The organism is Streptomyces sp. NPDC053665 (genome assembly GCF_055585285.1).
Genome location: NZ_JBVJKK010000001.1, coordinates 228,069 through 1,126,289 on the forward strand (window position 1 = coordinate 228,069; position 898,221 = coordinate 1,126,289).

Here is an 898,221-nt window from a genome sequence, read left to right on the forward strand (position 1 = left end):
GGCGGCCCAGGAGGGAAAAGCGGTGCTGATCGTCAACCGCGACCGGACGCGGGGGGACGAGCACGCCGTCACCAGGGTCGCCCTGCCGCTCGGCGCCGCCCTGACGACGGTGGCGGACCGGCTGGGCATCGCGCTGGAGGACGAACCGGCCGCCTGAGGGGCACACGATCACCGGCTGCCCCGATTGCGAGGGGCCCGGGGAAGCGTCCCCTGCCGATGGGCCCGGCACGCTCCCCGTCTCCGCCGGCAGTCACAGGCGGTCGCGGTGCCTGTCGCCGCTTCGCGCCAGGCGGCGGCGCAGGGCCGTCGTCAGCCTGATCGGCGCGACCCGGAGCGTCAGGACGCCTCTCGGAGGGCGCGGGAGCGGCTTGGCGTAGAAGGGGCGGCCCAGGCGGGAGGCGCGGAACCAGCGTGTGCCGCCCAGCCGGTCCGTGTGCGGGACGGGGATCGGCGTGCCGCCCGCGTTCGGGCGCAGGGTCAGCGCCCATCGGCCCGGCCTCAGGCGCGCGAGCGGCATGCTGGCGGTGAAGCCGCGCCCGTCCGGCCCGTAGGACAGGGGCGCCTCCCTCACCCGGCCCGAGTCCTCCTCGGCGCGCAGGGCGACGGGGCGGTGGGCGGCTTCCCCGGTCAGGTGTCCGCGGACGACGAGGGTGCCGGGGGCGGAGGCGTCCCAGGCGACCCCGGTCACGCGGCACGCCGGCTCGGCCGCCGTCCCGGTCCGCCGGACCTCCAGCGCGAGATGCCCGTCCGGGGTGGACCGGAGTCGCGCGGTGGCGGGTTCCGGGCGGGAGCCGGTGGCCGGTGCGCGGACCGGCGGTGTGGGTGCCGGGTCGTCCGCGTCCGCCCGGGGCTGCCGGATTCTGACGGTCCGGCTGACTCCCTGGGCGCGCAGCTCGAGCCGGAGGTCCCACGTACCGGCGCCGAGCGGGGCGCCCGAGGCGGCGGTGCGCAGGTCCACGTCGACGGTGTAGCGGTTCGTCCCGCTCCCGGCACCGTCCGTGCGGTCCTGCTCCCGGGTGCCCGTGCCCGGCCGAGGCGGGGCGGCGTCGAGGGTCACCGGCACATGGACGTCCGGGTGCCGGAAACCGCTCGGGCGCAGGGTCAGCCGGCTGCCGGGCTGCAACGGTCCGAGCCCGTCGATGCGGGCGTGGCCCGACAGCCGCAGCACCTCGCCCTCTGCGGTCCAGGCGGCCTCGGTCAGCTCGTGGTGGACGGCGATCCGGTCCGTGGCGTCGAAGCAGGCATCCGGGACCGCCTTGGCCGGATCGCGGAAGAAGGGGTGGGCCCAGTAGACACGGCCCTTGTCGACGACGTGTCCGCGCGCCGCGTCCCGCCGGGCATGCCGCGCCACCGCCATGAGGTCGTCGTAGCGGTCCGCGCGCAGCAGATGGACGAGCAACCGGTCCTGCGGCGAGAGCAGTTGGAAGACGCCGTCGGTCGCGTGGTCGAGCGCCCACTGCCGGAACTGCGGGTAGTAGCGCTCCCGCGCCTGCTGTTCGCTCTCCCGCGGCAGCAAGGCCCGCAGCGGTCCGCACAGTTCCCACTCCACATGGCGGCGCATGATCCGGTCCCGCCGCGGTCCGGGTTCCAGGTAACGGGCGACCGTCTCGAAGCACAGCCCGGTGCCGTCCATGCGGTGGACCAGGTCGGCGGCCGTGAGGGTGAGGTTGTTGCCGTTCTGCCGGTTCCGCGAGTAGTAGCAGTCGTAGTCGGCGACGACGGAGATGCCGTCGGCGTTGAGGTAGGCCGCGGCGGTGAAGGGCTTGTCCTCGCAGTTGCGGTACGGCGGGAACCGCAGCCCCAGCCGCTCGATCAGCGACCGCCGGAACAGCTTCCAGCAGCCCAGGGTGCGGTACGCGTGGGAGGAGAAGACGTCGGTGCGGGGCTGGTTGTGGGAGAAGACGGCCGTCGGCACGGCGCGTCCGCCGACCGACACCATCTTCCCGAGGACCACGTCGGTGCCGTTGGCGTCGGCCATGGCGACCATGCGGCGCAGGGCGTCCGGGCCGAGGTGGTCGTCGGAGTCGAGGAAGAAGACGTAGTCGCCGGCGGCGAGTTCGAGGCCGGTGTTGCGCGGGCCGCCGGCTCCCTTGCTGTTGGGCTGGTGGACCACACGCAGCCGGGAGCAGGTACGGGCCAGGCGGTCCAGTTCCGCGCCGGTGCCGTCGGTCGACCCGTCGTCGACCGCGATGATCTCGACGTCGTCCGGGTCGAGGGTCTGCTCCATGGCGGACTCGACGCAGTGGGTGACCTCCGGCATCGCGTTGTACGCCGGGATGATCACGCTCACGCGCGGAGGGGTCGTGCGGGACATGCGGGCTCCCGGGCCGTGGGCTGCTGCGGAGGGCGGGGACGGCCGTCCCGTCCCCGACGGCGACGGGGTCGATGGCAGCCGGCTCCTCCCGCGAGCTTCCGGCGCGCCCCGCGCCCGCCGCGCCGCGTGCGGCATGCTCCTAGGCTGTCGGGGTGCGCGAATCACCCGTTCGGGCGCGTGTCGGAGCCGCACCGGTGCGCAGGAGGGGGCGCGGAGCGGGGCGGCGGTTCGGCGGGAGCGGGCCGCGGCGGTTCGGCGGGAGAGGGTCGCGGCGGGCCGGGCCGGTCACGGCCGGCAGGCGCCGGAGCTCGTAGCGACGTCCTGGGTCGTGGAGGCGCCGGCGGGCCCGCCTGGCCGATGGTGCAGGGGGATGCGCGCCGTGATGCGCTTGCCGACCGCTTCGCGTGCGACCGACAGGCTCTCGGTGACCGCCTTGACGATCTCGAGACCGTGCTGCCCGATCCTGCCCGGGTCGGCGGCGCGGGCCGCCGGGAGTGCGGAGTCGCTGTCCCATACGACGACGTCCACGGTGCGCTCGGTCAGGCGCAGTTCCATGAAGACGGGGCCGGGGGCGTACTTGCGGGCGTTGGTGACCAGTTCGCTCACCACGAGCTGCGTGAGGTCCCGCACCCGGTCGGAGACGGGCACGCGATGGTCGTCGACGGCCCGGTCGAGGAAGCCGACAGCGTGGTGACGGGCATCGGCGATGCAGCTGTCGTCCCCGCCCAGGGCGAAGCCGACCTGCGCCAGATGCTCGTCCGGCGCCGCACCACCGTCACCCTCGGCACGACATTCCACTGGCCTCGCCCTCACTCCCCGTTTACCTGCCCGCCAGTACCCCCACTGACGCCATACATACCTCACAGGTGATGTTCGATACAGCCGCGGGGTGCATCCGGGACGGCCCGTGGGGCAGAATCAACCTCGTTCTGACCCCAGGACGAGCCCTGAACGCATCGAGGAGATCGTGGCCCACTTCCAACCCGCGGACCGGCCGGACCGGCTGCGCGCCGAACAGCACCTGGTCGAGGGCGTCCGTGTCGTGACCCTGTGCGGCGAGATCGACCACGACGTCCAGGACGTGCTCAGCCAGGCGCTGCTGGGGGGACAGGCCGCCGTGCCGCCCCGGATAGTCGCCGACCTCAGCGGTGTGACCTTCATGGACTCCAGCGGCATCAACGTCTTCGTCGCCGCCCACCAGCAGGTGAGCGTGGCGGACGGGTGGGTTCGCATCGCGGGGGCCCAGGAGTCCGTGCTGCGCGTGCTGCAGCTGGTCGGCGTGGACACGGTCATTCCCTGCCACCCCACGACCGAGCAGGCCCTGACGGCCTGACCGCTTGCCGCCTGACCGCCTGACCGGCCGCCGTCCCGGCCGGGTTCCCGGCGCGGTGCGCGCACCCTTCGACACGTCCTCGTCGGCGCGGCGTACGTTCTCCGGCGGCCGCTCCCGACGACCGCTCCGGCCTGCGCGTCGGGGCGGGGCGGGGCGGGGCGGTGGCACGGTTGCCACGACACGTTCAACGACGCGGTGCTCACGACGCCGATGACGCTGCCGCATCCCGGACCCGCTCCGCATGGATGGTCCGCGCCCACGACGGAGTTTTGGACCTCGCCCCTCTCGCCCGGGCGGCGGTCTGCTCGTCACGGTCCGCCTGCCCCGGAAGTGGCAGGCCATAGGGCCGCAGGCCCGTCGCGCGTCCCGGTCCGCCGCGGTTCGTCGACCGGAGCGTACGCCGAAGTCCCTTAGAGGTCCTGAGGCGTCGGACGTGTCTGTAGGTGATGAGGCAGGCGGCCAAGCCTCCTGACCGGTGCCCCACACCCCACCTGAGTCGCCCCCGCCGCAGCGTCCGTGCTTCGCCACATGGGTCGTTGAAAGACTGCAACCGGCAACCCTCGAATGCTGGGGTGCATGCTGTCCAGACCTCCGGTCAGTCCAGTGTGTGCCTCGGCAGTCGCTGCTCTCACTCCGTAACGGGGAATGCGATGCACAGAGTTAGGGTCACGGGACGATCATTGGTTTGGCCGACTGGGAGGGCACATGGTTCGGGGGCGCTTGCCGCGTTTGAGGGCTGCTGGGTGGGTGTGTGTTCTCGCTTTTGGGGCCGGGTGCTCGGGAGGGGAGGCGTCGCCCCCTGGCCCGGCAATGTCTGACAAGGCCCGGTCCTACCTGTCCACCACGCTGGACCTCATGGAGGACAAGGCACTTCGACGCGGCGATGTCGACTGGGATGAGGTACGGCGAACAGCCTTCACCGAAGCCGGCAACGCGCAGCGTCCTAGCGATACCTATCGAGCCATTAAGGCCGCCCTGGCCAGTTTGGGAGACGGGCACAGTGGCTTCTACGACCCGAAGAGGGAGAAAGAGCTGTACGGGGACGAGCAGATCCGCAATCCTGTGGAGGGGCGGGCGTTAGCCGGCCGCATGGGGTATCTGTCGCTCCCCGGCGTCCTGGGATCTGAGAAGGTCTATCAGCAGTACGTGCGGGAGGGGCGGAATGCCGTGGCGAAGGCTGATCGTCCGAACGCCTGCGGCTGGGTGATCGACCTCCGCCGCAATCTCGGTGGCAACATGTGGCCGATGCTTGCCGTCGTGGGACCGATCCTTGGTGACGGCGATGTCGGATCATTCGTCGATGCGGACGGCAAGGAGACGGTGTGGTCCATTGAGAAGGGCAGTCCTCGTCTGGACGGTGATTCCATGGGCTGGGGAACAAGTCCTCCCGTAGGCGGCGGATCTGCCCCTGTTGCGGTGCTCACCAGCCGTTCTACTGCCAGTTCCGGGGAGGCGGTGACCGTTGCCTTCCGCGGGCGCCCGGATACGCGCTCTTTCGGCGAGGACACCGCAGGCGTCCCCACCGGCAACGTACAGCATCGGCTGTCCGATGGGGCGGTCCTCAACCTGACAGAGGTTAAGGACGCCGACCGCACGGGGCGCGCATACGACAGTCCCATACCGCCTGACCAGCCAGTCGTCGACAACCTCGGGCGCGGGGGAAGCAATGATCCCGTTCTGGACGCGGCAACGCGATGGTTGTCCGAGCGGCCCGGCTGCGCGTAGGCGCTCTCGTGATCAGCTGGCTCGATGACGACTTGAGGCCCTGACACAGGCGTCGGACTTGTCTATGGGTGATGAGGCAGGCGGCGAGGTCGAGGAAGGCTTCATGGATGTCGTCCCGTCGCTCCCATCGGATGCGCAGGCGACGAAAGCCGTACAGCCAGGCGATCGTCCTTTCAACGACGTAGCGGAAGATACCCAGGCCGGAGCCGTGTTGCCGTCCTCGTTCGGCGATGACCGGGCGGATGACGCGCTGCCGCAGTAGGCGCCGGTACTTGTCGTGGTCATAGCCGCGGTTGGCCAGGAGCGCGTCGGGCCTGCGTCGTGGCCGGCCGACGAGTCCGGCCACGGCCGGAACCTTGTCCAACAGAGGCAGCAACTGCGTGACGTCGTTGTGGTTTCCGCCGGTCAGCGACACCGCGTGCGGGATGCCCTGGCCGTCGGTGAGGACGTGGTGCTTACTGCCCGGCCGTGCACGATCGACCGGGCTGGGCCCGCTTTTGGGCCAAGCCGAGCTGCCCGCACGTGGGAGGAGTCGATCACCGCCCGCGACCAATTGGGCCCGCTCACCCGTTGCGGCGTCCCGCCGGTCGGGAGGCGCGCGTCACACACCGGTTGATCTGTGTGCGGTATCACGCATCCCGAGCTGGCCTAAGTTGTCTGCATCACAGCGGAAATGTCCTTTTGGCCTCCATGCTCGAAGCAGGTACCGACTCCCCCGAAGTGGGGCCTCTCGGCACCTTCTTGGGCGCCGGGTCGCGGAAGTGACCCCCGACACACCTGTCGTGAAGGTCGTCCCCCCGGCCGGTGCCCGACCCCACCACCCGCTCCCCGGAAGGCTCCCCGACATGGCCGCATACCTCTGCCCCCCAGCCGTCATACACGGCGAGCACACCGTGAAGACCAGCGAGATCGTCGCCGAGGTGCGCGACCGGCACCCCGACGCCGCCTGGGCACCCCGGATCGACTCCATCGCGGCCAGTACGGGCATCGAGTCCCGGGGCTGGATGCTGCCGCTGGAGACCGCCGTCGCGCCCGGCAAGGGCGGTGCGCTGGACGCCGTCGGCCTGGCGTCGGCTCAAAAGGCTCTGGCCGCCGAGGGGTTCGCCCAGCAGGACGTGGACCGCGCCGTCGCCGCGCTGGAGGCCCTGCCCGTCGCCCAGACGATCGAGGAGCGCACCGCGCCGGCCTGGGAGGCCGTGCAGTCCTACGGGGAGCGCGCCGCTCGCGGGGCCCTGCAGTCGGCCGGGCTGGACGTGTCCGACGTCGACTGCCTGATCACCAGTCACTCCACCACTCCGGCGCTGCCCGGTCTGGACATGTCCCTGGCCAACAGCCTGCCGCTGCGCCCGGACGCGATGCTGCTGCCCGCCACGCAGTGGGCCTGCATCGCCGGCACCCGCTCCCTGGCACTCGCGGCGGACCTCGTGGCGGCCGATCCCGACCGGGTCGTCCTGGTCGTCATCGCCGAGGCGCTCAGCACGACCTACCAGCCCGCGGACGACACTCTGGAGTCCCTGATCGTCCGGTTGCTCTTCGCCGACACCGCGGTCGCCGCGGTCGTCACGGGACGGCAGCGGTCCCAGTCGGTGCTGCGGTTGGACGCCTCGTGGCACCACACGCTGCCCGGCACCCAGGACCTGCACCGGCTGCGGACGCGGGCCGACGGCACCCACTTCGTGATGGACCGGCGCGGGCCGCGCGCGGTGCAGGAGACGGTCACCGCCATGTGGGACTGGCTGCGCAGCCGCTACCAGGACGACCCCGAGGCCTGGCACCCCGACGTCCTGCTCGCGCACCCCGGAGGGACCCGCGTGCTGGAGTACATGGAGCAGACGATGCCCGACTCGTGGCCGTCCGGGCTGCTCGACCACAGCCGGGAGAGCTACACCACGGGCAACCGCGGCGGCGCCGCCGTGTTCGACATCCTGCGCCGGGCGCACGACTCCGGGCAGCAGAAGCCCGGCAATCGCGCCGTGCTCTACGCGGCGGCGCCGGGGCTGACCGCCACCGCCCTGGAAGGCGAGTGGCTGTAGGCCGCCGCCGCACCGCCGGTACCGGCCGGTAGCGCTGACGCGTCCACCACCCCATACCTGGGTGTGCGGGTCGGTGGAGCCTGGGCGGGCGCGGCGAAGGCCTGGTTGTGCGCGCTCGCGGAGTCAGGGCGGGCGCGGCAAGGGCCTGTGCGGGCCGGCGGAGTCGGGGCGGGCGGGCGCGGCGAGGGTCTGGCTGTGCGGGGCCGCGGAACCCGAGGGCCTGAACGCACGTGGGCGCGGAGCCCGAGGGCCTGAACGCGCGGGCCCCTGGAGCCGAGGGGCTGAACGCACGGCAGCGCGGAGCCCGAGGGCCTGAACGCGCGGGCCCCTGGAGCCGAGGACCTGAACGCACGGCAGCGCGGAGCCCGAGGGCCTGAACGCGCGGGCCCCTGGAGCCGAGGACCTGAACGCACGGCGGCGCGGAGCCGAGGGCCTGTATGCACGGGCCCGTGGAGCCCCAGGGGGCGCCCGTACGCCGCCCGGGAGCCTGAGCATGGCGGGGGCCTGCCGAGCAAGGGCTTGGAGGTGCGGGATCTGCGGAGCCGGGCCCGGGACGTGCTGGGCCTGTGGCGCGCGAGCCTGGCGGTGCACATCCCGCGGACCCCGGGCCTGCTGGTGCAGGGCTCGCGGAGTCGAGGCCCTCGCTGGGCGGGGCCCGCGGAGGCCGAAAGCGCTGGCCTGCGAGGACCGCGAAGCCCGAGAAGCCGCCCCTGTAAGGCCCCCGGGACCCGAGGGACGGGCCCTGCAAGGCCCCCTGGGTCCGAGGGACGGGCCTTGCAAGGCCCCCGGGGTCCGAGGGACCGGCCCCGTGAGGGTCAGCCGCGCGGTCTCGCGACCTCCGCCCACACCACCTTGCCGTCGTCGGTCCACCGCACGCCCCACCGGGTCGTGAGCCGGTGCACGATGCCCAGGCCGCGGCCGCCGTCGTCGAGGACGTCGCTCCGCCGCAGGCGCGGCCGGCCGTTCCCGGTGTCGCCCACCTCGCACAGCAGGCCGCGGCCCGTCCTGATCAGCCGTACGGTGATGGGCCCCGTCGCGAACCGCACCGCGTTCGTGACCAGCTCGCTGACCAGCAGCAGCACGGCCCAGCGGGTGCGGTCGCCGGTGCGCCAGCGCCTCAGCAGCGCGTCGGCGTGTGCCCGGGCGCGCGCCGGCGCGTCGTCACGGGCGGGCAGCCGCCAGGTCGCCGTGTCCCCCTTGCGGTAGCCGATCATCCGCGCGAGCAGCAGGGTGACGTCGTCTCGCTGGTGTGCGGGGGCGAGCGAGGAGGCGACGTGCCGTGCGGCCTGCTCCAGGGTGTCCCAGGGGTGCACCGTGGCCACGGCGTCCGCCAGCCGGCCGATGCCGTCGTCGATCGACAGCGCCGGGTCCTCCACCAGGCCGTCGGTGTACAGGGCCAGCAGCGAACCGGAGGGCGCGGGGAACGTGTGGACGTCGAACGGCTCGCGCAGCGCGAATTCGGCGCCGAGGCCGGGGTGGGGCCGGATCGCGAGCAGCTCGGCCCGCCCGCCCGGGGAGACCAGGATCGGCGGCAGGTGACCCGCGCTGGACATGGTCACCTGGTGGCTGACCGGGTCGTACAGGGCGACGCAGCAGGTCGAGCCGAGGGCGCTGTAGCCGGCCGTCAGTCCGGACTCCGCGTCGTCCAGCAGGGACACGGTCTCGTCCAGGTGCTCCAGCACCTGGTCGGGTGCGAGGCCGGCGGACAGCAGCGCCCGGGCCTCCATGCTCAGCTGGCCCATGGTCGCCGCCGCCCCCAGGCCGTGCCCCACGACGTCCCCGACCACCAGCGCGGTACGGCCGTCCGGCAGCGGGAAGCTGTTCACCCAGTCGCCGCCGACGCCCGCGCTGTCGGGGGTGGCGGGCTGGTAGACGCTGGCGATCTCGATGGTGTCGCCGCCGGTCCGGGGCAGCAGCCGGCGTTGCAGCGCCAGGACCTGTGTGTGCTCGCGCTGATGCTGACGGGCCAGATCGACGTGGTGGGCCGTCCGGGCCACCAGTTCCTGCAGGTCGAACAGCTCGCTGTCGCGGAAGGGGTGGTCGGACCGCCGCCAGACCTCCGCCACGCCCAGGACGACGGGCGGTGTGCCGTCCAGGACCAGCGGGATGCACGCGACACCCGCCGAGCGGTCGCTGGGCACGAGGGCGCGGACGACGCGCGGGCTGCCGAAGACCCGCTCGACGGCCTCCCTGTCGGGTATGACGATCGTCTGCGGGTCGTCGTCCCGCATGATGGCCTGCGCCAGCAGCCGGCCGGCGTCGCCGGGCAGGTCGTTGCCGGGGGTGACGTAGCCCGCGGGCCATGCGCGGTCCGGCACGAGGGCCGCGCGACGCAGCCGGATGCGCCCCCGCGGTGTGCCGGCGACCCCCTCGCCCGTCCACACGGCGAAGTCGAGGTCGACGGCGGCCACGTCCCCCCAGGCCAGCAGGGACTGCGCGAGCGACTGCGCGGTCTCCCCGATGTCGAGCGAGGTGCCGATGGCGGTCTCGGCCGCGTAGAGGTGCAGCCTCCTGGCCATGGCGATCACCGAGACCGTCAGCCCCTCCTCCGGCGGGGCGGCGGGCAGGATGCTCATGGAGACCACCACCTCCGACCCGTCGGTGCGGCGCAGCCGCTGGATCCGGGCCACATGCGCCTCGCCGGTCTCCAGCACCTGCCGCAGGCGCCGGGTGACCGTCGGCACGTCACCGGGAGGCAGGAGGTCGACGAACGGCTTGCCCCGCGCGGCGTCCAGGCCCGCGAACACGGGGGCGTCCAGCTTGCAGCGGGTGATGACCAGATCCGCGTCCAGGTTGAGCGCGCCGAGGATCTGTTCCTGGCGGCCGTTCGCCGGGGCCTCGGCCGTCCGCTGCGCCGTGTCGGCACGGGAGTGCCGCTCCTCGGTCGAACCGGCGGCCGCTTCCTCTTCGCCGTGCGGGATGTAGCGCCCCAGCGCGCGGCTGACCAGGTCGAATGCCGAGGAGGACGGGGACGAGGACGAGGGTGTGGAGTCCATGCGGCTCTTTCGGTATGCGGACCCGTGCGAGCGGGGCCCCGAGCTCCCTGGTCGCACACCTCATTCAATAACACCGACGGCCGCTACGCCCACACCAGCGCAGCACCCGGCGAACACGGACAGTGAGGGCGGGATCTGCTCGCCGGGCGTGAGGACCCGCACCAGGAGAGCACGGGCAGGACGCCGACCCGGCGACCGCCGGTGAACCCGGGACAGCTGGGGCCGGGTGGGCGGTGGGGGCGGAACCTGCACGTGAGCTGCCCCCTCCCGGGCATGGAGGACGCCCCGGCGGGGCAAGCGGTCCCTCTGACATGGGGAGGATGCCGTGACCATGACGGAACCGCACGTGGAACCGGACGACAGGAACGACAGGAACGACGCCGACGGTGCGCGCGACGACGCACCGGAGAGGAGACGGGGCAGCAAGGGGCCCGAGACACCGCACGAGCGGGTCAACCGGCGCTGGAACGAGATCCTGCAGGAGACGCGCGTGTCCCAGACGGGCGTGCAGATCCTCTTCGGCTTCCTGCTCAGCGTGGCCTTCACCCCGCTCTTCAGGGAGTTGGAGACACTCGACCGCGCCATCTACGTGACGACCGTGGTGCTCGGCGCCGCCGCCACCGGGACGCTCATCGCCCCCGTCTCCATCCACCGCTTCCTGTCCGGCCAGCGCATGAAGGACGAGCTGGTGGAGACCGCCGGCCGCCTGATGATGTGCGGCATGGTCCTGCTCGCGCTGACCATCGGCTGCACCCTCCTGCTGATCCTGCGGTTCGTGGTGTCCGGTGTACTGGCCGAAATGCTGGTCGCGGGTGTCATGTTGTGGTTCGGCATCTGCTGGTACGCGCTGCCGCTGCACCTGCGGCGCCGTGCCGACCGGCGCGCCCGCGAGGCCGACCGCTCCTGAGGCACCTGCCCGGGCAGGCACGGCCTCCCGGGTGGTGACAAGTACACCTCCCTTTCGGCGCTCAGCCCCACTGATCTTCTCGTCCGGTCCTGGAACCGTCGTGGTGGACGAACCGGACGAGGAGGCAGGGCAGATGCAGAGGAAGAACGCCTGGAGGCTGCGCAAGGCACTGGTGGTCGTGGCGGCGGCCGGATGGGCGGGCACCGCGGTGGCCGACACGGCGGTGGCGGGCCCGCCGTCGGCCTCGCCGCTCCAGAGGAGCATCGACTCGCTGGTGAGCGAGGAGAAGTACCCGGCCGTGTCGGCCTGGGTGCACAAGGACGGTCGTACCACCTCGCTGGTGGCCGGGTCCGCCCGGCTGGGCCGGCAGGTGCCCGTCCCTCACGACGGCTACGTCCGGGCCGGGAGCAACACCAAGACGTTCACCGCGGTCGTGGTCCTCCAGCTCGTCGCCGAGGGCAGGGTCCGGCTGGACGAGCCCGTCGAGACGTATCTGCCCGGGGTGGTGCGCGGCGAGGGCATCGACGGCAGGAGGATCACCGTCCGCCAGCTCCTGCAGCACACCAGCGGCCTGCCCAGCTACACCGACCACATGGACCTGGAGGAGTTCGGCGCGGTCCAGCACAGGTTCTTCCACCCCCGCGACCTGCTGGCGACGGCGCTGGCCCACCCGGCGGAGTTCGCTCCCGGGACCAGCTGGAAGTACAGCAACACCAACTACCTGCTGGCCGGGCTGCTGATCGAGCGGGTCACCGAACGTCCCGTGCAGGAGCAGATAACCGAGCGCGTGATCAGGAAGGCCGGTCTGCGTCACACCTATTGGCCGCAGCCGGGCGACCAGACCCTCCGTGAACCGCACGCGCACGGATACGCCCTGGCCGATCCGCGGTCGCGCAAGGTGATCGACGTGACGGAGATGGACCCCTCCTGGGGCGGAGCCGCCGGACAGTTGATCTCGACCCCGAGCGACCTCGCCAGGTTCGCCCGCGTCCTCATTGACGGCAGGCTCCTCCCGGCCGCGCAACTGGCGGAGATGCGCAAGACGGTCGACGCCCCGCTGATGCCTGGCTGGCGTTACGGGCTGGGCCTGTTCAGCGTGCCGCTGAGCTGCGGGGGCGTCTACTGGGGACACGGCGGTGACATCGACGGGTACGAGACCCGCGGCGGCGCCACGGACGACGGCCGTTCCGTCGGGCTCGCGGTGACCGCGCTGCCGGGCACGTTCGGCGACGCGGAGGAGGGGGCCCGGGCCGTCATGGCGTCCGTGGACACGGCGTTCTGCGGGTGACCGGGGCGCCCGGCCCGCGTCACCGGGTCGTGGGGAGGCACGAAGGACGCCTGCCGGCCGCCGTGTCGACCGTTCCACGTGCCGTCGGAACGGGTCGGGCGGACCGGCAGGCGTCCTGTGGCCTGTCGTGCGTGCGGTCAGCGTCTGCGGGCCGTCCAGCCGCCGCCCACGCCGGCCACGTGCAGCGCCAGGCACATCAGGCCCAGCAGCATCACGTTCGTCGAAGAGAACACATCGTTGGTGCCGATCTCCGCCGCGTTGATCAGGAACGAGATGAAGAACAGCACTGCCGCGACTATGCCAAGCATGGAACGAGCTCCTCTCGAAGGGGTGAAGCCCGTATGCCCGGCCAACGTCCGGCCATACACGCCTGGTTCACCGAGCAACCGCGGGGGCGGGAGGACGGGGTCCGCCCGGCGCACCCGGACCGGCTCCACGCGGCTCACGCCGTCACGCGAGGACGGTGCGCACCCCTTGCCCGCCGAGGATCTCCAGCACGGCGGCGAACACGTCGCGGGGTTCGCCCCGGGGCGTCAGTCGGCGGGACAGGCGGCCACGGGCCACCTCGGCGTGCTCCCAATGCAGGGTGGCGGGTGAAGTGTGGCCGAAACCGCCGCGCAGACAGCCCGGTGGCGTCCTCCGGCACGAGCCACACCCGGGTGTCGACCCACCCCACCGCTCCGGCCCCTTCCGGGACCCAGCCGAACAGTTCGTACGTGCCACGGGGCGGTTCGGCGAACAGTCCTTCCGCCTCGGAACAGACGCCCCACACATGGCCGTTCGCCGTATCCGTCAACGCGTAACGCGCCTGCCCGCATTGCTGCATGATGTGCGCCCCCATGACGCACATCCTGCCCTGTTGCTCAGTGCGGGGTGGTCTCCGCGGCCCGTCCTGCGCCGGGGGCTTCCTCGAGCGCGCACGTGTTCGCGAGACTCGCCGCGCTCCGGTCGGCCGGCAGGGGGACCGTGTGGGACACGGGGGGCTGCTTCGCCGAGGTCAGCCAGTCCTCCAAGATCCTCGTCGCCGTGTGGTGGCAGGGGGCGAGCGGGCGGAGGCGGTCCGGGTACGTGTCGGCCAGCGCGTCGGCGTGGGTGCCGCCCTCGATGCGGTAGTAGCGGTGCAGGTCCCCGCGGCCCGACGCGCGCACCATGCGGGCGTAGACGTCGGAGTCCCTGCTGATCGGTAGCAGGACGTCCAGCGTGCCGTGCAGGGTGACGAGCGGCTTGCCGATGCGTCCCGTGAGCCCGATCCGGTGCACGGCCTTCCGCACCTCGGCGGGCCGCGCCGCGTAGTCGTAGTCGGCGTCACAGGCCGGCGTCCCGGTGGTGCAGAACGGCGTGCCCGCCTCGGTCGGGCCGTCGTAGCCGGGGTCCAGTTCCTCGCGGTAGAGGCGCTGCGTCAGGTCCCAGTAGACGGTGTGGTGGTACTGCCACAGGAACTCCGACCCGGCCGGGAACCCGGCGGTGTGCAGGGCTGCGCGGGCCGCGTCCGCTCCCTCGCCGCCGGTCGCGTACACCGGGTGGTTGCGCAGTGTCGCGGGCAGGAAGTCCAGCAGCGTGGGCCCGTCCGGGTGCCACAGCGTGCCCTCCCAGTCCACGCCCCCGTCGTACAGCTCGGGGTGGTTCTCCAACTGCCAGCGGACGAGGTATCCGCCGTTGGAGATGCCGGTGACCAGCGTCTGCGACGGCGGCCGGCCGTAGCGCCGGGCGACGGTCGTCCGGGCGGCCCGGGTGAGCTGGGTGAGCCGGTGGTTCCATTCGACGATGGCGTCCCCCGGCTTCCTGCCGTCCCGGTGGAATGCCAGGCCCGTGTTGCCCTTGTCGGTGGCGGCGTAGGCGTAGCCGCGGGAGAGGACGTGGTCCGCGATGGCGCGGTCGTTGGCGTACTGCTCACGGTTCCCGGGGGTGCCCGCCACCACCAGGCCGCCGTTCCAGCGGTCGGGCAGGCGCACGACGAACTGGGCGTCGTGGTTCCAGCCGTGGTTGGTGTTGGTGGTGGAGGTGTCGGGGAAGTAGCCGTCGATCTGGAGGCCGGGCACGCCCTCGGGCACGGCCAGGTCCTTGGGTGTCAGCCCCGCCCAGTCGGCGGGGTCGGTGTGTCCGGAGGCGACCGTGCCGGCGGTGGTCAACTCGTCCAGGCATGACGCCTGTTGACGCTCCGCGCCGGGCACGCGCACCTTCTGCGGGTGGGCGCAGTGGCGGCCGCCCGGGTCCTTCGGGCTCACGGCAGTCGCAGGGCCGGCGGGGAGGACGAGGGCCGCCACCGCGAGGGCCGCCGGGAGGCCTCGCCGCCAGGAGCCGGAACGGGGCCGGGCGGGAGGACGGGGGTGGGGTCGGGGGTGAGGACGGGGGCGGACGGAGAGCTGCATGGGTGACGCCTCCACGATCACGTGCAGCGCCTGCGGGGCGCGTACATCGCTTACCAGGACCCGCGGGAGGCTAGGGCGTCCATGTGCCCGCTACCTATGGGGTGGCGGACCATCTTCCGGCGTCTGGTCATGGTTGGGGCCCCCACCCCGTTCCGGGGATGGGAACGTGACAGCTCTCCCTCATCGTGCCGCCTACACGACGCGTCATTCGACAGGCCATATAGCGCCGTCACACATGTTCGCGCCGACCATGGCCCCCAAGCCCATGTCCGCACCGACCGGCGCACCTCCACCATGCAGCCAGAACGGTGGCCGATCCCCCTACGGCACCGGCCACGTGAGCGCTCCCCACCAGTTCCCTCCCGCCACGCTCCCGCACTCCCCCGCTCCCCCACCAGGAGGCCACCGTCATGGGACAGCCGCCCCCTCGCCCCGCGACCCCCCTCGGCCCGCGCCGCCGCAGCCTCGGCGCACGCGTCCGCCGCTGTGTCGCCGCCGTGGCCGGTGCCCTCGCACTGACCGCCGGCCTGGTCACCGTGAGCCCTGCCGCCTCCGCCGCGAGCCTCACGCAGGTCACCGGCTTCGGCACCAACCCCGGCAACCTCTCCATGTACGCCTACGCCCCGGACGCGCTGCCGGCCGGCGCACCCCTGGTGCTCGCCCTGCACGGCTGCACGCAGAGTGCCACCGACTACTACACGCACTCCGGCTGGCCCGAGTTCGCCGACGCGTACGGCTTCGCCCTGGTCCTGCCCCAGACCGGCAGCGCCAACAACGCCAACTCCTGCTTCAACTGGTTCGAGCCGGGCGACTCGGCGCGGGGCCAGGGCGAGGCGCTGTCGATCAGGCAGATGGTGGACAAGGCCGTCGCGCTGTACGGCAGCGATCCCCGGCGGGTGTACATCACCGGCCTGTCGGCGGGCGGCGGCATGACCGCGAACATGCTCGCCGCCTACCCGGACGTCTTCGCGGGCGGCGCCGTCGACTCCGGGCTGCCCGCACGCTGCGCGACCAGTGTGTCGGCCGCGTACACCTGCATGTACAGCCCTCCGGACAGGACCCCCGCCCAGTGGGGTGACCTGGTGCGCTCCGCCGCCCCCGCCGGCACGGCGTCCTGGCCGCGCGTGGCGATCTGGCAGGGCACCGCCGACACCACCGTCCGGCCGGCCAACGCTACCGAGCTGCGCGACCAGTGGACGAACGTCTGGGGCATCGGGCAGACACCCTCCCGCACGGAGAGCCTCGGCGCGGGCACCACGCTGAGTGTCTACGACGACCCCTCGGGCCGGCCTGCCGTCCAGGTCTACTCCGTCTCCGGCATGGCGCACGGTCTGGCGGTCGACCCGGGCAGCGGCCCGCAGCAGTGCGGCAGCACGGGCGCGTACTTCCTCGACACCATCTGCTCCAGCTACCACACCGCCCGCTTCTGGGGACTCGGCCAGGACCAGGACACCGGCTCCCTGCCCGCCCCGACGGGACTGTCCGTCACGGGAACCACCGACCACACCGTCTCCCTGAAGTGGAACGCGGTCGCCGGTGCGTCCTCGTACGCCGTCCACCGGGACGGCACCCGGGTCGGCACGGCCACGTCGACCGCGTACACCGACACGGGTCTGGCCACGGGCACGGGCTACGGCTACACCGTGGCGGCCGTGGACGCCTCGGGTGCCGTCGGCCGGCCCTCCCCGGGCGTCACGGCCACGACCTCGGGGTTCACGCCGACGTGCCACACCGCCGACAACTACGCGCACACGGCCGCCGGACGCGCCTACCAGAGCGGCGGCTACACCTACGCCAAGGGCTCGGGCCAGGCGATGGGGCTGTGGAACGCGTTCGTCACCCACACGCTCAAGCAGACGGCACCCGGCCACTACATCCTGGCCGACTCGGGCTGCTTCTCCTGACCCGCGAACCGCGCCCGTCCGCCCGGCCGACCGGGCAGGACGGGCGCGACTGTGTCCCCCACATGTCCGCTGTGTGAAATGGGCAGGTTCCGCTGGTACGGCGGCGTTCGTCGTGGTTCTCTGAGCTCATGACCATGCTCGTGACCCGCCGCCACGTGGACTTCGTGCGTGTCACCGCCATGTGTTGTCCGCCCATGGTCTGACGGCCGCGTCACCTCTCCCGAAGCGGCCCGGTCACCTCCTGACCCCGTCCGCGGCCGCGCCGCCGTGCCGTGCCGCCGTCGCGGGACCTCCGCACGTCCCCTCGCCTTCCTCTCCTGACCTGCCTTGTCTGCCCTGCCCTGCCCTCGTATCTGGGAGCACCACCATGAGCCAGCCCATCGACTCCGTCACCGCCGGACACACACCCGCCGACGACACCGCCGGGTCCGACACGTCCGCCTGGTCCTTCGAGACCCGGCAGATCCACGCCGGTGCCGTGCCCGACCCGGTCACCGGGGCCCGGGCCACGCCGATCTACCAGACGACGTCCTTCGTCTTCCGGGACACCCGGCACGCCGCGGACCTGTTCTCGCTCGCCGAGCCGGGCAACATCTACACCCGGATCCACAACCCCACCCAGGACGTGTTCGAGCAGCGCATCGCCGCCCTGGAAGGCGGAGTCGCGGCGGTGGCGCTGTCCTCGGGGCAGGCGGCGGAGACGCTGGCGATCCTGACCCTGGCCGGTGCCGGCGACCACATCGTCTCCAGTACGTCCCTGTACGGCGGCACCTACAACCTGTTCCGGCACACCCTGCCCAGGTTCGGCATCGAGGTGTCCTTCGTGGACGACCCCGACGACGCCGACGCCTGGCGCCGTGCCGTCCGGCCGAACACCAAGGCGCTGTTCGCCGAGACCCTCGGCAACCCGCGCGGCAACGTGCTGGACGTACGGGCGGTCGCCGACGTGGCGCACGAGGCGGGTGTGCCGCTGATCGTGGACAACACCGTGCCCACCCCCTACCTGCTGCGGCCCCTCGAGCACGGGGCGGACATCGTCGTGCACTCGGCGACCAAGTTCCTCGGCGGGCACGGCACCGCCATCGCGGGTGTGGTGGTCGACGGCGGCACCTTCGACTTCGGTGCGCACCCCGAGCGGTTCCCGGACTTCATCGAGCCCGACCCGAGTTACCACGGCCTGCGGTACTGGCCGGCGCTCGGCCCGGGCGCCTTCGCCGTCAAGCTGCGCGTGCAACTGCTGCGCGACCTCGGCCCCGCGCTCTCCCCCCACTCCGCCTTCCTGCTGCTGCAGGGCGTGGAGACGCTCAGCCTGCGTCTGGAGCGCCACTCGGCCAACGCGCAGGCCCTCGCGGAGTGGCTGGAGCAACGCGACGAGGTCGCCGCCGTGCACTACCCGGGGCTGCCGTCCAACCGCTGGTACGAGGCGGGGCGGCGCTACCTGCCGCGCGGAGCCGGGGCGGTGCTGTCCTTCGAGCTGCGTGACGGCGTGGAGGCGGGCAAGCGGTTCGTGGACGCCGTGGAGCTGTTCAGCCACCTCGCCAACATCGGTGACGTGCGCAGCCTGATCATCCATCCGGCGTCGACGACGCACAGCCAGCTCGACGAGGGGCAGTTGGCGGCCACGGGTGCCTCACCCGGCCTGGTGCGCCTGTCGGTCGGCATCGAGAACCTGGCCGATCTCAAGGCGGATCTGGAGGCGGGCTTCCGCGCGGCGAAGGGCGCGTCCTGAGCACCGTACTCACGCCGTCCGAGGTCCCCCTCCCGCCGGCCTCCGGGGCCTGGCGGGAGGGGGACCCGCCCGGGCGCCGGCAGTGGTACCGGCGCTCCGCACCGCTGTCGTTGGAGGCGGGCGGTGAACTCCCGGGCGTGCGGCTCGCGTTCGAGAGCTGGGGGCGGCTGGCACCGGACCGGTCCAACGCGGTGCTCGTCCTGCACGCCCTGACCGGTGACAGCCACGTGGCCGGCCCGGCCGGACCCGGGCACCCCACGGCCGGCTGGTGGGACGGGCTGGTGGGGCCGGGGCGGGCGCTGGACACCGACCGCTTCTTCGTCGTGGCGCCGAACGTGCTCGGGGGCTGTCAGGGCAGCACCGGACCGTCGTCCGTGTCGCCCGGCGGGCGCCGCTGGGGCGGTGCGTTCCCGTTCCTGACCCAGCGGGACCAGGTAGCGGCCGAGGCCGGTCTGGCGGACCTGCTGGGTGTCGACCGCTGGGCGCTCGTGGTCGGCGGTTCGATGGGCGGGATGCGCGCGCTGGAGTGGGCGGTGTCCCACCCGGAGCGGACCGGGGCGCTGCTGCTGCTCGCCACCACGGCCGCCGCGAGCGCGGAGCAGATCGCCTGGGCGAACATCCAGGTACACGCCGTGCGCAGCGACCCGTACTGGCGCGGCGGCGACTACCACGACGCCGCCGCCGGGCTCGGTCCGCACACCGGGCTGGGTCTCGCCCGGCGTCTCGCGCACGTCACCTACCGCAGCGAACCGGAGCTCCAGGCCCGCTTCGGCCGCGCGCCGCAGGGCGCCGAGGACCCCTGGCGCGGTGGCCGCTACCAGGTGGAGTCCTATCTCGACCACCACGCCGACAAGCTCGTGCGCCGCTTCGACGCGGGCAGTTACGTCACGCTGGCGCAGGCGATGAACAGCCACGACGTGGGACGCGGCCGGGGCGGTGTGCGGGCCGCCCTGAGCCGGGTGACCGCACCCGCCCTGGTCGTCGGGGTCGACTCCGACCGGCTCTACCCGCTGTCCCAGCAGGCGGAGCTGGCCGCCGGGCTGCCCGGGGCGGACCGTGTGCGGGTGGTCGAATCACCGTACGGGCACGACGGGTTCCTCATCGAGATGGAGCAGGTCGCCGCGCTCGCGGCCGAGTTGACGAGCTGATCCGCTCCGCGCCGGCGGACCCGCGGATCTGCGGGGTACCGGAAGGCGCGCCGCGCTCGGGTGCGGTCACCTCACCCCGCCCGCTCCGTCCGCCCTCGCGTGAAGGCGGCCCAGTCGACGATCTGCACCGCCGACCCCGCCGCCTCCCGGCCCCGGCAGTGGGCGTGGTGCCGGCGCGCGATGCCGTCCAGGTCGAGGTGCGGGCCGAAGGCCGGACGGGCCGCGAGGCGTCGCGCGTAGGCCCACAGCGTGGAACGGCCGGTGATCCGGTGCACCGCTGAGGCGTCCAGATGGTGCCGGTGCACGGTGTCGAGCTGCACCAGCGTCACCCACAGGTGGACGTCGGCCAGGGTGAGTTCGGCTCCGAGCAGGTGGTCCCGGGCGGCCAGCCGCGACTCCAGCAGGTCCAGGGTGTCCAGCAGCGTGGTCAGGGCCGCGTCCCGTTCCGCCGCTGCGGCCTCGGCGCGCCCGGCGCGTTGGGCGGCCGCCGTGATGCCCTGGTCGCAGAGCCGGGCCACGGCCTCGATCTCCTCCTCCGTGCCGCGCGGGACGAGATCGGGTCCGTCGCCGCCGAAGCGCCGGGCCATGTCACGCAGGATGCCGGGGGTGTGCGTGCTGACGATCGTCCCGGTCCAGCTGTCGCTGAGCACCGGAGCGACGGCCGGTCCGGGGTGCTGGTGCGAACTGGCCTCGTACAGGGGACGCAGGGCGGTGTGCCCGCCGTCGGGTGTGTCGGGTACCGCGGGGAGCAGCGTCACCGGCAGGGCGTCCTCGAGGCCGAGGAGGCTGTGGGTGACGGCGATGCGCAGGCAGTGCGGACAGGACGGCGACAGGTGGAGCCGGTACCGGTGCGGCGCGGCGTAGTACCCGCTGCGCGCGTCGCAGCCGATCCGGCCGCGGAAGGACGGCACGGCGGTCGGGGCTGATGCGGACATGCGTCTCCCTGGGGTGCTCGGTCACAGGCGTACGGGCACGAACGGCCCGGTGTACAGGCACGAGAGGCGGCGGCACGCGGCGGCATCGGCGCGGCCGGACGGGATCCTCGGGACGGAGGGATCAGACGGGGACGGAACCGCCGTCGCCCGGGGAACCGGCCGCGCTGCACACCCGCAGGAGATCGATGTGGCGGCGGGACGTCAGCAGGGGGGACCGCCGGAGGGCGAGGAGGGCGGCGTCGGAGCCGCGTGCCCGGCCGGCACGATCCATGATTGCCCTACCTTTTCACTAGGGTTCCCGTCATGGAGTCTCGGACCGTATGCGCCTCTCGTCAAGAGGGCCGTCCGGCCGGGGCCTGCCGTCTCGCCCGGCGGCACGGACGCCCGGCCCCGAGCGGGGGCGGGGCCCCTTCGCCGAACCAGCAGGCCTTTCCCGGGTGCGGGCATCCGGGCAGGACGCCGGTCACCCGGTGGCCGCCAGCACGGTCGTACGGCCGCCGAGCGCGGCGGAGAACTGGTCGGTGACCTGGGCCAGGGCCTCGGCCGAGCCGGGCGCGACGGTCAGGGTGCCGTCCTCCGCGGTGGTGAGGTCCTTGTCGAGGGTGAACCAGCCCGGGACGATGTGTGTCGCACCCATGGAGCTGAGGACGGGGCGCAGGGCGTAGTCGATGGCCAGGACATGGGCGGTGGAGCCACCGGTGGCCAGCGGGAGGATCGTCTTGCCGGCCAGGGCGAACTGCGGGAGCAGGTCGAGCAGCGCCTTCAGCAGCCCGGAGTAGGCGGCCTTGTAGACGGGGGTGCCGACGACGAGCCCGTCCGCCTGCTCGACCAGGGCCGTGGCCCGGACGATGGCGGGGTGCCGGAAGTCCGCGCCGAGCAGGGCCTCTGCCGGGACGGTGCGGACGTCGAAGGGGATCACCCGGTGTCCCTGCGCAATCAGCCGCTGGTCGAGGTGGCGCAGCAGACGGGCGGTGCGGGACGTGGCGGAGGGGCTGCCGGAGACGGAGAGGATGGTGGCCATGGTCGGGGGTCCTTTCGGAAGTACCGGGTGTGCTGGGGCAGTTCGCCGGTGAGGGCATGGCGGCCGCCTGTGCGGGTCGCCTACTTGCCGGTCCTGGGCAGGCCGGGCGGGTTGATCCGCGAGGTGGTGACGGCCTCGTCGGACAGGCCCCAGCGCTCGAGCACCTTGGCGTAGGTGCCGTTGTCGATGAGGTGGTCGATGGCGTCGGCGAGCGGCTCGACGAGGCCGCTGTCCTTCTTGGTGGTGGCGGCGATGAGGCCTGGGAGGCCGGCGCCGGCGCCGGAGTGGGTGCCGACGACCTCGGTCGTGCCGGTGGTGGCCGCGCGGTGGGCGACGGTCGGGTTGGGCCCCAGGTAGAGGTCGATGCGGCCGGACTGAAGGGCGAGTCGGGTGTCGCTGTCGTTCTGGTAATAGGCGATGTCCACCGGTTCGCGGCCGGCCTTCTCGTTCTCCTCGCTCCACTCGATCAGGAGCTTCTCCTGGTTGGTGCCGCTGCTGACGGCGACGGTCAGGCCCGCCACGTCCGCGGGGCCGGTCACCTTCAGGCCGCTGCCCTTCTTCGCCTCGAAGCCCAGGTTGTCCTCGCGGTAGGTGGCGAAGTCGTACTTCTCCTTGCGTTCCTCGGTGACGGTGATGTTGCTGAATGCGGCGTCGTACTTGGCGCTGTCGAGGCCGACGAAGATGTTCTCCCAGGACACGGTGGTGATGTGCGGCTTGAGGCCGAGGACGTCGGCGACGAGGTGGGCGAGGTCGGGTTCCACGCCGATGACGGTCCGGTTGTCGGTGGCGTAGAAGGTCAGCGGGGCCGCGGAGCCCGCGGCCGCCACGAGCTCCAGGGTTCCTCTCTTGCGGATGCGCTCCGGGACGCGGGCGGCGATGGCGTCGACCTCGGCGGTCGTGACGCGCTTCCGGTCGGGACTGGTGTCGATCTTCGTCGTGCCGCCGGAGGTGGCCGCGACCTCGGTCGTGCCGCCCTCGTCGGGATCGGCGCAGCCGGCGAGGACGAGGGCGGCGGCGAGGCCGAGTGCTGCGACGGCGGTCGTGCGGCGTGCGGTGGGGGCGGTGGTCACGGCGGTGCTCCTTGCGTGCGGGGACGAGGGTCGGGGACGGCATGCGGAGCGGCGCGGCTCACAGGACCTTGGAGAGGAAGGCGCGGGTGCGCGCGTGCTGCGGGGCGTCGAGGACGGCCGAGGGCGGGCCCTGCTCCACGACGACACCGCCGTCCATGAAGACGACGGTGTCGGCGACCTCGCGGGCGAAGCCGATCTCGTGGGTGACGACGATCATCGTGGTGCCGGTGCCGGCCAGGTCCTTGATGACGTCGAGGACCTCGCCGACCAGTTCGGGGTCGAGGGCCGAGGTGGGCTCGTCGAAGAGCAGCACCTTGGGTTCGAGGGCGAGGGCACGGGCGATGGCGACGCGCTGCTGCTGGCCACCGGACAGCTGCCTCGGGTAGGCGTCGGCCTTGTCGGCGAGCCCGACCCGGTCGAGCAGCCGCCGGGCCGTCTCCTCCGCCCGGCGGCGGGGGCGGCGCAGCGCGGAGACCGGGGCCTCGATCAGGTTCTCCAGCACGTTCAGGTGGGGGAAGAGATTGAAGTTCTGGAAGACGAACCCGATGTGGGTGCGCTGCTTCAGGACGTCCTTCTCCTTCAGTTCGTGCAGCCGGTTCCCCGAGCGGCGGTAGCCGATGAGTTCGCCGTCGATGGTGATCCAGCCGCGGCTGACCTTCTCCAGGTGGTTGATGGTGCGCAGCAGGGTGGACTTGCCGGAGCCGGACGGGCCGAGGACGACGGTGACCTCGCCGGCCCGGACCTGAAGGTCGACGCCGCGCAGCACCTCCAGCGGGCCGAAGCTCTTGTGGACGCCGTGCACGTCCACCATGACCTCGCTCATCGGCTTCCTCCCAGGGGTCCGAGGGTGTTCAGCGGTGCGACGGGCTGCTCGGGCCGGGCGGCTGCCACGCGCAGGGCCCGCACCAGGCGCCGGGCGCGCTGGAGGGGGGTGGGGGGCGGGGTGCGGTCGCTGCCGCGGGCGTAGTGGCGTTCGACGTAGTACTGGGCGACCGACAGCAGCGTGGTCAGCAGCACGTACCAGGCGGTGGCGACCAGCAGCAGCGGGATGACCCGGCCGTTGCGGCCGTAGACGACCTGGACCTGGTAGAAGAGTTCGCCGATGGACATCACGTAGACGACCGAGGTGCCTTTCAGCAGGCCGATGATCTCGTTGCCGGCGGTGGGCAGGATGGCGCGCATGGCCTGGGGCAGGACGATGCGCCGGATCTGCCGGAACCGGGGGACGCCGAGCGCGGCGGCGGCCTCCAGCTGACCGGGGTCGACGGAGATGACGCCGCCGCGGACGATCTCGGCGGCGTAGGCGGCCTGATGGAGTGTCAGGCCGATGACGGCGGCGCCGATGGTGCCGATGAGGCTGTTGCTGTCGACCGACCAGAACACCGGGCCGAAGGGGATACCGACGCCCAACTCCCGGTACAGGGCGCTCAGGTTGAACCAGAACACCAGCTGCACGATCATCGGGATCGACCGGAAGACCCAGATGTACGTCCAGGCGACGGTCTGCAGCACCGGGCTGCGGGACAGCCGCATGAAGGCCAGGACGGTGCCCAGGAGGAAGCCCAGGACGGTGGCGTAGGCGGTCAGTTGGAGGGTGACCCAGACCGCCTCGACGATCGTCTCGGACAGGACGTAGTCGCGGAAGACGCCCCACTCCCACACGGGGTTGGTGGCCAGTCCGTGCACGAACTGGACGACCAGCACGATCACGGCTGCGGCCGCCGCCCAGCGGCCGTAGTGGCGGGCCGGGACGACCTTGAGCGAGGCCGGGCCGTTTGGGACGGCGGGCGGGTCGGGGCGGGTGTCCGCTGCGGCCGTGCCGGAGGGCGCGGCGCCGGTGGTGGATGCCATCGTGGTGTTCCTGCTCGGCTGCTAGGGGTGCTCGGGCGGGTTGATGCGCGAGGTCTCGATCGCGGAGGCGGACGTGCCCCACTTGCGGAGGATCCGCGCGTAGGTGCCGTCCGCGATCAGCTCGTCGACGGCGGCCCGGAAGGCCTGGGTGAGGGGCGAGCCCTTCTTGAAGGCGAAGCCGACGTCGAGGCGGCGGTACTCGCCGAGGAACGTGGTCCGCGAGGCGGCCCGGGACGCCTGGTGGCGCAGGCCGTTGATGGTCGACATGACGACGTCGATGCGGCCCTGCTGGAGCGCGGTGAGCGTCGCCGCGTTCTCCGAGTAGACCTTCACGTCGTACGGCTTCCTGCCGGCCGCGGCGCACACGCCCTTGCGGGCGGTGAGCGTCGTCTCGAAGGTGGTGCCGGCGCCGGTGCCGATGGTCAGCCCGCACAGCTGGGTCAGGTCGGTCACCTTGCGGATCTCCGTGTTGCCCTTCCTCACCGCGAAGCCCTGGCCGTCGTTGATGTACGTGACGAAGTCGATGGTCTTCAGGCGCTCGGTGGTGACGCCGAAGTTGCCCGTGCCGACGTCGTACTTGCCGCTGCCGAGGGCGGGCAGGATCGTCTCGAAGGAGGCGTCCTGACGGTGCAGCCGCAGTCCGAGGACCTTGGCGACCGCGTCGGCGAGGTCGATGTCCTGCCCTGCCGGGGCCTTGTCCGGGCCGTTCGGGTAGTACGCGCCCGGCGGGAGGCCGACCGAGCTGCCGACCCGCAGGGTGCCCGACCGGCGGACGTCGGCCGGCAGCAGCGCGGCGACGGAGGCCACCTCGCGTACGGCGGCGACCGGGTCACCGGCGGGCGCGGGAGAGGCCTGCGCGCCGGCCGCGGCGGTGTCGCCGGAGCCGCAGGCGGTCAGCCCCAGCAGCGGCAGGAGCGCGAGGGCCGTGGCGCTGCGCAGGCGGCCTCGGGTGCCGGGGAGCTTCACAGGTCCGTGGCCTTTCCGATGGGCGGGACGGGCGGCAGGTGCTTCTCGAAGGGCAGCGGGCCGATGGTCTCCGGGTCGGCCGCGGTGTCGAACAGGGGTGTGTAGCCCGTGGCGAGGTACAGAGCGCGGGCCTCGGGCTGGCGGGGCCCGGTGGTCAGGAAGATCCGCCGGTAGCCCCGTGCGCCCGCCTCGTGTTCCAGTTCGCCGAGCACCCGGCGGGCGAGTCCGCGCCGGCGGTGCGCGGAGTGCGTCCAGATCCGTTTCAGCTCGGCCGTGGTGGCGTCGTGGCGGCGGAAGGCACCGCCTGCCACGGGGGCCCCGTGCTCCAGCAGCAGCAGGAGCAGGCCGCCGTGCGGCGGGGTGAACTCCTCGTCGGGGTAGCGGGCGATCTCGGCGTGCGCGTCCTTGCCGTACCGCGTCGCGTACTCGTGACCCAGTTCGCGCAGCAGGGGTCTCACCCGCGGGTCGGAGACGGGGACGTGCACGACGGCCGGCTGCGCCGCCCGGGGCGGCACGGGGGCTGCCGAGGTCATGCGCCCACCACCGCCCCGGCCCGGTCCTCGCGCGCGGCCCGCTCGGCGTCGCGCCTGGCGACCTCCTCACGGACGAGGGGGATCACGTACCGGCCGAAGTCGATGGCGTCGTCCAGCAGGTCGTAGCCGCGCGCGGAGAGGATGTCGACCCCGAGGTCGTAGTAGTCGAGCAGCGCCTGTGCCACGGTCTCGGGGGTGCCGACCAGGGCGTTGGAGTTGCCGGCGCCGCCGGTCGCCGCGGCGGTCGGGGTCCACAGGGCGCGGTCGTAGCGCTCGCCCTGCTCCGCGATGGCGATCAGCCGTTGCGAACCGGTGTTCTGCGGGGCGCCGACGCGCCGGCGCCGTGCGGGCCCGGCCGCGCCCTGCTCCCGGATGGCGCCGAGCGTGCGGTGGGCCTTCTCCCAGGCCAGTTCCTCGGTCGGGGCGATGATGGGCCGGAACGCCACCTGGATGCGCGGGACGTCGGTACGTCCCGCCGCCTTCGCTGCGGCCTTCACGTGCTCGATCTGCTCGGCGGTCCGCGCCAGGGGCTCGCCCCACAGGCAGTAGATGTCGGCCTCGGCGCCGCCGGCGGCGAGGGCGGCGGGCGAGGAGCCGCCGAAGGAGACGCCCGGGCGGGGCTGTTGGGCGGGGAAGACGTCACTGACGAAGTCGTGGAAGTGGTAGTGCTCGCCCTCGTGGTCGAAGGGCTCGTGCGTGGTCCAGATCTTCTTGACGATCCGGATGTACTCGCGGGTGCGGGCGTAGCGCTCGTCCTTGGTGAGGGTGTCGCCCTCCCGGCCCTGCTCGTGGTCGTTGCCGCCGGTGATGAAGTGCACGGTCAGCCGGCCCTCGCTGATCTGGTCGAGGGTGGCGAAGGTCTTCGCGGCGAACGTCGGGTACGACACGTTGGGCCGGTGCGCGAGCAGGATCTGCAACCGGTCCAGGCGGCTCGCGATGTACGCGGCGGCCGGTGCCGGATCGGGCGACCCGGACCCGTAGGCGAACAGCACGCGGTCCCAGCCGTGCTCCTCGTGGGCCCGGGCGAGGCGGAGGGTGTAGTCCTTGTCGAAGGCCGCGCCGGAGCGCGGGGTGGTTTCGGAGCCGTCGTTGGTGGCGGCGATGCCGAGGAACTCCACGGGCATGGGAAGGGGCCTTTCGGGAGTGACCGCACGCGGGCAGGGCGAACCGCCTTGCGTGCAGCGGGAGATGACCGGCCTGTCGAGGGCCGGTGCGTTCACGAGGTGACGACGCCGTGCGTCAGGAGGAACGGGTGTGGCAGCGCGCGCGAAGAGGAGGACCGGCTCGCGACGGGATCACCGAAGGGACGGGGTCACCGAAGGAGGGAAGGGCCGGCCGGAGGGTCCGCTGCCGAGTCAGGCGCAACACGCCGCGGACCACACCCGACCGAAGTCGATGTGGTCGCGCGAGACCAAGCGCTGCTGGGCGTCCATGCGCCTAATTGAGCAGGACATCAAGCGTCGCGTCAAGAAGCGACCGGATGCCGGACCCCCGCGTCCGTGCCTGCCGTCGGGCGTTGTTGACACATCCGTGCCGTGGACCCATACGATCGACGGCGGACGGCTCCGCCTCGCGTGAGCCCGCTTCCGCTGCCGCGTTGAGGGACGCGGCGACCGTGACGACGCAGCTTCCCGGCCCCCCTTCGTCTCCGCGCGGCGCTCGTGCGCTGCGCGCGGCGACGGGTGCTGCCGGGCGGTCGCCCTCGCCTGAATCCCTCTCCCGGAGAGCCTCCCCATGGTCACGTCTTCCGACGTCACGTCCGTCCCCGTCACGAAACGTCCGCTCCGCACGGAGGAGGCCGGTTCCGGCCCGCCGCGGATCGTGCCGCGCCGGCGCCTCGGCCGCTGGGCGGCGGCTGTCGCCGCGCTGGCCGTGTGCGCGATGGCGCTCCACTCCGTCGTCCGCAACCCTGCCTTCCAATGGGGCGTCGTGGGGCGGTACTTCACCACGGCCGCCGTGCTCGACGGACTGCTGCTGACCCTGTGGCTGACCGCGGTCGTGATGGTGCTGGGGTTCGTGCTCGGCACCGTCCTGGCGGTGATGCGGCTGTCCGGCAATCCGGTGCTGCGCACCCTGAGCTGGGGCTACGTGTGGGTCTTCCGGTCCACTCCCCTGCTGGTCCAGCTGCTGTTCTGGTTCAACATCGGCGCCCTGTACCCGACGCTCGGCCTCGGCGTCCCCTTCGGCCCGGAGTTCGTCACCGTCAAAACCGTCGACCTGCTCGGTCCGACCCTCACCGCGGTCGTCGGCCTGACCCTCCACGAGAGCGCCTACGCCGCCGAGGTGGTGCGCGGCGGCATCCTGTCCGTCGACCCCGGCCAGACGGAGGCCGCGCAGGCCCTCGGTCTCGGCAGGCGCCGCACACTGGGCCGCATCGTCGTCCCCCAGGCCATGCGCTCCATCGTCCCGACGGCCGGGAACATGCTGATCGGCACGCTGAAGGGCACCAGCATCGTCAGCGTGCTGGCGGTGCACGACCTGCTGTACTCCACGCAGTTGATCTACCACCAGACGTACGAGGTCATCCCGCTGCTGCTGGTCGCCACCCTCTGGTACGTCGCGGTCACCAGCGTGCTGGGGGCCGGCCAGTACTACGTCGAACGGCACTACGCACGCGGCGACTCCCGTGCCCTGCCGCCGACTCCGCTGCAACGGCTGCGGGCGCGCGCCGCGTCCGCCCGCGTGCGGCTGGGCACCGTGACGGCCTCCGACGCCCGCCCCTCGATCGGCGGTGACCGGTGACGGGCGCCGCACCGGCGGGCGGCGTCGGCGGCGCCTCGCCGGCCGTCCTGGTCGTCGTGGGCGCGGGCCCGCGTGCCACCGGGCTGCTCGAGCGCATCGCGGCGAACGCGCCCGAACTATGGCCTGACGGGGGCCAGTTGCACATCCACCTGGTGGACCCGTACCCGCCCGGGCCCGGACGGGTCTGGCGGCACGACCAGTCCCCGCTGCTGCGGATGAACTCCATGGCGGAGGACGTCACCATGTTCACCGACGAGTCCTCCACGATCGAGGGCCCGGTGCGCCCCGGCCCCTCATTGGCCGAGTGGGCCGCCGGCCTCTCGGGCCGGGGCCCCCGTCACACACCGGACTTCGTCCCCGCCGACCCCGGGGTCCTGGCCGAGCTGCGCTCGCTGAGCGGAACCGACTTCCCCACGCGCCGTGCTCAAAGCGCCTATCTGGACTGGGTGTTCCGGCGGGCGGTGGCCGAACTGCCCGCCTCGGTCACCCTCGAGGTGCACCGCACCACCGCGACCGCCGTCACCGGCCCCCCGGACGGCCGGCAGTGCGTGCACCTCGCCGGGCGGCCCACCCCGCTCGCGGCCGACCTGGTGGTCCTCACCCAGGGACACCTGGGCTCCGCCCCGCCGGCCGAGCACCGCCCGCTCGCCGCGTTCGCCCGCCGCCACGGGCGCTTCCACCTGCCGCCGGAGTTCTCGGCCGACGCGGACCTCTCGGGACTGCGCCCCGGCGAACACGTCGTCGTGCGGGGCCTCGGACTGGCCTTCATCGATCTGCTGGTGCTGCTCACCGAGGGGCGCGGCGGTACGTACCGCACCGGCGGCGACGGCACGCTCACCTACGTTCCATCGGGCCGTGAGCCCGTCCTGCACGTCGGGTCGCGGCGCGGCGTGCCGTACCACTCCAAGACCCGCTACCGGCTCCGCGGCCCGCGCCCCGCCCTGCCCCAGTACTTCGGCCCCGAGGCGGTGGACCGGCTGCTCGCCCGGCCCGGCCCGCTGGACCTGCGCCGTGACGTGTGGCCGCTGATGGCCAAGGAGATCGGGTTCGGCCACTACCACGAGCTGTTCCACGCCCACCCGGGCCGCACCGCCCTCCCCTGGCGCCAGTTCGCCGCCGCCTACGACGGCCTCGACTGGTACGCCGAGGGGATGACCGCCCTCGTCGCCGCGGCCGTGCCCGACCCGGCGGACCGGCTGGACTTCGAGGCTCTCGACCGCCCCTTGGACGGCCGTACGTTCGCCACGTCCGAGGCCTTCCAGGACTTCCTGCGCGACCACATCGCCGAGGACGTGGCGCGTCGGGAGGACGGGGAGTTCAGCGCCGATCTCGGGGCGTTCCTCGCCCTGCTGTCGGTGTACGGCGCGCTGCCGCGGCTGCTCGCCTCGGGGCGGCTCACGGCCCGTTCGGTCGCGGACCACCTCGACGGCTGGTGGCACGGGTTCTTCAGCTTCCTCGCCTCCGGTCCGCCCGGGGACCGGCTGCGGCAACTGCACGCGCTGTCCCGGGCGGGTGTCGTCCGGTTCGTGGGGGCCGGCATGCGCGTCGGCACCGACGAGGCCACGGGCACGTTCACCGCCACCAGCCCCACCGTCCCCGGCCGGACCGTCCGCGCGACGGCGCTGATCGAGGCGTATCTGCCCGCCCCTTCGCTGGCCCGCACCGAGGACCCCCTGCTGCGTGACCTGTACCGCCGGGGCTCCCTCAGCGAAGAGGTCGTCAGGGACGCCACCCGCACGCACCGTTCCGGCCTGCTGAGCGTCTCCCCCGGCGACGCCCATGTCCTGGACCCGGCCCTGGGCGGACCGCACCCGCGCCGGCTCGCGCTCGGCGCCCCCACGAACAGCCGGGCGGTCGCCGCCTTCGCCCGGCCCCGTACGGACGCTCCCGCCTTCCGCCAGAACGACGCGGTGGCCCGTCGGCTGCTGCGCACCCTGAGCGATCCGGCCGTGAGTCATTCCCCACGTTTCCTATCGAGTTACTAGGAAAGCCTTGACGGTGTCCGTGGAGGATGCACAGGATGGTGTACATGTCCCGTACACAGCAGCGACTCGTTCGCCGTCGGCATGTCGACTTCGGTCACGTCGTCAGCGCCGCCTGCTGTTGCGCCTGAGGCACCCGGCCGACCGCCGCAGGTGCCACTCCGGCTCACCTCACCTTCATCTTTCCCGCCGCCGGACGCGCCCGTACCCGGGCCCCGGCGGCCCGCAGACATCGAGGGACATCCCATGACCACGGCACTCCCGGCCCGGACCACCCCTCCGGCAGCCCCGCCCGTCGAGACCCGCCGCCTCCACCTGGTGGGTGACGCGGGGGTCGACGGCACGACCGGCCCCGGCGCCTCGCGCCTCGTGAGCTACCTCGTACTGGTCCCCGAGGGCACGGACATCGGGGACCTGTTCGCCAAGGACGGCCCGCGGCCCGAGATCCGGCCCGTGGAGGCGGTGGTCCCGGCCGCCGCCCCGCGCTTCGGCGACGGCGCTGTCCAGGTCGACCCGGCCCGCCGGGTCGCCGAGGTGGACGGCCGTCAACTCGACCTGACCTACCTGGAGTTCGCGCTGCTGGCCCATCTCGTCCGGCATCCGCACCAGGTGCACACGCGCGAGCGCCTGGTCGCCGCCGTCTGGGGCTACGACCACGTGGGCGACGGACGGACCGTGGACGTCCACGTCGCCCGGCTGCGCCGCAAGCTCGGCGCGGCACACCGGCACACGATCGCCACGGTGCGGCGCGTGGGCTACAAGTACGTGCCCGAGCGGCACAGCCCCGGCGCCGCACCCCGCCACCGACCTTGAGGAGAGCCCGCCATGGGCGTTGCCATCGCACCGGCCGACCCCGCCCCGACACCCGAGCGGACCGGGCCCGGCCGTGCGCACTGGCTGCGCGTGGCCCGGGAGGTGGCGGACGACCTGGCCACGGACGCCGTGGCCAGGGAGCAGGCGGGCAAGGACCCCTTGGCGGAGGTGGCCGCACTCCGTGAGGCCGGGTTGCTGACCCTTCTCGCGCCGGTGGAGTTCGGGGGCGGCGGCGCGGACTGGGCGACGGCCTGCGCCGTCATACGGGAGATCGCCGCCGCCGACGGAGCGATCGGCCAACTCCTCGGCTGTCACTACTTCCTGTCCTGGAGCACCCGCTTCTTCTCCCCTCCCGGTCTCGCCGCACGCGTCCACCTGCGGTCGGCGGCCGAACAGTGGTGCTGGGGCGGGGGCCTGGCCCGCCAGGGCGCCCCGGCGCTCCTCACCGGCAAGCCCGGCCGCCAGGTGCTCGACGGCCGGCAGAGCTACGCCACCGGCGTCCTGGTCGCCGACCGGCTCGCGGTCCGGGCCGTCCGCGCCGGCACGGACGAGCCCGTGGCCGTCCTGGTCGACCCCGCCGGCCCGGGCGTGCGGGTGGACGGCGACACCGGCGGCTTCGGCCAGCGGCTCGCGGCCGGCGGGAGCGTGGAGTTCGACGGCGTGCCGGTCACCGGCGACGACGTGCTCGGCCCGCTGCCCGCGGACGAGGAGTCCCTGTCCCCCGCGGCCGCCCTGGCCTCGCCGGCCGGGCGCCTCGTCTCGGTCGGGCTCCTGCTCGGCATGACGGAGGGCGTCCTGGCGGAGGTGCGCGAGTACAGCAGGACGGGCCACACGCCGTGGCCCCCCGCCTCCCAGGTCCCCACACCCGCCGATCCCCAAGTGCTCGGTGTGTACGGGGAGCTGACCGTCCTCACCCGCTCCGCGGCCGCACTCGCCGACCAGGCGCTGGACGCGGTACGGGAGGGGCTCTCGGCCGGGGACGACCTCGGTTTCGAGCAGTGCGCGGAGATCTCCGTCCTCGTCGCCGTGGCCGAGGCCGCCGCGTCCCGGGCGGCGCACGAGTCCACCGCCCGCGCCCTCGACGTGCTCGGCCCCCGGGCCGCCTCCGCGCGGCTGGGTCTTGACCGCTTCTGGCGCAACGCCCGCACGCACACCCTGCACGAGCCGGCCGCCCACCGCTTCCGCGAGGTCGGGGACTACTTCCTCAACGGCGCCCACCCGGCCTTCTCCCTGCCGGTGTGACCCTCAAGCAGGACGAAGACCGGCAGCAGACCGGGGCAATCCACGCACTTCACCGTCACATCTCACTCATCAAGACGGAGCTGCCCGCCATACGGACACCCTCTTGGGGCGGACGCCGACTTCTGCCACGATCCCTAGCAGCCAGGTAGGAAAACTAGGGAACTGCGAGGTGTGGCCGTGCGCTTGCTCCACTCCACCGCCTTCGCGCTGCTCCTCCTGACCTCGCGTCGCCACATCGATCTCGCGCGCACGTCCAGTGCCATGTGTCGGCCCGCCTGACGCCTCGCCATACCCGCCCCGTCCCGGTCGCAGGCCCCCGCACACCCCGCTGATCACTCGGGGCGGCCGGGTCACCCTGTGCCGGAGCATCGCGTTCGCCCGGAGTGTCGCGACCACCCGTCGCGACCACCCGCCCTCACCGCTGCGCTCAGCGGCTCACGCACGGCTGTCCCGTGCCGTGCGCCGGCGAGCGCTCCCCGACGTACGGCGACCCCCGGCCCCCCACACCATCGCCCGCTTTCCGCTCCCTCATCTCCGAGAGGACACCTCCGTGTCTGCCGCAAGACCCTTCACCAGCCTGCGCACCCTCGCCGCCCTGGCGGCGCTTCCCCTCCTGCTGACCGCTTGCGGCTACGGCTCCGAGTCCACGGACGACGGCAAGAAGAGCGAGGTCGCGGCCGGCGCCGAGAAGCTCTCCGTCGACCAGGTGAAGATCGGCTACTTCCCCAACCTCACGCACGCCACGGCGCTCGTGGGCGTCCAGGAGGGACTGATCCAGAAGGAGCTCGGCGGCACCACCATCAAGGCGTCCACCTTCAACGCCGGGCCGTCCGAGATCGAGGCGCTGAACGCCGGTGCCATCGACATCGGCTGGATCGGCCCCTCCCCGGCGATCAACGGTTACACCAAGTCCGGCGGCAAGAATCTGCGCATCATCGGCGGTTCGGCCTCCGGGGGCGTGAAGCTGGTCGTCAACCCGAAGAAGATCAAGTCCCTGAAGGACGTCAAGGGCAAGAAGATCGCCACACCGCAGCTGGGCAACACCCAGGACGTCGCGTTCCTCAACTGGATCGCCGAGCAGGGGTGGAAGGTCGACGCCGAGAGCGGAGCCGGTGACGTCTCCGTCGTGCGCACCGACAACAAGATCACGCCGGACGCCTACAAGTCCGGTTCCATTGACGGCGCGTGGGTGCCGGAGCCGACCGCGTCCAAGCTGGTCGCCGACGGCGGCAAGGTCCTCCTCGACGAGTCGACCCTGTGGCCGGACAAGAAGTTCGTGATCACGAACATCATCGTGTCGCAGAAGTTCCTCCGGGATCACCCGGACGTCGTCGAGGCGGTGCTGCGCGGCTCGGTGCGGACCAACGAGTGGATCAACGCCAACCCCGGCAAGGCGAAGGAGTCCGCCAACGAGGCGCTGAAGGAGCTGTCGGGCAAGGCGCTGCCCGCCGACGTCCTCGACCCGGCGTGGAAGTCGGTCACCTTCCTCGACGACCCGCTGGCCTCCACGCTCAACACGGAGGCGCAGCACGCGGTCACGGCCGGTCTGCTGGAGAAGCCCGACCTGAAGGGCATCTACGACCTGAGGCTCCTCAACAAGGTGCTGAAGGCGGACGGCAAGCCGGGGGCCGACGACGCCGGACTCGGCGCGAAGTAGCCCACGGCACGCGGGCGGGAATGCGGAGCCGGTGCCGGTGGTTGACACCCCTGTCTGACATGCCTGAGTCAACCGAAGGCTCGTGTGTCGGGCGGAAAGGAGTCCTCATGGCACGCAGCAGCGCGCGGCCCGTCGTGAAGCTGAAGTCGACGGCCGGCACCGGCGTCACCTACGTGACCCGCAAGAACCGCCTCAATGACCCCGACCGTCTGGTCCTGCGCAAGTACGACCCGGTCGCCGGGGCCCACGTCCCGTTCCGCGAGGAGCGCTGACCGCCTGCCTCCCGCCGCCCGGCGGCGGGAGGCCCCCGACGAAAGGACAGCCATGAGGACCGCGATCCACCCCGTCTCCCGTCCCGTCGTCTTCCGTGATCGGGCAGCCGGTTTCGCCCTGCTGACCCGCTCCACCCTCGACTCGCAGCGCACGGTCGAGTGGGAGGACGGCATCACCTATCCGGTGGTCGACGTCGAGATCTCCTCGGCGAGCCACCCCTTCTACACCGGCACCTCGCGCGTCGTGGACACCGCGGGACGCGTGGAGCGCTTCGAGCGGCGCTACGGCCGCGACGGCGCCCGCCGCTGACCGGACACCCGACCCGGAAGGGGACGACATGAAGGTACGCAAGTCGCTGCGCGCGCTCAAAGCCAGACCCGGCGCCCAGGTGGTGCGCCGCAAGGGCGTGACGTACGTGATCAACAAGAAGGATCCGCGCTTCAAGGCCCGCCAGGGCTGACGGACCCTCCACACCGTGGCCGGCCCGGCCCCCGCGTGCACCGCGGGGGCCGGGCCGTTCGCACAGCGGGCGCCGGTCCGGTTCAGGCGCCGCCGGCGGGAGCGTCCAGCGGACGCGCCCGGGCGATGAGCAGGGCCACGTCGTCGTGGTCGGCGGGCTGGCGCAGCCGCTGCAGGAGCCGGTCGGAGGTCTCCTCGGCGGAGCCGTGGGGCGGGGACAGCAGGTCCAGGAGGTCGCCCAGCCGCCGGTCGATGGGGTCGTCGCGCGTCTCCACCAGCCCGTCGGTGTACAGGACGAGCTGGTCGCCGGGCCCCATGGCGACGGTCGTGGTCTCGAACGGGACACCGCCCACCCCCAGCGGGGTGCCCGTGGGCAGGTCGAGCAGTTCGGGCGGCGCGCCGTCCCGGACCAGGACCGGCGGCAGATGACCGGCGCCGGCCACCTGGAGCCGGCGCAGATGCGGGTCGTACACCGCGTACACGCAGGTCGCGATGTAGGGGTCGAGGCCCTGGGTGATCCGGTCGAGGTGGCTGAGGATCCGGGAGGGGTCGAGGTCGAGCGCGGCGAGGGTGGAGGTGGCGGTCCGCAGCCGGCCCATGGTGGTGGCGGCCGGGATGCCGCTGCCCATGACGTCGCCCACCGCGAGGGCGGTCCGGTCCCCGCTGAGCGGGATGATGTCGTACCAGTCGCCGCCGACCTCGCTGAAGGCCTGCGCGGGGCGGTAGCGGGCGGCGATCTCCAGGCCGGGGCGGCGGGGCGAGGGCTGCGGCAGCAGGCTGCGCTGGAGGGTCTCGGCGGCGCGGCGGATGTGCTGGTGCAGCACGGCGTTGTCGATGCTCAGCGCGGCGGACGCCGCGAGTTCGCCGGCGAGGGTGAGGTCGTTCTCGTCGAAGGGCACCGGGTTGCGCGCGCGGGCCAGGCTCATGACCCCGATGACCTGACCGCGGGCGATGAGCGGGACCGCCATGTCGGTGTGGACCCCGGCCTGCGCGAGCAGGTCGGCCGCGGCGGCGTCGGCGGCGACCCGGCCGAGCTCGCCGCTGTCCAGGTGCTTGATCAGCAGCGGCTGGCGGGTGCGCAGGCAGTGGGCCGCCGGGTGGTCGGCGTGGTAGGTGGTGAGCTGGCCCGGCGCGATGATCGCCTCGGAGGCGTCGGTCGGATAGGCGGTCTTCACGGCGAGGGCGCGGAACAGCGGCGGCTTCTCACCGACGTCCGGGCGGCCGGTCCGCAGCACCGAGTCCAGCACGTCCACCGCGATCATGTCGGCCAGGTCGGGCACGAGCACGTCCGCCAGTTCCTGCGCGGTGCGCTCCACCTCCAGGGTGGTACCGATGCGCGACGAGGCGTCGGCCATCATCCGCAGGCGCTGCCGGGCCCGCTCGGCCTCCCTGGCCGTCTCGTACCGGTCGGTCACGTCGATGACGACGTTGGCGATGCCCAGGACGTTGCCGCCGTTGTCCTGGAGGCGGTAGATCGACACGGCCCAGGCGTGGTCGTGGTCGGGGTCGGCCCGGGTGCGGCCCACCACCTGCCGGTCCACCACGGGCCGGCCGGTCTCCAGCACGTCCAGCATCTGGTTCTCGGCGGCTTCGAAGGGCTCGCCGGGCAGGATCTCGCGGAAGCTGCGCCCGACGTGGCCCGCCTCGGAGACGCCGTGCATCGACGCCAGGGCCGGGTTGACGGCCAGGTACCGCAGCTCGGTGTCCAGGACGGACAGCCCGACCGGCGCCTGGGTGACCAGCAGGCTGGAGAGGGCCACCTTGCGCTCGACCTGCCGCAGCAGGGCCCGGTCGGTGGCCAGTCCCAGGGCGTAGTGGTCGCCGACGTTGTCCGTCAGCCGCATGTTGCGGAACTCCACCATGAGGCTGCTGCCGTCCTTGTGCCGGGCGGGGAAGGATCCCGCCCAGCCCCGGCCGGTCACCATCACCTCGGCGAACAGCCTGACGGCCGCCTCGCGGTGCTCGGGGCGCAGGAGCAGCTGGGCCGCGTACTGTCCGACCGCCTCCTCACGGGAGTAGCCGAACAGCTCCTCGGCCTGCGGGCTCCACATGTCGATCCGGCCGTCGGCCTCGGCGAGCACCGCGGCGACGCCCAGCAGGTCCAGCAGCCCGCTCGGGCCGGACGCGGCCCCGTCGGGATGCTCCGAAGGCTCCGCGTGCTGATCCCCTCGGCTCATCGCATTCGCCCCTTCCGCCTGTCGGCCTCGCCGCGTCCCGGTGGGCGGGCCCGCCGCTTCCCCGCTGTTCGGCGACCCGTTCACCTTGCGGCACACGGCTGAGGACGGCCAGAGGACGCGCCGGGGCGACGCCGCACGACGATCGTTCCGGCGGCCCGGTCGCCCGGCCGTGGAACGACATGGTGCTCACCTCGCCGGATCGTCCTTCTTCTCCACCCTTCCACACACCGGCCGTCCGCGGCGGGCGGCGGCGTCCGGGAGCGGGCACCGGGACCCGTGCCCCGCCCTCGGTCTCCTGAGGCCCTCTTTGTCGCATATGGTCGAGAGGTGACCGCTCTGGACGGCGAGCTCCCCGACGGCTCGTCCTTGGAGGAAACGCTCAGCGCCACGGTCCGGCGCACCGGCGCTTCCGCCGGAGGCGTGTACCTGCTGTCGCCCTCCGAACCGGTCCTGCGGCTGAGCCTGGTGTGCGGGGTCCCGGTGATGGCCGTGGCGCCCTGGTGGCGGGTGGCCCTGTCGGCCGCGGGGCCGTTGTCCGAGGCGGTACGGGACGACCGCCTGGTGTGGGTGGGACGGCAGGAGGACCTGGCCAGGCTGTACCCGAACGCCGCTGCGGGACTGCCGTACCGGTTCGCCCTGGCCTTCGCCCCGCTCGACGGCGTCCGCCACTGGGGAGCCCTCGCCCTGGTCTGGTCCACGAGCCACCCGCCGTCCCTGACCCGCCGCGAGCGCGGGCACATCCTGTCCAGCGCGCAGCGCGTCACCCAGGCGCTGGAGGAGTCACCCACTCCTTCGATCGTCCCCGACCAGCCCCGCGCGGTGCCGCTGCACCCGCCGGAGCCGGACAGGGCCCAGGCCGGTCTGGCGGCCGCCGACCTGGTGCAGCGGCTGCCCCTGGGCACCCTGGGCCTCGACCTCGAGGGGCGCATCACGTACGTCAACGATGCCGCCGCCCGCCTCCTCGGCCTGCGTCCCGAGCGCCTCCTGGGCACCCTGCCGTGGCAGGCCGTGCCCTGGCTGGACACCCCCGTGCACGAGGACAACTACCGCACGGCGGTCTTCAGCCGTGAGCCCGTCGCCTACACCGCCCTGCGCCCGCCCGACACCTGGCTCGACATCCAGCTGTACCCGAACAGCAGCGGCATCAGCGCACTGCTGCAACCGCACCGCGAGAACCGCCCCGTGGACAGCGCGCCGCCTCCCGTGGCGCGGGGGCCCGCACCGCCCGAGGGCGCCGGCACGGGCCGGGTGCACCAGCTGATCCATCTGGCGGCGGCCCTCAGCCAGACCGTCACCGTGGCCGACGTGATCCACGTCGTGGGCGACCAGATCGTGCCGGCCTTCAACGCGCAGAGCATGGTCGTCTCCGCGGCGGACGCCGGCCGGCTGAGGATCATCGGGCACCGGGGGTACGACCCCCGCACGATCGCCCGTCTCGACGGCCTGCCCCTGGACACCGACCTCACGCCCGCCGGCCACGTCCTGCAGAGCGGCGTCCCCGCCTTCTTCCCCGACCGCGACGAGATGGCCCGCGCCCATCCCCGGGCAACCGTGGTCAGCGGGAAGCAGGCCTGGGCCTTCCTGCCCCTGGTCGTCTCCGACCGCCGCGTCGGCTGCTGCGTGCTGTCCTACGACCGGCCGCGGACGTTCAGCGCCGGGGAACGCGCCGTGCTGGTCTCCCTGGGCGGGCTGATCGCCCAGGCGATGGACCGGGCCCGCCTGTACGACGCCAAACACGACCTCGCCCACGGGCTGCAGAAGACGCTGCTGCCGGTGACCCTGCCGCCCGTGCCGCAGCTCGGCGTGGCCGCCCGCTACCTCCCCGCCGCGCACGGCATGGACGTCGGCGGCGACTTCTACGACCTCATCCGTCTCGGCGACACGTCGGCGGCGGCCGTGATCGGTGACGTGCAGGGCCACAGCATCAACGCCGCCGCCCTGATGGGCCAGGTGCGCACCGCCGTGCACGCCACTGCCGGGGCGCGGCCCGACGAGGTCCTCATGCGCACGGACCGGGTTCTGCTCGACCTGGAGACCGACCTGTTCGTGTCCTGTCTGTACCTCCACGTCGACCTCGCCGAACGCCGGCTGCACCTGGCCAGCGCGGGGCATCCCCCGCCGCTGCTGCGGACGTCCGAGCCGGAGCCCCGCACCAGGGTGCTGGAGGTGGAGCCCGGGCCGCTGCTGGGGATCGGCACGGGCGTCGAGGCCACCTACCCGGTCACGACGACGGCCCTGCCGGCGGGCCCCTCTCTCCTGGCCCTATACACCGACGGCCTGGTGGAGGCACCGGGCGCGGACATCACCGAGTCCATCGCGACGGTCGCCGAGTACCTCACCACGGCCGGTGAACGGCCCCTGGAGGAGCTGGCCGACGACCTGATCCGCCACGCCCTTCCGGCACACGCCCACCTGGACGACATCGCCCTGCTCCTGCTGCGCCTGCGGTGACCCGCGGGCCTCACCGGCCCGTCGTCAGCCCCCGACCGGGGACTCGGCGGTGCAACCGCCCGAGGTCACCAGGCCCTCGGCGCTCTGCTCCTCGATCACCTCACCCTTGTAGATGATCTTGCAGGTCACCTCGGCGCCCTCGGGGTCCAGGGCGACGGGCATCACGGCGGCGGGCATGATGCCGCGCAGGGTGACGGTCTTCTTCCAGGGCAGTTCCGGCTTCGACACCGACTCGATCTTCGGGTCCATGGCCTTGCCGCCGCCCCCGTGGAACTCGATCGAGTCGACGTTCTTGCCGGTCACCTCGTAGGTGACCTGGTACGTCTCGTTCACGGCCTTGTCGACCTGGTCGACCGCCTCGGAGCAGGCGGTCAGGCCGAGCGCGAGGCCGGCCACGGCGACGGAACACACGGCGGCGCGGTAGGAGCGGTTCATGAGGATCCCCCCGGATCGTGGAACGGTGCTGCGCAGCCAATCGCAAAGGAAAAGTAAAGTCAAACGGGTTCGGGCCTGCTACAGGTCGAACTCCACGTGCTCGACGTCCGTGAAGCGGACCTCCTCCAGTTGGCCCGCGCGGCGGCCGCTGTCCTGGAAGTAGACCTCCTTGAGGCCCTCGGCGGTGATCTCGCGCAGGCGCCGGTCGGGGGCGCCCTGCTCCTGGGCCTCGAAGAGCCGGGCCGCGTACTGCGGCGGCAGTGCCACGGTCAGGTGCCGCATCCGGTCCTCGTCGGTGGTGCCGATGGGCGCGGTGTAGCCGATCCGGGCCCGGGTGTCGACGACGATGCCGTCGGTCGTCGCCGCTCTGCGCCGCGCCCTGGCGCGGACCTGCGGCTGCCACCGCCTGTTCACCTCGCGCTCCAGCCGCGCCGCGAGGTCCGGCCGCGGCTTCTTGATCTGGTTCCTCACATACCGCTCGACCGTGCGCTGGGAGACGCTCAGCAGCCGGGCCACCTGCCGGGTGCCCTTGAGCTGCCGGACGAGGTAACGCATCTGCGCGGGCGCGGTCTTGGGCGCCGGGCGGGTGAACGCCCGGCGCACCGCGGCGTCCAGCCCGTCCGCGAAGGTACTCATCGGCTGCTACTCCCCGCTGTCGGCGTCGGTGACCGTGCCGTCCTTGATGTACCGGGCGAGGTTGAGCTCCGGCGCGCCGAACCGTTCGCGGACCTCCTCGCCCCACAGCACGGTCTGGGTGCCCTCGTGCTTCACCAGCCCGGGATTCACGCCGAGTTTGAACCCCCCGGGCAGGGGCTTGCCGTCGCGGTAGGGCAGGAAGTCGAGCGGGCCGGTCCCCTCGGCGGCGTACACGACGCAGTCGGACAGGACGGCCACCGGGTACTGCCCGGTGAACGCCGCGTGCTTCACGATCTTGCGGTGGAGGTTGATCCGCGTACGGGAGATAACGGCCGCGCGGATGTCCGGTCGCCAGGTGGGGCGGGACAGCGCGCGCCATGGACTGCCGGGCCGCCAGCCCTCGCCCCGGGGCCGCTCGCGGAGTTTGCCGAGGCCGCCCTTGACCGTCGCCTTGACGGCGTCGGCCACGATCGCCGCCTGCGGGTCCCGGGCGCGGTGTCCGTCCATCGCCGCGAGGAAGTCGGCCGGCTCCATGTCGGTGTGCACCCCGAGGTCGGCCATGGTGGCCAGGTAGGCGTCCCGCAGCCGGTCGTACCAGGCGTCCAGGTAGCGGCCGTTGTCGAAGCGGACGTACGCCTCGAGCGGGCGCACCTCGTAGCCGAGTTCCACGGCGTAGGCGACGGTGGGTGTGGCGTACCAGGCCGGGCCCTCGGGGCGTTCGCCCTTCGGGGTGAACGGGCTGGGCAGCAGTGCGGCGTCGAGGTCGGCCCACCGGTCCTTGCCGATCCGCACCCGGGACAGGTCGACGTGCGACAGGTCGACCAGCCACGAGCCCGGCAGCTTCGCGTCGAACTGCGGTGCCTCCAGGTGTGTCGGCCCGCCGAGCCCCACGACGAGGCCGTTGGCCCCGGCGGCGAAGGCCATGTTCACGTCGATGCCGACCAGGTGCCGCAGGGCGCACTCGTCGTCGGTCATCGGCCGCGCCCAGTCGTACGCCTCCTCGAACAGCTTCTCGTGGGGCCCCCGGATGTGGAAGCGGGGCAGGTCGGTCAGGAGGGGGTGCCCGTCGGGGGCCTCGCACGGGGCGCAGTCGACCGGTTCCCTGCCCAGGCTGCCGGGGTTGTGCTCGGAGTGCCGCCTGCCGTCGGCGTCCGGCTCGGAGGCGCGGGTCGGCGGGTGCAGCGCGGTCATCAACTCCAGCCCGGTGACGGCCGTGGAGCCGCGCGGTGTCATCACCCGGGACGCGTACAGGCCGAGGACGCGGGCCAGTTCGGCCGGCGGGAGCTGGGCGGCGTCCCCCCAGTGGCGCGGGTCGAGCGCCCGCCACGACGGAATGCAGAGCTGCACGCAGGCACGCTCAGCACCGGTGGCGGGGCGGTAGATCCGCGCCCACGGCCCGAAGCCGCGCTTGGTCAGCTTCCAGTCGGCGCGCGTCAGTTGGCCGACGACCTTGTGGTCCTCCGGGAGCCGGCCGGTCCGCCGCTCCTCCTCGGTCAGGGCGACCGGCAGGCCGTAGCGCTCCAGCGCGGCCTCGGTCAGCACGAGCAGCGGGTCCCCGTCCTTGCCCGCGCCGACCAGCCTCGGCTGGCCCAGGCGCGCCTCTTCGAGGGTCCACGCGACCAGGGCGGGGACGCTCCTGGCGGGGACGTCGAGGATCTGGCCGCCGGGACAGTACGCCACGGTCCGCCCGTCGGCGTCCACGTCGACCACGGCGAGGGGGCCGTTCTCGAAGCGGGGGTCGCCGGCGCGCGCGGCGGCGGTGTGGGCCGGCTTCCGCGGGGCCCGGACGGAGGGGGCAGGTGCCTTCCCGGGCGCACGGCGCGCCGGCGCGGCCGCCCGGCCCGCGGCGGCGGGCTCGGCACCGGCAGCCGGGGCAGTGGGGGTGGCAGCCTGCACAGCCGGAGCAGCGGGGGTGGGAGCCTGCGGAGCCGGGGCGGGGGCCGCCGCCGCGGCAGGGGCGGGGGCCGCCGCCGCGGCAGGGGCGGGGGCCGCCGTGGGTGGGGCGGCGGGCGGGGGCGCGGCCGGCGCGGCCGGGTACAGGTCGGCCAGCTGCTTCAGCAGACGCGCGTACGCCTCGCGCTCCGGGCCGCGGGGCTCGGTCGGCTTCTTCACCGACTCCCAGCCGGAGACGGTCGCCCGGCGCACCTTGAGCGCGGCGGCCACCTGGTCCAGCGTCAGGCCGTGCGCCTGGCGCAGCCGCTTGCGCTCCTGCGCGGGCGGCAGCGGCGAGCGGGACGCGACCAGCGCGTCGACGGCGTCGAACAGCTCCGACATGCAGCACCTCCACCTGCGATGTTAGCCCCGTTTCCGTACCGACCGCGTACGCCCCGCGTACGGGCGCCGTACGAGTCGGGCGGGACGCCCGGGCCGTCACAGCCGGGCCACTCGTCGGAGTGGACCGCCCGGGCGCCCATGTCTGGCGGGGCGGGTGCCGGGTAGTCGGTTGGGGCGACAAGCCCGTGTGGTCGGAAGAGAGGTGGTCGGGGCCGTGGCGGTGAAGGCGATGGGGTGGGCGCACTCGTTTCCCATGTCGGAGGGAGTGCGCGCCGGGCGGGAATGGACACGCGGGCGCCTCGCGGCCCTGCCCTGGGCGGACGAGGAGCCGGACACGGTGGACGCGGTGGTGCTGGCCGTGTCGGAGCTGATCACCAACGCGCACGTCCATGCGCACAGCGACGCGCACCTGGTGCTCACCTGGGACGGCGACTGCCTGCATGTGAGCGTCCACGACGAGGACCCGACGCTGCCGCGCCCGCGTGACGCCCAGCCGGGTGAGGTCTCCGGGCGCGGTGTGGCGATCGTGCAGACGCTCGCCGACGAGTGGGGCATGAGGTGTCAGCGGCACGGCAAGACGGTGATGGCGTGCTTCCGTCCCGCGGACCCGGAGGGCGGCGAGGGTGCTGCCCGGGGACACGGCGGCGGCAGCGTCTGACGTCCGCTCACCCGGTGGGCCCGCCCCAGAAGGAGAAATGTCGTGTACCTGGCACGAGGATCGAGTGACGACCCGTACGTCTGGCTCTGGGTCCTGGGCGCGCTCGCGCTCTACGCCGTGATCAGCTACGGGCTGGCGTACCGGGCCCGGGCCCGGCGCGGTTCCTCGCACCCGGCCAAGGACGCCGTGCACGACCTGAAGGACCGGGAGGATCCCCAGCCGCCCGAGTACCGTCTCGCCAGCCGCGCGATCATGTTCTGCGGTGCCGGGCTGACCGCTCTGGCCGCCTACCTGACCAGCGGCGCGCTGCGGGTGGTGACCGTCGGCCTCACCGCCCTGGTCGCGGTGACCGTGTGGGCGTACTTCGACCACCGCACCCGGTCCCGGGCCGCCGTCCAGCGGGGCTGAGGACCGGACGCCGATCATGACGAGGCCGGGCCCCCTCCGCGGCGGAGGGGGCCCGGCCTCGTCATGGCGTGCGGGCGTGTGGACCTCAGGGCGTGGTCCGCGGATGGTTGCCCGGACCGTCCATCCCCGGGGACAGCGGGGTGGGTGACAGCTTCGTGTCCTCCTCCCCCGGCTCCAGCAGGGTGTCGGCTGCTCCGACGATGAGCGGATCGGGGGTGCCGACGGCATCCCGGTCCTTGTTGGCGTAGTCGACGCGCGAGAGCAGGCTGCGCATCGTCTCCAGCCGGGCGCGCCGCTTGTCGTTGCTCTTGACGACGGTCCAGGGGGCGTGGGCGGTGTCCGTGGCGCGGAACATGTCGACCTTGGCCTCGGTGTAGTCGTCCCACAGGTCCAGCGAGGCCAGGTCCGTGGGCGAGAGCTTCCACTGACGCACCGGATCGACCTGGCGGATCGCGAAGCGGGTGCGCTGCTCGGAGCGGGACACCGAGAACCAGAACTTCATCAGCAGGACGCCGTCCTCGACGAGCATCCGCTCGAAGGCCGGGCACTGGGCGAGGAAGAGTTCGTACTCGTCCTTGGAGCAGAAGCCCATCACGCGCTCGACGCCCGCCCGGTTGTACCAGGAACGGTCGAAGAAGACGATCTCGCCGGCCGTCGGCAACTGCGCGATGTAGCGCTGGAAGTACCACTGGCCCATCTCGCGTTCGGTGGGCTTGTCCAGCGCGACCACGCGGGCGCCGCGCGGGTTCAGCCGCTCGGTGAACCGCTGGATCGTGCCGCCCTTGCCCGCCGCGTCGCGTCCCTCGCACACCACCACCAGGCGTGCTCCGGTGTCCTTCACCCACCGCTGGAGCTTGAGGAGTTCGATCTGCAGGACGCGCTTGGTCCGCTCGTACTCCTTCCGGCCGATCTTGCGGTCGTAGGGGTAGTTCTCGCGCCACGTCCGGATGGGCCGTCCGTCGGAGTCCAGCACGATCGGCTGTTCCTGCCGGCTGTCGTCGACGGTCAGCCCTTCCAGCAACTTGTCCGCGTCTCGGGCGTGTTCGGCGTTCATCGTCCGGTTCCCCGTTCGGTCCGTTCCGTCATGCGGTCAGAACGGCATGCGGCCGCGGGAGCGGCGGCCCGCCGCACCGCTGCGGCTCACCGCTCGCGAGCTGGAGTGGAAGGGCTTGCTGAACAGCCGGCCCAGCACGCCCGGCGCCTTGCCGCCGGCCCGGGCACCCGCGCCCAGCGTCCGTTGCGTGCCCCGCTCCGGGTGCCGGGACAGCCGGGGGACGAGAAAGGCCAGGACGGCCAGCACCACACACACGCCGATGACTGCGGCGATCACCATGATCGAGCTCCCTCCACTGGGTGACGCACACACGGGTGCCCCCGCCCGCCTCACCCATGTGGAGCAACCGGAAAGCGCCGCACGAGCCTCGCCGCACGAGCTGCGCGGAGGGCCGCGGGGGCACGGCCGTGGCCGGTGGCCGCCGTCGGATACGGCGGCCACCGGCCACGGTCCTTCCGTCCGGGGTCAGGAGGTTCGGGAGGCGAGGTACTCCTTCACGCCCGGTGCGGTGTGCGCGTCCTCGACGTTCACCGCCGCCCCGACGGCCTTGGCGTCCGGCTTGTGGATGTAGGCCTCGGTGCTCGCGGGCCGCGCCTTGTCCGAGAAGTTCTGCGCGGTGCCCAGACCGACGTCGACGCTGGACTGCGAGCGGTGTGCCTCGACCACGGCCTCGCGGGTGAGGCTGCCGCCGTCGCAGGCCTTCTGCAGGTCGTTGCCCATCAGGCGGGCGGCGTTGTAGCCGGAGAGCACACCCGAGTCGAGGAGGGCGCCGGGGTACTTCTTCTTGTACGCCGCGACCATCTTGCGCACCCCGGGCAGCTCGGAGCTGACGGCCGGGGCGGCGCTCACCACGTTGAGCAGCGCGGCGAGGGCCGGGGCGGCCGGGGTCTTCATGAGCTGCGGGGCGTAACCGGGCGCACTGGTGACGACCGGCACCTTCAGGCCGCGGGAGGCGGCCACTCCGACCAGGGAGGCCGTCTGGGCGGGGCCGGCGCTGATCAGGACGGCCTTCACCCCCTCCTTGCGCAGGGCGGACACCTGGGCGGACAGATCGGTGTCCGTCGCCTTGATCTTCTGGCCGGCGACCTTCAGACCGGCCCTCTTCGCGGCCCACCGCGAGCCCTCCAGGGCGTTCGCGCCGTAGTCGCCCTCGAAGTAGACGTGGCCGATGGTGTCGCCCTTCGCCAGGCCCTTGCTGCGGGTGAGGAAGTCGACCGCCGCGATCATGTCGATGTCGTAGGTGGTGCCCAGGACCTGCACGGCGTCGCGGTCGAGCAGGGAGGCGGCCCAGGCCTGCGGGAAGGTCAGCACCTTGTCCCGCTCGACGTCGTCGAGCAGCGCCGCCATCACGGGCGACCCGATGACCTGCGGCAGCGCCACGACGTCCGAGGAGAGGTCGGCGTAGGCGGTGACCGCCTTCTGGACGTCGTAGCCGTGGTCCTTGACGACGATCTCGACGCGCCGGCCGCAGATGCCGCCGTCGGCGTTGACCTCGTCCGCCCACATCTGCTGGGCCTGGACGATGCTCTTGCCGAGGGTCGCGTACGGACCGGTGAGGTCGGTCAGGGCGCCGAGTCTGATGACCTTGTCGGTCACGCCCGGCCCGGCCTTGACGCCGTCGGCGCCGGCGCCCGGGTTCTTGGCGGAGTCGGCCTTGGAGCTGCATCCGGTGGCGGTGAGCAGCAGGACGGCCAGGGCGCCGGCCAGGAGCGCGGTCGGACGTGCGCGGTGCGTGTGGTGCGTGGACTTCACGGGGTGGGCTCCTTGGCTCGTGCGGACGACGCGGGTGAGGGTCGGGGCGTGGGGGCGGACGGGGCCGCCGGGGCGGCGCCCCGGCGGGGCAGGCGGGCGCGCAGGCGGCGGACCAGGCCGTGCAGGCCGTCGGGGGCGAAGAGCAGGATCAGGACGATCGCCGCTCCGTAGAGGTAGCGGGCGGCCTCGGTGGGGCCGACCGTGCCGTCGGTGCTGCCCGGGGCGGCCACCAGGGGCAGTTGGTCGGCGTAGCGGGTCATGAGCAGCGGCAGCGCGGTGACGAAGACGGCACCGGCGGTGGCGCCGGCGACCGACCCCAGCCCGCCGATGACGATCATGGCCAGGTAGTCGACCGACAGCACCAGTCCGAAGTAGTCGGGGACGACCCGGCGGAAGGCGAGGGCGAGCATCACCCCGGCCAGGCCCGCGTACATCGAGGAGACGACGAAGGCCGCCGAGCGGTAGCGGGAGACGTCCACGCCCATCACCGCGGCCGCCGTCTCGCTGTCCCGCAGGGCCACCAGGGCCCGTCCGGGGCGGCCGCGGAGCAGTCCACGGGCGGTGAACCAGGTGAGGGCGAACAGGGCCAGACCGAGGTACCACAGCCGCTCCTCCGCCCCGAACGGCACGCCCAGCACCGTGAGTTCGGAGTCCGCGGAGAAGGAGAAGCCGCCCACTTCGAGCGGCGGCACGGAACGGCCGTTGAACCCGCCGGTGACCGAGTCCGCGGTGAGCAGGACGTGGTGGCCGAGGAAGACCAGGGCCAGGGTGGCGACGCCGAGGTAGACACCCCGCACCCGGCCGGCGACGGGGCTGAAGAGCCCGCCCGCCGCCCCGGCGAGCAGGACCGCGAGGACGGCCGCGAGGGCGGTCGGCAGCCCGGGGCCGGGTTCGCCGGCCAGCCACACGTAGCCGTAGGCGCCGACGGCGAGGAAGAAGGCGTGGCCGAGGGAGAGCTGGCCCGCCGTGCCGGACAGCAGGCCGAGGCCCACCGCGCCAACGGCGGCCGCCATGGAGAACAGCCCGATGCGCAGCCAGAACGCGTCGAGGTAGAAGGGCAGGGCGGACAGGACGACGACGACCGCGAGGGTCCGGCCGAGGCGTGCGCCGCGGTTCCCGGGGAGCCGGTCAGACACGGACCGCCGCCTTTCCGCCGAACAGGCCGGTGGGCCGCACCAGCAGGACGAGGACCATCACGGCGTAGGGGGCGACGTCGCCGAAGCCCTCGCCCAGGACGTGCAGATCCGACTGGTAGCCGGCGACGAGCGCCTCGGTCATGCCGATCAGCAGGCTGCCCGCGAGGGCGCCGGGCGGCGAGGCCATCCCGCCGAGGATCGCCGCCGGGAACGCCTTGAGGGCGATCTGCCCGGTCGTGCGCTCCAGGCCGGGGGCCGGGAACGCGGCGAGGAAGACCGCCGCGAGGGCGGCCAGCGCCCCGGCCAGGCACCAGGCCAGCATGCGGATGCGCACCAGCCGCACGCCCATCAGGGCGGCCGCCTCCACGTCCTCCGCCGAGGCCCGCAGCGACAACCCCCAGGAGGTGAAGCGGAAGAGGGCGAAGACACCGGCGATGACGGCGGCCGAGACCACGATCGCGGCGATGCGGCTGTCGGCGACGGTCACCGGGCCCAGCCCGCTCACCGCGTCGCCCCAGGGGTCGCCGAGCGAGAGCAGGTCGCCCCCGATGCGCCGGGACAGGTCGGTGAGGATGAGGATGTCGACGCCGATGGTGACGATGGTCTGCACATGGGCGGCGTGCGGGTCGGCACCGCCGCCCGCCTGGAGCAGGAAGCGGTCCATGGCACCGGCGACGGCGGCCGTGACCAGGACGGACACGGCCAGTGCCCCGGCGAAGCCGAGGTCGTCGTGGAGCACGGCGGTGAGGTAGCCGCCGAGCAGGAGCAGGGAGCCGTGGGCGAAGTTCATGACGCCGGAGGCCTTGAAGATGATGACGAAGCCGAGGGCGACGAGGGCGTAGACGGAGCCCAGCGCGAGGCCGTTGAAGACGTTGTCCAGCAGGGTGGTCATGCGGCGTCCTCCTGTTCGGCGCCCGTGCCGAGGTAGGCGCGCAGCACCTCGGGGTCGCGGCGGACCTCGTCCGGGGTGCCGTGGGCGATGACGCGCCCGAAGTCGAGGACGGTGACCTCGTCGGCGAGCCGCATCACCAGTCCCATGTCGTGCTCCACCAGCACGACGGACAGGCCGAGTTCGGCCCGTACGGCGTGCACGACCTCGACCGTGCGGGCGCGTTCGGAGGCGTTCATGCCGGCGACCGGCTCGTCCAGCAGCAGGACGCGGGGCTCCAGGCACAGCGCGCGGGCGAACTCCACGCGCTTGCGGTCGCCGTAGGAGAGGAGGGCGACGGGGCTGTGGAAGTGGGCGGCCAGACCGGTGAGTTCGGCGATCTCACGGGCCCGGTCGAGATGGGCGCGCTGCTCGCGCCGGGCGTACGGCAGGCGCAGGCCGCTGGCCGCGAATCCGGCCCGGGACAGGGCGTGGCGGCCGAGCATCAGGTTGTCGGCGACGGTGCCCTGGGTGGTGACGATGTTCTGGAACGTGCGGGCGACTTCGAGGGCGGCGATGCGGTGCGGGGCGAGCCGGGTCAGGTCCGCGTCGCCCAGGCGCACGGTTCCGGACACCGGGCGGCACAGACCCGACAGCACGTTGAAGCAGGTGGACTTGCCGGCCCCGTTGGGTCCGATGAGGGCGTGGACGGTGCCAGGGGCGACGGTGAAGGACACCGAGTCCAGGGCGGTGAGTCCGGCGAACCGTACGGTCACGTCCGTGACGGCCAGTTCGGGCGGTGCGGTGGTGCGGACGGTCACGCGGCTCCCTGCCCCTCGGTGGTTCCGGCGGTCCGCGCGGTCCCGCCGTTCGCAGCGCCGTCGGCGCCGACGGCGATACCAGTGGTGCCGGGGGTGCCGGTGGTCTCGCCGAGGTAGAGCCGGCGCACCGCGTCCGTCCGGGCCAGTTCGTCCGCGAGCCCGGACAGCCGGACCTCGCCCACCTCCAGGACGTGCGCGGTGTCGGCCAGGGACAGGGCCATGCCCGCGTTCTGCTCGACGAGCAGCACGGCGGTGCCCTGGGCGTTGATCTCGCGGATGACGTCGGCGATGCGGTGGACCATCTGCGGGGCGAGGCCCAGGGACGGTTCGTCGAGCAGCAGCAGGCGTGGCGCGGCCATGAGGGCGCGGCCTATGGCGAGCATCTGCTGCTCGCCGCCGGACAGCAGCCCGGCGGCCTGGCGGGTGCGTTCGGCCAGACGCGGGAAGAGCGTGAAGACCCGTTCCCGGGCCTCGGCGACCTGGTCCGGGCGGCGCCGGCCGAGGCCGAGACCGCCGCTGCGCAGGTTCTCGTCGACGGTGAGTCCGGCGAAGACGCGCCGCCCCTCGGGCACTTGGACGACCCCGGCGCGCACGGCGGCGACCGGGTCGCGCCCGTCGAGTGCGGTGCTGCCGTAGCGGATGCGTCCGGCGGTGATCGCGCCGCGGTGCAGGCGCAGAGTGCCCGACACCGCCCGCAGGAGGGTCGTCTTGCCCGCGCCGTTGGCGCCGAGCAGGGTGACGACCGTGCCGTGCGGGACGGTCAGGGAGACGGAACGAAGGGCGGACACGGCACGGCCGTAGGTCACGTCGACGCCCTTGATGTGCAGGGCGGGTTCTTCGTCCGGTGGTGCTTCGGGCATCACGGCTCCTCGGGTCCGTGCCGTCGGGCACGGGTGCTTCGGGGGAAGGGCAGCCCACGACAGCACGGGCGCGGATGCGCGGTACAGGCGTCCGGGCCGTGATGCTGCGCGGTCCCAACCCCGCCGGACGGAGACTGTGCGGCTGCCCAGGGGCCCAGTGGGGCGCGCCGCCGGCCGCGCGCGGGAAGCGGGCCCCGTCAGCCGTGCCGCAGGCGGCGGGCGGTGAGGGCGAGGCCGATCTCCACCACGTCGTGCGGGCGGGCCAGGGAGCGGCCGATCAGTTGCTCGCAGCGGCGCAGCCGGTTCAGGACGGTGTTGCGGTGGCAGTAGAGGCGTTCACCGGCGCGCTGGGCCGAGCCCTCGCAGGCGAACCAGGCGACGAGGGTGTCCAGCAGGACGTCCCGGTCGGCCGGTTCCAGTCGCAGCAGCGGGCCGAGCACCTGTTCGGTGAGGGTGGCGCCGAGTTCCGGGCAGGAGCCGACCAGGGCCTCGGGGAGATGCTCGGCGAGGCGGACCGTGCCGCCCTCGGGCGGGCAGATGCTCAGGGCCAGATCGGCCATGCGCCGGGCGTCTCCGACGGCGGCGAGTCCCGTCACGGCGTCGCCGATGCCGACCCGGCGCCCGGGTGCCCCCTCGGCGGGCAGGCCGAGTGCGGCCAGCGGGTCGAGCGGGTCCCGCGGGTCCCGGCCGGGGGCGCCTTCCCCGAGCAGGACGATGCCGTAGTCGGCCTCGACCCCCGTGTGCCAGTACGTGCCGTCACCGTGTGCGGGGGCCGCCGCCCGGACGCCGGTGAGGTCCTGCGGCCGGCCGCACGCGACGGCGACGACGACGTAGCGGCCCTGCTCCGGCAGGCCCAGCCCCTCGGCCGTCTCCGGCAGGTCGGCGATCCGGCTGGTGCCCTCCAGCAGGGCCGCCGCCAGCAGGCGTGCCCGGTTCTCCCGCCGCCAGGCCAGCTGCCGTTCGGCCTGCCGGTAGGCGTCGGCGACGAGCGTGCAGTGCTCGTCGACGAAGTTCCACACGTCGGTGGCGACATGGACCAGGAGCCGGATGTCCTCCGGTTCCGCCCGGGCGGTCTCCTCGACCAGTCGCTGCCACACCAGTGACCCGCCCAGCCGGAAGGCGTGCAGCAGCGCGTCCAGAGGCAGCCCCTGCTCGGCCCGCGCGACCCCGATCCGCCAGGTGCAGCGGTGGGCCGCCTCCCGGCTGCCGCGCGGGTCGAGCAGCGAGGTGACACTGTGCCGCAGCGAGCGGTACGCCTCCTGCCAGGTGCCGGTGTGATCGTTCTCCAGGGCGGTCCGGTACGCCGGTTCCTGCTCGCGCAGGACCGCCAGCAGCCGGTCGGTCAGCTCCGGCAGGTCGTCGAGCAGGACACGGGCCGCGCGGTGCAGGACGCGCAGGGCGTCGGCGTCGATCAGCGACCGGACCCTCCGGGTCCGCGGCTGCGGCACGGGCATCGGCCCGGTCCGCAACGTCGTGCGTGTGCGTGTGCGTGCGGCAGGATGCATCGCGGTCCTCCCCCAACTCCGGCCTCCGGCGACTCCGTACGCCACCGGTCCGACGACTCCGGCGGGCACGTCACCGGGACGGCCGTCGTCACCCAGTACTCCTGCTCCGAAGAATGGCATACCGTCCGGTCGGTCCCCAGGGTTGTGCGGCCATCTTCTGCGAGTGGAGGTTCGGGTTCCGGATGCCGGAGGCGTGGGTTCGGCTCCGCGGGGCGGGAGGTCGGGGGGTCTGGGCCGCGGGGCGGGAGCTCGGGGTGTCTGGGTCGCGGGCGTGGGAGGCCGGCGGGTCCGGGCCGCGGGGGCGGCGGGCCAGTCGCACGGGCCGCAGGCCGGTCGTGCGGGCAGCAGAACGATCGTGAGGGCAGCAGGCCAGTGGCGGGTGCGGCGAGCCGGTCGCCGGGGCGGCGGGCCGACCACAGGGGCCGCAGGCCAGTCGCGGAGGCCGCGGGCCGATCGCTGGGGCGGCGGGCCGGTCGCTGGGGCGGTGAGCCGGTCGCGTGCGCGGCGAGCCGACCGCCGGGGCGGCGGGCCGGTCACGGAGGCCGCAGACCGACCGCCGAGGGCGGCAAGCCGATCGCCGGGGCGGCGGGCCGACCACAGGGGCCGCAGGCCAGTCGCGGAGGCCGCGGGCCGATCCTTGGGGCGGCAGGCCAGTCGCGGAGGCCGCGGGCCGATCCCTGGGGCGGCAGGCCAGTCGCGGGTGCGGCGAGCCGGTCGCGTGTGCGGCGAGCCGACCGCCGGGGCGGCAAGCCGATCGCGGATGCCGCAGGCCGACCGCTGGGGCGGTGAGCCGATCCGGAGGCCGCAGGCCAGTCGCGTTGCGGCGAGCCGACCGCCGGGGCGGCGAGCCGATCGCGGAGGCCGCGGGCCGACCGCCGGGCGGCGGGCCGACCGCCGGGCGGCGGGCCGACCACATGGGCCGCAGGCCAGTCGCGGGTGCGGCGGACCGACCAGGGGGGCGGCGGGCCAGTCGCCGGTGCCGCAGGTCGACCGCGGGGGCCGCAGGCCGGCCGCATGGGCGGCAAGCCAGTCGCCGGGGCGGCAGGCCAAGCACGGGGACCGCAGGCCAGTCGCCGAGGCCGCAGGCCGGCCGCATCGGCGGCAGGCCAGTCGCCGGGGCGGCGGGGTGGTCGTGGCGGGGTCAGCTGTCCTCGCGGCCGACCATGCGGGCGAGTTCCATGCGGGAGCGTACGCCGAGTGCGGCGAAGACGTTGCGCAGGTGGTAGTCGACCGTACGGGTGCTGACGGCCAGGCGCTGGGCCACCTCCCTGTTGGTGGCGCCCTCGGCGACGTGGCGGGCGATGCGCAGTTGCTGGGGTGTCAGCCGCGACAGCCCTCCGGCCGGCTCCTTCCCGGACGCGACCCCGTTGGCGCGCAGTTCCCCGCGCGTCTGCTCCGCCCACGCGCCGGCCCCGCAACGCTCGAAGCCGACCAGGGCGGCGCCCAGCCGGGCCCGGGCCTCCCGCAGACGGCGACGGCGCCGCAGCCACCGGCCGTACAGCAACTCCGTGCGGGCGCGTTCGAAGTCGCCGCCCGACTCGTCGTGCAGGGCCAGCGCCTCCAGGTAGAGCTGGTCGGCCGCCCCCTCCTCCGCGGCCAGCAGGGCGCGGCAGCGCGCGAGTTGGGCCGGCGCGTGCGGATCGGCGCCGAAGGCAGCCCACTGGGTGAGGTCGTCGATGACGCCGTGGGCGTCCTCCGGCTGACCGGCGAGCACGACGGCCTCGACGAAACAGGGCAGCGCCAGCATCCACACGGCGAAGTGCCCACGCCTGGGACCCGGGCCGACGAGCGGGCCGAGCCGGTCGGCGGCTTCCAGGGGCCGCCCGCGGGCCAGGTCGGCCCGGGCCAGGGCCCATTCGGCCAGGGTCGCCGCCTGGGCCAGGCCGTGACGGCGGGCGACGCCGAGGGCGGCCGAGGCGTAGCCGGCGACCGCGGCCGTGTCCCCCTCGATCGAGGCGGCCAGGGCGAGCATCGCGTGGTGGCTGGCCGCCGTGTTGTGGTGCCCGGCCGCCCGGGCCGCCCGCACGCCCTCCTCGGCGTGGGCGCGGGCCTGGGCGTGCCGGCCGGCGCGGAGTTCGGCGTAGCCCAGGTACTCCAGCGCCCGCGCCTCGTGAGCGGTGCACTCCGTGCCGCGGGCGGCCGCGAGGGCGCGGGCCCCGGCGGCACGGGCCGCATGGACGTCACCGAGCAGCAGGGCCGCGGCGGCGGCACGCAGCAGCCGGTCGGGGCGGTCATCGCCGCGCGCCCGGTCCAGCACGCGCCGCAGCGGCGCCGCGCCGTCCTCCGGGTGCCGGGCCAGCAGGGCCCGCATGCCCTCGCGGTAGTCGCGGAAGAAGGGGTCGGCCGTCGCCTCCGGTCCACTGGGCCCCGCACCGGTCCGATCCGGCGGGCCAGGTGCCGGAGCGGCCCCGTCCTCGCCGGGCACGGCCGGGACGACCCGGGCGGTGGACCACCCGTCGAGGGTCGCCAGGCAGATCTGCACGTCCCCGGTCGCCCAGGCCGCATCCGCCGCGCACAGGCGCGCGGCCTCGGCGCCGTCCGGGTCGACGGCCGCCAGCAGGGACGCGGCCAGCATCAGGGACTCGCGCGCGTCGCCCACCGGCCCGCCGGCCAACTGGCGCCTGCCGCGGGCGAACTCGGCGTGGCCGCGGTGCACGGCGGCCGGCCGGGCGGCCCCGGGTCCGGTCCCCGTGCGGGAAGCCGGCCACACGCTGCTTCCTTCTCCGGTCATCCCATGGAGGTTACTTGCGCGTAAAGAGGACCGGAAGGCTCGCGTCCGTGCCGCCCGGCGCGGCGACCGACGTGCTCACCTGCGACTCGGCCGGGTGCGGTCACACCCTGGATTGTGCGACTGCCCAACGGATCGCCCCCGTGGGCGTGCGCAGGCACGGCACCGGCGGCGGACGCCCTGGAGCGTCCGCCGCCGGTTGCTCCGCCGCCCCGGTCGCACGGGCCGGAGGCGGCGAGGCGGTCAGGAGGTGTGCGGGCAGTTGCCCCGGTACTCCTCGATGGTCAGGCTCGGCCTCGGCAGCGGGCACAGGAACTGCTCGTAGCGGGTGTCGTTGTCGACGAACCGCTTCAGCCAACTGATGCTGTACTTGGCGATTGTCGTGTCGTTGCTGTTCGGGGTGAAGTGGGTGGCTCCGTTCAGTTCGAGGTACGCCTTGTCCAGCGACGACGGCAGGTTCTGGTAGAACGGCTCGGCGTGGCTGGCGACCGGGGCGATCGTGTCGCCGTCGGCGCCGAAGATCAGGGTGGGGGTGCGGACCTCGGACCAGGTCTTGTCCAGGTTCCACGGGGTGAGCGGGATCGCGGCCTGGAGCGAGGGCCGGTCCTTGGCCGCTTCGAGGCTGCCGCCGCCGCCCATCGAGTGGCCCATCACGCCGAGCCGGGTGGCGTCGATCCGCCCGCGCACCGAGCTGCGCTGGGTGAGGTAGTCGAGCGCGGCGAGGAGTTGATCACCGCGCGAGTCCGGCTGGTCCACCGTGGTGTTGGTGTCGATGGTGAACACCACGAAGCCCTGCGAGGCCAGGCGCGGGCCGAGCCAGGCGATCGACGACTCGTAGGCGGTGAAGCCCGGCGAGATCGCCACGGCGCCGAAGGTGCCGTCCGCGGTGCTGGTCGGGTAGTAGATGGTGCCGCCGCCGAAGCCGGTCACGGCCAGCGAGGACACGGAGGTCTGCGAGACGGCGTACGGGCCGCGCAGGGCCTCGATGCTGGACTGGGTGGGCGCCGGACCCCGCTCGTAGGGGTTGTCGGCGGCGTGGGCCCCGGGGGCGGTCAGGGGGCCGATGCCGATGACGGCGGCGAGCGCCGCGGCGGCGCCGGCCAGTCGCCCGGCGCGGCGTCCGAGGGTGCCGCGGGCGCGGGTGGGTGAGTCGCTGTGGGGGTCGAGGTGCACGACGAGTCGTCCTCTCGGTCGTGGCGGACGGCCCACCGGGCGGGCATGCGGGACCTGGGGTGTCTTCCGCATGCCCGCGGTGGGCCACCGCCGTCGGGCTGGCCGTGCCACTGTCGGGGACCGGTCGGCCTGACGGGACCGGCAATGTCACCGGTCTCGTGCACCGGGCGGGGACGCCGCACCGCACACGGAGGACCGTCCCGTAGGACGCGCGGGACGGTAGGGCCGGGACGGCAGGGGCCGAGACGGCAGGAGCGAGCCAGGACCGCGGGGGCCGGAACAGCGGGAGCCAGGACCGCAGCACCGCACGGACCGCAGGAGGCAGGAGGCAGCATGGCCGGGCCCCGGACCGTACGGGCCGGGAGGCAGAAGCCAGGCCCGCAGGAGCCAGGTCAGCGGAAGCCAGAACCGCAGGCCCCTGGACGACAGGCGCGAACCGCGGAACCAGGGCGGGATCCCGCAGGGACCAGGTCGGGATCCGGTGGGGACCAGGTCGGGAGCAGGTCGGGATCCGGTGGGGACCAGGTCGGGACCAGGTCGGGATCCCGTCAGGACCCGTCCGGCTCAGGCGCGGTCGGGCGCGGGATCCCCGGCGGTGATGACCAGGGCCGCCTGGTCGTCCTCCACGGTATGGCCGCCCATGAACGCGCGGACGTCCTCCGCGACCGTGGCGACGATGTCGTCCGCCGTCGGCCGGAGCGGGGCCGAACCGAGGGCCTTGATCAGCCGGGCCTCGCCGTACTGCTCGGCACCGGAGGCCCGGCACTCGGTGATGCCGTCGGTGTAGAGCATCAGGCTCTCCGCCGGGCGCAGGGTGAAGCGGCTCGCCGTGAGCGTCGGCGGGATGCCGATGCCGATGAGCCCGCCCGACGCCTCGACCGTCTCGACCCGGTGGTCGCCGTCGAGCATGAGCGGCAGGGTGTGACCGGCACGGACCAGGTGGACGCCGACCCCGTCGGGGGACGGGGTGAGGTGGCCGTAGACGAGGGTCACGAAGCCGTTGTTCTGGTGGGCGTGCCGGTCGTTGAGGGCCTTGTCGACGGCCTTCACGACGTCGACGGGATCGTCGAGCAGCGAGGTGACGGCGCGCGCGGTGTGGCGGACCAGGGCGGTGGTGGTCGCGGCGGTGGCTCCGCGTCCGCAGACGTCCCCGAGGATGAAGGCCCAGCTGCCGTCCTCCCGGGGGAAGACGTCGTAGAAGTCGCCGCCGATCTCCAGTCCCTCACCGGCCGGGTGGTAGAAGGCGGCCAGCCGCGCGCCGGGGATGTCGGGCAGGTCGGGCAGCAGCAGGCCGGTCTGCAGGTCGCGGGCGAGCGTGGCGCGCTGGGTGTACTGGCGTGCGTTGCGCGCGGCCGAGGCGGCGCGGCGGGCCAGTTCCTCGGCGAGGGCCACCCGGTGGCCGTCGAAGGAGTGCCCGTCGGTGGACAGCAGCGTCAGCGCGCCGAACGGCCGCCCGCGGTCCACCAGGGGCACGCAGACGTAGCCGGTGACGCCCAGTTCCCGCCAGGGGCCGCTGCCCGTCGGGCTGCGGCGGGCCACTTCGGTCAGGCCGGAGGCCAGGACCCGGGCGACGGCCTCGTCCTCGGCCTCGCGGGAGGGGGTGTGGGAGGCCAGGAGCGCGCGCTGCTCCTCGCCGGGCGCGGCGGCGGCCACCCGCTGGAAGCGTCCGCCGTCCACGATGTCCACCGCGGCCAGCGGGGCGAGCGTGGGGCTGGACAGGGCGGCCAGGCGTTGGAGCGTCTGCCTCTCGTCCAGCCGTCCGGACAGGGCGCTGCTGGCGGTGAGCAGGAACGCCAGGTCCTCGCGGGCGGCCTTCTCTCGCGCGTCGGCGGCCTGACGGGCCTGTTCGGCCTGGTGCCGCTCGACGGCGAGGGCCGCGGTGTCGGCGAACACCCGGGCCAGTGCGAGGTCGCTGTCCTGGGGGTGGCGGGGGGTGCGGTGGTACATGGCGAAGGTGCCGAGGACCCGGCCGTCGCGCGCCAGGATCGGCGTGGACCAGCAGGCGGCGAGCCCCGCCTGCCCGGCGAGGGCGCGGAAGTCGGCCCACAGGGGGTCGGTGGCGATGTCGGCGACGACGACGGTGCGGCGACGGTGGGCGGCGGTGCCGCAGGAGCCGACGCCCTCTCCGGTGGCGATGCCGTCGATGGCCTGGTTGTAGAAGACGGGCAGGCTGGGCGCCGCGCCGTGGCGCAGGTGCCGGCCGTCCTCGTCGGCCAGCAGGACGGAGACGATCACCTCCGGCGACAGTTCCTCGATCGTCCGGCACATGCCTTCGAGCACCTCGGGCAGTGGGGCCTGGCGGGCGATCTGCTCCAGCAGCGCGTGCTGTTCGGCGGCCAGGCGCCGGGCCTGCTTGGCCTGCGTGGTCTCCACACCGATCATGCGGACGCCGATGACGTTGCCGCCGGAGTCCCGCCGGGCCTCGTAGGTGAAGTCGAAGTACGCCTCGCGGGTCTGCTCACCGGCGCCGAGCACGACCCGGGCGTCCCGGCCGATGTGCCGCTCCCCCGAGCGGTACACCTGGTCCAGGAGCTCGATGAACCTCTGGGGGACCAGCTCGGGCATGAGCTCGGCCAGTGGCAGCCCGGTGCGCTCCCGGCGGCCGCCGCCGATCGCCGCGAAGAAGGCCGGGTTGGCCGCCTCCAGGACGTGGGCGGGTCCCGCCATGGACGCGAACAGCGCGGTCGACGTCCCGAACAGCACGGAGAGGTCCTCGTCACGCACGGTCCCGGACATGCGGGTGCCGCTCATGGGTCTCCGTTCACGCTCGGCCGTCATCTCGTCCCCCCGGCCGGCCACCCGCCCCGGACACGAGGGGGAGCCGACGTCACGTTCGTCCGGCATGGGTCATGCCGCATCCATGGTCGTATGCACCGGAACGGCCCGGGCATGCCTGTCCGAGGAAGATCGAGAGGGCCGGAGGGGCTGGTGACCGCCGGTAACACGCAGTGCGCCATCGGGGCGCTCAGTCCACGGTCAGGTGCAGCCGCACGACGAGGCCCGAGGCGGGCGTGCGGATCTCCACCAGGTCGCACAGCTGGTGCATCATCCAGACACCGCGCCCGCCGGCCGGGGACAAGGGGTCGGGGCGGCGCCGGCCGACCAGCGGATCGGTGAGCCGGCCGCGGTCCTTCGTCTCGGCGACCAGGGTGTCGCCGGTCCGCCACAGCCGCAGGGTGCCGCGCCCGCCGCCGTGCCGCACCGAGTTGCCGGTGGCCTCGTTCACGGCGAGCAGCCAGTCCGTGCTGCGGCGCGCGGTCATGCCGGCGTTCTGCGCCCACTCGGCGGCGGCGTCGCGGACCTGACCGAGGTCCTGCTCCTCGAAGTGCAGGACGACCGGGTCCGCGGGCTCGGGCAGGGGTGCGTCGCAGTCCCGGTCCACCGCCAGCGGGTCCGTGTAGTGGGAGCTGGGGCGGCAGTCCTCGGCGGCCCCGAGGACGGGGTGCGTCCGGTGGGCCTCCGAGAGGATCCAGTCGGGCAGGCGGGTGTCGTAGGGACACAGGATCGTGGCCTGCCGGCCGGCGAAGGCCAGGTTGATCAGCGCCTCGTGACGGGTGGCCTCACGGGCCTCCTCCGGGGTGCGGCCGACCCAGATCGGCTCGCCCACGACGGAGGGGTGCCGCTCGGCGTGCCGGTCGGCGAACTCCTGGAGCATCGACAGGATGCGCCCCGGGTTGCGGCCGGCCTGGCACATGTCGACCCAGGTGACGTCGAGGTCCCCCAGTGCGTCGCGCAGCAGGTCGAGCCGGGGGCCCGGCACGGCGACGAGCACGGGCCTGCCCCGGGCGGCTTCCCGGCGGACGAACTCGCCGACGCTCTTCAGGTACTCCTGGTCGGTGCCGTAGAAGACGGCGGGGTGGTGGAACGCCGAGTCCTGGCTGCGGACGGCCGGCGGTCGCGAATACGTCGTCACGCCCCGACCTCCTCGAGACCGGCACCCAGCTCGGGGAAGAGTTCCAGCACGCGGTGGAAGGCGGGCGGGGCGTTCAGGATCCGCACCGGCGACGTCGCGGGCCGGCCGCGTGCGGCGCGGGCGATCTCGGCCACGGCGGCCACGTCCAGGTGGTCCAGGTCCGACAGGTCGAGCAGGAGGTCGGTGGCCGGCGAGGCGGCGAGGGAGGCGGCGGCCGCGGCGGCGACACGACGGCTCTCGTACCCGCCGGCGCCGGAGAGGCGGAAGCCGGGCCTGTCCGCCAGCGGGGTCGCCGACAGGGTCGGTACGCCGACGCCCCCGGCCGCGCCGTCCGCGCAGTTCAGATGCGCAGCGGCCAGTGCCGCCAGCGCGTCGCCGGGGAAGAGGCGCCGGTCGTAGAAGCACCACGCGGTCAGGGGCAACCGCTCGAAGACCTCGTGGTGGATACGCATCTCGTACTCGAGCAGGCGGTCGGCCCCGGGTATCCGCCGGGTGCCCCAGGACATCTCCCCGATGACGCGCAGGTTCCGGTAGCCCTCGGCGGCCGCGCCGTCCACCGCCTGCTGCCAGAGGCCGATCATGGCGTCCGGGTCGAAGCCGGATCCGGCCAGGTACGTCTCGCCCGCGGTGGTCACCAGCAGCTGTCCGCGGCGCAGGGCGCCCGCTGCGTCGACACCGTGCTCGGTGAGGACGTGCGTCACGCGGTCGGGGTCCGTGGCGTCGGCGAAGTACTGCACCTGTTCGCCCCGGTCGAGCCCGGCCCGTACGAAGGTCACGAGGTGACCGGCCCACTCGTCGTCGCTGGAGTAGCTCACGGCGACGTGACGGGCGGCCGCGGTCTCACCACCGGAAGAGGTCGGGCGTGTGTCCCGCATGGGTTCACCGGCTCCTTCCAGACGTGGAGATACCGTGCTTCTCGGGCCGACAGCACACGGCAGCGTACCTCAGACGGGCCCCTGGACGAGAGGCCCCGGCCTCCGTGGGCGTCACTCCGGAAAACGGACGCATCGCAGGTCACGGTGTCAGCCGGGGGTGGCCGCGTCCCGAGGGGCGTCGGCCGCGACGTCGGTCACAGCCCCGGCGCCGGGGTCGGCGGCCACGGCTTCGTCCACCGTCGCGTGGACGGGCAGCAGCTGGGAGATGCCGGTCATCGTCACCATGCGCATCAGGCGGTCGGGGACGGCGGCGAGGTGGAGCGAGCCGTTCCGCCGCTGCGTCGCGTGCAGGAGCGTGATGAAGGTGCTCAGACCGGTCGAGTCGACGAAGTCCACCCGGGCCAGGTCCAGCACCAGATGCCGCACCCCCTCGCCGACCAGGGTCAGGGCGTGGGCGCGCAGGGTGGGCGAGGTGTGCAGGTCCACGTCCCCGGCGACCGCGAGGACGGCGCTGCGGTCGCTGAGGTGCTGGACGGTCATGTCGAGCATGTCGGACACGTCTGTCATCACTCCTGGCCGGGGCTCTGGTGCTTCTGAGGGGCGTCGTGGCGGGGTGAGGCGGGGAGGGGCGGTGCCTGCTCCCCGGGGCCGGGCGGGGGCGGGCACGCCCGGGTCATGGCTGCGGTGGCCCGCCGTTCCGAGCGTGGACGGTGACCAGTTCCGCCAGGCCGGAGACCGTGAGGACGGGCGTCAGCAGCGGGGGGACGACGAGCTCCAGCCGGTCGGCGTGGGCGAAGAGCACGTTGAGCCCGGCGCTGTCGAGGTACTCCACCGCGGTCAGGTCCACCTCGACGGGGCCCGAGCCGGCGTCGAGGGCTTCGGCCAGGGAGACGGCGTTGCTCATGTCGATCTCGCCGCTGACCGTGAGCCGCGGGGTGCCGTCGGGGCGCCGGCCCGGGATGAGGGTGAGCGGGGTGGTCATCAGGCGATCCTCATCTGCATGTCGACGGTGGTGCCGGACGGGCCGGGTGTGATGGTGACGCGCTGCATCATGGCCCGCATCAGGGCGACACCCCGCCCGCGGTGGGTGTTGAGCTCCGGCTGGGGCACCTTCCACCGGCCGCTGTCGGCGATCGTGAGCCGCAGGCTGTCCACCAGGGCCTCGGCACGCAGCCGCACGGCCTCCCCCGGCGCGTTGCGGTGCCCGTGCTCGATCGCGTTGGCGCAGGCCTCCCCCGCGGCGACGAGGACGTTCTGCACGGCGTGCGGGGGCAGGTCGCACTGGTCGAGCCAGCCGCGCAGCGCCTGGCGGACGGGGGCGAGCTGGGCGGACTCGGCCGGGAACGACAGGTCCAGCGGGCCCGGGTGACGGTAGAGCAGCAGCGCCACGTCGTCGTCGTAGCCGCCGGCCGGTGACAGCCGGGACATCAGCGCGGTGGCGAGGTCGTCGACGGGCACCTCGCGGCCTTCCTGCACCGCCTCTCCGGCCGCCTCGATGCCGGCGTCGAGGGAACGGCGCCGGCGTTCGACCAGGCCGTCGGTGTAGAGCAGCAGCGTGGAGCGCGCGGGCAGGACGCAGTGCGCCTCAGGCCGCTCCCGGCCCGGGCGGACGGCCAGCGGCAGGGACCGTCCGTCGTCCAGCAGCCGCATCGCGCCGTCGGGGTGCGCGAGGATCCCCGGCGGATGCCCGGCGCTGGAGTAGGTCAGCTCACCGGTGGCGGGGCTGAGGACACCGCAGAACAGCGTCGTGCACTGCGCGCCCGGCACGGTCGCGGCGAACTGGTCGAGCGCCATCAGTGTGCTGGCGGGGCCGGACTCGCGCAGCAGCAGGGCGCGGCAGGCGCTGCGCAGTTGTCCCATGACGCTGGCCGCCTCCAGGCCGCGGCCCACGCAGTCCCCGACGACGATGCCGATCCGCCCGTCGGGCAGGGCGACGGTGTCGTACCAGTCGCCGCCCACCTCCAGCGGGCGGGTGGCGGGTTCGTAGCGCACGGCGAACCCGTCGGGGAGCCGCGCGGGGCCCAGGATGGCGCGCTGCAGGGCGATGGCGGTCTCGCGCTGCTGGTCGATCTGGTGCGCCCGGACCAGGCCCTGGGCGAGGTGTCCGGCGAGCAGGGAGAGCAGCAGCTGGTCCTCGCCGGTGAAGGGCCGGTGCTCGCCGAGGTCGATCCACAGGGCCAGGGGGCCGAGGGGGTGCTCCAGCAGGACGACGGCGCCGTTGTCCTCCGGGACGGGGGTGAGCGGTGACAGGTGCCGCAGGCCGGTGAGCAGGTCCTGGCGCTGGGCGGGCAGGTCGTCCCAGCCGAGGCCGGGGTCGGTCGCGGTGAGGGTCGGCACGTCGCCGTGGTCGAACACGGCGGCCACGACGTTCCGCGCCCGCCAGAGGTTCCGGAGTTCCGCGAGGGCGCCGGACAGCGCGTCGGGCAGGCTCGTGGCCTGCGACAGGGCCGTGCTCAGTGCGGCGAGCGCGGTCTGGCGCTGGACGGCGTAGTGCTCGGCGGTGACGTCGCGGAAGGTGCCGACCGTGACCTGCCGTCCGGTGTCGGGGTCCTGCGCCCTGTTCCAGGTGACCGCTATCCACAGGCGGTGGCCGTCACGGTGGGCGACCGGAACGGTCGAGGAGCCCTGCTCCCCCTTCAGCAGGCTCGCGAAGGCGGCGCCCACCCGGCGGTGCGCCTCGGGGTCGGTGCCCGGGTCGGGCCACCAGGGGTGGATCGGCGCGTACGGGAGGTCCTCGGCCCCGAAGCCCAGGATGTCGGTGAAGGCGGAGTTGATCTCCACGACCGCGCCGGACTCGTCGCAGACGAAGAACGCCTCCTGCAGCGAGTCGATGACGGCCGTCCGCCACCGCAGGTGGTGGCCGCGCAGCCGGGCCAGTTCGACGTTGGCGCGCACCCGGGCGAGGAGTTCGGCGGCGGCGAAGGGCTTGACGAGGTAGTCGTCCGCACCGGCGTGCAGGCCCTCGATGGACGCCTCCTGCCCGGCCCGCGCCGACAGCAGCAGGACGGGCACCGCGGCCGTGCGGGCCTCCTCGCGCAGCCGGGCCACCAGGCCGAGGCCGTCCAGCCGGGGCATCATCACGTCGCTGACGACGAGGTCGGGGAGGTCGCGGCGGACGGCGTGCAGGGCCTCGATCCCGTCGGTGACGGTGAGGACCTCGTACCCGGCTCCGGCGAGGATGCGGGAGAGGTACTCGCGCATGTCGGCGTTGTCGTCGGCGACCAGCACCCGGGCGCTTCCGGCCGGGCCGGGCGCCTGCGTCTCGGCCGTGTTCGCCGCGGTCGGCACGCCGATGCCCTCGGCGGTGCCGCCGGCCGGCAGCCAGCGCAGGGCCTCCTGCACGAAGGGGTCGGCGGTGGCGGCGGCCGCGGTGCTGCTCGCCTCGGACACCACGGAGTCGGGCGGCAGATGGGCGGTGCCGAAGGGCAGCCGGATGGTGAACGTGGTGCCTTCGCCCTCGCTGCTCCGTGCGGTGATGGAACCGCCGTGCAGGCCCACCAGCTCCCGGACCAGGGCCAGTCCGATGCCGCTGCCCTCGTTGGAGCGGGAGCGGGCGTTCTCGATGCGGTGGAAGCGCTCGAACAGCCGTGGCATCTCGCCGGCGGGCACGCCGATGCCCGTGTCGGACACGCTCACCACGGCTTCGGCGCCCGACCGGCGCACCCGGACGCCCACCGAACCCTCGAAGGTGAACTTCAGGGCGTTGCTCAGCAGGTTGAGCACCACCTTCTCCCACATGCTGCGGTCGATGTAGACCGGCTCGTCGAGGGGAGGGCAGTCCACGTCGAAGGTGAGCCCGGCCTTGTCCATCGCGGAGCGGAAGACGCTGGCCAGCTCCGCCGTCACCGCGGCGAGGTCGACGGGTTCGTGGCGGGCCTGCATCCGGCCGGCCTCGATGCGCGAGAAGTCCAGCAGCGTGTTGACGAGTTTGCCCAGCCGCAGTCCGTTGCGGTGGATGACGTCCAGTTCACGGCGGACGGGCTCGTCGGCGTCGGCGAGCCGGGTGCGCAGTTCCTCGGTCGGTCCCATGATCAGCGTCAGCGGGGTGCGGAGCTCGTGGCTGATGTTGGAGAAGAAGGTGGTCTTGGCGCGGTCCAGCTCGGCGAGTTCCTCGGCCCGCCGCTGCTGGGCCTGGTAGCCGCGGGCGCTGCCGATGCCGGAGGCGATGTGCCCCGCCGTCAGCTCGACGAAGCCGCGGTAGCCGTCGTCGAGCTCGCGGTAGCGGTTGAGCGCGGCGACGCAGAAGCCGTAGGGGGTGCTGCCCTGCTGGAGCAGCGGGACGACCAGCGCCTGCTCGGGCGGCTCGGGCCAGTCGCCGGCGGGCAGGTCGGCGAAGTGGTCACCGGTCAGCGGCACCAGGACCGTCTCGCCCCGGGCCAGTGCGCCCGCGGGCCACACCCCGTCGGGGTCGCCGGCGCGCAGGAGCGCCGGCGCCGCCGGGTGCCCCGGGCCGATGCCGGTCGAACCGCTCAGCCGGGCGTCGTCGCCGTCGAAGAGGTAGGTCAGCGTGAAGGGCAGGTCCCGGCGGTTGCGGGACAGCTGACGGTCGGCGAAGGCCAGCACCTCCCGCTCGGTGCGGATCACGCTCGGGTCGGACCCCAGGTCCCGCAGGGTGGCCATGCGCCGTTCGCCGATCACCCGCTCGGTGTCCTCGCTGACCACGCAGAGCATGCCGACGACGTCGCCGGCGTCGTCGCGCAGGGGGCTGTAGGAGAAGGTGTGGTACGTCTCCTCGCTGTAGCCGGAGCGCTCCAGGAACAGCAGCAGCCCTTCGTCCCAGGTGGCCTCGCCGGTGCGCAGCACGGTCTCGATGCGGGGACCGATGTCGCCCCAGATCTCCGCCCACACCTCGTTGGCGGGCCGGCCGAGGGCCCAGGGGTACTTGCGGCCGAGGGTGTCGCGCCGGTAGGCCGCGTTGCAGAAGAAGGTCAGCTGCTCGCCCCACGCCATCCACATGGGGAAGCGGGAGGACAGCAGGATGCTGACGGCGGTCTGAAGGCTCTGCGGCCACTGCTGCGGCGGGCCGAGGGGCGTGTTGGCCCAGTCCACCCGGGCGAGGTCGCCGCCCACCTCGCGGTCGGCGGCGAACACGTCACCCGCACCCGTCACCGGCGCCGGTCCGTGGCCGGCCCCGTCGGAGCGCTCCACACGACACCCCCCTCCATGCCCGCCCGCTTCCGGAACCACTTCCACGCCCATTCCATGCCGAACACTGCGGACGCCCCTGGTCCGCGACATATGCCTCTGTCTGCCCCGAAACCGCCGCCTGACGCCGCCGCATGCCACGTCGGTCTGCGTGCGGTGACGGCGTCCCCTCCGCCCCGGCCGGCCCCTCCCCCGGGGCGGTCACGGACGCGGTCGCGGTGCGGACGTGACGTCGGTGTCGAGCAGTTGCCGATCAGCCTACTGCCGGCGGGCGTGTCTTTCGTGCGGACTGCCGGGCACGGGTGCGCCCGGGCGGTCCGCACCCGCTCCGGTCCGGCCGCCGGTGACCTCGCGCGGCGGTCCCCATCATGAATGCGGCGGTCCCCCTCATGAATGCGGCCACAGTGGGTAAGCGGAAACCGTCCGACAGAAACGATCAGTGATCGAAGGCAGCCTCACCGCACAGGAACCCCCCATGGTCATTCCGCCGAGGAATCACGTGACGGATGCTCGCACCCCGGTGACGCCCCCGCGCTTCGGCGCCGTCTGGGGCTCCGAGGGAACATCCATAGCCGACGCACGCAACGCGGTACGCGGTCTGCTGGCGCGGGCCGGTCACCACCGCGACCCCCGGATCAGCCAGGACGCCGAGATCGTCGTCAGCGAGCTCGTCACCAACGCCCTGCGTCACGCGCCGGGACCCGGCGGTCTCCTCCTCGAGGTGCTCTCGCCCGGCCGGCTGCGGATCACCGTCCGCGACAGCTCGTCCGAGGCGCCCACACCGCGCCTCCCCGACCCCAGGCGCGTGGGCGGTCACGGACTCCACCTCATCACCCGCCTGTGCGAGCAGTTCCGTACCATCACCGTCGAGGGCGGCAAACAGGTGATGGCCGAGCTGGGCCTTCCCCCGGCGCCGGGGGGCCACGGGCCGCAGCCGGCGTTCTGACCGGAGTTTCTCGCATAGTCTCGACCGACGTACGACCGACGTACGACCGACACGGGCGACCCTGGGCCGGGGAGCCATGGACCGAGCACGAGGAGGAGGGACGATCGTGCTGACGCTGATCAGCCGCGAGGAGGATCTGGCCGTCGCGGCGCTGCCCGAGGACGTCGACTTCTTCACCAGTGCCGATGTCCGCGCCGCGGGCGAGGAACTGCTCGACGATGGCTGCCGCTACCTGGTCCTGGACACCACGCCCGTGGACTACATCGACTCCACCGGCATCACCGTCCTGCTGGCGTTCTGGCAGCGGCTGGAGGCGGCCGGGGGCGCGCTGCTCGTGGCCGTGCCGGACGAGCACCTGCGGTGGCGTCTTCAGACGCTCGGGCTGACCGGTGTCATGCCGGTCGCGCCGACCCTGCCGGAAGCCGTCTCCCGCGCCCGCCGCTTCCGGAGCATGACCCGAAGCCCCCGCCGGGAGGCAGCGGCGGACCTCGGCATCGAGACGGCCTGAACCGGCCGGCCGCCAGGGGGCGGCCGCGCGTCACGGACGCGGCTCCACGGTGACGTGCGGCGACAGCGCGCGCAGGAAGTCCGGCGCGTCGAACGCCTGGCCGGCGGACACCACGCCGACGGCGCGGGCCCGTCCGGTGAGCACCCTCTCGAGCGCCTCCACCACCAGCGGAGCGGTGACGGCGTAGATGTCCCGTCCGCGGGCCACGGCCCGCCGCTCGGCGCCGCCCGAGCGCACGACCACGTCCACGACGAACGTCTGGTCGGACCGGCCGCTCCCGTCGACGGCCGCCGGTGCCGGGGTGTCCGGGGCCGCGAGGTCCCGGGCCGCCTCCACCGTCATGTACGTGCACACGTCCGGGACCGCCAGGTGACTGGGGATCGTGACGACGTCGGCCATGGTGAACTCCCCGATCACCGGGCAGCGGCCCAAGGGGCCCGGGAAGTCCCACTCCAGAGTAGGCGGGGTGTCCTCGCGGTACTCCAGGCGTCCCTGCGCGAAGCGGACCCGCCGTCCGTCCCGCCGCTCCCGCGAGACCGCGCCCGAGGTGCGCGTCCCCGCGGTGGGGTGCCAGCTGCTGAGCCCGTACGCGATGTGCGCCTCGTCGGCCGCGGTCCAGTCCCCCATGGCCGCGGTGGCCAGCAGGTCGCCGAGTCCACCGAAGAAGGCCATCGCCGGGACGACCACCGCCTCGGCCTGCCGCGCACGCCCGGCGAACCGGGTGAAGGTGTCGGCGTTGGCCTCGATCTCGGCGGCGACGTCCAGGTACGGGATGCCGGCGCGCAGTGCCGCCTCCACCACGGGGCCGGCGGTCACGGCGAACGGGCCCGCGCAGTTGATCACCGCCGCCGTGCCGGCCAGGGCCCGGTCGAGCGACGCCCGGTCCGTCACCGACGCCGGGCGGGCCTCCCCTCCCGTCTCCCACGCCATCGCCGTGAGCTTGTCCGCGTCCCGGCCGGACAGGACGGGGACGAACCCGCGCCGCGCCAGCTCCGCGACCACGAACCGTCCGGTGTGCCCGTAGGCCCCGAACACCGCTGCCGTCCGACCCACTGCCATGGTTCCCCCTGCGCTTTTGTGCTCCGCGGTGATCCGTCCCGGACATCCTGGCGGCGGCCGGCGCTCGCCACGACTGTCCGGAACGCCACTCCCCCTACACTTTCGGACATGACCACCGTCGCGCTGGCCGTCACCGACGGCATGCTGCACTTCGAACTGGCGCTGGCCTGCGAGGTCTTCGGCGGGGCCGGTACCGACGCCGACGCCTCGTGGTACCGGCTGCGGATCTGCGGTCCGCAGGCCGTGCGGGCCGGTCGCTTCCGCCTGGAGCCCGACGACGGGTTCGACCGGCTGGCGCGCGCCGACACGGTGATCGTTCCGGGCTGGGCGGACATCGACCGGAAGCCGCCGGCCGATCTGGTCGACGCGGTGCGCGCGGCCCACGAGGCGGGGGCGCGGATCGCCTCCCTGTGCACGGGCGCCTTCGTCCTGGCCGCGGCGGGGCTGCTGGACGGCCGGCGTGCGACCACGCACTGGGCGCACACGCGGGAACTCGCCGCGCGGCACCCGCTGGTGAAGGTGGACCCGGACGTGCTGTACGTGGACGAGGGCAGGGTGCTGACCTCCGCGGGCAAGGCCGCCGCGATGGACCTGTGCCTGCACCTGGTGCGGCTGGACCACGGTGCGGCGGTGGCCAACACGCTCGCCCGCCGTCTGGTCGTCCCGCCGCACCGCGACGGCGGACAGGCGCAGTTCGTGACCACTCCGGTGCCCGAGCCGGGCAGCCACCCGCTGTCCGAGGTCCTTCCCTGGGCGCTCCAGCGGCTGGACCGGCCGATCACGGTGGAGGACATGGCCCGCCGGGCCGGCATGAGCGCGCGCAACCTGGGCCGCCACTTCCGGTCGGTGACGGGCACCACCCCGCTGCGCTGGCTGCTCACCCAGCGCATCCGCCGTGCGCAGGAGTTGCTGGAGACCACGGACCACACCGTCGACGCGGTGGCCACGGCCACCGGCATGGGTACGGCCACGACCCTGCGCCGGCACTTCCACCGCACGGTGGGGGTACCGCCCGACGCCTACCGCCGCACGTTCCGGGCCCGCGCCGGCTCGCTCGGCGAGACCGTCGGAGCCGGCGGTTCGGGCGGATCCGGCCCTTCCCGCTGACCTGCCCGGGGCGGTCGCCGGCACCGCGCGAACGGGTCGCGCGGTGCCGGTGGCGCCGGGGAGGGAGGTGGGTGCCGTACGGGGTGCGGCGGGAGTGGGGCGCACGCCGCACCCACGGGTCAGCTGAAGGGGTCGAGGGTGAGGTAGGCCTGACGCGGACTGCCGTCGTGGACCAGGGACTCGTGGTGTCCCACGTCGTCGAAGGCGAACGCGTACGCCTTGCCGTCGGCCGTCTGGGCGTGGATCTTGCGGGCGTAGTGGTTGGTGACGCCGTCCTTGTAGAAGTTCGCGGCGTCGGCGTCGGGCTGGTTGGGGTTGACCAGCAGGGTGGAGCGGTTGAAGCCGGCGCAGAGGGTGCGGGAGATCGGTCCGCGGACCTGGTCGTTGGGGGCGTCGAGTCGCCTGTGGCAGCCGAAGACCGAGGAGGCGTCGGGCTTCTGGAAGCTGGTGACCACCGTCCCCGCGCCGTTGGTGAAGTTCATGACGCCGCCGGAGACCCGGCCGTAGTACTTGGTGCCCGGCTGGTCGGCGAAGGGGGTGACCGTGAGGGTCGACGTGGAGTACTTCTGCCAGACGCGGTTGATGTAGTCGTCCATGACGGAGGCGGGCAGCGCCCCGGTCTCCAGGCCGTACAGCGGGGAGAGGGCGCGCAGGACGGTGCCGTCGGAGCGGGTCTGGATCAGGTTGGCCCAGCCTCCGGGCTGGCCCCGCAGGGCGTTGAAGAACCCGGTGTAGCCACCGGGCTTGAGCCGGCCCGTGGTGGCGGTGCTGCCGTCGGCCCGCTGCACGCCCACCGCGTACGGCGCCGAGAACATGTCGACCTGGGTGCTGTTGATCCACAGGCCGGCGTCGTTGAGCGTGTACTCCGACCAGTTGAACAGGATGTTGCGGTTGGGGTCGGTCGGGTTCTGGACGGCGGGCTGGACCAGTCCGCCGGTGGTGAGCTTGAAGACGAGCTTCTGGCCGTAGGAGAAGTAGACGCGGCCGGAGAACTTCGGCATGCGGATCGTCGTCGACTGGCCTGCCGCGGGGCCGGGGATCGAGGCGTCGGGGGCCGGGGTCGGGGGGTTCCCGCCCGCGGGCCAGGGATGGAAGGTGCCGTTCGCGTCGGCCCAGCCCTGCCGGCCGGTCGACAGTTCGGTGCCCAGGTTGTAGATGTACACCTGCTCACCGCGGGCCGAGTTGTTGGTGATCTTCAGGGGGATGGTGGCCGGGACGGCCGCATGGGCGGGGGTGCTCGCACCGGTCGCGAGCACCGAGCCGGCGAGCACCGTGCTGAGCGTCAGCGCGAGGGCGGCTGCCCGTCGTCGGAGTGTCCATGGCATGCTCTGCCTCCGTTCGGCGGATGGCTGATCCGGGAGGGTTGAGAGCGCTCTCAAAGCCGAGGGTCGCGCCTTGGTACGTACCTGTCAATCACTTGGACGCGGTGATTCCACCGACGCCGTGTCAGCGGGAACCCAGGTGACGCTCCGCATCTGCGCCGGCGCGTCGGTCGCGGGGCCGGACCGCCGGGCGGACGCAGGACAGGACGACCACGAAGGGCCAGACCGACTGCAGGGTGGTGACGGCGCGTTCGGCCACCCCCATGGCGCCCTGGAGATGGAGCTCGAGCAGGAACCAGCCCGCCCCCAGCGCCATCACCACCGTCGCACCGAGGGACGGGACCGGTCGCAGGGCCCAGGGGGCGCCCCGGCCGGAGCGGGCGGCCAGGACGGGCCACGCGGCCAGGAGGACGAACCCGGCCACGGCCACCGAACCGTGGCGCAGGGACCCCCCGCTGCTCGGCGCCGGGAAGAGGGCCACCGCGAGGGCCGCGACACCACCGCCCGCGAGGGCGATCCGCCCGGCGGCGGCAGCGGGCCGCAGCCCCCACGCGGTGAGCAGGTGGCAGACGCCCAGCGCGACGAACGCCGCCGTCATGACCCAGGAGCCCGTTGTCCCGGGCGCCGCCAGGACGCTGATGGTCTGGGCGACCGGGTCGTACGTGGAGCCCTGGAGGGACGCCGTCACCAGCCAGCCCAGGATCAGGACGACGGGCGCGCACGCCGAGGAGAGCAGGGCCCACAGAGGAACGGATCGCACCAGGCCACCGTAGGGCGGCCGACGCGGGACGCCGGGTTCCCGCTGCGCGGGCCGCCCCGCCTGGCGTAGTCGCGGCCCGCTCCCCCGCGCGGACGCGTCGGCGCCGCCTGGCTTCCCACGTCCCCGGCGGCCGGGGTTCCGGCCGCGGTGCTCCGCCTGATCCTGCACGCCCCCACGGGCCCGTGAGGCGGCTGCAACCGGCGGGCGCCGAGGACCGTCCTACTGGGCACCATGATCCCCGCAAGCACCACCGGCCTGCCGGCCGCACCGGTCCGCCAGTTGCTCGACTTCGCCTGGACGCAGACGCGTGCCTGCGCGTTCGCCATCGCCCTGCTGTCGGGCGTGGCGGCGTCCACGCTGCTGCCCGACCTGCCCGTGGCCCGCTACGACCTGCTCGTGGTCTACGGGGTGCTGCTCACGCTGGTGTTCTGGGCGCGCGGGTGGGAGTCCGGCCGGGACATCGCCGTCATCGCGGCCTGCCACGCCATCGGGCTGGCCTTCGAGCTGGTGAAGGTGTCCCTCGGGTCGTGGAGCTATCCCGAGCCGGCGGTGTTGAAGTTCGCCGGGGTGCCGCTGTACGGCGGGTTCCTGTACGCGGCCGTCGGCAGCTACCTGTGCCGAGCCTGGCACCTGTTCGACCTGGAGCTGGTGCGCTACCGCCCGCGGGCGACGGCCGTCGTGGCGCTGGGCATCTACGTCAACTTCTTCAGCCACCACTGGCTGCCGGACGTGCGCTGGGCGCTGGCCGCGCTGCTGCTCGCCGTCACCCTGGGCACCTCGGTGCGCTTCACGGTCCGGGGCGTGCGGTGGCGGATGCCGCTCGCACTGTCGTTCGTGCTGATCGGCTTCTTCCTGTGGGTGGCGGAGAACCTCGCCACCCTGGTGGGGGCCTGGCGCTACCCCTACCAGCAGCACGGCTGGGAGCCGGTGGGCGTGGAGAAGTTCGGCGCCTGGGCGCTGCTGATCAGCGTGACGTTCGTGCTGGCGGCGGTGGGGCGGCGGACCGGGCAGGGCGACGGGGACCCCGGTCGGCGTCGGGCGGAGGCGTGGAGTCGTCCGGCCACCCCGGACTGAGTATCATCCTATGGACGCCAATAGGGTGATTCGACCCCGGGGCCGTCCCCGACGGTGGCCCTCTTTGCCGGAGTGATCCATGTTCCGCACCGGCACGACCGACGACGGCGACGAGCTGCTGGTCCGGCTCGGCGCCCTGACGGCCCAGGCCCGCGCCCAGGCCGAGGTGCAGCGGTCGCAGGTGGAGCTGGCGATCGCGCTGCAACGCGGCATGCTCCCCCGGGACCTGCCCAGCGTCCGGCGGCTGCGCCTGGCGGTGCGCTACACGCCCGCCTGCCACGGACTGAACGTGGGCGGCGACTGGTACGACGCGTTCACCCTCGCCGACGGCCGCATCGGCCTGACCATCGGGGACGTGCAGGGCCACAACATCGAGGCGGCCGCGTTCATGGGCCAGGTGCGGGCGGGGTTGCGGGCCCTGGCCTCGGTCACCGGTGAGCCGGGGGAACTGCTCGCCCGGACCAACGACCTGCTCCTGTCGCTGGGCTCGGACCTCTTCGCGACCTGCACGTTCATGCGTCTCGACCCGTGTGCCGGCGTCGTGGAGAGCGCTCGCGCGGGGCACCTGCCGTGCGTCTGGGCGAGGGCCGGCGGCGCGTGCGGTGTCGCCGAGGACGCGGGCGGGCCTCCCCTCGGCGTGCAGGCGGGTGTGCCCTACCCGGTGACCCGGTACGAGCTGACGACCGGCGGGGTGTTCGTGCTGCTGACGGACGGGGTGGTGGAAGGCCCCTCGATGCCCCTGGAGGAGGGGCTCGACCGGGTGGCCCGGCTCGCCGGCGACGCGGCCGCGACGGGCATGGACGTGGACGCCCTGGCCGCGGCCGTGATCAAGGGCGCCGAGCGCGTGGGGCACGACGACGACGCCGCCGTCCTGGTGGTGGGCCTCGACGGGCCGGACGCTCAGCCATAGGGCCGCAGGACACCCGCTCCCGTCTCGCCCCGGAGGCGGCCCCGGTGTCTCATGGTCGCTGTGGTGGTCGGTGGCCAGGACTTGCGCAAGCCCGCCCGCGTCGTTCTGGAGACGCTGGCCGTCGCCGCCTGCTACTACGCGTCGGGCCGGCTGGGCCTGCTGCGGGAACTGGTCGTCGAGGGCGCGGTGGTCACCCCGATCTGGCCTCCCACCGGCGTGGCGGTCGCCTGCCTGCTGCTGCTCGGGCTGCGCTGCTGGCCGGGGATCGCCCTGGGGGCCTTCTTCGTCATCCTGTCCCTCACCTCCCTGACGCCGTCGGTGCTCGGCATCCTGGCGGGCAACACGGCCGCACCCGTCGTGGGGTACCTGCTGCTGCGCCGGGCCGGTTTCCGCACCGACCTCGCACGGCTGCGGGACGGGCTCGCCCTGGTGTTCCTGGGCGCGTTCACCGCCATGCTGATCAGTTCGACCACCGGCGCGGGCGTCCTGGTCGCCACGGGGCAGCTCGCGTGGGCGGGCTTCTGGCCGGTGTGGCTGGCCTGGTGGGTCGGGGACGCGATGGGCGTCCTGCTCGTCACACCGGTCCTGCTCCTGCTGGCCCGGGTGCGGCGGCCGCTGCCCCTGTCGCGCTGGAAGGAGGCCCTGGGCCTGACGGTCGTCGCCTGCTGCCTGCTGCCCGTGGCCGCGCGCAGCTCGGTCAGCCTGCTCTACCTCGTCTACCCCCTGCTGATCTGGACGGCGCTGCGCTTCCAGCTCGCGGGCAGCATGCTGTGCGCGCTGTTCGCCTCGGTCATGGCCACCGTGGCGGCGACCGACCACGTGGGGCCCTTCGAACGGCTGAACCGGGTGGAGGTGATGCTCAAGCTCCAGACCTTCAACGGCGCGATGGCGCTCACGGCGCTGATCCTCTCCGCGGTGATCACCGAGCAGATCCATACCCGCCGCTCGGTGGAGCGCGCCTGCCAGGAGCTGGTGGAGGTGCTCGGCCATCTCACCGCGGGCGATGCGGCGGACGTCCGCGGCCGGTCGGAGGAGGCCGCTTCGGGGCGGCAGCAGGAGGACTGACGTCCGGCCGGGCCGGTCCGCGCCGGTAGGCGGGACGTACGCTGGGCCGCATGAGCCGGGTCGAGGTGGTGCAGCTGCTGGTGTCGCCCGCGCACCGGCTGGCCGGGCGGCCGTCGGACGGCCCCTCCCCCGGCCCCGCCGACGAACGCGTCACCGGCGTCGAGGTGCGCCGCGGACTGGGACTGGTGGGCGACCGCTACTACGCCCGGCCCGCCCACCGCGACGCGGCGGTGACCCTCATGGCCGCCGAGCACCTCCCGGAGGGCGCCGACCTCCGGCACACACGGCGCAACGTCCTGCTGCGGGGCGTGGACATCGACGCGTACATCGGCGCGACGATCTCCCTCGACTGCGGCGCGGGGCCGGTGCTGTTCGCGGTGCGGCGGCCCGCACGGCCCTGCGCGTGGATGGACGTGACCGTCGGCCCCGGGGCGCAGCGGGCCCTGCGCGGCCGGGGCGGTGTGCGGTGCACCCCGCTGAGCGACGGGACGCTCGCGGTCGGCCCGGCCGCGTTCCGCGTCGTGACCGGGGGCGACGAGCCCGGCTGACGCCCGCGGAGCCGCCGGGACCGGCCCCGCTCCCGGCTCCCGCCTCAGCCGGCGGTCGGCGTCGTACGGATGGCCGCGATGTCGAACTGAAGGCGCACCTTCTCGCTCACCATCGCGCCGCCCTCGGCGAGCCTGCTGTTGTACGTCAGGCCCCAGTCGGACCGGTTGATGGTCGTGGTGCCGTCGAAGCCCGCCCGGTCGTAGCCGAACGGGTCGGTGACCTTGCCGATGTAGGTCATGTCGAGCACGACCGGCCGGGAAATGCCGCGGATGGTGAGTTCTCCCGCCATGCGGAAGAGATCGGCACCGGCCTGTTCCACCGACGTGCTGGTGAAGCGCATCCGCGGATACGCCGCGGCGTCGAGAAAGTCCCGGCCGACCAGGTGGGCGTCGCGCTGCTCGACCCCCGTGTCCACGCTGGCGGTGAACAGCGTGACGTCGGCACGTGAGCGGGTGGGGTCGTCCGCGTCGAAGTGGAGCCGGCTTTCGTACTCCAGGAAACAGCCGCGCACGGTCGTCACCATGGCGTGCCGGACCGAGAAGCCGATCCTGCTGTGGGCGGGGTCGACGACCCACTCACCGGTGAGATCCGCCAGGTGGGGGTTCGGATGCACGGCGGTGGGGGACGCCGCGCCGCCGGGGCGCTGTGGGGGGACGGTCGGCGCCTGACGGCGGGCCGGCACGACGCGGTTGAACAGGTTCATGATTCATCTAGGTACGTGAGTTTGGTTATGACCGCAAGTCCCCTGATGATTCAGCGGTGTTGCCCACGCGCCCGCACCTGCATTTCTCCGAAGCCTTTGCACAGAACCCACACATGACCGTTGCCGCGCGGGAACGAAAAACCCATGGAAAACGCCAGGGAATTTTATTTCGGGCATGTCATGATTCCCGCGACACCGAGATCGAGAAGTCGTTGTCGACCGTGTAGTAGGGGCGCAGGGTGGAGCCCTCGGAGCGGATCTCCGGGTAGACGTGCACGTGCTTGCGGTCGGCGATGTCGTCGAGCAGCCGGGCGACCCTGACCGCGGCGGCGCCGGCCGTGGGCCGTACGAAGGCGTCCCAGACCTGGTCCGCTCCCCCGCTCACGTCGGCCGTCGCGTCCCGGCCGGCGGTGAACGACAAGTCCTTGCCGTCCTCGTCGACCCGGGGGCGGAGGGTGTGCACCGTGCCGGTGCCGCGCAGGCGCAGTTCCACGAGGGCGTCCTCGGCGAGCCGCGCGCCGTGCAGCCGGACCGCGACCGTGACGTCCCGATCGGTGACATCCACCGTCCCGGCCTCCGCGTGGACGGTGCGCAGCCACGTCCTGAGGGCCAGGAAGCCGTCCTTGGTCGCGTAGGGGATGCGGACGGCGACGGGCGAGGTGCGGTCGCGGAGGTGGCCGTCCACCAGGGCGCGCAGATCGCGCAGGCCGGGGCGCAGCCGCACCGGTTCGGTGTCGGGCCCGGGGATCAGGTAGGTGTCCCAGCGTCCCTCGGCGAGGGCCGGGTGGGGCGGGAGCACCGCGCTCAAGGGGCCGTCGGGCCGCTCGGCCTCCAGGTCGAGGAGGCGGCTGTCGGTCCCGGGCCGCCCCTTCTTGGGGCGCGGCCGGAGCAGGAGCCGGGGGTGGGGGGCCGGGACCGGCGGGAGACGGAAGGTGATCCTTCCGTCCGGGTCCACGGTGCAGTCGGCCCGCGTCTCGTACTCCTGCTGCCCGCTCTCCCCCGCCGTCGCGACCGCCTCGTCCACTGCCCCGGTCCTGCCCGCCATGCCCGCCATGCCCGCCCCGCTCGTCGTCCCTGCCGTGTCCACCGCGTCCGCCCCGTCGACGGCGCCGCTCGCGCCTGCCAGGGGCGTCTCGCCCGCCTCGCCCTTCGTTTCCGCGGTGCGGGTTGCGCCCGCCGGGGCTGTCGCCCCCGCCGCACATGCGCGCGCTCCCCGTCCGGTACGTCCTCCGGGTGCCGTCGTGCTCATCGGCGGCCCTTCCGGAGCGCGCGCAGGACGCCCGACGCGGCGGTGCGGGCCGCGTCGCGGGCCGCGTGCGCGCGTCCGGTCAGGGCGCTGCCCGCCGGCCGGCGCGGTCGTGCGGACCGCCCCGCCGCCCTTCTCGCCGCGGCGGCGTTCTCCAGCAGGCGCTCGGCCTGGGCGACGACGGGGCCGGGGGCGAAGCGGCGGGAGTTCTCCAGTGCGGTGCGGCTCATGCGGCGGCGCCGCTCGTCGTCGCCGACGAGCTCCAGCAGCGCGGCGGCCAGGGCGTCGCGGTCGCCGACCGGGACCAGGCGGCCGTCGGCTCCGTCCGCGATGATCTCGCCGGGCCCGTACGGGCAGTCGGTGCTGACGACTGGCAGTCCGCAGCGCATGGCCTCGACGATGGTCATGCCGAACGGCTCGAAGTTCGAGGCGGCGGCCCCGATGGACGCCTTGGCCCACTCGGCCTCCATGGGCGTGGCGGCCCCCATCAGGAACACGTTGTTCCACAGCCCGAGCCGCTCGATGAGTGCGCGCAGCCGGGGCTGCTCCTCGCCCTTGCCGTAGATGCGCAGCTGCCAGTCCGGGTGCACCGCCGCCACCTGGGCGAATGCCTCGATGAGCAGGTCGTAGCGCTTGACCGGGACCAGCCGGCCGGCGGCGACCACGATGCGGGCCGTGCCGTCGGCCGGCGGCAGGACGGGGTCGGGGACGCTGTTCGGCAGTGCCTCCACGTGGACGCCGGGCAGCCACATCTTGCGCCGGTAGGCGGCGGCGTCCGCCTCTGTGACGGTGGTGATCACGTCGAGCCCGCGATAGGCGCGCCGCAGGGCGGTGCGCAGCCGCGGCGAGTGGTTGTCCAGGGTGAGGTGCTCCTGGCCGACGCGCAGGACGTGCCGGGGTGCCTGCCGGGCGATGTGCACGTTGAGCCCCGGGCGGGTGCCGATGACGACGTCGGCGTCGAGCGTCCGGAGGTGCTCGCCGATGCGCTGGTCGGTGAGTTCGCTGTACTGGCCGTGGCGGTACTCGGCGGCCGGGTACACCCGTGCCGGCTTGCGGTGCTGCGGATGATCCGCCTCGGTGCGCAGGTCGACCAGGGCCCGCAGCCGGACGGCCGGGTGGGGGGTCAGCAGGGGGCGTTCCCGGTGGCGCAGCGCGGAGACCACCTCCACCTCGTGCCGCTCGGCCAGCGCCGCGGCCAGGTTGAACGTGGTGGTGATCGTCCCTCCGATCCCATAGGCGTTGTGGATCAGGAATGAGATCTTCATGCCGAGCTAGACGGCAGCAACTACCGGACAGTTGTTTGCCGTTACCAGTCTGTGGCCGGACAGCCCGCCTCCCGGCCAGGGGCCGTTTCGGAATGATCTCGGACATAAGTGGTCTACGCCATACCGTTCCACCGGAGGTGTGTGGGTAGGTTTGACTCGTTTGCCCGCAGCAGCGTCGCGTCACCGGGTGCGCCCTCGTACCGATCGTCTGGAGACCCATGCGCCCTCGAATAGCCTCCGTCCCGTCCGTCGCCCTGGCCGGGGGCACGCTGGCCCTGGGCATCGGCGGTCTGTATCTGGCCGGGCTGGCGGTCACGGGCGGGGAGATCGACTCGGGCACGACGGTGCGCGGTGTGGAGATCGGCGGTCTGAGCCGCGCGGAGGCGGTGCGCAAGCTCGAACGGGACCTGGGCGCGCCCGCTGCCCGGGACCTGCCCGTGAAGGTCGGCGAGCGGACGGGGACGGTCGATCCGGAGCGCGCGGGACTCTCCTGGGACATCCAGGGGACCGTCGACCGGGCCTCCCGCAGCGGCACCGATCCGGTCAGCGTCTTCCGGGGGCTCTTCCGCTCGGGCGGCACCGTCGAACCGGTGGTGCGCGTGGACGAGGGCAAGGCCCGGGCGGCGCTCGGCGGGATTGCGAAGCGCCTGGACCAGAAGGTCCACGACGGGGCCGTCGGGTTCGACGGCGGTCGGGTCGAGCAGACCACGCCACGCACCGGATACGCCCTCGACGTCGACGCGGCGGTCGGTGCCCTGCGCGCGGCCTTCGTGCGGCAGGACCTCCGCTCCCCCACTGCTCTGCCCGTCCGGGAGACCCGGCCCGCGGTCACGGCCGGCGAGGTGCGCCGGGCGGTACGCGCCTTCGCGGAGCCCGCCGTGTCGGCGCCCGTCACGCTCACCGCGGCCGGCGAGCGCTTCACGGTGCCCCGGGAGGTCCTGGGCGCCCACCTGACCATGCGGCCGGACGACAGGGGCCGGCTGCACCCCCGGCTCGACGAGAAGGGCCTGCGGGAGGATCCCGCCGTGGACCGGCCGCTGGACCGGATCACCACGACCGCCGCCGACGCCGAGCTGCGCGCCGACGGCGACAAGGCCGTGATCGCCAAGGACGCCACGCTCGGTCACGAGGTCACCGGCGAGGCCCTGGGCAAGGCGGTGCTGCCGCTGCTCACCGCGAAGGGCGACGGCCGCGCGGGCACCGTGGAGGTCCGCACGACCCGGCCCGAGGTGACCCGCGAGAACGCCGCGCAGCTGGGACTGACGCAGACGATGTCCTCCTTCACGGTCGACTTCGAACCGGCCGAGTACCGCACCAGGAACATCGGCCGGGCCGTGGAACTGATCAACGGCTCGCTCGTCAGGCCCGGCGAGACCTGGAGCTTCAACCGGACGGTCGGGGAACGCACCGAGGCCAACGGATTCGTCGACGGGATCATCATCCTGAACGACAAGTACACCAAGGCGTCCGGCGGCGGTGTGTCGTCCGTGGCGACGACGCTCTACAACGCGCTGTTCTTCGCCGGGGTCAAGCCGGTGGAGCACGGCGCGCACTCGTTCTACATCGAGCGCTACCCGGAGGGCCGCGAGGCGACCGTCGCCTGGGGCAGCCTGGACCTGCGGTTCACCAACGACTCCGGCAAGGCCCTCTACATCCAGGCCGAGTCGACGGACACGTCCGTGACCGTCAATTTCCTCGGCACCCGCAAGTACGACGAGATCACGTCGGTCACGGGCCCGCGCACCGCGGTGAAGAAGCCGGGCAAGCACGTCAGCCACGACAAGGAGTGCGTACCGCAGACCCCGCTCGAGGGGTTCGACGTCACGGTGGAGCGCGTCTTCCACGACGGCGGCCGGGAAGTGCGCCGGGAGCCGTACCGCACCCACTACACACCGCGCGACGAGATCGTGTGCGAGTGACCCCCTCGGCCCGCCCGGGGGCCACCACCCGCCGGTGAACCGGCCGTTCGGCACCGGGCGTTGACCCGTCTCCCTGCCGCCAGCACAATGGCGGCCACTGTCTGAGAGCGCTCTCAAAGGGAGATCCATGACTGGCAGACCAGGCCCGGCCCTCGGCCGGCGTTCGCTCATCGGGGCCGGACTCGGCATCGGCGCCGCGGCCCTCACCGCCGCCGGCTCGGGGCAGGCCGTCGCGGCCGGTCCGGCCGGCCGGCACCACGCCTCGGCCCCGGCCCGGGGGCACGCCTTCCTCGCCGCCGCCATGGACGCCCACCCCGGCAACGGCACCGTCCGCCTCACCCAGAGCTACACCGACCAGGCCGGTCTGTTCAGCACCGCGTTCACCTACGACAACGCCCTGGCGATCCTGGCCCACCTCGCCACCGGCACCCGGGGAGGCCTGGCCCGCGCCCGCACCCTGGGCGACGCCCTGCTGTACGCCCAGCTCCACGACCCGGCGTACGACGACGGCCGGCTGCGGCAGGCGTACAACACCGGGCCGTACACCTTCTACGACGGGACGCCCCAGCCCGACGGGTTCGTCCGGGCCGACGGAACGGCCAACGTCGGCACGCAGTTCGGCTTCACCGGCACGGCCGTGGGGGACATGGCCTGGGCGGGCATCGCCCTGAGCGCCCTGGCCCGGCGTACCGGGGCGCGCCGCTACCTCACGGGCGCCGTGCGCATCGGCGAGTGGATCGAGCGCAACGGCCGCACCGGCGAGCCGCTGGGCGGCTACAAGTTCGGGGTGGACGGGGCGAACCGGAAACTGCCCTTCACCTCCACCGAGCACAACACCGACCTGGTCTGCCTGTTCGGCCGGCTCGCCCGGCTCACCGGCGACCGGGTGTGGCGGGAGCGCCGCGGCCGTGCCGAGGCGTTCGTCCTGCGGATGTGGGAGCCGTCCGGGGGTTTCTTCTACACGGGCACGAACGACGGGGAGACGGTGAACCGGTCCCCGGTCCCGGAGGACACCCAGACCTGGACCCACCTGGCGCTGGGCTCCTCCCGCCACTCCCGCTCCCTGGACTGGGCGGCGGCCGAGCTGGCCGTCTCGGACCACTCCGGGCGCACCAACAGCACCGTGCCCGCAGGGCAGTCGTACGAGGGCGTGACCTTCAGTTCGGCGAGCCTGCTGGCGAACGAGGACGCGCCGATCGCGTCCGGGCAGCCCAGACCCGACCGCAACGGCGTGTGGTTCGAGGGGACCGCCCACCTGGCCCTCGCCCTGCGCGACCGCGGGGCACGCGGCGACGAGACCCGCGCCCGGCGGCTGATCGCCTCGACCGAGAAGGCCCAGGATTTGCTGGGCGGCGGCCAGACCGTCGGCGGCAGGGCGCTGCCCGAGCGGTGCGGGGTGGTGTCCGCGAGCAGTCCGCTCGACACCGGTTTCGGCTTCGGCTACTACCCGTACCGGCACACGGGCGCCACCGCCTGGTACCTGATGGCGGCCACGCGGTACAACCCGCTCCGGGCCGGGATCTGACGCTCCGTCGGACCGAGGGGCGGGGACGCGGAACGCCCCGGGCCGTGCGGCCCGGGGCGTTCCGTCAGGCGGGTGGGATCAGACCAGGTCGAACCGGTCCAGGTTCATGACCTTGACCCAGGCCGCGACGAAGTCCTCGACGAACTTCTCCTTGGCGTCGTCGCTCGCGTAGACCTCGGCGAGCGCCCGCAGTTCGGAGTTGGAGCCGAAGACCAGGTCGGCGCGGGAGCCGGCCCACTTGACCTCGCCCGTGGCGGCGTCGCGCCCCTCGAACGTGGTCTGGTCCTCGCTCGTGGCCTTCCAGGTGATGCCCAGGTCCAGCAGGTTGACGAAGAAGTCGTTCGTCAGCGAGCCGGGCGTCCTGGTGAGGGCCCCGAGCTGGGACTGCTGGTAGTTGGCGCCCAGCACGCGCAGACCGCCGACCAGCACGGTCATCTCGGGCGCGCTCAGCGTGAGCAGGTTGGCGCGGTCCAGCAGCAGGTACTCGGCCGGCAGGCGGTTGCCCTTGCCGAGGTAGTTGCGGAACCCGTCGGCGGTCGGCTCCAGCGCCTCGAACGACTCGGCGTCGGTGTGCTCCTCGGTCGCGTCCACACGGCCCGCGGCGAAGGGCACCTCCACCTGGTATCCGGCTTCCTTGGCGGCCTTCTCGACGGCGGCGGAGCCACCGAGGACGATCAGGTCGGCCAGGGAGACCTTCTTCGCGCCGGTGTTGAACTCCTGCTGGATGCCCTCGAGGACCCGCAGGACCTGGGCCAGCTCGTCCGGCTCGTTGACCTCCCAGCCGCGCTGCGGCTCCAGGCGGATGCGGGCGCCGTTGGCGCCGCCGCGCTTGTCGCTGCCGCGGAAGGTCGACGCCGACGCCCAGGCGGTGGACACCAGCTGCGCGACGGACAGACCCGACTCCAGCAGCTTGGTCTTGAGGACGGCGATGTCCTCGGCGTCGATGGTCTCGCCCTCGGCCTCGGGCAGCGGGTCCTGCCACAGCAGCGTCTCCTGCGGCACCTCCGGGCCGAGGTAGAGGGACTTGGGGCCCATGTCGCGGTGGGTCAGCTTGAACCAGGCGCGGGCGAAGGCGTCCGCGAACTCCTGCGGGTTCTCGTGGAACCGGCGCGAGATGGGCTCGTAGATCGGGTCGAAGCGCAGCGCGAGGTCGGTGGTGAGCATCTTCGGGCGGTGCTTCTTCGCCGGGTCGTGCGCGTCCGGCACGATCTCCGGCGCGTCCTTGGCGACCCACTGGTGGGCGCCGGCCGGACTCTGCTCCAGCTCGTACTCGAACTCGAAGAGGTTCTTGAAGAACCCGTCGCTCCACCGGGTCGGCGTGCTGGTCCAGGTGACCTCGAGACCGGAGGTGATGGCGTCGCCGCCCTTGCCCGTGCCGTAGGTGCTGCGCCAGCCCAGGCCCTGCTCCTCCATCGAGGCGGCCTCGGGGTCGGCACCGACGTGGTCGGCGGGGCCGGCTCCGTGGGTCTTGCCGAAGGTGTGGCCGCCGGCGATCAGGGCGACGGTCTCCTCGTCGTTCATCGCCATGCGGCGGAACGTCTCACGGATGTCGCGGGCCGCGGCGAGCGGGTCCGGGTTGCCGTTCGGGCCCTCGGGGTTGACGTAGATGAGGCCCATCTGGACCGCGCCGAGCGGGTTCTCCAGATCGCGCTCGCCCGAGTAGCGCTTGTCGTCGAGCCAGGTCGTCTCGGGGCCCCAGTAGACGTCCTCCTCCGGCTCCCAGACGTCCTCGCGGCCGCCGGCGAAGCCGAAGGTCTCGAAGCCCATCTGCTCCAGGGCGACGTTGCCGGTGAGGATCATGAGGTCGGCCCAGGAGATGCTCTGCCCGTACTTCTTCTTGACGGGCCACAGCAGACGGCGGGCCTTGTCGAGGTTGCCGTTGTCCGGCCAGCTGTTGAGCGGGGCGAAGCGCTGCTGTCCGGCGCCGGCGCCGCCGCGGCCGTCGCTGATGCGGTAGGTGCCGGCGCTGTGCCAGGCCATGCGGACCATCAGCGGGCCGTAGTCGCCGAAGTCGGCCGGCCACCAGTCCTGCGAGGTCGTGAGCACCTCGGCGATGTCGCGCTTGACGGCCGCGAGGTCGAGCGCCTGGAAGGCCTCGGCGTAGTCGAAGTCCCCACCGAGCGGGTTGGCCACCTCGGGGTTCTTGGCGAGGATCTTCAGGTTGAGCCGCTCGGGCCACCACTGGCGGTTGCCGCCGCCCTGGGTCGGGTGCAGGGCGCGGTCGTGCGCCACGGGGCAACCGCCCCCCGCCTCCGCCGACTTCGGGTCGGTGACGATCGCGTCGTGGTTCTCGGTCATGGAAATCCTTCCGGACGGGGTGGATCGCGGTGCTCGGGGTGGATCACGGTGTTCGGTGGATCACGTGCTCAGGAACTGCGAGCGGTGGAGCAGGCGGGGCACAGGCCCCAGTAGATGACCTCGGCCTCGTCGACGGCGAAGCCCCGGTCGTCGGACGCGGTCAGGCAGGGTGCGTGGCCGACCGCGCAGTCGACGTCGGCCACGGCTCCACACGACCGGCACACGAGGTGGTGGTGGTTGTCGCCGACCCGTCCCTCGTAGAGGGCCGGGCTGTTGGGCGGATCCAGGCGGCGCACGAGCCCGGCCGCGGTGAGGGCGTGGAGTCCCTCGTAGACGGCCTGGACCGAGATGTGGCCGACGCGGCCGCGCACCTCGGTGGCGATGGCTTCGGCGCCGAGGTGGTCGCCCTCCCGCACGGCCTCGAGCAGCGCGACGCGGGCGGCCGTCACCCGCAGGCCGGCGCCACGCAGCTCCTCGGCGGTGGTCGGGGTCCCGGATGCGGTCATGCGGCACAACCTAGCCACACAAACACGAACGACTCAAGGAAACGAACGGTTCAATTTTGATGGCGGGCGGGTGGGGCGGTGCGGGGACTGGGCCGCCGCGACATGTGAGCCGAGTCACAGCGGCATGATCCCGCCCGGGGCCCGCGCGGGACGCGCGCAGCGCCGCGGGCGTCCCGGTGGTTCACGCGTCCGGCGAGGTCAGGCGCTCCAGCCGGGCCGCCGCCGTCGCCGCCCTGCGGTCCGCTTCACGGAGGCGGCGACCGGCCGTGCGGGCCTGCTCGCGGGCCGTCCGCTCGGCGAAGCGCGCCTGCTGGTGCTCGTTCCTGGCGCGCTCCAGTTCCTCGGTGAGCTCGCCGACGCGGCGCTGGAGCCGGTTCAGCCGCTCCTCCGCCTCCTGGGCGGCCCGGTCGGCGGCGTCGGCCTCCTCACGCAGCGCGCGCCGTTCCCGCTCGGCGGCCTCGGCGGCCTCCCGGGCCTGTGCCAGCTGCCGCCGCTGCCGCTCCGCGGCCTTCCCGTCCGGGCGGGAGGGCGCGGGTGCGGGCGCGGGGCGGGCCGGCGGGCGCTGCGGCCGGGCGCCCTCGGCGGCCGCCGGGAAGCCGACCGAGGCGCTCAGCGACTTGTCCAGCCGTCCGGCGGCCCACGTCCGGGCGGCCTCCGGATCGGCCAGGACGGCGTGCAGGGTGTTCTCGACCTCGCGCAGCACGCTCTCGCCGACGGGGTGCCCGGCCTCCCGGGCGAGCTGCCTGGCCTGGGCGGACAGGGCGCGCACCAGGGCGTGCTGCCTGCGGCTCAGCTCGCGCAGCTGCTCGCCGTCCAGGTCCTGGTGGGCGCGGCGCAGGCCCTCGCCGAGCCTGAGCAGGGGTTCGACCTCGCCGGGATTGCTGCGGACCAGGAGGTTGCTGACCCAGGCGGCGAGGCTGGGCTTGCGCAGGGCGCCGATCCGCCGGGCGAGATCCCGGTCGCCGGAGGTGCGCGCGGAGGCCACGGCGGAGGCGCGGGCGGCGACGAAGTCCTCCGGGCGGCGGGCGTACAGCTCCTCGGCCACGGTGTCGAAGTCCATGCGCGTCTCCTTCGCGTGCAGGCCCGGGTCCGATGGTCTCAGGACGGGTCGCCGGGGGCTCGCGGAACCTTCCGGAGGGGGCCCGGCCCGCTCCCGGGGACCCCCTGCGTGATCGCGGGATCGACGGTTTAACATATGAGCGCCGCCTAGCTCGAAAGATGGACTCGTGACTGTCAACGACGACTCGTTCACCAACTGGAAGAACCGCGAGGAGATCGCGGAGTCGATGATCCCGATCATCGGGAAGCTGCACCGGGAGCGGGACGTGACGGTCCTGCTGCACAGCCGCTCCCTGGTGAACAAGTCGGTGGTCAGCATCCTCAAGACCCACCGGTTCGCCCGGCAGATCGCGGGCGCGGAGCTCTCGGTCACCGAGACGCTGCCCTTCCTGAAGGCCCTCGCCGAGCTCGACCTCGGGCCGTCCCAGATCGACATCGGCATGCTCGCCGCGACCTACCGCGAGGACGACCGCGGACTGTCGGTCGCCGAGTTCACCGCCGAGGCCGTCGCCGGGGCCACGGGCGACAACAAGATCGAGCGCCGCGAGGGACGCGACGTCGTCCTCTACGGGTTCGGCCGCATCGGCCGGCTCGTGGCCCGGCTGCTCATCGAGAAGGCCGGCTCCGGCAACGGCCTGCGCCTGCGCGCCATCGTGGTGCGCGGCGGCGGGGAGCAGGACATCGTCAAGCGCGCCTCGCTGCTGCGCCGCGACTCCATCCACGGCCAGTTCCAGGGCACGATCACCGTCGACGAGGCGACCAGCACCATCGTCGCCAACGGCAACGCCATCAAGGTGATCTACGCCAACGACCCCTCCGAGGTCGACTACACGGCGTACGGCATCAAGAACGCCATCCTGATCGACAACACCGGCAAGTGGCGCGACCGCGCGGGCCTGTCGCAGCACCTGCGCCCGGGGATCGACAAGGTGGTGCTGACCGCGCCCGGCAAGGGCGACGTCCCGAACATCGTCCACGGCGTCAACCACGACACCATCAAGCCGGACGAGCAGATCCTGTCGTGCGCCTCCTGCACGACGAACGCCATCGTGCCGCCGCTGAAGGCGATGGACGACGAGTTCGGCGTCACGCGCGGCCACGTGGAGACCGTCCACTCGTTCACCAACGACCAGAACCTGCTGGACAATTACCACAAGGCCGACCGGCGGGGCCGCTCCGCGCCGCTCAACATGGTCATCACCGAGACCGGCGCCGCCTCCGCCGTCGCCAAGGCGCTGCCCGATCTCAAGGCGCCGATCACCGGCAGCTCGATCCGGGTCCCGGTCCCGGACGTCTCCATCGCGATCCTCAGTCTGCGGCTCGGCCGGGAGACCACCCGCGAGGAGGTCCTCGACCACCTGCGCGACGTCTCGCTGACCTCGCCGCTCAAGCGCCAGATCGACTTCACCACGGCCCCCGACGCGGTCTCCAGCGACTTCATCGGCTCGCGCCACGCCTCGATCGTCGACGCCGGCGCCACCAAGGTCGACGGGGACAACGCGATCCTCTACCTGTGGTACGACAACGAGTTCGGCTACTCGTGCCAGGTCATCCGGGTCGTGCAGCACGTCTCCGGCGTGGAGTACCCGACCTACCCGGCTCCGGCGGCCTGACGGTCGTCGTCCGGATCGGGCCCCGCACACGACCGGGTGCCGTGCCCCCCAGAGGGGCACGGCACCCGGTCGTGCGAACTCAGCGCTTGAAGACGATCAGCGCTTGAAGACGATCAGTGCTTGAAGACGATCAGTGCTTGAAGACGATCAGTGCTTGAAGACGTCCTTCGTCTTCTCCTTGGCCTGCCGCGCGTCGCCCTTGGACTGCTCGGCACGGCCCTCGGCCGTCAGCCGCTCGTTGCCCACCGCGCGGCCGACCGTCTCCTTGGCCTTGCCCTTGGCCTGCTCGGTCTTCGCCTTGGCCTTCTGCTCTTCAGCCACGGTTCGTTCACTCCAAGTCGTGTCCGACAGCGGGGTCGGTAGTACGGGTGACCGCGAACGGGCAGCTCAAACGTGCCGCCCTTCGGGGGCCGCCGTCGGGGCGCGTCAGTGGCAGCACCCGTCGGCGGCTCCCGCCGGCTCCTGACGGCAGAAGCAGGACGCCCGGATCGGCACGTCGGCCAGCGCCGTCGCCAACCTGAGCTGAGGGGCCACCAGGGCCGCCTCACCGGTCTTCCCGGTACGCAGCAGGCACTCGTGGAAACCGTGCAACGCCCAGACGTTGCCCGGGTGTTGCAGGGGGCGCGGCAGGGTGTCGTCCAGGCCCAGATCGGCGCGGTAGACGGCCTCGGCCTCCTCCACCCGCCCCTGTTCCAGCAGCAGCGCCCCGTAGGCGTGGCGGGTGGGCTGCATCCAGCCCCACGGCTCGTCGTATGGCAGGTTGTCGTCCAGTGCGATGGAGCGTTCGAGGGCGGCGAAGGCGGAGTCGTGGTCGCCCCTGCGGTACTCCAGCTCCCCGTCCAGCATCGCGGAGGCGATCGCGAGGATGTCGTGGCAGGTGTTGTTGAACAGCATGCGGGTCTCGGGCACCCGGCCCACCGCCGCCCGGAACAGCTCCCGTTCCGCCTCGGCGCGGTCCACCTCCCCGGTGGCGGACAGGGCGACGCCGCGCGCGTAGTGACGCATGGCAGTGGTGACCGCGTAGAGCTCCGGGTCGGCGGGGGCCGGCAGGTCCAGGATCTCCTTCCAGCGGCCGAAGCGGATCAGCACGTGCACGCGCATGGCCAGGAAGCCCTCCAGCCAGTCGGCCATGGGCGGGCTCTGCACGCGCAGCAGCTCCTCCGGTACGGCGGCCTCCAGCTCGGCGGCCGAGTCGAGGGCCACGCGGGACTGGCCGAGGAACATGGCCCCGTAGATCCGGAAGTGGTGGTTGTGCACCCGGTAGAGGGTGTAGAAGTTCATCGCCCCGGCGCGCCGCCGGTACTTCTCGTCGGCGGCGATCGCGTCGCTGTTCGCGGCGACGACGCGGCGGTAGTCGCCGCACAGGACGTCGAGGTGCGAGGGCATGTGCCGCAGGTGGCCGGCGTCGGGCACGAGGTCGCGCAACCGGTCGGCGACGGTGAGGGCCTGCTCCGGCGTCGGGGACATCTCCATCAGGTGGATGTACAGGTGCAGGATCCCGGGGTGCACGGCGCCGGCGTCGGTGGCGAGGGCGGCGTCCAGCACCGCCTTGGCCTCCGTGGTCCGGGCGCCCTCGGCCGGGCGGCCGGTGGTGATGTCCCACAGTTGCCAGGGGGTGAGGTTCATCAGGGCGTCCGCGTGGAGGGTGGCGATGTCGGGGTCGCCGGGCGCCATCCGGTACACCTCGCGCATGGCGTTCGCGTAAGGCTCGTTCCACACCGAGCAGTCCGCTGCGGCCTCCGCCTGCGGGTAGCGGGCCCGCAGCGCCTCGATGAGGGCCCGTTCGACCGGGGTGGCGCGGGCCGCCGCCTCGTGGGCCCGTTCCACGGCCGCGTGCGTGCGGTCCACGGTGCGCACGAGTTCGTCGCCGTCGAAGGCTTCCCAGGGCTTGTTGTAGTTGGGGCCGAGCGCGTAGGCGATGCCCCAGTACGCCATGGCGCACCCGGGATCGGCCTCGGCCGCCTTCTCGAAGCAGGCGACGGCCTCCTCGTGGTGGAAGCCGTACGTCCAGAGCAGGCCGCGGTCGAACCAGAGCTGGGCCTCGGGGGACGTGGTGGTGACGGGACGGCTGTGGGTACCGAGGTCGTAGTAGTCACCCATGGTCATCTCCTGGGCCGGCGGCCGGGCCGTGGGAGCGGCGGTGATCGCACACCCGCGGCTCCCGGTCGATCTCGCCCCTCCAGGTTAGCCGCCCGGGTACCGGCAGGCCGTGGTGTCGCACGGACCGGGGTCGCTCCGGCCCGCGCGGCGCGGTCGCGAGGGTGGCGGGGGTGCCCGTCAGCTGCTCGTGAGGATCTGCGGGGCCTGGATCTTGATCATGGTGTTGGTCCAGCGGATCTGCCGGAGCGTCTGCGGGTGGCAGTCGCTCGTCAGGGCCAGGAGCCGCTCGTCCCGGGTGGCCTGTGCCGCCTGGGCGAGCATCTCCCAGTGCAGGGAGTTCCGGGTGGCCGCCAGGTGCAGGTCGCGCAGGTCGTGCAGGAGGAGCAGGCCGGTGTCGGTGCGCCGGCCCAGGGCCTCGGAGGCCTTCTCCCGGAGGACGGCGAGCGTGCCGGGCGAGGGCGTGGCGCGCGGACCGGGCAGGTCGAGGCCGTGGTCGCGGCCGGCCTCGGCGAGGCGGCGGGTGTGCTCGTGCGACCAGCGGGCGATGTCGAGGGCGACGTGGTGGAACTCGTGGTCGCCGCGGTGGCGGGCGGCCGCGGTCAGCAGATCCTGCTCCAGGTCGCGTTCGCCGTCGTGCAGGAGGCGCAGGGTGGTGCCGATGCCGCTCATGAACCGCTCCCCGGCGTCGTCCCGCGGGTGCCGGGCGTCGCGGGTGCCGGGTCCGTACCCGGCCCGCGGCGGGCGACGAGGGTGACGCGTGCGGCGCCGGTCTTGAACAGGGGCTGCTTGGAGACCGGGTCCCAGTCGGTGACGGTGGTCTCGTTGGCGGCGCGGCCGGGGCCGCCGTCGGGCGGCCGGTGGCCCTCCGGGGTGTCCCAGTAGCCGTAGTGGAAGGGCAGGAACACCATGCCGTCGCGGAGGGCGGTGGTGCGCAACCGGGCCCGTACGGCGCCGCGCGGGGTGGTGACCTGCACCAGGTCGCCGTCGGCGAGCCCCTGGGTGGAGGCCTCCGCTGGTGAGATCTCCGCCCAGACGTCCGGTGCGGCGGCGTTCAGCTCGGGGGCGCGGGCGGTCTTGGTCCGGGTGTGGAAGTGGTAGACCGTCCGGCCGGTGATGAGTTGCAGGGGGTAGTCGGCCGACGTGTCCTCGTGCGGTGGCAGGTACTCCGCCGCCTTGAGCACCGCCTTGCCGTCCGGGTTGAGGGCCCGGTACTCCTCCGCCTCCACGGCCGCCCCGGTCACCAGGTCCCTGCCGTAGCTCTCGCACACGTCGGGCCGGGCGTGGTCGAAGCCGTCGGTGTAGAGGCGGGCGGTGCCCTCGGGCGCCTCGTCGGTGCAGGGCCACTGGATGCCGCTGCCGCCGCGCAGCCGGTCGTAGCTCAGGCCGGTGTAGTCGCAGGGGCGTCCGGCGCTGCATCGCTGCCAGGCAGCGAAGGCGGACTCCGGGTCGTGCCAGTCGATCAGGGGTCCGCCGTCCTTGTCGCGGAAGTCCATGCGGGCGGCGAAGTCCAGCAGGATGTCCAGGTCGGGGCGGGCCTCGCCCGGTGGTTCGACGGCCTTGTCGGACAGGTGCACGGTGCGGTCGGCGTTGGTGAAGGTGCCGGTCTTCTCGCCCCAGCCGGCCGCGGGCAGGACCACGTCGGCGAGCTGCGCGGTCTCGGTGAGGAACATGTCCTGCACCACCACGAACAGGCGTTCCTGGGCGAGGATCGAGCGGATGCGCGACAACTCGGGCAGGGACACGGCCGGGTTGGTGCCACTGATCCACAGCATGCGGATCGAGCCCTGCTCGGCGTACCGGAAGATCTGCATGGCGTGGGTGGGAGGACCGTAGTGCGGGATGGTCTGCGGGGTCACGTTCCACACCTCGGCCAGTTCCGCGACGTGCGCGTCGTTCTGCCAGTTGCGGAAGCCCGGCAGGTCGCCGTCGGCTCCGCACTCGCGGGTGTTCTCCGCGCTGGGCTGCCCGTTCATCTGCAGCAGCCCGCAGCCGGGCCGGCCCAGCATGCCGCGCAGGAGATGCAGGTTGTTGACCTGGACGGCGGCGGCGGTGGCCTGGTGGGACTGGTAGACGCCCTGGAGGACGGTGGACAGCAGCCGCTCGGCGGTGCCGAGGATCTCCGCGGCCCGCTCGATCTGCGCGGCCGGCACGTCGCAGATGCCCGCCGCCCACGTGGGTGTGCAGCGGTGGACCATGGCGGCCAGCTCGTCGAAGCCGACGGTGTGCGCCTCCAGGTAGTCCCGGTCGATCCGGTCCGTGCGGATGATCTCGTGCAGCAGCGCGTCGAGGAGTGCGACGTTGGTGCCGGCGCGGGGGGCCAGGTGGACGTCGGCGCGCCGGGCGACGGGGGTGTGGCGCGGGTCGACGCACACCAGCCGCGGCGGGTCGCCGCCCTCCAGGCGGTCCAGGAGCCGCATCCACAGCACCGTCTGGGTCTCGGCCATGTTGTGCCCGAACAGGGCGACGGTGTCGGCGTGGTCGATGTCCTCGTAGCTGCCGGGCTGCCCGTCGCAGCCGAAGGTCTCCTTGAGGGCCTCCGCGGCCGTCGCCGTGCACAGGCGGGTGTTCCCGTCGAGGTGGTTGGTGCCCAGGCCCGCCCGGGCGAGGACTGCGAGGGTGTAGTACTCCTCCAGGAACAGCTGCCCGCTGGTGTAGAAGCCGATCGAGCCGGGTCCCTTGTCGTCCAGCAGCTGCCGGGTGTGTCCGGTGACCCGGTTCATGGCGGTGTCCCAGTCGCACTCCACCAGCCGGCCGTCCTCGCGGATCAGGGGCCGGGTGAGCCGGTCCGGGGAGGCGTTGGCCTGCCAGCCGTAGAGGTCCTTGGGGCCCAGGCGTCCGCGGTTCACCCGGTCGACGGCCCGTCCCCGCACCCCCACCATGCGCCCGTCGCGCACCGCGATGTCCATGGCGTCACCGTTGGAGTGGAGCACGGAGGCGGTCTGCACCCAGCGCTGGACCTCCTGCTCGGCGACGCCGTCGCTCAGGTGCATGTCGACGCGTGCCGGCCAGGGGGCGCCGGCGTCGTAGGGGGTGCGCTCACCCCAGGGGTCCGCGATGCGATCGACCGGGTGGTCCACGATCCCACCTTCCGCAGAGGAACACTGCCGGCGACGGGTGCCCGCCGGAGCACAGGCAACACAGCGTACGCGAAGTGTGACAAATCAGACGAACGGCCATGCCCGTCCTCATCATCTCGTCGTTCGATCGTGGGAGCTTCGCCGACGGGCTGGCACGCCTCAACTCCCCCTCCATAGGATGTACTTCCTGTCCAGCCAGTCCGTTGGCACGGCACCCTGCAGGGGGAAAGACGATGCATTCCGAGAAGCAGCTGTCCACCGAGATCGACGCGAACGTGCCGACGGCAGCGCGCATGTACGACTACTACCTGGGCGGCAAGGACAACTACGCGGCCGACCGCACCGCCTGCGAAGAGCTCGACAAGGTCGTGCCCAGCACCCGCCGCCTCGCGCTGAACAACCGCCGCTTCCTCCAGCGGGTCGTCAAGACCCTCTCCGAGGAGTACGGCATCCGGCAGTACCTGGACCACGGATCCGGCCTGCCGACCCAGGAGAACGTGCACCAGGTCGCCCAGCGCATCGACCCCACCACCCACGTGGTCTACGTCGACAACGACCCGATGGTGCTGGTGCACGGCCGGGCCCTGCTGGAGCAGGACGAGCGCACGACCGTGATCCACGCGGACATGCGCGAGACCGACCTGATCTTCGGCCACGCCGACACCAAGCGGCTGATCGACTTCGACGAGCCGGTGTGCGTGCTGTTCAACTCCGTCTTCCACTGCATCCCGGACAGCGACACCGACGGCCCGCTGGCGGTCGCCCGCCGCGTGCGGGAGCGCCTCGCGCCGGGCAGCTTCATGGTGATGTGCCAGCTGGTCAGCGAGGATGCCGAGGTCCGGAAGTTCGTCACGGACTTCATGGACCAGGCCACCCACGGGAACTGGGGCCGGGTGCGCGAACCGAAGGACGTCGAGGCCTACTTCGAGGGCCTGGAGATCCTGGAGCCGGGCCTGGTGGAGGTGTCGAACTGGCGCCCCGACAGCGAGGTGGCGCCCCGTCAGCTCACCCACGAGTGGATCGAGTTCGGCGGAGTGGGCCGTCTGCCCCTGGAGGGCTGAACCGGCCGCGCCGGCTCTCCCGGCGAACCGCCCCTCGGCGGGGACCACGCGGTCCCGCCGAGGGGCGGTTTCACGTCAGGTGTAGCGCTGCTCCATCGTCTGGTGCAGCAGCTCCAGCGTGTCCCGGGGCTTGAGCGCCTCGTCCGCGAGACGGTCCAGCGCGATCCGGTACTCCTCCGTCTCGTCGCGGTCCTCGAGGAAGTTCGCGCTCTTGATGTGCTCCAGGTAGACCACGTCGGGCAGGTCGAGACCACCGAAGCGCAGGTACGTGACGGGGATGGCGGGTGCCGAGGCGTTGGTGACGCTCAGCGGCACGACCTGGAGCGTCACATTGGAGCGCTCGGCCATCTCGATGAGGTGGGCGAGCTGATCGCGCATCACCTCGGTGGAGCCGAGGACGCGCAGCAGCACCGACTCGTCGATGATCGCCCAGAGTTGGGGCGCTTCTGGCCGCAGCAGCAACTGCGCCCGGTGCTTGCGCAGCTCGACGCGCCGCTCCACCTCGCTCGCCGGGGCGTTCGGCAGACCGCGCTCGACCACCGCCTTGGTGTACTCGGGCGTCTGCAGCAGGCCGGGCACGTACTGGATCTCGAAGGTACGGATGGTGGCGGCGGCCTCCTGCAGCCCGACCAGACGATCGAACCACTCGGGCATCAGCCGCTTGTCGTAGCGCTGCCACCAGCCGGGCTCGCCTGCGCGCTGCAGCAGTTTGAGCAGCACGGAGGCCTCGTAGTCCTCGGTGCCGTACAACCGCAGCAGCGCACGGACGTCGTTCTCCGTCGGAGGGCGGCGGCCCTTGCCCGACTCGATGCGGGACAGCTTCGCGGCACTGAAACCGACTTCGCGCGCCGCCTGGTCCTGGGCGAGCCCGGCATCCTCACGGAATCCGGCGAGCTGCACACCGACCAGCATCTTGAGCAGAGTCGGCGCCGGCTCGGACCTGTCCAGGTAGGGTTCCAGACGGGAGATGCGATGCGACGCGGCGGACATCCTGACTCCCAGCGAGACCGGCACAAGGGCGATTTACACTATCGCACTTCACCCGGCCTTCACGCATCCGCCCGCAACAGCCGTTCAAAAACGATGTGTTGAGCTCCGCTTCACCGCAGGGGCGCGTACCGGGAAGAGGACCTCACACGAGGTGGTCGAACTCGCCGTCCTTCGCCCCGGCCAGGAAGGCCGCCACCTCCGCCGCCGTGTAGACCAGCGCGGGCCCGTCGGGGTCGCGGGAGTTGCGGACCGCGATGCCCCCGTCCACGAGGGGGGCCACTTCGACGCAGTTGCCCTCGGCGTTGCTGTGCCGGCTCTTGATCCAGCAGGCCTCCAACGAGCTGGCCCGCACTCCGTTCTTGACTGGTGGCACCGCAGTCTCCTTGCTGTTCTCGTTCCCCGCCGTACACGGTGTGCCCGGCCGTCGCACCGAGCCGGGCCTCGTCCCGTCGGCCGGGCCCGCCTCGACTCCACGCCTCGGCTCGCGTACCCATCACGGCTTGTTTTTCACGCAATTTCTCGTGCAATTGCACGCGAGCGCCTTCAGCGTGGATAATAGCTGCGGCGTCAACCCCCGTGCTGGCGCCCCGTCCTGACGTCGCATCGGGGAGATGCCGTGTCATCACCTGCGCAGCACGTGCTCCGGCAGCCCGGCGAGGCTGCGGCGCGTACCGGGACACCCGGACCGCGCCACTGCTCGCCGCCGGGCCCGGCGACGACGACGCCGTACGGGGCACCGCCGTCGGTGCCGGGGACTCCCCCGCAGTACGCGGGCCCCCTGGCCGCCTCGGCCTCGCTCCCCGTGGAGTGCAGCCGCGAGGGTTTCGCCCGGGCCCGGTCCTTCACCCGGGACACGTTGCACACCTGGTCGCTGGACCACTGCTGCGACGACACCACGCTGATCGTCACCGAACTCGCCGCCAACGCCGCGACGCACGCCGCACCGGCGCCCTCGCGGGAAGGGGCCGCAGCGGAGATCCGGCTCGGCTTCGTCCTGGAACCGGCACACCTCCTGGTCACCGTCTCCGACGGCGACGACCGCCCGCCGCTGTGTGCGCCGGCCGGCGTCGCGCTGGAGGAGAGCGGCCGGGGACTGTGCATCGTCGAGGCCCTGTCGGAGGCGTGGGGCTGGGTCCCCACTCCCCCCGCGGGCAAGACGGTCTGGGCCAAGCTGCCGACGCGTTCCGGCGTGGCCCTGCCTCCCCCCTCCTGTCCGCCCACGATCCGACCGCCCATCTGACCCGACTGCCGCGGAAAGGCCCCTCGCCATGCGCAGCGCTTCGACGGAACACCCGAGCAGCGAGCGCCCCCAGCGCCCCGACGCCCCGACCGGGGTGGCCCGCACCACGCCTCTCACGGCACTGGACCGTGTGCCGTGGGGCGACATCCAGGACTCCACCGGCTCGGCAGCGGCCATTCCCGTGCTGCTCAAGGGCATCGCCTGGGGTGATGCCGAGACGGCCCGGTCCGCCTTCGAGGACCTGAGGAAACGGATCTGCCAGTTCGGCTTCGTCGTGGAGCAGGCGACGGCGGCCACGGTCCCCTTCCTGTGGGAGCTGGCGAAGTCCCCCCAGGTGACCGTCCGCGCCCAGATCATCCAGCTCCTCAAGGCCATCGCCGACGCCCGGCAGTGGGAGAGCACCGCCGCCGTGTACCCGAAGCTGCTGAACCACCGTGAGAATCCCGTGGTGTGGGAGCGCGCGGCACGCCAGGCGGTGCGGGCCCGGCGCGAGGAGCTCGGGCGGCTGCTGTCCGACGAGGACCGCGAGATCGCCCGGGCGACGACGGAACTGGCCCGGTCGCTGGGCGCCTGAGACCGCCGTACGGTGTGCGGGGGACGGCCCCGCGCACGAGAAGTGATGAAACGGTGAGGCCCCGGCCGTCACGGGTGGTGCCCCTCGCCTCGCGGAGCCGCGCAGTGTAGACATGGCACATGGTCCGACTCTTGGGTCGCTCCGGGACCCGGTCGCCCCTGCGGCCCGGCGCTGCGCCGTCCGCAGGGCAGCGGCCTCAGGCGGGCCCGGCGCGACGGCAGCCGGTGACGGGGCTGCGTTCGGTGCTGGGCGGGCGCAGTGTGGCCGGCCAGGTCTTCCTCCTCGTCGTGGTGATCGTGCTGCTGCTGGTCGTGGCGGCCGTCGTGGCGCTCGTGCTGCAGGTGCGGCACGACACGACGGCGGAGGCCCGCAACCGGTCGCTCGCCGTCGCCGAGACGTTCGCCAACGCGCCGGGCACGGCCGAGGCGCTGAAGGGCCCCGATCCCACCGCCGTGCTCCAGCCGCGCGCCGAGGCGGCCCGGGAGCGGTCGAAGGTCGACTTCGTCGTCGTGATGAGCACCGAGGGCATCCGCTACACCCACCCCAAACCGGACCGCATCGGCAAGAAGTTCGTCGGGACCCTGGCCCCGGCGCTGGCGGGCAAGGTGGTGACCGAGGAGATCGACGGCACCCTCGGACCGCTGGTGCAGGCGGTCGTGCCGGTCACGGACCCCTCCGACGGCACGATCGTCGGCCTGGTCTCGGCGGGCATCACGACCAAGAACGTCGGGGGCACGGCCGACCGCCAGCTGCCGCTGGTGCTGTCCGCCGCCGCGATCGCGCTCGCGCTGGCGACGGCCGGGGCCGCGCTGGTGAGCCGCCGGCTGCTGCGCCAGACCCACGGGCTCGGGCCGCACGAGATGACCCGGATGTACGAACACCACGACGCCGTGCTGCACGCCGTCCGCGAGGGCGTGCTCATCGTCGACGACGAGGGCACCCTGGTCCTGGCCAACGACGAGGCGCACCGCCTGCTCGGGCTGCCCCCCGACGCCGAGGGCCGGCCCGTGCTCGGCCTGGGACTCGATCCCGGCACCGCCGACCTGCTGGCCTCGGGGCGCGTCGCCACCGACGAGGTGCATCTCGTCGGGGACCGGCTGCTGGCCGTCAACCAGCGGACCACCGACCGCGCGGGCGTCCCGCCCGGCAGCGTCGCCACCCTGCGCGACTCCACGGAGCTGCGGGCCCTGTCCGGGCGGGCCGAGACCGCCCGGGAACGTCTGAACATGCTGTACGACGCCGGGGTCGCCATCGGGACCAGCCTGGACGTGACCCGCACGGCGGAGGAGCTGGCGGAGCTGGCCGTGCCGAGGTTCGCCGACTTCGTCACCGTCGACCTGTTCGACGCCGTCCTGGGCGGCGGGCAGCCGAACGCGGTGGCCTCCCTCAGCCGCACGGCGCTCAGCGGCGTCCGCAAGGACGCACCTCTCTACCCCGTCGGCGAGCGGATCCGGTTCGTCGGCACCTCCCCGCAGGGCCGCAGCCTCACCACCGGCCGACCCGTCCTGGAGCCCCGGCTGGGTGAGGCTCCCGGGTGGCAGGCGCAGGACCTGGAGCGTTCGGCGCAGATCGTGCGGTTCGGCATCCACTCCCTGATCACGGTGCCGCTGCGGGCGGGCGCCCTGGTGCTGGGCGTGGTGAGCTTCTGGCGGTACGAGAAGCCGGAGCCCTTCGACGAGGACGAGCTGGCCCTGGCCGAGGAACTGGTCGCGCGGGCCGCCGTGTCCATCGACAACGCCCGCCGCTACACGCGCGAGCACAGCATGGCGGTGACGCTGCAACGCAGTCTGCTGCCCAGGAACCTGCCCGAGCAGGGCGCCCTGGAGGTCGCCTACCGCTACCTCCCGGCCCAGGCCGGGGTGGGCGGCGACTGGTTCGACGTCCTGCCGCTGTCGGGGGCGCGGGTCGCGCTCGTGGTGGGGGACGTCGTGGGCCACGGGCTGCACGCGGCGGCCACCATGGGCCGGCTGCGCACCGCCGTGCACAACTTCTCCGCCCTCGATCTGCCGCCCGAGGAACTCGTCGCCCTGCTGGACGAGTTGGTGGGACGGATCGACCAGGACGAGACGGAGGAGGAGGGCAGCGCCCCGGTCACGGGCGCGACCTGCCTGTACGCGGTGTACGACCCCGTCTCGCGACGCTGCACCGTGGCCCGGGCCGGGCACCCGCCGCCCGCCCTCATCCACCCGGACGGCCGGGTCGAGTTCCCCGAGGTGCCCGCCGGACCCCCGCTCGGGCTGGGCGGACTGCCGTTCGAGACGGCGGAGCTGGAGCTCGCCGAGGGCAGCCGGCTCGTCCTGTACACCGACGGGCTGGTCGAGGACCGGGAGCGGGACATCGACGTCGGTCTGGAGATGCTGCGCGAGGCGCTGGGCCGGGCCGGGCAGTCCCCCGAGGACACCTGCCGGACCGTACTGGACGCGCAGCTCACGGCCCGCTCCAGCGACGACATCGCCCTGATCGTGGCCCGCACCCGGGCGCTGGCGGCCGACCGGGTCGCCGAGTGGCCGGTGCCCGCCGACCCGGCGGCCGTGGGCGAGGTGCGGGCGGCGGTCACCCGGCAGTTGAGCGCCTGGGATCTGGACGAGCTGGCGTTCAGCACCGAGCTGATCCTCAGCGAACTGGTCACCAACGCGATCCGCTACGGAGGCGGGCCCATCCGCGTCCGGATGCTGCGCGACCGCAATCTGATCTGCGAGGTGTTCGACAACAGCAGCACCTCGCCGCATCTGCGGTACGCGACGATGACCGACGAGGGCGGCCGGGGCCTGTTCCTGGTGGCCCAGCTCGCCGAGCGCTGGGGGACGCGGTACCTGCCCGCCGGGAAGGTCATCTGGGCCGAGCAGCCACTGCCATAAGCGAGAGCAGGGGGATGGCATAAGATCGGCTTATGAGCTCATAGACCGGACCCGCATACCGACTTAGGCTTGCCTCAGTTTAGGCTTCCCGGTGAGATCGCTTGTCGCCGCTCGAAGGGAACCTGACCATGCCCCGCCCCCTGCGGGTCGCCATCGTCGGATCCGGCCCCGCCGGGATCTACGCCGCCGACGCCCTGCTCAAGTCCGAGGTGGCCACCGAACCCGGCGTGTCCATCGACATCTTCGAGCGCATGCCCGCGCCGTTCGGACTGATCCGGTACGGCGTCGCCCCCGACCACCCGCGGATCAAGGGCATCATCACCGCCCTCCACCAGGTGCTCGACAAGCCCCAGATCCGGCTGTTCGGCAACGTCGACTACGGCACCGACATCGGCCTGGACGACCTGCGGGCGTTCTACGACGGCGTGATCTTCGCCACCGGCGCCATGGCCGACCGGGCGATGTCCGTCCCCGGCATCGACCTCGACGGCTCCTACGGGGCGGCCGACTTCGTGTCCTGGTACGACGGCCACCCGGACGTGCCGCGCACCTGGCCGCTGGAGGCGGAGAAGGTCGCCGTGCTCGGCGTCGGCAACGTCGCGCTCGACGTCGCCCGCGTCCTCGCGAAGACGGCGGACGAGCTGCTGCCGACGGAGATCCCGCAGAACGTGTACGAGGGTCTGAAGGCCAACCGGGCCAAGGAGATCCACGTGTTCGGCCGCCGCGGCCCGGCGCAGGCCAAGTTCAGCCCGATGGAACTGCGCGAGCTGGACCACTCGCCGAACATCGAGGTCATCGTCGACCCCGAGGACATCGACTACGACGAGGGCTCGATCGCCACCCGGCGCGGCAACAAGCAGGCCGACATGGTCGCCAAGACGCTGGAGAACTGGGCGATCCGCGATGCCGGCGACCGCCCCCACAAGCTCTTCCTGCACTTCTTCGAGTCGCCGGTGGAGATCCTCGGCGAGGACGGCAAGGTCGTCGGTCTGCGCACCGAGCGCACCGAGCTGGACGGCACCGGCAACGTCAGGGGCACGGGCACGTTCAAGACCTGGGACGTCGGCGCGGTCTACCGCGCGGTCGGCTACCTCTCGGACAAGCTCCCCAAGCTGCCCTGGGACCTCGACTCGGGCACCGTCCCGGACCGGGGCGGCCGGGTCGTGCAGGAGTCCGGCGAGCACCTCCAGTCGACCTACGTGACCGGCTGGATCCGGCGCGGCCCGGTGGGCCTGATCGGGCACACCAAGGGCGACGCGAACGAGACGGTCGCGAACCTGCTCGACGACTTCGCCAACGACCGGCTGCACACCCCCGCCTCCCCCGGCCCGGAGGCCGTGGACGCCTTCCTCGCCGAGCGGAACATCCGCTTCACCACCTGGGAGGGCTGGTACCGGCTCGACGCCGCGGAGAAGGCGCTGGGCGAGCCCGAGGGGCGCGAGCGCGTGAAGATCGTCGAGCGTGAGGACATGCTCCGCGCCAGCGGCGCCTGATCTTCCTCACACCCGCGGGGCGGGTCCGGAGGCAATGTCACCGGACCCGCCCTTTCGCGTACTTGAACCGTGTACGATCCGGTTGCTTCACCGAATCGACACATCGCCTTCACGTGAAGGCCATGCAGGGGGGACGAACGTCCATGCGCATACGCCTTGTCGCCACCACGGCCGTCGCGGCCGGAACCCTCGCCGCCCTGACGGCGGCCCCGGCCCAGGCCGCCGAGTACTCCTCGGCGCTGAAGATCCGCGGGATCCAGTACGACGCCCCCGGGAGCGACTCCAACCGGTGCTCCGGGGGGAACACCAAGGACGAGTACCTGACCATCAAGAACTACTCCCGGTCCGCGACGGTCAACCTCAAGGGCTACGTCGTGAAGGACGCCACGGGGAACAGGTTCACCTTCACCGCGAGCCACAGTCTCCAGCCGGGCGACTACGTGAAGCTGCGCGGCGGCCACGGCACCGACTCGGACAGCAAGAACGTCGTGTACCGCGACAACTGCAACTTCATGTGGAACAACGACAAGGACACGATCTACGTGTACAAGCCGTCCGGCAGCCGTGCCGACGTGCACTCGTACACCAAGCGCGGCTCGGACGCCGACGGCAACGGGTACATCAGCTACCACGGCTGATCACCCGTCATGCCGGGGCCCTCCGCTACGCGTGCGTGGCGGAGGGCTCCCGTACGGTGGTGCCGGCTCAGACCTCCAGGTCGGCCTCGATGCGGCGCAGTTGGTGACGGGCCATCGCGAGGTTGGCGCGGCTGCCGTCCAGCACGAGGTACAGGAACAGCCCGCTGCCGCCGCGCCCCTTGAGCAGGCGGATCAGGTGGTACTGGGTGTTCAGCGTGATGAGGATGTCCTCGATCTCCTCCTTGAGGCCCAGGTGCTCCATGGTCCGCAGCTTGGCCCGTACGACGTCGGTGTTGCCCGCGGCCGCGATCTCCAGGTCGAAGTCCTTGGTGCCGCCGAGGGTGCCCAGGGCCATGCCGCTGGTGTAGTCGACGAGGGCCGCCGCCTTCGCACCGTCGATGGAGCTCAGGCATTCCTTCAGCGCGGTCTCCGTGTTGGCCATGCGCTCGTTCCTTTCCTTGGGTCTGGTGTTGCGGATCGGTCGGGAGGTTCGGAGGGCTCAGATGCCGGTGTGGGGGCGCGGCTGGTGGGGCGGCCGCTGCGGGGTGCGCACCGGAAGGGTGCCGATGGGCCGGGCCACCGGCGGGAGCGGGGACGCCTGGTGTTCCCCGAGCACCGGGCCGGACGCGGCGCCGGGTGTCTGCGCGGGGCGCTCGGCGGGACGCTCGGCGTGCCGGCCGGTGCCGGGGCCGACGCCGGTGGTCACCAGGTCGGCGATCCGGGCCCCGCTGCGGCGGCCCTCCAGATGGAGGCGGCCGACGTTGACACGGTCCTCGGCGAGCAGGGTGAGGACGGCCGTGGTACCGGCCGCGTAGGTGGCGACGTAACCGCGGGAGCCGCGCACCAGCAGCTCCCGGAAGTCGCCTCGGGCGGCCGCGTCGGTCATGCGGTGGGCCACGCCGAGGGCGGCGGCGGTCAGCGCGGCGAGGCCCTCCGGCTCGGTGTCCGGCACGTCGTGGGCGAGGACCAGTCCGTCGACGGTTGCGGCCAGGGAGCCGGTCAGGCGGGGGATGCGGGTGCGGAGCCGACGCAGTTCGTCCAGGACGTCGGTCTCGACGGCCATGAGCAGTCTCCTTTCGGCACGCTGTCGTCGCGCGCGGATCACAGTGCCTCCAGGGCGTGCAGGAGCCGTCGCAGCAACGCGGTGTCGGGCTCGTCCGGCACCACGGTGAGGGGGGCGCTGACCGGCGCGGCGGACGCGGGGGCGGGAGCGGGGGCTGTGGGGGGCGGCACGAGGGGGACGGGGTCCGCCGGCGCCGGGAACGCGGGGGCCGCGGCGGGGTCCGCGGGCGCCGGAGCCGCGGAGGGCGCGGCGGCGGGCGCGGCGGCCGGGACGACCAGGCCGGCGGCAGCCAGCCGGCGCAGTTCGACGAGGGTGTGGAAGGTGCGGCACGCGAGGGCGGTGGCGATCTGCGCGGCGGTGCGCACCCCGTCGACCTGCGCGAGTATCCGGCCGCGCCGGGCCGGCAGGTCCGCCGCGCCCCCCGGTACCCGGGCGAGCGGGTCGCGGTCGATGGCGGGCTCCGGCCAAATGCGCTGCAGCAGTTCGCGGCGGCGTGCGGACTCGCGCAGCACGGTGTCGACCGGGACGGGCCGCACGGACCCGAGCCAGTGGGCGACGCCGGGCCGGAAGCGCAGGGCCGGGCCGTCGTGGGTGAGGACGAAGTACGCGGCGTCGAAGAGGGCGCCGAGATGGCACAACTCCAGTGCTCCGGCGGCGAGTCGGCCGCTGTCGACGAGTTGACGGCCGACCCGGCAGCCGCGGCCGGCCCGGTCGATCGCCTCCCACCAGCCGTCCGCGTCGAGGGCGCCGCTGTGGGTGAGCAGGTCGCCGAGGTCGGGTGTGACGGCGGACTCCACGTGGACGACGTGCCCGTCCGCCAGGTAGAAGATCCCGGACTCGGTGGACAGGGCCCCGCTCGCGCCCTGCTCGGCGAGGCCCGCGAGCCGCGCCGAGGCCGGTTCGTCGGTGCGCGAGGTCAGCAGCGGCGTGATCATCCGAGCACCAGTCTGTCCGCCAGCTCGGCCAGCCGGATCCGGGCCAGGGCCAGGTTGCCGTCGGCCCGGTCGAGCCACAGGTGCACGAAGACGGTGCTCTCGAAGGGCGTGGTGACGAACCTGATGAGGTGGTACGCGTGCGGGTTCGTCACGATGAGGTCCTGTACGGGTGGCTCCTTGTCCGTGCCGGCGTCCGGATCGCCGCCCGCCAGGGCGCCGCTCTCGGTGGCGAGCCGGGCGAGTTCGGCGGTCTCCGCCGCCGTCGCCTCCGCGTCGCCGCCCGGTGCGTCACCCACGGCGCCCAGCGCAAGACCACTGATCCAGTCGACCACCGACGCCCCCCGGGCACCGGGCAGCCGCATGGCTTCCAGCAGACTCTCGTCAATTCCGGGCACGCCGGATCCCCTCCCCCTGCACGGCCGTTCCCGCGAACGTGAGCACGACACTACGCACGGTGCTCGGGGGCGCGGGAACGCTTTGGCATTTTCCAAGGGAATGTGCAGCGAACCGGACCGGCGTGGACCGGTTCGATCGTGTGCGAGCAGAAACGAAGGTTTTTGATCAGTGATCGGGGGCGGCATGCGACCCGGCCCGGGCCCTCGGAGGCATAGGTTCGGGAGGAGAGGTCAGAAAGGAACGCCCGATGAACCACCACGAGGTGCGCGACCTGATGAGCGACGCGGTCGTCCGGGTGCGGGGCGGCACGCCGTTCAAGGAGATCGCCCATCTGCTGCAGGAGTACGACATCACGGCGGTCCCCGTGGTGGACGAGCAGAACCGTCCGGTGGGCGTCGTGTCGGAGGCGGACCTGCTGTACAAGATGTGGGGCGGGCAGGAGGACGACGACGCGGACGGGGAGGGCGGCTTCCCCCGGACGGCCAAGGCGCGCGCCACCGACGCGGCGGGGCTGATGACGGCACCGGCGCTGTCCGCCCGGGAGGACTGCAGCGTCGTGGACGCGGCCCGCCTGATGGCCCGGCACCGCGTCAAGCGGCTCCTCGTCGTCGACGACGACGGACGGCTGATCGGCGTGGTGAGCCGGAGCGACCTGCTGCGGGTGTTCCTGCGGGCCGACCAGGCCATCCGCACGGAGATCGTGGAGGAGGTCCTGGTCAAGGCGCTGGGCGAAGCACCGTCCGCCGTGCAGGTCGACGTGACGCACGGCCATGTCGTGCTCAGCGGCCGCCTCTCCTCCCCGGACGCGGTCCCCCGTCTGGAGGAACTCTGCCGGGAGGTCGACGGCGTCGTGGCCGTGGAGTTCCGGCCGGGCCGGGAAGCGGACCGTGAGGGACCGCCGGGATGACGCCGGGGGGCGAGAAACGCAGCAGCGCACGGTGGGGTTCCGTGCGCTGCTCCCCCGGGTGGGTCTCCCGGGTCAGACCTCGGTGCCGACGCGCGGGCGGCTGTCGCTCCCGGCGGGCGGCGTCTGCGGGGATGCGGACTCCTCGGAGAGCCGTTCCATGCCGCTGGTGGTCTTCAGCGGCTTCTCCTTGATGAACAGCACGGCCACCAGGGCGAGCGCGGCGAAGGGAGTGGCCACGAGGAACAGTTCGGCGGTGGCGACCCCGTAGGCGTGCTCCACGACCTCCCGGATCGGCTCGGGCAGGGTGGTCATGTCGGGGACGCCGCCGTGGCCGGCCGGTCCCCCGTCCCCGGTTCCGCCTGCGGCGGCGCCGGCCCGCGCCAGCCCCTCGGTCATCTCGGAGGTGACCCGGGCGGCGAGGATCGCGCCGAGCACGCTGGTGCCGATCGTGCCGCCCATGCTGCGGAAGAAGGACAGCACGGAGGTCGCGGCGCCGAGTTCGGCCGCGGGGACGTCGTTCTGGGCGGCCAGGACGAGGTTCTGCATCAGCATGCCGACGCCGATGCCCATGATCGCCATGTAGAGGCTGAGCAGGCCGAAGTGGGTGTCGGCGCCGATCGTGGACAGCAGCGCGAGTCCGGCGGTCATGGTGACGCCGCCCGCGACGAGGTACGCCTTCCACCGGCCGGTCGCGCTGATGATCTGCCCGGCGACGGTGGACGAGAGCAGCAGGCCCAGGATCATCGGCAGGCTCATCAGCCCGGCGATCGTCGGGGACTTGCCGAGGGAGACCTGGAAGTACTGCGACAGGAAGACCGTCCCGCCGAACATCGCCAGACCGACGAACAGGCTGGCCACGGTGGTCAGCGCCACCGTGCGGTTGCGGAAGATGCCCAGCGGGATGATCGGCTCGGCGACCCTGGCCTCGACGAACACGGCGGCGGCGAGCAGCGCCACTCCCCCGCCGGTGAGCGCGGCGGTCTGCCACGACGCCCAGTCGAACCGGTTGCCCGCGAGCGTGACCCAGATCAGCAGCGTGCACACGCCGGCGACGATCAGGAAGGCGCCCAGGTAGTCGATCTTCGCCTCCCTGCGGACCGTGGGCAGCTTCAGCGTGCGCTGCAGCAGGGCGATGGCCAGCAGGGCGAAGGGCACGCCGATGAAGAAGCACCAGCGCCAGCCGAGCCAGGAGGTGTCCACCAGGACGCCGCCGATGAGCGGTCCGGCGACGGTGCCCACGGCGAAGACGGCACCGAAGATGCCCGCGTACTTGCCCAGGCGCCGCGGCGGGATGATCGCCGCCATGACGACCTGCGCCAGCGCGGTCAGGCCGCCGGCGCCGATGCCCTGGGCCACGCGGCTGAAGATGAGCAGTCCCACGTCGTGGGAGAAGCCGGCCAGCAGCGAGCCGACGACGAACAGGCCGAGGGAGAGCTGGAGCAGCAGCTTCTGGTTGTACAGGTCGGACAGCTTGCCCCACAGGGGCACGGTCGCCGTCATGGCCAGCAGTTCGGCGGTGACGACCCAGGTGTAGGAGGACTGGCCGGCGCCGAGGTCGGCGATGATCCTGGGCAGGGCGTTGGAGACCACCGTGCCCGCCAGGATGGCGACGAACATGCCTGCCATGAGTCCCGACATGGCCTGGAGTATCTGCCGGTTGGACATGGCGGACGGAGGCGCCTCGGCGGGCGCCGCTGGAGAAGTCACATCATCTCTTTCGGGGTGCGGTGGCGGGCGCTTCCGTCGCGTCCGCCGGCGGCGGGCCGGGCAGGCCCGCCGCGAGGTGCTCGAAGGTCTCGCGGAAGACGTCCGCGAAGGCGAGTTCGTCCTGCCGCACGCACCAGTGCTCGACGGCGACCCGGACGGCCGTGACGCCGACGGCGGCGAGCAGGCGCGGTTGGAGGCCGAGGGCACGCCGGCGGCGCTCGTCGTCCGGCGAGGCCGGGTCGGTGCGCTCCTCGGAGAAGAGCGGTGAGCCGGCGCCGGTGCGTTCGGCGAGGGTCTCGGCCAGGGCGAGTTCGTCCGCCATGTGGGCGCCGATGCTGCGGGCCAGCAGATGCGGGGAGCGGCGCAGCACCTCCGAGTGGAGGCGCCACAGCTCCTGGTGCTGCTCGATCTCCGCCAGCTCGGCGGCGATGGCGTCGCGCAGGGCGTCCAGCGGGGCGGTGCCGGGGGGTGCCGCGAGGACGGCTCGCCTGACCCGTGCGCTGGATTCGGCGCCGATCATCACGAAGACGTCGTCGCGCGAGTCGAAGTAGTTGAAGAACGTGCGGGTGGAGACGCCGGCGGCCTCGCTGATGGCGTCCACGGTGACGTTCTCGGCGCCCTGCTCCGCCGCGAGCCGTACCGCCGCCGTCACCAGGGCGGCCCGCGTGGCCTGCTTCTTGCGCTCGCGCAGCCCGGCGGGCGCCGGCTTCCCGTCGGTCATGTTTTGCATGCTACGCAAAAATGCAGAGTCTGCAAAAATGGCGTCGACGGCCCGCACACTGCCGCGAACCACGGCGTGGATCCGGCGCCGGGGAAATACCTCCGGGCGCGGGGAGGGGGCTGTTAGGCTCGGGGGGACGTTGATCGTGTGTATCGAGGAGTCACAGACGTGGTGGGTGAAGACGACATCTCCGGGTGAGATCCGGATCTGACGGCCACCGGACGCGCTGCTGAGCGCCGCCGGCGTGGCCTGTTCGTCATACCCCCTTCCCCGCATCTGCCCAGGGCAGAGCTCTGTCTGCCCGCAGCCTTCTCGAGGTCATCGCCATGTCCGACGCCGCCGTCGTCTGCTCCCACGTGTCCTTCTCCTGGCCCGACGACACGCCTGTTTTCCACGATCTGTCCTTCACCGTCACCACGGGCCGAACCGGCCTCGTCGCCCCCAACGGCACCGGCAAGAGCACGCTGCTCAAACTGATCACCGGCGAACTCGCCCCCCGTACCGGCTCGTTGACCGTCAGCGGCACCGTCGGCCACCTCCCGCAGAACCTTCCCTTCACCGGTGAGCTCACCGTCGCCGAGGTGCTCGGCGTCGCCGCGGTGATCCGCGCCCTGGACGCCGTGGAGTCCGGGGACGTCGCCGAGGAGCACTTCGCCACCATCGGCGACGACTGGGACATCGAGGAGCGCACCCGCGCCCAGCTCGACCGTCTCGGCCTGGCCGGACTCGCACTCGACCGCCGCCTGCACACCCTCAGCGGCGGGCAGATCGTCTCCCTCGGTCTCGCCGCGCAGTTGCTCAGGCGCCCCGACGTCCTGCTGCTCGACGAGCCGACGAACAACCTCGACCTGGACGCCCGGCACCGGCTCTACGACGCGCTGTCCGACTTCGGCGGCTGCCTCCTCCTGGTCAGCCACGACCGGGCGCTGCTCGACCGCATGGAACGCATCGCCGAACTCGGCAGCGACCAACTGCGCTTCCACGGCGGCAACTTCACCGCCTACGAGGAGGCGGTGCGGGCCGAGCAGGAGGTCGCCGAGAAGAACGTCCGCAACGCCGAGCAGGAACTGAAGCGGGAGAAGCGCGAGATGCAGCAGGCCCGCGAGCGCGCCGAGCGACGGGCGAGCAACGCCGCCCGGAACCTGAAGAACGCGGGGCTGCCCCGGATCTTCGCCGGGAACATGAAGCGGGGCGCGCAGGAGTCCGCGGGCCGGGCCGGGCAGACACATGCGGCCCGCGTCGGCGAGGCCCGGGCCCGGCTGGACGAGGCGGGGCGCGCGCTGCGCGACGACCAGCAGATCACCCTGGACCTGCCCGACACCCGCGTGCCCGCAGGTCGCACCCTCTTCGCCGGCACGGGCCTCCAGGTCACACTCGGCGGCCGCCCGGTCTTCGCGGACGGCGGCATCGACCTGAGTGTCCGCGGCCCCGAGCGCATCGCGCTGACCGGGCCCAACGGCGCCGGGAAGACCACCCTGATGCGCCTGATCACGGGCGAACTGGTCCCGGACAGCGGGGAGATCAGGCGCAACGAGGGCCGGATCGCCTCCCTCTCCCAGCGTCTCGACCTGCTGGATCCGCGAAGCACCGTGGCGGAGAACTTCGCCGCGTTCGCTCCCGAGCGGCCCGAGGCGGAGCGGATGAACCTGCTCGCCCGCTTCCTCTTCCGGGGAGCCGGGGCACACCTGCCGGTGGGTGTGCTCTCCGGCGGCGAGTTGCTGCGCGCCACCCTGGCCTGCGTCCTGTGCGCCGAACCGGCACCGCAGTTGCTGCTCCTCGACGAGCCGACCAACAACCTCGACCTGGTCAGTGTGAGCAGGCTGGAAAGCGCGCTCGACTCCTACCGGGGCGCCTTCCTGGTGGTCAGCCACGACGAGCGGTTCCTCGCCGGGATCGGGGTGGACCGGCGGCTGCGGCTGGCCGACGGCACCCTCACGGAGAGGGGGGACTCCGCGGTGTGAGCCGCCGGTGTGTGCGGTGGCCCCGCAGCGGCACCTGCGGGGCCCGACGGCGCCCGGACGAACGGGAGTCCGGGACACATGTCAACTTCGTGTGCGGCCGAAGCACGCGTGTGTCAGCCCGCCGGGCGGGGGTGTGGGTACCATGCGCAGCACCATTTTCGTCGAGGAGGGCAGCGATGTGACCAGCCAACCAGCCTCCACGCTCCGGGCACGCTACGGGGAACAGGCCGCCTCGGACCTTGAGGAGAACCGGCGGCTCCAGAGGGAGTTGACCGAGCGGATCGCCGTCCTCAAGCAGGAGGAGGAACTCCTGGCGGACATCCTGAGGCTCGCCGGGGGTTCCGGGGACACCCCGGTGCTTCCCCGGCAGGCCGAGGACGAGCCCGATGCCCCGAAGACCGGGGACGAGCCGCGCGGGGCGAAGACCAAGGGCGGGCCCCGTGCGGCCAAGGCCAAGGCCAAGGCCAAGGGCGAGGGGGCACGCCGTGTGCCGAAGGCCCGGGACCGGCGCCGCGCCGCCGGGACGAAGGAGGGGGCCGGCGCGCGCAAGGCCAAGTCGGCGCGTCCCGCGCCTGGTTCGCAGCCACTGCTCGGTGATCTGCTGACGGATCTCCTCGGCGGCCACACCGAGCCGCGCCTGGCGAAGGAACTGCGCGAGGAGCTCATGGAGAAGCACTCCGACCGCACACCCACGCCGCAGGTCGTGCGGAACACGCTGGAGAACCTGGTCGCCAAGGGTCAGGTGCAGCGCCACAAGCAGGGCCGCTCGGTCATGTACACCCTCACCACGGCGGAGAAGGCGCCGGAGGAGCAGCCGGAGCCGCAGGCTCAGAACGGCTGACGGCCGAGCCGCGCGGACGACCGAGGGGAGGACGGACGTCCTCCTCCCCGGTCCCGCCGCGTCCTCAGGCGCCGGCGCGCCGGGGCAGCCGCCAGTCGGGGCGCGGGAAGTGACAGGTGTAGCCGTCCGGATAGCGCTGCAGGTAGTCCTGGTGCTCCGGCTCCGCCTCCCAGAACTCGCCGGCCGGGACGACCTCGGTCACCACCGGCCCCGGCCACAGCCCGGACGCCTCGACGTCGGCGATGGTGTCCTGCGCGACCCGGCGCTGCTCCTCGTCGAGGTAGAAGATGGCCGAGCGGTAGCTGACCCCGATGTCGTTGCCCTGGCGGTCCTTCGTGGTGGGGTCGTGGATCTGGAAGAAGTACTCCAGGATCGCGCGGTAGTCGGTGGCCGTGGGATCGAAGACGATCTCGATCGACTCGGCGTGCCGGCCGTGGTCGCGGTAGGTGGGGTGCGGCTTGTCGTTGTCGCCGCTGTAGCCGACCCGGGTGCGCACCACACCGGGGAGCGACCGGATCAGCTCCTGCATACCCCAGAAGCAGCCACCGGCGAGCAGCGCCCTCTCCTCGACGTCACTCATGGCGCATCACCTTTCTGTCGTCCGTCGTCACCATTCTGACAGGTGACGCCACATCGAGGCAATCGCGTCCCCGGCCTGGTCGGGCCAGGCGGAGGTCGACCCGGGGCATCGTGTCCCCGGGCAGCCGGTACCGCTCCGTCGCGACGAACCGTCGACAGCGGATACGGAGGGGGTGATCGTAGGGTGAGGGAGCGTCATGACCCGTGCAGGGAAGGGTCGGTGAAGATCCCGATCTTGGGAAGACGGTGGAGGTGATCTTCCATCGGTCCCATGAGAGGGGGCAGTCCGTGACCGCACCCGTGCGTCCCGCACCGCCTGCGCACCGCCGGCACCGGTTCGACCTCCGGTCGACCGCCCTGTTCTTCGTCTTCCTCGCCGTGGTCCTGGTCGTCGTGGGACTGGCCGTGCGCACGCTGGCCGACGCGGCCGAGCGGCGTCCGGTGTGGATGTTCGTCCTGATAGCCCTGGGTCTGGCGGCCCTGCTGAGCCTGCGGCGCCGGCTGCGCCTGGCGAAGGTCGCACGCCGGGCGGCCGCAGCCCTCGACGAGGCGGCGCGCGAGGCGGCCGACGCGCTCGACGCGCCGCCCCCGCTGCCCCGGCAGCGCCCGGCCGTCGACCTCGTCCCCGAATCCGACGAGGTCGTGGCCGTGGCCGGGCGACCCGAGACGGTCCTCGACTACGACGCCCTGACCCCCGACGGGTTCGAGGAGGCGATCGCCGCCCTCTGCGAACGCGACGGCTGCTCGGCCGTGGAGGTCGTCGGCGGCGCCGGGGACCTGGGCGCCGACGTGCTCGCCGTCACGCCGGACGGGCGCCGGGCCGTGGTGCAGTGCAAGCAGTACGGCGAGACCAACCGGGTCGGCTCCCAGGACCTGCAGCGCTTCGGCGGCACCTGCTTCACGGTGCACGAGGCCGATGTGGCCGTGCTCGTCACGACCAGCGACTTCACCGCACCCGCCCTGGAGTACGCCGAGCAGTGCGGGATCGTGTGCGTCGACCGGGAGGCGCTCCTGGCCTGGACGGACGGCACCGGCCCGCGCCCCTGGGAGATCGGCCCGGGTCTGCCGGCGGTGGACGCGGACCTGTCGGCGACGATCGCGCTGGACGGGCCGCAGCGCACCGCGCGCCACCTCACCGCCGACGGCAGCGGCTGCTGAGCTGCGGGTCCGCCGTCCCGGTGTGGTGGCACCAGCCATCCACCCCGGGACGTGGGTAGGGTGGCCGCACAGATGGTCGAGCATGGGCGGTGGCACATGGAGTGGCGGGAGTTCGCCGAGGAGATGGCCCTGCTCGCCCGGACCCTGCTGAAGCAGGACTCCGTGCAGGGGACCCTCGACGAGATCGCGGCAGCGGCGGTACGGCTGGTCGACGGCTGCGACGCGGCCGGGATCCTCGCCGTACGCAAGGGACGGGCCATCACGCTGTCCTCGTGCGGGGACATGGTCGAGGAGTCGGACCGGCTCCAGGGGGAGCTGGGCGAGGGGCCCTGTTTCGACCTCGCCCGGCGCACCGACGAGGACCGGGTCTTCCGGGTACCGGACATGACCGAACCCCAGGAGGACTGGCCCCGCTACGCCGCGGAGGCCCGTGACCTGGGGATCGGCAGCATGACCGGCGTCCTGCTCTACACCCACGACGAGGACTTCGGCGCCCTCAATCTCTACGCCCGCACACCCGGGACCTTCACCAAGGACGTGGAGACCGCGGGCTGGCTCCTGGCCTCGCACGCCGCCGTCGCCCTGGCCGACGCCCGGACCATCGACCAGCTCCAGCACGCTCTGGACACCCGGCACGCGATCGGCGAGGCCATGGGCATCCTCATGGAACGCCACGGCATGGCCGAGAACGACGCCTTCGACGTGCTGCGCCGCATCTCCCAGCACCACAACGTCAAACTGCGCGACGTCGCCCGGCGCATCACGGACGGACGGACCGACGAGCGGAACTGACTGCTCCGCCCCCGGGGGCCCGGGGTGCCTCGCCCCGCGCGCGACGGCCCCGGGCGCCGTGCCTCGGGGAAAGTCCCCCTCAAGGGTCACCGCTGTGTGACAGTGGGCACGAGCAGGCGCTGTATGCGCTGTCGGCGCCCGGGTAGGCGTACGGCGCAAGCGTCACCCCGAGCACCGAACCACAACGAAAGAACCCACATGGTCATCCCGCTTATGAAGCAGGCGGATGAGCAGGGACGCAACGACCGCGCCGCGCTGCACTTCGGTGCGGCGTGGGCCGAGGGCACGGCCTGCGCGGTCGATGCCCGACGGGCCCTGCGCGCCTTCCTCGCTCACGCCCCGCACACCGGCCGCTCCCCGGCGCCGGACCTGCTCGCCCTGGACGCCGAGCTGGTCGTCAGCGAACTCGTCACCAACGCCATCCGGCATGCGCCCGGTCCGTGCGGACTGATCCTGTGGTGTTCCGACGACGAGCTGGTGGTCACCGTGTGGGACAGCTCCCGGGAGGAGCCGGTGGTGCGCGAACGGGACGGTCGCCGGTTCGGGGGGCACGGCATGCACGTGGTCCACACCGTCAGCAGCGCGGTCGTCGTCACCGTCGGGGAGACGGGCAAACGGATCGTCGCCCGCATCCCGTTCCCGTCCGGCGGCGACGCCCCCGGCCAGGAGGGTGGCGGGGACGCCCCCGGCCCGGGCGGTGGCGGGGACACCCCCGGCCCGGGCGGGAGGACCGTCCTGCCCACGTCCCTCTCCGGTCGCCCCCCGCGGCAGCCATGACGGTCCGGGCGGCCGCCCGGACCGTTCACCCGACGTCGTAGGTCAGGTGGGTCGACGTCGGGGTCGCCGTCACCGTCCGCCGTGTGAAGGCGCGGCGGGTCCCCCCGGTGAACAGGGGCGTCCCCGCGCCCAGCACGACGGGGGCGAGGTGCAGGGTCAGTTCGTCCACCAGCCCGGCGTCCACGGCGGATCCCACGGTCGCTCCCCCGCCCATCACGACCACGTCGAGATCCCGTCCGGCGGCCGTCGACGCCGCCTCGGCCCGCTCGCGCGCGGCGGCTACGGCGTCGGCCAGGCCGGTGGTGACGAAGGTCCAGTCGAGGGCGCGCAGCCGTACCGACGCGGGCGGCGCGCCGGTCACCACGACGAAGGCGGGCCGGCCCACCTCCCCGGCGCCGTAGCCGACGGTGTCGTCCCAGCCCTGCGGCCCGTCCACCACGTCGAACAGACGGCGCCCGAGCACGACGGCCCCCGACCGGGCGGTCGCCTCCCGCAGGACGCGGCGATCGTCCGGGTCGTCGGAGAACGCCCATGTGTGCAGGGCCTCGCCCCCGGTGCCCAGGCCGTTGTCCGGTCCGGGATCGGGCCCGGTGACGAAACCGTCGAGGGAGACCGAGATGTCGGCGATGATGCGTGTCATACCGGGGCAGACCCGATCCGACGCCGGAACTCATCGCCGCGGCCGCCGGGCCGCGCACCGCCCGTTCGTCGCGTTTGCGCCACGGCCGAAACGGTCAACGATCTCGCGAGCGCACGGCGACCGACCCCATCGGGAGGCGGACCGAGAATGACCGTCACCACACCGCCGACGGCAGACGTCCTGCCGGTCACCCCCGTCCTGCGGGTGTGAGCCGGCACGCCCTGGACCGGGCCGGGCGCACGCTGCGGGACGGGTGGCACCGGCTCGGTGCGCACACCCTCGTCCGGCAGGCCCACGACCTGGAGCTGCTCCACCGGGCCATGGGCTTCGCCACACTGGCCCTGGTCACCCTGGCGCCCCTGCTGATCGTGGTCGCCGCCGCCGACCCGCTGGCCCGCGGCGGGTTCGCCTCCTGGCTCGCCGACGGCATGGGACTGTCGGGGCAGTCCGCGCGCGTCCTGACCGACATCATCAGCCCGCCCCGCAAGGTCATCGGCACCACCAGCGTGCTCGGCGGCGTCACACTCGCCCTCTTCGGCATCGCGCTCGGCGGCAGTGTCCAGAACGGCTACGAGCGGATCTGGGAGCTGGCACCCGGCCGCTGGCACCGGGTGTGGCGCCAGGCGGTGTGGATGATCGCCATGACCGCCTACCTGTACCAGGAGGCGCAGAGCCGCAGCATCACCTCCGGGGCCGGGCGGATCGCGCTGAGCGCGGCGACCGGGGTGCTGTTCTTCTGGTGGGGCCAGCGGTTCCTGCTGGGCGGGGTGGTCCGCTGGAGCGATCTGCTGCCCGGGGCGATCGCCACCATGGCCGGCCTGGTCGGCCTGCGGATGTTCTCCTACTTCGTCTTCACGCCGCTCATCGTCACCAACGCGATCAGCTACGGCGCGGTCGGGGTGGTCCTGGTCGTCGAGTCCTGGCTCATCGGCGTCGGCTACGTCGTGTACGGCGGGGCCCTGCTGGGGCACTGGCTGGTCCAGCACCACGGACTGCGGCGCGACGGCGGGGAGTGACGCGCCGGGCGGGGTACCCGGCCCGGCCCGTGGAGTGGAGGACGGATGACAGTCGATCTGGTGGGGTTCCTCGGCGTGGTGCTGGTGGCGTACGTGGTGCCGGGGCCGGACTTCCTGGTGGTGGTCCGGTCGGCGGCCGAGGATCCGTCGAAGGGGAGGGCCGCGGCGCTGGGCGCGCAGACGGGGCTGTGCGTGCACATGGTCGCGGCCGCCGCCGGCCTCTCGGTGGTCGCCACGCGCTCGCCCCTGGTCTACGACGGGATCAAACTGCTGGGCGCGGCCTACCTCGTGTACCTGGGGGTGCGGGCGGTCCTCGCTGCCCGCCGGGCGGTCCGGGAGCGGCGGCAGGGGCGGTCCGGGTACGGCGAGGCCTTCGGCGTCGGTCAGGCGGGTGCCGACGCCCGCGGGCGGTGGCGGACCGCGTTCACGCAGGGGTTCCTCACCAACGTGCTGAACCCCAAGGCGGCGCTGTTCTTCCTCAGCATCCTCCCGCAGTTCGTCGACGGGGGCGGCTCCGTGGCGCGGCAGATCTTCTTCCTGGGCTTCCTGGACGTCCTCGTCGGCGTCGGGTACTGGTTCGCCCTGGTGCTCGTCGCCTCCCGGCTGCGGGCCCTGCTCGCCCGGCCGACGGTACGCCACCGCTGGGAGCTGACCACCGGCTGGCTGTTCATCGCCATCGGCGTCTCGGTCGCGGCCACGGCCTGACCGGCGTCCGCCCGCCGGACATGGCCCGGGTGTCTCAGGTCTTCGGCACGCGCAGGGCGAGGAGTGCCACGTCGTCGTCGTTGCCGGCCGGGCGGACCCGCCGCAGCAGATGGTCGGTGAACGAGGCGAGGGGGCGGTGGGCGAGGGCGGCCGCGTGCTGGCGCAGCCGGTTCAGGCCCTCGTCCAGGTTGCGGCGCGGCTCCTCGATGAGGCCGTCGGTGTAGAGCACCAGGGTGGAACCCGGCGACAGCAGGGTGGTGGCGTCCGGGCGCGAGACGTTGCCCTGGGTGCCCAGGAGGATGCCGTGGCCGTCGGTGAGGTAGCTCGTCAGGCCGTCCTTGCTGACCAGCAGCGGCGGGGGGTGGCCCGCGTTCGTCCAGGACAGCCGCCAGTGGCCGTCGCCGGCCGCTTCGATCCTGGCGAAGATCATGGTGGCCATGGCGACGTCGGTGATGTGCTGGATCGCCCCGTCGAGGCGTTCCACGATCCGGCTCGGGGGTTCCGTCTGGGACCAGGCGTAGGCCCGCAGCATGTTCCGGACCTGCGCCATGCCGGCCGCCGCCTCCAGGTCGTGGCCGACGACGTCGCCGATGGCCAGGGCCGTGGAGGCGTCGGAGAGCGGGAAGGCGTCGTACCAGTCGCCGCCCACCTGCGACGACTCGGGCGCCGGGAGGTAGCGCACCGTCATCTCCAGGCCGGGGACGCCGGGCATCTGGGGCAGGAGGTGGTTCTGCATGGTCTCGGCGACCTTGCGCTGCCGCTGGTACAGGCGGGCGTTGTCCAGGGCGAGCCCGGCGCGGCGTGCGATGTCCTCGATGAGCGGGAGGTCCTGCGGCGTGAAGTCCGCGGGATTGTCGCCGCGCCCCACCGTCAGCGCGCCCAGGACGGCGCGGGTGCTGCGGATGGGCGCGATGGCCGCCGAGTGCATGCCGGTGGCCTCGAACAGGCGTCGCTGCTCGACGGCGATCCCCGAGTCGGGAGCTCCCTGGTAGGTCTGCGGGCCGGCCAGCGTGGAGGACACGCCCCGCAGGGCTCTGGACAGGGGCATCGGGGACTCCTCGGGGACCGGCGGCATGGGTCCCTGGAGCTCCTCGCGCTGCACGAGCTTGTCGTCCTCGGCGTGGACCACGAGCGTGCGCCACACCTCGTCGCGCTCGGTGATCAGGTCGACGACCGCCCAGTCGGCCAGGCGCGGCACGACCAGCGCGACCAGCCGGTGCAGGGCCTCGTCGACGTCGAGGGTCGAGGTCAGACGCGTGGTGGTCTCGGCGAGCAGGGCCAGCCGCTGCAGCTCCGTCAGGTGCTGGGAGGCCGGCTGCGGCGGCGGAGCGAGGTCGTCGGGGTGATCGGCGGCGTAGAAGACGACGAGGGTGCAGCCGGGATCGCCACCGACGGCGAAGGGGGTGATCAGCCAGGAGATGCGCAGGACCGAGCCGTCGGAGTGGGAGAACCAGTCCTCCGCGATCTGGGCGGCGCGGCTGGCGTGGAAGGCCTGGCGCATGGCGCACTGCGTCCTGGGCAGGGGCTGGCCCTGGGGGCCGCGGTGCAGCAGGTCGTGGGCGTCGTGACCGACGAGTTCCGCCTCGCTGCGGCCGAGGAGATGCTCGGCCCGGGTGTTGACGGCGACGATGAGGCCCTCGTCGTCCACGACGTAGGCACCGGCGCCGATGGCCTCCAGCGTCCCGGCCAGGGCCGCCGCGGCGGCGGGCGTGAGTGGTCCGCCGGCGGTCGCCGTGTCCTCGGGCCCCACCATCGCGGCCTCCTCGCTCAGCGCGCCGGCCTCCCGTGCGGGCCGGTGCTCCTCCGGTTCGCTTGCCTACCCCGTATTCCCCTGCCCACGGCGATTCCACGCCATCCGGGACCGGACTTCCATGATCTCAGGCAGGCGCCGCGCTGTCTGCGGGAGTACCGTCCCCTCGTCACCGGAGGCGTCCGCCGGGACCGGGCGGACGGTGCGGGCGGCACCCCTCAGCCGACCCGGATGCCCACGATGCAGGTGTCGTCGTCGGTGTCCGACCTGCTGTAGGTCAGCAGGCGGTCCAGTTGCTGGTCCAGGGTGGTGGGAGCCGACCGGACCGTGGTCAGCAGGTGGGTCAGGGACTCCTCCACCGGCCGGTCCCGGCGCTCGACGAGGCCGTCGGTGTACATCAGCAGGGTGTCCTCGGGCGCCAGCTGGATCTCCGTCTCCTCGTACACCGCCTCCGGGACGGCACCGAGCAGCAGGCCCTTGACCAGGGGCAGGGGCTGCGCGTCGGTGTCACGCACGAGGACGGGCGGCAGATGCCCGGCCCTGGCCCAGCGCAGCGTCCGGTGGACCGGGTCGTACAGCCCGCACACCGCCGTCGCCGTGACGGCGCCGGTCAGGTGGTGAGCGACGATGTTGAGCCAGGACAGCAGCTGGGCCGGTCCGGCGCCGGTGACCGCCAGGCCGCGCAGCGCGTTGCGCAGGACGACCATGCTGGTGGCCGCCTCGATGCCGTGCCCGGCCACGTCCCCGACGCACAGCAGCACCTGCCGGGACGGCAGGACGACGGTGTCGTACCAGTCGCCGCCCACCAGCTGCTCGGTCTCCGCGGGCCGGTAGCGGACGGCGACCTGGAGCCCGGACACCTGGAGCGGGGCCTGGGTCGGGGGCATGATGGCGTGCTGGAGCTGAAGGGCCAGCCGGTTGCGCTCACTGGCCTGCTGCTCGGTGTGGGCGAGCTGGTCCCGGGTGGCGGCGAGCGCGACCTCGGTCCAGTGCTGCGAGGAGATGTCCTGGCAGGCGCCGCGGACCAGCAGCAGCCGGTCGTCGGTGTCGAGCACGGGTTCGGCGACGATGCGGATGTGCCGGGTCACCCCGTCCGGCCGTTGCAGCCGGAAGGCCGCGGCCGCGGGCCGCCGGTGGTGCAGCAGGGTGCGCAGGAAACGCCGGATGGAGACGCCGTCGTCCGGGTGGGCGTGGGCCGGCAGTTCCTCCAGCGGCACCGGCGTCGAGGTCTGGGGACGCCCGTAGAGGTCGAACAGCTGCCCGTTCCAGGTGATCTCACCGGTCAGCACGTTCTCCTCGAAGCCGCCGATGCGGCCCAGGCGCTGGGCGTTCTGCAGCAGGCTCGCCAGCCGCGCGGTCTCGTCCTCGATGCGCCAGATCAGCAGCACGGACGAGCCGTGCCGGCTGATGCTGATGTCGGCGACGGCCGACAGGGGCACCTGGTCGACGAGGGCCGTGAGGTTCATCCGCCGGGCCCGGAAGGGCTCACCGGTGGCGTACACGCGCTCGACGCGCTGGAACAGCTCGCTCTCGCCGACGGCCATGGGGTACGCCTCGAGCAGCAGGGCGCCGCTGACGACGGCCCGGGGCCGGCCGGCCGGGTCGAGGAAGCGGTTGTTCACGTGCTGGATGCGGAAGTCCACGAGGTGACCGTCGGCGTCCAGGTGGGGCACCAGGACGAGGGCGGGGTCGTGCAGGCCGTCGGCCAGGTCCATCAGCTCGGCGGCGTCGGGCAGGACGCGCGGTTCCGTCGCTCCGGCGGGCAGTGGCGTGTACATCTCCAGCGTGTGGGCGCACAGTTCGGCCAGCGCCTCGACCTGGCGGACGATCTGCGGGGGCTGCGGCTGGAGCGGGTCGGGCCAGGCGATCTCCAGCACGCCGTGGATGCGTCCCCCGGTGCCGGCGGGCAGGGCGGCCCGGCCGCCGTCCGGGTGGTGGTGCAGACCGATGCTGGGCAGGCCGGTCCGGCCGAGGCTGGTGATCCACTGCCCCTCGCGCTCCATCAGCGCGCGCCGTGCCACGGTGACCACGTCCGGCGGTACGTAGCGCCAGCGGGTGGCCTCGGCCGGTGAGAAGCCGGCACTGCCCGCCAGGGTCAGCGAGCCGTCGGCGCCCGCGGCCCATATGGCCACGGCCGCCGCGCCGAGGGGGCGCAGCGCCTGCTCCAGCAGGGCGTCGGCGACGGCCTGGGCGTCGTCCGCGGCCAGCACGCCGCTCTCGGCCGCGCGCAGCCGCACGGCGGCCGACTCGGCCTCGGCCTCGTCGGCGGCCTTGGTGGCGGCGAGGAACGCGTCGGTCACCTCCGACATGCGGTCCCGGGCGGCCTGGTTGATGACGTCGACGGCCAGCTCCAGAGGGCTGAGCTGGGCCTGCTCGGCCAGCTCGGCGAGCTGCCGGGCGGCCTGGGCCGGGCCGCACCGGAGCCGTTCGATCAGGACGCCCTTGGCGAGTTCGATCAGGGCGCGGCCCTCGGCCTCGGCCTGCGCGGCCCGGACCTCGCGGCTGAGCCGTTCCACGGTGGCGGCCAGCCTACCCACCGGCGAGGCAGGAGGAACGCCCGGGGCGTCGGCGGGCGGCCCGCCGGGCAGCAGGAGCTCCTCCTCCGCGAGGAAGCCGGAACCGCCGGAGCCCGCCGGGTCCCCGGCCGGGGCGACCGGCTGGCCCCCGGGTGTCCCCGGCTCGCCGTCGGCGGTCGCGTGGGACGCGACGGCGGGTGCCGTCGGCCCGTCGGGCGTCGCGGGCGGGAGCGAGGGCGTCGGGTTCCCTGCGGCGTCGCGCTGCGCCCCGGCTTCCCCGGCGGGTTCACGCGGCTGCTCGGACATGCTCACGGTCTGGATGCTCCTCGGCTTCAGCGCCCGGCGGCGCGGAACGGCTGGTCCGGAGGGCGCCCGCCCCGCCGCTGTGCGGGGTCGGGCGCCGGCCGGTTCACACGGGCAGCCAGCGGCGGACGCAGGCGATGAGGTCGCGTGTGTCGACGGGCTTGGTGACGTAGTCGCTGGCGCCCGAGGCGATGCTCTTGTCCCGGTCGCCGGGCATCGCCTTCGCCGTCACGGCGATGATCGGCAGGTCGGCGTACTGCGGCATCCTGCGGATCTCCGCGGTCGCCGTGTATCCGTCCATCTCCGGCATCATCACGTCCATCAGGACGATGGCGACGTCCGGGTTGTTCACCAGCGTCTCGATGCCCCGGCGCCCGTTCTCGGCGTGCAGCACCCGGAAGCCGTGCAGCTCCAGGATGCCGCTGAGGGCGAAGAGGTTGCGCGCGTCGTCGTCGACCACCAGGACCGTGCGGCCCGCCGAGGCGTCGTCGACCACCGGCGGCGTCAGCGGCTGCGCCTCCTCCGGCCGGACCAGGGACAGCACGTCCCCGGGTTCCTCGGCCGACAGGTGCAGGGCGATCCGCTCGCGCAGCTCGTCGAGGCTGGACAGCAGCTCCAGCGCCCCGCCGGCCGAGCGGGCACGCAGCGTCTCGTCCAGCGCGACGTCCGCGGGGTGGTTGCTGTGCACGAGCACCGGCACGCTCGTCAGGGCCGAGTCGCCCTGGAGGGCCTGGAGGAAGCGGGAGGCCTCGCCGTTGCCCATGCCGAGCTCCAGGACCACGCAGTGGCACGGGTCGGCGGCGAGCGCCCCGGCCGCCTCCTGCGCTCCGACGGCGGTGATGACGTCGACCGCGGGCCGCTGCCCGCCGTCGGCGCGGCCGTGCGTCAGGTCGGCCACCACGCTCTCGGCGACGAGGGTGAGCAGACCGCGCGGCCGCTCCTCCACGACGAGCAGCCGCCGGGGCCGCGGTCCGGGCCCGATCTGGGGCACGGGCGCGGGCTGGGCGGAGCCCTGCGGCAGCGGCTCGGCGGAGGACCGCTCCAGGGTCCGGCCGTGCTGGAGCAGTTCCTCGAAGTCGGGCCGGGCCACCGGCAGGTACAGGGTGAAGGTGCTGCCCTGGCCCGGTGTGCTGTCCACGGTCACGGCGCCCCCGAGGAGCTGGGCGATCTCCCTGGTGATGGACAGGCCGAGGCCGGTGCCGCCGTACTTGCGGCTCGTCGTGCCGTCCGCCTGCTGGAACGCGCCGAAGATCGTCTCCAGGTTCTGCTCCGGGATGCCGATGCCGGTGTCCGTCACCCGGAAGGCCACCACGGCGCCGCCGCGGACCACGCCCTCGGGCACCTCGCCGTCCGCCGCCGGCTCGATGCGCAGCTCCACGGAGCCCTGCTCGGTGAACTTGACGGCGTTGGACAGCAGGTTGCGCAGGACCTGCCGCAGCCGGGAGTCGTCGGTGAGCAGGTCCGCGGGCGCCCCCGCGGCCGTCGACACCGTGAACTCCAGGCTCTTCTGCGTCGTCATCGGCCGGAACGTGACCTCGACGTACTCGATGAGCTGGCGCAAGGCCACCCGCTCGGGGGTGACGTCCATCTTGCCGGCCTCGACCTTCGACAGGTCGAGGATGTCGTTGATCAGCTGGAGCAGGTCGGAACCGGCGGAGTGGATGATCTGCGCGTACTCCACCTGCTTGGGCGTGAGGTTGCGCGAGGGGTTCTGCGCGAGCAACTGGGCCAGGATCAGCAGGCTGTTGAGCGGGGTGCGCAGTTCGTGGCTCATGTTGGCCAGGAACTCCGACTTGTACTTGGAGGCCAGCGACAGCTGCTGCGCGCGGGTCTCCAGTTCCTGCCGGGCCTGCTCGATCTGGAGGTTCTTCGCCTCGATGTCCCGGTTCTGCGCCACGAGCAGCGAGGCCTTCTCCTCCAGTTCGGCGTTGGAGCGCTGGAGTTCCTCCTGCTGCACCTGCAACTCGGTGGAACGGGCCTGGAGTTCGACGGTGAGGCGCTGCGACTCGACGAGCAGTTCGTCGGTGCGGGCGTTGGCCACGATCGTGTTGAGGTTGACACCGAGGGTCTCCATCAGCTGGGTGAGGAAGTCCCGGTGGATCTGGGTGAAGGGGGTCACGGACGCCAGCTCGATGACGCCGAGGACCTGGCCCTCGACCACGATCGGCAGCAGCACCAGCGCGGTCGGCACGACCTCGCCGAGTCCGGAGGAGATGGTGACGTAGTCCGGCGGCAGGTCGTCCACGGCGATGGTGCGCCGGCTGCGCGCGGCCTGGCCGACCAGGGTGCGGCCGAAGGCGATCCGGGTGGGCCGGGTGCTGTCCTCCGGGTAGCCGTAGGAGCCGACGAGCCGCAGCTCGGGCCCGTCGTCGCCGTCCTCGGCGAGGTAGAACGCCCCGTACTGGGCGGACACCAGCGGCACCAGCTCGTCCATGATCAGTTCCGCGACGACGGGCAGGTCGCGGTGGCCCTGCATCAGTCCGGAGATCCGGGCGAGGTTGGTCTTGAGCCAGTCCTGCTCCTGGTTGGCCCGGGTGGTCTCACGCAGGGACTCCACCATCGAGTTGATGTTGTCCTTGAGCTCGGCGACCTCGCCGGATGCCTCCACGTTGATCGACCGGGTCAGGTCGCCCTCGGCGACGGCGCTGGTCACCTCGGCGATGGCGCGCACCTGGCGGGTCAGGTTGCCCGCCAGTTCGTTGACGTTCTCCGTGAGGCGCTTCCAGGTGCCCGAGACGCCCTCGACCTCGGCTTGGCCGCCGAGGCGGCCCTCGGTGCCGACCTCGCGGGCCACACGCGTGACCTCGTCCGCGAACGCGGAGAGCTGGTCGACCATCGTGTTGATCGTCGTCTTGAGCTCGAGGATCTCGCCGCGGGCGTCGACGTCGATCTTCTTGGAGAGGTCGCCCTTGGCCACGGCGGTCGTCACCAGCGCGATGTTGCGGACCTGGCCGGTGAGGTTGTTGGCCATCGAGTTGACGTTGTCGGTGAGGTCCTTCCACGTGCCGGCGACGTTGGGCACGTGCGCCTGGCCGCCGAGGCGGCCCTCGGTGCCCACCTCGCGGGCCACGCGGGTCACCTCGTCCGCGAACGCCGAGAGCGTGTCGACCATCGTGTTGATGACCTCGGCGAGCGCGGCCACCTCGCCCTTGGCCTCGACGGTGATCCGCTGCGACAGGTCGCCGCGCGCCACCGCGGTGGCGACCTGGGCGATGGAGCGGACCTGACCGGTCAGGTTGGAGGCCATCACGTTGACGTTGTCGGTGAGGTCCTTCCAGGTGCCGGACACGCCGCGCACCTGGGCCTGGCCGCCGAGGCGTCCCTCGGTGCCGACCTCACGGGCCACGCGCGTGACCTCGTCGGCGAACGCCGAGAGCTGGTCGACCATCGTGTTGATCGTGCTCTTCAGCTCCAGGATCTCCCCGCGCGCGTCCACGGTGATCTTCTGGGACAGGTCGCCCTTGGCGACCGCGGTGGCGACGAGCGCGATGTTGCGGACCTGGCCGGTGAGGTTCCCGGCCATGAAGTTCACGGAGTCGGTGAGGTCGCGCCAGGTTCCCTTGACGCCCTTGACGTCCGCCTGGCCGCCCAGGCGGCCCTCGGTGCCGACCTCGCGGGCCACGCGCGTGACCTCGTCCGCGAACGCCGAGAGCTGGTCGACCATCGTGTTGATCGTGCTCTTCAGCTCCAGGATCTCCCCGCGCGCGTCCACGGTGATCTTCTGGGACAGGTCGCCCTCGGCCACCGCCGTGGTGACCTGGGCGATGGAGCGGACCTGGCTGGTGAGGTTGCCCGCCATGTGGTTCACGGAGTCGGTGAGGTCCCGCCAGACGCCCGCCACGCCCGGCACCTGCGCCTGGCCGCCGAGGCGTCCCTCGCTGCCGACCTCGCGGGCCACGCGCGTGACCTCGTCCGCGAACGCCGACAGCTGGTCGACCATCGTGTTGACGGTCTCCTTCAGCTGCAGGATCTCGCCGCGCGCGGGCACGTCGATCTTCTGGGACAGGTCGCCCTTGGCGACCGCGGTGGCCACCTGGGCGATGTCCCGGACCTGGGTGGTGAGGTTGCCCGCCATGGCGTTGACCGAGTCGGTCAGGTCGGCCCAGGTGCCCGAGACGCCCGGCACCTCGGCCTGGCCGCCGAGTGTCCCCTCGGTGCCGACCTCACGGGCGACACGGGTCACCTCGGACGTGAAGACGGACAGCTGGTCCACCATGCCGTTGAAGACCTTGGCGATGTCGCCCATGAGGCCGTCCGCGTCGTCCGGCAGGCGGGTGCCGAAGTCACCGTCCCGTACGGCCGTCAGGCCGGCCAGCAGGCGCCGCAGCTCCTGGTCGCCCGGCACAGCGTCGACGACCCCCGTGCTGTCGCTGGTCATGCGCACCCTCGTTCCGCTCCCCGGGAGCCCTCACAGCCGAGGACTCGGAACCACCCTGTGCCGGACCGACGGCTCGGCTGTCGTGCTCCGCCCCACGGTCACGCACGTGTGTGTGATGTGGAAATACGCCGCAGGTTAACCCACGTTTCACGACCTGAACAAAGCGCGGGTGGGCACCGGGAGCGGGCCGGCCGCGCCGCTGCGGCAGCGAGCGGCGACGGGGCGGCCGGCAGGGCGACGTGCCGCCCGGCGGCCGCGGGGAGGCGCTCTTGTCCGCGGCTCCGCTCCGGTGGAACGATGCCCGGCACCGTATCGCCCCACCCGGAGGGACCGTCGTGACCGATCAGCAGGAGCGCCCCCGGCCCGGCGCCGTGTTCGACGCGCTGGGCAGCGCCTACGAGGAGGCGTTCGCCGGGTCGCCGGCGCACCGGCGCTCCCTGGAATGGCTCCTGGAGCGGCTCGCGCCGGGCAGCCGCGTGCTGGACGTGGGCAGCGGGACGGGGGTGCCGACCGCGCGAACGCTGGCGTCGGCCGGACACGAGGTGCTCGGCGTCGACGTCTCCCCCGTCATGGTCGAGCTGGCGGCCCGCCAGGTGCCCGCCGCGTCCTTCCGGTGCGCCGACATCCGTGACGTACCACTCACCGACGGTGCGTTCGACGCGGTCTGCGTGTACTTCTCGCTGCTCCAGATGTCCCGCGCGGAGCAGGCCGACGTGGTGGGGCGGCTGGTGCGGGCGCTGACCCCGTCGGGTCATCTGGTCCTGGCGACCGTGCCGATCGACCTGGAGGACGTCGAGGGCGTCTTCATGGGGCACCCCGTGCGAGTGAGCAGCTTCGGCGCGCAGGACTTCACCGCGCTGGCGCAGGAGGCCGGCCTGGAGGTGCTGGACAGCGAGGAGATCCTGTTCACTCCGGAGCACCCGGACGCGCAGCCGGAGCCGCATCTGTTCCTGCACTGCCGTCGGCAGCCGGCCGCGGCACGGGCGGAGTGACGGGGTGGCGGGGCGGCCCGGGGGCCGGCCCGCGGCGCCTCACGGGGTACGGAACCCGCGGAACGTCACCGGTCTGCGGGTGGTGAACCCGAGCCGTTCGTAGAGGGCGATCGCAGCGGTGTTGGCCTCGGCCACGTGCAGGAAGGGACGTTCGCCGCGGGCCAGGATCCGGGTGACGAGCGCCCGGATCAGACGGGCCGCGCAGCCGCGTCCCCGCGCCTCGGGTGCCGTGCACACGGCGCTGATCTCCGTCCAGCCGGGGGGCCGCAGCCGCTCCCCCGCCATCGCCACCAGGGTCCCGTCGTCGTGGAGGCCCAGATAGGTGCCGAGTTCGCGGGTGCGGGCCCGGAAGGGCCCCGGCCGGGTCCGCTCGACGAGGGCGACCATGTCGGGCACGTGCTCCGCGCCCAGTTCGACGACGCCGGGGTCGGGCGCGCCGAGGGGTCCCGGGTCGTCGGCCCCCGTCCAGATCATCTGGCGTCCTTCGAGGACGAAGACCGGGGACCAGTCGGCCGGCGGCAGGACGGGACAGCCGAACATGTCGGCGAACGCGCCCCCGCCCAGCAGTGCGGCGAGGTCGTCCCACGCGGCGGCACCCGTCCCGGCCGACACCGCGGAGAACGTCGCGACGTCCGGCACATAGGTGACGGCACCGCCCAGCCGCCGAGCGAGATGCGCGTGGTGACCGTGGAGCGACGCGGTGACGGGATCGTCGAGTACGGCCGTGTCCCCGGGACCCGTCATCGTGCTGCGCCCCTCCTGCCCTGGAGCGGGCCGGCCCGGCAGACCGGCCCCGTGTCGGCGGATGCCGGGGATCCATCGTAGTCAGCCGATGAGTTCCCTCCGTCCGCGCGGTCCTTCCCTCGACACGAAGGGAGAACGCATCATGCGCAAAGTCGTCATCTGCACGTTCCTGTCGCTGGACGGCGTCATGCAGGCACCCGGCGGTCCGGACGAGGACACCGGGAGCGGCTTCGAGCACGGCGGCTGGCAGAAGCCGGTGTCCGACGAGGAGGTCGGCGCGGCCGTCGCCGGCTGGTACGAGCGGTCGGACGCGCTGCTGCTCGGCCGCAGGACGTACGACATCTTCGCGGCGTACTGGCCGGCCGCCGACCCCGCCGACCCGTTCACCGGGCGGATGAACGGGATGCGCAAGTACGTGGCGTCGCGGACCCTGACCTCCGTGGAATGGGAGAACTCCACGCTGCTCCAGGGCGAGGTCACCGACGCCGTGCGCGAGCTGAAGACCTCGGAGGGAGGTGACATCAACGTCGTCGGCAGCGGCGACCTCGCCCAGACGCTCATGCGGCACGGCCTGGTCGACGAGTACCGGCTGACCATCCATCCGGTGATCATCGGGAGCGGGAAGCGCCTGTTCGCCGGCGGAGCGGTCCCCACCGCCCTGGAACCGGTCCGCGTCTCGACGACGAAGAGCGGCACCGTCGTCGGTGTCTACCGGCCGAGCGGCGAACCCGGTCACGACAGTTACTAGGCGTGCCTCACAGGGTGACGATCGGCCCCCGGACCCGGTCGCCCTCGACGGTGCGCCACACGGCGGTGACACGGCCCACCGCCTGCCGCTCCGCGAGCGGGGAGCCGTCCTCCGGCCGCAGGACGCGGTGCAGGCGCAGCACCGTGCCCCGGGGCGAGGCGAGGAGGGTGCCGTCCCGGTCGTCGGTGGCGGTGAGGTCGGTGGGCAGGGGGCCCTCGCCCGTGAAGGAGACACCGACCTCGTGGTCGGGGGTGTCGCTGGCGTCCTGGTCCTGGGCCTGCGCCCGGCCCTCGATCAGGGCCGGCAACCGGTCGAGCAGCACCGGGTCGTGGCAGCCGTCGTAGGCCCAGCGCGGTCCGAGCACGCCGTGCTCCATCGTGCCGACGAGCGCGTGCCCGGCGCCGTCGAGGGGAGCGCCGCGGTAGGTGAGGGGCACGAGGTAGGTGACCGGTCCGGCGCCGGAGGTGTCGGTGACCACCAGGAACTCGATGCCGACCTCGCCCCGGGGGTCGTCCAGCCGGAACCCGCCGGCCCGGGACAGGTGCGGGGTGCCCGGTCCGCCCCGGTACCAGGGGCGGGAGGGCAGCCACCCGGTCAGCAGCTCCAGTTTGGTCGGCTTGAGCTCGGTCTGGTGGATGACGGCCATGGTGGTGGGGTCCTTCCGGTGACGCCGCTGCGTTTCCTGACACCTTCGCATTCCGCGGGCGCCGGAGGGGCGCTGTCCCGGCCCGCACCGGCTGCGGGGGGGACGGACCGGGCGCGGGCTTCCCCGGCGTCGGCGCAACCCCGGCCGCGCGCCGCACGTCCTCCCTGAAGAGCGGGACGGACCGACCGCCTGCCGCAGACACGACGGGGACGAGGATGAGCGAGAAGGGCCGCGCCCTGTTCGAGGCGCTGGATCTCGACCAGGACGGGATGCTCACCCGCGAGGAGGTGATCGTCGCGCTGCGCAGGAAGGGACCCTCCCTCGCGGCCTCGGGCGTGCTGCCGCTGTGGGGCGTGCAGGACGCCGAGGCCTCGTCCGCGCTGTTCGACACGGCGGACCAGAACGGCGACGCGGTCCTGACCGTCGAGGAGTTCACGGCGGTCGTGGACCGCCGCTTCGGCTGGTGCTGACGGGGGTCCCGCCGTCCGGCCCGGCGGGCAGGGCACGCCCCGGTGCGGATGGTGGGCGGGCCCTGCCCGTGCGGACCATTCTGGGGACCGGCGGGGCGCACGGCCACGGGTGAGACCGTTCGGTGTGTGCGCGCCGCGCACACCCCGCGTGCGGGACACCCCTGCGGTGCGCCCGGGCTCCGGCCCGGGTGCACGGCCCGCCTCGCATCGCGCCGCGCGGACCCACATGGCACGACTCGGCATGGGTACGCGGTCCGGCATGACCGAGGAAAACAAGAAAAACAGTCCAGAACGCAACGACCAGATCCGTGAGGTGGAGCAGGCGGAGGAGGAGCGCGCCGCCGCACGCCCCTTCAGCTACCCCCACCCGGAGCGGCGCGCGGGTGTGCGCGCCACCCGTCACATCAGCCGCGAGGAGGCCGACGCGGACAGCGTCCCCGGCGTGCCCGGCGGCTACGGCACCACCGGCGGCGGCCAGGCGGGCGGTCGCGCCGCGCCGCGACCGGGCGGCGAGGACACCGCCGAGGAGTCCGGCGTGACCGGCGTCGTCCCGGGAGGCACGCCGCATCCCGACCGGGAGGGTGAGGACTCGTAGACACGTACGTCAACAGGGCACCCGGCCCGGTGCGACCCCGGGTGGCACCCGCCGGTCCGCGGCGACGATACTGGCAGCCGCACGTGCCCCCGTTCCCAGATGGACTCATGCCGACCTCCTCCCCCGCCCGTTTCCCGACCCCCGCCACGGTGTGGCCGGCACGCGGCCGGTACCCGCAGGGCGACGCGCCGGACGTGCTCCGCCGATCGTTGCAGCAGCGCAAGGACAGCGGGGCGATCGACGACTTCCTCGAACTGCCCGACGACCCGGCGGCACCGGGCGAGAAGGTGTTCCAGGCCCGCTGGCGGGCCGGAGCCGACGTGACCGTGCGCGCCCGGATGAGCGTGCGCACCGGCCCGGACGACGGGCCGGGGCAGGAGTGGATGCTGATCGCCGAGGCGGAGCAGCCGTGGGACCACGCGTGGCCCTCCCCGACCGGCCTGTTCTGGCCGCAGGAGCCGGAGACCGCCTGGGACCGGGACGCCGCCGTCCGCCTGTCGACGGGCGGGATCAACCCGCTGCCGGAGGACGACAAGGAGACCCGCCGGCTGCTGCGGAACGCGGTGCGCGGCGGCTGGCACATCCACGTGGTCGTGCACGAGGCGATGACCACCGGCGAGCACGGCCGGGTCCCGCTGGCCAGGTGGCTGCCGCCGGGGCTGCGCCACCGCGTGGTGGAGCACCGCGCCGCCCCGCAGCAGCACCGGGGCCTGAACTGGGCCCTGCGCGACCTCGGGGTGCAGGTGCCGCGCGGCGGCGCCGTGGTGCTGCCTTCCGGCCCCGCCCCGGAGGGCTACGCGGCGGAGGACTTCTCCGTGCGGGCCGTGTACCTCGACGGCTCGGAGCCGGCCGACCTGGTCCACGCGGTGAGGCGGTTCGCCGCCCTGCCGGCGCCCCTCCCGGACGACGCCTTGCCGGCCCTCACCGCCCTGCGGGAGGACTGGCACCTGCTGACGGTCCACGAGGAGCTGGAGCGCCAGCGCGGCCTGGTGGCCATGTACGCCGAGGCCCTGGAGGCCATGACCACCTCGCGCGACCTGTACCGCGAGGCGGCCGAGCGCGCCCACGAGGCGCTGGCGGCCTACCAGGAGGCCGGCGAGGTCCCCGCCCCGCGCCAGGAGCCGTCGCAGACACCGGTCGCCTCCCCGTTGCAGCAGCTCACCCGGACCCTGGAGCGCTTCAAGCCCCGTCGTCCGGCCACCGCGCCCCAGGACGACGAGGGTGCGCGACCGGAGCGGGCGACGTCCCGGTCCTGAGGTCTCTTCCCGGGTACGGGTGTCAGCCGGGCCCTCCTGGATACGTGGTGCGTACGGCAGTACGCCCCGCCCCGGGAAGGTCCTCCACGACATGGGCAATCAGCGACACCACTCCCCGACCACGCTCCGCGTCAACGGCAAACCCCACACGCTCACCGTCGACCACCGGCGGGTCCTGCTGGACCTCCTGCGCGAGGACCTCGGCCTCACCGGGGCGAAGAAGGGCTGCGACCACGGCCAGTGCGGCGCCTGCACCGTCCTGGTCGACGGGCGGCGCGTCAACAGCTGCCTGCTGTTCGCGGTGGCCCTCGACGGATGCGAGGTCACCACCGTCGAAGGGCTCGGCGCCGACGGTGAGGAACCGCACCCCTTGCAGCGGGCCTTCGTGGAACGCGACGCCTTCCAGTGCGGCTACTGCACCCCGGGGCAGCTCTGCTCCGCGGCCGGGATGCTCACCGAGGCGGCCGCCGGCCATCCCTCGCACGTCACCGACCCGGCGGTGCCCTCGGGCGAGCCGGTGGCGCTGGACCGGGAGGAGATCCGGGAGCGGCTGAGCGGCAACCTGTGCCGGTGCGGCGCCTACCCGCGGATCGCCGAGGCCGTCGAGGACGTGATCCCGTGAAGGAGTTCGCCTACGTCCGCGCCGGGAGCGTCGAGGAGGCGACCGCCGCGTACGCCTCGCACAGCGGCGCACGCTACCTGGGCGGCGGGACCAACCTCGTCGACCTGATGAAGCTCGGCGTCGAGACGCCCGCCGCGCTCGTCGACGTCACCCGGCTGCCCCTGGACACGGTGGAGGAACTGCCGGACGGTGCGCTGCGGATCGGGGCCACCGTCCGCAACAGCGACCTCGCGGCCCACCCGCTGGTGCGCGACCGGTACCCGGCACTGTCCCAGGCGGTGCTCGCGGGCGCCTCCGGCCAGCTGCGCAATGCGGCGACCACCGGTGGCAACCTCCTCCAGCGCACCCGCTGCCCGTACTTCCAGGACCTGTCCAAGCCGTGCAACAAGCGCGAGCCCGGCACCGGCTGCGGCGCGCGGGACGGCGTCCACCGGGACCACGCCGTGCTCGGGCACTCGCAGCACTGCATCGCCACCCACCCGTCGGACCTGGCGGTGGCCCTCGCCGCCCTCGACGGGCGGGTCGAGCTGCACGGGCCCGAGGGCGCCCGCAGCCTCCCGGCCGCGGACTTCCACCGGCTGCCCGGGGACCGGCCCGAGCAGGACACCGAGATCCTCCCCGGTGAGCTGATCACCGGCGTCGTGCTGCCCGCCGCCACCGCCGGGCTCGCCTCGGCCTACCGCAAGGCCCGTGACCGGGCCTCCTACGCCTTCGCCCTCGCGTCCGTCGCGGCGGTGCTGCGGGTGGAGGACGGAGTGGTCGCGCAGGCCGGCCTCGCCTTCGGGGCGCTGGCGCACCGGCCCTGGCGGGCCCGGCGGGCGGAGGAGGCACTCGTGGGGGCCGCCCCGACCGCCGCCGCGTTCGAGCACGCCGCCGACCTGGAACTGTCCGCCGCGCAGCCGCTGCGCGACAACGCCTACAAGGTGCCGCTGGCCCGGAACCTCGCTGTGGACGTGCTGTCCCGGGTGGCGGAGGCGGCGCTCGCGAGGAGGACCTCATGACCGGCAGCCTGGGCGCCCCCGCCGCACGCCTGGAGGGGTACGCGAAGGTCGGCGGCACCGCCCGCTACGCCGCCGAGTTCCCGCTTCCCGGCCGGGCCCACGCCTGGCCGGTGCCGGCGGCCGTCGCGCGCGGCCGGGTGACGGGCGTCGGCACGGACGCCGCCCTGGCCGTGCCGGGAGTGCTCGCCGTCCTCAGCCACGAGAACGCGCCGCGGATCGCGGAGCCCGACGACGCCACCCTCGCCGTGCTGCAGAGCCCGCACGTCCCCCACCGCGGATGGTTCGTGGCCCTGGTGGTGGCCGAGACCCTGGAGGCGGCCCGGGCCGGAGCCGCCGCCGTCCGCGTCGACTACGCCGCCGAGGCGCACGACGTGGTCCTCAGCGAGACGCACCCCGGCGCGTACGTGCCGGAGAACGCCAACGCCGGCAATCCCGCCGTGCGGGAGCAGGGCGACCCCGGCGCGTTCGCCTCGGCACCCGTCACGGTGGACGTCGCCTACCGGGTGCCGCCCCTGCACAACCACCCGATGGAGCCGCACGCCAGCACCGCCCACTGGGAGGACGGCCGGCTCCTCGTGCACACCTCCAGCCAGGGCACCAACGCCGTGCGCGCCGCGCTCGCCACGCTGTTCGACCTGCCGGAGGAGCGGATCACCGTCACCGCCGAGCACGTCGGCGGCGGTTTCGGCTCGAAGGGCACGCCGCGGCCGGACGTGGTGCTGGCCGCGATGGCCGCCCGGCACACGGGGCGGCCCGTGACGCTGGCCCTGCCGCGCCGGTACCTGCCGGCCGTCGTCGGCCACCGCGCCCCCACGCTGCACCGGCTGCGGCTCGGCGCCGGCACGGACGGCCGCCTGGCGTCCCTCAGCCACGAGGTGACGACCCACACCTCCCGCGTCAAGGAGTTCGTCGAGCAGGCGGCGGTCCCCGCGCGGGTGATGTACGCCTCCGCCCACCTGCGCACCGCGCACCGGGTCGTGGCCCTGGACGTGCCGTCCCCGTCCTGGATGCGGGCACCGGGCGAGGCACCGGGCATGTACGCGCTGGAGTCCGCCGTGGACGAACTCGCCGATGCCCTCGGCATGGACCCGATCGAGCTGCGCGTGCGCAACGAGCCCGACGTCGAGCCCGACAGCGGCATGCCGTTCAGCAGCCGGCACCTGGTGGAGTGCCTGCGCGAGGGCGCCCGGCGCTTCGGCTGGGCCGGGCGCGATCCCCGCCCGGGCGTCCGGCGGGAGGGCCCGCTGCTGCTGGGGACGGGCGTGGCCGCGGCGACCTACCCGGTCATGACGGCACCCTCCACCGCGGCGGCCCGCGCCCTGCCCGGCGGGACCTTCGAGGTGCGGATCAACGCCACCGACATCGGCACGGGCGCCCGTACCGTGCTCGCCCAGGTGGCCGCCGACGCGCTCGGGGTGCCGCTGGAGCGGGTGCGCGTCGACGTCGGCTCCACGGACCTGCCGTCGGCCCCGCTGGCCGGCGGGTCGTCCGGCACCGCCTCCTGGGGCTGGGCCGTCCACGAGGCCTGCACCGCCCTGGCCGGGCGGCTGGCGGAGCACACCGGGCCGCTGCCCGAGGAGGGCCTCGACGTCCGGGCGGACACCCGGGGCACGGCGGACGCCGAGCCCGACCGGGCGCGGCACGCCTTCGGGGCGCACTTCGCGGAGGTCGCCGTCGACACCGTCACCGGAGAGGTCCGGACCCGCCGGCTGCTCGGGGTGTACGCCGCCGGGCGCATCCTCAACGCCCGGACCGCTCGCTCCCAGTTCGTCGGCGGCATGACGATGGGGCTGGGCATGGCGCTGACCGAGGGCAGCACGATGGACGCGGAGTTCGGCGACTTCACCGAATCGGACCTGGCGTCGTACCACGTGCCCGCGCACGCCGACGTGGCCTCGGTCGAGGCGCACTGGCTCGACGAGGAGGACTCCTTCCTCAACCCCATGGGCAGCAAGGGGATCGGCGAGATCGGGATCGTGGGCACGGCGGCGGCGATCGGCAACGCGGTGCACCACGCCACCGGCGTCCGCCTCCGCGAACTCCCCCTCACACCGGACCGGGTGCTGGCCGGCCTGCTCGGCCACCGTACGCCGGACGCGGGCGGGACCGGGTCCGCGGTGAGCGGATCCGGTCCCGTGCGGACGGCGTAGGGCCTACTCCGCGGGGGCGCCCGCCTCGGCCGGCGCGGCCGTCCACTGCCGGGCCGCGATGGGCGCCAGCACGCGGAAGACCAGGGCGACGAGGGACAGCAGCGCCGCGCAGACGGCGACCGCGGCGGCGAGCCACGGCGGGGCGAGGGCCAGGTCCACGGCCCGGGACAGCGACGCGGAGGGGAAGGAACTCCCGTACGCCTGGGCCCCGGCCAGCACCGTGGGCACCAGCACCGCCCCGGCCAGCACCAGCGCCACCGGGCGCAGGGCCAGCAGCAGCGCGAGCACCGTGCACAGCACCGACAGGCCGAGTGCGAACGCGTGCATCCGCAGCGACGCGTCCCCGCGGTCGAGCGGGAAGTGGACCACGGCGCAGGCGGCCAGGGCCAGGGCGGCGAGCCAGCCCGACCAGGACACGTACCGGCCGAGCCGGTCCGCCGCACGCTCCTCGCGCGGAGCCTCGGGCATCCGTGGCGCCGCGGCGGCCGCCTGGGCGCGTGCCGCGCGGCGGCTCGCCCTCGCGGGCTTGGCGGGAGCCGGTTCGCCGCCCGTACGGGACGGCTCGGCGGGCCTGCGGCCCTCGCGGTCCAGGCGTTCGAGGCCCAACCGGTCGATGAGTTCGACCAGTTCGCCGACGGACCGGCCGGTGGCGGCCGCGCGCAGGGCCTCCTCGCGGACGTGGGACTCCTGCGGCTCCTTGTGCAGCAGGGTGACCAGCCGGGTGACCTCCTCCACCGGGCGGTGGGCGGCGGCGGCCCGGATGGCCTCGTCCGCACAGTCCGCGTCGCGCGGCGGCTTCGTCAGCAGCGCGATGAGCCGGGAGACGTCCTCCACGGGCCGGGTCACCCCGGCCGTGCGCAGCGCGTCGACCTTGGCCTGCGTGTGGTCGGGCGACTCCTCCAGCGAGGTGATGAGGTCGACGACCTCCTCCAGCGGCCGGTCGGCGACGGCGGCGTGCACGAGGTCGCTGACCGCGTCCCCGTAGGGGGCACCGCCCACCGGGCCGGTGCCGGGCCGGAGTTCGACCGGGTTGTCGTCGAGGGAGCGGATGACGAACGGCCTGGGGCGCGGTTCGCCGGTCTCCTCGGCGCCGGGTGCCGGCTGCTGCGCCGCCTCGTGCGCGGCGGCGTCGGGCTCGGCGGACGGCCGGTCCGGCACGGCCGCGGGCCGGTGCTCCGGGTCGGCCCGGACCGTCCCGTCGGCTGGGGCAGGAGGTGCCTCCGCCGGGTCGAACCAGTCCTGGCCGGGGGGTGCGGGGGGCGCGGGGGGCGCCGGTGGCGGGTCGGGCAGGTCGGTCCGGTCCACGCCCGGCGGGGCAGCAACACCCGGCTGGGCGTGCGCGTCGGCCGCCGGCTGCGCGGGCGCGGCCGGGTGGAAACCCGGGGGCACGGGCGGCGGGGCCGGGTAGCCGGCCGGCGGCGGTCCGTACGCCCCGTACGGGCCGGGCGCGGGCTGCTGCACGCTCGTCTGCGGAACCCGGTACGCGCCGGTGGCGGCAGTGGTCTCGGCGGACGGCTGGGCGGGCCCGTTCGGCTCGCTGGGTATGGCAGGTTCGTTCGGCCGGGGTGATGAAGAGCAGGTGGTCATACTCGCCTCCGTGGGAAGAGTGCGGCCGCTCCTGCGCCCCCCGTCGTGTGACGAGCGACGTTACGTGGACCATTACTAGGCGCCCGTGTCACGCGGTGCCACTCGGGTGGGCCACCGGGATGACCCCGCGCACGGAGAGGCCCGCCGAGGGGCCGACATGTCGGGCTCGGGCGCAATACAGGCGCCGGAAACGGGAATCCAGGAAGGGACACCCCGTGTCGCGGCATGCCTTGAGGAGGGCGACCCGTGGAGACGACCACACTGGTGATCATTCTGGCCGCTGTGCTCGCGGCCGTCGTGCTGGCCGTCGCCGTCGGCGTCCTCGTGCGACTGGTGCGGACCCGGCGCGATCTGCGGCGCGCCGGGCTGCCCGCGGGTCCGCGCTGGGTCTTCTGGGGTGCGCTGCTCTATTTCGTGCTGCCCGTCGACCTGGTGCCCGATCCGGTGTACCTGGACGACATCGGTGTTCTGCTCCTTGCTCTGCGCACTGTCCGCGGCTCCCTCGGCGAACGGGAGCGCAGTACGGATCACCGGCCGGACCGGCTTCCGGCCCGATGACTACGGAAAGTAAGGAAACCAACCACCCGTTCGATTCGTATAAGTCTCTGGAAGCCGATTCCCGTCGGCGGAGCGGGCGTTCACGCCCCCGCTGCGCCGACCGGTCGGCGCAGCACCGACGAGGGAGAGACGATGCAACCGTTCGCGCTCAACTACGCGCGCCCGGCAGTGGAGTTGGACGCTGCCATTCCGTACGTGTACGACGCCGGACAGCAGTTGAACGTGCTCCGTGACGGCCGGGTCGCCGCCTGCGACTTCGCCCTGCTGCGGGAGTTCGGCACCACGACGTCCACCGCCGGTTCCAAGACGCACTTCGACGACTGATCACGGGCCGCGAAGATGACCGTACTGATCCTCACCTGTGAGGAGGACGTCACCGCGGACATGGTGGTCGTCCACCTGAACGCGACGGGGGTCCCGGTGGTCCGGATCGACCCCGCCGACCTGACCCGCGGCGTGGCCCTGTCGGGTGAGTACGTCCACGGCCGGTTCCGCGGCCATCTGTCCGCCGGGGGGCGGCTGGTGAGTCTGGCCGGGCTGCGGTCGGTCTGGGTGCGCCGCCCCGGCACTCCGGCCGGGAACGCCGACCATCCGTCCGCCTGGCTGACCGAGGAGGCCTCCCAGGCTCTCTACGGCATGCTGCGGGGCACGAACGCGCGCTGGATGAACGATCCGGACGCGGCCCGCCGGGCCCGGCACAAGCCCTGGCAGCTGCGGCTGGCCCAGCAGTGCGGCCTGCCGGTTCCGGCGACGCTGATCACGACCTTCCCGCGCGCCGCCCGGGAGTTCGCCGAGCGCTATCCGGACCTGGTGGTGAAGCCGGTGTCGGGCGCGCATCCGCAGGACCCGCCCCGGGCGGTGCCGACCAGCCGGGTCGCACCGGACACGGACTTCGCCGCCGTCGCGTTCGGGCCGACGCTGCTGCAGCGGCGGATCGGCAAGCGGGCCGACATCCGGCTGACCGTGGTCGGCGAGCGGATGCTGGCCGCCCGCATGGAGACGGCGCGGGACGCCGATCCGGACGAGGTCGACGTGCGCTTCGCGGCGCCGGGCTCGCCGTGGCGTCCCGTGGAGGTGCCGGCGTTCATCGGGCCGGGCGTCGAGGCGTACATGCGCGAGGCCCGACTGGCGTACGGGGCCTTCGACTTCGCCGAGGACGCGGACGGCGACTGGTGGTTCCTGGAGTGCAACCAGTCGGGTCAGTTCGGGTTCGTCGAGGTGGAGACGAACCAGCCGATCGCCCGCAGCATCGCCGAGTGGCTGGCGCGCCCGCTCCCCGTCGTGCCGTCGCAGTTCAACGGCTCGTCCACGACGGTCCGTTGACGCCGGGCCGGGATCACTGGGGGCGCGGGCCCGGCAGCATGCCCGCGCGCTGCCAGCCCATGCCCGGGGAGTGGGGCCGGTCGTAGCCGAGGGACTGCGAGGGCCGCATGACCAGCTCCAGTTCCCTGCTCACACGTTCGGCCTCACGGCGCACCTGTCCGGGGACGTCGCCGCGCTCCGCGATGAGTCGGTCGTAGATGGGGGAATCCTGGAACACCCGTCAACGTGCCTTTCTGCTCGTCGGCTCCGTACGGGGCCGAGACTGCGAGTGTAGGCGGCGGGGAGTCCCGGAGTGTGAATTCCGGGGGATGACTTGACGCAGACCGGACATCCGTGACGGGCGAACGCCCGGGCCCGCGACGGAACATCAGGCTCCGGTGGTGGATCCCGGCCGGACGATCATCAGAACGGTGACCGTCGCCCAGAGCAGGTTGAAGATCCCGGTGAACATGGCGAGTTGCACGGTGTCGCCGTGCTCGACGGCCTGCTCGCCCCGGAGTCTGCCGAGGAGTTCCTCCTGGCGCGGCAGGACGAAGGCGAGCAGAACGCCCGCGGCCGCGGCCGTCAGCGCGATGGAGGTGACGAGCCATCCGCTGCCCAGGACGCCCATGGCGGCACCGGTGGCGAGGCCGAGCACCGGGACGGTCAGGCCGACGGCGGCGTACACGCGGCAGATGCGGTGCAGCAGCGCGACGGTGCCGACCGCGGCCGTGGCGGGGCCGTCGGCGACCGGCACGGCGCGGCGGGCGGCCGGCGGGAACATGCTGGCCGCGACGGTCACGGGACCGATGGCGACGATGGCGGCCAGGACGTGGAGGGACAGCAAAATCTTGGTCACCAGGACTCTTTCCGTGGATGCGATCAACGGTGCCGGGCCCACGCTAGGCAGCGCGGCCGTGATCGCCCAGGGGCCGGAATGACAGCTTCCCACGGATTCCCGCCAACACCGCCGACCTGGAACTTCGCCAGGTGACCGGCTGCGGACGCCGCCCGGCCTGGTCGTGCACGGGTGGCGGGAATCCGCCTAGGGTGGCCGTCATGCACTCCGTGGCGATCCTGGTTCTCGACCGAGTGGTGCCGTTCGACATGGCGGCTCCGCAGCAGACGTTCGCCTGGACCCACATGCCGGACGGGCGGCCCGCCTACCGGGTGCGGCTGTGCGCGGAGACACCGGAGGTGCGCGCCGACGGCGGTTACACCCTGCGCGTCGAGCAGGGTCTCGAGGCGCTGGCGGAGGCCGACACCATCATCGTGCCGGGCTGCTCACCCCAGGCCGACCCGCCGTCCGCCCGGGTGCTGGCGGCGCTGCGGGAGGCGGCGGCGGCCGGTACGCGCATCGCCTCGGTGTGCGTCGGGGCCTTCGTGCTGGCGGAGGCCGGCCTGCTCGACGGGCTGCGCGCCACGACGCACTGGGTGGCCGCGGCCGAACTGGCCCGCCGGTTCCCCGCGGTCGAGGTGGAGCCGGACGTGCTGTACGTCGACAACGGGCAGATCCTCACCTCGGCCGGGGCGGCCGCCGCGCTGGACCTGTGCCTGCACATGGTCCGCCGGGACTGGGGGTCGGCGGTCGCGGCGAACATCGCCCGGATGTCGGTCATGCCGCTGGAACGGGAGGGCGGGCAGGCCCAGTTCATCGTGCACGCGCATCCGCCGGTGCCCCGCGGGTCGGCGCTGGAGCCGGTGCTGGAGTGGATCGAGGACAACCTGGCGCACGAGGTGACACTGGCCACACTGGCGGCGCGGGCGGGGATGAGCGAGCGCACCTTCAGTCGCCGCTTCCGCGAGCAGACGGGCACCACTCCCCTGCAATGGCTGTTGCGGGCGCGGGTGCGGCGTGCGCAGTACCTGCTGGAGAACACCGACCACTCCGTGGAGCGGATCGCGCGCCAGGCCGGGTTCGGCTCGCCCACGGCGTTCCGGGAGCGGTTCCGCAAGGTGGCGGGGACCACACCGTACGCGTACCGCACGGCGTTCCACGGGAAGACCACCGCCCCGGCGGTCCCTTCCTAGGGCCGCCGGGGCGGGACATCCGGTGCCGCCGTCCCTCGCCGCTGTCAGCCCACCAGCTTCAGGCCGTTGTCCCCGTCCGCGTCCGCCGCGTCGGGCCTGCCCTCGGTGAGCAGCAGGACATCCGCCTTCGCGATGGCATCGCTGATGTCGGACGTCCCCATCATCACGCACAGCGTGTAGCTGACGTCGTCCAGTTCGCGTGCCGCCGTCGGCACGTGCCTCTCCGCCTGAGCGATCCTCAGCGACGCGTACCGCGTCAGCAGCTCCCTGACGATCTTCCGGTCCGGTACCAGCACGTAAGCGCCCCTCTCTCTTTCCGACGCGTATGCCCGAACCGCACACATCCATTCACACGTTTTTCGCACCTGGGGCGGATATGACGAGAACTGATCGGATGCGGAGGGGGCCGGCTGAGCCGACCGTCGTCCGGGACCACCGTCGACAGGCGGCGGACCACGACGAACACCGGGCGCCCGCGCGGCGGTCGCAGCGCCGCGGGGCCTCGCCCTCCGGTCCGTGGCCCAGGATGACCGAAGGAGGGCGGGTCATTTCGGTCAAGGCCGTGGCCCGCCCTCCGATTGCCGTGTGCGAGGGCGAAGGGTCCCGGCAGACATCGGGCCGCGTCCGGCTCCGCCCGTTCCCGCGGCGCCGGGGTGAGGCCGGCGGGGCCGCCGGCGGACTCCTACCGCTTCCGGGTGCCATCGAGCTGCGAACCGGCCCTCTCGGGGGCATGGTGGGGCTATGGACGGTCAACCCCCTGTGGTCGTACAGCCGCCCGCGACGGACGGCGGACGGCTGGTGACCATCCGCGGCGAGAGCAAGGGCGTCGCCTACAGCCTGTTCGACGTGCTCGACCTGGTGCACCGCGAGGGCCTGCCCACCACCGACACGGCCGTGGACGACACCGAGCTGATCGAGTGGCGGGGCGGCGGCCCGTACGACTGGAACAGCGGGGCGGCCGAGGAGAGCTGAGCCGCCGTACGGCGGTCGGTGCCGTACGCTGCCCGAAAAAGGGTCCTTCATCCCCTTTCGGGAGGTTTCTCATGGTGACGCGTCTCAACCCGTACCTCACCTTCAACGGCGAGGCCCGGCAGGCGATGGAGTTCTACCAGGAGGTCTTCGGCGGCACGCTGGACCTCAACAGCTACGGCGCCTTCGGCCAGCCGGACGCCCCGAACGCCGACAAGATCATGCACGGCATGCTGCAGACCCCGAGCGGCTTCACCCTGATGGGCGCCGACAACCCGCCCGGCATGGAGTCCGCACAGGGCAGCCCCTTCTCGGTGAGCCTGAGCGGCGACGACGAGGCCGAGCTGCGCGGCTACTGGGAGAAGCTGTCCGAGGGCGGCTCGGTGGCGGTCCCCTTGGGGAAGCAGATGTGGGGCGACGTGTTCGGCATGTGCACGGACCGCTTCGGCGTCCCGTGGATGGTCAACATCAGCGGATCCGAGGGCTGAGCCGCGCTGCCGGGGGCCCGGTCACCGGACCCCCGGCAGCGCTGACGGATCAGGAGCCGGTGAGGACGACGAGCTGCTGCGTCGCCCTGGTCATGGCGACATAGCGGTCGACCGCTCCCCCGGTGCCCGCGCCCTGCCGCTCCGGGTCGACCAGCACCACGAGGTCGAACTCCAGCCCCTTGGACAGCTGCGGGGTCAGCGACCGCACCCGGGGGGACGCCGGCCGGAACGCCGGGTCGCCGATGACGCAGGCGATCCCCTCGGGGTGGGTCTCCAGCCAGGTGCCGAGGACCGGTTGCAGCTCCGCGGTGGACCCGTGCCGGACGGGGACCCCGCCGCGGCGGACGGACACCGGCACGTTGGCGTCCGGCAGCACCGCGCGGATGACCGGCTCCGCCTCCGCCATGATCTCCTCGGGCGTGCGGTAGTTGATGCTCAGCGTCGCCGTCTCGATCCGGTCCAGGCCGACCCGCCGCAGCCTCTCCCGCCACGACTCGGTGAAGCCCTGCCGCGCCTGGGCGCGGTCCCCGACGACGGTGAAGCTGCGGGAGGGGCAGCGGTGCAGCAGCATCTGCCATTCGGCGTCGGTCAGTTCCTGCGCCTCGTCGACGACGATGTGCGCGAACGGCCCGGCGAGCCGGTCCGGGTCGGCGGTGGGCAGGGCGCTGTCGTCGACGAGGGAGTCGCGCATGTCCTGCCCGTGCAGCATCACCAGCACCCCCTCGCCGTCGTCGTAGGTGTGCGCGTGCAGCAGGTCGTCCACGACGTCGGCCATGCGCTCCCGCTGGGCTGCCAGGGCCGCCTCCCTGCGCCGCTCGCGCCGGGACGCGTGCGGGTCGCCGAGCCGCCGGCGTGCCGCGTCGAGGAGCGGCAGGTCGGACACGGTCCAGGCCCGTGGGTCCTGCCGTTGCAGCGTGCGCACCTCGTCCCGGCCGAGCCAGGGTGCGCACAGCCGCAGGTAGGCGGGGACCGACCACAGGTCGCCGACCACGTCCGTCGCCTCCAGGACGGGCCAGGCCCGGGCGAAGGCCCCGGCCAGCTCGCGGTCCCTCGCCAGGTGCGTGCGCAGCACCTCGGCCGCGACGTCGCCGCCATGGCGGCCGGCCAGGATCGTGAGCAGTTCCTGCCAGACCTGCTCCCGTGCCTCGTTGTGCGGCGTGCCGGGTTCCGCCGCGTCGAACGCGGCGGCCCAGTCGTCGGCGCCCACGTGGACGTCGGTCCACGGTGTGGTCACCGTCAGGGCGCCCGTGGGCGGCTCCTCGTAGAAGCGGACGGCCGTCTCGACGGCCCGCACCATCTCCGCTGAGGCCTTCAGCCGGGCCGCCTCCGGGTCGCTCTCCTCCCCCGCCGTGGCCCCCTCGTCGACCAGGTCGCGCAGGATGCAGGTCTGCACGCCCTCCTCGCCGAGGCTGGGCAGGACGTCGGAGACGTACGCCAGGTAGGGCCGGTGCGGGCCGACGAACAGGACGCCGCCCCGGCGGTGCCGGGCCAGTCGCGGGTCGGAGTGGAGCAGGTAGGCGGCGCGGTGCAGGGCCACGACGGTCTTGCCCGTGCCGGGGCCGCCGTCGACGACGAGGGCGCCGCGCGAACCGGCGCGGATGACGGCGTCCTGGTCGGCCTGGATCGTGCCGAGCACGTCCCGCATCCGGGGTGAGCGGTCGGCGCCCAGGCCGGCGATGAAGGCGGACTGGTCGTCGAGCGCGGCGTGACCGCCGAGGGCGTCCGGGGAGAACACCTCGTCCCAGTAGTCGCCGATGCGGCCCCGGGTCCAGCGATAGCGGCGGCGGGCGGCCAGGCCCATGGGGTGGGCGTGGGTGGCGCCGAAGAACGGTTCGGCGGCGGGGGAACGCCAGTCGACCAGCAACCGGTGCCCCTCGCTGTCCGTGAGGCCGAGCCGCCCGACGTACACGGTTCCCGAGCCGTCGTCGGCGACCATGCGCCCGAGGCACAGGTCGAGGCCGAAGCGCCGCAGGGCGCGCAGCCGGGCGGTCAGCCGGTGGATCTCGGCGTCCCGGTCCATGGCCTGGCGGCCCTTGCCGCCGGGCGCCCTGCGCTCGGCCTCCAGACGCTCGGTCAGCTCGGCGATCGACTGCTCCAGGCACTGGGCGAGGGCGGTGAAGTGGCGCTCGTCGTCGGCGATCAGTTCCGGTCGGGCCTTGTGTGCGAGGCGGTCGGGGAGATCGAAGGCGCTCGTGGTCGCAGGGGTCACGTCATGCTCCCGTTTCCGCAGGTCATCGGCTCAGGCCGGACATTGTGCGGGAAGCCGGGGGCCTTGCCGCAAGGCCCCCCGTGCGCTATACCTTGAGAGTGGCGAGGAGAGGACTCCTCGCCTTTTCCGTTGCCCGCCCCCTCCCCTCGGCCGGCCGTCCGCGTGTGTCAGGCTCTCCTTCCAGGCACTGGGAAAGGCGGCGGCATGCGCATAGGACTGCTCGGCACCGGACCATGGGCGCAGATGGCCCACGCACCCGCTCTGAGCGGGCACGACGGACTGGACTTCGCCGGCGTGTGGGGCCGTCGCCCGGAGGCGGCGAAGGAACTGGCGCAGCGGCACGGTGTGCGGGCCTACGACGACGCGGACGAACTGTTCGCCGACGTGGACGCGGTCGCCGTGGCACTGCCTCCCGAGGTGCAGGCCGCCCTGGCGGTGCGGGCGGCGCGGGCCGGGTGCCATCTGCTGCTCGACAAGCCCCTCGCGCCGACGGTGGAGCAGGGGCGGGCCGTGGTCGAGGCGGCGCGGGCGGCCGGCGTGGCCTCGGTCGTGTTCTTCACGACCCGCTTCCAGCCTGAGCCGCGGGCGTGGATCGAGGAGCAGGCGGCGGTGCCGGGCTGGTTCACGGGCCGTGCGCAGTGGCTCGGGGCGGTCTTCACCGGTGAGAGCCCCTTCGCGACGCCGTGGCGGCGGGAGAAGGGCGCGCTGTGGGACGTGGGCCCCCACGCCCTGTCGGTGCTGCTTCCGGTACTGGGAGACGTGCGGCGCGTGACGGCGGCGGCGTACGGGCCCGGGGACACGGCGCACGTCGTCCTCGACCACACCGGTGGCGCCTCCAGCACCCTCACGCTCAGTCTGACGGCGCCGCCCGCCGCGGCCGGTGCCGCCGTGGAACTGCGCGGCGAGGCGGGCGTGGCGCTGCTGCCGGAGAGCTCCGACGGCGCGGTGCCCGCCCTGCGGCGCGCCGCGGACGCCCTGCGCGCCGCGGCGCGGACCGGCCGTCCCGACCCGTGCGACGCGGCGTTCGGCCTGCGCGTGACCGAAATCCTCTCGGAGGCGCAGGAGTTGCTCGACGGCGACTCGCTCCCGGCTGCCGCCGGCTGAGGATCCCGCCGTGAGCGGGGAGTGCGCCCGGGTGAACACCACCCGGGCGCACTCCCGTTCCTTGCCCGGCCGTCCGTCAGGCAGTGCGCGGCGGGTCGAAGTTGAGCCGCTCCTTCACGATCGGATAGCCGGCCTTGGCGAAGTGGGCTGCCATCGGGGCGTTGCCCCGGTCGGTGGCGGCGGCGACGAACTGCGCACCGCGCTCGACGAGGAAGTGCGTGCACTCGGCGAGGAGGTCGTAGGCGTAGCCGTACCCCCGCTGTTCGGGCAGGACGCCGATGAAGCCGACGCACGGGCCGGACGGGTTGTGCGCCGGGATGTGGATGCCGGCCGGCTCGCCCTCGGCGGTGTGGGCCACCTGCCACCATTCGCGCGGTGACGGGCACCAGTGGAAGAAGTCGAGCTCCTCCTGCGCCGCCCGGTCGAGTCCGCCCTGCTCGATCGCCTTCAGCGCGTGGGCGTCGAGAGTGGCGGAGTGGATGCGGCGCAGCGCGTCGAAGAAGACGGCGTCGTCCGGTTCGGCCCGGAAGGTGAGGCGCCCGGGCCGCTCGGGCAGGCCGTCGGCGGGCGTCCAGCGGTACAGCAGGCGTTCGACCAGCAGCTCGTAGCCGGCCCGGCGGGCGGCGGTGGCACGGGTCCGGGCCGCGGCGCGCAGGGCGGGATCCTCGCGCCAGCCGGCGGGCAGGTTCACCTCCAGTTCGACCTGCCAGGGCGCCGAGCGCAGCAGGGCCGCGCCCGCGTCCTCCTCGCCCTCGGCCACGTCGAACCAGTTGACGTTGAGGGGGTGCGTGTCGTCGGGGCCGCCCCACCAGGCGCCGCGGGCGACGACCCGGCCGTCGCGCAGGGCCACCCGCTTCCAGTCGGGGCGGTGCCGGGTGCGCCGGTGGCCCTCCCGGGCGCCCAGCGGGTCGGGCAGGGAGTCGAAGAGTGCGGCGTCGCTCGCGTCGAGCGCGCGGATGACCAGGTCGGTCATGGATGTCCTCCGGGACGATGCTGCGGGGAGCGCTCCCGGGGATCAGTCACTGCACGCCGGGACCACGGGGAGGGAGCGCGGGGTCGATGTGAACAGCACGGCTCTGCCCTCCTTCCGCTGGTCTCGGGGCGTGGTGCGGGCCACGTTACGCACTCGCATCCGGGGCGTCCACCGCATTACGGCGAAGCTCAAGTGGCCCTTAAGAGCGGCTCAAGGGAGCCTCATCAGCCCCAAGTGCCTCCTGCTTTCACGGGATTTCCCCCAGGGGACGGGTTGGCCGCCCGGCGGCGCGTCCGTAGCATCCGGTGCCGAGAACGGGCATGAGAGCGCTCTCATGCCGCCCCGTACCACAGGAGGCCCCCCACATGACTCCTCGTCACCAGCGTCCCCTCAGCCGCCGCAAGCTCCTCGCCGGACTGGGCGGTGCCGCCGTCGCCGTCCCCGCCGCCGCCGCGCTGGCCCCCCACGCCCTCGCGGACAACGCCCCGCGCACCCCCCGGGCCGCGGGCGCCCTCCCCCTCACCCTGGTCAACGACAGCGGCTCGTTCGGCGACGCCGACGTCCACGTCTACGTCGTGGGCAACGCCGACGGCCGTCAGGTGCGGCTCACACCCGACGGCACCCTGGCCCCCGTCGCCCTGGCCGACAACGGCCCCGACGGCTTCACCGACTACGCGATCGACCTGGCCGGCAGCGGCGAGACCCGGCTGTCCCTGCCCTACATGTCGGGCCGCATCTACGTGTCGCTGGGCGCCAGGCTCAAGTTCAAGGTCGTCACGGACGGAGCGGGCGACCCGGCCCTGCAGTACCCGGCCGGCTGGGTGTCCTCGGACCCCAACTACCCCGTGCTGCACGACTGCGCGGAGTTCACCTACAACGCGTCGGGCATGTTCTGCAACACGACCATGGTCGACATGTTCAGCGTGCCGCTGAGCATCCGGCTGACCGGTGCCCGGGACCAGACGACGGGCACGCTGCGCGACGGCGGCCGGGCCGCGGCGTTCGACGCCGTGCGCCGGGTCCCGGAGTTCGAGCGGCTCGTGGTGGACGACACGCGCATCATCGCGCCCGGCCACGGGCTGGACGCCGGGTTGTTCCCCAAGGACTACCTCGCTCCGTACATCGACGAGGTGTGGAGCACGTACACCGGCCGCGACCTGAAGGTGACCACCGACGCGGGCACGTTCACCGGCCGCGTGCGCGGCGGGCGCCTCTCCTTCACCGGCCCCGCGGAGGTCTCCTTCGGCAAGCCGTCCACCCGTGACGTCCTGTTCTGCGACGGCGCCCTGGCCGCGCCCAACGACGGGACGACCGGTCCGGTGGCGGCGATCCTGGGCGCCGGGTTCAACCGGTCCACCCTGCTCGCCTCCGCCGCGCAGCCGACGACCGACCCGGCGGCCTTCTACGGGACCGGCCTGACCAACCACTACGCCAAGGCCATGCACGCGGCCGCCCGGGACGGCCGCGCCTACGGTTTCGCCTTCGACGACGTGGCGGACTTCGCCTCGTACATCCAGGACACCGCGCCCACCGGCCTCCGGCTGACGCTCACGCCCTTCTAGGGCCCGTCGCCCGGACCGTCCGGGCGTCGCCGGGCCCGGCACGTCCGCCGCCGGGTGCGGGGCCCGGCGTGCGGCGGGCGGTCCGGCGTTGCAGCGTGGTGGTGTGAGCGGAGCACGTGTCCGGCTGCCGCCGCGCCGGGAGCGGGACGGGGACCGGCGCGGCTGGCTGCGCGGCGCCCCGCCGCCCCTGTGGGCGCGGGTGCTGCCGTCGGCGCTGCTGGTCGGGGTGTGCGTGGCCGAACTGGTCAGTCCCGAGCCGCTCGACATCGGCTTCCTGCTGGGCGCCATCCCCCCGCTGGCCGTCCTGGCGCACGGACCGCTGCTGACGGCGGTGCTGGGGACGCTGGCGGTGCTGGTGCTGGCCACACCGATCTTCGAGCTCGACGATCCCGGCAACACCGATCTGCTGACGGTGTGCTTCGTCTCGCTGCTGAGCGTGCTGCTGTCGTTCGTCCGCAGCAGACGCGACGCCCAGCTGGTCACCGAGCGGACCGTCGCCGAGGCCGCGCAGCGGGCCGTGGCGCCGCCGCTGCCGGAGCGGGTCGGGTCGGTGCGCTGCGCCGGGCTGTACCGGGCCGCGCAGCGCGGCACGCTCGTCGGGGGCGACTTCTTCGACGTGCGGGCGGGCCCGTACGGCGTGAGGGCGGTCATGGGGGACGTGCAGGGGCACGGCCTGTCGGCCGTCGCCACGGTCGCCTCACTGCTGGGCGCCTTCCGCGAGGCCGTGCTGGACCAGCCGGACCCGGGGGCCGTCGCCGCGCGGCTGGACCGGAGGCTGACGGTGGACTCCGCGCACGACCCGAACGCCGAACTGTTCGCCACGGCGCTCCTGCTGGACTTCTCCGCCGACGCGCGGACGGTGCACGTCGTGGCGTGCGGGCAGGCCGGGCCGCTGCTGCTGCGCGACGGCGGGGCCCGGGAGCTGGACGTCGAGCCGGGCACCCCTCTCGGTCTGGGACTGGCGGGGGCCGCCCCGCCCGAGGTGGTCACCGTGCGGCTGCACCCCGGGGACCGGCTGTTCCTGGCCTCGGACGGGGTGACGGAGGCCCGGGACGCCTCCGGGACCTTCTATCCGCTGGCCGAGCGGCTGCCGGTCCTGACCCGGGAGGACCCGTCGGCCCTGGCCGAGCACGTGTGGGCCGACCTGCTGCGGCACTGCCCGGACGTGCAGGACGACGTCACGATGCTGGTGCTGGCGCCCGAGCCGGAGGCGCCGGAACGGTGAGACCGGCCCGGCCGCGCCACCCGCCCGCGCCGTGACACGAAGCGGCCGGCGGCGGCCCGCGGGATCACGCGGGCCGCCGCCGGCAAGCCGTACGGCCGGGACGTCAGTCCTTGATCTCGCAGACGTTGCCGAACGCCGGGTTGAGCAGGCCGATCACGTTGATCGAGTTGCCGCAGACGTTGGCGTTGATGTCGATCGGGATCTGGACGACGTTGCCGGAGAGAACGCCGGGGCTGTCGGTGGCGATCCCGACGGGGCCCGAGTCGGCGCTCGCCGTACCGGCGAAGGCCAGCAGGGCGGCGCAGGCCAGGCCGGCCGCGGCGGTCACACGTGTGCGCATGGAAAAGCTCCTGTCAGTCGCAGGGACACGTGACTCCACCGTCACCCGGCGTAGCGCTGCGCGACATTCCTGGGGGTCCGAACGGGGTGCGCGGGCCCGTCACGCCCTCTCCGGATGCACGCGGCGCTCCGGCGGGCAATGGTGAGAGCGGACCCTTTTCAGCACCGGGGCCATCAGCGAGCCGGACCCTAGGAGCAGAAGCCATGTCGACCTCACAGCCCGCCGCGAGCCAGTCCCCCGAGGACCGTTGCACCCCGGACCGTCTGCTGCACGCCCGCACCGGCACGGATGTGTCGGCGGAGGACCTCGTCCTCGCCTCGGGCAAGGACCTCACCCCGCACACCATCGAATGGGCCGAGCGCAAGCTGGCGGAGGAAGGGCCGGCAGCCATGGAGAAGCTGCTTCCCTAGGGTCTGTCGTTTGGATCAGCCCGGCTATGAGGCTCGGCTCTGTCAGCCGACCCGAGCGGGGCCTGGTGCGTCCAGCTGCAAGGCGGAGGAGGGCGTCAACGCGGAGCGTTGGCAACCGACGACAACGCCGCAGATGGGCGTGCCAGGCCCCGCGACGCCGGAATGATCCAAACGACAGGCCCTAGCCGCGCGCCCGCACCGAGGAGGCCACCGGCCGGAATGCTCCGGGTCGGTGGCCTCCTCGGTGCGGGGAGGGCGGCGGCGTCGGCGGTCTCGCCCCGAGCGGGTGCGGGCCGCGCGTCACCGGCGCGCGCGTCACACCCTGCCGTCGTCCTCGGGCAGGGCGGTGTCGTCCTCCACGACGTGCATGGCGGCCTCCTCGGCCCCGGCCGCTCCGCCGTCGATGCCGAGGTCGGAGGCGACGGCGTCCTTCTCGGTGTCCTCGTGGGCCCCCTCGTCCGGGGCGACCAGACGGCCGGCGCGGTCGGTGCCCGCCTCGGGGTCCACCGGTTCGCCGTCGCTGTCGGGGCTGTCGCCCACTCCGTCGCCCACCGGCTCGGCGGACACGTCCGGGACCTCCTGGGACAGCCGCTCGTCGAGCGTCTCGCCCTCGTGCTGCTCGGCCGCGGTGACGCCGGGCTTGGTGACGCCCAGGGGCTTCTCCGGCGGGGAGTAGCCCTCCTCGAGCATGTCGTCGTAGGTGCGCTCGTCGAGGGCGTCCTGCATGTCCAGCGGCGAGGCGTCCTCCTGCTCCTCGTTGGTCCCGGTGGGCTGGTACGCGTCGTCCGCCATCTGTTCGGAGTCCATCCGTTCCGTGCCCATCACTTGCCTCCCTGTCGCGCCCTGCGCGACGTGTCCGATCGGGTCTGCTCGTTCCGCGTTTCCCGTTCCGCGGGCTCTAACCTCGGCGGATGCCCGGCCCCGGCCGCCGAGCACCCGCCGGTGCTCAGCGGCCGCCGTCGCGCCCCGGGCCGGGCGCGAGGCGGACGTCCAGGTCCGCGACGCGGTGCACCGGCCAGTCGCGGGCGTAGCGGGGCGCGGTGCCGCCCGCCGGTGCGAGGTGGGCGACCGGGACGCGGTCCGCCGTGCGCAGGACGCCCGCGGCGGTCATGTTCTCGTTGTTGCCGGACGTCGCACCCGAGGAGCACCCGGTGTAGTAGCCGATCGGGATGGACTCGTGGCCGGTGAGCAGGCACGGCGGCCGGACGCCGAGGCGGTGCAGGGCGTCGGCGGTGCGGTCCCAGTCGACGCGGTTGGCGGTGTTGCGGGCTACGGCTCCGTGCAGCACGGCGAGCTGCACCGCGAGGTGCCCGGCCAGGCCGAGTGCGACCACGGTGGCGGCGACCGGCCGCCAGGTCCTGCGCGGCGTCCTGACCAGGTACCACAGACCGTCGGCGACGGGGATCGCGAGCAGGGCGTAGGCGGGCTGGAGGAAGCGGGGCGCCGCGTAGCCGATCATGAACAGGTACGGCAGGGCCGCCGTGGCGGCGCAGGCCAGCGGGACCAGGGTCCGTTCCAGGCGCCGGGCGCGGCCCGCGACGACCAGGCCGAGACCGGCCAGGACCGGCAGCGCGAACCACCAGGCGACGACCACCGGCTCGGGCATCGGCCCGGTGCAGGGGCGGCACAGGGCCCGGCCGCCCAGGCTGCGCAGCTGGTCGTCGACGGCGATCTGCCAGCCCAGCCCGCCCTGGATGCGCGATGCCTGGGCGAGCCGCTCCCCCAGGCCGCCGAAGCCGGCGTACGCCTCGATCACCCAGGGGACCGCACCCGCCGCCAGTCCCGCGGCCAGCGGCAGGAACAGGCGCCGATGACGGACCAGGGCGAGGACCAGCAGGGGCACGCTCACCCAGACCGCGTCGGTGGGCCGCATCCACGCCATGAGCGCGGCACCGGCGGCGACGCCCCACAGCGCCCGCGGGGAACGGCCCGCCCGGGCCCGCAGGAAGCAGCCCACAGCGGCCAGGGCCCCGAGGGCGACCCAGTAGTTGGGCATGGCCTGCGGTCCGTAGAAGACGGTCACCCACAGGGACGCGAAGAGGGCGCCCGCGGTCACCAGGACCCGCGTCGGGAACAGCCCCCGCCAGCAGCGCAGGGCGAGGTAGAGGCCCAGGCCCGACAGCAGGGCCAGGTAGACGCGCAGCAGCGGGACGGACGGGGACCAGGACGCCACCGGCGCGACCAACAGCGGGACGCCGCGGGAGCGCGGGGCGCTGAAGAAGGCCGCGGGGTGGTGCGAGGTGACCTGGCTGACGTAGACGATCTCGTCCCAGCCGAGGCCCAGCACGGGGCGGACGAGGGCGAGCTGGGCGAGGGTGAAGACCACGGCGAGCAGGGCGAGCGGCCGGTCCACGCGGCGCAGGCCGCGCGCACCGGAGGGTCCTGCCTGTTCACGTCGTCGCCCGCGGACGAGGAGGGCGTTCGCGCCGTCGGTCATCGTCCACCCCTTCCCCCGCACGCCGACGGGCCGCCCGCGGCCTCCGACCCGCTCGGGGCCGAGAGCCGAATGATCATCAGTACGGCCAACGTAACCCGAACGACGGGGGGACGAGGGGTGGAATACGGCCGAATGTCCGACCCGGCCGGAGCCGTCAGCGGGCGTTCGGGGCGCGGTGCGGGGGCTGCGCGGGCGCCGGGCGGTGGGTGGGGGCGGGAACGGCCCGCTCGGCGGGGGCGTCCTCGCTCACCGTCAGCTCGGTGCCGTGGTGGTGGATCGTCAGCGGCGGCCCGGAGTGCAGGGTGTACGTGGCCCGGTCGCCGGTCAGCTCCACCCGCAGGCACCGGCCGAGGAACTGGACGGTGAAGGCGAGCCTGCTGTACCGCTCGGGCAGGCGCGGCGAGAACCGCAGGGTGCCGTCGGTGCAGCGCATGCCCCCGAAACCCGCCACGAGTGCGAGCCAGGTGCCGGCCAGCGAGGCGATGTGCAGTCCGTCGCGGGTGTTGTGCTCCAGGTCGCCGAGGTCCATCAGCGCGGCCTCGGTGGTGTACGCGCGGGCCAGGTCCAGGTGCCCGATCCGGGCGGCCATGACGGCCTGCACGCAGGCGGAGAGCGAGGAGTCCCGTACGGTCAGCGGCTCGTAGTAGGCGAAGTTGCGGGCCATCTGCTCCTCGTCGGCGAACTCCTCGAAGAAGCTGTCGCAGGTGTACATGGCCAGGACGAGGTCGGCCTGTTTGACGACCTGCTTGCGGTACAGGTCGAAGTAGGGGAAGTGCAGCATCAGCGGGTACTGGTCCGGCCGGGTCCCGGCGAAGTCCCAGCGCTGGTACCGGGTGAAGCCGGCGTGCTGCTCGTGCACGCCGAGCTCCTCGTTGTACGGGACGTGCACGGCCTCGGCGGCGTCCCGCCAGGCCGCCCGCTCCTCCTCGTCGGCGCCGAGCTGCTCCGCCCGGTCGGGGTGGCGTTTGCAGGCGTCGGCCGCGGCCAGCAGGTTCGCCCGGGCCATGAGGTTGGTGTACGTGTTGTCGTCGGCGATGGCGCTGTACTCGTCGGGCCCGGTCACGCCGTCGATGTGGAACACGCCCCGGTCGTCGTGGTGGCCGAGGGAGCGCCACAGGCGGGCGGTCTCCACGAGCAGTTCGACGCCCACCTCGCGCTCGAAGGTCTCGTCACCGGTGGCGGCGACGTAACGGACGACGGCGTCCGCGATGTCGGCGCCGACGTGGAAGGCGGCCGTGCCGGCGGGCCAGTACGCCGAGCCCTCCGAGCCCTCGATGGTGCGCCAGGGGAACGCGGCGCCGCGCAGCCCGAGTTGGGCCGCGCGCTCCCGGGCGGCCGGCAGCGTCTCCAGGCGCCAGCGCAGGGCCTCGGCCGCGGACCGGGGCGCGGTGTAGGTCAGCAGCGGCAGCACGAACGCCTCGGTGTCCCAGAAGGCGTGGCCGTCGTAGCCGGAGCCGGTGAGGCCCTTGGCGGGAATGGCCCGCTGCTCGGCGCGGGCACCGGCCTGCAGGACGTGGAAGAGCGCGAAGCGGACGGCCTGCTGGATCTCCTCGTCGCCGTCGACCTCGACGTCGGCCCGGGCCCAGAAGTCGTCGAGGTAGGCCCGCTGGTCCTCCAGCAGGCCCTGCCAGCCGCTGTGCGCGGCCGCCGCCAGGGCCGCCTCCACCTGGTCGCTCATCGCGGGCCGGGACCGGGCGCCCGACCAGCCGTGCGCCACCAGCTTCTCCACGCGCAGCCGCTCGCCCGGCTCCAGCACGGAGGTGACGGTCAGCCGTGCGACGTCCACGTTGCTCTCGCCGGCGGTGGTGGTGCGTTCCGGGCCGGTGACCGTGTGGTCCGCGGCCACGGCGACGCGCAGGCCGCTGCGGCGGGTGCGGTGCACCAGCCGCAGCCTGTTCCCGGAGGCGAGGTCCTCCTCGGCCTCCAGGGGCGACTTCAGGGCCTTGGCCGCGCGCGGGTCGCCGTCCGGGCCGGGCAGGCTCTCGTTGGCGACCAGCTCCGACTGGACGACGACCCGGGTGCGGCGGTCGACGGGTTCCACCTCGTAGGCCACGGCGGCGATCGCCCGCTGCGTGAGCGAGACCAGCCGGGTGGAGCGCACGCGGACGGTGGAGCCCGCCGGGGAGGTCCACTCGCAGACCCGTTCCAGTACGCCCCGGCGCAGGTCGAGGGTCCGCTCGTGGGTGACGAGCCGCCCGTAGCGCAGGTCGAACGGCTCGTCGTCGACCAGGAGGCGCAGCACCTTGCCGTTGGTGACGTTGATGACGGTCTGGCCCGACTCCGGGTAGCCGTAGCCCGCCTCGGCGTAGGGCAGGGGGTGCAGCTCGTGGACGCCGTTGAGGTAGGAGCCCGGCAGACCGTGCGGTTCGCCCTCGTCGAGGTTGCCGCGCCAGCCGATGTGCCCGTTGGACAGGGCGAACACGGACTCGCTCTGCGCCAGCAGGTCGAGGTCGAGTTCCGTCTCGCGCACGGCCCAGGGTTCGACGCCGTACGCCCGCTGGGTGATCACTGCCGGCCTCCCAGTTCGCCGAGGTCCCGCACCACGACATCGGCGCCGTGCGCGTACAGGGCGTCGGCCTGCCCGACGCGGTCGACCCCGACGACGTAGCCGAAGCGCCCCGCGCGGCCGGCGTCCATGCCGGCCAGGGCGTCCTCGAAGACCGCCGCCGCGGACGGCTCGACGCCGAGGTCCCGGGCGGCGGCCAGGAACGTGTCGGGGCGCGGTTTGCCGGGCAGGTCGCGCTCGGCGGCGACCACGCCGTCGATGCGCACGTCGAAGTAGTGCTCGGCACCGATCGAGCGCAGCACGTCGCGGCAGTTGGCGCTGGAGGACACGATCGCGGTGCGCAGCCCCTGGGCGCGGACCCCGTCCAGGTAGCGCAGGGTGCCGTCGTACGCCTGCACGCCGTCCGTGCGGATCTTCTCCAGGACGAGGTCGTTCTTGCGGTTGCCGAGGCCGTGCACCGTCCGCGCGCCGGGCGGGTCGTCCGGGTCGCCGTCGGGCAGTTCGATGCCGCGCGAGGCGAGGAAGGTGCGCACGCCGTCGGCGCGGGGCCGGCCGTCGACGTACTCGTCGTAGTCGCTCGCCGCGTCGAACGGCCGGAAGTCCTCGCCGTCGCGTTCGCGCAGGAAGGCGTCGAACATCTCCTTCCAGGCGGCCGCGTGCACGACGGCCGTCCTGGTGACGACCCCGTCGAGGTCGAACAGGCAGGCGTGGATGTGTCCGGGGAGACCGAGCTGCGTCATAGGGGACCCGTTCCCCGTCGCGGGCCGGTCCAGTGAGTGGCGCACGCCACACCCTTCCCGGGCCGGCGGGCGGCACGGCGGGGGGCCGCGTCCGGGTGACACACTCTCCCTCGTGCCGCTCACCTTCGACGACCTGGTCCACCGTGCCCGAGCCCTCCCCCGAGGCGGCCGGCGCGCGATCCTCGGTGTCGCCGGCAGCCCCGGCGCGGGCAAGTCGACGCTCGCCGCGTCACTGGTGCGGGAGCTGAACGGGGCGGGCGAGCCCTGGGTGGCGCACGTCCCCATGGACGGCTTCCACCTCGCGGACGCCGAACTGGAGCGCCTGGGGCTGCGGGACCGCAAGGGCGCTCCGGAGACGTTCGACGCCGCCGGATACGCGGCGCTGCTGCGGCGGTTGCGCGACGACGACCCGGCGGAGACCGTGTACGCGCCCGGCTTCGAACGCGTGCTGGAGCAGCCGCTGGCGGGGGTGATCCCGGTTCCTCCCGCGGTCCGGCTGGTCGTCACCGAGGGCAACTACCTTCTGCTGGACCGCGGTTCCTGGTCCCGCGTCCGCCTCCTGCTCGACGAGGTGTGGTTCTGCGAGGTGCCGGAGCGGGAGCGTCTGCGCCGGCTGATCGCCCGGCACGAGGAGTTCGGCAAGAGCCACGAGGAGGCGGTGTCGTGGGTCCACCGCTCGGATCAGCGCAACGCCGAACTGGTCGCCGGGAGCCGGGACTTGGCGGACCTGGTGGTGCCGGAGCCGGCCCTGCCGCGACCGGCGGGCTGACGCTCGACCGGGCCGGAACCCGGGGCCGGGGTGCGCGCGCTGGGCCCGTCGGGGCAGGATCGACCGCATGATCAGGTCCGCAACCGTCGACGACGTCCCCGAGATCCGGACGATGATCCGCGAACTCGCCGCCTACGAGAAGGCCGTGGAGCAGGCCCGGTGCACCGAGGAGCAGGTGCACGCGGCGCTCTTCGGCGAGCATCCCGCCGCCTTCGCGCTGATCGCCGAGGACGACACGGGCGCCACCGTGGGCTACGCCCTGTGGTTCCCGCGCTTCTCCACCTGGACGGGCAGGCGCGGCATGCACCTGGAGGACCTGTACGTGCGGCCCGGGGCCCGGGGCGGCGGCCACGGCAAGGCTCTGCTCGCGCATCTCGCCGCCCTCTGCCGGCGCCACGGCTACGACCGGTTCGAGTGGTGGGTCCTGGACTGGAACGAGCCGGCGATCGGCTTCTACCGGTCGATCGGCGCGCAGGTGATGGACGAGTGGAAGGTGTGCCGCCTCAGCGGGGACGCCCTGGCCCGGCTCGCGGCCCAGGCACCCGCCGGCGACCTCTGACGGCGGCCGCCGCGTCGGGACGGCCGCCGGACAGGTCGCCGGCGGCCGCCCCGTGGTTCGCGACGGTCCCTCGGTCTCGGCCGGTCGTCGTCGAGGGACCCGCCGGGCTCCGTCAGTGCGCCGCCCGGGAGAAGCCGTCGGCGCTCACGTGGGGCATCACCCTGCCGGCCACCCGGAAGCGGCCGTTGGGGACGTCGGGGCACCTCGCCACATGGACGGTCAGCGGTCCGGCCCATGCGTAACCGCGGCGTTCGGCGTGCCGGGACAGGCTGTCGGTGAGGGCCTGCCCCACCTCGGTGCCGCTGCGCCCGAGGTGCTCGTGCACCTCGTCGGGCAGTTCCACGTCGTAGGCGTTGGGGACCATCACCCGGCCCCTGCCGCACACCACGGCGTTGTCGTCGCACTCGCGCCGAAGGGCGTCGACGACCTCGACGGGCTCCTTGTCGAGGAGGCGTGCCCACAGCGCCTCCCATCGGTTCTCGAGAGTCTGCTCCAGCGCGCTCAGGGCGCCCATGCGTTGCTCACCTGCCGGGAAGTCGTCGGTGCGGCCGCGGGGGCCGGGCTCACTTCTCGTCGAAGTCGTCGGGGCGTACGTGGGCCTCCTCCAGCGCCTCGCGCATGGTGCGGCCGGTCGCGCCCTGCTCCTTCGCGGCATCCTCGTCGTGCTGCTGCAGGACCTCGTCCGTGGTGTGGGTCTTCGGCCGGCTTTCCTCGGGGGTGCTCATGGGGGTGTCTCCTCTCAGGATCTGCTGCGGCGGCGGGTTCCCGCCCCGGCCCCGGGTATCCCGGCTCGCGGCAGATCATGTGCACCCGCGAAGAAGCCCTGGTCACCACGGTGGGTGAGCTATGTTGAACGTCCGTGGGGAACGAAGGAGGCGTACCGGTGCCATCGCCGCAGCAGGCACGCGCACAGGCATCCGCCATCACCTCGGGGAAGGCCGCCCCGGAGACGGAGGTCTCCCCGTCCTCCCGGCTGCGCACGCTCTTCGACCGGCCCCGGCTGTCCCCGGGGCAGCGGCGGATCGCCCAGTACCTGATCGAGCACATCACCGAGGCGGCGTTCCTGTCGATCACGGACCTCGCCGACCGGGTCGGGGTGAGCCAGCCGTCGGTGACGCGGTTCGCCTCGGCGGTCGGCTTCAGCGGCTATCCGGCGCTGCGCGAGAGGCTCCAGTCGATCGCGCTCGGCACGCTCGCGGGCGGACCGGCGGAGGAGAACCGGGGCAACGAGCTGCAGGCGGCGGTCGACGCCGAGATCGAGAACCTGGAGAACCTGCGGCGGGACTTCGCGGACCCGGCCCGGGTCATCGACGTCGGCCGCAAGCTGTCGTCGTCCACTCCGCTCACGGTCCTGGGCCTGCGCATCTCCGGTTCGCTCGCCGAGTACTTCGCCTACGCCGCGCGCCGCATCCACCCGGACGTCCGGCTGGTGACCCGGGGCGGCAGCGTCGCCTACGACGCCCTGCTCCAGTCGCGTGAGGCGGGCGGCACCTGGGTGCTGGCCTTCTCCATGCCGCGTCACGCCCAGGAGACCCTGACGGCGATCCGGGTGGCGCGCGGCGCCGGGCTCAAGGTCGCCCTGATCACCGACCTGGCGCTCGGGCCGCTCGCGGACGAGGCGGACGCTGCCTTCGCCCTGGGGACGGGCTCGCGCCTGGTCTTCGACTCCTACGCCGCCCCGGGCGTGATGTGCTCGGCGTTGCTCCAGGCCATGACGGACGCCGACCCCGAGCGCACGCAGGCCCGGCTGGAGGAGTACGAGCAGGTCGCCGACCAGCACCAGTTCTTCCTCAAGGACTGACCGCACGCCCGGACACCGGCGTGCACACCGGGACCTTCCGCAACAAAGCGCGCATGAATGTTTTCATGCTTCTTGCAAACCGGAAGGCATATATAAATACTGCTCACGGATCGCGACCCGGCCCTGTCCGGATCGGTTCCGCACCCGAGGAGCCGGGTCCTACCCACTCCGGCCTCGCGGGTGTCCGTGGGCGGCCCCGGTCATCCCCTAGGCCGGGGCCGCCCCGACCCGTCGTCCACCCTCACGACGCCGCACACCCGGAAGCGATGATCATGTCCATGACGTCCACGCGCATCAGCCCGGACTGGCCCTGCCAGGTCAAGACCCCCGGGAGTTTCGACTGGGAGCGCTCGGCGGCCAAGTGGCTGCGCGAACTGGTACCCACCCGCTACGCGGGCTACCCCGTGTTCATCCGTCACCCCGTCCTCCTCGCCCGGCACGCCCAGATCCAGGTCCAGCACGAGATCCGCGTCGCCCGCACCGCGCTGCAGACCGCCCGCGCCGACCTGCCCGGCCTCGGCCTGCACGAGGGCGTCATCGAGCACACGATCAAGCTGTACGCGGCCGAGGTCATGCAGTTGCAGCACATCGCCCGCAGCGTCCGCGCGGTCACCCGGGCGCTCAGCGAGTCCGGCCGCCACTGACCCGGGGCGCATGACCCGCTCCCCGCGTGGCACCCGGTGAGGGATGAGCACCACCGAAGCACGCCGGGCCGAACCGGTGACCACGGTGCTGACCTGGCAGGTGCGTCCCGGCCGGGAGCGGCAGTTCGAGGAGTGGACGCACGGCATCACCCGCTGCGCCCGGCGCTTCCCCGGCAACGAGGGCGTCTCCTGGCTCACGCCGGAGGACGGCCACCGCTACCACGCGGTGCTGCGCTGGTCGGACCGGCACCGGCTCGCCGCCTGGCTGGAGTCGGAGGAGCGGGCGCACTGGCACCGGCAGATCCACGACATCGCCGTCGAGATCAGCAGCGAGCGCCAGTCGACCACCGGCCTGGAGACCTGGTTCAGCCTGCCGGGCACGACCGTGCAGGCCCCGCCCCGGTGGAAGATGGTCCTCACCACCTTCCTCGGCGCCTATCCCTTCGTCCTGCTCGTCCAGTGGCTGGTGACCCCCTCGACCGCCGGCTGGCCGCTGCCGCTGCGGGCCGTCGTCTTCCCGCTGGTGCTGCTGCCGGTACTGACCTATCTGGTGATGCCCGGCCTCAGCCGGGTGCTGCGCCAGTGGCTCTATCCCCGCGACGGGCGCTGAACCGCCCGGCACGTGTCGGGGCGGCCGGGGGAACGCATGTGAAGAGGGTGCGTCACCTGCCCACAAGGCGCTCTTCCGATCCGCCCGGGTGTGCAATGCTCGACGCGTGACGAGCGAGCCCGTGACACCGGCACAGCCGGGTGCCGCACCGGACCTGGTCGAGCTGGCCAGGATCGTCGCCCGGCAGCGCGCCGAACTGGACCGGCTGCGCGACCAGGCGGCCGTTTCCGCTGTCGTCGAACGGGCCAAGGGCGCGGTCATGGCGCTGACCGGCTGTACCGCCGACGCGGCGAGCGAACAGCTGCGCCGCAGGGCCAAGGACGCGCGCCGCACCCTGCTGGAGGAGTGCTGGATCACGCTCGGTGCGCTCGGCCCGGCAGCACCCCCACCGGCCGCGGCGGACGCCCGCGGCAGCCGTGACGCGGCCGGCCCGGACATCCCCGGCCCCGGGCAGGACGCCGTCCCGGACGACCTCACCGACTCCCTGGCCCGCCTCGGCCAGGCCCTCGTTCGGGTGATGACGCCGCAGGACCTCGCCCGGTGCCTGCTGGTGCACCTCGCACCCGACATGGCGGCGGACGCGGTACTGGTCTACCGCCGCCGGGCGGACGGCGGTCTGCGGCTGATCGGGCACGCGGGAGTCGACGACCGGCTGGCCGACCAGTGGCGCCAGGTGCCGCCGCTGAGCGGAGTGGCGGCGCTGGACGCCCTGCGGGCGGGCGAGCCGCGCTGGCTGGAGGACTTCGACACCGACGCCAAGCGGTACCTGCTGATAGGGGACCCTCCCGAGCGGTGGCGCTCGCGGGCCTGGCTCCCCCTGTCCGGGACGGGTCCGGCCGAGGTCTGCATCGGGGTGCTGCGCACCCGTGCCGGTGAGTTCACCGCCCGGGACCGCGCGCACCTGAGGGGCGTCACGGGGTTGTGCACGGGCCGGCTGCGTGCCTTCGACGCCCCGCCCGAGCGTTCCGCCGACCCGGGCACGGACGCCGTGCAGGCCCTCTTCGAGGCGCTGCCGCTCTCGGCGATGCTGCTCACTCCGCTGCGGACCACCTCGGGCGACGTCGAGGACTTCCTGATCGAGGCCGCGACCACGCAGGCCGGCGACCTGCTGGGCCGCACCGGCGAAGTGGTGGCCGGGCGGCGGCTGCTCGAACTGCGCCCGGCGATGCCGGCGGAGCCGCTGTGGCAGGGCTGCCTGCGGGTACTGGCCACCGGGCAGGAGTACGAGAGCGACCCCTTCGCCCACGAGGAGGTCGTGGCGGGCATCGCGGCCCTGTTCATCTACACGGTCCGGGTCGCCCCGCTCGGCGACACCCTGGTCGTCTCCTGGATCCGCCACGGCTCCTCCGACCGGCAGGAGCAGCGCCTGGCCGACCTGCAGCGCCTGGGCAACCTCGGCTGGGCGAACTGGAGCCTGCACGCTCCGGAGGTCTCCTGGTCCACCCAGGTCTTCGCGCTGCTCGACCGGGACCCGGCGCACGGGCCGGTGCCGCTGATCGACGTGCCGGAGCTGGCCCTGCCGGAGGACGCACCCGCGCTGACCCGCGCCGTCGCCGACCTCGTCCACCAGGGGCAGTCCGTCGACGTGCCGTTCCGGATCCGGACCACCCACGGCATCCGCCATCTCCGGCTCACCGCCGAGGCCGTGTGCGACCGGCACGGCACGCCCGTCGAGGTGCACGGGTTCGTGCAGGACATGACGGCCCGGCGGCGGGCCGAGCTGGCCCTGGTCGAGAGCGAGCGGGCCATCCTCACCCAGCACGACGTGCTGCGGGCCGAGCGGACCCTGGCCTCCCGGCTCCAGCACGCCCTGCTGCCGATGGCCAACCGGCCGGTGCACCTGGCCGGGTTGCGGGTCGAGGTCGCCTACCTGCCCGCCCAGTCGGGTGTGCACGTCGGCGGTGACTGGTTCAGCGCCATCGAACTGCCCGACGGGGACGCCCTGCTGGTCGTCGGCGACGTCGCGGGGCACGGGGTCGACGCCGTCGCCACGATGGCCCAGCTGCGGTTCACCGCCAAGGGCATGGTCATCACGGGCTCGTCCCTGACCGGTGCGCTGGCCCGGCTGAACACGCTGCTGCTGCACTCGCGCGACACGTACGCCACCGCCACGATGGTCCTCGCCCGCTACAACCCCCGCGACCGCCGGCTGATCTGGGCCCAGGCCGGCCACCCGCCGCCCCTGCTGCTGCGGGACGGTGAGCCGCGGTACCTGGACCGCCCGCGCGGCATGCTCATCGGGGCGTCCACCACCCCGGTCTTCGAGGAGGCGGAGTGCCGTCTCGAACCGGGCGACCGGCTCATCCTGTTCACCGACGGGCTGGTCGAGCACCCGCCGGAGAGCATCGACCGAGGGCTGGAGCGCCTCGGGGAGGCCGTGGCCGCGCCGCACACCGACCGGCCCGGGTCGCTGGGGCCGCTGCTCGCGCGGATGCTGCCGGACGAGCGCAGGGACGACGTCTGCGTCGTGGACGTCCGGGTGCCGGAGGCGTGAGGGGAGCAGGCGTGCAGGCGCGGCCGGCGCCATATGGGCACGGCCGCGCGGGCAGGGCGCTGCGGCGCGGGTGACCCGACGGCGGCTCAGGAGTCGCCGCGGTGCCGCCAGTACCACCACAGGCCGACGAGCAGGGCCAGCAGGAACAGTGTGGGCAGCACCAGCCCGGGGATGCGGGAGCCGTTCATGGGCGGGGCCTTCGGGTCGCGGCGGACTCCGGCGGGGGGCGCCGGCGGGGCGGGGCGGCGCCGAGCCGTCCGCGACGGGCCGGTGTGGCAGGTGCTGGTGCTCGTGGAGTCGCCCCGGGCCAGGGTGACGCATCGCGGCGCTGCCGTACCGCCTCTTTTGCCTTCCGTTGCCGGGGGTTCGAGCCGCGGGACGCGTCGTCAGTCGACCGGGTGACCCGGTGCTATGTCGAGGGCGTCGGACAGGCGCAGCAGGGGGCCGTCCGGAGATGCCCGGCCGCCCCACTCGACCGGGTCGAGGACGAAGCCGACGTGGTCGCCGCCGCCGACCCGCGTCACGATCCGGCCGACGAACCAGCCCGGCGCGTCCTCGAGGACGAGCGCCCCGCCGTGCGCCTCGCGCAGCGCGACCCCACGGAACTTGTCGGTGTCGTCACCGGTCTGCCCGCCGAACCGCTCGGCGAGGGCGTGCTGTTCCCGGGTGAGGAGGTGCACGGCGAGCACGTCGGCGTTGCGGGCGACCCGGAGGGTGTGGTTCAGCTCGGAGAGCCACACGGCGAAACGCACCGGCCGCATCGAGCACTGCGAGGCGAACCCGACCAGGCAGCCCGCCCGTTCACCGGCTGCGGCGGCCGTGACCACGTACATGTCGGGGTTCAAACGGTCGATGAACGCGTCCATGCCCGTCATGTTCGCATCGGCCTCGTCCTCGGGCGGACGCGGGGCGGGCCTGCGGCGTCAGCTCGTGACGGGAGCCGTCCGGGACTCCAGAGCGGCCCGGGTGTCGTTGCCGTAGACGCCCGTCTCGTCGCCCCGGATCCCGTACCAGAGCTGGAAGCGGGCCACGGCGGCGGTCAGGACCGGGTCGTAGCGGCCGCTGGTGGAGCCGTCACGGTAGACGTCCGGGATGCCGAGCAGGCGCTGCTGGAGCTCGGCCACCTCGGGACCGCTGGCTCCCTCCCGCAGCGTTCCCGGACCGTCGGGATCGGAGCGGGGGACGGACGGCGTGGGCGCGGGGGTGGGAGCCGCGGCGGGGGCGGACGCGGGCGGCCGGGGCGCGGGGACCGCGGTGGCGCCGCCGTGGTCCCCGTGGACCAGCAGCGCCCCCGCGAAGCCGGCCCCCGCCGCGGCGAGGACGACCACGGTGACGGTGGTGCGGCGCCGTGCGGTCGCCGCACGGCCGCGGGCGTCCGAGCCGGTGGCGGGCGTGGTGCCGCGCCCGCGGTCCCGCCCGACGAGGCCGCCGACGGGCGGGAGTTCCCGCGTCTGGTCCTCGGAGCCGGGCTGCGGGACGGGCAGGACGCGGGGCTCCGGGACGGGCAGGGCGCGGGGCTCCGGGGCGGGTTCCCGGCCCGTCTCCCGGTGGAACTCGCGCATCAGTTCCGCCAGGGCGTCGGTGCGCCGGGGCCGCAGGACGCGGATGGGTTCCAGGACCGGGCCGTCGTGCGGCGGCCGGGGCTCGGACGGTGCCGGCACTCCGCTCTCCTTCCGTCCGGGCCGGGGCGGCTGGCACCCGGGCCGTGGATCGTCCTGCCCCTGGATACGCGACCGCCGCGCCGCCCGTTCATCCCGCAGGCCCGGCCGGGGCGCGCCGGAACCTCACCCGAGGCGCGGCTGCGGGGGCCCGGCTCGCGGCACCGAGTGCCATATGAGGTCGTACGGGTGCTACGTTGCAGATCATGAGCTCCGGGAAAGCCGAGACGGGGGCCGGCCGGCCGCCCATGCGGGACGCGCTGGTGGCGGCGGCCTTCCAGCTGTTCCTCGAGCGGGGGTACGAGCAGACCACGGTCGACGACATCGTTGCCCTCGCCGGCGTCGGTCGCCGCTCGTTCTTCCGCTACTTCCCGTCCAAGGAGGACGTGGTCTTCCCGGACCACGAGCGCTGCCTGGCCGACATGACGGCGTTCCTCGAGAACGGCTCCGGCGACGAGGAGCCGGTGGGGCGGGTCTGCGACGCGGCCCGGCTGGTGCTGCGGATGTACGCCGAGAACCCCACGTTCTCCGTCCAGCGCTACCGCCTCACCAAGCAGGTGCCGGGGCTGCGTGCCTACGAGTTGTCGGTGGTGTGGCGCTACGAGCAGGCGCTCGCCGCCTACCTGCGGCGCCGCTTCGCGGCCCGCCGGGAGGGCACCCTCCGGGCCGACGTGATCGCCGCGGCCGTGGTCGCCGCGCACAACAACGCCCTGCGGTCCTGGCTGCGTTCGGACGGGCGGGGCGAGGCGGACGCCGCGGTGGACCACGCGCTCACCTACGTCCGGTCGACGTTCGGCGGCACCCCGGCGCAGGCGGCTCCCGCCCCGGCCACCTCACCGCCCTCGCTCACGTCCCCCACGGCCGGCGAGCGGCCCGACGACGTGGTCGTCGTGGTGTCCCGTCGTGGAACGCCCCTGTGGCGGGTGGTGCAGGAACTCGAATCGGCCCTCGGCCGGACCTGAGAATCCCCCGCAGGACTCCCCACGAGCCGCATTCCGGATCGAGGGTACGGAGTGCCTTTACGAGTGGCACTGAGTGCCATACTCTGTGCTGCGTGCACGGTGGCACGGCGAACCGGGCACACGTGTGCGCGGGCGACCCCGCACACGCATTCCGGGCGAGTGCAGGGAGTTGACAGCGTGTACCACCACTCAGGAAGCGTCGCTCAGCAGACGGCCGGCTCCGCGACGGGCCTGCTCGACCCCCAGGGCAGGGACAGGGACGCCCTCCATTTCCAGCGCTGCACCTGGTGCGGCACGGCCATGTACCACCGGCTGCTGTGCCCGGTCTGCCGGGGCAGCGACCTGCGCACCGAGCGCGCCGAGGGCACCGGCACGGTCCGCCACTCCACGGTGGTGCACCGCAACACGCCCGCGGCCCGCAATGTGTCCATGGTCGAGATGGCCGAGGGCTTCGTCGTGCGGGGACGGGTCATGGGACCGCCCATCGGCATCCACAGCGGGGACCGGGTGCGCCTGTCCACCGCCAAGGACCCGGTCCGGGGTGAGCCGGTCTTCCAGCTGCTGGACGAGCCCTACCGGGCCTCGACCTGACGGCCCGTCAACTCCCGTCCCGAGCAGCAGCGTCGACGCTCACAGGGTGACGCGGATGCCCACCGTGCCGTCGGTGCCCCGCCGCAGGCGGCTGCCCAGCAGGGTCAGCCGGCCCATGAGGCCGTACTTGCGGGCGATCAGCTTCCGGTAGCGGGCGGTGGTGGCCGCGTCGGCGATCTCGGCGGTGGCGGGCACCTGATCACCCGTGGGGTTGCCGCGCAGATCGCACGGGCCGACCAGGATGCCGGCGCGGTTGCGGATGCGCTTGACCTTCCAGGAGTCGGCGGCCGTCCAGACGCCCAGCGCGTCCCCGTCGCGCACCACCCAGACCGGGGTGGCGACCGGTGTGCCGTTCTTGCGGTAGCTGGTGATCAGCACGTACTTGCCCGAGCCCAGCCGGTCCAGCGCCCTGTCGTCCATGACGGGCAGTCTACGAGCGTGTCCTCCGTGCCGCAGGTACCCGTCAGCGGGCCGCCGTCGCCATCCTGCGGACGGCCTCCGTGATCACCTGCGCCGAGGCCGCCAGGTTGAAGCGGGCGTGCCCGGCCCCGCCGGTGCCGAAGGGCACCCCCGAGGTGAGGGCGACGCGGCCGCGGCGCAGGAAGACCTCCGCCGGGTCGTCGCCCAGGCCGAGGGCCCGGCAGTCGAGCCAGGCGAGGTAGGTGGCCTCCGGCGGGCGGTGACGCACCTGGGGCAGGTGCTCGGCCAGCAGTCCGGCGAGCAGGCGCCGGTTGTGGTCGAGCCCGGTCAGCAGTGCGTCGAGCCAGGCGGTGCCGTCGCGCAGGGCGGCGGTGTGGGCGAGGATGCCGACGTGGCTGGGGCCGTGCCCGACCTCCTCCGGCATCCGGGCCAGGTCGCCGGCGGCCCCGGGCCCCGCGATCGCGAGGGCGGCCTTGAGCCCGGCGAGGTGCCACGCCTTCGAGGCCGACATGAGCGACAGTCCGCGCTCGGCGCCCGGCACGCTCAGATACGGCACGAACGGTGTATCCCCGAGGACCAGAGGGGCGTGGATCTCGTCGGCGACGACGCGCACGCCGTACCGCTCGGCGAGCTGCGCCACGGCGGACAGTTCGTCCTTCGTGTGCACGGTGCCGGTCGGATTGTGGGGGCTGCACAGGAGGTAGGCGGCCCGCCGCCCCGCCCCGGCGGCCCGCCGGAAGGTCTCCCGGAGGGCGTCCGGGTCGAGCCGGCCGTCCGGCCCGAGCGGGGTTTCGACGACCCGCCGGTCCAGGTGGGAGACGAAGTGGAAGAAGGGCGGGTACACCGGCGGGTTCACGACCACGGCGTCCCCGGGGCCGGTGACCAGTTTGAGCATCTCGACGACGCCCAGCATCACGTCGGGCACGATCGCGGTGCGTTCCACGGCGAGCCCGTCCCAGTCCCAGCGCTTGGCGGCGAAGGCGGCCAGCGCCTCGGCGTAGCCGGTACCGGCGGGGTAGCCGGTGTCCCCCAGTTCCATCGCGCGGGTCACCGCCCGTACCACCGCCTCGGCCGGCGGGACGTCCATCTCGGCCACCCACACCGGCAGCACGTCCTCCGGGTAGGCGCGCCACTTGATGCTGGTGCGGAGCCTGAGCCGGTCGAGCGTGAGGATCTCCAGGGGGTTGGGTTCACCGGACGACTCGCGCGGGGTCCTGGTCATGTCCCCACCCTAGGGGCCGTACGACCGCCGGGCAGCGCGGGAACGGGCCGTGCCGGGGAGGGCGGGAACGGGCCGTGCCGGGGAGGGCGGGAACGGGCCGTGCCGGGGAGGGCGGGCCCCTTCCGGTCTCGAAGAGATCACCTGCGCGGTGAACGCGGCGCGGGCGCGCGCCGTATGGGTGGAGGGCGTTCAACTCCGGGAACGGCCTGCGGTGTTCGCACCGTGATGTTCGGGTTCGGGAGCCATGCATGAGGCACGCACGACGACGGGTCGTCCGGCGAGTGACACGACTGGCGGCCGTCGGCGGACTCCTTCTGGGAGGAGCGATGGTCACGAGCGCCGTGGCGAGCGAGCCGCCGGACCCGGTCATCGGCGTCCCGTACGCGGCTCCCCCGGCCACCGGGGACGGCACCGGCCTCGCGGCCCGGCTCGGGGCCTCGCGCACGGGGGGCAGCTGGGTCGACGCGGCCGGGCGGCCGGTCGTCGCCGTCACCGACGAGAAGGCGGCCGCCGAAGTCGAACGGGCCGGGGCGCGGGCGAAGGTGGTCCGCCACAGCCTGGACGACCTCACGTCGGCGACGGCCACGCTGCGTTCGGCGCCCCGGGTGCCCGGCACGTCCTGGGCGCTGGACTACAAGCGCAACGAGGTCGTCGTCCGGGGCGACAGCACTGTCACGGCCGCCGCCTGGGCCCGGCTGACGAAGGTCGCGGACGGCATCGGCGGCTTCGTGCGCATGGAGCGCACCGAGGGCACCTTCACCACGCGGCTCAACGGGGCGCAGCCCATCCTGTCGACGGCGGGGCGCTGTTCGGCCGGGTTCAATGTGACCGACGGCACCAGTGACTACATCCTGACGGCCGGGCACTGCGGGCCCGACGGTTCGCTCTGGTTCGCCGACGACCGCGGCCGCCGGCAGGTCGGCACCTCGCTCAGGGGCAGCTTCCCGGGCGACGACTACTCCCTGGTGAAGTACGACGGCGGCCGCGCGGGCAAGGGCGCGGACGTGGTGGCGGTGGGCGACGGCAAGGGCGTGCGCATCACGGGCGTCGCCGATCCGGAGGTCGGGCAGAGGGTGTTCCGCAGCGGCAGCACCAGCGGGCTGCGGCAGGGGGAGGTGACCGCGCTGAACGCCACGGTCAACTACCCCGAGGGCACGGTCACCGGACTCATCGAGACGGACGTGTGCGCCGAACCGGGCGACAGCGGTGGTCCGATGTTCGCGGACGGCATCGCGCTCGGGGTGACCTCGGGCGGCAGCGGGGACTGCACCGCGGGAGGCACGACGTTCTTCCAGCCGGTGACGAAGGCGCTGACCGAGCTCGGCGTCAAGCTGATCGTCGCCGAGCAGGCCGGCGGTGCCGGTGCCGCTCCGGCACCCTCGGCGTCCTCGGCCTCCCCGGGCGCCGCCTCCCCCGGCACCTCGGCGCCGATCACCGGTGAGACGGTGTCGACACTGCTGGGCCGGCTCACGGACCCGCGCAACGTCGGCCCCGGCCTGCTGGTGATCGCGGGCAGCCTCGTCGCCCTGGTGGCGACGCGGTTCATCCGGGCGGAACAGGACCGCAAGGCCTACCGGCGGCACTACTCGGCGACTTGGGGCTGAGGGACCGCGGACATGCGAAAGGGCACCCATCGGATCAAGGGTGCCCTCGGCCGAGGAGCCGGTGCGGCCGGTGATGACCGGCGCGTCAACGGGGACCGGGTGGCGGTCAGGCCGCCGGCGCCGACTGCGGGGCCGCTGCGGCCCACTCCAGGACGAGCCGCTGGTACTGCTCGCGCTGCTCGACGCTCAGTGTCCCGCCCGACCGGCGCCACAGGGCCCGGATCTCCTCGTTGACCTCGTCAGCCGATCGCTCGGATGATGATTCAACAGTGGTGGACATGCTGTGAAGCATACGTCGCCCCACGTGAAGACGATGTGAGTAATCCCCAGCTAAAGGGACATTCCAGACAGTGGCACTGATCACGTCCATCTCCCGGTAAACGTGAGGCTGTTCACATCATCCGCCTGCGACTGCCCCTTCGCCGACCGGGAGTTCACCGCGAATCGCCGGTGATCAGGTGCCCGGCTTGCGGCCGTAGACGTAGACGTCGTCGCCCTTCTTCAGCAACGACCAGTACTTCTTGGCATCCGTCTTGGTCATGTTGACGCAGCCGTGCGAGCCCGGCGGGTTCCACATGCTGACGCCGACCGAGTGGAAGGCCTGGCCGCCGTCGAAGAACTGCGAGTAGGGCATCGGCACGTGGTAGATCGACGAGACGTGGTCGATGTTGCGCCAGTAGATCTTCTTCAGGCCGGTGCGGGTCTCGTAGCCGTCACGACCGGTGCGCACCGGGACGGGGCCGTAGACCAGCTTCTTGCCGTCCTGGATCCAGCTCAGCTGGAGCGTGAGGTTCACGCAGGCGATGCGGCCCTTGTTCACCGGGCACTTGCCGTCCTTGTTGGGGTTCGTCCCGACAGCCTTCTGCTTCTGCATCAGGTCCATCACACCCCAGGTGACGGGACCGGCGTAGCCGGCGTTCGGGGAGATGCCGTGCTTGGTCTGGAAGGCCTGGATGGCCTTGCAGTCGGTGGTGGACTGCTTCCCGTCGACCGGCCGGCCGAGGAACTTCTCCACCTGCTTCTGGTACGGGCCGGCCTGCGTCGTGCAGCTCGCGGCCTGCGCCGGCGCGGCGCCGAGCGCGAGCGTGAGCGGCGCCACCAGTCCGGTGATCCCGAGTGCGACGGCACCCCGTCTGCGTACGTCCCCCATGAGCGAGTCCTGCCCTTTCGCGGAAGTGGTCACATGGTTGCGATCCCTGCCACCTAGACGGGCGGACGGGCGGTTCGGTTGTACGGCGGGGGGTGCTGGAACCGATCGGTGACATTTCACACGGACCCGAGACGGTGTACACGCGAAGTGGACGAGTGCAGCGGCGCGACCGCTCCGGCCCTGGCCGAGCGAGGTGGGTCCGAGCAGCTGGCCAGGGGGCTGGACGCGCTGCTCGACCGCTTCACCGAGAAGGAGGGATGACGCCGGTGTCGGGGGCCGGCGGGCCGGCGGGCCGGTCACCGGTAGCCGGTGGTGTCCGCCGGCTTGCCCGGGTCCTGGACCTCGACCAGGTAGCGCCAGGCGTCCGGGCGGCTGCCGTCGAGGTCGGTGAATCCGTACTCGCGGGCGAGGCCGCCGCTGGAGAGGGACCGGCCGTTCAGGCGTGCCACGTCCGGGTCGGCGGCCAGGGCGGCCACGGCCCGGCCGACGTAGCGGGGGGTCTCCGAGATGGCGAAGTGGGGGACGCGTTCCAGGGCGTCGCGCCAGTTGTCCTCGCTCACCCCGAAGGTCTCCAGCATCAGCTCCGAGCGCATCCAGCCGGGGGTGAGGGCGACGGCGGTGGCGCCGCGCGGGCCGAGTTCGTGGCCGAGGGCGAACGCCATGCGCAGGACGGCGCTCTTGGCGAGGTCGTAGAAGAAGTTCACGCGGTAGTGGTCGCGGTTGTAGTCGGCGGTGCCGTCGGTGACCTCGACGACCAGACCGCCGGGGTGGCGCAGCAGCAGGGGCAGCGCGTGGTGGCTGGTGACGGCGTGCGTCTCGACGGCCAGGCGCAGCAGCCGCAGTCCGTTGTCGAGGTCGTGCTCCCACAGCGGGCTCTCCCACTCGAAGAGCTTCTCCCCGCCCCAGATGTCGTTGACGAGGACGTCGAGGCGGCCCTGCTCCCGCGCGATGCGGTCGACCAGGGCCCGGACCTGGGCCGGGTCGAGGTGGTCGGCGGGGACCGCGATGCCCTTCCCGCCGGCGGCGGTGACCAGGTCGGCGGTGTCCTCGATGGTCTCCGGGCGGTCGTACTCCGAGCGACGGTCCCGGGTGGTGCGGCCGGTGACGTAGACCGTGGCTCCGGCCGCGCCGAGTTCGACGGCGATCCCCCGTCCCGCTCCCCGGGTCGCCCCCGCGACCAGTGCGACCTTGCCCTCGAGCTGTACCGGCATGTCCGGCCTCCCGTGTCCTCGACTGTGTGCCGTGTCCAGGGTGACGGGTAAGCCGGACATCTTCTGTCGCCTTTTACGGGGACACGCGCTCAGTGGCCCCGGGTGATCCATTCCTGGAGGTGGGGGGCCTCGGCGCCGATGGTCGTCGAGTCGCCGTGCCCGGTGCGCACCGTCGTCTCGGGCGGCAGGGTGAGCAGCCGGTCGCGGATGGAGTCGATGATGGTCGGGAAGTGCGAGAAGGACCGGCCGGTGGCGCCGGGCCCGCCCTGGAAGAGGGTGTCGCCGGTGAAGACGGTGCCCAGCCCGGGGTCGTGCAGGCAGACGGCGCCGGGCGCGTGCCCGGGCGTGTGGATCACGCGCAGGTCGGCGCCGCCGGCCTCGATCACCTGGCCGTCGACGAGCCAGGCGTCCGGCTCGCGGTCGGGGTGGGTCTGCTTCCACAGCGGCAGGTCGTCGCGGTGCAGCCAGATGGTCGCGCCGGTGCGCTCCGCGAGCGCCGGGGCCGCGTCGATGTGGTCGTTGTGGGCGTGCGTGCACACGATGGCCGTCAGCCGGCGGTCGCCGAGGGCCGCGAGGATGGCGTCGGCGTCGTGGGCGGCGTCGATGACGACCGCCTCGTGGTCGTCGCCGACGATCCACACGTTGTTGTCGACGTCCCAGGTGCCGCCGTCGAGGCTGAACTGCCCGGAGGTGACGAGGTGTTCGACGCGCGTGGTCATCACAGCACCACCACCGAGCGCAGCACGTCGCCGTGGTGCATCCGCTCGAAGGCCTTCTCCACCTCGTCGAGCTGGATGGTCTCGGTGACGAACGCGCCGAGGTCCAGGCGTCCTTGCAGGTGCAGGTCGATCAGCATGGGGAAGTCGCGGGAGGGCAGGCAGTCGCCGTACCAGGAGGACTTCAGGGATCCGCCGCGGCCGAAGACGTCCAGCAGCGGCAGTTCGAGCTTCATCTCGGGGGTGGGGACGCCGACGAGGACGACCGTGCCGGCCAGGTCGCGGGCGTAGAAGGCCTGCCGGTACGTCTCGGGACGGCCGACGGCCTCGATGACGACGTCGGCGCCGAAGCCGCCCGTCAGTTCGCGGATCGCCTCGACGGGGTCGGTCCCACGGGAGTTGACGGTGTGCGTGGCGCCCATGGAGCGGGCGGTCTCCAGCTTGCGGTCGTCGATGTCGACGGCGATGATCGTCGCCGCTCCGGCCAGCCGCGATCCGGCGATCGCGGCGTCGCCGACCCCGCCGCAGCCGATGACGGCGACCGAGTCGCCGCGGCCGACGTTGCCGGTGTTGATCGCGGCGCCGATGCCGGCCATCACACCGCAGCCCAGCAGCCCGGCCACCTGCGGGGCCACCCGCGGGTCGACCTTCGTGCACTGCCCGGCCGCGACCAGCGTCTTCTCCGCGAAGGCGCCGATGCCGAGCGCCGGGGACAGCTCCTGGCCCGTCGAGGCGAGGGTCATCCTCTGCCGCGCGTTGTGGGTGTCGAAGCAGTACCAGGGCCGCCCGCGCAGACAGGCCCGGCACTTCCCGCACACCGCACGCCAGTTGAGGATGACGAAGTCGCCGGGCGCGACATCGGTGACGCCGTCGCCGACCGCCTCGACCACACCCGCGGCCTCGTGGCCGAGCAGGAAGGGGAAGTCGTCGTTGATGCCGCCCTGCTTGTAGTGCAGATCCGTGTGGCACACCCCGCAGGCCTGGACGCGGACGACCGCCTCTCCCGGGCCGGGGTCGGGCACCACGATCGTCTCGATCCGCACCGGTTCGTCCTTGCCGGGCGCGATCACACCGCGTACTTCCTGGGCCATGGTGCTGACTCCTTCGTCGGCCGGGTTCGTTCCCTTCCGACCCTACGCGCGACTGATCGCCGAGGGGCGCGGATCGGCCTGCCCCGGGCCGGGAAACACCAGGCCGGCCGGGTCGGCGCCGACGTAGCCTGAACCGTCCGTCCGAGGCGCCGAAGGAGCGACGTGAGCATCGCAGAGACCGAGACCGCCGTACCGCCCTGGCGGTTGCTGCTCGGATACGTCCGGCCGCACCGCTGGTCCCTGCTGGCCGGTGCGGTGCTGTCCCTGGTCACCGGGGCGACCGGGCTGCTGCTGCCGCTGGTCGCGCGCGGGCTCATCGACGACCTGTCGCACGAGCGGGCCATCACCGGGGCGCTGCTGGCGATGTCCGCCCTGGTGATCACCAACGCGGCGCTGGGCGCGCTGGGTTCGTACGTGCTGCAGCGCACCGCCGAGTCGGTGGTGCTCGGCGCGCGCCGGGCGCTGTCGTCGTACCTGCTGCGGCTGCGGGTCGCCGCGGTGGACCGCAGCGAGCCCGGGGACCTCATGGCCCGCATCACCTCCGACACCACCCTGCTGCGTTCGGTCACCACGAACTCGCTGGTGGGTCTGGGCACCGGTGGACTCACGCTGGTGGCGACGGTGGTGATGATGGGCCTGGTGGACGCCGTGCTGCTGGGGGTGACCCTGGCCGTGATCCTCGCCGCGGGCGTGGTGCTGGGGGTGATCGTCCCGCGCATCAACAAGGCGAGCCGCCGGGCGCAGGACGCCATCGGCGTCATGGGCGCCTCGCTGGAACGCACCCTGGGCGCGCTGCGCACCGTCAAGGCCTCCGGCGCCGAGCACCGCGAGGAGGTCACGCTGCACGAGGCCGCGCGGGAGTCGTGGCGGCAGAGCGTGCGGGCCGCCAAGTGGTCGGCGGCCGCGGGCAACACGGCGGGACTGGCCATGCAGATCGCCTTCATCACGGTGCTCGCGGTGGGCGGCGCGCGCGTGGCGACCGGAGCCGTCGACGTGGGCACGCTGGTGGCGTTCCTGCTGTACGTCTTCTATCTGATGTCGCCGATTCAGCAGGTCGTCGGCGCCGTCACGCAGTACCAGACGGGCGCCGCGGCCCTCACCCGCATCCAGGAGGCGCTGCGGCTGCCCGCCGAGCCCGCCGCCGCGCCCGCTCCGCTGCCCGGCCCGGACACCCGGCCCGCCGCCGTCGCCTTCGAGGACGTCCGCTTCCGCTACGCCGACGACCTGCCGCTCGTCCACCACGGGGTGACGTTCACCGTGCCCGCGCAGGGCATGACGGCCTTCGTCGGCCCGTCCGGCGCCGGCAAGACCACGGTCTTCTCCCTGATCGAGCGCTTCTACGACCCGGAGTCCGGCGTGATCACCCTCGACGGGCGCGACCTGGACGACTGGGAGCTGCCCCGGCTGCGGGCCTCGATCGGCTACGTGGAGCAGGACGCGCCGGTGCTGTCGGGGTCGCTGCGGGGCAACCTGCTGCTGGGCCGTCCCGACGCCGACGAGGACGCCCTCGCCCGGGTGCTGAAGACGACCCGGCTCGACGAACTGGTGGCCCGGCTGCCGGACGGGCTCGACACGCTCGTCGGGCACCGGGGGACGAAGCTGTCCGGCGGGGAGCGGCAGCGCGTGGCGATCGCCCGCGCGCTGCTGCGCCGCCCGCGGCTGCTGCTGCTCGACGAGGCGACGTCACAGCTGGACGCGGTGAACGAGGCGGCGCTGCGCGACACCGTCGCGGACGTGGCCAGGACGACGACCGTCCTGGTCGTGGCCCACCGGCTGTCGACCGTGACGATGGCCGACCGGATCGTGGTGATGGACGCCGGCCGGGTCCGTGCGGTGGGCACCCACCGCGAACTGGTGACCGCCGACCCGCTGTACGCGGAGCTGGCGGCGACGCAGTTCCTGGCGGCGGCGGACTGAGCCCGGACGCACCTGAGGGCCGCCCCCGGGAGGGGCGGCCCTCGTCCGGGCGCGGCCGTCAGCGGACGTTCGGGAGGAACCCGAAGACCGGGGAGACCAGGCCGACGACCTGGTTCAGCTGGTCGAGGTCGTTGAGACGGTTGAGCCCGGCCAGCTGCGAGGAGGGCCGCAGGATCTCGTCCTTGTGCTCGGCGGGGATGTCGCTCACGGCCAGCGAGTCCAGGGTGGCCATGGGGCTGAGCGGGCTCTTGGCTCCCGTGTCGGCCGCCTGCGCCATCGGCGCGGCGAGACCGGTCATCCCCGCGGCGAGACCAACGGCGGCGACGATACGTCGTGTTGAGATCATGCCTGTCGCAACGCGGACGGGTCCCCGGCGGACACGGGTGCACCGCTCCCCTCACCCGTCAGGCCCAGCGCCCCCGGGCTTGCCGCGCGCGCCGCGCGGGTGGAGGCTCGTGGTGGGAAGGCCCCACGCGGCCCGCCTCCGACCGGGCCGCGGCCCTGCCGAGGAGGTCATCATGGGCACGTCGACAGACTCCGCCTTCGACCGGGAGACACTGCGCCGGGGCCTTGAAGGCGGCACCCCGGACATGCTGATGTCCCTCTACGCCGACGACGCCGAACTGCGCATCGTCGACCGGACGGCCCAGCCCAGTCACCCGAAGGTCCTGCACGGCCGGGAGGAGATCGGCCGGATGCTGGAGGACGTCTACAGCCGCGACATGACGCACCGGCTGGAGCACTGCGTCATCCAGGGCGACGAGGCGGCGTTCAGCGAGAGCTGCGAGTACGCGGACGGTGTGCGCGTGCTGTCCGAGTCCATGCTGTCGCTGCGGGACGGCAAGATCGCCGAGCAGACGCTGGTGCAGGCCTGGGACGAGTAGCCGGCGGCGGAACCCGGGCCGTCAGCGCATCCAGGCGCTGTAGGACAGGACGGCCCCCTCCCGTACGCCGTACCGCGGGTCGGGGGCCGTCAGGGTGCTCTCCAGGCCGAGCACGGCTCCGGTCGCCGGATCCATGATCAGCATGCGGCGGACGCCGCGTGCGTCGTGCACGTACGCCTGGCCCCGCCGGCCGAGCCGGTCGGTCACCTGCCCGGCCGGGCGCAGCCCGGCGGCGTCCTGGAGGAGCCGGGCCAGGGCGGCGTTCTCCCGCTGGCCGAGGGTCCAGTGGTCCAGCAGGGTCGCCGCCGCATCCAGCAGGTCGGGCGTGGTGAGCGGCGTGTCGGCGTGCCGGACCTCCATGAGGTAGGCCCGCAGGCGGCCGGGGTCGTGGGGCGGGGGTGACTGGGGCGGTGCGTCGCTCCAGCTGGGCGGGTAGGTCCGGTCGAGCAGGACGGGTCCGTCCCCGTCGTGTCGCGGCACACCGCCCTCGTCCGAGAGGACGGGGCGGCCGGGGTGCTCCGGGCCGGTCTCGACGACGAGTTCGGTGTGGCTGCCGTCGGGCCGCCAGCGCACGAGCCGCTCCTCGGGCAGGGTCACCGGAGGTGCGTCCTCCGACATGCCGAGGCTCCAGGACCGTACGTGGGTGCCCTTGCGCAGCCGGGGTGCGCCCGTGGCCCCGATCGCGGCGGAGGCCCGCTCGGCCAGCCGGTCCAGGGGCAGGGCCGCGGAGCCGGTCCGGACGACGAGCGGTCGGGGCGCGGCGAGAGCGGGCGGGGTGCCCGGGCCGCTCAGCACGAGGGCGAGGGTCACGACGGTCACGACGGCGGTGGCGAGGAGCCCCCAGGCCAGCGAGGCGCGGCCGGGGGCGGGCAGCCACCGGTGCCGCCGTGTCGCGCCGGCTCGCGCCGGGGGCGCTGCCGTCCACCGGCTCCGCGCCGGCCGGGCCCGGCCGGGTCCGGGCAGCCGCAGCCGCGGGTTCCGCCGGAGCTCGGGCGGCCTCTCCTTCAGCAGGTCCTCCAGGCGGCGCTCGGCCCGGTGGTCCAGGGGGCCGTCGCCGAAGCGGGAACCGTCGGCCGGCACCGGGTCGGCGCCACGCAGGAGATCGAGTTCATCGGCCACGGCGGTGCTCCTCGGGAACGGTCACGCACGGGTGCTCGGGGGTCGGCACGGGAGTCGCGGGACGCGGGCGGTCACGTCCGGGGGCCGCGGCGCTGCTCTCCCGCACGCTCGCGCCCGCGTGCTCGGCGATCGGGGACGGGAGACGCAGCCCGCCGTGTCCGTCACCCACGACCGGGCTCCCCCGGGAGGGTCGCGTACGGGCGCCCGGGGGCCGGGACCGGCGCCGGGGGGCGCAGGCGGTCGATCTCGGCTCTGAGGCGGCGCCGGGCGCGGTGCAACCGCATCGCCGCGGCCCTGCTGCCGCAGCCCAGGGCGACGGCCACCTCGTCGATGCCGAGTTCCTCCCAGGCTGTTAGGCGCAGCACCTCCTGGTCGGCGGCGGAGAGCCGGGCGAGGGCCTCGTGCACCCAGGCACCCGGGGTGTCCGCCTCCGGGCCCGCGGTGATATGCCGCCGGTGGGCGGTGTCGTCGTTGCCGAGCCGGTCGAGCAGCCGACGGCGGCGCCCGAGCCCGCGGACGGTGTTCGCCAGGCAGTTGCGTGCCACGCCGTACAGCCAGGGCAGCGCGGCGGCCGGCAGGTCGGCCCGGCGGCGCCAGGCGACCGTGAACACCTCCGCCACCACTTCCTCCACCTCACCGGCCCGCCCGTCCAGCCGCCGCGCCACATAGCGGCTGACCGCCCAGTAGTGCTCGCGGTAGGCAGCGGCGAAGACCTCGTCGTCGCTCATGTCCCGTCCGTGTCCGGCACTTCCCCGATCGTCACACCCGGTTGCGGTGACGTTCGTCGCGTCCGTGCAGTGTGACCTCCGGCCGGGGCGCGGACACAGGCGGGGCATGAGGCATCTCAAGTGGCTGACGACCACGGATCACAAGACGATCGGCACGCTGTACCTGGCCACGTCGTTCGCGTTCTTCGTCATCGGTGGCGTGATGGCCCTGTTCATGCGCGCCGAGCTCGCCCGGCCTGGTCTGCAGATCATGTCGAACGAGCAGTTCAACCAGGCGTTCACGATGCACGGCACGATCATGCTGCTGATGTTCGCGACGCCGCTGTTCGCGGGCTTCGCGAACTGGATCATGCCGCTGCAGATCGGTGCGCCGGACGTGGCGTTCCCGCGGCTGAACATGTTCGCCTACTGGCTGTACCTGTTCGGCTCGCTCATCGCGGTCGGCGGTTTCCTCACGCCGCAGGGCGCGGCCGACTTCGGCTGGTTCGCCTACAGCCCCCTGTCGGACGCGGTGCGTTCGCCCGGTATCGGCGCCGACATGTGGATCATGGGTCTGGCCTTCTCCGGCTTCGGCACGATCCTCGGCTCGGTCAACTTCATCACCACGATCATCTGCATGCGCGCCCCGGGCATGACGATGTTCCGCATGCCGATCTTCACCTGGAACGTGCTGCTGACCGGTGTGCTGGTCCTGCTGGCTTTCCCGGTGCTGGCCGCGGCCCTGTTCGCGCTGGAGGCGGACCGCAAGTTCGGCGCCCACATCTTCGACTCGGCCAACGGCGGAGCGTTGCTGTGGCAACACTTGTTCTGGTTCTTCGGGCATCCAGAGGTGTACATCATCGCGTTGCCGTTCTTCGGCATCATCAGTGAGGTCATCCCGGTCTTCTCCCGCAAGCCGATGTTCGGTTACACGGGTCTGATCGGCGCGACCATCGCGATCGCGGGTCTGTCCGTGACGGTGTGGGCCCACCACATGTACGTCACCGGTGGTGTGCTGCTGCCGTTCTTCTCCTTCATGACGTTCCTCATCGCCGTCCCGACCGGCGTGAAGTTCTTCAACTGGATCGGCACCATGTGGAAGGGCTCGCTGTCCTTCGAGACGCCGATGCTCTGGGCGACCGGCTTCCTGATCACCTTCACCTTCGGCGGACTCACCGGCGTGCTGCTCGCCTCGCCGCCCCTCGACTTCCACGTCTCCGACTCGTACTTCGTCGTCGCGCACTTCCACTACGTCGTCTTCGGCACCGTGGTGTTCGCGATGTTCTCCGGCTTCCACTTCTGGTGGCCCAAGTTCACGGGCAGGATGCTGGACGAGCGCCTGGGCAGGATCACCTTCTGGACGCTGTTCACCGGCTTCCACGGCACGTTCCTGGTGCAGCACTGGCTGGGCGCCGAGGGCATGCAGCGCCGGATCCCCGACTACCTGGCCGTCGAGGGCCTGACGACCCTCAACATGGTGTCGAGCGCGTTCTCCTTCCTGCTCGGCCTGTCACTACTGCCGTTCTTCTACAACGTCTGGAAGACCGCCAAGTACGGCAAGCCCGTCGGCGTCGACGACCCGTGGGGCTACGGCCGCTCCCTGGAGTGGGCCACCTCCTGCCCGCCGCCGCGGCACAACTTCCTCGCCCTGCCCAAGATCCGCAGCGAGTCCCCGGCGTTCGACCTGCACCGGCCCGCGATCGCGGCCGAGGCCGCACGGGAGCTGACGCTCCGGTGACCGCGCCGGACGGCCCCCCGCCGGACCTGCGGGCGTTCCACAACGACGTCCAGGGTCATCTGCTCGTCGCCGCGGCGCACCGGGAGGCGCGCACGGCCGCCGCCCGGTGCGCCGCGGCCCTCGACTGGCTGACCACGGCGCAACGGGCCGAGGTGGAACGGCGGTTCGCGCAGGAGCACCTGGCGCTCACCCGCGTCTCGTGGGAGCGCACGGCCCGCCGCGGCGAGGAACTGCGGGCCGAGTACGAGGCCGTCTACCGCACACTCCGCGCGCGGCTCCTGGCCGGGCTGCTGCTGACCGGCGCGCTGGTGGCGGCGGTCGGCTGCGTGGTGCTGTGGGCGGGTGGGCCGCACTGACGGGCAGCACGGCGGCTGCGGCACGCTGCGCCGGTCCTGCGGGCACCCCGTCCGCGCCCGCAGCGCCTACGGGTAGACCCGGTAGCCTGCGCCGGCCGGTCGAGGCGGGCCGGGGCTCGGAAGGGCCGGGCCTCGGGAGGTCGAGGCTCGGAAGGGCCGGGGCCGGCCCGTGAGTTCAGCGGGAGCCCGTGAGGCTGGGGCGGGCAGGTCAGGGTGGGGTCAGGAGGCCACGTCCGGCCTGTGAAAACCAGGGTGGGGGCCCGGAGGTCCAGGCCGGACCGAGGTCCCGGGGCGACGGGGGCCCGGGGCGATCCCGGGCGGGCCCGTTAGGCCGGTACTCGCGCCCCGCGCGTTCAGCCCTGTCCCTGCCACCCCGGTGGCCTGAGGATGGCCAGGAGCTGGCGGACCAGTTCGTCGACGACCTCGTCCAGGGTCGCGTCGACCCAGCCGGCGCTCCAGTCGTGGAGCAGGCCGTTGACGCTGCCGATGAAGGCCGTCGCCGCGAGCCGGTAGTCCCGGGGCGCCGCCTCGCCGCGGGCGGCCGCCGCGTCGGCCTCGGCGCAGATGAGGTCGACCCAGCCCGCCCGGCGGGCGAGCCGCTGCTCCTCCAGGCGCCGGCTGACGCCGATGATCTCCACGAACGTGATGCGGATCCGGCGCGGGTCGGCGGTGACGCTGCGCGCGTAGGCCCGGAAGACCGCCGTGACGCGCTCGGTGAGCGGCAGGTCCGCCGCACCCGTCGCCGCCTCCAGCACCGCCGCCTCCGCCCAGCCGTTGACCTGCAGGTGGAGCGCGGCGAGCACGTCCTCCAGGGTGCGGAACTCCTCGTAGAACTGACGGGTCGACAGTCCGGCCGCCTCGCTCAGCGCGGCGACCGTGGTGGCCCGGTAGCCGGGGGTGCCGCCGAAGAGCTGGAGCGCGGCGTCGAGGAACCGCCGGCGCCGCTCCGCCTGCCGTTCCTCGGCCGTCCTGCCGCCGTAGCGGCCCGTCGGCGCTCTGAGTCTGCCCGGCACCCGCTCTCCCCTCGTGGCCCGCTCACAATTTTGTCGTGTACGCGGTCTTGTGGAGAAGGGCACCCCCTCCTTACTTTTCAGTAAGTTCACTGTGAAAGCACGTGTGTTCAGATTCCTCACCCCACCGCAGAGGAGGGATCAGCCATGTCCGTCTCCCGACGACGGCACCTGTGCTCCCTGACCGCCGCCCTGGCCCTGACCGCCGCCGTCCCCGCCACCGCCGCCGCGGCGCCCACGGGTTCGCCCGCCGCCCTGCGCGAGGTGATGTTCGTGGGCAACAACTGGGACGGCACCGCCGATGTCATCGCGTCCAGCGGTGACTTCGGGAAGATCGGCCGGATCGACGTCGTCCCCGACAAGGAACAGCGGATGGCGGAGATCAACGCCAACCCCATCAAATGGATCTACTTCATGGCGATCCGCAACAGCGTCGGCGAGGGGCACGACCAGTTCGTCGACGACATGTACTCCACCCCGGACGGCACGGCGATGGTGGTCTCCCGGCCGAGTTTCGCCGACGTCGTCTCCATCGACCTCGCCTCGGGCCGCATCAACTGGCGCTTCCCCGTGTCGGGTTACCGCTCCGACCACATGGCGGTCTCCCCCGACGGCAGGCGCGTCGCGGTGTCGGCGTCGACGTCCAACACGGTGCACGTCCTGGACATCGTCTCCGGCAAGGAGCTGGGCAGGTTCGCCACCGGCGACAAGCCGCACGAGAACATCTTCACCCAGGACGGCAAGTACATCTACAACATGGCGATCGGCGACGTGAACACCCAGACCGACGCCCCGTGGCTGGACTGGACGAAGGGCGACCGCCGCATCACCGTCGTCGACGCGACCACGTACAAGCAGGTCAAGGTCATCGACATGCGCCCGCAGCTGGACGCGCTCGGGCTGAAGGACTTCTCCGACGCGGTCCGGCCCGCCGTCTTCTCGCCGGACGAGTCGAAGCTGTACTTCCAGGTGTCGTTCTTCAACGGCTTCTTCGAGTACGACGTCGCCTCCGGGAGGATCACCCGGACGAAGACCCTGCCGGAGAACCCCGCGACGAGCGACGACCGCACCACGTTCGTCAACGACTCGCGCCACCACGGCATCTCGATGAGTCCCGACGGCAGCAAGTTGTGCGTGGCGGGCACCATGGACGACTACGCCACGGTCGTCGACCGGACGACGCTCAAGGAGGGCCCGCTGATCACCGCCGCCAAGCCCTACTGGGCCACGATCAGCGGCGACGGCAAGTCCTGCGTGGTGTCGGAGAGCGGCACCGACCAGGTCACCGCCATCGACTTCGCCACCGGCAGGAAGGTCGTGTCCGTGCCGGTCGGCGACCATCCCCAGCGGGTACGGCTCGCCCGTGTCCCGGCCGATTGGACGGGCCCCGGGGCCGGTTGACCCCTTCCGCCGTCCGTCGGTCACCTGCGCGGTGCGGAACCCGGACACCCCGCACGGTGACCGGCGGGCGGCGGCCGGCACCGCCGGCCGCCGGTGCCACCTGCCGCCGGTGCCGTGGGCGTACCCGCCGTGCTCAGCCGCTCACCCGGCGCGTCACGTTCAGCAGGTACTCCTTCCTGTTCAGCGGGTTGTGGTCGGTGCGCGCACGCTCGGGGACCGTGCCGTGCGTGACGGGCGCGTAGTGGGAGAACGCGCTCTCCAGCTCCCCCTCGCCCCGGGTCAGTGCGGGCAGCCGCTGCCCCAGGTCGTGCACCCGGGCGGCGGGCACGGTGCCGTCCAGGACGCACACGTCGTCCCGGGTGTGCGTCGTCTCCGGTACGGCCCCGAGCCGGGTGAGGACCGGCAGCAGGGCCCCCAGGGTGTCGGCGGGCGCTTCGAGGCGGAAGCGGTGCACCGGCTCGTGCACACGCGTCCCGGCCCGGCGCAGCGCCTCGGTCAGCACCAGCGGGGTCAGGCCCCGGAAGTCGGCACCCGTGCTCGACATGCTCTTGTCGAACCCCTGGTGGGCGTGACTCTGCCGGGGCCAGTAGCCGCAGTGGGTCAGGGTCACGCCGCAGTCGGGAACCCGCCAGCCGTGCAGACCCTGCTCCAGGGTCTCGCGCACGGTGTCCTCCACGGCCTTGAAGAAGGCGTACGGCATGGACCCGAGCTCCACCTCCAGCCGGAAGCCGACACCCGAGCCGGCCGGTGCGGGCTCGACGCGCAGACCCACCGTGGCGAGGAACGGGTTCGGGTCCTTGTCGATGAACTCCACGGCCTGCCCCGTGCCGGTGAGCCGCTCGACGCACAGCGGGGTGGTTTCGCGGAAGCCGACGTCGAGGCCGTACTCCTCGGCGAGCGTGGCCTGGACGACCTCCTTCTGCACCTCGCCGTACAGGGAGAGCGAGCTCTCCCGCCGGCGCTCGTCGTACCGCAGGCCGATCAGTGGGTCCTGCTCGGCGAGCTGGGTGAGCGCCAGGTGCAGCGCCCCGCGGTGCGCACCGGGTCCGGGGACCACGACCGTCTCCAGCGTCGGCGGGGCGAAGACGTGCGCGTACTCCGTGCCCGCCTCGCCGACCGGGTCGCCGATCTTGATGCCGGTCAGGCCGGTGACACGGGCGATCTGCCCGGCGCCGACGCGGTCCGCGTGGGTGTCGGTGCCCCGGGCGAAGACGCTGATGCCGGTGACCCGGCCCTCGGCGCCGTCCGTCCCGAAGGGGATCCGGTCGCGGGTGCGCAGGGTGCCGGAGAACATCCGCACGTAGGCGATCCTCTCCCCCGCCGGACCCCGCTCGACCTTGAACACGGTGCCGGACAGCGGCCCGTCGCCGTCGCCGTCCGCCGGGGGGAGCAGCCGCCCGATCCCGGACAGCAGCGCGTCCACGCCGGCGCCCGTGGCCGCCGAGCCGAACCAGAGGGGGTGGACGAGCGCCTGCCGGGTCTGCGCGGTGAGGGAGCGGTGCAGGAGCGCGGGCGTGACCGCGTCCTCGACGTAGGCGGCCAGCAGGGCGTCGTCGTGCTCGGCCAGCACGTCCAGGGCGGCGGCCGGGCCGGGCCCGGGCGTGGCACGGGCCGCGCGGGTGCCGAGGTCGGCGACGGAGCCGAGGGGGACGACGGCCGGGGTCAGCCGGACGGCGATCTCCCGCAGGACCTCCTCGTGGCGCGCCCCGCCGCGGTCGATCTTGTTGACGAACAGCAGCGTCGGGATGCGCAGCCGCTCGAGGGTGCGCATCAGCACGCGCGTCTGCGCCTGCACCCCTTCGACGGCGGAGATCACCAGCACGGCGCCGTCGAGCACCCCCAGCACGCGCTCCACCTCGGCGATGAAGTCGGGGTGCCCCGGGGTGTCGATGAGGTTGACGCTCACGCCGTCCAGCGGGAACGACACGACGGCGGACTTGATGGTGATGCCGCGCCGGCGCTCCAGCGCGAGGGTGTCGGTGCGGGTGCTGCCGTCGTCGACGCTGCCGATCCGGTCGATGACCCCGGCCGAATGGAGCAGCCGCTCGGTCAGGCTGGTCTTACCGGCGTCGACATGGGCGAGGATTCCGAGGTTGAGCGTGGGCACGAAGCGTCATGTCCTTCGAGAAGAGAACCGTGTGGGACCGGAGGGACATGAACGCTGGACGCATCTGTGCGGCTCCTCGGACTCGATGACGCGCTGTCCTGAGCAGTGCAGCAGACCGTCCCGGGGGGCGGCAACGGATTTGTCCGCCGCGGGGGGTACCCGGGGGCGGTCGAGGAGAGGAGCGGTGCGTGCGGGATCTGCTGCCGGTGCTCGGCCGCTGGTACGCGGCCGGGATCCCGTTCGGCCTGGCGACGGTCGTCGAGGTCAGCCGCAGCGCGCCGCGCGAGGCGGGCGCCGCGATGGCGGTCGGGCCGGACGACGAGGTCGTGGGCAGCGTGTCCGGCGGCTGCGTCGAGGGCGCGGTGTTCGAGCTGGTGCGGGAGGCGGTGGCGGACGGCGAGGCGCGGCGGGAGACGTTCGGCTACAGCGACGAGGACGCCTTCGCCGTCGGACTGACCTGCGGCGGCGAGATCACCGTGCTGGTGCGTCCCGTCACGCCCGCGCTGGACCCGGCCCTCGGCACGGTCGCGGACTGCGTCGCGGCCGGCGCGCCGGTGACGCTGGCGACGGTCACCGGGGGGCCTGCGCGCCTCGGTGCGGCCCTCGCCGTCCGTCCCGACTCGGTATCGGGCACGCTGGGCGCGAGCGGGCTGGACGCGGCCGTGACCGCCGACGCCCGCGGGGAACTGGCCCTGGGCGCGGGCGGTCTGCGGCACTACGGCCCCCAGGGGCAGCGCCGTGAGGACTCCGTCGGGGTCTTCCTTCAGTCCTTCGCACCGTCGCCGCGGATGCTGGTCTTCGGTGCGATCGACTACGCCGCGGCCGTGGCGCGGATCGGCCTGTTCCTCGGCTACCGCGTCACCGTCTGCGACGCCCGCCCGGTCTTCGCCACGCCCCGGCGCTTCCCCGAGGGGGTCGAGGTGGTCGCCGAGTGGCCGCACCGGTACCTGCGCGGCACGGACACCGACGAGCGCACGGTGGTCTGCGTCCTCACCCACGACCCCAAGTTCGACGTGCCGCTGCTGACCGAGGCGCTGCGCCGGCCAGCCGCGTACATCGGGGCGATGGGCAGCCGCCGCACCCATGCCGAGCGGGCGGAGCGGCTGGCCGCGGCGGGCCTGACGCCGCGGGAGCTGGCACGGCTGCGCTCACCGGTCGGGCTGGACCTCGGGGCGCGTACCCCGGAGGAGGTCGCGGTGTCCGTCGCCGCGGAGATCGTGGCGATGCGCTGGGGCGGCAGCGGGGCACCGCTCAGTACGAAGCGGGGCGCCGTGCACCCACCCGTCGACGGCTGACCCCACGGTGCGGCGCCGACGGCCTTGCGGCCGTACGCCGATCCTCGGCGAGCCACAGCAGGCGTGGTGCTCACCGATCTCCTCGTCTGTGCCGAGGCCCGCGGCGACGAGCCGGGCCCATCCCCGTCGGACAGTGGCGGCCTGCCGGTCGTTCGGGGCCGGTGCTCGTCCCGGCCCCTGGGCGGATCACGCCACGTCGCCGCGCCTGCGCGGTCGGTCCGGTGCGCGGGGCGGGAGGCGGTGGAGTTCCACCTCGCCCAGCCGGCCGTCGGTGACGGTGGCGGTCATGTACGTGCAGTGCGGCTGCCGGCGGCGGTCCGTCGGCGAGCCCGGGTTGAGCAGGCGCAGACCGGAGGGGGCCGTGGTGTCCCACGGGATGTGGCTGTGGCCGAACACCAGCACGTCGAGGCCGGGGAACCGGGCGGCGCAGCGTGCCTCCCGCCCCTGCTTGGCCCCGGTCTCGTGGATCACCCCGAAGCGCACCCCGCCGAGCTCGGCGTACGCCACCTCGGGCAGCCGCGCGCGCAACTCCGGGCCGTCGTTGTTGCCGTACACCGCGACGAGCCGGCGGCAGCGGTCCTCCAGCAGGTCGAGGGTGTCCGCGTCGACCCAGTCCCCGGCGTGGAACACGACGTCGGCCCGCGGCAGTTCGTCCAGGAGCGGGGCGGGCAGCACCTTGGCCCGCTTGGGCAGATGGGTGTCGGACATGAGCAGCAGACGCACGTGCTCAGCGTACGGCCGCCGCCGGAGGTCCGCCGGGGCGCGGCGTTCCGGACGCGCCGCAGGCCCGGACGCGTACGGCGTCCGGGCCTGCGGCGTGTCCGGTGCGGTCAGCGGCTGACGCCGACCTGCTCCAGCGAGCGGCGCAGCGGCTCCCAGCCGATCCTGCGGGGCAGGCCGCGGTTGCGGGCCTGGGTGAGCGGACCCCAGAAGCCCGCCTCCAGCAGGGCCTCGGGGCGCACGGCACCGGCCCGCTCCAGGATCGCCTCGGGCACCTTCTGCGGGTCGGGCACCTTGTACTCGGCCATGATCTCGTCGTACTTGTCGTGCAGCACCCGGTTGGCCGGGTCGGCGCCGAAGACGAGGAGCTGCCCGGTGGGGGCGGTGTCCACCAGGACCGTGACCAGGTCGGGGCGGTAGCGCGCCAGCACCTCGGTGATCTTGTAGACGTCACCGGTCCAGGCGTCGGTGTGCCGGTCCCGGGCCGCCTCGTCGACGCTGCGCGGCAGCATGTCGTCCAGGACGATCACGCTCGACCAGTCCGAGTACTTCTCGACGTTCATGAAGTCGCGCAGCGCGAACTCGAACAGGTGCATGCCGTCGATGAAGGACAGGTCGAGCGTGGTGCGGCGCCAGTAGCCGATCGGGCTGCGGCCGCGGCGCAGGTTGCGCAGCGGGTGGCGGCCACCCTTGAGGTGCTGCAAGGGGTTGTCCCGCGCGAAGAAGTCGTCGCTGGTGGCCTTCACCAGGTGGACGTCGCAGCGCAGTTCGGAGACCACCTTGAAGGCGGGGTCGATCGCGATGCTGGGCACGCGGGACAGCGTCAGGCTGCGCCCGTCGTTGACGCCGATCTCCAGGTAGTTCCGGTTGGCGCTGACCTTGTGCAGTTCCCGGAGGAACTCATGGCGTTTCACGAGGGAGACCTTCCTTGCGGATACGGGGCAGTGCTTCGTGCAGGGCGGTGCGCCAGTCACGCGGCCGGGGCAGGCCGATCTCCGGCCACCGGCGGTGTGCGAGGGCGCTGTACGCCGGGCGGGGCGCGGGCCGCGGGAAGGCCGCGCTGCTCGTGGGGCGCACCCGGTCGGGGTCGGCGCCGATGAAGGAGAACACCTCGCGGGCCAGCTCGTACCAGCTGGCCTCGCCGCGGTTGGTGGCGTGGAAGACGCCGTGTCCGCCGGTGGCGAGCCGGGGGCCGAGGTCGGCGATCCGCTCGGCCACGTCGGCGCTCCAGGTGGGCTGCCCGCGCTGGTCGTCGACGACGTCGAGGGTATCGCGGCGGGACTCCAGCTCCATCATGGTGCGGACGAAGTTGCGGCCGTGGGCGCCGTAGAGCCACGCGGTGCGTACCACGGCGCTCGCGCCGGGCAGTTCCTCCAGCACGGCCTGCTCCCCGGCCAGTTTGGTGCGGCCGTAGGCGGTGCGCGGGCCGGTGGGGTGGTCCTCCGGGTAGGGGGTGGTGCGGGCCACGCCGGAGAAGACGTAGTCCGTGGAGACGTGGATCAGGCGCGCGCCGTGCACGGCGCAGGCCCGGGCCAGCAGTCGCGGGCCGTCGCCGTTGACCTCCCGTGCCCGCGCCTCGGCGGTCTCGGCGTCGTCGACGGCCGTGTACGCGGCGCAGTTCACGACCACGCCGGGGCCGTGCTCGCGCACCGCCGCGTCGACGGCGCGGGGGTTCGTGATGTCGAGGGCGGCGCGGTCGAGCCCGGTCACGGTCCCGCCGCGGCGGGTCAGCTCCTCGACGACGTCGCGGCCGAGCATGCCGCCCGCGCCGGTGACCAGCCACCTCATGCGCGCCCTCGGGCGTCGTGCCGCTTCGGCGGCTGCCCGCAGGCCCGTCCGCCCCGGCACCGGGTGACGGTCCCGGTGCGGCGGGCGGTGAAGTCGCGGCGCGCGGACGCCCGTCGGGGGGTGCGGTGGGTGCCGGTGGCCACCGGCAGGAGCTGTGCGGCCGACGTGTGGGTGATCGGCCTCAGCCGTGCACCTGCACCACCGGACAGCACGAGAGCCTTCATTGGGCTCACCTTAGTCGCGATCCGGCGGTTGTGAACATCACTTCGGCGGGTTGCCGACGTGCGGAGTTGCCCGGATCGTCACCGCGCGTTCGTCCGGCGGGCGGTCAGTCCTCACCCCGGACTATGTTCCACTCCGGCCCGGCGTGGGCCGCTCCTGCCGTGGCCCGGTCCTCGACGGCCGGCAGGCAGGTGCGCACCGGGCTCTTGCCGTGCAGGCGGCGTGCCGTCGACCAGCCGGTCTCGGGGCGGCGGGCGGCGGGCTTCTCGGGGAGGTCCATGGACGTCACGGCTCATCATCTTCCTTCTGTTTCCGCTCCTCTTCGGGTGTCCGGTGACGAACCGGGCAAACACGCGCGGCCCGCTCGGGACGGTCATCGATCCGACTCCCGTGCGGTGTACGCCCGTTGACCCGGGGTCGCCTGTCGTGCACCGGCGCAGGGCCACCGCTTCCGGGCCCGCCTCCTCACCAGTCGCGGGCCGCTGCCAGCAACCGGTCACGGACGAGGACCACGTGCGGGTTGCCGGGGGTCCCGGGCCGCTGGACGAGGAAACCGGTGTTGATCGGCGCGTCCTCGGGGTCGTCGAGCAGGACGAGCGCGCCGGAGTCCAGTGCGGCGGCGCACAGGTAGCGCGGCAGCACACTGAAGCCGGCTCCCGCGGCGACCAGCGCGAGGACGGCCCGCAGGTCGGGCGCGGAGACGGCGGCGCGGCCGTTCAGGCGGCGGCCGAAGACGTGCCGCCAGTAGCGCCGCACGATCGGCAGGTCCTCGGCGTACGCGATCAGCGGGACGTCGTGGAGGGCGGCGGGCCCCTCGGCGGCCAGGCGCTCCCGGACGCGGCCGGCCCACTCGGGCGCGGCGACCAGGACGAACTCCTCGTCCGTCAGCGGCACCGCGGACAGGGTGCGGCCGCGGGGCCGGGTGGTGGAGACGACCAGGTCGTGGCGTCCGGCGCGCAGCTCCTCCAGGAGCGGTTCCGTCAGGCCCGTGGTGACGCGCAGCCGCACGCCGTCGGTGACGAGCGGGGCCAGGGCGGGCAGGGCCCGGGTGGCCAGCAGCTCGGCGGGGCCGGCCAGGTGGACCGGCTCGGCGGTCGCCTCGCGTCGCCGCCCGTGGCCGGTCGCCTCGGCGAGCGCGTCGAGGGGGGCGGCGACGCGGGCCGCGAGGTCGTGGGCGACCGCGGTGGGGGCGACGCCGCGGTGCAGGCGTTCGAACAGCTCCCGGCGGGTCTGCCGCTCCAGCGAGCGGATCTGGGTGGTGACGGTCGGCTGGGACAGGCCGAGCAGCTGTCCGGCGGCCGTGAAGGACCCGGACCGGTAGACGGCCAGGAAGGTCCGCAGGAGGTTGAGGTCCGGCCGGCCGGGCGCGGCGGCGGGGCCGACCGGGTCGACGGGGTCGAGGGGGTCGAGGGAGTCGCGGGGCTTCACGAGAGCCGACGGTACCGCCCGGTGCCATTGATTTCTCTATGGCAGGTATCGAAGGGTCCATTGGAAGACCGGGGGGCGACGGTCGTACGGTCGTCCTCGTCCCAGCCATCGCCGCGGTGTGCGACCGCGGCTCAACTCCCTGGAGTTCCCCATGTCGAAGATCCTCTTCGTCGTCACCGGCGCCGACACCTGGACGCTGGCCGACGGCACCGCCCACCCGACCGGCTTCTGGGCCGAGGAGGTCGTCGCCCCCTTCGAGGCCTTCCGGGACGCCGGCCACGAGGTCGTCGTGGCCACGCCCGGTGGTGTCGTGCCCACCGTCGACCGCGCGTCGCTCGCCCCGGAGGTGAACGGCGGCCGGGAGAACGCCGACCGGATCGCGGCGGCGCTCGCGTCCTTCTCCGGGCTGCGCCGGCCGGTGCGGCTGGAGGACGTCCGGGTGGAGGAGTTCGCGGCCGTCTTCTACCCCGGCGGTCACGGCCCGATGGAGGACCTGGCCGTGAACGGCGACTCGGGGCGGCTGCTCGTCCGCGCCCTGGAGTCGGGGATGCCGCTCGGTGTGGTCTGCCACGGACCGGCCGCGCTGCTGGCCGCCGTCGGGCCCGACGGGGCGAACGCGTTCGCCGGCCACGAGGTCGCGGCGTTCACCAACGCCGAGGAGATCCAGGGCGGTCTCGCCGACCGTGCCCCCTGGCTGCTCCAGGACCGCCTCACCGAGGCCGGCCTGCTCGTCCGCGCCGGTGAGCCCTGGGCGCCGCACGTGGTCACCGACCGCAACCTCGTCACCGGCCAGAACCCGGCGTCCTCCGCGCCGCTGGCGCAGGAGCTGCTGAAGCGGCTGAGCTGACCCGCCGGCCCGGGGCGCTCAGCGTCCCAGCGGCAGCTCCGCCCACACCTGTTTGCCGCCGCTGACCGGCAGCGTCCCCCAGGTGGCCGACAGCGCCTCGACGAGCAGGATCCCGCGGCCGCCGGTGGCCTCCCAGCCGATGCTCCTCGGTCGTACCGGGGTGCGCGGGGAGGCGTCGGCGACGGCGATGCGCAGGCGGTCGTTGATGAGGGTGAGGTCCATGCGGACCTGCCCGTCCGTGTGCACCAAGGCGTTGGTGACGAGTTCGGAGACGACGAGCAGGGCGGCGTCCTGATCCGCGGTGACGCCCCAGGAACGCAGCGTGCGCCGGGCGAAGCGGCGGGCGTGCCCGACCGCCTGGGGCACCCGCCAGACCGTCCAGCTCTCCCGCAGCGGGCGCAGCTCCATGCCGTCGTAGCGCAGCAGGAGCAGGGCCACGTCGTCGCTGCGCGGGGCGTTGCCGAGAAGGGCGTCGGCGACCAGCCCCAGATCGGTGGGGGCGGTGCGGGCGAACTGCGCGGCCAGGCGGGCCATGCCCTGGTCGATGTCCGACTCGGGCGTCTCGACCAGCCCGTCCGTGGCCAGGGCGATGAGCGTGCCGGGCTGGAGGCGGAGCGGGCTCATCGGGTACTCGGCCTGGGTGATCACGCCCAGCGGCGGGCCGCCCTCGGCCTCCGCGATCTCGGTGCGGCCGTCCGGCTGGCGGAGCACGGGCGGCAGGTGCCCGGCGCGCACGCACCAGGCGGCGCCCTCCTCCAGGTCGACGTCGACGTAGCAGCAGGTGGCGAACAGCTCGCTCTCCATGTCCATCAGCAGCCGGTTGGCGTGCGCGACCACCACGTCCGGCGGATGCCCCTCGACGGCGTAGGCGCGCAGTGCCGTGCGCATCTGGCCCATGAGCGTCGCCGCGCCGGCGCTGTGCCCCTGGACGTCGCCGATGACGAGGGCGACGTGGTGGTCGGGGAGCGGGATGACGTCGTACCAGTCGCCGCCCAGTTCCAGCCCCGCCGTGCTGGGCAGGTAGCGGGCGACGGCCACCGCACCCGGCAGCCGGGGCAGGCGGCGGGGCAGCAGCTGGCGCTGGAGCATGCCGACCAGCTCGTGCTCGGCGTCGAAGGCCCGGGCCCGCATCAGGGCCTGCCCGGCGAGCCCGGCGCAGGCGGTGAGCAGGGCGCGCTCGTCGGAGCCGAAGTCGTGCGGGGTGTCCCAGCCGATCAGGCAGGCGCCGGCCATGCGGTTCCCGGCGGGCAGGGGCAGGACGGCCAGGCCGCCGGGACCGACCTCGGCGAGGGAGGGCTCCAGGGGGCTGCCCGCGGGCCAGCTGCGGGCCCGGCCCTCGCGCAGCGCGGCGGCCAGGGTCGGCATGGAGCGCACGGGCGCGTCGGGCCACTCGCCGCGCCACTCGGAGCGCCACACCTCGGGCCAGGCCTCGGGTTCGGGCGGGTCGAGGACGGTGACGACCAGCCGGTCGCCCTCCAGCTCGGCGAGCGCGATCCGGTCGGCCCGCAGCGGGCGGCGCAGGGCGGCGACCACGGCCTTGCCGACGTCGCGGACGGTGACGGCGGTGGCCAGGGCGGCGGCGAGACGCTGGACGCGGGCCACGTCGGTGACGTCGGAGCGCAGCGTGGACACGTCCGCGACGGTGCCGACGAGCCGGGCGGGGCGGCCGTCCCCGCCGGGCACCAGGCGCCCGCGCAGCCGCAGCCACTTCGGCGGTCCGCCGGGCTGGAGCACCCGGAACTCCAGTTCCCGGTCGCCGATGGACATGTGGTCGGCCTCCACGACCGACATCAGCGACGGCAGGTCCTCGGGCACGGCCAGCCCGAGCAGGGTCTCCACCCGGCCGTCGAACGCGGCCGGGTCCAGTCCGAACAGGGCGAGCAGATCGTCCCCGACGCGGACGCGTCCGCTGTCCATGGCGAGGCTGAATGCCCCCGGCGGCAGCTCCGCGCCCTCGGCGGGGGCCGTGGGGGCGGTGAGGGCGACCGCGTCGGCGACGCGTTCCAGGCAGGCCCGGTCCTCGGCGCCGAACCCGCCGGCGCGTTCGGTCACGGCGAGCAGGCAGCCGCCCTCGTCGGCGCCCGAGGCCGGCAGCGGCAGGGCGAGGAGGTGGAAGTCCCCGGCGGCCACGCGCCGTGCCTGGGCGTGGCCGGCCAGGTCCACCGGGTCCAGCACGACCGGCCGTCCCGTGCGCCGGGCCTCGGCGACCGGGGAGCGTCCGGCGCGCGGATAGCTGTCGCGCAGTCCGTACAGGGTCCGCGGTGCTCCGGCCGACTCCACCAGGCACAGCATGTCGCCCTCGTTGCCGGGGGCGTACACGGCGGCGAGGACCGCACCCGCGTAGACCAGGGCCTGTTCGAGGACGCGGCGCACCCGTTCGGGTGATTCCTGATCGGCCGCGATCGCCTGGAGGGCACCTTCGACACGCGAGGTCCGCGTTCCGCGTTCTGGGGCGCCCTGACTGACCACGTTGGCCATTACAGCGCTTATGGGACCCCTGCGCAGCCCCTGTGGGCGGTCCGTGAACGGGCCTCGCGGACGCCGCCGCCGAGGGGCACCGGACGCGTCGCCGCTCCCGGTACGGGGCCGGGGGGTCCCGGGCGGCCGCGTGCGGCGGCCGGTGCGGCGCGGTTCGTCGTGCGGGACGGCCCGCCAGGGGGCAGATTTGTTCTGGGCCCGGCGGGTGCGAGGAGGTGGTCGGCGTGTCCGACGGTCAGGCGTCCCCGCAGGCGCCGGCGACCTCCAGGATGCCGGTCGGACGCCCCCTGCTGTCGCTCGCGCTGGCCTCGATGATGGACGAGGTGCACGCCCACTCCGGTGCGGTCTACCTGCTCGCACGGGACCAGCCGGTGCTGGAGATGGCGGTGATGGCCGGTCTGCCCCGGGCGTTCGCCGCACCCTGGGAGCGGGTGGGGCTGAGCGCGCCCATCCCGGTGGCCGACGCGGCCCGCGAGCGGCGTCTGGTCTGGGTGGGCGGCGAGGAGGAGATGGCCCGCCGCTACCCCCGCATCGCCATGGTCCTGCCCTACCCGTTCGCGCTGGCGGCCGTGCCGGTCGCCACCGACTCGACCGTCTACGGCGCGGTGTTCGTGACCTGGCCGGGGGCGCACCCGCCGCAGCTGTCCGACCACGAGCGCGACCATCTGACGGCGGCGTGCGGGCGGCTGGCCGTACGGCTGCAGCGGGCCGCCGAGCACAGCGTCCCGCCGCACCCCGAGACGGACCTGGTGGCCGCTCCCCTGGTGGGCGGCATGGCGGGCTCGCTGGGCACGGTCGAGGCGGCCCGGATGGTCGGCCGGCTCCCCTACGGCCTGGTCTCCCTGGACCTGCACGGCCGGATCGGCTTCGTCAACGCGGCGGCGGCCGAGCTGCTGAACGTCCCCGTCAGCCGGTTGCTGGGCACCCAGTTGTGGGCGTCGGTGCCCTGGCTCAACGACCCGGTGTACGAGGACCGTTACCGGGCCGCCCTGATGAGCCAGCACAGCACCTCGTTCGTGGCGCTGCGCCCGCCCGGCGAATGGCTGTCCTTCCGGCTCCACCCGAGCACCACCGGCCTGAGCGTGCGCATCACCCGTTCCCGGGCCGTGTCGGAGATGAACCGCGCGGTGCCACCGCCCGAGGGGACGCCCTCCCGGCTGGTCACCATCTCGCAGGTGCTGAACCTGGCCGGCGCGCTCACCGAGGCGGTCGGCGTTCAGGATGTGGTGCAGCTGGTCGCCGACGAGATCGCCCCGGCCGTCGGCAGCCAGGCCCTGGTGCTGCTGGGGTCGCGGGCGAACCGGATGCGGGTGCTCGGGCACCGCGGATACCCGGACGCGCACGTGGTGGAGCAGTTCGACGGCCTGCCCCTGACCGAGCCGACACCCGGCACCCAGGTGCTGCGGACCGGCGTGCCCGCCTTCTTCGAGTCGCAGGAGCAGCTGGAGCGCCTGTATCCGGCGCGCCACGCCACTCCAGACGGCTTCGCCGCGTGGGCCTACCTGCCGCTGATCGCGCAGGGCCGGCCCGTGGGGACCTGTGTGCTCTCCTACGCCGAGCCGCACCCCTTCCCGACCGAGGAACGGGCGATCATGACCAGCCTGGCCGGGCTGATCGCCCAGGCGCTGGAGCGCGCGCTGCTCTACGACGCCAAGCACCGGCTCGCGCACGGTTTGCAGGAGGCGCTGCTGCCGCACTCGCTGCCCGCGCTGCCCGGCATCGAGGCCACCGGCCGCTATCTGCCGGCCACCCGGGGCATGGAGATCGGCGGTGACTTCTACGACCTGGTGGGCAGCCAGGGCCTGGCCGCGGCGGTGATCGGGGACGTGCAGGGCCACAACGTCACCGCGGCCGGGCTGATGGGGCAGGTGCGTACCGCGGTACGCGCGTACACCACCGTGGGCCAGGCGCCGGAGGAGGTCATGCGCAGCACCAACCAGCTGCTGCTGGACCTGGGTTCCGACCTGTTCGCCAGCTGCCTGTACCTGCGGCTGGACCCGGCGCACGGCCGCGCGGTGATGTCCCGGGCCGGGCACCCGCCGCCGCTGCTGAGGCGCCCGGACGGCCGGGTGCGCGTCCTGGACCTGGCCGGCGGCCCGCTCCTCGGCATCGACGCCTCCGCGGTGTACCCCACGACGGAGGTCGCCCTGCCGCCCGGCTCGCTGCTCGTCCTCTACACCGACGGGCTGGTGGAGTCGCCCGGCACGGACTTCGAGGACGCCCTGGCAGACCTGGGCCGGCGGCTGGCCGAGGCGGGTGACCTGCCGCTGGACGAACTGGCCGACCGTCTCGTGCGCGAGGTCCGGCGCGAGGTGGACGGCGACGAACGCCTCGACGACATCGCCGTGCTGCTGATCAGGGCGGTCGGCTAGGGCCGGGCCCCGGGGCGGTCTGTGCCACGTCGGGCCGGAACGCCGACGGGCCGGTCCGGCCACCGCCGTGGGAAGGGGGCGGGTCCGGACCGGCCGCGCGGAAGCGGCTGCCGCCGGTTACCGGGACTCGGTCGCCCCGGAGTGGTCTCCGGCCTCCCGGCCCGCTTCCTGACCGGCACCCGCACCGGCCTCGCCGCCGCCGGCCTGCTCACCGGCGCCCGCACCGGCCTGCTCACCGGCACCCGCGTCCTGACCCGCGCCGGCCTCCTGACCCGCTCCCGCTTCCTGACCGGCACCGGCGCCGTTCCCGGCACCGGCCTCCTCGCCCGCTCCGGCTTCCTGACCGGCACCGGCCTCGTCACCGGCGCCCGCTTCGCCGCCCGCGCCGGCACCGCCGCCCGCGCCGAGGGTCGCGCCGACCGCCTCCAGAGCGGTGGTCACCGGCTGGAAGAACGTCTCGCCGCCCGACGTGCAGTCGCCGCTGCCGCCGGAGGTCAGGCCGATGGCGAGGCCGTCCTGGGTGAACAGCGAGCCGCCGCTGTCGCCGGGCTCGGCGCACACGTCGGTCTGGATGAGCCCGGTGACGGTGCCCTCGGGGTAGTTCACCGTGGCGTCGAGACCGAGCACCTGGCCGTCGTTGAGCCCGGTGGTGCTGCCCATCCGGAACACCTGCTGGCCCACGGTCGCCTCGGCGGCCCCGCTGATCTGGACGGTCTGGTTCCCCGCGTCGACCTCGCTGGGCGCCTGGGTCGCGGGGTCGTTGTACTTCACGAGTGCGAAGTCGCCGTTGCCCGGGAAGGTCGACTGGTCGACCGTGGCGATCGGTGCGCCGCCCTGCGTGTCGGACCACTCGTTGCCGCCGAGGGTGCAGTGACCGGCCGTCAGGAAGGCCGGGGAGCCGTCGCCCGCGGTGACGTTGAAGCCCAGGGAGCAGCGCGAGCCACCGGCGAAGATGGCGTCGCCGCCGGAGACGAACGGCTTGAAGGTGCCGGAGGACTTCTTCAGGGTCGCCATGCCGGAGCCGAGGCCGCGCACGGTGGACTCCAGCCGGTTCCACTTGGCACCGGTCACCGTGCTGTCGGCGGTCACCAGGAGCTTGTTGGTGCGCGGGTCGATCGACCAGGAGGTGCCCGCGATGGTCGCCTCGGACTTGAGCGTCGACGCCCCGTCCTGGAGCTCGGACCAGCTGTTGTCCACCTCGCGGACCTGCGCGCCGGCCGCCTTGGCCTGCACGATCACCTTGTTGTTGTCGCCCGGTACGACGTTGACGACGAGCTGCTTGCTGTCGCCGTCGTAGTAGGAGCCGCCGAACGCCTCTCCGAGGAGACCGGACAGCTGCGCGGCGAGTTCCGAGGCGTCGCCCGCCTTCAAGGTCCTGGGCGCGGCCGCCGCGTCGCCGGACGAACCGTCCTGCGAGGCATTGGCGTTGGGGAGCAGGATCGCTGCCGCGCCGAGCGCCACCACGCTGCCCGCCGCTATCGCGGCCTTGCGCTTGGGGATTCGCTTGTGACTCAAACTTCTCTCCTCCTGAGGGACGGAGCGGTGCCGCCGTCCGGCAGCGTCTTGGGGGCGCCTGGATGGCTGTTGGTACGCAGCGACCGCGCGGGGCGTTCAATCCCGATTGCAAGTGCTCCCCCCGGCTCACGGAATCGGCCGGCTCCCGTCGTGACGGCCTTTCAGCGCACCGCACCGCCGTTCCGCCGTGATGCACGACGGTCCGTGTCCACCGGGCAACGCTGGGTCGTGAACACGAAGTTGAATCCCGGCTTCCGCGAATCTGCACATCGGCTGCTCAACCCGGTCACCGTGCGCCGGGTTGTCCACAGGCGTGATGGGGCGCTCACGCCTTTGGGGCGGGAGTGCCGGATTCGCCGCCGGACGGCACAAGGGCCGGGATGCGCCGATGCCGTGGGGCATGTGAAGAAGTCGCCGCCGACCCGTGCGCGGATCTGCACGGTCGGGAGCCTCCGGTACACAAGTTGCCTGGTGAGACGGTTGATTGATTGGAAGCCCGCGCCTGCGGCGTGCTTTGATCCATCGCACCGCGGGGGCCGCGGAGGGCGTCCGGAAACGTGCGCCCGGCACTCGTGGTCGCGGCCGTCGTCTGTCCCCAGAGGGGGCCGCTCCCCCCTTGATGAGTTATCCATACGAAGGGAAGTTCCATCATGAACTCCACCCCCCAGGTCGAGACCGTCGAGATCGCCGACACCGAGCTCGACGCCGTTTCCGGCGGTCTGTCCGTGAACGCCGTGAACACCGTCACCGACACGGTGAACGGCATCGCCCCGGTCGCCGGCCTCCTCGACACGGCCGTCGGCACCGTCGAGGGCGTCACCGGCCTGAACACGGCCCCGGTCACCAACCTGGTCGCCGGTCTCTGATCGAGCCCCAGTGCCGACTCCCGGAGCCGCAGCCGGCGGTTCCGGGATCTTCGGCTGCCGTGACCGTCCCCGTCACGGCCGTCAGTACCTCTTCTACGGGTGAGGGAAGTTCCCTTGCAGTTCCGCCAACAGGCCCTCGCCAAGCTCCAGTCGCCGGAGGAACTCGACCTGCCGGTGCGCTTCGCCCGCCCGCAGGGCTGGCTCGTGCTGTCCGTGACGCTGGTGGTGATGGCCGCCGCCTCGGTGTGGGCGCTGACCGGTTCGGTCGCCTCCACCGTCTCCGCGCCCGCCGTGCTCACGCACGGGCAGGGCAGCTACGTCCTGCAGAGCCCCGTCACGGGACAGGTCACCCAGGTGCTCACCGAGCAGGGCCGGCGGCTGCCCGCCCGCTCCCCCGTGCTCAAGGTCCGTACCGCACAAGGGGAGGCCGTGGTGCGCACCCTCGACGCCGGGCGTGTCTCGGCGCTCGCCGCGACCGCCGGGCAGATCATCCGGACCGGCGCGGACGTCGCCGCCGTGGAGAAGGTCGCGCACGCCTCGGACGCGCTGCGCGCGACCGTGTACGTCCCCGCCCAGGACGCCGCGTCCATCCCCGACGGCGCCGCCGTCGACCTCACCGTGCAGTCGGTGCCGACCCAGGAGTACGGCGTGCTGCGCGGCCACGTGACGTCGGTGGACCGCTCCGCGCAGTCCCCGCAGCAGATCGCCGCGTTCCTCGGTGACAGCCGGCTCGGCGAGCAGCTCAGCGAGAAGGGCAGGCCGGTGGCCGTGACGGTGACGCTGGACAGGTCGTCCGCCACGAGGAGCGGCTACCGGTGGTCCTCCGCGGACGGACCCCCCTTCCGGCTGGAGTCCATGACGCAGGCCTCCGCCTCGATCCGGCTGACCGACCGGCGTCCCGTCGACTGGCTGCTGCCGTGAGCGCGACCGCGCAGCGCAGGAAGGGCGGCGGGCGCCGCGCCGCGCCGCCCGCGCGCAAGGTGCCGAAGGCCGCGGCGAGGACCGTCCGCACCCCGACCGTGCTCCAGATGGAGGCCGTCGAGTGCGGCGCCGCCTCGCTGGCGATGGTGCTCGGCCACTACGGCAAGTACGTGCCGCTGGAGGAACTGCGCATCGCCTGCGGTGTCTCCCGCGACGGCTCGCGCGCCAGCAACCTGCTGAAAGCGGCCCGTTCCTACGGCCTGACCGCCAAGGGCATGCAGATGGACCTGGCCGCCCTCGCCGAGGTGACCGCGCCGGCCGTGCTGTTCTGGGAGTTCAACCACTACGTCGTCTACGACGGCATGGGCCGGCGCTTCGGCCGCCGCGGCGTGTACATCAACGACCCCGGCAAGGGCCGCCGTTTCGTTCCCATGGAGGACTTCGACGGGAGCTTCACCGGTGTCGTGCTGGTGATGGAGCCCGGCGAGGACTTCACCCGGGGCGGGCGCAGGCCCGGGGTCCTGGGCGCGATGCCGGCCCGGCTGCGCGGGACCGCGGGCACCCTGCCGGCCGCCGTGCTGGCGAGTCTGCTGCTGGTGGCGGTCGGCGCCGCCGTGCCCGCGCTCAGCCGCACCTACATCGACGAGTTCCTGATCGGCGGCAGGACCTCGCTGCTGGGGGTGCTGTTCACGTCGATGGCGGCCTGCGTGCTGCTGACCGTGGTGCTGACCTGGTTGCAGCAGGCCAATCTGCTGCACGGCCGGATCATCTCCTCCACGCTCTCCAGCGCCCGTTTCCTGCGCCATCTGCTGCGGCTGCCGGTGACGTTCTTCTCCCAGCGCAGCCCGGCCGACCTGGTGCAGCGGCTGCAGTCCAACGACGCCGTGGCCGAGACCCTGTCCCGCGATCTGGCGGCGGCGGGCGTCGACGCCATCGTCGTCGTGCTGTACGCGGTCCTGCTCTACACCTACGACCCGCAGTTGACGTTCGTCGGCATCGGCGTGGCCCTGCTGAACATCGTCGCCATGCGGGTCGTCGTACGGCTGCGCGCCACCCGCACCGCGAAGCTGCGCGCCGACACGGCCCGGCTCACCAACACCGCCTACACCGGGCTCCAGCTCATCGAGACGATGAAGGCCACCGGCGGCGAGGACGGCTACTTCCGCAAGTGGGCCGGGCAGCACGCCACCACGCTGGAGGAGCAGCAGCGGCTCGGCGTGCCGAGCGCCTGGCTGGGCGTGGTCGCGCCGACGCTCGCCACCGTCAACAGCGCGCTGATCCTGTGGATCGGCGGCATGCGCGCCGTCGAGGGCCACATCTCCGTCGGTCTGCTGGTCGCCTTCCAGGCGCTGGTCACGCGGTTCACCGCGCCGCTGACCCGGCTGAACGGCGTGGCGGGCCGCATCCAGGACTTCGCCGCCGACGTGGCCCGGCTGAAGGACGTGGAGAACTTCCGGGCGGACCCGCTCTACGGGCGGCCCGGCGCGGGCGAGTCGACGCGGCGGTTGCAGGGCCATGTGGAGCTGGAGAACATCACCTTCGGCTACAGCCCGCTCGACAAGCCCCTGCTGAGCGGTTTCGACCTGAGCGTCGGGCCGGGGCGGCAGGTGGCGCTGGTCGGCGGGTCCGGCAGCGGCAAGTCCACGGTGTCCCGGCTGATCTCCGGTCTGTACGCGCCGTGGGAGGGCGTGATCCGCATCGACGGGCAGCGCATCGAGGACATCCCGCGCGGGGCGCTGGCCGCGTCCGTGTCCTTCGTCGACCAGGACGTGTTCCTGTTCGAGGGCACGGTCCGCGACAACGTGGCGCTGTGGGACCCGTCCGTGCCCGACGAGGCGGTGGAGGACGCGCTGCGTGACGCCGCCCTGTACGACGTGGTCGCGCGCCGCCCGGGCGGCATCCACAGCAGGGTCGAGCAGGACGGGCGGAACTTCTCCGGCGGGCAGCGTCAGCGCCTGGAGATCGCGCGGGCGCTGGTACGCCGCCCGAGCATCCTGGTGCTCGACGAGGTGACGAGCGCGCTGGACGCGGAGACCGAGCTGGTCGTGATGGACAACCTGCGCCGGCGCGGCTGCGCCTGCGTGGTGATCGCGCACCGGCTGAGCACCGTGCGCGACAGCGACGAGATCGTCGTCCTGGAGCACGGCACGGTCGTGGAGCGGGGACGGCACGAGGACCTGGTGGCGCGCGGCGGCGCCTACGCGGCACTGGTCAGGGAGCGGTGAGATGACGGCGGTGCACGAAGGGCACCACGGTGACCTGGTGCTGGGCGCGTTCGGGCAGCTGGGCTCGCGCGTCGACTGCGCCGGGTCCACCCGCCTGGACCTCGAGGGCCCGCAGGTGCTGTGGCTGGTCGCGTCCGGCGCGCTGGACCTGTTCGCGGTCGACGCCGGGCAGCAGGGCCACTGGCACCACCTCGGACGGCTGGAGGCCGGGTCGCTGGTGCTCGGGCCGGTGGCGGGCCCGCAGCACACGCTGGTGGCCCGGCCGCTGCGGGACTGCGTGGTGCACCGCATCGGCCTGCGCGAGCTGTACCAGCCGGCGAACACCGCGACCTGGTCGTACGACGAGTACGGCACCCCGCAGTACGTGCCGCCGACGACGAGTCCGCTGGAGTACGCGCTGGCCCTCGGGGTGGGCCGCAGCCTGTCGATCCTCTTCCAGGCGCCGATGGCCACGGAGCGGGCCGCCGCGCCCACCGACGACGACGTGTTCTGGATGCAGGTCCCGCCGGGCAGCGTGCAGTACGGCTCCCTGTACGGCGCCGAGGCGGCGGCGGACCTGCTGATGGACCCCGCGTTGTGGCAGTCCATGGTGGACCAGCAGTACCGGCTGCTGACCACGCTCGACCGCTGGATCGAGCAACTGGAGCGCACCCACGAGAACCGCACGGCCGAGGGCATCAAGGCCGGTGAGGCGGTGCGCGCCGAGGCCGACCGGACCCTGCTCGCCTCCATCGGCGGGCGCTCCGCCCGGACGGCCACCGCCGCGGACGCCGACGCGACGTACGCGGCGTGCAGGCTGGTCGGCCGGGCGGCGGGCATCCCCCTCGCCGAGCCGGCCCAGAAGGGCACGGGCGGGGACCGCCTCGACCCGGTGGAGCAGGTCGCCCTGGCCTCCCGCGTCCGCACCCGGGCGGTACGGCTGGACGGCCGCTGGTGGCGGGACGACGTGGGTCCGCTGGTCGGCCGCCGGGCCCTGTCGGGTGCGCCGGTGGCACTGCTGTGGCGGCGCGGCGGCTATGTCGCGGTGCATCCGTCGACGGGCCGTGAGACGCCGGTCGAGAAGGCCAACGCCGACGAGTTCGAGCCGCGGGCGGTGATGTTCTACCGTCCGCTGCCCGAGCGCGGACCGGGGCCGCTGGGGCTGTTGCGGTTCTGCGTGCGGGGCATGCGCGGCGATCTGACGGCCCTGCTGCTCAGCGGCCTGGTCACGGTGGCGATCGGGGCGCTGGTGCCCATCGCCACGGGCAAGGTGCTCGGCGAGTTCGTGCCGAGGGCGCAGACCGGGCTGATCGTGCAGGTGTGTCTGGCGGTGATGGTGAGCAGTGTGGTCGCCGCCGCCTTCATGCTGCTGCAGAACCTGACCATCCTGCGGCTGGAGGGCCGGATCGAGGCCACGCTCCAGCCGGCCGTCTGGGACCGGTTGCTGAGGCTGCCGACGACGTTCTTCACCGAACGCTCCACGGGCGAACTGGCCAGTGCGGCCATGGGCATCAGCGCCATCCGCAGGCTGCTGGCGGGCGTCGGGCCGACCGTCGCCCAGTCGGTGACGGTCGGGGCGATGAACCTGGGGCTGCTGCTCTGGTTCAGCGTGCCCATGGCGATGGCCGCGATCGGCGTGCTCGTCGTCATCGCCGCCGTGTTCCTGGGGCTGGGGCTGTGGCAGGTGCGCTGGCAGCGGCGGCTGGTGGTGCTGTCCAACAAGCTGAACAACCAGGCGTTCCAGACCCTGCGGGGCCTGCCCAAGCTGCGGGTGGCGGCGGCGGAGAACTACGCCTACGCCGCGTGGGCGTCCCAGTTCGCGCGCAGCCGGGAGCTCCAGCAGAAGGTGGGCCGGATCAAGAACGTCACCGCGGTGCTGGGCGCGGTGTACCTGCCGCTGTGCACCCTGCTGATGTTCATGCTGCTGGCCGGTCCGGCCCGCGGCTCGATGTCGGCGGCGGCGTTCCTGACGTTCAGCACCTCGGTGACGATGCTGCTGACCTCGGTGACCCAGCTGACGGGCGCGTTCGTCTCGGCGGTGGCCGCGCTGCCGCTATTCGAGGAGATCAGGCCGGTGCTGGACGCCACGCCCGAGGTGCGCGCGGCGAGCACCCGGCCGGGCCCGCTGACCGGCGCGATCGAGGCCCGGCGGGTGTCCTTCCGGTACACGGACGACGGTCCGCTGGTGCTGGACGAGGTGTCGTTCGAGGCGCGGCCGGGCGAGTTCGTCGCGATCGTCGGCCCGAGTGGCTGCGGCAAGTCGACCCTGCTTCGCCTGCTGATCGGTTTCGACCGCCCGCTGTCCGGCAGTGTGCTGTACGACGGTCAGGACCTGGCGGCTCTGGATCAGTCGGCGGTGCGCCGCCAGTGCGGTGTGGTGCTCCAGCACGCGCAGCCGTTCACCGGCTCGATCCTGGACGTCATCTGCGGCACCGAGCCGTACACGCCGGAGGAGGCGATGGCGGCGGCCGAGATGGCGGGCCTGGCCGAGGACATCAGGCGGATGCCGATGGGCCTGCACACGATCGTCTCCGGCAGCGGGGCGGTCTCCGGCGGCCAGCGCCAGCGGCTGATGATCGCCCAGGCGCTGATCCGCCGGCCGCGCATCCTGTTCTTCGACGAGGCGACCAGCGCCCTCGACAACGAGACGCAGCGCACCGTCATCGAGAGCACCAAAGCCCTCAACGCCACGCGCGTCGTCATCGCGCACCGGCTGTCCACCGTGCTGGACGCCGACCGGGTGGTGGTGATGGAGGACGGCAAGGTCGTCCAGCAGGGCCCGCCCGCCCAGTTGCTCGCGGAGACCGGTGGCCGGTTGCACGAGCTGGTGCGGCGCCAGATGGCGTGACGTTCACTCCTGCCCGGGGACCGGGGCCCCGGACGGGAGCCCGGCGGCGAGGTACGCCTCGTAGAGCCCCTTCCACGGTGCCTCGGCCCCGGCGTGCGGCCCGGGGTGGTCCGCGCCGCGGGCCCGGGCGTCCAGTGCGGCCAGGCAGAGCTCCCAGCCCGCGCCGTTGCGGGCGGCGGTGTCCTCGGCCGCGAGGACGTTGGTGAGGGTGAAGCGGGTGCGCCCGTCGTCGGTCGCCTCCAGGTCGAAGTGCACCTCGTCCCCGCTCCACTCGAACGACAGGTGCCGGGGCGGGTCGACGGCGATCACCCGGCCCGTGGAGTCCGCCAGGTGCGGATCGCCGCTGAAGGTCACGGCGCCGCCGGGACGCAGCTCGATCTCGGCTCGGGAGGGGAACCAGCGCTCCAGCTCGTCCGGGTCGGTGACGAACGCCCAGACGCGCTCGACGGGGTGGTCGTAGGTGCGGGTGAAGCGGACGGCGGGGCGCCCGTCGTCCAGGGTCAGGTAGGTACCGGTCACGTCGGCGGTCATGGTGGATCAGTCCTTCGGTGGGGGCGGCCCGGGCGGCCGGTCCGCCTGGTCGAGGCGGCGGCCCAGCGCGTCGAGGCTCTCGTTCCAGAGCGTGCGGTAAGGGGCGAGCCAGGCGTCGAGCGCGGCGATGGGGGCCGGGTCCAGCGCGTGGACCCGGCGCTGCGCGTCCTGCCGCACCCGGACCAGGCCGGCGTCGCGCAGCACCTTCAGATGCTTGGAGGCGCTGGGCTGGCTCAGTCCGCACCGCTCGGCGATCTCCCCGACGGGCCGGGGCCCCTCCAGGAGCAGCGCGACGATGGCCCGCCGGTGCGGATCGGCGAGCGCGGTCCAGAGGGCGGCGTCGGACATGGCACCGACTATGCCTCGCGGGTTATATGCCAGTTAAGGAATGTAAGGACTGTCGGGAGGGTGACCCTGTTGGTACGCCCGGTTAGTGGGTACCCACCGGCCATGCGGATCAGCGTGGTGGACGTGGGATCGAACACGGTCAGACTCGTGGTCGCGGATGCGGTGGGCGGAGTCCCGCTGCCCGTGCACACCGCCAAGTGGCGGCTGAGGCTGTCCGAGCAGGTCCCGCCCGGGGGTGCCATCCCGGAACAGGCCGTGGAGTCGCTGGTCGACGCGGTCGCCGAGGCCGGCCGGACCGCCGCCCGGTGGGGCGCGGGCGGGCCGCCGGCGTTCGCGACCGCCGTGGTGCGCAACGCGCCGAACCGGCAGGAGGTGCTGCACGCCGTGCGGTCCCGGACCGGCGTCGACCTGTGCACGCTGCCCGGCGAGGTCGAGGCCGAGCTGACGTTCCTCGGGGCGCGGCGGTGGATGGGCTGGCGGTCCGGGCCGCTCGCCCTGCTCGACATCGGTGGCGGCACCCTGGAGGTCGCCTTCGGGCGCGGACGGCTGCCCGACTTCGTGGCGTCCCTGCCCCTGGGCGCGCGGCGGCTCACCCACGACTTCTTCGAGGACGAGGACCCGCCGTCGCCCGAGCAGGTGCGCCGGTTGCGCCGCAAGGTCCGCCACGAGCTGCGGGACGTGGCGGCCCGGATCCGCTGGGAGGGCCCGCGCACCGCGGTCGCCACCTCCCGCACCTTCCAGCAGCTCGGACGGTTGTGCGGCGCGGCCCCCGGCCGCCGGGGTCCGTTCGTGGAGCGGGAACTGAGCCGCGCGCGGCTGCGCGAGGCCATCGGCCGGCTGGCCGCCCTGCCCGCCGCCGAGCGGGCCTCCCTGCCCGGCATCTCCGCGCCGCGGGCCGCCCAGAGTCTGGCCGGCGCGGTCGTCGGGCACACGGCGATGAAGCTGAGCGGCATCAGGTCCGTGACGGTGTGCCCCTGGGCGATCCGCGAGGGCGTGCTGCTGCGGCACATCGAGGACGGGCCGTCCTGGTGGGCCGAGGTGGCCCGGCAGGAGGAGGTACCGGCTCCCGCAGAGGCGGTGCCGCTGCGCATCGCCACCGCCTCGCAGTGAACGACGGAGAAGCACGCAGAAAGGAGAACCCGTGTCCCACGACAAGCACGGCGACAGCTCGGACGAGAAGCCCGAGACGGCATTCGACGAGGTCATGAGCGAGATCGAGGACGCCGGGACGCGCACGCACGACGACGCCCGGCAGCGGCGCCACCGGGGCGAGGCCGGGGAGGCCATCACCCCGAACGCCCGCGCCCAGGAGGAGTCCGAGGGCGACTGAGCGGGACCACGGACCCGGGCCCGGGCCGGCCGGAGACACCCTCCGGACCGACCCGGGCCCGGGCGCGTCCGCGGACAGGACGAGCGAGCGGCGCACATCCTGGCCGGGAGTGACGGCTGCTCCTGCCGCGGGTGACCTTGGGCGCTGGGCGGGTACCCGGGGGCCATGGAGCACGAAGGACCACGACTGCCCACCCCGCGCGGCCCGCTGAGCAGGGGTGTCGAGGCATATCTGCGGGGCGCCGGCCGGCTGCCCCGGTTGGAGGAGGTCGCCCGCGCCGAGGTGTACGGCGACGACCTCCAGCTCGCCCTCTACCTGTGCTACGAGCTGCACTACCGCGGGTTCGGGGCCGTGCCGCCCGAGCGCGAGTGGGACCCGGACCTGCTGCGCGTCCGCGCGGCGATGGAGCACCGGTTCCTGTCCGCGCTGCGCTCCGACGCCCAGGTGCACGACACCGTGGACGACGCGCTGGCCCCCCTCCTGGTCGAGCCCGTCGACGGCAAGGGCGTCAGCCACTTCCTGCGCGACGAGGGCGAACTGTGGCACCTGCGCGAGTACGCGGCCCAGCGCTCCCTGTACCACCTGAAGGAGGCCGACCCGCACGCCTGGGTGCTGCCGCGGCTGTGGGGCCGGGCGAAGGCGGCGATGGCCGCGGTCGAGTTCGACGAGTGGGGCGGCGGCCGGGCGGAGCGCGTCCACGCCCGCCTGTTCGCGGACCTGATGACGGACCTCGGCCTGGACACCACGTACGGCCGCTACCTCGGTGCCGCCTCCGCCGAGGCCCTGGTCACGGTGAACATGATGTCCCTGTTCGGCCTGCACCGCAGCCTGCGGGGCGCCCTCGTGGGCCACTTCGCCGCGGTGGAGATCACCTCCTCCCCCGGCTCCCGGCGGCTCGCCGAGGCCATGCGCCGGGCGGGCGCCGGACCGGCCGCCGAGCACTTCTACGACGAGCACGTGGAGGCCGACGCCGTCCACGAGCAGATCGTGCGGCACGACGTGATCGGCGGGCTGCTGGAGCAGGAGCCGTACCTGGCCGCGGACATCGCCTTCGGCATCGACGCCACCGAGTTCGTCGAGGAACGCTTCGGCGCCCGCCTGCTGGCGGACTGGCGCGACTCCCGGTCGTCACTGCGGGAACCGCTGGCCCGGGAAGTGACTCATATCTCCTGAGCACCGGGGTACTCGGCGCCCGTGATTGCACTGGTACCCCCGGGCGTCTACGCCCCGCAGGAGGACACCGAGCTGCTGGCCGGTGCCCTGTCCGACGAGCCGCTCCCCCAGGGAGCGGAAGTCCTCGACGTGGGCACCGGGTCCGGTGCCCTGGCCCTGGAGGCCGCACGCCGGGGCGGCCGTGTGACCGCCGTCGACGTGTCCTGGAGCGCCGTCTGGGCGGCCCGGCTGAACGCCAGGCTGGCCGGCCTCACCGTCCGCATCCGCCACGGGAACCTCTTCGACCCCGTGCGCGGACAGACCTTCGACCTCGTCCTGGCCAATCCGCCCTACGTGCCGGCGCCGAGCGGCCATCACGCCCCGCGGGGCGCGGCCCGGGCCTGGGACGCGGGCGGCGACGGGCGGCTGGTCGTGGACCGGATCTGCCGGGAGGTGCCCGCACTGCTGCGGCCGGGCGGGGTGCTGCTGCTGGTGCAGTCGGCGCTCGCCGACCCGGACCTCACGGTCGTGCAACTGCGTGCGGCCGGACTGAAGGCCGCGGTGACCCGCCGGCAGCGGATCGCTTTCGGTCCCGTGCTGCGCGGCCGGGAGCGCTGGCTGCGCGAGCGCGGTCTGCTGTCCGACGCGGAGAACGACGAAGAGCTGGTGGTGGTCCGTGCCGAACTCCCCGTCTGACCGCTCCGAGGCCCCGCGCCGGGTCTCGATCCAGCGCAAGGGGCCGCTGCTCGTGGAAGGCCCGGTGGAGGTGGAACTGGAGGACGGCACCGTCGTGTCCTCGGACCGCTTCCGGGTCGCCCTGTGCACCTGCCGCCGCAGCCGCCGCTACCCGTGGTGCGACACGAGCCACCGCGACCGGGCCTGACGCACCGGCCCCGGAAGAGTCCGGAGGCCGGCGGGCGGCCCCACTCCGCCCGCCGGCCTCCTTGTACGAGATCGCGGCTCCCGTGACAGCGGCCCGGCTCCCCAGCCACGGTCCGCTGCGCTTCACGGGGAACACACGATCCCGGTCCATGGGGTCCCCTAGAAGGAGAAGACGCCCGTTCCCAGGGCGTTCTTCATGCAGTCGTTGGAGAACGTGCGCTCGTACGAGACGCGCTTGCCCTGCCAGACACCGTCGACGGTGACGACGACGGGGTCGTACTGCTTGGTGCACATGACGCCCTCCTTCGCGGTCAGGGCGTCGAAGTCGCCGCTCACGCCCTGCAGTTCCGCACAGGCGGGGCCGGCGGCCGGGTGGGTGCCCGAGGGCCTCGGGGCACAGGTCAGGGTGACCGCGCGTTCCGGGGTGGTGGCGATCGCGCTCTGTCCGTGGCCGGCCGTGAGGACCAGGGCCGAGGGGGCGTAGAGCGCGGTGGGGGCCTGACCCGGGTCGGCGAGCGCGGCCCCGGAGAGGGGTCCGCAGACGGCGGTGGCCGTCAGTCCGACAGTCATGGCCCAGCGCGCGGGGGTCCGCATTGTGTGCATCCTTCCGCTCGATGACGATGTGTGCCGACCCGTGCTCGGATGGTGCCCGGAGCGGCGAGCGCGAGTCTGCCGAGTCCGCCGCCGAAACACACATCGACCCCACGGGTTTCAGTAACATTGCGTATTGAAGCAGTGGCGTGAAGTTACGGAATCTGCACGTGCGAAGCCCGTAACTGCGCGGTCTCCGGCGGCCCGAAGCGGCCAGATGGCTGATTTGCCTGCGCTCCTCAATAGGCCGGAAACATTCCGATTCCGCTCTCTCGTGGCCACTTTGCAACCGCTTGCGTTCATGCTCCCGACGCGTAACCGCCATCGGACGGCATCGATGATCACCGCCGATCGTCCGGCCGCATACCGCTCGGTATCCTCGGCCCGGCGGTCTCGACGAGGAGACGACGAGAAGGCGGGGCGTGACGTGGGCAAGCACTGGGCGGACTTCCAGTACGAGATCTACCTGAACGGCATGACGGGCGCCGTGCCACGGCTGCCCACGGACCTGACGCGCCTGGAGGAGCTGACCGAGCAGCGGCTCGGGCCCGGTCCGGTCGGCTACGTGGCGGGCTCGGCGGGCGACGGCAGCACGGCCCGGGCGAACCGGGCCGCCCTGGAGCGCCGCCGGATCGTGCCGCGCATGCTGCGGGACGTGCACGAGCGGGACCTGTCGGTGCAGGTGCTCGGCCGGGCCCTGCCCGCCCCGCTGGCGCTGGCCCCGGTCGGCGTCCTGTCGATCATGCACCCGGAGGCGGAGACCGCTGCGGCCCTGGCCGCCGCCGCGCAGGGTGTGCCGTACATCCTGTCCTCGGCGTCCAGCACCCCCATGGAGCAGGTCGCCGAGGCGATGGGCGACGCCGAGCGGTGGTTCCAGCTGTACTGGCCGAAGGATCCGGAGGTGGCCCGCAGCTTCCTCGGTCGTGCGAGGGCCTGCGGGTTCAGCGTGCTGGTCGTCACCCTGGACACCCCGCTGCTGTCCTGGCGGCCCCGCGACCTGGACCAGGCGTATCTGCCGTTCCTGCACGGCGTCGGCACGGCCAACTACTTCTCCGATCCGGCCTTCCGCGCGGGGCTGGCCAAGCCGGTGCACGAGGACCCGAACGCGGCGGTGATGCACTTCGTCGGCATGTTCTCCGACCCGGCCAAGACCTGGCCCGATCTGGCGTTCCTGCGGGAGAACTGGGACGGCCCGATCGTGCTGAAGGGCGTGCTGCACCCGGACGACGCCCGGCGGGCCGCCGACGCCGGCATGGACGGCGTGGTCGTCTCCAACCACGGCGGACGGCAGGTGGCGGGCTCGGTCGCCGCGGCCGACGCCCTGGAGCGGGTCGCCGAAGCCGTCGGCGACCGGCTCACCGTGCTGTTCGACAGCGGCGTCCGCACCGGCGACGACGTCTTCAAGGCCCTCGCCCTGGGCGCCCGGGCCGTGCTCCTGGGCCGCCCGTACGTGTACGGCCTGGGACTGGACGGCCGGGCGGGCGTGGAGCACGTGATCCGCTGCCTGCTCGCCGAACTCGACCTCACGCTCGCCCTGTCGGGCCACGCCACGCCGCACACGGTGGGCCGGGCCGACCTCGCGGAGGACCCGGCCTGAGGGGAGGGAGGAGAGGGCCGCGGGCGGCGCCTCAGGACGTCCGGCCGCCCGGCACGGCCACCTGCCGGGACGACGCCCCGTCCTGCTCCTCGATGGACAGGGACCCGGCCGTCGTCGGCAGCGGCTCGGCCTGCCAGCGCTGGGCGTCGGTGCGGTCGCGGACCTTGACCACCAGATCCGCGCCGGGCTTGTCGCCGGCCGGGGCCAGGGCGAGCTGCTCGTCCCAGCGGGGCAGCAACTCCCCCTGCACGGTGAGGTCGTAGCGCACGTCGTCGCCCCGCTCCGCACCCTCGTCGGCGCAGGTGCCGAGGACGACCACACCGGCGTCCTTGTGCGAGTCCAGGCACAGCCCCGGGTCGGCGACGCTGCGCAGCAGCCCGTCGTCCTCGACCGTCCACTGCTGGGTCCACACCGACGAGCACGCCGCCAGTTCGGTGCCCGAGCCCTCCTTGGGCAGGCCGCGGACGTCGAGGCACAGATCGGCCCCGGTGTTGCGCAGGCGTGCCACGTCCAGCGCCGCGGGCAGGCCGGCCGTGCCGGGGGGCGCGGCGGACGTGGCACCGTTGTCGCCGGTGCTGCCGGAGCCCGCCGGGTCGGCCCCGCCGCCGTCGTAGGGGTTGAGGCCGGCGATGAGCACGGTGGCCAGCACCCCGGCCGACACGGCGCCCAGCCCGGAGAGCAGCGTCCGCGACGACGGCAGCGCCACCGCCACCCGGCGGACGGGCACCGGGAACCGGGACAGCAGCCCGAGCCCGTGCCGTCCGCCGCCCCGCCGCCCACCGCGCCGGCCCGCGCGGGTGCCCCGGGCCCCGTGCGACGCCCGCCCGGGGCGGGAGTCGAGGTAGCGGCGGGCACCCCAGCCCAGCACCGCTTCGGCGATCAAGGGCCCCAGGGGCCCGTCGAAGTGGCTGAGTTGCTCCGCGGCGTTGCGGCAGTGGCGGCACTCGCCGAGATGGTCCTGGACGTCGGGCAGCAGGGCCCCGCCCCGGCGGATCGGGACGTCGAGGAGACGGTTGTGGAAGCGGCAGTCCTGCGTCGGGGCGAGTTCGCGATGGGCGCGCACGCAGCCTGCGCGGAACGTGTCACGCGCCTGATCGAGGGCGGCCGACGCGACCTCGGTGTCCATGCCCAGCAGTCCGGCCGGGACGTGCAGAGGATCGGCCTCGACCTCCGCGTGCCACAGCAGACAGCGCGCGGCGGCCGGAAGGGCCTGGAATGCCCGCTCCGCGAGGACGCGGTTCTCCGGTGTCATGGACGTCGCGGCGCGAAGTCCGCGTCCGCCCGCGGGTTTCCGAAGGGCGGGCAGTACGGCGGATATGCGATCGTCGCCCGACCACTCGCGGATCGTGTCGCGCACGGTGACCAGAAGGGCCGGGCGCAGCGCGACGGCGGACTCCCCGAACGCGAGACGGTTGAGGGTCCGGTGGAAGGCCGTCCCCGTGACCATGGAGGCGACCTTCGCCGAGGAGGCGAGGCAGATGACGGCGTACTCGTGCGCCGGCTGCCAGTGCCGCGCCATCAGCAGGGCGACGGAATGGGCGGCGACCCCGCCCTCCGGGCTGCCTCGCAGCGGCGCGGCGAGACTCTCGTCGGAGTCCCCCGGGCCCCCGCCGGGCGGGGGGTACGCAGGACGAGGGGGGTGGGGGGTGGGCACTGAGATGGTTCCTTCCCACGCGTGCGACACACAGAAGTCCTGTCGCCGAAAAGGAGGCCCGATGGGTGCGTCCCTTTTTGGCGCGGCGCGGGAGGTGCGAATTCGCCGGCGGCGATTCGGACCCGGTCGACTATGCGCGTGCGACTCCTGGCCATTCCCCCCGCACGCGTGGTGCACTCTTGCACAACCCCTGCAGGAGCAACAAGGCGCGCGGGCCACATATGCGCCATTGACAGAAAGTCAGAAAGAAGGGAACAGCCGCACGCACCTCGCACCTGCTTTCGACATTTCCCGGTGCTCGGCGGGAAAGGCACCCGAGGGGGCCGAGGGCGCCGCGTCTCAGATCTGCCAGGAGCGCAGCCGGTCCGCGGCGCCGTAGACGTCGGCGGTGCCGGACATCAGGTCGCGGGCGAGGTCGACCAGGGCACCGTAGGGCGGGTCGATGCCGACCCCGCTGACGAACATGTACGCCACGGCCGTCGCGCAGGCGAAGCGGGCGTTGGCCGAGGGCAGCGGACGCAGCACGGCGAGGGTGTGCAGCAGGGCGGCGGCCCGCCACGCCGGGTCGGAGTCGACGCCGAGGCGCGGCGGGTCGACGCGGTGCCGGGCGACGGCGGCGACCAGCGCGGAGAAGTCGTTGACGGTGGGCTGGTCCGGCAGGACCTCCTCGTGGCGTTGCAGCAGCCAGGGCACGTCGATGTGGAGGACGGATGCCATCGGTCAGGCGGCCCGCCCCTCGCCCCTGCCGGGCGGTTCGTCCTCGGGGAACGCGGCGGCGAACTCGTCGGCATGGGTGGCGAAGAACCGCCGGAAGGCCTCCGCGCCCTCCTGCAGAGCCCGGTGCCGGGCGATGTCGGCGGCTGCCGCCTCGCGCACCAGGGCCTTCATGGACGTACCGCGCTCCTTGGCGATCTGCCGCAGGTCCTCAAGTTCACGGTCGCTGAACTCGACGTTGAGAGCTGGCATGCGTTCACGGTACCGCTCGGGTACTGGCGCGTAAATAGCCCCAGGTCAGGATGGTCGGGCAGGGGTACCTCCTGCCGGGACGCCGGGGGCGGCAAGGCGACGCGGTTCACATCCGGCCGGGTGACGCAGCGCCCGTCACGAACGGGTGCGGCAGAACTCGCGGACCGTCCGGTTGAACGCCTCGGGCGCCTCGAGGTTGCTGAGGTGCCCCGCGCCGGGGAGCACCACGAGCGTGGCGTGCGGCACGGCGTCGAGGAAACCGCGGGCGACGGGCTCCACGGGCGAGCGCGCGTCCAGCTCGCCCCACAGCAGCAGGGTCGGGACGCCGATCCGCGGGAGCAGACCGCTCAGGTCGGCGTCGGCCATGGCGGCGAGTTCCGCGCGCATGCTGCGGCGGCGCGTCTGCGCCGACATCACCGACAGCAGACGCACCACGCCCGCGGGCGGCGCCTCGGCGAACAGCCCCGGCAGGCTGGGGGCGAACGCCTCGTCCGGTACGGCGAGCGTCCGCTCCGCGCCGCGGATCCGCGAGCGCACCTCCGCCGCGCTCAGCGAGCCCTTCCAGCCGGCGTAGGTGTCGGCGAGCACGAGCGTGCGGACCAGGGAGGGGTGGAGCCGGTAGAGCTCCAGGACCACCGTCCCGCCCCAGCCGAGGCCCAGCACGTGGGCCGGGCCGAGACCCACGTCCTCGATGACGGCCGCCAGGCAGCGGGCGTAGCCGGCGAGCGGGAAGACGGCCGGCACGTCGGAGGAACGGCCGGCGCCCGGCTCGTCCCAGGCGACGACGGTGAACTCGTCGGCGAGGTCCTCCATCTGCGGCCGGAACAACCGCGCGTCGCTCGTGGCGCCGTGCGCGAGCACGAGGGGCGGGCCGTGGCCCACCCTGTCGTACGCGACCCCGATGCCGTCGACCCGCACCGCTGGCATGTTCCCAGGCTACGCGCGGGTGCCGGGGGCGGCCTGTCGTCGGCCCCGCCCCCCGGCACGCGCGCCGTCACCCGAGGTGGCGGCCCTGGTCGGCCGCGAAGGAGGCCATGCGGGCCAGGGCGGCGTTCCAGTTGATGGTGTGTTCGTTGGTCGACCAGGACTGGATGTCGTCGATGTAGCAGAACTGCCCGACGCAGCCCTGCAGCTTGCTCTGCGCGTAGGGGTCCTGGATGTTCGAGTTCGGTCCGCCGGCGAGGGTGCCCGGGGGCGGGTTCGGCAGGTCCGGATCGAGCTGCCGGGCGTACCAGCGGCTGTGCTGGTTCCGCGCGCTGACCTCGCCGTAGCCGGTGACGTAGGAGATGTTCAGGGCGTTGCGGCCCAGGACGTAGTCCAGGCTCTGCAACGCCCCGGCGCGGTACCCGGAGGCGCCGGTGAGGTCGTAGGCGGTGGCGAGGACGACGGCGTTGTTCAGGATCTGGTGGCTGGAGCCCCAGTCGTAGACGTTGCCGTCCGGCGCGTACGGGATGCCGTAGGGGTGGTCCTTCAGGGTCGCGAGGTAGCGGTCGGCGCCCTTGATCACGGACCGGCGGACCTTGTCCCGGCCGGGCAGCGCGTTCGGCACGGTGGCGAGGTCGAGCCGGCCGGCCGCGCCGGTGCGGGCCCAGTCGAATCCGAGGGGCTGGAACAGGTCGGCGGTGTGGACCGGGGAGGTCAGCACGTACTCCTCGAACTGCCGCTCCCCCGTGGTGAGGTAGAGCTCGGCCGCCGCCCAGTAGAAGTCGTCGGCCACCTCGCGGTCGGGGTAGGCGCCGCCGCCGACGCCGTCGCTCTCGGAGGCGAGGAGGTCGGGGTGGGCGAGCGCGGCGGTCCAGGCCGTGCGGGCCGCGGCCAGGGCCCGGCCGGCGAACGCCTTGTCCCAGGGGCGGTAGAGCCGGGCGGCCTGGGCGGCCGTGGCGGCCAGGTTCAGGGTCGCGGCCGTGGACGGCGGGTGCAGCTCACGCTTCTGGGGGTCGTCGTGGGGCATCAGCGGCAGTCCGGTCCACTGCTCGTCGTGCACCTTGTGGTGGGCCATGCCGGCCAGCGGCTCACCCGGGGGCACCTGCATCCTCAGCAGGAACTCCAGTTCCCAGCGGGCCTCGTCGAGGAGGTCGGGCACCTTGTTGCCGCTCTCGGGGAGGGCGAGGGAGCCGTCACCGAGCGGGCCGGTCCGGCCGGTGCGGGCGTGCAGGGCGCGCTCGTAGGTGCTCAGCAGCTCCCAGGTGGAGATGCCGCCGTTGACGACGTACTTGCCGTGGTCGCCGGCGTCGTACCAGCCGCCGCTCACGTCCAGCGTGTAGTCGCAGACGCCCGGCCGGCAGGGCACCTCGGTGTCGCCCTTGTTGGGGGCCGCGCCCACGTGGCCCGCCGGGCGGCCGTAGCCGGGGCGCAGGTCGTCTCGGATCGGGGTGCCGCTGCGCTGGGTGTAGTAGTACTTCGCCGCGTCCAGCCGGAGCCGGTCGTAGACCCGCGCGTCGAGGTCGAAGGGGCGGCTGGTCTCGCCGTCGGCGGTCAGGGTGAAGCCCGTGCCCTTCGCGCGGTACGCGCCGAAGTCGATCGAGTGGACGTTCTGCCCGGAGGAGGCGTCCACGCCGCGCGGGACGGTCGTGCCCCGGGCGACCACCGTGCCGCGCGCGTTCCTCAGCTCCCAGGGCAGTTTCGCCGTGGCGTCGGTGACGAGGGTGGCGTTCTTGGGTCCGGCGGGCAGGTAGCCGACCTGGTTGACGCGGACCCGGGGACCGGTGTCGGGCTCGTAGGGCTCCGGCGCGACACCGCCCAGCAGGGAGACGTCGTCCATGCAGAAGCGCCAGGGGTCCGCGCTGCCGCCGAGCTGGAAGCCGACCTGGCCCCGGGCGGTGTCGACGGGCGAGGTGAAGGTGTAGGAGTAGGTGTCGCCGGAGACGCTGAGCTGCGGTGTGACCTCGTGGTAGGTGTCGTACGGCTCGACGGACAGGCCCACGATCGCGCGGACGACGTGTCCGGCGGGGGTCCCGGTGGCGCTGAAGGAGAAGCGGTAGGACTCCCCCTTCACCAGGGTGATGTCGTTCTGCCCGACGGCGGCGTCCCAGCGGTTGGTGGTGCCGCCGGGCACGTCGGCGCACAGCCGGCCGTCGGACGGCGCCGCCGTGACGTTCGCGGTCGTCCACCACGCTTCCGTGGAGGTGTCGAAGGTGCCGTTCCTGACCTGCTCGGTCTCCTCGGCCCCGGCCGGCGCGGCGGGCAGCGCGGTCAGCGCCGTCGCGAGCAGGGCTGTCAGGGACAGCAGGGCGGTTCTGCGTCGGTGCACGTCTGGACTCCTCGGCGCAGGGGCGGGCGACGCTCCTATGGGAGCGCTCCCAGGGTGCGGACGCCCGCCATGGTCGTGCCGAAGTGACGCCCCGTCAACGGTCGGGGCGGAACCGGCTGTCACCGCGTGGCTCCCGTGCCGTGCGGCCGGGCGGGCCGGGCGGCCCCGGGGTTACCGGTTCACACCGGGCGCCCACGCACTAGTCTGGGACTCTGGTGGCGCTTCCGTTCACTGAGAGTGTCCGTATGGAGTGGCGACGATGAGCCCGGACGATCCGTTCGACGACGGGGTGACCGCCCGCGCCGTCATCGCCGTCGACGGCACGCTCACCGAGTGGAGCGAGGGCGCCCGGCGCCTGCTGGGCCACACCGCCGAGGAAGTGGTGGGACGCCCCGCGACCGAGCTCCTGGCCGACGGCGCCGAACCGCCGCGGGTCGAGGACGGCCACCGCTGGAGCGGCACCCTCGCCCTGCGCCATCGCGACGGGCGCGCGGTGCCGGTGTGGGTGCTCGCCCACCGCAGGCCGCCCGACGGCCCGGAGACGACCGACTGGCTGGCCGTGGCCCCGCCGCGGGGCCCGCGGCACGGGCTGCCGGACGACGACCCGCTGGTGCGCGGGGCGCTGCGCCAGTCCCCCTGCGCGACGATGATCTACGACGAGGAGCTGCGGCTGCGCGGGGTCAACGACGCCATGGCGGACCTCGTCGGCCTGCCCGCGGAGCGGCTGCTCGGCCTGCGGCCCACCGACATCGGCAGCCGCCCGCAGAACCGGGAGCTGGAGGAGCGGCTGCGCCAGGTGCTGAGCACCGGCCGGCGGCAGGACATGCAGACGTACATGAAGGCCGGGGGCGAGACCCGCGGGCCGCACGCGTGGCTGGCCCGGATGGCGCCGCTGACCGACGCCGCCGGCCGGGTGCGGGGCGTGTGCGTGACCGCCCACGACTTCTCCGACCAGTACCGCTCCCGCGAGCGGCTCCAGCTCGTCAACGAGGCGAGCGTGCGCATCGGCAGCACCCTCGACGTGACCCGCACCGCCCAGGAGCTGGCGGACGTGTGCGTCCCGGCCCTCGCCGACTTCGTCAGCGTCGACCTGCTGGACCCGCAGGAGCACGGCGAGGAGTCCGCCGGCCCGCCGGTGCCGCCCGTGACCCTGCGCCGGGCGGCCCACCGGTCGGTGAACCCGGGCAGTCCCGAGGCCGTCGCCGAGCCGGGGCGGACGGACCACTACCCGGAGACCTCCCCTCAGGCCGCGTCCCTGTCGGCGGGCCGCACCGTCGTCGCCTCGGGCTCGGAGGACGACCTGGAGCTGTGGCTCGCCTGGGACCCGGCCCGGTTCCGGCGGATCCGCGAGTCCGGCATCCACTCCACGATGTCCGTCCCGCTCCAGGCCCGCGGCACGACCCTCGGCGTCGCGGTGTTCACCCGCTTCCGGCGCCCCGAGCCCTTCACGGACGACGACGTGCTGCTGGCCGAGGAGGTCACCGCCCGGGCCGCCGTCTGCATCGACAACGCGCGGCGCTACTCGCGGGAGCGCGAGACGACCCTCACCCTTCAGCGGAGCCTGCTGCCGCGGACGCTGCCGCGCACGGCCGCCGTCGAAGCCGCCTCCCGGTATCTGCCGGCCACCCGCTCCGGCGTGGGCGGCGACTGGTTCGACGTCATCCCGCTGTCCGGGATGCGGGTCGCCATGGTCGTCGGGGACGTCGTCGGCCACGGCATCCAGGCCTCGGCCACCATGGGCAGGCTGCGCACCGCCGTACGCACCCTCGCCGACATCGACCTGGCCCCGGACGAACTGCTCACCCACCTCGACGACCTGGTGGTGCGGCTGTCGCAGGAGTCGGGCGGCGACGCGGGCACCGGCGAGGTCGGCGCGACCTGCCTGTACGCGGTGTACGACCCGGTGTCCCGGCGCTGCTCGCTGGCCCGCGCCGGGCATCCGCTGCCGCTGCTGGCCCCGCCCGACGGGCCGCCCCTCCGGCTCGACCTGCCCTCGGGACCGCCGCTCGGCGTCGGAGGGCTGCCGTTCGAGAGCGTCGACGTGGAGCTGCGCGAGGGCAGTGTCCTGGTCTTCCACACGGACGGGCTGCTGGCCAGCCGCGAGCGGGACGTCGACACGAGCGCGCAGATGGTGCTGGAGGCCCTCTCGGTCCCCTCCGGCTCCCTCGACGAGACGTGCGACCGGGTCCTGCGCTCCCTGCTCCCGCCGGGCGGCTCGGCCGACGACGTGGCCCTGCTGCTGGCGCGCACCCGCGGTCTGCCGTCCTCCCAGGTGGCGACGTGGGACATCCCGGCCGACCCGTCGCTGGTCGCGCCCATCCGCAAGCAGGTCGTGGACCAGCTCGAACGCTGGGGGCTGGTCGAGGCCACGTTCACCGCGGAGCTGGTGGTGAGCGAACTGGTCACCAACGCCATCCGCTACGGCGCCCCGCCCATACGGCTCCGGCTGATCCACGACGCCGCGACGCTGATCTGCGAGGTGTCCGACACCAACCACACGGCGCCGCACCTGCGCCGGGCCAAGACCTGGGACGAGGGCGGCCGCGGTCTGCTGCTGGTCGCCCAGCTCACCCAGCGCTGGGGCAGCAGGCACACCGCCGAGGGCAAGACGATCTGGGCGGAGCTGGCGCTGGTCGAGGAACTCTGACCGGCCGCCCGCCGCCGGGCGAGCCGGGCGGCGGGGCGGTGGGTGGACCGGCGGACGACCGGACGGTCGCGGCCGGACCAGCGGAGCGCGGGCGGTCGGGGCGCAGGCGGTCGGGGCGCGGGCGGTCGGGGCGCCCGGGGCAGCCACGGCGGCACCTGGCCGGAAGCCGTACAGGGTCCTGGGCAGGGGCTCTCGCGGAGTTCTTACCGTCGCCTGGTTTCATGGGCGGGCACGTCGCGATCTCGTCCCGGAGGACCCCGCCCTGAACACCCCGCTCGCCGCAGTCCTGTCCGTGACGCTGCTGGTCGCCGTGCTCGTCTGGGCCGTCGCCCGGCCCCGCGGGCTGCCCGAGGCCGTGCTGGCGGTGCCGGCCGCCGCGCTCGCCGTCGCGGTGGGCCTCATCTCCCCGGACCACGCCTGGGAGGAGATCCAGCGGCTCGGACCCGTGGTGGGCTTCCTCGCGGCCGTGCTGGTGCTCGCCCACTTCTGCGACGTCGAGGGATTGTTCACGGCGTGCGGCGCGTGGATGGCCCGCCGGGCGCAAGGCCGGCCCGTCCGGCTGCTGGCCGCCGTCTTCGTCCTGGCCTCCCTGATCACGGCCGTGCTCAGCCTGGACGCCACGGTGGTCCTGCTCACCCCGGTGGTGCTCGCCACGGCGACCCGCATGGGCGTCGAGGCCCGCCCGCACCTGTACGCCTGCGCCCACCTGTCGAACACCGCCTCCCTGCTGCTGCCGGTCTCCAACCTGACCAATCTGCTGGCCTTCGCGGCGAGCGGCCTGACCTTCACCCGCTTCGCGGCCCTCATGGCACTGCCGTGGCTGGTGGCGATCGCCGCCGAGTACCTGGTGTTCCGCCGCTTCTTCGACCGGGAGCTGGCGGCGCCCCCGCCCTCCGCCGGCCCGGCCGGGCCCGAGGAGCCGCTGCCGCTGTTCGCGCTCGTCACGGTGGGCTGCACCCTGGCCGGGTTCGTCGTCGCCTCGGCCGCCGGGATCTCCCCGGCGTGGGCCGCCCTGGCCGGTGCCCTGGTGCTGGCCGGGCGCTCGCTCGTACGGCGGAAGGCCACGCCGCTGACCGTGGTGCGCTCGGCGGCCCCGGCGTTCCTGGCGTTCGTGCTGGCACTCGGCGTGGTGGTCCGGGCGGTCGTCGACCACGGGCTCGCCGACGCGCTGCAACGGGTCCTGCCCGGCGGGACGGGCCTGCCGGCGCTGCTGGCCGTGGCCGTGCTGGCCGCGGTGCTGGCCAACCTCATCAACAACCTGCCGGCCGTGCTGGTCCTGCTGCCGCTGACCGCCGGGGCGGGCCCCGGGATGGTGCTGGCCGTGCTGATCGGGGTCAACATCGGCCCCAACCTGACCTACGCCGGGTCCCTCGCGACGCTGCTGTGGCGGCGGATCGCCCAGCAGCAGGGGCACCGGATCGGCCTCGGGGAGTTCACCCGGCTGGGGCTGCTCGCGGTGCCGGCCGCGTTGGTGCCGGCCGTCGCGGCGCTGTGGCTGTCGCTGAACGTCGTCGGACCGTGACGGCGTCCGGCACGTCCGGTGCCTCTGGCACGCTCTGCACGTCCTGCACCGTCCTGCCCATCCGGTACGTCCTGCCCGTCCGGCGCACCCGTCAGCGGCGGCCGTCTCGGTAGTGCCCGTGGCCGCCGTACCCGTGGTCGGGGTAGCCGTAGTCCGGGTAGCCGTGGTCCGGATACCCGGGGCCGGGCTGTCCGTAGCGGCCGTCCTCGTCGCAGTAGCCGTAGCGGTGGCACGGGGCCTCGGTGGGCTCCTGCGGGGCCGGGGAGGTCCGGGACGTGACGTCGGACGGCGTCGGCGCCGGTGCGGGCCCCGCCGGTGGGGTGGACACGGCGACGGGTGCGGGCGGACGGGCCGAGGCGGGCTCGTTCCAGGTGACCGCCTTCATGCGCAGATCGGCCTTGGCGGTGTCGATCACCCAGCGCTGCACCGCGTCGTCGGCCCGGGCCTTGAGGACCAGCGCGCCCGAGCCGTCGGTCGCGGACGGCGTCAGGGCGAGATCCTGGTCGGACCGGGGCACGAGGGCGCCCTGGAGGGTGAAGTCGTAGCGGACGTCCTCGGTGTCCGCCCCGGAGGGCCCCGCGCAGGGGGTGAGCCGCACCGAGTAGCCGAGGCCGGAGTCGAGGCAGAGCCCCGGGTCGGCACCGCTGCGCAGCAGCCCGTCGGTCTCGTAGGTCCACTGCCGGCCGGGGGCCGAGTCGCAGTCGGTGAGCACGGCCTCCGCGCCCTCGACCGCCTTGCCGCCGTCGAGGCCGACGCACAGGCCGGAGTCGGCGTTGCGCAGCCGGCCGCGCAGCGTGTCCTTCCCGGCCTCGCCCGCACCGACCCAGGACGGCGCGGTGGTCGGTTCCTCCACGTCGGGGGCCTCTCCGGCCGGCCGTTTCCCGCCCTGTGGGGCGCTGTCACCGGAGCCGCCGACGGTCCACAGGACGAGCGGCAGCACGACGAGACCGCCGGCGGTCAGGACGCCCGCGGTGAGGTTGCGGCGGCGTGCGGCGCGGCGGGCCGCCTTCCGGCCCGCGCGGCGGGCGGCGGTGCGGGGGCCCACGGCGCGCGGGCCGGGCGCGGGCGCGTCCGGCGGCGGCGGAGTCGCGGGTGAGGCGGGGGGAGCGTCCGGGCCGTCCGGGCCGGGACCGGCCGTGGCCGCGGCCCGGGCCGAGGGCCCCGGCCGGGGCGGCACGGGGGCCGGTGCCGGGCCGCCGGGGTCGGTGAACGACTCCCCCGTCGCACCGGCGAGCGCCACGGGGTCGACGGGAACGACGGGATCCGGAAAGGCCGCCTGCGCCAAGGCGACCGGATCGAGGGCGGACCGCGGAACGGGCGGCGGGGTGCGGAAGCCGATGCCGTCGCGGCCTTCGGGAGCGTGGGCCGCCGCACCGCGACCGGTCTCGCCGTGGCCGCCGAGGCGGGGAGCCGCCGCACCGGGGCCGGCCTCGCCGGGACTCCCGGGAGCGGGTGACGCCGCAGCCCGGCCGGCCGCGGTACGGGTCCCGAAGCCGGAGGCCGCCGTGCCGTGGGCGGCGTGGGCGGCGTGGGCGCTCTCCTCGAAGCCGAGGGGAGCCGTCCCGCCGCCGAACGCGTCGCGGCCCTCGGCGGCGAGGCCCGGGTGGTGCTCCGCGGGGCCGTCCGCGCCGACGGCGGGCAGGGACGGGAATCCGTCGGGAGCCGGGTGCGGGGCCAATGCCGCGGACGCGGCGGCGGACGGGGCGGTTGACGGGCCGGGTTCCGCGGCGGAGCCCGTCCTGCTCGACGCGTACTCCGCCCCGCCCCAGCCGAGAACGGCCTCGGACAGGGCCGTGCCGAGTCCGTGGTTGAAGCGGTCGAGCTGGTCGGCGGCGGCGCTGCAGTGCCGGCAGCCCTCGATGTGCGCGCGTAGATCCGGGTCGACGGTCCGGCCGCCCCTGCGGTACGTCACGTCGAGCAGGCGCAGATAGCGGCGGCACTCCTCGTCCGGGGCGAGTTCGCGGTGCAGCTGGAGGCACTCCTCGCGCAGCCGGTCGCGGGCCCTGCCGAGTTCAACGCGCGCCCCTTCCTCGTCGAGGCCGAGCAGCCCGGCGGGGGAAGCGAGCGGCTCCCGCTCGACCTCGATGTGCCAGAGCAGGCAACGCGCGGACTGGGGCAGCCGCTGGAACGCCCCGGCGAGCAGGCGGCGGTGTGCCACCGGCAGCAGCCGCGCGGCCGGCCGCAGGCCGTCGGCGTCCCCCGTCAGCAGAGCGGGGTGGAGCATCTCGCGGCGGTGGTCGTCACACCACTCCGCCGCGATCCGCCGTACGGTGACGAGGAGATGGGGCCGCCATGCCGAGGTCGGGCCGTTCTGGCGCAGGGTCTCGCCGAACTGGCGGGTGAAGGCGGCGGTGGTGAGCATGCCCGCGGGCCGGGGGCCGTCGGTGCACAGCCGGGCGTAGGCGAAGGCCGCCTCCCAGTGGCGGTCCAGCAGTTCGCCCACGGGGTGCAGTGCGGGTGTGGCACCGGTCCACTTGCGGAGCTCGGCGCTGAGCTGCTCGTCCGTCGGACCGTACCTGCGGGCCGGGCCCGGGGAATTCGACGGGCCTGCGTCTTTCACACTGCATTCCTCTCAGGGACATGCCGAATTAGTCCATACCAAGGGGTATGCCGACCGTGGGGCCGCGCGCGCACGAAAGATCGGCGTGTTGTGGACACGCCGACAGGGCACACCTTTGCACAGGTCAGCGAAGCGGAACAAGCGATCCCGCGTTTTCCGCCACGGGCCGACCGGCCGGGCCTTTTTGACAGAATGTCAATCGACGCGACCGTGGAGATCGCGGTATTGGCCATCTTGTTCCGGCCGCCGGGTATTCACCTCGGACCCCGGTGGCGGGAAAAACCATTGGCCGCCGTGGCCCCGCCGGCTCACGCCCCCACCTGTGCGCGGAAAAGGCCTTCCCACCCGCCCTGTTCGACCTTTGGGCAACCGGCCCGCCCAGGAATGCGGCCGGCGGGGCCCCGCCGGATGCCCGGCCGGGGCCCCGCCGACGCGGTGTCAGTGCCCGGCGACCGGATGCGGTGTCAGTGCCCGGCGACCGGATGCGGCGTGTAGGGGCCCTCCAGTTCCTCGCGCTCCTTCTCGCCGAGTTCGAGGTCCACGGCGGCCACCGCGTCGCGCAGGTGCTCCGGCTTGGAGGCTCCGACGATCGGGGCGGTCACGGTGTCCTGGGCGAGGAGCCAGGCGAGGGCGACCTGGGCGCGGGGGACGCCCCGCTCACCGGCGATGCGGGTGACCGCCTCGACGATGGCGCGGTCGCCCTCCGGGTAGAGGGTGCTGCCGAAGGTGTCGGTGGCGCTGCGCCCGGTGGTGGTGCCCCAGTCGCGGGTGAGCCGGCCTCGGGCCAGCGGGCTCCAGGGCAGCACCCCCACGCCCTGGTCCGCGCACAGGGGCAGCATCTCGCGCTCCTCCTCGCGGTAGAGCAGGTTGTAGTGGTTCTGCATGGAGACGAACCGCGTCCAGCCGTTCAGCCGCGCGGTGTACTGCATCTTGGAGAACTGCCAGGCGTACATCGAACTGGCCCCGATGTAGCGGACCTTGCCTGCCTTGACGACATCGTGCAGGGCCTCCATGGTCTCCTCGACCGGGGTGTGCGGGTCGAAGCGGTGGATCTGGTAGAGGTCGACGTAGTCGGTGCCGAGCCGGGCGAGGCTGTGGTCGAGCTCGGTGAGGATCGCCTTGCGGGACAGTCCGCCGCCGTTCGGCCCGGGCCGCATCCGGCCGTGCACCTTGGTGGCGAGGACGATCTCGTCGCGCCGGGCGAAGTCGCGCAGGGCCCGGCCGACGATCTCCTCGCTGGTGCCGTCGGAGTAGACGTTCGCCGTGTCGAAGAAGGTGATGCCCTGCTCGACCGCCTGCCGGATCAGCGGGCGGGAGGCGTCCTCGTCCAGGGTCCACTCGTGCGTGCCGCGGTCGGGCAGGCCGTAGGTCATGCATCCCAGACAGATCCGTGAGACGTCCAGGCCCGTCGAACCGAGCTTCACGTACTGCATCGCTGCTGCTCCTGCCTTCCGGGAAGGGGTCACCGCGAGCGTACGGGTTCGTGCGGACTCGAAGCCGGGCCCGGCGGGCCGCGGCCGGCGCCGCGCGGGGCCCGGTCGTGCGCCGCACGTGCCGTGTCCGCCCGCGGCCGGACTCAGTCGCCCGCCAGCAGGTCCAGTGCCCGCTCCCAGCCGAACTCCGCCCGGCCGCCGTCCTCGCGCGGCTCCCCGGTGTACGGCTCACCGAACCGCACCCCCATGCCGCGCAGCCGCCGGAGGCTCTCCGCGTAGGCCGGGTGGGCGGCCAGCGCACCGGCCACACACGGCAGGACCGCGATGGGCACGCCGAGCCCGGCCGCCTCGCACAACGTGCCCAGGGCGAGGGTGTCGGCCAGACCGGCCGCCCACTTGTTGACGGTGTTGAAGGTGGCGGGTGCCACCACGACGGCGTCGGGGGCCGGGAACGGGCGCGGCTCGCCCGGGGTGCGCCAGGCCGACCGGATGGGCCGGCCGGTCAGGGACGCGACGGCACCGGTGTCGAAGAAGCCGTTCATCGCCACGGGTGTGGCGATGACACCGACCTCCCAGCCCCGCTCCTGCGCCGCGGTGATCAGCTTGCCGACCCCGGAGGCGACACCGGCGGCGCAGACGACGACGTAGAGGAAGGGTGCGCGGGCGGGAACCTGTTCGGTCATCCCGCACACCCTAGGGGGTGGCCGGCCCGCTCAGGCGACCGGCTGGGAGACGGTGATGGCACCGACCGGGCAGGCCCGGGCGGCCTCCCGCACCAGGGGACTGCCGCCGCCGTCCTCCCGGCCGGGCCGCAGCGTGCTGTAGCCCTCGTCGTCCTGGGTGAAGACGTCCGGCGCCGTCAGGGCGCACTGGCCCGCGCCGATGCAGCGGTCCCGGTCGATGTCGATGTCCACGGGCACGCACCCCCTACCAGGTCACGGGGAGTTCCAGCATCCCCTGGATCGTGTCGCCGGGCTTGAAGGGGATCTCCTCGGGCGGCGCGGCCAGCCGCAGCCCGGGCAGCCGCTCGAAGAGGCTGCGCAGGGCGATCTCCAGCTCCGCGCGGGCGAGGTTCTGGCCGAGGCACTGGTGGATGCCGAAGCCGAACGCGACGTGGTGCCGGGCGGAGCGGTTCCAGTCGAGGGCGTCCGGGTCCGGATACACGGTCTCGTCGCGGTTGATGACCGAGGTCGCGAACACCACGCCCTCGCCGCGCCGGATCGTCGTCCCGGCCACGTCGATGTCCTCGACGGCCACGCGCAGCATGCCGTCCGCGATCGACAGCATCCGCATGAGCTCCTCGACCGCGTCCGGCAGCAGCTCCGGGTCGGCGCGCAGTTCGGCCAGCCGCTCGGGGTGCCGGAGCAGCGTGAAGGTGCCCAGCGAGATCATGTTGGCGGTCGTCTCGTGACCCGCGACCAGCAGGATGAGGGCCATGGCGGTCAGCCCCTCCCGGTCCAGGGCGCCGTCGTGCAGCTGCCGTCGCACCAGGTCGTCCAGCAGGCCGGTGCCGGGCTCGCGTCGCTTGCGCTCGATCAGCCGGCCGAAGTAGGCCTCCAGCCGGTCGCGGGCGTCCATCACGTCGGCGGTCTCCGGGCCGCGCAGCAACCGGCGGGACTGGGTCTCGAAGAAGTCGTGGTCGGCGTACGGGACGCCGAGCAGGGCGCAGATCACCATGGACGGCACGGGCAGGGCGAAGGCGCCGACCAGGTCGGCCGGCGGTCCCTGGGCGATCATCGCGTCGAGCCGCTCGTCGACGATCTGCTGGATGCGCGGCCGCAGTTCGACGGCCTTCTTGAACGTGAAGTCGCCGACGACCATGCGCCGCTGGGCGCGGTGCTCGGGGTCGTCGACGCCCAGCAGTGCCGGGCGGCGGTTGCGGATCCCGGCGAAGCGCCGGGTGGTGGCGGGGAAGCCGGGGCGGTCGCGGTCGGACGACAGCCTCGGGTCGGCCAGCAGGGCGCGGGCGGTGGCGTGCCCGGTGACGAGCCAGGCCTCGCGGCCGTCGTAGAGGGTGATCCGGGTCAGGGGCCGTTCGGCGCGCAGCGCGTCGTAGGCGGCGGGCGGGTGGTAGGGGCAGGTCCGGCTCTGGGGGAAGGCGACGGGTGCGGTCGTGTCCGTCATGAAGACCTCGCAGACGTGTAGTGCGTGGTGCCGCTCCTCATTAGATGCCTCAGGCACCTATGGGGCGACGGGAAGTTCGGCCAGATCGCCCACGGCGGCAACATGGCCGGGGATGGCCGTCCGTCCGTTCGACGGCCGGGTGCGTGCGCGGGCCGGCGGGGCGCGCCCGGGCCCGGCAGGGGCGGAGGACCGCCGAGCCGGGGCGAAAACCGGTTGTCGGCGAGGTGGGGCAGGCCCCAGGATCCAGCCATGTCTACGAACGCTCCTGTGCTGCCGCTGTCCGTCGCCGCCCGCGCCGCGCGCCGACAGCAGCAGGCCGGCCACCGTGAAGGGCCGACCCCGCCGCGCTCGTGACCGCCGCGCTCGTCGCGGGGTTGCTCGCCGGCTTCGGCATCGCCGTCCCCGTCGGCGCCGTCGGGACCTACCTCGTCTCCCTCACCGCCCGGACGACCCTGCGCACCGGGGTCTGCGCCGCACTCGGCGTCGCCACCGCCGACGGGCTCTACGCCCTCGCCGCGACGCTCGGGGGCACCGCCCTGGCGACCGCGCTGCGGCCGGTGCTCGGCCCGCTGCGGTGGGTCTGCGTCGTGGTGCTGCTGGCGCTGGCCGTACGGGGCGCGGCCGGCGCGCTGCGGGAGTACCGCGGCCACCGGCTCGCCACCCGGTCCGCTCCTCCTCCCCCGGGCCCGGCCCGGGCCTACCTCGGCCTGCTCGGCATCACCCTGCTCAACCCGACCACTGTGATCTACTTCGCCGCCCTGGTGCTCGGCACGCGGGCGACCGGACCGGCCGGTCCGGCGGAGCAGGCCGTGTTCGTCCTGGCCGCGTTCGCCGCCTCGGCGAGCTGGCAGGTGGTGCTGGCCGGCGGCGGCGCGCTGCTGGGCCGGGCGCTGACGGGTCGTCGGGGGCGCCTGGCGACGGCATGGGTGGCGAGCGGGGTGATGACGGCCCTGGCCCTGCGGATGGCGGTCGCGCCGGGGTGAGTGCGCGCGTCCGGACACACCCCCCGTGGTTGCGGATGATGTGCGTCCGGGGTGGTGTTGTCTTCGGTGCAACAGCCCGGCACACGACGATGGGACGACACGCCATGCCTCTCGAGGGAGAGTACGAACCCAGTCCGACGGAGTGGGTGCGCAAGCAGGTGGAGCTGTACGAGAGCTCCGGCGGCACCGAGGGGACGACCCTGCAGGGGACGGGACTGCCGGTCGTGGTCCTGACCTCCCGGGGCGCCCGGAGCGGCAAGCTGCGCAAGACCCCGGTGATGCGCGTGGAGCACGAGGGGCGTTACGCGGCGGTCGCCTCCCTCGGCGGCTCGCCCAAGCATCCGGTCTGGTACTTCAACCTGAGGTCCCACCCGCAGGTGGAGGTGCAGGACGGTCCGGTGAAGCGGGACATGACGGCCCGTGAGGTCACGGGTGCCGAGAAGGCCGAGTGGTGGGAGCGCGCCGTCGCGGCGTACCCCGCCTACGCCGACTACCAGAGGAAGACGGACCGGGAGATCCCGGTGTTCGTCCTGGAACCGGCCGAGGCGGGCTGAGCCCCGGCCCCCGCGGGAGGGCGGGCCCAGGGCCCGCACGAAGGGCCGGCCGCGCCGTGAGCGCGGCCGGCCCGGGGACGTTCCGCCTTCAGGGGCGTGAATCCGCGGCGGCGGGGCATGCGTCCGTCAGGCCCCGCCGCGCTCCCCCGTCGCGGCGGGGCTTTCCGCCGCCTCGCGAGCCGGCCGGTCGGTGACGTCCAGGAAGATCTGGTGGGCCTCGGGCACCGTGTTCGCGATCGAGCGCTTGATGCGCACGGAGACCTCCTCGACCCGCTCGCTGTCCAGGCCCGGCACCAGGTCGATACGGGCGGCCACCAGAGCCGTGTCCAGGCCGGTCTTCATCGTGAACAGCGCCTCGACGCTGTCGATCTCCGGCTGGGCCTGCAGCAGTGCCTGGATCCGTCCGCTGGCCTCCGGGTCGGCCGCCTCGCCGATCAGCTGGTCGCGCGCGTCACGGCCCAGCCGGTAGGCGACGTACACCAGCAGCCCGCCGATCGCCAGGGACGCGGACGCCTCGTAGATCACCTCGCCGGTGGCCATGTGCAGGGCCATGCCGATGATGGCCAGTGTCACGCCCAGCACCGCGGTGCCGTCCTCGGCGACGACCGTGCGCAGCGCCGGGTCGCGCATCCCGGCGGCCGCTCCGCCCTGCCGGCGCACCTGGTACAGCGCCCGCAGGAGTGAACCGCCCTCCGCCAGCAGGGCGATGCCCAGCACGATCAGACCCGCCACGTAGCCGCCGAGGTCCTCCTCGCCTTCGTTCAGCAGGGCCTCGACGCCCTGGAAGAACGAGAAGCAGCCTCCCATCACGAAGATCCCCACGGCCGCCAGCAGCGACCAGAAGAACCGTTCCTTGCCGTAGCCGAAGGGATGGCGGCGGTCGGCGGGCCGGCGGCTGCGGCGCAGGGCCGCGAGCAGGAACACCTCGTTGAGGCTGTCGGCGACGGAGTGCGCCGCCTCCGACAGCAGTGCGGGTGAACCCGCGGCGAGGCCGCCGACGGCCTTCGCGGCCGCGATCACCAGGTTGGCTGCGAGCGCCACCAGCACGGTGACGCGAGTCCTGTGGTCAGCTCCTTCTTCAGTCACCTCCGCCGATTGCCCCGGTCGGCGGTGCTCATACCGTGCCGTCCGCGCAAAACGGGGAACGCGTTCACCAGGATCCACGCACGGCAGAGGAGGTCACCCCCATGAGCCGCGACGACGGCGACGGCGACGGCGGCAACAGCGCCTACGGGAGGAAGGCGTTCAAGCGGTCCAAGGCGCATTTCGCCGACCGGATCACGGCCGACGGCCGGGACGGCTGGCCGGTGGAGGCCGGACGCTACCGTCTGGTCGTCAGCCGGGCCTGCCCCTGGGCGAGCCGGTCGCTGGTCTCGCGTCGGCTGCTCGGCCTGGAGGACGCGCTGTCCCTGGCCGTGACCGACCCGATCCAGGACGACCGCAGCTGGCGTTTCACCCTGGACGCGGAGGGCCGTGACCCGGTCCTCGGCATCCGCTACCTGAGCGAGGCCTACGACGCCCGCGAGACCGGCTATCCGGGCGGTGTCAGCGTGCCGGCGATCGTGGACGTGCCCAGCGGCGAGCTGGTCACCAACGACTACCAGCAGCTCACGCTCGACCTCGCGACCGAGTGGACGGCCCTGCACCGCGAGGGCGCTCCGGACCTGTACCCGGACGGGCTGCGCGACGAGATCGACGAGGTGATGGCGGACGTCTACGAGGACGTCAACAACGGCGTCTACCGCGCCGGTTTCGCCCACACCCAGGAGGACTACGAGGCCGCCTGCACGGCTGTGTTCCGGCGTCTGGAACGGCTCGCCGAGCGGCTGGAACGGCAGCGCTACCTCGTCGGCGACACCATCACCGAGGCGGACATCCGGCTGTTCACCACCCTGGTCCGGTTCGACGCGGTGTACCACGGCCACTTCAAGTGCAACCTCTGGAAGCTGGCGGAGAACCGGGTGCTGTGGGGGTACGCGCGCGACCTGTACCAGACGCCGGGGTTCGGCGACACCGTCGACTTCGACCACATCAAGCGGCACTACTACCAGGTGCACACGGGCATCAACCCGACCCGGGTGGTGCCGCTCGGACCGGACCTGTCCGGATGGCTGACCCCGCACCACCGTGCGGAGCTCGGCGGCCGTCCCTTCGGCGACGGCACCCCGCCCGGTCCCGTCCGCGCCGAGGAGCGCGTCCCGGCGGCGCACACCCCCTGACGGACCGTCACCTCCCCTTCCCTTTCCCAACGACCGACGCGACCGACACGACCGAAGCAACCGAAGCAACCAAGGAGACTGCCCGATGGCCAAGAAGAAGAAGATGTCCCTCGCCTACCAGCCCCTGGGGTTCGTGCTCGGCTGGTCGGGCGGCTGGCTGGCCGGCCTCGCCTTCCGCAAGACGTGGATGGCGATCCGCCACGAGGAGGACGCCCCCGACGCGCTGGACAAGGACCGCGGCTGGGGCGAGGTCCTGATGGCCGCCGCGATCCAGGGCGCCATCTTCGCGGTGGTGCGCAGCGCGGTGGACCGTGCGGGTGCGAAGGCGATCGAGCGCTCGACCGGCACCTGGCCGGTCGGCGAGAAGGGCGGACGGGACTGAGGACACCCGGCCCCGCCGGACCCACGGCGGCTCGGCCCCGCCCGGTTCTCCACCGGGCGGGACCGAGTCGTGTGCGGGGCGGCGGGAGCCTCATGGCACCCGTGCGCGCGGGGAGGGCGATCGGCCGGGCTCAGCCCTGCTTGGGTGCCGTCGGCGGGGTGCGGCGCAGGGTGAAGGAGTGGCCTGCCGGATCGGAGTAGCCGCGCTCCTCCAGCGGGCCCGAGGCGTCCTTGGCCTCCAGGGGGCGCCCCCCGAGACTGACGACGCGGCGCTCCACCGCGTCGAGGTCGTCCACCACGAACTCCAGATGCGCCTGGAGGGAGTTCTCGGGGCGCGGCCAGCTCGGCGGAGTGGCGTTGACGTCCCGGCGCAGCGCGATCCGGAAACCGTCGGCCGTCTTGATCTCCACCCGGTTCGCCGTCGCGTCCGACTCCTCCCCTTCGAGCAGTTCCTTGTAGAACACGGCGAGTTTCTCGGGCTCGGCGCAGTCGAGCACGAGGACCCCCGCTTTCACCAGTGCCATGTCTCCTCCGCAGGATCCTGGCCGCGGAACGGTCGTGTCCCCGGCCCCTGTTGTGCGGATATCCCGGCCCGGCCGAATCAGTCGGTCCTCAACCCCGGGCGGCGGTCTGGAACGTGCGCCGGTACGCCTGCGGCGACACCCCGATGGCCGCGTGCAGGTGCTGACGCAGCGACGCCCCCGTCGCGAAGCCGACCCGGCCGGCGATCTGGTCCACCGTGAGGTCGCTGGACTCCAGCAGGTGGCGGGCCCGGGACACGCGCTGCTGGATCAGCCAGCGGCCGGGGCTGAGGCCCACCTCGTCGTGGAACCGGCGGGCGAAGGTGCGCAGGCTCATCCGGGCGTGACCCGCGAGGTCGGCCAGGGTGAGCGGGTCGTCCAGCCGCTCGAGGGCCCAGGCGCGGGTGGCCGCGGTGCTCGCGGCGCCCTGCTCGGGGACGGGCTGCTCGATGTACTGGGCCTGGCCGCCGTCCCGGAAGGGCGGGACGACGCAGCGCCGGGCGACGCTGTTGGCCAGTTCGCTGCCGTGGTCCTTGCGGACGAGGTGCAGGCAGACGTCCACGCCCGAGGCGGCTCCGGCGGAGGTGAGGAACGGGTGGTCGTCGACGAACAGCACGTCCGGGTCGAGGTCGACGTAGGGGAACATCCGCCGGAAGTGGTCGGCGACCTGCCAGTGGGTGGTCGCCCGGCGCCCGTCGAGGAGACCGGCGGCGGCGAGGACGAAGGCGCCCGTGCAGATCGAGACGATGCGCGTGCCGGGGCGGATGAGGGCGAGCGCGGCCAGGACCTTCGCGGGGACCTCGTCGCTCAGCCGGTCGGGCGCGACGGGCGCGATCACCACCGTGTCGGCGGTGGCCAGGGCCTCCGGGCCGTGCTCCACGGTCACCCCGAAGTCCGCGTTGGTGCGTACGGGGCCGCCGTCGACCGAGCAGGTCAGCACGTCGTAGCGGCCGTCGGCCGCGCCCAGGATCCGGCTGGGGATGCCCAGCTCGAAGGGATAGACCCCGTCCAGGGCCAGGACCACCACTCGCTCACGTCGCATGGCACGATTCTATCGAAGGTTGGCAATCGTGCCATTGGCGGACCGTGCGCGGACCGGCACGCTTGATGACCATGAGCACACAGAACACGATGCGAGCCATCAGCCAGGACGTCCTCGGCGGCCCCGAGGTCCTGAAGGACGTGGAGATCGAGCGCCCGGAGCCCAAGCCGAACGAGGTACTGGTCCGGGTGCGGGCCGCCGGGGTCAACCCGACCGACTGGAAGCACCGCGCCACCGGCGGATTCCTGGGCCGGCCGCCCTTCGTCCTCGGCTGGGACGTCTCGGGCGTGGTGGAGGCCGTCGGCATCGGCGTGGCGGCGTTCGCGCCCGGGGACGAGGTCTTCGGCATGCTGCCCTACCCCTTCGGTCACGGTTCGCACGCCGAGTACGTCATCGCCCCGGTGCGCGCCCTCACCCGCAAGCCGGACGGCGTCGACCACGTGCAGGCGGGCGCGCTGCCGCTGGTCTCCCTGACCGCCTGGCAGGCGCTGACCGAGCACGCCGGCCTCCAGCCGGGGCAGCGGGTGCTGATCCACGCCGCGGCGGGCGGTGTGGGGCACGTGGCGGTGCAGATCGCCAAGGCGCGCGGCGCCTACGTCATCGGCACGGCGAGCGCCGGCAAGCACGACTTCCTGCGTGAGATCGGCGTGGACGAGGCGGTGGACTACCGCGAGACGGACTTCACCGAGGTCGTCAAGGACGTCGACGTCGTGCTGGACACGATCGGCGGGGACAACGCCCTGCGCTCCCTGCGCGTGCTGCGGCCCGGCGGCGTCCTGGTGTCGATCCTCCCGGGCGGCTCGGACGAGCTGTACGAGGAGGCCGGGCGGCTCGGCGTGCGCGCCCTGCGCATGCTGGTGGACGCCGACCGCGGCGGCATGGAGGCGGTCGCGGACCTGCTGCGGACGGGCAAGCTGCGCGCCACTGTCGCCGGCACGTTCCCGCTGTCCGCGGCGGCTCGGGCGCACGAGCTGGGTGACACCGGCCGGACCACCGGGAAGCTCGTCCTGGTGAACGACTGAGCACGGTGACGGAGGGGCGGCACACCGGCCGGGCTGCGCAGCCCGGCCGGTGTGCCGTGTGTCCCGCGCGCATCCCGCCCGCATCCCGGGCTCACCCCGCCCGCATCCCGGGCGAATCCCCGGCTCGTCCCGGGCGCATCCGCGCGCGCTTCCTGCCTCGCGCCCGCGCTCGCGCCCGCGTGCGTCCCGGCGTGAACTTCTGCCAACACGGCCTGAATTCAATGACATATGTCAATCGAACATGCTCAGATTCACTCGTTCGGGGGTAACTTGCAGGGCGGGGACGGACGTGGTGCCGTACCCCCTTCCCACGCACGGAGCAGGCTGGAGGCGATCTCGTCGTGCGGCAGGAACCTGCACCGCTCACCCGTCACTTGCGCGTCCGCCGGGAACGGGGGCACACGGTGCTGGAACTCCGGGGCGAGATCGACCTCGCCGCGGCCGCGGAAATCACCCCGCATCTGGACCGGGAGACCGACCGCCCCGGAGCCCGGGTCGTCCTCGACCTCAGCCGGATCGAGTTCTTCGACTGCTCGGGACTGCGCCTGCTGTACCGGGCCCGCAGCCGGGTCCTCGACCGGCAGGGCCGGCTTCTCCTGGTCTGCGCCCACCCGCTGACCCTGCGCGTCCTGCGGATCACCGGCCTGTCCCGGCTGCTGCCGCCGCACCCCACGCTGGACGCGGCACTGCACCGGTCCGAGGCCACCTCCGGCCCGGTGTGATACCCCGCCGTCCACCGGCCCGGCCCGTCCCCAACTCGGCTGTCTGACAGGGGGCGTGGCGGGCATCCGGACGGTAGGAAGGAGGGCCGTCGCATGACGACTCCCGTCAAGCGCCGCGACAGGCGCATGCCCGGCTGGGCGAAAGTGGTGACCGCGTTCGTGCTGGTGCTCGTGGTGTTCTTCGCCGGGCTCCGGCTCAGTGTGCTGCCGGGACTGAAGGACCTGTTCGGCAGCGAGACCCACGACCGGTCCGGCCCCGCGCTGCTGAAGTCGATCCAGGACATCAGCCGCTACGACGCCGCCTCCGGCAACTTCCAGGTCGTCGTGGACCTGGAGAAGGACACGAAGTTGCTGCCCGACGCGATCCGCGGCACCCGCACCCTGTACGTCGGGGCCGGCACCGTCGACGCCTACGTCGACCTGGGCCAGGTCGGCGAGAACGACGTCCGGGTCGACGAGGACCGCACGTCCGCCACGCTCCGGCTGCCCCACGCCCGGCTGGGCAAGCCGGCGCTCGACCCCGACCGGTCCTACGCCGTGTCCAAGCAGCGCGGCCTCTTCGACCGGCTCGGTGATCTCTTCTCGGACAATCCCAACGGCGAGCAGGCCGTGCAGAAGCTCGCCGTGCGGCACATCGGCGACGCGGCGAAGGAAAGCGAACTGACCGCCCGCGCCGAGGCGAACACCACCGGCATGCTCGAAGGCCTGCTGCGGTCCCTGGGCTTCAAGGACGTGCGCGTCACGTACGGCGACTGACCGCCGCCGCCACCTCTGCGGGGCCCGCACGGCGCGACCGCGTGCCGGGCGGGCCCCCGTCATGCCCGCGCGGGCGCCGCCGCGGGGGCCCGCAGCGGCTCGGCGGACCCTCCCTGGAGTGCTCCGCGGAACCCGGGGCAACCGAGGGTGAGGACGGCCGCCGGCGGGCAACCCCTGGGTTCCCCGGGGTAACCGCCGCGTCACATACGGAAGTTGAAGACTGGAGGACGACGTCATGGCCGGTACCGCCTCACACCCCCCGACCGCCGGGTCCGGGACCGAGCGACGCCCGCTCCCCCTGCCCGTCCGGCTGCTGGCCGTGCTGTGCGCCTTCGTGTTCATGGTGGCCTTCGCCGTGGTGCTGGCCCGGCTGACCCTGCAGCCCTCGCCCGCCTCGGAGGCGCTGACCCACACCAACCTCCAGCCGGGCGACTCCTTGAAGGCCTACCTCAACCAGCCCGAACTGCGGGACGCCGTCCGGCAGGTCGGCGGCAACATCCTGCTCGGCGTCCCCTTCGGCATCCTCGTCCCCGTCGTCGCCCCCCGCACCCGCGGCATCCTGCGCGTGCTGCTGCTGACCGCGGTCGTGATGCTCCTGGTGGAGTTCGCCCAGGGCGCCCTGGTCACCGGCCGCGCCTTCGACATCGACGACGTCATCCTCAACACCACGGGCGCGCTGATCGGTTACCTGCTCCTGGGGCGGCGGCTCAGCCGGGCGGTGCACGCGCGCAAGCCGCGCGCGGCCGCGGCGCGGAAGCGGGAAGCGGCCGAGAAGGTCTAGGGCCGGCCCGTCGCGGCCGGGGCCTGTCGTCCGGACCGGACCGGCCGCACGGCCCGGCTGCGGTCGCCCGGCTCCGGTCGACCGGCCCGCCCCGCGACGCCGGGACGATCCGGACGGCAGGTCCTAGCGCACGGTCCAGGTGAACTTGTCGCCGCCGACCCAGCGGACCACGTCCGGGTCGTCCAGGTCGTGGACCGTGATGCCGAACGCGGCGGCGGCCATCAGGACGTCGGTGACGGCCTTGGCCTCACCGACGACCTGGCCGTCGATCTCCACGATCCGGAACGGCGGCGTGCCCGGCTGTACCCCGAGCACCATGATCCGGGGGGTCGCCATGTGCGGGCTCGAGATTTCGGTCATGCATCGAGCGTAGAGCGGAACCGGCCGCGGCGCGGGTCCGGGTCAGCGGTCGAGGAGCTCCAGGACGGCCGCCTCCACGGCTCCCTGGGTGGCGGGGCGCCCGAAGTCGCCGTGCTCCCCCAGCCGGGTGAGCGCGGGCGCGATGGTCTCCCCCTGCTCGAACAGCTCGAAGACGCGCGGGTCGATGTAGGAGGCCCGGCAGACGGCCGGGGTGTTGCCCAGGTAGTGGCTGACCTCGCGGACCACCCGCGCCGTCTGCCGGCGCCGCGCCGCGGCCGTCTGCCGGACGGCCTCGGTGGTGACGGCCAGCGCGACGGCGGCGAGCACGGTGGCGTGCCAGGTCCGGAAGTCCTTGGCGGTGATGTCGACCCCGGACAGCCGGCGCAGCGCCTCGTTCAGATCGCTGCTGTGCAGCTCGTGCCAGGCACGTGCCTCCCAGTACGCCAGCAGCCGCTCCCCGTCCTGCCGGCGGCGCAGCAGCGACCGGACGACGGCGTGGGCGTCGTCGTCGACGAGGGCCCGGACGAGGTCGACGCCGCCCTTGGCCGGGTAGCTGAACGCGATCTCGCCGCGACCGCACCGGACGTGCTCGCGCAGCATCGTGGTCAGGCCGAAGGTCCCGTTTCGGCGGGTGTGCCGGTCGCTGCCGATGCGGAAGAAGCCGAGGTCCAGCAGGCGCACGGCGCAGGCCGTGACCCGGGCCCGGCTCAGCCCGCGCCCGGCGAGGTCCTCGGCGACCCGGGCGCGCAGGTCGGGCAGGGTCCGCGCGACCTGGCGGACGTGCTCGTGCTTGGCCTGCTCCTGCTGGGCGCGGAACTCCTCGTGGTACAGGTACTGGCGGCGCCCGGCGTCGTCGGTGCCGACGGCCTGGAGGTGGCCGTTGGCCCGCCGGCAGATCCACACGTCGCGCCAGGCGGGCGGGATGACCAGGGCCTTGACGCGGGCGAGCTGCTCGGGGTCGGTGAGCGGCTCGCCCTCGGTGTCCAGGTAGCGGAAGCCCCGCCCGTGGCGCAGGCGGCGGAACCCGGGCTCGTCGCTGGAAGTGGTGCGCAGTCTCACGGCGGCCCCGCTCAGGGGCGTCGCCAGTCGTGGCCCGGCAGGTGCGACCCGGCCTGCGGCCCCATGCGGAGCATGCCGCCGTCCACGCTCCAGGAGGCGCCGGTGACGTACGAGGCGTCGGGTCCGGCCAGGAAGGCGATGACGGCGGCGACCTCGCGGGCGTCACCGGGCCGGCCCAGCGGGATGCCCGGGCGGCTCTCGGTGTGCGGGTCGGTGTCCTCCTGCCCGGTCATGGGCGTGGAGATCTCGCCGGGGGCGACGGCGTTGACGGTGATGTGGTGCTCGGCGAGTTCGAGCGCCATGACCTGGGTGAGCAGCCCGAGTCCGCCCTTGGCGGCGCAGTAGGGCGCGGCCCCCACGCGGGGCTGGTGCTCGTGCACGGACGTGACGTTCACGATCCGGCCGCCGTCGCCCTGCCGGATCATGTGCCGGGCGGCCTTCTGCCCGCACAGGAACGGTCCCACGAGGTCGACGTCCAGCACCTCGCGCACGACGGGCAGTTCCAGGTCGAGGAACGGGGTCATGGTGCCGGTGCCCGCGTTGTTGACCAGGACGTCGATGCGGCCGAGCCGCTCGCACAGGTTGTCGACGGAGTCGGCCGCCTCGGGCAGCCGGGTGAGGTCCATCCGGGCGACCTCGGCGCGCCGTCCGTGCGACCGGACCTCCTCGGCCGTCTCCCGCGCGCCCTCCTCGTCGCTGTGGAAGGTGATGCCGATGTCCAGGCCCGCCTGTGCCAGCCGTACGGCGGTCGCCCGGCCGATGCCGGAGTCGGCGCCGGTGATCACGGCGACCTTGGTGGGTGGCGCGGTGGAGGCGGGCATGACGGCTCTCCTGTCGGCTCGTTCGGGCGAGGGCGTTGCAGTACCCGGCAGTGATCGGCGCAAACCGCGCGGTCCGTCGTGCGCGCCGCCGGGCGCTGGGCAACCCTTGAGGAGGAGGTGGCGATGGACCCCGTCGAGGCACTGGAGCGGATCGCCTTCCTGCTGGAGCGGTCCCTGGCGCCGACCTACCGGGTGCGCGCCTTTCGGACGGCGGCCCGCGTGCTGAAGGACCTCGGTGAGGACGAGGTGGCCCGGCGCGCGGCGGACGGTTCCCTGGAGCGGCTGAAGGGCGTGGGCCCGAAGACCGCGCAGGTGGCCCGGGAGGCGCTGGCCGGGCAGGTGCCGGGCTATCTGGAGAAGCTGGAGGGCGAGGCGCACGAGACGCCCGCCGTACGGGGCGGACAGCGGCTGCGGGCGCTGCTGCGCGGGGACTGCCATCTGCACTCGGACTGGTCCGACGGCGGCAGCACCATCGAGGAGATGGGCCGCGCGGCGGCGGCGCTGGGCCACGAGTGGGCGGTGCTGACCGACCATTCGCCGCGGCTGACCGTGGCGCGCGGGCTGTCGCCGGAGCGGCTGCGCGAGCAGCTCGACGTGGTGGCGGAACTGAACGAGCGGTGGGCGCCGTTCCGGCTGCTGACGGGCATCGAGTGCGACATCCTCGAGGACGGCTCCCTCGACCAGGAGCCGGAGCTGCTGGAGCGGCTCGACGTCGTGGTGGTGTCGGTCCACTCCAAGCTGCGCATGGACGCCCCTGCGATGACCCGCCGGATGGTGGCCGCCGTGCGGAACCCGCACGCGGACGTCCTCGGGCACTGCACGGGCCGGCTGGTGACCGGTCGGGGGCGGCCGGAGTCGGAGTTCGACGCGGACGAGGTGTTCGCGGCCCTCGCGGAGACGGGCACGGCCCTGGAGATCAACAGCAGGCCGGAGCGGCTGGACCCGCCGCGGCGGCTGCTGCGCCGGGCCGTGGACGCGGGGGTGCTGTTCTCCGTCGACACCGACGCGCACGCGCCCGGGCAGCTGGACTGGCAGATCAACGGATGCGCCCGCGCCGAGGAGTGCGGGGTGCCGCCCGAGCGGGTGGTGACGGCGTGGTCCCTGGAGGACCTGCTGGCCTGGACGCGGGAGCGGCGCGTGCCCACGGGCTGACGTGGTACCCGCACCGCTGAGAGGAAGGAACCGCATTCATGGAACGCGCTGCCGTGTTCGACGTCGACGGCACCCTGGTCGACACCAATCATCTGCACGTCGTCGCCTGGTGGGAGGCTTTCCGGCAGGCCGGGCACGACGTGCCGATGCACGCCGTCCACCGGGCCGTGGGCCTGCCGTCCACCGACCTCGTCGCCCATCTGCTGGGCGACGAGCGGGACAAGGACCAGGACGCGGACATCAGCGCCGGGCACAAGGCGCTCTACGGGCAGTACTTCGCCCGGCTGCCGGCGCTCCCCCGGGCCGGGGACCTGCTGCGGCGCCTGCACCGCGACGGCTGGACGGTGGTGCTGGCCACGTCGGCGGGCGGTGCCGAGCTCAGCGCGCTGCGCCGGGCGATCGACGCCGACGAGGCCATCGCGGCCACGGCCAGTGCCGACGACGTCCAGGAGGGCAAGCCCGCCCCCGAACCCGTCGAGCACGCGCTGGAGCTGGCCGGGGTGCCGGCCGAGCGGGCCGTGTTCGTCGGGGACACCGTCTGGGACATGCACGCGGGCAGCCGGGCCGGTGTCCGTTGCGTGGGCGTCCTGTGCGGCGGCATTCCCCGCGCGGACCTGGAGAAGGCCGGCGCGGACGCGGTCTACGCCGACCCCGCGCATCTGCTGTCCGCCCTGGACGACGGACCCTTCGCATGAGCCGGGGTGAAACGGCCGGTCAGGCGGATACCCACGAGCCATGACGCGTGTGAGGAGTGTGCTCAGGCGGACGGCGGGGGCCGTCCGCCCGGGCAGGGACAGTGGTACGGCGGACGGCACGGCAGGGACGGCGGGCACCGGCACCGGCGCGGCGCCGCAGGGCGGGACGATGCGCGACCCGCAGCGCGGGGTGGGCGCGGTGCGGCCGGTGGAGGCGGTACGGCGGGAGACCCGCAGCGCCTGGGACGCGATGCGTGCCGCCTGGCGGGGTCCCGGACGGGAGCGGGACCTGGTCGTCCAGTCGCTCAAGGCCGCGCTGGCGGCGGTGATCGCCTGGCTGGTCGGCGGTGTCTGGATGGACGATCCGCTGGCTCTGATGGCGCCGTGGGTGGCGCTGGTGCTGGTGCAGGCCACCGTCTACAGCTCACTGGTGCAGGGCGCCCGGCAGTTCGGCGCGATCGTCGTGGGCACCCTGCTGGCCTCGGCGGCGCAGGCGGTCACCGGCGACACCACGGTCGCGATCGCCGTGTCCGTGCCGGTGCTGATGCTGCTGGCGAACTGGCAGCGCTTCGGGGACCAGGGCATCTACGCGGCGACCACGGCCCTGTTCACGATCGCGGCGGGCACGGTGAGTCTGAGCGGGGCAGGCCACCGGGTCGGCCAGGCGGCGATCGGCGCCGTCATCGGCGTGGCCGTGAACGCGCTGATCCTGCCGCCGATCCATCTGCGCGACGTGCGCGAGAACCTGGCGGCGCTCGCCCGTGAGGTGGGGGACGTCCTGTGCACGGTCGCCGGCGACCTGCGCGAGGGCGAGTGGGACGGGCAGACCGCCGCCGGCTGGGTCAGCGCCTCGGCGGGGCTGGACCACCGGTTGCAGGCCCTCCAGTCGGCACGCCGCTGGAGCCAGGAGAGCCTGCGCCTGACCTCGGGGCCGCTGCGCGCCCTGCACCGCGTCCCGCACGTCGCCGCGCTGCCGCCGGTGGAGGAGGACGAGCGGCTCGGCAGGATCACCGGGCACGTCAGCGCGCTCACGCGGGCGCTGGCGGTGTCCGTGGACGACAACCGGACCCCCGCCCCGCCCCAGGGCGAGGCGCTGCGCTCGTACGCGCGGCTGCTGGAGCTGATCGGGGAGGCCTGCCACGCGCAGGCGGAGAGCCTGTGCGAGGGCAGTCTGGAGGGCCGCCCGGACGACGCGACCGAGAAGGCGATGCGCGAACTGCACGAGGAACTGCAGGAGCGGCTGCGCCGGCACGCCGAGGAGGGCGCGGAGCAGACGGCGGTCCTGGGCACCCTGCTGCTCCAGGCGGAGAACCTCTGGGCGGAGACCGTTCCGGCCGCCGAGGAGCAGTGACGCAGCTCACGGCGGAGAGGGCCCGTGGGCGGAACACCCCGGGGTGGTTCGCCGTTGAACAACACGTGGGTGCGGATGGGACAGTGTCCCCGGGCCTCACCATCCGCCCACAGGGACGATCGTTCGGCTGAAGCCCTGTGGAGCCTTTCGCCGAGAGGCGACCGCCATCCGTGCCCACCTCGATACCGCCCCGGTCGTGATTCCCCCGTCGCGGCCGGGGCTTCCCTCTGCCCACGTGCAATCCCCTTCACCCGGGTACTCGGTCCGCTCCCGCGCAACCGCCGGGCCGAGAGGAGCCAGAGGTGAGCAGTACAACGGGCATGAGGGTGGTCGTCACGGGCGCCACGGGCAACGTGGGCACGAGCGTGGTGCGTCTTCTCTCCGAGGATCCGGAGGTCGGCTCCGTCCTGGGGCTGGCCCGGCGGCTGCCCGACTGGTCGCCGCCGAAGACCGACTGGGACGCGGTCGACCTGGCCGCCGAGACGTCCGACCTCGTCGAGCGGTTCCGGGGCGCGGACGCCGTGATCCATCTGGCCTGGGCGTTCCAGCCCACGCACGATCCGGCCACGACCTGGCGCACCAACGTGCTCGGCAGCATGCGCGTGTTCGAGGCGGTCGCGGCGGCCGGGGTGCCGGCACTGGTGCACGCCTCGTCGGTCGGCGCCTACTCCCCCGGGCCGAAGGACCGGACGGTGGACGAGTCCTGGCCCACGCACGGCTGGCCGGACGCCGCGTACTGCCGGGAGAAGGCGTATCTGGAGCGGGCGCTGGACATCTTCGAGCGCGACCACCCCGGTACGCGCGTGGTGCGGATGCGGCCCGCGTTCCTGTTCAAGTGGGAGTCGGCGAGCGAGCAGCGCCGGATCTTCGGCGGCAAGTTCCTGCCCGGGCCGCTGGCCCGCCCGGACCTACTGCCCTTCCTGCCCGACGTCCCCGGGCTCCGGATGCAGGCCCTGCACACCGACGACGCGGCGCACGCCTACCGGCTGGCCGTGCGCCAGGAGGTCCGGGGCGCCTTCAACCTGGCGGCCGAGCCGGCGGTCGACGCGCATCTGCTGGGCGAGATGCTGGGTGCGCGCCCGGTGCGGCTGCCGCGCACGGCGGCCCGTTCGGCGATCGCCGCCGCGTGGGGCCTGCATCTGCTGCCCGCCTCCCCGCACCTGTTCGACGCGGTGCTGCGGCTGCCCCTGATGGACTCGTCCCGGGCCCGTACGGAACTGGGCTGGGAGCCGCGGCGCACGGCGACGGAGGTGCTGGAGGAATTCCTGCGCGGGATGCAGCAGGGCGGGGGCGCGCGGACGGAACCGCTGCGGGGACGCAAGGTGGGGTGAGTGCGGAGGGGGGGCTCCCGGCACCGGGTCCGGGAGCACCCCCGCGCGGCCGGGCATGGTGGAGGGCCGCAGCCGACCCCCACAGTCGGCTGCGGCCCTCGGCGGGTGCCCTGCCCGGCCTCAGCCGGAGGGCTCGTCGGGTACCGGGTTCTCGGTCTGCTCCGTGCCCGAGCTGGGTGTCCCCTGCCGGCCCGTCCCCGCCTCGTCGGTGTCGGGGATGTCGCCGGCCGGGTCGTCGTCGTCCGCTTCCGCCCCTGCGTCGGCTTCGGCGTCACCGTCGGCGTCGGCCGAGAAGCGCGGTGCGACCTCCCACGGGTCCTCACCGGCGTCGGCCTGCTGGTCCGGCATGTCCCGCGGAACGGGCTCACCGTTCTCGCCGGGTGCGTCGAGGCGGTGGTCGGTCACGAGGTGCTCCCTTCGGTCGTCCGGCGTCACGCGAGTACCCCGCGCCGCGCCGCGCAACCTCGGCGCGGGCGCCCGCGTCCCCGGTGCCGGACGTTCAGCGCGGCGCCCGTTCCTGCAGCGCCGTACGCCAGGCCGGGAGCGGGTTCTCCGGTTCGGGGTCGGGACGCCTCCCGCCGCGGGCGAAGAAGTCGGCGAGCGGCAGGATGGCGGCGCCGACCGTGACCGCGTCGGGCCCGAGCCGGCCGAGCTCGACGGTCACCTTCCCGGCCGGGTGGCGCAGGGCGTAGGACACGGCGTGGCGGCGTACCGCGGGCAGGAAGCGGGAGCCGAGCGCCAGGCCCGCCCAGCCGCCGATGAGGATGCGCTCGGGCTGGAAGAGGTTGATCAGGTCGGACAGGCCGGCGCCCAGGTACTCGGCGGTCTCCTCCAGCACGGCGAGGGCGACCGGGTCGGCCTCCTCCCCCGCGGGCGGGTAGGCGGCGGCGAGCATCGCCGTGAGGGCGGTCTCCTCGTCGGTGCCGTCCGGGGCCGGGCCGCCCTCCTCACGCCAGCGGGCGAGCAGCGACTCGGCGCCCGCGTACGCCTCCAGGCAGCCGAGCGACCCGCACCGGCAGCGGCGGCCGCGCACGCGCACCGTCAGGTGCCCCCACTCCACGGCCCGGCCCTGCTCCACGTCCGGGGTGACGAGGCTCGCGCCGACGCCCGAGCCGAACAGGACCACGACGGCGTTGCGGGCGCCGCGCCCCGCACCGAACCACATCTCGGCCTGGCCGAGCGTCTTGGCGCCGTTGTCGGTGAAGTACGGGACGGTGTCCGGCAGCGGGGAGCCGGTGCGCAGCAGCGCCTCCAGCTCGACGGCGTCCCAGCCGATGGTCTGCCCGTGCACGACGGCGCCACGCTCGGAGGTGCGCTCGACGATGCCGGGGACGCCGATGCCGACGCCGAGGAGCCGCTCGGGCGCCAGCCCCGCCGCGTCGAGCACCTCGGCGATGCCGTGGCGGATGTGGTCGACGATGACCTCGACCTCGTAGCGCTGGGGGGTCAGGGGGCGTTCGGCGCGGGCGAGTTCGGTGAGCGTGAGGTCGAACAGCTCGACGCGGACGCGGGTCTCGCCGACGTCGACGCCGATCATGTGGCCGCTGCCGGGGGCGACGCGCAGCAGGGTGCGGGGGCGGCCGCCGTCGGAGTCGACGCTGCCGGCCTCCTCGACCAGTCCGTCGGCGACCAGGTCGGCGACGACGTTGCTGACGGAGCCGGAACTCAGGCCGGTGGCCGGGCCGAGTTCGAAGCGGCTGAGCGGTCCGTCGAAGTAGAGCCGCTGCAGCACGGCCGTGCGGTTGGCCCGCCTGAGATCGCGCACCGTGCGCCCGTTCCGCCCCGCCATGCGGTTCCCTCCACATCCCCGGTCCGACCTGCAACATACCGTCGGCGCGAGCCCGGCGCGACATTCCTCCAACCCTTATTTCATGATGTGAGCGAACCGACGGGGCGCCCCGGGCCGTCCGATGCGGCCCGGTACCGCCCCGGCCGGCCGGTCAGCCGGCCGCGTACACGTCCTCCACGTACCGCCCGTCCGCGATCAGCCCGTCGAGCCACTGCCCGGCGGCCGCCGCGTCGGCATCCGGGGTGCGCTCGGCGAACAGCGTACGGAACGCCTCCCGCACCCCGGGCGCCATGCGCGAGCCGTCCCCGCAGACGTACACCCGCGCCCCGGCGTCCAGCAAGGCCCAGACCTCCTCGGCCTCGGCGGCGATCCGGTGCTGCACGAACCGCACCTCGCCCTCGGGTTCCTCGCTGAAGGCGGGCCGCAGCGAGACGGCCCCGGCGGCCTCAGCGGCGCGCAGTTCCCCGGCGTGCAGGAAGTCGGCACCGGGGGCGTCGCAGCCGAAGTAGCACAGCGCGGGCGCGAGTCGGGCGCCCGACGCCGCAGCCGCCGCCCGGTCGGCGACCACACCGCGGAACGGGGCGAGGCCCGTACCCGCGGCGACCATGACGACCGGTCCGTCCGCGGTGGCGTCGATGCGGAAGTCCTCCCGGCACGGCTGCACGCGCGCGTACACCGTGTCACCGGGGGCCACGGCGGCGAGGTGGCCCGAGCCGGTGCCCCGGTACACCCCCCGGCCGGAGCGGGCGGGCGCCTCGAGCAGCGAGACCATCAGGTCGACGTGGCGGGGGTCGGCCGCGGGCGAGGAGGAGATGGAGTAGTGGCGCGGGCGCAGCGGGGTGAGCAGGTCCAGCAGTCGCGGCCAGTCCAGGGCGCCGCGCAGGGCCGGGTGGTCCTCCAGGATCTCCACCAGCGTGCGGGGGTCGCCGGTGAGGGCGGCCAGGGCCGCGCGCTCGGGCGGGCACGGGTTGGCGGCGGCGAGCGCGGCCAGCTGGGAGGAGCTCGGGCGTTCCTGGAGCTCGACGTGGTGGGTGAGGAGCTGGCGTACCGTCACCGGCCGGTCCACGGCGATGCCGTCGCGCCGCGGGCGGGCCGGGCGGATGTCCAGGACGGTGCCGAGGTCGGCGCCGAGGGCGGCGGCCGCGCGGGTGACGAGGTCCGGGTCGTTGGCGGGCAGGACGCCGAGGTGGTCGGCCGTGCGGTAGGTGACGCCCTCGGGCAGGGCGAGGCGGACGAACCGCTTGCGGCGCGGATGGCCGGGCGCGGTGAGGTCGTACGCCTCGGTGACGCGCAGGGGCTGGAGCCCGTGCCGTTCGGCGAGGGCGTCCAGGGGGCCGCCGGTGAGGGTGCGGACCTCGTAGGCGGTGCCGGGCTCGCCCGCGCCGGGCGTGGTGGCGTCCGGGTCGCCGTGGCGTTCCAGCAGGGCCGTGCGCAGGGACGCGGTGAAGGCGCGCACGCTTCCGGCGAGGTCGCCCGAGGCGTCGGCGGCGGCGCGCTCCAGCAGCCGCGTGGCGCCGGACCGCGCCAGCCGCTCGTCGATCCGGGTGGGGACGTGCTGGTAGGTGGCGGCCCAGGTGCGGTCGCCGACGCCGAGGACGGCGTACGTCACGCCGGCCAGGTCGCGCTCGTCCTCCAGGCGGGCCGCGAAGGCCGCGGCGTCGTCGGTGGGCCTGCCGTTGTAGGAGGCGGCCGTGATGACGACGGGGCGGTCGGTGGGCAGGCCGTCGGCGTAGGCGTCCAGCGGGGCGACCTCGGTGGCGCAGCCGAGTTCGGCGGCCTCGTCGGCCAGTCGGGCGGCGAGGTCCCGGCAGGTGCCGTAGTTGCTGCCGTGCAGGAACAGGGCGGAGGTGCCGGGGCGGACCCGCGCGGGCAGGTGCCGCGACCGGCCGCTCTCGGTCGGGAGGGCGGGGGCGGCTCCGGGCAGCGGCGGGTGGACGCGGTCGGCGGATGTGCGCGGGGTGAGGGTCAGGGTGAAGCCCTCGGGCTTGAGGGTGAGGGTCTCCTTGACGGTGAGCCGGTATCCGGCGTGGTCGTGCAGCCGGTAGCGGTGGACGAGCATGGCCAGCAGCATGGTCGCCTCGTGCAGGGCGAACTGCCGCCCGATGCAGGCGCGTTCCCCGGTGCCGAACGGCTTGAAGGCGTGCACCGGCCGCCGTTCCTCCGCCTCGGGCGTGAAGCGGGAGGGGTCGAACAGCTCGGGGTTGTCGCCCCACACGGGCATGCGGTGCAGCATCGGCGTGAGCACCAGGGCGGCCTGCCCGGCGCGCAGCGGGATGCGGCCGCCGAGCAGCGTGTCCGCGCGGGCCTCGCGGCCGAAGACGGCGGCCGTCGGCCACAGCCGCAGTGCCTCGTTGAGGACCTGCCGGGTGTAGGTCAGCCTGCCGACCTCGTCGAACGTCGGCTCGGGGTCCGCCCGGTCGCCCCACAGCGCGTCGGCCTCGCGCTGCACGAGCTGGAGCGCGGCGGGGTGCTTGGCGAGGTGGTACAGCGCGAAGGACATGGCGCCGGAGGTGGTCTCGTGCCCGGCGATCAGGAACGTGATGACCTGGTTGCGGATGTTGGCGGTGTCCAGCGTGGTGCCGTCGGCCGGGTGCTCGGCGGTGAGCATCAGGCCGAGGAGGTCGTCGCCACCGCCCGCGCCGCCGCCGGTGCGGGCGGCGATGACGTCGTCGACGACCCGGGCGAGGTGGGCGGCGTCCTCGCGGAAGGCCGTGTCCTCGGCCGCGTGGTCCCCGCCGGGCGTCCGGGCCAGGCGCGTCATGCTCCACTCCAGGCAGCGCACCATCGACGCGACGAAGGGGTGCGGCTCGTCCCGCTCGAAGGAGCCGAAGTCGTAGCCGAAACCGGCGAGGCCGATGGTGTCGAGCGTCATGCGGGTCATGTCGTCGGGCACGTTCACCGGCCGGCCGGCGCGCGCGTCGCGGTCCCAGGACGCGATGAGCCGGCGGGCCACCGTCAGCATCACGGGGTGGTAGGCGCGCATCGAGCCGAGGGCGAAGGCGGGCATGAGGATGTCGTGGGCCTTGGCCCAGTTGGGCTCGTCGTTGTAGGCGGTGAACAGGCCGTCGGCGGCGAACGCGCGCACGTTCTCCAGCCCGGGGCCGACGTGCTTGGCGAACCGCTCCTCGTCGGCGAGCTCGGCCACGAGGTCCGCGTCCCCCACGAACAGCGTGTCCCGCCCGTGCAGCCGCCGCACGAACACGGGCCCGTGCCTGCGCATGAGGTCCATGGCCTGCTGGACGGGCGCGCCGCCGGGGCCGGTGGCGGAGATGTCGGCTACGGGGACGCCGGGGAAGGGGGCGGTGGTGGGGGAGGTCGGTGCGGTGGGGCGCATGACGCGGCAACTGCCTTTCGCGGTACGGACGTACTGCCGTCCAGCGTGATCCACGGGACCCGGCGGGCGGGTGCGCGGCACTGCATGATTCTGTAGTGGCCGGCGGATGCGCCGCTCTTGCGCGGAGCGGCCCGGCGTGGCAGGAGAGGCGTGTGGACCCGGCCCGGTTCGAGGCGGTGACGTGGCGCAACCGCGCGCTGCTCCTGTTCGACCGGGTCGCGATGCCGGTCGCGGTGTGCGACGTGTACGGGGCGGTCCTGCTGGCGAACCCGGCGATGGCGGCCGAGTGCGGGACGACGCCGGGGCGGCTGCGCGGCCGCGACGTGCTGGAGCTGTTCCGCCCGCGGGAGGCCACGCAGGTGGAGCGGATCGCCGAGGCGCTGCGGTTGCGGCACCGCTCCCGCTACCAGGTGTCGGTGTGCTGGCAGGCCCCGGACGGGGCGGAGCGGTACGGCGAGCTGACGGCGGACCCGGTGAGCGACACGGTGGAGGACACCCCGGCCCTGCTGGTGATGCTGCGGGCCGACACCCGGCGCGAGCCCCTGGCCGGCCATGACGGCCGACGCGAGCCCCCTGCCGGGACCGACGGCCGGCGTAAGCCCCTTCCCAGGACCGACGGCCGGAGCGAGCCCCTTCCCAGGAGCGACGGCCGGCGCGAGCCCCTGGCCGGGACCGACGGCCGGCGCCCGCCCTCCGCCTCCTCCCCGGCCGCGGAGGGGGCCCGGGTCTCCCCCACCGAGGGGCGGGTGCTGGCCCTCCTGGCCGGCGGCGCCACCACCGCCCGGGCGGCCCGGGAGACCGGTCTGACCGTGGACGGGGTGACGTACCACCTGCGCCGGCTGTCGTCCCGCTGGCACGCGGCCACCCGCACGGAGCTGGTGGCCCGGGCCTACGCCCTGGGGGTGCTCCGGCCGGGGGTGTGGCCACCGGAGGCGGCGGGGACGCGGTAGGGCGAAATCCGCTGGCCCCCGCGCGCGGCCGGTGCCTACCCTGGCCGCCGAACCAAAACCTAGGACCCCTAGGTTGACGCAGCGCGATTCTCAGGAGCCCTCCGTGCGACCACTCACCGAGCAGGACATCCGCAGCTCGTTCATCAACTGCTCGAAGGGCGAGGCGAAGCGGCTCGCCGTGCCCCGGGACCTCGCCGAGCGCCCCTGGGAGGACCTCGACTTCCTGGGCTGGCGGGACCCGGGCGCGCCCGACCGCAGTTATCTGGTCACCGAACGCGGGGGGCGAACGGTGGGGGTGGCGATGCGGTTCCAGCCCGCGCAGCGCGGGTTCCTGCACCGCAGCATGTGCTCGCTGTGCCTGACGACCCATCCGCGCGGCGGTGTGTCGCTGATGACGGCGCGCAAGGCGGGTGCGGCGGGCCGCGAGGGGAACTCGGTGGGGGCCTACATGTGCACCGACCTGGCGTGTTCCCTCTACTTGCGGGGCAGGAAGGTGCCGGAGACCGGGGCGCGGTTCGAGGAGAGCCTGACCCTGGAGGAGCAGATCGAGCGGACCATGGGTCATCTCGCCGCCTTCCTCGACAAGGTCCACGGCTGACCCTCCTCGGTCGCCCGCGGTTTCCCCCGGCACTAACGTCCTTCATGGACGACTTCAGGACACCAGGGGAAGGGGAGCAGCCCGAGCATGCGAGAGGCAGTACGGGACTGGACGGCACGCGCCACGCGGATCGTGAGGAAGCGCCGGGACCCCGTGGTGGTCCAGACGCTCCGGTCCGCGACCGCGGCGACGATCGCGTACGTCATCGCGCTCAGACTGAGCCCCGAGGCGGCGCCGCTCACCGCTCCCCTGACGGCCCTGCTGGTCGTGCAGGTGACCCTGTACGCCACCCTCACCAACGGCTTCCGGCGGGTGAACGCCGTGGTGACCGGGGTGCTCGTCGCCATCGCGTTCAGCCTCCTGGTGGGCCTGACGTGGTGGAGCCTCGCCCTGCTCCTCGTGGCCTCGCTGGCCGTGGGGCGGCTGGTCCGGGTGGAGGAGTACGTCCCCGAGGTGGCGATCAGCGCCATGCTCGTCCTCGGCGTCACCACCGTGGGTGACACCGCCTGGGCGCGGGTGGTGGAGACCCTGATCGGCGCGAGTGTCGGGCTCGCCTGCAACCTGCTGCTGGCCCCGCCCGTGTGGGTGGAGGAGGCCGGTGAGTCGATCGACGACCTGGCGCGCCGGCTGCGGCAGCTGATGCTCCGCATGGGCGAGGAGGCCGCGGGCGGCACGCCCGTGGACCGGGCGGAGGAGCGGCTGTACGAGGCACGGCAGCTGGACCACGACATCTCCGAGGTCGACGCGGCGCTGCGGCAGGCGGAGGACAGCCTGCGGCTCAACCCGAGGGTGCGGGAGGGGACGCTGCACCGGGTGGTGCTGCGCACCGGCCTGGACACGCTGGAGATCTGCACGGTCGTCCTGCGGGTGCTCGCCCGTTCCCTCACCGACCTGACGAAGGTGCGGCAACCGGAGCCGCTGCTCGAACCCGAGACGGGAGCGGTGCTGCAGCAGTTGCTGTCCGAGATCGCCGACGCCGTGGTCAGCTTCTCGGTGCTGGTGACCACCCACCTCAGCGCGAGCGCCGAGTCGGCGGAGGAACGTCTCGCCTCCGAGCTGCGCACCGCGGCGGCCACCCGCGACAAGCTGGCCAAGCTGCTGCGCGAGGACGCCGACCGCGACGCCGGTCACTGGCAGCTGCTCGGGGCCGTGCTCACGGAGATCAACCGGATCCTCGACGAGCTGGACACCGAGCACCGCACCCGGCGTCTGTTCGAGGAACTGGACCGGGTGTCGACGGAGCAGCGCGCGCGGATGCCTCGTCTGACGCGGTTGCGGGAACGCCTGGGCGTCACGGAGCAGATGTGGCGGAACCGCGCCGGGTTCCACGAGCGTTCTCGCTGACGAGATGCCGGCCCGACGCCGGCACCACGGAGGAGGGGGCGGGCCGATGGCCGACTCGAGCGTGCGGATCGACGGGAACACGCTGCATCTGCCGGGAGGTGCGCTGGTGCGGTTCATCCGCACCCTGCGCCTTCCGGAGACCGGCACGCATCCGCTGCCGCCGGGGCTGGGCGAGTTCCCGGTCCGGCGGGTCGCGGACTACGGCGACCGGGTGCCCGAGGCGATGCGGGCGCGCGGCGGTGTGATGCTGCCGGTGTATCTGCGCGAGGCGATGTGGCTGAGTTTCGCCGGCACCCCGGAGCCGGCCGCGCTCCAGGTGGGCGTCGGCAAGGTGTGCGCGGTCTCGGGGCGGCCCTGGAGCGACGAGCTGGCCCGCGACCCGCAGAACTACGTGGTGCTGCCCCGCCAGCCCTGGCTGGACGGCATCAACTCCGGCACGGGCACGGTGCGTCAGTTCGTGGCCGTCCCGCTCGGCCTGGGCGCCACGGTCGAGGGGCAGGTCACGGGCGAGGAGGTGTGGGGCGGGGTGCAGCTTCAGTCCTTCCCGCTGGACGACGCGGAGCTGGCGCGCTGGCGTGAGGCCGAGCGTCGCCGGCGGGAGCGGACGCCGTGGCCGCCTCCGGGCGCGTACGGCGCCGCGATGCCGCCGGCGGCGCCGCCCGGGAGCAGCGGCTTCGGTGCGGCGATGCCGGTGTCGGCCCCGCCCGCGGGCGGGGTCCACGGTGTGCCGATGCCGATGGCGGCACCGCCCGCGCCGGGGGCGGCTCCCGCGGCCGGAGCCCCCGCGGGCCCGCCGCGTGCGGCCGCCATGGGGCTGGGCGTCGGGGGTTCCATGCGGCAGGAGGTGTACCAGGACGAGCGGCCGCTGTCGCACTGGGCGCCGCGGCCCGCGGGCCGGGTGTTCGTGCACCTGGTGACGCCGCCGGAGTGGCGCCGCATCACAGGTGAGCCCGCACCCCCGTCCCCGGTCGACCGGGCCGCGTACACCCGGGCGGGCCTGCCCTGGTTCGACTACTACGACGAGGACGCGCAGGACCTGGCCCCCACGGACACGCTCCACGCCGTCAAGCCGGTCGGCGACTGGCTGGGCAACGACCACGAGCCCTGGCAGCAGCCCACACCGGGCCAGACCCACCCCCTCAAGGACGCCCCCGGCAGACCGGTCTCCGACGGCGAGTGGTGAAGGGGGGTGCGGGTGCCGGCGGGGCGGGGCTCACGGCGGCGGGCTAGGGAGGTGGGCCGTGCCCGGTCGCCTCGGCGGTGTGCCGCGGCGGGAAACATCCGGAGTGCACAGGGGAGGCGGCAGCGGAGGCGGGCACTCGGCACGGCATGGACGACAACGACAGGCAGCAGATCGACGACCAGCAGAGCGGGACAGTCGAGCGGCTGGTGCGGGCATGGCTGGCCGAGACCGAACACCACGACCAAGACGCCGCCGGCAGGGCCCGTGCCGGCTGGGAACAGGGCTCCCTCCCCGAACCGGCCGCACAGGACCTGGCGACGTGGGTGACCGCACGGGTCACGGACACGGCGTTCAACGAGGACGAGGGCCCGGACGTCGAAGGCGACGTCCGGATCACCCCGGCCGACAAGGACACGGTCCACCGCTGGCTGCGGTCGCAGGGGCACGCGGTCTGACCGGGCCGGGAACCCGGTCGTCACGGCCCGCCAACCCGGGAGTGGCCGGCGTGTGGCCGTGCGGCGATCCGGGCCTGCCGGGGCCCGGCCCTGCCCGAGCCGCGCCGCCCGGCGTTGTTGCACCCGGCGTGCGTTCCGCGCGAGGGTGGCTCTCGCGACGGCGGTGGCGGACGAGTCGAGGGGCGACATGGGCAGTGGTGGCTGGAGCAGGCGCCGGTTCGCCGGAGCGCTGGCGGGGGCGGCCGCCGCGGCGGTCCTGCCGTCCTGTGACGGCGGGGCGCGGTCCCCGGCCGCGGACGCCGGCGACCGGGACGCGAGCGCGAGCCCGTCCCGGGAGGCCCGGCGCCCCTCCGGCCCCCGGCCGCTCCTGATCGGCACGTACACCTCCGCCGAGGGCGGCGGCAAGGGGATCGCCCTGGCGGCGTACGACCCGTCGACCGGGCGGATCACCGGCAACGGCACCGTCGAGAACGTGGGCGACCCGTCCTACTTGGCGCTCCATCCGGACCGGCGCACGCTGTACGCGGTGAACGAGCGGGAGGACGGCGCCGTGACCGCCGTCCGGCTGGCCGACCACAAGGTCCTGGGCAGCCGGAGCACCGGCGGCGCGGCCCCCTGCCATCTGTCGGTGCACCCCTCGGGCCGCTGGCTGCTGAGCGCGAACTACGGCTCGGGCAGCGTGGCCGTCCACCCGATCGACCCGTCGGGGTCCCTCGGTGAGCGCACCGATCTGGTGACCCATGCGAGCCCGCCGCCCGGCCCCGGCCAGGACGGCCCGCACGCCCACCAGATCGTCACGAGCCCGGACGGCGGCCATGTCCTCGCCGTCGACCTCGGCACCGACACCGTGTACACCTACCGACTCGACGAGCGGGCGGGCACGCTCGCCGAGGTCTCCCGGGCCCGGACCCGGCCGGGCGCCGGCCCGCGGCATCTGACCTTCCACCCCGGCGGCCGGTACGCCTACCTCGCCGACGAGGTGGACAACACCGTGGCCGTGTGCGCGTACGACCCGGCCACCGGGCGGCTGCGCGTGGGCGAGGCGCAGTCCACCGGCACCGGCCCGGGCACCAGCTACCCGGCGCAGCTGCTGGTCACGGCGAACGGCCGGTTCGCCTATCTCGCCAACCGGGGTGACGACAGCCTCACGCGCTATGCGGTCGAGGGGGACGGCGCCCGGCTGAGGCTGCTGGACACGGTGCCGGTGGGCGGGGAGTTCCCGCGGCAGATCGCCCTCTCCCCCGAGGGCACGCTGCTGTTCGCGGCGAACCAGAAGTCCTCCACCGTGACCGTCTTCCACGTGGCCGAGGAGGACGGCGGGCTGCGCCGGGCCGGGGAACCGTTCCCCTCAGCCGTCGCCGTCTGCGCGCTGCCGCTGTAGGGCACGCGGGCAGGACGCGGCGGCGGCCTGCCCGAGCAGCACGTGCATCCGCTCGGTGAGCTGCGCGACGTCGTCGGCGGGCGCGTGGAAGGCGAGCCGGACGTCGCCGTGGGTGCGGGCCCTTTCGATGCGCAGGGTCAGTCCGTGCCGGTCGACGGCTAGCGGCTGGACGCGCACCGCCCCGTGCAGGCTGTCGGGCTCGACGAGGCGGGTGAGGCGTTCGACCGCGTCGGCGTGGCAGTCGGCGAGATGGGTCAGCAGCCGGGCCTCGGCCGTGGTGAGCGGGTCGGGTGCGGCGGCGGCGAAGTCGCCGAGGTCCACGACCACCGCCCCGGACGTCCGGCGCAGCACCACCCGCGTCGGTGTGAAGGCCAGGCGGCCCTCCTCCACGGCGAACCAGCCGGCGAGCCACAACCGGGCGCGGACGCGGGTGCGTACGGGGACGGGGGCGACGTCGGCGAACTCCAGCACCGCGGACGGCTCGCCGCGGGGCGCGCAGATCGCGGCGGTGAGCAGGGCGCTGTCCTCCGGCACCTCCACGAGCACCCGGCCGTCGTCCGTGACCGTGTGCGCCCCGACCAGCTCCTCGCGCGTGCTCTCGGCGGTCACCGAGCAGGACCACGCGGCGGCGAGCACCGAGCGGGCCTGCTCCGCCGCCGAGGGAGCGGCCGTCCAGCTGTGCCTGTCGTCACCCATTCCAGACCTCCTTAGGTAAGCCTCACCTAACCTATCGGAGATCAGGGCGTGAGCCAACAAGGTCCGCCCGTCCCGGCGGGATCGTCAGGGGGTGAGAACACCCAGCAGGGCGCGGGCGCACACCTCGCGGACCTGGTCCCGGCTCACCTCCGTGCCGCGCAGCCACTCCAGGCAGACCGCCGTGGTGAAGGCCAGCCAGCCGCGCACGGCCAGGCGGACCTCGGGCCGCACGCCGACCTCGGGCCCGAACTCCGGGTCGGCGGCGAGCGCGGCGAGGATCTGCCGCTCCTGCGCGGCCAGCGCCCGCCGGTAGACGCGCCGCACCGCCTGGTCACCCGCCGCGTCGGCGCGGTGGAAGGCGCGGTACCCGTGGGCGTGCTCCCGCACGTACTCCAGGAACGTGTCGAGCCCCTCGGCGAGTTGCTCGCGCACCGGCCGGCCCGGCACCGCCGCGGTCATCCGCAGCATGCGCTCGCTCTCCCGCTCGACGACCGCCGCGAAGAAGTCCCGCTTGGTCGGGAAGTAGTGGTACAGCAGCCCGCGCGAGACCCCGGCGATCTCGGCCACCTGCTCGATCCACACGTCGTCGTACGGGCTGTCCGAGAACAGCCGCGCCCCCACCGCCAGAAGCTGCTCCCGGCGCTCCTGCGTGCTGAGCCGGCGGCGCGTGCGCCCGCCCTGGTTCGCGGCCATGCCCGCACTTTACTTGACGCCGGTTCAACAACGGCACCAGACTGAGGCGCGCTGTTGAACTCGCGTACAACACGGGCGAACAGGCCGCAGGAGCAAGGGAGATCGCGTCATGCCTCAGGCGCCGGAAGGGGCACGGCGGCCCAAGGGTTTCCGCAGTGCCGAGCTGGACTGGCCGGAACTGGACCGCATACCGCACCCGCCGCACCGCGTCCCGCTGCTCGGCGACGTGCTGGGCGTGAACCGGAGCACCCCGATCCAGGACTCGATGCGCTACGCCCACCGGCTCGGGCCGGTCTTCCGGCGCCGGGCGTTCGGCAAGGAGTTCGTCTTCGTCTGGGGCGGCCGGCACGCGGCCGACCTCGCGGACGAGTCGCGGTTCGCCAAGCACGTGGGGCTCGGGGTCGCCAATCTGCGGCCGGTCGCCGGGGACGGGCTGTTCACGGCGTACAACCACGAGCCGAACTGGCAGCTGGCGCACGACGTGCTCGCCCCGGGGTTCTCCCGCGAGGCGATGGCGGGCTACCACCCGATGATGCTGGCCGTCGCCGGGCGGCTGACGGAGCACTGGGACCGGGCGGCCGCGGCCGGCCGCACCGTGGACGTGCCGGGCGACATGACCAAGCTGACGCTGGAGACGATCGCGCGCACCGGCTTCGGCCACGACTTCGGGTCGTTCGAGCGCTCCCGGCCGCATCCCTTCGTCACCGCGATGGTCGGCACCCTGACCTACGCGCAGCGGCTCAACACCGTGCCCTTCCCGCTGGCCCCCCTGCTGCTGCGCGGCGCGAGCCGCCGCAACGCGGCCGACATCGCCCACCTCGACCACACGGTGGACGAGCTGATCCGGGCCCGGCGGGCGGGCGGACCGGGGGACGGCGACCTCCTCGACCGCATGCTGGACACGGCGCATCCGCAGACCGGTGAACGGCTCGCCCCGCAGAACGTCCGCCGCCAGGTCATCACCTTCCTGGTCGCCGGGCACGAGACGACCTCCGGCGCGCTCTCCTTCGCCCTGCACTATCTCTCCCGGAATCCGGGGGCCGCCGCCCGGGCCCGCGCCGAGGTGGACCGGGTCTGGGGCGACGCGGCGCAGCCCGCGTACGACCAGGTGGCGCGCCTGCGCTACCTGCGCCGGGTGCTGGACGAGTCACTGCGGCTGTGGCCCACCGCGCCCGCCTTCGCGCGGGAGGCGCGCGAGGACACGGTCCTGGCCGGGGAGCACCCGATGCGGCAAGGGGCGTGGGCGCTGGTGCTGACGCCCATGCTGCACCGGGATCCCGACGTGTGGGGCGCGGACGCGGACCGCTTCGACCCGGACCGCTTCGAGGCGACGGCGGTACGGACCCGCTCGCCGCACACCTTCAAGCCGTTCGGGACGGGTGCCCGGGCGTGCATCGGCCGCCAGTTCGCCCTGCACGAGGCCACGTTGGTGCTGGGCCTGCTGCTGCGCCGCTACGAGCTGCTGCCCGAGCCGGACTACCGGCTGCGGGTGACGGAACGGCTGACGCTGATGCCGGAGGGCCTGCGACTGCGTCCACAGCGCCGCACCGCGGCGGCGCCGGAGCGGGTCTCAGCGCCGCGCCTCCCAGTGCCCGGGGCGGGTGACTGAGCCGGGCAGCCGGGTCCCGGCGCTCCCCCGGGCCGCGTTCAGCTGGGGCTGGGTGAGGAAGAACGCCCCGGTCAGATCGGCGTCGGTGAGGTCGGCGTCCCGCAGGTCCGCCCCGATGAGGTCGGCGTCCCTGAGGTCGGCCCCGGTGAGGTCGGCGGCGATGAGGTACGCGCCGCGCAGACTGGCCCCGCGCAGATCGGCGCCCTTGAGGCGGGCGCCCATCAGGTCCGCGCCCCGGCGGTCCTTCCTGCGGCCCTTGACCCCGGCGCGGGCCAGCTCGCTCGTCCTCAGCAGCAGGACGTTGACCTCCTGGCGGTGGGCCGCCACGTCGAGCGCGGCGAGCTGCTCGGGACTCCCGCCGGCCAGTTCCCGGGTCCTGCGCAGCGCCTTGCGCACCTCGGGGTGCACCGGCCGGGCCGCGGGCAGGGTGAGCGCCTCGGTGAGGTACCAGAGCAGTTCGTGCAGCTGCCGGACGACCGGGAACACGTCGAACATGCGGCGGGCGTGCTCGGGCGGCCCGGCCCGCCACCCCCGCCCGCCGAAGGTGATCTGCGAGACCTGCTGCCCGGCGCCGAAGCAGTCGTAGACCGTGCAGCCGGTGAACCCCGTCTGCCGCAACCGGGCGTGGATGCCGCAGCGGTGGTCCTCGCCGAGGTTGCGGCAGGGCGTGCCCGCGGCCTTGTCGACGGCGAAGTCGGCCGAGGCGGCGAAGGGCAGGGCGACGCAGCACAGCCCGAAGCACCGCTCGCAGTCGCCGCGCAGTTCCGCTCGCGCGGCATGGGGATCTCGCATGCCGTTCAGCATACGAAACGACCGGTCACCGCTCGTCTGCCGGCTCCGGGTCCTCCGGCAGCCGTACGCGCTCCAGCCGCTCGGGGTCGGCCAGGACGTACAGGCCGGTGATGCGTCCGCCGTCGATCGTCACGCCCATGACCGAGCGCAGCCGGCCCCCGGGCGCGTCGACCACCCCGACCGTGCCGTTGACGAGCATCAGTTTCGCGGACCGCGCGATGCGGGCGAACAGCAGTGCCTGCTCCGCGACCGTCCTCGCGCCCCGCACCAGCTTGGAGGCGGCCGCACCGCGCACCAGCGCGCCGGAGTCGGCGCGCAGCACCACGTCGGGGTGCAGCAGCGCCAGCAGCGCCTCGAAGTCCCCGGCGCGTGAGGCCGCCAGGAAGGCGTCGAGCACCTCCTTCTGCCGCCCGAGGTCCGGTTCCGACGCCGGCGTGGCCCCGCGCACCCGGCGGCGGGCCCGGCTCGCCAGCTGCCGGGTCGCGGCCGGAGCGCGCTCCACGATCGGGGCGAGGTCGTCGAAGGGCACGGCGAACAGGTCGTGCAGCACGAACGCGAGCCGCTCGTCCGGAGCCAGGTTCTCCAGCACCACGAGCAGGGCCAGGCCCACCGCGTCGTCCCGCAGGACCGCCTCCGCCGGGTCGGGGCCCGGCAGCGGTCCCAGCACCGGGTCGGGGACGAACACGGCCGGCAGGTCCGCCGAGTCGCCCATCGGGTCCTCACGGCGTGCCGCGCGCGAGCGCAGCAGGTCCAGGCAGATGCGGCCGGTGACCGTGGTGAGCCAGCCGCCCAGATTGCCGATGCCGCCGTCACCGGCCCGGCTGAGCCTCAGCCACGCCTCCTGGACGGCGTCCTCTGCCTCGGCCGGTGAGCCGAGCATGCGGTGGGCCACCGCCCTGAGCCGTCCCCGGTGCTCCTCGAAGCGGGCGGCGAGCTCCTCGCCGCCCGTCCTGGTCTCCCCCACCGTGGTCGCCCCCGCCGTGGTCTCCCCCGTCGTGCTCTTTCCCGCCATGGTCTCCCCCGTCATGATGCGGATCCTTCTCGTCAGGTCATCTGGCGAACACTTCGAACGCCACGGCCGGGCGGCCCCCGAACCGCTCCCCCATGGTCTGCGCGTGCTGCGTCAGGAAGCCGCGCACGTACGTCTCCGGGTCCTCGTCGGTCAGCACCTCGATGTAGCTGCGGTGCTCCAGCAGGGAGGCCACGGCCCGCTCCATGCCCGGCGACGCGTCCACGGCGTGGGTGGGGGTGGCGGAGCCCGCGACCGCGACCCAGCGCACCCCGTCCCAGGGGGCGAGGCCCTGCTCGGCCAGTTCCGGGAAGATCCACCGGTTGCCGGCGTCCCCGGCCGCGTCGAGCGTGGCCCGGCCGACGGCCACGTGGTCGGGGGTGTTCCAGGCGACACCGCCCCAGGTGTCCCGGTGGTTGAGGGTGATGACCAGTTCGGGGCGGTACCGGCGGATCGCGGCGGCGATGTCGCGGCGCAGGGCGGTGCCGTACTCGATCACCCCGTCGCGGTGGTCGAGGAACTCCACCTCCGAGACACCGACCACCGCCGCACTGGCCCGCTGCTCCCGCTCGCGCAGCGCACCGCACCGCTCGGGCTCGATCGTGTCGATCCCGGCCTCGCCCCGGGTCGCCAGGACGTAGGCGACCTCGCGGCCCTCGTCGGTCCATGCGGCGATGGCCGCGGAGCAGCCGTACTCGAGGTCGTCCGGATGGGCCACGACCGCGAGCGCGCGCCGCCAGTCGTCCGGCATGGGCTTCAGTTGATCGGTCGTCATGTCCGCAGACTAGTGCGCGGACCGCCGGCGCTCGCCGTCCGGCGCGGCCTCAGACCTCGTCCCGGGCCAGGGCCAGCAGCCGGTCCAGGACGCGCGGGCCGCCGGCGCGGACGCCGTCGTGCTCGAACTCGTCGGTGACCCAGGTGCGCAGGCCCCGGACCGTCCGGGCGGTGCGCAGCGCGTGTGCCGTGTCGACGTACATGTCGTCGTGGTAGACGGCCGCGGCGACGGGGACGTCGTTGGCGGCGAGGCGGGCCGGGTCGTACAGGGGCGTCCAGTCGGTGCGGGCGGCGAGCAGCTCCGCCGTCTCGCGCAGCGGGCGCAGGGCCGGGTCGCACGCGAACATCCAGGGGTGAATCGATTCTCCGGTGAACAGCAGCGGTTCGTCGCCCGCGAGCGCCTTGGCGGCGTCGAACTGCGGGAACTCGGCGCGGACCCGCTCGGCCGACCAGTCGGTGGGCCGGCTGTCCTGGCCGTAGATCGACTCGTGGACCAGGGCGTAGAGCGGGTGGCGGGCGAAGGACAGCTGGGTCTGGACCTGTTCCAGGAAGGCGTCGGAGAGGGTGGGGCCCTGCGGGGTGCGGACGAAGGCGTCCTCCAGCAGGTGGTGCAGGCGGTGGGTGCCGTCGCCGGTGCCGAGGAGGATGCCGAGCGTCTGGAAGGCCTCCACGGTGAACCGGTAGCCGTTCGGCAGGAGGACGTCGTGCGTCAGGAGGTGGTCGGCGATCCGGCGGGCCCGTTCGACGTCCTGCGGGTAACGGGCGTAGTGGGCCATGACCTTGCGTTCGACGCGCGGGTAGGCGGCCCGGTAGACGTCGTCGGCGTGGGCGTCGAGGGAGGGCAGCCCGCCGGTGACGAGCGCGGTGGCCAGTCCCTCGGGGGCCAGGGAGAGGTAGCTGGTCACGCAGAACCCGCCGAAGCTCTGCCCGAGCACGGTCCAGGGCCTGCCGCCCGTGACCCCGGCGCGGATGGCCTCGCAGTCGCGGACGATGGAGTCGGCCCGGAAGTGCGTGAGGTAGTCGGCCTGCTCGGTGGGGCCGCCGCGCAGCGGGAGCGTCTGGCGGGTGGCGGGCGTGGAGTGACCGGTGCCGCGCTGGTCGAGGAGCAGGACGCGGTACTCCTTCAGGGCCCGGCCGAGCCAGCCGGGCCGGCCGACGGAGCGGTCCGCGCCGAAGCCGGGTCCGCCCTGGAGGTAGAGCAGCCACGGCAGGTCGTGCCCGGCCCTGTCGCTCGCGACGGCCTCGCGGGCGTACAGCTCGATCGTCTCGCCCTCGGGGCGGTCGTGGTCGAGGGGGACGGTGAAGCGGCGGTCGGTGAGGACCACTCCGGGCTGGCGGTAGCTGAGGGTCAACGAGGCTCCCGGGACGGACGGATTTTCGGACCGCGTCCCAGTTCATCACAGGCGACGTCCGGCCGGAGGCCCTTCGATCATGAAATCCTGCTGAACGGCCGTTCAGGCCGGGCGTGCGGACGGGCTGCGTGGCCGCCGCCGGCCCGGACGGCGGCAGCGGGCCGTCGCCGCGGATCCGCGCGCCCCCGCCGGGCCGTCGCCGTGACCGTGGGCGCCACGCCCAAGGGACGGACGGCCGAGGCGTTCCGTCAGGCCGTGCCGGTCTTCGGCGGCGTGGACCTCGCGGTCGGCGACGCGGGTCCGTCGATCTCCGAGTCGCTGCCGGGGGCTTCCGCGGCGGACCGCGACCCCGCCCGTGCGCACCCGGGCGCCGACGCGGCGCGGACCGCGGGGCGCGACCGCGCGGTGGTGTGCCGCACGGCCCGCCCCGCCGCTCCCGACGGGCTCTCCCCCGGGCCCGCCGACCGCAACTACGCTGCACACGTCCGATGATCGGCCCCGAGGAGGACGATGCGCGTCGCCCTGTTCCTGACCTGCGTGAACGACACGCTCTATCCGGACACCGGACGTGCCGTGGTGAAGCTGCTGACCCGGCTGGGCGTCGACGTCGACTTCCCCGCGGGGCAGACCTGCTGCGGGCAGGCGCACTACAACACCGGCTACCGGCACGAGGCCGAGCCCCTCGCCCGGAACTTCGCCGAGGTCTTCGGCGGCTACGAGGCGATCGTGACACCGTCCGGGTCGTGCGGGGCGATGGTGCGGGAGTTGTACCCGCGGATGGGCGAGCGGGCCCGGGCCGAGGGGCGGGGCGGCGCCCTCGCGGCCACGCTCGCGCCGGTGGTGCCGAAGACGTACGAACTCACCGAGTTCCTAGTGGACGTGCTGGGCGTGACCGACGTCGGTGCTTACTACCCGCACAAGGTCACCTACCACCCGACCTGCCACGGGCTGCGCGCGCTCGGGCTCGGCGAGCGCCCGAAGCGGCTGCTGCGGGCAGTGCGGGGACTGGAACTGGCCGAACTGCCGGGCGCCGAGGAGTGCTGCGGCTTCGGCGGCACCTTCGCCCTGAAGAACCCCGACGTCTCGGCGGCGATGGGCGTCGACAAGGTGCGCCACGCCGAGTCGACGGGCGCCGAGGTGCTGTGCGCGGCCGACAACTCCTGCCTGATGCACCTCGGCGGGACGATGACCCGGCTGCGGACCGGCATGCGGCCGGTGCACCTCGCGGAGATCCTGGCGAGCACGGAGGAGGAACCGGCACGGTGAGCGGGACATACCTAGGGATGCCGGCGTTCCCGGAGGCGGCGCGGGAGGCGGTGGCCGACGACCGGCTGCGCGGCAATCTGCGGCACGCCACGCACACGATCCGCGCCAAGCGGGCCAGGGCCGTGGCGGAGCTCTCCGACTGGGCCGGACTGCGCGAGGCGGGCAAGCAGATCAAGGACCACACCCTGCGCCATCTGGACCGCTACCTGGTGCAGTTGGAGGAGGCGGTCACCGCGGCGGGCGGTGTCGTGCACTGGGCCGCCGACGCCGACGAGGCCAACGAGATCGTCACACGGCTGGTGCGGGCGACCGGCGAGTCGGAGGTCGTGAAGGTCAAGTCGATGGCCACGCAGGAGATCGGGCTGAACGAGGCGCTCGAGGCCGCGGGCATCCGCGCCTACGAGACGGATCTCGCCGAGCTGATCGTGCAGTTGGGCGAGGACCGCCCCTCGCACATCCTCGTCCCGGCCATCCACCGCAACCGGGGCGAGATCCGCGACGTCTTCCGGGACCGGATGGCCTCCTGGGGCCGCCCGGCCCCCGACGGCCTGACCGACGCGCCCGCCGAACTGGCCGAGGCGGCCCGGCTGCACCTGAGGGAGAAGTTCCTGCGCGCCAAGGTCGGCATCTCGGGAGCCAACTTCATGGTCGCCGAGACGGGCACCCTGGTGGTCGTGGAGTCCGAAGGCAACGGGCGGATGTGCCTGACCCTGCCCGAGACGCTGATCTCGGTCGTCGGCATCGAGAAGACCGTGCCGACGTGGCAGGACCTGGAGGTGTTCCTGCAGACCCTCCCCCGCTCCTCGACGGCCGAGCGCATGAACCCGTACACCTCGACCTGGACCGGCACGGCCGACGGGGACGGCCCCCGGGCGTTCCACCTGGTGCTGCTCGACAACGGCCGCACCGACACCCTCGCCGACGAGGTCGGCCGGCAGGCCCTGCGCTGCATCCGCTGCTCGGCGTGCCTCAACGTCTGCCCGGTGTACGAGCGGGCCGGAGGGCACGCCTACGGTTCGGTCTACCCGGGGCCGATCGGGGCCATCCTCAGCCCGCAACTGCGCGGCACGGGAAGCGAGATCGACGCCTCCCTGCCGTACGCGTCCTCCCTGTGCGGGGCGTGCTACGAGGTGTGCCCGGTCGCCATCGACATCCCGGAGGTGCTGGTGCACTTGAGGGAGCGGGTCGTGCAGGGCGGCGGGGCGGTCCGCGGGGGCGACAAGGTGGTCCTGCGGCCGGCCATGGGGCACGCGGCGGAGCGGGCGGCGATGCGTGCGGCCCGCTGGGCGCTGACGCACCCGGGTGTGCTGCGCACCGGCCAGCGGGCCGCCTCCCGCACCCGGCGCTTCCACCCCCGCACCCTGCCGGGACCGGGCCGGGCCTGGAGCGGGACGAGGGACCTGCCGCGGGTGCCCGCCGAGCCGTTCCGGGACTGGTGGCGGCGGACGGACGGCGGGAAGGGCGGCGCGACGTGAGCAGCAGGGAGCGGATCCTGGGCCGGGTGCGGCGCGCCCTGGCGGACCTGCCGCACGACGAGCCGCCGTTCACGCGCGCCTACCTGCGGGAGCACGGCCGGCGCGGGGTCGCGGAGACGGTGGAGCTGCTGGCCGAGAACCTGGCGGACTACCGGGCGGTGGTGCACCGCACGGACGGCGACGGACTGGCCGGGCTGATCGCCGCGCTGCTGCGGGAGCGCGGATCGGCGTCGGTGCTGGTGCCGCCCGGGGTTCCGCCGGGGTGGCTGGTGGCGACGGGCGTGCCGCGGGTGGCGGACCGGGCGGAGAGCACCCCGCGGGAACTCGACCGGGTGGACAGCGTGGTCACCGGCTGCGCCGTCGCCGTCGCCGAGACCGGCACCATCGTGCTGGACGGCTCGCCCGACCAGGGCCGCCGGCGGATCACCCTCGTCCCGGACCACCACATCTGTGTGGTGCGCGTCCCCGGCCAGGTCGTCTCCTCCGTGCCGCAGGCGCTCGGACGCCTCGACCCGGCGCGTCCATTGACGTGGATCTCCGGGCCGTCGGCGACCAGTGACATCGAGCTGGACCGGGTCGAGGGGGTGCACGGCCCGCGCACGCTGGAGGTGGTGCTGGTGAGCGAGGGCTGAGCGGGACCGGCCGGGCGTCAGGGCAGGATCGAGTCGACGTAGCCGCCGTCGACCCGCAGGGCACCGCCGGTGGTCGCGGAGGCCTGGTCCGAGGCGAGGTAGACGACCATGTGGGCGATCTCCTCCGGTTCGATCAGCCGTTGCAGCAGGGACTGGGGCCGGTGCTGCTTCATGAAGGCGCGCTGGGCCTCGTCCCACGGCAGGTCGCGGTCGACGAGCTGGTAGACGAAGTCCTCGACGCCGCCGGTGTGGGTGGGGCCGGCGATGACGGAGTTCACCGTCACGCCGGTGCCGGCGGCCTGCTTGGCGAAGCCGCGGCCGACCGCGAGCAGGGCCGTCTTGGACATGCCGTAGTGGATCATCTCGGCGGGGATGACGACCGCCGAGTCGCTGGCGACGTTCAAGATCCGTCCCCAGCCGCGCTCGGTCATGCTGGGCAGGACGAGCCGGGTCAGGCGCACGGCGGACAGCACGTTCACGTCGAAGTAGCGGCGCCACTCGTCGTCGCTGATCTCCAGTGGATCGGCGGACCCGAAGATGCCGAGGTTGTTGACGAGGATGTCCACCTGCCCGAGCGCGTCCACGGCCTGCCGGGCGCCCTCGTCGCCGGTCACGTCGGCGGCCACCGGGACCAGTTCGGCGCCGGGCGCCTCGCCGCGCATCCGTTCCACCGCCTGCTGCACCCGCTCGGGCGAGCGGCCGTTGACGCCCACCCGGGCGCCCGCCCGGGCCAGGCCCGTGGCGATGGCGGCGCCGATGCCCTGCGTGGAGCCGGTCACCAGAGCGGTGCGGCCCTTCAGATCGATCTGCATGCCGTTCCAACCCTTTCCGTACGGGAGTGATCAGGTACCCCGGGGGTGTCGCTGAGTACACCCCCCGATACGGGTTCTGCGGCCAGTGTGGCCACGCCCCGTTCTCCGTAGCGTCGAGGCGGGACACAGGGCGTGTCGGACGAAGGGGGACGAGGAGATGTTCCGCACCGGGGCACGGCAGGAGCAGGACCGGGAGCCCGCCGCCGAGGCACTGCGGCTGGTCGAGGTCACCAAGACGTACGGCAGCGGCGAGGGTGCCGTGACCGCGCTGGACGGGGTGACGCTCGGGCTGGGGCGCGGCACGTTCACGGCGGTGATGGGGCCCTCGGGTTCGGGCAAGTCGACCCTGTTGCAGTGCGCGGCGGGTCTGGACCGGCCCGACAGCGGGATCGTGCGGGTCGACGGCACCGAACTGACGGGCGGCGGCGAGGCGGAGCTGACGAAGTTCCGCCGCGGCCGGATCGGGTTCGTGTTCCAGCAGTACAACCTGCTGGAGACGCTGACGGTCGCGCAGAACACGGTGCTGCCGCTGAAACTGGCCGGGCGGCGCGTCGACCGGCGCCGCGTGCGGGAGGTACTGGCGGCCGTCGGTCTCGGCGACCGGCTCGGGCACCGGCCGGACCAGCTCTCCGGAGGGCAGCGCCAGCGGGTGGCGATCGCCCGGGCACTGGTCACCGAACCACGGGTGATCTTCGCGGACGAGCCGACGGGCGCGCTGGACTCGCGCAGCGCCCGGGACGTGCTGCGGCTGCTGCAGCAGGCGGTGCGGGTGCACGGCCGGACGGTGGTGATGGTGACGCACGACCCGGTCGCCGCCTCCTGGGCCGACACCGTGCTGTTCCTCGCGGACGGCCGGCTGGCGGGCCGGCTCCGGGCGCCGACGGCGGACGCGGTCGCCGAGCGGCTGGCGCACCTGGGCGACGACGCGACGGCGGGGGTGTGAGCGATGTTCGTACTGGCGATGCGGTCGGTGCGGCAGCGGCCCGGGCGGTTCCTCGCGACGCTGCTGTCCGCGTTCCTGGGCGCCGCGATCATCATGGCGTTCAACGCGCTGCACGACACCGCCGCACAGCCTGGGGTGGACCCGGTCAGTGCGCAGACCCTGTCCACGGCGGCGGGCGTGGTGGGCGGCTACGGCACCCTGCTGGTGTTCTTCGCGATCGCCTCGACGCTGACGGTGACCGTGCGTCAGCGCGCATCCGAACTCGATCTGCTGCGTTGCTCGGGGGCGACGCCGGGGCAGATCAAGCGGATGGTCGTGGGTGAGGCGGTGGCCGTGGCCCTGGTGGGCGCCGCGCTGGCCGTGGGCCCGGCGGTGCTCGGCGGCCGGGCGCTGCTCGAGGTGTTCCGGGACAGCGGGCAGGTCGCGCGGTCGGTGGAGTTCTCCTTCGGGCCGGTGGCCTCCTCGACCGGGTTCGGCATCACCCTGCTCGCCGCGGCGGGTGCCGCCTTCCTCGCCGTGCGGCGAGCGGCCGGCCGCGGCCGGGAGCGGGGGCGGGCGAGGGCGGTTCTCGCTTACGCGGCCCTGGCCGTGGGTGCCGCGTCGGTGGGTTCGACGTTCGCGTTCTCGGCGACGGACGCCGCGCTGATGGCGCCGCCGGCCTACGGGGCGATCCTGCTGTCGGTCGGCGCCGCGCTGAAGGCGCCGAGGCTGCTGGCGGTGGTCCTGGACCGGCTGCCGCTCACCGGGGCGAGCGGGTGGCTGGCGGTGCGCAATCTGCGGGAGCGGGCCGGGCAGCTCGCCGGGATTTTGATGTCGCTGATCCTGTTCACGGCCGTCGCGACGGCGACGCTGACGATGCAGGCGGTGGAGAGCGACGCCGTCGCTGCTTCGGGGGCCGTGAAGTCGGTCGACGCGAAGAACCTGGAGACGCTCAACGTCACGGTCGTCGGCATCATCGTGGTCTTCGTCTGCGTCATGCTGGTCAACTCCCTGTACGCGGCGACCTCCTACCGTGAGCGGGAGTTCGGGCAGCAGCGGCTGGCCGGGGCGACCGTCCGGCAGGTGCTGGGCGTGGTGGGCGCCGAGGGGCTGGTGCTGACGGTGACCGGCGTGTGCTGCGGCACGCTGGCCGCCCTGGCGGGGATCGTGCCCTTCACCGTGGTCCGCACGTACGGGGTGCTGCCCGGCCAGGTGTTCGGCGTGTGGCTCGGGGTGGTGGCCGTCGCCGCGGCGGTGACTCTCGGGACCGGCCTGGCGACGGCCCGGCGGGTGCTACGCACCGACGCGGTGCGGGCGGTGGCGGCCGCGGCGTGAGCGGGCAGATGCGGAGGGCGGTCGGGGCGCGGCCGTTCTCAGCGCGTCCCGGAGGCGTCCAGCAGCGCGGTCACGGTCGCGGTGGTGAGCCCGTCCAGGGTCTCGATCCCCGCTCCCGCCCGGGCGCTGGCCCCGTCGAAGACGAGCATCAGCTGACGGGCCAGCAGCTCGGGGTCACGGGCTCCGCCTTCGGCGGCCCGGGTGCGGAAGAAGCCGCGCAGCCGCTCCTTGGCCCCTCGGGCGACCGTGCTCGCCGGGTGGGCGGGGTTCTTCAGCTCGACGAGCGCCGCGAGGTAGGGGCAGCCCAGGTAGGCGGGGTCGGCGGCGGCCTTCTCCAGCCGTTCGAAGACGCCCAGGATGCTCTCGCGCGGGGTGCCGGGCGGAGCCTCCTCCGGGGCGGGGGCGAGGCGCGCCTCGTACTGCGGGAGCAGCCGGTCGAGGCTGGCGGCGAGGACCTCGTCCTTGCTCGCGAAGAGCTGGTACATGGAGCGCTTGGAGACCCCGGCGCTGCGGCACAGCGTCTCGACACCGATGGAGACGCCCTCGCGGTAGAAGAGGTCGGCCGCCGCGTCGAGCAGCCGGTCGCGGGTGGACGCCTTGTCAGTCGTGGCCATGAAGGCGAGGGTACCGCGCACACCACCCCGGGGGAAACCGATCGGTTTTGACCTGCCGCGGGCCGGCGGACCCGTGACAGCAACGGTGAACAAGCGCTTAGATAGTGCCGTTCGCCGCTCCCACCCAGCCCGGAGGTCTTCGTTGTTCACATCCGTCGACGAGGTCTCCGCCCGCCTGGCCGAGGCCGGCTATCTCGCCTCCCCCGCCGTCGCCACCACCGTCTTCCTCGCCGACCGCCTCGGCAAGCCGCTGCTGGTGGAGGGGCCGGCCGGGGTCGGCAAGACGGAACTGGCCAAGGCGGTCGCCCGGATCGCGGGCGCCCGGCTGGTCCGCCTGCAGTGCTACGAGGGCGTCGACGAGTCCCGCGCGCTGTACGAGTGGAACCACGCCAAGCAGCTCCTGCGCATCAGCGCGGGCCGCGACGAGACGTGGGACGAGACCCGCACGGACATCTTCAGCGAGGAGTTCCTCCTCACGCGGCCGCTGCTGACGGCCATCCGGGGTGACGACCCGACGGTGCTGCTGATCGACGAGACCGACAAGGCGGACGTCGAGGTGGAGGGCCTGCTCCTGGAGGTGCTCAGCGACTTCCAGGTGACCGTCCCGGAGCTGGGCACCATCACCGCGACGCGCCGCCCCTTCGTCGTCCTCACCTCCAACGCCACCCGGGAGCTGTCCGAGGCGCTGCGCCGCCGCTGCCTGTTCCTGCACATCGGCTTCCCGGACGAGGAGCTGGAGCGCCGGATCGTACGGCTGCGGGTGCCCGGGCTGGACGAGGCACTGGCCCGGTCCGTCGTCCGCGTCGTCGGGGCGCTGCGGGCGATGGACCTGCGCAAGGCCCCGTCGGTCGCCGAGACCGTCGACTGGGCGCGCACCCTGCTGGAACTCGGCGCCGGCACCCTGGACGGGTCCGTCGTGCGGGCCACGCTCGGCGTGCTCCTCAAGCACCAGGACGACGTGCTGAAGGCCGCGGCCAAGCTCGACCCGGAGGCCCTGTGAGCGCAGCGGCCGGTGTCGGGGAGCGGCTGACCTCCCTGGTGGGGGCGCTGCGCGCGCACGGCGTCCGGATCGGCACCGGTCAGACGGTGGACGCCGCGCGGGCGGTGGCGGAACTCGGCCTCGCCGACCGGGAGCTGCTGCGCGAGGGCCTCGCGGCGACCCTGCTGCACGGGCCGGGGCAGCGGGGGGTGTTCGAAGCCCTCTTCGACCTGTACTTCCCGCGCGGGGTCGGTGCTCCCGCCGGGGAGCCCGCCGGGCGGGAGGATCTGCGCGACCGGCTGGCGGGCGCGCTGGCCGCGGACGACCGCGCCCTGCTGGGCCGACTGGCGATCGAGGCCGTCGACGGTTTCGGCGGCTACGGCTCCTCGCCCGAGTCGGACGGCTGGTCGTCGTACCAGGCGCTGGAGCGGCTGCGGCCGCAGACCCTGATGGCCCGCGTGCGGGACCAGGTGCGCGGTGCGGGCGGCAGCCAGGGCTTCGCGGACCGGCTGCTCGAGGACGAGATCCGACGGCGGATCGAGGCGTTCCGCGCGATGGTGACCGCGGAGGCCCGGCGCCGCGTCGCCGAGCGGCGGGGACGCGACGAGATCGCCCGGCGGGCGGTCGCCCCGACCGCCGACCGGGTCGACTTCCTCTTCGCGGGCAAGGACCGGCTGGCCGAGTTGCGCCGCACGGTCCAGCCGCTCGCCCGCAAGCTCGCGACCCGGCTCGCGGCCCGGCGCCGCCGCGCCTCCCGCGGCGCGATCGATCTGCGGCGGACGCTGCGCGGCTCGCTCTCCACGGGCGGGGTGCCGATGCGTCCGGTGCTGCGCCGGCGCCGCCCCGCCCGCCCCGAGCTGGTGCTGCTGTGCGATGTGTCGGGATCGGTGTCCGGCTTCTCCGACTTCACCATGCTGCTGGTGCAGGCACTGCACGACCAGTTCGGCAAGGTGCGGGTGTTCGCCTTCGTCAACCGGATCGACGAGGTGACGGGCCTGCTCCGGCACGGCGCCGCCGACCCGGAGGGACTCGGCGTGCGCATCCAGGCGGAGGCGGCGGTCACCGGTTACCACGGCAGCAGCGACTACGGCATGGCGCTGGGCGAGTTCGCCGAGCACTGGGCCGACGCGGTCGGTTCGCGCACGACCGTGTTCGTCCTGGGGGACGCGCGCACGAACCGCAGCGATCCGAACCTGCCGGCGCTCGCCCGGATCGGTGAACGGGCCCGCCGCGTGTACTGGCTCAATCCCGAGCAGCGCGACCGCTGGGGCACCGGCGACTCGGTCGCGCCGGCGTACGCCGAGCTGGTGGAGATGCACGAGTGCCGCAACGTCCGGCAGTTGAGCGCGCTGGTGGCGCGGCTGCTGCCGGTGTGATCAGGCGGCGAGCTGCGGGTAGAGCACGGCCGGATCGGCCGACAGTCCGGCCTTGACCCGCCGTGTGAGGTCGTCGGCCAGGACCTCGTGGGCGCCGGACGCGATGCCGTCGAGGGCCTGGGCGGCGACGCTCTCGGCCGTGGACTTGGGCGCGTCGACCCCGGCGGCCAGGTCGGTGTCGACGTAGCCGACGTGCAGGCCCGTCACGTCGATGCCGCGCGGCTTGAGGTCGAGGCGCAGCGAGTTGGTCTGCGACCACAGTGCCGCCTTGGAGGCGCTGTAGGAGCCGGCGACCCCGATCCAGGACAGCACGGAGTGCACGTTGAGGAGGTGGCCGCCGCCGTTGCGCTCGATGACCGGGACGAAGGCCCGGGTGACCAGGAGCGGACCGTAGAAGTTCGTCTCGAACTCGCGCCGGACGTCCTCGACGGGCGAGTCGAGGAAGCTCGCGCTCACCGCCGCGCCCGCGTTGTTGATCAGCAGGGTGACGTCCTGGGCCCGCTCGGCAGCGGCGGCGACGGACGCCGGGTCGGTGACCTCCAGGGCGAGCGGCACGGCGTCGGGGTGGGTGACGGTGCGCGGGTCGCGGGCGGTCGCGTAGACCTTCCGCGCACCGCGCTCGTACAGGGCGGCGACCAGGGCGCGGCCGATGCCGCGGCTGCCGCCGGTGACCAGAGCGACGGAACCTTCGATGGCGGTCATGGGTGTCTCCCTCAACATGGCACACAGCGGGAAACCGATCGGTTTCCCGTCTCCGAAAGAGTAAACCGATCGGTTTCCGAAGGGCAAGTGCCGGCCCGCCGGCGGGCGGGAGGCCTGCGCTCCGCCCCCGGCGGGCCCGGGGTGAGGGGATGGTGGGTGCTAGTCCGTCTTGGCGTACGCCTTGGCCATGCCGCCGGCGAAGTCGTACACCACGCACTGCTCGTCGCCGACGACCCAGGCGTCGTGGCCGGGCGAGCAGACGAAGACGTCGCCGGGGCCTACCTCGCCCTCGGCGCCGTCGTCCATGCGGATGTGCATACGGCCGGACACCACATAGCCGTTGTGGTGGATCCGGCAGCTGTCGGTCCCGGCGAGCGGGGCCACGGACTCCGACCAGCGCCAGCCCGGTTCGAACGTGGCCACGGCGAAGTCCAGTCCACTCATGTGGACGGCTTCCAGGTGGCCTCGGGGGTAGTCGCGCCGCTCGTCCGGCTTGTCGAGCGTCTTCATCTCCAGCATGACGCTCCTCCTCGATGAGGCTGTGCCTCCATCGTCCGTCCGCCCGACGGGTGGCGCCAGCTCAGGAGCCCCCCGGCGCGCACAGGTCGGCGAAGCGGCGCGCGTCCACGTTGCCGCCGGAGACGATCACCCCGACGCGGCGCGGGAGGGGGCCCGCCCGCCCGGTCAGCAGGGCGGCCAGCGGGGTGGCGCCGCTCGGTTCGACGACGATCTTCAGGTGCTCGAAGGCGAACCGCATCGCCTCCCGGATCTCGTCGTCACCGACCAGCTCGATCGCGTCCACGAGCCGCCGGTTGACGGAGAAGGTGAGTTCCCCGGGCGTGTGCAGCGCCTGGCCGTCGGCGATCGTGCGCGGCACCGGGACGCTGACGCGCCGCCCGGCCGCCAGGGAGCGCCTCGTGTCGTCCCCCGCCTCCGGTTCGATGCCGATCATCCGGATGCGCGGGTACATCGCCTTGGCCACCGTGGCACTGCCGGCCATCAGCCCGCCCCCTCCGACGGGCAGCAGGAGCGCCCCCAGCTCCCCTGTCTCCTCCAGCAGTTCCAGCGCCGCCGTGCCCTGCCCGGCCATGACGTGCGGATGTTCGTAGGGCGGGATGAGCGTCAGCCCTCGCTCGGCGGCGAGGGCCTCGGCGACGACGACACGGTCGCCGGTGTACCGGTCGTAGGTGACGACCTCGGCGCCGTAGCCCTCGGTGGCGGCGCGCTTGGAGGGCGGGGCGTCCTCGGGCATGACGATGACGGCCGTGGTGCCGAGCTCGCGGGCGGCCAGGGCGACGGCCTGGGCGTGGTTGCCGGAGGAGTAGGCGGCGATGCCGCGGGACAGCCGCTCGGGGGTGAGCCGGGAGGCGGCGTTGAAGGCGCCGCGGAACTTGAAGGCTCCCACCCGCTGGAAGTTCTCGCACTTGAGGTGCACCTCCGCGCCGGCGAGCGCGTCGAGGGTGCGGGAGCGCAGGACGGGCGTGCGGTGGGCGACGCCCTTGAGCCGGGCCGCGGCGTCCCGGACGTCGTCGGGGGTGACCGGCGGGGTGGTCGTGGTCGTCACGCGGATCCTCCGGAGGTGTCGTGGGCGGCCCTGGCCTGGGAGAGGTAGCTGTAGGCGGAGGCCCGGGAGATGCCGAGCCGGCCGGCGACCTGCTCGACGGCGCCGCGCACGGCGAAGACCCCGCGGGCGTCCAGGCCGCCGAACAGCTCCAGGCGCTCCGCGCGGTCGAGTTCGGCCCAGCTGCCCCGCTGTTGTGACCGGTGGGCGTCGACGAGGGCGTCGACGACGGAATCGATGTCGTTGCCGAAGGTGGTGGTGGGCACCTCCGCGGGGACGGTGTCCGCCCCGGCGAGCGCCCCGAGCAGCCGGTGCGCCGCACCGACGGCGCCGATGTCGAGGTTGACGCAGAGCGCGCCGAAGACGGCACCGGTCGAGTCCCGCAGCACCATCGTGGAGGACTTGAGCAGGCCGCCGTCGCGGGTGCGGGTGACGTAGTTCAGTTCGTCACCCGCCCCGTCGCCGCCGGCCAGGACGCGCATCCCGATCTCGCTCATCGCCCCGCCCACCTTCCGCCCGGTCACCGAACCGGCCACGGCGACCACCGACCTCTCCGGGTCGCGGTAGTCGTGCAGCACCACTTCGCAGACCGGGCCGAAGGTGGCGGCGACGCCGTCCACCACGGGCGTCATCGCCGCCAGGATCGCATCCCGTTCGGCGTCCAGCGCGCGGTCCATCCCGTCTCCTCCCACCGCTTCCACACCACCCACCTTAGACGAGCAGTCCAGGTCTTGGATAGAGCGTCCAGGCATGACGATGCCCGCCGGGCAGGCCGGCGGGCATCGATGGCGCGGTCGCCGTCAGGCGGCCAGGGCGGGCTCGGACGGCGCCGCCGTCTCCGTCTCCGTCTCTGTCTCGGCCAGCAGGGCCACGAGCGTGGCCCGCGCCCGGGCCACGCGGGAGCGGACCGTGCCGATCGGGCAGCGGCTCAGCGAGGCGGCCTCCGCGTACGGCAGTCCCAGCACCTGCGTGAGGACGAATGCCTCACGCCGTTCCTCGGGCAGCCCGTCGAGCAGTTCCCGCAGCGCCACGCCGTCGTCGAAGCCGGGCAGGCCGCGCGGCTGGGCGCGTTCGGCCGCCAGCTCCCAGTCCGGCAGCTCGGCCCGGCGGGGACGCACGGCCCCCGACCGGATGCTGTCGGCGACCGCGCGCCGGGCGATGGCCAGCAGCCAGACGCGCGCCGAGGAGCGGCCCTCGAACCGGTGCAGGCTGCCGAGCGCCCGCAGGAACGTGTCCTGCGCGAGATCGTCCACCGCCTGCGGATCGGCGCACAGGTGCGCGACGTACCGGATGACGTCGCGGTGCAGGGCCCGGACGAAGTGCTCGACGGCCACGGAGTCGCCGCCGCGCGCGGCCAGCGCCCAGGCGGTTATCGACGCGTCGGCGCAGGCCGATCCGTCACGGGGCAGGGCAGGAGTGATCACCAGGTGTCCTTCTCGGGGGTCCGGGACCACGGAAGCGCGCGGGCACACCGCGCCGGCGGGCAACGCATGGGCGCGTGGTCCGGTGAGTGGGGAGGGGCGCGCCCGTACGGCACCCCGGCGGCCGTGAGACGGGCCGGAGCGCACGAAGTACGGGCACGGGACGCGGGCCGGAGCGGCGCGAAGGCAGCCCCGGGACCGGCACCGGCTGCCGTCAGGCGGCAGCGGCCCCCACGGGTGGCCCTCGGGAGGTGATCGCGTGGACGAGGAGCAGCAGCCGCGGCCTGCGGTCGCCGGACCGGCGGCGCACACGCGCCGGCGGGGGCGGCGGCGCGGGCCGGGCGAACAGGAGCCGCAGCGGAGCGGCGAGCCGGGCGCCGAGGGCGCGCAGCAGACGGAAGACGGCCCGCTCCCCGTGGGCCAGCCACAGGCCGCAGAGCAGGGCGGCGAGCAGGTGCCCGGCGAGCATCCCCAGGGACGAGTCGTCACCGGGGCCGTGCGCGGCGAGCATCCCGAGGGACGAGTCGTCACCGGGGCCGTGCGCGGCGTGCCCCGCGGCTCCCGCGCCGTGGCGCATCCCGCTCGCGCCCGCACCCGTGTCCGGCCCGGCACCCATGTTCATGTGCATGCCCATGGGCATGGGGTGGGCGCCCGCGGGCTGCGCTCCCCCGGCCGCCTCCCGGGCCCCCTGCGGGGCGAGGGAGAACGCCGAGTGCAGGGCGGTCTGCACGGCGACCGCGACGGCGACGACCACCCCGGGTCCGCGTTCACGGCCCGCCAGGCTCCAGCCCGCCGCGCCGGTGGCGGCCCAGCCGGCCGCCAGCACCCACGGCGGCACATGGTCGCCGGACATCATGACGTGGCCCAGGGCGGCGAGCACGACACAGACGGCCGCGAACACCGCGGCCCGTACCGTGCGGACGCACCACCCAGCTGTCATGGCGCCTCATCCTCGCATCCGGCCCCCGTTCTGCACCCATGCGTACGCGCGGCACCCGGTCCGGGCACTCAATCCCCGCCATGTGATCCAGGCCACTACGAGGGACGGGCACCCCTCGGGTCCGGCCGCCCGTCCGCCCCATGGCGTCCGCCCGTCCGCCCGTCCGCCCGTCCGCATGGTGGGCGCATTGCCCCACCCCAGCGCCGTGCCGATCATGCAGTGCCGCGTCGTCGCCTTCCCCGCCGTACCCCGAGAGGCGGCCCTGCCCCCACCTAGAGTGGGGCGGCATGACGAACCAGCCGACGCACAGCACCCCGACCCCGCCCGCCTACCTCGCCGAGCTGTTCTCCCTGGAGGGCCGCGTCGCGCTGGTCACCGGCGGCAGTTCCGGCATCGGGCGCGCCATCGCCGTGGCCCTGGCCCGCGCCGGGGCGAGCGTCGTGATCGTGGCCCGGAAGGAGGGCGAACTCGCGGCAACGGTCGCCGAGTTGACGAACCTAGGCTGCCGGGCCGCCTGGGTCGCGGCGGATCTGAGCACCCGGGAGGGCGTGCGGGCCGCCGCCGACGGCGCGGCGGAGGTGTTCGGCGAACCCGACATCCTCGTCAACAGCGCGGGGATCAACCTGCGTCCGCCCATGGACGAGCTCACCGAGGACGTCTGGGACGCCACGATGGCCGTCAACCTCGAGGCCCCCTTCCTGCTGGGTCAGCGTTTCGGCCCCGGCATGGCGGAGCGCGGCTACGGGCGGATCATCCACATCAGCTCCCAGCAGGCACATCGCGCGTTCATCCAGAGCGGGGCCTACGGCGCCTCCAAGGGCGGGCTGGAGGCGCTGGCCCGCTCCCAGGCCGAGGCGTGGTCGCCGCGCGGCGTGACCTGCAACCTGCTCGTGCCGGGCTTCGTGATGACGCCGCTCAACGCCCGTCTACAGTCCGACACCGAGGCGGTGGCGGCCCTGGCCGCCCGGACCATGATCGGGCGCAACGGCCTGCCCGGGGACTTCGCGGGCGCGGCCGTGTTCCTGGCGAGCCCGGCCTCCGCGTACGTCACCGGCCAGTCGGTGTTCGTGGACGGCGGCCTGTCCGTCCACTGACCCACCCCGAGATCCTGCGCAGTGCTCGCGGCGGCACCCCACCCGGCCCCGGCGTCCCCCGAGTGGAGAGCGGCGGCGCGCGCCGCCGGGTGCCCGGTGTCACGCTGGGCCCAGGACTCGCTGAAGGGAAGCACCGCCATGATCACCACGGAGTACGCCCCCGGCTCACCCTGCTGGCTCGACCTCGGAGCTCCGGACGTCCGGGCCGCCGCGTCGTTCTACAGCGCCGTGCTCGGGTGGGAGTACGAGTCCATGGGCGAGAGCGAGGACTTCGAGGGCGGGATGTTCAAGAAGGACGGCAAGGTCGTCGGCGGCCTCGGCAAGCTGACCGAGGAGGGCGCGCGCCCGGCGTGGATGCTGTACTACAGCGTCCCCGACGCGGACGCCACGACCGAGGCCGTGCGGCAGGCGGGCGGCACCGTCCGGGTCGAGCCGATGGACCTCGACGAGTGGGGCCGGATGGCCCAGTACAGCGACCCCCTGGGCGGCCAGTTCGCCGTCTGGCAGCCGGGGACGAACGCCGGCCTGGACCTCGTCGACGAGCCGGGCTCGCTGTCCTGGGTCGAACTGTTCACGACCGACGCGGCGGCGGCCAGGGAGTTCTACGGCGGCCTGTTCGACTGGCAGTTCAGCGACATGCCGCTGCCCGGCGGCGCGGGCACGTACACCCTCATCACGCCGGCGGGCCTGCCCGAGGACCGGATGCACGGCGGGCTGATGGAGATGGACGCGCAGGACCTGACGCTGACGGACGGACGGCCGTACTGGCACCCGGTCTTCGCGGTCGAGGACTGTGACGCCGCGGCCGCCCGCGTCACGGAGAAGGGCGGCGAGGTGCAGATGGGGCCGCAGGACATGGAGGGCGTCGGCAGGCTGGCCGTCTGCCTGGACCCCGCGGGGGCGGAGTTCGTGCTGCTCGCCCCGTCGGAGAGCTGAACCCCCACGGCGGCGGGCCTCTTGACCGGCCCGCCGGGCCGCCGCTGACCACAGGGGCTTACGCCGTGACTCCCGCGGCCCCGGTCGGGCCAGGACGGGCCACCCGCGTGCCCCCGACCGCCGGGCCAACCCGCCCACCCCGGCCGCCGGCAGGCCCCCGCCACCACACCGCGAGAGCACGTCCTGCGGGGCCGCGGGCCGCGTCCGGCCCCCGGTGGTCAGCCCGCCCTCCCGGGCGTGGAAGGGCCGCCTCCGCCGGGGGATCGCGGGGGCGCGCGGCGCCAGTATCCTGGGGCGGCTGCGGCAGCCCTCGGCAATCTCCGTGCGTGCGCGGGGAGTTCGGTCTGCGGCGGCGGACCTTCCCCTGAGCGTGAGACGAGGACGAGTGCTGCTAGCGGGCCGCTACCGGCTGGATGTGGAGATCGGGCGCGGTGGAATGGGAGAGGTCTGGCGTGCGTACGACGAGACGCTCGCCAGAGCAGTGGCCGTCAAGCTGCTGCTGCCCCAGGACACCGACGCCACCGCGACCTCGCGGTTCCGGCTGGAGGCCCAGACCGCCGGGCGCCTGAACCACCCCCACGTGGTCGGCGTGCTGGACTTCGGCGAGTTCGACAACCGGCTCTACCTGGTGATGGAGCTCGTCGACGGCGACAGTCTCTCCCAGCTGCTCGCCACGTCGGGCGCGCTGCCCGCCGAGCGCGTGGCGGTCCTGGCGGCACAGGCCTCCGCCGGCCTCGCCGCCGCGCACGCCCAGGGCATCGTGCACCGGGACGTGAAACCCGCCAACCTGCTGCTCGACGCCCGCGGCACCCTGAAGATCGGCGACTTCGGCATCGCGCGCTTCATGGACGACCCCGGCGCCGCGCTCACCGCCACCGGCCAGATCGTCGGCACGGGGATGTACCTCGCCCCCGAACGCGCCCTGGGCAAACCCGCGGGTCCCGCCTCCGACATGTACTCGCTGGGCTGCGTGCTCTACCAGCTCCTCAGCGGCCGCCCCCCGTTCGAGGCGGACAGCGCCGTCGCCCTGCTCCACCAGCACCTCGACGCCGCTCCGGTGCCGCCCCGCGAGCTGGGCGTCTCCGGTCTGCCGCCGGCGTTCGAGAACTACCTGCTCGGCCTGCTCGCCAAGCAGCCCGAGGACCGGCCCACCGCGCAGCAGGCGGCCGAGTGGTTCGCGGGCGGCGCCTGGCGGGGGCTGCCCGAGCCGCTGCCGGAGATGTCGCCGCCCGGGCGGTCCCGGCCCCGGCCCGCACCGGCCACTCACGGCACCCCTCCGGGCGCGGGGGCGAGCAGCCCGACCACGTACGCGCTGCCGGCGGCACCCGGGTCGCGCAGCGCGGCCCGCGCGGCGCAGGCGGGGCGTCCCGGGCGCGGCGGACGACGCGGCGGGGGGAGCGGAAACCGTTCGAAGGCCGTCGCCGCGGTCGCGGCCGCGGCGCTGTTCGTCGCCGCGATGCTCATCGGCATGCAGTGGTTCTCGCCGGACGACACCGCCACGGAGGGCACCGACCCGGGCCCCTCGCCCACCGCGAGCACCCCCACCGCCGGGGCGAGTTCCGGCCCCGCGTCGGGATCGCGGCCGGACTCCGGCCCGGCCGCCACGCCGGCCACCGGGACGGTGGCCGATGTCATCCCGCCCGGCACGACGCCGGTCGAGCAGGCCCCGCCCTCTCCGGCCGCCGAGGGCACCGCACCCCCGCCGGACGCGGGCGCCGAGCCACCGGCGGAGGCGGAGCAGCCGGAGCAGGAGCAACCGCCCGCGCAGCAGGGGGACGGCGAGGCCGAGGACGGCGGGGACGAGGGCGACGACTGACCCACGAGGCGTTCCCCCGGCGGAGCCCCAGGTGCGCCGGTGTGCGAGGGGGCGCCCCTCGCGCGCCCCCGGGTGCGGGTTGTGCTCGTCCTGATCCGGGCCTTATTGTCACCTGGCCTTGGTGAACGGGAAATCCGGTGTGATGCCGGTGCGGCCCTCGCCACTGTGAATCGGGAAGTCCGGCTCCGGCCCTCGCGGGCAGCCACTGGGTCCTTGTGACCCGGGAAGGCGGAGTCCGGGCGGTGGTACCCGTCAGCCAGGAGACCGGCCAAGGCGCGTCAACCATCCACGAGGTGCTGGAGAGGGTCTGCTGAGCCATGCACATAGCCGAGGGTTTCCTTCCTCCGGCGCACGCGGTCGCCTGGGGCGTCGCGTCGGCGCCGTTCGTCGTCCACGGGGTCCGGTCACTCACCCGTGAGGTGCGCGAGCACCCCGAGAGCACCCTGCTCCTCGGCGCCTCCGGCGCCTTCACGTTCGTCCTGTCCGCGCTGAAACTGCCCTCCGTCACGGGCAGTTGCTCCCACCCGACCGGAACGGGCCTGGGGGCCATCCTGTTCCGGCCGCCCGTCATGACCGTGCTCGGCACCATCACCCTGCTCTTCCAGGCGCTGCTGCTCGCCCACGGCGGGCTGACCACGCTCGGCGCCAACGTCTTCTCCATGGCGATCGTCGGGCCCTGGGCCGGGTACGCCGTGTACAAGCTGCTGCGGCGGTTCGACGTGCCGCTGATGGTGACGGTGTTCTGCGGCGCGTTCGTCGCCGACCTGTCCACCTACTGCGTCACCAGCGTGCAGCTGGCGCTCGCCTTCCCCGACCCGGGCAGCGGTTTCCTGGGCGCGCTCGGCAAGTTCGGCTCCATCTTCGCCCTCACGCAGATCCCGCTGGCGGTGAGCGAGGGACTGCTGACGGTCCTCGTGATGCGGCTGCTGGTGCAGTCCAGCAAGGGCGAGCTGACGCGGCTCGGCGTGCTGCTCACCGCCAAGGAGACGCGCGACGAGACCCAGGTGGTGGCCCGATGAGCCGGAACACGAAGATCAACCTGCTGCTGCTGTTCGTCGTGGCCGCGCTCGCCGTGCTGCCGCTCGTGCTCGGCCTCGGCGACCACAAGGAGGAGCCCTTCACCGGCGCCGACGGCGAGGCCGAGACGGCGATCACCGAGATCGAGCCCGACTACGAGCCGTGGTTCTCCCCGCTGTACGAACCGCCGTCCGGGGAGATCGAGTCGGCCCTGTTCTCCTTCCAGGCCGCGCTGGGCGCCGGTGTCCTCGCCTACTACTTCGGGCTGCGCCGGGGACGACGGCAGGGCGAGCAGCGGGCCCTGGAGCGGGAGGCGGCGGCCGCTCCCCCGGCCGCCGGAGAGTCCGTCTCCGCGAAGGACTGAGCCCGGGTGCTGCCGATCGACGCGGCGGCGCACAGCAGTCGCTGGCGCCGCCGTCATCCCGTGGACAAGGCCGTGCTCGGACTGGGCCTGACCGTGCTGGCCGTCTGCCTGCCGCCCTGGCCGGGCGCGGCCCTGGTGCTGGTCACCGCGGTCGTGCTCCTGCTCGGTCCGGCCGGTGTGCCCGGGCGGCGCCTGTGGCGGGCCTACCGGGTGCCGCTGGGCTTCTGTGCGACCGGCGCGCTGACCCTGCTGGTGCAGGTCGGCGGGCCGGGCGGGTTCGTCTCCCTCGCCGCCGACGGTCCGCTGCGGGCCGGGGAGTTGATGCTGCGTACCTCCGCGGCCTCGCTGGGCGTGCTGCTGTTCGCCTTCACCACGCCCATGTCCGACCTGCTGCCGCGCCTGGTGCGCGCGGGGGTCCCGGCGCCCGTGGTGGACGTGGCGCTGGTGACGTACCGGATGAGTTTCCTGCTGCTGGACTCCGTGCGCCGCATCCGGCAGGCCCAGGCGGCCCGGCTCGGTCACACCGGCCGCCGCGCCGAGTGGCGCTCCCTGGCCGGTCTCGGTGCCACGGCGTTCGTGCGGGCCTTCGACCGGGCCTCTCGCCTCCAGGCCGGCCTGGCCGGGCGCGGCTACGACGGCACGCTGCGCGTCCTGGTCCCCGAGGCGCGTGTCTCCGTCCGTTTCACGGCCGTCAGCTGCCTGCTGCTCGCGGTGCTGGCCGCCCTCACCTTCCTCCTGGAAAGGCCGCCGCTGTGAGCGAGCCCGCCCTCGTCGCCCTGCGGGGCGCCTCCTTCGCCTACGAGGACGGCCCCGCCGTGCTCAGCGGCCTGGACTTCACCGTCACCGAGGGCCGCGCACTCGCGCTGCTCGGCCGCAACGGCAGCGGCAAGACGACCCTGATGCGGCTGCTGAGCGGTGGACTGCGCCCGACCCGGGGCGAGTTGAGCCTCGAAGGGCGGACGGTGACGTACGACCGCAAGGGGCTGACCCGGCTGCGGACGACGGTGCAGCTCGTGGTGCAGGACCCGGACGACCAGCTGTTCGCGGCCTCCGTGGAGCAGGACGTGTCGTTCGGGCCGCTGAACCTCGGTCTGCCGGACGGGCAGGTGCGCGAGCGGGTGGCGGAGGCGCTGGCGGCCCTGGACATCACCGCGCTGGCCGACCGGCCCACGCACCTGCTGTCCTACGGCCAGCGCAAGCGGACCGCCATCGCGGGCGCCGTCGCGATGCGTCCGCGGGTGCTGATCCTGGACGAGCCGACGGCCGGGCTCGACCCGGAGGGCCAGGAACGGCTGCTCGCCACCTTGGACGGACTGCGCGCGAGCGGCACCACCGTGGTGATGGCCACCCACGACGTCGACCTCGCCCTGCGCTGGGCCGACGACGCGGCGCTGCTCACCCCGTCCGGCGTGCGCACCGGGCCGGCTCCGGTGGCCCTGGCGCGCACCGATCTGCTGCACGCGGCGGGACTGCGGCTGCCGTGGGGAGCCGCGGCCGCTCACCTGCTGCGCGCCCACGGCCTGGTGAGCGGTTCACAGCCCTGCCCCCGCACACCGGAGGAGCTCGCGGCCCTGGTCGCCGGACGAGCGGATGCCGTGCCGGAGGGGTCGCCGGTTCGGTCGACGTAGGACTGCACGGGTCCGCGGCGGCGGACGAGACCCGGGAGTTCCCTGACCGCCGTGGCCCACCGGTCCGTCCGGGTGGGTGTCGCAGTGCCGGAACCTGCCTCGTGCGCGAGGGGATCACCGGCGACGCGGCCCCGCGACCGCCCCGTCGCCGGTTCGACTGCCCCGAAAGGCGCTTGTCCCTCCCCGCCGGACCGCACTACGTTCCCGGGGTGGATCTCTTCTCCCCGTCCTGGACGGCGCTGCGCGGGGCGGTCGCCGCCCTGGACGACGTGGACTTCGGGCGCCCGTCCGGCTGCACCGGCTGGCTGGTGCGCGACCTGGTGTGCCATCTGGTCATCGACGCGCAGGACGTCCTCATCACCCTGGCGACCCCGTCGGACCGGGAGCCGACCCGGGACGCGCTGACGTACTGGGAGGTGTCCGCCGCGCCGCCCACCGGCGACGACCCCCTGGACGCGCTGACCGTCCGGCTGGCGTCCGCGTACGAGGACCCGCGCCTGCTCGCGTTCCACCTGGACGACGTCGGCTCCGCCGCGGGCCGCGCCGCCCTGCTCGCGGACCCGGCCCGGCGGGTGGGCACCCGTGGCGAGGTCCTCACGGTGGCGGACTACCTGTCGGCGTACGTGCTGGAGTGGACCCTGCACCACCTCGACCTGATCGCGCACGTGCCCCGCGCGCCGCTGCCGCCGGCGGCCGCGCTCCGCCGGTCGCGGGAGATGCTGGAGGGGATCGCCGGCTCGCCGTTCCCGGCGTCCTTCAGCGACGCGGACGCGCTGCTGATCGGCACCGGCAGGCGGGCCCCGACCGGGGCGGAGCAGGCCGCGCTGGCGGAGCGGACGCCCCGCTTCCCGCTCCACCTGGGCTGACTCCCCTTCCCGTGTCGCCCGCCGTCGTGGCGGATCCGGCGGGATGGGACCATAGCCGGTATGGACATCCGCCGCAGGAACAACGTGAACGTCATCGGGCGGGCCGATGCCCCCGTGCTCCTCCTCGCGCACGGGTTCGGCTGCGACCAGAACATGTGGCGCCTGGTGCTCCCGGCCCTGGCCGAGCGGTACCGGGTCGTGCTGTTCGACTACGTGGGCTCCGGTGGATCGGACCTGTCGGCGTGGAGCGAGGAGCGCTACTCGTCGCTGGACGGCTACGCGCAGGACGTCGTGGACGTCTGCGAGGAGCTGGACCTGCGGCAGGCGGTGTTCGTGGGCCACTCGGTCAGCTCCATGGTGGGGGTGCTGGCCGCCCGGTCCGCGCCGGAGCGCATCGGGGCCCTGGTGATGGTGACGCCCTCCCCGTGCTACATCGACGATGACGGGTACCGCGGCGGTTTCAGCGCCGAGGACATCGAGGAACTCCTCGGCTCCCTGGAGGCCAACTACCTCGGCTGGTCGTCCGCCATGGCTCCGGTGATCATGGGCAACCCGGACCGGCCCGAGCTGGGCCAGGAGCTGACCAACAGCTTCTGCGCCACCGACCCGGACATCGCCCGGGTCTTCGCCCGGACGACCTTCCTGACCGACAGCCGCGAGGACCTCAAGGGCGTATCCGTGCCGACCCTCGTGCTGGAGTGCGACCAGGACGCGATCGCGCCCCGCGAGGTCGGGGCGTACGTGCACGCGGCGATCCCCTCGTCGCGTCTGGTCACCCTCGACGCCACGGGCCACTGCCCGCAGCTCAGCGCGCCGGAGGCGACCACCGGGGCGATCCTCGACTTCATGGAGTCGCTGCGGTGATGTGCCGTACGAGCGGCGTGCCGGAACCCGCGGGGACCGGGGACGAGCCGAGCACCGACGCGGTGTTCACCGCCTTGCTGGAGGACAGCGCGGAAGACCTCTACGAGTCCGCCCCGTGCGGCTACCTGTCCACGATGATGGACGGCACCATCGCCAAGATCAACAGCACGCTGCTGGACTGGCTCGGCCTGGACCGCGCGGAGGTCGTAGGGCGCAAGCGTTTCCCCGACCTGCTGACCGTGGGCGGCAAGCTGTACCACGAGACGCACTTCGCGCCGCTGCTGCGCATGCAGGGAGAGCTGCGCGGCATCGCCCTGGAGATGCGCCGCGCGGACGGCGGACGGCTGCCGGTGCTGGTGTCGGCCGTGCTCAAGCGCGGCAGCGGGGGCGATCCCCTGCTCACCCGCATCACCGTCTTCGACGCGTCCGACCGCCGCGCCTACGAAGAGGAACTGCTGCGCCGCCGCAAGGAGGCCGAGCGCGCCCGCGCCGAGGCGGACGAGGCACGGCGCCAGGCCGAGGCCGACCGCGCCCGCCTCGCCGACGCCCTGACCGTCCTGCAGAAGTCCCTCGTGCCCGACTCGCTGCCCGTCGTCCCCGGACTGGAGACGGCCGTCCACTACCACACGGCCTCCCCGGACCAGCTGGGCGGCGACTTCTACGACCTGTTCCCGGTCGACGGCAACCGGTGGGCGTTCTTCCTGGGCGACGTGTGCGGCAAGGGCCCCGAGGCGGCCTCGCTCACCTCGCTGACCCGCTACACGCTCCGGGCCGCCGCGCACCACGACCCCGAGCCCGCATCGGCCCTGGCCACGCTGAACGCCGTGCTGCACGAGCGGTACACGGCCGGCGGCGACCCCCGGTACTGCACGTGCATCTTCGGGATCGCCGAGCCCGGCGGCCCCGACGGTTCGGTGACCGTCCGCATCGCCTCCGGCGGCCACCCCTCGGCGCTCGTCCTGCGGGCCGGCGGCGGTGCCGAGTTCCTGCCGACCCCCGGCGGCCTGCTCGTCGGCGTCCTGCCCCGCGCGCCGATCGGCAGCGCCGAGACCGTCCTGGCCCCCGGCGACACCATGGTGCTCTACACCGACGGTCTCACCGAGGCCCGTATCGGCCCCGGCCGCGACGACCTGTACGGCGAGGACGCCCTGCGCGCCTTCGCCGCCGAGCGGGCGCCCGCCTCGCCCCGCGAGGTGATCTCCGCGCTGACCGGACTGCTGCGGGGCTTCGGCGACGGGCTGGACGACGACACCGCCCTGCTGGCCCTCGGCGCCCCGGCCACCGACGGCCCCGCCCGGACCAGCCCCACCAGTGGGTCCGCCTCATGAACGCGCTCACCATCAGTCACCACGACACCGCGACCGGCCCCGCCGTCCGCGTGGCGGGCGACCTGGACTACGACCGGGCCCCCGAGCTGCGCCGCCGGGTCGAGGAAGTCCCCCTCGCCGCCGGGCAGTGCCTCACCCTGGAGCTGTCCGGTCTCGACTTCTGCGACTCCTCCGGCATCACCGCCCTGCTGGCCGCCCGCCAGCACGCCCTGGCCGCCGGGGCCGACGTCGTCCTGACCGGCGTGCCCGCCCACCTGATGCGCGTGCTCACCATGGTCGGCCTGGACCGCGTCTTCACCCTGCGCCCGGAGGCCGAAGCCGCGTCCTGACGGCGGCGGGGACCCGGCGCGGTGCGGGCACGGCGGCGGGGACCCGGCGCGGGCGGCGGCTGCCGCGCCACCGGTCCCCGCCGACGCGCGCCCCGGTGCTCCCCGGGCACTCCCGCCCGGCCGGAAAAGGCTTGGACCGGACGACCGCCCGCGCGGGACACTTCCGGACTCGACTCTCGATCCACACATCCGTTGCGGCGACGGCCCCTGCCCGCACACGCACGGCGGTCGGCCGCGGAACGACACAGGGGTGGGATGGAAACGCCGGAAACACACAGGGTTTTACCGGGCAGGCGTTCGGTGCTCCTCGCACTGCGCCACTACGGACGGGAGCTGGCCCGGCTGCGCCGGTGGACGGCTCCCGCGATGCTGCTCATGGCGCTGGGCAACATCGGGATCCAGTACGTCGCGCCACTGATCGTCGCCAAACTCGTCGGCGAGCTCGCGAGTGACGGGGACGTCTCCCTCGACTCCGCCCTCCCGTACGTCCTCGGCTTCGCCGGTGTCCTGCTGGTCGCGGAGGCGCTGTGGCGGGTGGCGCTGCACTGCCTCAACCGGCTCGACGCGCTCGGCATCGAGCGGCTGTACGTCGTCGGGATGGACGAGCTGTTCGCCAAGGACGCCACGTTCTTCCACGACAACTTCGCCGGGTCGCTGACCAAGCGCGTCCTCAGCTTCGCGGCCCGCTTCGAGCAGTTCGTCGACACGCTGACGTTCCAGATCGTGGGCAGCTTCGTGCCGCTGCTGTTCGGCGCGGTGGTGCTGTGGCGCTACGAACCGCTGCTCGTCGTCGGCCTGCTGGCGATGATCACGCTCACGGGCGTGCTCGTCGCGCCGCTCGTGAGGCGCCGGCAGGCCCTGGTGGACCAGCGGGAGGAGGCGATCGCCCGGGTGTCGGGCCATGTCGCCGACAGCCTGATGAACATGGACACGGTGCGGGCCTTCGCCGCGGAACGGCGCGAGGCCGCCGAGCACCGGTCCCGGGTCGCGCGCTCGCGCCGGCTCACCCTGCGCTCGTGGGACTACGGCAATCTGCGCATCGACACCCTGGTCGCGCCGATGTCGGTGCTCACGAACGCGACGGGGCTGCTGCTCGCGGTCGCGCTCGGCGGGGGCACGCACGGGGTCGAGGCGATCGTGGTCGCCTTCGCCTACTACAGCAACGCCACGCGGATCATGTTCGAGTTCAACCAGATCTACCGGCGGCTGGAGAGCTCGATGACGGAGGCCGCGCAGTTCACCGAGCTGCTCCTCACCCCGCCGACCGTGCTGGACCCGCCGGCCCCCGAACCGCTGCGGCCCCGAGGCACCGACGTCCGCTTCGAGAAGGTCACGTTCGCGCACCGCGGCGGCCGGCCGCTGTTCGAGGGACTCGACCTGACGGTGCCCGGCGGCAGCAGGATCGGCCTGGTCGGGCGGTCCGGCGGCGGCAAGACGTCCCTGACGCGGCTGCTGCTGCGGATGACGGACATCGACGGCGGGCGCATCCTGATCGGCGGCCAGGACATCAGCCGGCTGCGCCAGGCCGACCTGCGCGGGCAGATCGCCTACGTGCCGCAGGACCCGGCGATGTTCCACCGCACGCTGCGGGACAACATCGCCTTCGCGCGGCCGGACGCGAGCGACGCGGAGGTCCGCCGGGCCGCCGAGGCGGCCCACGTGACGGAGTTCGCCGACACGCTGCCGGACGGCTTCGACACCATGGTGGGCGAGCGGGGCGTGAAGCTGTCCGGCGGCCAGCGCCAGCGGGTGGCGCTCGCCCGGGCCATCCTGCGCGACGCGCCGATCCTGCTGCTCGACGAGGCCACCAGCGCCCTGGACTCCGAGAGCGAGCTGCTCGTCCAGGAGGCGCTGTGGCGGCTGATGGACGGGCGGACGGCGCTGGTCGTGGCGCACCGGCTCAGCACGGTCGCGGGCATGGACCAGCTGGTCGTCCTCGACCGGGGACGGATCGTGGAGCAGGGCACGCACGAGGAGCTGCTGGCGGCGGGCGGGGCGTACGCCAAGCTGTGGCAGCACCAGTCGGGCGGCTTCCTGGACGACACGGCCGGCCGGGCGGAGGCGGTGTAGCGGCGCGGCCGCCGGCCGCCGCGGCCCCTTGGCGGTGGCCGGCGGCGGGCGCGTCCCTATGATCGGGTGAGCCGGTGCGGGGGCGCCGGGGAGGGGTCGGGAGACGGTGGATTCTCCGCGAGGCCGGGTGGCCGGGTCCGTTCTGTGGGCGCTGCTGGCGCTGATGATCCTGGGCGTGGGCGTGGCGTCGGCGTTGCAGGTCCGCGGCGCGCTGGACCGCGAGCGGGAGTACCGGGCCGCGCGAGCCTGCGCCGCCACGCCCGTGCGGGCGTCCGGGTGCGTGTGGGAGCAGTCGTTCACCGTGCGCGAGACGGACCTGCACCGCGGTGAGCGCGCCGCGTCGCCCGAGGCCCGGCTGGTGCTGCCGTCGGGCAAGGTGTGGCGGGTGACGTTCCCGCGCGCCGAGCCGGTGCTGTCGGGGCTGGAGCCGGGTGACCGGGTCACCGGCGTCGTCTGGCACGGCCGGGTCGTCGAGGTGCGGGGCCCCGGGGGCGCGCGGCAGCAGACGTCCGACGGACCCGTGGGGTGGCCCGCGGACCGGCTCGGCGGCGCGCTGGCCTGCGTCTCGTTCGGCCTGGCCGGTCTCGTTGGCGGGCTGTGGTCCCTGGTCGCGCGCGGCGACCGGCACGCGAAGGCCGGGCGGGTGGTGCGGTGGCACGGCGTCGGCCTGGGGGCCGCCGCGGTCCTCGGCCTCTGGGCACAGACCGCCAACGACTGGCCGATCTGGGCGATCGTGGCGATCTGGGGTCCGCTCACGCTGCTGGTCCTGGCGTCCATGACGGCGTTCACGATCGCCGCCCTGCGCGGTGAACTGGGGGACGAGGCTCCCGTGGCCGCCTAAGGGTCAGGACTGCCGGGAGTGCACCGGGCTGTGGGCGACGTCGTCGGGGCAGGTGCGGTGCGGCTCCCGCGTACGGCGGTCGCGCCGCCAGTCGAAGGCGGCGAGGGCGAGCGAGGCGGCCATCCCGAGGATGCCGGCGCCCAGCGCGACGAAGAGGGCGCCCCGGTAGTCGTCACCGCGGTGGGCGAGCACCAGGTAGAACAGGCCGGGCAGGGCGGCGGTCCCGACGGCGGCTCCCAGGCGCTGCCCGGTCTGGAGCGCACCGCCCGCCGCTCCCGCCATGCGCACCGGCACGTCCCGCAGCGTCATGGTGATGTTGGGCGAGATCACACAGCCGCCGCCGAGGCCGCCGACGAACAGGGCCGGGGCGGTCAGCCAGGGGGCGATGTCCAGGGGCGCGAAGCGCAGCAGCAGCGCGGTGCCGCCCAGGCCGGCGATGACACCCGCCAGTCCCCCCACGGTGAGCAGCCGGCCGAGCCGGTCCACCAGCCGCCCGGACACCGCTGCCGCGCAGGCCGAGCCGACGGCGAAGGGTGTCACCGCAAGGGCCGACCGCAACGGGGACCAGCCGAGGCCGTGCTGGTAGAAGAGGGCGAAGACCAGCCAGATGCCGCTGAACCCGATGAAGTACAGGGCGCCGACGCCCGCGCCGACGGCGTAGCCGCGGACGGTGGTGAACAGGCGGGGATCGAGCAGCGGCTGGGTCCCGCGGGCCAGCAGCCGGTGCTGGCGGCGGGTGAAGCCGAACAGGAGCACGCCTCCGACCGGGAAGAGCCACCACAGCCCGGTCAGACCGCCGGCCTCCGCCTGCACCAGCGGGTACATCAGCGCGAGGACGCCGAGGCCGAGGAGGACGACCCCGGGCAGGTCCACGTGCCCGCGTCCGGAGGTGGCGGTGCGGGGCAGCAGGCGGCGGCCGAGGAGCACGGCGAGGACGCCGATGGGGACGTTGACGTAGAAGATCCACCGCCAGCCGTCGGGGCCGTCGGCCAGGGCGAGGATCAGGCCGCCCGCGAGGGGGCCGACCGCGGAGGAGATGCCGACGGTGGCGCCGAAGAAGCCGAAGGCGCGGCCGCGCTCGGCGCCCCGGAACATCTGCTGGATGAGTGCCGAGTTCTGCGGTGCCATGAAGCCGGCCGCCAGGCCCTGGGCCAGGCGGGCCACGACCAGCAGCGTGATGCTGGGTGCCGCTCCGCAGGCGGCGCTGAAGAGCACGAACCCGCTGAGGGCGAGCAGGAATATGCGCCGCCGGTCCAGGGCGTCGCCGAGCCGGCCGGCGCTCACCAGGGCGAGCGCGAAGGCGAGGGCGTAGCCGGACACCACCCACTGCACCTGGGCGGCCGAGGCGTGCAGTTCCTTCTGGACGGTGGGCAGGGCGACCGCCACGATCGACACGTCCAGCAGGCTCATGAAGCCGGCCACCAGGGTGACCCACAGGGCCCGCCAGCGGTTCGGGTCGGGCTCGTACCCGGTCTCCCGGCTCCCGCCGTCCCGCGCTGACGCTGACACTCGCGCTCCTCTCACCGGGCCGGACGGGCCGGTCAAGTTCCCCGGTCGGGGCGGGGGCACACACCCGGCCCGTGGTCGACACGCTGCGTGATCGACCGTACGCCGCGCGAACGGGTTCGTTTGAGCGCGCGCGTTCGGTGCAGGCGCTGTGGTTGGAACGACGTACGGCGAAAGGAACCGATGATGGCGGCGACCGGCAAGGACGAGTCGGTGGACCCGGCGGCGGTGAGAAGGCACCGGGTGCTGTTCCGGGCGATCGACCAGCGCCGCCACCCGAAACTGCGCCGCAGCGACATCACGGTGACCGACGAGGCGGCGGTCAAGCGCGCCACGAAGGCCGCCGCCCTGGGCAACGCGATGGAGTGGTACGACTTCGGCATCTACAGCTACCTGGCGTCGACCATCGGCAGGGTCTTCTTCCCCTCCGGCAACGACACCGCCCAGCTGCTCAGCTCCTTTGCGACGTTCGCGGTGGCCTTCCTGGTGCGTCCGCTCGGCGGCATGGTCTTCGGGCCGCTCGGGGACAGACTCGGCCGCAAGCGCATCCTGTCCCTGACCATGATCATGATGGCGGTGGGCACGTTCGCCATCGGCCTGATCCCCTCGCACGCCGCCATCGGCCTGTGGGCCCCGGCGCTGCTGATCCTCTTCCGCATGGTGCAGGGCTTCTCCACCGGCGGGGAGTACGGGGGCGCCTCGACCTTCATCGCGGAGTACGCGCCCGACAAGCGGCGCGGCTTCTTCGGCAGCTTCCTGGAGCTGGGCACGCTCGCCGGCTACGTCGGGGCGTCCGGCCTCGTCGTGCTGCTGCAGACCCTGCTCAGCGACGAGCAGATGCTGTCCTGGGGCTGGCGCGTCCCCTTCCTCGTCGCGGCCCCGCTCGGCCTCATCGGCCTCTACCTGCGGCTGAAGCTGGACGAGACGCCCGCGTTCCAGAAGCTGGAGGGCGGCCAGGGGAAGGCCGCCGACGCGGCCGAGGGGGTGGAGACCTCGGCCACCGCCGACCTGGGGCGGATCTTCACCCGCTACTGGCGGCCCCTGCTGCTGTGCCTCGCGCTGGTCGCGGCGTACAACATCACCGACTACATGCTGCTGTCGTACATGCCCACCTACCTGTCCGACGAGCTGGGCTACGCGACCAACCACGGGCTGCTGATCCTGCTCGTGGTGATGGTGCTGCAGATGTGCGTCATCAACCAGGTGGGCCGGCTGTCGGACCGTTTCGGGCGCAAGCCGCTGCTCATGACGGGCATGCTCGGCTTCCTGCTGCTGTCCGTGCCGTCGTTCCTGCTCATCCGGCAGGGCAGTGTCGTCCTGATCACCCTGGGACTGCTGCTGATGGGCCTGTCCCTGGTGATGATGCTGGGCACGATGTCGGCGGCGCTCCCGGCGATCTTCCCCACCCACGTGCGCTACGGCTCCCTGTCCGTCGCCTACAACGTGGCCACCTCGGTCTTCGGCGGTACGACACCGCTGGTGATCACCGCGCTGATCAGCGCCTTCGACTCCACCCTGATGCCGGCGTACTACGCCACGGGCGCCGCGGTCGTCGGTGTCGTCGCCGTGCTGTGCATGCGGGAGACCGCGAACAAGCCGCTGGCGGGGTCCCCGCCCTCGGTCGAGACGGAGGCGGAGGCCGCGGAGCTGGTGCAGGCGCAGTCGCCCCGGCCCCGGTTCTGACCGCCGACGGGCCCCGTCCACCCGGGCGGGGCCCGCGCGGTTGGACCGCGGCGGGCAGGGGAACGCGGGAGTGCCGTACACCGAACGACACGAGGCCGGTGAAGCGATGTCCGAGTACGAACGCTCCCGCACGATGCCCGCGCGGCCCGAGGACGTCTTCGACCGGGCGGCGGACGTCGACCGGCTCGATGCCTGGCTCCCCGGGGCCCTGCACGTCCGGGCCGGGGACCTGCCCGCCGTCACGGTGCACGAGGACGGCACCGACGAGGACACCCCCGCGCTGCTGCGCGCACGCCCCGAGCAGATGCGCCTGGAGTGGGGCACCCGTGAACAGGGCTCCTACGCGGGCTGGCTCCAGGTCGCCGGGATCGACAGCGGCGCCAGCGAGGTGACGGTGCACCTGTCGTTCTTCGACGACGGGCACGACCCCGGTGAGCGGGCCGCGGGCGAGGCCCTGGACTCCGGTCTGCGGCGGCTGGAGGAGCAGGTGCGGCTGCGCGCCGGGCACGGGACGGGCCGATGAGCGTGGCGCGCACCAGGCAGTACTCCGTGGCCGCGTCGGGACAGTGGACCGACGAGGAGGAAGGCCGGCGGCGGCTGCCCTCCGGGGAGGTCCACGCCTGGGAGCCGGGGCGCAACGAGACCGTGTGCGGCCTCTCCCTCAGCCGCTCCCGGCTGACGCGCCTACCGCACGTGAACTGGGTCGACACCTTCCCCGAGTCCGGCGGCGCGGCGGACCGGGTGCGGCGCCAGTGCCCGCGCTGCGCCTCGGTCGCGGGCCGCCGAGGGCTCGACGCCCGCCCGCGCTGGCGGCGCACCGACCCCCGCCCCTGACGCGCGGGACGCTCAGCAGGCGGAACCGGTCGCGGAGCCCGCCCCGTCCGGGCCGCCGCACGGCTCGGACGCGCCGCATCCGACGGCCCGGGGACGGATCGGCACACCATTGGCGCGCAGCACCTCGCGCACGTCCAGGATCAGCGAGAACACCTCCCGGTTGCGGTCCTCGCCCTGCTCGTCCCAGGCCCGCTGCTCGGCCTCGACGGCCATGCGGTCCTCGGCGAACACGCGCTCGGTGAAGCGCCGGATGAACGGCCAGGCCAGGCGCAGCGCGCCCGGGACCCTCGGCTTCTCGATCATCAGCAGGCCGTAGGTGTGGCACCGGCGCTGCTCGGCGTCCTCCGGCACGTAGGCGGCCCACAGGCGGAAGGCGGGCCGCTGCGCGTTCTCCGGGACCAGGTCGAGGGTCTGGTACGGGTACTCGGTGCGGATCGTCATGACGTCGCTGGAGTCGCTGCCGCCCAGGCCCTCGGCGGCGAGCAGGCTGGCGCCGCGGTCGCGTCTGCCGCCGGTGTGCGTGAACAGGTACCTGGCCTCCACCGACCGTGCGTCGGCGCGCTGGCCGAGCAGCTCGGGGCGGAGCCGGCCGACGACTCCGCGGTGCAGGAACTGGTGGTTCATGTCGAGCAGGTTCTCGTGCATGAACGAGTAGTGGCAGTGCACGGTCCGGGAGTAGGTCATCGTCGCGTACCGCGGGGAGCCGTACGCCGGCAGGTGCGGCAGCGGGGTGCCGTCCGCCTTGTCCGGGTCGCCGGGGAAGACGAACACCAGGCCGTAGGCCTCGCGGACCGGGTAGCCCCGCACCCCGCGCGGCGGCCGCCCGTCGCCCTTGGACAGGTAGGGGATCTGCGAGATGCGGCCGTCACCGCGGTAGGCCCAGGCGTGGTAGCAGCAGCGGAGCGTCTCGCCCTCGACGACCCCCATGCTCAGCGGCACCTGCCGGTGGGCGCACCGGTCCTCCAGCGCGTACACGGTGCCACCGGTCCCGCGGTACAGCGCGATCCGCTCCCCGGCGAACGCGGTCGCGTACGTCCGGCCCCTGCGCACCTTCCGGGACACGGCGACCGGGTACCAGTGGTCCGGGTGCGCCCCGATCCGCCGCAGGTCGGCGACGCCGGGACCGGTGTCGCGGTGCGGCGAGGGCCGGTCGCTCCCGGCCGCGGCGCGGGCGGCTCCGGCCTCGTGGGTCTCGGTCATACCTCTCCCTCGCAGGTCCCGGTCGTCGGGCGTGGGCGGCGTGGCCGCTGCCCCCGCCGGCCGGTCCCCGAGGCGACGGGCACCCGGGCGGCCACGCCCCATCCTGACGCCCGCGGCCCACCGGCGCCCTGCCCGGCGCGTGCGGACGGGTGAGGGCCCCGGCCGCCGGGCGGGCCCGGTTCGCTGCCGCGACCGCGCAGCGCGTTCCCGCCGGGGCGACGGGTAGCGGCCGGTCCGCGCGGTGCCGGGACGGGTTCCGCGCCGGCACCGCGAGCGGGGCCGGGGTCAGTCCTCGTCGCGGAGCCGGGCCGCGAGGCTGATCAGGGCCTGCGCCTCCGCCGGGTACCCGAGGGCGGTCAGCCGGGTGACGGCCGCGTCGAGACGGGCCAGGGCGGGGGCGGGACGCTCCAGGTAGAGGCCCTCCACCGCCCCCGCGAGACGGACGCACTCGGCCCATTCCCCGGCGTGCTCGTCCTGCGGTCCGGGCTCGCCGAGCAGCGCCAGGGCCTTGTCGAGGGCGGCCAGGGCGTCCTCGTAGGCGCCCGCGTAGGCGTTGACCCGCCCGTGCTCGTACGCCAAGGCCGTCTCCAGGGAACGGCCGTGCGGCTCGTGGCCGGCCGCGCGGGCCTCGTCGGCGACCCGGGCGGCGTCGTCCAGGAAGGCGCGGGCCGCCTCCAGCCCGTCGGGGCCCTGCTGCTGCGCCTGGAGCCGGGCCAGTTCGCGCAGGCAGTTGCTGAGCTGCTCGTGGCGCGGGTCCCGGGCGTGGGCGGCGAGGGCCCGGTCCGCCGCCTCGCGGGCCCGGCCGAATTCCCCGGACTCGGCGAGCAGCACGGCCGTCTCCGCGGCGATCATGGCGTGGCTGCCCGGGTCGTCGTCCCAGCCGGCCGATTCGGCCGCGAGGGCGACGAACTCCGTGGTGGCGGCCTTCAGGTCGTCCCCCGCGTGCAGGGCCCGGGCGCGGGTGAGGCGCAGCTGGGCGGCGAGCCGGTCGTCCAGCTCGCCGGCGGCGACGTCCGGGTCGGCGAGCAGCGAGTCGAGCAGGGCGATGCAGTCCTCGACCCGGCCGAGGTCGAGGCTGAGCTGTGCGGCGTTGGAGTAGGTGCAGTACGCGTCGGTGCGGCTGCCGCGCCGCAGGTCCGCCTCCGCCGAGCGCGTGAGGTGCCGCAGGGCCTCCTCGGGGCGGCCCAGGTGCATGCAGGCCTCGGCCAGGTCGGCGTGGAGGCGGCCGGTGTCCATCGCGTCGGCCGGCCACTCGGCGGCCCGGCGCAGTCCTTCGGTGAGGTCGGCGTACGCGGCCTCGGCGTCCCGCAGGCCGAGTTGGATCCGGCCGCGCAGACCGAGCGTGCGGGGCAGGTGCCAGGCGGGGCCCTGCTCCTTCAGCCGGGCCAGCAGCTCGTCGAGAGTGGTGACGGCGGCGGGCAGGTCGCCGGACAGGGCGTGGGTGCTGGCCCGCAGCAGCAGGGCGGCGGAGATCTGCCCGGCCACATCGTGCCGGACGGCGAACGCGTGCAGGGCGTCGATCTCGGCGAAGACCGGTGCGACGTGCTCCTCGTCGCGCGTGGTCTGCAGGCGCAGCGCCAGCGCGGTGACGCGCAGGCGCAGCATCCGGGCCTCCAGGTGGGGTGCGAGGCCCGGGGTCTCCTCCTGCAGCCGGACCACCGCCGCGTGCGCGGAGGTCAGCGCGGCGGCCCCGGCTTGCCCGCCGTCCGCGCCCTGCGCGGGGCGCCCCGCCCCGGCGAGCAGCGAGCAGGCGCGGGCCAGCGCCGCGGGGCCGGGCAGGCCGGCGTCGTCGTAGAGGCCCGCGGCCTCCTCGTGCAGGGCGACGGCCTCGTCGAAGTCCTCCCGCTCGCCGGCGCGGCTCGCCTCGTCGGTGAGCAGGTCGGCGCGCAGCCGCACGAGCGGGCCGGCGGCCGGGTTGGCGGGGTGGGCGTAGTCGCGGGCGGCGACGAGGGTGCGCAGCCGGTCCCAGCAGGCGCGGGCGTCCGGGTGGCCCTCCTCCTCCGCGGCGCGTGCACGCGCGATGAGGTCGGGCAGTTCCTCGGGGACGGCGGGTGTACGGCCGGCGGGCGCGGTGACCGGGGCGGCCGGGGCCACGTCGTCGAGGGTGCGCGGGCGCAGGGTCAGTTCGAGGGTGTCCAGCAGCGGGGCGCGCTCCAGCCGCTCCCGGCGGCGGTCGGAGTGGGTGGTGGTTCCGTTGCGGGCGTCGAACCGGGCGGCGAGGTCGTCGGCCCGGCCGCGTACCTCGGCGCGCAGCTCCGCGACGGTCCAGGTGCGTCCCGCGTACCCGGCGGCGGGCACGTCGCCGTGGCCGAGGCCCTCCACGCGCCGCAGGAGGACCTCCACGCCGGTGAGGAAGTCGAGCTGGTCCAGGGGCGAGTCGACCTCGTCGAAGAGGTTGCGGTTCTCGGCGAGCAGTTCCAGGCCGCGGGCCTCGTTGCCGGTGAGCGCGCAGAACTCCAGGTGCCGGCCGGTCTCCGCGGACATCGCGGGGTTGCGGCGGCAGGCGCGGTAGCCGGCCAGGTGCAGCTCCCGGGCCCGGTCCGCGTCGCCGGTGCGCAGCAGGGGCAGCAGGGCGTACGACAGGGAGCGGGCGGGCTCCTCCTGGCAGGACTCCTTGCCGGTCAGGACGGGTTCCCAGGTGCGCAGCGCGCGGGCGTCGTCGCCCGCCCCGAGGTGGTACAGGGCGCGGTCGCAGATCTCGCACGCCTCGCAGTCGCTGAGCCGGGTGCGGGTGCGGCCCGCCCACAGTTCGAAGGCGAGGGCGGTGTCCTCGCCCACGTGGGCGGCGAGTTGGTAGGCCTGGCCGTAGTAGGGCTGGAGGCCGTGGCCGGCCTTCTCGTAGCGGTCGCGCATCTCGGTCAGCCACTGGCGCAGGCTGGCCAGCGGTATCTCGGGCAGGGCGCGCAGGGCGTTGGACACCCACTTGAACCGCCAGAACAGGGTGTGGCGCAGCCGGTCGTCGAAGACGTCGGGCTGTTCGTCGAAGAGGTTCAGCAGGCGGGCGAAGACGACGGGCGACTTGCGGGGCTCGGAGCCGTAGGTGTACGCCTCCTGCAGTTCCAGGAGCGCGTGGATCAGCGGGAGGGGCTCGTCGAACTGCTCGGCGGCGTCGGCGAGTTCCTCCGCGGTGACCGTGCGGGTGCGGCCGTAGGGACGGCGGCCGTTCTCCCGGAGCGCCTGGTACAGCTCGTCGGTGCTCTGGGGGTGGGGTGCGGTGGGCATCGTCAGCTGTCCTTGCGCAGGGCGTGGGCGAGAAGGTCGAGGAAGGAGCGGTTGATCAGGCTGGACTCGGCGGGCCGGAGCGGGCGCCGGGACAGCATCACGGCCTGCCCGTAGAGGGCTTCGGCGCTGGTGCGGGCCAGTTCGGGCTCGTCGATGGTCACGGCGGTGCGGACCAGCGGGTTGAGCTGGTTGAGGATCAGCTGGGCGCGGGGGGCCTCCTGGCGCAGGGCGCCGAGGATGTCGCCCCACAGGCCGCCCTCCTGCTCGCGGGCGAGCCGGGAGCGGGTGCGTTCGTGCCGGGCCTCGCGGCTGTCGACGAGGAGGGCGGGGGCGGAGGCGGGCTGGAAGGTGCGCAGCGCGACGTCGCAGTCGAAGACGGCGAGGGCGTCGCGGGCCCGGGCGAGGTAGGCCGCGGCGGCGAGTTCGGTCTCCCGGTCGACGGGGTCGAGGTGGGCGGTGAGGGTCTCGGGGTCGAGGTCGGCGACGCTCATCCCGGGCCGGATCTCGGGCAGCCGGTGGACCAGTTCGCGGTCGTAGGTGTAGCCGCCGTTGACGACGCCGAGCCCGGCGGCGGACGCGATCGCGGCGACCTGCCGGAACTCCTCCACGGTCGACGTCACGAGCACGGTGGCGTGGGTGCGCGCGAACTCGTCGAGGGTGGTGTGCCCGTCGGTGGTCTCGAACGGCAGCCACGGCAGGAGCATCCGCATGATCTCGTCGTCGTGCACGGCGAGCGACTTCACGGCGAGGTGGTGCGCCTGGAGGAAGCGGTGGAGCAGGTCCGGGTCGCTGGCGGCGGCCCGGGCGATCCAGTCGCGCAGCCGCCCGGCGAGGGCGTCGCGCACGGCGGCCAGGGTGTCGTCCTCGTAGAGGGACTCGCGGGAGGCGGTCGGGCGCAGGCTCTCGGCGTCGACGACGCAGCGGACGAAGAAGGCCCACTCGGGCAGGATCTCCTCGGCCTGCTCGGACAGCAGCATGCCCTTCACGTGCACGCGGTGACCGTGGCGCCGCCCGGCCGGCACCGCCTCGGGCAGCACGCAGGCGATGCCCTTGAGGCCGACGGCCGGCAGGTCCAGTTCGATCGTGTCCAGCGGCCGGAAGCCGAAGACCTCCTCGCCGTACTCCGCCAGGGCCCGGGCCCGGGCCCCCGGGGTCGGGTGGGTGCGGGACCAGGGGGCGGGCTCGGGGTTGACGGGCGTGCCGGGGCCGCCCGTGCCGTCGTCGAAGGTCACCGGGTGGCGCAGCAGGGAGCCGAAGTGGCGGGCCAGCGCGTGGACCTGGCCGGGGCTCGTCCACTCCCCCGCGTCGGTGCGCGGGGTCAGGGTGACGGTGGTGCCGGGCGCGGGGCGGGCGGAGGCGGGCAGGGTGCGGACGGTGTAGCTGCCGTCACCGCGGCCCCGCCACTCGACGGCCGGGGCGCCGGGGGTGCGGGCGGAGCGGCTCAGGACGTGGATCTCGTCGGCGACCAGGAAGCAGGAGAGCAACCCGATGCCGAACTGGCCGATGAAGTCGCCGCGTTGCTCGGCGATCCGGTCCGCCCGCTTGCTGCTGCGGCCGATCGTGGCGAGGAACGCGTGCACGTCGGCCTCGGTGAGACCGACGCCGTCGTCCTCGACGCGGACCACGGATCCGTCGGCGTACAGACGGACCCCGAAGTCGTCGGCGGGGGCGTCCGGTTCGAGGGTGTGCCGCGCGGTGAGCGCGTCCACGGCGTTCTGCATCAGCTCGCGCAGGTAGACGCGGGGGCTGGAGTAGAGGTGGTGGGAGAGGAGGTCGACGAGGCCGCGCAGATCCACCTGGAAGGTGCGGTCGGCGCCGGCCTCGTGCGCGGCGGTCTCGGGCAGTGTCATCGGCAGTCCGGAGTCGGGAAGGGCCAGTGGGAGGAAGGAGGGTGCGGGGCGGGCGGTGGACGCGGGGGTGGTGCCGGTCGGGCACGGGGTGCCCGGTCCGGCGGCACGAGCGGCCGGGCGACGGGCGCGGCCGCCCGGTGCCCGCCGGTCCGGGCGGCGCTGCGGTGCGGGCGGTGCACCGGCCGGGAGCGACCGGGAGGCGCGGGCGGTGCACCGGCCGGGGGCGACCGGGAGGCGCGGGCCGTGGGCCGGCCGGGGGCGCCGGCGGGGCGGTCACCTGGACCCCGCGCCGGCTGCCCGGCACGGGGTGCGTGGCGTGGACGCCCCGGCGGTGGCCGGGCGGGTCAGGCGCGGCGGTGGTGGCGCGCGAACTGCTTCTCCGGGTCCGCGAAGTACGTCCAGGGCCAGTCGGTGTAGGCGCCGTCCAGGGTGTGGAAGACGCGCCGCACCGTGTGGCGTTCGCCGGCCAGGGACAGGGCCATGGCGAAGATGTGGAAGTCGTGCTGCCAGCCGAGCGGCCACGCGTAGGCGGGGTGCAGGATGCTGTGGTCCGCCGCCTCGCGCAACCGCGCCCGGATCTCGTCCGTCTGCAAGTGGTCTCCGCGCCCGGCCTCGACCCACTCCTCGATGTACGCCATGGGGAGCACGCAGCCGAGGCGGTGCCCCGCCGGGGCCACGGCGAACGCGTCCTCGGCGAAGGCGAGGGCCTGCCCCGGCTCGCCGCCCCAGCGGGGCTGGAGCTGGGACAGCCAGGCGAGGTGGACCTGGAGGTTCAGCGGGTCGCGGCGCAGGGCGGCGTCGCGGCGGGTCTCGTTGACGGTGGAGCCCAGGGACATGCCGCGGCCGGAGGTGAGCAACTGGCGCCACGGCGCGAGCCATTCCGGTCGCAGCTCGGCGGCTTCGAGGAGCTGCTCCTCGGCGATCTCCAGCCGCTCGTGGAACACGCGCCACTGCTCGCGCGTGACCTCGGAGGCCCGTGCGGCGGTGCGCGCCTCCCAGCCCCAATGGATGTGACGCGTACCGGAGATGAGCAGAGCCGTCGCCCGCTGCTCCTTGTCCTCCTCCACGGCCCGGACGATCCAGTCCTGCACGCCGTCCAGTTCGACGATCTCGCCGAGCACCTCGAGGTCGCGTCCGAGGTCGAAGGGGGCCAGCGCCGCCTTGACGGCTTCCCAGTCACCGGCGTCGGCGGCCTCCACCAGTGCCAGCACGCGCGCGTCGCCGAGAGCGCGCAGCCGGTACGTCCCGCCGCGCTGCCTGCGCGGGACCGGGAGGGCGTGCGGATCCGCCACCGGTCTCTCCGCGTCCCTGCCGAACAGCTTGCCGAACATGCCGCGCCCTCCCCTGGTACCGCGTGATCATCGGGGTGCAGCATAAGCGGACCCACCGACAGGTCCTCCACCGGGTTTTCACGGTGGTTTCACGCCTCCCACCTCGGCGATCACCCCCTCCGGGATCGAACGAGTGCGCTAGATTTTGCTCCGCCTTGACCGCGATCACTCGGATCCCTCAACCATCGGAGCAGCCTCCCCATGAGCGACATCGTCAACGGACTCGGCCGGGCCACCGCTTACGGCGGACTGGGTCTGGTCCTGCTGGTCCTCGGCATCGTCCTGGTCGACGTGCTGACGCCCGGGAAGCTCGGACGGCAGATCTGGGAGCAGCGCAACCGCAACGCCGCCCTGGTGCTGAGCTCCGCGCTGCTGGGCATCGGGGGCATCGTCTTCACGTCCATCTGGACCACCTACGACGACTTCGGCAAGGGCCTGCTGTCCACCGCGGCGTTCGGTCTGCTCGGCCTGGTGATGATGGCGGTGGCGTTCCTGGTGGTGGACCTGCTCACCCCGGGCCGCCTGGGCGAGGCCCTGGTCGAGGAGGAGCCGCACCCCGCGGTCTGGGTCACGGCCTCCTGCAACCTGGCCGTCTCGGCGATCCTGTCCGCGTCCATCGCCTGACGATCCGTCACCTGACGGGCCGTCGCCTGACGGTCCATCGCCTGACGGTCCGTCGCCGCCCGGGCGGGCCCCGGCCCCGGCCCGGGCGCCCGGCCGCGTCACGGCCGGGTCAGCGCACCCTCCCCCACGCCTTCAGGGGCGTCGCCGGCAACTCCGGGGCGGGCAGCGGATCACCGTCGTAGCCCTTCGCCTCACCGAACCGCCGGCACGCCGTCGACGTGCGCCTCGCCGGACCCCGGGTGACCGGCTCCGGGCCGCGCACCCGAGCCGGAAAACAGTAGCCATGTACATAGTAGCCATGTACTGTTTTGCTCATGAGCAGAGGTACGGACGGCGGAACGCCGGGCTTCCTGGTGTGGCGGCTGTCCATGAAGTGGCGGGTGGCGGTCGACCGGGCCGTCGCGCCCCTCGGGTTGACCCACGCGCAGTACTCGCTGCTGGCCTCCCTGCACGGCATGCAGCGCGGCGGGGAGCGCCCCAGCCAGCGCCGCCTCGCCGACCACACGGGTCTGGAGCCGCTGTACGTGTCGAAGCTGGCCCGCGCGCTGGAGACCGCCGGGTTGCTGGAGCGCACCCGGGACCCGCGCGATCCGCGCGCGGTGCAGCTGGCGCTGACCGAGCAGGGACAGGACGTCACCCGGCGGGCGATCACCGTCGTCCACGGGCTGCTCCAGCAGCTCCTGGACCCGCTCGGCGGCCTGGACGGCACGCGCACCCGCGCCTTCGTCCGGGATCTCACCGCCCTGCTCGACGCACCGCTCGACCCCTTCGCCGACCACGAGACGGAGCAGTCATGACCATCGACGCACCCCCGCTGGACCCGCGTGTCATCGCCCTGGCCCACTACGCGGGCCGGGCGGTCCTGGAGAGCGTGCTGACCCGGCTCGGGCTCACCTTCCAGCAGTCCGTCACCCTGCGGCTCGCCGCCCTCGCCGACGGGCCCGTCGGGCGGGAGGAACTCGCCGGCGGCGTCACCGGCGCGCTGAAGACCGGCGCCGCCGAGGCGCACGGCGTGATCGGGGAACTGGTCACGGCCGGGCTCCTCGCGCCGGAGGGCACGGCCGGGGTGCGGATCACGGACGCCGGGCGGGAGGCGTACACGAGGGCCTCCGGCCAGACGGCGCCCTACTCCGCGCGGATCTACGCGGGCATCCCCGAGGAGGACCTGGCCGTCGCCGGGCGGGTGCTGACCCTGATCACCCGGCGGGCCGAGGCCGAGCTGGCGGCGCTGCCCGGGTGACTCCCGACGGGCCCGGCCGAGCCGTGGAATATCGGACGCGGGGGGCGGGTTAACGGCCTCGAAGGAGGCACGAGTGAACACGACCTACGACGCCGCGTACTACGCGCACGGCACCCCGGCGGAGCGCTGGGAGCGTGCGCAGCTGTTCTTCGACGCCAAGGAGTACACCGCCGCCGCACGGGTGCTGTCCGGCCTGGTCGAGGAGGTGCCCGAGCAGACCGGGCCCCGGCTGCTGCTGGCGCGCTCGTACTACCACTCGGCCCAACTGCGCAGCGCCGAGGCCGAGTTGCGCGCGATCGTGGAGCGGGACCCGGTGGAGCACTACGCCCGGCTGATGCTCGGCCGCACGCTCGAGCGGCAGAACCGGCACGAGGAGGCCGAGTCCCACCTGCGGATCGCCTCCGCACTCGCGGGCGACTTCGCGCAGGACTGATCCCCCGCGCGCAGTGGATGCCCGGCTCCTCGGGGAGCCGGGCATCCGCACACCGGAGGCCCGCACCGGACGCGGTGCCCTCCGGCCCGCTACTTCGCGGGCGCGCCGGGGCCGTACGACCGCCGCCCGCGCCGGTGGGCGATCTCGCCCAGCAGGATGTCGACGGCGAGGAACACCGCGAGCGGAATGCCGAACAGGGGCAGGAAGTAGCCGAGTACGGCGACCCCGGCCAGCAGCGGCACCAGGATCTGGGGAGGCACCTGCTGCCAGGCGCCCCGCGGGATCGGCCGGCCGAAGGCGCTGCCCCGGCCGCGCTGCCACCACATGCGGTAGCCCCAGACGATCAGCAGGATCAGGGACAGGGTCAGCGCCATCAGCAGGAGCTGGTTGGCGAGGCCGAACAGGACGCCGGTGTGCAGGTCGATGCCCCAGCGGGTGAGCTTCGCGAGCACGGGGTGGTCGGCGAACCGCAGGACGTCCGTGACCTGCCCGCTCGCCGGGTCGACGGCGACGGCGTCCTGCTTCGTCGGCCAGCCCCGGCCCACCTGCTTGACGACGTAGGCCGAGTTCGCGTCGGCGGGCGGGACGATCTCCACCGGGTCGGTGAGCCGTTCGGCCCGCGCGGCCGCCAGCACCTTGTCCAGGCCGACGCCGTGGGAGGCGTCTCCCGCCTGCCCGGCGGCCGCGCCGTGACCGGAGTGCTCACCGCCCGCGGCCGCCGACACCGAGGGGGTCGCGTGCCCCAGGGAGGTCCGCAACTCGTCGATGTGGGCACCGGCGTAGGCCGACCAGGTCAGGCCGGTCGCCGACAGGAAGACGAAGCCGGTCGCCGCCCACACGCCCACGCTGCCGTGCAGTCCGAGGGTGCGGCGCCGCCCCTTGGTCCCGCGGACCCTGCGCAGGGCCCGGCGGCGGGAGAACCACAGCACCAGTCCACCGGCCGAGATCACCCACAGCCAGCTGGCCGCCAGTTCGCTGTACAGCCGTCCGCTCTCCCCCAGGTGCAGATCCCGGTGGAACTCGTCGATCCAGGTGCGCAGCGGCAGCGCGCCGGTCGAGCCGTACTGTTCGAGGGCCCCGCGCACCTGCGCGGTGTAGGGGTCGACGAAGACGGCCAGCGTGTGGCCCTCGTCGACGCCCGGGACGCCGGAGAGCATGACCCTGGTCGTGGCGTCGGCCTCGGGCGAGGGGCGCACCGCCGAGATCGTGCCCTCCGGGTGGGCCGTGCGGGCGGCGGCCACCTGCTCCCCGATGGGCAGTTTCCGCTCGCCCACCGGGACGGTCAGTTCGTGCTCGTACACGATCTTCTCGGCCTGGAACGAGGCCGCGTACAGCAGGCCGGTGACGGCGGCGACGAGGAGGAAGGGAGCCACCAGCACACCGGCGTAGAAGTGCAGCCGGAGGATCAGCGGGCGCAGGGGGGCCCAGCTGCTCCGGGCCGGTGCGGGGGCGGAGGGTTGCGGGGCCTCGTCCGTGGTGGTCGAGGGAGCGGTGGTCATCGGCGGGCTTCTCCGGGGGACGTCTCGGGCCGTTGTGGTGCAGGAGTCGGGGCGCGGGGCCGTCCAGTTCCCGGAAGTGATGTGTGATGTGCGCCACACGAGGGCGGGGGGTGCCGTGTCATCCTGGCGCGATGGGAACTCCGAGCGATCACGCACCCCTGGCCGAGCGGCTGGAGGAACTCCTCGCCGCTGGTGGCCCGTTGGCCATCGTCGCCGCGGGGGACCCGGTACTGCGGCGCCCCGCCGAGCCCTACGACGGCCAGCTGGACCCGGCGCTGTTCGCCCGGTTCGTCGAGGCGCTGCGGGTGACCATGCGGGCGGCGCCGGGCGTCGGGCTGGCCGCGCCGCAGGTGGGCGTGGGGCTCAGGATCGCGGTGATCGAGGATCCGGCGCCCGTGCCCGAGGAGGTGCGACTCGCGCGGGGACGGGTGCCGCAGCCGTTCCGGGTGCTGGTCAACCCCTCCTGCGAACCGGCCGGTGACGCGCGGGCGGCGTTCTTCGAGGGCTGCCTGAGCGTACCGGGCTACCAGGCGGTGGTGGCGCGGGCCGCCCAGGTGCGGCTGACCGCCCGGGACGAGCACGGGCGGGCTCTGGACGAGGTGTTCACCGGCTGGCCCGCCCGGATCGTGCAGCACGAGACGGACCACCTCGACGGTGTCCTCTACCTGGACCGCGCCGAGCCGCGGTCCCTGTCGTCGAACCAGGCGGCGGCCGAGCGCTGGGCGCAGCCGACGCCGGAGGCGGCCGCCCGGGCACTCGGCTTCCCCCTGCCGTAGGAAGCGCGACGGGCCCCGGCCCGGCCCGGCGGCCGGGACTGAGGCCGGGGCGGCGGCCGGGGCTGAGGCCGGGGCGGCCCCGCTGCGCCCGGCCGGAGCCGCCGGGGCCGCCCGGTCAGGCGTCCCGGTAGGCCTCCAGCAGGCGCAGCCACACCTCGCTGATCGTCGGGTAGGACGGAACGGCGTGCCACAGGCGGCCGACCGGGACCTGCCCGGCGACGGCGATCGTCGCGGAGTGGATCAGCTCGCCCACGCCGGGGCCGACGAGGGTGACCCCGCGCAGGATCTCGTCCTCCAGGTCCACGACCATGCGGGCGCGGCCCTTGTAGCCGTCGGCGTACAGGCCCGCCCCGGCGACGGAGGACATGTCCACGTCGACGGCTTTGACCCGGTGCCCGGCCTGCTCGGCCTCGGCGAGCGACAGCCCGACGGCCGCCGCCTCGGGGTCGGTGAACACCACCTGGGGGACGGCGCCGTGGTCGGCGGTCGCCGCGTGCGCCCCCCAGGGCTCGGCCGCCGGCTCCTCGCCGGTGGCCCGGGCGGCGATGGCGGCGCCGGCGATGCGGGCCTGGTACTTGCCCTGATGGGTCAGCAGAGCGCGCCGGTTGACGTCGCCGACCGCGTACAGCCAGTCGTGGCCGGTCACGCGGAGGCTGTCGTCGACCGGCAGCCAGCTGCCGGGGTCGAGACCGATGGTGTCCAGCCCGATGTCGGCGGTGCGCGGGGCGCGGCCGGTGGCGAAGAGGATCTCGTCGGCCTCGATGCGCTCCCCCCGGTCGGTGACGGCCACGACGGTGCCGTTCTCACGGGTCACCGACTCCACCGAGACGCCCGTGCGGATGTCGGCGCCGGCCTCGCTGAGCGCCTCGGCGACGAGTTCCCCGGCGAAGGGCTCCATCCGGGGCAGCAGGCCCTTGCCGCGGACGAGCATCGTCACCCGGGAGCCGAGGGACTGCCAGACGGTGGCCATCTCGGCGGCGACCACACCGCCGCCGACGACGATCAGGCTGCCGGGCACGCTCTGGGAGCCGGTCGCCTCCCGGCTGGTCCAGGGCTTGACGGAGTCGATGCCGGGCAGGTCGGGCAGCGCGGCACGGGTGCCGGTGCAGACGGCCACGGCGTGCCGGGCGCTCAGGACGGCCTCGGTGCCGTCGGGGCGGGTGACCGTGACCGTGCGGGGGCCGGAGAGCCGGCCGTGTCCGCGGTGGAGCTCGGCGCCGGTGGACTCCAGCCACCGGACCTGGCCGTCGTCGTGCCAGTCGGAGGTGTAGTAGTTCCGGTGGGCGAGGACCGCGGCGGCGTCGAGGGGGCCCTGCACCGCCTGGCGGAGCCCGGGCACGCGCCGGGCGTCCGCACGGGCGATGACCGGCCGCAGCAGGGCCTTGCTGGGCATGCACGCCCAGTAGGAGCACTCGCCTCCGACCAGCTCGCTCTCCACGACCGCGGTGGTCAGCCCGGCGGCGCGGGTGCGGTCGGCGACGTTCTCCCCCACGGGCCCGGCCCCGAGGACCACGACGTCGTACGTGTTGGTTTCCGTTTCCGTCATGGGGTCAGTCTGGTGGGTGGTGTGCACCCTGGCCACATGGGTAGGGGCGCGGAATACGTGTCCGGCCGGCCGTGTTGTGCCGACGGCTTGACCCCACACCAGGAAGAGGGATGAACGCCATGAGCACCGTGGAGCTCACCAAGGAGAACTTCGACCAGACGGTCACCGACAACGAGTTCGTCCTGATCGACTTCTGGGCGTCCTGGTGCGGGCCGTGCCGGCAGTTCGCGCCGGTCTACGAGAAGGCTGCGGAGGAGAACCCGGACCTGGTGTTCGGCAAGGTGGACACCGAGGCGCAGCCGGAGCTGGCCGAGGCCTTCGGCATCCAGTCGATCCCGACGCTGATGATCGTGCGCGACCAGGTGGCCGTGTTCGCCCAGCCGGGAGCCCTGCCCGAGGCCGCGCTGACGGACGTCATCGGACAGGCCAGGAACCTCGACATGGACGAGGTCCGCAAGGCGATCGCCCAGCAGCAGGCCCAGCAGCCGGGCGAGTGACCCCGCGGGGGGCTCCGGCTCCCCCGCCGGGGCCCGGCCTCCTGCCCCGAGCCCCCCGGGGCCGGCGCGCGGGTCAGCTCGATTCGCGGTGCAGGACCGTCGCACCCAGGACCTTGTGGGTCTCCGGTTCGGTGCCGGGCCGGCGGACCGCGCGGTCGACCAGCTCGGCCAGTTCCCGGCCCGACGGCAGCTTGAGCCGGACCGTGCTCAGCCGTGGCCGCAGCAGCCGTCCCAGCACGAGGTCGTCGGCGCCGATCACGGCCGTCTCCTCGGGGACGCGGACGCCCTCGTCCTGCAGGGCCCGCATCAGCAGCATCGCGTACTCGTCGTTGTAGGTGAACACCGCGTCCAGGCCGAGTTGCCGCCAGCGGGCGGCGAGCCGTGCCGCCTCCTGTTCGTCGTAGGCCAGGGGCAGTTCGGTGACCGTGGCGTCCGTGCCGCGCACGGACTGGCGCACCCCGTCGAGCCGGGGTGCGGAGAACGCGTCCAGGCCCCTTTCCTGCGGGACGACCACGCCGATCCGGCGCCGGCCGCGGTCGTACAGGTGGGCGCCCGCGCTGTGCCCGACCACGTCGTGGTCCATGAGCAGGGCGTGCGCGCCCTCGATGGTCTCGGGGCCGAGGGTGACCACGGCCCGGGCGCCGGAGCGCTTGAGCACGGCGACACCGCGCGGGCCGAGTCCGGAACCGGGTACGAGCACGGCCACGGGCCGCAACTCGGCCCAGGCGCGGGCCGCCTCGTCCCCGTGCGGGCCGCCGGTGCCGTACTGCACGACCGTGTAGTCCAGGGCGCCGAGCGCTCCCTGGAGGTCGGTGAGGAACCGGCTGTAGAGGGGGCCGACGGGGAACGTCGGCGCGGGGATCAGCACCATGCGGCTGTGCCCGGCGCGCAGGCTGCGGGCCGCCGCGTGCGGCACGTACCCGAGTTCTCTGGCGGCGTCGTGCACGCGGCGCCGGGTGGGCTCGCTGATCCGTACGGCGCCGGTGTTGTTGAGGACGTAGGAGACGGTCGCGCGCGAGACGCCGGCCAGGCGGGCCACGTCCGCACTCGTGGGCACCGAGCGCGACGGGGTCGGGGGCGCGGGCGTTTTCGGTATCTGCACCATGACGTACGGCATCTTGGCAGAAGCCCCAATGCGCGCTCGCGGCGGGGGAGTTGTGAGGATGCCGTGAGCGCCTCACGGTCCGGCGCGGGGTCCGCTCAGCTCGTCGGGCCGGTCCCTGTCACCCGGTCGACCAGGTCGGTCCAGGCCGCCTCCAGCCGGGACAGGGGCAGGCCGCACTGCCTGGTCAGGTGGTGGACGAGAGCCGGGTCGAGCTGGCCCATGAGGGTGTGGGCGAGCAGCTCGCAGTCCGCCTCGGGGACCGCCTGGCGCAGCAGCATCGCCACATGGTGCTGGAGGACGCGGCGGGGCGGGGCCACGAAGCGGCGTCCGGGGTCCGGCTCGGCCGCCAGCTGCAGTTCCAGTTCGTCGGCCGACCTGCGCAGCGACGCCCGGCCGAACGCCCGCAGCCGCTCCACCGGCGGCGCTCCCGGTCCGAGCGGGGGCGGGCCGGTGAGGAACGCGGCCTGGAACTTCCGCTCGGAGTGGTCGAGCAGCGCCGTGAGCAGGCCCGTGCGGTCGCCGAAGCGGCGGAAGACCGTGCCCTTGCCGACGCAGGCCGCCGCGGCCACCGCCTCCATCGTGACGGCGTCCGCGCCGCGCTCCGCCACCAGCCGGGCGGCGGCCTCCAGCAGCCGGGCGCGGTTGCGGGCGGCGTCGGCGCGCAGGCAGGGTTCGTCCGCCTCCAGGGCGGAGCCGAGCTGGAGCAGCTCAGGACGGTCGACGGGCTCCTGGGGCGTCGGAAGGGACGGTGGAACGGCGGACATGAAGCCAGCGTAAAGCATCGGGAACAAAACTGGACCGCGGTCCGGTTAGGATGCTACAAACGAAAAGCGGACCCCGGTCCGGATCGCGACCTCAGCTTGAGAGCACCCTTTCCTTACGTAGGAGTCAGCATGTCTGTTCGTATCCTCGCCCTCGTCGGCAGCCTGCGCGCCGGTTCGCACAACCGCCAGCTCGCCGAGGCGTCGGTCAAGCTCGCGCCCGAGGGGGCCGAGGTGGAACTGTTCGAGGGCCTCGCCGAGATCCCCTTCTACAACGAGGACATCGACGTCGAGGGCAGCGTCCCGGCCGCCGCCGCGAAGCTGCGCGAGGCCGCCGGCGCCGCCGACGCCCTGATCCTGTTCACCCCCGAGTACAACGGCACCATCCCGGCCGTGCTGAAGAACGCCATCGACTGGCTGTCCCGCCCGTACGGTGCCGGTGCCCTCAGCGCCAAGCCGGTCGCCGTCATCGGCACCGCCTTCGGCCAGTACGGCGGTGTCTGGGCGCACGACGAGACCCGCAAGGCCGTGGGCATCGCCGGCGGCAAGGTGCTGGAGGACGTCAAGCTCTCCATCCCCGGCTCGGTCACCCGCTTCGCCGAGACGCACCCGGCCGACGACGCCGAGGTCGCCGGGCAGCTGACCGAGGTCATCAGCCACCTCCAGGGCTTCGTCACGGAGCCGGCCGCGGCCTGACCCCGCCCGCACCCCCGCGCGCCCGGAGGGGCCGGGACCGTCGACGGTCCCGGCCCCTCCGGCGTGTCCGCGTCCCGCCGCGGGCGGACCGCTCAGGCCGCCTGCGGCTGCCTGTCCGCCCGGTGGATCGGGGCGGCCGTGCCGGTGAGCGGGGCGCCCGTCCCGCCGTGCCGCTGCGCGATGATCTCCGCCGCGATGGACACGGCGGTCTCCTCCGGCGTACGGGCGCCCAGGTCGAGACCGATCGGGGACCTCAGCCGGGCCAGCTCGCGGCTGCCCACCCCCGCCTCCCGCAACCGCCGTTCCCGGTCCTCGTGGGTGCGGCGCGAGCCCATGGCACCGATGTAGGCGGCCGGCCGGCGCAGCGCCTCCCGCAGCAGGGGCACGTCGAACTTGGCATCGTGGGTCAGCACGCACAGGACCGTGCGCGCGTCGGTGCCCGTGCGCCGCAGGTACCGGTCGGGCCAGTCGACGACGATCTCGTCGGCGTCCGGGAACCGGGCCCGGGTGGCGAAGACCGGCCGGGCGTCGCACACCGTGACGTGGTAGCCGAGGAACCGCCCCGCCCGCACGAGGGCCGCCGCGAAGTCGATCGCACCGAAGACGATCATGCGGGGCGGGGGCACGGCCGACTCCACGAGCAGGGTGACACCCCCCGGGCACAGCGTGCCGTCCTCGGAGAGCTCGACCGTGCCGGTCCGGCCCGCGTCCAGCAGCGCACCGGCCTCGGCGCGCGCGGTGCGGTCCAGCTCCGCGCCGCCGCCGAGTCCGCCGTCGTACGAGCCGTCGGGACGGACCAGCAGGGCCCGGCCGAGCAGCCCGGCCGGGCCCCGGGCCACCCGGGCCAGGGCCACCGGCTCACCGTCCGCGGCGGCGGACAGCGCGGCCTCGTGCACCGGCCGCCCGGCGGAGTACGGGACGACCAGCACGTCGATCGTCCCGCCGCAGGTCAGCCCCACGGCGAAGGCGTCCTCGTCGCTGTAGCCGAACCGCTCGGTCAGCGGCTCGCCGTCGCGCAGGGCCTGGCGGCACAGGTCGTACACGGCGCCCTCGACGCAGCCCCCGGAGACCGAGCCGATCGCCTCGCCGGCCGAGTCGACGGCCAGGGCCGCCCCCGGCGGGCGCGGGGCGCTCCCGCCGACGGCGACGACGGTGGCGACGGCGAAGTCCCGGCCCTCCTCGGCCCAGGCGTGCAGGGCCCCGGCCAGATCAAGCATCGCCGCCCGCCGACAGGACGCGGTCGGGCCGGATCGGCAGGTCGCGGTGGCGCACGCCGGTCGCGTGCCACACCGCGTTGGCGATCGCGGCGGCCGCCCCCACGATGCCGACCTCGCCGATGCCCTTGATGCCGACCGGGTCGTCGGGGTCGGGGTCGTCGACCCAGTCGGCCTCGACGTGCGGGACGTCGGCGTGCGCGGCGACGTGGTAGCCGGCCAGGTCGGCGCCGTAGACACCGCCGCTCGCCGGGTCCCGGACGGCCTCCTCGTGCAGGGCCATGGACAGGCCCCAGATCATGCCGCCGACGAGCTGGTTGCGGGCGGTGAGGGGGTTGACGATCCGGCCGGCCGCGAAGACGCCCAGCATGCGGCGCACCCGGACCTCCCCGGTCGCCGGGTCGACCGCGACCTCGGCGAACTGCGCCCCGAAGGAGTGCCGTTCCTTCTGCGCGAGCGCCCCGACGGCCTCCGTCGTGTCCGACCGTACGGTGATGCCCTGCGGCGGGATGTCCGCGCCGGGCACGAGGTCGCGGCGCAGTTCCTCCGCCGCGGCCGTGACGGCCCAGGCCCAGGAGCGGGTGCCCGCGGAACCGCCGGCGATCATCGCGGGGCCGAGGTCGCTGTCGCCGATCCGCACCAGCACGCGCTCGGTGGGCACGTCCAGGGCGTCGGCGGCGACCAGGGTGAGCGCGGTCCGGGCGCCGGTGCCGATGTCGGCGGCGTTGATCCGGACCGTGAAGGTGCCGTCGGCCTCGGCCGTCACGGACGCCGTGGAGGGCATGGCCATCGCCGGGAAGGAGGCGGCCGCGGTGCCCGTGCCGAGCAGCCAGCGCCCCTCGCGGCGCACGCCCGGGCGCGGGTCGCGCTCCGCCCAGCCGAACCTGCGGGCCCCCTCGCGGAAGCAGGCGACGAGGTTCCGCCCGGCGAACGGCAGTCCCGACACCGGGCCCACGGCGGGTTCGTTGCGCAGGCGCAGGTCGATCGGGTCCACACCGCACTTCTCGGCGAGTTCGTCCAGCGCCGACTCCAGCGCGAACGAGCCCGGAGCCTCGCCCGGGGCGCGCATCCAGGTCGGGGTGGGCACGTCGAGCCGTACCAGCCGGCTGACCGTGTGGTGGGCGTCGGCGGCGTACATCGACCGGCCGGCCGCGGCGCTCGGCTCGACGAACTCGTGCACGGTCGAGGTCTGGTTCAGCGAGCGGTGCTCCAGGGCGCGCAGCCGCCCGTCCGGATCGGCCCCGAGGCGGACCCTCTGCGCGGTGGGACTGCGGTAGCCGGCGAGCGAGAACATCTGACGGCGGGTCATGACGACCCGCACGGGCCGGTGCAGCACGGTCGCGGCCATCACGGCGGCCACCTGGTGGGCGCGTACGCCCTTGCTGCCGAAACCGCCGCCGACGTGCTCGGAGCGCACCCGCACGGCCCCCGGGTCGAGGGAGAACAGGTTCGCGAGCTCCCCCGCGACCCACTGGGTGCCCTGGTTGGAGTCGACGACCTCCAGCCGGCCGCCTTCCCAGCGGGCGGTCGCCGCGTGCGGCTCCATCGGGTTGTGGTGCTCCTCCGGGGTGGTGTACTCGGCGTCCACCACGACGGCGGACGCGGCGAGTTCCCGGTCGAGGTCGCCCTTCTCCACGACGGCCGGCATGTGCCCGTCGAGCGGGTACGCCTCGGCCTCACGCCCGGCCGAGAACGCCACGTCGTGCGGCTCCTCGTCGTAGTGCACGACGAGCGTCTCGGCGGCCTCCCTGGCCTGTTCGGACGTCTCGGCGACGACAAGGGCCACCGGCCAGCCCAGATGGGGCACCCAGTCGTGCTGGAAGAGGGCGACGCCGGGGTCCGGCGGGACGCCCATCATGCCGACGAAGTCGGTGTCGACGCGCGGGGCATTGTGGTGGGTGAGCACGGTGAGCACGCCGGGCATCGCCAGGACCGTGTCGGTCTCCAGGGCACGGACGCGGCCGCGGGCGACGGTGGACAGCACGAGCCAGCCGTGGGCGAGTTCGGCGAACGGGATCTCCCCGGCGTACCGCGCCGCGCCGGTGACCTTGTCGCGGCCCTCCACCCGTGTGTGGGCGGTGCCGGTCACCCGCCCGGCGGCGGACCGGCCGGTGGTGGCGGTGGTCATCGGGCGGCCTCCTCGGCGAGTTCGCTGAGGACGGCCACGACGAGGTTGCGCATAAGGGTCACCTTGTATCCGTTGCGGGGCAGGGGCCGGGCGGCGGCCAGTTCGGCGTCCGCGGCGGCCGCGAAGGTGTCGGCGCCGGCCGGGGCGCCGGTCAGGACGCGCTCGGCCGCGAACGCCCGCCAGGGGCGGGAGGCGACGGCGCCGAAGGCGAGGCGCACGTCGTGCACGACGCCGTCCCTCACGTCGAGGGCGGCGGCGACCGAGCCGATGGCGAAGGCGTACGAGGCGCGCTCGCGCACCTTGCGGTAGCGGGAGTTGGCCGCCGTGGGGGCGGGCGGCAGGGTGACGGCGGTGATGAGGGCGCCCCGCGGCAGAGCGGTCTCCCGGTGCGGCGTCTCCCCCACCGGCAGATAGAGGTCGGTGATCGGCAGCTCGCCGGGGCCGTCCGCCGTCTCGTAGGAGACGCGGGCATCGAGGGCGGTCAGGGCCACGCCCATGTCGGAGGGGTGGGTGGCGACGCAGTGATCGGAGGCGCCGAGGATGGCGTGATTGTGGTGCTCGCCGGTGAGGGCGGGACAGCCGCTGCCCGGATCGCGCTTGTTGCAGGGCGAGTCGACGTCGGTGAAGTAGCCGCAGCGGGTGCGCTGGAGCAGGTTGCCGCCGACCGTGGCCATGTTGCGCAGCTGCCCGGAGGCCCCGGCCAGGACCGCCTGGGCCAGGACCGGGTAGCGGCGCCGGACCTCGTGGTGGGCGGCCAAGTCGCTGTTGGTGGCGGTGGCGCCGATGCGCAGACCGCCCTCGGGGGTCGACTCGATGCGGTCCAGGGGCAGTTCGCGTACGTCGACGAGCCGCGCCGGGCGTTCGACGCCGGTCTTCATCAGGTCGACCAGGTTGGTGCCGCCGCCCAGGAAGCGGGCGTCCGTGTCGCCGTCGAGCAGTGCGACCGCGCCGGCCACGTCGTGGGCGCGGTGGTAGCCGAACTCCCTCATGCCATCGCTCCGTTCGCCTCGGCGGCGCGGGCCACGGCCTGGACTATGGACACGTATGCGCCACAGCGGCACAGGTTGCCGCTCATCCGCTCGCGGATCTCCTCGGGGGTCAGGGGCGGTGGCCCGGCCTCGGGCCGCAGGTCCGCGGTGGCGGCGCTCGGCCAGCCCGCGGCGTGCTCCTCGATGACGGCGACGGCGGAGCAGATCTGGCCGGGGGTGCAGTAGCCGCACTGGAAGCCGTCGAGGTCGAGGAACGCCTGCTGCACCGGGTGCAGCCGGTCGCCGTCGGCCACGCCCTCGACGGTGGTGATCTCGCGCCCCTCGGCCGCGACCGCCAGCTGGAGGCAGGCCACGCTGCGGCGGCCGTCGACCAGGACGGTGCAGGCGCCGCACTGGCCCTGGTCGCAGCCCTTCTTGGTGCCGGTCAGGTCGAGCCGTTCCCGCAGGGCGTCGAGCAGCGTGGTGCGGTGGTCGACGGTCAGCGTGTACTTCTCGCCGTTGACGGACAGGGTGAGGTCGCTGGACGTCGATGAGGCCATGGAAGCCTTCTCTCTCACGTGGTGAGGCGGGTCGGGGTCGGGCGTGGGCGCCGCGGCTGGCGGCGCCGGTGCGCGAGCGGGCAGGATGCGGGGCAGGTGGGCCGCGTCCGGCCGCCCCGGGCTGTCCCGCACGGGCGGCACGCCGATACGATGGGAACAAGCGGACAGTTGTCCGTTACCCGGAAACATAACGGACAACTGTCCGCTTAACAAGGACCGGGTTTCGGCCATCACCGCGAGGAGGGCCCGTGGGCCAGAACAGGGAAGCGCCCCTGCGCTCGGACGCGCAGCGCAACCGCGCGCGCATCCTGGAGGTGGCCCTGGCCGAACTGACCCGCTCGGCCGACACCCCGCTGAGCACGATCGCCAGGAAGGCCGGCGTGGGGCAGGGGACCTTCTACCGCCATTTCCCCACCCGTGAGGCCCTTGTCCTGGAGATCTACCGCCACGAGATGCAGCAGGTCGCCGACACCGCTGCCCCGCTGCTGTGCGGCCGGGAACCCGACCGGGCGCTGCGTGAGTGGATGGACGGGCTGGCCCGGTTCGCCATGACCAAGGCCGGCCTGGCCGACGCGATCCGGCAGGCCACCGGTGCGCCCGGGGCGCAGAAGCCGGGACACGCCCCGGTGACGGAGGCGGCCGAGTGCCTGCTGCGGGCCGCCGAGCAGGCCGGGACGATCCGCCCGGGGATCACGGTGGACGACCTGTTCCTCGCCATCGGGGGCCTGTGGACGCTCGACCCGCGCAGCGACTGGCAGCCCCGGGCGGCCCGCCTGCTGGACCTGGTCATGGACGCGCTGCGGGTCGGGGCGCCGGGCCGCTGACGGGGCGGGACGCCGGGCCGCCGACGGGTCCGGGGCGGCGACGCACCGCGCGGGGGCGGGTGCCGGGGGGCGGGTGCCGGGGCCGCTCGTCAGCTCGCCACCGTCGACGCCAGGTCGCGGAGTTCGGCCAGGGCGGCCGCCACGGCCGGACGGGCGTCGGCGCCGGCCCTGACGCAGGAGACGAACTTGCGGTGGGGGTTGCCGGTGCAGGGGACCCGGCTGAGGGGCAGGTCCGGGTGGAGGCGGGCCAGGCGGGGGACGAGCGCGACGCCGAGGCCCGCGGCGACCAGGTGGGCGGTGACGTTCCAGTCGAGGGCGTGGTGGACGATGTCCGGGGTGAATCCGGCGGCGCCGCAGGCGGACATGACGTGCGGGCGGCAGGGGCTCTCCGGCAGCGGCGCGATCCACGGTTCCCGGGCCGCCTCGGCCAGATCGGCCGGGCCCCGCCCGGCCAGCCGGTGCCCCTCCGGCACGACGAGGTCGTACGGGTCGTCCAGCAGGGGCCGTTGGTCGAAGCGGGCGTCGCTCATCGGCGGGTTGCGCGGCGTCACCTCCACGATCGCCAGATCGGTGTCGCCCTCGAAGAGCCGGTCGAAGCTCTCCGGCACACCCGCCTCGGTGATCCGCACCGCGAGCCGTGGGTGCAGCTCCCCCAGCCGGACCGCCAGCGGCACCAGCAGCACCGTCACGGCCACCGGGAAGCCGGTCACCCGCAGCACCCCGGAGGGCGCCCCGTGCTCGGCCCGCAGGTCGAGCTCCGCCCGGTCCCAGCGGGCCTGGATGGCGTCCGCGTGTGCCAGGAGGCTCTCGGCGGCCGGGGTGAGCCGGACGCCCCTCCCCTGCGGTTCCAGCAGGTCCACGCCCAGTTCACGGGCGAGCTGACGGATCTGCTGGGAGGCGGCGGACGGGGTGACGTGCAGGGCCCCGGCGGCGGCGGTGACCGTGCCGTAGTGGGCGACCGCCCTCAGGACGTGCAACCGGCGCAGGTCGATCATGCAGGCCAGGCTTCACAGTGCGGTCCGGAAAGTCAACCTGGACGTGTACGGATTCCCCGGCGCACGCTGGTCGTGTCGCGACGGCCCAACAGCCCCTGGAAGACGAGGAGTCGGTCATGACCAGCACAGGTGCCGGTGCCTGCCCGCACTGCGGGTGGCCGGACGGCGGAGAGCCGTTCCGGGTGCTGTCGCGGCACGCCACTGCGGCGGGCCGTACGGAGTGGACCCGCTGCGGGTGCGGCTCGCTTCAGGTCCGCGTGGTGGACGGCCGGGGCACCCGCGTCGTCTCCCGCAGCGGCCCGACGGCCTCACCGGGCCCGGGCGGTCCCGGGCGCCCCGGAGCCGGACACCGCCGAGGGTGACCCCGCGCGGGGGGTGGGGCCGTCAGCGGCAGGAGTACGTGAAGCCTGCGGTGGCCGTGCGGGGGGCCGGGGACAGGATGCGCAGCTCGGCGCGTGCCTCTCGCTCGCCCGGGCCCTGGAAGGTCCACCGCAGGTGCAGGCGTGCCTGTGTCCGGCCCCGGACCAGCTCCTGCTTCAGCACGCCGGACGAGGTGCCGTCGCTGCGGACCCAGCGGTAGGACAGCGTGCCCGGACGGCCGTTGGTGGTGACGAGGCCGGTGATGTCCGCCGTGCCGTCGCAGCCCAGCGCGGTGGGCCGGGCGGTGACCGTCACGGAGCCGACCGCGAGCGGTGGGCCGAGGCGCTGCCAGGCGAGGAACGCGAGGACGCAGAGCAGGACCAGTGCGGGCAGGGCGTGCCGACGCAGGCGCCGCTCCGCCGGTGCGGGGCGCTGGGGCAGCGCGGGGAGCGTGCGGTGGGTGCGCCCGGCGGCGGTGACACCCGGGCCGAAGCGCAGCACGGTCCCGTCGACGCGGTCGGGCTCCGCGCCCGCGGTCTCCGGCACGCCGGGCTGCACCACCAGGGTGCGGTCCGGGTCGGGCTGCTGCACCCAGTGGCTGGCCAGCACGGTGGCGCTGTACTCGTCCTCGGCCGAGCCGGTGAGGGGGGCGGCCTCGGGGCGCGTGTCCCCGGCCGGGCCGGGAGGCGGGGCGGACTCGGGGCGCGTGGCCCCGGGTGGCGGGGCGACGTCGGGGATCGTGGCCCCGGTTGGCGGGGCGACATCGGGGATCGTGGCTCCGACCGAGGCGACGAGCGGCAGCGTCTCCGAGCCCGTGGCTTCGGCCGAGCCGACGAGCGGGGCGGTCCCGGACCGTGCGGTCCCGGCCGAACCGGCGAGCGGCAGCGTCTCGGAGCTCGCGGAGTCCATGAGCGGCACGGTCTCCGAATTCGTGGCGCCAGCCAAACCGGCGAGCGGGGCGGTCCCGGACTGTGCGGTCCCAGCCGAGGCGGCGAGCGGGGCGGTCCCGGACCGTGCGGCCCCGGCCGAACCGGCGAGCGGCACGGTCTCCGAGCCCGTGGCGTCGGCCGAGCCGACAAGGGGGGCGGTCCCGGACCGTGCGGCCCCGGCCGAACCGGCGAGCGGCAGCGTCTCCAAGCACCCAGCCCCGGCCGGACCGGGGAGCCGCAGCGTCTCCGAACACGTGGCCCCGGCCGAGTCCGTGAGCGGCACGGTGTCCGTGTACTCGGCGCCGGGCGTGGCGGGGCGGTCGTCGTCGTCGTGTGCGGTCATCGCAGGTCGCACCCCCTGGTGAGGAGTTGCTGCGAGGCACCGCCGTCCTCGGCGGCCGGGGACGTCGTCGCCCGGACGGTCCAGTAGCAGCCGCTGCCGCCGAACGTGTGGTCGGCGGTGAGCGTGTACCGGGTGGCGCCGCTGCGCTCGAACGTCTGGGGCGCGCCGTCCCCCGTTCCCGGCTCCCCCGCCGTGTCGCCCGTCGACCAGGCGAGGGTGATCGCGACGGGCCCGGTGCCGCCGGTGGTGATCTCGACGGTCGCCGTGGCGGTGGTGGGGCCCGTCTGCCGCCAGGCCGACACGGTGACGTCCTTGACGGCGGGCACGGCGGGCGAGGTCGAACCGGTGGGCGTGGCGGGGTCGGTGGTCGCAGGGGTGCCCGGGTCGGACGTCGCGGCGGGCGGGGCGGCCGTGACGGGGTCCGTCGCACCGGTGGCGGCGGGCGTCGCGCCGGTGCCCGCCGGGCCCGTGGTGGAGACACCGGGTTCCGGCGAGGCGCCGCCGGACGCGGCGGGTGAGGACGACGGGGACAGGGGCGAGTCCGCCGGAGCGGGAGAAGCCCCGGCGCCCGTCCCGGGCCCGGTTCCGGTGGTCGCCAGGGCTTGTGCCGCCCCCTGCGCGGCGGCCCCCGGGTCGTACGACAGCCCCTGGGTCAGCAGGGCGCCGAGGAGCACGGCGGCCGCGGAGACGAGCAGTCCGGCGCGGCCGGGCAGCCAGGCCCGGGCGCCCCCGCTTCCCGGCTCGCGGCGCAGGACCGTGCGCGCGGTGTCGGTGGTGGTGCGGGGCGTGCCGCGGTTCGACGGCACCAGCAGCGGCAGCAGGGCGACCAGCGCGGCGAGCCGTGCGCGGCCGCGCCGCTCCCAGTCCTCGCCGTAGGCGGCGCCCGCGGCGGCCTCCAGCTCCGCGACGAACGCCTCGGCTCCGGCGGGCCGCAGGTCCGGGTCCTTGGCGAGGCCGCGGCGCACCAGGTCGCGCACCGCCCTGGGGGCCTCCTCGGCGGGGACGGGGGCGTCGACGTGCTGGAGTGCGAGTTCCGCGAGGTTGTCGCCCGGGTACGGCCGGTGCCCCGTCAGGCACTCGAAGAAGGTGGCCGTCGCCGCGTACACGTCGGCGGCGGGAGAGGCGGGGGCGCCGGTCCACTGCTCGGGGGCCATGTAGGCGGGGGTGCCCGCCACGCCTCCGCCGGTGCCGGCGTCCACCGCGATGCCGAAGTCGACGAGCGTGGAGGTCCCGTCCGGCACGACCAGGACGTTCTCCGGCTTGTAGTCGCGGTGGACCACGCCCACGCGGTGGGCGTCGGCCAGACCGAGCAGCGACCCCTTCAGAACGGCGAGCGCGGCCTCGGGTTCCAGCGGCCCCCGCCGCTTCAGCATGGCGCGCAGGCAGACGCCCTCCACCAGCTCCATGACGATGGCGGCGCCGTCCGGGCTCTCCACGTACTCGTACAGCCCGGCGACGTGCGGGCTGTCGAGGCCGGCCAGCAGGCGCGCCTCCGCCCGGAAGCCGCGCACGAAGCCCGGCCGGGTGCGCAGGGACTCGCTGAGGTACTTCACGGCCACGGGCACGCCCGTCTCCTCGTGCACGGCGAGCACGACCCGCCCGCTCGCCCCGGACCCGAGTTCCAGCGACTCGGTGTATCCGGGCACCGCCCATCCGTCCATCCCAGCCCCCCGAGGCCACCTCACGCCCGCCCCCCGGCGGAGCGGTCCGGCCGCGTTGTGAGACACGTTTCCGGCCACCGCGGTTGCGGGGCAAGCCCTCGGATGGCGGACGCAGGGCACACCGGTGGCCGGGAACCGATGCCTGCGGCCGCGTGAAGCGGCGCTGCCGGGGCACGAGCGCCGACAGGAGCGGTGCCGGTGGTGACGGGTGGAGAGGTGGCACGGAGATGAGCAGGCTGCGCGCGACCCGGGGGCGTCCGCCCGGACGTGCTCCGGGCGGGCCCCCCGCCCGCCCGGACGGCACCCACGGCCCGGAGGGTGCCCGTGGTCCGGCCGCACGCCCGGGCACCGGTCCCGTCCCCCGGACGTCCCATGGCCGCTGAGACCCGGGCGCCGGGAGTGCCCCGCCCCCGCCTGCGGGCCGCCTGGTGGCCGGCACTGCGCCGCACACCGGTGTCGCTGTGGAACGACGACGTCTCCGACTACGCGGCGGCGCTGACGTACTACGCCATCCTGGCGGTACTGCCCAGCCTGCCCGCCACGGTCCTGGCGTTCGGCATGGTCAGCCCCGGTACGGCCGCCGAGTTCGTCGCGCACGTCAGCGCGTACGCACCCGCCCAGTCCGGGCCGGAACTGCACGCCGTGCTGAGCAGGGCGCTGGGCACCGGCGGCGCCGCCTGGTCGCTGATGGCGGTGGCCGCGGCCAGCGCCCTGTGGTCGGCGACCAGCTATCTGGCGGTGTTCCGCCGCGCCCTGCACGCCATGCACCGGGTGACGGACCAACGTTCGCCCTGGCGCAGGGCCCACCGGATCCTGCTCACCGCGCTGGTGCTGCTCGGGCTGCTCCTGGTCGGCTCGCTCACGCTGCTGCTCACGGGACCGCTGGCCGGGGCCGTGGGCCGGGCGCTGGGGCTGGACTCCACGGCGGCCTGGGCCTGGAGCCTGCTGCGCTGGCCGGTCCTGCTGTGCCTGGTCGCCCTGCTGGTCGTGGTCGTCTTCCACACCGGCCCGGTCGAGGCGCGGCGGCGCAGGCGCAGCCTGCCGGGCGGGGTGCTGGCCGCCCTGCTGTGGCTGACCGTCTCCGCGGGCTTCTCCGCGTACGCCTCCACGCTGGGCACGTACAGCAAGCTGTACGGCTCCCTGGCCGGTGCCGTCGTCTTCCTGGTGTGGCTGTGGCTGTCCAACCTCGCCCTGCTGGCGGGTGCGCAGTTCGCCGCGGAACTGGCCCGGGACGCGGAACCCGCCCCGGAGGCGGACGCCGTGGCGGGGTCGGTTCCGTAGCGGCCCCTCCCCGCCGGGCCGCACCGCCCGGCCGGCCCGCCCGGCCCGCGCCGGCGCTCTCGCCCTGGGGCAGACTGTGCGGGCGCCGTCCCTACGAGGTTCAGGAGCCAGAGGCATGAGCGTGCAGCGCCACCCCCTCGCCGGGGTCACGGTGGTCAGCCTCGAGCAGGCCGTGGCCGCGCCCTACGCCACCCGGCAGCTCGCCGACCTCGGCGCGCGTGTGATCAAGGTGGAGCGGCCGGGGGGCGGCGACTTCGCCCGCCGGTACGACACCACGGTGCACGGCCACTCCAGCTATTTCGTGTGGCTCAACCGGTCCAAGGAGTCCCTCACCCTCGACCTGAAGGACCCGCGCGGGCGGGAGGTCCTGCACGACCTCCTCGACGGCGCCGACGTGTTCGTGCAGAACCTCGCCCCGGGGGCCGCCGCCCGGCTCGGGCTGGACGCCGCGGCGGTCACCGAGCGCCGCCCGGGGCTGATCCCGTGCACGATATCCGGCTGGGGCACCACCGGCCCGTGGGCCGACCGCAAGGCGTACGACCTGCTCGTGCAGTGCCAGACCGGGCTGGTGTCGCTGACGGGCACGCCCGAGGGGACCGCCCGCACGGGCATCTCGGTCGCCGACATCGCCGCCGGCATGTACGCCTACAGCGGCGTCCTCACGGCCCTGTACACGCGGGCCACCACCGGTGAGGCGCACCCGGTGGAGGTGTCCCTGTTCGAGGCGCTCGCGGAGTGGATGGGGCAGCCCGCGTACTACACGCGCCACGGCGGCGGCCAGCCCCCGCGCCTGGGCACACAGCACGCCACGATCGCGCCGTACGGGACGTACACCGCCGCCGACGGCAGGGACGTGCTGTTCTCCATCCAGAACGAGCGGGAGTGGGCCGCGCTGTGCGCGGAGTTCCTCGGCCGGCCGGAGCTGACCGGGGATGCGCGGTTCGCCACCGCCTCCGACCGCGTCGCGCACCGCGGGGAGCTCGACGCCGTCGTCGCCGAGCGCTTCGCCCGCTCGGCGTCGGACGAGATCCTGAAGGACCTGGAGCGCATCGGCATCGCGTGCGCCGGAGTCAACGACGTCGCGGCGTTCCTCGACCATCCGGTGCTGGCCGCCCGCGGCCGCTGGACCGAGGTCGGGGTGCCGGGCGCCACGGTCGAGGCCCTGCTCCCGCCGGCCGACCTCGCGGGGCTGCCGGCGCGCATGGACCCGGTGCCGGCGGTGGGCGAGCACACGGCGGCGATCCTCGGCGAACTCGGCCGCACCGACGAGGAGGTCGAGGCGCTGCGCGCCGACGGCGTGGTGTGACGGCGGGGGCCACCCCTGCCGGTCCCTACCGGGGGCCCGCGTCGTCCCGGGCCGCCTCCTCGGCCTGCTGCCGCTTCGAGGCGCGCAGGCTCGTGAACGTCGTCACGGCCAGGACCAGCACGATGAAGCCCAGCGAGAACGGGATGCCGATCTCCGGCACGGGCACCCCCGACTCGTGCAGGGCGTGCAGGAACAGCTTCACGCCGATGAAGCCCAGGATGATCGCCAGGCCGTAGGAGAGGTGCACCAGCTTCTTGAGCAGGCCGCCGATGAGGAAGTACAGCTGGCGCAGGCCCATCAGGGCGAACGCGTTCGCGGTGAACACGATGTAGGGGTCCTGGGTGAGGCCGTAGATCGCCGGGATGGAGTCCAGGGCGAACAGCACGTCCGTGGAGCCGATCGCGAGCATCACGACCAGCATCGGGGTCATCACCCGCTTGCCGTTCTCGGTGACGAACAGCTTGGTGCCGTGGTAGCGGTCGGCCACGCCGAAGCGCCGTTCGGCCAGCTTCAGCAGCTTGTTCTCCTGGTACTCCTCCTCGTGCTCCTCCTTGCGGGCGTCCTGGATCAGCTTCCAGGCGGTCCAGATCAGGAAGGCGCCGAAGAGGTAGAAGACCCAGGAGAAGGCGGAGATGATCGCCGCTCCGGCCGCGATGAACACACCGCGCAGCACCAGGGCCATCAGCACCCCGACCATGAGCACGCGCTGCTGGTACTGCGAGGGCACGGCGAACTTGGACATGATCAGCACGAAGACGAAGAGGTTGTCGACGCTCAGCGACTTCTCGGTGAGGTAGCCGGCGAAGAACTCCCCGGCGGGCCCGCTCCCGCCGACGATCCACAGCCCGACCCCGAACAGCACGGCCAGGACCACCCACACCACGGTCCAGGTCCCGGCCTCCTTGAGGGACACGTCATGGGGTTTGCGGCCGATGAGGAAGTCGACGCCGACGAGCAGGCACAGGGCCGCCACGGTCAGCAGCCACACGGACGGCGAGACGTTCACGGGCACTCCTGGTGCAGGCGGACAGGAACTCATCGTCGGTGGTCCCGGCCGCTTCCCGCACCACCACCACGCGCACGAACGGTCGAACCGCCCCGTCAGGCCATGCCACCCACCGATCCCCGCAGGCGTTTCCCCACGGTGACGCGATCCGTGTCGTCGAGGCCCCGATCCGCGTCCGACCGGGTGGTCGCTGCATGGGTGGGAGAGGGTCGGGCAGGCGGTGTGCATGGGCGGTGACACGAGTGACGGCGGGCAGGGGCGGCGGCCGGGTGAGTGTGGGCACCGTGCGGTGCCGCATCCCGGCGACGTCCGGATCGAGGCGTGGGCGGCGTGCCGGGAGCACTGCCTGGCGGAGGCGGTCCTCGCGATGGTGGAGACCTTCGCGGACGTCTCCGGCGTGCGGCCCACCGCCACCGGCCGCGTGCGTCTGGCCGACGCCAGCGACGACGACCTCCTGGCCGGCCTGCTGGACGAGATCATCCGCCGGCTGGAGGAGTACGGCGAGATCCCCGTCGACGTGGAGGCCGACGAGGCCGACGGCGGTCTGGACGTGCGCCTGGCCGTCGCCGGTGTCGCGGACGTGCCGATCACGGGCCGGGTCCCGACCGCGGTGGCCTGGGAGGAGCTGCGGATCGGCCCGGACCCGTACGGCTGGTCGTGCGCGGTGCGGGTGAGCGCCTGAGGAGACGGCGGGGCGGAACGCGCCGGGCGCGTGTCCTCGCCGCGTCTGGCGGGTACCCCGGACCGCATGACCGGCATGGAACTGCGCAGCGACGCGTTCGAGGACCACTCGTACCTCGCGCGCCGGTACTCCTACGAGGGACCGAACGTCTCTCCGCCGCTGGCCTGGAGCGGCGTACCGGACGACGCGGCGGAACTGGTCCTGCTCTGCGAGGATCCCGACGCACCCTCGGGAACCTTCGCGCACTGGGTCGTGGTCGGCATCGATCCGCACAGCGACGGCGTCGAGGCCGGGCACTGCCCGCCCGGTGGCACGGAACTCGTCAACGGGTTCGGCCAGCCGGGGTGGGGCGGGCCGCACCCGCCGCCCGGGGACGACGCCCACCACTACTGCTTCCGGCTCTACGCCCTGTCCGGCCCGTGTGTGCTGCCCGACGCGCCGCGCGCGGAGCAGGTGCACGAGGAGGTGGACAAGAACCGCCTCGCGGACGGAACGCTGGTGGGCCTGTACCGGCGCTGAGCGGCGGCGCGACCGGGCCCGTCCTCCCGGCACAACGAGCGGTTGTCGGCGTGCGGGGAGCGGTTGTTTGATCGCCCCGCGCCCTCCCCGCTTGGATGGCCCGCGGTCGACACCGGGTCGTCCGTGGGAGCGGGGAGTGTGTGCCGGGTATGGCGGGCGGGCCGTCGCTGGGGCGGCAGTTTCGGTGGCTGTGGGGTGCGTACGCGGTCAGCACGGCCGGGACCTGGCTGGCGTTCGACGCCTTCGCGCTGATCGCGGTCCTGGCGCTGGACGCCGGGCCGGCGCAGGTGTCGCTGCTGGCCGCGGTGGGACCGGCGGTCGGCGCGCTGGTGTCCCTGCCGCTGGGGCCCTGGGTGGAGGTCCGCCGCAAACGGCCTGTGATGGTCGCCGCCGACCTCGTGCGGTGCGCGGTGCTGCTGAGCGTGCCGGTGGCGTTCGTCCTGGGCCGGCTGGGCTCGGGTCAGCTGCTGCTGGTGTCGGTGGTCGTCGCGGCGGCCGACATCACGTTCGGCGCGGCGGCCGGAGCGCTGCTGAAGTCACTGGTGCCGCGCGAGCACCTCCTGGTCGCCAACGGACGCTTCGAGGCGACGAACTGGACCGCCAGCATGGTGGGACCGCCCCTGGGCGGTGTGGCCATCGGCCTGTTCGGCCCGGTGGCCACGGTGGTGGCCGACGCGGTGAGCTATCTGCTGTCGGCGCTCGGCATCCGGGCGATCGGTGCGGTGGAGGCCCCCCGCGCGCAGCCGCCGTCCCGCCTCCGGGCCGGTGAACTCCTCGACGGCTGGCGCCACATCCTGGCCGACCCGGTCCTGCGCCCCTTGTTCCGCAACACCGTCCTGGCCAACTCCCTGATCATGGCGGCCTCGCCCCCGCTGCTCGTCCTGATGGTCGACGACCTGCACTTCGCTCCCTGGCAGTACGCCCTCGCCTTCGCCGTGCCCTGCACCGGGGGGCTGATCGGTTCGCGCGCGGCCCCGCGTCTCGTCGCGCGGTACGGCCGCGCGCGGGTGCTGCGCGGCGCGGGGACGCTGCGGGCGTGCTGGTCGCCGGCGCTGGCCTGCACCGGCCCGGGCACGGCCGGACTGGTGCTGGTCATGGTGACGGAGTTCGCCCTGATCGCCTGCTGCGGCGTGTTCAACCCGGTTCTCGCCACCTGCCGGCTGGAGCGCACGCCGGCGGACCGGGTCACCCGTACGCTCGCCGCCTGGTCGGCGACCGGCAAGGCCACCACCGCCGCGACGACCGTGCTGTGGGGCGTCCTGGCCGGCCTGACCGGCCCGCGTGCGGCGATCGCCCTGGCGGGCGGTCTGCTCCTCGCCACTCCGCTTCTGCTGCCCCGGAAGGCGGCCCTCGCCGAGAGCGCGGCGCAGCCGGCGGGCTAGGGGCCCGGCCTGACCGGACCGGACCGGCCAGGGGGTCCGCGCGCGTCGGGGACGGGCGCGCGGGGCGTGCCCGTCCCCGGTCGCCGTCCGGGCTCAGACCGCCCCGGGCACGTCCTCCGTGACGCCGTTCAGCGGAGAGGACGGGGCGCTGCCGTACGGGCGCGTGATGATCTCCAGGCCGTGGCCGGCGGGGTCGAGGAAGTAGACCCCCCGGCCGCCGTCGTTGCGGTTGATGCGGCGGGGGTGGTTGCCGTGCGGGTCCGCCTGGATCGGGACCCGCGCCTCGACGAGACGGTCGAGGGCCGCGTCGAACTCGTCCTCGGAGACGAGGAACGCGTAGTGCTGCATGGGGATGTCGGCGTCGATGGTGAGGAAGTCCAGCGTGACGCCGTTGGCGGTGCTCACCGGCAGGAACACCCCGGTCGGGGCGCCTACTTCGAGCCCCAGGATCCCGGCCAGGAAACGGGCGGACGTCTCCCGGTCGTGGGAGAGGACGATGGTGTGGTTGAACTCGACTGACACGGTCAATGCCTCCACGGGCATCTTCGCGGCGCCTCCATGCCTCACCCGGCCGGTGACCGGCACGCGATGCCGCGCGGAGGATCGTAGGCAGCGGCGGCCGGGGGCGTCGAGCGGTTTTCGGCCGAATCGCGGGCGGGGGGCGTCGCGCGTTTGCGGCCCCCTTACGGACCGGCGGCCGGCCGGGGTCGTGCGGGACGAGCGAGCGGCCGGCCGCGCCCCCGCCCGCCGGTGCGTCACCGGGGTGCGCGGGGATGCGGGATGCGCCGCGGATGCGGGATGCGTAGGGGCGCGTGGGGATGCGGGGTGCGCCGCGGGTGTCCTGACATCCGTCAGGACCGCGCCCACCGTCCGTCTTCCTACAGTGGCCGGCACGGGGGCCACCGGGCCCCGCCGGACGACCGGGTACCCAGGAAAGGCAACCATGCGTATGTTCCTGCGCGGCGCCGCCGCACTCGCGACCGCCGTCACGGTCGCCTCGCTGACGACCGGCGCCCATGCACAGCCCCGCGCGGAGAAGCCCGCGCAGGCGGCCGAGGCCGCCGCGGACGCGCAGATCCCGGCCGGTGTCACCGCCGGTGTGGCCGTCTTCGACCGCCGTACCGGGGCCTTCACGGAACAGGTCGACGACCGCGCGAAGTTCCGTTCCGCCTCGGTGGTGAAGCTGCTGCTGGCGCTGGACTTCCTGTGGGACCGCGGGCCCGCCCACACCGTCCCGCCGGCCGACCGGGCCCTCCTGGAGCCCATGCTGCGCAGCAGTGACGACGACGCGGCGAGCCACTACTGGCAGGCACGGGGCGGCTCGGCGATCATCGCCCGGATGTCCGACCGGCTCGGACTGCGCGACACCGACCCGCCGCCCGCGGGCTACGAGGGGTACTGGGGCTACACCTCGGTGTCGGCCCACGACACGGTGACGATCTACCGGTACCTGCTGGACGAGGCCCCCGCACCGGTGCGCACCTTCGTCATGGACAACCTGCGTGCCTCGACGCGCTGCGCCTCCGACGGCTTCGACCAGCACTTCGGCATCGCCGGGGCGTTCGACCGTCCCTGGGCCGTGAAGCAGGGCTGGTCCGGGAAGTACGCGAAGGGCACGTGCGGCCCGGAGGACGGTGCGCCGGGCCCGGAGGCGGATCCGGCCCCCGCCCCGGGGCCCGCCGCCGTCGACCTGACACGGCCGGCGCTGCACACCACCGGCACGGTCGGCGCGGACGACCGGACGATCGTGGCCGTCCTGACCCTGCACCCGGTGGGCACGCCGTACGGGAAGGCGTACACCGACATCGGCCGGCTGACCCGCTCGCTGGACGTGCCGGGCGGTGTGCGGCCGTCCGGGACGTGGTTCGGCACCTGGGGCGAGCTCGTCAACGTCCGCAGGACGCCGGCGACGGGCTCGGGACGGGTGACCCGGCTCCCGGCGGGCGTGGAGGTCCTGGTGGGCTGCCAGACCCGGGGCGAGACGGTCAGTGTGCCGCCGTACACCAACGACTGGTGGGCCTATCTGCCGCAGTACGGCGGCTACATGTCCAACATCTACATCAGCTCGCCGGACAACCGGCTGCCGAACGTCCCGGAGTGCGGTCAGCCGTAGCCGTGGCGGGAACGGGGGACGAGCGGTGGGCGGGGCCCCGAAGGGTCCGGCCCACCGCTCGCGTTCGCACCCCTGCGGGGCGCCGGCCTGCCGCGGGCGCCCCGGTCAGCGCAGGTACGCCGCGTGGTAGCGCAGCACCTTCTCGACGTGCGGCCGGACCCGTTCCGGGACGCCGCGTTCCTCGATGACCGTGCGGTCGCTGGTGCGGTAGCCGGCGGCCACCAGGGCGGGGAGGTCCTTCTTCGGCAGGCCCGCCTCCTTGAAGCGCTGGTCGAGCCAGCACACGTATCCGGCCATGGTGGAGATCGCGTCCGGCGGTGACATGTGGTCCTTGTCCCCGTCCCCGTCGCCGTCCACGGCCCAGGCCCGGAACACCGACGGCGTCCACATGGCGATGCCGTACTCGTCGGCTTCCGGGCGGGAGGCCTTCGGGTCGAAGCCGCTCTCCGCCTTGACGAGCGCGGCGAGCAGGGCGGGGGTGATCTCCTCGTCCGTGCAGCGGTGCGCGGCGCGGGTGATGACGTCGCGCAGCGACGCGGGGACGTCGGAGCCCGCGGGGATCTCGCCGGGCGCGTCGCCGCGCGGGCCGGTGGCGGCGGCCTGGGTGCGCCGGCCGCCGTCGTCGTCCCGGTCGTCGCCGCTCCCGCCGAGCCACAGCGTCCCGGCGACCGCCGCGGCGGCCAGGACGGCGAGCCCGGCCGCGACGGCCGGCACCAGGCGTCCGCGGCGGCGGCCGGGGACGCCGGTGATCTCCTCGACCCGTGCGGCGACCGTGCGCGCCGTGTGCGGCAGCCGCCCGGCGTGGTCGGGGGCCAGGCAGTCTGCGATGAGCCGGCGCATGTCCTCGTCGAGCCCGGCGTCGAGCCGCAGCGCGGCGGTGCCGCGTGCGTAGGCCTGGGCGGCGAGCGAACGGGCCCGGGCGGTGGCGCCCGGGAAGGGGTGCAGTCCGCCGGTGAGGACCTGGTGGGCGAGGACGCCGAACGCCCAGACGTCGGCGGTGGGCCGGACGACGGAACCGTCGGCGCCGGTGCGCTGGGACCACCACTCGGGCGGCAGGTGGTCGAGCGTGCCGAGCGGCGGCAAGTGGGCGTGGGTGCCGTCGAGTTCGGTGGCGAGACCGAAGTCGGCGAGCCACACCCGGCCGCCTGGGCCGAGCAGGACGTTGGCGGGTTTGAGGTCGCCGTGCACCCACCCGGCGTCGTGCATGTGGGCGAGTCCGGCGGCGACGCCGCGCAGGACGCGCGGGGCGTCGTCGATCGGCGCGCCCGTCACGGCGGAGTCCAGCACGTCCTTCAGGCTGGCCTCGGCCCGGTCCATCACCAGGGCGATCGCCCCGTCGAGTTCGGGTGTTCCCGGTGCCTCGACGGTGCACACGGCGTGGGTGCGCACGAGGTGCGGATGGTCGGCCTCGGCGCTGAACCGGACCTCACGGGCGACGAGTTCACCGAGCGCGGCGCGCTGTCCGGGTCCCAGGGTGCCGGTGGGGAGCACCTTCACGGCGACGGGCGTGCCGTCGGCGACCGCACGTCCCTCGTACACGGTGCCCCAGCCCCCGGAGCCGATGACGGGACCCGTCTCCCAGGCGCCGATCCGGAAGCCTTCCGGCAACCGCGGGCGGGGTGCCTCCAGTTCGTCGTCCGGGGCGCCGGGCGTGCTCATGCGCCGGCCTCCTGCGGGGCGGCGCGGCGGGCGCTGCGCGGCGGCAGCAGGCCGAGGTGTTCCTCGCGCACCAGGCCGAAGCGCAGGGCGACGGAGGCGAGCCGGGCGCGCTTGGCGCCGGTGCGGCCGCCGTCGGGTCCGGCCGCGGCCTCTTCCACGGGTTCCAGGCGGAGTTTGGCGAAGGCCAGGTAGTCGATGTGGTAGTTGACCGCGGAGCGCGTGAGGTCCCGGCAGGACTCCAGCGGCCGCAGCCGGTCCACGATCTGCCCGACTCCCGGCAGTGCCGAGTCGGACGGGTCGCGCAGCCGGGATTCGCACAGGGCGACCAGGACGAGGAAGTACTTCGACGTCGGGTCCAGGGCGAAGGGGTGCACGGTCTGTTCGCCGCCGCCCGGGGCGGACTGCTCGCCGAGGTAGGCGTGCTGGGGTGCGAACACCTTGAAGGTGGCGGTGCCGGACAGGGCGGGCAGCACGACGCGGGAGAACTCGAAGGGCACCGGCGCCCCGAGCCGCCCGGGAGCGACGGTCAGGTACTCCCCGGCCCCCTCCAGGTTCTCGACGACGTACGACACGCTGCGGCTGAAGTTGGACAGCCGCCAGTAGTCGCCCGCCGCCTCCAGCTGGCCCGCGCGGCGGGAGATGCCGGGGTCCTCCAGGACGATGCGCACGCCGGCCGTGCCGCGGCCGAAGTCGGCGATGTCCCCCGGCCCCAGGTGGATCAGTTCCGGACTGCCCGTGTCGTCCGCACCCCACCGGGCGGGACCGGGCAACTGCACGATGATGGTTTCCACGCGGACTCCCCCGCTGATGACGCCCCCGATTTGGTCGCCAGGATTGTAGGGCGGATCGGACCCGCCGCGGAGGCGGCCGGGCCGTGTGCGCGGCGGGACGCGGGGCGTCGGTCGGGTCGCTGCGGGGAAGGGGGGCGCCGTCGGTGGCCGGGACGCGAACTTCCGTGTGCAGTACAGGAGTTGAGCACTCGTCGGCCATGGTCCGACGATACGGAGCGGCGCCGCCGGACGGCCACCGGTTTTCGGTTCAGCCGAGGCAGATGACGAGCAGGCAGAGTTCGTCGCGGGTGGAGCCGGAGTCCGGGTCCGCGGGGGGCGGGGCGGGCGCCGTGGGGTCCGTCGCGGGCGGAGGCGTGGCGGGGGACTCGGGCGGCCGGGTGTCCGTCCCGGCGGCGGGAGGCGCGGCCGGCGTGGTGGCGGCCGGAGCGGTGGTCCCGGCGCCCGGACGGGAGGAGCCCGCGGTGTCCGGGGCGGCCGCCCCGGTGCGCCCGGGGGACGTGAGCGGCAGCTCGCGGGGCGCGGTGGCGGCGTCCGCGTGCGTGCCGGCGGGGGTGGTGCGGGGGTCGACGGACCGGTCCTGCTGGTGGCGCGAGGCGCGCGGGGACCGCGGTGCCGTGGTGGGCGAGGACCGCGGGGTGCCGTACCGGTCCGGGGCGGGTCCGGTGGAGTCCGGCGCCTGCGCCCCGGCGCCGCCCATCGGGGTGTCGCCCGGTGTGGTGGCCGCCTGCACTCCGGGGGTGGCGTTGCCGTTCACGGCGGCGACGGTCAGTCCCCCGCCGACGAGGGCGACGGCGGTCGCCACCACGGCCCGCCGCTGGTTCTTCTTCCAGCGGGCCATCTGCCGGCGTCGCGCGGCCCGGCCCTGCGGGCGGCCCTCGGGGCCGTCGGGCGTCCCGGGCTCCGGGCCCTCGTGGGCGCCGGACGGCACGGGCGCCCGGTCCGGCTCGGGGGCGAGGGCGACGGGCCGCTGCGCGCCGGGGAGGGTCCGGTCCAGGAGGGACGTGTCGTACGGCAGGCCCGGGGCGGTCTCCCCCGCGGACGGGACGGTCTCCCCCGCGGACGGAGCGATCTTCCCCATGGACGGGACGGTGCTGCTCGCCGCGGTCCGGCCGGTGCGGCCGTCGATGCCGCAGGGGTCGATGTCCGGGGCGTAGGCGCCGCAGCCCGGGCAGACCAGGGCGCCGTTGAGGTGCCTGCGGCACGACGAGCAGTAGTCCATGTGTGGGTCTTCCCGATCTTGCTGTTGCGGCGGCCCGCCGGCCGCGACCTGGTCACGTTCGCACGCTGGAGCGAGCCGTAACGCTAACGAGGCTTTGGAAGGGCGGTGTGCAGCCTGTGTGACACCCCTGCGCAGATCCTCGGGAGCTCGCGTGTGCCGACGGGCACACGGAAGCGGCGCTTCACCCGCCTCCTCTCAACTGCCGCAATTCACAAGGGAGATGGCGCACAACCCTTTGGGTGCTCCGCGGGTCACACCATGCAGGAGCAACCACCTCGAAGAGTTGCAAGGGGGAAATATGAGATTCACCCGTTCCGTTCTGTCCGCCTCCGCCGTGGCGGCCCTGTCGCTGGGCACCCTGACCGCCCTGGCGGCACCGGCCTCCGCCGCGCCGAACACCACACCGCAGAAGGTGTGCGGAAGCGGCTACAAGACGGTCAACTCGGCGGCTCTCGGCTCGCTGGGGACGGTCTACCTGACCTACAACGCGTCCAACGGGCAGAACTGCGTCGCGACCATCCGCAACAACCCGGGCAAGGCCGTCGCCATGTCCGCCTGGGCCTCCGTACCGGACACGGAGGAGAGCCACTACGACGAGGGCCTGTTCACCTCGTACGCCGGCCCGACCTACGTCTACGGCAAGGGCCACTGCGTGGACTGGGGCGGCAGCATCGCCAACACCTACGTGCAGGTGTACGGCTCCAACTGCGGCGCCCTGAGGGAGCACCGGGTCACCGGCACCCGCTGACCCGGCCGGGCCGTCCCCCCTCCGCGACCACGGCGGGGAGGCGGCCCGTTCCGTTCCGCGCGGGCCGCGTATCCGGTGGCCTCCGGGGCACCCGGGTGCGATGACGGACGGGGAGAACGGCATCCGGCTGGTGCAGACGGTGCTCGACAGCACGGACGCCCGCGCACTGGCGGAGTTCTACCGGGCCCTGCTGGGCCTGGTGTACCGCGACGGGGACGAGCCCCCGCCCGCGGGGCGGCCCGACGAGCGCGGCCGGGACTGGCTGGTGCTGCGCGACCCGCGCGGCGGACCGCAGATCGCCGTGCAGCAGGTGACGGAGCTGCGCACACCGACCTGGCCGGACGGCACCGTCCCGCAGCAGCTGCACCTGGACCTGGCCGTGCCCTCGCTGGAGGAGTTGCGGAACCAGCACGCACGTGTGCTCGCCCTGGGCGGCACCCTGCTGGCCGACCGGGAGCAGCCCGATGCCGAGGACGACGAGCCGTTCCGCGTGTACCGCGACCCCGACGGGCATCCCTTCTGCGTCTTCGTGGAGTGACCCACCGGAGCGGGACCCCCGCTCACCGGCGGAAACGAGCCTTTCCCGTTTGAACGTGACGAATGTGCGTACTGGGGAGGGTGTGGCCCGTGGGTGAACGTCCACTCCCGTCGTGGCGTTCCGCCCTCGGCCACCGGACGTTACCGTTCGGTAGACAAGCCGCTTCCGGAGGTGTCCGCATGACGTTCGACCGTGCCGAGGGTCTGGCGGAGACCGCCCGCGCGCTGGCCGCCGGCGAGGTGTCCTCCCGCGCGCTGGTCGAGCGCACGCTGGCCCGTATCGAGGCGGCGCAGAGCAGCGTGAACGCCTTCCGGATCGTACGCACCGACGCGGCGCTCGCGGAGGCGGACGCCGCCGACCTGGAGCTGGCCGCGGGTGTGCGCAAGCCGTTGCTCGGGGTGCCGGTGGCGGTGAAGGACGACATGGACGTGGCCGGCGAGCCGACCGCCTTCGGCTGCTGCGGCGAGTTCCCGCCGGTCCCCGGGGACGGCGAGGCCGTACGGCGGTTGCGCGCGGCCGGGGCCGTGATCGTGGGCAAGACCAACACCTGCGAGTTCGGGCAGTGGCCGTTCACCGAGGGTCCCGCGTTCGGCTCGACGCGCAACCCGTGGAGCACGGACCACACGCCGGGCGGTTCCTCGGGCGGCTCGGCCGCCGCGGTCGCCGCCGGGCTGGTGCCCGCCGCGCTGGGCTCGGACGGGGCCGGTTCGGTGCGGATCCCGGCCGCCTGGACCCATCTGGTCGGCATCAAGCCGCAGCGCGGCCGCATCTCCACCTGGCCGCGCGGCGAGTCCTTCCAGGGCATCACCGTCAACGGGACCCTGGCCCGCACCGTGGCCGACGCGGCCCTGCTGCTGGACGCGGCGAGCGGCAACCACGACCTGGACCCGCACCGTCCCCCGGCGATCGACCTGTCGGCGGCCGTCGGACGCGACCCCGGGCGGCTGCGCGTCGCGCTCTCCCTCAAGCCGCCCTTCACCGCCGTCCCCGCCCGGCTGCTGCCCGAGGTCCGCACCCGGGTCACCGAGCTCGCCGAGCGGCTCGCCCGCCTCGGGCACACGGTGGAGGAGGCCGACCCGCCGTACGGGCAGATCGGGCTGACGTTCGTGCCGCGCGCCACCGCCGGGATCGCCGAGCGGGTGGGCGAGGCGCCCTTCCCGGCGCTGCTGGACCGGCGCACCCGGGACGCGGCCCGGCTGGGCCGGCTGCTCGGCGGGGCGCCGCTGCGGGCGGCACGCCGCGCGGAGGCCGTGCTGCACCGCCGCATCGGCTCCTTCTTCGACTCCTACGACGTCGTCCTGGCGCCCACGACGGCCGCTCCCCCGCCCCGTATCGGCGCCCTGCTGGAACTCAGCGGCTTCGCCACCGACCGGGCCATGATCGCGGCCTGCCCCTACGCCTGGCCGTGGAACGTGCTGGGCTGGCCGGGGATCAACGTGCCCGCCGGGTTCACGCCGGACGGACTGCCCGTCGGGGCGCAGTTGCTGGGCCCGGCGCACAGCGAGCCGCTCCTGGCGCAGGTGGCCGCGCAGTTGGAGGCGGAACTGCGCTGGCAGGACCGGTGGCCTGCGCCGCCGGTCACGGCGGACGCCGCGGCGGCGTAGCGACGCGTCCCGGCGGCGACGCCGGGCGCACCGGTCCCGGCCACCTGTGCCGCCCGGCGCGAAGGGCCGCGGCGCTGCGCACCGAGTAGGGCGGCTCCGGCTCGCGGACCACCTCGGTGGCACGGGCGAGGAGGAAGCGCGTGCCTCGCCTCCGGCCCTGCGGCGGATACCGGCCTCCGACCCGGGTCGTACAGCCTCGGTGGCGGTCGGGACCGTGGACCGACGCGGGGTCCGGGACCGGGACCGTAGCGTCCCGCTCATGAACAAACTGACTCGGGCGGCCGCCGCCGCCCTCCTCGCCGGCGCGGTCGCGTTACCGGCCGCCACCACCGCCCTGGCTGTGCCGCACCCTTCGCGCACCGCCGCCACCGCCACGGCTGCGCCGCCCCTTCCGCTGACCAGCGCGACCGTCCCGGACCGGCAGGCCGACCGCATGCGGCTGCCGGCTCCCACCGGCCCCCGCGCGGTGGGGAGTTCCGTCCTCCACCTCGTGGACCGCTCGCGGCCCGATCCCTGGGTGCCCGAGGCCGACGGCCGGGAGCTCATGGTCACCCTGCACTACCCCGCCTCCGCCCGGCACGCACGCGGACGCCCCGCCCCGTACGCCACCCGGGAGGAGGCCCGGCTGCTGCTGAAGGGCGTGTCCGTGGAGGGGCCGGTGGTGCGGCAGGTGGCGCGGGCCCGTACACACAGCCAGGTGGACGTGCGCCCTGCTCCGGGACGGCACCCGCTGGTGGTGCTCTCGCCCGGCTTCGGCCTGCCGCGGTTCACTCTCACCGGCCTCGCCGTGGACCTCGCCTCCCGCGGCTACGTCGTCGCCTCGCTCGACCACGCCTACGAGTCGTCCGGTACGTCGGTGCCGGGCGGACGGACCCTGACCTGCGTCGCCTGCACGGTCATGGACGGGAACGACTGGGCCGACGGGCGCCTGGTCACCGCGGCCCGGGCCGCCGACACCCGCTTCGTCCTGGACCGGCTGACCGGCTCCCGGCCCGCCTGGCGGTACGCGTCCGCCATCGACCGGACACGCATCGGCATGGCCGGCCACTCCATCGGCGGTGCGAGCGCCCTCAGCGCCATGGCCACCGACCGGCGCATCGACGCCGGGGTGAACATGGACGGCACCTTCTGGGACACGGTGCCCGCCGACGGACTCGGCGGACGCCCGTTCCTGGTGCTGGGCACCGACGAGTTCCACCGGCCGGGCGGTGGGGACACCTCCTGGGACACCACCTGGACGGCTCTGAACGGCGAGAAGCACTGGCTCACCGTCGACGGCGCCGACCACCTCGGCTTCTCCGACGCGCCCGTACTCCTCGACCACCTGGGCCTGCCCGGTGGCGACCTCCCGGCCGACCGCGCGGTGGCGGTCACCCGCACGTACGTCGCCGCCTTCTTCGACGAGCACCTGCGGGGCAGCAACCAGCCGCTCCTCGACGGCCCGGACCCGGCCCACCCGGAGGTGCGGTTCCACCGTCCCTGAGTTCGCGGTCACCAGCTTCCGGTGGAGAGACGGGCGAGTGCCGGGGCGAGTTCGCCGCGGTGGGAGGTCGCCATGCACATGGGCAGCCTCTAGGGTGCCCCCGTGAGCACGTTCCCCGACGACGACGTCCCCGGCCGCCACGGCCCTTCCGCCACCGTCCAGGCCGACCCGCGCAGGAGCGGCCCGGTGCGCACGGAGTACTCCCCCGACCGCGACGGTGACCCGGACCCCGGCGAGATCGTCTGGACGTGGGTGCCGTACGAGGAGAACGACGGCCGCGGCAAGGACCGCCCGGTCCTGGTCGTCGCGCGGGAGGCGGCCGGGACGTTCCTCGCGGTGCAGCTCTCCAGCAAGCGGCACGACGACGACCGGGAGTGGGTGCCGATCGGCAGCGGCCCCTGGGACCGGTCCGGCCGGGACTCGTGGGTGGACGTCGACCGGGTGCTGCGCCTGCACGAGGAGGGCATGCGCCGGGAGGCCTGCGCCCTGGACCGGATGCGCTTCAACCTCGTCCGACGCCGTCTGCAGGAGCGCTACGGCTGGAGCTGACCCTCCCCGCCCACCTGACACCCGGTCATGTCCGGCGCCCGGTTGCCAGTGACAGAGACCTCTGCGTTCACGCTTCCCTCACATCTGGACTAAGGTAGTCCAACGTTCAACCGTGGGGGGATCCATGTCGCACCACCAGCAGCCGCCTGCCCCGCCGACGTTCGTCGGCCCGCCCGGGCAGCCCGTACAGCCCGGCGGCAAGCCGGGCTGGGCCCGCAAGCGCGTCGCCCTTCCGGCCGCGTGCCTCGTCTTCCTCGTCGGAGTCGGCGTCGGCGCCGCCGACGGTGACGGCCGGCAGAAGACGGGCAGCGGCGCCGCGCCGCAGCCGACCGTCACGGTCACCGAGACCGCCGAGGCGAAGCCCGCCGGCGGTGACGCCGAGCCCGTCGAGCCCGTCCAGGACGAGAAGCCGAAGGCCGGCAAGGACGACGAGAAGGCGAAGGTGCCCGACTTCGTCGGCATGGGCCTGCAATCGGCGCAGGACAGGGCGCAGGAGCTCGGCTTCCACGGCCTCACCTCGCACGACGCGCTCGGCCGGGACCGCATGCAGGCCTTCGACCGCAACTGGAAGGTGTGCAGCCAGAACGTCAGGGCGGGCAGCTCCACGTCGACCGGTACCGACCTGGACTTCGGCACGGTGAAGCTGGACGAGACGTGCCCGGCGAAGGACGCGAAGCCGCCGACTGCCGAGAACGGGAAGATGCCGGACTTCACCGGGAAGTCGGTGAAGGCCGCCCGGGCGGCGCTGGACTCCGGCACGTCGATCACCGTCGACGACGCGAGCGCGGAGGACCGTTTCGTGTTCCTGGAGTCGAACTGGCAGGTGTGCACGCAGAAGCCGGCCGCGGGCACGGCCCTGAAGGGGCAGCCGGTGAGGTTCACGGCGGTCAAGTTCGGCGAGAGCTGCCCCTGACCCCCTGAAGCGCGGGGCTCCCGGGCGCGTCAGGTGCGGGATGCGGGAGCGCGGAGGCCGAACTCCCGCTCGAAGGCGGCCCGGACGGTCGCGCCCGGGGTGCGGTCGAGGATGCCGAGGACGACGTGGTCGAAGGTGGCCGCGAAGCGGCCGCCGGGGCGCAGCAGGCCGTGGAACGCCGCCGCCACCTGCGCCGGGTCGTTGCGGAACACGCCGCAGCCCCACGCGCCCAGGACGAGCCGCGGGTAGCCGTGTGCGGCGGCCGTCTCCAGGACGCGTTCCGCCCGCACCGCCAGGGCGCGCGGCAGTTCGGCCGCCCGTTCCGGTGCCGTGCGCAGCACCACGCCCGCGTTGGGCGCGGGGGAGGTCAGGAAGCCGGCGGTGTACGGCTCCTCCAGCAGCCGGCCCCGGTCGTCGCGGAAGACCGGCACACCGGGTGAGTGGATGACCCGGTCCGTGTAGAAGGGGTCGCGGTGGGCCCGGTGGTGGTCGTAGAAGTCGCGGGCGCGCAGCAGGCAGGTGTACAGGGCCGAGGCCCGGCACAGCGCCTCCTCCTGCGCCTGCGCGCCGTTCAGGTAGCCGCCGCCGGGATTGCGGGCCGAGGCGAAGTTCAGCACCGCCACGGAGCCGCCCAGCCGGCGGGCGGCCTCCAGGCTGCTCTCACCGGTGACCTCGACGCGGGTGCGCGTCACCCGGACGGCGGGCACGGGGACGGGTTCCGGCCCGTGCAGGCGGGTGCCCTCCCGGGCCGCCTGAACCTGCTCGGCGATCCGCACCTCGCGTCCGCCGGGCGTCCGGTAGCCGCCCGCCGCGACGATCCGCTCGGTCTCCTGGGCCACACCGCGCAGGCGCGCGCTCACGCCGCGACCCCCGTACGCGGCGTGACCGCGCACCGCGCGGCCGTTCTTGTCGTGCTCACGCAGGCATGGTGGTCGATGCCCGAACCGCCGCGCAACGGAGTTTTCCGTTGCCGGAGGAATGGGGCGGAAGCGCGGGCGAACGCCGGACACCCCAGGTGTGACCGATCACTGACGTCCCGGTTTGCCCCCTTGTGGTGAGCGGGACGACCGTCTTGGGTGGGACGGGTCGTCCGGTCCGGGCGCCGAAGTGCCCGGACCGGTGGCATGGTGGAATCTCAGGAGGATCCCGACATGTCCGATTCGGTAAGTGGCTGTACCCGGCCACGCACCTCGTTGTCCGAAGCCGAGGTCGAGGCACTGGTCCGCGGCATCTGCTTCAAGACCGGCCCGCCCCGCCGCCTCGGCGTCGAGGTGGAATGGCTCGTCCACGAGCTGCGCGCCCCGCAGCTCCCCGTCACCCACGAACGACTCCGGGCGGCTCACGCGGCCGTACGGACCCTGCCCCTGCGGTCGGCTCTCACGGTCGAGCCCGGCGGCCAGCTGGAGCTCAGCTCGCCGCCCGCCACCTCGCTGACCGAGTGCGTCGACACCGTCTCCGCCGATCTGGAGGCGGTCCGCGCGGTCCTCGGGCAGGACGGCCTCGCCCTCGCCGGCCTCGGCCAGGACCCCTGGCACCCGCCCCGCCGGTTCCTGCGCGAACCGCGCTACGACGCCATGGAGACCAGCCTGGACCGCACCGGCCCGGCCGGCCGGGACATGATGTGCAGCTCCGCCTCCGTACAGGTGTGCCTGGACGCCGGCCACGAGGAGCCGGGGCCCCTCGGCCACGTGCGGCGCTGGTGGCTGGCCCACCATCTGGGCGCGGTCCTGGTGGCGGCGTTCGCCAACTCCCCGCTCACCGGTCACCGTCCCACCGGCTGGCGGTCCACGCGCCAGCTCACCTGGACGCGGATCGGCGCCGGCCGGGCGGGAGGGCCGCCCCTGGACGCCGACCCGCGCGGCGCCTGGACCCGCCACGTCCTGGACTCCCCCGTGATGTGCGTCCGCGGCGACCGGACACCCTGGGAGGTCCCCGAGGGGCTCACCTTCCGTGAGTGGCTGCGCACCGGCGCCCCCAGGCCGCCCACCCGGGAGGACCTCGACTACCACCTGACGACACTGTTCCCGCCGGTCAGGCCGCGCGGCCACCTGGAACTGCGCATGATCGACGCGCAGCCGGGCGACGACGGCTGGATCGTGCCGCTGGCCGTCACGGCGGCGCTGTTCGACGACCCGGAGGCCGCCGAGACCGCCTACCGGGCGGTGAAGCCGCTGGCCGAGCGGACCCTGGGGCTGACCGCGCCGGACAATCCGCTGTGGCGCGACGCGGCCCGCTCCGCGATGGCCGATCCGGAGCTGCGCGAGACGGCCGTGGTCTGCTTCACGGCCGCGCTGGAGGCCCTGCCCCGGCTCGGCGCCTCCCCGGAGGTCGTCGAGGCCGTCACGGCCTTCCTGGACCGTTACGTCGTCCTGGGCCGCTGCCCCGCCGACGACCTGCTCGACCGACAGCGCGCCGCGGACGGCCGCACCCACGGGAAGGACCCGCGCTCATGACCGACACCCGTCCCGAGGCCGCTGCGGACGCCCCGGCCGCGGACCCGGAGGCGCTGCGCGAGCGCGCCGTCGCCGCGCTGGTCCTGGCCCGCGACCGCACGACCCTGCTGACCAGCTGCGTCGAGGAGCCCGACCTGACCGCGCAGCACTCCCCGCTGATGTCGCCGCTGGTCTGGGACCTCGCGCACATAGGCAACCAGGAGGAGCAGTGGCTGCTGCGGGCCGTCGCCGGGCAGGAGGCGATACGCCCGGAGATCGACAGCCTCTACGACGCCTTCGAGCACCCGCGGGCCGAACGGCCCAAGCTGCCCCTGCTGGCGCCCGCCGAGGCCCGCTCCTACGCGGCGGACGTACGCGGCCGGGCACTGGACGTCCTGGAGCGGGCCGCGTTCGACGGGACCCGGCTCACGGAGGCCGGTTTCGCCTTCGGGATGATCGCCCAGCACGAACAGCAGCACGACGAGACCATGCTGATCACCCATCAGCTCAGGAAGGGCCCGCAGGCGCTGACGGCGCCCGACCCGGAACCGGTGCCGCTGTTCACCGGGCCGTCCGAGGTCCTCGTGCCCGGCGGCCCGTTCACCATGGGCACCTCCGGCGAGCCGTGGGCCCTGGACAACGAACGCCCCGCGCACCGGCGCGAGGTGGCCGCCTTCCACATCGACACCACCCCCGTGACCAACGCCGCGTACCGGGCGTTCATCGAGGACGGCGGATACGACGACCCGCGCTGGTGGACGCCCGAGGGCTGGGCGCACATCCGCGGGCAGGGCATCCGCGCCCCGCTGTTCTGGCGGCGCGACGGCGCGCAGTGGCTGCGGCGCCGCTTCGGCGTCACCGAGGTGGTCCCGCCCGACGAGCCCGTGCTGCACGTGTGCTGGTACGAGGCCGATGCCTACGCGCGCTGGGCGGGACGCCGGCTGCCCACGGAGGCCGAGTGGGAGAAGGCCGCCCGGCACGACCCGGCCGGCGACCGCTCGATGCGCTACCCGTGGGGCGACGCCGACCCCGGCCCCGAGCACGCCAACCTCGGCCAGCGGCACCTGCGCCCGGCACCCGCCGGGAGCTACCCGGCCGGTGAGTCGCCGCTCGGCGTACGGCAGTTGATCGGCGACGTGTGGGAGTGGACGGCGAGCGACTTCCTGCCCTATCCGGGGTTCCGGGCGTTCCCGTACAAGGAGTACTCCGAGGTCTTCTTCGGCCCCGGCCACAAGGTGCTGCGCGGCGGTTCCTTCGCCGTGGACCCGGTGGCGTGCCGCGGCACGTTCCGCAACTGGGACTACCCGATCCGGCGGCAGATCTTCTCCGGCTTCCGCACCGCCCGCTCCGCGGAGGAGAACTGATGTGCCGTCACCTGGCCTACGTCGGGCCGGGCGAGCCGCTGGGCCGGCTGCTGGTGCAGCCCCCGCACGGGCTGTACCGGCAGTCGTGGGCGCCCCGGCACCAGCGCCACGGGACGGTCAACGCCGACGGCTTCGGCGTCGGCTGGTACGCCCAGGGCGACCCGGTGCCGGCCCGCTACCGCCGGGCCGGGCCGATCTGGGCGGATCTGTCGTTCGCGGACCTGGCCCGGGTCGTGACGACCGAAGGGCTGCTCGCGGCGGTGCGCGACGCGACACTGTCCGGCGCGGACGCCGAGGCCGCCGCGGCGCCGTTCGCGGCGGGGACCTGGCTGTTCAGCCACAACGGGGCGGTCAAGGGCTGGCCCGGCACGCTGGCGGCCCTGTCCCGGACACTGCCGGACGAGGACCTGCTGTCCCTGGAGGCCCGCAACGACTCGGCGCTCGTCTGGGCGCTGGTGCTGGCCCGGCTGCGCGGCGGCGACGAGGAGGGCCAGGCCCTGGCCGACACCGTCCTGGAGGTGGCGGCCGCGGCCCCCGGCTCCCGGCTCAACCTGCTGATGACCAACGGCGACACCATCACGGCGACCGCCTGGGGCGACACGCTGTGGTATCTCACCCTGCCCGGCGGCGGAACGGTCGTGGCCTCCGAGCCCTACGACGACGATCCGCACTGGCAGGAGGTCCCCGACCGCACCCTGCTCGCGGCGAGCCGCACGGATGTGCTGCTCACGCCGCTGAAAGAGCCGGCCGACACCTTCGCGCCCACTCCCGAGGAGTCCCGCACGTGAGCCCGTTCCAGCTGACCCGCACCCTGCCCGAGGACGCCACGGACGCCGCGTTGCGCGCCGACGTCCGGCGGGGCCTGACCGGCTCCCCCAAGACGCTGCCGCCGAAGTGGTTCTACGACGCCCACGGCAGCGACCTGTTCGAGGAGATCACCGCACTGCCCGAGTACTACCCGACCCGTGCCGAACGGGAGATCCTCCTCGCACGCTCCGGCGACATCGCCGCGGCGAGCGGGGCCCGCACCCTGATCGAACTGGGCTCCGGTTCCTCCGAGAAGACCCGGCACCTGCTCGACTCCCTGACGGAGCTGCGCAGTTACGTGCCCGTCGACGTCAGCGGCAGCGCGCTCACCCAGGCCGGGCGGGCGCTCGCCGCCGAGCGGCCGGACCTGGACGTGCACGCGCTGATCGCCGACTTCACCGGTGAGCTGAGCCTGCCGGACACGCCCGGGCCGCGGCTGGTGGCGTTCCTCGGCGGCACGATCGGCAACCTCCTGCCCGCCGAGCGCGCCGCGTTCCTCGCGTCCGTGCGGGCCATGCTCGCGCCGGGCGACGCCCTGCTGCTCGGCACGGACCTGGTCAAGGACGAGGAGGTGCTGGTCCGGGCGTACGACGACGCGGCCGGGGTGACGGCGGCGTTCAACAAGAACGTCCTGACGGTGATCAACCGTGAGCTCGGCGCCGACTTCGACCTCGCGGGGTTCGACCACGTGGCCCGGTGGGACCCCGGGCGGGAGTGGATCGAGATGCGGCTGCGGTCCCGTTCGGAGCAGACCGTGAAGGTGCCCGCGCTCGGCCTCGCGGTGGACTTCGCGGCGGGCGAGGAGCTGCGCACCGAGGTGTCCGCGAAGTTCCGGCAGGAGGGAGTGCGCGGCGAACTGTCCGCGGCCGGGCTGGAGCTGACCCACTGGTGGACCGACGGCGAGGGACGGTTCGCACTGTCCCTGAGCACGGCCCGCTGACACCGCCGGTGCTCCGCGGCGGCGGCGAAGCGCGGGACGACGTCTCGCGCTTCGCCGCCCCGTGGGGCACGGTGGAGTGACGCGTGGCACACCCGTCACTGGAAGAGGAGCAGCGGCATGTCGCACCACACCTACCGGGTCACCGAGATCGTCGGCACCTCGCACGAGGGCGTCGACCAGGCCATCCGCAACGGCGTCGAGCGGGCGTCGCAGACCCTGCGCAACCTGGACTGGTTCGAGGTGACCCAGGTACGCGGCCAGCTCGAGGAGGGGCAGATCGCGCACTGGCAGGTGGGCCTCAAGGTGGGCTTCCGCCTCGAGGACTCGGAGTAGCCCGCCTCCCGGGGGGGGGCAGGGGCGCTCCCGCGGCTGCCGTCAGGTGCGTCCCTCCCGCTCCTGGGCCGCCTTCATCTCGGCGGAGCGGGCCGCCCAGTCGGCCCGCAGGACGGTGAAGCCGGCGCGCCGGGCGTCCTCGCAGACCAGTTCGTCGTCGTCGACGAGGACCCGGATCTCGCGGGTGCGGGCCAGCCGCCGCAGGGTCTGCAGCTTGGTGAACCGGGCGGGCCTGCGGTCGGCGTCCCCGCGCATGTGGAGCCGTCCCTCGGGCAGTCCCTGGGCGGCCAGCCAGTCCAGCGTGTCCTGCCGGCAGCGCTCGGGCCGCCCCGTGAGGTAGACGATCTCGCACTGGCGCACGTACTCCGCGACCAGCGCGACGCCCTCCATGAGCGGCCCGTCCTGCGGCGCCGCCGAGAAGAAGCCGTCCCAGTCCTTGGGGCGGCTCTCCAGGAAGTGCTGCCGGTGCGCGGTGTCGGCGAGGGTGTTGTCGAGATCGAACACGGCCAGGGGGTTCTTGCGGGGGTCGTCGCTCACACGCCCACCTTAGGACTCCGGCCGGGGGACGCACATCGACCCCTTTTTGCGTATGGGATTCATTTTCAGGTAGCGTCTCGGCGGGCCGCCCGCCCGGGCGGTGTCCCGAGGAGGAGTCCCATGGCTGTCCCGAAGCGGAAGACGTCCCGCAGCAACACCCGCCACCGCCGCGCCAGGTGGAAGGCCACCGCCCCCACGCTGGTGCCGGTCACCGTCGACGGGGTCCGCCACCTCGTCCCGCAACACCTTCTCCGGGCATACGAGCGCGGGCTGCTGCGCCCCGAGGGCTGACCCGCCCCGGGAGCGGCCGTCGGGGCGGAGCCGGGAATGCCGCGGGCCGGGAGGCGTTGACACCGGTGTGAGCTCCCTGATCGCCTCGGCCCGCTTCTCCGTCCTGGACCGCTCCCGCACCCGGGAGGGGCACACCCATCCCGAAGCGCTGCGGGACACGGTGCGGTTCGCGCGCGAGATGGAGCGGCTCGGCTACCACCGGTTCTGGGTGTCGGAGCACCACGGGGTGCCCGGGGTCGCCGGATCGGCGCCGACCGTCCTGGCCGCGGCCGTCGCGGGCGCCACCCGGACCATCCGGGTCGGCACCGGCGGGGTGATGCTGCCCAACCACCGGCCCCTGGTCGTCGCCGAGCAGTTCGGGGTGCTGGAGTCGCTGCACCCCGGGCGCATCGACATGGGCCTCGGCCGCTCCGTCGGGTTCACGGACGGGGTGCGCAGGGCCCTGGGCCGCGGCAAGGACGACGCCGAGGACTTCGAGGGGCAGGTGCGGGAGCTGCTCGGCTGGTTCCGGGGCACCTCCCCCACAGGCGTGCACGCCCGCCCGGCCGAAGGGCTGGCCGTGCCGCCGTTCGTCCTGGCCATGGGTGAGGGCGCCGCCGTCGCCGCCCGGCTCGGGCTGCCCATGGTGATCGGCGACCTGCGCAACCGGGACAGGATGCGGCGCGGCATCGACCACTACCGCGCCCACTTCCGCCCCTCCCCCTGGGCGGCCGAGCCCTACGTGGTCGTCTCCGGGACGGTGGCCGTGGCCGCGACCCCCAAGGAGGCCCGGCGGCTGCTGGTCCCCGAGGCCTGGTCGATGGCGTACTCCCGCACGCACGGCACCTTCCCGCCGCTGCCGCCCGCCGAGCGCGTCGAGGCGCGCAGCATGACCGCCAAGGAGCGCGACCTGTACGAGTCCGGCCTGACCGGTCACCTCGCCGGCACGCAGGAGCAGGTCGCGCACGAACTGGAGTCGGTGCTGAAGGAGACCGGCGCCCAGGAGGTCCTGGTCACCACCAGCACCCACGACCGCGACGCCCTGCTGGACTCCTACCGGCGGCTGGCCGCGATCACCTCGGGCTAGAGTCGCGGACATGCACGACCCCGACCGCCCCCACGTCCCCCACGCCCCCGACGTCCTCGACGTCCCCCACGATCCGTACGTCCGTGTGCGGGGAGCACGCGAGCACAACCTGCGGGGCGTGGACGTGGACATCCCGCGGGACGTGCTGGCCGTGTTCACCGGCGTGTCCGGCTCGGGGAAGTCGTCGCTGGCGTTCGGCACGATCTACGCGGAGGCGCAGCGCCGGTACTTCGAGTCGGTCGCCCCGTACGCGCGCCGGCTGATCCACCAGGTGGGCGCGCCGAAGGTCGCGGAGATCACCGGTCTGCCGCCCGCCGTGTCGCTCCAGCAGCGCCGCGCCGCCCCCACCTCGCGCTCCTCGGTCGGCACCGTCACCAACCTCTCCAACTCCCTGCGCATGCTGTTCTCCCGCGCCGGCAGCTACCCGCCGGGGGCCGAGCGGCTCGACTCCGACGCGTTCTCGCCCAACACGGCCGCCGGCGCCTGCCCGGAGTGCCATGGTCTGGGGCGGGTGCACCGGACGAGCGAGGACCTGCTCGTCCCCGACCCGTCGCTGTCGATCCGCGAGGGCGCGATCGCCGCCTGGCCGGGCGCCTGGCAGGGCAAGAACCTGCGGGACATCCTCGACGCGCTCGGCCACGACGTGGACCGGCCGTGGCGGGAGCTGCCCGCGCAGGCCCGGCAGTGGATCCTGTTCACGGACGAGCAGCCGGTGGTGACCGTGCACCCGGTCCGGGACGCCGACCGCATCCAACGGCCGTACCAGGGCACCTACATGAGCGCCCACCGGTACGTGATGAAGACCTTCTCGGACTCCCGGAGCCCGGCCCTGCGGGCGAAGGCCGAGCGGTTCCTGACCAGTGCGCCCTGCCCGGCCTGCGGCGGGAGCCGGCTGCGGCCCGAGGCGCTGGCGGTGACGGTCGGCGGACGGACCATCGCCGAGCTGGCGGCCCTGCCCCTGGTGGAACTGGCCGCCGCACTCGACGCGCGTTCCGAGGCGGGCAAGGTCCTCACCGACGACCTGCGCTCCCGGATCGCACCCGTCGTCGAACTCGGCCTCGGCTACCTCAGCCTGGACCGGGCCACCCCGACGCTGTCCGCCGGCGAGCTGCAACGCCTGCGCCTGGCCACCCAGTTGCGCTCCGGCCTGTTCGGTGTCGTGTACGTCCTCGACGAGCCGTCGGCCGGGCTGCACCCGGCCGACACCGAGGCGCTGATCACCGTGCTGGAACGGCTGAGGGCCGCCGGGAACTCGGTGTTCGTGGTGGAGCACCACCTCGACGTCGTGCGGGGCGCCGACTGGCTGGTGGACGTCGGGCCGCGGGCGGGCGAGCACGGCGGGCGGGTCCTGCACAGCGGTCCCGTCGCCGGGCTGGCCGCCGTGGCCGAGTCGGCGACGGCCCGCTACCTCTTCGACCGCTCCCCCGTTCCCGCCCGGCCGGTCCGCACCCCGAGCGGCCTGCTGACGATCGGGCCGGTCACCCGGCACAACCTGCGGGGCGGGACCGCCGAGTTCCCCCTCGGCGTGTTCACCGCGGTCACCGGTGTGTCCGGCTCGGGCAAGTCCACCCTCATCGGCGAGATCGGCGAGGACACCGAGGGAGTGGGCCGGCTGGTGTCGGTCGACCAGAAGCCGATCGGCCGCACCCCGCGCTCCAACCTCGCCACCTACACCGGCCTGTTCGACGTCGTGCGCAAGGTGTTCGCGGCCACCGACGAGGCACGGGCCCGGGGGTACGGTGTCGGCCGGTTCTCCTTCAACGTCGCCGGCGGGCGCTGCGAGACCTGCCAGGGCGAGGGGTTCGTCAGCGTGGAGCTGCTCTTCCTGCCCAGCACGTACGCACCGTGCCCGGACTGCGCGGGGGCGCGGTACAACCCCCCGACCCTGGAGGTGACGTACCGGGGACGCAGCATCGCGCAGGTGCTGGATCTGACGGTGGAGGGCGCCGCGGAGTTCTTCGCGGACACCCCGGCCGTGGCCAGGAGTCTTCGCACCCTGCTCGACGTGGGGCTGGGCTATCTGCGCCTCGGGCAGCCCGCGACGGAGCTGTCCGGCGGTGAGGCGCAGCGCATCAAGCTGGCGAGCGAACTCCAGCGCGGCAGGCGCGGCCACACGCTCTACCTGCTCGACGAGCCCACCACGGGCCTGCACCCGGCCGATGTGGACGTCCTGATGCGCCAGTTGCACGGCCTGGTCGACGCCGGGAACACCGTGATCGTCGTGGAGCACGACATGTCCGTCGTGGCGGGCGCGGACTGGGTGGTCGACCTGGGCCCGGGCGGCGGTGACGCGGGCGGGCGGATCGTGGCGGCCGGGCCTCCGTCGCGGGTGGCGGCCGCGCCGGGCAGCCGGACCGCCCCGTACCTGTCCCGCACGCTGTCGGGCACCCCGTAGCCGGGCCGGTCCTTCCCTACGCGACGAGCACCGCATGCGTCCCGGCGGGTGCCGGCCCGGGGTGCTGCTGCGCCGCGCGGGCGAGTGCGCGGCGGTCGGGAACACCGCCCGGGGGGATCGCGGGCCGCACCTCGACCTCCGCGACGAGGCCGCGGGAGGTCAGCACCCGCCACACGGAGGCGATCAGCGTGTCGTCGCCGACGAACGCGGGGGCGGTGCAGGCCGTCGCGGGACCGAGCCGGTAGGCGATCCGTACCGGCTGGACGGGCACACCGGCGTCCAGGGCCGCCTGGAAGACGGCCCGGCGGAAGGGGCCCTGGGCCCGGCCGCACCAGGTGCTGCCCTCGGGGAAGGCCGCGACCGCGGCGCCCTCGCGCAGCGCGCCGGCGATGCGGGCGACGGTGTCCGGCAGGGCGCGCAGCCGGTCCCGGTCGATGAACAGGGTGCCGCCGCGCGCGGCCAGCGCACCGGCGAGGGGCCAGTGCCGCACCTCCGTCTTGGCCAGCATCCGGGCGGGGCGGACCGCGGCCAGCAGCGGGACGTCCAGCCAGGAGATGTGGTTGGCGACCAGCAGCAGCCCCCCGGCGGGGGCGGGGCCGCCGGTGATGCGGACCCGTACCCCCGCGGCCCGCACGATCCACCGGCACCACCGCCGCACGGCGGCCTCCGGCAGCCGCGCGGCGAGCGGGGACAGGGCCGCACCGGCCAGGAGCAGCAGGGCCACGCCGGTCAGCCGCAGCACGGCGCGCGGGACGGCCCGGGCGGCCGCCGGCGTCGTCTCCACGCAGGCCCGGGGCGAGCAGGGCGCGGTGGGCAGCCAGGCGCTCGTCACGCGGGGGCGAGGGAGAGGAAGTGCTTCAGGTAGCGGGGGTCGACCCGGCTCATCGGCAGCAGCACGAACAGATCGGCCACGCCGAAGTCCGGGTCGTGGGCGGGCGCGCCGCACACCCAGGCGCCGAGGCGCAGGTATCCGCGCAGCAGGGCGGGGAGTTCGACCCGGGCGGCCGGTGCCGGACCGGGCGTCCAGGGCAGCAGCGGACGGACCCGCAGCTCGGGCGGCGACAGGTGCCTGGTGCTCACCCGGTCCCAGGCGGCGGAGGCGAGCGTGCCGCCGTCGGCCAGCGGGACGGAGCAGCACCCGGCGAGCCACTCGTGGCCCCGGTCGGCCATGTAGCGGGCGATGCCGGCCCAGATGAGGCCGATGACGGCGCCGCCGCGGTGGTCCGGGTGGACGCAGGAGCGGCCGACCTCGACCAGCTGCGACCGTATGCCGTCCAGTGCGGCGAGGTCGAACTCGCCCTCGCCGTACAGCCGTCCGGCGACGGCCGCGCGTTCCGGCGGCAGCAGCCGGTAGGTGCCGACGACCTGCCCGGTGGTCTCCTCGCGCACGAGGAGGTGGTCGCAGTAGGCGTCGAACGCGTCGGTGTCCAGGCCGGGTTGCGGGCCGGGGAGCAGCGCGCCCAGCTCCCCGGCGAAGACGTCGTGCCGCAGCCGCTGGGCGGCGCGCACGTCGTCCTCGGTCCGGGCGAGACGGACGGTGTAGCGGGCGGGGGCCGTGGGCTGGGCGGGGCGTTCGACGGTCAGTGCGCCGGTCATGGCTTCTCCTGGTCACGGGCCGGGGGCGGCGGGCGGTGCCGCCGTTCCCTGTTGTCCCGATCCCGGCTGACCGCCGCGTGTCGCGGGCGGGGAGCGGGGATGTGGGGTTGCTGAACGGCTCACCTCCGCGGGCGGGGCCCGGATGGCCCAGCAGCACACGCGCGCGTGCGCCGCCCGGGCGAGAGTGGGGCACATGACAGAACCCAAGGGCCGGAAGCGGGAGGGCGGTTCGCCATCCGCCGGGCGCCGGCCGGCCGTGCGCGGGGCCGGGGACGCCGCCCGGCGTGCCGCCCGGGCGCTGACCGAGCTGATCGGCCGGCGCCTGGAAGGAGTCTCCGCGGTGCGCCCCGGCGAGGACGGCGGCTGGATCGTCGACGTCGACGTGCTGGAACTGGCACGCGTCCCCGACACCACCAGTCTGCTCGCCACGTACCGGGTGGAGCTGGACCGGGAGGGTGAGATGGTGCAGTACCGCCGGGTTGCGCGCTACTGGCGCGGCGCCCGGGACCGGTGACGACCGCCCCCGGTCACGAGACGGGACCGGGAGGAGCACCTCTCCCGGTCCCGCCCGTCCGCACTCACCGGCGAACGCTTCGATGCCGTCCCGCTACCGCTTCACCTTCCGCGCCGCCCGCAGCCACTCCTTGTTCATGCTGGTGATGGACATGAGCGGAATCCCCTTGGGGCAGGCGGTGGCGCACTCCCCGGCGAGGGTGCAGCCGCCGAACCCCTCGTCGTCCATCTGCTCCACCATGTCCAGCACCCGCGTCTCGCGCTCGGGCGCCCCCTGCGGCAGCACGTTGAGATGGTTGATCTTGGCGGAGGTGAAGAGCATGGCCGCGCCGTTGGGGCAGGCCGCCACGCACGCCCCGCAGCCGATGCACTCGGCGTGCTCGAAGGCGAGGTCGGCGTCGGGCTTGGGCACGGGCGTGGCGTGGGCCTCGGGTGCCGAGCCGGTCGGGGCGGTGATGTATCCCCCGGCCTGGATGATCCGGTCGAGGGCCGACCGGTCCACGACGAGGTCCTTGATCACCGGGAAGGCGGACGCCCGCCACGGCTCGACGTCGATGGTGTCGCCGTCCCGGAAGGACCGCATGTGCAGCTGGCAGGTGGTGGTGCGCTCGGGTCCGTGCGCGTCGCCGTTGATGACGAGCGAGCACGCGCCGCAGATGCCCTCGCGGCAGTCGTGGTCGAAGGCGACGGGGTCCTCGCCCTGGACGATGAGTTCCTCGTTGAGCGTGTCGAGCATCTCCAGGAAGGACATGTCGGGCGAGATCCCGTCCACCTCGTACGTGGACATCGTGCCGTCGGCGTCGGCGTTCTTCTGCCGCCAGACGCGCAGGGTGAGCTTCATGCGTAGCTCCGCTGGGTGGGGTGGACGTACTCGAAGACCAGGTCTTCCTTGTGCAGGACCGGTGCCTCGCCGGTGCCGGTGAACTCCCAGGCGGCCGCGTACGCGAACTCCTCGTCCCGGCGGGCGGCCTCGCCGTCGGGTGTCTGGGACTCCTCGCGGAAGTGGCCGCCGCAGGACTCCTCGCGGTGCAGGGCGTCGAGGCACATCAGCTCGGCCAGTTCCAGGTAGTCGACGATGCGGTTGGCCTTCTCCAGCGACTGGTTGAACTCCTCGCCGGTGCCGGGAACCCTGATGCGCCGCCAGAACTCCTCGCGGATCTGCGGGATGCGCTCCAGGGCCTTGCGCAGACCCGCGTCGCTGCGCGCCATGCCGCAGAACTCCCACATCAGTTCGCCCAGTTCGCGGTGGAAGGAGTCGGGGGTGCGGTCGCCCTCGACGGACAGCAGCAGGTTCAGCCGGTCCTGGGTCTCGGCCAGCGCCTCCTGGACGACGGGGTGTTCGTCGTCCACCGTGTCGTGGTGGGGGTTGCGGGCCAGGTAGTCGTTGATGGTCGCCGGCAGCACGAAGTAGCCGTCGGCCAGGCCCTGCATCAGGGCCGAGGCGCCGAGCCGGTTGGCCCCGTGGTCGGAGAAGTTGGCCTCGCCGATGGCGAACAGCCCGGGGACCGTGGTCTGCAGGTCGTAGTCGACCCACAGTCCGCCCATCGTGTAGTGCACGGCCGGGTAGATCCGCATGGGCACCCGGTACGGATCCTCGTCGGTGATCCGCTGGTACATGTCGAAGAGGTTGCCGTACTTGGCCTCGACGGCCTGGCGGCCCATGCGGGCGATGGCGTCGGCGAAGTCGAGGTAGACGCCCTGCCCGCCGGGGCCGACGCCGCGTCCCTCGTCGCAGACGTTCTTCGCGGCGCGGGAGGCGATGTCGCGCGGCACGAGGTTGCCGAAGGACGGGTAGATGCGCTCCAGGTAGTAGTCGCGCTCGTCCTCGGGGATCTCGGCCGGCGGCCGATTGTCGCCCTTGGCCTTCGGCACCCAGATGCGGCCGTCGTTGCGCAGCGACTCGCTCATCAGCGTCAGCTTGGACTGGTGGTCGCCGGTGCGCGGGATGCAGGTGGGGTGGATCTGTGTGAAGCAGGGGTTGGCGAAGTGGGCGCCGCGCCGGTGGGCCCGCCAGATCGCGGTGGCGTTGGAGTTCATGGCGTTCGTCGACAGGTAGAAGACGTTGCCGTAGCCGCCGGAGGCCAGCACCACCGCGTCCGCGAAGTAGGTGTCGATCTTCCCGGTGATCAGGTCCCTGGCCACGATGCCGCGCGCCCGCCCGTCGACGACGATCAGGTCGAGCATCTCGGTGCGGGGGTGCATCTCCACGTTGCCCGCGGCGATCTGCCGGCTGAGGGCCTGGTAGGCGCCGAGGAGGAGCTGCTGGCCCGTCTGGCCGCGGGCGTAGAAGGTGCGGGACACCTGCACGCCGCCGAACGAGCGGGTGTCGAGCAGTCCGCCGTACTCGCGGGCGAAGGGCACGCCCTGGGCGACGCACTGGTCGATGATCTCGACCGAGATCTGGGCGAGGCGGTGCACGTTGGACTCGCGGGCGCGGAAGTCGCCGCCCTTGACGGTGTCGTAGAACAGCCGGTGGACGGAGTCGCCGTCGTTGCGGTAGTTCTTCGCGGCGTTGATGCCGCCCTGTGCGGCGATGGAGTGGGCGCGGCGGGGCGAGTCCTGGTAGCAGAACTGGACGACGTGGTAGCCCTGTTCGGCGAGGGTGGCCCCGGCGGAGCCGCCGGCGAGACCGGTGCCCACGACGATCACGGTGTGCTTGCGCCGGTTGGCGGGGTTGACCAGCTTCGCCTCGAAGCGGCGCCTGTCCCAGCGTTCTTGGACGGGGCCGGCCGGGGCCTTGGTGTCGGTGACCGGCTCCCCGGTCGTGTAGTCGGCGTAGGAAGTCATGTCAGCTCACCACTCCGGTCATGACGCCCACGGGGACGGCGATGAAGCCGGCCGTGAGCAGCAGCGCGAGGACGTCGGCAGCGGCCTTCAGGGCACGGTCGCGGGTGCGGCTGCCGGCGCCGAGGGTCTGTGCGGCGCTCCAGAAGCCGTGCCGCACGTGCAGGCCGAGCGCGAGCATCGCGACGATGTAGACGACGTTGCCGTACCAGGTGGAGAAGGTGTCCACGACGTTCTGGTACGGATGGCCGGGCCGGAAGCCGGGGTGCACCGTGCCGGTCGTCAGGTCGAGCAGGTGCCAGACGATGAACAGCCCGAGGATGACCCCGCCCCACCGCATGGTGCGGGTGGCGTAGGAGGCCCGCGGTTTCCGGTGCGCGTACTTGCTCGGCCGGGCCCGGATGTCGCGGCGGCTGAGCTGGTACGCGCACACCGCATGGGCCACGACGGCGATCACGAGGACGACGCGGATCAGCCAGAGCGTCCACTCGTAGTGCATGAACGGCTCGCCGACGGTGCGCAGCCAGTGGGCGTAGTGGTCGAACTCGCCGGCCCCGAAGAAGATCTTCAGGTTTCCGATCATGTGGGCGACCAGGTACAGCAGCATGATCAGGCCGCTGACCGCCATCACGGTCTTCTTGCCGACGGTGGAGTCCCACACGGTGCGTGCCAAGGACGGCCGCCGGTCCGTCCGCGTTGCCAGTGCCATGGCAGGCACGTTAGGCGGACCCATGGGGATCGGTCCAAGACATGGTCCGGCTGGTTTCGATAGCCGTCACCTATCGCGCGTCTATGCTGGGCGTATGCAGTTCCAGCAGCTCCAGTACTTCGTCGCCGTCGCGGAGACCCGGCACTTCACGCGCGCGGCCGATCTGGTCCACGTGGCGCAGCCGTCGCTGTCGCAGCAGATCAAGGCACTGGAGCGGGAACTGGGCGCCGATCTGTTCCTGCGGGCGCGGGGCAACATCACGCTGACGGACGCCGGTGAGGCGCTGCTGCCGCTGGCCCGGCGCATCCTCGCGGACGCGGACACGGCCCGGCACGAGGTGCAGGAGTTGGTGCAGCTGCGTCGGGGCCGGGTCCGGCTCGGGGCCACGCCGAGCCTGTGCACGGGTCTGCTCCCGGACGTGCTGCGGGCCTTCCACGACCGCTACCCCGGCATCCGGCTGCTGATCGAGGAGGGCGGCTCGCACGACCTGGTGCGGGAGCTGGCGCGGGGCGCGCTGGACCTGGCGCTGGTCGTCCTGCCCCTGCCCACGCCCTCCCCCGCCCTGACCACGGTGGAGCTGCTGCGCGAGGACCTGGTGGTGGTCTCCTCACCGGACACGCCCGGGCCCGCGCGAGGCCGGCGCACCGTGCGGATCGCCGACCTGGAGGGCGAGCGTCTGGTGATGTTCCGGCACGGCTACGACCTGCGCGAACTGACCGTGGCCGCATGCCGCGCCGAGGGCTTCGAGCCGGACTTCGCGGTGGAGGGCGGCGAGATGGACGCGGTCCTGGGCTTCGTCCGGGCCGGGCTCGGCGCCGCCGTGGTGCCCCGGATGGTGGCGGCCCGCTCCGGCGGCGGCCTCAGGGTGACCCCGCTGGCCCGGCCGGGCCTGCACCGCACGATCGCGCTCGCCCACCGCAGCGACGTGGCCCCGCCCCGGGCGGCGCGGGAGCTTCAGCGGATGCTGCTGGAGCGGTGAGGCGGTCGCGCCCGGGAGCGCCGCGGTGGTGAACGCCATGAGGGGGTGCGGGACCGTCGTGGTGGTTCGCGCAGTTCCCCGCGCCCCCGAAGGCGCGGTTCCCGCCCCCCCCCCCCCCCCCCCCGGGGCGCTCACCCCGTCGCGTCCACCAGCGCCAGGTCGTGCAGCCGCTCGGGCGGGCCCGGGCGGGCGTAGTACCAGCCCTGGGCCGTGTCGCAGCCGAGGACGCGGAGCTGCTCGGCCTGGGCTCCCGTCTCCACCCCCTCCACCGTCACCGCGAGGTCCAGGCTGTGCGCCAGCGAGACGATCCCCTCGACGATCTTGAGGTCGACGGGGTCCGCGGGGAACTGCTGCATGCTCTGCGTGAAGGAACGGTCGAGCTTCAGGATGCTGACCGGCAGGCGGCGGAGGTTGGCGAGGTTGGAGTAGCCCGTACCGAAGTCGTCCAGGGCGATGTCGACGCCCATCTCGGCCAGCCGCCGCAGCGGCTTCAGCAGGTCGTCGTCCGCCCCGATGAGCGCCGACTCGGTGACCTCCAGGCAGAGCGCGTCCGGGGCGACACCGGTGCGCTCCAGGATGTCGACGGTGTCCTGCACCAGCGCCGGGTGGGTCAGCTGGCACGGCGAGAGGTTGACGTTGATCCGCAGCGGCCCGGCGTCCTCGCCGCCGTGCAGTTCCCGCCACTCCCGGGCCTGCCGCACCGACTGCTCCAGCACCCAGCGCCCCAGCGGCACGATCAGCCCGGTGTGCTCGGCGAGCGGGATGAACCGGTCCGGCCCGAGCACCCCGTGCTGCGGGTGCAGCCAGCGCACCAGCGCCTCCGCGCCCCGCACGCTGCCGTCGCCGAGGTGCACCAGCGGCTGGTACTCGATGAAGAACTCGCCGCGCTCCAGCGCCGTCGGCAGTGCCGTGGTCAGCCCGTGCCGGGTGATGGCGCGGGCGTCGGCCTCCGGGTCGGCCAGCTCCCAGCGGTTGCCGCCCGCCGACTTGGCCCGGTACATGGTGATGTCCGCGCTGCGCAGCACCTCTGCCGGGCTGCGCTCGCCGGCCGGGCCCTCGACGATGCCGATGCTGCCCCGCACGGTCAGCTCACGGCCGTCGACACTGATCGGCGCGAGAAGCGCGTTCATGATGCGCCCGGCGAGCTCGTCGACCTCGCGCTGGGTGTCGGGGCCGGTGGTCAGGGCGACGAACTCGTCGCCGCCGAGCCGCGCGACCATCTCGCCGGGGGCCGTGACACAGGACTGCAGCCGGTCGGCGACCTCCACCAGCAGCCGGTCGCCGGCGGCGTGCCCGAGGCTGTCGTTGACGGTCTTGAACCCGTCCAGGTCGAGGTAGCACAGCCCGAACCGCTGGCCCGCCCCGGCGCCCAGTGCCTTCTCCAGGCGCTCGAAGAAGAACGTGCGGTTCGGCAGCCCGGTCAGCGCGTCGTGGGTCGCCTCGTAGCGCAGCCGCAGGTTCAGCAGCCGGCGCTCGGTGGTGTCCTCCATGAGGGCGAGCTGGTACTGCGGGCTGCCGTCGGCGTCGCGCAGCAGGGAGACCGTCAGGTTGGTCCACAGGACCGTGCCGTCGGGGCGGTAGAACGCCTTCTCCAGGTGGTAGTGCTCCCGTTCGCCGCGGACGAGTTCGTCGTACAGGCGCCAGGTCTGGGGGGCGTCGTCGGGGTGGGTCCACTCCTTGACGCTGCGGGTGCGCAGGACGTGCTCGGAGACGCCGAACATGCGCAGCAGCGCACCGTTGACCTGGAGGATGTTCCCGTCGAGGTCGGCGATGCCGATGCCTATGGCGGCGCCCTCGAACACGGCACGGAACCGCGCCTCGCTCGCGTGCAGGGCCTGCGCCACCACGCCCTGCGCCTCCAGGGCCGCCTGGGCGATGGACTCCTGCTCCGCCAGGGTCCGTTCGCGCAGGGCCCGCGCGAAGCCGGCCGCCATCGCGTGCTGCAAGCGGGAGCACCTGGCCCGCAGGTCCTCCTGGTCGCCGTCGCCGCCGCAGTACAGGACGAGGTAGGCGTCCACGCAGTCCAGGGTGCGGCTGAGCGCCTCGGGGTCGGTGCAGTGCGCGTGCACGAGCTCGGCGCCGACGCTGCGGCCCGCCTCCGCGTCGAAGGCCCGGGCCCGCAGGGCCTCGCTCAACGTCCGCGCCAGCGGCAGCAGGTGCGCCTCGAACTCGGTCCGGGTCGACGACGTCGAGGTGACGGGGAAGACCGCTCGGCTCCAGATCGTCGCGAACCGGCGGAGTCTGTCCTCCGGCCCGTCCGGTTCCGCGGTCACGCCGTACGCCCCACGCCCGCGAACCCGGAGAACGCGTACGGATCCTCGTCCTCCGGTGCGGTGTCGGGCCGCCAGCGCGGCATCGCCACCAGTCCGGGTTCCACCATGTCGTACCCTTCGAAGAACCGCGCGATCTCCTCGCGCGAGCGCATGATCAGCGGGTTGCGGATGTCCTCGTACACGTCCACCGCGCCCCCGGCCCGCTCCGGCGGCAACGGGACCCCCTCGTAGGAGGCGTGGGTGAGCACGAGCATGCTGCCGGGCGCGAGCGCCTCGGTCAGTTCGCGCACCGCCCCGTACGGGTCGTCCTCGTCCTCCACGAAATGCAGTATGGCAACGAGGAGCAGCGCCACTGGCCGATTCAGGTCGATCAGCCGCTCCACCTCGGTACTGCGCAGGATCTCCTGCGGCTTGAGGAGGTCCGCGGCGACGACGCCCGCGTCCTCGTTGCCCTCCAGGACCGCCTGGCTGTGCGCCACGGCCACCGGGTCGTGGTCGACGTACACCACGCGGGCGCCGGGACGGGCGGCCTGCGCCACCTCGTGCACGTTGCCGAAGGTGGGGATGCCGGAGCCGATGTCCAGGAACTGGCCGATGCCCTCGGCGGCCGCGTGGCGCACGGCGCGGCGCATGAACGCCCGGTTCGCCTGCATGATCTTGGGGAGCCCCGGCATGAACTCCATGGCCCTGCGGGCCGCTTCCCGGTCGACCTCGAAGTTGTGTGATCCGCCCAGGTAGTAGTCGTACATCCGGGAGACGCTGGGCACCGAGATGTCGATGCTCCGTGGGGCCCAGGCGGGACGCTCCATCTATCTCTCCAAGGCGTAGGCGATCCGGTGTTCGAGCAGAGGCTACTGATCGCCCGCCAATGGAGCGACCCGAAACGGAAATTGACCATCCGTTCCCGGTCACTGCCTGCGGCACGTGCCGAATTGATACCCGTCCGCATGCCCCATGAACATATGACGCCGCGCGCCCGGAAGATCCCCGGCACGGCAGAAAGGTCCGCCTCTCCGTGGGGTACGGAGAGGCGGACCGGGTCGGCACCCCAGGTGGACGACGAGCAACCCTGGGGAGGTTTCGCTACTTCGCCGGGGCGCCGACCGGCTTCCCGTCGGGCCGGACGGCGTACCAGGTGCCGCCCACGCCCTGGCCGTTGGTGTCACCGGGTGCCTTGTCCCCGGCGAAGGTGTAGATCGGCGAGCAGTTGATCGTCTGCTGCTTGCCCTTGCCGTCGGCCCGGTCGAAGATCATGTAGCCCTTCTTCTGGATGCCCTTGGTGTCGGCGAAGTCGACGGGCTCCACCAGCGGCCACTTCTCCAGGCACGCGCCCTCGCAGTTCGACACGGGCTTGGGCCAGGCCTCGTCCTTCATGAAGCGGTAGACGGTCATGCCGTTCTTGTCGACGACGATCTCGCCGAGCTCGGTGTCCTTGCGGGTGGACAGGCCGGCCAGGTCGCTGGCCCCGCTCCCGCCGTCGCCGGCCCCGCTCCCGCCGCCCTGCGCCTTCTTGCCGTCGGGGGCGAGGGCGTACCACTTGCCGCCCACACCCTGGCCCTTGACGTCACCGGCGTTGACGTCCTTGGCGTAGCGGTAGGCGGGCCAGCCGCCGACCGTGAGCTGCTTGGTGCCGTCGGCACGGGTGACCGAGCCGAGCAGCGACTTGGCGATCCCCTCGCCGGCCTCGGCGTCGTCCGCCGGCACGGGCGGCCACGTCTTGGCGCAGTCGCCGTCGCAGTTCGACTTGGGCGGCTTGTCGGCGTCCTGGTCGAAGCGGTACAGGGTGAGGCCGAGGCTGTCGGTGACGACCTTGCCGATCTCGTCGGCGGTGGAGACCGACAGCTTGCCCGCGGGGTTCGACAGGCCGGACGGGCTGGGCGCGGCCGGCTGGGGGCTCGCGCTGCCGCCCGCGCCGGCGCCGATGCTGCCGTAGTCTCCGGGCGCGGCCGTGGCGCCCACGTTCTGGCTGGCCGCCGGTGGGCTGTCCTGACCGCACGCCGTCGTCAGCGCCAGGACCGCCGCGGCGCTCGCCACGAGTGAGGCGCTCCGCCAGGAGGTCTTCATCGTCAACTCCCCAAGATCACAAGGGTGTTGCAGCGCCCTGCTGCGCCGCCGCACGGCCATGAGTACGCACGGGGGCAGCGGGTGTGTTCAACGGCGGGCCGAATTTCTTTCCGCGGCCCCCGGAAAACCCGACACGCGGCCCTCGGAAAACCCGGCACACACCCCCGGACACCCCGGCACACTCCCGCGGACATCCGCACACGCCTGCGAGCCCCACCGCACACCCGTGCGTCCCGGACGCCGTACGAGGGACGGCCGATCAAACCGATGCGCCACGGATGTCCTCCTTTCGGGGCAATCCCCTTGCGCCCCGGCGCGTCCCGGCGGCACAGGGCTCATGATCTTCGACGTGCATGGATCCCTCTCGAACCAACCCGCCCTTGCCGCACGGGCCTTGGCGGTGGTGACGCTGACCTGGACGCTCGTGGGCGCACCGGCCGGCGTGGCGGAGGCAGACGCCTGCGCGTACGCCTCGACGGGACCGGACGGCGTCGAGGCGGTGGCGATCGCCGGCAGTTGGACCTGGCCGTGTCCCACACCCACCCCGCCCCCACCGCCTCCTCCCCCTCCCCCCTGCGAACCGACGCCCACGCCCACGCCGACGCCCCCTCCGCCGAAGCCGACTCCCACACCGACGCCGAGCCCCACCCCGCCGCCGTCGCCGAAGCCGCCCCCGGTGCCGCCTCCCCCGAAGCCCACGGCGAAGCCCGTACCGCCGCCCGCGCCCGCGCCGCCTCCCGAGGCGCCACCGCCCCGGCCGGCCCCGCGACCGGTGCCGCCGCCACCCGCTCCCCCGGCGCCGGCCCCGTCGGCCACCCCGGCTCCGGCTCCGTCCGCGGCGCCGGTGCACTACCCGCGCTACCGCGCCGCCCCGCCGCGGCCCCGGCCCGCGAACGGCGCCATGTCGCCGCTCACCTTCGTCCTGCTCGTCACGGTGCCCGCGGTGGTCGCCGTCGCCGCGCTCCGCGCGCGCTGATCCCGAACCTGGAGGCACCCCTTGCCGGAATGGCTTGTTCTCACCCTCGCGATGCTGGCCGCCGGTGCCGTGGTGGTCGTCATCACCCTCGTCCGGCACCGCAGGGCGGCCGAGGACGAGGACCCCAGTGAGACCCCGGACGTCATCGAGTACATGACGATGTGGATCGGCGTGGTCTACGCCATCGTCCTGGGACTGGCGATCGCCGGTGTCTGGGAGGGCCGCAGTGCCGCCCAGGACCACGTCCAGGCCGAGGCGACCGCACTGCACGAGATCTCCGAGCGCGTCCGGGTCTACCCGCCCGACGAGCGCGACCGCATCCGGGAGGACGTCCAGGCCTATGTCAGCCACGTCGTCACCACGGAGTGGGACGCCATGGCCGACCGGGGCGAGGTCACCGAGCGCGGCGACGAGCTCTTCGCGCGGATCCGCCAGGACGTCACGGACTACGAACCGGCGACGGACTTCGAGGCGCAGGCCTACCAGCCGCTCGTCGACCAGGTGACCGCGGCCAGCCAGGCGCGGATCTCCCGGGCGGAGTCGACCGGGGAGACCATGCCGGGCGTGGTGTGGTTCGGGCTGGTCGCCGGAGCCGTCGTCACCATCGGGATGATCTTCGTCCTGCAGATCCGCAGAACGGCGCGCGAGCTGATCCTCGCCGGGCTGTTCTCCGCGCTGATCGCCTTCCTGCTGTTCCTGATCTGGGACTTCGACAGCCCGTACAGCAGGGGGGTCGCGGCCTCGGCGGAGCCCTTCCTCAACCTCTTCCCGGGGGCGGGGGACTGACGGCTCCTCCCCCACCACGGGCACCGGCCGGGGGGCGCGCGACACGCCGTCGCCGTCCCCCGGCCGTACGCGCGGCGTTCCCCCGTGCGGCCCACACCGTTCCCCCGTTCGCACTACGGGGATCGCGCACCCGTCCGTGCCTTCCTAGCGTTTCGGGCATCGAGGTGCAGGTGTGACATGAGCGGAACCGGTCCGCGGCTGCGCTTCGAGGACCCGGAGGGAACACCATGCGCGCGATACACGTCGCTTCGGCCGTACTGCTGGGCGCCGGTGCCCTGACCTCCTGCATGCCTCCCGCGGACGCGGCCATGCGGCCCGATTTCCGCTTCGGCGTGGAGCCGTCGGTGGTCGAACCGGGCGGCCGGGTCACCGTGTACGTCGAGCGCAACCACGCCTGCCGGGGGGAGGCGGCGGTCAACTCGCCGGTCTTCGACCTGGTGACGATCCCGCGGCACGAGTCACGGGCCAGGGCCGTGGTCGACCGGGACGCCAGGCCCGGCGCGATCTACGACGTGGAGTTCGCGTGTGACGAGTCGAGCGGCACGGCGCGCCTGACCATCGCCGGGGGCCGTCCGACGCACCACCCCACCGAGCACCCCACTCACCACTCGCGCCACCCGAAGGGCGTGCACGCGGGTGAGGGCGGCACCATCGCCGGGTTCGACGTCCGGAACATCGGCCTGGGCGCGGCGCTGATCGCCGGATCGCTGGGGGCCGCCTACCACTTCTCCCGCCGGCGCACGGACGAGGACGCGGGCTGAGCGAGGTGCGCGTGCCGCGCGGAACGCCGCCCCGGGACCTCCCGGCGAGGGGGGCCCGGGGCGGCGACCGTTCACGTGCGCGCCTCGTGGCGGGGACGGACGCCGAGGCGTCAGGCGTGCCGCTCGGCCCGGCGGCGCATCCAGAAGACACCGCCGCCGACGACCGCCGCGGCCACCAGGCCGCCGCCGATGGCCATGTCGGTCGGGGTGGCGCCGGTGGTGCTGCTGCCGCCGATGCCGCCGCGGACGCCGCCGATGACGGTGAAGGCCTGCGGCTTGGTCAGCGTCCGGCCGTTGCAGGTGACGGTGATGTCGTACGAGCCCGGGCGGGCGTTGCTGTTGATGATGGCGGTGCCCCGCGCGGTGTCGTTGCCGCCGCCGGTGCCCCGCCCGTCGCCGTTGCCGCCGGTGCCCCGCCCGTCCCCGTTGCCGCCGGTGCCCCGTCCGTCCCCGTTGCCGCCGAAGCCCTGACCGTCGCCGTTGCCGCCGGTGCCCCGACCGTCCCCGTTGCCACCGCCGCTCCGGTCGCTCTCGTTCCCCTTGCCGCCGTGGTGGACGGGCGACAGCCGGGTCGGCGCGAAGGCGTTGGAGGTCGCCGTACCGCCGTTGCGGCAGCCGTCGACGGTGATGGTCAGCTGCCCGCCCCGGGCGATGACGCCGGGCAGGGCGACGATGTTGCTGGGGGTGTCCCACGCCATGGCCGCGGGAGCCGACAGACCGAGGGCGGCCACTGCCGCGCCGGCCACCGCCAGAGCACGAGTGTTACGCATGTGATCCTCCGCGGAAGACGCCCCGGGACCCGTTCCCCGGTAGATCGGCGAGAAAGCGCCTCCCAGAAAGACAGTCAGTTGCCGCGCCCCGAGCCGCATTTCGGGAATGGTCCGTCCTGGTGAGCGAAGGCGTCGCCGGACGACCACGCGGAGGGACATCACCGCAGGTCACAGCGCGTTGGAAATTCTCTCGCCGCGGCAACTCGGATGGCGCACCTCAGCGTGCCGGGACGCCTCCCGCACGGCGCGGCCACCCGTTCGCCGTCGCCCCGTCGCCGGTTTCCGGCGCGGCACTTAGCGTGCTGGATATGCGCGATTGACCCGGCGACGGCCGCGTCGAGAGGGGATGGCCCATGTCTGCGTCCGAGCTGGCCGCGGCGGAAGAGGAGGCCCGGCGGAAGAAGCGCGCCCCGTGGGGCGTGATAGCGCTTGTTCTGCTCACCGGCCTCGCGCTCATTCGGAATGGTTCGGGAGAGTTCGACGAGGGGCCGCCCCAGCCGGCCACGGCGGCCGCCGCCGACACCCGGGTGCCCGGGGACACCTTCGCGGGGACAGTGAAGCCCCTGCCCTACGCCGTCCCGGCCCGGGTCGGCATCCCGGCCATCCAGGTCGACGCGCCGATCATCCCGGTGGGTCTGGACGCCGACGGCTGGGTGGGCGCGCCCCCGCCCGAGGACCCCAACCTGGCCGGCTGGTTCACCGGTGCCGTCACCCCCGGCGAGAAGGGCACGGCGGTCGTCGTGGGCCACGTCGACAACCAGCAGGGTCCCGCCGTGTTCTACGGGCTGGGGGCGCTGAAGAAGGGCAACCGCGTCGAGATCGCCCGGCAGGACGGCAGGACGGCCGTGTTCGAGATCTACGGCGTCGAGGTGTTCGCGAAGGACGACTTCCCCGGCGACCGGGTCTACGGCTCCAAGGGCGCCGCGGAACTGCGGGTCATCACCTGCGGGGGCGGCTTCACCGAGCAGGACGGCTACGCGGGCAACGTCGTGGCCTTCGCCCGCATGGTCGAGGTGCGCTGAGCGCACTCCGCCGGGCGGGCGAAGGCCCGTGCGGCGCTAGGCGTAGTGCCGCCGCGGCACGGTGACGTGGTAGCCGGAGTCGAGCAGTTGGGGCAGGTAGCGCCGCAGGGCGCGGACACTCTGGGAGCGGTCGCCCCCGGCGTCGTGGGAGAGCACCACGACGCCGGGGGCGGCGCCCTTCTCGACGCGCTGCACGATGGAGGGGGTGCCGGGGGTGGTCCAGTCGAGCGTGTCGACGGTCCAGGCGAGCGGTTCCATGCCGAGGTCCGCGCCGAGTTGGAAGGCGGCGCGGTTCCAGGCGCCGTAGGGGGCGCGGAACCACTCGGGGCGGTCCCCGCAGGCGTTCGCGATGACGTCGCTGGTGCGTTCCATCTCGGAGCGGATCTGCCGGCGGGTGAGCCCGGTCAGCAGGGGGTGGGACCAGGTGTGGTTGCCGACGACGTGCCCCTCGTCGCTCATCCGCGCGAGCAGCTTCTTGTTGTCCACGGCCATCTCGCCGCACACGAAGAACATCGCGCGCACGTCGTACTCGGCGAGGGTGTCCAGGATGTGGGGGGTGTAGCGGGGGTCGGGGCCGTCGTCGAAGGTCAGCACCATGGTGCGGCCGCGTCCGGACACGCGGAGCATCGGTTCGCGGCGTACCAGGGTCCGGCGGGGCGCGGCGCGCGGGGGGCCGTAGCCGGTGAGCGGCTGGAGGCGGTACGCGGAGGAGTTGGGGGGCCGGCGGGCCGGGGGCCCCGCGGCCGGGGCGGATCCGGTGGGCGGGTCCCCGGTGACCGCCGTGAACACCCCGGCGGTGGCGGCCGCTCCCACGGCTCCGGCGCCCGCGATCAACGCCCGGCGCCGGGTGAGCAGCCGGGAGAGCAACTGATCCTTCTTCATGACGTATCAGTCGCCCGGCCGAAGGCCGACGCACCCGCGCAACACCGGTGTGGCGGCACGCTTTCACCCGTCCGGCCCACGCAGTCGGGTCAGCGCCGGCGCACCAGCGGGAAGGGCAGGGTCTCGCGGATCGTGAGGCCGGTGAGGAACATGACGAGCCGGTCGACGCCGATGCCGAGTCCGCCGGTGGGCGGCATCGCGTACTCCAGGGCGTCGAGGAAGTCCTCGTCGAGCTCCATGGCCTCGGGGTCGCCCCCGGCGGCGAGCAGCGACTGGGCGGTGAGGCGGCGGCGCTGCTCGACCGGGTCGGTGAGTTCCGAGTAGGCGGTGCCCAGTTCCGTGCCGAAGGCGACCAGGTCCCAGCGTTCGGCCAGGCGCGGGTCGGTGCGGTGCTGCCGGGTCAGCGGGGAGACCTCGATCGGGAAGTCCTTGTAGAAGGTGGGCAGCCCGGTCCGCTCCTCCACCAGCCGCTCGTACATCTCCAGGACGATGTCGCCGTGGCCGTCGTCGGCGACGTACGGCACCCCGGCGCCATCGCACAGGCGCTTGAGGGTCTCGACGCCGGTGCCGGGGTGGATCTCCTCGCCGAGGGCCTCGCTGACGGCGCCGTAGACGGTCTTGACGGGCCACGGGCCGGAGATGTCGTACTCCCGGCCGTCCTTGCGGGCGACGGGCCTGCCGAAGGCGGCGGTGGCGGCCTCCTGGATCAGCTCGCGCACGAGGTCGAGCATCACGTCGTAGTCGGCGTACGCCTGGTAGGCCTCCAGGATGGTGAACTCGGGGTTGTGCTTGTAGTCCGTGCCCTCGTTGCGGAAGGTGCGGCCCATCTCGAAGACCTTCTCCATGCCGCCCACGCACAGCCGCTTGAGGTACAGCTCGGGGGCGATGCGCAGGTAGAGGTCGAGGTCGTAGGCGTTGATGTGGGTGGTGAAGGGGCGGGCGTTGGCGCCGCCGTGGATCTGCTGGAGCACCGGGGTCTCGACCTCGAGGTACCCGCGTGCCAGCAGGCCCTGGCGCACCGCCTGGACGGCGGTGGAGCGGGCGCGGACCACGTCGCGGGCGGCGGGGCTGGCGGCGAGGTCCAGGTAGCGCATGCGGACCTTGGCCTCGGGGTCGGCCAGGCCGCGGCGCTTGTCGGGCAGCGGGCGCAGGCACTTGCCGGTGAGCTGCCAGGAGGTGACGAAGACGGTGGGTTCGCCGTGGTCGCTGACGCCGGCGTGGCCGGTGGCGGTGATGTGGTCGCCGATGTCGGTGTCGGCGGTGAAGCGGTCCAGGGCGGGGCCGGAGCGGTCGCGGGTGAGGGCGAGCTGGTGGTCGCCGGACCAGTCGCGCAGGACGGCGAAGACGATGCCGCCGAAGTCGCGGGCCAGCATAATGCGCCCGGCGACGGTGACGTCCCGGCCCGGCTGCACCTCGGCGAGGGTGTGGGTGCGGGCGGGGATGTCCACCGGGTAGGGGTCGATGCCGTCGGCGCGCAGCCGGTCGAGCTTGCGGTGCCGGACGCGGACCTGGTCGGGCAGGGCCTCCCGGGGGTCGGCGGGCCCGGTCCCGTCCCCTCCGTCGAGACCGAGCGCCGCCAGCGACGGCAGCCCTTCGGTCGTGGCGGGCCGCTGCCCGTTCCTCGGGTGCCCCTTTCCCCACAGCTTGCGCATCGACGGTACGGAGACGAACCCCTCGGCGATGCCGGAGGCGAGGCCCACCTTCGCGAGGGAGGCGGCCTCCGCGTAGCACAGGAAGCGGGGGTACCACTCGGGGCGGTACTTGGCGTTGGAGCGGTACAGGGCCTCCAGCTGCCACCACTTGGAGAAGAACAGCAGCAGTCTGCGCCACAGGCGGAGCACCGGCCCCGCCCCGATGCGGGCGCCCTCCTCGAACACCGAGCGGAACACGGCGAAGTTCAGGGAGACCTTGCGCACGCCCAGCTTGGGGGCGGCGGCGCACAGTTCGGCGACCATGAACTCCATGACGCCGTTGGGGGCCTCCCGGTCACGGCGCATCAGGTCCAGGGAGACGCCGTCCCTGCCCCAGGGGACGAAGGACTGGATGGCGAGGAGGTGCCCCTGCCCGTCCACCGCCTCGGCCAGGAGGCAGTCGCCGTCGGCGGGGTCGCCGAGGCGGTCCAGGGCCATGGAGAAGCCGCGCTCCGTCTCGGTGTCGCGCCAGGCGTCGGCCCGTTCGACGAGCTGCCGCGTCTCCTCCTCGGTGAGGGTGGAGTGGCGGCGGACGCGGCAGGTCACGCCGAGGCGGCGGACGCGGTTGACGGCCTGGCGGGTGACGCGCATGTCGCGGCCGTCGAGATCGAAGTCGAGGACGTGCAGGATCGCCTCGTCACCGAGTTGCAGGGCGCCGAGCCCGGCGCGGACGAAGGCCCGGGCGCCTTCCTCGGAGGCGCCCATGACGGCCGGGACCCAGGCGTGGCGGCGGGCCACGTCCTGCCAGGCGGCGATCGCGTGCGGCCAGGCCTCCCGATCGCCCACCGGGTCGCCGCTGGCCAGGCACACGCCGGCCTCGACGCGGTAGGTGACGGCGGCCTTGCCGCTGGGTGAGAAGACGACGGCCTTGTCGCGGCGGGTGGCGAAGTAGCCGAGGGAGTCCTGGTCGCCGTAGCGGGCGAGGAGGGCGCGGATGCGGGCCTCCTCGTCGTCGTGCAGGGCGGCTTCCAGGCGCTGGGAGCGGAACAGGGCGGCCGCCGCGTTCAGCAGGGCCAGCGCGCCGAACAGGCCGAGGAGGAAGGACAGGGCGTGCGGCGGGCGGCCGTCGAAGCTCCCGGCGGGGACGAGTCCGCCGCAGACGCGGTTCGCGGCCCACGCCAGCCGCTGCCCGCTGGGCAGGGTGCCGGGAAAGGCCTCCACCAGGCCCCAGCCGACGAGGGTCGCCACGACGAGGCCGGCGACCAGGACGGCGAGGGCCCGGCGGACGGCGGCGCGGCGGGAGGCGGCGTAGAACTCGCGGCGGGCGACGATCAGCAGGACGAGGGCCAGGCCGCACACCACGAAGGAGGGGACGGACTCGGCGAACTCGCCGACGGCCATGCCGAGGATGTCGGTGAGGACCAGCAGGCCGAGGTAGACCACCACCAGCCACCAGGCGACCTTCTTGCGCGCCCCGGTGGCGGCGGCGAGCAGGAAGAGGAAGACCGCGTAGGCGAGGTTGGCGCTGACCGGGACGAGCAGCAGGTCCAGGAAGTGCACCAGGGGGCGCAGCGCGGCGCGCAGCGGCGGGATGACGGCGAGCAGGGCGCACAGCAGGCCGAGTGCGCCGAAGCAGACCGCGAAGCCCTGGGGTACCCGGCTGAGGAAGCCGTGGGCCCGATGGGGCGGGCGTATCGGACCGGTGGTGTCCTCGGCCCTCCCGGTGTCCGCGATGACGCTCATGCTTTCGACTGTAGGAACACCCGGGCGACCTCGCCCCTCGAGAGCGGTGCGTGCCCCTCGGCGGCTCCCGCCTGCCGGTGCCGGGTACGCCCTTCGATAGCCTCGCCACGTGACGGAACAGCAGCACTCCTCTCGGTTCGAGCGGGGCACGGACGGGCCGAAGGTCATCGTGGTCGGGGTGGACGGCTCCGACTCCTCCCTGCGGGCCGCCGCCTACGCCGGTGGCCTGGCGCGGCGGCAGAACGCTCTGCTCGCGGTGGTGTACGTGCAGCCGGTGCTGGCGGCGGGGGCCGCGCTCGGCGCGCCGGTGGCGGAGACGACCGACGAGATCGCCGAGGAGCTGGTGGCGCACATCCGGGAGTCCGCCGAACGGCTCAAGGGGATATTCGAGGTCCGCTGGGAGTTCCACACCTTCCGCGGCGATCCCTACAACGGTCTGGTGAAGGCGGCCGACGAGCTGAAGGCGGACGCCGTGGTGGTGGGCGCCTCGGAGCAGGCGGGCCACCGCATCGTGGGCTCGGTGGCGGTCCGTCTGGTGAAGGCGGGACGCTGGCCGGTGACGGTGGTGCCGTAAGGACCCGCCCGCGGGATCCGCCCGCGCGTGGTGTCTTCCGTCGGGCGTCCTGCTGGGCCATCATGATCCGCCGTCAGCCGATTGCCGCGCGCGAAGAGGTGAGGCACATGGCCGGGATCCGGATGGGTGAGGGGATTCTCCGCCGCAAACCGATCGAGCGGATCGAGGAGACGGAGTCCGCCGGGGGGCCGCAGCTGGAGCGGTCGCTGGGGCTGTGGCAGCTGACGGCCATCGGGGTCGGCGGGATCATCGGCGCGGGCATCTTCACGCTGGCCGGCACGGTGGCCAACGGCACGGCGGGCCCGGCCGTCCTGGTGTCGTTCCTCATCGCGGGCGTCGCCAGCGCCGCGGCCGCCCTGTCCTACGCGGAGTTCGCCGGGCTGATCCCGAAGGCCGGTTCGGCGTACACGTACGGGTACGCGGTGCTCGGCGAGCTGGCGGGCTGGTTCATCGGGTGGGACCTGCTGCTGGAGTACACGGCGATCGTCGCGGTGGTCGCCATCGGCATCTCCGGCTACTTCAGCTTCCTGGTGGGCGAGATGGGCGCGGACCTGCCCGCGTGGATGCTGGGGGCGCCCGGGACCGGTGACGGGCACCGGGTCGACCTGTTCGCGGCGCTGCTGTGCCTGCTGATCGCCTACCTGCTCACCCTCGGCATCCGGAACGCGGCCCGGTTCGAGACGGTCGTGGTCGTGCTGAAGGTCCTGGTGGTCCTGCTGGTGATCGCGGTCGGCGTCTTCCACATCGACACGGCGAACTACGACCCGTTCTTCCCCTACGGCGTGGGCGGCGCGTTCACCGGCGCGGCGACGGTGTTCTTCGCGGTGTTCGGCTACGACGCGATGTCGACGGCGGCGGAGGAGTCCAAGGACGCGCAGCGGCACATGCCGAAGGCGATCATCTACTCGCTGGTGATCTCGATGGTGCTGTACGTGGCGGCGTGCCTGGTCCTGACCGGCATGCAGAACTACAAGGACATCGACCCGGAGAGCGGTTTCTCGACGGCCTTCAAGTCGGTGGGGCTGAGCGGGCTGGCGGACGTGATCGCGGTGGGCGCGATCATCGGCATCCTCACGGTGATGTTCACGTTCATGCTGGGCGTCACCCGGGTGTGGTTCTCGATGTCGCGGGACGGGCTGCTGCCGAAGTGGTTCGCGAAGACGGACCCGAAGCGCCACGTGCCCACGCGCGTCACCTGGATCGTGGGGGTGGCCTCGGCCGCCATCGCCGGGTTCCTGCCGATCGGCGAGGCGGCCGAGCTGACCAACATCGGGATCCTGCTGGCGTTCGTGGTGGTGTGCGCGGCGGTGATCGTGCTGCGGTACCGGCAGCCCGAGCTGCCGCGCAGCTTCCGCACGCCGTGGATGCCGGTGGTGCCGGCGGTGGGCATCGTGTTCTCGATCTGGCTGATCACGTTCCTGCAGTGGCAGACCTGGGTGCGCTTCGCCGTCTGGTTCGCCGTCGGTCTGGTGATCTACTTCGGCTACTCCTACCGGCGCTCCGAGCTGGCGCGGACGGCGGTGGACCGGACGGAGGGCTCCCAGGAGCCCTAGCTGCCCATCACCAGCCCGTCCCCGGCGGCGCCGCGGCTGAGGGCGACGTCCCGGATGCGGTCGCGGACGGCGCGGACGTCGGCGCCCTGGGCCAGTGCCCGGTTGAGGTTCACGACCCGCCCGGCGTCGACGTCGAAGAGCTGCGGCACGAACTCCGCCTTGGTCACCTCCCAGCGGCCGCCCGGGGTCGCGGGCGGGGCGAAGGTGAAGCGGCCGAGGGTCGACTGGTTGCCGCGGGGGTCGGGGGTGCCGTCGGGCCCGGTCATCTCGCCGGCGACCTGGTCGCCCATGCCGTAGACGACCCAGGTGCCGTTGACCTTCTCGTAGGCCTGCGGGACGTGGGCGTGGGTGCCGAGGATCAGGTCGACGGCGGGGTGGTCCCCGCTGCGGGCAGCGGTGAGGCTCCGGGCGAGGGCCAGCTGCCGCTCGTCGGGGGCGTCCTGCCATTCGGTGCCCCAGTGCATCGACACGACGACCACGTCGGCGCCCGCGGCCCGCGCGGCCCGGGCGTCCTCGATGATCTTCGCCTCGTCGATGAGGTTCACGGCCCAGGGCTGCCCGGGCGGCAGGGGCCGGCCGTTGGTGTCGTAGCTGTAGGCGAGGTGGGCGACCTCGGCCGGGCCGGCCCGCAGGACGGTGACCGTGCCGGCCTCCTGCTCGGAGCGGGCGGACCCGGCGTGCCGCACGCCCGCGCGGTCGAGGGCGTCGAGGGTGCGCCGGATGCCGTCGGCACCGTCGTCGAGGCTGTGGTTGGAGGCGGTGGAGCAGCCGTCGTAGCCCGTGGCGGCGAGGGCCGGGGCCACCTCGGGCGGCGACTTGAAGGCCGGGTAGCCGGTGTAGGCGCCGTTCTCGCCGTAGACCGTCTCCATGTGGCACAGGGCGAGGTCGGCGCGGGAGACGACGGGGCGGATGCCGGACAGCATCGGCCGGAAGTCGTAGCCGGTGCCGCCCGCGTCGAAGCGGGCCCGGTCGATGATCGAGTCGTGCGGCAGGACGTCGCCGGAGGCGACGAGGGTGAAGCCGCGGGGGCCGGCGGCCGGGGCCGGGCGCCCGGGGCGGGGCGGTTCGTGGTCGCGGGCCTGGCAGGCGGCGCCTGCGGCGAGGACGACGGTCAGGAAGAGGGCCACCTGTCTACTGCGTGCGAGCATCCATTCACCCCACTGTGGGCGTTGTGGTCGTATTTACACACCATCAGGAAAGAAGGCACAGGGCGTCCCACCCGGCTGCGACACGCTCACGCGCCCCTCCGGCACCCGCATGGCCGGGCGGGCCGACCGTTCGTCGAACCGTTCGTCGACGCGATCGACCGTCCGTCGCACAGCGCGGTACGTGCCCTGTGCCCCTGCCGCGCCCTGCGGTGGCATACGGCCATGACGGCCGGAACCACGCTCACGAACGGGACGACGACCGCCGAGCACGAGCTCGCCGCACTCCAGCGCGAGCACGGCAGGCCCCTCTTCGCACTCCTGCTCCGGCTCTGCGACGGGGACCGCCAGCGCGCGGAGGACCTGGTCCAGGAGACGCTGGTGCGCGCCTGGCAGCACCCCGAGGCCCTGCGCGCCGACGACTTCGACTCCGTGCGGCCCTGGCTGATGACCGTCGGGCGGCGGCTCGCGATCGACGCCCGGCGCGCCCGGCAGGCCCGCCCGCCGGAGGTCGGCGACGCGGTGCTGGAGAACGCGCGGGTCGGCTCCGACCACGCCGAGCGGGCCGCCGCGACGCTCGACGTCCGGCGCGCTGTGAAGACACTCACGCGCGAGCACCGTGAAGTCCTGGTGCTCGTGTACTTCCAGGGGGCGAGTGTGGCGCAAGCGGCGGCGGCCCTCGGGATCCCGCCCGGTACCGTGAAGTCCCGCGCGTACTACGCGCTGCGCGCCCTTCGCCGGGTGCTTCCGGGATACGCCGCCGACCTGCGGTGAAACCGGCCGCTGAGTCAAGCCTCCGTAAAGCGCCTTGCTGAGGACCCCGGTTGAGCAGTCGGGTGTTCTCATCCGTGTTCCGGATGGGGCCGACCGCGCCCCGGGATCCGGTGTCGGGCGACGCGCAGGTACCGGAGGAAGGCAGGAAGGGATGCTGGACAGAGGTCACGAGAGCACGGACGGCGGCGAGGGCGAACTGACCGTCCCCATGGCGTGGTTGTACGCCGAGTACATCGCCGACGAGCTGCTGCGGACGGGCGACCTGATGCCGCCGACGTCCTTCGAGTTCCGCGCCGGGCGCGATGCCCTGGCGCTGACCGTCTTCCTCTCCGACACCGACGGGGAGCTGTCCGGCATCCGGGTCGTCACCCAGCTGGAGACGTGGCTGTCCCTGACCGCCTACGACATGCCCTGGCAGGAGTGGGTGCGCGAGCGCCTGGCCGAGCTGGCCGCCGGCGCCGCCCGCACGGGGCGGCCCGCGCCGGACCTGGAACTGGCGCAGGAGGCCTGGCGCTGGCTCCAGGAAACGGAGCTGCTCGCTCCCGATCTGAACGCCGTGCCGGGCGGTGTCCCGGTGACCGGGGAGGACGACGGACCGAAGGTCTGGACGCCCGCCTGGCAGCTCGGGCTGCCCCTGGGGCACCTGGCGATCCACCTGTTCTGAGAATTCCGCGGCCCGGACCAATCCGCGGGCCGCAGGGCTCCGAATCCTTTGGTTGCGATTGTGTCACCGGCTTGAGTGATTCCGCTGCCTGGTCCGTACCGGTGGGAGCAAGGAGTAACCCCACCCGCACCCAACGGCACGAGGATTCGGCATGAGGTCCCTGGAAAGGCATCGCGACGTCGGCGCCTACGCGCTCGGCGTGCTGGACGAGGCGGAGGCCTTCCGCTTCGAGGACCACCTCATGGAGTGCCCTCGGTGCGCTGCAGAGGTGACGGAGTTCGGCCCGGTCACACGGCAGATGATGCTGTACCGGCGGGCGACGCCGCGGTTCGTGCACCCGATGGCCCAGCCCGGCCCGCAGCTGCTGGACCGGCTGCTGGCCGAGGTGGCGACCCGCCGCCGGACCGGCCGCAGGCGCGTGCTGTTCGCGCTGGCCGCGTCGGTGGCGTTCGCGGTGTCGGTGCCGGGTGTCGCGATGATGGCCCAGGGCAGCGACGAGGGACCGCGGACGGTGGCGGCGACCGACACGCGCACCGGGGTGTGGGCGCAGGTCACGACGGAGGACGGGGCCTCCGGCAGCCAGGTCGAGCTGAAGGTGCGGGACGGCGCGGGCTCGCGCGCCTGTCACCTGGTCATCGTGGGCCATGACGGCACCGAGGAGACCGCGGCCAGCTGGCACGCCCCCGGGCACGACGACCGGCCCAGCACCATGATGGCGAGTTCGTCGATGCACGCCTCCCAGATCGCCCGCTACGAGATCCGCTCGGCGGCCGGGGACGTCCTGGTCCGGCTCCGGCCGGGCTGACCGGCCCGGGGGTCCGTCGTCCGTCCGCCCCCGTCGCCGGGCGGGGCGCGCGTGCCGGTGTGAGACTGCTGGACGACACACCCGGCAGTGCGGTGAGGGGAGACGACGTGGCGACGGCGGACACCGGCGACGGCCGCCTGGAGGAGTTCCTCGCCGACCCGGAGACGGCGACACTGGACCTGTTCACCGCCGCGGCCCGGTGCACCACGGCCCTCGGGATCCCGCACTCCGTGGTCTACCTGACCGACATCCAGCAGCGCCGGCTCGTGCCGCTCACGGACACCACCCCGGCCCTGCCCATCGACGACTCCCTCGCCGGCTGGACCTACCGCACCCAGTCGCTGCGCGTCGCGGAGTCCGACACCGGCGGCATGACGGCCTGGCTGCCCCTGGTGGACGGGGCGGAACGCCTCGGTGTGCTGGCCGTGCACGCGCCCGCGCTGACACCGGCCGTGCTGCGCAGCGCCCGGGCCCTGGCCACCCTCGTGGCCATGATGATCACGACGAGCCGGGCGTACGAGGACTCCTACGTCCGGCGTACCCGCACCGACCGGATGCGCCTGCCCGCCGAGATGCTGCGCGCGTTCCTGCCGCCCCGCACGATCGGCACCGCGCGCGTGGTGTCCACGGCCGTGCTGGAACCCGCCTACGAGATCGGCGGGGACGCCTTCGACCACTCCCTGACCGAGACGGCCCTGCACGTCACCGTGCTCGACGCCATGGGCCACGACCTGGCCTCCGGGCTCACCACGGCCGTGTCGCTGGCCGCGTGCCGCAACTCCCGGCGCACCGGGGCCGATCTGCCGGACCTCGTGCAGTGCGTGGACGACGCGCTCGCACAGTGGCTGCCCGACCAGTTCTGCACCGGGGTCCTGGCCCAGCTGGACCTGGCCTCGGGGGTCCTGCGGTGGACCAACTGCGGCCACCCCACCCCGCTGCTGATCCGCGACCGGCGGCTGCTCGTCGACGCCATGCTCCGCGAGCCCGATCCGCCGATGGGGCTGCCGTCCCTGCTCGCCGGGCGGAAGCGGGCGGTGCACGAGACGGCGCTGAAGCCCGGGGACCGCGTGCTGATGTACACCGACGGGGTCACCGAGGCGCGGTCCGCGGACGGCGGCGAGTTCGGCCTGGAGCAGTTCGCCGACTACATCATCCGGGCCACGGCCGCGGGCGAGCTGGCGTCCGAGACGCTGCGCCGGCTCATCCACTCCATCCTCGACTCCTCCGCGAGCCGGCTGCGGGACGACGCGACCATCCTGATGTTCGAGTGGTGGCCGCCGTCCGGGTGAGCCGCCGGGTCACTTCAGCAGCCGCGACATCCTGCGGTCCGCCAGCGGCTTGCCGCCCGTCTGGCAGGTCGGGCAGTACTGGAGCGAGGAGTCGCTGAAGGACACCTCGCGGATGGTGTCGCCGCACACCGGGCACGCCTCACCGGTGCGCCCGTGGACGCGCAGCCCGCTCTTCTTCTCCGCCTTCAGCCGCCCCGCCGCCACACCCCGGGAGCGCTCGACGGCCTCGGTGAGCGTCTCGCGCAGGGCCGCGTGGAGCCGGTCGGTCTCCTCCTCGGTGAGGGAGGCAGCGAGCTTGAACGGGGACATCTTCGCCGCGTGCAGGATCTCGTCGCTGTAGGCGTTGCCCACCCCGGCGATCAGGCTCTGGTCGCGCAGCGCGCCCTTGAGCTGCCGCCGTTCCCCGGCCAGCAGCCGCGCCAGCCGGTCCCGGTCGAAGTCGTCGGCCAGGGGGTCGGGGCCCAGCCGGGCCACGCCGGGCACCTCCTGCGGGTCGGCCACCACGTACACGGCGAGCCGCTTCTGCGTACCGGCTTCGGTCAGGTCGAACCCGGCTCCGGTCTCCAGCGCCACCCGCAGCGCGAGCGGGCCCTTGCCCGGGCGGGGCGGGCCGTCGGGGAGGCGGTCCTTCCAGTGCAGCCAGCCCGCCCGGGCCAGGTGCGTCACCAGGTGGGGTCCGTCCCCGGTCGCCACGTCGAGGAACTTGCCGTACCGGTGCACGGCGGTGACCTCGTGGCCCTCCAGCGCGGACAGGGGCGGCTCGTACGTCTTCAGGACGCTGATCGCGACGGGCAGCACGCGTACGATCTCGCGGCCGACGAGGTGCTCGGTCAGGAAGTCCCTGAGCGCCTCGACCTCGGGAAGTTCCGGCATGGCTCCAGGGTGCCACGCGCGGTCAGTCGCGGCCGGGCACCACGAACTCGCACCACACGGCCTTGCCGCCGCCGCGGGCCTCCACGCCCCACACGTCGGTGAGCAGCTCGACCAGCAGCAGGCCGCGCCCGGAGACACCCGACTCGCCCGCTTCCCGGCGGCGCGGCAGGGCGCTGGAGGTGTCCTCGACCTCCACGCGCAGGCGGCGCTCGGCGCCGGTGAGGACCCGCAGGGTGACGGTCGCGGCGCCCTCGGTGTGCATCAGGGCGTTGGTGATGAGCTCGTCGGCGGCCAGCTCGATCTCGTCGGCCCGGTCGCCGGCCCCCCACGCGGCGACCGCGGTGCGGATCATGCGGCGGGCCTCGGTCAGGGCCGCCGGGTCGCCCGGGGTCACGTGCCGCTGGATGCGGCGGCCGGACCGGTACCCCTCGGGGCCGCGCCGGCGCAGCAGGAGCAGCGCCACGTCGTCGTCCCCGCCCCGCTCGTCGGCCACCTCGATGAGCCGGTCGGCCAGCTCCCGTACGTCGTCGGGGCCGGTCTCGACGAGGGCGGTGAGGGTGCCCATGCCGTCGTCGAGGTCGGCGCCGGGCTGCTCGACGAGACCGTCGGTGCACAGCAGCAGGGTGTCGCCGGCGTCGAGTTCGACGGTGCCCACCGGGTAGTCGAGGCGGCCGAACTCGGCGGACAGGCCGAGCGGCAGCCCGCCGGCCACGGTGATCCGGCGGCAGGCTCCGCCGGTGTGGCGGATCAGCGGGTCGATGTGGCCGGCGCGCACGATCTGCAGCACGCCCGTGGTCAGGTCCGCCTCGGCGTACAGGCAGGTGGCGGAGCGGTCGGTGTCCAGTTCGTGCAGGAAGACGGAGGCGCGCGCCATGACCGTGGCCGGCGGGTGCCCCTCCGCCGCGTAGGCCCGCAGCACGATGCGCAGCTGGCCCATGACGGCGGCCGCGTGCGTGTCGTGGCCCTGGACGTCGCCGATCACGGCGCCGACCCGGCCGCCCGGCAGCGGGATCAGGTCGTACCAGTCGCCGCCGATGTCCCGGCCGACGGCGCCGCCGAGGGTGGCGGCCCGGTAACGCACGGCCACGTCGGCGCCGGGCACGCTCGGGATGGTGCGGGGCAGCATCGCCTGCTGAAGGCCCTGGGCCAGGTCCATCTCCTGCTCGTAGAACATGGCCCGTTGCAGGCTCTGGGCGATGCTGCTGCCGAGGGCGACGAGGACGTTGCGCTCCTCGGCGGTGAAGCCGCGCCGGTCGCTGTAGAGCAGGCCCATGGCGCCGATGGGCCGGGCCTGGACGATGAGCGGCAGGTAGGCGGCCGAGGTGATGTTCAGGCCCGTGATGTGCGGCCACAGGATCGGGTAGCGCTGGGCGAACTCCTCGGGCGACTCGATGAACCGCGGCCCGAGGGTCCGTACGGCCTCGCTCATCGGGTACGGGTCGTCGATGCGGGTGATGCGGGTGCCGGGCACGGAGCTCTCCGTGGGGCCCTCGGCGATCAGCCGGATCCGGCCGGCCTCGACCAGGCCCATGACGAGGCTGGTGGCGCCCAGGTGGACGAGGCCGTGGGTGTCCGTGAGGACGTCGATGACGTCCTGGACCGTGCGGGCGTGGGCGAGGGCGGCCGTGGTGAGTTCCACGACACTGGTCTGCTGGCGGCGCGCCTCGTCCCGGGCGGCCTGCTCGCGGCGGACGCCGATCTCGCCGAGCTCCTGGGTGGCGTCGCGGACGATGCCGATGATGCGGCGGGGCCGTCCCGTCCCGTCGCGGCGGATGTAGCCCTGGGTGTGGGTCCAGCGCAGGGTGCCGTCGCGGCGGCGCAGGCGGAAGTAGGCGCCGTAGTTCTCGCTGCCGTCCTTCAGGGCCTGGGACACGACCGTGTCCAGGCGCAGCGCCTCGGCGGGCGGGACGCGTGCGGACAGGGTGGCGGGGTCGCCGGCGTACTCGTCGGGGCGCACGTCGAAGACGTCGTGGGCCTGGGCGTCCATCTGCATCAGGCCGGTGTCCAGATCCCAGTCGAAGCTGCCCATCCGGTTGAGCGCGAGAATCGGATCCGGGTGGGCGGGCCAGTCGTCCGGGAGAGACAGGGCGGCGCTCGCTCCCCGATCAGCCATGCGCCCACCTTGCCAGCATTTGTCCGATTCTTCGACCGGATGGGTCGAACGCGTTCGACCGGACGGGTCGGCGGGGCCGGACCGGGCCGGTGTTCGCCGGGCGGGCGGCGGGGTAGCCGCATAGTGTTCTTCACCGAGCGTGACGGTGGGACCGGGCGCGGCACGGGAGGAGCGCACGGCTGTGGACTGGTTCACCGCATCCGACTACGGGCTGACCCGCCTGGTCTTCCAGCGGGCCCTGGCCGCCGTGTACCTGGTGGCGTTCCTGACGGCGGCGCTGCAGTTCCGCGCGCTGATCGGACGGCGGGGCATGCTGCCGGTGCCGCGGTTCGTGTCGCGGGTGCCGTTCGGGCGGGCGCCGAGCCTGTTCCAGCTGCACTACTCCGACCGCTTCTTCGCCCTGTGCGCGTGGGCGGGCTGCGCGGTGTCGGCGGGCCTGCTGGCCGGGCTGGACTCCCTGCTGCCGCTGTGGGGCGGCATGCTGCTGTGGCTGGTGCCGTGGGCGCTGTACCTGTCGATCGTCAACGTGGGGCAGACCTGGTACTCGTTCGGCTGGGAGTCGCTGCTGCTGGAGGTGGGCTTCCTCGCCGTGTTCCTCGGCAACGACGAGGTGGCGCCGCCGCTCGTGGTGCTGTTCCTGCTGCGGTGGATCCTGTTCCGGGTGGAGTTCGGCGCCGGGCTGATCAAGATGCGCGGCGACGAGTGCTGGCGCCGGCTCACCTGTCTGGAGCACCACCACGAGACCCAGCCGATGCCGGGCCCGCTCAGCTGGTTCTTCCACCGGCTGCCCCGGCCGCTGCACAAGGCCGAGGCCGCCGCGAACCACGTCACCCAACTCGTGGTCCCCTTCCTGCTGTTCACTCCGCAGCCGGTCGCCACGGCCGCCGCGGCGCTGATGATCGTCACCCAGCTGTGGCTGGTGCTGTCGGGCAACTTCTCGTGGCTGAACTGGATCACCATCGTGCTGGCGCTGTCGGCGGTGCGGTTCCCGGCCGACCCGCCCGCCGTGCCGGACGCCCCGCTGTGGTTCGCCGTCGTCGTGCTGACCGTGTGCGCCGTGCTGCTGGCCCTGAGCGCGCGGCCGGTGCGCAACATGCTGTCCCGCCGCCAGGTGATGAACCGCTCCTTCGACCCGCTGCACCTGGTGAACACCTACGGGGCCTTCGGCAGTGTGAGCCGGGTGCGCTACGAGGTGGTGGTGGAGGGCACGGCGGACACCGCGCCGCGGCCGGACTCCGGCTGGCGGGAGTACGAGTTCCGCGGCAAGCCCGGGGACCCGCGGCGCTGGCCGCGGCAGTTCGCGCCCTACCATCTGCGCCTGGACTGGCTGATGTGGTTCGCGGCCCTCTCCCCCGCCTACGCCGAGCCATGGTTCGGGACGTTCGTGGAGCGGCTGCTGGAGGGCGACCGGGACACCTTGAGGCTGCTGCGCCGCTCCCCGTTCCCGCCGGAGGCGCCCCCGCGGTACGTGCGCGCCCGGCTGTTCCGCTACCGCTTCACGACCTGGCGTGAGCTGCGGGAGACGGGCGCGTGCTGGGAGCGCACGTACGTGCGGGAGTTCCTGCCCCCGACGCGGCTGGCGAAGCCGGTGCACCGGCCGTGACCCCGTCCGCCGGGGGCCTCACCGGTCAGGACGGCCGCCGCGGCGGGTGCGCGTCCGGTACGGGGGCCCGGCCCGGCGCCGGGGCCTCGTCCGGCACGGGGGCCTCGGCGGGCAGGAGGCCCTCGGTGCGCAGCTCCTGCCAGAACGCCTGCGGCACCCGGGTGGCGAACTGGTCGACGCAGTCGTGCACTTCGCGGGCCGAGCGGGCTCCGACGAGGACGCTGGCGACCGCCGGGTGCGCGGCGCAGAAGGCCAGGGCGGCGGCGCGCAGCGTGGTGCCGTGGCGGTCGGCGAGCGCCTTCAGCCGCAGCGCCCGCCGCACCAGCTCCGGGGGCGCGTCGGTGTAGTCGTACCGCGCGCCCGGCCTCGGGTCGGCCAGCAGACCGGAGTTGAAGGCGCCGCCGATGACGACGGACCTGCCGCGCGCGTGTGCCGTGGGCAGCAGGTCGCGCAGCGCGCTCTGGTCGAGCAGGGTGTAGCGGCCGGCGCACAGCACCACGTCGACGTCGGTCTCGCGGACGAAGCGGGTGAGCATCTCCGCCTGGTTCATGCCGGCGCCGATCGCGCGGACCACGCCCTGCGAGCGGAGCTCCTCCAGCGCCGGGTACCCCTCGCGGAACGCCTGGCCGGCGTGCTCGTCCGGGTCGTGGAGGTAGACGACGTCGACGCGGTCGAGGCCCAGCCGTTCGAGGCCGGCCTCCAGCGTGCGGCGGATCCCGTCGGCGCTGAAGTCCCACACCCGGCGGTGGGTGGCGGGCACGGCGAAGCCGCTCGCGAGGTCGTCACCGCGGCCGTCGGCGCTCTCCAGGCGGCGGCCCACCTTGGTGGAGACCGTGTACTGGTCGCGGGGCCTGCCGCGCAGGGCCGCGCCCAGGCGGCGCTCGGACAGGCCGAGGCCGTAGTGCGGGGCCGTGTCGAAGGAGCGGATGCCCCGTTGCCAGGCGGCCTCCACGGCCTCCTGCGCCTCCTCCTCGCCGACCTCGGTGTACAGGTTGCCGATGGCGGCGGCGCCGAAGGACAGGGCCCCGACCCGGACGCCGCTGCCGCCGAGCCGGTTCACCGGGCCACCCCACGCGTCCCCGGGTCCCGCCTGCTCCACCGCGGGCCCGCACGGCCCCTCGTCGTCGCTCATCCTCACGGCTCCTTCCTCGTCCGGCTCCGGCACCGCGGTGGCCCGGAGGTCCCGCCGTCGATCCGGCTCGTCCACGGACGTGACCTGCTTCTCCCCGCGACCGTCAGGCGCGCCGCAGCCGCAGCGTCACCAGCTCGAACGGGCGCAGCCGCACCGCGATCCGGCCGCCGTCCGCCTCCGGTGCCGGTGCGCCGGCCAGGGGGCGTTCCAGCAGGTCCGTCACCGCGACGCCCACCACCTCGAATCCGGCGGTGAGCGTGGCGCGCGCCCGGCCGCCGAACGCCTCGTGGAAGCGGACGACGACGTCACCGCTGCCGTCGTCGGCCAGCTTGACCGCCGTGACGACCACGGCGTCCTGGTCGGACGCCACCAGCGGCGTGACCTCGCCGGCGCCGGACAGCCGCCGTTCGGGCTGGTTGATCCGCCAGCCCTCGCGGACCGCGTCACCGATGCCGGCGCCGGGCACCAGCGCGTGCCGGAAGCGGTGCACGCCCTGGTCGGTCTCCGGGTCGGGGAAGCGCGGAGCGCGCAGCAGGGACACGCGGACGGTGGTGGTCGTGCCGCCGTCGCCGTCGGTGCGGACGGTGCGCGTCACGTCGTGGCCGTACGTGGAGTCGTTGACGACCGCGACGCCCCAGCCCGGTTCCTCCAGGTGGACGAACCGGTGGGCGCACGCCTCGAACTTGGCCGCCTCCCAGGAGGTGTTGGTGTGGGTGGGCCGGTGGAAGTGCCCGAACTGGGTCTCCGACGCGTACCGTTCGGCGTGCACGTCGAGCGGGAAGGCGAGCTTGAGGAACTTCTCCGTCTCGTGCCAGTCGACCTCCGTGTCCACGACCAGCCGCCGCTCCCCCGGAGCCAGGGACAGCAGCTGGGTGACGCGGGAGGCACCGAAGGACCGGACGACCCGCACGCCCTCGCCGTCGGGGACGACCTCCTCGGCGTCGGTCAGATCGGTGACCGTGTTGCGGTAGAACTCGTCGACGTCCCAGGCGTCCCACATGTTCGGGAAGTCGGGGTGCAGCTGGAGCAGGTTCGCGGCCCGGCCGGGGGCGACGGTCTCCCGGTCGGCCTCGACGTCGTACGCGGACACCACGAGACCCCGGGCGTCGATCTCGACCCGGAGCAGGCCGTTGTCCAGGACGTGCCCGCCCCCGGGCCGGTCGGTGCGGGCCGTGCGCGCCGGCTCGGCCGGGGTGCGCGCACCCCCGGCCGGGACGCCGGCCCGGGTGTGCGGGGCGGCGTTGAAGACCAGCGGGGTCCGCCCCTCGCCCGCGAGGGCGCGCTGGGCGGCGTCGATGATCCGCTCCAGTTCCCCGGCCACCCGCTCGTAGGTCCGGCGGGCCTCGCGGTGCACCCAGGCGATGGACGAGCCGGGCAGGATGTCGTGGAACTGGTGCAGCAGCACCGTCTTCCAGATGCGGTCCAGGCCCTCGTACGGGTAGGGGAACCCGGTGCGCACGGCCGCCGTGGCGGCCCACAGTTCGGCCTCGCGAAGCAGGTGCTCGCTGCGGCGGTTGCCCTGCTTGGTCTTCGCCTGGCTGGTGAGGGTGGCGCGGTGCAGCTCCAGGTAGAGCTCACCGACCCAGACGGGCGGTTCGGGGTACTCGGCGGCGGCCTTCTCGAAGAAGGCCCGCGGGGTCTCCCAGGTGACCGTGGCCGAACCCTCCAGATCGCGCAGCCGGGCCGCCTTGGCGACCATCTCGCGGGTGGTGCCGCCGCCTCCGTCACCCCAGCCGGTCGGGGCGAGGGAGTGGCGGGCGACGCCCTTGTCCTTGAAGTTGCGGGCAGCATGGGCGATCTCGCTGCCCCTCATGGAGCAGTTGTAGGTGTCGACGGGCGGGAAGTGGGTGAAGATCCGTGTGCCGTCGATGCCCTCCCACTGGAAGGTGTGGTGGGGGAACTTGTTCGTCTGCGACCAGGAGATCTTCTGCGTCAGCAGGTACTTCGCGCCGGCGGCCTTGATGATCTGGGGCAGGCCCGCGGCGAAGCCGAAGGTGTCCGGCAGCCACGCCTCGTCGTTGTCGATGCCGAACTCGTCGAGGAAGAACCGCTTGCCGTGCACGAACTGCCGGGCCATCGCCTCGGAGCCGGGCATGTTGGTGTCGGACTCCACCCACATGCCGCCGGCCGGCACGAACCGCCCGTCCGCCACGGCCTTCTTCACCCGGGCCCACACCTCGGGCCGGTGGTCGCGCACCCACGCCCACTGCTGGGCCTGCGACATGGCGAAGACGAACTCCGGCTCGTCGTCGAGGAGCGCGGTCATGTTGGAGGTGGTGCGGGCCACCTTGCGCACGGTCTCGCGCAGCGGCCACAGCCACGCCGAGTCGATGTGGGCGTGCCCGACGGCGCTGATGCGGTGGGCGGAGGGGGCCGCGGGCGTGGCGAGGACGTCGGCGAGGCGCGAACGGGCGGCTGCGGCGGTGCCGTTGACGTCCTGGAGGTCCAGGGCGTCGAGTGCCTTGTCGACCGCCCGGAGGATCTCCCAGCGGCGGGCGGACTCCACGGGCAGTTCGGCCATCAGCTCGCCGAGCACCTCCAGGTCGATCACCAGCTGCCACACCGTCTCGTCGAAGACGGCGAGGTCCATGCGGGCGAGGGTGTACTGCGGTTCGCTGCCCGCGGTCTCCTTGTCGCCGAGCTGCGTGGGCAGGAAGGGGTGGTAGTCGAGGATGACGGGGTTGGACGCGGCCTCGACGTGCAGGCACACCTGCTCACCGCCCTCGGCGGGGGCGGCGACGCGTACCCACTGGTTGCGCGGGTTGAGGCCCTTCACGGGCGTGCCGTCGGGCCGGTACACCAGGCCCTCGCACTGGAAGCCGGGCATGTTCTCGTCGAAGCCGAGGTCAAGGATCGCCTCGACGGTCCGGCCGGCCCAGTTCTCGGGCACCGTGCCGGTGACGCGGAACCAGCTGGTGCCCCAGGGAGCACCCCAGCGGGCGCCCGTCTCGATCGGCTCGGTCTCCGCCGCGAGACCCTCGGCGACGGGGACGGGCTCGCCCGGCGCGTGCCACACGGCGACCTGGAGCGGCACGGACTCGGGGTACACGGCGGGGCGGACGCGCTCGTCGAGGACGCGCTTGAGGCGGGCTTCGACCAGGCTGCGGTCGTCATGCATACGGGATGCTCCCTAGAGGGGGTGGTTACCAGGCGTGGGTCAGGGTCACGGGTGCCGACGAGGTGTAGAGCTCCCCCACGGCCCGCAGTTCGAACCGTTCGGCCCGCTCGCCCTGCTCGGGTTCCAGCCCGGCGACGAAGAACGCCCGCTGGCAGGTGCCGCCGAGGAAGCGGCGGGTGCCGTCGGGGAGCCGGCGGTGCAGGGTGTAGTGGCGGACGGCGCCGCGGGCCGGGTTCCACAGCAGGCGCAGGTCCCCGCCGGACGCGGCGGCGACGCGCAGGCCGGTGGGCGCGGCCGGGGTGGCCCGGGAGGCGGTCCGCACGGCGAGTGCGCCGAGCCGCCACCGTACGGGGCCGCCGGGGTCCAGGGGGGTGAGCCGGACACCGAGCACCCGGACGGTCCCGGGCGGACCGGTGAGCCGCACGGTCGAGGTGTGCCAGGCGTCCGAGGCCCGTACGGGGACGTACCGGTACGGCGGTGCGGCGCCCGGGGTGTCCGGTTCGCCGGTGGCGACGGCCAGTTCGACGCGGACCCGGCCGGAGTCGGTGCGGTGGGTCAGCTCGACGACCGTGCCCGCGGTGCGGGGCAGCCGGGTGGCGTACAGGTCGAGGACGGCCGGTTCGGTGAGCTCGCCGTCGACGAGGACACTGCTGCCGCCGCGCCAGGCGTCCTCGAAGTCGAAGGACACCGCGGGGCGGCTGCCCTCGGTGTGCACCACCCAGCGCCGGGAGGGCAGCCGGTCCTGAAGGCCGAGATGGTTCCAGGGGGTGTCGGAGGTGATCGCGCCGTCCTCGAACCAGCGCAGTCCGTGCCCGGTGTTGAAGGAGCTGGCGAACGGGACCGAGGTGACGGTCGAGCGGTCGGCGACGGTCACGGCGGGTGCCCGCCAGGGGTCCGTGCCGTCCGGACGCGAGGGATCGAGGGAGCGGCCGGTCCAGAAGCGGTCGTCCGCGGTGTGGAAGGAGGCCGGGTCCCGCAGGTCGTCGGGCAGGTGGTTGCGGGTCCACTCGGGCCGGTAGAGGCCGATCGAGGCGAGGTGGGCCCCGTCCCGCGGCACGATCGCGTCCCACCGCACCGGGGTGTTCCAGCCGCCGGCCTCGACGTCCACGCCCGCCCACAGGTCGTAGCGGCTGCGGCCCAGTTGCTCGGCCCTGCTCGCCGAGGAGACCAGGCTGTTCGCGCTCCAGCGGAAGTCGACGAACATGTCGTCGGAGGTCCGGAAGAACGGTTCGTTCTGCCCGTCGAGGGCGCCCTGCCAGCTGACCGTGCCGTTCACCGTCATGGCGTCGTACCAGGTGACGCGCTGCCCCTTGGCCGTCGCGCGGGTCTTCAGCTCCCGCAGGAAGCTCAGCATGTCGGCGCCGAGGGCGACATCCCCTCCCCCGGTCTCGGCGTTGACGAACCAGCCGTCGAACCCGTGGGCCTCGGCGACCGCGACCAGCCGTTCGGCGAGCGGGTGGCGTCCGGCGGCGTCCTTCTGCACCAGGTCGCGGGTCCAACGCAGTTGCCCGCCGTAGGCGACGGGTGGCAGGAAGACGTTGCCGAGGACGGGCACGCCGTGCCGGTGGGCGGCGTCCACGATCGGCGCGTTCGGGGCGAGGATCAGCCCTTCGCCCGACGACCCGCCCCAGAAGACCAGTTCGTCGATGTATGCCCAGTGGGACAGGGCGTAGAAGTCGGCGGTGGGGGCTCCCTGGGAGGGGTTGCCCGCCGTGGGACCGAAGGAGACCAGCGACTGGATGCGGGCCTGGCCCGCGCGGGCGGTGGCGTTGGCGGGTGCCGGGGTGAATCGGGCGGCCAGCGGCACGGACGACGCGTTGAAGGCGAGATCCGGGTCGTCCTCGGCGCGCCAGGACTTCAGGCTGCGCCAGGTGATGCCGGGGCCGGGGGTGCCTTCGGGGAGGGAGTCCGGGTACCAGTAGGACGCGAACGGCGGGGTGGCGGCCCGCGGGGCCGCCGTCGCGGGCAGGGCGGGGACGAGCGCGGCCGCGGCGCCGGCGAGCAGCACGGTGCGTCGGGTGGGGGTCACGGGCGGATGCCTCCTTCGAGGACCTGGTCGGCGGTGACGGTCTCGGTGATGCCGCGTGCGGACAGGTGCTCCCGGTCGGTGGTCCGGGTGTCGAGGACGGTGGTGGGGCGCGCCCCGTCGGCGACCAGCCGGAAGAAGGCCTCGAAGACGGGCCCGCCGGGCGCGCACCGTGACCGGGCGGACGGGTCGGCGGGGACCACGAGCGCGGTGGTGCGGGCCGCCGGTGCGGACGGCGCCGAGCGCGCGGCCCGCTCCAGCACCAGGGCGGTGTCCTTCGGCTTGCGGTCGTTGGTCATGAGGCCCAGTCCGTACTCCAGGTCGGGGAAGTCGGCGAGGCCGCGGGAGACGTCGTGGGAGCACCACCAGGTGACACCCCACAGGTCCGGGCAGTCCAGGGCGTGCGCGACGGTGGCCTCGGTGAAGGCGGCGGCGTGCTCGGGCGGGACCAGGGGCGCGGGGGCGCCGACCTCCTGGAGCCAGACCGGCCGGCGCGGGTCGTCGGCCCAGGCCTTGCTCAGCTCGACCAGGTAGGCCGCGTGGTGCTCGCTCGGCACCGAGGTGCGGCCGTGGCGCTGGGCGGTGCCGTTGAACACCCAGGAGTGCACGGCCGTGACGGCGCCGTGCCGGGCGGCCTGGCCCGGGGTGAAGGGCTGGTCGTCCTGGTACCAGGTGGCGTCGTACTCGGCGTGCAGGTGCAGCCGGCCCGGGGCGCCCTCCTCGCAGGCGGCGAGCATCCGGGTGAGCCAGGTGTCGATCTCGCCGGGTGTGGCCCGGTCCGGGTCGGGGTGGGGTCCGGCGGAGAACTGGTTGACCTCGTTGCCGAGGGTCATGCCGATGAAGTTGGGCCGGTCGGCGAGGGCGGCGGCGAGGGTGCGCAGCAGGGCGGCCTGGCCGTCGAGCACGTCGGGGTCGGTGAACAGGTTGCGCCGGTGCCAGGTACGGGTCCAGGCGGGCAGGAAGTCGAAGCTGCTCAAGTGGCCTTGCAGGCCGTCCACGTTGACGTCCAGGCCGCGTTCGGCGGCGGCGTCGGCGAGCGCGACGAGCTGCTCCACGGCCCGCGGGCGGATCAGGCTGCGGTTGGGCTGGAAGTACGGCCACAGCGGGAAGACGCGGACGTGGTCGAGGCCGAGCGCGGCGATCGAGTCGAGGTCGGCGCGCACGGAGTCGAGGTCGAAGTCGAGCCAGTGGTGGAACCACCCTTCGCTGGGCGTGTAGTTGACGCCGAAGCGCACGGCTTGAGGCATGCGGGTCCCTTGCGACGGAGGACGGAGGTACGGGGTCAGCCCTTGACGGCGCCCTCGCCGACGCCGCGGAAGAAGTACCGCTGGAGGCAGGCGAAGAGGGCGATCAGCGGTGCGACGGCGATGATCGTGCCCGCGGCGACGAGGCGTTCGTCGTTGGCGAAGGTGCCGTGCAGGTAGTTGAGGCCGATGGTGAGGGTGAACTTGGAGGGGTCGCTCAGCACGATGAGCGGCCACAGGAAGTCGTCCCAGGCGCCCATGAAGGCGAAGATCGCGACGACGGCGAGGGTGCCCTTGACCGAGGGCAGGGCGATGCGCAGGAAGCGCTGCCACACGTCGGCGCCGTCGACGAAGGCCGCCTCCTCGATCTCGTAGGGCAGGTTGAGGAAGGCGTTGCGCATCAGCAGGACGTTCATGGCGCCGATGCAGCCCGGCAGGACCACGCCGACCAGGGTGTTGTTGAGGCCGAGCTCCCGCATGGTGGTGAACTGGGCGATGATGATGCCCTCGACGGGGACGAGCATCGCCAGGACGAAGGCCAGGGTGGCGGCGCGGCGGCCGCGGTAGCGCAAGCGGGCCAGGGCGTATCCGGCGAGGGCCGAGCCGGCGCAGTTGGTGACGACGTTGGCGGTGGCGACCTTCAGGGAGTTGAGGGCGTAGTCCCACACGGGGATGGTGTCGGCGACCCGCTCGTAGTTGTGCAGGGTGGGGTCGCCCGGCAGGAACGCCGGCGGGGAGCTGTAGATGTCCTCGGTGGGGCCCTTGAGGGAGGTGGACAACTGCCACAGGAACGGGCCGATGGTCAGGGCGAGGACGGCGAGCAGCAGGACGTAGCGCAGGGCGAGTTCCCACACCCGGACGCGGCGGCCGTGCTCGTCGGTGATCCGCGGTTCGCGGGCCGCGGCGGGCGCCTTCCGCCCGGGAGGTGCCTTCTGGAGGACGCTCACGAGTCCTCCTTCCGGTCGGCGCGCAGCACGAGCAGCATCAGGGCGACGGTGACGGCGAAGACGACGACGGAGAGGGCGGAGGCGTAGCCGACCCGGCCGCTCAGCCCGGTGCCGGTGCGCTGGACGAGCATGACGAGGGTGGTGTCCTCGCCGGCCGGGCCGCCGCTCGGGCCGGCCAGCAGGTACACCTCGGAGAACACCTTGAACGCGGCGACCGAGGAGAGCGCCGCGACGAGCACCATGGTGGAGCGGACGGCGGGCACGGTCACGGTCAGGAACCGGCGCACGGCGCCCGCCCCGTCGACGGCGGCCGCCTCGTGCAGTTCGCGCGGCACGTTCCCGAGCGCCGCCAGGTAGATGATCATGTAGTAGCCGAGGCCCTTCCACACCGTGACGGCCATGGCGCTCAGCAGCAGCAGCCACTGGTCGCTGAGGAAGGCGACCTTGTCCGCACCGGCCGCCTCCAGCATCGCGTTGACCAGTCCGCGGTCGTCGAGGAGCCACACCCAGATCAGGCCGACGACGACGATCGAGGCGACGACGGGGGTGTAGAACGCGGACCGGAAGAAGGTGATGCCGGGGATGTTCCTCTGCACCAGCAGCGCCAGCAGCAGCGGCAGGACGACCAGCAGGGGCACGACTCCGACGACGTAGAGGGTGCTGTTGCGCAGGCCGATCCAGAACATGTCGTCGTGCAGCAGCTCGCGGAAGTTGGCGAGCCCCACGAACGTCCCGGGGATCAGGGTGCGGCGGTCGGTGAAGGAGTTCACCAGCGTGGAGAGGAACGGGTAGAGCACGAACGCGCCGGTGACGAGCAGCCCGGGGGCGGCGAACAGCCAGGGGCTGGTCGGCAGTTGACGCCGCACCCGGGGGATGCCGGAGGAGGCCATGACGGGTCAGCCCTGCTGCTTCAGGAGCCGGTCGCACTCCTTGACAGCGTTGTCGAGAGCTTCCTTCGGGCTCTGCTTGCCCTGGAACGCCTTGGCGACCTGGTTGCGCAGCGCGATCTTCATCTGCTCGCTGAACAGCACCGGCGTGTAGTTCACGGCCGTCTTCAGCGACTTGGCGGCGGCGACGCGGACGCGGGTCTCGTCGGTGCCGTCCTGCTTCGTGAAGTACGGGTCGTCCAGCGAACCGGCGGTGCTGGGGAAGATGGCGACCTTCTTGGCGAAGGACATCTGGTGCGCCGCGTCGGTCACGAAGTGCGCGAAGGCGACCGCCGCGGGCTTGCGCTTCGACTGGGAGTTCACCATCACGCCCATCACGTACATGTTGACGTGCCCGGTGCTGGTGATCTGGTCGGTGATGCCGATGTTCCTGTACAAGCTCGGCGCCTGCTTCTTGAAGTTCCCGAGGTCGAGGGCGCTGCCGGGGTTCATGGCGACGGCCCCGGTGAGGAACTTCTTGCCGGAGGACTCGGGCGTGGCGGTCAGGGCCTGCCGGTCGAGGGCCTTGGCGTCGTACAACTCCTTGTACTTGGTGAGGAGTTCCACGCCCTTGGCGTCGTCGAAGGTGAAGGCGGTGCCTTCCTTGTTCATCAGCGGGACGCCGTAGCGGCCGAAGTCCTCGATGGTGGGCACGTTGGCGAGGGTGGCGACCTTCCCGTCGCTCCTGTCCGCCATCCGCAGGGCGTCGGCGAAGAGGTCGTCGTAGGTCCTCGGCGGCTTCTGCGGGTCGAGCCCCGCCTGCTCGAACAGGGTCTTGTTGTAGAACAGCGGGCCGGTGTTGAGGTACCAGGGGAAGGCGTACGTGCCGGTCATGCCCGGTATCCGGTGGCCGGCCCAGGCGCCGGGCAGGTACTCCTTCTCGTACTGCGGCGCGGCCTTGTCCAGGTCGAGGGCCAGTCCGGCCTTGGCGAGGGGCGCCACGAGGTCGGGCGAGACGTTGACGACGTCGGGCAGGGTGCCGCCGGCGGCGTCGGCGCTGATCTTGTCGGCGTAGCCCTCGGCAGGCTGGTCGACCCACTTCACGTCGGTGCCCGGGTGCTTCTTCTCGAACTCGGCGATCAGGCCCTCGAAGTAGGGCTTGAAGTTGGCGCGCAGGTTCCAGGTCTGGAAGGTGATGTCGCCCTCGACCTTGCCCGAGGCGTCACCCGACCCGCCCCCGCCGTCCCCGGAACCACAGGCGCTGAGGGGCAGCAGGACGGCGACGGCAGCGGCGGCGATGGCTCTGCGGGGGATGCGCACAGGGACCGGCTCCTTCGGGGGGAACGGGGCGGGGGCGGCGGAGATGACGCCGGGGCAGACATTGCATCGTCGCCTTCGGCGAAGTCAATGGATTCCGCTCGACTAAAGTCATTAGTTGGGCATTCATGCAGGTCAGACCGGCTTCACGGCGGCTCTTGCACTCGATCACTAATGCGCTTTAGGGTGCTGGCACTCAAGCGCATTAGTGCACATGCCGTGTCGCACCGAACGGAGAGCAAGGGTGACGGAAAAGCGCTCACCGGCCCGCCGGCCGACGATGAAGGACATCGCCCGGCGGGCCGGGGTCTCCGAGAGCGCGGTCTCCTTCGCGCTGAACGGCAGGCCCGGTGTCTCCGAGGTCACCCGGGACCGGGTGCGCCGGGTCGCCGAGCAGCTGGGCTGGCGGCCCAGCACGGCGGCGCGCGCCCTGTCCGGCGAGGGGGCCGCGACCGTCGGCTTCGTCCTGGCCCGTGCGGCGGGGACGCTGGGCGTGGACTCGTTCTTCCTCCAGCTCGTCTCCGGCATCCAGGAGGTGCTGGCCGAGCGGCATCTCGGCCTGCTGTTCCAGATCGCCGAGGACATCGACGACGAGTGCGCGGTGTACCGGCGGTGGTGGGCCGAGCACCGGGTCGACGGAGTCCTCGTGGTCGACCCCCGCACCGACGACCCCCGGCCCGCCCTGCTCGACGAACTGGGGCTGCCCGGCGTGGTGATCGGCGGTGACCCCGAGGAGCGGCACCCGGGACTGTCGACGGTGTGGGCGGACGACGCGGGCGCCATGGCGGCGGTGGTGGACGGGTTGTACGCGCTCGGCCACCGGCGGATCGCGCACATCGCGGGACTGCCCGGGCTGGCCCACACCGAGCGCCGGATCCGCACACTGCGGGCCGAGGCGCAGCGGCGGGGCCTGTCCGCCGTGCAGTCGGTGCCGACCGACTACTCGGACGAGGCGGGCGCGGCCGTCACCCGCCGGGTGCTGAGCGGTCCGAACGCCCCCACGGCCCTGATCTACGACAACGACGTGATGGCCGTCGCGGGCGTCGCCGCCGCGGCCGACCTGGGCTTCGCCGTGCCGGCCGACGTGTCCGTGGTGGCCTGGGAGGACTCCGCGCTGTGCCGTCTGGTCAAGCCGTGGCTGTCGGCGCTGTCCCGGGACAGCGTGGAGTTCGGCCGCACGGCGGCCCGCGAACTGACCGCCCTCCTGGACGGCGGCCCGGCCCGCACCGTGCGGGTACCGGTGCCGGAGCTGATCGAGCGCAACAGCACGGGACCGTCCCGGGTCACGCCGTAGGGCCCGCCCCGCCGGGGGGCGGCACGGCCGACGCGGGTCGTGCCCGGCCGGGACCGTGCACCGCACTCCCGTGTCGGGCCACAATGGGCGGTATGCGCCCCCGCGGCACCGCCTGTGCCGCCGCCGGGCTGCTGCTGGCCGTCGCGGGCGGCTGCACCGGCGGTGACGGTTCCGCCGCGCCCGCGACCGGCACCGTGACCACGCGCGCGGCGGGGGAACAGAGCCCGAGCAGCGCCTCCCCCTCCCCCGACCGGGTCGACCCCGTCTCCCTCCCGGCGCTGATGCGGCGCGAGCACACCGGCTCGGACCTCCGGCTCGGCGACGTGCTCGACCGCACCTCCGCCTACACCCGCTACGCGGTCACCTACGAGGCGAACGGCCTGACCATCTCGGGGATCATGAACGTCCCCGAGGGCGAGGGGCCGTTCCCGGCGCTGGTCCTGGCTCACGGCTACATCGACCCGGACGTCTACGTCAGCGGCCAGGGCATGCCCCGCGAGCAGGACCGCCTGGCCCGCGAGGGCTACGTCGTCCTGCACACCGACTACCGCAACCACGCCCGCTCCGACGACGACCCCGACAACGACGTGAACCTGCGCCTCGGCTACACCGAGGACGTCATCGGGGCCGCCCTGGCCCTGCGCGACTCCGGGCGCCCGGAGATCGACGGCGACCGCATCGGGCTGTTCGGCCGGTCCATGGGCGGCGGGGTCGTGTACAACACACTGGTCGTGGCGCCCGGCCTGTTCGACGCCGCCGTGGCGTACGCCCCGGTGAGCGCGCGCCCGGAGGAGAACATCGACCACTTCCAGCGGCCCGACGGCGACCCGGTCGTCGCCGAGATCGAGGACGCGCACGGCACTCCCGCGCAGAACCCGGCGTTCTGGCGCGGCGTCTCACCCCTCACCTACGCCGACCGCGTGACCGAGCCGCTGCTGATCCAGCACGGCACCGCGGACGAGACCTGCCCACCGGCCTGGTCCCGGGAGGCCGCCGCCGTGTTCGACGCGGCCGGCAAGGACGTGGAGCTGCGCACGGTCTCCGGCGAGGGCCACACCTTCGGTCCCCGCTGGGCCGCCGAGATGGACGCCACCGAGGCCTTCCTCGCACGCCATCTGCGCTGAGGGCGGCCTCCGGTCCGCCCGGTGGCCTCGACGCGCACGGACCACCGGGTGCACAGTTCTCCTTGCGTACTCGTCAGTAAGTCCGTGTCGATCCCTTCGAGGAGCCGCTGTGACCACCTGGGCCGGCCGCACCGCCGCCGAGATATCCGCCGCCGTCCGCGACAAGCGGGTCACGCCCCGCGAGGTGGTGGCCGAGCACCTCGCCCGGATCGAGCGGCTCGACGGCCGGGTCGGCGCGTTCCGTGCGGTGCGCGCCCGTGCGGCGCTGGCCGAGGCGGACGAGGTGGCGGCCCGCGGCGACTTCGCGGAACTGCCCCTGGCCGGGGTGCCCGTCGCGGTCAAGGACAACCTGCCGGTGCGCGGTGAGTCCACCCGCATCGGCTCGGCCGCGACGCCGGACACACCGGCCGAGCGCGACCATGTGACGGTCGCCCGGCTGCGGGCGGCCGGAGCGGTGGTCGTGGGACTGACGCACGTGCCGGAGCTGTGCGTCTTCGGCACGACGGACGGCGTGCTGGGCGTGACCCGCAACCCCTGGGACCTCTCGCGCTCTGCGGGCGGTTCGTCGGGCGGCAGCGCCGCCGCCGTCGCCGCCGGGATGGTTCCCGTCGCCCTCGGCAACGACGGCATGGGCTCCCTGCGCATACCGGCCGCCAACTGCGGCCTCGTCACCGTCAAGCCGGGCCGCGGCGTGGTGCCGACGGGCGACGGCGGCACCTGGTTCGGCATGGCCGAGCACGGCCCGCTCGCCACCACCGTCGAGGACGCCCGGCTGGTGCTGTCGGTCCTCGCCGGGACGGAGTTCGGGCCCGGCCCCGGCACGCTGCGGGTGGCGGTGTCGCTGCGCAGCCCGCTGGCCGGGACCGTCGTCAGCCGCCCCTACGCGGCGGCCGCCCGGGACGCGGCCGGCGTGCTGATGCGGGCGGGCCACCAGGTCCGCCGCGCCGACCCGCCCTACCCCCTGTCCCTGGCGGCGACCTCGCTGACCCACTGGACGGCGGGCACGGCCGCCGACGCCCGGGCCCTCGACCCGGGCCGGCTGACCCGGCGCACCCGGGTCCACGCGCGCATCGGCCGCCCCTTCGTCCCGTCGGCGGCCTCCGGAGCGGGACGCGAGAAGCTGCGGCAGCGACTGGAGCCGTTCTTCGCGGAGCACGACGTGCTGCTCACTCCCGCGCTCGCCCGCCGCTCCCCCCAGGCCGGGCCGTGGCACGAACGCGGCTGGCTGCGCAACCTGCTGGCCAACACCGCGTACTCGCCTCTGACCCCGCCGTGGAACCTGACCGGCTGGCCCGCGATGGCGGTTCCCTTCGGCACGCTCCCCTCCGGCGCCCCCTGCTCGGTGCAGCTGGTGGGACTGCCGGGCTCGGAGTCCCGACTCCTCGCGCTCGCGGAGCAGTTGGAGGCCCGAAAGCCGTGGCGGCGTACCGCGCCGGTCGACTAGAGTCGGCCGGGTGACTGCCGGGTCGGCCGTAGGCCATGCACGAGTGAGGCGCCCGGCCTCGGAGTGAGCCCGGCGGGGACGGCCCCGCCCCGGCCCCTCCGAGCGCCGGAGAGGGCACGCGCCCCGCCTCATGTCTCCGCGTCCTCGTTCCCGCGCCGTTCAGCGGCGCCTCGTCACGGACCCCGACACCCGGAGAGCATCCACCCTTGTCCCCCATGCCCCGCACCGAGTTGCCGACCACGGTAGCCCGCCTCGACCACACCGCCGTCTACGCCTCCGACCGCCACCTGTCGGCGGAGTTCCTCGCGGCCGTCCTGGGTCTGGAGGTCGGCGCCCCGTTCGGCCCGTTCCTCCCGGTCGACCTGGGCAACGGCGTGACCCTCGACTACTACGAGAAGCGCGACGAGCCCGTCCAGCCCCAGCACTACGCGTTCCTGGTGCCCGAGGAGCAGTTCGACACGATGATCGCCCGGCTGGAGGCGCTCGGCGTCCCCTACTACGCCGACCCGGGCCACACCGAACCGGGCCGGGTGAACGGCCTGTTCGGCGGCCGGGGCGCCTACTTCGACGACCCGGACGGCCACAACATGGAGATCATGACCCGGCCGTACGCCCGGCCCTGACGGCCGCGGCCGGCCGCTCGCGGCCGGTCCGGCCCCGGACGCCTACAGCGCCCGGTACATGACGTGCAGTCCGACGAGACCGTGCCGGGGATGCTCGAAGGCGTCCGGGACCGTGCCGAGGACGGTGAAACCGAGCGAGGTCCACAGGCGCACGGCCGGGTTGGTCTCGACGACGGCGTTGAACACCATCCCCCGGTACCCGGCGGCCCGGGCCTCGGCCAGCAGGTGCTCCGCCAGGGCCCTGCCGTGGCCCCGGCCGCCGCGGTCGGGGTCGACCATGAAGCCGGCGTTGGCGATCCGGGCGGCGGGACCGCCGTAGTTGGGGGTGAGGTAGGCGGAGGCGACGACGGTGCCGCCGTCGTCCTCGACGACCCAGACGCGCTTCGCCGGGTTCATCCACAGGACCCGGGCCTCCTCCTCGGAGGTTCCCGGGTCCCATGCGTAGGTCTCGCCCGCGGCGACGATGCGGTGCCAGAACGGCCAGATGCGAGGCCAGTCGTCAGCCGTTGCTTCCCTGATCAGCATGGGTGCGAGTGTGGCACGCCCATGCGTACGGAGAGCGCGGTGGGGCCCGCCCGCGTCAGTCGACGCTGGGCAGGATGTGGGGCTCGGCGAGGTCGTCCTCGTAGCCCGCGAGGCGGATCGGGGCCGAACGGGCCCACACGTCGAGGCTGCCGAGCTCGTCGGCCCGTCGGCCGGCGCGCTCGCCGAGTTCCTTGGGGCGCTGATCGCGCTTCGTCTTCTCCGGTGTCACCGCGCACTCCTTATGTGTCGGTCACCCTGGGGACGTACGCGCCGGTCCAGCTGCGCCTGACGCCCCCTCGGGGTTGCGTGTCATGTGCAGTTCGGACGCGGTGGCGCCGGTCGACTCACGGGAGAGCAGCCGTGGTGAACCGGCTTGTCCCAGACGGACCGTGGGTGTGGGTAGGACCCGAGCTGCTGTCCGTCCGCCTCAGGTTAACCACATGAGCGGGCACCCGCTCGATGGGGCTGAAAACAAGCGGTAACGATCGCGCGTCATCTGCCGTTCACCGGGGGTTTTCGCCCCGTTTTGACGCCCAATAGGCGTTTCACAAATCACTCGTTCGGCGTAGGTGCGCGACGACCCTTTCGAGACACGCCGCAGTGATCACGCCCTTCCGGCTCCCCCGGCGCGGCCGGGCGGGAACCGGCGCTCCGTCACCGGCCCGCCGCCCGGGGCGCCCTACCACTTCCCGGGCGCGTAGTCCTTCAGGAAGACGCCGTACAGGTCCTCGCCGGCCTCGCCCCGCACGATCGGGTCGTACACCCGGGCCGCGCCGTCGACCAGGTCGAGCGGTGCGTGGAAACCGGCCTCGGCGAGCCGCAGCTTGTCGTAGTGCGGCCGCTCGTCGGTGATCCAGCCCGTGTCGACCGAGGTCATCAGGATGCCGTCGGACTGGAACATCTCCTGGGCGCTGGTGCGCGTGACCATGTTCATCGCGGCCTTGGCGGCGTTGGTGTTGGGGTGCCCCGCGCCCTTGTAGCCGCGGCCGAACACCCCCTCCATCGCCGACACGTTGACGACGTACGCGCGCCCGCTCTCCGCCTTTTTCGCCGCCTCGGCCATCGCGGGGCGCAGTTTGCTGATGAGGATGAACGGCGCCGTGTAGTTGCACAGCTGGGTCTCCAGCAGCTCCACCGGGGAGATCTGCTCGATGGTCTGCACCCAGGTGTTGGTGTCGACGACGTCGGGGACGAGGCCGCCCGCGTCGATCGCCGTGCCGTCCAGGTGCCGTTCCACGCTGGCGTTGCCCGCGACCAGGGCGAGGTCGGCGACCTTCTGCGCGTCCAGGCCGCTGGTGCCGAGCGGCAGCGCGGCGAGGCCGTCGACCGCGCCGGAGTTGAACGCGCCGATGACGTGGTGGGCGGGCAGTTCACCGGCGGGCAGCGGCGCGCTCTCGCCCTCGACGAGGGCGGCGTAGGCCGACGGCAGCCGGCGGACCGTCTGGGTCGCGTTGTTGACGAGGATGTCGAGCGGGCCCGCCTCGGCGACCTGCTCGGCCAGGGCCACCGCCTGAGCCGGGTCGCGCAGGTCGATCCCCACGACCTCGAGCCGGTGCATCCACTCCGCGGAGTCGTCCATGGCCTTGAAGCGGCGAATGGCGTCCTTGGGGAAGCGCGTGGTGATCGTGGTGTGGGCACCGTCGCGCAGCAGCCTGAGCGCGATGTACATGCCGATCTTGGCCCGGCCGCCGGTGAGCAGGGCGCGCTTGCCGGACAGGTCGGCCCGGACGTCGCGCTTCTCGCGGTTGACGCGGGCGCAGTCCGGACAGAGCTGGTGGTAGAAGTAGTCGACCTCCACGTAGCGCGACTTGCAGGTGTAGCAGGAGCGCGGGCGCTGGAGTATCCCCGCGATCCGGCCCTCCTCGGTGCGCGAGGAGGGCAGCAGGCCCTCGGTCTCGTCGTCGATGCGCTGGGCCGAGCCGGTCGCCGTGGCCTCCGTGACCGCCTTGTCGTGGGCGGTCTTGGCGGCCCGGCGCTCCTGGCGGCGGCGCTGCTTGACCGTGCGGTAGACACCCGCGGTGGCCCGGCGCACGGCGATCGCGTCCGGGTGGTCGACCTCGAGCTTGTCGAGTTCCTCGAGCACGCCGAGGCAGACGGCCAGGCGCTCGGGGTCGATACCGGGTCCGTACGGGAGCCCGCTCGCCTCGTTGATGGCCTGCGGGCCGTCCTCTGTCACCGTCATCGCCGCTGCGTTCCCTGCTCTGCCGTCGTGGCGCGCCGGTCGCGCCCGCATTCGAACGGCGAATTTTACTTCAGCGCCGGGCCGCTCCGCCAAACCCGTGTCCGCTCAGGGCCGGCACACCTCGGTCAGCTCCGCCACCTCCCGGGAGACGGCGTCGGCAAACAGGCCGAGGTCGGGTACCGCCTCGCCGTCCGCGACCAGCCCGTAGTGGACGCTGCCCCGGTAGGTGGAGACGGCGACCGCCAGGGAGTGGCCGGGGGCCAGCGGGGCCAGCGGGAAGACGGCGGTGAGCGGGTGGCCGCCGAGTTTCAGGCCGAGGCTGGGCAGCGGCACGCTGGTCACGAGCAGGTCGAACCAGAGCCGTGCCGCCTGCCCGACGACGGGTCCGCCCAGCCGGTGGACCAGGGCGGGGACGTGGTCGGCGAGCAGGGCGACGGCGCCCGCGCCCCGGTGGGGGCCGGCGTCCTTGTTGCGGTCCATGGCCTCCCGGACCGAGGCCAGGCGGGCCAGCGGGTCCGGGTCGTCCACGGGAAGCCGTATCAGGTACCCGGAGAGCCGGTTGCCCTGCGGGTGCGCGGTGCGCGGGCGGCGCCGGGAGACGGGGATCAGGGCCCGGGGTGCGACGCCCTCGCTGCCGTCGCCGCGTTCGTCGAGCCAGCGGCGCAGGGCGCCGGCGACGACGGCGATGAGCACGTCGTTGACCGTGCCGCCGACGCTCTTGCGGATCCGGTGCACGTCGTCGAGGTCCAGCACCACCCCGGCGGTACGACGGGTGCCGCTCGGCTCGCAGCCGAGCGCCGGGGCGGAGCGCACGTCGAGGGAGGAGCGGGCGACGGCGGAGCCGATGTCCAGGGCGCGGCCCACGTCGGACAGGGCGCCGCGCACCATCCCGGGCAGGTCGCGCACGTCCGGGAGGAGGGGGCGCGGAGGCGCGGCGGGGCGGGGGCGGGACGCGGGCAGGTCCATCGGGTCCATGACGCCCGCGGCGAGGGTCAGCGCCCGCAGCCCGTCGGCCAGGGCGTGGTGGAACTTGAACAGCACCGCGAAGCAGTCGCCGTCCGCGCCCGGCAGCACATGGGCCTCCCAGGGTGGCCGGCCCCGCTCCAGCGGGCGTCCCATGAGGCGCCCCGCCGCCGCGTGGAAGTCGGCGGCGGGGGCGTGCAGCCGGACGTGGTGCACGGGGTCGAAGTCCGGGTCCGGTTCGCGGGCGGCGCCGCCGAAGGAGAAGGGGCTGCGCAGGGCGGCGGGCAGCGGCTGCCACACGTCGCGGATCCGCATGCGCAGCCCGGGGACGCCGGCCGCGCGGGCCGCGAGGAGGTCCGCCGCGTGGGCGCCCGCGGTGGGCGAGTGCGCGGTGAAGATCCCGAGGGCGCCGAGGTGCATCGGGTGGTCCGCGGACTCGAGGTTCCAGAACGCCAGGTCCAGAGGGGCGAGCAGATCAGCAGTCAAGGGCTTGCCTCGGTCGACGACGGATGAGCCGGCAGTCAATCGCTCCCAGCCGATTACGGTCAAGCATGATCAAGCTACGTACAGTACACAGCGGGTCGAGTCCCGCCCCGGTGACAGGGGCGGGACTCATGGTGCAGGTGCCGCTAGTCCAGCACAGGTTGCGGCGCCGGGCACCCCGTGGGAGTCACCCGGGAGGCGTCACGGATCAGCGCCTCGTGCGCGGCCTTCAGCCGGGCCGTGTCGGGTTTGAGCACCGCACGGTCGTAGGTGAGCAGACCGTTCAGCTCGCCCTCGACATCCGCGATCTGGGTGTACACGGCGCCGTTGCCGCCCTTGCAGGCCAGTGCCCGGACCTCGTCCAGCTTCTCGAGGTAGTCCTCGGTGTAGCGGGCCGGGTCGACGTCGACGTACGACTGCTGCACCGACCAGGCGTGGCCGGGCACCGCCAGGCCCAGTCCGCCGTACTCACCGCTGACCAGGGCGCGCTCCCCGTCGGGGCGGGGCGGCAGGGCGGGGCTCGGGTAGCCGTGCTCGTCCATGATGTCGCCGGCGTTGCCGTCGGCACCGAGGTTCAGGCCGGACTGGTTGTTGACGAGGCGGGTGGGGTCCCAGGCCTTGGCCTGCTCGGCGACCCGGCCCACGTCGTACTGGCCCCAGCCCTCGTTGAAGGTCACCCACATGACGACCGACGGGCTGCTGACGTGCTCGTCGATCATCTCCTTCAGCTCCCGCTCGTAGCGGGCGCGGGCGGAGGCGCTCGGGTTCACCCCGGCGGTCATCGCCGGCATGTCCTGCCAGACCAGCAAACCGAGCCGGTCGGCCCAGTAGAACCAGCGGTCGGGCTCCACCTTGATGTGCTTGCGCACCGCGTTGTAGCCGAGCTGCTTGTGCACCTTCAGGTCGTAGGCCAGGGCCTCGTCGGTGGGCGCGGTGTGCAGGCCGTCCGGCCAGAAGCCCTGGTCGAGGGTGGCCATCATGAAGACGGGCTCGCCGTTGAGGAGCGTGCGCGGCACGCCGTTCACCTTCTCGACGGCGACGGAGCGCATCCCGAAGTAGCTGCCGACCCGGTCCGCGCCGGCCTTCACCTCGAGCCGGTAGAGGAAGGGGTCGTCCGGCGACCACAGGTGCGGGTCGTCGACGGTCAGGGTCAGCGGCCCGCCGGTGCGGCCGCGGGCCGTGGCCACCTTGCGCCGGCCCTCGTACGCCGTCGCCGTGAGCGGTACGCCGTCGCGGACGCCCCGGGCCTCGACGGTGACCTTCTCCCCGGCGACGTCGGGTGTGATCTTGAGGGAGTCGACGTGGTCACGGGCGACCGGCTCCAGCCACACCGTCTGCCAGATGCCGGAGGACGGGGTGTACCAGATGCCGCTGGGGTCCAGGCGCTGCTTGCCGAGCGGCGGGTTCTCGCCGGAGGCGGCGTCGGTCGGGTCGTAGACGCCGACGATCAGCTCCTGGGTGCGGCCGGGCTTCAGCGCGTCGGTGATGTCGGCGGCGAACTTGTCGTAGCCGCCCTCGTGCGTGGCGACCTTCGTGCCGTTGACGTAGACCTCGGAGCGCCAGTCGACGGCCCCGAAGTTGAGCTTGAGCCGCCGGGCGGAGCCGATGTGCCAGTCGCGCGGGACGGTGAAGGTGCGGCGGTACCACATGCGGTCCTCGTGCCGTTCGATCCCGGAGAGCTGGGACTCCACAGGGTAGGGCACGAGGATGCGCTCCTTCAGCGTCCTGCCGACGGGCGGCTGCTCGCCCGGCTCGGCGGCGGCGAACTGCCAGCGGCCGTTGAGGTTGCGCCAGTCGGCCCGGGTCAGCTGGGGCCGCGGGTACTCGGGCAGGGCGTCGTCCGGTCCGACCTCGTCGGCCCAGCGGGTGCGCAGCTGATGCGTCGAGTGGTTGGGGCCGCTCGTCCAGAAGGCGCTGACAACGTTGCCGTCGGCGTCGGAGAGGCCGCCTTCGCCGTCGTAGCGGACGTCGGCGGAGCCCTTGGCCGTGCCGGTCCTGTTGCCGACGACGGGCTCGTCGAGGGCGACCAGGAGGGCGGCGGGGTCGGAGGGGTCGACCCGGACGGCGCCCAGCGGCCAGACGGCACCGCCGATCACCGCCGTGAGGTGCTCGGTGAACCCGGCCGGGGGCGCGGCGATCGGCCGGGCGAAGTCGAGCTTCAGGGTGCGGCCGCTGCTCTGCACGGTGGCGGCCAGGGCCCCGTCGTAGTCGAAGCCGTCGGGGAGGCGGAAGGCCGATTGCGGGACGGGCTGCTTGGCGGCCCCGGGCTGCGTCCAGCGCAGGTGGAGGTTGGAGCCGCCGTAGTGCTCGAAGTACTCGACCTTGATGTCGTACGGCGTTCCGGCGGTCAGCTCGATCGGCGCCGAGGTCTGCTCACGGTCCCAGTCGTCGACCCAGTGGTCGATGGCGAGGGAGCCGTCGATCCAGAGGCGGAAGCCGTTGTCGGCGGAGACGGAGAAGGTGTGCGCACCGGTGCGCTCCGGGACGATCCTGCCGGTCCAGCGGACGCTGACGTCGTCGGAGCGGCCGGTGGTGAAGTTCAGGCGCGGTTCGAGGTTGTCGAAGTCGAGGTTCTTCTCGAAGGTCGTCGCCTTGAGGGTGTGGAAGTCGAAGGCACCGGGGGCGGAGTGGGTGTAGTACTCGCCCTTGAGGCCGTGGATCTCGGCGGGTTCGTCCGCGAGGGCGGGTGCGGACGCCAGGCCGGTCAGGGCGAGGAGCGCGGCGAGCAGTAACGTGAGGCGGTTTCTGAGGCGTCGGGGACGCACGGAACCTCCATGCCAACGTTGTCATGTACAAGACGTTGGCATGACAACACGGATCCGGGGCTTCGTCCAGAGGCAGGACAAAGTCCCGTCCGCCGTCTCGTCAGGTGACCAGCTGCCCCTTGCCCAGGGCGATGACGCCGCCCTTGGAGACCGTGTACAGCTCCGCGTCCCGCTCGGGGTTGACGCCGATGGTCGCGCCCGGCGGGACCTCCACGTTCTTGTCGAGGACGGCGCCGCGCACCACCGCGCCCCGCCCCACGTGCACGTTGTCGTGCAGCACCGAGCCCTGCACCACCGCACCCGGGTCGACCACCACGCCCGGCGACAGCACCGACCGCGTCACCTGCCCGCGGACCAGGCATCCCGCGCTGATGATGGACTCGCTGGCGATGCCGCCGGCGTTGAACCGGGCCGGCGAGAGCTGGTACGAGTGCGTGTAGATGGGCCAGCTGCGGTTGTACAGGTTGAAGGCGGGCCGCTCCGCGATCAGGTCCATGTGCGCCTCGTAGTAGGCGTCCAGCGTGCCGACGTCCCGCCAGTAGCCCTGGTCCCGGCTCGTCTCGCCGGGGACGTGGTTGGCACTGAAGTCGTAGAGGGCGGCCTCGCCCCGGTCGGTGAGCTGGGGCAGGATCGAGCCGCCCATGTCGTGCACGGAGGACTCGTCCTCCGCGTCCCGCTTGAGCGCCTCGATGAGGGCCTTGGTCGTGAAGATGTAGTTGCCCATGGAGGCGAACACGCAGTTCGGGTCGTCCGCCAGGCCGGGCGGGGCCGTGGGCTTCTCCAGGAAGCGCTCCACCGTCTGCCCGTCCGAGCCGGGCGTGATCACGCCGAACGAGGAGGACTCGGTGCGCGGCACCCGGATGCCGGCCACCGTCACGCCCGCCCCGCTGTCGATGTGCTGGGTCAACATCTGGCGCGGATCCATGCGGTAGACGTGGTCGGCGCCGAAGACGGCCACGTACTCGGGGCGCTCGTCGTAGATCAGGTTCAGCGACTGCAGGATCGCGTCGGCGCTGCCCAGGTACCAGCGGGGGCCCAGGCGCTGCTGGGCGGGGACCGGCGTGACGTAGTTGCCCAGCAGGTTGGACATCCGCCAGGTGGTGGTGATGTGCCGGTCCAGCGAGTGCGACTTGTACTGCGTCAGGACGCAGATGCGCAGGATGCCGGCGTTGACGAGGTTGGACAGGACGAAGTCGACCAGGCGGTACGTGCCGCCGAAGGTCACCGCCGGTTTGGCGCGGTCCGTGGTCAGGGGCATCAGCCGCTTGCCCTCACCGCCCGCCAGCACGATCCCCAGGACCGAAGGACCACCACCACCACGCATGGCCGCTCCCCTCACGCCGATTTCCCCGATGCCTGCCCCTGACCAGTACCCACTAAGCCTGTTTGACGATCTCCTCGTACAGCCGCACCGTGCGGCGGGCCACCGCGTCCCAGCCGAACTCGCCGACCGCCCGCTCCCGCCCGGCCTCGCCCATGCCCCGCGCCGCCTGCGGATCGGCCAGGACGGTGTCCATGGCCCGGGCGAGCCCGGCCTCGAACCCCTCGCCGGCCGGGACGAGCAGACCCGTCACGCCGTCGTCGACGACCTCCGGGATACCGCCGACCGCCGACGCGACCACCGGCGTGCCGCAGGCCATCGCCTCCAGGTTCACGATGCCGAGCGGCTCGTACACCGAGGGGCAGACGAACAGCGCCGCGTGCGTCAGGAGCTGGATCACCTCCGGGCGGGGCAGCATCTTCGGGATCCAGAACACGCCGTCGCGGACCGCGCTCAGCTCCGCGAACAGCTCACGGAACTCCTGGTCGATCTCCGGGGTGTCCGGGGCACCCGCACACAGCACGACCTGCGCGGCCGGGTCGATGTCGCGCACCGCGCGCAGCAGGTGCGGCACGCCCTTCTGCCGGGTGATGCGCCCGACGAACAGCACGTACGGGCGCGAGCGGTCCAGACCGATCCGGTCGAGGGCGTCCGTGCCGGGGTCGGGCCGGTACAGGGTGGTGTCGATGCCGTTGTGCACCACGTGCACGCGCCCCGGGTCCAGCGCCGGGTAGCAGCCCAGGATGTCCTCGCGCATGGCCCCCGAGACGGCGACGACCGCGTCGGCGGCCTCGATCGCCGTGCGCTCGGCCCAGCTGGACAGCTCGTAGCCGCCGCCGAGCTGCTCGGCCTTCCAGGGGCGCAGGGGCTCCAGGGAGTGGGCGGTCATCACGTGCGGGATGCCGTACAGCAGCTTGGCGAGATGACCGCCGAGGTTGGCGTACCAGGTGTGCGAGTGGACCAGTTCGCGGCCTTCCAGGGCGGCGGCCATCGCCAGGTCCACGGAGAAGGTGCGCAGCGCGTCGTTGGCCCCGTCCAGCGCGGACCAGGAGCGGTGCCGCCGTACGCCGTCGGCGCGGCCCTCGCCCCAGCAGTGCACGTCGAGATCGACCAGCGGTCTCAGTTCCCGGGCGAGGAACTCCACATGGACGCCCGCACCGCCGTACACATCCGGCGGGTACTCCCGGGTCAGCAGTCCCACTCGCACCCGCAACTCCCTGCTCTCAGCGGCCGTTCCCTTTCATGGTCACCCACAAGCGCCGCGTGCGGAAGAGCGGGGCGGCCTCGGGAAGCAGCAGTCGCCGCAGACGCCCCCGCCGGGGACCCGGTAGTACAGGCAGCAGCTGCGCCGCCGGAAGGCCGTGCCGGTGAGCGTTCCGGCTCCCGCGAGCGCGGGACGGCCGAGGAGTTCGGCGGCCAGCGAGCCGGCCCGGGCGGACACGTCGGCACGGCCGTGCCGCCGGGCCCAGCGGTCGAGCTCGCGGGCCGCTCCGGCCAGCGCGGAGGCGGCGTTGCCGCGCAGCAGGCCCGGGGCGAGGCGCCCGTGGGCGGCCAGGGCCGTCGCCAGGGGGTCCAGATGCCCGCGCAGGACGACGTCCTCGACCGTCGCCGCGTCCGCGGGCAACGCCCGTACGCCGGCCAGCCGCAGGTCGTCGGGGGCGCCGGCGTCCGGGTCCCAGCGCAGGGCCCCGGCGTCCAGTACCGGCACGGCGCCGTAGAGCACGGCGCTGCCGAGGGCGACGGACCAGAGCCGGGCGGCCAGTCCCTGATGGGTCACGGACGCGGCGACGCGCATCTCGCGGGTGCCCAGGGCGGCGGCGACCTTCCGCAACCGAGAAACCAGGGGATTTCCGGGCAGATCGGGTGCCGTGACGGCGTATGCCTGTGCCAGAGTGGGAAGGGAGTCCGCTCGTGCTCCGTCCGTGCGCAGCACGAAGAAGCCGCCGAGCGGGCGGAGCGCGGCGAGGTCGGGGTCGAGGTCCACGAAGAGCAGTAGTACCAAGGCCCCTCAGGGACGCTGCCCGGGGACCCCCTACCCGGGGCGCCCACCCAGGGGATGACGGGGCCAGGCCCCTACTCCATCGGCAGTAGGACCCAATGAGTGCTCAGGGACGACGACGGGAAGACCCGGACACGGCAGGGTGTTGGACATGAAAGCCGACCATTCGCCGCGCCGGGCCGAGCGCCCCCGCCTCACGCAGAGGAGCAGCCGATGAGCGCCCTCGCGTTGTCCGTCCTGCTGTCGCTGGTGTCCGCGTTCGCCTACGCGGGCGGGGCGATCGTGCAGGAGCGGGTGGCGGAGTCCTCGCCGGGCGAGCAGTACGCTCCGCTGCGCCGGCCGGGATGGTGGGCGGCGGTCGCGCTGAACGGCCTGGGCGGTCTGCTGCACGTGGTGGCGCTGGCCTACGGCCCGCTGAGCCTGGTGCAGCCGCTGGGCGCGCTGACCATCGTGGTGGCGCTGCCGATGGCGGCGCTGTTCGTCGGCCGCAGGGCGGGGGCCACGGCGTGGCGGGGCGCGATCATGGCGACGGTCGGGCTCGCCGGTCTGCTGTCCCTGGTCGCCGCGTCCGACGCGCAGTCGCTGAGCGGGGCGGAGCGGGTGGCCGTCGCCCTCGTGACCGCGGGCGTGGTCGTGGCGCTGATGGTCGCGGCCCGGACCGCGCACCGGCACCCGGCGGTGCGGAGCATGCTGCTGGCGACCGCGTCCGGTATCGCCTTCGGCATGTCCTCGGTGTTCACGAAGACCGTCGCGGTCGACTGGACGGGCGGCGTCTCGGCGGCGGACGTGCCGTCCCTCGCGGTGATCGGCGTCCTGGCGACGGCCGGCATGCTGCTCTCCCAGGCCTCCTACCGGGGCGCCGGGCTCGCGGCCCCGCTGGCCACCCTGACGGTCGTCAACCCGGTGGTGGCGGCCGCGGTCGGCATCACGATGTTCGGCGAGAGCTTCCGCTACGGCACGACCGGCACGGCGCTCGCGCTGAGCTGCGGTGTGGTGGCGGCGGGTGGCCTGATCCTGCTGACGACGGAGCGGCTGGCGCAGGAGCAGCCGGAGCCGGTCGCCGTGGGCGGCGTGGGCGGCGTGGGCGGCGTGCCCGAGCGTGTCGGCGGTGGCGGGGTGCCCGACAGTCCCGCCGACCTGCCGGAGCCGGTCGCCGTGGGCGGCGTGCCCGACAGCCCCGCTGACCTGACCGAGCCGGTCGGGGTGGGCGGGGTGCCCGAGCGTGTCGGCGGTGGCGGGGTGAGGAAGAGCGGGAGCGGGGCGGTCGGCGCGGCCGGGGTGGAAGGCAGGCGTGCGGCGGGGCCGTTGCTCGTCGAGGACGTGCTGGTGCCGGGCCCCGCGGCCCCGCGGGCCTCCCCCGACGCGGCGCCCGGGAGCGGGCAGCCGCCGGCGGTGCCCGACGACGAACGCCCGCTGCCCTACGCCCCGTTCTACGGCATCCCCTACGTCCCGCTGCCGGTGCTCGACCGGCACCGCACGCGCGTCAGATCGTGACGCCGCCGGCCCTGAGGTACGCCACGGGGTCGACGTCCGAACCGAAACCGGGCCCCGTCCGCACCTCGAAGTGCAGATGCGGGCCCGAGCTGTTGCCCGTGGAACCGGAGCGGCCGATGCGCTGGCCGGCACTCACCGACTGCCCGTCGCGCACGGAGATCGCCGACAGGTGCGCGTACTGGCTGTAGCGGCCGTCGGAGTGCCGGATGACGACCTGGTAGCCGTACGAGCCGCCCCACCCGGCGCTGACCACGCTGCCCGCCGCGACGGACTTGACGGTCGTACCCGTGGGGACGGGGAAGTCGACACCGGTGTGGTAGCCCTTCGACCAGGCGGAACCCGCCTTGCGGTAGGGCGTGCCCGGGGAGGCGCCGACCGGGGCGACGAGGCCGTGGCGGGTGCCGGTGGACCGTGCGGCGCGTTCCTTGCCCGCCTCCTTGTGCCGGTCCTGGGCCCTGTCCTGCTTCGCCCCGTCCCGTGCCCGCTCCTTCGCCGGCTTCGCCGGCTTCTGGGGCGCGGGGTGCGCCTTCTCGGCCGGCCGCGGCACGGGCCGCGTCCGCGTCGCGCCCTCGCCGCGCAGCGCGAGCCGCTGGCCCGGCACGATCAGGTCGGGGTCGTCGCCCACGGTCGCGCGGTTGGCGGTGTACAGCCCGCGCCAGCCGCCCCGCACCTCGTGCTCGCCGGCGATGCCGGAGAGGGTGTCGCCGCGGACCACCGTGTACATCTCGGCGTTGCCCGCGCGGGACTGCGGCGTCGACTGCGGCCGGACGTCCTCGATGGACGTCTTCTGCCGCGTCTCCTTCCGCTGGGCGTCCTTGTGCTGCGCGCGCCCGGCGGCCGGGCGGATGTCGGGCTCGCCTCCGCCCCGGGTCAGTCCGGCGCGGACCGAGCAGGCCGGCCAGGCACCCGGCCCCTGCCCGTCCAGCACCTTCTCCGCGACGGCGATCTGCTGGTCCTTGGAGGCCAGGTCCGCGCGGGCCGCGTAGGTCCGGCCGCCGTAGGCCTCCCAGGTGGACTGCGTGAACTGCAGCCCGCCGTAGAAACCGTTGCCGGTGTTGATGCTCCAGTTGCCGCTGGACTCGCAGGCGGCGACCTTGTTCCAGGTGCTCACGTCCGCCGCCTGGGCTGCCGACGCGCCCATGAACGGCAGCGCCATGCCGGCGCCGCCTGCCGTGACGGTGAGCGAGGCGCGGTTGATCCTGTTCGGCTGATACCGGCGGTGCCGGCCGCGTACGGCCATCGGGAGCCCCCCTAGACATGCGTCAGGAGGGGCAAAAGTAAGCGCTGCGAACCGGCCGGAACAAGACGCCAATCGGCCGCGCGGAGGCCCGAATGGCCGATATGCGGCCCCAGTTGCGCGACGCGCGCCCCGGCCGTGCACCCCCTGCGGCACGCGGTGCGCGGGTGCGGCGCGCGCGGGTGCGCGTACGACCGCTGAGTACCGCGGGGCCCCTCGTGCGTATCTGCCTGCGCGGCTCGTGCGACCCGCGCGTGCGGACGGCACAGCGGCACGTCAGGATGGTCGGACGGACCAGGCCGGCGGGCACCACCGGCGGCACCGACACCTAGGTCTTCAGGAGCGAACCGAATGAGCAGTACAGCGCAGATCGGCGTCACGGGCCTCGCGGTCATGGGCCGCAACCTCGCCCGCAACTTCGCCCGCAACGGCTACACGGTCGCGGTGCACAACCGGACGCCCTCGCGCACCCACGCCCTGGTCGAGGAGTTCGGCGGCGAGGGCGAGTTCGTCGCGTGCGAGAGCGCGAAGGACTTCGTGGCGGCGCTGGAGCGGCCCCGGCGGCTGGTCGTCATGGTCAAGGCCGGCGACCCCACGGACGCGGTGATCCAGGAGTTCGCGCCGCTGCTGGAGCCCGGCGACATGATCATCGACGGTGGCAACGCGCACTTCGCGGACACCCGGCGCCGCGAGCGGGAGCTGCGCGAGCAGGGCATCCACTTCGTCGGCATGGGCGTCTCCGGCGGCGAGGAGGGCGCGCTGAACGGCCCGAGCATCATGCCGGGCGGCCCGAAGGAGTCCTACGACTCGCTCGGGCCGATGCTGGAGAAGATCTCGGCCAAGGCGGCCGACGGCACGCCGTGCGTCTCCCACGTCGGGCCGGACGGTGCCGGGCACTTCGTGAAGATGGTGCACAACGGCATCGAGTACGCGGACATGCAGCTGATCGGCGAGGCCTACCAGCTGCTGCGCGACGTCGCCGGGTACTCGCCGGCCGAGATCGCGGACATCTTCCGCACCTGGAACACCGGCCGCCTGGACTCCTACCTGATCGAGATCACCGCCGAGGTCCTGTCGCACGTCGACGCGGAGACGGGCAAGCCGTTCGTGGACGTCGTGGTGGACCAGGCCGAGCAGAAGGGCACCGGCCGCTGGACCGTCCAGATCGCCCTGGACCTGGGCGTGCCGGTGTCGGGCATCGCCGAGGCGGTGTTCGCCCGGTCGCTGTCGGGCCACGCGGCGCTGCGCGAGGCCTCGCGCGGGCTGGCCGGCCCGCAGGCGCAGCCGATGGGTGAGGCGGAGGCGCGGGCGTTCGCGGACCGGGTCGAGCAGGCGCTGTACGCCTCGAAGATCGTCTCGTACACGCAGGGCTTCCACGAGATCGCCGCCGGCAGCCAGGAGTACGACTGGGACATCGACCTCGGCGCGGTGTCCGCGCTGTGGCGGGGCGGCTGCATCATCCGCGCGGCGTTCCTGGACCGGATCCGCGCGGCGTACGACGCGCGGCCGGACCTGCCGAGCCTGCTGTCGGACGAGACGTTCGCCCGGGAGATCGCGGACGCCCAGGACGACTGGCGCGAGGTGCTGGTCGCCGCGACCCGTCAGGGCGTGCCCACGCCCGGCTTCGCGGCGGCGCTCGCCTACTACGACGCGCTGCGGGCGGAGCGGCTGCCGGCGGCGCTGACGCAGGGACAGCGGGACTTCTTCGGCGCGCACACCTACCGCCGGGTGGACCGGGACGGGTCGTTCCACACGCTGTGGGGCGGGGACCGGTCGGAGGTCACCGCGTAGCGGCCGGAGCCGCCGCACGGGCACCGGCGAGGGGCCGGTGGACCGCCCTGCCGACGGGCGTCCACCGGCCCCTCCGCGTGCCGTGCGTATGCCGTGCGTGTGCCGTGCGTGTGCCTGCCCCGGCATCCGACGTGCCGATGTGCCGCGGCCTGTGCCTCAGGACAGGGGCGGGCCGGGCTCGGGGCTGGGTACGGGCTCCGGTCCCGGGGGGATCGGGGACGGGTCGGGCCCGGGCACCGGGTCGGGCCCCGGGGGCCCCGGCGGCGTCGGCCCCGGCGGCGGGGTGGGCGACGGCGGGGGCGGCGTCGGCTCGGGGCCGGGCGGCGGCTGCGGGTTGGGCACGGGGTCGGGGCCCGGCGGATCCGGTTGCTGCGGATCCGGGCCCGGGGTCGGTGCGGGGGGCACCGGATCGGGATACGGGTTCGTCATCTGGTCCTCCAGCCACTGGCTCGACTCCGGCTCTGGACTACTCCCCCGCCTACCCGGCACCGCTGTGCGCAGTCACTCCCCAGCGGGACGGGGAGGCGACCAGGTGGGGTAGCGGCGGGGGCGCCGAGCGCGGCCGCGGGAGGCGGCGCGGACGCCGAGCGCGGCCGCGGGAGGCGGCGCGGACGCCGAGCGCGGCCGCCGGAAGCGGCGCGGACGGCAGGCCGGCGGGAGCGGCCGGGCGACGGGCGCGACCGCCGCGACGGACACGGTCACCGCGACGGGCCCGACAGCGGTGTGGGACACGACAGCCGGACACGACAGCGGTGCCGGACGCGACCGCGGCGGGACGCGACCGCGGCGCCGGGTGCTCGACCTGGCGATGCCTCCGGTGGCTGGCGAGGGTGCTCGACCCGGCGAGCGCTCCGGTGGCCGGTGCAGGTGCTCGACCCGACGACTGCCCCGGTGGTCGACGAGGGTGCTCGACCTGGCGACCGTCCGGTGGCCGGTGTCCGGTGACTGGTGAGGCCCTGCCGGGACTCCCCGGCGCACCGGCGGGGCGGCCACCGCGCGTGTCAGAAGCGGTCCGGGTGGGCGCGCAGCCAGTCCTTCGCGGCGTCGAGCAGCTCCGGGCGGGCCGCGGGGGCTTCGTCGGGGTGGCGTTCGGCCCACTTGGCGACGTACGAGCACAGCGGGGCGACCGCGCTGTGCTCGCGTCCGGCGAGGGTGTAGAGCTCGCGGGCCAGTGCCCCCGCGATGCCCTGCCCCTCGTGCGCCGGCTCCACGACGGTGTGCACGGGCACGAGGGCGCGCTCGGGGCGGTCCAGCGCGAAGTACTCGATGCGGCCCACGACTTCACCGTCGGCGAGGGCCTCCAGCCGGCCCGCCGGGCGGTCGTCGCGGATCTCCGGCTCGCTCATGGACACGCCTCTCCTTCGGTTGCCCTCAGGCGCCGACCGCGTGCGGGCTGCGCCGCTGGTCCGAGTCCGGCACGGGCGCGGAGGGGTCGGCGCCGAGGGCCACGATCCTGTTCCGGCCGTCCACGTGGACGACCTTGGGGACGAGTGCCCGCGCCTCGGCGTCCGTCACCTGGGCGTAGCTGATCAGGATGACCAGGTCGCCGGGGTGGACGAGGTGGGCGGCGGCCCCGTTGATCCCGATGACTCCGGATCCGCGCTCGCCCTCGATGACGTACGTCTCCAGCCGGGCGCCGTTGGTGATGTCGACGATGTGCACGAGCTCGCCGGGCAGCAGGTCGGCGGCGTCGAGCAGATCGGCGTCGATGGTCACGGAACCGACGTAGTGCAGGTCGGCCTGGGTGACGGTGGCGCGGTGGATTTTGGACTTGAACATGGTGCGCAGCATGGTGATACTCCCGGTTTGTCTGCTCCCTGCTTGCTGTCTGCAAGTCAAGGGCGGTCGTCGAACAGTACTCACGACTCGCTTGTTCGACCAGGCCTCTGAGCCGGCCCCCGGCGCCCGTCATGGGCGTCCTTCTCTCAGTGGAAGGCCAGCCATCCGATGCCCAGAGCGCAGGTGAGGCCGGCGGCGGCCATGGCGGCGGGCCGGTTGCGGTGCAGCGCGAACCAGAACAGCGCGGCGGTCACCAGCACCGCGCCCGTTCCGATCGAGGCGCGCAACGGCCCGTCGCTGTAGCCGTATTCGTCGGCATGCTGTGTCAGCCAGGCGAACCAGGTGATCCTCACGACGCCTCCCGTGGCCCTTTCGTGGTGGTGGTGTCGGTGTTCAGGCGCCGTGCGGCGCGGGAGCTGCGAGGAGGATCTCCCCGGCGAGGCGGTCGGTGCGGTCCGCGCCGCCCAGGCGGTGCAGGACGATCCAGCGGCCGTCGTCGTGCGCGGCGGCCACGACGGACGAGCCGCGCGTGGCGCCGTTGTGCCAGGTGATCGGGGCGCTCCGCTGCCAGCTGGGGGCGGGCGGGCCCAGCCGTTGTTCGACGAGCAGTCCGACCACGACGTCGGACAGGGTCCGGCAGGTGGACCACAGCCCGCCGGCCGGCAGGATCGGCCCGGTCAGCGTCCAGAGGGGGCGGGGCCGGCCGAACAGCCCCCGTGGCACGAGCCGCTCTTCCTGCGGGGGCAGCGCGGTCACGGCACCCGCGTCGAGACCCAGCGGCAGCAGGACGTGATCGTCCACGAGTCGCTGGTACGAGCGTCCCGTGACCGTCGTGAGGGCGTGCCCGAGGACGGCGTACCCCAGGTTGGAGTACTCCTGAGTGCCCAGCGGGCCCGTGGCCACCCTGTCCAGCTCGCGCAGCGAGGCGCGCAGAGCCTGCTCGGTGAAGGTGGCGTACGGGTCGTCGGGCGGGCCAGCGGGACCGGGCGGCAGACGCGGCAGGCCCGAGGTGTGCTCGGCGAGGTGCCGGAGGGTGATGCCCGTCCCGGCGGGCACCTCCTCCAGGCACTCCTCCAGCGGAGTGTCGAGGCCGACGACCCCTTCCTTCGCCAGTTGGGCCAGGACGGTTCCCGTGAACACCTTGCTGAGGGAACCGATTTCCACGAACCGGTCCCGGTCGTGGCCGTGGGCGGCCCGGTCCTCGACACCGGCACCGCCCAGCAGGCAGAGAGGGGTGGGCATGCTGTCTGTCGCTCCTGTCGGTCAGACGAGTTCGGCTTGGGGCGCGGTCGGCTGCGTCGTGTTCTCTCCGCTCGGCCGCTCCGCCGTCGCGGGGTCCGCCGGCGCCGTGTCCGCCTGAGACGTCCGGCCCGACCGGGACGCCGGGGACCCGGGGATCCTGACCCGGACCCACAGCAGGGCACGGTCGAGTGCGCCGGACAGGAAGACCAGATCGCACGCGATCATCGTCAGGCGAAGCCGGTCAGCCCCATGAAGAACGCGATCGACAGGAAGCTGGTGGAGCGGGCCCACCTGTTGTACGGATGGCGACACAACAGGTCGAAGCGGGCACGTCGGCAGCGGTGGTCAATCGCGGCGTCGACGCGTCACCCGCATCATTTCATTACTCGCGAGTTTAGTGTGGTGAGCTGGCCGGACGGCCCTTCCAGTGACTCGAATCACAAGCAACTTCGTTGTGGCGTAAACCATTTGGCGTCACCCGAAGGTTCTCAGGCAACGTCCAGTGACACCGACGTACCCCGTGCTTTTCCTTTCCGTACGCCTGCACCGCGTACGGGGCGCGGCACTTGCGCCCACCCGCACCGGGCCGCCGATCCGGCCGCCATGAACCAGGCGACACCTCGCGTCGGCGTGCCGGAGGCCGCCGTTACGCGAAGGGGCAGTTCCGGCCACCTCCGGGCGGAAAGCCGCATAGGCTCACCTCGCACACGTCGAGGGCCGGGGAGGGACCACGATGCGACGGGGCAGTGCCGTGTACGAGCAGCCGTTGGACGCCATGACCGGGATGCCGCAGGGGTGGAAGGCGCGCGCTACGGGCGGTTGAGCACGGCCGTACCGAGCCCGTGCCCCCCAGGGCCCGCACCGAACAGGGCGCATGGCGCCCAACCCATGGCGTCCAACCGGCGTGCGCGCAGGCCCGTTTGCCCGGACCGGACCGTCGTCGCCTCTCCCCCGGTCCGGATCGTCTCTTCGTCGCAAGGAAGTGTTCGTGAGCGCAATCGGCTCCGGCGGAAGGGTGCAGCCGGCTCGTCCGGGTGACCCGGTCCGCATCGGCCCCTACCGCATCGTCGGCCGTCTCGGTGCGGGCGGCATGGGTACCGTCCACGCCGGCGTCGCCCCGGACGGGCTGCGCGTCGCGGTCAAGGTGATCCACCCGGAGCAGGCCCAGGATCCGGAGTTCCGGGCCCGGTTCCGGCGCGAGGTCGAGCTGTCCTCGCGTGTCACCGGACCGCACGTGGTTCCCCTGCTCGCCGCCGATCCGGACGCGCCGACGCCGTGGCTCGCGACCGCCTACGTCCCGGGGCCGACGCTGACGGAGCACGTGCACGCGCACGGGCCGCTGACGGACGGAGGCCCGTACGCCTTCGCGGCCGCCACCGCGCAGGCCCTCGCCGCCATCCACGCCGCGGGGGTGGTGCACCGCGACGTGAAGCCGCAGAACGTCCTGCTCACGCCCGCCGGGCCCCGGCTGCTGGACTTCGGCATCGCGCACGCCGCGGACGGGACCAGTCTCACCCGGACGGGGGTGATGACCGGCACCCCCGGCTGGATCAGCCCCGAGCAGTACCGGCAGGGCAGCGCCGGTCCGGCGGGTGACATGTTCGCGTGGGCGGCGCTGGTCGCCTACGCGGCCACCGGACGGCTGCCGTTCGGGGCCGGTGCACCCGATGTGGTCGCCTTCCGTGTGATGTCCGGCGAGGCCGACCTCGACGGGGTCCCCGTGCTCCTGCGCCGGGTCGTGGAGAAGGCGCTCGTCCAGGAGCCCGGTGAGCGTCCGGCAGCGGTCGAGGCCGCCGAGGAGTGTGCGGCGCTGCTGGCCTCCCAGGTCACCCAGGCCGCCGGTGCGGGTGCGGCCCAGGCGCCCGGCGACATGATCACGGCCGCGTGGGAGATACCCCCCGCCGACGACCCCACCTGGCAGGTTCCGTCGGACCCGCGCCGGTCCCGCAAGCGGGTGCTGGCCACCGTCGCCCTCGCGGCGGGTGTCGTCGGCGGGCTGGCCGGCGGGGTCGCGGCGCTGCTGCCCGGCGACAGCGACGGCGACCGTCGCTCGTCCGCGGCCTCGGCCTCGCCGCCGACGACCGCCGGGGCCGGACGGGCCACGGCGAACACCGCGCAGGGGAACGGCAAGGCGAAGCGGCAGGACGAGGGCACCGGTTCGGCGAACGCGGCGAGCTGGGACCGGGCGCGGGCGGCTCAGGGTGCGGCGGAACACGACGTGGCACGCGCGGTGCTCCACGACCAGGGGGTCGAGGCGGAACAGCTCGGTGACGGCGTCGACTTCGCTCCGGGGGCCGTGCGCTTCGACGCGTCGCGCCGCGAGGTCTACCTCTCCTACCGGCTCTCCTCCGACGAGCAGGGGACGCTGCTCGCGGAGACGGAGATCGCCGGGTCGCTGTGCCTGACCCTGCGCGACGTCGTCCTGGGGCAGCACCCGGACCTCCCGTACCGCACGTACGTCATGGTCGAGGAGGAGCAGGGCCGCGAGCCGCGGGTGACCTGGCAGGACGGCTTCGGCAACGGCACGGCGTGTCCGGCGGCCGGCGGCGACGAGACGGGCGGGGCCGGTGACGGCGGGCAGGACTGGCAGCCCGGTCAGGAAGGGCTCGGGCAGGCGATGATCCCCAGCAGCGACGACGCGGAGATCCGGGTCGCGGACGCCACCGCCAAGGAGATCATCGCGGGGACCAACAGGAGGCGCGGGACGCTGGGCACGGACCGGGTGCTGGGCCACGACCACATCAAGGTGGGCTTCGATCCCGGCAGTTCGGCGATGTACGTCTGGTCCGAGTACCTGCAGTGGAACCAGAGTCAGGTCGAGGCCTGGGCGGCGCCGGCCGCCGGCGTGGCCTGCCGGGCCCTGGTCGGCGAACGGGAGAGGGCCGGGAGCGCTTGGCCGTACTCCCGTTACGCCGTGGCCGAGATCGGCGCGTCCGGATATCTGATGGTCCGCTGGGGCACGGCCACCACACGGGGCGACTGCCCGTCCTGAGCGGATCTCCTCGGTCAGAGGAGCCGGACGAGAGCCCGCGCGAAGGGCTCCCCCGTGCGCGCGGCGTGGGTCATCCGCTCCCGCACCTCCCTCGGCGTGCGGGGCCGGTGACCGGGCCCGCCGCAGCAGCTCTTGTGGAAGCGGACGCCGGCGTGCAGCAGCACGGAGAGCGTGCGCCAGGCCGCGGTGTCGCGGCGGCGGGGTGCGGCGAAGGCCGAGCCCACGTGGACCAGGAGCCGCGCGCAGCGCGGGCACGCCCGTGCCCTGTCCGGGTCGTACGGCTGCTTGTACGACGCCCGGCAGGGGAGGCAGACGTAGGAGGTCTTCGCGTGGCCCATGGCGGCAGCGTAGCCAGGGGAAACGGCGGGGCCGAGTCCTTTTCGATCAGCCTGCCCCGCCCCCCGGGGGGCGAGGCGGACCCGGGGATTCTCCTACGGGTCCGCCGGGCGGCCGTCGATCCAGGTCTGCACGACCTCGATCCCGCCGATGCGCGAGGGGTCGACGCGGGTCGGGTCGTCGCCGAGGACGGCGAGGTCGGCGCGTTTGCCCGGGGTGAGGCTGCCCAGGGTGTGCTCCCAGTGGCAGGCACGGGCCCCGGCGACGGTGTAGGCGTGCAGGGCCTCGTCCACGGTGATGCCCTCGTCCGGGCCGATGAGCCGGCCGGACGTGGAGGCCCGTTCGACCATGAACTGGACGGCGCGCAGGGGTGATCCGTCGGCGACGGGCCGGTCCGAGCTGCCCACGAGGGGGATGCCGTGGTCCAGGAACGCCCTGCCCCGGTAGAGCCAGGGGGCCCGGTCCTCGCCCATGATCGTGGCGTAGTCGTCGCCGAAGTACCGCAGGAAGGCCGGCTGGACGACGGCCGTGACGCCGAGGCGTGCGAAGCGCGGCAGCTGGTCGGGGCGGATCAGCCCGGCGTGCTCGATACGGTGCCGGGCGCCGGGCCGGGGGCGGAGCCGCTGGGCGTGTTCGATGGCGTCCAGGGCGAGGTCGGCGGCGCGGTCGCCGATCGCGTGCACGGCGAGTTGCCAGCCGGCGAGGTGCCCGTCGACGACGAGCCCCGCGAGGGCGTCCGGGTCGTCCTGCAGCTGGCCGGCGTGGCCGAGCCCTTCGTAGGGGGTCGTCAGCGCGGCCGTCCGGGCCATCATGCCGCCGTCGGTGTAGATCTTCAGGGCGCCGACGGAGAGCCGGTCGTCGCCGAAGCCGGTGCGCAGACCGAGGTCGAGGGCGGCGGGGATGCCGTCGTCCTCGTGCGCGGCGACGGGGCGCAGCCGGTCCGCGGACACCATGAGCTGGACGCGAAGCGGCAACAGCCCTTCGTCCCGCGCCAGTTGGTAGGCGCCGAGCTCGACGGGGCTGTGGCCGAACAGGGTGCCGCCGATGCCGGCCTCGGCGCATGCGGTGATGCCCTCGGCCAGGCAGGTGCGGGCGGCGCGGCCGATCGCGTCGGCCAGGTCCCGCTGGGACCAGGGCAGGCGCAGGGCGCGGGCGGCGCCCATGGCCTGTTCGGCGAGGAAGCCGTCGTCGTGCGGGACGTCGGCGGGCAGCAGGTCCAGGACGGCGCTGTTGACGACGCAGCCGTGCCCGGAGTCGTGCAGCACGTAGAGCTTGCGCCCGTCGCTGACCCGGTCGAGCTCGGCGGCGGTCAGGTGGCGGCCCAGGGCCCGCTGGTCGTAGCCGGCGATGCTGACCCAGTCGCCGGGGCCCCGGCTGCCGGCCACGGCTTCGGCCACGTCGGCGAGCACGTCGTCGACGCGGGTGCGGCCGGCGATGCTCGGGGTGGTCTGCTTCAGGCCCGTCCAGGCCAGGTGCACATGGGCGTCGACGAAGCCGGGCAGAACCGTGGCGCCCTGCAGGTCGATCACCTCGCGGGCGGGCAGCGAGGTCACGGCCTCGTCGAGTCCCACGATCCGGCCCCGCCAGACGCCCAGGTCGTGGGCGACCGGGTTGTCCGGATCCATGGTGAGGAAACGGGCGTTGGTCAGCCGGGTGCAGAGCACGGGCGGGTCAGGCGTCCTGCGACGCGGCGAGGGAACGGGGGCGCAGATCCGTCCAGTGCGTCTCGACGTACGCGAGGCACGCATCGCGGGTGTTCTCGGCGAAGGCGACCGTCCATCCGCCGGGCACCTCGGCGAAGGCGGGCCAGAGGGAGTGCTGGCCCTCGTCGTTCACCAGGACCAGGAACCGGCCTTCGGTGTCGTCGAAGGGGTTGGTGCTCATCGCGGTGCCTCCTCGAAGGGGTCAACATTAGGTTAGGCTCGCCTAATTGACGGAGCCTAACCTGTGCCCCTCCGGCTCACAAGGAGACGTTCCATGCGCGTGGCCGCGGTCGACGGGAAGGACGCCTTCGCCGCGTTCGGGTTGCCGGGCACACCCGGCAGTACGGCCTTCTGGGCGGCGGCGGGCGCCCCCGCGGCGGTGCCGGACGGGGCCGGCGGCTGGGTGACCCTGTTCCTGTGGCGCGGGCCCGGTCCGGTGACGGCGGAGTTCGAGAGCTGGTCGGATCCCGTCCCGCTGGAGCGGTGGGAGGACTCGGACTGCTGGTACGCCGCGGTGCGGATGCCGGCGCGCCTGCGGGTGACCTACCGGTTCGTGACGCCGGACGCGTCGTACGCCGACCCCCTGAACCCGGCCGGTGCGGGCGGTGAGCGGTCCGTCGCGGCGACGCCCGACGCCCCGCAGCAGCCGCACTGGCCCGTCGTCGCGGCCGACGCGGTCCTGCCCCTGCCGCGCACGCGGATCCGGTGGGCGAGCGAACGGCTCGGGGGGCGACGGACCGTCCGGGTCCATCCGGCGGGCGGGGGCGGGCCGTTGGTGCTGCTGCTCGACGGGGACGACTGGCTGTATCTGCATCCGGCCATGACCGCCTTCGACTCGGCCGTGGCGGCGGGTGGACTGCCGCCGGTCACCCTGGTCTTCCTGCCGGTCAGGGACAGAGCGGCCGAGTTCGGGTGCCGGCCCGAGCTGTGGCAGGCGGTGCGCGACGAACTGCTGCCGCTGGTTGCCGAGTCGGGCGTGCCCGCCGAGCCGGCGCGACTGGTGGTCGCGGGGCAGAGTCTGGGCGGGCTGAGCGCGCTGTACGCGGCTGCGGAGTTCCCGGAGTTGGTGTCGCGGGTCGCGTGTCAGTCCGGGTCGTTCTGGTGGACGGCCGATGCCTCGCGGCGGGCCGATCCGCTGGCCGGCCCGGCCGGCGGTGCGATCGCCGAGCGACTGCGCCGGGGTGCGGACCTGTCGGGGCTGCGGGTGGCGTTCGACGTCGGGGAGCACGAGAGGCGGATGCTGCCTCACTGCGCGGTGGTGGAGGAACTGGCCGAACGGGCCGGGGCGACCGTGCGGGTGTCCCGGTCGCCGTCCGGCCACGACCGGGCCGGGTGGCGGCACGCGCTGCTCAGGGACGTCGGCTGGGCCCTCGGTGGGTGAGCCGCCCCGGATTCCGCGGGGCCCTGGCCGGCCGTCCCACCGCACGAGCGCTCAGCGGGCCACCGCCGTGCGGTAACCCCGTTCGTTCGCCAGCAGGTTGCGGTGGGTGTCCTCCGCCGTGACGACCCCTCCGTCCAGGACCAGCACCCGGTCCGCCGCGTCGAGGAACGCCGGGCTGCTGGTGATGACGATCGTCGTGCGGCCCCTGCGCAGCTCGGACACGTTGCGGGCGATGAGCTGCTCCGTGACCGCGTCCACCGCCGTCGTCGGGTCGTGCAGCACCAGGATCTCCGTGTCGGCGGCCAGCGCGCGGGCCAGGGACAGCCGTTGGCGCTGGCCGCCGGAGAGGTTGGCGCCCCGGTCGCGGACGGGGTGGTCGAGGCCCTCGGGGTGCAGGGCGACGACGTCGGTGAGCAGCGACGCCTCGACGGCCTCGGCCACCGTGCCGCTCGTCCCCGTGGGGTCGATGTTGGTGCGCAGGGTGCCGGCGAAGATCTCGCCGTCGTACGGGTTCACCAGCAGGTGCGCGCGGACGGCCTCGACGGACAGCTCCGCCAGGTCCTGCCCGCCGATGCGGACCGTCCCCTCGTAGGCGGCGGGCGGGACGGCGACCGCCAGTACGGCGGCGAGATCGGCCGCGGCGCGCGGCTGGTAGGGGGCGACGGCCACGAACTCGCCCGCCTTCACCTTGACGGTGAGGCCGTCGAGCGTGCCGTGGCGGACGCCGTCGATCTCCAGGCCACCGCCCGGGGCGGGACGGCAGGTGCCGGGGGTCATGACCGGCGGCGCCGCCAGGACCAGGGCCATGCGCTCCGCCGACGCCCGGGCGATCATCACGTACTTGGGCATCTCCGAGAACAGTTTCAGCGGCTCCATGATGAACTGCGCGAGACCGACGGCCATGACGAGTTCCCCGATGGTGATGCGCCCCTCGAAGGCGAGCAGACCCGCCAGCAGGGTGACGGCTCCGGCGAGGACCGCGTTGAGGGCGAGCGCGGTGCCCGCGTAGACGCCGTTCACCCGGGCGACGGTGATCGACTGCCGGCGCGCCTCGGTGCTGACCTCGCGGTAGGACCGGAACGCGGCGTGGTTGCCGCCGAAGCCGTGCAGCGGGCGCAGGCCCGTGATCAGGTCGGCGACCTTGGCCCCGGCCCGTGCCACGCGTGCCTGCTGCTCCTGGGTGCTGGAGCCGATCCGCCGGGACATCACGCTGAGCACCGACAGGATCGCCACGGTGCCCGCGATCACGAGCAGCCCGAGCCGCGGGTCGGCCAGCCCCAGCGCGACCGCGGCGACGAGCACCGCGACGAGCGAACTGACCAGCAGCGGCACCACCTCGATGATGTCGGCGGTCTGGTCGGCGTCCTCGGTGGCGATGGTCAGCACCTCGCCCGACTTGAGGTCGACGTCCCGTGCCACCGGTTGCAGTCCGCAGCCGGCGACCTGCACACGCCAGCGGTGCGCCTCGGTCGTGTTGGCCTTCTGCAGGATCCGCATGCCGAACCGCCACGACAACGACACCGTCGTGATGATCACGGCCAGGGCGCCGATCGACAGGGCGAGCGCGCCGAGGCCGCGGTCGCCGCGCAGGGCGTGCTCGACGATCAGGCCCAGTGCGATGGGGAAGGCCGTCTCACCGGCCTGGTAGAGGCCCATGAGCAGGGTGCCCCAGGCCATCGCGCCGAGGTTGCGGCGCAGGGCGGTGCGGAGGATGGCGGCCCCCTGGCGGGGCCGCTGTGCGTCAGTGGTCATCGAGGTGGCGGGCAATCGCTTCCGGGGTACGCAGGGTGAACAGGTCACGGATGGTGATCACGGGACCGTACTCGCGGCGGAGCAGCCCGGCCAGCCGCACCGCCAGCATGGAGTGTCCGCCGAGGGACACGAAGTCGCTCACCGCGCTCACCTCGTCGTCGTCCAGGTCCAGTGCCTCGGCGAACATCTCGCACACCGTGGTCTCGGTCTCCGTCAGCGGGCCCCGCTCCCCCGCCGTGGTCAGGGCGCCCAGCGGCCGGGCCTCGGGCAGCGCCTTGGTGTCGGCCTTCCCGTTCACCGTCAGCGGGAGGGCGTCGACCCGCGCGTAGTGCGTGGGGCGCAGGAAGTCCGGCAGGGCGGCACCGACCTCGGTGGCGACGTCCGCCAGCTCCGCCCCGTCCAGCACCAGGTAGGCGGCCAGCCGGTGGGCGCCGTCGACCTGCGGGTCGGGCTGGGCGACGGCCGCCACGAACCGCACCGCCGGGTGCGCCGCGAACGCGGCCTCGACCTCCCCCGGTTCGACCCGGTGGCCGCGGATCTTGACCTGCTGGTCGGTGCGGCCGAGGTAGGCCAGGTGGCCGTCGGGCCGGCGCACGACCAAGTCGCCGGTGCGGTACATGCGCTCCCCGGGTGCCGCGAAGGGGCAGGCGACGAAGCGGTGCGCGGTCTGGCCGGGCTGCCCGAGGTAGCCGCGCGCGATGCCCACGCCCGACACGTACAGCTCGCCGGGCACCCCGTCGGGCAGGGGCCGCAGCCACGGGTCGAGGACGTACACGTCGGTGTTGTCGATGGGGACGCCCACCACGGGGTCCGCGCACTCGAAGGTGCCGACCCCGAGGGTGTTGATGGTGTACTCGGTAGGTCCGTACAGGTTGTAGCCGACCGTGCCCTCGGTCCGGGCCAGGCGCTGCCACAGCGCCGGGGTGACGGCCTCACCGCCGAGCAGCACCAGCGCAGGCCGCCTCGCGGGGTCGTCCAGCAGTCCCTCGGCGAGGAGTTGCTGCGCGTAGGTCGGGGTGACGTTGACGACGTCGATGCCGTGCTCCAGGCAGTAGGCGACCAGCCGTGGGGCGTCGCGGCGCAACTCCTCGTCGCAGATGTGCACTTCGTGTCCGTCGGCCAGCCACAGCAGCTCTTCCCAGGACATGTCGAAGGCGAACGACACGGTGTGCGCGATGCGCAGGACCCGGTGGCCGTGGCGGGCCAGCACCGGCTCGAAGATGCGGCGCTGATGGTTGATCAGCATGTTGGTCAGGCCGGCGTACTCGGTGACGACGCCCTTGGGCCTGCCGGTCGAGCCGGAGGTGTAGATGGTGTAGGCAGGATGGCGCAGCCGGCCGGGGTCGTGCGGGTCGAACGTCGTGTACGGCGCGGCCTCGTCGAGCGGCCGGTCGAGTGCGATGAGGTCGCCGGTGAGCCGGTGCGCGACCGCGCTCACGGTGAGGGTCACCTCGGGCCGGGCGTCGTCCATGACGGCGGCGATCCGCTCGTCCGGGTGGTCCAGTTCCAGTGGGACGTAGGCGGCGCCGGTGCGCAGGACCGCGAACAGCGCCACGATGGAGTCGAGGGAGCGCGGGATCGCGAGCCCGACGGTGGTCTCGGGGCCGATGCCGCGCGCGACGAGCACTCCGGCGATCCGGCGGCTGCGGTCCCGGAGTTCGGCGAAGGTCAGTGTCGCGCCGTGGGCGACGAGGGCCACCCGTCCGGGGGTCCGGTCGGCGGCCCGGTCGAACCGGTCGACGACGGTGTCGGTGCCGATGGCGGTGCGCTCCCCCGCCCGCGGAACCGGTGCGAGGCCCGGCAGGGCGCCGACCGGGCCGGTCGCGCGGGACAGGTGCTCCAGGACGCCCAGGTAGTCGTCGAGGAGGCGGCGGGCGCCGGCCGTGTCGCCGTCGCGGTACTCCAGCTTGACGGTGAGCCGGTCGCCGGGGGTGACCACCCAGGTGAACGGGTAGTGGGTGGAGTCGTCGGCCCGCACCGAGGTGATGCCGTGCCGGGCGTTCATCTCGGCGAACGCGTCCATGTCCAGGAAGTTCTGCAGCACGAACAGGTTGTCGAACAGGGTGTCGTGCCCGCCGGCCCGCTGGATCTCGCCGAGCCCGAGGTGCTCGTGCTCCATCGCCTCGACCCGGGCCGCCTGCACGGCCGTCAGGTACGCGCGGACCGAGTCGTTCGGGCGGGCCCGGGTCCACGTCGGCACGGTGTTGAGGAGCACCCCGACGACGCCGGACAGTCCCTCGCCCTCGCGGCCGGAGACCGTGACACCGAACACCGCGTCGCCGCGGCCGGTGCGTGCCCCGAGCAGCAGGCCGAACGCGCCGGTCAGCACCGCGTTGAGGGTGACGCCGTGGGTCCTGGCCGCCTCCCGGACCAGGTCGGAATGCTCGGCCGACAGCGTGTGCACGAGAGCCTTCGGCAGGTCGTCGGGGAGGGAGGGCGCGGGTCCGGCCAGCAGGGTCGGGCCGGGCAGGCCGGCGAGGTGGTCCGTCCAGAAGCGCTCGGCCGGGCCGGGGTCGCGGGCGGCGAGCGCCCGGGCGTACTCCTCGAAGCCCGGGACGGCCGGTGCCGGGTCGAGGGGCTCGCCGGCGAGGACGGCGCGGTAGGCGTCGAAGAGGTCGCGCAGAACGATCTCGCGGGACCAGCCGTCCCACAGGATCAGGTGGTAGCTCAGGAGCAGCCCGTCGCGGTCGCCGGGCAGCCGCACCACGGTCATGCGGATCAGCGGCGGCTCGCCCGGGTCGAACCCGGTGACGCGGTCCCGGGCGCGCAGCTCGTCGGCCTCCGCCTGGGAGGCGAGCTCGACCGTGCGGACGCCGACGCGCCGGCCGGCCCGCAGGACCTGGACCGGGTTGCCGTCGTCGTCGGTGGTGAACCCGGCGCCCACCACCGGGTGCCGTGCCATCACGTACGCCATCGCCTCGGCCAGCGCGCCGGCGTCCAGGCGCCGGTCGAAGGTGAACCAGTTCTGGGCGACGTAGTGGCCGGCCGGGCCGCCCAGCTGGGCCTGGAAGTACAGGCCGCGCTGGAGCGGGGTGACCGGCGCCGTGCGCTCGGCGGTCACGGCGGCTTCCGTGATGTGGTGCAGGGCGTCGCGCCAGTGCTCGGTGATCTCGTCCGGCACTCCGTCGGCCAGGACGAACTCGGCCAGCAGGCTGCCGGTGGCGTCGTCGGTCCAGGCGTTCACCTCGACGGCGTACGGGCTGGGCTGCTGCCCCGCGCTCAGGTGCAGGGCACGGGACTCGCCGCCCCGGCCGAGGTAGTTGAACAGGACCTGCGGGCGGCCGGTGAGCAGGGGCGCGGTCTGCGGGTCGAGGTACCTCAGCTGCCCGTAGGCGAGGTGCCCGGACTCGTCCGGCTGGCGCGCGGCGAGTTCGCGGGCCGCGGCGACGGGATCGGTGTGCGGGGTGAGCCGGACCGGCGCGATGGCGGTGAACCAGCCGACGGTCCGGGTGTAGTCGTGGTGCGGGAGCACCGGGACCCGGCCGTGCCGCTCCAGGTCGACGGCGAGGTCGGTGGGCTCGGGCTGGACGCGGGTGAGGGCGGTGCGCAGGGCCCCGCAGAGCAGTTCGGTGAGGCCGACGCCGAGCGCGGCGGGGGCGGTGCGGGTGAGCCGGTCGCTCACGTCGGGGGCGACGACGACGGTCGTCTCGCGCAACGGCCCGCCGCAGGGCAGCGGTCGCGGTGCCCGCAGGGTGTTCACCCAGTGGTCCAGGCTGTCGGCGCCGGTGGCCGACCGGAGGGTGAGGGCCTCGGCGTACTCGGCGTAGGACGTCGTCGGCGGGGCGAGGGACGCGCCGCCGAGGGCCGCCGTGAGGTCGTCGAGCAGGATCAGCCAGGAGACCGCGTCGACGGCGAGGTGGTGCACGGTCACGACCAGGGTCCTGCTCGCCTCCAGCCAGGCGAAGGCGATCAGGTCGCCGGTCGTGGGGTCGAGCCGTCCGGCCGCCTCGTCGGCGACGGCTGTCGCGTCGGTGGTGTCCGGCCGTGCGACGGTGATCTCGCGCGCGGGCTCGGTGCGCAGGGTCCACACGCCGTGTGCGGTGCCGAGGCGCAGCCGGAGGGCCGGGTGCGCGGCGACGACGGCCCGTGCGGCCCGTACGGCGTCGGCGTGGGTGGCGCCTGCGGGCGCCGGGAGGGCGCGGGCCTGGGCGAAGCGGGCCAGGGGGCCGCCGAGTTCGCGCCGGCGGAGGATGATCGGGGTGGGGGGCAGCGGTCCGTCCTCGCGGTGGGCCCTCTCGGGCGCGGGGGCGGTGGCCGTGCCGCTGCGCAGGTGTCCGGCCAGGGCGCGGGGTGTCTTGAGCAGGAAGACGTCGCGAGGGGTGAGGGGCAGGCCCTGCGCCCGGGCCCGGTTCACGACCGTGATGGCGACGATGCTGTCGCCTCCGGCGCGGAAGAAGTCGGTGTCCGCGGTCACGTCCGCTCCGGGCAGCGCCCGGGCGAAGACGTCCACCAGCGCGGTGACGGCCGCGTGGTGGTCCGCGGCCGTTCCCGGATCCGCCGCCTGATTCCCGTCGGTCCCGAGGGGGCGTTCGGCCAGGGCGCGCCGGTCGAGCTTGCCGTTGACCGTCAGCGGCAGGGCCTCGATCGGGAGCACCCGGCGCGGGACCATGTGGGCGGGCAGCCTCTCCGCCAGCCGGTCCTCCAGGTCGGCGGGTGCGTCGCCCACCACATGCGCCACCAGGTGGTCACCGGTGTCCGACACCGTCACGGCCGCGTCCCGCACGCCGTCCAGGTCCCTGAGCGCGGCCTCGACCTCGCCCGGCTCGATGCGGAACCCGTTCAGTTGCACCTGGTCGTCGGCGCGGCCGACGAACCGCAGTTCGCCGTCGAGGGTGCGGACGGCGAGGTCGCCCGTGTGGTACATGCGCGAGCCGTCGGCCGCGAACGGGTCGGCGACGAACCGTCCGGCGGTGAGTCCGGGCCTGCCCAGGTAGCCGAGGGACAGCTGGTCGCCGGCGACGTAGATCGCGCCCACCCGGCCGGGCGGGACGGGCCGGAGCCGTTCGTCGAGGAGGTGGGTGACCAGGCCGGGGATCGGGCCGCCGATCGGGCTCGTGCCCGCCTCGCCGGTGAGGTCCTCCTCGCGCAGCACCCGGTGGGTGACGTGGACGGTGGTCTCGGTGATGCCGTACATGTTGACCAGCTCCGGCGCGGCCGTGCCGTGCCGTTCGACCCAGTCGCGCAGCCGGCCCGGGTCCAGGGCCTCGCCGCCGAAGATCACCCGGCGCAGCGCGGGCAGCGGTTCGCCGGCGGCCCGGTCGGCCTCGATGAACCGGTGGAAGGCGGACGGCGTCTGGTTCAGCACGGTGACGCCTCGTTCGCGCACCAGCCGGTGGAACTCGACGGGTGAGCGGGTCAGCGCGTGGTCGGGGACCAGCAGTTCACCGCCGTGGGCCAGTGCGCCCCACAGCTCCCAGACGGCGAAGTCGAACGAGAAGGAGTGGAACTGCACCCAGACGTCGTCCGGGCCGAAGCCCATGTCCGGTTGGGTGCGGGCCAGCAGCGTCACCACGCTGGAGTGCGGGACGACGACGCCCTTGGGCCGGCCGGTCGACCCGGACGTGTAGATCACGTACGCGGGGTCGCGCCAGTCGGGCCCGGGCCCCGGCCGGGTGGGGGCGGCCGGTGGTGTCTCACCCGGCACGAGGACGTGGGCCGGCACGTCGGCCCGGCTCACCAGGGCCGTGAGACGGTCGCGGTGCTCTCGGTCGACGAGGACGACCTGCGGGGCCGCGTCGGCGAGGACGTACTCCAGCCGCTCGTCGGGGTAGGCCACGTCCAGGGGGACGTAGGCGCCGCCGGCGCGGACGATCGCGACGAGGGCGACGACCTGCTCGACCGACCGCGGGACGGCGACGGCCACCCGGGTGCCCGGCCCCACCCCGGCGGCGCGCAGGACGGACGCCAATTCGTCCTTGAGCCGGGCGAGTTCGCCGTAGGTGACGGATCGCGTGGTGCCGTCGAGGCCGCACTGGGTGACGGCGGTCGCGGCCGGGTCGCGGCGGGCGGCCGCGTCGAAGAGGGCGTCCAGGGTGGCGGGGGCGACCGGGGCGGGCCGTCGGTCGCCGTCCCGTGCCAGGTCGGCGGCCGGGGTGCCGGGGCGGGTGAGCAGACCGGTGAGGGTCCGGGTGAAGGTGTGCAGCAGCGTCCGGGCCGTGGCCGGGTGCAGGAACGCGCCGTCGTGGACCAGGTTGAAGCGGGGGCGGCCGTCGGGGGCGCGTTCGACCACGAGGGTCAACGGATAGTGCGGGGCGCCCTCGTTGACGATGCCGGTGACCTTCAGTGTGTCGCCGGGGCGCCCCAGGGCGGTCGGGTCGGTGGCGACGTCGAACACCACCAGGGTGTCGAAGAGGGGCCCGGTGCCGGCCCGGCGGCCGATGCGGGCCAGGGAGACGTGCTGGTGCGGCCGGACGCGGGTCTGGTGGTCGCGGACCGCGGTGAGCAGGCCGGCCGCGGTGGTGTCCGCTGTCCAGCGGACCCGCACGGGGACGGTGTTGATGAACAGGCCCACCATGTCCTGGATGCCGGGCACGTCGGCGTCGCGGCCGGAGACCGTGGAGCCGAACACCACGTCGTCGCGCTGGAGGACGCCGCCCAGGGTGAGGGCCCAGGCGGCGTGCACGGCCACGCTCAGCGGGACGCCGGCCTCGCGCGCGGCGGTGTCGAGGTCGTCCTGGGGGTGCACCACGGCGTCGGCGAACCGGTCGGAGGGGGTGCGGCCCTCGGCGACCAGGCAGGGACCGGGCAGTCCGGCCAGTTCCCCGTGCCAGACCCGGTCGCTCTCCTCGGTGTCCCGGCCGGCGAGCCAGTGCAGGTAGTCGGTGAAGCCGCCGGCCGGGTGGACCGTGCCCGGTGCGTGGTACTCGGCGAGCAGCGCGCGGAGCATCGGCGGGACGGACCAGCCGTCGGCGATGATGTGGTGGACGGTCTGCACCAGCACGTCGCGGCCCGCTCCGGCCCGGATCAGGGTGGAGCGCATCAACGGGCCGGTGGCGAGGTCGAAGCCGGCCCGGCGGTCGCGCTCGGCGAGGTCGCGTATCTCCTCGTCGGTGATGCCGGGGCGGTCGAGCGTGGTGAAGGGTGCCGGCACGCCGTCCTCCAGCACGGACACCACGCGGCCGTCGGCCAGGGACGTGAAGCGGGCGGCCAGGTTGGGGAAGAGGGTGAGCAGCCGGGTCGCCGCCGCGGCGAGCCGGTCCGTGTCCATCTCGCCGTCCAGGGTGAGCAGTTGCTGCTCCACGTAGGCCCCGGCGGAGTCGTCGTCGAAGACGGAGTGGAAGTACAGGCCCTCCTGGAGCGGGGTGAGCGGCAGGACGTCCCGCAGGGCCGGCCCGTCCAGGGCGTCCACGTCGGCCTGGGTGAGCGGCACCAGGGGGAAGTCGCCGGGGGTGTGCCCGCCCCGGTCGAGGGCGGCCAGTGCCTCCAGTGCCGTGCGGAAGTAGCCGGCGAGGGCGGTGATGTCCGCGTCGGTGAACATGCCGTCGGGCCAGGAGACGGTCGTGACCAGTTCGTACGCGCCGCGGGCGGCGGGTTCGGCGATGGCGTTGAACTCCAGGGCGCGCGGCAGGCGCATGCCCGGGTCGCGCTTCTCGCCCAGTTGTCCGGTGGTGCCCGCGAGTTGCCAGTCACCGGGGGCGCCGGCGGCGAAACGGCCGAGGTAGTTGAAGAGGACCTGCGGCGCGGGTGCGTCGAACTCCACGTCGGCGAGGTAGCGCAGGGCGCCGTAGGAGACGCCGTGGTCGGGCACCCGGGCGAGGTCCTCCTTGACCGCCTTGAGGGCGGCGGCCAGGTAGCCGGGATCGGTGGGGTCGGCCGCCGGCCCGGGGTCGACGGTGACCGGGCAGAGGGTGGTGAACCAGCCGACGGTCCGCGACAGGTCCGGCTCGAACCCGGCCGGGCCGGCGACGCACTGCGGTTCGCGGCCGTGGCCCTCCAGCTCGATGTACGCGAACGTCTGGTCCTGGCCCAGGTCGCGGCGCCACCGGGCGAGGGCGACGGCGAGGGCGGTGAGCAGCACGGCGTCGACCCCGGTGTGGAACTTCGCGGGGATCTCGCCCAGCAGCGCGGCGGTGGCCTCGGGGCCGACCGAGACGGTGTGCAGGCGTTCGCGCGCGACGGTGTCCGTCGCGGCCAGGTGGCGCCGGCCCAGCGGCAGGTCCTCCCCCGGCAGCGGGCGGCGGTGGTACGAGCTGTCGGCGTCGAACGCGGCGCGTTCCAGCAGCTGGGTCCAGCGCCGGAACGAGGTGCCCTCCGGGGCCGGTTCGACGGGGGCTCCCGCACCGTACCGGCGCCACGCGGTGGCCAGGTCCTCCATCAGCACGCGCCAGGACACCCCGTCGATCACCACGTGGTGGGCGACGAGCACGAGTTGGCGTGCCGCGCGGCGCAGGACGGCGCTCAGCATGACACCGCCCTCGGGGTCCACTCCCTCGGTGGCGAGGGCGACGCAGGCGTCGAGCGGGAGGTCGCTCTCGCGCCACCGGGCCCGGCCCCGCCCGGCCTCGGGGATGTCGAAGCCCCAGCGCTCCCCGCGCACCAGGCGGGCGCGCAGCATGGGGTGCGTGTCGAGGAGGGCGGTGAGCAGCGTGCCGAGGGCGTCCGCGGTGAGCTCGGCGGGGGTGTTCAGCACGACCGACTGGACGAATCCGTCGACGGCGTCGGTGGTCTCGCCGAGCCACTGCACGATGGGCGAGCCGACGACGGTGCCGGTGGCGACGTCGGCGTGGTCCACGGTCCGCACGGCCTCCCGGCTCGCGACCGCCGCGAGCGCGCCCGCCGTGGGGTGCGCGAAGATCTGCCGTGCCGTGATGTGCAGCCCTCGCTCGCGCAGCGCGCTCAGCAGAGAGATGGCGAGGATGCTGTCGCCGCCGAGCTGGAAGAAGTCCTGGTCGACGCCGGCCTCGTCGAGCCGCAGCACCTCGGCGACGGCGTCGCACACGGCGCGTTCGTCGTCCGTGACGGGCCGCACGAGAGAGGACGCGCCGACGGCGGGCTCGGGCAGGGCGTTGCGGTCGAGCTTGCCGTTGGCGGTGAGCGGGAACTCCGCCAGGACGACGACGTGGGCGGGCACCATGTACGCGACCATGTGCGCGGCGGCCCACGCCTTGACGTCCTCCGCCCGCAAGTTTTCGCTCCCCGCGGCCGGGATGACGTAGCCGACGAGGTACGTGCCGCCCGCCGCGTTCTGCTTCGCGACGACGCAGGTGTGCCGTACGGCGGGGTGTTCCGCGAGGCCGATCTCGACGTCCTCGATCTCCAGCCGCATGCCGCGGATCTTGATCTGGTTGTCGGCGCGGCCGAGGAAGTCCAGGGAGCCGTCCGGGGCGAAGCGGGCGAGGTCGCCGGTGCGGTAGAGGCGGGAGCCGTCGGCGGCGAAGGGGTTGGCGACGAACCGGGAGGCCGTCAGGCCGGGGGCGCCGACGTAGCCGCGGCCGAGGAGGAACCCGCCGACGTACAGTTCGCCGCCGACGCCGACCGGGACGGGGCGCAGCTCCTCGTCCAGGACGTACAGCTGGGTGTTGGGGTTGGCGCGGCCGATGGAGGTCGACAGGCGTTCGGCGGCGCCGCGGTAGACGACGTGGGAGACGCCGATGGTCGTCTCGGCCGGGCCGTACCCGTGGTACATGGGGATGTCGAGCTTGGTGCGGAACCGCTCGTACAGCTCGGGGGTGAGCACCTCGCCGCCGCACCACACGTGCCGCAGGCTGTCCAGGCTCCCGGAGTCGCCGGCCATCTCCAGCAGCACGTCCAGCATGGACGACACCAGGTACGTGAAGGTGACGCGCTGCTCGGCGATGACGCCCAGCAGATGCTGCGGGTCGCGTTCGCCGCCGGGCCGCAGGACGACGAGCCGGCCGCCCGAGACCAGGGGCAGGAAGATCTCGTTGACGGAGATGTCGAACGACAGCGGCGCCTTGAACAGCGAGGCGTCGTCGTGGCCGAAGCCCAGGATCTCGTTCACCTGCCACAGCAGGCGTTCGCTGATGGCCTCGTGCCGGATCATGGCGCCCTTGGGCCGCCCGGTCGAACCGGACGTGAAGATGACGTAGGCCAGGGCGTCACCGGGGACGGTGACGCCGGTGCCGTCCTCGGGGTACGCCTCGTAGCGCCAGTCGCCGAGGTCGACGGCGACGGCGTCCGGTTCGGCCGGGTCGTGCTCGCCGGAGGCGTTGAGCTGGAGGACGACCCGGGCGTCCTCGACGACGACGGCCCGGCGCGCCGCGGGCCACTGCGGATCGAGCGGGACGAAGGCGCACCCGGCCTGGAGGACGGCGAGCAGGCCGATCACCATGTCGGCGGAGCGGTCGAGGGAGATGCCGACGACCTGTTCGGGCCGCAGTCCGCGCTCCACGAGGTGGTGGGCCAACTGCGCCGACAGCGCCGCGGCCTGACGGTAGGTCAGTGAGCGGTGTTCGTCGACGACGGCGACCGCGTCCGGTCGGGCCAGCGCCTGGGCCCGGAACATCTCGACGACGCAGGGGCGGTCCCGGTCGGCCCGGTTGTCGTTCCACTCGGCCAGGGTGGCGAGCCGGGCGGCCACGCTGGACGGGCCGACGGATCCCAGGGGCCGGTCGGGGAAGTCGGCCAGGTCGTCCAGGGTGAGCTGGGCATCGGCGGCGTCGACGCCGTCGGGCAGGGTGATGCCGAGTCCGTCGGCCGTGACGTGCCAACCGCCGGTCGTGGCACCGCCGTTGGCGGCCCAGCCGAGGACGTCGGCGAAGAGGGTGCCGGGCGTGAGGTCGAGGCCCTCCGGACTGCGGCCGGTCGCCCAGTAGGCCAGGGAGATCGCGCAGGCCTCGGCGATGGTCCGGTCCGGGTGGTCGCCGATCCGGCGGCGGACACCGGCCAGTGCCGGATTGGAAAGACGTACGAGACGAGCGCCCGACTGCTTCATGCGTGACTACCCTCTCTCCAGGCCCGCCACAGCCGTGCGTACCGGCCGCCCTGAGCCACCAGTTCCTCGTGCGTGCCCTGCTCCACGACGCGTCCCGCCTCCAGCACGGCGATCCGGTCGGCGGCCATGGCCTGGGAGAGCCGGTGCGCCACGAACAGCGTGGTCCGGCCCTCGCACGCGGCCCGTACGGCCCGTTCCAGTTCCGCGGCTCCCTCGCTGCCGGCCTCCGCGGTCGACTCGTCGAGCACCACCACCGGGGCCCGGCCCAGCACCAGCCGGGCCAGGGCGATCTGGGCGACCTTGGTGACGTCCAGCCGCTCGCCGCCCTCGCCGACCGGCGTGTACAGCCCCTCGGGCAGGGCGTCGGCCCACTCGCCGGCCCCCACGGTGCGCAGGGCGGCGCGCAGTTCGGCGTCGCTCGCGCCGGGCGCGGACAGCCGCAGGTCGTCGGCGAGCGGGCCGGAGAAGACGTGGGTCTCCTGGGTGAGGATGCTGACCAGGGCCCGTGCCCCCGCCTCGTCGAGATCGGCGAGGTCCCTGGTGCCGATGCGCACCGTGCCGGTCTCCGGGGTGCCGATGCCGGCGATCAGCGCGGCCAGGGTCGTCTTGCCCGCGCCGGTCGCGCCCACCAGCGCGAGGGAACTCCCGGCGGGGATGGACAGGTCGACATTCCGCAGCACCGGTTCGGCGGCGCCCGGGTAGCGGAACGTCAGCTCCCGCACCGTCACCGCGTACGCCCCGGGCTCCGCGGCGGTGACGGACGCGTCGCCGACCAGCCGCTCCCCGGACGACTCCCCGAGCACCCCGACCAGGCGGGTCAGGCTCGCGCCCGACTTCTGCGCCTCGTCGAAGGTGAACATGATGGCGCCCAGCGGGGTGAACAGCCGGTGGAACAGCAGCGGAGCCGCCGCCACCTCGCCGAGGGTGGCGGCGTCCGCCTCCAGCAGGGCGTAGCCGACCAGGAGGATCAGGACCAGCCCGATGAACTCGGCGCGGTTCTCGCGGCCGACGAACCGGCCGAAGAAGCGGAACACCTCGACGCCGAGGTCGCGCACCCGCCACGACTCGTCGGTGACCTTCTGGCGGAAGGCCCCTTCCAGGCGGTACGCCCGGACGGTGTCGATGCCGTTCAGGCCGCTGATGAACGCCTGTGCGCGGTCGGCCTGGGCCGTCCGCTGCCGGCGGTACAGGGGCGCGGACCGGGGCAGGTACCAGCGCAGGGCGAGCGCGTAGGCGGGCAGCGCGCCCGCGCCGGCGAGGCCGAGGCGCCAGTCCAGCCCGAACATGCCGAGGGTGGCGACGACCACCAGCACCCCCGCCGAGAACACCGTGGGGACGGCGGTGCGGATCCCCCTGGAGATGACGGCCACGTCGTCGCCGACCCGGGAGAGCACATCGCCCCGGCCGACCTGTTCGACGCGGGCGCTCGGCATGCCGAGGACCGCGCGGACGGCGCCTTCGCGCAGGCGCGCGAGGAGGTCGGCGCCCAGCCGGCCGATGAGGTAGGTCGACACCGCGGTGGCCGCGGCGCCGAGCAGCGCGGCGACGCCGATCAGGACGCCCACGGTGACCAGGACCGACCGGTCCTCGCCCCCGACGACCCCGTCGACCACGCGGCCGAGCAGCAGCACCGGCAGGACCTGGAGGGCCGCCCCCGCGATCGTGGTGAGCACGGTCGCGGCGGTCAGCCAGGGCGTCTCACGGCAGTGTGCGGCGACCCAGCGGCCGGCTTCCCGGCCGGTCGTGGTGCGCAGGGCCGCCGGGGCGGCGCGCGTGTCGGTGGCGCTCACTCCTGCCCGACCGGGTCGACGGGTCCGGCGACCGCGTACGGCATCGCCGACGACCCTCGCCGGAGCCGTCCGGCCTTCGTTCGGTGCAGGAGCATCGACGTCCCTTTGCTCTCGTGTCCGGTACGCCGCGCCCTCGGTTCGAGGGCGGGCGGCACCCTGGCGTGAAGTGAGGCAGCCTAAGTCGCTCGGGCGGGGTGGCCCGCCTGCGCCACCCGTCAGCGGGCCGTGCTGCCCGTGCCGTCGGTGAGGGTCCGCATCGGGCCGGCTCCGGATCCGGGCCCGCGGCCCAGGAGGGAGTCGAGGATCTCGCCCACCCTGACGGCCGTGTTGGACAGCAGGGAGGAGGTGATGCCGTGCGTGTGCTCCGTGCCGCCCTGGAGGTAGATGCCGCACCGCAGGGCGGGATCGGTGGCGATGCGGTAGTCCCGCTCGACGCGGACCCGTCCCTCGTCGTCGCGCAGGCAGCGGTCGGCGACCTCGCCGAGGAGGCCGGTGGGGTCGGCCGGGGCGTACCCGGTGGCCAGGACCACGACGTCCGCGTCGAGGTCGGTCTCCTCCCCGGTGACCAGGGACTGCACCGTGCACCGGACGCCGGAGGGCGACTCCTTGACGCCGGTGAGCCGGGAGACGTTGAGGAAGCGCAGCCGTTCGGCTCCGAGCACCTTCTCCTGGTACGCCTGCCGGTAGAGGTCGTCGATGAGGTCGATGTCCACCACGGAGTAGTTGGTGTTGCCGTGGTAGTCCATCAGGCGGCGTTTGACGTCCTCCGGGGCCGCGAAGTACTCGTCGACCGCCTGCGGGTCGAAGATGCGGTTGGCGAAGGCGCTGTCGTCGGCGGGGCTGTAGCCGTAGCGGGAGAACACCGCGCAGACCTCGGCGCCGGGGAAGCGGCGGTGCAGGTAGGCGACGTTCTCGGCGGCGCTCTGCCCGGCACCGACGACGACGAAGCGTGTGGGCGAGGTGCCCGTCAACTCGTCCACTCTGGCGAGCAGTTCGGAGTTGTGCCAGACGCGGTCGCCGCGCTCGACGCCGTCCGGCAGCAGGGGGCGCAGCCCGGTGCCGATGACGAGGTTGCGGGCCCGGTGGACCTCCAGGCCGCCGCCGGAGCGGACGGTCACCTCCAGGTGCTCCACGACGCCGTCCCGGCCGACGGGCGCGACGCCGACGACCTCGTGGCCGTAGGAGACCATGTCGTCGACCCGGGACGCCGCCCACTCGAAGTAGTCGTGGAACTCCACGCGCAGCGGGAACAGGTTCTTGTGGTTGATGAAGTCGATCAGCCGGCCCCGGCTCTGCAGGTAGCACAGGAAGCTGTACTCGCTGGCCGGGTTGCGCAGCGTCACCAGGTCCTTGAGGAAGGAGACCTGCATGGTGGCGTCGTCGATGAGCATGCCGCGGTGCCAGCCGAAGCGGGGCTGCTGCTCGAAGAAGCGAGCGGTGACCGCCTCCTGCCCGCCGACGTGTGCGTTGTGCTCGCGGAGTGCGATGGCCATGGCCACGTTGGACGGGCCGAAGCCGATTCCGATGAGGTCGTGGACCGGTGGTGCGTCATCAGGAGGAACCTGCGACATGTCACTCCCATCGTGCGGGGCAGCCGCGTGTCGGGTGGGGAGGGAACGGGAGACGGGCATGCCAGTTGGAGACCGGCATCCCCGTGAAACTTAGGTGAGCCTAAGCTAAACCGTCAGGACGTGTCGACAGGACAAAACAGACAGCCCGCCACCTGACGCTTCGCCAACTCCTGGCATTGAAGGCCCCGTTGTGAACTAAGGCAAGCCTTGCTTTACTTGCCTCGGTCATCGCCCTGCCCCTGAGGAGGAACCCCATGCGGGTCGTCATGTTCGGTTACCAGACCTGGGGCCACCGCACCCTGCAAGCCCTCCTGGAGTCCGAGCACGACGTCGTGCTGGTCGTCACCCACCCCAAGAGCGAGCACGCCTACGAGAAGATCTGGAGCGACTCCGTCGCCGACCTCGCCGAGGAGCACGGCGTCCCGGTGCTCATCCGCAACCGCCCCGACGACGAGGAGCTGTTCGCCCGCCTGAAGGCGGCCGATCCGGACGTCATCGTGGCCAACAACTGGCGTACGTGGATCCCGCCGCGCATCTTCGCCCTGCCGCGCCACGGCACGCTGAACGTGCACGACTCGCTGCTGCCGAAGTACGCCGGCTTCTCGCCCCTGATCTGGGCCCTGATCAACGGCGAGTCCGAGGTGGGCGTCACCGCGCACATGATGAACGACGAACTGGACGCCGGCGACATCGTCCGGCAGGAAGCCGTGCCGGTCGGGCCGGCGGACACGGCGACCGACCTGTTCCACAAGACGGTCGACCTCATCGCCCCGGTCACCATCGGCGCCCTCGCCCTGATCGCCTCCGGGCGGACGGAGTTCACCCCGCAGGACCGCTCGCAGGCGTCCTTCTTCCACAAGCGCTCCGACGAGGACGGCCGCATCGACTGGTCCTGGCCCGCGGAGGACCTGGAGCGTCTGGTGCGCGCCCAGTCCGAGCCGTACCCGAGCGCCTACACCTTCCACCGGGGCCGGCGCCTGGACGTCCTGGCCTCGTTCGTGTCCGAGGGCCGCTACGGCGGCACCCCCGGCCGCATCTTCTACCGCGAGGGCGACGGCGTGGTGATCGTCGCCGGGGCCGACGCCCGCACCGGGCGCAACCGCGGCCTGGCCCTCACCCGGGTGCGCACCGCGGACGGCCGGGAACTGCCCGCGACCGAGTACTTCACCTCCATGGGCGGCTACCTCACCGACCGCCCCTGACCCGCCCGGCCGGACGGCCCCGCCGCTCAGGCCCGCCAGGCGTACCGGCGTTCGGGCCGTCCGGTGGCTCCGTAGCGCAGCGTCACGTCCGCGCTCGCGATGCTGTGGAAGTACTCCAGGTAGCGGCGGGCGCTCACCCGGGAGAGGCCGGTGAGGGCCGCGCACTCGGTGGCGGACAGGGTGCCGTCCGCGTCGCGCAGGGCGCGCTCCACCAGCCCGGCGGTCTCCACGCTCATGCCCTTGGGCAGGGTGGGGGCCGGTGCCGGTGCGAACGCGCCGGCCAGGACGCGGTCCACGTCCGCCTGGCCCCGGACGACCGTGCTCAGCAGCCTGCCCCGCTGGGCGGCGTAGCGCTCCAGGCGGGAGCTCAGGTCCGCGAACCCGAAGGGCTTCAGCAGGTAGTCCACCACTCCCCGGCGCACCGCGCCGCGCACCGTCTCCGCCTCCTGCGCCGCGCTGACGACCATCACGTCGCAGTCGTGCCCGGCGGTGCGCAGCCGGGGGATGACGTCGAGACCGAACAGGTCGGGCAGGTACAGATCGAGCAGGACGAGGTCGGGGCGCAGCGCCCCGACGGCCTCGATGGCCTGGCCGCCGCTGTGGGCCTCGCCGACGACGCGGAACGGCTCGACGCGTTCGACGTACCGGCGGTGGACCCGGGCCACCATGAAGTCGTCGTCGACCACGAGCACGTCGATGGTCCCCGGCTTGTCGCCGTCCGCGCCCATGGCGCCGCTCCTTTTCGCCTCCGTGCCGGTGAGGTGGCCGACGGCCGTGCGTCCGGTGCAGGCGGCGCCGTTGCCGAGTCGTCCCATCATGACGCCCACCAGCGGAAATCGGAAGTGAGGCGTCAGGAGGCCCGGCAGGGCCGGGGGCCTACACGATGGCGGGCTGTTCCGGGTCCTGCGCGGGTGCGGGGCGCGCGCCCCCGAACTGGGTGCGGTACAGCTCGGCGTACCGCCCCTGCGCGGCGAGCAGTTCCTCGTGGGTGCCCTGCTCCACGATCCGCCCGGCCTCGACCACGAGGATCCGGTCGGCGGAGCGGACCGTGGACAGGCGGTGGGCGATCACGACCGCCGTTCGGCCGGCGAGGGCCTCGGCGAGGGCCTCCTGCACGGCGGCCTCGGAGGTGTTGTCGAGGTGGGCGGTGGCCTCGTCCAGGATGACGACGCGCTGGCGGGCCAGCAGCAGCCGGGCGATGGTCATGCGCTGCCGCTCCCCGCCGGACAGGCGGTATCCGCGCTCTCCCACGACGGTGTCCAGTCCGTCGGGCAGGGACCGCACGAGCTCCTCCAGCCGGGCCCGGCGCAGGGCGTCCCACAGCTCGTCCTCGCCGGCCCCGGGCCGGGCCAGCAGGAGGTTGGCGCGGACGGTGTCGTGGAAGAGGTGCCCGTCCTGGGTGACCATGCCCACGGTCTCGCGCAGGGACCGCGCCGACAGGTCGCGGACGTCGACGCCGCCGATGCGCACCGCTCCCCCGTCGGCGTCGTACAGGCGCGGCAGCAGCTGGGCGATGGTGGACTTGCCGGCGCCGGAGGACCCCACGAGCGCCACGGTCCGGCCTGCCTCCGCGCGGAACGAGACACCGTGCAGCACCTGTTCGCCGCCCCGCTCGTCCAGGGCGGCGACCTCCTCGAGGGATGCCAGGGAGACCTTGCCGGCGGCCGGGTAGCCGAAGCGCACGTCGTCGAACTCGACCGCCACGGGCCCCTCGGGCACCGGACGGGCGCCGGGTCTGTCCTCGATGAGCGGCTTCAGGTCGAGCACCTCGAAGACCCGCTCGAAGCTGACCAGGGCGCTCATCACCTCGACCCGTGCCCCGGCGAGCGCGGTCAGCGGTGCGTACAGCCGCGTCAGGAGCAGCGCCAGCGCGACGACCGCACCGGGCTCCAGGGTGCCGCGCAGGGCCAGGTAGCCGCCGAGGCCGTAGACCAGGGCCAGGGCGAGGGCGGAGACGAGGGTGAGGGCGGTGATGAACGCCGCCTGGGCCGTGGCCGTGCGCACCCCGACGTCCGCCACCAGGCGGGCGCGTTCGGCGAACTCCCGGGACTCCTCCTCGGGCCGTCCGAAGAGCTTGACGAGGGTGGCGCCGGGTGCGGAGAACCGTTCGGTCATGCGGGTCCCCATCGCCGCGTTCAGCGTGGCCGCCTCCCGCTGCATCCGGGCCATACGGCTGCCCATGCGGCGTGCCGGGAGCACGAACACCGGCAGCAGCACCAGCGCGAGCAGGGTGATCTGCCAGGAGAGGGTCAGCATCACGGCCAGCGTGAGCAGGAGGGTGACGAGGTTGCTGACCACTCCGGACAGGGTGTTGCTGAACGCGCGCTGGGCGCCGATGACGTCGTTGTTGAGACGGGAGACCAGGGCGCCCGTACGAGTGCGTGTGAAGAACGCCACCGGCATGCGCTGCACGTGGTCGAAGACGGCCGTGCGCAGATCCAGGATGAGGTGCTCCCCGAGCGTCGCCGAGAGCCTGCGCCCGAGGACGCCCAGCACCGCCTCGGCGACCGCGATCACCGCGATGAGCAGGGCCAGGCGTACGACGGCCGCCTCGTCGCCGTCCGACACGATGGTGTCCACGACACTGCCGGCCAGCACCGGCGTGGCCACCGCGAGCAGCGCGGTGCCCACGCCCAGCAGGACGAACAGTACGATCCGGCGCCGGTGCGGACGGGCGAAGGCGCCGACGCGGCGCAGTGTCGCCAGGGCGAAGGGGCGGCGCTCCTGCTGGGCGTTCATGACGCTGTACAGCTGCGTCCACGCCGTGGTCTCCATGCTCATGGGTGGGAACGTAGGACCTCAAGCGGCGTTGAGGTCAAGGAGCTCGCGCAACAGCCCCGACATCCCGCACAATCGGCCCGATCCCCCTCTTCCCCGACCCACCGCGCAAAGGTCCCGATGACGCTTCCCACGCAGCCGCTTCCCGCGCGCCATCCGCAGGCTCCGCTTCCGCAACCCGCCGTTGGCGCGGGGTGGGAAGCCTCGTCCGATGTGACAGCGGTTCAGCTTCCCGACGTCCGGCCGGCCCGGCTCCCCCGTCGCGTCCCGGCCCGCCGCGTGCGGCAACTCCTGTGCCTGCTGCCGCTGCTGGCGGTCACCGTGGTCGCGGTGCGGCACCGCTCGGTGCTCGCCGAGGGCTTCGCGCACCTGCGCACCGCCGAGTGGCCGTGGCTGCTGGCCGCGACCGGGGCGACCTGTCTGACCTGGGTCGCCGCCTCCTGCACCCGGCAGGGCGCGGTCGTCGAGTGCCTCCCCCGACGGCGGCTGCTGGCCACGCAGTTCGCGGCCGGCGCCGCCAACCACATGCTGCCGACCGGGCTGGGCGCGAGCGCGGTCAACCTGCGCTTCCTGTCGGTGTGCGGGCTGCCGCTGGCCCGCTCCTCGGCCGCCCTCGCGCTGTACCTGCTGGCGGAGAGCGTCGGCCGGGTGGCCCTGCTGGGCGCTCTGCTCCTGGCGTTCCCCGGTGCGTTGCGGCTGGGCGCGCTCGTCCCGGAGGCGGCGTTCGGGCCGCTGCTGGCGGGGGCGGGCGCGGTGCTGGTGATCGCCGTGCTGGTCCTCGTCCTGGTGCGGCGGCTGCGCGCGGCGCTGGTGTCGTTCCTGCGCACGGCGCTCGGTGAGGCGCGCCGGGTGCACACCCGCCCGGCGCGGGCGCTGGCGCTGTGGGGCGGCGCGCTCGCGTTCCCGGCGTTGCAGGCGTCCGTACTGGTGCTGGTGGGACGGGCGTTGGGGCTGGACGTGCCGGCCGGCCACATGGCGGTGGCCTATCTGGCGGCGACGGTCGCGGTGGCGCTGGTGCCGACCCCAGGCGGGATCGGGTCGGTGGAGGCGGCGCTGGTCATGGCGCTCGTGGCGGCGGGCGGCCCGGCCGCGGTGGCCACGGCCGTGGTGCTGGCCTTCCGGGTCGTCACCGTGTGGCTGCCGCTGGTGCCCGGGGCGCTGACGCTGGCGGCGCTGGTGCGGACGAAGGTGATCTGACCCGGCGCCTCCGGCGTGCGTGACGGTGCGTCATGTGCCCCGGGTCACCCTCCGCTCACCCCGGCCCGCGGTACGGAACCCCGTGCGGGATGCGGCAGGATGAACGACCGTGCCGACCGCCGGGCCGGGTGGCCGGACACCATCGGACATCACGCAGAACGAGCAGGTGACGACGTGACGACACTTCACATCCGACCGCCGCGGACGGCGTTCGCGGCGCTTCGCCTCCCCGGAGGTGAGCGGTGAACCGGGCCCTCACCCTGGACGATCTGCTGTTCGCGGGCATCGCGCTGGCCTCGGGCCTGCTGGCGGCGTTCGCGCTGCGGGTGCTGCTGCGCTGGCTGGGCGGGCACGCGGACCGGACCCGCTGGAGCGGGGACGACGTCATCGTGCACGCGCTGCGGGCCGTGGTGCCGTGGGCCGCGGTGGTCGGCGGCGTGGCGGGCGCGGCGGCGGTGCTCCCGCTGACCCGGGCGGTGCAGCACACCACCAACCAGGTGCTCACCGTGCTGCTGATCTTCGTCGCGACGGTGTCGGCGGCCCGGGTGGTGACCGGGCTGGTGCGCTCGGTCACCCAGTCCCGGTCGGGGGTCGCCGGTTCGGCCACGATCTTCGTGAACATCACCCGGATCCTGGTCCTGGCGATCGGCTTCCTGGTGGTGCTCCAGACCCTGGGCATCTCCATAGCGCCCCTGCTCACCGCCCTCGGCGTCGGTGGCCTCGCGGTGGCGCTGGCCCTTCAGGACACCCTGGCCAACCTGTTCGCGGGCATCCACATCCTCGCCTCCAGGACGGTCCAGCCCGGCGACTACATCCGGCTCAGCAGCGGCGAGGAGGGCTACGTCGAGGACATCAACTGGCGGCAGACCACCGTCCGGAACCTGTCCAACAACCTCGTCGTGATCCCCAACGGCCAGCTCGCCAAGGCGAACATGACGAACTTCATGCGCCCCGAGGAGCAGCTGACCATCCTGGTCCAGGTCGGGGTCGCCTACGACAGCGACCTGGAGCACGTGGAGCGGGTGACCAACGAGGTCGTCGCCGAGACCATGGCCGAGGTCGAGGGGGCCGTGCCGGACCACGAGCCGATCATCCGGTTCCACACCTTCGGCGACTCCCGCATCGGCTTCACGGTGATCCTGGGCGTGGGCGAGTTCAGCGACCAGTACCGGATCAAGCACGAGTTCATCAAGCGGCTGCACCGGCGCTACCGGGCGGAGGGCATCCGCATCCCCGCCCCGGCCCGGACCGTGGCACTCCAGCAGGGCGCGGTGGTCATCCCGCAGCAGCGCACCGGCGCGATCGAGCCGGGCGCGCTGCCGGTCGCCGGCTTCGACTGAGCCCGGCCGCGGCCGCCCGGCGGCCGGGTCCCGGCCGGGCGCGGACGCGCTCCGCGTCCGGCCGGTCGCCCGCCGTCACTCCCGCCGGCTCCGGGGCCGTGGGCGTGGGGCCGGGCGGCGGCGCACGGCCCCGGATGGCCGTCCGCGGGCCGGGGCGCCCGGGTCCCGCGCCGACCTGGGTCTTCGCGGGCGGCGGGCCGGATGGCGGGAAACTGGGCCCGGACCCCTGTCGAGACCGGGTCGATCACGAGATATCTTGATGTCGAGCAATGTTGCAGACGTGGAGCGGAGCACCCGGTGACTGACTCGACCATCATCTATACGCACACTGACGAGGCCCCCGCCCTGGCGACGTATTCCTTCCTGCCGGTGGTCCGGGCGTACGCCTCGCAGGCGGGTGTCCCGGTGGAGACCCGCGACATCTCGCTGGCCGGGCGCATCATCGCCGTCTTCCCGGAGTACCTGGCCGAGGACCAGCGCATCCCGGACGCCCTGGCGGAGCTGGGCGAGCTGGCCAAGACGCCCGCCGCCAACATCATCAAGCTGCCGAACATCTCGGCGTCCATCCCGCAGCTCAAGGCCGCGATCGCCGAGCTGCAGGGCCAGGGCTACGCGCTGCCGGACTACCCGGACGACCCCAAGAGCGACGAGGAGCGCGAGATCCGCGCCCGCTACGACAAGGTCAAGGGTTCCGCCGTGAACCCGGTCCTGCGTGAGGGCAACTCGGACCGCCGCGCCCCCGCCTCGGTCAAGAACTACGCCAAGTCCCACCCGCACCGCATGGGCGCCTGGACCTCCGAGTCCAGGACGAACGTGGCGACCATGGGCGAGAACGACTTCCGCTCCACCGAGAAGTCCGTGGTGATCGCCGAGGACGGCACGCTGCGCATCGAGCTCGTCGGCGACGACGGCTCCACCACGGTGCTGCGCGAGTCCGTACCCGTCCTCGCCGGTGAGGTCGTCGACGCCTCCGTGATGCGCGTCGCCGCCCTGCGCGAGTTCCTGACCGCGCAGGTCGCCCGCGCCAAGGCCGAGGGCATCCTGTACTCGGTGCACCTGAAGGCCACGATGATGAAGGTCTCCGACCCCATCGTCTTCGGCCACGTGGTGCGCGCCTTCTTCCCGAAGACCTTCGCGCAGTACGGCGAGAAGCTGGCCGCGGCCGGCCTGAGCCCCAACGACGGCCTGGGCGGCATCTACAAGGGCCTGGAGGCCCTGCCGGAGGGCGCCGAGATCAAGGCCTCCTTCGACGCCGAGCTCGCCGAGGGCCCGGAGCTGGCGATGGTCGACTCCGACAAGGGCATCACCAACCTGCACGTGCCCTCGGACGTCATCATCGACGCGTCCATGCCGGCCATGATCCGCACCTCCGGCCACATGTGGGGCCCGGACGGGCAGGAGCACGACGCCCTCGCGGTCATCCCCGACTCCTCGTACGCGGGCGTCTACCAGGCCGTGATCGACGACTGCCGCGCCAACGGCGCCTTCGACCCGTCCACCATGGGCACGGTCCCGAACGTCGGCCTCATGGCGCAGAAGGCCGAGGAGTACGGCAGCCACGACAAGACCTTCGAGATCCCGGTCACCGGCACGGTCCGCCTGGTCGACGCCGACGGCACCGCGCTCATCGAGCAGGCCGTCTCGGCCGGCGACATCTTCCGCGCCTGCCAGACCAAGGACGCGCCGATCAAGGACTGGGTGAAGCTGGCCGTCACCCGCGCCCGCGCCACCGGCGACCCGGCGGTGTTCTGGCTGGACGAGACCCGCGCGCACGACGCCAACCTGATCGCCAAGGTCAACACCTACCTGGCGGAGCACGACACCGAGGGCCTGGACATCCGGATCCTCGACCCGGTCGAGGCGACGAAGCTGTCCGTGGAGCGCATCCGCCGCGGTGAGAACACCATCTCCGTCACCGGCAACGTGCTGCGCGACTACCTGACCGACCTGTTCCCGATCCTGGAGCTGGGCACCAGCGCCAAGATGCTGTCGGTCGTCCCGCTGATGGCGGGCGGCGGCCTGTTCGAGACGGGCGCGGGCGGCTCCGCCCCGAAGCACGTGCAGCAGCTGGTCAAGGAGAACTACCTGCGCTGGGACTCCCTCGGCGAGTTCTTCGCCCTGGTGCCCTCCTTCGAGCAGTACGCCAAGGTGACGGGCAACGCCCGCGCCCAGGTGCTGGCCGACACCCTGGACCGCGCCACGGCGACCTTCCTCAACGAGGACAAGTCCCCGACCCGCCGCGTCGGCGGCATCGACAACCGCGGCAGCCACTTCTACCTGTCCCTGTACTGGGCGCAGGAGCTGGCGCGGCAGACCGAGGACGCCGACCTGGCAAAGGCGTTCGCGCCGCTGGCCGAGACGCTCGCCGAGAACGAGCAGAAGATCGTCGACGAGCTGGTCTCCGCCCAGGGCAAGCCCGTCGACATCGGCGGCTACTACCAGCCCGACGCGGCGAAGGCCGCCGAGGCCATGCGCCCGTCCACCACGTGGAACGAGGCCCTGGCGTCGCTGAGCTGACGCCCCGGACCGACCGGTCCACCCGCTCCGCCCCGGCCGCGCTCCGCCCCGGCCGGGGCGGAGCCCTGTGCGCGGCCGTGCCCGGTTCGACGGGCACGCCGCACGACGGACGACACCCCGCCCCCGGAGCCGCCCCGTGACCGACGCCGCGCCGCCCTTCGCCCTGCTGCCGGGGGCCGCCGCCTCCCCGGTGATCCTCCATGTGCCGCACGCCGCCCGCGCCGTCCCGCCCGCCGTACGGGCCGGTATCGCGCTCGGCGACGAGGAACTGGCGCGCGAGCTGGACCACATCACGGACGCGCACACCGACCGGATCGCCGAGAGGGCGGCCGGGCTGGCCGGCGTCACGCCGTGGCGGTTCGTGAACCGCCTGTCGCGACTGGTCGTCGACCCGGAGCGGTTCCCCGACGAGCGGGAGGAGATGCTGGCCGTCGGCATGGGCGCGGTGTACACGCGCACCACGCACGGTGAAGCGCTGCGGCCCCCGGGCGCCGACACCGGGCCGCTCATCGAGCGGTACTTCCTGCCGTACGCGCAGGCCATGGCCCGAGCCGTGGCGGACCGGCTGGCGGCCTGCGGCCGGGCCGTGATCATCGACGTGCACTCGTACCCGAGCCGGCCGCTCCCCTACGAGCTGCACGGGCAGGGGCCCCGCCCGCCCGTCTGCCTGGGCACCGATCCCTTCCACACCCCGGCGGCACTCCTGGACGCCGCCCGGCGAGTGTTCGGGGAGACCGGGCTCGACACCCCGTTCAGCGGGACCTACGTGCCCCTGGAGTTCCACGGGACCCGGCCCGAGGTGAGCGCGCTGATGGTGGAGATCCGCCGCGACACCTACATGCGCGAGCCGGGCGGCCCCGCCGGACCCGGACTGGAACGGCTCGCGGGCGCGCTGGCCCGGCTCACCGACGCCGTGTCCGGCCCGGCCGCCACCGGCTGAGGCGGTTCGGACGCCGGCCGGCGGGCGCGCCCGTCAGGCCCGCAGCCACTCCGTCACCACCACGTCCCCGCCCGTCCGCAACCGCAGGGCGAAGGGGCCGGACGGCGGCGGGCCGCCCGAGAAGCGCCCGAGGTCGTCGGCGGTCAGCGGGGTGCCCGGCCGGGGCCCGCCCAGGACCTCCACGCGCGCCGGCTGCGGCGGCAGCACCTGCCCGATCAGGCCGTGCGCGCCGACCTCGACGTCGACGCTCACCTCGCCCGCCTGGAAGGTCAGCATGCGGGGCGCGTCGGTGACCCCCCGCACCGGGAGGGCGTCGACCAGCGAGTCGAAGGTCAGCTCGGCCACCCGCGCACCGGGGTCGTGCAACGCGTAGGCGTCCAGGGCGATCTGGTGCAGTTCCGACGGCACGGGGTCGAGCACGGCGGCGGCCTGCCGCAGCTCCTCCTCCAGCAGCTCGTCGTCGAACTCCCGGTCGTCGAAGTCCTCCTCGCCGAAGAGGTCGTCGTCCCGCATGCCGCTCATGCCGCCCCCCGTGCCTCGAGCCGGGCCCGCAGGCGCCGCAGACAGCGCTGGCGCAGCGGTCCGATGCTGCCCACCGCGATCCCGAGCGCGGCGGACACGTCCTGGTAGCTCGGCGGCGGTGTCGCCATCAGCACACGCAGCAACTGCCTGCACCGCTCGCCCAGTTGCTCGAACTCCCGCCACAGGCTGCGCACCCGCTCGCTCTGCTCGGCGGCCTCCTCGGCGTCGAGCAGCGACTGCTCCGGCGTCCCGTCCTCGCTGGGCCGGTCCAGCAGGCCCGGATCGTCGGTCAGGGTCAGCCGCTGCGCGCTCCTGATCACCTTGAGGCACTCGTGGCGCGCGGTACTGGCCAGCCAGGCGCCCGCCTTGCCGGGTTCACGGATCCGCCCGAGGTGCTGGGCGAAGCGGAACCAGGTGGTCTGGTAGACCTCGTGGGCGTCGGCGTCGGAGAGCCGGTGGGCCCGGACGACGGACCAGACCAGGGGGCCGAGCCCCTCCACGAGCGCCTTCCAGGCAGCCGCGTCGCCCTCGGCCGCGGCCTGGACGAGCGCGCCGGCATCAGTACGGTCCACGGCAGCCCCACCCCTCGAGTACGGCACGTCATCGTACGCCGTGGAGGGGGCTGTTCCGGTCCGTGCGGTGGTCCTCACCGTCCCGGGGCCGGCTGCAGGACCGGGACCGGGCGCCAGGTCGGCGGACGCAGGGCCGCCACGGCCGCCCCGCGCACCTGCGCCGACCCGGCGTCGGAGGCGAGCAGGTCCCGCCGGGCGGCCCGCGGGTCGCGCTCCTCGTGCGCGGTCATGCGGGCGGCGACGAGGCCCGCGGTGACGGGGGTGGCGAAGGAGGTGCCGCTCCACTGCGCGTAGCCCTCGAACATCACCTGGTCCGGCTTGGCCGCCGCGCCCTCGTCGCTCAGCACCCCGCTGTGACCGGGGGTCTGGCAGGTGCAGCCGTAGCCGGAGCCGTAGCGGCACGCGTCGTACGTGGAGTGCTGGTACACGTACGGTACGGGCGAGTCGAAGCCGGTGAGGGGGGCGGTGAGGCGCTCGCCGGGGGCGTAGACCTTCACCCAGGGGCCGTGGTTGGTGAAGCAGGCGCCGCCCTCGCCGTCGCTGCGCAGGGCGCCGACCGACAGCACGCAGTCCTCCCAGCCGGGCAGGCCGGCGTAGGCGGCGGGCCAGAAGGGGTTGCCGCTGCCGTTGTTGCCGGCGGCGGCGACCAGCAGGGTGCGCTGGTCGCGCAGTTCCCGCATGAAGTTCTCGACGCCGAGCAGGCCGTCGGTGCGGCCGTTGGAGGTGCCCGCGGACAGACTGAGGATGTCGGGCCAGCCGCTCGCGTCGACGGCTTCGAACAGCTTGTCCCCGAACTCCGACTCCAGCACGGCACCGGCGTCGTTGAGGCTGCCGCGCACGGTGATGTCGGTGTTGGGCGCGACGGCGGCGACGAGCCCGGCGATGAACGTGCCGTGCCCCACGTACTGCTGGAGGATCCCCCGCTCGTCGCGCTCGCGGACCTGGGCGTCGCCGACGGTGTGGGCGAGCAGGCCGCAGGAGCGGTGGTCGTGCATCAGGCCGGTGTCGACGACGAGGACGCCGACGGCGGTGGCCGGGTCGTGGGGGGTGCCCGCGGCGGCCGGGTTGGGCGGCTCGCTGAGCGGGGCGGGGACGGGTTCGTCGCCGGGGCAGGCGTTGACCGCGATGTGCACCACGTGGTTGCGGGCGGCCATCCGGCGTCCCGCCCGGGACTCGTGTTCCCGTACCGAGCGCAGAGCGTGGACGACCGCGCGGTCGGCGTCCCGGCCGCCCTCGCCCGGGTCGCCGACGCGGATCCGGGTGATGCCGCTGCGGTTGGTGAGCGGCCCGGCCCGGCGCACCTGCTCCTGGTCGAGATCGGGTGCCGCCGTGAAGTGGGCCCGCACGGCGTCCTCGACGACCCGGGCCTCCTCGCCGTCGCGGACGAGGACGACGCCCTTCTCGTACATGAACTCCGCCGCATCGTCGGGTCCCATCGCCAGGGGGACGTCCGGCATCGAGCGCTGGATCTGGTCGAACTGCTCGTGGAAGCGCTGAGGTGCCATGCGGGTCCTCTCGGGGGCGACGGCGTCGGTCGGTGCCGCGGAGCGGGCGTCGATTCTCTTCGACTGGAGCCGCCGTGCGCCTTCTTGATACACCGCCGCCCTGTGGGGCGCGGGCCTGCGGCCACTACCATCCGAGGAGTGACGGCGGGAAGCGAGTCGGTTGCGGAGCTGCTGCCCCTGGTGTTCGCCGACCCGGGCGAGGCCCTGGCGAAGGCGCGGGCGCTGCTGGACACCGGTCCGGGCCCGCTGGAGGCGTCCGTCGCCCACCAGGTGATCGGCATCTGGCAGCGGGACTTCGGCGATCTGCGGCTCGCGATCGGCCACCTGCGGCGGGCCCGGGCGTGCGCCGCGCGCGCCGGCTCGGCCGACCGGGAGGCGGATGTGCTGGCCACCCTGGGCGTGGCCCTGGTGCACGCGGGGCGCACCCGGGACGGGCTGGCCGCGTTCGAGCGGGGGGTGGCGCGGGGCACCGGGCACACCCGGGCGCGGGTGCTGTTCCGGCGGGCGTACGTGTGGTGGGTGCTCGGGCACCACCGTGAGGCGCTGGAGGACGTGCGCCGGGCCGTGCCCGTGCTGCGGCAGGCGCGGGACGTGATCTGGACGGCACGGGCGCTGACCCTGCGGGCGACGGTGCACCTGGCGCTCGGCGCGGTGGAGCGGGCCGAGGCGGACTTCACCGCGGCCGAGGCACTGTGGGAGACCACCGGGCAGGAGCACGACAAGGCGGACGCGGTGGAGAGCCGCGGGCTGGCCGCGTTCCGTTCCGGGGACGTGCCGGCGGCACTGCGGCTGCTGGACGAGGCCCAGGAGCGCTACGCCCGGCTCGGCACACCGACGTTCATGCTGGTCATCCGGCGCTGCGAGGTGCTGATGGCGGCCGGGCTGGCACCCGAGGCGCTGGCCGAGGCGGACACGGCGATCGGCCGGCTCGACGGCATCGGCGGGCAGTCCACCCGCAAGGCGGAGCTGCTCCTGGTCGCCGCAAGGGCCGCCCGGCTGGCCGGGGACCCGCAGACGGCGATCGCCCGCGCCGCCGTCGCGGTCCGGCTGTTCGCAAGGCAGCGGCGCACCTGGTGGGAGACGCACGCCCGGCTGGTGCTGACCGAGGCGCGGCACGCGGCCGGGCGCGGTTCGGGCCGGCTCGTCGCGGACGCGGCGGCGCTGGCGCAGCGGCTGGCGGCCTTCGGTGCTCCCGCGGCGCCGGAGGCCTCGCTGCTCGCGGGCCGGATCGCCCTGGACCTGGGGTGGACGGCCGACGCCGAGCGGCACCTGGCGCTGGCCGCGCGCAGCCGGCGCAGCGGCCCGCCGCTGGCGCGGCTGACGGGCTGGTCCGCGCAGGCGCTGCGGGCGCGGGCGGCCGGGTCGGCGCGCGGGGTGCTGGAGGCGTGCCGGCGCGGTCTGGACCTCCTCGACGACCACCGGACGACGCTGGGCGCCTCGGAGCTGCGGGCCCGGGCCACCGCACAGGGTGCCGAGCTGGCCGCGCTGGCGCAGCGGGCCAGTCTGGTCTCCGGCGGGCCGCGGCGGCTGCTCGTGTGGAGCGAGCGCTGGCGGGCCACCGTGCTGGCGGCCCCGCCGACCCGGCCGCCCGCCGACCCCCTGCTGCTGAGCGGCATGACGGCGTTCCGGGAGATCGCGGCGCGCGCGGAGGCCGCCCGGATGGAGGGCCGGCCGGTGGTGGCGCTGGAGCGCGAACAGCGGCGCCTGGAACGGGAGATCCGCTCCCGCACCCTGCACATCCGGGGTGCGGCACCGGGCGAGGGGAACCGGTTCGACGTGGAGCGGCTGCTGGAGCGGCTGGGCGACGAGGTGCTGCTGGTCGAGCTGGCCGTGCTCGACGGACGCGTGCAGGTGCTGCTGTGCGGGCGGGGCCGGGTGCGGAGGTTCGAGGCGGGGTCGCCCGCCGAGGCGGAGAGGGAGGCCGAGCACGTGCAGGCGGGGCTGCGGCGGCTGGCCCACCCGGGGGCGGACGCCCGGCTGCCGGTGGTGGAGGCGGCGGGGCGGCGGCTGGAGGACCTGCTGCTGGGCCCGGCGGCGGCACAGCTGGGCCGCGGGCCGGTGGTGATCGTGCCGCCGGGGCGGCTGCACCGGGTGCCGTGGGCGCTGCTGCCGTCGCTGCGGGAGCGGGTGCTCAGCGTCTCGCCGTCGGCGGCGAGTTGGCTGCGGGCCCGGGACACCGCGCCGCCGGCGGACGGCCGGGCCGTACTGGTCCGTGGCCCGGGTCTGGCCGGCGCGGGCGCGGAGGTGACGGAGCTGGCCGGGCGGTACGGCGGGGCGACGGTCCTGGAGGGCGGCGGGGCGCGGGTGTCGCGGGTGCTTCGCGAGCTGGACGGGGCGGGACTGGCGCACATCGCCGCGCACGGCACGTTCCGTGCGGACAGTCCGCTCTTCTCCTCGTTGCGGATGGCCGACGGCCCGATCGTCGTGCACGACTTCGAGCGGCTGGACCGCAGCCCGTACCGGATCATCCTGTCCTGCTGCGACACCGCGCGCCTCGCGTCGGTCGGGGCGGACGAACTGCTGGGCCTGGTCACGGCGTTGCTGCCGCTCGGCACGGCGGGGGTGGTGGCGTGCAGCGCCCCCGTGAACGACGCCGCGGTCGTGCCGCTGATGCTCGCGCTGCACAAGGGCCTGGACTCCGGGCTGTCCCTGGCGGAGGCACTCCGCGACGCCCGAGCCGCCCTGCCCGGCGACGCCCTGCACCAGGCCACGGGCTGGGCCTTCTCGGCCTTCGGCGCGGCCTGACCCGCCCCTTGCGGGTCGGGCCACCTGGTCGGTGAGCGGCCATGGTTACGGGCGCCCCCACACACCGGGCCCCGGGACGGAACTCCCGGCCCGCGCGGTGACCTGACCCATGCCCTACGCGGGTCGGGCCGCGCCCGGGACCTCAGGCGCGGGCCGACCGGCCCCGGAGGACCAACGGGACGGCGACGCCCGAAACAACGCCGTACCAGGCCCCGGGCCGAACTCCTGGCCGCTGGTCGGCAGACGACCGGACCGCAGCCGCGGGCCAACCGGCCCCGGGACCGACAGGACCCGAGCCTGCGCGGCCGAGCCGGGGCGGACTTCGGCCCCGGCTCAACTCCCGCAGCACGGGCGGCCCGACCCGTCCCCTGCGCGGGTCAGGCCGCCGGTCGGTGGGTGGGTGGGCGGGACGCCGGGTGGGGGTGTTCAGGCCAGTTGTGCCTCCAAGGGTTCCGCCAGGCGTGGCAGGGCCGTGCGGTCGACGGCGCCGAGGCGGGTGTAGGCGCCGTACAGGTGGTTGCCGACGGTGCGGATCGACAGGGTCAGGCGTTCGGCGATCTGGCGGTTGCTCAGCCCCGCCGCGGCGAGGGTCACGATCTGCCGCTGCCGGGCGGTGAGTTCACCGAGGGCCAGTCCGGACAGCGCGGGTGTCCGGGCGTCCTGGCAGCGCCGGGCCAGGGCGACGGCCCGGGTCCGGGCGTGCCGGGCGGCGCGGGGATCGCGGTGCACCGCCACCGCTTGGGCGTACGCCTCGGCGGCGAACAGCGTGAAGCCCCGCTCGGCCAGTTCCTCCGCCGCCGCGTCCAGGGCGGGACCGTCGGCACGGGCGAGTGCGTCGGCGTGCCGGGCGAACACACCTCTCAGCCGGCGGCCGGCCGCCTCCCCGGGAGTGCCGAGCCGGACCGCGTCGTAGGGCTCACGGAGCATGGGGCGGGGGGACCCGAGCCCGGTGGCGCGGTCGAGTTCGTCCCGGCAGGCCACGTCCCCCGGGTCGGCCCGCAGCCCCTCCCCGGCCCAGGCGGCCGCGGTCCTCGGCTCCCCCCGCAGCCGGGCGAACCGGGCCCGTACGGCGGCGTACGCCCCCGGCACGGGCCCGGCCTCGGCGACCAGGAAGTCGCCCACGGGGGTGGGCATCGCCCTGACGTCGTCCCCGTCGATCCGGCGGGCCAGTGCGGACGCCTCGGCGTCGAGGGCGGCGGCGTACGCCTCAGGGCCGGGCGACAGCCTGCGCGCCCGCAGCCTGCCCGCCGCCGCCCGCAGGACGGGGCCGTGGAGGGGGTGGGTGAAGCGGACGCCGCCCCGCGGCCCGACCTCGATCACCCCGTCGGACTCGAGCGCTTCGAGGGCGGCGAGGTCGAGGCCGTCCACGGTGGGTTCCAGGGGCTCGGCGAAGGCGAGGCGGTCGAGGGTCTCGCGTTCGCGCGGGCAGTCGCGGCCGAGGACGGGGGCGGCGTACGCCCGGACGGCCGCGGTCAGCGGGACCGGCCCCCGCCACCCGCGCTCGCCGCTGTCCGGACCGGCGGCGAGCAAGGGCCCCACGGCGTGCAGCAGTTCGCGCAACAACCGCAGGTCGCCCCGGCCGAGCCGCAGCAGCCGCCCGGCGGTCAGCGGGTCGAGAGGGCCGGCGCCCGCCGTGAGGAGCCGGGCGGTCTCCTCCTCCGGCAGTGGCTCCAGCGCCAGCCGCGGCAGGAGTTCCCCGGTCCACAGCCGGGTGATCGCCCCCGGCGTCGCGGAGCCGTCCGGGGCGGCCACCAGCAGGCGGGCGCGGCCGTGCACGGCGAGCTGGTGGACGAGGGCGGCCGAGGCGTCGTCGAGCAGATGCGCGTCGTCGACGACCACGGTGCCCGCCCCGGACAGCAGGTGGACCGCGCGGGGCAGGGTGACCGCCTCGGGCAGCACATGGGCGAACGCGGCGAAGGGCATCGCCCGGCTCTCGGGCGTACCGGCCGCCCGTACGCAGCCGCCGCCACCACGGACCGCCTCGGCGAGCAGGCGGGTCTTCCCGCAGCCCGCCGGGCCCGTCACCACGATCCCGCGCCGGTCGCCGGTCAGCGACCGCCGCACCAGCTCCAGTTCGTCCTCCCGCGCGCTGAACGGCCAGGGCGGCACCGGCGTCGTCGTGTCCTTCTCATAGGTCGTCACATCCTCATGAGCGCGACTGCTCACGTTTGATACAGGGCGAGTTGAGCAGATCCCGACTCATGTGCCCGGCCGGAGCGGCGGGCAGGATGGGGCACCGTCGGCGTCGCCGGCGGGCTCCTCGGGGAGCGGGGCGACGGGGGACCCCACTGCCTCGGCGTCGCCCCGCCGGCGTCCGTCCGCACTCCGTCCGGGTTCCCGGCGGACGGCGGTGGCGTGTGTTCAGGGCACGACACCGCCGCGCGGGCACCCGAGCCATGGTCCGGCGCCGGGGGAACGGCCGGGTACGTCACCCATGGGGGTGAGTGGCGTACCCGGCCGCGCCGTGTCCGGGGCCCGGGGCGTCCGACTCGCAGGCTGCCCCGGGGCGGTGGACGATGGAGGCGGAGCTGCAGGGGGGCTCTCGGCGGGAGACCTCCGTGGTGGACACAGACGTGCTGATCGTGGGCGCCGGACCGGTCGGGCTGACCGCCGCCGGGGAACTGAGGCGGCAGGGCGTCACCTGCCGCCTCGTCGACCGGCTGCCGGCCCGGCTGCCGTACGCGAAGGCGGTGGGCGTGCAGCCGCGCACCCTGGAGATGTGGGACCGGATGGGCCTGGTGCGTGCCGTGCTGGAGGCCGCCGTGCCGATGCGGGGGCAGGTGACGTACTCCGACGGCGTGGAGCAGGACCGCCTCGAGCTGCGGCTTCCGCCCGAGGTTCCCTACGCCTTCGCGGCGCTGCCGCAGTACGAGACGGAACGGATCCTGGAGGAGCACCTGGCCCGCTTCGGCACGGGGATCGAGCGGGAAACGGAGCTGGTGGACTTCGCCCAGGACGCGGACGGGGTGGTCAGCCGCCTGGTCGGGGCGTCGGGCGAGGAGCAGGAGGTGCGGTCGCGGTTCCTGATCGGCTGCGACGGGGCGCACAGCACGGTCCGCAAGAAGCTGGGTCTCGCCTTCGAGGGGGACAGGTTCCCCGAGGAGTACATGCTCGCCGACGTGGAGGTCGACTGGAGCCTGCCGCAGGGCTACAGCGTGCGGGCCTCCCACCACGACCCCGAGGGCCGCATCGACGACCTGCTGGTCTGCATCCCGCTGCCCGGGGACCGCCGCTACCGCATGTCGATGCTGGTGCCGCCGGAGCTGTCCGCCGCCCCCGAGGGCGGGCCGGACGCGGTGGCGCACGGGCTGGAGAGCGGACGCGCGCCGGGACTCGGGCACGTCCAGGCGGTGCTCGACCGGATGTCGCCCGAGCCCACGACGGTGTCGGCGCTGCGCTGGTCGTCGGTCTTCCGCATCAGCCACCGCCTGGTCGACCGGTACGCCGTCGGCCGGGTCCTCGTCGCCGGGGACGCCGCACACATCCACCCCCCGACCGGGGCCCAGGGCATGAACACCGGCATCCAGGACGCCTGCAACCTGGCGTGGAAACTGGCCCTCGCGCTGGACGGCGGCGCCCCTTCGCCGCTGCTGGCCGGCTATCACGCCGAGCGCCACCCCGTCGGGGAGGAGGTGGTGGGGCGCACCGTGCGCAACGCGGCGCGGGACGGGGTCCGGGCCGCACCCGGCGACCTGACGACGGTCCTGCTGCGGGAGGCCCAGTTGCTCGTCGGCTACCCGGACAGTCCCCTGGTCGTGCCGGACGGGGCCGCCGCGGACGGTGCCGGGGTGCCCGGGCCGCTGCCCGGCGAGCGGGTTCCCGACTGCCGCGGCCTGACCGCGCGCCTGGCCGTGACACCGCTGCGCCTGTACGACCTGCTGCGCGAGCGTGGGCACGTCCTCGTCCTCTACGCCGACCGTGCCGAGGCGCTCCGCGGGTGCGGCGAGGCGGCCGCCGGGGTCCACCGGCTGACCGGCGGCAGGGTGCCGGCGTTCGTCGTCGCCGGGCGCGGCGTGGACGGCCCGGAGGTGGCCCGGGGGCAGCTGAACGGACACGGGACCGGGGACGGGGAGGGCGGGGATGGGCGGGCGCTGCCGGTCTTCCGGGACGACGACGGCGACTTCGCCCGGCAGTACGGCGGGGACGCCGCGGCCTTCCTGGTGCGCCCGGACGGCTACCTCGCCGCCCGGCAGTCCCCGCCCGCCGCACCGGGCGCTGGATCGGCTCTGGCGGACGCGGTGGAGCGGGTCTTCGGCAAACGGGCCGGCTGAGGGCCGGGGCGAGGCCCGGGTGAGGCGCCGAACGGCGCCGGGTCGGGCCGCGAACGCGCCGGAGGCCGGCCCGGATCGCTCCGGCCGACCTCCGACCTGCTGCCTTGTTCGTCGGGACGACAGGATTTGAACCTGCGACCCCTTGACCCCCAGTCAAGTGCGCTACCAAGCTGCGCCACGTCCCGATGCGCACCACCCGGACGAACGGGTGATCGCGCTGGTCAACCCTACCGCATACGGAGCGGGGCCCCGGTGTCGCGGCGGAGGGGGGCGGGCGGAGGGAGCGGGTCGGGGGCGGGCATGTGGGCGCCGGAACCGAAGAGTTCGTCCCGGGGGGCGGGCCCGCGGCCGATACGGGCCCCGGTCCAGCCCGCCAGGCCGGCCGTGGAGACCACGACGGCGAGGACGGCCCACCAGGGCAGGCCCGTCTTGGTCGCGTGCCCGGCACAGGCCGCGACGGCCAGGAGTGCCGTGACGGCGCCCCCCGCCGGCCCGGCGCGCCGGGCGGACCGGTGCCGTGTCTCGTCCACGTCCTGCTCCCCCGTTCTCCCGTGCGTGTGCGCCCTCTTCGACGGGCGCGGTCACACCCGGACCGCATCCGCACCGCAGGGGCATATGCCGCAAACAATACGCCAAACGGCGGGAACTCCCGACCAGCGCATAGGGGTTGAGACGGACATCGCGCCCGGCCCTTCGGGGCCGGACGGGACGGAGTGTCCGCCCCGCGCCGCGGACACCCCACACTCTGTCCAGGCCGCCGCCCGCCCGGCCGCGGCTAGGGTCGCCGCATGACGCACAGCTTCGCACTGCACATCCCCGGCGCCGAGCTCGTCCCCGAGCCCCTCGCGCCCGAGCAGATCCTGTCCGGGGACCCCGAGGTGACCGGGAAGGTGGTCTGGGAGTCGGAGGACGGCCGGCAGGTGCGGGGCATCTGGCAGATCACGCCCGGCGTGGTCACCGACACCGAGGCCGACGAACTGTTCGTCGTGGTCAGCGGGTCGGCGACGATCGAGGTGGAGGGCGGGCCCACGCTCACGGTCGGCCCCGGCGACATGGCCGTGCTGCGCGAGGGCGACCGTACGACGTGGACGGTGCACGAGACCCTGCGCAAGGCGTACGCGATCAACCTGTGAGCGGGCGGGACGCCGTCAGCGCGCGGGCGGTGCGGCCGTCGTCCCCCTGATCTCCAGGGCGGGCGCGACGAGTTGCTCGCGGCCGGGGGCCGCGGGGTCGTCGAAGCGGTCCAGCAGGCAGCGGGCCGCGCGGCGGCCGACCTCGTGGCCGGCGTGGTCGACCGTGGTCAGCCACACGTGCCGCAGCCGGGCGATGCTGGTGTTGTCGTAGCCCACCACGGACAGGTCGCGCGGGACGCGGAGCCCCAGCTCCTCGGCCGCCGAGAGCACACCGACGGCGGTGATGTCGTTGACGGCAAGGACGGCCGTCGGCCGGTCGGGGCGGCTGAGCAGCCGGACGGTGGCGCGGTAGCCGCCCTCCTCGGTCATGTCGCCCGGTTCCGCCACCGCCAGGTCCGCGAGGCCGTGCCGGCGCATGGTCGCCGCGAAGCTCCGGCTGCGCAGCCCGCCCACCGCGCCGTACCCGGCGATGTGCGCGATACGGCGGTGGCCGAGGCCGATCAGGTGCTCGGTGGCCAGCCGGGCGCCCTGCTCGTCGTCGCCCGCCACGACGTCGGCGCCCGGCGGCGCGGGCTCGCGGGAGCCGGCCAGGACGACCGGGATGCGCCCGGCCACCTCCTCGAGCGCCGCCGGGTCGGGCAGGGTCCCGACCACGACCAGTCCGTCGACCCGCAGGTCCAGCAGCGGGTCGGCCGGGTCCTGGCCGGCACGGCGGTTGAGACGGGCGTCGGCGAGCAGCATGCGCAGGCCGTTCGCGTGCAGCAGGGGGTTCAGGCCGTCCAGGAGGTCGACGAACCAGGGGTTGCGCAGGTCGTTCAGCAGGACGCCGATCGTGCGGGTGCGCTGTTCGCTCAGGCTGCGGGCGGCCGCGTTGGGCCGGTAGCCCAGCTCGCGGGCGGCCCGCAGGACAGCTTCCCGCTTCTCGGGGCGGACCTGGTCGGAGCCGCGCAGCGCGAGGGAGACCAGCGACTTGGAGACACCGGCCCGCTCGGCGACGTCCCGGATGGTCGGCGGTCTCGTCATGCTGTGGACCGTTCCATGCGGGCCGTGCGCTTGTCAAAGGGTTGACAGGCTGCTCAGGGCCCGCTCAGGGTGGCGTGGACAGGTTCTGGAACGGTCCAAAGAGGGGCTCTCATGGTGGACACGCTCGGCGTCGCCGTCATCGGATTCGGCTGGATGGGGCGGGTGCACACCCAGGCGTACGCGCGGGTGCGCCACCACTATCCGCAGCTGCCCCTCGCCCCCGAGCTGGTGACCGTCGCCGAGGAGGTGCCCGGCCGGGCGGAGGAGGCGGCGGCGCAGTTCGGCTTCGCCTCGACGACCCGTGACTGGCGTGAGGTGGCCGCCGACCCGCGGGTGCGGGCGGTGAGCATCACCGCGCCGAACTTCCTGCACCGCGAGATCGGCGTCGCCATGGCCGAGGCGGGCAAGCACATCTGGATCGAGAAGCCGGTGGGCCTGACCGCCGCGGACGCCCGCGCGGTGGCGGACGCGGTCGCCGCGGCGGGTGTGCAGGGCGCGGTGGGCTTCAACTACCGCAACGCGCCCGCCGTCGAGGCGGCGCGCGAGCTGATCGCCTCCGGGGAACTGGGCACGGTCACGCATGTCCGCGTGCGGCTGTTCAGCGACTACGCCGCCCACCCCGAGGGGGCGCTGACCTGGCGCTACGAGCGGCAGCGCGGGGGCAGCGGCGTGCTGGGCGACCTGGCCTCGCACGGCGTCGACCTGGCGCGCTTCCTGCTCGGCGACATCGCGTCCCTCACCGCCGACACGGCGATCTTCCTGCCCGAGCGGGCCCGCCCCACCGGCGCGACGGCGGGCCACGGCCGGGCCGCGGGCGGGGAGCCGGGCCCGGTGGAGAACGAGGACTACGTCAGCTGCCTGCTGCGTTTCGCCTCCGGGGCGCGCGGCGTGCTGGAGGCCTGCCGGGTCTCGGTCGGCGAGCAGAACAACTACGGCTTCGAGGTGCACGGCACGAAGGGGGCGGTCTTCTGGGACTTCCGGCGCATGAACGAGCTGGGTGTCAGCCGCGGCACGACGTACCAGGACCAGTCCGTCACCACGGTGTACGCGGGCCCCGCGCACGGGGAGTTCGCCGCGTTCCAGCCCGGGGCGGCGAACGCCATGGGCTACGACGACCTGAAGGTCGTCGAGGCGTACCGCTTCCTGCGGTCGGTCGCCGAGGGCACTCCGTACGGGGCGACCCTGCGGGACGCCGTGCACAGTGCGGCCGCCCTGGACGCGATGGCCCGGTCGGCGGCCGGCGGTGAGTGGGTGGACGTGTCCGGGCCGCGGTGAGCGCCGCCGGAGGGTGCACTTCACCGCACCCGCGACCTCAGGTCGGGGTGTGGAGTCTGCGGCCCAGGTAGACCTTCACCGGCACCAGGAGCAGCCACACCCACATGATCCGGGGGCCGGCCACGAGGGCGAGCGGGGCCGTGGCGGTGAAGACCACCACCGACGTGGCGCTGTCGAGGAGGTAGAGCGGGGTGGCCGCCTCGGAGACGCGGCCGTGGCGCAGCCGGGGGCGCCTGGCCAGGACGGCGGCGACGGCCAGGTGGGCGGCGGCGAGCGCGGCGACCGCGCCGGAGTAGATCGCCACCGACACGGGCTGGGCCCCGTACTCGGCGAGCAGTCTGGTCGGGAACGGGACCAGGGCCGCGACCCCGAGGCCGGCCATGGAGATGCCGATGACCTGCCCGTCGATCTCCCGGACGTCCTGGAAGATGCGGCGGTGGTCGCGCCAGAAGCTGCCCAGCACCGCGACGCTGAGCGCGTAGGCACCGATGTCGGGCAGCAGGTCGCGCAGGGCGGCGCGGTAGGCGGCCGGATCGAGGTCCCGGGGCACGGAGAGGTCCAGGACGAGCAGCGTGATGGCGATGGCGAACACGCCGTCGACCAGGGTCACCAGCCGCTCGGGGCCGCCCTCCGGGCGCGAGGTCCACATGGTGCCCGACGGTAGGGCGCGCACCCGGTGTTGAGCCGGACCCACGCCCGGGCCCGGCGGGCGGATCACACGGCCGCCTGCGCGGGCATGTTGTACGGCGTCACCACCTGGATCGCCGACGGCAGCGTGGGGCCCGCGGGCGGCAGGGCGCCGTGCGCGCGCATGACGGTGTGGCAGGCCTCGCGCACGTCCTGGCGCAGGTCGTGGTGGAGCACGGCGGACAGGCGGTGCTCGCGCAGCAGGCGGGTGTTGTCGTGGTCGAGGTCGTGCGCGACGAACACGGCGCACTCGCGGCCCAGGTCGTCGAAGGCCCGCAGCGTGGCGATGTTGCCGCCGCCGATGGAGTACACCGCGCGGATGTCCGGGTCGCGTTCCAGTGCGGCGCGCACCAGGTCGTACTGGGTGGCGTCCAGGCCCTGCCCCCCGGCGATCTCGACCAGCGCGCGTTCCGGGTGGCGGGCGCGCATGACGCTGCGGAAGCCCATCTCGCGCTCCTCCTCGTTGCGGAAGAACCCGCTGCTGAGACTGGTGAGGACGTTGCCGGGGCGCTCCCCCAGCCACTGGCCCGTCAGATAGGCGGCCGTGGCGCCCGCCGCCCGGTCGTCGATGCCGACGAAGGCGCGGCGGGCGCTGGCGGGCAGGTCGGTCACCAGCGTCACCACGGGGATTCCGGCGGCTTCGAGACGCCCGACCGCGGCGGTGACCTCGGGAACGTCCGGGGCCTTGAGGACGACGCCCTGCGAGCCGCGCCGGGCGATGCGGTCGAGAATCCGCACCAGGTCCGCCGCGCCGGTCTCGCGGAAGTGGAAGCGCGAGCGCAGCACCGCCGGGTGCAGGGACGGCAGTTCGGCCTCCAGTGCGGCACGCACCGCCGTCGTGAAGCGTTCCGGGGCCTGCATGACGATGTCGACCATGAACGTCCGGCCGACCAGCCGGACCTGGGTGCGCTGGCGGTCGAGGTCGGCGATGGCCTGGTGGACCTCCCGCGCGGTGCTCTCGCGCACGCCTCCCCTGCCGTTCAGGACCCGGTCGACGGTGGCCTCGCTCAGTCCCGCCTGACGTGCGATCTCCCGGATCGGGAAGGGGTGGCCCATGCGCCGGCTCCTTGAGGGGTTTTTGATGGCTCGCTGCTGGTTGTTCGAGGGGTTTGTACTGACAAGAATGGCAGGGCTGCGTCGCTCCGTGACCCCGAAGGGACGACGATGTCCTTCACTTCCGTCCACCACCGCGCCTGGCTGTCCGAACAGGACTGCGACCTCGACGCGTTCCGCGCCCTGGTCGAGCAGGCGACGGATCCCACCGACTACCCGCACGCCTCCACCGTGGAGCGCGACGTGCCCGTGTACGACTGCGCGCTGCTCGAGGGCGACCGCGTGGTGCAGGCCGAGCTGGTGCGGGCCCTCGCCGACGGCCCCGGCATCGTCGTCTTCCGCGGGGCGTTCCCCGATCCGGCGGTCGTGGACCGGGCCACCGCCGTCTTCGAGGCGCTGATCGCCGAGCAGCGCGCCTCGGGCGCCGCCGCCGGCGACCACTTCGCCGCGCCCGGCGCCAACGACCGCGTGTGGAACGCGCTGGAGAAGGCGGCCCTGCACGACGCGGAGGCGTTCGCCGACTACTACGCCAACGACGTCCTCGCCCTGGTGGCCACCGCCTGGCTGGGCCCCGGCTACCAGGTCACCTCCCAGCTGAACGTGGTCAACCCGGGCGGCGCCGCGCAGAGCGCCCACCGCGACTACCACCTGGGCTTCCTGACGGACGAGGCGGCCGCCGCCTACCCGGCGCACGTGCACCGCCTCTCCCCCGTGCTGACCCTCCAGGGCGCGGTCGCGCACTGCGACATGCCGGTGGAGTCCGGGCCGACGATGTACCTGCCGCACTCGCAGAAGTACGAGCCGGGCTACCTCGCCTGGCGGCGCCCGGAGTTCCGGGCCTACTTCGAGGCGCACCAGGTGCAGTTGCCGCTGGCCAAGGGCGACGCGGTGTTCTTCAACCCGGCCCTCTTCCACGCGGCCGGCACCAACCGCTCCACCGGGATCCGGCGCATGGCCAATCTGCTGCAGGTGTCGTCGGCGTTCGGGCGGGCCATGGAGACGGTGGACCGGGAGGCCGTCGTCGGCGCCGTGTACCCGGTGCTGCTCAGGCGCCAGGCCGAGGGCGCGGACCGGGCCTGGCTGGAGCACGTGATCGCGGCGAGCGCCGAGGGCTACCCCTTCCCCACCAACCTCGACCGCGACCCGCCGCTGGACGGACTGGCCCCGCCCTCGCAGGCGGACCTGGTACGGCGGGCGCTCGCCCAGCGGTGGGAACCGGACGTGCTCCGGGCGGAGCTGCGGGCCGCCGCGCGGCGGCGGGAGAGCTGAGGAACTCCATGGGACTTCTCGAGGACAAGGTCGTCCTGGTCAACGGCGGCAGCCAGGGGGTCGGCGCGGCCGTCGCGCGGGCCGCGGTGCGCGAGGGGGCAGCCGTCGTCGTCACGGGCCGGCGCACCGGGCCGGGCGAGGCGCTGGCCGCGGAACTGACCGCCGCGGGCGGCAGGGCCCGCTTCGTACGGGCCGACCTCGCCGACGCCGAGCAGGCCAGGGGCGCCGTCGCGCGGACCGTCGGCGCCCACGGGCGGATCGACTGCCTGGTCAACTCGGCCGGGCTGACGTCCCGGGGCACCCTGCTGGACACCACGCCGGACCTGTTCGACCAGCACATCGCGATCAATCTGAAGGCGCCGTTCTTCGCGATGCAGGCGGCGGTCGCCGACATGGTGGCGCGCGGGGCGCCCGGCACGGTCGTCAACATCATCACGTCGTCGGCCCACGGCGGCCAGCCGTTCCTCGCCCCGTACGTCGCCGCGAAGGCCGGCCTGATCGGCCTGACCCGCAACGCCGCGCACGCGCACCGCTGGGACCGCATCCGGATCAACGGGCTGAACATCGGCTGGACGGCGACCGAGGGCGAGGACGCCACGCAGCGGGCTTTCCACGGGGCCGGGGACGACTGGCGCGAGCAAGCCGCCGCGAGGCTGCCCATGGGCCGGCTGGGCCGGCCGGACGAGATCGCCGACTTCGTCGTCCTGCTGCTGTCCGACCGGTCCGGGGTGGTCACCGGGTCGGTGATCGACTGGGACCAGAACGTCCTCGGCGGACTCGACTGAGCACCACCCGCACGCCCCCCTCACCCTCTCCAGGAGCACCACCTCATGCGTATCGGAATCCTCGGCCTCGGCCGCATCGGCGCCTTCCACGCCGAGACCCTCTCCGGACTCGACGCCGTCGACTCCCTCGTGCTGACCGACCCGTTCGCGGACGCGGCCAAGGCCGCCGCGGAGCGGTTCGGGGCCGAGGTCGTGGACTCCCCGGAGGCCCTGCTGGCCGCCGGGGTGGACGGCGTCGTCGTCGCGGCCGCCACGGACGCCCACCCCGCGCTGATCCTGGCCGGGGTGGAGGCCGGCGTGCCGGTGTTCTGCGAGAAGCCCGTGGCCCGCACCATGAGCGAGGGCGTCGAGGTGCTCCGGGCCCTGCGGGGTGCGGACGTGCCGGTCCAGATCGGCTACAACCGCCGCTTCGACGCCGGGTTCGTCAACGCCCGCGCCGCCGTGCTGGGCGGTGAACTCGGCACGCTGCACACGGTCCGCTCGACCACGCTCGACCCGGCGCCCCCGCCGGCCGCCTACATCGCCGCGTCGGGCGGCATCTTCCGCGACTGCTCCGTGCACGACTTCGACATCATCCGCTGGGTGACCGGCCGCGAGGTGAGCGAGGTCTACGCGGTGGGCGGCAACCGCGGTGCGGACTACATCAAGGACGCCGGCGACGCCGACACCACGGGCGCGATCCTCACCCTGGACGACGGCACCCTCGCGGTCGTCTCCAACTCCCGTCACAACGCGCGGGGTTACGACGTCCGCATGGAAATCCACGGCTTCGCGGACTCCATCGCGGTCGGCCTGGAGGACAAGCTGCCGCTGCGCTCGGTCGAGCCGGGCGTGACGTTCCCGGCGGGCACCCCGCACGACTTCTTCATGGACCGCTTCACCGACGCCTACCGCGCCGAACTGACCGCATTCACCGAGGTCGTGGCCGGTGTGCGGCCCTCGCCCTGCACGATCGAGGACGCCCTGGAGGCGGGCTGGATCGCCGAGGCGTGCACGCTGTCGCTGCACGAGCACCGGCCGGTGACCATCGAGGAGGTGCGGCAGGCCTGAGCGGCCGCCGCGCGTGCGGCCCGCGCGTGAGCGCGCGCCAGGCCCGCAGGGGGGAGGGCCCGGTACCGGTACCGGGCCCTCCCCCCTGCGGGCGGCTCCTCAGGCGTACAGCGCGGGCCGGTCCACCAGTTCGACCGCCACCCGTCCGCCGTCGCGCAGCGCCCGTACGCCCGCCTCGCACACCGCCGCCGCGGCGTAGCCGTCCCAGACGCTCGGGCCCGTCACCTCGCCGCGCCGGGTGGCGTCGACCCAGGTCTGGATCTCGCGGTCGTAGGCGGTCTCGAAGCGTTCGGTCCAGTCCTGGGCGATGGTGCCGCCCCAGCGGCCGGCCATGTGGGTGACCAGGGCGTGCCCGTCGCCGATGCGGGCGGTGCCGCGTTCGCAGACCAGCTCGGCCTGGACCTGGTAGCCGAAGCCGCAGTTGACGAAGATCTCGACGTCGCTGAGGGCGCCGCCGTCGGTCTCGAAGACGACGAACTGGGGATCCTGCAGGCCGTCCGGGGCGCCGGCCGAGGGGGTGGGGCGCAGCACGGTGACGGCGGTGATCTCGTGGCCCAGCAGCCAGCGGGTCGCGTCGGCCTCGTGGGCGACGGAGTCGGTGACCAGCATGGAGCTGGTGAAGGAGGGCGCGCTGGCGACGTTGCGGTGCCGGTTGTGCAGCATCAGCGCGCGGCCCAGCTGTCCCGTCGCGAGCAGGGTCTTCAGCCTGGCGTACTCGGGGTCGTAGCGGCGCATGAAGCCGACCTGGACCCGGCGGTGGCCGAGGCGCTGTTCGGCTTCCAGGACGCGCAGGGCGGAGGCCGCGTCGGGGGTGAGGGGCTTCTCGCACAGCACGGGCAGGTCGCGTGCGAACGCCGCGAGCAGCGCGGCCTCGTGGGACGGGCCCGGGGAGGCGATCAGGACGGCGTCGACGCCGTCCGCCTCCATCGCGGCCACCGGGTCGGTGTGGACGGTGCAGCCGCCGACGCGGGCGGCGACGGCCTTCGCCCGCTCCGCGTCGACGTCCGCGACGGCGGCCACCCGTGCTCCGCTGGTGACCTCGTGGATGCGGCGGGCGTGGTCGGCGCCCATCCGTCCGGTTCCGATGACCGCGACTCCGAGAGGGGCACGCTCGGTCATGGCCGTCCTTTCGGGTCGTCAGGCGCCGCAGGACCTGAGGAACGCGCGGGTCCGCACGGCGATCGGCAGCGGCTTGTCCGGCTCGCAGGGGTACATGTCCTGCTCGACGATGGCGAACAGGTCCACGCCGAGATTCTGCGCCGCGGTGAGGACCGGACCCAGCTCCGGCACACCGGCGGGCGGTTCGCACATCACACCGCGGGCGACGGCCGGCCCGAAGGGGACCTCGTTCTTCACGACGTCGGCGAGGATCTCCGGGTCGACCTGCTTCAGGTGCAGGTAGCCGATGCGCTCGCCGTAGGTCTCGATCAGCTTGACGCTGTCGCCGCCGCAGTAGGCGTAGTGCCCGGTGTCCAGGCAGAGGTTGACGTGCCGGGAGTCGGTGGAGTCGAGGAAGCGCTCGACGTGCTCCTCGGTGTCGATGTGGGTGTCGGCGTGCGGGTGCACCACGATGTCCAGGCCGTAGGTGTCCTTGACCTCCCGGCCGAGGCGCTCCATGCCGGTGGTGAGGTGGCGCCACTGCTCGGTCGTCAGCTCCGGCGGCTCCAGGATCTCGGCGGTCCTGTCGTCGCGCCAGAAGGACGGGATGACCACCAGGTGCCCGGCGTCCATGGCCTGGGTGAGCGCGGCGACCCGGCTGACCTGCTCCCAGGTGGAGTCCCACTCGGAGGGGCCGCGGTGCAGTCCGCAGAAGATCGTGCCGGCCGAGACGTTCAGGCCGCGGCGGGTCACCTCGTCGGTGAGCCGGGCCGGGTCGGTGGGCAGGTAGCCGTAGGGGCCCAGTTCGATCCAGGAGTAGCCGGCCTCGGCGACCTCGTCGAGGAAGCGTTCCCAGGGCACCTGCCGGGGGTCGTCGGGGAACCAGACGCCCCAGGAGTCGGGGGCGGAGCCGACCCGGATGCGGTCGAGCGCGTGGGTCATGTCAGGACTGTCCTTCCGACGACGCGGCTGCGGGAGAACCGATCTCCCCCTCCTCTGGGAGCCCTTGGACGTCGACGCCGCGGACCTGAGCCAACTCGTGCTTCAGGGAGGCCAGTTCGGCGCCGCCGGCCATGTGGTTGGTGAGCTCTTCGAGGCTGACCTCGCTGCGGTCCGCGGACATCTCCAGGGTGCCGAGGCGCAGCACGCTGAAGTGGTCGCCGACCATGTAGGCGTGGTGCGGGTTGTGGGTGATGAAGATGACGCCGAGGCCCTTCTCGCGGGCGGCGGCGATGTACTTCAGCACCACTCCGGACTGCTTGACGCCGAGGGCCGCGGTCGGCTCGTCCAGGATGAGGACGCGGGCGCCGAAGTAGACGGCGCGGGCGATGGCGACGCACTGGCGCTGGCCGCCGGAGAGCGTGCCGATGGGCTGCTCCAGGTCGTCCAGGACGATGCCCATGTTGCGCAGCTCCTCGTCCGCGGTCTTCTTCATCTTCTCGATGTCGAGGCGCCGCACGGGCCAGGGGCCCTTGGTCATCTCGGAGCCGAGGAAGAAGTTGCGCCACACCGGCATCAGCGGGACGACCGCGAGGTCCTGGTAGACGGTGGCGATGCCCCGGTCGAGGGCCTCGCGCGGGGTGGAGAAGCGCACGGGCTCGCCGTCGACGAGGAACTCGCCCTCGGTGTGCTGGTGCAGCCCCGAGATGATCTTGATGAGGGTGGACTTGCCGGCGCCGTTGTCGCCGAGGACGCAGGTCACCTTGCCGGGGTGGACGGCGAGGTCGACGCCGTGCAGGGCGCGGACGTTGCCGTAGGACTTGCCCGCGTCGCGCAGTTCGACGAGGGGGCGGTCTCCGGCCGTCGGCTCGTCCTTCAGGACGGCGCCGTGGGTGCCGGGTGTGTTGCTGGTCATCGCGGTCACCTCCGGGTCGCCGTGCGCTGGACCCACAGATTGATGAGGACGGCGCCGAGGAGCATGACGCCGAGGAAGGCCTTGAACCAGTCCGGGTTCCAGCCGGCGTAGACGATGCCCTGCTGCACCATGCCGAACATGAACGCGCCGAAGACCGGGCCGATCGCGGAGCCGTAGCCGCCGGTGAGCAGGCAGCCGCCGATGACGGCCGCGGCGATGTAGATGAGCTCCTGACCCACGCCCTCGCCGGACTGGACGGTGTTGAAGGAGAACAGCTGGTGCATGCCGACGAACCAGGCGCCGAAGCCGACCAGCATGAACAGGGAGATCTTGGTGAAGGTCACGGGCACGCCGACGGCCCGCGCGGAGTCCTTGTTGCCGCCGACGGCGAAGATCCAGTTGCCGTACCGGGTGCGCAGCAGCACCCAGGTGGCCAGGGCGGCGAAGACCAGCCACCACACCACCGTGATCTTGACGTTGACCCCGCCGACCTCGAAGCTCGAGGCGAAGATCTTCTGCGCCTGCGCGAAGCCGTCCATGTCGCTGATGTCGTCGGTGGCGACGTTGCCGGTGACCAGCTTGGTCACCGCGAGGTTGACGCCCTGGAGGATCAGGAAGGTGCCGAGGGTGACGAGGAAGCTGGGCAGGCCGGTCTTCACCAGCATCCAGCCGTTGAAGGCGCCGATCCCGAGGGACACCAGGAGGGCGACGACCACGCCGACCCAGACGTTCAGGGTGAGCTGGTAGCTGAGCATCGACGCGGTCAGCGCGGAGGTGACCACGGCGACGCCGGCGGACAGGTCGAACTCGCCGCCGATCATCAGCAGGGCCACGGGCAGCGCCATGATCCCGATGGTCGACGACTGGTACAGGATGTTCGCCATGGAGCTGCCGTCACGCACGGGCGGCGCGGCGAACAGGAAGAACACGAGGACGGCGACGGCGCCGAGGAAGACCCCGACCTCGGGGCGGGCGAGCAGCCGCAGGGCGAGCGGCCGCTGCCGCGTGCGCCCGTCGGACTGCCGGGGGCCGGGGGCCGGCGGTGTGTCCACCGCCGGCGTGGCCTGCTGGGTCATGCTCATCACCGGGTGCCCTTCGCGGCGAACTCCCCGATCCGGTCGACGTTGGACTTGTCGACGAAGGCCGGGCCGGTCAGCACGGGCTGCTCGCCGCCGCCGCTGTAGTTGCCGTTGTTCTTGTAGAGCCACAGGCCGTCGACGGCCAGATAGCCCTGGAGGTAGGGCTGCTGGTCGACGGCGAACTTGATGTCGTCGGCCTTGATGGCCTTGATCAGGTCCTTGTTCAGGTCGAACGTGGCGATCTCGGCCTTGCTGCCGGCGTCGCCGACGGACTGGACCGCGGTCAGGGCGAAGGGGGCGCCGAGGGTGACGACGTAGTCGATCGACGGGTCCTGCTTCAGCTTGGCGGTGATCGTCGACTTCACGGACGGCATGTCGGTGCCGTTGACGTTCTGGGTGTCGAGCTTGCCGTCGAAGGTCTTCTCCACGCCGTCGCAGCGCTGGGTCAGACCGACGTTGCCCTGCTCCTGCACCACGCACAGCGCGTGCTTGGCGCCGACCTCGTTGAGCTTCTTGCCGAAGGCCTCACCGGCGACGGACTCGTCCTGGCCGAAGAACTCCAGCAGGTCGAGGTCCTTCCAGTCGCTGAGGCCGCTGTTGAGGCCCACCACGGGTATGCCGGCCTTCCCGGCCTTGCCTATGACGCCCTTGAGCGCGTCCGGCTTGGCGAGGGTGACGGCGATCCCGTCGACCTTCTGGTCGATCGCGTTCTGGACCAGGTTGGCCTGGTTGCCCGCGTTCGGGTCGGCGGAGTAGACGAGCTTGATGTTGTCCTTGGCGGCCGCGGCCTCGGCGCCCTTGCGGACGGTGTCCCAGAAGGTGTCACCGGGTGCCTGGTGGGTGACCAGGGCGACGGTCATGCGGGGCGTGTTCGCCTTGCCGGCGGAGGCGTTCGCGCCGCCTTCCTCGGACTTCTTGCCCCCGGAACTGCTGGAGCAGCCGGCGAGGGTCAGGGCCGCCGCCGCGGCGACGGCGACGACGGGCGCGAGCCTGCGGGAGCGGGGGTGGGAAGAGCGGTCCATCTTTCCTGGCACCTCACTGTGCTGCTGCGGGGGAAAGGGAGGGATCACGAAGGGATCCGTGGTCCCGGAGCCTTACGGAGTCCGGATCATGATGCCGCACACCGACTGTTGCGATGGCACGGGATACAAGTCCCTGCCGCGCCCGCTGTCAATACTTTGTTAAGACATCATTTCACGAGCAGGTCCGAATGTAAGAACAAAGTATTGACAGCGCCGCCTTCCGCGACCTACACCTGGGAGGCGGCAGGTCCCGCGGAGCCCCGCCCCCACCGTGTCAGGGGCCCCTCGGGGCCGCATCCCCAGCTTCCGAGGAGGTCGCCCATGACCGGGCCAGCCCAGTATTTCGATGTCATCACGATGGGCCGCATCGGGGTCGACCTCTATCCCCTCCAGACGGGCGTGCCCCTGGCCGACGTGGAGACCTTCGGGAAGTTCCTGGGAGGTTCGGCGGCGAACGTGGCCGTGGCCGCCGCCCGCCTGGGCCGCCGCACCGCGCTGATCAGCCGTACCGGCGACGACCCCTTCGGCGCGTACCTGCACCAGGAGCTGACGGGCTTCGGCGTGGACGACCGCTGGGTCACCCCGGTCGCCGCGTACCCGACGCCCGTCACGTTCTGCGAGATCTTCCCGCCGGACGACTTCCCCCTGTACTTCTACCGCCGCCCCAAGGCGCCCGACCTGGAGATCCACACCGGCGAACTGGACTTCTTCGCGATCCGCGGGGCCCGGATCTTCTGGATCACCGGCACCGGCCTGAGCGAGGAGCCGAGCCGCTCGGCCACGCTCGCCGCGCTCAAGGCACGCGACCGGGCCGGCGTCACCGTCTTCGACCTCGACTGGCGTCCGATGTTCTGGCGCGACCCCGAGGAGGCACGCCCGCACTACCGCGAGGCCCTGCGCAACGCCACGGTCGCCGTCGGCAACCTCGACGAGTGCGAGATCGCCACCGGGGTGCGCGAACCGCACGCCTGCGCCGACGCCCTGCTGGAGGCGGGGGTGGAGCTGGCCGTGGTCAAGCAGGGGCCGAAGGGCGTGCTGGCCGTGCACCGCGACGGCAGCCGGGCCGAGGTGCCGCCGGTGCCGGTCGAGGTGGTCAACGGCCTGGGGGCGGGCGACGCCTTCGGCGGGGCCCTCTGCCACGGTCTGCTCGCCGGCTGGGACCTGGAGCGGACCATGCGCCACGCCAACGCCGCCGGCGCCCTCGTCGCCTCCCGCCTCGCCTGCTCCTCCGCGATGCCCACCGCGTCCGAGGTCGAGGACCTCCTCGCCGGCGTGCCGTCGCCGGGCACGAGCCACTGAAACGGAGCCTTCCTTGAACATCGGCATTCCCGAGCTGACCACGGTCCGGGCCCGCAACCCCGAGGCGGTCGCCGAGGCCGCGGCCCGCCGGACGCGGCGCCCGCTGCTCGGCGAGAGCGGCCGGCTGATGATCGTGGCCGCCGACCACCCGGCGCGCGGCGCGCTGGCGGTCGGCGACCGCCGCCTGGCCATGGCGCACCGCGCGGACCTGCTGGAGCGGCTGTGCACCGCGCTGTCGCGGCCCGGTGTCGACGGGGTGCTCGCCACCGCCGACATCCTGGACGACCTGCTCCTGCTCGGCGTGCTGGAGAACAAGGTCGTCATGGGCTCGATGAACCGCGGCGGCCTGGCCGGGGCCTCCTTCGAGATGGACGACCGCTTCACCGGCCACCGGGCCGAGGACATCGACCGCCTCCGCTTCGACGCGGGCAAGCTCCTGCTGCGCATCGACTACGACGACCCGGGCTCGCTGGCCACGCTGGAGTCCTCCGCCCGGGCGGTCGACGCCATGGCCGCCCGGCGGCTGCCGCTGTTCGTCGAGCCGTTCATCTCCCGCCGGGTCGACGGCAGGGTCCGCAACGACCTGTCCGCCGAGGCCGTCACCAGGTCGATCGCCATCGCCTCCGGCCTGGGCGGCACCTCCGCCTACACCTGGCTGAAGCTGCCCGTCACCGACGACCCGGACGACATGGGGGCGGTGCTGGAGGCCTCCACCCTGCCGGTGGTGCTGCTGGGGGGCGAGGTCGGCGGCGACCAGGAGGGCGCCTACGAACGCTGGCGCAAGGCCCTGCGGCTGCCGACCGTCCAGGGGATGGTCGTCGGACGGTCGCTGCTCTACCCGGCCGGGGGCAGTGTGGAGGAGGCGGTGGACACCGCCGTCGGCCTGCTGTGAGCCAGTCCGTGAACCGGTCCGTGAGTCGCATCCGCCGTGATCCGAAAGGCACACGATGACGTATCACCTCCCCGCGGGCAAGGCCCGGGGCGGCCCCTACACCGTCGACGTCACGCCCGGGTCGGCCGGCTTGGCCTTCGCCGGCCTGCGGGTCCTGGAGCTGCCGCCGGGCGGCACGCACACCTTCGACACCGGCGACAGCGAGTGGATCGTCGTCCCGCTCTCCGGCGGCTGCACGGTCGCCGCGGCGGACGACTTCGGCCAGGACACCTTCGACCTCGCCGGCCGCCCCGACGTCTTCAGCGGCGTCAGCGACTTCGCCTACCTGCCGCGCGACGCCCGGGCCACCGTGACCTCCGCCGCCGGCGGCCGGTTCGCGCTGACCGGAGCGCGCTGCACGCGCCGGCTGCCCGCCCGCTACGGCCCCGCCTCCGAGGTCCCCGTGGAGCTGCGCGGCACCGGCACCTGCTCCCGGCAGGTCAACAACTTCGGCGCGGCCGGCGTATTCGAGTGCGACAAGCTCATCGCGGTCGAGGTGATCACCCCCGGCGGCAACTGGTCGTCGTTCCCGCCGCACAAGCACGACGAGCACCGGCCGGGCGAGGAGTCGGTGCTGGAGGAGATCTACTACTTCGAGTTCGCCGGCCACGACGGCGTCCCCGGCCTCGGCTACCAGCGGGTCTCCCCCTCCGGACCCGGCCGGGACACCGACGTGCTGGCCGAGGTCCGCGACGGCGACGTGGTGCTCATCCCGGACGGCTGGCACGGCCCGTCGATGGCCACACCCGGCCACCACATGTACTACCTCAACGTCATGGCGGGCCCGGAGGCCGAGCGCGCCTGGCTGATCTGCGACCACCCCGACCACGCGTGGATCCGCGACACCTGGCCGGACCAGCCGGTCGACCCCCGCCTGCCCCTCTACACCGCCCCGGAGAGGACCCGATGAGCGCCCGCACCCGCCGACTGACCACCGCCCAGGCCCTGGTGCGGTTCCTGTCCGCCCAGTACACCGAGCGCGACGGCGTGCGCCGCCGGCTGATCGCCGGGACCTGGGGCATCTTCGGCCACGGCAACGTCGCCGGGATCGGCCAGGCGCTGCTCGAGCACGCCGAGGCGATGCCGTACCACCAGGGCCGCAACGAGCAGTCCATGGTGCACGCGGCGGTCGGCCACGCCCGCCAGCTCCACCGCCTGTCCGCCCAGGCGGTGACGACCTCCATCGGCCCGGGCGCCACCAACCTGGTCACCGGGGCGGCGCTCGCGACGATCAACCGGCTGCCGGTGCTGCTCCTGCCCGGGGACTACTTCGCCTCGCACGCGGCCGACCCGCTGCTGCAGCAACTGGAGCACCCGGTCGAGGCCGACGTGTCGGTCAACGACACCCTGCGCCCGGTGTCGCGGTACTTCGACCGCGTCACCCGCCCCGAGGCGCTGATCCCCTCCGCGCTCCAGGCGATGCGCGTGCTGGCCGACCCGGCCGAGACCGGCGCCGTCACCCTCGCCCTGCCGCAGGACGTGCAGGCGGAGGCGTACGACTGGCCGGAGGAGTTCTTCGCCGAGCGCGTCTGGTACGTCCGGCGTCCCGCCCCGGACCCCGTGGAGCTGGCGGCGGCCGTCGAGGCGATCCGGTCGGCCGAGCGGCCGCTGATCGTGGCGGGCGGCGGCGTCCACCACAGCGAGGCCGAGGACGCCCTGAAGGCGTTCGTGGAGGCCACCGGCATCCCGGTGGCCTCCACGCAGGCGGGCAAGGGCTCCCTGCGTCACGACCACCCCGCCGACCTCGGCGGCATCGGCCACACCGGCACGGCCGTCAGCGACGACCTCGCCCGCGCGGCCGACCTCGTCATCGGCGTCGGCACCCGCTACACCGACTTCACCACCGCCTCCGGCACGCTCTTCCAGAACCCGGACGTGCGGTTCCTCAACGTGAACATCACCGGCTTCGACGCCCACAAGCTGGCGGCGCGCACCCTGGTCTGCGACGCCCGCGCCGGGCTGGAGGAGCTGACCGGGGCACTGGCCGGACACCGCGTGCCCGAGGCGTACGAGGCCGAGTACCGCGCCGGCAAGGAGCGCTGGGAGGAGGTCGTCGAGGCCGCCTACCGGGCGGCCGACGACAGCGCGGTGCCGACCCAGACACAGGTGCTGGGCGCGCTGGACGCCGTCGTGGGCGACGAGGACGTGGTGATCAACGCAGCCGGGTCGCTCCCCGGCGACCTGCACAAGCTGTGGCGCGCGCGCAGCCCGCGCCAGTACCACCTGGAGTACGGCTACTCCTGCATGGGCTACGAGATCCCGGCCGCCATCGGCGTCCAGCAGGCCGCCCCGGGTACGCCCGTGTGGGCGCTGGTCGGCGACGGCACCTACCTGATGATGCCGACGGAGATCGTCACGGCCGTCCAGGAGGGCCTGCCGCTCACCGTCGTCCTGCTGCAGAACCACGGCTACGCCTCCATCGGCGGCCTGTCGGAGGAGACCGGCGGGGAGCGCTTCGGCACCGCCTACCGGTTCCGGGCCGCCGACGGCACCTTCACCGGCGCCCCGCTGCCCGTCGACCTGGCGGCCAACGCCGCGAGCCTCGGCATGGACGTGCTGCGCGCCAAGACCGTGCGGGAGCTGCGGGAGGCCCTGGCCGCGGCCCGCGCCGCGGACCGGCCGACGTGCGTGTACGTGGAGACCGCCCCCGCCCCGACCGCCCCGCCGGCCGAGGCCTGGTGGGACGTGCCCGTCGCCGAGACCGCCTCCCGGCCGGCCGCGGTCGAGGCCCGTGCCCGCTACGACCGCGGGGCCGCCGGGCGCCGCCGCCACCTCTGACGCCACCGCCACCGCTCCGGCCGCGCTGCTCGACCCGACCCTCGGAAGGGGCATCCCCATGGCGAAGACCGGTGACCGGGCCCGCACCGCGGCCGCCCCCGCCCTCGCCTCGCTGCACTTCGCCCCGGACCGGATCAGCCCCGTGCCGCTGTACCACCAGCTCGCACAGCAGCTGGAGCGGGCGATCGGGCAGGGGCTCCTCGCCCCCGGGGACCTGCTGGGCAACGAGGTGGACCTGTCGGTCCGCCTCGGCCTGTCCCGCCCCACCGTCCGCCAGGCCATCCAGTGCCTGGTCGACAAGGGCCTGCTGGTCCGCCGGCGCGGAGTGGGCACACAGGTGGTGCACAGCAAGGTCAGGCGCCCACTGGAACTGAGCAGCCTGTACGACGACCTGGAGGCGGCCGGGCAGGGGCCGGCCACCCGGGTCGTGCGCCACGAGACGGTCCCGGCGGCCTGCGACGTGGCGGCCGCCCTCGGGGTGCCCGAGGGCAGCGAGGTCGTCCTGCTGGAGCGGCTGCGCAGCACCCACGGCACGCCGGTGGCCCTGCTGCGCAACCACCTCCCGTCCGGGCTGCTCGACCTGGACGGCGCGCGCCTGGAGTCGACGGGCCTGTACCGGATGCTGCGCGCGGCGGGCATCACCCTGCACAGTGCCCGCCAGCGGGTGGGCGCCCGTGCGGCCACGGCGCGGGAGGCGGCGCGCCTGGACGAGGCGGAGGGGGCGGCGCTGCTCACCATGCGGCGCACCGCCTTCGACGACACCGGCCGCGCGGTCGAGTACGGCACGCACGTCTACCGCGCCTCGCGGTACTCGTTCGACTTCCAGTTGCTGGTGAGGCCTTGACCCACCCCCCACACCGGGTGCAAAGTCGTACATATACACCGTAAACATACGGTGGCGACGCACCCGACGCGGGAGTCCTGGCATGGTCCGCAGCAACCAGTTGCCGACCAACCGGCAAGCCGGCTCGTCCTGGGCGCCCTCGACCGTTCTGGTCACGGGCGGGGCGGGGTTCATCGGCAGCCACACCTGCGTGGAGCTGCTCGACCACGGCTACGAGGTGATCGTGGTCGACGACTACTCCAACAGCTCACCGCAGGTCCTCGCGCGGGTCGAACGGATCGCCGGCCGGTTCGTCGGCGCCGTCTACGAACTGGACATCCGTGATCGTCACGCCCTCTCGGCCGTCTTCGACCGACACTCCGTGGACGTCGTCGTGCACTTCGCCGCGCACAAGGCGGGGGGCCTGTCGACACGGATGCCCGCCGCGTACTACGACACCAACGTCGGCGGCACGACCGCCCTGCTGCACACCATGCAGGAGCACGGCGTGCACCGGCTGGTGTTCCCCTCCTCCTGCTGGATCTACGGCGACGCCGGGGGTGGTCCGCTCGACGAGGCGACCCCGGTCCGGCCCGGCACCCCCTACGCGACCTCGAAGTGGATGTGCGAGCAGATCCTCGGCGACGTCTGCCGGAGCCATCCCGACTTCACCGTGCTCTGCCTGCGCTACCCGGTGCCGGCCGGGGCCCATCCGAGCGGGCTCCTCGGGGAGGACCCGCGCGGCGCCCCCGAGAACCTGCTGCCCCGCCTCGCCCAGGTGGCCGTCGGCCGGCGCGAGCTGCTCAGCGTGTTCGGCGACGACTACCCGACCCCCGACGGCACCGGCGTACGGGACTACCTGCACGTCATGGACGCCGTCGAGGCGCACCGTGTCGCGCTGGACCACCTGGTCGACGTGCCGGGCATGCGGGTGTACAACCTCGGCGCGGGAACGGGCCGTTCGGTCCTCGAGGTGGTCGGGGCGTTCTCCCGCGCCTGCGGCCGGCCCCTGCCCTACGCCGTCGCCCCGCGCCGCCCCGGGGACGTCGCCGAGCTGGTCGTGGACGCGTCGGCCGTGACCCGCGCCTGGGGCTGGCGCCCCACCCGGGACCTGGCCGACGTGTGCCGGGACGCCTGGCGTTTCCAGCGGCTCAATCCGCACGGCTACACCGGCACCGCCCGGACGGCGGAGAGCGGTCAGTAGGACCGCCGGTGCGGTCAGCAGGACCCGCCGGTGCGGTCAGCAGGGCCCGCCGGTGCCGTCGGCTGCTCGCGGGAGAGGAGCCGTCCGCGTCACCGCCCGGGCGCGCCGGAGCCGCGCCCGCTCCACGCCGTGGCCGGTGAGAGGGCGAAGGCCGTCTCCACCAGGGCGATGTGGCTGAACGCCTTGGGGGCGTTGCCCAGTTGGCGGCCGCTGCCGGGGTCCCACTGCTCGGCCAGCAGACCGACGTCGTTGCGGACGGCCAGGACCCTTTCGAAGACCTCGCGGGCCCGCCCGCGCTCGCCCGTGGCCGCGAGGGCCTCGGCGTACCAGAGCGTGCAGGAGACGAACGCGCCCTCGGCGTCCGCCCGGTGCCCCGGTGAGCCGCCGTGCGCCCCTGTCCCGTACCTGCGGAGGAACCCCTCGTGGCCCAGCCCGCTCGCGGCGCGCACGGTGGCGCGGACCCGCTCGTCGTCGCCGGGCAGGAACCCGACCCGGGGCAGGAGCAGCGCCGAGGCGTCCAGGCCGGGGGCGCCGTAGGACTGCACGAAGGACCGCCGGACGGGGTCCCACCCCCGGCGGCAGACCTGGCGGTGGATCTCGTCGCGCATGACGCGCCACTGCCCGTAGGGGCCGTTGCGGCCGAGGAGCCGGGCCATGCGCACGGCACGGTCGGCCGCGACCCACGCCATGACCTTGGAGTGGACGAACTGCCGTCGCGGGCCGTCCACCTGCCACATCCCCTGGTCCGGTTCCCTCCAGTGCCGCATCAGGAAGCCCATGAGCGACTCGACCAGGTCCCACACGTGCGCCGGCAGGGCGATGCCCGCCCGCAGGGACAGCCACAGGGTATCCATGACCTCGCCGTACACGTCCAGCTGGAAGCAGTCGACGGCCGAGGTGCCGAAGCGCACCGGCCGGGATCCCTCGTAGCCGGGCAGCCAGGGCGCCTCGGTCTGCGGCAGCAGCCGCTGTCCCTTGACGCCGTAGACCGACTGGAGGTCGGCGGGATCTCCGGCGACGGCCCGCATCAGCCAGCCGAGCCAGGCCGTGGCCTCGTCGTGGTAGCCGCTGCGCAGCAGGCAGGACAGGGTGCGGGTGGAGTCGCGCAGCCAGCAGAACCGGTAGTCCCAGTTGTGCGCGCCGCCGATGGAGCCGGGCAGGGAGGTGGTGGGCGCGGCGACGATGGCGCCGGTGGGGGCGTAGGTGAGGGCCTTGAGGGTGATGAGGGAGCGCACGACGGCCTCCCGCCAGGGCCCCCGGTAGCGGCACCGGCCGGCCCAGCTCCGCCAGAAGCCGGTGGCCTCCTTCACGGCGGTCTCCGCCGGGACGGACAGCGGTGAGGGCGGGCCGGGCCGGTGCGAGGGCGTCCAGCCCAGGGTGAGGGCCAGCCGGCGTCCGGCCGTGACGGTGAACTCCCAGACGGTGGCGTCCTGGTCGCCCCGGTCGTGGACCGATCCCTCGGCCCCGAGCCAGACGGCGTCCGGGCCGGCGACCGCGACGGTGCAGTGGCCCGCGTCCCGCACCCACGGCACGACGCGCCCCTGATGAAAGCGGAGCCGCAGCTCGCTGCGCAGGTCCACGGTGCCGGTGAGGCCCTCGACCACCCGGACCAGGCACGGGACGTCGGCGCGGGGCGGCATGAGGTCGGTGACGCGGACGGTCCCGGTGGGGGTCTCCCAGACGGAGTCCAGGACGAGGGTGTCGGGTCGGTAGGAGCGGCGCGCGCAGGTGCCGCCGGAGACCGGGGCGAGGCGCCAGCGTCCGTTGTCCGGGGTGCCGAGCAGGGCGGCGAGGCAGGCCGGGGAGTCGAAGCGGGGCAGGCAGAGCCAGTCGACCGACCCGTCGCGGCCGATCATGGCGGCCGTCTCCAGATCGCTGATGAGGGCGTAATCCTCGATGCGTGCGTTCATGATCGGGACCACGCCGCCGTGCACTTCGCCACTTTCGAGCCTACTCCGCGCCCGGCGCTCCGGCACGGGCGTGCGCGCGTGGGTGCCGATCGGCGCCGGCACCCTCTTGACCTGCGAGACAATTCGGGCAAGATGTACGTATACGTCGTAAATATATGGCGTCTCCGCAGGGACGCTTCACCGGGGAGACACCGGCATCATGAACCACTCGCATCACCTGACCGAGCACCCCACCTGGACGTCCCAGGTCACCGGCAACGGCACGGCACGACCGGACCGTGCGGCCCATCCCCTGCGCCGGTCCGGGGACCGCCCCCCGCCGCGTGCCACCGTGAGCCTGGTCGTCCCCGCCCGCAACGAGGCGCGCAACATCCCCTGGGTCTTCGAGCAGATACCGGACTGCGTCGACGAGGTCATCCTGGTCGACGGCGACTCCGCCGACGCCACGGTGCACATGGCGACCCGGTGCCTGCCGACCGTCCGCCACGTCGAGCAGAGCGGTCCGGGCAAGGGCAACGCCCTGCGCACCGGCTTCCTCGCCGCGACCGGCGACCACATCGTCATGATGGACGCGGACGGCAGCATGCTGCCCGGGGAGATCCCGCACTACCTGCACTTCCTCGACAACGGCTTCGACTTCGTCAAGGGCTCGCGGTTCATCGCGGGCGGCGGCTCCCTGGACATCACGCGCATCCGGCGCCTGGGCAACCAGGTCCTGCTCGCCGCCGTGAACCGCCTCTACGACGCGAAACTGACGGACCTGTGCTACGGCTTCTGCGCCTTCCGCCGGGACTTCCTCGACGACCTCGACCTGCACTCCTCGGGCTTCGAGATCGAGACGGAGATGATCGCCCACGCCCTGCGCTCGGGCCTGCGCATCGCCGAGGTCCCGAGCCTCGAACTCCCCCGCCGCAGCGGACGCTCCAACCTGCACGCCGTCTCGGACGGCCGGCGGGTCCTGCGCACCCTGCTGTCGGAGCGGCCCGGGGCCCGCACCGCCGCGCGCGGGAACCCGGCGTGAGCGTCACCGGTCCCGCGGCGCCGGACGTCCGCCTCCCGGCGAGCGCTCCGGCCCAGGTCGTCGACGTCGACCTGGCGCGGCCGCACGAGTTCCGCCCGCCCGGACGGCCCGGGCTGATCCGCCCGGCTCCCCCGGTGCTCGCCCTGGTGCGGCTGCGCGGCCGTCCGCTCGGCATGGTCCACGCCACCGGGGAGCGGGAGGACACCCCGGAGGAGCTGTGGCGCTCGCTGGCCGACACCGCCCGCCGGCGCTTCGTGCCGCCCGGGTCCGGTCCCCCCGCCCCGAGCACGTCCGTCCGGCCGTACGTCAGTGTCGTCGTCGCGACGCACGACCGGCCCGGCATGCTCCGGGACTGCCTCGACTCCCTGCTCCGGCAGGACTATCCGCGCTTCGAGGTGATCGTCGTGGACAACGCCCCGGCGGACGACGCGGCCGAGCGGCTGGTGCGCGGACACTACGCGGGCCGGGTCCGCTACCTGCGGGAACCGGTGCCGGGGCTGGCCCACGCGCACAACCGGGGCCTGGCCGGGGCCCATGGCGAGATCGTCGCCTTCACCGACGACGACACCCTGGCCGACCCGGGCTGGCTGGCCGCGCTCACCGGTGCCTTCACCGCCGACGAACGGATCGCCTGCGTCACCGGGCTCATCGTCCCGGCCGAACTGGACACCGCGGCCCAGGTGGCCCTGGAGCGCCACGGCGGCTTCGCCAAGGGCTGGGCACCCCGCAGCTGGTCGCTGCGCCACCCACCGGACGATCCCCTGTTCCCCTTTACCGCGGGGCGCTTCGGCTCCGGCACCGACATGGCCTTCCGCGTCACCGCGCTGCGCGCGCTGGGCGGCTTCGACCCGGCGACCGGCACCGGCACCCCGGCACGCGGCGGCGACGACCTGCTCGCCTTCTTCCGGATCCTCACCGCGGGCCACACCCTGGCCTACCGGCCGGACGCCATCGTCTGGCACCGCCACCGGCGCACCCCCGACGCCCTGGACGCCCAGGCGTTCGGCTACGGCGCCGGGCTCGGCGCCTACCTCACCGGCGCCCTGGCCGGCGAGCCCCGTATGCTCCCGGCCCTGCTGCGCAGGCTCCCCCGGGGCGTGCGGTACGCCCTGGTCCAGGCCCGCCGCAAGGCCCGGGCGGACACCGCGCGTCCGCGCCGGCTCGCGCTGCTGGAGCTGCGGGGGCTGCTCTACGGGCCGGTCGGCTACCTGCGCAGCCGCCACCGCAACCGCGCCCACCGACCGCGCTGAGGAGGGAGCCGTGTACGCGTCCCAGCAGACGGCCGGCCCGCCCGGGTCCGCCGGCGCAACGGGCCGGGCGCGGTCGCTGACCGCCGTGGTGCGCACCGGCGTCGCCCGCGTCCTGCCCAGCGAACCGCTCGTGCGCAACGGCCACCTGCTCGCCGTGGGTTCGCTGGTGAACGCCGGAGTCGGCGCCGTCTTCTGGCTGTTCGCGACGCACTGGTACGACGACGAGGTCGTGGGCGTGAGCTACTCCGCCCTGTCCGCCTCCCTGCTCCTGGCCAACATCGGCCAGCTCAACCTCAACGACTTCCTGATCCGGTTCCTGCCCTGCTCCGGCCGGCAGACCCGCAGACTGCTGCTCACCTGCTACGCGGTGACCGCCTCCTGGAGCGCCGTGGTCTGCCTCGTCTTCGTCCTGCTGGTGCCCGCCCTCGCGCCCGACCTGGCCTTCCTGCGCGACCCCCTGGTCGCCCTGTGGTTCGTGGCCGCGACCGCCGCGTACACCGTCTTCGTGCTGCAGGACGGCGCGCTGACGGCGATGCGCCGCCCCGGCTGGGTGGTCGCGGAGAACATGGTCTTCGCCGTCGTCAAGATCGCCCTGCTGGCCGGCGGGGCCGTCCTCGCCCTCACCAGCGGCATCCTGCTGTCCTGGGCGGGAGGACTGCTGGTCTCGCTGATCGTGGCCAACTACCTCCTGCTGCGGCGGGCGGTGCCGCGCCACGAGCGGGACAACCCCGAGGCCGTGCGCCCGCCGCGGCTGCTCAGCTACGCGGCCGCCGACTACACGGGCTCCCTGTTCCGCATGGCGGCCTACACCCTGGTGCCGCTGATGGTGCTCAACGCGCTCGGCGCCGAGCAGAGCGCCTACTTCTCGCTCGCGTGGATCATCGGCTACGTCCTGTTCCTGGTGGTGCGCAACATGGGCAGCTCGCTGGTCGTGGAGGCGGTGCGCCGCCCGGAGCGGCTCGCGGAGCACGGACTGCGCGTGCTGCGCCACTCCGGGACGCTGCTGGCCGCCGGGGTGGCCGTCATCGTCGCCGGAGCCCCGTGGATCCTGCGGCTGTTCGGCCCCGGCTACGCCGAGCACGGCACCACCCTGCTGCGCCTGCTGGCCCTGTCCGCGCTGCCCAACCTGGTCTTCAGCGTGGCCGTGGACGTCCTGCGCGCCCGGCGCCGGATGCGGCTGGTGGTGGGACTGCAGGTCGCCCTGTGCGTGCTGGTGCTGGGGCTGGTGCGGCTGCTGCTGCCGGTGTTCGGCGTGACGGGGGCCGGCCTCGCCTGGCTGGCGGCCGAGTGCCTGATCGCGGCACCGCTGCTGGTCCTGCGGTCCCGCTGGCTGGTCACCGCCTCCGCGAGCACGCCCTGACCCCCGGGAGGACCTCATGGACACCGCACCGACCCTCTCGGTCGTCGTGTGCGCGTACACACTCGACCGCTGGGAGGACCTCCAGGCCGCGATCGCCTCGGTCCATGCCCAGCGCCGCCCCCCGGAGGACGTCGTCCTGGTCGTGGACCACTGCCCGGCGCTCCAGCGGCTGGCCGGGCGCATGCTGCACGGCGTCCGCGTCCTGCCCAACGAGCAGCGCAAGGGCCTGTCCGGTGCCCGCAACACCGGCGTCGCGGCGGCCGTCGGGGACGTGGTGGCGTTCCTCGACGACGACGCGACGGCCCACCCCGCCTGGGCGGAGCGCCTCCTGGCCGCCTACCGCGATCCGCTGGTCGCCGGCGTGGGCGGGCTCGTCGTCCCCTGGTGGGAGACGGACCGTCCGCCCTGGTTCCCGCCGGAGTTCGACTGGGTGGTGGGCTGCTCCTACCGCGGGCTGCCCGAGGAACGGGCACCGGTCCGCAACTTCATCGGGGCCAACATGTCCTTCCGCAGGGACGAACTCCTCGCGGCCGGCGGCTTCCGCACGGACCTGGGGCGGGTGGGCACCCGGCCCCTGGGCTGCGAGGAGACGGAGCTGTGCCTGCGCGTGACCGCCCGCCGTCCACAGGCCGTGCTGCTGCACGACCCCTCGGCTGCCGTGCGCCACCGCGTCCCCGCGGCTCGGGCCACGTGGTCGTACTTCCGGTCGCGCTGCTACGCCGAAGGCCTGTCCAAGGCGCTGGTGGCCCGGTACGGCGCCGGTTCCGCCGCCCTGTCCAGCGAGCGTGCGTACCTGGCCCGGACCCTTCCGCGCGCGGTGCGCGACGCGCTGCGGCCGGGCCGGCCCCCGGCGGCGCGCACGCTCCTCGCCCTGGTGCTGGGCACGGGTGCCACCGCTCTCGGGTACGCCGTGGGGTCCGTGCGCGCCCGGTTCCCGGCCGGCCGCACCCCGGCCGCTCCCCTGCCCGTGCCCGTGGGCGGGAGGCCCGCATGAGGTGCCGGCCCGTTCCCGTGCTGCTGTACCACTCGGTGTGCACCGACCCGCCGGCCTGGATCGCCCCGTTCACCGTGAGCCCCCGCGTCTTCGCCGAACACCTCGACCTGCTGGCGGACCACGGCCTGGAGGTCATCCCGCTGCGGCGACTGCTCGACGCGGTGCGGGGCGGCCCGCCCCTGCCGCCGCGCCCGGCCGTGCTGACCTTCGACGACGGGTTCGCCGACTTCCGCACCACGGTGGCCCCCCTGCTCTCCGCCCGCGGCCTGCCGGCGACGCTCTACGTCACCACCGGCGCCCTCGGCGGCCCCACGCGGCCGGCGGGGCACGGCAGTCTGCTCCCGCCGGCGCCGATGCTGACCTGGCCGCACCTGCGCGAGCTGGACCGGCACTTCGAGATAGGCGGCCACACCGTCACCCACCCGCAACTGGACACCCTGCCCCGGAGCGCGGCGCGGCGGGAGATCGCCGGGTGCCGGGCCCGGCTGGAGGACGCGCTCGGCCACCGCGTGGACGCCTTCGCCTACCCCCACGGCTACTCCAGCCGCCCGGTCCGCCGGCTGGTGCGCGAGGCGGGCTGGACCTCGGCGGCGGCGGTCCGCGACGGCTTCAGCTCCTCCGCGGACGAACCGCTGCGCCTGGCGCGGCTCATGGTGCGCGCCGACACCCCCCGGGCCCGGTACCTGGACTGGGTGCGCGGTGAGGGCGCCCCGGTCGCGCCGTTCCCCGAGGGGCCCCGCACCCGGGTGTGGCGCGGCTACCGCAGGCTGCGGGCGAGCATCGACCGCCCCTACCCGTCCCTGCCGCCGGCGACGGCCTGACGGCCCGTCACCGCTGCCAGACGCGCACCCAGTCCACCGTCATACGGGCGGAGTCCACCGACCGCGGAGGTGACGCGGGCACGCCGACGGCGAGGTTGATCAGGACCTCCATGGGCACGTGCGGGACGCGCTCGGGTTCCGTCACCCGGAACCTGCGCACCCCGTCCACGTACCAGCTCACCTCGTCCGGGGTCCACAGCATGGCGAAGACGTGGTGCCCGTCCGGGAACGCGACGGGTCCGTACCCCGCCCGGGCCCGCTGGTCGCCGTCCGGGCTGCGCCAGTGCACGTACATCATGACCCGGTCGGTGCGCTCGAGGAACTCCATGATGTCCAGCTCCGGCGGGGTGAACCTGGACGCCGGCATCATCCAGAACGCGGGGAACATGCCGGCCTCCGCGGGGATGCGGATGGACGCCTCGAAGTACCCGTAGGTGAAGACGTGCCGGGGTTCGGCGTACCAGTCGTCGCGGCCGGTCGAGATCATCCCCGAGCGCCAGGGGTAGGTCCGGTCGTCGCTGCCGCGGGTGGAGCGCCGCTCGGCGTTCAGGCTGAGCTGCCCGTCGCCGACGGAGACCTGTCCGGGCAGGTACCACTGCTCCTCGTCGTTGCCGCTGTTGGTGCACCCGTCCCGGTTCCAGTCGTAGCAGGTCGCCCAGCGGCCGGTGTCGAGTTCCGAGCCGTCGAACTCGTCACGGAACGTCAGTTTCCAGTCGCCCGGCACCGGTGCGGGCCTGGGGGGCTGCTCCCGGTCGGCGGCTGCGCATCCGGCGGTGAGCACGAGTGCCGCCGCCAGGGCGGCCAGGGCGGTGCGCAGCCGTCGTGCCGGCATGGGGGTTACCGCCGTTTCCCGGCCGGTGCGGCGTCACCGGTGCGGCCGTCCGGCGGCTCGGCGCCGGGTTCGGCCCGGCGGCGCCGGTCCGGGACGGGCAGCAGGGCCAGGAGGGTGGTGACGGCCGCCAGGGTGCTCAGGACCGGCGTCGTGCCGTAGGCCCCGCCGAGGTAGAACGGCACCACCACGAGGACGTCCAGGCACAGGCTGAGCACGACCGGCAGGAACGCGCTCTCGACGGCGAACGGCCGTCCCCCCACGGGCCAGGGCGAGGGGCCCGACCAGCGCGTGGCCGCTGCCCCCGGGCACAGGAGCAGGAAGGCGCACACGACGACCAGGCGCGGGACGCTCGCGTCCGGCAGGAGGTGCGCCGCGGCCAGGGCGATCCAGCCGGACAGGGCCAGCCCGATGCGCAACGGCCGTGTCCGGCGCGGGGAGTGGCCGGTGAGGAGCGTGGTCATGACGACTCCGCGCGGTCGGGGTTCTGGTAGCGGTAGACCACCGCGTCCTTGTTGCGGAACACCGGCACGAAGCCCCAGGTGCCGGCCATGGCCGTGTCCATCCGCCGCATGGTGTCGGCGGGCAGGGTGCCGTTGAGGTAGCACTCCGCGGCCTGGGCGCGGCTGAGCACGATGTAGGCCGGTTCGCGCTCGGTGGCACCGTCGATGAACGGCTCCAGCCCTTCGATCGGATCCCTCACCAGCCGGCGGCGGACCGCGAGGTCCTGTTCGTTGAGCTGGACGCGCGGGTGCTGGTCGTAGTTCATCTCCAGGCCGGGCACGTCGGAGGTGAGCGAGACGATGAGGGAGCCCGGGGGCGTGGTGGCCGTGACGAAGCGGGTGGCCGCCACCTCGTCCTTCGTGAAGTAGTTGGCCGACTCCTTGCCGTAGTACCCGAAGAGCAGCCCGCCGAGCATCGCCAGGAGCACCGGGGCGACGGCGAACACGCGCAGCCGCGGGCGTCGCCGCGATTCGAACAGCAGCGCCGAGATGAGCAGCACGGCGGCCGGCAGCGCGAACAGATAGGCCCGGAAGATCATTTCGCCGCCGTAGGCGTTCGCCACCAGGACCGGCAGGGGAGCCAGGACGAGCAGCGGCAGCCCGGTGCGGCGGGTCCAGCGGCGCCGGAAGAAGGCGATCGCCGCCAGCAGGAACACCGCGGCGGACAGGCCCCGGTCGATCCAGGAGACCTGCACCTGCCCGGGCGCGGCGGTGCCGAGCGCGGCGAGCCCGGAGACCACGTTGGAGTCCGGTTCCAGCAGCGCGCCCACGAACTCGCTGAGATTGGCCGAGACGAAAGGCCGGGCCACGGTGGCGTCCCAGAGGAGGGTGAGCAGCACCCCGGCGCCCAGGACGGGCAGCAGCACGCGTCTGTTGCGCCGGGGCAGCGACAGGGCGACCAGCGCGCTGATCATCATGAGTGGGGTCAGCGGGTGGGAGCAGACGATCACCGCCATGATCAGCACGACGGCCAGGAACCTGCCGGGGGGCCAGGCCCGGTCCGTGGCGCCCGGGGGGCGTTCCGCCGAGGCCCGCAACTGGCTCATCAGCAGGGCGACGAGCGTGACGAAGAGCAGGAAGGCGAAGGCCTGGGGGGCGAAGTAGTCCTGCCCCACCCAGGAGCAGGAGTAGTAGATCCAGACGGCCCCCCAGATCAGCCTCCGGTCGGTGGTGACGGACCGGTAGATCAGGAGCAGCGGCGCGATCAGCAGGGCGTTGACCACGGGCGGCGCCCAGACCGCGTAGCCGAGTGCCGACTCCAGGCCGGTGGCCTGCACGACCAGGGCGTTGAGGTGGAAGAAGCCGGGCCACTGGTCGTAGACGTCCAGTTTCTCCGCGCCGGGCACGCTGCCGCCGTTGCGGATCATGGCGTCGACGACCGCGACGTGCTTCCACGCCCAGCCGTAGCGCAGGGTCGGGTAGAGCAGGGCCGGTGTGGCGTGCAGGATCGCGATCAGGGCGAGGACGTGGGCGAGGAACCAGCCGCCGTGGGTCCGCCGGTCCGACAGGGCCGCGCAGAAGCCGAGGACGAGCAGTCCGAGGGCGACCCAGAAGAGCACGGGCAGCACCTGCAGCAGGCCCAGGTCGGTCATGGCGCCGAGGTTCACGTGGCGCAGGGACAGCAGCCACAGCACGAGGGCGACGGGCAGGGCGGCCCGCGCCGCCCACTGCCGTGCCGCCGGCCGTCGCGCGGGCGGTCCGGCCGCCGCTTCGGGGGTCCGCCGCGTCTCCGGGACGGCACGCGGCGCCCACTGACCAGCCGTCAGCGGCGAACGCTTGCCCATGGAGATGCCTCCCGCACAGCGGGTGCGACGACCGGGCCGGGGAAGCACCCGCGCGGCGCTTCCTCATCGGCACACACCAGCGATCGATACCGAGCGATATGCGGCATAAATGCTAAAAATTACGTTACTGCCCTTCAGTGCGAGTGGCAGCGCGAACGGGCGAGCGTCGAAGGAGCACCGTGACACCACGACTGGGGCCCCCGTCCCGGCCCCTGCACCGCCTGCGCGGGCACCTCGCCGCCTTTGCGGCCGCGGCCCTCCTCGTGCCGGTGGCGGCCTGCGGGTCCTCGGGCGGGGACGACGGTGTCCCGCGGCCGGACCACGTCGTGGTGGTGGTCGAGGAGAACCGCGGCTACGAGGACGTCATCGGCTCCCCCGAGGCCCCGTTCATCAACGAGCTGGCCCGCAAGGGCGCCAACCTCACCGAGTTCTTCGCCGTCACCCACCCCAGCCAGCCCAACTACCTGGCCCTGTTCTCCGGCTCCACCCAGGGCGTGGACGACGACTGCCCGAACGACTTCTCGTCCCGCAACCTCGCCTCCGAGCTGCTCCAGGCGGACCTCACCTTCGCCGGCTACGCCGAGAGCCTGCCCAGGGCCGGCTTCCGGGGGTGCACCAGCGGCCCCTACGTCCGCCGGCACGCGCCGTGGGTCAACTTCACGAACCTGCCCGACTCGGTCAACCGCCCCTGGACCGATTTCCCCGAGGACTTCTCGAAGCTGCCCGACGTCTCGTTCGTGGTGCCGAACCTGGACAACGACATGCACGACGGCGGGGTCGAACGCGCCGACGCCTGGCTGCGCGAGAACCTCGGGGACTACGCGGAGTGGGCCATGACCCACAACAGCGTGCTGGTGGTCACCTGGGACGAGGACGAGGGCGGCGAGGACGAGGACAACCACATCCCGACCGTCGTCGTCGGCGAACGGGTCGAGCCCGGCGACCACGACCAGCCCAACAACCTGTACGGGCTGCTGCGCACCCTCCTGGACGCCTTCGGCCTCGACGCGCTCGGTCACAGCGCGGAGGCCGAACCACTGGACATCTGGAAGGGCGACGGCTGACCAGGGCTGTCAGGCGTCCTGGAACCGGATCGCCCGCTTGACGGCGGTGCGCAGCCCCCGCTCGGCGGCGGAGACCGGCAGCCGCTCCCGCCAGTAGCGGGGCGAGGGCCGGCTCACCGCGCCGAACCCGGCCTTGAAGTGCTCCAGCGAGGAGCCCGGGGCCGACTCCCCCAGGTCGAAGACCCGGCACCCTTGCGCGCACGCGTCCTCGACGGCCAGGCGGTACAGCAGCGGGGTGGCCCGGACCGGGTGTGCCACGTCCCGGTCCATGGCCGCCCGCCAGAACTTCGCGTGCGGGCCGTGCCGCAGCACCACGAGGGCGGCGGCGGGCTCACCGCGGTCCCAGGCGGCCCACAGGGAGCAGGCGGCGCCGAAGCGGGCGGCCACGGCGGCCAGCCGCTCCTCGGGGAACTCCCGCCGTCTGCGCAGGCGGGCCAGCGCGCGGGGCTCGTGCTGCTGCTCGGCCCAGCGCTCGATGGACCGGTCGTACAGCTCCTGGAAGACCGGCACGAGCCGGCCGGACCGGTCCACCTCCACGTCGAGGTGTGCCTTCTCGGCGCGCTTGACGTCCCGCCGGACCCGCTGGTGGAAGCGGTCCCGCCAGACCGTGCCGAACCCTCCGTCGAGGTCGATCGCCTGGGTGGTGTGGGGTTCGAGCCGCAAGAGGCCGCGGGCGGCGCGGCCCCACAGCTCGGCTCCCTGCGGGCGCAGCCGCAGGCCGACCCGCAGGGCGGGGCGGCGGGCCAGGTCCTCGCACACCACCCGCGCCTCGTCGGGGCCCACGCCCGCCGAGGCCACGGGCCCGCCGATCCCCCAGCCGGCCGGCCAGGACTCCTCCGCGTCCAGCCGGCGGGGACGCCTGCCCCGGCTGACGAGCGGCAGCACGATCCGGCCGCCGCCGGGGAACGTGTAGAGGCGGCTGGCGTCCCGGTGGGGTCCGGTCGCGCACAGGCAGTCGAGCCAGGTCGGCGTCTGGGTGACGGCGAGGTCCGGGTCCCGCCCGGCCAGGTCCCACCACACCTCCCGGGGCGCCGGGGTCGTCACCTGCACGGGGCCGGCCGGGGTGGCGACGGCCGGCTCGGACGGGTTCACGGCGTCCTCCCGGGAGGTCGTGGGCGCGGCGCCGCGGACCGGACCGGCGCTGCGCCGTCGGACGGGGGCACTTCGGCGAGGACGGCCACGACGTTGTCGGCGACCCAGCGGTGGCTGCGCCCGTACCGCTGCGACTTGTCCAGGTTCCCGGCCACGTGCCACAGCCAGGTCAGCAGCGCGGCGGCCGTCTCCGTCCGGGGTTCCGGCGGCAGGGCCCGCACCCCGGCGAGCAGCCGCCGGTCGGCGGGCCGGAGGCAGGCGCGCCGCAGGACGTCGGCGACGACCGCGCCGAACTCCCGCCCGGCGAGCTGGTGCCGCAGGGTCAGCACGAACGTGTGGCAGTCCAGCAGCGCCGGGCCGTCCGGGACGGCACCCGCCCAGTCGATCACCCCGGACGGCGTCCCGCGGTCCGGCCGGAGCAGCAGGTTGCCGGGGTGGAAGTCACCGTGGGTCCACCCCACCAGCAGGCGGCGGCCGCGCAGTTCCCGCTCCAGCAGGTCGCGCACGGCCTCCAGGGCCCGCGCGCCCTGGCCGCTGCGGCACCAGCGCACCTCCCGGGCCAGGACGTCGAGCCGCGGTTCGACCCACTCGGCGGCCCGCCGTGTGACGTCCTCGGTGCGTCCGGTGGCCCGGTGCAGCGCGCTGATCGCCGCGAGGGCGGACTCGGCGACCCGGCGGGCCTGCCGCGGTGCGTGCCTCAGGTACGCGTCGGCCCCGGTCCCGGGCAGGCAGGACTCCACCACCAGCGGCAGCGGACCGTCCGGGCGGTGCTCCTCCACGACCGGGAGCAGCCGCCGCCACGGCCCCAGGCGCTCGTCCTCGGCCAGGCGCCGCACGACCTCGCACTCGTGGGCCAGTGAGGCGGACGCGCGTGCGCTGCGGGGGTGTTTGACCACGGCCGTGCGATCCGGGCCGTCGAGGCGGAAGACGAGGAGGTCGGAGAAGGTCCGCCGGGGAAGGCGCGGGTCACCGGCGCCCAGCGAGTCCGCCAGCCTGCGGGCCGTCAGGGCGTCGGCGGGGCGCGTCACCACGGGGGCGGGGCGCAAGGGCAGCAGCCCCCGCAGTTCCTCGGTCAGCGTCACCCGGCACTCCCTTCCACCAAGTGGCCGCGCATGCCTCGTGCCGCTCCTTCTCATCCTCGGCGCAGCTCGGTCGAGGTGCGACTCGGCCGCGATCGTGTATGTGTACGTCGTAGGAGTCGTCCCCCGTCCCGCCCGGGACGTCGCGTCCGCACACCGAGGAGGCAGCATGGCGAACGGCCGTGGGTCACGGGAGGCCCGGCGCGCCAGCGACCGCGGCCGCTACGGCCGGCTCAACCGGGAGCGCGTGCTGGCCAGCGCCCTGGAACTGGTCGACCGCGAGGGCCTGTCCGCGCTCAGCATGCGCCGCCTCGGCACCGAGCTCGGCGTGGAGGCCATGGCCCTGTACCGGTACGCCCCCAGCAAGGACTCCCTGCTCGACGGCCTGGTCGAGGCGCTCTACCTGGAGCTGGAGGAACAGCTCGCCGCGGACGGGGGCGCGGACGAGGACTGGCGGGCCGGTCTGCACCGCATCGCCCGCGCGACCTACGACGTGTGCCTCACCCACCCGCAGGCGGTGCCGCTGCTGTCCACGCGTCTGCTGGCCGTGCCGCTGGTGCGGCGGCCCCCCGCGGTGCTGCGGGACCACGAGCGGGTGCTGGCGCTGCTGCGCGGCGCCGGATTCGGGCCTCAGGCCGCGGCGGGCCTGTTCCGCGCCTTCACCGCCTGGCTGCTGGGCTACGTCTCGGTGGAGCTGCGCCCGGTGGTGGACAACCCCGACGAGACCGAACCGGCGTTCCGGCTCGGTCTGCACCGGCTGTCGCCCAGGGAACTGCCCACCCTGCGGGACACCGCGGCCGCGCTCGCCGAGCCCGGCGGCCCCGAAGGGCTCGCGGCCGGCCTCGACGCCTTGCTCGACGGCTTCGAGGACGGCCTCAAGGACGGCCTCACGGACGGTCCTGAGGACGGCTCCCCTCCCGCAGCATCCGGCTGAACGGCGTCGTGGGCCGCTCCAGCGGCTCGCCGTCCAGCACGATATCCACGACCTCGTTGAAGAAGGCCAGACGTCCGCGGACCGCCGCCACTGCGGTCAGCGGCTCGGCGTAGCTCCAGAGCACGTTCGGCGGTACGTCGCCCGCGCCGCGCCAGGACCAGTAGGAGGCGGTGCCCTTGTAGGGGCAGCCGGTGCTGTGGTCCGTGGGCGCGAAGAGGTCGAGCCGGACGTCCTCGGGCGGCAGGTAGTAGCGGGTGGGCAGGGACGTCTCGAAGAGCAGGACCGGCGCGCGGCTGTCGGCGACGGTCTGCCCGCCGATCTCGATGCGCACATGCCGGCTGCTCGGCAGGGCGTCGACGCGTTTGTGCGGGTCACGCGGGTGGACGAAGATCTCCTCGTCCTCCTCGTACCAGTGGTCGAGGCCGGTGTCGGTGCGCCGGAACCACTCGAAGGCGATGTGCCCGGACAGGTCGTCGGCGGGGAAGGTCCAGGCCGCGCCAGGCCGTACCGGCCCGTCGGCGTGCAGGTCGTAGAAGACCTGGGAGCCGGTGTGGCTGCCGGTGGGCGGGTGCAGGGCCGGGCGCAGGAGGTCGGTGCGGACGTCCTCGCGCGGGAAGGCGTACTGCGGCACGGGCAGGTGGGGCTCCCAGACGAGCACCGGGCGCCGGCTGTCGACGACGGTGGTGTCGCCCACGCGTCCGCGCACCCAGCGGTCGCTGGGCTCCCACAGCAGGCCCTCGGGGGTGGTCCTCATCGAGCGGGCGGCGGGGTGGGCCGGGTGGAGGGTCATGACCGGTGTGCTCCTTCCGGAGGTCCGGGCCCGGATTCCCGCGGCCTTCCGGAGCACGGGCCCGTCTGTCTCCACGGTCCCACGGCGCGGGGAAACGGTCCCATGGCGGGGGGACCGGTCCCACGGCGCACGGAAAGACCCCATGGCGCACGGGAAAGGCCCCACGGCGCACGGAAAAGGCCCTCGCGGACATCCGCCCGCGAGGGCCTTCCACACCGTCGGGACGACAGGATTTGAACCTGCGACCCCTTGACCCCCAGTCAAGTGCGCTACCAAGCTGCGCCACGTCCCGGTGCGCGCCACCCGCCGAGACCGGCGTGATCGCGCGGACAGCACTTTACCCCACACCCCTGGCCGCACCGAAAACGGGCCGCGCGGGACAATCGCCGTATGGGCAGCACAGGAGAGACGCACTCGGGCCTGACCGGCGGCGCACGGGACCGCGACGGCGAGGGGCGGGCCCGCAACGCCCGTCCCCGGGACGGTCTCGGGCGGCCCCTGCCGTACGGCAGCCAGGGGGTGCCCCGGCAGCCCGAGGGTGTGGTCCGCACGCCCGAGGAGACCGTCCGCGAGGCGCAGCGGCTGCTCGACGAGGGCAAGCCGTTCCACGCGCACGAGGTCTTCGAGGACGCCTGGAAGGCGGGGCCCGAGGAGGAGCGCGAGCTGTGGCGCGGGCTGGCCCAGCTGGCCGTGGGGCTCACGCACGCCGCACGCGGCAACCTCACGGGAGGGGCGCGGCTGCTGCGCCGTGGGGCGGGCGCGGCCGGGGCGTGGGTGTCCGGCGCGGGACAGCCGCGACCGCACGGGATCGACGTCGGCGGAGTCGCCGCCTGGGCGCGGGAGCTGGCCGCCGAGGTGGAGCGCGAGGGCCGTTCCGTGGACGCGGCGGCCCGCGCGCCGCGGCTGCGGGGAGCGGACGGGGGCCGCTGATCCGTGGGGCGGTCCCGCGGTGCGGCGACGGCGGCCTGGCCGCTCGCGGGGTCAGCGCAGCAGCAGTTGCAGGCCGCCCACCACCGTCGCCGCGATGACCAGTTGCTCGAACAGCCGCTGGTCGATCCGGTGCACCGCCCACGTGCCCAGCAGCGCGCCCGGCACGACGAACAGCACGAGCGCCAGGTCCAGGAGCAGGGACCGGCCGTCGATCAGGCCGAGGCCGGCGCTGAAGGGCAGCTTGGAGACGTTGACGATGAGGAAGAAGAACGCGGAGGTGCCGAGGAAGCCGAGCTTGCGGAAGCCGGCGGACAGCAGGTACAGCGACATCACCGGGCCGCCCGCGTTGGCGACCATGGTGGTGAAGCCGCCCAGGACGCCGTAGGAGCGGGCCTTGAGGCGCCCGGCCCGGGTGGTGACCGGCTCCGGCTCCGCCCCGGTGTCGGCGGTGCGCCTGCGCCAGAGGGTCACGGCCGCCATCAGCAGCAGGATGGCGCCGATCGAGGTCCGTACGGCCGCGTCGTCCGCCCACAGCAGGAAGACGGTGCCGACGACGACACCGGCCGCGACCGCCGGGAACAACCGCCACAGCGTGGGCCAGTGCGCGTGCCGCCGGTAGGTGGCGACGGCGAGGAGGTCCCCCGCGATCAGCACCGGCAGCAGCACCCCGGTGGAGGCGCGTGCGGGCAGCACGGCCGCGAAGATCGCGAGGCTGACCGTGTTGGCCCCGCTGACGGCGGTCTTGGAGAAACCGACGAGCAGGGCCGCGAAGGCGAGGGCGGCGAACTCCCAGCCGGTGAGGTGCCAGAGCGTCATGGTGTTCATGCGAACACCGATGCTATGTGCACCGAGTCGACGGGGTCAGGGCCGTCTCGCCCGGTGGCCGCGCACCCGGGATGCGCGGGGCGCGGTCAGTGGCGCTCGACGAGAACCGCGCTGCCCTGCCCCACGCCGACGCACATCGTCGCCAGGCCCCGCTCCGCGCCCGTGCGCCGCATCCGGTGCAGCAGGGTGGTCAGGATGCGGGCGCCCGAGCAGCCCAGGGGGTGGCCGAGGGCGATCGCGCCGCCGCTGGGGTTGACCAGCTCCGGGTCGATGCCGAGCTGGTCGACGCAGGCCAGGGCCTGGGCGGCGAACGCCTCGTTGAACTCGGCCTCCTGCAGGTCGCCGATGCTCCAGCCGGCGCGGGCGAGCACCTTGCGGGTGGCGGGGACCGGGCCGATGCCCATCACGTCGGGGTGGACCCCGGCGGAGGCGCCGGCGACGTAGCGGCCGAGGGACTCCAGGCCCAGTTCGTTCAGGGCCTCCTCGCTGACCAGGAGGAGTCCGGCGGCGCCGTCGTTCATCGGTGAGGCGTTGCCCGCGGTGACCGTGCCGCCCTCGCGGAAGACCGGCTTCAGCCGGGCCAGCTTCTCGGGCGAGGTGTCCTCGCGCACGCTCTCGTCGGCGTCGACGACGACCCCGTCGGGCCGCTCCACGGGCAGCAGTTCGTCGTCGAAGTGGCCGTTCTTGCGGGCCAGGGCGGCCAGCCGGTGGCTGCGCAGGGCGAAGTCGTCCTGGCGTTCGCGGGTGATCCCGTACCGGGTGGCGACCTCCTCGGCGGTCTCGCCCATGGCGAGCAGACCGTGCAGGTCGCGCATCGCGGGGTTGACCAGGCGCCAGCCGAGGCGGGTGTCGGCGGTCTCCATGCGGTGCGGCAGGGCCTCGTCGGGGCGGGGCAGCACGAAGGGGGCGCGGCTCATCGACTCCGAGCCGCCCGCCACGACGATGTCGGCCTCGCCGGCGGCGATGGTGCGGGCGGCCGTGGTCACGGCCTCCAGGCCGGAGGCGCACAGGCGGTTGACGGTGGCGCCGGGCACCGACTCGGGCAGACCGGCGAGCAGGACGGCCATGCGGGCGACGTTGCGGTTGTCCTCGCCGGCCTGGTTGGCCGCGCCCCAGTAGACGTCGTCGATCCGGGTCGGGTCCAGCGCGGGGACGTCGGCGACCAGGGCGCGCACGACGCCGGCGGCGAGGTCGTCGGGCCGGACCGCGGACAGGGAGCCGCGCAGCTTGCCGATGGGGGTGCGGCGGGCGGCCGCGAAGTGGACGGGACGCACGGGAGGACTCCTCACACCGCCGGTTAATTAGCACCGCTAGTTTCGGACTATAGCCCCTTGCCAGCCCCCTGTGAAGGATTCAGGGGTGAAGGGGGCGTCGGCACGGTGGTATCGCAGGCCACTCCACCGGCACCGCGCCTTCCGTATCCGCGTTTGCACCGGTGTGCCCGGGGCACCCGCGCGTCCATGGAGTGGTTGCGGAGCGCCGCCTGCGTGGACGAGGACCCCGAGCTGTTCTTTCCCGTGGGCACCGCCGGACCCGCCCTCCGGGACGTGTCAGCCGCCAAGCGCGTCTGCGCGCGCTGCCGAGTCGCCGACGCCTGCCTGACCTATGCGCTGAGCAACGGCCGGGCCTCGGGCGTGTGGGGCGGCACCTGCGAGGAGGAGCGGGACGCACTGCTCCGGACGACCCGGACGACGGGTACGACGCGAACGACAAGTTCGACGAGAACGACCTGAGAAGGAGAAGCACCCCATGACCCCTGTCAGGAGCACCCTGCCCGACGAGGCCCGACGGGTCTCCTGCGAAGCCCTCCAGGACACCCTGGTGGATCTGCTCGGTCTGTCACTGATCGGGAAGCAGGCGCACTGGAACATCGTCGGACCGCGGTTCCGGTCCGTCCACCTCCAGCTCGACGAACTGGTCGCGGCCGCACGGAACTTCGCGGACACGGTGGCCGAACGCTCCGCCGCCCTCGGCGTGCCGCCGGACGGCCGCCCGGAGACGGTCGCGAAGGCGTTCACGCTGCCGGCCCCGCAGGAGGGCTGGGTGCGCGACGCGGACGCCGTGCAGGTCATGGTCGACGCGCTGCAGGACGCCGCCACCCGGCTGCGCGAGCGCATCGACACGACCGAGAAGGCCGACCCGGTCACCCAGGACCTGCTCATCGCCGTCACCGCGGAACTGGAGAAGCAGCGCTGGATGTTCGTCGCGGAGAACGTCCCGGGCGAGAGCTGAGCCGGCCCGGACGCGCACGAAGCACCGAGCAGGCACCGACACAGGCACGGAAGGGGCAGACGATGACCGACGCCCTCGAACTCGACGCGCTGTGGGAGGACTTCCACCGCGCCGTCAACATGACCTCGCAGGAACTCGCCGCCTGGCTGCGGGTCCGGGACGCCGGCGAGGACACCGAGCCGCTGCCCGAGCAGGCGGGCACCGACACCGGGCAGCACGTCCTGGCGATCCTGCAGAAACGGCGCACGGACCTGACCGAGGACGACCTGCGGGTGATGCGGAAGGTCGTCGACACGGTCGACGAGCAGACCGATCCGGAGAACGAGCCCGAGCCCGAGGCGACGGAGGGCGACACCCGCCGCCGCCACCGGCTGATGACGCTCGGCCACGACCCGTTGAGGGCGTGAGCTGTGGAGCGGCAGGAGCGCGTCCTGCGCCGGCTGCTCGACGCCCACGGCCGGGCCTACGCCGACGAGGCGGGGATCCGGCTGCGGGACACGCCCCAGCCGCTGTACCGGCTGCTGGTGCTGTCCCACCTGCTCAGCGCCCGCATCCGCGCGTCGGTCGCGACGGCCACCGCCCGTGCCCTGCACGAGGCGGGGCTGCGCGACCCGCGCCGGATGGCGGCGGCCTCCTGGCAGCAGCGCGTGGACGCGCTCGGCCGGGGCGGCTACCGGCGCTACGACGAGCGCACCGCCACCCAGCTCGGCGACGCCGCCGAGCTGCTGAACGACCGGTGGGGCGGGGACCTGCGGAAGCTGCGCCGGGAGGCCGACGGCGAGGTCGCCGAACTGCGGCGCCTGCTGCAGGAGTTCCCGGGCATGGGACCGGCCGGGGCGGACATCTTCCTGCGGGAGGCACAGGGCGTCTGGCCGGAACTCGCCCCCTTCCTGGACGCCAAGGCCCTCCAGGGCGCCGAACGGCTGGGTCTGCCGCAGGACGCCGAGCGCCTCGTCGCCCTGGCCGGGAACACCGGCGCGGACGTCCTCGCCGCCGCGCTGGTCCGCGCGGCGGTCGGCAAGGACGTGGCGGCGGACGCCCTCGCCGACTGAACCCTCCGCCCCCGCCGCGAAGCCCCCCTCCCGGACGGGCGGTTCCCGGCCCGCTCCCGTCGCGAAGCCTCCCCTCCCGGACGGCGGTTCCCGGCCCGCTCCCGTCGCGGCGGCCGCTGCGGCGGGAGCCCGGCCGTCCCGCTCACCCGAACGGTCCGACGCCGCTGGTGGGCCGCAGGTGCCGGTGGTGCGCTGGGGACACGCGCCACGTCCCCAGGAGGCACCCGCCATGACCCGTCGATCGCCCCGGCTCGCCCGCACCCTGACCACCGCCCTGGCGGCAGGCACCCTGCTGGCCACCGCCGCCTGCTCGGACGGCGGGGACGCGGACGGCGGCACACGGGTCACCGGGGCCCGGGCCTCGCAGGTCGCCGGGGAGCGGCAGACCCCCTCCCCCACCGCCACCCTCAGCACCGACGGAGCCCGCACCGCGCTGATCACCGAGGCGGACATCGAGGACGACTGGACCCAGGTCAAGGACACCGAGGCGGAGAACTGGCACGACAACCTGCTCATCGGCAAGGTCGACGTCAACGACTTCGTCAGCGGCAAGAACCAGGCAGCCGACTGCCAGCGCCTGATGGACTCCCTCTTCGACGACGACCTGCTCGGCAGGCCCTCGGGCGCCTCCGCCCTGCGCGGCTTCACGCAGGGCGACTCCCGCCTGCTGTACCAGGTCGCCTCCTACGACCGCACCGACCCGCAGGACTCCCTGACGTGGATGTCGACCCTGCCGGACACGTGCGACCAGTTCACCCTCACCGACGGCGGCGACAAGCGCACCGTCCAGGTCGTGGAGACCTCGCTGCCCGGCGTCGGCGACGCCCGGGAGGGCCTGCGCGTGACCGTGCAGGGTGACAGCGGGGGCGAGCCCGCCACCCTCACCCTGGACGTCGCCGCCGTACGCGTGGGCGACGACGCGATCACCGTCACCGCGGGCGGTCTCGACGGGGACGAGAACGACTCCACCAAGCAGGCCGTCGAGCAGGGCACCCAGCGCCTGGAGGACGTCCTGGCCGGCAAGTCGCCCGCCGCGAGCCCCACGGACTAGCCTCCCGCGGGCCACCCCTCCCTCGGCACCGCCCGCTGCGCCGATTCGCGGGACACCGTGATCATCGGCGCGGCACAATGGCGGCCATGACCGATCGGTCGTTCGTGCGAGGAGAGGACGAGTCGTGAGTGATGGCCACACCCCTTCGGGAGGATCGGCGCGGCTGAACACCGGTGTGGCGCACAACGCGCGCGTGTGGAACTACTGGATCGGCGGCAAGGACAACTACGAGGTCGACCAGCGGGTCGGCGAGCACGTCGCCGGCATGTTCCCGATCATCCGGGACATCGCCCGGGCGGACCGGGACTTCCTGGGCCGCGCCGTGTCGTTCCTGGCCGGCGAGGCCGGGGTACGGCAGTACCTCGACATCGGCACGGGCCTGCCGACCGCGGACAACACCCACGAGATCGCCCAGCGGATCGCCCCGGACTCCCGCATCGTCTACGTCGACAACGACCCGATCGTGCTGGTGCACGCCCGGACGCTGCTCACCGGCACGCGGGAGGGCGTCACCGCGTACATCGACGCCGACGTGCACGACCCGCAGGCCATCGTCGAACGGGCTGCGGACACCCTCGACTTCACGCGGCCGGTCGCCGTGATGATGCTGGGGATCCTCAACTTCGTCCTGGACGTCGACAAGGCCCGCGAGATCGTGCGCCGGGTGATGGCCGCCGTGCCCTCCGGCAGTCACCTGGTGCTGACCCACCCGACGTTCGACGAGGAGCTCGGCGGCGCCGGCCAGATCCCGGCGATGGAGTTCTGGAACGAGAACGCCACTCCCCCGATCACCGCGCGCAGCGGCGCGGACATCGCCGCGTTCTTCGAGGGTCTGGACCTGCTGGAGCCGGGGCTGGTGTCGTGCGGGCAGTGGCGGGCCGACCCCGGCGCGGCCGTGCTGGTACCGCAGTACGGCGCGGTGGCCGTCAAACCCTGACGCCCGTGGCGGGCCGCCGCGCGGCCGGCGGCTCCGCCGACAGCCGAAGGACGATTGAACGGGGGTGTGGACGGTCACAGTTCTCTGGGAGCTGCTACCCAGGAAGTCCGAACGGCTGAAAGTATGATCAAGCGATGTCTGACATGACCGAAACCACGCCCGGCTGGCTGTCCTCCGACGAGCTGGAGATGGCGCGCGCCCGCATGCCGATCCTGTACGTCGAGGCCGTGCCCGTGCGTGTCGACGACAGCGGCGAAGTGACCAGTGTCGGCCTGCTGCTGCGCATAGGGCCCGACGGAACGGTCAGCCGGACGCTGGTCTCCGGCCGCGTGCTGCACCACGAGCGGGTCCGCGACGCGCTGCTGCGGCACCTGGAGAAGGACCTCGGTCCGGTCGCCCTGCCCCGCGTCCCGGCCTCGCTCCAGCCGTTCACGGTCGCGGAGTACTTCCCGACGCACGGCATCACGCCGTACCACGACCCGCGCCAGCACGCGGTGTCCCTCGCGTACATCGTGCCGGTGACGGGCGACTGCCGGCCCCGGCAGGACGCGCTGGACCTGGTGTGGTTCAGCCCACAGGAGGCGCTGTCGCCGGCGGTGCAGAGCGAGATGCCGGGCGGCCACGGGGTGCTGCTGAAGCAGGCGCTGTCCCACGCGGGCTGCGTGATCTGACCTCGCGCGTGGCCGCCGCGGCCTTGCGGCGGCCACCCGCACGACGACCAGCGGGTCAGCCGATGCCGGCTGACCCGCTGGTCGATGCTGTCGGGACGACAGGATTTGAACCTGCGACCCCTTGACCCCCAGTCAAGTGCGCTACCAAGCTGCGCCACGTCCCGTTGCCCGTCTGACCTGGGGTTTCCCCCGGCCGAACGCGCAGGGAAACCATACCGCACTCGCGCCGGTGATCGCGCACCCGTTTTCGTCGTCCCGCCGCTTGACCTCGACCTTGCTCGAGGTTGCACGCTCGGGGACATGACACACGCGACACGGATCTCTGCGTACGGCTACGCCGACCTGCCGGGGCTGATGGCCCTGATGACCGGCGACGAGAAGCACGGACCGGCCGCCACCTCGACCCTGGACGTGCTGTGGGTGCTCTACGACCGGGTGCTGCGGGTCGACCCGCAGCGGATCTCGGATCGGGAGCGGGACCGGTTCCTGCTGTCGAAGGGCCATGGGCCGATGGCGTACTACGCCGTGCTGGCCGCCCGGGGCTTCCTGCCGGTGGAATGGCTGGCGGACTTCGGCTCCTACCACTCCCCGCTCGGCCACCACCCCGACCGCACGCTGGTGCCGGGAGCCGAGATCGGCAGCGGCTCACTGGGACACGGGCTGCCGATCGCCGTCGGCACCGCGCTGGGGCTGCGCGCGCAGGGGCTGGACGCGCCGCGGGTGTGGACGCTCGTCGGCGACGCCGAGCTGGACGAGGGCAGCAACCACGAGGCGATCGCCTTCGCCGGTCCCGCCGGCCTGGAGCGACTGCACACCGTCGTCGTCGACAACGCCTCGGCGACCTACGCGCGGCCGGGCGGGATCGCCGCCCGCTTCGAGGCGGCCGGCTGGTCCGCGCTGACCGTCGACGGGCGCGACCACGAGGCCCTGCACGCCGCGTTCACCGCGCCGCACCCGGGCCGTCCGCACGCGGTCGTGGCCCGGGTCGAGCCGAAGACCGGCTGATCCGGCCGTCCGTCCACCGGGCGGCCGACGCCGCCCCGACCTCTCCGAAAGGGAACCCCGACCCCATGGACACCATGCGTGACCGCTTCGCCCCTGTCGTCTCCCGGCTGCTCGACGAGGACCCCCGGGTCGCCGTGGTCCTCGCCGAGATCGGTGTGAGCGGCTTCGACGAGGCCGCCCGGCGCCACCCCGGCCGGGTGATCAACGTCGGCATCCGCGAGCAGTTGCTGATCGGCGCGGCCGCGGGCCTCGCGCTGACCGGGCTGCGCCCCGTGGTGCACACCTTCGCCAGCTTCCTCGTGGAGCGGCCCTTCGAGCAGGTCAAACTGGATCTCGGGCATCAGGACGCGGGCGCGGTCCTGGTGAGCGCGGCCGCCTCGTACGACTGGCCCGCCGGCGGCTACACGCACATGGCGCCCGGCGACGTGGCGCTGCTCGACACCCTCGACGGCTGGACCGTCCATGTGCCGGGCCACCCCGACGAGGCCGAGACGCTGCTGCGGCACGCCGTCGCCGCGGGCGACGACAAGGTCTACGTGCGGCTGTCGGTGCAGTCCGGCGAGCGGGCCCTGCCCGTCGACGGGGCGCGCCTCCTGACCGTCCGCGAGGGCCGCCGCGGTGTCGTGGTCGCCGTCGGGCCGATGCTCGACGCGGTGCTCGCCGCCACCGAGGGCCTCGACGTGACCGTGCTGTACGCGACCACCGTCCGCCCCTTCGACGCGGCCGCCCTCCGCCGGGCCACGGAGGCGGCCGGGACGGACGTCGTCCTGGTGGAGCCCTACCTGGCGGGCACGTCGACGGCCGCCGTGAACGACGCGCTGTCGGCGGTGCCGCACCGGGTGCTGGGACTGGGGGTGGGACGCCGTGAACTGCGGCGGTACGGGCGGCTGGAGGAGCACGTCGCCGCGCACGGCCTGGACGCGGCCTCGCTCAGGGAGCGCATCGCGGCCTTCACCGGGGCGGCCGCCGCCGCGTGAGCCCCGAGGCGGTCATCCTCCCGCCGGGAGACCGAGCCGGGGGTGGGCCTCCAGGAGCCGGGTGGGGGCGGCCTGGCGCCAGGAATCGGCCAGGATGTCCCGCAGTTCCTCCTCGCCCTCCAGCGCGTCGAGCCGGGCCCGCACCCAGGCGAACGACGACTCGTGGTCGGCGATCCAGAACTTGTCCGGCTCGGCGAGCACCAGTTCGTCCCGCTCCTCCTTGGGGCAGCGCACGGCGATCGAGGTCTCCTCCTCGGGCAGGGTGGCGAACATCTTGCCCGCGACCCGGAACGTGGGCATGTTCCAGGCGACCTTCTCCGTCGTGTCCGGCAGGGACAGGGCGATCCGTCGTACGTCTTCGGCATCCGGCATGGCAGGCACCGTAGCGGCCGGCACTGACAGTCAGCCGGTGGGCGTGGGGGCCGTGAGCCGCTTGTAGTAGATCGTCGTCGGCCGCAGCACGCCTTCGGGGCTCGCCGCGTAGTCGGGGACCGTGCCGGCCGGGGTCCAGCCCGCGGAGCGGTACAGCCGCTCGGCGGGACTGCCGGTCTCGGTGTCCAGGTGCAGGAGCGTGACGCCGGAGGCGACGGCGGCGGTCTCGGCGGTGGCCAGGAGCCGGCGCCCCAGCCCCCGTCCGCGCGCCTCGCGGTGCACCATCAGCTTGACGAGTTCGGCCCGGTGGCGGCTGTTGGGCTTGGCGGCGAAGGCGAGGCTCACGGTGCCGAGCACCCGGCCGCCGTCGTGCACCGTCCAGACGGCGAGCCGGCCCGCCGCCACGTCGGCGGCCCGCTCGCCCCACCAGGCGAGGGCCTCGGCGCGGCCGAGCGGGGCGAGGAACCCGATCGACGCCCCGCCGCGCACGGTGTCGGCCAGCAGGTCCGCCAGCCCTCCCGCGTGCCGGCGCACCCCGGTCGCGTCCAGACGCCTCACGGCCGCACCACCGCCAGGAGGTAGCGCACCCCGCCGGGTGCGGTGCACCGGAACCTGGTCGGTCCCCACACCCGCATCCGCAGGCAGTCACCGGTGGCCAGGTGGTGCTCGGCGCCCTCCACGGTGACGTCCAGGGTGCCGTCCAGGACCCAGACGTGCTGCTCCAGTCCCGCCACCGGGGGGCGGTCGTAGGCGAGGTCGGCGCCGGCGGCGAGGCGGCCCTCGACGAGTTCGCCGCGCAGTGCCGGGTGCGGGGGCGAGACGGCCCGCCGGACGAAGCCGGAGGCCCGGTCCTGCCAGACGGGCTGGGCCCCGGCCCGGACCACGGGTGCGGGTTCTGCCTCGACCTCGCTGAGCAGCTGCGACATGGTCTGCCCGTAGACGGCGCACAGGCGGTTGAGCAGGGCGGCCGTGGGGCTGGTCTCGGCGCGCTCGGCCCGGGACAGGGTGGACCGGCTGACGCCGCTGCGTTCGGCCAGTTCGCCCAGGGACCAGCCCTGCGCGGCCCGCAGCTCGGCCAGGCGCGCGCCCAGCCGCACGTCCACGGGGTCCGCGTCGTCGTCGCTTCTCATATCCGGGACGCTATCCCTGATGTGAGACAGCCGGGTTACGGAGTCCTCACACCGGCAGCGGCTGCGCCTGGGCCGCCGCGCTCAGCGCCTCCAGGACCGGGCGGATCAGCGGGTGCTCCTCGGCCCCACGGCGTACGGCGGCGAAGACCCGCCGGGTCGGGGCGGTGCCGTCGACGGGACGGACGACCACCCCGGTGAGGTCCATGCCGCGCAGCGCCGAGCGCGGCACGAGCGCCACCCCCACGTCGGCCGAAGCGAGTGCGACGACCGCGCGGAAGTCGTCGGAGGAGTGCTCCATACGGGGCTGGAATCCGGCGTTCTCGCAGGCCAGGACCACCACGTCGTGGCAGGGGTTGCCCGGGTAGGGGCCGATCCAAGGGTCCTTGCCGAGTTCGGCGAGCGGCACCTCCGCCGCCCCGGCCAGCCGGTGGCTGACGGGCACGACCGCGTCGAAGGGCTCCGCGTACAGCGGCACGTGCGCCAGGCGCGGATCGTCGGCGGGCGGGGCGCCCCGGTACTCGACGGCCACGGCCACGTCCACCTGCCGGTCCAGCACCATGGGCAGGCTGGCGTCGCCCTCCGCGTCCTGGACGCGGATGCGGATGCCCGGCGCCGACTCGGCGAGCCGGGCGACCGCGGGCGCCACCACCAGGGCGATGCCGGTGGCGAAGGCGGCGACGGTGACCGTCCCCGCCTCCCCCGAGCCGTAGGCGGCCAGCTCGGCCTCGGCCCGCTCCAGCTGGGCGAGGACCACATTGGTGTGGCTGAGCAGGATCTCGCCGGCCGGGGTGAGCCGCACGCCCTTGGCTCCGCGCTCGACCAGCCGGTGGCCGGTCTCCTGCTCCAGCGCGGCCAGCTGCTGGGACACGGCCGAAGGGGTGAGGTACAGCGCGGCGGCAGCCGCCGTCACGGTGCGGTGGTCGGCCACCGCACGGAGGATGTGGAGCCGCCGCGCCTCGATCATGCGACCGATTCTCTCAGGTCACCGGCTGTTTTCGGCCTCCAGCTCCGCCCGGGCCGCCACGAAGGCGTCCACGGCGCGGTTCACGTCGTCCGTGGAGTGCGCCGCCGACAGCTGGACCCGGATCCGGGCCTGGCCCTGCGGCACGACCGGGTACGAGAAGCCGATCACGTACACCCCGCGCTCCAGCAGCAGTTCGGCCATGCGTCCGGCGACCGCCGCGTCGCCGATCATGACCGGCGCGATGGCGTGGTCGCCGGGCAGGACGTCGAAGCCCTCCTCGGTCATCCGGCCGCGGAAGAGGGCCGTGTTCTCCGCCAGCCGCACGCGCAGGTCGTCCGCGGACTCCAGCAGGTCGAGCACCTTCAGGGAGGCGGCCGCGATCACCGGGGCGAGGGTGTTGGAGAACAGGTACGGCCGCGAGCGCTGGCGCAGCAGGGCGACGATCTCGGCGCGGGCGGCGACATAGCCGCCGGAGGCGCCGCCGAGGGCCTTGCCGAGGGTGCCGGTGATGATGTCGACGCGGTCCATGACGCCGTGCAGCTCGGGCGTGCCGCGGCCGCCGGGGCCGACGAAGCCGACCGCGTGGGAGTCGTCGACCATGACCATCGCGTCGTAGCGGTCGGCCAGGTCGCAGATCTCGCGCAGCGGGGCGACGTAGCCGTCCATGGAGAAGACACCGTCGGTGACGATCAGGCGGCGGCGCGCGTCGGAGGCCTCCTTCAGGCGGGCCTCCAGTTCGGCCAGGTCGCGGTTGGCGTAGCGCAGGCGGCGGGCCTTGGACAGCCGGATGCCGTCGATGATCGAGGCGTGGTTCAGCGCGTCGGAGATGACCGCGTCCTCCGGGCCGAGCAGCGTCTCGAAGACACCGCCGTTGGCGTCGAAGCAGGAGGAGTACAGGATCGTGTCCTCCTGGCCGAGGAACGCCGACAGCCTCGCCTCCAGCTCCTTGTGCACCTCCTGCGTGCCGCAGATGAAGCGGACGGAGGCCATGCCGTAGCCCCAGCGGTCCAGGGCCTCGTGGGCGGCGGCGACGACCTCGGGGTGGTCGGCCAGGCCGAGGTAGTTGTTGGCGCAGAAGTTGAGGACCTCGCCGGGGCGGCCGCCCGCGGTGACGTTCACGGTGGCGGACTGCGGGGTGCCGATGACGCGCTCGGGCTTGTGCAGTCCGGCGGCCCGGATCTCGTCGAGGGTGGCGCGCAGGTCGTCGCGCACGGAGTCGAACATCGGGGAAGCTCCTAAGGTGCTCGCGGAGGGAGGGGGTTACGCGGTCCAGTCGAGGATGACCTTGCCGCCGCGGCCGCTCGCCGCGTCCTCGAACGCCGCTTCGTAGTCGCGGTGGCCGTAGCGGCCGGTGATGACGGGCGCGAGGTCCAGGCCCGCTTCGAGCAGGACGGACATGGCGTACCAGGTCTCGAACATCTCGCGGCCGTAGATGCCCTTGATGGTGATCATCGAGGTGACGACGCGGGCCCAGTCGACGGGGAACTCCTCGGCGGGCAGGCCGAGCATCGCGATCCGGCCGCCGTGCGTCATGTTGGCGATCATGTCGCGCATCGCCTCGGGGCGGCCGGACATCTCCAGGCCGATGTCGAAGCCCTCGCGCAGTCCGAGCGTGCGCTGCCCGTCGGCGATGGTGGCCCCGGAGACGTTCAGCGCGAGACTGACGCCGATCTTGCGGGCGAGTTCCAGCCGCTCCTCGCTGACGTCGGTGATCACGACGTTGCGCGCTCCCGCGTGCCGGGCCACGGCTGCGGCCATCAGGCCGATCGGGCCCGCGCCGGTGACCAGGACGTCCTCGCCGACGAGCGGGAAGGACAGCGCGGTGTGCACGGCGTTGCCGAAGGGGTCGAAGATGGCGGCCACGTCGAGGTCGACGGGCACCCGGTGCACCCAGACGTTCCCGGCGGGCAGGGCCACGTACTCGGCGAACGCGCCGTCCCGGCCGACCCCCAGTCCCACGGTGGCCCGGCACAGGTGGCGGCGGCCCGCGAGGCAGTTGCGGCACTTGCCGCACACCAGGTGGCCCTCGCCGCTGACCCGGTCGCCGACGGAGACCTCGGTGACGTCGCGGCCGGTCTCGACGACCTCGCCGACGAACTCGTGCCCGACCACGAGCGGGGTGCTGATGGCCTGCTGGGCCCAGCCGTCCCAGGCGCGGATGTGCAGGTCGGTGCCGCAGATGCCGGTGCGCAGCACCTTGATCAGGACGTCCCCGGGGCCGATGACCGGCTCGGGTACGTCCGCCAGCCACAGGCCGGGCTCCGCCTTCTGTTTGACCAGCGCCTTCACCGCTACGGCTCCAGGGGGTGAGTCCCGGCTCCGGGCATGCCGAAGGAACCCCTGGGCCGGGAGAGGAGTGGGATCGCACAGCAATCTGCCGTACGACGGCGCACCCGGTCCATCGAGGATTTCTTAAGCGCCGCCTCAGCTTTGCTTCACGCCCCGGTGGCGGCCGGTGCCGGTGGGCTCAGTGCGGCGGCAGACCCTCGCGGCGCTCCAGCTCGGCGGAGAGCAGCGCGGCGTGTTCCTTGATCGCCGTCAGGCCGGGTCTGCCCCACGGCCGCGGCTGGACGTCGGCGACGCTGACGGTGCCCAGCACCACCCCGGAGCCGTCCAGCAGCGGCGCCCCGAGGTAGGAGCGGATGCCGAACTCGTCGACCACCGGGTTGCCCGCGAAGCGCGGGTAGTCGCGGACGTCCTCCAGGGCCAGGGCCTTGCGGCGCGCCACCACATGGGGGCAGAAGCCGTGGTCGCGGGGCAGCACACGGCCCAGGCGCGGACCGGTGCCGTCGCTCCGCACGGCCGGCGGGACGGCCGGGACGGCCAGGCCCGCGTAGAACTGCCCCTGCTCGCCGGGGAAGTTGACCATCGCGTACGGCGCCCCCGTGACGTCGGCGAGGCGCTGGGCGAACGCGTCGAGGGCGGGTTCGGGGTGGTCCCCGAGGCCCATCCCGCGCAGTCGGCGAGCGCGGGCGGGGGCCTCCGTGTCCTCGGGGGTGAGCAGGAGACGACCGGCCGGGCGCGGCGGGTCGTAGGTCATGGGCGTGGTCCGGGGCTGTGGGCAGGCGTCATGGAGGCACTCCGTGGCGGTGTCGGTCGGTCACATGTGGGCGCTGTACCCCGTGGTGGGGGCGGGTGTGTGGGCGATGAGGTGGCGCACCAGGGTGAGCAGGGTCTGCACCCCGGAGCTGGAGATCCGGGCGTCGCAACGGACGACCGGGATGTCCGCGGGCAGGTCGAGGGCGCCCCGGACCTCCTCGGGGTCGTAGCGGTGGGCGCCGTCGAACTCGTTGACGGCGACGATGAAGCCGAGCCCGCGCTGTTCGAAGAAGTCGACGGCGGCGAAGCACTCCTGGAGGCGGCGGGTGTCGGCGAGGATCACCGCGCCCAGCGCGCCCTCGCACAGCTCGTCCCACATGAACCAGAAGCGCTCCTGGCCCGGGGTGCCGAACAGGTACAGCACGTGCTCCGCGTCGAGTGTGATGCGGCCGAAGTCCATCGCCACGGTCGTCTCGAGCTTGTTCTCGATGCCGTCGAGGTTGTCGGTGGTGGCGCCGACGGTGGTGAGCAGCTCCTCGGTGCTGAGCGGCGCGATCTCGCTGACCGCGCCGACGAAGGTGGTCTTGCCCACGCCGAACCCGCCCGCCACCAGGATCTTCAGCGCGGTGGGGAAGGGATCGGCACCGTGGCCGGGTCCGCCGGCGTAGTCAGAGCTGTCGTCGTAGTCCATCGAGCACTGCCTCCAGAAGAGCCCGGTCCGTCGGGTTGTGGTGGAACGCGGGGGGCTTGGTCGTCAACGCCCCGCAGTCGACGAGGTCGGCCAGCAGCACCTTGGTGACGGCCACCGGCAGTTTCAGGTGGGCGGCCACCTCGGCGACCGCGACGGGCACCCGGCACCGTTCCAGCGCCTGGGTGTGTTCGGGGCCGAGGTAGCCGAGGGGGGTCGCCCCGGTGGCCATCACCTGGGACACGAGGTCGAGCGCGACGGTGGGACGGGTCCGGCCGTTGCTGACCGTGAACGGGCGCACGAGGCGCCCGGCCGCGTCGTCGAGCCAGGGCCCGTCACCGGCCGCCGTCACGCTCAAGGCCTCATCGCCGGGGATTCGACGGACTGCTGCCGGGGCGCGGTCACCAGGTAGGGGCGGACGCTCTTGACCAGCATGGCCATCTCGTAGCCGAGCACGGCCGCGTCGGCCTCGCGGCCGGCGAGCACGGCGAGGCAGGTGCCGGACCCGGCGGTGGTCACGAACAGCAGGGTCGAGGCCAGTTCGACGACGACCTGGCGGACGTCGCCGCCGTCGCCGAAGCGGACCCCGGCGCTGCGGCCCAGCGAGTACAGGCCGGAGGCCAGGGCGGCCATGTGGTCGGCGCTGTCCGGGTCCAGGCCGTGCACGGACTTCACGAGCCCGTCGCAGGACAGCAGCACCGCGGCGCTCGTGTGCGGTACGCGCTGCACGAGCCCGCTCATCAGCCAGTCGAGGTCGGATACGTGGGCGGTCGGCGCGTCGCTCGCCATGGTGGATCGACTCCTTGGGGTGCGAAGGTCTGCGGGAGCGCTGGGGGTGGGGGCAGGGGTGGGGGTGGGACGGGGGGTGGTCATCCGGCGGGGGCGCTCCCGTCCCGCCGGTCGGTGGTCGTGTGGTCGGGCCGCGGCCCGGGGGCCGGGGCGGCCGGGGACACCTCGGTGGTCAGCGGCTGGGACCGCACCGGCCGCAGAGGGCTGAGTCCTCTCAGCGCGGAGTCCCCGGGTGCCGAGTCCCTGTGCGTCGCCGTCATGTGCGCAGGGTCCATGGGGGCCCGGGCTGTGTGCGGCGGGTCCATGGGGGCCGGGGCTGTGTGCGCAGGGTCCATGGGGGCCGGGGCTGTGTGCGGCGCGTCCATGGGGGCCGGGGCTGTGTGCGGTGGGGCCATGGGGGGCCGGGCGCTGTGGGGCGGGGCCGGGTGCGCGGACTCCAGGTGGGCCGGCACCGTGTCCCCCCACGCCATGTCCCCTGTCTCCAGGCTCTGTTGCGCCTCGGCGAGGCTGATGCCGCGCTGGAACGCGGCCATCAGGCCCGGGTCGTGGCCCACGAGGAACTCGGGGTCCTGCCGCGGCGCGGGGCCGTCGCGCAACTGCGGTGCGATGTGCTCCTGGGCGCGGCGGCGGGGCAGTTGGGGCTTGCCCATGGTGCCGCGCACGGCGCCGTTGCGGGGGACGGGGGGTGCGGAGCCGTGCGCGGCCAGCACGGACCGAACTTCCGGATTGATACCGGGCGCTGCCTCGGCCGGGGTGGGCCGCTCACGGCGGGCGCCGCGTACCGGCAGGGGTGCGGGGGCGCCCGCGGGCGGACGGGCCGGCTGACCGCCCTTGTCGGGTACGGCGTCGGCACCGCCACCGGCACCCGTCGGGGTCGGAGCGGATGCCGCGGACCGGCCGTTCGCCGCGTGCCTTCCCCCCTGCCCGCTCTCCCCGCCCGGCCCGCTCCCGCCGACCTGTCGGTGCTGCCCGGCCTGCCCGGACTGCCCGGCCTGATCGGACTGCCCTGCCTGCCCGGTCCGCGGCAGCTGTGGGAGCGGGGAGGGCTGCCCGCCCGTCGCCACCGCACCCGTCACGACCCCACCCTGCGGCTCCGCACCCGCCGCCGGCGCCCCGGCCTCCGCCCCGAGCAGCGCCTGCGGCACCACGAGCACGGCCTGGACGCCGCCGTAGATGTTGGACTGGAGGCGGACGGTGATGCCGTGCCGCCGGGCGAGCTGCGAGACGACGAACAGGCCGATGCGGCCGTCCGCGAGGAGCCGTGCGACGTTCACCTGGTCCGGGTCGGCGAGCAGCGCGTTCATCCGCGTCTGCTCCTCGACGGGCATGCCGAGGCCGCGGTCCTCGACCTCGACGGCGAGCCCGGACGTGACGAGATTGGCGCGCAGCAGGACCTGGGTGTGCGGGGCGGAGAACACCGTGGCGTTCTCGACGAGTTCGGCCAGCAGGTGGATGACGTCGGCGACGGCGTGCCCGCGCAGCTGCCCGTCGATCGGCGGGACGAGTTTGACCCGGGAGTACTGCTCGACCTCGGCGATGGCCGACCGCAGCACCTCGGTCATGTCGACGGGGTTGCTCCACTGCCGCCGGGAGACGGCCCCGCCGAGCACCGCGAGGTTCTCGGCGTGACGGCGGATGCGGGTGGCGAGGTGGTCGACGTGGAAGAGCCCCTTGAGCAGGTCGGGGTCCTCCATCTCGTTCTCCAGCTCGTCGAGGATGGAGATCTCGCGGTGGACCAGCGACTGCAGCCGCCGGGCGAGGTTCACGAACACCTCGAGCTTCTGCTCGCTCCCCGCCTGGCTGGAGAGCTGGGAGGCCTGCACGACGGCGGTGACCGCGCTGTCGTGTGCCCGGGTCAGATCGGCGCTGAGCAGATCGAGGTCGTCGGTGTCCGCGCCGGGGCCGCCGCTGTGGTCCCGCGTCCCGGCCTGCGGCGGTCCGTCGCCGCGCCGCAGCGCCTCCACCAGGGCCCGCAGGTCGGCCTCGCGCCGTGCGGTGGCGCGGCGCAGGACGCCGACGCGGTCGTGCACGGACCGGGCGGCGCGGCCGGCGGCCACCGCGGCCACGACGAGGGCGACGAGGGTCACCGACAGCGCGCCGGCGAGCACGGCCCACAGGGTGAGCCCGGGGCGTGCGCCGGTGGAACGGACGGTGAAAAGGACGGCCGCGCAGCCGCTGAGGGCGACGGCGACCGGCGGCAGCACGGCGATGCGCAGCAACTGGGACCGTATGTGGGTCTCGGGCAGCGCGGGTGCGGGGCGAGAGGCCGGCCGCCCGTGCCGCCCGCCCTCACGGCGGTCTGCGCGTGCGGCCGGTGGCCGGAGGTGTGACATCGGTGTCCTCGTGCTGGTCCGTCGGGCGTCGGGGCCAGGGGCGCTCGCGGTGGTGCGCCGGGGTTCGCGTGGCCGCTGGCGCGCCGGGGCGCCTTGGGTGGTGCGCCCGGCTTCGCGTGGCCGCTGCCGTGCGCCGCGGGTGTCGGCGGCCTCGCTCCGCGGCCGTCCGGCGGCGTTCCGGTCCGGGTTGGCGTGGCGTCCCGGGCCGGGGCCCGCGGCGGCGCCGGCGTCGGTGGTGCGCGGGCAGCGGGGGTCCCCGCCGCGTCGACTCCCTCGTCCGCCTTGCGCCTGCACGTGCCGGCCCCCGCTCCTTGGTCCGTCCGTTTCCCGACGGCCACTGACAGTAGTCGTCAGCGCATCATGTGCGGTGGGCAGTTGACAAACTCATACGGAGAGCGTCCCGCTCTGGTATGAGGGCTCGTACGACAGACCGATAACCCCCTCAGGATTTCGGTCAGGAACGGCAGCAGTGCGATCCGACCTGGTCAGAGACGGTCACACGAAGACGGCGAGGGCCGGGGAGCCATCCGCTCCCCGGCCCTCGCCGTCCATCGTTCGTGCGCCCCGGCTCAGCCCGCCGGAAGCGACTCGGCGCCCTCGGTGCCCGTACCGGCCTTCCGGTCACCGTCACTCACCGTATCGGCCTGGGCCACGGCTGCCCGGTCGGACACCGTCTTGATCGTGCTGTCGGTGACGGCCTCGACGGCCGCCGGACGGCGGCCCGACGAAGCGAGCGCCACCCCGCGCCACCACGGCTCCGAGGGGACGGACTCGGCCGTCGGCTCGAACGGCTCGCCCGGGTGGGGCAGGGCGATCCGGGCCCCCACGGCGCGGGCGGCCCGCAGCGTCCCCTCGCCCGGCTCCGCCCACGGATGCGTGGCCAGGTTGAAGGTCGCCCAGTGGATCGGCAGCATCAGGCCGTGGTCCGGCCCGCCCTGGAGGTCCAGGTGGGCGCGCATGCCCTCCTCCGGGGTCATGTGGATGTCCGGCCAGAAGTCGGAGTAGGCGCCGATCTGGATCATGGTGGCGTCGAACGGGCCGTGCGCGGCACCGATCTCCTTGAAGCCGTCGAAGTAGCCGGTGTCCCCGCTGTGGTAGATCCGGTGCTCCTCGCCCTGGACGACCCAGGAGGCCCACAGGGTGTGCTGGGTGTTGCGCAGGCCGCGGCCGCAGAAGTGCCGGGCGGGGGTGGCGGTGAGGGTGAGACCGCCGACCTCGGTCGACTCGTGCCAGTCCAGCTCGCGCAGCCGGCCGGGCGCCACGCCCCAGCGCTCCAGGTGGGCGCCGACCCCGAGCGGGACCGCGAAGAGCGTGTCCGTGCCGGCCAGCGCCTTGATGGTGGGCATGTCAAGGTGGTCGTAGTGGTCGTGCGAGATGACCACCACGTCGACCGGTCCGAGCGCGGCGAGCGGCAGCGGGACGGGGTGCAGCCGCTTGGGGCCGGCGAAGGGGAACGGCGAGCAGCGCTCGCCCCACACCGGGTCGAACAGGACCCGCCGGCCGTCGATCTCCGCGAGGACGCTGGAGTGCCCCGTCCAGGTCAGCCGCAGGCCGGTGGCCGGGGGCCGGGCGATGTCCGCGAGCGTGGTGGAGTGCACCGGCACGGCGCCCTGCGGGGTGCGCCGCGGGCGGGTCTCCTTGTCGAAGAAGACCTTCGCGAAGTCCAGGGTGGAGCCCGAGGGCCGGGTCCGCGCGGGGCCGCCGGGGTTCTGGAAGACCCCGTCCGCGAAATGGGGCGATCGGCGGATGCGCGCCATGCGCTCGCCGCTCGGGTCCGCGCCGAACGCCCCGGGGCGCAGCGCGCGGAGCCCGGAGCTCAGGGTACGGAAACCGGCCACGGTACCTCCAAGTGGAGTCGGTCAGGCTTTCCATTATGGTCGGCCCCTCCGGCCCCACCCGTGCACCGGCGCCCCGCGAGGGGGGATACTGACCGGCGATTCAGTAGCCCGGTGGCGAAGGAGCCCGTATGGCCAGTCCCTGGATGTCCCTCACCTGGACCGATCACCTCACCGGCCGGCAGGGCTTCCTGGTCGTCGACCGGCTGGTGCGCGGTGTCGCCAGCGGCGGTCTGCGGATGCGGCCCGGCTGCACCCTGGACGAGGTGACGGGTCTGGCCCGCGGCATGACGCTGAAGGAGGCCCTGCACTACGACCCCGCGGGCCGCTACGTCCCGCTCGGCGGCGCCAAGGGCGGCATCGACTGCGACCCGCGGGACCCGGAGGCGTACCCGCTCCTGGTGCGGTACCTGCGGGCGATGCGCCCGTACATCGAGAGCTTCTGGACGACGGGCGAGGACCTCGGACTCGGTCAGGACGTGGTGGACCGGGCCGCCGCCGAGGCGGGTCTCGTCTCCTCGATCCAGGCGGTGTACCCGCTGCTGCAGGACGAGGCGGCGGCCCGGCGCCGGCTGGCGGACGCCTTCGCCCTCGAGGTGGACGGCATCGGCCTCGACGAGCTGGTCGGCGGCTGCGGGGTGGCCAAGGCGGCGCTGACCGCGCTGGACCGGGCCGCGGTGCCGTACGCGGGGACCCGGGTGGCGTTGCAGGGGCTGGGCACCATGGGCGGGGCCACGGCCCGGTTCCTCTCCCGCGCGGGTCTGCCGGTCGTGGCCGTCGCCGACCTGAAGGGCACGATCGCCAACCCGGCGGGGCTGGACGTCGAGGCCCTGCTCGCCGCCCGTGACGCCCACGGCACGGTCGACCGTTCGGTGTTGCGCCCCGGCGACCTCGAACTGCCCGGCGACGCCTGGCTGTCGGCCGACGCGGAGGTGCTCGTGCCGGCGGCCGTGTCGTACGCGATCGACGCGGAGAACCAGGCCCGGATCACCGCCCGCTGGGTCGTGGAGGCGGCCAACATGCCCGTCACGGCGGAGGCGGAGCCCCTGCTGGCCGCGCGGGGCGTGACGGTGCTGCCGGACGTCGTGGTCAACTCAGGGACGAACGCCTGGTGGTGGTGGACCCTCTTCGGGGACGTCGGCCCCGACGCCGAGGAGGCGTTCGCGCACATCCGCCGTGCGATGCGCGACCTGGTGGAGCGGACGCTGACCCGCGCGCAGGCCGACGGGACCACGCCCCGGTCCGCCGCGCACGCGCTCGCGGCGGACCGGCTGCCGGAGCTGGCGCGCCGGTTCGGCTGGCACCGCTGACGTGCGGGACCGGCCGGATCCGTACGCCGGGGGCCGTGCCCGCGTGGATAGGGTGACGGTGTGACGAGAGTCCGGTTGAGTGTCGCGGAGCGGCGCGGGGAGCTGTTGCGGGCCGCCATCGAGCAGATCGAGGCGCGGGGCGTGGCGGCGGTCAGGATCGCCGACGTGGCCTCGGCGCTCGGGGTGAGCAACGCGCTGGTGCTCTACCACTTCTCCTCGAAGGAGCAGTTGGTCGCCGCCGCGTTCCGGCACGCCGCCGAGGCCGACCTCGCGCACCTGCGCAGGCTGCTCGGCCGCCGGTCCCCGGCGCTGCGCCGGCTGCGGTCGGCCGTGCGGTGGTACGCGCCGACCGGCCAGGCCAAGGGCTGGCGCCTGTGGATCGAGGGCTGGGCGGCCGCGTTGCGCGAGCCGGCGCTGCGGGAGGTCACCGAGGATCTCGACCGGCAGTGGAAGGCCGCCCTGGCCGAGGTCATCGCGGAGGGCGTGGCGGCCGGCGAGTTCCCCTGCCCCGATCCCCCGGGGGCCGCCTTCCGCCTCACCGCCCTCCTCGACGGCCTCGCCGTCCAGCTGACGTCCTACCCCGGGTCGGTCCCCCGGGCCCGCGCCCGGCAGTGGGCGGACGAGGCCCTGGCCCGGGAACTGGGCCTGGAACCGGCCGCGTCGCCCGCCCGGTAGCGGTCCGGCCCGCCCGGTAGCGGTCCGGCCCGCCCGGCGCGGGTCTCACGCCACGGGCGCGATCCGCATCCGGATGTCGTCCGGGGACAGGGCCCCCTTGGCCGTCACGTGGTCGCCGGAGGACTGGCCGCGCAGCCGGCGCCCGATCCACGGCACCAGGAACTCGCGCGCCCACTGGACGTTGTCGCGCCGCATGTCGAACGCCCCGCGCGGCGGCAGCGGCGGCCAGACCTGCTCGGGGTCGGCGGGCACGTCGAGGCCCATCACCTGGCCCGCGCGGAGCGCCACCCGTGTGTGCCCCTCGGGAGACAGGTGCAGCCGGTCGGCGTCCCAGGCCCGGCGGTCCTGGACACTGCGCAGGGACCACAGGTCGAGCACCGGGCAGCCGTACCGGTCGGCGATGGCCCGGACATGTCCGTTGTAGGTGGCGATCTTGCCGCGCAGGTGCTTGAGCACGGGCACGCCCCGGGTGTCGAACCCGGTCGTCACCATCACCGTGCCGGCCGCGGCGGTGAGCCGCAGCAGCGCCCGCTCGAAGCGCTCGGCCACCTCGTCGGGGTCGGTGCCGGGCCGAATGATGTCGTTGCCCCCGGCGCAGAACGAGACGAGGTCCGGGGCCAGTTCGACGGCCCGCGGCACCTGGTCCGCCACGATCTGGTCGAGGAGCTTGCCGCGCACGGCGAGGTTCGCGTACCGGAAGTCGCCCTCGGGCCTCAGGTCGGCGAGCAGGACGGCGAACCGGTCGGCCCAGCCGACGAACGCCCCGTCGGGGCCGGGGTCGCCGACGCCCTCGGTGAAGCTGTCCCCCAGCGCCACGTACGACCCGATCACTGCTTTGCTGTCACTCTTCGAATCGTCTGCCACAGCCGTTCATGATTCACCCTCGAATGTGACCTACGCGACCGTAGGCAGGGCTTGACGGGCGGTGAGAAAGGCCACTCCCCAAGGGTTGGTCAACTTCGGAATACGCATGTCCACGGGGGCGTTGGGGGTGCTCGCCACACGCCGAAGGCCGGACCCGGTCGTTCGGGTCCGGCCTTCGGCGGCGTGTCAGGCAGGTGGGGGTGCGGTCGGTCAGCCGACGGAGACGCCGTGCGAGCGCAGGTAGGCGACCGGGTCCACGTCCGAGCCGTAGTCGGGCGTGGTGCGGATCTCGAAGTGCAGGTGCGGTCCGGTGACGTTGCCGGTCGCGCCCGACAGGCCGATCTGCTGCCCGGCGGTCACGGTCTGGCCGACCGAGACGGACAGCTGCGACAGGTGGGCGTACTGGGCGTAGTTGCCGTCGCTGAGCTTGATGACGACCTGGTTGCCGTACGCGCCGCCCCAGCCGGCGGAGACGACCGTGCCCGCGCCGACGGCCTTGAGGGAGGTGCCGGTCGGGACGACGAAGTCGACACCGGTGTGGTAGCCGCTGGACCACATGCTGCCGGACATGCGGTAGGGGGTGCCGACGGACGCGCCGTCCACCGGCAGCGAGAAGCCACTGGCGTTGCTCTGGGCGGCGGGCGCGGCGGCGGCCGGCTTCGCGGCGGTGCCGGCCTTGGCGGAGGTGTCCGCGGAGGACTCGGCGGCGGACTTCTTCGCGGGCTTCTCCGCCGAGGCCTTGGGGGCGGGCTTCGCCGGGGCCTGGCTCGCGGCGGCCTTCTTGCCGAGGGAGAGCTTCAGGCCCGGGTGGATCAGCGACGGGTCGTCGCCGACGGCGTCGCGGTTGTCCGCGTACAGCTTCTTCCAGCCACCGCTGACGTGCTGGTCGGCGGCGATCCTCGCGAGGTAGTCGCCGGCCTTCACGGTGTACGTGCGGGCGCCGGCGGTCTTCTCGGCGGCCTTCTTCTCCGGGGCCGGAGCGGACTGGACCGCCTTGTCCGGAGCCGTCTGCGGGGTGGCGGCGTGGGCGCCGGCGGCTCCCATCAGCGGCAGCGCGAGAGCGGCGCCGCCGGTGCCGGCGACGGCGATGGAGCGGGTGAAACGCTGGGTCTTGGGACGGCGGTGCTTACCCTTCGCGGGCATGGCGAATTCCTCTCCGTCGCCTGCGAGGTGAGCTGTCGGGTGCGGGCTGGAGATGCCCGGCCGCGCCGTGGCGCGACTGAACCCCAAGCCGTTCCGGGAACCGGAACAGGCGTCGTACCTGTGGGTCCCCCGCTCCTGCCGTACGTCGGGTCAGTGTGTGCGGGCACCGGGCGGCGGCAGGATTAGGCGTCCGTCCGGATCGGTGTGGAACGTAAGCGACCGGGACGCGAAGGGACAAGCCTGTGGTTGCGCGTGACGGTGTTTTCCCTGAGGCGCCGGTGTTCTCCGCCGTCACCGAGCGTGGATCCACGATCTTCGGCTTTTCCCAATGTCCCGGATAATCGCCTGAATTACGTGCACATGGCGACAACACATCGTCACGGATATGACGATGGTCACGCCTCCTCGCCCCATCTCGGCGCCGACCAGGGCACGTTGTGGCGAAGCGGCCGAAGCGCCTCATTCGGACCAAACGGCCACTTCCGCTCAACATGGACGACGATCCCGGCACCGGGGAGGCCGCCGCCCCGTCGCCCGCCCCTCGAGGGCCGGGACGGCCGGCGACGCCTGTGGACACCTGATTGCCCCAGGCAGGCATGTCGTATCGTCGGGTGGTGCCCGCCGGCGAGCCGCGGCGGCGGGCACCGATGGGGAGGAGCCCTCGTGACACAGCAGGTCCCGTCGACGGAGCCCGAGCTGACCGGAGTGCGCAATTTCCGCGACGTCGGCGGACTGCCGACGGTGGACGGACGGCGGGTGCGCCCGGGCGTGCTGTTCCGCAGCGGCCACCTCGCGCACGCGACCGGGGAGGACGCCGCCTTCCTGGCCGGACTGGGCCTGCACACGATCTTCGACTTCCGCAACGCGGCCGACCAGAAGCTGGAGGGGCCGGACGTCACGCTGCCGGGTGTGCGCAACGTGAACCTGCCCCTGAGCGACCCGGCCGACGGCGCCGAGTTCTGGACGATGGTCCGCGACGGCGACCTGGACCAGTTGCGCGCGATCCTGGCCGACGGCAAGGGCGCGGCCCGGATGATCGCCTCGTACCGCTCGATCGTCAAGGACCGCACCGGCGAGCACTCCCGGGTCCTGCACGCGCTGGCGCAGGACAGCGTCCCGGCACTGATGCACTGCGCGGCCGGCAAGGACCGCGCGGGGCTGTCGGTGGCGGTGACGCTGCTGGCGGTGGGCGTCGAGCGGGAGGCGATCGTCGACGACTACCTGAAGTCGAACGCCAAGCACCGCCGCTACAAGGTCCACCGCAGCAGCTCGCACGCCTCGGCGTACTCCCCCGAGGTCATGGAACTTCTCAGCCCCCTGTTCGACGCGCGCGCCGAGTACCTGACGGCCGCCTTCGACACGATCGAGGAGACCTGGGGCGGGGTGGACGCCTATCTGGAGCAGGGGCTGGGGCTCGCTCCCGAGACCCGGGAGCGGCTGCGCGAGCGGCTGCTGGACTGAGGCCCTCCCGGACCCCGGCCCCGGCCGCGATCTACTTCGTCCCGACCTCGAACAGCAGGTAGATGAAGGCGGCGAAGACGTGTCCCAGGATCAGGTAGACCAGCAGGCGCACCCACAGGGCCCGGGGGAACTTCTCCTCCAAGTCGCTCATGTCGTCTCTCCAGGGTTGGGGCCCAGGCACAGGGCGGCCGTGGGGCTCTGCAGCAGGGTGTGCACGAAGAGCAGGTCGACGCCGTCGTGGTCCTCGGCGGCGATGCGGTGCGGGGTCAGCGAGTCGAAGTGGGCGCTGTCGCCGGGCGCCAGCCGGTGCAGGGTGTCGGCCAGGCGCAGCCGGAGCCGGCCCCGCAGCACGTGCAGCCACTCCTCCCCGGGGTGGACGCGCACGATGTCGCCCTGGGAGCCGAAGGGGACGTGCACGCGCAGAGCCTGCATCCCGCGGCCGGGGGCGCCGGCCTGCCAGTAGGTCCAGCCGCCCGCCGCGGTGGGTTCCATGGCGGCGGCGCGGATGACGGAGTCCCGTTCGGCGACCGTCTCGCCGAGCAGTTCGGAGACCGTCGTACCGTAGATGCGGGCGAGTGCCAGCAGCATCGGCAGGGAGGGCTGGCGCCGGCCGGTCTCCAGCCGGGACAGGTGCGCGGGCGACAGCCCGGCGGCGCGGGCCGCGGCCTCCAGCGTCAGGGAAGCCTGCCGCCGCAGCGCCCGCAGCTGCGGGGCGACCGCGGCCGGCAGGGCGCCGGGGGCCGGTTCGGCCGGCGAGCCGGCCGCTGGGGGCCGCTCGCTTGCGGAGGAGCTCATGCCTCCATTCAGCCGCAGGTTTGCCTGTGCGGCAAATTTCTTGCCTCTCAGGCAAACCGGGCCGGATTCAGCGGTTGGCGACCGCCTGCTTGACGAGGGTCTTGCCGAAGTCCCACATCAGTCCGCCGTCGTGGGCGTCGTCCATCACGGCCGTGAACGCCTCGACGAACCGGTCCACCTCCCGCTCCCCGATGATCAGCGGCGGAATCAGCTTGATCACCTCCATGTGGTCGCCGGAGACCTGGGTGAGGATCCGGTGCTTCCGCAGCAGCGGCACCACGACCATCTGCGCGAACAGCCCCTTGCGGGCCGCCTGGAGCATGGCCCAGCGGCTGCGCAGCTTCAGCGACTTCGGACGGCCGAACTCGATGCCGATCATCAGCCCCCGGCCGCGCACCTCGGCGAGCATCTCGTAGCGGTCGGTCAGCGCCGCGAGCCGGGACCTGAGCAGCTCGCCGGTGGCCCGGACGCCGGCGACGATCTGCTCGTTCTCCATCACCGACAGCACCGCCAGGCCGGCCGCCATGGCCTGGGCGTTGGACCCGAAGCTCGCCGAGTGGACCAGAACCCGGTCCATGGACGAGTAGACCTTCTTGAAGATCCACTCCTTGCCGAGGGTGGCGCCGACGGGGACGTAGCCGCCCGACAGCGCCTTCGCCACGCACACCAGGTCCGGCTCCACGCCGTCCTCGTGCTGGTAGCCGTAGAAGTCGCCGGTACGGCCGAGGCCCGTCTGCACCTCGTCGGCGATGAGCAGGGCCCCGCGCCGGTGGAGCAGCTCCTGCGCGGCCCGCAGCCAGCCGGGCGGGCCCTCCAGCACGCCCTTGCCCTGGATCGGCTCGACGATCAGGGCCGCGACGTCGCCCTTGTCCAGCTCCCGCTCCAACGCGTCGAGGTCGCCGAGCGGCACGGCCGTGTCGGGCAGCAGCGGGGCGAAGCCGTCGCGGAAGGCGGACTCGCCGTTGACGGACAGCGCGCCGGTGGTCAGGCCGTGGAAGGCGTGCGCGCAGTACAGGACCCTGGGCCTGCCGGTGACGAACCGGGCGAACTTCAGTGCCCCCTCGACCGCCTCGGTGCCGCTGTTGCCGAAGAACACCCGGTCCAGGTGCGGGCTGTGCGCCAGCAGCTTCTCGGCCAGCAGGCCGGGCAGCGGCTGGCAGTCGAAGCGGGTCAGGTCGGCGAGCCGGGCGTCGAGGACGTCGTGCAGCGCCTTGCGGACGACGGGGTGGTGGCGGCCGAGCCCCATCACCCCGAACCCGGCGAGCATGTCCAGGTAGTCGTTGCCGTCCGCGTCGTAGAAGTAGGCGCCCTCGGCGCGCTCGTAGACCTTGTCGAAGCCGATGGTGTGCAGCATGCGCGGGAGCTGGTGGTTGAGGTACCGGGTGTGCAGCTCGTAGCGCTCGGCCCCGCGCTCGGCCAGCAGCGCGCCGAGGTCGAACTCCCCGGCCTGCGACGACTCCGACGCGGATTCGGCGGTGGTCATTCCTGTGACTCCTTGGACTGCTCTTCCTCGACGGTCAGACTCGCGCTGATCCGTCCGGCGATCTCTACGGGGGTCAGGCCGATGTCGGCCAGCACCTCGCCGCGCTTGGCGTGTGCGAGGAACTGCTCCGGGATGCCGAAGCGCCGCACGGGCACGTCGACCTCCGCGTCCCCGAGGGCCAGCGCCACGGCCGAGCCCACGCCGGCGGCCCGGCTGTTGTCCTCGACGACGGCGACCAGGTCGTGCTCGGCGGCCAGGGCCGGCAGCGCGGGGTCGACGGGCTTCACCCAGCGGGGGTCGACGACGGTGCAGCCGATGCCGCGGGCCTCGAGCAGCTCCGCGGCCCGCAGGCAGACGGACGCCATCACGCCGACCGCCACCAGCAGCACGCGCGGGTCCGGCGCCCGGTGCAGGACGTCGGTTCCCCCCACCCGGTCGATCGCCGGGATGCGCGGCCCCACCGACTCCTTCGGGAAGCGGACCAGGGTCGGCGCGTCGTCCACGGCGACCGCCTCGCGCAGCTGGGCCCGCAGCTGGTCGGCGTCCCGGGGCGCGGCGATGCGCAGTCCGGGCACGACCTGCAGGACGGACAGGTCCCACATGCCGTTGTGCGAGGCCCCGTCGACGCCGGTGACCCCGGCCCGGTCCAGGACGAAGGTCACCCCGCAGCGGTGCAGGGCCACGTCCATCAGCAGCTGGTCGAAGGCGCGGTTGAGGAACGTGGCGTAGACGGCGACGACCGGGTGCAGTCCGCCCGTCGCCAGGCCCGCAGCCGAGACGGCCGCGTGCTGCTCGGCGATGCCGACGTCCCACACCCGCTCCGGGAACCGCGCGGCGAACGCGCCGAGGCCGACCGGGTGCAGCATGGCGGCGGTGATCGCCACCACGTCCTGCCGCTCCTCGCCGATCCGCACGATCTCCTCGCCGAACACGGACGTCCAGGAGGGGCCGCCCGCCGGCGCCAGCGGGGCGCAGGTGAGCGGGTCCATGACGCCGACGGTGTGGAAGTGGTCCTCCTCGTGGGCGAGGGCGGGCTCGTACCCCCGGCCCTTCTCCGTGAGGCAGTGCACGAGCACCGGCCCGTGGAAGCGCTTCGCGCGCCGGAGGGCCGACTCCACGGCCCCGATGTCGTGGCCGTCGATCGGGCCGACGTACTTCAGGCCCAGGTCCTCGAACAGGCCCTGCGGGGCGAAGGCGTCCTTGAAGCCCTTCTTCGCACCGTGCAGGGCCTCGTAGAGGGTGCCGCCGACCAGGGGCGTGCCCTGGAGCACGTCCTTGCCCCAGGCCAGGACCCGCTCGTAGCCGTCGGTGGTGCGCAGGGTGGCGAGGTGGTCGGCGAGCCCGCCGATGGTCGGGGCGTAGGAGCGCTCGTTGTCGTTGACCACGATGATCAGCGGCCGGTTCCGGGCGGCCGCGATGTTGTTGAGGGCCTCCCAGGCCATGCCGCCGGTGAGCGCCCCGTCGCCGACGACCGCGACGACGTGGCCGTCCCCGCCCCGCACCTCGCGTGCCTTGGCCAGCCCGTCGGCCCAGCCGAGGGCGGTGGAGGCGTGGCTGTTCTCGATGACGTCGTGTTCGGACTCCTCCCGCGAGGGGTAGCCGGACAGGCCGCCCTTGCCGCGCAGCTTGGAGAAGTCCTGCCGGCCGGTGACCAGCTTGTGCACGTACGCCTGGTGGCCGGTGTCCCACAGGATGCGGTCGGCCGGCGACGCGAAGACCCGGTGCAGGGCCAGGGTCAGCTCCACCACACCCAGGTTGGGGCCCAGGTGGCCCCCGGTCCTGGCGACCGCGTGCACCAGGAACTCCCGGATCTCCGCGGACAGTGCGCTCAACTCCGCCTCGGACAGCGCCTTCAGGTCGCGTGGTCCGCGGATGCTCTCCAGGATCGTCACTTACGGGCCCCCTTCGGTTTCCGTGCTGCTCAGCTCACGGTGACGGCAGGCTCCCCCGGCCCCACGCCGTCCTGCTCCAGCTGCTCGGCGAGTCTCATCGCCTCGTCGATCAGCGTCTCGACGATCCTCGACTCGGGCACGGTCCGGACGACCTGCCCCTTGACGAAGATCTGCCCCTTCCCGTTGCCGGAGGCCACGCCCAGATCGGCCTCCCGGGCCTCGCCGGGCCCGTTGACCACGCACCCCATGACGGCGACGCGCAGCGGCACCTCCATGCCCTCCAGCCCGGCGGTGACCTCCTCGGCCAGCTTGTACACGTCGACCTGGGCGCGTCCGCAGGAGGGGCAGGAGACGATCTCCAGCCGGCGTTCCCGCAGCCCGAGGGACTGCAGGATCTGGATGCCGACCTTGACCTCCTCGGCGGGCGGCGCGGAGAGCGACACCCGGATGGTGTCGCCGATCCCCTGGGACAGCAGCGCCCCGAAGGCCACGGCCGACTTGATCGTGCCCTGGAACGCCGGTCCCGCCTCGGTCACTCCCAGGTGCAGCGGATGGTCACAGCTCTCGGCGAGCCGGCGGTACGCCTCGATCATCACGACCGGGTCGTTGTGCTTGACGGAGATCTTCAGGTCGTGGAAGCCGTGCTCCTCGAACAGGGACGCCTCCCACAGGGCGCTCTCCACGAGCGCCTCGGGGGTCGCCCTGCCGTGCTTCCGCAGCAGCCGCCGGTCCAGCGACCCGGCGTTGACGCCGATGCGGATCGGGGTGCCGTGGTCGCGGGCGGCCTGGGCGATCTCCTTGACCTTGTCGTCGAACTGCTTGATGTTGCCGGGGTTGACGCGTACGGCCGCGCAGCCGGCCTCGATGGCCGCGAAGAGGTACTTGGGCTGGAAGTGGATGTCCGCGATCACCGGGATCTGCGACTTGCGGGCGATGACCGCCAGGGCGTCCGCGTCGTCCTGCGTGGGGCAGGCGACCCGGACGATCTGGCAGCCGGCGGCGGTGAGCTCGGCGATCTGCTGGAGTGTGGCGCCGACGTCGGAGGTGCGGGTCGTCGTCATCGACTGCACCGACACCGGGGCGCCGCCGCCCACGGCCACCTGGCCGACGTGGACGGTGCGCGAGGCGCGCCGGGGCGCGACCGGGCGCACCGGCACCCCGGGCATGCCCAGCGGGACGGTGGTCACGTCCTCAGTCCCGGTTCCCGGAGACCGTCTCGCGCATGGCGCGCAACGACTCCTTGAGCGAGCCCATGGTGGCCAGGACGGCCGTGGGCTCGTAGCCGCAGTGCGCCATGCAGTTGGCGCAGCGCGGGTCCTTGCCGCGGCCGTACTTGTCCCAGTCGGTGTCCTCGACGAGCTCGCGGTACGTCGGCACGTACCCGTCGCTCATCAGGTAGCAGGGGCGCTGCCAGCCGAAGAGCGAGTAGTTCGGGATCGCCCACGCCGTGCAGGGGAAGTCGACCTTGCCCTCCAGGAAGTCCAGGAAGAGCGGGGAGTGGTTGAGCCGCCAGCGCCGCCGGTTGCCGCCCGAGAAGGCCTTCTTGAACAGCTCGCGGGTCTGCTCGACGCCGAGGAAGTGCTCCTGGTCGGGGGCCTTCTCGTAGGCGTAGGCGGGCGAGATCATCATCTCGTCGACCTCGAGGTCGTCGTTGAGGAAGTTCAGCACCTCGATGATCGTCTGCGGGGTGTCGGTGTTGAAGAAGGTGGAGTTGGTGGTGACCCGGAAGCCGCGCCGCTTGGCCTCCTTGATCGCCTCCACGGCCTCGTCGAACACGCCTTCCTTGGCCACGGACTCGTCGTGCCGCTCGCGCAGCCCGTCGATGTGCACCGCGAAGGCGAAGTAGGGCGATGGCGTGAACTTGTCCATCTTCTTGCGCAGCAGCATGGCGTTGGTGCACAGGAACACGTACTTCCGTTTGGCCACCAGCTGACGCACGATCTCGTCGATCTGCGGGTGCATCAGCGGCTCGCCGCCGGCGATGGACACCATGGGGGCACCGGACTCCATGACGGCGCCCACGGCCTGGGCGACCGGCATCCGCTGCTTCAGCACCCCGGCGGGGTGCTGGATCTTGCCGCATCCCTCGCACTTGAGGTTGCAGGCGTACAGCGGTTCCAGCTCCACGATCAGCGGGAACTTGTCCCTGCGGCGCAGCTTCTGTTCAGCCAAGTACGTAGCGACCTTGATGGACTGTCGGAGCGGCATGGCCATCTGGCTCACCTCCTGGGGAGCAGCAAGGAACGGTGCCATTCGAAGAAAGCGGGAAGGACCGAACGAAGAACACGGAAAGCTGATATTCCACCGCGCACCGTGCCGATCCGGACGAGTTCATGTTCTGGAGCGTCCACGACCACCCGGACGGCCGCAACCGGGCGCTCGCCCCCGCGCACGGCGCTCAGGAGCGTGGCGGCGGACTCCATGTCGGCGGCGATGGCTCCGGTGGCGCGCAGGGCCGAGCGCTCGGGGCCGCGCACGACGTGGTCGGACCCGGTGAGCGGGCCGGTGTGCACGGTCCGTCCGGGTACCGCGCGGACCAGGGCCTTCACCAGCAGGTCGGTCCCGACGCAGGCCGTCGTGGCGCGCGGGTCGCGGGTCTCCTCGGCGACGACGAGGTCGCCCGGGTGCATCCCGGGCGCGAGCCCGGCGCAGAAGCCGGTGGCGAGGACGGCGGCGCCGCCCAGGGCCGGATCGGCGAGCATCCGTGTGACGGCCCGCTCGGCCGCCGCCGGCCCCATCCCGGTCCGCAGCACGGTGACCGGTCCGCCGGCGCCGCCGCGGCCGCCCGCGCGCAGGGCGAACTGCTCGATGCCGAGCGCGCAGGCGATCAGCAGCGGGGCCGGGCCGGTCCGCGTGCTCATCAGTCGGCCTCGGCCCCGGCGAGCCGGTAGTCGCCGGCCTCCCCCGCCGAGCCGCTCACCCGCAGCCGGTCCGCGAAGGGCTCTCCGTGGAGGTAGCGGCCGAGTGCGGTGAGCGGGAACACCTGCCGGTAGAGGTGGTAGTTGATCGAGAAGTCCCACGGGAAGCCCGTCCCCGTGAAGTGCGGCTCGTCCCAGGAGCCGTCCTCCCGCTGGGTGGCGGCCAGCCACTCGATGCCGCGTTCCACGGCGCGGGAGTCGCGCTCCCCCGCCGCCAGCAGCGCCATCAGCGCCCACGCGGTCTGGGAGGCGGTCGAGGCGCCCCGGCCGCTCCACCGCGCGGGGTCCCGGTAGGAGCGCAGGTCCTCGCCCCAGCCGCCGTCGTCGTTCTGCACCGACTCCAGCCATCCCACGGCGCGCCGGATCGCCGGGTGCGCGGCGGGCAGGCCGGCGGCGACCAGGGCGGGGACGACCGACCCGGTGCCGTAGACGTAGTTGACGCCCCAGCGCCCGAACCACGAGCCGTCGGGCTCCTGTTCGGCCAGCAGCCACTCCACGCCGCGCCGGGTGCGCGGGTCGTGGGCCAGCCCCTCGACGGCGAGCATCTCCACGACGTGCGCGGTGACGTCGGCGGAGGGCGGGTCGACGACCTCGCCGAAGTCGCAGAACGGCAGCCGGTTGGGGAACGGGCTGGTGTTGTCCGCGTCGAAGGCTCCCCAGGCGCCGTTCCTCGACTGCATGCCGAGTGTCCAGCGCACCCCGCGCCCGACGGCCCGGTCCAGCCGCCGGGGGTCGTGGTGGGCGATCCGGCGCAGGGCGAGGATCACCTCGGCGGTGTCGTCGATGTCGGGGTAGTTGTCGTTGTGGAACTCGAACGCCCAGCCGCCGGGCGGAAGATGGGGCCGGCGCACGGACCAGTCACCGGGCCGGACGATCTCCTCGCCCAGCATCCAGTCGGCCGCCTTCACCAACTGCGGGTGGTCCGGGGGGAGTCCGGCGTCCACGAGCGCGATGGCGGCCAGGCAGGTGTCCCACACCGGCGACTGGCACGCCTCGATCATGCGGGCCCCGTCCTCGCGCCACACGGCGAACCGGTCCAGCGAGGCGAGTCCTTCCCGCATCACCGGGTGCTGAAGGTCGTAGCCGAGCAGATGCAGGGCGATGATCGAGTACACGGCCGGGGGCTGGATGCCGCCCCAGCAGCCGTCGTTCTCCTGCCGTTCGACGATCCAGCGGGCGGCGCTGTTCAGGGCCGCCCGGCGCAGTCCTCCGGGCACGACCTTGCGCAGGGCGTGCAGGCCCTTGTCCATGCGCTGGAAGGCCCCGTCCCAACTCAGCGGCGGGGCGAGGGGCTTGCGCGGGTTCGGGCGCTCCGGGTCGGTGTGCAGCTCGTCGAGCGGGAAGGGCGCGGGGCGCACCGGCCGCTTCGCGGAGACCACGGTCAGCGGGACGATGGTCTGCCGGGCCCAGCAGCCGAAGTCGTAGATGTTGAGCGGCACCCAGGTGGGGAGGAAGATGAGCTCCGGCGGGAGTTCGGGCAGCTCCTCCCACTTCCACCAGCCGAACAGGGCCAGCCAGATCCGGGTGAAGACCCGGGCCGCCGCGATGCCGCCCTGGGCGCGGACCCAGGCGGCGGCCTTCGCCATGTGGGGGGCGTCGGGCGCGTCACCGGCGAGGCGGAGCGCGACGTAGGCCTCGACGGTGGCGGAGAGTTCGCCCGGCCCGCCGTGGAAGGTGGACCAGGTGCCGTCCTCGCGCTGCTCGCCGCGGATGAACAGGGCGGCGGCCCGGGTGGTCCTGTCGTCGCGGATGCCGAGGAACTGACGCAGCAGCAGATCCTCGGCGTCCATCGTGACGTTGGTCTCGAGGTCGCCCTTCCACCAGCCCTGGGGGTCCTGGCGGGAGAGCAGGTGGTCGGTGGCGCGCCGGGCGGCGCGTGCGGCGGCCTGCGGTACCCCGGCCGCCCCGGGGGTGTGCGTGTCGGTGTCGCTGGCCGCGGCGGCGCGGGGTGGCAGGGCCCCGAAGCTTCCGTCGGTCGTCGCTGTCATGGCTTCCCCTTCGTGCAGTCCTGCAAGGTGTGCATCTGCTGTGGGTCCGCCGTCGGCCGGTGTCCGGGTGCTGCTCGCGGCACCGGCCGGCGACTACGCGAGGGTTATTCGGCCGATGGTGATCATCTCTTCCGTACGACGACGAAGTCCGCGAGCGCCGTGAACTGCTCCCGCACCCGGTCGGGCATGTCGACGGCGTCGAGGGCCTCGATGGCGATGGTGTGCTGGCGGCGTGCCTCGCCGGCGGTCCACTCGCGGCCGCCGGCCTCTTCGATCAGGGCGGCGCGGGCCGCGAACTCCTCCTCGGAGAAGTTCTCGAAGTCGCTGGCCTTGGCGTCGGCGGCGAGCAGTTCGCCGAGCCGCTCGGAGGCGGGGCCGCCCGCCGCGAGCGCGGCCACCACGGGCAGCGACTTCTTGCGCTGGCGCAGGTCGCTCCAGGTCTGCTTCCCCGTGGCGTCCGGGTCGCCCCAGATGCCGAGGAGGTCGTCGACGGCCTGGAAGGCCAGGCCGAGGTGGTAGCCGTACTTCTCCAGCGTGTCGGCGGTGCGGTCGTCGGCCCCGCCGAGGACCGCGCCGATGGAGCTGGCGCAGGCGAGCAGGGCACCGGTCTTGTTGCCCTCCATCTCCAGGCACTCCTCGACGCTGACCCGGTCGCGGTGCTCGTAGGAGATGTCCTGGGCCTGGCCGTCGATCAGGGCGCGGGTGGCGGTGGTCAGGCGGCGGGTGGCGCGGCCGGCCTCGACGGTGCCGAGTCCGAGGAGCACCTCGTTGGCCAGGGCGAACAGGGCGTCGCCGACCAGGATGGCCTGCGCGGGACCGTGCACCTTCCAGACCGTGTCGCGGTGGCGGCGCTGCTCGTCGCCGTCCATGAGGTCGTCGTGCAGGAGGGAGAAGTTGTGGACGAGCTCCACGGCGACGGCGCCGGGGACGCCCGTCTCGGGGGCCGCGGACATGACCTCGGCGGACAGCACGGCGAGGGCGGGGCGCACCGCCTTGCCGCCGTCGCCCGCGGCGGGCCTGCCCTGGGCGTCGATCCAGCCGAAGTGGTAGGCGGCAACCGTGTCCATGGGAGGGGCCAGCCGGTCGACGGCCGCCCGCAGTACCGGAGTGGCCAGGGTCCGGCCGCGCTCCAGCAGCGCGGTCACGTCCACCGCCTCGGCGGTCCTCGAGGCCGGGGGCACAGTGGGCACAGTCTCTCCTCTTGTTGCGGTGCCGGAGGTACGGGGGCCGCCTGCCGCGTCGTGCCGAGCGAGCATCACGCCGCCTCCTCGAACGCGAAGAGGTGCTGCGGGCGGGGCCGGCCCAGGGCGCCCAGCACGGCGTCCGCCGCGCTCACGCCGCTGCGGACCGCACTCTCCATGGTCGCGGGCCACCCGGTGGCGGTCCACGCTCCGGCCAGGTACAGGCCGGGTGCCTTGGTGCGGGCACCGGGCCTGAGGCGCCCGACGCCGGGGGTGGGAGCGAACGTGGCGGTCCGCTCCCGGGTGACGAAGAAGTCCCTCACGTGCGCGCCCCGGGCCCGGGGCAGCAGCCGCTCCAGCTCGGGCAGGTACCGCTCGCTCAGCACCGCCACGGGGGCGTCGATCTCGTCCTGGGCGGCCGACTGGGACACGGCGAGGTACTGGCCCTCGCGCAGCCCGGACGCCTCGGTGCGGTCGAACACCCACTGCACGGGGCTGCCCAGGGCGGTGAAGAAGGGCCGGGTGAGGACCGTGCGGTCGTACACGACGTGGACGTTGAGGATCGGCGCGGTGCCGATCCGCAGCAGCCGCTCGGGGGCGTCGAGGGCTCCGTCGGGGAGCAGGCCGTGCGCCTCGCGCTGCGGCACGGCGAGCACCACCGCGTCGGCGTGGAGCGTCTCGCCGGGGACCTCGACGTGCCAGCGGCCGTCCGGCTGCGCCCGGACGGAGGTGACGCGGGTGCGCAGCTCGGTGCGCACGCCCGCGGAGTCGAGGGCCTTGCGGGCCAGCCCGTCGTGGAGGTCGCCGAGCGGCACGCTCGCCCAGCCGATGTCGGCCGCGCCCGGGTCGGACAGCAGGCCGGTCCGGAACACCATGGCGGCCAGCGCCAGGGAGGAGTCCGCGGCGACGGCGTTGAGGGTGGCGACCCCGACCAGGTCCCACAGGGCCTCGACGGCGCGGGCGGACTGGCCGTGCGCGGCCAGCCAGCTGCCGAAGTCCTGCGCGTCCAGCGCCGGGTCGGCCGGGTCGAGCTTCTTCAGGGCGAGCGCGGCGCGGCCGACCCTGGCGCGTTCGGCGAGCGACAGGTGCGGATAGCCGGCGAGGCTGCGGCCCAGGTGCAGCGGCACGGGCAGCGCGTCGCGCCGCAGTCTGCCCAGGCGCCGGCCCGCGGGGCGTTCGGCGTCCAGGACCGGTACGTCGAGCCGGTGCTGGAGCGGGGCCAGGGCCGCGCCCTCGATGCGGTCGAGGAACCACCGGTAGGCGGTGCAGCAGCGCAGGTAGACGTGCTGTCCGTTGTCGACGGTCAGGTCGCCGCGCCGGAAGGAGAACGCCAGGCCGCCCAGCCGGGGACGGCCCTCCAGGAGGGTGACGCGCACCCCGGCGTCGGCGAGGGCGAGCGCGGTGGTGACACCGGCGAGCCCGCCGCCCACCACGACGGTGTGCCGTCCGTCCGCGGCCGGTCCCCGGGACCGCGTGCCGTGGGTCATCGCACCCCCTCCCCCGCGTGGCGGCCGTGCCGCGCGAAGCCCGCGCGGGAGGCCGTCTGTGTCAGGGACGCGCCCCCGGGCCGGAGGGTTGCCCGCCGTTCTCCTTCGGTGGCGGCTCCTTCGTCGCTCACACCCGCCTCCTGACGGCGCGTCGCGTGACGTGCCGGGCGTCGAGACCCGACAGACCGCGCACGGCCACGTACGCCTTCTCCCGGCCGGGCAGCGACACCCGGCCGCGCAGCACCGCCTCCGGGTCCCGCTCGATGCGGTCCAGCAGACGGCGGTAGATGCCGGCCATGGCGGCGACGCAGGCGCCGCTGCGCCGGTCGAGCATGGGCAGCAGCCGGTAGCCCTCGGCGAACAGGGCGCGGGCCCGGCGCACCTCGAAGTGCACGAGCCCCGCGAAGTCCGAGCCCTCGGGCGGACGGGGGCCGCTGAAGCCCGCGGAGCAACCGAACTTGGCGAGGTCGTCGGCGGGCAGGTAGGTGCGCCCGCCCTCGGCGTCCTCCCGGACGTCACGGAGGATGTTGGTGAGCTGGAGCGCGAGGCCGAGCGTGTCGGCGTACTCCGGCGCGCGGTCGACGCCGCGCGCCCCCGGTTCGGTGCCGAACACCCCGAGCGAGAGCCGCCCGATGGCCCCCGCCACACAACGGCAGTAGACCTTCAGGTCGTCCCAGGTCTCGTACGTCTCGCCCTGGACGTCCATCTGGACACCGTCGATGAGCTCGTCCAGACCGCCCAGCGGGATCGGGAAGTAGGAGGCGGCGTGCGTGAGGGCCACGGCGACCGGGTCGGTGTCGTCCTCGCCGACCCCGCCCTCGCGGATCCGGGTGAGCAGCGCCCGCGTCTCCTCCAGCCGGGCCACCTTGACCTCGCCCGTGAGCGGGCCGTCGCCGATGTCGTCGACGCGTCGCGAGAACGCGTAGAGCGCCGACATGGCACGGCGCTGGGGCGTCGGCAGCAGGCGGATGCCGTAGGCGAAGTTGCGGGCCTGCCGCCCGGTGACGGCCTCGCAGTAGCTGTAGGCGGCGAGTACCGGCGCGGACGTGTGCGGTTCGGATTCCACGGTCCGGATCACCCCTCTCCTCGCAGGATCGAGCCCACCTCACGCAGCACCTGGAGCTTGCCGGGCTTGGGCGGGCCGGGAAGTACGTCGAAATCGGCGGCGGCGACCGCCCTCAGCGCCGCCCTTCCCCCCGCCACGAAGCCCGCGAGCAGCAGCCGCAGCCTGCCGTGGACGCTGCCCACCAGGGGCGCGCCCTCGTCCAGCAGGTCGCGGGCGCGCTGCGCCTCGTACGCCACCAGCGCCCGGACCGACGCCCCCGCGCTCGCCGCGGCGAGGTCCTCCTCCTGGACGTGGAAGCGCTTGAGGTCGGCGGCGGGCAGGTACACGCGGTCCCGGGCGAGGTCCTCGGCCACGTCCTGGAGATGCTCGACGATCTGCAGGGCGGTGCAGATCATGTCGGAGCGGCGGATCCGCTCGGGCGTCGAGGTGCCGGTGACGGCGAGGACGAGACGGCCGACCGGGTTGGCGGACAGCTCGCAGTAGGCGAGCAGGTCGTCGTAGGTCTCGTAGCGGCCGACCAGCTGGTCCTGGCGGTTGGCGGCGATCAGGCCGAGGAACGGCTCCGGGGTCAGGGCGCGCCGCCGCACGGTGGGCTGCAGCCGGCGCAGCAGGGGGTGGCGGGGGGTGGAGTCGAAGACCCTGCGCAGGTCGGTCTCGAAGGCGTCGAGCAGGACCAGCCGGTCGTCGGCGTCCTGCGGGGACACGCCGAGCAGCCGGGCGTCGGCGCCGCCGGGGGCGAGGTCGCCGTCGCCGATGTCGTCGACGAGACGGGCGAAGCCGTAGACGGCCATGAGGTCGGTGCGCCAGGCCCGGGGCAGGAAGAAGGGGGCCACGGGGAAGTTCTCACCCGCGGCCTTGTCGAGGGTGGCGCGCTCCGGGTCGAGGGTGCGCGCCGTGCCGGTTCCCGTCACCGCCGGCTGCCCGGTGCGGGGACGGCACGTGCTGCGTGGAGCTGGGGAGTTTCCGTAGCCATCGCCGTCACATCTCCCGTTCTACACTGCCGACCCAATACACACTATTTCGGACACGCCGCCCGGCCGTCCGCACGGTCGTCCGACGGGCGGTGTCGCGCATTATTGCCCTGATTGCCGTGTTTCGGGACCGGTACAGCTTACGTTGTCCCACACGACACGGTTCGTCAGGGTGGCCCGCACCCCGGGAGAACGCACCGATCGGCCCCAAGATTCCTGCCCGGGCCCGGAGTTGACGCTTCTTTTGCAGACGCGGGGCCCCGCCGGAGCAGTTCCGGAGGGGCCCTGGCCGGATCGCGCTACTTGCCCGTGAACTTCTCGTACTCCTTGAGCACCTCGTCGGTCGGGCCGTCCATGCGCAGCTCGCCGCGTTCCAGCCACAGGACGCGGTCGCAGGTGTCGCGGATGGACTTGTTGTTGTGGCTGACCAGGAACACCGTGCCGGCTTCCTTGCGCAGCTCGCGGATGCGGTTCTCGGAGCGCTTCTGGAACTTGCGGTCACCGGTGGCGAGCGCCTCGTCGATCATCAGGACGTCGTGGTCCTTGGCCGCGGCGATGGAGAAGCGGAGACGGGCGGCCATGCCGGAGGAGTAGGTGCGCATCGGCAGGGTGATGAAGTCGCCCTTCTCGTTGATGCCGGAGAAGTCGACGATGTCCTGGTAGCGCTCCTTGATCTCCTCGCGGGACATCCCCATGGCGAGCCCGCCCAATATGACGTTGCGTTCTCCGGTGAGGTCGTTCATCAGGGCCGCGTTGACGCCGAGCAGCGAGGGCTGGCCGTCGGTGTACACCTTGCCCCGCTCGGCGGGGAGCAGGCCGGCGATCGCGCGCAGCAGCGTCGACTTGCCGGAGCCGTTGGAACCGATCAGGCCGATGGCCTCGCCGCGGTAGGCGACGAAGGAGACGCCGCGCACGGCGTGCACCTTGCGCACACCCCGCTCCGTGTCGGCGGAGCCCTTCTTGAGGATGCGGCTGAGGGCGGCGGTGGCACTGCCCTTGCCGGACTTGGCGCCGTTCACGCGGTAGACGATGTGCAGATCGTCCGCGATGACGGTGGGGATCCGCTCGTCTCGCTGCTCAGCCACGGCCGTACCTCTCCTCCGCCTTCCAGAAGTACACGAAGCCGCCGACGGCGAACAGCACCGCCCAGCCGCCCGCGACCGCCCACACGTGGTCCGGCAGGTACTTCCCGCCGTAGTCGTCGATCAGGGCGAAGCGCACCAGGTCCATGTAGACCGCGGCCGGGTTCCACTGCAGGAGGTTCGCGATCCAGGACGGCTTGTCCGCCAGGAAGATCGGGATGGAGAACATCACGCCGGACGCGTACATCCAGGTCCGCATCACGAACGGCATGAGCTGCGCCAGGTCCGGGGTCTTGGCGCCCGCCCTGGCCATGATCAGCGCCAGGCCGGTGTTGAAGCAGAACTGCAGGACCAGTGCCGGCACGATCAGCAGCCAGGACAGGTCCGGGTAGTGGCCGAAGCCGATCACGATGGCGAACAGCACGATCATCGAGAACAGCAGCTGCTGGAGCTGCTGCAGCGCGAAGGAGATCGGCAGGGACGCCCGCGGGAAGTGCAGGGCGCGGACCAGCCCGAGGTTGCCGGAGATGGCGCGCACGCCCGCCATGACCGAGCTCTGCGTGAAGGTGAAGACGAACACGCCCGTGACGAGGAACGGGACGTAGACCTCGCGGGGCAGACCGCGGTCGGCCTCCAGCAGCAGACCGAAGATGAAGAAGTACACGGCCGCGTTCAGCAGCGGCGTGGCCACCTGCCACAGCTGGCCGAGCTTGGCCTGGCTGTACTGGGCGGTCAGCTTCGCCCGGGAGAAGGCGAGGATGAAGTGCCGCCGGTCCCAGAGCTGAGCCACGTACTCCGGCAGCGAGGGCCGGGCGCCGCTCACGCTCAGCCCGTACTTGGCGGCGAGCTCCTTCGCCGTGAGGCCCTCGTCGGGCGCCACGGGCGCGCTGACCGCGACCGTGGCGTCGTGCGTTGTCTCACTCACTAGTGGAAACTTTCGTCTTCGATAGAGGCGGCCTGTGCGGGCCTGCTCGGGCCGGGGCCAGGGTACGGTCCCGCCGGGCGCCGGCGGGTGGTCCCGGACCCGAGCCTGTCAGATGACCGGGGGCCGGCCCAGCCGGGTCAGCCGCCACACCGTACGCCACTTCATGGGACGGCGGGGGCCGCACGGGGTGGTCCAGCCCTCGCGGAAACCGCCGAACCAGGCCCGCAGGGCCGGGCCCGAGGGGCGGCGCAGCAGGGTGAGCAGCAGCCACACGCCCAGGTACACCGGGACGAGGAGGGCGGGCAGGTTGCGGCGGGCCAGCCAGACGCGGTTGCGGGCGACCATGCGGTGGTACACCGCGTGGCGCGAGGGCGCGGTCGTCGGGTGGTACAGCACCATGTCGGACCGGTAGTCGATCATCCAGCCGGCGTCCAGGGCGCGCCAGGCCAGGTCGGTCTCCTCGTGGGCGTAGAAGAACTCGTCCGGGAGGCCGCCGACCTCGGCGAGGACGCGGGTGCGGACGGCGTTGGCACCGCCGAGGAAGGTGGTGACCCGGGAGGAGCGCATCGGGTCGGAGGCCCGCAGCCGGGGCACGTGCCGGCGCTGGGTGACGCCGGTGTCGGGGTCGGCGATGCGGAAGCTGACGATGCCGAGCTTCGGGTCCGCCTCGAAGGCCTTGCGGCACAGCTCGGCGGTGTCGTGGTGGGCGAGCAGCCCGTCGTCGTCGAGGAAGAGCAGGATGTCGACGTCGCGCCCGGCCGGGCCGAAGGCCTCGATGCCGACGTTGCGGCCGCCGGGGATGCCGAGGTTCTCGGGCAGCTCGATGGTGCGCACGCCCTCGGGGACGTCCGGCACGGGCGAGCCGTTGCCGACGACGACGACCTCGACCGGGTCGCCGTCCTGCTTGGCGACGGAGTCGAGCAGGGCGCGCAGCTCGTCGGGGCGGTTGCCCATGGTGATGATGACGGCCCCGACCTTCATGGCACTCACTTCAGCCTGCTCGAGGCGAGGATGGACACCAGGTGCAGCAGCGTCTGCACCAGGGCGATGCCGGCCAGCACCGCGACGCCGAGCCGGGTGAGGAACAGATCACCGCGGATCTGGTCGACGATCGCCAGCACCAGGATCAGCAGCGACGCCTCTATGCCGAGGATCAGCCGGTGGAACTTCAGGGCGGCGGCGGCCCGGCGGGCCAGCGCCATGCCGGAGGAGCGCATCTCGGCGGCGGCCTCCTGCACCGGCGGCTTGCCCACCTGGTGCCGGGCGACACCGACGAGGTCGGTCTCGGCCTTGATCAGGATGGCGCCCAGGGCGGCGAGGGTGCCGAGGAAGGCCCACAGCCAGTCGATGCGGCCGCTGCCCCACAGGTCGGCGGCGCGCAGGCCGAAGCCGGTGAGCACCGCCGCGTCGGTGAGGTAGGCGCCGACGCGGTCCAGGTAGACGCCGCTGAGGGAGTACTGCTTCCGCCAGCGTGCGATCTCGCCGTCGACGCAGTCCAGCAGCAGGTACAGCTGGACGCACACCACGCCGAGGACGGCGCCCGGGATCCCCGGCACGAGCAGTGCCGGGGCCGCGAGCACACCGAAGACGGTCATCAGGTAGGTGAGCTGGTTGGGCGTGACCCTGGTGTTCACCAGGTAGCGGTCGACCCGCAGGGACACCTCGCGCATGTAGAGGCGCCCCATCCAGTGCTCACCGCTGCGCCGGTCCTTCACCCCCGCGGGGTGAACGACGGGGCGGAGTTCAGCTACCGATGGCCTTGACATAGTCGGCGTAGACGTCCTTGATCTGTTCGGTGTTCAGGTCGAGGTGTTCGAGGATGGTGTAGCGGCCCGGCCGGGTCTCGGGGGCGAACTCGACGGCCTTGACGAACTCGTCCGTCGTGAAGCCGATCTCGTCCGGCAGCACGGGCAGCCCGTGCCGGCGCAGCACCTCGGCCATGTACGCCGACTCCTCGTGCGCTCCCCGCAGCCACATCGCGAAGGCCGCACCGAGACCGCACTGCTCGCCGTGGGCGGCGGCCCGCTGGGGGAAGAGCAGGTCGAAGGCGTGGTTGATCTCGTGGCACGACCCCGAGGCCGGCCGCGAGTCGCCGGAGATCGACATGGCGACACCGGTGAGGACGAGCGCTTCGGCGAGCACCTGGAGGAAGCCGTTGTCGCCGACCCCGGCCGGGTGCCGCAGCACCGCCTCGCCCGCCTGGCGGGCCATGGCGGCGGCGAGCCCGTCGATCTTCTCGCCCTTGACGCGGTTGGCCAGCTCCCAGTCGGCGATCGCGTTGACGTTGGAGATGGCGTCACCGATGCCGGCGCGCACGAAGCGGACCGGGGCCTCGCGGATGACGTCCAGGTCGATGACGACCGCGATCGGGTTCGGCACACCGTAGGAGCCGCGGCCCGCGTCGTTGTCGAGGGTGGCGACCGGCGAGCACAGACCGTCGTGCGCGAGGTTCGTGGGCACGGCGACCAGGGGCAGGCCGACGCGCGCCGCGGCGAACTTGGCGCAGTCGATGATCTTGCCGCCGCCGAGGCCGACCACGGCGTCGTAGCGGCCGCTCTTCATGTCGCCGGCCAGCCGGACGGCGTCGTCGAGGGTGCCGCCGCCGACCTCGTACCAGGTGGCACCGGGCATGCTCGGCGCGATGCGCTCGCGCAGCCGGGCGCCGGAGCCGCCGCTGACGGCGACGGCGAGGCGGCCGGAGTGCGAGATGCGCTCGTCGGCGAGCACCCCCGCCAGATCGTCGAGGGCACCCGGGCGGATGTCGACGACGAGCGGGGAGGGGATCAGCCGGGTCAGTACTGGCACGCGATCTCCCGTCCGCGGGCGAGGTCGTCGTGGTTGTCGATCTCCACCCACTTGACGTCGCCGATCGGCGCCACGTCGATGCGGAAGCCGCGGTTCACGAGCTCCTGGTAGCCGTGCTCGTAGAACTGCTGCGGGTCGGCCTCCCAGACGGTCTTCAGCGCGTCGGCGAGCTCGGCGGCCGCGTCGCCCTCGATGAGGGTGACGCCGATGTACTCGCCGGTGGCCTCGGCGGGGTCCATCAGCTTGGTGATCTTCGTCATGCCCTTCTCGGGGTCGACGACGACCTTCATCTCCTCGTCGGCCAGGTCCTTGACCGTGTCCAGGGCGAGGATGATCTTCTTGCCCTCGCCGCGGGCGGCGAGCAGCGTCTTCTCGACGGAGACCGGGTGGACGGTGTCGCCGTTGGCGAGGATCACGCCGTCCTTGAGGGCGTCACGGCCGCACCACAGGGAGTAGGCGTTGTTCCACTCCTCGGCCTTGTCGTTGTCGATCAGGGTGAGCTTGAGGCCGTACTTCGCCTCCAGCGCCTCCTTGCGCGCGTACACGGCCTCCTTGCGGTAGCCGACGATGACGGCGACCTCGGTCAGGCCGATCTCGGCGAAGTTGCCGAGGGTGAGGTCGAGAACCGTGGGCCCGTCCTCTTCGCCCGCCTGCCCCACCGGTACCAGCGCCTTGGGAAGTCTGTCGGTGTAGGGGCGCAGACGCCGTCCGGCGCCGGCGGCCAGCACGAGGCCGATCATGCGGGTTCTCCTTCATCGTGTACGGCGGGTGCGCCGACCTGGTGGGCGGCGACCCAGAAGCGGATGCTCTCGACGAGCACCACAAGGGCCACGGCCACGGCGAGGGCCGTGAGCGCGACGGTGAACTGTGGGGCGGTGAGCAGCGCGGCGAGGACGGTGACGACCAGCGTCCGCCCCTCGTGCCCACCCAGGGAGCGCACCAGCCAGGCGGGGGGCGCTCCGGCGTTGCCGCGGATGCGGTACACCGTGTCGTAGTGATGGTAGGCGACCGCCGCCACCAGCCCGAAAGCCGCAGGAAGGGCCCCGTTCACGTCCGCCTTGGCGGCGAGGGTGAGGACGGTTCCGTACTCCGCGGCCCGCAGCAGCGGCGGGACGAGCCAGTCGAGGGCGCCCTTGAGGGGCAGGGCGACGGCCGCGGCGGAGGTGAGGGCGTACAGGACCGCGGCGGCCACGGGCAGCGCGCTGCCGTACGGCTCCAGGGCCGCCGCGAGCACCAGCAGGGCGGCGCCGGGCAGGGCGACCAGGAACCGGGCGCCGAGCGGCGGCCTGGCCGGCAGCCTGCGCAGCACCCGCGCGAGGGATTCGGCGAGGGGCCCGCTGTCGGCGAGGTCGGCCAGGGCCCGGGCCGCGCGGTCGGTGCGCTGCGCCCGGCGGGTCAGGGAGCGCAGCACCCGGCCCGCGGTGGTGTAGGCCGCGGCGAAGGCGCAGCCGACGAGCAGCACGTAGAAGGTGATGCGGGGGGTCGCCACGGCCGTGAGCACCGCGATCATCGCCCAGCGCTCACCGATGGGCAGGACGATCATGCGGCGGACCCAGACCGTCCAGCCGACGCTGTCGAGCTTGTCGGACAGGGCGGCGGTGGGGCTGGTGTTGGCGGTGGCATCGTGGTTCGCCTCGTTGAAGGAGAAGTCCACGACGTGCCGGCAGGTCTGCAGGACCATGGCGCCCAGGGCCAGGGCCCAGACGTCGTCGCCGCCGCGGGCGGCGCCCAGGGCGAGGCCGGCGTAGTAGGCGTACTCCTTGGCCCGGTCGAAGGTGGCGTCGAGCCAGGCGCCGAGGGTGGAGTACTGCAGGGAGTAGCGGGCGAGCTGGCCGTCGGTGCAGTCCAGCACGAACGAGGCGATGAGCAGCACGCCGGCGGCGACGAAGCCGCCGCGGGTGCCGGTGGCCGCGCAGGCCGCCGCTATGAGCGCGGTGAGCAGGGAGGCGGTGGTGACCTGGTTCGGGGTCAGGCCGCGCCGGGCGCACCAGCGGGCGAGGTAGCGGGAGTACGGGCTGATGCAGAAGGTGGTGAAGAAGCCGTCGCGGGCCTTCACGGCCGACTTCAGGCGTACGGCCTCGTCGTCGACGTCCGCGACGGCCTGCCTGGCCTCGTTGCGGGCCTGCGGGTCGGCCGGGACGGCGGCGACGAGGGTGCCCAGCTCGGGGCGGTGGACCTCGGCGCCGTCGGCGTCCAGCGCGCTCAGAACGCGGTCGGCGAGGCTGTCGACCAGGGTGGTGCCGCCGCCGGCGGAGTTCTCCCGGGCCATCGCCCGGGTCAGGGCCTGGCGCCCGGCGGGCCGGGCGGTGACGGCACCCGGGATGGCGGCCAGCGGGAAGCGGGGGTCGGTCAGGCCGAGCCGCAGGGCGTGCACGTGACCCACGAACCGGGCGTCGACCAGGGCGACCCGCTCGTCGCCCGGGACCTCGGCGAGGAGTGTCTCGGCCTCGACGGCGTCGCCGGCGACCCGGACGTCGAAGCCGAGGGACCGCAGGTCGCCCTCGATCGACGATCCGGGGACCGGCTGCCCGGTGAGGATGGCGGTCGACAACCGAATTCACTCCCTGGGACCGGCGCTCCGCACCGGTGCTGTACATGATGGGGGCGGCCGCGCCGGTGAGTCCCGGGGCGGCATGTCGGCAGAGGCTATCGGATGGCCGGAAGGCCGTGTTCACCGCCCGTTGGGCGGCCCGATCGACGCAGTTCGCCCGAGCTCCTGCCGCGATCATCTTGGTGGATCCGGGGCCCGCCCCACAAACCGCGCCCCGCAGACCGGACATCGGGGACATTGCGCGGGGGCCGGGCGGGGCGGCATAGGGTGGACGACCATGACTTGGCTGATCACCGGCGGGGCCGGCTACATCGGGGCCCATGTGGCCAGGGCCATGACGGAGGCCGGGGAGCGCGTCGTCGCCCTGGACGACCTGTCCGCCGGGGTGCCCGCGCGCCTGCCGTCCGGCGTCCCGCTCGTGCGGGGGTCCTCGTTCGACAGGGAGCTGCTGGAGCGGGTCCTCGCCGAGCACGCCGTGACGGGTGTGGTGCACCTCGCGGCGCGCAAGCAGGTCGCCGAGTCGGTGGCGCAGCCCACGCGGTACTACCGGGAGAACGTGGGGGGCCTCGCGACCCTGCTGGACGCGGTGGCCGGGGCGGGGATCGGGCGGTTCGTGTTCTCGTCCTCGGCGGCGGTCTACGGCGACCCGGGCGTGGACCTCATCACGGAGGACACCCCCTGCGCGCCGGTGAACCCCTACGGCGAGACCAAGCTCGCCGGGGAGTGGCTGGTGCGGGCGGCGGGCCGGGCGCACGGGATCTCCACGGTGTGCCTGCGGTACTTCAACGTGGCGGGCGCCGCCGCACCCGAGCTGGCCGACACGGGGGTGTTCAACATCGTCCCGATGGTCTTCGACCGGCTGACGCGCGACGAGGCCCCGAGGATCTTCGGCGACGACTACCCGACCCCGGACGGCACCTGCGTGCGGGACTACATCCATGTCGCCGACCTGGCCGAGGCCCATCTCGCGGCGGCCCGGCGGCTCGCCGAGGGCGGCGACGCGGACGACCTGACGGTCAACATCGGCCGCGGGGAGGGCGTCTCGGTCCGCGAGCTGATCACGGTCATCGGCGAGGTCACCGGCGACCGGCGGCCCCCGGTGGTCGAGGGGCGGCGCCCCGGGGACGCCCCGCGGGCGGTCGCCTCGGCGGCCCGGGCGGCCGGGGAACTGGGCTGGACGGCGCGCCGCGGGGTGCGCGAGATGGCCGCGTCGGCGTGGGAGGGCTGGCGGCTGCACCACGGCTCCTGACCGCCGCTGCGTTCGGCGCTCGCGGCGCCCGGCTGGCGCATCCGCTCTGACCTGCGGATCGTTTCCGCAGGTCAGAGCAGATGACAACGGTGTTCAGTGCCGCGTTGCCCATACCCCCTCCCCGTAGTTGACTGGGGTGCCCGGGCAGGATCAGGCGGACGCGGGAGGGTGACTCTTCATGGGGGCTGGGCACGATCACGGGCACGCGCACGGCGCGGCCGGCGGTACGGCGACCTCGGCGTACCGCGGCAGGCTGCGGATGGCGCTGGCGATCACGCTCGGTATCGTCGTCGTCCAGATCGTCGGTGGTGTCCTGGCCGACTCGCTGGCCCTGGTGGCCGACTCGGCGCACATGGCGACGGACGCGCTGGGCCTGGTCATGGCCCTGCTCGCCATCCACTTCGCGAGCCGCCCGCCGAGCGACCGGGCCACGTTCGGCTACGCGCGCGCCGAGATCCTGGCGGCCCTGGCCAACTGCCTGCTGCTGCTCGGGGTCGGCGGTTACGTCGTGTACGAGTCGGTGCAGCGGTTCATCACCCCGGCCGGCACCGAGGGCCGCATCGCTCTGGTGTTCGGCGCGATCGGCCTGGTCGCCAACCTGGTCTCGCTGTCGCTGCTGATGCGCGGGCAGAAGGAGAGCCTGAACGTGCGGGGCGCGTTCCTGGAGGTGGCGGCGGACGCCCTGGGGTCGGTCACGGTCATCGTGTCGTCCCTGGTCATCATGGCCACCGGCTGGCAGGCCGCCGACCCGATCGCCTCGCTGGTCATCGCACTGATGATCGTGCCCCGGACGTGGAAGCTGCTGCGCGAGACGCTCGACGTGCTGCTGGAGGCGGCGCCCAAGGGGGTCGACATGGCCGAGGTACGGGCCCACATCCTGGCGACGGACGGGGTCGAGGACGTGCACGACCTGCACGCGTGGACGATCACCTCCGGCATGCCGGTGCTGTCGGCACACGTGGTGGTCAGCACCGAGACGCTGAACGCGATAGGGCACGAGAAGATGCTCCACGAGTTGCAGGGCTGCCTCGGCGACCACTTCGACGTGGAGCACTGCACCTTCCAGCTGGAGCCGAGCGGGCACGCCGAGCACGAGGCGCGCCTGTGCCACTGACGCCCCGGACCTCCGGGGCGGCCGTGGCCGGTGGGGCGCATCGCGCTCCGCGCGCGCCGGGCGACGCAGCCCTGCGGCGCGCGCAGGCGCCCTGACTCCCGGAGCACCCGCGGGGGACGATTTTCGGCCCGCCGGGCCGGGCACGATCCCCTTCCGGGTCCCTCGTCCGGTGCCCCGGGCGGCGCCGTCCGCGCTCCGTGTCGCCCGCCCGGGACATGCGGGCGGGCAGCGAAGTGCCGGGAGTGCCGGATTCGTACGGCAGACTTGGGGCGCGAAGACCGATGTGAAGGATGGGTATGCCGATCACACCTGCCACCGCGACGCACAGCCCGTCGAACGGCACCGCAGACGCGATTTTGCTGGAACTCGTCGACGAGGACGGCGTGACGATCGGCACCGCGGAGAAGCTCGCGGCCCACCAGCCGCCCGGGCAGCTGCACCGCGCGTTCTCCGTGTTCCTCTTCGACGAGTACGGCCGGCTGCTGCTCCAGCAGCGGGCGCTGGGCAAGTACCACTCCCCCGGTGTGTGGTCCAACACGTGCTGCGGCCACCCCTACCCCGGCGAGGCGCCCTTCGCGGCGGCGGCGCGGCGCACGTTCGAGGAGCTCGGCGCGTCCCCCTCGCTGCTGGCCGAGGCGGGCACGGTCCGCTACAACCACCCGGACCCGGAGTCGGGGCTGGTGGAGCAGGAGTACAACCACCTCTTCGTCGGCATGGTGCAGGCCGTGCTGCGGCCCGATCCGCAGGAGGTGGCGTCGACGGTCTTCGTGACCCCGCCGGAACTGGCCGAGCGGCACGCCAAGGACCCGTTCTCCGCCTGGTTCATGACCGTGCTGGACGCGGCCCGGCCCGCGGTCAGGGAGCTGACGGGCGCCTCGGCCGGCTGGTGACCCGTTCGTCCGGTGCGCTGCCCTAGGGCAGCCGGGCGGGTGCGAGCGGCAGGGCGGCCCAGATCACCTTGCCGCCGCTCGCGGTGTACTCGACCTCGCAGACACCGCCGGCCTCGCGGGTGATCTCCCGCACCAGGAGGAGCCCGCGCCCGCCTGTACGGCCGTGGTCGGTCTCCAGGGCCGTGGGCCGGTAGGGGTGGTTGTCCTCCACGGACAGGCGCAGCCACTGCGCCCCGACGGCCACCTCGACGGCGATCGTCGGCGACAGCACCGCCGCGTGCTTCACGGCGTTCGTCACCAGCTCGGAGACGATCAGCAGCAGCCCTTGGGCCAGGTCGTCCGGGACCGGTACGCCCTGGCGCAGCAGCAGGTCCCGCACGGCGTGCCGGGCCTGCGGGACGGAGGCCTCCACCGCGGGCGCGGTGAACCTCCAGACCCCTTCGTACGGCAGCGGATCCGCGGACCCCGGACCGAGGGGCGCCGCGCCCTCGGGGCGCCGGCCGGATCCGCGCCCGTCGTCGTCCATCGTCCGGTCGCCACCCTCGCGCTCGATTGTCGCCACACGTCGAGTGTTGGGAACGATGCGCCCACCACCTCGGGACTGAACACAAGTCAGCAACTATCGAGCGTTTCTGATCGTTGGCGTATGACACGGTCAGTTGTGGGACTGGTCCTGCCCTGGTTGTGCCGTCTCGGCGAACTATTCGGGTTGTACGGGTTTGGCGTGCGGATAGCATCCGGCGCATGGAGCCCCAGCTGGACCACGCCGTGACCGACGCGGTCGCGACGGTCGTCATCCGCCACCCCGAGAAGCGCAACGCCATGACCGCCGCGATGTGGCGGGCCCTGCCACCGCTGCTGGACGGCCTCGCGGGCGACCCGGCCGTACGGGCGCTGGTGCTGACCGGCGAGGGCCGGACGTTCTGCGCCGGTGCCGACATATCGACACTGCGGGGTTCGCCGGAGGAGGCGCAGGGGCTGGCCGTGCGGGCCGAGGAGGCGCTGGCCGCCTTCCCCAAACCGACCCTGGCGGTGATCCGGGGGTACTGCGTGGGCGGCGGCGCACAGCTCGCGGCGGCCTGCGACCTGCGCTTCGCCGAGGAGGGCGCGCTGTTCGGGGTGACGCCCGCCAAGCTCGGCATCGTCTACCCGGCCTCCTCGACCCGGCGGCTGGCGTCCCTGGTGGGACCGGCCACCGCCAAGTACCTGCTGTTCTCCGGGGAGCTGATCGACGCGGGGCGGGCGCTGCGCACCGGGCTGGTCGACGAGGTGCTGCCCGAGGACGAACTCGGCAAGCGCGCGACGGAGTTCACCCGCGTCCTGGTGTCCCGTTCCCAGCTGACCCAGGCGGCCGCCAAGGAGTTCGCCGACGGACGCACGGACCGGGACGCCCACTGGGCGGGGCAGGCCCGCGGCAGCGGCGACGCCGCGGAGGGCGTCGCCGCGTTCCTGGAGCGCAGACAGCCGCGCTTCGGCTGGGACGTGCCTACGTCAGGATGACGCCGGAGTGGGCGCGGACCAGGTCGACCAGGTGGGCCGGGGCCTTCTCGGGTGATCCGGCGTCGTAGGGCGGCTGCGGGTCGTACTCGGTGGCCAGCTGGACGATCCGGGCGTGGTCGTCGCCGGCGATCCGGCCCAGGAGCGTCAGGCCCATGTCGATGCCGGCGGAGACGCCGGCGGCGGTGACGTACTTGCCGTCGGTGACGACCCGCTCCCCCGTGGGCTCGGCGCCGTGCCGGCGCAGCTCGTCCAGGGCCAGCCAGTGGGAGGTCGCGCGGCGGCCCCGCAGCAGCCCGGCGGCGGCCAGCAGCAGGGAGCCGGTGCACACGGACGTCGTCCAGGTGCTGGTGGCGTCCGCGGTGCGCAGCCAGCCGGCCAGGGGCCCGTCCGCCGCGAGCGGGAGCGGGCCGGGGCCGCCGGGGACGACGACGATGTCGGGGTGCGGCACGTCGGCCAGGGTCCGGTCGGCGACGAGGGCGAGACTGCCGCAGTCGTTGCGCACGGGGCCGGCCTCCTCGGCCACGAACACCGTCCGTGCGTCGGGCAGGCGGCCGAGGGTCTCGTACGGGCCCACGGCGTCGAGGGCGGTGAAGCCCTCGTAGAGGGCGATGGCGATCAGCATGGGGGTCCCTTCGGTCGGCGGCAGGGCGCGGGTGGGGGCGGGCCGGCCCGTGGTCAGGGCGCGGTCGCCGGGCGGAAGCGGCGGCGGTACTCGGCCGGGGAGGTCCCCAGGGCCTTGACGAAGGCGCGGCGCATCGCCTCCGGGGTGCCGTAGCCGCTGGCGCGGGAGATCTCCTCGACTCCGTCGGCGGTGTCCTCCAGCAGGCGGCGGGCGTGCTCGAGCCGGACGCGGTCCACGTAGCGGCCCGGAGTCGTGCCGGTCTCGGCGCGGAACGCGCGGGCGAAGTGGCGCGGCGACAGCCGGGCGCGGGCGGCGAGGGTCTCGACCGAGAGATCCGCCCCCGGGCGTTCGGCGATGTGGCGCTGGACCTCGCGCAGAGGCTCGCGGTGTGCCGTCTGCGCGGCCAGCTGCGCGCTGAACTGGGCCTGGTTGCCCGGCCTGCGCAGGAAGACCACCAGGTGGCGGGCGACGGTCAGGGCGGTCTCCCGCCCCAGGTCCTCCTCGACCAGGGCGAGGGCGAGGTCGATCCCGGCGGTGACGCCCGCCGAGGTGGCGACGTTCCCGTCGCGGACGTAGACGGGGTCGGGGTCGATCCGGACGGCGGGATGCCGGCGGGCGATCCGGTCGCAGTACGCCCAGTGCGTGGTGATCCGGCGGCCGTCCAGCAGCCCCGCCTCGGCCAGCACGGCGGCTCCGGTGCACACGGACACCAGCCGTGCGGCGCGCGGCCCGTGCGCGCGCACCCAGTCGACCAGCCGCGGCTCGGGCCGCAGGCTGCCCTTGCCGCCCGGGACGAGCAGGACGTCCGGATCGGCCGCGCCGGCCGCGCCGGCCAGGGACTGGTCGGGCACGAGGGTCAGACCGCTGGTGCTGCGCACCGGCGCCCCGTCCAGGGACGCCGTGCGGATCCGGTAGGTGCCCGGGCGGAGCAGTTCCGCGCCCGCGAAGACCTCCACGGGGCCGGTGACGTCGAGACTCTGCAGGCCGTCGAAGAGGACGACGAGAACCGTGCGCTGGGTCATGCCCCCAATTCTTCGCGGGGGCGGGACACGGCCGCAATGCCGGGCTCCCCACCTTTCCTGCCATGCGGCGCACGGCCATGGAGGCCATACCAAGCGGTTGGTAACCTGCCGGGCATGACGACTGCCGCCCTGGAGCCGCGCGCCGGCCGACGCTGCCACACCATGCTCAACTCCCTGCACGCGACGCACTACTTCTCGCCCGACCTGGGCCGGGAACTGGGCGCCGTCGGCCTCACCGATCCGCGCGCGGTGAACTTCGCCGTGCGTGCCGCCGCCCTCGGCCCGGTCGGCGCCGGACCGGTGGCGGCCGCCTTCTACAACTACAAGTACGCCCTGGTGGCCCGGCACGTCCCGGCCGTCTGGGAGACGGCCGCACCGTCCCGGGTGCTCGCGGCACGCACGCGTGCGGTCGACGCGACGCTGCGCCGGCTGCTCGGCGAGGAGGTCCTGGCGTCGGCGGAGATGGCCGAGGCGGCACGCCTGGCGCTGCGCGCCGCCGAGGCCTGCTCGCGCGAGGCACGCCCGCTGTACGCCGCCCACGCCGACCTGCCCGTCCCCGAGGAGCCGCACCTGGCCTACTGGCACGCGGCGACCCTGCTGCGCGAGCACCGGGGCGACGGCCACCTGGCCGTCCTGATGTCCGCCGGGCTGGACGGCCTGGAGGCGGTCGTGACGCACACAGCGACGGGCAAGGGCATGGCCCCGAAGTGGGTGTTCGGCACCCGGGGATGGACCCCGCAGGACTGGGACGCGGCGACGGACCGGCTGCGCGAGCGCGGCCTGCTGGAGTCGTCCGGCGAGCTGAGCGAGCGGGGTGCCGCCCTGCGCACGGAGATCGAGCAGGAGACGGACCGCCTGGACCGCGCCCCCTACGAGCACCTGGGCGCCGAGGGTGTGGCCCGGCTGACGGAACTGGGCGGGGCGTTCGCACAGGCGGCGCTGACGGCGGGGGCCTTCCCGGCGGATCTGATCGGCAGGGCCTGACCCGTCACCCGGGCGGGCCGTCGCGGCGGCCCTCCCGGCCTTCTCCCGAGCGCGTGCCCGGTCGTGACGCATGGTGAGCCGCCGACGAGGTACCTGTTCTGCACCGGCCGGTGCGGCCGGAACGGGAGACGAGGAGATCCGAGGGAAGCCGAGGAACTCCGAGGACCTCCCAGGCGGACGAGGAAAGGGGAATTTCGTGTTCCGTGCCATCGCAGACGTGCTGCGCCAGATCGGCGGCGCCATCGCCACCGTCGTGACGCTTCCCTTCCGGGCCCTGGCCCGGCTGTTCGGCGGGGCTTCGTCCTCCACCCGCAGGGCCTGACCCCGGCCCCCGGCCCGCCGGGGGCCGCCCTGATCCCCGACTGTCGGTGTCACCTGCCACAATTGCCGCGCAACCTCAGCGGAGAAGGCGGTACGGGATCGTGACGACACCCGGGTCCAACGGGTCCATCGAAGGCAGGATCGCCGAGGAGCTCGGCGTACGGGAGCGGCAGGTCAGGGCTGCCGTGGAACTGCTCGACAGCGGTTCGACGGTGCCCTTCATCGCCCGCTACCGCAAGGAAGCGACCGAGATGCTCGACGACGCGCAGCTGCGCACGCTCGAGGAGCGGCTGCGCTACCTGCGGGAGCTGGAGGAGCGGCGGACGGCGATCCTGGAATCGGTGCGCGAGCAGGGCAAGCTCACCGAGGAACTGGAGACGCGGATCCGGGGCGCCGAGACCAAGGCCCGCCTGGAGGACATCTACCTGCCGTTCAAGCCCAAGCGGCGCACGAAGGCCCAGATCGCCCGTGAGGCCGGTCTGGAGCCGCTGGCGCAGGGGCTGCTCGGCGATCCCGGCGTCGACCCCCTCGTCGCGGCGGCCGCCTTCGTCGACGCGGACAAGGGGGTCGCCGACCCGCAGGCCGCCCTCGACGGCGCCCGGGCGATCCTGACCGAGCGGTTCTCCGAGGACGCCGACCTGATCGGCGAGCTGCGCGAGCGCATGTGGACCCGCGGGCGGCTCGCCGCCAAGGTGCGCGACGGCAAGGAGGAGGCGGGCGCGAAGTTCGCCGACTACTTCGACTTCTCCGAGCCGTTCACCGAGCTGCCCTCCCACCGCGTCCTCGCCATGCTGCGCGGCGAGAAGGAGGAGGTCCTCGACCTCGTCCTCGAACCCGAGGAGCCGGCCGACGGCCCGTCCTCGTACGAGGGCATCATCGCGAACCGGTTCGGGATCGCCGACCGGGGCCGTCCCGCCGACAAGTGGCTGAAGGACACCGTCCGCTGGGCGTGGCGCACCCGCGTCCTGGTCCACCTCGGCATCGATCTCAGGCTGCGGCTGCGCACGGCCGCCGAGGACGAGGCGGTGCGGGTCTTCGCCGCGAACCTGCGCGACCTGCTGCTCGCCGCCCCGGCGGGCACGCGCGCGACCCTCGGCCTGGACCCCGGTTTCCGCACGGGCGTCAAGGTGGCCGTGGTCGACGCGACGGGCAAGGTCGTCGCCACGGACGTCATCCACCCGCACGTCCCCGCCAACCGCTGGGACGAGGCCCTCGCCAAGCTGGCCCGGCTGGCGAAGCAGCACGCGGTGGAACTCGTCGCGATCGGCAACGGCACGGCCTCCCGCGAGACCGACAAGCTCGCGGGCGAGCTGATCGCCAGGCACCCGGAGCTGAACCTCACCAAGGTCATGGTGTCCGAGGCCGGCGCGTCGGTGTACTCGGCGTCCGCGTTCGCCTCGCAGGAGCTGCCCGACATGGACGTGTCGCTGCGCGGCGCCGTGTCGATCGCCCGCCGGCTCCAGGACCCGCTGGCCGAACTGGTGAAGATCGACCCGAAGTCCATCGGGGTCGGGCAGTACCAGCACGACCTGTCCGAGGTGAAGCTCTCGCGCTCGCTGGACGCGGTCGTGGAGGACTGTGTGAACGGCGTGGGGGTGGACGTCAACACCGCGTCCGCCCCGCTGCTGGCCCGGGTCTCCGGCATCACCTCCGGGCTCGCCGAGAACATCGTGGCGCACCGGGACGCCAACGGGCCGTTCACGTCCCGCCGCGAGCTGAAGAAGGTGGCCCGGCTCGGCCCCAAGGCGTACGAGCAGTGCGCGGGCTTCCTGCGCATCCGCGGCGGCGAGGACCCGCTGGACGCCTCCAGCGTGCACCCCGAGGCCTATCCGGTCGTGCGGCGGATGGTGAAGACGGCCGGGCAGGAGGTCGCGGCGCTCATCGGCAACACGTCCGTACTGCGCTCGCTGCGGCCCCAGGACTTCGTGGACGAGTCCTTCGGCCTGCCGACCGTCACCGACATCCTCAAGGAGCTCGAGAAGCCGGGCCGCGACCCGCGTCCGGCGTTCCGGACGGCCGCCTTCAAGGAGGGCGTGGAGAAGATCTCCGACCTGACGCCCGGGATGATCCTGGAGGGTGTGGTGACGAACGTCGCCGCCTTCGGCGCGTTCGTCGACGTCGGCGTCCACCAGGACGGTCTGGTGCACGTCTCCGCGATGTCGAGGACGTTCGTGAAGGACCCGCGCGACGTGGTGAAGCCCGGGGACATCGTGAAGGTGAAGGTCCAGGACGTCGACATCCCGCGCAAGCGCATCTCGCTGACGCTGCGCCTGGACGACGAGACGGCATCGCAGGGCGGCCAGGGCGGCGCCGGCGAGCGTGAGCGCCGCCAGCGGGGCGGGCGACCGCCTCAGCAGCGGCAGGGCGGCGGTGGCCGCGGCGGCCAGGGCGGTGGTCGCGGGGGCCAGAGCGGTGGTCGCGGGGGTCAGGGCGGCGGGTCGCGTCAGGCTCCCGCGCCGGCGAACGGTGCCATGGCCGACGCCCTGCGCCGGGCCGGTCTGGTCGATCCGAAGAACGGTCGCCGCTGACGGCCCGGCCGGAGTGCTCGTGCCGTGGGGAGCTGCGGGTCCGTCGTGACCGGCCGCGCAGTTCCCCACGCCCCGGCCGGGCGGCGGTCCTACACTGGCGTCATGTCCGCCGCACGCGTCCTCACCTGGGAAGTGTTCGCGAGCCGTGGGGTCGAGACCGCCTGGATCCAGGTGCGGGACGGCCTGCTGCGGGCGCGCGGGCGGGCCGTCGGCGTCGCACCGGAGCCCTACTGGGTGACCTACGACCTGGAGACCGCCGACGGGTTCGTCACCCGCCGGCTGCGGGTGACGGTCGACTCCGCGGACGGCAGCCGCACGCTCGACCTGCGGCACGACGGCGCGGGCGCCTGGACCGCGGACGGCGAACGGCTCCCGGTCGTCGACGGCGCCCTCGACTGCGATCTGGCCCGGTGCCCCCTGACCAACACCATGCCGGTGCTGCGCCACGGCCTGCACCGGGGGCCGGGCGAGGTGGAGTTCCTGATGGCCTGGGTGTCCGTGCCGGACCTGACGGTGCACCCGTCACGCCAGACGTACACCCATCGGCGGCCCGGCCGGGTCGGCTTCGCCTCGGGTGACGTCCGCAGCGACCTGCGGGTCGACGGCGAGGGGTTCGTCGTGGAGTACCCCTCCCTGGCCCGGCGCCTGGCGGCCGCCTAGGGTCGTTCGGGTCGGCCCGGCCATGCGGCTCGGCTCTGTCGGCCGACTCGAGCCCCGCGACGCCGGAATGATCCGAACGGCGGGCCCTAGCGCTCGGTCACCTTCCCGTGGGCCACCTCCAGGCGGCGCGTGACCCGGACCGCGTCCAGCATGCGGCGGTCGTGCGTGACCAGCAGCAGGGTGCCCTCGTACGCGTCGAGCGCGGACTCCAGCTGCTCGATGGCCGGCAGGTCGAGGTGGTTGGTCGGCTCGTCGAGGACCAGGAGGTTCACGCCCCGGCCCTGGAGCAGCGCCAGCGCGGCCCGGGTGCGTTCGCCCGGGGACAGCGTCGCCGCCGGGCGCAGGACGTGGTCGGTCTTGAGGCCGAACTTGGCCAGGAGGGTGCGGACCTCGACCGGTTCGGTGTCCGGGACGGCTGCCCGGAACGTGTCGAGCAGGGTCGTGGGGCCGTGGAACAGCTTGCGGGCCTGGTCGACCTCGCCGAGCAGCACGCCCGAGCCGAGCGCGGCGTGGCCGGCGTCCAGGGGGACGCGGCCGAGCAGGGCGGCGAGCAGGGTGGACTTGCCGGAGCCGTTGGCGCCCGTGACCGCCACCCGGTCCGCCCAGTCGATCTGGAGGGAGACGGGCCCGAGGACGAAGCCGCCGCGGCGCACCTCGGCGTCGCGCAGCGTCGCGACGACGGCGCCCGAGCGCGGGGCCGAGGCGATCTCCATGCGCAGCTCCCACTCCTTGCGCGGCTCGTCGACGACGTCGAGGCGCTCGATCATGCGCTGGGTCTGCCGGGCCTTCGCGGCCTGCTTCTCGCTGGCCTCGCTGCGGAACTTGCGGCCGATCTTGTCGTTGTCGCCGCCCGCCTTGCGCCGGGCGTTCCTGACTCCCTTGTCCATCCAGGAGCGCTGCATCTGTGCGCGGTCCTGGAGGGCGGCCTTCTTGTCGGCGTACTCCTCGTAGTCGTCACGGGCGTGCCGGCGGGCCACCTCCCGCTCCTCCAGGTAGGCCTCGTAGCCACCGCCGTAGAGGTTGATCTGCCCCTGGGCCAGGTCGAGTTCGAGGACCTTGGTCACGGTGCGGGTGAGGAACTCGCGGTCGTGGCTGACGACGACCGTGCCGGCGCGCAGGCCGGCGACGAAGCGTTCGAGGCGCTCGAGGCCGTCCAGGTCGAGGTCGTTGGTCGGCTCGTCGAGCAGGAAGACGTCGTAGCGGGACAGCAGCAGGGAGGCGAGTGAGGCACGGGCCGCCTGGCCGCCGGACAGAGACGTCATCGGCTGGTCCAGGTCCACGGCGAGGCCCAGTGAACCGGCGACCTCCTCGGCGCGTTCGTCGAGGTCGGCGCCGCCCAGGCCGAGCCAGCGCTCCAGGCTGGTGGCGTAGGCGTCGTCGGCGCCCGGCGCGCCGTCGACCAGCGCCTGGGTCGCCTCGTCCATGGCGCGCTGCGCCTCGGTGACGCCCGTGCGCCGGGCCAGGAACGCGCGGACGGTCTCGCCGGGGCGGCGGTCCGGCTCCTGCGGGAGGTGACCGACGGTGGCGGCCGGCGGGGACAGGCGCAGTTCGCCCTGCTCGGGGGTGGTGAGGCCGGCGAGCATCCGCAGCAGGGTGGACTTGCCCGCGCCGTTGGCGCCGACCAGGCCGATCACGTCGCCGGGCGCGACGACGAGGTCGAGCCCGGTGAACAGGGCGCGGTCGGCGTGCCCGGCGGCGAGGTTCTTGGCGACGAGGGTGGCAGTCATCAGAGCGCCGATCCTAGTGGGCAGGGTGAGACGAGCATGGCCAGGCCGCATTCCGCTACCGTCCCCGTATGCGGAGCGGGACGCGTGAGGCGATCGTGGTGGTCGGGGGCGGCGTCGTCGGGCTGACGACGGCGGTGGTGCTCGCCGAGCGGGGGCACCGGGTGCGGGTGTGGACGCGGGACGCCGTGCAGGCGACCACCTCCGCCGTCGCGGGTGCGCTGTGGTGGCCGTACCGCATCGAGCCGATGGCGCTCGCGCGGACGTGGGCCCTGCGGTCGCTGGAGGTGTACGAGGAACTGGCGGCGGGGTCCGGGGCGTCCGGCGTCCGCATGGTCGAAGGCGTCCTGGGTGACACCCGGTTCGACGAGGTCGACGGGTGGCTGGCGGGCCGGGTGCCCGGGCTGCGGGCGGCCACGGCCGAGGAGTACGCCGGGACGGGTGTGCGGGCGCGGCTGCCGCTGATCGACATGCCGGCCCATCTGCCCTGGCTGCGCGACCGGTTCACCGCGGCGGGCGGAGTGGTGGAGGCGCGTGCGGTGGCGTCCCTCGGGGAGGTGGACGCGCCCGTGGTGGTCAACTGCACGGGGCTGGGCGCGCGCGAGCTGGTGCCGGACCCGGCCGTACGGGCCGTGCGCGGGCAGCTGGTCGTGGTGGAGAACCCCGGGATCGACACGTGGCTGGTCGCGACCGACGCGGCCGGGGAGCACGCGTACATGTTCCCGCAGCCCGGCGGACTCGTCCTCGGCGGTACCAGCGAGGAGGACGCCTGGTCGACGGAGCCGGACCCGGCCGCGGCCGCGGCGATCGTGCGGCGTTGCGCCGCGCTGCGGCCGGAGATCGCCGGGGCGCGGGTGCTGGAGCACCGGGTGGGACTGCGCCCGGTGCGTGACGCGGTCCGCCTGGACCGTGAGCGGCTGCCGGACGGCCGCGTCCTGGTGCACAACTACGGGCACGGCGGCGCGGGCGTCACGGTGGCCTGGGGCTGCGCACGGGAGGCGGCCCGGCTGGCCTCGGCCTGAGGCGGAACGGGCCGCGGCGTACGGGGAGGGCGGCGCGGGCGATCGTGGCCGCGACGCACGACGAGGGCGGCCCCGGCGATCGTGGCCGCAACGCACGCCGAGGGCGACCCGGACGCCCCTGGCCGCAACGCACGCCGAGGGCGACCCGGACAATCCTGGCTGCGACGCACGGCCGAGGGCGACCCGGACGATCGTGGCCGCAACGCACGCCGAGGGCGGCCCCGGCGATCCTGGCCGCAACGCACGCCGAGGGCGACCCCGGCCATCGTGGCCGCAACGCACGGCCAAGGGCGACCCCGGCCATCGTGGCCGCAACGCACGGCCAAGGGCGACCCGGACGATCGTGGCCGCGGCACACAGCGGGGGCGGCCCGGACGGTCGTGGCCGTGGCACACGGCCAAGGCGACCCGGGCCGTCGTGGCCGCGGCACACAGCGAGGCCGGCAAGGACGATCGTGGCCGCAACGCACGCCGAGGGCGACCTGGGCCGTCGTGGCCGTGGCACACGGCGAGGGCGACCCGGACGATCGTGGCCGTGGCACACAGCGAGGGCGGCCCGGGCCGTCGTGGCCGGGCCGCCCTCGTGCGGTGGGTGGGTCAGTGCTTGCCGACCGGGTCTCCCTCCACGTCCGGGCCGCGGCCCGGGCCGACGCGGAGTTCGAACTCGCCGTCGTACTTGGTGTGGCCCTCGATCACGGCCTGTTCGACGGCCTCGGAGCCCATCCGCTCGCGGACGATCACCGGGTCGCGGCGCAGGTCGCGCATGAGGGCGACGCACATGAAGATCATCACGACGACGAACGGCGCCGCCGCGAGGATCGTGAGGTTCTGCAGGCCCGTCAGGGCGTCCCCCTGCCCGCTGCCGACCAGCAGCATGATGGCGGCCACCGCGCCGGTGACCACACCCCAGAACACGACCACGAAGCGGCCGGGTTCGAGGGCGCCCTTCTGCGACAGGGTGCCCATGACGATCGACGCCGCGTCGGCGCCCGAGACGAAGAAGATGCCGACGAGGACCATCACCAGCAGGCTCGTGACCGTCGCGATCGGGAACTGCTGGAGCACGTCGAAGAGCTGGCCCTCCGGGGTCGTCTCCTTGCCGAGCTGCCCCTCCTCCTGCATCTTCATCGCCGAGCCGCCGAAGATCGCGAACCAGATGAGGCTGACCGTGCTGGGCACGAGGATGACACCGCCGACGAACTGCCGGATCGTGCGGCCGCGGCTGATCCGGGCGATGAACATGCCGACGAAGGGCGTCCAGGAGATCCACCACGCCCAGTAGAAGACCGTCCAGCTGCCGAGCCAGTCGGCGACGCCCTCGCCGCCGCTGGCCTCCGTGCGCCCGGCCAGCTGGGGCAGGTCGCCGAGGTAGGCGAAGACGGAGGTGGGCAGCAGGTCGAGCACGATGATGGTCGGGCCCGCGACGAAGACGAACAGGGCGAGCACCAGCGCCAGCACCATGTTGGTGTTGGACAGCCACTGGATGCCCTTCTCCACACCGGAGATGGCGGACGCCACGAAGGCCAGGGTCAGCACGGCGATGATCGTGACGAGCAGCCCGGTGCTCACCTCGTCCATCCAGTCCAGCTCCTGGACGCCGGAGCCGATCTGGAGCGCGCCCAGGCCCAGGGACGCGGCGGAGCCGAAGACCGTCGCGATGATCGCGAGGACGTCGATGGCCCGGCCGATGCCGCCGTTGGCGTTCTTCCGGCCGATGAGCGGGGTGAACACGGCGCTGATGGTCTGCCGGCGCCGCCTGCGGAAGGTGCTGTAGGCGATGGCGAGACCGACCACGGCGTAGATGGCCCACGGGTGCAGGGTCCAGTGGAACAGCGTGGTGGCCATGGCCGTTTCCATGCGGTCACCGGAGTCGGCCGGGTCGGTGCCCGGCGGGGCGGTGTTGTAGTGCGACAGCGGTTCGCTCACGCCGTAGAACATCAGGCCGATGCCCATGCCGGCGCTGAACATCATCGCGACCCAGGAGACCGTGCGGAACTCCGGCTCCTCGCCCTCCGCGCCCAGGTGGATCCGGCCGTAGCGGCTGATCGCGAGCCAGAGGGCGAAGACGACGAAGCCGGAGGCGGCGAGCATGAACGCCCAGCCCCCGTTGTGCATCAGCCCGCCGAGCAAGGTGGTGGAGACGTCTTCGAGCGAGTCGGTCGCGGTGGCGCCCCACACCACGAAGGCCAGGGTGAGCACCGCCGTGACGCCGAAGACGATGCGGTCGGTCTGCGGCCGGTCCTGACCGGGCAGCCCCGCTTCCGACCCCGGTAGCGCGGTCCCCTCCGGGGAACCCTTGTCGCTTGGTCGTTCTTGCGTCACAGGCGGCACCTTTCATCGGGACAGCAGCGGAGGTGTTGCTCCTCCGTAAACGCTGCTACCACGACTGGCGCATTTTCACCCCTGTCAACATGCGGTTTCGGTTGATCCTCCGATCAGGTGGTACTCGGCCCGGTCGTCGAGCAACAGCGGGACGAGGGCCCGCAGCGGCTGGCGCAGCGGGACGAGGACGCCCTCGCGGTCCTTGCGCACGCGCACGCCGTGCAGGGCGAGTTCGTCCCCGACCTCGGCGTACTGGGCGGCGGTCAGGCGGTAACCGCAGGGCGGGTCCTGGATGACGTCGGCCGGTTCGGGTGCCTCGTTGTCGGCGCCGCCCACGTAGACCGGACCGGTGTCCGCCAGGCCGGCGAGCCGGGCCTTGGCCGTGGTGAGGGCGATCCGGGCCCGGCGCTGGTCGGTGTGGGCGAACAACCCGTCCAGGGCGTCCAGTTGCGAGGTCACCCGGCGGCGGTTGTTGAGGGCCTCGTCGGCCTTCTCGGCCTCGGTGAGCGGGTCGACCCGGCTCTCGATCAGCAGGCCCACCGCGTGTTTCACGCCGGACATGTTGCGAAGGATCCGCTCCTGTCCGTCCCCGGCGACCTGCCGCACGGGGTCACCGGTGGCGGGGTCGGTCCAGATGCCGTAGGTGCCGATGGAGTGGCCGGCCCGCCGGGCGGCGGGGCGCACGTACGCCTCGGACAGGGTCCGCGCCTCGTCGTGGACGTCCTGGTCGGTGTTGAGGTTGCGGGGCCACAGGTCGAACAGGTCCTTGTCGTAGTACGGGGGTGTGGCGCCGTACTCGTGCAGGTCGTAGACGATGTCGGGGCGCCGGTCGCGGATGACGGCGGCCAGCGCGCGGCCCTCGGCGGTGCGCAGGGCGAGGTGGTCGCGGTTGATGTCGACGCCGTCGGCGTTGCCCCGGGTGTCGGCGGCGCGGCCGTCGGGGTTGGCGGTGGGCACGACCAGGACCGTGGTGCGGTCCAGGAACCGCCGGGTGCGGCTGTCGCGGGCGAGGGCGAGATCGCGGACGGTGGTCAGGCAGGCCTCGCGGCCGGCCGGTTCGTCGCCGTGCTGGCTGCACACGAGGAGCACCGAGGTGGGGCTCGCCGCCCTGCCGATACGGACCAGCTGGAGCGGGCGGCCCTGCGCGGTGGTGCCGAAGCGGGTCACCGAGACGCGGCCGCTGGACCGGTCGACGGCGCGCAGGAAGTCCTGCTCCTCGGGCTGGGTGGTCCAGCGGGCGCCGTTCGTCCGCTCGAAACCGGTGCGCGGCACGGAGTCCGCGGACGCCTGGGCCGGTGCGGCGACCAGGGACGCCGCGAGCGCCGCGGTGGTGGCGATCAGTGCTCCGACGGGGGTGGTGCGGCGGCTCATCGGCCTCCCTCCGGGACGCGGTGGGTGGTGCGCGGTTCCCGCACGCCGTCCAGGCGGCCCGCGTCGGGGCTCGCGGACGCGGTGCCCGAGGTGGCACGGGCGAACGCGGCGGCTCCGCCGGTGAACGGGACGTGCGCCGAGGTGCGGGACAGGTCGAGGGTGAGCGTCGGCCGGTCGGCGGGCGGGTCGATCAGCCCCTGGTCGGTGCCGGCGACGATCAGCGCCAGGCGGTGGCCCTTGCGCACGACGTGGTCGGTCGCCGCCAGGTCGAGGGTGATCGTGTACCGCTCGCCCGGGGTGAGCGGCGAGCCCTTCGCGGCGGAGGCGTGGTTGCCGAGGTCGGCCCAGCCGCGGCTGACGACGGTGTAGTCGACGTCGGCGGTCTTCGGCTTCGTCTCCTTGAAGCAGGAGCTGTCGCCCGCGGTGCTCGCTCCCCAGCAACTGCGTTCCGGGAGCGTGGTGATGCCCTCGCCGGCGTCGGCGTAGTCGCGGACGGTGGCGGGGCCGACGTCCACGAGCACGGCGGACAGGTGTGCCGTCGGCGTGGAGGGCGTCGCGGTGACGGTGACCTTCGAGGAGCCGGCCAGGCGCAGGTCCCGGGTGAGCGGCCCGGTGGTGAACCCGGCCTTCTCCGGCGTCGGGTCGTCGAGGTGGGCGGCCCAGTCGGTCTCGTTCAGCCGCGGGTCGTCGGTGAAGGTCTCCGTGCCGTGGCCGCGGCGCAGTCCGAGGGTGCCGACACCTTCCCGGGCGCCCTCGCCGGGGCGCAGGGTGACGGTGCGGGTGCCGCTCGGCGGCCAGGTCCGGGAGGTCTGCCAGCTGCCCGGGGCGCGTTCGACGTCGGCCATGGGCTCGCGGTCGATGCCGTTGTCGTAGCCCATGAGCGCGTGGTCGAACCAGCGGTGGAGGGTCTCGACCCAGGCGCCGCGCCGGAAGTCGAAGGGGTCGACGTGGCCGGTCTGGGAGAGCCAGATCTTGCGCTCGACGCCGTTCTTCGCCAGGGCGTCCCACCACTGGCCGACGTGCTTCATGCGGACGTTGAGGTCCTGCATGCCGTGGACGAGGAAGACGCTGGCCTTCACCTTGCGGGCGGCCTTGACGTAGTCGCGCTCGCTCCACAGCGGGGTCCAGTCGCCGGTGCGCGGGGCGCCCTCGGTCAGCTTCTGCTGGACGGGACCGCACTTGGCGCGCGCTGCGGGGCTGTTGACGTAGTCCGACAGCCACTCGGGGCCGGAGTCGTAGAGCGGGGCGCCCTGCTGGAAGTAGTAGTCGTACCAGGAGGAGATGGCGCTGATGGGGACGATGGTCTCCAGGCCCTCGACGCCGGTGGCGGCGACGCCGTTGGCGATGGTGCCGTCCCAGCTCTTGCCGATCATCCCGGTGCGGCCGTTGGTCCAGTCCGCCGTGGCGCGGGTGGTGCCGGTGCGGGTGGTGTAGGCCCTGGCGCGGCCGTTGAGCCAGTCGACCACGGCCTTCGCGGACCGCACGTCGGAGCGGCCGCCGACGTCGACGCAGCCGTCCGAGCGGTTGGTTCCGGCCAGGTCCACGCCGACGACGGCGTAGCCGCGGGGCACGAAGTAGTTGTCGTAGTAGAGCGGCATCTGCACGACGTCGCCGTTCGCGTCGTACGTCTTCTTCTGGCTCTCGTTGCCGCGCCCGCAGCAGGAGTAGTACGGGCTGGCGTCCATGATGACGGGGACCTTGCGGCCCTGGCGGGCGGCTTCGCGGGGGCGGACGATGTCGACGGCGACCCGGTCGGCCTTCCCGTCGCGGTCGCCGTCGAGTCCGGTGTCCACCCAGACGGCCTCGCGGACGGCGTCGGCGTAGGAGTGGACGGGCCGGCTCTCGCGGGGGGCGGCGGACGCGGCGGCCGGGGTGAGCAGGGTGGCCATCAGGGCGGCCGTGGCCGCCGTCGCGAGCGGTCTCCAGGTCGTGAAGCGCGTGCGTTTCGGCATGCGGCGGACGCTACATCGGTGAACTCCAGTTCAGAAGAGGGCAGCTGACGGACCGGCGTGTCCGGGCGGGCCCGCGGGGGTGGTGTCGCGTGTCGGCCGAATGGCGATCGTGTGACAGCGAGGGCCATGGACATGACGAGCGGCGCAGGGGGTGAATAGGTTCGTCACAGACTTCGGGACCCCACGACTTGGAGCTTTGCGTGCACCGCAGAATCATCGCGCCGGGAGCCCTGGCAGCGGCCGTCACCCTGCTGGCGATCCCGGCATCGGCCGCCTCCCTCTCCCCCGGCGCTCCGGGTGCCGGCGACCTCTACTACCCGGCCTACGGCAACGGCGGCTACGACGTCTCGCACTACGACCTGAGGCTGAAGTACCAGCCGGCCACCGACGAACTGGAGGGCACGGCGACCGTCGTCGCCCGCACCACGCAGGACCTGTCGCGCTTCAACCTGGACTTCCTGCTGGACGTCACCGAGGTGCGCGTCAACGGCGTCACGGCCGCGCACCGCACCTCGGGCGAGCAGGAGCTGGAGATCACGCCGAGGAAGCCGCTGGCGAAGGGCGCGCCCGTCACGGTCGTCGTGCGCTACCGCGGGGTGCCCTCCTCGAAGAAGGCGTTCGGGTTCACCAGCTGGCACCGCACCCCGGACGGGGGTGTCGCCGCCAACGAGCCCGAGTCGGCGGCGTGGTGGTTCCCCGCCAACGACCACCCGCTCGACAAGGCCACCTACGACGTGTCCGTGCTCGTCCCGGACGGCACCCAGGCGATCTCCAACGGCAGGCTCCAGTCGACGACTTCACGGCTGGGCTGGACCCGCTGGAACTGGCGCTCGAACAAGCCGCAGGCCACCTACCTCGCCACGCTGGCGGTCGGGAAGTTCGACATCACCACCGGCACGAGCGAGAGCGGCATCCCCGTCCTCAACGCCTACAGCGAGGACCTCGGGGACAACGCCGGCGCGGCCCGGGCGAGCGTCGAGCGGACCGGGGAGGTCGCGGACTGGCTGGCCGGGTACTTCGGGCCGTACCCCTACGACGCGCTCGGCGGGTACGTGCCGAACACGAACACCGGGTACGCGCTGGAGACGCAGACGCGGCCGTTCTACAGCCCGCGGCAGTTCGCCAACGGCGCGAACGTGTCCGTCGTGGTGCACGAGCTGGCCCACCAGTGGTACGGCGACTCCGTGTCGCTCAAGGCCTGGAAGGACATCTGGATCAACGAGGGCTTCGCCCGGTACGCGCAGTGGCTGTGGTCGGAGCACGAGGGCGAGGGCACGGCACAGGAACTCGCCGACCACGTCTACGCCTCGCACCCCGCCGAGGACCCGTTCTGGACGGTACGGCCCGGCGATCCCGGCCCGGACGACCAGTTCGACATCGCCGTCTACGACCGCGGCGCGCTGGCCGTCCAGGCTCTGCGCAACAAGGTCGGCGACGAGGCGTTCTTCGCGATCCTGAAGGGCTGGCCGCGCGAGCACGCGCACGGCAACGCGTCGGTCGCCGACTTCCGGCGGTACGCCGAGGAGGTGTCCGGCCAGCCGCTGGCCGCGCTGTTCGACACGTGGCTGTTCCAGCCGTCGAAGCCGGGGGCGCCCGCGGCCCGGGCCGCGGCGGTGGCGAAGGGGCCGGCGGCCGTGGAGCAGCCGAGGTCCTGGAAGAAGATCGCCGCGACGAACGGCGTCCACGGGCGGCCGGAGCACCGGCACTGACGCGCCCCGCCGGGCGTCCCGGTCTACGGTGGGCCCATGCGCACCCGGCGGGGGCGGCCGGGGCGGATGGGCGCACCGGTGTCACCGGCCCGGCGGCGCGTGGGCCCGCCGATGACGTGGTGGCCGGCCGGTGACGAGGAGGCGGCGTGCGGGACGTGGCGATCGTCGAGGCGCCGTCCGTGCTCGGGCTGCGGCCGACCGGTGTGGAGGAGCTGCCGGGGGCGCTGCTCGACGCCGGGCTGGCCGAGGGGCTGGGCGCGGTGCGGGCGGGGCGGGTGGAGCCGCCGCCGTACGACCCGGAGCGGGATGCGGCGACCGGTCTGCTGAACGGGGACGCGGTCGCCGCCTACTCCGGAGCGCTGGCCGACGCCGTGGGGGCCGTCCTGGACGAGGGCCGCTTCCCCGTGGTGCTCGGCGGCGACTGCAGCGTGCTGCTGGGCACCCTGCTGGCGCTGCGCCGCCGGGACCGGCACGGCCTGCTGTTCCTGGACGGGCACAGCGACTTCTACCAGCCCGAGGCGGAGCCGGCCGGCGAGGTGGCGTCCATGGAACTCGCCCTCGCCACCGGCCGGGGGCCGCGCGTGCTGGCCGACCTGGAGGGCAGGGGGCCGCTGGTCCGGGACGAGGACGTGGTCGCCCTGGGTTTCCGGGACGCGGAGGAGTCCGCGGCGTACGGGATGCAGCCGCTGCCGGACGCGCTGCACGCGATGGACCTGGACATCGTGCGCGCCCTGGGCGCGGGTGAGGCGGCCCGGCGCGCGGTGGGCCTGCTGACCGGCGGCGGCGCGGACGCGGGCTACTGGGTCCATCTCGACGTCGACGTCCTGGACGACGCGGTGATGCCCGCCGTGGACCACCGCCAGCCGGACGGCCTGTCCTGGCAGGACCTGGAGACCGTGCTCCGCACGGCGCTCTCGGGCGGCGGCGCGGTGGGCCTCACCGTCACGATCCTCAACCCCCGCCTGGACCCCACCGGCACGATCACCGACCACCTGACCGCCTGCCTGCTGCGCTCCTTCGAGAGGCAGGGCTGACGGCGGGGGTGGCACGGCGACTCGGGCAGGGCGGCGCCCAGGGGGGCCGTCGAGGGGCCTACTCCGCCAGGCGCGACAGCTCCTGGTCCGCCGTGCGGGACACGCGGCGGCGGATGCCGAACCAGCCCGCGACCAGCATGACCGCGATGACCGGGACGAGCAGGAGGGTCTTGCGGCCGACCTCCGGGTCGTTCCACATCATGCCGAGGCAGGCCAGCAGGAAGGCGATCGTGGTGATCTCCGTGACGGGGCTGCCGAACAGGCGGAAGGCGGGGCGGCTGATCAGGCCCGCCTTGGCGCGGCGGACGAAGACCAGGTGGCAGATCATGATGATCACCCAGGTGCTGATGATGCCGAGGGAGGCGACGTTCAGCACGATCTCGAAGGCCTGGGCCGGGACGAGGAAGTTCAGGCCGACGCCCAGCACGCACACCCCGCAGGTGAGCAGGATGCCGCCGTACGGGACCTGGCTGCGGTTCATGCGGGCGGTGAACTTCGGCGCGGAGCCGGCCATCGCCATGGAGCGCAGGATGCGGCCCGTGGAGTACAGGCCCGAGTTCAGGGAGGACATGGCGGCCGTCAGGACCACCAGGTTCATCACGTCACCCGCGGCCGGGACGCCGATCTTCGACAGCACCGTGACGAAGGGGCTCTGGTCGGCCGAGTAGACCGAGCCGGGCAGCAGCAGGGCCAGCAGGACGACGGAGCCGACGTAGAAGAGAGCGACCCGCCACATGATCGAGTTCACCGCGCGCGGGACGACCTTCTCCGGCTCCGCGGTCTCGCCCGCCGCGACGCCGACCAGCTCCAGCGCGGCGTACGCGAAGATCACACCCTGCATCACGAGGACGACGGGCATCATGCCGTGCGGGAACACGCCGCCGTTGTCGGTGATCACGCTCAGGCCCGGGGTCTGGCCGCCGACCTCCCGCTGGGTGGCGAGCAGGAAGATGCCGATGAGCATGAAGCCGACGAGCGTCGCGACCTTGATGATCGCGAACCAGAACTCCATCTCGCCGAAGATCTTCACCGAGATCAGGTTCACGGCCAGCACCACGGCGAGGGCGATCAGCGCGAGCACCCACTGCGGGATGTCGGTGAACAGGCTCCAGTAGTGCGTGTACAGCGCGATGGCGGTGATGTCGGCGATACCGGTGGTCGACCAGTTGAGGAAGTACATCCAGCCGGCGACGTACGCGCCCTTCTCGCCGAGGAACTCGCGCGCGTACGACACGAAGGAGCCCGAGGAGGGGCGGTACAGGACGAGCTCGCCGAGCGCCCGGACCACGAAGAAGGCGAAGATGCCGCAGACCAGGTAGGCGATCGCCAGCGCGGGGCCGGCGTTGTGCAGACGGCCGCCGGCGCCGAGGAAGAGGCCGGTGCCGATGGCACCGCCGATGGCGATCATGTTGACGTGGCGGGCCTTGAGGTCCTTGCTGTAGCCGGCGTCGCCCGCGTCCGCGGGCACCTGGGCCGCATCGGTACGCGGCGTGGCCGCAGCCGTGTTCACGGCGTCCTTGCTCACGGGTGGTTCCACTCTCTGGATCGCCCCGGACGTCGTGGGCCCGGGGTCCGTACAGTGCGTCGGCCCGTACCACCCTTGTGACGCGGCACAGACCAAGGCAGCACCTTCCCACACGCCTCGCCGCGCACACGGTGACCGGGGTCACCAAGCGTGACTTCTCACAAGGTCCGCACACGGTGCCGGTGAGGTTTCACAGCATTGGTGGGACAGCGATACTGCTGCACATGACGACCGACACCGAGGAGCCGACCCTCACGATCGACGAGCTGGCCGCCCGGGCCGGTGTCACCGTGCGCACGGTCCGCTTCTACGGGACGAAGGGGCTGCTGCCGCCGCCGGTGCTCGGCCCGCGGCGCGTCGGGCACTACGGGCGCGCGCACCTGGCCCGGCTGGCGCTGATCGAGGAGTTGCAGCAGCAGGGCATGACCCTGTCCGGCATCGAGCGGTATCTGCGCCGGCTGCCGCCCGGCCTGAGCGCGCACGACCTCGCCGTCCACCGGGCGGTGGTGGCCTCCTGGTCGCCGGAGACCGTCGAGACGGTCACCCGGGAGGAGCTGGCGCGGCGGGCGGGGCGGCCGCTGGACGGGGAGGACGTCGAGCGGCTCGCCGCCATGGGCGTGATCCGGCCGGCGGACGGCGGCTACGAGGCCGATCTGGGGCTGCTGCGGCTGGGCGTGAGCCTGCTGGACGTGCCCCTGTCGCAGCAGGCCATCTCCGCGGCGCGCACGGTGCTGCTGGAGCACGCGCGCGCCGCGGCCCGGGAGCTGTCCGGGCTCTTCCGCGGTGAGGTGGCGGAGCGGGACGCACAGGACGTGCGGTCCCTGTCCGCGCACATGCACCCGCTGGTGGTGCAGGCGCTGCTCACCGCGTTCCAGCGGTCGCTGAAGGAAGAGCTGGGCGCGTGGCTGACCGGGGCGTCCGACGGGTCAGCGGCGGGCTGAGTCGGCGAACCGCTCCCCCTTCTCGGCCTTCTCCACCAGCAGCGCGGGCGGCGTGAACCGGTCGCCGTAGCGTTCGGCGAGTTCCCGCGCGCGGGCCACGAAGCCGGGCAGGCCACCCGGGTAGCCGTTGATGTACTGGAGCACGCCGCCGGTCCAGCCCGGGAAGCCGATGCCGAGGAGGGAGCCGATGTTGGCGTCGGCGACGGACGTCAGCACGCCCTCCTCCAGCAGCCGGACGGTGTCCAGCGCCTCGGAGAACAGCATCCGCTCCTGCATGTCCTCGAACGGGATGGTGTGCCCGGGCCGGGTGAAGTGCTCGCGCAGCCCCGACCAGAGCCCGGCGCGCTTGCCGTCCTCGTCGTAGTCGTAGAAGCCGGCGCCGCCGCTGCGGCCGGTGCGGCCGAACTCGTCGACCATGCGGTCGACGACGGTCTCGGCGGGGTGGGGCGTCCAGGTGCCGCCCGCCTCCTCGACCGCCCGCCTGGACTCGGCCCTGATCTTGCGCGGCAGGGTGAGCGTCAGTTCGTCCATCAGGGACAGCACCTTGGCCGGGTAGCCTGCCTGGGCCGCGGCCTGCTCGACGGAGGCGGGCTCGATGCCCTCGCCGACCATGGCGACGCCCTCGTTGATGAACTGGCCGATGACGCGGGAGGTGAAGAAGCCGCGCGAGTCGTTGACGACGATCGGCGTCTTGTTGATCTGCCGGACCAGGTCGAAGGCGCGGGCCAGCGCCTCCTCGCCCGTGCGCTCGCCCTTGATGATCTCGACGAGCGGCATCTTGTCGACCGGCGAGAAGAAGTGCAGCCCGATGAAGTCGGCCTGGCGCTCGACGCCCTCGGCCAGGGCGGTGATGGGCAGGGTGGAGGTGTTGGAGCACAGCAGCGCGTCGGGGGCGACGACGTGCTGCACCTCCTGGAAGACCTTGTGCTTGAGGGAGGTGTCCTCGAAGACGGCCTCGATCACGGCGTCGCAGCCGGCCAGGTCCTGCGCCTCGGCGGTGGGCGTGATGCGGGCCAGCAGGGCGTCGGCCTTCTCCCGGGTCGTGCGGCCCTTGGCCACGGCCTTGGCGCACAGCTTCTCGGAGTAGCCCTTGCCCTTGAGGGCCGCCTCCAGGGACACGTCCTTGAGGACGACCTCGATGCCGGCGCGGGCGCAGGAGTAGGCGATGCCGGCTCCCATCATCCCGGCGCCGAGGACGGCGACCTTGCGGACCGTGCGGGGTTCGACGCCCTGGGGGCGGTTGGCGCCGGAGTTGACGGCCTGGAGGTCGAAGAAGAACGCCTGGATCATGTTCTTCGCGGTCTGGCCGGCGGCCAGTTCGACGAAGTAGCGGGCCTCGACGACCTGCGCGGTCTCGAAGTCGACCTGGGCGCCCTCGACGGCCGCGGCGAGGATGTTGCGCGGGGCCGGGTAGGGGGCGCCGCCCGTCTGCTTGCGCAGGGTGGCCGGAAAGGCGGGCAGGTTCGCGGCGAACTTGGGGTGGGCCGGGGTGCCGCCCGGGATCCGGTACCCGGGCCTGTCCCAGGGCTGCTGGGACTCGGGGTGGGCGTCGATGAAGGCGCGGGCCCTGGCGAGCATGTCCTCGTGGCTGTCGGCGACCTCGTCGACGAGGCCGTTGTCGAGGGCGCGGCGCGGGCTGTACCGGGTGCCCTGGAGGAGGACCTTGAGCAGGGCGTCGGCGATGCCGAGCAGGCGAACGGTGCGGACCACGCCGCCACCGCCGGGCAGCAGGCCGAGGGTGACCTCGGGGCAGCCGATCTTCGAGCCGGGCGCGTCCAGGGCGACGCGGTGGTGGCAGGCCAGGGCGATCTCGTAACCGCCGCCCAGGGCCGCGCCGTTGAGGGCGGCGACGACGGGCTTGCCGAGGGTCTCGATGCGGCGCAGGTTCCGCTTGACGGCCATGCCGCCGTCGAAGAGCTGCTGCGCGGTCTCCGGTGTGACGCGGATCAGGTCGCGCAGGTCGCCGCCGGCGAAGAAGGTCTTCTTGGCGGAGGTGACGATGACGCCCCGGATGGAGTCCTTCTCGGCCTCCAGCCGGTCGGCGACGGCGGCGAGGGAGTCGCGGAACGCCTGGTTCATGGTGTTCGCGGACTGGTTCGGGTCGTCGAGGACCAGGGTGACGAGGCCGGTGCGGTCCTGTTCCCAGCGGATGGTGGTGGGCTCAGTGCTCATGTGGAGGTGCTCCGTGTGATCCGTCGGGAGGGGGTCAGATGCGCTCGACGATGGTGGCGACGCCCATGCCGCCGCCCACGCACAGCGTGGCGAGGCCGTAGCGCTTGTCCTGGCGCTCGAGTTCGTCGACGAGGGTGCCGAGGATCATCGCGCCGGTGGCGCCGAGCGGGTGGCCGAGGGCGATCGCGCCGCCGTTGACGTTGACCTTGTCCAGGGACAGGCCCATGTCCTTGACGAAGCGCAGCACGACCGCCGCGAACGCCTCGTTGATCTCGACGAGGTCGATGTCGTCGATGGAGAGCCCGGCCTTGGCGAGGGCCTTGCGGGTGGCCGGGGCGGGACCGGTGAGCATGATGGTGGGCTCGGAGCCGGAGACGGCGGCCGAGACGATCCGGGCGCGGGGCGTGAGGCCGTAGCGCTCGCCGACCTCCCTGGAGCCGATCGCGACGAGCGAGGCGCCGTCCACGATGCCCGAGGAGTTGCCCGCGTGGTGGACGTGGTCGATCTTCTCCACCCAGTGGTACTGCTGGAGGGCCACGGCGTCGAAGCCGCCGAGCTCGCCGATGTCCGCGAAGGACGGCTTGAGCTTGGCGAGGGAGTCGGCGGTGGTGCCGGGGCGCGGGAACTCGTCGTGGTCGAGGACGACGAGCCCGTTGCGGTCCTTCACCGGGACGACGGACCTGTCGAAACGGCCGTCCTTCATGGCAGTGGCGGCCCGCTCCTGGGAGAGCGCCGCGTACTCGTCGACGTCCCTGCGGGAGAAGCCCTCGATGGTGGCGATGAGGTCGGCGCCGATGCCCTGCGGCACGAAGTTGACCTGGAGGTTGGTCATCGGGTCGTTGAACCACGCGCCGCCGTCGGAGGCCATCGGCACGCGGGACATCGACTCGACGCCGCCGGCGAGGACGAGGTCCTCCCAGCCGGAACGGACCTTCGCGGCGGCCAGGTTGACGGCCTCCAAGCCCGAGGCACAGAAGCGGTTCTCCTGGACGCCCGCGACGGTGTCGGGCAGCCCGGCGGCGATGGCCGCGATGCGCGCGATGTCGGAGCCCTGGTCGCCGACCGGGCCGACGACGCCGAGGACGATGTCGTCGACGGCGGCCGGGTCGAGGTCCGGGAAGCGGTCGCGGATCTCGTGGATGAGCCCGACGACCAGGTCGATGGGCTTGGTGCCGTGCAGGGCGCCATTGGCCTTGCCGCGCCCACGCGGGGTGCGGATCGCGTCGTAGACGTACGCTTCGGTGCTCACGAGGAGGCCTTTCACTGAGGGTTTCGGGACGCTGGGAGCAGCCCGGGCACGTCCCACTCCCGGGCGACGTCCGCGGTGTCGGCGCCCGGCCGGGCCGGGGCGCTGCGGACGGTGGTCGGGGTCGCGGAGAAGCGGGGGGCCGGGGCGGGCTGGGTGATGCCGCCGTGGTCGGTGAAGGTGCCGCGGGCGGCCAGGTGCGGGTGGAGGGGTGCCTCGCGCAGCGACAGCACGGGCGCCACGCACGCGTCGGTGCCGTCGAAGAGGGCCGTCCACTCGTCCCGGGTGCGGGCCTTGAAGCGGGCGGCGATCTCCTCGCGCAGCGCGTCCCAGCGGGTGACGTCCGCGTGGGCGCCGTCCTGGTCCTCGATGCCGAGCAGGGCCAGGAACTCCGCGTAGAACTGCGGCTCCAGGGCGCCGACCGCCATGTACCGGCCGTCGGCCGTCTCGTAGGTGCCGTAGTAGGGGCAGCCGCCGTCCAGCAGGTTGGCGCCGCGGCGGTCCTGCCAGACCCCGGCGGCGAGCATGCCGTGGATCATCGTGGCGAGGTGGGCCGTGCCGTCGACGATGGCCGCGTCGACGACCTGCCCGGTCCCGGTCGCCCGCGCGTGGTGGAGGGCGGCGAGGACGCCGACCACGAGGTAGAGGGAACCGCCCGCGTAGTCGCCGAGCAGGTTGGCGGGGGCCGCGGGCGGCGCGCCGGGGTCGCCGGTCATGCCGAGGGCGCCGGTGGGGGCGAGGTAGGCGATGTCGTGCCCGGCGCGCCGGGCGAGCGGTCCGTCCTGGCCCCAGCCGGTCATCCGGCCGTAGACCAGGCGGGGGTTGCGGGCGTGGCAGGGTTCGGGGCCGACACCCAGGCGCTCGGCGACGCCGGGGCGGTACCCCTCGATCAGGACGTCGGCGCGGGCGGCGAGGTCGAGCACCCGTCCGGCGCCGTCCGGTGACTTCAGGTCGACGACCACCGAGCGCTTGTTGCGGTTGGTGACGTCGTACGCCGGGTCGATGCCGAGGCCGGGGCCGCCGGGCCGGTCCACGCGCACCACGTCGGCGCCGAGGTCGGCCAGGAGCATGGCGGCGAACGGGCCGGGCCCGATGCCGGCCAGCTCGACGACCCGCACACCGGTGAGCGGACCGTGCCCGGGCGTCCTTGCCGTGGTCATCCAGCCCCCAGTGCCGTGACACAAGTGATGTAACACCAGCGATGCTAAGAACACGTTCCACTCCGCACAAGAGCTGAACGAGCAAGCGCTTAGCAATGTGCCGTACGGGTCAGCCTCCGTCCAGCTCCGCTATGAGCCGCTTCGGCGCGATCACCCGGTAGCTCTCCTCCACCCAGTCGCACAGGAGCTCCGCGGCCGGGGCGCCCGGCGCTTCCAGGGGGACGCTCACCCAGCCCGCCCTGCCCAGGCCGTACCCGGCGGGCTCGGCGCCGGGGCAGGCGAGCGCGTGCGCGTGCGCCGTCTCGTCCGTGAGCTTCACCGTCACCCCCAGGGGGTGGCTGCCGTCCTGCACGCCCAGGAAGACGAAGACCTTCCGGTTGACCTTCGCGACGGACTCGCCCCACGGGAACTCCTCGACGGCGCCCGGCAGCCCGAGCGCGAACGCGCGTACCTTCTCCCGCTTCTTCAGGGCATGTCCAGGCACGGCCATCGCGTTCCTCCGGGCTCGTCGTCGGGCTCCGCACCCCTCACGCTAGCCTCGGCCACCGACAGCGGCACGGGCTGCACGACCGAGGGGTGTCATGAGCAGGCAAAGCCAGACGGACCGTCCGTACGACATCGTGCTCTTCGGAGCCACGAGTTTCGCCGGCGCGCTCACCGCCGAACACCTCGCCGCGCACGCGCCCGAGGGCCTGCGCTGGGCGATCGCGGGCCGCAGCGCCGAGAAGCTGGAGCGGCTGGGCGAACGGCTGCCCGCCGGGGTCGGGGTGGTCCGGGCGGACGCCTCGGACCCGGCGTCGCTGCGCGCACTGGCCCGCGAGGCGCGCGTGGTGGCGACGACGGTCGGCCCGTACCTCGCCTACGGGGAGGAGCTCGTGGCCGCCTGCGCGGACGCGGGGACGGACTATCTGGACCTGTGCGGCGAGCCGGAGTTCGTGGACCTGATGTACGTCCGGCACGACGCACGCGCGCGGGAGACCGGGGCCCGGCTGGTGCACGCCGCCGGGTTCGACTCGGTCCCGCACGACCTCGGCGTGTACTTCACCGTGCAGCAGCTCCCCGAGGACGTGCCGCTGAGCATCGAGGGGTTCGTGACGGCGGACGCGGCGTTCTCGGGCGGGACCTTCGCCTCGGCCCTCCACCAGATCGCCCGCCGGCGGCAGATGGCGGCGGCCGCGCGGGACCGGCGGCGGCACGAGCCGCGGCTGGTGGGACGGCGGGCGTCGGCGCCGCTCGGCACGGCGCGCTTCGCCGGGGAGGTCGGTGCCTGGGCGCTGCCGATGCCGACCATCGACCCGCAGATCGTGCGGCGCTCGGCTGCGGCCCTGGACCGCTACGGGCCCGACTTCCGCTACCGCCAGTACGCCGCCGTCCGGCACCTGCCCGTTGCGGCGGGCGGGGTGGCGGCGCTGGGCGCGCTCGTCGCGGCGGCCCAGGTGCCGCCCGCGCGGCGCTGGTTGTCGGACCGGCTCAAGCCCGGCGACGGGCCCGACGCGCAGAAGCGGGCCAGGAGCTGGTTCTCGGTCCGGTTCGTGGGCGAGGGCGGCGGCCGGCGCGTCTTCACGGAGGTCTCGGGCGGCGATCCCGGCTATGACGAGACGGCGAAGATGCTCGGCGAGTCGGCCCTGTGCCTGGCCTTGGACGACCTTCCCCGGACGGCGGGTCAGGTCACCACGGCGGTGGCGATGGGCGACGCCCTGATCGGCCGGCTGCGCGCGGCGGGCATCCGCTTCCGCGTGGCGGCCACCCGGTGACGGACACGCGGTTCACAGCGGCCACGCGGTGAGCGTGTAGATCATCCCGCCGATCCAGGCGAGCCCCGCCGCCACGGCGAGGACGAGTCCGGCGACGACGGCCCGCTCGACGGGACGGTCCGGGGCGGCCACTGGCTTCGGTGCACGGTGTGTCGGCATGCGCCCAGCCTGTCGGCGACGGGCTGGGCGCACATCCGTACGGGTACTCAGCGTCCGTACTCAGCCCGTGCGCTGCCGGCCCCGCCCCTGCACCGGGGTTTGAGACTTCCGGCGCCCCGGCCCCGGTACGGCACACAGAAGTCCCCACGCGCCTTCAATGGAACGATGGAAGGCATGCGATTCCTTCTGGAAGTCACCATGGACGACGCGGCGTTGGCGAAGGACCCGGCGGGCGAGCTCGGCCGGATCCTGAGGTACTGGGGCGGCAATCTGCGCCACTACGCCCTCGCACCCGGGGACGGGGCGGCCGTGTACGACTCGGAGTACCGCGAGGTCGGTCACTGGCGGGTGACCGGTCAGGCGGAGTAGGTCTCCTTCAGGACCTTGCGGCACAGGGCGTCCGCCCGGCGCGTGGTCTCCGGGAGCCGGTAGCGCGGGGTCAGCGCGAGGGTGTGGGCGCAGGCGTTGTCCGGCGAGACGCGGTGGCCCACCGAGACGAAGACGGGCTTCACGCCGTCCCGGGTCCGCAGGGCGCGGCCGACCTCCTCGGCGCCGTCGAGCAGCGCGGAGGAGCTGCCGCGCGCGGCGCCCGGGTCGTCGTGGGTGAAGACGAAGGGGTTCTTGGCCACGCCGATCGTGGGCAGGCCGGTGAGGACGCCGAGATGGGTGGCCAGGCCGAAGCGGCGCGGGTGCGCGAGGCCGTACCCGTCGCAGACGACCAGGCCGGGCGGGCACGGCAGCGCGTCGAGGGCGGCGAGGACCGCGGGGATCTCCCGGAAGGCGAGCAGCCCGGGCACGTAGGGGAAGGAGACCCGGCCCACCGCCGTGGCCTCGGCGACGACCTCCAGCCCGGACGCGTCGAGGACGACCGCCGCCGCCACGACCACGTCCCGCTCGTCGTCATAGGCGACGTCCACGCCCGTCACATGCCCGGTCCCGGGGGGTGGTCCCACCTCGTCCAGGATCACCCGCCCGCGCAGCTCGTCCTGCACGGCGCGGGCCTGCTCCTCGGTGGCGGGCCAGTCCTCGGGGATGCGTACGGTCGTCATGGTGGGGGAAGCCTACGGGCCGCGCGAAGGCCGGCAGGACGCGGGAGTCCTGCCGGCCTCGCGAGGGGCGGGCGTCACTTGCCGAGCGCGCGCTGGAGCTGGCTCTTGTTCATGCTGGAACGGCCTTCCACGCCCTTGCGCTTGGCCTCCTGGTAGAGCTGGTCGTAGGTGGGTCCCTGCGAACCCTGCCCCGACCGCTGGCCGCCGCGCTTGCCGGAGGACATGTCCTTGGTGGAGGTGCGGCTGGCCGTCTTCGACTCGCCGGACCGGGCGCGCTCCTTGTTGACGGTCCGCGCGGCGATCTCCTCGGCGCGGCCGGTGCTCTCGCCCCGGTCCTTCGCGCTTTCCTTGATGTGCTCGTACTGGCGTTCCCTCTTGGGGCTCGAACCGCGTGGCATTCCCGCTCACTTCCTTCCTCGCTCAGTGAACGGGTACCCACACTGCCAAGGTTCAGCGCACCCCGCCCGCTCAGTGCTCCAGGCGGGCAACGCGCCCCTTCTCGCCCGCCGCCCAGCACCCCGCGCCGGGTGCGCAGTCGACGGTGTCGAAGGAGCCGGTGTCCACGGTGCGCCAGGTGCGGCCCGCGTCGGTGGTGAGGTCGGTGCCGGTGGGGCCGACGGCGAGGGCGGTGGTCCGGCTGTGCGGCAGCCACGCGACGCCGGAACGGTAGGCGGCCGGCGGTGTGCCGGCGGCCCGCCAGGTGCGGCCGCCGTCCGCCGTGCGCGCGGCGGACCGCGGCGAGGACTGGTCGGGGCGGTAGTCACCGCCGACGGCGAGACCGTGGGTCCGGTCCCGGAAGGCGAGGGCGAAGACGCCCCGCGCGGGATCGCCCGCCGGGACGGGCGAGGCGGCGGCCGTCCAGGTGCGGCCCCGGTCGGCGGAGTGCAGCACGCGCGCGTGCGCGGCCCCGCCGGTGGCGAGCCACACGTCCCGCGGCCCGGAGGTCACCAGGCACTGGCCGCTCGCGGCGAACCCGGCCTCGCCCTCCTGCGCGGCCGGCATGCCCCGGTCCGGCAGCACCCGCCAGGTCCGGCCGCCGTCGCCGGTCGACAGGATGCGGAACCTGCCGTCCACGGGGTCGCTCATGGCGAGGCCGTGACGGTGGTCGAAGAAGGCCATGCAGTCGTAGAAGGCCCTCGGGTCGGTGTTGCGGAAGGTCTCCGTCCAGGTCGCTCCGCCGTCGTCGGTGCGGTAGACGCGGGACGCCTCGCCCTCCCCGATGGCCAGGACGACCGCGCGGCGCGCGTCGAACGCCTCCACGTCCCGGAACTGCAACTCCCCCGCGCCGGGCGGCGACACGTCCCGCCAGCTTCTCCCGCCGTCGGTGGTGCGCAGGACGGTCCCGGCGGTCCCGGCGGCCCAGGCGGTGTCCCGGCCGGCCACGGCCAGGCCCCGGAACCGCACGTCCGGGGTGCCGGTGTCCTTCAGTTCCCAGTGCGGTGCCCCGCGCCCGGCCGGGTGCGCCTGCGCCGGTACGGCGGTCAGCGCGGTCAGTGCCGCCGCGCAGGCGGCGATCGCCGCGGCCGTGCGCCGTGCCGGTCCCCACCGTCGCGGGTGTCGCGTGTTCCCCATGCGCCTCATGGCGGGCGAAGCTAGCCCACCGCCCGGACGCCGTCCAGACGGCCTCGCGCACGCGTTCCCCGGGCTGCGCGGGTGCAACAAGTGCCCTGCGGGGCACACGAGGAGAACGACGTCGGCGCGTGCATGCATGCGGTGACGGAGGTCACTCGCATCCCGGGTGCACGGATCGGCTCATTCCCACGTCTCTTCCAGTGCCCGGCCTCATACGCCCGGAAGTCCGTCCAGCCGTCCAGAGGGAGCAAGGCGTTGTCCATCGTCATCGAGCAGCCCGTGGAGGCCCGCCTCGTCGCCGCCGCGCCGCGTATGCCGAGCATCCCCGCGACGCTGCACTACGACCGGCGCGACCCGTTCGCCGTCCGCATGACCTTCCCGGCCCCCGCCACGCTGGAGGGCGTCGACGTCTGCTGGACGTTCTCGCGTGAACTGCTCGCCGCGGGCCTGCACGACTGCGAGGGCCACGGTGACGTGCGGGTGCGGCCCTACGGGTACGACCGCACCGTGCTGGAGTTCCACGCGCCCGAGGGCACCGCCGTGGTGCACGTCCGCTCCAGCGAGATCCGCCGGTTCCTGGAGGCGACCAGCGCGTTGGTGCCGGTCGGCCTGGAGCACCTCGACCTCGACCTCGACCACGGCCTGGCGGAGCTGATGCGGGACGCCTGCTGAGGCGCCGGCACTCCTGATCCGGCGGGCCGCCTGCCTGCGTGCCCCTGCGGCGCGGAATCTCCTTCAGTGAGCGCGGGATCTCCGCAGTGAGCGGGGCGGCCGGCGGGAATCGGCCAGACCGTGACGGCGACCCCGGGCCCCCGCGTCGACGCCCGGCGCCGCGCGTCAGAGCGACGCCGGCGCCCTCACCGCCTCGGCCACCGCCGCGCGCACCTCGCGCACGATCCGGTGCAGCCCGGGTGCGGCCTCCCCGGCCCGTTCGGTCAGCTCCTCGACCCGCCGCCCCGCCGCGGCTCCCTCCTCCCCCAACAGGCCCGCGGCGGCTGCCAGGGCGGCCACGGCGGCGTCCCGCTCGGAGAGCGGGGCGACCGGCAGCGGCCCGCGCAGCACCTGGCGGACCTCCTCGCGCAGCGCCTCCACGGCCGCGGCGCGCCCCAGGGCGTACTCCACCGACGGGAACACGCCGAGGATCCGCTTCTTCTCCGCGCGCAGGTACCCCCCGGCGACCAGCTGCTCCCGTACGGCGTCCAGGGTCACCCGGGACCGCAGCGTCACCCAGGTCCGCCAGGGGTGCGGGCGCGACTCGTGGACGAGTTCGAGCAGCCCGTCGAGGACCGCGTCGCCCGCGGCCGCGTCCGGGTCGGCCGGCACGGCGATGCCGTCCTCGTCCCGCAGCAGGCCGTGCCGGGCCAGCTCGACCAGCGCGCCGGCCCGCACCAGCCCGGGCAGCCGGACGGTGGCCCCGGACGGCGGCCGTGCGGCGTCCCAGCCCAGCAGGCAGAGCCGGGCCGGCAGCGAGAGCGGGCCGTCGGACGCGGGCACGGTGCCTCCTGGGGGTCGGGGAACGGTCACCCGGCGCGGCGCGGGGGTCGGTCCGTTAATGCGTTGACAGCCTCCGCGGCCACTCCTACGGTGTGAAGCGGTCCTGTTGCCGTCGATTGGAGAAGGACGTTGCTCGTCTGAGGTCCTGAGACACCGCGTCACACCCCAGGGGTGTGCGCTGCGTGCGACCTCGGCGTCCGAGCCGTCCTCCGGTGCAGGGCTTTTCCCATGCCCGTGGAGCCCCCTTCCGGGTCGCAGGTGTCTCGACACGCGTTTGCCCCTGTCTGCTTCGAGCAACCGCGAGTGAGGCCGCCATGTCTTCATCCGTCACCGTCACGTCCCTGTCCTTCGCCTGGCCCGACGGCACCTCCGTCTTCGAGGGCCTCGACGCCGCTTTCGGCCCCGGCCGCACCGGCCTGGTCGGCGTCAACGGGTCGGGGAAATCGACCCTGCTGAAACTGATCGCGGGCGACCTCCCGCCGGCCGACGGCACCGTCCGGGTCGCCGGGGAGGTCGGCCACCTCCCGCAGAACGTCACGCTCGACACCCACCTGCGGGTCGACGAGGTGCTCGGCATCGCCGGCCGGCGTGCCGCGCTGCACGCCATCGAGGCCGGTGACGTGTCGGCGGAGCACTTCGAGGCGGTCGGCGACGACTGGGACGTCGAGGAGCGCGCCCTCGCCACGCTCGGCGAACTCGGTCTCGGTCACGTCGGGCTCGACCGCACCGTCGGCGAGGTGTCCGGCGGCGAGTCGGTGCTGCTGCGGCTGGCCGCGCTGCTGCTGCGCCGGCCCGACGTCCTGCTGCTGGACGAGCCGACGAACAACCTCGACCTGTACGCGCGCCGACGGCTGTACGCGGCCGTCCGGGCCTGGCCGGGCGTCCTGGTCGTGGTCAGCCACGACCGTGAACTGCTCGATCTCGTCGATCAGATCGCCGATCTGCGCTCGGGTGGGATCACCTGGTACGGCGGCAACTACTCCGCCTACGAGGCGGCACTGGAGGTCGAGCAGGAGGCGGCCGAGCGCATGGTGCGCGTCGCCGAGGCCGATCTGCGCAAGCAGCAGCGCGAACTGGCCGACGCCCAGGTCAAACTGGCCCGCCGCAAGCGGTACGGGCAGAAGATGTGGGACCAGAAGCGAGAGCCGAAGATCGTCATGGGGGCGCGCAAGCGGGCGGCGCAGGAGTCCGCGGGCAAGCACCGGATCATGCACGAGGAGAAGCTCGCCGAGGCCAGGGACCGGCTCGACGAGGCCGTGGAGGCCGTACGGGACGACGACGAGATCCGCGTCGAACTGTCGTACACCGCCGTCCCGCCGGGGCGCACGGTCCTCACGCTGCGGGATCTGCGGCTGCGCCACGGCGCCCGGGTCGAGGGGCTCGACCTGCGCGGTCCGGAGCGGGTCGCGCTGATCGGGCGCAACGGCGCGGGGAAGACGACCCTGCTGCGCACCATCGGCGGGGAACTCGCGCCGGAGGCGGGCGAGGTCACCGCGCACGTCCCGCTGCGGTTCCTGCCGCAGCGGCTCGACGTCCTGGACGAGGAGCTGACGGTCGCCGAGAACGTGGCCCGGTTCGCACCGGACGCCACGAACAACCGGGTGCGGGCCCGGCTGGCCCGCTTCCTGTTCCGCGGCGCCCGCGCCGACCAGAGGGCGGCGACGCTGTCCGGCGGGGAACGTTTCCGGGCGGCCCTGGCCGCGCTGATGCTGGCGGAGCCGGCCCCTCAGCTGCTCATGCTGGACGAGCCGACCAACAACCTCGACATGGCGAGCGTGCGGCAGCTGACCTCGGCCCTGGAGTCCTACGAGGGGGCGCTGCTCGTGGCCGGCCACGACCTGCCGTTCCTGGAGTCCGTCGGGATCACGCGCTGGCTGCTGATGGAGGAGGGAGAACTGCGGGAAATCACGCCAGAAGCTGTCGGGTATACCGCCTAGCGTCGGCTGCATGCCCGATGTCATCACCCTCACCGCAGCCCGGGAGAACAACCTCAAGGACGTCACCCTCCGCATCCCGAAAGGCCGGCTGACCGTGTTCACCGGCGTTTCGGGATCGGGGAAGTCGTCCCTCGTCTTCGACACGATCGCGGTGGAGTCGCAGCGCCAGCTCAACGAGACCTTCCCGTGGTTCGTCCGCAACCGGCTGCCGAAGTTCGAACGGCCGCACGCGGACGGCCTGGCGGACCTCACCCCCGCGATCGTCGTCGACCAGCGGCCCGTCGGCGGCCACTCGCGGTCGACGGTCGGCACCATGACGGACGTCTACTCGGTGATCCGGGTGCTGTTCTCCCGGCACGGCACCCCGAGCGCCGGACCCGCCACCGCGTACTCGTTCAACGACCCGTCGGGCATGTGCCCCGAGTGCGACGGCCTCGGCCGGACCGTGCGGCCCGACTGGGACCGCATCCTGGACCCCGGCCGCTCCCTGGCCGGCGGGGCCGTCCGCTTCCCGCCGTTCGCCGCCGGGACCTGGCAGGGCCAGGCGTACACCAGCAGCACCGAGCTGGACCCGGACAAGCCGGTCGGGCGCTTCACCGCCGCCGAGCGTGAGTTCCTGATGCGGGGGCGGCCCGGCAGCAAGGTCACCGTCAGCGGCAGCGGCGGGACCTGGACCACCGACTACGAGGGGCTGGCGGACCGCTTCGAGCGGCTGTACCTGAAGCGGGACCTGTCCGCCATGAGCCAGAAGACGCGCGACCTGGTCCGGGAGTTCCTGGTGGAGGGCGTCTGCCCGCAGTGCCGGGGAGCCCGGCTGAACGCGGCGGCGCTCGCCACCCGCATCGGCGGCCGGTCCATCGCCGACTGCGCCAGGATGCAGGTCACGGACCTGACCACCGTGCTGAAGGAGATCGACGACCCGGTGGCCCGGCCGATCGCCTCGGCGGCCGTGGCCGCGCTGGAGCGGATCGAGGCGATCGGCCTCGGCTACCTCAGCCTGGACCGGGAGACGGCGACGCTCAGCGGCGGGGAGGGGCAGCGGCTGAAGACGGTGCGCCACCTCGGCTCCAGCCTGACCGGGATGACGTACATCTTCGACGAGCCCAGCGTCGGACTGCACCCGCGGGACGTCGGACGCCTGGGCGAACTGCTGCTGCGCCTGCGCGACAAGGGCAACACCGTGCTCGTGGTGGAGCACGACCCGGACGTCATCGCGCTCGCCGACCACGTGGTCGACATGGGGCCGGGGGCCGGCACGGACGGCGGCACGGTGGTGTTCGAGGGCACCCCGGAGCGTCTCGCCGCGTCCGGCACGCTCACCGGGCGCTGCCTGCGCACCCGTACGGCGGTCAAGGACGCGGTACGCCGCCCCACCGGCGACCTGTGGGTGAAGGGCGCGGGCCGGCACAACCTGCGGGACGTGACCGTGCGGTTCCCGGCCGGGGTGCTCACCGCCGTGACCGGGGTCGCCGGGTCGGGCAAGAGCACCCTGGCCGGCGAGTTCACCGCCGCGCACGAGGCCGTGGTCGTCGACCAGTCCGCCATCGGCATCTCGGGCCGGTCCACCCCGGCGACGTACCTGGGGATCATGGACGGGATCCGCAGGATCTTCGCCCGGGGAACGGGAGCGGAGGCGGGCCTGTTCAGCTTCAACTCGGCCGGGGCGTGCGGCACCTGCGAGGGCAGGGGCGTCATCCACACCGATCTCGCGTTCATGGACCCGGTGACGACGACCTGCCAGGACTGCGAGGGACGGCGCTTCAAGGAGGAGGTGCTCGCGCTGACCGTGCGGGGCCGCTCGGTCGCCGACGTGCTGGAGATGACCGCGGGCGAGGCCCTCGGCTTCTTCGACGACGCGGGCGTGCGGCGCCGGCTGCGGGCCCTGCGGGACGTCGGGCTCACGTACCTGACGCTGGGCCAGCCCCTGTCGACGCTGTCCGGCGGGGAGCGGCAGCGCATCAAGCTGGCCACACGGCTGCACCGGACGGGCGCGGTGTACGTGCTCGACGAGCCGACGACAGGCCTGCACATGGCGGACGTCGCCGGCCTGGTCGCCCTGCTGGAGCGGCTGGTCGACGCGGGCAACACGGTCGTCGTGGTCGAGCACAACCTGGACGTGGTCGCCCGGGCCGACTGGGTGGTCGACCTCGGCCCGGACGGCGGCCGCGACGGCGGCGAGGTCGTCTTCGAGGGGACGCCGCGCGACCTGCTCGGCGCGCGGGGGTCGTTCACGGCGGAGCACCTGCGCCGGGCGGTCGGGGCGGACGCGGTGGCGCCGGACTGAGAGCCGGCCGTCAATGAGCGGCCCGGGCCGTGCCCCGATGGGGTGGTTCGGGCGGTCGCCGGCCGATCAGGCCCGCGGCTGCCCGAACACTGGTCGTGAGGTGGCGCGGGCCACCGGCGACAGGGGGACGGCATGGACGCTGGCACGGTACTGGTCGCGGTGGCGGAGCACCCGCAGGACGGGGGCGCCGCCGCCGGGCAGCTGGCGCGCATCGCCGAGGCGATCCGGGACCGCGGCGCGCAGGTGCGCTGGGTGACGAGCGCCGCCGACGCCGAGGCGGTGCTCCGGACGGAGGCCCGGCTGGCCGCCGCGCTGGTCGCGTGGGACCTCGCGCCCGGCACCTCCGCGCGGGAGCCGGGCGGGGCGAGGGTGCTGCGCGGCATCGGGCGCCGCTTCCGGGACCTGCCGGTGTTCCTGGTCATGGCGGACGAGGAGCTGCGCGAGCTGCCGCTGTGGGTCTCGCAGTCGGTCGTGGGCTACGTGTGGCCCCTGGAGGACACCCCGTCGTTCATCGCCGGGCGGATCACCACCGCCGCGCGGGCCTACCAGGACGCCCTGCTCCCCCCGTTCTTCAAGGCGCTGCGCCGCTTCGACGACGCGCACGAGTACTCCTGGCACACCCCCGCCCACTCGGGCGGCGTCGCCTTCCTCAAGTCGCCCGTCGGCCGGGCGTTCCACGACTACTTCGGGGAACGGCTGCTGCGCAGCGACCTGTCGATCTCCGTGGAGGAACTGGGCTCGCTGTTCGAGCACACCGGGCCGATCGGCGAGGCGGAGCGCAACGCCGCGCGGGTCTTCGGCTCGGAGCGGACCTACTTCGTGCTGCACGGCGACTCCACCTGCAACCGGATGGTCGGGCACTTCAGCGTCACCCGCGACGAGATCGCCCTGGTGGACCGCAACTGCCACAAGTCGGTCCTGCACGGCCTGGTCGTCTCCGGCGCCCGGCCGGTGTACCTCGTCCCGACCCGGAACGGCTACGGCCTGGCGGGCCCGCTGCCCCCGGCCGAGATCGAGGCGGCGGGCGAGCGGATCACGGCGAATCCGCTCACGGCGGACGCGGTGTCCGCGCGCGCCCAGTACGCGGTGTTCACCAACTCCACCTACGACGGGCTGTGCTACGACGCCGGCGCCGCGGCCCGGGCCTTCGCCACGGGCACACCCCGGCTGCACTTCGACGAGGCGTGGTTCGCCTACGCCCGCTTCCACCCGCTCTACGCGGGCCGCTACGGCATGTCCGTCGACGAGGAGAGCTTCCCCGGGCCCGACCGGCCCACGGTCTTCGCCACCCAGTCGACGCACAAGCTGCTGGCGGCGCTGTCCCAGGCCGCGATGGTGCACGTCAGGCCCGGGCCGCGGGCGCCGGTGGAGCACGACCGGTTCAACGAGGCGCTGATGATGCACGGCACCACCTCGCCGCTGTACCCGATGATCGCCTCCCTGGACGTCGCCACGGCGATGATGGACGGGCCGCAGGGGCAGTGGCTGGTCGACGAGGCGGTGACGGAGGCGGTCCGCTTCCGCCAGGAGATGGTGCGCATCGGGCGCCGCATCGCGGCCGCGGGCGACCGGCCGGCGTGGTTCTTCGGGGTCTGGCAGCCCGGCGAGGTGACCGACCCGGCCACCGGGGCGCGCCTGCCCTTCGACGAGGCACCGGCCGAGCTGCTGCGGACCGAGCCGTCCTGCTGGCACCTGGAACCGGGCGCGGACTGGCACGGTTTCCCGGGGCTGACCGACGGGTACTGCATGCTCGACCCGATCAAGGTGACCCTGACCTGCCCGGGCATCGGCGCCACCGGCGAGCTGTCGGGGCAGGGCATCCCCGCCCGGGTGCTCACCGCGTACCTGAGCACCCGGGGCATCGTGGTGGAGAAGACCGACAGCTACACCGCCCTGGTGCTGTTCTCGATGGGCATCACCAAGGGCAAGTGGGGCACGCTGCTCGACGCCCTGATGGACTTCAAGGACCTCTACGACGGTGACGCCCCGCTCGACCGGGTGCTCCCCGCCCTCGTCGCCCAGCATCCGCGCCGCTACGCCGGACTGACGCTGCGGGGCCTGTGCCAGGAGATGCACGACCAGCTGCGCGCCTCCCGCCTGGTCGAGCTCCTCGACACGGCCTTCCGGGAGCTGCCGGAGCCGGTCGCCCCACCCCAGCAGTGCTACCAGCGGCTGATCCGCGGCGGTACGGAGCGGCTGCGCCTGGCCGACACGCCGGGCCGGGTCGCCGCGGCGATGGTGACCGTCACCCCGCCCGGCATCCCGGTCCTGATGCCCGGCGAGAGCGTCGGCACGGCCGACGGACCGCTCCTGCGGTACCTGAGCGCCCTGGAGTCCTTCGACCGGCGCTTCCCCGGCTTCGGCAGCGAGACCCACGGCGTGACACGGGACCCCGACACCGGCGACTACCTCATCGAGTGCCTGCGCGCCCCCGAGCCGCCCGCGACCGGCGCCGCCTCGGCTCCGGCCCAGCGGCGGGACGCCCCGGACGCGGAGCCGGTGGGCTGACGACGGGCGGGGCGGCCGGGGCGGGGGCTGTCCTGTCCGCCCTCCGCCCTGCATGATGGTCGGCCGACGCACGTCGGGTTCCGGCCGATCCGGGGAACTCCCTCGGTGCGGTCCACACGTCCCACCCGATACGGAGTCGTCCTCGTGCCCAGCAAGAAGGCCCTCGTCCGCCGTCCCGGCCCGCGTCTCGCCGAAGGGCTGGTGACGCACATCGAGCGGGAACCCGTCGACGCCGACCTCGCGGTGCAGCAGTGGGAGGCGTACGTGGCGGCCCTGCGCACGCACGGCTGGGAGACCGTCGAGGTGGAGCCGGCCGACGACTGCCCGGACGCGGTGTTCGTCGAGGACACCGTGGTCATGTACCGCAACGTCGCCCTGATCACCCGCCCGGGTGCCGAGTCGCGGCGCGACGAGACCGCCGCCGTCGAGGAGGCCGTGGCGGGCCTGGGCTGCTCGGTGAACTGGATCTGGGACCCGGGCACCCTGGAGGGCGGCGACGTCCTGAAGATCGGCGACACGGTGTACGTCGGCCGGGGCGGGCGCACCAACGCCGCCGGGGTGCAGCAGGTGCGCGCCGCGTTCGAGCCGCTCGGCGCGCGGGTCGTGTCGGTGCCCGTGAGCAAGGTGCTGCACCTGAAGACCGCGGTCACGGCGCTGCCCGACGGCACGGTGATCGGGCACATCCCCACGATGGACGCGCCCTCCCTCTTCGGCCGCTTCCTGCCCGTGCCGGAGGAGGCCGGGGCCCATGTGGTGCTGCTCGGCGGGGACAAGCTGCTGATGGCGGCCAGCGCGCCGAAGACCGCGGAGCTGTTCGCCGACCTCGGGTACGAACCGGTCGTCGTGGACATCAGCGAGTTCGAGAAGCTCGAAGGCTGTGTGACATGCCTCTCGGTGCGGCTGCGGGAGCTGTACGTCTGACCGGTGGCCTCCGCCACCCGCCGGGCCGCCGACCTGCACATCCGGAGGCCGGGCCCGCACATGGGCGACATCGCTGATCAGCGGCCTTTATGGAGCTCTCGACCTACGGCTTCGTAACCTACGGCAACGTAGCCTACGATGCCGTAGGTTTCCGCTCACCGCTCGTACGCATGTCCCCCTGGAGAGTCCATGACGATCACCACTCCCCATCTCGGCAGCCCCGCCGGCGCCTGGTCCGACGCTCAGCTGCTGTACGCCCTGGAGGAAGTGGTCGAGACCGAACTCAACCGGCATCTGAAGGTCGCCAAGGACTGGATGCCGCACGAGTACGTCCCGTGGAGCGACGGACGCAACTTCCCCGGCCTCTTCGAGGACGGCCAGGCCTGGGACAAGGAGCAGTCGAAGGTCACCGAGATCGGCCGGATCGCGCTGGTCGTCAACCTGCTGACCGAGGACAACCTGCCCAGCTACCACCACGAGATCGCCAGCCTGTTCGGCCGGGACGGCGCCTGGGGCACCTGGGTGCACCGCTGGACCGCCGAGGAGGGCCGGCACGGCATCGTGATGCGCGACTACCTGCTCACCTCGCGCGCCGTGGACCCGGACAAGTTGGAGCAGTTCCGCATGTCCCACATGAGCGAGGGCTTCGAGTCGGACAACCGCCACTCGATGCTGCACTCGATCGCCTACGTCGCCTTCCAGGAGCTGGCCACCCGCATCTCGCACCGCAACACCGGACACCAGTCCGGCGACCCGGTCTGCGACCGCATGCTGGCCCGGATCGCGACCGACGAGAACCTGCACATGGTCTTCTACCGCAACCTGCTCAAGGCGGCCTTCGAGCTGGCGCCCGACCTGACGATGCAGGCCGTTCGGGACGTGGTGGTCGACTTCCGCATGCCCGGGCACGGCATCCCCGGCTTCGAGCGGGCCGCCGCGCAGATGGCGATCGGCGAGGTCTACAACCTGCGCATCCACCACGACGACGTGCTGCAGCCCGTGCTGCGCTTCCTGAAGATCATGGAGATCGACGGGCTGGGTCCGGAGGGCCGCAAGGCGCAGGAGGAGCTCGGCATGTACATGAACGGCCTCGACTCCGAGGCGGCCAAGTTCGACGAGAAGCTGGCCGCGCGCAAGGCCCGGATGGCCGCCCGCGCCGGCGCCTGACGACGCACCGCGCACCGTCCCGGCAGGGCCCGGCCGCCACGAGCGGCCGGGCCCTGCCCGCGTGCGGGGCTCGCACGGCACGCCGGACACGCGCCGCACACCGGACGCGGCGCGGTCACCGCGCCACGCGCCGCAGCTCCAGGCGCTCCTTCTCCGACAGGCCGCCCCAGACGCCGAAGCGCTCGTCGTGGGCCATCGCGTACTCCAGGCAGGCCGTGCGGATCGGGCACATGCCGCAGATCCGCTTCGCCTCGCGCACCGAGCTGCCCGGTTCGGGGAAGAAGAAGTCCGCCCCCGTCTGCGCGCACAGCGCCTCCTGCTGCCAGGCGAGTTCGGGCGAGGTCATCGTGTCGATGTGCATGGCCCGAGCCTCGCGTCAGGTGAAAAACGTTCGATCAACGCGGGATCAACACCGCGTTCACGGGCCCCGGGCCGCCTCGATGCTGCCCGCGCGGACGGCCGCGCGCACGGCGGCGCGCGGAGCGGCGCGTCACCCGGGCGGACGCGCCCGGGGCCCGGCGCACGGATCGGCGGCGTTCCGGCGGCGCCGGGCCCCGGGCGGTGCCAGACTCGGCAGTACAGGCGGACGGGCCCCTGTGCGAGGAGGGCGAGGATGCTCACCACCCGTTATGTCACCGGCTCTCCCAACTGGATCGATCTCGGCGTGCCGGACATCGAGGGCGCGGCGGCCTTCTACGGCGATCTGTTCGGCTGGCGGTTCGAGCCGGGCGGTCCGGAGGTCGGCGGGTACGGGCTCTTCCGGCTCGACGGGCGGACCACCGCCGGCGGCATGCAGACCACGGCGGAGCAGGGACCGCCCTCCTGGACGGTCTACTTCCAGGCGCCGGACGCGGACGCCACGGCCCGGGCGGCCGAGCAGAAGCACGGCAGGGTCCTGGTGCAGCCCATGGACGTCCAGGACCTGGGCCGCATGGCGATCCTGACCGATCAGGCCGGGGTGTCCTTCGGGCTGTGGCAGCCGGGCCGCAACGAGGGCCTGGAGGCCGTGCAGGAGCCGGGCTCGCTGTGCTGGGTCGAGCTGTACACCGCCGACGTCCCCGCCGCGGCCGCCTTCTACCACGCGGTCCTCGGCCTGGAGACCAGCGGTCTCGACTTCCCGAGCGGCACCTACACCACGTTCAACCCGGCCGGCGAGGGCGAGGAGGCCATGTTCGGCGGTGTCGTCCCGCTGTCCGAGGACCCGGCCGAGGAGCAGGCGCACTGGCTGCCGTACTTCGAGGTGACGGACCCGGACGCGGTCGTCGCGCGGGCCGGGGAGCGGGGCGGCAGGGTCCGGGTCCCGGCCACCGACGTGCCCGGTGTCGGCCGTCTGGCCAAGCTGGCCGACCCGTACGGCGCCCGTTTCGCGGTGGTCCGCAGCGAGCGTCCGGAGGGCTGACGGACAGGCCCTCCGTCCGGAGGGCTGACGGACAGGCCCTACGCCGACCCGCGCCGCACCAGCGTCGTGGGGAGCACCACGCTGGACGGGGGGCCGGCGTCGTCCTCGCGGGGGGCGCCCCGGTCCAGGTCGCGCAGCAGCAGGCGGGCCATCAGCCGGCCCATCTCCTCGATGTCCTGGCGGACCGTGGTGAGGGGCGGATCGGTCTGCTCCGCGATGGGCTGCATGTCGTCGAAGCCGATGACGGCCACGTCGTCGGGGACGCGGCGGCCGGCCTCGCGCAGGACGCGCAGCGCGCCGGAGGCGGTGAGGTCGTTCGCGGCGAACACCGCGTCCACGTCGGGGCAGCGGGCGAGGAGTTCGCGCATGGCGCGCTCACCGCCGGCGTAGGTGAAGTCGGCCTCGGCGATCAGCCGCGGGTCGGCGTCCGTCATGACGTCGCGGTAGCCGTCGAGGCGGTCGGCAGCCGAGGTCTGGTCGAGGGCGCCGGTGATGTGGGCGATGCGGGTGCGGCCGAGCCCCGCCAGGTGGCGGACGGCGTCGCGGGCGCCGCCCCGGTTGTCGCTGTCGACGTAGACCACGTCCCGCCGGTCGCCGCCCCAGCCGGGCCGTCCGCCGAAGACGGTGGGCACGCCGGCCCGCTGGATCAGCTCCGGCAGCGGGTCGTCGAGGTGGAGCGAGAAGACGAGGGCGCCGTCGACGTGTCCGCCCGCGAGGTACCGCCCGACGCGGGCGTGGTCGTCCCGGCCCTCGGTGAGCAGCAGCACGAGCTGGTTGTCGTGGGCGGTGAGTTCCTTGCTGATGCCGCGCAGCTGGAGCGCGAAGAACGGGTCGGCGAAGACGCGCGTCTCCGGTTCGGCGACGACCACCGCCACCGCGTCGTGCCGCCGGGTCACCAGGGAGCGGGCGGCCTGGTTGGGCACGTAGCCGAGTTCCTCCACGGCCTTGCGGACCCGCTCGACGAGGACGTCCCGCACCCCGTCCCCGCCGTTGACCACGCGTGAGACGGTGGCCCGCGAGACCCCGGCCCGCGCGGCCACGGCCTCCAGCGTGGGGCGCGGCGCTGTGTCGGTCACTTCGGGGCTCCCTCTCTGCGGCTGCGGATCAGGATAGCCCCGGCCGCCCAGGGAGGTGAGAGCGCTCTCCCCGGCCCGGCCGGCCCCGCTCCGCCCGCACGCCCCGAGCGCCCGCGGCCGAGGCCCCCGGCCGCGACGCCCGCCCGCGACCCGGCCGGTCACGCCCGCGCCCCACCGCACCGCCGCCCGCGGAAGGCCCACGACCCGGCGGGCCCCCGCCGCGCCCTCAGTGCTCGTGCCCACCCCCGGCGGCGGCGCCGTGCTCGTGTCCGTCCCCGTCGCCGGGCTCCTGCCCGTGGTCGTGCGGGTCGTAGCCGGGGATCGTGCCGTCCGGCTTCTTCACCAGGAACAGGCCCACCATTCCCATGTCGGAGTGGCTCTGCACGTGGCAGTGATACATCCAGGCACCGGCGCCGACCCCCTCCCCCGCGATGACCTGGAAGCCGAACGAGTCGGCCGGTCCGGTGATCTTGTTGTCGATGACCTGGCTGGGGTCATCCGGGCCGGTCAGCATGCCGGTGCGGTTGTCCGCCCAGCGATGACCGTGCATGTGGAACGTGTGGTAGAACTCGCCGTGCGTGATCACCACGAACTCGACGCGATCCCCCACCGTGGCCTCGAAGTCGGGCCCGGAGTGCGGCGCCTTGTTGTTGATGCGCATGTCGTTGAAGACGACGGTGTGCGTCCGGTCGGGCAGGACGTCGCCCTTGCGGCGGACGATGACCGGGCCGTACAGGCCCTTCTGCAGCCCTTGCGTACCGTGCTCCGTGCCGACGACGTGGTCGTGGTAGTGCCAGTAGCCCGCGCTGCCCGAGCGCCAGGTGCCGTCCTTGCGGCGGCCGGGGGCGTGGGTGCGCCAGGTGTAGGTGCGCGTGCCGCCCGGCTCGACGTGACTGCGGTTCAGCCTGGTGCCGTCGCTGGTGATCTCGTAGTCGAGACCGTGGACGTGCAGGCTCACCGCGACGTCCATGGTGTTCTCGAACTCGATGTGGAGCGTGTCGCCCTCGTTGAGCTCGATCAGCGGGCCCGGGATGCTCGCCTTGCCCTTCTCCAGGCCGTAGCCCATCTGACCGTCCGCCAGCTTCTCGGCGTACAGCTTGATGCGCTTCACCGCGCCCCCGGCGGGGGCCGTCCTCGCCGGGGTGTCGGCGCTGAGGGCCTCCGGCGCCACGGACAACGATGTCGCGACGGCCGCGCCGCCCAGCAGGACCCGCCGGTTGAAGCTGCGTCTGTCCACGCCGAACTCCCCACACTGGTAAGGCATTTACGGAGGCGTACCTGAGACGAACCGCTGAGACGGTACCGGCCGCACCCTCGTTTATCCACACTCAAGACAAAGTTGACTCCATCCCGGTCATAGGTATTGGCGGGGCGTGCAAAGGGGTCTAGCTTCCTTGGCGGTGTTGCTGTGACCCAGGAGGTGCCCATGCACGTACGCGGGGCGAGCAAGAGAAGACGCGTCTGGGCGGCCTCGGTGGCCGCCGCCGTCGTGACCGCCGGACTCCTGTCCGGACCCGCGGCGAACGCGCGCCCGTTCCCCGAACCACCGCTGACAACGATGTCGATCAAGTCGCCTCCGGGCGGCGCGAACGTACGCGTGCTGATCTTCCACGGTTCCGCCGCGGCCGGGGAGGAGTCCCCGGTGGTGAACGCCGGGATCGAGGCCATCGAGGACATCGGGCTGTCGGGTCCCGCGGACCGCCGCTTCGCGGTGCAGGCCACCGACGACGCCTCGGTGTTCACCAACGGCACGAAGCTGGGCCGCTTCAACGCGGTCGTCTTCCTGACCGGCGGGGGCGACGTCCTCGACGCGGAGCAGGAGGCGGGCCTGGAGGCGTACATGGAGGCCGGCGGCGGGTTCGTCGGCATCCACGACGCGGCCCGCGCGGAACCGTACTCGGACTGGTTCACCGGTCTGGTCGGGGCACGGCCCGCCGCCTCGAGCCCGGCGTCGGTGCAGCGGGCGACCGTGGAGGTCGGCGACCGCCGCCACCCGGCCACCCAGGACCTCCCGGTGCAGTGGAAGCGTCCCGACAAGTGGCTCAACTGGACGAAGAACCCCTCGGGCGAGGTCCACACGGTGGCCCGGGTGCGGGAGTCGACGTACCAGCCGGGCACCGGCGCCAACGGCTGGGACCATCCGGTCAGCTGGTGCCGGGACTACGACGGCGGGCGCTCCTTCTACACCGGCATGGGCGGCACGGTGTCGTCCTACGACGAGGCGGACTTCCGCGCCCATCTGCGCGGTGCGCTGATGTGGACCACCCGGCTGGAGCAGGCCGACTGCAAGGCGACCATCACCGCCAACTACACGGCCGAGCGCCTCACCAAGCCCAACCAGCCCGGGCAGAACGACCAGATCGGTGAGCCGCACGGGCTGGTCACCGCCCCCGACGGCCGGGTCTTCTACATCGGCCGGGGCGGAGCGGACTCCTCGCAGCCGGTGGTCACCGACTGGAACAACCCCGAGATCGGCAAGGGCAAGGGCGAGATCCACGTCTGGGACCCGAAGACGAAGCAGGTCACCCTGGCCGGGGCGCTCGACGTCTTCGGCAACAAGGGCGGCGGCGACGAACTGGTCAAGGTCGAGGAGGGGTTGCTCGGCATCGAGCTGGATCCGCGGTTCGAGCAGAACGGCTGGGTGTACCTGCACTACACGCCGCACGCGCGGATCGACCGCGACACCCGGACGGCCGAGCGGCGCGTCTCCCGGTTCACGCTCGACCAGTCCACGAACAAGCTGGACCTGTCCAGCGAGAAGGTGCTGCTGAAGTGGCCGGTGCAGATCCACAGCTGCTGCCACGCGGGCGGCGGGATGGCCTGGGACTCCAAGGGGAACCTGTACATCGCCACCGGTGACAACAACTCCAGTGGCTTCAGCGGCGGTTACTCGGGCAACAACCCCGAGCCCGCCTACAAGGGCGTGTCCTTCGCGGACGCGCGCCGCACCGCCGGCAACACCAACAACCTCAACGGCAAGATTTTGCGCATCCACCCGGAGCCGGACGGCACCTACACGCTGCCCGCGGGCAACCTCTTCACGGGCAAGGAGACCGCCGAGGGCGGCGGCAAGACGCGCGGCGAGATCTACGTGATGGGTGTCCGCAACCCGGCGCGCATCTCCGTCGACAAGTCGACCGACGTGCTCTACGCGGGCTGGGTCGGCCCGGACGCGAGCGCGCCCTCGACGACCTGGGGCCCGGCCAAGTACGACACGTTCGCCGTCATCACCGAGGCCGGCAACCGCGGCTGGCCGTACTGCATGGGCAACAAGCAGCCCTACCGGGACCGCAATCTGCCGGACCCGTCCAAGCCGCTGGGCTGGTACGACTGCGACCACCCGAGGAACGAGTCGCCGAACAACGACGGCCTGGTCAACCTGCCGCCGGTGACCGGCAACAACATCTGGTACTCGCCGTCGGGCGGCGCCCCGGACTTCCCGCGGGACGCGAACGGCGTCCCCTCGTACAAGGCGGCGGAGGCCACCTACAAGCTGCCCTGGCTCAAGGGCGGCGGGCAGGCGGCGATGAACGGGCCGGTCTACCGGTACGACCGGGTCGCGGCGGACAGTGCCGTGAAGTGGCCGGCGTACTGGGACGGCAAGTGGTTCGTCGGCGACTTCTACGACGCCGACCAGCCGCGCAACGCCGTGGTCATGGACCCGAGGACGCAGGGTGACGGCGGTCTGCCGGTGCACTCGGAGTCGCTGAAGAAGATCGTGCCGATCGGCAACGACGGCATCAAGAACCTGATGGACTGGAAGTTCGGTCCGGACGGTGCGCTCTACGTCCTCGACTACGGGCGCGGCTTCTTCACCTCGGACTCCAAGTCGGCCCTGTGGCGGGTCACCTACAAGGGCGGCGGACCGACCCCGGCCGCCGGTCGACTGGCGAGGGGGACCGAGTGATGCGCGCACGAGGAGTCTGGGCCGCTCTGCTGGCATCCCTGCTGGTGATGCTCGGCGTGCAGGCGCTGCCCGCCGCCGGGCAGCCCGTGAAGGAGGCCGCCGAGCAGGTCCTGACCTGGACGGCCGGCGACGCCATCGACAAGTACGCCTCGGCGCCCACGACCGCGGTCGCCGGGACCGCGACGATCGTCTTCGAGAACAGCGCGGCCACCGGGAACACCACGGGCATGCCGCACACGCTGACGTTCGTGACCAGCGACCCCGAGTTCAACAGCGACGTGCAGCTCAACATCCTGGCCAATCCCAACGACGCCGCGGGCGGCAGGCACACCGCCCAGGTCACGCTCACGCCCGGCCGGTACTTCTACCACTGCACGATCCCCGGCCACGGCCAGATGCAGGGCATCCTGACGGTGACCGAGGGCACCGGCGAGGACACCACCGCGCCCGAGGCGTCGGCGCACGTGAGCGGCACGCAGAACGCGCAGGGCGAGTACGTCGGTTCGGCGAGCGTGGCCCTGCACGCCACCGACGAGGGCGGCTCCGGCCTGGACCGGGTCGAGTACGCGATCGGCGACACGGGCGCCTGGCAGCCGTACACCGCGCCGGTCGTCGTCGACCAGGTCGGCAGCCACACCGTCCGCTACCGCGCGTTCGACAAGGCGGGGAACGTCTCCGCCGAGAAGAGCATCCGGTTCACGGTGGTGGCGCCGCAGTCGGACGACACCACCGCGCCGGAGACCTCGGCGACCGTCGGCGGTGAGCGCGACGCGAACGGCGCCTACATCGACATGGCGACGGTCACCGTCTCGGCGTCCGACACCGGTTCCGGGGTCAACACCATCGAGTACGCGGTGGGTTCCGGTGCCTGGCAGGCGTACACCGCGCCCGTCATGGTGCACCAGACGGGCACGCACACCGTCCGCTACCGCGCCACCGACAAGGCGGGCAACGTGGCGGCGGAGAAGAGCGTGCGGTTCACCGTCGTCGCGGCACCGCCGCAGGACACCACCGCCCCGGTGACGGGCGTGAGCGTGGAGGGCACGAAGAACTCCGCGGGCGCGTACGTCAACAGTGCCCGGGTGACCGTCACGGCGACCGACGCGCACGGCTCGGGCGTCGAGAAGATCGAGTACTCGCTCGACGGCGGCCCCTACCTCGCCTACTCCGCCCCGGTGGTGGTCGACCGGGCAGGCGCACACACCGTGGCGTACCGCGCCACGGACAAGGCCGGCAACACCGCGGCGGCCCGCACGGTCTCCTTCACCGTCGTCTCCGGCCAGGTCCCGGCGCCCGACTGCCCCGAGTACGACGAGCGGCTGACGGTGATCGTCGGCACGGTCGACTCGGGCGTGCGCAACCGGGTCACCGACAACCGGTGCCGGATCGGCGAACTGATCGAGGACGAGAAGGAGTGGACGTCCCAGGCGCTGTTCCTGAAGCATGTGAACGCCGTCCTCGACGACCTGCTGACGGAAGGGGTCGTCGACCAGCGGGAGGTCAAGGCGATCCGCAAGGCCGCCCGGCAGTCGGGCATCGGCGAGCCGGGGCAGACCGAGGGCTACCGCGCGCTGTTCGACGGCACGGCGGAGTCCCTCGCGAAGTGGCAGCAGGTGGGCGGTGGTTCGTTCGGGCTGAACCCGGACGGGACCCTCACCTCCGGCACCACCACGGCGGGCATGGGCATGCTGTGGTTCCCGCAGCGCAAGTACGGCGACTTCTCGCTGAAGCTCCAGTGGCGGGACGACGCCCCCGGCACCGGGAACGCCAACTCCGGTGTGTTCGTGCGCTTCCCGTGGGTCCTCGACCACCCGGAGGAGTCCCGGCCCGAGTGGGTGGCCATCAAGTACGGGCACGAGGTGCAGGTGTTCGACCGGCCCGACGGCGACATGTACAAGACGGGCTCGATCTACGGGTTCGACCGCGTGGGCCTGGCCGGCGCGGGCGTGACGCAGAAGGGCACCTGGAACGACTACGAGATCCGGGTGGAGGGCCAGCATTATTCGGTCTTCCGCAACGGCGTGCTGATCAACGAGTTCGACAACACCGGCGGCCAGGAGTTCGCTCCCCCGCGCTCGGACGACCCGGGCACGGACGGGCGGCGCTTCGCCTCCGGCTACATCGGGCTCCAGGTGCACGGCACGACGGACGTGGTCTCGTACCGCGACATCCGGATCAAGGAGCTGTAGGCCCTCCGGAGGTCTTCCTGGCCCTGCTCGGCTGTACCCGTCTGGGCTCCCCCGGCATCTTCGGATACTCGGGCGGGTACGGCAGGTCGCCCAGTCCGTGGTCGTGCTCGTCACGGCGGGCGAGGTCGAGCAGGGCCTCCAGCGAGTAGCGCCTGTCGTCCATGTCCGCGTGCACGTCGCCGAGTTCGGCGAAGCGCGCGGGCATGGTCGCGAGGTCGAAGTCCTGCGGGTGCGCCACCCCTACCTCCTCCCAGCGCAGCGGCGCGGAGACGGGGGCGTGCGGGCGGGGCCGGACGGAGTAGGCGGAGGCGATCGTGCGGTCGCGGGCCGTCTGGTTGTAGTCGATGAAGATGCGCTTCCCCCGCTCCTCCTTCCACCACTTGATGGTGACCTGCTCCGGCATGCGGCGCTCCATCTCCCGGCCGACGGCGATGGCCGCGCGGCGGACCTGGGTGAAGGTCCAGCGCGGTTCGATGGGCACGAAGACGTGCAGGCCCCGGCCGCCGGAGGTCTTCGGGAAGCCGCGCAGCCCGCCGAACTCCTCCAGCACCGCCCGTAGTTCGTGGGCGGCCCGGGCGGCGTCGTCGTAGTCGGTGCCCGGCTGCGGGTCGAGGTCGATGCGGAGCTCGTCCGGGTGGTCGACGTCGTCGCGGCGGACCGGCCAGGGGTGGAAGGTGAGGGTGCCGAACTGGGCGGCCCACACCACCGCTCCCGGCTCGGTGGGGCACATCTCGTCGGCGCTGCGGCCGCTGGGGAAGGTGATGTGCGCGGTCGGGATCCAGTCGGGCATGTTCTTGGGCGCCCGCTTCTGGAAGAAGTTCTCCCCGCTCACCCCCTCGGGGTAGCGCTCCAGGGTGGTCGGCCGGTCGCGCAGGGCGCGCAGGATGCCGGGGCCGACGGCGATGTAGTAGCGGGCGAGGTCGAGCTTGGTGAAACCGCGCTCGGGGAAGAAGATCTTGTCCGGGCTGGACAGCCGTACGGTCCGGCCGCCGACCTCCAGTTCCACCGCGTCACCCATGCGAGCCACGGTAGGCGTACCCCGCATACCTCGCACATCGGGCGCAGCCCGGCATGCGGGCGCAGAATCGACGCATGGATCTGCCGGTGATGCCCCCCGTCCTGCCGATGCTCGCCAAGTCGGTCGCGTCGATCCCCGCGGGCATGCAGTACGAGGCGAAGTGGGACGGCTTCCGGGCGATCGTGTTCCGCGACGGGGACGACGTCGAGCTCGGCAGCCGTACCGGCAAGACGCTGACCCGGTACTTCCCCGAGCTCGTGACGGCGGTGCGGGAGCGGCTGCCGCGGCGGTGCGTGGTGGACGGGGAGATCGTCATCGCGCGGGAGGGGCATCTGGACTTCGACGCGCTGACCGAGCGGATCCATCCGGCGGACTCGCGGGTGCGCATGCTCGCGGAGCGGACGCCGGCGTCCCTCGTCGTGTTCGACGTCCTGGCCCTCGGGGACGAGTCGCTGCTCCAGGCTCCGCTGACGGAGCGGCGGGAGCGCCTGGAAGGGGAGCTGTCGGGGGTGGCGCCCCCGGTGCACCTGGCTCCGGCGACCACCGACATCGAGGTGGCGCGGCAGTGGTTCGAGCAGTACGAGGGGGCGGGCCTCGACGGCGTGATCGCCAAGCCCCTGACCGTGCGCTACCGGCCGGACGAGCGTGCCATGTTCAAGATCAAGCACGAGCGGACGGCGGACGTGGTGGTCGCCGGGTACCGCCTGCACAAGAGCGGCCCGGTGGTGGGTTCGCTGCTGCTCGGCCTGTACGACGACCGGGGGACGCTCCAGCACGTGGGCGTGTCCGCGGCGTTCACGATGAAGCGCCGGGCGGAGCTGGTCGAGGAGCTGGAGCCGCTGCGCCTGGACGACGTCTCGGGGCATCCGTGGGCGGCCTGGTCCGAGGAGTCCGCGCACGAGACGGCCCGGCTGCCGGGGGCGCCGAGCCGCTGGTCGGGCCGCAAGGACCTGTCGTGGGTGCCGCTGGCGCCCGAGCGGGTGGCCGAGGTGGCGTACGACCACATGGAGAACGGGCAGCGCTTCCGGCACACCGCCCGCTTCCGCCGCTGGCGCCCGGACCGGACCCCCGAGAGCTGCACGTACGCGCAGCTGGAGGAGCCGGTCCGCTACGACCTCGCCGAGATCCTCGGCACCTGAGGTTGCCCGGGCGTCCCGGGAAACCTCAGGGCGTCCGGGGGATGCTCAGGGCTGCATCAGCACCTTGACCGCGCCGTCCTGCTTGCGCTGGAACATCTCGTAGGCCTGCGGCGCGTCCGACAGCGGCACGCGGTGCGTGGCGAAGTCGTCGACGCCGAGCGGGTCCTCGTCGGTGAGGTACGGGATGATGTCGTCGGCCCAGCGGCGGACGTTGGCCTGGCCCATCCGCAGCTGGATCTGCTTGTCGAACATGGTCAGCAGCGGCAGGGGGTCCGCCATGCCGCCGTAGACGCCGGAGAGCGAGATGGTGCCGCCGCGGCGCACCAGCTCGATGGCGGTGTGGAGGGCGGCGAGCCGGTCGACGCTGAAGCGCTCGGCCATCGGGCCGCTCAGCTTGCGCGGCATCACGGCGGCCGCGTTCTGCACCAGCTTGGCGACCGCGCTGCCGTGGGCCTCCGTGCCGACCGCGTCGATGACCGCGTCGGGGCCGCGGCCGTCGGTCTGGTCGCGGATCGCGGCGCCCAGTTCCTCCTCGCTGTCGAAGGACCTGAGGTCGAACGTCTCCACGCCCCGGGCACGGGCCCGGCTCAGCCGCTCGGGCACCAGGTCGACGCCGAAGACCCGGTCGGCGCCCTGTACCCGGGCGACCCGGCAGGCCATGTCGCCGATCGGCCCGAGGCCGAGCACGGCGACGCTGCCCCCCTTCGGGACGGCCGCGTAGGCGACCGCCTGCCAGGCGGTGGGCAGCACGTCCGACAGGTAGACGAACCGGTCGTCGGCCGGGCCCTCGGGCACCTTGATGGGGCCGAACTGCGCCTGCGGAACGCGCAGGTACTCGGCCTGGGCGCCCGGCACGGCGCCGTACAGGCGGGTGTAGCCGAACAGGGGGGCGCCCATGCCCTCGCCCGTGACCTGGGTGGTCTCGCACTGGGTGGGCAGGCCGGTCAGGCACATCCAGCAGGTGCCGCAGGCGATCTGGAACGGGACCACCACGCGGTCCCCCACCTGGAGGTCCGGGACACCCGCGCCCACCTCCTCGACGATGCCCATCGGCTCGTGGCCGAGGATGTCCCCCGGGGTCATGAACGGCGTCAGCACCTCGTAGAGGTGCAGATCGGATCCGCACAGCCCTGTGGAGGTGATCCGGATGATCGCGTCCGTGGGTTCCTCGATCTTGGGGTCGGGTACCTCGTCCACCCGCACGTCCCGCTTGCCCTGCCAGGTCACTGCCTTCATCGCCTCGGGTCCCTCCGTCGGCCTGCGCGTCGGTCGGTCGGCGCGGCCCGGGTACCCCTGCCGCCCGGGCCGAATCTTGGGCCGATCGGCGGACAGCGCAGCGACACCGACTTGCCATATCCGCTTAACAGTGGGCGTCGATGTTCAGATAAGCGCACAATCTAGACACATCGATGACATGAGGCGTGATGACGACGGTGGGCAGAGGACGGGGCGTGCGCGGTCGGCGCACCGCGACGACGGCGGCGCTCCTGGCCGCCCTGGCGACGGCCGCCCTGGCGGGCTGCACGGGCGGGAACGGCCCGGGCGACGACGGCCGGGGAACGGACCGGGGGAACTCCCGGACGGCCTCCCCCGGAGCCGGCGGACCGTCCGTGCTGGCCGTGAAGATCGACAACGCCCCCGCGGCCCGCCCCCAGACGGGTGTCGACGCGGCGGACGTCGTGTACGCCGAGCAGGTCGAGGGCGGACTCAGCAGGCTGATGGCGGTCTACGCCACCCGGCTGCCGGAGGTGGTCGGGCCCGTGCGCAGCGCACGCGAGTCGGACCTGGAGCTGCTGCGGCAGTTCGACCGCCCGACGCTCGCCTTCTCCGGCGCGCAGACGAAGCTCCTGCCGCTGATCGACGGCGCTCCGCTGCGGGCCGAGACCCCGTCCGACGCCGCCGCGGCCTACTTCCGCGCCGACGACCGGCCCGCGCCGCACAACCTCTACCTGCGGCCCGGGCGGCTGGTGCCCGAGGCCCCGGGCCGGGCGGCCCTGACCACCGGCTTCCGCTACGGCCCCGCGCCCTCCGGTGGCACGGCGACGGACTCGCGGACGGTGCGCTACCCGGCGGCCCGCTTCACCTTCACCTGGTCGGACGCGCGCGAGCGCTGGCTGGTGGGCATGGACGGCGGCCCGGCGGCCACCGCCGGCGGCACGCCGCCGGCCCCGGCGACGGTCGTCGTGCAGTACGTGAAGGTGCGCGAGTCCGCCTTCCGCGACTTCCTCGGCAACAACACGCCGTACACCGAGACGGTGGGCACGGGCAAGGCGGAGGTGCTGCGCGACGGCCGGAGCTGGAAGGCGCGCTGGCAGCGCCCGGACGCGGCCGACGGCACGGCGTTCACCACCCCGGACGGCACCCCGGTGAACTTCGCCGAGGGCCAGGTGTGGGTGGTGTACGCCAAGGCGTCCTGACGCGCCCGCGCGCACCCGGTCGACGGCGAACTACTCGATTCCGCCGTCGAGTTCGGCCCGGGCCCGGGCCGCCAGCCCGTCGGCCCCGCAGGAGACCGCCAGGTCCAGGCCCCGGCGCAGGTCGCTCGCGGAGCGGGCGGCGATGCCGTACTCGATGCGGGCCGCCGCGTGCTCGTACTGGCAGGGCGAGGCCTCCAGGTAGGCGACCGCCTGCGCGTGGAGCCGGACCGCCCGCTGGCCGGTCTCCAGCGCGGCGGCGCAGCGCAGGGCCTCCCCTATGGCGGTGTCCGTGCCGAAGCGCTCCGCCTGCCGGCGGACCTCGACGGCGAGCCGGGCGGCACGGTCGGGGTCCTCGGTGCTGAGGGCGCGGGCCAGGTCCGCGGCCCAGGGAACGAGCACGGGATTGTGGTGGCCGCGTGCCGCCGCCGCCTTCTCCGCGGCCTCCAGTTCGTTGATGCCGTCCTTGGTACGCCCGACGGCCAGCAGCAGCCGCCCGCGCACCGAACGCGGGTCGGGCAGCACGATGGTGGAGGGGTACGGCGGGGCGAAGCCGTACCGCTCGGCCACGTCCCAGGCCTGGTCGACGTGGTCGCGGGCGAGGAGCGTGTCGACCAGGTTGCAGGTCGCGGACCAGTACAGGGGCAGTCCGCGGCCGACGCGCTCGGCCAGGCGCAGCGACTCGCGCAGGGACGCCTCCGCCTCGCGCAGACGGCCCCGCCTGCGGTGGCCCAGCCCGACGTAGGCGTGGGCGAGCGCCAGGTGGCCGCCGCTCCACCCGGCCGTCTCGTAGGCGCGCAGGGCCTCGTTGTAGAGGGCCTCGGCCCGGTCGAGACGGTCGGTGAAGGCGTACGCGTTGGCCAGCATCAGCAGCAGTTCGATGCCCCACTCGGTGTCGGTCCAGCCGAGGCCGGGCGCCAGCCGGCCGTTGACGAGGGCGCGGTCGCACAGTTCGGCGACCTCCTCCGCGTTCTCGCCGTGCATCAGGGCGTCGAAGCCGCGCAGGATGAGCAGGGCGCGTTCGGAGTTGTCCCGGCCGGTGCAGGTGCCCGCGAGGTCGGCGAGCCGCTGCGAGCGGCCGGGCGAGGTGGCCTCGCCCGCGTGCAGGCCCTCCCACATGAAGTGCACGGCCTGGAGCCGCATCCGGGCGGGCCCGGGCTGCAGCCGGGCGGCCTCCGCCTCCACCGTGCGGACGGCCTCCTCCAGCTGGTCGTTGTGCAGGAGCGCCTGGGACAGCCGGAAGACGGCGTCCACGCGCCGGTCGCCGTCGAGGCCGGGCATGCCGAGCGCGCTGCGCAGATGGCCGATGGTGCGGGCGGGCGCGGTGAGGAAGGTGGCCTGGGCCAGTTCGTAGAGCACGTGCGGGTGCGACTCGGGCCGGGGCGGCTCCTGCAGGGCCCGCTCCAGGCAGCGGCGGGCCGCGTCGGGCGCGCCGACCGCCAGGTGCTCGCGGGCCGCCTCGCGCAGTTGCCCGACGAGTTCCTCGTCGTCGTCCGGGTGTACCTCCATCAGATGGCGGGCGGCGGCCGCGGCGCCGTGGCCCTCGTCGGTGACGATGCGGGCCGCTATGCCGTGCATCGCGGTGCGCAGGGCGTCGGGGATGGAGTGGTAGACGGCCGTCGCGATGAGCGGGTGGACGAACTCCAGGTCCCCGTCGGCGGCGTGGCCCGTGCTCGGGTCCGGCTCGGTGAGGATGCGGGCGGTGCGCAGCAGTTCGGCGCAGCGGCGGGCGTCCTGCGGCCGCAGGGTGGCGAGCTTGGCGACCAGGTCGATGGAGATGCCGGTGCCGAGAATGGCCGCGGCCCAGGCGAACCGCGTGGCGTCGATGCCCAGTTCCTCCAGGCGCGCGACGAGGCCGCCGCCGCGGGCCGAGCGGTTCAGTTCGCGCAGTTCCCCGGCGCGGGCCTCGACCGGTTCCACTTCGCTGTCCTGGACGCGGGCGAGCAGTTCCACGGTCTCGTAGGGGTTGCCCGCGGTGACGGCCCACACCTCGCGGCAGAACGCGGCGTCGGCGTGCCGGCCGAGGGTGGCGCGGGTGAGCCCGGCCGTCGCGTCCGGGGTGAGGGCGCTCAGGGTCGCCACGGGGCCGTCGGCGGCCGCGGCGACGGTCTCCAGGTGCCGGGCACTCACGTCGGGGACGTCGTCCGGCCGGCGGGTGACGACGACCAGGACGGACGTCTCGTCGAGGCGCTCCGCGAGCGCGGCCAGCCAGTGCAGGGTCTCCTGGTCGGCCCAGTGGGCGTCGTCGATCAGCAGCACGAGCGGCCAGTCGCGGCGGGCGAGCCGGCGCACCGCGGCGACCAGACCGTCGCACACGCCCTGCGGGTCGGCCTGCCGGGCACCGGGGTCCGCGATGCCGAGGGCGGGTCCGGCGATGTCGTACCAGTCGCCGAGGTACTCGCGGGCCTCCTCCGGCAGCATCGACACCAGGGCCGGCTGGAGCAACTGCCGCACCACGTTGAAGGGGACCGACCTGAGGGTCTCGCCGCCGCGGGCCGACCAGACCGTGCAGCCCCGCGCCTCGGCCACGCGGCGGGTTTCGGCCAGCAGGGCCGTCTTGCCGAGTCCGGCCTCGCCGCGGAAGACCAGCAGCCCGCCGGACGAGGAACGGTCGGTGCAGAGTTTGTCGACCGCCTGTGCGATGGCGGCGACTTCCTCGTCCCGCTCCCACAGGGAAGCCGAGGCGGCGGCCGTTGGCCGTACCTCCGTCATCCCGCTACCTCCCCAAGTCGCCCGAACGACGTACAGACGTCGAGCCTAGCCGTCCGCTTGCCTCGGTGGAGGGTGGTCGCGGCACCTGTTGCCGTGACGGGTGACACCGGGTGCAGCCGGGCGACGCACCCGGCCCGCCACCAGCCACCTTCGGGTCAACAGGGCGTAAAAACAAGGGAGCTGACGTTCATTCACCGCGAACGGCCCGCGCGGGGACGGACGGCGGGCGCTGCTCGCCGGGTCTGCGGGCTTCTCGTCGAGGGGTACGGTTCCGGCGTCCACGGCCACTTCGCGACGATCATCGCGGCGCGGTTCTTCACACCGGAGGGCGGCAGCGCGGCCGAGGCCCTCGTGAGCGCGTGCGCCCTCATCCGCACCCGCGTTCTTCTCGCCCGGGTCGAGGCGGCGGTTTTCGGCCGTCGTTCCCGCGTTGGGGCCCAGGTTGCCCGGGGGCGGGTCCGGCTTCCGCCGGAACAATTGCTTCCGGCTCCTCTCATGCCTCTTTCACCGACGCCTCATACGGTGGGGGCATGACGCGCGAGACTCCTTCCGGGTGGTACCCCGATCCCGGACAGACAAGTGACGGGCCCGCCACGGAACGCTGGTGGGACGGCAGGGCCTGGACGGACCGCATCCGCCCGCAGCAGCCCGCGTCCTGGGCTCCCCCGGCCGCGCCGGATCCGTCCCCGGCGGCGCCGGACATTACGACCGGGGCCGACGCGCCCCGCGCGGAGGGCAGCGCTCACGTCGGGAACCAGCCCGCTTCGGGGGACGAGCCCGCCTCGGGGAGCGGAACCGCGTCCGGGGGCGAGGGCCCCTCGCTGGACAAGAGCCCCTCCCCGAGCGGTGCCACCTCCGGCGGCGCTGCCGCCTCCGGGCAGGAGGCCGCCTCCGAGGACCGGGGCGCCGACGGCATCTCGACGGACGGCGGCGCCGCCGGGTCCGCCGCCTCACCGGCGGACCCGGCCGGCACCGGGCAGACCGGCCCGGGCGCGGCCGGCGAAACACCCGGCCCGTCCCCCGCCCCCGGCGAGCCGGCCGGCCCCGGGGGGCAGCTTCCCCACGCCGGTCAGGCGGCCGGAGCGCCGTATCCGCCCGCCCCCGGCGGCCCCGCCGCAGCCCCGTACCCACCGGGAGCCGGACACCCGACCGCAGCTCCGTTCCCCCCGGGAGCCGGACACCCGTCCGCAGCCCCGTACCCGCCGGGAGCCGCCCATCCGCCGGGCGCCGCGTACCCGCCGGGAGCCCCGTACCCGCCCGGCGGCGCGTACCCGCCCGGGGCCGGGTATCCGGCGGCGCCGGGGTATCCCGTCCATCCCGGCGGTGCTCCGCCGCGCAAGGGCCGCGGGCTGCGGATCGGGGCGGCCGTCGCCGCGGCCGTCGTGGTGCTCGCCGGCATCGGCGTGGGCACGTACGCACTGACCGCCGACGACGGCTCGGGCGGCCCGTCGGCCACCTCACGGGGACCGGGTGGCAACCCGGGCGGGGAGGACGGCCCCGGCGGCAAGAGCCCGCAGCCCCGCCGGTCCGAGCCGCCGAAGATCAGGAGCGGCTCCGTGACCGACCGGGTCAGCGGCATCAGCCTGCCGATACCCGAGGGCTGGTACGGGCAGCAGGGGAACGCGGGCGCACAGGTGACGTCCGAGGACTCCTACAAGTGTCCCGGCGACACCTCGTCGACCTGCACGAAGGGCGGTGCCTACTCGGCCCCGGCCGTGGCCCTCGGCACGAAGGGCGCGACCCCGGAGGAGATAGCGAAGGCGGACATCGGGGCGAACGCCGAGGAGTCCTACGGCGGCAAGTCCTACGGCGGGATCACCCAGCACGACGTGCTGGCCTCCCGGGCCGTGACCGTGGCGGGGCAGAAGGGCTACCTGGTCCGCTGGAAGGCCGTCACGAGCAAGGGTGCCGACGGCATCGTCGAGTCGCTGGCGTTCCCCTCCCCCGCGAACGCCAAGCTGATGGTCGTCGTGCGGTTCGGCGTCGACGCCGACCAGAAGGAGAAGGTCCTCGACGACATCACCGAGGGCATCAAGGTCGCGACCGGCAGCGGCAACGGCCAGGACGTCTGACGTCACGCCCCGCCGGCGCGGAGCGACGGCCGGGTGGGGCGCCCCTGCCGCTCACAGGGGCACCCCGCCCGGCCGCGGGGTGCGCGCCGCCCCCGTCCCCACGGGTCGGCGCGATCGGGTCGCCGTCCGGTCATCCTGCGGACGGCGGCCCGGGTCTCAGGTGAGGCCGAGCGCGGGCAGCACCGCGGCCTCCACGAAGCGCACCAGGTAGTCCGGGTCGGCGGGCCGGCCCTCCAGCACGGGCCGCAGGCGCAGCACGCCGAGCATCTGCGCCGGGATGTACTCCAGCGCCGGGTGGTCGGCGGGCACCTCGCCCCGTTCCACCCCGCGCCGGACGATCTCCTTCAGCGCGGCGATCTCCGGTTCCACGACCGCTTCCCGCAGGGCCCGTTGCAGCTCCGGGTCCTGGGTGGCGGCGTGCGTGAGGGCGTGCAGCAGCTTGGTGTCCCGCCCCGACAGGTCGCCCGTGATGCGGGCCGCCTCGCGCAGGTCGTCGGCGAGGGAGCCGGTGTCGACGCAGCGCGTCCGCCGGTACGAGCGCAGCGCCGCCGCCACGAACTGCGGCTTGGTCTTCCACTGACGGTAGAGCGTGGACTTGCTGCACCGGGTGCTGGCGGCGATCCCCTCCATGGTGAGGGAGTCGTATCCGCACTCCCTGAGCTGTTCCAGCACGGCGTCGAAGAACTCCTGCTCACGCTCCGGCGTGATCTTGGAGCGGCGCGAGGTACCGGCCGGCTCGGGCCCGTCCGCAGCCTGCGACGTCATGGTCGGTGCTCCTCGCTTCCGTCGGGTGGCCGGCATTCCCGGCCGGTGGTGTGTCCTTCGTCTATCGATACGCCAGTGTACCGGTACGCCGACGTATCGGTACACTGGCGTATCGGTACGCTGCCGTACCGATAACAGCACCACCGTCACCGAAGGGGCCGGGGGATGAATGCCCGCACCGAGCCTGCGCCGGCGGGGTCCGACGCGATAGCGCGGCCACCGCTGCTCAGGGAGTTCCTGCTCGTCGCAGGTCTCTTCGTCGTCTACAAGCTGGGCCGGCAACTGGCCACGGGCCACACCGGTGAGGCCTTCCGCAACGCGCGCGGCGTGTGGGACGCCGAGCGGGCGCTCCACCTGCCCGGCGAGGGGGCGGTGCAGTCCCTGCTGCTGCACGGCGACGGCGTCGTGCACCTGGCGAACACCTACTACGCAGCCGTCCACTTCCCCGCAACCGCCGCGTTCCTGCTCTGGCTGTACCTGCGCCGCCCCGCCCACTACCTGCGGGCCCGGCGGGTGCTGGCCGCGCTCACGGCCGCCGCCCTGGTGCTGCACCTGCTCTTCCCGCTGGCCCCGCCGCGCATGCTCGCCGCCACCGGCCTGGTGGACACCGCGCGCGCGTTCGGCCCCTCGGTCTACGGCGACCCCGGGGCGGACTCCCTGTCGAACCAGTTCGCGGCGATGCCCTCGCTGCACTTCGGCTGGGCCCTGATGGTGGCGGTCGGCCTGATCGCCGCGACCCGGTCCCGATGGCGGTGGCTGTGGCTGCTGCATCCGTCGCTGACCCTGCTGGTCATCGTCGGCACCGCCAACCACTACTGGCTGGACGCCCTGGTCGCCGCAGCCCTGCTGGGACTGGCCCTCGCGGTGGTGCCCGCCGTGACCGCGACCGCGTCCCTGCGGACCCTCCTGCCGTTCCGCTCCCCGCACCGCACCGCGGGCCGGGCAGGCACGGCGGGTCCGGCGCCGGACCGCACCGGCGCGGGCCGGCCCGCCGCGGCCCCGCAGGAGGAGCAGACGCTGGTGGGGGCGGGCCGGTGAACGCGATCCTCGTCGCCGTCGCCCTGTCCCTGGTCTCCGCCGTCGCCTACGCGGCCGCGGCCGTCGCCCAGGAACGGCTCGCCTCCCGCTCCTCCGGCTCGGGCCCGCTGCGGCTGCTCGGCCGGGGCGCCTGGTGGTGCGCGGTCGGACTGAACGCCGCCGCCGCGCTGCTGCACGTCGTGGCGCTCAAGTACGGGCCGCTGACGGTGGTGCAGCCGCTCGGCGCCCTCACCCTGGTCGCGGCGGTGCCCCTCGGGGCGCGGCTGGCCGGCCGGCGGGTGAGCGGAGCCGAGTGGCGGGGCACCGCCCTGACGCTGCTGGGCCTCGCCGCGATCCTGGTCACGGCGTCCGGCCCGGCCCCGGACGATGTGCTGAGCGTGCCCGAGGCGCTGGCCGTGGCGGGCGCCACCGCCGCCCTCATCGGGATGCTGTCCCGGCCGGGGGCCCGGCCCGGCCTGCGGCACGCGACCGCGTCCGGCCTGGCCTCGGGGGTCGCCTCCGCGCTGACGCAGACGGTGACGGTGGCCGCGACGGACCGGTCCGGACCGGTGCTGAGCGTCCAGGTCGTCGGCGTGGCGCTGCTGGTGGCGGCGTTCGCGGCCGGGGGGCTGCTGCTGTCGCAGACGGCCTATCAGGGCGGCCTGGGCGGGCCGTTGGCCGTGGTGACCCTGGCCAATCCGCTGGCCGCCGCGGTGATCGGTCTGTCGCTGCTGGGCGAGCGCCTCCAGGGCGGTCCGGCCGGCGTGCTGCTGGCGCTGGGCGGAGCGGGACTGGCCGCCTGGGGCGTGGTGCTGCTCAGCCGGGCGGCGCCCGCGCCGCAGCCGCACGGCGACGGCCATCCGGTGGCCGCCGTGCTGGCCCTGGAGCCCGGTTCGGCCGCCGCCGAACCGGGCTGGATGCCCCGGCCGCACGATCCGGGGCACCTCACGGGCGTCAGCCGGTGACGATGGCCGGGTCGCTGACGCCCGGCCTGCCGTTCTCGACGTGACCGGCGAAGCGCCGCAGGAACGCCGCGTCCCCCGCGTCGGTGACGGTCAGGTCGTACCAGCGGTGGGCGGCGCTCTCCACGCGGCGGCGCACCGTGGCGCCCGGGCGGACGGTGACGGCCGTGGGCCGGCCGCCGTAACCGCTCGCCACCTTCAGCCGGGCCGTGCCGGAGCCCTTGTTGGTGAAGGTCAGTTCGACGTCGTCCCCGGTGTGGCGTGCGGTGACCTCGCAGCCGGCCGTCCGCCCGGAGCCCTTGAAGACCCGCACGAAGCCGTTGGGCCCGTGCACCGTCAGGTCGTAGGAGCCCGCCGAGTAGGCCGAATTCCAGGTGTCCGAGAGGGTCTTGCCCGCCTCGGTGGTGTATGTCCATGGGCCGTCGCCGCGGTTGCCGGAGGTGACGTGGAAGGCGCCGCCCGCCCTCGCCCCGGTGGCGAAGGTCAGGGTGAGCCTGCCCGAGCCGGGGTCGACTGAGGCGTCGACGTGCGGCGCGTACCGCAGGGGCCGGGTGCGGCGCGGGCCGCGCTCCTGGCGGGGCATGCGCGGGTCGGCGGGCGGGGTGGGCCGGTAGTCGGGGTGCCGCTCGCGGTCCTGCGGCTCGTAGGCGTCGGTGCCGGGCAGCGCTGCGGGCCGGGCGTCCCTGCGCGAGAAGTCGAACGCGGCGGTGAGATCCCCGCAGACGGCCCGCCGCCACGGCGAGATGTTGGTCTCGCGCACCCCGAAGCGGCGTTCCATGAACCGCAGGATCGACGTGTGGTCGAAAGTCTCGGAGCAGACGTAGCCGCCCTTGCTCCACGGTGAGACGACGAGCATCGGCACCCGCGGGCCGAGGCCGTAGGGACCGGCCGTCCTGCGGCTGTCGCCGGGGAAGAGGTCGAGCGAGACGTCGACGGTGGACAGGCCGCGTGCGGCGTCCTTCGGCGGCAGCGGCGGCACCACGTGGTCGAAGAAGCCGTCGTTCTCGTCGTAGGTGATGAACAGGGCGGTCCTCGACCAGACCTCCGGGTTGGAGGTGAGGGCGTCCAGGACCTGGGCGATGTACCAGGCGCCGTAGTTGGACGGCCAGTTGGAGTGCTCGGAGAAGGCCTCGGGGGCGGCGATCCAGGAGATGGCGGGCAGCTTGCCGGCCTTGACGTCGGCGCGCAGCCGGTCGAAGTAGCCCTCGCCGGCCTTGGCGTCCGTGCCGGTGCGGGCCTTGTCGAACCAGGGGTCCCCGGGCTCGGCGTCGCGGTACGTGTCGAAGTAGAGCAGCGAGTTGTCACCGTAGTTGCCGCGGTAGGCGTCCTGGATCCAGCCCCAGGAGCCCTGGGCGTCCAGGCCGTCGCCGACGTCCTGGTAGACCTTCCACGACACGCCCGCCCGCTCCAGCCGCTCGGGGTAGGTCGTCCAGCCGTAGCCCAGTTCGGCGTTGTCCAGGACCGGGCCGCCGCCGGTCCCGTCGTTGCCGGTGTACCCGGACCACATGTAGTAGCGGTTGGGGTCGGTGGAGCCGATGAACGAGCAGTGGTAGGCGTCGCACACGGTGAACGCGTCGGCGAGCGCGTAGTGGAACGGGATGTCCTCGCGCGTCAGGTAGGCCATCGTGGTGGTGCCCTTGGCGGGGACCCAGCGGTCGTACTTGCCGCCGTTGTAGGCCTGCTGGCCGTCGGGCCAGGAGTGCGGCAGGCCTTCGAGGAACTGCATGCCGAGGTCGTCGGCGTCCGGGTGGAACGGCAGGATCTCCGCGCCGTCCTTCTCCTGGTGCCAGACCGGTCTGCCGCTGTCCAGGGTGACCGGACGCGGGTCGCCGAAGCCGCGGACGCCGCGCAGGGTGCCGAAGTAGTGGTCGAAGGACCGGTTCTCCTGCATGAGGACGACGATGTGCTCGACGTCCTCGATCGATCCGGTGCGGTGGTTCGCCGGGAGGGCGGCGGCGCGCTGGATGCTGGCGGACAGCGCGCTGAAGGCCGTGGTGGCCCCCGCGAGTTGGAGGAATCGGCGCCGGTTGACGTCGGGCATGAAGGACAGACCTCTCATCCTGGGGTGCGGGAGGGCCGGCGGGTGACGGAAGCCGCGCGGAAGGAGTGTTTCAGGGACACCGAACGCCGAGGAAGGGGCCGGTGACGCTCGTGTGAAAGTCGCCGGTACGCCGGGTGCGGCGGCGCTTACCGGGGGGAGGGTGAGGGGCGTGACGCAGACGCAGACGGCTCCCCCGCCGACGAAACGGCCCGTTCGCCAGCTTCTCGCCGCCTCCGTGGGCAACGCGGTGGAGTGGTACGACTGGTACGCCTACACGTTCCTCGCCACCTACATCGCCGGCCAGGTCTTCCCGAAGGGCGCGGACAGCTCGCTGGTGCCGCTGCTGTCGACGTTCGCGGTGTTCGCGGTGGGCTTCTTCATGCGGCCCGTGGGCGGGCTGCTGATGGGCGCGGTCGCGGACCGGCACGGGCGGCGGGCCGCGCTGACCGTCACCATCCTGCTCATGGGCGGCAGCAGCCTGCTGGTGGGGCTCACTCCGACGTACGCGTCGGTGGGTGTGCTCGCGCCGGTGGTCCTCGTCCTCGCCCGGCTGTTGCAGGGCCTGTCGGTGGGCGGGGAGTTCGCGGCCTCGACGACGTTCCTGGTGGAGTCGGCGGCCCCGGGCCGGCGCGGGCTGTTCTCCAGCTTCCAGTACGTCTCGACGACGGTGGGCCAGCTCGTCGCCCCCGGCGTCGCGACGCTGCTGGTGGGCACGCTGAGCGAGGAGCGGATGAACGGCTGGGGCTGGCGGGTCCCCTTCGTCCTGGGCGCCGTCCTGAGCCTGGTCGGCTTCTGGGTCCGGCGCGGCGCGCAGGAGACCCGCAGCGCCGAGCAGGAGAAGGCGCCCCGCCCGGGCCTGTTCGAGTCGCTGCGCCGGCATCCGCGCGCGTCCCTCCTGGTCGCCGGCATCACGGCGGGCGGCACCCTCGCCTACTACACCTGGACGTCGTACCTGCCGACGTACGCCGAACTCGACGCGGGCGTGGAGAAGGCGGACGCGCTGCTCGCGGGCACCCTCTCGCTGGCGTTCTTCGCCCTGCTGCAGCCGCTCGGCGGGCTGCTGTCGGACCGCCTCGGCCGCCGTCCGCTGCTGCTCTTCTTCGGTCTGGGCTTCGCCCTGCTCGTGGTGCCGCTGCTGCACGCGCTGCGCGACTCCTTCACCGTGCTGCTGCTCGTGCAGTGCTCGGGCATGGTGCTGCTGACCGGGTTCACCTCGATCAGCGCGGCCGTCAACGCGGAGATCTTCCCGCCCCGCGTCCGCGCGGCGGGCATCGGCTTCCCCTACTCCCTGACGGTGGCCGTCTTCGGCGGCACGGCTCCCTACCTGGGCACGCTGTTCGAGGAACTGGGCCACGCGGGCCTGTTCCCCTGGTACGTCGCCGCGATCTGCCTGGGATCGTCGCTGGTGTACCTGCGGCTGCCGGAGACGGCTCACGCTCCGCTGCGGCGTTGAGGGCCGTTGCCGTGAGCGCGCGGGCCCCGCGTCCCGCCGCCTCGTGTGTCCGGGGCGGCGGGGCGCGGGGCGTGCGGGCAGGTCAGGAGAGGTACGCCTCCACCTCGCTGAACTGGGCCGCCGGCCAGCCGGTGTTGGCCGTCACCTGGAGGCGCAGGTGGCGCAGGCCGGTACCGGCGGGCAGGGTGACCGTGGCGGTGTTGCCGGTGGCCGGGTCGAAGCGGTAGTCCTTCGCGGCCACCACCGTCGACCACGCCGATCCGTCCGTGCTGCCGAGCACCGACAGCGTCTGCGTACGGGCCTGCCAGGCGGCCTGCGGGGGCAGCTTGAGCACCAGGCGCCGGACCGCCTGGGCGGAGCCGAGGTCGACGGTCAGGGACTGCGGGAAGGCGCGGTTGGCCGACTCCCAGTAGGTGTTCGCGTCACCGTCGACCGCCTTGCCGGGCGTGTAGACGTCCTGGGAGCCGGTGGCCGTGGCCGGGCGGCCCTTGGCGAGGTTGCGGTCCGGGTCCGGGTCGGGGTTGCCCTGGCCGGGCTGCGGCCAGCTGTCGCAGTCCGACCAGGTGCTGCTCCAGCCGGAGTTGCCGCCGCCGTCGGTGAGGGTGAAGGTGCCCGAGCCGCTCGGGTAGGGGCAGTTGTAGACACCCGCGGCGCCGACACCGGAGGCGGTGACGTTGCGGAAGGTGGCGGCGCCCTGGGTCTCGGCCTGGACGACGACCGTGCCCGTGTTGCGCACGGTCGCCCCGTCGACGGTGATGTTCCTCGCCGCGAAGCCGCGCCCGCTGCCGGAGACGAACTCGAAGGCGCTGTAGGGGCTGTCGGTGACGGTCGTGTCGGTGATGCGCACCTGCGCCCCGATGGCGCTGTCGTAGGAGTCGACCCGCAGGGCGCCCATGGGGTGGTTCCAGTTGGGGTTCATCGCGCCGGTGCGCACGAGGGTGTTGCCGTCGACCGTGATGGTCCCGGCGAGCGGGTGGAAGGGGTCGAGGAACTTCTGGTTGGAGATGGCGATGCCGCTGCCGAGCGCGTTGGTGTCGGAGACGAGGTTGCCGCGCACGGTGATGTCGGTGCCGCCGTAGATCGCGATGCCGTTGGCGAGGTTCGGCTGGGTGATGGTGTTGTTCTCGAAGCTGCTGTCGACGTCCGGCGCGTTCAGCGACCACATGGCGAGCGCGTCGTCGCCCTGGTTGCGCAGGAAGTTCTGGCGGACGCGCACGCCGCGGGCGCCGCCGTTGAGGTTGAGTCCGTCGGCGGTCATGTCGAGGAAGCGGTTGTTCTCGACGACCAGGTTGTCGTTGTTGCCCATCAGCCACAGCCCGACCTTCAGGTGCTGCAGCCACATGCCGGAGACGGAGCTGTTCGGACCGAGCGAGCCGTTGACGAAGTTGTCCGGGGTGGAGTCGACGCGCTCGGTGACCTCGCCGATCACCGCGAAGTCCTCGATGTGGACGTTCCCGGCGGAACCGGACTGGTCGATGAAGCGGGAGGTGCGCACCACGGAGTGCCAGTGCCCGGCGCCCCGGAGGGTGACGTCCTGCACGCCGTTGAGGGACTGGGTCAGCCGGTACTCCCCCGGCGGGATCCACACCACCCCGCCCCGGGCCGCCGCGATGGCGTCCCGGAAGGCCTGGGTGGAGTCGCCCCGGCCGCTGGGGTCGGCTCCCTTGGAGGTGACGGACACCGACCCCGCCGGCTGGGACGCGGGCCCGGCCGCCTGCTCGAAGTCGGCCACGTCCACGGTCACCTGGACGTTCGTGGCCTGGAAGGCGACCTTGTCGCCGGCCCGGACGGTCTCCCCGAGCAGCATCCGGGCGTTGTCGTAGAAGTGGTGCGTCTTCGCACCGGGGATCCAGGGCGTGTCGACGTACGAGTACTTCGAGGTCACCGGCAGGGTCCGGGCGAGCTTGCGGCCGTTGACGTACACGTCGAGCGAGCCGGACTGGCCGTCGGGGACGCTGTGGGCGACGTTCACCGCGTCGGCCGTGCGGGGCACCGTGAACTCGACGCGCTGCCCGGGTGCGAGGCGCACGGCCTGGCGTCCCGAGGCCTCGGAGGCGAGGGTGCCCTGGGTGTGATCGGGGCCGATCCGGGAGCCGGTGCCGGCCGCCGACTCGGCCTCGACCGACGTGAACGGCAGGGTGGCGCCCGCCGCGGCCTGCGCCGGGGTGGGGGCGAGGGCGACGAGGGTCCCGGCGGCGAGCACCACGGCCGTCGCCAGGGCTGGCATGCTCCTGACAGTCTGCTGGGTGTGCATGTGCTGATCCCTTCGTGGTGGGGGTACGGGGATAGCGCGTTGCCGCGGTCTCAGGCGCGCAGCCAGACCGCGGCGTCCTCGGGCAGCCGCCCCTCGGCGTCCAGCGGGCCGCTGGCGAGGAGCAGTCGTGCACGGGCGGGCAGGGTGACGGGGGTGCCGGACAGGTTCACCAGGCACAGGGCGTCCGCCCGGCCGAAGGCGAGCACGCCGTCGGGGGCCGGAAGCCAGGTGAGAGGGCCGTCGCCGAAGACGGGGCGGAGCCGGATCGCCTCCCGGTACAGACGGAGCATCGACTCCGGGTCGCGGGCCTGCCGGTCGGCGGCGTACGCGGCCCAGTCCTCGGGCTGCGGCAGCCACGGTTCGCCGCCGAACCCGGCGTGCGGTGCCCCGGCCGTCCAGGGCAGCGGCACACGGCAGCCGTCCCGGCCCGGGTCGGTGCCGCCGGAGCGGAAGTGCATCGGGTCCTGGATGCGGTCCGGGGGGATCTCGGCCTCGGGCAGGCCCAGTTCCTCGCCCTGGTAGACGTAGACGGCGCCGGGCAGGGCCAGGGACAGCAGGGCGGCAGCGCGTGCCCGACGGGTGCCCAGTTCCGGGTCGGAGGGGATGCCGAAGGCCTTGGTGGCGAAGTCGAACCCGGTGTCCCGGCGGCCGTAGCGGGTGACGGTGCGGGTCACGTCGTGGTTGCACAGCACCCAGGTGGCGGGCGCGCCCACCGGGGCGTGCTCGGCCAGGGTCTCGTCGATGGAGCGGCGCAGCCGTCCCGCGTCCCAGGGGCAGGTCATGAAGGAGAAGTTGAAGGCGGTGTGCAGTTCGTCGGGGCGCAGGTAGCGGGCGAAGCGCTCGGTGTCCGGCAGCCAGACCTCGCCGACGAACACGGCGCCGTACTCGTCGGCGACGGCCCGCCAGGAGCGGTAGACGTCGTGCAGTTCGTCGCGGTCGACGTAGGGGTGCGGGTCGCGGCCCTGGACGAAGTCGGGCAGCCGGGGGTCCTTGGCCAGCAGCGCGGCGGAGTCGATGCGCACTCCGGCGACGCCGCGCTCCATCCAGAACCGCAGGACGTCCTCGTGCTCCTGGCGGACCGCCGGGTGGGCCCAGTTCAGGTCGGGCTGCTCGGGGGCGAACAGGTGGAGGTACCAGGAGCCGTCGGCGACGCGGGTCCAGGCGGGGCCGCCGAACTCCGAGCGCCAGTCGTTGGGCGGCAGCTCGCCGCCGGCGCCCCGGCCCGGGCGGAAGTGGAACAGCTCCCGCTCGGGGCCGCCCGCGAGGGCGGCGCGGAACCAGGGGTGCTGGTCGGAGACGTGGTTCGGGACGATGTCGACGATGGTGCGGATGCCCAGGTGCAGCGCTTCGGCGATGAGCTTCTCGGCCTCGGCGAGGGTGCCGAACGCCGGGTCGATCATCCGGTAGTCGGCGACGTCGTAGCCGCCGTCCTTCATGGGGGACAGGTACCAGGGCGTGAACCACAGCGCGTCGACGCCGAGTTCGGCGAGATGGGGCAGCCGGGCACGCACGCCCGCGAGGTCGCCGGTGCCGTCACCGTCGCCGTCGGCGAAGCTGCGGACGTACACCTGGTAGATGACGGCGGAGCGCCACCAGTCGGCGGCCGAGGAGGACGGGGAGGCGGGGGTGGGCTGTCCCACGGTCGGTGCCTTTCGTCGTAAGGGGGGGGTCGGCGGCGTCAGCCCTTGGTGCTGCCCGCACTGATCCCGGCGATGATGTGCCGCTGGAAGACGAGGAACAGCGCGACCATGGGGATGCTGGCGATCACCATGGCGGCGATGAGCACGGTCAGCTGGATGTTCTGCGACAGCTGGACGAGGGCCACGCTGATCGGCTGCCTGCCGGTGTCGGAGAAGACCATCAGGGGCCAGAGGAAGTCCTGCCACACGGCGACCAGCGCGAAGATCGACACCACGCCCAGCACGGGCCGGGACATGGGCAGCACGATCGACCACAGCACCCGCAGCCGCCCGGCACCGTCCATCTCGGCCGCTTCCAGGACGTCCCGGGGGATCTGGTCGAAGAACCGCTTGAGCAGGTAGAGGTTGAAGGCGTTGGCGACGGCCGGCAGCCAGATGGCGAGCGGGTCGTTGAGCAGGCCGAGGTCGGCGACGGTCAGGTACTTGGGCACGACCAGGGCCTGCGCCGGGACCATCAGGGTGGCCAGGATGCCGGCCAGGACGACCTTGCCGAAGGCGGGCTTCAGCTTGGACAGGGCGTAGGCGGCGGCGGTGCAGAACACCAGCTGGAACAGCCACGCCCCGGCCGCCTGCACGACCGTGTTCCACAGGTGCGTGGGCAACTGCATCAGGTCCCAGGCGTCCGTGTAGCCGGACGTCCGCCAGGTGTCCGGGACGAGGGTGGGCGGGGTGCGCGCCACCTCGTCGGCCGACTTCATCGCGCCCGTGACCATCCAGTAGACGGGGAAGAGGAAGGCCAGCGCGAACAGCAGGACGACGCCGGTGAACACGGTCCAGTACACGGCCCTGCCGCGCGGCCGGGCGAGGACGGCCGGGGAGACCAGGGTGCGGGTGCTGCTCATGCCGCCTCCCCGTCGGTCCGGGTCAGCCGCAGGTACCCGGCGGAGAACAGGCCGAGCAGCAGCAGGAGCATCACGCTGAGCGCGCAGGCCCCGCCGAAGTCGTTGTACAGGAAGGCGTACTTGTAGATCAGGTACAGCACGGTGACCGTGGCGTTCTCCGGGCCGCCGCCCGTGATGACGAACGGTTCGGTGAACACCTGCATGGTGGCGATGATCTGAAGCAGCATCAGCATGAGGATCACGAACCTGGTCTGCGGGACGGTGACGTGCCGGACGCGTTGCAGCAGGCTCGCCCCGTCCAGTTCGGCCGCCTCGTACAGCTCGCCGGGGATGGACTGCAGGGCGGCCAGGTAGATCAGCACGGTGCCGCCCATGTTGGCCCAGGTGGCCACGATGACGAGGGAGACGAGGGCGGTGTCGGCGCCGTTGGACCAGTTGGAGGTGGGCAGGTGCAGGAACCGCAGCGCCTCGTTGGCGAGACCGGCGCCGGGGTCGTAGAACCACTTCCACAGCAGGGCGCTGACCACCGGCGGGATCATCACCGGCAGGTAGACCACGACACGGAAGAACGCCCTGGCGTGACGGAGTTCGTTGAGGACGAGGGCCAGCACGAAGGGGACCGCGAAGCCGATCAGCAGGGCGAGCACGGTGAAGGTGAGGGTGTTGCGCCAGGCGGCGGCGAACTCCGGGTCCTGCACGACGCGGGTGAAGTTGGCCGTGCCGACCCATTCGGGGTCGGAGCCGGGCGTGTACTTCTGGAAGGCGATCACGACCGCGCGGATCGCCGGGTACCAGGAGAACAGGGCGAAGCAGATCAGTCCGCCCAGGAGGAAGGCGTAGGCGCGGCCCTGGTCGGCGAGGCGGCGGCGCCGCCCCCGGTCCCCTGCCGGGGACGGTGCCTGGACCGGGCGGACCGCGATCGCCCGGGCGAGCGGCCGGTCGGCGGTCCTCGTCGGGATGGGCCCCGGGTGCTTCACCGGGCTCAGCCCCGTGCCAGGATGCCGTCGATCTTGCCGGAGGCGTCCTTCAGCAGCCGGTCGATGTCCGCGTCCCGCTTGGTGAGGACGGCGGAGACGACCCCGTCGAGCACGGAGTAGATCTGCTGGGCGTGGGGCGGCTCGATCTTCATGCCGAGGTTCTGGTTGCCGTCCAGGAAGGGCTGGTAGTTCTCCACCGGGACATTGGCGTTGGCCTTCTTGACCTGCTGGTCCTTGGCATCGGCGGCGCCGGTGAACAGGCGCGGCTCGGGCAGTCCGACCGGGGCGTCGTTCTTCTTGGCGCGGGCGTAGTCCCCGAGGAAGCCGTCGCCGGGGGTGAGGAACATGTGGTCCAGCCACTTGAGCCCGGCGCGGATCTGGGCGGGGCTCGCCTTCTTGCTGAACATGTAGCCGTCACCGCCGACGAGGGTCGCCCTGCCGCCGGGCATCGGGGCGATGGCGATGTCCTCGTAGTCGGCGCCCTTCTCCTTGACCAGGATCGGGATGTTGTCGGGGGCGGCGAGGTACATGCCGAGCTTGCCCGAACCCATCATCTGCTGCGCGTCGTTGATGACCAGGAGCTGCTTGCTGCCCATCGACTCGTCCGTCCAGCGCATGTCGTGCAGGGTCCGCAGCACGGCGCGGCCCTCGGGGCTGTCGACGGTCGCCCGCTCGCCGGCGGCGTCGACGACCTCGCCGCCCTGGGAGTACAGCTCGGCGGTGAAGTGCCAGCCGCCCTGGTTCTGGGCGCTGTAGTCGGCGTAGCCGACGGTGCCGCCGCCCAGGCCGGCGATCTTCTTGGCGGCGCTGCGGACCTCGGGCCAGGTCGCCGGGGGCCGCTCGGGGTCGAGGCCGGCCTTCTCGAAGAGGGCCTTGTTGTAGATCAGGCCCATCGAGTAGCCGGTGCGCGGGACGCCGTACACCTTGCCGTCGACGGTGTAGATGTCGCGCAGCTGCTTCTGGACGGTGCCGTAGCTCTTGAGCTCCTTGACGTACGGCGTGAGATCGGCGGCCTGGTCGATGTCGACGACGTGCCGGGCGTCGGTGAAGTACGTGTAGAAGACGTCCTCCATCTGCCCGCCGGCGAGTTTCGCGTCGAACGTCTTGGGGTCCTGGCAGGGGAACGCGTCGTGCGGGACGACGTCGATGTCCGGGTTCTGCTTCTCGAAGGCGGCGACGTCCTCCTCGAAGAACGCGCGGTCGACCTTGGCGCTCTTGGGGGGCATGCAGTTGACCGTGATGCGGGTCTTGCCACTGGCGGAGTCGCCGTCGGCTCCGCCGCAGGCGGTGAGCGCGAGCGCGCTGACGCCGATCACGGCGACGGTACGGCGGATCCCGGTGCTTGTCATCGGTGGACCCCTTAGGGCAGGAGCGGGTGGACGCCTCAGGACGGGAGCGGGGGCGCCGCACACTCAAGCACCGGCGACATCTGTCCGCAAGATGTCGCGCAGAATCTGTAATTGTTCGACAGAAGGGTGGATCTCAGATGCGCGGTGCCTGGGCCGTCGAGCCGCGCACCACCAGTTCCGGCTCGAACAGCAGCTCGTCGGCCGCCACCGAACCACCGCTGATCTGGGCGTTCAGCAGCTCCACGACGGCCTTGCCCATGGCCTCGATGGGCTGGCGGACCGTGGTGAGCGGGGGCTCGGTGCAGTTCATCAGCGCGGAGTCGTCGTAGCCCACGACGGAGATCCGCGCGGGCACGTCGAGTCCCTTGCGGCGGGCGGCGCGCACGACGCCGAGGGCCAGCGGGTCGCTGGCGCAGATGAAGCCGGTGACGCCCCGGTCGATGAGCCGGGCCGCCGCCGCGTGTCCACCCTCGATGGAGAACATGGCGCGGGCGACGAACTCGTCGGGCACGTGCCCCACGGCCCGTACGGCGGCCAGTTTGCGTGCCGACGGGACGTGGTCGGCCGGGCCCAGCACCAGCCCGATGCGCTCGTGCCCGAGGGAGGACAGGTGCCGCCAGGCCTGTTCGACCGCGACCGCGTCGTCGCAGGACACGCCGGGAAAGCCCAGGTGCTCGATGGCGGCGTTGACCAGCACGACGGGGATGTGCCGCTCGGCGAGCTGCCGGTAGTGGTCGTGCGGGGCGTCGGCCTGGGCGTACAGGCCGCCGGCGAACACCACGCCGGAGACCTGCTGCTGGAGCAGCAGCGTCACGTAGTCCGCCTCGGAGACACCGCCGCGGGTCTGTGTGCACAGCACCGGGGTCAGTCCGAGCTGGGCCAGGGCCCCGCCGATGACCTCCGCGAACGCCGGGAAGATCGGGTTCTGCAGCTCGGGCAGGACCAGACCGACCAGACGGGCGCGCTCGCCGCGCAGCTGCGTGGGGCGCTCGTAGCCCAGGACGTCGAGGGCGGAGAGCACCGCCTGCCGGGTCGGCTCGGAGACCCCGGGCTTGCCGTTGAGCACCCGGCTGACGGTGGCCTCGCTGACCCCGACCTTCTTCGCCACCTCGGCAAGTCGTCGCGTCATGCCCGCAAGACTAGCGCAAGAAACGCAAGCTGCTTGCGTAACTGCGCAAGGAGGGGGTCAGGGCGCGGCCCACATCCCCCTGACGTGGCCGAGGTGGCGGGTCATCACCGCGCGCACGGCCTCCTCGTCGCGGGCCAGCAGGGCGTCGAGGATCTCCAAGTGTTCCTCGGCGGACGCACGCAGCCGTCCCTGTTCCACCAGCGCCGTCAGCCCGTAGAGCCGCGAGCGGCGCCGGAGATCCCGCACGACGTCGACGAGGTGGCCGTTGCCGGCGAGGGCCAGCAGGCCGAGGTGGAAGCGCAGGTCGGCCTCGACGTAGGCGATGAGGTCGCCGTCGGCCGCGGAGGTGACGATCTCCTCGGCCACCGGGCGCAGCGCCCGCAGGGCCGCCGGGTCGGCCGTCGCCGCGAGCCCCGCCGTCGTGGGGATCTCGATCAGCCGCCGGACGTGCGTGTACTCGTCGAGCTGCCGCTCGGAGACGGCGGTGACCCGGAAGCCCTTGTTGGGCACGGTGTCGACCAGTCCCTCCTTGGCGAGGTCGAGCATGGCCTCGCGCACCGGGGTCGCCGAGACGCCGAAGCGGGCGGCGAGGCCGGGGGCCGAGTACACCTCGCCCGGCCGCAGTTCACCGGCGATGAGGGCGGCCCGCAGCGCGTCCGCGACCCGTTCCCGGTGGCTGGGCTTCCTGCTGCCGAGCACGGGCAGGGCGGGGGTGTGCTGCGGGGCCATGTCGGTCGTGGTTCCTCTCGTGTGCGCGGGCGTGCCCGGCCTACAGGACGAATCCCGCGGGGAACGGGTCGTCGGGGTCGAGCAGGTACTGGGCGGTGCCGGTGATCCAGGCCCGTCCGGTGAAGCTGGGCAGGACGGCCGGCCGGCCGGCGACCTCGGTCGTGCCGAGCAGTCTGCCGGTGAAGCGGGTGCCGATGAAGGACTCGTTCACGAACTCGGTGTGCAGCGGGAGTTCGCCGCGTGCGTGCAACTGCGCCATCCGGGCGCTGGTGCCGGTGCCGCAGGGCGAGCGGTCGAACCAGCCGGGGTGGATGGCCATGGCGTGCCGGGAGTGGGCGGCGGTCGAGCCGGGGGCCGCCAGGTACACGTGGTGCAGTCCGCGGATCGAGGGATCCTCGGGGTGGACGGGCGGGTCCTCGGCGTTGACGGCGGCCATCAACGACAGACCCGCGGCGAGGATCTCGTCCTTGCGGGAGCGGTCGAAGGGCAGCCCGAACCGCTCCAGGGGCAGGATGGCGTAGAAGTTGCCGCCGAACGCCAGGTCGTACGTCACCGAGCGGCCGTCGGGCAGGACCGCCTCGCGGTCGAGGCCGACGGCGAAGGAGGGCACGTTGCGCAGGGTGACCTGCCTGGCGGCCCCGTCCTCGACGGCCACCTCGGCCAGCACCGGGCCCGCCGGGGTGTCCAGGCGGATGGTCGTGACGGGTTCGACGGCCTCGACCATGCCGGTCTCGACGAGCACGGTGGCCACCCCGATGGTGCCGTGCCCGCACATCGGCAGATAACCGGAGACCTCGATGTAGAGGACGCCCCAGTCGCAGTCGGGGCGGGTGGGCGGCTGGAGGATCGCGCCGCTCATGGCGGAGTGGCCGCGCGGCTCGTTCATCAGCAACTGCTTGACGTCGTCGCGGTGTTCGCGGAACCACAGCCGCCGTTCGTTCATCGTCGCGCCCGGGACGGTGCCGATGCCGCCGGTGATCACCCGGGTCGGCATGCCCTCGGTGTGCGAGTCGACGGCGTGCAGGACGAGTCTGCTGCGCATGGCCCCTACGCCCATCCGGCCGCGACGGCCTTCTCGGTGGCGGCCCGTACGGCGGCCTCCTGTTCGGGCAGCAGCGCCGCACGCGGCGGCCGGCAGGGGCCGCCGTGGCGGCCGACGACGTCCATGGACAACTTGATGGCCTGCACGAACTCCACCCGGGAGTCCCACCGCAGCAGCGGGTGCAGCTGCCGGTACAGCGGCAGAGCGGTTACCAGGTCGCCGGCCACCGCCGCCCGGTACAGCTCGGCCGAGGCCCGGGGCAGGGCGTTCGGGTAGCCCGCGACCCAGCCCTTGGCGCCCGCGACGGCCAGCTCCAGCAGGACGTCGTCGGCCCCGGCCAGCAGGTCCAGGTCCGGGGCCAGTTCGGCGATCCGGTAGGCCCGGCGGACATCGCCGGAGAACTCCTTGACGGCCCGGATGTGTCCCTCGCCGTGCAGCCGGGCGAGCAGTTCCGGCAGGAGGTCGACCTTGGTGTCTATGGGGTTGTTGTACGCCACGACCGGCAGGCCCGCCTTCGCGACCTCCGCGTAGTGGGCGAGGACGGACCGCTCGTCGGCGCGGTAGGCGTTCGGCGGCAGCAGCATCACCGAACGGCAGCCCGCCTCGGCCGCGTGCTCGGCCCAGCGCCGGGACTCGGCGGAGCCGTAGGCGGCGACGCCCGGCATCACCCGCTCCCCGCCGACCGCCGCGACGGCCGTCTCGACGACCCGGGCGCGTTCCTCGGGCGTGAGCACCTGGTACTCGCCGAGGGAGCCGTTGGGCACCACGCCGTCGCAGCCGTTCTCCACCAGCCAGGCGCAGTGCTCGGCGTAGCGGTCGAGGTTCACGGAGAGGTCGGGGTCGAGCGGCAGCGCGGTGGCGACGAGGACGCCGCGCCAGGGGCGGTGTTCGGTCATGACGGTCCCTTCTCGGTGTGTTGCCGTGCGAGGACGCCGAGCGGCACGGGCCGGGCGAACGGACGTGCGGGCGGGGTGGGCCGGCGGCCGGCGAGGGCGGCGACCGCCGCATGGCACATGCGGCCCTGGCACCAGCCCATTCCCGCCCGGGTCAGCAGCTTCACGGTCCGCTCGTCGCCCGCCCCGAGGTCCAGGGCGCCGCGGACGTCGCCGGCGGTGACCTCCTCGCAGCGGCAGACGACGGTGTCGCCGGTGAGCTGCTCGGCCCAGTGCGCGGGCGGGGCCCAGGCGGTGTCGAGGGCGGTGGCCGAATTCCGCTGCCGTGCCCGGGACCTGAGGGCGGCGGGCGCGGGGGCGGGGTCGGTGCCGCGCAGGCGGGCCGCGGCGGAGCTGCCGGCGATGTGCCCCTCGGCCAGGGCCAGGGCGGCGCCGCCGACGCCGGTGGTCTCCCCGGCCGCCCATACGCCGGGCACGTCGGTGCGCTGCTCGGCGTCGACGGCCACGCCGAGTCCGTCCAGGCGGCAGCCCAGGGCCCCGGCGAGATCGGTCTGCGGGACCATGCCGTGGCCGACGGCCAGGGTGTCGCAGTCCAGCCGCCGTTCGGTGCCGGGCCGGACGCGGTCGTCGGGTCCGAGGGCGGCGATCGTGACGCCGGTCAGCCGGTCCTCGCCGTGGGCGCGGACGACGGTGTGGCGGGTGAGGACCGGCACACGGTGGCGCAGCAGCCGGGCCGCGTACCCGGCGCCTTCGGGGACCTTGGCGGCCAGGGCCCGGGCGTGGCGGGCGAGCCGCCGGGGGCCGGTGGACTCGACGAGTGCGGCGACCCCCACCCCGGCCGCGGCGAGGCCGGCGGCCACGGGCAGCAGCAGCGGTCCGGTCCCGGCGACGACGGCCCGGCCGCCCGGCACCACCAGCCCGCCCTTGAGCATGGCCTGCGCTCCTCCGGCGGTGACGACGCCGGGCAGGGTCCAGCCGGGGAAGGGCAGGACCGTCTCGTGACCGCCGGTGGCCAGCAGGAGGGCACGCGCGTGCACCTCGGCGGGCTCCTCCTGCCCGGGGCCGAGCAGGGCGTGCACGGTGAAACCGCCGGAGACCGGTTCCACGCACCAGACGTGATGCTCCGTCAGAACGTTCACGGCGGCGGCGGCGAGGTCGTCCCGCAGCCGCTGCCACGTCCGCCACCGGTGGTGCAGCGCCTCGGGCCGGGTGGCGCCGAGACCGGCCGCGGGCTGCCGGTAGAACTGCCCGCCCGGCCCGGGCGCGGCGTCGACGAGCGCCACACGCACCCCGCGTGCGGACGCGGCCAGGGCGGCGGCGAGACCGGCGGGCCCGGCCCCGATCACGGCGAGGTCAGTGCGCACGGCGCGCCTCCCGGTGGGCGGTCCGGTCCCGGTCGGCGGCGGGGCCGGTGCGCGGGGCGCCGAACGGCACGGGTTCAGTCCGCACGGCGCACCTCGCCGTGACCCGACCCGGCCTGGGTGACGATCGTGTCGCCCGGGTGCACCGGCACCAGGCAGGCGCGTTGGCCGGGGCGGTCGTTGACGGTCACCAGGCAGTCGAAGCAGACGCCGATCCCGCAGAACACCCCGCGCGGGCGGCCCTCGCCCCGGGTGGTCCGCCAGGAGGTGACGCCGGCCGTCCACAGCACGGCGGCGACCGTCTGCCCGGGCAGGGCCTGCACGGGGCGGCCGTCGAAGGTGACGGTGAAGGCGGGGCCGGGCCGGGCGCCCGCCAGCTCCAGGGGATTCACGGGGCCTCCTGCGGGAAGCGGTCGGGCCGGAACGGCCCGAGGTCCAGGTCGGGCGGCTCACCGGTGAGCGCCCGGGCGATCAGCCGGCCGGTGCCGGTGGCGAGCCCGATGCCCGCGCCCTCGTGCCCGCAGGCGTGGAAGAGGCCGGGCAGGCGGGGGTCGGGGCCGATCGCGGGCAGGTGGTCGGGCAGATACGGCCGGAAACCGGCGTAGGTGCGCAGGGCGCGCACGCCGGCGAGGAACGGGAACAGCGCGGTGGCCCCGGCGGCGAGGGCCCGGACGGCCGGGAGCGACAACGACCGGTCGAAACCGACCCGTTCGCGGCTGGCGCCGATGAGGACCGGCCCCGCGGGCGTGCCCTCCACCACCGGGGAGGTCTGCAGCGACGCCGCGTCGCTGGCCACGTCGGCGACGTAGTCCGCGGCGTACACCTTGTGCCGGATCCGGGGCGGCAGCGGCTCGGTGACCAGGACGAAACCGCGCCGGGGCAGGACGGGCAGGCGGACTCCGGCCCGGGCCGCCACCTCGGCGCCCCAGGTGCCCGCCGCGTTGACCACCGCCGGGGCGTGCAGCTCGCCCCGGTCGGTCCGCACGCCGCGTACCGCACCACCGGCTCCGCGCAGCACCTCGGTCACCTCCCGGCCGGTGAGCAGCCGGGCCCCGGAGGCGCGCAGGAGGTGCGCGGCCGCGAGGGCGGGCATCACCTGGGCGTCCTGCGGGTAGTGCATGCCGCCCGCGAGGCCGGGGGCCAGGTGCGGTTCCAGGTCGCGGAGCCCGGTCGCCGGCACCGGCAGTGCCGCCACCCCCGCCGCCCGCTGCCCGGCGGCGAGCTTCTCCAGCCCGGCCAGGGCCGTGTCGCCGCCGGCGACGACGAGACCGCCCTTGGGTTCGTACTCGACGGCCCCGCCCAGCCCCTCCTCGGCCAGCTCGGCCCACAGGCGGGCGGACAGCAGGGCCAGTTCGAGTTCGGGGCCGGGCTCCTTGTCGGAGACGAGGAGGTTGCCCTCCCCCGCGCCGGTGGTGCCGCCGGCGACCGGGCCGCGGTCCACGACGACCGGACGCAGGCCGGCCCGGGCGGCGTACAAGGCGCAAGCGGCGCCGACCACTCCGGCGCCGATCACCACGACATCGCAGGTCAGCGGCTTGCTCACGCCAGTACTATGTCACACACCACACGCTCTGGGAATGGGTCCCGCACAGAGAGGACCCGCGAGGGGCGCGGCGCTGGGGGTCCCGGGCCGCGAGGAGTCAGCCGGCGGCGGGGACGACCCGGAGGTGGGAGGCGGCGCGGCGGGTGCGGCGGTCCCGGGACGGCGTGCGACGCGCGTCACGCAACACGAACGTGAGCCGGGTGCAGCCCAGTTCCTCCAGCGTGCGGGAGGTCTCGGCGACGATCCGGCACTCGACGGCGCCCCGCCGCGGGTCCGGGTGCAGCAGCGGCCGTACGGCGCCGTCCTGCTCGACGGCGTCCTCGCCGACCGAGCGGATCCAGTGCGGCAGGCCGTGCCGGTAGGCGGCCTCCATGATCGGGTCCTGGGCGATGTCCCGGCGGACCGACTGGAGCCCGTGATCGGGGCCGTGCGTCTCCACGGTCCGGGCGAAGTGCGCGAGCATCGGCAGGCACCAGCTGGACTCGTGGTCGCCGAGGACGGCGGGTGCGTCGGGGTGGAAGAGCACGAACCGCAGGAAGTTGTCGCCGGGCATCGCCGTCGGGTGCGGCCCGACGGCGGCGAAGAGCGACCGGAAGGCGCTGTTGGCCAGGACCACGTCCCAGCAGTGGTCCACGACGAGCGAGGGGGAGCCGGCTGTCTCCAGCAGCCCGGCGTAGTCCTCCAGGTAGGCCTGGATCTCGGGAGTCTCGGCGACGGGCCGCGGTGCCGGCCGCTGCCCTCCTGCCTGATATGCCATCGGGAGGTCACCCCTCTTGCCTGTGCGGCCCTGACGCGGCGCCCCGATCCTGCTGCCCGGAGCGGAGGCGTGTCAACTATCGTGGCATTCCGCGGCTGTTGACGGCTGAAATTGGCCACAGTTGTGGCGAGACCTGGATGTGAGTTCGAGGCACCGGCTACGCTCCGGTCAGTTCACGCCGGGGTAGGTCACGGCATCTATATGTGAGAAGCCTGTGAGAGACGTAGGAGATCTGTCGGTGACGGGTGGCTTCGTCGAAGGTCCGGGCGCCACGCAGGCTGTTGTGCTGCCGGCCGTCGTCTCCCGTGTCACCGCGCTCGCCGACCGGCTCGGCGTGCCGCACGCCGAGGTCTTCGACACCGCCCGGCTGTCCGCGGCCTCCGGGGTGCCGGAGTCCGTGGTCAAGGCGCTGCTCAGCGGCCGGCCTGCCGGTGAGCCGGATGTGCAGGCCCGGTTCCTGCAGCGTCTGGACCTGCTGCGGCGCACCCGGCTCAAGCCCAACGGCCGCAGATACACCCAGCAGGAGATCGCCGACGGCGCGGGCATGTCCCGGCAGCAGGCCGGCGCCCTCATCAACGGCGACCGGCGGCCGACCATGGAGCACTGCGACGCGCTGCAGCGGTTCTTCCGGGTGCACGCCGGCTTCCTGACCGCCGAGGATCCCGAGGCCCTGGTGAGCGCGTTGCAGCACACCGAGCAGGAGCTGCTGCAGAAGCTCGCCGACCGGGAGCGCCAGGCTGCCGCGGCGGTCGACGACCCGCTGGAGCGGCTGCTGCAGGACCACGGCGTGCGCGGCATCGCCTGGCGTGCCGCGCAGCTGCCCACCGACCAGCACCGCGACAAGGTCGCGGAGTGGCTGGACATGCTCCTGGAGAGCGTCAAGCGGCCCGAGTCGTGACCGTGGGGAGAACTGTGGGCATCGGTAGGGAAATGCGCCGCCTGTGCGGCGAGCTGGTCGCGGAGCTGACCCTCCCCGCGCCGGCGCGTCCGGACGAGCTGTACGCCGCGCTGTGCGACGGCATGAGCAGACGCCGCGGCCGCCCCGTGCGCTTCCGCACGGCCGCCTTCCCGCCCGGCACCGCGAGCGGGCTCTGGCTCGACATGGCCGAGCAGGACCTGGTGGTGATCGAGGAACGCACGGCCCCCGAGCACCAGTTGGTGATCCTGGGACACGAGCTGTGGCACATGAAGGCGGGCCACTGCTCGCACCACGTCGAGGGTGCGGCGGTCGCGGCCCGGCTGCTCGACGACCGCGCCGACCTCCAGGCGACCGTGCTGAAGGTCGCCGCGCGCACCCGCTTCGACCTCGACGACGAGCGCGAGGCGGAGAGCTTCGGACTGCTGCTCGCCAGCAAGTGCCGCGCCTGGCTGGCCGGTTCCGCGTCCCGCGCCCCGGCGCAGCGCGACCACCTGGCCGGGCGCATCGAGGCGTCCCTGGGGTACCGCGGCCCGCAGGGCTGACGGCCGCCCGCGCGGGTGGCGCGGGTCGGTCGCGTCTGCGCCGAGCGGGCGAACCGGAGGGCGGCGGGACCGGATTGTCAGTGGTGGGCGGCAAGCTGGGGGTGCGCACCGCTGTGCGGGGCGTCGTGCCCTGGCGGGCGCGGGACCGATGACGCCGACACGGGGAGAGCCGACCGATGCCGACCGCCGTACTGACCGACCGTGAACGCACCGCCGTCCAGGCGTACCTGCGTCTGCTGCACACCGTCCGGGCGGCCTTCGACCGGGACGGCGGCCCGCCCGTCGTCCCGCCCGCGGTGCTCGCCGAGGCGGAGCAGGCCCTTCGGGAGGCGGGCCTGACCGGCAACGAGGAGGCGTTCTTCCGCCTCCTGGAGAGCTGGTGCCCGGAACCGGGGCCCTGAGCCGGCGAGTCCCGGGGAGCCGCACCGGCCGGGGCCCGGGTGCGTGACGCGGTCCCGCTCAGGCGTGCGGGACCGCCACGGCCGTGGCGATCAGGCCGCGGCCCGTCGTCCAGCGGCCTTCGAAGTGGTCGAGGCGGCGGCCGCCGACCCGGGGGCCGGGGACGAGGAGCGCCGCGCGGAAGCTGCCGTCCTCGGCGAGTTCGACGTCCGCCTCCGTGAAGTCGAGCCACTCCCGGGTGAGGGGGAACCACGCCTTGTAGACGGACTCCTTCGCGCTGAACAGCAACCGGTCCCAGTGCACGTCGGGACGCCGGCCGGCGAGCCGCCGCAGCCGGTCCACCTCGGCCGGCAGGGCCACGGTCGACAGCACCTCCTCGAACAGCGGCTCGTGGACCTCGGCGTCGATGCCCAGGGAGGCCAGGTCGCAGGCGCGGACCAGCGCCGCGGCGCAGTAGTCGTCGCAGTGGGTCATGCTGCCGACCAGCCCGGCCGGCCAGCCCGGGGCGCCCCGCTCCCCCGGCAGGACCGGCTGCGGCGGCACACCGAGCTTCTCCATGGCACGCCGGGCGCAGGAGCGCACGACGGCGAACTCCCGCTGCCGTTTGGCGACCGCCCGGGTCAGGACGGCCGCCTCCTCGGGGAAGAGCTCGGCGGCCGCGGCGTCCCGGCCGTACGCTTCCACCGTCACCACGGCGGGGGGCAGCAGTTCCTCGATCACCGTTCCTCGCTCACTCGGGGCGCCGCGGCACATCCGTCCGGAGCCGGTGCGGCGGACAGCGGCTGACGGCGCTCACGGGCGGCGGGAGGCCGGCCCGCCGACCGGCCGCCGGCGGACGGCGGCTGCCCCGCACCCTCGGCCGTCGACATCATCTTCGCCCCCTCCGAGTGCCCCTGCGCACGCCTGCCCAAGAGATCACATCACGGGCCGCGGCGACAAGGCGGGCCGGGTGCCCGGCGGGCGGCGCGATCGCTCCCACGGGCGTGGCACGACCCGGCTCGCGAAAGCCGTATGATCGCCCCGACACCGCCGCCGTGAACTCCCCCTCGAGCAGGGCGGTTTGGTGACCCTCCCTCCTCCTGCCCGGGCACGGGCCGCCGAGCCCTGCCCGCGAACCGTGAAAGGCGGCCCGGATGGTCTCTCGCGTACGCGTCTGGCTCAACCGCACGTACGCGGAGAACGTGTTCTTCATGGATCAGCTGCGGAGGAATCCCGACGACCGGGCCGTCGAGATCCACGCCACGCACGGCGACCCGGACTCGCCCGTCCTGGCCGCCGCCGACACCGCGGAGCCGGAACCCGGGAACCTGTCCCCGGCCGGGTACGTCGAGTACGCGCTGGACCAGTGCGCGCGGCGCGGCATCGACGTGTTCGTGCCCCGGCTCCACCAGGCGGCGATCGTGGCGCACCGCGCCGAGTTCGCGGCGGCCGGCACCGCGCTGCTGGCACCGACGCCCGAGGCGGTGGCCCTCTTCGCGGACAAGGTGGTCGCCTACGAGGCGGTCCAGTCGATCGGCGTGCCCGTACCGCCCTGGTGGAGGGTCCGCACCGCGGAGGAACTCCTCGCCGCGGTCGAGGAGTTGGAGGCCGCCGGGCACCGCGCCTGCTTCAAGCCGGCCTCCGGGGCGGGCGGGGTGGGCTTCCGCGTGATCACCCGCAGCCCCTTCTCGCTGGCCCAGCTCGACGGGTTCCCCGGCCCGTACGTGCCGCTCGACCTGGTGCTGGAGGCACTGCACGGGGCCGGGGAGCCCGTCGACTGGCTGGTGATGCCCCGCCTGGAGCAGCCCGAGGTGTCGGTGGACTGCCTGACCGGCACGGACAACCGGGTCCGGCTGGCCGTCGGCCGCACCAAGAACGGCCGGCGCCGCGGCTTCACCCTGCACGAGCAGTGGCTGGAGCCGGCCCGGCGGATCGCCGAGGGCTTCGGTCTGCACCACCTGTCCAACATCCAGTTCCGCATGTTCGGCGAGCGGCCCGTGCTCATGGACGTCAACACCCGCCCGGCGGGCGGTTTGCACCAGCTGTCCCTGTGCGGTGTCAACGCCCCGTGGGCCGCGGTGCGACTGGCCCTCGGCGAGGACCCGGGCGAGATCGTCCCGCCGTTCCTGGGGCAGGACTACACGGTGGTGTCCGGGCCGCGCCCGCTGCGGCCGGTGTCCGTCCCGAAGCAGCGGCAGGCGGCCTGCGAGCCGCTCCCGGCGGTGCCCGCCCCGGCGGGCCCGGTCGACGCGGGCGCAGCGGCCGCGGTGCCCCTTCAGGACCTGGCCGCGAGCGCCTCGCGCCAGACGGGGCTGTCCACGTAGTGGTTGTCGAAGCGCTCCGAGGAGGCAGCGATCTCCTCGGGGGCGGCTTCGCCCCGCATCACCCGGCCCAGCAGCCGCAGGTAGTCGAACCGGCCCGCGCCCGGGGTGAAGACGAACAGCACGTCGGCCGTCTCATCGGGCGCGGCGGCGAAGGCGTGCGGGGTGTGCGGGGGCACCAGCAGGAAGTCGCCGGCCCGCAGCACGGTGATCTCCTCGCCGACCAGGACCTGGAGCGCACCGTCGAGCACGAAGAACAGCTCGGCCGCCTCGGTGTGCAGATGGGCGGGTGCGCCGACCGCGCCCTCGGCGAAGGTCGACCGGTAGCTGGTGAGCCGGCCGCCGGTGTCCGCGGAGTCGGCGAGGAGGGTCATCACACTGCTGGGGTCACGGGTCTGCTCCGCCTCGGCGGCGCGGGTGAGGACCGGCGGGAAGTCACGGGCGGGGGGCGTCTGCTGCTGCGTCGTCGTCATGATGACGAGCCTAGGCAGCCGGGTGACCCGGGGCAGGGGGCATTCCGCTGCCGCTTTCGTGGGTCAATCCGGTGCGGCCGGGAGCGGAGGGGGGACGGCGCTCACGCGACGGCGTTCATCTCAGGTACGCCAGCCCCGGGTGGGCCTCGGTGTAGCCCTCGACCAGCTTGCGGGCCACGTTCACGGAGTCGACGAGGGGGTGCAGCGCGAAGGCCTTCACGGCCGTCGCGCGGGATCCCGTCCGGGCGGCGGCCAGGACCTCGCGCTCGACGGCCTTGACCGCGCAGACCAGCCCGGTGGCGTGGCCGGGCAGCGGGTCGACGGCGAGGGGGTGGGCGCCGTTGGCGTCGACCAGGCAGGGCACCTCGATGACGGCCTCGCCGTCGAGCACCGACAGGGTGTGCCGGTTGCGGACGTTGAGGATCAGGGTGGTGCGCTCGTCGCGGGCGATGGCCCGCATCAGGGCGAGGGCGACCTTCTCGTAGCCGCCGGACAGGTCGTCCTCGTCGCGCTCGCCCGCGCCCGCGCTCTCGCGGTTCTCGGCCATGTAGGTGGCCTCGCGCTCGGCACGGGTGTCGTCCCAGGCCTTCAGGGCGGAGGTCCCCGGGTCCGCGACCTCGGCGTAGAAGCGGGCCTGCTGGTCGCGCAGGAAGGCGCCGCGGGTCTTCTCCGCCTGCCGGTAGGCGCTCACGGCCTCGCGGTTGAAGTAGTAGTAGTGCAGGTACTCGTTGGGGACGGCGCCCAGGGAGCGCAGCCAGTCGGCGCCGAAGAGCTTGCCCTCCTCGAAGGAGCCGAGCAGTGCCGGGTCCGCGAGCAGGCGCGGCAGTTCGTCCCGGCCGGCCACGTGCAGGCCGCGCACCCAGCCGAGGTGGTTGAGGCCGACGTAGTCGATGAACGCCTCGCCCGGGTTCCGCACGCCCACCACGCGGGCGATGCGGCGGCCGAGGCCGACCGGTGAGTCGCAGATCCCGATCACGCGGTCGCCCAGGTGGCGGGACATGGCCTCGGTGACCAGTCCGGCCGGGTTGGTGAAGTTGATGACCCAGGCGCCGGGGGCGAGCCGGGCCACACGCGCCGCGATGTCCTCGGCGACCGGCACCGTGCGCAGGCCGTAGGCGATGCCGCCGGCGCCGACCGTCTCCTGGCCGAGGACGCCCTCGGCCAGCGCGACGCGCTCGTCGTCCGCCCGGCCCTCCAGGCCGCCGACGCGGATCGCCGAGAACACGAAGTCGGCCCCGCGCAGCGCCTCGTCGAGGTCGGTGGTGGCGCTCACCTCGGGGGCGTCCGGGACACCCACGGCCTGTTCGGCGAGGACGCGCGTCACCGCCGAGAGTCGTCCCGCGTCCGGATCGTGCAGGACGACGCTGGTCACGCGGCCCTCGGCGTGGTCGGTCAGCAGGGCCCCGTACACCAGCGGCACGCGGAAGCCTCCGCCGCCCAGAATCGTCAGTCTCACCGGGTTCCTCCGCCTCCGTAGGCTGCGCGCGGCGCGCCGGGGACTCCCGACACGCGCCGCCTCGTTCGACGTGTCCGGCCGCGGGTACGCTCCGGCCCGCAGGCCCGGGCCACCGCGGTGCCCCGGCGTCCGTCGTCGTTCGGCCGACACGCCGTGAACCTTACTCATCTGTCCGGCCGGGGCCGGACCCCGCGCGCACCCGGTGAGGCGGGCTCACGTCTCCTGGGGTGGCGGGGTCATGGCCCAGCGGATGGTCCGGGTCAGGGCGAGGCCGGCGGGTCGTACGGCGAGGTCCTCGACGACCGGGACCCGGGGCAGCCACAGCAGGGAGCGGGCCCAGGGGGGCAGCGCGGTGACGGCGTTGGCGACGAGCCCGCCGTAGAAGGGCCGTACGGCCAGCGGCAGGGGCGGCCGGAGCAGCAGGAAGCGGGCGGCGGCCCGCGCCTCGGGCGTGGCCCGCAGCTCGGGCCGGTAGGCGGCCAGCCGCACGGCCAGCTCGCGGCGGTCGCGCGGCGGGTCGACCGCGCCCAGGGCCTCGGCGACCCGCGCGGTGTCGGCGACGTAGGCGTCCTGGCCGGCCGCGTCCAGGGGGCGGGCGCCGTAGCGGGTGTGGGCGCGCAGGAAGCTGTACGCCTCGGCTGCGTGGACCCAGCCGAGCAGGTGCGGGTCGGCCGCGTGGTACGGCTCGCCGTCGGCCGTGGTGCCGCGGATCCGCTCGTGGATGGCGCGTACCTGGTCGACGGCCCGCTGCGCGTCGTCGGCGGTGCCGTAGGTCGTCACCGCCAGGAAGGTGCTGGTGCGTTGCAGCCGCCCCCACGGGTCGCCGCGGTAGCCGGAGTGCCCGGCGACGGCCGCCATCGCCAGCGGGTGCAGGGACTGCAGGAGCAGCGCGGTCAGCCCGCCGATGAACATGGAGGCGTCGCCGTGGACCGTGCGGATCGGCCGGTCGGGGCCGAACCAGCGCGGTCCCGGTGTGTCGTGGATGCGGGCGCGGGTCTGCGGTCCGCCCGGGCCGGCGACGCGCCGGAACAGGGCCCGGCCCAGTTGCTCACGGACCTCGGTCAGCACGGTCGGCCTCCCTTCTCCCGTTCTCCAGTGTCCGGCATGGGCCCGCCCGTCCGGGAGGGGCGGGACGCCGGTGTCAGGAGCGGTGGTCCGCCGCCCGGCGGTCGGCCTCGCCTCCGGCGCCGAGCGGCCCGGTGGAGCGGAGCGGGGCCCGGGCCTCCAGCCGGGGCAGCGTGCGGCGCGTCACCCGCAGCACCACCGGCGGCAGGGCCGGGCGCACCGGCTGCGTCAGCCGCAGCCAGGCCGGCGCGTAGACGGCCGTGCGGCGGCGCTCCACGGCCCGCACCAGCCGGGCGGCCACGACCTCCGCCGGGTACACGCGGCGGGCCGGCGCGGGCATGTGACCGCGCAGTTCCCGCAGCACGTCGTACCGGTCGAAGTCGCGGATCATCTCGGTGTCGGTCCAGTTGATGTAGGCGACGCCCACGGCGACGCCCCGGTGCGCCACCTCCGCCCGCAGGGAGTGCGCGAAGGCCTCGACGCCCGCTTTCGAGGCGCAGTAGGCGCTCATCAGCGGGGCGGCGCCGATCGACGCCAGGGAGGCCACCTGGAGGTGGTAGCCGGCCGTCTCCAGCAGGTCCGGCAGGAACACGCGGGCCGTGTGCGAGCTGCCCGTGAGGTTGACCTCGATCACGCGGCGCCAGGAGGCCGGGTCCGAGGCGAGGAACGCGCCGCCCTCGGCGATCCCCGCGTTGGCCACCACGGCCGACGGGCGGCCGAGGGCGGACCGTACGGTGTCCGCGGCGGCGTGCAGGGCGTCCAGGTCGGTGACGTCCGCCGCGACGGCCAGGGACGGCCCTGGCAGGGACGCGGCGACGGCCTCGAGGGAGCCCTTCTCGTGCCCGAGGAGCGCCACCCGGGCGCCGCGCCGGGAGGTCTCGCGCGCCAGCGCGGCGCCCACACCGCGGGCGGCTCCGGTGATGACGACCGTGCGTCCGGCCAGTGGGCTGCTGTGCATGGGGGCCTTCCTTCCCGGCCGCGTCGCCGCGGCCGGTTCAGCGCCGGCTTCCGGTGCGGTCGCGGTGGGCCAGGAGCCGCTGCACGCCCGCCATCCCCGGCGCGCGGTGGCGGCGCAGAGCGGCCCGGGCGGCGTTGGCGCCGGGCGCGCCGTGCACCCCGCCGCCCGGGTGGGCCCCGGAGGAGGCGAGGTACAGGCCCGGCACGGGGGTCTCCGGGCGGCCGGTGCCCGGTAGGGGGCGGAAGAAGAGCTGCTGGTGCATGGCGGTCGTGCCGCCGTTGATGGCACCGCCGGCCAGGTTGGCGTCGAGCGCCTGGAGGGTGGGGGGCGCCAGGATGCGGCGGCCGCGGACGAGCGCGCGGAAGCCGGGTGCGAAGCGCTCCACCTGGCGCTCCATGCGGTCCGCCATGAGCTCCTGCTCCTTGGCGTCCCAGCTGCCGGTGATGCCCTCGTCGGCGGCGTCGGCGCGGATGTCGTGCGGGAGGTGGGTGTAGGCCCAGGCGGATTCGGTGCCGCGCGGGGAACGGGAGGCGTCGGAGGTGGTCATCTGCCCGAAGATCAGGAACGGGCGGTCCGGGACCTGCCGCATGGCGATCTGCGCGGCGAAACGGGTCAGCTCGTCCATGCCGTCGGCGAGGTGCACGGTCCCGGCCCGGGACGCCTGCCCGGCCTGCCAGGGCACGGGGCCGTCCAGGGCCCAGTCGACCTTGAAGGTGGCGAAGTCCCACTGGAAGTTCCGCAGGTCCCGCAGCAGTTGCGCGGGCAGGTGCTCGGCTTCGACGAGTTCGCCGAACAGGGCGGGCACCGACACGTCCGCCAGCACGGCGCGCCGGGCCCGCACGGCGTCACCGCCCGCCGTGCGCACGCCCAGCGCCCGGCCGCCGCCGACGACGATCCGCTCGACGCGCTGTCCGCACCGCACCCGCCCGCCCCGGCTCTCCAGACGCCGCACCAGGGCCGCGGTGAGCGCGCCGGAGCCGCCGGCGGGGACGGGAAAGCCGTAGGTCTGGCCCAGCATGGCCATCAGCCAGCCGAAGCCGCCGCTGCCCGCCGACTCCGGGGCGAGGTCGGCGTGCAGCGCGTTGCCGGCGAGGAGCAGCCGGCCTCCCTCGCCGCGGAACTCCTCCTCGCCGAGCCGGCGCACCGGCAGCACCAGGGAGCGGGCCAGGCGCAGCCCGCCCGCCGCGCGCAGCCGCAGGCCGAGCCGCGCCGCGGCGCGCACCGGCGGGAACGGCGTGAACAGGGCGTCCACGATGTCGCCGCGCAGGCCCTCCCAGACGTCGTGCAGCCGCTGCCAGGCCTCGCCGTCGCCCGGCGCGAAGGCTTCGAGGGACGCGGCGGTGGTCCCGGGGTCGCGGTCCAGCAGCGCGCAGCGGCCGTCGGAGAGCGGATGGGCGACCACGCTGGGCGCATGGCTCCACCGCAGGCCGTGCTCCTCCAGGCGCAGCCCCGCCACGATGGGCGAGGCCGCGGCGAGCGGGTAGAAGGAGCTGAACATGTCATTGACGTAGTCGGCGTGCACGCCCCGGTCGTGGCGCACCGCGCCGCCGGGTTCGGGCTGCTCCTCCAGGACCTCGACGCTCCACCCGGCGTCCGCCAGGACGTTCGCCGCGACCAGGCCGTTGGGGCCCGCGCCGATCACCACGGCATCAGGCACGGCCGGCTCCGCCCGCCCCGTCGGCCGCGGTGACCTGGCCGAGCGGGCGCCGGGTCTCGTACGCGTCGTCCTCCTCCTCGTCCGTGCCCTCGCACAGCCGGGCCAGCCGGGCCAGCATGGCGCGGTGGCGCAGCTGGATCAGGGCCTCGAAGCCCACGTTGTGCAGCCGGCCGCCCGCGCCGCGCAGGGGGTGTTCGTCGACGATGACCAGGCAGTTCTCGCCCCACGGCCGCAGTTCGATGGCGATGCGCGCGGTGCCGAGGACACCGGCCTTGGCCTCCAGCTCCAGCCGGCTGCCCTCCTCGCAGACGCGGACCACCGTCTCGTTGTCCAGCTGCACCGGTCCGAGCCGGACCTGGTACGCGATGGCCGCGTCCTCGTGCGGCCACTGCCCGCGCACGGGGTGGGACTCGGAGGTGCCCACCACCCATTCCGCGTAACGGTTGCCGTCGGCGAGGACCTCCCACACCGCGCTCGGCGGGACTCGGATCAGGTGATGGCGAACGGCCACGGAAACCTCCTGCTGCCTGGACCGGTCGGTCAGTCGTCCACCCCGGGTTCCCCGGCGAGCCCGCTTCAACAGCGTCGGCTTCCTCCCTCAGCCGGATGGAGGGGGTGGCTTCCCCGGCCCCGGGCCGACGGACCGCCGCCGCGGGGTGGGCCCCGGCGTCCCGGAGCCCAGGCCGGTGGGGCAACCCTCCCTGCTCGCCGGCTGTCGAACGAGGCGGGGCCGCCCGACGGCACTCGTGACGGGGGGAGGAACCGGTGAAGGCAGGAGCGGACCGGGCCCGGAGGCGGGCGCGACGGCCGGCCGCACACCCCGGGCAGCGGCGCGGGCTGCGACTGCTGCTCATGGCTGCGCTCGCGGGAACTATGGGCCTCGGCGCCGCCTGGGCAGGGCTGCCGCAGTGGACGCTGGTGATCGGCGTCCTCGTGTGCCTGATCGTCGACGACTCGGCGGGCCGGTACGTGCGGAAGTGGTCTCCCGGTCCGAGGCGGTCGAGCGCGGGGAGCCCGGACGGGCCGCCGACCAGTCCCCCGGCCGAATGATCCGCTCCGGCGCGCCGGGCGACGGCGTCCCGCCGGGCACCAGTAGGTCCAGACGCCCAACTCCCCCCTCAGTCGCACCCTTTGATTCCGTCCAGCCCGCGCGCCCGTTCCACGTTTTCCGTGGCTTCACCTCTTGACGACCGGCGCACCAGGGAGCACATTGGCGGCACTTTGAGAGCGCTCTCAGCCCTCCTCCCCAAGCGTTCTCCCCTTCCCCGTACCGAGAGGCCCCCCATGAGCGAAACCTCCGGCACCTCCCCCAGACCCCGGCGCCTGCGGCGCGCGCTCGTCGCCGTGGCGGGCGCCCTCGGACTCGCGGCGGCCGCCGCGGGTGTCGGCGCGCCCTCCGCGAGCGCCTCCGCCCCGCCTCCCCCGTCCGGCTGGACCCAGGTGTTCGCGGACGACTTCAACGGCCCCGCCGGCAGCGGCGTCAACACCGGCGACTGGCAGTACGCCACCGGCAAGGGCTATCCGGGCGGACCCGCCAACTGGGGCACCGGCGAGATCGAGACGATGACGAGCAGCACCGACAACGTCTCCCTCGACGGCAACGGCAACCTGCGCATCACGCCCCGCCGGGACGCCTCCGGCAACTGGACCTCCGGCCGCATCGAGACCAGGCGCACCGACTTCCGGCCCCCCGCCGGCGGCACACTGCGCGTGGAGTCGCGCATCCAGGTGCCCAACGTCACCGGAGCCGCCGCGAAGGGCTACTGGCCGGCGTTCTGGATGCTGGGCGCTCCCTACCGCGGCAACTACTGGAACTGGCCGGCCGTCGGCGAGCTGGACATCATGGAGAACACCCAGGGCATGAACACGGTGTTCGCCACGATGCACTGCGGCACCTCGCCCGGCGGCCCCTGCAACGAGACGAGCGGGATCGGCGGTTCGACCACGTGCCAGGGCACGACCTGTCAGGCCGGTTTCCACACCTACCGGATGGAGTGGGACCGCTCGACGAGCGTGGAGGAGATCCGCTTCTTCCTGGACGGCGCCAGGTTCCACACGGTGCGCGCCGACCAGGTCGACGCGACGACCTGGCGCAACGCCACGGACCACGGCTACTTCATCATCCTCAACGTGGCGATGGGCGGCGGTTTCCCGGACGCGTTCGGCGGCGGCCCCGACGGCGGCACGCAGCCCGGGCACGCCATGGTCGTCGACTACGTCCAGGTGCTGTCGTCCGGCGGGGGCACCACGCCCCCGCCGACCGGCAACCGCGACGCCTACGGCACCATCCAGGCCGAGTCCTTCGACGGCCAGTCCGGCGTCATCACCGAGACCACCACGGACACCGGCGGCGGCCGGAACATCGGCGCGATCGCGAGCGGGGACTGGGTGCAGTTCAAGGGCGTCGCCTTCGGTTCCACGGCGGCCCGGCAGTTCAGCGCCCGGGTCGCGAGCGGCGCGGCGAGCGGCGTCAGCGGGCTGGTCGAGGTGCGGCTGGACAGCCGCAGCAACGCGCCCGTCGGGAGTTTCGCGGTGGGCAGCACGGGCGGCTGGCAGTCGTGGCGGACGATCCCCGCCAACATCGGCGGCGTGACGGGCACGCACGACGTGTATCTGACCTTCACCAGCGGTCAGCCCACGGACTTCGTGAACGTCAACTGGTTCACCTTCGCCCGCTGACCGGATCCGGCCAGGGGCTCCACGCGCGCGTGGGGCCCCTTTTCACCTGCGCGGACCCCTCCTTCACGTGGGCGGGGGCGCGGTGCGCCGTCCTCAGCGCAGTTCCGCACGGAACGCCGCCGGGGTGCGGTCGGTGTGCTGGTGGAAGAACTTGGAGAAGTTCGCCGCGTCGGGGAAGCCGACCGCCGCGCCGATCCGGCCGATGGGCAGGTCGGTGTGGGCGAGGAGCCGCTTGGCCTCCAGGACGACGCGTTTGTCGATGAACGACTTGGGGGTCTCGCCGGTGGCGGCCCGGACCGCGCGTACCAGGGTGCGGCGGGAGTAACCGAGCGCGTCGGCGTAGGCGCTGACGCTGTGGTTGGAGGCGAAGTCCCGCTCGACGGCGTCCCGGAACAGGGTGAACGTGGAGTCGGAGCGCTGCCGCAGCGCCTCGGCCGAACTGGCCGCGAGGTGCGCGAGCCGCAGCAGGAACGCCGTCAGGCTGTGGCGCAGGACGGCGGTGTGCAGGCTGAGCGGCAGCGTGGCGGTGTCCTCGTACTCGCGTCGCAGCTGGTCCAGGGCGGCCCGCAGACCGGCGAGTTGCGCCGGGTCGGGGTGCAGCAGCGGCGGCAGGTCGTAGCGGTACAGGCCCGTGGCCTCGACGGTGGAGCGCGGCAGGAAGCCGGGTTGCATGGTCAGTGCCGTTCCGCGGTACTCGCTGCCGGGCGAGAAGCGGTGGACCTGCCCGGGGCGGATCCACAGCAGGTCCCCGGCGCCGGCCTCGTACTCGGTGAAGTCGACCATGTGCCGGACCGGGCCCGCGCCGAACAGCAGGACGACGTGGAAGTCGATGCGGTGCACGCGGTCCAGCGGAACACCGGTGGCCCACGCGTCGCCCATCGGCGCGACCTGCACGCCGACGCCGCCGACGCTCAGCTCGACCGGGAAGGGGAACGTCGCGATCCCGTCGCCGCCTTGGGGGGTTCTGTCTGCCATGTCCGCCTCGTGCCGCCCGTCCGCACGACGCGCCGCCGCCCGGTGTCCCACTTTCACCACAGGCTGACACACCGCGACCTTCCCTCGAAAAAGTCAGACTTTTAGTTTTGAACACGTCAGAGCAGAACCTCCGCTTCCCTCGAGGACTTCTTGAAGATGAGCACGCAGACAGCGGACAGCTTCGAATGGACCGAACTCGACCGGCGTGCCGTCGACACCGCCCGCCTGCTGGCGGCGGATGCCGTGCAGCGGGTCGGCAACGGCCACCCGGGCACCGCGATGAGCCTGGCCCCGGCCGCCTACACGATCTTTCAGAAGGTGATGCGGCACGACCCGGCCGACCCCGAGTGGGCGGGCCGTGACCGCTTCGTCCTCTCCCCCGGCCACACCTCGCTGACCCTGTACACGCAGCTGTACCTCGCGGGCTACGAGCTGGAGCTGGACGACCTCAAGGCCTTCCGCACCCAGGGCTCCAGGACCCCCGGCCACCCCGAGTACGGGCACACCGCGGGCGTGGAGACCACCACCGGCCCGCTCGGCCAGGGCGTCGCGAACGCCGTCGGCATGGCGATGGCCGCCCGTTACGAGCGCGGCCTGTTCGACCCGGACGCGCCCGAGGGGGAGTCGCCCTTCGACCACACCGTCTGGGCGATCGTCTCCGACGGCGACCTCCAGGAGGGCGTGTCCGCGGAGGCCTCCTCCCTCGCCGGCCACCAGAGGCTGGGCAACCTGGTCTTCCTCTACGACGACAACCACATCTCCATCGAGGGCGACACCGCGACCGCCTTCTCCGAGGACGTGCTGAAGCGCTACGAGGCCTACAGCTGGCACGTGCAGCGCGTCGTGCCGCGGGAGGACGGCGACATCGACGTACCCGCGCTGTACGCCGCCCTGAAGGCGGCGCAGGCGGAGACCGGACGCCCCTCGATCATCGCGATGCGCACCGTCATCGCCTGGCCCGCCCCGAACGCCCGCAACACCGAGGCCTCCCACGGTTCGGCGCTGGGCGAGGACGAGGTCGCCGCCACCAAGCGACTCCTCGGGTTCGACCCGGAGCGTTCCTTCGAGGTCGCCGACGAGGTGCTGGCCCACACCCGCGGGGCGCTGGACCGGGGCGCGCAGGCCCATGCGGACTGGGACAAGCGGCTCGCCGCCTGGCGCGCCGACCACCCGGAGCGGGCCGTCACGTTCGACCGGGTGAGCAAGGGCGAGCTGCCCGAGGGCTGGGAGGACGCCCTGCCGGTGTTCGAGCCCGGCAAGGCGGTCGCCACGCGTGCCGCGTCCGGCACGGTGCTCCAGGCGCTCGGCGAGGTCGTCCCCGAGCTGTGGGGCGGCTCGGCCGACCTGGCCGGCTCCAACAACACCACCATCGACAGGACCAGCTCCTTCCTCCCGGCGGGCAACCCGCTGCCGGAGGCGGACCCGTACGGCCGCACGATCCACTTCGGCATCCGCGAGTTCTCCATGGCCGCGGAGATGAACGGCATCGCGCTGCACGGCAACACGCGCATCTACGGCGGCACCTTCCTGGTGTTCTCCGACTACATGCGCAACGCCGTACGCATGTCGGCGCTGATGCAGCTGCCGGTGACGTACGTGTGGACGCACGACTCCATCGGCCTGGGCGAGGACGGCCCGACGCACCAGCCGGTCGAGCACCTCGCGTCGCTGCGCGCGATCCCGGGCCTGAACGTCGTCCGCCCGGCCGACGCCAACGAGACCGCCCTCGCCTGGGCCGAGATCCTGCGCCGCCACGGCACCGCACCGGCGCCGCACGGCCTGGCCCTGACCCGGCAGGGCGTGCCGACCTACGAGCCGGACCCGGACGTGGCGCGCGGCGGCTACGTGAGGTTCGAGGCGGAGGGCGGCACGCCCCAGGTGATCCTCATCGCCACCGGCTCGGAGGTGCAGCTCGCCGTCGAGGCGCGCGAACAGCTCCAGGCGGCCGGTGTGCCCACGCGGGTGGTGTCGATGCCGTCCGTGGAGTGGTTCGAGGAGCAGCCGCGCGCCTACCGGGAGAGCGTGCTGCCGCCGTCGGTGACGGCCCGGGTCGCCGTGGAGGCCGGGATCGGCCTGACCTGGCACCGGTTCGTGGGCGACGCCGGCCGCATCGTCTCGCTGGAGCACTTCGGCGCCTCCGCCGACGCCAGGACCCTGTTCGCCGAGTACGGCTTCACGCCCGGGAACGTCGTCGCCGCCGCGCGCGACTCTCTCGCCGCCGCCCGCGGCTGATCCGTTCGCACGAAAGAAGATGATCACTGTGACCGAAGCGACCGCACCCGCGGGAGCCCTGCAGCGCCTGTCCGACGCGGGCGTGTCGATCTGGCTCGACGACCTGTCGCGCCGGCGGATCGAGTCCGGCGACCTCGCCGGTCTGGTGGCGCGGCGGAACGTCGTCGGCGTCACCACCAACCCCTCGATCTTCCGGGCCGCCATCGGCTCCGGCGCGGGCTACGAGGAGCAGCTCGCCGACCTGGCGGTGCGGGGCGTGGGCGTGGACGAGGCCGTCCGGATGCTGACGACCGCCGACGTCCGGGCCGCCGCCGACGTCCTGCGGCCGGTGTACGACGCCACCGGCGGGCGGGACGGCCGGGTCTCCATCGAGGTGGACCCGCGGCTGGCCCACGACACGGCGGCCACCGTGGCCGAGGCCCGGCAGCTGGCCTGGCTGGTGGACCGCCCCAACGTGATGATCAAGATTCCGGCGACACGGGCCGGCCTGCCCGCGATCACAGAAGTGGTCGGAGCGGGTATCAGTGTCAACGTGACGCTGATCTTCTCCCTGGAGCGGCACCGCGAGGTCATGGACGCCTACCTCGCGGGGCTGGAGCGGGCCCGGGCGGCCGGGATCGACCTGTCGGCCGTCCACTCGGTCGCGTCCTTCTTCGTCTCGCGCGTCGACGCCGAGATCGACAAGCGGCTGACGCTGCTGGGCACGGACGAGGCCCTCGCCCTGCGGGGCCGGGCGGCTCTGGCCAACGCCCGGCTCGCCTACGCGGCGTACGAACAGACCTTCGACGGGGAGCGCTGGCAGGAGCTGGAGCGCGCCGGAGCCAACCGGCAGCGCCCCCTTTGGGCCTCCACCGGTGTGAAGGACCCCGCCTACAAGGACACCCTGTACGTGGACGGGCTGGTCGCCCCCGGCACGGTCAACACCATGCCGGAGGCCACGCTGAACGCCGTCGCCGACCACGGCGACGTCCGGGGCGACACCGTCACCGGCGGTTACGACCGGGCCCGCGAGGACCTGGCGGCCGTCGAACGGCTCGGCATCGCATACGACGAGGTGGTGCGGCAACTGGAGGACGAGGGAGTGGCCAAGTTCGAGGTGGCCTGGCAGGAGCTGCTGGACGCGGTCACCAAGTCCTTGAACGACGAGGGAGTTGACGCCGGATGAGCGAGGACATCCACCGGACGGCCGAGCAGGAGACCAAGGGGACCAAGGAGGAGAAGGAGGCCCTGGCCGCCCAGGAGGCGGCGGGGGTCGAGCCCACGGGAGTGGGCGGCGAGGAACGGGCCGCCCCGCCGGCCCGGCGCGCCGACGCCCCCTTCGACAACCCCCTGCGCGACCCGCAGGACCGCCGCCTGCCCCGGATCGCGGGCCCCTCGGGGCTGGTCATCTTCGGTGTCACGGGCGACCTGTCCCGCAAGAAGCTGATGCCGGCCGTGTACGACCTGGCCAACCGCGGCCTGCTGCCGCCGGGCTTCTCGCTGGTGGGTTTCGCCCGCCGGGACTGGGAGGACCAGGACTTCGCGCAGGTCGTGCACGACGCGGTCAAGGAGCACGCGCGCACCCCGTTCCGCGAGGAGGTCTGGCAGCAGCTCGCCGAGGGCATGCGGTTCATCCCGGGCGACTTCGACGACGACTCGGCGTTCGAGCAGCTGCGCTCCGCCGTGGAGGAGCTGGACTCCTCCCGGGGCACCAGCGGCAACTACGCGTTCTACCTCTCGGTGCCGCCGAAGTTCTTCCCCAAGGTCGTCGAGCAGCTGAAGAAGCACAAGCTGGCCGACGCGCCGGAGGGGTCCTGGCGCCGCGCGGTCATCGAGAAGCCGTTCGGCCACGACCTGGAGTCGGCGCAGGAGCTCAACCGCGTCGTGCACGAGGTGTTCGACCCGGAGCAGGTCTTCCGGATCGACCACTACCTGGGCAAGGAGACCGTCCAGAACCTGCTGGCGCTGCGTTTCGCCAACACGATGTTCGAGCCGATCTGGAACCGGTCCTTCGTGGACCACGTGCAGATCACCATGGCCGAGGACATCGGCATCGGCGGCCGGGCGGGTTACTACGACGGCATCGGCGCCGCCCGCGACGTCATCCAGAACCACCTGCTCCAGCTGATGGCGCTCACCGCGATGGAGGAGCCGGCCGCGTTCGACGCCCCGTCGCTGCTCACCGAGAAGCTGAAGGTCCTCAAGGCCGTGCGGCTGCCGCAGGACCTGGGGGCGAACACCGTGCGCGGGCAGTACGCGGCGGCCTGGCAGGGCGGTGCGAAGGTGCGCGGCTACCTGGAGGAGGACGGCATCGACCCCGCCTCCACGACCGACACCTACGCGGCGATCAAGCTCCAGGTGGACAACCGCCGCTGGGCCGGGGTGCCGTTCTACCTGCGCACCGGCAAGCGGCTGGGCCGCCGGGTGACGGAGATCGCGGTCGTCTTCCAGCGGGCCCCGCACTCCCCCTTCGACTCCACGGCCACCGAGGAGCTCGGTTCCAACGCGATCGTCATCCGCGTCCAGCCGGACGAGGGCATGACGGTCCGCTTCGGTTCCAAGGTGCCGGGCACGTCCATGGAGATCCGCGACGTGACCATGGACTTCGCCTACGGCGAGTCGTTCACCGAATCGAGCCCCGAGGCGTACGAACGGCTGATCCTGGACGTCCTCCTGGGCGACGCCAACCTGTTCCCCCGTCACCAGGAAGTGGAAGAGTCCTGGAAGATCCTCGACCCGATCGAGCAGTACTGGGCCACGCACGGCCGGCCCGCGCAGTACGCCTCGGGCAGCTGGGGACCCGAGGAAGCCGACGAGATGCTCGCACGAGACGGACGGAGCTGGCGCAGGCCATGAAGATCGACCTGACCGACACCACGGCAAGCAAGATCAACAAGGCGCTGGTGCAGGGCCGCCGCGCCATCGGCACGCCCGCCGTGGGCATGGTCCTGACGATGGTGATCGTCACGGACGAGGAGAACGCCTACGACGCGATCAAGGCGGCCGAGGAGGCCTCGCACGAGCACCCCTCGCGCACGCTGGTCGTCATCAAGCGGCACGCCCGCACCCCGCGCGACCGCCAGTCCTCCCGGCTGGACGCCGAGGTCCGGGTGGGCGCCGACGCCGGTACCGGCGAGACGGTGATCCTGCGGACCTACGGCGAGGTGTCCGAGCACGCCGACTCGGTCGTCCTGCCGCTGCTGCTGCCGGACGCGCCCGTGGTCGTGTGGTGGCCCATGGACGCCCCCGAGGTGCCCTCCAAGGACCCGCTCGGAGCGCTCGCCCAGCGGCGCATCACCGACCTGTACGCCGTCGGCAACCCCCTGGAGGTCCTGGAGAGCCGGGTGCGCGCCTACGCGCCCGGCGACACCGACCTCGCCTGGACCCGGCTGACGCCCTGGCGGTCGATGCTCGCCGCGGCGCTCGACCAGGCCCGGGAGAAGGTGACCTCGGCGGCCGTGGAGGCCGAGGCCGAGAACCCGGCCGCCGAACTGCTGGCGCGCTGGCTGGAGGCCCGGCTGCACGTCCGGGTCGACCGCGTGGTCACCGCCGGACCGGTCGTCACGGCCGTCCGCCTGGGTACCGGGAACGGCGAGATCGTGATCGACCGCCCCGAAGGACCGCTGGCCACACTGACGCTGCCCGGCCAGCCGTCCCGGACCCTCGCCCTGAAGGTCCGTGCCACCTCCGAACTCATCGCCGAGGAGCTGCGGCGCCTCGACGCGGACGAGATGTACGCCATCGCCCTGAACGGCGAGGCAACCGAGGAGACCCCTGCCCATGTCTGACTCCCCCGCCGGCACCCCCCGGCTCACCGCGCGGCCCGAGTGGACCGCCCTGGCGGAGCACCGCGCCGACGCCCTGCCGCAGCCGAGCCTGCGCGAGCTGTTCGCTGCGGACCCGGGGCGCGCCGAGCGCTATGTCGTGCGCGTCGGTGACCTGCGCATCGACTACTCCAAGCACCTCATCACGGACGAGACGCTCGCCCTGCTGCGGGAACTGGCCGTGGCGACGGACGTGTTCGGGTTGCGGGACGCCATGTTCCGCGGTGAGCGGATCAACACCACGGAGAACCGGGCCGTGCTGCACACGGCGCTGCGCGCCGCGCGGGACGCGGTGGTCGAGGTCGACGGCGAGAACGTGGTGCCGGGTGTGCACGCCGTGCTCGACAAGATGGCCGACTTCGCCGGGCGCGTGCGCTCGGGGGAATGGACCGGGCACACCGGCAAACCGATCCGCAATGTCGTCAACATCGGCATCGGCGGCTCCGATCTGGGCCCCGCGATGGCCTACGAGGCGCTGCGGGCGTTCACCGACCGCGAGCTGACGGTGCGTTTCGTGTCGAACGTGGACGGCTCCGACCTGCACGAGGCCATCCGGGACCTGGATCCGGCCGAGACGCTGTTCATCGTCGCCTCGAAGACCTTCACCACCATCGAGACCATCACCAACGCCACCTCGGCCCGTTCCTGGCTGCTGGCCGGGCTGGGCGACGACAAGGCCGTGGCCCGGCACTTCGTGGCCCTGTCGACCAACAGCGAGAAGGTCGCCGGCTTCGGCATCGACCCGGACAACATGTTCGAGTTCTGGGACTGGGTGGGCGGCCGCTACTCCTTCGACTCCGCGATCGGCCTGTCGCTGATGATCGCCATCGGCCCGGACCGCTTCCGGGAGATGCTGGACGGTTTCCGCATCGTCGACGAGCACTTCCGCAACGCCCCGGCCGAGGCCAACGCCCCGCTGATCATGGGTCTGCTGGGCATCTGGTACGGCAACTTCCTCGACGCCCAGTCGCACGCCGTCCTGCCCTACAGCCACTACCTGTCGAAGTTCACCGCCTACCTCCAGCAGCTCGACATGGAGTCCAACGGCAAGTCCGTGGACCGTGCGGGCGAGCCGGTCGCCTGGCAGACGGGACCGGTGGTGTGGGGCACGCCGGGCACCAACGGGCAGCACGCCTACTACCAGTTGATCCATCAGGGCACCAAGCTGATCCCGGCGGACTTCATCGGCTTCGCCCGGCCGGTCGCCGAGCTGAGCGAGGAGCTGAAGGCCCAGCACGACCTGCTGATGGCCAACTTCTTCGCCCAGACCCAGGCACTCGCCTTCGGCAAGACACCCGAGGAGGTGCGCGCCGAGGGCGTGCCGGAGGAGCTGGTGGCGCACAAGACGTTCCGGGGCGACCACCCCACCACCACGATCCTGGCCACCGAACTGACCCCGTCCGTGCTGGGCCAGCTCGTCGCCCTCTACGAGCACAAGGTGTTCGTCCAGGGCGCGGTGTGGAACATCGACTCCTTCGACCAGTGGGGCGTCGAACTCGGCAAGGTCCTCGCCAAGCGCGTCGAACCCGCCCTCACCGAGGGCGCGCACGTCCCCGGTCTCGACCCGTCCACGGCCGCGCTGGTGGCCGCCTACCGCAATCTTCGGGAAGTGAACTGACATGCAGATCGGTCTTGTGGGTCTCGGCAAGATGGGCGGCAACATGCGCGAGCGCCTGCGCAACGCCGGCCACACGGTCGTCGGCTACGACACCGACCCCGAGAAGTCCGACGTCGCCGGCCTGGCCGAACTGGTCAACGCGCTGGAGGCGCCCCGGACCGTCTGGGTCATGGTCCCGGCCGGCGGTGCCACCCAGCACGTCATCGACCAGCTGGCGGGCCTGCTCAAGCCGTACGACACGGTGGTCGACGGCGGCAACTCCCGCTGGACGGACGACGAGAGGCACGCCGAGGAGCTGGGCAAACGCGGCATCGGCTTCGTCGACGCGGGTGTCTCGGGCGGCGTGTGGGGCCTGAAGAACGGCTACGCGCTGATGGTCGGCGGCGAGAAGGAGACCGTCGACCGGCTGCAGCCGATCTTCGACGCGCTCAAGCCGGAGGGCCCCTACGGCTACGTCCACGCCGGCCGGGTGGGCGCCGGGCACTTCGCCAAGATGGTCCACAACGGCATCGAGTACGCCATGATGCAGGCCTACGCCGAGGGCTGGGAGCTGCTGGAGGCCGTGGACTCGGTGGACAACGTCCGCGAGGTGTTCCGGTCCTGGCAGGAGGGCACCGTCATCCGCTCCTGGCTGCTGGACCTCGCGGTCAACGCCCTCGACGAGGACGAGCACCTGGAGAACCTGCGCGGCTACGCCCAGGACTCCGGCGAGGGCCGCTGGACCGTGGAGGCGGCGATCGACAACTCCGTCCCGCTGCCCGCCATCACCGCCTCGCTGTTCTCCCGGTTCGCCTCGCGGCAGGACGACTCGCCGCAGATGAAGATGATCGCGGCGCTGCGCAACCAGTTCGGCGGGCATGCCGTCGAGTCCGCGAAGAAGGCGTAGGCGTGGGCGATCTGCTGCTGGTCCGCCACGGCGAGACGGAGTGGAGCCGGAGCGGACAGCACACCAGCTTCACCGACCTGCCTCTCACCCCGCGCGGTGAGAAGCAGGCGGCGTCGCTGGCGCCGCTGCTGGCGGACCGCTCCTTCGCCCTGGTCCTCACCAGCCCGCTCGGCCGTGCCGTGCGCACCGCCGAGCTGGCGGGGGTGACCGGGGCGGAGCGGGACGCGGACCTGCACGAGTGGTACTACGGCGCCTACGAGGGCGTCACCACCGAGGACATCCACCGCACCCGCCCCGGCTGGGATCTGTGGACCGACGGCGGCCCGCCCGGGCCCGACGGCGAGCCGGGCGAGTCCCCGCAGGAGGTCGGCGCCCGCGCCGACCGGGTGCTGTCCCGGGTGACGGACGCGCTGCCGGGCGGCGACGTGCTGCTGGTGGCGCACGGCCACTTCCTGCGCGTGCTGACCGCCCGCCGGCTGGGCCTGCCCCCGGCGGAGGGCCGGCTGTTCCGGCTGGAGACGGGCACGGTGTGCCGGCTGTCGACGGAGCACGGCCGTCCGGTCGTCGCGGAGTGGAACACCCGGCCGTGACCCCCTCTCGCCGGAGGCGCACCACCGCCTCCGGCGAGACGCCCTTCGTCGGGACCGGGCAGGCCCCTTCGCCCCCACCGATCGGCCGGCGCCCAGGACGGTGCCCGGTCCCGGGGCCGTGAGGGAGAAAAGCCCGCCCGAGCTGGGTAGGCCGGTTCCGACCTCGACGGACGCGACGGAGGAGGAGCGATGGCACAGCTGCGGCAAGAGGTCGGACCGGAGGCGGCGGGGCTGGATCCGCGGGCCCTGGACCGGCTGGACAAGCACCTCGCCCGCTTCGTGGACGCGGGACGTCTGCCGGGCTTCCTGCTGTCCGTGGCCCGCGGCGGGCGCGTCGCCCACCTGACCACCCACGGCCTGCGCGACATCGCGGCCGGGCTCCCCGTCGAGCCGGACACGCTGTGGCGCGTCTACTCGATGACCAAGCCGGTCACCGCGGTCGCCGTGCTGCTGCTCGTGGAGGAGGGCCGGCTCTCCCTGGACGACCCGGTCGCCACCCACCTGCCGGCCTTCGCGAACCCCCGGGTGTACGTCGGCGGATCCGGCCCCGACGTCACGACCCACCCGGCCGACGGCCCGATCCGCATCCGGCACCTGCTGACCCACACGGCGGGCCTGACCTTCGGCTTCTACCACGCCCACCCCGTCGACGCCCTGTACCGCGCGGCGGGTCTGGAGTCGTCGGTGCCGCCGGGGGCCGACCTGGCCGAGACGATCGAGGTGTACGCGAGCCTGCCGCTGCAGTTCGAGCCCGGCACCCAGTGGAACTACTCCGTGGCCGCCAACGTCCTGGGGCGGGTCGTCGAGGTGGTCTCCGGGCAGCCGCTCGACGCGTTCTGCGCCGAGCGGATCTTCGGCCCCCTCGGGATGACCGACGCGGGCTTCCACGTCACGGACGAGCAGGCCCCCCGGCTGTGCGAGATGTACGGGGAGAAGGAGGGCGGCGGCATCGAACCGGCCCCCGGACTGCCGTTGCGCGGCCGGCCCCGCTTCCTCTCCGGCAGCGGCGGCATGGTGTGCACGGCGTACGACTACCACCGCTTCATGGAACTGCTGCGCCGCCGGGGCGAGGTGGACGGTGTGCGCCTCCTGGCCCCGGCGACGGTGGGCCTGATGACGCGCAACCACCTGCCCGGCGGCGCCGACCTGCGTGCCTTCGGCAGCCGCCCCGCCCACGACGAACCGGGCAACGACGGCATGGGCTTCGGCTTCAACTGCTCCGTGGTGATCGACCCCGCCCGCACCCGGGTCCCGTCCGGGCCCGGTGCCTACGGCTGGAGCGGGGTGGCCACGACGACCTTCTGGGTCGACCCGGGGCGCGACCTTACGGTGCAGTTCATGTCCCAGGTGCGGCCCAGGACCTCGCACACGGTCTTCCAGGACCTCAGGCGGCTCGTCCACGAGGCCCTGGCGGACTGAACCGCCGGCGGCCGCCCGTCCGCCGGGTGCCCGTGTCACTCCTCCCGGTCGAGGCCGTGCGCGCGCACGGCCTCGCGGAAGCGGTCCAGGCAGCGCCCCCATGGCCCGGACACGCCGAAGTCGAGCAGGAGGGGCAGGAGAGCCGCCGAGAAGTCGGTGCTGGACTCCAGCGGCAGCAGCGAGGGCAGGTTGTCGATGGCGATGAGGTCCAGCGGCGGGGTGTCGCGCAGCCGGCGGGCGGGCGCGTCCCAGTCGGTGGTCTCGTCGTAGACCGGCAGGACGTTCAGCGGTGAGCCGACGTCGCAGGTCACGTCGCACAGCGTGCGCAGGCGCCGGCCGGGGTCGTCGAGGTCCTGCTCGCGGACGAAGGGCGGGACGGGGGTGGTGGCGAGCACCGCGTTCACCATCACGTCGTGCCGGAGCAGCGCCGGGCGGTCCAGGTCCCGGGTCTCGGCCAGGTCCCAGCAGGTGGGGTCGGTGCCGGCCGCCGCGAAGGCCAGGCGGGCACCGCGTCCGCTGCGCCCGAGCGCACCGACGACCAGTGCGGTGAACTCCTCGTCGCCGGCAGCGGGTTCCAGCCTCTCGTCGAGTTCCTTCTTCGTCGTGGGCGTCAGCGGCGCCCGCAGCCGCCCCCGGTGCTGCAGGACGGCCAGGGCGGCCCCCAGGTACCCGGCCCAGAAGCCGAAGGCCGCCAGGCGCCGCCCGGTGTCGTCGACCAGGTACTCCAGGTCGTACAGCGCCCCGCCCCCGGCGGTGAAGCGGCGCAGCAGCCCGGCCGCCTGGGGCTGACCCTTGTAGGCGTGACCGAAGAAGACGTGCCGGTGGGTCAGCTCGGCCGGCTCGTCGGGCAGTTCCTTCAGTCCGAGCACGACGGCGTCCGGGGGCGCCGACACCCAGGAGCCGGCGGGTGCCACCCGGCAGCCGGCCGCCGCGTAGTCCTCGATCGGGAAGACGCGCTGCGGGGACTCCTCGACGGTCAGTGCCGCACCGTTCCCGACGAGCCGCCGGGCGTCGTCGGGAACGATCGGTGTGCGTCGCTCGGTCGTGCGGGCCTCGTGGCGCAGCCACAGGTGGAGCTCGGTCATACCGGGTGGGCCTCCGGACGTGAGGTGCCGGCCGCGGCGAGGCCGGCGCTCAAGGGGCGGACGTCCACGAAGCGTACGCGGCCGGGCCGCCGGTCGCGTGCGGATCGAACCGGGTTGCCCGGCGTGCCCGGGCCCCGCCCGTCCGGCCGGTCAGGAGGAGCTGACCACCGCGTCCAGGTGGGGCAGGTGGTGGTCCAGCCGTTCCCGCTTGGTGCGCAGGTAGGTGATGTTGCTCTCGCACGGCGGGATCAGCAGCGGCACCTGCTCGGCGACCGCGATGCCGTGGTCGACCAGTGCCTCCCGCTTGCGCGGGTTGTTGGACATCAGCCGGACCGAGCGCACGCCCAGGTCGTCGAGGATGCGGGCGGCCACCCCGTAGTCGCGGGCGTCGACCGGCAGACCGAGGGCGAGGTTGGCCTCCACCGTGTCCAGGCCCTCCGCCTGCAGGGCCATGGCGCGGAGCTTGGCGAGCAGGCCGATGCCCCGGCCCTCGTGCCCTCGGAGGTAGACCACGACCCCGGCGCCCTCCGCGGCGACCGCGCGCAGGGCCGCGTCCAGCTGGTCGCCGCACTCGCAGTGCTGGGAGCCGAACGCGTCACCGGTCAGGCATTCCGAATGCAGACGGACCAGGACACCGTCCGTGCCTATCTCACCGTGGACGAGGGCCACCTGTTCGTCCCCGCGGTCGTGGTCGAGATAGCCGACGGCCTGGAATTTCCCGTAGACGGTGGGCAGGGGGGCATTCACGACGCGTTCCACGCCGGTCCGCTGCGGGGACTTCTTGCCGAGTACGCCCATTTTTTCTGTCATGATTCTCGAGTTCCTAAGCAGAGACGAAAGGCCGTGACGTGATGAGTGATCTGGTGCCGGCGGACACCACGGAAGACGTACGGATGCGGGGAGCCGGTGTCTCACGGCAGGTCGCGGTGCTTCCCGTGGGGAGCTTCGAGCAGCACGGTCCGTACCTCCCGCTGGCGACCGACACCCTCGTCGCCTGTGCCGTCGCGCGGGAGATAGCCGGCGCGTACCCGGTGCACCTCCTTCCTCCGGTGACGATCTCCTGCTCGCACGAGCACGCGGCCTGGCCGGGGACGGTGAGCATCTCGGCGGTGACCCTCCACTCGGTGGTGCGGGACATCGCGGCCTCGCTGCGCCGCTCCGGGGTCGAGGCCCTGGTGGTGGTCAACGGGCACGGCGGCAACTACGTGCTGGGCAACGTCGTCCAGGAGGCCTCCGCCCGCGGGGAGCGGATGGCCCTCTTCCCGGCCGCGGAGGACTGGGAGGCGGCGCGCCGGCGGGCGGGCGTGGTCACCTCGCTGCTGACCGACATGCACGCGGGGGAAATCGAGACGTCCGTCCTGCTGCACGCTCATCCCGAAATGCTCCGACCCGGATATGAGACTTCCGATTTCGTCGCTGACGACCGTCGCCATCTCCTCACCCTCGGCATGTCCGGCTATACCGATTCCGGTGTCATCGGGCGGCCTTCACTGGGTTCGGCGGAAAAGGGGAAGGAACTCCTGGCGAGCCTGGCGGAATCCTTCGGGACGTATTTCTCGATGATGACCTCCGACGCGTAGCCGGCCGCCGGGACGCGACCGGGCACCGGGTCCGCCGCGGCGGACCGGGACCCGGCGCGCAGTCCCGCGCACCAGCGGCCGACGAGCACGACGACGCCGGGCAGGCTCGCCACGAGGCTCAGCACCCCGTAGACCACCGCGACGGCGAGCCCCCGGCCGGCACCCAGGCCGGCGGCGCCGAACGCCCAGGCGGTGACGCCCTCCCGCGGGCCCCAGCCGCCGACGTTCAGCGGCAGGCCCATCGCCAGCAGGGCGAGGACGGCGAGGGGCAGCAGGACGGCCACGGAGGCGGCGGTCCCGGCGACGCGGGCGGCGAGGACGAACATGGCGACGTGACCCGCCAGCACCACCACGGAGGAGACGACCACCGCGGGCCCGTTGCGCCGGGACAGCAGCCCGTCCCGGGCCCCGGCGAGTGTCGCCCGCATCCTTCCGCCCCGGCGCGGGGACCCCGCGCGGTTCATGCGCAGGGCCAGCACGACGGCGAGCGCGCCGAGGGCGGCCAGGCCCGCGAGCGGGGCCGTGTGCCGGGCCTCGGCCAGGACCGGGGACGGCATGGTCAGCAGCACCACGGCCCCGGCGGCGAACAGGGCGACCTGTCCGGCCGCCCGCTCCAGGACGACGGCCTTCACACCCCGCCGTACGTCGCCCTCGCTCTGCCCGTGCCGCACGGCCCGGTGCACGTCGCCCAGGATGCCGCCGGGCAGGGCGGCGTTCAGGAACAGCGCCCGGTAGTAGTCGGCCACGGCCGTCCCGAACGGCAGCCGGATCCGCAGCCCCCGGGCCACGGCCGTCCACCGCCAGGCGCTGCACACGGTGGTGACGAGCCCGATGCCGAGCGCGAGCACCACGGCCCCGGCGTCGATCCGCCGCAGACCGTCCAGGAAGACCCCGGTGCCCAGGCGCCAGAACAGCACGCCGAGGATGGCGACGCCCGCGGCGGTGCCGAGGTGCGTACGGACCCTGGGCGAGGCCAGACGCGCCAGGGCGGCACGGAGGGGCCGCGCCACCGCAGCGGCCCCGCCCGACGGCACCGCGCGTACTCCCGGGGCCGGTGCGGTCATGACGCTCCGCCCACCGGAGGGCACAGGGCCAGGAGGTCGGTGTGGTGGACGGTGACGCTCAACTCGCCCGCGGCGCACGCCTCCAGCCGGTCGGCCAGATACGCGTCGGCCCGCGCCTTCAGCCCGGGCCGTTCCTCGACGGCTGCGCCGACCCAGCCCCGAAGCCACTGCTCGGTGAGCGCGGCCTGCTCCGGCCCGAGCCGCCAGGGGCTCGGATGCAGCCGGACGGTCGCGCCGTGCTCGGAGAACGCCTCGGCCGCCGCCGTCACCGCGTCGGGACCGAGCAGGCCGTCCCGGCGCTGGTGGTCGTTGAACGCCTGCGCGATCTCCTGGTCCAGCGGATGCGCCGGCGTCAGCTCCACACGTCCGGCGACGGACAGGGTCAGCAGGGCGGGGCACCCCGCTCCGGCACACGCGGCGGCGAGCGTTTCGATCTCCTCGCGCGTGAGGACGTCGAGCAGGGCGGACGCGGTGACCAGGGACGCCCCCTGGAGGGCGTCCGGGGTGAGGCGGGCGACGTCGCCGCGCCGCGTCTCCACCGAGACCCGGCTGCCGTCGGCGGCCGAGCGCGGGGAGGCCACGGCGGCGAAGTGCAGCAGGTAGGGGTCGCGGTCGTGCAGGATCCAGTGCTGCGCACCGTCGAGGCGGGGCGCGAGCCAGCGGCCCATCGAGCCGGTGCCGCAGCCCAGGTCGTGGACGACGGCCCCGCCGGGCCCGCCGGGCGTGTCGGCGAGCCGGGTCTGCAGCGGGCCGAGCAGATCCTGCGCCCGTGCCGCTTCGTCGGCCGGTTCGCGCAACTGCAGCCACTCCGGCGCGTAGCGCGGCGGGTCGTCGGGGTCGGCCTCGCGCAGCTTCACCGTGGGCCGCGAGCCCGGCCTGCCGCTGGGGCCGGCGCCGGGGATCACCCCGCCGGGGGCCGTCCGGGGGGCGGCGGGCAGAGGGCCGTGACCGGCCTCCGCCCGCGCGGGGCCTTCGCCGCCCGCGCCCTCGTCGTCCATCGCTTCGACCGCCTCCCTGGGTCCCGGCCGCGCCGGTATCGTCCCGTTGTTCCGGGTCGTCGCCGGGTTCGTCATGCGGCCCTCCGGGGCTCGGTCGGCAGCCGGTGCAGTACGGCCGCCAGGCTCTGTGCGGTGGTCGCCCAGCCGCCGAGGGCGGCGCGGCGGCTGCGGGCCGCGGCCTTGAGCCGGCGCCGTACGTCCACCTCGCCGAACCAGCCGCGCAGTTCGGCGGCGATCGCGGCGGGGTTCTCCGGCGGCACCAGGATGCCGGGCACCCCGCCGTCGGGAGCGCGGCCGACCGCCTCCGGCAGCCCGCCCACGTCCGTCGCCAGCACGGGGATGCCCCGGGCCAGGGCCTCGGTCACGGCCATGCCGTACGTCTCCGCGTAGGAGGTGAGGACCATCAGGTCGGCGGTGGCGTAACTCGCGTCGAGTGCGGCGCCGGTCCTCGGCCCGGCCAGCTCCAGCCGGTCCTCCAGCCCGTGGCGGGCGATCAGGGACCGCAGATGTGCGACGTACTCCGGGTCCTGGTTCAGCCCGCCGACGCACACGCAGCTCCACGGCAGGTCGGCCACCGCGGCCAGGGCCTCCACCAGCCGGTGCTGGCCCTTGCGCGGGGTCACGGCGGCCACGCACAGCAGCCGGGACACCCCGTCGGTGCCGGGTGCGAGCGGCGCGATGTCGGCACCGGGGGCCGCGACGTGCACCCGCTCGGGGGGCAGTCCGTGGTGCGCGACGAGCCGGCGGACGGCCCAGTCGCTGGTGGCGACCACCGCGGGCACCGCCCGCAGCACGGTCCGCTCCCGGGCGTCCAGTTCCGCGGCCACGACCGGGTCGAGACCGGTCTCGTCGCCGAGCGGCAGGTGGACGAGGACGGCCATGCGCAGGCGCTCCGTCTCCGGCACGACGATCTCCGGCACCCCGCAGGCCACGAGCCCGTCGAGCAGGACGACGGCCCCGTCGGGCAACGCGGCCAGCGTGCGGGCCAGTTCCGTACGGGCCTCGGCCCCGGGCCGGGGCCACTCACCGGCGACCGCGTGCTTGGTCGCCTGCCAGCCGAATCCGGGCAGGTCGAGGCAGACCCGGCGGTCGTAGGCGTTGCCGCCGCTGGGCGCCGCGGGGTCGTCGACACCGCCCGGCAGCACGAAGTGCACGGTGCGCAGGGACATGGGGATGATCTCGGCGTTCTTCAGGGGGGCGTGCTGCACGGGAACATAATTCAGCCGCGCGGGCGCCGGCCCGCTCTGCCCGGGCCGTTCGACGGTCGTGTCGGTCACAGCGCACGCTCGTAACTCGCCCAGGCGATGTGCGACTCGTGCAGGGTGACCGCGAGGCCGGCGATGCCCTTGGCGCCCTCGCCCAGGGCCCCCTTGTGGATCCGCTCGGCGAGCCGGTCGGCGATGACCTTGGCGAGGAACTCCGTGGAGGTGTTGACCCCGGCGAAGTCCGGTTCGTTGTCGAGATTGCGGTAGTTCAGCTCGCTGACGACCGCTCCGAGTTCCTGGGTGGCGAGCCCGATGTCGACGACGATGTTGTCCTCGTCCAGCTGTTCGCGCCGGAACGTGGCGTCGACGAGGAACGTGGCCCCGTGCAGGCGCTGCGCCGGTCCGAAGACCTCGCCGCGGAAGCTGTGGGCGATCATGATGTGATCGCGGACGGTGATGCTGAACAACGGACGACCCTCCAGGTGCGGCGCGTCTGCTCCCCCGCTGATGGCTGCCGGGGATGCCGTGTAGTACGGCTCCTTCCCTTCCCCCGTTCAGTCTCCGCTACGTCTTTTTGCAAGGTCAGGCGCCGGTGTGGTGGTGACGTCCTGCACTTCCGTCGCCCGTGCCGTAACGGATGCGGTGGCACAGCGCCGGGATCTCGCCCGAGGCCAGCTTCGGCAGCACGTCTGGCAGGTCCTCGAAGGCCGACTCCCCGGTGATCAGGGCGTCCAGGGCCGGGTCGGCGAGCAGGTCGAGTGCGAGGGCCAGACGGTCGGCGTAGGTGCGGCCGGGGCGGGCCGGGGAGACGGTGCCGACCTGGCTGGAGCGGATGGTCAGGCGCCGCGAGTGGAAGCCCTCGCCCAGCGGCAGGCTCACGGTCCGGTCGCCGTACCAGCTCAGCTCGACGACGGTGCCCTCGGCGGCGAGGAGTTCCAGGGAGCGGGCCAGGCCCTGCTCGGTCGCGCTGGCGTGCACCACCAGATCGCAGTCGCCGAGGGCGTCCTGCGGGGCCGCGAAGCCGACACCCAGCGCCTCGGCGATGCCGGCGCGGGACGGGTCGGCGTCGACCAGCTGAACGCGCACGCCGGGGAACCGCCCGAGCAGGGCGGCGACCGAGCAGCCGACCATGCCGCCGCCGACCACCGCGATCCGGTCGCCGAGCAGGGGCGCCGCGTCCCACAGGGCGTTCACCGCGGTCTCCACCGTCCCCGCGAGCACGGCCCGTTCGGCGGGCACCCCGTCGGGCACGGGCGTCACGGCGCTCGCCGGCACGACGTACCGGCTCTGGTGCGGGAAGAGGCAGAACACCGTCCGGCCGGCGAGCGACGCGGGCCCCTCCTCGACCACGCCGACGCTGAGGTAGCCGTACTTGACCGGCCCCGGGAAGTCGCCCTCCTGGAACGGCGCCCGCATGGCCGTGTGCTGCCCGGCGGGCACGCCGCCGCGGAAGACGAGCGTCTCGGTGCCGCGGCTGACCCCGGAGTACAGCGCCCGGACCAGCACCTCGTCCGTGCCCGGCGCGGGCACCTCGACGTCCCGGACGACGCCCCGCCCGGGCGCGTCGATCCAGAACGCGCGTCCCGTCTGCTTCATCGAAGTCCTCCTGAACGATCGGCAACCGGCGTGCGTACCGAGGGGTGCACGGGCCGCGCACAAGGTAGCGGCCTTGATCGACTCTGTCACACGGCCGGAGGGTGTTCGGTGGCCCTGAACAACACGTACGACGCGAGGCTCGTCCAGCAGGAGACCGCCCTGGGGGCGGGTGTGCAGGTGCTGCTGCTGGCCCTGATCGGCACGGCGATCGGGATGGGCCCGGCGGGCTGGCTGAGCGGCCTCGCGTTCGCGTTCGCCACCTGGGCGGTGCTCTCGCGGGCGCTGCACCGGTCGGGTCTGCGCAGCTTCGGCGCGGCGAACCGGGTCACCCTCGGCCGGGCCACCCTCGTCGGCGGCGTCACCGCCCTGGTGGCGGACTCCTTCCGGAGTGCGCCGCCCGTGGCGCTGTTCGTCGGCCTGACCGCGGTGGCGCTGGTCCTGGACGGTGTCGACGGCAAGGTGGCCCGCCGCACCGGCACCTCGACCCCGCTGGGCGCGCGCTTCGACATGGAGGTGGACGCCTTCCTCATCCTGGTGCTGAGCGTGTACGTGTCGACGCGGCTCGGCCCGTGGGTGCTGCTGATCGGCGGCATGCGGTACGTCTTCGTCGCCGCCGCCCGGGTCTGGCCCTGGCTGACGGCGGCCCTTCCTCCGAGCACCGCACGCAAGACGGTCGCCGCGTTGCAGGGGGTGCTCCTGCTGCTGGCGGGCGCCGGACTGCTGCCGTACGCCGCGAACGTCGCGGTGGCCGCGCTGGCCCTGGCTCTGCTCGTTTGGTCGTTCGGGCGGGACGTGCTGTGGCTGTACCGCAGGCAGCACGCCACGACTGCGCGACCCGGGCACTCGCCGGCACCGCGCCCGGTCCCGGAACTGGTCGCGGGCTGAGCGCCACCTCCCGAACGGCCCAAGCGATTTGACAGCACGGTCCCCCACTCCCTAAATCTGTCGACATGACATCCATTTTCAAAAAGGTGGAACGGTCGTGAGGGTCGCGTTCGTCGGCAAGGGCGGCAGCGGCAAGACCACGCTGTCGGCGCTCTTCTCCCGCCATCTGGCGCGCTCCGGTGCCCCGGTCCTCGCCATCGACGGCGACATCAACCAGCACCTGGCCGAGGCGCTCGGCGGCGAGGAGGTGGCGGCCCCGCCCCTCGGCGCGCACCTGACCGACATCAAGGACCTGCTGCGCGGCAGCAACCCGCGCATCCCGTCCGCCGAGGCGATGATCAAGACGACCCCGCCGGGCCGCGGCTCCCGCCTCCTGCGCCCGCTCGGCGACGACGCCCTGCACGCCCGCCACGTGGGCCGGGCCGGTGGCGTCCCCCTCATGGTCACGGGCGAGTTCGACGACGCGGACCTCGGCGTGGCCTGCTACCACTCCAAGCTCGGCGGGGTGGAGCTGTACCTGAGCCACCTGGTGGACGGCCCCGGCGAGTACGTCGTGGTGGACATGACCGCCGGCGCCGACGCCTTCGCGTCCGGCCTGTTCACCCGTTTCGACCTCACGTTCCTGGTGGCGGAACCGACCCGGAAGGGCGTGTCGGTCTACCGCCAGTACCGCGACCACGCCGAGCAGTTCGGCATCCGCATCGCCGTCGTCGGCAACAAGGTGACCTGCGAGGACGACCTGCTCTTCCTCAAGCAGCAGGTCGGGGACGACCTGCTGACGCACCTCGTGCAGTCCCCCTGGGTCCGCGCGGCGGAACAGGGCCGCACCGAACCGGGCCCCGACGCCCTGGCCTCCCTGGAACCGCACAACCTCCACGCCCTGCGCGTCCTGCGCGAGGCGGTCGACGCCGAGACCCGCGACTGGGACCGGCTGCACCGCCACGCGGTGAAGTTCCACCTGCGCAACGTCCGCGCGTGGGCGGACGCACGGACGGGCGAGGACCTGGCGGCCCAGGTCGACCCGGAGTACGTCCCGGGCCCGGCGGCCCTGGACTGAGAGCCGCGCTACTCGATCCCGGTGGCGTCGAGGAGCCGGACCACGTCCTTGCGCCGGTAACCGAGCAGCCGGGCACGGCCGGCGGCCATCAGCACCAGATGCGCGACGATCTCGGCCGCACGTCCGTCCTTGCGGTCCGCGCCGCACCACTCCTGGGGCTTGTCGACGCCCAGGCTGTTCATCACCAGCCCGTGCGCGCGGCGCACCTCCGCGACGGTACCGGCGACCGCGTCCACGAGCGTCCTGCCCGGCCGCTCACACTCCAGGGCGAACCACCCGCGGTCCACGGCGACGCAGCCCTCGGGTGGACGCGCCCGCAGCCCCGCGTACCGCTCGTCGCCGCTCGGCGCGTCCCCGAACTCCTCGTGCACCAGGGTGAACCGGTGGAACCCGGAGCGCGCCGGAGGCGGCGGCGGGCTGTACTCCCACCCCGCGTCCTCGTACAACTGCCGCTTCACCTCCTCGGCGTCGGCCAGCGTCACGGTGAACCCGTTCGCCTCGTTGCGCCCGGTCGTCGTGCCGTCCGGGTTCCGGTGGAAGTGCAGCCCCATGATGTGCTCCCGTCGCTGTGCCGGTGAGGGGACGGCGAGTCCCCTCACCAGCACGAACGGCCGACGGCGGGGGCGGGTGCCCGCTCCGGGACGCATCACCCGAACGTGTGGTCGCCGCTGCGGGGCGGCGGGCGTCAGCCCTTCTGCTCCACCCGCACCCAGTCCACCTCCGCCCGCACTCCCCCACCGGCGATCCGGTCCACGCTCGACTGCGGCAGGCCCCAGTACGGGGTCGTGACCTTGTTCCAGCCGGCCGGATACGCGCCGCCCAGGGCGAGGTTGAGGATGACGTACTGGTGGTGGTCGAAGACCCACTGGCCGCGGGTGGACTCCAGCTTGTTGCGGGTCGTCTCCTGGACCAGGCGGTCGTCGACGAAGAAGCGCATCGCCGTGGGGGTCCACTCGACCGCGTACGTGTGCCATTGGTCCGCCCGGCCGCCCCCGGGGTACGTCTGGCGGGCGCCGATGTTGCCGTCGGCCGAGTAGCCGGGGCCGTGCAGGGCGGTGCTGGTCCAGTCCGCGTAGCCGATGTTCTCCATGATGTCGGTCTCGCCGGAGGACGGCCAGCCGACCGAGGGGTCGTCGACGTCGCTGCCCAGGAGCCAGAACGCGGGCCAGAAACCGTCCCCGACGGGGAGTTTCATGCGGGCGCTGACCTTGCCGTAGGTGAAGTCGAAGCGGGTGTGGGTGTCGATGCGGCCGGAGGTGAAGTCGTAGGTGGCGCCGCCCGCCCGGGTGCAGCCCTTGCAGTACTTGGCCGACAGCACCAGCGCGCCGTTCTCGGTGCGCAGGGTGTCCGGTGAGTCGACGTACGCCTGCGCCTCGCCGTTGACCGGGCCCATCTCCGTGCCGGTGCGCACCACCCGCCACTTGGAGCGGTCGAGCCCGGAGGTGGTGAAGTCGTCGAAGAACGTGGTGCGGTAGGCGCCCGGCTGCTCGGCGGGCAGCGGCGGGTACGCGGCCGTCGCGCTGCCGCCGGTGCCCCAGACCTCGAACTCGTAGAGCGAGTAGCCGAACTGGGCCGTGGCGGGGGCGGGGTTGAAGAAGGAGCGGCGTTCCTTGCCGAGCATGCGGACGTAGCGGCCCGTGACGGGTTGCGGCAGACGGATCGAGTCGTGCAGGCCCACCGCCTCCGCCGGTGACTTCACGTTGGCGCGGCGCGTGGCGACCTCGGCGGACGAGGGGCGGTACACCGTGCGCCAGGTGCGGTTGTCGTCGGAGACCTGGACTTCGTAGTCGACGGCGTAGGCCGCCTCCCAGTAGAGGTCGACCGTGTCGATGGTGGAGGTGGCGCCCAGGTCGACGGAGACCCAGCGGTCCGCGTTCCAGTCGCTCGACCAGCGGCTGATGTCGGCCTTGAGGTCGGCGGGCCGGCCGCCGTCCGTGACGTACGCCGGGGAGTTGCCCGCGTGCTGATGGTAGTTGGCGTACGCCGGGTGGTGGAGCGCGAGGTTGGTGCGGGTCGTGGAGGCGGGGGCCGGTTCGCCGCCGTAGATCTTCATGGACCACAGCGAGTAGCCGTAGGGGGTGGCACGTTCCACGCCGCGGAGGCGGACGTAGCGGGCGGTGACCTCCTGGGGGTGGGTGTGCGCGGTGACCGAGCCGCCGGTGCCGGCCGTCTCGGTGAAGAAGGGCGTCCAGTCGGTGCCGTTCCTGGAGGACTCCAGGACGTAGCGCTTGCCGTAGGCCGCCTCCCAGTCCAGGACGACGCGGTCGACCCGGATCGTGGAGCCGAGGTCGACGCGGATCCAGGCGTTGTCGGCGAAGTCGCTGGACCAGCGGGTGCTGCCGTTGCCGTCGAAGGCGCGGCCCGGGGCGGTGTCGGGGTTCTCGCTGCCGGAGGCCGTGACGGCGGCCGGGTTCACGGCGTACGCGGCGGCCGCGCGGTCCGTGTCCCAGGCGGCGGCCGCGGCGGCGGACGGCGGGGCGGGGGCCGCGAAGGCCGGGCCCGCGGAGAGCAGGGCCAGCGCGGCGAGGGCGGTCAGGAGGGTGCGGGGCGTACGGGACGGCATGGCTGACTCCTCCGGTGGGGGGACGTGCCTACAGGGGCGTACTGACGTGCACCTGACAGTCGCGGGAGGTGAAGCCGGGGTGGGCGTGGACTCCCGCGTTCCTCGCCCACCCCGGCGTCGGTGGTTCAGGCCGCCTTGCGCGCCTGATTCCGGTGGGAGCGGACCACGTCGGCGTACCGGTGGCCCGTGCCCTTGATCGTGCGGCGCTGCGTCGCGTAGTCGACGTGGACCAGCCCGAACCGCTTCTCGTAGCCGTAGGCCCACTCGAAGTTGTCCAGCAGGGACCAGGCGAAGTAGCCGGCCAGCGGGGCGCCCTTGCGGGCGGCCGAGGCGCAGGCCGCGAGGTGGCCCAGCAGGTAGTCCTGCCGTTCGGGGTCGTCGACGGTGCCGTCGGGGCGGACGACGTCGGGGAAGGCCGAGCCGTTCTCCGTGACGTACAGCCGGCGCGCCCCGTAGTCCTCGGTGAGGCGCAGCAGCAGCGTCTCGATGCCGCTCGCGTCGATCTCCCAGTCCATGCCGGTGCGCGGGACGCCCTCGCGGCGCACGGCACGGGCGAAGGGCGCCGGGCCCTCGGGGTCGTCGGCGACGGTCTGCGGGAAGTAGTAGTTCAGGCCCAGCCAGTCCAGCGGCGCCGCGATCACCGCCGAGTCGCCCGGCTGCTCCGGGAGTTCGACGCCGTAGACCTCGCGCATGTCCTCCGGGAAACCGCGGCCGTGCACCGGGTCGAGCCACCAGCGGTTGGTGTGGCCGTCCATGCGGCGGGCGGCGGCGAGGTCCTCCGGGCGGTCGGAGGCCGCGTGGATGGTGGAGAGGTTGTTGACGATGCCGACCTGGGCGCCCGGAACCGCCGCACGGATGGCCCGGGAGGCCAGGCCGTGGCCGAGCAGCAGGTGGTAGGAGGCGCGCACGGCGGCGGTCAGATCCGTCCAGCCGGGCGCCATCTTGCCCTCGAGGTGGCCGATCCACGCCGAGCACAGCGGTTCGTTGAGGGTCGCCCAGTGGGTGACCCGGTCGCCGAGCCGCTCGGCGACGACCGAGGCGTATTCGGCGAACGCGTGGGCCGTGTCGCGCTCCGGCCAGCCGCCGCGGTCCTGGAGCGCCTGCGGCAGGTCCCAGTGGTACAGGGTGACGGACGGGGTGATGCCGGCCTCCAGCAGCCCGTCGATCAACTCGTCGTAGAAGGCCAGGCCCTTGGCGTTGACGGGGCCGTCGCCGCCGGGGACGACGCGGGGCCAGGCGACCGAGAGGCGGTAGGCGTTCACGCCGAGCCGGCGCATCAGGCCGATGTCCTCGCGCCAGCGGTGGTAGTGGTCGCAGGCGACGTCGCCGTGGTCGCCCCCGGCGGTCTTGCCGGGGGTGTGCGAGAAGGTGTCCCAGATCGACGGCGAGCGGCCGTCCTCCGCCACGGCTCCCTCGATCTGGTACGCCGAGGTGGCCGTGCCCCACAGGAAGTCGTGCGGGAGTGCGGCGAGGTCGATGGTCACGGAAGTCCCTTCGAGAACAGGCGAGTCGGTCACTTGACGGCACCTGCCGTCAGACCGGCCACGAGGTAGCGCTGGAGCAGCAGGAAACCCGCGACCACGGGCACGCTGACGACCAGCGAGGCGGCCATGATCTGGTTCCAGTACACGTCGTTGAGGGTGGAGTAGCCCTGGAGGCCGACCGCCAGGGTGCGGGTGGTGTCGTTGGTCATCACCGAGGCGAACAGGACCTCGCCCCATGCGGTCATGAAGGCGTAGACGGCGACGGCGACGATGCCGGGGACCGCGGCCGGCACGACGACCCGGAACAGGGCGCCGAGCGGCCCGCACCCGTCGACCAGGGCCGCCTCGTCCAGGTCGCGCGGGACCGAGTCGAAGTAGCCGATCAGCATCCAGATCGAGAACGGCAGCGAGAACGTGAGGTAGGTGAGGATGAGCCCGCCGCGGGAGCCGAACAGGGCGATGCCGGTGGCGTTGCCGATGTTGACGTAGATGAGGAACAGGGGCAGCAGGAAGAGGATGCCCGGGAACATCTGCGTCGACAGGACGGTGACGGTGAAGACGCGTTTGCCGCGGAAGTCGTAGCGGCTGACGGCGTACGCCGAGAAGACCGCGATGACCACCGAGCAGACCGTCGCCGCGCCCGCCACGACCAGGGAGTTGACGAAGTAGCGCGCGAGCGGGACCGTCGACCAGATGTCGATGTAGGGGCGGATCGTCAGCTCGCTCGGCAGCCAGCGGAACTTCCCGGTGACGTCGGCCAGGGGCTTGAGCGAGCTGGAGACCATGACGTAGACGGGCACGAGCACGAAGCCCGTCAGCAGGGTGAGGAAGATCCGCCGGGACCACTGGAAGGACCGTGGCGGGGCCAGGGGGGAGCTCATGAGGCGGCCCTCCGTCCGCGCGAGGTCAGGGCCAGGTACGCGCCCGTCACCACCAGCAGGAACAGCAGCAGCAGGACGGACATGGCGGAGCCCGTGCCGAAGTTCCAGGTGACGAACGAGGCCTGGTAGATGTGCACCGAGATGAGGTCGGCGGCCGCCGGGGCGGTCCGGCCGAACAGCACGTACGGGGTGTTGAAGTCGTTGAACGTCCACAGGAACAGCACCAGGACCAGGACCTGGTTGACGGGCCGCAGCGACGGCAGGGTGATCCGGCGGATCTGCTGCCAGACGCCGGCGCCGTCCAGGGCGGCCGCCTCGTACAGCTCGCGCGGGATGTTCTGCAGTCCGGCCATGACGATGAGGAAGGCGAACGGCCAGCCCTTCCACACCGACACGACCAGCAGCGCGATGAAGCTGTTGTCCCCGATGAGCCAGAACGACGGCTTGTCGGTGAGGCCCAGCTGGTCGTGCAGGACGTGGTTCACCAGGCCGTTGTCGTGCTGGAACATGAAGACCCAGGTGATGACGGCCGCGTAGACGGGCAGCGCGTACGGGATGAGGAACAGGGCCCTCAGCAGGCCGCGGCCCCGGAAGGTGTCCTGCATGCAGATGGCTGCCGCGGTGCCGATGAACCAGCACAGGCCCACCGACAGCAGGGTGAAGGCGACGGTGACGAGGAAGGAGTGCAGCAGCGCCTCCCCGACGGGGGCGTCGAAGTCCACCGACACCTGGTAGTTGTCGAGGGCCGTCCAGGGGGCCGTGCTCCAGTCGCGGATGTAGAACTGGGTGAGCTCCTTGAAGCTCATGACGATGCCGATCACCATCGGCACCAGGTGGACGAGCAGTTCGAGCAGCAGCGCGGGCAGGAGCAGCAGGTAGGGCAGGCCGACGCGGTGGATCCGTCCGGGGCGGCGGCGGGGGCCGCGCGCCGCTCCGGACGGGCTCTTGCGGACCGGCGGCGTGCCGGCTTCAACCGTGGTGGTCATGTGCGTCAGGCCGCCGGCATCTGCTGCTGGGCCTTCTCCAGCGCCGCCTTCACCGAAGCGGTGGTGACCGCGCGTCCGGCGGCCGCGTCGGCGAACAGGTCCTTGATGGCGGTGCCGACGGCCGTCTCGAACTGCGACTCGTCGGCGACCTGCGGCAGCGCGGCCGCGCTCTTGGCGAGGGTGTCCTTGAGGACGGCGGTGGCGGGCGTGCCGAAGGCGCTGTCGGACTGGGCGGACTTCACCGGCGGTATGGAGCTGTAGGCCTTGTTGAGGATCTTCTGCTCGTCGTCGCTGGTCATGAACTTCACGAACCTGGTGGCGCCGTCGAGGTTGTCGGTGTTCTTGAAGACCGCCAGGTTGATGCCGGCGACCATCGAGTTGACCTGCTTGCCGGTGCCGGGCGTGCCGGACTGCACGGGCACGGGCGCGATGCCGTAGTCGTCCTCCTTCATGCCCTGGGAGGCGAGGTTGGCGGAGGCGGACTGCCACAGCAGCATCGCGGTCTTGCCCTTGGCGAAGTCGCTCACCGACTGGTTCTGCGCGTACTCGGCGTTGCCGGGCGCGATGACCTTGTCCTTCGCCATCAGGTCGACGTACTGCTTCACGGCGGTGACCACACCGTCGCTGGTGAAGTCGGCCTTGCCCTCGGGGGTGAAGAAGTCGGCGCCGTGCTGCTTGGCGAAGACGAACGCGTGGTGGATGTTCTCGGACGGGTTGGAGCCTTCCGCCCCCAGGCCCCACTTGCCGTCCTTGGAGACCTTCTTGCCGTCGGCGACCAGCTCGTCCCAGGTGGCCGGCGGCTTGTCGATGCCCGCCTCGGCGAACATCTTCTTGTTGTAGTAGAGCGCGTACGACATCGAGTACAGCGGGACCGCGGCCGGGTCCTTGCCCTCGGCGCCGGTCGAGCCGAGGGCCGAGTCCACGAACCGGTCCCGGCCGCCGATCTTGTCGAAGTTCTTGGCGTCCCAGGGCAGCAGGGCTCCGGTGGCCTGGAGCGAGGCGCTCCAGGTGTTGCCGATGTTCAGCACGTCGGGGCCCTGGCCGGAGGTGGTGGCGGTGAGGATCCGGTTGAGGAGGTCGGACCAGGGGACGACCTCCAGCTTGACCTTGATCCCGGTCTGCTTCTCGAACTTGTCGAGCTCGGGCTGGAGGACCTTCTTGTCGATCTCGATGCTGGCGCCCTGGTTGGAGGCCCAGTACGTCAGGGTCTTGGGTGAGTCGTTCGACCCGCCGCCCGTCGCGGAGCCGCCTCCGCAGGCCGTGGCCGCGAGGGCGAGTGACAAGGTGACGGCGCCTGCCGCCGCGGCTCGGATGCTGCGCATGGCTGCTCGTGTCCCTTCCGGGAAAGTACGGGGGGACATGTCCCCCGGCCGCCTCCCCGACCCGCGGGGAAGGCGTCATGGCTTAATTTAGGACGTGAGTTAATCCCCGGAAGCCGGTTCCGTCAAGGGTTTGGGCACAGTCTTCGAACTCTGGTCGCAGCCCTTGACGCATCTGTTGCGGGGATGAACCATTCAGCGGCGAGAGAGCGCTCCCCACACCCCACTCCGTTCACTTCCTGAACCAGGAGAGCCGCCCCATGCCTGCTGACTCCCCGTCCTCCCGTCCGACCCTGCCCGGCCGCCGCTCGGTGCTCGGGGCCGCTGCGGCCGCGTCCGCCCTGGCGGCGCTGCCCGGCACGGCGGCGGCCGCCCCCGCCGACCGCCGGCGGCCCGCCCGCGGAAAGCCGCGCGCCCTGCCCGGCGGCGGCGACCTCGGCCCGAACGTGCTGGTCTTCGACCCGTCCACGCCGGACATCCAGGGCCGGCTCGACGAGGTCTTCCGCCGGCAGGAGTCGGCCCAGTTCGGCACCGGCCGCTACCAGTTCCTGTTCAAGCCCGGCACCTACCACGGCCTCAACGCGCAGATCGGCTTCTACACGTCGATCTCGGGCCTCGGCCTCTCCCCCGACGACACCACCATCAACGGCGACATCACCGTGGACGCCGGCTGGTTCAACGGCAACGCCACGCAGAACTTCTGGCGTTCGGCGGAGAACCTGGCCGTCGTGCCCGTCAACGGCACCAACCGCTGGGCGGTGTCCCAGGCGGCGCCGTTCCGCCGGATGCACGTGCGCGGCAACCTCAACCTCGCCCCCAGCGGCTACGGCTGGTCCAGCGGCGGCTACATCGCCGACAGCCGGATCGACGGCCAGGTGCAGCCGTACTCGCAGCAGCAGTGGTACACCCGGGACAGCTCGATCGGCGGCTGGCTCAACGGCGTGTGGAACATGGTGTTCTCCGGCGTCGAGGGCGCCCCGGCGCAGGGCTTCCCGAACCCGCCGTACACGACGCTGGCGACCACGCCGGTCTCCCGCGAGAAGCCGTTCCTCTACCTCGGCGGCAACGAGTACCGGGTCTTCCTGCCCGAGAAGCGGACCAACGCCCGCGGCGTCACCTGGGGCAGCGGCACCCCCAGGGGGACCTCGCTGCCCCTGTCGCAGTTCTACGTCGCCAAGCCGGGCGTGTCCGCGGCCACCCTCAACCAGGCCCTCGCGCAGGGACTCCACCTGCTGCTGACGCCGGGCGTCTACCACCTGAACGAGACGATCCGGGTGGACCGCGCCGGCACCGTCGTGCTCGGCCTCGGCTATGCGACGCTCATCCCCGACAACGGCGTCACCGCGCTGCGGGTCGCCGACGTCGACGGCGTGCGGCTGGCCGGGTTCCTCGTCGACGCCGGGCCGGTCAACTCCGCCACCCTGCTGGAGATCGGCCCGCGCGGCGCCTCCCGGGACCACTCCGCGAACCCCACCACCGTGCAGGACGTGTTCGTGCGCATCGGCGGCGCGGGCCCCGGCAAGGCCACCACCAGCATGGTCGTCAACAGCCGCCACACCATCGTCGACCACACCTGGGTCTGGCGCGCCGACCACGGCGAGGGCGTCGGCTGGGAGACCAACCGCGCGGACTACGGCGTGGTCGTCAACGGCCACGACGTCCTGGCCACCGGCCTGTTCGTGGAGCACTTCAACAAGTACGACGTGCAGTGGTTCGGCGAGCGCGGCCGCACGATCTTCTACCAGAACGAGAAGGCGTACGACGCGCCGAACCAGGCCGCGATCCAGAACGGCTCCGTCAAGGGGTACGCGGCCTACCTGGTCGGGGACGCCGTGACCACCCACGAGGGCTGGGGTCTGGGCAGCTACTGCTACTACAACGTCGACCCGACGATCGTCCAGCACCACGGGTTCGCGGCGCCGAACCGGCCCGGGGTGCGCTTCCACGACCTCCTCGTGGTCTCCCTGGGCGGCAACGGGCAGTACGAGCGCGTCATCAACGACACGGGGTCGCCGACGTCGGGCACGTCCACCGTGCCGTCGACGGTGGTGTCCTACCCGTGACGGGGCGGCCCCTCCCTTCTCCTGAGCGGAGGGAGGGGCCGCGGCGGCGCCGGACGCCCGGCCTTCGGGCCGGGCGTCGGGACACGTGGCGGTTCCCCGGGACCGCCGTTGACTCGTCGGCTTCCCGTGGCCGCCCTACACGCGGTCGGCCGCGATCAGGACGTACTGGAAGGAGCCGTCCCGGTACGACTCGATGAACGCCTCCTCGATCCCGGTGACCAGTGACGAGGTGGCCCGCAGCTCCCAGTACGGCAGGGTGTCCGGGGTGAGGTCGACGATGGTCTGCGGGACGAGCCGGTTGTCGGCCATGGCGCGCAGGTACTCCCGGCGCGAGTGGATGTTGCACTCGAAGTGGGCGTTGATCTGGGACACCCACTTCGACGGCTGGCCGTAGCGGGGGTTCCAGCAGCCGGTGATCGTCACGTACCGGCCGCCGACCTTCAGGAAGCGGGAGTGTTCGGCGAACAGGTCGTGCAGGTCGACGTACATGGTCGACTCGTTGTTCCACGACGCGGTGATGCTGCCCTTGTCGAAGGGTGTGTCGAGCATGTTGCACACGCGGGAGCGGACGTGGTCGTCGATGCCCAGTTCCCGCGCGCGCCGGTTGCCGAAGTCGGCCTGGGTGGCGGACAGCGTGACGCCTTCGACGTTGCAGCCGAAGCGCTGGTGGGCCATCACCATGCTTCCGCCGCGCCCGCAGCCGGCGTCGACCAGGGTGTCGCCCGACCGGACGGGACCGAGGTGGTCCAGGAGCAACTCGGCCTGCGCGGACTCCAGTCGGTGCAGTTCCGCGACGAGCCTCTTCTCGTACTCGTCGTGCGCGGGGTCACCGAGTGCGTCGTGGTCCACGGCGCCGATGCCGTAGTGGTGGTGGTACAGCCCGTCGACGTCACCGAGACGGAGGTTGACCGGTCGCGCCTCGTTGTTCCAGTACTGGGCGATGTCCCTCTGGTAGGGCGTGGCCGGGGCCGGGATCTTCGCGGTGGTGGCGGGCGCGGTCATTTCAGTGGTCACAGAGTGGTCCGTTTCGTTACCAGAAGTCGGGCAGGGTGTAGCGGTAGGTGTTGGTGCGGTGCCAGTCGTGGTTGCCGTCGACCCACGCGGCCACGCCCCGCAGGAAGCGCAGCACGGTGGGCACGGGACAGGCCCGGGCGAGGTCGGCCGCGGCCGCCTCGAAGGCGTGCATCAATTCGTTGTGGACGTCGATGGCCTTCAGGTATGCGTCGCGGTCGGAGAGCTGCTCGCGTTCCGCGATGACCACCGGCAGGTTGAGGTGGCGGCCCGGGCTGTTCAGTTCCTTGGTGTACGAGTACAGGTCGTTGACGATGGTGGTCGCGTTGCCCGCCAGGGCGATGACCCGCTGCATGTCGGGTCGCGCGTGCAGGTCGGCGGGCAGTTCGTAGCCGCCGATGGTGTCGGTGATGGTGGGGCAGGGCCGGAAGTTGTTGAACTGGCGCATCGCCAGGTACTCCCACACCTGCGGGACGTGATCCGTCTCGGCCCAGGCCGCTTCGGCGAGGTAGCCCAGGTGCAGCCGGGACATGTCGTGCCGGTAGCGGTCGGCCTGGGAGGGTGTGGCGGCGCCGACGAAGTAGTCCATCGCGCTGCGATAGGCCCGGCGGGGGGCGTCCGAGGTGAGCGACTCCTCCCACGCAGGCGTGTACTCGGCCGTGGTGTGGAAGTGGTCGATCGCGGTGTGCGCCAGCAGAAGGCGCCCGCCGAGACCGACGGGTGATCCGCCGTGGTCCTCGCAGTAGCAGTCGTCCAGGGCGTTCTCGGCGACCATCAGCCGGGTGGCGAGCATGAGATGGTCGACCGTGGGGGCGTCGGGGTGGCAGCCCACCATGTAGCGGCCGACGGAGAATCCGTCGAACTGCCCCTCCCACTCCTCGGGGTAGAGCTGGACCTCGTCCTCGGCCCAGCGCTTGATCCGTCGGCTCACCTCCTCGACCCGTACGGGGTCGGGCTCCGGGATGGGGTGGTGGTAGAGGCCGGGGACGGCCTGCCCCTCGGTGGGCGGCGTGCTCACCGGGGGTGCCGGATGCGGCAGAGGGAGCCCGCCGCGGACCGGGAACACGGCACTCGTGCCGGGTCCGGTCGGTCCGCGCAGGACTCGTCGAAGGGCTGAGGGTGTGTCCTCGGACGTACGGCCGGAGGGGGCCGCCGGCAGCGGGGGCGGTGCGTGGACCGCGACGGGCGGGTGCAGTGCCGCCAGGAAGTCGGAGGCGGGCGGCCGGGCGACGGCCGGGGATTCCGGCGGGTCGGCGCGCGGTGTCGGCCGCTGTGGGTGAGGGGTCGGTCCGAGGGGCCCGGAGTCGGGCATCGGCGGCTCCTTGGTGCGGTGGGGTGGGCACTGTGCTGTGCGGCAGGCCGGTGGACGCGCGGCCTGAGGGGCGGTTGCCGGCTTCAGTGCGGCTGGGGGGCGATCTGCACGTTCTCCAGCACACCGAGGGCGTCGGGCAGGAGGACCGCGGCGGAGTAGTAGGTGGTGACCAGATAGGAGATGATCGCCTGCTCGTTGATGCCCATGAACCGCACGGACAGGCCCGGTTCGTACTCGTCGGCCAGGCCGGTCTGCCGCAGGCCGATGACGCCCTGGCTGTCTTCGCCCGTGCGCATGGCGATGATCGAGCTGGTCTGCTCCCTGCTGATGGGGATCTTGTTGCACGGCAGGATGGGGACCCCGCGCCAGGCGGGGACCTGTTGCCCGCCGAGGTCGACATGGTCGGGGTAGAGACCGTAGGCGTTGAAGCCACGGCCGATGGCCGCGATGGTCCTGGGGTGGGCGAGGAAGAGCTTCGTGCCGCGTCGGCGGCAGAGCAGATCGTCCATGTCGTCCGGTGTCGGCGGTCCGGAGCGGGGCTGGATGCGCTGCTTGAAGTCGGCGTTGTGCAGCAGACCGAACTCGCGGTTGTTGACCAGTTCGTGCTCCTGGCGCTCACGCAGGGCCTCGACGGTCAGCCGCAGTTGCTGCTCGGTCTGGTTCATCGGCCCGTTGTAGAGGTCGGCGACCCGGGTGTGGATCCGCAGCACGGTCTGGGCCAGGGAGAGCTCGTACTCGCGCGGCTTCAACTCGTAATCGACGAAGGTGCCCGGCAGTTCGGCCTCGCCGACATGGCCGGCCGATACGGCGATCTCCGCTTCCCCGTGCTTGTTCTGCCGCTGCCGGCTGCGCGAGCGGAACTCGTCGACATGGCGTTGCAACCGAGGCGCGGCTGCTTGGACGGCGGCGAAGTCGGAGCGCGTGAGCGTGAGCAGGGTGCCCGCGGTCTGCGCGGTGAACGTGCAGTCGTGGCGGGCGTCGGGGTCCAGCAGGGTGGCGCTCGCTGCGAAGTGCTCACCGTCGGCGAGCATCGCGACGGTGCTCTCCTCGCCGTACTTGCCTGCGGAGGTCTGGCTGATACGGCCGTGCGCGATCAGGTGGATCCGGTCGGCGGGGGTGCCGCGCTCGGCGAGGACCTCACCCACCGCGAAGTCGTGCTGTGTGCATCGCTCCGCCAGGGCGGTGAGGACGTCGGGGTCCTCCAGTCCGCGGAGCAGGGCCAGTTCGCCGAGCTCTCCGGGGATCACCCTGACCGTGGCGCCCTCCTGCACGAACTCGATGCGTCCGTCGCCGACGGTGTGGCGCAGCCGTCGGTTGACCCGGTAGGCGCCTCCCTCGGTCTCGACCCAGGGCAGCATCCGCAGCAGCCACCGGGAGGTGATCTCCTGCATCTGCGGGATGGACTTCGTGGTCGTGGCGAGGTTGCGAGCGGCGGCGGTGCTCAGTGACTGCTGCGGCACCGGGGTCCGAGTTTCCGGACTGCTGTCGACGGTCATCGGAAGGAGCTGCTCCTTGTACGACGGGCGCCCCGGCAGACCAGGCCGCCGGCCGGGAGACAGGGAGAGTGGGCAACGAGCACGGGCCGGGGGGACTCCGCCCACCACCAAGCTAAAGGCCGACGTGCTCGCATCCACCCGGTAGTCGGCAGGCTTACCTCGAAGCAGTGACAATCGGCCGCCACGGGTTTAGCCGCCCGTGAGCTGCGGTTGCCCGCCCCGCGTCGATGCGGGCTGATCAGCCGCATCGCGATGCGGCTGATCAGCCCGCCATGACCGGGGAGACCGCGACGGAGGACGCACCGGTGGCGGCGCGCCGGGCGGCCGGCCCAGGAGGTCGGTGAAGAGGAAGAACCCGGAGGTGCCGTGGTCCCGACTCCTCACCGCACCCCACTCGGCGGCCGCCCACCGATCAGTGCGTGGACAACCCTGCGCGTCGATGCACCTGGCGCGCCGGTGTCACGGCCGGAGCCGGGGCGTAGCCGGTGGGCCGGGTGGTGAACGTGCCGCGGCCCTGGGTGCGCCCGCGCAACCGGCCGGCGTAGCCGAACAGTTCGGCGAGCGGCACGGTGGCGGTGACGACCGCGCCCGTGCCCGCCCGGGTGGCCGAACCGGTCACCCGGCCCCGCCGGGCGGCGAGGTCGCCCAGCACCGCGCCGACCGCGTCGACGGGCACGGTGACCGTCACCTCGACGACCGGCTCCAGCAGGACCATCGCGCAGGAGCGCAGGGCCTGGCGCAGTCCGAGCCGGCCGGCCGTGCGGAACGCCGTCTCCGAGGAGTCCTTGACGTGGGTCGCCCCGTCCGTCAGCGTCACGCGCAGCCCGGTCACCGGGTGCCCGCCGAGCGGCCCCTCGCCGAGCGCGTCGCGGCAGCCGGCCTCGACCGCCCGGACGTACTCCTGCGGCACGCGTCCGCCGGTCACGGTGGAACGGAACACGAAGTCACGGTCGCAGGGCTCCACATCGAGGACCACGTGGGCGAACTGGCCCGCCCCGCCGTCCTGTTTGACGTGCCGGAACACCATGCCGGACACGCCGCGGCCGACGGTCTCGCGGTGGCTGACCCGAGGCCGGCCGACAGCGACCTCCAGCGCCAGCTCGCGCCGCAGCTTCTCCACCGCCACCTCCAGGTGCAGTTCCCCCATGCCGGACAGCAGGGTCTGCCCGGTCTCGGGATCGGTCCGCACGGCCAGCGAGGGGTCCTCCTCGGTCAGCCGCCCCAGTCCCGACGCCAGCCGGCCGGTCTCGCCCGCCCTGCGGGCCTCGACGGCGACCGACACCACCGGCTCGGGCACGCCGGGCGGTTCCAGCACGAGCGGGGCGTCCGGCGCGCACAGCGTCGAGCCGGCGCGCGCGGACCTCGGCCCGACGACGGCCACGATGTCGCCGGCGACGGCACGCTCCAGGGGCGCGTGCCGGTCGGCCCGGACCCGCAGGATCCGCCCGATCCGCTCGGAGCGGCCCGCGGTCGCGTCCCACAAGGTGTCCCCCTTCTCCACGGTCCCCGAGTAGATCCGCAGGTAGGTGAGCCGCCCGGTCGGGGTGGCGTGCACCTTGAACGCGAGCGCGGCCACGGGCGCCGCCGGGTCGGCGGGCCGTCGCTGCCCCTCACCGGCGTGCGTGCCCGTGACGGGCGGCACGTCCAGCGGGGAGGGCAGATACGCCCCCACGGCGTCCAGCAGTGGTTCGACACCGCGGTTGCGGTAGGCCGATCCGCACAGCACGACCACGCCGTCGCCGTCCCGCGTCAGGTCCCGCAGCGCCGAGCGCAGGGTGCCCTCGGTGAGCGCGCCCGTCGCGCAGAACTCCTCCAGCGCGTCCGGGTGGAGCTCCGCCACGGCCTCCTCCAGCCTCCGGCGGCGCGCGGCGGCCTCCCGCCGCATGCCGTCCGGCACGGGCGCCTCCTCGACGGTGCCGCCGTCGCGCCACAGCAGTGCGCGCAGGCGCACGAGGTCGACGACGCCGGTGAAGGCCTCCTGCGCACCCACGGGCAGCTGCACGAGCAGCGGGGCCGGGTGCAGTCGCTCCCGGATCGAGGAGACGACGGCGTCGAGGTCGGCGCCGGCGCGGTCCATCTTGTTCACGAACGCGATCCGCGGGACGCCGTGCCGGTCGGCCTGCCGCCACACCGATTCGCTCTGCGGCTCGACGCCGGCCACCGCGTCGAACACCGCCACCGCACCGTCGAGCACGCGCAGCGCGCGCTCCACCTCGTCGGCGAAGTCGACGTGGCCGGGGGTGTCGATGAGGTTGATCCGGTACCCGTCCCAGACGCAGCTCACGGCGGCGGCGAAGATGGTGATGCCCCGGTCCCGCTCCTGCGGGTCGAAGTCCGTGACGGTGGTGCCGTCGTGGACCTCGCCGCGTTTGTGCGTGGTTCCGGTGGCGAACAGGATCCGTTCGGTGACGGTGGTCTTGCCGGCGTCGACGTGGGCGAGGATGCCGAGGTTGCGGACGGCGGCGAGCGGGTTGCGGTGGTTGCGCACGGCCCAGGGCCTTTCGGTGCGAATCGGGAGGACGACAGCGCGATTCGCCGGGGTGAGCAGGCCGGTGCCGACCTGACGTCACGTCAGGTACTGGGGTCCGGCCCGGGGTTCGTCCCGGTCAGCCGGTGCCGCCGCGCAGCGGGCACCGGGGCGACCGGGACACGAGCATCACCTCGTGGCGCGGCAGGGAGACGGTGGCGGTGTGGTCACGCACGGCCGTCCCCCTTCGTTCGTCGTGTCGGTGCACCGGGCCGGGTCGTGGGCGGCGCGGGTACGTGCGTGAGTGTAGGGAGGGACGCGGGCCGGGGGCGAGGGATTATCGGGGGCGGCACGGCCGCTCGCTGAAGGCGTTCGCGTGCTCGGCGGCGTCCGGTCCGTGCCGCGGCCCCGGACTCACCGCTGCGGGGGGTTGAGAGCCGTCAGGTCGTCCGGGAGCAGCTCCGGGTGGAAGGCGGCCAGGGCGGCGCCGCCGAGCCACCAGCCGCGGTGCACCAGGGCCCGGCACAGACCGGTGTCGAGACGGTCGAAGACGGTCGGGACGAGGGCGAGGTGCCGCCCCTCGTGGAGGGGTTGCTCGGTGAAGGCCGCGCGCCAGCGGCCGAGGGCGTCGGAGCGGTCGGCGGGGAAGTGGGTGGAGAGCTGGACCAGGACGCCCCGCCGGGCGCCGTGCGGGACGGCTTCGTCCGGGCCCACGGCCCGGGCCCGCTCGAACCGCTCGACGACGGCCCGGGTGCGCAGCGTGGTGCTCTGCCGGTACAGCAGCGAGTTGGCGCGGGCCAGGTCGCGGACCACGGGGACACGGCCGTAGACGCCGGGGCGCAGCAGCCCGCCGGCGTTGAGGACGCACAGGAAGGTGTGGCGGTAGCGGTCCCCGTCGACGGCTTCCAGGCCGGTGTTGTCGTACGTGCCGCCGTCGAGCAGGGCGGGCGGGTGGGTGGCGCACGGGAAGGGGCGCGGGTCCAGGACGACGGGCGGGAACGCGCCGGGCACGGCGGCGGAGGCCGACACGGCCCGGCTCAGCCGCAGTCCGGTGCCCGCGGTGGGTGCCAGGCCGATGGTGTAGTCGCCGTACACGTCGCGTTCGAAGGTGAAGCGGGCGCCGGTGGTCTGGTTGGCGGCGTTGACGATCCAGCGCACCTGCGCGTCCAGCCGCTCCAGTTCCGTCCCGCCCAGGAACCACTCGTCCAGGCGCCGGGCCAGCAGGTCCGTGCGGGTCGTGGGGCCGAGGGTGCGCCACAGTCCGCCGACGAGGGCGCGCTTCAGGGAGTGGTGGGAGACGCGGTCCACGACCGGTGCGACGAGGATGTCGTCGACGGCGCGTGCGGTGAACCCCGCCTCGCGCAGGGCCGGCCAGGCGGTGGCCAGGCACCCGTTGGCGACCGAACCGCCGGACACGGACGAGGAGTACCGCAGCCGGGACAGCAGCCCGGCGTCGGCCAGCAGCCGGACGAAGCCCAGCGCGGCGAGGGTGGCGCGGAATCCGCCGCCGGACAGGGCGAGGGCGACCGGCCGCGTCGTGGCGGGCGGTTCGGCGGGGCGCAGGCTGTCGCCGCAGGGGCGCGCCGTCAGGCCGGTGCCCACGGCGGGTGAGTCCACGGTCCATCGCGGATCAGCGGCGGGCAGGGCGCCGGCCGGGTCGGCGGGCGGGGCCGGGGCGTGCCGGAAGGTGGTCATGGCCGGTCCCCGATCGTGATGAGGAGGGCCTGCGCGGCGGGGTCCCGGACGTCGACACCGAAGGAGCGGCCCTCGCCGAGCCGTGCCAGCTCCTCCTCGGCGAAGGGGATGTGGTTGGTCAGGTGGACGAGGTACTCCTCGTCCGGGTCCCGGGAGCCGACGAGCATGCGCAGGGTCTCCTCGTCGGGGTGGTGGTGGCGGACGCCGTCGGCGGAGATCACGTAGTGGTCGGCCCGTACCTGCTCGAAGAAGTCCGTGTCGACGTTGCGGCCGCTGCCGTGGTGCGGGAGCTTCAGCAGGTCGAGGTGGAGGGGTTCGGCGCCGTCGAGCAGCCCGAGTTCGCGCAGTCCGGCCAGGACGCGGTCGCCGCGGGCGTCACCGGTGAGCAGGGCGGTGCGGCCCTCGTGGCGCAGCAGCAGGACGATGCTGGACAGGTTGGGCACCGAGCCGTCGGTGTACCCGGCGGTGATGACCTCGGGGTCCTCGCGCGCCTTCGCCTCGCGCCAGCGTTCCTCGAGTTCCCGTACGGCCTGCTCGTCGGGGGCGACGACGGTGACGTCCAGGTCGGCGAGTTCGGCCTCCGCGCCCTCGGTGAGCGGGCCGCCGAAGGGGATGTTGCCCTCCAGGTGCAGCGGTCCCGCCGCGTCGCGGATGTCGCGGCCCTGCCGGTAACTGGCCCCGACGGCGGCGTCGGTGGCGGCGCGTTCCATCAACGGCCGGACGGATGCGCTCAGTCCGGGGGCGCGCCGGTCGACGAGATCCTCCACGGAGTTGAACCACAGCGCGTCCACCGCGTACGGCAGGGCCTCCCCGTCCTGCTGGGCCTGCCGCATGTCCCTGAAGAGCCGTACCAGCCCGCCGGCGTGGTCGTCGTCGACGTGGGAGAGGCAGACCACGTCGACGTGCGGCGGGTCGCCGAGCTGCCGCAGCCGTCCGCGGAGGGTGGCCCGGTAGACACCGCCGGGACCGCCGTCGACGAGCATCACCCGCTCACCGGAGGGGCCCCAGTGGACGAGGAAGCAGTCGCCGTGCCGGGCGTCGAGGAAATCGAAGGTGAGCATGTCGGCTCCTGACGGGTGGGGCGGGGCGTCACACGGACTGGATGGCGCGCAGCACGTCGACCAGTCCGTGGCCCTGGAAGTGGCGTTCGCGGGCGAGGTCGGTCGCCGTGGCGCACAGGATGTCCTTGACGCGTTCGGGGCGGCCGAGGAGTTCCCGGTGGCGGGCCAGCAGCATGGCCGCGGCGCCGCTGACGTGGGCCGCGGCCTGGCTGGTGCCGTGCATGGCGGCGATGCCCTCGCCGGGGATGGGGCCGTCGATGTCCTCCCCCGGGGCGACCAGGTCGGGCTTGGGCCTGCCGTCGCCGGTGGGGCCCCGGCTGGAGAAGTAACTGACGCCGTGGCGGTGGGGGTTGCTGCGGTGGGTGGAGCCGACGGTGATGACGGACTCCGCGTTGCCCGGGTCGGAGATGCTGATGTCGCGGTAGTCGGCGCCGAGGGTCCGCGCGGTGCCGGCGAAGCCGGAGTTGCCCGCGGCGGTGACGACGACGACGCCCGACCGCGTCAGGCGGTCGCACTCGACGCACACCGGCGTCCACCCGGTGGAGTGGCCGGCGACGTCGTGCGGCACCGACAGGCTGATGTTGACCCCGGCGACGATGAACCGCCCGGCCTGCTCGTTGAGGTGCCGGATCGCCTGCAGCGCGGTGACGATGGAGAACTCGTCGCCTGCGCCCGCGTCGTCCAGGACCCGGAAGTCGTAGAGCCGGATGCGCGGGCAGATGCCCCGGAACTCCAGCTCCGGCCACCAGCCGCCGATGATCCCGGCGATGTGGGTGCCGTGCTGGTCGCCGGGCGGGGGCCGGGGCGGCTGCCCGGGGGACGGCGTGGTGTCGAGGGACGGCAGCGCGGCCGCCCAGTTGACGAGTCCGCCCACGAGCACGTCGGCGCCGAGTGTGCGCCGCACGTCGGTGAAGTCGAAGGCGCGGGCGATGCGGGACTCGAGCTGCTCGGGCACCGGCCCGGTGGTGTCCCAGTCGTGGAAGGCGGGGTGGCGCGGGTCGATGCCGCTGTCGACGACCGCCCAGCCGATGGAGGCGGTGTCGACGGAGAAGACCTGTTCGGCGGCGTCGGCCTTGATGGTGCGGCGCGACCGGACGACCGCGACGGTCGCCGGCCGGTTCGTCGTCACGGAGACGACCGGGTACTTCTGCCGCCGGTCGGCGCCCCGGCCGCCGGGGGCGTGGGGCCTGCGCACGGGTGTGTCGTCGACGACGACGGCGTCCAGCATGTCGACGAGGACGGCGGTGACGGCTTCGTGCCCGTCGAGGTCCGGCCGGGAGCCGTCGACGACACGGTGCAGCAGCCGCAGCAGCCAGGTGACGTGCCGTCCGCGCTCCTGCCGGCGCTCCATGCTGTCGTGGATCTCGCTGGTGGCCGGGGTCCTGACGTGTCCGGCGAGAGCCGCCTCGATGCCCTCCGCGCCGCTGTTGAGGGCGAGTTCACGGGCGACGCGCACGGCACCGGCGAGGCTGGTCAGAGGCAGCATGTCGCTGACGAGTTCCTTCAGGGTGAGCTGCGCCGCGACGAAGCTGCCGGCGGCGATGGGACGGCACGCGCGGGTCAGGGCGCGGCTCTGGAGACGGTCCAGCACCTGCTCCACGCCGAACTCCTCGCGGATCGCGAGGATCAGGTCCCGCCGCGGCTGCTCCGCCCCGAAGGCGTCGTCGCCCCGGTCGTCCGGCGGCTGGGAGAACGCCAGCCACACGTCGAAGTGGACCGGGCAGTAGGTGGCCCACAGGACGGGTACGGGACCCTCCCCGTAGAACACCGCTGAGAGGTCGGCTCGGTCCATGAGGATTCCCGGTGTGCCGGTGTGCGGCCCTGCGCGAGGGAGTTGGGGACGGTGGAGACCGTCGAGGGCCTGATTCCATCGTCGGTCCGGATCATGGCCGCTGCAACCGCGTCCGGGACGCACGACAGCCCGGGCGGGCCGGGATGATTCCCGGCCCGCCCGGGCTGGTCCGTGTCCGAGGGGGGACTTGAACCCCCACGCCCGATAAAGGGCACTAGCACCTCAAGCTAGCGCGTCTGCCATTCCGCCACCCGGACGAGGTGTCCGCCGCCCTGCAGGGGTGCTCCCCGCGGCGACACGGACAACCATACCAAGCTTTCGGAGCGCCTTTCACCTGCGTTTCCGTCCGCCGGGCGGGGGTCCGGGACCTCGCGGCCCGATGCCTCTAGGGTCGCACCATGAGTGACTGGATGGTGACGCAGAGCCCCTCGCGCGGGCGCCGCCCCCGCGCCCTGTCACCGCTCCGGGAGCATCTGCGGGACACGTTCTGGTTCGCCCCCACCGCGGCCATGGTGTGCGTCTTCGTCGTCTGGGCCGGGGCGCAGCTGCTCGACACGGCCCTCGTCGAGGCGCTGCGGGAGGACCGGGACTTCGACACCCTCGACGAGCTGCTGCGCTTCGCGGACGACGCGAAGGCCGTGGTGAACGCGGTCAGCTCCGCGATGATGACCTTCATCGGTGTGGTCTTCAGCATCTCGCTGGTGGCGGTGCAGATGGCGAGCGGGCAGTTCACCCCGCGGGTGGTGCGGCTGTTCGTCCGGAGTCGGATCACCAAGGCGACCTTCGCCGTGTTCCTGGCGACCTTCGTGCTGACCCTGCTGGTCCTGACCTCCTTCGACAGCGTCGACGACCCCCGTGCCGCCACGTCGGTACCCCTGGTGCAGTCGGTCCTCACGCTGTGCATGGTCGCGCTGAGCCTGCTCCTGTTCGTCCTCTACGTGAACAGCACGCTGCGGCTGATGCGGATCAGCCAGGTGATCGCCCGGATCGCCACGGAGTCCTTCCGGGTGGTGGCCTCGATGCCGCTGCCGGTGCCGGTGCCGGTGGAGGACTGTGACCCGGCCGGGCTCGGTCCCGAGATCGCGTGGGTGCCGCACGAGGGCCGGGCCGGGGTGCTGCGCGACGTCCACATCGCGCGGCTGGTGCGGGTGGCCCGCAAGCACGGGGTGGTGCTGCGGCTCATCCCGCGCATCGGGGACTTCGTGGTGCCCGGGATGCCGGTGCTGGCGGTCCACGGGGGGCCGGCCCCGCCGCGCAGGGCGCTGCGCGGCGCGGTCTCCGTGGGGGTGGAGCGGACCTACCACCAGGATCTCGGTTTCGGCCTGCGGCAACTGGCGGACATCGCGCTGCGCGCCCTGTCGTCCGCGATCAACGATCCGACCACGGCGGTGCAGGCCCTGGACCGGGTCGTGCAGGTCCTGGCCGCGCTGAGCCGGCGGCCGCTGGACGCCGCCCGGCACCGGGACCGCGCCGGCGCGGTGCGGCTGGTGCAGCCCCTGCCGGGGTGGACCGAGCTGGTGGACCTCGGGTTCAGTGAGGTGCGGGGCTGTGCGACGGGAAGTCCGCAGGTGTGCCGCCGGCTGCTGGCCGGCCTGGACGACCTGCTCCTGCTCGCACCGCCGGATCGCCGCGAGCCCCTGCTGCGCCACCGTGAACTGCTGCGGCAGGCCGTCGACGTGACCGCTTCCGCACCGGCGGACCGCGCGTTCGCCCTGCACCCGGACCGGCAGGGGATCGGCTGACCGGGACCCGGGGCAGGTGCGCCCCGGGTCCCGGCCCGAGGGTCCCTCGTCAGGGAAGCAGCCGGTACTCCGGGAAGTTCCCGGGCAGCCGCTCCCCCGCCGGGCCCCGCGTCACCGCGCGGACCAGCAGCTCACCGCCGACGAACGCGCCGCGCCAGGAGGCGCCCAGTCCGCCGAACAGTTCGTCCCGGTCGCCCCGGGAGCGGGGCCTCCCGTGGCCGACCTTGAACGCCCTGATGTGCGGGGCGAGTCGGTCGTAGGTGGCCCGGTCGTCGGTGGACAGCGTGGCGACGAGCGCGCCGTTGGAGGCGTTCATCGCGGCCAGCAGCTCCGCCTCGGTGTCGACCAGGACGACGGTGTCTACTGGGCCGAACGGCTCCGCGTGGTGCAGCGGCGAGGACGGCGGCGGGTGGAGCAGCGTGACGGGCTGGACGTAGGCGGAGGTGTCCTGGCCGGGCAGGAAGCGGGCCTCGGCGGGGTCGCCGCGGTGCAGCGGCACGGCGCCGCGCTCGATCGCCTCGGCGACCTGGTCGCGCAGTTCCTTGGCCTTGGCCGCGCTGATCAGCGGCCCGAGGTCCGGCTCGGGCAGCGGGTCGTCCGGCTGTTCGACGGCGAGCGGGTGCCCGACCCGCAGCGTGCGCACCGCCGGGAGGTACGCCGCCAGGAACGCGTCGAACAGGTCCCGCTGGACGACGAAGCGCGGGTAGGCCGTGCAGCGCTGCTTGCCGTAGTCGAACAGCTGGGGGACGAGGGCGGCGAGGGTGTCGAAGTCCGAGAAGTTCCAGATGCCCCAGGTGTTGAGCCCCTCCTGTTCCAGTACGTGGCGTTTGCCGAGGTCGGCGACGGCGGTGGCGACGGCGGCACCGGTGTCGCGTCCGCCGACGAAGGAGACGCAGCCGATCTCGGGGGCCCGGACGAGCGCCTTCGACAGGTCGCTCCCGCTGCCGCTGAGTAGGGTCACGGGCAGTCCTTCGCGGGCGGCCAGCGCCGACGCCAGGGTCAGGCAGGCGACCCCGCCGTCGGTGGGCGTCTTCGCGACGACCGCGTTGCCCGCCAGTGCCTGCACCAGCAGGGCGTGGACGAGCACGCTCATCGGGTAGTTCCAGCTGGCGATGTTGGAGACCGGCCCGTCCAGCGGGGCCCGGCCGTCGAGCATCGGCTCGATGCCGTCGACGTACCAGCGCACTCCGTCGATGGCGCGGTCGACGTCCGCCTGGGCGAGCCGCCAGGGCTTGCCGATCTCCCACACCAGCAGCAGTGCCAGCAGCCGCCGGTGTTCGGTGAGGGCGTCGAGGGTGGCCGTGACGCGGGCGCGGCGTTCGGGCAGGGGGACGTGCCGCCAGGCGCGGTGCTGGTCCAGGGCGGCGCGCACGGCCCGGTGCGCGGTGGTGCCGTCCAGCCGCGGCGGGCCCGCGACCGGGCTGCCGTCGACGGGGCTGACGGCGGGCAGGACGCGGCCGTCGGACCGCCAGCCGGCGTTCCAGAGGGTGAGGACGCGGTCGTCCCGGAAGGCTTCGGGGGCGACGGCCAGACAGCGCTGCCACGCGTCGGACCAGGCCGTGCCCGGCTTCAGGATGAGGGTGGGGGTCATACGAGGGCTCCGCTCTCGGTGCACGGTGGTTCAGGCCGTTCGCTGCCGGTCTTCGAGCAGCTGGAGCACGAGCTTCGCGGTCTCGGTCGGGGTGCCGCCCACCCGTACCCCGGCCGCCTCCAGGGCCTCCTTCTTCGCCTGGGCCGTGCCGGACGAGCCGGAGACGATGGCTCCCGCGTGGCCCATGGTCCTGCCCTCGGGTGCGGTGAATCCGGCGATGTAGCCGACGACGGGCTTGGTGACGTGCTCGCGGATGTAGGCCGCCGCCCGTTCCTCGGCGTCGCCGCCGATCTCGCCGATGAGGACGACCAGATCGGTGTCGGGGTCGTCCTGGAACGCCGCGAGGCAGTCGATGTGCGTGGTGCCGACGACGGGGTCGCCGCCGATGCCGACGCACGTCGAGAAGCCGACGTCGCGCAGTTCGTGCATGAGCTGGTACGTCAGCGTGCCCGACTTGGAGACGAGCCCGATACGGCCCGGCCTGGCGATGTCGGGCGGGATGATGCCGGCGTTGGACTGGCCCGGGCTGATGAGGCCCGGGCAGTTGGGGCCGACGACACGCGTGCCGCTCCGGCCGGCGTACGCGGTGAAGGCGACGGTGTCGTGCACGGGGATGCCCTCGGTGATGACGACCGCGAGGCCGATGCCGGCGTCGGCGGCCTCGACGACGGCCGCCTTGGCGAAGGCGGGCGGGACGAAGACGACGGTGACGTCCGCGCCGGTCGCGTGCATCCCCTCGGCGACGGAACCGAAGACGGGCACGGCGACCGAGGCGCCTCCCGTGCCGTCCGGCCCCTCGGGGACGGTGAACTCGACGGTCCGGCCGGCCTTGCGGGGGTTGACGCCGCCGACGACGTTCGTGCCGGCCGCCAGCATCCGCCGGGTGTGCTTCATGCCCTCGCCGCCGGTCATGCCCTGGACGAGGACCTTGCTCTCCTTGGACAGGTAGATGGCCATGGCGTTCCCTCTTCTCAGGCGGTGGCGGCGAGTTCGGCGGCACGGGCGGCGGCGCCGTCCATGGTGGCGACCTGCTCGACGAGGGGGTGCGCGCACCGGTCGAGAACGGCGCGGCCCCGGGCGGCGTTGTTGCCGTCGAGCCGTACGACGAGCGGTTTGGTCAGCCGGACGGTGTCCAGTGCCCGGACGATGCCGTCGGCGACCGCGTCGCAGGCGGTGATCCCGCCGAAGACGTTGACGAAGACGGAGGTGACGGCCGGGTCGGAGAGGACCACCGACAGTCCGTCCGCCATGACCTGGGCGCTCGCTCCACCGCCGATGTCGAGGAAGTTGGCCGGGCGGGCGCCGCAGCCCGCCACCACGTCCAGGGTCGACATCACGAGTCCGGCGCCGTTGCCGATGATGCCGACCTCGCCGTCCAGCTTGACGTAGTTGAGGCCCTTGGCGGCGGCCGCGGCCTCCGGACCGTCGCCCCGCCCGGTGTCCTCCGCGCCCCAACGGGCCTGCCGGAAGCGGGCGTTGTCGTCGAGGGTGACCTTGCCGTCGAGGGCGAGGATCTGCCCCTGCCGGGTGCGCACGAGCGGGTTGACCTCGACCAGGAGGGCGTCCTCGCGGACCAGGACCTGCCAGAGGCGGACGAGCACGTCGGCGGTCTGCGGCGGCAGTCCGGCCGCTTCCGCGATCCGGCCCGCCGTGGCGGAGGTGACTCCGGTGGCCGGGTCGACGGGGATGCGGGCCACGGCTTCGGGCCGGGAGGCGGCCACCTCCTCGATGTCCATGCCTCCCTCGGCGGAGGCGATCGCGAGGAACCGGCCGGCCGCGCGGTCCAGCACGTAGGAGACGTAGAACTCGGCCTCGATGTCCACGGGCCGGGCGAGCATGACGGTGCCGACCCGGTGGCCCTTGATGTCCATGCCGAGGATCTGACGGGCGGTGAGCTCCGCCGCGGCCGGGTCGGCGGCGAGCTTCACCCCGCCCGCCTTGCCGCGGCCGCCGGTCTTCACCTGGGCCTTCACGACGACCCGGCCGCCGAGCCGGCGGGCGATCTCGCGGGCCTCCCTGGGCGAGTCGGTGACCTCGGCCCGCGGCACCACGATGCCGTGTTGCTCGAAGAGTTCCCTTGCCTGGTGCTCGTACAGGTCCATTCCGGCTCCTGACTCGAAAGTGCCGCACGCCCCCTGGACACCACCCACCGGATGCGGGATAACAAGCTTCATACAGTATTCGTCGACTGTATGCAATGTACCGCGAGCCGCCCCAACCCCCTACGAAGGGACAGGACTTCGCCATGCCCGACGACACCCAGGACGTGATCTCCGGTGGTCATCTCGTAGCCAAGGCGCTGAAGGCCGAGGGGGTCGACCGCATCTACACGCTGTGCGGCGGCCACATCATCGACATCTACGACGGCTGCGTCGACGAGGGCATCGAGGTCGTCGACGTCCGCCACGAGCAGGTCGCCGCCCACGCCGCCGACGGCTACGCGCGCCTCACCGGCAGGCCCGGCTGCGCCGTGGTCACCGCGGGCCCGGGGACGACCGACGCCGTCACCGGTGTCGCCAACGCCTTCCGCGCGGAGTCCCCGATGCTGCTGATCGGCGGCCAAGGGGCCCTCACCCAGCACAAGATGGGGTCCCTGCAGGACCTGCCGCACGTCGACATGATGACGCCGATCACCAAGTTCGCGGCGGCCGTGCCCGACACGGCGCGCGCGGCGGACATGGTGTCCATGGCGTTCCGCGAGTGCTACCACGGCGCGCCCGGCCCCTCCTTCCTGGAGATCCCGCGCGACGTGCTGGACGCCAAGGTCCCGGTGTCGAAGGCCCGGGTGCCGCGCGCCGGGGCCTACCGGGCCTCCACCCGCTCGGCCGGCGACCCCGAGGCGATCGAGAAGCTCGCCGACCTGCTGGTGCACGCCGAGAAGCCGGCCATCCTGCTCGGCAGCCAGGTCTGGACGACCCGGGGCACCGAAGCCGCCGTCGAGCTGGTGCGCGCCCTGAACGTCCCCGCGTACATGAACGGCGCCGGCCGCGGCACCCTGCCGCCCGGCGACCCGCACCACTTCCAGCTCTCCCGGCGGTACGCCTTCTCCCACGCCGACGTCATCGTCATCGTCGGCACCCCCTTCGACTTCCGCATGGGCTACGGCAAGCGGCTGTCGCCGGAGGCGACCGTCGTGCAGATCGACCTCGACTACCGCACGGTCGGCAAGAACCGCGACATCGACCTCGGCATCGTCGGCGACGCCGGACTGGTGCTGAAGTCGGTGGCCGAGGCGGCCTCCGGACGCGTCAACGGCGGCGCCTCCAGGCGCAAGGAGTGGCTGGACGAACTGCGCGCGGCCGAGCAGACCGCCCTGGAGAAGCGGCTGCCGAGCCTGAGGTCCGACGCCTCGCCCATCCACCCGTACCGGCTGGTGAGCGAGATCAACGACTTCCTCACCGAGGACTCCATCTACATCGGCGACGGCGGCGACATCGTCACCTTCTCCGGGCAGGTCGTGCAGCCCAAGTCGCCCGGCCACTGGATGGACCCGGGCCCTCTCGGCACGCTCGGCGTCGGCGTCCCCTTCGTCCTCGCGGCCAAGCAGGCGCGGCCCGACAAGGAGGTCGTCGCGCTGTTCGGCGACGGCGCGTTCTCGCTCACGGGCTGGGACTTCGAGACCCTCGTCCGCTACGACCTGCCCTTCGTCGGCATCGTCGGCAACAACTCCTCGATGAACCAGATCCGTTACGGCCAGGCCGCCAAGTACGGCAAGGAGCGCGAGCGGGTCGGCAACACCCTCGGCGACGTCCACTACGACAAGTTCGCGCAGATGCTCGGCGGTCACGGCGAAGAGGTCCGCGACCCCGCCGACATCGGCCCCGCCCTCCGGCGCGCCCGCGAGTCCGGCAAGCCGTCACTGATCAACGTCTGGGTCGACCCCGACGCGTACGCCCCCGGAACCATGAACCAGACCATGTACAAGTGAGGTGCCCCGATGACAGGAACCAAGGCCCTCGACGGTGTCCGCGTCCTGGACATGACCCACGTCCAGTCCGGACCGTCGGCGACCCAGCTGCTCGCCTGGCTCGGCGCGGACGTCGTCAAACTGGAGGCGCCGACCGGCGACATCACGCGCAAGCAGCTGCGTGACCTGCCGGACGTCGACTCCCTCTACTTCACGATGCTCAACTGCAACAAGCGGAGCATCACCCTCAACACCAAGACCGAGCGCGGCAAGGAGATCCTCACCGAGCTGATCCGCCGCTCCGACGTGATGGTGGAGAACTTCGGCCCGGGCGCGGTCGACCGGATGGGCTTCACCTGGGACCGCATCCAGGAGATCAACCCGCGCATCGTCTACGCCTCCATCAAGGGCTTCGGCGAGGGCCCGTACACCGGTTTCAAGGCGTACGAGGTCGTCGCGCAGGCCATGGGCGGGTCGATGTCGACCACCGGCTTCGAGGACGGGCCGCCGCTGGCGACGGGCGCCCAGATCGGCGACTCGGGCACGGGCGTGCACGCCGTGGCGGGCATCCTCGCCGCGCTCTACCAGCGGGAGCACACCGGGCGCGGGCAGCGGGTCAACGTGGCCATGCAGCACGCCGTGCTGAACCTGTGCCGGGTCAAGCTGCGCGACCAGCAGCGCCTGGCGCACGGGCCGCTCGCCGAGTACCCCAACGAGGACTTCGGCGACGAGGTCCCCCGGTCCGGGAACGCCTCCGGCGGCGGCCAGCCCGGCTGGGCGGTCAAGTGCGCGCCGGGCGGGCCGAACGACTACGTGTACGTCATCGTGCAGCCGGTCGGCTGGCGCCCGATCAGCGCGCTCATCGGCCGGCCCGAACTGGCCGACGACCCCGAGTGGGCCACGCCCGAGGCGCGGCTGCCCAAGCTCGGCAAGCTGTTCCAGCTGATCGAGGAGTGGTCCTCGACGCTGCCCAAGTGGGAGGTGCTGGAGCGGCTCAACGCGCACGACATCCCGTGCGGGCCGATCCTGTCGACCCGGGAGATCATCGAGGACCGGTCCCTGGTGGCCAACGAGATGGTCGTCACCGTGCCCCACCCCGAGCGCGGCGAGTTCGTCACCGTCGGCAGCCCCCTGAAGCTGTCGGACTCCCCGGTGGAGGTGACCGCCTCACCGCTCCTCGGCGAGCACAACGAAGAGGTCTACGTCGGCGAACTCGGCCTCGGCGACGAGGAAGTGCGCCTGCTCAAGTCGAACGGGGTGATCTGACGTGATGACCGAAGACCGCCTCGCCCGCGTGCGGTCCGTGCTGGACTGCGTACGGGCGGAGGGCCGGACCGCGCTGACCGCACCCGAGGGCAAGGTGATCGCCGACGCGTACGGCATCGCCGTCCCCGGCGAGGAACTGGCCACCGACGTCGAGGAGGCCGTGGCGTACGCGGCGCGCTTCGGCGGGCCGGTCGTGATGAAGATCGTCTCGCCGGACATCCTGCACAAGACCGACGCCGGCGGTGTGGTCGTCGGGGTCGAGGGAGCGGCGGACGTACGGGCCGCGTTCCACCGCATCGTCGAGAACGCGCGTGCCTACGACGCGGACGCGCGCATCGCGGGTGTGCAGGTGCAGGAGCTGCTGCCGCAGGGCCAGGAGGTCATCGTCGGGGCGGTGACCGACCCGACGTTCGGGAAGGTGGTGGCCTTCGGGCTGGGCGGGGTGCTCGTCGAGGTGCTCAAGGACGTCACCTTCCGGCTGGCGCCGGTGGACGCCGACGAGGCGCTGTCGATGCTGGACTCCATCCGTTCGGCGGAGGTCCTGCGCGGGGTGCGCGGCCGGGCGGGCGTGGACCGGTGGGCCGTCGCCGAGCAGATCCGGCGTGTGTCCCGACTCGTCGCGGACTTTCCCGAGATCGCCGAGGTGGACCTCAATCCGGTGATCGCGACGGCGGAGGGGGCCGTCGCGGCCGACATCCGGGTGATCCTCGCCGAGTCGCAGCCGGCGCCGCGCCGGACGTACACGCGCGAGGAGATCCTCACCTCGATGCGCCGGCTGATGCAGCCCGGCTCGGTGGCCGTGATCGGTGCCTCCAACGAGCAGGGGAAGATCGGCAATTCGGTGATGCGCAACCTCATCGACGGAGGTTTCGCCGGGGACATCCACCCGGTGAATCCCAAGGCCGATGACATCCTGGGCCGCAAGGCGTACAAGAGTGTCACGGACGTTCCCGGTGAGGTGGATGTGGCGGTCTTCGCGATCCCCGCCAAGTTCGTGGCCTCGGCCCTGGAGGAGGTGGGACTCAAGAAGATCCCGAACGCCGTGCTGATCCCCTCGGGGTTCGCCGAGACGGGCGAGCACGCACTCCAGGCGGAGATCGTGTCGATCGCCGAGCGGCACGGCGTGCGGCTGCTGGGGCCGAACATCTACGGCTACTACTCGACCTGGCAGGACCTGTGCGCCACGTTCTGCACGCCGTACGACGTCAAGGGCGGGGTGGCGCTGACCTCGCAGTCGGGCGGCATCGGGATGGCCATCCTCGGTTTCGCGCGGACGACGAAGACGGGTGTGTCGGCGATCGTCGGGCTCGGCAACAAGTCGGACCTGGACGAGGACGACCTGCTGACCTGGTTCGGCGAGGACCCGCACACCGACTGCATCGCGATGCACCTGGAGGACCTCAAGGACGGGCGTGCCTTCGTCGAGGCCGCCCGGGCGACCGTCCCGAAGAAGCCGGTGATCGTGCTGAAGGCCGGGCGGACGGCGGCCGGCGCCAAGGCGGCCGGCTCGCACACCGGCGCCCTGGCCGGCGACGACGCCGTGTACGACGACATCCTGCGGCAGGCCGGGGTGATCCGGGCGCCGGGGCTGAACGACATGCTGGAGTACGCGCGCGCGCTGCCGGTGCTGCCCGCACCCCAGGGTGACAACGTCGTGATCATCACGGGCGCGGGCGGCAGCGGGGTGCTGCTCTCCGACGCGGTGACGGACAACGGTCTGTCCCTGATGGAGATCCCGCCCGACCTGGACGAGGCGTTCCGTGAGTTCATCCCGCCCTTCGGGGCCGCGGGCAACCCGGTGGACATCACCGGGGGCGAACCACCGTCGACGTACGAGGCGACGATCCGGCTGGGGCTGGAGGATCCGCGCATCCACGCGCTGGTGCTCGGCTACTGGCACACGATCGTCACTCCCCCGATGGTCTTCGCCGAGCTCACCGCGCGCGTGGTGGCGGAGTTCCGGGAGCGCGGGATCGAAAAGCCCGTGGTGGCGTCGCTCGCGGGCGACGTGGAGGTCGAGGAGGCCTGCCAGTACCTCTTCGAACGCGGGGTCGTGGCATACCCGTACACGACCGAGAAGCCGGTGGCCGTGCTCGGCGCGAAGTACCGCTGGGCGCGGGAGGCGGGGCTGCTGGGGGGCGGTACATGAGGTGAGGCAGCGGGGGGCCGGCCGACGGTGCGCGTCGGCCGGCCCCGGGACCCGCACGCGCACGAAAGGCATGGGACAGGGGGCGCTGGCCAGATCTTTCGACGCAAGGGGTGCGACACGACATGACAACGACCGATCTGCCCACCACGGTTCCCCACCGGGAGGTCACCGACGCGAACGGCCGCGTCTACCGGCTCGGTGAGACCGACATCGACATCATGGGGCGCAAGCGCAAGTGGATGGTGATCCTGCCCTGGATCGGCATGATGGGCATCTCCTCCGCCGAGTACGCGTTCGCGTCCGCCGAGGACACGCTCCACGAGGCACACCACTGGTCCAGCGGCAGCATCTACTGGATGATGACCACCTGGATCTTCTGCCAGGCCGCGGTCGCCTTCCCCGCCGGACGGCTGCGCGAGAACGGCAAGCTGCCCGCGCGCTGGGCGATGATGCTGGGTTCGGCCGGCACGCTGCTGGGTTATCTGTCGCTCGCGTTCGCGCCGCACGTCGCGCTCGCCTTCATCGGGTTCGGCGTCTTCAGCGGCATGGGCGCGGGCATGGTGTACGCGACGTGCGTCAACATGGTCGGCAAGTGGTACCCGGAGCGCAGGGGCGGCAAGACCGGCTTCGTCAACGGCGGCTTCGCCTACGGCTCGGTGCCGTTCGTCTTCATCTTCCACGGCTACATGGACGGCTCCAACTTCCGCTGGGTGCTGGTCTCGGCGGGTGTGTTCCTGGCCGCGATCGTGGCTGTCGCCGGCTTCTACTTCCGGGACCCGCCGAAGAACTGGTGGCCGGCCTCCGTCGACCCGCTGAACCCGCCGGACGATCCGCGCGCCCGGCGCTCGCTGGAGAAGAACCCCCCGGCCACCAAGCAGTACAGCCCGCTGGAGGCCTGGCGGACCGGCCGGGTGGCGCTGATGTGGTTCTGTCTCGCCTGCACCTCCGGCGTGAACATCTTCGGCATCGCCTTCCAGGTCGACATCGGTGAGGAGGCGGGCTTCGCGGCGGGCGTCGTGGCCACCGCGATGTCGCTGAAGGCGATCGTCAACGGCACCGGCCGCGGCGTCATCGGCTGGCTGTCCGACCTGTACGGCCGCAAGCAGTGCCTGCTCTACGTGTGCGCGATCCTGGGTCTCGCCCAGTTCGGCATCATCTGGTCGGCCGAGATCGGGAACCTGCCGCTGTTCCTGTTCTTCTCCGCCGTCTCCGGCTTCGGCGGCGGGGCCATCTTCCCGATGTTCGCGGCGATGACGGCGGACTACTTCGGCGAGAACAACAACGCCACCAACTACGGCATGGTCTACAGCTCCAAGCTCGTCTCCGGACTGGGCGCGGGCATGGGAGCCGTGGTCGTCGGCGCCTGGGGCTACAACGGTGCCTTCACCCTGGCCGGCTGCATCTCGCTGTTCGCCGGCTGCGTGGCGCTGTTCCTGCACCCGCCGGGACGGTCCAAGGACCGGCGCGTGACGCCCAATCCGCGTCCGCTCGGGGAGGAGTGACCCGGCGAGGCCGGGTCGGCACGGACCGGGCGGCCCCTCCCGCAGGGCGCGGGAGGGGCCGCCCGGTCCGTGTCCGCGGTCAGCGGCGCCGCTTGCGCAGGGCCGCCATGTTGTCGTAGCTGATCTTGGCCTCGCGCAGCGACTGCGCGGGGTCGGTGGCGCTCGGCGAGTTGTCGTCCTCCACCATCGGGTTGCGGTAGTCGCTCCGCCCGACCCGCGAGAAGAAGGTCGTGTAGTCGATGTCCCCGGTGCCGAAGGGCACCATGTCCCAGCCCATGCCGTTGGTCGTGCTGACGACGCCGTCCTTGGCGTGGAACAGCGGGTAGCGCTTGTTGTGGCGGGTGACCAGGGCGGCCGGGTCGAACACGCTCCTGCGGGTGGTGCCGTCGTGCGCGGTGTAGGTGTGGAACTTGTACTGGGCGACATGCGCCCAGAAGATGTCCATCTCCAGCCAGACCAGCCGTGGGTCGGTGACCTTCAGGAAGTACTCCAGCTTGCGGATGCCCGAGCTGCGGGTCGGCCGGCCCTGGTCGTCCAGCGGGCCGCCGTCGAGCAGGAAGCCGTAGGCGCTGTCGTGGTTGTGGGTGTAGAGCTTGATGCCCTCGCGGCGGGCGATCTCGCCGAGCGCGTTCCACTTGTCGGCGGCCACGTCCCAGTCGGCACGGTAGGAGCTTCCGGTGGGGTCGCCGCCGGTGCCCATGTGGTCCATGCCGAGGATGTTGGCGATCTCCAGGTGCTTCTTGAAGGTGTCCTTGTCCGCCGTGGTGAGCGGCCAGGAGGACGGGATGAAACCGTGGTTGCCCTGGGCGCGCAGACCATAGTCGTCCAGCCAGGAGCGCAGCAGCCTGGCGCCCTCGACGGTCTCCAGGTTGTCGCCGCCGGGCGCGTTCGCGTGCTGGCGGTAGCCCGCGAACTCGACCTGCCGGTAGCCGTGGCGGGCCAGTTGCCTGAACACCTCGCGGAAGCCGGAGGGCAGGTCGCTCGCGAGGGGGTCGCGGGCGGTGGCGTCACGGACCGTGTAGAGGATGATGCCGCGCTTGTGCGGCGGGACGAGGACGTGGCCGCGCCCGTGTCCGTGTCCGTGGTCGTGGTCTCTGCCGCGGTCCTGCGCCAGGGCGGGGGCCGCGCCGAAGACGGGGGCCGCGACGGCTCCGGCCGCCACGGCGGTGCACGTGGTGAGGAAGCGGCGCCGGTTCACGCCGAGGCTGCGGCGCAGGTCCTCGTCCGGGGCTGCGGCGGTGGCGGCGTCGGTGCGGGAAGGGTCGGGGTACGGGGTCACGGGTGGCCTGCCTTCTCGGTCGTGGCCGGTTCCGGTGCCGCCGGGACCGGCCGTTGTCAGTGCCGTGTGTTTCACTCTCGGTAGTCGGAGGTCGGCGGCTGCGCGGGGTGCACTGTCAGCCGAGTCCGGCCAGCCGGAGCAGGAGTTGTTTCACGTCGGTGGCCGCGAGTCGGTCGCCGACGGCGCGGGGGGTGGAGCAGATGAGCAGCGGACCGTCGTCGTCGCCGAGCGGAAGGCGGCCGTGGCTGCCGCGAACAGGCGAGGGGTCCAGCGGGACCACCGCCATGCGGTAGCGCATGCCGAGTTTCTTGCGCGCCAGCGCGGTGGCCGCCTTGACCTTCACGTAGGGGTCCAGGGGGTCCATGAAGAGCTCGACCGGGTCGTAGCCGGGCTTGCGGTGGATCTCGACGAGCTGGGCGAAGTCCGGTGCCCGGTCGTCGTCGAGCCAGTAGTAGTACGTGAACCAGGCGTCGGGTTCCGCCACGGCGACGAGTTCGCCGGCGCGCGGATGGTCCAGGTGGTGCGCCTTCTTGCCCTCGTCGTCGAGGAGTTGCTCGATGCCGGGCAGGCCGTCGAGGGCCGCCCGGGTGGCGTCGAGGTCCTCGGGGCGGCGCACGTAGACGTGGGCGATCTGGTGGTCGGCCACGGCGAAGGCGCGGGAGGCCATCGGGTCGAGGTACTCCATGCCGTCCTGGGTGTGCACCTCGAGCAGTCCGGCGCGGCGCAGGGCGCGGTTGATGTCGACGGGCCGGTGCACGCGGGTGATGCCGTACTCGGACAGGGCCACGACGGTGCGGCCCTCGGCGCGGGCGTCGTCCAGGAGCGGGGCGAGCGCGGTGTCCAGGTCGGTCGCCGCCTTCAGGGAGCGCGGGTCGTCGGGGCCGAAGCGCTGCAGGTCGTAGTCGAGGTGAGGGAGGTAGCAGAGCGTCAGGTCGGGGTGCCGGGTGCGCATGATGTGGCGGGTGGCGTCGATGATCCACCGGCTGGAGACGAGGTCGGCACCGGGGCCCCAGAAGTGGAACAGGGGGAAGGTGCCCAGTTTCTCGGTGAGTTCGTCGTGGAGCGCGGGGGGCCGGGTGTAGCAGTCGGGTTCCTTGCGGCCATCGGCGTAGTACACCGGGCGGGGGGTGACGGTGATGTCGGTGTCGGCGCCCATGGCGTACCACCAGCAGATGTTGGCCACGGTGTAGCCGGGGTGGGCGCGGCGGGCGGCGTCCCAGAGTTTGTCCCCGGCGACGAGGCCGTTGTGCTGGCGCCACAGCAGGACGTCGCCGAGTTCGCGGAAGTACCAGCCGTTGCCGACGATGCCGTGTTCCGAGGGCATGGTGCCGGTGAGGAAGGTGGACTGGGCGGCGCAGGTGACGGCGGGCAGGACGGTGCCCAGGGCGGCGCGGGAGCCGGACTGTCCGAGGGCCTTGAGGTGGGGCATGTGGTCGAGGAGGCGGGGGGTGAGACCGACGACGTCCAGGACGAGGAGCGGGACGGGACGGCCGGGCTCCGCGCCGGCCGGGTCCGGGGGCTCGTGGATGCTCATGGCAGCTCCTTCAGGCCGAGGTCCGTCAGCAGGTCGCGGGCGAGGGTCAGCTCGGCGGCGATGCCCTCGGCCAGCTGGGCCCGCCCCCTGGGGCGCAGTTCGGGCGGGAGGGCCTGCCAGGTGTAGGTCTCGACCTCCAGGTGGCGGGTGAGGGGGGCCGGGCCGCCGACGAGCCGGGTCAGGGCGGCCTTCAGGACCGGGAGGGTGGAGGTGAGCGGGGCGGCGGGGGCCGCGTGCAGCGGGACGTGGAAGTGGGCGCGCCACGGGGCGGCGTCGGGCAGGGCGTGGCCCGCGAGGGCCTCGTCGAGGTCGTCGGTGGCGCGCAACCCGGCGGCGGTGGCCGTGCGGGTCTGGTGCAGGAAGCGGGGTTCGGCGAAGGCGGCGAGGGCTTCACGGACCTCGGGCAGATGGGGGTGTTCGGCGTGCAGGGCGGCGGAGAGCTGGGATTTCACGACGGGGACGCCGGCGGTGGTGAGGGCGTCCAGGGCGGTGTGCGGGTCCTCGAAGGAGGTGGCGAGGTGGCAGGTGTCGACGCAGACGCCGATGCGGTGGTGGCCGATCGCGGTGAGCGGGGCGATGGCGTCGCGGGTGGTCTCGACGACGCAGCCGGGCTCCGGTTCCAGACCGATGCGCAGGGAGCGGCCGGTCAGCTCCTCGATGGCGTCGAGGCGTTCGGCGAGGGTGCGCAGGGCGGTGCGGGCCCGCTCCGCCCGCTCCTCGTCCTGGGCGGTGCGCCAGGCGAGGGGCAGGGTGGAGATGCTGCCGTCGGTGACGTCGTCGGGCAGCAGCCCGGCCAGGACGCGGGCCAGGGCGGTGGTGTGCTCCAGGCGCTCGGGATCGGCCCAGTCCGGCTTGTAGACGCGGTACTTGACCTCCTCGGCGCCGAAGCCCTCGTAGGGGAACCCGTTGAGGGTGACGACCTCCAGGCCGCGCCGGTCGAGTTCGGTGCGCAGGGCGCGCAGGGCGGAGGGGTCGGTGACGAGGGCGTGGGCGGCGTCCCTGGCGAGCCACAGCCCGATGCCGAGCCGGTCGCGGCCGAGGCGCCGGCGGACGGGTTCGCAGTGGTCGCGCAGCTGGGCGAGGACACCGTCGAGGGTCTCCGCGGGGTGGACGTTGGTGCAGTAGGCGAGGTGGACGGTCGAGCCGTCGGGGTGGCGGAAGCGCATGGCTCACGCCTCCGCGGCGGGGACGCGGACCGGTGCGGCCGGGGCGGCCGGGGCGGGGTCCTGCGGGTCCTTGGGGACGCCGCGCAGGATGGAGTTGCCCTCGTGGGTGGTCCCGGTGCCGGCGACGTCGAGGCGCAGCCGGCCGCTGAGCCCGTAGAAGGCGACGGGGTTGCGCCACAGCACCTGGTCGACGGTGTCCTCGTCGAAGCCCTCGGCCAGCATCAGGTCGCCGACCTTGCGGGTCTTCAGCGGGTCGCTCCTGCCCCAGTCGGCGGCCGAGTTGACCAGGACCTGCTCGGGGCCGTAGGCGCGCAGGACGGCGACCATGCGCTCCTCGTCCATCTTGGTGTCCGGGTACACGGAGAAGCCGAGCCAGCAGCCGCTGTCCTTGGCCTCCTTGACGGTGGTCTCGTTGAGGTGGTCGACCAGGACGTGGCCGGCGGGCAGGGCGGACTCCCGGACGACGTCGAGGGTGCGGCGCAGCCCGGCGAGCTTGTCGCGGTGCGGGGTGTGCACCAGGGCGGGCAGGCCGTGGTCGGCGGCCAGTTGGAGCTGTGCGGCGAGGGCGGTGTCCTCGGCGGGGGTCATGGAGTCGTAGCCGACCTCGCCGACGGCGACGACGTTGTCCTTGACGAGGTAGCGGGGCAGTTCGTCCAGGACGGGCGTGCAGCGCGGGTCGTTGGCCTCCTTGGGGTTGAGGGCGATCGTGCAGTGGTGGGCGATGCCGTACTGGGCGGCGCGGAAGGGTTCCCAGCCGAGCAGGGCGTCGAAGTAGTCGCGGAAGGAGGCCGGGGAGGTCCGGGGCTGGCCGAGCCAGAAGGAGGGTTCGACGACGGCGCGCACACCGGCGGTGTACATGGCCTCGTAGTCGTCGGTGGTGCGGGACGTCATGTGGATGTGGGGGTCGAAGATGCGCATCAGGACTCCTTGCCGTGGGGGTGGTCCGCGCCGGGGGTGCCGGGCACGGACTCGGTCAGGTCCAGGACGCGGTGCAGGTCCTCGGGGACGGCGCGGCCGGCGGCGGTGCGCTCGGCGGCGTAGTCGGCCAGCATGCGGGCGAGTTCGCCGTCGCTCCGGGCGCGTTCCGGCAGGTCCGCCACCTGTTCGACGGGGACGCCGGTGAACAGGCACTTCAGTACGGCGTGGCGCCAGGCGTGCGGGTCGAGGTGCCGGGCGGCGTACGGGCCGACGGCGGCGGCGAGCAGCCGGGTGTCGTTGGTGCGCAGGGCGTCCTCGACGAGCGGGAGGGCGCCGGGGCCGGGCACGAGGTGGGGCAGGGCGTGCAGGACGGCCCGGCGTTCGTCGGCGGTGCCCTGGAAGTACACCCGGGTCAGGGCCTCGGTGTCCGCGCGGGCGGCGTCCAGGATGAGGACGCGGGCGGCGTCGGCGTGGGCGGTCCCGCAGCGGCGCCCGGCCTCGGCGAGGCGCAGCTCCCACACGGAGATGGGCCCGTGCAGGCCGGGGTGGGCGGCGGCTTCGTCGAGGGCGTGGTCGAGCCAGGCGCGGGCGGCCGGTTCGAGGTGGGCGGTGAGTCGCCGGCGGAGGTCGTCGAGCGAGGGGGAGACGGTGGCGCCGGTGCGGGCGGTTCTCGCCGCGTGGGTGGCGCGGGTGCCTGTCATCTGCTGCTCCCTTCAGGGGATGCGGAGGGAGCGCCGTGGGGTGGCGCGGACTGCGGGGAGGCCGGGGCGGGCCGGTGCGGTGGGTGGGCCGCGGCCTGCTCGGCATGGCGGAGGAACGGGAGGGACCGCTCGGCCTGCCGGGGCCCCTCGTGGGAGTGCCGGGGCAGTTCGACGACGGTCAGGCCCTGGTAGCCGGTAGCGGCGAGGGCCGCCAGGACCGGCGGGAAGTCGATCTCCCCGTCCCCGAACGGGAGGTGTTCGTGCACCCCTCGGCGCATGTCCTCGATCTGCACGTGCCGCAGCCAGGGGGCGGCCTCGCGTATGCACTCGGCGGGCGACCGGGGCTCCAGGCACTGGCAGTGGCCGATGTCGAGGGTGAGTCCGAGGGGTTCGGGGTCGCCGAGGGCCGTGCGCAGGCGGTGGAAGTCGGCGAGGGTGGCGAGCAGGTGGCCGGGCTCCGGTTCGACCGCGAGCGGGATGCCGGCGGCGGAGGCGGCTTCCAGGACCGGGGTGAGGGTCTCGGTGAGACGCTTCCACGCGGTGTCCGTGTCGGTGCCGTCGGGCACGACGCCGCTGAAGCAGTGGACGGCGAGGGCCCCCAGGTCGGCCGCGACCCGGACGGCCCGGACGAGCAGGTCGACGCGGCGGGCGCGGTCGCCGGCGTCCGGGTCGAGCAGGGACGGGCCGTGCTTGCGCCGCGGGTCGAGCACGTAGCGGGCCCCGGTCTCCACGGTGACGTCCAGGCCGAGCGCGTCCAGCCGCTTCGCGACCCGGTGGGTGCGGGCGGCCAGGTCGGGCGCGAGCGGGTCCAGGTGCATGTGGTCGAGGGTCAGCCCGACCCCGTCGTACCCGAGGTCGGCGAGCAGGGACAGCGCGTCGGCGAGCCGGAGGTCGGCGAGCCCGTTGGTGCCGTAGCCGAAGCGGAGGGAGGAGGGCGGGTCGTCGGGGTGTGCTGCGGGGGCACCCGTCGTACGGTTCCGGCCGCTGTCGGGCCCGGGGACCTCGGAGCTCATGTGACGCTCACCTTCTTCGCGAAACGGGCGCCGAGCGGGGCGAGGGCGGCGACGAGGACCGCGCTGGCCGGGCCCTTGGCGCGGGCGGCCAGGGCGGCCTGGAGGGGGATGGTGGCCCGGATGCCGGCGCCCACGGCGCGCTGGGTGAGCGGGGGCGAGGGGTTCAGCGCGGCGTGGAGGTAGGGACGGGCGGTCCCGGCGGCGTAGGCGGCCGCGAGGGCGGTGGTCAGCAGGGCGGCGGGGTCCGGGCGCCCTGGCCGTCCGGCGAGGAGGGTGGCGAGCGACGCGGCCTGTCCCCGGAGCCCTCGGCCTCCGGTCGGCCCGGGGCGCGGTCCATGGCCCGCGGACTTCGCGGGGTCGTGTGCCGGCGGGCCGGGCCGGCGGGCCGTCCGCCGGGTCAGCAGCGCGGTCGCCGCGAGGGCCGCCAAGGGGGCCAGGGGTGAGCCGCCTTGTGCCTCCTGGCGGGAGACGGTCGTCACGGCCACGGTGTGGGTGCCCAGCAGGGCCGCCGAGGGCACGGCCGGGCGGGTGCGGCCGGTGGTGGCCGCGGCTCCCATGAGCAGGTCCAGTCCCCGGGCCGCGCCCATGGCCACGGGCCCGGCGGGGGTGTGCTTCAGGCCGAGGTCGTACGCCCAGACGGTCGCCGCCAGGGGGGCGGCGACGGCCAGGGCGGGGCCGGCGACCGCGGCCAGGGCCAGCCCCGCGCCGGTGAGTGCACCGGCCGCCGCGAGGGCGGCTCCGGGGCGGACCCGTCCGGAGGGCAGGGGGCGGTGGGGGCGTTCGACGGCGTCGACCTCGCGGTCCGCCCAGTCGTTGAGGGCCATGCCGGCCTCGTAGAGACAGAGCGAGGAGCCGACGGCGAGCAGCGTGCGCGCGTTGGGCGCGGCCCCGGCCGCGGCGGCACCGGCCAGGGCGTCACCGGGGACGCTGAACAGGGCGGGCAGCCGCAGCAGTTCCGCCCAGGCACGCCGCCGGTCAGCACGCCGTGCACGGACGCCGGCGCGGGGGGCCGCGCCGGGGGCGGGGGCTTCGGCGACCTCGGGCCCGCCCCGACCGGACGCAGCAGCCGCCCAGTCCTCGTGTCCGGACGGGTCGGGAACCGCGACGGCGAGTCGACCGCCATCGGGCGTGTCGGCACCGGCGGTGTCGGGGCCGGCACCGCCGGACGAGCCGGGCGCGGCGATCGCGGACCGGCCACCGTGGGACGGGTCGGAAGCGACGGCTGTGGACCGACCACCGTGGGACGGGTCGGAAGCGGCGGCTGTGGACCGACCGCCGCCGGACGGATCGCAGACGGCGGCTGTGGACCCGCGCCCACCGGGCGAACCCGGAGCTGCATCCGCAGGTCGGCAGCCACGGGACGCGTCGGGAGCAGCAGCCGCAGGCCCGCCGCCGGTGGACGGGTCGCAAGCGACCGCCGCGGACCGGCCGCCGTGTGACGCGTCGACGGCGACGGCTGCAAGCCCGTCCCCACCGGACGAGCCGAGAGCAGCAGCCGCAGCGCCGCCACCCGGGGACGAGTCGGGAGCGGCGGCCGCAGGCCCGCCGTCGTCGAGCCGACCGGACGCAGCAGCCGCCACCCAGTCCTCGTGCGACGGGTCGGGGGCCGCGACGGCGGGTCGACCGGCTTCGGGCGTGTCGGCACCGACGGTGTCGGGCCCGGCACCGGCGGACTCGCCGGGCGCGGCGGTCGCGGGTCGAGCGGCGCGCGACGAGCCGGCGGCCGCAGCCGCAGGCCGGTCGCTCTCGGACGGGTCGGGGGGCGGGAGCCGGCGCAGGGTCACCGGGGCTCCCCCGTTCCCTCGGCGCCCTTCACCGCCCGAGCGGCACGTCTCTGCTCGCCCGCAGACGTGCCACCCGAGGCACCACCGCTCTCCCCGCCGCCCCGCGCCGCCCCCCTCGCGTCCGAGCGCTCGTCCTCAACTCGTCCGGGCACCGGCGTGTCACCGCGCTCCCCCTCCGACCGCCCCAGGCTCCGTGCGAAGCGCGTCAGTTGCTCGTACTGTTCGGACAGCCCGGAGGGGCCCTCGCCCACCGGGTCCTTGAAGTAGAAGCCCAGGGGGCCCAGGGGGCCCGCCAGGCCCTTCTCGTGGGCCCGGGCGGTGAGCCGGGCGAGGTCGAGCACCAGGGGTGCCGCGAGCGCCGAGTCGCAGCCCTGCCAGATGGTCTGGAGGACCATGCGGGTGCCGAGGAAGCCGTCGAAGGCGATGTGGTCCCAGGCGGTCTTCCAGTCGCCGAGGGCGGGGACGTCGTCGATGTGGACCTCCCCCTCGGGGACCGTCCCCAGGGTGTCGGCGAGGACGCGTTCCTTGCCGGCGTTCTTCGCCGCGGCGGCCGCCGGGTCGGCGAGGGCCGCGCCGTCGCCGCCGCCCAGCAGGTTCGTGCCGGACCAGGCCCGGACCGCCAGCGCGCGCTGCGCGAACATCGGCCCGAGGACGGCCCGCAGCAGGGTCTGGCCGGTCTTGCCGTCCCGGCCCGCGTGGGGCAGGCCGCTGCGTCCGGCCTCGCGGGCGGCGACGGGGTGGTGCATGCCCTCGGACGGCGTGAAGTTGACGTAGGGGCAGCCGGCGCGCAGGGCCGCCAGGGCGTAGAGGGTGCTGGCGGGGAGCGGGGTGCCGGGGCCTGCGGAGGCGGGTTCGGTGGAGGCGACGTTGACCACCACGGTCCGCTCCAGCCCGTGGCGGCGGGCGAAGTCGCGGATGTCGTCCGCGAAGGCCGCGATCAGTTCGGCCTCGCTCCGGGTGTCGCCGGGTGTGGGGCCGCCGGGCCTGATCTCCCGGTCGGCGGCGGCGAGTTCCGCGGCCACGGCGGTGGCGGTACCCGGCGGCAGCACGCCTCCCGCGGTGAGGGACTCGGCCCGCTTGGGCAGGGGGCAGTCGAGGGTGTCGTGGCCGCCGAAGACGAGGTCGGACAGAGCGGGCAGGCCGCTGTCGGCGAAGGCGGGTGTCTCGGTGACCATGCCGGTGGGCGGGTGCAGTCCCGCCGTGACGGCGGCACACCCCGTGACGACGGTGGTGGCGACGGAGCCGCGGGCTCCGATCAGCCACACCCCCACACGCGGTCGGGAGAGGGACGCGGACATGGGCAGCCTCCTGGTCGTGCGCGAACCCGGTGGGGAGGGAGACGGTGGGGAGGGAGACGGTGGGGAGGGAGACGGCGGGCGGGGGTCCGGCGTCCCCCGCCCGCCGCCGTTTCAGTCGCCCTTGACGGGCAGTTCCTTCAACTGGATGTTGCGGAAGGCGACCTTGTCGCCGGCGCCGTGGTTCTGCAGGCCGATGTAGCCGTCGGTCAGGCTCCGCCCGGGGTCCTTGTTGGTGAAGTCGTTGATCTTGACTCCGTTGAGGAACACCTGGAGGCGTTCGCCGCGGACCTTGATCTCGTAGGAGTTCCACTGGCCGGGCGGCCGCAATACCTGGTCACGGGCCTTGATGTCGGCCGACTTGAAGGAGTAGACGGCGCCCGTGGTGCGGTCGGGCGCGTCCGTGGCGTCGATCTGGATCTCGTAGCCCTTGTCCACCGCGGACCAGGGGTCGTCGGAGGCCGGGAAGCCCACGAAGATCCCGGAGTTGTCGTCGCCCCGCATCTTCCAGTCGAGCTTGAGCGAGTACGACTTCAGCTCCTTGGCCTGGTACCAGAGCAGGCCCATGCCGCCCTCGGACTCCATCACGCCGTCCTTGACGACGAACTTGCCGGGACCGGCCTGCTTCCAGCCGTCCAGGGTCTGGCCGTTGAAGATCTTCCGGTAGTCCTTGCTCGGCTTGCAGTCCGCCTTGACCTGGCCGGTGGCGTACTGCAGGCCGCCGAGCAGGTGGGCGCGGAACGCCTCGTCGGTGTAGGACTCCTTGGTGTGGCCGCCGCCGGTGTAGAAGGAGCGGCCGCCGCCGTAGCTCTGGCACCAGGCGATCGGGTGGTCGCCCTTCATGTTCCCGCCCTGGTAGGTGGTCTCGTCCAGGGTGGCGAGGACCTTGGCCTGCTCACGCGGGTTGGTGCGGTAGTTGTACCACTCGTCGGTGCGCTCCCAGGCGTCGCCGAGGTGCGTGGTGGCCGGGTGGTCGTGGTCCTCGACACGGACGGTGGCCTTCTGGATGGCCGGGTGCGAGTCGAAGTAGGCGCCGACGAGGCCGCCGTAGAACTCCCAGTCGTACTCGGTGTCGGCCGCCGCGTGGATGCCCATGTACCCGCCGCCGCCCGCCACGTAGTCCTCGAACGCCTTCTGCTGCGCGGCGTCGAGCACGTCGCCGGTGGTCGACAGGAAGGCGACCGCGTCGTACTTGGCGAGGTTGGTGGTGGTGAACTGCCTGGCCTCCTCGGTGGCGTCGACCGTGATGCCGGCCGGGGCGCCGAGCTCCTTCAGCGCGGTGATGCCCGCCGGGATGGAGTCGTGGCGGAAGCCCGCGGTCTTCGAGAAGACCAGGACCTTCTTGCCGCCCTTGAACGGCTGCTTGGAGAACTCGAAGTCGTCCACGTCGAACAGCGCGCCCTCGCCGCCCCTGAAGACCAGGTAGACGTCGGTGGTCTTCTTGGGCAGTGCCCTCAGGGGCACGTCGACGTTCTGGAAGGTCTCCCAGCCGCCGGTCGGCGGGATGTAGGCCGAGCCGTGCAGCGGGCCCTCGGGCGAGCCGGTGCGCAGTTCGACGAAGCCGCCCGCGCCACCGGAGGAGGCTCGTACGGTCACCTTCTTCTGCCCGTCGAAGCGGTAGGGGCTGAAGGAGATCCAGTCGCCGTCGTGGACGTCGCCGACGGTCTTGCCGCCGTTGGCGCCGGTCTTGTCGATGACGGACACGCCGGACTGCTTGGTGAAGTGCTCGGCCTGGCGGTGCAGCGGCTGGAGCACGGTGCGGGCGGTGCCGGTGAGCGCCTCCTGGCCGTTGGCGCCGGAGTCCGTGTAGCTGGCGCCGACGACGCCGTAGATGTTGGCGTTGGGGTCGTGGCCTCCGTCACCGGGGGGCGGCTTCAGGGTTCCCTCGCAGCCCGTCTCGCTGGTCAGCTCGTGGGCGTGGGAGTCGTGGCCGAGGCTGTAGGCGACCTTGACCTTGGAGCAGTCGACGGTCTCCTCGGGGTCGGTGACGGTCACCTTGAAGGGCACGGGCTCACCGAAGGCGGCCAGGGAGCCGTTGCCGGGGACATCGATGCGCACCTTGGGCTCGGTGTTGCCGACGACGATCCGCACACTGGCGTTGCCGGTGTTGCCCTCGGGGTCCTTGGCGGTGAAGGTGGCGCTGTAGGTGCCGACCTTCCTGTACGTGTGGGTGGGGGTGAGGCCCTCGCCCTTGGTGCCGTCGCCGAAGTCCCAGCTGTAGGTGAGCTGCGGGGAGTCGGCGTCCTTGGCGGAGGCGGTGAACCTGACCTTGAGACCGGCCGCGCCGGAGGTCTTGTCGGCGCTCACCTCGGCGATCGGGGAGAAGCCGTCCTCGGCGTTCTCGATGCGGTACAGCGCGGAGTTCTCGTCGCCCTGGAACCAGGAGACGCCGTAGTCGAGGACGTAGAGCGCGCCGTCGGGGCCGAACTCCATGTCCATGATCTGGGTGCCGGTCCACGGGAAGTCGTTGATCTTCGCGACCGTGCCGTCGTCGTTCTGCTCGATCCGCTTGATCCAGCGGCGGCCGAACTCACCGGCGAAGAAGTCGCCGTCGTAGGCCTCGGGGAACTTCACGCCGGAGTCGAGGTCGGGGTCGTAGCGGTAGACCGGTCCGGCCATCGGGGACTCGGAGCCGCTGCCGAACTCGGGTACGGAACCGCCGTCGTAGGGGATCCAGGCGGCCTGCGCGGGCGGCAGGTCGACCAGGCCCGTGTTGTGCGGCGAGGTGTTCTTCGGGGCGGCGCAGTCGAAGGCCTCGCCGGACTCCTTGGTGGCGAAGTCGTAGTCGACGTACGGGTCGTTGTCGCCGGTGCAGAAGGGCCAGCCGAAGTTGGCGGCCTTGGTGACCTTGGCGAACTCGACCTGTCCGGCCGGGCCGCGCTTGGGGTCGGCGGCGCCCGCGTCGGGGCCGTAGTCGCCGACGTAGACGGTGCCGGTCTTGTCGTCGACGCTCATCCGGAACGGGTTGCGGAAGCCCATCGCGTAGATCTCGGGGCGGGTCTTCTCGGTGCCGGGGGCGAAGAGGTTGCCCTCCGGGACGGTGTACGAGCCGTCCTCGGCGACCTTGATGCGCAGGATCTTGCCGCGCAGGTCGTTGGTGTTGCCGGAGCTGCGGCGGGCGTCGAAGGCCGGGTTGCGGTTCGGCCGGTCGTCGATGGGGGTGTAGCCGTCGGAGGCGAAGGGGTTGGTGTCGTCGCCGGTCGACAGGTAGAGGTTGCCGTCCGCGTCGAAGTCGATGTCGCCGCCGACGTGGCAGCAGGTGCCCCGGGAGGCCGCGACGTCCAGGACCTTCTTCTCGCTGGCCACGTTCAGCGTGCCGTTGGCGTTCAGCGTGAAGCGGGAGAGGCGGTTGACGCCGTCGAACTTCTCGAAGTCCGCGGCGGTGCCGGTCTCCGGAGCGTCGCCCGCGGGGGTGTCGAGCGGTGGGGCGTAGTAGAGGTAGATGGCCCGGTTCTTCTCGAAGTCCGGGTCGATGCCGACGCCTTGGAGGCCCTCCTCGTCGTGGCTGTAAACGTCGAGCTTGCCGGCGACCTTGGTGACGCCGCCCTGGTCGGTCAGGCGCAGTGTGCCGTCGCGCGAGGTGTGCAGGACGCTGCGGTCCGGGAGCACGGCGAGCGACATGGGCTCGCCCATCTCGGGTTCGCCCTTGGCGAGCGGAACCTGCTGGAACTGCCCCTCGGCGGCGGCCGGTCCGTCGTGCTCGGGGTGGCCGGGGTGGGCTCCGGCCATCCCGGCCGGGGTGCCCACGGCCAGGAGCAGGCCGGTGAAGAGGGCGAGAGAGGTGCGAAGCCTGGGCCGCCTGGGGGTGCGGGTGGTGCTGATTCTGCTTCTGTGCACGAAGTCCCTCCGGGAACGGGGTGGGCCGTACGGGGTGGGTCGAAGACGTGCGGTGCGGGCGCCGGGGTGCGCCGTCACCCCGGACATGTGCGTGTGTCCTGAACACTTCAAGGACGGTAACCGGGTCCGTCCGGCGCGAACACCCCTTGTGCCAGCATCGGTTGAACTTTTTCCCATCGCTGGACAAAGCGGTGTCCGCGCAGGTCGGAGGGGGGACCGGCGATGCTGCCGGCCCCCGGTCCCCGGCCTGCGCCGGTGCCCCGATCAGCTGTTGAACGCCGCGTCGAAGGACGCGCTGGGCGGCTCGAAGTCGAAGGCTTTCAGCCGGGTCAGGGCCTCGGGCGCCCCCTGGAGCCGGTCCATCCCGGCGTCCTCCCACTCGACGGAGACCGGCCCCTGGTAGTCGATGGAGCGCAGCATCCGGAAGACGTCCTCCCAGGGCACGTCGCCATGCCCGGCGGAGACGAAGTCCCAGCCGCGCCGCGGGTCGCCCCAGGGCAGGTGCGAGCCGAGCCGGCCGTTGCGGCCGTCGAGGCGCTTGCGGGCCTCCTTGCAGTCGACGTGGTAGATCCGGTCGCGGAAGTCCCACAGGAAGCCGACCGGGTCGAGGTCCTGCCACACGAAGTGCGAGGGGTCGAAGTTCAGGCCGAACGCCGGGCGGTTCCCGACGGCCTCCAGAGCCCGCCGGGTCGTCCAGTAGTCGTAGGCGATCTCGCTGGGGTGGACCTCGTGCGCGAAGCGCACGCCCTCGGCGTCGAAGACGTCCAGGATCGGGTTCCAGCGGTCGGCGAAGTCCTGGTAGCCCCGTTCGATCATCGCGTCGGGCGCGGGCGGGAACATGGCGACCAGGTGCCAGATGGCGGAGCCGGTGAAGCCGACGACGGTGCGCACACCGAAGGCGGCCGCCGCGCGGGCGGTGTCCTTCATGCGCTCCGCGGCCCGCTGCCGGACCCCTTCCGGGTCGCCGTCGCCCCAGACCGCCTCCGGCAGGATCGCCTGGTGGCGTTCGTCGATGATGGCGTCGCAGACGGCCTGGCCGACCAGGTGGTTGGAGATCGCCCAGCACTTCAGGCCGTACTTGTCGAGGAGCTGGTGTCTGGACTCGACGTAACCGGGGTCGCTCACTGCCTTGTCGACCTCGAAGTGGTCGCCCCAGCAGGCCAGTTCCAGGCCGTCGTAGCCGAAGTCACGGGCCAGTCGGCAGACCTCCTCCAGGGGCAGGTCAGCCCACTGGCCGGTGAACAGGGTGAAGGTGCGCGGCATCCTGCGGGCCTCCTCAGAGGGCGATCGGCGTGTAGACGGAGTTCTTCTCTGCGCTCTCCTCGACCGCGGCGAGCACCCGCTGCACCTGGAGCCCGTCGGTGAAGGAGGGGTCGGGGCGGCGGCCCTCGGCGACGGCGTGGACGAGGTCGCGGGCCTGGTGGACGAAGGTGTGCTCGTAGCCGAGGCCGTGGCCCGGCGGCCACCAGGCGTCCAGGTAGGGGTGGTCGGGTTCGGTGACCAGGATCCGACGGAAGCCGGCCTCCGCGCCCGGCCCGGTCCCGTCGTGGAAGGACAGTTCGTTCAGCCGCTCCAGGTCGAAGGCGAGCGAGCCGCGCTCGCCGTTGAGTTCGATGCGCAGCGCGTTCTTGCGGCCCGTGGCGTAGCGGGTGGCCTCGAAGGAGGCGAGGGCGCCGGAGGGGAAGCGGGCCGTGAACAGGGCCGCGTCGTCCACCGTGACCTCCCCGGCACCGGCCCCCGTGACCGCGGACAGTCCGCTGCCGGCGCCGGTGGGCAGGGGCCGTTCGCGCACGAAGGTCTCCGTCAGCGCGGAGACCCCCGCCAGCGGCTCCCCCACCAGGTACTGGGCGAGGTCGACGATGTGCGCGCCCAGGTCGCCGAGCGAGCCGGACCCGGCCTGCTCCTTGCGCAGCCGCCAGGTCAGCGGGAACTGCGGGTCGACCAGCCAGTCCTGGAGGTACGTCACGCGCACGTGCCGCAGCCTGCCCAGGCGGCCGTCGGCGACCATCCGGCGGGCCAGCGCGGTGGCCGGCACCCGGCGGTAGTTGAAGCCGACCATGGCGATCTGGCCGCGTCCGTACGCCTCCTCGGCCGCCCGGGCCATCGAGGTGGCCTCCTCGACGGTGTTGGCCAGCGGCTTCTCGCACAGCACGTGCTTGCCCGCGGCCAGGGCGGCCAGCGCGATCTCGGCATGGCTGTCGCCGGGGGTGCAGATGTCGACCAGGTCGACGTCGTCGCGCTCGACGAGGGCGCGCCAGTCGGTCTCGGTGGACGACCAGCCGTGCCGGCCGGCCGCCGCCCGCACCGCGCCGGCGTCCCGGCCGCAGATCACGGCCATCACGGGATCCATCGGCAGGTCGAAGACCCGGCCCGCGGTGCGCCACCCCTGGGAGTGGGCGGCGCCCATGAAGGCGTATCCCACCATCCCCACGCGCAGGGGTGGCTTCCCTGCCTCGGTCCCTTCCGGCTGCGCTTGCGGCTGTCCCATACGGGTGTCCTCCTCGTCCTGGTGGGGATGGCGCACGTGGGGGGTGCGGGCGGAATCACTTGAAGCCGGTGGACATGTACTGGTCGATGTTGGTCTTGTCGACGACGGCCGAGTAGAGCGTGAGCGACGACGGGATCTCGAACTCGGCGAGCCCGCCGATGCCCTTGCCCTGGCCGAGGGCGCGGGCGAGGTCGATCGCGGAGGCCGCCATGGTCGGCGGGTACAGCACGGTCGCCTTGAGCACGCCGTCGTCCTGCTTGATGGCCTGGAAGGCGGACAGCGCGCCGGCGCCGCCGACCATCAGGAAGTCGTCGCGCCCGGCCTGCTCGATGGCCCGCAGCGCGCCCACGCCCTGGTCGTCGTCGTGGTTCCACAGCGCGTCGAACTTCGACTGCGCCTGGAGCAGCTGGGCCATCTTGACCTGGCCCGACTCGACGGTGAACTCGGCGGCCTGGCGGGCGACCTTCTTGATGTTGGGGTAGTTCTTCAGGGCGTCGTCGAAGCCCTGCGTGCGCTGCTTGGTCAGCTCCAGGTTGTCCAGGCCGGCCAGCTCGATGACGCGGGCGTCCTTCTTGTCCTTGAGCTTCTCGCCGATGTAGTGGCCGGCGTTGAGCCCCATGCCGTAGTTGTCGCCGCCGATCCAGCAGCGGTAGGCCTGCGGGGTGTTGAAGATGCGGTCGAGGTTGACGACGGGGATGCCGGCGCGCATGGCCTTCAGACCGACCTGGGTGAGGGCCTTGCCGTCGGCGGGCAGCACGACCAGGACGTCGACCTTCTTGTTGATGAGGGTCTCGATCTGGCCGATCTGCTGGGCGGTGTCGTTGGAGCCCTCGGTGATCTCCAGGGTGACGTCGGAGTACTTCTCGGCGCGGCTCTTGGCGTTGTCGTTGATGGCGTTGAGCCAGCCGTGGTCGGCCTGCGGTCCCGCGAAGCCGATGGTGACCTGCTTGCCCGGCTTGTCGTCGGCGGCCGGCTGGTTGTTCCCGGCCGGCTCGTCCTTGGACTCGGACGGCTCGTTGCTGGTGCACCCCGTGATGAGGGCCCCGGCGGAGACGGCGGCGGCCCCGAAGAGCAGCCCTCTGCGACTGGTGATCTCTGGCATGGCGGTGAACCCTTTCCTCAGGTCGTGCTCGCGGTACGGCGCTGGACCAGCACGGCGGCGACGATGATCGCGCCCTTGGCGATCTGCTGGACGTCGCTCTGCAGGTTGTTCAGGGCGAAGATGTTGGTGATCGTGGTGAAGATCAGGACGCCGAGGACCGAGCCGGTGATGGTGCCGCGGCCTCCGGTCAGGAGCGTGCCGCCGATGATCGCGGCGGCGATGGCGTCGAGTTCGTAGAGGTTGCCGTTGGTGTTCTGGCCGGAGCCGGACAGGATGATCAGCAGGAAGGCGGCGATGCCGCAGCACAGCCCGGACAGCAGGTAGAGGTAGAGCCGCTGGCGGCGGACGTCGATGCCGGCGAGCCGGGCGGCCTCCGGGTTGCCGCCGACGGCGACCGTGCGGCGGCCGAAGGTGGTGCGGTTGAGCACCAGCCAGCCGATCACCGTGACGACGGCGAACACCAGCACCAGCGGCGGGACGCCCAGCACGTAGGCGTCGCGCTCGCCGAGGTCCAGGACCGACGGCACGGTGACGATCTGCGTCTTGCCGTCGGTGATCTGCAGGGCGAGGCCCCGGGCGGAGGCCAGCATGGCGAGGGTCGCGATGAACGGCACCATCGCGCCGTAGGCGATGAGCATCCCGTTGACCAGCCCGCAGCCGACGCCGACGACGACCGCCGTGAAGAGGATGCCGAGGAAGCCGTACTCCTGGGTGGCGACGGTCGTGGCCCACACCGAGGCGAGCGCGACGATGGCACCGACCGACAGGTCGATGCCGCCGGAGACGATGACGAAGGTCATGCCGACGGTGACGACGCCGATCACGGACGCCTGGGTGAGGACGAGTTGGAGGTTGCGGGTGTCGAGGAACTCGTCGGGCTTGGTGATGCCGCCGATGAGGACCAGCACGGCGAGGACGCCGAGCAGGGACAGGGTGCGGACGTCGGCGCGGGCCATCAGGCCGCGCCAGGCGGGGGGCTGGGCCTGGGACACCTTCGTGGTGCTGCTGTCCCGCGGCGGGGAGACGGGCTGCGTCATGACGCCGGGCTTCCTTCCATGACCAGGTCGAGTACGCGGTGTTCGTCGAGTTCGCGCGCGGGCGCCGTGTGGACGACCCGGCCCTCGCGCAGGACCAGCACGCGGTCGGCGAGGCCGAGCACTTCGGGCACCTCGCTGGAGACCAGCAGCACGGCCAGGCCCTCGTCGGCCAGGCGGCGGATGACCGCGTAGAGCTCGGCGCGGGCGCCCACGTCGACGCCTCGGGTGGGTTCGTCGAGCAGCAGCACCTTGCAGCCGCGCAGCAGCCAGCGCGCGAGCACGGCCTTCTGCTGGTTGCCGCCGGACAGGGTCCGCACGGGCACGGAGGGGTTGTCGGGTCTGAGCGACAGTTCGCGGGTGGCGGCCCGGGCGGCCCCGAGTTCGGCGCCCCGGTCGACCCAGCCGCCGCGCGAGAAGCGGGACATGGAGGAGACCGACACGTTGCGGGTGACGGACTCCAGCATCAGCAGGGCCTGCGCCTTGCGCTCCTCGGGGGCGAGCCCGAGTCCGGCGCGGACGGCGGCGCGCACGCTGCCGGGCTTCAACACCCGCCCGTCGACCAGCACCTGACCGGTCGTCGGTCTGCGGGCGCCGTAGACCGTCTCCAGGATCTCGGAGCGGCCCGAGCCGACGAGTCCGGCCAGGCCGACGATCTCACCGGGCCGCACCTCCAGGTCCAGCGTCTCGAACTCGCCCTGCCTCGACAGCCCCCGCACGGTGAGGACGGGCTCGGCGGCCGGCGGGGTCAGGGGCCGCTCCGGGAAGACGTACTCGACGTTGCGGCCGGTCATCAGGGCCACGACCTCGCGGGTAGGGGTCGATTCGGCGGGCAGTCCGTTCGCCACGGCCCGGCCGTCCTTCAGCACGGTCACCCGGTCGCCGATGCGGCGGATCTCCTCCAGGCGGTGGGAGATGTAGACGACGGCGACGCCCGCGGCGGTCAGGTCGCCGACGATGCGGAAGAGGTTGTCCACCTCGTCCGGGTCGAGGGCGGCGGACGGTTCGTCCATCACGATGAGCCGCACGTCGTGGGAGAGCGCCCGGGCCATGGAGACGATCTGCTGCTGCGCCGCGGACAGGTCCCCGACGAGCCGGGCGGGATCGATCTCCCCGTGACCGAGCCGCTTCAGCAGCGCGGCGGTCGACTCCTTCGCCACCCGGCCCCGGACGACGAAGCCGGCCGCGGTCGGCTCGTGCCCGAGGTGGACGTTCTCCGCGACGGAGAGGTGCTCCACCAGGTCGAGTTCCTGGTAGATGGTCGCGATGCCCAGCCGCATGGCGGCGATGGGCGACCGGAGGGTGACCTCCTCGCCGCGCCACCGGATGACGCCCGTGTCGGGCTGGTGCGCGCCGGCCAGGACCTTGATGAGGGTCGACTTGCCGGCGCCGTTCTGGCCGAGGAGGCAGTGCACCTCGCCGGCCAGGACGTCGAGGTCGACGCCGTCGAGGGCCCGGACTCCGGGGAAGGACTTGGTGATGCCGGACATGCTGAGCAGCGGTGGTTCTGGTGCCATGCGGATTCCCCTTGGCGGGCGGGCCGGTGACAGGGCGCTTGCCGGGCAGACGTGTGCGGCGCAGGGGCAGGGCGAAGCAGGGCGCCGTGCCGGGTGAGCCGTGCCTGGACCGGGTGCGGTGCGGTGCGGGTGCGTGCGGTGGGCCGTACTGGGGCGGTGCCGTACTGGGGCGGTGGGCCGTACTGGGGCGGTGGGCCGTGTCGGGATGCGGTGGGCGTGCCGGGATGCGGTGGGCTGTGCCGGGATGCGGTGGGCTGTGCCGGGTGCTGTGCTGCCGTGCTGTCGGGAGGGACTACGCGGGAGAGAACAGGTGGTCGCTGATGAGCCGGGCCGCTCCGGTCACCCCGGCCGCGGGCCCCAACTCGCCCAGGACGATGGGCAGATTGCCGGTCGCCAGGGGCAGCGACTGGCGGTAGACCTGGGTGCGGATCGCGGCGAGCAGGGTGTGGCCGAGGCCGGTCACCCCGCCGCCGATCACCACCAGGCCCGGGTTGAAGAAGCTGACCAGGCCGGCGATGACCTGGCCGGTGCGGTTGCCGCCCTCCCGGATCAGCTCGAGGGCGGTGGCGTCCCCGGCGGCCGCGGCGGTGGCGACGTCGGCGGCGGTGAGGCCACCGGCGGTCTCCAGCCGTGCGGCCAGTTCCGGGGAGAGCCCCTGCTGGGCGGCCTCCAGGGCGTCGCGGGCGAGGGCCGCTCCGCTGAAGTGGGCCTCCAGGCAGCCTCGGTTGCCGCAGGCGCACGGGCGGCCGTCGGGCACGGCCTGGATGTGCCCGATGTCGCCGGCGCTGCCCGTCGTACCGCGGTAGACCTCACCGCCGACGACGATGCCGCAGCCGATGCCGGTGCCGATCTTGACGCAGAGGAAGTCGGCGACGGTGCGGGCGACGCCCGCGTGCTGCTCCCCCATCGCCATCAGGTTCACGTCGTTGTCGACCATGACCGGGCAGCCGAGTTCCTGGCTGAGGGCCTCCCGCACGGGGAAGCCGTCCCAGCCGGGCATGATCGGCGGTGCCACCGGGATGCCCTCGGGGAAGCGGACCGGGCCCGGGACGCCGATGCCGGCGCCGTCGAACCCCTCCGCGAGCCCGGAGGCCCGCAGTTTCGCCGCCATCGCCAGGACCTGCTCGAAGACCGCGACCGGTCCCTCGCGCACGTCCATGGGCTGGTTGATGTGCCCGAGGGTCTCCAGCTCGGCGTTGGTGACGGCGACGTCGATCGAGGTCGCGCCGATGTCGACGCCGAGGAAGCGCAGTTCGGGATTGAGCCGGATGTTGTGGCTGCGGCGCCCGCCGCGCGAGGCGGCGAGTCCGTCGGCCACGACCAGCCGCGTCTCCAGCAGCCGGTCCACCTCCACGGCCAGCTTGGACCGGGAGAGGTCCACCTGGTCGCCCAGCTGTGCGCGGGAGTTGGGGCCGCCGTCGCGCAACAGCCTGAGGAGTCGGGCCTGGTGAGCGTTCCCGGGTCGTGCGGTCATACGTCTCACGAGCCCCTCCCCGCCTCTTTCGGCCTCTGCGCGCCGGTTTTCCGCCACCGTCGGTGGCGTGCTTTCGGAGGGAACGTAGCAGTGGCTGCCGGGGCTGGGAAGAAGTCGCGCAGGAATTGCCGCCCACTTCTTCCACTCAGAGGACAAAGACGGGGAGACGACCTTCCCTCATCCGGCGAAGAGGACATTCCGGCAGGCGTCTGCCCGCCCGTCCCGTGCCTAGGAACGCTCCCGCGCGTGGTACGACCGCCGGGTGTGCTCGGTGTGTTCGCGCATCAGGTGCGTGGCCCGCTGCTCGTCCCGCGCGGCCACGGCGGCGATGAGCTCGCGGTGCTCGATCCAGGACTGCCCGCCGCGCTGCCGGGCCACCGGCGTGTAGTACCAGCGCACGCGCCGGTCGACCTGCGCGGCGAGTTCGGCGAGGACCGCGTTGCCGGCCAGCTCCATGATCTTGGCGTGGAAGCGGGCGTTCACGGCGACGGCGCCGTCCACGTCGTCGGCCTCGACGGCCTTCTCCCCTGCCGCGCACAGGGCTTCCAGGTCGGCGATGCCGGCGCTGTCCGCGTTCGCCGCGGCCAGCCGGGCCGCCTCGGCCTCCAGGAGCGTACGGACCGTGAGGAGCTGGTCGGCCTCCTCCTCCGTCGGCTCGTGCACGAACGCGCCCTGGGCGGGCCGCAGATCGACCCACCCCTCGGTGTTGAGCCGCTGGAGCGCCTCGCGCACGGGCTGCCGCGACACGCCCAGGTGCCCGGCGAGTTCGCTCTCGACGAGGTGCTGACCGGGCTGGAGGGCGCGGGTGGTGATGAGTTCGAGCAGCGCCTCGTAGACGCGGTCGCGCAGCGGTCCCGGGCGTTCCAGCTTGGGTACCGCCCCCTGGGGCAGTCCTGTCGACAGCATCGCGGTCCCCCTCCTCGGCTGAGCCGTGCGGAGCGCGGCGGAAGCCCGTGTCGCCGCGGATCCAGTATCGATTGTCTTTCGTCTACAGTCTACGGCGCACCGGTGCCAGGGCTTCGGGGAGTCGACCGCGTCACATCGACCCGGCGTTCAGGGGCAGCGCACGACCTGTCCCGCGTAGGACAGGTTCCCGCCGAAGCCGAACAGCAGGACCGGGTCGCCGGAGGTGAGCGCGCCCTGCTCGACGAGCTTGGAGAAGGCCAGCGGGATGCTCGCGGCCGAGGTGTTGCCGGACTCGGTCACGTCGCGGGCGACGACCGCGTTCACGGCGCCGATCTTCTCGGCGAGGGGCTCGATGATGCGCAGGTTCGCCTGGTGCAGCACCACCCCGGCGAGGTCGGCCGGTGCGAGCCCGGCGCGCTCGCAGGCCCGGCGCGCGATGGGGGGCAGCTGGGTGGTGGCCCAGCGGTAGACGCTCTGCCCCTCCTGGGCGAAGCGCGGCGGGGTGCCCTCGATCCGCACGGCGTGCCCCATCTCGGGCACCGACCCCCACAGCACCGGCCCGATGCCCGCCTCTCCGGCGGCCTCCACCACGGCGGCCCCGGCCCCGTCGCCGACCAGGACGCAGGTGCTGCGGTCGGTCCAGTCGGTGACCTCGGACATCTTGTCGGCGCCGATGACCAGCGCCCGGCTCGCCCCGCCCGCGCGGACGGCGTGGTCGGCGGTGGCCAGGGCGTGAGTGAACCCGGCGCAGACGACGTTGAGGTCCATGGTGGCGGCCTGCGGGACGCCGAGGCGGGCGGCGACCCGCGCGGCCGCGTTGGGCGAGCGGTCGACGGCGGTGGAGGTGGCGACCAGTACCAGGTCGATGTCGGCCGGGGTCAGCCCGGCCGAGGCGAGGGCCTTGGCAGCGGCGTGTGCGGCGAGTTCGTCGACGGGCTCGTCGGGTCCGGCGATGTGGCGGGTGCGGATGCCCACCCGGCTCCTGATCCACTCGTCACTGGTGTCCACCAGGCCCGCCAGGTCCTCGTTGGTGAGCACCTTGGCGGGCTGGTAGTGGCCGACGGCGGCGATGCGCGAGCCGTTCATTGGGCGGGTCCCCCTCGTTGCCTTGGGTAGCGGGTCCACCAGTCTGAACAGTGACTCACGGGTACGACGGCAGCCGAGGCGACAGGAAACGGTCGCCCGGGTTGTCGGCTTCCGTCAGCACCTCGGACGTCCGGACACCTGTCGAACGACCTCCCGGCCCTGCCGGCCGGCCCGGTCCGGACGACCGTCCCTAGCCGGTGAACAGCTGGGTCGCCTTCCGGATCAGTTCGTACAACCCGTAGGCGAGCGGCACCCCCACCCACACCCAGGCGAAGGCGATCAGCCACCGGCGGCCCGGGCTAGGCGGACTCTGACTGCTGTCGTTCGACATGCGCGGCCTCCCTCTGTGCCGGGATGTGATGACGCGGGGCGACGGGCCGGACCAGTTCGTTGGCCATGAAGCCGACGACGAGCAGGCCGATCATGATGACGAAGGACAGCCCGTACAGGGACGCTCCGTGCCGGCCCGCCTCCTCCTGCCGGTCGGCGATCCAGTTCACGATGAGCGGCCCGAGCACCCCGGCCGTGGACCAGGCGGTCAGCAGCCGCCCGTGGATGGCGCCGACCTGGTACGTACCGAACAGATCCTTCAGATAGGCGGGGATCGTGGCGAATCCGCCTCCGTAGAAGGACAGGATGACCAGCGCGCACAGGACGAACAGGGGTTTGGACGAGTCGCCGAACAGGGCGATGAGGGTGTACATCAGGGCGCCGGCGCCCAGGTAGACGCGGTAGATGTTCTTGCGTCCGATCAGGTCGGACGTCGAGGACCAGCCGAGGCGGCCGGCCATGTTCGCCGCGGACAGCAGCGCCACGAATCCGGCGGCGGCGGTCACCGACACCGGAGTGGAGGTGTCCGCGAAGAAGTCCGTGATCATCGGCGCGGCCTTCTCCAGGATGCCGATGCCGGCGGTGACGTTCAGGCAGAGCACCACCCACAGCAGCCAGAACTGCGGGGTGCGGACGGCCTGTTTCGCGGAGACCTGCGGACCGACGGGGGTCTGCGTCGCGGTGGCCCGCTCCTCGGGGGCAGGACGCGGGACCCGGACCAGAAGCACACCCAGCAGCATGAAGACGGCGTACGACAGCCCGTGCACGAGGAAGGCCAGCGCGATGCCGGAGCTGTCGGATCCGAAGGACTCCAGCATCTGCGCGGACCACGGCGAGGCGATGAGCGCGCCGCCGCCGAACCCCATGATGGCGATGCCGGTGGCCATGCCGGGGCGGTCCGGGAACCACTTGATCAGGGTGGAGACCGGGGAGATGTAGCCGATACCGAGTCCGATGCCGCCGACGAAGCCGTAGCCGAGGACGATCAGCCAGTACTGCTCCGACGACGCGCCCAGCGCGGACAGGAGGAACCCGGAGGAGAAGCAGAGCAGGGCGACGGTCATGGCCCAGCGCGGGCCCCTGCGCTCCACGAGCGTGCCGCCGAACGCGGCGGACAGTCCCAGCATGACGATGCCCAGCTGGAAGGGCAGCGCGCTCTGCGTGCCGCTGAGGCCGAGCGCGGACTCCAGCGGTGGCTTGAACACGCTCCAGGCGTAGGCCTGTCCGATGGAGAGATGGACCGAGAGAGCGGCGGGCGGAACGAGCCAGCGGCTCCAGCCCGGGGGTGCGACGGGGGGACTCATGAACCCCGGACGGTAGGACTCCGCAACCGCGTTGAGAAGGCGGTCCGCGATCCGTGTGCGACGAGCGGTACCCGGCATGCGCCGAACGGTCGGCGCGCGGACCCTTGCCGCGGCAACTTCCATACTGTAGACAATATTTCGTCGACACAAGTCCTGCATGAGCCAAGGGCGGGCCGGACAGCCGCCGTTGGCCCCCCACCTCCGCGGTATCCCTCGAACCGAACGGAGTGCCTTCGTGAAAGTCGCAGTTCTCGGTGCCGGTGCCATCGGCGCCTATGTCGGCGCCGCGCTCCACCGCGCGGGCGTCGACGTGCATCTCATCGCCCGTGGACCGCACCTGGCGGCCATGAGGCGGCACGGGGTCCGGGTGCTCAGCCCGCGCGGCGACTTCACCGCGCACCCCCACGCCACCGACGACCCCGGCGAGGTCGGCCCGGCCGACTACGTCTTCCTGGGATTGAAGGCCAACGCGTACGCGGCGTGCGGGCCGCTCGTCGCGCCCCTGCTGCACGAGGGCACGGCCGTGGTGGCGGCCCAGAACGGCATCCCCTGGTGGTACTTCCACCGGCACGGCGGCCCCCACGACGGCCGCCGGATCGAGAGCGTGGACCCGGGCGGCGCGGTCAGTGCGGTGCTCGCGCCCGAACGGGCCGTCGGCTGCGTCGTCTACGCGGCGACCGAACTCGAAGGGCCGGGCGTCGTACGGCACGTGGAGGGCACCCGGTTCTCCCTCGGCGAACCCGACCGCAGCCGCTCGGCGCGCTGCCTCGACTTCTCCGAGGCCCTGCGGGCGGGCGGCCTGAAGTGCCCGGTCGAGCCGGACCTGCGCAGTGACATCTGGGTCAAACTGCTCGGCAACATCTCCTTCAACCCGATCAGCGCCCTGGCCCGCGCGACCATGCGGCAGATGTGCCGGCACGGCGGCACCCGCAGGGTCATCGAGATCATGATGACCGAGACCCTCGCGGTCGCCGAGGCCCTGGGGTGCGAGGTCGGGGTCTCCGTCGAGCGCCGGCTCGCGGGCGCCGAACGGGTCGGCGACCACCGCACCTCCACGCTTCAGGACCTGGAGCGCGGCAAACCGCTCGAACTCGACGTCCTGCTCGCGGCCGTCGTCGAACTGGCGGAGATCACCGGCGTGGACGTGCCCACCCTGCGCACCGTGCACGCCCTCTCGGACCTGCTCGCGCTGAGGAGCGCCGCATGAGGAAACGCGACCGGACCCCCAGGACCTACACCCGGCTCACCCACCCGCTCGTGAGGGACTCCCGCGACGAGCCGTTCCGCCGCGCCACCTGGCAGGAGGCCCTGGACCGGGTGGCCCGCGGCCTGGAGCGCAACCGCGGCGCCTTCGGCATGTTCTCCTGCGCCCGCGCCACCAACGAGATGAACTACGTGGCGCAGAAGTTCGCCCGGGTCGTCATGGGCACCAACAACGTCGACTCCTGCAACCGCACCTGCCACGCCCCGAGCGTGGCGGGGCTGTCGGCGGCGTTCGGCTCGGGCGGCGGCACGTCGTCGTACGAGGAGATCGAGCACACCGACGTCATCGTGATGTGGGGCTCCAACGCCCGCTTCGCCCACCCCATCTTCTTCCAGCACGTGCTGAAGGGGATCAGGAACGGCGCCCGGATGTACGCAGTGGATCCGCGCCGGACGTCGACCGCCGAGTGGGCCGAGAGCTGGCTGGGCCTGAACGTGGGCACGGACATCCCGATGGCGCACGCGATCGGCCGCGAGATCATCCACGCCGGGCTGGTGAACGAGGCGTTCGTCGAGCGGGCCACGACCGGCTTCGAGGAGTACCGGGCCCTGGTCGAGCCGTGGACGCCGTCCCTCGCCGAGAAGGTGACGGGCGTACCGGCCGCGGCGATCCGGGAGCTGGCCCACGCCTACGCGCGGGCCGAGCGCGCCCAGTTGTGCTGGACGCTCGGCATCACCGAGCACCACAACGGCACCGACAACGTGCGCGCCCTGATCAACCTGTCCCTGCTCACCGGGCACGTGGGCCGCTGGGGATCGGGGCTGCAACCGCTGCGCGGGCAGAACAACGTGCAGGGCGGCGGTGACATGGGCGCGATCCCCAACCGGCTGCCCGGCTTCCAGGACATCCTGGACCCCGACACGCGGCTGAAGTTCGCATCGGCCTGGGACACCGTCATCCAGCCCCACTACGGCCTGAACCTCACCGAGATGTTCGAGGCGATGGAGGACGGCAGCCTGAGGGCCGTCTACTGCATCGGTGAGAACCCGGCCCAGTCGGAGGCCGACAGCGAGCAGGCCGTACGGCGGCTGAAGGCGCTCGACTTCCTGGTCGTGCAGGACATCTTCCTGACGAGGACGGCCGAGCTGGCGGACGTCGTCCTGCCCGCCACGGCCGGCTGGGCGGAGACCGAGGGCACCACCACCAACAGCGAACGGCGCGTCCAGCGCGTCCGCCGGGCCGTCACCCCGCCCGGCGAGGCCCGCGAGGACATCGACATCCTCTGCGACCTCGCGGCCCGCCTCGGCCACGACTGGAAGTACGCCGACGCCGAGACCGTGTGGAACGAGCTGCGGTCCCTCTCGCCGGACCACTACGGCATGACCTACGAGCGGCTGGAGGAGCACCAGGGCATCCAGTGGCCCTGCCCCAGCACCGACGGGCTCGAACCGCCGTACCTGCACGGCAGGTTGTGGGACCCGGAGCCGGCCCGGCGCGGGCGGCTCGCGCCGTTCGGGATCGTGCGGCACGACCCGCCCGTGGACCTCACCGACGAGCGGTACCCCGTCCGGCTCACCACCGGGCGGCGCCTCGACTCCTACAACACCGGGGTGCAGAGCGGCGGTTACGCCTCCCCGCTGCGCCGCGGCGAATACGTCGAACTGTCCCCGGAGGACGCCGAGCACTACGGGGTGGTGGTCGGGGAGCAGGTGCGGGTGACCTCGCGGCGCGGGTCGGTGACGGCGCCGGTGTGGGTGGACCCCGCGCTGCGCCCCGGGCTCGCCTTCATGACCATGCACTTCCCCGACGAGGTGGACACCAACGCGCTGACGATCGAGGCCAACTGCCCGATCGCCGGGACGGCGGAGTTCAAGGCGTCGGCGATCCGGATCGAGAAGCTGCCCATCGCGACCATCGTGGGGTGAACGCAAGTGGACCTGCACTTCGGTGACGGCAAACCGACGGACGAGGAACGGGCGGCCGTCGACGCCCTGCTCGGGCCTCCCGAGTCCTCCTGGGAGGGCGCCGACCGCACCGATGCGGATCTGCGGTGGGCGCGGGGCGGACGCGAGGCCCGGGACCGCCGCGAGCTGCTGCTGCCGGGGCTGCACGCGATCAACGACCGGATCGGCTGGATCAGCGAGGGCGCCCTGGGCTACCTGTGCCGCCGGCTGACCGTGCCGCCGGCGGAGGCGTACGGGGTCGCCACCTTCTACGCCATGTTCTCGGTGCGGCCGCGTCCGGCGACCGTGCTGCACGTGTGCACCGACCTGGCGTGCGCGGCGGCCGGGGCGCCGGAGCTGTGCGCCGGGATCGAGGAGCGGCTCGGTCCGCGCGGCGGGGTGAGTGTGGAACGCAGTCCCTGCCTCGGTCTGTGCGAGCGTGCCCCGGCGGCAGTCGCCATCAGGGCCGGGGATCCGGTCCGCACGGCGGTCGCGGCCCCGGCGACGGTGGAGGGCGCCGTGCTCGCGGCGAGCGCCCCCGACTCGGCCCCCGAGGAACCGCCCGCCTCGCTCGCGGTGCCCCAGGCCGGGCAGGAAGGGCTGATGCTGCTGCACCGGGTGGGCGTGGTCGACCCGGCGTCCCTGGACGACTACCGGGCGCACGGCGGCTACACCGCCCTGCGCCGGGCCTTCGCGCTGGGGCCGGCCGGGGTCATCCGCGAGGTCACCGACTCCGGTCTGCTGGGCCGGGGCGGAGCCGCCTTCCCCACCGGGCGCAAGTGGCAGGCCACCGCCTCCCAGCCGGACCGCCCCCACTACCTCGTGTGCAACGCCGACGAGTCGGAGCCCGGCACCTTCAAGGACCGGGTGCTGATGGAGGGCGACCCGTACGCGCTCGTCGAGGCCATGACCATCGCGGGGTACGCCACCGGTGCCCACCGGGGCTACCTGTACCTGCGCGGCGAGTACCCGCGCGCCCTGCGCCGGCTGGAGCACGCGATCGGGCAGGCCCGGGCCCGGGGGCTGCTGGGCGACGACGTCCTCGGCCAGGGGTACGCCTTCGACATCGAGATCCGGCGCGGTGCGGGTGCCTACATCTGCGGCGAGGAGACGGCCCTGTTCAACTCCGTCGAGGGCCACCGGGGCGAGCCCCGCTCGAAGCCGCCGTTCCCGGTGGAGAAGGGCCTGTTCGGCAGGCCCACCACCGCGAACAACGTGGAGACGCTGGTCAACGTCCTGCCGATCCTGACCATGGGCGCCCCGGCGTACGCGGCGATCGGGACGGAGGGGTCGACCGGACCGAAGCTGTTCTGCGTCTCGGGCAGTGTGGAGCGGCCGGGCGTCTACGAGGTGCCGTTCGGCGCGACCCTGGGCGAGGTGCTGGCACTGGCCGGGGTGCGGGACGGGTTGCGGGCGGTGCTGCTCGGCGGGGCGGCCGGCGGTTTCGTCCGGGCCGACGAGACCGGCATCCCGCTGACCTTCGAGGGCACGCGCGAGGCGGGCACGACCCTGGGCTCCGGTGTCGTGCTGGCCTTCGACGACGGCGTGCCCCTGCCCCGGCTGCTGCTGCGCATCGCCGAGTTCTTCCGCGACGAGTCGTGCGGGCAGTGCGTGCCCTGCCGGGTGGGGACCGTGCGGCAGGAGGAGGCGCTGCGCCGGATCGTGGACCGCACCGGTGCCGGCGCCGCCGGGGACGTCGCCCTGCTGCGGGAGGTCGGCCGCGCGATGCGGGACGCCTCGATCTGCGGTCTGGGGCAGACCGCGTGGAACGCCGTGGAATCCGCCATCGACCGCCTGGGGGCGTACGCATGACCGTGACACCGCTGGGGATCCCGCGCCGGATGCTGGAGTTCACCCTGGACGGGCAGGAGGCCCGGGTCCCGGAGGGCTCGACGATCCTGGACGCGTGCCGGGCGGCCGGCAAGGACGTCCCGACCCTGTGCGAGGGCGACACCCTGCGGCCGAAGAACGCCTGCCGGGTGTGTGTCGTGGAGGTGGAGGGCGCCCGGACCCTCGTCCCCGCCTGCTCCCGCAGGGCCGAGCCGGGCATGGAGGTCCGCACGGACACCGAGCGCGCCCGGCACAGCCGGAAGATCGTCCTGGAGCTGCTCGCGTCCTCCGTCGACCTGTCCACCACGCCCCGGGTCGCCGAGTGGCTCAAGGAGTACGAGGCGAAGCCGGACCGCTTCGGCCCGGACGCGGCCCGGCTCGACGAGGAGCCGCGGGTCGACAACGACCTCTACGCGCGCGACTACGACAAGTGCATCCTCTGCTACAAGTGCGTCGACGCCTGCGGCGAGCAGTGGCAGAACACCTTCGCGATCGCGGTCGCCGGGCGCGGCTTCGACGCGCGGATCGCCGTGGAGCACGACGCGCCGCTGACCGACTCGGCGTGCGTGTACTGCGGGAACTGCATCGAGGTGTGCCCCACGGGCGCACTTTCCGCCAAGTCCGAGTTCGACATGCGTGCGGCGGGTACCTGGGACCCGTCGCGGCAGACGGAGACGACCACGGTGTGCGCGTACTGCGGAGTGGGCTGCAACCTGACGCTGCACGTACAGGACAATGAGATCGTCAAGGTCACCTCGCCGCACGACAACCCGGTGACCCACGGCAATCTCTGCATCAAGGGCCGCTTCGGCTACCAGCACGTACAGAACCGGGACTGATCAGGACATGGGACGAGTCACGGAACGACGCAAGGTGCTCCGCATCCGGGACGGGGCGGTCTCCAGCCGGCCCGACACGCTCGTCGCCGAGGAACCGCTGGAGATCCGGCTGAACGGCAAGCCCCTGGCCATCACCATGCGCACGCCCGGGGACGACTTCGCGCTGGCCGCCGGGTTCCTGGTCAGCGAGGGGGTGCTGGCCGGCCGGCAGGACGTGCAGAACATCGTGTACTGCGCCGGGGCGACGGCCGACGGCTCGAACACCTACAACGTGGTCGACGTGACGACGGCCCCCGGTGTGGTGGTCCCGGACATCACGCTGGAGCGCAACGTCTACACCACCTCGTCGTGCGGACTGTGCGGCAAGGCCTCGCTGGACGCCGTCCGCACGACGGCCCGCTGGCCGATCGCCGACACTCCCCCGGTGCGGGTGACACCCGAGCTGCTGGCGAGCCTGCCCGACCGGCTGCGCGCGGCCCAGCGGGTGTTCGACCGGACCGGCGGGCTGCACGCGGCCGCGCTGTTCTCCGAGGAGGGCGAACTGCTCGACGTCCGGGAGGACGTGGGCCGGCACAACGCGGTCGACAAACTGGTCGGCCGCGCCCTGCAGAGCGGGCGGCTGCCGCTGTCGCGGGCGGTCCTGCTCGTGTCGGGCCGGGCCTCCTTCGAGCTGGCGCAGAAGGCCGTGATGGCCGGCATCCCGGTGCTGGCCGCCGTGTCCGCGCCGTCCTCGCTGGCGGTGGACCTGGCCGCCGAGACGGGTCTGACGCTGGTCGGGTTCCTGCGGGGCGCCTCCATGAACGTGTACGCGGGTGAGGGCCGTATCGCCGTGCGGGCCGCGGCCGCCCAGGGCTGAGACCGGTCCCCTCCGCTGCACGGCGGCGGGGCCCCGACCGGCGGGGAGCGCCCCCTGCGCCGCAGGGGCCCCGTCTCGGCCCGTGACCGTCAGCCGGCGATGCCGGATATCCGCCGCAGCATGCCGGTGAACTGCTCCCGTTCGGCCTGCGACAGCGGCGCGAGGAGTTCGTCGTTGGCGGCGCGGGCCGCCTCCTCGCAGCGCTCCAGCAGCCGGCCGCCCGCCGGGGTGAGGGACACGGCGTTCTTGCGGCGGTCCCTCGGATCGGGTGCGCGCACCACCAGGGCGGCCGCCTGGAGGTCGTCGAGGACGCCGACGAGGTCCTTCGGGTCGAGGCGGACCGCCCGGCCCAGATCGGCCTGGGCGACGGGGGCGAGGTCGCGGAGGGCGGAGAGCACCACGTGGTGCCACATCCGCATGTCCTCGGCGGCCAGCGCCTCGGCCACCAGGGTCCGGCCGCGGGCGGCGGCACGGCCCAGCAGCCAGCTGGGCAGGGAGCGGATCGCGGGCAGGGGAGCTTCCGACATGGGCGCAGCCTCACCAGGTAATCGTCGGGTGTTCCTATGATCCTCCTATACCGTTGGGAATCCCCACGACTTCGTCGGTCCACCGGCGATCCCGGAGGTGCGATGCGCCGCGTCCGCTACGACTTTCCAGGCGGCCCCCTGTTCGTCGAGGAGGCCCCGCTCCCCGAGCCCGGCCCCGGGGAGCTGCTCGTGCGCACGGAGGCGATCGGCGTCACGCTCCCGGTCGTCCGCAAGGTCGCCGAGGCCGCGGAACCCGTCCCGCTGGGCGGGGAGATCGCCGGGGTGGTCACGGCCGTGGGCGACGGTGTCTCCGACTTCGCCACCGGTGACCGCGTGACGGGGCTCTGCCTCGGCCACGGCTACGCCGACCACGCGCTGCTCCACGAGGCGATGGCCTCCCCGGTCCCGGACGAGGCGGGCGCGGTCGACGCGGTGGCCCTGGTCCGCAGCGGCCTGGTGGCCCTCGGCGCCCTGGAGGCGGCGCGCCCCGAGCCGGGTGAGGCGGTGCTGGTCACGGCCGCCGCGAGCGGGGTCGGCCATCTGGCGGTGCAACTGGCCAGGACCCGCGGCGCGGGACGCGTCGTGGGCGCCGTCTCCGACCCGGGCAAGGCCGACTTCGTGCGCGGTCTCGGTGCCGACCACGTCATCTCCTACGGCGACGCGAGCTGGGGCACCCCCGTCGACTACGTCCTGGACGCCGTCGGCGGGGAGTTGCTCACGCGGGCCCTGCACGCCCTCGTCCCCGAGGGACGGCTGGTGGCGTACAGCTCGGGGGGCGGCGCCATCCAGGCGTACGACCTGCTCGTCGGCGCGAAGTCGGTCATCGGCTTCCAGACGGCCCGGGTCGCCCGCGGCAGGCCCGAGCTGTACGAGCAGTGGCGCCGGGAGCTGTGGCGGCTGTTCGCGGCCGGTGAGGTCCGGCCCGTCGTGCACGGGCAGTTCGCCCTGGAGGACGCGGCGAAGGCGCACGGCGAGATCGAGGGCCGGTCCAACCTCGGCAAGGTCGTCCTCGTGCCCTGACCGGCGTCCGTGCCCTGACCCGCGTTCCCGGGGGGGGATCAGCGAAGCCACGCACCGTCCGCGGCCCGCGGGCCGGGCAGGGGATGCCGTTCCGGGTGACCGGGCGGGCGTCCCTCCGTCCCGGCCGTCCGGGCGGCGGGCCCCTCAAGGACAGGTCGCCCCATGCCGTCACGCCGTCGTTCACCTCGCGGTTCCGCCCTCACCGCCCTGGTCGCGGCCGGGGCGGTGCTCCTGCCCGCCGGTCCGGCGCGGGGCCGGCCGGCCGCCCCCGCGCCGGAGTTCACGCAGCAGGTCCTCTTCACGGCCGCCCGGGACCCGGGATACGCCTGCTTCCGCATCCCCGCGCTCGTGCGCACCTCCCGCGGCACGCTGCTGGCCTTCGCCGAGGGCCGGGTCCTCGGCTGCGGCGACGGCGGTGACATCGACATCGTCGTGAAGCGTTCCAGCGACGGGGGCCGCACCTGGGGCCCGCTGCGGGTCGTCACCGAGGGCGGGGGCGACACGCACGGCAACCCGACGCCCGTCGTGGACCGCCGCACCGGCCGGATCCTGCTGGCCGAGACGTACAACAGCGGGCGCGGCGACGCCGGCGACTGCGCCCTGCCCTGCGACCGCATCCCGCACGTGCAGCACAGCGACGACGACGGGCGGACCTGGTCGAGGCCGCGCGACCTGAGCGGGCAGATCCGGCCCGCGCGGTGGAACGCCTGGTACGCCACCGGGCCCGTGCACGGCATCCAGCTGGCCCGCGGCGCGCACGCCGGCCGGCTCGTGCTCGGCGTCAACGCCGAGACGTGGGACGGCTCCCGCGTCACCGCCAACCACGCCGCACTGGTCGTCAGCGACGACGGCGGCGAGCACTGGAGGATCGGCGCCACGGACACCTGGCCGGTCGCGCCGGACGGCGCGTTCCGGCAGAAGCCGTCGGAGCTGACGCTCACCGAACGGTCCGACGGGGCCGTCCTGGTGAGCGGCCGCGAGCAGGACGGCACCGACCCCGGCCACCGCTCCCAGGCCCTGAGCGACGACGGCGGCGACACCTTCGCCGCCCCCTTCCGCGCCCTCCCGGACCTCTACACCCCGCAGGTCCAGGGCGCGACCCTGCGCCTGGGCGACCGGCTGCTGCTGTCCGCGCCGGCCGACCCCGACCGCCGCCGCACGATGATGGTCCGCTAGTCCTACGACGGCGGACGCACCTGGGAGAGCGTGGACCGCGGCACGCTCGTCACACGGGACTGGTCCGGCTACTCCGACATGGCGGCGGTCGCCGACCGGACGGTGGGACTGCTCTACGAGGGCGGCGCGGCCGACGCCCGCGACGAGATCCGGTTCGCGCGCTTCACCGAGGACTGGCTGGCGCCCCGCCGGGGCGCCGACCCCACCACCCCCGACACCGCGCCGGGCGCCGCTCCGGCGGCCGTCCTGGGCGGTGCCCGGCGGACGGACGGGGTGCGTGGCGGCGCCCTGTCCTTCGACGGTGCCGACGACGCCGTCCGGCTGCCCCACCGCACCGGGCTGGCCCTCGGCGAGGGCGACTTCACCGCCTCGCTGCACTTCCGCCACGCGGCGGCGGCCGGCGAGCAGCCGTTCCTGTGGATGGGCGGCACGGGCGGCGCCCAGCCCCAGGTGTGGCTGCGCGGGGAACCGGCGGGCGACCGGATCCGGGCGCTGATCACCACCCGCTCGGGAGCCGGCACCGTCCGGACGGCCTCCGTGTCGGCCGCCGGCGCCCGCAACGACGGCCGCTGGCACCACCTGGCGCTGCGCCGCGGCGGCGGGAGGCTGACCCTCTTCGTCGACGGCCACGCCTTCACCACCGCCGACGTGCCGGGCTCGGTCAGCCGCGACTCCCCGTTCGGGGTGCACATCGGCCAGCGCATGGACAGCCGCGCGTCCCTCACCGGGGACGTCGACGAGGTCCGCGTGTGGAACCGGGCCCTGTCCGACGGGGAGTTGGCGTCCGGCGCAACCGGCGCGGCCTCCCGGGGCACCGTGCTGCACCTGCCCATGGACCGGGTGAGCGGGAGCAACTAACGTCACGCGACGTGCCGGACGACACGGACGCACCACGAGCACGCCGGCGCACGGGCACCGGGCTCGGCATCCTGCTGGCCCTGGTGCTCGGCGCCGCGCTGCTCGTCGCCCTGCCGGACGACGACGGCCCGGACGACGCCCCCTGCCGGGCCCGGACCGTCGCCTCCTGGCGGGTGGACGACCCTCTCACCGGCGAGTTCGCCCGCTACGGCGACGACGCCGCGCGCACCGACGACTGGACCGGCGGCGACGGCACCCACTCGGTGCGGCTGCCCGACGGCCGCGTGCTGTGGCTGTTCTCGGACACCTACCTGGGCCGGGTGCACGGCCCGCCCAACCCGGTCGGGGAGCCCGTCGCCTGGCGGGACGCGACCGCGCCGATGGTGCGCAACTCGGCGGTGCTGATGCGCGACGGGCGGCTCGAGTCGACCCTGCCCGCCCCGCTGTTCGCCGACCCCGCACCCGGCCGGTGGCGCTGGCCGGTCGCCGCCCGCGTGGAGCCCCGCTCCCCCGGCTCCGCCGAGCAGGTGGTCCGGGTGCTGCTGTGGGTGCGCACGACCGGCCAGGCCCCCTGGATCTACGGCGTCCCGACCGCCACCGAGGTCGCCACGCTGTCGCTGCCGCGGCTGGAACTGGAGTCGGTCGCCGAGGTCCTGGACCAGAGCCGCGTGCCGGACCCGTCCCGGCGGGTGCTGTTCGGCACGACCCTGGTGGCGCGGGACGGCTGGACGTACGTCTACGGCGGTGACGACGGCCGGCCCGCCGCCCGCCCCGCCTCGCACGCCTACGTGGCCCGGGTGCCGCGGGGCGCCCTCGCCGACCCGGCGGCCTGGGAGTACTGGAGCGGCGCCGAGTGGGTGCCCGGAGCGCGGCCCCGGCCGGTGCTGGGCGACGGGCGGCGCAAAGGCGTGGGCAGCGCGTTCTCGGTGGTGCGGGACGAGGGGACGTACGTGCTGTTCACGATGGCCACCGGGGCGAGGGGCCTGACCACGGTCGCCTCCTACTGGGCGTGCTCCCCGGAGGGGCCGTGGCACGGCCCGGCGAAGGAGTTCACCCCTCCGCTGCCGCAGGGCGGGGTCGCCGCCTACAACCCGCAGGCGCATCCCGTGCTGAGCGGCGGGGGGCGGCTGGTGCTGAGCTACGACGTCAACTGGCTGGACCTCGCGGACGCGGCCGACCGGCTCAGCCGGAACGTGTCCCTGTACCGACCGCGCTTCGTGACGCTGCGGCTGGCTCCGCCCCGCTGAGCCGCGCCTCCGGGTCCCGTGCCCGCCGCTTGGCGATCACCGCGCACACGATCAGCTGCATCTGGTGGAACAGCATCAGCGGCAGCACCGCCAGCGCGGCCTGCGCGCCGAACAGGACGCTCGCCATGGGCAGTCCGGCCGCCAGGGACTTCTTGGAGCCGGCGAACTGCAGGGCGATCCGGTCGGCCCGGCCGAAGCGCAGCGCCTTGCCGCCGTACCAGGTCAGCGCGAGCATCACGGCGAGGATCACCGCCTCGACGGCGAACAGTCCGCCCAACCGTGCCGGGCTGACCTGGTGCCAGATGCCCTGCACCATGCCCTGGCTGAACGCGGTGTAGACGACGAGCAGGATCGAGCCGCGGTCGACCAGGGACAGGACCTTCTTGTGGCGGGCGACGAACCCGCCGATCCAGCGGCGCAGCACCTGCCCGGCGAGGAACGGCACGAGCAGCTGGAGCACGATCTTCACCACCGAGTCGGCGGAGAAGCCGGTGCTGCTGCCGAGCAGCGAGGCGGCGAGCAGCGGGGTGGCGACGATCCCGACGAGGGAGGAGAAGGAACCGGCGCAGATCGCGGCGGGCACGTTGCCGCGGGCGATGGAGGTGAAGGCGATGGAGGACTGGACGGTCGACGGCACGAGCGTGAGGAAGAGCAGCCCCTGGTGGAGGGGGTGCGTGAGGATCACCGGCACCAGGCCCCCGGCCGCCAGGCCGAGCAGCGGGAAGACGGCGAAGGTGCAGGCCAGCACGGTGACGTGGAGCCGCCAGTGCCGCAGCCCGTCGAGCGCCTCGCGGGTGGACAGCCGCGCGCCGTACAGGAAGAACAGCAGGGCGACGGCCGCCGTGGAGGCCCAGGAGGCCGCGTCGGCGGCCTGCCCGCGCGCCGGGAGCAGGGCGGCGAGCCCCACCGTCCCGAGGAGCAGCAGGATGTACGGGTCGATCGGCAGCCGACGGGGCCGGTGCAGGCGTTTCACGGTGCTCCACTTGCTCGTGCTGCGGCGGTACTTCGGTGCGGGGCCGGTACGGCCCCCTTCCATCCTGCTCCCCCGTCCGGCGATCGGGAATCCCGTATGCCGCACTCACTGCTATCGCGATCCGCGATAGCGTGGAGGCGTGTACGACCCCGCCCATCTGCGCACGTTCCTGTCGGTGGCGCAGACGCTGAGCTTCACCCGGGCCGCGCGGCGGCTCGGGCTGCGCCAGTCGACCGTCAGCCAGCACGTCCGGCGGCTGGAGGACGCCGCCGGGCGGACCCTGTTCAGCCGGGACACACACTCGGTGGAGCTGACCGAGGACGGCGAGGCGATGCTCGGTTTCGCCCGGCGCATCCTGGAGGTGCACGAGCAGGCGACGGCCTTCTTCACCGGCACCCGGTTGCGCGGGCGGCTGCGCTTCGGCGCCTCGGAGGACTTCGTGCTCACCCGGCTGCCGGAGATCCTCGAGGCCTTCCGGCACGAGCACCCGGAGGTCGACCTGGAGCTGACGGTCGAGCTGTCGGGCACGCTGCACGAGCAGCTGGCGGCCGGGAAGCTGGACCTGGTCCTGGCCAAGCGGCGGCCCGAGGACCCGCGGGGCGAGCTGGTGCGGCAGGACCGGCTGGTCTGGATCGGCGCGGAGGGCCTGCGGCTCGACCCCGGCCGGCCGGTGCCGCTGATCGTCTACCCGCCGCCCGGCATCACCCGCGCGCTGGCCCTGGAGGCCCTGGAGCGGCAGGGCCGGCAGTGGCGGGTGGTGTGCACCAGCGGCAGCCTCAACGGTCTCCTCGCGGCGGCCCGGGCGGGGCTGGGCGTGATGGCCCACTCGCGGGGGCTGATCCCGCCGGGGCTGGTCCGGATGCCGGAGCGGGCCGGACTGCCGGAGCTCGGGCAGGTCGACTTCGTCGTGGTCCACGGCCGGCGCCGGCCGTCCGCACACGGCGCGGCCGACGCCCTGGCGGCGGCGCTGCTGTCGGGCGGGGACCGGCTGCGCCGCAACGGAGGCAAGGGCCTGTGACCCCGGAGGCGGGCGGGATCCGGCGTGAGCAGTGACGGATCGCGGCCGCGGTGCGCTGACAGAAGAGACACCTTCCCGGCGCCGCACCGGTCGGCGGCCCGGTCGGCGGCCCGGTCGTACAGATTCGGTGGAGATTACGGCACCGAAACTTACTCAACCGTCAGGAATGTGTCCGACCCTTCCCCATGTGAGCGCATTTTCCCCTGCTGACCAGCGGGGACGAGAGCCCTGCTCACCTTCGGCCCCCTCCCGTGCCCCGGTCGCGTGGGGTAGCTTTCACGGCGCTGTGCGGGGCGTCACCCAACCGAAGCGCTGAGGAGCGGGAGCGGGGTTTGCGCGAGTTCACCAACCCTCCGTCGGCGTCGGCACCTCCGGTGGGCGGTCTGGCCGACGTGGTCTTCCGGTATGCCGAGGAGGATCCGCAGCACGTCGCGCTGGGCCGCAAGGACGACACCGGGCAGTGGCGGGACGTCACGAGCGCCGAGTTCCGCGACGAGGTGCTCGCCCTGGCCAAGGGGCTGCTCGCGAGCGGCGTCCGGTTCGGCGACCGTGTCGCGATCATGTCCCGCACCCGCTACGAGTGGACCCTCTTCGACTACGCGCTGTGGACCGTCGGCGCCCAGGTGGTGCCGGTCTATCCGACGTCGTCGGCCGAGCAGTGCTTCTGGATGCTGTACGACGCCGAGGTGACGGCCGCGATCGTGGAGCACGAGGACCACGCCATGACGATCGCCACCGTCATCGACCGGCTGCCGCGGCTGGGCCGGCTGTGGCAGCTCGACGCGGGCGCGGTGCACGAGCTGTACGACGCCGGGGCCCACCTCGACGACGAGGTGGTGCACCGCCACCGCCAGGCCGTCACGCCCGACTCCGTCGCGACCATCATCTACACCTCGGGCACCACCGGCCGGCCCAAGGGCTGCCTGCTCACGCACGGCAACTTCATGTACGAGGCGGACACCGTCATCGAGCGCTGGGAGCCGGTGTTCCACTCCCGGCGCGGCGACGAGGCCACGACCCTGCTGTTCCTGCCGCTCGCGCACGTCTTCGGGCGGATGGTGCAGGTCGCCGGGATCCGCGGGAAGGTGAAGTTCGGCCACCAGCCCCAGCTGAACGCGGCGGCCCTGCTGCCGGACCTCGCGGCCTTCAGGCCGACGTTCTTCCTGGCCGTGCCGTACATCTTCGAGAAGGTGTTCAACGCGGCCCGCCGCAAGGCCGAGAAGGAGGGCCGCTCCGGCCCCTTCGAGAAGGCCGTGGACATCGCCGTCAAGTACGCCGACGCCATGGAGGCGAAGGCCTGGGGAACCGGCCCGGGCCCCTCCGCCGGCCTGCGCATGCAGCACCAGCTGTTCGACAAGCTGGTCTACGCCAAGATCCGCGCGGCGATGGGCGGCCGCATCAAGCACGCCATGTCCGGCGGCTCGGCGATGGACCGGCGCCTGGGCCTGTTCTTCGCCGGCGCGGGCGTGCACATCTACGAGGGCTACGGGCTCACCGAGTCCACGGCTGCCGCCACGGCCAACCCGCCCGGGCGCACCCGCTTCGGCACGGTCGGCCGGCCCATCCCCGGCATGACCGTCCACATCGCGGACGACGGTGAGATCTGGCTGCGCGGCGACAACGTGTTCCAGGGCTACCTGAACAATCCCAAGGCCACCGACGCGACCCTGCACGACGGCTGGCTGGCCACCGGCGACCTCGGTGTGCTCGACGAGGACGGCTACCTCACCATCACCGGCCGCAAGAAGGAGATCCTGGTCACCTCCGGCGGCAAGAGCGTCTCGCCCGGCGTGCTGGAGGAGCGGGTCCGGGACCACCCGCTGGTCAACCAGTGCATCGTCGTCGGCAACGACCGCCCCTACATCGCCGCCCTGGTGACCCTCGACCAGGAGGCCGTCGAGCACTGGCTGGCGATGCGGAACAAGCCGCGGCTGTCCCCGGCGGAGCTGGTGCGCGACGAGGACCTGGAGACGGAGGTGCGGCGCGCGGTCGTGGCCGCCAACACGCTGGTCTCGCAGGCGGAGTCCATCCGCACCTTCCGCATCCTGGCCCAGCCGTTCACCGAGGAGCACGGGCTGCTGACGCCCTCGCTGAAGCTCAAGCGCCGGGCGATCGAGAAGGCCTACGAGGACGAGGTCGAGGCGCTGTACCGGGCGTGACCGCTGCCGTACGGGGCATTCGTCGCTTCGGAATCCTCCCGTCAGGAATGCATCACGGCACGTGATCGTTGAGGATGGGAGCACACCTGACCGCAAACCGAAGGATCGAGAGCTCGTGAGCAAGGTCCCCCCGATCATCCTGAACAACGGCGTCGAGATGCCCCAGCTGGGCTTCGGCGTCTGGCAGGTGCCGGACGACGAGGCCGAGACGGCCGTCGCGGCGGCGCTGGAGGCCGGGTACCGCAGCATCGACACAGCGGCGATCTACGGCAACGAGCAGGGCACCGGCAAGGCCGTCGCCGCGTCCGGCGTCCCCCGCGAGGAACTCTTCGTCACGACCAAGCTCTGGAACGCCGACCAGGGGTACGACTCCACCCTGCGCGCCTTCGACGCGTCGCTGGAGAAGCTCGGCCTCGACTACGTCGACCTGTACCTGATCCACTGGCCGACGCCGGAGCGGGGTCTGTACGTCGACACCTACAAGGCGTTCGAGAAGCTGCACGCCGACGGCCGGATCAAGGCCATCGGCGTCTCGAACTTCCTTCCGGAGCACCTCGAGAAGCTGATCGGCGAGACGTCGGTCGTCCCCGCGGTGAACCAGATCGAGCTGCACCCGCACCTGCAGCAGCAGGCCGCCCGTGAGTACCACGCGGAGCACGGCATCGCCACGGAGGCCTGGTCGCCGCTGGGCCAGGGCAAGGGCCTGCTGGAGGTCCCGGCGATCGTCGCCATCGCCCGCAAGCACGGGCGCACCCCCGCCCAGGTCGTGCTGCGCTGGCACCTCCAGCTGGGCAACGTGGTGATCCCGAAGTCCGTGACGCCGTCGCGGATCAAGGAGAACATCGAGGTCTTCGACTTCAGCCTCGACGACGAGGACCTGGCCGCGATCAGCGCCCTGAACGAGGACCGCCGCATCGGCCCGCACCCGGCGGAGTTCAACGACGCCTGAGCGGTGTCCCGCACGACGCGCTGCGCCCCGGCCCGAAGCCTCGCGGCTCGCGGGCCGGGGCGCCGCCGGTTCCGCCCCCGTGGCGGTGCCCGGTCCGCTCAGACGGGCTGGCCCAGCGGCCGCACGACGATCGTGTTGACGTCGACACCGGCCGGCTGCCCGATCGCCCAGACCACCGAGTCGGCGATCTGGCCGGCGGTGAGGAGGTGGCCGGGCGGGAGGCTGCCGTAGGAGTCCCAGAAGGGGGTCTCCGTCCGGCCGGGCGCGACCAGGGTGACGCCCACGCCCCACTCGGTGACCTGGCGCCGGGTGTTCTCGGCCAGTCCGGTCACGGCCCACTTCGTGGCGCCGTAGAGGTTCCCGGGGGTGTTCACGAACCCGGCCACGCTGCCGATCAGCACGATCCGGCCGCGCGTCTCCCTCAGCGCGCCGACGGACGCCCGGATCAGCAGCGCCGGGCCGAGAACGTTGGTCAGCACCATGTCCCTCCAGCCCGCCGGGTCGCCCTCGCCGACCGTGTCGTGGGTCGCGGACCCGGCGTTGGCGACGACCGCGTCGAGCCGGCCGAACGCCTTCAGGGTGGAGTCGACGGCCGCCCGGACGTCCTCGTACGCGGCGGTGTCACCGGTGAGGGTCAGCAGCCCCTCGGGCCGCCCCAGCTCCTCGGCGAAGTGCCGCAGCCGCTCCTCCCCCCGCCCGGTGACGGCGACCCGGTGCCCGGCGTCCAGCAGGCGCCGTGCGACCGCGGCGCCGATGCCGCTGCCGCCGCCGGTGATGAGTGCTACTCGGGACTCGGACATGGATTCCCCCTGTGGGTGGACCGGGTGGTGGGTGCCGGGGAGTCCATCAGGTGAAGTGCTCTCGAAGTCAAGGGGCGGTGCCGCGCCCGCCGGCTATCCCGGCCGGACCGCCGTGTGGACCGTGTGGGCCTCCAGGAGGAACACGTCCTGGCGGCGGTGCAGGCTCGCCTCGTCGCCGGGGTCGAGGAGGCGGTCGACGGTCGCGAGGTCCTCGGCGTCGAGCCCTTCGGCAAGCTGGTCGCGCATGTGCGACAGGGTGGCCACGAGGTGGGCGCGGACCCGGTCCGGCGCGGGCGCCGGGAGGTCCAGCAGGAAGCTGTGGGTCCTGGTGTGCTTCAGGCCCGCAGCCGACAGCAGGGCCGGCCAGTCCTCCGTCTCGGCCACGTGTCCGGGCAGGTCGGTGCGCATCCGGGTGAACCACTCGGCCTGCACCGCGTCGATCCGCGCCTGGAGCCCGGGCCGGCCGATGCCGATGTCGCGCGGCAGGAACCGCGGGGGCAGCCCGCCCTCCATGAGGGCGAGGGTGCCGCCGGGCGCCAGCCGCGCCGCGAACGCGGCGAGCGCGGCCCGCTGGTCGCCGAGGTGGTGCAGGCTGCGGCTGGCCCAGAGCAGATCCGCCGGGTAGTCCAGCTCGCCGAGCACGTCGGGCAGTTCGCCGGCGATCGTGCCGAAGCGGTCCGCGACGCCGAGCCGCTCGGCCCGGGCCGTGGCCCGCTCCAGCAGCGGCTGCGAACCGTCCACCGCGACGATCCGCGCGCCCGGGAACGTCTCCGCGAACAGGCACGCCACGACACCCGGCCCGCTGCCCGCGTCCACGATCAGCCCCGGCTCGGTCACCTCCTGCGCCAGCCAGCCCAGCGCCCGCTCGTAGAGGGACGCGAAGAGTTCGGCCGAGGACTCGAGCAGCGGGCCCATCTCGGCCCAGTCCACGTCCGTGTGGCCGTGGTGACGGCCCTGCCCGGGCGTGTGCTCGTGCTCGTGGTGGGGGTCGTGCCGGTGCGCCATGGTGCTCAGCCTCTCGCTCGGATGCGGCCAGCGTGCGCCGACGCACCGCGAGAAAGCCACCGGTGTTGCCGCCTGAGCAAAAATCCCGCGGGGGCCCGCCGGGCCGGAAGGCCCGGCGGGCCCGCGCGGACGGGCCCTCAGGAGGTCAGGACAGCGGCGGGTAGGCGTTCTGCATCAGTTGCCGGAACTGGGCGGAGAACCAGTGCCCGGAGACCGGCGCGTCCGGCAGGGCGCCGGACATGTTGTTGTTGTTGCGCGGATTGCCCGTGTAGGTCGGGTCGCACATGCGGTCGAAGCCCTTGCCCTCGTTGTTGTCGATGGCCTTGCTCGACCCGTCGGACTCGCCCGGCGGCTTCATCCACACGTAGGCGTCGATCCCGGCAGCCGGGTTGGCCCGCGGGCGTTCGCCGAGGCCCGCTCCGGCCTGGTTGCACCAGTTGCCCAGGTGGATCCGGCGGTCGTAGCGGCCGCCGTCGACGTAGGCGTCGACGGAGGTCTGCGGGCCGGGACCGGCGGGCCGCGCGCTGCCGCCCCAGCCGTTGCGGGAGGTGTCGATCAGCATGCCGATGCCGGAGGGGAAGCCGGCCGAGACGAGCTGGTTGCGGAAGCCCTGGGCGAAGGACAGCTCGTCGGTGTAGCGGTTCCAGTCGACCCACTTCGACTCGCGGACGGACTTGCCGGCCACGCTGTCGCCGATGGCGAAGTTCTCCTCCTTCAGCGCGCTGTAGTTCGCCGTGTTGGTGATGAAGCCGTGGACGTCGTTCACGGTGGCGCCCTCGGCGGTCGCCGCCTCCTTGAACAGGGCCGCGGAGGGGCCGAAGTTGTCGTCCCAGCCGATCCAGCCGTGGTGCCCGGCGTCGACGTAGTTGTAGACGTTCGGCACGTCGCCGAGCTTGTTCAGCGCGTAGCCGACGCCCTTGACGTAGTTGCCGTTGGCCTTCATCACGTCGCACTGCGGAACAGCCGTCGGGCGGCTGCCGGTGTTGGTGACCAGGTTCGGCAGCGAGTCGATCTCGACGGTGGTGACGATCCGCAGCGAGGCGTACTTGGAGTCCGCGAGGATCGCCTTGATCGGATCGATGTACTCGGTCTTGTAGCGGCCGATCTCGTCGGCCTTGAGCTCGCCGTTGGAGGCGAGGGCGGAGCAGTCCCGGCCGGGCAGGTTGTAGATGACGAGCTGGACGACGAGCTCGCCGGAGCCCTTCTGGCGCAGGGCCTCGTCGAGGTGGTCGCGCAGGCCCATGCCGCCGTTGACGCCCCCGATGGCGGCGATCCGGTCCAGCCAGACGCCGGTGGGCTGGTTGGCGACCCGGCTGCCGCCCGGTTCCGCGGCGGCCTTCGCGGACCACTCCGGGTTGACGTACACCTTGGCGCCCTCGTAGGGGTTGTCCACCCGGCCGGAGGGGCCGCCCGGGTCCGGCGGGTCGGTGGGGCCGCCGGGACCGCCGCCGTCGACGTTGCAGGTGACGCCGTCGAGAGTGAAGCCGGCGGGAATCGCGTTGCTGCCGCTGTAGCTGCCCTGGAAGCCGAAGCTGACCGAACCGCCGGTGGCCAGCTGGGCGTTGTAGCTCTCGTTGGCGGCGGTGACGGCGGTGCCGCTCTGGCTGATCCGGGCGTTCCAGCCGCTGGCGACCTTCTGGTTGCCGGCGTAGGACCACTTCAGCGACCAGGACGACTTGGCCGCGCTGTGGTTGGTGACGGTGACGGCGGCGGTGAAGCCGGTGCTCCACTGGTTCTGGATCGTGTAGTCGACCGTGCAGGGGACGGCGGCGGCGCCGGCGCCGCCCGGGTCGACCGCGAAGGCGGTCCCGGTCGCTCCGGCGACCAGGGCCGTGGCGGCGAGTAACGCGGTTCTGGTACGGCTCATGAGTGGGGGTTCCTCTTCCGTGGGGTGCGTGCGGTTTCCCTGAGGGCGTGCGGTTCCCCGAGGGCGTGTGCGGTGTCGCCGAGTGCCTGCGGAGTCCGCAGGTGTGCGTGGCGTGCGGGGTGCGCGCCGGGGTGTCCGCGGGCATGCGGGGCCGGCGCGGCGTCCTACGGGCCCGGTGCCTGGGCAGCGGACGGCCACCACGCACGGGCGGTGTCGCCGGTGGTGGCTCGATGTACGGAACGCGGGGGGTGTCGCATGAGCGACTCCTTGCAGCTCGGGCATCCGGTGACACGGGTGCCGACTGATGGAATCGCTCCCACTGGTGTCATGGAAGGTAGCGGCAACTCCCGCGAATGGACAGGGGAGTTGCCGACTTTCTCGCACCGGGCCCCGACCTGCACTCCCGGGGCCGCGCGTCTCGCCTGGTCCGGCCCGTCGAATGTTTTCGACTCTTCGCGAACCTTGACCGGTACCTGACCGGTCCGCACTATGGGAGCGCTCCCACTGGTTCAGGACGTGACTTCTCCGAGCCGCAAGGAGGAACCGGCATCATGCATCCCCCACCCCGGAGAGGGAGAGCCGTACGTCGGCTGTGGACCGCCGCAGTCGCGGCCCTCGCCCTTCCGCTGACGATGCTCTCCTCAGGGTCGACTCCCGCACAGGCGGCGCCACTTCGGTGCAGCGTGGACTACAAGGCGAACGACTGGGGCTCCGGCTTCACCGTGGACCTGACGCTCACCAACCGCGGCGCGGACGCCATCGACGGCTGGACCCTGACCTACGCGTACTCCGGCAACCAGAAGCTGGGCAACGGCTGGAACGGCACCTGGTCGCAGTCCGGGCAGACCATCACCGTGCGCAACGCCCCGCACAACGCCCGGGTCGCCGCCGGGGCCGCCGTCTCCACCGGCGCACAATTCTCCTACAGCGGAACCAACACCGCCCCGTCCTCCTTCTCGGTCAACGGCACCGCCTGCACGGGGGCGCACCAGCCGCCGATCGCCGTGCTGACCAGCCCGGCCGCGGGCGCGGTCTACACGCAGGGCCAGGCCGTCCCCCTGGCGGCGACCGCAGCCGCCGCGGACGGCGCCACGATCGACAAGGTCGAGTTCTACGACGACACCACGCTGCTCGGCACCGACACGAGCGCGCCCTACACGCTCTCCGTCTCCGACCTGGCGGTCGGCGGCCATTCCCTCGTGGCGAAGGCGTACGACAGCACGGGCGCCTCCGCCGGCTCCACCCCGGTCGGCATCACCGTCTCCTCGGGCCCGACCGTGGTGGCCTCCCCCCTGCAACTGGGCGTCCAGTCGGGCAAGTCGGGCACGTACGAGGTGAAGCTGTCGAAACAGCCCACCGCGAACGTGACGGTGACCTCGGCCCGGGCGAGCGGCAACTCGGCGTTGTCGGTCACGGGCGGAGCCACACTGACCTTCACGCCGCAGAACTGGAACACCGCGCAGAAGGTGACCGTGACGGCGGCGGGCTCCGGTTCCGGGTCGGCGGTGTTCGAGTCGACGGCCCCGGGCCACGCGAAGGCCGCCGTCACCGTCACCCAGCTGGCGGCGGCGAAGGTCTACGACGCCCGCTTCCTGGAGCTCTACGGGAAGATCACCAACCCGGCGAACGGCTACTTCTCCCCCGAGGGCATCCCCTACCACTCGGTCGAGACGCTGATCGTCGAGGCGCCGGACCACGGCCACGAGACCACGTCGGAGGCGTACAGCTACCTGCTGTGGCTGCAGGCCATGTACGGCAAGGTCACGGGTGACTGGTCCAAGTTCAACGGCGCGTGGGAGCTGATGGAGAAGTACATGATCCCCACCCACGCCGACCAGCCGACCAACTCGTTCTACAACCCGTCCAAGCCGGCCACCTACGCGCCCGAGCTGGACACGCCGAACGAGTACCCGGCCCGGCTCGACACCGGTGTGACCGCCGGGTCCGACCCGATCGCGGCCGAGCTGAAGAGCGCGTACGGCACGGACGACGTCTACGGCATGCACTGGTTGCAGGACGTCGACAACGTCTACGGCTTCGGCAACGCCCCCGGCAAGTGCGAGGCGGGCCCCTCGGACACCGGCCCGTCCTACATCAACACCTTCCAGCGCGGCGCGCAGGAGTCGGTGTGGGAGACGGTCCCCCAGCCGACCTGCGACGCCTTCAAGTACGGCGGGAAGAACGGCTTTTTGGACCTGTTCACCGGTGACGCCTCCTACGCCAAGCAGTGGAAGTTCACGAACGCGCCGGACGCCGACGCGCGGGCCGTGCAGGCCGCCTACTGGGCGGACCTGTGGGCGAAGGAGCAGGGCAAGGGCTCGGCCGTCTCCGCGACGGTCGGCAAGGCCGCCAAGATGGGCGACTACCTGCGCTACTCCATGTTCGACAAGTACTTCAAGAAGGTCGGCAACTGCGTCGGTCCCTCGGCCTGCCCCGCGGGCACCGGCAAGGACGCCTCGTTCTACCTGATGTCCTGGTACTACGCCTGGGGCGGCGCGACGGACACGAGCGCCGGCTGGGCCTGGCGGATCGGCTCCAGCCACGCCCACGGCGGCTACCAGAACCCCCTGGCGGCCTACGCGCTCGGCAACTACGCGCCGCTGAAGCCCAAGTCGGCGACGGGCGCGGCGGACTGGGCCAAGTCCATGGACCGGCAGCTGGAGTTCTACCGCTGGCTGCAGTCGGACGAGGGCGCGATCGCGGGTGGCGCGACCAACAGCTGGGCGGGCCGCTACGCGACCCCGCCCGCGGGCACGCCGACGTTCTACGGCATGTACTACGACGAGAAGCCCGTGTACCACGACCCGCCCTCCAACCAATGGTTCGGCTTCCAGGCGTGGTCCATGGAGCGCGTCGCCGAGCTGTACCAGCAGACCGGCAACGCGAAGGCCAAGGCGGTCCTCGACAAGTGGGTCGACTGGGCGCTGTCCGAGACCACGTTCCACCCGGACGGCACCTACCGCGTCCCCTCGACGCTCACGTGGTCGGGCCGGCCCGACACCTGGAACGCGTCCAGCCCCGGCGCCAACAGCGGGCTGCACGTGAGTGTCGCCGACTACACCGACGACGTCGGTGTCGCCGCCGCGTACGCCAAGACCCTGACGTACTACGCGGACCGCTCCGGTGACACGGAGGCCGCGGCGGCGGCGAAGAAGCTGCTGGACGGCATGTGGGACAACCACCAGGACGCGCTCGGCATCGCCGTGCCGGAGAACCGGGCGGACTACAACCGGTTCGACGACCCGGTGTACATCCCGAGCGGCTGGACGGGCACGATGCCGAACGGTGACGCGATCCACTCGTCGTCGACGTTCGACTCGATCCGCTCCTTCTACGAGGACGACCCCGCGTGGTCGAAGATCGAGAGCTATCTCGCGGGCGGTGCGGTGCCGTCGTTCACCTATCACCGGTTCTGGGCCCAGGCGGACATCGCCCTGGCCATGGGCTCGTACGCGGAGCTTCTCGAATAGCCCCCGCCGGGCGCCGCCCGTGCGAGCCGGGCGCGTCCGAGGCCCCGCGTACGCGGTCCCGCACCTGACGCGGGGCCACCACGGCCGGGCGGCTCCCCCCGCAGGGGAGCCGCCCGGCCTCCGCACGTCCCCGTGGCGGACACGATCCGCCCACCTCCCGGATCCACCGGCCGCGGGGGCCGGGCCGGCCGAGCGGGCCGTGGAGGTCACCCGGCCTTGCGGAACGCCCGCAGCCTGAACACCGGGTCGGGACGCGGCCGGTCCTGGTCGGGGAGCCGGGCCAGCCGCGCGGCGAAGTCCTCGGCGAGGGCGTCGCCCGGCGGCAGCGTGACGAACCAGCCCCGGCGCAGGTCGGCGATGGTGCGGCGGGGGCTGCGGCCCTGCCCGTGGCCGGTGAAGCGGGCGTCTCCGGCCGGCACCAGGCCGTGGGCGGCGGCGCAGGACTCGACGTCCGTCGCGGCGTCCCGGACCGGGCCCGGCGGGCGGGCCGCCAGGACGACATCGATGTCGCTGCCCACGTTGTGGGAGGCGGACTTGTCCACCGTCGTGACGTAGACCCCGCCGGGCCGCAGCACCCGGGCGCACTCGGCGACGACGGCCCGCACCTCGGCCGGCCCGTCCACCAGGTGCAGCAGCCACACGCTGCACACCGCGTCGAACCGGCCGTCCCCGAACGGCAGTCGGCGGCTGTCGGCCCGGACGACCGCGCCGGGGAGCCGGGCGGCGGCCCGGCGCGCCATGGCGTCGGCGAGGTCGACGCCGGTCACCCGCAGGTGCGGGCGGCCGGCGGCGAGCCGGCGGGTCACGATGCCGGTGCCGCAGGCGACGTCGAGGAGGTCGCGCGTGTCCGGCGGCAGGAGTCCCAGGACCGCCTCCGCGGCGGCCGCCGCCCGGGGTTCGCCGCCGCGGGACGCGTCGTAGCGTTCCGCTTCCTCGTCGTAGTCCAGCACGCGGTCAGTGTGCCCCGTGCGCGGGGGCCAGGTCCTCCACCCTGCGGGCCAGCTCGAAGTCCTTGCCGGTGACGGCGCCGCCGGCGCTGTGGGTGTGCACGGACAGGGACACGGTGTCGTAGCCCAGGGTCAGGTCGGAGTGGTGGTCGAGCTCCTCCTGCACCTGGGCGATGTGCACGACCATGGCCGTCGCGGCGGTGTGCGAGGCCAGGCGGTAGGAGCGGCTGATGCGGTCCCCGTCGAGCGACCAGCCCGGCAGTTCGGCCAGCCGGTCCTCGATCTCCTTCTGCGACAGCGGCGCTACGGACATGGGCTGCGCTCCTCCACTGGCTGCGGCGTCCTCGTCGCCTCTCAGCCTGCCACAGCGCGACCCCGCGAGTCGCTGGTCAGCGGGTGTGCCTGTCCGGTCCGGCCGGTTCTCGGCTACGGTCGGCGCCATGACCACTCACGCGTCCACCGCCGGGCAGGGCGTGGGCCCGCTGCTGCGGGCCTGGCGGGAGCAGCGCCGGGTGAGCCAGCTGGAGCTGGCCCTGCGCGCGGACTCCTCGGCCCGGCACATCAGCTTCGTCGAGACGGGCCGCTCGCGGCCGAGCGAGGAGATGGTGCTGCGGCTGGCCGAGCACCTCGACGTCCCCGTGCGGGAGCGCAACGCCCTGCTGCTGGCGGCCGGTTACGCCCCCCGCTATCCGGAGACGCCGCTGGACGACCCGGCGCTGGGTGCGCTGCGCACCGGCATCGAGCGGCTGATCGGCGGCTACGAGCCGTATCCGGCGCTGGTGGTGGACGCGCTGTACGACGTGGTGGCGGCCAACCGGGGCGTCATGGCGCTGGTCGACGGGGTCGGCCCGGCCCTGCTGGAGCCGCCGCTGAACGCGATGCGGCTCGCGCTGCACCCCGAGGGGCTGGCGCCCCGCATCCGGAACCTGCGTGCCTGGCGCGGCCACCTGCTGGATCAGATGCGGCGGCAGATCGCGCTGCACCGCTCCGAGCCGCTGCGGGCCCTGTACGAGGAGGTGTCGGCGTACCCCGTACCGGCACAGGACCCGCCCGAGGAGGCGGCGGAGCCCGTGCCGTACTTCGCGCTGCCGCTGCGGATCGAGCACGAGGGGCGGACCCTGTCGTTCATCTCGTCCATCGCCACGTTCAACACGCCGATGGACGTGACCGTGGCCGAGCTGGCCGTCGAGACGCTGCTCCCGGCCGACCCGGCGACGGTCAAGTACCTTCAGGAGTCGCTGTCCTGACAGGCTTTCAGCGCGAGGTGCTGGAGGGCGGCGAACCCGGCGACGGACACGGCCTGGACCACCGTCCACACGGCGCCCGCCGTGCTCGGCGACAGCCACAGCGCCAGCGCCGCGAGGCTCAGCACCGTCCAGGCGGCGTTGCCCTCGACCACGGCCCGCACCCCGGCGACGGGCGGCCGGCGGCGTCCGGCCACCAGGGCCACGCCGGCCGCGTAGAGGGCGAGGAAGGCGCCGACGCCGAGCAGCAGGCCGGAGCCGACGCCGAGGAAGCGCCCCAGCGGGCCGGAGAACGCGAGGTAGGCGAGGGCGTTGGCGCCGGTCACCGCGGCGTCCAGGGCCAGGAAGCGGCGCAGCACGGACTGCGGCTCGGTGGTCCGGGCGAGCGCGGCGAGCTGGATGGCGGACATGGGGCATCACCCTCCGTCGGGTCGTGATGGGGCGGCTGGGGCCGCTTCCCCGGCCGGAGTGCGCCGGCCCGGGGAGCGGTAGGCCCGACGATGCCGGAGCGGGCGGGCCGGGTCGATTACCCCGGAGGTCATGCGGGGCGCCCGTCCCGCCGTGTCGATCTCCTCCGCTTCCGGCTCTGGGAGACCGCGGGCCGGGCGTGACAGACTGATCGCGGACCGGGCGCGTTGGGGAGGCGTGGCGTGAGCGAACGGCGGGCCGCACCCACCGTGGGCCAGGTGGTGCTGGGCAAGCGGCTGCAGGAACTGCGTGAGGCCGCGGGGCTGAGCCGAGAGGAGGCCGCGCGCGTGCTGCGCGTCGCTCCCGCGACCGTCCGGCGCATGGAGACCGCGGACGTCGCGCTGAAGATCCCCTACGTCCAGATCCTGCTGACCGCGTACGGGGTCGCCGAGGACGAGGTGAGCGCGTTCGTCGACCTCACCGAGGAGGCGAACCGGCCCGGCTGGTGGCAGCGGTTCCACGACGTGCTGCCGGAGTGGTTCAGCCTGTACGTGAGCCTGGAGGGCGCGGCCCGGATCATCCGCTCCTACGAGCCGCACTTCGTGCCCGGGCTGCTGCAGACCGAGGGCTACGCACGGGCCGTGCTGGAGACCGGGACCATCGCGAACGCCGGGCCGGAGGCCGTGGAGCGGCACGTGTCGCTGCGCATGGAGCGGCAGCGGCTGCTGGAGCGGCCGGACGCCCCGCACCTGTGGGTGATCATGGACGAGACGGTGCTGCGGCGTCCGGTGAGCGTCGACGGCCGGGTGATGCGCGAGCAGCTCGACAAGCTGCTGGAGTACGCCGCGCGTGACCGGGTCACGCTGCAGATCGCCGAGTTCCGGGACGGTCCGCACCCCGGGACGTACGCGCCGTTCTCCCTGTTCCGCTTCGCCGAGCCGGAACTGCCCGACATGGTCTTCACCGAGTACCTGACCGGCGCGCTGTACCTCGACTCGCGCAAGGAGGTCTCCACGCACCTGGAGGTGCTGGACCACATGACGGCCCGGGCCGGTTCCACGCGGCGCACGGAGGAGCTGCTGCGGGAGTACCGCGACGCGTACGGAGCGCCGGCGCCGCCGCAGGGGGCCTGACCCGTACGGGCCCCGTCCGCGGGTGGCTCCGGCGGCCCGCCCCTAGCGTCGGGAGGACGGGGAGCACGCGAAGGAGGTCCGATGCCCGGATTCGAGGTGCTGTACCAGGCGGCGGCGCTGTGCCTGATGTACCCCGACGACGGCTTCCGCACCCGGCTGCCGCTGTTGCGGGAAGCGGCCCCGCAGTTGCGGGAGTTCGCCGACCACGCGGCGCTCACCCCGCAGCGCCGGCTGGCCGCCCACTACGTCGAGGTGTTCGAGTCCGGCCACCGGGACCACAGCCTGTACCTGAGCGTCTGGCGCGAGGAAGCCCCGGCGCCCTCGGAGGACCTGTACCGCGCCCACGGCCTGCGGACCACCGGCGAGGAGCCCCCGGACTTCCTGCCGGCGGTCCTGGAACTGGCGGCCCGCACGGGCACGACGGAGCCGCTCACGGACCACCGCGACGGCCTGGAATCCCTCCGCGCGGGCCTGACGTCCTTCGGCACGCCCTACGCCACGGTCCTGGACGCGGTGTGCGCGACCCTGCCCCCCGCGCACACCGCGGCCTGAGGCCGGTGTCCTGCGGCTGTGGCAGAGGCACGGCCCCGTCGCAGGCCCGTGACGGTGGCGGGCGCCCAAAAGCGCGACGCGCGGGACCGCCCGGGCGGGTGGTTCCGCGCGTCGGCGGTCCGGTGGGCTCAGGCGAGCTTGGCGGACAGGGTGATGGGCGTCGCCTTGAGGGCCTGGCTCACCGGGCAGCCGGTCTTGGCCTCCTCGGCGGCGGCCAGGAAGGCGTCCTCGTCGATGCCGGGGACGGTGCCCTCGACGGTGAGGTGGATGCCGGTGATGCCCTCACCGGGCTGGAAGGAGACGTCGGCCGAGGTGACGAGCTTGGTGGGCGGCGTCCCGGCCTTGTTCAGGATGTTGGAGAAGGCCATGGAGAAGCAGCTGGAGTGGGCGGCGGCGATCAGCTCCTCGGGGCTGGTCTTCCCGTTCGCCTCCTCGGCGCGGGAGGCCCAGGTGACCGGCTGCTCACCGATGGCGCCGGAGGAGTCGAAGGTGACGACACCCTTCCCCTCCAGCAGGTTGCCTTCCCAGACCGTGTGTGCGGAGCGCGTGGTGGCCACGAGTTCTTCCTTTCGCGTACGACAGTCACAAGGGGGCCCGTCCGGCGGGTCCTGTGTCCCCCATCCGATCACATCACGCCTCAACGGACGTGGAAGACCGGACCCCTGGGGCTGAACGGGAGCCGCGCTCCCTGCGGCACCAGGTAGGCGTGCTCGCGGCGTACGCGCAGTGTGTCGCACCAGCCGTCGGTGATGATCAGCACGGGCGCCCCGGGCGGGAAGTCGCCGGCGCGGTGCAGCAGGTCGACGCCCGGTTGCAGGACGGTTCCGCCGCGTCCGTGCACCCGCACCCGGCCGGCGATCTCGCCGACGGGCAGATACCCGGCGTCGTGCGGGGCGGCGTCGCAGAACACGACCCGGGCGGCCGGCACGTCGCGGGCCCCGGCGTAGGAGGCGATGGCGCCCAGGGCCTTGCCGAGCAGGGTGCGGTCCATGGATCCGGAGGTGTCCAGGACGACGCCGAAGGTGCAGCGGGCGACCTCCTCGGGCGGGAAGTACCGCCCGGCACGCGGGATGCCGGGCGTGGCCGCCTGACGCCGGGAAGGGCGCGCGTAGGTGCGCAGCGGCTCGGGGCGGGGCACGAACTCGTCGAACCAGCGAGCGAGTCGCGCGTCCCAGGGCAGCGGCGGATGGGACAGCGCCCGGATCTCCTCGACCAGTCCGCCGGGCAGGAAGCCCCGCTCCTGCCGGCGGTGCAGGTCCAGGCCCTGGGCGAGACCGCGGCGGTAGAAGGCGTCGAGGTCGACGTAGTCGCGGGGCGAGCCCAGCGGCGCGCCGAGCACGTCGCCGACGCCCTTGCCGCGCAGGGTGGCCAGGCGGCGTGCGCGGCGCAGGTCGCCCGCGATGCGGTCGTAGACCTCCTCGGCGGACAGCCCGGCCAGTGCGGGGTCGTGGAGCAGCCCCTCGGGCATGGTGCCGATCTGCATCTCGGTCAGCCAGCCGTTGATGACGTAGTCGCAGGCGACGTTGAACAGGTACGGGTCGCGGGTGCCGCAGCGGTCGCCGTGGCGCAGGGCGGCGTGCAGCATCTCGTGGGCGAGGACGAAGCGCCATTCGTCGTCGTCCAGCCGGCGCAGGGGGTTGAGGTAGATCTCGCCCGCCTCGGCGTTGACGGCGGCGACGGCGATGCCGTGGGCGCGCGCCAGTTCGGCGTCGGCGACCAGCTCGATGCCGGAGGCGATGCCGCCGAGAAGCGGGTAGGAGGAGATGAACCAGCTCAGGGCCCGCTGCCAGGGGCGCCGGTGGGGCGCCTCGGCGTCCAGGGTGTCGCGCCGGCCGCCCGCCATGTCCATCGCGGCGGAGACGGTCCGGGTCAGGGCGGTGGCGAAGGCCAGCTGCCAGTCGGGGGGATGCGACCAGCCCACCCACGGCACGAGCACCTGGTCGGGTTCGTCACCGGCCGTGCCGCAGCGGGTGTACGCGGCGGGCAGGCCGTCGCGCCGCCAGCGGGCGGCGAGCTGCTCCTCGTCGCCGTCCGGGTAGGAGGCGGGCAGGTGTTCCGGGGTCCGGCCGACGGTGAAGCCGAGCAGGAAGCGGTTGACGACGACGCAGCGGGCGGCGAGGTCGAAGGCGTCGGGTTGGACGCGTGTGCCCTTGACCGCCGGGACGTGCCCGAAGCCGAGGTGGAGGACGGCGTGCGCGAGCGCCCAGGCCCAGTCGGCGGGTTCGGCGAGCCGGTCCGGGTGGACGTGCAGGTCGCCGTCGGAGTCGACGGCGACGAGTCCGCCGCGCGGGGCGAGACCGCACTCCTCCCGGCGGCAGATGTCGAACTCGACGGCCGCCAGGGCCGGGTTGGCCTTGAGCAGGCGCACTCCCTCGGCGAACGCCTCACCGGCGAGGTCCCGCTTCTTCTTCTTGACGGGGCCGCGGCTCACCGCCGCGCCTCCACCAGCCGGGGCATGTCCCGGGCCGCCTCGACGAGGAACCAGGAGGGCAGCACCGGGTTGCCGTCGCCGTCGGAGGCGATGACGGTCTGGGCGACCTCGACGGAGATCTCCGCGAGCTGCACCAGCAGCGACTTGGCGCGGTAGGCGGTCTGGCGGCCGCCCGCCGACATGTGCTCGCGGCTGGCGGGCAGTTCCTTGACCAGCCGGCCACGGAAGGAGTCGGCGAGGTAGAAGAGCAGGTCGCGGTCCTCGGGGCGGTTCGGCCAGCGGGCGTCGCCCCTGATGATCGCCTCGATGCCGTACCGGCTGCGGACGATCTTGGCGTATCCGCAGAAGGCGGTGGCGTGCGCCGGGGTGAGGGTGCCGTGCGCGAGGACCTTCAGGGTGTCCTCGTCGAGGTCCGGGCCGAAGGAGTGCAGGGCGTCGGAGAGCATGTGCCAGGAGCGGGGCGTGGAGAACGGCTCCTCGGTCTTGGGCGGCTTGGACCACAGATGGTCCGGCCGGTCGGTGAGGTGGTCCACGACCCAGGGGTGGATGCCGTTGCCCTGGGCCCAGGCGAGCCAGTCCGCCGCCGAGACCTCCAGGTGCACGTGCGTGAGCCGGTTGACGAGCGCGGAGGCGATGGGCCGGGCGAGGGCGTTGTCGGTGGCGCGGTTGCCGGCGCCGATGACGAGGGAGCCGGGCGGCAGTTCGTAGTCACCGATCCGGCGGTCCAGGATCAGCGAGTAGAACGCCTTCTGCACATCGGGCGTGGCGGCGTTGAGTTCGTCCAGGAACAGGCAGTAGGGCTCGTCCCGGGCGATGGCCTGCGGCGGGCAGAACACCGAGCGGCCGTCGCGGATCTGCGGCACGCCGATGAGGTCCTCGGGGGCGAGCTGGGTGCCCAGCAGGCTCACGCACTCCAGGCCCAGCGACTCGGCGAAGTCCCGTACCAGGGAGGACTTCCCGATGCCGGGTGCGCCCCAGAGGAACACCGGCCGCACGGTGGCGAGGCCGAGCAGCAGATCGGGGACGCGGGAGGGTGTGACGGTGACGGCTGCCTGCACAGCAGCTACTCCTCGGAGGGTGGGAAGGACGCGCCGGTGCGCGGCGCGGCGTACGACACCGACAGTGTGCGCGTACGGCCTGCGCGGCGCAGCCCGATTTCAGGCGGCGCGCTCCTCCTCGCCGGACTCCAGGGGCACTTGCGGCCCGTTCGACTCGCGCAGCCAGCGGCGCAGCACCCGGTGCACCTGCTCGGCGCCGACCAGCGCCTCACCGGGCCGCACCGGCGCCGACAGGGCGCAGGGCGACAGCAGGAACGGCTTGCCCTGGGCGCCGCCGAGCCCGCCGTGGGAGCCGATCTGCTCCTCGAAGGCGAGGACTTCGCCGTCAGCCGGGTCGTGGAAGGAGTTGACCATGATGTCGGCGGCGTGCGGGAAGGAGTGCGTCCGGCGCACCGCGTCGGCGGCGCCCTCCCCGAACGGCGCGAGGGGCCCCGGGTTCTGGTCCAGGTCGGCGAGCGGTATCTCGGCACCGTAGGCGCCGAGGACGACTCCGCCGTGCTCCTCGCTGCGCACCAGCAGGAAGCCGATGCCGGGATGGTTGGCGAGGGTCGGCAGCAGCGCCGGGTGGCGGGCGTCGATCTCCTCCTTGCTCATCCGGTGCGGCACGTCCGGGAAGGAGATCAGGCCGAGGTTGCCGGAGGCCAGCACGATCGGCTCCTCGCTGCGTGCGGGGCGGTGGCGCTCGCCGCCGTCCTCCACGCGGATGCGCAGCGCGGCGCGGACGGCGGCCCGGGCCTCCGCGCCGCTGCGGGTGCGTTCGGCCTTGCGCGGCACGGGCATGCCGCAGCCGGCCCGCACCAGGTCGCCGAGGGTGAGGCCGTAGCGGGAGCGGAACGTCTCGCCGGGGCTCTGGCCGTGGTCGGACAGCACGACGATCCGGTAGGGGCGCGGGGCGTGCTCGGCGACGTTCTCGATCAGGGCGAGGGAGCGGTCGAGCCGTTCGAGGACCTGCTGCGTGTCGCGGGACGCGGGGCCGGAGTGGTGGGCGACCTCGTCGTAGGCCACGAGGTCGGCGTAGACGGCGGTGCGGCCGGCGAGCATGTCACCGGTCACGGCGGCGACCACCACGTCCCGCTCGACGACGGTCGCGAAGGCCCGCACCAGCGGGTAGAGGCCACCGCGGGAGACCCGGGGGCGCTGCTTGCGCAACCGGGCCCGGACCGACTGGCCGATCTCCCGGCCCACCTCGGCGATGAACGACAGGGCGGTGCGCACGGCGTTGGCGGGGTCCGAGAAGTAGGCGAAGTAGCCGTCCCGGGAGCGGTTCTCCCGGCTGCGGCGGCGGGCGGCGATGGAGAGCACCAGGGCCTGCTCGTCGGCCCCGCCGCTGAACAGGTTGCCCCGGCTGGCTCCGTCGACGGCGAGCAGCCCGTCGTGCCCCGCGTACCGCACGGCGCGGCGCTGCAGTTCGACCGCGCTGGTGGGCCGGTTGCAGACGACGATCTCGCGGGTGTCCTTCTCGTACCAGCGGAACGCCGGCACGTCGTGGTTGCTGCCGTGCAGGATGCCGAGCTGGCTGGCGCCGGTCTGGCTGGACCAGTCGGTGCGCCAGGGGGTGAGGCGGTGGCGGCCGTCCTCGATCCAGCGGGCGACGGTGGGCATCAGGCCCTTGCCGATCGCGTCCAGCAGGGTGTCGTGGCCGACGCCGTCCAGTTGCAGGAAGACCGTGCCGGGCGTGGACGGGCTGGGCGGTCCGGAGCGGCGGCGGCGGTCGGAGAGGCGGTACAGCCGGCGGCGGTAGGCCTCGTCGTCGCGCACGGCGAGGCCGGCGCCGGTCGCCGACGCCACGGCCGACATGACGGCGGCGACCACGACGGCGGTCTCCGGGGCGGCGGCTCCGCGCTCGGCCGGGTTCAGGTTGAGGGCGAGCAGCAGCAGGGCGCCGTTGAGGAAGAACACCAGCAGGCCGAGCACCAGCGCCGGCACGAGGAGCAGCAGCCGCACCAGCAGCGGCCACACCAGCGCCGACAGCAGGCCGAAGGCGCCCGCCCCGAAGGCGGCGGTGACGGCGATGTCGGTCGCGCTGGCCCCGTCCTCCGAGCGGAGCCGGAAGTCCGGCAGGATCCCGGCGAGCACGAGCATGGTGACGGTGGAGACCGCCCATACGCCGATGCTCCGCCCGACCTGACTGGCGGCTCTTCGCCACCGCACGCCCCGCACTCCCAGCCACCTCACGTCCCGGCCCGCACCCACGGGCTTCCTGGTCACAGTGTCTCAACGCACGCGGATGCCCGTTCGCCTCCCGCGTGCCGCCTGCCGTCGAGGCCGCTCGCCTTCCCCGCCGGGACGGCACTCACGCACGGCGGCTCAGTCGTGGCCGCACGGTGGGCCGGGGCGCTCGGGCCCGGTGGGCGGGTCCGCTCGGGCCCGGTGGGCCGGGGCGCTCGGGTTCGGCGTGCCAAGTGGTCAGCGCCCGTCGTAGCCCGCCGTCGGCATCGACAGACGGCGGTGCACGCACGCCTTCATCTCCGCGTCGTACGCCGGTTCCGCGTGCCCCACCGTCTCCACGCGCACCCCGCGACGGGCGCACTCGGCGGCGAACTCCTCGACGGAGGCGAGCGCGCTCTCCAGGACCCGCCGGCTGGGCGCCACGAACACGTCGTGGCCGGGCCGCACGCCGTCCCACAGCGCGCCGTGGTCGGGCCGCAGCCCGCGCACCAGTAACTCCCGGCTGACCACGTACCCCCGCTCGGCGGCCCAGCGGGCGCACATCGCGTGCTGGCTGCGGGAGTCGACGAGGAAGGGATCCTCGTCCAGCTCCTCCAGCGGCGTCAGACTCGCGATCGCCGTGACCCGCACCGGCCCCATGGCGTCCCCCCTCACCTCCGTTCTCGCCGCCGACCCTACTCCTGCACGTAGGCTTCGGGGAGTCGCGCGAAGGAGGCAAAGAAGTGCCGGTGGAGATCACCTGGTGGGGTCACGCCACCTGCACGGTGGAGGACTCGAACGTACGGGTGCTCACGGACCCGTTGTTCGCACGCCGGCTCGCCCACCTGCGGCGCCGGCGCGGGGCCGTGCCGCCTCCCGCCGCGCACCGGGCCGACGTGGCCCTGGTCTCGCACCTGCACGCGGACCACCTGCACGTGCCGTCCCTGATGCGCCTGGAGCCCGGCACGCGCCTGCTCGTGCCCCGGGGCGCGCGCCGGGCCGTGCCCGGTCTGCGCCGGCTCACGCACCTGCGGATCGGCGAGATGGCCCCGGGGGACGAGACGCGGGTCGGCGACGTCGTCGTGCGGGCCGTGCCGGCACGGCACGACGGGCGCCGGCTGCCGTTCGGGCCGCACCGCTCCCCCGCCCTCGGCTATGTCATATCCGGCGAGTCCCGGACCTACTTCGCCGGGGACACCGGCCTGTTCGAGGAGATGGCGAAGGAGGTCGGGCCGGTCGAGGTGGCGTTGCTGCCGGTGGGCGGCTGGGGGCCGTACCTGGGCGAGGGGCACCTGGACGCGGGCCGGGCGGCACAGGCGCTGGCCCGGCTCGCGCCGCGCAGTGCCGTGCCGGTGCACTACGGCACGTACTGGCCGATCGGCATGGACGCGGTGCGCCCCCACGAGTTCCACACGCCGGGGCACGAGTTCGTGCGGATGGCCGCCCGGCACGCGCCCGGTGTGGCGGTGCACCGGCTCGACCACGGGCAGAGCGTGCGGCCGGAGGTCGCGCAGTGAGCCGGTCCGCCGAGGTCTCCCTGCTCGCGGTGTCGGCCGTCACCCCGGCGTCCGTGGTGCCGGAGGCGACACAGCAGGCGATCGGGTATCCGACGCTGTTCGTGCTGGTGCTGGCCGGGGCGCTGGTGCCGGTGATCCCGACGGGCGCGCTGGTGAGTTCGGCGGCGGTGGTGGCATTGCACCGGACGGCGCCGTTCTCGCTGGCGATGGTGTTCGTGACGGCGTCGCTGGCCGCGTTCCTGGGGGACGCGGCGCTGTACTGGCTGGGGCGGCGCGGACTGACCTCGAAGAACGGCTCGCGGTGGCTGGAGGGGATCCGCCGGCGGGCGCCGGAGGACCGGCTGGAGCAGGCGCAGGAGAAGCTGGCCTCGCACGGGGTCGCCGTGCTGGTGCTGTCCCGGCTGGTGCCGGCGGGGCGCATCCCGGTGATGCTGGCCTGCCTGCTCGCCGAGTGGCCGCTGCGGAGGTTCTCCCGGGGGAACTTCCCGGCCTGCCTGGCCTGGGCGGTGACGTACCAGCTGATCGGGATCCTGGGCGGGTCGCTGTTCGCCGAGCCGTGGGAGGGCGTGGTGGCGGCGATCGGGGTGACCCTGCTGATCAGCGTGGTACCGGGTCTGGTGCGGCGGGTGCGGCGGGCACGGTAGTCCTGGGGCGCCCTGGCGCTGGTCCCGGGGCGCCGGGCGGTGGTCCCGGGGCGCCCGGGCGGTGGTCCCGGGGCGCCCGGGCGGCATGCGGTGGCGCCGCGCGTCCTACAGGACCTTGGAACCGCCCACCGGCAGGTCCCAGAGGTCCTCGCGGGGCAGGCCCGCCTTCTCCCAGGCGGCGCGCACGCGCGTGAGGGGCTCCATGACCGGTTCGGCGGACAGGACGAAGGTGCCCCAGTGCATGGGCGCCATCCGGGCCGCGCCGAGGTCCTGGGCGGCCCGGACCGCTTCCTCGGGATCGCAGTGCACGTCGCTGAGCCACCAGCGCGGGTCGTAGGCGCCGATGGGCAGGAGCGCGAGGTCGATGCCCGGGTAGCGGCTGCCGATGCGCGAGAACCAGTGGCCGTAGCCGGTGTCGCCCGCGAAGTAGACGCGCCGGCCCTCCCTGTCGGTGAGCACCCAGCCGCCCCAGAGGCTGTGGCAGGTGTCGGTGAGGGTGCGCTTGGACCAGTGGTGGGAGGGCACGAAGTCGAAGCGGACGCCGTCGAGTTCGGCCGCCTCCCACCAGTCGAGCTCCGTGACGCGGGTGAAGCGGCGGCGGTGGAACCAGCGGGCGAGCCCGGCCGGGACGAACACCGGGGTGTCGCGCGGCAGTCGGCGCAGCGTCGGGGCGTCGAGGTGGTCGTAGTGGTTGTGGCTGATGACGACGGCGTCGACCCGGGGCAGGTCCTCCCAGGGCACGCCCACGGGGGTGATGCGGGCCGGGGTGCCGAGGATGCGGCGCGACCAGACCGGGTCGGTGAGCACCGTCAGTCCGCCGATCCGCACGACCCAACTGGCGTGTCCCGCCCAGGTGACGGCGACCGTACGGGCGTCGACGCGGGGCAGCGGGGCCGGGGCGTAGGGCAGCCGCGGGATGTCGGCGAGGCCCTCGGGGCCCGGTCGCACGGCGCCCTCGCGGGCGAAGCGGGCCATGGCCTTGAAGCCGGGCAGCGGGGCGGTCAGCCGGTCGTGGAAGGCGCGCGGCCAGACTCTGCGCTCGGCCAGCGGCCGGGGTTCGGCCAGGGGCGGGCCGGGCGGTGCGAGCGGCGAGGGGAGGGCCGGTGCGTGCCCGTCCGGCGCGGTCGTGCTCGTCGTCGACTCGGACTGCTGCGTCATCGCGGAGGCTCCCATCGCCGAGCGTCGTCGCGGAGATCGTCGAAGACCGACTTCAGTTGGACCAACGCGCGTTGCACGTGCGGCAGTTCCAACGGCCTGGGGGTGGTGAGACATTCCGCGCGCTCGGTGTCGGAGCCGTTCACCAGCGCGCCGGTGCACAGCCGCACGCGCGGGGCCTGGAGGTCGTCGCCGAAGCGGTGGCCGCCCGGGGCGGGCATGCCGAGCCGGTCGGTGAGGAAGTCCTCCAGCTCCTGGGCGTCGCCGACGCCGTGCAGGTTCAGCGCGTCGCGCAGGGGTGCGAGGTCGACGTACAGGTGACGCCCGGCCCGCGGGGGCCGGGCCAGGGCGCCCGCGCCGACGACGGCGGAGTGCGCGGCGGCGGCCAGGTGCGCGTGCAGGCGCACGGTGGCGGCCACGCGCGCGGTGACGGGCTCGGGTTCGGACAGCGCGTACGCGGCGGCCGCGGCGACCGGGGCGGCGACACGGGCGTCGAGGGCGGTGAGGACGTCGAGCACGCGCGCGTGGAGGCCGTCCCCGTCGCCTCCGGCCGGGAAGCGGGCGACGGCGGCCGGCCAGCCGGGCGGGAGCAGGGCGCCGGCCAGGTCGCTGACGACCGTGACGCGGTCGGGCAGCATCTCGGCGGGGCTGAGCAGGACGGTGCCGTGCGGGTCGTGCAGGGTGTCGCGCCAGGTCTCGTCGCTGACCAGGTGCAGGCCCTCGCCCTGGGCGGCCTCGACGGTCTCGTGCAGCAGTTCGGGCGGGGCGACACCGGCCGTGGGGTCGTCGGCGACGGACAGCACGAGCAGCCGCGGGTCGCCGCCCTCGGCCCGGACGCGGCGCACCGTCTCCAGCAGGGCGTACGGGTCGGGGACGCCGCCGCTCTCCGGCGGGGTCGGTACGTGGAAGGCGGGGCGGCCCAGCAGCCGGGCGTACGGCGCCCACCAGGCGGCACAGGGCCGGGGCACCAGGACGTCCCCGCCGAGGGCCGCGGTCAGGGCGAGCAGCAGGGTGGGGGCACCGGGTGCGGCGGCCACGCGGCCGGGGTCGCAGTGCAGTCCGCGCCGGTCCCAGTAGCCGCAGGCGGCTTCCCGCAGGGCGGGGCCGCCGCCGACCGGTTCGTGGCCACCGCGGGCCGCGGCGGCGGCGAGCACGGCGGACAGCTCCGGCAGGACCGGCAGCCCGTCGTCCGGGAGCGGGGGCCCGAACCGGACGGGGCCGTGGCCTTGCGGGTCCGTCCGCCGCATCCGTACCTCCGCAGTGCGTGGTGCCGCCGTGTGGTGCCGCCTCGGCGCGAGCGCCGCTCCGCTCCCCCGTTCCCCGCGGGTCGCCGGGTGGGCGGCCGGGCCTCCACGGCCTCTGAGTACCCACCCGGACTCCGTCTCATGGGCTGCGGACGGGGTCGTGACGGTCACAGCATGGACGGGGCCGGGCCGGGGAAGCGGGGGGCTCGTGAGGTGGGGCGAGGGCGTGCGTCGGGTTCGTGCCCGGGCCGGGCCGCACGCGGCCCGGGTCGTCGTGCAGCGGGTTCAGCGGTACGAACCGCTCCGTCGGGTGCGCAGCCGGTGCACGGCGGCGCCCAGGGCGCCGGCGATCAGGACACCGCCCGCGGCCAGCGCCGGCACGGAGTCCGTGAACGCCCCGCCGTCGCCGGCCCGTACCCCGCGCTGGACGGGCGCCTCGCCGCACCGGGCCGGGTCCGGCGCGTGGTGGGGGGACGGCTCGGGGCAGGGCCGGTGCGTGGGCGGGTGGGGGCCGGAGCCGTGCAGGACGGTGAACGTCGCGCTCCACTCCTTGCCCTGCCCTCCGGGAGCCGCCGGGCAGGTGCCGTCGACGGTCCAGGCCGAGTCCTCTCCCCCGGCGTGCGCACCGCCCGTCAGGTCCCCGGCCGGGGCGATGACGGCGGTGCCGCGGTAGACGGGCGCGGTCCCCTGGCCGCCCGTGTCGTCCTCGGCGGTCCAGTCGGAGCCCTCACCGGGAAGTCCGGGGTCCTCCGCAAGCGCATCGGGGTCCTCACCGAGTTCCGGGTCCCCGGCGAGCAGGTCGGGGTCCTCGCCGAGCAGTCCCGGGTCCTCCGCGAGGAGCTCGGGGTCTCCTCCGGGAAGCCCGGCGTCCTCCTCCGGCAGCCCGGGGTCCTCCTCCGGGACCTCCGCGTCCTCGGCCAGCGGATCCGCGTCCTCCGCGAGGGGATCGGTGTCCCGCGCGAGGAGGCCGTGGTCCGCCCCGGCGTTCTCGGCGGTGGCGAGCGCCGCCGTGCCGGTACGGGCCGGATCGGCACCCCACTCGGCGGCCCCGTGGCCGCCGGTGCCCCCGCCGCCGACCAGGCGCAGGGACACGGTGCCCTCGGCGAAGGCCTCCGAGGTCGCCTCGATGCTCCCGGGCGGCGGCCCGCCGGTCGGATCGCAGCGGACCGACACGGTGAGCGTGCCACCGGGTTGCACGGTGGCGGGGCTGACCTCGGCGGCCGGCTCCGCGAAGGCGGGCGGGCAGCACACGAGGGCGGTTCCGGCGGCGACGGTCACGGTGAGGGCGTGCAGGGTGCGGCGCATGGAGGGGACTCCTTCGTTCGTCATGCCCCTCTGCCATGACAGCCCGGGCCCGTCGGCACCGCGCGGAACGGGACCCCATTAGCGGGACGGCGCCCGCCGATCGGGTGACTCGGACCCCGCCTGGGCGACGTCCCGCATGACCTGGTCCCGCACCCGCCCGCAGCAGCGGCTGAGCAGCCGGGAGACGTGCATCTGCGAGATGCCCAGTTCCTCGGCGATCCGGCTCTGCGTCATGTCCTTGAAGAACCGCATGTACAGGATCGCCCGCTCGCGCTCGGGCAGTGCCGTCAGCCGCGCCCTGACGGCCTCGCGGTCCACCACGGTGTCCAGCGCGGCGTCGGGGGTGCCCAGGACGTCGCTCAGCGAGTAGCCGTCGTCGCTGCCGGGCAGTTCCGCGTCGAGCGACAGGGCCGTGAAACCTCCCAGCGCCTCCTGGCCGGTCCGGACGTCCTCCTCGCTCAGGCCCGTGTGGGCGGCGATCTCCGGGACGGTGGGACGGCGGCCGGGTGAGACCTGGGACAGCTCGCGGGAGGCGGCCCGCACACGGTTGCGCAGTTCCTGCACCCGGCGGGGCACGTGCACCGTCCACATGTGGTCGCGGAAGTGCCGCTTGATCTCCCCGGTGACGGTGGGGACGGCGTAGCTCTCGAAGGCGTTGCCGCGGGCGGGGTCGTACCGGTCCACGGCCTTGACCAGGCCGAGGGCCGCGACCTGGCGCAGGTCCTCGTAGCTCTCGCCGCGGCTGCGGAAACGGCCGGCGAGCCGGTCCGCCATGGGCAGCCAGGCCTCGACGACGGCGTCCCGCAGGGCGTCGCGCTCGGGACCGGCGGGCATCGAGGAGAGGCGGGCGAAGGCCTCCGCGGTGTCGGGGGCGTCGTGGTGGGGGTGCCTGGCACTGGTGCGGGTCGGCATGATGCGTCCCCATTCCCTGCTGGTTGCTGCGGGGCGGGCGGTCACCGCGGGGAGCGAGGCGCGTCGGCCGGACGGACGGGGTGCCGCCGATGGCGGCCGGGCCGCTCCCGCGCAGGGTGCCTCCAGTCCGAAGCACTCCTGTCCGCCTGCCCCTCGCGGGCCGTCCCAAACCAGGGCGAAGCGCCGCCGGTGCTTCGGCGCGAAACGGTGCGTACGCCGCGATCCGGTGGTGCGAAAGCGGTGTCGTCCGCCGGTGTCCGGGTACGCGGTGCGGGCCCCCGAACGTCTGGAGGGAGACATGCAGCGAGGAAGCGACCGGCTGAGCGTCCACCGGGACGACGAGATGAAGCACGAACTGCAGGGTCTGCTCAGGTCCGGGCACCCGACGCGTGCGGAGGACTGGCACGACCCGGAGCCGTACGCCGAGGACGATCCGGAGGTGGCGTACGGGCCGGTGACACCGAGCCGCGCCCCGAGCTCCCTGGAGTCGGTGCGGCTGGATCTGGCCCGCATCCTCGGCCGCAGGGCGTTCCCGGCGCACGCGCGGGAGCTGGTCCGCGCGTTGCGCGACCGGCGGGCGCCCGACGCGCTGGTCGAGGCCGCGGAGCGGCTGCCGCGCAAGGAGCACTACGGCAGCGTGCAGGAGCTGGCCGAGGCGATGGTCCGGGTCCGGGAGACGGGCCCGCAGGAGTACGCGTGAGGAACCGCTTCGGGGGCACCGTGGCGCGCCGCGGTGCCCCACCGGCCTGGAAGGGGACGGAGGCCCGCGAATGGCCGAGTACGTGAAGGACGTGATGACGCCGGGCGTCGTCGCCGTGCGCCCGGACGCCTCGCTCGTCGAGGCGGCTCAGTCCATGCGCACGCAGAACATCGGCGACGTGGTGGTGGCCGAGGGGCAGGACGTGATCGGTGTGCTCACCGACCGGGACATCGTCGTCCGGGCGGTCGCCGACGGTCTCGACCCGGCGACGGTGAGCGTGCAGGCCGTGTGCACGAAGGACCCGGTGACCGTCACGCCGGAGGACCGGGTGGCGACCGCGGTGACGCTGATGCGCGAGCACGCCGTGCGCCGGCTGCCGGTGGTGGAGAACGGGCTCCCGGTCGGGATCGTCAGCCTCGGCGACCTGGCCGAGGCCGAGGACCCCGCCTCCGCCCTCGCCGACATCAGCCGCGCCGAGCCGGACGGCCCGACGGGCGTCTGACCACCGGCGACGACGAGTACGACGACGACTCACGACGACGACTCACGACGAGAACACGCAGATCGAGAAGGGACAGGGAACATCATGCGCATCGCATTTCTGGTCGCACCCGAGGGCGTCGAGCAGGTCGAGCTGACCGACCCGTGGCAGGCCGTGAAGGACGCGGGCCACGAGCCCGTGCTGGTGTCGACGCAGGACGGTGAGATCCAGGCGTTCAACCACCTCGACAAGGCCGACACCTTCCCCGTGGACGAGGTGGTGGGCGAGGCCGCGCCGGGGTCGTTCGACGCGCTGGTGCTGCCCGGCGGCGTGGCGAACCCGGACTTCCTGCGGATGGACGACAAGGCCGTCGCGTTCGTGCGGGACTTCTTCGAGCAGGGCCGGCCGGTCGCGGCGATCTGCCACGCGCCGTGGACTCTGGTCGAGGCGGACGTGGTGCGCGGCCGGGTGCTGACCTCGTGGCCGAGCCTGCAGACGGACATCCGCAACGCGGGCGGCACCTGGGTCGACCAGCAGGTCCAGGTCTGCGACCACGGGGCGAACAAGCTGGTCACCAGCCGCAAGCCGGACGATCTGAAGGCGTTCTGCGAGACCTTCCTGGAGGTCTTCACCAAGAGCGCCGCCTGACGCCTGACGCAGCGGCGCACGCCCGCGCGGGGACCGGGCCGGTTCGTACCGGCCCGGTCCTCGCCGTGGACGGCACCGACCGACGGGCCGGTGCCGTACCCGGCGAGGAGTCAGGAGCCCGGTGTCGTGGGGGTGGCCGACTCCCCGCCGGTGCGTTCCCGGGCCCCCTCACGGGTACGGCCGGCGGCCACCGGACGCTGGGGGTTGCGGCGCAGGTACTCGCCCTCGAGCTGGGCCATGCGCTCGTTGTGGGCGCGCAGCGCGTCGTTCGAGCCGTACAGCAGCGTGTCGTGGCGCGTGCGGTGGATGTTCTCCAGTTCCTTCATGAGCTGCTGGTCGTCCAGCCGGCCAGGGTCCACTCCGGTCATCGTGTCGCCCCGCTCGTCGTGTTCGTCCATGCGGTCCGGGTACCCGCCCCGGAAGCACAGCGCACCACTTCCGAGAGGCACCCGGGAGGGAGCCATGGATCTCGCTTTTCTGCACCCACTGTACGAACACCCCGGCCCCTGGGCCTCCGTGTACGTGGACACGTCCCGGCAGACGGAGGACACCGCGCACGAGCGGCGGCTGACGGCACAGGCCATGGCGGGACGGCTGGCGGACCGAGGAGCCGACGAGGCCACGTGCCGGGCCGTGCAGGGCGCGATCGAGGATCTGCGGCGCTCCTCCGACCCGCACGGCCGGGCCCTGTTCGCCCGGGACGGCGAGATCGTCCTCGACGCGGCGCTGGTCCGTCCGCCGCAGGGCGGGGACTGGGCCGAATGGGCGGCGCTGCCCCGGGTCGCCCCCCTGCTCGACCTGGCCGGCGAGGACCCGCTGTGCGTGGTGGCCTACGTCGACCGCAAGGGCGCCGACTTCGAGCTGCGCAGCGCGCTGGGGCGCCGGGAGGCGGGCGGTGTCAGCGGGCGGCAGTGGCCGGTGCACCGGACGAGTACCGGCGACTGGTCCGAGCGGCACTTCCAGCTGCGGGTGGAGAACACCTGGGAGCACAACGCCGCCGAGATCGCGGACGCGCTCGCCGTCTGCCAGGAGGAGACGGGCGCCGACCTGCTGATCCTCGTCGGCGAGCAGCGTGAGCGGCGGGCGGTGCACGAGCGGCTGCCGAAGCGGCTGCACGGCAGGGCCGTTCAGGCCCCGCACGGCGTCGGCAGCCGGCTGCTGGACGAGGACGTGGAGCGGATCCGGGCCGAGCACGAGGCGCGGCGGGCCGAGGAGGAGCTGGAGCGGTTCCGCGCCGCGCGCACCCCGGACGACGCGGGACGCGCGGGGGCCGTCGAGGGCGTGCCCGCGCTGGTGGAGGCGGCGCGGGAGCACCGCATCGACGAGCTGCTGGTGCGGGTCGACGGGCCGGACGCGCACCGCGAGGTGTGGATCGGCGAGGACCCCGACCAGCTCGCGGTGCGGCGTACGGACCTGAAGGTGCTCGGCGAGCAGCACTCCTGGCCGGCCCGGGCGGACGACGCGCTGATCCGCAGCGCGGTGGCCACCGACGCACCGGCCCTGTCGGTCTCCACGCAGGAGGTGCCGGCCGGCGGCCTCGGGGCGCTGCTGCGCTGGAAGTGAGCCGCCGTCCGGGTGGGGTGGGCCCTACCGGGCCCGCTCCACCCGTCGTTCGTCCCAGACGGGCTCCGGGGTCTCCCGCACCCGGCCGTCACTGCCGAACACCAGGTAGCGGTCGAAGGAGCGGGCGAACCAGCGGTCGTGCGTGACCGCGAGGACCGTGCCCTCGAAGGACTCCAGCCCCTCCTGGAGGGCCTCCGCGGACTCCAGGTCCAGGTTGTCGGTCGGCTCGTCCAGCAGCAGCGCGGTCACGCCCTGCAGCTCCAGCAGCAGGATCTGGAAGCGGGCCTGCTGGCCGCCGGACAGGCGCTCGAAGGTCTGCTCGGCCTGCTGGGTGAGTTCGTAGCGGCGCAGCCGGGACATGGCCGCGCCCCGGTCCTGCGCGTGCTCCTTCCACAGGATGTCCAGCAGGGTGCGGCCCTGGAGCTCCGGCTGCGCGTGCGTCTGTGCGAAGTGGCCGGCCACGACGCGGGCGCCCAGCTTCCACTGCCCCGTGTGCGCCACGTCGTCGCCGGCGAGCAGGCGCAGGAAGTGGGACTTGCCGGAGCCGTTCGAGCCCAGGACGGCGACCCGCTCGCCGTAGAAGACCTCCAGGTCGAAGGGGCGCATCAGGCCGGTGAGCTCCAGCTTCTCGCAGGTGACGGCCCGCACGCCGGTGCGGCCGCCCTTCAGGCGCATGCGGATGTCCTGCTCGCGCGGCGGCTCGGGGGGCGGCCCGGCCTCCTCGAACTTGCGCAGACGGGTCTGGGCGGCCGCGTACCGTGACGCCATCTCGTGGCTGACCGCGGCGGCCTGGCGCAGGTTCAGCACGAGCTTCTTCAGCTGGGCGTGCTTCTCGTCCCAGCGTCTGCGCAGCTCCTCGAAGCGGGCGAAGCGCTCGCGCCGGGCCTCGTGGAAGGTGGCGAAGCCGCCGCCGTGCACCCATGCGTCCGCTCCGGCGGGCCCCGGCTCCAGGGAGATGAGGCGCTGGGCGGCGCGGGCGAGGAGTTCGCGGTCGTGCGAGACGAACAGGACGGTCTTGCGGGTCTCGGCGAGCCGTTCCTCGAGCCAGCGCTTGCCGGGCACGTCGAGGTAGTTGTCGGGCTCGTCGAGGAGGAGCACCTCGTCGGTGCCGCGCAGCAGCGCCTCCAGCACGAGACGCTTCTGCTCACCGCCGGACAGGGTCCGCACCTGACGCCACTGCGCCTTGTCGTAGGGGACGCCGAGGGCGGCCGTGGTGCACATGTCCCACAGCGTCTCGGCCTCGTAGCCGCGGGCCTCGGCCCAGTCGGCGAGCGCCTGGGCGTAGGCGAGCTGCGCGGACTCGTCGTCGACGGTCATGAGGGCGTGCTCGGCGACGTCCACGGCGCGGGCGGCCTCGCGGATGCGGGGCGCGGCCACCGAGACCAGCAGGTCCCGCACGGTCGTCTCGTCGCGCACGGATCCGACGAACTGCCGCATCACGCCGAGCCCGCCGCCGACGGTGACGGAGCCGCCGTGCGGCTTGAGCTCACCGGAGAGCAGGCGCAGCAGGGTCGTCTTCCCGGCGCCGTTCGGGCCCACGAGGGCCGCGACGGCCCCCTCCCCCACCCGGAACGAGACGTCGCCGAGCAGCGCCCGTCCGTCGGGCAGGTAGTACTCCAGATGCGCGGCTTCGAGATGACCCATGGGCGCGATTGTCCGGGTCGGGCCGCGGACCGGGCAAACCCATTTCCGCCGGCCGCCGGGCGCCCGCCCGCGCCGGAGCGCCTGAGGGGGTGTCCGCCTAGACCCGCTCCAGCGGCCGGAACGGCTCCGCGGGCAGCTCCACGGCGATCGTGTCCCCGGGCCGGACGACGCCGTCCTCCCGGACCACGCTCATGATCCCGGCCTTGCGCACGACCCGCCCCTCCTCGTCACGGCCGACGACGCGCTTGAGCAGGCCGCTGCGGAAGGCGTCGATCTGCAGGCAGGGGTTGCGCAGGCCGGTCACCTCCAGGACGGCGGTGCCGCCGATGCGCAGCAGGGTGCCGGTCGGCAGGGCGAGCAGGTCGATGCCGCGGGTGGTGATGTTCTCGCCCAGGTCGCCGGGGGTCACCCGGTATCCCGCCTCGCCCACCTCGTCGAAGAGTTCCTCGTGCATCAGGTGCACCTGCCGGAGGTTGGGCCGGGTGGGGTCCTGCGCCATGCGCGAGCGGTGCTTGACGGTCACTCCGGCGTGCACGTCCCCCTCCACCCCGAGTCCGGTGAGCAGCCGGATGCTGTCCCGGTTCGGCTTGGTGAAGGAGTACTCCCCGTTGCTGCTGACCGCCGTCACTCGCCCGCTCATGCCGTGCTTCCCCCCTGGTCCCGCCACGATCGTCGTCCCCCGAGCCTGCCCCGGGCACCTCCGGTGTGTCCACCCCGCCCCGTCGGCGGGTACCCGCAGGACATGACGACCTCCGACTCGGCCCTCCCCTTCCGGAAACCCGGGCGTCCAGCCCCGCTCGACCGGGTCCTGGCCGTGGACCGCCGGCTCTTCGAGGCCGTGGCGGGCCGGCGCGGGCCCGGGCGCTCCGTCCTGGCGCCGCTGGAGCGGAGCGCGCACCACGGGGCCTTCTGGTGCGCCGCCGCGGTGGCCCTGGCGGCCAGCCGGACACCCCGGGCCCGCCGCGCGGCCACCCGCGGGCTGGCGTCGCTGGGCGCCGCCTCCCTGGCCGCCGGCGCCCTGGGCAAGCGCGCGGTGCGTCACCCCGGCCCGGCCGTGGCGCCGCTGCCCGTGCTCCGGCGGCTGCGGCGGCGGCCGGTCACCACGTCCGTCCCCTCCCGGCACGCCGTGTCCGCCGCCGCTTTCGCGGCGGGTGTGGCACTGGAGTCCCCGGCCTGGGGCGCGGTCGTGGCCCCGGTGGCGGCCTTCGTCGCCGTGTCGCGGGTGCGCTCGGGTGCGCACTTCCCGAGCGACGTCCTGGCGGGCGCGGCGCTGGGGGTGGGCACCGCGTACGCCCTGCGGGGTGTGGTGCCCACGCGTGCGCAGGTCACCGCGCTGCCCCGGCCGCGGGCCGAGGTGCCGGCGCTGCTGGAGGGCGAGGGTCTGGTCCTCGTGGCGAACACCGCCTCGGGATCGGCCGAGCGGGCCTCCGCCCTGCGCGACGCCCTGCCGCGTGCCGAGGTCGTGGAGTGCGCCCCCGAGGAGGTGCCCGCGGAGCTGGACCGGGCGGCCGGGCGGGCCAGGGTGCTGGGGGTGTGCGGCGGCGACGGCACCGTCAACACGGCGGCCCGGGTGGCTCTGCGCTCCGGGCTGCCGCTGGCCGTGCTGCCGGGCGGCACCCTGAACCACTTCGCCTACGACCTGGGCGTGGAGGACGTCCGCGATCTCGCCCGGGCGCTGCGCCAGGGCGATGCCGTGCGGGTGGACGTGGGCCGGTTCTCCGGCGGCGGCCGGGAGGGCGTCTTCCTCAACACGTGCAGTGTGGGCGTGTATCCGGAGCTGGTGCGGGAGCGGGAGCGCTGGTCCCCGCGGATCGGCGGCTGGCCGGCGGGGATGCTCGCCGCCCTGCGCGTGCTGCGGGCCGACCGGCACCCGCTGGAGGCCGAGCTGGGGGGCCGCACGCGCCCGCTGTGGCTGCTGTTCGCCGGGAACGGCACCTACCACCGGATGGGCCTGCTGTCGGGGCGGCGGCTGGACCTGGCGGACGGGCAGCTCGACGTGCGGGTCGTGCACGGCGGGCGCCGGCCGGCCGCGCGGCTGCTCGCCGCCGCCTTCGCGGGGCCGCTGACGCGCTCCCCCGTCCACGCCGCGGTGCAGGTGAGGCGCCTGCGTCTGGATCACGTCGCCCCCGGGACCCTCCTCGCCCACGACGGCGAGGTGACCGAGGTGGAGGGCACCGTGACGCTGGAGAAGCTGCCCCGGGCCCTGACCGTCTACCGTCCGATCACCGGATACTGAGCCACCAGCCGTCCCACATGACAAGACAGTTGGTCTCATCATGCGGTCGTAGCGCGTACGGTGATGCCCTGCCGAAATCGATCGGAAGGGCTGGACCGCCATGCCGGAACCCCGGGAGACCGCCGTCTACACGCACGGGCACCACGAGTCCGTGCTGCGCTCGCACACCTGGCGGACCGCCGCCAACTCGGCCGCCTACCTGCTCCCTTCGCTCCGGCCGCACATGAGGATCCTGGACATCGGGTGCGGGCCGGGGACGATCACCGCCGATCTGGCGGAGCGGGTACCGGACGGGCACGTCACGGGTGTCGACCTGGCACCGGCCGTCCTGGAGCAGGCCCGCGCCACGGCACGGGCGCGGGGGCTGCGCAACATCGATTTCGCGGTCGCCGACGTGAACGCCCTCGACCACCCGGACGACACGTTCTGCGTGGTCCACGCCCACCAGGTCCTCCAGCACGTCGGCGATCCCGTCCGGGCGCTGCGGGAGATGCGCAGGGTGACCAGACCGGGCGGGTTCGTCGCCGTGCGGGACGCCGACTACGCGGCGATGACCTGGTATCCGGCCTCGGAAGGGCTCGACGCCTGGCTGGACCTCTACCGCCGGGTCGCCCGGGCCAACGGCGGGGAACCGGACGCCGGGCGGCGGCTGCGAGCCTGGGCCCTGCGGGCCGGGTTCACGGACGTCACGGCGACCTCCGGCACGTGGACCTTCGCCACGCCGCAGGAGCGGGCGTGGTGGAGCGGCCTGTGGGCCGACCGGACACTCGACTCGGCCTACGCGGACCGGGCGCTGGGCGGCGGGCACGCCGGCGAGCAGGAACTGCGGGACGTGGCCCGCGCCTGGCGCGAGTGGGGCACCCGGGACGAGGGATGGTTCGGCGTCCTGCACGGAGAGATCCTCTGCCGGAAGGAGACCTGAGACGCGGACGGCGGGGCCCCGGCACCGGTGGGGGGCGAACCGGAAGGGCGCCCCCGTGCCGGGGGCGCCCTTCGTCCGGGATTCTCGCCGTCGCTGTGCGGAGGTCGCCGGATCACTCCCGGGGGAGCAGGGGACCGAGGGGTCCGAGGTCCAGATTGAGGTCCTCGGGCCGCAGTCCGTAGCGGTCGCGCAGTTCCGCCATGCGCTCCTCCAGCAGCATCAGCGTCAGCCCGATCCGCTCCTCCTGGTCCTCGGTCAGGTCCCCGACGTCGAACCGGCGCAGCGCCTGGCGCTCCATGAGCTGGCGCAGCAGTTCCACCACCGTCAGGACCAGCTTGACCAGGTCGCGTTCGACGGTGTCGGGTTCCAGGTCCATCCGCTTGGGCTGCGGGGACGGCAGGGGGTCCGGCAGAGGGCCTTCCGGGGTGGTCACAGCAACTCCTCGAACGGTGAGGGCACCTGGGCGTTCACCGAGCTGATCAGCGCGTTGAGGTCGATGCGGACGAGGTCGACGTCGGCGATGCGCAGCGTGACGTCCCCCGTGATCACCACGCCGCCGGCGAGCAGCCGGTCGAGCAGGTCCACGAGGGCGACCTCGCGGCGTTCCACTACGGTCACGATGTCGCGGCCTCCCCTGCGAACGAATAGGCCGCCCAGGGCCCGGTGAGCTCCACCCGCAGCCCCGGCGCCTCGCCCTTCGTCCGGTCCACCAGCTCCACGAACTCCTCGGAGTGCGCGCGCGGTACGAGATAGGCCGCGTTCAGCACGTTCCGGCCGGACGCCTTGGACAGCGCGGGGTTCTGCGGGGCGTGCAGCCGGGAGTCCTCGGCGAAGCCGGACAGCTCCTCGTGCAGCCGGGTCGAGAAGCTCTCCGCCCGCTGCCACATGTCCTCGTGCGACTTCGTCTGCCTCCGCCGCTGCATCAGGTAGTCCCGGCCCGACGCCGGCTTCTGCGCCGGCCGGGCGCTCTCCTGCGGTTCGGACTCGGCGTACACCTTGACGCCCCACTCGACGCGGCCCTCCAGCCGGTCGAGCGTGCTGGAGAACTCGTCCTCGCGGGCCTCGATCATGCTCCGCACACCGCTGTCGTCGTGGAAGACGGTGCCCAGGCGCAGCGGCAGCGGCGTCGTGACGGTGGTGAGCGCGTCGATCACGCCCTGGTGGGCGCGGGCCGTCGCGGTGAGCCAGTCCAGGTCCTCCAGGTGGGCCCGGAGCGGCTCCTCCGCGAAGTCCTGCTCGGGCACGTGGCTGACCACCGCGACCAGTCCACGGTGGGGCAGCGCCCGGGGCGGGTCTCCCGCCACCCCCGTCAACTGGGCCTGAAGCGGTGTCCCGAAGGGGCGGCAGACGGCGTAGACGTACCGCAGTCCGGTCACGGTGCCTCCTTCTTCTCCGCCCGGCCGGGCTCCAGTTCCTCCAGCCGGGCCAGCCTCTCGCGCAACTCGGCGTTCTCACGGGCGAGTTCGTCTCGGCGGGCCCGGGAGGACAGGGCGGGGTCGGTCTCCCACCAGTCGATGCCCATCTCCTTGGCCTTGTCCACCGAGGCGACGATCAAGCGCAGCTTGATCGTGAGGAGTTCGATGTCGAGCAGGTTGATGCGGATGTCGCCCGCGATGACGATGCCCTTGTCCAGCACCCTCTCCAGGATGTCGGCGAGGTTGGCGCCGCTGGCCTGGCCGTAGGGTTCGGGCATCCTGCTGGGCGTCGTCATCGCCGGCTCCCACCCGTGGCACGCTCACCCTCGGGCTCGTCCTCGTCCTCGTACTCGTCGTCCTCGTACTCGTCCGCCGGCTCGTCGTCCTCCTCGGGCCGCTCGTCCTCGTCCTCGTACTCGTCGTCCTCGTCGTAGTCCTCGTCGTCCTCTTCGCCGTCCTCCCGGCCCTCCTGGTCCTCCTCGTCCTCGTACTCGCCCTCGGGCTGCTCCTCGTCGTCCTCCTCGTCCTCGGACTCGTCGTCGTACTCGCCCTCGGGACGGTCGTCGTCCTCGGACTCGTCCTCGTCCTCGTCGTCGTACTCGCCCTCGGGCTCGTCGTCCTGCGAGGCCTCGCCCTCGGCGCCGTCGTCCTCGGACTCGTCCTCGGAGTCCTCCTGGTTCTCGGACTCCTCCTCCTCGGCGACGGCGTCCTCGTGGCTCTTGACGACGTCTCCGTCGCGGATCTCACCGCGCCAGCCGTCCTCCGCCTCGCCCTTGATGGTGATGAACCGGACGAAGTTCTTGAGGTCGAGCCGGGCACGGCGGCCCTGGGCGCGCCAGATGTTGCCGGTCTTCTCGAAGAGGCCGGACGGGTAGTACTCGATGACCAGCAGGACCCGGGTCAGGTTGTCGGTGAGCCGGTGGAAGGAGACGACGCCCTTCGTGGTGCCCTTGGCCCCCTCCGACGTCCACGCGATGCGGTCGTCGGGGATCTGCTCGGTGGTCTTCGCCTTCCAGCTGCGGTTGGACCACCAGATCTTCGCCTGCCAGTCGGAGTGGGTGTCGTCGTCGCGGCTCGCGCTCTTGACGCCCTTGGCGAAGGTGCTGAAGTCCTGGTACTGCGTCCACTGGTCGTAGGCGGTGCGCAGGGGCACGCCCACGTCGATGTGCTCGATGATGACGGTGGGCTTGTTGCCGGAGCGGCCCTTGCCCTTCTTGCCGCCGCCGCCGAGGTTCTTGAAGGCGCCGGTGACCTTGTCCTTGAGGTGGGAACCGCCGGTCTCCAGCGCGGCGCGCACCGGCCCCTTGCCCTCGGCGAGCTTGCGGCCGCCGGACAGGGCGAGCTTGCCGAGGCCGGGGCTGTTGCCCTCGGCGATGTCGTTCAGCTTGCCGGTGGTCTCGCCGAGCTTGCGGCCCACACCGGTCAGCATCCGGGTGGCCTGCGCGGCGAAGTACTCCTGCACCTCCGCCTTCAGCCGGTCGGCGGCCTCGCTGTGGGCCACGTCGGCGAGCGGGTTCTTCGACGATCCGTTCGCGGCGGACTTCGCCGATCCGAGGGTGTCGGTCATTCCTCACCGCCTCCCTTCGGCTGCCGGGAGCGGCTGCCGCCGGCCCCCGTGGCCGTCTTCCTCGCGGACGAGGTCTTCTTCGACGCCGTCTTGCGGGCCGCCGCCGTCTTCTTCGCGGGGGCCTTCTTGGCGGGGGCCTTCCTGGCCGCCTTCTTGGCCGGCGCCTTCTTGGCCGGGGCCTTCTTCGCCTTCGGCTCCTCGTCCTCCTCGCCGTCGGAGTCCTCGGGCTCCTCGCCCTCGTGCTCCTCGTCGTCGTAGGCGTCGTCCGCGTCCTCGTCCTCGTCGCGGCGCCCGCCGCCGGTCAGCTGCTCGCGCATCTGGGCGGTACGGCCGTGCAGCCGGTCGGCCAGCGCGTCGAGCTGCCGCTCGACCAGGGCGCCGGAGGCGGCCTTGCCCACCCCCTGGAGCTCGCCCCGCAGCTGGTCGCCGATCTCCTTGAACTGCGGATTGTTCTTCAGCTGCTGCTGGACCAGGTCCGCGATCATGCGCGGACTCAGGTTCAGCTTCTTGCCGGCCACCAGTCCGCCGACGGCCATCGCCATCTTGAGCTTCTTGGTCCGGCCGAGGAGGTATCCGGCCCCCACGGCGAGACCCAGTCCCGTTCGGTTCATTGTGTCGTCCCGTTGCCTGTTCCCGCGCCTCGGCGCGAAGCGATCTCCAGCCGGTCGAGGAGTTCGTCCTCCTGCCGGTCGAACTCCTCCTCCGTGATCTCCCCGGCCTCCAGCTGCTCCTCCAGACGGGCCAGCTCGGCCCGGATCGTCGCGGGGTCGTAGTAGATCCGCTCGGCCTCCTGGACGACCTGCTTGATGGCCCAGGCGCTGCCGCGTGCCGGTGCGAGCGGCAGCAGCAGCACCTCAGAGATCAGGCCCACGTCGTCACCCCGCTCCGGTGTCCGTGCCGCCCGCCGCGGTGCCCGCCGGCTCGGACGGGCCGGGCTCGACGAAGCTGTACGGCGGCAGCGGGCCGTTGACCCGCACCTCCAGGTGCGGCATGTCCTTGCGCACCCGCTCGACCGCGGCCAGGAACGAATCCGCCGCGTCCCGGTCCACCAGGTACGACACGTTCGCCAGCCAGCCGGTGGACTCGGGGCCCACGCTGACGTCGTCGGCGACCCCGTCCAGGGCGCGCTCCACCGCGGCCCCGTCCTCGGCCTCCCTGGCCTTGACCGCGGCGGCGACCATCTCGCCGAGCCGGATCTTGTCGTCGTAACTTCCGCCGCCCGCCTGCCGGTTGGCCTCGGCGAGGCCGCGGATGTCCGGGCTCTCGGCCATCACCTGGTGCAGGACGGCCTCTTCGACGTGATTGGCCTTGACGTTGTACTCGACCCGGTTGTCCAGGGCCTGGAGCCGCTCCTTGTAGTGCTCGGCCCGCTCGGCGAGCACCGAGGTGACGGAGTGGTCGTCCGGGGCGACGCTCCCGAACCGCATGGGGAGCACGCAGCCGGCCGCACCCGCCTCGCTGAGCACGTTCTGGTGGGCGAGCAGATCCTTGCGCTTGGGCCGCAGGTTCTCGGGCGCCTCGCTCACGATGGCCGCCAGGTCGCCCTCGCGCAGGATGCGCACCTCGCGGGGCGGGTCACCGACACCGCCCATGCCCTCCGGGAGGGCCGGGTGCGAGCTCGCCGCGATGCCGTAGACGTAGGTGCTCACTCCTGCTCCTCCTTCCGGCGGGACGCCGTCTTGCGGGCCCGCGGACGCGATTCGGACTCACCCTCGCCGCGCCCCTGCTTGAAGGCGTCGGAGATGGTCTCGGCGGCGCCGGACAGCGCCCCCTTGGACTTGCCGCGGGCGCCGGACTCGGTGATCTCGCCGACCAGGTCGGGCAGTCCCGGGTCCTTGCGCGGACCGGCCTCGAGGTCGAGCCGGTTGCACGCCTCCGCGAAGCGCAGATAGGTGTCGACGCTGGCGACGACGACGCGGACGTCGATCTTGAGGATTTCGATGCCGACCAGGGAGACGCGCACGAATGCGTCGATGACGAGCCCCCTGTCCAGAACGAGTTCGAGCACGTCGTAGAGACCGCTGCTGCCGCCTCCGCCGCCGGACTGCTGTGCCGGTACGACAGTCATGCCGGGTGTTCCTCCTCGTGTTGGGTACGGGTCGGTCGGTGCCGGCGGCCTATCGGCCGCCTCCCCTGCGGGCGTCGGAACGGCCGCGTTCGTAGCGCCTCACGCGCTTGTAACCCGTCAGCTGCCCCTCGGGGTCGAGCTCCACCTGGTAGCTCGCCATCAGGCTCATCGTGTCGGGCACCCGCTCGAGTTCGAGGACCTCGACCTCCAGCGACCAGCCCTCCTCCGTCTTCTCGAAGGACGACACGGACTCGGCCTCCATGCCGGTGAGCTCGGCGAGCTGGCCGCGCGCCTCGCGCAGCACCTCCATGGGGCTCGGCCCCTTGCGGGATGTCTGGTTGTCGCTCGACCTGCTGGTCGACCTGCTCGTCGACCTCCTGGTCTTCCGGGGTTCGCGGGAGTCCTGTGACTCCTGTGAATCCTGTGACTCTTGAGTGTTTTTTGTGTTCGACATGGCCACCTCCCCCTCCGTGTGGCCGCAAGCCTGTTCGCCAAACCTCTCAGGACACATGCATCTGCCACCCGACGGGCGGCGGCCGGGCCGGGTCCTTCAGCGGCGCAGGGCCTCCAGCCTGCGGCGGGCCGGTCCCAGCGCCCGGCCGCGGTCCAGCAGCCCGGACCACGGGTCGGTGCGGGCCTGCTCCACGGCGTCGGCGATGGTGAAGCGCCGGGCGGTGAGGGCGGGGTCGTCCAGCTGGTCCCAGGTGACGGGGGTGGCCACGGGCGCGCCCGGGCGGGGCCGGACCGTGTAGGGCGCGACGGCCGTCTGGGCGTAGGCGTTGCGCTGGATGTCGAGGTAGAGCCGCTCGCCGCGGTCCTTCTTGCGGGCGGCGGTGGTGAGCCGGTCGGGGTGGGCGTCGGCGAGGGTGTCGGCGACGTCCCGCGCGAAGGCGCGCACCTCGTCGAAGGCGTGCCGCCCGTTCAGCGGCACGATCACGTGCAGCCCGCGCGAGCCGGTGGTCATCAGGGCCGAGGGCAGCTTCACCGCGTCGAGCAGTTCCCCGAGCAGCCGGGCGGCCTCGCGGACGGCTTCGAAGTCGTCCCCGGAGGGATCCAGGTCGAAGACCATCCGGTCGGGGTGGTCGGGGCGGGCGGCCCGGGACAGCCACCGGTGCAGGGTGATGCTCGCCTGGTCGGCCAGGTACAGGAGGGTGGCGGTGTCGTCGCACACGGTGTGGCACACCGTGCCGCCCTCCTTGGCCAGCTCGGTCCGGGTGATCCAGTCCGGGTAGTGGTCCGGGGTGTTCTTCTGCATGAAGGTGGGCCCGTCGACGCCGTCCGGGTGGCGTTCCAGCATCAGCGGACGCCCGCGCAGGTGGGGCAGCATGAAGGGCGCGACGGCCCGGTGGTAGTCGACCAGGTCGCCCTTGGTGTACTCCTTGGCGTCGCCGCCGCCGGGGAAGAGCACCTTGTCCGGCCGGTGCACCTCCACCGTGCGGCGGCCCGCCCGCACCGTGCGCGTGCCGTCGGCGCCGCTCACCGCACGACCGCCTCCTCCACCAGCAGCCGCCCGGCGGCCGCGATCGACTCCGCGTCGATGCCGGCGGCGCGCAGCTGCTCCTCCGGGGAAGCCGAGCCCGGCATCGAGCGGACGCCGAGCCGCACCAGGCGGGGTACGGGGCGCCCGTCGGTGAACGCGTCGAGGACCGCGTCGCCGAGGCCGCCCTCGGGGTGGTGGTCCTCGACCGTGACCAGGCAGCCGGTCTCCTCGGCCGCCCGGCGCAGCGTCGCCGCGTCGACGGGCTTGACGGAGTACAGGTCGATCACCCGCACGGCGATGCCCTCCTCGGCCAGGGCGTCGGCCGCGGCCAGTGCCTCGTGCACGGTGACACCGGCGGCGACGAGGGTCATCCGGTCCTCGCCGGAGGAGCGCAGGACCTTGCTGCCGCCGACCGGGAAGTCCTCGTCCGGGCCGTAGATCACCGGGCTCTCGCCGCGTGAGGTGCGCAGGTAGCGCACGCCCTCCAGGCCCGCCATGGCGCCGACGAGCCGCGCGGTCTGGTTGGCGTCGCAGGGGTACAGCACGGTCGAGCCGTGCACGGCCCGCATCATCGCCAGGTCCTCCAGGCCCATCTGGCTCGGCCCGTCCTGGCCGATGGCGACGCCCGCGTGGGAGCCGACGAGGTTGATGCCGGACCCGCTGATGGACGCCATGCGGATGAAGTCGTACGCGCGGGTCAGGAAGGCCGCGAACGTGGTGGCGTAGGGCAGCCGGCCGCGGGCGGCGAGGCCCACCGCGGAGGCGACCAGCTGCTGCTCGGCGATGTAGCACTCGAAGTAGCGCTCGGGGTGCTCCTTGGCGAAGAACTCGGCCCGGGTGGAGTCGCCGACCTCGCCGTCCAGGGCGACGACGTCGCCGCGGCCGGTGCCGAGGGCGGCCAGGGCCTCACCGAAGGCGTTGCGGGTGGCGACGTCCTCGCCCTTGTCCCACGTGGGCAGCTCGAAGTCGCCGGTGTGGACGGAGTGCAGCATGCGGGCGGCGGCCGGCTCACGCACCTGGATGCGCAGGTCCCGGGGGCCGCCGAGTTCGGCGATGGCGTCCTCGGCCTCCGCCAGCGGCTTGCCGTGCAGGCCCTCGCGGTCCTGGACCGCCTCGACGCCCTTGCCCTTGAGAGTGCGGGCGAGGATCGCGGTGGGCTGGCCCTGGGTCGAGGCGGCCTCCGCGCAGGCCCGGTCGATGGCGTCCACGTCGTGGCCGTCGATCTCGACGGTGTGCCAGCCGAAGGCCTGGAAGCGGCGGGCGTAGGCGTCCAGGTCGTGACCGTGCCGGGTGGCGCCGCGCTGGCCGAGGCGGTTGACGTCGACGATCACGGTGAGGTTGTCCAGGCGCTCGTACCCGGCGTGCTCGGCGGCCTCCCACACGGACCCCTCGGCCAGCTCGCTGTCACCGCACATCACCCAGGTGCGGTAGTCGGCGTGGTCCAGGCGCTTGCCGGCCAGCGCGATGCCGACGCCGACGGGCAGGCCCTGGCCGAGCGAGCCGGTGGCCGTCTCCACCCAGGGGAGCCGCTGGGGGGTGGGGTGGCCTTCGAGGCGGCTGCCGAGCTTGCGGAAGGTGAGCAGTTCCTCGTCGTCGATGGCCCCGGCCGCCTTGTACGCGGCGTACAGCAGCGGGGAGGCGTGCCCCTTGGAGAGCACGAAGCGGTCGTTGCCGGGGTGGGCCGGGCGGTCGAAGTCGTAGCGGAAGTGGTGTGCGAACAGGACGGCCATCAGGTCGGCGGCGGACATCGAGGAGGTCGGATGTCCGGAGCCCGCCGCGGCGGCGGCGCGGATGCTGTCGACGCGCAGCTGCTGTCCGAGGTCGGTGAGTTCACCGGTGTTCATGAGTCCCCTTTCGCGGAGTCGTCCGGGTGGTCGGTGCGCTTGACGGGGCCGGGTGCGGGTCCCGGCCCGGGGGGCGAGCCGGCGACGCCCGGCACCGGCGACGGCCCCCGCCCGGCCGCGCCACCGGGCCGGTTTGCGGCGGTCTCGCCGCCGGGTTGCTTCTTGGCGGGCTCGCCGCCGGGCTGATTCTTCGCGGGCTCGCCACCCGGCTGGTTCCTGGCGGGCTCACCACCGGGCTGGTTCCTGGCGGGCTCACCGCCCGGCTGGTTCCTGGCGGGCTCACCGCCGGGCTGGTTCCTGGCGGGCTCGCCGCCCGGCTGGTTCCTGGCGGGCTCACCGCCCGGCTGATTCTTCGCGGGCTCGCCGCCCGTTTCGTGCTCGCCGCCAGGCTGGTTCCCCGTGGGCTCGGCGTCCTGCCGGGTCCCGCGGGGTGGGTCGTCCTTCCGGTCCGGGGAGAGGGCCGCTCCCGGTCCGGAGCGGGCGCCCGCCTCCTGCCGCCGGTCGGGGCCGCCCGCGACCCGGGCCACCTCCGGCGAGGACGTGTCCAGCGGCACGGACCAGGACCGTACGAGCCCCAACTGCACGGCCTGCCGCGGCAGCACCGCGTCCAGCAGCCAGTCGGCGGCGACCCGGACACGGTTGCCGGGCATGGCGGCCAGGTGGTAGCCGCGGGTCACCGCCCCGGCCGGGACACCGGGCAGCGCCACACCGAGCGGATTGGCGGCGGCCTTGGCCCCGCCCAGGTCGACGACGAAGCCGAGGTCCCGGTGGCGGTAGGCCTTGCGCCGCCCGCCCAGCCCGAGCGACGCGGCGACGTTCTCGGCCGCGACCCTGCCCTGCCGCCAGGCGTGCTGCGCGGTCATCGGCGTGTAGGCACCCGGCTTCTCCAGGTCGGGCACGGCGGCCACGTCACCGCACGAGAACACCTCGGGCCGCCCGGGCACCCGGAGGTGGGGGTCGACGAGCAACCGCCCCTTCTCCGTGGGCAGACCGAGGGACTCCACCAGCGGGTCGGGCCGTACGCCCACGCACCACACCAGGGTGCGCGTCGCGACGGACCGGCCGTCGGTGAGCACGACCCCGTCGTGCGTGGCCTCCCGCACGGACGTGCCCATGCGCACGTCCACGCCCCGCTGCCGCAGCACGCGGTCGGCCGTGGCGGACAGCTTCTCGTCCATCTCCGGCAGCACCCGCGGCGCCACGTCCAGCAGCATCCAGCGCGGCCGCATGCCCCGCCGCAGCGGATGCCGGCGGACCTGCGCGTCGGTGAACATCTGCCCGTGCGCGGCGACCTCGGTGCCGGTGTAGCCCGCGCCGACCACCACGAAGGTGCAGCGCGCGGCGCAGGTCTCCGGGTCGTCGGTGGCGGCGGCCAGTTCCACCTGCCGGGTGACGTGGTCGCGCAGGTACAGCGCCTCGGGCAGCCCCCGGAAGCCGTGCGCGTGCTCGGCGACGCCCGGGATCGGCAGGAGCTTGTTGACGCTGCCCGCGGTGAGCACCAGCCGGTCGTAGGCGAGCGTCCCCTCCTCGTCCTCGGGACCGGTGTAGTGCAGCGTGCGCCCGTCGAGGTCGATCCGGTCGGCCTGGCCCAGCACCAGCCGCACGTCGCGCAGGGTGTCGGAGAGGGAGACCGTGACCCGGCGCGGTTCGAGGATCCCGGCGGCGACCTGGGGCAGCAGGGGCAGGTACAGGAAGTAGTCGGTGGGGTTGAGCAGGGTGAGGTGCGCCCGGCCCCGGGTGAGCCGGGACAGGGTGCGGGCCGTGCGGTACCCGGCGAAACCGGCACCGACGATCACGATGCGGGGTCGACTCACGGTTCGCTCGCCTCCGGCACTGTCGCATGGCTCGGGAGACTTCCGCGTCCCCCTGGGCAGAACGCCCAAACGTCCGCCCGCCCCGGCGCCCCCACCCGGCGCCGGTTTCCGGTCCCGCCGCCGGGTACCCGGTGCGGGATACGGACCGGCGACGTCGCGGAGGTACTCCCCCATGCCCGAATACGGTTACTTCCTCTCGTGCGAGCAGTACGGCCCGGCCGAGCTGATCGAGCAGGCGCGGATGGCCGAGCAGGCCGGTTTCCAGGCGCTGTGGATCTCGGACCACTACCACCCGTGGAACGACGAGCAGGGCCAGAGCCCGTTCGTCTGGTCGGTGATCGGCGCGCTGTCCGAGGCGGTGTCGCTGCCGATCCAGACGGCCGTGACCTGCCCGACCGTGCGGATGCACCCGGCGGTGGTGGCGCAGGCCGCCGCGACCAGCGCGGTGATGACCGGCAACCGCTTCCGGCTCGGCGTCGGCTCCGGCGAGGCGCTCAACGAGCACATCCTCGGCGACCACTGGCCCCCGGCCCACGTGCGCCTGGAGATGCTGGAGGAGGCCATCCAGGTGATGCGCCGGCTGTTCACCGGCGAGGAGGTCAACCACCACGGCCCGCACTACACGGTGGAGAACGCCCGCCTGTACACGGTCCCGGACGAGCCGGTGCCGATCGACATCTCCGGCTTCGGGCCGGCGGCGACGAAGCTGGCCGCCCGCGTCGGCGACGGCTACATCTCGGTCATGCCCGACGAGGCGATGGTGGAGCAGTACCGCAAGGGCGGGGGCGGCGGAAAGCTGGTCAGCGGCGGCACCAAGGTCTGCTACGGCACCGACAAGGAGGAGGCCGTGCGCACCGTGCACCGGCTCTGGGCGAACGAGCAGCTGCCCGGGGAGCTGGGCCAGGTGCTGCCCTCGCCCAAGCACTTCGAGCAGGCGCAGCAGCTCGTCACCGAGGACATGGTGCGCGCGAACCGGGTGTGCGGCGACGACGTGGACGAGCACGTGGCGGAGCTGAAGCAGTTCGCCGACGCGGGCTACGACATGATCTACGTCAACCAGATCGGCCCGGACATGCGCGGCTTCTTCGACTTCTACCGCACGAAGGTGCTGCCGCAGCTCCAGTCCGCCTGACGCCCGCGCGGCGGGGACGGCACCCATGGGCCGTCCCCGCCGCGCGGTGTGGACGCGCCGCCGCGTCAGGCCCGGGTGCCGGGGACGTCGGGGTCGTGCGCCGGCCGCGGGGGCACCACCCCGGGGACGGGCGCGGCCGGCGGCACGGGCGGAGCGCCGACGGCCGGGTGGCCGGAGCCTGGGTGGGAGGCGCCCGGGTGGGAGGGGCGGGCCATGCCACGCAGCACGAACGCCGCGACCGCGAGGATCACGGCGGTGATCAGCGCGGCGGCCCAGTCGGGCAGGCCGAGGGCGAGGGCCAGGCCCACGGCGAGCGCCAGGGCGGCGCCCGCGTAGAGGGCGAGGGCGCCGGACGCGGCGTAGAGGGCTGCCTTGCGGCGCTGCTTGCGCGTCTGCTCGCGCAGTTCCTCACGCACGGTCTCGCGCGCCACCTGGGCCAGTTCGTCGACCAGGTGCTTGTCCAGATGCTCCAGGTGATCCAACGGCTTCATGCCCCTTCGGGTACCCGCGCCCCGGCCGCTCAAGTCGGGCCGTGCCGCCCCGCGGGGAGATCGTGTGGAGCGATCTCCCCGCGCGGGCGGCCCAACTAGGCTCGTGGGCATGGAGATTCTGGGTGCCACACTGCGTGTCTGCGTCGACGACCTCGAGACCGCGATCCCGTTCTACGAGCGCCTCGCGGGCGGCACGGCCCAGCGCTTCGAGCGGGGCGGTGTCCATGTGGCCGCGGTCGGCTGCTTCTTGCTGATGAGCGGTCCGCCGGCCGAGCTGGAGGTGCTGCGCAAGGTCGCCGCGACGATCGCCGTGCGGGACGTCGAGGAGACCCACCGGGTGCTGACCGGCCTGGGCGCGCACATCGTCGCGGGCCCCCTGTCCTCCCCGGCGGGCCGCAATCTGATCGCGCTGCATCCGGACGGCTCGGTCTACGAGTACGTGGACCGCCGGGGGTGATCCGGCTGCCGCGCCGCCCGGCCCCCTCGCTCAGTGCCGTCCGGACGCGCGGGCCGTCTCGGCGGTGATCGCCCAGCGCTGGTGGTCGCGCCAGGCCCCGTCCACGAACAGCATCTTCGGCGAGAAGCCCTCCAGGCGGAACCCGCAGGCCCGGGCCAGGGCGATCGACGGGGCGTTCAGGGGCTGGACGTTGATCTCCAGCCGGTGCAGCCGCATCGGGCCGAACGCGTACGCCACGACCAGGCCGAGGCCCTCGGTCATCAGCCCGCGTCCGGCGGCGTGCGCGAAGGCCCCGTAGCCGAGGGCCCCGGACCGGAAGCCGCCCTGGACGATGTTGTTGACGTTGACGAACCCGCCGATGGCCCCGTCGCCCTTCTCGCACACGAGGAAGCCGACCCTGGTGGGGTCCTCGATCAGCCGGTCGGCGTACGCCGCGTACGCGCGGGCCGTGTCGGGCGGGAAGAGCCAGGGGTGGTGCAGGTCCTTGCTCTCCCGCGCGCGGGCGGTGAACTCGGCGCCGTCGTCGTGGGTGAAGTGGCGGATCCCCACCCGGGGGCCCTCGGCGAGGTAGCGGGATGCGTGGTGCGGCACCCCGCCACAGTAACCGCGTGGGTGGCGCCCGTTCAGGACGTGAGGGCCGGCAGCCGCAGGACGCCGGTGTCACCGGGTGCGCTGACCAGGGTCACGGGCTTGGTCCCCTGGTTGCCGAAGTAGGCGTCGTCGCTCGCGGCGATCACGAAGCGCAGCCGGTGCCCGGTCGCGTAGCGGTGCACGATGCCGGGGAGGGTGACCGTGAAGCTGCGGGTCACGTCCGGTACGCGGACCGGGGCGACCAGGCGGTGCACCAGGGTGCGGGTGCCGTCGGGGGCGATGTCGTAGACCTTGGCGAACAGCACCAGCTTGCCGGCCGCGTCGGCGGAGCCCTGAGTGCGCTCGGCCTGCGGGGAGTGCACGCGGAGCGTGGCCCGGGGGGCGCCGACGACGTCGAGGGGCCGGGTCAGCGGCGCGCTGGTCCAGGCGAGGTGGGTGCCCCTGGTGTCACGCGGCGGTCCGTCGCGCAGTCCCAGGAGCCCGGCGAGGGAGCTCTCCGAATGGGACGTGGGGATGGGCCAGTTGGTGTAGCGGCGGGTGCCGGGGACGATGTCGCCGCGGCGGTCGACGAGCCTGCCGTCGCCGGAGAGGTACAGGGTGCGGGTGAGCCCGGGGAGGCGGTCGGCGCCGGCGTAGGCGCGGTCCGGGTCGGTGATCCAGTCACGGCGGTAGGCGAAGGCGGGGCCGGTGTCGGTGTGCGTCTGCCGGCGCAGGTGGCGGTCGAACCAGGAGAGGACGCGCCGGCCGACGTAACTGGCTTCCAGGTCGCCGCCGGAGAGGTCGAGTTCGCCGCTGCCCGGGCCGGTGAGTCCGCCGCTGTGTCCCCAGGACTGCCAGATCATCTTGACGGGGGTGCCCTGTGCCCGCAGGGTCCGGTAGGTCGCCGTGGCCTCGTTGAGGTTGAACAGGGTGTCGGCCTGGCCCTGGACGAGCAGGGTGGGGGTGCGCACGCGGTGCAGGTACGACACCGGGGAGACGCGGCGTGCGAAGGCGAGCAGCTCGGCGGTGCGGTCCGCGGGGTAGCGCCCGGAGTTGAGGGTGTGGATCGTGCGGCAGGCCTCGGTGACGAAGTGCAGGCAGGTCAGGGAGTTGACTCGGGAGGGGTCGAGGCTCGGCTGGAGCAGCGGCTGGCCCTCCCCGATGAGGTAGAAGCCGTTGGTCCACTGCCACTTGAAGGCGCCGGGGACGTCCGGGGCGCCGACGGCGTTGTTGGGGGCGAGGGAGTACGCCAGGTCGTGCCAGGTGATCATCGGCACGAGTGCGTCGAGGCGGTGGTCGACGGCGGCGGTCGCGAGCTGGACGGCGCCGCCGTAGGAACCGCCGATCATGCCGACGCGGGGGTCGCCGGGGGCGTCGAGGGTGACGAAGTCGGCGGTGGTGCCGTCGTCGGCGGTGCGCTCGCCCGCGAGGAAGTCGACGAGGTGGGAGGCGGCGACGCCGTCGATGTCCGGGTCGTCGAGGGAGACGAGGCAGCCGCTGCGGCCGAACCCGAGCCCGGAGTAGACGAGGGAGACATAGCCGCGCGAGGCGAAAACCTTGCCGATGCTGTCCGTCGAGCCGTCCGACTTGCTGCCGCCGAATCCGTTCGTGCCGAGCACGGCGGGCGCGGGGCGGTGCCGGTCGGCGCCGGTGGGCCGGTACAGGTCGGCGTCGACGGTGCAGGACCGCTCCCCGGCCCGGACGGTGAACTTCAGCGGCGTCACGGTGTAGGAGCCGGCCGCGGTCGCGGGCGGCGCGAGGAGGAGCGGGACGGCGAGGACGGCGCCCAGGGCGAGGGCGAGCGGTGCGCAGAACCTGGGCGCGCGTCGGGACACACGGACCTCCACGGTGGGGACGGCGACACCCGGCCACTCCGGATACCGACCAGTAGGTACTGACCGGTAGTCATGGTGTGACACGTGTCAGGAGGCGTCAATCACCGAAACGGGGGTTTCTCGACAGGACTGCCCCAGCGGTCCCGTTCAGCTCAGGGCCGGCGCGTCGAGCGTCAACGTGCCCGCGTCCGCGTCGAGTTCGGCCGCCACACCCAGGGGCAGGGTCAGGGCGCCCTCACCGTGGCCGAAGCCGAACTCCTCCACGACGGGGACACCGAGTCCGCCGAGCCGGTCCACGAGGACCGTCCGCACGTCCTCGTACGGCCCGCAGGCCTCCCAGGAGCCCAGCACGACCCCCGCGGCCCCGTCCAGCCAGCCCGAGCGCAGGAGTTGGGTCAGGTACCGGTCCAGCCGGTACGGGCTCTCGGCCACGTCCTCCAGCAGCAGCAGTCCGCCCCGGGCGCCGGGCCGGGCGTGCGGGGTTCCGACGTCGCTGGCGAGCAAACTGAGGCAGCCGCCCAGCGTGACGCCCCGGGCCCGGCCGGGCACCAGCGTCCGGCCGCCCGGGGGCACGGCGCTGATCGTCCGCATGGACTCCGGCTCGAAGAGCGTGGCCCGCAGGTGCTCCTGCGCCCGGGCGTGCTTGAGGAAGTCCACCCCGGCCGCGGCGGGTCCGTACAGGGTCACCAGGTGCAGACGGGTGGCGAAGGCCTGGTGCAGGACGGTGACGTCGCTGAACCCGGCGAACACCTTGGGGCCCGCCGCCCGCAGTGCGTCCCAGTCGACGAGGTCGACCATGCGCTGGGCGCCGTAGCCGCCCCGGGCGCAGAACACCGCGGCGACGGCCGGATCGCACCAGGCGTGTTCGAGGTCGGCGGCGCGCTGTTCGTCCGTGGCGGCCAGATAGCCCAGGGTGCGGTGCCGGCCGAGCACATGGGGCGCCACGACGGGGTCGAGGTCCCAGCCCCGCAGGATGTCCAGCCCGGCCTGCAACCGCTCCTCGGGCACCGGCCCGCTGGGGGCCACGACGGCCACGCGGGCGCCGGGGACGAGCCGGGGCGGTCGGACGAGCGCTCTCACCGGTCGAGCTCCAGGGTCGGGATGCCGGGCGGGTGCAGCCCGAACACCTGGGCGTACAAGGACAGTTCGGCCTCCAGGGCGCGCACCATGGTGTCCGCCCGGCGGAATCCGTGGCCCTCCCCCTCGAAGGTGAGGTAGGCGTGCGGCACCCTCCGGCCCGCGAGCCGGGCCAGGAACCGCTCGCATTGGACGGGCGGGCAGATCACGTCGTCCAGGCCCTGCAGGAGCAGGAACGGCGCGGTGAGGCGGTCGGCGTGGGCGGCGGGCGACCGCTCCTCGTAGCGGGCGGGCACCTCGGCGAGCGGCCCGATGAGGCCCTCCAGGTAGTGCGACTCGAAGTCGTGGGTCTCCCCGCTGCCCCAGCCGGCGAGGTCGAGGATGGGGTACTTGATGGTGCCGCAGGCGTAGACGCCGGTCGTGGTGAGCGAGGCGGCCGCGGTCCAGCCGCCCGCGCTGCCGCCCCGTACGGCGAGCCGGCCGCGGTCGGCGGTGCCCTCCTCGGCCAGGGCCAGGGCCACGGCGGCGCAGTCCTCCACGTCCACCACGCCCCACTGCTCGCGCAGCCGCTCCCGGTAGGGGCGGCCGTACCCGGTCGAGCCGCCGTAGTTCACCTCGGCGACGCCGATGCCGCGTGAGGTGAAGTAGGCGATCTCCAGGTCGAGGACCAGCGGGGCACGGCCGGTGGGGCCGCCGTGCGCCCAGACGACGTAGGGCGGCAGTTCGTCGCCGGGCGCGACGCAGCCGGGGTGGTGCGGCGGGTAGACGTGGGCGTGGATGTCGCGCCCGTCGGGCCCGGTGAAGGTGCGGATCTGCGGCTCGGGGTAGTACGCCGGGTCGACGGCGTCGTCGTGCTCGGCGCCGACGACCCGGGCGTGACCGGTGCGGGCGTCGAGTTCCACGACCTCGTGGGCACTGCGCGGGCTGGCCCCGACGGAGACGACCCGGTCGCCGTGGGCGGCGAGGGTGGGGGCGAACTCGGTCCAGGGGCCCGCCGCGTCCACGACCTCTCCGGTCTCCGGGTCGAGGACGCCGAGCGCCGTGGCGCCGCGGCCGTGCACGACGGCGATCAGCCCGCTCTCCAGCGGGGCGAACCAGCGCGACCCGAGCTTCCACAGCGGGCCGCCGAACTCCTCCTCGCGCGGGCACACCGGCTCGCCGTCGAGGTAGAGGTTCCACCAGCCGGTGCGGTCGCTCGCGTGGAGCAGCCGCCCGTCGTGGGTGAAGCACGCCTGGGGCACCGACTCGCCCGGCCCGCCGGCCACGGTCCGGGGCGCGTGCAGGGTGCCGTCCTCGCCGACGTCGGCGAGGACCAGTTCGGTGCCGTCCCACGGCATGCGCGGGTGGTCCCAGCCGATCCAGGCCGCCCGCCGCCCGTCCGGGGAGAGCCGCACGCCGGTGACGAACCGGTGGGAGGCGCCGGTGAGTTCGCGCACGGCCCGCCGGTCCTCGGCCGCGGAGCCGTCCAGCGGCACGGCGGCCTGCACACGGCGGACGTCCGAGGGGCCGTCACCGGTGAACTCCTCCAGCACGCACCACACTTCGCCCCGCTCGGGCCGCAGCAGCGGCTCGGCCCAGCGCAGCCCGCCGCCCACCGGGGACAGGGGCGTCAGCGGGCGCGGCTCACCGCCGGGTTCCCAGCGGTACAGGCGCTGGTCGGCGAAGTTCACGAACACCACCAGCGGGCCCTGTTCGCCCGGGAGCGCGGCCCAGGGGTGCCCGCCGTACTCGATGACCCGGCTGCGCACGTTCCACGGCGCGGGCAGCACGGGCTCCTCGCGGCCGTCCGCGTGCCGGCGCACCAGGGTCCGCCGGCCGCCCTCGCTCGGGCGCGGCTCGGTCCACCACACCTCGTCGCCGACGAAGTCCACGTACTCCGGGTGCCCGTCGTGCGCGGCCGCCGTCGCCGCGTCGATGGGCGAGGGCCACGCCCCGTACGCCAGCGTCCGCACCGTCTCCCCCACTCGTTCAGACCGTCCGCAGGAACCGGTCGAGCACGCGGACGCCGAAGTGCAGCGCCTCGACCGGTACCCGCTCGTCGACTCCGTGGAACATGGCGGCGTAGTCGTAGCCCTCCGGGAGCCTGAGCGGGGTGAAACCGTAGCCGGTGACGCCCAGGCGTGAGAACTGCTTGGCGTCCGTGCCGCCGGACATGCAGTAGGGCACGACGTGCCCCTCGGGAGCGAACTCCTCGATCGCCGCCCGCATCCGGGCGTACGTCGGGGAGTCGAGCGGCGACTCCAGGGCCACCTCGCGGTGGTGGAACTCCCAGTCCACGTCGGGACCGGTGAGGCGGTCGAGGGTGCTGCGGAACTCGTCCTCGCCCCCGGCCAGGAACCGGCCGTCCACGTGGGCGACGGCCTCGCCCGGGATCACGTTGACCTTGTAACCGGCGTCCAGCATGGTCGGGTTGGCGCTGTTGCGCACGGTCGACTCGACGAGCTTGGCGGCGGGGCCGAGCTTGCGCAGCAGCGCGTCGACGTCGTCGAGGTCGCCGTCGATGCCGTAGAGCGCGGCCAGTTCGGCGAGCGCCGCGCGTACGGTCGCGGTGGGGCGCAGGGGCCACTCGTACTCGCCGATGCGGGTGACGGCGGCCGCGAGCCGGGTCACCGCGTTGTCCCGGTTGGCCTTGGAGCCGTGCCCGGCGCGGCCGCGGGCGGTGAGCTTCAGCCAGGCGGTGCCGCGCTCCCCGGCGGCCACGGGGTAGATCTGCCGGCCGTTGCCGTCGTGGAAGGTGAACGCCCCGGACTCGCTGATGCCCTCCGTGCAGCCCTCGAACAGGCCGGGGTGTTGCTGCACGAGGAATCCCGCGCCGTCCTCGGCGCTGGCCTCCTCGTCGGCGGTGAAGGCGACGACGATGTCCCGGCGGGGCCGTACGCCCCGGCGGGCCCAGGCGCGCACGACGGACAGGATCATCGCGTCCATGTTCTTCATGTCGACGGCGCCGCGCCCCCAGACCACGCCGTCGCGGACCTCGCCCGAGAACGGGTGCACGCTCCAGTCGGCGGCCGCGGCGGGCACGACGTCGAGATGGCCGTGCAGCAGCAGCGCGTCGGCCCCCGGGTCGGTGCCCTCGATGCGGGCGACGACGTTGGTCCGGCCCTCGGTGCGCTCCAGCAGCGTCGGTTCGATGCCGGCCTCGGCCAGGCGTGCGGCGGCGTACTCGGCGGCGGGCCGCTCCCGGCAGTCCCCGCCGCCCCGGTTGGTGGTGTCGATGCGGATGAGGTCGGACGTGTACGTCACGACCTCGTCCAGTGCCTGCGCGTCCACCTGCTCAGCCATACTGCTCCTCCACCGCGGCCGCGACGATCGTGGTGACCGCCTTGAAGGTGCGGATCCCCTCGTACATGGTCCCGCTCGTGTACGCCACCTTGCGCTCCGCGATCCGGTCGACCCCCGGCACGACCGTGGCCGCCATCGCCAGGTGCTCGGCGTCGAACTCGACGGCGATCGTGAACGGGCCGCCGCGGACCGGTTCGTGACGGACCGCCAGCGCGGCGGCCTCCTTCGCCGCGGCCCGGATGTCCGCCGCGGTGCGGGCGGGGGTGCGGCACACGGCCGCGTACCGCGACACGTGGTCCTTGACCGCGACCTTCAGCGCCTCCGGCGCGTACCCCAGCGCGTCCTCGCACGCCACGTCGTCGCCGGTGACCAGCACCACCGGCACCCCGAACTCGGCGACGACGTGCGCGTTGAGCAGCCCCTCGCTCGCCCGGACGTCGTCGAGCCACACGCCCGTGATGGAGTTGGCGAGGTAGGTGTGCGCCAGGACGCCCTCCATGCCGGCGCCCGCGTGGTAGCCGACGAAGGCGACGCCGTCGACGTCGCCGTGCTGCACGCCCTCCACCATGGACAGCGCCTTGTGCCGGCCGGTGAGCATCCGGGCCCGCTCGTCCAGCTGCTCCAGCAGCAGGTTGCGCATCGTCGAGTGCGCCTCGTTGATGATCACCTCGTCGGCGCCGCCGTCGTGGAAGCCGAGCACGGCGGCGTTGACGTCCGAGGTGAACAGCCCACGGCAGCGCTCCCACTGGGAGGCGCCGGGCATCACGTCGTCCGGCCAGGTGACGCCGGTGGCGCCTTCCATGTCGGCGCTGATGAGGATTCTCATGACGAGCCGTCCCGGGTGGAGATCTTCATGGTTCGTCACGTTACGCGCTGCGGGCGCACCCGGCTACGACGCCGCCCCACCCGGAGACGGTACGCCCCCGCGGCAGGCCGCCGCGAGGGGATCGCCTGCGTCAGTCCTCGTGGCCGAGCTGGAGGTCGCGCTCGGTGCGTCCGCCTCCGGCCACCTGCAGGACGGTGGCGACCGGGGGGTATCCGGCGGCGATGACGGTGTACTCGCCGGAGGACAGGTCGACGAAGCGGAAGGTGCCGTCGGGGCCGGTGGTGAGGGTGTCGACGACGTTGCCCGCCACGTCGAGCAGGGTGACGCGGGCGTCCTCCACGGGCCGTCCGCCACCGGCCCGGACGGTGCCGCGCAGGACGGCACCGCCGGCCAGCTCGATGTCCCGGCGGGTCTCACGGGCCGCCTGGACCGTGACGGGCAGCGCCGCGGGGCGGAAGGCGGGGGCGCTGGCGGCGAGGGTGTACTCGCCGGCCACCAGCTCGGTGATGACGTAGCCGCCCTCCCGGCCGGTGCGGGTGGTGGCCACGACCTCGCCGTGCACGTTGGTGAGCGTGACGGTGGCCTCCCGCACGGGCGTGCCGTCGGCGGTGACCACGCTGCCGACGAGGTTGCCGGCGCCGCCGAGGACGATGTCGAGTTCGACGGGCCGCTCGCCCACGGTCACGGAGACGGCCTGCGGCTGGTGGCCGCCGGCCGCGGCGATCAGCACGTAGGAGCCGGGGCCGGGAGTGGCCAGCGCGTACCTGCCGTCGTCGCCGCTCGCGCCGCGTCCGGTCTGTTGCCCGGTGACGTCGATGAGGGTGAGCGCCGCGCGGGGCACGACGGTCCCGTCGGGGTGCTGCACGGAGCCGCAGACGGGGACGCCGCCGGCGTACGCGGCGCGCGCCGGCGGGACCGGGGCCGTCCCCGGTGCCGTGCCCGGGTCGGTCAGCGAGGCGTTGTGGGACACCAGGGGTTTCTCCTTGAGGAAGAAGGCGATGACCAGTCCGAGGACCAGCACCGGCACCAGGTAGAGGAAGATCCGCGGCATGGCGTCGGCGTAGGCCCGGATGTAGCCGTCGCGCAGGTCCGGGGGCAGGGCGTGCACCAGCTGCGGCGTGATGGCCTCGGGGTCGGGCAGGCCGCCGCCGGCGGGGAGGCGCTCGGCCAGGGCGTCGGTGAGCCGGTCGGCGAACAGGGTGCCGAAGACGGCGGCCCCGACACTGCCGCCGATCTGCCGGAAGTAGTTGTTGGCGCTGGTGGCGGTGCCGAGGTCGCCCGGGCGCACCGAGTTCTGCACGGCGAGGACGAGCACCGGCATCACCAGGCCGATGCCGGCGCCGAGGACGGCCATCCAGATGCTGTAGTGCAGCCGGGGCGTGCCGACCTCCAGCCGGGACAGCAGCCACATGCCGGCGACGGAGAGCACGCCGCCGAGGACGGGGTAGGCCTTGTAGCGGCCGGTGTGGCTGATGAGCTGGCCCGAGACGATGGAGGCGCCGACGATGCCGGCCATCATGGGCAGCATGAGCAGGCCCGACTCGGTGGCGGAGGCGCCGTCGACCATCTGCAGGTAGGTCGGCAGGTAGCTGGCCGCGCCGAACAGCCCGACGCCGACCACCAGACCCACCAGGCCGGTGACGTTGAAGACGGAGTCCCTGAACAGCCGCAGGGGCATGAGGGGTTCGACGGCGAACCGCTCGACGACCAGGAAGAGCACGGTCGCCGCCCCCGCTCCCGCGGCCAGGCCGAGGATCACCCGCGAACCCCAGGCGTGTTCGGTCCCGCCCCAGCTGGTCAGCAGCACCAGACAGGTGGAGGCGGCGGTCAGCAGCAGCGCGCCGAGGACGTCGAACCGGGCCCGGGCGGCGGGCTTCGGCAGCTTCAGCGCGACCGCCACGACGGCGAACGTGACGATGCCGAAAGGGACGTTGACGTAGAAGCACCAGCGCCAGGAGAGGTGGTCGGTGAAGTAGCCGCCGAGGAGCGGGCCGGCCACCGAGGCGAGGCCGAAGGAGGCGCCGATCAGCCCCATGTAGCGCCCGCGCTCGCGGGGCGGCACGATGTCGGCGATGATCGCCTGGACCCCGATCATGAGCCCGCCCGCGCCCACGCCCTGGAGGGCGCGGAAGGCGATCAGCTGGTCCATGGTCTGCGCGCGGCCCGCCAGGGCGGAGCCGGCGACGAAGACGACGATGGCGAACTGGAAGACGCCCTTGCGGCCGAGCAGGTCCCCGAGCTTGCCGTAGATCGGCAGCCCGACCGTGGCGGTGAGCAGGTAGGCGGTGATCGCCCAGGACATGCGGTCCAGGCCGTGCAGTTCGCCGACGATCTTCGGCAGCGCCGTGGCGACGATCATCTGCTCCAGGGCGGCCAGGAGCAGGGCCAGCATGAGCGCGAAGAAGACCAGCCGGACCCGCTGCGGGGCCGGTCCGCGCTCCGGATCCGGCGGCGGCGGCGCGGGGGTGGCGGGAGGCGCCACCGCCGGTTCGTCCTGCGCCAGAGTGATCCCGCCCACTCACCGCTCCCCTCGTCGCGTGCCGCACAATTCCCGCGTAAAAGCGACAACTACGAGCAAGCGCGACGAGTTACGGCACAGGAGCGAACCGCACGGAGATCACTCGAACCGGTGAGGACCTCAACAGGCCCTCCCGGCTGGACTCTTGGCGGCCTACTTCTCGACCTCGGCGGCGAGCCGGGTGAGCATCGCGTCGTAGATGCGGCCGAGCCCCTTCGGGGCGAACGTCTTCTCGAAGAAGCCGCCGATGCCGCCGGCACCGGTCCAGGTGGTGGTCACGACGACCCGGGACTTCCCCTCCCCGGCCGGGGTGACGCGCCAGGTGGTGACCATGGAGGAGTTGCGGTCCTTCTCGACCAGCTCGCCGTCGGTGGGCTCGGTGACCTCCAGCAGGCAGTCGCGCACCCGCTTGCTGGTGGCCTGGAGCTTCCAGTGGACCAGCGTGCCCTCGCCGTCCCCGCCCTCGCGCACCTCGTACTCGCTGAACTGCTCGGGCAGCAGCTTCGCGCGCGTGCCGCTGTAGTCGGCGAGGGCGTCGAACACCGTCTCCGCGTCCGCCGCGACGATCCGCTCCGTAGTGGCCTCGACCTGCGCCATCGCTTTCCTCCAGGACCTGGTTGCTCGGGGGGGTCGGGGCAAGCCAACCACCCCGCCGCGCGGCCCCCCAAATCGGGGTGGCGCAACACGGTCGCACCCGTTCGGAAAGCACCCTCGCACGATCAAGGGAACATGTGTTCTATTGTGTGGTCAGTGCTACCGAGGAGGCGTCATGCGCTGGGAGAACCTCACCGTGGACCCCGAACACGGCCGGGCCGACGCCGCGCTGTTCGGCGCGGACACGGTGACGACCCGGACCTTCGACACGCCGGAGTTCGCGGGGATCACCTTCCACGAGGTCCGGGCCCGGTCGATCATCAACCGGGTGCCCGCGGTCTCACGGATGTCGTTCCAGTGGACGGTCAACCCCTACCGGGGGTGCTCGCACGCGTGCGTGTACTGCTTCGCGCGCAAGACGCACAGCTATCTCGACCTCGACACGGGGCTGGGCTTCGACAGCCAGATCGTCGTCAAGACCAACGCGCCCGAGCTGCTGCGGCGGCAGCTCGCCTCGCCCCGCTGGCACGGCGAGCACATCGCGATGGGCACCAACGTCGACTGCTACCAGCGCGCCGAGGGCCGCTACCGGCTGATGCCGGGCATCATCGCCGCCCTGCGCGACCACGCCAACCCGTTCTCCATCCTGACCAAGGGCACGCTGATCCTGCGCGACCTGGACCTGATCCGGCAGGCGGCCGAGGTGACCGACGTCGGCATCTCGGTCTCGGTCGGCTTCACCGACCAGGAGCTGTGGCGCACCGTGGAGCCGGGCACCCCCGCACCGCAGCGGCGCCTGGAGGTCGTCCGCGCCTTCGGGGAGCTCGGCATCGGCTGCGGCGTGCTGATGGCACCGGTCATCCCCTTCCTGAGCGACGGGCCGGATCAACTGCGGGCCACGGTGCGGGAGATAGCGGCCTGCGGCGCCACGTCCGTGACCCCGCTGGTGCTGCACCTGCGGCCCGGCGCCCGGGAGTGGTTCATGGCCTGGCTGGCCCGCCACCACCCGTATCTGGTCGCGCGCTACGAGCGGCTGTACGCCGAAGGCTCCTACGCGCCGAAGTGGTACCAGCGCCGGATCACCCGTCAGGTGCACGAGCTGGCCGAGGAGTACGGCATCGGGCCCACGCGCCCGGCGGCACCGCGGCGGATCCGGCCGCCCGAACCGACGGAGGAACCGCCGGTGTCCGGCCCCACCCAACTTTCGCTCCTTTAGGAGCATTCGAGCGCAACCGGCGATCCAATCGGGTCATGAGTTTTACGGAATGAGTTCTTCCAGGACCGGATTCCGGGACGATGCGGCGAGGACGGTGACCCCCGCGGTCCGACATCCCGCCGTCCTGGGAGGACTCCATGAGAAAACGCGCAGCCGCGCTGTGCGGCGCCGCCGTCGTCATGGCCGGGACCTTCACGGCCGTTCCCGCCGAGGCGAGCGCACCCAGCACCGCCCCCACCACCGTGCAGACCGCGCAGCTCTCCTGGAAGAGCTGCGCCACCGACGACCACCCGACGCTCCAGTGCGCGTCCCTGAAGGTGCCCCTGGACCACCGCAGGCCGCGGGGGAAGCAGATCACCCTCGCCCTGTCCCGCGTCCCGCACACCGCCCGCACCTACCAGGGCCCCCTGCTGGTCAACCCGGGCGGCCCCGGCGGCAGCGGCCTGACGCTCGCCGGGTTCGTCGCCTCGTCGCTGCCCGCGAAGGTCGCGGCCCAGTACGACGTCATCGGCTTCGACCCGCGCGGCGTGGGGGCCAGCAAGCCCGCGCTGGACTGCAAGCCGGGCCACTTCGACCCGGTCCGCCCGGACTCCGTCCCCGCGACGCCCGCGATCGAGAGGGCCAACCTCGACCGCGCCAAGGCCTTCGCCGCCGCCTGCGGCAAGAAGTACGGGCACCTCCTGCCGTACATCGACACCACCAGCGCCGTGCGCGACATGGACGCGATCCGGCGCGCCCTGGGCGCCGAGAAGCTCAACTACTTCGGCTACTCGTACGGCACCTACCTGGGGGCGGTGTACGCCCGGTACTTCCCCGAGCGCGTGCGGCGACTGGTCCTGGACTCGGTCGTCGACCCGACCGACGTCTGGTACGAGGCCAACCTGAACCAGGACGTGGCCTTCGACGACCGCCACCGCGCCTTCCTGGCCTGGGTCGCACGGCACGACGGCGCCTACGGGCTGGGCACCGACCCCGAGAAGGTCGAGGCCAGGTGGTACGCCATGCGCGCGGCCCTGGCGAAGAAGCCCGCGCAGGGCACGGTGGGCGCCTCGGAACTGGAGGACACCTTCATCCCCGGCGGCTACTACAACGGCTACTGGCCCCTCCTGGCCGAGGCGTTCGCGGCGTACGCCGTGGACAAGGACCCGGGGCCGCTGGTCGAGGCGTACGAGAGCCTCGGCGCGGTCGACGCCTCCGGCGACAACGGGTACAGCGTCTACACCTCGGTCCAGTGCCGGGACGCCGGCTGGCCGCGCGACTGGCGGCAGTGGCGCCGGGACAACTGGGCGGTGTACGGCAAGGCGCCCTTCATGACCTGGAACAACGCCTGGTACAACGCGCCGTGCGCGTTCTGGCCGACGGAGTCGCGGCGCCCGGTGAACGTCGCCAACGGCAAGCTGCCACCGGTGCTGCTGTTCCAGGCGACCGGCGACGCGGCCACGCCGTACCAGGGTGCCGTCACGACCCACCGCCTGCTGGCCCGGTCCAGCCTGGTGGTCGAGCAGGGCGGCGGCAACCACGGCATCACGCTGAGCGGCAACGCCTGCCTGGACAAGCACCTGGCCGCCTACCTCACCGACGGCACCGTCCCGCGCGGTCACGGCGCGGCGGACGCGGTGTGCGAGGCACTGCCCGATCCGGAGCCCGCGGCGTCCGACACTTCCGCCTCGGCACGGGGGACGTCGCCCGCCTCCTCGAAGGGCTCGGCGCTGCACGGGCTGCTCGGCTTCCGCCGCTGAGCGCCTGACGGCCCGTCGGGGACGGACGCCGCCGGCCGTGGGCCACCATGGACCCGTGAAGGAGCCGACGAGCGTTTCCGTCCCCGGCGGTGGCCGCGCCCCTGCGGCCGTGCGGATACGGGAGATGACCCCGGCCGACTGCGAGGGCGTCGCCGGGATCCGCGTCCGTGGCCGGCAGCACGCCTACCGGGGCATGATGCCGCAGGCGTATCTCGACGGGCTCAGCGTCGAGGAGGACGCCGAGCGGCGCCGCGCGCACCTCTCCCGCGCCGACGGCCCGCGGAGTCCTTCGAGGTGGACGGGGTCGCGGTACCCGAGGTGCGGTACGTCCGACCCCTGTCCCGCTGACGTGCCCGGCGACCGTCGGCGCCTCACCTCTGTCCGGGGATCCGCCCCAGGGCCCGTACGGCCGCCTCGGCCAGCGCCGGATGGGCGAGGGCCTCGTTCAGCACCGGGCGGGCCCGGTCGTCGCCCAGGGTCCCGAGCCCGTCCACGCAGGCCAGGGCGACCCGGCGGTAGGGGTCGTGCGGGCGCAACCGCCGCCGCAGGGTGGTGATCAGCGCCGGCACGGCCTCCGGTGCCCGCAGGTCGACCAGGAGCCGCACCGGGTGCAGGGCGTAGGCGACGCGCAGTTCGTTGGTGGCGAGGGCGGCGGCCGCGCGTGCGGTGCGGGGGTCGCCGAGCCGGGCGAGGGCGTGCGCGGCGGAGGCGCAGCGCGGCGGATCACGGTGGTTGAGCAGCAGCACCAGCGCTTCGAAGGCCCGCCGGTCCCCCGCCACGCCCAGCCGGAACGCGGCCAGTTCACGCGCCCACAGCGGCTGCCCCTGCTCGGTCAGCACCGCCGCGAGCACGTCCGGGTCGTCGGTCGCCGCGAGCCGCTCGAACGCCGGCGGGCCTCCGGACTCCTGCCGTAAGCGCTCCGTGAGTGATCGCAACTCTTCGTCCATGACTGAGAGGTTAGGCGGGCCGTGGCCCGCACGGGACGTACATCACAAACACCGGGGGCTGGCGCGCTCGTTACCCGCCGGTTAAGCTCAGACGAGCGAGTTACCCACTCGCGATCCCTCAGGGCGGTCTGGTGACGCGGCCGCCGTGAGAGCAGTCGGTTCGGTGCCTCAGGTACCGCAGTACGGCTCGGCCCCGGGACAGGGCCGGTCGGACGGCCGTCCCCCTCCGGGCGTGTGCACGCCCCGGGGAAGACGGTACCGGGCGTGTGCGCTTCGCAGCCCGGCCCACACCCGCATTCCTCACGCACCCGGTGCGTCCGCGACCCGGCTTCCGCCGGTCCTCGCGCGGCGCACCCGGGAGGCGTTCCCCGTCGTCACCCTCATCCTGGAGTCCCGCGATGGCCACTCCCCTTTCCGACCCGTCCCAGTCCCCGCTGCGCACCGTCGCCGTCGTCGGTCTCGGCACGATGGGCACCGGCATCGCCGAGGTCCTCGCCAAGGCCGGCCGCGAGGTCGTCGGCATCGACATCAGCGAGGCCCAGGCCGCCACGTGCGTCGCCGCCCTGGAGGCCTCCACCGCCCGCGGCGTGGAGCGCGGCCGGCTGACCGAGCAGGACCGTGCCGAGATCCTGGCCCGGGTGCGCACCTCCTCCGACCTGCGTGCCGCGGCCGACGCCGACCTGGTCATCGAGGTGGCCCCGGAGTCGTACGAGGTCAAGCAGCAGATCTTCCGGGAGCTCGACGCGATCGTGCGTCCGGGGACGATCCTGGCGACCGGCACCAACGCGCTGTCCGTCACGCGGCTGGCGGCCGACTCCGCACGGCCGGAACGGGTGCTGGGCCTGCACTTCTTCAACCCGGCGCCGGCGATGAAGCTGGTCGAGGTCGTGTCCTCGGTGCTGACCGCCCCCGCCGCCGTCACGGCCGTCACCGACCTCGCGCTCGACCTGGGCAAGGAACCCGTCGCGGTCGGCGACCGGCCCGGTTTCGTCGCCGACGGCCTGCTGTTCGGCTACCTCAACCAGGCCGCCGCCATGTACGAGGCGCGGTACGCCTCCCGCGAGGACATCGACGCCGCGATGCGGCTGGGCTGCGGACTGCCCATGGGCCCGCTGGCGCTGCTCGACCTGATCGGCGTCGACACCGCGCGCACGGTCCTGGAGGCCATGTACACCGCCTCCCACGACCGGCTGCACGCCCCGGCCCCCATCCTCAGGCAGCTCAGCGAGGCCGGTCTGACGGGCCGCAAGGCGGGGCGCGGCTTCTACACGTACGAGGCGCCGGGCAGCGCGGTCGTCGTGCCGGACGCGCTGACCCCCTCGGAGAACGGCACGGCGGTCGCCGGCCGGACCGTCTCCTCGGTCGGGGTGGCCGGTTCGGGCACCATGGCCTCCGGGATCGCCGAGGTCTTCGCCAAGGCCGGCTACGAGGTCGTCCTGGCCGCGCGCAGCGAGGAGAAGGCGCAGACCGCCAAGGCCCGCATCGGCAAGTCCCTGGCGCGCTCGGTCGACAAGGGCCGCATGACCGCCGAGGCCGCCGCCGAGACCCTGGACCGCATCACGGCCACCGGCAGCTACGAGGACTTCGCCGGCGTCGATCTGGCCCTGGAGGCGGTCGCCGAGGACCTGGAGGTCAAGCGGCAGCTGTTCGCCACGCTGGACAAGGTCTGCAAGCCGGGCGCGATCCTGGCCACGACGACCTCCTCCCTGCCGGTCGTCGCCTGCGCCCGGGCCACCTCGCGGCCGCAGGACGTCATCGGGATGCACTTCTTCAACCCGGCGCCGGCCATGAAGCTGGTCGAGGTGGTGCGCACCGTGCTGACCGCCGACGACGTGCACGCCACGGTCCGCGAGGTCTGCGGCCGGATCCGCAAGCACGCGGTGGACTGCGGGGACCGGGCCGGCTTCATCGTGAACGCGCTGCTGTTCCCGTACCTCAACAACGCGGTCAAGATGGTGCAGGAGCACTACGCCTCGCTCGACGACATCGACGCCGCGATGAAGCTGGGCGGCGGCTACCCGATGGGTCCGTTCGAGCTGCTGGACGTCGTCGGACTCGACGTCTCGCTCGCCATCGAGAAGGTCCTGCACCGCGAGTTCCGCGACCCGGGTCTCGCCCCGGCGCAGCTGCTGGAGCACCTGGTGGCCGCGGGCTGCCTCGGCCGGAAGACCGGCCGCGGCTTCCGCGAATATGCCAAGCGCTGAGCGTCCCGGCGGCCGGCCCCGGTCCGGGGCGGAGTGGGGCGGGCTCTTCGGCCCGGACCGGTCCGCCCCGCCCCCCGGCGGCTTCCGGCACCCAGGTCACGCGCACCGAGCTGCGCACATGCAGTACGTTCAGGGCATGCCCCAGCCCGCCAAGTCCTCACGTACCCCCGCCGCGGCCGACGCCCCGGAGAGCGCCGCCGGCTCCCGTGCCGCCGCCCAGCGGCTCAAGATGCGCCGGGAACTGGCGGCCGCCGCGATGGAGCTCTTCGCGACGAAGGGGTACGAGGCGACCACCGTCGACGAGATCGCGGCCCGGGCCGGGGTGGCCCGCCGTACGTTCTTCCGCCACTTCCGCTCCAAGGAAGAGGCGATCTTCCCCGACCACGACGACACCCTGATCCGCGCCGAGGCGGTGCTCAACGCGGCGCCCGCGCACGAGCATCCGCTCGACACCGTGTGCCGCGGGATCAAGGAGGTCATGCGGATGTACGCGGCCCGGCCGGAGATCTCGGTCGCCCGCTACAAGCTGACGCGCGAGGTGCCCACCCTGCGCGAGGCGGAGATCGCCTCGGTCGCCCGCTACGAGCGGCTGTTCACCCGCTACCTCCTCGGCCACTTCGACGAGCGCGCGCACGCCGACGACGCCAACGACGACCCGCTGCTGGCGGAGGTGGCCGCCTCGGCGGTGGTCACCGCGCACAACCACGTGCTGCGGCGCTGGCTCCGGGCCGGCGGTCAGGGCGATGTGGAGGCGCAGCTGGACCACGCGTTCGCCATCGTGCGCAGGACCTTCGGCACCGGCATCGGCGCAGGGCGCTCCGCGGACCCCCAGCCGGCCGCGGCGACGGCCTCGACGCAGGGCGAGGTGCTGGTGACGGTGGCCCGCACGGACGCCCCGCTGGACGAGGTCATGCGGACCATCGAGCAGGCCCTCAAGGAGCGCTGAGCAGCTCACGGCACTGTGATGACGGCCACCCTTCGGGGTGGCCGTTTTGGCATGTCAGGGGCCGTTTTACGGGCCCTGGCCGACCCCGTTCGATCGATCATCGCTCATATGTTGCGTAAAGATTTCATCTGAGATCAAGTTCTGGCACTCAGTGCCTTGCGGGGTGACACGCGGTGTCATACGTTGAAGGAGTCCGGGCGACGTCCCGGCAGGCCGAACCCGCCTGCACGTCCGGACGCCTGCGTCACAGGCAACCTCCCGCGCCACCATGCGCCGCCGATCAGCACCACCGCCGAACCGACGGCACCCCTCAACCCTCAGCAGCACCGACGTAACCATCGGCGCCCCTCCCTCAGGGCGCTCACCGCCGGAGGCAACACCGTGACCGTGAAGGACATCCTGGCCGCGATCCAGTCGCCCGACTCCACGTCGGAGGACTTCGCCGCCCTCCCGCTGCCCGAGTCGTACCGCGCGATCACCGTGCACAAGGACGAGACGGAGATGTTCGCCGGGCTCGCCACGCGCGACAAGGACCCCCGCAAGTCGATCCACCTGGACGAGGTGCCGCTGCCCGAGCTCGGCCCGGGCGAGGCGCTGGTGGCCGTCATGGCCTCGTCGGTCAACTACAACTCGGTGTGGACGTCGATCTTCGAGCCGCTGTCCACCTTCGGCTTCCTGGAGCGCTACGGCCGCACCAACGAGCTGGCCAAGCGGCACGACCTGCCGTACCACATCATCGGCTCCGACCTCGCGGGCGTCGTCCTGCGCACCGGCCCGGGCGTCAACGCCTGGCGCCCCGGCGACGAGGTCGTCGCCCACTGCCTGTCGGTCGAGCTGGAGTCCAGCGACGGCCACAACGACACGATGCTCGACCCCGAGCAGCGCATCTGGGGCTTCGAGACCAACTTCGGCGGCCTCGCCGAGATCGCCCTGGTGAAGTCCAACCAGCTGATGCCCAAGCCCGACCACCTCAGCTGGGAGGAGGCCGCCGCCCCCGGTCTGGTCAACTCCACCGCCTACCGGCAGCTGGTCTCCCGCAACGGCGCCGGCATGAAGCAGGGCGACAACGTCCTCATCTGGGGCGCGAGCGGCGGACTCGGCTCCTACGCCACGCAGTTCGCCCTCGCCGGCGGCGCCAACCCGATCTGCGTGGTCTCCAGCGAGCAGAAGGCGGACATCTGCCGCTCGATGGGCGCCGAGGCGATCATCGACCGCACCGCCGAGGGCTACAAGTTCTGGAAGGACGAGAACACCCAGGACCCCAGGGAGTGGAAGCGCTTCGGCAAGCGCATCCGCGAGCTCACCGGCGGCGAGGACATCGACATCGTCTTCGAGCACCCGGGCCGGGAGACCTTCGGCGCGTCCGTGTTCGTCACCCGCAAGGGCGGCACCATCACCACCTGCGCCTCGACCTCGGGCTACATGCACGAGTACGACAACCGCTACCTGTGGATGTCGCTGAAGCGCATCATCGGCTCGCACTTCGCCAACTACCGCGAGGCCTGGGAGGCCAACCGCCTGATCGCGAAGGGCAAGATCCACCCCACGCTGTCCAAGGTGTACTCCCTGGAGGACACCGGCCAGGCCGCGTTCGACGTGCACCGCAACCTCCACCAGGGCAAGGTCGGCGTGCTCTGCATGTCCCCCGAGGAGGGCCTGGGCGTGCGCGACGAGGCCAAGCGCGCCCAGCACATCGACGCCATCAACCGCTTCCGCAACATCTGAGACACCCGGGAGCACAGATGACTGAGCGTCAGCCCGCCGACGGCAGGCGGGAGAAGGACCGGCCGTGGCTCATGCGCACGTACGCCGGTCACTCCACGGCCGAGGCGTCCAACGAGCTGTACCGGCGCAACCTCGCCAAGGGCCAGACGGGTCTGTCGGTGGCGTTCGACCTGCCGACGCAGACCGGCTACGACTCCGACCACATCCTCGCCCGCGGCGAGGTCGGACGGGTCGGCGTGCCGATCGCGCACCTCGGTGACATGCGCCGGCTGTTCCAGGACATCCCCCTGGAGCAGATGAACACCTCGATGACCATCAACGCCACGGCCATGTGGCTGCTGGCGCTCTACCAGGTCGTCGCCGAGGAGCAGGGTGCCGACATCACCAAGCTCCAGGGCACGACCCAGAACGACATCGTCAAGGAGTACCTCTCCCGCGGCACGCACGTCTTCCCGCCGGGGCCGAGCCTGCGCCTGACGACGGACATGATCGCGTACACGGTCTCCCACATGCCGAAGTGGAACCCGATCAACATCTGCAGCTACCACCTGCAGGAGGCGGGCGCCACACCGGTCCAGGAGATCGCGTACGCGATGTCCACCGCCATCGCCGTGCTGGACGCGGTGCGCGACTCCGGCCAGGTGCCGCAGGACCGCATGGGCGACGTCGTCGCGCGCATCTCCTTCTTCGTGAACGCGGGCGTCCGCTTCATCGAGGAGATGTGCAAGATGCGGGCGTTCGGCCGCATCTGGGACCGCATCACCCGCGAGCGGTACGGCATCGAGAACCCCAAGCAGCGCCGCTTCCGCTACGGCGTCCAGGTCAACTCCCTGGGCCTGACCGAGGCGCAGCCGGAGAACAACGTCCAGCGGATCGTGCTGGAGATGCTGGCCGTCACCCTCTCCAAGGACGCCCGCGCGCGCGCCGTGCAGCTGCCCGCCTGGAACGAGGCCCTGGGCCTGCCCCGCCCGTGGGACCAGCAGTGGTCGCTGCGCATCCAGCAGGTCCTGGCGTACGAGAGCGACCTGCTGGAGTACGAGGACGTCTTCGAGGGCTCGAAGGTGATCGAGGCGAAGGTGGACCGGCTGGTCGAGGAGGCGTTCGCCGAGATCGACCGCATCCAGGAGATGGGCGGCGCGATGGCGGCCGTCGAGTCCGGCTACCTCAAGTCGCAGCTGGTCGCCTCGCACGCCGAGCGCCGCGGCCGGATCGAGTCCGGCCAGGAGAAGATCGTCGGCGTCAACATCTTCGAGGGCACCGAGCCCAACCCCCTGACCGCCGACCTGGACACCGCCATCCAGACGGTGGACCCGGCGGTCGAGGCCCGGGTCATCGCCGGGCTGCAGCAGTGGCGGGACAGCCGCTACCAGCCGCCCTTCAACCACCCGAGGCCCTGCAAGGCCCTGGAGCGCCTGAAGGACGCCGCCCGCGGCAACGAGAACCTCATGGAGGCCACCCTGGAGTGCGCCCGCGCCGGCGCGACAACCGGCGAGTGGGCCGGGGCCCTGCGCGAGGTGTTCGGCGAGTTCCGGGCGCCCACGGGCGTCTCCTCCGCGCCGGTGGCCGTGCCGGTCGAGGAGGGCAGCTCGCTGGCCCTGGTCCGCCGCAAGGTGGAGCTGACCGCCAAGGACCTGGACGTGGGCAAGCTGCGCTTCCTGGTCGGCAAGCCGGGCCTGGACGGGCACTCCAACGGCGCCGAGCAGATCGCGGTGCGCGCGCGGGACGCCGGCTTCGAGGTGGTCTACCAGGGCATCCGGCTGACGCCGGAGCAGATCGTGGACGCGGCCCTCGCCGAGGACGTGCACGCGGTCGGCCTGTCGATCCTGTCCGGATCGCACGCCCAGCTGGTCCCGGACGTCCTCGAACGGCTGCGTGTGGCCGGTGCCACAGACATCCCCGTGATCGCCGGTGGCATCATCCCGAATGGTGACGCCGAGCAGCTCAGGGAAGCCGGAGTGGCCGCGGTCTTCACCCCGAAGGACTTCGACATCACCGGGATCATCGGCCGCATCGTCGACGAGATCCGGAAAGCGAACCAGCTCGACCCCCTGGAGGTCCCCGCATGACGACCGTCAACCGCCTTCGCCCCCGGCGTTCCTGCCTGGCGGTACCGGGCTCGAACCCGCGCTTCCTGGAGAAGGCGCAGGGCCTCCCGGCGGACCAGGTCTTCCTCGACCTGGAGGACGCGTGCGCCCCGCTGGCCAAGCCCGAGGCGCGGCACACCATCGTGAAGTTCCTCAACGAGGGCGACTGGACGGGCAAGACGCGGGTCGTCCGCGTCAACGACTGGACGACCGAGTGGACCTACCGCGACGTCGTCACGGTCGTCGAGGGCGCCGGCCCCAACCTCGACTGCATCATGCTGCCGAAGGTGCAGGACGCCCAGCAGATCGTGGCGCTGGACCTGCTGCTGACGCAGATCGAGAAGACCATGGGCTTCGAGGTCGGCCGCATCGGCATCGAGGCGCAGATCGAGAACGCCCAGGGCCTGAACAACGTCAACGAGATCGCCCAGGCCTCCCCGCGCGTGGAGACCATCATCTTCGGCCCGGCCGACTTCATGGCGTCCATCAACATGAAGTCGCTGGTCGTGGGCGAGCAGCCGCCCGGCTACCCGGCCGACGCCTACCACTACATCCTGATGAAGATCCTCATGGCCGCCCGCGCCAACAACCTCCAGGCGATCGACGGCCCCTACCTCCAGATCCGCAACGTCGAGGGCTACCGCGAGGTCGCGCAGCGCGCCGCCGCCCTCGGCTTCGACGGCAAGTGGGTGCTGCACCCGGGCCAGGTCGAGGCCTCCAACGAGATCTTCTCGCCGTCGCAGGAGGACTACGACCACGCCGAGCTGATCCTGGACGCGTACGACTACTACACGTCCGAGGCGGGCGGCAAGAAGGGCTCGGCGATGCTCGGCGACGAGATGATCGACGAGGCCAGCCGCAAGATGGCGCTGGTCATCTCCGGCAAGGGCCGCGCCGCCGGCATGCAGCGCACCAGCAAGTTCGAGATCCCGGAGGGCTGAGCGCCATGCAGTTCGGACGCACCTACGAGGAGTTCGAGGTCGGCGCGACGTACAAGCACTGGCCGGGCAAGACGGTCACGGAGTACGACGACCACCTGTTCTGTCTCCTCACCATGAACCACCACCCCCTCCACATGGACACGAACTATGCGGAGAAGACGACGGACTTCGGCAAGAACGTCGTGGTGGGCAACTACATCTACTCGCTGCTGCTCGGCATGTCCGTACCGGACATCTCCGGCAAGGCCATCGCCAACCTGGAGATCGAGTCGCTCAAGCACGTGGCGCCGACCTTCCACGGCGACACGATCTACGGCCAGACGACCGTGCTCGACAAGTGGCCGTCGAAGTCCAAGAACGACCGCGGCATCGTGTACGTGGAGACCAAGGGCTACAAGCAGGACGGCACGCTGGTCTGCGTGTTCCGCCGCAAGGTGATGGTGCCGACCGAGACGTACATCAAGGAGCGCGGCGGCGAGCAGCCCGGCCGCCCCGAGCTCAGGGAGCAGGAGAAGTAGCCATGGCGCGACTCGCCCAGACCGCCGGTCTGACGGACGTCCAGCAGGAGATCCTGTCCACCGTCCGGGACTTCGTGGACAAGGAGATCATCCCGGTCGCCACGGAGCTGGAGCACCGCGACGAGTACCCGCAAGCGATCGTCGACGGGCTGAAGGAGTTGGGCCTGTTCGGCCTGATGATTCCCGAGGAGTACGGCGGTCTGGGCGAGTCGCTCCTGACGTACGCGCTGTGCGTCGAGGAGATCGCCCGCGGCTGGATGTCGGTGTCCGGCATCATCAACACCCACTTCATCGTGGCCTACATGCTCAAGCAGCACGGCACGCAGGAGCAGAAGGACCACTTCCTGCCGCGCATGGCGGCCGGGGACATCCGGGGCGCGTTCTCGATGTCGGAGCCGGCTCTCGGCTCGGACGTGTCGGCGATCACGTCCAAGGCGGTGAAGGACGGCGAGGAGTACGTCCTGAACGGCCAGAAGATGTGGCTGACGAACGGCGGAACGTCGTCGCTGGTGGCCGTTCTGGTCCGGAGTGACGAAGGTCACCCCGAGGGCACGGCGCCCCACAAGTCGATGACCACCTTCCTGGTGGAGAAGGAGCCCGGCTTCGGCGAGGTCCGCCCCGGTCTCACCATCCCCGGCAAGATCGACAAGATGGGCTACAAGGGGGTCGACACCACCGAGCTCATCATGGATGGCCTGCGGATTCCCGCGGACCGCGTGCTCGGCGGGGTCACGGGCCGCGGTTTCTACCAGATGATGGACGGCGTCGAGGTCGGCCGCGTGAACGTGGCGGCGCGTGGCTGCGGCGTCGCGCAGCGTGCGTTCGAACTGGGCGTGCAGTACGCGCAGCAGCGGCACACCTTCGGCAAGGCGATCGCCCAGCACCAGGCCATCCAGTTCAAGCTGGCCGAGATGGCTACCAAGGTCGAGGCCGCGCATGCGATGATGGTGAACGCGGCACGCAAAAAGGACTCCGGGGAGCGAAACGACCTCGAGGCTGGGATGGCGAAGTACCTCGCCTCCGAGTACTGCAAGGAGGTCGTCGAGGACGCCTTCCGGATCCACGGCGGCTACGGCTTCTCCAAGGAGTACGAGATCGAGCGCCTCTACCGCGAGGCGCCGATGCTGCTGATCGGTGAAGGTACCGCCGAGATCCAGAAAATGATCATCGGCAGGCGGCTGCTCGAAGAGTATCGATTCCAGGGCTAGATGTCCGGATACGGGGTGTTTTCTTGGAGAAGAAGATCACACCCCGTCAGCACGCCTCAGCCGCCGACTCGGCAGCCTGGCTTACCCAGTTAGGGCCGCGAGCCGCTACGATCGCCGGAAAGCCGCCGTCCCCCGTCAGAGTGCGGCATCATCCGCTACGAAGGTCATCCATGCCCCACAGCCAAACCTCTGCATCTCGCGACAGCCGGGCCGGCGTACGCCTCGCGCGCGGAGCATCGCCGTGGCTTCTTCCGACCGTCGCCACCGCAGCACTCAGCCTGGCCCGCGCGCGCCGTTCCGGCGCCGCCAAGGCCGTGGCCGTTCCCGCCACCGCGCTGGCGGCGGGCATGCTGTGGTTCTTCCGCGACCCCGAGCGCGAGATCACCCAGGGCCGGGTCATCTCGCCCGCCGACGGTGTGGTGCAGAGCATCATGCCGTGGAAGGACGGCCGCACCCGCGTCGCGATCTTCATGAGCCCGCTCAACGTCCACGTCAACCGCGCGCCGCTGGCCGGCACCGTGACGTCGGTCGAGCACGTGCCCGGTGGCTTCGTTCCCGCCTTCAACAAGGAGAGCGAGAACAACGAGCGCGTCGTCTGGCACTTCGACACCGAGCTCGGCGACATCGAGATGATCCAGATCGCCGGTGCCGTCGCCCGCCGCATCGTCCCCTACGTGCCCCAGGGCACCAAGGTCGAGCAGGGCGAGCGGATCGGCCTGATCCGCTTCGGCTCGCGCGTCGACCTCTACCTGCCCGAGGGCGTGGAGGTCGCGGTCGAGGTGGGGCAGAAGACCGTGGCTGGGGTGACTCGCATTGACCGTGGTTGATCCTGATACCAAGTCCGGCTGGGTCCCGGGGTCCGACGAGGTCGACGAGGAAGAGGAGATGCCCCTCTCCCTCCGGCTGTCGATAGCGGACACGCTGACGCTCGGCAACGCCACGTGCGGCTTCATGGCGGTGTACTTCACCACCACCGGCATCCTGATCCCGGATCTCATGGGCAGCCAGGAGACCGGCATGGCACGCAACAGCGCGGCCACGGCGGTCATCCTCATGCTCTGCGCGGCGGTCTTCGACCTGTTCGACGGCCTGGTGGCGCGCAAGCTGCGGTCCTCGCCCATGGGCGCCGAGCTGGACAACCTGTCGGACCTGATCAGCTTCGGCCTGGCGCCGGCGTACTTCGTGCTCGTCTACGGCATGGTCGCGGACGGCGCGTACCAGCGGGTCGCCGCGGTCGGGGCCATCGTGGTGCTGCTGGCGGTGGTGCTGCGGCTCGCCCGGTTCTCGTGCGTCACGGTCAAGGACGGCACCTTCCAGGGCATGCCGTCACCGTTCGGCGCGCTCACGGTCGTGTCGATCGTCCTGCTGGAGCTGCCCTTCGTGGCGACCCTGCTGGCGATCCTGGGGACGGCGTGGCTGATGGTGAGCCGCGTGGAGTACCCGAAGCCGCGGGGCCGGCTCGCCGTGGCGATGCTGTCGTGGATCGTGCTGGGCATGGGCCTGATGGCGGCCTGGGCGTTCGACGCGCCGAGCGGCCAGCTGCTGCTCCAGACGGGCTGCGCCCTGCAGCTGGTCATGGGGGCGGTCATCCCGCTGTTCGCGACGGCCCGGCGGGTGAACAACTTCCGCGACAACCGTCGCGAGGCACGGGCGGCGCAGCTGCCGTAGCAGGACACAGGCGAAGGGCCCCGGACCGGGTGACGGTCCGGGGCCCTTCCCGTGCACGGACGCGGGTGCCGCAACGCCACCTCGCGAGGTACCCGGCCTCCGGGTCCCACCACGCGCCCGGCGGGCGGACCCCCGCTGGAGCACGTGGCGAGAGGCCGCAGGCGGGCGGCCGGAGCCGGACGTCCGCAGGTGCGCGGCCCGCAGGTGCGCGGCTGGAAGCGAAGAGCCGCGGGCGGGCCGCTGGAGCGGGCGGCCGGGGCCCGGCGGCGGCCGGAGGCGGGGGCCGCAGCCGGGCAGCCACAGGCGGGCAGCCACAGGCGGGCGGCCGCAGGCGAGAGGCCGCAGGCAGACAGCCGCAGGCGAGAGGCCGCAGGCAGACAGCCGCAGGCGAGAGGCCGCAGGCAGACAGCCGCAGGCGAGAGGCCGCAGCCGGGCAGCCACAGCCGGGCAGCCACAGCCGGGCAGCCACAGGCGCGCGGCCACAGGCGGGGGCCGCAGCCGGGCAGCCACAGCCGGGCGGCCACAGGCGGGCGGCCACAGCCGGGGGCCGCAGCCGGGCAGCCACAGCCGGGCGGCCACAGGCGGGCAGCCGCAGGCGGGCGGCCACAGCCGGGGGCCGCAGCCGGGCAGCCACAGCCGGCCGGCCGGAGGCCGGGGCCACAGCCGGGCAGCCACAGCCGGGCGGCCGCAGGCGAGAGGCCGCAGGCGGACAGCCGCAGGCGAGCGGCCGGAGCCCGGCGGCCGCAGGCGGACAGCCGCAGCCGGGCGGCCACAGCCGGGCGGCCGCAGGCGAGAGGCCGCAGGCGGACAGCCGCAGCCGGGCAGCCGCAGGCGAGAGGCCGCAGCCGGGCAGCCGCAGCCGGGCAGCCGCAGGCGGGCGGCCGCAGGCCGGGCGGGCGGAGCCGGGTCGGGCGGGAGCCGCTCGGAGCGGGATTGCGTCCAGCCCGGGATCCGGGCTCAGGTCGGGAACCGGCTCAGGTCGGGCATCCGCTCAGCCTGGAGCCCGGCTCCGCCCGGGCCCCGGCTCAGGTCAGGAAGTCCTGGGCGATGCGCCGGGCGACGCGCTCCAGGAGGGGGCCCGCCTCGGCGATGCACTTCGCCACGTCCGGCTCCTCGTCCGTCAGGGGGTACGCCCTGCGGATGCCGGCCCGGCCCAGGACCTCCGGGGGGAGGGCGAGGCGGCCGCAGACGGCCACGACGTCCCGGCCGGCGGCGCGGGCCGCCGTGGCGACGCCCGCCGGGGCCTTGCCGTGCAGCGTCTGCTCGTCGAGGGAGCCCTCGCCGGTGATCACCAGATCGGCGCGGTCCAGGGCGGGCGCGAAGCCCAGGACGTCGAGCATGACCTCGATGCCGGGGCGGAACCGGGCGCCCAGGAGCAGGGCGCCGTAACCGATGCCGCCGGCCGCACCCGCACCCGGCGACGCCGCGTACGCGGCCGCCTCCGGGCCGGCCGTCTCCTCCAGCACCTTCGCGAAGTGCGCGAGGGCGGCGTCCAGGGCCGCCACGTCGTCCGGTGAGGCGCCCTTCTGCGGGCCGTAGACCGCGGGCGCGCCCTTCGGGCCGGTCAGCGGGTTGTCGACGTCGCTGGCGAGGACCAGCTCGACGTCGGCCAGCCGCGGGTCGAGACCCGACAGGTCCGCCGTCGCCAGCTCGGCGAGGCCACCGCCCCCCGGGGGGACCGGCCTCCCCTCCGCGTCCAGGAACCGCGCGCCCAGCGCCGACAGCATCCCGGCGCCGCCGTCGGTGGTGGCGCTGCCGCCCACGCCGAAGACGATGGTGCGGGCCCCGGCGTCCAGCGCGGCGCGCAGCAGCTCGCCGGAGCCGCGGGTCGAGGCCGTCAGCGGGGCGAAGACCCCCTCGGGCAGCCGTTGCAGCCCGCTCGCCTCGGCCATCTCCACGACGGCGGTGCCCTCGCGCAGCGCGTACGCCGCCGTCACCTCGTCGCCGAGGGGGCCGGCGACCCGGACCTCCCGGCGCTCGAAACCGGCCGCGACGGCCGCGGCCACGGTGCCGTCGCCGCCGTCGGCCACGGGCAGCGCCTCGACGCGGAGGTCGGGCAGGACATGGCGCAACCCGGCCGTGACCCGCTCGGCGACCTCCACGGCCGTCAGCGACCCCTTGAACTTGTCCGCGGCGACGAGCACCCGCTGTGCCTTCCGGGTTCCGCTCCCTGCAGCGTCCGCCACTTGCACTCCCCTTGCTCTCCGGGCCTTCACGCACGTCAAGGCCAGTCGCGCCGCTGCGACCTTAACCGGAGGAACCGTCCCCCGTCAGCCCGTGCCCACCCCATGGACCCCCGCGGCCGGCCCCGGCGGCACCCCGGCCCCGCCGACACAGCGGCCCGGACCCACCGCAGCCTCCGCTGTCGAAACGGGTAGACCTCCCCCATGACCTCCGCACGCTCGGACACGGACCTCGGCGATCGCATCCTCGGCGGCTGGCAGGGCCGCATCGCGGGCAACATGCTCGGCAAGCCCGTCGAACAGGGCGAGGTCTGGTCGCGCGACCGCATCGACCGCTACCTCAGGCGGGCCGCCGCCCTCCCGCTGACGGACTACCTGCCCGAGCCCGCCGGCGACGAGGCGGGCGCCCTGCGCCCCGAGTGGCGCCAGTGCGTCCGCGGCCGCATCCACGGCAGCTGCCGCGACGACGACGTCGACTACGCGATCCTCGGCCTCGACCTGCTGGAGACCCACGGCTTCGGCTTCAGCACCGAGCAGGTCGGCGACCTGTGGCTGCTGCGGCTGCCGTACCTGCAGACGTTCACCGCCGAGCGGGCCGCTTACCGCAACCTCGCCAACGGGCTGAAGCCGCCGCTGACCGCGACGTACGACAACCCCTACCAGGAGTGGATCGGGGCCCTCATCCGGGCCGACGTGTTCGGCTGGACCTGCCCGGGGGCGCCGCGCCGGGCCGCCGCGCTGGCCCGGCGGGACGCCGTGCTGTCGCACACCGGGAACGGGGTCTACGGCGCGATGTGGGCGGCGGCGCTGGTCGCGGCGGCGTTCACCGCGCCCACCGTGCGGCGGGCCCTCGACGAGGCCCTGGCCGTGATCCCGGCCGGCAGCCGCCTCGCCCGCACCGTCCGCCGGGTGGCCTCGCTGCACGACACCCGGATGTCCTGGGAGGACACGCTGACGACGGTCGCCGAGGAGACCGCCGGGATGGGGTGGATCCACACGATCCCGAACGCCGCCGTCCTCACGGCGGGTCTGCTGTACGGCGACGGCGACTTCACGCGCACCATCACGCTGACCGTCCGCGGCGGCCTGGACACCGACTCGAACGGCGCGACGGCGGGCTCGGTGGCGGGGGTGCTGGGCGGCGCGGCGGCCATCCCCGCGCAGTGGACGGCGCCGCTGGAGGACACGGTGCGCAGCGCGGTATTCGGCTTCGACGGGGTCCGCATCAGCGAGCTGGCGGAGCGGACGGTGCGGCTGGCGGAGTCGGAGGGCTGAACCGGCAGGCCGGGAAGGGGCGTCCGGTGGCTACGCTGCCCTTCATGAGCACCTCTCCTGACTACGCCGCCTACATCGCCTCCCTGCCCCGTGTCCTGGCCGCTGCGGCCGTGCTGTTCCGGGACGGCGCCGGCCGGGTGCTGCTGGTCGAGCCCAACTACCGGGAGGGCTGGGCGCTGCCCGGCGGCACCGTCGAGTCCGACGACGGGGAGAGCCCGCGGCAGGGCGCGCGGCGCGAGACGCTGGAGGAGATCGGCCTGGACCGCGAGCCCGGGCGGCTGCTGGCGGTGGACTGGGTGCCCGGCGCGGACCGCCCGCCGCTGGTGGCGTACCTGTACGACGGCGGGGTGCTCGGCGAGGAGGACCTGAAGGCGATCCGCCTTCAGGAGGAGGAGCTGCTGTCCTGGCGTACGGTCCCCCGCGAGGAGCTGACGGCGTACCTGCCCGGCGCCCTCGGCCGCCGCGTCCTGGCCGCCCTCGACGTCCTGGCGGAGGGCTCGGGTCCGGCGGAACTGGAGAACGGCCGGCGGGTCTTCTGACCGGTGACGGCTGCCGCCGCGCCATGTCCGCTCGCCGCCGCGCGATATCCGCTCGCCGCCGCCGGGGATCCGGCCTACTCTCGCCGGCATGGCCAAGCCGCTCGTCGCCCTGCTCACCGGGGCCGGTGTGTCCACCGACTCCGGGATCCCCGACTACCGCGGGCCGAACGGACTGTGGCGCAGGGATCCCGAGGCCGAGAAGCTCGTGACCTACGCGTACTACATGGGCGATCCGGAGATCCGGCGGCGGTCGTGGCGGATGCGGTGGGAGACCGGGGCCCTCGGCGCCGAGCCGAACGCCGCGCACCGGGCCGTCGCGGAGCTGGAGCGGTCCGGGGTGCCGGTGCGGGTGATCACGCAGAACGTGGACGGGCTGCACCAGCTCGCCGGGATGCCCGCCCGCAAGGTCCTCGAACTGCACGGCACGGCGCGGGAGTTCGTGTGCACCGCCTGCCATGCGCGGGGGCCGATGGAGGAGGCCCTGGGCCGGGTCGAGGCCGGGGAGGCCGACCCGCCGTGCGCGCGGTGCGGCGGGATCCTGAAGCCGGCCACGGTGATGTTCGGCGAGCGCCTGGACCCCGTGGTGCTCGGTGAGGCGGCCGCCGTCGCCAAGGCGTGCCAGGTCTTCGTCGCCGCCGGCAGCAGCCTGCAAGTGCAGCCCGCCGCCGGGCTCGCCGGTGTCGCCGCCGACCACGGCGCACGGCTGATCGTCGTCAACGCCGAGCCCACGCCCTACGACGAGCTGGCCGACGAGGTCGTCCGCGACCCCATCGGCACGGCCCTGCCGGCGCTGCTGCGCGGGCTCGCGGCGGGCTAGCGCCGCGGGTCAGAACAGGGCCGCTCCCCGTTCGAAGTCCAGCAGGCGCTGCTTGCGCTCCAGGCCGCCCCCGTAGCCCGTGAGGCTGCCGTCGGCACCGATCACGCGGTGGCAGGGGACGATGATGCCCAGGGGGTTGCGGCCGTTGGCGAGGCCGACCGCGCGGGAGGCGGTGGGGGCGCCCAGGGCCAGGGCCAGTTGCCCGTAGGTGCGCGTCTCGCCGTAGGGGATGCGGCGCAGTGCGTCCCAGACCCGGCGCTGGAACGGGGTGCCGTTCAGCCGCGTCTCGACGGTGAACTCCTGGAGCTCTCCGGCGAAGTAGGCCGTCAGCTCCTCCTCGGCCCGCGCGAAGAGGGTGTCGTCGCGGGTGCCGAAGGTCTCCTGGGGCGGGCGGTGGCGCTGGTCGGTCATGTAGAGGCCGCACAGGACGCCGTCCTCGGCGACGAGGGTGAGGGCTCCGTAGGGGCTGTCGGTCACGGTGTGCTGCTTCATGGACGTCCTTGTGCGGGAAGGAAGTTGATCGGGTGGCTGTCGGTCGCCCAGAGGTACTGGACGGCGTAGGCGCGCCAGGGGCGCCAGGCCGCCGCGCGGGCGGTGAGCGCCGCGGGCGTGGACGGCAGGCCCAGCTCGCGGGCGGCGCGGCGCACGCCGAGGTCGGTGGGGAGGAAGGCGTCGGGGTCGCCGAGGGCGCGCATGGCGATGACGTCGGCCGTCCAGGGGCCGAAGCCGGGCAGGGCGAGGAGCCGGTCGCGGGTCCGCGGCCAGTCGCTCTCCACGCCGAGGCCCAGGTCCTGGCCGGCGAGGGCGCGGACCAGGGTCGTGAGGGTGGTGCGGCGCGCGCGGGGCAGCGCGAGTGTCTCCGGGTCGAGCTCCGCCAGGGCCCGGGGGTCGGGGAAGAGGTGGGTGAGGCCGCCCTCGGGATCGTCGACGGGTTCACCGTGCGCGCCGACCAGCCGGGCGGCGTGGGTGCGGGCGGCGGCGGTGGACACCTGCTGGCCGAGCACGGCCCGGACGGCGAACTCCGCCTCGTCCACGGTGCGGGGGACGCGCCGCCCGGGGGCCTTGTCCACCAGCGGTGCGAGGACCGGGTCGGTGCGCAGCTGGTCGTCGATCGCGACGGGGTCGGCGTCCAGGTCGAGCAGCCGGCGGCAGCGGCTGATGGCGACGGGGAGGTCGCGCAGGTCGCCGAGGGTGAGGCGGCAGGCGATGTGGTCGGGGGCGGGGGTGAGGGCGGCGATGCCGTGGCCGTAGGGCAGGCGCAGGGTGCGGCGGTAGGAGCCGTCGCGCCACTCCTCCACTCCGGGCACGGCCGTGGCGGCGAGGTGGCCGAAGAGGTTGTCGGGGTTGAGCGGGGCGCGGAACGGCAGCCGGAGGGACAGCGCCCCCGGGGTGCTCGCGCCCTGCCGCTTCGGGCTGCGGGCGCGCAGGTCGCTCGGTGCGAGGGCGAAGACCTCGCGGACCGTGTCGTTGAAGGTGCGGATCGAGGCGAAACCGGCGGCGAAGGCGATCTGCGCCATGGGCAGGGCCGTCGTCTCGATGAGCAGCCGGGCCGTCTGGGCGCGCTGGGCGCGGGCGAGCGCCAGGGGGCCGGCGCCCAGTTCGGCCAGGAGCTGGCGCTCGACCTGCCGGGCGCTGTAGCCGAGGCGGGCGGCGAGGCCGGGTACGCCCTCGCGGTCGACGACGCCGTCGGCGATGAGCCGCATGGCCCGGGCCACGAGGTCGGCCCGCAGGTTCCACTCCGGCGAGCCGGGGCTGGTGTCGGGCCGGCAGCGCTTGCAGGCCCGGAAGCCGGCCTGCTGGCAGGCCGCGGCGCTGGGGTGGAAGACCATGTTCTCCGGCTTGGGCGGCACCACCGGGCAGCTGGGCCGGCAGTAGATGCCGGTGGTCAGGACGGCCGTGAAGAACCAGCCGTCGAAGCGCGCGTCCTTCGACCGCACGGCGCGCACGCAGCGCTCGGTGTCGGTGTGCATCCCCATCCGCATGCCTCCAGCATCCGCCACCGGGGCGGGCGGTCGCTGGCGAGAATCCGACATCGAGGCGCGGACGCGGGCGACCGGAGCGGGACAGATGACGATTCATTCATGTGTTCGTGCGGGGCCGGTACGATGGCGTCATGGGTCATGGAGCCGTCACCCCCGTGCAGGACGCCGGTGAGCGCGTACGCCTCGACGCGGACAACGTCGCGAAGGTCGCCACCACCCTCCAGGCCCTGTCCACGCCCTCCCGGCTGCTGATCCTGGCCCGGCTGCGCGAGGGTCCGCTGCCCGCGACGGAGCTGGCCGCCGAGGTCGGCATGGAGCAGTCGGCCTGTTCGCACCAGCTGCGGCTGCTGCGCAACCTGGGCCTGGTCGTCGGCGAGCGCCGGGGCCGTTCGGTGGTGTACGCGCTGCACGACCACCACGTCGCCGAGCTGCTCGACCAGGCCGTGTACCACGTCGAGCACCTGCGCCTGGGCCTCAGCGACACCGCCGGGTGAGCGGCGCCGCCGGGCCCGGCGGCGGTCCTAGTCGGTGGCGGTGGGCCGACGCGAGAGGCGCGTCGCCTCGTTCGGGCGCGTCAGCGGACGCAGCCGGTAGGTGTAGCCGTAGTCGCGGTCGGCGAACAGCTTGAACTCGTCGTGGGTGTGCGCGCCCCAGCTGTCGTCGCCGCCGACGCCCATCTGGCGGTGGTTGACCCGCAGCACCACCGCGTCCCGGGGCGTGAGCTGGTAGTCGTGGCGGACGCCCACCGAGAGGTCCTCGGGGGTGAAGTGGGAGGCGTTGACCTCCACCAGCGGTTCACCGCACACCAGCAGCCCCCGGCCGCTCCCGTCGGTCAGCGCGGCCCAGCGGACGTCGGTCCTGTTGCCGTTCTCCTGCGGTCGCAGATAGGGCGACCACTGCCCCCGGACGGTTCCCGAGTACAGACCCACGTCGGTGGCGTCGTGGCGGTCCCACATGTTCTCCTCGGGTCCCCGGCCGTAGTAGTGCAGCCGGTCGAGCCGGCGCGGCAGGAACAGCAGGGTGCCGACCTCGGGGATGTAGGGCAGGTCCGGCGAGCCGGGGCGCAGGGTGCTGTCGACCCGGATCTCGCCGTTGCCGAAGACGGTGTACGTCGTACCGAACGCGGACTCGGTGGCGGTGGGCAGGGTGCCGGTGACGGTGACCTCGACGGCCCGGCCGTCCAGGGTCCGCACCCGGACCTCGGTCACCTTCCGCCGCGCTCCGGCGTCGCGCCAGGTCTGGTTGCGGGTGTGCTGGCCGTTGCCCCGGTCGTTGTCGGTGGGCGCCCGCCAGAAGTTCGGCACGGGCCCGGAGGTGAGGAGCCGTTGCCCGCCCGCCTCGTAGGAGGTGAGGGTGCCGGTGGCCTTGTCGACGGTGAGCGAGAATCCCCGGCCCGTCACCGTGAGGGTCCGCTCCCCGTCCGTGTGCCGCAGGGTGGGCACGCTTCGCAGGGGCACGGGCCGTACGGCCGGGGTGTCCACGTCGAGGGCGAGCTGGCGCTTGGCCACCTCGAACCCGGCCCTCGCCCACGGGGTGCGCTCCCTGAGGGCGAAGGAGAGCCGGAGGAAATACTCCGTGCCCGGCTCGGGCTTCGCCGGCAGCCGCACCGGCACCGTGACGTCCTTGCTGCTCAGCGGGGCGACGTCCAGCTGCTCGCCGGTCAGCCGCCCCCGCCGCACGACCTCGCCGTCGGCGATCAGCTCCCAACGCCCGTCGAACTCGCGGAGGTTGGTGAACAGGTACTCGTTGGTGAGCGTGACGGCACCGGGACCGCCCCGGGCCTTCTCGACGCCGATCGCCTGGTAGACCTGCTTGACCTCGGCCGACTTGCCGGTGAGGCCGCGGTCGGCGGTGACGATGCCGTCGCCGGAGAACGCACCGTCGTTGGGGTTGTCGCCCCAGTCGCCGCCGTAGGCGTAGAAGGTCCTGTCGCGCGGGCGCTTCTCGGTGAGGCCGGCGGTGGCGGCGTCGAACCAGAACCGCACGCCCTCGTCGTCCGGCGTCCGGGTGTCCGAGGCCAGTTCGGCGGCGCTCAGTGCCCGGGCGTACACGCGGGCCCGCCGGACGGTGCCGCTGAACTCCCGGGTCGGGTTGTCGACGTCGGTGGCCAGGGACAGGGACGCGGTGTTGTTCGCGGGGCGCCGGGTGGTGGTCCTGGTGCCGCGCACCCGGCCGTCGACGTACAGGGTGAGGGTGCCGGCGTCCGCGTCGAAGACTCCGGCGACGTGGTGCTCGCTGCCCGTCCAGTCACCGGGCAGCGCCCAGCTCGCGGTGATCCACTGGCCGCCCGCGTGGATGAAGAACTCCAGGGTCCGGTCCGTCTGTTTGAGGGCGTACTGGGTGTCCCCCTTGGCGAGGACGGGCTGGTGATAACCCGTCACGTGCGAGGTGATCCACGCCTCCAGCGTCAGGGAGCCGGTGAGGTCCAGGCCGGGATCGCGGGGGAAGACCGTGCCGCCGGACACGCCCTCGGCGCGGTCGAAGGTGCCGGCCGGGGCCATGATCTCGCCGCGCAGGCGGCCCGGGCCGGACTCGGTCAGCAGCTTGCGCGCCGGGGTGGGCCAGCGCAGCGCCTGGTCGACGAAGTCCCAGATCCAGCCGCCCTGGAGCACGTCGTGGCGGCGGACGACGTCCCAGTACTTCCTGAAGTTGCCGTTGGAGTTCCCCATGCCGTGGGAGTACTCGATCATCACGTACGGCCGGGTGTCGCTCGTGTCCAGGGCGCGCTGCTCGACGCGCTGCGGGCTGTCGTACATCTCGGAGCGGATGTCGCTGATGCCGGGGCGGTCGTCGCCCTCGTACTGGATGACACGGGTGGGGTCGTAGGAGCGGATCCAGTCGTGCATGGCGTTGAAGGTGGTGCCGCCGCCCGCCTCGTTGCCGAGGGACCAGATGACCACCGAGGCGTGGTTCTTGTCGCGGTGGACCATGTTCTGCGCGCGCACCACGCACGCCTCGGTCCACTCGGGGTGGCCGCTGCCCGGGAACCGGTCGCGGATGCCGTGGGTCTCCAGGTTGGTCTCGCCGACGAGGTACAGGCCGTACTCGTCGGCGAGTTCGAGCCACAGCGGGTTGTTGGGGTAGTGCGAGGTGCGGACGCTGTTGATGTTGAGGCGCTTGATGATCCCGATGTCCTCGACCATCTGGGCGCGGGTGAGCGCCGACCCGGTGACGGGGTGCATCTCGTGCCGGTTGGTGCCGCGGAAGGAGACCGGCTTGCCGTTGATGCGCATCAGGCCGTCCTTCAGCGCGAACTCGCGCAGGCCGACCCGGTGCGAGAGGGTCTCGATCACCTGCCCGGACGGGTCGCGCAGCCGCAGCACGGCGGTGTAGAGGTAGGGGTGCTCGGCCGACCAGAGCTTCGGTGCCGGGACGGCGCGGGACACCCGCACGCTCGCCTCGTCGCCGTCCGGCACGTCGACGGTCCCGTTCAGGGGCCGGGTCCAGACGGCGTGGCCCCGGGCGTCGTACAGCTGGGTCTCGACGGTGTGGCGGCCGCCGCCCCGGCCGCCGTAGTCGCGCACGTGCGCGGTGAGCTCCAGCCCGGCGGAGGTGTGGTCGTCGCCGAGCGGGGTGTCGAGCTTGAAGTCGCGCAGGTGCACGTCGGGTGTGGAATACAGGTGGACCGAGCGGAAGATGCCGCTCAGCCGGATCATGTCCTGGTCCTCCAGCCAGTCCGCGTCGGAGTAGCGGTACACCTCGACGGCGATCCGGTTCGTGCCCGGCTGGAGATGGCGGGTGATGTCGTACTCGGCGGAGGTGTAGGAGTCCTCGTGGTAGCCCACGAGCCGGCCGTTGATCCACACGTAGTGGGCGGACTTGACCCCCTCGAAGTGCAGGAAGGTGCGCCGGCCGCGCCAGTCGCGGGGCACGGTGAAGGTGCGGCGGTACTGGCCGACGGGGTTGCGGCGGGTGGGGGCAGCGGGCGGCTGGGCGTCCTCGCCGCCGCCGTTGGGACCCCACCAGGGGTAGGTGATGTTGACGTAGATCGGGACGTCGTAGCCGTGCAGCTGCCAGGCGGAGGGCACGGGGACGGTGTCCCAGCCGGAGTCGTCGAGGTCGGTGCGGTGGAAGTCCGGGTCGCGGTCCTCGGGCCGGTCGGCGTAGGCGAACTTCCAGGTGCCGTCCAGGCTGAGCCGGTACGGCGAGCGCTCGCGGTCGCCCGCCAGGGCCTGGCCGAGGTCGGCGTAGGGCATCAGCGTGGTGTGCGGCGGTTCGGTGCCGATCCGGTAGGTGGCGAGGGAGTCGTTCCACTCCGGTAGGCCGTCCGCGGCGGGGCTCCGGCCGGCCGCGGACGCCGCGGCCGGTGAAGCGGACAGGGCGAGCGCGCCGAGGACGGCGGCGCCCCCTTCGAGCAGGCGGCGCCGGCTGACGACGGGCCGGTCGGCGGGGGACGGGAGCGGGTGCGGCATGACCGTGGCCTTCCTCGGTGCGACAGGGTGCACGGACTGAGGGCATGTCAGCGGCGGACCCAACTCTCCCTGGGTGCGGGGTGTTTCCGTCGGGGGCGCGGGCAACTGACGGTGACGGAGCAACTGCTGAGCAGGCACACCCTAGGACTCGAACAGAAACGAAGCAATGACCCCGTCGGACTCTGTTCGGTCCTGGTGGTTCCACACCGGGCCCGCCCCGCCACCGACCGTGGGGCCGGGTGCCGGGGGTCGTGGGGCCGGGGTCCCGGGGGCCGGGGTCCCGGGGGGCCGGGGTCCCGGGGGCCGTGGGGCCGGGGTCCCGGGGGCCGTGGGGCGGGAGCCCAGGGGCCGTGGGGCGGGAGCCCAGGGGCCGTGGGGCGGGAGCCCAGGGGCCGTGGGGCGGGAGCCCGGGAGCCGTGGGGCGGAAGCCCGGAGCCGTGGGCTCGGGAGCCGTGGGGCAGGAGCCCGGGAGCCGTGCGGGCGGGAGCCCGGAGCCGTGGGCCCGGGGCCGTGGGGCAGGAGCCCGGGAGCCGTGCGGGCGGGAGCCCGGGAGCCGTGGCCCGGGGGCCGTGGGGGGCGGGGGCCCGATCTGCCGGAACGCCACCCGTCGGCTCCCGCGTGAGGCGTCGGCAATTTGTCATTTCGACGCGACAGTGTCACCGCCGCGAACGTAATGTGACCTCATCGGACAGCCTGTGCATCGGATCTTTGGCCGGACCTTTTGCCGCGCCGGAAGGAGCGGCTCGCATGAACGGGTATGCGCCCTCGGATCGCGGTGCCGTCACGGCCGCGCCCGGCGGGCTGCTGGACCTGCTGAAGGTCGCGGCCGTGGTGCTGGACGGCGACGGCTACATCGCCCTGTGGAGCCCCGAGATCGAGCAGCTGCTCGGCTGGACCGCCGCCGAGGCCCTGCGCCGGCGCGCGGACACCCTGCTCGTCGCCCCGGCCGACCGGGCCCGCGGCAGGGAGCTGTTCGCCCAGGTCAGCTCGGGCGACCGCTGGGCCGGTGTCTTCCCGCTGCGGCACCGCGACGGCACGGAACGCGCCGTGGAGTTCCGCACGATGCGTCTCTTCGACAGCGAGGGGCGGCCCCACCTGCTGGGCCTGGCCACGGACGCCTCGACCGTACGGCAGGTCGAGCGGGACCTGGCCCTCTCGCACAGTCTCGTCAACCAGACGCCCCTCGGCATCGCGGTCTTCGACAACGAGCTGCGCTGGGTCGGCGTCAATCCCGCCCTGGAGCGGATCAACGGCCTGTCCGAGGAGGCCCTGCTGGGCCGCCGGATCCGCGAGGTGCTGCCCGGCCTGGACGTGGAGACCATCGAGGGGCGGATGCGGCACGTCCTGGAGACCGGCCGGCCCCTGCTCGACCAGCAGACCGTCGGCCGCACCCCGGCGGACACCGAGGACCGGGCCTACTCGGAGTCGTACCACCGCATCGAGGACACCGACGGCCGGGTGCTCGGACTGGCGGTGGCCGTGCTGGACGTGACCGAGCGGCAGCAGGCCGCCGCCGAGGTGGCCCAGGCGCGCCAGCACCTGTCGGTCGTCGCCGACGCGGGCGCGCGGATCGGCACCACCCTCGATCTGCAGCAGACCGCGCGGGAACTGGCCGGTGTCGTCGTGCCGCAGCTGGCGGACCTCGCGGCCGTGGACGTCCTGGAGTCGGTCGTGGCCCACGGCACCATCACCCCCGTGACGGGCGGCGCGCCCGCCGAGTTCCGGGCGCTGGCCGTCGCCGCCGGCTACCCGACCGACGCCATCCACGCCGCCGACCCGGTGGGCGAGCTGGCCACCTACGGCGCCTCGCGGGTCATCACCCAGTGCGTGCGCAGTGCCCGGCCGGTCCTGGTCGAGCACGTGGACGACCGGATGCTCGGCCGTCTCGCCCGCGACGCCGGGGCGGCGCGCGCCCTGCGCGAGGCGGGGGCCCACACCTATCTGGCGCTGCCGCTCGTGGCCCGGGGCAAGGTGCTCGGCACGCTCTCGCTGTACCGCACGGTCAACGAGCGCCCCTTCGACGAGCGCGACCAGGTGCTCGCCTCCGAGCTCGCCGCCCGCGCCGCCATCTGCATCGACAACGCCCGCCTCTACGGCCGGGAGCGCGGCACCGCCCTGACCCTGCAGCGCAGCCTGCTGCCGAGCACGCCCGCGCAGCGCGAGGGCCTCGACATCGCGGCCCGCTACCGCCCGGCCCTCAGCGAGGTCGGCGGCGACTGGTACGACGTGCTGCCGCTCGGGCCCGGGCGCACCGGTCTGGTCGTCGGCGACGTCATGGGCAAGGGCGTGCAGGCCGCCGCGATCATGGGCCAGCTGAGCACGGCGACGCGGGCGCTGGCCCGCCTGGACCTGCCGCCCGCCGAGCTGCTGCGCCACCTCGACGACATCGCCGGCTCGCTCGGCGACGCGATCGCGACCTGCGTGTACGCCGTGTGCGACCTGGAGCGCGGGGTGTGCGAACTGTCCAGCGCCGGGCACCTGCCGCCGGTGCTCGGCCGGGCGGACGGCCGTGCGGAGCTCCTCGACGTGCCCGGGGGTGTGCCGCTCGGGGTGGGTGGCGTGGACTTCGGCACCCTGGAGGTGGAGCTGGCGCCGGGCTCGCTGCTCGCCCTGTACACCGACGGGCTGGTCGAGAAGCGCGGCGAGCCGATCGACACCGGTCTCGGCACGCTGACGCGTGCGCTGAGCGGCACGGGTCCCAGCCTGCAACGCACCAGCGACGGGCTCCTCGGCGCGCTGAGCCCCGAGCCCGACGACGACGTGGCGCTGCTTCTGGTGCGCAGGCGCGTCTGACACACCCGCCGCGCCGGCGCCCGCACCGGCGTACGGACATACGGGCGTACGGGCGTACGGGCGTACGGGCGTACGGGAACGCGCGGGCCGTCCCGGCCCGCGCGCCCGCCGGATCACCACCGGGCGGTCAGAAGTCGCTCTTCTTCGTGGTGCACAGGGCCCAGATGACGAACGCCGACATCGCGATCATCACCACGGACCACACCGGGTAGGACGGCAGCGAGACGAAGTTGGCGATGATGACGAGCGCGGCGATGCCGACACCGACCACGCGTGCCCAGGTCGACGCCTGGAACAGCCCGAGGCTGACCAGCACGGCGACCACGCCCAGGATCAGGTGGATCCAGCCCCAGCCGGTGAGGTCGAACGCGAACACGTAGTTGGGGGTCGACACGAACACCTCGTCCTCGGCGATCGCCGCGATGCCGCGCATGATGCCCAGGATCCCGGCGATCATCAGCATCACGGCCGCGAAGACCGTCAGGCCGGCGGCAGCGCCTCGCTTGGCACGCGACGGCGCGTGCGTGGGGTGTGTGGCGGTCATCCTGACTCCTCGTTTCTGCTGGGTCCGGCGCGCTCAGCGGCCGGAGGGGTGGGTGGCGGAGGCCGAGGCCCCCGACGGCCCGGAGCCGCTCAGCACCAGCTCCTTGGCCCGGTCGAACTCCTCGTCGGTGATGTCGCCGCGAGCGCGGATCTCGGACAGCCGGGCGAGCTCGTCGACGCTGCTGCGCCGCTCCCCGCCGCCCCTGGCGGTCTCCCGGATGTAGGTGTCCATGGCCTGCTGCTGCGCGCGGGCCCGGGCCGTCTCCCGGTGGCCCATGCCCTTGCCGCGGGCGATGACGTAGACGAACACGCCCAGGAACGGCAGGAGGATGCAGAACGCGAGCCAGCCGGCCTTCGCCCAGCCGCTCAGGTCGTCGTCCCGGAAGATGTCGAACACGACCCGGAAGAGCAGTACGAACCACATGATCCACAGGAAGACCCAGAGGATCGTCCAGAAGGCGCTGAGCAGTGGGAAGTCGTACGCCAGGTAGGTCTGTGCGGTCATGTCGCTCCTCCGTCCCGGGTGCCGCCGCGCAGCGGCTCCCCTGCGGTACCAGCGTCCGGGTGACGCGGCCCCGGCCGCCTCACCCGGGGAGGGTGATCGTGCGGCCGGAGCGCCGCGGTCTCAGCCGCCCGCTGCCGGGCCGCCCGGCACGGCCGCCGCGGCCCGGCGCAGCGCCGCCCGCCAGGCGAGGGCGAGCCCCGCCTCCGCCAGCCCGAGCAGCACCAGCCACAGTCCGAGCAGCCGGGTCAGCGCCCGGGCCGACTCCGCGGGCAGCGCCAGCACCACCACCCCGGCGACCACGGCGAGCACGGCGGCACCCAGGAGGAAGCCCCGGTGGGGCAGGTCCCGCGCCGCGAGGGCGGTGTACAGCGTGAGGATCCCCGACACCAGCCACATCAGCCCGACGATCAGCGAGAGGGCGGTGATGGTCTGGAGCGGGTTGCGCAGGCACAGCACGCCGGCCAGGACGTACAGCACGGCCAGCAGCAGGCCGGCCACGCGGTGGCCCTGCTCCTGCCGGGCGAAGATCTCCACGAACCGGAACACCCCGGCCGCCAGCAGGTACAGCCCGACCAGGACCGCCACCACGTGCAGCGTCGCCTCGGGCCAGACCAGGAGCAGGATCCCCGGGACGAGGGTGGCGACCGCGGAGGCGAGGATCCAGGTCCAGGAGCGCCCGACCACCGCGAGCAGGTCGGCGGGGTCGGCCGGGCGGGCGGGCCCGGGTCCGGGGGCTCCCGGCCCAGAGGCTCCCGGCCCAGAGGCAACCGGACCGGGGGCTCCCGCTCCAGGGGCTCCCGCTCCAGGGGCCGCTTCCGGGCCGGTCACCGGGCCTGACGACGACGTGGTCATTGGTTCCTCCTCGGCGGGCCGGACGCACACGGGCCGTCCGGCGGACGGCACCGGCCCCTGCACCCAACCTCGCGCGGGCCGCCGGGCGCCGGGTCACCCGCGGCGGGTGATCCCCTGCCGGGACGGTCGAGGTGGGCTGGAAGCGTCCGCCCGTGGATGTGCGTCCGCGCGACCACCGGGCAAGGGGCGCTACACGAGGGCGCCACGGAACGACACGACCGGAAGGGACGAGATGGCGGATTCGGCGCTTCACCGGTCCGGGTCCCGGACCGGCACAGGGACGGAGGGCGGGTCGACCCGGCCCGGGCCGGACGAGGAGGCCGGGCGGCGCCCGGGGCCCCGGCGGCGCGCTTCGGCCGCCGCCCTCGTGCGGACCGTCCTCATCGCCGCCGGACTCGTCACCGTCTACTACGTGCTGCCCCTGGACGGGCGCAGCTCCCCCGGCGCCTCGGCCGTGCTCGCGTGCGGGCTGCTGCTCGTGGTGCTGGTCTTCTGGTGGGAGGTGCGGGCCATCCTGGAGTCGCCCTATCCGCGGCTGAAGGCCATCGAGGCCCTCGGCACGACGCTGGCGCTGTTCCTCCTGCTCTTCGCGGGTGCCTACTTCCTGCTGGAGCACTCCACGCCGGGCTCGTTCAGCGAGCCGCTGACCAAGACGGACTCCCTGTACTTCACGCTCACCACGTTCACCACCGTCGGCTACGGCGACATCGCCGCCCGCTCCCAGGCCGGGCGGGTCCTGACCATGGTGCAGATGGCGGGCGGACTGCTGCTGGTGGGCGTGGCCGCGAAGATCCTCGCCGGTGCCGTGCAGGCGTCGCTGCGCCGGCAGGGCCGGGAGCCGGCGGACGAGTTCCCCCGCGACCGGAGGGCAGAACCGTGACCGTACCGAGCCCGTCCGCCTCCTACGCGACGCCGGCCGAGCGGGCCGCCGAGGGACGCGCCGCGCGGCGTCGCCGTCCGCGGTCCTCGCACGCCCGGTTCGAGCCCGGGCCCGGGCGGTTCGACCCGGTCGAGGTGGTGGAGCGCCAGTCGGCCACGCGCGTACCCGAGCTGGTGCCGATCCGCTACGGCCGCATGCTCGAGTCGCCCTTCCGCTTCTACCGGGGTGCCGCGGCCGTCATGGCCGCCGACCTCGGCGCGGCACCGGACACCGGGCTGCGCGTGCAGCTGTGCGGGGACGCCCACCTGCTGAACTTCCGGCTGCTGGCCTCGCCGGAGCGCCGTCTGGTCTTCGACATCAACGACTTCGACGAGACGCTGGCCGGGCCCTTCGAATGGGACGTCAAACGGCTCGCGACGAGTTTCGCCATCGCGGGCCGGGCGAACGGCTTCCGGACGAAGGAGCAGGACGGCGTGGTGGCGACGTGCGTGTCCGCCTACCGCGCGCGGATGCGGGAGTTCGCCGGCATGCGCAACCTGGACGTCTGGTACGCCCAGGACGACGCCGACCACGTGCGGGAGCTGCTGGCCGCGTCGATGACCCGGCGGGCCCGGCGCCGCACCGCCGAGGCGGCGGCGAAGGCCCGGACCCGCACCCACCTGCAGGCCTTCGCGAAACTGACCGCCGCCACCCCCGAGGGACGGGTCATCGCCCCCGACCCGCCGCTGATCACACCGTTGCGGGATCTCGTCGGCGGGTCCTCGCCGCACGAGCAGGAGGAGGAGCTGCGCGCGGTCCTGGAGGGCTACGTCCGCACCCTGTCGTCGGAGCGGCGGCACCTGCTGCGCCGCTACCGGATGGTGGACATCGCCCGCAAGGTGGTGGGGGTCGGCAGTGTCGGCACCCGTTGCTGGATCGTCCTGCTGCTCGGCCGGGACGACGACGATCCGCTGCTGCTCCAGGCCAAGGAGGCACAGGAGTCGGTGCTGGCCGCCCACACCGGCGGGGCCCGCTACGACAACGAGGGCCGGCGGGTGGTGGCCGGACAGCGGCTGATCCAGACCACCAGCGACATCCTGCTCGGCTGGACGCACGCCGTCGGACTCGACGGGCGCGAGCGGGACTTCTACGTACGGCAACTGCGCGACTGGAAGGGCATCGCGCGGCCCGAGACCATGGACCCCGGCCTGCTGCGGCTGTTCGCGCGGCTGTGCGGGGCGAGCCTGGCCCGGGCCCACGCCCGCTCGGGCGACCCCGTCGCCATCGCCGCGTACCTCGGGGGCAGCGACCGTTTCGACCGCGCCCTGACCGCGTTCGCGCAGTCCTACGCCGACCGCAACGAGCGGGACTTCGAGGCGCTCGGCGCCGCGGCCCGCTCCGGCCGCATCCGCACGGCGGCACTCTGACCGCCCGGGCACCGGCGCAGCCGCCCGCTCCCCCCGGCCGTCGCCCACCGGCACGCGGAACTCGGCGCCGGACAGCACGTCCCGCTGCCGTGCCCACGGTTCCTCCACGGGGCCGACCGAGGGCGGCCCGCGGTGCCGTGTTGCGGCCGGGCCTCCAGCGGGGCGCGCTTCACCCCGCCCCCGCGGCACGCTCCGGCCGCGCAACCACCCGTCACGGGCGATGCGGCCGTGCGCGGGGCCCTGGTTGGCTGGGGCCACGCGCTCGGGCACCCGACGCGCCGCCGTCGCCATCCGCAGCCGAGGAGCCGCAGACCCGGGAGCGTCCGGGCGGCTCGGAACGGGGGTACCGATCATGTGCCGCTGGCTCGCCTACTCCGGCACTCCCGTGCTGCTCGACGACGTGCTGTACCGGCCGGAGCACTCGCTGATCGACCAGAGCCTGCACGCACGGATGGGCGTGGAGACCACCAACGGCGACGGCTTCGGCGTCGGCTGGTACGCCTCGCACCTGAGCACGCCGGCCGTCATCCGCGACACGGGCCCGGCCTGGAGCAACCGCAACCTGCGGGAGATCTCCGACCACGTCCGCTCCTCGCTGTTCTTCGCCCACGTCCGCGCCTCCACGGGGACCGCGGTGCAGCAGACCAACTGCCACCCCTTCCGCCACGGGCGCTGGATGTGGATGCACAACGGCGCGATCACCGGCTTCTCAGAACTGCGCCGGGACCTCATGATGAGCGTCGATCCGGCCCTGTTCCCGTCACTGGAGGGCACGACCGACTCCGAGGTGATGTTCCACCTGGCCCTCACGCTGGGTCTCGACCGCGATCCCCCGGGCGCGGTGGCCCGGATGACCGGGCTCGTCGAGCGGCTCGGGCGGGAGCACGGCGTGGCGGAGCCGCTGCAGATGACCATCGCGGTCACGGACGGCGAACGCATCTGGTTCTTCCGCTACTCCAGCGGCGGCGACTCCCGTTCGCTGTACTACAGCAGCCGGGTGGAGGACATTCGAGCCCTGCACCCCGATCTGGCGTTCCTGCGCCACCTCTCCGACGAGACGCGGCTGGTCGTCTCGGAGCCGCTGGGCGACCTGCCGGGCGTGTGGAACGCCGTGCCGGAGAGCAGTTACGGCGTCGTCCAGCCCGGGCATCACATGCTGCGGCACTTCGAGCCCCAGCCCGCGTGAGCCGGTGCGGCGGGGCTGTCAGCCCAGTCGCGCGGCGAACGCCGCGTACGCCCGCTCGTCGAAGAGCACGAACTCGACCTTCTCGACGGCCGTGTCGGCAGCCCGCACGGTGTCGACCGCGATGCGGGCGCCGTCGTCCATCGGCCAGCCGTAGATCCCGGTGGAGATGGCCGGGAAGGCCACGCTGCGGGCGCCGAGTTCGTCGGCGACGCGCAGGGACTCCTGGTAGCAGGAGGCGAGCAGGGCGGAACGGTCCTCGGACGCGTCGAAGACGGGCCCGACGGTGTGGATGACCCAGCGCGCGTCCAGGTCGCCGGCGGTGGTGGCGACCGCCTGCCCGGTGGCCAGGCCCCTGCCGTACTGCGAGGCGCGCAGCCTGCGGCAGTCCTCCAGGATCGCCGGGCCGCCGCGGCGGTGGATCGCGCCGTCGACTCCTCCCCCGCCCAGCAGGGAGGAGTTGGCCGCGTTGACGACGGCGTCGACGTGCCGGCGGGTGATGTCCCCCCGGACCAGGGCGATGGTGGTCATGTCTGCCTCAGTCGCTTCCACACGGCCTTGGCCGCGTTGTGTCCCGACATGCCGTGCACACCGGGCCCCGGCGGGGTCGCCGACGAGCAGATGAACACGGCCGGGTGAGGGGTGTGGTACGGGAAGGCCGTGAGCTTCGGGCGCAGCATCAGCTGCAGGCCCGAGGCCGCCCCGGTGGCGATGTCCCCGCCCACGTAGTTGGCGTTGCGGGCGGCGAGTTCGGGCGGTCCGGCGGTGGCGCGGGCCAGCACCCGGTCGCGGAAGCCCGGGGCGAAGCGCTCCAGTTGACGTTCGACGGCGTCGGTGAGGTCCCCGGTCCAGCCGTGCGGGACATGGCCGTACGCCCAGAAGACGTGCTTGCCCGCGGGAGCCCGGCTCGGGTCGGCGACGCTCGGCTGGACGGTGATCAGGAACGGCGCATCCGGGGCCCGGCCCTGGCGCGACGCGGCGCGCAGTGCCGCGCCGATCTCGGCGCTGCTCGCGCCGACCTGCACGGTGCCGGCGACCCGGGCCTCCGGCGCGGTCCAGGGCACCGGGCCGTCGAGCGCGTAGTCGATCTTGAACACGCCGGGCCCGTACCGGTAACCGGCGTAGTGGTCGCCGAGGCCGGCGATGCGGGCCAGGGCCGTGGGCGAGGTGTCGAAGACGTACGCCCGGGCCGGGGGCAGGTCGTCGAGCCGCTTGACCTCGTAGTCGGTGTGGACGCTGCCGCCGAGTTCCCTCAAGTGGCCGGCCAGGGCGTCGGAGATCGCCTGGGAACCGCCGCGGGCGACCGGCCAGCCCCGGGCGTGCGCGGCCAGGGCGAAGACCAGGCCGATGGCGCTCGTGGCGAACCCGCCGAGGGGGGCCATGACATGGGCGACGAGCCCGGCGACGAGCGCTCTGGCCGGTTCGTCGCGGAAGCGGCGCATCAGCAGGGTCGACGGGGGCAGTCCCGCGAGGCCGAAGCGGGCGAGGGTGACCGGGTCGCGGGGCAGCGCGGTCAGCGGCAGGGACATGAAGTCCCGGGCGAGCGTGTCCCACTTGGGCAGGAACGGCTCCACCAGCCTGCGGTACGTCCCGGCGTCGCGCGGCCCGAAGGACGCGGCCGTCCGCCCCACCGACCGTGCGAGGACGGCCGCCGTGCCGTCCGGGAAGGGATGCGCCATCGGCAGCTCGGCGTGCAGCCACTCCAGGCCGTGACGCTCCAGGGGCAGGGCGCGGAACGCCGGGGAGTTGACGGCGAGGGGGTGCGCGGCGGCACACGGGTCGTGCCGGAAGCCGGGGAGGGTGAGCTCCTCGGTGCGGGAGCCGCCGCCCACGGTGGAGCGGGCCTCGAAGACGGCGACGGCGAAGCCGCGGCGGGCCAGTTCGACGGCTGCGGTCAGTCCGTTCGGCCCCGCACCCACCACGACGGCATCGAGCATGGACGGCACCTTGGGACCCCTTCGTCAGCCGACGGCCACTGGGGATCAGGATAGGCCCGGGGACGGACGGTCACCGGCGGCGGGGGATCTTCCGGCGGGAAACACGGCCCGGGACGGCCGGAACCGGCGCACGCGCACGCGGCGTGGCCGGGTGGGCGCGGCGCGCGACGGCTCCCGGACAGTCCCTTTCCTCCCCCGCACCGGAAGGCGCGGGCGGGTCGGGCGGGCGGCCGCAGCGCTCACCCGCCGCCGGACAGCAGCTCGGCCACCCGGCGGGCGGTGGCCGCGTCCCGGGCCGCCGTGAAGGGCAGGGTGTTGCCGCCCGTGATGCGGAACGGCTCGCCGTCGCGGGTCAGATGGACGCCGCCCGCCTCCTCGACGAGCAGCAGCCCGGCAGCGTGGTCCCAGGCTGCTTCCCAGCTGAACGCCACGGCGTCGAGTTCGCCGCGGGCGACGGCCAGGTACTCCAGGCCCGCCGAGCCGCAGGGGCGCGGTGCCACCCCGTCGGTGCGCAGGGCGAGCAGGGCGTGCTTCTGCTCGTCCGTCGTGTAGTCGGGGTGGGAGGTGGCCACGGCGAGGTCCCGGCCCGGCTCGGGGGGCCCGGCGAACAGGCGCTCCCCGTCGAGGCGGGCGCCCCGGCCGCGGACGGCGGTGGCGAGCACGTCACGGGCGGGGGCGTAGGTCCAGGAGGCGAGCAGGGTGCCGCCGAGCGCCAGCGCGACCAGCGTGCAGAAGCCGGTGTCGCCGTGCACGAACTGCCGTGTCCCGTCGACCGGGTCGACGATCCAGACCGGGGCGTCGCCGCGGATCGCCTCGTAGGACGCGGGGTTGGCGTGGACCGCCTCCTCGCCGACCACGACCGAGCCGGGGAGCAGGGCGCCCAGCACGTCGGTCAGGTACAGCTCGGCCCTGCGGTCGGCGTCGGTGACCAGGTCGTGCGGGCCGTTCTTCTGGTCGACCTCGTGCGCGGCGAGGCGGCGCCAGCGCGGCATGATCTCGTCGGCGGCCGCCTTCCGTACGGCCTCCTCCACGTCGGACGCGTGCTGTGCGAGAAACTCTTCGATGGTTTCGGTGCTGTCGATCACTCCCCCATCACAACACGCGGCACTGACAATCCCCACCCGCCCGGTGCACGCGGGGTGGAATCGCGATGAACAACGCGGGCCGCAGGTCAGCGGCCGACGGCGTATCCCTGCATGCCGCGCGGGTTGGCCGCGGCGGACAGCACGCCCGTGCCGGGGTCGCGTGCGACGGCGCACAGCCGGCCCTCGGACCAGGGGCCGCCGACGGTCACCTCGTGGCCGCGGCGCCTCAGTTCCGCGACGACGGCCGGATCGGTCCGGGACTCCACGGTGACGCTGCCCGGGCGCATGCCGCGCGGGAAGAACGAGCCGGGGAAGCTGTCGTTGTGCCAGTTCGGGGCGTCGATGGCGCCCTGGAGGTCGAGGCCGCCGCGCACGGGCGCGCGCAGGGCGACCGCGAGGAAGAAGTGCAGCTGCCACTGGTCCTGCTGGTCCCCGCCGGGCGTGCCGAACGCCATGACGGGCACGCCGTCGCGCAGGGCGAGGGACGGGGTCAGCGTGGTGCGCGGGCGGCGGCCGGGGGTGAGGGAGTTGGGCAGGCCCTCCTCCAGCCAGGTCATCTGCAGCCGGGTGCCGAGCGGGAAGCCCAGTTCGGGCACGACCGGGTTGGACTGGAGCCATCCGCCGCTGGGCGTGGCCGAGACCATGTTGCCCCAGCGGTCGACGACGTCGAGGTGGCAGGTGTCCCCCCGGGTGGTGCCGTCCGTGAGGATCTCCGGCTCGCCCGGCACGGGCGACGCCGGGCTCTTGGCGACGGTCGGTTCGCCGACGCCGAGGGCGTCGTAGCCCTCCTGCGCGGCGGCGGCCACGCGTGCGTGGGCGCACAGGCGCGGGGTGCGGCCGCCGGGGCTGCCGGGCCGCAGGTCGTGGTCGGCCCGTTCGCCGGCCAGGGTGCGGCGGGCCGCGTTGTACGCGTCGGACAGCAGGTCGCCGAGCGGCACGTCGGCGGCGTCCCCGTACCAGGCCTCGCGGTCGGCCATGGCCAGCTTGCAGTTCTCGATCAGCAGGTGGACGTAGTCGGCCGAGCCGTACGGGGGCAGGGCGGGCGGGAGCAGGGCGAGCTGCTGGAGCAGGACCGGGCCCTGGCTCCAGGGCCCGGGCTTGCACACGGTCCAGCCGTTCCAGTCGTACGTCACGGGGTCCTCGTAGGACGCGGACCAGCCGGCGAGGTCGGCGGCGGTGAGGGTGCCGGTGTGGTGGTCGCCGCTGGTGTCCAGCGTGGGGCGGGCGGCCTGCCGGGCCAGGGCGTCGGCGACGAAGCCCGTGCGCCACACCTCCCGCGCGGCCTCGATGCGCGCCTCGCGGCCGCCGGCTCCGGCGGTCTCGGCGAGCAGCCGCCTCCAGGTGGCGGCGAGGGCGGGATTGCGGAAGAGCTCGCCGGGGCGCGGGGCCCTCCCGCCGGGCAGGTAGACGTCGGCGGACGAGGTCCACTCCGTCTCGAAGAGCTCGCGCACGGTCTCGACGGTCTCGCCCACGCGTTCCACGGGCGCGTGGCCGTGCTCGGCGTAGCCGATGGCGTACGCCAGCACCTCGTCGAGCGGTTTCGTGCCGTGGTCGCGCAGCAGCAGCATCCAGGCGTCGAAGGCACCCGGCACGGCTGCGGCCAGGGGCCCGGTGCCCGGCACCAGGTCCAGCCCGAGCCCCCGGTAGTGGGCGACGGTGACCCCGGCGGGGGCGACGCCCTGGCCGCACAGCACGCGCACCTCCCCGCCGGCCGGGGCGAGCAGGATCGGCACCTCGCCGGCCGGGCCGTTGAGGTGCGGCTCGACGACGTGCAGGACGAACGCGCCCGCCACGGCCGCGTCGTAGGCGTTGCCGCCGTCCTCGAGCACGGCCATCGCCGACTGCGAGGCGAGCCAGTGCGTGGAGGCCACCATGCCGAAGGTGCCCTGGAGGGTGGGGCGGGACGTGAACATAGGGCTGCGGTACCTCTCGTCGTCGTGGGCCACCGCTCCCCTGCCCCGCTCGCGCCGCGGCGCAAACCTCGCGGCACCGCGCGGCGCGGAGCCCGGCGCGGTGCCCCACCGGCGCCGATGTCACGGTCAATGGCCGACAGTTGGGGTAAGTCCGGATATGCGTGAAAGGAGGGCGAAGGGGCGCTTTCCGGGCTGCGCAGCGCGACCGCGCCGGTGCGAACCGTGGTGGTCCGGCCCGGGTGCCCGGTCGCCCCTTCCACGCCCCGGGCACTCGTGTGACACTGGCGTCCCCGTCCGCCGTGCGGACCCGCTCCGCACCGTCCGTCCCCCAAGAGAAGGGCGCCGTGCGTCGTGCCTTCCCTCCCCCTGCCTCTGACCCTGACGGCCCGCCTGTCGCCGGTCGTCGTGCTCGCCGCGGCGGGCTGGGCGCTGACCTCCGGGCCGCTCGCCGCCCCGCCGGCCGCCGCGCACAGACCCGTCGAGGACACGGCCCGGACGCAGACCGCCTCCACCCCGTCGACGTCTGCGGAGTCGAGGACGTACACGGCCGCTCCCGCGCCCTGTGACAGCGTTGCCAAGAAGACGGTCTCGTCCCTGGTGCCCGGCGCGAAGGCGGCCGGCAAGGAGATACCGTCCACGGACGCGCAGGTGCGCCGCACCTGTTCCTGGAACGCGCTCAAGGGCTACGACTACCGGTGGCTCGACGTCTCCTTCGAAATCCTGGCGTCGGACGAGGCGGCGGCCGGGTCCTACCGGTCGGCCACCGCCAAGCGCAGCGGCGGCGGGGACGTCCCCGGTCTGGGCGACGGGGCCTACTCCGTCGTGAACCTCACCACCGAGGACAAGCAGCAGACCCGTGAGGGCGTCGTCGTCGCCCGCGCCTCCAACGCGCTGGTGACGGTCACCTACAACGGCAGCGACTTCGAGTCGAAGAAGGCGCCCGACACGGACACGATCAACAAGGGCGCCATCAAGGCCGCGAAGGAGGCGGTGGCCGCGCTGGAGGCCGGCCGGGACTGAGCGCCGCGCGCCGGCCCCGGCCGGCGTGGTCAGACCGCCGTGCGCCCACGATTCCGCTGCGCCATCAGCAGCAGGTACAGCACCAGCGACGTGCCGAGTCCCACCGCCCAGCCGTAGTCCGCCAGTCCGGCCAGGGCCGGGATCGGACGGCCGTCGGCCAGCGGCTCGAAGCTCGCCCCGCCGACGGCGAGGACACCTCCGGCGGCGAAGGCCACGACGGCCCGCCAGTTCCAGCCGCCGGTGTACCAGTAGCGGCCGCCCGCGCGGTACAGGTCGGCCAGGTCGAGCCGGGAGCGGCGCAGGATCCAGTAGTCGGCGATGAGGATGCCGGCGACCGTGCCGAGCAGGCCGCCGACCAGCCCGAGCCAGGTGAAGATGTAGCCCTGCGGGTCGGAGTACAGCTTCCAGGGCAGGATCAGCACACCGAGGACGCAGGTGGCGAGGGCGCCAGCGCGGAAACTGATCCTGCGGGGCGCGATGTTGGAGAAGTCGAACGCCGGGGAGACCAGGTTGGCCGCGACGTTGACGGAGAGCGTCGCCACCAGGACGGTGACCAGCGCGAAGAGCAGGCCCACCGTGCTGTCGGTCTTGGCGGCGAGCTGCACCGGGTCCCAGATGGCCTCGCCGTAGACGGCCTGGGAGCCCGAGGTGACCATCACCGACAGGAACGCGAAGAGGGTCATGGTGGTCGGCAGGCCGAGCGCCTGACCCCGGGTCTGCGCCTTCTGGCTCCTGCCGTAGCGGGTGAAGTCCGGGATGTTCAGCGACAGCGTGGACCAGAAGCCGATCATGCCCATCAGGGCGGGCGCGAACAGCTTCCAGAAGTCGGCGCCCCAGCCGAGCTTCGAGGGCTGGTCGAACAGCGGGCCGAAGCCGCCCGCCTTGCCGCTCATCCACCACAGCATCACGAACGCGCCGACGAGCACGAAGGGCGCCGCCCAGTTCTCGAAGCGGCGGATCGTCTCCATGCCCCGGTAAATGATGACGACTTGGAGCGCCCAGAAGATCGCGAACGACAGCCACATGGTCCAGGCGTGGCCGCCGACCTTCGCCGCGTCCGTCCAGCCGGTGCCGATGAGCTTGCCGGCCAGGAAGTAGATCGCCTCGCCGCCGATCCAGGTCTGGATGCCGAACCAGCCGCACGCCACCAGGGCCCGCACGACGGCGGGCAGGTTGGCGCCGCGGACACCGAAGGAGGCCCGGGCGAAGACCGGGAAGGGGATGCCGTACTTCGGTCCCGCGTGGCCGGTCAGCAGCATCGGTATCAGCACGATGACGTTGGCGAGGGCGATGGTGAACACCGCCTGCTTCCAGTCCATCCCGACGGCGATGAGCCCGGAGGCGAGGGTCCATGAGGCCGTGTTGTGGGCCATGCCCACCCACAGCGCGGAGAAGTTGTACGTGGTCCAGGTGCGCTTCTCGACCGGGACCGGCAGCAGGTCCTCGTTGGCGTAGGGGCCGCTGGGCGCGGGCGTGCCCGGGGCGAACGCCACCCGGCCGTCGGCGAGGGTGACGTGGGAGGTCGGTGGTGTGGCCGTGGGTGCGGTGTCGGTCATGGGCCAGCCCAATCGGGGAGTGGGTCGGGAGATGCCGTGCGGGTGGCGCCCATGGGGGGTGCGCTCGGGAGCGCCCGGGCCCCCTTCCCGAGCCGCCGGGAAGGGGGAGTTCGAAGGGGTGGTGGAGGTGTTCAGCCGTTGAGGGCCGGGATCACCCGTGATCCGTAGGCGTCGATCACGGACTCCTGCGCGTCGTGCATGTCGTAGACGGCGAACTGGTCCACGCCGAGGGCGCGCAGTGCCTTCAGCTTCTCGATGTGCCGGTCGACCGGGCCGATCAGGCAGAACCGGTCGACGATCTCGTCGGGCACGAACCTGGTGTCCGGGTTGTCGGCGCGCCCGTGGTGGGAGTAGTCGTAGCCCTCGCGGGCCTTGATGTAGTCGGTGAGTTCGTCGGGGACGGCGGCGGAGTGCTCGCCGTACTTGGCCACGAGGTCGGCGACGTGGTTGCCGACCATGCCGCCGAACCACCGGCACTGCTCACGGGCGTGGGCGAGTGCCTCGGGTGAGTCGTCCTCGGTGACGTACGCCGGGGCGGCCACGCAGACGGTCACCTCGGCGGGGTCGCGCCCGGCCGCGACGGCGGCGTCCTTCACGGCCTTGACCATGTACTCGGTGAGGTAGAGGTCGGCCAGCTGGAGGATGAAGCCGTCGGCCTCCTCGCCGGTCATCTTCAGCGCCTTGGGGCCGTACGCGGCCATCCACACGGGCAGTTCGGCATCCGGCTTGATCCACGGGAAGCGGACGACGGTGCCGCCGCCGAGGTCGGCCTCCCGTCCGCCGGCGAGGTCCCGGATGACCTTCATGGCCTCGCTGATCCGGGCCAGGGTGTTGGGCTTGCGGCCGGCCACCCGCATCGCCGAGTCGCCGCGGCCGATGCCGCAGACCGTGCGGTTGCCGAACATGTCGTTGAGCGTGGCGAAGGTGGAGGCGGTGACCTCCCAGGTGCGGGTGCCCGGGTTGGTCACCATCGGGCCGACCTTCAGCTTCGTGGTGTTGGCCAGGATCTGGCTGTAGATCACGAACGGCTCCTGCCACAGCACGGCGGAGTCGAAGGTCCAGCCGTACGAGAAGCCGTTGCGTTCCGCCCGCTTCATCAGGCTGATCACCCGCGAGGCCGGCGGGTCGGCCTGCAGGACGAGTCCGAAGTCCATCCGCACCACTCCTAGTTGAGGTACTGACAGGTGGATCGCGGGGTGAACACGCCGTGCCCGGCACGGCCGGTGTACTCCCGCTCGGTGATGACGGGTTCGCCGCGCGAGAGGACCGTCTCGACCCGGCCGGTGACCCGCCGGCCCTCGTACGCCGAGTAGTCGACGTTCATGTGGTGCGTCTCGGCGGAGACGATCTGCTCGGCGTGCGGGTCGTAGACGACCACGTCGGCGTCGGCGCCCGGCGCGATGGTGCCCTTCTTCGGGTAGAGGCCGAACATCCGGGCCGGGGTCGCGCAGGCGATCTCGATCCAGCGGCGGCGCGAGATGTGCCCGTCGACGACCGCCTGGTGGAGCAGGTCCATGCGGTTCTCCACGCCCGGCAGGCCGTTGGGGATCTTGGAGAAGTCGCCGCGGCCGAGTTCCTTCTGGCCGACGAAGCAGAAGGGGCAGTGGTCGGTGGAGACGACCTGGAGGTCGTTCGTGCGCAGCCCCCGCCACAGGGCCGCCTGGTGCTCCTTCGGCCTGAGGGGCGTGCTGCACACGTACTTGGCGCCCTCGAAGTCCGGCTCGGCGAGGTTGTCGGTGGACAGGAACAGGTACTGGGGGCAGGTCTCGCCGAAGACGTTCAGCCCCTCGTCGCGGGCCCGGGCCAGTTCGGCCACCGCCTCCGTCGCCGAGACGTGCACGACGTACAGCGGGGCGCCGGCGACCTGGGCCAGCCGGATGGCCCGGTGGGTGGCCTCGGCCTCCAGCAGGGCCTTGCGGACCTCGCCGTGGTAGCGCGGGTCCGTCTCGCCGCGGGCCAGGGCCTGTTCCACCAGGACGTCGATCGCGATGCCGTTCTCGGCGTGCATCATGATCAGGCCGCCGTTGTCGGCGGAGCGCTGCATGGCGCGCAGGATCTGGCCGTCGTCGCTGTAGAAGACGCCCGGGTAGGCCATGAACTGCTTGAAGGAGGTGATGCCCTCCTCGACCAGGTGGTCCATCTCCTTGAGCGTGTGCTCGTTGACGTCGGAGACGATCATGTGGAAGCCGTAGTCGATCGCGCAGTTGCCGTCGGCCTTGGCGTGCCAGGCGTCGAGGCCCTCGCGCAGGCTGTGGCCGACGCTCTGCACGGCGAAGTCGATGATCGTCGTGGTGCCGCCCCAGGCGGCGGCTCGGGTGCCGGTCTCGAAGGTGTCGGAGGCGAAGGTGCCGCCGAAGGGCAGCTCCATGTGGGTGTGGGCGTCGACGCCGCCGGGGATGACGTACTTCCCGGTGGCGTCGATGGTGCGCTCGGCGGTGAAGGATGCGGCGGCGGGTGTCCCCGTGGCCGCGAGGGCGGCGATGCGGCCGTCCTCGATCAGGACATCGGCGTGGATCTCGTCGGATGCGGTGATGACGAGGCCGCCGCGGATGACTGTACGGCTGCTCATGTCGGGGTCACTCCTCGCAGTGGATGCGTGCCGGTGGTGGGTGGTTGCTCGCGCGCACGCGGCGGCAGCCGCAGATCGGATGCGGCCCGCGCCCCTAAGGGGCCGTCAGCGGGCCGTACGTTCCGGGCGCCCGGTCCCGGTAGAACTGCCAGCGGTCGCGGACCTCGCGGAGCGTGGCCATGTCCAGGTCCCGCACCACCAGTTCGGGCTCCTTGTCGCCGGCCACCTCGCCGACGAACCGGGCTTCCGGGTCCACGAAGTACGAGGTGCCGTAGAAGTCGTTGTCGCCGTACTCCTCGGCCCCGACCCGGTTGATCGCGCCGACGAAGTACGCGTTGGCGACGGCGGCCGCCGGCTGCTCCAGCTGCCAGAGGTAGCCGGACAGGCCCCGGGAGGTGGCCGAGGGGTTGAAGACGATCTCCGCGCCCGCGAGTCCCAGGGCGCGCCAGCCCTCGGGGAAGTGGCGGTCGTAGCAGATGTAGACGCCGACCCTGCCCACGGCCGTGTCGAAGACGGGCCAGCCGGAGTTGCCCGGCCGGAAGTAGAACTTCTCCCAGAAGCCCCGCACTTGCGGGATGTGCGTCTTGCGGTACTTGCCGAGGTAGGAGCCGTCCGCATCGAGCACAGCGGCGGTGTTGTACAGGACGCCGGGCTGCTCCTCCTCGTACATCGGCAGCACCAGGACGAGGCCGAGTTCCTTCGCCAGGGCCTGGAAGCGGCGGACGATCGGGCCCTCGGGGATCTGCTCGGCGTACGCGTAGAAGGCCGGGTCCTGCACCTGGCAGAAGTAGGGTCCGTAGAACAGCTCCTGGAAGCAGAGGACTTGGGCACCCTGTGCGGCGGCGTCGCGGGCCGCCTGCTCGTGGGCCCGGATCATGGACTCCTTGTCGCCCGTCCAGGCGGTCTGGAAGACGGCGGCACGGATCACTCGGCTCATCGGGACCTCCGGTCGCTCGGTGTGCCGTGAGCCTAGGGAGGCCGGGACGCGTCGTTGAGTTGCACCGTGTCACGTCCCGGGGCGTGCGGCGTGTCACCGTGTCACTGCTTCGTGGATCCATGTTTCACCTCCGTTTCCCCAGGTGGTGGCCCGTTTCACTGCTGTTGCGCGTCGTGCGCGAGGAGCGCGATGTGCACCGAGGCGGCCTGCTCGAAGTCGTCCAGGTCCACCCCGAGGCGCGCCTGTATCGCCTCCAGGCGGCGGTAGAGGGCGGGCCGGGAGACGTGGTGGAGCTGGGCCGTGCGGGACTTGTTGCGGCCGGTGGCGAGGTAGGTCCGCAGCACGGGCAGCAGGTCCTCGTCGCTCGCGCAGAGCAGCCCGTCCAGCTCCCGTTCCGCGAAGGACTGCACGTGCGGGTCGTCGCGCAGGAGGCGGATCAGCCCCCGCAGGTGGACGTCCCGGAGGCGGACGACCGGGGGGAGGTCGAGGGCGGTGGCGGAGTCGGCGACGGCGTCCGCGACGTGCCGCGCCTCGCGCAGTCCGCCGGGCACGTCCTCCCAGGCGGTACGGGGCGCGGCCGCGGCGACGACCAGGCGCTCGGGGCCGGTCTCCGTGCGCAGCCGGGCGGCGAAGTGCGCGGCGAGCGCGACGGCGTCCTGGTCGCGGGGCAGGCTGAGCAGCACGGCGGTGGCCCCGGCGGCCAGTTCGGCGACCAGTCCGCTCAGGCCGAGCAGCCGCAGCAGCCGTTCGATCCGGGCGGGGTCGCCGCCGGGCACGACCAGCGGCACGAACGTCCGCCGGTTGACCGGCAGTCCGGCCGCCCGCGCCCGGGGCAGCAGCTGCCGCGCCGGTACGGCCCCGCCGGCCAGGTCGGTGAGCAGCCCCCGCGCGGACTGCTCCTCCCAGGAGCACCCGGCTCGGCCGCCGAGCATGCGGTGCAGGACGAGGGCCTCGGCGGCGCGGTCGGCCAGCAGCCGTCCCGTGGCGGTGTCGCCGCGGTAGCCGCACAGCACGATCCGGCCCCAGCGCTCCCCGCGCCCGCCCAGTTCGGCCCGGATCCAGCCGTCGCCGTCGGTGCCCCTGCCCGTGCCCGAGCGGCCGGGTTGGTGCCCCCCTGCCTGGCGGGCGATGCGCTCCCAGTCGCGCAGCACGTCGTCCACCGCGGGCCGCTCCCCCGCCGTGCCGAGGACGCGGTGGGCGAGGTTGGTGACGACGACCGGGCAGGCGCTGTGCCGGGCGACCTCGTCGAGCAGGCGTTGCAGGGGCGCGCCCGCGGTGATCAGGGCGGTGAGTCCGGTGCGCACGGCCTCCGAGAGGCTGACGGCGGCGAACTTGCGCCGCACCAGGCGGGACTGGACCTCCTCGGTCAGTTCGGCGAAGGGGAAGGGACGGTGCAGGACGACCATCGGCAGTCCGCACCGCTCGGCGGCCCGGCGCATCACGGCGGGGGCCGCGGGGAAGGCCCGGCCCAGGCCGAGGACGACGGCGGCGGCCTCCGCGCGGTGCAGGGAGCGGACGTACTCGGCCTGCCTGTCCTCGTCGCCGGCGAGCAGCACGCCGGTGGTGAGGACCATCTCGCCGCCGCTGAGCATCACACCGACGTCGGCGGCCTCGGCGACGTGCACCCAGCGCACGGGCCGGTCGAGGTGGCCCGCCCCAGCCACCACCTCGGGCTCCCCGGCGAGGACCCGCTCCAGGGCGAGGACCTGCCGGACCGACAGGGCCGGTTCCGGGGCGTCCGAGGTGGTGGTCATGGCGACGGCTCCCCTGGTTCAGTCCATCTCTACCGGATGGTCCGCAGAGCGTTCTCGAGGATCGCGGCGCCCTCCTCGGCCTCCGCGACGTTCAGGGACAGCGGCGGGGCGACGCGCAGCGCGCTGGTGTCGTGGCCGCCTCCCTTGCCGATCAGCAGTCCGCCCTCCCGGGCGGCCTCCAGCACCGCAGCGGCGGCCTTCGGGTCGGCCTCGTCGGTGCCGGGCCGGGTGATCTCGATGCCGATCATCAGGCCGCGCCCGCGCACCTCACGTACGGCCGGGACCTGGGCGGCGGCCGACCGCAGCCGCTCGACGAGCAGGCCGCCCACCCGCCGGGCGTTGCCCTGGAGGTCGTGCTCCAGCAGGTAATTGAGGTTGGCGAGGCCGGCCGCCATGGTGACCTGGGTGCCGCCGAAGGTGGAGATGCTGTTGGAGTCCAGGCAGTTCATGATCTCGGAGCGGGCCACGACCCCGCCGACGGACATCCCGTTGCCGATGCCCTTGGCGAAGGTCAGGATGTCGGGCGGCCCGTTCTGCCCGTGCGCCTGCCAGCCCCAGAAGTGCTCGCCCGTGCGGCCCCAGCCGGTCTGCACCTCGTCGGCGATCCACAGGATGCCGCGTTCGTGCAGCACCTCGCGGAAGGCCGCGTAGAGCCCGTCGGGCGGGGAGGTGAAGCCGCCGACGCCCTGGATGGGCTCGGCGATCAGCGCCGCCGGCGCGCGGGTGTGGCCGAGCAGGTCCTTCAGGTCGTCGACGCAGGCGTCGACGAAGTCGGCGTCGTTCAGGGAGGCGTACGGGCCGCGGGTGCGCACCCCGCCGTGGACGTACAGCGTCTGCAACGGGGACAGCGAGGTCGGGGACCAGCCGCGGTTGCCGGTGATGCCCACGGCACTGAAGGAGCGGCCGTGGTAGCTGTTGCGCATCGCGAGGATCGTGTTGCTGCGCCGGTAGGCCGTGGCGAGCAGCAGGGCGGTGTCGTTGGCCTCGGTGCCGGAGGTGGTGAAGAAGACCCGGGCGTCCGGGATGCCGCTCAACTGGGCGACGTGCTCGGCCAGTTCCACCATCGGGCGGTTGAGGTACAGGGTGGAGGAGTGGACGATCCGCCCGGCCTGCTCGCTCACCGCCTTGGTCACCTCGGGCAGGGCGTGCGCGGTCATGGTGGTGAGGATGCCGCCGAAGAAGTCGAGGTAGCGGTTGCCCTCGGCGTCCCAGACGTGGCGGCCCTCGCCGTGGGTGATCTCGAGGGGCTCCTCGTAGTAGAGGGCGAGCCAGTCCGGGAGCACGGCCCGGTGGCGGCCCAGCAGGTCGTGGGTCACGGCTGCACCAGCCCTTCGTAGGCGTCGGGGCGGCGGTCGCGGTAGAAGGCCCACGTCTGCCGCACCTCTTCGATGAGGTCGAGGTCGATGTCCCGGACCACGAGCTCCTCCGCGCTGTCGCTGGCGACGTCCCCGACGAACTGCCCGCGCGGGTCGACGAAGTAGCTCGTGCCGTAGAAGTCGTTGTCGCCGTACTCCTCCTGGCCGACGCGGTTGATCGCGGCGATGTAGTAGCCGTTGGCGACGGCCGCCGCGGGCTGCTCCAGGCGCCACAGGTGGGAGGAGAGGCTGCGGTGGGTGGCGGAGGGGTTGTAGACCAGCTGGGCTCCGGCCAGGCCGAGTTGGCGCCAGCCCTCCGGGAAGTGCCGGTCGTAGCAGATGTACACCCCGACCTTGCCGGCGGCGGTGTCGAAGACGGGCCAGCCGAGGTTGCCGGGCTTGAAGTAGAACTTCTCGCGGAAGCCCTTGAGCTGCGGGATGTGGTGCTTGCGGTACTTGCCGAGGTAGGTGCCGTCGGCGTCGATCACGGCCGCGGTGTTGTAGTAGAAGCCCGGCTGCTCCGCCTCGAACACCGGCGCGACGATCACCATGCCGGTCTCGCGGGCGAGCGCCCGCATCCGCCGCACCGTCGGCCCGTCGGGGACGGGCTCGGCCCAGCGGTAGTGCTCCGGCTCCTCGACCTGGCAGAAGTAGGGACTGTTGAAGACTTCCTGGAACCCGATGATCTTCGCGCCCCGGCGGGCCGCCTCGCGGGCGTGCTCCTCGTGTTTCGCCACCATGGACTCGGTGTCGCCGGTCCAGGTGGCCTGGACCAGAGCGGCACGTACGACGTTGGCCATGAGCTGCTCCTTCGACGCGACGTGTGCGCCTCTACGCCCGTAGAAGCGGGCCGTAGAGCCACGAACGTAAGCCTCCGGCACGGGCTTGCCAAGACCATCGTCGCCAACCCGCGGGGCGGAGCGCGATTCGCACCCCTGTGGGTGAGTGGCCGGGCCCGGTCCGGCGCCGCTCAGCCGGGTGCTCCGGCGGCCCGCAGGGCGGTCGCGACGTTGCGGCGCCGCTGGTCCGACACGGCTCCGGCGGCCCGCAGCAGCAGTGGCACGAGACGCTGGGGGGCGGGCTCGGCGCACCGGGCGGCCTCCTCGGGGGTGCGGACCCTGACGTGGGTGTCGAGCAGGGCGCGCGCCTCGCGGTCCCGGCCCGCGTCGAGCAGGCCGAGCACCGCCCGGCCGATCTCGCCCGGTGGGCGTGCGACGCCCTGCCGCAGGACCTGCCGGCCGTCCTCGGCCCGTCCGGCGGCGGTCAGCGCGTCCGCGGCGGCGACCAGCCGTCCGGCGGGCAGGCAGGCGGCCTCCCACAGCAGGGTCTGCCAGTCGGCGTCCAGCCCGGCCCGGTGGAGTTCGTCCGCTAGGAGGGGCAGTCGGGCGGGGTCAGCGTGGGCGGCCTCGGCCAGCAGGGCGTGCGCCTGCCCGCTCCGTCCCTCGCCGCGCAGCCGGGCCAGTGCGGCCACGATCTCCCCGGCCTCCTCCCGCGCACCCGCGGGGACCTCTTCCCTCGCCTCCGCCCCGGGGCCGGCGGGGTCCTCCTCCACGACCCCGGCGAAGCGCGCCCCACGGGGAGCGCGGGAGGGGGCCCGGCCGGGAACCGGTCCCGGCCCGGCGACGTCCGGCGCGGCGACGGGCTCGCCCTCTTCCCCGGCCATCCCTGCGAAACGCGCACTGCCGCGCCGCCGCTTACGGGGCCCAGCCCCGCGGCCGCCCCCGGCCGACGGGCCGACCGGGCGCCGAGCACCGTCCCCGTCCCCGGCCTGTGCGACCCGCCCGTGCGCGGGCGTCTCGGCGTCCCCGACGGACTCACCCGCTGCGCGCACAGGCGCCTCGGCCCTCTCGGCGGGCTCCCCCGAGCCCTGCGGCGGTACGAGGTCCCCCGCCCAGGCACCCCGGCCGAGCGCTTCCGCTTCGGCACCACCGGCGTGCGGCCACGCCCCGGGGGCCCCGGCCCACGTGTCCCGGCCGTGCGCGTACGCGCCAACGGCCCCGCCCGGCCTGCCCCGACCCTGGACATCCACGTCTGCGGGCCTGCCCGCCTCGCCCTGCTCGTGCGCACGCACGCCATGGATCCCACCCGGCCCGCCCCGGCCGTACGCATCCGCGTCAGCGGCATGGACCAGCACACCCTGCTGTTGCGCACGCACACCAGGCATCCCACCGGGGCCACCCGGGCCGTACGCGTACTCGTCTGCGGGCCCGGCCGCCTCACCCCCGGCCCCCGCAGCCCCCTCGGCCTCTCCGGGCGGCGGCTCGGCTCCGCCGTACACCCCCGCGTCGGCGATGCGCGCGCGCAGCTCCTCGCAGCGGGCGTGGGCGCGTGCGTGGTCGTCCTCGGCCCAGGCCAGGTCCCGGGCGAGGGCGTCGGCCAGGTCAGGCGTGGGGGCCGCGGCCAGCCTGCGGGCGAGGGCGGCCCGGCGTGCGGCGGCGGCGCGCTCGGTGCGGAGCAGCACGCCGAGACGGTGCCGGAGCGCGGCCCGGGCGCCGGGAACGCTGTCGCAGGCGCGTAACGCGGCCGCGTGCAGGACACGCAGCCGTGCGCTCTCGCCGGCCGCCGCATCCGGCCCGTACCGCGCGGCCAGGTCCCCCAGCAGCGAGTCGACCACGTCCCAGGGAGGCACCTCGCGCCCATCGAGGCACGCCCTCATGCTCTCGGGGTCGCGCCGCCAGAACACCGCGCACCAGCCGCCGCGGGGATCGAGGCGGGCCAGCAGCCCGTCCAGGTGGTTCGCGAACTCCCGCACCGCAAGCGGGAGTTGTTCCGCCGTCATCATCCGACTCCCGCCCGACCGGAGCACTCCGCCCCGTAGGCAACACCAGTCGTGTTACGGCGGCGCTACGGAGAGTTTTCCGCTGCGGGGCGGCTCCCCCCCGGGGCGGCTCAGACGGGCACGGGGGCACACTGCCCGGCCAGTTGGTCCATCGACAGCCCGAGGACCCCGGCCAGGGCGGCCACCGTGAAGAAGGCCGGGGTCGGGGCCCGTCCCGTCTCGATCTTGCGGAGGGTCTCGGCGGAGATTCCGGCGTTCGCCGCGATCTCCGTCATGCTCCGGTCGCCGCGCGCCTCACGCAGCAGCCGGCCCAGCCGCTCGCCGCGTTCGCGCTCTTCGGGGGTGAGAGGGGTGCGCACCATGCCCCCCATTCTAATACCGGTATAGTAATTGGCATGGTGGAGCTGAAGACAGACACATCGATCGACGCCATGTACGAGGCGGGCCAGGTCGTCGCCCGTGCGCTGACGGCCGCGCGGAAGGCAGCCGCCGTGGGCGTGACCCCGCTGGAACTGGACGAGGTGGCGCACGACGTCCTGCGCGAGGCGGGCGCGTCCTCGCCGTTCCTCGGCTACCGGCCGTCCTTCGCGCCGACCCCGTTCCCCGCCGTCCTGTGCGTCTCGGTCAACGACGCGATCGTGCACGGCGTCCCGACCCGCGACCCGCTGCGCGACGGCGACCTCGTGTCCCTCGACTTCGGCGCGGAACTGGACGGCTGGGTCGGCGACTCGGCGCTCAGCTTCGTCGTGGGCACCCCGCGCCCGGCAGATCTGCGCCTCGTCGAGACCGCCGAGCGGGCGCTCGCGGCGGGCATCGGGGCCGCCGTCGTCGGCAACCGCATCGGCGACATCGCGCACGCCGTCGGCACGGTCTGCCGCGCCGCGGGGTACGGCATCCCCGACGGCTTCGGCGGCCACGGCATCGGCCGGCGGATGCACGAGGACCCCGGCGTCCCGAACGAGGGCCGCCCGGGCCGCGGGATGCGCCTGCGGCACGGCATGGTGCTCGCGATCGAGCCCATGGTCGTCGCGGGCGGCACGGACCACTACCACGCGGCGCCCGACGGCTGGACGCTGAAGACGAACGACGGCTCCCGCGCCGCCCACGCGGAGCACACCGTCGCCATCACGGACTCCGGCCCGAGGATCCTGACCGCCCGCTGAGCGCCCCTCTCACCCCGGTATGTCCCGAAAGGTGCCCCTCGTCGGCGATCGTGCGAAGGTGTTCTACGAGCGCGCCCCAGGTGTAACGGGCTGCCACCCGGGTTACCCGACCCCGGCACGTCGACCAGCGAGGGCGTCCCCCGCCCGGGCGCCGGGGACGCCGGGAACGGAAGGCCCATGAGCAGCGGCTTCAGCAGCCCGGAGGGCTACGGCTCGGACCCCTTCGGAGAATTCCTCGCACGCTTCTTCGGCGGACCGCGTCCGGGGCCCCGGCAGATCGATCTGGGCCGGCTGCTGAGCCAGCCGGCCCGGGAGCTCGTCCGCGGCGCCGCCCAGTACGCCGCCGAGCACGGCAGCCGGGACCTGGACACCCAGCACCTGCTGCGGGCGGCGCTCTCCACCGAGCCCACCCGGACCCTCCTCACCAAGGCCGGCGCCAACCCCGACTCGCTCGCGTCGCAGATCGACGAGCGGTCGGGCCCGGCCCAGCACACCCCGGACGACGCCCCGCCGCCCACGGCGCTGTCCCTCACCCCGGCCGCCAAGCGGGCCCTGCTGGACGCGCACGACATGGCCCGGGCCCGGGGCTACGGCTACATCGGCCCGGAGCACGTGCTCAGCGCCCTGGCCTCGAACCCGGACTCGGCCGCCGGGCACATCCTGAACGCGGCCCGCTTCGCCCCCACCGAGCCCGCCGAGGCGCCGGAAGCGCCCCAGGCCGAGCGGCCCCGGCCCACCAACACACCGACCCTCGACAAGTACGGCCGCGACCTGACGGAGCTGGCCCGGCAGGGCCGCATCGATCCGGTGATCGGCCGGGACGAGGAGATCGAGCAGACCGTCGAGGTCCTCTCCCGCCGCGGCAAGAACAACCCGGTCCTCATCGGCGACGCGGGCGTCGGCAAGACCGCCATCGTGGAGGGGCTCGCGCAGCGCATCTCCGAGGCGGACGTGCCCGACGTGCTGATCGGGCGCCGGGTGGTCGCCCTGGACCTGACGGGCGTGGTCGCGGGCACCCGCTACCGGGGCGACTTCGAGGAACGGATGAACAACATCGTGGGCGAGATCCGCGCCCACTCCGACCAGTTGATCATCTTCATCGACGAGCTGCACACGGTCGTGGGCGCCGGGGCCGGCGGTGGCGACGGCGGCTCCATGGACGCCGGCAACATCCTCAAGCCCGCGCTGGCCCGGGGCGAACTGCACATCGTGGGCGCCACCACGCTCGAGGAGTACCGCCGCATCGAGAAGGACGCGGCGCTCGCCCGGCGCTTCCAGCCGATCATGGTGCCCGAGCCGACGCCCGCGGACGCCCTGGAGATCCTGCGCGGACTCCAGGACCGTTACGAGGCCCACCACCAGGTCCGCTACACCGACGACGCGCTGGTCGCGGCCGTGGAGCTGTCCGACCGGTACCTCACCGACCGCCGGCTGCCCGACAAGGCCATCGACCTGATCGACCAGGCCGGCGCCCGGGTGCGGCTGCGGGCCCGGACCAAGGGCACGGACGTGCGGACCATGGAGCGGGAGCTGGAGCAGCTGACCCGGGACAAGGACCAGGCCGTCGCCGACGAACAGTACGAGCAGGCCACGCAGTTGCGGGACCGGATCGTCGAGCTGAAGCAGCGCATCACCGAGGCAGGCGGCGACGGCGAGGTCGACGAGGGCCAGGACCTGGTGGTCGGGGCCGAGGCGATCGCCGAGGTCGTGTCGCGGCAGACCGGCATCCCGGTCAGCAGCCTCACCCAGGAGGAGAAGGAGCGCCTGCTGGGCCTGGCGGAGCACCTGCACCAGCGGGTGGTCGGCCAGGACGAGGCCGTGCGGGTCGTCGCGGACGCGGTGCTGCGCTCCCGCGCGGGCCTCGCCGCCCCCGACCGCCCGATCGGCAGCTTCCTGTTCCTCGGCCCGACCGGCGTCGGCAAGACCGAACTGGCCCGCGCGCTCGCGGAGGCGCTGTTCGGCAGCGAGGACCGCATGGTCCGGCTGGACATGAGCGAGTACCAGGAGCGCCACACCGTCAGCCGGCTGGTCGGCGCCCCGCCCGGATACGTCGGCCACGAGGAGGCCGGCCAGCTCACCGAGGTCGTGCGCCGCCACCCGTACTCGCTGCTGCTGCTCGACGAGGTCGAGAAGGCGCACCCGGACGTCTTCAACATCCTGCTCCAGGTGCTCGACGACGGGCGGCTGACCGACTCCCAGGGCCGCACGGTGGACTTCACCAACACGGTCATCGTGATGACCAGCAACCTCGGTTCGGAGGCGATCACCCGGCGCGGCGCCACCCTGGGCTTCGCCTCGGGCGGCGCCGACGCGGACGAGGAGGCCCGCCGGGAGCAGATCCTGCGTCCGCTGCGCGAGCACTTCCGTCCGGAGTTCCTCAACCGCATCGACGAGATCGTCGTGTTCCGCCAGCTCAGCACGGAGCAACTGCGCCGGATCACCGACCTCCTGCTGGACCGCACCCGCTCCCTCGTGCGGGACAAGGGCGTCACCGTCACCTTCACCGACCGGGCCGTCCAATGGCTGGCCGAGCGCGGCTACCAGCCGGAGTACGGCGCCCGCCCGCTGCGCCGCACGATCCAGCGCGAGGTCGACAACGAGCTGTCACGGCTGCTGCTGGACGGCCGGGTCGACCAGGGCGGTGAGGTGACGGTGGACGTGCTGGACGGCCACTTGGCCTTCGAGACGAAGAGCCCGGCGACGCCGTCGTAGGGGCGCGGGGAGCTGCGCGAGCAGCTCCCACGCGCCCGCACGCGGCGGCTCAGCGGACGGGCCGCACCACCATGGCCGAGCCGCCGCCCCGCCGCACGGTCTCCGCGGCCGCCAGCCACTTGCCGTCCGGCAGCCGCTGGACGCCCGTGGCGGCGCCGATCTCCGGGTTCGCCTTGAAGGAGTGCCCGATCGCCTCGAGCTGCTTCCTCACCCCGCTGTCGAGGCCCGGTTCCAGCTCGGTCTGCGCCGCGTTGCGCTGACTGGCCCGGGGCGCGGCGATGGCGTCGACGAGCGGCAGCCCCCGGTCGAGGAACCCGGTGAGCGTCTGCAGCACCGTCGTGATGATCGTCGCCCCGCCCGGGGAGCCCAGGGCGACCACGGGCCTGTCGTGCCGGTCGAGGACGATCGTCGGCGACATCGAGGAGCGCGGGCGCTTGCCCGGACCGGGCAGGTTCGGGTCGTGCACGGCGGGGCTGGCCGGGCTGAAGGAGAAGTCCGTCAGCTCGTTGTTGAGGAGGAAGCCCCGCCCCGGCACGGTGATCCCGCTGCCGCCGGTCTGCTCGATGGTGAGGGTGTAGGAGACGACGTTGCCCCACTTGTCGGCCACGGTCAGGTGCGTGGTGCTGTCGCCCTCGTAGGTCGTGGGGGCCGCGGTGCCGCCGGCGTCGCACCGCTGGGGCCGGCGCGGATCGCCCGGCGCCACGGGGCTGGTGAGCACCGCGTCGTCCTTGATGAGGCAGCCGCGCGAGTCGGCGAACCGCTGCGAGAGCAGTTCCTTCGTCGGCACGTCCTCGAAGGCGGGGTCCCCCACCCAGCGGCCCCGGTCCGCGAACGCGATCCGGCTCGCCTCGATGTAGCGGTGCAGGTACCGCGCCTTGCTCGCCTTCGACAGGTCGGTGCGCTCCAGGATGTTGAGCGCCTCCCCGACCGTCGTGCCCCCGGAGGAGGACGGCGCCATGGAGTAGACGCCGAGCCCGCGGTACGAGGTCCTGCTGGGCGCCTGGAGACGCAGCCGGTACGCCGCCAGGTCCTTGGCGGACAGGTCGCCCGGCCGGGCGTTCCAGCCCGAAGCGGGGTCGACCGGCGGCTTGTTGACCGTCCGGGTGATCTCCCGTCCGAGCCGGCCGTGGTAGAGCGAGCCGACCCCCTTGCGGGCCAGCTCGTCGTACGTGCGGGCCAGGTCCGGGTTCTTGAAGGTGGAGCCCACCACCGGCAGCCGTCCGCCCGGCAGGAACAGCTCGGCGGTGTCCGGGAAGTAGCGGAAGCGCGTCTCGTTGGACGCCGTCTGCGAGCGGAAGGTCTCGTCGACGGTGAATCCGTCGCGGGCGAGCCGTTCGGCCGGCTTCAGGACGGTGGACAGCCGCTTGCTGCCCCACCGGTCGAGGGCCGCCTGCCAGGTGGCGGGCGTGCCGGGCGTGCCGACGCTCAGGCCGCTGCTGACGGCCTCGGCGAAGGGGATCGGCTTGCCGTCCTCGGTGAACAGCTTCTCGTCGGCGCTCAGCGGCGCGGTCTCGCGGCCGTCGATGGTGCGGACGGTGCGGGACTCGGCGTCGTAGTACACGAAGTAGCCGCCTCCGCCGATGCCGGCGGAGTAGGGCTCGGTGACGCCGAGCGCGGCGGCCGTGGCGACGGCCGCGTCGACGGCGTTGCCGCCCTTGCGCAGCACCTCGATGCCGGCGGCGGAGGCGTCCGGGTCGACGCTGGAGACGGCGCCGCCGTACCCCACGGCGAGGGGCGTCTTCTGCTCCCCGGAGCCGTGGGCGACGGGGGGCGCGGCCGCTCCCAGCGAGGCCACCACGGCGGCCGAGACCGCCAGGACCGTCAGATTCCGTGTGACAGGGCGACGCATCCGCACCTCCAGGCAAAGAACGGTCCGCGCAGCTTAATTCATCGACATGGCCGCGTCAGGCAGGCGTCGAACACCGGTGCGTCGGGCCCGCTAGCATGCGCGCCCATGAATGACGACGTGCGCAACATCGTCCTGGGCGTGATAGCGGCCGGCATCAGCGCCGCGCTCGGCTGGGTGGCCCGCACCTACCTGTACAAGCGCCGGCTGCGCCGCAAGCAGCGGTTCTTCGGGCTGCCCGACAACTCCGAGTCCCTGCTGGTGGTCAACCGCAATGCCGGGGGGCCGGAGTTCGCGGTGATGCGCTACGACGTGTTCGCGCTGCTGGAGCTGGCCGCGCTGATCAAGGACTGCAACGCGCACGCCCAGATCCTCCCGCACGACACGGCCCGCCAGGGCTTCGGTGAGCGCACCGAGTTCTGCGTCGGCGGTCCGGCCTCCAACCGCCGCATGGCCGCACACCTGTCCTCCCTGCTGCCCGGGGTCCGGGTGAACGTGGACGCCGAACCCGGCCCGGACCGCGGCTCGTTCCTGGTGGGGCAGGAGCCCTACCGGATGGACAACGGCCGGGAGGAGTTCGCGCTGCTCGCCCGGCTCACCGCGGAGCGCAGCCAGAACACCCGCCCGGTCTTCCTCTTCTGCGGCCAGAGCGCGATCACCAACCAGGCCACCACGCGGTACCTCGCCCGCAACCACGAGCAGCTGGCCCGCAAGTACGGCGACTCCTCCTTCGTGCTGCTGCTCAAGGTGATCAACTCGCAGGCCTACGGTCCGGACGTCGTCGAACTGGTGGCGGACGTGACACGGGCGGCGCAGACACCGCAACCCGCCGCGGCTCCACACAACAGCCACCGCGCCTCCTGAGGTCCTCCACGTCTCAACAATCGTTACTGGCACGTAACTTACCGACGGGTTACCACTGGTAAGGCACCGAGGTTACCGTTCGGTCACTTTGCACTGACACGAGTGAGGAGTGACCGTGGGACCCCACCGCAAGGCCCTGCGCACCACCGCCGTAGGCGCCGTCTCGGCGACCCTCTTCGCCGGTACCGCCCTCGGATTCGCCCCCACCGCCCAGGCGGCACCGCAGCCCGTCCGCTTCGTCGACATCGCGGGCGAGGGCGGCACCGTCCTCAAGGCCAACGTCGTGACCCCCTCGCAGGCGGGGGCCACCGCCCGGTACCCGCTGCTCGTCATGCCCACCAGCTGGGGCCTGCCGCAGATCGAGTACCTGGCGCAGGCCCAGAAGCTCGCCGACTCCGGCTACGTCGTGGTCACCTACAACGTGCGCGGCTTCTGGCAGTCGGGCGGCGAGATCGAGGTGGCCGGCCCGCCCGACGTCGCCGACGCGTCGAAGGTCATCGACTGGGCCCTCGCCCACACCCCCGCCGACCCCGCGCACGTCGGCATGGCCGGCGTCTCCTACGGCGCCGGCATCAGCCTGCTCACCGCCGCGCACGACGAGCGGGTCAGGGCCGTCGCCTCGCTGAGCGGCTGGGCCGACCTCATCGGCTCCATCTACGCCGGGCGCACGCAGCACCTCCAGGCGGCCGCGCTGCTGGACGGCGCGAGCATCGTCACGGGCCGTCAGGGCGCCGAACTGCGCACCGTGTTCGACGACTTCTACAGCTCGAACCTCGCGAAGGAACCGGACCTCATCGCCTGGGGGAAGAAACGTTCCGCTGTCACCTACGTCGACCGCATCAACCGCAACGGCGCCGCGATCATGCTGGCCAACGCCTGGGGCGACTCGGTCTTCCCGCCCAACCAGTACGCCGACTTCTACGAGAAGCTCACCGGCCCCAAGCGGCTGGAGATACGGCCCGGTGACCACGCGACCGCGGAGCTGACCGGCCTGTTCGGGCTTCCCAACGACGTGTGGACGAACACCGCGCGCTGGTTCGACCACTACCTGCGCGGCGAGGACAACGGCATCGACCGCGAGTCGCCCGTACAGCTCAAGTCCCGCGCGCAGGGCGCCTACGAGGGCTACCCGGACTGGAAGACGGCGGGCGCCACCGAGCGCAAGATCGCCCTCGCGGACTCCCGGACGATCCGCGCCGGCGTCAACTCCGGTGCGGACGGCGGGGTCGTCTTCCTGTCCAGCATCCTCGACCAGGTGGCCCAGCTGCCCCCGATGGCCTCCATCCCCCTGCTCCCCCGCCGCTGGGCCGCCGTGTGGCAGTCCGAGAAGTACGCCGCGGCACAACAGGTGCGGGGAACGGCCCGGTTGCACACGACCCTCACCCCGACCAAGGAGAGCGGCACCCTCGTCGCGTACCTGTACGACGTGGGGCCGCTCGGCCTCGGCAAGCTGGTCTCCCACGCGCCGTACACCTTCCACGGGCGCACCCCCGGGAAGCCGTTCGGCGTCGACCTGGAGCTGTACTCCACGGCCTACGACGTCCCGGCCGGGCATCGCCTCGCCCTGGTCGTCGACACGGTCGACCCGCTCTACATCGAGCACAACCCGTCCGGCGCGCAGCTGACCTTCTCCTCGCCTGCGAACGACCCGTCCTACGTGTCGGTCCCGCTGCGCGAGCAGTGATCTCCGGCTGCCGCCGGACGAGCATGGCCGATGTGAACCGCCGCCCCCGTGGCCTGCGGGCCGCGGGGGCCGCACCCGGTGCGGACCCCCGCGGACCGGGCGGGCGGTCCGGTCACCCCCGGACGGGATCGGCGGCGTTCGAAGTCCCCCTCTCCGGACAGGGATGAAGGGCACATCGTAGTCGAGGTCCCCTGCGGGGGACCGTCCGGTGCCCGCCCGGTCAGTGCTTGAGGATCTTGGACAGGAAGTCCTTGGCGCGGTCACTGCTGGGGTTCGTGAAGAACTCGTCGGGCGTGCGGTCCTCCACGATGCGGCCGTCGGACATGAAGACGACCCGGTTGGCGGCGGACCGGGCGAAGCCCATCTCGTGCGTGACGACGATCATCGTCATGCCCTCCTGGGCGAGTTGCCGCATGACCTCCAGCACCTCGTTGATCATCTCCGGGTCGAGGGCCGAGGTCGGCTCGTCGAAGAGCATGGCCTTGGGCTCCATGGCCAGGGCACGGGCGATGGCCACGCGCTGCTGCTGGCCCCCGGAGAGCTGCGCCGGGTACTTGTCCGCCTGGTCGGCGACGCCGACCCGGTCGAGCAGTTCGTGCGAGCGGCGGTCGGCGTCCTCCTTCTTGCGCCCGCGCACCTTGACCTGTCCCAGCGAGACGTTCTGGAGCACGGTCTTGTGGGCGAAGAGGTTGAACGACTGGAAGACCATGCCGACATCGGCGCGCAGCCGCGCCAGGGGTCTGCCCTCCTCGGGCAGCGGCTGCCCGTCCAGCACGATCTCCCCGGACTCGACGGTCTCCAGGCGGTTGATCGCCCGGCACAGCGTGGACTTGCCCGATCCGGACGGGCCGATGACGACCACGACCTCCCCCCGGCCCACGGTGAGGTTGATGTCCCGCAGGACGTGCAGGTCCCCGAAGTGCTTGTTGACGTCACGCAGCTCGATCAGCGGATCGACGGCCATGCTCAGCCCTACTCACTCTCAGCTGTGTGGTGGTTGCCGCAACGTATCCAGGCCGGATCGGGCGCGCGGGGCGACACGCACCCGTCGATCATTAGCCGTATTTACGCCGGACTTTGGGCCGGTGCTCGGGGCCGCGGCGCTCACGACTCGGCGACCTCCGCGTACAGCTGCGACAGCTCGGGCACGCCGTGCGCGGCCCATTCGTGGCCGGAGTCCACCACGTCGAACTCCCGGCCGGAGGCCAGCCGTACGACGGGCTGCCCGTCGGACCGGAACTCCCAGGCGGCCCCCGCCACGCTGCGCACGATGACGGTGCCGAGGTACAGCCCGGCGTCGTTGCCCAGCCAGGACAGGGCCTCCTCGTCGTCCCGCCAGCCCGGGACCAGTTGGTCCAGCGCCTCCAGCGACGCCGCCGAGTCGTCCAGCGCGACCCCCGCCCGGGCCGCCTGGTTGCGGAGCAACTCGCACTCGGCAAGCAGCTCCGCGATGCCTGCCGGATCGGGGAATGCGGCCTTCCGGCGCCGGTGGCCCAGGAAAGGGATGTTCATACGTCCAGCGTGTCATTCGTACCGCCGTACGCACCACAGGGCGCGCGGACCCGCTGGTTCCGGCCATGGTCAGGCCCGGTGTGCGTGACGCGCGTTGACGCGTCCCGCGCGTCTCCCTACGTTCACCGTGCGCCTTGCGCCCCGTGCGTCGTTACACCTTCAGTTCGTCCCTGCGTTTCGTCCTGTCGTGTCCTGAGCCGATGAGCGGGAGGTGCCTGCCGTGCGCCGTGCCGTCCGGGGGATCCTGGTGGTCCTCACCCTGTGCGGGACGTCGGTCCCCGCCGTCTCGGCGCGGGCCGCCGAGGCGGGGCGGGTCGCCGAGGCGGGGCGGGCCGTGCCCGTGCCGCTGGAGCGGCTCTTCGACAACCGTGCCGTCAGCGACGACAGCCGGCCCGCGGCGGCCGACTTCGACGGCTCCGGTGCCTCCCTGTCGGCGCGTGACCTGACGGCGGCGGGCTGGTCGCCCGGCCGTTCCCTGACCGTGCAGGGAGCGCGGCTGACCTGGCCGAAGCGGCGGCCCGGCGAGCCGGACAACGTGCGCGCGGCCGGTCAGGACGTCCGGCTCGGCGGCCGGGGCGACGCCCTCGCCTTCCTGGTCGCCGGCACGGCCGGCCGGCCGGTGGGCGGGGCGGGCACGGTCGCGTATGCCGACGGCACGCGGTCCGGCTACCGGCTGACCGCGCCCGACTGGCGCACCGGGCCGCTCGCCACGAAGGCGGTGGCCCTGCCGCACATCAACACGCCCGCCGGCCGGCTCACCGAGCGCGCACGGCTGTACGCCGTGACCGTCCCACTGGTCCCCGGGCGGGCGGTCGCCTCGGTCCGGCTGCCGCGCGCGTCCGGGCTGCACGTCTTCGCGCTGTCGGTCCGGACCGCCACCCTCGGCTGGACCGGCAGCTGGGGCACCTCCACGGGCGGTTACGAAGCGGTCGGACCCTGGACGGACCGCACGCTGCGGCTGGTGGTGCACACCTCGGCGGGCGGCTCCCGGGTCAGGGTGCGCCTCGACAACACCTTCGCCGCGGCGCCGGTGCGGATCGGCGGGGCGACGGTGGCCGTGCGGGCGTCGGGCGCCGTCCCGCGGGGCACCCCGGCGCGGCTGGCCTTCGGCGGTGCGGCCGGTGTGCGGATCCCCGCCGGGGCACAGGCGTACAGCGATCCGCTGCCGTTCACCGTCCCGGCCGGCGCCGACCTGCTGGTCAGCTTCCACCTGCCGGGCACGGTCACGGCGGCGCCGGTGCACCGGCTCGGGCGGCAGCGGTCGTACGTGAGCGAGCCCGGGGACCACACGGCGGACGGCTCGGCGGGGGCGTACACCTCGGAGATCACCGGCCGGCCGCTGCTGGCGGGGGTGGACGTGGGCGGCGGCCCCGGGTCCGTGGTGCTGCTCGGGGATTCGATCACCGACGGTGAGAAGTCCACGCCGGACGCCAACCGGCGCTGGCCCGACGTGCTGGCCGGCCGGTTGCTGCGCCAGCACGCCGTGCCGCGCTACGGCGTGCTGAACCAGGGCATCTCGGGCAACCGCGTGACCGGCGACCGGTACCCGGGCGACGGGGTGTCCACGGACGCGGCCGGGGTGAGCGCCCTGAACCGCTTCGACCGGGACGTGCTGGCCCAGCCGTCGGTCCGGACGGCCGTCGTCTTCGAGGGCGTGAACGACCTGCGGTGGGGCGCCCCCGCGGAGCAGGTGATCGCCGGGCTGCGCGAGCTCGCGGACCGGGGTCGCGTCCGGGGGGTGCGGATGCTCGCGGCGACGATCCTGCCCTGCGGCGGCGAGGCACGCTGCACGGCCGCCGTGGACACCGAGCGGCTGGCGGTGAACCGGTGGATCCGCCGCGGCGGCGTCTTCGACGGCGTGCTCGACTTCGACGCCGTCGTGCGCGACCCCGCGCGCCCGTCCCGGCTGCTGCCCGCGTACGACAGCGGGGACCACCTGCATCCCGGCGACACGGGCCTGGCGGCCCTGGCGGACTCCGTCGACCTCGGGCTGCTGCGGCCGTAGGGACCGGTCCTGCCGCCGGAGGGGCCCTAGACGTCCAGGTCCACCACGACCGGTGCGTGGTCGGAGGCGCCCTTGCCCTTGCGCTCCTCGCGGTCCACGTACGCGTCACCGACGGCCTTGGCGAACGGCGCGTTCGCGTACACCAGGTCGATGCGCATGCCGCGGTTCTTGGGGAAGGCGAGCTGGCGGTAGTCCCAGTACGTGAAGGGCCGGTCGTACTTCAGGGGGCGCGGGACCACGTCCGACAGGCCCGCCTCGCGCAGGGACGCGAGGGCGGCGCGCTCCGCCGGGGTGACGTGGGTGGAGCCCTCGAAGACGGCCCGGTCGAAGACGTCGTCGTCGGTCGGCGCCACGTTGTAGTCGCCCATCACGGCGAAGGGGCGGCTGCCCGCGGCGTCACCGGCGACGGCGGCCTTGAGGGCCTCCAGCCACTGGAGCTTGTAGGCGTAGTGCGGGTGGTCCACCTCGCGGCCGTTCGGCACGTAGACCGACCAGACGCGGACCGGGCCGCAGGTCGCCGCGATCGCCCGGGGCTCCACCGAGCCGTCGAAGCCCGGGTCGCCGGGCAGGCCCTTCACGACGTCCTCGATGCCCACGCGGGAGAGCACCGCCACCCCGTTCCACCGGCCGGTGGCGTGGACCGCCGACTCGTAGCCCAGCTCGCGCAGCTGCTCGGACGGGAACTGCTCCTCGGAGACCTTGGCCTCCTGGAGGCACAGCACGTCCGTGCCGCTGCTCTCCAGCCAGGCCAGGAGCCTCGGCAGGCGGGCGGTGATCGAGTTCACGTTCCAGGTGGCGATGCGCATGCCCCACAACCTACCCGCCGGGTACGACAACGCCGCCCGGCCCCGTCAGACCTCGGCCGACTCCCCGGGTGCCAGCCGCAGGTGCTCCGAGCCGCCGAGCCCGCCGATCTGCCGGTCGTAGACGGGGCGGGCCAGGTCGGTGAGCAGGGCGTCGTGGACGTCGTAGGCGCGCTGCGGGCGCACCTCGCGGACGTAGTCGATGACCTCGGAGATCTTGCTCCAGGGGGCCATGACGGGCAGCAGCAGCGTCTCGACCGGCCGGCCGGGCACGGTCAGGGCGTCGCCGGGGTGGAAGACCGTGCCGCCGTCGATCAGGTAGCCGACGTTGGTGATGCGCGGGATGTCCGGGTGGATCACGGCGTGCAGCTCGCCGTGCACCTCGACGTCGAACCCGGCGGCGGTGAAGGTGTCACCGTGGCCGACGGTGTGGACGCGGCCGGGGAACGCCGGGGCGAGCGTGTCCGCGACGGACTTCAGCGTCCAGATCTCGGTGCCGGGGTCCGCCTCCATTGCCGCCCGCAGCCGGGCCTCGTCGAAGTGGTCGGGGTGCTCGTGGGTGACGAGGATCGCGTCCGCGCCGAGTGCCGCGTCCGCCTCGGTGTAGCCTCCGGGGTCCAGGACGAGACTCCGGCCGTCCTTCTCGAGGCGGACGCAGGCGTGCGTCTTCTTCGTGAGCTTCATGCTTCCCATCCTGCCTCCGGACCCCCGCGGGGAGTCACTCCTGGGGGGTGGTCTCCTCGCGGACGACCTGCTGGGCGACCTTGAACGCGCGGTTGGCCGCGGGCACCCCGCAGTAGACGGCCGCCTGGAGCAGCACTTCTTTGATCTCGCCGGGGGTGAGGCCGTTGCGCAGGGCGGCCCGGACGTGGACGGCCAGTTCGTCGAGGTGGCCGCCGGCGACCAGGGCGGTGAGGGTGACGCAGCTGCGGGTGCGGCGGTCCAGACCCGGGCGGTCCCAGACCTCGCCCCAGGCGTAGCGGGTGAGGAGCTCCTGGAAGTCGCCGGAGAACTCGTCCGCCTCGGCCAGCGCCCGGTCGACGTGTGCGTCGCCCAGGACCTCGCGGCGCACCTTGATCCCCGCGTCGTAGGGGTCGGGCCGTCCCCGCTCCTGCGGGGCCGCGGCGGCCGGGGCGATCTCGGCGACGGGGCCGGTCTGCGCGGGCTGCGGCGGAGCGGCGGACACGACCGGGCGGAGGGCGGCGGCCGTGGGCAGGGCCGTCTGCCCGGTGGAGGTCTCGAAGGCGGGCTGCCAGGCGGTGGAGAAGTGCCTGACCAGCAGGTCGGTGACGGCCGCCGGCTGCTCGACCGGCACCAGGTGGGAGGCGCCGGGGACGACGGCGAGACGCGCGTCCGGGATGCCCGCCACCAGGGTGCGGGCCTCGGCGGGCCCGGTGATCCGGTCGTCCGAGCCGACCAGGACGAGCGTGGGCACGCCGATCCGCGCCAGCTCGGGCCGCACGTCGAAGGAGGCGAGCGCCTCGCAGGCGGCGATGTAGCAGCCGGGGTCGGTGGTGCGGACCATCTGCACGGCCCACTCGGTGATCGCGGGCTGCGCGGCGGCGAACCCGCCGGTGAACCAGCGCTCCGGCGCGGTGCGGGCGATGGGGTCGAGGCCGTTGGTGCGCACGATCACGCCCCGCTGCCGGAATTCGTCGGCGGTGCCGAAGCGCGGGGAGGCCGCGATCAGGGCGAGGGAGGCGAGCCGTTCGGGGTGGCGCAGCGCCAGCTCGATGCCGAGGGCGCCGCCGAGCGCGCAGCCCGCGTAGCCGAAGCGCTGCACGCCGAGCCCGTCGAGGGTGGCCAGCAGCCGGGTGGTGAGGTCGCCGACCGAGTCCGCCGGGTACGCCGGTGCGCCGCCGTGCCCCGGCAGGTCGAACCGGACGACCCGCCACTGTCCGGCCAGCTCGGGGATCTGCCGGTCCCACATGTGCCAGGTGGTGCCCAGTGAGGGACCCAGGATCAGGACCGGAGCGTCTTCTGGCCCGTCAATGCGGTATTGCAGGGTGTTCGGGGGTGTCTCACTCACGCCCCAGACCCTCTCACGTCGCGCGGACGCCCCTATAACGCGGGGACGCGCGATACCCGTCTGACCAGGTTGAAGACCTACAGGCCGGCCATGCACCGACACCGCATGCCTTGCCGCCCACCGGCTCCCAGACCTCGCTGTCCTGGCTGTTCGCCCTGTCGTCCCTGCTGGTGGTGTGCGCACAGCTCCGGGTCACACGGTGGGCGGGCGACCGCTCGACCTGCGCCGCTCCATGGCCGCCGGCTGCTGCCCGCCGCCGGGTACGTCGTGCTGCTCACCCTCGGCCAGATGCTGGTCGTGCCCGCCGCCCGTGCCTGGGTGCCCGACCTCGCCGAGGACGGCCGCATCGGCCTCTACACGGCGCGTTGTCGTCCGTCTCCGGCCTGGTCGTCCTCGTCGGCAGCTCGGCGACGGGCTCCCTGCTCGACGCGGGGCTTCCGGCGGCCGTGCCGTGGCTGGTCCTGGCCGCCGTACCGGTCATGACGCCGGGACTGCTGCCGCGAAGGTGACGAAGTCGGCCCAGGCGGCGGGGGCGACGGCGAACTGGGGCCCCTGCCGGTCCTTGGAGTCGCGGATGTGGACGGCGGTGGGGCAGGGGGCGACCTCGACGCAGTCGCCGTCGCCCCCGCTGCTGTAGGTGGACTTCCGCCAGGAGAGGGCGACTTCGACGCAGTCGTCACCGGAGCCGCTGCTGTAGCTGCTCTTGAACCAGGCCAGGTCGGACGTGTTCATAGTTCCCCTCGCATCCGATGCAACAGACTCACGGAGTCCGTGATGGTGAGAGCCTGCGAACGCATCCTGGCATACCGCCTCTGGAGCACGCTGATCTCTTTCGCGTCGGATACGAGAAGGCCTCCCCGTTGCCCCTCGCAGTACGCGAACCACTGATTCTCCGGGGTCTCCAACAGCTGCATGGGCCCGTCGAGCCCAGCGTGCGTCTCCTGAACCTGCGGCATGATCTGCAACTCGACGTTCCGCAGCGCCGCGATCTCCAGTACGTGGTCGACGAGTTCACGCGTCGCCTCCGTCCCGCCCGTGCGCCGCAGGAACACGCCCTCCTCCAGGATGAACCCGAACGCCGTGTTCGGCCGCTCCCGCAGCAGCCGCTGGCGTTCCGCCCGTGCCGTCCACTGGGCCTCGATCTGCTCGTCGTCCAGCGGCGGGAGCTGGTTGGTGAACAGCGTGCGCGCGTACGCCTCCGTCTGCAGCAGCCCCGGCACCAACCGGCATTCGTAGGTGTACAGCGTGATCGCGGTCGCCTCCAGCCGCGCCCACTGCCGGAACCAGGCCGCAAGACCCGGTTGCCGAGCGACCCGCTTGAGGGTCTTGCTCAGCACTCCCGTGTTCCCGGTCGCCTCCTCCGCCCGCTCCACGAAGGCGACGTCCGGCATCCGCCGCCCCAACTCCACCGACGCCACGGTGTGTTTGGAGAACCGGACGGCCTCCGCGAACTCCTCCCGGCTCAGCCCCGCGTGCTCGCGCAGCGCTTGGAGCGCCGCCCCGAACGTCCGCAGGCTGTCCGCCCCGTCCGGCTCCCCGCCACCCCGTACGCACGTGTCCTCGACCACCCTCGCCCCACCTTCCGCTCACACCCCGCTTCCAACTCGTCCATGGTTACGGGCTGTCATCGGTACCGTCCAGTCCGTGACCGCGTACTCTCGCGCAGAGTACGCGGCTCCGGCCTGGTGAAAGGGGTGCCGGAGAGGCCAGATTGGGCGCATGACAGCTCCGTCCACCCACCAGGGCCCGGTTACCGTACGTGTGTTCACCTCCGTCCGGAGGTTCAGCGCCACCCCGCTGGGCGCCCGCCTCGCACGGCACCACGCCATAGAGCAGCTGAGGGCGTGGGGCGTCGGATCCTCGTCCGCTTCCGGGTCGGACGCCGTGGGGACGGTCGCCGCGATCGTCGGCGAGCTGGCGGCGAACGCCGTCACCCACGGGCGGGTGCCGGGCCGGGACTTCGAGGTGCGGCTCTCGCTCGTCACGGGGAGCGTGCGCGTCGAGGTCACCGACACCCGCGCCGATAGCCTGCCGCCCGCGCCCGGAGCCGTGACGGCTCCGCCGCCTCTCGACGAGTCCGGGCGCGGGCTGTTCCTCGTCGGGGCGCTCGCCGACCGGTGGGAGGTGCTGGAGCGGGAGCCGGGCAAGACCGTCCGTGCGGAGGTCGATCTGCCGGGCTGGCTGTCGCTGGTCGGGCGGGCGGCGCGCAACGGGTGACGGCCGCCGCCGGTCGTTCCCGTCCGCCGGTCGAGGCCGTCGGAGTGGACGAGACGGTGCGCGTGGCAGATCCCGCAGCCGAGGCCGATGGCGTACATCCTGGGCGGAGAAACCTCGTGGCGGCAGCCCGAAGCGTCCGGGGTGAGCTCGCCCGGTCCTGACTCGCACATCCCAGGGGCTCTGCGGAACGGCACTGCCCGCTGCGGGACGAGCGCGGTCAGCTGCCGGTGCCGGTGCGCGGGGTGAGGGCGTAGTCGAAGGCCAGGGTTCCCGGGTCGAGGGCCGTCGCCCCTCCGTCGACGGTGAGCACGGCGCCGTTGACGTAGGACGCCGCGGGCGAGAGCAACCAGGCGATCGCCCGGGCGACTTCGCGGGGCTCACCGGGGCGGCCGAGGGGCAGGGGTCTCGTCACCTCCCGGTAGGCCGCCTCGATGCCGCCCTCCCCCAGGTCCGCCTCCTCGGCGAAGCGCGCCATACGGCGGTCGGCCATCTCGGTCCTGACCCAGCTCGGGCACACGGTGTTGGCCCGCACACCGTCACGGCCGTGGTCGACGGCGACGGAACGGCACAGTTGCAGCAGGGCCGCCTTGGACACCGCGTACGGGGCGTTGCCCGGCCCGTTGAGCAGGGCCGACACCGAGGCGACGGCGACGACCGCTCCCCGCGACGCCAGCAGGTGCGGGATCGCCGCCCGCAGGAGCAGCAGGGGACCGGTGACGTTGGTGCGCATCACCTCGTCCCAGTCCGCCATCGACAGCTCCCCGACCGTGCCGCCCCGTCCGATGCCCGCGTTCAGCACCAGCCCGTCGACGCGCCCGTGGGCGTCGAGCGCCGCCCGGACGATTCCCTCGGCGGCTTCGGGGTCGCCCACGTCGGACGGGTAGGCCAGCGCGCCCGTCTCCTCGGCGAGGCGCCGCAGCGGTGCGGCCCGGCGGCCGCCGGCCACGACCTCGTGCCCCTCCTCCCGGAGCAGTCGGGCGGTGGCCGCCCCGATGCCGGAACCCGCGCCGGTGACGATCACAACACGCTTGTCCGTCACAGTCGTTCAGCCCTTCGTCGGCGGGTCGTGGCAGCGGTCCGATCGTAGAGGGGCGGTCGGGCGGCACGCGTACGTCAGACGTCGCCCGGTGCGCCCAGTCCGGTCAGGGCCCCCACCGGGTCCAGGTCCGGTGTGCCCCTGGGCCACCAGTCCTCGCGGCCCGGCTCGGACTCGTACGCGTACCACAGGCCGTCCCGGCCCAGGCGGAGCTGGAGGTGACCGCGGGGGTGGGTCAGGTGGTTGCGCCAGGGGCGGAAGGCGGGCAGGTCCGCGGCGAGGAGCAGCGGCCGGGCCCGGTCGAAGCGGCCGGCCGGCGGGTCCCACGGCTCCTCCAGCACGGCCAGGCCCTCCGGCCCGCCCTGCCGCCAGGCGGCGACCGCGCGGGCCAGGTCGGCGGCGGAGCGGCCGGCCGCCGAGGCCAGCGAGGAGTACAGCGCCCGGCTGCCCGCGGTGAGGCCCGAGCCGGGACGGGCCGCGGCCAGGCGGACCGCGTCCTGCCAGAAGGTCAGCCCCCCGACCGGGTCCCGGCCGGTCGTGAGCAGGGCGTGCGCCCGGGCGGCTGCGTCCGTGGCCAGCTGGTCCAGCGCGAAGGGGTCCGGCCCGCCCGGGGACGCCGGGTACGCCGGGGGCTGCTCCGGGTGCGGGGGCGCGGGCAGCGGGGCGGGCAGGGGCGGGCGAGCGCCGGCCGCCAGCACCTCGGTGGCCCGCACGCCCGGTGCCGGCGCCGGTCCCTTGTCCTGGGCGGCGCGTGCGGCCCGGGTGGCACTCAGCCGGGACAGGGCGTCGAGCAGCTCGCGCTCGCCCCGGCCGCGCAGGAGCAGCAGCACGAACGGGTCCGCGTCGAGCAGCCGGGCCGTCTGGTAGCAGAGGGCGGCGGCGTGCTTGCAAGGGTGGCCGCGGTCGGGGCAGCTGCAGTGCGGCTCCAGGTCGCCGGGGCCGGGCAGCAGGGGGACGCCGCAGTCGGCCAGGGACCGGGGCATCTCCTTGTCGAGCAGCGCCGCGATGTGCCCGGGGCGGTCGGCCGCGGCGTCCAGGAAGCGGTCCCAGCCGGCGTCGCCGAGGGTGCGCAAGCGGACCTGGACGCGGTACGGGCGCGGGCGGCTGCCCTGCACGTACGCCAGCACGAGCCCGGGCGTCACCGTGATGGCGTCGACGTTCCCCTGCTCGGCGTACCCGCGGCCGCGTTCCAGCCGCTTGCTGTCCAGCGCGCCCTGTTCCAGTGCGGTGACCCAGGCGTTGCCCCACCAGCTCGCTGCGAACGTCTCGCCCTCCCGGGGCGGGAAGGGCGGGAAGGTGCGGCGCAGGTCGCTGTCGCGGTGCGGGGCGGCCATGGGGCGGCGGGAGCCCGACTTGGGCGGGTCGGAGGGCCCGGCCGCCGAGGCCGCCGGGGTGCTGGGCCGGGTGTACGGGGTGTACGGGGTGTCCGAAGCGTGCGGCGGCTGCTCGGGAGCGGTGGAAGCGGCGTGCCCGGGTGCGGGCGGCACGGGGCCGTCCCCGGTGGCGGGGTCTTCCGGAGCGCGAGGAGCGCGAGGGCGGGCGTACGCCGGGGCCGTGGGCGGCACGGGCACGACCTGGTCGTCGGAGTACGGAGCGGAGTGGGTCTCCCGGGGCGCCGAGGCGTTCCCTTCTGCGAGCGCGGTGTCGGCGTCGGCATCCTGCGGGCCCGGCACGTCCGGCGGACCCGGGTTGTCCGGCGGGCCCGGGTTGTCCGGCGGGTCCGATCGATGCGTTCGGTCCGTTTGGTCCGTTCCGCCCGGTCGGTCACCGCGGGGCAGGTCCGTCTCCGGACCGTCCGGCACGTCGGGTTCGCCGGACAGGTCCGGCGCATCCGACATATCCGGCATCCGGAACGCGTCGGACAGCAGTTCCCGCATGTCGCGCGTACCCGGACCGCCGGCGTCCGTCCGGGCGCGGCGCACGGCCGCCACCCTGTCGTCCACGGCGCTCTGCCGGGCCCGGCGCCTGCGGCGGGCGCCCTCGCGCTCCGTCTCCTGCCGGGCCCTGCGGGCGTCGTCCCGCGCGGCGCGCAGCGCTTCCCGCGCCACGTCCCCCGCACGCCGCCCCGGCCGAGCCGACTCATCGCCCCGCTCGGAGGTATCCCGCTCGGACGTGTCCCGCTCCCCCTCCCCGGCCGGTGTCCGCCCCTCGGGCGCGCTCCCCTGCGCCCGCAACGCCTCCCGCGCCACATCCCCCGCACGCCGCCCCGGCCGAGCCGACTCATCGCCCCCCTCGGGCGTCTCCCGCTCCCCCTCCCCGGCCGGCGTCCGCCCCTCGGGCGCGTTCCCCTGCGCCCGCAACGCCTCGCGCGCCACGTTCGCCGGGCCGGGGTTCTCCCCGCCGGTGTCGGTATCGGTGTCGGTATCGCCGGGCCGGGACGGGTCCTGGGTCGCCGCGCGGTCCCGGGCCGTGCGTTCCCGGGCCTCCCGCAGGGCCCTGCGCGCCTCGTCGGCCGGGCGGGCGCTCACCGCGTGCTCCCCGGGGCGGTGACGGGCTCGCGGCGGGGCGTCACGGCGTCCTCCGCAGGGACACCAGGTCGGACAGCTCGCGGTCCGTCAGTTCCGTGAGGGCCGACTCGCCCGAGCCGAGGATCGCGTCGGCCAGGGCGCGCTTGGCGTGGAGCATCTCGGCGATGCGGTCCTCGACCGTGCCCTCGGTGATGAGGCGGTGGACCTGGACGGGCTGGGTCTGGCCGATGCGGTAGGCACGGTCGGTGGCCTGTTCCTCGACGGCCGGGTTCCACCAGCGGTCGAAGTGGACGACATGGCCGGCGCGCGTGAGGTTGAGGCCCGTGCCGGCGGCCTTGAGCGAGAGGACCAGGACCGGGACGGAGCCGCTCTGGAAGCGGTCCACCATCCGTTCCCGCTCCGGGACGGGCGTGCCGCCGTGCAGGAGGTCGACGGGGACCGCGCGGCCGGCCAGGTGCGCGGCGATCAGCCGGGCCATCCCGACGTACTGCGTGAAGACCAGGGCGGAGCCGTCCTCGGCGAGGAGGGTGTCCAGCAGTTCGTCCAGGAGGGCGAGTTTCCCGGAGCGGGCGGCGAGCCGGTCGCCGACGGGGGCGTGCTCCTCCTTGAGGAACAGCGCGGGGTGGTCGCAGATCTGCTTGAGCGAGGTGAGCAGCTTGAGCACCATGCCCCGGCGGGCCATGCCCTCCGCCGTCTCGATCGCGAGCATCGACTCGCGCACCACCGCCTCGTACAGCGCCGCCTGTTCCCGGGTGAGCGGCACCGGGTGGTCGGTCTCGGTCTTGGGCGGCAGCTCGGGCACGATCCCCGGGTCGGACTTCTTGCGGCGCAGCAGGAAGGGCCGCACCAGACGGGCGAGGCGCTGGACGGCCTCCTCGTCCTCGCCGGTCTCGACGGCCCGGGCGTGCCGGGCGCGGAAGGACTTGAGGGGGCCGAGCAGGCCGGGGGTCGTCCAGTCGAGCAGGGCCCACAGCTCCGACAGGTTGTTCTCCACGGGGGTGCCGGTGAGGGCGACCCGCGCGGGGGACGCGAGGGTGCGCAGCGCCTTGGCGGTGGCGGAGTAGGGGTTCTTGACGTGCTGGGCCTCGTCGGCGACGACCATGCCCCAGTCCCGGTCGGCCAGGGCGGGGGCCGCCGAGCGCATCGTGCCGTACGTGGTGAGGACGAAACCGCCGTCGAGGCCGTCCAGGGTGCGGTCGGGGCCGTGGTAGCGGCGTACGGGCACGCCGGGGGCGAAGCGGGTGATCTCGCGCTGCCAGTTGCCGAGCAGCGAGGCGGGGCAGACCACGAGGGTCGGCTCGGGGCGGGCCCGCTTGAGGTGCAGCGCGATGAGCGTGACGGTCTTGCCGAGGCCCATGTCGTCGGCGAGGCAGCCGCCGAGGCCGAGGGAGGTCATCAGGTCGAGCCAGGCCAGGCCGCGCAGCTGGTAGTCGCGCAGGGTGGCGTGCAGGCCGGGGGGCGGTTCGGCGGCGTCGATCCCGGCGGTCAGGCGGTCGCGCAGGGCGGCGAGGGCGCCGGCCGGTACCGCCTCGACCGTCTCGCCGTCCACCTCCGCGGTGCCCGTGAGGGCGACGGACAGCGCGTCGACCGGGTCGAGCAGGCCGAGGTCCCGTTTGCGGGCCTTGCGCACCAGCGCGGGGTCGACCAGCACCCACTGGTCGCGCAGCCGGACGACGGGGCGGTGGGCCTCGGCGAGGGCGTCCATCTCGGCGTCCGTGAGCGGGTCGCCGCCGAGCGCCAGCTGCCAGCGGAACGCGAGCAGGTCCTCGCTCTCGAAGAAGCCGGTGCCGTCGGTGGCCGAGCCGGGCGCGGGACGCACCACCGCGGCCGCGGACAGGTCCTGGGCGAGGTCCCTCGGCCAGTGCACGGCGACCCCGGCAGCGGCGAGTCGGGTGGCCGCGACGCCGAGCAGGTCGCTCAGTTCGTCCTCGCTCAGGGCCAGCACGTCCGGGACGTCCTGGTCGGAGAGCCGGTCCAGCGGGGGCCAGATGCGCGCCGCCCGGCGCACGGCGAGGGCGGCGTCCACGCGGGCGCGGGGGCCGAAGGCGTCGCCGGCCTCCCCCGCCCACAGGGCCGCCGCGTCGGTCACGAGGGTGGGGTCGGCGAGGCTGTGCACCTGGACGATCGCCGCCCCGGCGCTGCGCCCGCCGCCGTCGGGGGTGTCGTCGAACAGGTCGTACGCCGAGAGGTCCAGGCGGAGCGAGATCCGCACGCCCGCGTCCATGCCGGCGGCGACCTCGGCGGCCCAGTCGTGGGCGGCGGGGAGGTGCTGGGCCTCGCGGGCGGCGAAGGGCCGGCCGGTGGTGTGGGGGGCGGCCGGGGTGCGGGGCAGGGTGTCGGCGACGGCGTCCAGGAAGGCGCGGACCAGGGCCTCGGGTTCGGGCAGCTGGAGGGGGCCGGGGCCGGGCAGGGGGACGGCGTGCCCCTCGGGGGGCAGGGCGGCGGCCACGGCGCGCAGGTGGGCGATGTCGTCCGGGTCGAGGGGGCCGGCGCGCCAGGCGTCGTGCCCGGTGGCGGTGAGTCCGGGCAGCAGCCGGCCGCGGGCGGTGAGCCGCAGGGCGTGCAGGGCGGCGGCGCCCCAGCAGGCGGTGGCGGGGTGGGCCGCCGGGTCGTGCCGGGCGCGCACGAGCAGGGGCAGGGCGGCGTCGACGGGAAGGGACAGCGCGGGGACGGTCCGCCGCCGCACGCCCGTGCCGTGCCGGCGTACGACGGTCAGCTCGGCGCCGGGGCCGGGCAGGGGCTCGCCCTCGGGGTCCCAGAAGGCCACGCGTCCGTCGCGAGGGAGGGGCGCGGGCAGGAAGACGGCCGGGAGCCGCACCGGAACCACCTCGTCCGCTGCCCGCTCCGTCTGCGTCACGGCCGTGTCGCCCATACGTCCTGTCACCTCCCGCCCCGGCGTCGGATCACTCGTCTCCGACTCTACGGGCGGGGTCTGACAATCGGCTCCGGGGACCGGCAGCGCCCGGGCGACCGACGGCCAACGGCTCCGGGGACCGGCAGTGCTCGGGCGACCGACGGCCAACGGCTCCGGCGACCGGGCCCCACGGGCTCGGCCCTGGGTCAGGGAACCGTGCGGGCGACGACGTAGACCCAGGGGTACGCCGGGTTGGACAGGTCCACGACCACGTCGTGCGTGGGGGCGGGGTTCTCCTGGCGGTGGACGAAGCCGTACCAGCCGTCGCCGCCGGGGAAGCGCCAGCCGGTGATCCTTCGGTCGCGGGCGCCGATGGCGACCTCGCCCTGCTCGAGGTCCTCGCGGGTCAGGCCGAGGCCCGTGAGGTAGGCGTCCAGTCCGGCCGCGTTCGTCTCGAACTGGGCGTAGAGCCGGCTGGTCTTCCAGTTGTTGGTCTCGTAGTAGGCCACGTGCCAGGCGGGGTGCGGGATGGGCACCTGGTAGATGCGGCGCTGGAGCTTGGAGGGCCAGCCCGCGGTCAGCCCCGTCGCCGAGTACTTCGCCTCCTTGTCCTTGCCGCTGTCGCGGCTCTGGTTCGCGGAGATCACCAGGTAGCCGGCCGGGATGCCGATGAGCAGCACGATGGTCAGCAGGGTGAGCGCCCTGCGGCGGATCCGGTGGCGGCGGTCCTCGGCCGGGCGCTCCTGGCCGTCCGGCCAGGTGCCCTGGTGCGGCAGGGAGGCGGTCACAGGGTCTCCTGGCTGCTGCGGAGCGACTGCGTGTACCGCTCGTAGCGCTCGTGGCGCTCCACACGGCGGCGCTTGGCGCGGCGGAAGCGGCGGGCGACGAGCCGGGCGAGGTCGGCGGCGCCGACCATGCCGGCCTCGGGGCCGAGCTGGGCCCGGACGATGCGGGCCTCGGGGCGGTAGCCGCGGCCGGTGAGGTGTCGCTTGAAGGCGTCGCGGGCCGGGCCGATCAGCAGGTCGTCGGCGGCCGAGACGCCGCCGCCGATCACGAAGCAGGAGGGATCGAGGGCGGCGGCGAGGTTGGCGATGCCGACGCCGAGCCACTGGCCGATGTCCTGGAGCAGCTCGATGCACATGGCGTCGCCGTCGCGGGCCAGCTCGGTGATCATCGGGCCGGTGATGTCGCCGATGCTGCCCTTGACGTGCTCGATGATGCCGTAGGCGACCGGCGAGTCGGCCGCGGCCAGCTCCCGGGCCTCGCGCACCAGGGCGTTGCCGGAGCTGTACTGCTCCCAGCAGCCGCGGTTGCCGCAGGGGCAGCGGTGGCCGCCGGGCACGACCTGCATGTGGCCGAACTCGCCGGCGACCCCGTACTTGCCGCGCTTGACCTGGCCGTCCTCAAGGATCGCGCCGCCGATCCCGGTGCCCAGCGTGATCATCACGAGGTGGTCCTCGCCGCTGCCGGCGCCGAAGCGCCACTCCGCCCAGGCGGCGGTGTTGGCGTCGTTGTCGACGAGTACCGGGACGGACAGCCGGCTGGCGAGGCGGTCGCGCAGCGGCTCGTTGCGCCAGGACAGGTGCGGGGCGAAGAGCACGCGGTTGCGGTCGGCGTCGACCCAGCCGGCGGCGCCGATGCCGACGGCGTGCACGTCGTGCCGGTCCGAGAGGTCCAGGACCAGCTCAGCGATGGTGTCCTCGACGACCTTGGGGCTCTTGGACTTGTCCGGGGTCTCCGTACGGAGCTTCTCCAGGATGTTGCCGTCGGCGTCGACGACGCCCGCCATCACCTTGGTGCCGCCGATGTCGATGCCGACCGTCGGCACCCGGGGTGCCGTCAGGTGCGAGCGGCGCTCCCGGGTGCCGACGGTGCGGAGCGCCGTGGCACGGCGGGAGCCGATGGGGGCGGTGAGGTCGCGGTAGGTGCTCATCGCCGCCGATTCTGCCTCACGGGGAGGCAGCGTGCGGAGCACAGGGGTGGTGCGGATCACCGCCGAGTGCGGGCCGGCGGGGGCTCGTCGCGCAGTTCCCCGCGCCCCCTAAGTACGCACGAGCAACTGGAATTCGAAGGAATAGCGCGTCGGGCGGTAGGTGTGCGTGCCGTACTCGACCGCGCGGCCCGTGTCGTCGAACGTGACGCGTTGCATGGTGAGCAGCGGGGCGCCCGGCTCCTCGGACAGCCGCTCGGCCTCCTCCGGGGTCGCCGCCCGGGCCCCGATGGACTGGCGGGCGCTGTGCAGGGTGATGCCGCCCGCGCGCATCAGGCGGTACAGGCCCGTGGACTGCAGCTGGCCGGTGTCGAGATCGATGAGGCCGGGTGGCAGGAAGTTGCAGAGGTGGGCCATGGGCTCGCCGTGGGCGAGGCGGAGGCGTTCCACGCGGTGGACCTCGCTGTCCTCGGCGACGCCCAGGGCCGCGGCGACCTCGGCGGAGGCGGGGACGACGGTGTTGACGAGGACCTCGGTCGCCGGTCGCTGACCGGCCGCCTCCAGGTCGTCGTAGAGGCTGCTGAGTTCCAGGGGGCGCTTGACCTGGCTGTGCACGACCTGGGTGCCGACGCCGCGGCGGCGGACCAGCAGGCCCTTGTCGACGAGCGACTGGATGGCCTGGCGGACGGTCGGCCGGGACAGGCCGAGCCGGGCGGCGAGCTCGATCTCGTTGCCCAGGAGGCTGCCGGGGGTCAGCGTGCCGTGCTCGATCGCGGCCTCCAGCTGCTGGGACAGCTGGAAGTACAACGGCACGGGTGAGCTGCGGTCCACGCTCAGCTCGAGCTGCACGGTCGGGTCCACTTCTGGTTTCGGCACGGGCCGAGCGTAGCTCCGTGCGTTGTTGACGGGAAGTCGTGTAGTCAGATTGTCCGGACATACGGATTGACAGGGGCGGCCGGTGGCCGCACTTTGTTCCCATGCGCATCGGCGTCATCGGTACGGGCCGCATCGGCACCATCCACGCGAAGACCCTGAGCAGGAATCGCGACGTGGGCTCCCTGATCCTCACGGACGCGGATCCCGCCCGGGCCCAGGAACTGGCGCACCGGCTGGGCGAGACGGCGGCCCCCGGGGTGGAGGAGATCTTCCGCTGGGGGGTCGACGCCGTGGTGATCACGACGGCCACGTCCGCCCACGCCGAACTGATCGGCCGTGCGGCGCGCTCGGGGCTGCCGGTGTTCTGCGAGAAGCCGATAGCACTGGACCTGCCGGGGTCCCTGAGCGCGATCGCCGAGGTCGAGGCGGCCGGGACGGTGCTGCAGATGGGTTTCCAGCGCCGCTTCGACGCCGGGTACACGGGGGCGCGCGAGGCCGTGCGCTCGGGCCGGCTGGGGCGGCTGCACACCGTGCGGGCGCTGACCAGCGACGAGCAGCCGCCGGCCGCGGCCTGGCTGCCGCTGTCGGGCGGGCTGTACCGGGACACCCTGATCCACGACTTCGACGTACTGCGCTGGGTCACCGGCCGGGAGGTCGTGGACGTGTACGCGGCCGGGTCGGACGCGGGGCCGGCGATGTTCCGGGAGGCCGGTGACGTGGACACCGGCGCCGCCCTGCTCACGCTGGACGACGGCACGCTGGCCACGGTCACCGCGACCCGGCTGAACGGGGCCGGGTACGACGTGCGCATGGAACTCGCCGGTGAGCGGGACCAGATCGTGGTCGGCCTGGACGACCGCACGCCGATCGCGTCGACCGAGCCGACCGGGCCGCCGGCCGCGGACAAGCCCTGGGCGGGCTTCCTGGAGCGGTTCGGCCCCGCCTACGAGGCGGAGCTGAACGCGTTCGTCGACGTGGTGCGGGGCGAGCGGGCCAACCCGTGCGACGGACGCGAGGCCCTGCAGGCGCTGCGCGTCGCCGAGGCGTGCGAGCTGTCCCGGCGCGAGCGCCGGCCGGTCCGCCTCGCGGAGATCGCCGGCGGGGCGTGAGCGGCGGGACCTGGACGTCGGGGACCACGCATGCACCGACCGGAAGGGGGCGCCGGGAGCCGGAAGTCCGTCTGAGAACGGCGACGGACCTCCGGCCGGGGCGGCCCGGGCGGGCCCGGTTCAGCAGCCGTGGTCGACGAGGTCGAACGACTCGTAGTGGTCGGCCGTGTAGTAGTCCTCCTGGCTCCGCTCACCGGTGACGATGCGGCGCGCGCCGCGGGTGTCGGAGCCGGGGGTGATGACGGTGTACTCGTGGTAGTAGCCGGACGACTGGCCGGGCAGGATGCCCTCCCGGTTCTGGAAGACGGTGCCGTCCTGCTCGAACGGGTACGGGCCGCCCTGCTCGATCAGGTCGAGCGTGTCGTGCGCCTGCGAGGGCAGGGCGCTGTAGCAGATGGTGCCGACGGCGGTGGGGGCGGCGCCGGCCGTGCCGGTGGAGACGGTCGTGCCGATGACGAGGGCGGTCAGGAGGGCGGCTGCTGCGCCGAGCCGCGAGGCGTGTGGGGGGAAGTTCATGCCGCTCATGATGACGCGCGTAGAGAGTGGCATGTCAATGACAAGCCAGGCGAATTTCCTGTGAAACCCCGTGCGTTCGGGAGGAGTTCACGCGTCCTCCGGCAGGCCGAACTCGCCGTACTCCGGGCGTCCCTTCAGGTCGTACGTCTGGATCGAGACCCCGGCCCCGGTGACGCTGCCGCCGGTGTGCTCGAACGCCGTCGGCACGGCGCCCTCCGGGAACAGCCGGAACCCGGAGCCGAGCACGACCGGGAAGGTCAGCAGATGGAGGGTGTCGAGCAGGTCCAGCGCGAGCAGGGACCGGACCAGGGCTCCGCTGCCGTGCACCTGGATCTCGCCGTCGGTGCCTTCCTTGAGCGCGGTGACCTCCCCGGCGAGATCGCCGCGGAGCACGGTGGTGCCCGCCCACGCCGGGTCGACCAGGGTCGAGGAGGGGACGTACTTGGGCAGCCCGTTGAGCTTGGAGGCGACGGGGTCGCCGGGGTCGGTCACCTTCGGCCAGTAGGAGGCGAAGATGTCGTACGTCCGCCGGCCCAGCAGGAAGGCGGCCGGGCGGGCGAAGACCTCGTTGACGAACCGGCCGAAGTCCTCCTCGGCGTAGGGGAAGCTCCAGCCGCCGTGGGTGAAGCCCCCGCGGGTGTCCTCCCGGGGGCCGCCGGGGGCCTGGTAGACGCCGTCGAGCGTGACGAAGAGGGTGGAGACGAGCTTGCCCATGGCGGGTGCCTTCCCTTCCGGGGGTCGTGGGGCCTGGTTGCCATGGGTGCAGACCGCGCCGGCACGCGCAACTCGTCGCTGGGCCGCGAGGCGGCCGGAGATCGGCGTCCGTTGCCCGCCGGTACCCAGGCCGGCCGGCCGCTGGAATGGGGGCATGACAGCTCGAGGAACTCTGGACGGCAAGGTGGCTCTCGTGACCGGCGGGAGCCGTGGCATCGGCGCGGCGACGGCCCTGTGACTGGCGCGGGAGGGCGCGGACGTGGCCGTCGGGTACGTCGGCGGCGAGGAGGCGGCCCGGGCCGTCGTACGGGAGGTGGAGGCGCTGGGCCGCCGGGCGGTGGCACTGCGCGCGGACGCGGCGGACGCCGCCGAGGCGGTCGAGGTGGTGGACGCGGCGGCCGAGGCACTGGGCCGGCTGGACATCCTGGTGAACAACGCCGGTGTGGGAGTGCTCGGTCCGCTGGAGAGCCTGTCGCTCGCGGACGTCGACCGCGTGCTCGCCGTCAACGTGCGCGCGGTGTTCCTGGCCTCGCAGGCGGCCGCCGCGAGGATGCGGGAGGGCGGGCGGATCGTCACGATCGGCAGTTGCATGGCGCAGCGGGTGCCGGGGCCGGGTGGCACGCTCTACACCATGAGCAAGGCGGCCCTGATCGGCCTGACCAGGGCACTGGCCCGGGAGCTGGGCGCTCGCGGCATCACCGCCAACGTCGTGCACCCCGGCCCGATCGACACCGACATGAACCCGGCGGACGGGCCGTACGCACCCGGCCAGGCGGCGCTGACCGCGCTGGGCCGGTTCGGCACGGCGGACGAGGTGGCCTCGACGGTGGCGTACCTGGCGGTGGCGACGTATGTGACGGGGGCGGAGTTCGCGGTGGACGGCGGCCACGCGGCGTAGCGGGCCGAGGCCCCCGGGGGCGACTTCCCTCGGCGGGCCCGGGCCCGTCCCGCCGGGTGTGGGCCGGACGGGCCCGGGCCCGCCGCCGGGCTGCCACCCGGGAGCCGGTGCGGCGACGCACCGATCGGCGGGACCGGCCACCGACCCTGCGGCGGGACCGCCTCCGGCCGGCCGCCGGCCGCTTGACCGGCGGTGCCACGCCATCCGGCGTCGACGACCGCCCCAGCCGCCGCTTCCGGCGACCCGGCTACGCCCCGGGTGACGCCGAGGGGGCAGGACCCGAAAGCCCACGGTCCGGCAATCCGGCGTCACGGACGGCGTGCCAGGCAGGGAGCCCCGTGTTGGTCGGGACGCCCGGAATCACCCCGCCTACCCGGCAGGGACCGGAAAGCCAACGGTCCGCCAGCCCGGCGTCACCGACCACGCGCCAAGGAACCCGGGCGTTCACCCCGGACGCCCAGTCGGCCACCGGAACCACCCCACCTCCCCCGCGGGAACCGGAAAGCCCGGGGCACGGACGGCACGCCGGGAAGCCCGGCGTGCCGCCGGGGCGGGCGGGTCAGCCGCCGAGTTCCTGGTGGCGGGCCGCGAGGCGGCTCGTGCCCTCCTGGGTCAGGGAGCCGAAGAGGCGCAGGCGGGAGATGCCGCCGTCCGGGAAGATGTCGAGGCGCGCGTGCGTGCCCACGGCCGGCTCCGGCAGGACGAAGCGGTGGTTCGTGTCGGGCTGGAGGCGGGTGCGGGGCAGCACCTCCCGCCAGTCGCCGTCCTCGCCGTCCCTGACCGAGACCGACGCCCAGCCGGCGCTGTTGCCCTTGAGGTAGGCGGTGTCGATCTCCAGCGCGCGGATCTGCGCCTGGGCCGTCAGCCGGTAGCGGATCCAGTCGTGGCCCCGGTCGCGGCGGCGGCGGGTCTCCCAGCCGTCGTCCATCTTGTGGGAGCGGCCCGGCTGGATGGTGTGGGAGGCGGGCGAGTAGAAGAGGTCGGACGCGTCCTCGACCAGGCCGCCGTTCTCCAGGGCGACGACGTCGAACGTGCCGAGCGCTCCCAGCCAGACCGGATCCGGCACGACCTCGCCGTGCACGCGCAGGCGGGCGACACCGCCGTCGGGGTGCTGCCGGATCCGCAGGTGGGTGAAGCACTGCTCGGCGGCGACCGCGAAACCGTTCGCCGCGTGCCCGCCCACCGGGGTGCGCGGGACGAGGGTCGTCCACTTCACGTCGTCACCGAGGAGCTCGGCGGGCGACGGGGATCCCGGCACGGCGGTGCCCTCGACGGACACGGCCTGCGGGTAGTTGCCGCGGAAGTGGGCCGTGTCGACGACGATCCCGCGGATCACGCCCGGGGCGCCGAGCCGGACCAGGGCCCAGTCGTGGTCCTCGTCGGCCGGCCAGGGGTGCTCGGCGGACACGCCCCGGCGGCGCCGCGTCTCCCAGCCGTCCATGATCTTGCCCTTGTGTCCGAAGTGCTCGGGGTCGAACACGGCGCGCTCCGGCACCAGCAGGTTCTCGCGCTGGGCGAAGAACTCGTCGTTGGCAGCGATGACACCGGCCCCCAGCCGCCGGTCGGCGAGGTTGGCGTACGAGGTGAAGGGGAAGTCGGCGGTGCGGTAGTCCGCGTACGGGTCGCCGCCGGAGTAGGGGTTCGCGTCGCCGGTGAAGCTGGGGATCGCCGTCACGATGATCAGGTCTTCCTTTCGGGTGTCCGGGATGGGAGGTCAGTCGGTTCGGGTGAGGAGCTGCCCCTTCGGCTCGGTGAACTCGCCGTCCGCCATGATCTTCCGGCCGCGCAGCCAGGTGGCCTTCACGACGCCCTGCAGGGTCCGGCCCGCGTAGGCCGTGACGCGGTTGCGGTGCTGGAGGGCGACGGGGTCGACGGTGAAGGTCTCGTCGGGGGCGAGGACGGCGAAGTCGGCGTCGTGGCCGGGCGCGATGGCGCCCTTGCGGCCGTCCAGTCCGACCAGTGCGGACGTCCGCGCCGACATCCAGCGCACGACGTCCTCCAGGCCGTGCCCGCGCCTGCGGGCCTCGGTCCACACGGCGGACAGGCTCAGCTGGAGTCCGGAGATGCCGCCCCAGGCCGTCGCGAAGTCGTCGGTCTTGAGGTCGGCGGTGGACGGGGAGTGGTCGGTGACGACGCAGTCGATGGTGCCGTCGGCCAGCGCCTGCCAGAGCAGGTCCTGGTTGGCGGCCTCGCGGATCGGCGGGCAGCACTTGAACTCGCTGGCGCCGTCGGGGACTTCCTCGGCGGTGAGGGTCAGGTAGTGGGGGCAGGTCTCCACGGTGATGCGCACGCCCTCGGAGCGCGCCTCGGCGATCATCGGCAGGGCGTCGCTGGAGGACAGGTGCAGCACGTGCACCCGGGCGTCGAGGGCCCGGGCCTCGCGGATGAGCTGGGCGATGGCGGTGTCCTCGGCGTCCCGGGGACGGGAGGCGAGGAAGTCCGCGTAGCGGGGGCCGGGCTGCTGCGGGGCGGTGGCGAGCAGGCGCGGGTCCTCGGCGTGCACGATGAGCAGTCCGCCGAAGGCGGCGATCTCGGCCATGGAGCGGGAGAGCGCCTCCCGGTCCAGGTGCGGGAACTCGTCCACGCCGGACGGCGACAGGAACGCCTTGAAGCCGAAGACGCCGGCCTCGTGCAGCGGGCGCAGGTCCTTGACGTTGCCGGGCAGGGCCCCGCCCCAGAAGCCGACATCGATGTGCGCCTTGTCGGCGGCGACCTGCTGCTTGGTCCGCAGGTGCGCGACCGTGGTGGTCGGCGGCAGGGAGTTGAGGGGCATGTCGACGAGGGTGGTGATGCCGCCGGCGGCCGCGGCCCGGGTGGCGGTCCAGAAGCCCTCCCACTCGGTGCGGCCGGGGTCGTTGACGTGCACGTGGGTGTCGACCAGGCCGGGCAGCAGGACGTGGTCGCCCAGGTCCTCCAGGCGGGCGGCGTCCGGCACGGGCGCGTCGTACGGGAGGACCGCGGTGATCGTGCCGCCGGCGACGGCCACCGAGGCGGGGCGTGTCCCCTCGGGCGTCAGGACACGCGTCGAGCGGAGCACCAGTTCAGCGTCGGACACCCGGACCCCTTACGTTTCACACGCTTCCGCGTACCGGAATTCAACTTTCTGTTGAAGGAGTCTTCACTCCCGCTCCGGCCCCGTCAAGGGCAGACTGGCCACGACGCCCGCCTCGGACCCACCTCTGGACGTTTCCACAAGGCGGAATTACACTTCCGGGAAGCAGAACGTAGCTCCGTACAACCGGGGAGTCGACCGACCGCCGGGTAGGCTTCAGCTCTTCCGCCAGCCCCGAAAGGAACGCGCCGTGCCGACGTCCAGCGCCAGCACCACCGACTCCGCCCGGTCCTCCTCCAACGGTGGCGTCCAGTCCCTGGAGCGCGCCTTCGACCTGCTCGAACGGATGGCGGACGCGGGCGGCGAGGTCGGGCTGAGCGAGCTGTCCGCCAGCAGCGGACTGCCCCTGCCGACCATCCACCGCCTGATGCGCACCCTGGTGGCCTGCGGATACGTACGTCAGCAGCCCAACCGGCGCTACGCGCTCGGCCCGCGCCTGATCCGCCTCGGCGAGTCGGCCTCCCGGCTGCTGGGCACCTGGGCGCGGCCCTACCTGGCGCGGCTGGTCGAGGAGACGGGCGAGACGGCGAACATGGCGCTGCTGGACGGCGACGAGATCGTCTACGTGGCGCAGGTGCCCTCGAAGCACTCGATGCGCATGTTCACCGAGGTCGGCCGGCGCGTGCTGCCGCACTCCACGGGCGTGGGCAAGGCACTGCTGGCCGGTTTCCCGCCCGAGGAGGTGCGCGCCCTGCTCTCCCGCACGGGCATGCCCGCGGCGACGGACAAGACGATCACGACGGCCGACGGCTTCCTCGCGGCCCTGGAGGACGTGCGCGTCCGGGGCTACGCGGTCGACGACAACGAGCAGGAGATCGGGGTGCGCTGCCTGGCCGTCCCGGTACCCGACTCCCCCACCGCCGCGGCGATCTCCATCTCCGGTCCGGCGGGCCGGGTCACCGAGGCGGCGACGGACCGGATCGTGCCGGTGCTCCAGCAGGTCGCCGGCGAACTGTCGCAGGCCCTCGCCAGCCAGAACCCGGCGTGAGCGGGTTACACACCTGGCCGGGCCGCTACACCGACCGGCACGGCAGCGAGGACCTCACCTTCGAGTCCGACGGCCGGGAGCTGATCCGCACGACGATCAGGGGCGTGCTCTTCGAGGGCGGGACGATGGACACGCTCGGCGCCCAGGCCGGCGACCCGCCCGACGCGATGTTCCGCTTCAACGACGGCGACCTGTGCTCCTGCCTGCTCGAGTGGGAGGTGCCGCTCCCGGTCGCGGCCGCGGGGCGAGAGCCCCGGACGGGCGTGCTGCACTGCGCCCTGCGGCTGGGCGACCCGGTGGCCTCGGGCGCCCTGGACGAGGAGGGCCTGACGGTCACCCTGCGGCTCGACGGACGCGCGTACGGCGGGGAGGACTACGGCGACTTCGAGACGGCCCTGTACGCCATCCAGCGCCGGCTCCCGCCCGGGCAGCTGCTGCGGGCGTGCCTCGCGTGCGCCTGGTCCGACTACCACCCGGTGGGCCACTCGATGATGACCGGGCTGGCCTGCTTCCGGAACACCAAGGACCGCTACCGCCGGGTCGACGGCAAGCGGGGTCCGCAGGGGATCTTCGCGCTCTGGCCGCAGCTCACCGAGTTCGTGCAGGAGACGTATCTGTGCGGGGAGTTCGAACCCCGCGGCGCCCACGCGGGGTACCGGGGGACGTTCCCGTAGCGGCGGGCCGGTCCGCCTACACGGGCCGGCGCACCGGCCGGCCGAAGAGGTCCACCGCGCGCCGGACGTCCGCCAGCGCGGACGACAGGGCGCTCACCGAGCCGATCGCGCCCGCGACCAGGAGCAGGGAGCGCCGCAGGCGGGCGATGTCGGGGGTGCCGGTGGCGGCCATGGCGTCCAGGGCCGCCAGTTCCTCCTCGGCGGTGCCCCGGTCCGCGAACTCGGCCGGATGGGCGGCGAGGCGGCGGCGCAGCCGGGACACCGCCGCGCGCAGCTCCGTCACGCGCGGGTCCGTCACGCGCAGTTCTGTCACGTGCGGTTCGGTCACGCGCGCGCCCGCCTGCCCGCCGGCCGTGGGCCCCTGCCGCTCCTGCTCCACGCTCCGCAACACGGTCCTCCCCCTCGCACCTCGTCGTGCGCCTGCCTGGTGGCCCGAAGTCCCCCCGCCGCGGCCCCTGTTCGGGCACCCCGCCGGTTCGGTGCGGGCGACAGTAGACGACGCGGGCCGCCAGGCGCCAGTCCGCTGCGTCATCGACTTGCTCCGCTGCGTGACTTCCCGGCCCCGGGCGCACGCCCGTGCGACGCGGCCCCCGCATCACCCGTGACCCGCGCGGGGCGTGCGGTATGCAGGAGCCATGACGACACGCGAGACGACGGACGGGACGCGCGCGGTGGCCGGGCTGCTGTTGGCCGCGGGAGGAGGCCGGCGGCTGGGCGGACGCCCCAAGGCGCTGCTGCCGCACCGGGGGCGGCCGCTCGTGGAGCACGCCGTGCGCGTCCTGCGCGAGGGCGGCTGTGCGATGGTCCATGTCGTCCTGGGTGCCCGGTCCGACGAGGTGCGCGCCCGGGCCTCACTGGACGGATGCGTCCTGGTGGACAACCCGCAGTGGGAACAGGGCATGGGGACGTCCCTGCGCGCCGGGCTGGACTCCCTGGCCGGCTCCCCGGCGCGGGCCGCCCTGGTCGCGCTCGTCGACCAGCCCGGCATCGGGCCCGAGGCGGTGGCCCGGGTCCTGGGGGCGTACGACGGCGAGAACGCATTGGTGTCCGCCGCGTACGCGGGGGTGCGCGGCCACCCGGTGCTGTTCGGCGCGGCGCACTGGGCCGGCATCGCGGCGACCGCCACGGGCGACCGGGGGGCGCGCGCCTACCTGAAGGAGCACGCCGCGGCGGTCCGCCTCGTCGAATGCGGGGACGTGGCCCGGCCCTTCGACATCGACACCGAGGCCGATCTGGGACACCTGGAGTGAACGGGGTGGCACGGGGAGCCACCTTGGCTCGATCCGGAGAATCTCGACATCAACAAACGATTGAACTTCCACCATGAGGAAACTAGTATCCACTGATCAGAAGCGCCCTCCCCCCTCCGGGCGCCGATCGCCGCATCCGGGAAGACTGGCACCGGGTGCCGCCCGCCGGTTCGTTGTCACAGCTCGCCGAAGGAAGTGACCGTTCATGTCCGCTCCAGCGCCGTCCCCGCTGGCCATCGTCGACGCCGAGCCCCTGCCCCGGCAGGAGGAGGTCCTCACCGAGGCGGCACTCGCCTTCGTGGCCGAGCTGCACCGGCGGTTCACCCCCCGGCGTGACGAACTCCTGGCCCGCCGCGCCGAGCGCCGCGCCGAGATCGCCCGCACCTCCACCCTCGACTTCCTGCCGGAGACGGCCGCGGTCCGCGCCGACGACTCCTGGCGGGTAGCCCCGGCCCCGGACGCCCTGAACGACCGCCGGGTCGAGATCACCGGCCCCACGGACCGCAAGATGACCATCAACGCCCTCAACTCGGGCGCCAAGGTGTGGCTCGCGGACTTCGAGGACGCCTCCGCGCCCACGTGGGAGAACGTCGTCCTGGGCCAGCTCAACCTGATCGACGCCTACACCCGGAACATCGACTTCACCGACCCGAGGTCCGGCAAGTCCTACGCCCTGAAGGCGAACGAGGACCTCGCCACGGTCGTCATGCGCCCGCGCGGCTGGCACCTGACGGAGCGTCACCTCGTCGACGCCGACGGCACCGCGGTGCCCGGCGCGCTCGTCGACTTCGGCCTGTACTTCTTCCACAACGCCCGGCGCCTGCTGGACCTCGGCAAGGGTCCGTACTTCTACCTCCCCAAGACGGAGTCGCACCTGGAGGCCCGCCTCTGGAACGAGGTGTTCGTCTTCGCGCAGGAGTACTGCGGCATCCCCCACGGCACCGTCCGCGCCACCGTCCTCATCGAGACGATCACGGCCGCGTACGAGATGGAGGAGATCCTCTACGAGCTGCGCGACCACGCCTCCGGGCTGAACGCCGGCCGCTGGGACTACCTGTTCTCCATCGTCAAGAACTTCCGGGACGGCGGCGCCCGGTTCGTCCTGCCCGACCGCAACGCGGTGACGATGACCGCCCCGTTCATGCGCGCCTACACCGAACTCCTCGTGCGCACCTGCCACAAGCGGGGCGCCCACGCGATCGGCGGCATGGCGGCGTTCATCCCCTCCCGCCGGGACGCCGAGGTCAACAAGGTCGCCTTCGAGAAGGTCCGCGCCGACAAGGACCGCGAGGCCGGGGACGGCTTCGACGGCTCCTGGGTCGCCCACCCCGACCTGGTGCCCATCGCCATGGAGTCCTTCGACAAGGTCCTCGGCGACAAGCCGCACCAGAAGGACCGGCTCCGCGAGGACGTCCACGTCGAGGCGGCCGACCTCATCGCCGTCGACTCGCTCGACGCCAAGCCCACCTACGCCGGCCTGGTCAACGCCGTGCAGGTCGGCATCCGTTACATCGAGGCCTGGCTGCGCGGCATGGGCGCGGTCGCCATCTTCAACCTGATGGAGGACGCGGCCACCGCCGAGATCTCCCGCTCCCAGATCTGGCAGTGGATCAACGCGGAGGTCGTCCTCGACAACGGCGAGCAGGTCACCGCCGAGCTGGCCCGCAAGGTCGCCGCCGAGGAACTGGCGAACATCCGGGCCGAGATCGGCGAGGAGGCCTTCGCCGCGGGCACCTGGCAGCAGGCGCACGACCTGCTGCTGAAGGTCTCCCTCGACGAGGACTACGCCGACTTCCTGACGCTGCCGGCGTACGAGCAGCTCCAGGGCTGAGGCGCCGCCGCTACCGCTCCGAGTGGCCCAGGGTCTTCCCCGGGGCCACTCGGTCGCGTACGGCCTTCTTCACGGCCGTCGGCTCCGGGAAGCCCTGCTCGCGCCGGTTCCAGACCACCTCGTCGCCGACGCGGACGACGAACACCCCGCCCGTGCCCGGCTTCAGCGCCAGCTCGGTCAGCTCCGCCTCGAAGGTGGTGAGCAGTTCCTGGGCCAGCCAGGCCGCGCGCGGCAGCCAACGGCACTGCGTGCAGTACTCGATCTCGACACGGCCGCTCATCCCAGGTGCACCGACCAATCCTGCTCGGCCGCGGGCTTGCCGTGCAGGTCGGGCACCTGCCTGAGCCACGCGGGGCGTTCCCTCTGATTGCGCTGCGCCCGCCGGGTCTCCTCGGCGGCGAGCTCCTCCCGGCTGGGGAAGTCGGTGGGCAGCCAGGCCGCCGACGCCTCCACGCGCGCACGCAGGTACCGGACGTACGCCTCGCGGGCCGCGTCCGGGCCGCTGAAGACGGGGTCGCCGGCGAGCCAGGCGTCCGGCACCTCCGCGAGGATCCCGCGCAGCAGCTCCTCGGTGACCCTCGGGGCGAGTTCGGCGTCGGCGGCACGCACGTCCGGCCCGTAGTGGCCGAGGGCGTGGTGCCGGAAGTCGTAAGGCTTCGCCGGGTCCGTGGCGTCCCAGCGGTGGTGGAAGACCAGGGCGGCGCCGTGGTCGATCAGCCACAGGCGCGGGCGGGCGACCCCCAGGGTGGGCCAGACCATCAGGTTGGAGCTGTGCACCGTGCGGTCGACGTTCACGGTCAGGGCGTCCAGCCAGACGATCCGCCCCGCCTCCAGCGGGTCGACGGGGAAGACCCGGGCGATCTCCGGGGTGAGGTCACGGGCGCCGGGCAGGTGGTCCATGCCGAGGTTGAGACCCGCGCTGGCCGCGTGCAGGTCCCGCACCTCCTGGTGCGGCTCGTCGCCGGCGACCGCCGGGTCGAAGTGCACCAGGACCAGTTCCGGGAACCGCAGCCCGAGGGCACGGGCCAGTTCGCCCACGACGATCTCGGCGACCAGTGCCTTGCGGCCCTGCGCGGAGCCGGTGAACTTCACGACGTAGGTGCCCAGGTCGTCCGCCTCGACGACCCCGGGGACGGAGCCGCCCGAGTGCAGAGGTTCGACGTAACGGGTGGCGGTGACCTCTCTCAGCATGCTGCGAGACCTCGCAGACGGTCCACCTGGCTCTTCACGGCCGACTCCAGCGCATGGGCCCGAGCATACGCACACCGGCGGCCGGCCGCGGCGGCGATCACCGGGAGACCGGTAAGGGGACCCTAAGCAGACCCGGTTAGGCTGCGACCGACCGTCCGACACGCACACCCAGGGAGCCGGCCTTGCCGCACACGACCGACACGGGCGCCCGCACGCCGCACGCCCCGGCCGAGACCGGCTGGAGAGAACTGGAGTCGGCCGGCGAACTGCGCCGGCTGCTGGGCGAGCCCTGGCCGGTGGTGATCGAGAAGGTGCACGACCGGCTCACCGACCAGGACCGGGACATCCTGTCCCGCTCGCCCTTCTGCCTGCTGGCCACGTCCGACGCGCAGGGAAATTGCGACGTCTCGCCGCGCGGGGACGCGCCGGGGTTCACGCACGTCCTCGATCCGGGCACCATCGCGCTGCCCGACCGGGCGGGCAACCGGCGCGGCGACAGCTTCCACAACATCCTGGGCAATCCGCACGCCGGACTGCTGTACCTGGTGCCGGGCGCGAAGGAGGTGCTGCGCGTGAACGGCCGGGCCCGGATCCTCACCGACGCCCCGTTCTTCGACGCCATGGCGCGGGAGGGCGGGCGTCCGGCCCTCGCCCTGGTCCTGGAGATCGACGAGATCTTCCTGCACTGCCCCATGTCGCTGCGCCGCTCGGGCGTCTGGGACCCGGCGTCGTGGCCCACCGGGTGAGTCGCGGCTCCCTACCTCTTGGCAAGGCGATATTAGGTTAGGCTAACCTTCGCCTTGTGAGATCTGGTGAAGAACCCGTGGGCGGACCGCGTCTGCGCGGGCATCAACTGTCGGCCACCGGCGTGACCGTGTCCTACGACGGCACCGACGTCGTGCACGACGCGGCGCTCGCGCTGCGGCCCGGCGAGGTGACCGTGCTCGTGGGCCCCAACGGCAGCGGGAAGTCGACGCTGCTGCGCACGATCGCCAGGCTGCAGCGGCCCCGCCGGGCGGAGCTGACGCTCGACGGCGCCACGGACGGACTCGCCCTGTCCGCCAAGGAGTTCGCCCGGTACGTGGCCCTGCTGACGCAGGGGCGGCCCACGCCGAGCGGGCTCACCGTGCGCGACCTCGTGGAGTTCGGCCGCTACCCGTACCGCGGCCGCTTCGGCCGTCCGGACCCCGACGCGCAGGCCGCCGTGGAGCGGGCGCTCGCCCTGACCGGGGTGAGGGAACTCGCCGAGCGCGGTGCCGACCACCTCTCCGGAGGGCAGTTGCAGCGCGTCTGGCTGGCCAGTTGCCTCGCGCAGGAGACCGGCGTGCTGCTGCTGGACGAGCCCACGACCTATCTCGACCTGCGTTACCAGGTCGAACTCCTCGACCTCGTCCGTGACTTGGCCGACGACCACGGGATCGCCGTGGGCGTCGTCCTGCACGACCTCGACCAGGCGGCCGCCCTCGCCGACCGCGTCACGCTGCTCGAGGCGGGCCGGATCGTCGCCGACGGCCCGCCCGAGGACGTCCTGACCCCCGAACGGCTGACCGCCGTCTACGGCATCCGCATCGACGTCGACACCGACCCCCACACCGGCCGGATACGGACCCGCCCGATCGGCCGGCACCACACCCGTTCCACCCGAAGCGAAAGGCTCGGCACCACCACATGAGACGCCTCCTGCTCACCGCGGCCACCACCACCGCCGCGGCGCTCACCCTGGCCGCCTGCGGCACCACCGAGCCCGCCGCCGACAGCTCGAAGGAGAAGCCTGCCGAGGCCATCACCCTCACGGACTCCACGGGCGCGAAGGTGAAGCTCGACGGACCCGCCAAGAAGGTCGTCGCCACCGAGTGGAACGAGGTCGAGAGCCTCATCACGCTCGGCGTCGACCCGGTGGGCGTCGCCGACGTCAAGGGCTACAAGATCTGGGACTCCGCCGTCCCGCTGAAGAACGAGCCGAAGGACATCGGCACCCGCGGCGAGCCGAGCATGGACACCATCGCCTCGCTCTCCCCCGACCTCATCGTCGCCAGCTCCGACCTGCCGGACGCGGCCGTGAAGCAGCTGCGCAAGGTCGCCCCGGTCCTGGAGATCAAGTCGGCGGACGGCTCCGACCAGATCGGCCAGATGTTCGAGAACCTCGACCTCATCGCCAAGGCGACCGGCACCACCGACCGGGCCGAGGCGGCCCGCAAGAGCTTCGACGCCAAGGTCGCAGAGGGCAGGAAGAGCCTCGCCGACGCCGACCTGGCCGGAGCCGACGTCGCCTTCGCCGACGGCTACGTGACGTCCAACCAGGTCTCCCTGCGGCCCTACACCAGCTCGTCCCTGATCGGCTCCGTCAACGAGCGGCTCGGACTGAAGAACGCCTGGAAGGTCAAGGGCGACCCGGCCTACGGCCTCGGCACCACCGACGTCGAGGGCCTCACCGGCCTGCCGAAGGACGTGCAGTTCGCCTACATCGGCAACGACGGCGACAAGTCCAGCAACCCGTTCTCCGGCCAGCTGAAGAAGAACGCCGTGTGGACCTCCCTGCCGTTCGTGAAGGCGGGCGACGTGCACCGGCTGCCCGACGGCATCTGGATGTTCGGCGGTCCCCGGTCGATGGAGGCGTACATCGACGCCCTCGTCGACGCGCTGCAGAAGTAACGCCCGTCATGGCCGTCACCGAAGCACCCCCCGCCACCCGTCCGCCGGCGGCCGCGTCCCGGACCGGTGCGGCCGCGGTGACGGCCGGACTCGTCCTCGCGGTCGCCGCCCTCGCCGTCGTCGACATCACCCAGGGCACCGCGGCCGTCGGACCCTCCCAGGTGTTCAACGCCCTGACCGGGCAGGCCGACGCGGGCGACGCCTCCGTCGTCATCGCCTCCCGGCTGCCGCGGATGACCGCCGGCATCCTGGTCGGCGTCGTCCTCGGCATCGCCGGAGCCGTCCTCCAGGCCGTCAGCCGCAACGTGCTCGCCTCGCCCGACACCCTCGCGGTGAACGCCGGTTCGTACCTGGCGCTCGGCCTGGCCGGCGCCTCCGGCGTCTCGCTGCCGCTGCTGGCCTCCTCCGGCGTCGCCTTCGCGGGCGGCCTCGCGGCGGCGGCCGTCGTGCTCGCCCTGTCCGGCCTGGGCACGGGCACGGTCCGGCTGGTCCTCGCCGGCACGGCGCTCGCGCTGGGGCTGAACTCCGTCACCGAGGGGCTGCTCCTGCTGTTCCCGCAGGAGACCGACGGCCTCTACCAGTGGAACCAGGGCAGCATCGGCCAGAACGGCTTCGACGGCGTGCTCCAGATGCTGCCCGTCGCCGTGGCCGGCCTCGCCGGGCTGCTGCTCGTCGCCCGCCGGGTCGACGCCCTCGCCCTCGGGGACGACGCGGCGCGCGGACTGGGCGTCCCGGTCACCGCCACCCGGGTCACGGTGGTCGTCCTCGCGGCCCTGCTGTCGGCGGCCGCCGTCACCCTGGCCGGACCGCTCGGCTACGTCGGCCTGTGCGCACCGGCCCTGGTGCGTCCGCTCGCCCGCCGCTTCCGGGGCTTCACGCGCGCCCGGGCGGCCCTGCCGGTGGCCGGGCTGGCCGGTGCCGCGCTGGTGCTCGGCTCGGACGTGCTGCTGCGGGCGCTCATCCCCGCCGACACCGCCGTCGCCGTCCCCACCGGCATCGTCACCAGCCTGGTGGGCGCGGTGTTCCTGGTGGTGACGGCCCTGCGGCTGCGGGACACGGCCGGGGCCGAGACCCCGGACCGGCTGCGCATCCCCAGCCGGGCGGTGTTCACCGTCACGGTGACCGTGCTGGCCGCCGCGGTCGTCGGCGTGGCCGTGGCCGGCGTGCTGCTGGGCGACAGCAAGCTCCTGCTCGGCGACGTCGCCAACTGGGCGCAGGGACGGGCCGGTCAGGCCGTGTCCTTCGTCCTGGACACGCGGGTGCCCCGGGTGCTCGCGGCCCTGTGCGCGGGCGCCGCGCTCGCCCTGGCCGGCACCCTGGTGCAGGCCGTGACCCGCAATCCGCTGGCGGAGCCGGGTGTGCTGGGCGTCTCGGGCGGCGCCGCGCTGGGCGCCGTCGTGCTGGTGACGACCGTGCCGTCCGTCGGGTCCTGGGGCATCGCCGGGGCCGCGTTCGGCGGGGCCGCGCTGTCCTCCGCCGTCGTCTTCGGGCTCGCCGCCCGCGGCGGCTACCGGCAGAACCGGCTGGTCCTGGTCGGCATCGGCATGGCGGCCGGCTCCACGGCCCTGATCAGCCTGCTCATCGTGCTCACCGACCCCTTCAACGCCGTCAAGGCGCTGACCTGGCTGTCCGGTTCGACCTACGGGCGGACCACGGCGGACGTCGTGCCCGTCGCCCTGGTGCTGGTGCTCGGACTGGCCGTGGCGGTCGCCCGCCGCACCGAGCTCGACCTGGTCTCCCTGGACGACCACACCCCCCGGCTGCTCGGGCTCGCCCTGCCCGGGGCCCGGCTGGGCTTCCTCGTGGTGGGGGTCCTGCTCGCCGCGACCGCCGTGGCCTCGGCCGGCACCATCGGCTTCGTGGGCCTGGTGGCGCCGCACGCGGCCCGTGCCCTGGTGGGCCGGCGGCACGTGCGGGTCGTGCCGGTCGCCGTGCTGCTGGGTGCCGCGCTCGTCGGGACGGCCGACCTGATCGGACGCACCGTCATCGCCCCCGCCCAGCTCGGGGCCGGGCTGATGACGGCGGTGATCGGGACGCCGTACTTCCTGTACCTGCTGGTCCGCGGCCGGAGGACGACATAGGGCGGCACACGACGCACAATGCCTGAAATGCCCCGTACATCCCTGTTGTATGGATCCACGCACAACGGGAGTGAGGGAGCATGGCCAAGGACAGCACGGACGCCGGCCCGCCGCCGTCCGCGAGCCTGAAGCCCGACGCGATCGGGTTCCTCGACGCACTGGTCATCGGGCTCAACGCCACCTCACCGGCGTACTCGGTGGCGGCGGTCATCGGGCCGATCGTGGCCCTGGTGGGTCTCTACGCCCCCGGGGTCATGCTCGCCTCGTTCGTGCCCATGCTGCTGATCGCCTCGGCGTTCTACTACCTCAACAAGGTCGACCAGGACTGCGGCACGACCTTCTCGTGGGTCACCCGGGCCATGGGGCCGTGGGCGGGCTGGCTCGGCGGCTGGGCCATCACCATGACCGGCGTCCTGGTCGTCGGCTCGCTGGCGGACGTCGCCGTGACCTTCTTCCTGCTCGCCGTCGGTCTGGACGGCTGGGCGGACAACGACGTCGTCCGTCAGGTCCTCACCGTGCTGCTGATCGTGGTGATGACGGCCCTGTGCGTGATCGGCACCGAGGTGTCGGCGAAGGTGCAGAACGCGCTGATCCTGGCGCAGGTCGCCTGCCTGCTCGCCTTCGCCGTCGTGGCGCTGTACCGCGTGTACGCCGGCACCGGCACCCTGGACGCGATCAGACCCGAGTTCGAGTGGCTGAACCCGTTCGGCGCGGGCGGTGCGCCCCTCACGGCCGCCCTGCTGCTGGGGGTGTTCATCTACTGGGGCTGGGAGTCGGCGGTCAACCTCACCGAGGAGGTCGAGGACTCGGCGACCGCGCCGGGCAAGGCGGCCGTCTGGTCGACGGTGCTGCTGCTGGTGACCTACGTCGCGGTCGCCTTCGCCGTCGTAGGCTACGCCGGCACCGCCTACCTCGCGGAGAACGCCGGCGAGGAGGAGTTCGTCTTCGCGCTGCTCGCCGGGGAGGCGATGGGCGGCTGGGACTGGGTGGTGCTGCTGGCGGTGTCCACCTCCGCGCTGGCCTCCACCCAGACGACGATCATCCCGGCGTCGCGCACGGGTCTGTCCATGGCCCGGCGCCACGCGCTGCCCGCCCACTTCGGCCGCATCCACCCGCGGTTCCGCACGCCCGACGTGAGCACCTGGTGGGTCGCCGGCATCGCCATCGCCTGGTACCTCGTGCTGTACCACCTCAGCGAGAACGCCCTCTTCGACTCCCTGACCGCCCTGTCCCTGCTGATCGCCTTCTACTACGCCCTCACCGGCGTGGCCTGCGCGGTGTACTACCGCCGCCAGCTGACCCGCAGTGTCCGCGACTTCCTGCTGATCGGGCTCGGCCCGCTGATCGGCGCGGGACTGCTGGCCTGGCTGCTGGTGGAGTCGGTGACGGACATGGCCGATCCGGCCAACTCCTACAGCGGCGTCTCGTGGTTCGGCCTGGGCCCGCCCCTCGTCATCGGCATCGGCATCGCGCTGACCGGCGTGATCCTCATGATCGTGTGGCGGCTGCGGGCCCCCGCCTTCTGGTCGGAGCAGCCCGGCGTGGTCGATCCCGCCCTCCTCGACGGCAAGGAGTCCTGAACATGTCGGTGGTCCTCGGCTACGACGAGTCCCCGGGCGCGCGGCGCGCGCTGCAGGTCGCGATCGAGGTGGCGACCGCGTACGACGAGCGGCTGGTCATCGTCTACGGGGCCGCGGCCCCCGGTGTCACCGGCGAGGAGTACGGCGCCCACCACGACGCCGTCCGGGAGGCCGGGACCACCGCGCTCGGCCGCGCGGTCCGGGTGGCCGAGGAGGCCGGCGTGCGCACGGAGGTCGAACTGGTCGACGAGCGGCCCGCCCAGGCGCTGCTCGGCACCGCGGCCCGGCACGGCGCACGGGTCATCGTGGTGGGCACCTGGGGGGAGAGCCCGGTGCGCGGCGCGCTCCTCGGCTCGACCCCGCACAAGCTGCTGCACCTGTCCACCGTCCCGGTGCTGTGCGTACCGGCCGAGTCCTGAGACGGGCGGGTGCCGTTGCCCGGCCGCGTCCGCGTCAGGCTCCTGCCGCGAGCGGGTTGGGCACCGGCAGGTAGCGGGCGTCGGCGCCGTCCGCGTCCGTCCAGCGCAGCAGCAGGTTGGTCTTGGCGGGGAGGGTGGGCGAGGCGAGCAGGGCGGCGACCTCGGGCAGGTCGTGGCGGGCCAGTTCGCGGCGGACGGCCGGCCAGGGGTCGAACCCGGCGTGCCGTTCGGCGAGGGCGGCGGCGACCTCGGTGAGGTGGTTGACGACCAGGCAGTACACCAGCCGCTCCCAGCCCGCCTCGCGCGACACGTCCGGCACCCGTTTCACACCCTCGGCGTCCCGGTACAGCGCCTGCACCGGGACGCCGGCCGCGTCCACGGCGACCAGCGTGTTCTGCAGATGGGCCTCCAGGACCACCCCGTGCCCGGCGAACGCCCACAGGACCGGCGGGACCACGCACGCCAGGTACGCCGTCCACCAGCCCTCGGGGTCGGCGGTGCGTTCCAGAGGGCTCCCCCGGAATCCCTCGACGAGGCCGGCGGCGAGCAGCGGGGTCGCGCCGGGCCGCAGCCGGTCCCCGAATCCGTCGCGGACGAGGACGGCGAGCGCCTCGAAGGCGAACCCGGCCGTGCGGTACCCGCGGTCGCCGAGCCAGGCCGGGGGGCCGTCGAACGTCGCGAACGCGGCGCACACGGCCCGGTCGGTCCGGCGCAGGGCGAGCAGATCGTGCCGCCACAGCCGGCGGACGTCGTTGGTGATCCGCACGTCCAGGCTGAACTTGAGGAACAGGTCGTGCCCGGGCGAGTACAGCGTGCGGATCGCGGCCGTGGGCCAGCTGTCCTCGGCGGCCGTGCCCAGGCGGACGAGCCGGCCGTCCGCGAAGGGGGCGGCGAGTTCCCCTGCGGCCAGGTCGAGCTGCCAGGGGTGGGCCGGCAGCAGCCGGTAGCCGGGCGGGGCCGTGCCCAGCGCGTCGAGCGCCGAGGTGTCGCCCTCCTCGACGACGAGGTCCTCGCGCACACCCAGCAAGATGGCCGGGAAGGCCGCGTACGCCTCGGGGGCGTAGGGCAGCCAGCCGGCGGCGGGGCCGCCCCCGCGGGCCTTGGGGGCGGGGTGGTGGGTGTGGCCGGTCAGGAGCGACTGCTCGGAGCGCCGGTAGGGGTCCGCGGGCGGGGTGGTCCCGGCCCGGGCGGCCAGCAGGGCGGCGACCGCGTCGCGGCTGGCGAGCATCTCGGCGGGCAGTTCGGGGTGGGACAGTCCGGTGTGCCGGCGCAGTTCGTCGGCGACGAGTTCCACCAGCTCCGCGTGGTCCAGGCGGTGCCAGCCCCCGGCCGTGCGCACCTCGGGGCCGGCGGGCCGGCGCGTCCCGCGCACGCGCAGCAGGCGGTCCGCACCGGGCAGGCGGTACACCCGGTGGTCGCCGTCGCCGTCGCCGTCGCCGCGCACCGGCTGGGCCACTTCCCGCAGCAGGCAGTTCAGCAGCGGTACGGCGGCGTACGCGTCGGCGAGGCGTGCGGTGGCCGGGTCGTCGCCGTGGGCCGAGTCGTCGTCGGCGGGCGGGGGCATGAGGTCCACGCGTTCCACTCGTCCCTGTGGTCCTTCCGGCGTTCCGGGCGGAGATGATCAGTATGCCGGTCGTCGCCGTCCCGCTGTGACGCCCTATCCGTACCCGAGGAGCCCGCCCGTGCACCGTCCCCCCTGCGCCGAGACCGAGGCAGCCGAGGAGCTGGCCGCCGTGCGCCCCTCCCTGCTGCCGCGGTACGAAGCCGAACTGCCCGGTGCCCGGGCGGCCGTACTGTCCCGCCTGTGGCGCGGGCTGGCCCATGATCCGCTGCCCTGGGCCGTGCGCCGGGAGGCCGGCGGGGACGGGCTGACCCTGCACCTGGCGGACGGGCGCCGGCTGCACGGGCCCCGCCCGGACCCCTACGCGACCGGCGCCGCCGTCACGGCCGTCCGGCTCGACGGGACGGACCACGACGACCCGGCGCGGCTGATGACGGCTCTGGACGTGCCGCACTCCGCCTCCTTCGCCGCCGAACTCGCCCACGGCGTCGCCTCGATGGCCCTGTCCCGGGCCGGGCAGAGCGGCGGCCGGGAGGAATGGCCGGAGCACGACTGGGAGTGGGAGCAGCGGATCGTCGACGGGCACCCGTTCCACCCGGCGTGCCGGTCCCGGCCCGGCTTCTCGGTGGCCGAGCAGCTCGCGTACGGGCCCGAGCACCGGCCGGTGGTGGAGCTGGGGATGGTGCCGGTGCGGGCGAGCGAGTGCCTGGTGTCGGGCGTGTGGCCGCAGGAGCTGCGCGACGGAGAGCACCTGGTGCTGCCGGTGCATCCCTGGCAGGCGGCGCACGTGCTGAAGCGGACCTGCGACCAGCGGCGCCCCGGGCATCCGCTGATGGCCCTGCGGACGCTGGCGCTGCCCGGCGGGCCGCATGTGAAGACCTCGCTCAGTGCCCGGCTGACGTCCTCCGTACGGGACATCTCCCTGCCCTCGGTGGCCGCCTCCGCGCTGCTGTCGGACTTCGCCGCGGCGCCCGCGGCGCGCACGGAGGGTCTGCTGCACGTCACGCGCACGCTGGGCGCCGCGGCGGCCGGTTCGCCCGACTTCGCGGCCGTCCTGCGCGAGTCGCCGCAGACGTACGCGGCGCCCGGCGAGCGCGTCCTGCCGGTGGCCGCCCTCGCCACCACCGACCTGCCCCGCTCCCCCACGTGGCTGGCCGGGTTCGCGCGTCTCGCCCTCACCGTCGGCCTGCGGCTGCTCGAACTGGGGGTGGCCCTGGAGGCGCACGGCCAGAACCTGCTCGTGGTGCTCTCCGCCTCGGGCGAACCGCTGCGGCTGGTCTACCGCGACCTGGCCGACATCCGCGTCAGCCCGGCCCGCCTGACCCGGCACGGCATCGAGGTGCCCGACCTGCCCGCGCGCATGGTCACCGACGACGACCGCGCGCTGCGCCGCAAGCTGTTCGGCTCGCTCGTGGCGGGCGCGCTCGCCGGCACGGCCGGTTCGGGCGGGGCGCTGGCCGCGGCGCTGGAGACGGCGGTGCGCGATCTCCCGCCCACGGCGGACCTGGCCGCGCTGCGCACCGAACCCCTGCCCGCGAAGGCGCTGACGCTGATGCGGCTCTCTCCGCGGTCCCCCGGGGACCAGTGGGCGGACCTGCCCAACCCCTTGCTGTGAGGCCCGTTTTGGAGCCCGCCCCGGGTGATCAATAGGATCCGCCGATGATCACAAGTAAACGGCTGGCGGCGGGCGTGTGCGCCCTGCTCGCCGCGCTCACGGCCGGGCTCGCCTTCCCGGCCGGGGCGGCCGCCGGCGAACCCACGGGCCAGGACGCCCCCAAGGTCGATCTCGTCCTCGACGTGAGCGGCTCGATGCGGGCGCGGGACATCGACGGCCGGTCGCGGATGGCCGCCGCCAAGCAGGCCTTCAACGAGGTGCTCGACGCGACGCCCGAGGAGGTGGAGCTCGGCATCCGCACCCTCGGCGCCGACTACCCGGGCGACGACCGCCGCACCGGCTGCAAGGACACCGCGCAGCTCTACCCGGTGGGCCCGCTGGACCGCACCGAGGCGAAGACGGCCGTCGCGACGCTCACCCCGACCGGCTGGACGCCCATCGGACCGGCCCTGCTGAAGGCGGCCGACGACCTCGACGGCGGCGACGGCTCCAAGCGCATCGTGCTGATCAGCGACGGCGAGGACACCTGCGCCCCGCTCGACCCGTGCGAGGTGGCCCGGGAGATCGCCGCGAAGGGCATCGGCCTGACCATCGACACCCTGGGCCTGGTGCCGACCGCCAAGCTGAGCCGGCAGCTCAGCTGCATCGCGGAGGCCACCGGCGGCACCTACACCTCGGTGGAGCACCAGGACGAACTCACCGACAAGGTGAACGAGTTGGTCGACCGGGCGGCCGACCCGGTGGTGACGCCGGTGCCGGCGGAGGGTGCCGCCGCCTGTGCGCAGGCGCCGGCGCTGAAGTCCGGGCTGTACAGCGACCGTGAGGAGTTCGGGCAGCAGCGCTGGTACCGGGTGGACGTGCGGCCGGGTCAGGAGCTGCGCGCCTCGGTGAGCGTGGCGGCCGACCGGGCCGTGAACCCGGCCCACGGCGTCCTGCTGCGGGCGGTCACCGCCAAGGGCCGTGAGATCGTGCGCGGCGAGGCGGCGGGCAACGGCCGCACCGACGCCGTCTCGACGGGGCTGCGCTACCCGAAGGCGGGGAGCGACGAGGAGGACGCTCCGGCCGAAGCGGTCTGCCTGGCCGTCTCGCACTCCTTCTCGGCGGCCTCCGGTGTGAAGACCACGCCCGGCCTGCCGCTGGAGCTGACCGTGGACGTCGTGGACGCCCCGGACCCGGCGGGCGACGTGGCCGCCTTCGGTCTGGGCCGCGGCTGGTGGCTGCTCGGCGTCCTCGTCCTCGCCGGCTTCCTCGCCGGTCTCGTCTGGGGCTGGCTGTCACGCTGGCGGGTCGCGGTCTGGAGGACGAGCTGATGCGCATGCTGCGTGCGACGATCGCCGCGCTGCTGACCGCGGGCCTCGCGGCCGCCCCCGCCGCGGCCGACTCCTCGCCGAGCCCGTCGCCGGACGACTCCGGCGCGCCCTCGCGCGCCGGTACCTCGTTCCGCACCGCTACGGAGATCGAGCAGGGGCAGCGGGCCACCGCGGGCGGCTCCACCGGTGACTACCTGTACTGGTCGTTCCCGGCCGACACCGGGCAGCGCCCGACGGTCCGGGCGACGGTGAAGCTCCCCGAGACCCACACCGCCCAGACCTGGCAGATCGACGTCTACGACGGTCTGCGCCGCCGCCAGGCCTGCCGGTACGGGGCGCAGACGCGCACCGCCGCCGCGGACGCCACCACGGTGGAGCTGGCCTGCGCGCTGCGCACGGTCCGGGCCTGGTCCGAGCCGTGGGCCGACGATCCCCTGCCGGGCACGTACTACCTGCGTCTGACGGCCGTCGCCGTCGGCACCGGTGACCTCGGCCTGCCGGTCGGCGCCGAGGTCCGGGTGGACTCGGACGACGCCGGCGGCGCCGCGGCGGTGGACGGTTCGCTGTCCGAGCCGCTGGTGCCGGGGATCGCGACGGCGCCGGAGGAGGAACGTGAGGACGCGGCGGTGCTGGCCGGCCTCGAACCCGACGACGGCTGGAGCTCCGGCTGGTGGTCGGACCGCTGGGTGTGGACGGCGCTGGGCGGCGTCCTGGCCGCGCTGGCCGGCGTCGGCGGATACGCGCTGACGCGCGGCACGGGGCGGCCCTCCCGGGTCCCGCCCGGCGCGTGACACCGCGACCCGACGTGTGAACAGAAGGCCCGCCCCGTGCGGGCCTTCTGCCGTTCCGTCGGGTCAGAGCTCCCGGAGCGCCTTGGCGAGCGCGCCCTCGCCGCCCACCTCGACGCGGCCCGCCCGGACGGCGTCGGCCAGGGCCAGCTCCCCCCTGCTCAGCGCCGTACAGGTGGCGGTGTCCAGCACCAGCCGGGCGTCCGGCTCCACGGGGGCGGGCCCGTCACCGCAGACCGGTCCCTGCGCGGACCCCGCGTAGAGGTGGAACAGGCCTTCCTCCAGGTGGACTTCGACGAGGCCCTCGCCGTCCAGCAGGCGCAGCAGGGGCAGGGCGAACCAGTGCGCGCGCACCGCGTCGGTGGGTCCGCGCTCCCCCAGCGCCGCCTCGCCCCAGGCGCCGAGCGCCTGCAGCACCGGCAGCAACTCCCGTCCTCGGGACGTTACTTCGTACACGGAGACGGCACCGGGCGGGGGCAGCCGGCGCCGGGTCACCAGCCCGTCGCGCTCCATGTCCCGCAGCCGTGAGGCGAGTACGTCCGTGCTGACCCCGGGCAGATCCGCGTGCAGGTCGGTGTAGCGGCGGGCACCGGCGAGGAGCTCCCGGACGATCAGGAGGGTCCAGCGGTCACCGACCAGGTCGAGGGCGCGGGCGACGGAGCAGTACTGGTCGTAGCGTCGGCGAGGTGGCATGCGGGGCAGTCTAGACAAGTTGTTGGACTTTCCAAGCGACTACTTGGTAAAACCAAGCAGCACCAGTCGCCAGAGGGGAAGCAGCACATGGAGTTCCGCCAGTCGAGCAAGCTGAGCGAGGTCTGCTACGAGATCCGCGGCCCGGTGATCGAGCACGCCGACGCGCTGGAGGAGGCCGGGCACAGCGTGCTGCGGCTGAACACCGGCAACCCGGCCCTGTTCGGCTTCGAGGCGCCCGAGGAGATCGTCCAGGACATGATCCGGATGCTGCCGCGCGCGCACGGCTACACCGACTCGCGCGGTGTCCTCTCCGCCCGCCGCGCGGTCGCCCAGCGGTACCAGACGCTCGGCCTGGAGGTCGGCGTCGACGACGTCTTCCTCGGCAACGGCGTGTCCGAGCTGGTGTCGATGGCCGTCCAGGCGCTGATCGAGGACGGCGACGAGATCCTGATCCCCGCCCCGGACTTCCCCCTCTGGACGGCCGTGACGACCCTCGCGGGCGGCAGGGCGGTCCACTACCTGTGCGACGAGCAGGCCGAGTGGTACCCCGACCTCGACGACATGGCCTCGAAGATCACGGACCGTACGAGGGCGGTCGTGATCATCAACCCCAACAACCCCACCGGCGCGGTCTACCCGAAGGAGGTCGTCGAGGGCATCCTCGACCTCGCCCGGCGGCACGGCCTGATGGTCTTCGCCGACGAGATCTACGACCAGATCCTCTACGACGACGCCGTGCACCACTCGGCCGCCGCGCTCGCCCCCGACCTGGTGGTCCTCACCTTCTGCGGCCTGTCCAAGACCCACCGCGTGGCGGGCTTCCGCTCCGGCTGGCTGGTGGTCACCGGCCCCCGGCAGCACGCCAGGGACTACCTGGAGGGCCTGACCATGCTGGCGTCCATGCGGCTGTGCGCCAACGCGCCCGCGCAGTACGCCATCCAGGCCGCGCTCGGCGGCCGGCAGTCCATCGGCGAGCTGACCGCGCCGGGCGGGCGGCTGCGCGAGCAGCGGGACGTGGCCTGGCGCAAGCTCAACGAGATCCCGGGCGTGAGCTGCGTGAAGCCCAAGGGCGCGCTGTACGCCTTCCCCCGGCTGGACCCGCGGGTGTACCCGATCCACGACGACGAGAAGTTCGTCCTCGACCTGCTGCTGCGGGAGAAGATCCAGGTGGTGCAGGGCACCGGCTTCAACTGGCCCACGCCCGACCACTTCCGGATCCTGACCCTGCCGTACGCCGACGACCTGGAGGCGGCGATCGGCCGGATCGGGCGGTTCCTCGCCGGGTACCGGCAGTAGGCGCCGGGCCGGTGGCCGGGCGGGTGTCAGTGGCGGGCCGTAGCCTGCGAGCAGGTGGGGCGAGTGCCCCGGGGCCTGCCGACGCCGGAGAGGAGCACGCCGTGACCCGACCGCCGACCGCCGCGCAGCAGCGTGTCATCGACGCCGCCGACCCGGTCACGGGACGGCTCAGGGGCACCCCCGCGCAGCTCACGGCGCTGGTGGGGCGGGGACTGGCCTTCCGGCACCCGAGACCGCCGCACGACCACTTCCTCACACCGGAGGGGCACCGGGTGCGCCAGGGCATCACCCAGGCACCCGAGCCGGGCGGCGCCGCCCCCGCCCCGACCGGCGTGTTCGCGGCCCGCACCGGCGGCGAGCCCGATCCGCCGCCGTCCGGGCCCGCGCGGCGCCGCGAGGTGCACAGCGCCTGGCAGGGCCTGGTGGAGCTGCGCCGGATGACCAACCCGGACGGCTCGGTGGACCGGCCGTGCGGCTGGGAGCGCACGCATCTGGTGCAGGCCGCGGCCCTGGCCCTGGAGGCGGCCGGGCACCGCCCCGCCGGCCCGGAGGACGGCGGGTACCGGGTGCGGGACACCCCGCAGCCCGAGGCCGTCGCCGTGCACGAACCGGACCCCGGGGCCCTGGGGGCCTGTGCGGCCACCCTCGAAGGGGCGGGCTGGCAGGTGAGCGAGCACCGCGAGCCGCGCACCGGCACCCGCTATCTCCTGGCCTCGCCGCGCCGGGCGTGAGGGGCATGTCAGGATCGGTGGATCGTTGCGCAGTGCACGAGAGTTGCGAAGGGGAAGCCGTGAGCGAGCCGTTTTCCGTCCCTGTCACCGTCCGCGGGTACGAGACCGACGTGCAGGGGCACCTCAACCAGGCGGTGTACCTCAACTACGCCGAGCACGCCCGCTGGGCGCTGCTCCAGGCCGCCGGGATCACGCAGACCGCCCTCGTCGGCACCGGCGTGGGCCCGGTCGCCCTGGAGACGACCATCCGCTACCGGCGGGAGCTGCTCGCGGGTGACGAGGTCGAGGTGACCTGCGCCTTCGAGTGGGGCGGTGGCAAGACGTTCCGGATCGAGCAGGCCGTCGTGAAGGCCGACGGCACGGTCGCCGCCGAGATCTCGGCGGTCGGCGGGATCCTCGACCTCGAGCGGCGCAAGCTGGTCGCCGATCCGGCCGCGGTGTTCCGCAAGCTGGCGTCGGACCCGGGCCTGTTCGGGCTGTAGGCGCCCGTGGGCCGTGCCCCGGCCGGCGTGGGGCCGGTTCGGGGGCACGGCCCTCGGGAGCGGGCCGCGGGGCGCTCTCAGGACGCCGACGGGGCGGCGGGTACGCCCGTCAGCTCCTTGCCCGTCTCCATCGGGTGGGTCACGTCGTGCGCGTCGCGGCCGCCCCCGCCCAGGTGGTTGAAGACCAGGTTGAGCAGCACGGCCGCCACACAGCCCGTCGAGATGCCCGAGTCCAGGACGATGCGGGCCGTCTCCGGGAAGGCGTGGTAGAACTCCGGCGCCGTGATCGGGATGATGCCGACGGCCAGGGAGACGGCCACGATCAGCACGTTGTTGTCCTTGTGCAGTCCGGCCCGGACCAGCGTCTGGATGCCGCTGGCGGCGACCGAGCCGAACAGGACGACGCCCGCCCCGCCGAGCACCGGGCGCGGTACGACGGCGATCAGCGAGGCCGCCATCGGGCACAGGCCCATCAGCACCAGGAACCCGCCACCGGCGGCGACGACGAACCGGCTGCGGATGCGCGTCATGGCGACCAGGCCGATGTTCTGCGCGAAGGCGCTGCACATGAAGCCGTTGAACAGGGGGCTGATCGCCGAGCCCAGGGTGTCGGCGCGCAGGCCGGCCGCGATGGTCTTCTCGTCGGCCGGGCGCTCGACGATCTCGCCGAGGGCCAGCATGTCGGCGGTCGACTCGGTCATCGACACCACCATCACCACGCACATCGACAGGATCGCGGCGAGCTGGAACTGCGGCGCGCCGAAGTGGAAGGGGGTGGGGAAGCCGACGACGTCCGCCTGTGCGACGGGACCGAAGTCGGTGACGCCGAAGGGGATCGCGAGGAGCGTGCCGACGACCAGGCCGAGCAGGACGGCGATCTGCTTGACGAAGCCCCGGGTGAACCGGCGCAGCAGCAGCACGATCAGCAGGGTCGCGCCGGCGAGGCCCAGGTTGGTCGCCGAACCGTAGCCGTCCGCGGCCGGGTTCGGTCCCTGCGCCCAGCCGAAGGCGACGGGCAGCAGGGATATGCCGATCAGGGTGATCACGGACCCGGTGACGACCGGTGGGAAGAAGCGGACCGCCTTGCAGAAGACGGGGGCGGCCAGGAAGCCGAGAAGTCCGGCGACGATGACCGCGCCGAAGATGACGGGCAGGGCGTCGGACTTGTCGTCGGTGGAGGCGACGATCGCGGTCATCGGGGCGACACCGGCGAAGGTGACGCCGTTGACGAACGGCAGCCGGGCGCCGATCTTCCAGATGCCGAGGGTCTGCAGGAAGGTGGCGAGGCCCGCGGTGAACAGGCAGGCGCCGGTGAGGAAGGTCAGGTCGGTGGCGGAGAGGCCGATGGCCGCGCCGACGATCAGGGGCGGGGCGACGACTCCGGCGTACATGGCGGCCACGTGCTGCAGGCCGGTCGTCGCCATCTTGAGCGCGGGGAGTTTCTCGTCAACGGGGTGGTCGGCCACAGCGGCGTCCCTCCGGTCGGTTACACGGCTGCACCGGAACGGCTGCCGTGGGTGTCATGGAGGTGGTGCGGGTGGTCGTGCGGGACCGGCGGACGGTGATGACCGCCCCCGGGGGCGCGCGCATGGGCGCACGCCCCTCGGAGACAGCCGCCGCGGACCCCGCTCGGGTCCGCGGCCACCGGCCGGGAGCCGTCCCTCCCGGCCGGAGTATCCGGGTGGTCAGGCCTCGGCGGCGATCCGCGCCAGGCGCCGGGCCTCGTCCCGCGTCGCGCGGGCGATGGCGTCCTCGTCGGCCGTGAGCAGCCGCCCGTCCTCGACGATCTGCCGGCCGTCCACGAAGGAGGCGGTGACCGGGGCGGCCGCGCCGAAGACCAGCGCGGTCACCGGGTCGGCGATGGAGGCGTGGGCGAGCGTGTCCATCTTCCACAGCACCAGGTCGGCGAGCTTGCCGGGTTCCAGGGAACCGGTCTCCGCCGCCCGGCCGAGCACCTGGGCGCCGCCGTAGGTGCCCAGGCGCAGGGCCTGGCGGGCGTTGAGCGCGGCCTCCTTGTGACCGCCGAGGCGGTTGACGAGGAGGGCGTTGCGCAGCTCGGTGTGGAGTTCGCCGGACTCGTTGGAGGCGGTGCCGTCCACGCCCAGGCCGACGGGCACGCCGGCGGCGAGCATGTCGGGGACGCGGGCGATGCCGGCCGCCAGGCGGGCGTTGGAGGACGGGCAGTGCGCGACGCCGGTCCGGGTGCGGGCGAAGGCGGCGATGTCGGCGTCGTTCATGTGGACGCAGTGCGCCATCCACACGTCCTCGCCGAGCCAGCCGGTGGACTCGAAGTAGTCGGTGGGGCCCATGCCGAACAGCTCGTGGCAGAACTTCTCCTCCTCCACGGTCTCCGAGCCGTGGGTGTGCAGCCGGACGCCGAGGCGGCGGGCCAGCTGCGCGCCGTCGCGCAGCAGTTCGGTGGAGACGGAGAAGGGCGAGCAGGGTGCGACGGCGACCTGGGTCATGGCGTCGAAGGAGGAGTCGTGGTGCCTGCGCACGGTCTCCTCGGTGGCGGCCAGGGCGTCGTCGAGGCTCTCCACGGCGAAGTCCGGGGGCAGGCCGCCGTCCTTCTCGCTGCGGTCCATGGAGCCGCGGGCGAGGGTGAAGCGGACCCCCATGTCCCGGGCTGCGCCGATGATCGCGCCGGACAGGTCGCCGGAGCCCCGCGGGAAGACGTAGTGGTGGTCCATGGCGGTGGTGACGCCGCCGCGGGCCATCATCGCCAGCGAGCCCTGGGCGGCCGCGCGGACCATCGGCTCGTCGATGCGCGCCCAGGTGGGGTAGAGCGCGACGAGCCAGTCGAAGAGGTTGTGGTCGGTGGCCAGACCGCGGGTGATCCACTGGTAGAAGTGGTGGTGGGTGTTGATCAGGCCGGGGGTCACGAGGTGGCCGGAGGCGTCGATGCGGCGGGCCACGTTCTGCAGGCCCTCGGGGGCGGGGCCCGCGCCGAGGGACTCGATGCGGTTGCCGGCGATGACGACGTGCCCGCGGGCGTGCTCGGAGTCGTGTCCGTCGACGGTCGCGATCGCACAGTTCTCGATGACGATGCGCCGGTCTGCTGCCATGGTTCGTCCCTTTTCACGGTGTGTGCTGAGTTGGAGAGGGCACGGCAGGACCCCGGGAGTTTGAGTGCCGTGGCCGGGAGACGGGTTCCCCCGGCCACGGGTGCCGAAAAAGAGGGGGACGTCAGAGGTTGGTGAGGTCCTCGGGGATCCGCGCCTCGCGGCCCTCCCGCAGGACCGTCGCCTCGATCAGGCCGTAGGGCCGGTCGGCGGCGTAGTACACCTCGTTGTCGTTCTTCAGGCCGAACGGCTCCAGGTCGACCAGGAAGTGGTGCTTGTTCGGGAGGGAGAAGCGGACCTCGTCGATCTCGCTGCGGTGGTTGATGATCCGCGCGCCCATCTGGTAGAGCGTCTGCTGGAGCGACAGCGAGTACGTCTCGGCGAAGGCCTGGAGCATGTGCTTGCGCACCTGCTCGTAGGACTTCTCCCAGTGGGGCATGCGCTCGTCGTCGTCGGTCCAGTTGAACCGCCAGCGGCCCGACACCTCGGTGGCCAGGATGCGGTCGTAGGCCTCTTTCAGGGTCGTGTACTTGTCCTTGACGTAGCCCCAGAACTCGGAGTTGGTCGAGTTCATCACGACCAGGTCCTTCAGGCCCGAGATCACCTCCCACTTCTCGCCGTCGTAGGTGACCTGGGTGAGCCGGACCTCCTGGCCCTTGCGGACGAAGGAGTGCTTGACGTCGTCGGCGCCGATGAACCGCGAGTTGGCGTCGGAGGCCTCGATCCGCTCCCAGGCGTACTCCTCGATGCGGATGCGGGCCCGGTGGATCGGCTGCTGGCTGGTGACGAAGTGCCGGGCCAGGTGGATGCCGAACTGCTCGGCGGACTCGATGCCGTGTTCCTTGGCGAAGGCGAACACCGTGTTCTTGGTGGTGTCGGTCGGCAGGACGTTGGCGTTGGAGCCGGAGTAGTGGACCTCCTCCATGTCGCCGGACAGGGCGACGGAGACGTTGAGGTCCTTGATGTGGTGGGTGGCGCCGTCCCGCGTGATCTTGACGACTCGGTTCTCGGCCTTGCCGTACTGGTTCTGGCCCAGGATCACCGGGCGGGCAGGGCGGGAAACGTCTGTGCGGGCAGGGCGGGAAGTGTCTGCCATCTGTAGCTAGCTCCCTCGGTAAACGGAGTAGCCGAACGGGTTGAGCAGCAGCGGTACGTGGTAGTGCTCGCCCGGTACGACGGCGAACGTGATCGCCACCTCCGGGAAGAACACACCGGCGCCGCTGTCCCGGTTCGCGGGGGCGTCCTGCTGCGCATCGGCTTGCTTGTCGGTGAAGTACGGCTCCACGGCGAAGTCGAGCCGTACGTGGGTCGTTCCCTCCGGCAGGGCCGGCAGGTCCTTGCACCGCCCGTCCGCGTCGGTCGCCGAGCCGCCGAGCGCCTGCCAGTCGGCCGCACGCCCGGCGCGGGCGGACAGGTGGACGGCGACGCCCTCGGCGGGGCGGCCGGCGCTGGTGTCCAGGATGTGCGTGGACACGGACGCGGTGGCGGAGGTGCTCATGCTGCTGTCAGTCCTCTTCGACGAGTCGGGCCAGACGGATGCGGTTGATCTTCCCCAGTTCGGCGCGGACGATCTCCCGCTCCTGCTCCGGCGTGTTGCCGAGGCGCTCCCTGACCGCGTCGCGCATCTGCTCGCCGGTGCGGCCGGTGGCGCAGATCAGGAAGACGTGGCCGAACCTCTCCTGGTAGGCGAGGTTCAGTTCCAGCATCTCCGCCTTGAGCGCCTCGGAGGCGCCGGCCATGCCGCGCTGCTCCCGCGCCGAGGTGGGGTCGCCGGGCGTGGGACGGCCGATGGGCGGGTGGCCGGCCATCGCCTCGTCGAGGTCGGCGGCCGTCAGCTCCGCCGTGGCGGCGTCGCTCGCCGCGTACATGTCCTCGGGGACGAGGTAGGGGCGGGCGGCGAGCAGTCGCTTCGCCCACGCCGTGGACGCGCACGCCTCGTGGAGCGCGGCGTGGGCCGCGTGCTCCTCCAGGGCGTTGAACCGGGCCAGGCCCGGTGGCGTGGAAGTGGAAGTCACGGGAGCCTCCGTGGCCGGATAGGGCCTTCGTGCTGGACGGGCGTGCCGATAGCTAACGCCCAACCGCGACAGCACGTCAACAGTTTGTTGAAAATTCGGTGGCGCGAAACCGGACGGGCGGCGACCGCTCCCGTCAGGCCCCCTTCTCGCGGTTGAGGTAGTTGTAGACGGTGAAGCGGCTGACGCCGAGAGCGCTCGCCACCGTCTCCACGCCGTGCCGCACGGAGAAGGCGCCGCGCGCCTCGAGTATCCGCACGACCTCCTGCTTGGCCTTGCGGTCGAGGTCCGCCAGCGGCATACCCTTGCGGCGCTCCATGGCGGCCAGGATGTGGTCGAGGGAGTCGGCCAGCTGCGGCAGCCGTACAGCGACGGCGTCGCTGCCCTCCCAGGCCAGCACGACGTCGTCGGGGCCGGCCTCGTCGGGCGGGAGGATCTCGCCGCCCATGGCGTCGACCAGGGGCTTGACGGCCGCGATGAACGACTCGTGCCCCGTGCCGTTCACGAGGCGTCCCCGTCGATCACGTTGACCTGGAGCGAGACCCTGGTGGCGCCGGCCGCCAGGGCCTTGCGGAGCAGGGCGTCCACGGCGCCGAGCACCGCGTCGGCGCCGCCCTCCGCGGTGTTGCCGAACGGACCCACGTCCACGGCGTCCAGTTCGGCGGCCTCGACGACCTCGCGGGCCACCACCGCGTGCGCGGGGGCCTCGTCGAGGTCGAAGGGCTCGGTCGTGAACTCCACTCTCAGTCGCACGCGCCCAACCTAACGCGCGGTGCCGACTTTCCGGCAGCCCCTCTTGACAGCCCTCGCACCCCGCAGGCAGTCTTCCGTTAAGCAGAAACAAGATTCCGCAATACGGAAATAGTCGCGGAAGACACGGAAGGGAGCGCCGCCCCGATGGGATTCGCAGACCAGCGCTTCAACGTCAACCTGTCGATCCTCTTCACGGAGCTCCCCCTGCTGGAGCGCCCGGCGGCCGCCGCGGCGGCCGGGTTCGGCGCGGTCGAGCTGTGGTGGCCCTGGGTCGACTCGCCCACGCCCCCGCAGTCCGAACTCGACGCCCTGCAACGCGCGATCGAGGACGCCGGCGTACGCCTCACCGGCCTGAACTTCTACGCCGGCCGGCTGCCGGGCCCGGACCGCGGCGCCCTGTCCGTGCCCGGCGAGGAGTCGGAGCGGTTCCGCGCCAACATCGACGTGGCCGCGGGCTTCGCCGCCGCGCTGGGCTGCACGGCCCTGAACGCCCTGTACGGCAACCGCGTCGAGGGCGTGGACCCGGCCGAGCAGGACGCGCTCGCGCTGGAGAACCTGGTCCTGGCGGCCCGCGCCGCCGACCGGATCGGCGCGGTGCTGCTGATCGAGGCGCTGAACAAGCCCGAGTCGCCGCTGTACCCGCTGGTGTCCGCGCCCGCCGCCGTCGAGGTCGTCGACAAGGTCGACGAGGCGACGGGACTGGGCAACGCGCGCTTCCTCATGGACCTCTACCACCTGTCCATGAACGGCGAGGACCTCCCGTCGGTGATCGAGCGGTACGCCGCGAAGACCGGCCACGTCCAGATCGCCGACAACCCCGGACGCGGAGCGCCCGGCACGGGCTCGCTGCCCCTCGACGACCTCCTCGACCAGCTGAAGAAGGCGGGCTACGACGGCTGGGTCGGCCTCGAGTACAAGCCGGGCGAGCGCCCGAGCGCCGAGGCCTTCGACTGGCTGTCCCGCTGACCCCTGCACCGAAAGGCACCCCATCATGAGCACCACTCTCCCCAAGGTCGCCTGGATCGGCCTCGGCATCATGGGCTCGCCCATGTCCGAGAACCTGATCAAGGCGGGTTACCAGGTCACCGGTTACACGCTGGAGCGGGACAAGCTGGACCGCCTGGCCGCCGCCGGCGGCACCGCCGCGTCCTCGATCGCCGAGGCCGTGGCGGACGCCGACGTCGTCCTCACCATGGTTCCGGCGTCCCCGCAGGTGGAGGCCATCGCCTATGGCCCGGACGGCATCCTGGAGAACGCCCGCTCCGGCGCGCTGCTGATCGACATGTCCTCGATCACGCCGCAGACGTCGATCGACCTGGCGAAGGCGGCGAAGGACAAGGGCATCCGCGTGCTGGACGCCCCGGTGTCCGGCGGCGAGGCCGGGGCGATCGAGGCCGTGCTGTCCATCATGGTGGGCGGCGAACAGGCCGACTTCAACGAGGCCGAACCGATCTTCCAGGCCCTCGGCAGGACCATCGTGCTGTGCGGCCCGCACGGCTCCGGCCAGACCGTGAAGGCGGCCAACCAGCTGATCGTCGCGGTGAACATCCAGGCGTGCGCGGAGGCCGTGGTCTTCCTGGAGAAGTCCGGCGTGGACCTGAAGGCCGCCCTGGACGTGCTGAACGGCGGCCTGGCCGGCTCGACCGTGCTGACCCGCAAGAAGGACAACTTCCTCGCCCGCGACTTCAAGCCGGGCTTCCGGATCGACCTGCACCACAAGGACATGGGCATCGTCACGGACGCCGCCCGCACCGTCGGCGCGGCCCTGCCCGTCGGCGCCGTGGTCGCCCAGCTGGTCGCCTCCCTGCGCGCCCAGGGCGACGGCGGCCTGGACCACTCGGCGCTGCTGCGGGCCGTGGAGCGCCTCTCCGGCGCCCAGGTCTGACCCCTCCCCACCCGGGGTCCCTCGACTCCGGGCGGCGCCGCCCCTGACACCTGTCCTGTCGCGCCCAGAGGGGCGGCGCCGCCCGGTACCAGCCGTGCCCACTGCTTCAACAAACTGTTGACGCTCTGATTGCCCCACCCTAGGCTCCACAAAGCGGAAACACTTTTCCGCTGCCCTCTCGTACGGAAGGTCACGATGTCGCAGCGCGTGCTCACCACCGAGTCCGGCGCCCCCGTCGCCGACAACCAGAACTCAGCCTCCGCCGGCATCGGCGGCCCGCTCCTGCTCCAGGACCAGCATCTGCTGGAGAAGCTGGCGCGCTTCAACCGCGAGCGCATCCCGGAGCGCGTGGTGCACGCCCGCGGCTCCGGCGCCTACGGCCACTTCGAAGTGACCGACGACGTCACCGACTTCACCCACGCGGACTTCCTCGGCGAGGTGGGCCGGCGCACCGAGGTGTTCCTGCGCTTCTCCACCGTGGCCGACAGCCTCGGCGGTGCGGACGCGGTGCGCGACCCGCGCGGCTTCGCCGTCAAGTTCTACACCGCCGAGGGCAATTACGACCTGGTCGGCAACAACACCCCGGTGTTCTTCGTCAAGGACCCCGTCAAGTTTCCCGACTTCATCCACTCGCAGAAGCGCGATCCGTTCACGGGCCGTCAGGAGCCGGACAACGTCTGGGACTTCTGGGCGCACTCCCCCGAGGCCACGCACCAGGTGACCTGGCTGATGGGCGACCGCGGGATCCCGGCCTCGTACCGGCACATGAACGGCTACGGCTCGCACACCTACCAGTGGACGAACGCCCGCGGTGAGGCCTTCTTCGTCAAGTACCACTTCAAGACGAACCAGGGCATCCGCTGCCTGAGCAGCGAGCAGGCCGCGGAGCTCGCGGGCCAGGACCCCAACTCGCACCAGACGGACCTGCTGCAGTCCATCGAGCGGGGCGTGCACCCGTCCTGGACGCTGTACGTGCAGATCATGCCCGCGGCCGAGGCGGCCGAGTACCGCTTCAACCCGTTCGACCTGACCAAGGTCTGGCCGCACGGCGACCATCCGCTGCGGCGCGTGGGCCGGCTGGTCCTCGACCGCAACCCGGACAACGTCTTCGCCGAGGTCGAGCAGGCCGCGTTCTCCCCGAACAACTTCGTCCCCGGCATCGGCCCCTCGCCCGACAAGATGCTCCAGGGCCGCCTGTTCGCCTACGCGGACGCCCACCGCTACCGCCTGGGCGTCAATCACACGCAGCTCGCGGTCAACGCGCCCCGGGCCACGACCGCCCACAACTACGGCCGGGACGGCCTCATGGCGTCCAACCCGCAGGGCCGGTACGCCAAGAACTACGAGCCGAACTCCTACGACGGCCCCGTCGAGACCGGCCGCCCGCTCTCGGCCCCGCTCGCGGTGCACGGCCACACGGGCACCCACGCCGCGCCCCTGCACACCAAGGACGACGACTTCTTCCAGGCGGGCGAGCTGTACCGGCTGATGTCCGCGGAGGAGAAGTCCCGGCTGGTCGCGAACATCGCCGGAGGCCTGTCCCAGGTGTCCCGCGACGACGTGATCGAGAAGAACCTCGCGCACTTCCACGCCGCCGACCCCGAGTACGGCAGGCGCGTGGAGGAGGCCGTCCGCGCGCTGCGCGAGGACTGAGCTCCCCGGCCGTGTCCGACCGCCCGGGGACGACCCGGATGAGGGGTGGTCACCCCGGGCACGGACACGGTCGGGGCGAGGACCGCGGCGGCGTGCGAGCCAGTGCGGTGGTGAAGGATCCGGAAGCGGCGTCTCGACCTGAGGGAAGCCGCCCCCGGTTCCGTCGCACCCGCCGCGGTCCCCATACGGACCACCACCCCACCCCTCCCCCCGACCCCGTCCGGCGGCGCGAACGTCCTGTCGCGCCCAGCCTCGCGCCGCCGGACGGCCACAGCGCCCGGGATGCGCGAACGCGCCGGGCGCAGCAGCCTGAAGGCATGGCACCTCCCACCGAGCGCCCGCACGTCGTGGTCCACGCACCCGCCCTGGACGGATCCCGCCGGGTCACCCTGGGCGACGAGCCGCTGGGCGTCGCGACGCACTCCGACGACGTCGCCGAGATCCTGCGGCTTGCGGACCTGTACGTCACGGACGTCGCGGACAGCGACCTCGTCGAATGGCAGGGCGGCGGCCCGGACGACTGGCCGGGCCTGTCCGAGCACCACGAACCGTGACCGCCCCGGCGCCTCCCGCCGCAGACACCCGTACGGCACCGGTCGTACCCGCCGTACGGAACCCTCAAATGAACCTCTGAACCCGGCCCCGGGGGCTTCAACAGCCCCCGGGGCCGGGCACATTCTCGGCACACGGGACCCGCCGGCACGGGGGCGGCGGGTCCCGGTCGACCCCGGATGTCAGTCCCGCCCTGGCCCGCCCTGGCCCGCCCTGGCCCGCCCTGGCCCGCAGGGTCGGAGTGGGCGGCAGGGCCGAAGTGGGCGGCGGGGCCGGCAGGAGACACGGAGACAAGGGAACGCCGCAGGGGCGGTCCGTCCCGGTGGACGGACCGCCCCTGCGGCTCGCGGGTCAGACCTTCAGCGTCCTGATGGACGTCGGCGCGTGCGCGGGCTCGGTGGCGAGTTCCTCGAACTCGACCACGTTGCCGATGTCGTTGGTGGTCGACATGGCGATGTTGGTGACGCGTTCCAGGATGGCCTCGACGACGACCGGGACCCGGTACTCCGCGGCGAGCTTCTTCGCCTGCTCCAGGGCGCTGCCCAGCTCGGCCGGGTCGGTCACCCGGATCGCCTTGCAGCCGAGGCCCTCGGCGACCTTGACGTGGTCGACGCCGTAGACGCCGATCTCCGGCGAGTTGAGGTTCTCGAACTCCAGGTTGACCTGGAAGTCGATGTCGAACGCCCGCTGCGCCTGGCGGATCAGGCCCAGGTAGGAGTTGTTCACCAGGACGTGGACGTACGGGATCCGGTGCTGGGCGCCGACCGCCAGTTCCTCGATCATGAACTGGAAGTCGTAGTCGCCGGAGAGGGCGACGACGGACGCCTCCGGGTCGGCCTTGGCGACGCCGAGCGCGGCCGGGATCGTCCAGCCGAGCGGGCCGGCCTGGCCGCAGTTGATCCAGTGCCGGGGCCGGTAGACGTGCAGCATCTGGGCGCCGGCGATCTGCGAGAGGCCGATGGTGGAGACGTACCGGGTCTCCGGGCCGAAGGCCTTGTTCATCTCCTCGTAGACGCGCTGCGGCTTGATCGGGATGTCGTCGAAGTGCGTGCGGCGCTGGAGCGTGGCCTTGCGCTCCTGCGCGGCGGCGGCCCACTGCGAGCGGTCGGGCAGCCGCCCGGCGGCCTTCAGCTCGCGGGCGACCTCGACGAACAGCCGCAGGGCCGCCTTCGCGTCGGAGGCGATGCCGTAGTCCGGGGCGAAGATCTTGCCGATCTGGGTCGGTTCGACGTCCACGTGGACGAACGTGCGGCCCGCCGTGTAGACGTCGAGCTTGCCCGTGTGGCGGTTGGCCCAGCGGTTGCCGATGCCGAGGACGAAGTCGGACTCCAGGAACGTCGCGTTGCCGTAGCGGTGCGAGGTCTGCAGGCCCACCATGCCGGCGTTCAGTTCGTGGTCGTCGGGCAGCAGGCCCCAGCCCATCAGGGTGGGCACGACGGGCGTGCCGGTCAGCTCGGCGAACTCGACGAGCAGGTCGGCCGCGTCGGCGTTGACGACACCGCCGCCCGCGACGATCAGCGGCCGCTCGGAGGCGTTCAGCATCCCGATCGCCTTCTCGATCTGGGCGCGGCTCGCGGCGGGCTTGTAGACGGGGAGCGGCTCGTAGGTCTCCGGGTCGAACTCGATCTCCGTCAGCTGCACGTCGATCGGCAGGTCGATGAGGACGGGCCCGGGCCGGCCGGAGCGCATCAGGTGGAACGCCTGCTGGAAGACGCCCGGGACCTGCGCGGCCTCCAGGACGGTCACGGCCATCTTGGTGACCGGCTTGGCGATCGAGGCGATGTCGACCGCCTGGAAGTCCTCCTTGTGGATCACGGCGGTCGGGGCCTGGCCCGTGATGCACAGGATCGGGATGGAGTCGCCGATGGCCGAGTACAGGCCGGTGATCATGTCGGTGCCGGCCGGCCCGGAGGTGCCGATGCAGACACCGATGTTGCCCGGGTGGGTGCGGGTGTAGCCCTCGGCCATGTGGGAGGCGCCCTCGACGTGCCGGGCGAGGGTGTGGGTGATCCCGCCGGCGGCCTTGAGGGCCGCGTAGAAGGGGTTGATCGCCGCGCCCGGGACACCGAACGCGTCGGCGACGCCCTCGCGCTTGAGGATCTCAACTGCCGCGCGGGCAGCGGTCATTCGAGCCATGGAACTACTCCTGGTTCGGCTGTCGGATACGCACTCCCGTCGCGCCCCGCCGCGAGCACTTTCCGCATTACGGAAACGAACTTCTACTATCTGGAAGCAATGTAGGAGGGTGCGGACGAGCCGTCAAGAGACGTCCGGGCAATGGGCCGAGCAGCGGACAGGCGCGGGCCCGCGGGTGGAGCATGGGGGGCATGTCCCAGAGCGTGTCGGTGCGCTGTCCGGCCTGTGGGCGCGCCCATCTGTTCGCCGTGCCGTCCTACCCCTGCCCCTGCGGAACGCCCGTCGCGCCACCGCTCGACCCGCGCGCCGAGCCGGCCGCCGTCACCCACCGTTCCTGGGAGGAGGAGTGGGTGACCGTGCACTGCGCGGCCTGCGACCGGCCCTCCGCGTGGCCGCGTCCGGAGCTGGGCTGTTCCTGCGGCACGGTGCTGCGGCTCCCGGTGACGGACGCGCGCGGCGCCCTGCCCGGCATCCCGCCGCGGCTGGTGCGCCCGGCCTTCCGGCCGGTCGCCATCCGCACGGCACGGGACGCCGTCATCACCGTCGCCCTCTATCTGCGCTGGCTCGGCCACCGGGGCGTGCGGCGCGCCGACCGGCGCCCTCCCTCCGGCGCGGGGCTCGCCGCCCCGGGGGTGCTGGCCTGGGTGGATCCGACCGTCCGCCCGGCGGACGCGCGGAACGTGGAGTGCCTGTGGCTGACCGCGATGACGGAGTCCGCGACCGCCTGTGTCTACTTCTCCCTCGCCGGGTACGACGACGAGGCCCGCGCCCGGGCCGACGTGCTGGGCGTGTCGCTGTTCGTGCTCGACCTGGCCGGTGCCCCGCAGCCGGTGAACGGGCCGGCCGAGGCGTTCGCCGCCTGACCCGCGGGCGCGGGACGGCGCCGGCCCCCACGTCCGGGGAGCCGGCGCCGTCGTGAACGGTGTTACGGGTTGACGCAGGTGACGGAACCGACCGGCAGGTTGTTCCCGGTCGAGGTGGCCGTGAAGCCGAACGTGACGGTGCCGTCCGGCGGGATGGTGCGGTTGTGGTCCACGTGTCTCACCGTGACCGTGCCGTCGGTGCCCGTGCTCAGGCTGCCGTTCCAGACCTGGCTGATCCGGGTGCCGGCACCCGGCTGCCAGCGCACGGCCCAGCCGTCACGCGCGGTGGTGTTGTGGTTCATCACCTCGACGGACCCCTGGAAACCACCGCCCCAGGAGTTCGTCACCTTGTAGAGGGCCATGCACCCGGTGTGCGGGTCGGTGGGCGTCGGGGTCGGCGTGGGCGTCGGGTCCGGGGTGCCGCCCGAACCGCGGATGCCCGTCACCTCGCCGTTGCCCCCGTCGAAGACGATGTCGGAGCAGGAGAAGAAGTTCTCCTGGCTGTCCGAGCGCACCCACTGGATGAACATCATGGCGTCACCCGAGCGGCCGGACGGCAGCTTCAGGTCCCAGTAGTAGTGGCCGGAGTCGGTGCCCACCGAGCCGGACTGCGGCGGGTTGGTGACGGTCTGGATCAGCTCCAGGTCGCCCCAGCCCAGCGGCTTGGTGGGTGAGTAGCCGGGCTTGGAGACGTACACCCGGAAGTCGCCCGGGTGCGCCGCCCAGTTGCTGTGCTTGACGCGGATCGTCGCACCGGAGGTGAGGTGCGTACGGGGCCAGTCGGCGCGGGCGGCGTTGTAGCCGGTGAAGTTGTACGGGGAGCGGTCGCCGGCGCTGCACAGCTTGCCGTCCGGGACGTAACCCGCGCCGCGTCCGCCCGCGTTGGAGTCGAGCACGGCGAACCAGTTGTACAGCGACGACGCGCCGCTCTCGGCGAGCGCGGCCTTGCACGCGGGGTTCGTCGGGTCCAGGGAGCCGGTGCTGGTCCTGGCGTCCAGCCAGCAGAGGTAGGTCCGCGAGCCGGGAGTCATCGTCACGCCGTGCGCCTGCGCGCTGTTCTGGCCGATCAGGGCCAGGCCGAGCCCGCTGAGCAGGGTGGCCAGGACCGCCAGTAAGGACAGGGGGCGTCTGGTGCTTCGAGCCATGTTCTCTCCTGTGGGGGTGGTGGGTTCGGTTGTCTCCCCGGAGGTTCGGGGCGGGTCAGGCGGGTGGGGCGCCCCAGGCCAGGGTGCCGTTCAGGTAGGCGGGGATCCTCGGGGCGTCCGTGTAGGAGGCGGCGGTGGTCCGGCTGTGGTCGTCGCTCTCGTCGAACGCGGACCAGTCGGACTTGGCCAGGCGCAGCTGGAGGTCGCCGGTGTCCTTGCCGGCGGCCAGGGTGCCGCTGCGGAATCCGACCTCCAGGTAGGCGTCGGCGCCCGCGACCGGGGTGCTCAGCGGCACCACCCGCAGGGTGAGGCTGGAGCAGCCGACGGCGGCGTGGTCGCAGAAGGCGTTCACGGTGGACGAGCCGCCGTCCCGGGTGAAGTAGTAGCGGGCGGTGACCTTGCCGAGGTCCACGGAGGCGCTGCCGGTGTTGGCGATCCGCAGGCCGGGGCGGATGCCGTTGTCCGTGGCCGAGGCGTCGTTGTTCTTGTAGGTGACCTTGAGACCGCCGGCCGG

At 73.6% G+C, this 898,221-nt stretch carries 782 protein-coding genes, 4 tRNA genes, 10 pseudogenes and 2 riboswitches (2 of these 798 running past the window's edge); of the genes and pseudogenes, 350 read left to right on the top strand and 446 right to left on the bottom strand.

Annotation, left to right across the window (positions count from 1 at the left end; genetic code table 11):
* Positions 1-157, top strand: partial view of an NAD-dependent protein deacetylase gene (locus tag ACZ6ZN_RS00885; RefSeq protein WP_469642071.1) — the final stretch only. 743 nt of this gene lie to the left of the window's left edge; only the last 157 of its 900 coding nucleotides appear in the window; its start codon lies beyond the left edge, outside the window; the stop codon is at positions 155-157.
* Positions 158-250: 93 nt separating this feature from the next.
* Here the strand turns inward: ACZ6ZN_RS00885 and ACZ6ZN_RS00890 are convergent, their stop codons facing one another.
* The gene (locus tag ACZ6ZN_RS00890) at positions 251-2,314 is read right to left on the bottom strand and encodes a glycosyltransferase family 2 protein (protein WP_469642073.1); all 2,064 of its coding nucleotides are present in this window, start codon (positions 2,312-2,314) and stop codon (positions 251-253) included.
* A gap of 285 nt (positions 2,315-2,599) precedes the next feature.
* Entirely contained in the window at positions 2,600-3,112 is a 513-nt protein-coding gene (locus tag ACZ6ZN_RS00895; protein WP_469642075.1) for an ATP-binding protein, read from the bottom strand.
* A gap of 169 nt (positions 3,113-3,281) precedes the next feature.
* Here ACZ6ZN_RS00895 and ACZ6ZN_RS00900 point away from each other — a divergent pair, with 169 nt between their 5' ends.
* Positions 3,282-3,647, top strand: a complete 366-nt coding sequence (locus ACZ6ZN_RS00900; protein WP_398107339.1) for an STAS domain-containing protein — start codon at positions 3,282-3,284, stop codon at positions 3,645-3,647.
* Positions 3,648-4,502: 855 nt separating this feature from the next.
* Positions 4,503-5,372 carry a S41 family peptidase gene (locus ACZ6ZN_RS00905; protein WP_469642077.1) on the top strand — a complete coding sequence of 290 codons (870 nt, stop codon included), beginning with the start codon at positions 4,503-4,505 and terminating at the stop codon, positions 5,370-5,372.
* 52 nt (positions 5,373-5,424) lie between these two features.
* Here the strand turns inward: ACZ6ZN_RS00905 and ACZ6ZN_RS00910 are convergent.
* Positions 5,425-5,918, bottom strand: a pseudogene (locus ACZ6ZN_RS00910) (IS5 family transposase); the annotation flags it as partial.
* 299 nt (positions 5,919-6,217) lie between these two features.
* On the opposite strand from ACZ6ZN_RS00910, the gene ACZ6ZN_RS00915 reads away from it, so the two are divergent.
* Positions 6,218-7,405 (top strand): beta-ketoacyl-[acyl-carrier-protein] synthase family protein, encoded by a 1,188-nt coding sequence (locus ACZ6ZN_RS00915; RefSeq protein WP_451876327.1) that lies wholly within the window; start codon positions 6,218-6,220, stop codon positions 7,403-7,405.
* Between the two features lie 815 nt (positions 7,406-8,220).
* On the opposite strand, the gene ACZ6ZN_RS00920 is transcribed toward ACZ6ZN_RS00915, so the two are convergent.
* Positions 8,221-10,401, bottom strand: a complete 2,181-nt coding sequence (locus ACZ6ZN_RS00920) for a SpoIIE family protein phosphatase (RefSeq protein ID WP_469642080.1) — start codon at positions 10,399-10,401, stop codon at positions 8,221-8,223.
* Between the two features lie 331 nt (positions 10,402-10,732).
* Between ACZ6ZN_RS00920 and ACZ6ZN_RS00925 the strand changes: the two genes are divergently transcribed.
* Together ACZ6ZN_RS00925 and ACZ6ZN_RS00930 are read left to right on the top strand one after the other, a co-directional pair.
* A complete protein-coding gene (locus ACZ6ZN_RS00925) occupies positions 10,733-11,308 on the top strand; it encodes a DUF6328 family protein (protein WP_469642082.1) in 576 nt (191 codons plus the stop codon).
* A 133-nt stretch (positions 11,309-11,441) separates the two neighbouring features.
* Positions 11,442-12,596, top strand: coding sequence for a serine hydrolase domain-containing protein (locus ACZ6ZN_RS00930; RefSeq protein WP_469643903.1), 1,155 nt, complete (start codon positions 11,442-11,444; stop codon positions 12,594-12,596).
* A 137-nt stretch (positions 12,597-12,733) separates the two neighbouring features.
* Here ACZ6ZN_RS00930 and ACZ6ZN_RS00935 read toward each other — a convergent pair whose 3' ends face one another.
* From ACZ6ZN_RS00935 to ACZ6ZN_RS00945, 3 genes and pseudogenes are all read right to left on the bottom strand, one after another.
* Positions 12,734-12,904, bottom strand: coding sequence for a hypothetical protein (locus ACZ6ZN_RS00935; RefSeq protein ID WP_333933081.1), 171 nt, complete (start codon positions 12,902-12,904; stop codon positions 12,734-12,736).
* A 326-nt stretch (positions 12,905-13,230) separates the two neighbouring features.
* Positions 13,231-13,422, bottom strand: a pseudogene (locus tag ACZ6ZN_RS00940) (barstar family protein); the annotation flags it as partial.
* A 37-nt stretch (positions 13,423-13,459) separates the two neighbouring features.
* Positions 13,460-14,965: a tannase/feruloyl esterase family alpha/beta hydrolase gene (locus ACZ6ZN_RS00945; RefSeq protein WP_469642084.1), complete on the bottom strand. Its 1,506-nt coding sequence runs from the start codon at positions 14,963-14,965 to the stop codon at positions 13,460-13,462.
* Positions 14,966-15,375: 410 nt separating this feature from the next.
* Here ACZ6ZN_RS00945 and ACZ6ZN_RS00950 point away from each other — a divergent pair, with 410 nt between their 5' ends.
* The 3 genes from ACZ6ZN_RS00950 to metX all read left to right on the top strand — a co-directional run bounded on the left by ACZ6ZN_RS00950 (position 15,376) and on the right by metX (position 19,746).
* Positions 15,376-16,869 carry an extracellular catalytic domain type 1 short-chain-length polyhydroxyalkanoate depolymerase gene (locus tag ACZ6ZN_RS00950; protein WP_469642085.1) on the top strand — a complete coding sequence of 498 codons (1,494 nt, stop codon included), beginning with the start codon at positions 15,376-15,378 and terminating at the stop codon, positions 16,867-16,869.
* A 367-nt stretch (positions 16,870-17,236) separates the two neighbouring features.
* Positions 17,237-18,598, top strand: coding sequence for a bifunctional o-acetylhomoserine/o-acetylserine sulfhydrylase (locus ACZ6ZN_RS00955; RefSeq protein ID WP_469642087.1), 1,362 nt, complete (start codon positions 17,237-17,239; stop codon positions 18,596-18,598).
* Positions 18,595-19,746: a homoserine O-acetyltransferase MetX gene (metX, locus tag ACZ6ZN_RS00960; RefSeq protein WP_469643905.1), complete on the top strand. Its 1,152-nt coding sequence runs from the start codon at positions 18,595-18,597 to the stop codon at positions 19,744-19,746. The genes ACZ6ZN_RS00955 and metX overlap by 4 nt, the downstream gene beginning before the upstream one ends.
* Positions 19,747-19,817: 71 nt before the next feature.
* Here the strand turns inward: metX and ACZ6ZN_RS00965 are convergent, their stop codons facing one another.
* The 9 genes from ACZ6ZN_RS00965 to ACZ6ZN_RS01005 all read right to left on the bottom strand — a co-directional run bounded on the left by ACZ6ZN_RS00965 (position 19,818) and on the right by ACZ6ZN_RS01005 (position 27,246).
* Positions 19,818-20,681 (bottom strand): glutathione S-transferase C-terminal domain-containing protein, encoded by an 864-nt coding sequence (locus ACZ6ZN_RS00965; RefSeq protein ID WP_469642089.1) that lies wholly within the window; start codon positions 20,679-20,681, stop codon positions 19,818-19,820.
* Positions 20,682-20,802: 121 nt separating this feature from the next.
* Complete coding sequence (locus tag ACZ6ZN_RS00970; protein ID WP_398107348.1) at positions 20,803-20,952, bottom strand: hypothetical protein; 150 nt, start codon at positions 20,950-20,952, stop codon at positions 20,803-20,805.
* A gap of 192 nt (positions 20,953-21,144) precedes the next feature.
* Positions 21,145-21,702 carry an NADPH-dependent FMN reductase gene (gene ssuE / locus ACZ6ZN_RS00975; RefSeq protein ID WP_451876336.1) on the bottom strand — a complete coding sequence of 186 codons (558 nt, stop codon included), beginning with the start codon at positions 21,700-21,702 and terminating at the stop codon, positions 21,145-21,147.
* Positions 21,703-21,782: 80 nt separating this feature from the next.
* Complete coding sequence (locus ACZ6ZN_RS00980; RefSeq protein WP_469642092.1) at positions 21,783-22,772, bottom strand: ABC transporter substrate-binding protein; 990 nt, start codon at positions 22,770-22,772, stop codon at positions 21,783-21,785.
* Positions 22,773-22,830: 58 nt separating this feature from the next.
* Positions 22,831-23,595 carry an amino acid ABC transporter ATP-binding protein gene (locus tag ACZ6ZN_RS00985; protein ID WP_469642094.1) on the bottom strand — a complete coding sequence of 255 codons (765 nt, stop codon included), beginning with the start codon at positions 23,593-23,595 and terminating at the stop codon, positions 22,831-22,833.
* On the bottom strand, positions 23,592-24,623 hold the full coding sequence (locus tag ACZ6ZN_RS00990; RefSeq protein WP_469642096.1) for an amino acid ABC transporter permease: 1,032 nt from the start codon (positions 24,621-24,623) through the stop codon (positions 23,592-23,594). Before ACZ6ZN_RS00990 ends, ACZ6ZN_RS00985 begins: the two co-directional genes overlap by 4 nt.
* 21 nt (positions 24,624-24,644) lie before the next feature.
* Positions 24,645-25,589 (bottom strand): ABC transporter substrate-binding protein, encoded by a 945-nt coding sequence (locus ACZ6ZN_RS00995; protein ID WP_469642098.1) that lies wholly within the window; start codon positions 25,587-25,589, stop codon positions 24,645-24,647.
* Positions 25,586-26,122 carry a GNAT family N-acetyltransferase gene (locus tag ACZ6ZN_RS01000; protein WP_469642099.1) on the bottom strand — a complete coding sequence of 179 codons (537 nt, stop codon included), beginning with the start codon at positions 26,120-26,122 and terminating at the stop codon, positions 25,586-25,588. Before ACZ6ZN_RS01000 ends, ACZ6ZN_RS00995 begins: the two co-directional genes overlap by 4 nt.
* Positions 26,119-27,246 (bottom strand): LLM class flavin-dependent oxidoreductase, encoded by a 1,128-nt coding sequence (locus tag ACZ6ZN_RS01005; protein ID WP_469642102.1) that lies wholly within the window; start codon positions 27,244-27,246, stop codon positions 26,119-26,121. The genes ACZ6ZN_RS01000 and ACZ6ZN_RS01005 overlap by 4 nt, the downstream gene beginning before the upstream one ends.
* 610 nt (positions 27,247-27,856) lie before the next feature.
* Between ACZ6ZN_RS01005 and ACZ6ZN_RS01010 the strand changes: the two genes are divergently transcribed.
* The 9 genes from ACZ6ZN_RS01010 to ykgO all read left to right on the top strand — a co-directional run bounded on the left by ACZ6ZN_RS01010 (position 27,857) and on the right by ykgO (position 35,291).
* Positions 27,857-28,864 (top strand): amino acid ABC transporter permease, encoded by a 1,008-nt coding sequence (locus ACZ6ZN_RS01010; RefSeq protein WP_469642104.1) that lies wholly within the window; start codon positions 27,857-27,859, stop codon positions 28,862-28,864.
* Positions 28,861-30,849: an FAD/NAD(P)-binding protein gene (locus tag ACZ6ZN_RS01015; protein WP_469642106.1), complete on the top strand. Its 1,989-nt coding sequence runs from the start codon at positions 28,861-28,863 to the stop codon at positions 30,847-30,849. The genes ACZ6ZN_RS01010 and ACZ6ZN_RS01015 overlap by 4 nt, the downstream gene beginning before the upstream one ends.
* Positions 30,850-31,092: 243 nt before the next feature.
* On the top strand, positions 31,093-31,659 hold the full coding sequence (locus ACZ6ZN_RS01020) for a winged helix-turn-helix domain-containing protein (protein ID WP_469642108.1): 567 nt from the start codon (positions 31,093-31,095) through the stop codon (positions 31,657-31,659).
* Between the two features lie 12 nt (positions 31,660-31,671).
* Complete coding sequence (locus tag ACZ6ZN_RS01025; protein WP_469642111.1) at positions 31,672-32,901, top strand: acyl-CoA dehydrogenase family protein; 1,230 nt, start codon at positions 31,672-31,674, stop codon at positions 32,899-32,901.
* 177 nt (positions 32,902-33,078) lie between these two features.
* On the top strand, positions 33,079-33,180 hold the full coding sequence (locus ACZ6ZN_RS01030; protein WP_451876343.1) for a putative leader peptide: 102 nt from the start codon (positions 33,079-33,081) through the stop codon (positions 33,178-33,180).
* Positions 33,181-33,451: 271 nt separating this feature from the next.
* Complete coding sequence (locus tag ACZ6ZN_RS01035; RefSeq protein WP_451876344.1) at positions 33,452-34,558, top strand: ABC transporter substrate-binding protein; 1,107 nt, start codon at positions 33,452-33,454, stop codon at positions 34,556-34,558.
* A 107-nt stretch (positions 34,559-34,665) separates the two neighbouring features.
* Positions 34,666-34,830, top strand: coding sequence for a 50S ribosomal protein L33 (rpmG, locus tag ACZ6ZN_RS01040; protein ID WP_383499512.1), 165 nt, complete (start codon positions 34,666-34,668; stop codon positions 34,828-34,830).
* 52 nt (positions 34,831-34,882) lie between these two features.
* Positions 34,883-35,140 carry a type B 50S ribosomal protein L31 gene (locus ACZ6ZN_RS01045; protein WP_398107362.1) on the top strand — a complete coding sequence of 86 codons (258 nt, stop codon included), beginning with the start codon at positions 34,883-34,885 and terminating at the stop codon, positions 35,138-35,140.
* 28 nt (positions 35,141-35,168) lie between these two features.
* Positions 35,169-35,291, top strand: a complete 123-nt coding sequence (gene ykgO / locus ACZ6ZN_RS01050; RefSeq protein WP_398107363.1) for a type B 50S ribosomal protein L36 — start codon at positions 35,169-35,171, stop codon at positions 35,289-35,291.
* Between the two features lie 82 nt (positions 35,292-35,373).
* Here ykgO and ACZ6ZN_RS01055 read toward each other — a convergent pair whose 3' ends face one another.
* Positions 35,374-37,467 (bottom strand): SpoIIE family protein phosphatase, encoded by a 2,094-nt coding sequence (locus tag ACZ6ZN_RS01055; RefSeq protein WP_469642115.1) that lies wholly within the window; start codon positions 37,465-37,467, stop codon positions 35,374-35,376.
* A gap of 327 nt (positions 37,468-37,794) precedes the next feature.
* Between ACZ6ZN_RS01055 and ACZ6ZN_RS01060 the strand changes: the two genes are divergently transcribed.
* Complete coding sequence (locus ACZ6ZN_RS01060) at positions 37,795-39,918, top strand: SpoIIE family protein phosphatase (protein ID WP_469642117.1); 2,124 nt, start codon at positions 37,795-37,797, stop codon at positions 39,916-39,918.
* A 24-nt stretch (positions 39,919-39,942) separates the two neighbouring features.
* On the opposite strand, the gene ACZ6ZN_RS01065 is transcribed toward ACZ6ZN_RS01060, so the two are convergent.
* The 3 genes from ACZ6ZN_RS01065 to tap all read right to left on the bottom strand — a co-directional run bounded on the left by ACZ6ZN_RS01065 (position 39,943) and on the right by tap (position 43,263).
* Positions 39,943-40,353 (bottom strand): MmpS family transport accessory protein, encoded by a 411-nt coding sequence (locus ACZ6ZN_RS01065; protein ID WP_398107366.1) that lies wholly within the window; start codon positions 40,351-40,353, stop codon positions 39,943-39,945.
* Positions 40,354-40,431: 78 nt separating this feature from the next.
* On the bottom strand, positions 40,432-40,989 hold the full coding sequence (gene tpg, locus ACZ6ZN_RS01070) for a telomere-protecting terminal protein Tpg (RefSeq protein ID WP_451876348.1): 558 nt from the start codon (positions 40,987-40,989) through the stop codon (positions 40,432-40,434).
* Between the two features lie 6 nt (positions 40,990-40,995).
* Entirely contained in the window at positions 40,996-43,263 is a 2,268-nt protein-coding gene (tap, locus tag ACZ6ZN_RS01075) for a telomere-associated protein Tap (RefSeq protein WP_469642119.1), read from the bottom strand.
* A 214-nt stretch (positions 43,264-43,477) separates the two neighbouring features.
* Here tap and ACZ6ZN_RS01080 point away from each other — a divergent pair, with 214 nt between their 5' ends.
* Positions 43,478-43,921 (top strand): ATP-binding protein, encoded by a 444-nt coding sequence (locus ACZ6ZN_RS01080; protein ID WP_398107369.1) that lies wholly within the window; start codon positions 43,478-43,480, stop codon positions 43,919-43,921.
* A 42-nt stretch (positions 43,922-43,963) separates the two neighbouring features.
* Positions 43,964-44,329, top strand: a complete 366-nt coding sequence (locus ACZ6ZN_RS01085; RefSeq protein WP_451876351.1) for a hypothetical protein — start codon at positions 43,964-43,966, stop codon at positions 44,327-44,329.
* An 85-nt stretch (positions 44,330-44,414) separates the two neighbouring features.
* On the opposite strand, the gene ppk2 is transcribed toward ACZ6ZN_RS01085, so the two are convergent.
* The 16 genes and pseudogenes from ppk2 to ACZ6ZN_RS01165 all read right to left on the bottom strand — a co-directional run bounded on the left by ppk2 (position 44,415) and on the right by ACZ6ZN_RS01165 (position 66,162).
* Positions 44,415-45,383, bottom strand: coding sequence for a polyphosphate kinase 2 (ppk2, locus tag ACZ6ZN_RS01090; protein ID WP_398107371.1), 969 nt, complete (start codon positions 45,381-45,383; stop codon positions 44,415-44,417).
* Positions 45,384-45,419: 36 nt separating this feature from the next.
* Positions 45,420-45,662, bottom strand: a complete 243-nt coding sequence (locus tag ACZ6ZN_RS01095) for a DUF6411 family protein (RefSeq protein ID WP_398107372.1) — start codon at positions 45,660-45,662, stop codon at positions 45,420-45,422.
* Positions 45,663-45,848: 186 nt separating this feature from the next.
* Positions 45,849-47,135 carry an ABC transporter substrate-binding protein gene (locus ACZ6ZN_RS01100; RefSeq protein WP_469642123.1) on the bottom strand — a complete coding sequence of 429 codons (1,287 nt, stop codon included), beginning with the start codon at positions 47,133-47,135 and terminating at the stop codon, positions 45,849-45,851.
* On the bottom strand, positions 47,132-48,271 hold the full coding sequence (locus tag ACZ6ZN_RS01105; RefSeq protein WP_469642125.1) for a branched-chain amino acid ABC transporter permease: 1,140 nt from the start codon (positions 48,269-48,271) through the stop codon (positions 47,132-47,134). The genes ACZ6ZN_RS01100 and ACZ6ZN_RS01105 overlap by 4 nt, the downstream gene beginning before the upstream one ends.
* A complete protein-coding gene (locus ACZ6ZN_RS01110; protein ID WP_398107375.1) occupies positions 48,264-49,163 on the bottom strand; it encodes a branched-chain amino acid ABC transporter permease in 900 nt (299 codons plus the stop codon). The genes ACZ6ZN_RS01105 and ACZ6ZN_RS01110 overlap by 8 nt, the downstream gene beginning before the upstream one ends.
* The gene (locus ACZ6ZN_RS01115) at positions 49,160-49,960 is read right to left on the bottom strand and encodes an ABC transporter ATP-binding protein (RefSeq protein WP_469642128.1); all 801 of its coding nucleotides are present in this window, start codon (positions 49,958-49,960) and stop codon (positions 49,160-49,162) included. The genes ACZ6ZN_RS01110 and ACZ6ZN_RS01115 overlap by 4 nt, the downstream gene beginning before the upstream one ends.
* Complete coding sequence (locus ACZ6ZN_RS01120) at positions 49,957-50,820, bottom strand: ABC transporter ATP-binding protein (protein ID WP_469642130.1); 864 nt, start codon at positions 50,818-50,820, stop codon at positions 49,957-49,959. The genes ACZ6ZN_RS01115 and ACZ6ZN_RS01120 overlap by 4 nt, the downstream gene beginning before the upstream one ends.
* A 197-nt stretch (positions 50,821-51,017) precedes the next feature.
* Positions 51,018-52,325, bottom strand: a complete 1,308-nt coding sequence (locus tag ACZ6ZN_RS01125) for a PucR family transcriptional regulator (protein ID WP_469642132.1) — start codon at positions 52,323-52,325, stop codon at positions 51,018-51,020.
* A gap of 1,141 nt (positions 52,326-53,466) precedes the next feature.
* Positions 53,467-54,975 (bottom strand): annotated as a pseudogene (locus tag ACZ6ZN_RS01130) (helix-turn-helix transcriptional regulator); the annotation flags it as partial.
* Between the two features lie 321 nt (positions 54,976-55,296).
* Positions 55,297-56,226 carry a bis(hydroxyethyl) terephthalate hydrolase gene (bdeA, locus tag ACZ6ZN_RS01135; protein ID WP_469642134.1) on the bottom strand — a complete coding sequence of 310 codons (930 nt, stop codon included), beginning with the start codon at positions 56,224-56,226 and terminating at the stop codon, positions 55,297-55,299.
* A 564-nt stretch (positions 56,227-56,790) separates the two neighbouring features.
* Positions 56,791-58,977 (bottom strand): SpoIIE family protein phosphatase, encoded by a 2,187-nt coding sequence (locus ACZ6ZN_RS01140; RefSeq protein ID WP_469642136.1) that lies wholly within the window; start codon positions 58,975-58,977, stop codon positions 56,791-56,793.
* A gap of 214 nt (positions 58,978-59,191) precedes the next feature.
* A complete protein-coding gene (locus tag ACZ6ZN_RS01145) occupies positions 59,192-60,139 on the bottom strand; it encodes an anti-sigma factor RsbA family regulatory protein (RefSeq protein ID WP_469642138.1) in 948 nt (315 codons plus the stop codon).
* Positions 60,136-61,014, bottom strand: coding sequence for an MEDS domain-containing protein (locus ACZ6ZN_RS01150; RefSeq protein ID WP_469642140.1), 879 nt, complete (start codon positions 61,012-61,014; stop codon positions 60,136-60,138). The genes ACZ6ZN_RS01145 and ACZ6ZN_RS01150 overlap by 4 nt, the downstream gene beginning before the upstream one ends.
* A gap of 147 nt (positions 61,015-61,161) precedes the next feature.
* Complete coding sequence (locus ACZ6ZN_RS01155) at positions 61,162-61,581, bottom strand: STAS domain-containing protein (RefSeq protein WP_469642142.1); 420 nt, start codon at positions 61,579-61,581, stop codon at positions 61,162-61,164.
* 106 nt (positions 61,582-61,687) lie between these two features.
* Positions 61,688-61,996 carry an STAS domain-containing protein gene (locus ACZ6ZN_RS01160; protein ID WP_469642144.1) on the bottom strand — a complete coding sequence of 103 codons (309 nt, stop codon included), beginning with the start codon at positions 61,994-61,996 and terminating at the stop codon, positions 61,688-61,690.
* Positions 61,996-66,162: a SpoIIE family protein phosphatase gene (locus ACZ6ZN_RS01165; RefSeq protein ID WP_469642146.1), complete on the bottom strand. Its 4,167-nt coding sequence runs from the start codon at positions 66,160-66,162 to the stop codon at positions 61,996-61,998. The genes ACZ6ZN_RS01160 and ACZ6ZN_RS01165 overlap by 1 nt, the downstream gene beginning before the upstream one ends.
* 496 nt (positions 66,163-66,658) lie before the next feature.
* Here ACZ6ZN_RS01165 and ACZ6ZN_RS01170 point away from each other — a divergent pair, with 496 nt between their 5' ends.
* Entirely contained in the window at positions 66,659-67,105 is a 447-nt protein-coding gene (locus tag ACZ6ZN_RS01170) for an ATP-binding protein (RefSeq protein ID WP_469642148.1), read from the top strand.
* 106 nt (positions 67,106-67,211) lie between these two features.
* Positions 67,212-67,613: an STAS domain-containing protein gene (locus ACZ6ZN_RS01175; protein ID WP_469642150.1), complete on the top strand. Its 402-nt coding sequence runs from the start codon at positions 67,212-67,214 to the stop codon at positions 67,611-67,613.
* Positions 67,614-67,643: 30 nt separating this feature from the next.
* Here the strand turns inward: ACZ6ZN_RS01175 and ACZ6ZN_RS01180 are convergent, their stop codons facing one another.
* On the bottom strand, positions 67,644-68,672 hold the full coding sequence (locus ACZ6ZN_RS01180; protein WP_469642152.1) for a saccharopine dehydrogenase family protein: 1,029 nt from the start codon (positions 68,670-68,672) through the stop codon (positions 67,644-67,646).
* 108 nt (positions 68,673-68,780) lie between these two features.
* Between ACZ6ZN_RS01180 and ACZ6ZN_RS01185 the strand changes: the two genes are divergently transcribed.
* Entirely contained in the window at positions 68,781-69,779 is a 999-nt protein-coding gene (locus tag ACZ6ZN_RS01185; RefSeq protein ID WP_469642154.1) for a helix-turn-helix domain-containing protein, read from the top strand.
* Between the two features lie 119 nt (positions 69,780-69,898).
* Here the strand turns inward: ACZ6ZN_RS01185 and ACZ6ZN_RS01190 are convergent, their stop codons facing one another.
* Positions 69,899-71,104, bottom strand: a complete 1,206-nt coding sequence (locus tag ACZ6ZN_RS01190) for a glycoside hydrolase family 64 protein (protein ID WP_469642156.1) — start codon at positions 71,102-71,104, stop codon at positions 69,899-69,901.
* A 121-nt stretch (positions 71,105-71,225) separates the two neighbouring features.
* Complete coding sequence (locus tag ACZ6ZN_RS01195) at positions 71,226-71,861, bottom strand: DUF998 domain-containing protein (RefSeq protein WP_469642158.1); 636 nt, start codon at positions 71,859-71,861, stop codon at positions 71,226-71,228.
* A gap of 231 nt (positions 71,862-72,092) precedes the next feature.
* Here ACZ6ZN_RS01195 and ACZ6ZN_RS01200 point away from each other — a divergent pair, with 231 nt between their 5' ends.
* The 4 genes from ACZ6ZN_RS01200 to ACZ6ZN_RS01215 all read left to right on the top strand — a co-directional run bounded on the left by ACZ6ZN_RS01200 (position 72,093) and on the right by ACZ6ZN_RS01215 (position 75,458).
* Positions 72,093-72,935, top strand: a complete 843-nt coding sequence (locus tag ACZ6ZN_RS01200) for a DUF817 domain-containing protein (RefSeq protein ID WP_469642160.1) — start codon at positions 72,093-72,095, stop codon at positions 72,933-72,935.
* Positions 72,936-73,014: 79 nt separating this feature from the next.
* Positions 73,015-73,845 carry a PP2C family protein-serine/threonine phosphatase gene (locus tag ACZ6ZN_RS01205; protein WP_469642162.1) on the top strand — a complete coding sequence of 277 codons (831 nt, stop codon included), beginning with the start codon at positions 73,015-73,017 and terminating at the stop codon, positions 73,843-73,845.
* Between the two features lie 51 nt (positions 73,846-73,896).
* A complete protein-coding gene (locus ACZ6ZN_RS01210; RefSeq protein ID WP_469642164.1) occupies positions 73,897-74,910 on the top strand; it encodes an MASE1 domain-containing protein in 1,014 nt (337 codons plus the stop codon).
* 50 nt (positions 74,911-74,960) lie between these two features.
* Positions 74,961-75,458: a molybdenum cofactor biosysynthesis protein gene (locus ACZ6ZN_RS01215; protein WP_451876372.1), complete on the top strand. Its 498-nt coding sequence runs from the start codon at positions 74,961-74,963 to the stop codon at positions 75,456-75,458.
* A 44-nt stretch (positions 75,459-75,502) separates the two neighbouring features.
* On the opposite strand, the gene ACZ6ZN_RS01220 is transcribed toward ACZ6ZN_RS01215, so the two are convergent.
* The 3 genes from ACZ6ZN_RS01220 to ACZ6ZN_RS01230 form a co-directional block, all read right to left on the bottom strand.
* Positions 75,503-76,162, bottom strand: a complete 660-nt coding sequence (locus ACZ6ZN_RS01220) for a YceI family protein (RefSeq protein WP_451876373.1) — start codon at positions 76,160-76,162, stop codon at positions 75,503-75,505.
* A gap of 178 nt (positions 76,163-76,340) precedes the next feature.
* Positions 76,341-77,249 carry a transferase gene (locus ACZ6ZN_RS01225; protein WP_469642167.1) on the bottom strand — a complete coding sequence of 303 codons (909 nt, stop codon included), beginning with the start codon at positions 77,247-77,249 and terminating at the stop codon, positions 76,341-76,343.
* Positions 77,250-77,407: 158 nt separating this feature from the next.
* Positions 77,408-78,673, bottom strand: coding sequence for a glycosyltransferase family 4 protein (locus ACZ6ZN_RS01230; RefSeq protein WP_469642168.1), 1,266 nt, complete (start codon positions 78,671-78,673; stop codon positions 77,408-77,410).
* Between the two features lie 218 nt (positions 78,674-78,891).
* Here ACZ6ZN_RS01230 and ACZ6ZN_RS01235 point away from each other — a divergent pair, with 218 nt between their 5' ends.
* Both ACZ6ZN_RS01235 and ACZ6ZN_RS01240 read left to right on the top strand, forming a co-directional pair.
* On the top strand, positions 78,892-80,592 hold the full coding sequence (locus ACZ6ZN_RS01235; RefSeq protein WP_469642170.1) for a VanW family protein: 1,701 nt from the start codon (positions 78,892-78,894) through the stop codon (positions 80,590-80,592).
* Positions 80,593-80,719: 127 nt separating this feature from the next.
* The gene (locus tag ACZ6ZN_RS01240) at positions 80,720-82,117 is read left to right on the top strand and encodes a Tat pathway signal sequence domain protein (protein ID WP_469642172.1); all 1,398 of its coding nucleotides are present in this window, start codon (positions 80,720-80,722) and stop codon (positions 82,115-82,117) included.
* 78 nt (positions 82,118-82,195) lie between these two features.
* Here ACZ6ZN_RS01240 and katG read toward each other — a convergent pair whose 3' ends face one another.
* The 3 genes from katG to ACZ6ZN_RS01255 all read right to left on the bottom strand — a co-directional run bounded on the left by katG (position 82,196) and on the right by ACZ6ZN_RS01255 (position 85,981).
* Positions 82,196-84,415 (bottom strand): catalase/peroxidase HPI, encoded by a 2,220-nt coding sequence (gene katG / locus ACZ6ZN_RS01245; RefSeq protein WP_469642174.1) that lies wholly within the window; start codon positions 84,413-84,415, stop codon positions 82,196-82,198.
* Between the two features lie 68 nt (positions 84,416-84,483).
* Complete coding sequence (locus tag ACZ6ZN_RS01250) at positions 84,484-84,921, bottom strand: Fur family transcriptional regulator (protein WP_369192931.1); 438 nt, start codon at positions 84,919-84,921, stop codon at positions 84,484-84,486.
* Between the two features lie 181 nt (positions 84,922-85,102).
* The gene (locus ACZ6ZN_RS01255; RefSeq protein ID WP_469642176.1) at positions 85,103-85,981 is read right to left on the bottom strand and encodes a hypothetical protein; all 879 of its coding nucleotides are present in this window, start codon (positions 85,979-85,981) and stop codon (positions 85,103-85,105) included.
* 166 nt (positions 85,982-86,147) lie between these two features.
* On the opposite strand from ACZ6ZN_RS01255, the gene ACZ6ZN_RS01260 reads away from it, so the two are divergent.
* Positions 86,148-87,593 carry a glyceraldehyde-3-phosphate dehydrogenase gene (locus ACZ6ZN_RS01260; protein WP_398107404.1) on the top strand — a complete coding sequence of 482 codons (1,446 nt, stop codon included), beginning with the start codon at positions 86,148-86,150 and terminating at the stop codon, positions 87,591-87,593.
* A 147-nt stretch (positions 87,594-87,740) separates the two neighbouring features.
* On the opposite strand, the gene ACZ6ZN_RS01265 is transcribed toward ACZ6ZN_RS01260, so the two are convergent.
* The 4 genes from ACZ6ZN_RS01265 to ACZ6ZN_RS01280 all read right to left on the bottom strand — a co-directional run bounded on the left by ACZ6ZN_RS01265 (position 87,741) and on the right by ACZ6ZN_RS01280 (position 92,770).
* Entirely contained in the window at positions 87,741-87,914 is a 174-nt protein-coding gene (locus ACZ6ZN_RS01265; protein WP_369192928.1) for a CsbD family protein, read from the bottom strand.
* Between the two features lie 105 nt (positions 87,915-88,019).
* Positions 88,020-89,693 carry a hypothetical protein gene (locus tag ACZ6ZN_RS01270; RefSeq protein ID WP_469642179.1) on the bottom strand — a complete coding sequence of 558 codons (1,674 nt, stop codon included), beginning with the start codon at positions 89,691-89,693 and terminating at the stop codon, positions 88,020-88,022.
* Positions 89,694-89,870: 177 nt separating this feature from the next.
* On the bottom strand, positions 89,871-90,362 hold the full coding sequence (locus ACZ6ZN_RS01275) for a hypothetical protein (protein ID WP_398107406.1): 492 nt from the start codon (positions 90,360-90,362) through the stop codon (positions 89,871-89,873).
* Positions 90,359-92,770: a molybdopterin oxidoreductase family protein gene (locus ACZ6ZN_RS01280; RefSeq protein WP_469642182.1), complete on the bottom strand. Its 2,412-nt coding sequence runs from the start codon at positions 92,768-92,770 to the stop codon at positions 90,359-90,361. The genes ACZ6ZN_RS01275 and ACZ6ZN_RS01280 overlap by 4 nt, the downstream gene beginning before the upstream one ends.
* A 233-nt stretch (positions 92,771-93,003) precedes the next feature.
* Here ACZ6ZN_RS01280 and ACZ6ZN_RS01285 point away from each other — a divergent pair, with 233 nt between their 5' ends.
* Entirely contained in the window at positions 93,004-93,831 is an 828-nt protein-coding gene (locus tag ACZ6ZN_RS01285) for an SAM-dependent methyltransferase (RefSeq protein WP_451876382.1), read from the top strand.
* A gap of 75 nt (positions 93,832-93,906) precedes the next feature.
* Here ACZ6ZN_RS01285 and ACZ6ZN_RS01290 read toward each other — a convergent pair whose 3' ends face one another.
* The gene (locus ACZ6ZN_RS01290; protein WP_398107409.1) at positions 93,907-94,821 is read right to left on the bottom strand and encodes a helix-turn-helix domain-containing protein; all 915 of its coding nucleotides are present in this window, start codon (positions 94,819-94,821) and stop codon (positions 93,907-93,909) included.
* 142 nt (positions 94,822-94,963) lie between these two features.
* The gene (locus ACZ6ZN_RS01295; RefSeq protein ID WP_398107410.1) at positions 94,964-95,194 is read right to left on the bottom strand and encodes a DUF397 domain-containing protein; all 231 of its coding nucleotides are present in this window, start codon (positions 95,192-95,194) and stop codon (positions 94,964-94,966) included.
* 243 nt (positions 95,195-95,437) lie between these two features.
* Here ACZ6ZN_RS01295 and ACZ6ZN_RS01300 point away from each other — a divergent pair, with 243 nt between their 5' ends.
* The 5 genes from ACZ6ZN_RS01300 to ACZ6ZN_RS01320 all read left to right on the top strand — a co-directional run bounded on the left by ACZ6ZN_RS01300 (position 95,438) and on the right by ACZ6ZN_RS01320 (position 101,624).
* Positions 95,438-96,061, top strand: a complete 624-nt coding sequence (locus tag ACZ6ZN_RS01300) for an ATP-binding protein (RefSeq protein ID WP_469642186.1) — start codon at positions 95,438-95,440, stop codon at positions 96,059-96,061.
* Positions 96,062-96,089: 28 nt separating this feature from the next.
* Positions 96,090-96,635 carry a hypothetical protein gene (locus tag ACZ6ZN_RS01305; RefSeq protein WP_398107412.1) on the top strand — a complete coding sequence of 182 codons (546 nt, stop codon included), beginning with the start codon at positions 96,090-96,092 and terminating at the stop codon, positions 96,633-96,635.
* 119 nt (positions 96,636-96,754) lie between these two features.
* Complete coding sequence (locus ACZ6ZN_RS01310) at positions 96,755-99,493, top strand: SpoIIE family protein phosphatase (protein ID WP_451876385.1); 2,739 nt, start codon at positions 96,755-96,757, stop codon at positions 99,491-99,493.
* A 128-nt stretch (positions 99,494-99,621) separates the two neighbouring features.
* On the top strand, positions 99,622-100,986 hold the full coding sequence (locus ACZ6ZN_RS01315; RefSeq protein ID WP_398107414.1) for an FAD-dependent oxidoreductase: 1,365 nt from the start codon (positions 99,622-99,624) through the stop codon (positions 100,984-100,986).
* A 143-nt stretch (positions 100,987-101,129) separates the two neighbouring features.
* Complete coding sequence (locus tag ACZ6ZN_RS01320) at positions 101,130-101,624, top strand: lamin tail domain-containing protein (protein ID WP_469642189.1); 495 nt, start codon at positions 101,130-101,132, stop codon at positions 101,622-101,624.
* Positions 101,625-101,691: 67 nt separating this feature from the next.
* On the opposite strand, the gene ACZ6ZN_RS01325 is transcribed toward ACZ6ZN_RS01320, so the two are convergent.
* Genes ACZ6ZN_RS01325 through ACZ6ZN_RS01340 form a run of 4 tightly spaced genes read right to left on the bottom strand, consistent with a single transcriptional unit; the run spans position 101,692 to position 104,017 of the window.
* Complete coding sequence (locus ACZ6ZN_RS01325) at positions 101,692-102,066, bottom strand: roadblock/LC7 domain-containing protein (protein WP_376331151.1); 375 nt, start codon at positions 102,064-102,066, stop codon at positions 101,692-101,694.
* A 57-nt stretch (positions 102,067-102,123) separates the two neighbouring features.
* Positions 102,124-102,687, bottom strand: a complete 564-nt coding sequence (locus tag ACZ6ZN_RS01330; protein ID WP_469642191.1) for a roadblock/LC7 domain-containing protein — start codon at positions 102,685-102,687, stop codon at positions 102,124-102,126.
* 38 nt (positions 102,688-102,725) lie between these two features.
* Positions 102,726-103,622 (bottom strand): hypothetical protein, encoded by an 897-nt coding sequence (locus ACZ6ZN_RS01335; protein WP_469642193.1) that lies wholly within the window; start codon positions 103,620-103,622, stop codon positions 102,726-102,728.
* Positions 103,619-104,017 (bottom strand): hypothetical protein, encoded by a 399-nt coding sequence (locus tag ACZ6ZN_RS01340; RefSeq protein WP_398107418.1) that lies wholly within the window; start codon positions 104,015-104,017, stop codon positions 103,619-103,621. Before ACZ6ZN_RS01340 ends, ACZ6ZN_RS01335 begins: the two co-directional genes overlap by 4 nt.
* A 248-nt stretch (positions 104,018-104,265) precedes the next feature.
* Between ACZ6ZN_RS01340 and ACZ6ZN_RS01345 the strand changes: the two genes are divergently transcribed.
* Positions 104,266-104,925, top strand: coding sequence for a CBS domain-containing protein (locus ACZ6ZN_RS01345; RefSeq protein ID WP_398107419.1), 660 nt, complete (start codon positions 104,266-104,268; stop codon positions 104,923-104,925).
* Positions 104,926-104,997: 72 nt separating this feature from the next.
* Here the strand turns inward: ACZ6ZN_RS01345 and ACZ6ZN_RS01350 are convergent, their stop codons facing one another.
* The gene (locus ACZ6ZN_RS01350; protein WP_469643907.1) at positions 104,998-106,590 is read right to left on the bottom strand and encodes an MDR family MFS transporter; all 1,593 of its coding nucleotides are present in this window, start codon (positions 106,588-106,590) and stop codon (positions 104,998-105,000) included.
* A 43-nt stretch (positions 106,591-106,633) separates the two neighbouring features.
* Positions 106,634-107,362 (bottom strand): TetR/AcrR family transcriptional regulator, encoded by a 729-nt coding sequence (locus tag ACZ6ZN_RS01355; RefSeq protein ID WP_469643910.1) that lies wholly within the window; start codon positions 107,360-107,362, stop codon positions 106,634-106,636.
* Positions 107,363-107,679: 317 nt separating this feature from the next.
* Here ACZ6ZN_RS01355 and ACZ6ZN_RS01360 point away from each other — a divergent pair, with 317 nt between their 5' ends.
* Positions 107,680-109,314 carry an ABC-F family ATP-binding cassette domain-containing protein gene (locus tag ACZ6ZN_RS01360; protein WP_469642196.1) on the top strand — a complete coding sequence of 545 codons (1,635 nt, stop codon included), beginning with the start codon at positions 107,680-107,682 and terminating at the stop codon, positions 109,312-109,314.
* A 178-nt stretch (positions 109,315-109,492) separates the two neighbouring features.
* The gene (locus tag ACZ6ZN_RS01365) at positions 109,493-110,155 is read left to right on the top strand and encodes a BlaI/MecI/CopY family transcriptional regulator (RefSeq protein ID WP_469643913.1); all 663 of its coding nucleotides are present in this window, start codon (positions 109,493-109,495) and stop codon (positions 110,153-110,155) included.
* A gap of 64 nt (positions 110,156-110,219) precedes the next feature.
* Here the strand turns inward: ACZ6ZN_RS01365 and msrA are convergent, their stop codons facing one another.
* A complete protein-coding gene (msrA, locus tag ACZ6ZN_RS01370) occupies positions 110,220-110,735 on the bottom strand; it encodes a peptide-methionine (S)-S-oxide reductase MsrA (protein ID WP_398107422.1) in 516 nt (171 codons plus the stop codon).
* Positions 110,736-111,022: 287 nt separating this feature from the next.
* On the opposite strand from msrA, the gene ACZ6ZN_RS01375 reads away from it, so the two are divergent.
* The 3 genes from ACZ6ZN_RS01375 to ACZ6ZN_RS01385 all read left to right on the top strand — a co-directional run bounded on the left by ACZ6ZN_RS01375 (position 111,023) and on the right by ACZ6ZN_RS01385 (position 113,461).
* On the top strand, positions 111,023-111,892 hold the full coding sequence (locus tag ACZ6ZN_RS01375; RefSeq protein ID WP_451876393.1) for a restriction endonuclease: 870 nt from the start codon (positions 111,023-111,025) through the stop codon (positions 111,890-111,892).
* A 96-nt stretch (positions 111,893-111,988) separates the two neighbouring features.
* Positions 111,989-112,684 carry a GAF and ANTAR domain-containing protein gene (locus ACZ6ZN_RS01380; RefSeq protein ID WP_469643915.1) on the top strand — a complete coding sequence of 232 codons (696 nt, stop codon included), beginning with the start codon at positions 111,989-111,991 and terminating at the stop codon, positions 112,682-112,684.
* A gap of 198 nt (positions 112,685-112,882) precedes the next feature.
* On the top strand, positions 112,883-113,461 hold the full coding sequence (locus ACZ6ZN_RS01385) for an ATP-binding protein (RefSeq protein ID WP_469642199.1): 579 nt from the start codon (positions 112,883-112,885) through the stop codon (positions 113,459-113,461).
* Between the two features lie 25 nt (positions 113,462-113,486).
* Here ACZ6ZN_RS01385 and ACZ6ZN_RS01390 read toward each other — a convergent pair whose 3' ends face one another.
* On the bottom strand, positions 113,487-114,101 hold the full coding sequence (locus ACZ6ZN_RS01390) for a dihydrofolate reductase family protein (protein WP_469642201.1): 615 nt from the start codon (positions 114,099-114,101) through the stop codon (positions 113,487-113,489).
* Positions 114,102-114,322: 221 nt separating this feature from the next.
* Here ACZ6ZN_RS01390 and ACZ6ZN_RS01395 point away from each other — a divergent pair, with 221 nt between their 5' ends.
* Together ACZ6ZN_RS01395 and ACZ6ZN_RS01400 are read left to right on the top strand one after the other, a co-directional pair.
* Positions 114,323-115,117 carry a ribonuclease BN gene (locus ACZ6ZN_RS01395; protein ID WP_469643917.1) on the top strand — a complete coding sequence of 265 codons (795 nt, stop codon included), beginning with the start codon at positions 114,323-114,325 and terminating at the stop codon, positions 115,115-115,117.
* Positions 115,118-115,162: 45 nt separating this feature from the next.
* Complete coding sequence (locus ACZ6ZN_RS01400; protein ID WP_469642203.1) at positions 115,163-115,822, top strand: LysE family translocator; 660 nt, start codon at positions 115,163-115,165, stop codon at positions 115,820-115,822.
* A gap of 34 nt (positions 115,823-115,856) precedes the next feature.
* On the opposite strand, the gene ACZ6ZN_RS01405 is transcribed toward ACZ6ZN_RS01400, so the two are convergent.
* The 3 genes from ACZ6ZN_RS01405 to ACZ6ZN_RS01415 all read right to left on the bottom strand — a co-directional run bounded on the left by ACZ6ZN_RS01405 (position 115,857) and on the right by ACZ6ZN_RS01415 (position 124,769).
* Positions 115,857-117,575 (bottom strand): PP2C family protein-serine/threonine phosphatase, encoded by a 1,719-nt coding sequence (locus ACZ6ZN_RS01405; protein ID WP_451876397.1) that lies wholly within the window; start codon positions 117,573-117,575, stop codon positions 115,857-115,859.
* Between the two features lie 215 nt (positions 117,576-117,790).
* Entirely contained in the window at positions 117,791-120,400 is a 2,610-nt protein-coding gene (locus tag ACZ6ZN_RS01410) for a SpoIIE family protein phosphatase (RefSeq protein WP_469642206.1), read from the bottom strand.
* Between the two features lie 97 nt (positions 120,401-120,497).
* Positions 120,498-124,769, bottom strand: coding sequence for a HAMP domain-containing protein (locus ACZ6ZN_RS01415; RefSeq protein ID WP_469642208.1), 4,272 nt, complete (start codon positions 124,767-124,769; stop codon positions 120,498-120,500).
* Between the two features lie 335 nt (positions 124,770-125,104).
* Between ACZ6ZN_RS01415 and ACZ6ZN_RS01420 the strand changes: the two genes are divergently transcribed.
* Positions 125,105-125,761 (top strand): class I SAM-dependent methyltransferase, encoded by a 657-nt coding sequence (locus ACZ6ZN_RS01420; RefSeq protein WP_451876400.1) that lies wholly within the window; start codon positions 125,105-125,107, stop codon positions 125,759-125,761.
* Positions 125,762-125,800: 39 nt separating this feature from the next.
* Here ACZ6ZN_RS01420 and ACZ6ZN_RS01425 read toward each other — a convergent pair whose 3' ends face one another.
* Positions 125,801-126,505 (bottom strand): GNAT family N-acetyltransferase, encoded by a 705-nt coding sequence (locus ACZ6ZN_RS01425; RefSeq protein WP_469642210.1) that lies wholly within the window; start codon positions 126,503-126,505, stop codon positions 125,801-125,803.
* A 142-nt stretch (positions 126,506-126,647) separates the two neighbouring features.
* Here ACZ6ZN_RS01425 and ACZ6ZN_RS01430 point away from each other — a divergent pair, with 142 nt between their 5' ends.
* Positions 126,648-127,253, top strand: coding sequence for a dihydrofolate reductase family protein (locus ACZ6ZN_RS01430; protein WP_469642212.1), 606 nt, complete (start codon positions 126,648-126,650; stop codon positions 127,251-127,253).
* 7 nt (positions 127,254-127,260) lie between these two features.
* Here ACZ6ZN_RS01430 and ACZ6ZN_RS01435 read toward each other — a convergent pair whose 3' ends face one another.
* On the bottom strand, positions 127,261-127,899 hold the full coding sequence (locus tag ACZ6ZN_RS01435) for a maltokinase N-terminal cap-like domain-containing protein (protein WP_469642214.1): 639 nt from the start codon (positions 127,897-127,899) through the stop codon (positions 127,261-127,263).
* 215 nt (positions 127,900-128,114) lie between these two features.
* On the opposite strand from ACZ6ZN_RS01435, the gene ACZ6ZN_RS01440 reads away from it, so the two are divergent.
* The 6 genes from ACZ6ZN_RS01440 to ACZ6ZN_RS01465 all read left to right on the top strand — a co-directional run bounded on the left by ACZ6ZN_RS01440 (position 128,115) and on the right by ACZ6ZN_RS01465 (position 133,993).
* The gene (locus ACZ6ZN_RS01440) at positions 128,115-128,369 is read left to right on the top strand and encodes an EF-hand domain-containing protein (RefSeq protein ID WP_469642216.1); all 255 of its coding nucleotides are present in this window, start codon (positions 128,115-128,117) and stop codon (positions 128,367-128,369) included.
* Positions 128,370-128,628: 259 nt separating this feature from the next.
* Positions 128,629-128,964, top strand: a complete 336-nt coding sequence (locus tag ACZ6ZN_RS01445; RefSeq protein ID WP_469642218.1) for a hypothetical protein — start codon at positions 128,629-128,631, stop codon at positions 128,962-128,964.
* 107 nt (positions 128,965-129,071) lie between these two features.
* On the top strand, positions 129,072-130,220 hold the full coding sequence (locus tag ACZ6ZN_RS01450; RefSeq protein WP_469642220.1) for a hypothetical protein: 1,149 nt from the start codon (positions 129,072-129,074) through the stop codon (positions 130,218-130,220).
* 91 nt (positions 130,221-130,311) lie between these two features.
* Positions 130,312-130,842 carry a (2Fe-2S)-binding protein gene (locus ACZ6ZN_RS01455; protein ID WP_398107439.1) on the top strand — a complete coding sequence of 177 codons (531 nt, stop codon included), beginning with the start codon at positions 130,312-130,314 and terminating at the stop codon, positions 130,840-130,842.
* Positions 130,839-131,843, top strand: coding sequence for an FAD binding domain-containing protein (locus tag ACZ6ZN_RS01460; protein ID WP_469642223.1), 1,005 nt, complete (start codon positions 130,839-130,841; stop codon positions 131,841-131,843). The genes ACZ6ZN_RS01455 and ACZ6ZN_RS01460 overlap by 4 nt, the downstream gene beginning before the upstream one ends.
* The gene (locus tag ACZ6ZN_RS01465) at positions 131,840-133,993 is read left to right on the top strand and encodes a xanthine dehydrogenase family protein molybdopterin-binding subunit (protein ID WP_469642225.1); all 2,154 of its coding nucleotides are present in this window, start codon (positions 131,840-131,842) and stop codon (positions 133,991-133,993) included. Before ACZ6ZN_RS01460 ends, ACZ6ZN_RS01465 begins: the two co-directional genes overlap by 4 nt.
* Positions 133,994-133,996: 3 nt before the next feature.
* On the opposite strand, the gene ACZ6ZN_RS01470 is transcribed toward ACZ6ZN_RS01465, so the two are convergent.
* Entirely contained in the window at positions 133,997-135,580 is a 1,584-nt protein-coding gene (locus ACZ6ZN_RS01470) for a hypothetical protein (protein ID WP_451876408.1), read from the bottom strand.
* 246 nt (positions 135,581-135,826) lie between these two features.
* On the opposite strand from ACZ6ZN_RS01470, the gene ACZ6ZN_RS01475 reads away from it, so the two are divergent.
* The 3 genes from ACZ6ZN_RS01475 (at position 135,827) to tgmB (ending at position 137,461) form a co-directional block, all read left to right on the top strand.
* Positions 135,827-136,138: a YkvA family protein gene (locus ACZ6ZN_RS01475; RefSeq protein WP_398107443.1), complete on the top strand. Its 312-nt coding sequence runs from the start codon at positions 135,827-135,829 to the stop codon at positions 136,136-136,138.
* A gap of 132 nt (positions 136,139-136,270) precedes the next feature.
* Positions 136,271-136,462: a putative ATP-grasp-modified RiPP gene (tgmA, locus tag ACZ6ZN_RS01480; RefSeq protein ID WP_333933193.1), complete on the top strand. Its 192-nt coding sequence runs from the start codon at positions 136,271-136,273 to the stop codon at positions 136,460-136,462.
* A gap of 15 nt (positions 136,463-136,477) precedes the next feature.
* Positions 136,478-137,461 (top strand): ATP-grasp ribosomal peptide maturase, encoded by a 984-nt coding sequence (gene tgmB / locus ACZ6ZN_RS01485; RefSeq protein WP_398107444.1) that lies wholly within the window; start codon positions 136,478-136,480, stop codon positions 137,459-137,461.
* Between the two features lie 13 nt (positions 137,462-137,474).
* Here the strand turns inward: tgmB and ACZ6ZN_RS01490 are convergent, their stop codons facing one another.
* Positions 137,475-137,678, bottom strand: coding sequence for a hypothetical protein (locus ACZ6ZN_RS01490; protein WP_398107445.1), 204 nt, complete (start codon positions 137,676-137,678; stop codon positions 137,475-137,477).
* 150 nt (positions 137,679-137,828) lie between these two features.
* Positions 137,829-138,299 carry a hypothetical protein gene (locus tag ACZ6ZN_RS01495; protein ID WP_451876411.1) on the bottom strand — a complete coding sequence of 157 codons (471 nt, stop codon included), beginning with the start codon at positions 138,297-138,299 and terminating at the stop codon, positions 137,829-137,831.
* Between the two features lie 200 nt (positions 138,300-138,499).
* Here ACZ6ZN_RS01495 and ACZ6ZN_RS01500 point away from each other — a divergent pair, with 200 nt between their 5' ends.
* Positions 138,500-139,471: a GlxA family transcriptional regulator gene (locus ACZ6ZN_RS01500; protein ID WP_451876412.1), complete on the top strand. Its 972-nt coding sequence runs from the start codon at positions 138,500-138,502 to the stop codon at positions 139,469-139,471.
* 44 nt (positions 139,472-139,515) lie between these two features.
* Here ACZ6ZN_RS01500 and ACZ6ZN_RS01505 read toward each other — a convergent pair whose 3' ends face one another.
* Positions 139,516-139,767, bottom strand: coding sequence for a DUF5133 domain-containing protein (locus ACZ6ZN_RS01505; protein ID WP_398107448.1), 252 nt, complete (start codon positions 139,765-139,767; stop codon positions 139,516-139,518).
* A gap of 445 nt (positions 139,768-140,212) precedes the next feature.
* Between ACZ6ZN_RS01505 and ACZ6ZN_RS01510 the strand changes: the two genes are divergently transcribed.
* Both ACZ6ZN_RS01510 and ACZ6ZN_RS01515 read left to right on the top strand, forming a co-directional pair.
* On the top strand, positions 140,213-140,443 hold the full coding sequence (locus tag ACZ6ZN_RS01510) for a hypothetical protein (protein WP_333933201.1): 231 nt from the start codon (positions 140,213-140,215) through the stop codon (positions 140,441-140,443).
* 71 nt (positions 140,444-140,514) lie between these two features.
* Positions 140,515-140,928 carry a VOC family protein gene (locus ACZ6ZN_RS01515; RefSeq protein WP_469642229.1) on the top strand — a complete coding sequence of 138 codons (414 nt, stop codon included), beginning with the start codon at positions 140,515-140,517 and terminating at the stop codon, positions 140,926-140,928.
* A gap of 49 nt (positions 140,929-140,977) precedes the next feature.
* Here ACZ6ZN_RS01515 and helR read toward each other — a convergent pair whose 3' ends face one another.
* Complete coding sequence (gene helR, locus ACZ6ZN_RS01520) at positions 140,978-143,137, bottom strand: RNA polymerase recycling motor ATPase HelR (RefSeq protein WP_469642232.1); 2,160 nt, start codon at positions 143,135-143,137, stop codon at positions 140,978-140,980.
* A gap of 204 nt (positions 143,138-143,341) precedes the next feature.
* On the opposite strand from helR, the gene ACZ6ZN_RS01525 reads away from it, so the two are divergent.
* Positions 143,342-144,241 (top strand): Gfo/Idh/MocA family protein, encoded by a 900-nt coding sequence (locus ACZ6ZN_RS01525; RefSeq protein WP_469642234.1) that lies wholly within the window; start codon positions 143,342-143,344, stop codon positions 144,239-144,241.
* Between the two features lie 76 nt (positions 144,242-144,317).
* Here the strand turns inward: ACZ6ZN_RS01525 and ACZ6ZN_RS01530 are convergent, their stop codons facing one another.
* Positions 144,318-145,214 (bottom strand): GNAT family N-acetyltransferase, encoded by an 897-nt coding sequence (locus ACZ6ZN_RS01530; protein WP_469642236.1) that lies wholly within the window; start codon positions 145,212-145,214, stop codon positions 144,318-144,320.
* A 365-nt stretch (positions 145,215-145,579) separates the two neighbouring features.
* On the opposite strand from ACZ6ZN_RS01530, the gene ACZ6ZN_RS01535 reads away from it, so the two are divergent.
* The gene (locus ACZ6ZN_RS01535; protein ID WP_469642238.1) at positions 145,580-146,776 is read left to right on the top strand and encodes a glycoside hydrolase family 64 protein; all 1,197 of its coding nucleotides are present in this window, start codon (positions 145,580-145,582) and stop codon (positions 146,774-146,776) included.
* A gap of 103 nt (positions 146,777-146,879) precedes the next feature.
* A complete protein-coding gene (locus ACZ6ZN_RS01540; RefSeq protein ID WP_469642241.1) occupies positions 146,880-148,001 on the top strand; it encodes a PP2C family protein-serine/threonine phosphatase in 1,122 nt (373 codons plus the stop codon).
* 103 nt (positions 148,002-148,104) lie between these two features.
* Here ACZ6ZN_RS01540 and ACZ6ZN_RS01545 read toward each other — a convergent pair whose 3' ends face one another.
* Positions 148,105-148,341, bottom strand: coding sequence for a chaplin (locus ACZ6ZN_RS01545; RefSeq protein ID WP_398107455.1), 237 nt, complete (start codon positions 148,339-148,341; stop codon positions 148,105-148,107).
* A 203-nt stretch (positions 148,342-148,544) separates the two neighbouring features.
* On the opposite strand from ACZ6ZN_RS01545, the gene ACZ6ZN_RS01550 reads away from it, so the two are divergent.
* Positions 148,545-148,751: a hypothetical protein gene (locus tag ACZ6ZN_RS01550; protein WP_398107456.1), complete on the top strand. Its 207-nt coding sequence runs from the start codon at positions 148,545-148,547 to the stop codon at positions 148,749-148,751.
* A gap of 315 nt (positions 148,752-149,066) precedes the next feature.
* On the opposite strand, the gene ACZ6ZN_RS01555 is transcribed toward ACZ6ZN_RS01550, so the two are convergent.
* The 4 genes from ACZ6ZN_RS01555 to ACZ6ZN_RS01570 all read right to left on the bottom strand — a co-directional run bounded on the left by ACZ6ZN_RS01555 (position 149,067) and on the right by ACZ6ZN_RS01570 (position 154,434).
* Entirely contained in the window at positions 149,067-149,558 is a 492-nt protein-coding gene (locus ACZ6ZN_RS01555; RefSeq protein ID WP_398107932.1) for a DUF5709 domain-containing protein, read from the bottom strand.
* Between the two features lie 139 nt (positions 149,559-149,697).
* Positions 149,698-151,188 (bottom strand): hypothetical protein, encoded by a 1,491-nt coding sequence (locus tag ACZ6ZN_RS01560; protein WP_469642243.1) that lies wholly within the window; start codon positions 151,186-151,188, stop codon positions 149,698-149,700.
* 154 nt (positions 151,189-151,342) lie between these two features.
* Entirely contained in the window at positions 151,343-153,697 is a 2,355-nt protein-coding gene (locus ACZ6ZN_RS01565) for a glycoside hydrolase family 65 protein (protein ID WP_469642245.1), read from the bottom strand.
* On the bottom strand, positions 153,694-154,434 hold the full coding sequence (locus tag ACZ6ZN_RS01570; protein WP_451876421.1) for an HAD family hydrolase: 741 nt from the start codon (positions 154,432-154,434) through the stop codon (positions 153,694-153,696). Before ACZ6ZN_RS01570 ends, ACZ6ZN_RS01565 begins: the two co-directional genes overlap by 4 nt.
* Positions 154,435-154,546: 112 nt before the next feature.
* Between ACZ6ZN_RS01570 and ACZ6ZN_RS01575 the strand changes: the two genes are divergently transcribed.
* Positions 154,547-155,203 (top strand): nucleoside/nucleotide kinase family protein, encoded by a 657-nt coding sequence (locus tag ACZ6ZN_RS01575; protein ID WP_398107460.1) that lies wholly within the window; start codon positions 154,547-154,549, stop codon positions 155,201-155,203.
* 67 nt (positions 155,204-155,270) lie between these two features.
* Positions 155,271-155,762: a GNAT family N-acetyltransferase gene (locus ACZ6ZN_RS01580; protein WP_451876423.1), complete on the top strand. Its 492-nt coding sequence runs from the start codon at positions 155,271-155,273 to the stop codon at positions 155,760-155,762.
* A 112-nt stretch (positions 155,763-155,874) separates the two neighbouring features.
* On the opposite strand, the gene ACZ6ZN_RS01585 is transcribed toward ACZ6ZN_RS01580, so the two are convergent.
* Complete coding sequence (locus ACZ6ZN_RS01585) at positions 155,875-156,276, bottom strand: DUF3662 domain-containing protein (protein ID WP_451876424.1); 402 nt, start codon at positions 156,274-156,276, stop codon at positions 155,875-155,877.
* A gap of 49 nt (positions 156,277-156,325) precedes the next feature.
* Positions 156,326-156,487, bottom strand: coding sequence for a hypothetical protein (locus ACZ6ZN_RS01590; RefSeq protein WP_398107463.1), 162 nt, complete (start codon positions 156,485-156,487; stop codon positions 156,326-156,328).
* A gap of 158 nt (positions 156,488-156,645) precedes the next feature.
* Here ACZ6ZN_RS01590 and ACZ6ZN_RS01595 point away from each other — a divergent pair, with 158 nt between their 5' ends.
* The 4 genes from ACZ6ZN_RS01595 (at position 156,646) to ACZ6ZN_RS01610 (ending at position 161,311) form a co-directional block, all read left to right on the top strand.
* Positions 156,646-157,563, top strand: coding sequence for a MurR/RpiR family transcriptional regulator (locus ACZ6ZN_RS01595; RefSeq protein WP_398107464.1), 918 nt, complete (start codon positions 156,646-156,648; stop codon positions 157,561-157,563).
* A gap of 266 nt (positions 157,564-157,829) precedes the next feature.
* Positions 157,830-158,207 (top strand): hypothetical protein, encoded by a 378-nt coding sequence (locus ACZ6ZN_RS01600; protein WP_398107465.1) that lies wholly within the window; start codon positions 157,830-157,832, stop codon positions 158,205-158,207.
* A gap of 43 nt (positions 158,208-158,250) precedes the next feature.
* Entirely contained in the window at positions 158,251-158,817 is a 567-nt protein-coding gene (locus tag ACZ6ZN_RS01605; RefSeq protein ID WP_451876425.1) for an antibiotic biosynthesis monooxygenase, read from the top strand.
* Positions 158,818-158,923: 106 nt separating this feature from the next.
* Positions 158,924-161,311 carry a SpoIIE family protein phosphatase gene (locus ACZ6ZN_RS01610; protein ID WP_469642250.1) on the top strand — a complete coding sequence of 796 codons (2,388 nt, stop codon included), beginning with the start codon at positions 158,924-158,926 and terminating at the stop codon, positions 161,309-161,311.
* Between the two features lie 386 nt (positions 161,312-161,697).
* Here ACZ6ZN_RS01610 and ACZ6ZN_RS01615 read toward each other — a convergent pair whose 3' ends face one another.
* Both ACZ6ZN_RS01615 and ACZ6ZN_RS01620 read right to left on the bottom strand, forming a co-directional pair.
* Positions 161,698-162,186 carry a flavin reductase family protein gene (locus ACZ6ZN_RS01615; protein ID WP_469642252.1) on the bottom strand — a complete coding sequence of 163 codons (489 nt, stop codon included), beginning with the start codon at positions 162,184-162,186 and terminating at the stop codon, positions 161,698-161,700.
* A gap of 48 nt (positions 162,187-162,234) precedes the next feature.
* Positions 162,235-162,972: a peptidoglycan-binding domain-containing protein gene (locus tag ACZ6ZN_RS01620; RefSeq protein WP_469642254.1), complete on the bottom strand. Its 738-nt coding sequence runs from the start codon at positions 162,970-162,972 to the stop codon at positions 162,235-162,237.
* A gap of 203 nt (positions 162,973-163,175) precedes the next feature.
* On the opposite strand from ACZ6ZN_RS01620, the gene ACZ6ZN_RS01625 reads away from it, so the two are divergent.
* Both ACZ6ZN_RS01625 and ACZ6ZN_RS01630 read left to right on the top strand, forming a co-directional pair.
* Positions 163,176-163,931 (top strand): TetR family transcriptional regulator, encoded by a 756-nt coding sequence (locus ACZ6ZN_RS01625; RefSeq protein WP_469642256.1) that lies wholly within the window; start codon positions 163,176-163,178, stop codon positions 163,929-163,931.
* A gap of 177 nt (positions 163,932-164,108) precedes the next feature.
* Positions 164,109-164,522: a Zn-ribbon domain-containing OB-fold protein gene (locus ACZ6ZN_RS01630; RefSeq protein ID WP_469642258.1), complete on the top strand. Its 414-nt coding sequence runs from the start codon at positions 164,109-164,111 to the stop codon at positions 164,520-164,522.
* 39 nt (positions 164,523-164,561) lie between these two features.
* On the opposite strand, the gene ACZ6ZN_RS01635 is transcribed toward ACZ6ZN_RS01630, so the two are convergent.
* Both ACZ6ZN_RS01635 and ACZ6ZN_RS01640 read right to left on the bottom strand, forming a co-directional pair.
* Entirely contained in the window at positions 164,562-164,942 is a 381-nt protein-coding gene (locus ACZ6ZN_RS01635; protein WP_398107473.1) for a PPOX class F420-dependent oxidoreductase, read from the bottom strand.
* 43 nt (positions 164,943-164,985) lie between these two features.
* A complete protein-coding gene (locus ACZ6ZN_RS01640; protein WP_469642260.1) occupies positions 164,986-166,164 on the bottom strand; it encodes a MalY/PatB family protein in 1,179 nt (392 codons plus the stop codon).
* Positions 166,165-166,412: 248 nt separating this feature from the next.
* Here ACZ6ZN_RS01640 and ACZ6ZN_RS01645 point away from each other — a divergent pair, with 248 nt between their 5' ends.
* Entirely contained in the window at positions 166,413-167,768 is a 1,356-nt protein-coding gene (locus ACZ6ZN_RS01645; RefSeq protein WP_469642263.1) for a S1 family peptidase, read from the top strand.
* Positions 167,769-167,874: 106 nt separating this feature from the next.
* On the opposite strand, the gene ACZ6ZN_RS01650 is transcribed toward ACZ6ZN_RS01645, so the two are convergent.
* From ACZ6ZN_RS01650 to ACZ6ZN_RS01670, 5 genes are all read right to left on the bottom strand, one after another.
* On the bottom strand, positions 167,875-168,060 hold the full coding sequence (locus ACZ6ZN_RS01650) for a hypothetical protein (RefSeq protein WP_398107476.1): 186 nt from the start codon (positions 168,058-168,060) through the stop codon (positions 167,875-167,877).
* Between the two features lie 162 nt (positions 168,061-168,222).
* A complete protein-coding gene (locus tag ACZ6ZN_RS01655) occupies positions 168,223-168,918 on the bottom strand; it encodes a L,D-transpeptidase family protein (protein WP_398107933.1) in 696 nt (231 codons plus the stop codon).
* 296 nt (positions 168,919-169,214) lie between these two features.
* Positions 169,215-170,129 (bottom strand): SDR family oxidoreductase, encoded by a 915-nt coding sequence (locus tag ACZ6ZN_RS01660; RefSeq protein WP_469642265.1) that lies wholly within the window; start codon positions 170,127-170,129, stop codon positions 169,215-169,217.
* An 89-nt stretch (positions 170,130-170,218) separates the two neighbouring features.
* Positions 170,219-170,848, bottom strand: a complete 630-nt coding sequence (locus ACZ6ZN_RS01665; RefSeq protein WP_451876434.1) for an MBL fold metallo-hydrolase — start codon at positions 170,846-170,848, stop codon at positions 170,219-170,221.
* Entirely contained in the window at positions 170,848-171,936 is a 1,089-nt protein-coding gene (locus ACZ6ZN_RS01670) for an S-(hydroxymethyl)mycothiol dehydrogenase (protein ID WP_398107483.1), read from the bottom strand. The genes ACZ6ZN_RS01665 and ACZ6ZN_RS01670 overlap by 1 nt, the downstream gene beginning before the upstream one ends.
* A 162-nt stretch (positions 171,937-172,098) precedes the next feature.
* Here ACZ6ZN_RS01670 and ACZ6ZN_RS01675 point away from each other — a divergent pair, with 162 nt between their 5' ends.
* Positions 172,099-173,853 (top strand): ABC transporter ATP-binding protein, encoded by a 1,755-nt coding sequence (locus ACZ6ZN_RS01675; protein WP_469642268.1) that lies wholly within the window; start codon positions 172,099-172,101, stop codon positions 173,851-173,853.
* A 58-nt stretch (positions 173,854-173,911) separates the two neighbouring features.
* Here ACZ6ZN_RS01675 and ACZ6ZN_RS01680 read toward each other — a convergent pair whose 3' ends face one another.
* Positions 173,912-174,199 carry a hypothetical protein gene (locus ACZ6ZN_RS01680; protein ID WP_469642270.1) on the bottom strand — a complete coding sequence of 96 codons (288 nt, stop codon included), beginning with the start codon at positions 174,197-174,199 and terminating at the stop codon, positions 173,912-173,914.
* Positions 174,200-174,371: 172 nt separating this feature from the next.
* On the opposite strand from ACZ6ZN_RS01680, the gene ACZ6ZN_RS01685 reads away from it, so the two are divergent.
* Positions 174,372-174,737 (top strand): nuclear transport factor 2 family protein, encoded by a 366-nt coding sequence (locus ACZ6ZN_RS01685; protein WP_451876436.1) that lies wholly within the window; start codon positions 174,372-174,374, stop codon positions 174,735-174,737.
* Between the two features lie 21 nt (positions 174,738-174,758).
* On the opposite strand, the gene ACZ6ZN_RS01690 is transcribed toward ACZ6ZN_RS01685, so the two are convergent.
* Both ACZ6ZN_RS01690 and ACZ6ZN_RS01695 read right to left on the bottom strand, forming a co-directional pair.
* A complete protein-coding gene (locus tag ACZ6ZN_RS01690) occupies positions 174,759-175,856 on the bottom strand; it encodes a CU044_5270 family protein (RefSeq protein WP_469642272.1) in 1,098 nt (365 codons plus the stop codon).
* Between the two features lie 161 nt (positions 175,857-176,017).
* The gene (locus ACZ6ZN_RS01695; protein WP_469642273.1) at positions 176,018-176,584 is read right to left on the bottom strand and encodes an RNA polymerase sigma factor; all 567 of its coding nucleotides are present in this window, start codon (positions 176,582-176,584) and stop codon (positions 176,018-176,020) included.
* Positions 176,585-176,690: 106 nt separating this feature from the next.
* Here ACZ6ZN_RS01695 and ctaD point away from each other — a divergent pair, with 106 nt between their 5' ends.
* Together ctaD and ACZ6ZN_RS01705 are read left to right on the top strand one after the other, a co-directional pair.
* Positions 176,691-178,301 carry an aa3-type cytochrome oxidase subunit I gene (ctaD, locus tag ACZ6ZN_RS01700; RefSeq protein ID WP_469642275.1) on the top strand — a complete coding sequence of 537 codons (1,611 nt, stop codon included), beginning with the start codon at positions 176,691-176,693 and terminating at the stop codon, positions 178,299-178,301.
* Positions 178,298-178,657, top strand: a complete 360-nt coding sequence (locus tag ACZ6ZN_RS01705) for a hypothetical protein (protein ID WP_469642277.1) — start codon at positions 178,298-178,300, stop codon at positions 178,655-178,657. Before ctaD ends, ACZ6ZN_RS01705 begins: the two co-directional genes overlap by 4 nt.
* Before the next feature lie 353 nt (positions 178,658-179,010).
* On the opposite strand, the gene ACZ6ZN_RS01710 is transcribed toward ACZ6ZN_RS01705, so the two are convergent.
* Entirely contained in the window at positions 179,011-179,670 is a 660-nt protein-coding gene (locus ACZ6ZN_RS01710) for a TetR/AcrR family transcriptional regulator (protein ID WP_469642279.1), read from the bottom strand.
* Between the two features lie 144 nt (positions 179,671-179,814).
* Between ACZ6ZN_RS01710 and ACZ6ZN_RS01715 the strand changes: the two genes are divergently transcribed.
* Positions 179,815-181,068: a YncE family protein gene (locus tag ACZ6ZN_RS01715; RefSeq protein ID WP_469642281.1), complete on the top strand. Its 1,254-nt coding sequence runs from the start codon at positions 179,815-179,817 to the stop codon at positions 181,066-181,068.
* A gap of 133 nt (positions 181,069-181,201) precedes the next feature.
* On the opposite strand, the gene ACZ6ZN_RS01720 is transcribed toward ACZ6ZN_RS01715, so the two are convergent.
* Positions 181,202-183,175: a GTP-binding protein gene (locus ACZ6ZN_RS01720; protein ID WP_469642283.1), complete on the bottom strand. Its 1,974-nt coding sequence runs from the start codon at positions 183,173-183,175 to the stop codon at positions 181,202-181,204.
* Positions 183,176-183,363: 188 nt separating this feature from the next.
* Between ACZ6ZN_RS01720 and ACZ6ZN_RS01725 the strand changes: the two genes are divergently transcribed.
* Positions 183,364-184,470: an XdhC family protein gene (locus ACZ6ZN_RS01725; RefSeq protein WP_469642285.1), complete on the top strand. Its 1,107-nt coding sequence runs from the start codon at positions 183,364-183,366 to the stop codon at positions 184,468-184,470.
* 186 nt (positions 184,471-184,656) lie between these two features.
* On the opposite strand, the gene ACZ6ZN_RS01730 is transcribed toward ACZ6ZN_RS01725, so the two are convergent.
* From ACZ6ZN_RS01730 to ACZ6ZN_RS01755, 6 genes and pseudogenes are all read right to left on the bottom strand, one after another.
* Positions 184,657-185,193, bottom strand: coding sequence for a metallophosphoesterase family protein (locus ACZ6ZN_RS01730; RefSeq protein ID WP_469642287.1), 537 nt, complete (start codon positions 185,191-185,193; stop codon positions 184,657-184,659).
* A 107-nt stretch (positions 185,194-185,300) separates the two neighbouring features.
* Positions 185,301-186,104: a class I SAM-dependent methyltransferase gene (locus ACZ6ZN_RS01735; RefSeq protein ID WP_451879402.1), complete on the bottom strand. Its 804-nt coding sequence runs from the start codon at positions 186,102-186,104 to the stop codon at positions 185,301-185,303.
* Complete coding sequence (gene rfbD, locus ACZ6ZN_RS01740) at positions 186,091-186,978, bottom strand: dTDP-4-dehydrorhamnose reductase (RefSeq protein WP_469642289.1); 888 nt, start codon at positions 186,976-186,978, stop codon at positions 186,091-186,093. The genes ACZ6ZN_RS01735 and rfbD overlap by 14 nt, the downstream gene beginning before the upstream one ends.
* 137 nt (positions 186,979-187,115) lie before the next feature.
* Positions 187,116-187,202, bottom strand: a pseudogene (locus ACZ6ZN_RS01745) (sugar phosphate nucleotidyltransferase); the annotation flags it as partial.
* Positions 187,203-187,306: 104 nt separating this feature from the next.
* Entirely contained in the window at positions 187,307-187,489 is a 183-nt protein-coding gene (locus ACZ6ZN_RS01750; protein ID WP_398107947.1) for a hypothetical protein, read from the bottom strand.
* 176 nt (positions 187,490-187,665) lie between these two features.
* Positions 187,666-188,628 carry a LysR family transcriptional regulator gene (locus ACZ6ZN_RS01755; protein ID WP_469642291.1) on the bottom strand — a complete coding sequence of 321 codons (963 nt, stop codon included), beginning with the start codon at positions 188,626-188,628 and terminating at the stop codon, positions 187,666-187,668.
* Between the two features lie 151 nt (positions 188,629-188,779).
* On the opposite strand from ACZ6ZN_RS01755, the gene ACZ6ZN_RS01760 reads away from it, so the two are divergent.
* On the top strand, positions 188,780-189,475 hold the full coding sequence (locus tag ACZ6ZN_RS01760) for a type 1 glutamine amidotransferase domain-containing protein (RefSeq protein WP_469642293.1): 696 nt from the start codon (positions 188,780-188,782) through the stop codon (positions 189,473-189,475).
* Positions 189,476-189,493: 18 nt separating this feature from the next.
* Here ACZ6ZN_RS01760 and ACZ6ZN_RS01765 read toward each other — a convergent pair whose 3' ends face one another.
* Entirely contained in the window at positions 189,494-191,953 is a 2,460-nt protein-coding gene (locus ACZ6ZN_RS01765) for a SpoIIE family protein phosphatase (protein WP_469642295.1), read from the bottom strand.
* 224 nt (positions 191,954-192,177) lie between these two features.
* On the opposite strand from ACZ6ZN_RS01765, the gene ACZ6ZN_RS01770 reads away from it, so the two are divergent.
* The gene (locus ACZ6ZN_RS01770) at positions 192,178-194,325 is read left to right on the top strand and encodes a SpoIIE family protein phosphatase (RefSeq protein ID WP_398107500.1); all 2,148 of its coding nucleotides are present in this window, start codon (positions 192,178-192,180) and stop codon (positions 194,323-194,325) included.
* Between the two features lie 117 nt (positions 194,326-194,442).
* Here the strand turns inward: ACZ6ZN_RS01770 and ACZ6ZN_RS01775 are convergent, their stop codons facing one another.
* Positions 194,443-195,840, bottom strand: a complete 1,398-nt coding sequence (locus ACZ6ZN_RS01775; RefSeq protein ID WP_469642297.1) for a S1 family peptidase — start codon at positions 195,838-195,840, stop codon at positions 194,443-194,445.
* Between the two features lie 650 nt (positions 195,841-196,490).
* Here ACZ6ZN_RS01775 and ACZ6ZN_RS01780 point away from each other — a divergent pair.
* The 4 genes from ACZ6ZN_RS01780 (at position 196,491) to ACZ6ZN_RS01795 (ending at position 202,679) form a co-directional block, all read left to right on the top strand.
* Complete coding sequence (locus tag ACZ6ZN_RS01780) at positions 196,491-196,706, top strand: type A2 lantipeptide (protein WP_451879396.1); 216 nt, start codon at positions 196,491-196,493, stop codon at positions 196,704-196,706.
* A 114-nt stretch (positions 196,707-196,820) separates the two neighbouring features.
* Positions 196,821-197,627, top strand: a complete 807-nt coding sequence (locus tag ACZ6ZN_RS01785; protein WP_469642299.1) for a hypothetical protein — start codon at positions 196,821-196,823, stop codon at positions 197,625-197,627.
* Positions 197,624-199,852, top strand: coding sequence for an NHLP family bacteriocin export ABC transporter peptidase/permease/ATPase subunit (locus tag ACZ6ZN_RS01790; protein WP_469642301.1), 2,229 nt, complete (start codon positions 197,624-197,626; stop codon positions 199,850-199,852). The genes ACZ6ZN_RS01785 and ACZ6ZN_RS01790 overlap by 4 nt, the downstream gene beginning before the upstream one ends.
* 1 nt (position 199,853) lies before the next feature.
* The gene (locus tag ACZ6ZN_RS01795; protein WP_469642303.1) at positions 199,854-202,679 is read left to right on the top strand and encodes an NHLP bacteriocin export ABC transporter permease/ATPase subunit; all 2,826 of its coding nucleotides are present in this window, start codon (positions 199,854-199,856) and stop codon (positions 202,677-202,679) included.
* A 3-nt stretch (positions 202,680-202,682) separates the two neighbouring features.
* On the opposite strand, the gene ACZ6ZN_RS01800 is transcribed toward ACZ6ZN_RS01795, so the two are convergent.
* Positions 202,683-203,210 (bottom strand): SRPBCC family protein, encoded by a 528-nt coding sequence (locus ACZ6ZN_RS01800; RefSeq protein WP_469642304.1) that lies wholly within the window; start codon positions 203,208-203,210, stop codon positions 202,683-202,685.
* A gap of 6 nt (positions 203,211-203,216) precedes the next feature.
* Positions 203,217-203,558, bottom strand: coding sequence for an ArsR/SmtB family transcription factor (locus tag ACZ6ZN_RS01805; protein WP_398107507.1), 342 nt, complete (start codon positions 203,556-203,558; stop codon positions 203,217-203,219).
* 102 nt (positions 203,559-203,660) lie between these two features.
* Between ACZ6ZN_RS01805 and ACZ6ZN_RS01810 the strand changes: the two genes are divergently transcribed.
* The 5 genes from ACZ6ZN_RS01810 (at position 203,661) to ACZ6ZN_RS01830 (ending at position 206,923) form a co-directional block, all read left to right on the top strand.
* Positions 203,661-204,668, top strand: coding sequence for a Ppx/GppA family phosphatase (locus ACZ6ZN_RS01810; protein WP_451879391.1), 1,008 nt, complete (start codon positions 203,661-203,663; stop codon positions 204,666-204,668).
* Between the two features lie 31 nt (positions 204,669-204,699).
* Positions 204,700-204,888 carry a hypothetical protein gene (locus ACZ6ZN_RS01815; protein ID WP_398107509.1) on the top strand — a complete coding sequence of 63 codons (189 nt, stop codon included), beginning with the start codon at positions 204,700-204,702 and terminating at the stop codon, positions 204,886-204,888.
* Between the two features lie 165 nt (positions 204,889-205,053).
* Positions 205,054-206,061, top strand: a complete 1,008-nt coding sequence (locus ACZ6ZN_RS01820) for an iron-containing redox enzyme family protein (protein WP_469642307.1) — start codon at positions 205,054-205,056, stop codon at positions 206,059-206,061.
* A gap of 21 nt (positions 206,062-206,082) precedes the next feature.
* Positions 206,083-206,736 carry a HemK2/MTQ2 family protein methyltransferase gene (locus ACZ6ZN_RS01825; protein ID WP_469642310.1) on the top strand — a complete coding sequence of 218 codons (654 nt, stop codon included), beginning with the start codon at positions 206,083-206,085 and terminating at the stop codon, positions 206,734-206,736.
* On the top strand, positions 206,717-206,923 hold the full coding sequence (locus tag ACZ6ZN_RS01830; protein WP_398107512.1) for a CDGSH iron-sulfur domain-containing protein: 207 nt from the start codon (positions 206,717-206,719) through the stop codon (positions 206,921-206,923). Before ACZ6ZN_RS01825 ends, ACZ6ZN_RS01830 begins: the two co-directional genes overlap by 20 nt.
* Positions 206,924-207,081: 158 nt before the next feature.
* Here ACZ6ZN_RS01830 and ACZ6ZN_RS01835 read toward each other — a convergent pair whose 3' ends face one another.
* Complete coding sequence (locus ACZ6ZN_RS01835) at positions 207,082-207,516, bottom strand: protease inhibitor (protein ID WP_469642311.1); 435 nt, start codon at positions 207,514-207,516, stop codon at positions 207,082-207,084.
* Between the two features lie 424 nt (positions 207,517-207,940).
* Between ACZ6ZN_RS01835 and ACZ6ZN_RS01840 the strand changes: the two genes are divergently transcribed.
* On the top strand, positions 207,941-209,110 hold the full coding sequence (locus ACZ6ZN_RS01840) for a lactate 2-monooxygenase (protein ID WP_451879388.1): 1,170 nt from the start codon (positions 207,941-207,943) through the stop codon (positions 209,108-209,110).
* 31 nt (positions 209,111-209,141) lie between these two features.
* Here the strand turns inward: ACZ6ZN_RS01840 and ACZ6ZN_RS01845 are convergent, their stop codons facing one another.
* From ACZ6ZN_RS01845 to ACZ6ZN_RS01865, 5 genes are all read right to left on the bottom strand, one after another.
* Positions 209,142-210,764: an RICIN domain-containing protein gene (locus ACZ6ZN_RS01845; protein WP_469642314.1), complete on the bottom strand. Its 1,623-nt coding sequence runs from the start codon at positions 210,762-210,764 to the stop codon at positions 209,142-209,144.
* A 339-nt stretch (positions 210,765-211,103) separates the two neighbouring features.
* Entirely contained in the window at positions 211,104-211,481 is a 378-nt protein-coding gene (locus ACZ6ZN_RS01850; protein ID WP_398107516.1) for a toxin Doc, read from the bottom strand.
* Positions 211,482-211,484: 3 nt separating this feature from the next.
* A complete protein-coding gene (locus tag ACZ6ZN_RS01855) occupies positions 211,485-211,730 on the bottom strand; it encodes a hypothetical protein (RefSeq protein ID WP_333933272.1) in 246 nt (81 codons plus the stop codon).
* A gap of 135 nt (positions 211,731-211,865) precedes the next feature.
* Positions 211,866-212,657 (bottom strand): alpha/beta fold hydrolase, encoded by a 792-nt coding sequence (locus tag ACZ6ZN_RS01860; RefSeq protein ID WP_469642317.1) that lies wholly within the window; start codon positions 212,655-212,657, stop codon positions 211,866-211,868.
* A gap of 67 nt (positions 212,658-212,724) precedes the next feature.
* Positions 212,725-214,980 (bottom strand): glycoside hydrolase family 9 protein, encoded by a 2,256-nt coding sequence (locus ACZ6ZN_RS01865; protein ID WP_469642319.1) that lies wholly within the window; start codon positions 214,978-214,980, stop codon positions 212,725-212,727.
* A 259-nt stretch (positions 214,981-215,239) separates the two neighbouring features.
* Here ACZ6ZN_RS01865 and ACZ6ZN_RS01870 point away from each other — a divergent pair, with 259 nt between their 5' ends.
* Both ACZ6ZN_RS01870 and ACZ6ZN_RS01875 read left to right on the top strand, forming a co-directional pair.
* The gene (locus ACZ6ZN_RS01870; RefSeq protein ID WP_469642321.1) at positions 215,240-217,627 is read left to right on the top strand and encodes a SpoIIE family protein phosphatase; all 2,388 of its coding nucleotides are present in this window, start codon (positions 215,240-215,242) and stop codon (positions 217,625-217,627) included.
* Positions 217,628-217,919: 292 nt separating this feature from the next.
* Positions 217,920-219,149, top strand: a complete 1,230-nt coding sequence (locus ACZ6ZN_RS01875) for an SLC13 family permease (protein WP_451879383.1) — start codon at positions 217,920-217,922, stop codon at positions 219,147-219,149.
* A 91-nt stretch (positions 219,150-219,240) separates the two neighbouring features.
* On the opposite strand, the gene ACZ6ZN_RS01880 is transcribed toward ACZ6ZN_RS01875, so the two are convergent.
* The 5 genes from ACZ6ZN_RS01880 to ACZ6ZN_RS01900 all read right to left on the bottom strand — a co-directional run bounded on the left by ACZ6ZN_RS01880 (position 219,241) and on the right by ACZ6ZN_RS01900 (position 225,266).
* Entirely contained in the window at positions 219,241-221,709 is a 2,469-nt protein-coding gene (locus ACZ6ZN_RS01880; RefSeq protein ID WP_469642324.1) for a ricin-type beta-trefoil lectin domain protein, read from the bottom strand.
* Positions 221,710-222,173: 464 nt separating this feature from the next.
* On the bottom strand, positions 222,174-223,142 hold the full coding sequence (locus tag ACZ6ZN_RS01885) for an aldo/keto reductase (RefSeq protein WP_451879381.1): 969 nt from the start codon (positions 223,140-223,142) through the stop codon (positions 222,174-222,176).
* Between the two features lie 143 nt (positions 223,143-223,285).
* Positions 223,286-223,825 (bottom strand): flavoprotein, encoded by a 540-nt coding sequence (locus tag ACZ6ZN_RS01890; protein WP_469642326.1) that lies wholly within the window; start codon positions 223,823-223,825, stop codon positions 223,286-223,288.
* 30 nt (positions 223,826-223,855) lie between these two features.
* Positions 223,856-224,056 carry a ferredoxin gene (locus tag ACZ6ZN_RS01895; RefSeq protein ID WP_469642328.1) on the bottom strand — a complete coding sequence of 67 codons (201 nt, stop codon included), beginning with the start codon at positions 224,054-224,056 and terminating at the stop codon, positions 223,856-223,858.
* A 13-nt stretch (positions 224,057-224,069) separates the two neighbouring features.
* Entirely contained in the window at positions 224,070-225,266 is a 1,197-nt protein-coding gene (locus ACZ6ZN_RS01900) for a cytochrome P450 (RefSeq protein ID WP_469642330.1), read from the bottom strand.
* Between the two features lie 350 nt (positions 225,267-225,616).
* On the opposite strand from ACZ6ZN_RS01900, the gene ACZ6ZN_RS01905 reads away from it, so the two are divergent.
* Positions 225,617-226,249 (top strand): LysE family transporter, encoded by a 633-nt coding sequence (locus tag ACZ6ZN_RS01905; RefSeq protein ID WP_398107526.1) that lies wholly within the window; start codon positions 225,617-225,619, stop codon positions 226,247-226,249.
* Positions 226,250-226,353: 104 nt separating this feature from the next.
* Positions 226,354-226,803: a nitroreductase family deazaflavin-dependent oxidoreductase gene (locus ACZ6ZN_RS01910; RefSeq protein ID WP_398107527.1), complete on the top strand. Its 450-nt coding sequence runs from the start codon at positions 226,354-226,356 to the stop codon at positions 226,801-226,803.
* 126 nt (positions 226,804-226,929) lie between these two features.
* Here the strand turns inward: ACZ6ZN_RS01910 and ACZ6ZN_RS01915 are convergent, their stop codons facing one another.
* Positions 226,930-227,850, bottom strand: coding sequence for a cation diffusion facilitator family transporter (locus ACZ6ZN_RS01915; RefSeq protein ID WP_469642333.1), 921 nt, complete (start codon positions 227,848-227,850; stop codon positions 226,930-226,932).
* A 140-nt stretch (positions 227,851-227,990) separates the two neighbouring features.
* Between ACZ6ZN_RS01915 and ACZ6ZN_RS01920 the strand changes: the two genes are divergently transcribed.
* Together ACZ6ZN_RS01920 and ACZ6ZN_RS01925 are read left to right on the top strand one after the other, a co-directional pair.
* Positions 227,991-229,022, top strand: coding sequence for a glutathione S-transferase family protein (locus ACZ6ZN_RS01920; RefSeq protein ID WP_469642335.1), 1,032 nt, complete (start codon positions 227,991-227,993; stop codon positions 229,020-229,022).
* 85 nt (positions 229,023-229,107) lie between these two features.
* Positions 229,108-229,404, top strand: coding sequence for a DUF4235 domain-containing protein (locus ACZ6ZN_RS01925; protein WP_142156611.1), 297 nt, complete (start codon positions 229,108-229,110; stop codon positions 229,402-229,404).
* A gap of 130 nt (positions 229,405-229,534) precedes the next feature.
* On the opposite strand, the gene ACZ6ZN_RS01930 is transcribed toward ACZ6ZN_RS01925, so the two are convergent.
* A complete protein-coding gene (locus ACZ6ZN_RS01930) occupies positions 229,535-229,927 on the bottom strand; it encodes a VOC family protein (RefSeq protein WP_369192811.1) in 393 nt (130 codons plus the stop codon).
* Between the two features lie 88 nt (positions 229,928-230,015).
* A complete protein-coding gene (locus ACZ6ZN_RS01935; RefSeq protein ID WP_469642339.1) occupies positions 230,016-230,966 on the bottom strand; it encodes a GlxA family transcriptional regulator in 951 nt (316 codons plus the stop codon).
* 71 nt (positions 230,967-231,037) lie between these two features.
* On the opposite strand from ACZ6ZN_RS01935, the gene ACZ6ZN_RS01940 reads away from it, so the two are divergent.
* From ACZ6ZN_RS01940 to ACZ6ZN_RS01955, 4 genes are all read left to right on the top strand, one after another.
* Positions 231,038-231,988: an NADP-dependent oxidoreductase gene (locus ACZ6ZN_RS01940; RefSeq protein ID WP_469642341.1), complete on the top strand. Its 951-nt coding sequence runs from the start codon at positions 231,038-231,040 to the stop codon at positions 231,986-231,988.
* A gap of 341 nt (positions 231,989-232,329) precedes the next feature.
* Positions 232,330-232,710, top strand: coding sequence for an anti-sigma factor antagonist (locus tag ACZ6ZN_RS01945; RefSeq protein ID WP_451877601.1), 381 nt, complete (start codon positions 232,330-232,332; stop codon positions 232,708-232,710).
* Between the two features lie 93 nt (positions 232,711-232,803).
* Positions 232,804-233,466, top strand: a complete 663-nt coding sequence (locus tag ACZ6ZN_RS01950; protein WP_469642343.1) for a DUF4230 domain-containing protein — start codon at positions 232,804-232,806, stop codon at positions 233,464-233,466.
* A gap of 235 nt (positions 233,467-233,701) precedes the next feature.
* Positions 233,702-234,247 (top strand): VanZ family protein, encoded by a 546-nt coding sequence (locus ACZ6ZN_RS01955; RefSeq protein ID WP_451877603.1) that lies wholly within the window; start codon positions 233,702-233,704, stop codon positions 234,245-234,247.
* Between the two features lie 123 nt (positions 234,248-234,370).
* On the opposite strand, the gene ACZ6ZN_RS01960 is transcribed toward ACZ6ZN_RS01955, so the two are convergent.
* The 3 genes from ACZ6ZN_RS01960 to ACZ6ZN_RS01970 are packed head-to-tail and all read right to left on the bottom strand — an operon-like array spanning position 234,371 to position 236,487.
* The gene (locus ACZ6ZN_RS01960; RefSeq protein WP_398107535.1) at positions 234,371-234,607 is read right to left on the bottom strand and encodes a hypothetical protein; all 237 of its coding nucleotides are present in this window, start codon (positions 234,605-234,607) and stop codon (positions 234,371-234,373) included.
* Between the two features lie 42 nt (positions 234,608-234,649).
* On the bottom strand, positions 234,650-235,666 hold the full coding sequence (locus tag ACZ6ZN_RS01965) for a DNA topoisomerase IB (protein WP_469642346.1): 1,017 nt from the start codon (positions 235,664-235,666) through the stop codon (positions 234,650-234,652).
* An 11-nt stretch (positions 235,667-235,677) separates the two neighbouring features.
* Entirely contained in the window at positions 235,678-236,487 is an 810-nt protein-coding gene (locus tag ACZ6ZN_RS01970) for an SDR family oxidoreductase (protein WP_469642348.1), read from the bottom strand.
* Positions 236,488-236,610: 123 nt separating this feature from the next.
* Between ACZ6ZN_RS01970 and ACZ6ZN_RS01975 the strand changes: the two genes are divergently transcribed.
* The 4 genes from ACZ6ZN_RS01975 to ACZ6ZN_RS01990 all read left to right on the top strand — a co-directional run bounded on the left by ACZ6ZN_RS01975 (position 236,611) and on the right by ACZ6ZN_RS01990 (position 241,016).
* Positions 236,611-237,639 (top strand): PHP domain-containing protein, encoded by a 1,029-nt coding sequence (locus tag ACZ6ZN_RS01975; protein ID WP_469642350.1) that lies wholly within the window; start codon positions 236,611-236,613, stop codon positions 237,637-237,639.
* Between the two features lie 38 nt (positions 237,640-237,677).
* On the top strand, positions 237,678-238,334 hold the full coding sequence (locus ACZ6ZN_RS01980) for an HAD family hydrolase (RefSeq protein WP_469642352.1): 657 nt from the start codon (positions 237,678-237,680) through the stop codon (positions 238,332-238,334).
* Positions 238,335-238,503: 169 nt separating this feature from the next.
* Positions 238,504-239,685, top strand: a complete 1,182-nt coding sequence (locus ACZ6ZN_RS01985) for an FUSC family protein (RefSeq protein ID WP_469643921.1) — start codon at positions 238,504-238,506, stop codon at positions 239,683-239,685.
* Positions 239,686-239,987: 302 nt separating this feature from the next.
* Positions 239,988-241,016 (top strand): SDR family oxidoreductase, encoded by a 1,029-nt coding sequence (locus ACZ6ZN_RS01990; RefSeq protein WP_469642354.1) that lies wholly within the window; start codon positions 239,988-239,990, stop codon positions 241,014-241,016.
* Between the two features lie 120 nt (positions 241,017-241,136).
* Here the strand turns inward: ACZ6ZN_RS01990 and ACZ6ZN_RS01995 are convergent, their stop codons facing one another.
* From ACZ6ZN_RS01995 to ACZ6ZN_RS02005, 3 genes are all read right to left on the bottom strand, one after another.
* Positions 241,137-241,421, bottom strand: a complete 285-nt coding sequence (locus tag ACZ6ZN_RS01995) for a hypothetical protein (protein ID WP_469642356.1) — start codon at positions 241,419-241,421, stop codon at positions 241,137-241,139.
* Between the two features lie 94 nt (positions 241,422-241,515).
* Positions 241,516-242,805 carry an ROK family protein gene (locus ACZ6ZN_RS02000; protein ID WP_469642358.1) on the bottom strand — a complete coding sequence of 430 codons (1,290 nt, stop codon included), beginning with the start codon at positions 242,803-242,805 and terminating at the stop codon, positions 241,516-241,518.
* A gap of 151 nt (positions 242,806-242,956) precedes the next feature.
* The gene (locus ACZ6ZN_RS02005; RefSeq protein ID WP_469642361.1) at positions 242,957-246,139 is read right to left on the bottom strand and encodes a cytochrome P450; all 3,183 of its coding nucleotides are present in this window, start codon (positions 246,137-246,139) and stop codon (positions 242,957-242,959) included.
* A gap of 152 nt (positions 246,140-246,291) precedes the next feature.
* Between ACZ6ZN_RS02005 and ACZ6ZN_RS02010 the strand changes: the two genes are divergently transcribed.
* From ACZ6ZN_RS02010 to ACZ6ZN_RS02035, 6 genes are all read left to right on the top strand, one after another.
* The gene (locus tag ACZ6ZN_RS02010; RefSeq protein WP_469642363.1) at positions 246,292-247,089 is read left to right on the top strand and encodes a PAS domain S-box protein; all 798 of its coding nucleotides are present in this window, start codon (positions 246,292-246,294) and stop codon (positions 247,087-247,089) included.
* Between the two features lie 103 nt (positions 247,090-247,192).
* Complete coding sequence (locus tag ACZ6ZN_RS02015; protein ID WP_469642365.1) at positions 247,193-247,687, top strand: FBP domain-containing protein; 495 nt, start codon at positions 247,193-247,195, stop codon at positions 247,685-247,687.
* Positions 247,688-247,774: 87 nt separating this feature from the next.
* Positions 247,775-249,031: an FUSC family protein gene (locus ACZ6ZN_RS02020; protein WP_398107545.1), complete on the top strand. Its 1,257-nt coding sequence runs from the start codon at positions 247,775-247,777 to the stop codon at positions 249,029-249,031.
* 46 nt (positions 249,032-249,077) lie between these two features.
* The gene (locus ACZ6ZN_RS02025) at positions 249,078-250,214 is read left to right on the top strand and encodes a hypothetical protein (RefSeq protein ID WP_469642367.1); all 1,137 of its coding nucleotides are present in this window, start codon (positions 249,078-249,080) and stop codon (positions 250,212-250,214) included.
* Positions 250,215-250,360: 146 nt separating this feature from the next.
* Positions 250,361-250,669: a hypothetical protein gene (locus tag ACZ6ZN_RS02030; RefSeq protein WP_469642370.1), complete on the top strand. Its 309-nt coding sequence runs from the start codon at positions 250,361-250,363 to the stop codon at positions 250,667-250,669.
* 187 nt (positions 250,670-250,856) lie between these two features.
* On the top strand, positions 250,857-252,050 hold the full coding sequence (locus ACZ6ZN_RS02035; RefSeq protein WP_469643923.1) for a lactonase family protein: 1,194 nt from the start codon (positions 250,857-250,859) through the stop codon (positions 252,048-252,050).
* Here the strand turns inward: ACZ6ZN_RS02035 and ACZ6ZN_RS02040 are convergent.
* Both ACZ6ZN_RS02040 and ACZ6ZN_RS02045 read right to left on the bottom strand, forming a co-directional pair.
* Positions 252,018-252,746 (bottom strand): DUF2470 domain-containing protein, encoded by a 729-nt coding sequence (locus ACZ6ZN_RS02040; protein WP_469642372.1) that lies wholly within the window; start codon positions 252,744-252,746, stop codon positions 252,018-252,020. The two genes, ACZ6ZN_RS02035 and ACZ6ZN_RS02040, sit on opposite strands and share 33 nt — an antisense overlap.
* An 84-nt stretch (positions 252,747-252,830) precedes the next feature.
* Positions 252,831-253,439 carry a TetR/AcrR family transcriptional regulator gene (locus ACZ6ZN_RS02045; RefSeq protein ID WP_451877617.1) on the bottom strand — a complete coding sequence of 203 codons (609 nt, stop codon included), beginning with the start codon at positions 253,437-253,439 and terminating at the stop codon, positions 252,831-252,833.
* A 109-nt stretch (positions 253,440-253,548) separates the two neighbouring features.
* Here ACZ6ZN_RS02045 and ACZ6ZN_RS02050 point away from each other — a divergent pair, with 109 nt between their 5' ends.
* Positions 253,549-255,048: a cytochrome P450 gene (locus ACZ6ZN_RS02050; RefSeq protein ID WP_469642374.1), complete on the top strand. Its 1,500-nt coding sequence runs from the start codon at positions 253,549-253,551 to the stop codon at positions 255,046-255,048.
* Here ACZ6ZN_RS02050 and ACZ6ZN_RS02055 read toward each other — a convergent pair.
* From ACZ6ZN_RS02055 to ACZ6ZN_RS02070, 4 genes are read right to left on the bottom strand one after another with little or no spacing between them, the layout of a single operon-like run.
* A complete protein-coding gene (locus ACZ6ZN_RS02055; protein ID WP_469642376.1) occupies positions 255,010-255,852 on the bottom strand; it encodes a pentapeptide repeat-containing protein in 843 nt (280 codons plus the stop codon). The two genes, ACZ6ZN_RS02050 and ACZ6ZN_RS02055, sit on opposite strands and share 39 nt — an antisense overlap.
* A 13-nt stretch (positions 255,853-255,865) precedes the next feature.
* Positions 255,866-256,867, bottom strand: coding sequence for a sigma-70 family RNA polymerase sigma factor (locus tag ACZ6ZN_RS02060; RefSeq protein ID WP_469642378.1), 1,002 nt, complete (start codon positions 256,865-256,867; stop codon positions 255,866-255,868).
* Between the two features lie 22 nt (positions 256,868-256,889).
* Positions 256,890-257,624, bottom strand: a complete 735-nt coding sequence (locus tag ACZ6ZN_RS02065) for a PIG-L deacetylase family protein (RefSeq protein WP_469642380.1) — start codon at positions 257,622-257,624, stop codon at positions 256,890-256,892.
* Between the two features lie 49 nt (positions 257,625-257,673).
* On the bottom strand, positions 257,674-258,975 hold the full coding sequence (locus tag ACZ6ZN_RS02070; RefSeq protein WP_469642382.1) for an alpha/beta fold hydrolase: 1,302 nt from the start codon (positions 258,973-258,975) through the stop codon (positions 257,674-257,676).
* Positions 258,976-259,176: 201 nt separating this feature from the next.
* Here ACZ6ZN_RS02070 and ACZ6ZN_RS02075 point away from each other — a divergent pair, with 201 nt between their 5' ends.
* The 4 genes from ACZ6ZN_RS02075 to ACZ6ZN_RS02090 are packed head-to-tail and all read left to right on the top strand — an operon-like array spanning position 259,177 to position 262,348.
* Positions 259,177-259,467, top strand: coding sequence for a hypothetical protein (locus tag ACZ6ZN_RS02075; RefSeq protein ID WP_469642385.1), 291 nt, complete (start codon positions 259,177-259,179; stop codon positions 259,465-259,467).
* A gap of 18 nt (positions 259,468-259,485) precedes the next feature.
* Positions 259,486-260,241 carry a (Fe-S)-binding protein gene (locus ACZ6ZN_RS02080; protein ID WP_469642387.1) on the top strand — a complete coding sequence of 252 codons (756 nt, stop codon included), beginning with the start codon at positions 259,486-259,488 and terminating at the stop codon, positions 260,239-260,241.
* Positions 260,238-261,716 carry a LutB/LldF family L-lactate oxidation iron-sulfur protein gene (locus ACZ6ZN_RS02085; RefSeq protein ID WP_469642389.1) on the top strand — a complete coding sequence of 493 codons (1,479 nt, stop codon included), beginning with the start codon at positions 260,238-260,240 and terminating at the stop codon, positions 261,714-261,716. Before ACZ6ZN_RS02080 ends, ACZ6ZN_RS02085 begins: the two co-directional genes overlap by 4 nt.
* Positions 261,713-262,348 carry a LutC/YkgG family protein gene (locus tag ACZ6ZN_RS02090; RefSeq protein WP_469642391.1) on the top strand — a complete coding sequence of 212 codons (636 nt, stop codon included), beginning with the start codon at positions 261,713-261,715 and terminating at the stop codon, positions 262,346-262,348. The genes ACZ6ZN_RS02085 and ACZ6ZN_RS02090 overlap by 4 nt, the downstream gene beginning before the upstream one ends.
* Before the next feature lie 17 nt (positions 262,349-262,365).
* Here ACZ6ZN_RS02090 and ACZ6ZN_RS02095 read toward each other — a convergent pair whose 3' ends face one another.
* Positions 262,366-263,160: an SDR family NAD(P)-dependent oxidoreductase gene (locus ACZ6ZN_RS02095; protein WP_469642393.1), complete on the bottom strand. Its 795-nt coding sequence runs from the start codon at positions 263,158-263,160 to the stop codon at positions 262,366-262,368.
* A gap of 157 nt (positions 263,161-263,317) precedes the next feature.
* On the opposite strand from ACZ6ZN_RS02095, the gene ACZ6ZN_RS02100 reads away from it, so the two are divergent.
* Both ACZ6ZN_RS02100 and ACZ6ZN_RS02105 read left to right on the top strand, forming a co-directional pair.
* Positions 263,318-264,103, top strand: a complete 786-nt coding sequence (locus tag ACZ6ZN_RS02100) for an ABC transporter ATP-binding protein (protein WP_451877628.1) — start codon at positions 263,318-263,320, stop codon at positions 264,101-264,103.
* 3 nt (positions 264,104-264,106) lie between these two features.
* Entirely contained in the window at positions 264,107-265,417 is a 1,311-nt protein-coding gene (locus ACZ6ZN_RS02105) for an FtsX-like permease family protein (RefSeq protein WP_469642396.1), read from the top strand.
* A gap of 38 nt (positions 265,418-265,455) precedes the next feature.
* Here ACZ6ZN_RS02105 and ACZ6ZN_RS02110 read toward each other — a convergent pair whose 3' ends face one another.
* Positions 265,456-266,031: a TetR/AcrR family transcriptional regulator gene (locus tag ACZ6ZN_RS02110; RefSeq protein WP_451877630.1), complete on the bottom strand. Its 576-nt coding sequence runs from the start codon at positions 266,029-266,031 to the stop codon at positions 265,456-265,458.
* Between the two features lie 142 nt (positions 266,032-266,173).
* Between ACZ6ZN_RS02110 and ACZ6ZN_RS02115 the strand changes: the two genes are divergently transcribed.
* Both ACZ6ZN_RS02115 and ACZ6ZN_RS02120 read left to right on the top strand, forming a co-directional pair.
* Positions 266,174-267,031, top strand: a complete 858-nt coding sequence (locus ACZ6ZN_RS02115) for an AAA family ATPase (protein ID WP_451877631.1) — start codon at positions 266,174-266,176, stop codon at positions 267,029-267,031.
* Entirely contained in the window at positions 267,028-268,386 is a 1,359-nt protein-coding gene (locus ACZ6ZN_RS02120) for a vWA domain-containing protein (protein ID WP_469642399.1), read from the top strand. Before ACZ6ZN_RS02115 ends, ACZ6ZN_RS02120 begins: the two co-directional genes overlap by 4 nt.
* Here ACZ6ZN_RS02120 and ACZ6ZN_RS02125 read toward each other — a convergent pair whose 3' ends face one another.
* The 6 genes from ACZ6ZN_RS02125 to ACZ6ZN_RS02150 form a co-directional block, all read right to left on the bottom strand.
* Positions 268,387-269,088, bottom strand: a complete 702-nt coding sequence (locus tag ACZ6ZN_RS02125) for an SDR family oxidoreductase (RefSeq protein ID WP_451877633.1) — start codon at positions 269,086-269,088, stop codon at positions 268,387-268,389.
* A 159-nt stretch (positions 269,089-269,247) separates the two neighbouring features.
* Positions 269,248-269,607, bottom strand: a complete 360-nt coding sequence (locus ACZ6ZN_RS02130) for a cupin domain-containing protein (RefSeq protein ID WP_398107621.1) — start codon at positions 269,605-269,607, stop codon at positions 269,248-269,250.
* A 61-nt stretch (positions 269,608-269,668) separates the two neighbouring features.
* Positions 269,669-270,652, bottom strand: a complete 984-nt coding sequence (locus tag ACZ6ZN_RS02135; protein ID WP_469642401.1) for a pyridoxal-phosphate dependent enzyme — start codon at positions 270,650-270,652, stop codon at positions 269,669-269,671.
* A complete protein-coding gene (locus ACZ6ZN_RS02140; protein ID WP_469642402.1) occupies positions 270,649-271,326 on the bottom strand; it encodes a helix-turn-helix transcriptional regulator in 678 nt (225 codons plus the stop codon). Before ACZ6ZN_RS02140 ends, ACZ6ZN_RS02135 begins: the two co-directional genes overlap by 4 nt.
* A gap of 123 nt (positions 271,327-271,449) precedes the next feature.
* Positions 271,450-272,073: a sigma-70 family RNA polymerase sigma factor gene (locus ACZ6ZN_RS02145; protein WP_469642405.1), complete on the bottom strand. Its 624-nt coding sequence runs from the start codon at positions 272,071-272,073 to the stop codon at positions 271,450-271,452.
* A 211-nt stretch (positions 272,074-272,284) separates the two neighbouring features.
* A complete protein-coding gene (locus ACZ6ZN_RS02150) occupies positions 272,285-273,010 on the bottom strand; it encodes a hypothetical protein (RefSeq protein ID WP_469642407.1) in 726 nt (241 codons plus the stop codon).
* A 287-nt stretch (positions 273,011-273,297) separates the two neighbouring features.
* On the opposite strand from ACZ6ZN_RS02150, the gene ACZ6ZN_RS02155 reads away from it, so the two are divergent.
* The 13 genes from ACZ6ZN_RS02155 to ACZ6ZN_RS02215 all read left to right on the top strand — a co-directional run bounded on the left by ACZ6ZN_RS02155 (position 273,298) and on the right by ACZ6ZN_RS02215 (position 286,163).
* Positions 273,298-274,104 (top strand): SDR family NAD(P)-dependent oxidoreductase, encoded by an 807-nt coding sequence (locus ACZ6ZN_RS02155; RefSeq protein ID WP_469642408.1) that lies wholly within the window; start codon positions 273,298-273,300, stop codon positions 274,102-274,104.
* A 138-nt stretch (positions 274,105-274,242) separates the two neighbouring features.
* Positions 274,243-275,040 (top strand): VOC family protein, encoded by a 798-nt coding sequence (locus ACZ6ZN_RS02160; RefSeq protein ID WP_469642411.1) that lies wholly within the window; start codon positions 274,243-274,245, stop codon positions 275,038-275,040.
* Between the two features lie 370 nt (positions 275,041-275,410).
* Positions 275,411-276,856 carry a serine/threonine-protein kinase gene (locus ACZ6ZN_RS02165; RefSeq protein WP_469642413.1) on the top strand — a complete coding sequence of 482 codons (1,446 nt, stop codon included), beginning with the start codon at positions 275,411-275,413 and terminating at the stop codon, positions 276,854-276,856.
* A 102-nt stretch (positions 276,857-276,958) separates the two neighbouring features.
* Positions 276,959-277,143: riboswitch (cobalamin riboswitch) on the top strand.
* A 30-nt stretch (positions 277,144-277,173) separates the two neighbouring features.
* Entirely contained in the window at positions 277,174-277,875 is a 702-nt protein-coding gene (locus tag ACZ6ZN_RS02170; protein WP_469642415.1) for an energy-coupling factor ABC transporter permease, read from the top strand.
* On the top strand, positions 277,872-278,237 hold the full coding sequence (locus ACZ6ZN_RS02175; RefSeq protein ID WP_451877641.1) for an energy-coupling factor ABC transporter substrate-binding protein: 366 nt from the start codon (positions 277,872-277,874) through the stop codon (positions 278,235-278,237). The genes ACZ6ZN_RS02170 and ACZ6ZN_RS02175 overlap by 4 nt, the downstream gene beginning before the upstream one ends.
* 6 nt (positions 278,238-278,243) lie before the next feature.
* Positions 278,244-278,993: a cobalt ECF transporter T component CbiQ gene (cbiQ, locus tag ACZ6ZN_RS02180; protein ID WP_451877642.1), complete on the top strand. Its 750-nt coding sequence runs from the start codon at positions 278,244-278,246 to the stop codon at positions 278,991-278,993.
* The gene (locus tag ACZ6ZN_RS02185; protein WP_469642418.1) at positions 278,990-279,865 is read left to right on the top strand and encodes an energy-coupling factor ABC transporter ATP-binding protein; all 876 of its coding nucleotides are present in this window, start codon (positions 278,990-278,992) and stop codon (positions 279,863-279,865) included. Before cbiQ ends, ACZ6ZN_RS02185 begins: the two co-directional genes overlap by 4 nt.
* A gap of 209 nt (positions 279,866-280,074) precedes the next feature.
* A complete protein-coding gene (locus tag ACZ6ZN_RS02190) occupies positions 280,075-280,731 on the top strand; it encodes a maleylpyruvate isomerase N-terminal domain-containing protein (protein ID WP_451877644.1) in 657 nt (218 codons plus the stop codon).
* 60 nt (positions 280,732-280,791) lie between these two features.
* Positions 280,792-281,595 (top strand): alpha/beta fold hydrolase, encoded by an 804-nt coding sequence (locus ACZ6ZN_RS02195; RefSeq protein WP_469642421.1) that lies wholly within the window; start codon positions 280,792-280,794, stop codon positions 281,593-281,595.
* A complete protein-coding gene (locus ACZ6ZN_RS02200; protein WP_469642423.1) occupies positions 281,595-282,923 on the top strand; it encodes a PP2C family protein-serine/threonine phosphatase in 1,329 nt (442 codons plus the stop codon). Before ACZ6ZN_RS02195 ends, ACZ6ZN_RS02200 begins: the two co-directional genes overlap by 1 nt.
* Positions 282,920-283,252 carry an STAS domain-containing protein gene (locus ACZ6ZN_RS02205; RefSeq protein ID WP_451877646.1) on the top strand — a complete coding sequence of 111 codons (333 nt, stop codon included), beginning with the start codon at positions 282,920-282,922 and terminating at the stop codon, positions 283,250-283,252. Before ACZ6ZN_RS02200 ends, ACZ6ZN_RS02205 begins: the two co-directional genes overlap by 4 nt.
* 255 nt (positions 283,253-283,507) lie before the next feature.
* Positions 283,508-285,322, top strand: a complete 1,815-nt coding sequence (locus ACZ6ZN_RS02210; RefSeq protein ID WP_469642425.1) for an ABC transporter ATP-binding protein — start codon at positions 283,508-283,510, stop codon at positions 285,320-285,322.
* A 106-nt stretch (positions 285,323-285,428) separates the two neighbouring features.
* Positions 285,429-286,163: a hypothetical protein gene (locus tag ACZ6ZN_RS02215; RefSeq protein WP_469642427.1), complete on the top strand. Its 735-nt coding sequence runs from the start codon at positions 285,429-285,431 to the stop codon at positions 286,161-286,163.
* A 3-nt stretch (positions 286,164-286,166) separates the two neighbouring features.
* Here ACZ6ZN_RS02215 and ACZ6ZN_RS02220 read toward each other — a convergent pair whose 3' ends face one another.
* Entirely contained in the window at positions 286,167-287,672 is a 1,506-nt protein-coding gene (locus ACZ6ZN_RS02220; protein WP_469642429.1) for an MFS transporter, read from the bottom strand.
* A 183-nt stretch (positions 287,673-287,855) separates the two neighbouring features.
* Here ACZ6ZN_RS02220 and proP point away from each other — a divergent pair, with 183 nt between their 5' ends.
* The 3 genes from proP to ACZ6ZN_RS02235 all read left to right on the top strand — a co-directional run bounded on the left by proP (position 287,856) and on the right by ACZ6ZN_RS02235 (position 290,186).
* Positions 287,856-289,352 carry a glycine betaine/L-proline transporter ProP gene (gene proP / locus ACZ6ZN_RS02225; RefSeq protein WP_398107639.1) on the top strand — a complete coding sequence of 499 codons (1,497 nt, stop codon included), beginning with the start codon at positions 287,856-287,858 and terminating at the stop codon, positions 289,350-289,352.
* A gap of 106 nt (positions 289,353-289,458) precedes the next feature.
* Positions 289,459-289,875, top strand: a complete 417-nt coding sequence (locus ACZ6ZN_RS02230; protein WP_469642431.1) for an SRPBCC family protein — start codon at positions 289,459-289,461, stop codon at positions 289,873-289,875.
* The gene (locus ACZ6ZN_RS02235; RefSeq protein WP_451877652.1) at positions 289,872-290,186 is read left to right on the top strand and encodes a hypothetical protein; all 315 of its coding nucleotides are present in this window, start codon (positions 289,872-289,874) and stop codon (positions 290,184-290,186) included. Before ACZ6ZN_RS02230 ends, ACZ6ZN_RS02235 begins: the two co-directional genes overlap by 4 nt.
* Before the next feature lie 12 nt (positions 290,187-290,198).
* Here ACZ6ZN_RS02235 and ACZ6ZN_RS02240 read toward each other — a convergent pair whose 3' ends face one another.
* From ACZ6ZN_RS02240 to ACZ6ZN_RS02255, 4 genes are all read right to left on the bottom strand, one after another.
* Positions 290,199-291,386, bottom strand: coding sequence for a Rieske 2Fe-2S domain-containing protein (locus tag ACZ6ZN_RS02240; RefSeq protein ID WP_469642433.1), 1,188 nt, complete (start codon positions 291,384-291,386; stop codon positions 290,199-290,201).
* A 285-nt stretch (positions 291,387-291,671) separates the two neighbouring features.
* On the bottom strand, positions 291,672-294,608 hold the full coding sequence (locus ACZ6ZN_RS02245; protein ID WP_469642435.1) for a hypothetical protein: 2,937 nt from the start codon (positions 294,606-294,608) through the stop codon (positions 291,672-291,674).
* Between the two features lie 2 nt (positions 294,609-294,610).
* Complete coding sequence (locus ACZ6ZN_RS02250) at positions 294,611-296,458, bottom strand: HSP90 family protein (RefSeq protein ID WP_469642437.1); 1,848 nt, start codon at positions 296,456-296,458, stop codon at positions 294,611-294,613.
* A gap of 344 nt (positions 296,459-296,802) precedes the next feature.
* Complete coding sequence (locus ACZ6ZN_RS02255; RefSeq protein WP_469642439.1) at positions 296,803-297,789, bottom strand: hypothetical protein; 987 nt, start codon at positions 297,787-297,789, stop codon at positions 296,803-296,805.
* Positions 297,790-297,990: 201 nt separating this feature from the next.
* On the opposite strand from ACZ6ZN_RS02255, the gene ACZ6ZN_RS02260 reads away from it, so the two are divergent.
* From ACZ6ZN_RS02260 to ACZ6ZN_RS02275, 4 genes are all read left to right on the top strand, one after another.
* Positions 297,991-298,413 carry a DUF350 domain-containing protein gene (locus ACZ6ZN_RS02260; RefSeq protein ID WP_398107646.1) on the top strand — a complete coding sequence of 141 codons (423 nt, stop codon included), beginning with the start codon at positions 297,991-297,993 and terminating at the stop codon, positions 298,411-298,413.
* Between the two features lie 314 nt (positions 298,414-298,727).
* On the top strand, positions 298,728-299,210 hold the full coding sequence (locus ACZ6ZN_RS02265) for a MarR family winged helix-turn-helix transcriptional regulator (RefSeq protein ID WP_469642441.1): 483 nt from the start codon (positions 298,728-298,730) through the stop codon (positions 299,208-299,210).
* Positions 299,207-299,653, top strand: coding sequence for a MarR family transcriptional regulator (locus tag ACZ6ZN_RS02270; RefSeq protein WP_469642444.1), 447 nt, complete (start codon positions 299,207-299,209; stop codon positions 299,651-299,653). Before ACZ6ZN_RS02265 ends, ACZ6ZN_RS02270 begins: the two co-directional genes overlap by 4 nt.
* Positions 299,654-299,726: 73 nt before the next feature.
* Entirely contained in the window at positions 299,727-300,086 is a 360-nt protein-coding gene (locus ACZ6ZN_RS02275; protein ID WP_469642446.1) for a tetratricopeptide repeat protein, read from the top strand.
* Between the two features lie 89 nt (positions 300,087-300,175).
* Here the strand turns inward: ACZ6ZN_RS02275 and ACZ6ZN_RS02280 are convergent, their stop codons facing one another.
* Positions 300,176-301,585 (bottom strand): PepSY-associated TM helix domain-containing protein, encoded by a 1,410-nt coding sequence (locus ACZ6ZN_RS02280; RefSeq protein WP_469642448.1) that lies wholly within the window; start codon positions 301,583-301,585, stop codon positions 300,176-300,178.
* 131 nt (positions 301,586-301,716) lie between these two features.
* Between ACZ6ZN_RS02280 and ACZ6ZN_RS02285 the strand changes: the two genes are divergently transcribed.
* Entirely contained in the window at positions 301,717-302,361 is a 645-nt protein-coding gene (locus ACZ6ZN_RS02285; RefSeq protein ID WP_469642450.1) for a peptide deformylase, read from the top strand.
* Positions 302,362-302,476: 115 nt separating this feature from the next.
* On the opposite strand, the gene ACZ6ZN_RS02290 is transcribed toward ACZ6ZN_RS02285, so the two are convergent.
* A complete protein-coding gene (locus ACZ6ZN_RS02290) occupies positions 302,477-303,907 on the bottom strand; it encodes a dihydrolipoyl dehydrogenase family protein (protein ID WP_469642452.1) in 1,431 nt (476 codons plus the stop codon).
* A gap of 110 nt (positions 303,908-304,017) precedes the next feature.
* On the opposite strand from ACZ6ZN_RS02290, the gene trxA reads away from it, so the two are divergent.
* The gene (trxA, locus tag ACZ6ZN_RS02295; protein ID WP_333936520.1) at positions 304,018-304,404 is read left to right on the top strand and encodes a thioredoxin; all 387 of its coding nucleotides are present in this window, start codon (positions 304,018-304,020) and stop codon (positions 304,402-304,404) included.
* Positions 304,405-304,477: 73 nt separating this feature from the next.
* On the opposite strand, the gene ACZ6ZN_RS02300 is transcribed toward trxA, so the two are convergent.
* Both ACZ6ZN_RS02300 and ACZ6ZN_RS02305 read right to left on the bottom strand, forming a co-directional pair.
* Positions 304,478-305,509 carry a LacI family DNA-binding transcriptional regulator gene (locus tag ACZ6ZN_RS02300; RefSeq protein ID WP_469642454.1) on the bottom strand — a complete coding sequence of 344 codons (1,032 nt, stop codon included), beginning with the start codon at positions 305,507-305,509 and terminating at the stop codon, positions 304,478-304,480.
* 95 nt (positions 305,510-305,604) lie between these two features.
* Positions 305,605-306,273, bottom strand: coding sequence for a TetR/AcrR family transcriptional regulator (locus tag ACZ6ZN_RS02305; RefSeq protein WP_469642456.1), 669 nt, complete (start codon positions 306,271-306,273; stop codon positions 305,605-305,607).
* A gap of 129 nt (positions 306,274-306,402) precedes the next feature.
* Here ACZ6ZN_RS02305 and ACZ6ZN_RS02310 point away from each other — a divergent pair, with 129 nt between their 5' ends.
* The gene (locus tag ACZ6ZN_RS02310; protein WP_398107655.1) at positions 306,403-306,966 is read left to right on the top strand and encodes an NAD(P)H-dependent oxidoreductase; all 564 of its coding nucleotides are present in this window, start codon (positions 306,403-306,405) and stop codon (positions 306,964-306,966) included.
* Between the two features lie 92 nt (positions 306,967-307,058).
* On the opposite strand, the gene ACZ6ZN_RS02315 is transcribed toward ACZ6ZN_RS02310, so the two are convergent.
* From ACZ6ZN_RS02315 to ACZ6ZN_RS02330, 4 genes are read right to left on the bottom strand one after another with little or no spacing between them, the layout of a single operon-like run.
* Positions 307,059-308,183: an XdhC family protein gene (locus ACZ6ZN_RS02315; RefSeq protein ID WP_469642458.1), complete on the bottom strand. Its 1,125-nt coding sequence runs from the start codon at positions 308,181-308,183 to the stop codon at positions 307,059-307,061.
* Positions 308,176-310,308: a xanthine dehydrogenase family protein molybdopterin-binding subunit gene (locus ACZ6ZN_RS02320; RefSeq protein WP_469642460.1), complete on the bottom strand. Its 2,133-nt coding sequence runs from the start codon at positions 310,306-310,308 to the stop codon at positions 308,176-308,178. The genes ACZ6ZN_RS02315 and ACZ6ZN_RS02320 overlap by 8 nt, the downstream gene beginning before the upstream one ends.
* Positions 310,305-311,297 (bottom strand): FAD binding domain-containing protein, encoded by a 993-nt coding sequence (locus ACZ6ZN_RS02325; protein ID WP_469642462.1) that lies wholly within the window; start codon positions 311,295-311,297, stop codon positions 310,305-310,307. The genes ACZ6ZN_RS02320 and ACZ6ZN_RS02325 overlap by 4 nt, the downstream gene beginning before the upstream one ends.
* Entirely contained in the window at positions 311,294-311,836 is a 543-nt protein-coding gene (locus tag ACZ6ZN_RS02330; RefSeq protein ID WP_469642464.1) for a (2Fe-2S)-binding protein, read from the bottom strand. The genes ACZ6ZN_RS02325 and ACZ6ZN_RS02330 overlap by 4 nt, the downstream gene beginning before the upstream one ends.
* Positions 311,837-312,084: 248 nt before the next feature.
* On the opposite strand from ACZ6ZN_RS02330, the gene ACZ6ZN_RS02335 reads away from it, so the two are divergent.
* Entirely contained in the window at positions 312,085-312,660 is a 576-nt protein-coding gene (locus ACZ6ZN_RS02335; RefSeq protein ID WP_469642467.1) for a TetR/AcrR family transcriptional regulator, read from the top strand.
* A gap of 89 nt (positions 312,661-312,749) precedes the next feature.
* Here the strand turns inward: ACZ6ZN_RS02335 and ACZ6ZN_RS02340 are convergent, their stop codons facing one another.
* Positions 312,750-313,655, bottom strand: coding sequence for a LysR family transcriptional regulator (locus ACZ6ZN_RS02340; RefSeq protein ID WP_469642469.1), 906 nt, complete (start codon positions 313,653-313,655; stop codon positions 312,750-312,752).
* 116 nt (positions 313,656-313,771) lie between these two features.
* On the opposite strand from ACZ6ZN_RS02340, the gene ACZ6ZN_RS02345 reads away from it, so the two are divergent.
* Positions 313,772-314,017, top strand: coding sequence for a hypothetical protein (locus ACZ6ZN_RS02345; protein ID WP_469642471.1), 246 nt, complete (start codon positions 313,772-313,774; stop codon positions 314,015-314,017).
* A gap of 22 nt (positions 314,018-314,039) precedes the next feature.
* On the opposite strand, the gene ACZ6ZN_RS02350 is transcribed toward ACZ6ZN_RS02345, so the two are convergent.
* Both ACZ6ZN_RS02350 and ACZ6ZN_RS02355 read right to left on the bottom strand, forming a co-directional pair.
* Positions 314,040-315,287, bottom strand: a complete 1,248-nt coding sequence (locus ACZ6ZN_RS02350) for a hypothetical protein (RefSeq protein WP_469642473.1) — start codon at positions 315,285-315,287, stop codon at positions 314,040-314,042.
* Positions 315,284-316,948, bottom strand: coding sequence for a serine/threonine-protein kinase (locus ACZ6ZN_RS02355; protein WP_469642475.1), 1,665 nt, complete (start codon positions 316,946-316,948; stop codon positions 315,284-315,286). Before ACZ6ZN_RS02355 ends, ACZ6ZN_RS02350 begins: the two co-directional genes overlap by 4 nt.
* A 372-nt stretch (positions 316,949-317,320) precedes the next feature.
* On the opposite strand from ACZ6ZN_RS02355, the gene ACZ6ZN_RS02360 reads away from it, so the two are divergent.
* Both ACZ6ZN_RS02360 and ACZ6ZN_RS02365 read left to right on the top strand, forming a co-directional pair.
* Positions 317,321-318,229, top strand: coding sequence for a YihY/virulence factor BrkB family protein (locus tag ACZ6ZN_RS02360; protein WP_469642477.1), 909 nt, complete (start codon positions 317,321-317,323; stop codon positions 318,227-318,229).
* Positions 318,230-318,344: 115 nt separating this feature from the next.
* A complete protein-coding gene (locus ACZ6ZN_RS02365; protein ID WP_469642479.1) occupies positions 318,345-319,535 on the top strand; it encodes a CaiB/BaiF CoA transferase family protein in 1,191 nt (396 codons plus the stop codon).
* 25 nt (positions 319,536-319,560) lie between these two features.
* On the opposite strand, the gene ACZ6ZN_RS02370 is transcribed toward ACZ6ZN_RS02365, so the two are convergent.
* Complete coding sequence (locus ACZ6ZN_RS02370; RefSeq protein WP_451877676.1) at positions 319,561-320,541, bottom strand: TerC family protein; 981 nt, start codon at positions 320,539-320,541, stop codon at positions 319,561-319,563.
* Positions 320,542-320,767: 226 nt separating this feature from the next.
* Here ACZ6ZN_RS02370 and ACZ6ZN_RS02375 point away from each other — a divergent pair, with 226 nt between their 5' ends.
* The 3 genes from ACZ6ZN_RS02375 (at position 320,768) to ACZ6ZN_RS02385 (ending at position 323,124) form a co-directional block, all read left to right on the top strand.
* A complete protein-coding gene (locus ACZ6ZN_RS02375) occupies positions 320,768-321,223 on the top strand; it encodes an archease (RefSeq protein WP_398107661.1) in 456 nt (151 codons plus the stop codon).
* A gap of 66 nt (positions 321,224-321,289) precedes the next feature.
* Entirely contained in the window at positions 321,290-321,742 is a 453-nt protein-coding gene (locus tag ACZ6ZN_RS02380) for a YbhB/YbcL family Raf kinase inhibitor-like protein (RefSeq protein ID WP_451877678.1), read from the top strand.
* Between the two features lie 149 nt (positions 321,743-321,891).
* Positions 321,892-323,124: an MFS transporter gene (locus tag ACZ6ZN_RS02385; protein ID WP_469642483.1), complete on the top strand. Its 1,233-nt coding sequence runs from the start codon at positions 321,892-321,894 to the stop codon at positions 323,122-323,124.
* Between the two features lie 93 nt (positions 323,125-323,217).
* Here ACZ6ZN_RS02385 and ACZ6ZN_RS02390 read toward each other — a convergent pair whose 3' ends face one another.
* Complete coding sequence (locus ACZ6ZN_RS02390) at positions 323,218-323,646, bottom strand: VOC family protein (RefSeq protein ID WP_398107664.1); 429 nt, start codon at positions 323,644-323,646, stop codon at positions 323,218-323,220.
* Between the two features lie 421 nt (positions 323,647-324,067).
* Here ACZ6ZN_RS02390 and ACZ6ZN_RS02395 point away from each other — a divergent pair, with 421 nt between their 5' ends.
* Positions 324,068-325,237, top strand: a complete 1,170-nt coding sequence (locus ACZ6ZN_RS02395) for a serine hydrolase (protein WP_469642485.1) — start codon at positions 324,068-324,070, stop codon at positions 325,235-325,237.
* A 105-nt stretch (positions 325,238-325,342) separates the two neighbouring features.
* Here ACZ6ZN_RS02395 and ACZ6ZN_RS02400 read toward each other — a convergent pair whose 3' ends face one another.
* The 3 genes from ACZ6ZN_RS02400 to ACZ6ZN_RS02410 all read right to left on the bottom strand — a co-directional run bounded on the left by ACZ6ZN_RS02400 (position 325,343) and on the right by ACZ6ZN_RS02410 (position 328,906).
* A complete protein-coding gene (locus ACZ6ZN_RS02400) occupies positions 325,343-326,896 on the bottom strand; it encodes a serine/threonine-protein kinase (RefSeq protein WP_451877682.1) in 1,554 nt (517 codons plus the stop codon).
* Positions 326,893-327,687, bottom strand: a complete 795-nt coding sequence (locus ACZ6ZN_RS02405; RefSeq protein WP_398107667.1) for a serine/threonine protein kinase — start codon at positions 327,685-327,687, stop codon at positions 326,893-326,895. The genes ACZ6ZN_RS02400 and ACZ6ZN_RS02405 overlap by 4 nt, the downstream gene beginning before the upstream one ends.
* Positions 327,688-327,934: 247 nt before the next feature.
* The gene (locus tag ACZ6ZN_RS02410; RefSeq protein ID WP_469642488.1) at positions 327,935-328,906 is read right to left on the bottom strand and encodes an SCO2400 family protein; all 972 of its coding nucleotides are present in this window, start codon (positions 328,904-328,906) and stop codon (positions 327,935-327,937) included.
* A 298-nt stretch (positions 328,907-329,204) separates the two neighbouring features.
* Between ACZ6ZN_RS02410 and ACZ6ZN_RS02415 the strand changes: the two genes are divergently transcribed.
* The 6 genes from ACZ6ZN_RS02415 (at position 329,205) to ACZ6ZN_RS02440 (ending at position 334,741) form a co-directional block, all read left to right on the top strand.
* Positions 329,205-329,654 (top strand): spore-associated protein, encoded by a 450-nt coding sequence (locus ACZ6ZN_RS02415; RefSeq protein WP_451877684.1) that lies wholly within the window; start codon positions 329,205-329,207, stop codon positions 329,652-329,654.
* A 100-nt stretch (positions 329,655-329,754) separates the two neighbouring features.
* Complete coding sequence (locus ACZ6ZN_RS02420) at positions 329,755-330,192, top strand: VOC family protein (RefSeq protein WP_469642491.1); 438 nt, start codon at positions 329,755-329,757, stop codon at positions 330,190-330,192.
* A gap of 179 nt (positions 330,193-330,371) precedes the next feature.
* Positions 330,372-331,796: an amidase gene (locus ACZ6ZN_RS02425; RefSeq protein ID WP_469642493.1), complete on the top strand. Its 1,425-nt coding sequence runs from the start codon at positions 330,372-330,374 to the stop codon at positions 331,794-331,796.
* A 259-nt stretch (positions 331,797-332,055) separates the two neighbouring features.
* A complete protein-coding gene (locus ACZ6ZN_RS02430; protein WP_469642494.1) occupies positions 332,056-333,279 on the top strand; it encodes an alpha/beta hydrolase family protein in 1,224 nt (407 codons plus the stop codon).
* Positions 333,280-333,381: 102 nt separating this feature from the next.
* Entirely contained in the window at positions 333,382-333,828 is a 447-nt protein-coding gene (locus ACZ6ZN_RS02435) for a type II toxin-antitoxin system PemK/MazF family toxin (RefSeq protein ID WP_469642496.1), read from the top strand.
* A 124-nt stretch (positions 333,829-333,952) separates the two neighbouring features.
* A complete protein-coding gene (locus ACZ6ZN_RS02440; protein WP_469642498.1) occupies positions 333,953-334,741 on the top strand; it encodes a protein kinase family protein in 789 nt (262 codons plus the stop codon).
* A 29-nt stretch (positions 334,742-334,770) separates the two neighbouring features.
* On the opposite strand, the gene ACZ6ZN_RS02445 is transcribed toward ACZ6ZN_RS02440, so the two are convergent.
* Positions 334,771-335,601: a TIGR02452 family protein gene (locus tag ACZ6ZN_RS02445; protein WP_469642500.1), complete on the bottom strand. Its 831-nt coding sequence runs from the start codon at positions 335,599-335,601 to the stop codon at positions 334,771-334,773.
* Between the two features lie 291 nt (positions 335,602-335,892).
* Between ACZ6ZN_RS02445 and egtA the strand changes: the two genes are divergently transcribed.
* The 5 genes from egtA (at position 335,893) to ACZ6ZN_RS02470 (ending at position 340,617) form a co-directional block, all read left to right on the top strand.
* Positions 335,893-337,194 carry an ergothioneine biosynthesis glutamate--cysteine ligase EgtA gene (egtA, locus tag ACZ6ZN_RS02450; RefSeq protein ID WP_469642502.1) on the top strand — a complete coding sequence of 434 codons (1,302 nt, stop codon included), beginning with the start codon at positions 335,893-335,895 and terminating at the stop codon, positions 337,192-337,194.
* Positions 337,191-338,537 carry an ergothioneine biosynthesis protein EgtB gene (egtB, locus tag ACZ6ZN_RS02455; protein WP_451877690.1) on the top strand — a complete coding sequence of 449 codons (1,347 nt, stop codon included), beginning with the start codon at positions 337,191-337,193 and terminating at the stop codon, positions 338,535-338,537. Before egtA ends, egtB begins: the two co-directional genes overlap by 4 nt.
* Positions 338,537-339,325 (top strand): ergothioneine biosynthesis protein EgtC, encoded by a 789-nt coding sequence (gene egtC, locus ACZ6ZN_RS02460; RefSeq protein WP_451877691.1) that lies wholly within the window; start codon positions 338,537-338,539, stop codon positions 339,323-339,325. Before egtB ends, egtC begins: the two co-directional genes overlap by 1 nt.
* Positions 339,322-340,284, top strand: coding sequence for an L-histidine N(alpha)-methyltransferase (gene egtD / locus ACZ6ZN_RS02465; RefSeq protein WP_398107679.1), 963 nt, complete (start codon positions 339,322-339,324; stop codon positions 340,282-340,284). Before egtC ends, egtD begins: the two co-directional genes overlap by 4 nt.
* 117 nt (positions 340,285-340,401) lie before the next feature.
* Positions 340,402-340,617 carry a dodecin gene (locus ACZ6ZN_RS02470; protein ID WP_451879709.1) on the top strand — a complete coding sequence of 72 codons (216 nt, stop codon included), beginning with the start codon at positions 340,402-340,404 and terminating at the stop codon, positions 340,615-340,617.
* Between the two features lie 42 nt (positions 340,618-340,659).
* On the opposite strand, the gene ACZ6ZN_RS02475 is transcribed toward ACZ6ZN_RS02470, so the two are convergent.
* Positions 340,660-341,154: a phosphatase domain-containing protein gene (locus ACZ6ZN_RS02475; protein ID WP_469642505.1), complete on the bottom strand. Its 495-nt coding sequence runs from the start codon at positions 341,152-341,154 to the stop codon at positions 340,660-340,662.
* Between the two features lie 120 nt (positions 341,155-341,274).
* On the opposite strand from ACZ6ZN_RS02475, the gene rpmF reads away from it, so the two are divergent.
* The 3 genes from rpmF (at position 341,275) to ACZ6ZN_RS02490 (ending at position 344,906) form a co-directional block, all read left to right on the top strand.
* Positions 341,275-341,445 (top strand): 50S ribosomal protein L32, encoded by a 171-nt coding sequence (rpmF, locus tag ACZ6ZN_RS02480; RefSeq protein ID WP_398107682.1) that lies wholly within the window; start codon positions 341,275-341,277, stop codon positions 341,443-341,445.
* A 67-nt stretch (positions 341,446-341,512) separates the two neighbouring features.
* Positions 341,513-342,511, top strand: coding sequence for an LLM class flavin-dependent oxidoreductase (locus ACZ6ZN_RS02485; protein ID WP_469642507.1), 999 nt, complete (start codon positions 341,513-341,515; stop codon positions 342,509-342,511).
* Positions 342,512-342,521: 10 nt separating this feature from the next.
* Positions 342,522-344,906: an ATP-binding cassette domain-containing protein gene (locus ACZ6ZN_RS02490; protein ID WP_469642508.1), complete on the top strand. Its 2,385-nt coding sequence runs from the start codon at positions 342,522-342,524 to the stop codon at positions 344,904-344,906.
* A 16-nt stretch (positions 344,907-344,922) separates the two neighbouring features.
* On the opposite strand, the gene ACZ6ZN_RS02495 is transcribed toward ACZ6ZN_RS02490, so the two are convergent.
* Positions 344,923-345,738: a lysophospholipid acyltransferase family protein gene (locus ACZ6ZN_RS02495; protein ID WP_451879713.1), complete on the bottom strand. Its 816-nt coding sequence runs from the start codon at positions 345,736-345,738 to the stop codon at positions 344,923-344,925.
* A complete protein-coding gene (locus tag ACZ6ZN_RS02500; protein ID WP_451879714.1) occupies positions 345,735-346,502 on the bottom strand; it encodes a GNAT family N-acetyltransferase in 768 nt (255 codons plus the stop codon). Before ACZ6ZN_RS02500 ends, ACZ6ZN_RS02495 begins: the two co-directional genes overlap by 4 nt.
* Before the next feature lie 193 nt (positions 346,503-346,695).
* Here ACZ6ZN_RS02500 and ACZ6ZN_RS02505 point away from each other — a divergent pair, with 193 nt between their 5' ends.
* Positions 346,696-347,016 (top strand): gas vesicle protein GvpO, encoded by a 321-nt coding sequence (locus ACZ6ZN_RS02505; RefSeq protein WP_469642510.1) that lies wholly within the window; start codon positions 346,696-346,698, stop codon positions 347,014-347,016.
* A 93-nt stretch (positions 347,017-347,109) separates the two neighbouring features.
* On the opposite strand, the gene ACZ6ZN_RS02510 is transcribed toward ACZ6ZN_RS02505, so the two are convergent.
* From ACZ6ZN_RS02510 to ACZ6ZN_RS02520, 3 genes are read right to left on the bottom strand one after another with little or no spacing between them, the layout of a single operon-like run.
* Positions 347,110-347,856: a succinate dehydrogenase/fumarate reductase iron-sulfur subunit gene (locus ACZ6ZN_RS02510; protein ID WP_398107688.1), complete on the bottom strand. Its 747-nt coding sequence runs from the start codon at positions 347,854-347,856 to the stop codon at positions 347,110-347,112.
* Positions 347,853-349,802 (bottom strand): fumarate reductase/succinate dehydrogenase flavoprotein subunit, encoded by a 1,950-nt coding sequence (locus ACZ6ZN_RS02515; RefSeq protein WP_469642513.1) that lies wholly within the window; start codon positions 349,800-349,802, stop codon positions 347,853-347,855. The genes ACZ6ZN_RS02510 and ACZ6ZN_RS02515 overlap by 4 nt, the downstream gene beginning before the upstream one ends.
* A gap of 1 nt (position 349,803) precedes the next feature.
* The gene (locus ACZ6ZN_RS02520) at positions 349,804-350,472 is read right to left on the bottom strand and encodes a succinate dehydrogenase (protein ID WP_398107937.1); all 669 of its coding nucleotides are present in this window, start codon (positions 350,470-350,472) and stop codon (positions 349,804-349,806) included.
* Between the two features lie 130 nt (positions 350,473-350,602).
* Here ACZ6ZN_RS02520 and ACZ6ZN_RS02525 point away from each other — a divergent pair, with 130 nt between their 5' ends.
* Entirely contained in the window at positions 350,603-351,487 is an 885-nt protein-coding gene (locus ACZ6ZN_RS02525; RefSeq protein WP_451879717.1) for a LysR family transcriptional regulator, read from the top strand.
* Between the two features lie 131 nt (positions 351,488-351,618).
* Here ACZ6ZN_RS02525 and ACZ6ZN_RS02530 read toward each other — a convergent pair whose 3' ends face one another.
* The 3 genes from ACZ6ZN_RS02530 to ACZ6ZN_RS02540 form a co-directional block, all read right to left on the bottom strand.
* Positions 351,619-353,760 carry a putative bifunctional diguanylate cyclase/phosphodiesterase gene (locus ACZ6ZN_RS02530; RefSeq protein WP_398107691.1) on the bottom strand — a complete coding sequence of 714 codons (2,142 nt, stop codon included), beginning with the start codon at positions 353,758-353,760 and terminating at the stop codon, positions 351,619-351,621.
* The gene (locus ACZ6ZN_RS02535; RefSeq protein ID WP_451879718.1) at positions 353,757-354,569 is read right to left on the bottom strand and encodes an SAM-dependent methyltransferase; all 813 of its coding nucleotides are present in this window, start codon (positions 354,567-354,569) and stop codon (positions 353,757-353,759) included. The genes ACZ6ZN_RS02530 and ACZ6ZN_RS02535 overlap by 4 nt, the downstream gene beginning before the upstream one ends.
* Positions 354,570-354,843: 274 nt before the next feature.
* Positions 354,844-355,824: an SCO0930 family lipoprotein gene (locus tag ACZ6ZN_RS02540; RefSeq protein ID WP_451879719.1), complete on the bottom strand. Its 981-nt coding sequence runs from the start codon at positions 355,822-355,824 to the stop codon at positions 354,844-354,846.
* 844 nt (positions 355,825-356,668) lie between these two features.
* Between ACZ6ZN_RS02540 and ACZ6ZN_RS02545 the strand changes: the two genes are divergently transcribed.
* The 3 genes from ACZ6ZN_RS02545 (at position 356,669) to ACZ6ZN_RS02555 (ending at position 358,347) form a co-directional block, all read left to right on the top strand.
* Positions 356,669-356,800, top strand: coding sequence for a hypothetical protein (locus tag ACZ6ZN_RS02545; RefSeq protein ID WP_333936356.1), 132 nt, complete (start codon positions 356,669-356,671; stop codon positions 356,798-356,800).
* Positions 356,801-356,821: 21 nt separating this feature from the next.
* Entirely contained in the window at positions 356,822-357,586 is a 765-nt protein-coding gene (locus ACZ6ZN_RS02550; RefSeq protein ID WP_469642516.1) for a bestrophin-like domain, read from the top strand.
* A gap of 227 nt (positions 357,587-357,813) precedes the next feature.
* Positions 357,814-358,347: a hypothetical protein gene (locus tag ACZ6ZN_RS02555; RefSeq protein WP_451879721.1), complete on the top strand. Its 534-nt coding sequence runs from the start codon at positions 357,814-357,816 to the stop codon at positions 358,345-358,347.
* A gap of 110 nt (positions 358,348-358,457) precedes the next feature.
* On the opposite strand, the gene ACZ6ZN_RS02560 is transcribed toward ACZ6ZN_RS02555, so the two are convergent.
* A complete protein-coding gene (locus ACZ6ZN_RS02560) occupies positions 358,458-359,117 on the bottom strand; it encodes a hypothetical protein (protein ID WP_451879722.1) in 660 nt (219 codons plus the stop codon).
* A gap of 353 nt (positions 359,118-359,470) precedes the next feature.
* Here ACZ6ZN_RS02560 and ACZ6ZN_RS02565 point away from each other — a divergent pair, with 353 nt between their 5' ends.
* On the top strand, positions 359,471-360,139 hold the full coding sequence (locus tag ACZ6ZN_RS02565) for a class F sortase (protein WP_398107697.1): 669 nt from the start codon (positions 359,471-359,473) through the stop codon (positions 360,137-360,139).
* A gap of 36 nt (positions 360,140-360,175) precedes the next feature.
* Here ACZ6ZN_RS02565 and ACZ6ZN_RS02570 read toward each other — a convergent pair whose 3' ends face one another.
* On the bottom strand, positions 360,176-361,021 hold the full coding sequence (locus tag ACZ6ZN_RS02570; RefSeq protein WP_469642519.1) for a polysaccharide deacetylase family protein: 846 nt from the start codon (positions 361,019-361,021) through the stop codon (positions 360,176-360,178).
* Positions 361,022-361,110: 89 nt separating this feature from the next.
* Complete coding sequence (lysX, locus tag ACZ6ZN_RS02575; RefSeq protein ID WP_469642521.1) at positions 361,111-364,395, bottom strand: bifunctional lysylphosphatidylglycerol synthetase/lysine--tRNA ligase LysX; 3,285 nt, start codon at positions 364,393-364,395, stop codon at positions 361,111-361,113.
* Positions 364,396-364,504: 109 nt separating this feature from the next.
* Here lysX and ACZ6ZN_RS02580 point away from each other — a divergent pair, with 109 nt between their 5' ends.
* A complete protein-coding gene (locus ACZ6ZN_RS02580) occupies positions 364,505-364,969 on the top strand; it encodes a universal stress protein (RefSeq protein ID WP_469642523.1) in 465 nt (154 codons plus the stop codon).
* A gap of 107 nt (positions 364,970-365,076) precedes the next feature.
* Complete coding sequence (locus ACZ6ZN_RS02585; RefSeq protein ID WP_469642525.1) at positions 365,077-366,522, top strand: amino acid permease; 1,446 nt, start codon at positions 365,077-365,079, stop codon at positions 366,520-366,522.
* Here ACZ6ZN_RS02585 and ACZ6ZN_RS02590 read toward each other — a convergent pair.
* Complete coding sequence (locus tag ACZ6ZN_RS02590; RefSeq protein ID WP_469642527.1) at positions 366,519-367,670, bottom strand: CapA family protein; 1,152 nt, start codon at positions 367,668-367,670, stop codon at positions 366,519-366,521. The genes ACZ6ZN_RS02585 and ACZ6ZN_RS02590 overlap by 4 nt on opposite strands.
* Positions 367,671-367,892: 222 nt before the next feature.
* Between ACZ6ZN_RS02590 and ACZ6ZN_RS02595 the strand changes: the two genes are divergently transcribed.
* From ACZ6ZN_RS02595 to ACZ6ZN_RS02610, 4 genes are all read left to right on the top strand, one after another.
* Entirely contained in the window at positions 367,893-368,441 is a 549-nt protein-coding gene (locus ACZ6ZN_RS02595) for a sigma-70 family RNA polymerase sigma factor (protein WP_469642529.1), read from the top strand.
* A 151-nt stretch (positions 368,442-368,592) separates the two neighbouring features.
* Complete coding sequence (locus tag ACZ6ZN_RS02600; RefSeq protein ID WP_398107703.1) at positions 368,593-369,105, top strand: hypothetical protein; 513 nt, start codon at positions 368,593-368,595, stop codon at positions 369,103-369,105.
* Positions 369,106-369,256: 151 nt separating this feature from the next.
* On the top strand, positions 369,257-369,910 hold the full coding sequence (locus tag ACZ6ZN_RS02605) for a zf-HC2 domain-containing protein (protein WP_398107704.1): 654 nt from the start codon (positions 369,257-369,259) through the stop codon (positions 369,908-369,910).
* A 107-nt stretch (positions 369,911-370,017) separates the two neighbouring features.
* Positions 370,018-371,199 (top strand): PP2C family protein-serine/threonine phosphatase, encoded by a 1,182-nt coding sequence (locus tag ACZ6ZN_RS02610; RefSeq protein WP_469642531.1) that lies wholly within the window; start codon positions 370,018-370,020, stop codon positions 371,197-371,199.
* A gap of 9 nt (positions 371,200-371,208) precedes the next feature.
* Here ACZ6ZN_RS02610 and ACZ6ZN_RS02615 read toward each other — a convergent pair whose 3' ends face one another.
* Positions 371,209-372,072: an Fpg/Nei family DNA glycosylase gene (locus ACZ6ZN_RS02615; protein WP_469642533.1), complete on the bottom strand. Its 864-nt coding sequence runs from the start codon at positions 372,070-372,072 to the stop codon at positions 371,209-371,211.
* Positions 372,073-372,094: 22 nt separating this feature from the next.
* Entirely contained in the window at positions 372,095-374,185 is a 2,091-nt protein-coding gene (locus tag ACZ6ZN_RS02620) for a SpoIIE family protein phosphatase (protein ID WP_469642535.1), read from the bottom strand.
* A 181-nt stretch (positions 374,186-374,366) separates the two neighbouring features.
* On the opposite strand from ACZ6ZN_RS02620, the gene ACZ6ZN_RS02625 reads away from it, so the two are divergent.
* Entirely contained in the window at positions 374,367-375,788 is a 1,422-nt protein-coding gene (locus ACZ6ZN_RS02625; RefSeq protein ID WP_469642537.1) for a lipase maturation factor family protein, read from the top strand.
* 25 nt (positions 375,789-375,813) lie between these two features.
* Here the strand turns inward: ACZ6ZN_RS02625 and ACZ6ZN_RS02630 are convergent, their stop codons facing one another.
* From ACZ6ZN_RS02630 to ACZ6ZN_RS02660, 7 genes are all read right to left on the bottom strand, one after another.
* Positions 375,814-376,848: an aldo/keto reductase gene (locus tag ACZ6ZN_RS02630; RefSeq protein ID WP_469643927.1), complete on the bottom strand. Its 1,035-nt coding sequence runs from the start codon at positions 376,846-376,848 to the stop codon at positions 375,814-375,816.
* Between the two features lie 175 nt (positions 376,849-377,023).
* Complete coding sequence (locus ACZ6ZN_RS02635) at positions 377,024-380,038, bottom strand: alpha-mannosidase (RefSeq protein ID WP_469642539.1); 3,015 nt, start codon at positions 380,036-380,038, stop codon at positions 377,024-377,026.
* A gap of 25 nt (positions 380,039-380,063) precedes the next feature.
* Positions 380,064-382,067 carry an endo-beta-N-acetylglucosaminidase gene (locus ACZ6ZN_RS02640; protein ID WP_469642541.1) on the bottom strand — a complete coding sequence of 668 codons (2,004 nt, stop codon included), beginning with the start codon at positions 382,065-382,067 and terminating at the stop codon, positions 380,064-380,066.
* The gene (locus ACZ6ZN_RS02645; RefSeq protein ID WP_469642543.1) at positions 382,064-383,311 is read right to left on the bottom strand and encodes a glycoside hydrolase 5 family protein; all 1,248 of its coding nucleotides are present in this window, start codon (positions 383,309-383,311) and stop codon (positions 382,064-382,066) included. The genes ACZ6ZN_RS02640 and ACZ6ZN_RS02645 overlap by 4 nt, the downstream gene beginning before the upstream one ends.
* Before the next feature lie 35 nt (positions 383,312-383,346).
* Positions 383,347-384,255, bottom strand: coding sequence for a carbohydrate ABC transporter permease (locus tag ACZ6ZN_RS02650; RefSeq protein WP_469642545.1), 909 nt, complete (start codon positions 384,253-384,255; stop codon positions 383,347-383,349).
* Positions 384,252-385,145, bottom strand: coding sequence for a carbohydrate ABC transporter permease (locus ACZ6ZN_RS02655; RefSeq protein ID WP_398107714.1), 894 nt, complete (start codon positions 385,143-385,145; stop codon positions 384,252-384,254). The genes ACZ6ZN_RS02650 and ACZ6ZN_RS02655 overlap by 4 nt, the downstream gene beginning before the upstream one ends.
* 6 nt (positions 385,146-385,151) lie before the next feature.
* Positions 385,152-386,441 (bottom strand): ABC transporter substrate-binding protein, encoded by a 1,290-nt coding sequence (locus ACZ6ZN_RS02660; protein WP_469642547.1) that lies wholly within the window; start codon positions 386,439-386,441, stop codon positions 385,152-385,154.
* A 277-nt stretch (positions 386,442-386,718) separates the two neighbouring features.
* On the opposite strand from ACZ6ZN_RS02660, the gene ACZ6ZN_RS02665 reads away from it, so the two are divergent.
* From ACZ6ZN_RS02665 to ACZ6ZN_RS02680, 4 genes are all read left to right on the top strand, one after another.
* A complete protein-coding gene (locus ACZ6ZN_RS02665; RefSeq protein WP_469643929.1) occupies positions 386,719-387,732 on the top strand; it encodes a LacI family DNA-binding transcriptional regulator in 1,014 nt (337 codons plus the stop codon).
* 92 nt (positions 387,733-387,824) lie between these two features.
* Entirely contained in the window at positions 387,825-388,856 is a 1,032-nt protein-coding gene (locus tag ACZ6ZN_RS02670) for an alpha/beta hydrolase family protein (protein WP_469642549.1), read from the top strand.
* A gap of 109 nt (positions 388,857-388,965) precedes the next feature.
* Positions 388,966-390,300, top strand: coding sequence for an amidase (locus ACZ6ZN_RS02675; RefSeq protein ID WP_469642552.1), 1,335 nt, complete (start codon positions 388,966-388,968; stop codon positions 390,298-390,300).
* Positions 390,301-390,515: 215 nt separating this feature from the next.
* Positions 390,516-390,923: a VOC family protein gene (locus ACZ6ZN_RS02680; protein WP_398107718.1), complete on the top strand. Its 408-nt coding sequence runs from the start codon at positions 390,516-390,518 to the stop codon at positions 390,921-390,923.
* Between the two features lie 42 nt (positions 390,924-390,965).
* On the opposite strand, the gene ACZ6ZN_RS02685 is transcribed toward ACZ6ZN_RS02680, so the two are convergent.
* The 8 genes from ACZ6ZN_RS02685 to ACZ6ZN_RS02720 all read right to left on the bottom strand — a co-directional run bounded on the left by ACZ6ZN_RS02685 (position 390,966) and on the right by ACZ6ZN_RS02720 (position 401,164).
* The gene (locus tag ACZ6ZN_RS02685; RefSeq protein WP_469642554.1) at positions 390,966-391,448 is read right to left on the bottom strand and encodes a GNAT family N-acetyltransferase; all 483 of its coding nucleotides are present in this window, start codon (positions 391,446-391,448) and stop codon (positions 390,966-390,968) included.
* Between the two features lie 55 nt (positions 391,449-391,503).
* The gene (locus ACZ6ZN_RS02690; protein ID WP_333936385.1) at positions 391,504-391,677 is read right to left on the bottom strand and encodes a hypothetical protein; all 174 of its coding nucleotides are present in this window, start codon (positions 391,675-391,677) and stop codon (positions 391,504-391,506) included.
* Positions 391,678-392,127: 450 nt separating this feature from the next.
* A complete protein-coding gene (locus tag ACZ6ZN_RS02695) occupies positions 392,128-393,630 on the bottom strand; it encodes an SDR family NAD(P)-dependent oxidoreductase (RefSeq protein WP_451878562.1) in 1,503 nt (500 codons plus the stop codon).
* A gap of 105 nt (positions 393,631-393,735) precedes the next feature.
* On the bottom strand, positions 393,736-395,079 hold the full coding sequence (locus ACZ6ZN_RS02700; protein ID WP_469642557.1) for a wax ester/triacylglycerol synthase family O-acyltransferase: 1,344 nt from the start codon (positions 395,077-395,079) through the stop codon (positions 393,736-393,738).
* A 143-nt stretch (positions 395,080-395,222) separates the two neighbouring features.
* Positions 395,223-397,841, bottom strand: coding sequence for a PA14 domain-containing protein (locus tag ACZ6ZN_RS02705; RefSeq protein WP_469642558.1), 2,619 nt, complete (start codon positions 397,839-397,841; stop codon positions 395,223-395,225).
* Positions 397,842-397,941: 100 nt separating this feature from the next.
* On the bottom strand, positions 397,942-399,165 hold the full coding sequence (gene glgC / locus ACZ6ZN_RS02710) for a glucose-1-phosphate adenylyltransferase (RefSeq protein ID WP_333936389.1): 1,224 nt from the start codon (positions 399,163-399,165) through the stop codon (positions 397,942-397,944).
* Between the two features lie 52 nt (positions 399,166-399,217).
* Positions 399,218-400,369, bottom strand: a complete 1,152-nt coding sequence (gene glgA / locus ACZ6ZN_RS02715) for a glycogen synthase (protein ID WP_398107723.1) — start codon at positions 400,367-400,369, stop codon at positions 399,218-399,220.
* A 39-nt stretch (positions 400,370-400,408) separates the two neighbouring features.
* On the bottom strand, positions 400,409-401,164 hold the full coding sequence (locus tag ACZ6ZN_RS02720) for a (2Fe-2S)-binding protein (protein ID WP_469642560.1): 756 nt from the start codon (positions 401,162-401,164) through the stop codon (positions 400,409-400,411).
* Positions 401,165-401,374: 210 nt separating this feature from the next.
* Here ACZ6ZN_RS02720 and ACZ6ZN_RS02725 point away from each other — a divergent pair, with 210 nt between their 5' ends.
* Positions 401,375-402,655, top strand: coding sequence for a DMT family transporter (locus ACZ6ZN_RS02725; protein ID WP_469642562.1), 1,281 nt, complete (start codon positions 401,375-401,377; stop codon positions 402,653-402,655).
* Here ACZ6ZN_RS02725 and ACZ6ZN_RS02730 read toward each other — a convergent pair.
* Positions 402,645-403,427: pseudogene (locus tag ACZ6ZN_RS02730) on the bottom strand (M23 family metallopeptidase); the annotation flags it as partial. The gene ACZ6ZN_RS02725 and the pseudogene ACZ6ZN_RS02730 sit on opposite strands and share 11 nt — an antisense overlap.
* Positions 403,428-403,604: 177 nt before the next feature.
* Positions 403,605-403,895: pseudogene (locus tag ACZ6ZN_RS02735) on the bottom strand (transglycosylase family protein); the annotation flags it as partial.
* Positions 403,896-404,243: 348 nt separating this feature from the next.
* Here ACZ6ZN_RS02735 and gndA point away from each other — a divergent pair.
* Entirely contained in the window at positions 404,244-405,683 is a 1,440-nt protein-coding gene (gene gndA / locus ACZ6ZN_RS02740; protein ID WP_469642564.1) for an NADP-dependent phosphogluconate dehydrogenase, read from the top strand.
* A 1,001-nt stretch (positions 405,684-406,684) separates the two neighbouring features.
* On the opposite strand, the gene ACZ6ZN_RS02745 is transcribed toward gndA, so the two are convergent.
* From ACZ6ZN_RS02745 to ACZ6ZN_RS02760, 4 genes are all read right to left on the bottom strand, one after another.
* Entirely contained in the window at positions 406,685-407,029 is a 345-nt protein-coding gene (locus tag ACZ6ZN_RS02745) for a GNAT family N-acetyltransferase (protein ID WP_469642565.1), read from the bottom strand.
* A 25-nt stretch (positions 407,030-407,054) separates the two neighbouring features.
* On the bottom strand, positions 407,055-407,474 hold the full coding sequence (panD, locus tag ACZ6ZN_RS02750; protein WP_451878554.1) for an aspartate 1-decarboxylase: 420 nt from the start codon (positions 407,472-407,474) through the stop codon (positions 407,055-407,057).
* 134 nt (positions 407,475-407,608) lie between these two features.
* Entirely contained in the window at positions 407,609-407,815 is a 207-nt protein-coding gene (locus ACZ6ZN_RS02755; RefSeq protein WP_469642567.1) for a hypothetical protein, read from the bottom strand.
* A gap of 40 nt (positions 407,816-407,855) precedes the next feature.
* Positions 407,856-408,704, bottom strand: coding sequence for a serine hydrolase domain-containing protein (locus ACZ6ZN_RS02760; RefSeq protein WP_469642569.1), 849 nt, complete (start codon positions 408,702-408,704; stop codon positions 407,856-407,858).
* A 988-nt stretch (positions 408,705-409,692) separates the two neighbouring features.
* Between ACZ6ZN_RS02760 and ACZ6ZN_RS02765 the strand changes: the two genes are divergently transcribed.
* Positions 409,693-411,696: a serine/threonine-protein kinase gene (locus ACZ6ZN_RS02765; protein ID WP_469642571.1), complete on the top strand. Its 2,004-nt coding sequence runs from the start codon at positions 409,693-409,695 to the stop codon at positions 411,694-411,696.
* Between the two features lie 14 nt (positions 411,697-411,710).
* On the opposite strand, the gene ACZ6ZN_RS02770 is transcribed toward ACZ6ZN_RS02765, so the two are convergent.
* From ACZ6ZN_RS02770 to ACZ6ZN_RS02780, 3 genes are all read right to left on the bottom strand, one after another.
* Positions 411,711-412,034 (bottom strand): deoxyxylulose-5-phosphate synthase, encoded by a 324-nt coding sequence (locus ACZ6ZN_RS02770; RefSeq protein WP_451878546.1) that lies wholly within the window; start codon positions 412,032-412,034, stop codon positions 411,711-411,713.
* 93 nt (positions 412,035-412,127) lie between these two features.
* Positions 412,128-413,696, bottom strand: a complete 1,569-nt coding sequence (locus tag ACZ6ZN_RS02775) for an amidohydrolase (RefSeq protein WP_469642573.1) — start codon at positions 413,694-413,696, stop codon at positions 412,128-412,130.
* A 7-nt stretch (positions 413,697-413,703) separates the two neighbouring features.
* On the bottom strand, positions 413,704-413,916 hold the full coding sequence (locus ACZ6ZN_RS02780; RefSeq protein WP_398107736.1) for an MbtH family protein: 213 nt from the start codon (positions 413,914-413,916) through the stop codon (positions 413,704-413,706).
* A 93-nt stretch (positions 413,917-414,009) separates the two neighbouring features.
* Between ACZ6ZN_RS02780 and ACZ6ZN_RS02785 the strand changes: the two genes are divergently transcribed.
* Entirely contained in the window at positions 414,010-415,116 is a 1,107-nt protein-coding gene (locus ACZ6ZN_RS02785) for an alpha/beta hydrolase-fold protein (RefSeq protein WP_469642576.1), read from the top strand.
* Between the two features lie 51 nt (positions 415,117-415,167).
* On the opposite strand, the gene ACZ6ZN_RS02790 is transcribed toward ACZ6ZN_RS02785, so the two are convergent.
* The 4 genes from ACZ6ZN_RS02790 to ACZ6ZN_RS02805 form a co-directional block, all read right to left on the bottom strand.
* Positions 415,168-416,868 carry an ABC transporter ATP-binding protein gene (locus ACZ6ZN_RS02790; RefSeq protein ID WP_469642578.1) on the bottom strand — a complete coding sequence of 567 codons (1,701 nt, stop codon included), beginning with the start codon at positions 416,866-416,868 and terminating at the stop codon, positions 415,168-415,170.
* Positions 416,858-427,762, bottom strand: coding sequence for a non-ribosomal peptide synthetase (locus ACZ6ZN_RS02795; RefSeq protein ID WP_469642580.1), 10,905 nt, complete (start codon positions 427,760-427,762; stop codon positions 416,858-416,860). Before ACZ6ZN_RS02795 ends, ACZ6ZN_RS02790 begins: the two co-directional genes overlap by 11 nt.
* Positions 427,759-429,552: an ABC transporter ATP-binding protein gene (locus tag ACZ6ZN_RS02800; protein WP_469642582.1), complete on the bottom strand. Its 1,794-nt coding sequence runs from the start codon at positions 429,550-429,552 to the stop codon at positions 427,759-427,761. The genes ACZ6ZN_RS02795 and ACZ6ZN_RS02800 overlap by 4 nt, the downstream gene beginning before the upstream one ends.
* 215 nt (positions 429,553-429,767) lie before the next feature.
* Entirely contained in the window at positions 429,768-431,123 is a 1,356-nt protein-coding gene (locus ACZ6ZN_RS02805) for a lysine N(6)-hydroxylase/L-ornithine N(5)-oxygenase family protein (protein ID WP_469642585.1), read from the bottom strand.
* A 254-nt stretch (positions 431,124-431,377) separates the two neighbouring features.
* Here ACZ6ZN_RS02805 and ACZ6ZN_RS02810 point away from each other — a divergent pair, with 254 nt between their 5' ends.
* The gene (locus ACZ6ZN_RS02810; protein WP_451878539.1) at positions 431,378-432,325 is read left to right on the top strand and encodes a methionyl-tRNA formyltransferase; all 948 of its coding nucleotides are present in this window, start codon (positions 431,378-431,380) and stop codon (positions 432,323-432,325) included.
* Between the two features lie 26 nt (positions 432,326-432,351).
* On the opposite strand, the gene ACZ6ZN_RS02815 is transcribed toward ACZ6ZN_RS02810, so the two are convergent.
* A complete protein-coding gene (locus ACZ6ZN_RS02815) occupies positions 432,352-433,053 on the bottom strand; it encodes a response regulator (protein ID WP_469643932.1) in 702 nt (233 codons plus the stop codon).
* 148 nt (positions 433,054-433,201) lie between these two features.
* Positions 433,202-435,100 carry an ABC transporter ATP-binding protein gene (locus ACZ6ZN_RS02820; protein WP_469643934.1) on the bottom strand — a complete coding sequence of 633 codons (1,899 nt, stop codon included), beginning with the start codon at positions 435,098-435,100 and terminating at the stop codon, positions 433,202-433,204.
* 216 nt (positions 435,101-435,316) lie between these two features.
* Here ACZ6ZN_RS02820 and ACZ6ZN_RS02825 point away from each other — a divergent pair, with 216 nt between their 5' ends.
* From ACZ6ZN_RS02825 to ACZ6ZN_RS02840, 4 genes are all read left to right on the top strand, one after another.
* Positions 435,317-436,300 carry a lysylphosphatidylglycerol synthase transmembrane domain-containing protein gene (locus ACZ6ZN_RS02825; RefSeq protein WP_469642587.1) on the top strand — a complete coding sequence of 328 codons (984 nt, stop codon included), beginning with the start codon at positions 435,317-435,319 and terminating at the stop codon, positions 436,298-436,300.
* Between the two features lie 242 nt (positions 436,301-436,542).
* Entirely contained in the window at positions 436,543-437,640 is a 1,098-nt protein-coding gene (locus tag ACZ6ZN_RS02830) for a mechanosensitive ion channel family protein (protein WP_398107744.1), read from the top strand.
* A gap of 297 nt (positions 437,641-437,937) precedes the next feature.
* A complete protein-coding gene (locus tag ACZ6ZN_RS02835; RefSeq protein WP_469642589.1) occupies positions 437,938-440,157 on the top strand; it encodes an NADP-dependent isocitrate dehydrogenase in 2,220 nt (739 codons plus the stop codon).
* A 136-nt stretch (positions 440,158-440,293) separates the two neighbouring features.
* Complete coding sequence (locus ACZ6ZN_RS02840; protein WP_469642592.1) at positions 440,294-441,097, top strand: N-formylglutamate amidohydrolase; 804 nt, start codon at positions 440,294-440,296, stop codon at positions 441,095-441,097.
* Positions 441,098-441,130: 33 nt separating this feature from the next.
* Here the strand turns inward: ACZ6ZN_RS02840 and ACZ6ZN_RS02845 are convergent, their stop codons facing one another.
* From ACZ6ZN_RS02845 to ACZ6ZN_RS02855, 3 genes are all read right to left on the bottom strand, one after another.
* Positions 441,131-441,619 carry a hypothetical protein gene (locus tag ACZ6ZN_RS02845; protein WP_451878534.1) on the bottom strand — a complete coding sequence of 163 codons (489 nt, stop codon included), beginning with the start codon at positions 441,617-441,619 and terminating at the stop codon, positions 441,131-441,133.
* Entirely contained in the window at positions 441,616-442,191 is a 576-nt protein-coding gene (locus tag ACZ6ZN_RS02850; protein WP_398107748.1) for an RNA polymerase sigma factor, read from the bottom strand. The genes ACZ6ZN_RS02845 and ACZ6ZN_RS02850 overlap by 4 nt, the downstream gene beginning before the upstream one ends.
* Before the next feature lie 74 nt (positions 442,192-442,265).
* A complete protein-coding gene (locus tag ACZ6ZN_RS02855; protein ID WP_451878533.1) occupies positions 442,266-443,696 on the bottom strand; it encodes a S8/S53 family peptidase in 1,431 nt (476 codons plus the stop codon).
* A gap of 138 nt (positions 443,697-443,834) precedes the next feature.
* Between ACZ6ZN_RS02855 and ACZ6ZN_RS02860 the strand changes: the two genes are divergently transcribed.
* A complete protein-coding gene (locus tag ACZ6ZN_RS02860) occupies positions 443,835-446,441 on the top strand; it encodes a CHAT domain-containing protein (protein ID WP_451878532.1) in 2,607 nt (868 codons plus the stop codon).
* A 426-nt stretch (positions 446,442-446,867) separates the two neighbouring features.
* Here ACZ6ZN_RS02860 and ACZ6ZN_RS02865 read toward each other — a convergent pair whose 3' ends face one another.
* Positions 446,868-448,583 carry a LuxR family transcriptional regulator AbsR2 gene (locus ACZ6ZN_RS02865; protein WP_469642595.1) on the bottom strand — a complete coding sequence of 572 codons (1,716 nt, stop codon included), beginning with the start codon at positions 448,581-448,583 and terminating at the stop codon, positions 446,868-446,870.
* 416 nt (positions 448,584-448,999) lie between these two features.
* Between ACZ6ZN_RS02865 and ACZ6ZN_RS02870 the strand changes: the two genes are divergently transcribed.
* Complete coding sequence (locus tag ACZ6ZN_RS02870) at positions 449,000-450,712, top strand: FAD-dependent monooxygenase (protein WP_469642597.1); 1,713 nt, start codon at positions 449,000-449,002, stop codon at positions 450,710-450,712.
* Between the two features lie 111 nt (positions 450,713-450,823).
* Here the strand turns inward: ACZ6ZN_RS02870 and ACZ6ZN_RS02875 are convergent.
* Positions 450,824-450,897, bottom strand: a tRNA-Pro gene (locus ACZ6ZN_RS02875).
* A gap of 42 nt (positions 450,898-450,939) precedes the next feature.
* Entirely contained in the window at positions 450,940-451,242 is a 303-nt protein-coding gene (locus ACZ6ZN_RS02880; protein WP_398107753.1) for a hypothetical protein, read from the bottom strand.
* Between the two features lie 258 nt (positions 451,243-451,500).
* On the opposite strand from ACZ6ZN_RS02880, the gene ACZ6ZN_RS02885 reads away from it, so the two are divergent.
* Positions 451,501-451,845 carry a cupin domain-containing protein gene (locus ACZ6ZN_RS02885; protein ID WP_469642599.1) on the top strand — a complete coding sequence of 115 codons (345 nt, stop codon included), beginning with the start codon at positions 451,501-451,503 and terminating at the stop codon, positions 451,843-451,845.
* Positions 451,846-451,860: 15 nt separating this feature from the next.
* Here the strand turns inward: ACZ6ZN_RS02885 and ACZ6ZN_RS02890 are convergent, their stop codons facing one another.
* Positions 451,861-452,868, bottom strand: coding sequence for a LacI family DNA-binding transcriptional regulator (locus tag ACZ6ZN_RS02890; protein ID WP_469642601.1), 1,008 nt, complete (start codon positions 452,866-452,868; stop codon positions 451,861-451,863).
* A gap of 111 nt (positions 452,869-452,979) precedes the next feature.
* Between ACZ6ZN_RS02890 and ACZ6ZN_RS02895 the strand changes: the two genes are divergently transcribed.
* Entirely contained in the window at positions 452,980-454,143 is a 1,164-nt protein-coding gene (locus ACZ6ZN_RS02895; RefSeq protein ID WP_398107756.1) for a Gfo/Idh/MocA family protein, read from the top strand.
* Between the two features lie 37 nt (positions 454,144-454,180).
* Here the strand turns inward: ACZ6ZN_RS02895 and ACZ6ZN_RS02900 are convergent, their stop codons facing one another.
* Both ACZ6ZN_RS02900 and ACZ6ZN_RS02905 read right to left on the bottom strand, forming a co-directional pair.
* Positions 454,181-454,792 (bottom strand): TMEM175 family protein, encoded by a 612-nt coding sequence (locus tag ACZ6ZN_RS02900; RefSeq protein ID WP_469642604.1) that lies wholly within the window; start codon positions 454,790-454,792, stop codon positions 454,181-454,183.
* A gap of 65 nt (positions 454,793-454,857) precedes the next feature.
* Positions 454,858-455,886 carry a LacI family DNA-binding transcriptional regulator gene (locus ACZ6ZN_RS02905; protein WP_398107758.1) on the bottom strand — a complete coding sequence of 343 codons (1,029 nt, stop codon included), beginning with the start codon at positions 455,884-455,886 and terminating at the stop codon, positions 454,858-454,860.
* 108 nt (positions 455,887-455,994) lie between these two features.
* Here ACZ6ZN_RS02905 and ACZ6ZN_RS02910 point away from each other — a divergent pair, with 108 nt between their 5' ends.
* From ACZ6ZN_RS02910 to ACZ6ZN_RS02920, 3 genes are read left to right on the top strand one after another with little or no spacing between them, the layout of a single operon-like run.
* Positions 455,995-457,152: a phytanoyl-CoA dioxygenase family protein gene (locus tag ACZ6ZN_RS02910; RefSeq protein ID WP_469642606.1), complete on the top strand. Its 1,158-nt coding sequence runs from the start codon at positions 455,995-455,997 to the stop codon at positions 457,150-457,152.
* A gap of 8 nt (positions 457,153-457,160) precedes the next feature.
* Positions 457,161-457,937 carry an SDR family oxidoreductase gene (locus ACZ6ZN_RS02915; RefSeq protein ID WP_469642608.1) on the top strand — a complete coding sequence of 259 codons (777 nt, stop codon included), beginning with the start codon at positions 457,161-457,163 and terminating at the stop codon, positions 457,935-457,937.
* A 45-nt stretch (positions 457,938-457,982) separates the two neighbouring features.
* Positions 457,983-458,987: a Gfo/Idh/MocA family protein gene (locus ACZ6ZN_RS02920; RefSeq protein ID WP_469642610.1), complete on the top strand. Its 1,005-nt coding sequence runs from the start codon at positions 457,983-457,985 to the stop codon at positions 458,985-458,987.
* Between the two features lie 99 nt (positions 458,988-459,086).
* On the opposite strand, the gene ACZ6ZN_RS02925 is transcribed toward ACZ6ZN_RS02920, so the two are convergent.
* Genes ACZ6ZN_RS02925 through ACZ6ZN_RS02945 form a run of 5 tightly spaced genes read right to left on the bottom strand, consistent with a single transcriptional unit; the run spans position 459,087 to position 464,041 of the window.
* The gene (locus ACZ6ZN_RS02925; protein WP_469642611.1) at positions 459,087-460,106 is read right to left on the bottom strand and encodes a Gfo/Idh/MocA family protein; all 1,020 of its coding nucleotides are present in this window, start codon (positions 460,104-460,106) and stop codon (positions 459,087-459,089) included.
* A gap of 18 nt (positions 460,107-460,124) precedes the next feature.
* Positions 460,125-461,027, bottom strand: a complete 903-nt coding sequence (locus ACZ6ZN_RS02930) for a sugar phosphate isomerase/epimerase family protein (RefSeq protein ID WP_469642613.1) — start codon at positions 461,025-461,027, stop codon at positions 460,125-460,127.
* A 1-nt stretch (position 461,028) separates the two neighbouring features.
* Positions 461,029-461,940 (bottom strand): ATP-binding cassette domain-containing protein, encoded by a 912-nt coding sequence (locus tag ACZ6ZN_RS02935; protein ID WP_469642615.1) that lies wholly within the window; start codon positions 461,938-461,940, stop codon positions 461,029-461,031.
* Between the two features lie 5 nt (positions 461,941-461,945).
* Positions 461,946-463,022, bottom strand: coding sequence for an ABC transporter permease (locus ACZ6ZN_RS02940; RefSeq protein ID WP_398107765.1), 1,077 nt, complete (start codon positions 463,020-463,022; stop codon positions 461,946-461,948).
* On the bottom strand, positions 463,022-464,041 hold the full coding sequence (locus tag ACZ6ZN_RS02945; RefSeq protein ID WP_469642617.1) for a sugar ABC transporter substrate-binding protein: 1,020 nt from the start codon (positions 464,039-464,041) through the stop codon (positions 463,022-463,024). Before ACZ6ZN_RS02945 ends, ACZ6ZN_RS02940 begins: the two co-directional genes overlap by 1 nt.
* Before the next feature lie 321 nt (positions 464,042-464,362).
* Here ACZ6ZN_RS02945 and iolC point away from each other — a divergent pair, with 321 nt between their 5' ends.
* From iolC to galE (ACZ6ZN_RS02975), 6 genes are all read left to right on the top strand, one after another.
* Entirely contained in the window at positions 464,363-465,340 is a 978-nt protein-coding gene (iolC, locus tag ACZ6ZN_RS02950) for a 5-dehydro-2-deoxygluconokinase (RefSeq protein WP_398107767.1), read from the top strand.
* A 13-nt stretch (positions 465,341-465,353) separates the two neighbouring features.
* Positions 465,354-466,232 (top strand): Cgl0159 family (beta/alpha)8-fold protein, encoded by an 879-nt coding sequence (locus ACZ6ZN_RS02955; protein WP_398107768.1) that lies wholly within the window; start codon positions 465,354-465,356, stop codon positions 466,230-466,232.
* A gap of 55 nt (positions 466,233-466,287) precedes the next feature.
* Complete coding sequence (gene iolB, locus ACZ6ZN_RS02960) at positions 466,288-467,181, top strand: 5-deoxy-glucuronate isomerase (protein WP_469642620.1); 894 nt, start codon at positions 466,288-466,290, stop codon at positions 467,179-467,181.
* Entirely contained in the window at positions 467,178-469,049 is a 1,872-nt protein-coding gene (gene iolD, locus ACZ6ZN_RS02965; protein ID WP_469642621.1) for a 3D-(3,5/4)-trihydroxycyclohexane-1,2-dione acylhydrolase (decyclizing), read from the top strand. Before iolB ends, iolD begins: the two co-directional genes overlap by 4 nt.
* 58 nt (positions 469,050-469,107) lie before the next feature.
* The gene (locus ACZ6ZN_RS02970; RefSeq protein WP_451879776.1) at positions 469,108-469,893 is read left to right on the top strand and encodes a GntR family transcriptional regulator; all 786 of its coding nucleotides are present in this window, start codon (positions 469,108-469,110) and stop codon (positions 469,891-469,893) included.
* Positions 469,894-469,975: 82 nt separating this feature from the next.
* Entirely contained in the window at positions 469,976-471,076 is a 1,101-nt protein-coding gene (gene galE / locus ACZ6ZN_RS02975; protein WP_469642623.1) for a UDP-glucose 4-epimerase GalE, read from the top strand.
* An 89-nt stretch (positions 471,077-471,165) separates the two neighbouring features.
* Here the strand turns inward: galE (ACZ6ZN_RS02975) and ACZ6ZN_RS02980 are convergent, their stop codons facing one another.
* Positions 471,166-472,986: a glycoside hydrolase family 15 protein gene (locus ACZ6ZN_RS02980; protein ID WP_469642625.1), complete on the bottom strand. Its 1,821-nt coding sequence runs from the start codon at positions 472,984-472,986 to the stop codon at positions 471,166-471,168.
* A 199-nt stretch (positions 472,987-473,185) separates the two neighbouring features.
* Between ACZ6ZN_RS02980 and ACZ6ZN_RS02985 the strand changes: the two genes are divergently transcribed.
* From ACZ6ZN_RS02985 to ACZ6ZN_RS03005, 5 genes are read left to right on the top strand one after another with little or no spacing between them, the layout of a single operon-like run.
* Positions 473,186-474,007: a glycosyltransferase family 2 protein gene (locus ACZ6ZN_RS02985; protein ID WP_469642627.1), complete on the top strand. Its 822-nt coding sequence runs from the start codon at positions 473,186-473,188 to the stop codon at positions 474,005-474,007.
* On the top strand, positions 474,004-475,257 hold the full coding sequence (locus ACZ6ZN_RS02990) for a glycosyltransferase family 2 protein (protein WP_469642629.1): 1,254 nt from the start codon (positions 474,004-474,006) through the stop codon (positions 475,255-475,257). The genes ACZ6ZN_RS02985 and ACZ6ZN_RS02990 overlap by 4 nt, the downstream gene beginning before the upstream one ends.
* A 10-nt stretch (positions 475,258-475,267) precedes the next feature.
* Entirely contained in the window at positions 475,268-476,617 is a 1,350-nt protein-coding gene (locus tag ACZ6ZN_RS02995) for a lipopolysaccharide biosynthesis protein (RefSeq protein WP_451879781.1), read from the top strand.
* A gap of 16 nt (positions 476,618-476,633) precedes the next feature.
* Positions 476,634-477,611 carry a glycosyltransferase family 2 protein gene (locus tag ACZ6ZN_RS03000; protein ID WP_469642631.1) on the top strand — a complete coding sequence of 326 codons (978 nt, stop codon included), beginning with the start codon at positions 476,634-476,636 and terminating at the stop codon, positions 477,609-477,611.
* On the top strand, positions 477,608-478,432 hold the full coding sequence (locus ACZ6ZN_RS03005; protein WP_469642634.1) for a polysaccharide deacetylase family protein: 825 nt from the start codon (positions 477,608-477,610) through the stop codon (positions 478,430-478,432). Before ACZ6ZN_RS03000 ends, ACZ6ZN_RS03005 begins: the two co-directional genes overlap by 4 nt.
* Before the next feature lie 7 nt (positions 478,433-478,439).
* Here ACZ6ZN_RS03005 and ACZ6ZN_RS03010 read toward each other — a convergent pair whose 3' ends face one another.
* The 3 genes from ACZ6ZN_RS03010 to ACZ6ZN_RS03020 are packed head-to-tail and all read right to left on the bottom strand — an operon-like array spanning position 478,440 to position 481,548.
* Positions 478,440-479,264 (bottom strand): glycoside hydrolase family 16 protein, encoded by an 825-nt coding sequence (locus tag ACZ6ZN_RS03010; RefSeq protein WP_451879784.1) that lies wholly within the window; start codon positions 479,262-479,264, stop codon positions 478,440-478,442.
* Positions 479,265-479,269: 5 nt separating this feature from the next.
* Positions 479,270-479,725 (bottom strand): hypothetical protein, encoded by a 456-nt coding sequence (locus ACZ6ZN_RS03015; protein ID WP_469642637.1) that lies wholly within the window; start codon positions 479,723-479,725, stop codon positions 479,270-479,272.
* Positions 479,722-481,548 carry a glycosyltransferase gene (locus ACZ6ZN_RS03020; protein WP_469642639.1) on the bottom strand — a complete coding sequence of 609 codons (1,827 nt, stop codon included), beginning with the start codon at positions 481,546-481,548 and terminating at the stop codon, positions 479,722-479,724. The genes ACZ6ZN_RS03015 and ACZ6ZN_RS03020 overlap by 4 nt, the downstream gene beginning before the upstream one ends.
* 179 nt (positions 481,549-481,727) lie before the next feature.
* Here ACZ6ZN_RS03020 and ACZ6ZN_RS03025 point away from each other — a divergent pair, with 179 nt between their 5' ends.
* Positions 481,728-482,612, top strand: a complete 885-nt coding sequence (locus ACZ6ZN_RS03025; protein WP_469642641.1) for an alkaline phosphatase family protein — start codon at positions 481,728-481,730, stop codon at positions 482,610-482,612.
* 9 nt (positions 482,613-482,621) lie between these two features.
* Here the strand turns inward: ACZ6ZN_RS03025 and ACZ6ZN_RS03030 are convergent, their stop codons facing one another.
* The gene (locus ACZ6ZN_RS03030) at positions 482,622-483,704 is read right to left on the bottom strand and encodes a GNAT family N-acetyltransferase (protein WP_469642643.1); all 1,083 of its coding nucleotides are present in this window, start codon (positions 483,702-483,704) and stop codon (positions 482,622-482,624) included.
* Positions 483,701-484,786: a phosphotransferase family protein gene (locus ACZ6ZN_RS03035; protein WP_469642645.1), complete on the bottom strand. Its 1,086-nt coding sequence runs from the start codon at positions 484,784-484,786 to the stop codon at positions 483,701-483,703. Before ACZ6ZN_RS03035 ends, ACZ6ZN_RS03030 begins: the two co-directional genes overlap by 4 nt.
* 166 nt (positions 484,787-484,952) lie before the next feature.
* Here ACZ6ZN_RS03035 and ACZ6ZN_RS03040 point away from each other — a divergent pair, with 166 nt between their 5' ends.
* Positions 484,953-485,717 (top strand): TetR/AcrR family transcriptional regulator, encoded by a 765-nt coding sequence (locus ACZ6ZN_RS03040; RefSeq protein WP_469642647.1) that lies wholly within the window; start codon positions 484,953-484,955, stop codon positions 485,715-485,717.
* Here the strand turns inward: ACZ6ZN_RS03040 and ACZ6ZN_RS03045 are convergent.
* Both ACZ6ZN_RS03045 and ACZ6ZN_RS03050 read right to left on the bottom strand, forming a co-directional pair.
* Positions 485,671-486,507, bottom strand: coding sequence for a DUF427 domain-containing protein (locus ACZ6ZN_RS03045; RefSeq protein ID WP_469642650.1), 837 nt, complete (start codon positions 486,505-486,507; stop codon positions 485,671-485,673). The two genes, ACZ6ZN_RS03040 and ACZ6ZN_RS03045, sit on opposite strands and share 47 nt — an antisense overlap.
* A gap of 218 nt (positions 486,508-486,725) precedes the next feature.
* Positions 486,726-486,799 (bottom strand) — tRNA-Pro (locus ACZ6ZN_RS03050).
* Between the two features lie 98 nt (positions 486,800-486,897).
* On the opposite strand from ACZ6ZN_RS03050, the gene ACZ6ZN_RS03055 reads away from it, so the two are divergent.
* Positions 486,898-487,437, top strand: coding sequence for a DUF309 domain-containing protein (locus tag ACZ6ZN_RS03055; protein ID WP_469642652.1), 540 nt, complete (start codon positions 486,898-486,900; stop codon positions 487,435-487,437).
* Positions 487,438-487,488: 51 nt separating this feature from the next.
* Here ACZ6ZN_RS03055 and ACZ6ZN_RS03060 read toward each other — a convergent pair whose 3' ends face one another.
* Both ACZ6ZN_RS03060 and ACZ6ZN_RS03065 read right to left on the bottom strand, forming a co-directional pair.
* Entirely contained in the window at positions 487,489-488,262 is a 774-nt protein-coding gene (locus ACZ6ZN_RS03060) for a sulfite exporter TauE/SafE family protein (protein ID WP_398107788.1), read from the bottom strand.
* Positions 488,263-488,348: 86 nt separating this feature from the next.
* On the bottom strand, positions 488,349-489,536 hold the full coding sequence (locus ACZ6ZN_RS03065; protein WP_469642654.1) for a thiolase family protein: 1,188 nt from the start codon (positions 489,534-489,536) through the stop codon (positions 488,349-488,351).
* Between the two features lie 186 nt (positions 489,537-489,722).
* Here ACZ6ZN_RS03065 and ACZ6ZN_RS03070 point away from each other — a divergent pair, with 186 nt between their 5' ends.
* The 7 genes from ACZ6ZN_RS03070 (at position 489,723) to ACZ6ZN_RS03100 (ending at position 494,205) form a co-directional block, all read left to right on the top strand.
* Positions 489,723-489,995 carry a WhiB family transcriptional regulator gene (locus ACZ6ZN_RS03070; protein WP_469642656.1) on the top strand — a complete coding sequence of 91 codons (273 nt, stop codon included), beginning with the start codon at positions 489,723-489,725 and terminating at the stop codon, positions 489,993-489,995.
* A gap of 16 nt (positions 489,996-490,011) precedes the next feature.
* Positions 490,012-490,494 (top strand): Dps family protein, encoded by a 483-nt coding sequence (locus ACZ6ZN_RS03075; protein WP_469642658.1) that lies wholly within the window; start codon positions 490,012-490,014, stop codon positions 490,492-490,494.
* A 62-nt stretch (positions 490,495-490,556) separates the two neighbouring features.
* A complete protein-coding gene (locus tag ACZ6ZN_RS03080) occupies positions 490,557-490,901 on the top strand; it encodes a DUF3140 domain-containing protein (RefSeq protein ID WP_451879797.1) in 345 nt (114 codons plus the stop codon).
* 3 nt (positions 490,902-490,904) lie between these two features.
* Positions 490,905-491,546, top strand: a complete 642-nt coding sequence (locus ACZ6ZN_RS03085) for an HhH-GDP family DNA glycosylase (protein WP_469642660.1) — start codon at positions 490,905-490,907, stop codon at positions 491,544-491,546.
* A 229-nt stretch (positions 491,547-491,775) separates the two neighbouring features.
* Positions 491,776-492,597 carry a hypothetical protein gene (locus tag ACZ6ZN_RS03090; protein WP_469642662.1) on the top strand — a complete coding sequence of 274 codons (822 nt, stop codon included), beginning with the start codon at positions 491,776-491,778 and terminating at the stop codon, positions 492,595-492,597.
* Positions 492,598-492,721: 124 nt separating this feature from the next.
* Positions 492,722-493,534, top strand: coding sequence for an SAM-dependent methyltransferase (locus tag ACZ6ZN_RS03095; protein WP_451879800.1), 813 nt, complete (start codon positions 492,722-492,724; stop codon positions 493,532-493,534).
* 143 nt (positions 493,535-493,677) lie between these two features.
* On the top strand, positions 493,678-494,205 hold the full coding sequence (locus tag ACZ6ZN_RS03100) for an NUDIX hydrolase family protein (RefSeq protein WP_398107941.1): 528 nt from the start codon (positions 493,678-493,680) through the stop codon (positions 494,203-494,205).
* Between the two features lie 90 nt (positions 494,206-494,295).
* Here the strand turns inward: ACZ6ZN_RS03100 and ACZ6ZN_RS03105 are convergent.
* Positions 494,296-494,369 (bottom strand) — tRNA-Pro (locus ACZ6ZN_RS03105).
* Positions 494,370-494,505: 136 nt separating this feature from the next.
* Between ACZ6ZN_RS03105 and ACZ6ZN_RS03110 the strand changes: the two genes are divergently transcribed.
* Positions 494,506-495,210 carry a transketolase gene (locus ACZ6ZN_RS03110; protein WP_469642665.1) on the top strand — a complete coding sequence of 235 codons (705 nt, stop codon included), beginning with the start codon at positions 494,506-494,508 and terminating at the stop codon, positions 495,208-495,210.
* Between the two features lie 65 nt (positions 495,211-495,275).
* Positions 495,276-496,187, top strand: coding sequence for a transketolase family protein (locus ACZ6ZN_RS03115; RefSeq protein WP_469642666.1), 912 nt, complete (start codon positions 495,276-495,278; stop codon positions 496,185-496,187).
* A gap of 12 nt (positions 496,188-496,199) precedes the next feature.
* Here the strand turns inward: ACZ6ZN_RS03115 and ACZ6ZN_RS03120 are convergent, their stop codons facing one another.
* The 12 genes from ACZ6ZN_RS03120 to ACZ6ZN_RS03175 form a co-directional block, all read right to left on the bottom strand.
* A complete protein-coding gene (locus ACZ6ZN_RS03120; protein WP_451876955.1) occupies positions 496,200-496,559 on the bottom strand; it encodes an MmcQ/YjbR family DNA-binding protein in 360 nt (119 codons plus the stop codon).
* 30 nt (positions 496,560-496,589) lie between these two features.
* The gene (locus tag ACZ6ZN_RS03125) at positions 496,590-497,117 is read right to left on the bottom strand and encodes a GNAT family N-acetyltransferase (protein ID WP_469642668.1); all 528 of its coding nucleotides are present in this window, start codon (positions 497,115-497,117) and stop codon (positions 496,590-496,592) included.
* Complete coding sequence (locus ACZ6ZN_RS03130) at positions 497,114-497,689, bottom strand: helix-turn-helix domain-containing protein (RefSeq protein ID WP_469642670.1); 576 nt, start codon at positions 497,687-497,689, stop codon at positions 497,114-497,116. The genes ACZ6ZN_RS03125 and ACZ6ZN_RS03130 overlap by 4 nt, the downstream gene beginning before the upstream one ends.
* 46 nt (positions 497,690-497,735) lie before the next feature.
* Positions 497,736-498,653, bottom strand: a complete 918-nt coding sequence (locus tag ACZ6ZN_RS03135) for a LysR family transcriptional regulator (protein ID WP_398107801.1) — start codon at positions 498,651-498,653, stop codon at positions 497,736-497,738.
* An 18-nt stretch (positions 498,654-498,671) separates the two neighbouring features.
* Positions 498,672-499,877, bottom strand: coding sequence for a glycine C-acetyltransferase (locus tag ACZ6ZN_RS03140; protein ID WP_451876958.1), 1,206 nt, complete (start codon positions 499,875-499,877; stop codon positions 498,672-498,674).
* Positions 499,878-499,913: 36 nt separating this feature from the next.
* Complete coding sequence (tdh, locus tag ACZ6ZN_RS03145) at positions 499,914-500,942, bottom strand: L-threonine 3-dehydrogenase (protein ID WP_398107803.1); 1,029 nt, start codon at positions 500,940-500,942, stop codon at positions 499,914-499,916.
* A gap of 178 nt (positions 500,943-501,120) precedes the next feature.
* The gene (locus tag ACZ6ZN_RS03150; RefSeq protein ID WP_451876960.1) at positions 501,121-501,693 is read right to left on the bottom strand and encodes a GAF domain-containing protein; all 573 of its coding nucleotides are present in this window, start codon (positions 501,691-501,693) and stop codon (positions 501,121-501,123) included.
* A 60-nt stretch (positions 501,694-501,753) separates the two neighbouring features.
* Positions 501,754-502,383 carry a GTP-binding protein gene (locus ACZ6ZN_RS03155; protein ID WP_469642674.1) on the bottom strand — a complete coding sequence of 210 codons (630 nt, stop codon included), beginning with the start codon at positions 502,381-502,383 and terminating at the stop codon, positions 501,754-501,756.
* On the bottom strand, positions 502,361-502,732 hold the full coding sequence (locus ACZ6ZN_RS03160) for a DUF742 domain-containing protein (protein ID WP_333935161.1): 372 nt from the start codon (positions 502,730-502,732) through the stop codon (positions 502,361-502,363). Before ACZ6ZN_RS03160 ends, ACZ6ZN_RS03155 begins: the two co-directional genes overlap by 23 nt.
* A gap of 2 nt (positions 502,733-502,734) precedes the next feature.
* Positions 502,735-503,169 carry a roadblock/LC7 domain-containing protein gene (locus tag ACZ6ZN_RS03165; RefSeq protein WP_086564018.1) on the bottom strand — a complete coding sequence of 145 codons (435 nt, stop codon included), beginning with the start codon at positions 503,167-503,169 and terminating at the stop codon, positions 502,735-502,737.
* Positions 503,170-503,249: 80 nt separating this feature from the next.
* Complete coding sequence (locus tag ACZ6ZN_RS03170; RefSeq protein WP_469642676.1) at positions 503,250-505,502, bottom strand: sensor histidine kinase; 2,253 nt, start codon at positions 505,500-505,502, stop codon at positions 503,250-503,252.
* A gap of 569 nt (positions 505,503-506,071) precedes the next feature.
* Positions 506,072-507,340, bottom strand: coding sequence for an MBL fold metallo-hydrolase (locus tag ACZ6ZN_RS03175; protein WP_451876963.1), 1,269 nt, complete (start codon positions 507,338-507,340; stop codon positions 506,072-506,074).
* A gap of 128 nt (positions 507,341-507,468) precedes the next feature.
* Between ACZ6ZN_RS03175 and ACZ6ZN_RS03180 the strand changes: the two genes are divergently transcribed.
* Together ACZ6ZN_RS03180 and ACZ6ZN_RS03185 are read left to right on the top strand one after the other, a co-directional pair.
* Entirely contained in the window at positions 507,469-508,647 is a 1,179-nt protein-coding gene (locus ACZ6ZN_RS03180) for a glutamate dehydrogenase (protein WP_469642679.1), read from the top strand.
* 60 nt (positions 508,648-508,707) lie between these two features.
* Complete coding sequence (locus ACZ6ZN_RS03185) at positions 508,708-509,322, top strand: TetR/AcrR family transcriptional regulator (protein WP_469642681.1); 615 nt, start codon at positions 508,708-508,710, stop codon at positions 509,320-509,322.
* A 45-nt stretch (positions 509,323-509,367) separates the two neighbouring features.
* On the opposite strand, the gene ACZ6ZN_RS03190 is transcribed toward ACZ6ZN_RS03185, so the two are convergent.
* Both ACZ6ZN_RS03190 and ACZ6ZN_RS03195 read right to left on the bottom strand, forming a co-directional pair.
* On the bottom strand, positions 509,368-510,153 hold the full coding sequence (locus ACZ6ZN_RS03190; protein WP_398107942.1) for an SGNH/GDSL hydrolase family protein: 786 nt from the start codon (positions 510,151-510,153) through the stop codon (positions 509,368-509,370).
* A gap of 243 nt (positions 510,154-510,396) precedes the next feature.
* A complete protein-coding gene (locus ACZ6ZN_RS03195; RefSeq protein WP_469642683.1) occupies positions 510,397-511,329 on the bottom strand; it encodes a M23 family metallopeptidase in 933 nt (310 codons plus the stop codon).
* A gap of 4 nt (positions 511,330-511,333) precedes the next feature.
* Positions 511,334-511,488: riboswitch (cyclic di-AMP (ydaO/yuaA leader) on the bottom strand.
* 504 nt (positions 511,489-511,992) lie between these two features.
* Between ACZ6ZN_RS03195 and ACZ6ZN_RS03200 the strand changes: the two genes are divergently transcribed.
* Entirely contained in the window at positions 511,993-512,790 is a 798-nt protein-coding gene (locus tag ACZ6ZN_RS03200) for a tyrosine-protein phosphatase (protein WP_398107811.1), read from the top strand.
* A 31-nt stretch (positions 512,791-512,821) separates the two neighbouring features.
* Here the strand turns inward: ACZ6ZN_RS03200 and ACZ6ZN_RS03205 are convergent, their stop codons facing one another.
* The 20 genes from ACZ6ZN_RS03205 to ACZ6ZN_RS03300 form a co-directional block, all read right to left on the bottom strand.
* The gene (locus ACZ6ZN_RS03205) at positions 512,822-512,941 is read right to left on the bottom strand and encodes a DUF6126 family protein (RefSeq protein WP_469642686.1); all 120 of its coding nucleotides are present in this window, start codon (positions 512,939-512,941) and stop codon (positions 512,822-512,824) included.
* Positions 512,938-513,585, bottom strand: a complete 648-nt coding sequence (locus ACZ6ZN_RS03210; protein WP_469642688.1) for a helix-turn-helix domain-containing protein — start codon at positions 513,583-513,585, stop codon at positions 512,938-512,940. Before ACZ6ZN_RS03210 ends, ACZ6ZN_RS03205 begins: the two co-directional genes overlap by 4 nt.
* A gap of 67 nt (positions 513,586-513,652) precedes the next feature.
* On the bottom strand, positions 513,653-515,068 hold the full coding sequence (locus ACZ6ZN_RS03215; RefSeq protein ID WP_451876968.1) for an aspartate aminotransferase family protein: 1,416 nt from the start codon (positions 515,066-515,068) through the stop codon (positions 513,653-513,655).
* Entirely contained in the window at positions 515,065-516,960 is a 1,896-nt protein-coding gene (dxs, locus tag ACZ6ZN_RS03220; RefSeq protein ID WP_469642690.1) for a 1-deoxy-D-xylulose-5-phosphate synthase, read from the bottom strand. Before dxs ends, ACZ6ZN_RS03215 begins: the two co-directional genes overlap by 4 nt.
* Before the next feature lie 29 nt (positions 516,961-516,989).
* Positions 516,990-518,147, bottom strand: coding sequence for a flavodoxin-dependent (E)-4-hydroxy-3-methylbut-2-enyl-diphosphate synthase (ispG, locus tag ACZ6ZN_RS03225; protein WP_469642692.1), 1,158 nt, complete (start codon positions 518,145-518,147; stop codon positions 516,990-516,992).
* 4 nt (positions 518,148-518,151) lie between these two features.
* Positions 518,152-519,174: an adenosyl-hopene transferase HpnH gene (gene hpnH, locus ACZ6ZN_RS03230; RefSeq protein WP_451876971.1), complete on the bottom strand. Its 1,023-nt coding sequence runs from the start codon at positions 519,172-519,174 to the stop codon at positions 518,152-518,154.
* A gap of 5 nt (positions 519,175-519,179) precedes the next feature.
* Positions 519,180-519,821: a phosphorylase family protein gene (locus ACZ6ZN_RS03235; protein WP_451876972.1), complete on the bottom strand. Its 642-nt coding sequence runs from the start codon at positions 519,819-519,821 to the stop codon at positions 519,180-519,182.
* A complete protein-coding gene (shc, locus tag ACZ6ZN_RS03240) occupies positions 519,821-521,866 on the bottom strand; it encodes a squalene--hopene cyclase (protein WP_469642694.1) in 2,046 nt (681 codons plus the stop codon). The genes ACZ6ZN_RS03235 and shc overlap by 1 nt, the downstream gene beginning before the upstream one ends.
* Positions 521,867-521,988: 122 nt before the next feature.
* Entirely contained in the window at positions 521,989-523,056 is a 1,068-nt protein-coding gene (locus tag ACZ6ZN_RS03245) for a polyprenyl synthetase family protein (protein ID WP_469642696.1), read from the bottom strand.
* A 65-nt stretch (positions 523,057-523,121) separates the two neighbouring features.
* Entirely contained in the window at positions 523,122-524,534 is a 1,413-nt protein-coding gene (gene hpnE / locus ACZ6ZN_RS03250) for a hydroxysqualene dehydroxylase HpnE (protein WP_469642698.1), read from the bottom strand.
* A complete protein-coding gene (locus ACZ6ZN_RS03255) occupies positions 524,531-524,665 on the bottom strand; it encodes a DUF6380 family protein (protein WP_398107821.1) in 135 nt (44 codons plus the stop codon). The genes hpnE and ACZ6ZN_RS03255 overlap by 4 nt, the downstream gene beginning before the upstream one ends.
* Positions 524,662-525,612, bottom strand: coding sequence for a presqualene diphosphate synthase HpnD (gene hpnD, locus ACZ6ZN_RS03260; RefSeq protein ID WP_469642700.1), 951 nt, complete (start codon positions 525,610-525,612; stop codon positions 524,662-524,664). Before hpnD ends, ACZ6ZN_RS03255 begins: the two co-directional genes overlap by 4 nt.
* A complete protein-coding gene (gene hpnC / locus ACZ6ZN_RS03265; protein ID WP_469642702.1) occupies positions 525,609-526,511 on the bottom strand; it encodes a squalene synthase HpnC in 903 nt (300 codons plus the stop codon). The genes hpnD and hpnC overlap by 4 nt, the downstream gene beginning before the upstream one ends.
* 359 nt (positions 526,512-526,870) lie before the next feature.
* Positions 526,871-527,656: an ABC transporter ATP-binding protein gene (locus ACZ6ZN_RS03270; protein ID WP_398107824.1), complete on the bottom strand. Its 786-nt coding sequence runs from the start codon at positions 527,654-527,656 to the stop codon at positions 526,871-526,873.
* On the bottom strand, positions 527,649-528,578 hold the full coding sequence (locus ACZ6ZN_RS03275) for an ABC transporter permease (RefSeq protein WP_398107825.1): 930 nt from the start codon (positions 528,576-528,578) through the stop codon (positions 527,649-527,651). The genes ACZ6ZN_RS03270 and ACZ6ZN_RS03275 overlap by 8 nt, the downstream gene beginning before the upstream one ends.
* Positions 528,579-528,686: 108 nt before the next feature.
* A complete protein-coding gene (locus ACZ6ZN_RS03280; RefSeq protein ID WP_398107943.1) occupies positions 528,687-529,559 on the bottom strand; it encodes a glycosyltransferase family 2 protein in 873 nt (290 codons plus the stop codon).
* 5 nt (positions 529,560-529,564) lie between these two features.
* The gene (locus ACZ6ZN_RS03285) at positions 529,565-530,344 is read right to left on the bottom strand and encodes a CDP-alcohol phosphatidyltransferase family protein (RefSeq protein ID WP_451876979.1); all 780 of its coding nucleotides are present in this window, start codon (positions 530,342-530,344) and stop codon (positions 529,565-529,567) included.
* Positions 530,322-531,383, bottom strand: coding sequence for an iron-containing alcohol dehydrogenase family protein (locus tag ACZ6ZN_RS03290; RefSeq protein WP_451876980.1), 1,062 nt, complete (start codon positions 531,381-531,383; stop codon positions 530,322-530,324). The genes ACZ6ZN_RS03285 and ACZ6ZN_RS03290 overlap by 23 nt, the downstream gene beginning before the upstream one ends.
* A complete protein-coding gene (locus tag ACZ6ZN_RS03295) occupies positions 531,371-532,123 on the bottom strand; it encodes a phosphocholine cytidylyltransferase family protein (protein WP_398107828.1) in 753 nt (250 codons plus the stop codon). Before ACZ6ZN_RS03295 ends, ACZ6ZN_RS03290 begins: the two co-directional genes overlap by 13 nt.
* The gene (locus ACZ6ZN_RS03300) at positions 532,120-533,934 is read right to left on the bottom strand and encodes a DUF5941 domain-containing protein (RefSeq protein WP_469642707.1); all 1,815 of its coding nucleotides are present in this window, start codon (positions 533,932-533,934) and stop codon (positions 532,120-532,122) included. The genes ACZ6ZN_RS03295 and ACZ6ZN_RS03300 overlap by 4 nt, the downstream gene beginning before the upstream one ends.
* 277 nt (positions 533,935-534,211) lie before the next feature.
* Here ACZ6ZN_RS03300 and galE (ACZ6ZN_RS03305) point away from each other — a divergent pair, with 277 nt between their 5' ends.
* The 3 genes from galE (ACZ6ZN_RS03305) (at position 534,212) to idi (ending at position 537,187) form a co-directional block, all read left to right on the top strand.
* Positions 534,212-535,183 (top strand): UDP-glucose 4-epimerase GalE, encoded by a 972-nt coding sequence (galE, locus tag ACZ6ZN_RS03305; RefSeq protein ID WP_469642709.1) that lies wholly within the window; start codon positions 534,212-534,214, stop codon positions 535,181-535,183.
* A gap of 178 nt (positions 535,184-535,361) precedes the next feature.
* Positions 535,362-536,297, top strand: a complete 936-nt coding sequence (locus ACZ6ZN_RS03310; protein WP_469642711.1) for a cation diffusion facilitator family transporter — start codon at positions 535,362-535,364, stop codon at positions 536,295-536,297.
* Between the two features lie 296 nt (positions 536,298-536,593).
* Positions 536,594-537,187 (top strand): isopentenyl-diphosphate Delta-isomerase, encoded by a 594-nt coding sequence (gene idi, locus ACZ6ZN_RS03315; RefSeq protein WP_398107832.1) that lies wholly within the window; start codon positions 536,594-536,596, stop codon positions 537,185-537,187.
* A gap of 22 nt (positions 537,188-537,209) precedes the next feature.
* Here idi and ACZ6ZN_RS03320 read toward each other — a convergent pair whose 3' ends face one another.
* Positions 537,210-537,713 carry an ATP-binding protein gene (locus ACZ6ZN_RS03320; RefSeq protein WP_451877045.1) on the bottom strand — a complete coding sequence of 168 codons (504 nt, stop codon included), beginning with the start codon at positions 537,711-537,713 and terminating at the stop codon, positions 537,210-537,212.
* Between the two features lie 218 nt (positions 537,714-537,931).
* On the opposite strand from ACZ6ZN_RS03320, the gene ACZ6ZN_RS03325 reads away from it, so the two are divergent.
* Positions 537,932-538,687: an enoyl-CoA hydratase/isomerase family protein gene (locus ACZ6ZN_RS03325; protein WP_469642713.1), complete on the top strand. Its 756-nt coding sequence runs from the start codon at positions 537,932-537,934 to the stop codon at positions 538,685-538,687.
* Here the strand turns inward: ACZ6ZN_RS03325 and ACZ6ZN_RS03330 are convergent.
* Entirely contained in the window at positions 538,674-539,309 is a 636-nt protein-coding gene (locus ACZ6ZN_RS03330; RefSeq protein WP_469642715.1) for a DJ-1/PfpI family protein, read from the bottom strand. The two genes, ACZ6ZN_RS03325 and ACZ6ZN_RS03330, sit on opposite strands and share 14 nt — an antisense overlap.
* Before the next feature lie 53 nt (positions 539,310-539,362).
* On the bottom strand, positions 539,363-540,331 hold the full coding sequence (locus ACZ6ZN_RS03335; protein ID WP_469642717.1) for a GlxA family transcriptional regulator: 969 nt from the start codon (positions 540,329-540,331) through the stop codon (positions 539,363-539,365).
* Between the two features lie 114 nt (positions 540,332-540,445).
* On the opposite strand from ACZ6ZN_RS03335, the gene ACZ6ZN_RS03340 reads away from it, so the two are divergent.
* From ACZ6ZN_RS03340 to ACZ6ZN_RS03355, 4 genes are all read left to right on the top strand, one after another.
* Positions 540,446-541,315, top strand: a complete 870-nt coding sequence (locus tag ACZ6ZN_RS03340) for an SCO6745 family protein (protein WP_469642719.1) — start codon at positions 540,446-540,448, stop codon at positions 541,313-541,315.
* A gap of 196 nt (positions 541,316-541,511) precedes the next feature.
* Positions 541,512-541,637 carry an LPFR motif small protein gene (locus tag ACZ6ZN_RS03345; RefSeq protein ID WP_267889763.1) on the top strand — a complete coding sequence of 42 codons (126 nt, stop codon included), beginning with the start codon at positions 541,512-541,514 and terminating at the stop codon, positions 541,635-541,637.
* 100 nt (positions 541,638-541,737) lie between these two features.
* Positions 541,738-544,164, top strand: a complete 2,427-nt coding sequence (locus ACZ6ZN_RS03350) for a Tex family protein (RefSeq protein WP_469642721.1) — start codon at positions 541,738-541,740, stop codon at positions 544,162-544,164.
* Between the two features lie 102 nt (positions 544,165-544,266).
* Positions 544,267-544,824 (top strand): putative glycolipid-binding domain-containing protein, encoded by a 558-nt coding sequence (locus ACZ6ZN_RS03355; RefSeq protein ID WP_469642724.1) that lies wholly within the window; start codon positions 544,267-544,269, stop codon positions 544,822-544,824.
* Positions 544,825-544,910: 86 nt separating this feature from the next.
* On the opposite strand, the gene ACZ6ZN_RS03360 is transcribed toward ACZ6ZN_RS03355, so the two are convergent.
* Entirely contained in the window at positions 544,911-546,551 is a 1,641-nt protein-coding gene (locus ACZ6ZN_RS03360) for an ABC-F family ATP-binding cassette domain-containing protein (protein WP_398107839.1), read from the bottom strand.
* A gap of 68 nt (positions 546,552-546,619) precedes the next feature.
* On the opposite strand from ACZ6ZN_RS03360, the gene ACZ6ZN_RS03365 reads away from it, so the two are divergent.
* Positions 546,620-547,570, top strand: coding sequence for an NAD(P)/FAD-dependent oxidoreductase (locus tag ACZ6ZN_RS03365; protein WP_469642726.1), 951 nt, complete (start codon positions 546,620-546,622; stop codon positions 547,568-547,570).
* 596 nt (positions 547,571-548,166) lie between these two features.
* Here the strand turns inward: ACZ6ZN_RS03365 and ACZ6ZN_RS03370 are convergent.
* From ACZ6ZN_RS03370 to ACZ6ZN_RS03380, 3 genes are all read right to left on the bottom strand, one after another.
* Complete coding sequence (locus tag ACZ6ZN_RS03370) at positions 548,167-549,891, bottom strand: BCCT family transporter (protein ID WP_398107841.1); 1,725 nt, start codon at positions 549,889-549,891, stop codon at positions 548,167-548,169.
* An 84-nt stretch (positions 549,892-549,975) separates the two neighbouring features.
* Positions 549,976-551,262 carry a M14 family metallopeptidase gene (locus tag ACZ6ZN_RS03375; RefSeq protein ID WP_469642728.1) on the bottom strand — a complete coding sequence of 429 codons (1,287 nt, stop codon included), beginning with the start codon at positions 551,260-551,262 and terminating at the stop codon, positions 549,976-549,978.
* Positions 551,259-553,214, bottom strand: a complete 1,956-nt coding sequence (locus ACZ6ZN_RS03380) for a Xaa-Pro dipeptidyl-peptidase (RefSeq protein ID WP_469642730.1) — start codon at positions 553,212-553,214, stop codon at positions 551,259-551,261. Before ACZ6ZN_RS03380 ends, ACZ6ZN_RS03375 begins: the two co-directional genes overlap by 4 nt.
* A gap of 200 nt (positions 553,215-553,414) precedes the next feature.
* Here ACZ6ZN_RS03380 and ACZ6ZN_RS03385 point away from each other — a divergent pair, with 200 nt between their 5' ends.
* The gene (locus ACZ6ZN_RS03385) at positions 553,415-554,923 is read left to right on the top strand and encodes a M1 family metallopeptidase (protein ID WP_469642732.1); all 1,509 of its coding nucleotides are present in this window, start codon (positions 553,415-553,417) and stop codon (positions 554,921-554,923) included.
* A gap of 146 nt (positions 554,924-555,069) precedes the next feature.
* Positions 555,070-555,957, top strand: coding sequence for an arginase family protein (locus tag ACZ6ZN_RS03390; RefSeq protein ID WP_469642734.1), 888 nt, complete (start codon positions 555,070-555,072; stop codon positions 555,955-555,957).
* A gap of 58 nt (positions 555,958-556,015) precedes the next feature.
* On the opposite strand, the gene ACZ6ZN_RS03395 is transcribed toward ACZ6ZN_RS03390, so the two are convergent.
* Positions 556,016-557,482, bottom strand: coding sequence for an amino acid permease (locus tag ACZ6ZN_RS03395; protein WP_469642736.1), 1,467 nt, complete (start codon positions 557,480-557,482; stop codon positions 556,016-556,018).
* 224 nt (positions 557,483-557,706) lie between these two features.
* Between ACZ6ZN_RS03395 and ACZ6ZN_RS03400 the strand changes: the two genes are divergently transcribed.
* Positions 557,707-558,423: a MerR family transcriptional regulator gene (locus ACZ6ZN_RS03400; protein WP_469642738.1), complete on the top strand. Its 717-nt coding sequence runs from the start codon at positions 557,707-557,709 to the stop codon at positions 558,421-558,423.
* On the opposite strand, the gene ACZ6ZN_RS03405 is transcribed toward ACZ6ZN_RS03400, so the two are convergent.
* From ACZ6ZN_RS03405 to ACZ6ZN_RS03420, 4 genes are all read right to left on the bottom strand, one after another.
* Positions 558,409-560,595 (bottom strand): 3-hydroxyacyl-CoA dehydrogenase NAD-binding domain-containing protein, encoded by a 2,187-nt coding sequence (locus ACZ6ZN_RS03405; RefSeq protein ID WP_469642740.1) that lies wholly within the window; start codon positions 560,593-560,595, stop codon positions 558,409-558,411. The genes ACZ6ZN_RS03400 and ACZ6ZN_RS03405 overlap by 15 nt on opposite strands.
* A gap of 34 nt (positions 560,596-560,629) precedes the next feature.
* Positions 560,630-561,844 (bottom strand): acetyl-CoA C-acetyltransferase, encoded by a 1,215-nt coding sequence (locus ACZ6ZN_RS03410; protein ID WP_398107849.1) that lies wholly within the window; start codon positions 561,842-561,844, stop codon positions 560,630-560,632.
* A gap of 11 nt (positions 561,845-561,855) precedes the next feature.
* A complete protein-coding gene (locus ACZ6ZN_RS03415; protein ID WP_469642742.1) occupies positions 561,856-563,001 on the bottom strand; it encodes a CaiB/BaiF CoA transferase family protein in 1,146 nt (381 codons plus the stop codon).
* A 109-nt stretch (positions 563,002-563,110) separates the two neighbouring features.
* Positions 563,111-563,491, bottom strand: a complete 381-nt coding sequence (locus ACZ6ZN_RS03420; protein ID WP_469642744.1) for an MmcQ/YjbR family DNA-binding protein — start codon at positions 563,489-563,491, stop codon at positions 563,111-563,113.
* Between the two features lie 91 nt (positions 563,492-563,582).
* Here ACZ6ZN_RS03420 and ACZ6ZN_RS03425 point away from each other — a divergent pair, with 91 nt between their 5' ends.
* Complete coding sequence (locus ACZ6ZN_RS03425; protein ID WP_469642746.1) at positions 563,583-564,755, top strand: saccharopine dehydrogenase family protein; 1,173 nt, start codon at positions 563,583-563,585, stop codon at positions 564,753-564,755.
* Positions 564,756-564,767: 12 nt separating this feature from the next.
* Here ACZ6ZN_RS03425 and mmpA read toward each other — a convergent pair whose 3' ends face one another.
* A complete protein-coding gene (gene mmpA / locus ACZ6ZN_RS03430; RefSeq protein ID WP_398107853.1) occupies positions 564,768-564,914 on the bottom strand; it encodes a morphogenic membrane protein MmpA in 147 nt (48 codons plus the stop codon).
* Positions 564,915-565,088: 174 nt separating this feature from the next.
* On the opposite strand from mmpA, the gene ACZ6ZN_RS03435 reads away from it, so the two are divergent.
* Positions 565,089-565,283, top strand: coding sequence for a hypothetical protein (locus tag ACZ6ZN_RS03435; protein WP_398107854.1), 195 nt, complete (start codon positions 565,089-565,091; stop codon positions 565,281-565,283).
* Here ACZ6ZN_RS03435 and ACZ6ZN_RS03440 read toward each other — a convergent pair.
* From ACZ6ZN_RS03440 to ACZ6ZN_RS03450, 3 genes are all read right to left on the bottom strand, one after another.
* A complete protein-coding gene (locus ACZ6ZN_RS03440) occupies positions 565,271-565,963 on the bottom strand; it encodes an endonuclease V (RefSeq protein WP_398107855.1) in 693 nt (230 codons plus the stop codon). The genes ACZ6ZN_RS03435 and ACZ6ZN_RS03440 overlap by 13 nt on opposite strands.
* 74 nt (positions 565,964-566,037) lie before the next feature.
* A complete protein-coding gene (locus tag ACZ6ZN_RS03445) occupies positions 566,038-566,361 on the bottom strand; it encodes a plasmid stabilization protein (protein WP_333935029.1) in 324 nt (107 codons plus the stop codon).
* A gap of 70 nt (positions 566,362-566,431) precedes the next feature.
* Positions 566,432-567,535 (bottom strand): WD40/YVTN/BNR-like repeat-containing protein, encoded by a 1,104-nt coding sequence (locus ACZ6ZN_RS03450; RefSeq protein WP_469642750.1) that lies wholly within the window; start codon positions 567,533-567,535, stop codon positions 566,432-566,434.
* A gap of 255 nt (positions 567,536-567,790) precedes the next feature.
* Here ACZ6ZN_RS03450 and ssgD point away from each other — a divergent pair, with 255 nt between their 5' ends.
* A complete protein-coding gene (gene ssgD / locus ACZ6ZN_RS03455; protein WP_398107858.1) occupies positions 567,791-568,207 on the top strand; it encodes a spore wall synthesis regulator SsgD in 417 nt (138 codons plus the stop codon).
* 165 nt (positions 568,208-568,372) lie between these two features.
* Here ssgD and ACZ6ZN_RS03460 read toward each other — a convergent pair whose 3' ends face one another.
* Positions 568,373-569,029 carry a GOLPH3/VPS74 family protein gene (locus tag ACZ6ZN_RS03460; protein WP_469642752.1) on the bottom strand — a complete coding sequence of 219 codons (657 nt, stop codon included), beginning with the start codon at positions 569,027-569,029 and terminating at the stop codon, positions 568,373-568,375.
* Positions 569,030-569,343: 314 nt separating this feature from the next.
* Here ACZ6ZN_RS03460 and ACZ6ZN_RS03465 point away from each other — a divergent pair, with 314 nt between their 5' ends.
* From ACZ6ZN_RS03465 to ACZ6ZN_RS03485, 5 genes are all read left to right on the top strand, one after another.
* Positions 569,344-570,966 (top strand): ABC-F family ATP-binding cassette domain-containing protein, encoded by a 1,623-nt coding sequence (locus ACZ6ZN_RS03465; RefSeq protein ID WP_469642754.1) that lies wholly within the window; start codon positions 569,344-569,346, stop codon positions 570,964-570,966.
* Between the two features lie 10 nt (positions 570,967-570,976).
* Entirely contained in the window at positions 570,977-573,250 is a 2,274-nt protein-coding gene (locus ACZ6ZN_RS03470; RefSeq protein WP_469642756.1) for an ATP-binding cassette domain-containing protein, read from the top strand.
* Between the two features lie 132 nt (positions 573,251-573,382).
* Positions 573,383-575,758 carry an Orn/Lys/Arg family decarboxylase gene (locus ACZ6ZN_RS03475; RefSeq protein ID WP_469642758.1) on the top strand — a complete coding sequence of 792 codons (2,376 nt, stop codon included), beginning with the start codon at positions 573,383-573,385 and terminating at the stop codon, positions 575,756-575,758.
* 144 nt (positions 575,759-575,902) lie between these two features.
* Complete coding sequence (gene ddaH, locus ACZ6ZN_RS03480; protein WP_469642760.1) at positions 575,903-576,679, top strand: dimethylargininase; 777 nt, start codon at positions 575,903-575,905, stop codon at positions 576,677-576,679.
* 189 nt (positions 576,680-576,868) lie between these two features.
* Positions 576,869-577,846: an acyl-ACP desaturase gene (locus tag ACZ6ZN_RS03485; protein WP_398107864.1), complete on the top strand. Its 978-nt coding sequence runs from the start codon at positions 576,869-576,871 to the stop codon at positions 577,844-577,846.
* Between the two features lie 115 nt (positions 577,847-577,961).
* On the opposite strand, the gene ACZ6ZN_RS03490 is transcribed toward ACZ6ZN_RS03485, so the two are convergent.
* Positions 577,962-578,207, bottom strand: a complete 246-nt coding sequence (locus tag ACZ6ZN_RS03490; protein WP_398107865.1) for a WhiB family transcriptional regulator — start codon at positions 578,205-578,207, stop codon at positions 577,962-577,964.
* Between the two features lie 252 nt (positions 578,208-578,459).
* Between ACZ6ZN_RS03490 and ACZ6ZN_RS03495 the strand changes: the two genes are divergently transcribed.
* Positions 578,460-579,245 (top strand): VOC family protein, encoded by a 786-nt coding sequence (locus ACZ6ZN_RS03495; RefSeq protein WP_469642762.1) that lies wholly within the window; start codon positions 578,460-578,462, stop codon positions 579,243-579,245.
* 38 nt (positions 579,246-579,283) lie between these two features.
* Here the strand turns inward: ACZ6ZN_RS03495 and ACZ6ZN_RS03500 are convergent, their stop codons facing one another.
* Both ACZ6ZN_RS03500 and ACZ6ZN_RS03505 read right to left on the bottom strand, forming a co-directional pair.
* Entirely contained in the window at positions 579,284-580,321 is a 1,038-nt protein-coding gene (locus ACZ6ZN_RS03500) for a LacI family DNA-binding transcriptional regulator (protein WP_469642764.1), read from the bottom strand.
* A 226-nt stretch (positions 580,322-580,547) separates the two neighbouring features.
* On the bottom strand, positions 580,548-581,558 hold the full coding sequence (locus ACZ6ZN_RS03505; RefSeq protein WP_469642766.1) for a multicopper oxidase domain-containing protein: 1,011 nt from the start codon (positions 581,556-581,558) through the stop codon (positions 580,548-580,550).
* A gap of 189 nt (positions 581,559-581,747) precedes the next feature.
* Here ACZ6ZN_RS03505 and ACZ6ZN_RS03510 point away from each other — a divergent pair, with 189 nt between their 5' ends.
* On the top strand, positions 581,748-584,228 hold the full coding sequence (locus ACZ6ZN_RS03510; protein WP_469642768.1) for a ThuA domain-containing protein: 2,481 nt from the start codon (positions 581,748-581,750) through the stop codon (positions 584,226-584,228).
* A complete protein-coding gene (locus ACZ6ZN_RS03515; protein WP_469642770.1) occupies positions 584,228-586,417 on the top strand; it encodes an OmpL47-type beta-barrel domain-containing protein in 2,190 nt (729 codons plus the stop codon). Before ACZ6ZN_RS03510 ends, ACZ6ZN_RS03515 begins: the two co-directional genes overlap by 1 nt.
* Here ACZ6ZN_RS03515 and ligD (ACZ6ZN_RS03520) read toward each other — a convergent pair.
* Positions 586,404-587,435 carry a non-homologous end-joining DNA ligase gene (ligD, locus tag ACZ6ZN_RS03520; RefSeq protein ID WP_469642772.1) on the bottom strand — a complete coding sequence of 344 codons (1,032 nt, stop codon included), beginning with the start codon at positions 587,433-587,435 and terminating at the stop codon, positions 586,404-586,406. The genes ACZ6ZN_RS03515 and ligD (ACZ6ZN_RS03520) overlap by 14 nt on opposite strands.
* Positions 587,436-587,509: 74 nt before the next feature.
* Between ligD (ACZ6ZN_RS03520) and ACZ6ZN_RS03525 the strand changes: the two genes are divergently transcribed.
* Positions 587,510-588,574: an ATP-dependent DNA ligase gene (locus ACZ6ZN_RS03525; protein WP_469642774.1), complete on the top strand. Its 1,065-nt coding sequence runs from the start codon at positions 587,510-587,512 to the stop codon at positions 588,572-588,574.
* Positions 588,575-588,619: 45 nt separating this feature from the next.
* Here ACZ6ZN_RS03525 and ACZ6ZN_RS03530 read toward each other — a convergent pair whose 3' ends face one another.
* Complete coding sequence (locus ACZ6ZN_RS03530; protein WP_469642776.1) at positions 588,620-589,810, bottom strand: zinc-dependent alcohol dehydrogenase; 1,191 nt, start codon at positions 589,808-589,810, stop codon at positions 588,620-588,622.
* A gap of 188 nt (positions 589,811-589,998) precedes the next feature.
* Here ACZ6ZN_RS03530 and ACZ6ZN_RS03535 point away from each other — a divergent pair, with 188 nt between their 5' ends.
* A complete protein-coding gene (locus ACZ6ZN_RS03535) occupies positions 589,999-590,991 on the top strand; it encodes a DUF3048 domain-containing protein (RefSeq protein ID WP_451877015.1) in 993 nt (330 codons plus the stop codon).
* A gap of 30 nt (positions 590,992-591,021) precedes the next feature.
* Here ACZ6ZN_RS03535 and ACZ6ZN_RS03540 read toward each other — a convergent pair whose 3' ends face one another.
* On the bottom strand, positions 591,022-593,700 hold the full coding sequence (locus tag ACZ6ZN_RS03540; protein WP_469642778.1) for an ATP-binding protein: 2,679 nt from the start codon (positions 593,698-593,700) through the stop codon (positions 591,022-591,024).
* A gap of 530 nt (positions 593,701-594,230) precedes the next feature.
* Between ACZ6ZN_RS03540 and ACZ6ZN_RS03545 the strand changes: the two are divergent.
* Together ACZ6ZN_RS03545 and ACZ6ZN_RS03550 are read left to right on the top strand one after the other, a co-directional pair.
* Positions 594,231-594,311 (top strand): annotated as a pseudogene (locus ACZ6ZN_RS03545) (DUF2510 domain-containing protein); the annotation flags it as partial.
* A 303-nt stretch (positions 594,312-594,614) separates the two neighbouring features.
* On the top strand, positions 594,615-595,772 hold the full coding sequence (locus tag ACZ6ZN_RS03550; RefSeq protein WP_469643940.1) for a hypothetical protein: 1,158 nt from the start codon (positions 594,615-594,617) through the stop codon (positions 595,770-595,772).
* Between the two features lie 156 nt (positions 595,773-595,928).
* Here ACZ6ZN_RS03550 and ACZ6ZN_RS03555 read toward each other — a convergent pair whose 3' ends face one another.
* Positions 595,929-596,537 (bottom strand): TetR/AcrR family transcriptional regulator, encoded by a 609-nt coding sequence (locus tag ACZ6ZN_RS03555; RefSeq protein ID WP_398107876.1) that lies wholly within the window; start codon positions 596,535-596,537, stop codon positions 595,929-595,931.
* Between the two features lie 165 nt (positions 596,538-596,702).
* Between ACZ6ZN_RS03555 and ACZ6ZN_RS03560 the strand changes: the two genes are divergently transcribed.
* Complete coding sequence (locus ACZ6ZN_RS03560; RefSeq protein ID WP_469642780.1) at positions 596,703-597,575, top strand: phosphatase PAP2 family protein; 873 nt, start codon at positions 596,703-596,705, stop codon at positions 597,573-597,575.
* On the top strand, positions 597,572-598,519 hold the full coding sequence (locus ACZ6ZN_RS03565; protein WP_451877018.1) for a DMT family protein: 948 nt from the start codon (positions 597,572-597,574) through the stop codon (positions 598,517-598,519). Before ACZ6ZN_RS03560 ends, ACZ6ZN_RS03565 begins: the two co-directional genes overlap by 4 nt.
* On the opposite strand, the gene ACZ6ZN_RS03570 is transcribed toward ACZ6ZN_RS03565, so the two are convergent.
* Positions 598,509-600,557: a phosphocholine-specific phospholipase C gene (locus ACZ6ZN_RS03570; protein ID WP_469642782.1), complete on the bottom strand. Its 2,049-nt coding sequence runs from the start codon at positions 600,555-600,557 to the stop codon at positions 598,509-598,511. The genes ACZ6ZN_RS03565 and ACZ6ZN_RS03570 overlap by 11 nt on opposite strands.
* 169 nt (positions 600,558-600,726) lie before the next feature.
* Between ACZ6ZN_RS03570 and ACZ6ZN_RS03575 the strand changes: the two genes are divergently transcribed.
* Positions 600,727-602,010 carry an MFS transporter gene (locus ACZ6ZN_RS03575; RefSeq protein WP_469642784.1) on the top strand — a complete coding sequence of 428 codons (1,284 nt, stop codon included), beginning with the start codon at positions 600,727-600,729 and terminating at the stop codon, positions 602,008-602,010.
* An 82-nt stretch (positions 602,011-602,092) separates the two neighbouring features.
* On the opposite strand, the gene ACZ6ZN_RS03580 is transcribed toward ACZ6ZN_RS03575, so the two are convergent.
* From ACZ6ZN_RS03580 to ACZ6ZN_RS03640, 13 genes are all read right to left on the bottom strand, one after another.
* Positions 602,093-604,237, bottom strand: coding sequence for a discoidin domain-containing protein (locus tag ACZ6ZN_RS03580; protein ID WP_469642786.1), 2,145 nt, complete (start codon positions 604,235-604,237; stop codon positions 602,093-602,095).
* Between the two features lie 77 nt (positions 604,238-604,314).
* Entirely contained in the window at positions 604,315-605,904 is a 1,590-nt protein-coding gene (locus tag ACZ6ZN_RS03585; protein WP_469642788.1) for a glycoside hydrolase family 13 protein, read from the bottom strand.
* A 38-nt stretch (positions 605,905-605,942) separates the two neighbouring features.
* Positions 605,943-606,806: a carbohydrate ABC transporter permease gene (locus ACZ6ZN_RS03590; protein ID WP_451877023.1), complete on the bottom strand. Its 864-nt coding sequence runs from the start codon at positions 606,804-606,806 to the stop codon at positions 605,943-605,945.
* Positions 606,803-607,783, bottom strand: coding sequence for a carbohydrate ABC transporter permease (locus ACZ6ZN_RS03595; RefSeq protein ID WP_469642790.1), 981 nt, complete (start codon positions 607,781-607,783; stop codon positions 606,803-606,805). Before ACZ6ZN_RS03595 ends, ACZ6ZN_RS03590 begins: the two co-directional genes overlap by 4 nt.
* Positions 607,784-607,788: 5 nt before the next feature.
* Positions 607,789-609,132, bottom strand: coding sequence for an ABC transporter substrate-binding protein (locus tag ACZ6ZN_RS03600; RefSeq protein WP_398107885.1), 1,344 nt, complete (start codon positions 609,130-609,132; stop codon positions 607,789-607,791).
* Positions 609,133-609,265: 133 nt separating this feature from the next.
* Positions 609,266-610,261: a LacI family DNA-binding transcriptional regulator gene (locus ACZ6ZN_RS03605; protein WP_398107886.1), complete on the bottom strand. Its 996-nt coding sequence runs from the start codon at positions 610,259-610,261 to the stop codon at positions 609,266-609,268.
* Positions 610,262-610,318: 57 nt separating this feature from the next.
* Positions 610,319-610,990: a GntR family transcriptional regulator gene (locus ACZ6ZN_RS03610; RefSeq protein WP_369194908.1), complete on the bottom strand. Its 672-nt coding sequence runs from the start codon at positions 610,988-610,990 to the stop codon at positions 610,319-610,321.
* Positions 610,991-611,030: 40 nt separating this feature from the next.
* The gene (locus ACZ6ZN_RS03615; RefSeq protein WP_451877027.1) at positions 611,031-612,032 is read right to left on the bottom strand and encodes a proline racemase family protein; all 1,002 of its coding nucleotides are present in this window, start codon (positions 612,030-612,032) and stop codon (positions 611,031-611,033) included.
* A gap of 5 nt (positions 612,033-612,037) precedes the next feature.
* Positions 612,038-612,928: a dihydrodipicolinate synthase family protein gene (locus tag ACZ6ZN_RS03620; protein ID WP_469642793.1), complete on the bottom strand. Its 891-nt coding sequence runs from the start codon at positions 612,926-612,928 to the stop codon at positions 612,038-612,040.
* Complete coding sequence (locus tag ACZ6ZN_RS03625; RefSeq protein ID WP_469642794.1) at positions 612,925-614,289, bottom strand: FAD-dependent oxidoreductase; 1,365 nt, start codon at positions 614,287-614,289, stop codon at positions 612,925-612,927. The genes ACZ6ZN_RS03620 and ACZ6ZN_RS03625 overlap by 4 nt, the downstream gene beginning before the upstream one ends.
* A 74-nt stretch (positions 614,290-614,363) precedes the next feature.
* On the bottom strand, positions 614,364-614,678 hold the full coding sequence (locus ACZ6ZN_RS03630) for a (2Fe-2S)-binding protein (protein ID WP_398107891.1): 315 nt from the start codon (positions 614,676-614,678) through the stop codon (positions 614,364-614,366).
* Positions 614,675-615,829, bottom strand: a complete 1,155-nt coding sequence (locus ACZ6ZN_RS03635) for an NAD(P)/FAD-dependent oxidoreductase (protein ID WP_469642795.1) — start codon at positions 615,827-615,829, stop codon at positions 614,675-614,677. The genes ACZ6ZN_RS03630 and ACZ6ZN_RS03635 overlap by 4 nt, the downstream gene beginning before the upstream one ends.
* Positions 615,830-615,926: 97 nt before the next feature.
* On the bottom strand, positions 615,927-616,586 hold the full coding sequence (locus ACZ6ZN_RS03640) for an MmyB family transcriptional regulator (RefSeq protein ID WP_469642796.1): 660 nt from the start codon (positions 616,584-616,586) through the stop codon (positions 615,927-615,929).
* A 238-nt stretch (positions 616,587-616,824) separates the two neighbouring features.
* Between ACZ6ZN_RS03640 and ACZ6ZN_RS03645 the strand changes: the two genes are divergently transcribed.
* The 3 genes from ACZ6ZN_RS03645 (at position 616,825) to ACZ6ZN_RS03655 (ending at position 618,448) form a co-directional block, all read left to right on the top strand.
* Positions 616,825-617,484, top strand: a complete 660-nt coding sequence (locus ACZ6ZN_RS03645; protein ID WP_469642797.1) for a helix-turn-helix domain-containing protein — start codon at positions 616,825-616,827, stop codon at positions 617,482-617,484.
* 32 nt (positions 617,485-617,516) lie between these two features.
* Positions 617,517-618,047 (top strand): toxin-antitoxin system, toxin component, encoded by a 531-nt coding sequence (locus tag ACZ6ZN_RS03650; protein ID WP_398107946.1) that lies wholly within the window; start codon positions 617,517-617,519, stop codon positions 618,045-618,047.
* A gap of 176 nt (positions 618,048-618,223) precedes the next feature.
* Positions 618,224-618,448 carry a hypothetical protein gene (locus ACZ6ZN_RS03655; protein WP_398107895.1) on the top strand — a complete coding sequence of 75 codons (225 nt, stop codon included), beginning with the start codon at positions 618,224-618,226 and terminating at the stop codon, positions 618,446-618,448.
* A 58-nt stretch (positions 618,449-618,506) separates the two neighbouring features.
* Here ACZ6ZN_RS03655 and ACZ6ZN_RS03660 read toward each other — a convergent pair whose 3' ends face one another.
* On the bottom strand, positions 618,507-619,166 hold the full coding sequence (locus ACZ6ZN_RS03660) for a 4'-phosphopantetheinyl transferase family protein (RefSeq protein WP_469642798.1): 660 nt from the start codon (positions 619,164-619,166) through the stop codon (positions 618,507-618,509).
* Positions 619,167-619,579: 413 nt separating this feature from the next.
* Here ACZ6ZN_RS03660 and ACZ6ZN_RS03665 point away from each other — a divergent pair, with 413 nt between their 5' ends.
* Entirely contained in the window at positions 619,580-620,749 is a 1,170-nt protein-coding gene (locus ACZ6ZN_RS03665; protein WP_469642800.1) for an ATP-grasp domain-containing protein, read from the top strand.
* On the opposite strand, the gene ACZ6ZN_RS03670 is transcribed toward ACZ6ZN_RS03665, so the two are convergent.
* The 6 genes from ACZ6ZN_RS03670 to ACZ6ZN_RS03695 all read right to left on the bottom strand — a co-directional run bounded on the left by ACZ6ZN_RS03670 (position 620,701) and on the right by ACZ6ZN_RS03695 (position 626,866).
* On the bottom strand, positions 620,701-621,219 hold the full coding sequence (locus ACZ6ZN_RS03670) for a cupin domain-containing protein (protein WP_469642802.1): 519 nt from the start codon (positions 621,217-621,219) through the stop codon (positions 620,701-620,703). The genes ACZ6ZN_RS03665 and ACZ6ZN_RS03670 overlap by 49 nt on opposite strands.
* 115 nt (positions 621,220-621,334) lie before the next feature.
* Positions 621,335-622,675, bottom strand: a complete 1,341-nt coding sequence (locus ACZ6ZN_RS03675) for a 6-phospho-beta-glucosidase (protein ID WP_469642804.1) — start codon at positions 622,673-622,675, stop codon at positions 621,335-621,337.
* A 213-nt stretch (positions 622,676-622,888) separates the two neighbouring features.
* Positions 622,889-623,743, bottom strand: coding sequence for an oxygenase MpaB family protein (locus tag ACZ6ZN_RS03680; RefSeq protein ID WP_469642806.1), 855 nt, complete (start codon positions 623,741-623,743; stop codon positions 622,889-622,891).
* Positions 623,744-623,816: 73 nt separating this feature from the next.
* Positions 623,817-624,698 carry an SDR family oxidoreductase gene (locus ACZ6ZN_RS03685; RefSeq protein WP_451877036.1) on the bottom strand — a complete coding sequence of 294 codons (882 nt, stop codon included), beginning with the start codon at positions 624,696-624,698 and terminating at the stop codon, positions 623,817-623,819.
* Between the two features lie 37 nt (positions 624,699-624,735).
* Positions 624,736-626,355, bottom strand: coding sequence for a phytoene desaturase family protein (locus ACZ6ZN_RS03690; RefSeq protein WP_469642808.1), 1,620 nt, complete (start codon positions 626,353-626,355; stop codon positions 624,736-624,738).
* Positions 626,348-626,866 carry an SRPBCC family protein gene (locus ACZ6ZN_RS03695; RefSeq protein WP_451877038.1) on the bottom strand — a complete coding sequence of 173 codons (519 nt, stop codon included), beginning with the start codon at positions 626,864-626,866 and terminating at the stop codon, positions 626,348-626,350. The genes ACZ6ZN_RS03690 and ACZ6ZN_RS03695 overlap by 8 nt, the downstream gene beginning before the upstream one ends.
* Before the next feature lie 773 nt (positions 626,867-627,639).
* On the opposite strand from ACZ6ZN_RS03695, the gene ACZ6ZN_RS03700 reads away from it, so the two are divergent.
* Positions 627,640-629,034 (top strand): glycoside hydrolase family 16 protein, encoded by a 1,395-nt coding sequence (locus tag ACZ6ZN_RS03700; RefSeq protein ID WP_469642810.1) that lies wholly within the window; start codon positions 627,640-627,642, stop codon positions 629,032-629,034.
* A gap of 93 nt (positions 629,035-629,127) precedes the next feature.
* On the opposite strand, the gene ACZ6ZN_RS03705 is transcribed toward ACZ6ZN_RS03700, so the two are convergent.
* On the bottom strand, positions 629,128-630,009 hold the full coding sequence (locus tag ACZ6ZN_RS03705) for a helix-turn-helix domain-containing protein (protein ID WP_451877041.1): 882 nt from the start codon (positions 630,007-630,009) through the stop codon (positions 629,128-629,130).
* 156 nt (positions 630,010-630,165) lie between these two features.
* Here ACZ6ZN_RS03705 and tkt point away from each other — a divergent pair, with 156 nt between their 5' ends.
* The 8 genes from tkt to ACZ6ZN_RS03745 all read left to right on the top strand — a co-directional run bounded on the left by tkt (position 630,166) and on the right by ACZ6ZN_RS03745 (position 640,557).
* Complete coding sequence (gene tkt / locus ACZ6ZN_RS03710) at positions 630,166-632,241, top strand: transketolase (protein WP_469642812.1); 2,076 nt, start codon at positions 630,166-630,168, stop codon at positions 632,239-632,241.
* Positions 632,242-632,260: 19 nt separating this feature from the next.
* Positions 632,261-633,406 carry a transaldolase gene (gene tal, locus ACZ6ZN_RS03715; protein WP_451877043.1) on the top strand — a complete coding sequence of 382 codons (1,146 nt, stop codon included), beginning with the start codon at positions 632,261-632,263 and terminating at the stop codon, positions 633,404-633,406.
* Complete coding sequence (gene zwf, locus ACZ6ZN_RS03720; RefSeq protein WP_398107909.1) at positions 633,403-635,076, top strand: glucose-6-phosphate dehydrogenase; 1,674 nt, start codon at positions 633,403-633,405, stop codon at positions 635,074-635,076. The genes tal and zwf overlap by 4 nt, the downstream gene beginning before the upstream one ends.
* Entirely contained in the window at positions 635,073-636,008 is a 936-nt protein-coding gene (gene opcA / locus ACZ6ZN_RS03725) for a glucose-6-phosphate dehydrogenase assembly protein OpcA (protein WP_398107910.1), read from the top strand. Before zwf ends, opcA begins: the two co-directional genes overlap by 4 nt.
* Positions 636,001-637,662, top strand: a complete 1,662-nt coding sequence (gene pgi / locus ACZ6ZN_RS03730; protein ID WP_469642815.1) for a glucose-6-phosphate isomerase — start codon at positions 636,001-636,003, stop codon at positions 637,660-637,662. Before opcA ends, pgi begins: the two co-directional genes overlap by 8 nt.
* A 1-nt stretch (position 637,663) precedes the next feature.
* Entirely contained in the window at positions 637,664-638,548 is an 885-nt protein-coding gene (gene gnd, locus ACZ6ZN_RS03735; protein ID WP_398109373.1) for a phosphogluconate dehydrogenase (NAD(+)-dependent, decarboxylating), read from the top strand.
* Between the two features lie 2 nt (positions 638,549-638,550).
* Entirely contained in the window at positions 638,551-639,138 is a 588-nt protein-coding gene (locus tag ACZ6ZN_RS03740) for a histidine phosphatase family protein (protein ID WP_398109374.1), read from the top strand.
* Positions 639,139-639,327: 189 nt separating this feature from the next.
* The gene (locus ACZ6ZN_RS03745; protein WP_469642818.1) at positions 639,328-640,557 is read left to right on the top strand and encodes a serine hydrolase domain-containing protein; all 1,230 of its coding nucleotides are present in this window, start codon (positions 639,328-639,330) and stop codon (positions 640,555-640,557) included.
* 35 nt (positions 640,558-640,592) lie between these two features.
* Here ACZ6ZN_RS03745 and ACZ6ZN_RS03750 read toward each other — a convergent pair whose 3' ends face one another.
* Entirely contained in the window at positions 640,593-641,642 is a 1,050-nt protein-coding gene (locus ACZ6ZN_RS03750; RefSeq protein WP_469642820.1) for a saccharopine dehydrogenase, read from the bottom strand.
* A 150-nt stretch (positions 641,643-641,792) separates the two neighbouring features.
* Positions 641,793-642,452: a GTP cyclohydrolase II gene (gene ribA, locus ACZ6ZN_RS03755; protein ID WP_451879528.1), complete on the bottom strand. Its 660-nt coding sequence runs from the start codon at positions 642,450-642,452 to the stop codon at positions 641,793-641,795.
* A 41-nt stretch (positions 642,453-642,493) separates the two neighbouring features.
* On the opposite strand from ribA, the gene ACZ6ZN_RS03760 reads away from it, so the two are divergent.
* On the top strand, positions 642,494-643,222 hold the full coding sequence (locus ACZ6ZN_RS03760) for a creatininase family protein (RefSeq protein ID WP_469642822.1): 729 nt from the start codon (positions 642,494-642,496) through the stop codon (positions 643,220-643,222).
* Between the two features lie 158 nt (positions 643,223-643,380).
* Here the strand turns inward: ACZ6ZN_RS03760 and ACZ6ZN_RS03765 are convergent.
* The 5 genes and pseudogenes from ACZ6ZN_RS03765 to ACZ6ZN_RS03785 all read right to left on the bottom strand — a co-directional run.
* A pseudogene (locus tag ACZ6ZN_RS03765) lies at positions 643,381-644,286 on the bottom strand (lysylphosphatidylglycerol synthase transmembrane domain-containing protein); the annotation flags it as partial.
* Positions 644,283-645,284 (bottom strand): class I SAM-dependent methyltransferase, encoded by a 1,002-nt coding sequence (locus ACZ6ZN_RS03770; RefSeq protein WP_469642824.1) that lies wholly within the window; start codon positions 645,282-645,284, stop codon positions 644,283-644,285. The gene ACZ6ZN_RS03770 and the pseudogene ACZ6ZN_RS03765, both read right to left, overlap by 4 nt.
* Before the next feature lie 71 nt (positions 645,285-645,355).
* Positions 645,356-646,561 (bottom strand): glycosyltransferase family 4 protein, encoded by a 1,206-nt coding sequence (locus ACZ6ZN_RS03775; RefSeq protein ID WP_451879526.1) that lies wholly within the window; start codon positions 646,559-646,561, stop codon positions 645,356-645,358.
* A complete protein-coding gene (locus tag ACZ6ZN_RS03780; protein WP_384859740.1) occupies positions 646,558-646,956 on the bottom strand; it encodes a 6-pyruvoyl trahydropterin synthase family protein in 399 nt (132 codons plus the stop codon). Before ACZ6ZN_RS03780 ends, ACZ6ZN_RS03775 begins: the two co-directional genes overlap by 4 nt.
* Positions 646,957-647,071: 115 nt before the next feature.
* Complete coding sequence (locus ACZ6ZN_RS03785; RefSeq protein ID WP_469642826.1) at positions 647,072-648,085, bottom strand: zinc-dependent alcohol dehydrogenase; 1,014 nt, start codon at positions 648,083-648,085, stop codon at positions 647,072-647,074.
* Positions 648,086-648,193: 108 nt separating this feature from the next.
* On the opposite strand from ACZ6ZN_RS03785, the gene ACZ6ZN_RS03790 reads away from it, so the two are divergent.
* Both ACZ6ZN_RS03790 and ACZ6ZN_RS03795 read left to right on the top strand, forming a co-directional pair.
* Positions 648,194-648,970, top strand: a complete 777-nt coding sequence (locus ACZ6ZN_RS03790) for a CDP-alcohol phosphatidyltransferase family protein (protein ID WP_469642828.1) — start codon at positions 648,194-648,196, stop codon at positions 648,968-648,970.
* A 97-nt stretch (positions 648,971-649,067) separates the two neighbouring features.
* Complete coding sequence (locus tag ACZ6ZN_RS03795; protein ID WP_469642830.1) at positions 649,068-650,027, top strand: ATP-binding protein; 960 nt, start codon at positions 649,068-649,070, stop codon at positions 650,025-650,027.
* Between the two features lie 8 nt (positions 650,028-650,035).
* Here ACZ6ZN_RS03795 and ACZ6ZN_RS03800 read toward each other — a convergent pair whose 3' ends face one another.
* From ACZ6ZN_RS03800 to ACZ6ZN_RS03825, 6 genes are all read right to left on the bottom strand, one after another.
* A complete protein-coding gene (locus ACZ6ZN_RS03800; RefSeq protein WP_469642832.1) occupies positions 650,036-650,578 on the bottom strand; it encodes a hypothetical protein in 543 nt (180 codons plus the stop codon).
* A 134-nt stretch (positions 650,579-650,712) separates the two neighbouring features.
* Complete coding sequence (locus ACZ6ZN_RS03805) at positions 650,713-652,590, bottom strand: discoidin domain-containing protein (protein WP_469642834.1); 1,878 nt, start codon at positions 652,588-652,590, stop codon at positions 650,713-650,715.
* 125 nt (positions 652,591-652,715) lie between these two features.
* The gene (locus ACZ6ZN_RS03810; RefSeq protein WP_451879520.1) at positions 652,716-654,074 is read right to left on the bottom strand and encodes a GH1 family beta-glucosidase; all 1,359 of its coding nucleotides are present in this window, start codon (positions 654,072-654,074) and stop codon (positions 652,716-652,718) included.
* Positions 654,075-654,103: 29 nt separating this feature from the next.
* Positions 654,104-654,943: a carbohydrate ABC transporter permease gene (locus ACZ6ZN_RS03815; protein ID WP_333934407.1), complete on the bottom strand. Its 840-nt coding sequence runs from the start codon at positions 654,941-654,943 to the stop codon at positions 654,104-654,106.
* A gap of 8 nt (positions 654,944-654,951) precedes the next feature.
* Positions 654,952-655,941 carry a carbohydrate ABC transporter permease gene (locus ACZ6ZN_RS03820; protein WP_398109386.1) on the bottom strand — a complete coding sequence of 330 codons (990 nt, stop codon included), beginning with the start codon at positions 655,939-655,941 and terminating at the stop codon, positions 654,952-654,954.
* A 5-nt stretch (positions 655,942-655,946) separates the two neighbouring features.
* Entirely contained in the window at positions 655,947-657,263 is a 1,317-nt protein-coding gene (locus ACZ6ZN_RS03825) for an ABC transporter substrate-binding protein (RefSeq protein WP_469642837.1), read from the bottom strand.
* Positions 657,264-657,520: 257 nt separating this feature from the next.
* On the opposite strand from ACZ6ZN_RS03825, the gene ACZ6ZN_RS03830 reads away from it, so the two are divergent.
* Positions 657,521-659,323 carry a coagulation factor 5/8 type domain-containing protein gene (locus ACZ6ZN_RS03830; RefSeq protein ID WP_469642839.1) on the top strand — a complete coding sequence of 601 codons (1,803 nt, stop codon included), beginning with the start codon at positions 657,521-657,523 and terminating at the stop codon, positions 659,321-659,323.
* Between the two features lie 135 nt (positions 659,324-659,458).
* On the opposite strand, the gene ACZ6ZN_RS03835 is transcribed toward ACZ6ZN_RS03830, so the two are convergent.
* From ACZ6ZN_RS03835 to ACZ6ZN_RS03870, 8 genes are all read right to left on the bottom strand, one after another.
* On the bottom strand, positions 659,459-660,325 hold the full coding sequence (locus ACZ6ZN_RS03835; protein WP_451879531.1) for a geranyl diphosphate 2-C-methyltransferase: 867 nt from the start codon (positions 660,323-660,325) through the stop codon (positions 659,459-659,461).
* A 28-nt stretch (positions 660,326-660,353) separates the two neighbouring features.
* Positions 660,354-661,646, bottom strand: a complete 1,293-nt coding sequence (locus ACZ6ZN_RS03840; RefSeq protein WP_469642840.1) for a family 2 encapsulin nanocompartment cargo protein terpene cyclase — start codon at positions 661,644-661,646, stop codon at positions 660,354-660,356.
* Positions 661,647-661,729: 83 nt separating this feature from the next.
* Entirely contained in the window at positions 661,730-663,142 is a 1,413-nt protein-coding gene (locus ACZ6ZN_RS03845) for a family 2B encapsulin nanocompartment shell protein (protein WP_469642842.1), read from the bottom strand.
* A gap of 412 nt (positions 663,143-663,554) precedes the next feature.
* Positions 663,555-665,630 carry an elongation factor G gene (fusA, locus tag ACZ6ZN_RS03850; protein WP_469642844.1) on the bottom strand — a complete coding sequence of 692 codons (2,076 nt, stop codon included), beginning with the start codon at positions 665,628-665,630 and terminating at the stop codon, positions 663,555-663,557.
* Positions 665,631-666,023: 393 nt separating this feature from the next.
* Positions 666,024-667,304, bottom strand: a complete 1,281-nt coding sequence (locus ACZ6ZN_RS03855) for a patatin-like phospholipase family protein (RefSeq protein ID WP_469642846.1) — start codon at positions 667,302-667,304, stop codon at positions 666,024-666,026.
* The gene (locus ACZ6ZN_RS03860; RefSeq protein WP_469642848.1) at positions 667,301-668,365 is read right to left on the bottom strand and encodes a ComEC/Rec2 family competence protein; all 1,065 of its coding nucleotides are present in this window, start codon (positions 668,363-668,365) and stop codon (positions 667,301-667,303) included. Before ACZ6ZN_RS03860 ends, ACZ6ZN_RS03855 begins: the two co-directional genes overlap by 4 nt.
* A 28-nt stretch (positions 668,366-668,393) precedes the next feature.
* Entirely contained in the window at positions 668,394-670,157 is a 1,764-nt protein-coding gene (locus tag ACZ6ZN_RS03865) for a S8 family serine peptidase (RefSeq protein WP_469642850.1), read from the bottom strand.
* A gap of 172 nt (positions 670,158-670,329) precedes the next feature.
* Positions 670,330-670,414, bottom strand: a tRNA-Leu gene (locus tag ACZ6ZN_RS03870).
* Positions 670,415-670,555: 141 nt separating this feature from the next.
* Here ACZ6ZN_RS03870 and ACZ6ZN_RS03875 point away from each other — a divergent pair.
* A complete protein-coding gene (locus tag ACZ6ZN_RS03875) occupies positions 670,556-671,899 on the top strand; it encodes a DUF2254 domain-containing protein (protein ID WP_469642852.1) in 1,344 nt (447 codons plus the stop codon).
* Between the two features lie 49 nt (positions 671,900-671,948).
* Here ACZ6ZN_RS03875 and ACZ6ZN_RS03880 read toward each other — a convergent pair whose 3' ends face one another.
* The 3 genes from ACZ6ZN_RS03880 to sucC are packed head-to-tail and all read right to left on the bottom strand — an operon-like array spanning position 671,949 to position 675,592.
* Positions 671,949-673,490, bottom strand: coding sequence for an aldehyde dehydrogenase family protein (locus ACZ6ZN_RS03880; RefSeq protein ID WP_469642854.1), 1,542 nt, complete (start codon positions 673,488-673,490; stop codon positions 671,949-671,951).
* Between the two features lie 30 nt (positions 673,491-673,520).
* Positions 673,521-674,447 (bottom strand): succinate--CoA ligase subunit alpha, encoded by a 927-nt coding sequence (gene sucD / locus ACZ6ZN_RS03885; protein ID WP_469642856.1) that lies wholly within the window; start codon positions 674,445-674,447, stop codon positions 673,521-673,523.
* A gap of 14 nt (positions 674,448-674,461) precedes the next feature.
* Positions 674,462-675,592 carry an ADP-forming succinate--CoA ligase subunit beta gene (gene sucC, locus ACZ6ZN_RS03890; RefSeq protein ID WP_469642858.1) on the bottom strand — a complete coding sequence of 377 codons (1,131 nt, stop codon included), beginning with the start codon at positions 675,590-675,592 and terminating at the stop codon, positions 674,462-674,464.
* 143 nt (positions 675,593-675,735) lie between these two features.
* On the opposite strand from sucC, the gene ACZ6ZN_RS03895 reads away from it, so the two are divergent.
* The 4 genes from ACZ6ZN_RS03895 to ACZ6ZN_RS03910 all read left to right on the top strand — a co-directional run bounded on the left by ACZ6ZN_RS03895 (position 675,736) and on the right by ACZ6ZN_RS03910 (position 682,314).
* Complete coding sequence (locus ACZ6ZN_RS03895) at positions 675,736-677,418, top strand: thiamine pyrophosphate-binding protein (RefSeq protein WP_469642860.1); 1,683 nt, start codon at positions 675,736-675,738, stop codon at positions 677,416-677,418.
* Positions 677,419-677,427: 9 nt separating this feature from the next.
* Complete coding sequence (gene frc, locus ACZ6ZN_RS03900; protein WP_469642862.1) at positions 677,428-678,663, top strand: formyl-CoA transferase; 1,236 nt, start codon at positions 677,428-677,430, stop codon at positions 678,661-678,663.
* A gap of 4 nt (positions 678,664-678,667) precedes the next feature.
* Complete coding sequence (locus tag ACZ6ZN_RS03905; protein ID WP_469642864.1) at positions 678,668-680,812, top strand: acetate--CoA ligase family protein; 2,145 nt, start codon at positions 678,668-678,670, stop codon at positions 680,810-680,812.
* A gap of 122 nt (positions 680,813-680,934) precedes the next feature.
* Positions 680,935-682,314 (top strand): OFA family MFS transporter, encoded by a 1,380-nt coding sequence (locus tag ACZ6ZN_RS03910; RefSeq protein WP_398109402.1) that lies wholly within the window; start codon positions 680,935-680,937, stop codon positions 682,312-682,314.
* A gap of 79 nt (positions 682,315-682,393) precedes the next feature.
* On the opposite strand, the gene ACZ6ZN_RS03915 is transcribed toward ACZ6ZN_RS03910, so the two are convergent.
* From ACZ6ZN_RS03915 to ACZ6ZN_RS04005, 19 genes are all read right to left on the bottom strand, one after another.
* Positions 682,394-683,593 carry a sugar phosphate isomerase/epimerase family protein gene (locus tag ACZ6ZN_RS03915; RefSeq protein ID WP_469642867.1) on the bottom strand — a complete coding sequence of 400 codons (1,200 nt, stop codon included), beginning with the start codon at positions 683,591-683,593 and terminating at the stop codon, positions 682,394-682,396.
* Positions 683,594-683,708: 115 nt separating this feature from the next.
* Positions 683,709-685,127: a nucleotide pyrophosphatase/phosphodiesterase family protein gene (locus ACZ6ZN_RS03920; RefSeq protein ID WP_469642868.1), complete on the bottom strand. Its 1,419-nt coding sequence runs from the start codon at positions 685,125-685,127 to the stop codon at positions 683,709-683,711.
* Entirely contained in the window at positions 685,124-686,293 is a 1,170-nt protein-coding gene (gene eboE, locus ACZ6ZN_RS03925; protein WP_469642870.1) for a metabolite traffic protein EboE, read from the bottom strand. Before eboE ends, ACZ6ZN_RS03920 begins: the two co-directional genes overlap by 4 nt.
* Before the next feature lie 3 nt (positions 686,294-686,296).
* Positions 686,297-687,211 (bottom strand): TatD family hydrolase, encoded by a 915-nt coding sequence (locus ACZ6ZN_RS03930; RefSeq protein WP_469642872.1) that lies wholly within the window; start codon positions 687,209-687,211, stop codon positions 686,297-686,299.
* Positions 687,211-687,912, bottom strand: coding sequence for an EboA domain-containing protein (locus ACZ6ZN_RS03935; protein WP_469642873.1), 702 nt, complete (start codon positions 687,910-687,912; stop codon positions 687,211-687,213). Before ACZ6ZN_RS03935 ends, ACZ6ZN_RS03930 begins: the two co-directional genes overlap by 1 nt.
* Positions 687,909-688,925, bottom strand: coding sequence for a sugar phosphate isomerase/epimerase family protein (locus ACZ6ZN_RS03940; protein ID WP_469642875.1), 1,017 nt, complete (start codon positions 688,923-688,925; stop codon positions 687,909-687,911). Before ACZ6ZN_RS03940 ends, ACZ6ZN_RS03935 begins: the two co-directional genes overlap by 4 nt.
* Positions 688,922-689,878 (bottom strand): SCO3242 family prenyltransferase, encoded by a 957-nt coding sequence (locus tag ACZ6ZN_RS03945; protein WP_469643944.1) that lies wholly within the window; start codon positions 689,876-689,878, stop codon positions 688,922-688,924. The genes ACZ6ZN_RS03940 and ACZ6ZN_RS03945 overlap by 4 nt, the downstream gene beginning before the upstream one ends.
* Before the next feature lie 827 nt (positions 689,879-690,705).
* Positions 690,706-692,007, bottom strand: coding sequence for an inositol-3-phosphate synthase (locus ACZ6ZN_RS03950; protein ID WP_469642877.1), 1,302 nt, complete (start codon positions 692,005-692,007; stop codon positions 690,706-690,708).
* Positions 692,008-692,118: 111 nt separating this feature from the next.
* Complete coding sequence (locus ACZ6ZN_RS03955) at positions 692,119-695,841, bottom strand: ThuA domain-containing protein (RefSeq protein WP_469642879.1); 3,723 nt, start codon at positions 695,839-695,841, stop codon at positions 692,119-692,121.
* Positions 695,842-696,105: 264 nt separating this feature from the next.
* Positions 696,106-697,104, bottom strand: a complete 999-nt coding sequence (locus tag ACZ6ZN_RS03960) for a sugar phosphate isomerase/epimerase family protein (protein WP_469642880.1) — start codon at positions 697,102-697,104, stop codon at positions 696,106-696,108.
* 13 nt (positions 697,105-697,117) lie between these two features.
* The gene (locus ACZ6ZN_RS03965; protein ID WP_451879315.1) at positions 697,118-698,329 is read right to left on the bottom strand and encodes a Gfo/Idh/MocA family protein; all 1,212 of its coding nucleotides are present in this window, start codon (positions 698,327-698,329) and stop codon (positions 697,118-697,120) included.
* A 55-nt stretch (positions 698,330-698,384) separates the two neighbouring features.
* A complete protein-coding gene (locus ACZ6ZN_RS03970; protein WP_469642883.1) occupies positions 698,385-699,431 on the bottom strand; it encodes a substrate-binding domain-containing protein in 1,047 nt (348 codons plus the stop codon).
* A 17-nt stretch (positions 699,432-699,448) separates the two neighbouring features.
* A complete protein-coding gene (locus ACZ6ZN_RS03975; protein WP_451879314.1) occupies positions 699,449-700,468 on the bottom strand; it encodes an ABC transporter permease in 1,020 nt (339 codons plus the stop codon).
* Positions 700,465-701,982 (bottom strand): sugar ABC transporter ATP-binding protein, encoded by a 1,518-nt coding sequence (locus ACZ6ZN_RS03980; RefSeq protein WP_469642885.1) that lies wholly within the window; start codon positions 701,980-701,982, stop codon positions 700,465-700,467. Before ACZ6ZN_RS03980 ends, ACZ6ZN_RS03975 begins: the two co-directional genes overlap by 4 nt.
* Before the next feature lie 292 nt (positions 701,983-702,274).
* A complete protein-coding gene (locus ACZ6ZN_RS03985) occupies positions 702,275-703,456 on the bottom strand; it encodes an ROK family protein (RefSeq protein ID WP_398109415.1) in 1,182 nt (393 codons plus the stop codon).
* A 228-nt stretch (positions 703,457-703,684) separates the two neighbouring features.
* On the bottom strand, positions 703,685-704,362 hold the full coding sequence (locus tag ACZ6ZN_RS03990) for a GntR family transcriptional regulator (protein WP_469642887.1): 678 nt from the start codon (positions 704,360-704,362) through the stop codon (positions 703,685-703,687).
* 147 nt (positions 704,363-704,509) lie between these two features.
* Positions 704,510-705,448 (bottom strand): beta-ketoacyl-ACP synthase III, encoded by a 939-nt coding sequence (locus ACZ6ZN_RS03995; RefSeq protein ID WP_398109417.1) that lies wholly within the window; start codon positions 705,446-705,448, stop codon positions 704,510-704,512.
* Between the two features lie 190 nt (positions 705,449-705,638).
* Complete coding sequence (locus ACZ6ZN_RS04000; RefSeq protein WP_469642890.1) at positions 705,639-705,779, bottom strand: MFS transporter small subunit; 141 nt, start codon at positions 705,777-705,779, stop codon at positions 705,639-705,641.
* Positions 705,748-707,082: an OFA family MFS transporter gene (locus tag ACZ6ZN_RS04005; RefSeq protein ID WP_469642892.1), complete on the bottom strand. Its 1,335-nt coding sequence runs from the start codon at positions 707,080-707,082 to the stop codon at positions 705,748-705,750. The genes ACZ6ZN_RS04000 and ACZ6ZN_RS04005 overlap by 32 nt, the downstream gene beginning before the upstream one ends.
* Positions 707,083-707,317: 235 nt before the next feature.
* On the opposite strand from ACZ6ZN_RS04005, the gene ACZ6ZN_RS04010 reads away from it, so the two are divergent.
* Genes ACZ6ZN_RS04010 through fdhD form a run of 5 tightly spaced genes read left to right on the top strand, consistent with a single transcriptional unit; the run spans position 707,318 to position 713,754 of the window.
* Positions 707,318-708,289 carry a 2-dehydropantoate 2-reductase gene (locus ACZ6ZN_RS04010; protein WP_469642893.1) on the top strand — a complete coding sequence of 324 codons (972 nt, stop codon included), beginning with the start codon at positions 707,318-707,320 and terminating at the stop codon, positions 708,287-708,289.
* Positions 708,286-710,211: a molybdopterin oxidoreductase family protein gene (locus ACZ6ZN_RS04015; protein ID WP_469642895.1), complete on the top strand. Its 1,926-nt coding sequence runs from the start codon at positions 708,286-708,288 to the stop codon at positions 710,209-710,211. The genes ACZ6ZN_RS04010 and ACZ6ZN_RS04015 overlap by 4 nt, the downstream gene beginning before the upstream one ends.
* 6 nt (positions 710,212-710,217) lie before the next feature.
* Positions 710,218-712,041 carry an NAD(P)H-dependent oxidoreductase subunit E gene (locus ACZ6ZN_RS04020; RefSeq protein WP_469642897.1) on the top strand — a complete coding sequence of 608 codons (1,824 nt, stop codon included), beginning with the start codon at positions 710,218-710,220 and terminating at the stop codon, positions 712,039-712,041.
* Entirely contained in the window at positions 712,038-712,898 is an 861-nt protein-coding gene (locus tag ACZ6ZN_RS04025; protein ID WP_469642899.1) for a 2Fe-2S iron-sulfur cluster-binding protein, read from the top strand. Before ACZ6ZN_RS04020 ends, ACZ6ZN_RS04025 begins: the two co-directional genes overlap by 4 nt.
* 7 nt (positions 712,899-712,905) lie before the next feature.
* Positions 712,906-713,754: a formate dehydrogenase accessory sulfurtransferase FdhD gene (gene fdhD / locus ACZ6ZN_RS04030; protein ID WP_398109424.1), complete on the top strand. Its 849-nt coding sequence runs from the start codon at positions 712,906-712,908 to the stop codon at positions 713,752-713,754.
* An 89-nt stretch (positions 713,755-713,843) separates the two neighbouring features.
* Here fdhD and ACZ6ZN_RS04035 read toward each other — a convergent pair whose 3' ends face one another.
* Positions 713,844-714,281: a MarR family winged helix-turn-helix transcriptional regulator gene (locus ACZ6ZN_RS04035; RefSeq protein WP_451879306.1), complete on the bottom strand. Its 438-nt coding sequence runs from the start codon at positions 714,279-714,281 to the stop codon at positions 713,844-713,846.
* A 102-nt stretch (positions 714,282-714,383) separates the two neighbouring features.
* On the opposite strand from ACZ6ZN_RS04035, the gene ACZ6ZN_RS04040 reads away from it, so the two are divergent.
* From ACZ6ZN_RS04040 to ACZ6ZN_RS04050, 3 genes and pseudogenes are all read left to right on the top strand, one after another.
* On the top strand, positions 714,384-715,301 hold the full coding sequence (locus ACZ6ZN_RS04040; protein ID WP_469642902.1) for a quinone oxidoreductase family protein: 918 nt from the start codon (positions 714,384-714,386) through the stop codon (positions 715,299-715,301).
* Between the two features lie 162 nt (positions 715,302-715,463).
* Positions 715,464-717,335, top strand: a pseudogene (locus tag ACZ6ZN_RS04045) (exo-alpha-sialidase).
* 11 nt (positions 717,336-717,346) lie between these two features.
* On the top strand, positions 717,347-718,582 hold the full coding sequence (locus ACZ6ZN_RS04050) for a DUF4185 domain-containing protein (RefSeq protein WP_469642904.1): 1,236 nt from the start codon (positions 717,347-717,349) through the stop codon (positions 718,580-718,582).
* On the opposite strand, the gene ACZ6ZN_RS04055 is transcribed toward ACZ6ZN_RS04050, so the two are convergent.
* Positions 718,518-719,555: a bile acid:sodium symporter family protein gene (locus tag ACZ6ZN_RS04055; RefSeq protein ID WP_451879302.1), complete on the bottom strand. Its 1,038-nt coding sequence runs from the start codon at positions 719,553-719,555 to the stop codon at positions 718,518-718,520. The two genes, ACZ6ZN_RS04050 and ACZ6ZN_RS04055, sit on opposite strands and share 65 nt — an antisense overlap.
* Before the next feature lie 139 nt (positions 719,556-719,694).
* On the opposite strand from ACZ6ZN_RS04055, the gene ACZ6ZN_RS04060 reads away from it, so the two are divergent.
* From ACZ6ZN_RS04060 to ACZ6ZN_RS04070, 3 genes are all read left to right on the top strand, one after another.
* On the top strand, positions 719,695-720,573 hold the full coding sequence (locus tag ACZ6ZN_RS04060; RefSeq protein ID WP_469642906.1) for a LysR substrate-binding domain-containing protein: 879 nt from the start codon (positions 719,695-719,697) through the stop codon (positions 720,571-720,573).
* A gap of 332 nt (positions 720,574-720,905) precedes the next feature.
* The gene (locus ACZ6ZN_RS04065; RefSeq protein WP_451879301.1) at positions 720,906-722,732 is read left to right on the top strand and encodes an AMP-dependent synthetase/ligase; all 1,827 of its coding nucleotides are present in this window, start codon (positions 720,906-720,908) and stop codon (positions 722,730-722,732) included.
* A gap of 157 nt (positions 722,733-722,889) precedes the next feature.
* Positions 722,890-723,681 carry an aldo/keto reductase gene (locus ACZ6ZN_RS04070; RefSeq protein ID WP_398109922.1) on the top strand — a complete coding sequence of 264 codons (792 nt, stop codon included), beginning with the start codon at positions 722,890-722,892 and terminating at the stop codon, positions 723,679-723,681.
* Between the two features lie 98 nt (positions 723,682-723,779).
* Here the strand turns inward: ACZ6ZN_RS04070 and ACZ6ZN_RS04075 are convergent, their stop codons facing one another.
* From ACZ6ZN_RS04075 to ACZ6ZN_RS04085, 3 genes are all read right to left on the bottom strand, one after another.
* Positions 723,780-724,481: an SDR family oxidoreductase gene (locus ACZ6ZN_RS04075; protein ID WP_451879300.1), complete on the bottom strand. Its 702-nt coding sequence runs from the start codon at positions 724,479-724,481 to the stop codon at positions 723,780-723,782.
* 93 nt (positions 724,482-724,574) lie between these two features.
* Entirely contained in the window at positions 724,575-725,486 is a 912-nt protein-coding gene (locus ACZ6ZN_RS04080) for a class I SAM-dependent methyltransferase (protein ID WP_469642909.1), read from the bottom strand.
* 145 nt (positions 725,487-725,631) lie between these two features.
* A complete protein-coding gene (locus tag ACZ6ZN_RS04085) occupies positions 725,632-727,353 on the bottom strand; it encodes a glycoside hydrolase family 6 protein (protein WP_469642910.1) in 1,722 nt (573 codons plus the stop codon).
* 551 nt (positions 727,354-727,904) lie between these two features.
* Between ACZ6ZN_RS04085 and ACZ6ZN_RS04090 the strand changes: the two genes are divergently transcribed.
* On the top strand, positions 727,905-730,823 hold the full coding sequence (locus tag ACZ6ZN_RS04090) for a glycoside hydrolase family 48 protein (RefSeq protein WP_469642912.1): 2,919 nt from the start codon (positions 727,905-727,907) through the stop codon (positions 730,821-730,823).
* Positions 730,824-731,029: 206 nt separating this feature from the next.
* Here ACZ6ZN_RS04090 and ACZ6ZN_RS04095 read toward each other — a convergent pair whose 3' ends face one another.
* Positions 731,030-731,773 (bottom strand): class I SAM-dependent methyltransferase, encoded by a 744-nt coding sequence (locus ACZ6ZN_RS04095; RefSeq protein WP_469642914.1) that lies wholly within the window; start codon positions 731,771-731,773, stop codon positions 731,030-731,032.
* Between the two features lie 4 nt (positions 731,774-731,777).
* Positions 731,778-732,083, bottom strand: a complete 306-nt coding sequence (locus ACZ6ZN_RS04100) for a 4a-hydroxytetrahydrobiopterin dehydratase (RefSeq protein WP_451879296.1) — start codon at positions 732,081-732,083, stop codon at positions 731,778-731,780.
* A 127-nt stretch (positions 732,084-732,210) separates the two neighbouring features.
* Between ACZ6ZN_RS04100 and ACZ6ZN_RS04105 the strand changes: the two genes are divergently transcribed.
* On the top strand, positions 732,211-733,017 hold the full coding sequence (locus ACZ6ZN_RS04105; protein ID WP_469642916.1) for a helix-turn-helix domain-containing protein: 807 nt from the start codon (positions 732,211-732,213) through the stop codon (positions 733,015-733,017).
* Here ACZ6ZN_RS04105 and ACZ6ZN_RS04110 read toward each other — a convergent pair.
* Positions 732,999-733,424 carry a hypothetical protein gene (locus ACZ6ZN_RS04110; protein WP_451879294.1) on the bottom strand — a complete coding sequence of 142 codons (426 nt, stop codon included), beginning with the start codon at positions 733,422-733,424 and terminating at the stop codon, positions 732,999-733,001. The two genes, ACZ6ZN_RS04105 and ACZ6ZN_RS04110, sit on opposite strands and share 19 nt — an antisense overlap.
* A gap of 240 nt (positions 733,425-733,664) precedes the next feature.
* Here ACZ6ZN_RS04110 and ACZ6ZN_RS04115 point away from each other — a divergent pair, with 240 nt between their 5' ends.
* Entirely contained in the window at positions 733,665-734,555 is an 891-nt protein-coding gene (locus ACZ6ZN_RS04115; protein WP_469642918.1) for a helix-turn-helix domain-containing protein, read from the top strand.
* A gap of 81 nt (positions 734,556-734,636) precedes the next feature.
* The gene (locus ACZ6ZN_RS04120) at positions 734,637-735,107 is read left to right on the top strand and encodes a nitrate reductase molybdenum cofactor assembly chaperone (protein WP_451879292.1); all 471 of its coding nucleotides are present in this window, start codon (positions 734,637-734,639) and stop codon (positions 735,105-735,107) included.
* A gap of 128 nt (positions 735,108-735,235) precedes the next feature.
* Here ACZ6ZN_RS04120 and ACZ6ZN_RS04125 read toward each other — a convergent pair whose 3' ends face one another.
* The 5 genes from ACZ6ZN_RS04125 to ACZ6ZN_RS04145 all read right to left on the bottom strand — a co-directional run bounded on the left by ACZ6ZN_RS04125 (position 735,236) and on the right by ACZ6ZN_RS04145 (position 741,404).
* A complete protein-coding gene (locus ACZ6ZN_RS04125; protein ID WP_398109442.1) occupies positions 735,236-735,664 on the bottom strand; it encodes an OsmC family protein in 429 nt (142 codons plus the stop codon).
* A gap of 80 nt (positions 735,665-735,744) precedes the next feature.
* Entirely contained in the window at positions 735,745-737,538 is a 1,794-nt protein-coding gene (locus ACZ6ZN_RS04130) for a vWA domain-containing protein (protein ID WP_469642921.1), read from the bottom strand.
* Positions 737,535-738,596, bottom strand: coding sequence for an ATP-binding protein (locus ACZ6ZN_RS04135; protein WP_398109444.1), 1,062 nt, complete (start codon positions 738,594-738,596; stop codon positions 737,535-737,537). The genes ACZ6ZN_RS04130 and ACZ6ZN_RS04135 overlap by 4 nt, the downstream gene beginning before the upstream one ends.
* 99 nt (positions 738,597-738,695) lie before the next feature.
* Positions 738,696-740,756 carry an alkaline phosphatase family protein gene (locus ACZ6ZN_RS04140; RefSeq protein ID WP_469643947.1) on the bottom strand — a complete coding sequence of 687 codons (2,061 nt, stop codon included), beginning with the start codon at positions 740,754-740,756 and terminating at the stop codon, positions 738,696-738,698.
* 246 nt (positions 740,757-741,002) lie between these two features.
* The gene (locus ACZ6ZN_RS04145) at positions 741,003-741,404 is read right to left on the bottom strand and encodes a hypothetical protein (RefSeq protein WP_398109445.1); all 402 of its coding nucleotides are present in this window, start codon (positions 741,402-741,404) and stop codon (positions 741,003-741,005) included.
* A gap of 83 nt (positions 741,405-741,487) precedes the next feature.
* On the opposite strand from ACZ6ZN_RS04145, the gene ACZ6ZN_RS04150 reads away from it, so the two are divergent.
* Positions 741,488-742,261 (top strand): MBL fold metallo-hydrolase, encoded by a 774-nt coding sequence (locus ACZ6ZN_RS04150; RefSeq protein WP_451878899.1) that lies wholly within the window; start codon positions 741,488-741,490, stop codon positions 742,259-742,261.
* Positions 742,258-742,905, top strand: coding sequence for a DedA family protein (locus ACZ6ZN_RS04155; protein WP_398109447.1), 648 nt, complete (start codon positions 742,258-742,260; stop codon positions 742,903-742,905). Before ACZ6ZN_RS04150 ends, ACZ6ZN_RS04155 begins: the two co-directional genes overlap by 4 nt.
* 105 nt (positions 742,906-743,010) lie before the next feature.
* Here the strand turns inward: ACZ6ZN_RS04155 and ACZ6ZN_RS04160 are convergent, their stop codons facing one another.
* The 4 genes from ACZ6ZN_RS04160 to ACZ6ZN_RS04175 form a co-directional block, all read right to left on the bottom strand.
* On the bottom strand, positions 743,011-744,063 hold the full coding sequence (locus ACZ6ZN_RS04160) for an MBL fold metallo-hydrolase (RefSeq protein WP_469642924.1): 1,053 nt from the start codon (positions 744,061-744,063) through the stop codon (positions 743,011-743,013).
* The gene (locus ACZ6ZN_RS04165; RefSeq protein WP_469642926.1) at positions 744,060-745,307 is read right to left on the bottom strand and encodes an aminotransferase class I/II-fold pyridoxal phosphate-dependent enzyme; all 1,248 of its coding nucleotides are present in this window, start codon (positions 745,305-745,307) and stop codon (positions 744,060-744,062) included. The genes ACZ6ZN_RS04160 and ACZ6ZN_RS04165 overlap by 4 nt, the downstream gene beginning before the upstream one ends.
* 282 nt (positions 745,308-745,589) lie before the next feature.
* Positions 745,590-746,609 carry a hypothetical protein gene (locus ACZ6ZN_RS04170; RefSeq protein ID WP_469642928.1) on the bottom strand — a complete coding sequence of 340 codons (1,020 nt, stop codon included), beginning with the start codon at positions 746,607-746,609 and terminating at the stop codon, positions 745,590-745,592.
* Between the two features lie 78 nt (positions 746,610-746,687).
* Positions 746,688-747,521, bottom strand: a complete 834-nt coding sequence (locus ACZ6ZN_RS04175; protein ID WP_469642930.1) for an RNA polymerase sigma factor SigF — start codon at positions 747,519-747,521, stop codon at positions 746,688-746,690.
* Positions 747,522-747,819: 298 nt separating this feature from the next.
* On the opposite strand from ACZ6ZN_RS04175, the gene ACZ6ZN_RS04180 reads away from it, so the two are divergent.
* The 3 genes from ACZ6ZN_RS04180 to ACZ6ZN_RS04190 all read left to right on the top strand — a co-directional run bounded on the left by ACZ6ZN_RS04180 (position 747,820) and on the right by ACZ6ZN_RS04190 (position 749,350).
* On the top strand, positions 747,820-748,221 hold the full coding sequence (locus tag ACZ6ZN_RS04180; protein ID WP_398109452.1) for a DUF2795 domain-containing protein: 402 nt from the start codon (positions 747,820-747,822) through the stop codon (positions 748,219-748,221).
* 70 nt (positions 748,222-748,291) lie between these two features.
* Positions 748,292-748,723, top strand: coding sequence for a CBS domain-containing protein (locus tag ACZ6ZN_RS04185; RefSeq protein WP_451878904.1), 432 nt, complete (start codon positions 748,292-748,294; stop codon positions 748,721-748,723).
* Between the two features lie 84 nt (positions 748,724-748,807).
* On the top strand, positions 748,808-749,350 hold the full coding sequence (locus ACZ6ZN_RS04190) for a type 1 glutamine amidotransferase domain-containing protein (protein ID WP_469642933.1): 543 nt from the start codon (positions 748,808-748,810) through the stop codon (positions 749,348-749,350).
* A 110-nt stretch (positions 749,351-749,460) separates the two neighbouring features.
* On the opposite strand, the gene ACZ6ZN_RS04195 is transcribed toward ACZ6ZN_RS04190, so the two are convergent.
* Positions 749,461-749,748 (bottom strand): DUF6158 family protein, encoded by a 288-nt coding sequence (locus tag ACZ6ZN_RS04195; protein WP_469642935.1) that lies wholly within the window; start codon positions 749,746-749,748, stop codon positions 749,461-749,463.
* Between the two features lie 64 nt (positions 749,749-749,812).
* On the opposite strand from ACZ6ZN_RS04195, the gene ACZ6ZN_RS04200 reads away from it, so the two are divergent.
* Positions 749,813-750,913, top strand: coding sequence for a baeRF2 domain-containing protein (locus ACZ6ZN_RS04200; protein WP_451878906.1), 1,101 nt, complete (start codon positions 749,813-749,815; stop codon positions 750,911-750,913).
* Positions 750,914-750,937: 24 nt separating this feature from the next.
* Here the strand turns inward: ACZ6ZN_RS04200 and ACZ6ZN_RS04205 are convergent, their stop codons facing one another.
* Positions 750,938-752,557 (bottom strand): ABC-F family ATP-binding cassette domain-containing protein, encoded by a 1,620-nt coding sequence (locus tag ACZ6ZN_RS04205; protein ID WP_469642937.1) that lies wholly within the window; start codon positions 752,555-752,557, stop codon positions 750,938-750,940.
* Positions 752,558-752,654: 97 nt separating this feature from the next.
* Complete coding sequence (locus ACZ6ZN_RS04210) at positions 752,655-753,197, bottom strand: MOSC domain-containing protein (RefSeq protein ID WP_469642939.1); 543 nt, start codon at positions 753,195-753,197, stop codon at positions 752,655-752,657.
* A gap of 102 nt (positions 753,198-753,299) precedes the next feature.
* Here ACZ6ZN_RS04210 and ACZ6ZN_RS04215 point away from each other — a divergent pair, with 102 nt between their 5' ends.
* Positions 753,300-754,793: a bifunctional phosphatase PAP2/diacylglycerol kinase family protein gene (locus tag ACZ6ZN_RS04215; protein ID WP_451878909.1), complete on the top strand. Its 1,494-nt coding sequence runs from the start codon at positions 753,300-753,302 to the stop codon at positions 754,791-754,793.
* Positions 754,794-754,893: 100 nt separating this feature from the next.
* Positions 754,894-755,715, top strand: coding sequence for a class I SAM-dependent methyltransferase (locus ACZ6ZN_RS04220; RefSeq protein WP_451878910.1), 822 nt, complete (start codon positions 754,894-754,896; stop codon positions 755,713-755,715).
* 112 nt (positions 755,716-755,827) lie between these two features.
* Here ACZ6ZN_RS04220 and ACZ6ZN_RS04225 read toward each other — a convergent pair whose 3' ends face one another.
* The 13 genes from ACZ6ZN_RS04225 to ACZ6ZN_RS04285 all read right to left on the bottom strand — a co-directional run bounded on the left by ACZ6ZN_RS04225 (position 755,828) and on the right by ACZ6ZN_RS04285 (position 765,903).
* The gene (locus ACZ6ZN_RS04225) at positions 755,828-756,091 is read right to left on the bottom strand and encodes a gas vesicle protein K (RefSeq protein ID WP_369195155.1); all 264 of its coding nucleotides are present in this window, start codon (positions 756,089-756,091) and stop codon (positions 755,828-755,830) included.
* Positions 756,092-756,144: 53 nt separating this feature from the next.
* On the bottom strand, positions 756,145-756,333 hold the full coding sequence (locus ACZ6ZN_RS04230) for a gas vesicle protein (RefSeq protein WP_029181094.1): 189 nt from the start codon (positions 756,331-756,333) through the stop codon (positions 756,145-756,147).
* Complete coding sequence (locus ACZ6ZN_RS04235; RefSeq protein WP_451878911.1) at positions 756,330-757,091, bottom strand: GvpL/GvpF family gas vesicle protein; 762 nt, start codon at positions 757,089-757,091, stop codon at positions 756,330-756,332. The genes ACZ6ZN_RS04230 and ACZ6ZN_RS04235 overlap by 4 nt, the downstream gene beginning before the upstream one ends.
* Entirely contained in the window at positions 757,088-757,426 is a 339-nt protein-coding gene (locus tag ACZ6ZN_RS04240; RefSeq protein ID WP_311680943.1) for a gas vesicle protein, read from the bottom strand. The genes ACZ6ZN_RS04235 and ACZ6ZN_RS04240 overlap by 4 nt, the downstream gene beginning before the upstream one ends.
* On the bottom strand, positions 757,423-758,697 hold the full coding sequence (locus ACZ6ZN_RS04245; protein WP_469642942.1) for an SRPBCC family protein: 1,275 nt from the start codon (positions 758,695-758,697) through the stop codon (positions 757,423-757,425). The genes ACZ6ZN_RS04240 and ACZ6ZN_RS04245 overlap by 4 nt, the downstream gene beginning before the upstream one ends.
* A complete protein-coding gene (locus ACZ6ZN_RS04250; protein ID WP_469642944.1) occupies positions 758,694-759,308 on the bottom strand; it encodes a DNA primase in 615 nt (204 codons plus the stop codon). Before ACZ6ZN_RS04250 ends, ACZ6ZN_RS04245 begins: the two co-directional genes overlap by 4 nt.
* Positions 759,305-759,568: a gas vesicle protein GvpG gene (locus tag ACZ6ZN_RS04255; RefSeq protein WP_451878914.1), complete on the bottom strand. Its 264-nt coding sequence runs from the start codon at positions 759,566-759,568 to the stop codon at positions 759,305-759,307. Before ACZ6ZN_RS04255 ends, ACZ6ZN_RS04250 begins: the two co-directional genes overlap by 4 nt.
* Before the next feature lie 4 nt (positions 759,569-759,572).
* Positions 759,573-760,346 carry a GvpL/GvpF family gas vesicle protein gene (locus tag ACZ6ZN_RS04260; protein ID WP_451878915.1) on the bottom strand — a complete coding sequence of 258 codons (774 nt, stop codon included), beginning with the start codon at positions 760,344-760,346 and terminating at the stop codon, positions 759,573-759,575.
* Positions 760,343-760,765, bottom strand: coding sequence for a gas vesicle structural protein GvpA (locus ACZ6ZN_RS04265; RefSeq protein WP_451878916.1), 423 nt, complete (start codon positions 760,763-760,765; stop codon positions 760,343-760,345). Before ACZ6ZN_RS04265 ends, ACZ6ZN_RS04260 begins: the two co-directional genes overlap by 4 nt.
* Positions 760,766-760,814: 49 nt before the next feature.
* Positions 760,815-761,219, bottom strand: coding sequence for a gas vesicle protein GvpO (locus tag ACZ6ZN_RS04270; RefSeq protein ID WP_451878917.1), 405 nt, complete (start codon positions 761,217-761,219; stop codon positions 760,815-760,817).
* A 96-nt stretch (positions 761,220-761,315) separates the two neighbouring features.
* On the bottom strand, positions 761,316-762,245 hold the full coding sequence (gene ligD, locus ACZ6ZN_RS04275; protein ID WP_469642947.1) for a non-homologous end-joining DNA ligase: 930 nt from the start codon (positions 762,243-762,245) through the stop codon (positions 761,316-761,318).
* On the bottom strand, positions 762,242-764,089 hold the full coding sequence (locus tag ACZ6ZN_RS04280) for a transketolase (RefSeq protein ID WP_451878919.1): 1,848 nt from the start codon (positions 764,087-764,089) through the stop codon (positions 762,242-762,244). The genes ligD (ACZ6ZN_RS04275) and ACZ6ZN_RS04280 overlap by 4 nt, the downstream gene beginning before the upstream one ends.
* Positions 764,086-765,903, bottom strand: a complete 1,818-nt coding sequence (locus ACZ6ZN_RS04285) for an NAD(P)/FAD-dependent oxidoreductase (protein WP_469642949.1) — start codon at positions 765,901-765,903, stop codon at positions 764,086-764,088. The genes ACZ6ZN_RS04280 and ACZ6ZN_RS04285 overlap by 4 nt, the downstream gene beginning before the upstream one ends.
* Positions 765,904-766,075: 172 nt before the next feature.
* Between ACZ6ZN_RS04285 and ACZ6ZN_RS04290 the strand changes: the two genes are divergently transcribed.
* Positions 766,076-767,035, top strand: coding sequence for an LLM class F420-dependent oxidoreductase (locus ACZ6ZN_RS04290; RefSeq protein ID WP_398109470.1), 960 nt, complete (start codon positions 766,076-766,078; stop codon positions 767,033-767,035).
* A 65-nt stretch (positions 767,036-767,100) separates the two neighbouring features.
* Here the strand turns inward: ACZ6ZN_RS04290 and ACZ6ZN_RS04295 are convergent, their stop codons facing one another.
* Positions 767,101-767,526 (bottom strand): phage holin family protein, encoded by a 426-nt coding sequence (locus tag ACZ6ZN_RS04295; RefSeq protein ID WP_469642951.1) that lies wholly within the window; start codon positions 767,524-767,526, stop codon positions 767,101-767,103.
* Positions 767,527-767,635: 109 nt separating this feature from the next.
* Between ACZ6ZN_RS04295 and ACZ6ZN_RS04300 the strand changes: the two genes are divergently transcribed.
* Positions 767,636-767,983 (top strand): VOC family protein, encoded by a 348-nt coding sequence (locus ACZ6ZN_RS04300; protein ID WP_469642953.1) that lies wholly within the window; start codon positions 767,636-767,638, stop codon positions 767,981-767,983.
* A gap of 30 nt (positions 767,984-768,013) precedes the next feature.
* Here the strand turns inward: ACZ6ZN_RS04300 and ACZ6ZN_RS04305 are convergent, their stop codons facing one another.
* From ACZ6ZN_RS04305 to ACZ6ZN_RS04340, 8 genes are all read right to left on the bottom strand, one after another.
* Positions 768,014-768,574, bottom strand: coding sequence for a GNAT family N-acetyltransferase (locus ACZ6ZN_RS04305; protein WP_451878923.1), 561 nt, complete (start codon positions 768,572-768,574; stop codon positions 768,014-768,016).
* A gap of 32 nt (positions 768,575-768,606) precedes the next feature.
* Positions 768,607-770,388: a CocE/NonD family hydrolase gene (locus ACZ6ZN_RS04310; protein ID WP_469642955.1), complete on the bottom strand. Its 1,782-nt coding sequence runs from the start codon at positions 770,386-770,388 to the stop codon at positions 768,607-768,609.
* A 147-nt stretch (positions 770,389-770,535) separates the two neighbouring features.
* Positions 770,536-771,468, bottom strand: coding sequence for a S66 peptidase family protein (locus tag ACZ6ZN_RS04315; protein WP_469642957.1), 933 nt, complete (start codon positions 771,466-771,468; stop codon positions 770,536-770,538).
* On the bottom strand, positions 771,465-773,429 hold the full coding sequence (locus ACZ6ZN_RS04320; protein WP_469642959.1) for an LpqB family beta-propeller domain-containing protein: 1,965 nt from the start codon (positions 773,427-773,429) through the stop codon (positions 771,465-771,467). The genes ACZ6ZN_RS04315 and ACZ6ZN_RS04320 overlap by 4 nt, the downstream gene beginning before the upstream one ends.
* A gap of 4 nt (positions 773,430-773,433) precedes the next feature.
* Positions 773,434-774,747 carry a M20/M25/M40 family metallo-hydrolase gene (locus ACZ6ZN_RS04325; protein ID WP_469642961.1) on the bottom strand — a complete coding sequence of 438 codons (1,314 nt, stop codon included), beginning with the start codon at positions 774,745-774,747 and terminating at the stop codon, positions 773,434-773,436.
* Positions 774,740-775,573, bottom strand: a complete 834-nt coding sequence (locus ACZ6ZN_RS04330) for a M55 family metallopeptidase (RefSeq protein ID WP_469642963.1) — start codon at positions 775,571-775,573, stop codon at positions 774,740-774,742. The genes ACZ6ZN_RS04325 and ACZ6ZN_RS04330 overlap by 8 nt, the downstream gene beginning before the upstream one ends.
* Positions 775,574-775,703: 130 nt before the next feature.
* Positions 775,704-778,091 (bottom strand): MFS transporter, encoded by a 2,388-nt coding sequence (locus tag ACZ6ZN_RS04335; RefSeq protein ID WP_469642965.1) that lies wholly within the window; start codon positions 778,089-778,091, stop codon positions 775,704-775,706.
* Between the two features lie 153 nt (positions 778,092-778,244).
* Positions 778,245-778,688, bottom strand: coding sequence for an SRPBCC family protein (locus tag ACZ6ZN_RS04340; RefSeq protein ID WP_398109480.1), 444 nt, complete (start codon positions 778,686-778,688; stop codon positions 778,245-778,247).
* 172 nt (positions 778,689-778,860) lie between these two features.
* Here ACZ6ZN_RS04340 and ACZ6ZN_RS04345 point away from each other — a divergent pair, with 172 nt between their 5' ends.
* Both ACZ6ZN_RS04345 and ACZ6ZN_RS04350 read left to right on the top strand, forming a co-directional pair.
* Positions 778,861-779,901 (top strand): Rv2578c family radical SAM protein, encoded by a 1,041-nt coding sequence (locus tag ACZ6ZN_RS04345; RefSeq protein ID WP_469642968.1) that lies wholly within the window; start codon positions 778,861-778,863, stop codon positions 779,899-779,901.
* A gap of 137 nt (positions 779,902-780,038) precedes the next feature.
* Positions 780,039-781,640 (top strand): alpha/beta hydrolase, encoded by a 1,602-nt coding sequence (locus ACZ6ZN_RS04350; RefSeq protein ID WP_469642970.1) that lies wholly within the window; start codon positions 780,039-780,041, stop codon positions 781,638-781,640.
* A 371-nt stretch (positions 781,641-782,011) separates the two neighbouring features.
* Here ACZ6ZN_RS04350 and ACZ6ZN_RS04355 read toward each other — a convergent pair whose 3' ends face one another.
* On the bottom strand, positions 782,012-782,587 hold the full coding sequence (locus ACZ6ZN_RS04355) for an adenylosuccinate lyase (RefSeq protein ID WP_398109484.1): 576 nt from the start codon (positions 782,585-782,587) through the stop codon (positions 782,012-782,014).
* A gap of 398 nt (positions 782,588-782,985) precedes the next feature.
* Between ACZ6ZN_RS04355 and ACZ6ZN_RS04360 the strand changes: the two genes are divergently transcribed.
* The 9 genes from ACZ6ZN_RS04360 (at position 782,986) to pssA (ending at position 793,881) form a co-directional block, all read left to right on the top strand.
* Positions 782,986-784,791 (top strand): 3-hydroxyacyl-CoA dehydrogenase family protein, encoded by a 1,806-nt coding sequence (locus ACZ6ZN_RS04360; protein ID WP_469642972.1) that lies wholly within the window; start codon positions 782,986-782,988, stop codon positions 784,789-784,791.
* A gap of 118 nt (positions 784,792-784,909) precedes the next feature.
* Positions 784,910-785,737, top strand: a complete 828-nt coding sequence (locus ACZ6ZN_RS04365; protein WP_469642974.1) for a TetR family transcriptional regulator — start codon at positions 784,910-784,912, stop codon at positions 785,735-785,737.
* 381 nt (positions 785,738-786,118) lie between these two features.
* Positions 786,119-787,462: a crotonyl-CoA carboxylase/reductase gene (ccrA, locus tag ACZ6ZN_RS04370; RefSeq protein ID WP_398109487.1), complete on the top strand. Its 1,344-nt coding sequence runs from the start codon at positions 786,119-786,121 to the stop codon at positions 787,460-787,462.
* A 17-nt stretch (positions 787,463-787,479) separates the two neighbouring features.
* Complete coding sequence (locus tag ACZ6ZN_RS04375) at positions 787,480-789,528, top strand: protein meaA (protein WP_398109488.1); 2,049 nt, start codon at positions 787,480-787,482, stop codon at positions 789,526-789,528.
* Entirely contained in the window at positions 789,525-790,487 is a 963-nt protein-coding gene (locus ACZ6ZN_RS04380; protein WP_467731859.1) for an HpcH/HpaI aldolase/citrate lyase family protein, read from the top strand. Before ACZ6ZN_RS04375 ends, ACZ6ZN_RS04380 begins: the two co-directional genes overlap by 4 nt.
* A 5-nt stretch (positions 790,488-790,492) precedes the next feature.
* The gene (locus ACZ6ZN_RS04385; protein ID WP_030843910.1) at positions 790,493-791,005 is read left to right on the top strand and encodes a MaoC family dehydratase; all 513 of its coding nucleotides are present in this window, start codon (positions 790,493-790,495) and stop codon (positions 791,003-791,005) included.
* A 2-nt stretch (positions 791,006-791,007) separates the two neighbouring features.
* Positions 791,008-792,213 (top strand): acyl-CoA dehydrogenase family protein, encoded by a 1,206-nt coding sequence (locus tag ACZ6ZN_RS04390; RefSeq protein ID WP_033309198.1) that lies wholly within the window; start codon positions 791,008-791,010, stop codon positions 792,211-792,213.
* 170 nt (positions 792,214-792,383) lie between these two features.
* Positions 792,384-793,040, top strand: a complete 657-nt coding sequence (locus ACZ6ZN_RS04395; RefSeq protein WP_384321775.1) for a phosphatidylserine decarboxylase — start codon at positions 792,384-792,386, stop codon at positions 793,038-793,040.
* Positions 793,041-793,098: 58 nt separating this feature from the next.
* Entirely contained in the window at positions 793,099-793,881 is a 783-nt protein-coding gene (gene pssA, locus ACZ6ZN_RS04400; RefSeq protein ID WP_333934415.1) for a CDP-diacylglycerol--serine O-phosphatidyltransferase, read from the top strand.
* A gap of 1,025 nt (positions 793,882-794,906) precedes the next feature.
* Here the strand turns inward: pssA and ACZ6ZN_RS04405 are convergent.
* Positions 794,907-796,067 (bottom strand): glycerate kinase, encoded by a 1,161-nt coding sequence (locus tag ACZ6ZN_RS04405; protein WP_469642978.1) that lies wholly within the window; start codon positions 796,065-796,067, stop codon positions 794,907-794,909.
* A 201-nt stretch (positions 796,068-796,268) separates the two neighbouring features.
* On the opposite strand from ACZ6ZN_RS04405, the gene ACZ6ZN_RS04410 reads away from it, so the two are divergent.
* The 3 genes from ACZ6ZN_RS04410 (at position 796,269) to ACZ6ZN_RS04420 (ending at position 798,695) form a co-directional block, all read left to right on the top strand.
* Positions 796,269-797,339, top strand: coding sequence for an ADP-ribosylglycohydrolase family protein (locus ACZ6ZN_RS04410; RefSeq protein WP_469642980.1), 1,071 nt, complete (start codon positions 796,269-796,271; stop codon positions 797,337-797,339).
* 44 nt (positions 797,340-797,383) lie between these two features.
* Complete coding sequence (locus tag ACZ6ZN_RS04415; RefSeq protein ID WP_398109493.1) at positions 797,384-797,878, top strand: NUDIX domain-containing protein; 495 nt, start codon at positions 797,384-797,386, stop codon at positions 797,876-797,878.
* 88 nt (positions 797,879-797,966) lie between these two features.
* The gene (locus tag ACZ6ZN_RS04420) at positions 797,967-798,695 is read left to right on the top strand and encodes an SIR2 family NAD-dependent protein deacylase (protein ID WP_398109494.1); all 729 of its coding nucleotides are present in this window, start codon (positions 797,967-797,969) and stop codon (positions 798,693-798,695) included.
* A 9-nt stretch (positions 798,696-798,704) separates the two neighbouring features.
* Here the strand turns inward: ACZ6ZN_RS04420 and ACZ6ZN_RS04425 are convergent, their stop codons facing one another.
* Positions 798,705-799,187: a methylated-DNA--[protein]-cysteine S-methyltransferase gene (locus ACZ6ZN_RS04425; protein WP_398109495.1), complete on the bottom strand. Its 483-nt coding sequence runs from the start codon at positions 799,185-799,187 to the stop codon at positions 798,705-798,707.
* Positions 799,184-800,665 (bottom strand): AlkA N-terminal domain-containing protein, encoded by a 1,482-nt coding sequence (locus ACZ6ZN_RS04430; RefSeq protein WP_469643951.1) that lies wholly within the window; start codon positions 800,663-800,665, stop codon positions 799,184-799,186. Before ACZ6ZN_RS04430 ends, ACZ6ZN_RS04425 begins: the two co-directional genes overlap by 4 nt.
* 143 nt (positions 800,666-800,808) lie before the next feature.
* On the opposite strand from ACZ6ZN_RS04430, the gene ACZ6ZN_RS04435 reads away from it, so the two are divergent.
* The gene (locus ACZ6ZN_RS04435) at positions 800,809-801,171 is read left to right on the top strand and encodes an ArsR/SmtB family transcription factor (RefSeq protein WP_398109496.1); all 363 of its coding nucleotides are present in this window, start codon (positions 800,809-800,811) and stop codon (positions 801,169-801,171) included.
* A gap of 27 nt (positions 801,172-801,198) precedes the next feature.
* Here the strand turns inward: ACZ6ZN_RS04435 and ACZ6ZN_RS04440 are convergent, their stop codons facing one another.
* A complete protein-coding gene (locus ACZ6ZN_RS04440) occupies positions 801,199-805,089 on the bottom strand; it encodes a glycoside hydrolase family 2 TIM barrel-domain containing protein (RefSeq protein WP_469642983.1) in 3,891 nt (1,296 codons plus the stop codon).
* Positions 805,090-805,836: 747 nt separating this feature from the next.
* Here ACZ6ZN_RS04440 and ACZ6ZN_RS04445 point away from each other — a divergent pair.
* The gene (locus tag ACZ6ZN_RS04445) at positions 805,837-807,882 is read left to right on the top strand and encodes a SpoIIE family protein phosphatase (protein ID WP_469642985.1); all 2,046 of its coding nucleotides are present in this window, start codon (positions 805,837-805,839) and stop codon (positions 807,880-807,882) included.
* Positions 807,883-808,009: 127 nt separating this feature from the next.
* On the opposite strand, the gene ACZ6ZN_RS04450 is transcribed toward ACZ6ZN_RS04445, so the two are convergent.
* The 3 genes from ACZ6ZN_RS04450 to ACZ6ZN_RS04460 all read right to left on the bottom strand — a co-directional run bounded on the left by ACZ6ZN_RS04450 (position 808,010) and on the right by ACZ6ZN_RS04460 (position 809,782).
* Positions 808,010-808,426, bottom strand: a complete 417-nt coding sequence (locus ACZ6ZN_RS04450; protein ID WP_398109499.1) for a DUF7144 family membrane protein — start codon at positions 808,424-808,426, stop codon at positions 808,010-808,012.
* Between the two features lie 33 nt (positions 808,427-808,459).
* The gene (locus ACZ6ZN_RS04455) at positions 808,460-808,930 is read right to left on the bottom strand and encodes an SHOCT domain-containing protein (protein ID WP_451878350.1); all 471 of its coding nucleotides are present in this window, start codon (positions 808,928-808,930) and stop codon (positions 808,460-808,462) included.
* Between the two features lie 120 nt (positions 808,931-809,050).
* A complete protein-coding gene (locus ACZ6ZN_RS04460) occupies positions 809,051-809,782 on the bottom strand; it encodes an HdeD family acid-resistance protein (RefSeq protein WP_469642987.1) in 732 nt (243 codons plus the stop codon).
* A gap of 367 nt (positions 809,783-810,149) precedes the next feature.
* Between ACZ6ZN_RS04460 and ACZ6ZN_RS04465 the strand changes: the two genes are divergently transcribed.
* From ACZ6ZN_RS04465 to ACZ6ZN_RS04475, 3 genes are all read left to right on the top strand, one after another.
* Complete coding sequence (locus ACZ6ZN_RS04465; RefSeq protein WP_469642989.1) at positions 810,150-810,662, top strand: potassium channel family protein; 513 nt, start codon at positions 810,150-810,152, stop codon at positions 810,660-810,662.
* Positions 810,659-812,068 carry a DUF2252 domain-containing protein gene (locus ACZ6ZN_RS04470; protein WP_469642991.1) on the top strand — a complete coding sequence of 470 codons (1,410 nt, stop codon included), beginning with the start codon at positions 810,659-810,661 and terminating at the stop codon, positions 812,066-812,068. The genes ACZ6ZN_RS04465 and ACZ6ZN_RS04470 overlap by 4 nt, the downstream gene beginning before the upstream one ends.
* Positions 812,069-812,420: 352 nt before the next feature.
* Complete coding sequence (locus ACZ6ZN_RS04475) at positions 812,421-813,254, top strand: class II glutamine amidotransferase (protein WP_451878354.1); 834 nt, start codon at positions 812,421-812,423, stop codon at positions 813,252-813,254.
* A gap of 18 nt (positions 813,255-813,272) precedes the next feature.
* On the opposite strand, the gene ACZ6ZN_RS04480 is transcribed toward ACZ6ZN_RS04475, so the two are convergent.
* The 4 genes from ACZ6ZN_RS04480 to ACZ6ZN_RS04495 form a co-directional block, all read right to left on the bottom strand.
* The gene (locus ACZ6ZN_RS04480) at positions 813,273-813,782 is read right to left on the bottom strand and encodes an O-acetyl-ADP-ribose deacetylase (RefSeq protein ID WP_469642993.1); all 510 of its coding nucleotides are present in this window, start codon (positions 813,780-813,782) and stop codon (positions 813,273-813,275) included.
* Entirely contained in the window at positions 813,779-815,188 is a 1,410-nt protein-coding gene (locus ACZ6ZN_RS04485; RefSeq protein ID WP_469642995.1) for a phytoene desaturase family protein, read from the bottom strand. Before ACZ6ZN_RS04485 ends, ACZ6ZN_RS04480 begins: the two co-directional genes overlap by 4 nt.
* A 239-nt stretch (positions 815,189-815,427) precedes the next feature.
* On the bottom strand, positions 815,428-816,273 hold the full coding sequence (locus tag ACZ6ZN_RS04490; RefSeq protein ID WP_469642997.1) for an inositol monophosphatase family protein: 846 nt from the start codon (positions 816,271-816,273) through the stop codon (positions 815,428-815,430).
* 86 nt (positions 816,274-816,359) lie between these two features.
* Positions 816,360-818,186, bottom strand: coding sequence for a gamma-glutamyltransferase family protein (locus ACZ6ZN_RS04495; protein WP_469642999.1), 1,827 nt, complete (start codon positions 818,184-818,186; stop codon positions 816,360-816,362).
* 351 nt (positions 818,187-818,537) lie between these two features.
* Between ACZ6ZN_RS04495 and ACZ6ZN_RS04500 the strand changes: the two genes are divergently transcribed.
* The gene (locus tag ACZ6ZN_RS04500; protein WP_398109509.1) at positions 818,538-819,206 is read left to right on the top strand and encodes a hypothetical protein; all 669 of its coding nucleotides are present in this window, start codon (positions 818,538-818,540) and stop codon (positions 819,204-819,206) included.
* Positions 819,207-819,235: 29 nt separating this feature from the next.
* Here the strand turns inward: ACZ6ZN_RS04500 and ACZ6ZN_RS04505 are convergent, their stop codons facing one another.
* The 9 genes from ACZ6ZN_RS04505 to ACZ6ZN_RS04545 all read right to left on the bottom strand — a co-directional run bounded on the left by ACZ6ZN_RS04505 (position 819,236) and on the right by ACZ6ZN_RS04545 (position 830,518).
* Positions 819,236-820,762, bottom strand: a complete 1,527-nt coding sequence (locus ACZ6ZN_RS04505) for an NCS1 family nucleobase:cation symporter-1 (RefSeq protein ID WP_469643001.1) — start codon at positions 820,760-820,762, stop codon at positions 819,236-819,238.
* 131 nt (positions 820,763-820,893) lie between these two features.
* Positions 820,894-821,916 (bottom strand): TIGR03842 family LLM class F420-dependent oxidoreductase, encoded by a 1,023-nt coding sequence (locus ACZ6ZN_RS04510; protein WP_398109511.1) that lies wholly within the window; start codon positions 821,914-821,916, stop codon positions 820,894-820,896.
* An 11-nt stretch (positions 821,917-821,927) separates the two neighbouring features.
* A complete protein-coding gene (gene hydA, locus ACZ6ZN_RS04515; RefSeq protein WP_469643003.1) occupies positions 821,928-823,331 on the bottom strand; it encodes a dihydropyrimidinase in 1,404 nt (467 codons plus the stop codon).
* Positions 823,332-823,425: 94 nt separating this feature from the next.
* Entirely contained in the window at positions 823,426-824,268 is an 843-nt protein-coding gene (locus tag ACZ6ZN_RS04520) for a nitrilase-related carbon-nitrogen hydrolase (protein ID WP_451878362.1), read from the bottom strand.
* 155 nt (positions 824,269-824,423) lie between these two features.
* The gene (locus ACZ6ZN_RS04525) at positions 824,424-826,022 is read right to left on the bottom strand and encodes a PucR family transcriptional regulator (protein ID WP_469643005.1); all 1,599 of its coding nucleotides are present in this window, start codon (positions 826,020-826,022) and stop codon (positions 824,424-824,426) included.
* Between the two features lie 29 nt (positions 826,023-826,051).
* Positions 826,052-827,338 (bottom strand): aspartate aminotransferase family protein, encoded by a 1,287-nt coding sequence (locus ACZ6ZN_RS04530; protein WP_469643007.1) that lies wholly within the window; start codon positions 827,336-827,338, stop codon positions 826,052-826,054.
* Complete coding sequence (locus tag ACZ6ZN_RS04535; protein WP_333934262.1) at positions 827,335-828,177, bottom strand: nitrilase-related carbon-nitrogen hydrolase; 843 nt, start codon at positions 828,175-828,177, stop codon at positions 827,335-827,337. The genes ACZ6ZN_RS04530 and ACZ6ZN_RS04535 overlap by 4 nt, the downstream gene beginning before the upstream one ends.
* A gap of 170 nt (positions 828,178-828,347) precedes the next feature.
* A complete protein-coding gene (locus tag ACZ6ZN_RS04540; RefSeq protein ID WP_469643009.1) occupies positions 828,348-830,159 on the bottom strand; it encodes a hypothetical protein in 1,812 nt (603 codons plus the stop codon).
* A 107-nt stretch (positions 830,160-830,266) separates the two neighbouring features.
* Positions 830,267-830,518, bottom strand: a complete 252-nt coding sequence (locus ACZ6ZN_RS04545) for a helix-turn-helix domain-containing protein (protein ID WP_469643011.1) — start codon at positions 830,516-830,518, stop codon at positions 830,267-830,269.
* Between the two features lie 33 nt (positions 830,519-830,551).
* On the opposite strand from ACZ6ZN_RS04545, the gene map reads away from it, so the two are divergent.
* Positions 830,552-831,319, top strand: a complete 768-nt coding sequence (gene map, locus ACZ6ZN_RS04550; RefSeq protein ID WP_469643012.1) for a type I methionyl aminopeptidase — start codon at positions 830,552-830,554, stop codon at positions 831,317-831,319.
* A 177-nt stretch (positions 831,320-831,496) separates the two neighbouring features.
* The gene (locus tag ACZ6ZN_RS04555) at positions 831,497-834,031 is read left to right on the top strand and encodes an ATP-dependent Clp protease ATP-binding subunit (RefSeq protein WP_469643014.1); all 2,535 of its coding nucleotides are present in this window, start codon (positions 831,497-831,499) and stop codon (positions 834,029-834,031) included.
* A 49-nt stretch (positions 834,032-834,080) separates the two neighbouring features.
* Here the strand turns inward: ACZ6ZN_RS04555 and ggt are convergent, their stop codons facing one another.
* Positions 834,081-835,880, bottom strand: coding sequence for a gamma-glutamyltransferase (gene ggt / locus ACZ6ZN_RS04560; RefSeq protein ID WP_469643016.1), 1,800 nt, complete (start codon positions 835,878-835,880; stop codon positions 834,081-834,083).
* Positions 835,881-835,985: 105 nt separating this feature from the next.
* On the opposite strand from ggt, the gene ACZ6ZN_RS04565 reads away from it, so the two are divergent.
* Positions 835,986-836,741: a hypothetical protein gene (locus tag ACZ6ZN_RS04565; protein ID WP_451878369.1), complete on the top strand. Its 756-nt coding sequence runs from the start codon at positions 835,986-835,988 to the stop codon at positions 836,739-836,741.
* Positions 836,742-836,856: 115 nt separating this feature from the next.
* Positions 836,857-838,425 (top strand): CocE/NonD family hydrolase, encoded by a 1,569-nt coding sequence (locus ACZ6ZN_RS04570; protein ID WP_469643018.1) that lies wholly within the window; start codon positions 836,857-836,859, stop codon positions 838,423-838,425.
* A gap of 220 nt (positions 838,426-838,645) precedes the next feature.
* Here the strand turns inward: ACZ6ZN_RS04570 and ACZ6ZN_RS04575 are convergent, their stop codons facing one another.
* Together ACZ6ZN_RS04575 and ACZ6ZN_RS04580 are read right to left on the bottom strand one after the other, a co-directional pair.
* Positions 838,646-839,389, bottom strand: a complete 744-nt coding sequence (locus tag ACZ6ZN_RS04575) for an amino acid ABC transporter ATP-binding protein (protein ID WP_398109523.1) — start codon at positions 839,387-839,389, stop codon at positions 838,646-838,648.
* Between the two features lie 140 nt (positions 839,390-839,529).
* Positions 839,530-839,937: a DUF6278 family protein gene (locus tag ACZ6ZN_RS04580; RefSeq protein WP_469643020.1), complete on the bottom strand. Its 408-nt coding sequence runs from the start codon at positions 839,935-839,937 to the stop codon at positions 839,530-839,532.
* A gap of 220 nt (positions 839,938-840,157) precedes the next feature.
* Here ACZ6ZN_RS04580 and ACZ6ZN_RS04585 point away from each other — a divergent pair, with 220 nt between their 5' ends.
* Positions 840,158-841,942: an SGNH/GDSL hydrolase family protein gene (locus tag ACZ6ZN_RS04585; RefSeq protein ID WP_469643022.1), complete on the top strand. Its 1,785-nt coding sequence runs from the start codon at positions 840,158-840,160 to the stop codon at positions 841,940-841,942.
* Positions 841,943-841,968: 26 nt separating this feature from the next.
* Here ACZ6ZN_RS04585 and ACZ6ZN_RS04590 read toward each other — a convergent pair whose 3' ends face one another.
* Genes ACZ6ZN_RS04590 through pcaDC form a run of 3 tightly spaced genes read right to left on the bottom strand, consistent with a single transcriptional unit; the run spans position 841,969 to position 844,774 of the window.
* On the bottom strand, positions 841,969-842,748 hold the full coding sequence (locus ACZ6ZN_RS04590) for an exodeoxyribonuclease III (protein ID WP_469643024.1): 780 nt from the start codon (positions 842,746-842,748) through the stop codon (positions 841,969-841,971).
* 45 nt (positions 842,749-842,793) lie between these two features.
* Positions 842,794-843,429 (bottom strand): MBL fold metallo-hydrolase, encoded by a 636-nt coding sequence (locus tag ACZ6ZN_RS04595; protein ID WP_469643026.1) that lies wholly within the window; start codon positions 843,427-843,429, stop codon positions 842,794-842,796.
* A gap of 34 nt (positions 843,430-843,463) precedes the next feature.
* The gene (pcaDC, locus tag ACZ6ZN_RS04600) at positions 843,464-844,774 is read right to left on the bottom strand and encodes a bifunctional 3-oxoadipate enol-lactonase/4-carboxymuconolactone decarboxylase PcaDC (protein ID WP_469643028.1); all 1,311 of its coding nucleotides are present in this window, start codon (positions 844,772-844,774) and stop codon (positions 843,464-843,466) included.
* A gap of 122 nt (positions 844,775-844,896) precedes the next feature.
* Here pcaDC and ACZ6ZN_RS04605 point away from each other — a divergent pair.
* Positions 844,897-845,283 (top strand): annotated as a pseudogene (locus tag ACZ6ZN_RS04605) (MFS transporter); the annotation flags it as partial.
* Here ACZ6ZN_RS04605 and ACZ6ZN_RS04610 read toward each other — a convergent pair.
* Positions 845,252-845,506, bottom strand: a complete 255-nt coding sequence (locus tag ACZ6ZN_RS04610) for a DUF397 domain-containing protein (RefSeq protein WP_469643030.1) — start codon at positions 845,504-845,506, stop codon at positions 845,252-845,254. The pseudogene ACZ6ZN_RS04605 and the gene ACZ6ZN_RS04610 sit on opposite strands and share 32 nt — an antisense overlap.
* On the bottom strand, positions 845,503-846,342 hold the full coding sequence (locus ACZ6ZN_RS04615; protein ID WP_469643032.1) for a helix-turn-helix domain-containing protein: 840 nt from the start codon (positions 846,340-846,342) through the stop codon (positions 845,503-845,505). The genes ACZ6ZN_RS04610 and ACZ6ZN_RS04615 overlap by 4 nt, the downstream gene beginning before the upstream one ends.
* Before the next feature lie 151 nt (positions 846,343-846,493).
* Here ACZ6ZN_RS04615 and ACZ6ZN_RS04620 point away from each other — a divergent pair, with 151 nt between their 5' ends.
* Positions 846,494-846,991, top strand: a complete 498-nt coding sequence (locus ACZ6ZN_RS04620; protein ID WP_469643034.1) for an ATP-binding protein — start codon at positions 846,494-846,496, stop codon at positions 846,989-846,991.
* Between the two features lie 217 nt (positions 846,992-847,208).
* On the opposite strand, the gene ACZ6ZN_RS04625 is transcribed toward ACZ6ZN_RS04620, so the two are convergent.
* The 6 genes from ACZ6ZN_RS04625 to ACZ6ZN_RS04650 form a co-directional block, all read right to left on the bottom strand.
* Positions 847,209-848,030: an SDR family NAD(P)-dependent oxidoreductase gene (locus tag ACZ6ZN_RS04625; RefSeq protein ID WP_469643036.1), complete on the bottom strand. Its 822-nt coding sequence runs from the start codon at positions 848,028-848,030 to the stop codon at positions 847,209-847,211.
* A 74-nt stretch (positions 848,031-848,104) separates the two neighbouring features.
* Positions 848,105-850,495 (bottom strand): SWIM zinc finger family protein, encoded by a 2,391-nt coding sequence (locus tag ACZ6ZN_RS04630; RefSeq protein ID WP_469643038.1) that lies wholly within the window; start codon positions 850,493-850,495, stop codon positions 848,105-848,107.
* A 40-nt stretch (positions 850,496-850,535) separates the two neighbouring features.
* The gene (locus ACZ6ZN_RS04635) at positions 850,536-853,367 is read right to left on the bottom strand and encodes an SNF2-related protein (protein WP_469643039.1); all 2,832 of its coding nucleotides are present in this window, start codon (positions 853,365-853,367) and stop codon (positions 850,536-850,538) included.
* Between the two features lie 188 nt (positions 853,368-853,555).
* Positions 853,556-854,137 carry a sugar kinase gene (locus ACZ6ZN_RS04640; RefSeq protein WP_398109534.1) on the bottom strand — a complete coding sequence of 194 codons (582 nt, stop codon included), beginning with the start codon at positions 854,135-854,137 and terminating at the stop codon, positions 853,556-853,558.
* Entirely contained in the window at positions 854,134-855,282 is a 1,149-nt protein-coding gene (locus ACZ6ZN_RS04645) for an ROK family glucokinase (RefSeq protein ID WP_398109535.1), read from the bottom strand. The genes ACZ6ZN_RS04640 and ACZ6ZN_RS04645 overlap by 4 nt, the downstream gene beginning before the upstream one ends.
* Before the next feature lie 108 nt (positions 855,283-855,390).
* Positions 855,391-856,128 carry a GntR family transcriptional regulator gene (locus ACZ6ZN_RS04650; RefSeq protein WP_398109925.1) on the bottom strand — a complete coding sequence of 246 codons (738 nt, stop codon included), beginning with the start codon at positions 856,126-856,128 and terminating at the stop codon, positions 855,391-855,393.
* A 128-nt stretch (positions 856,129-856,256) separates the two neighbouring features.
* Between ACZ6ZN_RS04650 and ACZ6ZN_RS04655 the strand changes: the two genes are divergently transcribed.
* Complete coding sequence (locus tag ACZ6ZN_RS04655) at positions 856,257-857,264, top strand: Gfo/Idh/MocA family protein (RefSeq protein ID WP_469643042.1); 1,008 nt, start codon at positions 856,257-856,259, stop codon at positions 857,262-857,264.
* A 120-nt stretch (positions 857,265-857,384) separates the two neighbouring features.
* Here the strand turns inward: ACZ6ZN_RS04655 and ACZ6ZN_RS04660 are convergent, their stop codons facing one another.
* Both ACZ6ZN_RS04660 and ACZ6ZN_RS04665 read right to left on the bottom strand, forming a co-directional pair.
* Complete coding sequence (locus tag ACZ6ZN_RS04660; RefSeq protein WP_451878382.1) at positions 857,385-857,780, bottom strand: guanyl-specific ribonuclease; 396 nt, start codon at positions 857,778-857,780, stop codon at positions 857,385-857,387.
* A gap of 87 nt (positions 857,781-857,867) precedes the next feature.
* A complete protein-coding gene (locus ACZ6ZN_RS04665) occupies positions 857,868-858,494 on the bottom strand; it encodes a dihydrofolate reductase family protein (RefSeq protein WP_469643044.1) in 627 nt (208 codons plus the stop codon).
* A gap of 238 nt (positions 858,495-858,732) precedes the next feature.
* On the opposite strand from ACZ6ZN_RS04665, the gene ACZ6ZN_RS04670 reads away from it, so the two are divergent.
* Positions 858,733-859,392 (top strand): SDR family oxidoreductase, encoded by a 660-nt coding sequence (locus tag ACZ6ZN_RS04670; RefSeq protein ID WP_469643955.1) that lies wholly within the window; start codon positions 858,733-858,735, stop codon positions 859,390-859,392.
* A gap of 559 nt (positions 859,393-859,951) precedes the next feature.
* Here the strand turns inward: ACZ6ZN_RS04670 and alc are convergent.
* Positions 859,952-861,067, bottom strand: a complete 1,116-nt coding sequence (alc, locus tag ACZ6ZN_RS04675; RefSeq protein ID WP_469643046.1) for an allantoicase — start codon at positions 861,065-861,067, stop codon at positions 859,952-859,954.
* A 39-nt stretch (positions 861,068-861,106) separates the two neighbouring features.
* The gene (gene allB / locus ACZ6ZN_RS04680; RefSeq protein ID WP_398109541.1) at positions 861,107-862,447 is read right to left on the bottom strand and encodes an allantoinase AllB; all 1,341 of its coding nucleotides are present in this window, start codon (positions 862,445-862,447) and stop codon (positions 861,107-861,109) included.
* Between the two features lie 247 nt (positions 862,448-862,694).
* Here allB and ACZ6ZN_RS04685 point away from each other — a divergent pair, with 247 nt between their 5' ends.
* Positions 862,695-863,492, top strand: coding sequence for an IclR family transcriptional regulator (locus ACZ6ZN_RS04685; RefSeq protein ID WP_451878385.1), 798 nt, complete (start codon positions 862,695-862,697; stop codon positions 863,490-863,492).
* Positions 863,489-864,166: a DUF6304 family protein gene (locus ACZ6ZN_RS04690; protein ID WP_469643048.1), complete on the top strand. Its 678-nt coding sequence runs from the start codon at positions 863,489-863,491 to the stop codon at positions 864,164-864,166. The genes ACZ6ZN_RS04685 and ACZ6ZN_RS04690 overlap by 4 nt, the downstream gene beginning before the upstream one ends.
* Before the next feature lie 16 nt (positions 864,167-864,182).
* On the opposite strand, the gene ACZ6ZN_RS04695 is transcribed toward ACZ6ZN_RS04690, so the two are convergent.
* Entirely contained in the window at positions 864,183-864,479 is a 297-nt protein-coding gene (locus ACZ6ZN_RS04695; protein WP_469643958.1) for a DUF5955 family protein, read from the bottom strand.
* A 322-nt stretch (positions 864,480-864,801) separates the two neighbouring features.
* Here ACZ6ZN_RS04695 and ACZ6ZN_RS04700 point away from each other — a divergent pair, with 322 nt between their 5' ends.
* Together ACZ6ZN_RS04700 and aceB are read left to right on the top strand one after the other, a co-directional pair.
* Entirely contained in the window at positions 864,802-865,416 is a 615-nt protein-coding gene (locus ACZ6ZN_RS04700) for a nucleotidyltransferase family protein (protein ID WP_469643050.1), read from the top strand.
* Between the two features lie 205 nt (positions 865,417-865,621).
* Positions 865,622-867,247 (top strand): malate synthase A, encoded by a 1,626-nt coding sequence (gene aceB, locus ACZ6ZN_RS04705; protein ID WP_469643052.1) that lies wholly within the window; start codon positions 865,622-865,624, stop codon positions 867,245-867,247.
* 10 nt (positions 867,248-867,257) lie between these two features.
* Here the strand turns inward: aceB and ACZ6ZN_RS04710 are convergent, their stop codons facing one another.
* Positions 867,258-867,527: an Rdx family protein gene (locus ACZ6ZN_RS04710; RefSeq protein WP_451878389.1), complete on the bottom strand. Its 270-nt coding sequence runs from the start codon at positions 867,525-867,527 to the stop codon at positions 867,258-867,260.
* A complete protein-coding gene (locus ACZ6ZN_RS04715) occupies positions 867,524-868,438 on the bottom strand; it encodes a HipA family kinase (protein WP_469643054.1) in 915 nt (304 codons plus the stop codon). The genes ACZ6ZN_RS04710 and ACZ6ZN_RS04715 overlap by 4 nt, the downstream gene beginning before the upstream one ends.
* A gap of 182 nt (positions 868,439-868,620) precedes the next feature.
* Here ACZ6ZN_RS04715 and ACZ6ZN_RS04720 point away from each other — a divergent pair, with 182 nt between their 5' ends.
* The 6 genes from ACZ6ZN_RS04720 (at position 868,621) to ACZ6ZN_RS04745 (ending at position 875,170) form a co-directional block, all read left to right on the top strand.
* Positions 868,621-869,184, top strand: a complete 564-nt coding sequence (locus ACZ6ZN_RS04720; RefSeq protein WP_469643055.1) for an MSMEG_1061 family FMN-dependent PPOX-type flavoprotein — start codon at positions 868,621-868,623, stop codon at positions 869,182-869,184.
* Positions 869,185-869,240: 56 nt separating this feature from the next.
* A complete protein-coding gene (locus tag ACZ6ZN_RS04725; protein WP_398109548.1) occupies positions 869,241-870,110 on the top strand; it encodes an ABC transporter ATP-binding protein in 870 nt (289 codons plus the stop codon).
* Complete coding sequence (locus ACZ6ZN_RS04730; RefSeq protein WP_398109549.1) at positions 870,107-871,090, top strand: ABC transporter substrate-binding protein; 984 nt, start codon at positions 870,107-870,109, stop codon at positions 871,088-871,090. Before ACZ6ZN_RS04725 ends, ACZ6ZN_RS04730 begins: the two co-directional genes overlap by 4 nt.
* 8 nt (positions 871,091-871,098) lie before the next feature.
* The gene (locus ACZ6ZN_RS04735) at positions 871,099-873,171 is read left to right on the top strand and encodes an iron ABC transporter permease (RefSeq protein ID WP_469643058.1); all 2,073 of its coding nucleotides are present in this window, start codon (positions 871,099-871,101) and stop codon (positions 873,169-873,171) included.
* A gap of 80 nt (positions 873,172-873,251) precedes the next feature.
* A complete protein-coding gene (locus tag ACZ6ZN_RS04740; protein WP_469643060.1) occupies positions 873,252-874,751 on the top strand; it encodes an APC family permease in 1,500 nt (499 codons plus the stop codon).
* Between the two features lie 2 nt (positions 874,752-874,753).
* Positions 874,754-875,170, top strand: coding sequence for a universal stress protein (locus ACZ6ZN_RS04745; RefSeq protein WP_398109552.1), 417 nt, complete (start codon positions 874,754-874,756; stop codon positions 875,168-875,170).
* 34 nt (positions 875,171-875,204) lie between these two features.
* Here the strand turns inward: ACZ6ZN_RS04745 and ACZ6ZN_RS04750 are convergent, their stop codons facing one another.
* Positions 875,205-876,752, bottom strand: coding sequence for an IucA/IucC family protein (locus ACZ6ZN_RS04750; RefSeq protein WP_469643062.1), 1,548 nt, complete (start codon positions 876,750-876,752; stop codon positions 875,205-875,207).
* Positions 876,753-876,852: 100 nt separating this feature from the next.
* Between ACZ6ZN_RS04750 and ACZ6ZN_RS04755 the strand changes: the two genes are divergently transcribed.
* The 3 genes from ACZ6ZN_RS04755 to ACZ6ZN_RS04765 are packed head-to-tail and all read left to right on the top strand — an operon-like array spanning position 876,853 to position 880,447.
* Complete coding sequence (locus tag ACZ6ZN_RS04755; RefSeq protein WP_469643064.1) at positions 876,853-878,346, top strand: IucA/IucC family protein; 1,494 nt, start codon at positions 876,853-876,855, stop codon at positions 878,344-878,346.
* A 44-nt stretch (positions 878,347-878,390) separates the two neighbouring features.
* Positions 878,391-879,656 (top strand): VWA domain-containing protein, encoded by a 1,266-nt coding sequence (locus ACZ6ZN_RS04760; protein ID WP_451878397.1) that lies wholly within the window; start codon positions 878,391-878,393, stop codon positions 879,654-879,656.
* On the top strand, positions 879,656-880,447 hold the full coding sequence (locus tag ACZ6ZN_RS04765; RefSeq protein WP_451878398.1) for a hypothetical protein: 792 nt from the start codon (positions 879,656-879,658) through the stop codon (positions 880,445-880,447). The genes ACZ6ZN_RS04760 and ACZ6ZN_RS04765 overlap by 1 nt, the downstream gene beginning before the upstream one ends.
* Before the next feature lie 63 nt (positions 880,448-880,510).
* On the opposite strand, the gene ACZ6ZN_RS04770 is transcribed toward ACZ6ZN_RS04765, so the two are convergent.
* Positions 880,511-881,137, bottom strand: a complete 627-nt coding sequence (locus tag ACZ6ZN_RS04770; protein ID WP_451878399.1) for a winged helix-turn-helix transcriptional regulator — start codon at positions 881,135-881,137, stop codon at positions 880,511-880,513.
* Between the two features lie 87 nt (positions 881,138-881,224).
* Between ACZ6ZN_RS04770 and ACZ6ZN_RS04775 the strand changes: the two genes are divergently transcribed.
* The 3 genes from ACZ6ZN_RS04775 (at position 881,225) to ACZ6ZN_RS04785 (ending at position 883,646) form a co-directional block, all read left to right on the top strand.
* A complete protein-coding gene (locus tag ACZ6ZN_RS04775; RefSeq protein ID WP_398109558.1) occupies positions 881,225-882,433 on the top strand; it encodes a pyridoxal phosphate-dependent aminotransferase in 1,209 nt (402 codons plus the stop codon).
* 101 nt (positions 882,434-882,534) lie between these two features.
* Entirely contained in the window at positions 882,535-883,164 is a 630-nt protein-coding gene (locus ACZ6ZN_RS04780; RefSeq protein WP_451878400.1) for a hypothetical protein, read from the top strand.
* 59 nt (positions 883,165-883,223) lie between these two features.
* Positions 883,224-883,646: an acyl-CoA thioesterase gene (locus ACZ6ZN_RS04785; RefSeq protein WP_451878401.1), complete on the top strand. Its 423-nt coding sequence runs from the start codon at positions 883,224-883,226 to the stop codon at positions 883,644-883,646.
* A gap of 77 nt (positions 883,647-883,723) precedes the next feature.
* Here the strand turns inward: ACZ6ZN_RS04785 and ACZ6ZN_RS04790 are convergent, their stop codons facing one another.
* From ACZ6ZN_RS04790 to ACZ6ZN_RS04820, 7 genes are all read right to left on the bottom strand, one after another.
* Positions 883,724-885,112 carry a nucleobase:cation symporter-2 family protein gene (locus ACZ6ZN_RS04790; RefSeq protein ID WP_451878402.1) on the bottom strand — a complete coding sequence of 463 codons (1,389 nt, stop codon included), beginning with the start codon at positions 885,110-885,112 and terminating at the stop codon, positions 883,724-883,726.
* 219 nt (positions 885,113-885,331) lie between these two features.
* A complete protein-coding gene (locus tag ACZ6ZN_RS04795; RefSeq protein WP_469643070.1) occupies positions 885,332-886,711 on the bottom strand; it encodes an 8-oxoguanine deaminase in 1,380 nt (459 codons plus the stop codon).
* A 121-nt stretch (positions 886,712-886,832) separates the two neighbouring features.
* Entirely contained in the window at positions 886,833-887,804 is a 972-nt protein-coding gene (pucL, locus tag ACZ6ZN_RS04800; RefSeq protein WP_398109563.1) for a factor-independent urate hydroxylase, read from the bottom strand.
* Between the two features lie 6 nt (positions 887,805-887,810).
* Positions 887,811-888,206 carry a hydroxyisourate hydrolase gene (gene uraH / locus ACZ6ZN_RS04805; RefSeq protein WP_398109564.1) on the bottom strand — a complete coding sequence of 132 codons (396 nt, stop codon included), beginning with the start codon at positions 888,204-888,206 and terminating at the stop codon, positions 887,811-887,813.
* 7 nt (positions 888,207-888,213) lie between these two features.
* A complete protein-coding gene (gene uraD / locus ACZ6ZN_RS04810) occupies positions 888,214-888,723 on the bottom strand; it encodes a 2-oxo-4-hydroxy-4-carboxy-5-ureidoimidazoline decarboxylase (protein WP_451878404.1) in 510 nt (169 codons plus the stop codon).
* 133 nt (positions 888,724-888,856) lie between these two features.
* On the bottom strand, positions 888,857-889,225 hold the full coding sequence (locus tag ACZ6ZN_RS04815) for a helix-turn-helix domain-containing protein (protein ID WP_398109566.1): 369 nt from the start codon (positions 889,223-889,225) through the stop codon (positions 888,857-888,859).
* Entirely contained in the window at positions 889,222-889,473 is a 252-nt protein-coding gene (locus ACZ6ZN_RS04820) for a YkoF family thiamine-binding protein (RefSeq protein ID WP_369195127.1), read from the bottom strand. Before ACZ6ZN_RS04820 ends, ACZ6ZN_RS04815 begins: the two co-directional genes overlap by 4 nt.
* A 144-nt stretch (positions 889,474-889,617) precedes the next feature.
* Here ACZ6ZN_RS04820 and ACZ6ZN_RS04825 point away from each other — a divergent pair, with 144 nt between their 5' ends.
* From ACZ6ZN_RS04825 to ACZ6ZN_RS04840, 4 genes are all read left to right on the top strand, one after another.
* Positions 889,618-890,439: a TIM barrel protein gene (locus ACZ6ZN_RS04825; RefSeq protein WP_469643074.1), complete on the top strand. Its 822-nt coding sequence runs from the start codon at positions 889,618-889,620 to the stop codon at positions 890,437-890,439.
* Positions 890,440-890,464: 25 nt separating this feature from the next.
* Positions 890,465-891,358 (top strand): 2-hydroxy-3-oxopropionate reductase, encoded by an 894-nt coding sequence (locus ACZ6ZN_RS04830; RefSeq protein WP_469643076.1) that lies wholly within the window; start codon positions 890,465-890,467, stop codon positions 891,356-891,358.
* 195 nt (positions 891,359-891,553) lie between these two features.
* Positions 891,554-893,011, top strand: a complete 1,458-nt coding sequence (locus tag ACZ6ZN_RS04835) for a catalase (protein ID WP_398109569.1) — start codon at positions 891,554-891,556, stop codon at positions 893,009-893,011.
* Positions 893,012-893,328: 317 nt separating this feature from the next.
* Positions 893,329-893,565, top strand: a complete 237-nt coding sequence (locus tag ACZ6ZN_RS04840; protein ID WP_398109570.1) for a hypothetical protein — start codon at positions 893,329-893,331, stop codon at positions 893,563-893,565.
* Between the two features lie 349 nt (positions 893,566-893,914).
* Here ACZ6ZN_RS04840 and gcl read toward each other — a convergent pair whose 3' ends face one another.
* Entirely contained in the window at positions 893,915-895,699 is a 1,785-nt protein-coding gene (gcl, locus tag ACZ6ZN_RS04845; protein ID WP_398109571.1) for a glyoxylate carboligase, read from the bottom strand.
* Positions 895,700-895,881: 182 nt separating this feature from the next.
* Between gcl and ACZ6ZN_RS04850 the strand changes: the two genes are divergently transcribed.
* Positions 895,882-896,562 (top strand): hypothetical protein, encoded by a 681-nt coding sequence (locus ACZ6ZN_RS04850; protein ID WP_469643078.1) that lies wholly within the window; start codon positions 895,882-895,884, stop codon positions 896,560-896,562.
* Positions 896,563-896,624: 62 nt separating this feature from the next.
* Here ACZ6ZN_RS04850 and ACZ6ZN_RS04855 read toward each other — a convergent pair whose 3' ends face one another.
* Together ACZ6ZN_RS04855 and ACZ6ZN_RS04860 are read right to left on the bottom strand one after the other, a co-directional pair.
* Positions 896,625-897,707 (bottom strand): lytic polysaccharide monooxygenase auxiliary activity family 9 protein, encoded by a 1,083-nt coding sequence (locus ACZ6ZN_RS04855; RefSeq protein ID WP_469643080.1) that lies wholly within the window; start codon positions 897,705-897,707, stop codon positions 896,625-896,627.
* A 55-nt stretch (positions 897,708-897,762) separates the two neighbouring features.
* Positions 897,763-898,221 carry the final stretch of a glycoside hydrolase family 6 protein gene (locus ACZ6ZN_RS04860; protein WP_469643082.1) on the bottom strand. 1,764 nt of this gene lie beyond the right edge of the window, so only the last 459 of its 2,223 coding nucleotides appear in the window; its start codon lies beyond the right edge, outside the window; it ends in the stop codon at positions 897,763-897,765.

What these genes read in the sequence shown, in the direction of transcription:
- ACZ6ZN_RS00890 (WP_469642073.1), bottom strand. Translation starts at nt 2,314, where the DNA reads ATGTCCCGCACGACCCCTCCGCGCGTGAGCGTGATCATCCCGGCGTAC.
- ACZ6ZN_RS00905 (WP_469642077.1), top strand. Translation starts at nt 4,503, where the DNA reads ATGGAGGACAAGGCACTTCGACGCGGCGATGTCGACTGGGATGAGGTA.
- ACZ6ZN_RS00915 (WP_451876327.1), top strand. Translation starts at nt 6,218, where the DNA reads ATGGCCGCATACCTCTGCCCCCCAGCCGTCATACACGGCGAGCACACC.
- ACZ6ZN_RS00920 (WP_469642080.1), bottom strand. Translation starts at nt 10,401, where the DNA reads ATGGACTCCACACCCTCGTCCTCGTCCCCGTCCTCCTCGGCATTCGAC.
- ACZ6ZN_RS00925 (WP_469642082.1), top strand. Translation starts at nt 10,733, where the DNA reads ATGACGGAACCGCACGTGGAACCGGACGACAGGAACGACAGGAACGAC.
- ACZ6ZN_RS00930 (WP_469643903.1), top strand. Translation starts at nt 11,442, where the DNA reads ATGCAGAGGAAGAACGCCTGGAGGCTGCGCAAGGCACTGGTGGTCGTG.
- ACZ6ZN_RS00935 (WP_333933081.1), bottom strand. Translation starts at nt 12,904, where the DNA reads ATGCTTGGCATAGTCGCGGCAGTGCTGTTCTTCATCTCGTTCCTGATC.
- ACZ6ZN_RS00945 (WP_469642084.1), bottom strand. Translation starts at nt 14,965, where the DNA reads ATGCAGCTCTCCGTCCGCCCCCGTCCTCACCCCCGACCCCACCCCCGT.
- ACZ6ZN_RS00950 (WP_469642085.1), top strand. Translation starts at nt 15,376, where the DNA reads ATGGGACAGCCGCCCCCTCGCCCCGCGACCCCCCTCGGCCCGCGCCGC.
- ACZ6ZN_RS00955 (WP_469642087.1), top strand. Translation starts at nt 17,237, where the DNA reads ATGAGCCAGCCCATCGACTCCGTCACCGCCGGACACACACCCGCCGAC.
- ACZ6ZN_RS00965 (WP_469642089.1), bottom strand. Translation starts at nt 20,681, where the DNA reads ATGTCCGCATCAGCCCCGACCGCCGTGCCGTCCTTCCGCGGCCGGATC.
- ACZ6ZN_RS00970 (WP_398107348.1), bottom strand. Translation starts at nt 20,952, where the DNA reads ATGGATCGTGCCGGCCGGGCACGCGGCTCCGACGCCGCCCTCCTCGCC.
- ssuE (WP_451876336.1), bottom strand. Translation starts at nt 21,702, where the DNA reads ATGGCCACCATCCTCTCCGTCTCCGGCAGCCCCTCCGCCACGTCCCGC.
- ACZ6ZN_RS00985 (WP_469642094.1), bottom strand. Translation starts at nt 23,595, where the DNA reads ATGAGCGAGGTCATGGTGGACGTGCACGGCGTCCACAAGAGCTTCGGC.
- ACZ6ZN_RS00990 (WP_469642096.1), bottom strand. Translation starts at nt 24,623, where the DNA reads ATGGCATCCACCACCGGCGCCGCGCCCTCCGGCACGGCCGCAGCGGAC.
- ACZ6ZN_RS01000 (WP_469642099.1), bottom strand. Translation starts at nt 26,122, where the DNA reads ATGACCTCGGCAGCCCCCGTGCCGCCCCGGGCGGCGCAGCCGGCCGTC.
- ACZ6ZN_RS01005 (WP_469642102.1), bottom strand. Translation starts at nt 27,246, where the DNA reads ATGCCCGTGGAGTTCCTCGGCATCGCCGCCACCAACGACGGCTCCGAA.
- ACZ6ZN_RS01010 (WP_469642104.1), top strand. Translation starts at nt 27,857, where the DNA reads ATGGTCACGTCTTCCGACGTCACGTCCGTCCCCGTCACGAAACGTCCG.
- ACZ6ZN_RS01020 (WP_469642108.1), top strand. Translation starts at nt 31,093, where the DNA reads ATGACCACGGCACTCCCGGCCCGGACCACCCCTCCGGCAGCCCCGCCC.
- ACZ6ZN_RS01025 (WP_469642111.1), top strand. Translation starts at nt 31,672, where the DNA reads ATGGGCGTTGCCATCGCACCGGCCGACCCCGCCCCGACACCCGAGCGG.
- rpmG (WP_383499512.1), top strand. Translation starts at nt 34,666, where the DNA reads ATGGCACGCAGCAGCGCGCGGCCCGTCGTGAAGCTGAAGTCGACGGCC.
- ACZ6ZN_RS01045 (WP_398107362.1), top strand. Translation starts at nt 34,883, where the DNA reads ATGAGGACCGCGATCCACCCCGTCTCCCGTCCCGTCGTCTTCCGTGAT.
- ykgO (WP_398107363.1), top strand. Translation starts at nt 35,169, where the DNA reads ATGAAGGTACGCAAGTCGCTGCGCGCGCTCAAAGCCAGACCCGGCGCC.
- ACZ6ZN_RS01055 (WP_469642115.1), bottom strand. Translation starts at nt 37,467, where the DNA reads ATGAGCCGAGGGGATCAGCACGCGGAGCCTTCGGAGCATCCCGACGGG.
- ACZ6ZN_RS01065 (WP_398107366.1), bottom strand. Translation starts at nt 40,353, where the DNA reads ATGAACCGCTCCTACCGCGCCGCCGTGTGTTCCGTCGCCGTGGCCGGC.
- tpg (WP_451876348.1), bottom strand. Translation starts at nt 40,989, where the DNA reads ATGAGTACCTTCGCGGACGGGCTGGACGCCGCGGTGCGCCGGGCGTTC.
- tap (WP_469642119.1), bottom strand. Translation starts at nt 43,263, where the DNA reads ATGTCGGAGCTGTTCGACGCCGTCGACGCGCTGGTCGCGTCCCGCTCG.
- ppk2 (WP_398107371.1), bottom strand. Translation starts at nt 45,383, where the DNA reads ATGAACGCCGAACACGCCCGAGACGCGGACAAGTTGCTGGAAGGGCTG.
- ACZ6ZN_RS01095 (WP_398107372.1), bottom strand. Translation starts at nt 45,662, where the DNA reads ATGGTGATCGCCGCAGTCATCGGCGTGTGTGTGGTGCTGGCCGTCCTG.
- ACZ6ZN_RS01110 (WP_398107375.1), bottom strand. Translation starts at nt 49,163, where the DNA reads ATGACCACCCTGCTGGACAACGTCTTCAACGGCCTCGCGCTGGGCTCC.
- ACZ6ZN_RS01120 (WP_469642130.1), bottom strand. Translation starts at nt 50,820, where the DNA reads ATGCCCGAAGCACCACCGGACGAAGAACCCGCCCTGCACATCAAGGGC.
- ACZ6ZN_RS01125 (WP_469642132.1), bottom strand. Translation starts at nt 52,325, where the DNA reads ATGCATCCTGCCGCACGCACACGCACACGCACGACGTTGCGGACCGGG.
- ACZ6ZN_RS01140 (WP_469642136.1), bottom strand. Translation starts at nt 58,977, where the DNA reads ATGAGCGGCACCCGCATGTCCGGGACCGTGCGTGACGAGGACCTCTCC.
- ACZ6ZN_RS01150 (WP_469642140.1), bottom strand. Translation starts at nt 61,014, where the DNA reads ATGCGGGACACACGCCCGACCTCTTCCGGTGGTGAGACCGCGGCCGCC.
- ACZ6ZN_RS01155 (WP_469642142.1), bottom strand. Translation starts at nt 61,581, where the DNA reads ATGACAGACGTGTCCGACATGCTCGACATGACCGTCCAGCACCTCAGC.
- ACZ6ZN_RS01160 (WP_469642144.1), bottom strand. Translation starts at nt 61,996, where the DNA reads ATGACCACCCCGCTCACCCTCATCCCGGGCCGGCGCCCCGACGGCACC.
- ACZ6ZN_RS01180 (WP_469642152.1), bottom strand. Translation starts at nt 68,672, where the DNA reads ATGGCAGTGGGTCGGACGGCAGCGGTGTTCGGGGCCTACGGGCACACC.
- ACZ6ZN_RS01185 (WP_469642154.1), top strand. Translation starts at nt 68,781, where the DNA reads ATGACCACCGTCGCGCTGGCCGTCACCGACGGCATGCTGCACTTCGAA.
- ACZ6ZN_RS01190 (WP_469642156.1), bottom strand. Translation starts at nt 71,104, where the DNA reads ATGCCATGGACACTCCGACGACGGGCAGCCGCCCTCGCGCTGACGCTC.
- ACZ6ZN_RS01200 (WP_469642160.1), top strand. Translation starts at nt 72,093, where the DNA reads ATGATCCCCGCAAGCACCACCGGCCTGCCGGCCGCACCGGTCCGCCAG.
- ACZ6ZN_RS01205 (WP_469642162.1), top strand. Translation starts at nt 73,015, where the DNA reads ATGTTCCGCACCGGCACGACCGACGACGGCGACGAGCTGCTGGTCCGG.
- ACZ6ZN_RS01210 (WP_469642164.1), top strand. Translation starts at nt 73,897, where the DNA reads ATGGTCGCTGTGGTGGTCGGTGGCCAGGACTTGCGCAAGCCCGCCCGC.
- ACZ6ZN_RS01215 (WP_451876372.1), top strand. Translation starts at nt 74,961, where the DNA reads ATGAGCCGGGTCGAGGTGGTGCAGCTGCTGGTGTCGCCCGCGCACCGG.
- ACZ6ZN_RS01220 (WP_451876373.1), bottom strand. Translation starts at nt 76,162, where the DNA reads ATGAACCTGTTCAACCGCGTCGTGCCGGCCCGCCGTCAGGCGCCGACC.
- ACZ6ZN_RS01230 (WP_469642168.1), bottom strand. Translation starts at nt 78,673, where the DNA reads ATGAAGATCTCATTCCTGATCCACAACGCCTATGGGATCGGAGGGACG.
- ACZ6ZN_RS01235 (WP_469642170.1), top strand. Translation starts at nt 78,892, where the DNA reads ATGCGCCCTCGAATAGCCTCCGTCCCGTCCGTCGCCCTGGCCGGGGGC.
- ACZ6ZN_RS01240 (WP_469642172.1), top strand. Translation starts at nt 80,720, where the DNA reads ATGACTGGCAGACCAGGCCCGGCCCTCGGCCGGCGTTCGCTCATCGGG.
- katG (WP_469642174.1), bottom strand. Translation starts at nt 84,415, where the DNA reads ATGACCGAGAACCACGACGCGATCGTCACCGACCCGAAGTCGGCGGAG.
- ACZ6ZN_RS01250 (WP_369192931.1), bottom strand. Translation starts at nt 84,921, where the DNA reads ATGACCGCATCCGGGACCCCGACCACCGCCGAGGAGCTGCGTGGCGCC.
- ACZ6ZN_RS01255 (WP_469642176.1), bottom strand. Translation starts at nt 85,981, where the DNA reads ATGGACTTCGACACCGTGGCCGAGGAGCTGTACGCCCGCCGCCCGGAG.
- ACZ6ZN_RS01270 (WP_469642179.1), bottom strand. Translation starts at nt 89,693, where the DNA reads ATGGGTGACTACTACGACCTCGGTACCCACAGCCGTCCCGTCACCACC.
- ACZ6ZN_RS01275 (WP_398107406.1), bottom strand. Translation starts at nt 90,362, where the DNA reads ATGAGCGGCATCGGCACCACCCTGCGCCTCCTGCACGACGGCGAACGC.
- ACZ6ZN_RS01285 (WP_451876382.1), top strand. Translation starts at nt 93,004, where the DNA reads ATGCATTCCGAGAAGCAGCTGTCCACCGAGATCGACGCGAACGTGCCG.
- ACZ6ZN_RS01290 (WP_398107409.1), bottom strand. Translation starts at nt 94,821, where the DNA reads ATGTCCGCCGCGTCGCATCGCATCTCCCGTCTGGAACCCTACCTGGAC.
- ACZ6ZN_RS01305 (WP_398107412.1), top strand. Translation starts at nt 96,090, where the DNA reads ATGCGCAGCGCTTCGACGGAACACCCGAGCAGCGAGCGCCCCCAGCGC.
- ACZ6ZN_RS01310 (WP_451876385.1), top strand. Translation starts at nt 96,755, where the DNA reads ATGGTCCGACTCTTGGGTCGCTCCGGGACCCGGTCGCCCCTGCGGCCC.
- ACZ6ZN_RS01315 (WP_398107414.1), top strand. Translation starts at nt 99,622, where the DNA reads ATGCCCCGCCCCCTGCGGGTCGCCATCGTCGGATCCGGCCCCGCCGGG.
- ACZ6ZN_RS01320 (WP_469642189.1), top strand. Translation starts at nt 101,130, where the DNA reads ATGCGCATACGCCTTGTCGCCACCACGGCCGTCGCGGCCGGAACCCTC.
- ACZ6ZN_RS01325 (WP_376331151.1), bottom strand. Translation starts at nt 102,066, where the DNA reads ATGGCCAACACGGAGACCGCGCTGAAGGAATGCCTGAGCTCCATCGAC.
- ACZ6ZN_RS01330 (WP_469642191.1), bottom strand. Translation starts at nt 102,687, where the DNA reads ATGGCCGTCGAGACCGACGTCCTGGACGAACTGCGTCGGCTCCGCACC.
- ACZ6ZN_RS01335 (WP_469642193.1), bottom strand. Translation starts at nt 103,622, where the DNA reads ATGATCACGCCGCTGCTGACCTCGCGCACCGACGAACCGGCCTCGGCG.
- ACZ6ZN_RS01345 (WP_398107419.1), top strand. Translation starts at nt 104,266, where the DNA reads ATGAACCACCACGAGGTGCGCGACCTGATGAGCGACGCGGTCGTCCGG.
- ACZ6ZN_RS01350 (WP_469643907.1), bottom strand. Translation starts at nt 106,590, where the DNA reads ATGTCCAACCGGCAGATACTCCAGGCCATGTCGGGACTCATGGCAGGC.
- ACZ6ZN_RS01355 (WP_469643910.1), bottom strand. Translation starts at nt 107,362, where the DNA reads ATGCAAAACATGACCGACGGGAAGCCGGCGCCCGCCGGGCTGCGCGAG.
- ACZ6ZN_RS01360 (WP_469642196.1), top strand. Translation starts at nt 107,680, where the DNA reads ATGTCCGACGCCGCCGTCGTCTGCTCCCACGTGTCCTTCTCCTGGCCC.
- msrA (WP_398107422.1), bottom strand. Translation starts at nt 110,735, where the DNA reads ATGAGTGACGTCGAGGAGAGGGCGCTGCTCGCCGGTGGCTGCTTCTGG.
- ACZ6ZN_RS01380 (WP_469643915.1), top strand. Translation starts at nt 111,989, where the DNA reads ATGGAGTGGCGGGAGTTCGCCGAGGAGATGGCCCTGCTCGCCCGGACC.
- ACZ6ZN_RS01385 (WP_469642199.1), top strand. Translation starts at nt 112,883, where the DNA reads ATGGTCATCCCGCTTATGAAGCAGGCGGATGAGCAGGGACGCAACGAC.
- ACZ6ZN_RS01390 (WP_469642201.1), bottom strand. Translation starts at nt 114,101, where the DNA reads ATGACACGCATCATCGCCGACATCTCGGTCTCCCTCGACGGTTTCGTC.
- ACZ6ZN_RS01400 (WP_469642203.1), top strand. Translation starts at nt 115,163, where the DNA reads ATGACAGTCGATCTGGTGGGGTTCCTCGGCGTGGTGCTGGTGGCGTAC.
- ACZ6ZN_RS01405 (WP_451876397.1), bottom strand. Translation starts at nt 117,575, where the DNA reads ATGGTGGGGCCCGAGGACACGGCGACCGCCGGCGGACCACTCACGCCC.
- ACZ6ZN_RS01415 (WP_469642208.1), bottom strand. Translation starts at nt 124,769, where the DNA reads ATGACCAGCGACAGCACGGGGGTCGTCGACGCTGTGCCGGGCGACCAG.
- ACZ6ZN_RS01425 (WP_469642210.1), bottom strand. Translation starts at nt 126,505, where the DNA reads ATGACGGGTCCCGGGGACACGGCCGTACTCGACGATCCCGTCACCGCG.
- ACZ6ZN_RS01430 (WP_469642212.1), top strand. Translation starts at nt 126,648, where the DNA reads ATGCGCAAAGTCGTCATCTGCACGTTCCTGTCGCTGGACGGCGTCATG.
- ACZ6ZN_RS01435 (WP_469642214.1), bottom strand. Translation starts at nt 127,899, where the DNA reads ATGGCCGTCATCCACCAGACCGAGCTCAAGCCGACCAAACTGGAGCTG.
- ACZ6ZN_RS01440 (WP_469642216.1), top strand. Translation starts at nt 128,115, where the DNA reads ATGAGCGAGAAGGGCCGCGCCCTGTTCGAGGCGCTGGATCTCGACCAG.
- ACZ6ZN_RS01445 (WP_469642218.1), top strand. Translation starts at nt 128,629, where the DNA reads ATGACCGAGGAAAACAAGAAAAACAGTCCAGAACGCAACGACCAGATC.
- ACZ6ZN_RS01450 (WP_469642220.1), top strand. Translation starts at nt 129,072, where the DNA reads ATGCCGACCTCCTCCCCCGCCCGTTTCCCGACCCCCGCCACGGTGTGG.
- ACZ6ZN_RS01455 (WP_398107439.1), top strand. Translation starts at nt 130,312, where the DNA reads ATGGGCAATCAGCGACACCACTCCCCGACCACGCTCCGCGTCAACGGC.
- ACZ6ZN_RS01465 (WP_469642225.1), top strand. Translation starts at nt 131,840, where the DNA reads ATGACCGGCAGCCTGGGCGCCCCCGCCGCACGCCTGGAGGGGTACGCG.
- ACZ6ZN_RS01470 (WP_451876408.1), bottom strand. Translation starts at nt 135,580, where the DNA reads ATGACCACCTGCTCTTCATCACCCCGGCCGAACGAACCTGCCATACCC.
- tgmA (WP_333933193.1), top strand. Translation starts at nt 136,271, where the DNA reads ATGCAACCGTTCGCGCTCAACTACGCGCGCCCGGCAGTGGAGTTGGAC.
- tgmB (WP_398107444.1), top strand. Translation starts at nt 136,478, where the DNA reads ATGACCGTACTGATCCTCACCTGTGAGGAGGACGTCACCGCGGACATG.
- ACZ6ZN_RS01500 (WP_451876412.1), top strand. Translation starts at nt 138,500, where the DNA reads ATGCACTCCGTGGCGATCCTGGTTCTCGACCGAGTGGTGCCGTTCGAC.
- ACZ6ZN_RS01510 (WP_333933201.1), top strand. Translation starts at nt 140,213, where the DNA reads ATGGACGGTCAACCCCCTGTGGTCGTACAGCCGCCCGCGACGGACGGC.
- ACZ6ZN_RS01515 (WP_469642229.1), top strand. Translation starts at nt 140,515, where the DNA reads ATGGTGACGCGTCTCAACCCGTACCTCACCTTCAACGGCGAGGCCCGG.
- ACZ6ZN_RS01525 (WP_469642234.1), top strand. Translation starts at nt 143,342, where the DNA reads ATGCGCATAGGACTGCTCGGCACCGGACCATGGGCGCAGATGGCCCAC.
- ACZ6ZN_RS01530 (WP_469642236.1), bottom strand. Translation starts at nt 145,214, where the DNA reads ATGACCGACCTGGTCATCCGCGCGCTCGACGCGAGCGACGCCGCACTC.
- ACZ6ZN_RS01535 (WP_469642238.1), top strand. Translation starts at nt 145,580, where the DNA reads ATGACTCCTCGTCACCAGCGTCCCCTCAGCCGCCGCAAGCTCCTCGCC.
- ACZ6ZN_RS01545 (WP_398107455.1), bottom strand. Translation starts at nt 148,341, where the DNA reads ATGCGCACACGTGTGACCGCCGCGGCCGGCCTGGCCTGCGCCGCCCTG.
- ACZ6ZN_RS01550 (WP_398107456.1), top strand. Translation starts at nt 148,545, where the DNA reads ATGTCGACCTCACAGCCCGCCGCGAGCCAGTCCCCCGAGGACCGTTGC.
- ACZ6ZN_RS01555 (WP_398107932.1), bottom strand. Translation starts at nt 149,558, where the DNA reads ATGGACTCCGAACAGATGGCGGACGACGCGTACCAGCCCACCGGGACC.
- ACZ6ZN_RS01560 (WP_469642243.1), bottom strand. Translation starts at nt 151,188, where the DNA reads ATGACCGACGGCGCGAACGCCCTCCTCGTCCGCGGGCGACGACGTGAA.
- ACZ6ZN_RS01570 (WP_451876421.1), bottom strand. Translation starts at nt 154,434, where the DNA reads ATGACGCAGCTCGGTCTCCCCGGACACATCCACGCCTGCCTGTTCGAC.
- ACZ6ZN_RS01580 (WP_451876423.1), top strand. Translation starts at nt 155,271, where the DNA reads ATGATCAGGTCCGCAACCGTCGACGACGTCCCCGAGATCCGGACGATG.
- ACZ6ZN_RS01585 (WP_451876424.1), bottom strand. Translation starts at nt 156,276, where the DNA reads ATGGGCGCCCTGAGCGCGCTGGAGCAGACTCTCGAGAACCGATGGGAG.
- ACZ6ZN_RS01590 (WP_398107463.1), bottom strand. Translation starts at nt 156,487, where the DNA reads ATGAGCACCCCCGAGGAAAGCCGGCCGAAGACCCACACCACGGACGAG.
- ACZ6ZN_RS01600 (WP_398107465.1), top strand. Translation starts at nt 157,830, where the DNA reads ATGATCATGTCCATGACGTCCACGCGCATCAGCCCGGACTGGCCCTGC.
- ACZ6ZN_RS01605 (WP_451876425.1), top strand. Translation starts at nt 158,251, where the DNA reads ATGAGCACCACCGAAGCACGCCGGGCCGAACCGGTGACCACGGTGCTG.
- ACZ6ZN_RS01615 (WP_469642252.1), bottom strand. Translation starts at nt 162,186, where the DNA reads ATGACGGGCATGGACGCGTTCATCGACCGTTTGAACCCCGACATGTAC.
- ACZ6ZN_RS01625 (WP_469642256.1), top strand. Translation starts at nt 163,176, where the DNA reads ATGAGCTCCGGGAAAGCCGAGACGGGGGCCGGCCGGCCGCCCATGCGG.
- ACZ6ZN_RS01635 (WP_398107473.1), bottom strand. Translation starts at nt 164,942, where the DNA reads ATGGACGACAGGGCGCTGGACCGGCTGGGCTCGGGCAAGTACGTGCTG.
- ACZ6ZN_RS01640 (WP_469642260.1), bottom strand. Translation starts at nt 166,164, where the DNA reads ATGACCAGGACCCCGCGCGAGTCGTCCGGTGAACCCAACCCCCTGGAG.
- ACZ6ZN_RS01645 (WP_469642263.1), top strand. Translation starts at nt 166,413, where the DNA reads ATGAGGCACGCACGACGACGGGTCGTCCGGCGAGTGACACGACTGGCG.
- ACZ6ZN_RS01650 (WP_398107476.1), bottom strand. Translation starts at nt 168,060, where the DNA reads ATGCTTCACAGCATGTCCACCACTGTTGAATCATCATCCGAGCGATCG.
- ACZ6ZN_RS01655 (WP_398107933.1), bottom strand. Translation starts at nt 168,918, where the DNA reads ATGGGGGACGTACGCAGACGGGGTGCCGTCGCACTCGGGATCACCGGA.
- ACZ6ZN_RS01660 (WP_469642265.1), bottom strand. Translation starts at nt 170,129, where the DNA reads ATGCCGGTACAGCTCGAGGGCAAGGTCGCACTGGTCGCGGGGGCGACC.
- ACZ6ZN_RS01665 (WP_451876434.1), bottom strand. Translation starts at nt 170,848, where the DNA reads ATGACCACGCGCGTCGAACACCTCGTCACCTCCGGGCAGTTCAGCCTC.
- ACZ6ZN_RS01670 (WP_398107483.1), bottom strand. Translation starts at nt 171,936, where the DNA reads ATGGCCCAGGAAGTACGCGGTGTGATCGCGCCCGGCAAGGACGAACCG.
- ACZ6ZN_RS01680 (WP_469642270.1), bottom strand. Translation starts at nt 174,199, where the DNA reads ATGATCTCAACACGACGTATCGTCGCCGCCGTTGGTCTCGCCGCGGGG.
- ACZ6ZN_RS01685 (WP_451876436.1), top strand. Translation starts at nt 174,372, where the DNA reads ATGGGCACGTCGACAGACTCCGCCTTCGACCGGGAGACACTGCGCCGG.
- ACZ6ZN_RS01695 (WP_469642273.1), bottom strand. Translation starts at nt 176,584, where the DNA reads ATGAGCGACGACGAGGTCTTCGCCGCTGCCTACCGCGAGCACTACTGG.
- ctaD (WP_469642275.1), top strand. Translation starts at nt 176,691, where the DNA reads ATGAGGCATCTCAAGTGGCTGACGACCACGGATCACAAGACGATCGGC.
- ACZ6ZN_RS01715 (WP_469642281.1), top strand. Translation starts at nt 179,815, where the DNA reads ATGTCCGTCTCCCGACGACGGCACCTGTGCTCCCTGACCGCCGCCCTG.
- rfbD (WP_469642289.1), bottom strand. Translation starts at nt 186,978, where the DNA reads ATGAGGTGGCTGGTCACCGGCGCGGGCGGCATGCTCGGCCGCGACGTC.
- ACZ6ZN_RS01760 (WP_469642293.1), top strand. Translation starts at nt 188,780, where the DNA reads ATGTCGAAGATCCTCTTCGTCGTCACCGGCGCCGACACCTGGACGCTG.
- ACZ6ZN_RS01765 (WP_469642295.1), bottom strand. Translation starts at nt 191,953, where the DNA reads ATGGCCAACGTGGTCAGTCAGGGCGCCCCAGAACGCGGAACGCGGACC.
- ACZ6ZN_RS01780 (WP_451879396.1), top strand. Translation starts at nt 196,491, where the DNA reads ATGAACTCCACCCCCCAGGTCGAGACCGTCGAGATCGCCGACACCGAG.
- ACZ6ZN_RS01795 (WP_469642303.1), top strand. Translation starts at nt 199,854, where the DNA reads ATGACGGCGGTGCACGAAGGGCACCACGGTGACCTGGTGCTGGGCGCG.
- ACZ6ZN_RS01800 (WP_469642304.1), bottom strand. Translation starts at nt 203,210, where the DNA reads ATGACCGCCGACGTGACCGGTACCTACCTGACCCTGGACGACGGGCGC.
- ACZ6ZN_RS01805 (WP_398107507.1), bottom strand. Translation starts at nt 203,558, where the DNA reads ATGTCCGACGCCGCCCTCTGGACCGCGCTCGCCGATCCGCACCGGCGG.
- ACZ6ZN_RS01810 (WP_451879391.1), top strand. Translation starts at nt 203,661, where the DNA reads ATGCGGATCAGCGTGGTGGACGTGGGATCGAACACGGTCAGACTCGTG.
- ACZ6ZN_RS01820 (WP_469642307.1), top strand. Translation starts at nt 205,054, where the DNA reads ATGGAGCACGAAGGACCACGACTGCCCACCCCGCGCGGCCCGCTGAGC.
- ACZ6ZN_RS01835 (WP_469642311.1), bottom strand. Translation starts at nt 207,516, where the DNA reads ATGCGGACCCCCGCGCGCTGGGCCATGACTGTCGGACTGACGGCCACC.
- ACZ6ZN_RS01850 (WP_398107516.1), bottom strand. Translation starts at nt 211,481, where the DNA reads ATGGCATCCGTCCTCCACATCGACGTGCCCTGGCTGCTGCAACGCCAC.
- ACZ6ZN_RS01855 (WP_333933272.1), bottom strand. Translation starts at nt 211,730, where the DNA reads ATGCCAGCTCTCAACGTCGAGTTCAGCGACCGTGAACTTGAGGACCTG.
- ACZ6ZN_RS01860 (WP_469642317.1), bottom strand. Translation starts at nt 212,657, where the DNA reads ATGCCAGCGGTGCGGGTCGACGGCATCGGGGTCGCGTACGACAGGGTG.
- ACZ6ZN_RS01870 (WP_469642321.1), top strand. Translation starts at nt 215,240, where the DNA reads ATGAGCCCGGACGATCCGTTCGACGACGGGGTGACCGCCCGCGCCGTC.
- ACZ6ZN_RS01885 (WP_451879381.1), bottom strand. Translation starts at nt 223,142, where the DNA reads ATGCAGTACGTGAAGCTCGGTTCGACGGGCCTGGACGTCTCACGGATC.
- ACZ6ZN_RS01890 (WP_469642326.1), bottom strand. Translation starts at nt 223,825, where the DNA reads ATGACCGAACAGGTTCCCGCCCGCGCACCCTTCCTCTACGTCGTCGTC.
- ACZ6ZN_RS01900 (WP_469642330.1), bottom strand. Translation starts at nt 225,266, where the DNA reads ATGACGGACACGACCGCACCCGTCGCCTTCCCCCAGAGCCGGACCTGC.
- ACZ6ZN_RS01910 (WP_398107527.1), top strand. Translation starts at nt 226,354, where the DNA reads ATGCCTCTCGAGGGAGAGTACGAACCCAGTCCGACGGAGTGGGTGCGC.
- ACZ6ZN_RS01920 (WP_469642335.1), top strand. Translation starts at nt 227,991, where the DNA reads ATGAGCCGCGACGACGGCGACGGCGACGGCGGCAACAGCGCCTACGGG.
- ACZ6ZN_RS01925 (WP_142156611.1), top strand. Translation starts at nt 229,108, where the DNA reads ATGGCCAAGAAGAAGAAGATGTCCCTCGCCTACCAGCCCCTGGGGTTC.
- ACZ6ZN_RS01930 (WP_369192811.1), bottom strand. Translation starts at nt 229,927, where the DNA reads ATGGCACTGGTGAAAGCGGGGGTCCTCGTGCTCGACTGCGCCGAGCCC.
- ACZ6ZN_RS01935 (WP_469642339.1), bottom strand. Translation starts at nt 230,966, where the DNA reads ATGCGACGTGAGCGAGTGGTGGTCCTGGCCCTGGACGGGGTCTATCCC.
- ACZ6ZN_RS01940 (WP_469642341.1), top strand. Translation starts at nt 231,038, where the DNA reads ATGAGCACACAGAACACGATGCGAGCCATCAGCCAGGACGTCCTCGGC.
- ACZ6ZN_RS01950 (WP_469642343.1), top strand. Translation starts at nt 232,804, where the DNA reads ATGACGACTCCCGTCAAGCGCCGCGACAGGCGCATGCCCGGCTGGGCG.
- ACZ6ZN_RS01955 (WP_451877603.1), top strand. Translation starts at nt 233,702, where the DNA reads ATGGCCGGTACCGCCTCACACCCCCCGACCGCCGGGTCCGGGACCGAG.
- ACZ6ZN_RS01960 (WP_398107535.1), bottom strand. Translation starts at nt 234,607, where the DNA reads ATGACCGAAATCTCGAGCCCGCACATGGCGACCCCCCGGATCATGGTG.
- ACZ6ZN_RS01970 (WP_469642348.1), bottom strand. Translation starts at nt 236,487, where the DNA reads ATGCCCGCCTCCACCGCGCCACCCACCAAGGTCGCCGTGATCACCGGC.
- ACZ6ZN_RS01975 (WP_469642350.1), top strand. Translation starts at nt 236,611, where the DNA reads ATGGACCCCGTCGAGGCACTGGAGCGGATCGCCTTCCTGCTGGAGCGG.
- ACZ6ZN_RS01980 (WP_469642352.1), top strand. Translation starts at nt 237,678, where the DNA reads ATGGAACGCGCTGCCGTGTTCGACGTCGACGGCACCCTGGTCGACACC.
- ACZ6ZN_RS01985 (WP_469643921.1), top strand. Translation starts at nt 238,504, where the DNA reads ATGCGCGACCCGCAGCGCGGGGTGGGCGCGGTGCGGCCGGTGGAGGCG.
- ACZ6ZN_RS02000 (WP_469642358.1), bottom strand. Translation starts at nt 242,805, where the DNA reads ATGGCGGGGCGGAACGGGCGCACGGTGCGCGATCTCAGGCGGGCCAAC.
- ACZ6ZN_RS02005 (WP_469642361.1), bottom strand. Translation starts at nt 246,139, where the DNA reads ATGCGCCCCACCGCACCGACCTCCCCCACCACCGCCCCCTTCCCCGGC.
- ACZ6ZN_RS02020 (WP_398107545.1), top strand. Translation starts at nt 247,775, where the DNA reads ATGCGAGAGGCAGTACGGGACTGGACGGCACGCGCCACGCGGATCGTG.
- ACZ6ZN_RS02025 (WP_469642367.1), top strand. Translation starts at nt 249,078, where the DNA reads ATGGCCGACTCGAGCGTGCGGATCGACGGGAACACGCTGCATCTGCCG.
- ACZ6ZN_RS02030 (WP_469642370.1), top strand. Translation starts at nt 250,361, where the DNA reads ATGGACGACAACGACAGGCAGCAGATCGACGACCAGCAGAGCGGGACA.
- ACZ6ZN_RS02035 (WP_469643923.1), top strand. Translation starts at nt 250,857, where the DNA reads ATGGGCAGTGGTGGCTGGAGCAGGCGCCGGTTCGCCGGAGCGCTGGCG.
- ACZ6ZN_RS02040 (WP_469642372.1), bottom strand. Translation starts at nt 252,746, where the DNA reads ATGGGTGACGACAGGCACAGCTGGACGGCCGCTCCCTCGGCGGCGGAG.
- ACZ6ZN_RS02045 (WP_451877617.1), bottom strand. Translation starts at nt 253,439, where the DNA reads ATGGCCGCGAACCAGGGCGGGCGCACGCGCCGCCGGCTCAGCACGCAG.
- ACZ6ZN_RS02050 (WP_469642374.1), top strand. Translation starts at nt 253,549, where the DNA reads ATGCCTCAGGCGCCGGAAGGGGCACGGCGGCCCAAGGGTTTCCGCAGT.
- ACZ6ZN_RS02055 (WP_469642376.1), bottom strand. Translation starts at nt 255,852, where the DNA reads ATGCTGAACGGCATGCGAGATCCCCATGCCGCGCGAGCGGAACTGCGC.
- ACZ6ZN_RS02060 (WP_469642378.1), bottom strand. Translation starts at nt 256,867, where the DNA reads ATGACGGGGGAGACCATGGCGGGAAAGAGCACGACGGGGGAGACCACG.
- ACZ6ZN_RS02065 (WP_469642380.1), bottom strand. Translation starts at nt 257,624, where the DNA reads ATGACGACCGATCAACTGAAGCCCATGCCGGACGACTGGCGGCGCGCG.
- ACZ6ZN_RS02080 (WP_469642387.1), top strand. Translation starts at nt 259,486, where the DNA reads ATGCGCGTCGCCCTGTTCCTGACCTGCGTGAACGACACGCTCTATCCG.
- ACZ6ZN_RS02095 (WP_469642393.1), bottom strand. Translation starts at nt 263,160, where the DNA reads ATGCAGATCGATCTGAAGGGCCGCACCGCTCTGGTGACCGGCTCCACG.
- ACZ6ZN_RS02100 (WP_451877628.1), top strand. Translation starts at nt 263,318, where the DNA reads ATGTTCCGCACCGGGGCACGGCAGGAGCAGGACCGGGAGCCCGCCGCC.
- ACZ6ZN_RS02105 (WP_469642396.1), top strand. Translation starts at nt 264,107, where the DNA reads ATGTTCGTACTGGCGATGCGGTCGGTGCGGCAGCGGCCCGGGCGGTTC.
- ACZ6ZN_RS02110 (WP_451877630.1), bottom strand. Translation starts at nt 266,031, where the DNA reads ATGGCCACGACTGACAAGGCGTCCACCCGCGACCGGCTGCTCGACGCG.
- ACZ6ZN_RS02125 (WP_451877633.1), bottom strand. Translation starts at nt 269,088, where the DNA reads ATGACCGCCATCGAAGGTTCCGTCGCTCTGGTCACCGGCGGCAGCCGC.
- ACZ6ZN_RS02130 (WP_398107621.1), bottom strand. Translation starts at nt 269,607, where the DNA reads ATGCTGGAGATGAAGACGCTCGACAAGCCGGACGAGCGGCGCGACTAC.
- ACZ6ZN_RS02140 (WP_469642402.1), bottom strand. Translation starts at nt 271,326, where the DNA reads ATGGACCGCGCGCTGGACGCCGAACGGGATGCGATCCTGGCGGCGATG.
- ACZ6ZN_RS02150 (WP_469642407.1), bottom strand. Translation starts at nt 273,010, where the DNA reads ATGACAGCTGGGTGGTGCGTCCGCACGGTACGGGCCGCGGTGTTCGCG.
- ACZ6ZN_RS02155 (WP_469642408.1), top strand. Translation starts at nt 273,298, where the DNA reads ATGACGAACCAGCCGACGCACAGCACCCCGACCCCGCCCGCCTACCTC.
- ACZ6ZN_RS02160 (WP_469642411.1), top strand. Translation starts at nt 274,243, where the DNA reads ATGATCACCACGGAGTACGCCCCCGGCTCACCCTGCTGGCTCGACCTC.
- ACZ6ZN_RS02170 (WP_469642415.1), top strand. Translation starts at nt 277,174, where the DNA reads ATGCACATAGCCGAGGGTTTCCTTCCTCCGGCGCACGCGGTCGCCTGG.
- ACZ6ZN_RS02175 (WP_451877641.1), top strand. Translation starts at nt 277,872, where the DNA reads ATGAGCCGGAACACGAAGATCAACCTGCTGCTGCTGTTCGTCGTGGCC.
- ACZ6ZN_RS02195 (WP_469642421.1), top strand. Translation starts at nt 280,792, where the DNA reads ATGGACATCCGCCGCAGGAACAACGTGAACGTCATCGGGCGGGCCGAT.
- ACZ6ZN_RS02200 (WP_469642423.1), top strand. Translation starts at nt 281,595, where the DNA reads ATGTGCCGTACGAGCGGCGTGCCGGAACCCGCGGGGACCGGGGACGAG.
- ACZ6ZN_RS02205 (WP_451877646.1), top strand. Translation starts at nt 282,920, where the DNA reads ATGAACGCGCTCACCATCAGTCACCACGACACCGCGACCGGCCCCGCC.
- ACZ6ZN_RS02210 (WP_469642425.1), top strand. Translation starts at nt 283,508, where the DNA reads ATGGAAACGCCGGAAACACACAGGGTTTTACCGGGCAGGCGTTCGGTG.
- proP (WP_398107639.1), top strand. Translation starts at nt 287,856, where the DNA reads ATGGCGGCGACCGGCAAGGACGAGTCGGTGGACCCGGCGGCGGTGAGA.
- ACZ6ZN_RS02230 (WP_469642431.1), top strand. Translation starts at nt 289,459, where the DNA reads ATGTCCGAGTACGAACGCTCCCGCACGATGCCCGCGCGGCCCGAGGAC.
- ACZ6ZN_RS02235 (WP_451877652.1), top strand. Translation starts at nt 289,872, where the DNA reads ATGAGCGTGGCGCGCACCAGGCAGTACTCCGTGGCCGCGTCGGGACAG.
- ACZ6ZN_RS02240 (WP_469642433.1), bottom strand. Translation starts at nt 291,386, where the DNA reads ATGACCGAGACCCACGAGGCCGGAGCCGCCCGCGCCGCGGCCGGGAGC.
- ACZ6ZN_RS02245 (WP_469642435.1), bottom strand. Translation starts at nt 294,608, where the DNA reads ATGCCCACCGCACCCCACCCCCAGAGCACCGACGAGCTGTACCAGGCG.
- ACZ6ZN_RS02250 (WP_469642437.1), bottom strand. Translation starts at nt 296,458, where the DNA reads ATGACACTGCCCGAGACCGCCGCGCACGAGGCCGGCGCCGACCGCACC.
- ACZ6ZN_RS02255 (WP_469642439.1), bottom strand. Translation starts at nt 297,789, where the DNA reads ATGTTCGGCAAGCTGTTCGGCAGGGACGCGGAGAGACCGGTGGCGGAT.
- ACZ6ZN_RS02260 (WP_398107646.1), top strand. Translation starts at nt 297,991, where the DNA reads ATGAGCGACATCGTCAACGGACTCGGCCGGGCCACCGCTTACGGCGGA.
- ACZ6ZN_RS02265 (WP_469642441.1), top strand. Translation starts at nt 298,728, where the DNA reads ATGAGCAGAGGTACGGACGGCGGAACGCCGGGCTTCCTGGTGTGGCGG.
- ACZ6ZN_RS02270 (WP_469642444.1), top strand. Translation starts at nt 299,207, where the DNA reads ATGACCATCGACGCACCCCCGCTGGACCCGCGTGTCATCGCCCTGGCC.
- ACZ6ZN_RS02280 (WP_469642448.1), bottom strand. Translation starts at nt 301,585, where the DNA reads ATGACCACCGCTCCCTCGACCACCACGGACGAGGCCCCGCAACCCTCC.
- ACZ6ZN_RS02285 (WP_469642450.1), top strand. Translation starts at nt 301,717, where the DNA reads ATGGGAACTCCGAGCGATCACGCACCCCTGGCCGAGCGGCTGGAGGAA.
- ACZ6ZN_RS02290 (WP_469642452.1), bottom strand. Translation starts at nt 303,907, where the DNA reads ATGACGGAAACGGAAACCAACACGTACGACGTCGTGGTCCTCGGGGCC.
- trxA (WP_333936520.1), top strand. Translation starts at nt 304,018, where the DNA reads ATGAACGCCATGAGCACCGTGGAGCTCACCAAGGAGAACTTCGACCAG.
- ACZ6ZN_RS02300 (WP_469642454.1), bottom strand. Translation starts at nt 305,509, where the DNA reads ATGGTGCAGATACCGAAAACGCCCGCGCCCCCGACCCCGTCGCGCTCG.
- ACZ6ZN_RS02305 (WP_469642456.1), bottom strand. Translation starts at nt 306,273, where the DNA reads ATGTCCGCCGTTCCACCGTCCCTTCCGACGCCCCAGGAGCCCGTCGAC.
- ACZ6ZN_RS02310 (WP_398107655.1), top strand. Translation starts at nt 306,403, where the DNA reads ATGTCTGTTCGTATCCTCGCCCTCGTCGGCAGCCTGCGCGCCGGTTCG.
- ACZ6ZN_RS02315 (WP_469642458.1), bottom strand. Translation starts at nt 308,183, where the DNA reads ATGCTTGATCTGGCCGGGGCCCTGCACGCCTGGGCCGAGGAGGGCCGG.
- ACZ6ZN_RS02320 (WP_469642460.1), bottom strand. Translation starts at nt 310,308, where the DNA reads ATGACCACCGCCACCACCGGCCGGTCCGCCGCCGGGCGGGTGACCGGC.
- ACZ6ZN_RS02325 (WP_469642462.1), bottom strand. Translation starts at nt 311,297, where the DNA reads ATGAGGGAGTTCGGCTACCACCGCGCCCACGACGTGGCCGGCGCGGTC.
- ACZ6ZN_RS02330 (WP_469642464.1), bottom strand. Translation starts at nt 311,836, where the DNA reads ATGGCCTCATCGACGTCCAGCGACCTCACCCTGTCCGTCAACGGCGAG.
- ACZ6ZN_RS02340 (WP_469642469.1), bottom strand. Translation starts at nt 313,655, where the DNA reads ATGATCGACCTGCGCCGGTTGCACGTCCTGAGGGCGGTCGCCCACTAC.
- ACZ6ZN_RS02345 (WP_469642471.1), top strand. Translation starts at nt 313,772, where the DNA reads ATGACCAGCACAGGTGCCGGTGCCTGCCCGCACTGCGGGTGGCCGGAC.
- ACZ6ZN_RS02350 (WP_469642473.1), bottom strand. Translation starts at nt 315,287, where the DNA reads ATGACCGCACACGACGACGACGACCGCCCCGCCACGCCCGGCGCCGAG.
- ACZ6ZN_RS02355 (WP_469642475.1), bottom strand. Translation starts at nt 316,948, where the DNA reads ATGGACGGATGGGCGGTGCCCGGATACACCGAGTCGCTGGAACTCGGG.
- ACZ6ZN_RS02360 (WP_469642477.1), top strand. Translation starts at nt 317,321, where the DNA reads ATGGCCGCTGAGACCCGGGCGCCGGGAGTGCCCCGCCCCCGCCTGCGG.
- ACZ6ZN_RS02365 (WP_469642479.1), top strand. Translation starts at nt 318,345, where the DNA reads ATGAGCGTGCAGCGCCACCCCCTCGCCGGGGTCACGGTGGTCAGCCTC.
- ACZ6ZN_RS02375 (WP_398107661.1), top strand. Translation starts at nt 320,768, where the DNA reads ATGGGCGGTGACACGAGTGACGGCGGGCAGGGGCGGCGGCCGGGTGAG.
- ACZ6ZN_RS02380 (WP_451877678.1), top strand. Translation starts at nt 321,290, where the DNA reads ATGACCGGCATGGAACTGCGCAGCGACGCGTTCGAGGACCACTCGTAC.
- ACZ6ZN_RS02385 (WP_469642483.1), top strand. Translation starts at nt 321,892, where the DNA reads ATGGCGGGCGGGCCGTCGCTGGGGCGGCAGTTTCGGTGGCTGTGGGGT.
- ACZ6ZN_RS02395 (WP_469642485.1), top strand. Translation starts at nt 324,068, where the DNA reads ATGCGTATGTTCCTGCGCGGCGCCGCCGCACTCGCGACCGCCGTCACG.
- ACZ6ZN_RS02400 (WP_451877682.1), bottom strand. Translation starts at nt 326,896, where the DNA reads ATGAGCACGCCCGGCGCCCCGGACGACGAACTGGAGGCACCCCGCCCG.
- ACZ6ZN_RS02410 (WP_469642488.1), bottom strand. Translation starts at nt 328,906, where the DNA reads ATGGACTACTGCTCGTCGTGCCGCAGGCACCTCAACGGCGCCCTGGTC.
- ACZ6ZN_RS02415 (WP_451877684.1), top strand. Translation starts at nt 329,205, where the DNA reads ATGAGATTCACCCGTTCCGTTCTGTCCGCCTCCGCCGTGGCGGCCCTG.
- ACZ6ZN_RS02420 (WP_469642491.1), top strand. Translation starts at nt 329,755, where the DNA reads ATGACGGACGGGGAGAACGGCATCCGGCTGGTGCAGACGGTGCTCGAC.
- ACZ6ZN_RS02425 (WP_469642493.1), top strand. Translation starts at nt 330,372, where the DNA reads ATGACGTTCGACCGTGCCGAGGGTCTGGCGGAGACCGCCCGCGCGCTG.
- ACZ6ZN_RS02430 (WP_469642494.1), top strand. Translation starts at nt 332,056, where the DNA reads ATGAACAAACTGACTCGGGCGGCCGCCGCCGCCCTCCTCGCCGGCGCG.
- ACZ6ZN_RS02440 (WP_469642498.1), top strand. Translation starts at nt 333,953, where the DNA reads ATGTCGCACCACCAGCAGCCGCCTGCCCCGCCGACGTTCGTCGGCCCG.
- egtA (WP_469642502.1), top strand. Translation starts at nt 335,893, where the DNA reads ATGTCCGATTCGGTAAGTGGCTGTACCCGGCCACGCACCTCGTTGTCC.
- egtB (WP_451877690.1), top strand. Translation starts at nt 337,191, where the DNA reads ATGACCGACACCCGTCCCGAGGCCGCTGCGGACGCCCCGGCCGCGGAC.
- egtC (WP_451877691.1), top strand. Translation starts at nt 338,537, where the DNA reads ATGTGCCGTCACCTGGCCTACGTCGGGCCGGGCGAGCCGCTGGGCCGG.
- ACZ6ZN_RS02470 (WP_451879709.1), top strand. Translation starts at nt 340,402, where the DNA reads ATGTCGCACCACACCTACCGGGTCACCGAGATCGTCGGCACCTCGCAC.
- rpmF (WP_398107682.1), top strand. Translation starts at nt 341,275, where the DNA reads ATGGCTGTCCCGAAGCGGAAGACGTCCCGCAGCAACACCCGCCACCGC.
- ACZ6ZN_RS02490 (WP_469642508.1), top strand. Translation starts at nt 342,522, where the DNA reads ATGCACGACCCCGACCGCCCCCACGTCCCCCACGCCCCCGACGTCCTC.
- ACZ6ZN_RS02500 (WP_451879714.1), bottom strand. Translation starts at nt 346,502, where the DNA reads ATGACCGGCGCACTGACCGTCGAACGCCCCGCCCAGCCCACGGCCCCC.
- ACZ6ZN_RS02505 (WP_469642510.1), top strand. Translation starts at nt 346,696, where the DNA reads ATGACAGAACCCAAGGGCCGGAAGCGGGAGGGCGGTTCGCCATCCGCC.
- ACZ6ZN_RS02510 (WP_398107688.1), bottom strand. Translation starts at nt 347,856, where the DNA reads ATGAAGCTCACCCTGCGCGTCTGGCGGCAGAAGAACGCCGACGCCGAC.
- ACZ6ZN_RS02515 (WP_469642513.1), bottom strand. Translation starts at nt 349,802, where the DNA reads ATGACTTCCTACGCCGACTACACGACCGGGGAGCCGGTCACCGACACC.
- ACZ6ZN_RS02525 (WP_451879717.1), top strand. Translation starts at nt 350,603, where the DNA reads ATGCAGTTCCAGCAGCTCCAGTACTTCGTCGCCGTCGCGGAGACCCGG.
- ACZ6ZN_RS02535 (WP_451879718.1), bottom strand. Translation starts at nt 354,569, where the DNA reads ATGGAGCGTCCCGCCTGGGCCCCACGGAGCATCGACATCTCGGTGCCC.
- ACZ6ZN_RS02540 (WP_451879719.1), bottom strand. Translation starts at nt 355,824, where the DNA reads ATGAAGACCTCCTGGCGGAGCGCCTCACTCGTGGCGAGCGCCGCGGCG.
- ACZ6ZN_RS02555 (WP_451879721.1), top strand. Translation starts at nt 357,814, where the DNA reads ATGCGCGCGATACACGTCGCTTCGGCCGTACTGCTGGGCGCCGGTGCC.
- ACZ6ZN_RS02560 (WP_451879722.1), bottom strand. Translation starts at nt 359,117, where the DNA reads ATGCGTAACACTCGTGCTCTGGCGGTGGCCGGCGCGGCAGTGGCCGCC.
- ACZ6ZN_RS02565 (WP_398107697.1), top strand. Translation starts at nt 359,471, where the DNA reads ATGTCTGCGTCCGAGCTGGCCGCGGCGGAAGAGGAGGCCCGGCGGAAG.
- ACZ6ZN_RS02570 (WP_469642519.1), bottom strand. Translation starts at nt 361,021, where the DNA reads ATGAAGAAGGATCAGTTGCTCTCCCGGCTGCTCACCCGGCGCCGGGCG.
- lysX (WP_469642521.1), bottom strand. Translation starts at nt 364,395, where the DNA reads ATGAGCGTCATCGCGGACACCGGGAGGGCCGAGGACACCACCGGTCCG.
- ACZ6ZN_RS02585 (WP_469642525.1), top strand. Translation starts at nt 365,077, where the DNA reads ATGGCCGGGATCCGGATGGGTGAGGGGATTCTCCGCCGCAAACCGATC.
- ACZ6ZN_RS02590 (WP_469642527.1), bottom strand. Translation starts at nt 367,670, where the DNA reads ATGCTCGCACGCAGTAGACAGGTGGCCCTCTTCCTGACCGTCGTCCTC.
- ACZ6ZN_RS02595 (WP_469642529.1), top strand. Translation starts at nt 367,893, where the DNA reads ATGACGGCCGGAACCACGCTCACGAACGGGACGACGACCGCCGAGCAC.
- ACZ6ZN_RS02600 (WP_398107703.1), top strand. Translation starts at nt 368,593, where the DNA reads ATGCTGGACAGAGGTCACGAGAGCACGGACGGCGGCGAGGGCGAACTG.
- ACZ6ZN_RS02605 (WP_398107704.1), top strand. Translation starts at nt 369,257, where the DNA reads ATGAGGTCCCTGGAAAGGCATCGCGACGTCGGCGCCTACGCGCTCGGC.
- ACZ6ZN_RS02615 (WP_469642533.1), bottom strand. Translation starts at nt 372,072, where the DNA reads ATGCCGGAACTTCCCGAGGTCGAGGCGCTCAGGGACTTCCTGACCGAG.
- ACZ6ZN_RS02620 (WP_469642535.1), bottom strand. Translation starts at nt 374,185, where the DNA reads ATGGCTGATCGGGGAGCGAGCGCCGCCCTGTCTCTCCCGGACGACTGG.
- ACZ6ZN_RS02635 (WP_469642539.1), bottom strand. Translation starts at nt 380,038, where the DNA reads ATGCATGACGACCGCAGCCTGGTCGAAGCCCGCCTCAAGCGCGTCCTC.
- ACZ6ZN_RS02645 (WP_469642543.1), bottom strand. Translation starts at nt 383,311, where the DNA reads ATGCCTCAAGCCGTGCGCTTCGGCGTCAACTACACGCCCAGCGAAGGG.
- ACZ6ZN_RS02655 (WP_398107714.1), bottom strand. Translation starts at nt 385,145, where the DNA reads ATGGCCTCCTCCGGCATCCCCCGGGTGCGGCGTCAACTGCCGACCAGC.
- ACZ6ZN_RS02665 (WP_469643929.1), top strand. Translation starts at nt 386,719, where the DNA reads ATGAAGGACATCGCCCGGCGGGCCGGGGTCTCCGAGAGCGCGGTCTCC.
- ACZ6ZN_RS02670 (WP_469642549.1), top strand. Translation starts at nt 387,825, where the DNA reads ATGCGCCCCCGCGGCACCGCCTGTGCCGCCGCCGGGCTGCTGCTGGCC.
- ACZ6ZN_RS02680 (WP_398107718.1), top strand. Translation starts at nt 390,516, where the DNA reads ATGCCCCGCACCGAGTTGCCGACCACGGTAGCCCGCCTCGACCACACC.
- ACZ6ZN_RS02685 (WP_469642554.1), bottom strand. Translation starts at nt 391,448, where the DNA reads ATGCTGATCAGGGAAGCAACGGCTGACGACTGGCCTCGCATCTGGCCG.
- ACZ6ZN_RS02695 (WP_451878562.1), bottom strand. Translation starts at nt 393,630, where the DNA reads ATGACGGTGACAGAGGACGGCCCGCAGGCCATCAACGAGGCGAGCGGG.
- glgC (WP_333936389.1), bottom strand. Translation starts at nt 399,165, where the DNA reads ATGCGTGGTGGTGGTGGTCCTTCGGTCCTGGGGATCGTGCTGGCGGGC.
- ACZ6ZN_RS02725 (WP_469642562.1), top strand. Translation starts at nt 401,375, where the DNA reads ATGAGCGCCCTCGCGTTGTCCGTCCTGCTGTCGCTGGTGTCCGCGTTC.
- gndA (WP_469642564.1), top strand. Translation starts at nt 404,244, where the DNA reads ATGAGCAGTACAGCGCAGATCGGCGTCACGGGCCTCGCGGTCATGGGC.
- ACZ6ZN_RS02745 (WP_469642565.1), bottom strand. Translation starts at nt 407,029, where the DNA reads ATGAGCGAGCCGGAGATCCGCGACGACCGCCCGGCGGGCCGGCTGGAG.
- panD (WP_451878554.1), bottom strand. Translation starts at nt 407,474, where the DNA reads ATGCTGCGCACCATGTTCAAGTCCAAAATCCACCGCGCCACCGTCACC.
- ACZ6ZN_RS02760 (WP_469642569.1), bottom strand. Translation starts at nt 408,704, where the DNA reads ATGCCCACCCCTCTCTGCCTGCTGGGCGGTGCCGGTGTCGAGGACCGG.
- ACZ6ZN_RS02770 (WP_451878546.1), bottom strand. Translation starts at nt 412,034, where the DNA reads ATGGGCCACGCGAAGACCTCCTACGTCTGCCTCCCCTGCCGGGCGTCG.
- ACZ6ZN_RS02780 (WP_398107736.1), bottom strand. Translation starts at nt 413,916, where the DNA reads ATGAGCACCAACCCCTTCGACGACACCGAAGGCCGGTTCCTGGTCCTG.
- ACZ6ZN_RS02785 (WP_469642576.1), top strand. Translation starts at nt 414,010, where the DNA reads ATGCGCGTGGCCGCGGTCGACGGGAAGGACGCCTTCGCCGCGTTCGGG.
- ACZ6ZN_RS02790 (WP_469642578.1), bottom strand. Translation starts at nt 416,868, where the DNA reads ATGACCACTGACGCACAGCGGCCCCGCCAGGGGGCCGCCATCCTCCGC.
- ACZ6ZN_RS02795 (WP_469642580.1), bottom strand. Translation starts at nt 427,762, where the DNA reads ATGAAGCAGTCGGGCGCTCGTCTCGTACGTCTTTCCAATCCGGCACTG.
- ACZ6ZN_RS02805 (WP_469642585.1), bottom strand. Translation starts at nt 431,123, where the DNA reads ATGTCGCAGGTTCCTCCTGATGACGCACCACCGGTCCACGACCTCATC.
- ACZ6ZN_RS02810 (WP_451878539.1), top strand. Translation starts at nt 431,378, where the DNA reads ATGCGGGTCGTCATGTTCGGTTACCAGACCTGGGGCCACCGCACCCTG.
- ACZ6ZN_RS02815 (WP_469643932.1), bottom strand. Translation starts at nt 433,053, where the DNA reads ATGGGCGCGGACGGCGACAAGCCGGGGACCATCGACGTGCTCGTGGTC.
- ACZ6ZN_RS02820 (WP_469643934.1), bottom strand. Translation starts at nt 435,100, where the DNA reads ATGGAGACCACGGCGTGGACGCAGCTGTACAGCGTCATGAACGCCCAG.
- ACZ6ZN_RS02845 (WP_451878534.1), bottom strand. Translation starts at nt 441,619, where the DNA reads ATGAGCGGCATGCGGGACGACGACCTCTTCGGCGAGGAGGACTTCGAC.
- ACZ6ZN_RS02855 (WP_451878533.1), bottom strand. Translation starts at nt 443,696, where the DNA reads ATGGCACCTCAGCGCTTCCACGAGCAGTTCGACCAGATCCAGCGCTCG.
- ACZ6ZN_RS02885 (WP_469642599.1), top strand. Translation starts at nt 451,501, where the DNA reads ATGACGCACAGCTTCGCACTGCACATCCCCGGCGCCGAGCTCGTCCCC.
- ACZ6ZN_RS02890 (WP_469642601.1), bottom strand. Translation starts at nt 452,868, where the DNA reads ATGACGAGACCGCCGACCATCCGGGACGTCGCCGAGCGGGCCGGTGTC.
- ACZ6ZN_RS02895 (WP_398107756.1), top strand. Translation starts at nt 452,980, where the DNA reads ATGGTGGACACGCTCGGCGTCGCCGTCATCGGATTCGGCTGGATGGGG.
- ACZ6ZN_RS02900 (WP_469642604.1), bottom strand. Translation starts at nt 454,792, where the DNA reads ATGTGGACCTCGCGCCCGGAGGGCGGCCCCGAGCGGCTGGTGACCCTG.
- ACZ6ZN_RS02905 (WP_398107758.1), bottom strand. Translation starts at nt 455,886, where the DNA reads ATGGGCCACCCCTTCCCGATCCGGGAGATCGCACGTCAGGCGGGACTG.
- ACZ6ZN_RS02910 (WP_469642606.1), top strand. Translation starts at nt 455,995, where the DNA reads ATGTCCTTCACTTCCGTCCACCACCGCGCCTGGCTGTCCGAACAGGAC.
- ACZ6ZN_RS02915 (WP_469642608.1), top strand. Translation starts at nt 457,161, where the DNA reads ATGGGACTTCTCGAGGACAAGGTCGTCCTGGTCAACGGCGGCAGCCAG.
- ACZ6ZN_RS02920 (WP_469642610.1), top strand. Translation starts at nt 457,983, where the DNA reads ATGCGTATCGGAATCCTCGGCCTCGGCCGCATCGGCGCCTTCCACGCC.
- ACZ6ZN_RS02925 (WP_469642611.1), bottom strand. Translation starts at nt 460,106, where the DNA reads ATGACCGAGCGTGCCCCTCTCGGAGTCGCGGTCATCGGAACCGGACGG.
- ACZ6ZN_RS02930 (WP_469642613.1), bottom strand. Translation starts at nt 461,027, where the DNA reads ATGACCCACGCGCTCGACCGCATCCGGGTCGGCTCCGCCCCCGACTCC.
- ACZ6ZN_RS02935 (WP_469642615.1), bottom strand. Translation starts at nt 461,940, where the DNA reads ATGACCAGCAACACACCCGGCACCCACGGCGCCGTCCTGAAGGACGAG.
- ACZ6ZN_RS02940 (WP_398107765.1), bottom strand. Translation starts at nt 463,022, where the DNA reads ATGAGCATGACCCAGCAGGCCACGCCGGCGGTGGACACACCGCCGGCC.
- ACZ6ZN_RS02945 (WP_469642617.1), bottom strand. Translation starts at nt 464,041, where the DNA reads ATGGACCGCTCTTCCCACCCCCGCTCCCGCAGGCTCGCGCCCGTCGTC.
- iolC (WP_398107767.1), top strand. Translation starts at nt 464,363, where the DNA reads ATGACCGGGCCAGCCCAGTATTTCGATGTCATCACGATGGGCCGCATC.
- iolB (WP_469642620.1), top strand. Translation starts at nt 466,288, where the DNA reads ATGACGTATCACCTCCCCGCGGGCAAGGCCCGGGGCGGCCCCTACACC.
- iolD (WP_469642621.1), top strand. Translation starts at nt 467,178, where the DNA reads ATGAGCGCCCGCACCCGCCGACTGACCACCGCCCAGGCCCTGGTGCGG.
- ACZ6ZN_RS02970 (WP_451879776.1), top strand. Translation starts at nt 469,108, where the DNA reads ATGGCGAAGACCGGTGACCGGGCCCGCACCGCGGCCGCCCCCGCCCTC.
- galE (WP_469642623.1), top strand. Translation starts at nt 469,976, where the DNA reads ATGGTCCGCAGCAACCAGTTGCCGACCAACCGGCAAGCCGGCTCGTCC.
- ACZ6ZN_RS02980 (WP_469642625.1), bottom strand. Translation starts at nt 472,986, where the DNA reads ATGAACGCACGCATCGAGGATTACGCCCTCATCAGCGATCTGGAGACG.
- ACZ6ZN_RS02985 (WP_469642627.1), top strand. Translation starts at nt 473,186, where the DNA reads ATGAACCACTCGCATCACCTGACCGAGCACCCCACCTGGACGTCCCAG.
- ACZ6ZN_RS03000 (WP_469642631.1), top strand. Translation starts at nt 476,634, where the DNA reads ATGGACACCGCACCGACCCTCTCGGTCGTCGTGTGCGCGTACACACTC.
- ACZ6ZN_RS03005 (WP_469642634.1), top strand. Translation starts at nt 477,608, where the DNA reads ATGAGGTGCCGGCCCGTTCCCGTGCTGCTGTACCACTCGGTGTGCACC.
- ACZ6ZN_RS03010 (WP_451879784.1), bottom strand. Translation starts at nt 479,264, where the DNA reads ATGCCGGCACGACGGCTGCGCACCGCCCTGGCCGCCCTGGCGGCGGCA.
- ACZ6ZN_RS03015 (WP_469642637.1), bottom strand. Translation starts at nt 479,725, where the DNA reads ATGACCACGCTCCTCACCGGCCACTCCCCGCGCCGGACACGGCCGTTG.
- ACZ6ZN_RS03020 (WP_469642639.1), bottom strand. Translation starts at nt 481,548, where the DNA reads ATGGGCAAGCGTTCGCCGCTGACGGCTGGTCAGTGGGCGCCGCGTGCC.
- ACZ6ZN_RS03040 (WP_469642647.1), top strand. Translation starts at nt 484,953, where the DNA reads ATGGCGAACGGCCGTGGGTCACGGGAGGCCCGGCGCGCCAGCGACCGC.
- ACZ6ZN_RS03045 (WP_469642650.1), bottom strand. Translation starts at nt 486,507, where the DNA reads ATGACCCTCCACCCGGCCCACCCCGCCGCCCGCTCGATGAGGACCACC.
- ACZ6ZN_RS03055 (WP_469642652.1), top strand. Translation starts at nt 486,898, where the DNA reads ATGGGCAGCACAGGAGAGACGCACTCGGGCCTGACCGGCGGCGCACGG.
- ACZ6ZN_RS03060 (WP_398107788.1), bottom strand. Translation starts at nt 488,262, where the DNA reads ATGAACACCATGACGCTCTGGCACCTCACCGGCTGGGAGTTCGCCGCC.
- ACZ6ZN_RS03070 (WP_469642656.1), top strand. Translation starts at nt 489,723, where the DNA reads ATGGAGTGGTTGCGGAGCGCCGCCTGCGTGGACGAGGACCCCGAGCTG.
- ACZ6ZN_RS03075 (WP_469642658.1), top strand. Translation starts at nt 490,012, where the DNA reads ATGACCCCTGTCAGGAGCACCCTGCCCGACGAGGCCCGACGGGTCTCC.
- ACZ6ZN_RS03080 (WP_451879797.1), top strand. Translation starts at nt 490,557, where the DNA reads ATGACCGACGCCCTCGAACTCGACGCGCTGTGGGAGGACTTCCACCGC.
- ACZ6ZN_RS03090 (WP_469642662.1), top strand. Translation starts at nt 491,776, where the DNA reads ATGACCCGTCGATCGCCCCGGCTCGCCCGCACCCTGACCACCGCCCTG.
- ACZ6ZN_RS03100 (WP_398107941.1), top strand. Translation starts at nt 493,678, where the DNA reads ATGACCGAAACCACGCCCGGCTGGCTGTCCTCCGACGAGCTGGAGATG.
- ACZ6ZN_RS03110 (WP_469642665.1), top strand. Translation starts at nt 494,506, where the DNA reads ATGACACACGCGACACGGATCTCTGCGTACGGCTACGCCGACCTGCCG.
- ACZ6ZN_RS03115 (WP_469642666.1), top strand. Translation starts at nt 495,276, where the DNA reads ATGGACACCATGCGTGACCGCTTCGCCCCTGTCGTCTCCCGGCTGCTC.
- ACZ6ZN_RS03120 (WP_451876955.1), bottom strand. Translation starts at nt 496,559, where the DNA reads ATGCCGGATGCCGAAGACGTACGACGGATCGCCCTGTCCCTGCCGGAC.
- ACZ6ZN_RS03130 (WP_469642670.1), bottom strand. Translation starts at nt 497,689, where the DNA reads ATGAGAAGCGACGACGACGCGGACCCCGTGGACGTGCGGCTGGGCGCG.
- ACZ6ZN_RS03135 (WP_398107801.1), bottom strand. Translation starts at nt 498,653, where the DNA reads ATGATCGAGGCGCGGCGGCTCCACATCCTCCGTGCGGTGGCCGACCAC.
- ACZ6ZN_RS03140 (WP_451876958.1), bottom strand. Translation starts at nt 499,877, where the DNA reads ATGTTCGACTCCGTGCGCGACGACCTGCGCGCCACCCTCGACGAGATC.
- ACZ6ZN_RS03150 (WP_451876960.1), bottom strand. Translation starts at nt 501,693, where the DNA reads ATGACCTACGACCCGCCGCGCCCGGCCGGTCGTCTCCTGCTCACCCCC.
- ACZ6ZN_RS03155 (WP_469642674.1), bottom strand. Translation starts at nt 502,383, where the DNA reads ATGGACTACGACGACAGCTCTGACTACGCCGGCGGACCCGGCCACGGT.
- ACZ6ZN_RS03165 (WP_086564018.1), bottom strand. Translation starts at nt 503,169, where the DNA reads ATGGCGAGCGACGCGCCGACCGCCCACGTATCCGACCTCGACTGGCTG.
- ACZ6ZN_RS03170 (WP_469642676.1), bottom strand. Translation starts at nt 505,502, where the DNA reads ATGTCACACCTCCGGCCACCGGCCGCACGCGCAGACCGCCGTGAGGGC.
- ACZ6ZN_RS03180 (WP_469642679.1), top strand. Translation starts at nt 507,469, where the DNA reads ATGGCCAGTCCCTGGATGTCCCTCACCTGGACCGATCACCTCACCGGC.
- ACZ6ZN_RS03195 (WP_469642683.1), bottom strand. Translation starts at nt 511,329, where the DNA reads ATGCCCGCGAAGGGTAAGCACCGCCGTCCCAAGACCCAGCGTTTCACC.
- ACZ6ZN_RS03205 (WP_469642686.1), bottom strand. Translation starts at nt 512,941, where the DNA reads ATGAGCGACTTGGAGGAGAAGTTCCCCCGGGCCCTGTGGGTGCGCCTG.
- ACZ6ZN_RS03210 (WP_469642688.1), bottom strand. Translation starts at nt 513,585, where the DNA reads ATGAGCTCCTCCGCAAGCGAGCGGCCCCCAGCGGCCGGCTCGCCGGCC.
- ACZ6ZN_RS03215 (WP_451876968.1), bottom strand. Translation starts at nt 515,068, where the DNA reads ATGACCACCGCCGAATCCGCGTCGGAGTCGTCGCAGGCCGGGGAGTTC.
- hpnH (WP_451876971.1), bottom strand. Translation starts at nt 519,174, where the DNA reads ATGGCCATGCCGCTCCGACAGTCCATCAAGGTCGCTACGTACTTGGCT.
- ACZ6ZN_RS03235 (WP_451876972.1), bottom strand. Translation starts at nt 519,821, where the DNA reads ATGAGCACGCGGACCGGCCCGGCCCCGCTGCTGATCGCCTGCGCGCTC.
- shc (WP_469642694.1), bottom strand. Translation starts at nt 521,866, where the DNA reads ATGACAGCGACGACCGACGGAAGCTTCGGGGCCCTGCCACCCCGCGCC.
- hpnE (WP_469642698.1), bottom strand. Translation starts at nt 524,534, where the DNA reads ATGACCCACGGCACGCGGTCCCGGGGACCGGCCGCGGACGGACGGCAC.
- ACZ6ZN_RS03280 (WP_398107943.1), bottom strand. Translation starts at nt 529,559, where the DNA reads ATGAAGGTCGGGGCCGTCATCATCACCATGGGCAACCGCCCCGACGAG.
- ACZ6ZN_RS03285 (WP_451876979.1), bottom strand. Translation starts at nt 530,344, where the DNA reads ATGTCAAGGCCATCGGTAGCTGAACTCCGCCCCGTCGTTCACCCCGCG.
- ACZ6ZN_RS03295 (WP_398107828.1), bottom strand. Translation starts at nt 532,123, where the DNA reads ATGATCGGCCTCGTGCTGGCCGCCGGCGCCGGACGGCGTCTGCGCCCC.
- galE (WP_469642709.1), top strand. Translation starts at nt 534,212, where the DNA reads ATGACTTGGCTGATCACCGGCGGGGCCGGCTACATCGGGGCCCATGTG.
- ACZ6ZN_RS03310 (WP_469642711.1), top strand. Translation starts at nt 535,362, where the DNA reads ATGGGGGCTGGGCACGATCACGGGCACGCGCACGGCGCGGCCGGCGGT.
- idi (WP_398107832.1), top strand. Translation starts at nt 536,594, where the DNA reads ATGCCGATCACACCTGCCACCGCGACGCACAGCCCGTCGAACGGCACC.
- ACZ6ZN_RS03320 (WP_451877045.1), bottom strand. Translation starts at nt 537,713, where the DNA reads ATGGACGACGACGGGCGCGGATCCGGCCGGCGCCCCGAGGGCGCGGCG.
- ACZ6ZN_RS03325 (WP_469642713.1), top strand. Translation starts at nt 537,932, where the DNA reads ATGGAGCCCCAGCTGGACCACGCCGTGACCGACGCGGTCGCGACGGTC.
- ACZ6ZN_RS03330 (WP_469642715.1), bottom strand. Translation starts at nt 539,309, where the DNA reads ATGCTGATCGCCATCGCCCTCTACGAGGGCTTCACCGCCCTCGACGCC.
- ACZ6ZN_RS03335 (WP_469642717.1), bottom strand. Translation starts at nt 540,331, where the DNA reads ATGACCCAGCGCACGGTTCTCGTCGTCCTCTTCGACGGCCTGCAGAGT.
- ACZ6ZN_RS03340 (WP_469642719.1), top strand. Translation starts at nt 540,446, where the DNA reads ATGACGACTGCCGCCCTGGAGCCGCGCGCCGGCCGACGCTGCCACACC.
- ACZ6ZN_RS03355 (WP_469642724.1), top strand. Translation starts at nt 544,267, where the DNA reads ATGTCCGCCGCACGCGTCCTCACCTGGGAAGTGTTCGCGAGCCGTGGG.
- ACZ6ZN_RS03360 (WP_398107839.1), bottom strand. Translation starts at nt 546,551, where the DNA reads ATGACTGCCACCCTCGTCGCCAAGAACCTCGCCGCCGGGCACGCCGAC.
- ACZ6ZN_RS03365 (WP_469642726.1), top strand. Translation starts at nt 546,620, where the DNA reads ATGCGGAGCGGGACGCGTGAGGCGATCGTGGTGGTCGGGGGCGGCGTC.
- ACZ6ZN_RS03375 (WP_469642728.1), bottom strand. Translation starts at nt 551,262, where the DNA reads ATGAGCCGCCGCACCACCCCCGTCGGAGCACTGATCGCCACCACCGCG.
- ACZ6ZN_RS03380 (WP_469642730.1), bottom strand. Translation starts at nt 553,214, where the DNA reads ATGCCGAAACGCACGCGCTTCACGACCTGGAGACCGCTCGCGACGGCG.
- ACZ6ZN_RS03400 (WP_469642738.1), top strand. Translation starts at nt 557,707, where the DNA reads ATGACGACCGACACCGAGGAGCCGACCCTCACGATCGACGAGCTGGCC.
- ACZ6ZN_RS03405 (WP_469642740.1), bottom strand. Translation starts at nt 560,595, where the DNA reads ATGAGCACTGAGCCCACCACCATCCGCTGGGAACAGGACCGCACCGGC.
- ACZ6ZN_RS03415 (WP_469642742.1), bottom strand. Translation starts at nt 563,001, where the DNA reads ATGACCACGGCAAGGACGCCCGGGCACGGTCCGCTCACCGGTGTGCGG.
- ACZ6ZN_RS03420 (WP_469642744.1), bottom strand. Translation starts at nt 563,491, where the DNA reads ATGGCCGTGCCTGGACATGCCCTGAAGAAGCGGGAGAAGGTACGCGCG.
- ACZ6ZN_RS03425 (WP_469642746.1), top strand. Translation starts at nt 563,583, where the DNA reads ATGAGCAGGCAAAGCCAGACGGACCGTCCGTACGACATCGTGCTCTTC.
- mmpA (WP_398107853.1), bottom strand. Translation starts at nt 564,914, where the DNA reads ATGCCGACACACCGTGCACCGAAGCCAGTGGCCGCCCCGGACCGTCCC.
- ACZ6ZN_RS03435 (WP_398107854.1), top strand. Translation starts at nt 565,089, where the DNA reads ATGCGATTCCTTCTGGAAGTCACCATGGACGACGCGGCGTTGGCGAAG.
- ACZ6ZN_RS03440 (WP_398107855.1), bottom strand. Translation starts at nt 565,963, where the DNA reads ATGACGACCGTACGCATCCCCGAGGACTGGCCCGCCACCGAGGAGCAG.
- ACZ6ZN_RS03445 (WP_333935029.1), bottom strand. Translation starts at nt 566,361, where the DNA reads ATGCCACGCGGTTCGAGCCCCAAGAGGGAACGCCAGTACGAGCACATC.
- ACZ6ZN_RS03450 (WP_469642750.1), bottom strand. Translation starts at nt 567,535, where the DNA reads ATGGGGAACACGCGACACCCGCGACGGTGGGGACCGGCACGGCGCACG.
- ACZ6ZN_RS03465 (WP_469642754.1), top strand. Translation starts at nt 569,344, where the DNA reads ATGTCTTCATCCGTCACCGTCACGTCCCTGTCCTTCGCCTGGCCCGAC.
- ACZ6ZN_RS03470 (WP_469642756.1), top strand. Translation starts at nt 570,977, where the DNA reads ATGCCCGATGTCATCACCCTCACCGCAGCCCGGGAGAACAACCTCAAG.
- ACZ6ZN_RS03475 (WP_469642758.1), top strand. Translation starts at nt 573,383, where the DNA reads ATGGACGCTGGCACGGTACTGGTCGCGGTGGCGGAGCACCCGCAGGAC.
- ACZ6ZN_RS03485 (WP_398107864.1), top strand. Translation starts at nt 576,869, where the DNA reads ATGACGATCACCACTCCCCATCTCGGCAGCCCCGCCGGCGCCTGGTCC.
- ACZ6ZN_RS03490 (WP_398107865.1), bottom strand. Translation starts at nt 578,207, where the DNA reads ATGCACATCGACACGATGACCTCGCCCGAACTCGCCTGGCAGCAGGAG.
- ACZ6ZN_RS03495 (WP_469642762.1), top strand. Translation starts at nt 578,460, where the DNA reads ATGCTCACCACCCGTTATGTCACCGGCTCTCCCAACTGGATCGATCTC.
- ACZ6ZN_RS03510 (WP_469642768.1), top strand. Translation starts at nt 581,748, where the DNA reads ATGCACGTACGCGGGGCGAGCAAGAGAAGACGCGTCTGGGCGGCCTCG.
- ACZ6ZN_RS03515 (WP_469642770.1), top strand. Translation starts at nt 584,228, where the DNA reads ATGCGCGCACGAGGAGTCTGGGCCGCTCTGCTGGCATCCCTGCTGGTG.
- ligD (WP_469642772.1), bottom strand. Translation starts at nt 587,435, where the DNA reads ATGGGTGACGCGGTGGAACTGGAGGTCGGCGGCCGGACCGTACGGCTG.
- ACZ6ZN_RS03525 (WP_469642774.1), top strand. Translation starts at nt 587,510, where the DNA reads ATGGATCTGCCGGTGATGCCCCCCGTCCTGCCGATGCTCGCCAAGTCG.
- ACZ6ZN_RS03530 (WP_469642776.1), bottom strand. Translation starts at nt 589,810, where the DNA reads ATGAAGGCAGTGACCTGGCAGGGCAAGCGGGACGTGCGGGTGGACGAG.
- ACZ6ZN_RS03535 (WP_451877015.1), top strand. Translation starts at nt 589,999, where the DNA reads ATGACGACGGTGGGCAGAGGACGGGGCGTGCGCGGTCGGCGCACCGCG.
- ACZ6ZN_RS03540 (WP_469642778.1), bottom strand. Translation starts at nt 593,700, where the DNA reads ATGACGGAGGTACGGCCAACGGCCGCCGCCTCGGCTTCCCTGTGGGAG.
- ACZ6ZN_RS03555 (WP_398107876.1), bottom strand. Translation starts at nt 596,537, where the DNA reads ATGACGTCGCAGGCTGCGGACGGGCCCGAGCCGGCCGGTACCTCGCGC.
- ACZ6ZN_RS03560 (WP_469642780.1), top strand. Translation starts at nt 596,703, where the DNA reads ATGAATGCCCGCACCGAGCCTGCGCCGGCGGGGTCCGACGCGATAGCG.
- ACZ6ZN_RS03570 (WP_469642782.1), bottom strand. Translation starts at nt 600,557, where the DNA reads ATGCCCGACGTCAACCGGCGCCGATTCCTCCAACTCGCGGGGGCCACC.
- ACZ6ZN_RS03580 (WP_469642786.1), bottom strand. Translation starts at nt 604,237, where the DNA reads ATGCCAGCCCTGGCGACGGCCGTGGTGCTCGCCGCCGGGACCCTCGTC.
- ACZ6ZN_RS03590 (WP_451877023.1), bottom strand. Translation starts at nt 606,806, where the DNA reads ATGAGCAGCACCCGCACCCTGGTCTCCCCGGCCGTCCTCGCCCGGCCG.
- ACZ6ZN_RS03600 (WP_398107885.1), bottom strand. Translation starts at nt 609,132, where the DNA reads ATGACAAGCACCGGGATCCGCCGTACCGTCGCCGTGATCGGCGTCAGC.
- ACZ6ZN_RS03605 (WP_398107886.1), bottom strand. Translation starts at nt 610,261, where the DNA reads ATGACGCGACGACTTGCCGAGGTGGCGAAGAAGGTCGGGGTCAGCGAG.
- ACZ6ZN_RS03610 (WP_369194908.1), bottom strand. Translation starts at nt 610,990, where the DNA reads ATGGCCCCGCAGCACACCCCCGCCCTGCCCGTGCTCGGCAGCAGGAAG.
- ACZ6ZN_RS03615 (WP_451877027.1), bottom strand. Translation starts at nt 612,032, where the DNA reads ATGCGCAGCAGACTCGTCCTGCACGCCGTCGACTCGCACACCGAGGGC.
- ACZ6ZN_RS03620 (WP_469642793.1), bottom strand. Translation starts at nt 612,928, where the DNA reads ATGACCGAACACCGCCCCTGGCGCGGCGTCCTCGTCGCCACCGCGCTG.
- ACZ6ZN_RS03640 (WP_469642796.1), bottom strand. Translation starts at nt 616,586, where the DNA reads ATGGCATATCAGGCAGGAGGGCAGCGGCCGGCACCGCGGCCCGTCGCC.
- ACZ6ZN_RS03650 (WP_398107946.1), top strand. Translation starts at nt 617,517, where the DNA reads ATGCGCCGCCTGTGCGGCGAGCTGGTCGCGGAGCTGACCCTCCCCGCG.
- ACZ6ZN_RS03655 (WP_398107895.1), top strand. Translation starts at nt 618,224, where the DNA reads ATGCCGACCGCCGTACTGACCGACCGTGAACGCACCGCCGTCCAGGCG.
- ACZ6ZN_RS03665 (WP_469642800.1), top strand. Translation starts at nt 619,580, where the DNA reads ATGGTCTCTCGCGTACGCGTCTGGCTCAACCGCACGTACGCGGAGAAC.
- ACZ6ZN_RS03670 (WP_469642802.1), bottom strand. Translation starts at nt 621,219, where the DNA reads ATGACGACGACGCAGCAGCAGACGCCCCCCGCCCGTGACTTCCCGCCG.
- ACZ6ZN_RS03685 (WP_451877036.1), bottom strand. Translation starts at nt 624,698, where the DNA reads ATGCACAGCAGCCCACTGGCCGGACGCACGGTCGTCATCACCGGAGCC.
- ACZ6ZN_RS03700 (WP_469642810.1), top strand. Translation starts at nt 627,640, where the DNA reads ATGAGCGAAACCTCCGGCACCTCCCCCAGACCCCGGCGCCTGCGGCGC.
- ACZ6ZN_RS03705 (WP_451877041.1), bottom strand. Translation starts at nt 630,009, where the DNA reads ATGGCAGACAGAACCCCCCAAGGCGGCGACGGGATCGCGACGTTCCCC.
- tkt (WP_469642812.1), top strand. Translation starts at nt 630,166, where the DNA reads ATGAGCACGCAGACAGCGGACAGCTTCGAATGGACCGAACTCGACCGG.
- tal (WP_451877043.1), top strand. Translation starts at nt 632,261, where the DNA reads ATGATCACTGTGACCGAAGCGACCGCACCCGCGGGAGCCCTGCAGCGC.
- zwf (WP_398107909.1), top strand. Translation starts at nt 633,403, where the DNA reads ATGAGCGAGGACATCCACCGGACGGCCGAGCAGGAGACCAAGGGGACC.
- opcA (WP_398107910.1), top strand. Translation starts at nt 635,073, where the DNA reads ATGAAGATCGACCTGACCGACACCACGGCAAGCAAGATCAACAAGGCG.
- pgi (WP_469642815.1), top strand. Translation starts at nt 636,001, where the DNA reads ATGTCTGACTCCCCCGCCGGCACCCCCCGGCTCACCGCGCGGCCCGAG.
- gnd (WP_398109373.1), top strand. Translation starts at nt 637,664, where the DNA reads ATGCAGATCGGTCTTGTGGGTCTCGGCAAGATGGGCGGCAACATGCGC.
- ACZ6ZN_RS03745 (WP_469642818.1), top strand. Translation starts at nt 639,328, where the DNA reads ATGGCACAGCTGCGGCAAGAGGTCGGACCGGAGGCGGCGGGGCTGGAT.
- ACZ6ZN_RS03750 (WP_469642820.1), bottom strand. Translation starts at nt 641,642, where the DNA reads ATGACCGAGCTCCACCTGTGGCTGCGCCACGAGGCCCGCACGACCGAG.
- ribA (WP_451879528.1), bottom strand. Translation starts at nt 642,452, where the DNA reads ATGACAGAAAAAATGGGCGTACTCGGCAAGAAGTCCCCGCAGCGGACC.
- ACZ6ZN_RS03760 (WP_469642822.1), top strand. Translation starts at nt 642,494, where the DNA reads ATGAGTGATCTGGTGCCGGCGGACACCACGGAAGACGTACGGATGCGG.
- ACZ6ZN_RS03770 (WP_469642824.1), bottom strand. Translation starts at nt 645,284, where the DNA reads ATGGACGACGAGGGCGCGGGCGGCGAAGGCCCCGCGCGGGCGGAGGCC.
- ACZ6ZN_RS03785 (WP_469642826.1), bottom strand. Translation starts at nt 648,085, where the DNA reads ATGAAGCAGACGGGACGCGCGTTCTGGATCGACGCGCCCGGGCGGGGC.
- ACZ6ZN_RS03800 (WP_469642832.1), bottom strand. Translation starts at nt 650,578, where the DNA reads ATGGGGCTGCACTTCCACCGGAACCCGGACGGCACGACGACCGGGCGC.
- ACZ6ZN_RS03805 (WP_469642834.1), bottom strand. Translation starts at nt 652,590, where the DNA reads ATGCCGTCCCGTACGCCCCGCACCCTCCTGACCGCCCTCGCCGCGCTG.
- ACZ6ZN_RS03820 (WP_398109386.1), bottom strand. Translation starts at nt 655,941, where the DNA reads ATGACCACCACGGTTGAAGCCGGCACGCCGCCGGTCCGCAAGAGCCCG.
- ACZ6ZN_RS03825 (WP_469642837.1), bottom strand. Translation starts at nt 657,263, where the DNA reads ATGCGCAGCATCCGAGCCGCGGCGGCAGGCGCCGTCACCTTGTCACTC.
- ACZ6ZN_RS03830 (WP_469642839.1), top strand. Translation starts at nt 657,521, where the DNA reads ATGCCTGCTGACTCCCCGTCCTCCCGTCCGACCCTGCCCGGCCGCCGC.
- ACZ6ZN_RS03835 (WP_451879531.1), bottom strand. Translation starts at nt 660,325, where the DNA reads ATGACCGCGCCCGCCACCACCGCGAAGATCCCGGCCCCGGCCACGCCC.
- ACZ6ZN_RS03840 (WP_469642840.1), bottom strand. Translation starts at nt 661,646, where the DNA reads ATGCCCGACTCCGGGCCCCTCGGACCGACCCCTCACCCACAGCGGCCG.
- ACZ6ZN_RS03845 (WP_469642842.1), bottom strand. Translation starts at nt 663,142, where the DNA reads ATGACCGTCGACAGCAGTCCGGAAACTCGGACCCCGGTGCCGCAGCAG.
- ACZ6ZN_RS03855 (WP_469642846.1), bottom strand. Translation starts at nt 667,304, where the DNA reads ATGACCACCTTCCGGCACGCCCCGGCCCCGCCCGCCGACCCGGCCGGC.
- ACZ6ZN_RS03860 (WP_469642848.1), bottom strand. Translation starts at nt 668,365, where the DNA reads ATGCTCACCTTCGATTTCCTCGACGCCCGGCACGGCGACTGCTTCCTC.
- ACZ6ZN_RS03865 (WP_469642850.1), bottom strand. Translation starts at nt 670,157, where the DNA reads ATGGACCGAGCCGACCTCTCAGCGGTGTTCTACGGGGAGGGTCCCGTA.
- ACZ6ZN_RS03875 (WP_469642852.1), top strand. Translation starts at nt 670,556, where the DNA reads ATGAGTGACTGGATGGTGACGCAGAGCCCCTCGCGCGGGCGCCGCCCC.
- ACZ6ZN_RS03880 (WP_469642854.1), bottom strand. Translation starts at nt 673,490, where the DNA reads ATGACCCCCACCCTCATCCTGAAGCCGGGCACGGCCTGGTCCGACGCG.
- sucD (WP_469642856.1), bottom strand. Translation starts at nt 674,447, where the DNA reads ATGGCCATCTACCTGTCCAAGGAGAGCAAGGTCCTCGTCCAGGGCATG.
- sucC (WP_469642858.1), bottom strand. Translation starts at nt 675,592, where the DNA reads ATGGACCTGTACGAGCACCAGGCAAGGGAACTCTTCGAGCAACACGGC.
- ACZ6ZN_RS03895 (WP_469642860.1), top strand. Translation starts at nt 675,736, where the DNA reads ATGCCCGACGACACCCAGGACGTGATCTCCGGTGGTCATCTCGTAGCC.
- frc (WP_469642862.1), top strand. Translation starts at nt 677,428, where the DNA reads ATGACAGGAACCAAGGCCCTCGACGGTGTCCGCGTCCTGGACATGACC.
- ACZ6ZN_RS03905 (WP_469642864.1), top strand. Translation starts at nt 678,668, where the DNA reads ATGACCGAAGACCGCCTCGCCCGCGTGCGGTCCGTGCTGGACTGCGTA.
- ACZ6ZN_RS03910 (WP_398109402.1), top strand. Translation starts at nt 680,935, where the DNA reads ATGACAACGACCGATCTGCCCACCACGGTTCCCCACCGGGAGGTCACC.
- ACZ6ZN_RS03920 (WP_469642868.1), bottom strand. Translation starts at nt 685,127, where the DNA reads ATGAGCATCCACGAGCCCCCGGACCCGGCCGGCGCGGAGCCCGGCCGT.
- eboE (WP_469642870.1), bottom strand. Translation starts at nt 686,293, where the DNA reads ATGCGCTTCCGCCACCCCGACGGCTCGACCGTCCACCTCGCCTACTGC.
- ACZ6ZN_RS03930 (WP_469642872.1), bottom strand. Translation starts at nt 687,211, where the DNA reads ATGCGCATCTTCGACCCCCACATCCACATGACGTCCCGCACCACCGAC.
- ACZ6ZN_RS03935 (WP_469642873.1), bottom strand. Translation starts at nt 687,912, where the DNA reads ATGACAGGCACCCGCGCCACCCACGCGGCGAGAACCGCCCGCACCGGC.
- ACZ6ZN_RS03940 (WP_469642875.1), bottom strand. Translation starts at nt 688,925, where the DNA reads ATGAGCTCCGAGGTCCCCGGGCCCGACAGCGGCCGGAACCGTACGACG.
- ACZ6ZN_RS03950 (WP_469642877.1), bottom strand. Translation starts at nt 692,007, where the DNA reads ATGTCCGCGTCCCTCTCCCGACCGCGTGTGGGGGTGTGGCTGATCGGA.
- ACZ6ZN_RS03960 (WP_469642880.1), bottom strand. Translation starts at nt 697,104, where the DNA reads ATGCCGCGCACCTTCACCCTGTTCACCGGCCAGTGGGCTGACCTGCCC.
- ACZ6ZN_RS03965 (WP_451879315.1), bottom strand. Translation starts at nt 698,329, where the DNA reads ATGGGACAGCCGCAAGCGCAGCCGGAAGGGACCGAGGCAGGGAAGCCA.
- ACZ6ZN_RS03970 (WP_469642883.1), bottom strand. Translation starts at nt 699,431, where the DNA reads ATGCCAGAGATCACCAGTCGCAGAGGGCTGCTCTTCGGGGCCGCCGCC.
- ACZ6ZN_RS03975 (WP_451879314.1), bottom strand. Translation starts at nt 700,468, where the DNA reads ATGACGCAGCCCGTCTCCCCGCCGCGGGACAGCAGCACCACGAAGGTG.
- ACZ6ZN_RS03980 (WP_469642885.1), bottom strand. Translation starts at nt 701,982, where the DNA reads ATGGCACCAGAACCACCGCTGCTCAGCATGTCCGGCATCACCAAGTCC.
- ACZ6ZN_RS03985 (WP_398109415.1), bottom strand. Translation starts at nt 703,456, where the DNA reads ATGACCGCACGACCCGGGAACGCTCACCAGGCCCGACTCCTCAGGCTG.
- ACZ6ZN_RS03990 (WP_469642887.1), bottom strand. Translation starts at nt 704,362, where the DNA reads ATGCTGTCGACAGGACTGCCCCAGGGGGCGGTACCCAAGCTGGAACGC.
- ACZ6ZN_RS03995 (WP_398109417.1), bottom strand. Translation starts at nt 705,448, where the DNA reads ATGAACGGCTCGCGCATCGCCGCCGTCGGCCACTACCAGCCCGCCAAG.
- ACZ6ZN_RS04000 (WP_469642890.1), bottom strand. Translation starts at nt 705,779, where the DNA reads ATGTCGAACGACAGCAGTCAGAGTCCGCCTAGCCCGGGCCGCCGGTGG.
- ACZ6ZN_RS04005 (WP_469642892.1), bottom strand. Translation starts at nt 707,082, where the DNA reads ATGAGTCCCCCCGTCGCACCCCCGGGCTGGAGCCGCTGGCTCGTTCCG.
- ACZ6ZN_RS04015 (WP_469642895.1), top strand. Translation starts at nt 708,286, where the DNA reads ATGAGGAAACGCGACCGGACCCCCAGGACCTACACCCGGCTCACCCAC.
- ACZ6ZN_RS04025 (WP_469642899.1), top strand. Translation starts at nt 712,038, where the DNA reads ATGACCGTGACACCGCTGGGGATCCCGCGCCGGATGCTGGAGTTCACC.
- fdhD (WP_398109424.1), top strand. Translation starts at nt 712,906, where the DNA reads ATGGGACGAGTCACGGAACGACGCAAGGTGCTCCGCATCCGGGACGGG.
- ACZ6ZN_RS04035 (WP_451879306.1), bottom strand. Translation starts at nt 714,281, where the DNA reads ATGTCGGAAGCTCCCCTGCCCGCGATCCGCTCCCTGCCCAGCTGGCTG.
- ACZ6ZN_RS04040 (WP_469642902.1), top strand. Translation starts at nt 714,384, where the DNA reads ATGCGCCGCGTCCGCTACGACTTTCCAGGCGGCCCCCTGTTCGTCGAG.
- ACZ6ZN_RS04070 (WP_398109922.1), top strand. Translation starts at nt 722,890, where the DNA reads ATGCCCCAGCTGGGCTTCGGCGTCTGGCAGGTGCCGGACGACGAGGCC.
- ACZ6ZN_RS04075 (WP_451879300.1), bottom strand. Translation starts at nt 724,481, where the DNA reads ATGTCCGAGTCCCGAGTAGCACTCATCACCGGCGGCGGCAGCGGCATC.
- ACZ6ZN_RS04080 (WP_469642909.1), bottom strand. Translation starts at nt 725,486, where the DNA reads ATGGCGCACCGGCACGACCCCCACCACGAGCACGAGCACACGCCCGGG.
- ACZ6ZN_RS04085 (WP_469642910.1), bottom strand. Translation starts at nt 727,353, where the DNA reads ATGAGCCGTACCAGAACCGCGTTACTCGCCGCCACGGCCCTGGTCGCC.
- ACZ6ZN_RS04090 (WP_469642912.1), top strand. Translation starts at nt 727,905, where the DNA reads ATGCATCCCCCACCCCGGAGAGGGAGAGCCGTACGTCGGCTGTGGACC.
- ACZ6ZN_RS04100 (WP_451879296.1), bottom strand. Translation starts at nt 732,083, where the DNA reads ATGTCCGTAGCGCCGCTGTCGCAGAAGGAGATCGAGGACCGGCTGGCC.
- ACZ6ZN_RS04105 (WP_469642916.1), top strand. Translation starts at nt 732,211, where the DNA reads ATGACCACTCACGCGTCCACCGCCGGGCAGGGCGTGGGCCCGCTGCTG.
- ACZ6ZN_RS04110 (WP_451879294.1), bottom strand. Translation starts at nt 733,424, where the DNA reads ATGTCCGCCATCCAGCTCGCCGCGCTCGCCCGGACCACCGAGCCGCAG.
- ACZ6ZN_RS04120 (WP_451879292.1), top strand. Translation starts at nt 734,637, where the DNA reads ATGCCCGGATTCGAGGTGCTGTACCAGGCGGCGGCGCTGTGCCTGATG.
- ACZ6ZN_RS04145 (WP_398109445.1), bottom strand. Translation starts at nt 741,404, where the DNA reads ATGGGGCCGGTGCGGGTCACGGCGATCGCGAGTCTGACGCCGCTGGAG.
- ACZ6ZN_RS04160 (WP_469642924.1), bottom strand. Translation starts at nt 744,063, where the DNA reads ATGACGCAGCAGTCCGAGTCGACGACGAGCACGACCGCGCCGGACGGG.
- ACZ6ZN_RS04165 (WP_469642926.1), bottom strand. Translation starts at nt 745,307, where the DNA reads ATGCGGCGGACGGACCCGCAAGGCCACGGCCCCGTCCGGTTCGGGCCC.
- ACZ6ZN_RS04170 (WP_469642928.1), bottom strand. Translation starts at nt 746,609, where the DNA reads ATGCGCCGCACCCTGCACGCCCTCACCGTGACCGTCGCCGCCGGAACC.
- ACZ6ZN_RS04175 (WP_469642930.1), bottom strand. Translation starts at nt 747,521, where the DNA reads ATGCCGACCCGCACCAGTGCCAGGCACCCCCACCACGACGCCCCCGAC.
- ACZ6ZN_RS04180 (WP_398109452.1), top strand. Translation starts at nt 747,820, where the DNA reads ATGCAGCGAGGAAGCGACCGGCTGAGCGTCCACCGGGACGACGAGATG.
- ACZ6ZN_RS04185 (WP_451878904.1), top strand. Translation starts at nt 748,292, where the DNA reads ATGGCCGAGTACGTGAAGGACGTGATGACGCCGGGCGTCGTCGCCGTG.
- ACZ6ZN_RS04190 (WP_469642933.1), top strand. Translation starts at nt 748,808, where the DNA reads ATGCGCATCGCATTTCTGGTCGCACCCGAGGGCGTCGAGCAGGTCGAG.
- ACZ6ZN_RS04195 (WP_469642935.1), bottom strand. Translation starts at nt 749,748, where the DNA reads ATGGACGAACACGACGAGCGGGGCGACACGATGACCGGAGTGGACCCT.
- ACZ6ZN_RS04200 (WP_451878906.1), top strand. Translation starts at nt 749,813, where the DNA reads ATGGATCTCGCTTTTCTGCACCCACTGTACGAACACCCCGGCCCCTGG.
- ACZ6ZN_RS04205 (WP_469642937.1), bottom strand. Translation starts at nt 752,557, where the DNA reads ATGGGTCATCTCGAAGCCGCGCATCTGGAGTACTACCTGCCCGACGGA.
- ACZ6ZN_RS04210 (WP_469642939.1), bottom strand. Translation starts at nt 753,197, where the DNA reads ATGAGCGGGCGAGTGACGGCGGTCAGCAGCAACGGGGAGTACTCCTTC.
- ACZ6ZN_RS04215 (WP_451878909.1), top strand. Translation starts at nt 753,300, where the DNA reads ATGACGACCTCCGACTCGGCCCTCCCCTTCCGGAAACCCGGGCGTCCA.
- ACZ6ZN_RS04220 (WP_451878910.1), top strand. Translation starts at nt 754,894, where the DNA reads ATGCCGGAACCCCGGGAGACCGCCGTCTACACGCACGGGCACCACGAG.
- ACZ6ZN_RS04225 (WP_369195155.1), bottom strand. Translation starts at nt 756,091, where the DNA reads ATGGACCTGGAACCCGACACCGTCGAACGCGACCTGGTCAAGCTGGTC.
- ACZ6ZN_RS04240 (WP_311680943.1), bottom strand. Translation starts at nt 757,426, where the DNA reads ATGACGACGCCCAGCAGGATGCCCGAACCCTACGGCCAGGCCAGCGGC.
- ACZ6ZN_RS04245 (WP_469642942.1), bottom strand. Translation starts at nt 758,697, where the DNA reads ATGACCGACACCCTCGGATCGGCGAAGTCCGCCGCGAACGGATCGTCG.
- ACZ6ZN_RS04250 (WP_469642944.1), bottom strand. Translation starts at nt 759,308, where the DNA reads ATGAACCGAACGGGACTGGGTCTCGCCGTGGGGGCCGGATACCTCCTC.
- ACZ6ZN_RS04265 (WP_451878916.1), bottom strand. Translation starts at nt 760,765, where the DNA reads ATGACTGTCGTACCGGCACAGCAGTCCGGCGGCGGAGGCGGCAGCAGC.
- ACZ6ZN_RS04270 (WP_451878917.1), bottom strand. Translation starts at nt 761,219, where the DNA reads ATGTCGAACACAAAAAACACTCAAGAGTCACAGGATTCACAGGAGTCA.
- ACZ6ZN_RS04280 (WP_451878919.1), bottom strand. Translation starts at nt 764,089, where the DNA reads ATGAACACCGGTGAACTCACCGACCTCGGACAGCAGCTGCGCGTCGAC.
- ACZ6ZN_RS04290 (WP_398109470.1), top strand. Translation starts at nt 766,076, where the DNA reads ATGCCCGAATACGGTTACTTCCTCTCGTGCGAGCAGTACGGCCCGGCC.
- ACZ6ZN_RS04295 (WP_469642951.1), bottom strand. Translation starts at nt 767,526, where the DNA reads ATGAAGCCGTTGGATCACCTGGAGCATCTGGACAAGCACCTGGTCGAC.
- ACZ6ZN_RS04300 (WP_469642953.1), top strand. Translation starts at nt 767,636, where the DNA reads ATGGAGATTCTGGGTGCCACACTGCGTGTCTGCGTCGACGACCTCGAG.
- ACZ6ZN_RS04325 (WP_469642961.1), bottom strand. Translation starts at nt 774,747, where the DNA reads ATGGCTGAGCAGGTGGACGCGCAGGCACTGGACGAGGTCGTGACGTAC.
- ACZ6ZN_RS04330 (WP_469642963.1), bottom strand. Translation starts at nt 775,573, where the DNA reads ATGAGAATCCTCATCAGCGCCGACATGGAAGGCGCCACCGGCGTCACC.
- ACZ6ZN_RS04340 (WP_398109480.1), bottom strand. Translation starts at nt 778,688, where the DNA reads ATGGCGCAGGTCGAGGCCACTACGGAGCGGATCGTCGCGGCGGACGCG.
- ACZ6ZN_RS04345 (WP_469642968.1), top strand. Translation starts at nt 778,861, where the DNA reads ATGCGCTGGGAGAACCTCACCGTGGACCCCGAACACGGCCGGGCCGAC.
- ACZ6ZN_RS04350 (WP_469642970.1), top strand. Translation starts at nt 780,039, where the DNA reads ATGAGAAAACGCGCAGCCGCGCTGTGCGGCGCCGCCGTCGTCATGGCC.
- ACZ6ZN_RS04355 (WP_398109484.1), bottom strand. Translation starts at nt 782,587, where the DNA reads ATGGACGAAGAGTTGCGATCACTCACGGAGCGCTTACGGCAGGAGTCC.
- ACZ6ZN_RS04360 (WP_469642972.1), top strand. Translation starts at nt 782,986, where the DNA reads ATGGCCACTCCCCTTTCCGACCCGTCCCAGTCCCCGCTGCGCACCGTC.
- ACZ6ZN_RS04365 (WP_469642974.1), top strand. Translation starts at nt 784,910, where the DNA reads ATGCAGTACGTTCAGGGCATGCCCCAGCCCGCCAAGTCCTCACGTACC.
- ACZ6ZN_RS04375 (WP_398109488.1), top strand. Translation starts at nt 787,480, where the DNA reads ATGACTGAGCGTCAGCCCGCCGACGGCAGGCGGGAGAAGGACCGGCCG.
- ACZ6ZN_RS04380 (WP_467731859.1), top strand. Translation starts at nt 789,525, where the DNA reads ATGACGACCGTCAACCGCCTTCGCCCCCGGCGTTCCTGCCTGGCGGTA.
- ACZ6ZN_RS04385 (WP_030843910.1), top strand. Translation starts at nt 790,493, where the DNA reads ATGCAGTTCGGACGCACCTACGAGGAGTTCGAGGTCGGCGCGACGTAC.
- ACZ6ZN_RS04390 (WP_033309198.1), top strand. Translation starts at nt 791,008, where the DNA reads ATGGCGCGACTCGCCCAGACCGCCGGTCTGACGGACGTCCAGCAGGAG.
- ACZ6ZN_RS04395 (WP_384321775.1), top strand. Translation starts at nt 792,384, where the DNA reads ATGCCCCACAGCCAAACCTCTGCATCTCGCGACAGCCGGGCCGGCGTA.
- pssA (WP_333934415.1), top strand. Translation starts at nt 793,099, where the DNA reads ATGCCCCTCTCCCTCCGGCTGTCGATAGCGGACACGCTGACGCTCGGC.
- ACZ6ZN_RS04410 (WP_469642980.1), top strand. Translation starts at nt 796,269, where the DNA reads ATGACCTCCGCACGCTCGGACACGGACCTCGGCGATCGCATCCTCGGC.
- ACZ6ZN_RS04415 (WP_398109493.1), top strand. Translation starts at nt 797,384, where the DNA reads ATGAGCACCTCTCCTGACTACGCCGCCTACATCGCCTCCCTGCCCCGT.
- ACZ6ZN_RS04420 (WP_398109494.1), top strand. Translation starts at nt 797,967, where the DNA reads ATGGCCAAGCCGCTCGTCGCCCTGCTCACCGGGGCCGGTGTGTCCACC.
- ACZ6ZN_RS04425 (WP_398109495.1), bottom strand. Translation starts at nt 799,187, where the DNA reads ATGAAGCAGCACACCGTGACCGACAGCCCCTACGGAGCCCTCACCCTC.
- ACZ6ZN_RS04430 (WP_469643951.1), bottom strand. Translation starts at nt 800,665, where the DNA reads ATGCACACCGACACCGAGCGCTGCGTGCGCGCCGTGCGGTCGAAGGAC.
- ACZ6ZN_RS04435 (WP_398109496.1), top strand. Translation starts at nt 800,809, where the DNA reads ATGGGTCATGGAGCCGTCACCCCCGTGCAGGACGCCGGTGAGCGCGTA.
- ACZ6ZN_RS04440 (WP_469642983.1), bottom strand. Translation starts at nt 805,089, where the DNA reads ATGCCGCACCCGCTCCCGTCCCCCGCCGACCGGCCCGTCGTCAGCCGG.
- ACZ6ZN_RS04445 (WP_469642985.1), top strand. Translation starts at nt 805,837, where the DNA reads ATGAACGGGTATGCGCCCTCGGATCGCGGTGCCGTCACGGCCGCGCCC.
- ACZ6ZN_RS04450 (WP_398109499.1), bottom strand. Translation starts at nt 808,426, where the DNA reads ATGACCGCCACACACCCCACGCACGCGCCGTCGCGTGCCAAGCGAGGC.
- ACZ6ZN_RS04455 (WP_451878350.1), bottom strand. Translation starts at nt 808,930, where the DNA reads ATGACCGCACAGACCTACCTGGCGTACGACTTCCCACTGCTCAGCGCC.
- ACZ6ZN_RS04460 (WP_469642987.1), bottom strand. Translation starts at nt 809,782, where the DNA reads ATGACCACGTCGTCGTCAGGCCCGGTGACCGGCCCGGAAGCGGCCCCT.
- ACZ6ZN_RS04475 (WP_451878354.1), top strand. Translation starts at nt 812,421, where the DNA reads ATGTGCCGCTGGCTCGCCTACTCCGGCACTCCCGTGCTGCTCGACGAC.
- ACZ6ZN_RS04480 (WP_469642993.1), bottom strand. Translation starts at nt 813,782, where the DNA reads ATGACCACCATCGCCCTGGTCCGGGGGGACATCACCCGCCGGCACGTC.
- ACZ6ZN_RS04485 (WP_469642995.1), bottom strand. Translation starts at nt 815,188, where the DNA reads ATGCTCGATGCCGTCGTGGTGGGTGCGGGGCCGAACGGACTGACCGCA.
- ACZ6ZN_RS04495 (WP_469642999.1), bottom strand. Translation starts at nt 818,186, where the DNA reads ATGTTCACGTCCCGCCCCACCCTCCAGGGCACCTTCGGCATGGTGGCC.
- ACZ6ZN_RS04505 (WP_469643001.1), bottom strand. Translation starts at nt 820,762, where the DNA reads ATGACCGACACCGCACCCACGGCCACACCACCGACCTCCCACGTCACC.
- ACZ6ZN_RS04510 (WP_398109511.1), bottom strand. Translation starts at nt 821,916, where the DNA reads ATGGACTTCGGACTCGTCCTGCAGGCCGACCCGCCGGCCTCGCGGGTG.
- hydA (WP_469643003.1), bottom strand. Translation starts at nt 823,331, where the DNA reads ATGAGCAGCCGTACAGTCATCCGCGGCGGCCTCGTCATCACCGCATCC.
- ACZ6ZN_RS04520 (WP_451878362.1), bottom strand. Translation starts at nt 824,268, where the DNA reads ATGAGCCGAGTGATCCGTGCCGCCGTCTTCCAGACCGCCTGGACGGGC.
- ACZ6ZN_RS04525 (WP_469643005.1), bottom strand. Translation starts at nt 826,022, where the DNA reads ATGACCACCACCTCGGACGCCCCGGAACCGGCCCTGTCGGTCCGGCAG.
- ACZ6ZN_RS04535 (WP_333934262.1), bottom strand. Translation starts at nt 828,177, where the DNA reads ATGGCCAACGTCGTACGTGCCGCTCTGGTCCAGGCCACCTGGACCGGC.
- ACZ6ZN_RS04540 (WP_469643009.1), bottom strand. Translation starts at nt 830,159, where the DNA reads ATGATGACGGCGGAACAACTCCCGCTTGCGGTGCGGGAGTTCGCGAAC.
- ACZ6ZN_RS04545 (WP_469643011.1), bottom strand. Translation starts at nt 830,518, where the DNA reads ATGGTGCGCACCCCTCTCACCCCCGAAGAGCGCGAACGCGGCGAGCGG.
- map (WP_469643012.1), top strand. Translation starts at nt 830,552, where the DNA reads ATGGTGGAGCTGAAGACAGACACATCGATCGACGCCATGTACGAGGCG.
- ACZ6ZN_RS04555 (WP_469643014.1), top strand. Translation starts at nt 831,497, where the DNA reads ATGAGCAGCGGCTTCAGCAGCCCGGAGGGCTACGGCTCGGACCCCTTC.
- ggt (WP_469643016.1), bottom strand. Translation starts at nt 835,880, where the DNA reads ATGCGTCGCCCTGTCACACGGAATCTGACGGTCCTGGCGGTCTCGGCC.
- ACZ6ZN_RS04565 (WP_451878369.1), top strand. Translation starts at nt 835,986, where the DNA reads ATGAATGACGACGTGCGCAACATCGTCCTGGGCGTGATAGCGGCCGGC.
- ACZ6ZN_RS04575 (WP_398109523.1), bottom strand. Translation starts at nt 839,389, where the DNA reads ATGGCCGTCGATCCGCTGATCGAGCTGCGTGACGTCAACAAGCACTTC.
- ACZ6ZN_RS04580 (WP_469643020.1), bottom strand. Translation starts at nt 839,937, where the DNA reads ATGAACATCCCTTTCCTGGGCCACCGGCGCCGGAAGGCCGCATTCCCC.
- ACZ6ZN_RS04590 (WP_469643024.1), bottom strand. Translation starts at nt 842,748, where the DNA reads ATGCGCATCGCCACCTGGAACGTGAACTCGATCACCGCCCGCCTGCCG.
- ACZ6ZN_RS04595 (WP_469643026.1), bottom strand. Translation starts at nt 843,429, where the DNA reads ATGAAGCTCACGAAGAAGACGCACGCCTGCGTCCGCCTCGAGAAGGAC.
- ACZ6ZN_RS04610 (WP_469643030.1), bottom strand. Translation starts at nt 845,506, where the DNA reads ATGAACACGTCCGACCTGGCCTGGTTCAAGAGCAGCTACAGCAGCGGC.
- ACZ6ZN_RS04620 (WP_469643034.1), top strand. Translation starts at nt 846,494, where the DNA reads ATGACAGCTCCGTCCACCCACCAGGGCCCGGTTACCGTACGTGTGTTC.
- ACZ6ZN_RS04635 (WP_469643039.1), bottom strand. Translation starts at nt 853,367, where the DNA reads ATGGGCGACACGGCCGTGACGCAGACGGAGCGGGCAGCGGACGAGGTG.
- ACZ6ZN_RS04645 (WP_398109535.1), bottom strand. Translation starts at nt 855,282, where the DNA reads ATGAGCACCTACCGCGACCTCACCGCCCCCATCGGCTCCCGCCGTGCC.
- ACZ6ZN_RS04655 (WP_469643042.1), top strand. Translation starts at nt 856,257, where the DNA reads ATGCGCATCGGCGTCATCGGTACGGGCCGCATCGGCACCATCCACGCG.
- ACZ6ZN_RS04660 (WP_451878382.1), bottom strand. Translation starts at nt 857,780, where the DNA reads ATGAACTTCCCCCCACACGCCTCGCGGCTCGGCGCAGCAGCCGCCCTC.
- ACZ6ZN_RS04665 (WP_469643044.1), bottom strand. Translation starts at nt 858,494, where the DNA reads ATGGGCAAGCTCGTCTCCACCCTCTTCGTCACGCTCGACGGCGTCTAC.
- ACZ6ZN_RS04700 (WP_469643050.1), top strand. Translation starts at nt 864,802, where the DNA reads ATGACGACACGCGAGACGACGGACGGGACGCGCGCGGTGGCCGGGCTG.
- aceB (WP_469643052.1), top strand. Translation starts at nt 865,622, where the DNA reads ATGTCCGCTCCAGCGCCGTCCCCGCTGGCCATCGTCGACGCCGAGCCC.
- ACZ6ZN_RS04710 (WP_451878389.1), bottom strand. Translation starts at nt 867,527, where the DNA reads ATGAGCGGCCGTGTCGAGATCGAGTACTGCACGCAGTGCCGTTGGCTG.
- ACZ6ZN_RS04715 (WP_469643054.1), bottom strand. Translation starts at nt 868,438, where the DNA reads ATGCTGAGAGAGGTCACCGCCACCCGTTACGTCGAACCTCTGCACTCG.
- ACZ6ZN_RS04730 (WP_398109549.1), top strand. Translation starts at nt 870,107, where the DNA reads ATGAGACGCCTCCTGCTCACCGCGGCCACCACCACCGCCGCGGCGCTC.
- ACZ6ZN_RS04735 (WP_469643058.1), top strand. Translation starts at nt 871,099, where the DNA reads ATGGCCGTCACCGAAGCACCCCCCGCCACCCGTCCGCCGGCGGCCGCG.
- ACZ6ZN_RS04740 (WP_469643060.1), top strand. Translation starts at nt 873,252, where the DNA reads ATGGCCAAGGACAGCACGGACGCCGGCCCGCCGCCGTCCGCGAGCCTG.
- ACZ6ZN_RS04745 (WP_398109552.1), top strand. Translation starts at nt 874,754, where the DNA reads ATGTCGGTGGTCCTCGGCTACGACGAGTCCCCGGGCGCGCGGCGCGCG.
- ACZ6ZN_RS04760 (WP_451878397.1), top strand. Translation starts at nt 878,391, where the DNA reads ATGATCACAAGTAAACGGCTGGCGGCGGGCGTGTGCGCCCTGCTCGCC.
- ACZ6ZN_RS04765 (WP_451878398.1), top strand. Translation starts at nt 879,656, where the DNA reads ATGCGCATGCTGCGTGCGACGATCGCCGCGCTGCTGACCGCGGGCCTC.
- ACZ6ZN_RS04770 (WP_451878399.1), bottom strand. Translation starts at nt 881,137, where the DNA reads ATGCCACCTCGCCGACGCTACGACCAGTACTGCTCCGTCGCCCGCGCC.
- ACZ6ZN_RS04775 (WP_398109558.1), top strand. Translation starts at nt 881,225, where the DNA reads ATGGAGTTCCGCCAGTCGAGCAAGCTGAGCGAGGTCTGCTACGAGATC.
- ACZ6ZN_RS04795 (WP_469643070.1), bottom strand. Translation starts at nt 886,711, where the DNA reads ATGGCAGCAGACCGGCGCATCGTCATCGAGAACTGTGCGATCGCGACC.
- pucL (WP_398109563.1), bottom strand. Translation starts at nt 887,804, where the DNA reads ATGGCAGACACTTCCCGCCCTGCCCGCACAGACGTTTCCCGCCCTGCC.
- uraH (WP_398109564.1), bottom strand. Translation starts at nt 888,206, where the DNA reads ATGAGCACCTCCGCCACCGCGTCCGTGTCCACGCACATCCTGGACACC.
- ACZ6ZN_RS04825 (WP_469643074.1), top strand. Translation starts at nt 889,618, where the DNA reads ATGGGATTCGCAGACCAGCGCTTCAACGTCAACCTGTCGATCCTCTTC.
- ACZ6ZN_RS04830 (WP_469643076.1), top strand. Translation starts at nt 890,465, where the DNA reads ATGAGCACCACTCTCCCCAAGGTCGCCTGGATCGGCCTCGGCATCATG.
- ACZ6ZN_RS04835 (WP_398109569.1), top strand. Translation starts at nt 891,554, where the DNA reads ATGTCGCAGCGCGTGCTCACCACCGAGTCCGGCGCCCCCGTCGCCGAC.
- ACZ6ZN_RS04840 (WP_398109570.1), top strand. Translation starts at nt 893,329, where the DNA reads ATGGCACCTCCCACCGAGCGCCCGCACGTCGTGGTCCACGCACCCGCC.
- gcl (WP_398109571.1), bottom strand. Translation starts at nt 895,699, where the DNA reads ATGGCTCGAATGACCGCTGCCCGCGCGGCAGTTGAGATCCTCAAGCGC.
- ACZ6ZN_RS04850 (WP_469643078.1), top strand. Translation starts at nt 895,882, where the DNA reads ATGGGGGGCATGTCCCAGAGCGTGTCGGTGCGCTGTCCGGCCTGTGGG.
- ACZ6ZN_RS04855 (WP_469643080.1), bottom strand. Translation starts at nt 897,707, where the DNA reads ATGGCTCGAAGCACCAGACGCCCCCTGTCCTTACTGGCGGTCCTGGCC.